Source organism: Flavobacterium lipolyticum (assembly GCF_020905335.1).
Classification (GTDB): domain Bacteria; phylum Bacteroidota; class Bacteroidia; order Flavobacteriales; family Flavobacteriaceae; genus Flavobacterium; species Flavobacterium lipolyticum.
In genome coordinates this window covers 2,941,245-3,863,990 of the sequence record NZ_JAJJMN010000001.1, presented here as the reverse complement: position 1 = coordinate 3,863,990, position 922,746 = coordinate 2,941,245, and the positions used below count along the sequence as shown (strand labels likewise).

Here is a 922,746-nt window from a genome sequence, read left to right as displayed (position 1 = left end):
ACAGCTACAATAAAAGCAACAAAGAATCCAATTGCTACGAAAATACTTACTGAAATTAATAGATAAATAACACTCATACCTTACGTTTTATACTAACAAAATTACTCGCTTATTGCCTGGCAAAATATGATAATTATCATAAGTGATGTTCTTATGTTAAAAATATAAAAAATAGTTTTAGAATTATTTATAATGATTTTAAACTACTACCACTGAAGTAGTTAGACATAATCGTAACAAAACTTACAATCGTAATTGTGCTTAAAGGCATAATAATAGCCGCAACCAATGGCAACAAATTTCCTGTAATTGCGAAAGAGAGTCCGACAATATTATACAGCAGTGACAAGACAAAACTCATTTTAATAATTGTAATCGATTTGTGTGATAATTTTAAAAAATAATTTAGTCTCGAAAACTCACTTGCATCCAGTATAGCATCGCAGGCAGGAGAGAAAACATTGACATTTTCAGAGATCGAAATTCCAACATTACTTTGTGCCAAAGCACCTGCATCGTTTAAACCGTCTCCAACCATCATCACATTACAACCTTCGTCTTGCAATTTTTTGATAAATTCTAACTTTTGCTCCGGCTTCTGATTAAAAATCAATTCTGTGTTTTTGGGCAAAATGGCTTCCAAAGTAGCGCGTTCTCCATCATTATCACCTGAAAGCACCTTTATTTGATACTCATGACTCAATGTTGAAAAAAGTTTTTCCAAACCATCCCTATATTTATTCTGGAATGTAAATTTCCCATAATAAGTACCATCGATTCTAATATGAAGACCTGTTTTTTCGATTTCAGACAGTTCCGTTACAGGGCTATCAACAAAGGCTGCGGATCCAATTTTGATTGTAGCATTCTCTGTAGAAGCCTGAATTCCTTTTCCGGTAATTTCCTGAAAATCATTAATTTTTATTCTATCTGAATCCGGCAGGAAATCATACAACATTCGGCTCAAAGGGTGATTAGAAGCACGAAGCACATTTTTAATAAGTATATAATTTTCTTCAGAGAGAGAGTTTCCCTCATACACAATATTCGATTTCTTGTTAGTGGTGATCGTTCCGGTTTTGTCAAAAACAATCGTATCCACTTTTGCCAGCTGCTCAATTACTAACGCATTTTTGAGATACATTTTTTGCTTGCCCATGATTCGCAGTATATTACCAAACGTAAAAGGTGCAGTAAGTGCCAATGCACATGGACAGGCGACAATCAGAACCGCAGTAAAGACATTAAAAGCGGTATTGGCATCAATAAAAATCCAATAACCAAAGCCCGCAAAAGCAACTAATAATAACAATGGTGTAAAATACCTACTAATCGCATCGGTTATTGTTTTGTGCTTTTGAAGCACTTTTTTCTGGAAGATTTCATTACTCCATAATTGTGTCAGATAACTTTGTGACACCGAATGCAACACTTCCATTTCGATCACTTTCCCAATATGTTTCCCTCCGGCAAAAACTTTATCTCCCGATTTCTTAGTGATTGGAACCGCTTCTCCCGTCACAAAACTATAATCGATTTCTGCCTTTTCACTAATCAGAATTCCATCAACAGGAATAAGCTCCTGATTTCGAATGAGCAATCTGTTTCCTTTTAAAACATCGTAAACAGGAATACTTTCTTCTGAAGTATCTGAATTAATTCTGGTCACAGCAATTGGAAAATAGGATTTGAAGTCTCTTTCGAAACTTAAAAAACTATAGGTTTTAATCTGAAACATCTTTCCTAACAACATGAAAAAAACCAGTCCTGTCAAGCTATCAAAGAAACCTGATCCATAATTCATGACGATATCAAAAGTACTTCGAACAAACATTACAATAATTCCCAATGCAATTGGAATATCGATATTCAGCATTCCCGATTTGATACTCTTGTAAGCAGAAACATAGTAACCACTTGCCGAGTACAAAAAGCTGGGCAAAGCCAAAATAAAAATCAGGATTCTGAAAAAAGGTTTGTAATTGTCCAGCCAGAATTCTTTTATTTCAAAATATTCCGGAAATGATAGTAACATGATGTTTCCGAAGCAAAAAAAGGCAACACCTAATTTATACGTTAAGCTTCTGTCGACATTATTTTTACCCGTTTCATAATTTTCCAGACTAATATAAGGTTCATAGCCTATAGAACTAAGCATATAAACGATAGTTTTCAAAGAAACGGTATCTGAATTAAAAGTAATCCGAACCCTTTTCTCCGGGAAATTCACCTGAGAAAGACTTATGCCAGGTTGAATTTTGTTTAAATTCTCTAAAATCCAAATGCAGGAACTGCAATGAATATAAGGAATGTTTAAGGAAACAATAGCGGTATTTCCTTCCTGAAATTCTAATACTTTCGAAAGAATAGCCTCATTGTCTAAAAAGTCATATTTACCTGTGATATCCTGTGGAGTAGCGCCGGGTGCATTTTCAAAATCATAATAACCGGTTAAATCATGAAGACTAAAAATTTCGTAAACCGTTTTACAACCGGCGCAGCAAAACTTCTTTTCATCAAAATTGATTACTTCATTTTTAGGAATCGTAAGTCCGCAATGAAAACAACTTTGTTCACTCATAATTTGTTTTTTTTTGATACCACAAATATTCAAAATAAGAGGTGACTTTAAATATGACATTTATCATACTACAAAGAAATCCGTTTCTAATTTAATGAAATAAATCCTTCAAATAGCGTTGTCAGATTTTTTATGTTTTTTTTCAGCCCGAACACTAGCTGCGAAAGCGAATATTGGTTAATTTTGTAATAAATATTTTTGCTATGAATAAATGTGACCAATGTATCGTAAGACAGCTTTCTTCTCTAAAAGCACTCAATAAAGACGAAGTTGTGAAACTGGCGAATAGCAAAACAACTTACACGATAAAAAAAGGGGATGCGCTTTTTGAAGAAGGTGAAGTTACGAATGGAGTTTATTGTGTAAAAGACGGTGTTGGAAAACTCTCTAAATTAAGTGCCAACGGAAAAGATCAAATTGTAAAACTGGTAAAATCAGGAGAACTTTTAGGTCAGCGTTCTATGATCAGCAATGAACCTGCTAACTTAACAGCCAAAGCCGTTGCTGATATGGAAGTATGTTTTATTCCGAAAGCCGAAATTCTTCACTTTTTCAATAACAACAATCAGTTCTCTATGAATTTAATGCAGTCGGTTTGTGAGGATTTAAAAGAATCTGAAAACGATAAAATTGCATTGGTACAAAAAACGGTGAAACAGCGTTTAGCCGAAACTTTGCTGCAGTTGCATGACGATTTTGGTGAGAATGCGGACAATACCCTGAAAGTTCAGCTTACAAGAGAAGAACTGGCAGGTATCATAGGTACGGCCACAGAAAGCTGTATCCGATTGTTATCCGATTTTAACAAACTAAATTTAATTGAATTAGTAGGTAAAAAAATCAAACTTAAGGACATCAAAGCCTTAAAAAAGCTGGCAGAATAATTACTGCTTTTTAGCTTCGTTCCAAAAAACATCCATTTCGGCCAACGTCATATCCATCAAAGGTTTTCCCATCTCAGCTGCTTTGCTTTCCAGATACTGAAAACGACTGATAAATTTTTTATTGGTACGCTCCAAAGCATCTTCGGGATTTACATTTAAAAAACGGGCGTAATTGATCATAGAGAATAAAACATCTCCAAATTCGGCCTCTATTTTGTCCTGATCGCCTGCTTTTACTTCAACTTGCAATTCTTCCAGTTCTTCCTGTACTTTGTCCCAAACCTGATGCGGTTCTTCCCAGTCAAAACCAACTCCTTTTACTTTATCCTGAATTCGACTGGCTTTTACTAATGCCGGCAAACTTCTCGGAACTCCTTCTAAAACTGATTTTTTACCTTCTTTCAGCTTTAACTTTTCCCAGTTTTGTTTTACTTCTTCTTCGTCTTTGACTTTGGTATCACTGTAGATATGAGGATGACGATGAATGAGTTTATCACAGATTTCGTTACACACATCTGCCATGTCAAAATCGTTGGTTTCAGAGCCTATTTTCGCATAAAAAACAATATGCAACAGCAAATCACCCAGTTCTTTTTTTACTTCATTTAAATCATTGTCTAAAATAGCGTCACCCAGCTCATAGGTTTCTTCAATGGTAAGATGCCTAAGTGTTTGCAAAGTTTGTTTTTTATCCCACGGGCATTGCTCACGAAGTTCATCCATAATAATTAATAATCTTTCGAAGGCCTTAAGTTGAAGTTCTTTGCTCATTTTTGAAATTTTATCCGGGTTGTAACGATTGGTGTAAAAGTAAAAAATCCTGTCAAGAAAACATCTCAACAGGATTAATATATTTTGAAGTATTTAGGTTCTGAGCTTCTAAGATTCTGAAGTTCTAAGATGCTGAGCCTAACCATTTTTTAACAATCTAAAACGAACTTAGTCACTTCGAAACTTAGTGCCTTAGAACCTTAAAAGAATGCTGTGAACTACTATTCTTCTTTTTTAGCTTTTGCTTTTTTAGCAGCAGGAGCTTTTTTTGGTTTTTCTTCAGCAACCGGAGCTTCTTCTTGAGCTTCAACAGGAGCAGGAGCTAAATCTGTTACCAAACCTTTAGACTGAAGAGTGTTGTACCAGTTTAATACTTTTTTAATATCTGAAGGATAAACTCTCTCTTCGTCATATTCAGGTAAAATTTCTTTAAAATAAGCCAATAATGTAGCATTGTCTTCTTTGTGCGAAATAGCCTGCCCTTTATTTTCTTTAGTTGCAATGCGCTGCATTACTTCTGTTAATGGTTTTTCGCCTTCGTAAGTATAAATTGAAATCTCTGATAATAAACTTACATTACTTTTTAAGTTTACTGTGATTTTTTTTCCATCTGCTAATGATTCTGCCACAAAACCTGTACGAGTTTGCACTTTCAATACATATAAACCTGGTTTCCCAGAAATGGCTAAAATTTTCTCTAAATTCATGTTTATTAAAATTAGTATTAAGAATTTGATTTATTATATTTCTTTGATTCTAAATTCATACTTTAGAATACTATCTTCCTTTTTTTGCAGCAAAAAATTTCATTCTGTATTCCTGAAATGTTTTGCCTTCTGTAATGTTTTTTAATTTTTTCTGGATCAGACGTTTCTTTAGAGAAGAGATTTTATCTGTAAACAAAACTCCTTCAATATGATCGTATTCGTGCTGAATTACTCTGGCTACCAACCCGTCAAAAACTTCGGTTTTCATTACGAAATCTTCCTCACAATATTCAATTGTAACGGTAGGCTTTCTGTAAACATCTTCGCGAACGTCCGGAATACTCAAACAACCTTCATTAAAACTCCACTCCTCACCTTCTTCTTTCAAAATCTTAGCATTGATAAAAGTTTTTTTGAAACCTTTTAAATCTTCCTGCTCACTTGAAGAAAGATCCTCATCATCACTAAAAGGAGTTGTATCAATAACAAACAAACGAATAGGCACTCCTACCTGAGGCGCAGCAAGTCCAACCCCTAAAGCGTTGTACATGGTTTCATACATGTTAGCTATTGTTTCTTTTAGGTTTGGATAATCTGGCGTAATTGCCTCACCCACTTTTCTTAAAACAGGATCACCATATCCTACAATTGGTAAAATCATTTGTAATATTTTAATGTATTATCTACTGAAAAAACACTGAATTTAATTCTCTTAATTCAGCTGGCAAAAATAGTAAAAAATAGTCAATGAATAATTCGAAAGGGCTATTATGTGTCATTTTTTGCAATCTCGCCAAAAACTCATCCATAATTATGCCAAATTAATTCGTACAATTCTTACCTTTGTTTGTAAACCTCCATATATGTTTGATCGTATCTCGAAATTTACCAACAGTACTTCTTTTTTAAATGCCTCAAAAGTAACTATTGCTTCGGTTGTTCCTGTCTTAATTTTGAACTTTCTCGGACACTTCGAAATCGGTTTTACTATCGCTTTGGGGGCTTTTTATACCCATCCCAGTGATATTCCGAGTTCTTTAAGCCATAAGATAAAAGGACTTATAGTGGCTTCCTTTATCGTTTCGGGAGTAAACTTACTGGTAAATCTTGCTTATCCGTATCCCTTTTTGTTTTATCCTTTTTTAGGCTTTTTACTGTTCTTATGTTCAATGATTTCAGTATATGGTCAGCGTGCTACTCTGGTTTCGTTTTCTGCTTTGTTGTCGATTTCCTTATCGTTTGGTCATTTGCATGAAGGCTGGGAGGCTTTTGAGTATTCGGGTTTTATTTTTATCGGTGGAATTTTATATCTGATTGTATCACTTGTTTTCCACTTTGTACAGCCGTACAAATATGTTGAACTTCAAATTGCTGAAGGCATAAAACTAACGGCCAAATATTTAAAACTCAGAGGGGATTTGTGGAGTCCCGAAGCCAACCGAACAGCCATCATCGAAAAACAATTAAGCGTTCAGGTCGAACTCAACCTGATTCATGAGGATTTGAGAAAAATGCTTATTGGCAATCAAAATACTTCGGGGGCTACCAGTCAAAATCGAAAAATGTTACTGGTTTTTATCACTTTGGTAGAAATTCAGGAACTGGCTTTGTACACCTCATTCGACCATAACAAAATTCATGAAAAATTTTCCGCGCATCCGGATGTACTGCGAACCTATCAAAATGTAGCTTATAAATTAGCCTCTACCTTAAAAAAACTGTCTAAAAATGTACACAACATCAGTGTATATGTTGACAAGAATGATTTAAAGAATGAACTTGATGCTCTGGAGTTTGCCATTTTTGACTATGAAAAAACTTTAGGCAAAGAAGAAGCTGCCGAAGGCGTGCTGATGTTGACCAATATGCTGAAGTACGCTAAAAATCAGGTGGGAAAAATCAAAACCATCCAGCGTGCTTTTTCACTTGCGATGCAATCTTATAAATTAAAGGATAAAGATAAAGAACTGGAGAAGTTCCTAACGCCTCAATATTATCCATTACGCACTTTGATTGAGAATTTATCCTACTCTTCTTCTATTTTCAGGCATTCCATACGATTGACTACAACTATTTTAATTGGTTTTGTGATTGGAAAATTTCTTCCGTTTCAAAATGTGTACTGGATTTTACTGACCATTGTGGTGATCATGCGCCCGGGTTACGGCTTAACGAAAGAGCGCTCCTATAACCGAATTTTCGGTACTATTTTAGGAGGATTGTTAGCATTCGGAATCGTTTCTTTGGTCCAAAATCACGTTGTATTGAGTATATTCTCTATTGTTTGTATGCTTCTTGGTATTTCGTTTACGCAAATTAATTACAAGATAAGCGCAACATTTGTTACGATGTACGTGGTTTTTATTTATGGAATTTTAGCTCCAAATGTGGTCGAGGTAATTCAATTTAGAATTCTCGATTCTCTTGCGGGAGCCATTTTAGCATTTTTAGCCAATCAGTTTTTATGGCCAGCCTGGGAATTTATCAATACTCCAATACATATTGAAAATTCGATTCGGGCCAATCGAAATTACCTGAAGGAGATTGCCGATTTCTACAATAAAAAAGGCGAAGTTCCTACTTCATACCGATTATCCAGAAAAAACGCTTTTGTTGAGGTTGGTAACCTTATGACTTCCTTCCAGCGAATGATGCAGGAGCCTAAATCGAAGCAAAAAACACTTCCATTGGTTAATAAACTGGTGGTATTAAATCATTCTATATTATCAGCGTTGGCCTCGTTATCAACTTACATACAATCGCATCAGACTACTTCTGCTTCGGAATCTTTTAATTACATCATTAAAACAATTCTTTCCAATCTGGATCACGCCATTGCTGTTTTAAGAAATGAAAAGATCATAAATGACACTTATTTTGATAAGGAAGACGTGACCTTACAATTTGAAGAACTCAAACGTGTTAATTTTAAACGTTTGGCCGCAGATGATGATCTGGACAAGGAAACCCGACAAGCCAAAATGCAGGAAGCTCAAATGGTAATCGAGCAATTGATCTGGATGAGCAATCTGGCTGAGAAGATTCTAAAAATTACAAAGGAATTTAAAGCAACAAATCCAGATTAATTCATCTGGATTTGTTATTTATTCTAGGATCTGAGTTTAACTATTTTTTAGTTTTAAAACTTCAGAAGTATGTTTTCTGAGCTCGGCTAAAAGTTCCGGTTTATCATTTAAAGTCTGACCGTAAGAAGGGATCATCGTTTTCATTTTTGACTGCCATTCCGGTGTTTTCACCTGATTGGCAAAACATCTGCTGATCAAATCAACCATAATACCCACTGCAGTTGACGCTCCAGGAGAAGCTCCCAATAACACTGCCAGGCTTCCGTCGTGTGTACTAATTACTTCGGTACCAAACTCTAAAACCCCACCACCGTTTTCATCTTTTTTAATTACCTGAACACGCTGTCCGGCTCTTTCCAGTTTCCAGTCTTTAGAACGTGCTGTTGGCAAATACTCGCGTAATGCTTTCATTCTGTCTTTAGGAGACTGACGTACCTGCTCAATCAAATATTTAGTCAAAGGAATATTATGATATCCTGCTGACAACATTGGAATTAAGTTGTTCGGTTTTATAGATAATGGTAAATCTAAGTAAGAACCATTCTTCAAAAAACGTGTTGAAAATCCGGCAAACGGACCGAAAAGCAGTGCTTTTTCGCCATCAATTACACGGGTATCAATATGTGGTACAGACATTGGAGGTGCTCCAACGCTTGCTTTTCCGTAAACTTTTGCCTGATGTTTTGCAATTACCTCCGGATTGGTACATTTTAACCATTGACCGCTTACCGGAAAACCTCCGTAGCCATCTCCTTCCGGTACATTTGCTTTTTCTAATAAAGGCAATGAACCTCCACCCGCTCCAATAAATACAAACTTAGTATAAGCTTTTCTCACATCACCGGTAGCAAGATCGGTGATTTTGATACGCCATGATTTATCTTCACGTTGTTTTAGTTTTTTAACTTCATGATTAAAGTGTAAAGAAACACCATCAAGTGTCGCTAAATAATTGAACATGCTTCTGGTTAAGGCCCCAAAATTCACATCGGTACCTATTTCCATATGAGTAGCTGCCAGTTTCTCGTTAGCATCTCGGCCTTCCATAACAAGCGGCATCCATTTATTTAACTGCTCAAAATCGGAACTAAATTCCATTTGAGAAAAAATAGGGTTGTTTTGTAATGCTTCAAATCTCTTTTTAAGATACTCTACATTTTTATCTCCCCAAACAAAACTCATGTGAGGAACACTTTTAATAAAATTATCAGGAGATGGTACCTTTTTCTGTTCTACTAAATAGGACCAAAACTGGCGTGAAATCTCAAAAGATTCAGCAATACTTATCGCTTTTTTCGGATCAATACTTCCGTCAGCCTTTTCAGGAGTGTAATTTAATTCACAAAAGGCAGAGTGCCCTGTTCCTGCATTATTCCATGCATCTGAACTTTCTGCGGCGGCAACATCTAATCTTTCGTAAATTTCAATTTTTATATCAGGTTGTAATTCTTTCAAAATTACTCCAAGAGTGGCACTCATAATTCCCGCTCCAATAAGCACTACTTCACTATTAGAACGTATTGTTTTGTCAGACATAACAGTATTATTTTTAAAGTGCAAAGGTACTTTTTATAATTGCAAAAAAAAACTAAAATTGCATGATAAAAGTTATGTTTTTCTAAAAAATAAAAAGCTAAAAGATTGGGTGCTAAAAACGTTTTGACGAAAGATAGTCCTGAAGCATAATTGTAGCCGAAATTTCATCGATCAAACCTTTGTTCTGGCGCTGTTTCTTGCTGAGTCCGCTATCGATCATCGTTTGAAAGGCCATTTTCGAAGTAAAACGTTCGTCGACACGAACTACTTTCATATCAGGAAAAATATTGGTAAAATGAGTTACAAATCCTTTAATAACTGAAGCACTCTCTGATGGCTGACCATTCATTTGTTTGGGCTCGCCAATTAAAACGGCTTCGACCTTTTCTTTTGCAAAATAATCTTTCAGAAAATCAATAAGGGTATTGGTTGGTATTGTTGTTAAACCCGAAGCAATGATCTGCATTTCATCGGTAACCGCAATTCCGGTACGTTTTTGTCCGTAGTCTATAGAAAGAATTCTTGGCATTTTATTTTATTTTTTTTTGCAAACTTAATTTAAAATAGTGCTCGATGCTTTAAAATACCAATAACATGAACAATTTCATTCTTAGAGTCAATTTTTACGATTGTAGTGTATCCTTTAAAAATATAATCTCTAAAATTTTCATCATCAAAATATACAGATTTTTTAAAATGAAAAGGATTTACCAAATCCTTCTTCAACTTTTTTACTAATTCATTTTTAAAATTTCTTGCTGCAATTGGTTTATCTTTTGAAATAAAATGCACGATATCATTCAAATCATAATTAAACTCAATCGTTAAATTAACTTTCATATTTTTTAATAGTCTCTTCAAGTAAAACATCTAATTCTTCAAACGTGCTATATTGTGCTGTTCCGTTTGCAATTTTTTCAGCTCTCTCTCTCAATTTCCTCTTATCCTCTTCAAATCCTGAATCTTCCGGAATTATTTTAAGTTCCTCTGAAGAAAACGAACTTAACAATTTTAATATTTTTTCTTTTATTTCCGGTTGAAACTCTAATCTAATTGCTTCCATAATACTTTCATTTACAATACAAAGATAGACTTTTTTTATTTTGATCATTTCACATTTAACTTTCTGTAAAACCTAACAAACAAAGCAACTGGTTTAAGATTCTTAAAGCAATCGACGTACATTTTACCTCATAAAAAATCCGTTCTGAGCTTTTGTTCAAAACGGATTTTTTTCCAAATATTCAAAACCTAAAAAAATAACTTCTATCTGTTAAACAGTCTTCTAAAAAAACCTCTTTCCTCCTCTTCATCATTTTCCTGCACTTCATATTGAGCAAACTTTGCCTGCGATTTCTCATGCTCGTAAATTAACTCCTTAATATATTCAACATAAGTCCTCTTCTTTTCCTCCAGAAATCCAATAAGGTACTTCTCACTAAACTCCATACCGCTCGCTGCTTCAATTTGCAACAGTTTTTTATACAATGGCTCAATATGCAAGGCTATTACCTCCTGCGGAACCGCTTGTCGTCTTCCAAAATAATTCACAATAACTCCGTTCTCGTCTTTTGCAATCTCAAAATCGGTAATAACCCAATAGTAACGCCCTGACTTTGCTAAATTCTTAACAATAGCATGAAAGTTTCTTCCGTTTTTAAGATTTTCCCAAAGTACTTTAAAAATAACTCTCGGCATATCCGGATGACGTATGATGTTGTGTGGCTGCCCCATTAACTCATAATCTTCATAACCGCATACATCCACAAATACTTCGTTGGCATACTCAATAATACCAAAAGCATTTGTTTTACTCATAATCACTTGTGTTTTATCCCACGTGACTTCTTTATCGATTACTGCAACAGGCGTTCGGAGTTGATTTTCTTGATTCATTTTTTACTGATTAAATATTTTTGTTTTGGAATGGTATTTCGCAATTCCTCTCTATATCTTTCGGGAATTATACCGCGAAATTAATGAGAAGTAAAAATGCAAAATCTGATTTTTATCATGTTTTACCATCAAAAAAAAGCGTTTATAGATTAACCGCATTCTTGCGTTTTCCATAAGCCTTGTTTTATTTATCAAAATACAAACAAAAAGTTACACTTGTAACATTTTACAATAGCTTTACTTTTCTGCTTTTCCGCAAATACCTTATCTTTGCCAAAAATTAAAACTTATGAATTCTTTACAGACTATAATAGAACAAGCTTGGGAAAACAGAGCTTTATTACAAGAAACAACCACTACTGATGCTATCAGGGAGGTTATTGAATTGATTGATGCAGGAAAATTACGTTGCGCTGAACCTGTTGGTGACAAGTGGCAGGTAAACGAATGGGTTAAGAAAGCTGTTGTAATGTATTTCCCGATTCAAAAAATGGAAACATGGGAATCCGGTATTTTCGAATACCACGACAAAATGTTGCTGAAAAAAGGTTATGCTGAAAAAGGAATTCGTGTAGTCCCTAATGCTGTAGCCCGTTATGGAGCTTATATTTCAAGCGGTGTCATTTTGATGCCAAGTTATGTAAACATTGGTGCTTATGTTGATGAGGGTACCATGGTTGATACATGGGCAACTGTTGGAAGCTGTGCCCAAATTGGTAAAAATGTTCACTTAAGCGGAGGTGTTGGTATTGGTGGTGTTTTAGAGCCATTGCAAGCTGCTCCGGTTATTATTGAAGATGGTGCTTTTATTGGTTCTCGTTGTATTGTAGTAGAAGGAGTCCACGTAGGAAAAGAAGCGGTTCTTGGTGCTAATGTTTGTTTGACTGCTTCCACAAAAATTATCGATGTAACAGGTGACGAACCTGTTGAAATGAAAGGTTTCGTTCCTGCCCGTTCTGTTGTGATTCCGGGAAGTTACACTAAAAAATTCGCTGCAGGTGAATTTCAGGTACCATGTGCATTAATCATTGGTACTCGTAAACCATCAACAGATTTGAAAACTTCATTAAACAATGCACTTCGTGAGTACGATGTTGCTGTTTAATTTTAAGTCTCTATAAAAAAACAAAGCGGAATGAGTGATCATTCCGCTTTGTTTTTTTATAAAACTATTTTTTTTATTTATTCTGTTTTTGAAGTTTCAAAAGCTTGGCATATTTCATATAGGAGAAGAAAGCCTGAGTCATTGAAAAGGTGAAACCGTCTAAACCATGTAAAAAGCCTTTTTTAAAAAAATAACATCTAATAAAAGAAACTGTCCCGTTTAATATCGGTTTAAAGCTGTTTACCCTTTTATTCTGATCGTAAAGCTGCTGGGCATGCCAGGTAGAATATAAATTTTTCTTACTGATAAATTGCCCGAAACAGTCCCAGGCGTAATGATGAATATGAACTTTTAAGTGGGTCTTATTAGTACCACAAACTTTTTGATGTACACTATCTTTTGAAGGAGAAGCGGTTTGTTTGTTAAAAAATCGTGAAGTTTTATCAGGGTACCAACCTGCAAAATTAATCAGCTTACAGCCCATATAATTGTACAGCGAAAAGGCATACACATCAAAATTCTGTTTTTCGTATTGGCCCGATAATATAAATTTTTCAGCATCTTCGGCCAGAATCTCATCAGCATCTAAATTTAAAATCCAGTCATTTTTACAATAAGGAAGACCGTGAATTCTCTGAGGTCCGTCGCCTAAAAAGCTCTGCAAAACAACCTTAGCCCCTTTTTCTTCGGCAATTTTCACTGTATTATCTGTACTTAACGAATCTACAACAATTACTTCGTTACAAACTCTGAACAGCGCATCTATACATTTGCCAATATTTTTTTCTTCATTATACGTTATTACTAATCCACTAATTTCCATAGCATTTTTTAAAATAATTTAAGCTTACCTATTTTCAATTTTAATTTAAATCTAAACAAACTATCTTCCCCTTTTATATCTATTCTCTTTACCAAATAGTTATTTTTAAAGGGAAAATTATTTACTCTGTTGCCTATTCTCAAACCGTATTGTATACCGTTATCACGCATCATATTTTCAAAAACAGCAAACTCAGAATGTTTCTTGGCATAGTTTCCAAAAGGATACGCCAGAACAGGTTTTATATCTAACTGATTATCTAAAATAAATTTATTAGACTTCGCAAAATCAGCTTCTAATTCTTCTTTAGACAACGAACTGTATCTTTTATGTTCAAAAGAGTGATACCCCAGCTCAATAAGATCAGGATTTAACCCTTTTAGCTGTTCGACACTCATGATCTTTTCTTTCCCTTCGATCCAGTAATCAAAATTCCCAACGTAAGAAAATGGTATAAAAAAAGAGGCTTTTAATTGGTATTTTTCAAGCAAAGGCACAGCATACAACAACTGGCACTCGGTAACATCATCAAAAGTGATTATGATGCTTTTTGAAGGAAGTTCTTTGAAATTTTCCAGATCTTTAAAATGAAATGTCGTGTAATTGTTATCGTGTAAAAATTTAAATTGTGATTCTAATTTTGCTACAGAAACACTTAAATCCACAGACTTTGCTTCGTCTTCCACAACATTATGATACATTAAAATTGGCAGCTTTGACATTCTCTATTTTTTTAGCAAATCTATCATTAATAGTATTATTTTTCACAAAAAAAACACTTTTAAGCAAAAAAAAAGAAATGAAACAAAAAACCTTATTATTGTTAAATAAAACCTGATGTTATTTATTTTTAAATATAAGAAAAAAACCACGTGCACTAATTTTTAAAGCAAAATTACCACTAACTATATTGCGAAAAATATATCTGACACATGCAACAATCGAAAAGCTAAGAAATAACACAGCGTGAAGGACTATGTTAATATCTTAAAAACTGATACTGTAATTGAGATTAGCACCTCCGTTTTTATCAGATTTTATTTTAGCTTCTTTTGAAGTTTTAAAAGCTTAGCATATTTCATATAAGAAAAGAAACTCTGAATCATTGCTATCGACAAGCCGTCTATACCATTAAAAATACCTTTCTTAAAAAAGTAGCATCTGATAAACGCAACAGCCCCATTAACAACCGGCTTAATTGCGGTTATTCTTTTCCCCTGATCAAACAGTTGTTGCGCATGCCAACCGGAATATTGATTCTTTTTTGCAATAATTTGATCTAAAGAATCCCAACCATAGTGTAAGAGGTGTACGGAGACCTTTTTCTCATTTTGAGTAATTATCTTCTGATGCACCTTAGAATCAGACGGATGTGCTGTTTGTTTATTAAAAAAACGGACTTTTTGATCCGGATACCAGCCCGAAAAATCGATAAGTTTATCGCCTAGAAAATTTTTTACTCTGAAGCTAAAAGCATCATAATTTCCTTCAAGATATTTTTTATCTGTTATAAATTTCTCTGCATCTTTATCCAGAAACTCATCAGCATCAAGATTTAATATCCAGTCATTTTTACAATAAGGTAAACCATGTGTACGTTGCGGGCCGTCGCCCAAAAAGGTCTGTTCAATCACTATTGCGCCTTTTTCTCTGGCAATTTCAACAGTACGATCTTTGCTAAACGAATCTACTACAATTACTTCGTCACAAACTCTTAGTAAAGCATCTATACATTTACCAATGTTTTTCTCTTCATTGAAAGTAATAATAAGACCACTAATTTGCATTTTGTTGGGGGGAATTTATTTTTTTACAAAAATACGGCTTTTTATTTTAGTTACCTTATCTTAATCGTGCGCTTGCACACTTTATAAAATTATTACTAATTTAGCCCACAAATTGAATTTTATATAAATGAGAATATTAGTCATTCAGCAAAAAAGAATTGGAGATGTATTAACGAGCACCATAATCTGTAATAATCTAAAAACCAAATACCCGGATTCGATTATCGATTATATGTGTTACCCAAATTCTGTCGATGTACTAAAAGAGAACAAGAATATTGATAACATTATTCCTTTATCCAACAAGGTTAGAAAATCAACTCCTTCTCTGTTTAAATTTATTTTTCAAATCCGACGTAATAAATACGATGCTGTTATTGACGTCTATTCTAAGCTGGAAACTAATTTAATTACGTTGTTTTCGGGTGCAAAATATAAGGTTTCATATCGTAAATGGTACACCAAAATATTCTACAATTACACTTATGAACGTTTAGATGCCGTAGAATCAGAACACGGATTGGCCATTGAAAATCGTTTGATGCTTCTAAAACCGTTTATTCCTGAAAAGATTACAGATGTAAAACCAAAAATATTTTTGAAAAAATCTGAAATTGATGATGCTAAAAAACTTCTGAAAAGCTATCAGGTTGATACGGAAAAGCCATTAATCATGTTCGGAATTTTGGGAAGCGAAGTTTACAAGACGTATCCTTTAGAAGGAATGGCTAAAATCATTGATTTTACAGTTGCCAAAACCAATGCCACTATTATTTTCAATTATATTCCAGATCAAAAAGAACAGGCCCTTGAAGTATACAACCATTGTAGTGCCGAAACTAAAAAACACATCGTCTTTGATTTGTACTGCACCGAACTAAGACCTTTTCTGGCTTTGCTTTCACAATGCGAAATGCTGATTGGAAATGAAGGTGGAGCCGTGAATATGGCCAAAGCACTTGAAATTCCAACCTTCTCCATATTCACACCATCTGTTAGAAAAGAGACCTGGCAAATATTTGAAAATGAAGCCAAGAACTTCTCTATTCACTTAAAAGATTTAAAACCGGAAATATACAAGCAACACACCGAGCAATACATAAAAGATCATACTTTTCAGTACTACGATGAGTACCCTTTAAGTTTAATGCTTGAAAAACTGGATACTTATTTTCAGGAGTATAAAAATTGAAAATGAGTGAAGAACTTATGAATACTACTGACAGGGAAAAACTATCCGTTTTGATTATTACGCTTAATGAAGAAGGGCATATAAAATCATTACTGGAAGATATCGATTTTGCCGATGAAATTATTGTGGTAGACTCGTACAGTACCGATCGGACGCTGGACATAATTGAATCTTTTAAAAACGTAAAAGTAATCCAGAATCCGTTCGTTAATTACACTTCACAACGTAATTTTGCGATTGATCAGGCAAAAAACTCCTGGATCTTATTCATCGATGCCGATGAAAGATTAACTCCGGAACTAAAACTGGAAATCGCAGCCACCATCAATCAAAAAGATACAGCAAGTGCCTATTTCATTTACAGAACTTTTATGTTCCAAAGCCGTAAGCTTCATTTTAGCGGCTGGCAAACGGATAAAATTTTCAGACTTTTCAATAAGACTAACTGTCGATACAATCAGGACAGAATGGTACATGAAAAACTGATCGTGAACGGGTCTATTTCAACTTTAAAGAATAAGATCATTCATTTCTCGTATACTTCTTTTTCTGACTACAAAGCAAAAATGTACAGTTACGGGGTTTTAAAGGCCAATGAAAAGCAAAAAAAAGGACAGAAATCATCTCGTCTATTGATGATTTTCCATCCTGTTTATACTTTTTTGTATCAGTTTTTAGTTCGTTTGGGCTTTTTAGACGGAGCCAAAGGAATCACGATATGTTATCTAAATGCTTACAGTGTCTTTATCCGCTATAAAGAGCTTTTCCGAATTACTTCTTCCAAAACTTAAGCTTCTTTTTTAAGCGCTTTTTCCTGTAAAACTTCTCCTGAAAATCAGCGGTATATTTCCACAAAGTTTCAAATATTCTTTGCTCCGATTCTTCTTTATAAAACTTTGCATACTCATTACTCATAACCGCCACCATCTCTTTTAAAGGAGTCAGACGGCATAAGTTTTTCATACGCATTTCAAAACTCATTGATTCATGAAACTCCATTCGGTTTAAATCGACCAAAAAGAAATCGTAATTTCCGTCTTGCTTCTTCTTAATAAGCGTATTTCCAGGTGAGTGATCCAAAAATTCAATTCCTTTCTTATGAAGACCAAAACTAAACCTTGTAAATTGCCTTAAGATATTGTCACGATCCGGGTAATCCGGAATTTCTACAAGTTCTCTATAGGTTAAATCAGTTGTCAAATGCTCACTTGCATAATAACTGTCTCTCAGTCCTACAAAATTAAAGTTCTCTAAAAACGCTATGGGCTGTGGAGTTCCAATACCTTTTTCTAATAAAATGGTAGCATATTCGTACGAACGTCTTGCCTTTGATTTTCTAAAATAACGGTAAGCCACTTTATTAATTAGATTTGGAACTTTAAACGATTTAATGTTGATTTTTTTCTCCTCAAGATCAAACAATTTAATAACATTTCGGTCTCCATTCCCAAACAACTCGCCTGAAGTATTAAAATTTTTAATAAAAGTCAGGATATCTCTGGAACTTTTTACTGCTGTTGAAAATCTAAATTTTGAGATCATTAACTATAACTTTGATATTAATTTATTACCCATTTCCAATGCTCAATGATTTATTTTATTCAAACCAAAGCATCAAAAAGCAGTTCAATAGTCTGCAATTCTAAGAGGTAAATGGAAGGAAGCAAAAATAACCTTAATAATTAAGAAAAATCAAATATGAGAGCAAAAACGAACTAAAAATTACCTTATGCCTTTTTTTTCTTCAATGAATATTTCAGCCACTGTCCGAAATTTTTAAAATAGAGATTGAACTTAGGCACATTCAGTCTTTTTTCTTTCTCAATAATCTCTTTTATCTGAGGGATACTTTTAGTCGAGAAGAATCCTAATTTCTTCCATCTTTTAGGCTGTAAATAGTAAAAATCTTTGTACTCTTTATAATTGTTTTCATTCACAACAAGCCATTTATCCAAAAATCCCTTATCTACATCAACATTATGCCCCCAATTGTCAAGCTTAAAACGCAAATCGGCTTCTGTTCTTGACAAGGATTCATGCAAGACAATATTATTGGTATAAATCTGACGCTCTTTGATTCTGCGTCCGCTTTTATAATTAGGATAGTTTGTCGCAAAAATTGCTTTCAGCGGTTTATCTACATATAAAATACCCTGATCTGTATATTTATAAAGCATAACCCAGAAAGCACATATCTGTATAGGATGTTTTTCGGGATTAATTAGATAGGAATCGTATCGTCTTAAATCTGAAACGAACTTTTTAAAGTCAACAAAATACTCGTCGCAATCTACCTGAACAATCCAATTCCCAATTCCCATTTTTTCAGCGAGCATTTTTCGCTCTCTGACTTCACATTCCATTGTAGTTAAAGTTGGAACATAAAAATCATCTTCATAAATCACTACCTTCTTATCAACGTCAAAATCCTTAATCCAATCAAAAAAAGAATCATCGATGGTAAAGCTTCCGCCATTCCAGGTATTTCTATTTTTATCAATGGCGACAAAAACCGCATCTGCATCTTTATACACTGTTGGAAGTGATGTTTTTAACAACTCATAATCATACGAAACCAGATATCCTACTTGTATTTTTCCTGCCATTTTTACTTTTGTAATTTGTTGCAATTTACTAATTAATCTCTACTTTTGCATCATGAAAAAGCAATATGACTATTTAATAATTGGATCAGGTCTCTATGGTAGCGTGTTCGCTCATGAAGCAAAAAAAGCAGGAAAAAAATGCCTGGTAATTGACAAAAGGGACCATATAGGAGGAAATGTATATTGCGAAAATATCGAAGGAATTAATGTTCATAAATATGGTGCACATATTTTTCATACCAACGATAAAGCGATATGGGATTATGTGAATCAATTTGTTGAATTCAACAACTTTACCAATTCTCCGATGTCACTCTCTAAAGGTAAGATGTACAATTTACCTTTTAACATGAATACTTTCTACCAGCTTTGGGGAACTAAAACACCTCAGGAAGCCAAAGCAAAAATAGAGGAACAAGTAGCTGCTTATGGAGTAAAAGATCCTAAAAACCTGGAAGAACAGGCACTAAGCCTTGTCGGTAAAGACATCTACGATTATTTTATAAAAGAATATACTGAAAAACAGTGGGGAAGAAAAGCCACTGAATTACCCGCTTTTATCATAAAAAGACTTCCCGTTAGATTCACATTTGACAACAACTATTTTAACGACACTTATCAGGGAATCCCTATTGGCGGTTACAATAAACTAATTGACAAACTATTAGACGGAATTGAAGTGGTAACCAATACCAATTACTTTTCAGACCGAGCCAAATTTGACGAACTTGCCGATAAAATTGTGTACTCCGGAAAGATTGATGAATATTTCGATTACAAATTAGGCGTCCTGGAATACAGATCTCTACAATTTGAAAACGAAGTTCTTGATACTGACAATTTTCAAGGAAATGCTGTCGTTAATTACAACGATGCCAGCTATCCTTTTACCAGAATAATTGAGCACAAACATTTTGAATTTGGCAAACAAAGCAAAACTGTTATTACAAAAGAGTATCCATGCGAATGGAATCCTTCTAATGAAGCATTTTATCCGATAAACGATGCCAAAAATCAAGCCTTGTTTGAAGAGTACAAAAAACTGTCTTTAGAGGAAAAGAATGTAATATTTGGAGGAAGATTATCAGAATACAGATATTACGACATGCATCAGATAATCGCCATAGCTTTAAAAAGATCTAAAACAGAACTGAATAATGATTAAGATTTTTATCGTAACTCATAAAGAAAACCCTGTATTATCCAATGATATTCTGGTTCCGATTCAGGTGGGAACAAACGAATCTATAACCAATACCATTTTAAGAGACAATACACAGGACAATATCGGAAACAAAAACAGCAACTATTGTGAATTGACTGCTGCTTATTGGATTTGGAAAAACGAAAAAGAAGCTGATTACGTAGGTATTTGTCATTACAGAAGATACCTTAACTTTTACAACGACTGGTACAACTTAAAACCTTCTGCACAGAAAAAGATCAAAAACGAAGATTTCAAGAATACTAAACTATACAACGTATCTTCTGAAAAACTGGAAAAAAAAATAGCTTCTATTCTTTCAGAATATGACGTAATTCTATGCCGCCCGTACAAGTTCAAAAAAGGATCTCTAACCCAAAATTACTGTGAGGATCACCGAAAAGAGGATTGGGACTTAACCAAACAGATCATTTTGGAAAAATATCCGGAATACAAAGACAGTATTACCCAATTTTTGGACGAAGGAACCCTTTTTCACATGGGAAATATGATGGTCAGTTCAAAAGAGAAATTCGACAACTATTACGCCTGGCTTTTCTCCATTTTATTTGAACTTGAATCCAGAGTTACAATCCCGGAAGATGCTTATCAGGCCCGAATTTTCGGTTTTATTTCAGAAAGACTAATCAATCTTTATATGTATCATCATAAGTTTAAAATTAAAGGAATTCCATCATACAAAATAATTGACTTGTAATATGAACGAAGAAATAATCAAAGCGTACGAAGTCATAAAAGAAGGAGGAATCATACTCTACCCTACTGATACCGTGTGGGGAATTGGCTGTGACGCAACAAATCCTGAGGCTGTTGCCAAAATATACAAACTCAAACAACGTGCTGAAACACAAAGTATGATTGTATTGATGAATGGCGAAAAAATGATGTACAATGTATTTAAAAACATCCCTGAAGTAGCCTGGCAAATTTTAGATTTATCTAAAAAACCAACCACTTTAATTCTGGATGAACCACGTAATGTCGCTCCAAATATCATAGCTGCCGACAATTCGCTTGCTGTTCGTCTGGTAAAAGAACCGTTCTGTTTTAAATTATTGGAACGAATGAAAAAACCACTGGTTTCGACTTCAGCTAATATTTCGGGACAGCCGACCCCTATTGGCTTCAAAGACATCAATCCGGAAATTGTGAAAGGCGTTGACTATGTAGTAAATCTGTATCACGACAGGATTGCCGGAAAACCTTCAACAATCATAAAACTCACTAATGATTCACAGGTAAAAGTGATTCGTAAGTAATTGTAGATTTTAGATTGCAGATTTTAGATTGCAGATTTTAGATTGCTTAAAATCTGCATTTAACAACTTTAAATAGTTTCAGGTTTCAAGTTTCAGGTTTCAAGTTTCAGGTTTCAGGTTTCGGGTTTCGGGTTACATCACTCACAATGTACATTTTACTTGTCCCTACAGACCTTTGCTCCTGTACACCTCAGAACCTTAGTCCCACTAAAGACCTTTTAAACTCTCAATCAACCAGTCAATATCTTCCTTGGTATTGAAATGACTAAATGAAATTCGGAGATTTGGTAATTTTAAATCAGTCTCCGAAAGCATTTCTTTCAAAACATGTGACGGTTTCACACTCCCTGACTGACAGGCACTGCCTCTGGAAACAGCAATTCCTTTCATATCTAAACTAAACAAAAGCATCGAAGTTTTATCTGCTGAGAAAGGCAGAATAACATTGATGATGTTGTAAAAATCATCCTTCTTTCCATTGATTCTGAAACCCGGAAAATGAGCTTCAAATTGCTCCATAAGATAGGTTTTCAAGCCGAAAATATAACTTCTTTCAGCATCTAAATTCTCATACGAAAGAGACAATGCTTTTGCCATTCCGGCAATCTGATGCACAGCTTCTGTACCGGCACGCAAGCCTTTTTCCTGCTCTCCTCCAAAAATCAAAGGCTGTACTCCTGAATTTTTTCGAACAAATGCAAACCCAACTCCTTTTGGACCGTGAAATTTATGCGCACTTGCTACAATAAAATCAACAGGGATTTTTTGCAGATCGATCTCCGTTTTTCCAACAGACTGAACAGTATCCGAATGAAACAAAGCATTATACTGCTTACAAATTACACCAACTCTTTCCAGATCCAAAATGGCTCCAGTTTCGTTGTTTACATGCATCAAACTGACAATTGTCTTTTTGTCTTCGGCTAATAAATTGGATAAATGAGTTAAATCTATACCTCCATCAGGATTTACATTTACGTAATCCACCTGAACGTTATATTCAGATTCTAAAACCAATGCGGTATGCAATACGGCATGATGCTCGATTCTGGTTGTAATAATGCGTTCTGCTTTAAGATCTTCCACCGCCGAACGAAGAATCCAATTATCAGCCTCAGTTCCTCCTGAGGTGAAAATAATCTCCTGTGCCGTACAATTTAAATATTTCGCAATACTTTTTCTGGAAAGCTCTAAAATGGTCTTTCCGTTTCTTCCGAAACTGTGTGTAGAAGAGGGATTTCCAAAATCTTCAGTCATTACTTTCATCATTTCCTGAATCACTTCAGGGCGCATAGCAGTTGTAGAGGCGTTATCGAGGTATACTTTTTTCATTAATACAAAGTTATGAAATATCAATTGTCAAATCTAGAATATCATTTGCCAAATTTTTCACTATTTTTGACCTCAAATAAAATTACGATGAAAAAATATGCAAGCCTTCTCTTCTTAGCGCTTTTATTAAATGGCTGCGACGATGGGGATTTAGTAGTAGATACAATTGATTTTAGTGACCCTTCCATTACAGCCGCAACCTGTAACACAACAACCAATAATATTATATACAAACTTAAAAAACAAGAGTCACTTTTAATTCAATTACCTCCTAACAGCCTTACTAATGATGCAACGGAACCTGGAAAACCTAAAACTTTTGACATCAACAATACCGATATCCGGGTAGTATACAGAGCCTATAACGGTCTTATAGGAGTTAACAATATTTGTGGCGCAATCCCTCCAACAACACCGGCTGTAACTGAGGAATGGCAGGCCACTGCCGGAAAAATTGTAGATGTTATTACAGCAGCTGTAACCGATAACACTGATGGAAGCTCTACCATTACAGGTTACAATCACAATATCTTTTTCCAGAATATTACTTTTCTAAAACCTGCAGGCCCACAAGTAGAGGCCGAATATTCATTTGGCCTTTTTAAAACCACATACAATGCTCCGAATACTGTTTTCCAAACAGTTGTCAGACAATGTCCAACCTCAAAGCAATTATTTAATTTCACACCTTCAAGCGCTTTAACAATTGACAGCATCGATCCTAAACTGCTTGAAAATGTTGTTACGCCTTCCAACCAGCCTAAAACAGGCTTAATTGGTTCTTCAACCAATAAAGTTTTATTGCGCACTTACAATGGTACTTCTCTAACTCAGGATTATTTTTGCGCTACGCCTTTACCGACTACTCCAACTGTAAACGAAATATGGACTGCAGATAATGGCGTACAAAATGTAAGTGGAATTATCGAAGTCAGTACAACTCTTGTTGGAAGTACTTATTTCCACAAGATCGTTCTTAAAGGGGTAAAACTCACAAGAACCAACAGTAGTTTTAAATTACCAACTATTTACAATTACGGAATTCTTGAGGTATCGGCTACACCATAAAAGGTAATTTCAAAACAAGTTCACACCTGTTTACATTCCTACAAAAAACGTCCGTTTTTCTAAACTGATTTCATTAGAAATTCAGAAAGAAAAACGGACGTTTTTTTTATGTCCTAAACCCAATATTTTACGACAGAAATAAGATCTTATTTCTGATTTTGTCTAAAATAAACTTCGGTTGCACCTAAGCCATATTTTTGATAATTAGCATCCTGAAAATCTATTCCGTCGTAACGACCCAATAAAAAATCAAGTTCCGCTTTTAGAATTCCTTCACCAACGCCATGAATAAAAACAATTTTAGGAATACGATTTCTGATCGCAAATTCAATATGCCTTTTGGCTGTTTCGGTCTGTAAAGTCAAAATATCATAATTAGACATTCCGCGTTTATTGGGAACCAGTTTTTCGATATGCAAATCAAACTCAGGAGCCGAAATTTCACGTTTATCTTTCTTTTCTTTCACAAAACTTCGCGGTTTTGGCTCTGTTTTCTCTTTTGAAATCTCATCTAAATCAATTCTTTTGATAGAATTCATTAAATTACTGGAATCTTGTACTTTAAGTAGTTCATTGACAAAAAATGTCATCATAAAACCGTCCTCGGTTTCAATTAAAACTTCCTTGTTTTTCACCGAAACTACTGTTCCGTTTATCGCTTCGTCTAAGACCGAAACCTTATCTCCTTTAGTCAACATCCTGCTCTTCTTTATCTTGGTTTTTACTAGGTGTTTTTGCACTCAACTGCATCATTCCATACATGAAAACCGCAATGGCAATTACCATAATATAGATGTTTTTTTCCGCTGAAACCTGCTCGTATAACGCAACCGAAATGGCAAGAATCATTATTAAAATTTTAAACGCTTTCATTTTTTATAAGTATTGAAAGTTCAAAAATAGGAAACTTTAAAATAGCAACACTACCCCTGTCCAACTGTCCTTACTAATTCTGGTTTGATTTTAGAAAAAAGAATTTTCCTAATTTAAAAAAAACAGTGTTATTGTCGTATATTAAATCTTGCTTCTTTTGCACTAGAAATCAAAAGCCTCCCTTTCTATTCCATTCTTACTTTTTTAGTATTAGATTTTTAATACAATTCTAAACACAATCTAATCTGAAAGCCTCTCCTTTTTTCTATAAAATTTTTTCCTCTCTGCATCAAAAAAATAAAATTCAATTACCCTAAACACTTTCAACTATAAAACCTTTTTTCAGTCTTTCAAATCCTTTTTAACCTCATTACTTTTGTAAGAATCATTTCTTGATCTTATCCAAAATATCGTTCATCATTTCGATTTGAACTTTTTGAATTTCGATCAACTCCTGTTGTTGATGCATGATCAAATGATCGATTTTATCATGAATCATTCTGATCTCCAACTCCGATTTAAGATTGATCATATAATCTTTTTTGGCTCGATTTCTGTCCTTCTCTTCCTGACGATTCTGACTCATCATGATTACCGGTGCCTGTAACGCAGCTATACAGGACAAAATCAAATTGAGTAAAATAAACGGATACGGATCAAAACCTTTGTTGACCAAAATAAAAACATTCGCTCCAATCCAAACTACAATAAAAATCAAAAAAGAAATAATAAACGTCCAGCTTCCGCCAAAATCCGCCACCTGATCTGCGACTTTTTGGCCTAAATTTCTGGTTTCCGGCTCATCTTCAGCAATACTAACAATCGACTTATCTTCTTTTAACGCAGATAGAACACTTTGTTCAAGATCCGAAAGCACTCCAATTTCAGTTGATAAATAGTTCGAAATATACCTCTGACGGTATTCATTCAATTCTTTCACGGCAATACAATCCTCATCGCTAAAAGAGGGATGATCTTTAATAATCAATCCTAAAATAGGGTCATGTATCGATTTTCCATAAATTTTATCGCTTTCAGGAAAAGAAACATCAGAAATAGCGCTTTTAAAAGTGGAGTTGTTTTTCATTTTCACAATTTTTAACTGCTAATTTACACATTTAACAGCTTAAGAATTACATAAAAAAAACAGCCGTTTATATTTCTTTTATTTATCACAAATACCACTTTCAAAAGAAAATTTCTTTGTAGAATTCATGCCTTTATTTACAAAAAACACCTTACTTTTAGCGTTTCTAAGTATTCATTCAATTTTACCATTTTGACAAAAGATTCCATCATACAAAATATAAAAGCTTTAAAAAGTCATTCAAGCATAAATTACGGCATCAAAACCAAAACAGAAGATTTTACCGAGAAGCTTTTTTACACTCTTTTTGATTCCAATGCAGCTTTAGACGAAAGTATCCAAGAACTGGAGATTCGTTTCAAAGAAATTGCTGTTTTGGCCTGTAAAAAATCTGAAAATTCGTGTGATGCAATGTGGGATCGTTTTTTGGAAAAATTGCCCGGAGTTCTGGAAAAACTAAATCAGGACGCCGAATACATCCTTGAAAATGACCCGGCATCAAACAGCATCGATGAAGTTTATTTGGGATATCCCGGATTTTACGCGATCGCCATTTACCGACTAAGTCACGAATTGTATCGTCTGGATCTATTACTTTTCTCAAGATTGATGAGCGAGTACGCACATCGAATTACAGGAACCGACATTCATGCCGGAGCTGAGATTGCTTCTCCTTTTTTTATCGATCACGCTACGGGAATTGTAATTGGAGAAACTACTGTAATTAAAAAACATGTAAAAATTTATCAGGGTGTTACTTTAGGAGCTCTGAGCGTTAGTAAAGAAATGAAAAACGCCAAAAGACACCCGACTGTAGAAGCAAACGTTTGCATTTATGCCAATGCTACTATTTTGGGAGGCGAAACCATTATTGGAAAAAACAGCATTGTAGGCGGAAATGCATGGATCACCAAATCTATCCCTGAAGATTCAATCGTTTTAAACACCACTACAACTGAAGTTAAAATAAAAGAAAAAAAATAAAATGGGTCCACAGAAATTGCTTAACCTAATTGGAAACACTCCATTGATGGAAACCGTCAATTTGGTTAAAAATAAAAACGTAAAGCTTTTACTGAAACTTGAAGGTAATAACCCAGGAGGAAGTGTAAAAGACAGAGCGGCATACAATATGATTGCTTCGGCTATTGAAAGAGGTGATATTAAAAAAGGCGATAAACTCATTGAAGCTACCAGCGGAAATACGGGAATTGCTCTGGCAATGATTGCACAATTGTTTCAAATCGAAATCGAATTGGTTTTACCTGAAGATTCCACAAAAGAGCGAACTCAAACGATGCGTGCTTATGGCGCCACAGTCATTTTAACGCCCGCTAGTGAAGGAATTATTGGCTCGAGGGACTATGCCGACAAAAAGGTCGCTCAGGGCGGTTATTTGATGCTAAATCAGTTTGCAAACGATGACAACTGGAAAGCACATTACAAAACCACAGGTCCGGAAATCTGGAACGACACGGAAGGAACGGTAACCCATTTTGTATCAGCAATGGGAACTACGGGAACTATCATTGGGACTTCAACCTATTTAAAAGAGAAAAACACTAACATTCAAATCATTGGAGCCCAACCTAGTGATGGATCTCAAATTCCGGGAATTAGAAAATGGCCGCAGGAATATTTGCCAAAAATTTTTGACGCCTCGAAAGTAGATACTGTTATCGATGTAAGCGAAGAAGAAGCCAGGCAAATGACTAAAAGGCTTGCTCTTGAAGAAGGTGTCTTTGCCGGAATGAGCAGCGGAGGATCTGTAGCTGTTGCCTTAAAAATTGCTGAGCAACTGGAATCAGGAGTTATTGTTGCCGTGATTTGTGATCGTGGCGATCGTTATTTGTCTTCTGATTTATTTGACTAAAAACAACTTTATGGTTCTGAATTGAAATACTTTTAATCGAAAACAGAATTCGTTCAGAGCCATAAATTATAAATTGGGCATAAGAATATCGCAAATTGAAACGCGGATTAGACGGATTCGCTAAAGCGAAAACGCTGATTGACGCTGATTTATTTTCTTTAAATCTTGTGAAAAAGCTTTTAAAATTGAGCACCGAAGGAGCGAAATAACTACAGACAATTTCTCCTTGTAAGAAAACAGCTCCGGAGGAGCGTTATATTCAAGAGAATATCAATCAGCATCATAGAGCCTCAACAATAAACAATAAACAATAAACAATAAACAATAAACAATAAACAACAAACCAAAAACAACAAACTACAATTCAAACTCAATTCTAAATTCAGCACCTTTATTTCTGCCCTCACTAGTTGCTGTTAATTTGCCTTTATTCTTCTCAATTATTTTTTTACAGAGATACAATCCAATTCCGGTTGAAGATTCATTAGCGGTACCCAATCTACTCATTTTTGTGAATTTTTTAAAGAGCTCGTCAATCTGATTTTTATCAAAACCAATTCCATTGTCCGTAACTGTTACGATGAATTTTGACTCTTCGGTATAAATTCTCACTTTAACCTCACTATCAAAATAAGAGAATTTAACGGCATTGCTAATCAAATTCACTAAAACCTGAACCAGTAAACCTTCGTCAATTCTTAGTTTTGCTTCAACAAGCTCTAAATTCAGACTTAATTTAATATTCTTATCAATCAGGCGCTGTTCAACCTGTTCATTGATGAAAGGTAAAATATTAGGGAAGGTTATCATACTGATCTCCAAATTTCCTTTCACTACCCGATCTTGTTCTTGTAATAATTTGATGAAGTTTTCAATATATCGAAACTGCAGATTGGTAGATTCGCAAATCAATTCTGCCAATTGTCGAACTGATTCTGATGGTTTTTCACTTATAATGAGTCGCGCCAGTCCCTGAGGATTTCCTGCGAAATTTTTCAAATCGTGCGAAAGCATATAAATCAGATCCTGTTTTTCATTGATAAAACTTTCTGATTCATAGATCGATTCCTGAATATTACACAAGAGTAAACCTGCCTCATCACTATATTCTGTAGGCAAAATAGATAATTTCCTATTGTGTCTGTAATCGTCTAAGGCTTTTGAGGCTATTGAAATGGGTTTTATTAAGTGATTTAAAACTAAAAGCGTCACTAATGTCGCCAATAATGTCATAACCAAAGAAAAAATCAAAATTGAAGTCGCCGAAACACTGTGATTATAATACAGCACAAAAAATAAAATTCCTATTAGAGGGATATGAATACCTATAAAAGCAACAAACAAAAATTTGAAAGCATAGCTTTTCTTTAAAAAGCCAATTTGAGACAGATTATGATACAACTTCATAAAGGACAACAATACTAATAGGTTATAAAAAAGGCAGTATTCAGGGCGCTTGTTATAAACAAAGTTAACTTTTAAACTTGATTAAACCACTAAATTAGGCAATTTGATAAAATATTTTAAAAATTAAATTTATAAAAGTTTACAAACCCTTATTTTTGCGCTATGGGAAGAAAAAATACAGACAAAATTGTCTTTCATCAAATTCAGGTTCTTGATGCAGGAGCAAAAGGAGTATCAGTAGCAAAGGCTCCTGACGGAAAAGTAATCTTTATTCCGAATGTCGTTCCTGGCGATGTAGTAGACGTACAGACCTTTAAGAAAAGAAAAGCCTATTATGAAGGCAAAGCCGTAAAATTTCACGAATTATCAGAGCATCGTATTGAGCCAATCTGCGATCATTTTGGTGTTTGTGGAGGATGCAAATGGCAAAATATGAAATACAGCCAACAGCTGTATTACAAACAAAATGAAGTAAAAAATCACTTACAGCGTATCGGAAAAGTAGAGCTTCCCGAATTTGAAACCATTTTGGGTTCTGAAAAACAATTTTTCTACAGAAACAAAATGGAATTTTCATTTTCTAACAGCCGTTGGTTAACCGAGAAAGAAATTGGAAGTACGGAGGATTTAGGAAACCGAAATGCTTTAGGATTCCATATTCCGAAAATGTGGGACAAAATTCTGGACATTCAAAAATGTCATTTACAGGAAGATCCTTCAAATGCCATCAGAAATGAGATTAGAGCTTTTGCTAACGAACATAACATGGCTTTCTTCAATCCAAGAGAGCATTCCGGTTTGTTGAGAACGGTAATGATTCGTACAGTATCTACCGGTGAGATTATGGTTTTGATCCAGTTTTTTGAGGATGATCAAAAAAACCGCGAACTGATTTTGGATCACCTTTACGAAAAGTTCCCGCAGATTACCTCGTTACAATACGTGATAAATGCCAAGCAAAACGATACTATTTACGATCAGGATATTAAACTATACAAAGGAAGAGACTATATACTGGAAGAAATGGAAGGTTTGAAATTTAGCATCAACGCTAAATCTTTCTACCAGACTAATTCAGATCAAGCCTACGAGTTGTACAAAATAACACGTGATTTTGCAGGGCTTACAGGAAACGAAACAGTTTATGACTTGTATACCGGAACGGGAACTATTGCACAATTTGTCTCAAAAAAGGCGAAAAAAGTAATTGGTGTAGAAAGTGTTCCTGAGGCTATTTTAGATGCTAAAGCAAATGCAGAGCGCAATAATATTACCAATTGTGAGTTTTTTGTTGGTGACATGAAAGTTGTTTTCAACGAAGCCTTTATCGCTCAGCACGGAAAACCGGATGTTATTATTACCGATCCGCCAAGAGATGGTATGCATACTGCGGTTGTTGATCAAATTTTGAAGATTGCTCCTAAAAAAGTCGTTTATGTGAGCTGTAATTCAGCAACTCAGGCACGTGATTTGGCTTTAATGGACGAAAAATACAAAGTAACCCGTGTCAGACCTGTTGATATGTTTCCACAAACACACCATGTCGAAAATGTTGTGCTTTTAGAACTTCGATAACAAAATATCTAAATGAAAAAAATAATCTCTCTTTTACTAATCTTTACTTTTGGTTTGTCCAGCTGTGAAAAAGATGACATTTGTGATGCCAGTACACCTACTACCCCGCGTCTGGTAATTACCTTTTATAAAGATGCCGAACCTACTGTAAAAGAAAACGTAATAAATCTAAAAGTAACCGGAGAGGGAGAAAGTAAGGGAATTGTTTTCAACAAAAGCATAACAGACGAAGATAATCCTTTAAGATATGTAACCAATTCGAATACAATCTCGATACCTTTGAGAATAGACCGAAATACCACCACATATGATTTTGTTTATAACTCTCAGAGCACTAATCCTGCTACCAGAAACAGCGATCGGATAACATTTTACTATACTCGTGAGAATGTATATGTATCAAGAGCCTGTGGATTTAAGACCGTTTTTGATCTTGATCCGCTAAAACCCAACGACCTAATCGACCCGGCTGGCGATGGGTTCTGGATAAAACAAATTTTTACAGACATAAAACACATTGAATCTGAAAATGAAACACATATTAAAATATTTTTATAGTTTTTGCTTACTGTTTTCAATGTTCTTAGGTCAGGCTCAGGAAACATCGGATACAGCTGCACCCAAAGAGATCGTAAAAACAAAACCGAAAGCCCAAACTGCTAAACCAGCTGTTAAGGAAACTAAACAGGATAGCATCAAAACGGATCGTTACGGACTTCGTGTGGGGGTAGATTTGTACAAATTAACCCGTGGATTATATGACAAGAATTATAAAGGTATTGAAGTTACCGGGGATTTTCGTCTGACCAAAAAATACTATCTGGCTGCCGAACTTGGTTTTGAAGACAAAACTACCGACGATGACCGATTAAATTCAACAACAACCGGAACTTACATCAAAGGAGGTTTTGATTACAATTTGTACCAAAACTGGCTGGATATGGAAAATTTAATCACCATTGGACTTCGAGGTGGTTTCAGTACTTTTAGTCAGCAATTGAATACCTATAAAATTTACAACCCAAATCCATACTGGGGAGAACAGCCGGCAATTGTTTCCGGTCAGAAATACAATGGTCTTACTGCAGGTTGGCTTGAAGTGGCAATGGGTGTAAAAGCAAAGGTTTTTAACAATGTGTTTGTTGGTTTTGGCGTTCAGCTTAAACTGCTGGCTTCTAATAAAAAACCTTCCGGATTTGACAACCTTTATATTCCAGGCTTTAACAGAACGTATGATGGTAGCTTCGGAATCGGGTTTAACTATACCGTTTCTTACTTCATTCCACTTTATAAGAAGAAGACAATCATTCCTGAAACCATAAAAAAGGAAACTATTAGAAAGTAATAAATTCCAAATTTTAAAAATTCCAAATTCCAAACCGTGCAATAGGTACTGTTTGGAATTTGTTTTTAAAGCTAAAATCTGTCTTCGACTCCGCTCAGACAGACAGCTTCGACTCCGCTCAGACCGACAGCTCTGATTCCGCTCAGACAGACAGCTTCGTCTCCACTCAGACAAACAGCTTCGACTCCGCTCAGACAGACAGCTTCAACTTTGCTAAGACTGGCTGCTTCGACTCCGCTCAGACAGACAGCTCCGACTCCGCTCAGACAGACAGCTCCGACTCTGCTAAGACTGGCTGCTTCGACTCCGCTCAGACAGACAGCTCCGATTCCGATCAGACAGACAGCTTCGACTCGATCAAGACAGACAGCTTCAACTTTGCTAAGACTGGCTCCTTCGACTCCGCTCAGACAGACAGCTCCGATTCCGCCCAAACAGACAGCTTCGACTCTGCTCAGACAGACAGCTCCGATTCCGCTCAGACAGACAGCTTCGACTCTGTCAAGATAGACAGCTTCAACTTTGCTAAGACTGGCTCCTTCGACTCCGCTCAGACAAACAGCTTTGGCTTCGTCCAAACTGATACTACGGGAATTAAAAAAGATAAATTCCAAATAATCTATAATACTATTTGGAATTTATCTTTTTTAAAAACTGTTTTTTCTACCTTTTTATGACAATTGAAATTCAATAGCAGCAGTAGAATGAATTAAAGTAGTATCAAAAACCGGGACAGAAACATCTTCTGGTTTTATCACCAAGGGAATCTCGGTACAGCCTAAAACAATCCCTTCAGCGCCTTCTTTTATCAATTGATTGGCAATTTCCAGATAGCGCTTTTTAGTGGCCTCAGTCACCAAACCTTTTCCTAATTCTTCAAAGATTGTGGTGTGCATAAAATCGCGGTCGGCATCATTTTTAGGAATGATAGTCTCGATTCCTTTTTCGGCTAATTTATCTTTAAAAAAATCAAGTTCCATGGTAAACTTCGTTCCCATCAAACCTACTTTTTTCACTTCTTTCTTCTGAATCGCCAATGCCGTTTCAGTCGCAATGTGAATAATTGGCAAATCAATCGCTTTTTCAAGTCGGTCAGCAATCAAATGCATGGTATTCGCACACAACACAATAGCTTCTGCCCCGCCCTGCTTAAGAAACTGACACCCTTTTAAAAGCAAATTAAAAGTCGCCTCCCAATCATTGGCATCGTTATTCTTTTTAATGTCGGCATAATTGAAAGAATAAATCAGACACTCTGAGAAATTAAGCCCTCCCAGCTCATTATTAATCCCCTCATTTATAAGTTTGTAATAATCTGCTGTAGAAACCCAGCTAATTCCGCCTATAAGTCCAATTATCCTCATATACAATCCATTAATTATCCAATTTCTCTAATTCCTTTTATAAAAATCCATTTCATGAAAAGCTTTTCTCCATCTTTAGTCTTTACGGACTGAAATTTAGGCGAAATTAATGTAGCGACAATAAAAGCGGTCATCGGAATCCAAAATCCCGTTAATCCGGTATAAGAAGCTACTAAAAATCTCCCTAAAATAAATAGAATCGCGAAACATCCTAATTGGTATAAAAAAGCTCTTACTTGTAGTTTTGTCATTTTTCTTTAAGTTGCTAAGGTTCTGAGGAACTAAGATTCTAAGATTATACTTCGTAGATTCCTTTGTCCTTTTTTTTAAACCTTAAATTATTATTGTTTTTTGAGGTGCTAAGACGCTAAGACTCTGAGGTTCTAAGATTTATTTTAGTACTTCAATATTGAAATAAAAAATAGTACAAAATAAATTTCTCAAACCAAATCTCTTAGTGCCTTAGAACCTTAGACCTGAAATTTCGTTCTCTTACTTCCCTCGTACATCTCGTATTTTACCAAACGTGCTTCAAGACTTCCGTTGAAAAGTTTAATTTTTCGGGATGGTTTTAAACCTACGAATTTCAGAGCTTCAAGATTGGCCGTAATAAACCAGGCGTTTGTACCCGGGTAGCTTTTCTTTAGAGTATCTCCGATATTTTTGTAGAATTCTTCCATATGGATATCCAGACGCTCATCGTAAGGTGGATTGAAGACCATATGTAACTTTCCTTCTACCGCTTTTTCACTATCAAAAAAGTTATCCTCACTTACGGTAACATAATCTTCCAAGTTGGCGTTTCGGATGTTGTCTTTGGCTTTATTTACAGCACTTGGCGCTTTATCAAACCCTTTTATAGTGTAATGAAATTCTTTTGTTTTTTTCATCAAGCTGTTTACAATCTGATCAAAAAGATCGTTATCCCAATCTTTCCATTTTTCGAATGCAAACTCTTTACGATTAATATTCGCCGGAATATTGCAGGCGATCATAGCTGCCTCTGCCAGAAAAGTTCCGGAACCACACATTGGATCTACAAAATGACTCTGTCCTTCCCATCCTGATAACAGTAATACTCCCGCAGCCAAAACTTCGTTAATTGGCGCAATATTCGTTGCAGTTCGGTAACCACGCTGATGCAGTGAATTCCCTGAAGTATCCAACGCAACAGAAACCTGGTCTTTATCGATATGAACATTAATTCGTAAATCCGGAAAAGCTTTATCGATACTCGGACGCTGTCCTGTTCTTTCTCTAAACTGATCCACGATAGCATCTTTACATTTTTGAGAAACAAATTCAGAGTGGTTGAAATAAGTGGAGTGTACAGTCGCATCAATTACAAAAGTCTGATTGGCATTTAATAATTTAGACCAGTTTACTCCCGAAATTCCTTTGTACAGTGCCTGTTCATTATTTGCTCTGAACGAATAAATAGGTTTTAGAACTTTAAGTGCAGTACGAAGCGATAAATTAGCTTTATACATGAACCCTTTATCTCCTTTAAAGCTTACCATTCGCACTCCTTTTTCGACATCCTGAGCACCAAGAGTACGCAATTCATTCTCTAATATTTCTTCAAAACCAAAAAAACATTTGGCTATCATTCTAAAATTTTCTTCCATCTTTATTTTTGAATTATTTCAAATGTACTGCTGTTGACCTCTGCATCTGCATATCCGTACACCTGCTGCATTTCCGCAAGGATTCATAGAGGTATCGTTGCGAAATAGTTATTTTTCGGCAAAAATACACTAAATTTGCCGGACTTTGAATTAATTGAAATAGAATAAATGTCTGAAGCAGCAAACTCATCCTCACCAAATCAGGAACGTAATACCGAAAATTGGTTTACTTCATGGTTTGATACTCCCTATTACCATATTCTTTATAAAGACCGAAATTATCGCGAAGCTCAGATTTTCATGGACAATCTAACCCATTATCTGAATTTGCCTGAAAAAGCGAAAGTACTAGACCTGGCTTGCGGAAAAGGGCGTCACTCTATTTATTTAAACCAACTAGGCTTTAATGTTTTAGGTGCCGATTTGTCTGAAAACAGTATTGCAGAAGCTACAAAAAACAGTAACGAAACACTGCATTTTAAAGTGCACGATATGCGTGAACCTTTTGAAGAAAAGTTTGATGCAATCTTTAATCTATTTACCAGTTTTGGGTATTTTGAAAGTGACGACGATAATTTAACCACCCTTAAAGCCATTAAAGAAAGTTTATCTGAATACGGTTTTGCGGTAATCGACTTTATGAACGTTACTCAGGTTATCGAAACTTTGGTACCTGAAGAAGTAAAAAGTGTGGACGGAATTGATTTCAAAATCAAAAGGTATGTGGAGGACGGACATATTTTTAAAGAAATAGATTTTGAGGATCAGGGACAAAATTACCATTTCACAGAAAAAGTAAAAGCCTTAACTTTAAAAGATTTTGAAGAACTAATGGCAGAAGCCGGAATTTTCCTGTTGGATATTTTTGGAGATTATAAACTCAAAAAATTCCACAAAACCGAAAGTGAACGATTAATCATGATTTTTAAATAAAATGGGCAATCGTTTAATTGTTTAACCGTTTAATCGCTAAACAAAAACAATTAAACGGTTAAACAAATCAACGGTTAAACCATAAAAAATGAATTATCTACTCCCCTTATTCTCTGTACTTTTAGGTTATATGGTGGCTTTGTTTTTAAAACCAAAGAGCAAAACCAATCTAAAGCTGCTGCTTGCGTTTAGCGGTTCATTTTTATTGTCCTTAACCGTAATGCACCTGTTACCTGAAGTTTATGAAACACATAAGCACAATATTGGTATCTTCATCATGCTTGGAATTTTATTCCAGATTATACTGGAGTTTTTCTCTAAGGGAGCCGAACACGGTCACGTTCATGGGCACGCCAAGATGTCACAGATTCCGTGGCTGCTCTTTACCAGCTTGTGTATTCATGCTTTTCTGGAAGGTTTTCCGGTAAGCCATCATCATGGTCTGGCTCTTGGAATTGCAATTCATCATTTACCAATTGCCGTAATTCTGACCACCTTTTTTATCAATGCAGAGCTGAATAAAAAAGCCATTTTTGCTTTCATGCTTGCCTTCGCAGTTATGACACCATTGGGTACCGTTGCCTCTGAATATTTACCCGTTCTAAGCAAATATTACACTGAAATTACAGCCATCGTTATCGGAATTCTGTTTCACATTTCCTCAACCATTATTTTCGAAAGCAGCGAAGGACATAAATTCAATGTTGCCAAAGTCTCTATGATTGTTTTAGGGATTCTTCTTGCTTTTATTTTATAGTTTTTACACCTGGAAACATAGATTTTTTTATGTACAGAAGTGGCATTTCAAATATTCCAAATACACTTAGTGCAAAACTTACAAAAAAAATATCTACCCTTACTCATACCCAATATAAGTCCACGAGACATTCGAAAGAAGGCTGAAAGCCCTAAAGCACAAGCATAGTGCAACGCACTATAAAAAAAGTGATCGTGAGTATCGCCCTGAAAGGGCAAAAGCAAATTAAAAATCTTATAAATTCAAATAACGAATAACATAGTCGCTAAACCCCTTACAAATTAAAATTAATATTCTTCTTTAACATTAGGCTTACGCCCTTTCAGGGCTTAATCAATAATCATTATCTTTCATAGTGCTCCGCACTATGCTGTGGTTAAAGCTCTTTCAGAGCAAAATGTTTCGGGCGGATATTTACACCCATAAAACCAAACCTGCTATATCTTTTTACAAATAAACCTTTAGAAAACAAAACTTTCGCCTCTGCTTCTCACATCTCACTTTTTACATTTCACATCTCACATTCTAAAACCTAATTCCCCGTTCTGTTTTTCTCCTCCTGATTTCCAAAATCACGCTGTTTCACGTTTATTTTTTTGTTCCCAAAATTATAAACAACAGACAAACGTAAAAATCGGTTGGAGAAGTTCTGACTGTATACCTGCTTTACACCATTTACAACCGAAACCAAATCTTTTAAATAAGAAGTATTAAAAATATCATTGGCCAGAAAAGCAATCTGCAAGGATTTATTCAGCACCTCCTGTTTAAAACCAACATCAAAACTCGACATATACCCCGTTTTGTACAAACCACTTCGAGAAGGTGTATTGTAATTAAAATCAATTTGAAGTTTAGAATTTTTACCTAATGAAAAGGTATTGTTCGTCGAAAAATTGATTTCCAGACTATTTGACGGTGTGGCATTAATAGCTGCAATAAACTTCGTTTTTGATCCTAAAAAGTACAAGGTATTTTCACTCTGCCACCAGGAAGCTAAGGCAGCCGAATAACTTTCTCCAACCCCATACTTTAGATCTCTGAAATAATTCTCTCGAGTTACAATTTGCGTATTGGTTTCGGGAATTGAGGTAAAAATCACACCATAACCGTCATTGATCACGTTAAAGAAAACATTGGTTCGCAAAACTCCTTTATACGAATGAGTCAATTCAAAATTATCACTAAAAGAAGGTTTCAAAAACGGATTTCCTTCAGAATAACTGTTGCTGTTAATGTAATTACGAAATGGATTCAGCAAATCAAACTGAGGTCGGCTGATTCTTTTTCCATAATTAAAACTAAAATTGTTACTGTCATTTTCTTTGTATGAAACATAAACTGTAGGAAATAATCTCAAATAATTATTTTTTGTTTCCTCGTTTAAGGTTTCTGAAAAACCACTCGTTTGAGTATTTTCAAGTCGCAATCCCAATTGAAGATTCCATTTCTCACTGAGTTTTTTATCTCCGTTAACGTACACTGCCTGATTGTTCTCCGTATACCTGAATCGGTTGGACTGATTGGGATCCAATTCCGGTGTTTCTGTAATCGTATTGTAGTAAAGTACATAACTCTTACTGTTTGTAAAACTCATTTTTGTACCATATGACAAATTGAATGCTGTAAGCGGATGTTCCATATCTGCCTTAAAACTCCAGTTATCAATATCCTGATCGGAAATATTTCTTGCCGACTGATTAATCCCTGCAAATGAATGATCCGGTCTGTAATTGTAGGCGATCGCATTTCGGTCGAATTTTGAATTGTAATTAAAATAATCCACATCAAAAGACAATTTTCTGCCTAAAGAATCCAATTTTGCAATCAAATGCCCGTGATAAGTCTGGTTGCCGGACTGCTTATCCACAAAACTATTGTTCAGGATATAATTGTCCAGTTCATTTTTAGTATTGTAATTATTAATTCTGATATCCGACTTAAAATCCGGATTACTTCTGTCTTTTAAAACCTGAAAACCTATGGTTATGCGATCTGAAAAATCATAATCCAAAGCTAATTTTCCGGACAAACTCTCATCGGTAAATTTTGTATTGATAATCATCTCAGAAAGTCCGTCAGGAAAATACATATCCAGAAACTCATCCGCATATTTATGTCCTTTCTTTCCATTAATACTGGCAGAAAACCTAAACTTATTTTTGTTGTAAAAGAAATTATCTCTTAAAGTCAAAGCCCCGTATTTATTCTGATCATAAGTTGCTGTGGAACTGTTCTTCCAGGAATTTCGGGTACCTTTTTTCAATACAATATTAATAAGTCCTCCTGTTCCTTCGGCTTCGTATTTTGCGGGAGGTGTACTGATAATTTCAATGTTCTTAATATCTGCTGCCGATATCGATTTTAAATAGTTGTTTAGTTCTTCTCCGGTTAACTCAACGATACGTCCGTCAATCATCACGCGAGAAGTCCCTTTGCCTAATATACTGATCGTCTCTTTTTGAACCACAACACCAGGTGCCGTATTGATCGCGCTTAAAGCATCACCACCAACATTTGTGACATTATTTTCGAGATTGTACACCAAACGATCTGTTTTTTGCTCGATGGTATTCTTTTTAGTTTTAATTACTACTTCTCCCAGCTGAGTAGTATTCTCTTTCAAAACTATGGTTTCTAAATCGGTATCTTTTTTAATCGCGATCTGCTTTTCGTAATCAACAAATCCCAGCAGACTTATTCCTATTTTATAAAAGCCTTCTTTTAAATTAAGTTCAAAAGAACCGTCCGGCTTACTGGTTGTTCCTTCAATAATTTTTCCTTCTGAATTGAATACGGAAACATCTGCCCATTCTAATGCAGTAGTTTCACTGGCTATTTTCCCTTTTAATTTTGCAGTTGTTTGTGCTAAACCTAACACCGGTAATACTAAAATAATAAGGAGGTAAACTTTTTTCATGATTTCTGGTTTTAACTTGTTCGATTAATTATGAAGCAAAGTTGTTGCAGAAATTTTCGGAATTCGACCGACAAAAAAAAGTCGAACTCATTTTCTCAACAGAAATGAGTTCGACTTTTTTCGTCACGAAGTAGTACTTTATGCAAAGCCTTTATTATGAGGCGTTCCGATAAGCTGTAGGGGTTAGATTTGTATATTTTTTAAAAGACGTATTAAAAGAAGATTTTGAATTAAAACCTACTTCATACAAAATTTCCAAAACTGTAAGCTGACTTTTGGACTGATCTTTCAGTAAATTCATTGCTTTTTGAATGCGATATTCATTTACAAAATCAAAAAAATGCTGATCGATATGATGATTGATTAAAACCGATAAATCCCGAACCGGAATATTGATTTGATTCGAAAGTTCCTGAATGGTTAATGACGGGTCCAGAAAAGGTTCTTTTTCGGTCATGTAAAGCTTCAATGTCGCAATTTGATCTGAAATCACTTCGTTTTGATGCTCCTTTTCTCCGACATTATTATTCTGTTTAGGAAGAATATCTTTGGCCAATTGCAGTTTAGAATCGATACCACGAAAAAGATCCGGATGATTCAGGGCTTTTAATACAAACCAGCAGGTTATTACCAAAACCATAAACTGCAATATTACATTAGACCAAATCCATAACGAATCATAATTCACATATCTTAAAGCATTCTTAATGATACATAAATAATACAAAACAAAGAATATAGCCGCTATCTGAAGCAGCCATTTAAAAACAGAACTTCTGGGATTGGTATAATTTTCCTCATATATTGCTTTGTATTTTTTTAAGACCAAAGCTACTCCAATGCTGTAAAATACAATTTGCAAGGCCAAAGCGAGAAACAAAAAGAACATCTCCGACGACTGATCACGCTGGTTGTAAAACACCATTTTTTCGGCGTTTGTTAAAAAGTAAAGCCTGAACATATAAAAGACGTTCAGGAGTACAAATGGAATTGCGTGTAGTAAATGTTTCGATCTCAATCTAAAATCCGTGAAACAAACGGACAAAACGTACAGATAGAAAAAAGGCAAAACCAGAGAACAAGCCGTCCATCTGAAAAATTCTAAATTAAAATGGGCTTTTATAAACTGATCATCAATAAAAATACCGCTGTTATCAAGGGCAAAAAATATTAAATAGAAAGCAAACAGTCGGTTTGTCAATTTATTCTTTGTTTGCACTGTGAGTAAAAAGAAGGCCAGTAAAAAAGAAACAAAGACTGATATTTTTGCGATACTCGTTAAAAAGCTAATTATATCCATTCCAAATTTTTAATTATTTAACAAATATAATGTTTTAGTTGTTTTAATAAAGGTCCAACAGAGCAATCATTTCATCAGAAATTACAACAAAAAATTATTCTAAATCTTCATGACTTTACGCTCCAAATTTCGGGATTGCAAGAAAAAAGATTAATTTTGACCCAGTTCAATTAACACGAAAAAATGACCTTTACAAAAACAACAGAACAGTCCTCAAAATACGAACATTTAGAAAAAATGTCGGTTCATGAACTTCTGGTTAACATCAATCAGGAAGACAAAACTGTTCCTGATGCAGTCGAAAAAGCGATTCCGCAAATTGAAACTTTAGTAGCACAGGTAGTTTCTAAATTAAAATTAGGCGGTCGATTATTTTATATTGGTGCGGGAACATCCGGACGCTTAGGTGTTGTTGATGCTTCAGAATGTCCTCCAACTTTTGGTGTTCCTTTTGATTTAGTAAACGGAATTATTGCCGGTGGTGATACTGCCATTCGTCGTGCCGTAGAAAATGCCGAAGACAATGCAACCCAAGCCTGGATTGATTTGCAGGCGAATCATATTGATCAAAACGATGTAGTAATTGGTATCGCGGCTTCAGGAACTACACCTTATGTGATTGGCGGTTTAGAAAGCTGTAATCAAAATAATATTCTTACGGGCTGTATTACTAACAATGCAGGAAGTCCTTTGGCGCTTACTGCTCAATTTCCGGTTGAAGTGGTTGTAGGTCCGGAATTTATCACCGGAAGCTCCCGAATGAAAGCCGGAACAGCTCAAAAATTAGTGCTGAATATGATTTCGACTGCTGCAATGATTCAGCTTGGAAAAGTAAAAGGCAATAAAATGGTCGATATGCAATTGAGTAATATCAAATTGGTAGATCGCGGTGTAAAAATGATAATGGGAGAAATTCCAGTTTCCTACGAACAAGCCAGTGAATTATTAAAAAAATACGGCAGCGTACGAAATGCTGTGGACAATTATAATCTTTAATGTGTGATGTTTTTTGGTAAAATGTTTTTGGTAAGATGTGAGATGTAAAATGAGATTATACCTATCTAACCGCAAACTTCAATAGGTTCCGAACCTGAAACTTGCAACCTGAAACTTGCAACCTGAAACCTGAAACCTGAAACCTGAAACTTGAAACCTGAAACTTGAAACATTAAAACCTGAAACTCTCAAAACCTGAAAACAAAAAAATGGCAACAAATAAAGAATTATTAGGAAAAGGAATTAAATATTTATCGGGTTCATTGCCTTTATTGTTTATTGGGCCATCGCTCATTTATAACGCTTTTATGAATCAGCATACCAACTGGCATTATCTGGTTTTGGGAATTGGAATTGTGGCTTGTTTAAGCGCTATGTTTTTGATTTTTTACGGATTGAAAATCATTATGAAAGGTTTATTTAATGACTAATTTGTATCTTTACTCAAATTCTTTATTATGGATATTCAAGCAGAACTAAAGTGGATTCATCAGGAAATTGATAAAGTAAAAGACCCTTCATTTGTCGAGAAGCTAAAACATCTTTTACAGTCTGTAAACAACAGTACCCTTGATTCAGACAAAGCCTATAATTTAGACATTGAAGACGCCCTGGAAAACATCAAAAAAGGCAACTTTTATACGGAAGATCAGGCTAAAGAGATTGCAAAAAAATGGGGAAGAAAATAATTTGGTCCAGCAATGCTTTGAATCAATTAGAAGACATTCATTTTTACATTTTCTTTGAAAGCAAATCAATTGCAATCGCTGATAAAGTTGTCAATACTATTTTTGACAGTACCGAAATTCTTAAAACTCAACCCGAAATTTATAAACACGACACTCAAAAAACCAATAATGATGGTAGTTTTAGAGTTTATACGGTTTACAATTATTCGGTTTCCTATCAAATAACAGAGGAAATCATTTATATCCTTAGGGTGCGTCACAATGCACGAAAATCCAAAAAACACTCATGGAAAGTCTAATTCACATTCAAAAAACCTTCGAAAAAGTTACTTATATTGACAAGAAAATAAACAATCGGGAGTTTGAAGATTGTGTTTTTAAGAATTGTGATTTTTCGAATAGCAATTTTGCTTACAACACCTTTTTAGACTGTGAGTTTATCGATTGCAATTTGTCGATGACAAGTTTGTCCGGTACCAGTCTGAAAAATGCTACATTCAAAAATTGCAAGCTTCTTGGAATTGCTTTTAACGAATGTGATGATTTTCTATTCCAGGTTTATTTTGAAGAAAGCACATTAGATTATGCTGTTTTTTCGAACAAGAAAATGCCTAAAACTAAATTTATCAACTGCTCTTTGCGTGAGATTTCTTTTATAGGATGCAATCTAACCAGTGCTTTATTTGACAATTGCAATCTCGAGGGAGCTATTTTTAACGATACACAACTGGCAGGCGTCGACTTTAGAACTGCCTACAATTATAAAATTGATCCTGAATTTAACCCTATGCGAAAAGCACAATTTTCAACTCAGGGTATTGTAGGGCTATTAGACAAATACGATATTAAAATTGTATAGTTTTTTGCCACGAATTCGTGACAAAAAATAAAAACTTATTTCCGCTAAACCAAATGTATCACTATGAAAGCAACTGATTCCTATTTAGAAAGCGTTAAAAAACAGTTTTTGTACTATAAAATGCTGGGAGAAAAAGCCATTGCACAATTAGAACCCGAACAGCTTTTTGTCACCCTTAATGAAGATACCAACAGTATTGCTACGATTGTAAAACACGTTTCAGGCAATATGCTCTCACGTTGGACCGATTTTTTAACGTCTGATGGCGAAAAAGAGTGGCGCAATCGCGATTCGGAATTTGAAAATGATCTAAAATCTAAAGAAGAAGTTCTGCTGATCTGGGACAAAGGCTGGGATTGTTTACTGAATGCCTTAAACAGCTTAAACCCGGAACAACTTTCAGACATCATTTACATCCGAAACGAAGGTCATACCGTTATTGAGGCAATCAACAGACAGCTGGCACATTATCCTTATCATATCGGACAGATTGTTTTTTATGCCAAACAATTAAAAAAGGGTGACTGGGACAGTTTATCCATTCCTAAAAATAAATCCGGAAATTACAACGCCGAAAAGTTTGCCAAAGAAAAAGAAATCAAGAACTTTACAGATGATGAATTGAAACGATCTTAGACTTTTGATTTTTGATTGACGATCTCAGATTTACATTCCGAAATCTAAAATCCAGACCCCTAATGTCAGACAGAGCGAAGTCGTAAGACTAAGCGAGGCCGTCAGGCTTAGCAAGGTCATCAAGCTGAGCGAAGTCGTCACAATGAGCGAAGTTGTCAGACTGAGCAAAGTCGTAAGACTGAGCAAAGTCGTAAGACTCAACAAAGTCGTCAGGCTGAGCGAAGTCGTCAGACTGAGCAAAGTCGTCAGACTGAGCAAAGTTGTCAGACTGAGCAAAGTCGTCAGACTGAGCAAAGTCGTAAGACTCAACAAAGTCGTCAGACTGAGCAAAGTCGTAAGACTGAGCAAAGTCGTCAGGCTGAGCGAAGTCGAAGCCCCCCCCCTCTCAATTATTACTCACAAAACAATTAAAACTTAAAATGAAAAAAAGTTTATTCCTTTTACCGCTACTGACATTATTCTCCTGTTACAACGCAGAACACAACTGCAAAGATTTTAAAAATGGAAAATTCAAATTTGAATTTGAAGTAAATGGTATCAAAAAAACCACTGTTTTTGAACGTAAAGACAACATCGAAATCGAAACTTTTGAAGGTAAAACAGACACTTCAACCATCAGATGGGTAAGTGATTGTGAATACATTTTACAAAAAAAACATCCTAAAAATATGGCTGAAGAAAAAGCTATCAGCATGAAAATTCTAACCACTTCTAAAGATTCTTATACTTTTGAATTTGGAATGGTGGGTTCTGACCAAAAACAACGTGGTACAGTGGTAAGAGTTGAGTAAATAATCTATTTAAATGTTATAAAACACCTTTAGTATGGAAGTTTTTCTAAACCCCGATGCCTGGATTGCCTTACTGACATTGACTTTTCTGGAAATTGTCCTGGGGATTGACAATATTATTTTTATATCCATCGTCACGGGGAAATTGCCTGAAGAAGATCGAAAGAGAGCCACCCGAATTGGTTTGTTTTTGGCCATGTTTATGCGTATCGCCCTGTTGATGGGAATTTCGTATCTGATTGCCATGAAAGCAACTCTTTTCAGCATTCACTGGGGCTGGTTCGAAGGAGATTTTACGGGGCAGGCGGTCATTTTGTTTCTGGGCGGTTTGTTCCTGATTTATAAGAGTACTAAAGAAATCAGCGAAAAAGTGGACCATCCTGCAGAGGAGGAAAAAACACTTAAAACTGTTGCCAAAAAATCATTTTCGAATGTCATTATGCAAATCCTGCTGATCGATTTGATTTTTTCTGTCGACTCGATCTTAACGGCTGTCGGTATGACAAATGGTGTTCATGGTGCTTTAACAATCATGATTACAGCAGTAGTCATTTCGGTACTGGTTATGATGTTGTTTGCTGTTCCTGTTGGAAATTTTGTCAACAAGAATCCGTCCATTCAAATATTAGGACTTTCGTTCTTGATTCTCATCGGTTTTATGCTGATTACGGAAAGCATGCACCTATCGAATGCTGCACTTGCTGGCGAACATATTGGAGCGGTACCAAAAGGTTATTTGTACTTCGCCATTTCGTTTTCGCTTGCTGTGGAATTTATCAATATGCGAATCCGAAAAAAACATTCGTCAAATTAAATGAGTTTCTCTCTTTGGCGTTTAGCTTTCGCCCTTACAGGGCTAAAACAATAACACCTTTTTATTATTCATAGTGCTTTGCACTATACTATTGCTGAAGCTCTTTCAGAGCTGCCAGTTTACATCAATTTCGTTTCGAAAGTTGGGTCAAAAAGGGCTGAAAGCCCGAGAGCGCTATGAACTAAATTAATAATGTATATTGCCCTGAAAGGGCAAAAGCATTTTTTACTCCTTACAAAATCCTATAAAAAAAACACTCCCATTCTTATAAAATCTCACACAAAATATGCCTGTTGCTTTTCATTGCGATCAGGCTTTTGCCCTTTCAGGGCGTAACCCATAATTGTCATCATCATTCATAGTGCTACGCACCATGGCTATTGCTGCAGCTCTTTCAGAGCTATGTTTTTTTTTGTCAATTTCGTTCCAAAAGTTCGCTTCTTAACAAAATGTTTACGGTAAGAGAATTAGTTAGAAAACTACAGTCTTTTGTCACAAAAGAAAGAGGAAGTTCCAAAATTTTGAAACTTCCTCTTTCTTACTTTCTATTATTCAAGAACCAGACCTATCTGACCATCATCATCTAATTCTGTTTCAACGGCGTCATCATCGTCTGCGATTACCCGCTCCGGAACTTCTTCAACCGGTTCTTCATAAGGCAGCGGTTCTAACAGATTTACTTGTTTTAGCTTATCACTCGTCAGTTGATTTCCGAGTGCTTTAAAACCTTTTACAGCAATAAAATCTTCAACATCAATATGTAAATCTTCTTTCTGAACTCCTTTTACTTTTGCAAAAACCAACTGGGCTAACGGACGGTAATCTGTTGATACAATTTCTAATTGCGAGTTCGGGTGATCTGTAATAAAACTTTCTTCTTTACCTTCATTTTCCACAAGGAAACGTTTTAAGAAATAACGTTCTTTTTCTCCATCGTAATAAATCGCCGAAATTGGTTTTTTAGGTTTCCATTTTTCCAAAACAATCATATCTTCCTCAAAATGAGTCGATAATTCCGGAATAATTACCTTCAACTTACCGGCCTGACTTATGATCAGAATTTTATCGCTTGGTTTAAACTCTCCCAGCAATTCTCCTCTGGCATCAACATTTAAACGTTTAACGGTATCATCAAACCAGACTTTTCTTGGCAGTAAAGTCGAAATTCCTTTTTCTTTTAATTCTATTTTCTTGATTGGATATTTGGTAACCAAATTTCCTTTTGATCCACGGCCTTTGATGGCCAGTTTAGCAAAATCAATATCGAATTTCAGTTTTTTAATGGTTCCTATTTGACGCAGTAAAATAGTAACCACCTCTGCTTCTCCATTCGGATTATGCGAAAAATAAACCACCTGCGAACCATTTGTCCCGTTAGTCAGATCATACGCTTTATCACGTGTAACTCCGGTAACATTAAAACGTTTTATATACGAAGGTCCGGATTTACCATCACGATACATCATGTTGTAAATCGTACGCTTATCGCTCTTATCAAAAACAGCGACGTGTATAATATCTTTTCCTATAAATGTTTTAGCATCAACTTTTGAAATCATCATTGTACCATCACGCAGGAACACAATAACATCATCGATATCCGAACAATCGGCTACGTATTCGTCTTTCTTTAAACTGGTTCCTACGAAACCTTCTTCTCTATTTACAAAAAGTTTTGTGTTACGCAAAACAACTTTTGTAGCTTCGACATTATCAAAAACACGAAGTTCAGTCTGACGCTCGCGCCCTTTTCCGTATTTCTCTTTTAATTTAGTGAAGTAGGCAATAGCAAAATCCGTTAAATTTTCCAGATTGTACTCTACCTCCTTCATTTCATCTTCTAACTTCGCGATAAAATCATCGGCCTTATCAGAGTCAAAACGGGTAATACGAATCATCGGTATCTGAGTCAATCGCTGTAAATCTTCATCGTTGATTTCTCTGACGAATGATTTTTTGAACGGCTCAAAACGGTCGTATAAATATTTATAAAGTGATTCTCTATCCGAATACAATTTGAAGTCAATGTACATTTCTTCACGAATGAAGATTTTTTCTAAAGTCGAGAAATGCCATTTATTTTTTAATTCCTCTAACTGAATTTCCAGCTCCTGACGAAGTAAATCAACTGTTCTGTGCGTCGATATTTTCAACATCTCAGAAACTCCGATAAACAAAGGCTTATTGTCTTCAATCACACAGCCTAAAGGTGCCACAGAAGTTTCACAAGCTGTAAAAGCAAACAGCGCGTCTATGGTTTTATCCGGAGAAACTCCCGGGAAAAGATGAATTAAAATCTCTACATCGGCCGCGGTATTGTCTTCAATTTTCTTGATTTTGATTTTACCTTTTTCATTGGCTTTCAAAATACTGTCAATTAAACTCGAGGTATTGGTCGAAAACGGAATTTGCGTAATCACCAGTGTATTTTTGTCCAGCTGAGCAATTTTAGCACGCACACGCACACGTCCGCCACGAAGTCCGTCGTTATAATTAGACACGTCAGCAATACCCTGCGTCATAAAATCAGGATACAGCGTAAAAGCTCTTCCTTTTAAAATTTTAATCGAAGCATCAATTAATTCGTTGAAATTGTGAGGCAAAACTTTTGTCGAAAGTCCTACTGCAATCCCTTCTGCTCCCTGTGCCAAAAGCAACGGAAATTTTACCGGAAGATTATTCGGTTCTGCACGACGACCATCATAGGAAACACCCCAATCGGTAATTTTTGGAGAATACAAAACCTCTAAAGCAAATTTAGACAAACGTGCTTCAATATAACGCGAAGCTGCTGCTCCGTCACCTGTTAAAATATTACCCCAGTTTCCTTGACAATCGATCAATAAATCTTTCTGTCCAATTTGCACCATAGCATCACCAATACTTGCATCCCCGTGCGGGTGATACTGCATGGTGTGACCAACAACATTGGCTACTTTGTTATAACGACCATCATCCAGCTCTTTTAAAGAGTGCATAATACGACGCTGAACGGGTTTAAATCCGTCCTCGATAGCAGGAACTGCACGTTCCAGAATTACGTACGAAGCATAGTCCAAAAACCAGTCCTTGTACATTCCGGTAACTTTCGTAATTACGTCTTCACCTTCCTGTTCCTGATTTTCGTAAAAATGCGCTCCTTCAAAATGTTTGGCATCTACATCGATAATTTCATCGTCATCTCCTTCCTGAATGTTATCCAGGTTTTCTTCTGAATTATTCTCGTCGTCGCCCGGAATGATGTTATCGTCTTCTTCGTCTTTCATTTTTATGCTGAATTTATTTCAGTACTTCTATTTAATATCAATATTTTAAATATCCTTTTTTTTCTAAAATCTTGTATTCTTTCTTTTCATCATCATAGTCTACAAAAAGTTTAATTCCAAACTTCCTAAACAATATTTCCATATCTGAATAACAGTATTTTTGAAAATTATCCAGGCTAGGTGATGTTCTGCCTCCAACACAACTTAGACAAAACTCATTATAACCAATAATTCTATTTTTATTATCTCTGAATAAAATCATATGCCTTGGATTATAACAAGCTGCCGAAACCTCTTGGGGAACACAGGTATCACAAACCATTAAATTTAAAAGTTCCGTCTCCTGACTTTTATTCAAAATCACTCTTTCCTCTATCATCGTACTGTCAAAAGTTAATCTGTAATTGTCAACTAATACTTTTGAGGAAGGAAATTTGCCTTTATAGTTTAATGTATCCCAATAAATTCTGTTATAATAAGAAACTAACTCAATTTTTGAAAAGTTCTTTATCGGAAAATCTCTTTTCTTAATTATTTTACTTTCTGATTTAACCATTGTAATTCCTTCGTTTTCTTGCAAAACCTTTGCTTTTTTATTCTGACACGAAACTAAAACGAAAACAACTATCAATAAAAATACTTTCCTCATTTGTCAAATTTATTTACTTTCAAGAAGTTCCTTTAAAACCTCTACACTTGGTAATACTGTTTTGTATTTACTGGCAAAAATTTGCTCATTGTTCTCGGGCAAGGTATATTTTACTACAGCTTCGCTTTTATTCTGGCAAAGTACAATTCCAATAGTTTTGTTCTCGTCTTCCAAACGCATTTCTCTGTCATAGTAATTAACATACATTTGCATTTGTCCTAAATCCTGATGTTTAAGCTCTCCTATTTTTAAATCTATAAGGACAAAACATCTTAATATTCGATTATAAAAAACCAAATCAATTCTGAAATGTTTATCGTCAAAAGTGATTCTGTTTTGTCTGGCAACAAAAGTAAAACCATGTCCCAATTCCAGTAAAAAATGCTCTAATTTATTGATAATTTCTTCTTCCAGTTGTGATTCAGAATACTGATTTAATTCGGGCAATCCCAAAAACTCCAATATATAAGGATCTTTAATAATATCTTTCGGTTTTTCAATAATCTGACCTTGTTCTGAAAGTTCTAATATTCCTTCTTTATCACGGCTTAAAGCTAATCTCGTATAAAGTGCTGTATCATATTGCCGTTTTAATTCACGAACACTCCAATTGTATTTTTCAGATTCAATTTCATAAAAACGTCGCTCTTGTTCATCTTCAATTCGCATTAAGAAAATATAGTGAGTCCAAGTTAATTTGAAAAACGAAGCCAATGACTGCGCTTTTTGAGATTGAAATTCCTCAGCAACTGACTGTGATTTCTTTGTTTTCAATTCCCCAGTCAGTGACTGGGAAATTCTATTTTGCAATTTCGTCATCGGTGATGACGAAATTGAATAAATTTGATAAAATTTCCGCATACGATCCAAACTTTCAACAGAAAATCCCTTACCAAATTCCTCTGTCAATTGTTGAGAAAGGCCTTTTAAAAGCTGTTTTCCGTACTCGGCCCTGTCTTTTCCATTCTGCTCTTCTTCAACAATTATTCTTCCAATTTCAAAATAGGTAATGGTCATGGTAGAATTTACGGTACGCAAAACCTGTTGTCGCGCATTTTGCAATAACTCGGCAACTTGCTGAAAAATGATTTTATTTTGAAGACCGTCTGACAATAGTATCTTTTATTTAAATCTTAAACTTCTTCTTCAACTGCATCTAATTCCACTTTCAAATTCTTGATAATAAACTCTTGCCTGTCCGGAGTATTTTTACCCATGTAAAAAGATAATAATTGCTCGATTGAGGTATTTTTATCCATCATAATTGGGTCAAGACGAATGGTGTCTCCGATGAAATTTTTAAACTCATCCGGAGAAATCTCTCCTAAACCTTTAAATCGGGTGATTTCCGGTTTGGGTTTAAGCTTTTCGATTGCATCTTTTCGTTCTTCTTCAGAATAACAATAGATCGTTTCTTTTTTGTTACGAACCCTGAAAAGCGGTGTCTGCAAAATATATAAATGTCCTTCTTTGATTAACTCCGGAAAAAACTGAAGGAAAAAAGTAATCAACAGCAAACGAATGTGCATACCGTCGACATCGGCATCGGTTGCGATCACGATATTGTTGTAACGCAATTTCTCCAGTCCGTCTTCAATATCCAGGGCTGCCTGCAATAAGTTAAATTCCTCATTTTCGTACACAATTTTCTTGCTCATTCCATAGGAATTCAAAGGCTTACCGCGCAAACTGAAAACTGCCTGTGTATTCACATCACGCGATTTGGTGATCGATCCGGAAGCCGAATCTCCCTCTGTAATGAAAAGGGTACTTTCCAGATTTCTTGGATTCTTTGTATCGGGAAGATGCGCACGGCAATCTCTTAATTTTTTATTGTGAAGATTCGCCTTTTTAGCACGATCTGTAGCTAGTTTACGAATTCCTGATAATTCTTTACGCTCTCTCTCCGCTTGTAGAATTTTGCGCAATAAAGCTTCGGCCGTTGGCGGATTTTTATGTAGATAGCTGTCTAATTTGTTTTTGATAAAATCATTTACAAAAGTACGAACCGAAACCGGAGGTGTTCCGTCATCAGAACCCATATCAGTAGAACCTAATTTGGTTTTGGTCTGAGACTCAAAAACCGGTTCCATCACTTTAATACTAATCGCACTCACTATCGACTTACGAACATCAGAAGCTTCAAAGTTTTTATTGTAAAATTCACGAATGGTTTTAACAATGGCTTCTCTATAGGCCGCTAAGTGCGTTCCTCCCTGTGTGGTGTTTTGTCCGTTAACAAAAGAATGATATTCCTCGCTGTATTGCGTTTTACTGTGCGTTAAAGCAATTTCGATATCATGATCTTTTAAATGGATAATAGGGTATTCTAAATCTTCTTCGTTGATGGTTTCTTCTAATAAATCACGAAGTCCGTTCTCTGAATAATATTTTTCTCCATTGAAAATAATTGTCAAACCATTGTTCAGATAACAATAGTTCTTGACCATTTTGATTACATATTCTAAACGGAATTTATAATTTTTAAAAATCGATTCATCCGGCGTAAAAGTAACTTTTGTTCCTTTTCGCTTCGTTGTTTCAATTATATCTTCTTCAAGAACCAGATTTCCCGCAGAAAACTCAGCCCCTTTTTGTTTATCGTCACGAACCGATTCTACACGAAAATAGTTCGACAATGCATTTACCGCTTTTGTTCCGACACCATTCAAACCAACCGATTTCTGGAAAGCTTTTGAATCGTACTTTCCTCCCGTATTCATTTTTGAAACGACATCCACCACTTTCCCTAACGGAATTCCACGTCCGTAATCACGAACCGAAACCGTTTTATCTCTGATAGTCACTTCAATAGTTTTCCCTGAGCCCATTACAAACTCATCAATACAGTTGTCCAGTACCTCTTTTAGAAGAATATAAATACCATCATCAGGCGAAGATCCGTCTCCCAATTTCCCGATATACATTCCGGGACGCATACGGATATGTTCTTTCCAATCGAGTGATCGAATGTTATCTTCGGTATATTGATTTTGCTCTAGCATAAAGTGAATTGGATTTTTGGCTAATGTACCATTTATAGTCAAAAAATGAAAGCGTATTTTTTTTTTGTTACGAATAATAACAGCTTTAAACCCTATTTACATTGATTTTAAAATAATCCGCAAACCAAAAATATAAAAAATCAGCTTTTTGGTAAAAAATACTATTTGATTCCCAGCACTTCTTTTGCCAAAGCAATCATTTCAGGCGTTCCGGTATTTTTATTTTTTTCGTCAGAAAGTTTTACAACACCTTGCCACTGGTCATTATTCAACTTTACTTCTGTCAGTTTTATCACCATATTCATCGAAGGCAAACCGGCATCGTTGGTAAAATTCGTTCCGACACCAAATGACATTTTGATTTTATCTTTACAAAAATCTGCAATTCTTTTCACCTTCTCGTAATTCAACGAATCCGAAAAAACGATCACTTTCGATTTCGGATCAATTCCCATTTGGGCATAATGCGAAATTACTTTTTCTGCAAATTCAATAGGATCTCCGCTATCGTGACGTACTCCGTCAAAAAGTTTCGAGTACTTTTTATCAAATTGCTCAAAAAATACCGCTGTAGTATAGGTATCCGTCAGAGCAATTCCGAGGTCACCATCGTATACCTGCGTCCAATGTCCCAAACCCATCATATTAGCCATTTTAAAACCGTATTGGGCTGCATGAAACATAAACCATTCGTGGGCATGAGTACCCAACGGCCGCATATTGTTAGTCATTGCAAAATGAACATTACTAGTTCCTATAAAACTATTCGAACCAAATTTTCGAAGTGTCTCATTCACCAAGGCATGTACATCATAAGAATGACGTCGTCGGGTTCCAAACTCTAAAATCGAAACTCCTATTTTATTGTAATTGTCAATCTTGTCTTTGGTTATCCTTTTCAAAGCTTCATCATCCAGTCGAATGGATTGACCAGTCTTATAAAACAGCTCAGAAATCAAGCCCATCAGGGGTACTTCCCATAAAATAGTGCGATACCAATAGCCCTGAACGGTTACTTTTAACTCAGAACCTGTCTGAGTAATCTGAACCTCGGACGGGTCAAAGGTATAGCCTTGCAAAAAATCAAAATAAGTGGGATCCAGATAAGAACAATGATGCCACAAATATTGTTTTTCTTCTTTTGTCAACCGCAGGTCCCCCATTGCATCTACCGATTTTCGAAGTAAATCTCCAAATCCAGGCGGAAAAAAATGATTTCCTCTGTTGATAAAGCCGTAACGAACCTGAGCCTTTGGAAAAAGTTTGATTACAGCATGCTGCATTGTAAATTTATAGAAATCATTGTCTAAAATTGATTTCAAATAAGTTGTTTCCATAATCCGGCAGTTAAATTAATTTTATAACTGTAATGGCTAAGATACGCCAATTTAACCAAAGAAGGAAGCTCTTTAAGCAAAGATCATGCTTCGTTTTACTTTGAAAGTATCTTAAATGACATTATACCGTCACGAACAAGAAAAAAAGTAATATACGAGCCTATTTTTTTATCATAAATGACTTCAAATTCTAAAGCTCCATTTACTGCTTTAGAGTCTTCAATTCTGACAGGTTTTCCATTCTTCAAATAATAAAAAAGATCTGTCTTTGCAATATTCTTTATTTTAAACCGGATTTTGTCTCCTTCATTAGCCTTAATAATTCCTGAAGCCGGTGCCAAAATCTCATGATCTCCTTCTATTGCAGCATCAAAAAGTAATGGTCCGTTCAGAAAATCCTCTTTGTTTAATTTTTTCCCCAGATAAGTTCCGGAATCCGGAAAATGCTTAGCAAAAAAGTATTTGGGATCAGTGTCAAAATAAACGGGTGAAAAATGACTAACAGCCGCTTTTTTGCCACTGTCATAATATCCCTGCCCCCAGGTTACATCAACCAAAATCCATTTTCCATCCACCTGAACCATATTCCAGGAATGATTGGAAAACGAATTTTCACGTCCGATATCACTCAACGCTCGTTTAGAATCTCCTCGGATCACCTCACATTTCAACCCCGTTAAAGAGGCCAATTCCTGATACAAAAGTGTAAAACCTTCACAAACCGCTTTTCGGGATTCGAAAGTGTTCTGCCATGTTTTTTCCTTTAAAACTGCAATTTTCGCTTGTTTGTCCGCTTCATTAATATAGGTAAATCGAAGCGGTTTTGGCGGATTCAGATAGGCTTTGTAATCGTATTTTATGTTTAAAGCAATCCAGCTGTAAATAGCCCTCGCTTTATCATAATCGGAAGTAAAATCTTTTTGTATTCTTTCTGCCAGACTTTCTACTGAAGTAAAATTAGCAGGATACTTTAACACCGTATTATCAATCGTATTGTACTTTTGCGCGTTGACACGAGGCAGAAAGATGAAACTCAGGAAGAAAACAGCAAGGACAATCTTTTTTGGGATCATAAATTAGAAACTGGACTTAATAATGTCTTTTAATTCTCTATTTAACTCTTCATTTGAGATTTTATTTTCCTCCAAGTCAAAATTCGCATTAAATGCCGGCAATGAAAAAGTAGCTTTAATTTGTGCTCCGTATCTTGGCAAAGCGTTATTGGCGATTTCCAAAACCGAAGCTCCTCCTCTTGCTCCCGGCGAAGTAGCCATTAAAAGCATTGGTTTTTGCTGAAAAATTTCTTTCATGATCCTCGAACTCCAATCAAACAAATTCTTGAAAGCTGCAGAGTAATTCCCGTTGTTTTCTGCCAAAGAAATTACCAAAAGATCTGCATTTTCAATCTTTTGCAAAAATGTTTTTGCCAGCTCATGCTGACCAATTTCTTTTTCTAAATCGACACTGAACAAGGGCATGGCAAAATCATTAAGATCTAAAACCTCAACTGTTCCATTGTCGAATAAACTTGCCGCATAAGTCGCCAGCTGTTTGTTTATCGAATGCTGACTGTTACTCCCTCCAAAGGCTACAATTTTCATATTTGTTATGGTTTAATTTCAAAAACAGCTTTTTCAAATAGCTTTTATATAATCATTATTATCTCTTCAGGACTAAACAAGCTTTATCCCAAAACATAAAAGTACCTTTTTATTTTATCAATCCTTTTGTCAAAAGATTATTTCTTAAAATACATCTTTAATTTTTACTTATAATGACAAAAGATTCCTTTATCATAAACCGTCCATAAACTCGCTTTTTGATTCGCCGCTTTTAACGCGCAGTTTGCCCAGGTGTTACACGTATAAAACAGACTATAACTTCCTTTAGCCTCATAAAAAGCATCCTTTTTCCCGTAACTATGGCCTTCAATCCATTCAGGATTCTCCGGATTATTAAAACTCTCTGAAATATAGTTTACTAATTTTTGATAGTTTTCTTTAGAAACCAGAATACGTTTGCAATCTTCTCCTTCGCGTAATTGCTTAAAAAATGTGGTATGCATGGCTGACGAACTTACACCAAAAATAGCTTTTAAAGCCGTACTGGCTTTTAAATCTGACCATTCAGGTGTATCGAGATAAAAACCTTTATCACCCCAGCCAAAAGCTACAAATTTTGCCAATGTATCGTTGGATTCTGTCTGATCAAACTGAATTTCCTTTCTCCAATCTTTGACTTCACTAACGATCGGAACCACTATATCGGTGTGCACTCCGTTGGAAAGAATATAAATCGGGATTGCGTTTTGTTCGTCAATTTTGTCCATAGTGGAGTTAACTGTAATTCTGGAGATCAATAATACAGCTGTCACATATAAAGCAAGAAAAGCAAAGATTCCGAAAAGTGTCCAGCCCAGAAATTTGAAAGATTTTTTTAGCATTTTGATTGGTTATTTTTAGATTGATAATTGGTTGATTTTTCTGTAACCAATTTTTGAGCCAATTTTTTTTGCTTCTTACAAATTACAAACCGACTATACAGATTCGCGCACGCGAAAGCGCGGATTTAAACGGATTTTTAAGTTCATTTTTTTTTATTTCGAGGAACGAGACTCGAAATAAAAAACGATGCGAAGCTTCGACTTCGTACAATCTGACAATGGCTTTCTTCAACCTCAAAATACAACTAACAATAACTTTTGTGCATAAAAAAAACTGCTGAATTGCTCCAGCAGTTTTAGTCTATCTTCTTTGTTCTCTATTCTATCTTCTCTAAAAAAGATTAAACGTTGAAACGGAAATGCATTACATCACCATCTTTTACGATATATTCTTTTCCTTCAACTTTGAACTTACCTGCTTCTTTTGCTTTTGCTTCAGAACCGTACTGAACGTAATCTTCGTATGAAATTACCTCGGCACGAATGAATCCTTTTTCAAAATCAGTATGAATAACTCCGGCAGCTTGTGGTGCTGTAGCTCCAATATTGATGGTCCAGGCACGAACTTCTTTTACACCTGCTGTAAAATAAGTTTGTTGTTTTAATAATTTGTATGCTGCACGAATTAGTACAGAAGCTCCCGGCTCAGTCAATCCCATATCTTCAAGGAAAACCTGACGCTCTTCGTAGCTTTCTAATTCTGTAATATCCGCTTCTGCTCCTACTGAAAGAATGATAACTTCAGCTTCTTCGTCTTTTACCAATTCACGAACCTGATCTACATATTTATTTCCGTTTACAGCTGAACTTTCGTCAACATTACAAACGTATAATACCGGCTTAGCCGTAATCAATTGAAAACCTTCCATCAAAACTTCTTCGTCGTTGCTTTGAGGAATAATAGTTCTGGCAGATTTTGCCTGCAATAACGCTTCTCTGATACGGTTTAACAAAGCTTCTTCCGTCTGAGCTTCTTTGTTTCCGGTTTTAGCGGCGCGTTTTACTTTCTCCAAACGTTTCTCGATTGTTTCCAAATCTTTCAACTGAAGTTCAATATCAATCGTTTCTTTATCACGAATTGGGTTTACATTACCATCAACGTGAACGATGTTATCGTTATCAAAACAGCGTAAAACGTGAATAATAGCATTACACTCTCTAATGTTTCCTAAAAACTGGTTTCCAAGACCTTCTCCTTTACTAGCACCTTTTACCAAACCTGCGATATCAACGATATCCACAGTTGCCATTTGTACACGCTCTGGTTTAACTAATTCTTCCAGTTTGTTAATTCTTGGATCCGGAACGTTTACAACTCCAATATTGGGTTCGATTGTACAAAACGGAAAGTTGGCACTCTGCGCTTTTGCATTAGACAAACAATTAAATAATGTTGATTTTCCAACATTTGGTAATCCTACAATTCCTGCTTTCATCTGTTGATTCTATTTGTTTTTTATGTAACCCTTTTTCTTTCGAGTCTTTTTTATACCGGTTTTTCAGTATACCAAAGTCGTTTTTAACAGGTTATAATTTTCGTATTCCTTTTGTACTTGTGCCGAAATAGTATTTTTTGGCTTTAAAATTTTGCAAATATAAGATTTAATAGCTCGCAATTGAAGTAAAAATGACGATTAATGTTTTTTAAGGTTACCTCATTAAAAAAAATAAACTTCTTATTAATTTTTTGTTAAAAATAATTACTTTTATAACAAACGAACAAAAACCAATAAACCAAACTCAATTAACCATGAAAAAGATTGCATTATTAATAATACTGTTCAACACAGCATTTCTATTCGCCCAAAAAGAAGTATCAGGAGTTGTGAGAGATAAATCAGGTAATCCGCTTCCGGGAGTTAATATCCTTGAAAAAGGAACTACAAACGGCGTATCTACCAATTTTGAAGGAGGTTACCTTATAAAAGTAAAAGAAGGTGCCATCTTAATTTTTAGCTACGTTGGCTATACCAATGTAGAAAAATCCTCTTCAAATAGTAAAACTGACGTTATTTTAGACGAAAACGGAGGTCAGGTCCTGAATGATGTCGTAATCGTAGGATCAAGAAATACTAAGAGAACCGTGGTGAATTCGGCCGTTCCGATTGACGTTATTAGCGTAAAAGATGTCACGACACAAAGCGGTAAAATAGAGATCAATCAATTGTTACAATATGTTGCTCCTTCGTTTAATGCCAACAAACAATCCGGATCTGATGGTGCCGATCACGTGGACCCTGCTTCGCTGAGAGGTCTGGGACCGGATCAGACTTTGGTTTTGATTAACGGAAAAAGAAGACATCAGTCATCCTTAATCAATTTATTTGGTACCCGCGGACGTGGAAATACAGGAACCGATTTAAATGCCATACCTGCTACTGCCATCAAAAGAATTGAAATCCTTAGAGATGGCGCCGCTGCCCAATACGGTTCGGATGCCATTGCCGGAGTTATTAATATTGTACTAAATGACAATGTCGACGAATTAACGGGATCTGTAACTTACGGAGCATTTAATACCAATGCAAAAGGTGATTTTCTGGATGGAACTCCAAATACCAAAAACTTCAGACTGGACCAAAACGGAAACGGAAATACTTATGGCAAAAACCAATCGTTTGACGGTGGATCTGTAAAAGTAGCCGCTAACTATGGTGTTGCGATTGGTGACAAAGGAGGTTCAGCCAATTTTACAACAGAATACATCAACAAAAACAAAACCCTAAGACCTGCTTATGATTTCAGAAAAGGTTTTGGAGATGCTTCTATTCAAGGTTTTAACTTATTCGGAAATTTATCGCTTCCGGTATCTGAGAAAACGCAGTTTTATGCTTTTGGAGGCCGAAATTACAGAGATACAGATGCCTATGCATTTACCAGAAACGGAGGAGAAAGAGTTGTCGAGTCTGTTTATCCGGGTGGCTACACTCCCAGAATTACTTCTAATATTATAGACAATTCTCTGGCAGCAGGATTTAGAACTAAAACAGCCAGCGGATGGAACATCGATTTAAGCAATACTTACGGTAAAAACCTTTTTCATTACTACATCAAAGGAACTATAAATGCTTCCTTAGAAGGGAAATCTCCAACAGAATTTGATGCAGGAGGGCACAGTCTGACTCAAAATACAACCAATTTTGATTTTTCTAAAAACTACGATTCGGTCTTAAGCGGTTTAAACCTTGCTTTTGGAGCAGAGTACAGAACGGAAAAATTTACTATTTTCTCAGGAGAAGAAGGTTCTTATGCGACTTATGATACTAACGGAAGACCTATAACCAACCCTACAACCCAAAGCGCGCCAACTATTCCAAATCCGGATTACGACCCTACAGATCCAACTTCGTCTCCAACCATTTCAAGACCGGGAGGTTCACAAGGTTTTCCAGGATACAGCCCTTCAAATACGGTAGACAAAAGTCGTACGAACTTATCTTTATACACTGATGCTGAGCTTGACATCACAGAGTCTTTTTTACTGAGCGGTGCGGTTCGTTTTGAAAACTATAGTGATTTTGGAAGTACCTTAAACGGAAAATTAGCTGCAAGAGTAAAAGCCGGACAGCATATTAACTTCAGAGGATCTGTAAGCACAGGCTTCCGTGCTCCTTCACTCGCACAAATTTATTACAACCTGCGTTTTACAAATTTTAATGCAGGAGGAGCTACCGAAGTGCTACTTGCTCCAAATAACAGCCCGGTTACCAAGGCTTTTGGAATTCAGAAACTAAACGAAGAAAAAGCGGTAAATGCCTCTTTGGGCTTCACGGCTACCTTTGGCGATTTCACCGCAACAGTTGATGGCTATTACATCAAAGTAAAAGACCGTATCGTTCTTACCGGATATTTTGATGCTAAACCCTTAAACCTTGGTGTCGATAAAGCTCAGTTTTTCGTGAATGGTGTAGACACCAGTACTCACGGTTTGGATATCGTTTTGGCCTGGAAGAAAAAATTCGGAGAGTCCTTGTTTAGTGCGACTTTGGTTGGAAACATCAACGACATGAAAATTGATAATGTAAAAAACGGAACTTTAGACGAGGGTACTTTCTTTGGAAAACGTGAAAAAGCATTCCTACTATCATCAGCTCCGGATAACAAATTTGGTTTAAACCTTAACTATGCTAAAAATAAATTTGATGCCGGTATTGCATTCACCAGATTCAGCAAAGTAGTTTTAGTAGATTATACTGATGAAAATGATGTATACAATCCAAGACTAATCACCGACTTAACTGTTGGATATCAATTGACTAAAAACCTGAAATTAAGCGTTGGAAGCAACAACTTATTCAATGTTTACCCAACGAAACAAGATGAGACAGGCAACACTGAAGCAGGTGGTTACTGGGATGCCGTTCAGATGGGATTCAGCGGAGCATACTACTATGCAAGACTTGGGTTTAATTTTTAAGTAAGTAACCCATTAAAAAAACATGTAACACATAGAAACATAGATTCTGAGGCCATAAAAGAATCTAAAAAGAAGCCCGTTTCTTACGCATAGTCGCCTCTGTTCGCCTAAAATAAGTAAAACGCCTTATTTGAGTATATCAAACCTATGTTTCTATGTGTTTAAAAACAACTACCCCAACAGTTTAAGCAGTTGGGAACTTTATGCAATCAGACAAGTCAAAAAAAGCTCTTATCTGACTAAACAAAAACAAAAAATCCTGAGCGTTAACTCAGGATTTTTTGTTTATATCTAATACATCATTATTTCATTATTCACCGTGTAAAAACGCTTGTCTGTTCAACAAGGTTTCTTCGTCTTCAACGTGATTATCATCTGGCACACAACAATCAACTGGACATACGGCAGCACATTGAGGTTCATCGTGAAAACCTTTACACTCGGTACATTTTCCAGGAACGATATAATACACCTCATCAGAAATTGGTGTTTGTGCATCTTCTGCATCAACCTCAGTTCCGTCAGGTAAAATTATTTTTCCGGAAAGACTGGTTCCATCTTTGTATCTCCAATCATCAGCACCTTCATAAATTGCTGTATTTGGGCATTCCGGTTCGCAAGCCCCACAGTTTATGCATTCGTCAGTTATAATTATTGCCATTGTTTTATTAGTCTTAGAGTTAAAAGTCTTAAAGTTGCAAAGTCAAAAAAAAGACATCCCTCGCTTTTGACTTGATGACTTTTGACTTTCGACTTATTTATCCTTATTTTTGTGCAAAATTACAATCAAAACCTTTCATAAACAAATTACTTATGTTACAAAACGAAAAAAAACAGTCTTTTATAGCACTAGGTCGATTTTTAAGTCAGTTCTCTGAAACAGAAAACGTACGAAATGAATCGGTTTTAGGTAACGACCTGTTTTTTGATGATTTCATAAAACTGATTGCTCTTTCTCAATCACACAATGGATGGTATACTCCTGAACAGGTGCATTTTGCAATACATTCATGGGCAGAAGCTTTAACGGAAGAAAACATTGAAAAATGGCTTTCGGCTTACAGTTCAGCATTCGAAAAAGCAGATAAAACTGAAAAAACAGTTGCTTTAATCCTTGCCGGAAATATTCCGTTAGTTGGATTTCATGACTTTTTATCGGTTTTAATCACTGGAAATAAGGCCTTAATAAAAACTTCTTCAAACGATCAGCATTTATTGCCTTTTTTAGCCAAATACCTCATTTTTGTCGATGAAAATCTAAAAGATAAGATCACTTTCGTAGAAGGTAAACTCGAAAATTTTGATATCGTTATAGCAACCGGAAGCAACAATACGGCACGTTATTTTGAATATTACTTTAAAGATAAGCCGTCGATCATTCGCAAAAACAGAAATTCGGTTGCAATTTTAAACGGAAAAGAAACTCACGAAGAACTAGAAGCTTTGGGCGAGGATATTTTCAGATATTTTGGACTGGGATGCCGCAATGTGTCTAAACTTTTTGTTCCGAAAGGATATTCTTTTGATGCATTTTTCCAAGCTATTTTCAAATATCAGGATGTTATTCATTACGAAAAATACGCTAACAATTACGACTACAATAAAGCTGTGTTTTTGATGAGTAACTTTAAACTTTTAGACAATGGCTTTTTAACTCTAAAAGAAGATCCGAGTTACGCCTCTCCTATTTCGAGTGTCTTTTATGAATCTTATGAAAACATCGAAGACTTACAAACTCGTTTAGAAGCTGATGCTGAACAAATTCAGTGCATAGTGAGCAATGATTTAACTCAAAACAGTATTTCTTTTGGGCAAACCCAAAAACCACGTTTGTGGGATTATGCAGATAATGTAGATACTATAACGTTTTTGTTAACAACAAATTAAAAATATGTTCAATTATTTCGAATTATTTATCGCTTTTTCAGCTCCTATTGCCGAAATTTGCGTCTTTAAATTTTTCGACTATTAACAAAAACCATGAAAAAACACAACTACAGCGCAGGACCTAGTATTTTACCTCAGGAAGTTTTTGAGAAAGCATCAAAAGCCATTTTAGATTTTAATGATTCAGGATTATCTATTCTTGAAATTTCGCACCGAAGTAAAGACTTCGTTGCTGTTATGGAGGAAGCTCGATCCCTTGCTTTAGAATTATTGGGACTTCAGGGAAAAGGGTATCAGGCTCTATTTTTACAAGGTGGTGCAAGCACAGCCTTCTTAATGGCCCCTTATAACTTAATGAAAGAAAACGGAAAAGCCGCTTATCTGGATTCCGGAACCTGGGCAACTGCTGCTATAAAAGAAGCAAAATATTTTGGAGAAACTGTTATCGTAGGTTCTTCAAAAGAAGCTAATTACAATCATATTCCGAAAGGATACGAAATACCAACTGATGCTGATTACTTTCACTGTACCAGCAACAACACTATTTTTGGAACTCAAATGAAAGAATTCCCGGCAACAAATGTTCCTGTGGTTTGCGACATGAGTTCTGATATTTTTTCACGTGAATTGGATTTCTCTAAATTTGACTTAATCTACGCCGGCGCTCAAAAAAACATGGGACCTGCCGGAACCACTTTGGTTGTGATTAAAGAAGAAATACTAGAGAAAAACGGAAGAACAATTCCAAGTATGTTAGATTACGCTAAACATATTAAAGCAGAGAGTATGTACAACACTCCTCCTGTTTTTGCTGTGTATGTTTCGTTACTAACTTTACAATGGATTAAAGAAAAAGGAGGAATTGCTGCAGTTGAAAAATTAAACAATGCAAAAGCAGAATTACTTTATGCCGAAATTGACAGAAATCCATTGTTTAAAGGAGCAGCAGCAGTTGAAGACCGTTCTAAAATGAACGTTACTTTCTTATTAAACAATGCCGATCACACTGCTACTTTTGACGCTTTATGGAAAGAAGCCGGAATTTCAGGATTACCAGGTCACCGTTCAGTGGGTGGTTACAGAGCTTCAATCTACAATGCGATGTCTATCGAAAGCGTTCAGGTTTTAGTAGATGTCATGAAAGCTTTGGAAACTAAAATTTAGTTTACAGTCGCAGTTTTTAGTTTGCAGTTTACCAAAAATGTGAATTGAACACAGGATTCCTAGCCCCGATAGAAATGGAGATCCTTTTTTGTTTTTTCTTTAAAAACAAAAAAGATCATAACGGATAGCGGGATTAGCTCCTAAACAAAAAAGAAAAAATTATAATATTATGTTTATCTTCTAATCTGTACGATTAAACAAATAAACAAATAAACACATAAACTAAGATGAAAGTATTAGCAAACGACGGAATTTCAAAAAGTGGAATTCTTGCTTTAGAAAAAGGTGGTTTTGAAGTTATTACAACAAAAGTAGCTCAGGAACAAGTAGCTAATTTTGTAAACGAAAATAATGTAGATGTCGTTTTAGTACGAAGCGCTACTAAAGTTCGTAAAGACATTATTGATGCCTGCCCGGGATTGAAAATTATTGGTCGCGGTGGTGTTGGTATGGACAACATCGATGTTGATTACGCAAAAAGCAAAGGAATTCATGTCATTAATACTCCGGCTTCTTCATCAGAATCTGTTGCCGAATTGGTATTTGGTCACTTATTTTCAGGTGTTCGTTTTTTACATGATTCAAACAGAAATATGCCTCTTGAAGGGGATTCAAACTTTGACGGTTTGAAAAAAGCATACGCTAATGGTACTGAACTAAGAGGTAAAACTCTAGGTATTGTTGGTATTGGGCGTATTGGTCAGGCTACTGCAAAAATGGCTTTAGGTTTAGGAATGAGAGTAATCGCGGCTGATAGCTTTATTCCTTCTGTTGACGTTAAAGTGGAGTTTTTTGACGGTCAGTCGATCACTACAACTATCGTTTCTCAATCTTTAGAATCATTGTTCAAAGAAGCTGATTTCATTACCTTACACGTTCCTGCTCAGGACGGTTACATCATTGGCGAAAAAGAACTGGCTATTATGAAAGATGGTGTTGGAATAGTAAACTGCGCTCGTGGTGGTGTTATCGACGAAGTAGCCTTAGTGAAAGCTTTAGATTCAGAAAAAGTTGCATTTGCCGGATTAGACGTTTTTGAAAGCGAACCAAAACCGGAAATGGCTATTTTAATGCATACTAAAATCTCATTGACTCCTCACATTGGGGCTGCCACAGGAGAAGCACAAGACAGAATTGGTACAGAATTAGCTTCACAAATCATTTCCATACTGAGCTAATAAACTAAAAATAAATTAATTAGGAGGGATTTATTAACATCGTTTAATAAATCCCTTTCTTTTTTTGATTAAATTTGAGTTTAAATTCTAACCTAAATTCTTTAAATCATGTTTGAACAATTAACACAATTAGTACAACAATACGGAGGAGATGCAGTGGTAAACAACGCTGCTGTCCCAAATGAGCATAATGAAGCGGTTATACAGGAAACTAGCTCTTCAATATTTTCAGGATTGCAAAAAATTGCTTCAGAAGGAGGTGCAGAACAATTGGCTGGCTTATTTAACGGAACTTCTAAACTGGACAGTTCTAATCCCGTTGTACAGCAAATAACACAACAATTAAGCGGGAGTCTTGGTGAAAAATTCGGATTAAGCAGCGCCGATTCAGCTGGTGTCGCTTCAGGTATGATTCCGCAGGTTTTGAATTCTTTAGTCAACAAAGCAAAAGATCCCAACGACAGTAGTTTTAATATTTCAGATATTATAAGCTCAATTTCAGGAAATAGCGGACAAGCTTCCGGTATTATGGACACTATTAATAAATACGGAATGCAATTCGGTCTGGACCAAAACAATGACGGAAAAGTAGATGTAGCCGATGCTGTAAGTCTTACTAAAAGTGGAGGATTAGGAGGGCTATTGGGGAAATTGTTTGGAAAATGATTTTTTTTTAAGGTGCTAAGATGCTAAGGTTCTGAGGCACTAAGCTATTCCCATGGTAACTTTAAATTTAAGTATTAAACCTTTTACCAAAAATATAAAGGCTGTTTGTTGAACTCAAACAGCTTTTTTTATTCACGAAAATCAAAAACCTTAGCGTCTCAGAACCTTAGTAACTCAGAACCTTTCTATGCAAACAGCCTTTTTTTTATTGATCAAAACCAAAAATCTTAGCATCTCAGAACCTTAGCACCTCAGAACCTTTCCTCACAAACAACCTTTCTTTATTGATCAAAACCAAAAATCTTAGCATCTCAGAACCTTAGGACTTCAGAACCTTTCCTCACAAACAACCTTTCTTTATTGATCAAAACCAAAAACCTTAGCATCTCAGAACCTTAGCATCTCAGAACCTTTCTATACAAACTGTTAAATACCTAAAACCTCTCCTCATTTATTCGTAAATTTAAGTCTCAAACAAAATTTATGAAAAAATCCCTCTTTATATTAGGCCTTCTCTTTACCATAATAGCCTGTTCGACAGCTTCAAAAAATACGGCTGCTACAAATACAGGCGGCAAGTCTACTGCCGCAGTAAACGATACGGTACGAATTGCCAACGATTCTTTAGAGTACGAAGTGATCATTATCGATAACGGCTTTAGTACCTGGCTGGCATCAAGAGCACTTCCACGAAATTATTACTCTTTAAGTTATCTCGAAAACAAAAACAATCTGTACGTAACCGAATGGAACAATCGTGTTTTACAGCCACAGCGCTACAGTCCGAATTTATATGAAATGAGAATTGATTATCAGCCAACGATTCATTATGGTTACGAAGTAAATTACCTTATTTATAACTATATGATTTATTTTCAAAATACTTACAAACAAAAGCTCGGAGGCTATGTTCCTATAAGATAATGTTCTTATATTTGTAATCGTTATAAATAAAGAATGAACAGACTAAAAAAACGTTGGGGCATCACCTCAAATGTACAAGCCATAATCATACTAATTGTTTTTGCCATCACAGGATCGGCATCTGCATGGCTGTCTAAACCTTTTTGCGTCTTGCTAGGCATTACCAAAGAGGATTTCGGAGGCTGGTTTACTCTAATACGACTGTTAATTATTTTCCCGATCTATCAGGTTTTACTGGTTGGTATCGGTACCATATTCGGACAATTCCGTTTCTTTTGGAATTTTGAAAAGAAAATGCTTAAAAATATGGGACTGGGATTTTTGTTCAAAGATTCAAAACCTCAGTCTTAATTTACCATAAAAGAGGTAAAATCGATTAAAAAAGATTTAAGATTGCTGATTAACGATTTTTGATCTCGTGTTGTTAAATAACGAAATAGTCGATTTTATAATGTCGTAACTATCTGAAATCAGCAATCAAAAATCTTAATTCGCATTACTCTTTACCCCCTTTTTGAAAAAAAGTAAGTATAAATCCAGGTTATGGTAAAGGATGGAATAATATCGGTTCCCGGAAGTATTTCTTCTATAAAAGTTAAAACACTCGCTACTTTCCCTACTCTTCCCGGATACATTTTGGTCATTATAAAAGCTGCTATTGGTGCCCAAATCAAATCGGCGGGCTCAGCAAAACCTAGTATACTGTAAGTCAGCATTCCAATTGCATCCAATGCCAGACCCAAAAGGAGTTTCTTTGTTCTATCGTCGTTCATTACTTTGGCTTCCTGCATTTTCATTGTATTTAGATATTCGAATTTAAAAAGAATTCTTTAAAACAAACTTATTTTCTAATGGTAATTTGTTTCTTAATTCCCATATAATAAACCTTTTAATTATTCTTTTTTTTCTGTTACTGCAAATAACGCACCAAAATTTCCGTCGGTCTGAATCCAATTTTCTGAAGGCACATACGCACGCGATACAAATCCATCCAGATACAACGCATTTTTACAACCTAAGCTTTTGAAATAATTTGCAAAATCATAAAAATTTATTTCCTTTTTCGACAATACAAAAATTACTTTTCCATCTGGTAAAATCCCTACTCCATTTCGAATATTCAAATTACTCGAAGCTTTATTAAAATCAGGATGAATTTTTCCGTCAATAACCAACATTGGGCCGGATTGAGTTGCATATTCTATTGTATTATCATTGCGAAAATCTTCTGTTTTACAAATTCTGGCAATTCTTTTTGTTGTCAGATAAAAAACACCATTTGGTTTTAAGTAGAAATTACCCGCTGCTTTTAAGGTATCTAAAGCAACCAGAATCTCTTGTTTTTCGATATAAAGACCTTGTGGCGAATTATCCCTTTTATACATTCCGCCATTCATGGCAAATTTTAGCGTTGCCTTGTTTTTCTCCAACCAAAGTTTGAGGTTCTCGATGCTTCCAAAATTTCCTCCTTTATCATTCTTCCAATATAATCTTAAATCTTGTTCTTTAAGATCGGCTTTATACACCACAAATTGATCATCAGCATATACTTTGACACCAACAAATAGCCCCAGAAGTATAATTATCAAAACTAATATCCCAATTTTTGTTTTCATCTCGCTAAATAATTTCTCATAAATGTAGCATAAAATTTCAATACCCATTTAAATAGCTTTCTTCATAAAATTCTGTTACAACCCATTTTGATATCGGAAGAATCTTTGTTTCTTTGTAGAAACAGTTTCAAAATGATCCACGCAAAAAACATACATAAGTTCTACGACAAATTAGAAGTTTTAAAAGGAGTCGATCTGCACATTAAAAAAGGTGAAATTGTTTCGATTGTGGGTGCGTCCGGTGCGGGAAAAACAACTCTTTTGCAAATTCTGGGAACACTTGACAAGCCTTCAGGATTAGAAACCGAAACTTCCTTAACCATAAACGGTCAGAATATTTTAGAGCTGAGTGATAAAGCATTATCAAAATTCAGAAATCTGAATTTAGGATTTATTTTTCAGTTTCATCAGCTTTTACCTGAATTTACAGCATTAGAAAATGTATGTATTCCTGCTTTCATTGCCGGAAAAAAAAATACTGAAGTAGAAAGCGAGGCCAAAAAACTTTTAGATTACTTAGGGCTTTCCCATAGAATTCATCACAAACCCAATGAACTTTCAGGAGGAGAACAGCAAAGAGTTGCTGTAGCAAGGGCGCTAATCAACAAACCCGACGTTATTTTTGCAGATGAACCTTCCGGGAATTTGGACACCCATTCTGCCGAAAATTTACACCAGTTATTCTTTCAGCTTCGTGATGAATTTGGACAGACTTTTGTAATTGTAACTCACAATGAAGAATTAGCCAATATGGCGGATAGAAAGTTAGTAATGGTTGATGGATTAATTAGTAATTAAAAACCTTCAACAATTAGGTTATCTCTTTCCTTTACATTATGACACAAAAAGAACTCAAAGAATTTCTTGACGAAAAAGTCACCCAATACAACAATCTCGATTTTATCGAAAGTGATCCTGTGCAAATTCCACATTTGTTTTCTCAGAAAGAAGACATTGAGATTGCAGGTTTTTTGAGTGCCACAATTGCCTGGGGAAATCGCAAGATGATTATCAAAAATTCACATCAAATGATGGAATTAATGGGTAATACTCCTTATGATTTTGTGATGTCACATACTGATGAAGATCTGGAGCGTCTTGAAAACTTTGTACACCGTACTTTTAACGGAAAAGACTTTAGCGGCTTTATAAAAGGATTACAGCACATTTATAAAAATCACAAAGGTCTTGAAGCTGTTTTTGCCAAAAATCAAGAAGTAGACGGCTTACAGAAAAGCATCAGTGAGTTCAAAAAAATATTCTTTGAGATTGATCATTTGCCCCGAACTCAAAAACATATTTCGGATCCGTTAAACAATTCCGCAGCAAAAAGAATCAACATGTACCTGCGCTGGATGGTACGCCAGGATACCAAAGGTGTTGACTTAGGTATTTGGAAAACCATTTCACCTTCATTATTGTCGTGTCCGCTCGATGTACATTCCGGTAATGTAGCCCGTAAATTAGGGATCCTAACCCGAAAACAAAATGATGGAAAGGCCTTAACAGAACTCGATCTTAAACTCCGAAAAATGGACCCTCAAGATCCGGTAAAATATGACTTTGCTCTTTTCGGATTGGGTGTTTTTGAGGGATTTTAATCCCCAGGGAGTGACCTTTCATTAGTTTTATTGCGTTTTTTTTCGTAATTTCACTCTATAAAGCAATATTTATGGAGCATTTTATAGGTTATATAAAACACTACGCCATCCCATTATTTGTATTTACAAGTTTAGCTTTAGCACTTGCATTAATACTCAAAAGAATTCATTATCAATACACTCTTCCTTACCGGCATCACATTGTACGAAAGTCCGAAATTTTCCTTACAGAAATCACACTCTCAAAACCGGAGGAAAGCATTCTGAAATACAAAATTGCCAAATTCAGATCTGAAATTCCCATCCATAAAACCTGGTGTAAAGAAATGCTTATCGACGATATGATTCGGATGAAAAGCAATTTAAAAGGTAAAACCGCCAAAAACATTCTTATTATATACAAACAACTGGGTTTAAACCATTATTCAGCAAGTTTACTTCGGGATTTTAGAAAATATAAAAAATGTGATGGCATTTATCATTTTCAAGCCTTGGGATATAAACCCGGAATTGCTCTAATCAAAAAATATTTGTTTCATCCCAATAAAATTATCCGGTCAAACGCCAATATTGCTTACCTGATTTTAACCAAAGGAGACTGGCAGGCCGTTAATAAAATTCCGGTAAAAGTATCCATCAGTACCACCATAAAAATAATGGATGTATTGCATTCGCAAAACATACCAATTCCACCTGATATCGAACTTTGGATAGAATCTGATAATCCTACTACTCTGAAATTAGCCGTAATGACTATGGTTTTTTACAATTACAGAAACAGATCACAGGATATTATCAAATTGCTCAAACACGAAAATAAAAACCTTAGAACCGATGTGATTATTGCCATTCGCGACTTGTACCTGTATGAGGCAGAAGAGGATTTATTACTGCAATTTAAGCAGGAGAGTATCGAACTTCAATTGGAAATTCTGAATGCCCTTGCCATTGTAGGCTCAGAAAAAACAATCTCATTTTTAAACCATCAAATTCCGAGAGAAGAAATCAAAGATCTTAAATTAAAAATGGTAGCTGCTTTAAATGGTCTCGATTCTGTATGTATAGATGTATTGGGAAGACAGGATTCCGATACGCAAAAAATGATTAATCACATTAGAGAATTACAACTATGATAACTGATTTTCTACATTATATTATTCACTGTTACAATCTCTTTGTGATCCATTTTTCAATCGGGTATATTCTGTTCTACATCTTCCTGTCTGTCCTTTCTTACTGGGCGATCGTAAAACATTTAAAATATCAAAAATACCTGGAAGAAGAGGTTTTAATTCGTTCGAACCATATACTGGGCGTTTCCATTGTGGCTCCCGCTTTTAATGAGGGGGTAAATATCGTTTACAATGTTAAATCCCTACTCTCTCTTACCTATCCGAAATACGAAATCATTATTGTCAATGATGGAAGTTCTGACGATACACTGGAAAAACTAATTGTCGAATTTGATCTGGTTAAAATTGACTTTTATTATCAGGAGAAAATAGCTACGCAGCCCGTTCGGGGGCATTATAAATCAAAGAATCCTGTTTATTCGAAATTACTGATTGTCGACAAAATAAACGGAAAAAGCAAAGCTGATGCCGCAAATGCCGGGATAAACTCGTCGCAATATCCCCTTTTTTTATGCACTGATGTAGATTGTATTTTAAAAAGAGATACTATTTTGAAACTGGCCAAACCCTTTATGGAAAATGAAACTCGTGTCATTGCTTGTGGAGCCGGAATCAGGATTTCAAACTCCTGCGATATCAAGGAAGGCTTTTTGTTTAAAGTTCATTATCCTAAAGAATGGTATCCGCGTTTTCAGGAATTAGAATACGTACGCTCTTTTTTATTTGGAAGAATGGCATGGAGTCAGCTAAACGGTCTGCTTTTGGTTTCCGGAGGTCTCGGTATGTTTGATAAAGACATTGTGATTAAAGCGGGTGGATACTGGCATCAGTCCTTAGGTGAAGATATGGAACTGGTGACGCGCATGCGAAAATACATGCACGATACTAAAGAAAAATACTTAATCAAATACATTCCCGAATCACTCTGTTGGACAGAAGTTCCCAGTACGCGAAAAATATTCTTAAGACAACGTATTCGATGGGCTCGTGGACTGGTTCAAACCTTGTATTTACATCGAAAAATGTTTTTAAATCCAAAATACGGACGAACAGCCTTTCTGGTATTACCTTTCTTTTTCAGTTTTGAGTTTTTAGTTCCTATTATAGAATTTATTGGTATTCTGACTCTAATTTTCAGTTTTATATTTGGAATGATCGACTACCAGTATTTACTGATTATAAGCTTATTAGTCTATCTATTCTATCTCTCCATAACCATAATATCCATATTGATAGATGAAATACTATATAAAAGTTATGCCAATTATAAAGAATTAATGGTTCTTATCGGGATGGCTGCACTTGAGCCTTTTGTGTACCATCCGATAACGATTTACGCCTCACTGAAAGGCTATTGGTTCTTCTTTCGAAGAAAAGAACAAAACTGGGGCGTAATGGTCCGTAAAGGATATGAAAGTCCAACTAAAAAATAAGCTGATCATGAAACATAACAGAACTATAGCTCTAATAAGACTGCTTTTTTGTTTATTTCTATTGACTTGCCAAACTACAAAAGGTCAAAGAAAAATAGACACTGACAGCCTTTTGACTGTTGTGCTTCAGGACATGAGAAATGCCCGTCCGGACTACAAAGCAAATATTCAGAGAGCTCAGTTAGGAAAAAAACTGGCTCCGGACTACCTGGATTTCTATTTGGTATTGGGGCGAAATTATGACCTGACAAAAGCAAAAGACAGTGCCCGATTTTACTATAACTATGTCATTGATAAAAACCCGGCCTATGAGGATGCCTATCTCTATCTGATCAATATCGATTTAGAGGCGAAAAATTACGATGAAGCTCTGGTCTTAACCAATAAAGCAATTGACCAGTTTCCCGACAACAAAACCTTCAGGCTAAAAAGAATTGCAATTTATTCTCTGCAGAATGACACTAAAAATGAGGAAAAAAATCTCAAATCGATAAGAACAAAATACCCCAATGATGCCGACATCGAACAGCGTCTTTTTGCCTTGTACTCCAGAACTAATATGGATCGGGGGGGTGTTTATTACAACTTCACCACAATTGATCGCGACGGTGTTGGCCCGTGGCATCTGGCAAGTGCCGATTATACGCATCAACGTACCTGGGGAAGTTTAATTGGAAGAGTTAGCCATGCTGAAAGACGATCTTCCAGTCAGGTCATGGCCAGCGGACTTCAATTTGAAGTCGAATCTTACCTCTCGGGAAAGAAGAACAACTATTCCTACATTGATGTCGCCTACAGCAGTGACATCGCTTTTCCTGAATGGAGATTAGGGTATTGCTATTTCTACAATTTCGCCAAAGGCTGGGAGGCAGATTTAGGCTTCCGCTACATCGAAATGCAGGACAACAGTAATTTAAAAACTTTAAATGTAGGATTAGGAAAATACTTCGGGGCATACTGGGTCAATTTAAGATCTTACATTCAAAAAGACGCACCGTCCTTTACCCTTACCTCCCGCTACTATTACGGAACTAAGTTTGATTATCTTACCCTAATTGCAGGTTATGGAACTTCACCGGACGATCAGACCAGAGCAGCGGAATATGAAAACAGAGCTTCTTTAAGTTCGTACAGACTGAGTGCCGGCTTTTATAAATTAATCAGAACCCATTATATTTTTGGAATATTAATCACCAACAACCAACAGGAATACACCCCTAAAAAGTTTCAAAACGAACTTGATTTTGCTTTTTTACTGCAATATAAATTTTAAATCGTATGAAAAAAAAGCGTCTTCAATATTTGCAAATATTTATTCTCACCCTGCTTAGTTTTAAGATGATGGCACAATCTGAAATTACAATATCCGATAAAACCAAAATTATTGCTACCGCTGAAAGTACTCAGGCTGCGGCAGGAATACTAAAATTATATCTGGAGAAATCCGTGTCGAAACCATTTGAAATTACTACAAAAAGTCAAAAAGAGAGTGATGCTTCCGAAATCATACTGGAAATTTCCAATGATAAAAAACTCAAAGCAAATGAATTCAATGTCAAAAGCGATTCAAAATCAATTTATATAACGGCTCCAAATCAGAAATACCTGCGCTATGCCGTTTATACTTTACTCGAAATCTGGGAATTTAGGAAATTTACCGCAACAGAAACTTATATTCCAAAAGTAACTCAGTTTACTTTTGCAAAAAACACAAGTAAAATCTATCAGCCCTCTTTTGATTACAGAGCTTTGTTTTTCCCTGATTGTTATGACGAAGATTTCAGGGACTGGCACAAACTCGACTGGCACATTGACGATTTTGGTCTTTGGGGACATTCTTTTAGCATGCTTGTTCCGCCAAAAGAATATTTTAAAACTAATCCTCAACTTTTTGCTTTGTACGAAGGAGAACGAAATACAGAATCTTTGTGCATGACCAATGACACTGTTGTGAATCTGGTAGAGGAAAAAATGACTGAAATTATCGCAAAAACACCCCATGCGCAATTCTATTCTGTCAGCCAGAATGATGACGTCGTGTATTGTGAATGTACGCAATGCAAAGCCATGAACACTAAATATGGTGGTCCGCAAGGTTCGTTTTATTACTTTCTAAATAAAATCGCCGCTCACTTTCCTAAAACCAAAATTACAACCCTAGCCTATCTTCATACCTTCAAACCTCCTGTAAATCTGAAAATAGCTCCAAACATTTATACGATCTTATGCCCTATTGAACTGGATCGCGGCAAACCCATTACCAATCAGAACAATCCATCATTTATCAAAAACCTTGAGAACTGGAGCACAACTTCACCACAGCTATTTTTATGGGACTACACCGTTCAATTCTCTAATTTCATGTCCCCTTTTCCTAATTTTGAATCTTTTCAAAACAACTATAAACTCTTTCAAAAAAACAAAGTAAAGGGATTATTTGTACAGGGATATGCTGATGTTCCGGGAGATCTTTCGGAATTGCGACAATATCTCCTGGCAAAATTAATGTGGAATACTGATATTGACATTAAAGCTGTTACTGCTGATTTCCTCAGAGGTTTTTATGGAAAAGCAGCGCCCTATGTCGCAAAATATCTTGACCTCATAGAAGCCAATCAAAGCAAAAGTAAAGCTTATTTAGATATTTATTCTGGTCCTGTACAGGCGCGAAATACGTTCTTGACGCCTGAAGCTATGGATCACTACGATCATTTTCTGGAACAGGCCAATAATACCGTCGAAAATGATTCCATTTTAAGCTCACGCGTTCATAAATTACGACTGGCTTTAGAATTTGTTTATTTTGAGCAGGCCAAATTTTATGGAAAAAACCAGCACGGAATGTTTGTTGTAAATAACCAAGGCAAAAAAGAAGTAAAACCGGGTTTAACTGAAAGAGTTCTAAAATTCTCAAAATCCTGCAATCAGTTTGGAGTTTATGAATTGAGCGAAGACGGAATTTCTCCTGATAATTATTATAAAGAATGGATTGAAATTGGCAAAAACACCACTACTCATTTAGGCGAGGACCTGAAAGTTACCTTTATAATACCTCCATCTGATGAGTTTAAAGGCAAAGGAAGTTATGGTTTGGTTGATGGAAACATAGGGTACAAAAACTTTAATATCAACTGGATTGGATGGTATGATGCGAATCCGGAAATTGAAATCGAAACCAAAAATCTTGATTTCAACCTCTTAAAATTAAATTTCCTAAACGATCAGAGACATTGGATTTTTACACCAAAAAAAATAAAAATCTATGGTTTTAAGAATCAGAAATGGGAACTTATTAAAGAGCAAATTTGCAACAATTTAACAGAAGACTACGAAATTACAACACAATCATGGGAAGTCGAAAATCAGAGATTCAGTAGTTTTACCAAGATCAAAATCGTAGTAGAAAACCAGAAGGAATTGCCCGTCTGGAGAAAGCGAAAAAACAAAAAAGCAATGATAATGCTGGACGAAATAGAGTTGTATAAAAAATAATAGTCGAAATGGATACTACCAATAAAAAAATTATGATCATCGATAATGATGATATGACTGTTGAGATTTTAAAATTCATTCTAAAAAAAGAAGGCTTCAAAGTAAGTATCGCAAAAGATGGTATCAATGCCATGGAGCGGCTTCCTGTTATTATGCCGGATTTGGTGATTACCACGATTACCGTACCTCTTAAATCCGGTCTGGAAATTATCAATGAAATCAAGCAAAATTACAATGATATCCGTGTTATTGCACTTTCTTCACTGGGAGAAGAAGAAAACACTGTTGAAGAAGCTTTTCAATTGGGTGTAGACGATTTTATTGCTAAACCCTTTAATCCAAATGAACTTTTACTGCGAATAAAACGATTTTTATAGTTTTTTAAACTGCATTTTTAAGAAATTCGAAGCCCACAAACTGTCGTAATTTCTAAGAAACAACGATTTTCAGCTATTTATAGCTATATTTGCACAAAATTTAATGCAAATGAGCACTTTCGAAAAATTCAATCTCCCAAAATCAGTACAAAAAGCCATCGACGAACTAGGTTTTGTTACTCCTACCCCAATTCAGGAAAAATCTTTTTCAGTGATTATGTCTGGCCGTGACATGATGGGAATTGCACAAACCGGTACCGGTAAAACATTTGCTTACTTATTACCCCTTCTAAAATTATACAAATTCACCAATACCAATACGCCTAAAATTGTAATTCTGGTTCCAACCCGTGAATTAGTCGTTCAGGTAGTAGAAGAAGTAGAGAAATTAACCAAATACATGTCGGTTAAAACACTGGGGATTTTTGGTGGAGTAAACATCAATACACAGAAAAAAGCAGTGTATGAAGGTGTAGACATTTTAGTTGGAACACCTGGTAGAACAATGGATTTAGCATTGGATGCCGTAGTACGTTTTGATGAAACTCAGAAATTAGTTATTGATGAGTTTGATGAAATGCTAAATTTAGGTTTCCGTACGCAATTGACTGCTCTTTTGGCGATGATGAAAACCAAACGTCAAAACATTCTATTCTCAGCAACCATGACCGATGAAGTTGATGCTGTACTGAATGACTTTTTTGACTTTCCGGAAGAGGTAACACTTGCCGCTTCGGGAACACCTTTGGAAAAAATTACACAGATTACTTATAATGTTCCGAATTTCAATACCAAAGTAAATTTGCTAAAACATTTACTGGAAACCAATGAAAGCATGGAACGTGTTTTGGTTTTTGTGAACAATAAAAAGATTTCGGATATGCTTCATACCCGAATCGAAGAGGATTTTGAAGATCAGTTTGGAGTAATACACTCTAATAAATCTCAAAATTACCGTTTGAGTACTATGGCAGAATTTCAGGAAGGTAATCTTCGCGGATTAATCACCACCGATATTATGGCCAGAGGTTTAGACATTTCGAACATCTCCCACGTTATTAACTTTGAACTTCCTGAATTCCCTGAACTGTACATGCACAGAATTGGTCGTACAGGACGTGCAGATGCTACAGGAACTGCCATTAGTTTTATCACGCCACGTGAAGAAGAATTCAAAATTGAAGTTGAAGTATTAATGAATCAGGAACTGGAAATTGCCCATTTCCCTGAAGAAGTTGAAATTTCAACCAAATTAATCGAACCTGAAAAAGACAAGCAGCCTATTAAGTTTTTAATGAAAAAACCAAAACTTGAGGGTGACGGTGCGTTTCACGAAAAATCGAAAAAGAACAAAAAAGTCAATCTTGGAGGTCCGTCGAAAACCAAAAAGAAAACCCACGGATCTGTCAATCGAAACATGCTGAAAACGAGAGATAAGAAAAGGAAGGATAAGGATAAATAGATACTAAGGCACTAAGGTTCTGAGGTTCTAAGATACTAAGGATTAAACAAAAAGCTTAAAATATTGAATTAAGAATAACTTAGTTCTCTATTTTGAGCTTTTTTATTGTTCGAAACTCATAGTCTTAGCTCCTTAGAACCTCAGAACCTTAGCACCTCAATAAACTATATCCTCGTAAAAACCAACCCCACCGGAGAGCACAACCCGATTCTCTTGCCTGTATCGGTTAATTTTCCAGTTGTTTTATCTCTTTTAAAAATAATAATATCATTCGTATATTGATGTCCTACTAAAAGAAAATTACCCGTGGGATCAATCGCAAAATCTCTTGGGCCTTTTCCCAGAGTACTCACCTGCTCCACCAATTCAATCCCACCATTTTTCTGAATCTTATAAACGGAAACAGCATTCGCATCGACACGATCTGAAACATACAAAAATGCTCCGTCAGGTGAAATTTTGATGGCTGCCGCTCCGGTTCCTCCTGTAAATCCTTTTGGCAAAATACTGGTCTCTCCAATAACTTTCAGACTTCCGTTTGGGTCAAAACTAAAAGTCGTCAGTGTACCGTCTAATTCCTGAACCAGATACACAAATTTACCGTCTTTACTAAAAGTCAAATGCCTTGGTCCGCTCCCCGGTTTTACATCTGCAGACCCTTTTAGCGTTAAGATTTCGTTTTTAGAATTCGGATTGTATTTATACACAAAAACTTTATCCAGACCTAAGTCATTAGACAAAACAAATTTTTTATCAGGTGAAAAGGCCACCATATGTACGTGTGCTTTCTCCTGACGCGCTGCATTAATTCCTTTTCCTGCATGCTGAACTAACTGCTGTGCTTCAGAAATACTTCCATCGGCATTCTTCTTAAAAACGGCAATATTTCCTCCTGAATAATTCGCGACAAGCACATTTTTATCATCATTAATCAAATGACAAGGATCGGCACCCAACGCATCATTTTTATTTAGAAAAGTTAATTTTCCAGATCCTGCGTCATAACCAAAAGCACTAACAGCACTGTGAGTCCCGTTTTCATTTACGGCATACACAAACTTATTGTCTGCTGAAACCGACAAATAACTTGGGCTTACTACATTTTCTGAGGAACTTTTCAATTTGAAATCACCGGAATCGGCATTAAAATCATAAACATAAATTCCGTTACTCTGACAGGTATTCGTGTAAGTTCCTACCAGTAAATTAAATTTGTTCTGAGCCTGTAAACCTGCGCAGGACAAAGCAGAAAAAAGCAGTATGTATAATCTTTTCATAATCCTTGAATTGTTTTAGATACGCTAAAATAGCGAATAATATCTTCTCTAATCCTATTTTTTTGTTACAAATGGGATCCCAAAAGTTACATTTTTCAAACGATGCAAATCGTTTCTTCAACAAAAAAGGATCTAAATTCATCAAAAAAAATAGCCAACGGCGTTTACTCATAATCTGCTTTATAACTGATAAGGTTTGAGTAAAAATTTGTATTTTTGACCAGTGTCTTCGCGAAAAATAAAACGTAGTGAAGTAAATCGAAGCCCGAATGCATTTTAAACATCCCGAAATTCTATACTTTCTGTTCTTGTTAATTGTTCCAATTCTGGTTCACTTATTTCAATTACGACGTTTTAAAACCTCTTTTTTTACTAATGTTCGCTTCCTGAAAGAGATCTCTGTTCAGACCCGAAAGAGTTCGAAAATCAAAAAACGATTGTTATTAGCCACCCGCTTACTGTTGTTGACTTGTATTATTCTGGCTTTTGCCCAGCCTTTTTTTGAGGCTAAAGACAGTAAAAATGCTGCCAATGAAATGTATATCGTTCTCGATAATTCGTTTAGCATGCAGGCAAAAGGAAAAAAAGGAGAACTGCTAAAACGTGCTGTGCAGGAACTTCTCGAAAACACGCCTGAAACTTCCTCTTTTTCGCTGTTGACTAACACTGAAAACTATTGGAATACCGACATTAAATCATCCAAAAGTGCACTACAAAACCTAAAATACAGCGCTACACCTTTTGAACTTCCATCGATAATAGCAAAGATCAAAGCGCACAAATCAGCTCATAAAAAAGATATTGTCATTATTACCGATGCGGTAGGTCTTGCCGAAAAGGACATAAAAAACCTTGACACCGAAGAGAAACCTTATTTTATTATTCCGGAAGCGGAACAGAAAAACAATATTGCCATTGACAGTGTTTTTATCAATCAGACTCTGGAGAATTTCTATGAGATAAGCGTTAATCTGTCTGCTTACGGCGAAGATTTCAAACCCGTTTCAATGGCCTTGTACAATCAAAATAAACTGATTGCCAAAACCATTATCCATTTTGATGCAAAGAAAAAGAAAATAGACTTTACCATTCCAAAAGAAGCTTTTCATGGTCATGTTGTTATTGAAGACAATGGATTGACGTACGACAACAAGCTTTTTTTCAGTATCCTGAAAACAAAGAAAACAAACATCATCAGTATTGGTGAACCCGAAAAAAGTAATTTCTTATCCCGAATTTATACATCGGCAGAATTCAACTACAACAACTATTCGATCGGCAACCTGGATTACAACAGTTTAGACAAACAAAACACCATTATTCTAAACGAACTGACAGAAGTTCCTCAGGCATTACAAACTACCTTAAAAGCATTTGTCGCTAAAGGTGGTAATTTAGTAGTGATCCCTTCCGAAAAAACATCCCTTTCTAATTTGAATTCTTTCTTGGGTAATTTTGGAAAAATTCAGTTTACCACTCTTGAAAACAAAGCGAAGTTAATCACCAAAATCAATTTTGATCATCCACTATTCTCCGGTGTGTTTGAGAACAAAATCACGAACTTTCAATATCCAAAAACAAACAGTTCTTTTGGTATTTCAAGTCCATACCCAGCCGTTTTATCCTACGAGGACCAAAGCGTATTTGTAACAGCCATTCAAAATCCGGTTTCGGGAATTACTGTCTTTACGGCACCTATTAATGCCACAAATTCAAACTTTCAGCAATCTCCTTTGATTGTCCCTTTATTTTATAAAATGGGGCAGAACAATCAAAAAACCGGGGTTAACGCTTTGATTATAGGCAGTAATCAGCCTTATTTTGTAGATGTATTATTAACAAAAGACGCCATTTTGGAAGTAAAAGGAAATGATGATTCCTTTATTCCCATTCAGCAAATACTAAATAACAAAGTTAAACTCACCTTTAATGATTTCCCTGAAACGGCAGGAAATTATAGTGTTTTTGACCGAAAAGAATGGATCGAAAACCTAAGTTTCAATTACAAAAGAAGCGAAAGTGACCTGAGTCAGGTAAACACCAATGTGGTTTCTGATTTTAAAACAGCGGACACTATTTCAACCATTTTTAACACCTTACAAACGGAACGAACAGACAGCCAAATTTGGAAATGGTTTGTTATCTTTGCACTGTTATTTTTAGCATTAGAAATAGCAATAATAAAATTTGTAAAGTAGTTTTTTTTTAGCTTGTATGTCATTTCGACGTAAGAAGAAATCACACTCGCTGAGAACGCACTGCACGGAATATTGAAATGCGATTTCTCCTTACGTCGGAATGACAAACGAGAATCTGAAAAATAATAAATAAATTTCTCTACATATGAAAATAATCATCAGAAGCGCCAAAATAATCGATTCAGAGAGTCCGTTTCACAACCAGACCGTTGATCTTTTAATTGCAGATGGTTTAATTGAAAAAATAGGAACTTCACTTCCTGAAATTGATAATGCAAAAGAGGTAAAATTTGATCATTTACATCTTTCTCAAGGTTGGTTTGACAGTAGCGTTTCTTTTGGAGAGCCGGGCTACGAAGACAGAGAAACAATCACCAACGGATTGAATGTTGCCGCAAAAAGTGGTTTTACAGCCGTTGCTCTTCAACCCAACTCCTTCCCTATTATTGACAACCAATCACAGGTAAATTTTGTAAAAAATAAGGCAAACGGTTTTGCTACTGAACTTTTGCCAATTGGAGCTTTAACTAAAGCCAGCGAAGGAAAAGATATGGCAGAGCTTTACGATATGAAAAATGCCGGAGCCGTTGCTTTTGGAGACTACAACAAAAGTATCGACAACGCTAATCTTCTAAAAATTGCTTTACAATATGTACAGGATTTTGATGGATTAGTAATTACTTATGCACAAGATCCTAATTTAAAAGGAAACGGTGTTGCAAATGAAGGAATCGTTTCAACAAGATTAGGACTTAAAGGAATCCCTGCTTTGGCAGAAGAACTACAAGTTGCAAGAAACTTATTTCTACTAGAATATACCGGTGGAAAGTTACACATCCCGACCGTCTCTACTGCAAAAACTGTCGCATTGATTCAAGAGGCCAAAGCAAAAGGCTTGAAAGTTACTTGCAGTGTTGCTGTACATCATCTGGTACTAACCGATGAAAAACTGGAAGAATTTGACACCCGTTTTAAAGTAACTCCACCACTACGAAGCGAAACAGACAGAAAAGCTCTTTTAAACGCAGTTTTAGACGGGACTATTGATATGATTACTTCCGATCATAATCCAATTGATATTGAATTCAAAAAAATGGAATTCGACACTGCCAAAAATGGAACAATTGGTCTGGAAAGTGCTTTTGGTGCTTTATTAACAGTTCTGCCTTTAGAAACCATAATTGAAAAATTAACGTTGGGTAAAACGGTTTTCGGAATTGAAAAAAGCATCATAGCGGAAGGCTCAAAAGCGAACTTCACTTTCTTTACTCCGGAAGGAAAATCAACTTTTACCAAAGAAAACATTCTCTCCAAATCTAAAAACTCTGCTTTTTTAGGAGCAGAAACCAAAGGAGCTGTGTACGGAATATTCAATCAAAATCAACTTGTTACCTCTAAATAATTACAATGAACAATTCAATTGAAAAAGGAAAACCAATCGCTATCACCAGTTATATTTTGATTATTGGGGTACTAATCGCAATGTCTATGAACTCAGAAGACAAAAACAGCTTTGCTTCTTTTCACATTCGCCAGGCATTAGGATTGTCTTTAACCTTTATTTCATTCGGAGCCATCATCAGCAATTTTGACAGCTTCTTTATTACTTTCCCAATGTGGATCTGTATTTCGATTTTATGGACTTACGGCATTTTTACCGCCATTCAGGGACAAACAAAACCAATTCCGTTAGTGGGAGCGCTTTTCCAAAAATGGTTTCAAAAAATAGGGTAAATTTTAAATTACAATTAGAAAAATTCCAAATTTTAAATTCCAATAACCCTGGTTTTAAGATTTTAATCGCATTTTTTTATCAAGCTTAAAGCTTGTCAAGCTGAGCGAAGTCGAAGCTTGTCAGGAGCAAAGATTAAAGCTTGTCAGGCTGAGCGAAGTCGAAGCCCGACAAGCTTTATCTTAATACATCTTACATTTCACATCTTATATTTCACAATTCACATCACATCTTACAACTAAAAAAATGAATCTATCTCTAGAATATAAAATACAAAAACCAAAAGTTATCTTAGACAAAAATCCTGTCTTAATTTTATTACACGGATACGGCAGCAACGAAGCCGATTTATTCTCATTTGCAACCGAACTCCCTGATAACTATTATATTATTTCAGCCAGAGCACCTTATGATTTACAATATGGCGCTTATGCCTGGTATGCGATTAACTTTGATGCAGATCAGAATAAATTTTCTGACAACGAACAGGCAAAAACTTCCCGTGATGTAATTGCTGGCTTTATTGATGAATTAACGACTAACTACCCTATTGATGCTAATAATGTAACTTTGATTGGTTTCAGTCAGGGGTCCATTCTGAGTTATTCCGTTGCACTTTCATATCCTGAAAAAGTACAGCGTGTAGTGGCTATGAGTGGTTATTTTAATGAAGATATCATCAAAGAAGGTTATGATAAAAATGACTTTAAAAACCTAAAATTCTTTGCCTCACACGGAACTGTCGATCAGGTAATTCCAATCGAGTGGGCCAGAAAAACGCCTGCAATTTTAGAACATTTGAATATTCCAATTACCTATAAAGAATACCCGGTTGGACATGGCGTAGCTCCTCAGAATTTCTTTGATTTAAACAATTGGCTGTTGATATAATTAACTTTTTCAATTACAGCACCGAATCTTAAATCTTTTTCCATTAAAAAAACAATATAATTCTTACAACAAAAATCAATTTGCAAAAAAACATTTGTATTTTTAGAGTCTAGATTTTATAATTTAAATCATCAAAAACAAAAAATAAGCAAAAGTTTCCTTTCATGGAAACTTTTGCTTATTTTTGTAAATGGAAAAATGAAATGGAAAAACTTTTTGAAGTTCAGTTTCTTGAAGAAGCTTATTTATTTTTAAAAAACATGGAACCAAAACATTCTGAAAAGATTATTTACAATATACATAAAGCACAAATCAAAAACGATCCGGAGCTTCTTAAAAAACTAACAGATGATATTTGGGAACTCCGAACACTCTATCAAGGAAATCAATATCGATTGCTCGCTTTTTGGGATAAAACCAATATAAAAAGCACCTTAGTAATAGCAACACATGGTTTTATAAAAAAACAAAGTAAAGTTGCTTCCAAAGAAATACTAAAAGCAAAAAAAATACAATTGAATTATTTTAAAGAGAAAGATTAATCTACTTTATACAGTAATGAAAACATATACATTAGAAGTCGTAACAGATGAATTAGTTGGAAAAATAGGCACACCAAACAGAGACAAGTTCGAATATAACTTGCAACTTGACTTAATTGCCAATGCTATCAGACAAACCCGAAAAGAACGCAATCTGACTCAGGAAGATCTGGGCAAGCTCATAGGGGTTCAAAAAGCGCAAATTTCAAAATTAGAAAATAACACTGGAAATGTAACGATAGAAACGCTAATTAAAATTTTCACAGCCTTAAAAGCTAAAATTACATTTGAAATAACACTGTAACATTAGTAATTGGCTAACAAAAAGTAGTCTTTCGAGATGAAATTCAATCTCAATCCTCAAAAATGATCAAAATTAAAAAAACTAATCTTATGAGTTTAAAAAAATTAGACAACCCGGCGCTACTTTTAATTGATATTCAGAAAGGATTTAATGATATTGTTTACTGGGGAGGAGAACGAAATAATCTAGCTGCTGAACAAAGTGCTGCTGAACTTTTAGAAATCTGGAGAAACAAAAAAATGCCCATTTTCCATGTACAGCATTGTTCTTCTAATCCAAACTCTATTCTGAATGAAACCCATCCGGGAAATGAATTTCAGGATATTGTAAAACCACAAGAAGGCGAAACAATCATCAGGAAGAATGTCAATAGCGCTTTTATCGGAACTAATTTAAAGGAATTACTTGACGATGCTAAAATCAAAACTGTTGTTATCGCTGGTTTAACAACAGATCACTGCGTTTCTACAACCACTAGAATGGCGGGAAACTTTGGCTATAACGTTTACCTCATTTCTGATGCTACCGCAACTTTCAATAAAAAAGGTATCAACGGAGAGGAATTCTCTGCCGAAATCATTCACCAAACCGCTCTTGCCAGTTTAAATGAAGAATTTGCACAGGTAGTAACTTCTGAATTTATCAAAAGAATTGTCTAGTTTTCAGTCTCAGTTTTCAGTCTTACTTTAAAACTGAAACTGAAAACTGAGACTGAGACTGAATACTGAGACTGCGACTGAACACTAAACTATTCTCCCGTATAAATAATTTTCCCGTCTTTCTTTAAAACATAACCTTTCCAGGGAATTAACTGCAGATCACCTTTAATCCAAGGCTCTCCTTCTGATTTTCTCTCTAAAAGAATTGGTTCTTTTTGAGTGTCCAGAAAAAGTTCCGCTTGGTTTCCGTCAAAGATAACATAAGCTACGGTAGAATACGTTTTCCCATCTTCGGCATGAGCTAGTTTTGTACCGACTTCAAAAAGACGAACACATTCTTTCTTAAGAGCCGACCAGATGTAACCCGCAGAAGGTTTACATCCATGGGCATCTGAATCTCCTCCAACAACAGCTGGTTTAACTTCTTCTTTCTTTTCAGAAGTTTTATTTTCTTCAGCAACTTTCTTCCCGCAAGAAAATGAAAGTCCCGCAACAATAGCAAGTAAAAACACCTTTTTCATAAGTCGAATATTTAGTTAAACCCGTTTAGAAATAAGAAAAGAGCTTCTTACTTTTGATACAGCCAGGTTTGGTTTACTTCAAAAGTAATACTTTCGTCGTCATTAACAAAGTACTTCAACAACACTTCACCCCACATTTCACCATTGCTGTAATCCGCAATAATCCATCTGTGATTTAAAATTTTCACCTTATTGATAATAAATTTATTCGGACCAATTTTGTCTTGTCCTGTATAAGGATTCCCATTTGGATTTGCATTTAAGTCCAATAATTTCTCTGTTACCAGTGGGATTAGTTTTTCATATAAAATAACTTTTCCTCCAGTTGCACTATTATCAAAATAATTCTGTGCATTTTCATTGTGTTCTAAAGAAAAATAATCTGCTTCCGCCAATTTTGTTGATACCAAATTGATACTGTCTCTCAGCTTTTTGGTCGTTTTTACATATCTGTCCTGCTCAAATTTCACTTCGCTGCTGTAAAACATATAGGTAAAAACATTCATTAATATCGCAAGGATAAAAAGGTAAAGCATTAAGGATTTTTTCATTTTTGTAATATAATTAAATTGTAATTTCTAAATTATCATAAGCCAGAAAAACATTTTCGGGCAATTGTTTTTGCACTTCTTCATGAAAGCCTAAAACGTGACTAATATGCGTTAAATAAGCAACTTCAGGTTTCACTAAATCGATAAAATCCAATGCTTCCTGAAGATTAAAGTGAGTATCGTGCGGTTCTAGACGCAAAGCATTTACAACCAGTACCTTTAAATTTTTAAGTTTTTCAACCTCTGCTGTATCAATCGTTTTAACATCCGTCAAGTAAGCGAAGTCATCGATGCGATATCCAAAAACCTGCAAGTCACCGTGCATTACATTAATTGGAATTGCTGTTTTATCGCCAATGCTAAAAGGCACGTCATTCACTACCTCAATCGTTTTAACGCTGGGTGCTCCCGGGTACTTGTTTACAGTTTCAAAAACATAATCGAAACGACGTTTTAAATTGTCGATTACACGCTGATGCGCATACACAGGAATCTCGCCCTGTCTGAAATTATAGGGACGAATATCATCTAAACCGGCCGTATGATCAGCATGTTCGTGTGTAAATAAGATAGCATCGAGTTTTCGGCAGCCACAGGAAAGCATCTGTTGCCTGAAATCAGGACCACAATCGATCACATACGAGTGATCGTCCCATGTAATCCAAATGGAAACACGAAGTCTTTTATCCTTAGCATCAGTGCTTTTACAAACAGGATGATCCACTCCGATTATCGGAATGCCTTGAGAAGTACCAGTACCTAAAAAATATACCTTCAATTGAACTTAATTTTTTTACAAAAATAGGATTATTTCTCTTTCATTAGAAGGCTAATTTACTAACTTTGTAACAAATCTATTTAAAATAAAATGGGTACAGAAATAAAACTCAAAGGTGACAGGGTCATCGAACAGATTCCTTCTATAAAAGACAAAGCATTACGCATTAATTTAAACGAGAATATTTACGGGACATTTGCTGAAATAGGCGCCGGACAAGAAACGGTAAGGCATTTTTTCAGATCCGGAGGTTCATCGGGAACAATTGCAAAAGCGATGTCTGCCTATGACAAAGATTTTAGTGATGCCGTTTATGGAGCTGAAAACGATGGACGTTATGTAACTGAGGAACGGTTAAAAAAAATGCTTACCCATGAAGGGCAAATCATCGAAGAACGATTAAGCAGAGAAAAACATCCAACAAAGCTTTTCTTTAGTTATGCCAACACTGTTGCTACCATAGATTTCGCTAAACAATTTAAAGGTCATGGCTGGGTAGGAATCCGCTATCAAATTGAACCGGATGAAGCATACAACGAAATTATTCTACACATTCGTTTTAAAGAAACTGATGCCAGACTACAACAGGAAACACTTGGAATTTTAGGAGTTAACCTAATTTATGGTGCTTTTTACAAATACAACGATCCAAAACGATTACTTCGTTATTTATACGATCACTTAGACAAAGACCAACTGGAAATCGACACCATTAACTTCTCAGGGCCTCGTTTTGCTCATGTTGACAATCGTTTAATGAGTTTGCAGCTGGTTAAAAACGGAATGACTGATGCCGTAATGTTCAATCCGGAAGGTAAAAACATATTACCGGCAGCTATTTTATACAAAAAAAATCTTCTTGCTTTAAGAGGAAGTTTCCGTCCGGTTACAAAAGTAAACATGGACATGTATGAGAAGTCGCTTAAGATGTTTTTGGAAGAAAACAAAGTAGAAAAAGACAATACACTGGTTATTTTCGAAATTACACTTTCTAACTTACGTTCTGATGGCGAAATTGACGAGCGTGACTTTATGGACAGAGCCGAATTACTTTGCTCTCTGGGGCAAACTGTAATGATTTCAAATTTCCAGGAGTATTATAAAGTAGTAGAATATTTTGCTAATTACACCAAAGCCCGTATGGGACTAGCCATGGGAGTTAACAATTTAGTCGATATTTTTGACGAGAAATACTACCGTCATTTAAGTGGTGGAATCTTAGAAGCCTTTGGAAAACTATTCTACAGAGATATGAAAGTTTTCTTATATCCAATGTTGGATGAAAATGGCGTTTTAATGAACTCAAACAACTTAAAAGTACACCCAAGAATGAAAGAATTGTATAAATTCTTTAAATTCAACGGAAAAGTAATTGATATCGCAGATTATGATCCGCATAACTTAGAAGTTTTCTCTCGTGAGGTACTAAAAATGATCAATCAGGGAAAAACAGGATGGGAACATATGCTTCCAACCGGTATTGCCGAAATCATCAAAGAACACCATCTTTTCGGATACCATCCGCAGAAAGAACTGGAGCAGAATACCTAAAAAAAAGTCCCCAACAAGAAATTTTCTTTTTGGGGACTTTTTTTAGTTTGCAGTCGCAGTTTACAGTCGCAGTTATTACACTGTATACTAAAACTTGAAAAGTGAGACTGAGACTGAGACTGAGACTGAAAACTGAGACTGAAAACTGAGACTGAAAACTGAGACTCTTTTTTACTTCAAAATCTGTGCAGTGTGTTCTTTCGTTTTCACTTTTTCGATTACCTCGTCAATAATTCCGTTTTCGTCTATTACAAAAGTGGTTCTGTGGATTCCGTCATACTCTTTCCCCATAAACTTCTTAGGCCCCCAAACCCCAAACGCATTAATTACAGATTTATCTTCGTCTGCCAATAACGGAAAAGGAAACTCGTACTTATCTTTAAATTTTAACTGTGCTTTCTGACTGTCAGCACTAACACCCAGAAGTTCGTAATTATTCGCCTTAAAACGCTCAAAATTATCTCTTAAATCACAAGCCTCAGCTGTACATCCGGGAGTACTTGCCTTTGGATAAAAGAAAACGACCAATTTCTTTCCGACGTAATCTGCCAGTTTATGTGTTTTCCCATCCTGATCTACTCCTGAGAAATTTGGTGCTTTATCGCCTTTTTGTAATGTTACCATTTATTTAGATTATTAGATTGTTAGACCTCTTAGATTATTAGATTATTCGATTGTTCGATTGCAACTTAAAAATAATTCATTCCCCACAATCAACCATTCACCTATCACATTTTACAATGTACATTTTACAATTCACAATTAAAATAATACTATTTTTACGGGATTAAATTTACGGAAATGAATAAAGAAGCCCGAGTAACATTTGTTATAAATACGTTAAAAGAACTCTACCCCACTATACCTGTACCATTAGACCATAAAGACCCTTACACCTTATTAATTGCAGTTTTACTTTCGGCACAATGCACTGATGTTCGTGTAAACCAAATTACCCCTATACTTTTCGCAAAAGCAGATAATCCGTATGACATGATTAAAATGTCGGTTGAAGAAATTAAAGAAATCATTCGCCCTTGCGGTTTATCTCCAATGAAATCTAAAGGAATTCATGGATTATCACATATTTTGATTGACAAACACAATGGTGAAGTTCCACAAGATTTTGAAGCTTTGGAAGCTTTGCCGGCAGTTGGACATAAAACAGCAAGTGTAGTGATGTCACAGGCTTTTGGTGTTCCTGCCTTTCCAGTTGACACACACATCCACCGATTAATGTACCGATGGAATCTTTCAAACGGAAAAAATGTAGTACAGACGGAAAAAGATGCTAAAAGATTATTTCCTAAAGAATTATGGAATGACCTGCACCTACAGATTATCTGGTACGGACGTGAATATTCCCCGGCAAGAGGATGGGATTTAGAAAAAGATATTATTACCCGAACTGTTGGTAAAAAATCGATATTAGAAGAAGCTGCTAAAAAGAAAGTTTAGCAGCTTCCCTATTATTTTTACATGCTTCCTTTAAGAGCATTGTATTCTTTTGTCATATTCAACGATCTGTAAATACCTAAGAGCGATTTTACAGCATTTTCATTTTTAGGCTCAATCACCAGTGCTTTTTTAAGATACGGAATGGCACTTTTTACCACTTCGTCTTTCTGAGCATCTAATTTATCAAATTGTTTCATTTCATTGACACTGGTCCCCAATGATGACATCTGATCCTGAATTTCTTTTCTAAACTGCACTTTAACATAAGCCAAATTTAAGCAACAGGTTAAACAATCCTGATTGATTTTTAATCCATCTTCATAGTATTTCTCCGCATTGCGAAAATCATTTCTCTCCAGATAAGAAAAGCCTAAAGAAACCAGAATCTCTTCTTTCTTAGAAGGCGGATTAAAATTTCTTGGTTTTTCATATAAACCTTCATTAATACTAGATTCTCTTGCACTCATCGAAATAAATACTTCTTCCTGTTTTGTTTTTTTATTTGTAGCATAAAAAACCATCCCTTTTCCGGAATAGTTTATTTTTTTCAGCTCCTCAAAATACTTTATGGCAGCGTTATAATCCTTACCTGCCAAAGAAGAAGAGGCCGCATTAAACAAGTTTAAAGTATCTTTTTTATCAAACAAATATACTTCGTAACTCTTATCGGCACTTTCCTTAAATTTTCCAATTTTATAATCATTATAAGCACCATCAACCAATTTAAACTTCATTTCTTTCAACGCAGAACTCGCTTTAAAAGCATACTTATAATTTCGGGATTCGTTTTCATACAATAACACATCCTGATAGGCTGCTGATGCCAATGCAAAATTACTTGCAGCATCGACATTTTTTGTTGCGAGATCCTTATAAACATTACCTTTTGTAAAAAAATAATCCGTCTTTACCTCGTCCGGTGCATTTAATATTTGATATTCTATTTTTTTTAAAACGGCTAATGCTTCCTGGTTTTTCCCTTTAGCATAATAAGATTGTGCCTCTTTTAATTCTTCTTTTTGAGCAAACACTCCAATACTTATCATTAGGAATAATGATACTATTTTTAGATTCTTTTTCATTTTCGGTTTGGTTTAGTTGTTTAATAGATTTTAGGGTAATCCAATGAGACACTATCAAAAACATCCAAACGAAGGCAGTAAAGATTAATACTACATCCGCTTAGACACCTGACAACAACTCATCATTCTTGCTATTCTTTACAAAATACCAGCAGAAACAACAAACGAAACAAAGTGTGGGTAGTTTTTCTTCATCAATTTTTTGGTTTTTGGTTAGACTTATAAAAGAATCCTCTTAAATGAACTTTTCTATATATTGAAAGTTTTTTAATACACAAATCATCTATATAGAGCAAATTCATTGAATAAAAATCCGCTTTTTAACTATAATAAAGCTAAATATAAAATAAATAAATGAAATTCAAACAAAACACAGAAATTTAACAAAATACCCGACCAAAATCTGAAGGCTTCTTTTTACATCAATCAAAAGACACAAGCCAAAATACAAAGCTTTACAACCTGAATATCTGACCCTTACTGTAAGTTAGGTTTTGTAAAAAATTACTGATTTCAAACTCAAAAGAATTCCTCCCATTCTTTGCCACGGACCAACTGAACAAAAAAAAAAAACTCACTACCTGCCTTTACATGCAAATAGTGAGCTTTTAACCAGAACGACCATCTGGTTTTTTCTTTCGAAACAAACATCCGACAAATGTAGTGGGCTGTTTAATTAGCTATAATTTCAAAACTCTTATCTTCAATTTTCACAACTTTCAAGGCTTGTGAATAACTAAGTAAAAAAGAAATAACTTCTTTTTTTGGTTTTAAATCTTTAGAAGCTAATGCCTTTTTAGAGTAAATTTTCGCCATACCATCAAAACGTTTTATACTAGTATAACGAAGCAATACCTGAATTAGTATTAATTGGTTAAAATAATTTGATGTTTATCAATTATTTTTCTCAAATTCATCAAAGCATACCGCATTCTTCCTAATGCTGTATTGATACTCACATCTGTAAGCTCTGAAATTTCCTTAAAACTCATATCCTGATACATACGCATCACCAACACCTCTTTCTGATCTTCCGGCAACTCTTCGATGATTCTTTTTAAATCAACCTCGACCTGATCAAAAATCATTTTATTCTCAATAGTCAAAGAATCATCAGACATGACAGAGAATATCGAAAACTCTTCTGTTTCTCTGTACATTGGCATTTTTTTGGTTTTACGAAAGTGATCCACAATCAGATTATGGGAAATACGCATCACCCAAGGCAGAAATTTACCTTCTTCATTATAGGAATTACTTTTTAAGGTTTTGATTACCTTAATGAAAGTGTCTTGAAAAATATCATTTGAAATATCTCTATCCGCAATCTTTGAATATATAAATCCATATATCTTAGACTCGTGCCTTTTAATTAATGTTGCAAGGGCATTTTCGTTGCCTTCAACATAATTTTTTACCAATAGAGCGTCAGGAATATGCACATCAGCCATAATACTACTTTTTTAGTTTCTATTTAAAATTTGGAGTAATTTTATAAAAAGTAGTTTTATTTTATAGGCGTGGCTTTTGGGTTATGGACTAGTGTTAATATTTTGATCAAATTTAACAAATTAATATTTTAAAAAGCAAACAAAAAGGCGAATAATTAACAATAAATTGTTAATTATTGCAGGACACACTTCGTTTTTGTTCTATCTCAGGCAAAAACACCCCTAATCCAATACTCTTTTAACTCAAATAACAACAACTAAAAACCTAACAAACAAGTAGTTACATATATTTCACATGTTTTTTTTATTAATTTAGAAAGAAAATTCTATCGCTAATTTTTTCTCAAATTGCCTTTATTATTTCTCTCACATCGATCTGATCAGTTTTGAATTCTAAATCTTTTGATTTTGTACATCTGAATTCTGTTAGAATTTGGAACAATCTGATTGACAAAATTGCAATCAAAATTGATTACTTTTGTAGAAATTGACTTTTTTTATGCAAATTGATCTTTCGACACTCGACCCAAAACATAATATTATCATTAAAGGCGCACAGGTACATAATTTAAAAAATGTAGATGTAGCAATACCCCGAAATAAACTAGTTGTTATTACAGGCCTTTCAGGATCAGGTAAGTCGAGTCTTGCATTCGATACCTTGTATGCCGAAGGGCAGCGTCGTTATGTCGAAAGCTTATCTTCGTATGCGCGTCAGTTTTTGGGGCGTCTGGACAAGCCAAAAGTAGAATACATTAAAGGTATTGCGCCTGCCATTGCAATTGAGCAAAAGGTTAACACCACCAATGCGCGTTCTACTGTGGGGACTTCAACAGAGATTTACGATTATATGAAATTGCTTTATGCCCGAATTGGTCGTACCTATTCACCTGTTTCAGGTCAGGAAGTAAAGAAAAATACGGTAACAGATGTGATTGCCGATGTAAAAACTTTAGAATTGGACAGTAAATGGCTCCTCCTTGCCCCTATTCATCTTGAAGAAGGCAGACAATTGGAAGACAAACTGAAAGTACTGCTTCAGCAAGGTTTTGCTCGTATTTTAGTTCATAATGAAATGGTTCGTCTGGATGATTTTACATCTTCAGACATTCATCAGTTAGACAATAAAGATATACTGCTCATTATTGACCGAATTGTGGTTAAAGAGGAAGAAGAATTCTACAATCGCCTCGCCGATGCAGTACAGACCGCTTTTTTTGAAGGAAAAGGCATTTGTTTTTTACAAGAACTGAACTCCGATAAAAAATTCTCTTACTCGAATAATTTTGAGCTTGACGGAATTACTTTTTTAGAGCCTAACGTTCATTTATTCAGTTTCAACAACCCCTACGGAGCCTGTCCGGTTTGTGAAGGCTACGGAAATATTATTGGCATCGATGCTGATTTGGTGATTCCAAATACTTCTCTGTCCGTTTTCGAAAGCGCCATTTACCCCTGGAGAGGTGAAAGTATGAGCTGGTACAAAGACGAACTGGTCAAACATGCTTATAAATTTGATTTTCCTATTCACAAACCTTTCTTCGAACTTTCAGAAGAACAGAAAGATCTAATCTGGAAAGGAAACCAATATTTTCAAGGTCTAAATGATTTTTTTAAAGAACTTGAAGAGAAAAACTATAAAATCCAAAACCGCGTAATGTTGTCCCGCTACCGTGGAAAAACAAAATGTCATGCCTGCCGTGGCAAACGCTTGCGCGAAGAAGCATCTTATGTAAAAATAAACGGTAAAACGGTCTCAGATTTAGTCGATTTGCCCATCAAACATTTAGTTACTTTTTTCAAAAACATTGATCTAAATGTTTACGAACAGCAAATTGCAAAACGATTAATGGTCGAAATCAACAATCGTTTGTCTTTTTTAACTGAAGTTGGTTTAGATTACCTGACTTTAAATCGAAATTCGGCAACACTTTCAGGCGGTGAGTCGCAACGTATCAATCTTGCTACTTCTTTGGGAAGCAGCCTGGTTGGATCTATGTACATTCTGGATGAACCCAGTATTGGTCTGCACCCAAAAGATTCTGAAAGGTTAATTAAAGTTCTATTGTCACTTCGTGATCTGGGCAATACGGTAATCGTAGTTGAGCACGACGAAGATATTATGAAAGCCGCCGATATGATTATTGATATTGGTCCCGAAGCGGGTACATTTGGTGGAAAACTGGTCGCTCAGGGTACATATAAAGAAATCTTGAAATCAGATTCACTAACCGCCCAATATCTGAACGGTGATTTAGAAATTTCTGTTCCGAAAAGAAGACGTAAATTCAAAAACCATATTGACATTGTAGGAGCAAGAGAGAACAACTTAAAAAATATTAATGTCACTTTTCCATTAGACGTTTTAACGGTCATTACCGGAGTTTCCGGAAGTGGAAAAAGTACATTGATTAAAAAGATACTGTTCCCGGCCATGCAGAAAAAACTGGACAGTGCTGCGGAAAAAGCAGGTCAGTTTAGTGAACTAAAAGGTTCGTTTTCGCAAATCAAACATATCGAATATGTCGATCAGAACCCAATTGGAAGAAGTTCAAGATCCAATCCGGTAACTTATATCAAAGCCTACGATGATATTCGGGACTTGTATGCTAAAGAAAAACTCTCCAAAGTAAGAGGATATCAGGCCAAACACTTCTCTTTTAACGTCGATGGCGGCCGTTGCGAAACTTGCAAAGGAGAAGGCTCAATAAATGTCGAGATGGTCTTTATGGCCGATGTTTCACTACCGTGTGAAACCTGTGGAGGAAAACGTTTCAAAAAAGAAATTCTAGAGATTAATTTCGATGAAAAAAACATCAACGATATTCTGACGATGACCATTGATGATGCAATTGCTTTTTTCGACAAGAATAAACAATCCAAAATTACTCAGAAGTTACAGCCCTTGCAGGATGTAGGCTTAGGATATGTACAGTTAGGACAATCCTCTTCTACTCTTTCGGGCGGTGAAGCACAGCGTATTAAACTGGCTTCTTTTTTAGTCAAAGGAGCTACAAAAGATAAAGCCTTATTTGTTTTTGATGAGCCAACAACCGGCTTGCATTTTCATGACATTAAAAAATTAATGACTTCCTTTGATGCCTTAATCGAAAAAGGACATTCTATAATTGTCATTGAACACAATCTTGACCTCATAAAATGTGCCGACTGGATTATTGATTTGGGACCGGAAGGTGGTGAAAATGGCGGTCATCTACTAGCTGCAGGAACTCCCGAAGATATTGTAAAAGTAAAAGAATCGGTTACTGGAGTGTACTTGAAAGACAAACTTTAACCTTAACAAAAATTTCAATATAAAAAATCCAAACCTCAATATTACAATTGAGATTTGGATTTTTTATTTCATATTTAAGCTGTTATGCCACTAAACATTTTTCTTCAAAAGGAAAACCATCTTCGTCAATGGCAACTAATATTTTCTTTTGCTTGGTGGCTTCTATAGTCAGATAAAGCCATGCAAACGACCACAATCCGAGGGTAAGGCAAAAAATCGTAAAGTTTAAACTGTGATTTACTACTTTTCCGCCTTTACTCAAAACCGCGAATAGCAATTCATCGTTCCTTTCTTCGAGTATAAACCCACTATTAACTTTACTTGATATCATACTAGAAAATACTTGTAAGCTTTGTTCTTGACTGAGTTGGCCGTTCTTCATAATAATTCCTTAAAAATTAATCCAAATACTACTACAATTACCTCACTATTATAAATTCCTAAAAAACATTCTAATTAAAATAAACACTATAACATGTACTTTTATTGTCAGCTTTTCATAAGATATTTTTACCCTATAACAAAAAGTGTTGCCATATTCTTAGCTAAAGTTAATTTTTATAAAATAAACCACAAAACAAAAGACTGTTAAAATTTCAAGATTACCTACAGAAATTCAAAGCTTTACCCTTTATTCTTAACATTAAAAGGAGGTGCTTGATAGTCATTGTTCAGGTAATTTGCAGGAATTGTCGTCGCATTACCATCGCGAAGTGCTCCGTAATGTGGAGACATAATTTCTATTCCGGCAGCATTAAACGAATCCTGAATGTTTTGATGCAAAGACGAATAAATCCTGGGCTGTTTCGTAGGTTCTTTAGTGTAAACGTTGATCTGATACGAAACATAAAAATCATCCAGACTCGTTTGCAAAACAAAAGGACTTGGTGTCTGCTCTACCATTTCCGTTTTTAGAGCAGCTTCAATCAATGCTTTATAAATGTCTTTATACGGCACATCATACCCAATCGTAACGGTAGTATGAATCAATAAACCATTATTGGCATGTTTTGTATTGGCTGAATAATTAGTCGAAGTACTTGATAAAACAGTTGCATTAGGAATCGTAATATCTTCAAATTTAGGTGTTCTGACACGGGTTACCAAAGCCGTTTTTTCAATAACCTCTCCGCTAACATCACCAATTTTTATAAAATCACCAATCTTAAACGGACGCATATAGGTAATTACCAAACCCGCCACCATATTAGCAATCGCATTAGAAGAACCCAAAGAAAACAAAACCCCAACAAATACCGAAACACCTTTAAATATTGGAGAATCTGACCCTGGCAAATACGGAAATATAACCACCAGCATAAAAGCAAGCATCAGAAAACGAATGATGTTAAAAGTAGGCATTGCCCAATCGCTGTAAAAACCATCAATTTTAATATTCTCTTTTTTTATCTCATCAAAAAAGAACTTGATCACTCTTATGGAATATTTAAAAATGACAATGATAACCACTATAGTGACTAAACTTGGCAGAAAGCCCACAAATCCCATTACCGCAAGTTTTGCAGGCGAAAGAATCCAACGCAGCAAAGTAGTTGTATAAGCTTCGGTAGCAGGAAAAATACTGAACAATAATGGTAATGAAAGATATACTATTAAAATAAGTGTTATTACTTTAATAGCACTATACAATCGCATGAGTAAAAACTGCTGCTTTTGAGGTGAGAGAATATTAATATTATTATACTTGAATCCTTTAAAGTGTCGGTCGCTATTTTTTAGGATGTACAGCTTTACCCTGCTGAATACTTTACCAACAAAGTACAAAACAAATCCAATAATTAAAACCAGTAATGCTGTATACCCCAATCTTTTTGGAAGCATGGAGTAATTGTCATTCTGATACAGAATCGCTCGTTTGATCAGGTGTAAATTTCGCTTTGCAATGAAATCTGCAGTTTGATTCTCCGCTTTTGCATCTGCATCTAAAACAGACATGATGACAAAATCATTCTTATAAACAATGTCCTGAGAAATATCTGAAGGTACAACCGAAATCGAATCAGCTATAAAGAATGAATCCTCGTATAATTTTCTGATCTTTTCTGCAATTGCATTTGCTCTGTTTTCGGGCGAAAAAGAACCTACTTTATTGTAGACATAAAAAAGTGTGTCTTTAAACGGTTTTACGGGATATCCTTTTGATTTTACTTCTTTAACAGTCGTTTTCGATGTTTGAGAACTGTCCTTCTGAGCAAAAGCCAGAGAAGAAAACAAAGTCATAAAAAGTGCTAAAAAACAAACTATTTTATTTTTCATATACTGTCAGCAATAAGTTAGTTATCTTTTCTAACAAATATAGAGACAAAACAGTTTCAAATTAAAATTACTTTTACTCCCTTTTTAGAAATCTACTAAATTTTAATTCTTATCTTTTTTAATATAGTATCGATTACTTTATTGATATCAGGAGAAATCGCAAATTTATAATTTAAATAAACATATAAAATGGTTACTAAAATTGACTTTAAAGCAATACTAACCAATTGATAAAAAGGGAATTCCCAAAAGTAAAACAATAAAAACAATGCAAATGTAATTAACATCGAATATATTGTCTGAATAGTAAAAGGATACAAATGAAGCCTTTTCACCACAAAAAGCAGTTTTGCCAAACTATATAAGGTAATCGATAATAAAGTAGCAAAAGCAGATCCGAAAATTCCAAAAATTGGAATAAAAATCATGTTTAAAATTACGGTCAACGCAACCAGCATTAATCCTAAATACAACACCATACGGTAATATTTAGTATTAAAAATGATCGCATTATTGTTTCCTAAAATTAAATCAAAGTATTTAGACAAGCCAATCATAAATACAACTGCAATTCCACCACTGTATTCTTTTGGAACCAACTCGTATAACTGACCGATATTTACAAATATGCAAAGCATTACAAAACCACCCACAATCTGTAGGTTAATTGACGTTTTTTTGTAAAGTTGATTCAACTCATCATGTTTGTTATCATGCATTAATTTTGCTGTAATTGGATATACAATCTGATGCATAGCGCGGCTTGGAACCGAAATAACCAGTGCAATATAGGTAGCAACAGAATAGAAAGCAATATTTTCTATCTGCATATATTGATTTAATATCATTTTATCCCCATCCAAAAGCAAATTAGCAACACTTCCGGATAAAATAATATAAAAAGTATATACCAGTATATCTTTTGTATTTGCAGGTATTGTAAACTGAAAAGTTGGCTTCTGAATACTAAATGCATATAACATGGTTATCAGGAATGCCAAAAAATATAAAATTGCCGTCGCATACACAAAACCTTCAACGCTAAGCCAATTATAATAAACACCTATTAATAGAAATAATGAAAATAATCGCAGCCCCACTTCCTTTACAAAATTTCCAAAAACGGAATGCATATTTACCCGCAACCAGGCATAAAAAATCTCAAAATAGGCCATGCACAATCCAATAAAAGGTATTAACCATATATAGCTTCTAACAATCGCATTCTTTTTTGACAAAAAAAACAGAATCTCATCATAAAAAACAAGACCTATCAGTAAAAGCGGGATTATTAATAACAAAGGAAATAAAACCGTAAAGGATAGAAAACGGGATTTTTCTTCCTCAGTTTGATATTGCGAATAAAATTTAACCAAAGTATTTTGCATCCCAATCGCAAATAAAGGCATAATCACATTGGCGCAAGAAGTCACATAATTAGTTAAGCCATAAAAGGTTGCACCCAAAAAAACCGGATACAAATAAAGTGTATTGATGGCTCCAATACCGAAACCTATATAAGTGATAATTGTATTCTTGAAAGACTGATTTAAAACAATACCCATTTTTGGATTTCTGAATTTAGATTTTAGATTGCAGATTAGCTTAGTTAATCAACTGTGCTAATTGCTTGGTTAGATTCTTTCTGGAATATTGTTGTAAACCAACACCATTGGCCTGTAGTTTCCCTTCTAAAAACTGATTATAAAAGTCCAAAATTACACTTTTTAACTTCGCTTTTTCAGAATAATCAAAAAATACTCCCGTATTGGTTTCTTTTATAATATCGGCAAAATCAGAACCCTGAGGTCCGATGGCTATTATTGGTCGATTGGACACCATATATTCGAATAATTTACCCGGAATTATACTTTTAGTATCTTCGGAATTAATTTCGATTAAAAGCAAAACCTGTGATTTCTTTTGGTGTGCTATCGCTTCATGATGCGAAACGTATCCTAAAAGATTCAAATAATTTTTCAAATCAAATTCAGTGATAGCATCCAATACTTCCTGACTTACTGCTCCAATTAATTTGATTTCTAAATGTGATTTAAACTCAGGAACTTCCTGAAGCAGTTCTACGAGACATTCCCATAAAAATCGAGGATTTCGATCGGATAAAAAAGATCCGATATGTGCCAACGTAAATTTTGTATCTAATGTTTGTTTCTCTACATTTTCGATGTCATAACCATTGGTAATCACTGAAATTCGCTTGTTGGTAATGGCCTCAAACTCTACTTTTGTTGTTTTACTTGTGACAATAATGGTATCGGCACTGTTGAGTACTTTATGTTCGAGGTTTTTATGCTTTTTGGCGGCATAACCCGACAAACGCAAAGCTTTATGATATCCAATTGTAGTCCATGGATCACGAAAATCAGCAAACCATTTTACATTTAATTTTTCTTTTAATTCCAGACCTATTAAATGTAGACTATGTGGCGGCCCCGAAGTAACAATCGTATCAATATCATTCTCCTTGATGTATTTCTCAAGATAAGCCACTGACGGTTTTACCCAAAAAACACGGGCATCCGGAATAAACAAATTACCACGAACCCAAAGAAAAGTTTTGTCTAAAAAGGTTTGTTTCTTCTTATGTGGAAAAATTCCCGAACTAATTTTCTTTGTTTTATTCTTTGAAAAAACAGAAGCCAGCTGATAGGGCTCCCAAATTCTGTTTTTAAGGATTACTACTTTATCGGAAATCTCATTAACCAGACCTTCATCAACAATTGGATAGGTTGGGTTTTCTGGAACATAAACTATCGGCTTTATGCCAAATTCGGGTAAATACTTTACAAATTTTAACCAACGCTGTACACCTGGTCCTCCAGCTGGTGGAAAATAATAGGTAATAATTAAGAGTTTTTTTTGTTCCAATTTATGCTATGCTATGAAGTAAGTTTATACAACTAAATATTTTTTCCTTTTTCGTCATTCAATTTTCCAAGCTCCTCAATATCTAAAATATCTTTCGGTCTGTTAGCGGCTTTTTTAGCAACAATTAAATTATCATAATCAATAAAATAAACTGGGGTTTCACCTATCATTACAACTGTAGCATCTTCTAATAAAGAAGTAAAAGATTTATCCTCTAAGCCTTTAACAGCTGTCATAATATCTAATCGCAAACCAAAATTTAATGTAAAATCACTCCATCCAGGAATAAACTGCATAGTTTCAATGGTCTCAAAATCTCCGAGATTAATTGATTTTAGTGCTTTCCTTAAATTAATTCGATTTTCAACAGTATCTTCTAAATAAATATCAATATCTCCAGTATTCCTATTATATCCGTAGATATTTACAGCAAAGCCACCAATAGTTATATATTTAACTTTGTTTTCAAAAAAACTACGCCAAATAGCTATTATTTGCTCATTCATTACTTTTTAGATCGAATAATTCTAGCTGTCTTTATCGTATAGGAAACTTCAATAATAGCCATTAGTCTCTCCAATCTTTCCAGATAAGAAAGCTTCTTGATTTCCGCTATTCTTTTAGCTTCTAACTCTTGTGGAGTACCAAACCTTAACACGCTATCCTTCATTGTTTACTTTCTTTCTAATACACAGCAAAGATACAAAAATGATATTTCAACAATATTTTAAAACGATTTTAAGCTTTTGCCTTTTTCCTTTCAAAATAGAGCCCGCCAATCAAAAGCAGTAACATTCCGATGCAACTTGCCAATGTAATTACACTTCCTGTTTTAACAACCTGTGGTTCAAATTTAAATTCGATAGTATGTTCGCCACCCGGAATTTCCATAGCTCTTAAAACATAATCTACAGGGAAATGATCCGTAAGTTTACCATCAATATAGGCATTCCAACCATTCTTATAATAGATCTCAGAAAAAACAGCCAAACCATCTTTTCCGTTATTTGATTTGTACTTAATGTAGTTAGGCTTGTACTGTACTACCTGGATAGTTCCTGTAGTATCCCACTGTTTTTTCATTCGGGCATTTCTAAACTTACCTTCATGCTCACGAACGTTGAAAACCGCTACCGTTTTAGTATCGATATGATCCAATGCTTTCATTACATCATCCGGTTTATTTACCAGTTTAACAGTGCTTACAAACCATGCATTTCCATTAGCATTCGGATTTACTGTTGGAAACTCTTTTCCTTCTTTATCCGTTTGTATGATATATTTTACGTTTAACATGTCTAAAACTTCGACATTGTTTTTTGCAATCTGATAGTCAAAAAGCTGCTGTATTCTTCTTGGTTTTGCGGCATGATATCCGCCTAAAGAGTGGTGAAAATAAGAAGCACGTGCACTTGACATGTTTCCGCTTACTTCAAAAACTCTGTAATGAGTCGTATCTTTTAAAATCTGAGCATCAGAAGGTGTTTCCTGAAATGGCGCAGCAATTTGTACCGGGCTCACAAAATCTTTGGCTGATACATATTTTTTATCTACAAAAAATAAATCAAAAATCATTAAAAGACCAACGATAATCAAGGTCGTATTCTGAGCCAGTTTATTTTTGATGAACAACCAAAGGATTCCAAAAGTAATCACGATAAAAAAGCCGGATCGCAATAAATCAGCAGAATACAAACTCTTTCTGTCTTCTTTTAAAGCATCTACAAAAGCAGGCCCGTAACTTTCTAAGAAATAATTATCACTGCTGCCCGTAAAATGAAACATGCTTTTAGCCAATACTAAAATCAAAACAACACCTAATCCGAAAACACCAGTCTGTACCAGGGCTTTCTGTTGCAATTTAGGCTCTTCTTTAGCTTTGAAAAAGGATTGTAATCCCATAACAGCCAAAACAGGAAAACACAATTCAAGAATAACCTGAATCGAAGACACTGCTCTAAACTTATCATACATTGGAACGTAATCGATAAAGAAGTCTGTCAGTAACGCGAAGTTTTTCCCCCAGGAAAGTATTAGCGATACTAATGCTCCTGTGAAAAACACATATTTTATTTTTCGATCATCAATAAATAAAGCTAAAACTGCTAAAAAGAAAACCACAACTCCAATATAAGCCGGAGCTGCCACTATAGGCTGATCTCCCCAATACGTCGGCATTCCCGACACAAAATCCTGTGCCTGTTCTGACGGTACTCCCTGCTCAATCATAAAGGAATACATACGACTGTCTGTTCCTACATTTTCATGGTTTGAACCACCAAAAAGTCTTGGAGCGATTAAATTAAAACTTTCAGCAATTCCGTAACTGTATTCTGTAATATATTCACGGCTTAGTGCATTTTCATTGGTCTTTTTAGAACCATCGGGATTAAAAGTTAATTCGCTGTTACTACGGGTACTAAATTTAGCGTATTCACTGGTTGCCAACAAATTAGTAGCATTGGCTCCGATAGCAAAAATTCCGGCTACGGACAAAACACCGATAGCAGTTAAAAGCGATTTATATTCTTTTTCTTTGATAAAATTAAAAGCAAAATAAGCTGAAAGGATCAATAAGAAAATCAGTAAGTAATACGTCATTTGAAAGTGATTGGCATTCACTTCTAATGCAACCGCAAACATGGTAAGCAGACCTCCCCAAATGTACTTTTTTTGAAAAACGAGTATGAATCCGGCGATAACAAGCGGCATGTAGGCAATAGCATGAGCTTTTGCATTATGTCCAACACCAAGAATGATAATCAGGTAAGTAGAAAAACCAAAGGCAATTGCCCCGATAAATGCTTTTAAAGGATCGGTTTTTAAAACCAATAAGAGTCCATAAAAGCCTAAGAAATATAAAAATAAATAATCGGCAGGACGAGGAAGAAAACGTAAAGCATCGTCTAATTTACCCACAAAATCATTAGGATAATTAGCTCCCAGCTGATAAGTTGGCATACCCCCAAACGCAGAATTTGTCCAATAAGGTTCAGAATGTTCTGTAGCTCTAAAATCGTTTTGCTCTTTAGCCATTCCGGTATATTGAGCAATATCCGATTGGAAAATTTGTTTTCCTTGTAAAACCGGGTAAAAATAAATTAAAGAAACGAGGATAAAGCCCAGAATAACAAGGGCATGCGGATAGAACTTATTTACTATTTTCAATTTAGGCTGGTTTGGGTTAAATGATGAATCCTATAAATTAGGTCACAAATTTAATCTATTTCTTCGTAATCAACATAATCGCCAACCTTTTTGGTTTCACGAGGATTTTTTGCATTGGCGGTATTGATAATAATTTCATCGTTATTATTACGTGTTTTTTGCCATGTATTATCCTGACTATATTGTTGTTGTCTTTGAAAATTCTCTCCAGCTTTTTCTACTGCTTTTTTTACCAATACCGGCAAAAAGATTCGTGCTAAAAATTTAAAAATATAATAAAACGCAACGATCCACATTATCGTTTTAATCAGATTTACAAAAGATGCTTCTTGCATGATCATATAATTTTTTTTCAAAATTAATAAATCCATCGTTTAAAATTAAAATATCAATCTTAAATAAATAATAAAATATAGTACATTTGAAATGCGTTATTACTTTTTAATCCAAAAACACGTTTATGTTAAAAAATAAAAACTTTGTTACTGCAGCTCTTTGTTTATTACCTCAATTATTTTTTGCGCAGTACACTGATGTCATCAATTCAAACCGTCCTGGTGAAACGATGTCAGCCTATGCCGTTGGAAAATCAGTTATACAGGCAGAACTTGGTGTATATGGCATCAAAGAAAAACACAATCTGCTGGATTATGACGCCAATGGTTTTGGTACAGACCTGACCATTCGTTATGGTGCTTTTTTAGAAAAACTGGAACTTATTGCGGACATACAGTACCAAATGGAAAATTTTGATACGCCCTACACAAGTTATAAAAAAAACAATTTCAGACAAACGGTTTTAGGAGCCAAATATCTGATTTATGACCCCTATAAAAATTACAAAAAAGAAGCCAATATTTACAGCTATAAAGCCAATCGCAGCTTTAACTGGCACGAGTTAATTCCTGCCGTTTCGTTATTTGCCGGTGCTAATTTTGTGGGTAAAGACAATCCTTATTCTTTCTCTCCACAATCGAGTATTTCTCCAAAAGTCATGTTAATCACTCAAAATCTATTTGGCGGTGGAAAATGGGTTTTCGTAACCAATATTATTGCCGATTATATTTCAACAGACTACCCGAGCTACGGCTATGTGCTTACTCTTACACGCGGATTTAATGACAAATGGTCCGGCTTTATCGAAAATCAGGGTTATAAAAGTGACTTTTACAGCGATGCCATTGTTCGTGGCGGAGCAGCTTACCTAATTAACCCTAACCTTCAGGTGGATGCATCTGTAAGTACCAATTTCAAAAATACGCCTTCTATATTGTATGGAGGAGTTGGGGTTTCCTGGCGCTATGACGGACGTTATAAAGAAAATCAACTGCAAACTAAACGTGAAGACAGAGCCAAAAAGAATAAAGACAACAAAATGGAGCAAAGAGAAATCGATTACCAGGCAAAAGAACGAAAACGTAAATCGAAATATGAATAATCAAAAAAGTAAGAAAAAAATTACTTTATATTTTTAAATAATGTAAGAAAATAATTATATTTGAAAAATTATACGCCAATTTTTCAAATATGAGACATTATCTGCCAATCAACTCAGATAGATCAAAGTTACTATCTGCCCTATTTTTATTACAATACCTTATTTTTTTTTCTTCATGTGAAAATGAAAAACATGGCTCATTACACAAAACTCAACTAACAGAAAATGAAATCGAAGTAAAAGATGGAAGACTTTATTTTCGGTCTAAAGAATCTTTTACACAGTACTACAATAAGTATGTTAGTTTACCTGAAGAAGAATTAAGTAACTTATTAACCCCTTTCTACAAAAAGGGGTTTCTGTCACTAAAACCAATTGTTACAGAAAAAAACGAAGACAAATTATTTAACCTTTACAAGGAAAAATTAAATTTGCAAGTCCCCCGAGGTACAACATCAAAAAGTACATTCGCTTATTCTTCCGTTGAATCCCCCATAAATGACGATCCTTTTGAATCAGTCGACGAACTGATTGGAGACGAAACTTTTGCTGCCTATTTAAATATAAATGGAGAAATACAAATAGGCGAATCAATATACAAATACACTGACGTAGGCTTGTTTATTACCGATAAAAAAGCTTACACTACCCTCAAAAATTTTCTGGAGTCAAAAAATATTTCTGAAAATCCATTTAGTAAAACTGATCTGACAGTTAAAGAAAATTTGGTTCCGTCACTACCGGAGGACTTTCCAACACCAATTGGAAACAATAATCAAATTGTTTATTACAGACCAGCGAATAGTAAGTTAACAGCTTCAAAATCAAAAACTAACTCTGCTAAACCAGGAATCTATAACTCAAGTGACCCCAACTACAATTCTTTTTTCAACTCACTAAACAGCTGCAATCCTGATCATGGACTATTTGCCAACTTATTTGGAGATAACAATGTATGTATCGATCAGTATGAAAGAAAAAGACGTGTAAAAACAAAAGCTTTTAATTACAACTATTTACTTGTATTTCATTTAGGTGTCAAATGTGTACATCAGTTTAAAGGATGGACTGGTTTTTGGCGTGTAGAAGCAACTGACGAAATAAAGCTTCTAGTAGAAGCTGCTCAATTTGAATACAATCGAGATGCGCTTTTGGGCAACAATATCATAAACAACCAAACCAAAGAACGGGCCTATTTCATGAATAACAAAAGAGCTTTTTTCACAGGACCCAATAATATAAATATCTATAATGAGTGGGGACAACCTCTGATATCTTATGTCAATCTAACTAGTCTGCCTCAAGTTTTTCAGGACGATTTAACCTTTGAGTTCTTTGGAACGGGATTAAGTAGTTTAGATAATCTTATTCAAAATGGAATTGATAGTAGTTTAAACGCGACTAAACTTAACGAATGGTTTTATGGCGGACTTTATACTACAGCAAAATCACAGCTACAAACTGCATTTGGAAACACTACAGTCCCACCAACGAACAGGACATTTGCTGCAAAATTCCCTCAAAATGGAAATATTATTGTACAAAAATCGGTTTCATCGCAAGGCTATGACATTGGAGTAAGAGAAAAAACATTTGACTATGGAATTAGACTTTGTTTTAACAGTGGAGATAGCTCCAGCTGGTCTATACGACCGGAGATAGGATGTGATATTCTGGTAAAACCATCTAATTTTAGAGTTAAAATAATAGGTGCCGCACGTAAAGGAAATGAGTGGCATGGCAGTAAATTTAACGTTGATATTGACTGAATATGAAGAAAGAAATAATAATCATAGTAATCATTTTACTGAGCAATTTCATTTTTGGGCAAGAACAAAAGAAAAAATTGCAATACATCAACATGTCTTCCTTCTCTCAGGCTAAAAACACAGAATCCTATTTTAATAAATATACTAAAAACAACTCTAGAGAAAGTAATGGTGGAAGCCTTGAGATAAATACAATTCAGGGCATTAAGTTTTTCGAAGTTTTCTCAATTTCAGTCGGTATTAGCGTAGATTGGAACATTGATAAAACTTTCTTATCGACTCCATTAATAATAGATCTTAGAATCTTCTCCAGCAAAAATAACAAACCTGGATTTTTTACGTATATCCAAACGGGTCAAAATATAAAATGGTCAGATTCCTTTGCCGGAAATGGTGTAACTGCAAAATTAGGAGCCGGCTACATTTTTACAGAAAATAATAACGCATCATTTTATTTCGATCTCTTCAAAAAATCAAAACAAATTAAAACTTCTGAATTTCAAAACAATGGCTACTATACTCTCACTGGTTTTGGTATCTCGTTGGGAATAATATTTAAATAATCATGATGAAAATAAAGTACACTTTACTAACACTGCTTATTAGCTGTATGCCTGTAGCGTCGCAAAATACCGGAGTAGAAAAAGACATTTACAACCTACAAACCGGCTTTTTGGGAATATGGTTCAATCACGAACATCGACTACTCAATCAAATAAGTTTACGAACCGAAATTGGTTTTGACATGGGTTTTCGCGGATGCTCTGACTGTATTACTACATATGCAATAGCTCCTGTAATTAATCTGGAGCCAAGGTGGTATTACAATATCAATAAACGGACTGCTAAAAATCAAAAAACTAATAATAGTGCCAATTTTATAACTCTACAAATCCACTGTTATCCTAACTGGTTTGTTATTTCAAATCATGACAATGTCTTTGTTTCCAATCAAATTGCGCTAATTCCTAAATGGGGAATAAGACGAAATATTGGAAATACTAATTTCAATTATGAAGCAGGCATTGGAATTGGGCGTAAATTTTATCTGGATGAAAATTTTTCGGATACTACTGCCGACCTCCACCTCCGAATCGGCTACACTTTCAAATGACGCATCAAATCCATTAATTCGGGCTTTTTTTACACAATTCTTTTTTGTTATTTCAAAGATAGCTATATTCGTTTCTTAAATCGTAGCACCTAATTTAAAGCAACATTCTTAACAAAGAAAATCTTAATGATTACAATTAAAGAAGCCATAACCAAAAAGGAATTAACTGACTATATCAAATTTCCGTTTTCAATCTACAAAGACAATGCATACTGGGTCCCCCCTATTGTGGCAGATGAATTAGAGTCATTTGACAAAACTAAAAACCCTGCTTTTGACAATGCCGAAGCTTATTTTTATCTGGCTTACAGAAACAATGAAATAGTAGGGCGAATTACAGCTATCATCAACTGGTCTGAGGTAAATGACCAACATAAAAGAAAAGTTCGATTTGGATGGTTTGATGCAATAGACGACATCGAAGTCACAAAGGCCTTGCTGGATAAAGTTTACGAATTGGGAAAAAAACACAATCTGGAGCACGTTGAAGGCCCGATGGGATTCTCGAATCTGGACAAAGTTGGTGTTCTTACAGATGGTTATGATCAAATGGGAACTATGATTACATGGTACAACCATCCCTATTATGTGACACATTTTGAGCAGTTAGGTTTTCAGGTTGAAAAAGAGTACCTCGAAAGCATCTTCCCTTTTTCAAATGTGAAACCTGAATTTTTCCTTAAAGCACAAGAACTTATCAAAAAAAGGTATGGCTTACGCTCATTGACTTTTACCAAAACAAAAGACATCATGCCTCATGTCGACAAAATGTTTGATTTGTTTAATGATTCATACGCCAAATTAGCTTCGTTTGTAGCGATTTCGGATGTTCAGAAAGAATACTTCAAAAAGAAATACATCAGCTTTATCAATCCGGAATACATCAAGTTTGTGGTTGACAAAGACGATAATTTAGTTGCCTTTAGCATTGTAATGCCAAGCTTTTCTGAAGCTTTACAGAAAGCAAAAGGAAAATTATTCCCGTTTGGATTTATTCATTTACTAAGAGCCCGTAAAAAGAGTAAAGATGTTGTTTTTTACCTGATTGGGGTACACCCCGAGTATCAAAACAAAGGAGTTACCGCTATTATTTTTGATGAATATTACAAAACATTTTCAGAAAAAGGAATTCAAAACTGTATCAGAACACCTGAATTAGCTGATAACACAGCCATTCATTTACTTTGGAAAAATTTCGACCCAAAAGTACACTGCCAGAGAAAAACGTATTTAAAATACTTGTAAGTAGTTTTCAGTATCAGTCGCAGTTAACAATTTTACCCATAAAAAAATCCATTCGTTACACGAATGGATTTTTTTATATAATTCCTATATCAGGAATTTATTTCTTTAAAGTTTTACGAAACGTCAACAGTGGTACGTTCAGCGATTTCTTTATAAGTTCCGTTTACTAATTTCTCTCGAATGGCTTCAAAAGCAGTTAAGGTTTCATCAATATCAGCTAAGGTATGAGAAGCTGTTGGAATCATTCTCAACAAAATAATCCCTTTTGGAATTACCGGATAAACCACAATAGAAAGGAAAATACCATAATTCTCTCTTAAATCGTTTACCATTACCATCGCTTCAGGAATACTTCCTTCCAAATAAACCGGAGTAATACAAGTATTCGTATCTCCAATATTAAATCCTTTTTCTCTTAAACCGTTTTGCAACGCGTTTACGTTCTCCCAAAGTTTATCTTTAATTTCAGAGGAATTACGCAACAACTCCAAACGTTTCAATGAACCAATAGTTTGAATCATTGGTAATGCTTTAGCAAACATTTGTGAACGTAAGTTATATTTTAAGTAATCAATTACAGTTTTATCAGCCGCTACGAAAGCTCCTATATTAGCCATCGATTTTGCAAAAGTAGAGAAATAAACATCAATTTCATCCTGAACTCCCTGCTCCTCTCCTGCTCCGGCTCCTGTTTTTCCAAGTGTACCAAAACCATGTGCATCATCCACTAACAAACGGAAATTGTATTTTTGTTTCATGGCAACAATTTCTTTCAATTTTCCTTGCTGTCCACGCATTCCAAAAACACCTTCAGTAATAAATAAAATACCTCCACCCGTTTCCTGAGCCATTTTTGTAGCACGCTGAAGATTTTTCTCCATGCTTTCAAGATCGTTGTGTTTGTAAGTAAAACGTTTTCCCATGTGTAAACGAACACCGTCAATAATACAAGCGTGCGAATCTACATCGTATACAATAATATCATTTTTAGTAACCAAAGCATCAATGATTGACACCATTCCCTGATATCCGAAGTTTAATAAATAAGCCGATTCTTTCATTACAAAAGAAGCCAATTCATTTTCTAATTGCTCATGATAAGTAGTGTGTCCGGACATCATACGAGCTCCCATAGGATATGCCGCTCCATATTGAGCTGCTGCATCAGTATCTGCCTTACGAACTTCAGGATGATTAGCCAAGCCTAAATAATCATTTAAACTCCAGTTTAGAATATTTTTTCCGTGAAATGTCATTCTAGGACCCAACTCTCCTTCTAACTTTGGGAAAACATAATAACCTTCTGCCTGAGAAGCCCATTTTCCTAATGGTCCTTTATTGTCCTGAATTCTTTCGAATAAATCTTTTACCATAATATATTGTGTAGTAATATTTTTATTTTATACAGGGTGCAAAAATAAATATTTATTCTGTGCAATCATAATAATTTAAAAATGATTCTGACCAAAATTGTTCTTTGATAAATTTTCGCCGCAAAACCACTAATTAAACACTACTTTTCTTAACAAAAAACAATACACCTCCAAAAAACTGCAATTTATACCGGTTATAAATATAACCAAAAAGACCTCAATCATTTTATTTTTATTAATTTTAAAGGGCATTTAAAAAAATGAATTACAAATACTAAAACCAAAATAATGGCTTTAAGCACTTCAAAAGATCTAAAACTCGCTGTTCTTATTGATGCCGACAATGTACCTTACAGCAATGTAAAAGGAATGATGGTAGAAATTGCGAAGTTTGGGACTCCTACCACTAAACGCATTTATGCCGATTGGACAAAACCAAACTCAAACGGCTGGAAGGGCGTTTTACTGGAACACGCCATTACCCCCATTCAGCAATACAGCTATACCGTTGGAAAAAACTCTTCTGATTCTGCTCTTATAATCGATGCAATGGATTTACTTTACTCCGGAAAACTAGACGGTTTTTGTATTGTTTCCAGCGACAGCGATTTTACACGCCTCGCCATTCGATTGAGGGAATCCGGTATGAAAGTAATTGGTATTGGCGAAAAGAAAACTCCAAATTCTTTTATTGTGGCCTGTGACAGATTTATATACATTGAAGTTCTGGACGGCGCTATTCAGAAGAAGAAACCCAAAGTTGCAACTACAACCGACACTAAAAAACCGGCCGAAAAACCGGCTGAAAAAGCACTGCATAAAATTGACAAACAAACCATCGAACTTATTGAAGCCACCATTGAAGATATCGAAGACGATGATGGGTGGGCATTTTTAGGAGATGTTGGAAATCTTATTGTGAAGAAGAAACCTGAATTTGACCCAAGAAACTATGGTTTTTCAAAACTTACTCCTATGCTAAAATCATTGACCGATATTCTTGAAATCGACGAAAGAGAATCGGACAAAAAAGGAATTAAGCACGTTTATGTACGCCTGCGATTCAATTGATTATAAATTATTACTCTTTAAATACTTGCAAACATGAGAAAAAAATTCTTCATCTATGGATTCTTATTGTTTCTAATTGTTTTAGCCATTTATCTTTATACGAAACGAGGTTTTTTACTAGTGATTATTCTGCCTATATTATTAGTGGTAGGTATTTACAACGCTACTCAAAAAAAACACGCTATTTTAAGGAACTTTCCGGTTTTGGGCTATTTCAGGTATTTATTTGAAATGATTGCACCCGAAATCCAGCAGTATTTCATTGAACGATCAACGGATGGAAAACCATTCTCCAGAAACCAGCGCTCTATGGTTTATCAAAGAGCTAAAAACATCGATTCAAACACGCCTTTCGGAACGCAGCAAAATCTGAATCATGACAGTTACGAAGGAATAAAACATTCTATCTTTCCCGCAAAAGTTAATGAGGAATTACCTCGTGTACTGGTGGGCGGAAAAGACTGCAAACAACCTTATCTGGCGTCACTATTTAATGTTTCAGCGATGAGTTTCGGTTCGCTAAGTGAAAATGCCGTTCGTGCCATAAATATTGGTGCTCAAAAAGGAAATTTCTATCAGAATACCGGAGAAGGCGGTTTAACCGAATTTCATCTTGCCGGAGGCGGCGACATTACATGGCAGATAGGCACCGGGTATTTTGGCTGTCGGGATACTGAAGGTAACTTTAGTCCTGAAAAATTTTCAGAAAAGGCGAATCTTCCCAATGTAAAAATGATCGAAATCAAACTTTCCCAAGGTGCAAAACCTGGTCATGGCGGAGTGCTTCCAGCGAGAAAAAACACGGAGCAAATTGCTAAAATCAGAGGGGTTCAGCCTCACACAATGATCCTGTCTCCTCCCGGACACCACGCTTTTTCAGACAGCAAAGGTCTTATTCATTTTATTGCACAATTGCGTGAGTTATCCAATGGAAAACCTATTGGTTTTAAATTGTGTATTGGAAATACAGCCGAATTTGAAGCCATCTGTCACGAAATGATCGCAGAAAATATTTTTCCCGATTTTATCACAGTAGACGGTGCTGAAGGAGGCACAGGAGCTGCTCCACTGGAATTTGCCGATGGTGTAGGAATGCCGTTTGAGCCTGCCCTGATATTTGTAAACAAAACATTAATTGGTTTAAATATCCGTGATAAGATTCGCATTATTGGAAGTGGGAAAATCATCTCGGGATACTCTATTTTACATGCGGTGGCTCTGGGGGCAGATATGTGCAACAGCGCACGTGGGTTTATGTTTTCTTTAGGCTGTATTCAGGCATTGCGTTGTCACAATAACGAATGCCCGACCGGAGTAGCCACTCAAAACAAAATGCTGATGAAAGGTTTGGTTGTAACCGATAAATCTGATCGTGTGTACCATTTTCACAAAAACACCCTACATTCGGCTAACGAACTTTTAGCGGCAGCAGGTAAAAAAAGTTTTAGCGAAGTCGATATTAATATTTTCATGCGTGGTGATGAATTTGGCAATTTATCTGACAACTATTTCCCGGACAACTTAACAAACGTAACAAAACATTAAAAAAATACCTATAAAACAGAAGTTAATACATAGCTTTTTTATTACATTTGTTTAGATCTTATCTTATTTAACCACTAAGATAAATCGTTAATCTTTTAACCTAACTAAACAAATTAATCAATGCAATTAACACCCAAAGGCTATCGCATAGAAATGCTTGATCACCATCAAAAAGAAAATCTTGCAAATGATTTTATTCACGGATTTAAAAATGTTTCAGAATACATCAATGGCGTTTGCTACGAAACCGTTGCATACGTTCAGTATTTACTACATCCCACAAAAATTTCACTCCGCGAAATGGAAACCATTACAGGTAAACACTGGGTGGAGAAATTCACTACACAGAGAGAGTGGACAGGTGAAACAATTCCTGCAGGAACTGCTATTGGCTTTTATCGTATCAATTCAAGCGGTTTCTTTCATTTTGCATTAGGAGCCGGAGGAACTCAAATTCGTGCCGTTAACGGATTAACACTTGGATCAAGCTGGACATTTGAAGTAAATCTTCCATCTGTTCTTGGCCCAAGAAACGAGGATGGTACCTACAACTATGACAATAGCAAAATCAGAGTATATCTAATGTACCTCTAAAAATAAAAGCTTTTAAAGAAATAAAAGCCCTATCCACTATTGTTATTATTTTAACAAGATCGGAAGGGCTTCTTTATTTATAACCTCTTTTGCCAAAACTGTATTGTCATCAGCCAAAAAGTAAGTATCAAACCTTACGCCTTCTTCGATCAATTCCTGAGGAATTTTGTTCTCTTTTATCATTTTTTTCAACAAAATTGGAAATGACGAAACAGCTGCCGATTTATTAGATTCATTTTCTTTTAGATTGGTTTCAAACCTCAATTCAATTTTACCCTCTTCAAGATAACCTCTTGCCGTAGTAAGCGTTATGTTTTCTTCATGAAAACTCTTGGCTGTACTCTTATTATAGGTAACTACATATTCCTGGAGTTTTTGCTTGGTATTTTTACAACTAACCAATGACATTACTAAGGCCGCAGCAAATAAGGTTGGTATTATTTTCTTCATCCTGTTTTTTATTTTTTTTACAATTCATTAAGCTCTAAAAGCATCTCAAGATAATAATAATCTCTCTAATTTCTAAAACTGGAAGAAAACAACCCTATTCAAACTCTTCAATTGTCCAAAACGCTTACTATTTTCCTCCTTATTCCTATCTTTGTTCCACTCAAAATACCATGTCAAAATTGAAAAAGCCAAGAATCTACTACCTATTTGCATTTCTTTGTGTGATTTGCTGTGGAATTCTCTCCAGAAAAATTGCAATCATTCCACTCTATTTTGGAGATGCGCTGTATGCCGTCATGATGTATGTATTAGTCAGAATCTTCTTTTTTAACCAAAAAAACTTCGTGACTGCGATAATTTCACTGGCCATTTGCTACGGAATAGAATTTCTTCAGCTTTATCAGGCAGATTGGATTATTATGCTTAGGAAAACTCTTTTTGGCAGATATGTTCTGGGACAAGGCTTTTTATGGAGCGACCTTCTTGCCTACACATTAGGAATTGTAACTGCTTTTATCATCGAAAAAATTATTTTAAATTATACTACCTATGAAAATCGTATTCGCATCAAACAACAAAAATAAAATCCAAGAGATTCAAAGTATTCTTCCTGAAAGCATAAAAATAGTAAGTCTTGAAGAAATTGGCTGTTTTGAAGACATAGAAGAAACAGCAGACACCATTGAAGGAAATGCCATTTTGAAAGCCAATTACGTAACTGAAAAATACGGATACGATTGTTTTGCTGACGATTCAGGCTTAGAAGTGACTGCTTTAAATGGTGAACCAGGAGTATATTCAGCCCGATATGCAGGCAAGCAACGCAATGACGATGACAATATGAATAAACTTTTAGAGGCCTTAAAAGACCAATCGGATCGCAGCGCCCAGTTCAAGACCGTTATCACTTTAAACTTAAAAGGAGAACAGCATCTGTTTACCGGAATTGTAAAAGGAAGTATCGCTTTGAAAAAAACAGGAAATGAAGGCTTTGGGTACGATCCAATTTTTCAACCTGAAAATTATACCAAAACATTTGCTGAATTACCACGAGAAGTAAAAAATACCATAGGTCATCGTGGAAAAGCAACTCAGCAACTAATTGATTTTCTGAATTCAACCAAATAATTGTTTAAAATACAACATTTTAGAGTACAAAATTGATATTTCGTGACGTTTTTTTTTGAAGAATTATTCTATTTCTGGTAAAAATGATTTTACACTAAACATAACTTTTTGATAATCAAATCATAACAAATACATAATTCTTAAAAGAGCATTAGTTTATCTGAATAATTAACAGTAATTTTGCACCCTATTTTAAATACACATATGAATAAATTTGAACAATTAGGATTGAATGAATCGTTACTGAAGGCGATTTTAGATCTAGGATTTGAAAATCCGTCAGAGGTACAGGAAAAGGCGATTCCCCTATTATTGGAAAAAGACACAGATATGGTTGCGTTGGCTCAGACAGGGACAGGGAAAACGGCAGCTTTCGGTTTTCCGCTAATTCAAAAGATTGATGCTGACAATAGAAACACACAAGCATTAGTTTTATCGCCAACACGAGAACTTTGTTTACAGATTACCAACGAACTTAAAAACTACGCAAAATACGAGAAAGGTATTAATGTTGTAGCAGTTTACGGCGGGGCTAGTATTACAGAGCAAGCAAGAGAAATAAAAAGAGGAGCACAAATTATTGTGGCTACTCCGGGAAGAATGCAAGACATGATTAACAGAGGATTGGTTAACATTAAAAACATAGATTACTGTGTGCTTGATGAGGCTGACGAAATGTTAAACATGGGATTTTATGACGATATCTGCTCTATTTTATCAGATACTCCAGACGAAAAAAGCACATGGTTGTTCTCTGCAACAATGCCACAAGAGGTTGCCAGAATTGCAAAACAATTCATGAGCGAACCATTAGAAATTACAGTTGGAACTAAAAATTCAGGTTCTGCAACAGTTTCTCACGAATTTTACTTAGTAAATGCACGTGACCGTTACGAAGCTTTAAAACGTTTAGCCGATGCTAACCCGGACATTTTTTCTGTGGTTTTCTGTCGTACTAAAAGAGATACTCAGGCTGTAGCCGAAAAATTAATTGAAGATGGATATAGCGCTGCTGCGTTGCACGGGGATTTATCTCAGGCACAACGTGACGGTGTAATGAAATCGTTCCGTGGAAGACAAATTCAGATGCTTGTTGCTACTGACGTTGCTGCACGTGGTATCGATGTTGATAACGTAACACACGTTGTGAACTACCAATTACCTGATGAAATCGAAACGTACAACCACCGTTCAGGTCGTACCGGTAGAGCTGGAAAATTAGGAACTTCTATTGTAATTGTTACAAAAAGTGAGTTGCGTAAAATTTCTTCTATCGAGAGAATCATCAAACAAAAATTCGAAGAGAAATCTATTCCATCCGGAATCGAAATCTGCGAAATTCAATTATTACACTTAGCAAACAAAATTAAAGATACTGAAGTTGATCACGAAATTGACAACTATTTACCAGCAATCAATAATGTTCTTGAAGGTTTATCTAAAGAAGAATTGATTAAGAAAATGGTATCGGTAGAATTTAACCGTTTCATCGCTTATTACAAAAAGAACAGAGACATTTCAACTCAATCAGGTGAAAGACGCGAAAGAAACGACTCTGAACCAAGAGAATTCAACAACAACGGAGCTGTTCGTTATTTTGTAAACATCGGTTCAAGAGACAACTTCGATTGGATGACCCTTAAAGATTACCTGAAAGAAACATTAGACCTAGGTCGTGATGATGTTTTCAAAGTTGATGTAAAAGAAGGTTTCTCTTTCTTTAACACTGATCCTGAGCATACTGATAAAGTAATGGAAGTATTAAACAACGTACAATTAGAAGGACGTCGTATTAATGTTGAGATTTCTAAAAATGACGGTGGCGGAAGACGTGATCATAACGGACGAAGTGGTGGTGGACGTAGTTCTGGACCAAGACGCGAAGGTTCTGGAGGTTTTGGCCCAAGACGTGAAGGTTCTGGAGGCGGTGGCTTTAGAAGTGACAGAAACTCTGCTCCAAGAGAAGGTGGTTTCAGAAGCGACAGAAATTCATCTGGCCCAAGAAGAGAAGGTGGTTTCAGAAGCTCAGCTCCAAGAAGCGAAGGAAGTTCAGACAGAGCTCCAAGACGCTCTGAAAGCTTTGGTGATTCTTCAAGACCAAGAAGACCAAGAAGAGATTAATACTTTAATATCTTAAAATACAAAATCCCAAATTCCGAACATCATTGGAATTTGGGATTTTTTTTATTAAATCCTGCCTCTCTACAGATGAGTTTTGCCACCCTTAACCATGTAATCTAATCTTCCCTATCCCTTTTTATTTAAATACCAAAGTCACACCGTTGCCTTTGTTAATTTTCTTATAATTATATTCGAAGACTACAAAATATTTAATCGTGATTTACTACTTTTAGAACTTTAAATCAGGATATGAAATATTTCGCAGTTTTCTTTTTCACACTATTATCAGCCATCGGTTTTGCGCAGGACACTGAGTCTGCCGTTCCACAAAGAGTTTCAGGCTACATTATCAACGATAATAGCAAACAACCTCTTTCTAATGTAAATATCATCAACACAAACAAAGTACGTGGTGCAAAATCTGATGCTAAAGGGTATTTTGAAATTGATGTTCAGCTTAACGACACTATTCACTTCTCGATTTTAGGTTTTCAGTCTTTAAGAGTCCGAGTAACCAATGACTGGATTAAAAATAAAGTAACCCGAATTCAGCTTACCGAAAAAGCAATTGCCCTGGAAGAAGTAATTATTGCTCCTTTTAATTTAACCGGTTACCTTGAAGTCGATTCAAAATTAATTCCAACCAAAGAAAATTACCGTTATAGCATTTCCGGTCTTACACAGGGATATGAAGCTGGTGAATATTCTCCAAATGCCTTCGGCAAAGTATTGGGCTCTATCTTCAACCCCGCCGACATGCTCTACAATTTTTTTGGTAAAAATGCGAAAGAGCTCAAGAAGCTGAAGGAAATGCGAAAGGACGATACCGTTCGTACGCTGCTAGAATCAAAATTTGATCGTGAAACCGTCTCTGTACTTTTAGGAATCAGCAAAGACGAAATCCCCGAAATTCTACAACGCTGTAACTATTCAGATTCCTTTATACAAACAGCAAATGATTTACAGATTATGGATGCTATTAGCGGATGTTACGAACAATATAAAGTATTAAAAAGGAATTAAAAAATTACTCTTAGCTTAAAATATACCAAATCCTCAATTTTAAAAATTGGGGATTTTTTTATTCTATAATCGGGTCAAATAACTTTGCCAACCGTAGTTTCTTCAAATAATTGAAGGTTTTCATTGTTTTTTTGAGTAAATTGGACATTCTACTACTATTAAGGATCCCGTTTACATCAAATAATACCGTGAATACCATGACAGATATTACCCAGAAAATTTTAAATTTTATCGATCTTCAGAAAGGAGAAGAAAATAAAAAATCGGTAATCGAAAACATAACCGGCGCGGTTTCTTTTAGAGGATCCAACATCTGGATTCTTGCCTGCGCCATTATTATTGCCTCTGTGGGACTAAATGTTAACTCTACAGCGGTTATCATTGGCGCCATGCTTATTTCGCCTTTAATGGGGCCTATTGTTGGTGCCGGTTTTGGTTTGGGAATGTATGATTTTGAACTCCTGAAAAAGTCAATGAAAAATCTGCTGATTGCAACAGTTGTAAGTTTAACCACTTCGGCTATTTATTTCTATATTAGTCCATTTAAAGAAGCACAATCCGAATTACTAGCCAGAACTTCTCCAAATATCTATGACATTCTTATCGCCTTTTTTGGTGGTTTAGTAGGTGTAATTGCCGTAACCAGAGTAGAAAAAGGAAATCCAATTCCGGGTGTAGCAATTGCGACAGCCCTTATGCCACCACTTTGTACAGCCGGTTACGGACTGGCACTTGGAAATTATGCGTACTTTTTTGGTGCCCTTTACCTCTACACCATCAACTGCGTATTCATTTGCATTGCCACTTTTGTGATTGTAAAGTTCTTAAATTATCCCGTTACAAAACAACTGGATCTACAACAGCAAAAGAGAGTAAAATATGGTATTACACTACTCATTTCACTATTAATTGTACCTAGCATCTATTTTGCTTATCAATTGTATGTTCAAAAAAGCTACACTTCCAGAACCGAGTTTTTTATACAAAAGGAATTCCTCGATAAGGACTATCCTATTATTTATAAAAAAATCAAATACAGCACAGCTCCTAAAAGAATTGAGCTGGCTTTTTTAGCCAAAAAATTCACCGATAATGAAATCATCGATCTTAATAAAAAATTAGCCGAATATGATCTTCCAAACACTAAATTGATTATCAGACAAGACACTGTCAATCTAAGAAAAGACATCATGAATCAAATTAACAGCAATCAAAGTGTGGTCGATCAAAAAGACATCTTGATCAATAGTCTTCGAAATCAATTGGCACAATACCAATTCAACACTACACAGATTAACAACGAAGCAAAAATACTTTTCCCCGCTGTTACGTCTTTAAAAATTGGCAATTACAATTTTGAAGAAGAACCCAATAAATCGAAAATAATCCCTGTAGTTCTTTTTCAAAGCAAGAAAAAAATGGACTCAGATACCAAACAGAAAATGAAATTGTGGCTAAAAGAAAGACTTACCAAAGACTCTGTTGAAGTATATCAGCAAAACAACTAATAAATAATAAAAATAGTTCTTACTTTTATCAATGTATCAATCAAATAACTAAAACAGAAAATTATGTCAAAAGGTCAGGATGCTAAGAAAACAGCAAAAAAAGAACCGCTAAAAACGGCTAAAGAAAAGAAAGAAGAAAAAAGGGAAAAGAAAAATTCGCCTAAGCGAGATTAATTTTTAGTCGCAGTTTGCAGTCACAGTTTACAGTCTCAGTTTGCAGTCTCAGTTTGCAGTCTCAGTTTGCAGTCTCAGTTTACAGTCTCAGTTTACAGTCTCAGTTTGCAGTCTCAGTTTGCAGTCTCAGTTTACAGTCTCAGTTTGCAGTCTCAGTTTGCAGTCTCAGCTTACAGTCTCAGTTTGCAGTCTCAGTTTGCAGTTCTTTAAAACTGAATACTGAGACTGTGACTGAATAACTATAACTTACTATTTAACCGGAATATTCGAAAGGATTTCCAATACAAATTTCCAGTATTTCTGAGCCGATGAAATACTCGCTCTCTCATCAGGAGAATGCGCCCCGTGAATAGTCGGGCCAAAAGAAATCATATCCATATCCGGATAGTTTGTTCCTAAAATTCCGCACTCCAAACCTGCATGACAAGCTACTACTTTAGGTTTCTCGTTATTTTGTTTCTCATAAATTCCAACCAAAGTATCTAAGATTTCAGAATTTACGTTTGGCGTCCAACCTGGGTAAGAACCCGAAAGTTCCACTTCACAACCTACCAATTCAAAAGCAGAACGCAAAGCATTAGCCAAGTCAAATTTTGAAGTCTCAACAGAAGAACGTGTTAAACATCCAATGGTTATTTCACCATCTTTTACAATTACTCTCGCAATATTATTTGATGTTTCTACCAAATCGTCCATATCGGCACTCATTCTGTATACTCCGTTATGAGCCGCATAAATAGAACGAATAATACCTTCCTGAACCCCTAAATCCATTACTTTCTCCGGTAAGTCGCATTTTACGATTTCAATAGATAAGTTAGGTTCAGTCGTTTTGTATTCTGTCTTAATATCATTGATGATTTCCTGCATATCAAAAATATACGCCTCATCAAACATTTCAGAAATAATTACTTTGGCAACACTTTCTCTCGGAATTGCATTTCTTAAACTTCCTCCATTAATCTCCGCTACCTGCAATCCAAAATTTTCAAAAGCATCAAACAGCAAACGGTTCATAATCTTATTTGCATTCCCTAATCCTTTATTAATATCCATACCTGAATGACCTCCATTAAGCCCTTTTACGGTAATGATATGCCCTACTGATCCTTCCGGAACTTCTTCTTCATTATAAGTTCTTGTAGCAGTTACATCAACTCCTCCAGCACAGCCGATATCAATCTCATCATCTTCTTCTGTATCTAAATTCAAAAGAATCTGTCCTTGTAAAATACCTCCTTTAAGATTTAAAGCTCCGGTCATTCCGGTTTCCTCATCAATTGTAAACAAAGCTTCTATTGCCGGATGCGGAATATCTTTGCTTTCTAAAATTGCCATAATTGTCGCTACTCCCAATCCGTTATCCGCACCAAGTGTTGTACCACGCGCACGAACCCAGTCACCATCAACATACATATCGATTCCCTGAGTATCGAAATCAAAAACAGTATCTGCATTTTTTTGGTGCACCATATCCAAATGCCCCTGCATTACAATTGCTTTGCGATTTTCCATTCCCGGAGTTGCCGGTTTTCTGATGATTACATTTCGAATTTCGTCTTCAAAAGTTTCTAAACCTAAGCTGTTTCCAAAGTCTTTCATAAATTCAATTACACGTTCTTCTTTTTTTGACGGACGTGGAACGGCATTTAAATCGGCAAACTTATTCCATAGCGCCTTTGGTTCCAGATTTCTTATTTCCTGACTCATTATATTTTTGTTTGTAGTTTAACAATTAAGTGCCCCAAAGTTACAAAGTTTAAATGCTTTTTTCGTCACAAATTTCACGAATTAGCATTAATCTGATGGCTAAAAAACAAATTCCGCAAAACGTCTCTTTTTTAGTTCTAATATTGTATTTATATTTACGTAATTCAAAACTAAAATTGTGAAATCGAAATACATCTTACCCCTATTTCTTGTTGTTCAGATTATCCTTTTAAAAATTCTCCCCTTCTTTCCTGATTTTGTGGAAGGGTTCTACAGCAATAACTTATACGTTAGAATCTCACATTTTTCCAGAATGCTTTTAGGCAAAATTTCATTCTCCGTAGGCGATTGTATTTATGCTATTTTAATTTTATCTGCGATAAGCTGGTTTTGGAAGATTAGAAAAACATGGAAAACAAATTGGAAAGATCATGTTTTAACGATGCTGGGTAAAATTTCAATTTTTTACTTTTTTTTCCATCTCCTTTGGGCTTTCAATTATTATCGCGAACCTCTATTCGAAAAAATGGAAATCACAAAAGAATATAGTGACGCCGACTTATTAGTTTTTACAAAGAAATTAATCTCAAAAACAAACGAAATTCAACTTCTTATAACTAAAAACGACAGCGCTAAAATTGTCTTCCCATACACTCAAAATGAAGCTTTTAGAATGAACTTAAACGGATATGAAAATCTGGCAAAAGAATACCACTATTTCAGCTATGAGATTCCCAGCGTTAAAAAATCGCTCTTTAGTCTGCCATTAACTTATATGGGGTTTGGAGGTTATCTTAATCCGTTCACTAATGAAGCTCAGGTCAATGATTTATTACCTCTGTATAATTTTCCTGTAACGACCTGTCATGAAATGGCACATCAAATGGGATTTGCCAGCGAAAGTGAGTGCAATTTTATTGGGGTTCTGGCTTCGGTTAAAAATGATAATTTGTATTATAAATATTCCGGCTACAGCTTTGCTCTGCGCTATTGTTTAGGAATCTGGCAGGTTAAAAATGAAACTATTTTTAAACAATTAAAAAAACAAATCCATCCGGGAATTCTAAAAAACTATCAGGAAAGCCAGGATTTCTGGAAACAATATGATACTTTTATTGATAAGGGTTTTCACGTTTTCTATGATAATTTTTTAAAAATGAATCATCAGAAAGACGGCTTGGAGAGTTATAGTAAATTTGTAGATTTGATGGTGAATTACTACAAAACCAGAGCATTGTAACGTTTTACCATGAATTATATCAAAGTTTGCAGCCACTGTTTACCGGAATTAAAAAACCTTTTTTCAGCTGCCCTTAATTCCAGACAACCCTAACCCCAGATTTAAGACAAGGATCCATTTAAATCTTTATAATCTGTGGCAACCAAAAAAAAATAAACAGTACCTTGTAACAAAATAGATTGCAACACTACTAATACATTTATGAGCGAAAATCTAGAACAGTCATTTGTTGCGCAATTGCAGGCAAATCAGAATATAATCCACAAAATATGTAGATTATATACTGCCGGCGAAGATGCTCACAAAGATTTGTTTCAGGAAATCACCATTCAGCTCTGGAAAGCGTATCCAAAATTTAGAGGCGACAGCAAATTTTCGACCTGGACGTATCGAGTTGCCTTAAACACCGCTATTACCTTATACCGAAAAACTAAACGAACCGTATCAACCGTAGAATATGAAAGTCATCAGCATTTTATAAAAGATGTTGATTACAATTATGAAGAAGAAGAACAGATTAAATTGATGTACAAAGCGGTTTACCAGCTTAATGACATCGAAAAAGCATTAGTTTTTATGTATTTAGAAGACAAAGATTATCAAGAAATAGCAGAAACCTTAGGAATCAGCGAAGTGAATGCTCGTGTGAAAATGAACAGAATTAAAGGGAAACTTAAAAAAATACTAAATCCTTAAAAATTATTATGAAAGAACTGGATTTATTAAAAAAAGACTGGAAAAAGAACTCGGATTCTTTTGAACAAATATCGGAAAAGGAAATCTACAAAATGATTCACAAAAAGTCGTCTTCAATCGTGAAGTGGATTTTAATTATCAGCATTTTGGAAGTATTGTTTTGGACTTTGTCAAATTACTTTTCAAATGTGGACGCTGATTTAAAAAAGATGAATCATCCTGAGATTATCTTATTTATGGACATTTTAATGTATTTTAATTATGTCGTGATTTTTGTTTTTATTTACTTCTTCTATAAAAACTATAAAACCATAACTACTACTGTTTCTACCAAACTACTAATGAGCAGCATACTAAAAACCCGAAAAACGGTTCAATATTATGTTTGGTACAATTTAGGCATGCTTGTCGTTTCGTCTATCCTCAGCTTTTTCATCGGGTACGTTTACAATCCGGATATGGCAATTATTAGAGAAAAATTAGCCTTAAATGGAAAAGCAATGCTGTTCTCAATCGGCGCACTGGTACTGCTTGTACTGGTTCTTTTCGGAATCTTCTGGGGGATTTACAGATTGCTTTACGGAACGCTGCTGCGCAGGTTATATGCAAATTATAAGGAGTTGAAGAAAATTGATTTCTGATAAGAGGTGCTAAGAAACTAAGGCTCTAAGAAACCAAGTTACTAAGTTTATTTTGAAACTTGAAACCCTGAAACAAAAAAAAAGCAATCTAAAATCTAAAATCAGAAATCTAAAATATCTAGTAATCCCATCTTCTCATTTTATTAAGTTCTTCCTGTACTTTGATTTCTTCGGTTGGAATAACTTTTAAAAATGAAGGATGTTGTTCAATAGCATACTCTACTTTTTCAACAATTTCTTCGATGGTATCGTTCTCATAATCAATCTCAAGAGGTTCTTTGATGATGAAAGACTGTAAAATTCCTTTCTTTTTCAGTCGTAGTCCTTTTTTATCAAAAGAACGACGGAAACCATCAATAACAATTGGAATTACTACAGGTTTGTGCTGTTTTATAATATGTGCCGTACCTTTACGAACTGGTTTAAATGACTTCGTGGTGCCTTGCGGAAATGTAATTACCCAGCCATCTTCGAGTGCAATTCTGATATTTTCGGTGTCATTTGGGTTAACATCACGTTTTTCGGTAACGTCAACACCTTTTGCACGCCAGGTTCTTTCTACTGTAATTGCTCCAACGTAAGCCAAAATTCTTGGCAATAATCCAGCCTGCATGGTTTCTTTGGCAGCAACATAATAAATATTCATTTTCGGCTGCCACAAATATCCGATATTCTTAATAGTATCCTGACGTCCGCTTAAACTTGCGTTAAACACATGAAACATCGCTACAACATCAGCGAAATAGGTTTGGTGATTCGATATAAACAAAACATTTGTATCCGGAAGCGTTTTAATTATTTCCGATCCTTCGATCTGCAATTCATTAAAACCTCTATATCTTCGGTGAGTCATGGCTCCCAAAATACGGATCAACCATTTCTTGATGAATAATATATGTCCGAAAGGATTTCGTTTAAACAATCCCATAGCTGTCAATTGTATTATTTTATTAGGACGCAAACTTACAAAAATTATTCTTTTACCGATCCTCCAAAACAATTTCTAAAATAAACCGGTAGCACTATGAATATCAAATTGTTAATTTTTATTCTTTATGTTTTTTTGTCAAAAGTCGTTTTTAAAACATCTCTCAGTTCACTCAATATCATGGCAGTTGCTCCCCAAACGATATGATTTTGTATGTTAAATGCGGGAACTAAAGCGTTATTTGCGTAAGAAGTTGATAATGTGACTTCAATAACAATTTCATCATTCAAAAAAACAGAGAGCGGTAATTCTATAATACTCGCTACTTCTCTGATATCCGGATAAAATAAAAGCTCTTCTTTGGAAATACCTAAAAAAGGATGCACCAGGAAGTTGCTTGGCGGAATATACATAGGTGTAAATTGTTTGATTAGCTCTATTCTTTCAGGTGCAACGCCTACTTCTTCATGTGTTTCGCGCAAAGCAGTCTCTTCATAATTTGCATCAGTCGTTTCATATTTTCCTCCGGGAAAAGCAATTTGAGACGAATGAACTCCATTATATGCATTTCGGACAATCAATACGAGATGTGTTTTATTGTTTTTTGGATAAAACAACATCATGACCGCTGCAATACGCGGATTTTTATCTTTCAAATCAAGATTCTTCAAGGCTTCGAGGCGTTCTTTTGGAGCCATTTTAATATGAGCCAATTCCGCCGGCAATACTGCCGGAATTAAATCAGGAACATATTCTAAAAAGTCTTGAAAATCCATAAGCAAAGTTTATTTTTGTACTTTTAAATAAAATATAAATATAGTCTAGAAAACGCGGTTCTACAAGTTTTCTAAAATCAAGTCTTAAAAATGTACAGTAAAGAAGAATCACAAAAGATAAAAAGAGAATTCTGGGTGGCATTCGCCGAAAAATATCCTCGTAAATGGGTACTTTACGATACCAAAATTAAAGATTTTTCCTTTAAATTTTATGTAGATAATAAAAAAGCACAGGTTCTAATTGATATCGAACAAAGAAGCGATGAAAAACGAAATGCTTACTTTGAAAAAATTGAAGCATTAAAAAATATACTGGAGGAAGAATTCATTAAAGATTTGGTTTTCGAAAAAAACTACACTCTTGAAAGCGGTAAAACGATCAGTCGAATTTGGATCGAAAAATTAGGGGTTGGATTTAGTAATCGCAATAACTGGGATACTATTTTCGATTTCTTTAACGAAAAAATGCATGCTTTGGAAATGTTTTACCTGGAATATGATGAGTTTATTAAGGATATCGATTCTTAAGAGAAAGATGCTAAGGCTCTAAGTGGCTAAGGCTCTAAGTGGCTAAGGTTCTAAGTTGCTAAGGTTCTGAGATTCTAAGCTGATAAGACTCTAAGAAAGTGTACTAACTTAGTAGCTTAGAACCTTAGCCACTCAGAACCTCAAACTACACACTAACCATATTATACACAATAATGAGGTCGTCGTAGTTGATATAAAGCTGTTTGCGGAAGTCCTGTTTTTTTTTCGGGTGATGATAAATAACTTACAGGCTTTGCCATCATCGTTTTCTCAGAAGCATGATGAGTTTATTAAGGATATTGATTCTTAAGGAGAAAGATGCTAAGACTCTAAGTGGCTAAGGTTCTGAGAAAACATATTAACTCTTGAGATGTTTTATCCGGAATATGATGAGTTTATTAAGGATATTGATTCTTAAGAGAAAGATACTAAGACTCTAAGTTGCTAAGGCTCTAAGTTGCTAAGGTTCTGAGATTCTAAGCTGATAAGACTCTAAGAAAGTGTACTAACTTAGTAGCTTAGAACCTTAGCCACTCAGAACCTCAAACTACACACTAACCATATTATACACAATAATGAGGTCGTCGTAGTTGATATAAAGCTGTTTGCGGAAGTCCTGTTTTTTTTCGGGTGATGATAAATAACTTACAGGCTTTGCTATCATCGTTTTCTCAGAAGCATGATGAGTTTATTAAGGATATTGATTCTTAAGAGAAAGATGCTAATGCTCTAAGTTGCTAAGGCTCTAAGTAACTAAGGTTCTGAGATTCTAAGCTGATAAGACTCTAAGAAAGTTTACTAACTTAGTAGCTTAGAACCTTAGCCACTCAGAACCTCAAACTACACACTAACCATATTATACACAATAATACGGTCGTTGTAGTTGATGTAAAGCTGTTTGCGGAAATCCTGTTTTTTTCGGGTGATGATAGATAATTTACAGGCTTTGCCGTCATTGTCTTTACACATAAAAGAATAGACAATATCGGTATCATTCTCTTCCCTCTCCATGTAATCCAAAATACTAAAAAGCTGTATTTCCTGCGAGTAGACCACAATTCTGTGTTTATTGGTATCCAAAATTACCGAAAGGTTAACCAAATCAAGATCGGACCATTCTCCCCATTTGCCTTTTTCATTTTTCTCCAGGACACTAAAACCCGATGTTTTGAACTGGTAAGACTGACTAAAAGTTTGCTGTAAACCAAGTCCCAAAAAAGATAAAAGTATAAAAGTGCGTATAGAATTCATATTGTATTTCTTGGGGGTAATTTAGAACTCAAATTTAGCCTTTTCCTGGCAGGCAGCTTCAAAATCGGACATCATTTGTTGAACAATTTGCTCTACCGGCAAAATTTCATGAATTAATCCTGCAATTTGACCTATTTCAAGTTCTCCTTCTTCAAGATCTCCTTCAAACATTCCTTTTTTAGCTCTGGCTCTTCCTAAAAGCTGTACCAAATCATCCTTTGAAGGACATTTTTCATACAATTCCTGAACGTCCTGATAGAATTTATTCTTAACCAATCGAACAGGTGCCAGTTCTTTTAAAGTTAGTTGTGTATCTCCTTCTTTAACCTTAACGATCGTTTCTTTAAAGTTATCATGTGCCGAGGATTCGATCGAAGCTGCAAAACGACTTCCCACCTGAACACCATCGGCTCCTAAAATCATTGCAGCAAGCATTCCTCTGCCTGTTGCAATTCCACCTGCAGCAATAAGAGGTATCAGAACTTTCTCTTTCACCATCGGGATTAAAGTTAAGGTTGTCGTTTCGTCACGTCCATTGTGTCCTCCTGCTTCAAATCCTTCGGCGACAATAGCATCAACACCAGCCTCCTGCGCTTTTAAAGCAAAAACAGTGCTGCTCACTACATGTACGACTGTAATTCCTTTTTCTTTTAAAAACGAAGTCCACGTTTTTGGATTTCCTGCCGAAGTAAAAACAATTTTCACTCCTTCTTCTACCACAATATTTATTATTTCTTCGATATTGGGATACAGCATCGGAATGTTAACTCCAAATGGCTTACTGGTCGCTTTTTGGCATTTCTGAATATGTTCACGTAAAACTTCGGGATACATAGAACCTGCTCCAATTAAACCTAAACCTCCCGCATTACTTACTGCTGCTGCTAATTTATAACCGCTGTTCCAGATCATTCCTCCCTGAATAATTGGGTATTTGATCTTAAAAAGTTGTGTAATTCTGTTCATTCAAAAATGTAATTATTGTTTAATTATCTTTCCTGTTTTATGAAGACCATCTGCATCAAAAGTATAAAAATACAATCCGCTTTTTAGTCCTTCAACAGAAAGAATAGGGTTTTGATTTGTAATTTGTTTTTCGATTAGCTTTTGCCCCAGAACAGAGTACACAGAAACAGAAGCGGTACTGTTTTCAAACAAAAAGGAAATCGCAGTCTTAGTTGGATTTGGAAAAACAGAAAAAACTTCCCCTAAAGACTTGAAATCTTCCACTCCTAAAGTGGCTCCAAAATTAGGAATTCCGTAACCATAATTATTATTTGGTGCCGTATATCGATCAGAAGACTGCAATATCATCTGCCTAATTTCCTTATTCGTTTTGGATGGGAAAGCCTGCCATAAACAAGCAATCATTCCCGCCATAATTGGACAAGAAAATGAAGTTCCATTTATTGTTGTAATATTCCCCCCGCTATCAGATACAACAGCAGCCGTACCTTGTGCCATAACATCCGGTTTAATTCTTCCGTCATAACTTGGTCCTATCGAACTAAAACCTGATCTAACTTTTGAAGAAGTTACAGCACCTACTGTAATTACTGAAACAGCATCTGCAGGTCCTCCAATATGAGGTTCAGTTGTAGCTCCTTCATTTCCTGCCGAAGCCACCACGATTATTCCTTTATTAAAAGCCATTTCGGCACCACGGGAGATAAAATTAGTCACCCCGTTCATATCGCTATACGCATGCGTGTAGTTTGGATTGTCAAATTCAAAATACCCCAAAGAAGTTGTAATAATATCAGCTCCTACACGGTCTGCTTCTTCTGCTGCCTCTACCCAATACGATTCTTCTACCGGATTCTCAGTAGGATCATATTCGGTGATGTATAAATAATACGAAGCATCAGGAGCAGTACCTACCAGAGCATTTTCTTTATAACCGCCCATTGTCGAAAGTACCATTGTTCCGTGGCTGTCTCCTGAATAAAAATTGGCATTTCGATTGACATAATCGTACCCTCCTAAAATCTGATTATTATCGATTAATTTCTTAAACGGTAAAGTTGTATTAACTCCCGGAAAACCTGCATCTAAAACGGCAATTACTTTTCCTAAGCCGGTTTTATTCTGTTGGTGCAGCACTTTTCCATTCAGCATTTCTATCTGCCCTCCTGAAGTTCCGTACGCATAATCCGTTTTTGATTTCAGTTTGTCTTTTACCTGACTTATCTTATTCTCAGTTACTTTTTTAGCAGTTGTATTCAGATTTTTATTGGCAAAAAACACTTTATCGACAAATGACAGCGCTGTAAGTGCTGTAATATCGGTTTGAGTTCCTCTAATATGAAGTGCATTTAGCCATTTCGATTTTGCCATAATAGTTATCCCCGAACTCGATCTAACCTGATTGATATAAGAGTCCTCTACAGGTGCATCGGTAAGATCTAACGCAATATTTTGATTGGCTCTTCGATCTAAGGCACGCTGTGTCAAAATTGTAAGCGGAGCATTAAGAGATGCCTGTGCGTTGGGTTTGTTTTTAAAGTATACCCATGCCTCTTCCTGCGAAAACACCGCGGAAGAAAAAATCAACAACAAAAAGACAAAATAGTGCTTCATGATTACTTTTTTAAAGGTGAAACCTCCGTAAAAAAGTATAAAGCTAAGAAATTACTCCCGAACCAACTAATTCATTTTCTAAATACCACGCTACAAACTGACCTTCAGTAATGGCGGACTGAGCTTCCTCAAAGCGAACATACATTCCGTTTTCAAACTGATACAAGATTGCTTTCTGTAGTGGCTGACGGTAACGAATTCTTGCCATCACTTCCATTTGCTCACCTTCCTTCAATTTCAAATCTTCGCGAACCCAGTGTACTTCAGAATTCCCCACAAACAATGCCTTTTTGAATAAGCCCGGATGATTACTCGTTAAACCGGTATAAATGGTATTCGTATCAACATCCGTAGCAATTACAAATAATGGATCTGTAGTACCGCCAACATTTAAGCCCTTTCTTTGTCCGTTTGTAAAATAATGTGCTCCCTGATGTTTGCCCATTATTTTACCCATCGTTGGAAGATAATTTAGTTTTTGAGATTCTACTTTCAATTCGTCTTCCAGAGAAATTCCTTCCGGCTTTTCAATCGTATAGATTGGGTCGTTTTTATCAATCTGAACAATAAGACCTTCTTTTGGTTGTAATTTTTGCTGCAAAAACTCCGGCAAACGTACTTTACCAATAAAACAAAGCCCTTGTGAATCTTTCTTTTCGGCCGTAACCAATTCCATTTCAGCAGCGATTTCCCTAACCTCAGGTTTAGTCAATGCTCCAATTGGAAATAATGCTTTGGATAATTGTTCCTGAGACAACTGACACAAAAAGTACGACTGATCTTTGTTCACATCATTTCCGGCAACTAATTGATAAACCGTTTTTCCGTCGACTTCAATTTCGCTTTTTTGGCAGTAATGCCCGGTCGCCACATAATCGGCTCCAAGACTTAGAGCGATTTTCATAAAAACATCAAACTTGATTTCGCGGTTACAAAGCACGTCCGGATTTGGAGTTCTTCCTTTTTCGTATTCGTTGAACATATAATCAACGATTTTCTCTTTGTATTCTTCGCTTAAATCAACAGTTTGAAACGGTATACCGAGTTTTTCCGCTACCAATAAAGCATCATTGCTATCTTCTAACCATGGGCATTCATTAGAAATCGTAACCGAATCATCGTGCCAGTTTTTCATAAAAAGGCCAATAACTTCATATCCTTGTTGCTGCAATAAATAGGCAGCAACACTTGAATCTACTCCTCCGGAAAGTCCAACAACTACACGTTTCATTCTAAATTGTTTATGTTTTTACAAGGCTGCAAAGATAAGCCCTATTTTTGAAAATCGCAGTAGTTTTTGATTAGTTTATACAATGCCGCTGTAAATAAAACTTATTACTTTCTAACAAATTTATGCGTGATTAATTTGCCCTCTCTCATTTCACTCAGAAAATAAATACCGCTGGATAAATTTTCAACATTTAGTATGTCCTCTATATTAGCCTTCACTTTAAATGTTGTTATAGTTTTCCCCAATATCGTAATGAGGCTTAAAGTCGCATCGTGATCCGATCTAATCGTTATAATCTTATTACTTGGATTGGGATATATCACAAAGTTTAAGTTTTTATCAAATGATACAGTGTTCAGGTTATTGTTTGGAACAGTTCCGGAAATAGTATAACTTCCGATAGAACCATATGCTGAGTATCCTCCATTGGTTGCATCTCCGGCCCCGATACCATTAATACTAATAAAATACTTGCCTGCCGTCAGATTTACATCCATTGAAGCATTTAACTTTAAAGGATCAGAATCCCAATATTGTCCCATTTCTACACCTTCGGAATTATATAATTTAATTGAAAGATGGAGATTACCAACATTAGTCTTTGCACTTGTATTGGCGGTAATACGAACATTTCCTCCTGTAGTAGTAAATGCAAAGAAATCATTATCTCCTTCTTTTTCGATTATACCTTCTTTTTGAGTAATCTTTCCTTTATTATCCAAAGTTAAACTAAATGCTGAAGAAGGACCATTACCATAGTCATCGGCTCTATACGCTGCTACTCCAAATCCAACAAAACCAGGGGGAGAGCCAAAACTAGAAATTATAGCAACGTCATCTTCATTATTATTTGCACTATTATACTCTCCTTTGCTCCATTGTGTAATAGGTCTGTTATAACCAGCTCCCATAATTGGCGCCCAAGAAGTTCCATTTATTCCTGCAAAATACTCTTCCTTTGGAGAAATGCGCCCATCATGCTCTAAACCAAAAGTATGACCTATTTCGTGCGAAGCAGCTTCTCCCCCACGTTTAGCACTAGAAACATTAAAACACCAAGCCGGAAGCCCATAACCAAAGGATCCTATATAGGCTACACCTCCACTTCCCGGAGCTGCTGTATTTGTCGGAGTTACTACTACACGCAGCCTTAAACTTTCTTTATACTTATTGTATACTTCTTCACTTGTTGTTATATTCAAATTAAACGGTTTATAATCTTCTGAAACTATTTCAAAAAATTGCAATATATCTGCATCACTCATTCCGGATGGAGCTGCATCAATTGCGTTACCATTATTCCACTTATTTCCCGCGGGCAAGTAATGTCCGTCAAAATCTAATAATACACAACTGCGTCCACCCGGCAAGCTCTCTAAATTTAATAACGCAGCACTAATTTTACCTGAACTGTTTTTTGATGTTTCGCTTCCTCCCTGGAGTATATTTTCGTAATCTATACAAATCAAAGAATTGATATCAACTTTTGACACATAAGCTTTTCCCTGAAAATCAGAAGAGTACTTATATGCTTCTCTTTCTTTTTTTAAAATAATGTGTCCTTCCAGAAATTGATCTGTTACTTTGATAAAAAAAGAGGATTCTGGCACATTCTTGATTTCTCCAATCAAAAATTCACCTGAAACTGTTGATTCCTTATAATTCACTTTTCCGGTAAACTTTTCCGAACCAACAATTTGAAGAGAAATGCTTTTCATTTCACCTTTTTTATTAGAACCATCAGAATGATTCTTCGTAAGCTCTTTTTTGAGATTACTCATAAAACCATCACATGTACCCAAAGAAGTCTGGGAAATAACAACATTATTAAAAAGAACATTTAACAATAAAGTCACTACAATTTTGTACCTATTATTCATACTTAATTATTTTTTCACTACAGGAATTTCAAAAAAACTCTAAATCAATTACAACCTTATCTAGCTACAATCGATAATACAAATGTAGTCTTTTATTTACAATAAACCTAAGAGATCAAAAAATTAACTCCCTATAGACAACGCAACACTAAAAAGTTCTCATTGAACGAAACCTATTTAAATTGAAAGATTACTCCCGGAACTTTCCTCAAAATGAGACAACAAAAAAGTCCGCAAAGCGGACTGATATAACTTACTCGGCCTTAGGTTTTGAATCGGCCTGATAACTACTTTTAGGATCACTCATATTAACTTCCTTCGTTAATTTTCCTTTAAAGTAAAACTGCCACATTCCGGATTTCTTCCCTCTGGTAAATTTTCCTTTAGAAGCTACTACCCCATCAGAGTCATAAAAAATAGCATCGCCATTGTATTCGTTATTCTTAAAAGTACTTTGTTCCAATAGAATTCCGTTTTGCCCGTACTTCTTATAAACACCCTCTTTCAAACCTTCTTTATAAGTCATTTCCTCGGCAATTTTAGAATCTGCATAAAAAACAGTTCTTACTCCTTCTAATTTTCCGGCTTTGTATTTTTCAAGTGTCATAATTGCTTTCGAAGCCTTATGATAGTACTTCCACTCACCTTCACGCGATTTTCCGATTTCCTTACCTTCGCTCACTTTATTTTTATTCTGATCGTAAAAAATAGTATACGAACTTCCATCGTTTGCTGTAAAATCTCGAGTTGCGACAACATCTCCTTTTTTAGTATCATCAAAAAATTTAAACACTCCGGTTTCTTTTCCGTGACTAAAAGTTCCTTCATAACGAGGACGTTTAGAAACTTCATAAATTCCTTTCCAAACTCCGTCTTTTTTCCCGTTAGCATCCGATTTATTAACCTCCTGCGCTACTGCAAAAAAGGTGTTTAATAAAAGTAATCCGGCTATTATTTTTTTAGAAATCATATCTATTATATTCTATTTTAAACTTTAACGATTCTGACTTTGATTAAGTATATTTCAGATATAAAAAAATCCCGAAGAATCGAGATTTTTTTATTGGTGTTATTTCTTTTTATTCTGAGCTTTCGCAGCTTCTTGCTGTTCCATTACTTCCTGAAGACGTTGTTGAAACTTACTTTGCTTTTTAGGCTCTTTTAATTTATTTTCCTGAATCTGAGCGTGAATTTTATCACTATCCACAATGTAATTTTTAATTACATACATGATTCCGATTGTAATTAAGTTTGAAATAAAGTTATACAAACTCAATCCGGCACCATAACTATTGAAGAAAATTAACATCATTAATGGCGACACATAAATCATGATTTTCATCATTTTTGCCATATCCGGCATACCTTCTTGCTGAGGCGCTGCCATTTGCTGATCTCCGGATGTCATTTTCATGTAGAAGAAAATCGCAATTGCTGCCAAAATTGGGAACAAACTGATATGATCTCCATACAACGGAATGTAGAATGGCAATTTTACAACAGCATCAAAAGAAGACAAATCGTCTGCCCAAAGGAAACCTTTTTGTCTTAACTCAAAAGCTGAAGGGAAGAACTGGAATGAAGCATACATAAAAGGAAGCTGAATCAATGCCGGAATACATCCTGCCATTGGGTTTACTCCTGCTTTGTTGTACAGTTTCATCGTTTCCTGTTGTTTTTTCATTGGGTCTTTTTTGAATTTTTCTCCCAATTCTGTAATCTCCGGACGTAAAACTTTCATTTTTGCCTGAGACAGGAATGACTTATAGGTAATTGGCGACATCGCCAATTTAATAATAATCGTAAAGATGATAATCGCAATTCCTAATGATAATCCAATTGTCGAGCTTAAGAATCCAAACAACGGAATAAAAATCAATCGGTTGATCCAACCAAAAATACCCCAACCTAATGGAATGATTTTTTGAAAATTCTTATCGTATGATTTTAGGACTTTATAATCTGCCGGTCCAAAATACCATTGCATTTTATAATCAATTTCCCCATTAGAGAATGCTAAAGGAACATTTGTTTTAAACTGTTTCGTAAAAACAGTATCTATCTTTTCATCATTCACTAAATTAGTTGATTCTAACTTTGATGTTGTGAATGGTTTATCCGTTACTAGTATAGAGGTAAAGAAATGTTGTTTATAAGCTATAAAACTAACTTTTTCAACGGTTTCTTCTTCATGTTTTCCTAAACCTGCATAGTTTATTTTACCATCTTCATGCTCATAATAAATTTCAGCATAACGGTTTTCATACGAAATACTTTTTTCGTTTCTATACGTTTTTAAATCCCACTGTAAATCTAATGGCTTTCCAGTGTTTAAAACTTTGTTTAATCCCTGAGAACGAACATCAAAACCAATTAAATAATCATTTGGTTTAAGAACATATTTGTATTCTAAGAATTCATTAGCACCTGCTTTCAAACGCATTGTTAAAATTTGATCTGCACCATTTTTAGTTAGCGTCGGTTCAAAAAACAAATCTTTAGAGTTTAAAGTTCTGTTATCCGCAGTTTGCAGCTGAATGTTTAAATTAGCATTATTGTCTTTAATCAATTCAACTAATTGTCCTGAATTTTTTTCAAACTTTTTGAACTCTTTCAACGTAGCTTCTACTATATAACCACCTTTGTTAGCGATTTTAAGTTTAATCTTTTCGTTTTCAATAGTTGTAAAACCTTCTTTAGCAGAAGGTAGTGTAGCTGAATAAGCAAAACCACCTAATGTTTTTTGTAATTGTGCCAACTGCACTGTATCACCAGGAGTTGTAGCTGCAGCAACCGGTAAAACAGCTGTTTTAGTTTTATCCGCTTTCGCTTGTGCTTCTTGCTTGGCAATTAGTTCTTTTTTGGCTTTTTCAGCAGCAATCTCTTTATCAGAAGGCTGATTTTGGTACATAATCCAAATCAAAATTCCAAATATCAATACAAAACCAATGATTGAATTAAGATCAAATTTTTTTTCTTCCATTACAGTTTAAAAAGTTATTCGTTAAAAAGGTATTAGTGCTGAATTAGATTCAAACGTTACACTTTTCAGAATATTAATTATTATTTTTTATGCGCATTCACTGCAGCAGCCACAAAGTTTACAAAAATCGGATGTGGATTTGCTACTGTACTTTTGTATTCAGGATGGTATTGTACTCCAATGAAAAACGGGTGATTTTCAAGTTCTACAATTTCTACCAAACCTGTATCCGGGTTTACCCCTGAAGCTTTCAAACCTGCATTTTGCAGTTCATCAGCATATTTGTTATTGTATTCATAACGGTGACGGTGACGCTCTGAAATTGTTTTCTGACCGTAGATTTTATACGCCAGCGTATCAGGTTTGATATCACATTTCCACGCTCCTAAACGCATGGTTCCGCCTTTATCTGTCACTGTTTTTTGCTCTTCCATTAAATTCACCACCGGATGAGGCGTTTTATCGTTCATCTCAGTAGAGTTCGCCTCTTTGTAACCCAAAATATTTCTTGAATATTCGATTACAGACATTTGCATTCCTAAACAAATTCCGAAAAACGGAATGTTGTTTTCACGTACATAACGTACGGCTTCGATTTTACCTTCAATACCTCTTTCTCCAAAACCAGGAGCTACCAGAACTCCATCCAGACCTGCTAATTTTTCTACAATATTTTCAGCATTAATATGTTCTGAATGTATCGAAATTACATTTACTTTCGTTTCGTTTGCTGCACCTGCATGTATGAATGCTTCTAAAATAGATTTGTAACAATCCTGCATTTCTACATATTTTCCAACCAAACCAATATTTACCGTATGTTTTGGATTTTTCAGTCTTTTCAAAAAGGTATTCCAGTTTTTAAGATCCGGTAATGCTTTTTTAGGCAGATCTAATTTTTTCAAAGCCACTACATCTAATCCTTCTTCAAGCATTAAATTTGGAACTTCATATATGGTTGAAGCATCAATGGACTGAATAACCGCTTCTTTCTTAACATTGCAAAACAAAGCCAGTTTTTGACGCAGTTCCTGAGACAATTCATGCTCAGTTCTACAAACCAAAATATCAGCTTTGATACCACTTTCCATCAAAGTTTTTACAGAGTGCTGTGTTGGTTTTGTTTTTAACTCACCCGCAGCAGCCAAATATGGAACCAATGTTAAATGAATAACGATTCCGTTATTTTCACCCAACTCCCACACCAACTGACGAACAGATTCTATATAAGGTAATGATTCGATATCACCAACAGTTCCACCGATTTCGGTAATTACAATGTCATAATCGCCGGATTTACCCAACAATTGCATTCTGTCTTTGATTTCGTTTGTAATATGAGGAACTACCTGAACTGTTTTTCCTAAAAACTCTCCTCTTCTTTCTTTTTCGATTACAGAAAGATATACTCTTCCAGTTGTAACGTTATTCGCCTGAGAGGTAGGAACGTTCAAAAAACGCTCGTAATGACCTAAATCTAAATCTGTTTCAGCACCATCATCCGTTACATAACATTCTCCGTGCTCGTATGGATTCAACGTACCCGGATCGACATTGATATACGGATCAAATTTCTGAATAGTTGTACGGTATCCTCTTCCTTGTAACAATTTTGCTAAAGATGCCGCGATAATTCCTTTTCCTAACGAAGAAGTCACACCGCCTGTAACAAAAATATATTTTGTTTGATTCATTCTGTTGTTGTTTGTATGTAGTTGTGTAAAAAACTTGGCAAAAGTACAAATTTAATTAGACAATTTATCAATTCAGGAATGAGATAATTTTTAATTTTTTAAGCACATTTTATTTTAAATACTTTACCAATCAATTATTTTATCAAAATGAGTGTTTTTTATCACTACTAACTAAAAATCCATAAGTAAAGCCTAAAAATACAAACTAATTAATTTCTAGTATGGAAGTATCAAATTATAAAAACAAAAAAGAAAAGAAACTGCACTTACCGAAATATCAAAGACTAATACGATTTTAAATAGGGAAAAAGAAATGATGCCATTGATAAAAAATCTCGCAATCAGCTGAAATAAAAAGAAACCAAAGATTTTTACACTAAATTGATTGTAAATAATCGCTTCTCGAAAATGAAACCGAAGTATTTGAGAAAAAGCCCTTGTAAGTCCTCGACTTTTACAATATACCACTGGCAATCCTTCGCAGGATGAACGTAAACCAAAATTTAAATATGGGAGAAAAAAGCAATAAAAAAAGATAAACATAATTATGACGATCAAAATTACGTTTATCTTTTTATAAGAATCAATTCCTTGATAAACCATCATTTATACAAGAAATTATTTTACAGTAGCCTCTATTGTAGTAGTATCTACCTGTACTTTTATATTCAAAGAATCATCTGTTTTTATTTGTTCCACTTTAGCAGAATCTAAAGCTCTTTTAATTTCATCTTTATGTTCTAAAGCAAGAGAACCTATTGAACCAACAAAAACAGCAATCCAGATAATAACAAAAACTGTTGCTGCAATTCCCAGATATAATCCGGCTTTTGGTAAAGAAGTTGAGGCATTTTCTTTTTTTGCCTGGTTTAAAGCAATTGCTCCAAATACTATTGCAAGAATTCCAAATAAAACTGCAATAAAACCAAAGCAAGGAATAAATGCTGCTAATACACCGATAATACCAAAAATTAAAGCGATAATACCTAATGACTGACCAGCATTTGAAGAAGGTGAATTGTTTTCCATAAAAAATTGTTTTTGTTAGTTCTGACAAAAATAGAAAACGACTTACACAAACTGTAACTTACCGACCTAAGTTATCAACAATTAAATTAACCTGCTTTTTCTGTATTTATTGATTTAAAAATACTGGCTTATTTCCCAACTATTTAATAGGTTTTGGATATTGTTTTTTAATATTTCGAATCAGTTCTTCCAGTCCATTCAGCTTTAACTCATATATAAGTTGCAACTGTTGTCCCAATTCTCCTTTTGGAAATCCTTTGTTTTGATACCAAACGACATAATATTCGGGTAAATCAATTAAAAAGTAACCTTCGTATTTTCCGAAAGGCATTTTGGTATGGGCTAATTTGATGAGAAGTTTTTTGTCTGATTCCATTTTTTTTAAAGAAAAAAGAAGCAAGAGAAAAGAATATAGACTCATTCTCTTTTCTTGCTTCTTGTTGCGCAAAGCTATTATTATTTTTTTTCTTTTGCCAGAGATTAAAAAATAGTTTTCAGTCGCAGTTTTCAGTCGCAAGACCTTAACCTCTTTTTAAAACGTACTGCCAAACTAACGATTAATAAAAGACAATTATTCGGGTAAATGATTTCGCCACGAATTCACGAATTATACTTAGAATAGTTCGTGAATTCGTGGCGAATATTAAAACTTAAAACCTTAGTGACTTAGCACCTCAGAACCTTAGCCCCTTTTAATATTTTCTTTTGCCAGAGATTAAAAAATAGTTTTCAGTCTCAGTTTTTCAGTCTCGGTTTCAAACTTACTGCCACTGAGACTGAAAACTGCGACTGATAACTAAAACCTTAGCACCTCAGGACCTTTGCTCCTTTGAACCTTAGTAATGCCATCTCACGAAAGCTTCCATCGCAGCATAGGTGGCTAAACCTAACTGTTGGTATAAAGCAGCTGTTTCGGCATTTCGGTCTTCGGCTCTTTGCCAAAATTCTCTGGCATCGGTTCCCTGGAAAACAACGCCGTCTTTTTGAGACTGGTGTTTGAAGATACCGTGACGTTTTGCTAAAACCTGATCAGGGCTCATTGGTACCGCCATTTCCACTTCGTCAATTCCCCATTCCTGCCATGCTCCTCTGTATAACCATAACCAGCAGTCGTCCATGAATGATTTTGGTTTCAATGCTTTTACAGCTTCAAAAATAGCATCCAGACACACTTTATGTGTTCCGTGTGGATCTGCCAGATCTCCTGCTGCGTAAATTTGATGCGGTTTGATTTTTTCAATTAAATCCATCGTCAATTGAATATCTTCTTTTCCGATTGGTTTTTTCTCGATGGTTCCGGTTTCATAGAATGGTAATTCCATAAAATGAATCTGATCATCGGATAAACCAACAAAATGACTGGTTGCTCTCGCCTCTCCTTTTCTGATCAATCCTTTGATGTAACGAACTTCAGGAATATCAATTTCACTGTTCTTTTTATTGATTAAGAAAGTCGCTGCTTTTTGGTAAATATGGTCTGCTTCTTCGCTTTTGATTCCGAATTTTTCATTGTAATCAATTACGAATCTTGCAAAACGCAAAGCTTCATCATCGGCTACAGCAATATTCCCGGAGGTTTGATACGCCACGTGTACTTCATGACCCTGCTCTTGCAAACGCATGAAAGTCCCCCCCATACTGATGATATCGTCATCGGGATGCGGACTAAAAATCAATACTCTCTTTTTAGCCGGTTCTGCTCTTTCCGGACGGTTGGTGTCTTCCGCATTCGGCTTACCACCTGGCCATCCTGTGATTGTATTTTGAAGTTTGTTGAATATTTTAATGTTAATATCGTATGCAGGACCTGAATCAGCTAATAAATCGCTCATTCCGTTTTCGATATAATCAGCATCGGTAAGCATTAAGATTGGTTTTTTAAGCTGAAGTGCTAATCCCAAAACGGCTTTACGAGTCAGTTTATCCGTCCATACTACTTTTTCTACCAACCATGGTTTATTGATTCTGGTAAGTTTTGAAGAAGCTTCTTTGTCTAAAACAAATACCGCATTGTTATGCTCCTGCAAGAAGGAAGCCGGTACACGATTGGTTACTTCATCCTCTACCGATTTCTTTACAATATTTGATTTTCCTTCTCCCCAAGCCAATAAAATTACCTGCTTGGCTTCCATAATCTTTTTTACTCCAAGTGTTATAGCTGTTCTTGGCGTATTACTCAATCCGAAGAAGTCTTTACTTGCTGCAACTCTGGTAATATGATCTAAAGCTACTAAACGTGTTTTAGAGTTTTGTAACGATCCCGATTCGTTGAAACCAATATGTCCGTTACCTCCAATTCCAAGAATCTGCAAATCGATTCCGCCAAGAGCTTCAATCTTTGCCTCATAATCGTGGCAATAATCAGCGATTTGTTCTTTGGTCAAAAGTCCGTCCGGAACGTGGTAGTTTTCAGGTAAAATATCGACATGATCAAACAGCAATTCTTTCATAAAACGAACGTAACTGTTGATCGAATTTGGCTCCATTGGATAATATTCATCCAGGTTAAAACTAATTACATTTTTAAAGCTCAAGCCTTCTTCTTTGTGTAAACGAACCAGTTCAGCATAAAGCCCTTTTGGAGAAGAACCTGTTGCTAATCCTAAAATACAAGGTTTGTTTTCTTTTTGTTTGGATTGAATTAAAGCCGCAATTTCCTGAGCTACTTCTTTTGATGCATCGCCGGAATTTTCAAAAACGACCGTATTGATGTTTTCGAAACGTTTTTCGAACCCTGTTGCTTTGTCGATTTTACTTTTTAACATGATATAGTTTTTTAATTTTACTCGTTACATCTTACCACTTACGATATTTATGTCCTTTTACTGCGTAAAAAAGGATCATTAAATAGGATGGCAGCAGCATTAAATAAGCAATCTGATTCCCGCTTTTTGAAACTCCCACGGTACCATTTGCCGTATTTGCTGCATTTATATTTTCTGTGATCATTCCGTAGAACAAAGGAAAAATTGCTCCTCCGATGATCCCCATGATCAAAATTGCACTTCCAATTTTTGTATAACCTCCCAAATCTTCTAATGCCATCGGCCAGATTGCCGGCCAGCAAAGTGCGTTTGCCAAACCTAATAACGCTACTAAAAGTATCACCACCGGTAAGTTTGGAATCCCCGGTAACTGAATCATTATTTTTGGCGAAATCAATACTATGGCCAACACTAAAATGACTCCCAAAACTCCGGATCCTTTCAAAGCTGTTACTTGTGAAAGGTATTTTGGAATTAATGTGATCCCTAATATATACCCTACAACCATTGCCGACATGGTAAACGAAGTTAGTTTTAAATAAAAATTCCCTTCGACTCCATATACGCCTAGTTGTTTCCCGAATCCTCCAATCGAATCTCCCGCCAGAACTTCGGCTGCTAAATACAGCATCAAAGTAATTACTCCTAAAACCAATTGCGGGCGTCTGAAAGCATTTCTAATTTGCTTAAAAATACTCAGATGCGCTACATTTCCTTCTTCATCCAAATCAATTTCCGGAAGTGGAGACAGTTTTACCAAAAGCGCTAAAACCATTATAATCAATCCCATATAAAGATAGGGTCTTTGCAATTGTAATGCAAGTGAATTTAAAGCATTTGTTTTTGAAACGGCGTCCAAAACGGCAATCTTATCTGCTGTAAATTCCTGCATATTAGACAGTACCAATGCTGTTAATAGCAATGGCGCTACAAAACCTGCCAGTTTATTAGCGATTCCCAATACACTAATTCTGGCTGCTGCACTTTCTCTTGGTCCAATTACTACTACATAAGGATTGGAAGCCGTCTGCAAAATTGCCAGACCGGTTCCCATCACAAACAAAGCAATTAAAAACAGTAAAAAGGTTCGGCTTTCGGCGGCCGGATAAAACATAAATGCTCCGGCTGCAATGATTAATAATCCTAAAGAAATACCATTTTTGTACCCTACTTTTTCAATGACCCACGACGAAGGAACTGCCATTACAAAATAGGCAATATAAAACGCAAAAGTTACAAAATAAGCCTGAGAAGAAGACAACTCGCACGCTAATTCAAAAAAAGGAATTAAAGGTCCGTTTAACCAGGTGACAAATCCCAATATAAAAAATAACGCGGTAAGAATAATCATCGGAATGATTGAACTCCTCTTTTCTATATGTATTGCAGTCTCAATTTTTGACATAATTTTATTGGTTGATTGTTAATAGATTAGTTGTTTGATTCCTCTAAAATAACATCAACACTTTTTGCAAATATATCGCAATTTACCCGCAATTAAGTGCGTATTTTTTGCAATTTTAAAACAAAAGTAGTCTAATAAGTTATACTTATCTGTAAATTAGATATCAATTTTTTGTTAATTTTTCCTAAATACTCCAATCTAAAACCGGATAATATTGCTTCAAATACTCCTTCACATCAGCAATATCTTCTTTAGCCGTAAGGTCCGGAACATGCTCTGAAAACGGAATACCTATTGTTGTATTTGGATTTTCTTTTACAGCATTTAACAGCACTGTAGGCAGCTCTTTTTCGTCGCGCTCAGGATGAACAGGACAATTTTTCAAATGGGTATATAAAGTGCTTCCGTTGAATTTAAAAGCATTCATACTCACTCTGATTTTCCCTTCTACATCTTTATAGTCGGCTAAGACATCGGCTGAAGGTTTTTCTAAAATATCCAACAACTGATTGTTCTGATCTAATTTAGCAATGGCGAAACGCGAAATTCTTTCAGAAGGAAATTCCAAAGCTTCACGATCGTAAGCAATAAACGCATTTGGACTGTTGGTCTCTCTAAGTGCCAATAACGCTGCTGCCGAATACAAGTTGTCGCTGTTGCAAACCGAATACTGCTGTGTGTTTAACTCCGGAAACTGTTCTACCGCCTGAAACAAAGCATCGGCAGTACCAAAGGGCTTCACTCTGCCTTCGGGAATGTATTGTACAGCAAATGAAATAGTAAGTCCGTGAAAATCGTTATCGGTATTCTGACTGCCGTAAAACTCTTTAAAAAGCTCTCCCTGCTCACCAATAATAATGTAGATGTTTTTATATCCTGCTTTTTTAGCGTTCAGCAGAAGATAATCCAGCAAAGGTCTCCCGCTTGCTCCAACTCCAATTAGCCCTTTACTTCTTTCATTTGCCTGCGCAATTTCTTCCGCAGATAAATTGTTTGAAATAGCTTCTTTTTTCATGCGCGAGGATGCTCCACCCGCAAGAATAACTAAATTGTTATGCATATTTATGTATTTTCATTTTTAATTTTCTTAAATCTATTTAGGTATGGAATTGTTTCAAGTTTTAGTTCTCGGTCTCAGTTTTCAGTTTTCGGTCTCAGTTTTCACTGTGTACTGCGACTGAAAACTGCGTATTGTTTCAGGTTTCAAGTTTCAAGTTTTAGGTTTCAGGTTTCAAGTTTCAGGTTTCAGGTTCTCACCTCTCACCTCTCACAACTTAAACCTCACAACTTAAACCTCAACATTTTCAATAACCCTTACACCCGGATCAACCGCTACGGCATAGGCTTCCTGAGCTCCTGCTTCGAGAATGGCTTCGATCACCAAATCTTCTTTTTCCGGATTTGCGATAACGACTATACTTCCTCCTCCGCCTGAACCTACAATTTTTGCTCCGTAAGCACCAGCGCGCAAAGCAGCATTGACCATAGCATCAATTCGCGGTACAGTAATTTTTAATAAATCGCGTAAAACTTCATGATGCTGGTTCATCAATCCGCCTATTTTTTTAAGATCTAAAACCGGTTTTTCAAACTCTTTCAGAGCTTCTTTGGTATAATGATAGTTTTTTAATGCGGCTTCGAAGAAAGGAATCAATCGGTCCGGCAAGCAATTTCGGTAACGATCCAGGTCTTCTATTTTGGAAGCATGCAGATCAAAATCCGGGAAATTTTGCTTTACGATATCAATAGAAATTAAAGCATTTCCTTTTAACTCCCCCAACAAACCGATCGTTTCTTTTGGAACTCCCGAAACTCCTGTTATCAGGCCTTTCAAGCTCGTTCCTATTACTTTATACGAAAAGGGATCTTTGGTATTGATGTACACAATATTCCCCACCCCAATACTAAAATGATCCATCATTCCACCCGGTTCTCCATGTTCCAATACTTCAGATTCATAACCCAATTTGGAAATAAACTCAGGAGTAACTTCACGATCAATACCATAAGCATCGATCAAAAAACGAATCCATGCCATCAACAAAGCCGAAGAACTCGATGTTCCGGAGTTTATTGGAATATCTCCCGTAATAGTAATGTCGTATCCAACGTTTGGCACACAGCCGTACCTGCGCAATACACGTAAGGAGGAGGCAAAATAATCTCTGGGTTCTAATTTGTCGAAAGTGGCGTCAATATCAATGGTACGAATCTCATTAATATCAATCATATTTAAAACAAAGGTCTGAGTCAGATTTTGTTCGGCAATTAGTTGTATATTCCGATCGATTGCACAGGCGATAACCGGCAATCCTAAATAATCCTGATGATCTCCAAAGAGACAGGTTCTGCCCGGGGCTAATGAGGTAATTTTTTTCACTTGAAAATTTTATAATAAAACACTGTAAAACAAAACATTACAATGAAACTTGGTTAAAAATTGGTCTTATTCTTTTGATTTTGATTCTACGAAACTATTGATTATATTTTTATAAAACAAGAAAAAACAAAAAAATGTGCTCGAACACACTATTAAAATGTTCTCGAGCACACTAATTAATTCTTACAGGATTTTTAAATAATCAAATCAAAGTTTCTATATTTGCCAATATGGATAAAAAGTACACCATTAAGGATATAGCAAAAATGGCCGGAGTTTCGAAAGGGACTGTCGACAGGGTTTTGCATAACAGAGGAAAAGTTTCTCCTACAGCACTGGACAAAATAAATGAAGTTTTAAACGTCATTAATTACGAACCGAACTTAATTGCACGAAATTTAAAGAACACCAAAGTTTACAGAATTTGTGTTTTACTGCCTGATCCGGAAATTGACCCGTACTGGCTTCCCTGCATTAATGGAATCCAGGATGCTAAAACCGAATTTAAAGCGTATAGTGTTATTATTGAAACACACTTCTTTAATCCGGAAAGTACCAAATCGTTCTTAAGTGCTCATGATATTATTATCCAAAAATCGCCTGATGCTGTTTTAATTGCTCCATTGTTTCACAAAGAAACGGTAGAAATTGTAAAGCAATATGACGATTTAAACATCATCGTAAACACCTTCAACAACCAAATTGAAGGTGAATCCATAAAAAGTTTTGTTGGACAGGATTTGCATAAAAGTGGTCGTGTAGCTGCCAGCCTAATGAATCTGATTTTAACAGAAGGTCAGATCGCCATCATACATATTGACGAAAGCCTTAAAAATGCGGTACACATGCAGGAAAAAGAAAAAGGCTTTAAAAGTTACTTTGATGAGAAAAAGATCAGTGGTTTTTCACTTACCACTCTAAAATTAAAACATCAGAATGTGGAAACTAAATTTTCTGCATTTTTAGACGAAAATCCAAATCTGAAAGGTATTTTTATCACGACCTCAAAAGCGTACCAAATTGCCTCTATACTGTCTACGGTAAAAGATAAAAAGATTGCGATTATCGGTTATGATTTAGTGGAAAAAAATGTGAATTTCCTGAATCAGGGATTGGTTCATTTTTTAATTCATCAAAATCAAAAACGACAGGCTTATTTAGGCGTGAGTACTTTGGTTGAACACTTTTTATTCCGAAAAGATATTCCGGAAACGATTTTACTTCCAATAGATATTATTAATGTGGAGAATGCTTCTTTTTACGTTTCCTAAATAACACTGGATTGTCGGTAAATTCCACAGAGTTACACATAAGGTTACACAGAGATACACAAAAAATGTTTTAAAAATCTTTGCTGACTAAGCATTTCACAGAGTTCTTAAAAAGCAGCGAGCTATTTCAAGAACTCATAAAACAAGCAAAAAATCCGTGTTAATCCGCGTCTTCGCAAAGCGAACCAGTGTCATCTGTGTACTGTTAGGCTTACCGTATTGAATCTTTGTTTTTTCACGCAGATTTGACTGATTTAAGCAGATTTACGCGGATATCCCTTAAATCAAACTAATGATTACAAACAAGTTACAAGTTTTTTTTCATATCGATTCTTTACAATTTTCTTTCCAACAGATCTGGCAGATTTTATAGATCTTTCTTAATCTAAAACAATATAAATTTGTTAAAAACGAAACTTCGTACTATAAAAATTCCACAGGAACGAAACATATAAATAAAAACAACAAGCATCACGTATAAAAAACTTTGCAACTTAGTGCCTTTGCGTGATTATTTTTAAAATTCAACTCATCCTTAAAAATTTAAATTAACCGTCACAAGACTCCTTGCTTCAGCAAACTCACACAGAGATACACAAAAAAAGACTTTAAAATAACTTCGTGAAGCTTTGTGATTCCTTTGTGTAACTCTGTGGAAAAACCATTTCATCCTGTAAACCCCTATTCCATTAAAATAAATTTCCCAAAAGAAGAAGCAATATGAAAATTAGGAGTTTCGGTATTAGGATTTACCCAGGAAATCCAGGTAGGTTCATACTCCCGATTTTCATTCTCCAAAAACTTAGCTCTAAAAACACCCGCTTCTATAGTATTGTTGTGTATTAAATTCAATTCTTCTAAGGATTTTATACTGATTCGTCCTTCAACTGTAAAAGAAATTTCATCTTTTGAGGTTTTGATTTCGAAATCGGTTTTAGGCCATTTCCAGTCAAAATCAAATTCTTTGTTGGGACGAGCTCTAAAATCCATTAAACGCCCGGCTGTATCCATTTCCAGACAATAATAAGGATCTAAGGATTCATTACTTCTAAAAAACAATTCTACACGATCTGAATTTCCAATACTGTCAAAACTATCGTCTTTTTGATCGATATAAATTTGGGTATCAAAAACTCTGAAATTAAAAAAGAAATTTTCAAGATCCCAGAACGCTCTGAATTCTATTTTTGAAAATGGGTCACTTTTCCATGGCGAGCAAAAATCAGTGAAGCAATTTGCGTTTTCCCAAAATGATACAATAGGATTTTGCACTTCTTTTTCCTGACTTTTATCTTGTAAAACTACCTGATATTCTTTCACTCTATTTTATTTTTATTTTGTTAATTTTTTTAACATTTTAAAACTTTGAAAATGACTTCAACTATGGTCTGATTTTTATTTTTTTCGAATTATGAATGTAGGTTAAAATTTAATAAAATAAAATATCTCATTTTTTATCATAAACAGACCTTAAAAGTCATTTTCAGCTCTCAACAAACAAAGGACCTTACTAACAATTCAATATATATTTTAACAAAAACAGAATAAATATATCAACAAAAACACATTTAACTAAAAAATACATCAAAATTACAAATATCACAGCCTCTGCCCTATTCCATTAAAATCACACAAATTTAAGTAAAAAAAAATGTTTTGATCAAAAAAATGTGCTCGAGAACATTTTTTTAATGTGTTCGAGCACATTTTTATTCATTTTTCTTGTTTTATAAAAATATAATCTATAGATTCGTTTCATAATAATCTTAAAACCAAGTTAATTAATACATTTTTCAGTCGTTTTTCACCTCCCCAAAAAAACAGAAAAACTAAAAAAATACCACATACAAAAAGAGTAAAACAGAACGGCAGTTGTTTTTAAACCATTTCGTCAGAAGATAAATTATAAATCAAAAATTATCTCAAAAAAGAATTCCAAAAGCTTACAAACGAAAAAAAACAAATAAACATTAACCAAACTCAATTTTTAAGTATGAAATTTTTAACCAAAAAAAGACCCGAAGATTTTAGGCTAAAAAATCTTCACGGTACAGAGATTAAACTCACCCTTTTTTTAGTATTCGTTTTTACCGTCCAGGTTTCAGCAACCTCAGCCGTAAGAATAAATCGCAGAACTGATATTGCATTCTTTTTTGAAAAAACAGTCAAGGGTAAAGTAACCGATCAAAACGGACTTCCTATCGCCGGAGCAAATGTTGTTGTAAAAGGAAGCCGTACCGGAGTGCAGACAGATGCAGACGGAAGTTTTGCCATTACTGTCGCTGATAATGTAACGAAACTTATCATTTCCTACGTTGGTATGGAAGATCAGGAAGTAACCGTTGGAAGTTCGCCTTTAAAAATTGTTCTCAAAGAGGCGGGACAAAAATTAGAAGAAATAGTTATAGGATACGGAAAAGCCAAGAAAAAAGACCTTACCGGTTCTGTGAGTTCTATTGGCAAAGACAACTTAAACTTAGGAGGTACTATTTCGAATGTTGGTCAGGCTCTGCAAGGGCGTGCTTCGGGAGTTCAGGTACAGCAAAACAGCTACGCTCCGGGAACCAATCCTTCGATTGTTATTAGAGGTGGAAATTCTCTTAACAATTCTAATTCGCCTTTGTATGTTGTAGACGGTTTCATTACCAGCACAGGAGCCTCTATCAGTCCGAACGACATTGAAAACATTCAAATTCTAAAAGATGCCTCCTCTACCGCTATTTATGGTTCGAGAGGCGCAAATGGAGTTATCCTGATTACGACTAAAAAAGGAAAATCAGGTAAAATGCAGATTGAAGCCGAGATCTCAGATGGTTTTCAAAGCATTATCAAGGAACCTTCTCTTATCAACGGACAGCAATATGCCGACATTCAAAATGCTATTGCGAAAGAGAATGGTCGACCTCCTGTTTTTTCTTCCGATTTCCCTGTTGCCAATACCAATTGGTTTAAGGCCGCAACACGCCCCGGAGAAGTACTAAACAGAACCATTACTTTTAGCGGAAGTGACAAAACCTCTAAATTTTTCCTTTCCGGAAACTACATCAAACAAACCGGAGCTATCGAAAATACTGATTTTAAAAGATACAGTGTGAGAATGGGAGGCGAAAAAAGATTTAATGACAAACTAAACGTTGGTACGAACATTTACGGAGCTGCCAGTGAGGGAAATAACAGCGATTTTGGAGATAATATTTTATCCCCGCTGTTTTCTATCCAGACCGCCCCACCAACTATTCCAATTTACAATCCCGACGGTTCTTATTACAAATTTCAGGGGAAAGACAATGCTTTGGCACTTTTGTTAGAACCAACCGATCATATTATCAACAGATTGGTCAACGGAAATATGTTTTTGGACTATGAAATTATTAAAGGACTAACCTATCATTTTGGAGCGGGTGCGGAATGGCAGGAAAATATTGAAGGAAGATACACCCCAAGAACGTTGGTGGCTGGAGCTGCTTTAAAAGGATCAGGATCTGAGGAAAACAAAACTTATTTCAGATGGAGTACAGAGCAATACCTAACTTATAAATTCAATATTAAGGAACATTCGATGAGTGCCATGATTGGTACGTCGAATCAAAAAGATACGTATGAGTTTTTGAGAGCGGCCGGAACCGGTTTTTCTAACGATGCATTAACCTATCACAACCTTGACGCGGCAGCGGTTTATTTGAAACCTGAGACTGAAAAAATCGAAACAAAGCTGACTTCCTATTTTGGAAGGCTAAATTATTCTTTCAGTGATCGATATCTGGCTGCATTTACCTTAAGAAAAGACGGTTCTTCCCGTTTTGGAAGCAATAACTCTTTCGGAATATTCCCTTCAGGAGCAGTAGCATGGAAAATATCTAACGAATCTTTTATGCAAAACTCCAAAACGGTCTCTGATCTTAAGTTGAGAGTTAGCTATGGAGTTACAGGAGCTGATGGTATTGGAGATTATGCTTTCATGCCAACCTTAAGAGCCTGGGGAGTAACTATTGGAGATGGAAATTTTGTTAATGGTACGGAACCTGCCAATTTAGCGAATAAAGACTTAAAATGGGAACAAACCACTCAGACTGATATTGGGTTGGACATGGGGCTTTTTAATGACAGAATAACCGCAACAATCGATGTGTATAAAAAAAGAACTACCGATGCCCTTATCAGAGTCCCTATTGGCGGATGGTGGGGTTTTAATACACAAACCATCAACTCCGGAGTGATTGACAACAAGGGTATTGAATTGGGAATTACCAGTACTAATTTCAGAAATGATCATTTCTTGTGGACCACTTCACTAAATGTGGCTTACAACAAACAAGAAGTCGTTTCACTTGCCGATAATGTGTCTATCATCAGTCAGAATACTTCTAATCCAAGCGGAACGGTTTCGGGACGCGAATTTACCAGACTGGAACCGGGCAGAGAAATGGGCGTTTTATATGGTTTTAAATATGCCGGAGTAATCAAAACCGGAGAAGTATATGCTCCGCAGCCTTTGTCTAAACCGGGTGATCCAAAATATGAAGACTTAGACGGAGACGGTGCAATTACCGTAAACGACAGAACTTATTTAGGCAATTCAACACCTCATTATACTCTTGGGCTTAACAATGATTTTAAAATTGGAAACTTCGATCTGAACATCTTTTTTCAGGGAGCTTTTGATTATTCGGTTTACAACATGACCCGAATGGTTGGAGAATCAACAACCAGTACAGATGCTTTAAACCGCTGGGTAGCCGGTACGAATGAAAATACAGATGTTCCAAGAGACGGCTATTACAAAAGTACTTATGGAAGTTATGTCAATTCAAAATTTGTAGAAGAAGCCTCTTACCTGCGCCTAAAAAATCTTTCTATCGGATATACTATTCCTGAAAGTGTTTTAAAACCACTCAAATTTGTAGACAATATCAGATTGTATGCCATTGGACAAAACTTATTGACCATTACGAATTATTCCGGAAATGATCCTGAGGTAAACGGACATTTCACCAACGATACTACCAAACAAAACTTAGGAGGAGGAATCGATTTCAATTCATTCCCGGCTTCACGAACCATCATTTTGGGTATTAAGGTTGCCATTCATTAGTCTAAAAGCTTTTTTAGTAACATAAAATTTATTAAAATGAAAAAATATACAATCATATTCCTCTTACTGACAGCAGGTTTGCAATTTTCATGCAATGATGATCTTGATCCTACCGTATACAGCAGTTTGACCGATACTAATGGATTTCAAACCAAATCGGATGCTATCGCTTCTATTAATTCTATTTATGGAAGATTAAAAGGCCCTTCTGTGGGAGACAACTTCTCGTATTGGGCAACAAGGCATTTTGCTTTGACTGATATTGCCACAGATTTAGGACACTGCCAGTACGGTGGTGACCCCGGGCAATTATCTTTAGGGCTTTGGAATTCTGCCAACGGTCTGCTTCTGGAAGACTGGAATGCCATGTACAAACTGGTAGCCAACGCCAATTTTGCGATTTTTAATATTTCAAAAATGAGCGGCATTACAGAAGCTGAAAAAACTCAGTTTATAGCCGAGGCTAAATTTTTAAGAGCTTCTGCTTATATGGATTTAACAGACGCGTGGGGACCTGTTATCCTTGTAACAGAAGCCAACTTAGACAATCCAAACTATCTGGAGCAAACACCGCCTTCTTCTGTTGAAACTATAGAAGCGCTTTTAATTAAAGATTTGAATGATGTTGCTGCCGTTTTACCCGTTAACTACAAGAAAAATGCAATTTATGAAAGTAACGATGTAGGTCGTGCTACAAAAGGAGCTGCCTTAACGTTATTGGCAAAATTATATTTGCGAAATCGTGACTGGCAAAAAGTAGCCACTCTTACACAGCAAGTCATGAACCTCAACGAGTACAGCCTGTTCCCTACTTATTTGGGGCTTTTTAAAGAAAGTAACAAATGGTGCAGCGAAAACATCTTTTCTTCTCTGAGTGATGCCAATGTAAACGGAACGGAACTTCTGAACCACTTTGGTCCTATCGATCATCCGGTTGTCGAAAACAGATGGCAGTATTATACCGTAAACTGGGACTTCTACAATACTTTTGGAAATGAAGACGATCGAAAAAAATGTTTCTTCCCGGAGTTTATGGGTACTGATAAATTACTTCACAAACAAGCCCCTTCCTTAGGAGCACAGCCACCAAAAGGAGAGTTTTATATGCCTGACGTATCGACCCGAAAATATGCCGATGATGAAACCACTACTTATTATGATGGTCACAGCGTAAACATATTGCGTTATGCTGATGTATTGCTGAGCAGAGCCGAAGCCTTAAACGAAATAAACGGCCCAACTGCCGAAGCCATAGACCTCATCAATCAGGTAAAAGGAAGATCACATGCCAAACTGCTGGTTTTATCCGATTATAATAAAACTTCGTTACGAGATGCTATTTTACAGGAGAGAGGATGGGAATTGTTCTATGAAGGAAAACGCCGTCAGGATCTAATCCGAATGAATAAGTTTGATGTTCTGGTAAATGCCTATCACGTAAGAGTTGGAGAAACCGCACCTATCACCATGCCTAAAAACAAATATTACACCTATCCGCAAAGTCAGGTCGACTTAAATCCGAACCTGAGTAATGCCGACAGACAATAACAGAAATCAGATCAGGAACAGCGGGTTTTGAAATACCTGACTGTTCCTGATTTTTAACTATAAACAGTATAATTTATCTGTTTCATAAAAGAAGCCTTTCAGATGATTAAAAATGTAATAGCAAAAGGAGTATTTATTTGGATCCTGCTTATTTTGGTAAGCTGTTCTAAAAAACAGGGAACTCCTGTAACGAACATCAATATTGGCATTCATGGCAACAACGAATTGAAAATTCAGATCGATGTGACTACGAACGAAAATGTTCAGGTCTATGCCGAGTATTGGCCTGCTCAAAAAGACACAAAAAATAGAATAAGCTCTCCAGTTTCAAAAGCTGGTCTGTCTCATTCTTTGGTCCTTTGCAACATTACTCCTGAAACTCAATATCATTTTCAGTTAATTACGAGCAATGGGCAGGAAAAAGACAGTAGTAAAATATATACCTTCAAATCTAGAAAATTACCGGAATGGTTACAAAAACAATTCAAAGCAAACTGTCCGAAACCGGAACTGGTGCCGGAAAATTTCAAAAAAGGTTTTATGCTTTTAGCCAAAAGAGAAACACCGGGCGTTGCTTATATTGTAGATTATAAAGGTAACTTAAGATGGTATCATACCGTTGAAGGAACAGGGTTTAAAGTTACTCATTTTACCCAAGAACAAAGTATCATTGCCATTCTGGGAAAAAATGATGAACCCACAAGTTATGGAAGTGAGATACTTGAAATCAACTTACAAGGCGATACTCTAACCCATATCAAAAAGGGACAAGGCGATTTAAAACAGGTAATTCATCACGAAATCATCAAAAAATCGGCTAACGAAATTGTCACTTTATTTGTCGATCAAAGAATAACCGATCTAAGTTCTATTGGCGGAAAACAAAAAGATACGATTAATGGCGACGGGATTCTGATTTTGGACAGAAAAGGAAAACAGCTTTGGAAATGGAGTGTTTTTGATGATTTAGATCCCATGAAAGACAAAAAACTACTCAAAACCAAGAAAGACTGGATGCACGCCAACAGTTTAAACTATGATAAAGACGGTAATTTCCTGATCTCGTTTTACAACAACGGTCAAATCTGGAAAATAGAGGCTAAAACCGGAAAAGTACTCTGGAAATTAGGACGGGGAGGAAATCTTAAAATGTCTGGAGACAACGATTTCTCTCAGGCACACGCCGCCCACATCAATCCCGAAGGCAGTCTGATGTTTTTTGATAATGGAGTCGACAAAAAGCAATCTTCTGTTTTTGCACTAAAAGTAGATGAAACGAATAAATCTGTTCATCTGGATTTCCACATCCTATTGCCAAAAGACGTTTACAACGACAGAATGGGAAGTGCTTATATGATCAATAAAGAACTCATTTTGGCTTGTTGTTCCAAGAGACATATTACGGTTTTAACCAATAAAAAAGGGGTTTTATTATGGGCATTAGAATCTGAAATTCCGCCTTATCGCGTACAATTCATTCCTGAAGAAAACTTAAAACCATTGCTATTGAATTAAAGACAAGATCTTGTTTGAAATGACAAAACGACTATTAGATTAAAAAATTATAAACACATAGAGACATAGATTTTAGGTGCAAAAAAGAAAACCATTAGCAACTCGTTTCTTTCACATAGTTGACTTTGTGCATTTAAATAAGTGAAACGCCTTTTTTAAGTAAACAGAAGCTATGTTTCTATGTGTTAAAATAACTGGAACCAGCTAGTTAATACTATAAAAAAAAGGAACAGGCTCATCTCAAGGTTTTGGGATTGTTAAGATACAAAACAGGTTAAAAATTTTACGACATGAAAAAAACAATTCTTATCGGACTTTTTTCAGCATTGCCAATTGTCGTTTTCAATTCGTGCAATACCTCTAATTCGCAGACATTAGCAAACAAAATGGCTCATGATGATTCGTATATTACCATTGACACCTCAAAAATTCCGGACGATCCATTTGGAGAATCTGTTCGTTATGGTAGAGAGTTAATGCTAAAAACCGCTTATTATATTGGTCCAAACGGCATCAAAGGAAAATACTTAGGCAACAAGATGAATTGTACCAACTGCCACCAGGATGCAGGAACAAAACCTTATGCCTTTAATTTAATGTCCTCACACGACAATTATCCACAGTATCGCGGACGTGAAAATAAGGTCCTTACTCTGGCCGAAAGGGTTAACAATTGTATCATGCGTCCGCATTCGGGGAAACCGCTTCCGCTGGACAGCAAAGAAATGGTCGCTTTTTTATCCTACTTTAAATGGATCAGCAAATTTGTTCCGAAAGATGGAGGTTTCAAAGGCGCCAAAAATCTGGAAATTGAATTTCCGGATGTAGCCGCAAGCCCTGAACGAGGAAAAGCCCTGTTTATCGAAAATTGTGCCCGCTGCCACGGAAACAACGGTGAAGGTCGGTACAATGCCGACCAATCAGGCTACACCTACCCGCCGCTTTGGGGACAATACGGCTATCAGCCCGGTTCAAGCATGCACAGAGTAATCAAACAGGCACAATGGCTAAAAAGCAATATGCCATACGATAAAGTCAGCCTGGGAAAACCATATCTTACCGACTTACAGGCACTCGATATTGCAGCCTATGTAAATGATGATTCCGTACACGACAGACCTAACCCCAAAACATTTGATTACCCTAATAAAATGGGGAAACCAATTGACTATGCACACAGCCCTTTCAGTGATAACTTCTCAGAAGAACAACACAAATACGGCCCCTACAAACCCATAATTGCCTATTGGAAAAAAAATGGATGGAAAGCGGTATATTAGTATGGTTAATCGGTTAACTGTTTAATCGTTTAATTGTTTAACCGTTTAATTGTTTATGGTTTATGGTTTATTGTCCGAAACCCATAACTAATAACTAATAACTAATAACTAATAACTAATAACTCATAACTCATAACTCAAAACTCAAAACTCATAACTCAAAACTCATAACTCATAACTCATAACTCATAACTCAAAACTCATAACTCAAAACCCACAACTCACAACCCACAACCCACAACCCACAACTCACATAATAAAACAATGAAAACAAACCTAAAAAACAAACCTATTTTGAATAGATTATTGATGCTGTGCCTATTCGTTTTCAGCATTTCGTTAACCGCGCAAATAAAATACTCAGACGGTAACGACAGTTGGAACCCTAACTTATTAGGGAATCACAGAGTTGCAGTAAGCTTTACCGGTACCGGAGATGTTGCCAAAACTACGATCGAATGGCGCAGAAGAGACGAAAAACCCGAACTGAAAAAGATCATTGTTCAGGATGCTTCAGGCAAAACCATTTCAAACATAAAAACGGCTGACATCAACAGAGAAAAGGGTACTATTTTCTTTGAACCAATTTCAGGAAAAGGAACGTATTATGTGTATTATATGCCATACCTTGACGAAGGTGACGCTAACTATCCAAAAGGAGTTTACGCTAAACCTGAAGATAAAGCAGACGCGCAATGGCTTGCTAAAATCAAATCCAATTTAACTGACAATTGTACGGTTACCGAAATTCAGAGTGTAAATGCGTTCAACAGTTTTTATCCGATGGAAGTAATCGCAACTGCAGCCGAAACTAAAGATCTTATCGCCAAAAACAGCGGCAGTTCCTTTTTGGTATTCCCGGAAGACCGCTTGTATTCCATCCGAATGAAAAATGATTTGCCACAAAGATGGATTCAAAAAGGCGTTCAAAATACCTTTTCGGACACAGCGCTAAGAGGTGAATATCTGGCCTTTCAGTTAGGCGTTTATGCCTTGCAGAATCTTGACAACGTAAAAGTTACCTTTTCGAATTTAATCAGTTCTACCGGAGCTATCATCGAATCGAAAGACATTAACTGTATCAATACTGACGGAACAAAATACGATGGAGCTATTTTTACCAATACCGTTTCGGTTTCAAAAGGAAAAGTACAAGCCCTATGGTGTGGCATCAATGTCCCGGAAACTGCGGCGGCAGGAACCTACAGCGGTAAAGCTGCCGTAATTGCTGATGGAAAATCAAAAGACATTGTGCTTCAGATAAAAGTAACCAATGAAATTACTAAAAACGGCGGTATCGATTCTCCTGAGAAAATGACACGTTTGAAATGGCTGAATTCTACTCTGGCACAGGAAAATACGGTTATTGCTCCTTACACCCCGTTAACGGTAAAAGATACCGAAATCTCCTTATTGGGCAGAAAGTTAGTTTTGGGTTCCAATGGTTTTCCAATACAAATTCAAACTTATTTCACGCCCGAAATGACAACAGTTGGTTCAAAAGCCAATGACATTTTAAGTGCTCCGTTAGCTTTTCATTTTTTGGATGCCTCTGGTAAAGAAGCGTTACAATGGAAGAACACAGGCCTTAAATTTCTTAAAAAAGAAAGCGGAACGGTTTCCTGGGAAAGTATTTCTACAGCAAAATCACTTCAGATGGATGTACATGCTTCCCTAGAATTTGATGGTTTTTTAACGTACACCGTAAAAATCACGGCACTTGAAGATGCTGTATTTAATGATATCAATTTCCAAATGCCAATTCAGCCCTCTTCTGCAAAATACATGATGGGATTAGGTCAAAAAGGAGGCGATCGTCCTGCCAATTTTGACTGGAAATGGGATGTTGCACACAAAAATCAGGATGGGGCCTGGATTGGAAATGTAAATTCAGGATTGCAATTTTCTTTACGCGACGAGAAATACAGTCGTCCGTTAAACACCAATTTTTACCTGCAAAAACCTTTATTGCTTCCCACTTCCTGGGGGAACGAAAATAAAGGAGGAATTACCATCACTCCTAATTCAAAATCGGTTTTGGTCAATGCGTACAGCGGCGCCCGAAACATGAAAAAAGGAGATGTTTTGTATTATAATTTCAATTTACTAATTACCCCTTTCCACACCATTAATACCGATTTTCAGTGGGACACTAAGTTTTATCACAAATACAGCGATATCGATACGATTGCCAAAACCGGGGCAACAGTAATCAATATTCACCATGCCAATGCTATCAATCCCTATATCAACTATCCTTTCATTGAATTTAAAAAAATGAAAAGTTATATCGATGAAGCACATGAAAAAGGACTAAAAGTAAAAATCTACAATACCGTCAGAGAGGTTTCAAACAAAGCTTATGAAACTTTTGCTTTAAGAAGTTTAGGACATGAAATTTACTCTCCGGGTAAAGGAGGCGGATTCTCCTGGCTGCAGGAACATGTGGGTGACGATTATATTGCGGCCTGGTTTGTACCTGAAATTAAAGACGCGGCAATTGTAAACAGCGGCATGAACCGTTGGCACAACTATTATGTAGAAGGAATGAACTGGCTGACACAAAATGTGGGTATCGATGGCGTTTATCTTGATGATGTTGCTTTTGACCGAATTACCATGAAACGAATCAAAAGAGTGCTTACCAAAGACGGGCATCCTGGAATTATTGATCTCCACAGTGCCAATCAATACAACAAAAGTGACGGATTTAACAACAGTGCCAATTTGTATATGGAGCACTTTCCATACATCAACAAACTATGGTTTGGAGAGTATTTTGATTACGAAAAAAACAATCCTGACTTTTTCCTGACCGAAGTAAGCGGAATTCCTTTCGGGTTAATGGGTGAAATGCTACAGGACGGAGGAAACCCTTGGAGAGGAATGGTTTACGGAATGACCAACAGAATGCCATGGAGCCACAATGCCGACCCAAGACCGGTATGGAAATTATGGGATACTTTTGGAATTAAAGGTTCTGAAATGATTGGATACTGGAGTGAAAACTGTCCGGTAAAAACATCAAACGACAAAGTACTGGCAACAGTTTACAAAAAAAACGGAACTGCTTTAATTTCTATTGCAAGCTGGGCCGATACGGATGTAAAAGTGAAACTTAATATCGACTGGAAAAAATTAGGAATCAATCCGGCAAAAGCTACTATTACGGCTCCTGAAGTGCTAAATTTCCAACCGGCACAAACCTTCACCGCAAAAGACGAAATACCGGTATCAAAAGGAAAAGGCTGGTTGTTGATTGTTAAATAATTTTCATTTTATAACGATTACACACCTTGTTTGTCATTCCGAGGAACGAGGAATCACAGTAGTAATTCGACAAAGATTGGCGACATTCTGTACGGAATTTCCTGTGCGATTCCTCGTTCCTCGGAATGACAACATTGCACAAACAACAAACCAAAAACAACAAACCATAAACAACAAACCATAAACAACAAACCATAAACTATAAACCATAAACTATAAACCATAAACCATAAATAGCTCTCCACATGAAAATTAAACCCTTTTTATCCGTTTTACTTTTTGGAAGCCTGTTTGTCAACGCACAAAATAAACCCACCATAAAAGAATACAAAAAAGTATTCACCACTTATCCGTTTTCAGACCCTGATCCCATTCCGAAACCAGACACAAAAGTCTATCCTTATTTTCGTTTTGACGGTTTTACGGATAAACCTGTGCAAAAAGAATGGAAAGTAATCGAACTTGAAAATGATTACATCAAACTCATGATTCTTCCGGAAATTGGTGGAAAAGTGTGGTCGGCCATTGAGAAATCAACAGGAAAGGACTTTATTTACAACAATCATGTGATTAAGTTCCGGGATATCGCCATGCGCGGCCCCTGGACAAGCGGTGGTGTCGAGGGCAACTATGGCATCATCGGACACACTCCTAACTGTGCTACCCCTGTGGATTTTATCACCCTTACTCGTGGAGACGGAAGTGTAAGCTGTGTAATTGGCGTATTGGATCTGCTCACACGAACGTCCTGGAAACTGGACATTAATTTACCCAAAGACAAAGCGTATTTTACTACCAATTCCTTCTGGTTCAATTCCACCGAAACCGAGCAGCCTTACTATACCTGGATGAATACCGGTATAAAAGCTGCTGAAAGTCTACAGTTTATTTACCCGGGACAAAGTTATATTGGTCACAATGGTGAGCACAATTCATGGCCCATTGATAAAGAAAATGGCAAAGACCTTTCCTTCTACAAAAACAATGATTTTGGCGGTTACAAATCGTATCATGTTTTTGGCAAATACGACGATTTCTTTGGCGGATATTACCATGATGAAGATTTCGGAATGGGAAGATATGGCAATCACGACGACAAACCCGGCAAGAAAATATGGATCTGGGGATTGTCTCAGCAAGGAATGATCTGGGAAAAATTATTAACCGATACCGACGGTCAATATGTAGAAGTTCAAAGTGGAAGACTGTTCAATCAGGCGAGTGAAAACAGCAGTTTAACTCCTTTTAAACAGCGCTCTTTCACCCCTTATCAAACGGATTTATGGACCGAATACTGGTTTCCGGTAAAACAAACCAAAGGATTTGTAAAAGCAAATAACTATGGAGCCGTAAACGTTAAAAACGAAAACGGCTGGTTGAAAATCTATTTTTCTCCACTTCAAAAACTAAACGAAAAACTGGAAGTCTTTGACAATGGCAAAAAAATCTATTCCAAAGATATTTCGGTAAATACATTGCAATCCTTCAAAGATTCTATTCAGATTGTTGTTGATCCAAACCAACTAAAACTAACAATTGGCGAAAATAAACTCGTGTGGAATTCGGCACCGGAAGATGGAAATCTGAATCGTCCGTTAGAAACTCCAAAAGATTTTGACCACAACTCCGTGTACGGATTGTACCTGCAGGGAAAAAATTACCTTAGTTTTAAAGATTACGTAAAAGCGGAAGAAAAACTAACGGCCTGTCTTCAAAAAGATCCCAACTACGCTCCTGCTTTGGCTGATTTAGCGATTTTACAAATTCGTAAATTTCAATACCAGGAAGCTGTAAATTCGGCAGCTAAAGCTTTATCCATCGATACCTATCATCCCGCTGCCAATTATTATTACGGATTAGCCAACCTGCATTTAGGCAATACTACCGATGCCAAGGACGGTTTTGATATCGCAGCAGCAAGCGTTGAATTCCGAAGCTCTGCCTATACTGCTTTAAGCAAAATTTACTTTAGGGAAAACAATCTTGCAAAAGCAGCTGAATATGCCGAAAAAAGTTTACGGAACAATCAGGATAATTTAGAAAGTCTGCAATTACTTGCCGTATTATCTCGTCTGCAAAATAATAAAAGTAAAGCAGTCGAAATTCTCAATACCATAAATAACGTTGATCCTCTTAATCATTTTGTTGGTTTTGAGAAATATCTTTGGGATTCGTCAGAGGCATCAAAACAGCATTTTACGGCTTTGATTCAAAACGAAATGCCACAGCAAACGTATCTGGAGTTAGGAATATGGTATACACAATTAGGCCGTAAAGAAGAAGCTTTAAAAGTACTTTCACTTGCCCTTCCAAATGCTGAAATTGTATATTGGAAAGCTTATTTAGAAAACAAAACTGTTGATTTAAGCAAACTCCAACCCGACAATAGTTTCCCTTTCCGTGAAGAAACAGCACAAATTCTGGAAAAACTAATCAAAACGAACAGCCAGTGGCAATTGAAATATCATTTGGCTCTAATCGAATGGAATCGCGATAATGTATCAAAAGCAAAAGAATTGTTTTTGCAATGTGCCAATCTGCCTGCTGATCCGGCTTTTTATGGGGCCAAAGCTTCGTTATTTAAAAATGAGACCCAATTGGTTCTATCCAGTCTGCAGCAAGCGATTAAAATAGACGGTCAAAGCTGGAGATATCCTAAACTTTTAACTGAATACTACATTGCCCAAAAACAATTTGATAAAGCACTGGCAACCGCAGCACCTTTCTATAAAAAACATCCTCAAAATTATTTAATAGGAATGCTGTATGCCAAAACACTGCTCCTGAACAAAAAATACGCTGCCGCCGATGCTTTCCTGACCCAACTGGAAATCCTTCCCTTTGAAGGCGCTACTGCAGGACGTCAATTGTATCATGAAGCAAAACTGATGCAGGCTTTGACCGAAATGAAAAACAAGCAATACAAAAAAGCATTACAATTGATTTCGGATGCTAAACTATGGCCTAAAAATTTAGGAGTAGGAAAACCTTATGCCGAAGATATTGACGAAAGGCTCGAAAATTGGCTCAATTATCAATGTTACACGAGCTTGGGCGATACCGACAAAGCCAAAAATGCTTTACAAAACATTATTGCTTTTAACCCCAAAGTTGACAATACGGTTATGAATTTTCTTCCGGCAAACCAACTCATTACGGCCTGGGCAATCGAAAAAAATGCTTCGGCACAAAAAGCAGAGGAATGGTTGCAAAAACAAGCCAGGTTATACCCTGACAACAAAATTGTACAATGGACTTTTGAAACGTATAGTAAAAAACAATCCAATATTTTAACCGAAGAGGAGAAAGATGGTGAAGTTCGAATTATAGAAAAACTATAAAAATACTTCGGTTAAAATTGTATTTTTCGAAATAAAAATACGAGTTTTATGGCAAGTAAATACTTTTTTGAAACCTTAAGAATTATATTTCAACCGCTTTAATAATAGCAACTCGTCGGATATAAAAAAGATTCAACACATAGTCCCGATGCATCGGGATAGGTGCAAAAAGAGAACAGAAAAGAAATAAATTTCTTTCAAATAGAAGATTATGTGTATTTAAATGAAGTGAAATGTCTTTTTTATGTGTGCAGAGCCTATGTTACTATGTGTTAAAATGATTTACGTCCAACAGAGAATAATAGTTTAAAACAATAATCAATCAAAATAATCATTCTAAAAACCAAAAAATGAACAAACAATTTTTAAAGTATTCTCTTTTTAGTCTTTTCCTTGTTGCCGGGCAAAATACGATGGCCCAAAACAGTGATCAGACCAAAAACCCATTATCTGTTTATCAGGTTACCCCGCTAAAAGTAAATGACCTTGTGCACACCAAACTAGACGTATCTTTTGATTATGGAAAACGTTATTTATACGGAAAAGGATGGCTGACTTTAAAACCTCATTTTTATGATACCGATTCTCTTAGACTGGATGCCAAAGGAATGGATTTCAAAACTATTGCTATGGTTGATGGAAAAAAGACAATTCCGTTAAAGTATACCTACGACAATGAACAGCTTTTGATCACCTTAAACAGAAAATATAAAAGCACCGAAAAATACATCATTTTCATCGATTATACCGCAAAACCGGACGAACTAAAAGTCAAAGGAAGTGCTGCCATAACGGATGCGAAAGGTTTGTATTTTATAAACCCTGACGGAAAAGACGACAAACCGATTCAAATCTGGACACAGGGTGAAACAGAAGCCTCATCGGCATGGTTCCCAACCATTGATAAACCCAATCAGAAAACAACTTCTGAAATTGCGATGACGGTTGATGCCAAATACACTTCACTTTCAAACGGAAAACTAATCTCCCAAAAAGTGAATAAAAATGGTACACGTACCGATACCTGGAAAATGGAACTGCCGCATTCACCCTACCTCTTTATGATGGCTGTAGGTGATTTTAAAATTTACAAAGATTCTTATAACGGACAAGAAGTAAGTTATTATCTGGAACCAAAATATGCGCCCTACGCCAAACAAATTTTTGGGAAAACTCCGGATATGATGAAGTTTTACGGCAAAATGCTTGGGGTAGAATATCCATGGGGAAAATATGCTCAGATTGTAGCAAGAGACTATGTTTCGGGTGCCATGGAAAATACTTCGGCAACCTTACATGGTGAGCACGTACAAAAAACCGAAAGAGAATTATTAGACGATAATCAGGAAAGTACTATTGCACACGAACTTTTTCACCAATGGTTTGGAGATTATGTAACTGCCGAATCCTGGTCGAACTTAACCATGAACGAATCTTTTGCTACTTTTGGTGAAGTCCTTTGGCACGGGTATGATGAAGGACAGGATGCCGAAGACCGTTCTCGTTATGAAAAACTACAAAACTGCCTGCGTTCTTCCAAAGATGGAGTTAGTCCGCCATTGGCACGTTTTCATTATGGAAACAAAGAAGATATGTTTGACAACATTAGCTATTCCAAAGGTTCTATCATCCTGTATGCTTTAAAAAATCAAATGGGTGACGCAGCCTTCTTTAAATCTTTAAATAAGTATCTTACCACCAATGCCTTCAAAACAGGAGAAAGTCATCAATTGCGTTTAGCAATGGAAGAAGTAACCGGAAAAGACTGGAGTCCTTATTTTAACCAATGGTACTTTCAGGGCGGAAATCCTATTTTAAATATTGAATACGGTTATGCCGATGGTAAAGCAACAATGGCAGTAAAACAAGTCCAGGAAAGTTCCGTACAAACCTTTACCTTACCGTTAAAAGTAGATTTTTATGTTAATGGAACCAAAGTCAGAAAAGATATTTTAATGGACAAAAGAGAGCAGGATTTTAGTTTTGACCTGCCTTCAAAACCCGATTTCATAGATCTTGATCCGGACAAAATTTTAGTGGGTAAGGTCATTGACAATAAAAAAATATCCGATTATCTATATCAATACAAAAACGTTCCTACCTACTACAACCGAGTTGAAGCGATAAAATTTGCGGCAAAAGACAAAAGTCATGAGGCACAGCTGATTCTTTTAGCTGGCCTACAAGACCAGAGAGACGATTTAAGAACCCGCAGTATCCGTGCCATTGATTTGGCAGACAATACTATAAAAGAAGCTGCACTTAAAACCTTATTGAACATTGCCCAAAATGATAAAAAAACTTATGCGAGAGCTTCAGCCATTATCAAACTTGCCGGAACGGGTGATGCTGCTTACAAAAATTTAATGATTGAAAGTACTAAAAACCAATCTTACAATGTAGCCGCAGCAGGAATCTTAGGATTGTCGAAATATTCCCCGGAAGAGGCTGATAAAATAAAAGCAGCTTTAGACGAAGATACCAGAAATCACATAACGCCTTTGCTTACAGAATTTAACAATCAAAAGTAAGCATCCAATAGCTGAATAGTCGGCCTTACTTAAAATAACAAAGAAACAAGGTTTTATAATTAGTACTTAAAAATATTGTTTCTATAGCCTCTCTAATTTGATTAGAGAGGCTTTTTTTTATCCAGAAGAAAAAATATGCTCTTTAAATTAAAATATTATTAGAAGACTTTCATTGCATCTTTTTTTTACAATCAAAAGCTCTTTTAAACCTTCCAAAATTCTCTGTTCCGAAAAACCCAGTTTCGCTGCCCTAAATCAGCTAAAAAAATAGGGATTTTATAGTTTTTTTACTTCATAACAAAGTAATCCAAAAAAACATTATTTACATAAATAAGACCTGTTTTTAAACGAATTAATTCTTTTTACAAAGAACAATTACAATTACCCATAAAATTCTCACTTTTTAGTTCAGTCTTTATTTTTTGCTCCCTACGCAGCTCATCTATTTTTAGGGTCAAATTTAGGCTATTCTGCAAAAAAATGTGCTCGAGAACACAAATTTTGTGTGTTCGAGCACATTTTTTGTGTTTTTTCTTGGTTAATAAAAATATAATCAATAGTTTCGTCAGGTAGTTAAAACTACCTATCAGATTTTTCCTTCTTAAAAAAGCTTTTTTAGGTTAAAAAAGAATAAAAAATCAACATCATAATTACAACAAAAAATAACCGCAAAAAACAATCATTAACCAAAAACCAAACAGAAGTATGAAAGAAGCACTTTCAAAAAATCCTAAGATTTTAAAGTTGCAGACAGTACTTGATAAAAGTTTAAAAACAACATTGTGTACCTTGTTGTCCGTAACTTTTCAAATTACAACTGCTGCTCCCTCAAAAGAGATTTCTTTAAACAAAACCAGTTTACTGGCCTTCCAAAAAATAGTGAAGGGTAAAGTTGTAGACGACAAAGGAATTCCGATTCCAGGTGTAAATGTTATTATAAAAGGATCCAAAACGGGGGTTCAGACCGATATCGATGGAAGCTTTGCCATTGAAGTACCCAATGCTAATACGATTTTAGTATTCACCTTTTTAGGAATGCAGGATCAGGAAATTCCTGTTGGAAACGGCACTATTAAAGTGACAATGAAAGAAGCCGGACAGCAGATGGATGAAGTTGTTATCGTGGGGTACAGCAAAGTAAAAAAAGAGAGTTTAACCGGATCGTTACAAACTTTAGACAACAAAAAGTTATTGGATGTTACTACTCCAACTGTTGAAAACTTACTGGCTGGAAAAGCAAGTGGAGTTTTTGTCAGTACCAGTGGAGGTGAGCCTGGTGGTGCCTCAAAAGTGATTATTAGAGGTAAAACTACCGTAAACGGAAGCACTGACCCGCTTTGGGTAGTAGACGGTGTGATCGTTGGAAACAGTTCTCCTCCTATGAATCCTTCTGATATCGAAAATTTAACGGTTCTTAAAGATGCTGCTTCTACGGCCGTCTACGGTTCACAAGGAGCCAATGGGGTAATTGTAGTTACTACAAAAAGCGGGAAAGCCGGGAAATCAATCATTAATTTCTCTTCAAGAACAGCACTGTCTACCATAAACAATGGAAATCTCAAAATGATGAACGGATCTGAGCTGTATGATTATTACAATTCTTTCGCCAACAAACAAGATTTTCAAAATGTTTGGTGGTGGACTCCTGAATTAAGAAACAAAAACTACGACTGGTGGAAAAATGGTACTAAAACAGGGATTGCTCAGGATTACAACTTATCGATTAGTGGTGGTGGAGAAAACTTTAAAAGTTATGTTTCCTTAGGAGTTTATGATGAAACCGGAGCTATAAAGGGCTACGATTATAAAAGGTATAACGGTTTGATGAAATTTGAATACAAACCAATTTCATGGCTTACCATAAAACCACAGATCAATCTAACGCGAGAAAAAGTATACAACCAGCAACATGATGTTGGAGCAATGTATCGTAACCTGCCTTGGGACAGTCCTTATTTACCGGATGGATCATTAGTAGGAAATGCACCAAACCCAACTTGGGTAAATACGACCGGATCTAACTATTTGTATGATTTACAATGGAATTATTCTGAATCAGAAAAATATACTGTTCGTGCCAATATGGATTTCGATGCAAAATTAACAAGCTGGCTGACGTATTCCTCTGTAAACAATTACATATTTGACAATTACAATTCAACATCTTATTCGGATCCTAGATCGTCTTCAGCCTTAGCTGTAAAAGGTAGAATTGAAGATCAATTTGAAACTTATAACAAGCTATACACCAATCAACTGTTAAGGTTTAACAAATCGTTTGGTGTACATAATGTGAATGCGGTAGCCGGTTATGAATGGAACGAATATAATTTCAAAAAAACACAGGCAATTGCAACAGGTATTCCTCCCGGAATTAGTGTAACAGACCCGGCTGCCAAACCTGAAGCTGTAAACGGAAACAAGAGACAATGGGCCGTGCAATCTTTACTATCAAATATCAACTATTCTTATGATAATAGATATTTGGCACAATTTTCTTTTAGACGTGATGGAGCATCGAATTTTGGTAAAAATGCTCAATACGGTAATTTCTTCTCTATTAGTGGTGGATGGAATATCCATAAAGAAGCTTTCTTTAAAGCAGATTGGGTAAACAACTTAAAATTAAGAGCTAGCTATGGTTCGGTAGGAAATCGCCCAAACAGTTTATACGGCCACTTGCCATTATATACTTTTGATTATAGCTATGATGAAAACCCAGGTGCCTTAATTTCACAATTAGCAAATCCCGATCTAAGCTGGGAAAAAACATTTACTACCGGTGTCGGTCTGGATATAAGCCTCTTCAACAGAGTAAATATTACTTTAGATTATTACGATAAAGATACTTCTGATTTATTGTACCAGGTTCCACTTCCGGGTGTTATCGGAGTAACTCGTATTTGGAGAAACGTTGGAGCTGTAAACAACAGAGGATTTGAGGCTTCTGTTAATGTAGACATCATCAAAACTAAAGATTTGGTTTGGTCCTTTGACGCCAATATTGGGTTTAACAAAAATAAAGTAACTGGTCTTTATGGTGACAAACAGGAAATAATTGTTTCCGATCGAAGCGGTGTAGAAGGTGCTGCTAAAAAATTACTAAAACCGGGATACGATGTAGACAGCTGGTTCTTAACCGAATGGGCTGGTGTTGATCCTGATAATGGGAAACCGCAATGGTTTACTACCAATGCTTCGGGAGAACGTGTAAAAACTTATAGTTATGGTGAGGCGTCTAAATATCAAAAAGTAGTTGGCTCTTATACTCCTGACTTCTTCGGAGGGTTCTCTACCAGTTTAAACTATAAAAACTTTGATTTTGCAGCAGTTTTTAGCTATTCTGTTGGAGGTGAAATCTATAACTATGCGAGATCAGAATTTGACTCGGATGGTGCATATTCTGACAGAAACCAAATGAATCTAAATAACGGGTGGAGTCGTTGGGAAAAACCGGGTGATATCGCGACACATCCACAAGCCATTTATAACAATCCTAGTAACTCTCAAAAATCATCTTCCCGTTTCTTAGAAACCGGAACTTATTTAAAAATGAGAAGTCTTTCTTTGGGGTATAACATACCGTTACAACACTTACACATTACCAACTTAAGATTATTTATAACCGGAGAAAACTTATTTACCATCTCCCATTTTTCTGGTGTATCACCTGAGTTGTCACCAAATTGGGATGCCTCAACTGAAGAGTATGTAATTTCTGGTGTCGCCAGAGACATGTACCCGCAAACACGTAAAATTACACTAGGTCTCAACTTAACGTTATAAAATAAAATCATGAAAAAGATATTACTATTAGGTATTGCAATTAGTGTTCTGAGCTCATGTGAGTTAGACAGAGAACCATTTTCTTCCTATACAAAAGATAAAATACAACAAGATAAAGAAGCTTCGGTAGAAGTATTACTAAACGGCTGTTATGCCCAATTAAAAACCTGGTCAGATGTGATGCACCGCGTTGGTGAATATCCGGGAGATAATATCATGATTAGAGGAACTTCTACGGATCACTTTTACTCTTTTATTTCCTATCAGCATGTTCCTGACAATAACAGATTATCTACTTTCTGGAACAATGGTTACAAAATCATTTCACAATCAAGCGATTTGATAACATCCATTAAAGAAGGTGAAAGCCCCGCTATCGACCAGCAATTAGGAGAAGCCTATTATTTAAGAGGCATGATTTATTTTTACTTATGCCGTACGTATGGAAGACCTTACGCACAATCCCCTGAGACTAATTTAGGTGTACCAATTGTAAACGGCTTACCAGCAGATTTGAACAATCTTAGACTTCCGGACCGTTCTACTGTAAAAGCAACCTATGACCAAGCGATTAACGACTTGAAAAAAGCGGAAGCTCTAATGTCTGTTGGAAAATCTGCTGCTTATGCTACTAAAGAAGCGGCACAAGCCATGCTTTCAAGAGTGTATTTGTATATGAGTGGTACCTATGAAACGCCAAATCAGGAGTATGCCTCACTTTCTATTGATTATGCCAAAAAAGTAATCATGAGTGGCAGATACAACTTATTAAGCCGCGCGAATTTCATGAAATACAATACTTTTGCACCGGACTCAGCTGAACAAACAGAAACTATTTTTGCAGTAAAAAGAGTTGCTTCAGAATATTCAGGATTTGATCATTATTATGGAATTGGAGGAATGTATGCCAATATTCAGGGACAAGGATGGGGAGAAATGTATGCCAGTGGAGAATACCTTGACTTGTTGAGAAAATCCGGACTCAAAAAAGATGCGCGTTGGGCTTTTATTGATCCGCAATATACCAAAGATGCCAGTGGAAATAAAACAGAGGCTTTCCGCTTTATAACGGATGTTTTCAATGCCGGTGGTACACAAACCGGATACAATTATGTGCAACAACCATTAAAAACAAAAGCTGACGGATCCTATTTTATCACAATTGGAACAACAGATTACAACCTTACAGTAGTAAATGCAGCCGAAAATCAATACTCCATCTCTTATCAGGGAAAAACCTATACCGGAGAAAAGGATTATATGATGCTTTTAAACCGTGTGTATCCAATGTTTTACATCACAAAATGTTCTTTACAAAATAATGATTCGCACCTGCACTCCCCTATCATCTCGAGATTGGCTGAAATGTATTTGAACATGGCAGAAGCTTATGCAAAAAAAGGAGATTACTCTAATGCTTTGACTAACCTGAACATTATTCGCGAAAGAGCAATTGTTGGTGGAGGCTACACCTCTCTTAGCAGTACAAATGCTTCACAGCGCATTGATGAAGAACGTCAGTTAGAATTGGCTTTTGAAGCACATCGTGGTTATGACGTCTACAGAAACGGACAAACCATGACACGCCGTTACCCTGGTCCTCATTTACCAATGAATGATGTTCCGGCAACAAGCCCTCGTGTGGTACAATACATCCCACAATCTGAAGTCAATGCTTATCCGGGAACTTTAACACAAAACCCATAGTTTTTTATTTATTGTTTGTTTTGAAACCTCTCTAATTTGGTCAATTAGAGAGGTTAATTTAAAAAAGAAGAATACATTTATAATAACTTAATCTCAACAAATGAAAAAAATAGTATACCTGTTTTTTGCTTCTTTTCTAGTTTCGGTTTCCTGTGTTGGCAGCAATGATGATGTACCATCGGAAAATGAAACCATAGAAAATCCAAAAACAACAATTTCTCTGCCCCTTGGAGGAAATGCGTATAGTTCTAAACATTTAGACGGAAAAAATACCATTACAGACAATGGTATCGAAAACTGGACAGATTCCAACGAGTTTTTCACCGCCTATTTCAGAATTTCTAAACCCGGAACCTTTCAAATTACCGTAGAAGGATCTGTTGAAGTTTATGGGAAATCTGAACTGGAATTTTCGATCAATAACGAAACTAAAAAAGTAAACTTCACCACCTCAAAAAAGGCTGTTATTGCAGGAACCTGGAACCTTAAAAAAGAAGGATATATTGCTGTTAAAATAAAAGGAATCAGTAAAACCGGCGATCGTTTCCCGTCTATTAGTCGTTTAACGATTGCAAGTGCTGATTTTGACGGTAAAATCTCGTATGTACCCAACAATGAAGGTGATTTCTATCACTGGGGACGTCGTGGACCTTCTGTTCATTTAAACTATCAGACTCCAGAAAACACCAACACCGAGTGGTATTACAACGAAATTACCGTTCCTCAAAACGAGGATAAAATTGGATCTTATTTTATGGCAAATGGTTTTGGCGAAGGTTACTTTGGAATTCAGGTAAACTCAGCCACCGAAAGAAGAATTTTATTCTCGGTTTGGAGCCCGTTTACCACTGACGATCCTAACAGTATTCCGGAAACTCATAAAATTAAACTGCTGAAAAAAGGTGAAAATGTACACACAGGCGAATTTGGCAACGAAGGTTCAGGTGGACAGAGTTATTTAAAATACAATTGGAAAGCTGGAAACACCTACAAGTTTTTACTTCGTGGATTGCCTGCCGGTAATAACACCACCAACTATACCGCTTACTTTTATGCTCCCGAACTGAATAAATGGTTATTGATTGCCAGTTTCAATCGTCCTCAAACCAATACCTATTTGAAAAGATTTCACTCCTTTCTGGAAAATTTCATCCCGGAACAGGGAGATCTGTCACGCAAAGTCCTGTTCAATAATCAATGGGTTTGTGATGAAAAAGGCAACTGGTTCGAAATTAATTCAGCACGCTTTACAAACGACAACACTGGGGCAAAAGAATACCGAATGGATTTTGCAGGAGGAACGGAAGAGGGTTTCTTTTATCTAAAAAACGGAGGTTTTTTTAATGACTATACCACTCCAAAAACTATTTTTACAAAACCATTAACGAATAAAAAACCCGAAATAAATTTCAATACATTACCATAAAATTATGATGAACAACCATGGCAATGCTAAAATGATAAAATTAGCCACAGATTAGAAAGATCCGCACAGATTTCTTTACTAATTGCGTGTAAAATCTATGTGAATCTGTAAAATCAGTGGCAAAAAACATTCTCGTTATGCATTTCACCCAACGGTTTACTAAAAATACAACACAACAATAATCCCCGATAATCGGATTTTAGATTATCAATCATTTCAAATCAAAATAATACATTATGAAAACTAGTATTTTAAAATTCATGTTAGCCGCCTGTATTCTGTTTGGAGGAACAAACGCATCGGCACAAATGATTAAAACCAAAACACCTGCCCGCGCAAAAGGCCAGACCGATGTTTTGCGTTTGGCAACAGCACCAATACCTACTGTTCGTGTTGCCTTTATAGGTCTTGGGATGCGTGGTCCCGGAGCAGTTGAGCGCATGACACATATTCCGGGTGTAGAAATTGTCGCTTTGTGCGATATGACACAGGAAAACACTTCTAAAGCAAACGAAACTTTAACCAAAGCCGGATTTCCTAAAGCTCAGGAATTTTACGGTGACGAAAATGCCTGGAGAAAAGTAACTGCTTTACCTAATGTGGATTTAGTATATATCGCTACCGACTGGAAACATCACGCAATTATTGGTGTTCAGGCCATGAAAGACGGTAAACACGTAGCCATAGAAGTTCCGGGTGCAATGACAATGGAAGAAATCTGGCAACTTATTGATACTTCCGAAAAAACCCGTAAACACTGTATGCAGCTTGAAAACTGTGTGTACGACTTCTTCGAACTTACTACCTTAAACATGGCGCAGCAAGGTGTGTTTGGAGAAATTCTACATGCTGAAGGATCTTACATCCACGGACTTCAGCCTTTCTGGGGAGAATACTGGAACAACTGGAGAATGGATTACAACATCAAACACCGTGGCGATATTTATGCTACGCACGGTATGGGACCGGCTTGTCAGGCTTTGAACATTCACCGTGGTGACAAAATGAACTTTTTAGTTTCTATGGACACTAAAGCAGTTGGAAATCCGGCCTACATCAAAGAAAAATCTGGAAAAGAAATCAAAGATTTTAGAAATGGAGATCACACCATGACCATGATTCGCACCGAAAACGGAAAAACAATCCAGATTCAGCACGATGTTACCTCTCCACGTCCGTACAGCAGAATGTACCAATTAAGCGGCACAAAAGGTTTTGCCAACAAATACCCATTAGAAGGATATGCTTTAGACGGCAAAGAACTAGGTGACGACGTAAAACCAAATCACGAAAAATTAAGCGCACACTCTTTTGTTCCTGCAGAGGTGAAAAAAGCATTAATGGAAAAATACAAACACCCGATTGTAAAAAATATCGAAGAGCAGGCTAAAAAAGTCGGCGGTCACGGAGGAATGGATTTCGTAATGGATTACCGTTTGATTTACTGTCTGCAAAAAGGGCTTCCGTTAGACATGGACGTTTACGATTTAGCCGAATGGTCTTGTTTAGGGCCTTTAACAGAGATTTCTCTTGACAACGGTTCAGCTCCTGTAGAAATTCCTGATTTTACACGTGGCGGATGGAACAAGTTGAAAAAATTAGAATTTTCAGAATAAAAATTTATTGGTTAGTTAGTAGAAACAAGAGGGCGCGATTTATAGTGCTCTCTTGTTCATTATAGTCAACACTAATTACAATTAAAGATGAAAAAAATATACCTTACCTTTCTGTTTCTTTCTCTCACCCTTTCTGCGGCAGGACAAGAGAAGCAAAGTTTTGCTATTGCCAATGGAAATTTCCTGTTGAACGGAAAACCCATACAAATTCACTCCGGAGAAATGCACTATTCCCGCATTCCGCAACCTTATTGGCGCCATCGTTTAAAGATGATGAAAGCCATGGGTTTAAATGCTGTGGCCACCTATGTATTTTGGAACTATCATGAAACGGCACCCGGAATCTGGGACTTTAAAACCGGAAATAAAAATCTGGCCGAGTACATTAAAACGGCTCAGGAAGAAGGTTTATTTGTGATCTTACGTCCGGGACCTTATGTTTGTGCCGAATGGGAATTTGGAGGTTATCCGTGGTTTTTACAAAATGTTCCTAACATGGTCATTCGCGGAAATAATGCGGCCTATCTAGGGGCTACAAAAGCTTATTTTACCGAATTGTACCATCAGGTTAAGAATTTACAAATCACCAAAGGAGGCCCGATTATTATGGTTCAGGGCGAAAATGAATTTGGATCCTATGTAGCACAACGCAAAGACATCCCACTTGAAGAACATAAAAAATACAGTGCAGCCGTTTTTCAGCAATTGAAAGATATTGGTTTCGAAGTTCCTTTCTTTACTTCAGACGGAAGCTGGTTATTTGAAGGCGGAGCGTTACCGGGTGCTCTCCCAACGGCAAATGGCGAAAGCGATATTACAAAACTAAAAAATGTGGTCAACCAATTCAACAACGGACAAGGTCCGTACATGGTGGCCGAATTTTATCCGGGTTGGCTGGATCATTGGGCAGAACCTTTCCCGACACAAACTCCCGAAGAAACTGCAAGCCAAACACAAAAATATTTAGACAATCAGGTTTCATTCAACTACTATATGGTGCATGGCGGAACCAACTTCGGTTTTACTTCCGGAGCCAATTACGACAAAGAACATGACATTCAACCCGACATGACTTCTTACGATTACGACGCTCCAATTAGCGAAGCAGGTTGGGCAACCCCAAAATACAATGCGTTAAGAGCCCTGCTTAAAACCAATGTAACTCCGGCTGTTCCGGCAAAAATGCCTGTGATCACTATTTCGAACATTGCCTTAACAAAAGCCATTGATTTAGCCGATTTAAAGTCTAAAATCCCCCCTGTTACTGCAGACCATCCTTTAACCTTTGAACAGCTCAATCAGGGAGACGGTTATGTTTGGTACAGCAAAAGATTTACACAGCCTATTAGTGGGAAACTAGAATTAAACGGACTACGTGATTACGCCATAGTATATGTCAACGGAAAAAAAGTAGCAGAGCTAAACCGCTATTACAAAAAATACGATTGTGAAATTGAAGTTCCTTTTAACGCGACACTAGATATTCTGGTAGAGAATATGGGACGTATCAATTACGGTTCTCAAATTAATGCCAACAATAAAGGAATTATTAGCCCTGTAATAATCAATGGCGAAACCATTACCGGAAACTGGAAAATGTACCCATTACCAATGGCTCAGGAACCGGATATAACGGCTTACAAAAACTCAGGAAAAACAAATCGTCCTACGGTATATCAGGGAACCTTTAACCTAAGTAAAACCGGAGATACCTTCCTGGACATGCGCGACTGGGGTAAAGGAATTGTTTTTGTAAACGGAATCAATATTGGACGCTACTGGAGTGTTGGTCCTCAGCAAACATTGTATGTTCCGGGCTGTTGGCTTAAAAAAGGTAAAAACACCATACTGATCTTTGAACAGAAAAACGGAAAAATTCAGAAGGAGGTAAAAACAATTAGCACTCCGATTTTAGAGGATTTAAAACCCGAAAATGGCTAGTAAGCCAGAGGGTTTCTGAAAAGTCACTCGCTCACTATTTTCTTTAAACTACAAATCCTTTTAAAATTGCTTTTTTTAGAGAATCACCTGAAACTAGTGGCTGAAAAAAATGTAAAAAAAATGACCCATTTTGAATATCAAAAAGGTCATTTTTTTATTTTTTAATATAAAGAGAATTACTTCTTAATTTATTTTTTCACTTTCAATTTATTAAAAAAGCACATCATCTATTTTAGAAAACCGATACAGAAAGTACTATTCTTTAATAAAACGCTTGCTCCTATTTTTTATTTTAAGGATATATAATCCTGTACACAGGGCACTAACATATTTGGCTCCCATAGTTTTTATATCATCCGAAGAAATTTTATAATTTAGTAGACTTCCCTGATTGTAATAATATATAGACCATAAATCATTGTGGCTGCTCCCGTCTGTTCTTGGATTTGTCGACCAAAAAACCTTCTCCCCTACTACCTTTACATCACCCCCCGGATAAGTAACATTTCCTGTGTTTCCACTTAGCTGACCATATACAGCCGGAAAGAACATACACTACTATAAAAAAAATTGTCACAATCTTAATCAATTAAAATGATACATCATCTTGTCTAATCACATTCCTAAAAAACATATTACAGCGGAGTCATAGTAAAATTTCAAACTTTGCATTATTTTTAATCGAATAATATCAAGCTACTCTAATTGACCATCACTTATTCAGAACCAAATAGAGCTTTTACTTTGCAAAAACAAATCTAAAAAGAAAGAATATCACTACTTAAAAGTGGTAATAAAAAATTAGATCATCAAAAAAAAAACCTCGTAAAAAATTGGGCTGTCCATTTATAAATTCAAGAATTAGGCTAGATTAAAAAAACGGATCAATCATTATACATACACCTAAAAAAAGACCTCATTTAAGTTTATGGATAAAACACCAAGCTTTACACGTAAAAAAAACAGTCAGCAAAACCTGACTGGTGAATGTAAATTATTAATGTAAAGCTATTATCCTGCTTTAGAATTGCTTATTTCAAACTACTTTCGGTTAAAAATAATTTTCTTTTCGATTTCACTGTTTCAACTTAAAAATTACTTTGAGATCTATCTAAAGAGAAATTCCGTCAAAAGTTAAACCACAAAAAAAACGCTCTTCAAATCTAAAAACCATCACCTATTAATAACCAATCTGTACCATCACTTTGAAGATTAATGATTCTATTACCCGCTAAAGCAGTACTACTGGTCCCATTTTTATCCAAATAGGCAGATATGGTAATATCCGTACCCGAAATATTCTTAATGACATAAGTCCTTCCCTTACAAATACTCGCTGCAGGCAATGTTACTGCTGTACCTGAATACGTTCCGGATTTTAAAACAACCGTGTAATCATTGTCGGCTAAAGTTGTACTAGCCGTTACTGCCCTTATGGGTAAAGAAAATGACCCGCCAACCTGCAAAACAGAATTGGCAACTCCATTTGTAGACACTCCAACTCTAACGGTACTGGTTGTACCTGTTCCCTGTCCTTGTATACGCATCATCTCACAGAAATTGCCATAATAATAAAAGTAATTTTGAAATACAATTGGCTCATTACCATTGTCTCCGATAATAAATTCTAAAGAACCAGTATTGGTACCTGCAGATCCTATTTCAAAAAAATCACTGCCAGCAGCACATCCTTTCATCCTAAAATTTCCATCAGTGTTCGTAAAAAATATAGGTTTATAATCAGTACCTGCGGGAACTTCAAATTGCAAGGCCGAAACTCCTCCGGTGCCTTTAAGATAAGCCATATATTGATCTGCATTATTGTAATCTGGTTTAGTCAAAGTTAGTCCTAATGTACCACGCTTTCCCAATTCCAAAATAGGAGTATTATTAGATGCCAGAGTTACTTTTGTGTCAGTGGTTGTTCCCAAAAAATTTGTTGCCACTGCATTTGAATTACCATTTAAGTTCCAATTTCTTTCACTTTCACTCTCCCTTCCCATTCCTATTAAAAAAAGGGTACCATCACTTAAGCCAATATACAATTGATTGGTATCGGCGGTTTGGTACAAATCACCTTGCCCCGCATTGGTAATCGTTGGAACTAATGCCGAATTGATACTAATCTGGCAAAAAGTAATATTACTTATGAGTACTGCTAAAAATATAAACTTAATCTTCATTCTTGCTTTAAATTTATTTATTTATTTTTTGCGATTAAAAAAGGTTCATTATTGACCGTGGTTCCCCATAAAATAGAAGCTAAAGCCCCTATATATGCCCCTTTAATGACATGACAGTGATGCGTCGGCTGTTATTGTTATTTAATTATTGTAAATTTATTGGGTAAATTTATTTAACACATAGAAACGTAGGTTTTGTATCCCTAAAAAAGGTATTTCATTTGATACACCTACCCTTCTATGAGAAAGAAATAGTTCTTTTTTTTAGTTCTCTTTTTTTACAACTAAAATCTATGTTGCTATCTGTTACATTATTTTTTGGTCAATTATCTCCCAACGCGTTAAACGTAATGCTCTAAAATCTATAATAAAGAGATAAATTCTATAAAACCTAATAATTATCACTTAATTTGCTGCCAATCAACATTATCACTTTGAAAACTATAGATAGTATTATTCGCTAAAGTAGTGCTACTGACTCCGGTTCTGCTTATATATGCGGATATGGTGATGTCAGCACCCGAAAAATTCTTAATAACATAAATTCTTCCTTTACAGGTACTCACCGTAGGTAACGTAACCCCGGTACCTGAATAAGTTCCGGATTTTAAAACAACCGTGTAGTCAGTGTCGGTTAAAGTTGTACTAGCCGTTACTGCCCTTATGGGTAAAGAAAATGAACCACCAACCTGCAGAACAGAATTGGCAACTACTCCACCTGTAAATATACCTACTCTCACAGTACTTGTTGAGCCACTTCCCTGACCTTGTATTCGCATCATCTCAGATGTACCATCAGTAACACTATTCTTTTTAAATATAATTGGCTCATTACCTTTGTCTCCGATAATAAATTCTAAAGAACCATCTGAACCATCTGAAGCGCCCCCTGCGCCTAAAGCCCCAATTTCAAAAAAACCAGTGCCGGCACCTGCTTTCAACCTAAAATTTCCATCAGTATTCATAAAAAATATAGGTTTATACTCAGTACCTGCGGGAACTTCAAATTGTAGTGAGGGTGAAACTCCTCCGACTCTTCTAAGGTAAGCCATATATTGATTTGTACTGCCGCTATTATAATTTAGTCCCAATGTACTGCTCCTTCCTAATTCAAGAAGAGAATTGTTATTAGATTTTAGGGCTACTTTTATATCATTAGTAGTTCCTAACAAACTTCTTGCCGTCGCATTTGAATTACCATTTAAGAGCCAACTTCCACTTCCTATTAAAGAAAGGCTACCATCGCTCAAGCCGATATACAATTGATTCGTATCGGAGGTTAAATATAAATCCCCTAGCCCGGCATCGAGAAACGTTGGAGCTAATGCCGAAGTGGTAGTAATTTGAGACCGACTCATGTTACTGATCAGCAGTACTACTAAAAATATAAACTTAATCTTCATTCTTTTCTTAAATTTGTTTAATTCTTTTCGCGATTAACAAAGATCTACTATTGATCGTGGTTCGCGATAAGACAGAAGCTGTAAAAGCTTATGTACTCGCTTTAATGACAGTGCTACGCCACTGTTGTTGTTATTTTATTTACCGTAAATCCGCTGGGTAAATTCATTTAACACACCGTAACATAGGTTCCGTATCCATAAAAAACACCTTTCACTTCATTTAAATACACCTATCCTTTTTCTATGAGAAAGAAATATTTCTTTTTTTTCTTTCTACAACTAAAATCTATACTTCCAGGTACTACATCATTTTTTTGTTCCTTACATCCAGAGGATTATTGCAATGCTTTGAGGTCTATAAAAGAGAAATTCCATAAAACCTAATAATCATCACTTGTAAGTTGCCAATCTGTAGCATCACTTTGAAAACTATAGATTCTATTATTTGCTAAAGTAGTTCTACTGACTCCAGTCCGGCTTATGTAGGCAGATATGTTTCTGTCTGCACCTGAAATATTCCTAATAACATAAATCCTTCCTCTACAGCTACTTGCTGGAGGTAATGTGACCTCTGTGCCGGAATAAGTTCCGGATTTTAAAACAACCGTGTAATCAGTGTCTGTCAAAGTTGTACTGGCCGTTACTGCCCTAATGGGTAAAGAAAATGAACCGCCAACCTGCAAAACAGAATTGGCAACTGCTCCACCTGTAAATATACCTACTCTAACATCTCTTGGCCATACGTTACGATCATAATTTTCTTTTTGTAGCGGACGACCTTGTACTCGCATCATCTCAATAGTACCATCGGCAACACTGTTCTTTTTAAATACAATAGGCTCAACACCAGCATCTCCCGTAATGATATCTAAAGAACCATTATCATTGTAACCTCCAGTTCCAATTTCAAAAAAATCATTGACACCATTAGTCCCCCTCCACCTAAGATTTCCATCTGAATTCGTATAAAACCTAGATTCATATAAAACAGAAGTTGATTTTTCAAATTCCAAGGCCGAAACTCCTCCTCTGCCTCTAAGGTAAGCCATGTACTGATCTGCATTGTTGTAATCAGGTTTAGTCAAAGTTAGTCCCAAGGTACTACGCTTTCCTAATTCCAAAATAGAAGTATTATTAGATGCCAAAGTTACTTTTGTATCAGTCGTCGTTCCTAATAAACTTGTTGCTGCTGGATTTGAATTGCCATTTAAGTTCCAACTTCCATTTTCTCTTCCTAATAAAAAAAGGGTACCATTGCTTAAGCCAATGTACAGTCGATTTGTGTCAGAGGCTCTGTATAAATTACCCAGTCCGGCATTGGTAATCGTGGGGGCTAGTGCTGAAGTAATACGGATTTGAGCACGGCTAATGTTACTGATCAGTACTACTAAAAAGATAATTTTAAACTTCATTTTTTTTCTAAAATCTATTTAATTCTTTTTACAATTAATGAAGACCCGTTATTGGTCATACTTAGTGACAAAACAGCTGCTGTCGAAGCATACGTACGCCCTTTTATCTTAATCACGGTAGCTGCTGTTGTTACTATTATTTTAGTCACTGCAACTGAATTTTTATCCACAAGGCTGTTTCTGGTATACGTATACGCTCTTGTACCCGGTGCTTCTGTACCTCCAACCTCCAGGTAGAACTCTCCTCCGGATATTTCATTATTAGTAGTAGTTGTACTTATTCTATAGGTTATTTCATATCGGCCACTTTTACTAATCGTAATAGAACTTCCATCTACAGAAAAGTCTGAAGTATCAACAATACCGCTACTAGCAAAACTAATGTCTGAAAAGGTGCCTGCAAGCGTTTGGGGAGTCGCTGGACTGCCAATATATAGTTCAGCAAGATTTCCTATTCCCTGTTCGATATTTCTCAAAGTTCCTTTATTGTCAAGCACTTTAATCGTTTGTGCATAACCCAAATTACAAGCTGCAAAAAAAACTAACATAATATTGATTTTAAGAAACATAAGAAGGGATTTTAGAAGAAATTATTTAATATACTGAATTTCAATAACATCACCAGCATACATTGGTAAATTAGCCGCACTATAGGTAATGGTAACTTTATCTGCTGCCGCCACAAAATCGGTGCCTGTTCTTAATTTAATACCGTTTCTAAAAACAAACAATTTAGCATCTGTAGTTCCGGCTGCCAAAGCTGGTAAACCAACTACGGGAACATCTACATTCGCAGCAGCATTGGCTACTTGTGTGTACTCTACTCTGATTCCGCTCACTAAACTTTCTGCTTTCATTTTTTTGGTAGCACCTGTAGCTTCATCTCTTACTAACAAAGTCCAGCCTGTACCCGTTCCGCCATGGACTGATGCTGTTGTTGCATTGGTAGATGCCGCACCTGTTTCTAAAGCAAGACCATCAAGACCAAATACTTTTCCGCTAGCATCTATATAAGTGTCATTGGTCAGTTGCCCTCCTAATTGCCATGTGGTTGTGGTGACATCAGCAGTTGTATTTACAATCTGAGTAATACCGTTACTGGATTGAAAGTACTTTATCGTACCTTTATTATCAACCACTTTTACCGCTTTCGCCCCTTTATTGACGTCCGCAGTCGCTTGCGCATTTGCTGCGGTAACTCCCAAAAGAACTGTTGCACAAAGTGCAAATTTTAAAGATTTTGTTTTCATCATTTTTCTGTTTTAATTATTTACTTATTTATTTACTTATTTATTTACTTATTTATTTACTTATTTAGGTTTAAGTTTTTTGTATTAGTAAACCAATACGATCCGTATTTCATCGTTTTGGTAACAAATAGCACCGGACTCTAATTTTATAGTACCAGGTTTTACTATGGAAAAATCCACTCTGATACCGTTTCTATATACGTTTACTTTTTGCGGATCATTAATCGGAGATACCGTTGTAAATTCTTCCTGACCTTCTTTGGCGATATACAACTCCTGTTTTTGCTGCAGAAATGAATCTTTTGGGACTTTTTTCAGGGTTCCATTCGTTTTATCTACGACTACAATTTCATCGGTTTTGAGATCTCCCGCTTCCAATCCGTTTATGGCCAATGTATTTATCGCTGTTGTGGTTAGGGTAGTGGGTGTTTCTAATGTACCTCCCAATTGCAGTTTACCGTTAGAAAATGTCAGACCGTTACCTGCTGTTACGGATAGAGTGTCATCCGTGGTCGCTATTTTATTCCATTTATTCTTTGACCAATAATAATATCCGGGTGTGATATCTGAAACGGTGGCGGTGTTGTAAATCAATAAACTTTCAACATTACCATTTGAAATCGTCGTTAAGTCATTACTTCCTGATAATGCAATTCTGGGAATAACAACCCCTTTGTTAGTTGAAACGATATCAAGCATCGCGGAATTATCCGGTTTAGAATTCCCTATCCCTACCTGACTATACGAGACACCATATAACATTAGTAAAATCGAAATAAATAGTAATCTGTAGCTCATTCTATTTTTTTTTATGTTTCAGTTCCACAAAATCGTTCATTTATTTTGCAATATTAATCCTAAGAAAACCATAAATTTAATAAGAAGAAACAAATGGTATATCTGCTGTTATATCTGGAATATATCGGCTTACAAATGATTTAATACTCTTCATATAACATTATGAAGTGTTATAAGTGGGTCAGCTCAAAAAAAATGGAGATGGATTGTGCCGGAGATGTACCCGGATAGGTAAGAACAAACACAACAGCTTTCGTTAGAATACTACCAATAAGAATGGATGTAAAATGTTGTGAACAAAAAGATTGATTTAAACAGTACTCCAAAGTTTGAGAGAGTTTATAATTAAACCAATGGGCATAAATTAACTCCAAAATGGGCAAAATGCCTTTTTTAGGAATACAAAACCTATATATAGGTGTAAAAACAAATTACCCCCAAAGAATGAATTAAGTTTGGGAATAAATTGAACCGGTGGAAATCTTACGAGTTTTTCCACTTATTACTTTTAGCATCCAAAAATACCCCTAAATACTCCATCAGTTACTTATCATTTATATAAGCTAAAAATATGAGGTAATATTGCTTGTAATTTTACCATAGTTGTTTAGTAATGAGAGAAAATCTATTCCTTTAATAATGTTTTTATCCGATTTTGATTTAAACACAGGTTTAGGAATTCGAACGGCATCTCTTTATTAAAAATTGCACGAAATTGGTAACATCCTGACATCGGCTAGTGCTACCCGACCAGAAATCAGGGGTAAAAAAGATACAAGTGAATAAGCTTTGAAATTTATTCAAAAAAAAGAAATAGAGCAGTAGTAAAATAAAATCGAATTTTTTTAAGATGAGAATATTAAATTTAAAAAGCAGACTGGTCCTTTTATTGATTCCATGTTTTGCCACTTCGCAAATAATCAATACAGGAGAGCTTTTTGTGGCATCCAATACTCCCGTAAGTTTTGTAAACGCCTTCGATAATAAATCTAAAGCTGTTTTAATTAATGATGGTGAATTATTTTTATACAGTCATATAAACAATGAAGGTTTGATCAGTTTTAGTTCTGGTAATTCCAAAGGTATAACACGATTGAGAGGAGTCTCAGGGCATCAGAATATATCCGGAAATATCCCTATCGAACTCAATAATGTAGAATTTAACAACAATAGTAATGGTGGTAATGCTGCAACTTTTCAGGTTTCTAACTATTTAAGCATTTCCGGAATGGCCGACTTCAAAGAAGGAATTATCGACGATGATTCTTTTGGAGGTTTGGTTATTTTTGAAAATGGCTCAGGCTGCGTAAATGTTAGTGACAAAAGTTTTGTAAATGGTGAAGTAATGAAAAATGGAAATAATGACTTTACCTTTCCGGTTGGAGATGAATTAAAATACCATTCTGTTGGGATTTCTGCTCTTAAAATGAATACTGATGCTTTCAGTGGAAAATACTCTCAGAAAGATGCTGGTATTTTGTATCCTTTTAAGAATAAAACAAGCAATATTCTGGTTGTAAATGATAAGGAATACTGGACCGTTAAAAAAATGGGAAGTACTTCAGATCTTATCCTCACTTTAAGCTGGGATGAAGCGGTAACTCCGGCAAGTATTATTGAATCGCCTTCTGAGATCCGTATTGTGCGTTGGGATAGTGCTAAAAATAGCTGGCTTGACGAAGGCGGGGTAGTAAACAAAGACGACAAAACAATCTCTTCTCCTGTTAGTGTATCCGGTAATGTTATATTTACTACTGCTAAAGTAAAAAAAACAGATTCTTTTGTAGTGTATAATGCCGTTTCTCCAAATAAAGACGGACTGAATGATTATCTAAGAATTGAGGGGTTAGACGGGACCGAAAATGAACTTGAAATATACGATAACAGAGGAATTAAAGTATTCCGAACAAGAGAATATGGCTCCAATGAAAACGTTTTTAATGGATTTGCTAATGTCCAAAATGTTTTCTTAAAAAATGAAAGACTGCCTGACGGAACTTATTTTTATATTCTATCCGTTACTAAAGATAATTTTACAACGAAACAAGTCGGGTATTTATATTTAAGTCAATAAAAAAGGGGGATTATTTTACTTTTCACACCATAAAATGCCCCCAAATAGTGTTTCACTTTTTTGGGAGCAATGTAATTAATGGTCTTTTAAATTTCAGATTACTTCCAGTTAAAAGTAATTTTCTTTTCAATTTCAGGGTTCAGACTTAAAAAAACCGGACAGGTCATTGCAGCGCGTTCCAGAATGGTTTTGCTTTTCTCATCAGCATCCCCTTTCATTTCAAAAGCGATTTCAATCGCTCCTATACGTCTCGGTTCTGCGTTCATAATCTTCGTTACTTCGGCAGTTGAATCGACTAAATTTACATTAAGATCACGGGCTTTTATCCCCATAATCGTCATCATACAACTTGCTAAAGCATTGGCAACCGTATCTGTGGGAGAAAAAGCTTCTCCTTTTCCGTTATTGTCTACCGGGGCATCCGAAATGATTTCACTTCCGGATTGCACATGGATTGATTTTGTTCTTAAATCGCCTAAATAGGTTACTTTTGATGTCATTAATTTGCTACTTTTAAAGTTAGATCATTATCGTAATATAAGATGTAAACACCTTTGTTTGCGTGTCCTCCATCTTCTTTTTTGTAAAATTGAAATTTATTATCAACCTGTTCTGTTGTCATTAAGTCGGCTGTTTCCTGATAGGTTTTTCCCTGAACCAAACGCATCATAGTATCAAAAGTAACATCAAATCCTCTTGTAGCATAGGTATTTGGATTTACTTTATTTTTCAATCGGTACTCTTTTTCGAAAATCAAAACAGAAGCTTCGTCACTATCACGGGTAACCGACGGATACATCAATTTCAGCTTAATTAAACTATCAAAGCTAATCTCATCCGAATCCAGCGTATTGTTTGGCTCTAAAACTACCAACTGTATCTGACAGGTTTTTTGAGCATCTGTCAAAGCTTTTATAGTCGTTCTAACCATTGCTGTATTGGCCGATTCCATAACTACATAGTTCATTCTGTTAGGCAATAACAAACTTTTTAAATTGGCCACATCCAGAGCTCCGGTTTCAGTCAAATTAGCAAACACAACTCCTTTTTGGTTTTGTTTGATGTAACTGATCACTGATTCTTTCTTTTTGTCTACCACCGCAACGATGTTTCCGTTCTTCCCTCTCATATAATCAAAAACGGCATTTCGCACCACGTCGTTTGATGGGATCGTTTGATACAAATTATCAATTGGGTTCGCTTTGTCTTTTGATAATGGAGAAATCACAGGAATATTATACAAACGCAATGTATTGGCCGTAGATTCGGCATTACTTTGATAGAAAGGTCCCACTACGGCATTGGCATCCTGTAATTTATTCTGAGTCATTAAACCTGAAACATTGGAACTATTTTTCGTTTCCTGAGAATCATAAATGGCAACATCAATTGGCAGCTTTAAAGTTCTTGCCGAATCGATTGCCATCAAAGCTCCCGAATAAAAATCAAGCGTCATATTCAAAAATTTATCACTCTTAATTCGACTGGCAGCACTGATCGTATCCCCCTGCATTTTCGCTAAATTGAATGGCAATAATAAAACCAGTTTTTTACGATCGTTCTCCCCTCTTTTTTTAGTCAGTTCCACCACTTCCGGATTCGCGGAAACAGTTTCGGATTTCACTTTATCTACCACTTTAATTCCTCCTGTATTTTCAACTGGCTTTTCAATGGTCTTTTCAATCGTTTTTTCAACTTCTTTTTCAGCAGGCTGTTGGTGTACGATAATTGGCGTTGGTGCCACATATCCTGCCGGAACTTTTAAAACCATTCCCTCTTTTACGCCTTCAGAAAGTGCCGGATTTAAGGCCGTTAATTCTTCCTGAGTAATATGGAAAGTATGCGTTAAACTATAAAAAGTTTCTTTTGGTTTCACCTGATACTCCATATAAGAAGTTGCTTTTTTCGAAGTTTCCACTGCTTTTTTTGCTTCAGCCGGTTTTACAACAGCAGTCACAGGCGGAGCAGAAGTTTCTGCTTTAGGAGCAGTTCCTTTTATTGTCAGACGATACCCTACCGGTAAGTTGGAAACAATTGGAGGATTTCGTTTTTCTAATTCGTCAACAGTCATTCCATATTGTTTTGCAATTGAAAACTTAGTTTCTTTTGCCACCACATCATGGTAAACATACTTTTCCGGTGCTGCCGACTTCGGTTTCGCTAAAGTTGAAACAGTTGTTTTCACCGCACTTCCTTTTGACGGAATCTCAAGAGTTTGTCCAATCTGCAAACCGTCTTTCACCAAAAAAGGATTAGCAGCTTTTAAAGCTTCATCCGTAACATTATATTTTTTCTCAATGCCAAACAAAGTTTCTTTTGGCTGTACTTCATGCGTAATTGTTTTTCCTGAATTTGAACTTTTCACCGGAGCAACATCATTTTTAACTGCTGTTTTAGCACCGCTTGTCGGAATTAATAAAACGGTATTGGGTTTAACTCCATTTCTGGCATCCGGATTTAGAGAATAAATATCATAAGGCGTAACCTTAAATTTAACAGCAATCTGGTTAATAGTTTCTCCGCTTGAAACCGTGTACTTCACCACCTTTTCTTGTGAAAATGCGGAACTGGTTGCAAAAAAAATCAGAGACAATAATGTTGAATAATATTTCATAATAAAGCTTAAAACAATTTAATTCCTAATTCAAAAACAAGTTACAAAATTCTCTGTAAAACAAAATCCCTGCCACTTGTTTTTCTGCATTGCTTATTCTCTAAGATCAATCTCGACCTTAGCAATACTCACCTCTTTATATAACTCATCTTCTTCTTTTTTCTTGCATTGATATAGTACTTCTTCCATGTTTTGGTACTTATCGGAGTACACATAGTACGAAAGACTATTAATATTAAAAAAGAAACTGGCGTTAAAATCGCCGGAATCAATGAGTTTCATAATAAGCTTATCCCTTAGCGTTGCGTCTGTAAATATACCTAAAACTAAGTAATAGCCGTTTGAAACTCCGCGAAGATTATCAAAAACTTCCACCTTTATCGTTTTGTCCCTTTTAAGCGGATTTTCCTTTAACTCCTGTTTCATTTCTTCCGATGAGATCATTTTTGAATCCCCAATGAATCCGTTTTTTTTCTGATTTTTAATCGCCTGATCCTGATACTTTTTCAATTTCAGCAAGGCCACTTTATCATCAAAATTTCGGGCTTCCATGCTATAGTAAGATGCTTTACTAATATGTCTCTTCACTTCGATCTTCTTCTGATTATCCAGTGAGTCAATTTTGGCAATCAAGAGCTGGTTCTTTGCATCACCCTGCTCCTGCTCTATTTTGTACTGCTTTATTTCTTCAAGCGAAAGACGTTGCTGTAAGGAAACCGGATTATTATTTTTTTCGCTTTCGCGGATTTTTTTCTTGTATTCCTGGTTTTCGGCTACAGCAATTTTTTCGACTTTATGCATTAAACCGGCATATACTTTTCGGTTTTCTGCCAACTCTTTTTTTAACTGAGACGATAATTCATTCGTTTTCCCAATACTTTCGTAAGACTGTTTTTCCAGTCTTTTTGATTCGTCAACATTTAAAATATCTAATCTTTTCAAATCGACCAGATCATCATTCATAGTACGAACCAGCGAATCCAGTTTCGCCATTAAAACATCCTGCACATTTTTATTAGCCTCCAGCACCAATCGCAATTTTTCAACTGAATTTTCTTTTGAGCCATTCATATCATTCAGATTGATTTTCAAATCATTAATTTTTATAATTTTCTGATTCATTTCTTTCTGAACAACCAAACGGTCTTTCAAATCTTCCAATTCCACTGTTTTGGCTTTTGTTTTTTCCACCACTACCTGTTTTTCGGCCAGAGCAATCATCAGTTCTTCGCTTTCATTTGTTGGCTTTACACCTTTTGTATTAATGGCCAGCTTATTTCCAACAATCAGTCCGTTTACGATTTCAGGATTCTGCGATTCCAGCTGATCAATCGAAATTCCATATTTTTTAGCGATCGAAAACTTCGTTTCTTTAGGCTCGACCACATGAAAAACAGTTTCCTGATTGATGACACGAACTCGTCCGTCTAAAGTTTTTCGTTTATTCGGAATCGCAATAGTCTGTCCAACTTGTAATCCATTTTGAAGAAGATTTTTATTCCCGTTTTCCAAATCCAAAACCGAAACATTGTACTGTCTCGCAATACTAAACAAGGATTCTTTTGCCACAACCTGATGGCTGACTTTTGAAGAAATTGTACTTTCATTTTGAGAAAGGTCTCCGGAACCTTGCGGAATAATTAGTTGCTGACCAATCTGAAGTCCGTTGGAAAGAATCGCCTGATTGGCATTCTGAAGAGCTTCCACCGAAATGTTATAGTGTTTTGCTAAACCAAAAAGAGTTTCTTTTGCGCCAACAATGTGAGTAATCTGCTGACTGGAATTTGGTTTTTCAGAAGAACGGACAGGAATCTTGATCAGCTGATCGTCCTTGATTCCGTTTTGTGATTCGGGGTTGAGTTTGTAAATTTCTTCTACCGAAACCTTGTACTTTTGGGCAATAAAGTAAGCAGTTTCCCCCTTTTGAATCCGATGCTCAATAATTGAATCTTGCGCAGTTATTTTGTTAAAAGACAAAACAAACACAAGAGAAATCGTTAAAAATTCTCTCATAAATAGTAGGTTTAAAAAATTAAGGCGTTACAAATGTAACGCCTTAATTTTAAAAAATAGTACTATTCCCACTCAATTGTTGCTGGTGGTTTTGAGCTGATATCGTAAACCACACGATTCACGCCTTTTACTTTATTGATAATATCGTTAGACACTTTCATTAAGAAATCATACGGTAAATGAACCCAGTCTGCCGTCATACCATCTGTTGATTCTACAGCTCTAAGCGCTACTACTTTTTCGTAAGTACGCTCATCGCCCATTACACCAACACTGTTTACCGGAAGCAAGATTGCTCCTGCCTGCCAAACTTTATCATACAATCCCCAAGATTTTAATCCGTCAATAAAAACGGCATCCACATCTTGTAAAATCTGAACTTTTTCCGGAGTAATGTCTCCTAAAATTCTAATTGATAATCCTGGTCCCGGGAAAGGGTGTCTTCCTAATAACTCAGGATCTATTCCTAAAGTAGCTCCTACTCTTCGAACTTCGTCTTTGAACAGCATTCGAAGCGGCTCTACAATCTGTAATTTCATATAATCCGGCAATCCACCTACGTTATGGTGCGACTTGATCGTTGCCGATGGTCCTTTTACCGAAACTGACTCAATTACATCAGGATAAATAGTTCCCTGTGCCAGCCATTTTACATCTTCGATTAGGTGTGATTCATCATCAAAAACTTCGATAAATACACGGCCAATTGTTTTACGTTTGGTTTCAGGATCACTGATTCCTGCTAATTCTGACAGAAAACGATCGCCTGCATCTACTCCTTTTACGTTCAATCCCATTCCTTTGTATTGATCCAATACATTTTCGAATTCGTTTTTACGCAAAAGTCCATTATTAACAAAAACGCAATATAAATTTTGTCCAATTGCTTTGTTTAATAGCACTGCAGCAACAGTAGAATCTACTCCTCCTGACAATCCTAAAACCACTTTATCATTTCCTAATTTCTCTTTTAACTCCGCTACCATTTCTTCTACGAAAGCTCCTGGTGTAAAGTTTTGAGGAACATCAGCGATATCTACTAAAAAGTTTTTCAGCATTTTTGATCCGTCAGTAGAGTGAAAAACTTCAGGATGGTACTGAATAGCATAAGTAGTTTCACCTTCAATTTTATAAGCAGCAAATTCTACATCATGTGTGCTTGCTAATTTTACAGCATTAGTTGGTAAAGCTTTGATACTATCACTATGGCTCATCCAAACCTGGCTGTTTTCAGAAACTCCGTTGAAGAAAACTTCATTCTCTTTAATATAAGACAAATTAGCTCTTCCATATTCTCTGGTGTTCGAAGCTGCTACTTCACCTCCACTAAAATGAGCTAAGTATTGTGCTCCGTAACAAACCGCTAACATTGGAAGCTTGCCTCGAATTTGAGATAAATCAGGATGTGGAGCATCTTCTGCACGAACAGAAAAAGGACTTCCTCCTAAAATTACGGCTTTATAAGGTGATAAATCACTAGGAAAGTGATTGTAAGGGAAAATTTCGCAGAATATATTTAATTCGCGAACTCTACGCGCAATAAGCTGAGTATATTGCGATCCGAAATCTAAAATAAGTACGTTGTGTTGCATGCGCAAAAGTACTTTTTATATTCGAATTTGAAAAATGGAATTTTGATTTTTTTTCTTTAAAGGTTCTAAGGGGCTGAGTTACTAAGATTCTAAGGCGAATTTTTACTATAAAAATAAAAACTCAACATCTTTACAGCTTAGTACCTCAGAACCTTAGTAACTTAGTATCTTCGCAAAAAAAATCCAAAAACCAATTTATTTCGTACGTAACGAAAAACCCAAATTAAAATTTAACTATGAAATCAAAATTAATTGCCCTTTCTCTCTTTTTGTCTCTGTTTTTAAGCTCTTGTGATGCTGTCGATAATTTATTGACTTTTACGATTTCAAACGAAACTTCTATTCAGATAAAGAGTACTTCTCCTATCAATTTGCCTTCGGAAATTATCACTCCCGATGTCACTACAAATTCTTCTGCCGAGTTTGAGAACAACAAAACCAAAGCCAGTTTAGTAAAAGATGTTAAACTGAAATCCCTTAAACTAATGATCACAAATCCAACCGATAAAACCTTTACGTTTTTAAAATCGGTTCATTTGTATATCTCTACGACAGATTCTGATGAAATCGAACTTGCGTATCAGGATAACATCAATTCCTCTGCCAACAGCATCGATTTGATTTGTACCGATGCAAGACTGGACCAGTACATTAAAGCAGATAAATACAAAATTAGAACAAAAGTTACTTTGAAAGAAACACTTACTAAAGATGTAACCGTAAAAGCAGAAATGAAGTTTAGAGTGACTGCGGATCCGTTCTAGGAAAGGTTCTGAGATACTGAGATACTGAGATACTGAGATACTGAGATAATGAGATAATGAGATAATGAGATAATGAGATAATGAGATAATGAGATAATGAGATACTGAGATAATGAGATAATGAGATAATGAGATAATGAGATAATGAGATAATGAGATAATGAGATACTGAGATACTGAGATAATGAGATAATGAGATAATGAGATAATGAGATAATGAGATACTAAGGTTCTATGTTTTTTTTCGAAAGACTTAGAGCCTTTGTTTTTTTGATCTCCTAACACCTCAAAAAAACTGTTACATGGTTACCCGATAATCAAGTAGTTATCACTTTTTAGAAAACTTAGAACCTTAACATCTCAGCCCCTTAGTATCTTAAAAAAATCACTCTTTCGTCACAACAATCGAAGCCTTAAATCCAGCGGCAAGGTTATCCCAATGATCACGTAGTCATCATATATTAAAAAACTTAGAACCTTAGCATCTCAGCCCCTTAGTACCTTAAAAAAAACTATTGCAAGGTTATCCCAATGATCACTAATTATCATTTTTTGAAAAACTTAGAACCTTAGCATCTCAGCCCCTTAGTATCTTAAAAAACTGTTGTAAGGTTACCCCAATATTCATGTAATTATAATGTATTAAAAAACTTAGAACCTTAGCATCTCAGCCCCTTAGCACCTTAAAAAACTGTTGTAAGGTTACCCCGATAATCACGTAGTTATCATTTACTAAAAAACTTAGAACCTTAGCATCTCAGCCCCTTAGCACCTTAAAAAAATCACTCTTTCGTCACAACAATCGAAGCCTTAAATCCAGCGGCAAGGTTATCCCAGTAATCATTGGTTACTAATTGTCCTTTATCATCATAGACTTGGATTTCTGCAGTGTTTCCGCCCAATGTACCGATATTTAAAGCTTCAAAATCTAATTTATTAAACCCTGCTGCGAGGTTTATTTTTACTTCTTTAAAATTGGACCCCAGTAGTATCTGACTGGCGATTACGGCATCATTTGATGAAACTTTGACCAAATCGCCATCAATGGCTCCAAAATCTCTTAATTTTATGATGAAATATTGCGATTTTGTTCTAAAATCTCCCAAAGAGATATTTCTTTTTATCAACGTTCCGCGTCCTTCTTTCAAACCGGCATCTCTTAAAGCTTTGTCTAAATCTTTCTCCATTTTGGGCACGTAACGATCTCCCGGATTGGCAAAATCAGTTTCGGTAGACATGGTGAACTTACTTTTCTCTGCCCCAATCTGAAATTGAGATTTTGGAGTAATACTGGTATTGTCAAAAACATTAGGCGTTTTAATTCCTGGCATGTCCAGATTTTCACCCTGAGGATCTTTTATTTCCGGAATTGGAGTCTTTTTGGGTTTTGCTCCAAATTTAGGTGCCGCAATAGGCTTGAATTTAGTTCCAAATTCCTTTTGTGCCGATACGGTAACAGCAGTAAAAAATAATATGAAGAATAAAATGTGTTTCATTGAAAAAGTATTATCGAATCGGCTTTTATATTTGCTTTAAAATCAGGATCTGGAATCACAAAAATAACATAATATAGTTAAGCACTACAACTTTAAGACTTTTATAACACTATATTATGCCTTTTTTTGGAATCAAAAAACCTGCCAAAAACTGCAAATCTGATGAGATTAATTTCAATTTCAAAACTTCAAATTCCAAATCAATCGGGGGCTTCTGAAACTATGTAAATGTTATTTTTTTAATATTCGAAAAACATCGTTTTGATAATTAGCAACTTATTCCTAACTTCAATCTTTTTAAAAGCAGCACTAAAGATCACCTTCTGCAAAAAAAATCAACACATAAAAACATATTTTTTTATGCGCAGGAAAAAAATATCTGAGAGAAATCTATTTCCTTCCCATAGGGCTCTGCGTTTTATTTAAAATGGAACGTCTTTTTTTCAGAGAGAAAATCTATGTCTCTATGTGTTAAAAACAATGACACTTATAAAACATACTCTTATCTCTTTATAAATACCTGATAAAATAGCTAATTTATTAAATTTTCAATCCATGGATTATATTGATTATTACAAAGTATTAGAAATCACAAAGTCTGCAACTGAAGCTGAAATCAAAAAGGCATATCGAAAACTGGCACGAAAATACCATCCTGATTTAAACCCCAACGACAAGGAAGCGGAAAGAAAATTCAAAGAAATAAATGAGGCCAACGAAGTCTTAAGCCATCCCGAGAATCGTAAAAAATACGACAAATACGGGAAAGACTGGAAACATGCCGATGAATTTGAAAAAGCAGGTTACGCTCCTAACCAACAGCAATATTCCCGACAACAACAAGGCAATCAAGGCTACACTGATTTTGGTGGCGAAAACTTTTCCGAAAGTGATTTCTCTGATTTCTTCAATTCTATGTACGGTTCTTCAGGAAGAAGTTCCAGAGGTCAGGCAAAATACAGAGGTCAGGATTTTAATGCCGAATTACAGTTAGATTTAGCATCCGCTTACACGACTCACAAACAGAACCTAAGTGTTAACGGAAAAAATATCCGAATCACCATTCCGGCCGGAGTCGAAAACGGACAGATTATCAAAATTCCAAATCATGGTGCACCCGGTGCAAATGGTGGTCCAAATGGCGATTTATACATCACTTTCTTAATTGATAATGATTCCGATTTTAAGCGGGAAGGCCATAATTTATATGCCGATGTTGAACTGGATTTATACACCGCTATTTTAGGAGGAGAAATTTTTGTAAAGACTTTTGACGGAAAAGTAAAAATAAAAGTCCCAGCCGAAACTCAGCCCGGAACTAAAGTAAAATTAAAAGGCAAAGGCTTTCCGGTATACAAAAAAGAGAATCAGTTTGGTGATTTATACATTACCTACACTATAAAAATTCCAACCCAACTGTCTGCAAAAGAAAAAGAATTATTTGAAGAACTAGCTAAACTAAGAAATCATGAGCAGTAAAAACTTAATCCATATCAAACAATTTTGTGTGTATCACGAAATTGAGAACACCTTTATAACGGAGTTGCATAATTACGGTTTAGTCAAAATTATACTACTTGAAGAGGACGAATATTTCCAACCGGAACAATTGCCAACTGTTGAAAAAATGATACGCCTACATTATGATTTGAAAATTAATCTCGAAGGCTTGGATGTCATTGCAAATCTATTAGGCAAAATAGAAGAGCTTCAGCAAAACCTTACTGCTACCCAAAATAAACTTCGTCTTTACGAACAGCATCAAATCGAGTAACGAACAATTTGACGCTTTAAAATATCACAAAAAAGAAGGAATTCCGAAATGATTTCAATTCAATCGTACTCTTTTTCATTGCATATTTTATAAATTGCGACTCTATTAACCAATCCGAATTTACCTTAAAAACAAAGAAGTAAATTCAATAAACCAAAAGAAATGAAAAGAGAAAACATCTTAACAGGATCTCCTTGGGAAGACAAAATGGGATATTGCCGTGCTGTAAGAATTGGCAACATCATTGAAGTTTCAGGAACTGTAGCTATTGTTGATGGTGAGAAAGTAAAAGCTAATGATGCTTATGCTCAAACTTACAACATCCTGGAACGTGTTGAAAAAGTTTTAGAAGACTTAAATGTTGGAATGAAAGATGTGATCAGAACGCGAATTTTCACTACTGATATTTCGACTTTCGAAGAGGTAGCAAGAGCGCATTCCTCCTTTTTTAAAGATGTAAAACCAACAACAGGGTTCTATGAAATCAGTAAACTGGTTGCTCCTGAATATCTAGTTGAAATTGAATTTACAGCTGTTGTACAATAATTTTTTAGTCCCGAATTCACGATTTTTATTTAGCCACAGATTAAGGATTAAAAAAGATTATTTTTGTCTCAATTAAAATTCGTTTTATTCTTGAATTCGTGGCTAAAAAACTTAGTTTATTAATGGCTTTTCAAAACCTAAAAAAAACACTGCTTACTATTTTCAAATGGATTCTCATTTGTGTTCTAATAGGTGTTTTGTCCGGATCTGCTTCTGCACTTTTCTTAGTTTCACTTGAATGGGTTACGCAATTTAGAATTCAGCACGACTGGCTAATCTGGCTTTTACCTCTTGGCGGATTACTTGTTGGATTTAGTTATCATTATTGGGGAGAATCTGTTGTAAAAGGCAATAATTTATTACTCGAAGAATACGAAACCCCAAAAAAAGTCATTCCTTTTAAAATGGCTCCTCTCGTGCTTTTAGGAACCTTACTGACCCATTTCTTTGGAGGCTCTGCAGGACGTGAAGGCACAGCAGTACAAATGGGCGGTGCTATCGCCGATCAATTTACTAAACTTTTCAATTTGGATAATACCGAACGCAGAGTTCTGATTATCCTCGGAATCAGTGCCGGTTTTGCTTCTGTTTTTGGGACTCCGCTTGCAGGTGCCATTTTTGCCTTGGAAGTTCTGTATTTTAGTAAAATTAATATCAAAAGCACTCTTCTGTCTCTTTTAGTTGCATATGCTGCTTATTTCACCGTTGAATTCTGGCAGGTAAAACATACCCATTACAACATTCCGGTTGTTCCTGAAATTAGTCTAACCACTTTATCTTATGTGATTTTAATCGGTCTCTTATCCGGTTTTGCAGCTCTGCTTTTCTCGAGAAGCACCCATTTCTGGGGTTCTCTTTTCTCCAAAAACATCAAATATCCACCCTTACGTCCTTTTATTGGCGGAATTGTTTTGTCTATTGTCCTTGCAGGTTTCGGACTCACAAAATTCTCCGGACTGGGAGTTCCGGTAATTGTCGATTCTTTTACAAATGCTAATCCGTGGTACGATTTCCTGCTTAAAATTCTATTCACCGGATTTACTCTCGGTGCAGGATTTAAAGGTGGCGAAGTAACTCCATTGTTCTTTGTAGGGGCTACTTTAGGGAGTGCTTTGTCTCTGGTGATTCCATTACCCATTGCTTTTTTAGCGGGTTTGGGATTTGTAGCAGTGTTTTCAGGAGCCACACACACTCCTATTGCCTGTACCATCATGGGAATGGAACTTTTTGGAATTCAGCCCGGATTATTCATCGCGATTGCCTGCCTTATAGCGTATTTCTCCTCCGGTTCTGTCGGAATTTACAAATCACAAATTGTAAAAGGAGCTAAGTATAAGTTGTATCAGAAGTGGCTTTGATTTAGTTTTCAGTACTCAGTGACAGTTTTCAGTCTCAGTATTCAGTCTCAGTGTTCAGTCTCAGTGTTCAGTCTCAGTGTTCAGTCTCAGTGTTCAGTCTCAGTGTTCAGTCTCAGTGTTCAGTCTCAGTATTCAGTCTCAGTATTCAGTCTCAGTATTCAGTCTCAGTATTCAGTCTCAGTATTCAGTCTCAGTATTCAGTCACAGTGTTCAGTCTCAGTGTTCAGTCTCAGTGTTCGATTTTCAAAACAGTTATTTTCCATAGGGAATCGATAGATTTTTGCATATCGAAAACTGTGATTGCGTCTTTGTATGACAATCTACAAACTGAGACTCGCACTGAAAACTACGACCAAGACCCAATGCTGAGACTGAACACTGAACACTGCGACTGAAAATTGAATACCAAATAAAATCATTTCACATTACATTAAAAAAATGTAAATTCGCACACTATGAAAATACAAGACATTCAAGCGATACAGTTATTACTCGCAACCCCAAAGAAAATTGCCATCATTCCTCATAGAGGACCTGACGGTGATGCTATGGGTTCAACCTTAGGGTTATACCATTTTTTGTTAAAAAACAATCATCAGCCAACAGTAATTGCTCCTAATGATTTTCCTAACTTTTTAGCCTGGCTTCCAGGTTCTGAAACGGTTAAAATATTTGAAAAAGATACTGAAAACTGTACCAAAATATTAGAAGAAGCTGAGCTTATTTTTACACTGGATTTTAATGCTTTTCATCGTACAGGTGAGATGGAACATACACTTGTGAAGCTAACCGCTCCGTTTATTATGATTGACCATCATCAAAAACCGGATGATTATGCACTTTATACGTACTCTGACACTTCGTTTGGATCTACCTGTGAAATGGTCTATAATTTTATTTCTTTCTTAGGCAAAAAAGAAGATTTAGACAAAACCATCGCCACTTGTATCTACACAGGAATATTAACAGATTCCGGTTCGTTCCGCTTTCCGGGAACAACAGGAAATACACACCGTATCATTGCTGAACTAATCGATTTAGGTGTCGAAAATACTCAGATACCCGTTTTGTTGTTTGACAACAGTTCTTACAGCCGTTTGCAATTGTTAGGACGTGCGTTACAAAACATGAAAGTTCTGGAAGAACACAAAACCTCTTATACTTCGCTTACTCAGGACGAACTGGACGCATTCCATTATGTAAAAGGCGACACAGAAGGTATTGTTAATTACGGATTAAGTATAAAAGGTATTGTTTTTACTGCTATTTTTATCGAAAATAAAGACGAAAAAATCATTAAAATCTCTTTCCGTTCACAAGGAGGATTTGATGTAAACCAGTTTGCAAGAGATCATTTTAATGGCGGCGGACACAGTAATGCAGCGGGAGGAAAATCAGAGACTTCAATGGAAGAAACTTTGAAAAAATTTGAAGATTTAGTAAACAAACTAGAAATATAACCCAAATATGAACTACTTAAAACGAAGCAGTTGCGCCCTACTTTTTGCTGTTTTATTGGTTAGCTGTAAACAACATGAAGATGCCAGAAGACCTATTTCTCAGGCCTCCGGTACTTTTATGAAAAAATCAGCCGATCGAAATAAAAAATTAGTAGCCAATGAAGAGGATGTTATCAAAAAAATAATCAAAAGCAATCCGAAAACAAAATACTATGCCACCCGAAAAGGATACTGGCTGTATTATGACGAACGAAATGAAACTGATCTTCAGACTCCTAAAAAAGGAGATATCGCTTATTTTAATCTGGAAATAAAAGATATCAATGGCAAAATAATCTATTCTGAAGCCGATCTGGGTCCACAAACCTATTATGTAGACAAGCAAGACATTATGATGGGATTGCGTGACGGTATAAAAATGATGCATAAAAACGAAACCGTGACTTTCTTATTCCCTTCGCATATCGCCTACGGATATCATGGAGACAATAAAAAAATAGGACCCAATCAATCCTTAATGTGTACTGTTACACTTCGTAACTTTGTACCGGATCCAGCTGCTAATCCAACAACTACAGCTGCACAAACCCCTAAAACAACAGCTCCTAAAACTGTAACCCAAGCTAAAAAAGATACCTTAAACCCATAAAAACAACCTTTTAAAAATGAAAAAAAGTATTCTACTAGTATTACTTGCCGTTAGTTCATTATTCTCTTGTAAAGACGAACACAGCAACCTGCCTGATGGTTTATATGCGGATATTGAAACCAATAAAGGACACATTATTGTTGAATTGGATTACAAAAAAGCACCTGTTACAGTAGCTAATTTTGTAACTTTAGCCGAAGGTAAAAGCGAGTTTGTTACTAAAGATTACCTAAAAGGAAAACCTTTTTACGACGGATTGAAATTTCACAGAGTTATTGAAAATTTTATGATTCAGACCGGAGATCCTGAAGGAACTGGTTCTGGTGATGCAGGATACCGATTTAAAGATGAGATCACCGATTTAAAATTTGACAAAGCTGGTGTTTTAGCAATGGCGAACAATGGTCCGGCTACAAACAGCAGTCAGTTCTTCATCACACATGTTGAGACTCCATGGTTAGACGGGAAACACACTATTTTTGGTCATGTGGTTGAAAAAGGACAGGAAGTGGTAAATCAGATCAAACAAGACGACAAAATTGTTTCGGTAAAAATTATCAGAAACGGTGAAGCTGCCAAAAAGTTTGATGCCATAAAAGTATTTCACGATTATTTCTCTGAAATTGCTAAGGAAAAAGGGAAATACGCTGGTGTACAAAAAGAAAAAGTAGCGTATTTAGCCTCTATTAAACCTAAAGCGACCAAAACCAATTCAGGGCTAGAATTTGTAATCACTGAAAAAGGAACAGGTAAAAAACCGGCTACAGGAGCTCAGTTGTACATCAATTATTCAGGCTTTTTAGAAGACGGTACTTTATTTGATTCAAGCGTAGAAGAAGTTAATAAAGCTTTCGGAAAATTTGATGCTGCAAGAGCCGAAGCACACGGATACCAGCCAATTCCTTTCCAGGCAGGCCGTAAAGACGGAATGATTCCCGGTTTTATTGAAGGAATTGAGCAACTTTCTTTTGGAGACAAAGCAGTACTTTTTATTCCTGCACATCTGGCTTACGGAGCAACCGGTGCCGGCGGAGTAATTCCTCCAAATGCTAATATTATTTTCGAAATTCAATTATTAGAAAAACCTCAATAATTCATTTTTAAAAAACATTATAGACTTAAATTCGGAACATCATGAAGTTTAAATTTCTATTTTTATTTTGCCTGGCAGTTGTAAATATTCAGGCTCAGGCTACCAAAAAACCAGTAGCCAAACCAAAGCCAAAAACAGCAACTACAGCAGCAAAAACAGCCCCTAAAACCAATCCTGGCGAAGGCATTTTTGCCACAATAGCCACCACAAAAGGAGATATTGTAGTTTCTTTAGAATATGTAAAAACACCGGTAACTGTGGCTAACTTTATCTCGTTGGCAGAAGGCACGAACCCAAACGTTAAAGTGGAAAAACTTAAAGGTAAACCCTTTTACGACGGATTGAAATTTCACCGAGTAATCAATGATTTCATGATTCAGGGTGGAGATCCTGACGGAAATGGTACAGGAGGTCCCGGATATGCATTTAAAGACGAATTTGTACCAGAATTGAAATTTGAAAAGGGCGGAGTTTTAGCAATGGCGAATTCAGGTCCTGCTACAAACGGAAGTCAGTTTTTCATCACACATAAAGATACACCGTGGTTAAACGGTAAACATACTATTTTTGGGCATGTAGTTTCGGGAATGGACAATGTTAATAAAATTGTTCAGGACGATATTATGACTAAAATTACCATTACACGCAAAGGTGCTGCAGCCAAAAAATTTGATGCTGTAAAAGTACTTGCTGAAGATGCAAAAAAACAAGATGTAAAAAAAGCAGAATCTCAAAAAGTGATTACTGAAAAAGCAGCTTATTTTGCCGCTACAAAAGCGAAAGCTACTGCAACAGCTTCCGGTTTAAAATATGTCGTTACACAAAAAGGAACAGGCGTTAAAGGAGCTGACGGATCTAACATTTACTTTCACTATGCAGGATATTTTGAAGATGGAAATCTCTTTGACAGTAGTATCTCTACCGTAGCGAAAGCTTATGGTAAATACGATGCCAACCGTGATGCCCAAAAAGGATACAAAGCATTCCCTTTTGTTGTAGGTAAAAAAGACGGAATGATTCCTGGTTTTATTGAAGCTTTAGACATGATGACAGATGGAGAAAAAGCTATATTCTTCCTTCCTTCTAATCTAGCTTACGGAGAAAAAGGTGCCGGAGGTGTAATTCCGCCAAACGCCACTTTAATCTTTGAAATCGAAACTTATAAAGAGCAGCCAGTAAAGTAATTCAAAGTACCTTACCGGACTTAAAATCAACCACCACGATATATTTTGTGGTGGTTTTTTATTTTATACCATCCTGTCAAATCTTCAATTTTAAACCTCACGAAAAGAACGAAATAAACGCAATCACAACGTTTCTGAATATTTTCTATTAAATCCTAAACAAAATAGCTTACCTTTGCCGGCTTAAATTTTTTAAAATAAACAGATTAAGATGTCACAAAACAATGTATTAAAAGGAGTATTTTTAGTAGCCTTAGGAGCTACAACTTATGGAATGTTAGCCACTTTCGTAAAAATGGCCTACACAGAAGGATATACTACTGCCGAAGTAACTACCTCTCAATTTGTATTAGGAATCATTGGTATTTTACTAATCAATACGTTCCAAAAACTAAAACATAAAGACAATGTTGTGAAAGCAACTCCAAAAAACATATTCAGCTTAATGCTTGCCGGTACTTCATTAGGAATGACGAGTTTGTTTTATTATTTGGCTGTAAAATATATCCCTGTTTCAATTGGTATCGTTTTACTAATGCAAACAGTCTGGATAGGAGTTTTACTTGAAATGATCTTAGAAAAGAAATTACCTTCCAAACAAAAGGTCTTTTCGGTATTTATCGTTCTTATAGGTACTGTTTTAGCCACTAATATTCTACACAACGAAATCGAACTGGACTGGAGAGGACTTGTTTGGGGAATGTTAGCCGCTGCTTCTTTTACCACTACTATGTTTACAGCCAATCGCGTTGCGACCGAAATCTCGTCGGCACAACGTAGTTTGTACATGCTGTTTGGAGGTGCCATTATCGTATTTTCATTTGCCTTGGCGACACAGGTTACTCCTTTTAATCTTGCTATTTTTGCAAAATGGGGAATCGTATTGGCTTTATTCGGAACTATCATTCCTCCGATGTTAATGAATCTTGGATTTCCATTAACGGGAATTGGTCTTGGAAGTATTGTTTCTGCCCTTGAACTGCCAGTTTCGGTAACCATGGCCTACGTTTTATTAAATGAAGAAGTAATTCTTTCACAATGGATTGGAATTATTCTAATCATTTTAGCCATTGTTATTATGAATGTAAATTTCAAACGCAAGAACAGTTAATTTAGAAACACTCTAAAAAAAAGCCTCTTGTAGTGCAATAATTGTTAATTTTTTTATAAATTCGTGATAAACAATCCTATTTATCATGAATTTACCCTGGCATTTGTATTTAATGGCTTCGCTCTATATTATTGCCGGATTAAATCATTTCAGAAAACCGGGAATGTACTTAAAGATCATTCCTTCATTTTTTTCAAATCCTAAATTAATAAATATTTTAAGTGGTGTTGCCGAAGTTATCTTCGGCATACTCCTCCTGATTCCTGTTACCTCTCATTTTGGTGCATGGGGAATTATAGCTACTTTAATTGCTGTATTCCCTTCCAATCTTTATATGTATCAGAATAAAAAAGCAAGTTTTGGTTTACCCAAGTGGATTTTGTTTCTACGCTTGCCCATTCAGATTGTCTTGATTTTTTGGGCATACCAATATACTTTTTAACAATCAACTATTAATTAAAACTATTTATTATGAAAAAATTATTTGCAGAGTTTTTTGGAACTTTTTGGCTGGTTTTTGGAGGTTGCGGAAGCGCAATTTTCGCAGCCGGAATTCCCGACTTAGGAATCGGATTTGCAGGTGTTGCACTGGCTTTTGGTTTAACCGTACTTACAATGGCTTATGCCGTAGGACATATTTCAGGAGGCCACTTTAATCCGGCTGTTTCATTTGGTTTATGGGCAGGCGGCAGATTTCCTGCAAAAGACTTAATTCCTTACATAGTTGCACAATGCGTTGGTGCTCTTGCAGCCGCAGGAACTTTATTCACCATTGCATCAGGAAAAGCAGGTTTTGCCATTGATAATACCAAAGCGGGAGCTTTTGCTTCTAATGGTTTTGGAGCCTTCTCCCCTGACGGATATTCCTTGCAATCTGCTTTTATCGCTGAGTTTGTACTAACATTGTTTTTCTTATTAGTAATTTTAGGAGCTACAGATAAATTTGCCAACGGAAGATTTGCGGGTGTTGCAATTGGTTTTGCTCTAACCTTAATACACCTAATCAGTATTCCAATTACCAACACTTCTGTAAATCCCGCAAGATCATTATCTCAGGCCATTTTTGTTGGTGGAGAGCCGCTTTCTCAAGTCTGGCTGTTTTGGGCAGCTCCAATTTTGGGTGCTATTGTAGCAGGTTTCATATATAAAACCTTACTGCAAAATCACGCCGAAGCTTAATCAACTCTCTTTAACCTCAAAAAATTATCATATGGAATTTTTATATTTTTTACTTATTGGTGCCATATCAGGATGGCTTGCAGGTCAGATCTGGAAAGGTGCAGGTTTTGGATTATTGGGTAATATCGTCGTAGGAATTGTTGGCGGTATTATTGGCGGCTGGATTGCCGGTAAATTAGGTATCGGTGGTGGCGGACTTCTTTGGCAAATTATAATTGCTGTTGGAGGAGCCTGGATCTTACTGTTCATTATCAGCTTAATCAAGAAAGCATAAATCTTTGCTTATAACTATCATAAAAGAGAAAATCAAATATACTTCTATTCGGTTTTCTCTTTTCTTTTTTCGGAAGAACTTACATTTATTCGTATGCTTCAACAATCTGAATCCCCCTTATTTTGTATCACTCTAATACAACCTTATGAATGATATTATTGCCTATTTCAGTACAATTCCGTCTTCACACAGAAGCTTAATTCTGGTTGGAGGAATTACCTTTTTTTGGATGATCGAAAATACCTTTCCTCTTTTCCAGATGCACTATCGAAAATGGCAGCATGCCGGAATCAATTTTTTCCTGACTTTCACTACCATAATTGTCAATTTTGTTTTGGCTTTTATTTTAATTAAAACTGCAAACTGGACCGTTGAAAACCACTTTGGACTGCTGCAATGGTTACCTGCTTTACCACTTTGGCTTTACACCATCATCGGTTTGCTCTTGTTGGATTTAATTGGTGCGTATACTCCTCATTATGTACAGCACAGGTTCAAATTTTTATGGCGTTTTCATCTTGTACATCACACCGATACCTGGATTGACACTACATCTGCAAATCGGCATCACCCCGGCGAAAGCATCATCCGATTTATCTTTACAACCCTTGGGGTTTTAATCATCGGAAGCCCAATGTGGATGGTTTTTCTATACCAAACCTTGTCTGTTATTTCTACGCAGTTTACTCATGCCAATATATCATTGCCTCAAAAACTAGACACTTTACTGAGTTATTTTATCGTTTCTCCCAATATGCACAAAGTACATCATCATTACGTTCTGCCGTATACAGACAGTAATTATGGCAACATTTTTTCGGTTTGGGATCGTCTGTTTGGTACTTTCACCACTTTACCCAAAGACAAAATAATCTATGGCGTAGATACCCACATGGCTGTTGAAGAAAACAACAATTTGAAAAATCTATTAAAAATACCGTTTCAAAAATCGAGATCAGCAAAAAACAGTTAAAATCATTAAAAAAAACAGCATTCATCGAACCAACTAATTATTTTTTTTATTAATATTGATACTTAAATTGAAAATCAATCTATTAATCATTAACCTCTATTTTGAATTAATTTTCACGTGATGAAAAAGAGTAACCGCAAAGAATTGAATTGGGAACAAACTGAAAAAATTGTTTCGTTAGCCTTAGAAGAAAAAAATCCATTTGAAATCATAAAAAAGGAATTTGGATTGGCAGAAAAAGAAATTCTGGAAATCATGAAGAAGAAAATGCCCCTTGAGAAATTTGAGATGTGGAAAAAAAAGGCCATTGCAAATAAACCAAAACCAAAGCCAGTTAAAATAGATGATTTTGACGAAGATTTGGATGGCAAATATTATATAAAAAACAAACTAGATTAAGATAGAACTCCTGAAATCCAGGAGTTTTTTTTTTATTTTTAACCGAAATGTAACTTTTTTACCTTTTGCGAGTCAAATAGCAATAACCAAATATGAAGAAATGAAAAAAATACTTTACACCCTAGCTCTGGCAGTTACACTTTGGAGCTGTAAAACCGGGAGTTCCTCCAGTACCGCAAAAAACAATGTTGTAGACGTAAACATTAATCTTGTTGATGTAAAAGACGACAAAGTTCTGGTAACGGTAACCCCTCCGCAAATAAAAACTGACGAAGTAATTTACAGCATCCCAAAAACGGTTCCGGGAACTTATTCTACAGATAATTACGGTAAATTTTCAGGTGATTTTAAAGCCTTTGATGCCAAAGGAAATGAATTAACGGTAAAAAGAATTGATGACAACTCCTGGTCTATTTCAGATGCAAAAAAATTAAAAAAAGTAACCTATTGGGTAGGAGATACTTTTGATACTGAAAAAGGAACGGGATTTGGAAATGATGACGTATTTTCTCCTGCCGGAACAAATATCAATGCGGGCGTTAATTTCTTAGTTAACACACACGGTTTTGTAGGTTACTTTCAGGATAAACTAGAAATTCCGTATAAAGTTACAGTAACACATCCTGAAACACTTTGGGGAGCCACTTCAATGACAGACGAAGATGCAAGCAAAACAAGTGACGTTTTTACCACTTCCCGCTATGCTGTTTTAGTCGAAAATCCGATCATGTACTCTAAACCTGATTATACGACTTTCAACGTAAATGGAATGGATATTTTAATCGCCGTTTATTCTCCAACCGGAAAGTTTACAGCCGAAAGCATCACTCCTGAAATGAAGACGATGATGACAGCGCAGAAAAACTTTTTAGGCAAAGTAAATGCTAACAAAAAGTATACTGTTCTTTTGTATCTCTCAAGTATGGCTAAGGATGATGCCCACGGTTTTGGAGCATTGGAACATCCAACCGCTACAACAGTTGTTTTACCGGAATCTATGCCTAAAGAAAAACTGGTAGAATCAATGAAAGATGTAGTTTCGCATGAATTTTTTCACATCGTAACTCCGTTAACTATTCACTCTAAAGAAATTCAGTTTTTTGATTACAATGCCCCAAAAATGTCGGAGCATTTATGGATGTACGAAGGAGTAACAGAATATTTTGCTAACCTGTTCCAAATCAATCAGGGCCTAATTAACGAATCTGAATTTTACACCCGTATTGCTGATAAAATCGAACACGCAAAAGGCTTAAACGATACCATGTCATTTACCGTAATGAGTAAAAATGTACTGGATCAGCCATATAAAGATCAATACTTAAATGTATATCAAAAAGGAGCTTTAATTGGAATGTGTATTGACATCATCATCAGAGAAAAAAGCAATGGAGAAAGAGGAATTCTGGATTTAATGCACAAATTATCGAATGAATATGGTATTGAAAAACCATTTAACGACAACGAACTTTTTGCTAAAGTAACTGAATTGACTTATCCTGAGGTTGGTGAATTCTTAAACAAATATGTGGCAGGAACCACTCCTATTCCATATGACTTTTATTTAGCAAAAGTTGGCGTGGCCAAAGCTTCTGAAAAAGCTCCGGCACCAGTTTTCATTAAAGGTCAAGCACCTTATATTGGAGTTGACAAAGCTACCAAAGCCATCAATGTTCGTTCTAATATCGACTTGAATGTGTTTTTTACTAATTTAAATCTTAAAGGAGGCGATATCATTCTTACCGTAAACGATAAAGCATACAATTTCGACAACATTTATGATTTGATTGGTGAAAGTGATAACTGGAAGGAAAATGATCCAATTACGATAAAAATAAAACGTGCCGGTGTTGAGCAAACGATCAAAGGAACTGTAAAAATTCCGTTTGAAGAAAAAGAGACTTTTAAAGCAACAGACGCTTCCAAAGAAAAACTAAAAAATGCATGGTTGAAAGGATAGTTCTTTTCGACTCAAACACAAAAAAAACCGACAAGAGATTGTCGGTTTTTTTTATAATTATTATTTGATCTAACAGACTAAAACGGTAACATCGCTCAGTGTGACACCTGTTTGCCCTTTAGGTTATAAATCTTTTTAATTACTTCTTCTTTACTGGAAATTTCCAGTCAAATTCGTCTTTATCGTTAATGATCGCACCGACTTCAAACTTCACTACTTCGTCAAATTCTGTTTGAAGGATGAACCAGTTGTCTTCATTAAAGTAATTCTCGAAAGTATCAAAAGTTTCCTGATTGTATTTTGTAATTCCTTTTGTTGCTAAATCTTTCTTTACATCAGCAATTTTTCTTCCGATTAATTTGAATCCAAAAACTTCCAAATCGCTGCTTGAAGCTACTAAATAACCTAATTTCAAGTCTTCTTCCTGATAAAACGTCAATCTGATCTTTTGTGCATTGTATACAAAAATCACATTGTCATCTTCATCTTTATAATTTTTATCAGGCTTTCCTAAAGCAGCTGTAACATCGTTCTGCTTCATTCCGAAAAGCAATTTTTCAATTCCTGATTTTAGATTTATCTTCATGTTTACTTTTATTTAAAGTGCAAATTTCGGGAAGTTTTTTGTTGTTTCGCTATTAATTACACAAATTTTCTCAAATTTAAACCTTACACTTTTTTAAGTTCTTTTTTTTGGACGTCAGGCTGCGACTTCGCTCAGCCAGACGATGTTGGCTTCGACTTCGCTCAGCCAGACAATGTTAATCAATACAACTCATAACTAATAACTAATAACTCTTATTCGGTTTAGCGCTCATATAAAATGTGATCTTGCCTCCGTTTACCACATCAGCATGTTTCAGAAAAGGCTTATCTAATTGTTTTCCATTCAAAATTACCTTGCTCACAAACACATTTTTATCGGATTGATTGATGGTTTCTACTTCGAATTTCTTTCCGCTTTCCAAATTAAAAGTAGCCTTTTTCACTAACGGGCTTCCTAATGCATATTCGTCAGAACCCGGTGCTACAGGGTAAAAACCTAAACTGCTAAAAATATACCAGGCACTCATTTGTCCAAAATCATCATTTCCTCCTAAACCGTCAGCTCCGTTTCGGTACATTTTTTTCAGGATCATTCTAATTTTGTCCTGAGCTTTCCACGGTGAATTGGTCCAGTTGTATAAATAAACGACATGGTGTGAAGGTTCGTTTCCATGAACATAATTCCCAATGATTCCATCTCTGGTGATGTCTTCCGTGTTTTCAAAATATTTATCCGGCAAATGCATGTTGAATAAGGAATCCAATCGAACTTTAAATTTTTCATTTCCTCCCATCATTTGAATCATATCAGCAGGATCCTGCGGAACATACAAACTGTAGTTCCAAGAATTTCCTTCAATGAACCCCTGACCATGTGTATCTAACGGATCAAATTCTTTCTTGAAAGTTCCGTCGTTTAACTTCGGACGCATGAACCCCGTTTGCGCATCGTAAACGTTTTTATAATTTTTAGATCTTGAGATAAATTCATTATAGATTTCCGTTTTACCTAATTTCTTTGCAGCCTGTGCAATCGCCCAGTCATCATAAGCATATTCGAGTGTTTTTGAAACCGAAGCACCATTTTTATCTTCCGGAACATAACCTTTTGTCATATAATATTCCAATCCGTCATAATAAGACACTTTTGCTGTTTTCACACAAGCTTCAAGTGCTTTTTCAGGATCGAAATTGATATTGCCTTTTACAATGGCATCGGCAATTACAGAAACGGAATGATACCCGATCATGCACCAGTTTTCATTGGCATAATGCGACCAAATTGGCAGCATCTTGTGCACACTCTGATCGGAGTGCGCCAACATAGAACTGATCATATCCGAATTTCGGGAAGGCTGTACTATATTGAATAATGGATGCAAAGCGCGATAAGTATCCCATAAGGAGTAACTGGTATAATTTTTAAAGTTTTCGGCTTTATGTACGTTCATATCCAAACCTTTGTAGTTCCCGTCTAAATCGATGTATTCTGTAGGGCCTAAAAAGGCATGGTACATGGCAGTATAAAAATTCACTAAATCTTCTTTCTGAAGGGTTTCTACCTGAATTTTGTTCAACTCGTTATTCCAGACTTCCTGGCTTTGTTTTTTTACTTTTTCGAAATCCCAACCCGGAACTTCTTTTTTCATGTTCTCAACTGCCCCGGCAGAACTCACAGGAGACAGAGCCATTTTGATTTTAATTTTCTCTCCTTCTTCCGTGTCAAAATCAAAGAACAATTTTAAATTCTGACCCGCCATTTCAGGAAAGTTTTTGGTTTGATCAAATCTTCCCCAAAAGCCTCTGTACACACTTTTCTCCACTGGAGCCTGTCCGTAATTTTTAATAGGTTTACTAAAACTCATCGCAAAATATACGGTTCTGGTTCGTGCCCAGCCGTTGGTCTGACGATATCCGGTAATCAAAGTATCGTTTTCTACCCGAACAAAAGTCCATACATTCTTTTTATCGTAATTGTAAATTCCCGAAGTCAAATCTAAAATGATATGTGCATCCTCGGATTTTGGAAAGGTATATTGATGCATTCCTACGCGGGTTGTCGCCGTAAGTTCGGCTTTGATCTTATGATCTTCCAAAAGTACACTGTAGTAAGCGGGCTCTGCTTTTTCGGTAGTATGAGAAAATGCCGATCGATAACCGGACAATGGTTTTGAAGCAACACCGGGATTTAGCTGTAGCTTTCCGGTTGTAGGCATAATTAAAAAGTCGCCCAAATCAGAATGTCCAGTTCCGCTAAAATGCGTATGACTAAAACCTACAATCGTTTTATCTTCGTATTGATATCCGGCACAATACTTGTAAACCTCTCCATTGTATTTTCCATTTGTACTGTAGGCAATTGTATCGGTTTCAGGACTTAGCTGTACACTTCCAAACGGAACTGTTGCTCCCGGATAGGTATGGCCCATTTTGGCGGTACCAATCATAGGATCAACATACTGAATCAAATCTCGTTTCTCAATTGTTTTTTTCTGAGCATTAGCGGTATAACCGAATATTAAAAAGGATAATCCAAAAACAAAATTTTTACAATTTATTCTATTCATTAGTTTTCTTTTAATCATTACTTTTTACTTAAAAACAGCATTTGGCACTCTACTAAATCGATTTACCAATACTTTCAGATTCGAAAAATACAACAAAATATGCTTTTTAAAAAATATAAATTGATCTGATCTCAAAAGCTTTTAAATATCTTTGGTTCTATAAAACATCACACTATTTATGAAAAGCTCTATTTTATTCTGCATCTTTTTTTATACCACATTTGGTTTTGCACAAAAAACAGAAAGTCATAAACTCACCCAAAAAGAAATCGCTCAAAGAGAACTTGATGGTGTTTCGGAATTTCCAATCTACAAAGCAGTCGAGTGTTCTGATAAAAGCGGTGTGTATGAATTACTTCTCTGCGAAAATCAAAAAACGATTTCAAAAAAAGACACCTTAAACACGAAGATACAGGCCATTTATACGCTGAATGATCATGGCGGTTTTCTTGAAAAATGGAGGATTAATGATTTACTAGAAGACAGTGATCCTAAAGAAACTACTATCTCTTTTTGGACAAAATACTGCAGTACTACCGACCTTGATGGAGACGGGCTTATCGATCCGGTGATTGTTTACGGTACAAGAACGGAATACAACGAGATAAGGCGCGTTAAAATTATTACGATCTATCAAAACAAAAAATATGCAATTCGTGCCGTAGAATGCGATCTGGATTATTGCAGAAGTTTTAAAAAAGATTCAACCTGGAATTTACTTCCTCTAAAAACAAAAACCTATCTTAATTCATTAGTTGAAAGGTTAAGAAAGGAGCAGAATTTACTTTTGAAAGACGGATAATAAGTAGGAAGTTATGAGTTATGAATTATGGGTTATGAGTTGCGAGTTGTGTTTAAGAGTTCCGAAGGAACGACCTATTTACAGCAATGGATTTCGATCCGTTGAAAAAATCATACAACACGTTCAAGAGTTCCGAAGGAACGACATATTTATAGCAATGGTTTTCAATCCGTTGAAAAAATACACGACACGTTCAAGAGTTCCGAAGGAACGGCATATTTATAGCAATGGATTTCAATCCGTTGAAAAAATCATACGACACGTTCAAGAGTTCCGTAGGAACGACATATCTATAGCAACGGATTTCGATCCGTTGAAAAAATCATACGACACGTTCAAGAGTTCCGAAGGAACGACATATCTATAGCAATGGTTTTCAATCCGTTGAAAAAATCACACAACACGTTCAAGAGTTCCGAAGGAACGACATATTTATAGCAACGGATTTCGATCCGTTGAAAAAATCATACAACACGTTCAAGAGTTCCGAAGGAACAACATATTTATGGCAACGGATTTCGATACGTTGAAAAAATCATACAACACGTTCAAGAGTTCCGAAGGAACGACATATTTATAGCAATGGATTTCGATCCGTTGAAAAAATCACACAACACGTTCAAGAGTTCCGAAGGAACGGCATATTTATAGCAATGGATTTCAATCCGTTGAAAAAATCATACAACACGTTCAAGAGTTCCGAAGGAACGACATATTTATAGCAACGGATTTCGATCCGTTTAAAAAATCATACAACACGTTCAAGAGTTCCGTAGGAACAACATATTTATGGCAACGGATTTCAATCCGTTGAAAAAATCATACAACACGTTCAAGAGTTCCGAAGGAACGACATATTTATAGCAATGGATTTCGATCCGTTGAAAAAATCATACAACACGTTCAAGAGTTCCGAAGGAACAACATATTTATGGCAACGGATTTCAATCCGTTGAAAAAATCATACAACACGTTCAAGAGTTCCGAAGGAACGACATATTTATAGCAATGGTTTTCAATCCGTTGAAAAAATATACGACACGTTCAAGAGTTCCGAAGGAACGACATATCTATAGCAACGGATTTCGATCCGTTGAAAAAATCATACAACACGTTCAAGAGTCCCGTAGGAACAACATATTTATGGCAACGGATTTCAATCCGTTGAAAAAATCATACAACACGTTCAAGAGTTCCGAAGGAACGACATATTTATAGCAATGGATTTCAATCCGTTGAAAAAATCATACAACACGTTCAAGAGTTCCGAAGGAACGACCTATTTATAGCAACGGATTTCGATCCGTTGAAAAAATCATACGACACGTTCAAGAGTTCCGTAGGAACGACACATATTACAATGACGGTATTTTTTAAAAACAAATTATACGTTTGCGATGAGTTTGTAAAATGGACCGAACTGATGGTTCTTCTTTTGCTCTTGCGACGTTTAAACCGGATTAAAATCCGGCCCTACAATATGGGTCGAGGCTAGCGCCTCTTTTTAAAGCTTACGCTTTAGATTTTCCTTTACCTCATCAAACCATTCGTTTTGCAGGATGCTCAACACAATAGAATCGCGACGTATATCACTATTGGCAGTAGGCATATGACTGCGTAAGACACCTTCAACCTTACATCCGATACTTTTCATGGCGGCGATACTGCGTTCATTATTATTATCGGCACGAAATTCTACACGTTCCACACCAAGGGTTTCAAAGGCAAATTGCAGTAATAAGAATTTACAATGTTTGTTAAGCCCGGTTCCTCTAAAAGCCGATCCGTACCAGGTATATCCCAGCTGCAGTGATTTATACTCCAGATTCATGTCGTAGAAACGGGTTGAACCTGCATATTTTTGTGTTTTTTTATCGAAAACTATAAACGGAAATTCTTTTTGATTTTCTCGCCCTTTTACCGCCAGTTGGATATAGTTGATCAGATTTTCTTTTCCGTCTGCACCTACTAAGGAGTATTTCCAGGTTTCGGGTTCGTTAACAGAGATTTCCAATAAATTATCGGCATCTGATTCTTGCAAAGGACGTAATAAAACAGAATCGTCTTCTAAAATTATAGTATCGGAAAAATTAAAATTTGATGTGGTCATGAATTCATTTTTTGAGCTGCTCACTATAAAGTTTTCTATCTACTTTATCTAAAAATTATTTCACAGAGAGACATTAAGTTTTGCACAGAGATTCGCCGAGTATTATAGGAAATGATGGTTTATTCATTCATTTCGTCATAACGCTCGGGAACTTGCGGGTCGTATAACGGACATTTGAATTCTTCCATCAGGGAAACCAGTGTATTCATGGTTTTTCCTTCGGTTCCATAACAATCAATTTTGATACTTTGTGGTGTTGTAATTACCTGGAAAGCACCTTTTCCTGTGCTGTTTTTCCAGCTGTTTTCGTCCACTCGTTCCCATTGGGAAAAAACGGAATTGATTCTGTTGATAATGACCTCAACAGGAAGTGTTGCAAGACCGTCTACTTCTTCTTTTTCCACAAGGGCCTCATAAACTTCATGATGGTTCAGATAAACCTCTTCTAAATATCTCCAAAAAAGTAATTCATACATAGCTTGATGTTTTTTTTAGCCCCGATAGCAGTGAAAATCCTTTTGTGACGGGGTTCGGCACAAAAGATTATAACGAATAGCGGGATTAGCTCCTAAAAAAGCTAATGATTAATAAAAAAGGTTCTGTTGTAAACTCCGGTATAGAAACCTTTGCCACTCAGAACCTTTGAACTTTTGTAACTCAAAAAATATTAATATTCGAATGTTCCGTACTCGCTGGTAATGGTAAGCTTTTTAGTGTCTGCTGCTTCTACTCTACCCACGATTTGTGCGTCGACATTGAATGATTTTGAAATTGCAATAATATCTTGTACAATATTTTCGGGAACATAAAGCTCCATACGGTGACCGCAATTGAAAACCTGATACATTTCTTTCCAATCGGTTTTAGATTGCTCCTGAATTAATTGGAACAATGGCGGAACCGGAAATAAATTGTCTTTTATAATGTGTAAGTTCTGAACGAAATGTAAAATCTTTGTCTGAGCTCCTCCACTGCAATGTACAATTCCGTGAATATCAGCTGGTGTATAGGTATCTAAGATTTTCTTGATAATTGGTGCATACGTTCTGGTTGGCGAAAGTACCAGCTGTCCTGCATTTATTGGACTGTTTTCGACAGCATCGGTTAAATTTACCTGACCTGAATAGATTAATTCTTCGGGCACTGCTGCATCATAACTCTCCGGGTATTTTGCTGCCAGGTATTTTCCAAAAACATCGTGACGGGCAGAGGTTAATCCGTTACTTCCCATTCCCCCGTTATAGCTTTTCTCGTAAGTTGCCTGCCCAAAAGAAGCCAAACCAACAATTACGTCACCTGCTTTTATGTTGGCATTATCTACCACATCGCTGCGCTTCATACGGGCTGTTACAGTAGAATCTACAATAATAGTACGGACAACATCACCAACATCGGCAGTTTCTCCTCCTGTTGAATGAATGGTTACTCCAAACGATTTTAGTTCGTTGATTAATTCTTCTGTACCGTTGATGATTGCTGAAATAACCTCAGCAGGGATTAAGTTTTTATTTCTTCCAATTGTTGAAGAAAGCAAAATATTATCGGTTGCTCCTACACACAATAAGTCATCGATATTCATGATTAAAGCATCCTGAGCAATTCCTTTCCAAACCGAAATATCACCGGTTTCTTTCCAGTACATATAGGCTAATGATGATTTTGTACCGGCACCGTCGGCATGCATAATCAAACAGTGCTCCTGGTCTTGCGTTAAATAATCAGGTACAATTTTACAAAATGCCTGCGGGAATAAACCTTTATCAATATTTTTTATGGCGTTGTGTACGTCTTCTTTTGATGCCGAAACACCTCTTTGTGCGTACCTTTTGCTAGAATCTGAACTCATGTAACTTAGTTTGTGTTGATGTGGTGCAAAGATAATCCCTTTTTTTAATTCTTTGATTGATTCGTATCTCTGATTCGCAAAAAAAATCGGCAGGCTTTTAGGCACTGCCGATTTTTTTCTATAAAATTGGTTATCAAAAATTAAGTTTTTAGTATTTTACCTCCAATCCGGCATTGAGGCGTTCTGAAATAGTGTTGTTCTGGAACCATTACTATTGCTGCTGGAAATCGTGACTTTTTGTATCGTGTTGGCTGATAAACCATCATTTGATGTATTGACATAGATCAGCTCTGCTTCATTTGGAGAGAATTTTACATCCAAATCATTAAATCCATTTGGTTTTTGACTTGCCAATTCGGTTGAAGTATTATCCGCAGCTGTGTAAATAAATATTCTGGAGTCTAATCGTCTGTAAGTCGAATTTTCGAATCCTGAAATATCTCTGGTATAGGCAATTTTACTATTGTCTACAGAAATACTAAGACCGCTTGCTCCACCCGTTACTCCGGAAAGTACCTGATACAATACATCACCGGCGGTATTGATCACATATATCTCAACATTGTATCCCGACATATCATTTACTTTAAGTACAATTTGTGACCCGTCCTGACTCCATTCACATTCGGAAATGAATTTTCCGTTTGGCGTTTTAAACAATTGAATCAATCCCGATCCGTCAGAATCAATACGATACAATCTGTCAAAATTTGGATAAATAATTTGTCTTCCGTTGGTGCTCCAGCAATAATTAACATACTCCATATTAAATCCTGCAATAGGTATAAAGTTTGTAATTTTTTTGACATCAGTACCATCCGGATTCATTGTAAAAATTTGATTTAATGATCCGTCAGAACTTATATAAGCAATTCTGTTGATGCTTAAATTTTTTCTAGGTCTGTAGCTGTTTACTTCGGCAGATGACAATTGAAGTTCGTTTCCGGCTTCATCGGCTGTATAAATGACATTGTTATTTTTTACTTTTTTAACATACAAATATCTCGGATTTGGAAATGCTAAAGTCGTAAAGGAGTTTGTGACACTATTTACTGGTTTATTAATTCCATCATCGGCTGTTACCTGCCAATAGTATTTCGTGCTAAAACTTAAACCTGAAATATTAAGTTTTGTGTCTTTTAAATTGGCATAGGTTTTCGTTTCGTCTGTTGTTCCGTTTTTCACCGTAACGGTATAGGTCATCGGATCTGATTCCGGATCTTTTGCTGTCCAGGTTAAATCTAGTGTTAGCGATTGCCCTGTAGCATTGTCTGTAGGTGCGGTTAATATGGGAACATCTGGTGGTTTATTGTTGGCAGTTGACACTTGTAACTCAAAAATAATCTGAACTGTTATGTCTTTCTCAACAGTCGCAGGTTCAAATCTGGCGGTAAAGCCATCTTTTTGGGCCTGAAAAGAATATTTTCCCATTGTTATATTATTTATCTCGAAATATCCGTCTTTATCCGTAAATACGGTACTCGTAGTTGGGCTTGAAGAAACACGTGCGTTTTCTATTCCTTCATATGTTCGGGCATCTACTACTCTTCCTTTTACTGCTCCCGTTCCTGTTTCATCGATTTGATCTTCACTACAAGAAACCAAAAGCATAAAGCATATCAATATTTTTAGTCCTATTTTCATTGCGGTCTTGATTTTGTTAAACTTATATTGACTTTTTCTATATTTTTTATTGAAAAAATATTGTTCTTTCACCTTCTATTGGCGAACTATCTTTTCTTGTGATTGGTACTTTTTGGAAAGTAATAAGTGAGTCCCAAACCAAGTCTCCAGTAATAATCATCTCTTTTACCTCTTACGATATAATCAACATTGTCGCTAAAGGTCATATTATATTCTGCGAATAATTTCACTCCCAAACTACTGGTCGCCATATATTCTAAACCACCTCCAAACTGAACTTTACTATGAAAATTTTTATATTTCTTATTAAATTCAAATCCGTAACCACCAAAAACAAATGGAGTCAGGATATCGTGAGGTAATATGATAAATTCGAGATTGAGATCTGTAGATATATATCCTAATTTGTCTCTTCCTTTATTCGCAATTTTGAACGCATTGGCCGAGGCACTTATATTAAAAGCCGGAGTGAAAAAATATTTCACCGCTCCTCTGGTCATTGGTGCCGGCTCCGGACTTTTATAATCGCCCTGTATAATGGCTGTTCCTCCGGAAACCTCTATACCAAAAAGGCCTCTTTTGTCTTCTAAATTTCTATCGTATAATTGTGCCAGATCGGCTTCGCTTTTTTCTGCATCATAGGCTGATACAAAAGCATCGATTTGATTTTGAGGCGCATTCACTTCCCAAAGCTTGTCTTTGATTCCTTGTACAATAAGACCTTCAACGGCTTTTTCTATGGCTTCGGTAACTGCCAGCTGAATGGGTTCATTTCTGGTAAAACCGGTTTCTACTTCCAAAAGTCGATTTAGATTTACGTATCGAAATAAACTGGCGTCTATACTTTGTGATAAAATGGTCTTAGAAACGTAAACCGTGTTTAGTATTTTTCCGTTTGAGGTGGAAACCAATCTTAAATATACCGTAACCCGATCTTGTCTGTATCGTGTAGAACCTCCGGCACCAAAATATCGGGCTCCAAAACCTCCGGTAATAATGTTGGTGTCATAGGAAATAATACCACCTTCTAATAAAACTCCTGCAAAGAGTAAAGGCGTCAATACTGCTTCACCGCCTTCTTTTTTGGCTTCATATTCCTGACGTGTAGACCGGATAATGTTTCGTTCGTTTAATAAATTTCCCAGATTCTCACGTTCTATAGGAACAAACCATTTTGAATCTTGAAGTGCTTTTATTAAAATAGAAGTAGCACCCTGAGTAACTGCTGTGCTAAATGTGCTTCCAACTTCAGTCGCTTTGTATTGACCTGTCTGGTCTTTAAATTTATATACCCCTACCACAATCTGTTCTTTTGGTTTTGGCATATCGACTAAGTATTCAGTTGCAGAAGTGTTTTCTCCAAAAACAGCCTTCTGAACTCCTACGGGTTGATTAAAATACGCGCCACATCCTGAGAGTAGGCAGGTTATTAACAGTAGAAAAAGGAGAGTTTTATTCATAATTAGTTATTTTTTAATAATAAAACATGAACTTACTTTTTATAAAAATCGAGTACCAGACTATTTACCTGGTATAATAACTTGCGTTTGCTCGCCAGTTTCAATATCCAGAATATTGACAACCATTCCTAAATTAGAATTGTAAATATCCACAGACAGCGTTCCGAAGACATAATTACCAGGAGTAAGTCCTCCGCCCGTACCGCCTCCCGTACCACCGCCAGAACCTGTACCTGACCCAAATTGACTATCAAATAATGAATTTGAAATTCTATTGAGCAATTGGTTATTTAAAGTACTTTTAAAACGCTCCAGATCTGTTGGCTGTTTGTATCCGTTTGTATTGTCTTCTTTAAAATCATTTTGTGCCTGCGCAGAACTGAGCAGCCATTGATAATTAAAAGTTTCACCACCACTAAAAGCTGGATTTACAGGCTTATAAGCAAGATCCTGTGCGAAAGAAACGGTACAAAAAACCAACACAAATACGAATGAAATTAAATTTTTCATATTGCTGTTATTTAGTTTCCTACATTAAAAAAAAAGAAAAACTCCTCTACAAAAAATTACTTCTCGATTATTAATATTGAGTTATTTATTAATACTGAGTTATTATTTTATTCTGTTTTTCGATGTCTTTAAAATACTTAAATGCTTTTGATGCTGCAGATTCTGCCATGTATTTTAAAAAATCTTCATCCGGACGCGAAATAAATTCTTCCACTATTTCTCCATCTATCAGAATAGTAATTTTTGTTGTACGTCCAAAAGTCAATTCCTCTTGAACGGTCACGATTTTACTTGTATTTATTCTTAGCTTTGAATATTGTGCATAAAAAAAATCATAAAAATCATTTCCCAGTTTTGTTTTGGTATCATTAGCAACGATCCCGATCATTTCAATTCCATCTACAGGAATTGGCTTAGCGGCATCTGATACTTTATCTTCTCCAAAAACAACACGGTCTTTGCCTATCAATTCATTTTTTTCATCAAAAATCAATAGCAATATGATGATCTCATCGTCTGGTGTAAAATTGACTTGCGTTTTAGAAAGTTCAACTTTTTGAATCGGTTCTAATGTGACTCTGCCATCCTGAGCATTATTTGATTTATTCGAGTTTTTTTTATTTTTTTTAAATACAGTCAATTTATAAGATATATTTTTAAACTGCGATTTTAAGTTTTCTGCAGTTCCCGTAATAGCAAGTAAATTTTCTATTTCTTTTACTTCTATTTTGGCTTTTACTTCTATGTGAACTTCCTGAGAAAATCCTGATTCAGAAAAAAAAACAGCAAAAAATGCAATTAGTAAGTTCAAATATTTTTTCATGACACTAGCGATTGAATATGTAAATTGTCCCCGAGTTTCCCGTTTGATTAATTATTAAATCTTTAGATATCGAATTTGAACCAGTACTGATTACCGATAAATTATTGCCATACTGATTGATTCCCATGGAAGTGATTCCGCGTGAGTACATCGAAAAATCACTTATATAATTGTTATTGCCTGTTTGTGTGTAGGACTGATTGATTTCATCAGCATTTTTGTAGACATTCATGTAGTTGTTGTTGCCTGTCTGTTGTGCGGTAACATAAGCATTACTACTTATGATGGTTAAATTGGCTTGATTGTAATTTCCAATTTGAGCAACTGTTACGATGTTGTTGCTTTTAATATATTGATTTACCGTTTGATTTTGATTGCGATTGTATGCTTCATTTAATAAATAGTCACTTCTATTCACATCCGTTACCTGAGCGAATAAAATCCCGGTGATTAGTAAGGATACAAAAGTGGCTAAACGTTTCATAACATATTGTAATTTAAAAAAAGGAAGAGCTTAATAGCTCAAGCTCTTCCTTTTCCTGGTTTATTCTTAGTTAGATTGAATTACTACACTTCCATTTAAGAAACCTGTTTGAGTAACTGTGCTCATATGATCATTTCCAAATTGTGCAGTAGCTGCAAAGTTACCGGCTCCGTATTGTTGAATACTAGAGGTGTTATCCCAGCCTAATTGTAGAGTAGCTGCATTGTTAAACAGTCCTATTTGATCGGTAGATGCGGTGTTGCCATATCCGAATTGAAGAGTCAAAGCGTTATTAGCAAGACCAAATTGATTCGTAGTAGCTGTATTAAAGTTACCAATCTGTAACACATCAGAATTGTTGTAAGCTCCAATTTGAGTAGTAACTGCAAGATTACCGAACCAGATTCCTTGAGTGATACTAGAATCGTTATTGTCTCCAATTTGTGTTACTATAGCAACATTTCCTCCTCCTAACTGTCCAACAGTAGACTCGTTATCATCTCCGTACTGTCCTACAATTGCAACGTTGGCAATACCTATCTGGTCAACATCTGAGCTATTAGTTGCTCCTACCTGAACTACCAGTGCACCATTTAATAAACCTGTTTGGTCCACATCACTCATGTTACCTTGCGCAAAAGCTGCGACTCCTACAAACAGCATCGCGGAGATGCTTAAAATTGCTCTTTTCATAATAAATATATTTAATTGGTTATTAATACATTTTATTACGTAGGTCAGCGTGATTTAGGGAAATCATGCAATCAAAATCTCCATTCGAAAATAAAAATTAAAGCCTCATTTTCTTTCTTTCATGATCAAAATTAGAAAACTTATCGCCAACCAAAACAGGTATAAATACCTATTTTCCAATATCTTAATTACTTTTCGATGAAGTGTAAAACTATCTCGATGAACTACTTTAATGCTTTTTTTCGTTGGCAAGAAAAAAGCTACTTTTCATAATTTAGTCACAATTCAATTTAAACATTTGTTAAAATAAAGACATAATGATATTATTTTAACAAAACTATAAAAAAAATCCCATCTCAATAAAGACGGGACTTAATCGGGTATATTCTAAAATATTACTTCGTAAATAACAATTCTCTGTACTTCGTTAGTGTCCAGCTTTCATCATCTACTAATAATTCTAATTTATCACAATGATTACGAATGTCCTCAAAATAAGGTTTTACGTTATTGCAGTAAGCTTCGGCCATTTTTTGTGCATCAGTCAATTGGTTTGCTGTTCTTCGTTCACTCGTCATAGCCAATACTTTAGAATTAATTCCTTCAATATGGCCTGAAATTTCTTTAATCAAAACTATTTGCTCTTTTGCAATAGTTTCAAACTCCTTACCAAAAATTTCTTTTAATCCTTTCACATTTTCGATTAAAGTATTTTGATAACGGATAGCCGTTGGAATAACGTGATTTCTGGCAATATCCCCTAATACTCGTCCTTCAATCTGGATTTTCTTAGTGTATTCTTCCAATTCAATTTCGTAACGTGCTTCAGCTTCTACGTGATTTAAAATTCCTAATTCATCAAATAACTCCAAAGCTTGTTTTGAAACCTTAGCTTTAATAGCTTCCGGAGTCGTTTTAAAATTACTTAACCCTCTTTTAGCGGCTTCTTTTTCCCAGGCTTCGCTATATCCATCTCCTTCAAACAGAATTTTTTTAGACTGCTTGATGTATTCTCTCAAAACATTAAAGATTGCATCGTCTTTTTTCATGTCTTTAGATTCAATCAAAGAGTCCACCTCTGTTTTAAAATCTCTTAGTTGTTTGGCTACAATAGCATTCAGAGTAGTCATCGCGTTAGAACAATTGGCATTTGAACCTACAGCTCTAAACTCAAATTTATTTCCGGTAAAAGCAAAAGGAGAAGTTCGGTTACGGTCTGTATTGTCTAAAAGAACGTCCGGGATTTTCCCTACTACATTTAATTTTAAGTCTGTTTTTTCTTCAGGCGACAATTTCCCGGTGGTTACACTTTCCAATTCTATTAATACTTTAGACAATTGTGCTCCAATAAAAACCGATATAATTGCCGGTGGTGCCTCATTAGCTCCCAAACGATGATCATTGCTTGCTGTTGCAATAGATGCTCTCAATAAAGTTTCGTAATCATTAACCGCCTTAATTGTATTGATAAAGAAAGTTAAAAACTGTAGATTACTCATTGGTGTTTTACTCGGACTCAATAAATTAACTCCTGTATCTGTTGCCAATGACCAGTTATTGTGTTTTCCGGAACCGTTTACCCCTTTAAAAGGTTTTTCATGAAACAATACTTTAAAATCATGACGTTCCGCTACACGCTGCATCACATCCATTAATAAAGAGTTGTGATCTACAGCCAGATTGGTTTCTTCAAAAATCGGAGCCAATTCGAATTGGTTTGGCGCTACTTCATTGTGACGAGTTTTTACCGGAATCCCCAACAACATACATTCCTGCTCTAAATCTCTCATATACGTTAAAGCACGTGTTGGAATAGAACCGAAATAATGATCATCTAATTGTTGTCCTTTTGCAGAAGTATGCCCCAGTAAGGTTCTTCCTGTCATCATTAAGTCAGGACGTGAATTGGCTAATGCTTTATCAATTAAAAAGTATTCCTGTTCCCATCCTAAAGTAGCGGTAACTTTCTTTACATTTTTATCGAAATATTTACAAACTTCGGTCGCGGCCTCATCCATAACGGATAGTGCTCTTAATAATGGAATCTTATTATCGAGCGCTTCTCCTGTATAGGCGATAAATACGGTTGGAATACATAAGGTTGTACCATATATAAATGCCGGAGAAGTTGGATCCCAAGCGGTATACCCTCTTGCCTCAAATGTATTTCTTATTCCTCCATTCGGAAAACTTGATGCATCAGGCTCCTGCTGTACCAATTGTGCTCCTCCGAATTTCTCTACAGGATCACTTCCGTCATAAGAAGTCTCAAAAAAAGCATCATGCTTTTCTGCTGTTGTACCTGTAAGCGGCTGAAACCAGTGTGTATAATGAGTTACACCTTTTGATAATGCCCATTCTTTCATCCCCATGGCGATATAATCGGCCAGTTTTCTGTCTATCTTAGTTCCGTGTTGAACGGCATCTCTCACTCCTTTTAAAGCATCAGAAGTCAAAAACTGCTTCATCGCTTTCTCATTAAACACATTTGAACCAAAAATGTTTGACTTTCTGTCTATTTCTTCAAAATGTACAGGCTTTCTGTTGGAAGCTTCTTGTAAAGCTTGGAAACGTAATGTTGACATGTATAGTAGGTTTAAAAATTCGTAATCATTTTCATTAAAAAAAGTGAAACAAATATAATCAATAAACCCCCCTGTTTAAAACATAAACCAGAGAATTTTATTCGATGATTTTTCAACGTTAAGCGGTTTTTTCAAAGAATAATGAATTTGATTCAAAGAAATATAACAAAACACCGCAGTATTATTCATTAAATAAACATTTTTTCATAATTCCTTAAACTAAAAACTTAAAAAACATCCTTGATTTTTACGAATTTGCCTTTTTAAGGCATTAAAAATTACTTTTTTCAAAATATACCCCCTCACAAATTAATCTTATCCAAAAAATAATACTACTTCAAACAAAATAGCCCCCTAATTTTTAGGAGTAGAAAAATAAATCTATATTTGTCCCAACAAAAAAGAAACAAAAAAATTAATTTATATTATTATGGCTAAAATTAAGTTAGAATACATTTGGTTAGACGGATATGAACCAACCCAAAATCTTAGAAGTAAAACTAAAGTTGAAGAGCATGAAAATTTCAAAGGAACATTAGAAGAGCTAGGAAACTGGTCATTTGATGGTTCCTCTACTAAACAAGCCGAAGGTGGATCTTCTGACTGTCTTTTGGTTCCTGTTGCAATATATCCAGACCCAACCCGTATCAACGGATGGTTAGTAATGTCAGAAGTTATGTATGCTGACGGAAAACCACACCCTTCTAACGGTAGAGCTACAATTGATGATGATAATGATGATTTTTGGTTCGGATTTGAACAAGAGTATTTTATCATGGATACCAAAACTCAACTTCCACTTGGATTCCCGGTTGGAGGTTACCCTGCTCCACAAGGAATGTACTACTGCTCAGTAGGTGGAAAAAATACTCACGGAAGAAAATTAGTCGAAGAGCATGCTGATCTTTGTATCGCTGCCGGAATTAATTTTGAAGGAATCAATCAGGAAGTTGCCTGCGGACAATGGGAATTCCAATTATTCGCTAAAGGTGCTAAAAAAGCCGGAGACGAAATCTGGGTTGCTCGTTACTTATTAGATCGTTTGACTGAAAAATACGGTTACTATATTGAATACCACCCTAAACCACTTGGAGATACAGACTGGAATGGTTCAGGTATGCATGCTAACTTCTCTAACGAAGTATTAAGAACATGTGGAGACCAGGCTACTTACGAAAGAATCTGTGAAGCTTTCAGACCTGTTACTGCAGAGCACATTGCAGTTTACGGAGCTTACAACGACCAACGTTTAACCGGAAAACATGAAACCGCTTCTATTCACGATTTCTCTTACGGTGTTTCAGACAGAGGATGCTCTATCAGAATTCCATTAATGACCGTACAAAAAGGATGGAAAGGCTGGCTAGAAGACAGAAGACCTGCTTCAAACGGTGATCCTTATAAAATTGCTGCAAGAATTATCAAAACTGTAAAATCAGCATTGTAATTCAGCTTTAGAACACATACAAAAGTGCTAACGTAATGTTGGCACTTTTTTTTTATAATATTGTCTGTCCTTTCAATCGAAAAGAACAGACTTTGTATAAATTTTGAAAGTCACCTTTTAACACTTAACTCTCTGATTCTGTCCGAAAATGTCAGACAGCATAAATAATTATAATTGATATAATTTAAAAACTATCTTTGTAAATCACTAAAAAAGTATCCTAATGGTTTGGATTTTCTTCTTAATAGCTGTTGCACTTATTCTCGCTTTAGACTTAGGCGTTTTCAACAAAAACCCACATATCATAAGTACTAAGGAAGCAAGTAAATGGACATTGATCTGGGTAACCCTATCCTTTCTTTTTTCAGGAGTTATTTATTGGCTCTATACTACAGATTACATCGCAAATCCTGACAATCTGAAACCCGCCGTTGCTTCCATGAAGTTCATAACCGGTTATCTGATTGAGTTATCCTTAAGTGTGGACAATATTTTTGTCATCGCCATTATTTTTGCATCGTTCAAAATACCACAAAAATACCAGCATCGTGTTTTATTCTGGGGAATTCTGGGCGCTGTTGTTTTCCGTGGACTAATGATTTTCTTTGGTGTAATGCTGATTAATAAATTTGCATGGACTACTTATTTATTTGGAGCCTTTCTGCTTTTTACCGCCATCAAGATGTTGTTTACGGGCGAAGATGAAGATTTTCAGCCCAAAGATTCTTTCATTTATAAAACATTAGGAAAAATAATCCCGATCACTTCCCATATGGAGGGAGAAAAGTTTTTCATTCCCACAAAAACAGCCAAAAAAGCGGCCACTCCATTATTTGTAGCGCTGATTGTGATCGAATTCATGGATGTGCTTTTTGCCGTAGACAGTGTACCGGCAATTCTGGCTATTACTTCTGATCCTTTTCTAGTGTTCAGTTCTAATATTTTTGCCATACTGGGATTGCGTTCGATGTACTTTTTCTTAGCCAATATGCTCGCAAAATTCAGCTATCTGGAATACAGTCTTATCGCTATTTTAAGTTTCGTAGGATTAAAAATGCTGCTTCACGATTTCATTCACGTACCGGAATGGGCATCTTTAGCCTTCATTGCTCTTTCACTTTTAGCCGGTATTCTGGTTTCGTTAAAATTTGGAGCAGAAAAAGAACTTACTGATACGAATAAGGAGTAGCACTTAAATAAAAATAGTTTCAATAAAAAAAGGAGATCTGACGATCTCCTTTTTATTTTATACTTCAATGATTAGTTTAGTTTCTTAACCTTACTATCATCAATATTGTATTTTTTAATAACAGCATTGTAATCTGAGTAATCTGCTTTATTTACTGATTTACCAGTACTTGAAAATGCTCCCGGCACAATTACAATTCTAAAGGTTTGATTTTTTATAAACTCAGGCGTTAAAGCTAAATCATAGTTTCCTCCTGCAAAAATGGTGAAATCGCTTTTACTGAAATCGAAATCATAATCGAAATCGCCTTTTGATGTATAAACGGTTCTTGGAATTTGCTGCCAGATCGGAGTAGTTGGATTAACTGTTCCCGCCAATCTGTAAATTAAAATCACATCAGAATCAAAAATTACCGGATTCAGTTTTTGATAGATATTATAACCGTCTGTAGCGTTGTAAGAAAAATTAACATTTTGAAGTTCAAAAACTTCTGCAACCGGTCCTTCTGGTCCTCGTGGCCCATCCAATCCTGGAGGTCCTTCTGGTCCTTCACAACTAGAAAATCCGATTAGTCCAACGACTGCTACTGCGAATAGGGTAAGTATCTTTTTCATAATTTCTGTGGTATTATTTGTTTTTAGAATATATATATAAAGGTATTCCAAAAATCAAACCAAAAAAAACATTTGATACCGTTCTTATCCGATTTTTCTATTATTTTTTTGTAACCTGCTGATTTTTAAGTAGTATTTTATTAAAAAATAAAACATGATAGGGTAGTGAATTCTCCCAATACTCCCAGGTATGCGCTCCTGCACGTTCAGTATAATCGTGATCTACTTTGTTGTAAACCAATCTTCGATGTAGTTCTCTGTTGGGTTCTATCAAAAAATCATCTACACCACAATCTATAATCAAAGGGAGTTTATTTGCTTTAAGTTTGTCCAACATTCCCAGTACAGCATATTGTGCATACATTTCAGAATTGTCACTTTTATCCCCAAATACAGGCTGCATTAATTTCACCACCTGTGCCGATGCATCCCTCTGTAACATTACTCCCATATCTACTGCCCCACTCATACTTCCGGCAGCACAAAACAAATCAGGATGCTTAGCCGACAAATACAAAGCGCCGTGACCTCCCATAGAAAGTCCCGTGATTACCCTTCCGCTCCTGTTGCTTATGGTTCGGTATGTTTTATCTACTTTTTGAACGACCTCTTGTGTGATAAAGGTTTCGAACTGACTTCCTTTGTTTACCGGACTATCCAGATAAAAGCTAAACGTTTCTCCTTCAGGCATGACTATGATCATATTGTACTGATCGGATAAATTTTGCACTAATTTCTTATTGGGCGTGTTTTTCAGCCAGTCGCTAAAATGTCCGTAAGCACCATGCAGTAAATACATTACCGGAAATGCCGTTTTGCTTTTGGCATACGAATTAGGCAAAACGACCGCCGCTTTATAGGTTTTACTCATGGCTGTACTCGCAACTTGCAGGGTATCAACTTTTGCGGCATAACTTGCAGCATTGATACATAACAGCACTACAATCAATAGAAATCTGGCATTTTTCATACTTGTAACATTTTTTGTTTTTAGAGGATAAAAGATATTACTTTTTTCTTCTAGAATTTTCTTTTTCTAAAAAAAGTGTGAATTATTACTATTTCAATCAATAATCAGGCGATACCCCTGAGCTCTTATATTGATGATACTGATTTTGGAATCCTCAGAAAGATTTTTCCGTAGTTTTGAAATAAATACATCTAAGCTTCTTCCATTAAAAAAACTATCATCCCCCCAAAGCTCAATAAGCGTTTCTTTTCTTGGGAGCATTCTGTTTTCACTGGTAACAAGACGATAAAGTATTTCTCCTGATCGTGGAGAAAGTGTAATCATTCTTTTTTTGTGAATTAATTTATAGCTCTCTGGATCATATTCATAATCGCCAATAACGATACTTTTCTTTTTATGTTCATCAACAGCAGGAAAATTCCTGATCAAGAGCCTTTTGATTCTGGCAGTGAGCTCTTCTACACTGAACGGTTTTCGGATATAATCATCTGCGCCTAGTGAGAAGCCCTGCAGCACATCCTCTGTCAACACTCGTGCCGAAAGAAGGATCAGTGGAATAGTATTTCCATCTTCTCTGATTTGCTTCAATAAAGAATAACCGTCAAGCTTTGGCATCATGATATCTGCTACAACAAGGTCAAACGATTGCTCTTTTAGTACTTCAAGCCCATCGACGCCATCAACTACCCATATTACTTCAAATCCTTTTTTTTCCAGCAGAATTGAAGTGATCTCTCCCAGATCAAAATCGTCTTCTAAGTATAATATTTTAGGCTTACTCATAAGCAGGTATTTTGATTTCGATTAGAGTTCCTTCCGTTTTTTGTTTCAAAACCTTAATACTCCCACCTTGTTTTTTCAAGGACTCACGCACAAAACTCAATCCTAAACCGAATCCTTTTACATTATGGGTGTCATCATTCATGATTTTAAAATAAGGTGCAAAAATTTCTTCTCTGTATTTTTCAGGAATACCAATACCGTTGTCCTGAATTCTGATAGTCACAGTATTGTTCATTTTCCCCGCGGAAATTATAATTCTGGGATCCCTTTCAGAATATTTCAGAGCGTTATCAAATAAATTAAGAAATATTTGTTTCAGCTGAATCCGACTGCCCTTGATCTGCAAATTTTTATCCACATCTTCAAAAACAATTTCTGCCTTTTTTTTCAAAACAATATGAGCTAAATCTTCTCCTGCTTCCTTCACTAAGGATAGTAAATTCACGGAAGACAAAGTTAATTGCTCCTTACTATTACTGCTTCTCGCATGCTGAAGAATAGAATCCACCAGAAGAGAAAGCTGATCGGCTGCTCTATGAATGGCCGCTGCATATTTTTTTACATTTGCAGGTTCTTCTTCTACTGTAGAGGTTTCCAGCGCTTCTGTTGCAATCAGTATCGTTGAAATGGGTATTTTCAGCTCATGCGTCATGTTGCGTGTGAAAATTTCCTTATTCTGCAATAAATTCCGATTGAAAATCAAACTTCTGAAAAGAATGAAAATAGTAATCAGAAAAAGAAAAACATAAAATAACGAAAAAAATATAATTTCTTTTATTTCGTAAATTACAACACCTGCCATATTAACAATATGAATTCGGTATTTGTTATTCTCTTGTACAAATGAGTTTATTGTTTTCGTAGTGTTCTGGTCTGTAATCACAATCCCTTTGGGATAGGTTCTTTTAACGTTCTTACCTTCAAAATAAACTTGAATTTCAGCCTCTTTTTTCAGGAATGCTTTCAATCTCTTTCTAACCGAAGTATACAAAAAGGAGTCAAGCTTTTCATGCTGATAAAGCAATCCGGTATTGGAAACTTTTAAATACTGCTTAACCACCTCTACTTTTGGTTCTGAAACAAATACCTCAACTTTTTTGGTTTTAGACTTATTTGCCTTTTCAATTTTTTGCTTTAAAGCAGGTTCCTTAAACAAATTCATAAGCAATATCTGAGTAGCTTCAGATTGTGTTCGCTCCAGAATTTCACGTTTTTTATTTTCATAATTCACCCTAATCCAATACCCTTGAAAAGTCAAAACAACAAGAATGGTCAGGATGAATAATGGTTTTCCAAAACTAACAAAGAATTTATTCATACAATCTTCTTTTAATTACTTCGAAATTACACATTAACAAGGAACTATAAAAGCTGTGATAACACTATTTAACAGTATATAACAGTCTGATAACCTACATTCTAATGTCAGTTCCCGAGATTTGCCAAAGAAAAATTAAGCTATCAACATTTTTTTATTTACTGAAATAGAATCGATTAAACTTTAAAACAAATGCATTATGAATATGAATCTTAAAGTCTTAACTGCTGTATGTATTGTCATATCAGCAATTACAGCAAATGCGCAAAGTACTGCGACAAAACTACCGGGTGATCCGACGTTGCCTTCTTCCAAAGAAAGTCTTGAGAAGATGGTCTCTTTTGATAAAGGAAATTTCAAATACAAGGTAGAAGATTATTTCGCAAAACCAAATGCTTCGTCTTTCAAAATTTCACCAGATGGACAATACTTGTCTTATAAAGAAAAAGATAAAGACAAAAAAAATCATGTGTATGTAAAAGAACTGAAAACAGGAAAAATTACAAAAGCTATTGTAGAAAAAGAGGATCTTATTGGAAGTTATGGCTGGCTGGACAAGAAAAGACTATTTTATACACAAGATAAAGGAGGTAACGAAAATAACCATCTTTATGCTGTAGATATTGATGGTAAAAATGTAAAAGACCTAACCCCTTTTGAGGGAGTAACCTTAAGGTACGCTAATATCATCAAGGACACTGAATTCGTTATTGTAACACTCAATAAAAACAACAAACAAATCTTTGAACCCTACAAAATAAACTTCAATACCGGAGAGATGACTCAGCTTTATGAAAATAAAAACATTAGCACCCCTATCAATAGTTATCTTTTTGATAAAGAAGGAAATATGAGAGGCTATACCGTTCTGGAAAATGGTGTAACCACTAAAACATACTATAAAGATTTAGAAACAGGCAAATTTAACCTTATCCAATCAACAGACTGGAAAAATACCTTCAGTATTATCGAACTGAATGATAATTCTAAAAATAAGGATGAAGCCTATGTAGTGACCAACCTTGATAGCGACAAAGAAAGAATTGTATTATACGACCTGAAGAAAAATACAATTATTAAAGAAGTTTATTCGGACCCGGTTTATGATGTAAGCTCCATAAATACCGCCCGTAAAAACAGAAACTATGAACTGGATTACATTAGCTATACTGGCGTAAAAGGAATAACTATACCGGTAAGTAAGTTTTATAAAGAGGTTTACAGTAAACTGTCCTCACAATTTAAAGATAAGGATTTCTCAATTGCATCTTCGGATAACAATGAAAGCAAACTTTTAGTTTTCGTAACAAGCGATAAACTCTATGGAAAGTTTTATGAATATGATACCAAAACAAAAAACATAAAATTGCTTTATGACCTTATGCCCCAGCTGAAAGAAGAAGATATGGCTGAAATGAGACCTATTGAATTTAAAAGCAAGGACGGTTTAACCATTCACGGATATATAACATTACCTAAAGCCGCTTTAGAAGGAAAGAAAGTCCCTTTGATTGTTAATCCTCACGGAGGGCCACAAACGATTAGAGATGATTGGGGTTTTAATGCTGAAGCACAATTGTTTGCCAGTAGAGGATATGCTACATTACAAGTTAATTTTAGAATTTCCGGTGGATATGGGAAAGAATTTCAAGAATCCGGCTATAAACAAATTGGAAGAAAAGTAATGGATGATGTAGAAGATGGAGTAAAATATGTAATAAAACAAGGGTGGGTCGATCAAAGTAAAGTGGCCATTTACGGAGGAAGCCATGGAGGATACGCTACTTTAATGGGATTAATAAAAACACCCGATTTATATTCCTGTGGAGTAGATTATGTAGGGGTTTCCAATATTTTTACCTTTTTTAACTCGTTTCCGGAATACTGGAAGCCTTACAAAGAGCAACTAAAAGAAATATGGTATGACTTGGATAATCCGAAGGAGGCTGAAATAGCTAAAGAAGTTTCTCCAATATTTCAGATCGATAAAATCAAAAAACCTTTATTTGTAGTACAGGGAGCAAATGATCCGAGAGTAAATATCAATGAATCTGATCAGATCGTTAAAGCGATGCGTGCAAAAGGTTTTGAAGTTCCGTATATGGTAAAATACGATGAAGGGCATGGGTTTCATAAAGAACCAAGCAGAATAGAACTCTATAAATACATGTTAGGCTTCTTTGCTGAAAACTTCAATAAGTAGAAATTCCGCAAAGAGACACAATATAATTCCGCAAAGAAGCACAAAAGATATGCAGAGATACACAAAAGATTAAAAAACTTCGTGTATCTCTGTGCTTTTTTTCGCGAGTCTCTGTGCAACAACAGAATTCCACAAAGAGACACAAAAGGCACGCAGAGATTCGCAAAGACTTAAAAAAACTTTGTGTATCTCTGTGCGATTTCTTCGCGAGTCTCTGTGAAACAACAGAATTCCACAAAGAGACACAAAGGATACGCAGAGATGCACAAAAGATTAAAAAACTTCGTGTATCTCTGTGCTTTTTTTCGCGAGTCTCTGTGTGATTTCTTCGTGAGTCTCTGTGCAACTACAAAAGTTTTACTGAATGACAATTTTATGTTCATTGCGGTATTGCGATGCACTTTTACCGGTGTACTGTTTAAAAGATTTACTGAAATGACTAAAATTATTAAAACCACTTTCATAACAAACTTCATTGATACTTATAGGTTTTTCTGCCAGAAGCTTTGAAGCATGTACCAAACGGTATTCGTTTACAAACTCAGTAAACGTTTTATTAGAGATTTTTTTAAAGTAACGACAAAAAGAAGGTGTTGTCATACTTATCAGATTCGAAACTTCATCGATGGCAATTGATTCCTGAAAATGATCTTTCACATAATTAAAGATTACATTCATTCGATCATTATCCTGAGTCTGCAATTCTAACGAAAAACCATCCGCATTTAGTACTGTATATTCTTCTGATGAATCTAACTCATCCAAAATACTTAAAAGTGTAAGTAAACGTTCAAACGGAAGCTGATTTTCCATCATCTCGATTCTTTTACCTACATTTTTCTTCGTTTCTCCTCCAAAAGCGATTCCTCCTTTTGACTGATTCAAAACATTTCGAACTTTTTTCATTTCGGGTGCTACAAAAAAATCATTGCCCAAAAATTCAGGTTTAATATGAATGACCGTTTCATCTGTATTTCCCGTCATTTCATTCGTAAAACCACAATGTGGCAGGTTGGCCCCTATCAAAAGTAAACTGCCATTGGTGTAATACGAAACATGGCTTCCTATTTGTCTTTTACCTGCTCCCCCATTGATGTAAACCAACTCAATTTCGGGATGATAATGCCATAAATGCGCCTTACTGTTCGTTTTTTCCGCATGTTTGGTATACGTAAAAGAACTTCCGTAAGAATTAGATATCACTTCAAGAGCAGGGGCAATCGTCTTCATGATAAAGTTTTTAGAAAATAATAGCGAATTTAACAAAAATACCTAACATAATTCATATTTTAACCTATAACGGTTTCGTAAATGAGAATATATCATAAAAATCCAAAAAACACTAAATTCAAAATCACAATTATTCCCGTATTTTTTTTATACTCGTTTTTTTTCTAATCTTTTTTTTAATATATCCTATTTAATCGGGTCTTTTTATAAGCATACAATATATATGTAAGAATTATAGGCACATTCAGAGATTGTCCAAAATTTCAAATCATTGAAAAATAACAACACAATTAACAAAAACACCTCTAATAATTTAAAATTTAACCTATAACGGTTTCGTAAATGAGAATACAGCACATAAATTGGCAAATAGAGTTGCGAAAAAAAATCCTGCTCTAAAGTAATTTAGCTTCAGAGAAATGAACGAATCATTTAAAACGAAAAGCTATGAAAAACATTTTAAAATTAAGTTTAGTTTGTGCGGCACTCTTTTCAGGAATAAGCACTTATGCAATTGATGAAAATGGTAACAACAATCTTAACCTTCACGTATTAAAGGGTAATGGAAAGCTAATTACGTTTGCTCTAAACCAGGTGCAAAAAGCCAGTTTGAGTATTTATGATCAAAACGGTTCATTAATCTACACTGAAAATGCTTCAGGTAAAGAAGGAATTTTAAGAACCTTTAGTTTAGAAGAATTTCCGGAAGGAACCTATTTTTTAGAAGTAGAAGACAGCGTTAAAAAGATTAGACATGAAATTACAATTACAGATGACAAATCAATATTATCTGCAAAAGCAATTTCATCGACCTATAAAGCAGATTTCTCTGCTCAAAATTCAAACGTAGCAGTACGTTAAAAAAGTTTATGCTTTCATAAAGTATAAAAATGAGGTTAGATAGTTAGTAAAGTAAAAACGTGATTGTTTTAAAACAGCTCTTTGTGGTTATTGAGCTGTTTTTTTTGCTTATAAACTAACGAGATTAACCGCAAGGTGCGCAAAGTTTTTTTCATATCTTTTTTATACAAACGCAAAGTTCGCAAAGCTTATTATTGATAAAGCCTTGCGAACTTTGCGGTTACTACACGTAATTTGTGATAAAAAACTTCACGCACCCTGCGGTTAAATCCTAAAACACACATTTTGTAAGAAAGACAGGCAAAACCACATTGCCTTAACTTTATCAAAACATTAAAATATAATCACAGAATTAACACTAACACTTAAAATAATTTAAATTTTAACCTATAACGGTTTCGTAAATGAGAATATAGCATAGAAATAAGAAAACAGAGTTGTGAGAAAATCACTATTTCATAAGTAATTTAGCATCAGATAATTAGAATTATTAATCTAAAAACTAAAAGTCATGAAAAAGATTTTAAAATTAAGTTTAGTATGTGCAGTACTTTTCACTGGAATGAGTACATATGCAATTGACGGGAATGAAGATTTTAATCTTCATGTATTAAAAGCCAACGGAAAGCTAATTGCATTTGCCCTTAACAAAGTGCAAAAAGCAAACCTGACAATTTATGATAAAGACGGTAGCTTACTTTATACTGAAAATGCATCAGGTAAAGATGGAATTTTGAGAACTTTTAATCTGGAAGAACTCCCAGCAGGAACCTACTTTCTGGAAGTTGAGGATAACATCAAAAAAGTAAGACATGAAATTACTATTACTGAAGCTACTACGGTACTTTCAAGAAAAGCAATTTCATCGAGTTATAAAGCAGGTTTTTCTGCTAAAAAAACAAGTGTCGCTGCACGTTAAAAATTTTACCCCCTTACCCAAAAAAGCGAATTTATTTAGTTAGTGAAAATAGTACGTTTTAAACAGCTCTTTGTCGTTATTGAGCTGTTTTTTTTATGTCTTTCTCTCATCTCAAAAAACTGATTTTTATATTTTTAGAAAAATATTCTTAATAATTATAAAAGAGTAGTTTACACACTCAAAAAAAAACTCAAAATAAAAACATCCGTCATCCCAGTAAATACGTACATAGTTCACATAAAACACAGAAACATCTTTAATTCAGCAATTTAGCCATTGAAAAAAGTGACTTTTTTGTATAAAATTAGATTTCTATTTGTAGTTTTACGCGTTTCGAAAATAGTAATAAACAATTAAAAAAAAATGACAAATTTAACGAAGGTGGGCTTAGTTGTTGCCGTATTTTTAACAACAATTTTTACGTATGCATTTGATGGAAAAGGGGATTATATTTTGAATATAAAAACCGGAAATGGAAAAGTAGTTAGTTTTACTTTAAACTCTGTTGAGAAATCAGTTTTTACTATCTATGACGAAAACAATAATTTGGTTTACACAGGAGAAACTGCTTCAAACCAGTTAGAAACGTCAAAAACTTTAAGTTTAGAGGCATATCCTGCCGGAACTTACATCCTGGAAGTAAAAGAAAATGGTAAAGTTGCTAAACATGAAATTACGGTTTCTGCTAAGAAATCAAAAACTGTAAAGATGGACGAATCAGTGAATAAAAGCCCTGCTTTCCGTCGCTAATTGTTTTTACTTGAAATTGAAAAGCATCAGCGTGGCTGATGCTTTTTTTTGTTTAAAAGTTAAATTCAACCTCTTTTTTAGTTGGTAAACTACCATTATTCCATTCTAGTTCAATGTACTTTGAAGCATATTCTTTCGTATTAGCAAAGCTATCAAACAAAATTGCTGATCCTCCATTCTTTACTGTTTCCTCTACCATTTTAAAGGTTAACACAGACCCTTGAGGATCCAACCCTACTACATCAAATATTATATCTGTTGCCTTAGAAAGTGTCACATATAAATTCAACAGCTTTCGCTGGGTTCCTCCCAGACGATTCATCCTGGTTTTTCTAGTAACATATTTATCTTCAAATAATTTCACAAGAAAAGGATTCGTAAGATCTGCCCGTCTTTTAATATATCTGTTTACAGTCGAGGGAAAAAAATAACCTCTAAAGTTTGATTCCCTAAAGAAATCAACAAAAGTCATTTTTTTATGTAAAGTAACATTTTCATGTTTTATCTTACCGCAAAAAATGTCTTTAAGATACATTTCTGTATCATAAGGCCATTTTTCGTTACTCAAAAACAAAACGGCTATTTCACCTTCATATAAAACAAAAGGCGGTACATAATAAGTGTCTGTTTTAATTCCCTTATTTTCTAGTACAATTTTCATTATAACTTCAAAATTTACTTTTGCTTTAAAATTCAAAAGCAGCACTTGATGCTTTTTTACTTATTACTTTTCTTTCCCTCGTAATCCCTTCCCTATTTTAACTAGTTTCCAAAATACAGCAACATCTTGTGGTATAGGAATTTTTAGTTCGCCTACTTTTAAATCTTCGCTATAAAGTGACGAATGCAAAATAGCATAACTTAAATCTAAAACATCAATTGCCGTAAAGCTTTGTTTAAACTCAGGTCGTAATTCCGGACTGTGCGCAAAACAAACATTTCCGGTTTCTTTCTCATCCATAAACAGCAAACCGCAACAATTGGCAATAAATTGAAAAGTTTCGGGATTTAATGTCACACTAGTATTGTCTGCTTTTTGAAAAAGCATCTCCAGCGTAAAATAGCTTTGACTGTTCTCTAACGCTGTTTTTAAAATAAGCTCTTCCAACTCAGCATTAACAGGAAGCCCAACTCTATTTTCTACAAGACGTAAATTATTTATTTTATTTAAATAGTCTTCCATTCTCATGCTCCCACTCTCTAAATCTTTATAAAGTTAGATTATTTTTTAGCGCAACTAAAATAATTTCAAGCCTTAAACGTTTTTATATCCATAAGAAATTATTTACCAGACAAGATTTTACCATTGTTTTCGACTCTAATTTTATCGATAAAGTCAAAAAAACATCGCCAAAACTCATGTTATATTACTGATTTAGATATATTTGCAAAAAAACACAATCAGCTAACATTAAATAATTCTCTTGCTTTTAAATTGTTCCAAAAAAATAAAAATAATATCAAGTCCCCATTTAAATCTATTTCCATGAAAGAAAAACTAGCTATTGTAATGCTATTGACTTTGTTTTCTATTCGTGCCTCCGCTCAAAGCGAAAAATTATATCAAACCGATAAAGTAAGCGATAAATATGCCTATGTTGATGTGATGAAAACCTACGAAAGGGTTGCAGCAAAAGGCTATAAATCTGTTGATTTATTTCAAAAATTAGGAAACTCCTCTTACGCCAAATGTAATTTGGACAAAGCAGCCAAATGGTACCGCGAACTTTTCGCCCTCACCACCGATTTAGAACCTGAGTATTATTACCGCTATGCAGAATCATTGCGATCGATTTCTCTATATCAGGAGGCAGATGATCTTATAGCAAAATTAAAAACAAAAGTTCCGGTAAAAAAGAAAGCTTAATTCGCTAAAAACAACCACAATCTTGTCATTTCGACGTAAGGAGAAATCACAATCGAAACTCTACAAAGATTGGCGACTTACTTTGCGGAAATACTGATGTGATTTCCCCCCGCTAGCGCGAGCGTCCCGCTCGTAAACGTAAAGTTTTTCTTATATTAGCCCAAAACTACTATAATGAGCAGAAAATATAAGTTTAGAGAAAAAATAGGAGCATACTTTATAAGTTTTGCTACCGTTTATTGGATAGACGTATTTACTAGAGAGGAATATTTTGGAAATATCATTGAATCATTAGATTACTCCCGCAAACATAAAGCTATGGAAATATACGGTTATTGTATTATGCCGAGTCATATCCATTTGATTTTTAGATCTGGAGATGCAGATCCTTCAGGATTGATAAGAGATTTTAAAGGATTCACATCCAAAAAAATGCTGAGAACAATCGAAGAACACCCACAAGAGAGTAGAAAAGAATGGATGTTGTGGATGTTTGAGAGAGCTGGAAAGAAAAACAGCAATATCAAATTCAGACAGTTTTGGCAGCAAAACAATAATCCTATCGAAATCTGGTCATTAAAAGTCTTTGAGCAAAAGCTAAACTATATTCATCAAAATCCAGTTGAAGCAGGTTTTGTTACTAATCCTGTAGATTGGAAATACAGTTCTGCCAGAAATTATGGCGATAACGATCAAACTATTTTACTAATTGATATAAATTAATATTCTTTGTGTGCACGAGCGGGACGCTCGCGCTAGCGGGGGGCAAAGCTGAAAATTCTAACGCCAAAATCTCGCAAAGGCGCTAAGTCGCAAAGTTTTTACGCAATCTTGTCATTTCGACGTAAGGAGAAATCACACTCGAAACTCTACAAAGATTGGCGACTTTCTTTGCAGAAATATTGATGTGATTTCTCCTTACGTCGAAATGACAAACTTTATGAAATTTTACTCTTTGTGTGCACGAGCGGGACGCTCGCGCTAGCGGGGGATTTTCTTTGAGGAAATACTGGCGTGATTTGCTTCGGACGCTCGCGCTAGCAGGGGACAAACTATATGGAATTTCATTCGTGTGCTAGCGCGAGCGTCTCGCTCGTGCGAACCAACAGAATTTCAATTTTATTATATAAACTTGAGGTCACGAGCGGGACGCTAACACTAGCAGGGGGCACGAGCGGGGGAACTTCAATTTTGTTATGTAAACTTTGAGGTCGCGAGCGAGTAGGATTGAATAGTAATTCTTCAATGTATTTCTATTTTAAAGTTAAATATCTTTCCAAATCTGTTTCCGCAGGAAGAGAAATTAAGATATTAAACAAATCCGATTGAGATTTCATTATAGCTAAAACATCATAATAGGCCATAATTTGCCCTTTTATATAATCTTTATCTTCTTCTTTACAAATAGATATTTCATATTCTAGTTCTTTTAATTTTTCTAATTGTATTGATACGAGATCAATTAAGTAATTTTCATACTTATTCATATTACTTCATTTCTGACATTTTTTTTCTAAAATATTTTGTTTCCCGCTCGCGCGCATCGACTTAATTTTATTTTTTTTATAAACTTTGGGTTCACGAGCGGGACGCTCGCGCTAGCGGGGGCTCGCGCTAGCATGGAGATTTTAATTTTTTATTATTTTTTTTGAAATTACAGTTCCTTTAACCTTAGCCTTCAAAATATAAGTTCCCTGATTTAACCTAGACACGTCTATTTTATCATTAGCAAAATCAGTTTTACCGCTTACTACCTTTCCATTTAAATCAAAAATCTGAACATTTTCAACATCATTTTTATATTCATCCTGTATGTTTACAAAGTCAGTTGCGGGATTTGGATAAAATACCAGAGATGACCCACTTTCTATTAATGGAATACTTAAGTTATTAGAGTATTTCCATAATTTGTTATCTTTTGAATAGTATAGATTGTCTCCATAAGAAACAACATTCAATACATTATCTAATGCACTACTATACTGAAGTTTGTTTAATTTCAAATCTAAAATATACCCTTTCGTAAACCAATCTTTATCTACTGAAGCTATAAAATATTCATCATTATTAAATTTAAAAATAGTAGAAGTATCCTTCTCCGAATAGATAAAGGAAGGTTTGGGTATACCATTTGATAATTCCCCTAAATTTGACTCTGTGTAATTAGCAAGGTTTAATGATACTAAAGATGTACCTCCGTTCTCATTTGGTGACGAAAAAAGCAACGAATTATCATTTTTAGCAAAATTTGAAGGAGAGAAATACTTGAGACTATTTTTACTATATATTTCGGTTACATTTCTATTTACTGAATCAAATTTCCATATCGACAGTTTATACAGCTCAGCAGAAAAAAACATAAAGTATAAATTATTGTTTACTTCAATAACAGTGCTGTATTGTACCAGATTCCGTTGTGCATTCCAAACATTTCCTATAATTTTTGTATTTTCGAGAGTTCCATCTGTTTCGTACAGAAAATATCTACTAACGAAATACAACTTATTATTATGTTCTATATATTGTGTTAAACCATGTGTTCCTCTAGGATCTGATCCATTCCCATCAATTGGAGCTGTAATAGGGTATGTTCCTTCAGAAGTTCCGTCACTTCTCCACACCACTGAATCAACACCTCCGGCAGGTGAAATCGTAAAGATAAAATTGTTATTACATTTCCCTTGAAAACTTGTCCCATTCCAGGCAATCAAATTATCTTTAAGCAGTACGGTTCCTTCTTTTGTTCCATCTGTTTTCCAAACTTGCGAGGTATAAATATCTAATTGTACTAAAAAGAAAATAGCATTTCCAACTGTTGTAAGATTCAAAGCTCTTCCATTAAGAAAATTTGTCACTTTCACAGTACCAGCAGTAGTTCCATCTGTTTTCCATATTTCTCCAGAAGAACTTACGTCTCTTGCTATAAAATAAAAATTATTATTTAGAACTGTACTACCTTTCCTAAACGAGCCAGCGCTTGAAGATTCAGGGCCTGAATATATATCTTTTAATAATTTTGTATTTGAAGCAGTTCCATCACTTTGCCATATTTCACGACCGATATTCTCTTCACTGGCTTCAAATATAATCTTATCATTAAATTTCTTAAAATTCCACGGATAGCTCGTAAAATCATAGATTTTCTGTTGAGCATTCATTTCGGTAATTGTACAAAGTAAAAAAAGTAAAAGTAATTTTGTTTTCATTCAGAATTTATAATACGATTATGTTTAAAATAGCTTTTTTCTCTATTCAAAAGGTAAATATATAATGATTTTTATACTATAAATATCATTATCCAATAAAAAAAAACGCACTTGATCAAATCATCAAATGCGTTTCTAAAATTGTTCCAATTTTATATTTCTACATATTCCTTCTATACTGCCCGCCTACTTCAAACAAGGCCGAAGTAATCTGCCCCAGCGAACAAACCTTAGTTGCTTCCATTAAATGGGCGAATAAATTTTCGTTTTTAATGGCGGCTTCCTGTAGTTGGCGCAGGTGCTCGTTTACTTTTGCTTCGTGAAATTGGTGTAAGTTATCGAGCATCGTAATTTGATATTGTTTTTCTTCTTCGGTGGCTCGAATTACTTCTGCCGGAATTACCGTTGGAGATCCTTTTGAACTCAGGAAGGTGTTTACACCCACAATTGGGAAATCTCCGTTGTGTTTTAAGGTTTCGTAATACAAACTTTCTTCCTGAATTTTAGAACGCTGGTACATGGTTTCCATAGCACCTAATACCCCACCACGCTCTGTGATGCGGTCGAATTCCTGTAAAACGGCAGCTTCTACCAAATCGGTTAATTCTTCGATGATGAACGATCCCTGAATTGGGTTTTCATTTTTCGCCAGACCTAATTCTTTATTGATAATCAACTGAATCGCCATGGCTCTACGCACTGATTCTTCAGTTGGTGTGGTAATCGCTTCATCGTATGCGTTGGTATGCAATGAGTTACAGTTGTCGTAAATCGCATACAAAGCCTGCAAAGTGGTACGAATATCATTAAAATCAATTTCCTGTGCGTGTAAGGAACGCCCGGAAGTTTGAATATGATATTTTAGCATTTGCGCTCTTTCGTTGGCTCCGTATTTGTTTTTCATGGCTTTTGCCCAAATCTTACGTGCCACACGTCCAATTACTGAATATTCAGGATCTACTCCGTTTGAGAAGAAGAACGATAAGTTTGGTCCAAAATCGTTGATGTTCATGCCACGGCTTAAGTAATATTCCACGTAAGTGAAACCATTCGAAAGCGTAAAAGCCAACTGTGTAATTGGGTTCGCTCCTGCCTCAGCAATATGGTATCCTGAAATCGAAACAGAGTAAAAATTACGAACGTTTTGCGTAATAAAATATTCCTGAACGTCACCCATTAATCGCAAAGCAAATTCGGTAGAGAAAATACAGGTGTTTTGTGCCTGATCTTCTTTTAAAATATCGGCCTGAACCGTACCACGAACTTGTGATAAGGTTTTTACTTTGATATCGTTATACACTTCCAAAGGTAAAACCTGATCTCCGGTAACCCCCAAAAGCATTAATCCCAAACCGTTGTTTCCTTCTGGTAAATCACCTTGGTATTTCGGACGTTCTGTTCCTTTTTCCTTGTATATTTTGTTGATTTTAGCTTCAACTTCTTTTTCTAAATCATTGGCTTTGATGTAATATTCGCATTGCTGATCGATCGCCGCGTTCATAAAGAATCCTAACAACATTGGCGCTGGTCCATTGATGGTCATACTTACCGAGGTTAAAGCATGAACCAGATCAAAACCTGAATACAGTTTTTTAGCATCGTCCAAACAGCAAATCGAAACTCCGGCATTACCGATTTTTCCATAAATATCAGGACGAATATCAGGATCGTTTCCGTATAAAGTCACACTATCAAAGGCAGTCGAAAGTCGTTTTGCCGGTAATCCCGCACTCACATAATGAAAACGTTTGTTGGTTCTTTCCGGTCCGCCCTCACCTGCAAACATTCTTGACGGATCTTCGCCTTCACGTTTGAACGGGTACAATCCTGACGCAAACGGAAATTCTCCCGGAACGTTTTCTTGTAAATTCCAACGTAATACATCCCCCCAGGCTTCGTACTTCGGCAAAGCAATTTTTGGGATTTGCAAATGCGATAAGCTTTCTGAATGGGTCACGATTTTAATTTCTTTATCACGTACTTTGAAGCTGTATACCGGATTTTTATATTTGGCTACTTTCTCATCCCAATTCAGAATAATTTCCCAATTGTACGGATCAAGATCCATTTTCACCTTATCAAACTGATTGAGTAAAAGATTTAAAAAGATTCTGTTTTCGTCTAATCCTTCGGCTTCGCTCAGGATGACGCTGTCCTCATCGATTCCTGCTTTATTAATTTGCGGAACTTTCCCTGAAACCGATTCTATGGTTTTAAAGATTCCGTATAATTTCTGTGCTACTTTTTGCTGTGAAGCTGCGATTTCATCATAAGATCGGTTGTTCTCTGCGATTTCAGATAAATAACGGGTTCGGTGTGGCGGAATCACGAAGATTTTCTCGCTCATTTCCTTCGTAATCTGAAAAGTAGATTTGAGCTCCGATTGTGTTTTCTCTACAATCTTGTCCATGATCGCTTTATAAAGCGTGTTCATTCCCGGATCGTTAAACTGAGAAGCGATGGTTCCGAAAACCGGCATTTCATCCGGATTTTTATCCCACAGGTTATGATTGCGCTGGTACTGCTTTTTAACGTCACGGATGGCGTCTAATGCCCCTCTTTTGTCAAACTTGTTCAAAGCTACCAAATCGGCAAAATCAAGCATGTCAATTTTCTCCAATTGTGTTGCTGCTCCAAACTCCGGTGTCATTACATATAGAGATACATCAGAGTGATCCATAATCTCGGTGTCGGATTGTCCGATTCCTGAAGTTTCAAGAATGATCAAATCGTATTTTGCTGCTTTTAAAACCTGAATGGCTTCAGCAACATATTTGGATAAAGCTAAATTCGACTGACGTGTCGCCAGCGAACGCATATACACACGAGGATTGTTGATGGCATTCATACGGATTCTGTCACCCAGTAATGCTCCTCCTGTTTTTCTTTTTGACGGATCGACAGAAATCAATCCGATAGTTTTCTCAGGGAAATCAATTAAAAAGCGACGAACCAGTTCATCCACTAAAGATGATTTTCCGGCTCCACCCGTTCCGGTAATTCCAAGAACCGGAATTTTAGAATCGGTATTGCTTTCGTGAATCTGATCAAAAACAGGTTTTGCGATTTCAGGAAAATTTTCCGCTGCCGAAATCAAACGTGCAATTGCCGTTGGAATTTTATTTTCGATATGATCGATTTCTCCGTTTAACTGATCTCCAATAGGATAATCGGAACGCTGAACCAAATCATTGATCATTCCCTGCAAACCTAAAGAACGCCCATCATCCGGAGAATAAATTCTCGTGATACCATACTCGTGTAATTCTGAAATTTCGCTTGGAAGGATTACTCCGCCTCCGCCTCCAAAAATTTTAATGTGTCCTGCTCCTTTTTCTTGCAGCAAGTCATACATGTATTTAAAATATTCATTATGTCCTCCCTGATACGATGTCATCGCAATCGCATTCGCGTCTTCCTGAATAGCAGTATTCACCACTTCCTCAACACTACGGTCGTGCCCAAGGTGAATTACCTCAACTCCGGTTGACTGAATAATACGACGCATAATGTTTATCGCTGCATCATGTCCGTCAAAAAGAGAGGCTGCGGTTACAATTCTTACTTTATTTTTAGGAATATATGGTATTTGTTGTTCCATTTTATGAATATGATAATTTTAAGGGAGCAATTTACAAAATATTACAACATTTGATCATGCTAATATCTTTTTGTTAACAAAAAAAAGAATCTTTTTTCTTTTAGAGGGGTAACAAATTGAATACTAAGTTGATTTATCCTATATAAGTCTTATAAAAATGTTAACAACATGGTAATCTTGAAATATTTAAACAAAATACAAGAACCTATAAATCAACACTATAAAGTAATTTAGTAGTATAGAAAAACCCCAAATTTTTACTTAAAACTACCTACAAAAGTAACACCGTAAAAATTTAAAAAATGAAAACATCATATCCACTCAGCCTAATTATAGTTCTAAGTTTTTTTGTGTCTTCTTTTGCCAAAACGGATCATAAGAACGTTTCTTATAAAAAAACTTCAACTGTCGCACCCGTTTACAAGAATTCAGGTTCTGATAATGTAAACGAAATTTCAAATGACTTCTTTAAAAGATATTCTGATTTGAAAAAATATAAGTCTGATGTCATGTCATTATACAAAAACAGAACTCCGGGAACAATTTGGTTTGATGAAGATGCCATCAATGAGTTTGGTTCTGCATTATATCAAAAAGCTAAAAAAATGAATGATTTGGTTGTTCCTTATCAAAAAGAAATCGATGCTCTTTTTTCTTCTTCAGCAACAAAGTTGTCTAAAATAGATGCAGATATGCTTTTGAGTTCTTTATATATTGCTTACGCCAAAAAAAGTAATGCAGATGCCGGGAAAAAAATATCGTATGATGCTATGCTGAAAGATTTTTTAAATTACAGTACAATTGAAGAAGCCACTACATCGACCGCTGAAAATGTTAAAGTAACCTATGATCAATATTATAAATTACAGGACGTTCTGAAAAAATATAAAAAACTAGACCGTTCTAATAAATGGAAACCTATTGTTCCGGAAGAAACACCTTATAAAGATTTACGTCCGGATGCTGTTTCAAATACTATCGTCCAAGTCAGAACGCGTTTATACTTATTGGGAGATTTAAAAAAGGATTCTAAAAGTAACGTTTACGACCGTGAATTAATGGATGCTGTAATGAAATATAAAGTTCGCAACGGTTTCAAACCTAACTATATTTTAGCAGAAGAACATATTAAAGAAATGAATGTTCCTCTTGCCGATAAAATGGAGACCCTAAAACTTAACATGGAGAGATGTCGTACTATTTCGGATCAAATGGCTGGTTGCGATGAGTATGTTTTAGTCAACGTTCCTTCGTACGAATTGATTTATGTAAAAAACGGGAAAGTACAACTGTCTTCGAGTGTCTTTGTTGGAGCACCATTAACCAAAACAACCATTTTTAATGGCGAAATTGAGAGAATCGTTTTTAGCCCTTACTGGACCGTTCCGCAAAGTATTGTAAACAATGAGTTGAAAAGTAAAATCGCTGAGGATAAAAATTATTTGGCCAAACATAATATGGAAATTGTAAATGGCCAAGTGAGACAAAAACCGGGTCCTGAAAACTCATTAGGATTAGTAAAATTTATGTTTCCGAACCCTGATGACATCTATATGCATGATACTCCGTCTAAAACTTTATTCGATTTTGAAAAAAGAACGTTCAGCCATGGTTGTATAAACGTAAAAATGGCTAAAGAATTAGCTACTGCCATGCTTAAAGATTATCCTGAATGGACTCCCGATAAAATAGATAAAGCTATGGCGGGCAAAACAGAAAACAGTTTTAAACTAACTAAAAAAGTACCTATTTATATTACTTATTTTACTTCGCTGGTCAATGAAAATGGAGAAATTGGTTTCTTTCAGGATGTTTATGAGCGAGATGCCGAATTAAACAAAACGGTTTCTCCTCAGACAGGAGTAGTATCTAACTAAAATTTAGTCAATTAGTTAGTTCACTTCATCAAATGATCATTAATTAAAGCTGTAATTTTTAATAGGGTAATTTTAGATTTGAATTTAGAGTTTGGAAGAATAATAGTATCTTTAATAACTCAAATACAAATCTAAAAATTACCCTTTTTTTTTATGGAAGACGATTATACTGAAGTTAGAAAAAGCTGGTGGGACAGAAACTGGAAATGGTTTGTTCCAACCGGATGTTTAAGCCTCGTGGTGCTGTTTGGTGTGTTTATAGCCGCACTTGTCTTTGGAGTTACCACCATGCTCAAAGAATCTGATTCTTATAAAGCTGCCATGAACGAAGCACAGCATAATGCAATAGTGCTGGAGAAATTGGGCAGTCCAATCGAAGACAACGGAGTTGCCTCAGGCAGCGTTAATTCAAGCAACAGTATAGAACATTGCAACTTACAAATTCCAATAAGAGGTTCTAAAAGCAGAGGAACTTTATACGTCGTGGGAACCAAAAATGGAACATGGAAATACGATGAAATGAGTCTTTATGTCGAAGACACTAAAGAAAAAATTGATTTGCTAAAAAAATAAAAAACAAACAAAATACCTTCACCTAAACCCCGTTTACGATACTACATTATGAATCTACGTCCGTTTTTTTTGTTCCTTTTTCTAAGTTTTTATTCTTGTATTTTTTCCCAAACACCCCAGCCAAATACCTCACAAAAGCAACCTGAAAGTAAGACTGCTGCCAATCAGGTTGATTATGTTAAGATCCTCTGGTTAGACAAAAAAGGTGTTTTGCAGCTCAATGAAGATTATATCAAAACCTTAACCGATCCACAGCGGGCAGCGCTAGGATTCATCACTACAAGCCTGGATCATGAATGTCATTGGGATGGTGATAAAAAAGCCGATGAAAGCAATCTGAAATGTAAATTCCTTTGGGCACTCAATCTGGGGTATCAATGCTCTGAAACGCATTTAGGATTTTTAAAACAATGGTTCAAAGAGGATCCGGACGTTTTAGAAGACCTGCAGACCTGTACCAAAAATGAAACCTTAGCCAACACCAGAGAATTTTTTCTATGGTTAAAAATGGCCACTACAAATGATAATATTAAAATCATCTACTCGGCAGCCGCTATAGACGGTGGCACTAATTTCAATTGGAAATGGACGGAAGCCTCCAGCTACTCCTATACCAATACGGGAATTAAACAGATATCCAGGAAAAATCTTGAAGGAAGGATCTTTTAGAAAAGGTACTTAGGTTCTGAGGGGCTAAGTGGTTTCAAAAATAACTTCATCCTTTTTGTGGCAATTTTGGAAAAATAATATTCGAATAGGCTATCTTATTCAGCTAATTTTTACTGTCCCTTATTTATATATCGTATAATTCTTTCAAATTAAATTTTATTCAAAACAGACCCTATTTCATACTAATTCTAATATCCAACTCCTTAAGTAACTGATGCAATACCGTTTATTCAGCAAGGCTTTTTTTTTCATTTAAAAACATCTTCTTTAGTAGTTAGCTTCACTGTCATATTCCTATATTTGGGCAAAAATAAACCTATGAGAAAAATTACATTATTATTACTGCTAGCCCTAATCAGTGGTACTTCTTATGCTCAAAAAGCAGACACTAACAAGAAAAAAGTTAAAATTACCATCCCAAAATCAGATTCCTTTAAAAACATTAAAACATATAACATCATCATACAGGGAGATGACACCTGGAATGCAACGTATGCCAAGAAGAATTCAAAAACTTATGAGCATAATGCTACTAAAAATACAATTGAAGATTACACTAAAAAAGACACAACCAATCCCGACGTTCGCGTTTTAATGGGGTACAAAGGAGCTACTTATAAAAGAGCCGATAATGGTACTTACCTTTTAGATGGAGATTTCAAATATTTAGTTTTAGGAAAAAACAATGAAATCTTATATGAAAAAGGTACAAATGCCAGAATGTATTCTGGTACTTATGTTAACGGAAAACCAAATCAAAGCTTAGCCAGCGATTTGAATAATATAGGATATAAATACCTTACTGACAATAACATTCTTATTACTGAAAAAGAATTTACTTTAAACTACGGTTTATTTGAAAAAGCGGAGGAGTTTAATGAACTTGTTGAGTTTAACACTAAAACAGATGAATTTTTAAACAAAATTGCTGCCAATTCTTTAGACCAATCCTACCTTTCAGAATTAGAAAAATTCTATTTGAGTTATGTTGGTAAAGAATACAAAAAATTAAAGCCGAAAGATTACAACAAAGTAATTTACCTGAACTTAGCCTTAACACAAATGTTTCTGTTAAACTTTGATAAATCTTTAGAATATCTTGAAACAGCTAAACAAGGTGCCGGTATGATGAGTTTATGGCCAGGCGAAGCTCAAGCAAATATTACAAGTTTAATGACGGTTAATCAAAAAAACTTAACTGCTAAAGTTGAAAACCCAACATTTGATTCGGCTTACTTTATCTATATCAATGGAAGCGTGTCTCAAAATGATAAAAAACTGACAGGAAAATTAAAAACCGATCGTTTTGCCAATCATGCAGAAGGAAGTATCATGGAATCTAATGATCCAACCGCAGCAAAAGTTTGGGCTTACAAGGATAACGGAGAAGTTGATTTTGTAGTAGTTAATGATAAAACAACAATTACTACTGATAAAGGTGTTGAGTTAAAATTCATTTCGTATAATAACAGCTTTATTCTAGTGGAGAAAACAGGAGATTCATGCTTTAAAAAATACGAATCTAACTCGAATGATGTTTACTGTGAGAAAGACGGTAAATTTGTAATACAAAAATAAAAACACATTTAGTACCTACAAAGTACAAGAAATTAAAAGCGGTTCAATTTAAACAATTGAACCGCTTTTGCATTTATAGAATCTATTTGCTCAAAAAGGTACTAAGGTGCTGAGGTTCTGAGGTAATAAAGTTCTGAAAACAATAAAAGCTTAGCCCCTCAGAACCTCAGCACCTTAGATCCTCCAAAACCCCATTGTTAAGGTTGCAACAAATTGTTTGTTCTCCGGAAATAAAATTGTGGCTTTATTTTTGAATAAGTAGTATTTTTGAAAACTTATAAAATTACACTTTAATGAAAAAGATTCTACTTCTGTTACTTACGCTTACGTTTTCTTTCACTTCTAATGCTCAGGTACAAAAAACCTTAGATCAATTATCTCAATTGTCATCAAAAATCAAAGGTAACAGCGGTGTTGATATTGCCTCGGGATTAAAGGAAGCCCTGAACAAAGGAATTACACAGCAAGTAAGCAAATTAACCGCTGAGGATGGTTTTTACAAAAATGAAGCGGTAAAAATCCTAATGCCGGAAGAATTACAAAGGGTTGACGCTACTTTACGAAAAATTGGTTTATCCTCTCTTGCCGATGAAGGTATAAAAGCAATGAATCGTGCTGCTGAAGATGCTGTTAAAGAAGCTACACCAATCTTTGTTTCTGCGGTTAAAAACATGTCGTTTACCGATGCAAAAAACATTTTATTGGGGAACGAAAGTGCTGCAACCAGTTATTTACAAAACAGTACAACAACCGCTTTGTACAGCAAATTCAATCCGGTAATCAAAACTTCTTTTGAAAAAGTAGGTGCTGATGTAATCTGGACAAACATAATCAAAAAATACAATACCATTCCTTTGGTAAGAAAAGTAAACCCGGATTTGACTGATTATACAACAAATCAGGCTTTAGCAGGTGTTTTTAAAATGATTGCTGTAGAAGAAAAAGACATTCGTACCAACATCAATGCAAGAACATCTCCTTTGTTGAAGAAAGTTTTTGCTATGCAGGACAAAAAATAGCTTTTAATGGTTTAACTGTTTAATCGTTGATTTGTGTAATCGGGATTTACAGTTAGCAATTAAATGATTAACCAATAACCTAAACCAAAATGCAAAAAATAACCATTCTGATGCACTGCAAAGATCAAAAAGGAATCATTGCCGCAGTGACCACTTTTATTGCTAAAGTCGAAGGAAACATTACCTATATCGATCAACATGTTGATGTAGAGCAAAATGTTTTTTTTATGCGACTGGAATGTGAACTCACCAATCTACATGTGAGCGCCGAATCGATAAAAGAAGATTTTTCAAAAACGATTGCTACCGACTTTAATATGTCGTGGGAATTGTACAATCAGGAACACAAACCTAAAATGGCTCTGTTTGTCTCCAAATACGATCATTGTCTGTTTGATATTCTTGGGCGTTACAGTGCTAACGAATTAAATATAGAAATCCCTGTCATTATTAGTAATCATAACGAGTTGCGATCAGTAGCCGAACGATTTAATATTCCGTTTCACTGTGTTCCATTTACAAAAGACAATAAAGAAGAAGGTGAAGCCAAACAAATTGAACTGTTAAAAAAATACCAGATTAACTTCATTGTCCTGGCACGTTATATGCAGATCGTTACCCCTAAATTGATTTCGCTTTACGAAAATAAAATCATTAATATTCATCATTCGTTTTTACCGGCCTTCCCGGGTGCTAAACCTTATCACTCGGCTTTTAAACGAGGGGTAAAAATTATTGGAGCAACCAGCCACTACGTGACGGAACAACTGGATGAAGGGCCAATTATTGAACAGGACATTGCGAGAGTTTCGCACATACATTCCGTTGAGGATTTTATTATGAAAGGGCGTGATTTAGAACGTATCGTTTTAGCCAGAGCGATAAAATTACATGCCGAAAGAAAAACAATAGTTTACAGTAACAAAACGGTTGTTTTTTCTTAGGCTCAAAGCCGCAGAGGTTCAAAGGGACATAGATTTCCCTCTTAAATAAACAAACCCGACAGGTTTTAAAAAAAACTAGTCGGGTTAACTTTTAAAAAATATACGTTCAAAACTCAGAACCTTTGTCCCTTTGAACCTTTGTCCCTTTGAACCTTTGTCCCTTTGAACCTTTGTCTCTTAGAACCTTTGTCTCTCAGAACCTCAGAACCTTAGAACCTTTTATTAACGTACATCAAATCGGTCCAGATTCATTACTTTAGTCCATGCTGAGACAAAATCTTTAACAAATTTCCCTTTGGCATCACTGCTGGCGTATACCTCAGCTAAAGCACGAAGTTCAGAATTAGAACCAAATATAAGATCGGCACGTGTTGCTGTCCATTTAACCTCTCCCGTAGTACGATTACGTCCTTCAAAAACTTCACCGGTTTCATCACTGGCTTTCCAGGCCGTTCTTAAATCTAAGAGATTCACAAAGAAATCATTACTTAATGTTTCTTTACTTGCGGTAAACACGCCATGTTTAGAACCGTCATAATTAGCATTCAACACTCTTAAACCTCCCACCAACACTGTCATTTCAGGTACAGATAAGGTTAACAATTGTGCTTTGTCTATTAAAAGTTCTTCGGTAATGGCTCCTGTTTTGGCACTTTTATAGTTTCGGAATCCATCTGCTTTTGGCTCCAATACTTCAAACGAATGTACATCTGTCTGCTCTAAAGTAGCATCACCTCTTCCTTGTGTAAAAGGAACATCTACAGATAAACCGGCATTTGATGCTGCTTTTTCAATAGCTGCAGATCCTCCCAGAACAATTAAATCGGCAATAGATACAGATTTTCCTGAATTAGCAAAATCATTTTGTATTGCTTCTAAAACAGCCAATACCTTTTTTACTTGTCCTCCTCCATTAACTTCCCAGCTAATTTGTGGTTCAAAACGAATACGGGCGCCATTAGCTCCTCCACGTTTATCAGAACCTCGGAATGTAGAAGCTGATGCCCAGGCCGTATTTACTAATTCTGAAATAGAAAGTCCGCTGGAAAGAATTTTATCTTTTAAAGCGGCAATATCATTATAACTCAACTCGCTTTTAGCCGCAGGAATCGGGTCTTGCCAAATTAATATTTCACTTGGAACTTCAGGCCCTAAATAACGGGAAACGGGGCCCAAATCTCTGTGCGTCAATTTGTACCATGCTCTCGCAAAAGCATCAGCAAATTTGTCGAAATTCTCGAAATAATCTCTTGAAATTGGTTCGTAAATAGGATCTAATTTCAGTGCCATATCAGCTGTTGTCATCATCGGTGCATGTCGTTTGGCCGGATTGTGAGCATCTTCTACTGTTGTAGCAGCGCTTTCATCTGTTGGTGTCCACTGATGAGCTCCTGCAGGACTTTTGGTTAATTTCCAATCGTACTTAAACAACGTTTCAAAAAAACCATTATCCCAGGTAGTCGGATTTGGTTTCCAGGCTCCTTCAATCCCACTGGTAATAGCATCTCCGCCTACTCCGCTGCCAAAACTGCTTTTCCAGCCCATTCCCATTTGTTCTATGCTGGCACCTTCCGGCTCAGCTCCAACTAATGCTGCATCACCGGCACCATGCGCTTTTCCGAATGTATGACCTCCCGCTACTAATGCCACAGTTTCTGCATCATCCATTGCCATTCTTGCAAAAGTTTCTCTAATATCTCTACCGGAACCTAGTGGATCCGGGTTACCATCCGGACCTTCAGGGTTTACATATATTAATCCCATTTGTACAGCCGCAAGTGGATTCTCCAGATTTCTATCACCGCTATACCTGCTAAATGGTTTATCACTAGTAGCCAACCATTCTATTTCTGACCCCCAGTTCACATCCTGTTCCGGTTCCCAAACATCTTCCCTTCCACCTGCAAATCCAAAAGTCTTAAATCCCATAGATTCTAAAGCGCAGTTACCTGTTAAGATCATCAAATCGGCCCAGGAGATTTTGTTTCCATACTTCTGTTTTATTGGCCAAAGTAAAAAACGTGCTTTATCTAAATTCCCGTTGTCCGGCCAGCTGTTAAGAGGAGCAAAACGCTGATTCCCCGAACTTGCACCTCCACGACCGTCTGATATACGATACGTTCCTGCGCTGTGCCACGCCATACGAATAAATAAAGGACCATAATGACCATAATCTGCCGGCCACCAATCCTGAGAATCTTTCATCAGGTCAAAAAGATCTTTTTTAACCGCATTCAGATCTAACGTTTTAAATGCTTCCGCATAGTTAAAATCTTTTTCCATCGGATCCGACAAACTAGAATGCTGACGCAGTATATTTAAATTTAAACGATTTGGCCACCAATCTTTATTAGAGGTTCCTGTACCAGCAGTTTCTTTCATTTGTCCATTATGGAAAGGACATTTACTTTCGTTTGAATCACTCATTGTTTTCTGTTTTTTTTGATTAGAATTAACTGTTTTATATCAAATGCTAATTTTTTTAAGAAATCACACATCCTTGATATATAACACTTTATCAAATATACAAACTTATCTTTGCGATATTAATAAACAAAATTGATTGTTTTTATATTTTAATAGCCAAAAATTATTTAACACTACAGAAAGCTCAAAACAGCACATTAAAGAATCTTAACTTATGTCCAACAAAGTAATAACAAAACCTTAACAGCAAAACATCCATATAAGTTGGATCTTTGTAGTGTAATAAACTGGTTATTTATTATTTTGGTTTTGGTTAGTTAAATGATGCCGGCGTCTTCGAGATGCCGGCATTTTTTTTGGGCTAATTTGATATGCAGTTTAAGGTTATTGGATTGTGTATTTAACCGCAAAGTCCGCAAAGTTTTTTTGCCTATGATTTTGTATAAAACAGAAAGTTCGCAAAGCTTTATACATATAAAACTTTGCGAACTTTGCGAAAAATCGTAGCGGACTTAGCGGTTAAATTATGTTCAAAGTAAAGCAACCTGAAACAACGAAAACCTGAAACTAATATGCGGTTTAGGATTATTGAATTGTGTATTTAACCGCAAAGTCCGCAAAGTTTTTTTGCCCATGATTTTGCATAAAACAGAAAGTTCGCAAAGCTTTATACATATAAAACTTTGCGAACTTTGCGAAAAATCTTAGCGGACTTAGCGGTTAAATTATGTTCAAAGTAAAGCAACCTGAAACAACGAAAACCTGAAACTAATTTTTAAGTCTTTCGTGTAGTAATTTGAAGTATGAAAAAGCCTTTAACAATCGACTTCCGTGCCAGGAGAACATTTCGCCATCGACGAAAATAGTTTTGGCATGATGGGTAAAACGTCCTATTTCAAAAGCATCTTCTTCTTTGAATGGATAAGGCTCCGAAGAAAGAAAAACCAAATCAGGATCGCCTTCCAGACGCATTTTCCGGAGTTCAATTTCCGGATAGCGGCCTTTATCACCGTAAATATTCTGAAAGTGATTCAGTTTTAATAACTCATTAATATAGGTGTCATTACCTGCTACCATATAAGGATTCTTCCAAATAAAGTAAGCCGTTTTTTTCTCAGGAATGTCCTGAACGTATTTTTTAAAATCGTCTAAAGCGAAGCGCAGTTTATTGCTCCATTTCTGAGCTTCGATTCTGCAATTGAAAAGCTGTCCAAAATCAGAAATCATTTGAAAATTATCCTCAATTGAAACAATATTGGTCACCCAAACCGGGCAAATAGTACTTAACTGCGCTACAATCTCGGGCGTATTTTCTTCTTTGTTGCAAATGATAATATCGGGTTGGAGCAGTTTTATCTTTTCAAGATGAATCTTCTTCGTTCCTCCAACCATTTTTTTAGTCGACTTAAAATGATACGGATGCACGCAGAACTTTGTTATCCCTACTATTTTTTCTTCTAAACCCAAATCGTATAGCAACTCGGTCTGAGAAGGAACTAAAGAAATAATTCGTTTTGGGGCTGTTTCGAAAGTATGTAAAGTACCAAGCTGATCTTGTAACTGTTTCATGTTTGTTTTAGTTTTCGGTTGCAGTTTACAGTCGCAGTCTCAGTTTTCGACCACAACAAGCACTGAGACTGAAAACTGAGGCTGAAAACTAAGATTATAAACTGTAAACTTTATTTATCACCTAAAATTACAGCCATTTCTTTTTGAACTTTCAAAGCTTCTTCTCTCGCTTTTTCAGCAAAATCAGTTCCTTTTGAGGCGTAGATAATGGCTCTCGCTGAATTGACTAACAAACCAACTTTATCGTTCATTCCGTACTTACAAACTTCAGATAAGCTTCCGCCCTGAGCTCCAATTCCCGGTACCAATAAAAAACTGTCCGGAACAATTTTCCTGATTTCAGTAAAATATTCCGCTTTTGTAGCGCCTACCACATACATAAGGTTGTGGCTATTTTTCCAGGTTTTAGACGTTTCTAAAACTTGTTTGTATAATTCTTTTCCGTTAACGTTTAACGTCTGAAAATCAAATGCTCCTTCGTTTGAAGTCAGAGCCAGCATAATAGTATGTTTGTTTTCAAAAGCCAGGAAAGGCTCTACCGAATCTTTCCCCATATAAGGAGCAACGGTTACACTGTCGAAATTTAAATCTTCAAAAAAAGCTTTGGCATACATGCTTGATGTATTACCTATATCACCACGTTTTGCATCGGCAATGGTAAACATTTCCGGAAAATTCTCGTTGATGTAGTTTATGGTTTTCTGAAGTGAAAGCCATCCTTTTAATCCGTAAGCCTCAAAAAAAGCAGTGTTGGGCTTGTACCCTATTGCTAAATCATGCGTGGCATCAATTATTGCTTTATTGAACTCAAAAATTGGATCTTCGGTTTCTAATAAATGTGGCGGAATTTTAGTCAGATCAGGATCTAATCCAACGCATAAAAATGATTTTTTTAAAAGAATTTGTTCGTGTAGTTGTTGTGTTGTCATTCTTGATTTTTTAGTTCTCCAAATAGAGTAGAAATAATTCTATTTTAGAAGTATGCAAAAATAAAAAAAGCCATTCAATTACGAATGGCTTTTTGGTTTTATATTCTGTTTAGGCTTACAAATTACCTAAATATACAATTTCTGTTCTTCTGTTTTCTGCTCTTCCTTTAGCCGTTTTATTAGACTGAACCGGTTTTGCAGATCCAAATCCCTGCGAACTTAAGTTAGCCGGATTTACTCCTTTTTCAATCAAAGCATCCATTACTACTTTTGCTCTTGCCTCAGATAATTTCTTATTGGCTTTTGGATTTCCAGTGTTATCTGTATGTCCGTTAATCGCAAACTTAGCATTTGGATAATTTTTCAGGATCTCTTTGATTGCATCTAATCGACCTGAATTCTCTCCTTTTTTGGCGTCGCTTAAAGTTGCTTTTCCGCTTGTAAAGAAAATAGACTTCGCCTCTACTTTTAATTGTGCTAATGTTTCTTTTGTAACTTTAGGACAACCCTTATTTTCTGCAGGACCATACACTAACGGACAAGCGTCATCTTTATCCAAAACTCCGTCTTTATCAGCATCTAAAACAGGACATCCTTTATTTTCTGCAGGACCAGCAACATCCGGACAAGCGTCGTCTTTGTCTAAAACGCCATCTTTGTCAGTATCCGGCCAAGGACAACCTTTGTTTTCTACCGGACCGGCAACTGCAGGACAAGCGTCTACATTGTCTAGTAAAGTATCTCCATCACTATCTTTCCAAGGACATCCTTTATTTTCTACAGGACCTGCAACACTTGGGCAAACATCATCTTTATCAAAAACTTTGTCTCCGTCTGTATCTGGCCATGGACAACCGTTATTTTCTTCCGGACCTGCTACTTTTCGGCAAGAGTCTTCTTTATCGATTACTCCGTCTTCATCCGTATCTTTGAATTTCTTCTGATAAACCGGAATTTTTACCCCAAGATGAAAATCAACCGCTTTGGATTCTTTTGAAACCAAATTGGTCAGAACAGAACCTGAACCAATAAAGAAAGCTCCCAAACGAATTCCTGATCCTACCTGCATTCCGCTGTATTCCATCCAGGTCATCGGTACATAAAAACTAAACCATCTGCTTTCGTAACGAGGCGTTAAACTCACGCGATTGGCAATACTGCTTCCGTTTAATTTAGAATCACTCACCATACTGATATCTCCATTTAAATTTAAATAGAATTTTCTGTACATGTTCCAATCTACATCAGCGTGAATTGCTGTTGGTAAGTTGGTTCTAGCTCCTTTAGAAGTCGAAATTTTTGTATAATGCTCGTTCAGGAAATCATACAAGTTATCGGCATCGTTGATCATTTTCTCTGTTACCACTCCGGTAACATTATAGGTATCTAATTTTGAATTCCTGTAATTGATCGAACCAATATCGGTAACCGAAAGACCAAAACGCACTTTGTATTTATTCAAATCACGAAAGTTATTGTCGGCTCTAGTTGCCTTGTTTAGATCGTACTTTTTGTATTCAGGTCTCCATTCGTAAACAAGTCCAAAATCAAAACCTAAACCATTTGAATTAGCATCAAACTTGTAATCTTCATTAGCATCAAAGTCCTGGCTTGCTCCTACGGTTACTTCTCCTTCAGAAAAAAGTGTACTGGCTCTCGGATTGGCTTTGTTCTCCACAAATGAAACTTTCACTCCTCTACCCTGAACATAACCATTTACACCTCCCTGAAGATATTTTGCTGTTAAACCTCCTTTTAAGAAATGTTGATCGTTCTGCCATAAAACGGCAGCATACGAAACTCCAAGCTCTCCCCATGAATTAGAAACTGCATTTGGATTACCTAAGTTAAAATTAAAGTTACTGGCATGATCTAAACCATTTTTCACTTCATTTACAAGGCTACCATTAACATTATAGGCATTGGTAATAGATCTCGCTCTTGTAAAAACAGCAATGGTATGTTTTGGAGCAATATTAAACATGAAAGAAGGCCCCATGATATCAAAATTAACCAAACCATTGTTGGCGTTAGCCGGTGTCATGATAGACTGCTTGTCAAAATCATATCCTTTTTTATACACGTCAAAAAGGCGAACACCATAAAGATCATTTGCTACTGTCCCACTGACTGAAAACAGATTAACATCGGTTTTAAAACGAGAATCGGCAATAGAAGCCGGATTAAAAAGAACACTTTGTACACCTGCATAATTATCATGTGTATATCCCAGATAAGACTGAGATTTGGCCGAAAAAGTAATGGCAATAAGTAATAAACTGAGTAAAGTTTTTTTCATTAAAATTTGATTTCAATTAGATAAATTCGGGCGCAAAACTACACTATTTGAATCATATTATCAATAATTTTTGTAAGAAAAATACCTTATTAAAATTTAAAATTTGTTAACTAACCTTTAATGAGATAATTACGACACCTCCTATCGAAATAACATTAGAAAAACTTAATACAAAAATTCAAATTAACAATTATTTCAGAACGCTATTTAAGTTTAAAGGCTCTAAAATGCGAATTATGCAATACTTCCACGAATAAATGTAACGAAAAAACGACGAGTAATTCGCAATTTTACATCACTATTACTGCTTAATGATTTTGCAGGAAATAGAATAAAAGCGGAATGAGTTTAAAAGGAATACTGAAGCAAAATACGCAACTCTGAAAAATGATGAATGGATGTTTACTGGAGATAAAAGGATAGCAGACTTCGGTAAAAGCAGGAAAGAATAAAAGAAGAATTTCATCAATCCTAATCAGATTTGCAACCCTTTCTGACTCAATCGGAATACCGTCTAGTGTAAATATTAGACGGTATTTTTTTTATACTAAAAACTCTGTTTTTGATGTGTTGAATGTTATTTTTCCGGATTACATCCAACGAGTTGGTTTAAATATTAGTAAATTTCTAACAATTGTTAAACGATATAACCAAAATTAAATTAAGTATCTTTAACCAAATTTTCATTAAATGAAACTATTTATAAAGTTCGACATCAATACCATTTGTTCGCTTTTTTTAAAACACAATCTGGACCAGCACAATGTAAGCTTTACCACATTGGGTTTTGGGGAAATTGAGCTCAATAACAACCTTGATGCTGAGGCACTCGAGGCCTTAAAAAAGAAACTGAGTCCTTGTGGTTTTGAAGTGGTAGAAAACCAAAAAAGTGTTTTGGTACAGAAAATAAAGGATGCTATTATTGAACTTGTCTTTATGGAAGACAGTAACAATTACAAAAGTTCTGTGTTTTTGGCCGAAAAACTCAATCATAGCTATGGGTATCTGTCGAATGTATTTTCGGAAGTAACCTATTCGTCTATCGAGAATTTTATTATTTTACAAAAAATTGAAAGAGCAAAACAATTAATTATTATCAACGAAATGAGCCTGACTGAAATTGCTTTTTTACTCAACTACTCCAGTGTAGCACACCTGAGTACACAGTTTAAAAACACCACCGGAATTACACCATCGGCTTTTCAGCGAATTATTAAGAAACGAAGAGAGAATTTAAAATAAAATACAAATACCTATATTAAAATGCAAAAAAACGCATTACACATTTTATTGGCTGACGATGATGAGGACGATCGCCTTTTTTTTAAAGATGCTTTTGAAGAGATAAAGATTCAGACTAAAGTAGAATTTGCGCATGACGGAATGCAATTAATGGACCATTTGATGAATCCTGACAATGCTTTACCTGATATTTTATTTCTGGATTTGAACATGCCGAAAAAAACCGGAAAAGAATGCCTGATCGAGATTAAAAAAACAGAGCGTTTAAAAGACATCATTATTGCAATCTACTCTACTTCCTCTTCTGAAGAAGATATTGAAGATACTTTTATTCAGGGCGCCAATATTTACATTAAAAAACCAAGTGATTTTAACAATCTGAAAAAAATAATTAATGAAGTCGTTACTGTAAACTGGCACTATCATACCTCAGGGTTAAATCGTGATAATTTTCTGTTGCGACTAAAATAGTAGGAAATCAATGAAGTGGATCCCAAATTTTAATTCCTCAAACTCACTGAGAGTTATTTTTGTAATCGCAGTTTTCATTCTGTTATTTCTTTCTTCTATTGCTCACAAGCACAATCAGGACCTGAATGAGTCCAGTAAGCTGGTGATGCATACGTATGAAATTAACATTCAGTTAGAACGGTTAATGTCGGCTATTAAGGATGCCGAAACGGGACAGCGCGGTTATATCATCACCCGCAATGCCCGTTTCCTGACTCCTTATATTTATTCGCGCGACAAGGTAAACACTTCGTTCATTAATTTAAAAAAGTTAACGAAAGACAATCCGAAACAGCAGAAAAATCTTCAAAACTTATTCAAGCTCATCATTCAGCGTTTTGTTTCGTTTGAAAATTGCCTTAAATACAGCGATCCCAAAACCTACGACAAACGAAAACTCGACAACCATTTGTTTGGAGGACGAATTTTGATGGAAAACATTCGTTTTAAAGTAGACGAAATGAATGATATCGAAAAAACTGATTTGGCCAAAAGACTAAAAATCTACGATGCCGAAATTTCCCTGAGTCCGCTTTTTTCTATTTCACTGTTTCTGGTTGCTTTAACCTTTATTCTATTGGCTTACCGACAAATTAGTCGTGATTTCGAACGTCTGAAAGTCTTCAACAAGCAGCTTTTAATCTCCGGAAAACTGATGGCAGAATCTGAAGCTATTGGTAAATTCAGTACCTGGCAATGGGATTTAGACACCAACAAAATAGACTATTCCGACAATCAGTATCGCCTGCTGGGCTACGAACCTAATGCTTTTGTTCCCGAAAAAGGCACCTTTTTAAACTTTGTCCATCCGGATGATAAAGAAACGGTAGCAAAATCGATGAAAGGAATCCTAAACTATAAACAACTGCCTTTTGTCTATTATAAAATTGTACTTCCTACCCAAGAAGTAAGGCATTTTAAAACAACAGGGAAATTATTGACTGACGAACAGGGAAGCAAAATTTTGCTGGGAATCAACTTTGATATTACCGATGAACACTTACTCAACATAGAACTTCAGGCACGTAACGTTGAACTCGAAAACAGCAATAAGGAACTGGCTTCTTTCAATCACGTTGCGAGTCACGATTTACAGGAACCACTTCGAAAAATTCAGACTTTTATCTCCCGAATTTCAGATACCGACAAAGCTGCTATGTCTCAAAACGCCAATGATTATATTGCTAAAATTGAGATTTCGGCCAAAAGAATGCGTGTTTTAATTGATGATTTATTGTTGTTTTCAAGAACAAATACTACCAAAAAAGAATTCATTAAATCAAATTTAAATGAATTACTTAAAAATGCCGAAGCTGAATTAACCGAAATGATCGACGAGAAAAAAGCGGTTATTACGTCTACAAAATTGCCCAAACTGGCAGTCATTCCGTATCAAATCGAACAACTTTTTATCAACCTCATCGGGAATTCTTTAAAATACAACCGTCCGAATGTTGCTCCCGAAATTACCATTGAAAGTCAAAAAGTATTTTCGGTAGATTATCGCGAACTTTTAGATCAGAATGTAAAAAAATACCACAAAATAACTTTTACAGATAACGGAATGGGCTTTGACCCTCAGTTTAAGGAAACTATTTTTGTATTGTTTCAGCGCCTTCATTCTAAAACAGATTATCCCGGAACAGGAATTGGTCTGGCCATTTGCAAAAAAATTGTCGACAATCACAAAGGATATATCATGGCCGACAGTCAACCTGATCAGGGCTCCATATTTACGATTTTTCTTCCGGATTAACCCCTCAAAAAAATCTTTAAAAACCACATAACAAACGTTGTATAAATCTTTTATGGGAATTATATAACGTTTCTTTTTTTTGGTGTAAAGCAAAAACCTCCATTCGTCGCCATCTTTGTAAAGTAATACTTTATGAAGTAATAATGAAAGCAATTCCCCGAGTAAAAGCATTTTTTTTAAGAACAATATTCCTATTGTGTGTACTAGTTTTTGTTTCCTCCTGTAAAAAAAACTATCCAGTAGCAACTTCTTTAAAAAATGAAGCTTTTACCAAGAATGAAAAAGAAGAAATTGAAGCCTTTTTTTTTATCGCAGCGGCAAATGCAAGTCAAACCATTATTTCTAAAAGTCAAATTGCACAACAAAAAAGTTCTGACAACAACATACTGGAAGTAAGCAAACAAATCGAAATCAATCAAAATCAGCTGCTACAGGAGATCACAACGCTGGCCAATAAAAAGTTGATCATTATTACCGAAATCAATGCCACCCATAAGCGGGATTTATACGATTTAATCGATGCCAACGAAACCAATTTCAATGCGGCTTATCTGAATTCTATGAATGCCTCTTTAGAAGAAGAGATCAGATTGCTCGAATCGATTTCAAAGGAAACGAACGATCAGATTATTTTAGAGATGGTGCTGCAATACCTGCCAAAACAATATGAGTTTGTCAGAGAAATTCAAAAATCAAGAATAGTAATCTAAACGCCTGTATACGCTATTATTAACTAAACTATCTAACTATGAAAATGTACCCAAATTTTTTATGCGCCTTAACCCTTTTCTTAATAGCATCTTTTGGAATGCTGCACGCTCAGAACACTAATGCAAATCCCGAGTATGGAATCAAAGGAGGGTTCAACATGTCGAATTTATACTCTAGTGATGCCAATGACGAAAACATATTATACGGTTTCAATGCCGGTCTTTACGCCACTTTACCCGTCTCTGATTTCATAGCCATTCAGCCTGAAATCCTGTTCACTACAAAAGGAGCCAAATTGGAATTTAATAACGCTCTTGCCAGCGGAGATTCAAAATTCAGACTCAATTACATCGAAGTTCCTTTATTGGTTAGAGTAAATATCACCCGAAACTTTAATGTTCATGCCGGTGGTTACGCCTCTTATCTGGTAAGCTCAAAAGTAACCGGCAGAGGAGATTTTAACTTCGAACAAGAAATTGACACCGATGATCTGAACAAGTTTGATGCCGGTTTATCGGCGGGTGTTGGAGTCGATTTTGACCCAATAAGCATCGGATTACGTTACAACTACGGACTCACTACTATTGGAAAAGAAAGAACGGTAGCCGGAACAACCTACACTTTTCCGGATGCCAAAAACAGCAACCTTTCTTTATACCTTTCGTATAAGTTAAACTAAGAAAACGATTCAATTAAACCTTAATACAAAAATCATGTCAAATCTACTATACACAATCGCGTTGGTACTGGTCATTCTTTGGGCATTGGGCTTTTTTGTTTACAGCCTTGGAAGTATCATTCATATTTTATTGGTCATTGCCGTTATTGCCATATTATTGAGGCTCATTAAAGGCCGTGAAATTTAATAAACACTATTAAGCACTATATATTAATTACTAAATCGAATATTATGAAAACGAGCACCACAATTTTAGGAATATTAGGAGCCGCAGCAGCGGGAGCAGTTTTAGGAGTTTTATTTGCACCGGACAAAGGATCAAATACCAGAAAAAAAATATCAGACAAGTCTAAAGATTACGGAGATAATATAAAAACCAAATTCGACGGAATCGTTAGTAACATTAAGTCAAACGGGAAAGAAATTATCGAAGAGGGGAAGGCAAAATTCAGCCAGGCGAAAGAGGACTTCAACACTCTTAAGGACGACGCCAAAGCAATAAAATCGAACTATTAAAAGGTGAAGTTTTTTTAATCCTAATCCCCCCTTTATTATGGAATCAAATGCAACAACAAACGAGAACTTAAATCTTTACGAGAAAGCAGAGAACTATACCAAAACGAGTTTAGAATTAATCAAACTCAAAACGGTATCAGCATCGGCAGATGTTTTATCAACATTGACCTCCAGGATCGCAGTTGGCGCTGTTGTTGCATTTTTTACCCTGTTCCTTAATATCGGAATCAGTTTATGGATTGGAAAAAAACTGGGAGAAAACTATTACGGTTTTTTTATACTGGCCTTGTTTTACTTAATTGTTGCCATTGTACTGCACAAATCGCATCACAAGCTTATTAAAACTCCTATTGGAAACATGATAGTTTCGAGCATTTTAAAAGAAACGAAACAAGAATTGCATTGTGATTCAGGTCCATCAAAAAACTAAAAAAGACGGTCATGAAAACTATTTACACCCTTGATTCACTAGACCGGAAAATTCAGCTTTTAGAAAACCAACAAAATACCGAATGGTGTGCCATTAAAGACGAAATCGATGACATTAAAGAGCATTTAAAACCTCTTAACCTGATTCGCAGCACCGTTGAAGAAATCAACGAAACGGTTGGATTTAAGAGCGATCTCGCACAGTCGGCTATTAGTATCGGAATTGGTTATCTGGCCAAAAGATTTGTCGTTGGCAAAAGCACCTCGACTTTCAAAAACATCTTCGGATCTGTGTTACAGCTTTTTGTTACCAATGTGGTTTCAAAATCAGGAAATCGCTAAGATACTGAGGTTCTGAGATGCTAAGGTGCTAAGATCTGTGCCCTATATTTTAGGTTCAAAGTTACAGAGGTTCAAAGGGACAAAGGTTTTTTCGAATTTACATTCTTCATGAAAAGTGCAAAAAAGAATAGAAAACCTCATTTCCAGCTAAATCCCACAAAATTATTTCATTTTACAGCAACCATTTTCAAACTGTAATCCATATACAATAATAAAAAAAGGAGTGTTTCAAACAATGAAACACTCCTTTTTTATATCTATTTTCAGAAACCTTTGCACCTAAAACCTTAGAAACTTAGCATCTCAGAACCTCAGTACCTTAAAAAAACCTTTGAGCCTAAACCCTCAGAACCTTAGCACCTAAGAACCTCAGTCCCTTAAAAAACCTCCGACGCTTCCTTCAATTTCTCCATATTGTTCACCAATTGAAGCTCGGCAACAATTTTCTGAATATCACCATTCATGATGTTTCCTAAATCGTATAACGTTAGTCCCACACGGTGATCGGTTACACGACCTTGTGCGTAGTTGTACGTACGAATCTTAGCCGAACGGTCACCCGAACTTACCTGAGAACTACGTTTTGTAGCGTCTTCCTCTTGTTTTTTAGCCAATTCCATTTCGTACAAACGAGAACGTAAAACCGTTAACGCTTTATCTTTATTTTTATGCTGTGATTTCTGATCCTGACATTGCGCCACCAATCCCGTAGGAATGTGCGTTAAACGTACAGCCGATTTCGTCGTATTTACCGACTGTCCTCCAGGTCCTGACGAACAGAAGAAATCTACACGAACATCGTTCATATCGATTTGTACATCAAACTCTTCCGCTTCCGGTAAAACCATTACCGTTGCTGCCGAGGTATGCACACGACCTTGAGTTTCGGTTTGAGGAACACGTTGTACACGGTGCACACCTGCTTCAAATTTCAGGGTTCCGTACACATCTTCTCCGGTAACTTCAAAAATAACCTCTTTGAAACCTCCCGAAGTTCCTTCGTTCATATCCACCACAGAAGTTCTCCAACCTTGTGACTCACAGTATTTCGTATACATTCTGAATAAATCCCCTGCAAAAATACTTGCTTCGTCCCCACCCGTTCCGGCGCGAATCTCCACCATGACATTTTTAGCATCTTCAGGATCTTTAGGAATCAACATAAATTTGATTTCCTCCTCCAGTTGCGGCAAGCGTTCTTTTGCTTCGTCCAACTGCATTTTGGCCATTTCAACCATATCTGCATCGCTTCCGTCAGCAATAATTTCGTTTGCTTCGTCAATATTCGCTAAAACAAGAATGTATTCTTCTCTTTTTTCAACCAAAGCTTTGATGCTTTTATATTCCTGGTTGAGTTGCACATAACGTTTTTGATCCGCAATAACATCCGGCTGAATAATCAAATCCGAAATCTCATCAAAACGCTGCTTTACATATTGAAGTCTATCTAACATTTTCTAATTCCTTTTATTGGACCGCAAAATTACAAAATTTTTACCGAAAATTCTAGTGTTGTTTTTTTGTGTTTTTTGAGATTGAAATTTAGTGGAATCAGGATGGTTTTTAGGAGCTTGTTCCTGCTATCCACTCTATCTTTTTAGGCAGAACTTTTACGATTTAATTTTAGAAATTTTCGTTTGCCTAAAAAGGATGCCGCTGCTATCAGGGCTAAGGGATTTTGTGTTTTATTAAGGTGTTTATGGATTTCCGTAAAATCAGCCATTTAAAACAATTTACTTTTATCAAAAATCAGGTGTTTTTACTTGGTGGCAAATTAAAATTAAAAACGATGTTTGTTTTTATAATAATTTAAATCCAATGGTATTATAAATAATGAAGATTATTTATATAAAGAATTACAAGCAAGTAAAATTCTGGAATTACTAACAATGTTGAACAAAGTTAAATAATTTAAAAAAATAGTATGAGATATTTTCTGTTCATAATTTTAGTTGGATTTTATTCAAATGCACAAGATTGCCCTACAAGAATTGGTGACTTTGAGATAAATTCGACAACTATTTCCGATCTAAAATCGATATTACCTTCATATGGATTGTACATGTCAACAATAGAAAGTTTAGATGAATATCAAAACCATACCGTTAGTTATGAAGATCTCGATCAAGAATATGTAGGAGACCTATTTAGATATGAAATAAAACCAGACCATAAAAATGTGAAAAGTTGGTACAATCTGGAAGTTGCCTCAGTGAACGACTCTACTGAAGTAATATTTATTCCTTATTATGAAACGGATAATATCATTATTAAAAATGTCTTACTTAAATTCTATAACGATAAATTATATTTTATAAGAGCGAGCTTAAATAAAAATTATACTGATATTATTCTTGAAAAATATAAAGGAAAAGGGCATAAATCAGAAGAAAAAAAAACTCCAAATGCTTGTAAAAATCCGAAACTTAAAAAATACTTTAATACAATATCTCAATATTTTTTTGCTTCTAAAGAAACTAAAATTCGAGCAATGTTAACTTTTGATTTTAAAATCAATAAATATTGTGAAACATTAATTGATGATCGAATAGAAATCTTTGATTTTGATATTTACATAAGAGAAAATCAAAAAATTACTTTTAACATGGAAAACATGCAACTATTAGAAGATGAAAGAAGAAAAACTGAAAAAGAGCAGAAGCTTAAACGATTCTAAACTGCCCCCGTCAAAGAGATTTTGAGAAATATTTCTATGCTTTTAAGAGTTATCTCCCGTTATGCTCTATAACTTTTTAGGCAAGAGATTTTCGTTTTAATTTAGATCTTTTTCGTTTGCCTAAAAAGGATGCCGCTGCTATCAGGGCTAAGGATTTTAGATTTTAAATTGGCTTTTATGGATTTCCGTAAAATCAGCCATTTAAAACAATTTACTTTTATCAAAAATCAGGTGTTTTTACGTGGTGGCAAATTAAAATTAAAAACGATGTTTGTTTTTATAGTAAAATCATCTAATCCTGACAAATATCAATCCATAGATTTTACTAAAATTTTATGTTGACTAGATTCAAGTTATTAGTCATCCATACCTAATATTTAAAAATTAAAAATGACATCAAGTTTTGTTTGTAGTAATACAAGAGTTTATTATTTGGATACGGAAGCAATAATTGGATTACATGAACTACTTTCTAACAATATTCATCTCCTTGAAGAAATGGATCCTGTCGAACCAAGAGGTATAAAGAACTTTGGGCTTCTAGAAAGTGCAGTGAACAGGCAATTAACAGGCTCTGGTGATTTTTATAAATATCCAGATCCGTACTTAAATGCTGCAACGCTTGTTTATGGAGTTATAAAAAATCATGCTTTTCATAATGGAAACAAACGCGCTGGATTATTGGCAATGATTAAACACTTATATGTAAACGGCTACGTCCTAAATCCTCAACTCAATTCTAAGGAATTATATGAAATTCTTATTGCGATAGCTGACAATAAACTTCGAAATTTTTATATGCGTAATCATAAGAAATATAGTTTCATACGATCAAAAGAAGAAAGGAGAACTGAAGTTTGGGATTACGAAACTCAAGTTCGTTTTATTGCTTTTTGGTTAAAAAAAAATTCTAAAGCCAAAGAAAATGTATCAAAAGGTGAACTTAAAATATCTAAATTAAAAACTTTACTTGAAAATAAAAATATTAAAGTTCTTCAAAACGGCAGCCGTTTGGAAGTTTATGTAGAAAAGGAGAATAGATTTCTAGGAATAAATTTAGGGCAGAAAATTCAGAATAAAAAAGAATACTCTCTTGGCTCTAGTAGAAGTACTATTGGAAGGGGAACTTTAGCCGCACTTAGAGATGACTTTAATCTAACAAGAGTTCATGGAATAGATGATACATTTTTTTACGATGAGGAAGCATTTTTAGATTCTGAAATAAAAACTTACAAAAAAATTATATATCAATTGTCTAAAACATGACTCACCCTCCCTGACGCGAGCGTATCACTCGTGAACGTAATCTAAATCAATATTTTAGAAAGCTATTTTATATACAAAATTAAGACACTCGCACTATAAAGTGAAATTATAATAAAAAATCTTTAAATAATCAAGTTATGTTTACAGTAACAATAAATTCAGAAGACAGGAAAAGTAGCTACGAACAATTCGAAAGTGATTTTTTTAAAATATGTGATGAACATCGAAAAAATAATAGAGCATTAGTTTTTGCATTTATATTGTACGATTTTGAAAATGAACATATTGCAAAAATATTGGAAGATCCACATTATTGGCTAAGCTTACATTCAATATCTGGCAACTATTTGACAGTTTTTAGCCTTCATTATAAGGCTGAAGACATGAAATTAAAATTGATGGAAATGACAAAACAAAGAATGAATCATGGTACACAAAAGGAATTCAATATGATTCTAACAGATCAAAACCCATCTCAAGAAACAAATCAGTTTATTCATAAATATTTTGGCAAAGATTTTAAAATAAAATATCCCTCAGTTTTATTTTTTCAGGTAAAAGATGATGCCGTTTCAGACAGCAGATTAATTCAATTAGATCAGGAAGAAATTGAAGCATCATTTTTAGAGTTAAAGCAATATGTCAAAATTGCAGCAGAAGCTTTATACGAAGTTAACCGAGAAAATAAATACAATGTAGACGAACTATTTAGCTTAGTTGATCAAAGTGTTTCCGGTCAAAGACAAAAAATACAAATCAAAAAGGGGATTAAAATTGTAACATCAATAGCAGATTTAGCTACTACGATTACAGGACTAAATCCATCATGATTATCCCCCGCTGGCGCGAGCGTCCCGCTCGTGAACGTAAAGAGCAAGATAGTAACACTAGCAGAAAGAATTAAACCTTAAAACAACTAAAAAACAAATCCTTATGAAACATTTTCTTTTACTTTCTTTTTTATTCATTTTCAATATCAATTTTGCACAAGAAGCTAAGATAAAAAAAGAAAAATGGCATTGGAACAACGGCCCAAAACAAGATACGGTTATTGGTTATACACAGGTTTTAAAAGTGGACAATGTGCTTTACATTTCGGGTGCTGTAACAACGGAATTAACTCCGGCAGGTATCACAACAGTCTATAACGATTTAAAGGCTTCTCTAGCGAGTTATGGTGCCACATTTGCCAATGTGGTAAAAGAAAATCTATACACAACAGATATTGAGACCATGAAAAAGTACAACAACGTTAGAAAAAAATTCTACAATGGTGACTTTCCTGCAGCTACATGGGTACAAATCGTACAATTATACGTGCCAACCGCAAAATTAGAGGTTGAATTGGTTGCACATCTCCCTAAATAATTGGATTAAATTGGGGTTTGAGCAAACAAATAGATTTCCGATCTCCCCCCGCTGGCGCGAGCGTCCCGCTCGTGAACGCAAAGAACAAGATAGTAACACTAGCAGAAAGAATTAAACCTTAAAACAACTAAAAAACAAACCATTATGAAACATTTTCTTTTACTTACTTTTTTATTCGTTTTCAATATCAATTTTGCACAAGAAGCTAAGATAAAAAAGGAAAAATGGCATTGGAACAATGGGCCAAAACAAGATACCGTTATTGGTTATGCTCAGGTTTTAAAAGTGGACAATGTGCTTTACATTTCGGGTGCTGTAACGACAGAATTAACTCCGGCAGGAATCACAACGGTCTATAACGATTTAAAAGCTTCGCTAGCGAGTTACGGTGCCACATTTGCCAATGTGGTAAAAGAAAATCTATATACAACCGATATTGAGACCATGAAAAAGTACAACAACGTTAGAAAAAAATTCTACAATGGTGACTTTCCTGCGGCTACATGGGTACAAATCGTACAATTATACGTGCCAACCGCAAAATTAGAGGTTGAATTGGTGGCGCATTTGCCGAAATAATTGGGTTCAATTGGCCATAACCACAAAGCTTGTCATTTCGACCGAAGGGAGACTCGAGCGACAGCGAACAGACGAAGCAAATCGCACGCGGGATTGGACAAAGATTGGCGACATTCTGTGTCGAGTTTCTAATGTGATTTCTCCCTTCGGTCGAAATGACATAAAATGAGAAAAAAAAATCTTTGCATACTTTGCGTACTTTCTTTTCTAGTCTTCTCTTGAAAAGAATTTGCTTCTTTACACTTCATCCTAAAAAGATTTACAGGGAATTTTTTGCTGTGACAAAATGAAAACAAAAAATTATTTTGTCACACTTTCTGTAACAAAATGAAAATAAATTAAAAATTGTTACAGCTTCTGTAACAAAATGAAAACAAACTAAAAATTACTACAACTTTTGTGTCAAAACAAAAATGCTCAAATGTCTAAAAAAAACATTTGAGCATTCTTATTATAAAAATTTCCTATGTTAGTACGAGCTGGACGCTCGTGAACATAACGGGTAAAATATTATTCTTTTACAGACGACATAAATTTTCGTCCCATTCTCTCAGATGTTTTTTCGAGCTCATTACCTTTTGAGGAGTTTTTTACTGCCATTAAATGAAGTATTTCATTTCTGTAATTGAATTCGTCTAATAAATTTATTACAGACAGTTTCCTTTTCTTAGTATTAGCCAAATCATTAGACAAAACATCCTCCAGAAATTTTATCACAAGAGAATTAATTCCCTCCTTATTTTCAATGGTGTGAGGATTTTTATATTCAGATTTTATAGTTCCAGACATAAGAACATCCGCCAAAACTTCAAAAATATCATTTGCATTTTTGAAATGTGATTTTTCATTATATTCTTTTACCAAATCCATATCAAACTTCTTCAAGTGTTATTCTAATCGTTTTATCTGCTGCTTCTGTAATGTCCATAACTTTAAATTTTGAACCTGACATAAATAGCACTTCCCTTTCATTTTCTCCATTGTCTATACCAAATTTAGCAATTTTTTCTATGTCTTTTCCTCTTTTAGAAGAAATTATGAATAATGGACTACTGCTAAAACCTGAAGCTACAAATCTTGACTTACTGCAAGATAAAAAGCTCTCTTCAATTATAATCGAATTATTTTTAAGAGCATCGTAATATTTCTGTAATTTCGACTTACTAACTTTTATAGATCTGTAGCAAAGCAATTTATAATCCGGCAACTTCTTAAGAGCATAATTTAAATATTTTCCAAATTCAGGTAAATCTTTTCCATCTCTTAAAGTTTCATTCAAAGATTCATAACCAATATCAGAATAATTATAAATAATTGCCTTTTCAAATTCATTTAACTCACTTGTATTTTTGTGTCGATTAGAACTTAAAATTTCTTTTAGCTCTGTGGTCAAAAAAGTTTCAGCATATTTTTGTAAATCTTTCACCATGACTTCTGAACAATCTTATAAAAACTCTCTTTCGAGACTATTACTTTCCTTTCAGTACTTTCTCTAAATATTCGACTTTTTCTTTTTCAGCCTTCACCAATTCTTTTTCAGCGAGTACTAAACGTTCGTAAAGTTCAACGACTTTATCTAGAGGATTGAAAGTACAAGTACTTTGAGGACCAAAATTACTACCTGAAACTGCTTCATTAAAAGTATTGAAATAATTAAAAACCGCTTCTTCCGAAAAATTTTTAATCGCTTCTACACTTACTTCAAGCGCTTTTGCAATTTCTACCAGTTTACTTTCCTCTACCGTTTCACTGGCTTCAAGATTAGAAACTGTTTGCTGGGTTACGCCAATTGCCATAGCCAAAGCTTCTTGTTTCATTCCTTTTAGCTCTCTAATTCGGCTAATGTTTCTTCCGATATGTTTTGGTTTTGCTGTTGTACTCATAAATCAAAGATATTTAAAATTTGCAAAGAAAAATAGGTTTTTGTAAAAAACAAAGTTCATTTGTCACTTACAAACCTGAATATTTTTATATCATGCCATCTCTGGCTTACTTGCCAAATATTTTTCAAAAGTAAGATTTTTACATCAATTTAAAAACTACACACCATGAAAGAAGACCGTACAGTACAAGCAATCCAATTTTTAAACATAGTCTCTAAAATGAACTTTTTTACAAGTCTGAAACCCGAACAGCAGAATGATTTGGTTGTGTCTCGTTTCAAAATAGCCAGTTACCATGAGTTAAATTCGACTATTTCTTCTTTACTGCGAACCTGTATTCAAACACTTAAAAATGATCCATCGGAGACTGACATTGATATCATGAACTTACTCGAAATCGCATTACAGCTTTTACCCAGTGACGAAATGGAATTGCTGGATGAGCTACATAAAATTCTATGAATTGAACTACTCGGAAGAAACGGTGTAAAGTTCTATAACCGAAATTCCGCTCTTCGAAGTCTTAACTCGTAAAAATCATGAGACTTCACAAAACAAATATTAATTTGTAGCCTTCGAATGTCTTAATTTAAATATATACGTTTACAAAAAAGACCAACAGTTCGAAACCTATAAAGACGGCAAATAGGTGTCGTTCTTATGGAACTTTACAAAACGAAAAACCTTTTTTCAACGGATTAAAATCCGTTGCTACAAAATATTTCATTCCTACGGAATTAAATTGATACGTCAGCAAGAGCGAGATGTGCACATCGCAAAAAAAACTAAATAGGTAGAAAAATATTCTCATTCTGGAATAATTTTTGTCTAACCAATTGAATTATCAATTTAAAATAACCATGGAAAATAAAATAACTGTACCAAAACCTTGTAATGAAAACTGGAACTCAATGTCACCCAATAAAAATGGTAGATTATGTGGTTCGTGTAGTAAAACTGTAGTTGATTTTACGAAAATGAATACTACCGAAATTCAGAACTATTTTATTGAAAATTCGGGTAAAGAAAATATCTGTGGCTATTTTAAATCTACTCAAATAGAAACTGAAAAAAATACGAAATACGATCATTTAAAAAATCGATTTAACCGAATTAGAATCAAACCCATTAAAAAAATGGCTTTATTTTCTTTGAGTTTAGTTTTCTCCCTAACCAGTTGTATGGGAAAAGCTATGGTAAATGGTGAAACTGCCGTAATCGATAATGACACAATAAATGAAACCAAAGTAACTAAGCCGGAAGATACCATAAAACCAAAAGATTCTATAAAAACCGAAAACATTCGGTTAAAAGAAAAAAATACATCATCAAGGTAAAGAGCCATAGGCCTGGCCAATATTGCAGATTGCATTTTAATCCAATTTGAACAATCACGTATACAAAAAAGAACCAGCAGTTCGACACCTATAAAGACGATAAATTAGGTGTCGTTCCTATGGAACTTTGTAAAACGAAAATCCTTTTTTTCAACGCATTGAAATCCGTTGCTACACAATATTTCATTCCTAGCGGAATCAATATTATGCAACAGCACATTCTAAGTTTTTTTGCTCAACGATCTGCATGTCAATTATTTTTTGAGCAACTGTACCTCTTTCGAACAAACGAATGAATTTGAAAACAGCACTTACAAAATATCCCGGGTTCGAAACCAAGCGGGCGATTTCTGTTATTCTCTCGTCTCTTTCATGTGTACAGGCTTCTCTTTTAGCCTCCGGAACCGCTACAAATTCATTGGCAAATTTCCAGGCACCGTCTCTGGCGGTTTCCATGCTGAAGTCAATAAAAAAGGTGTCTGCTTTGCCTGTTACTTTTAATATCCAGGTAAGCGTTGGCCAAATTTTAATCAAACATTTTTCTACGCTTCCTACAAGACTGCTTAGAATGGTATTTATTTTGTCGAAATCAGCTTTTAAACTTCCTATATCTTCTACTGTACTGATCTCTGCGGCGGCTATCCCTAAGTCCAGGTTGATATGGGCATTCATTCCGAGTAATAGGTGCTGCAGTACTATAGGCCAAAACTTTTCGGCTTGTTCGAAGGCAAAACCCCAACATTCTGATGGTTTTTCTTTGGCTTTATATTCGTAATAGGCCTTTAAATACCGATTGGCAAAAATGACATCCAGTTTCTCCATTCGCTCTCCATTTTCAAAAGAACCATTTTGAATACCTTCTTTTACTTTCACAGTGACTTCACGGTATAACGTTGCAAATAAACCTATGTTACTTTGTTCTATTTTAGACACTGCAATTATTTCATCCAGTAGCTGAATGACTTCGTCTATAGTCGTAGCTTGTTTTATATTCATTTCTAACGGTTTAAGATTAGTTTTGGCAGAACGAATATAATTATTTTAATCTTTTATATCATACATTTTGAAGTAATTATCTTATTATTTTTTAATTTAGAACAAAAGAATAATCTTCTATTTTGTTCATACACTCTTTTCTGGTCTTCATACCTAAAAATGGAGCGTTTAAGACATTTTTTAAGAAGCCCGTTTCTTAATTACCTACTTTCAACTATTCAAAAAGAGATAACTACAAAAACGAACTAAAGACCCCAACTTATGAAAACTACAAAAAAGGTATTGCTTTTAATCACGCTAATCGCCTTCTGTGCCTGTAAAAAGGATCCAAAGACAGAAAAAGACACTTACACAACACTAAACAAAACTGCCGCTGATGCTACCTGTTTAGCTCCTGCTAATTGGTTTACGATGGTAAACAACACGCGCCAGACTCCTCCGCCAAATGAAGGACCAACGAGCGTATTTGCTAACAATGCAACGGTAACGAATTGTGATTTTCATCAATGGTCGTGGCAAAAGTTTCTTTGGCTCACCAATGACGTCAATGGACTGCCATTATTTATGCGTAAATTAATTCAGGTGACTGCGGAAGGTAAAAGAGTAGATACAAGTGAAGGAATTGTTGTTCTAAGAGATACCGCCCAGGCAAGTTCTCCACAGGACATTTTAAAAACCCCTAAATATACATCAGGTGTTCCTAAATCTACTACGGTTTATTATTCTATTTTCATGGACAACCTTATGTATTCAACCATGCTAAAATATGGTCCAATAGCAAAAAAAGATCCTGCCAAAATAAAAGATATAACTTTTCCTGTAGGCTCCTTAGAACTTAAAACCTCCTGGATTGATGCGAGTGCTCTTAAAGATCCTTCTTCCTATTTTATTACTCAGGGTGTCATCAATGGAGTGAAAAAAAGAATAGCACTTTTGGGGATGCATGTCGTTGGAGTAGTAGAAAATCATCCCGAATTTGTATGGGCTACTTTTGAACATGAAAATCTTGCCCCTGCTTACGATTGGTCTAAAGCTACACCAACAACTGATGCACCAGTGACAAGTACAGTTGATTATCCTTTTTTTAATAAAAAAGACACCGCAACCGTTAAAAATATAACTAGTAAGAACGGAATTTATACCGATATCTTTTCTGTTTACAAATATGGTGTTCCTGTCGAAAAAGTAATGAAAGGCCCGCATAATGTTCAGGTTTATATGAAAACAAGTCAAAATGGTTCACAAAACTTCAATAATATTCGTACTATCAATCAAAGCGTTAAAACACAGCTGAAGGGTATCTGGAATAATTATTTTTACAATGGTTCATTATGGATTAATACTGAAGGATACAATACTACTCAGGCTCAAGCGGCCTTATTAAATTCGTTAGGTGATACTCTTTCAGATTCTAACCCCGGAAAACTAACCAGAGGTTCTGTTGCAGCCTACAATATTACGATGGAAACCTATGTTCAGGCAGGATTTAGTCCAACAACAATAAGTAAAACTTCAGTTAACGATCTTGTTAATTGCTTCTTTTGCCATAATACATCTCATAAAGGTGTTATTTCTCCCCTCAATATAAGCCATGTTTTTACAGGATATGTAGGCAATCTGAAAGGGTTAAACAGAACACAAATCAAGCAAGAACATGTTAATGAATTTTTGAGAGAATCCAATTTGCGTCTAAAATTAAAATAACCCAATAGCAAGTCTTTTACTTTAAGGCAAAACTAAAATTTATACCTACACAAAACCACAAGCTACTGTTTGTGGTTTTTTCTTTTATTCCTGAGCCAGGAGATTAAAAAACATCTATTTTTTTCTCTCGCAGATTATGCAGATTTTTTTAAATCCTTCTGTCCATACCAATTCAATTCTCTTTTAAATTTACAAGAAACAAAACCCTGTGTCCCTTTGCATCTTTGCCCCTTTGTAACTTTATAACTTTGTAACTCTATTATTTCAATACCACTTTTAAGCTTCTGTTTGTGGTTTTTATGCTTTATTCATGGGCTATAAAATTAAAATTATCAAAAGTTTTTTCACGCAGATTCCACAAATCAATGCAGATTCTATATGATTTCTGTAAATTATTCCGCGTGCATCTGCTCAAATCTCTTTAAATCTGCGGGAAACAAAAACCTTTGCAACTTTGCCCCTTTGTAACTTTGTAACTCTATTATTTAATACCACTTTTAAGCTTCTGTTTGTGGGTTTTATGCTTTATTCATGGGCTATAAAATTAAAATTATCAAAAGTTTTTTCACGCAGATTCCACAAATCAATGCAGATTCTATATGATTTCTGTAAATTATTCCGCGTGCATCTGCTCAAATCTCTTTAAATCTGCGGGAAACAAAAACCTTTGCATCTTTGTCCCTTTGTAACTTTGTAACTCTATTATTTCAATACCACTTTTAAAATTCCTAATTTCGCTTTTGAATTAGAAAGAGAAAAATGAAGGTCTGTATTGCTGAGAAACCAAGTGTCGCACGTGAAATCGCATCCGTTTTGGGAGCCAATACCAAACACGATGGTTATTTTGAAGGCAATGGTTATGCTGTAACCTACACTTTCGGGCATTTATGTACCTTAAAAGAACCCAACGATTACAAACCCCATTGGAAAAGTTGGGATTTGAACAACTTACCCATGCTTCCTGAGAAATTTGAAACCAAAGTGGTACAAAGTTCAAGCATCCAAAAGCAATTTAAAATCGTAAAAAGTCTGTTTGACAAAGCCGAAGTAGTCATCAACTGTGGGGATGCCGGGCAGGAAGGAGAACTTATTCAGCGTTGGGTGATGAATGAGGCACATTATAAGGGCGAAGTACAGCGTTTATGGATTTCGTCTCTAACCACCGAAGCCATCAAAGAAGGTTTTGAAAATCTGAAACCCTCTGAAAACTACGACAATTTATTCTATGCCGGATTCTCAAGGGCTATTGGCGATTGGCTGCTGGGAATGAATGCTACCCGCTTGTATACCGTAAAACATGGCGGTTACAAACAAGTGCTGTCTATCGGACGTGTACAGACACCTACATTGGCCATGGTAGTGGACCGATTTAAAGAAATCGAAAATTTTAAACCTCAGCCGTATTGGGAACTGCAGACTTTATACCGAGAAACTCTTTTTAGTTATGAAGAAGGACGTTTCCTTAAAAAAGAAGATGGAGAGCTTCTGGCCAATAAAGTCAAAGAAAGTGAATTCGAAATTGTTTCGGTTGAAAAAAAGAACGGAAACGAATACGCTCCAAAGCTATTTGATTTAACAGGTCTGCAAGTATACTGCAATACCAAATTTGGATTTTCGGCAGATGAAACGCTTAAAATCGTACAAACTTTATACGAACAAAAAGTAGTCACCTATCCCAGAGTAGATACCACCTTCTTACCAAATGACATTTATCCAAAAGTACCAGGAATTCTGCAAAAATTAACGAAATATGCCGAATTGACCCAACCGCTTTTAGAGAAAAAAATAAAAAAATCACCAAAGGTTTTCAACGATAAAAAAGTTACAGATCACCATGCGATTATCCCTACCGGAATAGAAGCTCATTTGCAATTCAACCAGCAGCAGGTCTATGACATTATTACGAAACGTTTTATTGCCGTATTTTACGATGATTGTCTCGTAGCCAATACCACAGTAATTGGTAAAGCCGCTGACGTAACTTTCAGAACCACCGGAAAAGAGATCTTAAAAAAAGGGTTTCGTGTCGTATTTGAAGACCCAAACGCTAAAGAAAGAGAAGCGGATTTGTTACCCAGTTTTGTGGTGGGAGAAAAAGGGCCGCATGAGCCTTCTTTTTTGCAAAAAGAAACCAAACCACCCAACCAGTTTACCGAAGCGACTTTGCTGCGTGCTATGGAAACTGCCGGAAAACAAGTCGATGATGAAGATCTTCGCGAACTCATGAAAGAAAACGGTATTGGTCGTCCGTCAACAAGGGCGAATATTATCGAGACACTTTTCAAACGTCAGTATATCGTTCGAAACAAAAAACAGGTTTTGCCAACGCCTACGGGAATTCAGCTAATTGATACGATTCAGAACGAACTTATCAAATCGGCTGAGCTAACAGGTTCCTGGGAAAAGCAACTGAAAGATATCGAAAAAGGAACTTTTACTGCAGGAGCTTTTATTAAAAACATGAAACGCATGGTAGAAGCTTTGGTCACCGAAGTACGAAGCGAAACCAGACATGCTAATATTTCGCATGCAGCAACGATTGAAAAACCAGTTGTAAAAGCAGAGAAAAAGAAAGCCGCGGGAATTTTAGCCGAAACCTGTCCAAAATGCCAAAAAGCTACTTTAATAAAAGGAAAATCGGCTTTTGGGTGCGGTAATTATAAATCGGGTTGTGATTTTCTGCTGCCTTATACTTTTGCAGAGAAAAAAATATCCGAAAATCAATATTTAAGATTGGTTCAGAAAGGATCTACTGTAAACATAAAAGGGTTTAAAACCGAAGAAGGAACTGTTGAAGGTTTGATTCGCTTTGAAGAAAATTACAAACTTAAATTAGAGACGAAGAAAACCACTCCGAAAGCAAAATCAGTGACAGCAGCATCTGATGCCTTAACGTGTCCAAAATGTCAAAAAGGAACAATTCTCAAGGGTAAAACGGCCTACGGCTGTAGTGAATACAAATCAGGTTGTGATTTTAAAGTTACTTTTGACGATGTACGAGCCAAATTAAAAGATCAGAAACCAACAAAGGAATTGGTATATTCGATTCTTTGTGAATTTTGTTAGATGTGAATTTTCTGAAATGTTAGATTTTAGACATTAGACGTTAAATCTGAAATGCGTTACCATTTTACTTTTTACTTTTCACATTTCACATCTCACTTTTTAAAACAAACCATTCTTTTTCATACTTTAGCCTTTTGATTTAACACCAAAACGTATAGATATGTTTCAAAAAATTACCCTTTCAGTGCTTTTAATCGCTGCTGTTTCCTGCCAGAAGAAAGATTCTGCTGAAAAAGATAAAATCAAAGTCGCAGACTGGTTAATAGGAAACTGGGAAAACAAATCTCCGGACGGTATTCTGACTGAAAATTGGCAAAAACTAAATGACAGTACTTTTAGTGCAGCCTCTTATTTCATTAAAGAAAAAGATACTATTCATTTCGAAAACATCGTGTTATCTCAAAAAGAAGAAACCTTAACTTATTTTGCAACGGTGAAAGGCCAGAATGATGATAAACCGGTGGCTTTTCAATCGACTGCTGAATCAGACAAACAATTGGTTTTTGAAAATCCGAAACACGATTATCCGCAAAAAATAACCTATACAAAAGGAGCGAATAATACTTTAACTGCTGAGATTTCCGGAAATTTAAACGGTAAACCAAGTTCAGAGAAATTTGTGATGACGAAGAAATAGTTCTCCAATTATATCCATAATAGATAGAAAAATCAATGAATAGGAAATTTATTATTGGAAAATTAGAAATTAGAAAACTAATTCTTTCAGATTTAATATATCTATTTTTGTACATAATTGTAATATTCTACTATATATACATCAATAAATATAACCCAGCAGACAAACTTTCAACTTCATTTATAATTTCCTTAATCATTGGATTTTTAACTATTTCTTCTCCTTTTGGACTAAGATTTAGAAATGTTTATTTTTCTATAATCTGGTTATTATTATCAACTGCATTTTCTATTAACAATTCTCTTATTGCAATAATTCCTTTGCTAACTTTCTTTCAGTATCATTTAATTAGATTAATATTTTGGAAAATATACAATAGGGAATTAATCCCTTATGAAACAGGAAGAGGGACAATGTTTAGATATAAAAGCTATTTTGAGAAAAAAAGTGGGGATCTAAAAGATAAACAATTTACAAAAATTCTTTTATTCACGGGAATTCTAATAATTTTTCTCTGCTTCATATCTCTTATTAAAGATTAAACAATAAACAACTTTGAAACTTTGTATCTCAGTGCCTTAGCAACTCAAAAAAACAGTTCATCCCTACGAAATTTAAAAACTACGAGCTTCGCGATTAAAAAAACTCAGAACCTTAGCAACTTAGTAGCTTAGTCCCTTTCCAACAAAAGCTTAGTATCTTAGCCCCTCAGAAAAAATCACTCCTTCTCCCCGATTTTATTGACCATCAAAATCATCAGTATCCCCAGAAGTGCCATTATTAAAAATGCCCATTTCATACTTAAATATTCAGAGATAAAACCAACCATAGGCGGAACCAGTAAAAATCCTAGATAGCCAATTGTAGAGATAGAGGTTAAGGCTGAACCGCTGCTTAATTTAGATGATCTTCCGGCGATACTAAATACAAGCGGAACGACACAGGAAACTCCAAATCCAATCAGGACATAGCCAAAAATTGTTGGATAAGCATACGGCAGGGCAAAACAAATCGCAAAACCCGTTGTGATTAAAACTCCGCTGTAAAACAAAATCCGTTTGGTGCCAAATTTCATTACGCCATAATCCCCAAACAGACGTCCCAAGGTTACTGCTGTTGCAAAAAAGACAAAGGCGGCGCTGGTTAGTTTTGGAGAAGCTTTTAGTATGTTTTTAAAATAAATACCGCTCCAGTCGTACATGGTATTTTCGCAGGCCATAGACACAAAACAAATCAGGGCGAACTTTATCAGATTTTTTTCCGGCATCGAAAAGAACTTCTTTTTTACCGGCACAGGCTCATTATGGATACTCATCGGATAAAAGCAAGCCGTAAGCCCCATCATAAAAACGCTAACGCCAAGTAAATGATGAATCGGTGCAATATGTTGTGTCACCATTACATAACCCAAACCTGCTCCCGAAAAAACAGCTATACTCCATACGGCATGAAAACGGGTTATAATTGATTTTGGATATAATTTCTGAACCTCCAGTGATTGTGCATTTATGGATAAGTTGAAAATGTTCCTCGAAGCTCCAAAAATTAAAAGTATGACGACCAACTGCCATACAAAAGCTGCTAAACCAGGTAACGCCAGAGCAATATTAAACATGATGGCTCCCAACAGCATAACATAACGACTGCTGTATTTATTTAACAGCATTCCTGTAAAAGGCATGGTCAGCATTAAACCAATCGGAAAGGCAAATAAAACAGCGCCAAACTCAGCTTCAGACAGATGCAATTGCGCCTGTATATGCGGAATACGGGACACCCAGGAAGAATATCCAAATCCTGAGAGGAAAAAAAATACAGTATTGGCCAAACGGTATCCTTTAGGTGAATGCTGCAGTTTTTTCAAGAAAGGTAAAATCATGGGGAAGTTTTCAATTTGGATACAAAATTAAGGCTTTCAGCATGTAACTGCTACTCTTTTTAAGTTTTTTAATAAACGTCAGAAATTTAATTCATTCTGCATATACCCCTCTAAATTTTGAAAAAAGTAACTCAAATATAACTCAAACTTCATAAAATCAAGCTCCAAACTATTTGTTAAAGAAATAGTATTCTTTACATTTGCATTGTTTTTATTAATTCTAAATAAAAATAATTACTTTAACCAAACTCAATATAAAATGAAATATTCTATTGTGAAAACCTATCGTTTTCTACTTACAATCAGTTTCCTTTTTTCTTTTTTCGGTTCATTTGCCCAGCAAAATTTCGGAAAAATAAAAGGGACAATCACAACATCTGATGGTGATGCTGCACCAGGTGTAAATGTTATCCTTAAAAACTCAAAATACACTACCATTAGTAATGAGGACGGCGCTTTTGAATTTAACAGAGTAAGACCAAACACCTACACTTTGCAAGTTTCTTTAGCCGGTTATGAAACTCTGGAACAGGAAGTAATTGTTTCGATCAATGAAAATACAACACTTAACTTACAGTTGAAGGTTTCGAACAAACAGTTAAAAGAGGTAATCATTACCAATAATCGAAGAAAAGCTTTTCCGAAGCAAAGTACTTATGTTTCAAAAATGCCTTTAAAGAATGTCGAAAATCCCCAGGTTTACAATATCGTTTCATCTGAATTAATTAAGGAACAAGCCATTACAAATTATGAAGATGCCTTAAAAAATGTACCCGGAATTCAAAAGTTATGGGAATCTACAGGTCGTGGCGGTGATGGTGGTTCGTATTATAGTCTTCGTGGATTTGAAGTCCAGGCCAATATTGTAAACGGATTACCGGGTTTAACCAACGGAAGTTTAGATCCGGCAAACGTTGAACGCATCGAAGTCATAAAAGGTCCATCCGGAACTTTATTTGGCAGCAGTTTAGTGAGCTATGGCGGACTTATTAATACCGTTACCAAAAAACCATATAGTGGCTTTGGTGGTGAAGTCTCTTATCTGGCCGGAAGTTTCGGTTTAAATCGTATTACTGCCGATATCAATACTCCTCTAGACGATGCCGATAATGTTATTTTTAGAATTAATACTGCTTATCAAACCGAAAACAGTTTTCAGGATGCCGGATTTCGTACTTCATTTTTTGTAGCTCCTTCCCTTTCTTATAAAGTAAACGATAAGCTTTCCTTTTTGATCCATACGGAGTTAATGCTGGAAGAAAAAACAACGCCCTCAATGCTATTTTTAGGCAGAGATTCCGCTTTACAATATGCTAACTTAACCGAATTAAACTATAATACCGATTTATCATTTTACAGCAACGATCTATCAATAAAAAATCCAAGATACAGTCTTCAGGGACAGATGAATTACAAAATTTCTGAGCAATGGACTTCGCAAACGGTTTTATCCAGAAGTTCATCAAAATCGAGAGGTTATTACACTTATATCTATGACAATGAAGACGGAAATAAAGATTTCGGATTTAACATCACCAAAGAACAATCACAAACCGTAACAACTGATATTCAACAGAATTTTATTGGTGATTTTAAAATTGGATCCATGCGCAATCGTCTTGTTGCAGGTTTGGATTATTTTGAAAGAAATGTAATGTCCGGAGGTTCCGGTTATGGCCGTCTTTACAACATTACAGCACAGGGCGAAGTGAGACAATTAAATGCTGCCAATCCTTATTATCTGACCCAAACGTCTGTTGATAAACTTCTGGCAAATGAAAAGGCCGGAAACTTTAATCAACAAGATGCTACTTATAGCGTCTATGCGTCTGATGTACTTAACATTACTTCTAAATTGTTAGCCATGGCTAGTTTAAGAGTTGATTATTTTGATACGAAAGGTGACATCAAAAATAAGAATGACGATTATACACAAACGGCTTTATCGCCAAAATTCGGATTATTATACCAGCCCGTCGAAGATAAGTTAGCCGTATTTGCCAATTACATGAATGGCTTCAGAAATATTGCTCCAGCCGTGACTTATGACTCTGATGGCAATTTAATCGGTTCCAAAACTTTTGAGGCGGAACATGCCAATCAATTGGAATTTGGAGTTAAAGCGACTATTTTCGAAGATAAATTAAATGCTACTGTGAGTTACTATAACATTAATGTAGCCAATTTAGTGACCAGTAATCCATTGTACAGCTCCCAGGGTGGTGAAGCGCAAAGCAAAGGTTTTGAATTTGACCTGAATGCTGCGCCAATAAAAGGATTAAGTATAATTGCCGGATACAGCTACAACGACAGTAAAATTACAAAAGGTGATGTTGGAAATGTTTGGCTGGAGCAAGGCAAAAGACCCTTTTGGTCAGGTCCTAAAAACTTAGTAAACTTATGGGCTACTTATAAATTTGAAGAAGGTACATTAGAGAATTTCGGTATTGGTTTTGGAGGAAATTATGCCAGTGAAAATGCCATTCTGAACAGTTCCAAAACCGGAAAATTTGTATTGCCGGATTATACTGTAATCAATGGCTCGGTTTTCTATAATTCAAATAAATTCCGCGTAGCTTTTAACATCAATAATATTGCAAACAAAGACTATTTTAATGGTGGGTGGTCTACTCTAAATCCACAAAAACCCAGAAATGTTGTAGCCAGTTTCGCCTACAAATTCTAATACAAACTCTCTGATAAAGATAAAAAAGGGGCTAATTTAAAAGATTAGTCCCTTTTACTTTTTTAGCTTACTGGGCAGATATCCAAACGTTTTTTTGAACGCTACGGTAAAATGGTGCGGGTTTTTATAACCTAATTCTTCAGAAACAACAGATATCGGGAGATCCTTTTCTAATATCATTTGTTTCGCATATTCCATTCTCACCTGCGTCAAATAATTAAAAACAGTAGCATTAAAAACCATCTTAAAATATTTTTTAATTTTAAAATTATTCAGTCCTACCTGCGATGCAATACTCGCTAAAGTATGTTTTTCTTTAAATTGTGTTTTTAAAATATTTTCGACTTCAAGGATTTTAACATAATCGCATGCACTAAGTTCTACGCTTACTTTGGTATTTTCTTCTTCATTTATAATGGTAAATAAATACGAAAGAATCTCTACTACTTTTGATTCCAAAAAAGCTTTTTTAATGGCTCCGGAGTACGAACATTGCAAGATATCTTCTATCAAAACATTCAGTTTAGGCGAAATACTTTTGCTCGTATCCCACATTGCGTATGAGGTATGAGTAGCTATTGCTTCTGCCAAAAGCGGAATGGTGGTTTTTAAATTTGGGTAAAACAGCTGCTCTAAATAGGATGCCGTAAACGTGATTTCGAGCGTTTTTCTTCTTTTAGTCCGATAATTTAAAATGCCTTTTATTTTGGGCAAATAAAACAAATTATAGTGTCCCTGCGGAATATAAATCCCTCTGTCTGATGCATTCTCGGGACAGTATTCATTATCACCCTCCATTTCAATATGAAGCTTTATGAACGAAAAATCGTGCTCTACTTCAATCGAGTAAAATTCATTTTCTATTATTAGATCTCTTGCCACCAAATGAACCCCATCTAACATTATATCGGTAATGACACCTCTAATTCCTTTGTAATTATAATTGATTTTCTTCTCGACAAGATCTTCCTTATTAAACCGAATAGGATCATTTACAACAACCAGTTCTCGCTTAAAAATATCACTTCTCATCACTGTTTTCATCGCTAAAATTCTATTTGCTGCTACGGGTTTAAACGCATAATTATAGTCTATAACTTACTAATTACAAGACGATTTCATTTAAATCCTTATTGCGTTTATATTAATCCTTATTGCGTTTATTATGTTTTTATTAACATATTACTTTTGCGTAAAATTATCAATTTATAACCAATCTAAATAAATATAGTATGCTTTTTATTATACCAAGGGTAAAAAAGATGTTAACCACCCCCATTTACATGCTTCTTCTGGTTTGTTTTTTCATTACAAATGCATTTTCCCAACAAAGTACAGGTTCTATAAAAGGAACTGTAATTACTTCAGATGACCACCTTGCCTCCTCCGTAAATATTACAGTACCAAAATTAAAAAAGTCAGCCCTCACAGATGAAAATGGTGTTTTTATTTTAAGCCAGGTGCCTACAGGAACATATGAAATCGAAATTAATATGATGGGACATATTCCATCAAAACAGCAAATTACAGTCAGTGCAAATGAAACCTCAACGGTTTCATTTCAATTAGAATCTTCTTTAAAAGAATTACAGGAAGTTGTGGTTGTTTCTGCCGCCAAAAAATTTGCTAAAAAACAAAGTGAATATGTCGCGAGATTACCGATTGCAAATCTTGAAAACCCGCAAGTGTATACCGTCGTTCCCAAAGAACTCTTTGTAGAACAAATAGCTGTTGATTTCAGAAGTGCTTTAAACTCGGCTCCGGGATTAAACAACGTGACGCAAAGTGTGGGTTCTGGAGGAGTTGGATTAAGTTTAAGAATGCGTGGTTTTAGCGGTTCATCGGCAGCGGGATCAATCCGTAACGGAATGAACACAAACTGGGTAACGATGAGTGATCCTGTAAACCTGGAAAGTATCGAAGTAATCAAAGGACCATCAGCAACCTTGTTTGGCTCGTCCTTAACCACTTATGGCGGTCTTATCAACAGAGTGACTAAAAAGCCTTTTGACTTTATGAAAGGTGAAGTAAGTTATACGACCGGAAGCTGGGCTCTAAGTCGTACAACTATCGATTTTAATACACCTCTTAATGAAGAAAAAACAATGCTTTTTAGGATTAACGCCGCTTTAGACAACCAAAAAACATGGCAGGATTATGGCAAAAGCCACACTTTTGTCGTGGCTCCTTCCTTTACTTATAAAGCCAGTGACCGTTTGACCTTTGACTTTGATTTAGAATTGTATCAAGGAAACCGTAATTCAACTTCTATTGGTTTAGGAAGCGGTACACCACCAGTAAAAAGTCTGAATGATTTACATTTTGATTTCAAAAAATCGTATGCGACAGATGATTTACAATCGGAAGCAAAAAACACCAATATTTTTGCAAAAGCCACCTATCAATTGTCAGATCAATGGGTTTCGCAAACTAATTTTTCTAATGCTTTTACCGACAATAAGGCCAATTATTTGTTCTTACTGATCAATACGGCTGCGAATTCTGGTATTACTTTACAACGAAGATTGTACAACATCAACAGTACCTTTAAAACGTCACAAATTCAACAAAACTTTATCGGGAATTTCAATATTGGAAGCCTTAAAAACCGATTACTTTTAGGGATCGATTACACCTATATCAGTACAAATGATAACAGATGGCTCATTAATAATTATGATACCGCTGTTGCAAATCCTGCCCTTACCATCAACGGAAATGCCGCTTTTATCAATATGGAGAAATACAAACAGCTTATCGCTAATATGACGGCGCCAACTGTAGTTAACACCAGAGATTTTAGAACATTAAGTTTTTATGCTTCGGATGTGATCAATATTACCGATCGATTTATTGCTATGGCCAGCGCGCGTTTTGATCATTACGAAAACAAAATTGCACAGTACAATCAGAATGCTGTTTCTCCAAAATTTGGTTTAGTGTATCAGGTTGTTAAAGACAAAGTTTCGGTTTTTGGAAATTATATGAACGGATTCAGCAATGTGTCGCCAGCACCAACTGCAGACAATCCAAATGGTTTGACAGAGTTTAAACCTGAAGAAGCAAACCAGTTAGAAGGTGGTGTAAAAATTGAATTACTGGGAGGAAAACTAAACGGTACTTTGAGTTACTATGATATTAAAGTAAAAAACAAATTGCGTACAGATCCTAACAATCCTTTATTTTCTGTTCAGGATGCAACGCAAAGCAGTAAAGGTTTTGAGGCCGATCTGATTGCAAATCCGTTTAGAGGCTTACACATTATTGTAGGCTACGGTTATAACCAAAGTGAATACACCAAAGCAAACCCAAGTCTTGAAGGAAAAAAACCTTACTCTACTCCTGCTAATGTTGCTAATTTCTGGATTAGCTATAAAATCTTAGACGGACAAGCCAAAGGAGTTGGTTTTGGTTTTGGCGGAAACACTCAAAGTGATAGCTATTTAAATGATGCCAACACCTTTACAGCAAACGGATACACCACATTAGATGCCAGTGTCTTCTATGAAAAACAAAAATTTAGATTAGGGCTAAAAGTCAATAATCTTGCGAACAAAGAATATTGGTCAGCAGATTATTGGGCTAATATGATGCCAACAAGACAATTAGTAGCTAATCTTACTTTTAAATTTTAATTCTTTTTAATTAGTTATAACCAAGCTATCATATCTTATCGATTGTAGCTTGGTTTTTATCGTTTTACAGTATGTCTGGAAATACAATCAAAAAAAACAAACAAAAAAGCAAATGGAGTAAACTGAATCATTGGCTCCACTTATGGTTAGGACTTACTTCCGGAATTATTGTATTTATTGTAGCGCTTACAGGAGTATTATTTATCTTTTGCGATAATATTATTGATGGTTTGGCTTATGATTCCTTATATGTTTCTGAAGTAAAAGAACAAAAACTAATTCCGGAAGAAATTATAAGGGCTTTCAAAACACAACTGCCCAATCGTAAACCCAGTTATTTTATTACCTACAGAGATCCCGAAAGAACCATTAAGATGGCTTCGTCGACCAAAGACCGGGATTTGCAATTTTCATGGATCGATCCTTATACAGGCAAAGTTTTAACTTCCGGAAAGGCTTATGATTTCTTCTATGTCATTGCCCACATACACAGCGGTCATATTCCTTTTGGAGATATCGGAAATTTAATTATAGAAATTTCAGTTTGGATTTTTCTAATCGAATTAATTACAGGACTTATCTTATGGTGGCCAAAAAAATGGAACCGATCTACCAAACTGCAAAGCTTTACTATTAAAAAAAATGCCAGTTTTAAACGACTCAACTACGATTTACACAATGTTCCCGGATTTTACAACCTATTGCCCGCCTTATTGATTACTATTACCGGTTTAATTATTGTTAACAAACCTTTAAACTCAGCGACGCAAAAAGTATTTGGAGGTATGCCGCGCGCTTACTCTAAATTTCGGGACATCAAACCTGAATATGACAGTACTAAAACATTTGCAGCATTAAACCCAATAATAGAACGATTATTTGCAAAAGACAAAACGATCGAACAAGTCAAATTATCGATTGCCGCAAAAGACAGCATTACCAGTTTATTTGCAGTTACCGCCGAAGATATTGGTTTGAAAGGCGTTCAAAACGGGAAAACTTTTGTGCTTAATCGCTATACAGGCCAGGAATTTGAAATACCCGTAAAAGTAATGAACGGTTTAGATATTGACGACACAACGATGAATCTCCACATTGGTTTTTGGGCCGGATGGATTGGAAAAACACTGACTTTACTTGTGGGACTTGTATGCATGTTTCTTCCCGTGACAGGTTTTTTAATTTGGTACGGACGTCAGAATAAAAAGAAAAAAACACAATCAGTTTAAAAATGAAAAAAACAATTTTATTGCTATGCCTTTTTTGGTTTACGCCTTCCTTTTCGCAAGACAGCATCTCGATTGGCAGTAAGCATCATCTATTCTCTAAAGCATTAAATGAAGAACGAAACTTCTGGGTTTATCTTCCCCCCGATTACAACAGTACTAAATATGCTCCTGCAAAATATCCTGTTGTTTATTTACTAGATGCCGAGAGTAATTTTCATTCCTTTACCGGACTTCAGCAATCGCTTGCACGAGGACCTTATGCCAGAATTCCTCAAATGATAGTTGTTGGAATAACCAATACCAACCGAACCAGAGATCTTACCCCTACCGAAGCAAATCGTCAGGCCTTTTTTGATAAAAACAAAAAGATGTTTCAACAAAGCGGAGGCAATAAAAACTTCATCACTTTTTTAGAGAAAGAGCTACGTCCTTACATCGACTCCAATTACAGAACTTCGGGATATAATGTTTTAAACGGACATTCTTTTGGAGGATTAACAGCCATAAATATTCTGTTGAATCATACCTCATTCTTTAATTCTTATATCATTATTGACCCAAGTCTTTGGTGGGATAATGAACTTATGAATAAAAAAGCGGATTCACTTTTTAATACAAAAAATTTTGAACAGCGCAGTATTTATTTAGCCATGGCCGATAAAAAAAGTATTCCTCAGGACACCACAACAGATATGGCAAGAGGCATCAGAAAATTTGAAAAATTACTGAAAGATAAAAAGCCTAAAAACCTTCGCTGGGGTTTTAAATTTTATGACAATGAAGATCACGGAACCATTCCCATTCCGGCCGAATATGATGGTTTACGATTCCTTTTTGAAGAACATCTGGTTCAGGTAAAACAAGCTGTTATTGATCCAACACTGGTCGAAAAACAATATGCTAAATTATCTCAGCAAACCGGTTTTACCTTCCTCCCAACCGAAAGTTATCTGGATTGGATTGGCAATTATTGTTTGGACATTGATAAACCGCAACAGGCCCTTATTTTCTTTAAATATGCCGAAAAGTATTATCCGAAAAGTAAAAATGTACCTCACGCACTAGAAAAAGCATATATAAAAAATGGAGACACAAAACGAGCTGACGATATTCGGAAGAAAATCCAAAATTAGATTCATAATTTATTATTCATAATTATTCTAAATAAATATTGTCAGACTAATATTAAATTTTACATTTGTGATACGAAATTATTAACTCATTAATTGCATATTATGAAATCTAAAACTTTACAATCAATAACATTTTTACTTTTAATGTTAATTGCCAGCCCTACTCTATTTGCTCATGCCTTGTGGATCGAAACTAAAGCAGTGGGAGCTAAAGGAAAAGCTCAGGAAATATCTGTTTTCTTTGGAGAATTTTCAGATAATGATATTACAGCTTCGGCAAAATGGTTTTCGGATTTAAAAGATTTTTCACTGGTTGTAATTAGCCCGTCAAAAAAAGAAACAAAACTTACTGCTACAGCCTTAGAAAATAAATATCAGGCCTTTTTTACACCGGACGAAGATGGCGTTTATACGGTAGTGATGCATCATACGGTAAAAGATGTATACGGTACCATGAAATTAGATTACAACTCAAGCGCAACGGTTACCGTGGGCAATGCCACAAAAGGAAATGATGCTGCCGCAAATACAAACATCATTAGTGTCTTTGCTAAAGAAGTGACAGCGGCTAAACAAAAAACAGTACTAAACATCAATGCTTTGTATGAAGGTGCAGCGGCTAAAAAACAAAAAATAAAAGTAATTGCTCCAAATGGTTGGGAAAAAGAATTATGGAGCAATGACAAAGGAGAAATCTCTTTTACACCGCTTTGGTCAGGAAATTATATGGTAGAATTTGCTTATACCGAAAAAACTGCCGGAGAACATAATGGTAAAAATTACAACGAAATCTGGAAGATGGCAACTTATTTAATTGCCGTTAAATAAAATAGTCCATTCCTTATTTGATTATTTGATCATTTTATAGTTAGTTAGGCCTTGTTCGTAATGAGCAAGGCTTTTTTTAGCCTAAAATTTCTTTTACCCCCCTTTCTTCCTTACTTAATAAAATTTAAAAAAGCAAAATCTTAAGCTAATCTTAAGACTATTCTAATGAAATTTTAATCTAGAAAAACTCTGAAAATTTTGTTAAGACCGCATCTCGATATTACATTTGCAAAAATTTATTTTTATTAAATCTAAATAAGCGACATGAAATATAATTTACTACTTGCATTATCCTTTATAAGTTTTGCTTCTTACAGCCAAAACTATTCAAGCGACGAGGCAGCCTCAACTGCCAATGACACGGTAAAAAACAAAAAAGGAGAAATACTAAATGAAGTATTAATTAAAACCAATAGAGAGCCTAAACCGGTTACTGCAGTTCGTTCAGGATTAAAACCGATGGACAATCCACAAAGCATACAGGTTATTAGTTCTGATGTAATCGAACAACAACAAGCCATTCGTTTAAGTGAAGTTATTAAAAACGCTAATGGTGTTTATGTAGGTTCTGCCCGAGGTGGTGCAACGGAGTCTTTTTTCTCAAGAGGATACAACATGTCTGATAACAATATGTTTAAAAACGGATTTCGTTACAATTCAGGCTCCATTCCTGATGTTTCGGGTCTGGAGAAAGTTGAATTCTTAAAAGGAGGTTCGGCTTTATTGTTTGGAAACGTTGCACCGGGAGGTATCTTAAACCTGGTAACCAAAACACCTTCATTTAAATCAGGCGGTGAAGTATCGATGCAAATTGGAAGTTATGCGTTCTACAAACCTTCTTTCGATTTTTATGGTCCTCTTAGCAAGTCAATTGCTTTTAGAATAAACGGTTCTTACGAGAACTCTGAAAGCTTCAGAAATGTAGTAAAAAACGAACGTGTATATGTAAACCCGTCTTTACTTTTTATCATCAATCCAAAAACACAAATTACGGTACAAGGGGATTATTTAACAGCAGACTGGACTCCGGATTTTGGAACAGGACTTATCGGAAAACAAATTCTGGACCTGCCTCGTAATGCATTCTACGGATCACTTTGGTCTAATGGTACTACAAAATCAGCAAGTGCTTCGGTTTTATTAAACCATGATTTCAATAAAAACTGGAAGCTAAACTTTAATAGTTCTTTCCAAAGTTATGATAGAACTCAAAAATCTACAGCTCAGATGTCTAATATAACCAATAGTGGCGACTGGACCAGAGCATTAGTTCAAAATAAAAATTTAGAGCAGATATTGGGCGACCAATTAAGCTTACAAGGAAATTTCAATACCGGATCAGTAAAACATCAAGTATTCACAGGTGTTGATTGGGAAAACTCATTTGCTACCGGATACACTTATGCTTTTGATCCGGCAAATTATGACACTATCAATTTATTTACTTTTGATCCTTCAAAACAAAAAAATGATATTCCAAACGCAAGAGCGACTCAAATTCTAAAAACAGAAACCAATCGTTTTGGGGCTTATTTTCAGGATCTGATTTCGATTACAGAAAAAGTCAAAGTATTAGCAGGTATTCGTTGGTCATGGCAAGAAGGCCAAGCTACCACTTACAAAGAAACTTATAACACCGGTACAAAAGTTCAAACGGTCGCTCCGGAAAATGCAATAGCAGAAGTTGGTGCTAAAAAACTAGACAATGCTTTCTCTCCAAAAGTGGGTATTATCTATCAACCAACAAAAAGCACTTCATTATTTGCCAGCTACTCGAACTCGTTTTCACCAAATATAGGATTCACGGTTGACAACAAAACAATTGAAGCATCGATCATTGATCAATACGAAGCAGGTATTAAAAAAGAATTCTTTGAGGGCTTGTTAAGTACAAACTTAACGGTTTACCAAATCTCAAACAGCAATTTAGCTCAAACCGCACCATTTCTAGCCGATGGTATTACTGAAAATGTGAATTCAAGCATAAAAGTATTGGGTGGAGCTACTAAAAGTAAAGGGGTTGAAATTGATGTTACTGCAACACCTATTGAAGGACTTAATATTATTGCCGGTTATAGCTATAATGATATGCGTTATACTAAAACTTCAGGAACAAGTGGAAGTTTTGTAGCGGGAGATCAGGTTGTAAGAACACCTAAAAATACAGCCAACCTAAGTTTCTTCTATAAAGTACCGGAAGGAATGTTTAAAGGAGTTTCATTTGGAGCAATCGCTAACTATATTGGTAACCGTTTAGGTGGATGGAATGATGATTATCTGTGGACAGCTGTTAAGCCTACACCTGCCAATCCAAAACCAAATCCTGCTTACATTGTTACCATTAGAGACAGAGATATTCCTATCGAAGGTTACACTACTATTGATGCTTCTGTAGGTTACGAGTGGAGAAAATTCTCCGTTTTATGTAAACTATCTAATATTACAAATGAGTTGAATTATACTGTTCACGAAAATTACAGTATCAACCCAATTGCACCTCGTCAGGTTATGACAAGCTTAAAATATAAATTCTAAATTTTGAATTAGATTTTGCCCTCCGGACTTTTGCCGTATTTCAATAACGAAAACAAAAAAGTCTGGTTTTAAACAGAAAACCTCATCTGACAATAGATGAGGTTTTTTGTTTTCACTAAAGAAAGTAATCCGATTGTATTACTTTTGTTCCATAAAAATTCTCACCAAAACAAAACTCCGATATATGTCAGATGCTAAAAAAAATCAATTGCAAAAAAGTCTTGGCTTAAGTTTTAATATTGCTGTATTAATTGGAGGAACGATTGGCGTTGGAATTCTTCGTACACCCGGCAGCATTGCTTCCCTACTCGACAATTATTGGCTCATTATTGCTTCATGGCTCTTTGGAGGTTTATATGTTTTGTTAGGAGCCAACTCCTATGCAGAACTTTCCACAATGTTACCCAAAGCAGGAGGTTCCTATAACTATATTAAAAGAGCTTTTGGCGAATATGCCGGCTTTCTTTCCGGCTGGTTTGATTTTATCGTCAATGTAACACCACCGGCTTTTTATTGTATTGTTATTAGTGAGTACATTATTATTTTGTTTCCTGTACTCTCGAACTATTCTACCGTGATGGCAATTTCTTTATTACTTGCTTTTGTACTCATTCATTTAAGTGGTGTAAAAAACGGCAGCGTCATTCAGCAAATTACCAGTTTCTTAAAAGTAATCTGCTTTGTAGCCTTGGTCATAGCCTGTTTTATGTACACAGGCACCGAAGTTCCTAAAATCAAAACGGACCATTCTTTCTTTCAAATTGGACTAATCTTTGGCTTTTTCAAATCATTGCAGTTGATCATCGGGACTTACAACGGCTGGAACAGCGTTTGCTTTTTTGCCGAAGAAAACGATAACCCCAACAAAAATATTCCCAAATCATTGTACAGCGGTGTCTTTTTAGTGGTTGCCATTTATGTTTTGGTAAACACAGCTTTCTTTCATGTTTTACCAATTGAAACCCTGGCAAAATCAAATTTAGCCGCAGCAGATGTTGCCAAGATCCTTTTTGGAGAAAACGGAGCTATTATTGTTACGGTAATTTCCATTTTTTCATTAATCAGTATACTAAATGCTTTTATGATGATTCCGCCAAGAATCCTTTACGGATTAAGTCGTGACGGGTTCTTTTTCAAACAAGGAACAACAGTAAATAAAGGCGGAACACCAATTATAGCGCTTTTAGTTTCGTCGCTTTTCAGTTTATTTTTAATTTGCATTGGCTCTTTTGAAGTATTATTTTCTTTCGCAGCCTTTATCTCTATAATCGTTTGGGGATTAGCTTATCTTTCTCTCTTAAAACTAAGAGCCACTGAACCCAATTTACCACGTCCGTATCATTCTTTTTGGTATCCCTGGACGACAATATTTGCCTTTGTAGCCTCGATTGCCTTATTAATAGGATTTATTTTCAGCGATCCAAAAGGTTTTGCTATAATCGTTGTTCTCACTTTGATTTCTTATCCTGTATTTTTGTTTTTGAAGAAGAAAAAATAACGGCTTATTTTTAATCGCCACGAATTTTCGAATTTTATTTTTTACTATCCATGAAAACAAACAATTCGTGAATTCGTGGCGTTTTCTCTTTTTTGAAAAAAGCAACAGCTTCTTTTTATAGCCACGAATTCTCGAATTTTATTTTTTACTATCCATGAAAACAAACAATTCGTGAATTCGTGGCGTTTCCTCCTTTTTAAAAAAAAGCAACAGCTTCTTTTGATAGCCACGAATTCTCGAATTTTATTTTTTACTAACTATGAAAACAAACAATTCGTGAATTCGTGGCTATTTTTTTAAGAAAAAAGATGTAGAATATTTCTGCTGACATACTGTTGTCACATCCTGTGATTTAATTTGTAATAAAACTAAAAAGATGAGCAAACTAGATTTAACAAAAACCGACAAAGTATACTACAGGGCTAAAACTAATCCTGAGATCGTTTATATTGAAAAAACAAATTACATCTCGATTACAGGAAAAGGGGATCCTTCGGGACAAGAATTCTCGGAAAATATTCAGGCCTTGTATGCCACTGCTTATGCTATTAAATTTATGCAGAAAGCCGCAAATAATGATTTTGTTGTTCCAAAACTGGAAGCCTTATGGAGTTTTGATACTGAAAAATACAAAGGCATTTCTATGGATGAAGCTCCGCTAAAAATACCCCGAAGTGAGTGGGATTACAGAATTATGATCAGAATGCCGGATTTCGTAACTAAAGAACAAACAGAAGAAGCCATTCAAAGTACAGTAAATAAGAAACAAATAGAACGGGCGAAATCAATAGAATTTTACGAGATGGCGGAAGGCAAAGTAATACAGGTTCTTCATATCGGCCCCTTTGAAAATGAGCCTCAAACGCTGAAAAAAATACAGGAGTTTTCTACAGCACACCAGCTCGAGCAAAATGGTTTACACCATGAAATTTATTTATCAGACTTTCGAAAAACAGCTTCTGAAAAATTAAGAACCATACTTCGAGAACCTGTAAAACAAACCTATTTTTAATAGCCACGAATTCTCAAATTTTATTTTTTACTATCTGTGAGTAAATGATTAATTCGTGAATTCGTGACGATTAAAAACAATAAACCCAACAGATTTTCAAAAATCTGTTGGGTTTAAATATTAATTACAAAGCGAATTATTTCAATCCGGCAATACTTTGCTCGATTGTAGCAATTTTTGCCAAAGCATCCGCTTCTTTTTGTTTTTCATTAGCCAAAACTTTTTCAGGTGCTCCGGCAACAAATTTTTCGTTAGATAATTTTGCCTGAACAGATTTTAAGAAACCTTGGGTATATACCAGCTCTGCAGTCAGTTTGGCGATTTCTTCTTCTACATTGATATTTCCTGAAATCGGAATGAAATATTCATTTGATTTTACACGGAAAGACAATGCTCCGTCTACTTTAGCCGTAACATATTCGAAAGCTGAAATGTTCCCTAACTTCGTAACGATAGAGTCAAAATAGGTAGTGATATTCTCACTGTTGATTGCTTTCAATTCGATCGCATCTTTAAACGGAATATTTTTATCCTTACGAATTGTTCGGATTCCTGAAATTACTTCAATAGTACTTTCAAAATCTGAAATTAAATTGGCGTTGAAAGGCTTTAATTCCGGCCAGGTCGAAACGATTAAAGCTTCTTCCGGAGTTCTGTCAGCAAGTAAATGCCAAATTTCTTCCGTTAAGAATGGCATAAACGGATGTAGCAATTTCAGATTACTTTCTAACATTTCAATCGCTTTATCAAACGTTACTTTATCAATTGGCTGTTGATAGGCCGGTTTAATCATTTCTAAGAACCACGAACAGAAATCATCCCAAACCAATTTATAAATGGCCATCAACGAATCTGAAATTCTGTATTTTTCGAAATTATCTTCAATATCAACCAAGGTTTGCTGCAATTTTGCTTCGTACCATTCGATGGCTACTTTTGAAGACTCCGGTTGTGGAATCGTTTCAGAAACTTCCCATCCTTTAATCAGTTTAAAGGCATTCCAGATTTTATTTGAAAATGCTTTCCCCTGATTACATAATTCTTCATCAAACATAATATCGTTTCCGGCAGAAGCACTTAAAAGCAATCCTACACGAACTCCATCCGCACTAAATTTATCGATTAAATCTAAAGGATCAGGTGAATTCCCTAATGATTTAGACATTTTACGACGTTGTTTATCACGAACTAAACCGGTTAAATACACATTCGTAAATGGTTTTTCACCTGCGTACTCGTAACCTGCAATGATCATTCTGGCTACCCAGAAGAATAAAATATCCGGACCTGTTACCAAGTCGTTTGTTGGATAGTAATATTTATAATCTGCACTTTCCGGATCCATAATTCCACCAAAAACTGACATTGGCCAAAGCCATGATGAGAACCAGGTATCTAAGGCATCAACATCTTGTTTTAAGTCAGCTGCTGTAAGTAAGTTGTTAGCTGTTTTCTCTTTAGCTAAAGCCAAAGCATCTTCAATAGTTTCTGCTACTACGAAATCTTCTTTTCCATCTCCATAATAATAAGCCGGAATTTGTTGTCCCCACCATAATTGACGTGAGATATTCCAATCACGGATGTTGTTTAACCAATGCGCATAAGTATTCTCGAAACGTTTTGGATGCAATTTGATGTCTCCTGTTTCTAAAACGGACTTAATGGCCGGTTTTACCAAATCTTCCATTTTCAAAAACCATTGATCAGACAATCTTGGTTCGATTACCGCTTTGGTTCTTTCGGAGGTTCCTACTTTATTCAAATGGATTTCGGTTTTAGCTAAAGCTCCGATTTCCTCTAATTCTTTTGCAATTTCAGTACGAACCACAAAACGGTCTTTGCCCTGATAATGCAATCCGAAACTATTTAATGTAGCATCTTCATTAAAGATATCAACGATTTCAAGATTGTGCTTCTCTCCTAACGTTTTATCATTCATATCATGTGCCGGAGTTACTTTTAAACATCCGGTTCCGAATTCAACATCTACATATTCGTCTTCAATAATCGGGATAACTCTTCCACAAATTGGAACGATAGCTTTTTTTCCTTTTAGATGTGCAAAACGCTCATCATTTGGGTTAATACAGATTGCAGTGTCTCCAAAAATAGTTTCAGGACGCGTCGTGGCGATCGTCAGAAAATCTTCTGAGCCTTCGATTTTATATTTTAAGAAAAATAATTTCCCTTGTTGTTCTTCATAGATTACTTCTTCGTCAGAAAGCGTTGTTTTTGCTTCCGGATCCCAGTTTACCATTCGGTATCCTCTGTAAATCAATCCTTTATTATACAAATCTACAAACGAACGAATTACAGATGCTGACATATCAGGATCCATTGTAAATTTAGTTCTTTCCCAATCGCAGGAAGCTCCTAATTTTTTAAGCTGATCTAAGATTACACCACCGTATTTATCCGTCCATTCCCAGGCATGTGCTAAAAATTCTTCACGGGTTAAATCATTCTTATTGATTCCTTCCGCTTTTAATTTCTGTACTACTTTTGCTTCTGTCGCGATAGAAGCATGATCCGTTCCCGGAACCCAACAGGCGTTAAAACCTTTAAGACGCGCTCTACGAATTAAAACATCCTGAATGGTATTGTTCAGCATATGCCCCATGTGAAGGACTCCTGTGACGTTTGGTGGCGGAATTACAATTGTATATGGTGTTCTGTGATCAGGTTCTGAATGAAAATAGTTGTTCTTCATCCAGTAATCATACCATTTGTTCTCGATCGTCTTAGCGTCAAATTGTGCTGGAATTGTCATTTACTAGGGTTGTTTAATCGTTAATTTGTTTATTTGTTCAATCGTTTTGTTACTGTAATTACAGCTTTTGCTAATCATCAACCGATGAAGCGGATACACGGCTAAACAATTAAACAGAAAAACTGGTTCAATTTTTGTACTAATTATTGACAGCAAAAGTAAATAATTAAGTACACTATAAAAAGCGAATTAATAATTTGTGTGTTAATTAAAAGAATGTATATTTACTTACAACTTTAAAAAAAAATTTGAAATGAAAAATGTAGCCTCTTTTATTGCAGTCGTATTGTTTAGTACAATAAGTTATGCACAAAACGGCCCAAAAATTGAATTTGAAGCCCAAGACAATACAATTGATTATGGAAAAATTTCGAAAAGTGACAACGGAGTTCGCTCTTTTGAATTTACCAATACAGGTGATGCCCCGCTTTTGATTACTGGTGCTGAATCTACCGTAAGTTCTATCGTTGTTACCAAACCCGCAGCAGCAGTTATGCCAGGAAAAAAAGGTAAAATTGATGTAAAATACAACATGGTTTCCGGTCCGATTCGTAAAACAATTACCGTTGAAACAAATGCTGTAAACTACCCTGACGGTAGAGTTGCCTTAAAAATCAAAGGTGAAGTTTTATAAAGAATAAAATCTAAAAAATAGCAAGCCGCTTCTACAATTAAGAAGCGGCTTTTTTTATCTGTATTTTCAATCTAAATCCGACAAGTTTTAAAAACCTGTCGGATTTGTTTTTTAGAGGTTATTATTTTGATTTCTCAGTACACTCGACAGCATCAAATTTATATTTTACACGATCAAAATCGATTGGTTTATCTTTTACCAGGTAAGTAACTCCCATAGTAGTCTGCATTGTCCCGTTACCTAAAATAAGTCTTTTGTCTTTCTTTAAGAATGCCATTGGATTTTTAAACGTTTTATTCTTGTTGGTCACCTCTTGAAAAGTATAATCGGCAAATAAGGTATCTCCGCGAAATTCTCCTGCAAGTTCTCCCACTCTTTCTGTTGCTGCGGCAACTTTCATAGTCATGTTACCACTTATCTTTCCATTTTTTAGTGTGTTTACTTTTAAATCGATAGTATCTTTTTCATAGATAGCTTTATAACATTCTGTACTTACAATGGTTTCAGCAGCTGCTTTAGCTGCTTCAGCCTCCTTCTGATTCTCATTGTTTTTACAGCTTTGAAGTCCGATACATGTCACAAGCAAGCAGGATACAACTAGGTTTTTCATAATTATTATTTTTTAAATCATTGTTATTTTTAAAACTAATTCTATTGCGTGAAATTGCTAACACATAGAAACATAGTCTTTCCAGACTTAGAGAAGGCGTTTCACTAATTAAAATACACATAGTAAACCAGGTAAAAGAAAAACATTTCTTTTTTATTGTCCTTTTTTGAGCATTAATACCTATGTCTCTATGTGTTAGAATTAATCTTTATTCAATTTCACCCAGTGGGTTAAAATTAAATAAAAAAGAAGCCAAAAGAAAAGGTTCAAACTAATTTTTTAAACATTAAACCCGACAAGATTTTAAAATCTGTCGGGTTGATTTAACTACTGCAATTATAAGTCCTTAATTACAAATTCACTTCTTCTGTTCAATTCATGTTCTTCTTCTGAACAGGCCTCATCGGGATTGCATTTCACAATAGGTACTGATTCCCCATATCCCTTAGCCGTTACCCTTTTGGCATTAATACCTGACTCTAGTATAAAATCTCTGGTTGAGCTGGCTCTTTTCTGAGATAAATTGGCATTAAACTTTTCATTTCCTCTTGAATCAGTATGCGATCCAATTTCGATTACCATGTCTGGATATTTCTTCATTAATTCCACCACACGTCCTAATACTACTTTAGATTCTTTTCGGATGTACCACAAATTATAATCAAAATAAATCGGATCGGTTTTAATGATTAATCTGCCTTTACTGTCTTTTACCACATCTTTTTCCTGTGCAAGAATCTGAGCTGTTTTCTCTTTCTTTCTAATATCTTTTGCGATAATTTCGTCTGCCTTCGCCCTTTTATCGGCTTCTTTTAAAGCAATAGCAGCCAATGCTTCTCTTTCTTTTCTTCGTTTCGTATCAATTTCTTCCTCCTGTCTTTTCTTTTCTGCAAGCTGCTGTTCTTCTTTTCTTTTCTTTTCTGTGATTTGCAGTTCTTCCTGTTTTATAACTTCTAAAGATCTTAATGCCATCGAAGCATCATGACTTGCATCTCTGATTTTTCCAGAAGAGATGGTTCTCGATTCACTTGTGTAATTTTCCTTGGAGCTTAAAACCGTAAACGAACTTTCGCAATCCACTGTAAAACTGAACTTCCCATCTGCAGAAGTAATTGTTGAGCTCAGAATCTTTTGATCTGAATTCTGCAAGGTCACTATCGCATTTTCCAGAGGCAGCTTGGTATCAACATCTGTAATAACTCCTGCAATAAATTGTTTACAATCTTCTACAATCAGATCTTTGATTTCCTTAATCTGATAAATATCATCACTCCCTTTTCCTCCCTCTCTATTAGAAGCAAAATAGCCTTCTTTGGTATCGGCATCGATATTAAAAGAAAAATCATCTCCATTTGAATTCAAAGGCTGCCCCACATTCACCGGTTTACTATAGTCGTTTCCTTTAATATCGGAAACAAAAACATCAAGTGACCCATAACCCAAATGTCCGTCAGAAGAAAAATAGAGTTTTTGATCGGTTGAAGCAAAGGGAAATTGTTCTCTTTTGTCGGTATTAATTGTTGGTCCTAAATTTCGGGGTGTATCAAATGCTCCTTTATTAATGTTTACCGAATAAATATCAAAGGAACCCAAAGTCCCCGGCATGTCTGATGCAAAGTACAACACTTTTTCATCCGGACTCAAAGCGGGATGTTCTACTGAATATTCTGAACTGTTAAACGGAAGAGACGTTACATTTTTCCATTTCCCTTCCACCAGTTCGGCTTTAAAGATTTGAAGATTCGAAATTTTCTGTTCGTTTGTTTTCTTGCTTTTATTCTTGGAATTGTTTCGCGTAAAATAAATCGTTTTACCATCTTTTGTAAAAACCGCGTTTGCCTCATGCATCCCGCTTTTTAACTCTTTGGCAAAATAATGCACTATAGAATCCGTGGAATTGCTGTTTTTAAGAGGAATCGACACCAGATTCAAATAGGTTTTATTGTCCCATTTGAATTTTTTATCCAACAATCCGGGCTTTAATTTTACTCCTGCAAAAACCAGGTTTTCCTTATATTTTACTGCCCCAAACTCTGAATTAGGGGTATTGATTGCCAAATTTTTAAGTTCATATCGTTTCCCTATTGCCGAAACATTCTCCAGAGTTTTTAATTCTTTCTCAAAATTAGAAACCGCATCACTATGATCTGATTTTGAATAATACTCCTTTAAAGCGGCATTGGCATCGTCATAACTATTGCTTGCTTTTAAAGTCTGTGCATATCTGAAATAATAATTTCGATCTAAACCATTACCATAATTTTGAATCAAAAGTCGGTAATAACGCTGTGCTTTTATCAAATCGTTCGTGTAAAAATAAGAGTCTGCCAGATTCCTGATCACTTCCTGTGAAGGCTTATTTTCTGCTAATTTTTCGTATAAAATAATAGCTTCAGCATAATGCGTTTTATCAAAAAAACGTTTGGCTCTGCCCAATTCAAAATCCTGAGCCTGTAAAAACTGTATTAAAAATACGAAGATAATAACGAGTAATTTTTTCCTATTTTTCATTTTAAAAGAATCTTGGCGATTTATCATATCCTTTTCCTAATAAGTCTAAATCAAAAAGCAGCATAATTTCGTGTGTACCTGAATTAAACCTGCCCATATTCGATAAAGTATGATCGTAAGCATAGCCCACTCTTAAAGTTGGCGTTACGTTTATATTCAACAAAGCACTTACAGCATCGTTTACTCTATAGGCCGCACCCAATTCAAATTTATTATTGTACAAAACATTGGCCGTCAGGTCTAAAGTAACCGGCGCTCCCGGAACAAATTTTGACAGAAAAGCAGGCTTTAATTTAACCTTATCATTGAGTTGGAAAACATATCCTGCCGTTAAAAAAGTATGAATGGCTTCTGATCCGTAAGCGTTGATTCCGGATTTTTCTTCAAGGTGTTTCGTACTCAACAAATTAGGCACAGACAATCCGACATAAAAATTATCTCTAAAGTAATAGGCCCCTACTCCAATATTTGGCTTGGTGACGTTTACATTTTCGGCGAAAGCCAAATCACTGGCCACATTCCCACTCTCTAATTTAAACCCGTTGAAATTACTTTGGAGCGATGTATAACCTGCTTTTAATCCAAGCGAAAGTTTATTTTTCCCACCCAAATTTAAAACATAGGCAAAATCAGCATAAAAATTATTCTCTTTTTTTGCTCCGTCGCCAATATCATCTGAAACCAATGATAATCCCACTTCAATTTTATCGCTTAAAGCTGTATGTCCGAAAAAGGTAAAAGTTTTAGGCGCTCCAACAGCTCCCACCCATTGCGTTCTGTACAATCCTCCAAAATTCATCATAGCAGGAACGCCTGTCGCATAAGCAGGATTGACTACACTCATGTTGTACATATAATGGGTGTACTCAGGATCCTGTTGGGCTGAGGCTGATGTGATACAAAAGAGGAAACTTATAAAAAGTAGTACTTTTTTCATTTGAAACTTATCTTAAATACTATAAAAAGAAATTATCTGTTCAGGTAAAGTCGCCCCTGCTGCGGACGTCTGTTGTCTTTATTAAAATTGACCACATAAAAATAGACCCCATTTGGTACAATTCCATCACCAAAACCGGCCGATTCGGAATTTCTCCCATCCCAATTGGGTTTATTTCTATTTCCTTTAAACATTACATTTCCATATCTGTTGAAGATTTCAAGAGTATAATCCGGGTATAAAAATTCTATATCCGGAATCCTGAAAGTATCATTTACGTTATCTCCGTTTGGTGAAAATCCGTCCGGAATAAAAAAAGCATATTCTTCCGGATTACAATCGAATAAAGAAACTGTAACCCCTAAATAATCATCAGAAATACAACTGGTTACAATCGAAAGATCGAAACCATAATAAGTTGCCTTATCGCGAAGCAAAGTTGTTGAAGTCAATAAATTACCGTTATTTTCGGCATCATACCACGCAACTGTCGAAGATACATTGGTCGCTTTGGATAAATCTGCAATTGTCGGATTTTTTAAACCACAAAAATTTTCCCCACCTGAATTCAGAGTTGGAGCTGGCGTATCATTTACCACAACCGAAACGGGAGTTGGTGCAGAAATACAATTTGCAGTAGAAATTTCTCTTACATAAAGCTGCTCTGTTTTTAAAACATAAGTATCTGCAAGTGGTGTAGTTGCCGTTCCAGAACTATACCATTTGTACTGAGCCCCGCGTGGCGTTAAATTTGTAATTACTGCTCCCTCCACTTTACAAAATACCTGCGGACTTGTTGCAATAGGAGCGTTGGGAATAGTATTTATCACAAAAGAATCCACTACGTTACTTAAATTAACATCACATGACGTAGTGTTGTTCTTTAAATTACGGGCTATAATTACTGAAGAACCTGTATTCAAAAGCAATCCTTGCGGAATAACAAAACTAGCTTTTCCGTTTGCTACTGCTAAAACAACCGTTTGTAATACCGAAGAATTATCACCCGAAAGTGTGTAAGAGAGCGTAACGTCAGTTAAATTTCCTAATCCGGAAACAGCTACAGGAACTGGTTCTCCAAAACAAAAGTTTTCGACCTGTACGACAATAGTTGTCCCATCTGGCAGAGGATTAATAATCTGATTCCCTTTTACATTGGCTACATTCGAACATTGGGGAGTCGGATTTGTAATGTTTGTGATACTCGTAATTGTAATTGCTGATGATCCGCTTTTTACATTTAGACTCGCCGGAATTACAAAGTTTGCACTCCCAGCGGAAACTGTAATATTTACTGTTCTACCGGTAACAACATTATCTCCCATCAGATTATAAGTAATTCTGTAAGTTCCATTAGCCAATAACGAAGCATTTGAAAGCTGAACTATTGCTGCCTGATTCTGGCAGACCGGAGTGGTTGTTAATACTGCACCATCCAATCGCGGGAATGGACTAATGATTAAATCATCTGATAAAATACCAATTATATTGGTACATAATTTTTTACCGGATGTAGCTATAATGCTAGTCACCGTAAGCGTAAATGTACCTATTTGCTTAAAATAATTAGAGCTAAGCGGAAATACCAATACCCCATTTGTAAAATTAGCCTTTACAGTTGCTGATGCAACGGTAGGCCCTGTAATAGTATACTGAACTTCATATTCTCCGTTCGGAATTACTTGCGGCCCTTGCATAATTCTTGCGATATAGGATGCTGTTGCAATTTTATCTTCACAAATATCCGAATCAACCAACACCCTTGCGCCGGTAAAATCTAATCTTTTTTCCAGTGTAATTTTTACCGTTTCACTATCATTCTCGCAGATATTCTGATTCGGAACTGCAAAAACAGTGTAGGTATAGCTGTACTCTCCCGCTCCTGATGTAGCAAACAAAGCCTGAAGATCAACGGTATGACCCGTTGATGCAGTAATACCTGGACCACTCCACATACCTCCCATATCTTCTCCTGAAAGCAGCTCGTGCAGGTCAAAATTAGCATAAGGCCCTAAGTCAGTCGTGCCGCATAATTCTTTATCTGTTGGATCTCCGGCTTCCGGCTTCCTTACAACCGTTATCTTCACGGCAGAAGTAAGTGGTGTCGATTCGCATGCCAGCACAGGCGGTACTGTATAAGTAAAATTATAAGTGGTCTTCACTTGTACTTTTGGTACCGTGAACGTAGATTTTACAATCCTACCGCTGCTATCCCTCCATGTTCCGTTGGAATGCGGTCCCATAATAACACTATTAAATGCCGTAAAAAGATTATACTCTCCTCTGTCATTACAGATTGTAGCTTCAGTTCCAATTCCCGAATATGCGCCAATAGTTAAGGTTACGATTGCTTTATTTACAACACATCCTGGCGTTGTTACGGTATAAGTGTATTGGTAAGTACCTCCACTTGATATAAGCTGGGCATTTAACATTCCTGTAGCAGGATCCAGACCTCTTAGATTATTATTATCCGTCCAGATCCCCCCCGGAGTTGGTGTACCTCCCAACAACGAAAACAAAGAAATTGATTGATTGACCGGATCTTCAATATCACAAATTATATGTTGCTCGTCGGTTCCTGCACATTGTGCCTGGCTTTTTGAAACACAAGCCAACAAAACAATAAAAAACAATGCAAATTGCAAGAAACTAGTGTATTTTTTCACCATAGACTTCCGGTTATTTTTTTACAAACATAACGAAATAATAATGTTTATTAAACAATTAGAACTTACTTTAATAATTAAATCTTTACAAAAAAATCTCTACAAAAAAATAGCGCTAACCCCCATTACAATTCATCTTCCAGTTTAAATCTGAATTTTAAAAGGAGACTATTTCTTTCTATTTCTAAATCTATCCAAACATCTTCTTCAGATTTTAAAAGTGAATTAATCTGCTGCAACGTATATCTGTATGGAAGTGCGCGATTAATTCGAACAATAATATCTCCCGTTTTCAATCCACAACGTTCTGCGGCTGAATTTTTACGGATGTTTACAATTTCATAAACCGGTTTTAAGGAGAACTTGTATCTGAAATCATCATTTTTTTTACCTAGATAACCTGCTTCTTCAACTGAATTAACAACTTTTACCGTCTCCAGATGAACCGTTTCCTGAACCCATTGAAGTCCGTTATGCTGCACTGTAATTCCGCTTTTATTATAAGTAAACGGTTCTGAAAATTTACTATTTTTCTTAAGATACAGTATTTTATCCGCATAATCCAATACGACCGTAAATCGTTTTAAAACTTCCCCGCCAACAGAACCAATTCGCCCGGGCACCATCTTCACATTTCGAATCGAACTTGAATCCGGAAAAGCCACTATGGGATTTTTAAAATTGAACTCCCCTATAGAAAACTTTTCAATTTTGGCACGATGACCTTCGATATCACCACTGAAACCCTTCCCAAGAAAATCAGGAAAATTTTTAGTCGGTAATTTTATAATATCATTCTTAAAAATCCAAAAAGCATCACTATTACCAATATCGATTAACATTTTTGCGGGCACAGCAACATTGTCTACAAATGCAGTTGTATACAGATACGGTTTAGATCTTTCGATCGTAATCGGGACTGCTTTAAATTTTTTATTCAGTTTTTTTAGAGTTTCTTCATTATTCTGATGAACAACAATCTTCTTCTTTTGATAGTTTAACTCAACGAGGTTGTTTTTGAAAAATTTATATCCAATAATGCCATTCACCGGAATTCCAATGTGTGATGACAAATTAAAAGACTGATCCACAATGACATACAGCAAATGATTGTTCGATCTTAAACCATGGGTTTCTAAAACATTATTGGTCGATTTCAAACCTTCAATTTCGTCTTCACTTCCTAAACCTCTGAGCTTAATTTTCTGAACATTTTTAAAACTAACTTCCTGTTTTTCTTCCATACTGAACAAAATGGTTTCTTCAACACCCGAATCCAACAGGAAATTTAGTTCTACTCCATTTACTTTTATAGGAATAAAAACCAGATTATTAATTAATGTAAAAGGTATAGTAACCTTGGAGGCACGATTTTCTATTTGAAAATCTTCTTGCGCCTGAAGTGTAAAAGCTGTGAAAAGCCCAAAAAACAACATGAAATGTTTTCTCATTGATAAAATTTTAAGATAAAATTACTAAAAATATCGATAATTACTACAAATTAATAAGTACCTGTAATGTTTACGTTAAATTCGAAAAAAAAATGCAAATTTGCACTTCAATAAATAAAACCCATGCCAACAATCTCACACAAAGGCAGAAACATGCCCGAATCACCGATACGTAAACTTGCTCCTTTTGCTGATTTAGCAAAGAAAAAAGGACACAAAGTGTATCATTTAAACATTGGTCAACCGGATATCAAGACACCCGAAGTGGCCATCGAGGCGGTAAAAAATATTGACTTAACCCTTATAGAATATAGTCCGTCAGCCGGATATGAAAGCTATAGAAAAAAATTAGCTCAATTTTACCAGCGTCAAAATGTAAACGTTGATACAGAAGACATCATTGTTACCACTGGTGGTTCTGAAGCCTTACTATTTGCGCTGGCCACAATTACAGATCCGGGAGATGAAATTATCATTCCGGAACCTTTTTATGCTAATTACCATGCATTTGCATCTTCAACAAGTGCAACAGTTATTCCTTTAGTTTCGACTATCGAAACGGCATTTGCTTTACCAAGTATTGAAGAAGTTGAAAAACTCATTACCACAAAAACAAAAGCCATATTAATTTGCAATCCCGGAAATCCAACCGGATATTTATATTCTGAAGAAGAAATCAGACAATTGGCAGGCTTAATCAAAAAACACGATTTATACCTGATTGCTGACGAAGTCTATCGCGAGTTTTTATACGACGGAGACGACGAACATTTTTCTGTAATGAATTTGGAAGATGTTCAGCAAAATGTGATCATGGTTGATTCTGTTTCTAAACGTTATAGCATGTGTGGCGCCAGAATTGGATGTCTGGTAACCAAAAACAAAGAGGTGTTGACAACTGTAATGAAGTTTGCACAGGCACGTCTGAGTCCTCCTACTATCGAGCAAATTGCATGTGAAGCGGCAATAGATACTCCGCAAAGTTATTTTGACGAGGTAATTTCCGAATACAAAGAGCGTCGTGACACTTTAATCGCAGAATTGAACAAAATTGAAGGCGTTATTGTGACGAAACCAAAAGGAGCGTTTTACTGCATCGCACAATTACCGATTGACAACTCTGAAGATTTTGCACAATGGCTTTTAGAAAGTTACGATCTGAATGGAGAAACGGTTATGGTTGCTCCCGCTGCCGGATTCTACTCAACACCGGGAATGGGACTGAATCAGGTTCGAATTGCGTACGTTTTAAACAAAAAAGATTTGGTTACCGCTGTAAACATTTTAAAAGAAGCTCTTTTGGTTTACAATAAGAAATAAAGGTCTGAATATAAAATTTTAAAAAGACAATAACATACTGTGTTATTGTCTTTTGCATTTAAAAAAAACCACATTTTCACTACAATTTGAATTTTATAGCAAAAGCCGCAATTAAATAGTAAAAACCATAGAAAAGGTTTACCATTTATTAATTATCTTTACCGCCTTAAAAAGAAATACCCATATTAATAGTAAGTTTTTAATGATAAATAACGAAGATTTTTTAGACGAAATAGGAGACAATCACTTTAGCAGTAACGCAAAAAATCCTTTGAGACCGGATGCTTTTGACTTAAGTGATGACGAAAAAATAGAAAAAATAAAAAAAGATGTTGAAAACATCCTTCAAACCTTAGGAATGGATTTGACGGATGACAGTATCAAAGGTACTCCAAACCGAGTGGCTAAAATGTTTGTAAAAGAAATTTTTGGAGGTCTTAACCCTTCCAAACAGCCAAAAGCTTCTACTTTTGACAACAACTACAAATACGGTGAAATGCTGGTAGAAAAAAACATTACGGTTTATTCTACTTGTGAGCACCATTTACTGCCAATCATCGGAAGAGCTCACGTGGCTTATATCTCTAACGGAAGAGTTATTGGTTTATCCAAAATGAACCGTATTGTAGAATATTATGCCAAAAGACCTCAGGTTCAGGAGCGTCTAACCATGCAAATTGTTCAGGAATTACAAAAAGCACTTGGAACTGAAGATGTAGCCTGCGTGATCGACGCGAAACACCTTTGCGTAAATTCCAGAGGAATCAAAGATATCGAAAGCAGCACAGTGACCTCTGAATTTGGCGGTAGATTTAAAGATCCGCAAGTTAAAAGAGAACTTTTGGACTATATAAAACTGGATACACAATTCTAGTTGAATCGGTGAATCGTTGATTTGTTTAATCGCATTTTTCTTTGAGTAAAACTTTCGATTAACTGGTTAAACAAATCAACAATTAAACAGAAAAGAATGTACACGTTTTCTTTTGAGAAATTAGAAGTTTGGCAAAATGCAAGAATGTTTATATTAGACATTTACAAATTGACTGATACGTTCCCGCCAAATGAGCTATTTGGAATCACTTCTCAAATAAAAAGAAGTTCTTCTTCAATTGCAACAAATATTGCAGAAGGAACGTCACGAAATACGAATAAAGATAAAGCTCATTTTCTAACGATTTCTTATTCGTCAGCGATGGAAACTTTAAATCATTTGATAATTTCCAGAGATTTAAACTATCTTTCCGGGACAGAATATCTTGAAACCCGAGAAAAAATAGAAAAAATCTGCAATCAGATAAACAGTTTAAAAAAATACTATCTTTCAAAAGAATAAAACTTAAGTAATTACAGAACGTTACGCGATTCAACAGTAAACAAATAAACGGTTAAACAAATAAACGATTAAACGACAAAAAAATGCCTTTATACACAGCTCAACCTCTAAAAATATACAATTCACTTTCGGGTGAAAAAGAAAGTTTCAACCCTATACATGAAGGAAACGTTGGAATGTATGTTTGCGGACCTACGGTTTATAGCAATGTACACTTAGGAAATGTTAGAACTTTCATGTCTTTTGATGTGATATTCAGGTATTTTTTACACCTAGATTACAAAGTGCGATATGTGCGTAACATTACCGATGTGGGGCATATTGTAGACGATGTAGATGAAGGTGAAGATAAGATTGCCAAGAAAGCACGATTGGAGCAATTAGAACCTATGGAAATTGTTCAGCGCTATACCGTTGATTTTCATAATATATTGAGATCCTTCAACTTCTTACCGCCAAGCATTGAGCCAACTGCTACCGGACACATTATTGAGCAAATCGAAATCATCAAAAAAATTATCGATACCGGAATTGGTTATGAAGCAAACGGATCGGTTTATTTTGACGTTGTGAAATACAACGAAACCAATAATTATGGAATTTTAAGCGGTAGAAATATCGAAGATATGCTGGCCAACACCCGTGATCTTGATGGACAATCTGACAAAAGAAACCCACAGGATTTTGCGCTTTGGAAAAAAGCAGAACCGGAACATATTATGAGATGGCCTTCGCCATGGAGTGATGGTTTTCCGGGCTGGCACTTAGAATGTACCGCCATGAGTACCAAATATCTTGGAAATCATTTCGACATTCACGGAGGTGGAATGGACTTGAAGTTCCCACATCACGAATGTGAAATTGCACAAAACGAAGCCTGTACAGGTCAGTCTCCGGTAAACTACTGGATGCATGCCAATATGCTGACTTTAAACGGAAAGAAAATGGCAAAATCGACCGGAAACAACATTTTACCGGGAGAAATTTTAAGCGGAGACAACAACATTCTTAGCAAAGCTTTTTCAGCGTCTGTAACCCGCTTTTTCATGTTGCAGGCACACTATAGAAGCATCCTGGATTTTTCTGATGATGCTATTGTAGCTGCCGAAAAAGGATACAAAAGACTAATGGAAGCTGTAGATGCTTTACCTGCAATTTCAGCAGGTACAACAAGTTCTATTGACATTGCAGCATGGAAACAATTGTGCTACGATGCCATGAATGATGATTTCAATACGCCAATTCTGATTGCGCAATTGTTTGAAGCGGTTCGTTATATCAATTTACTGAAAGACGGAAAAGAAACGATCTCAGCAGAAGATTTAAACACCTTCACAACTGCAATTAATGCTTTTGTTTTTGATGTTTTAGGCTTAGCCAATGACAAAGCTGCTGACGGAAATACCGACAAACTGGAAGGAACTGTAAACATGCTTATCGCGATGAGAAATCAAGCCCGAGCTGATAAAAACTTCGCTCTTTCAGATCAGATTCGCGATCAATTGATTGGTCTGGGAATTCAGTTGAAAGACGGAAAAGAAGGAACCAGCTTCTCTATATAAATCACTCATTTTCTAATAAATCATGAAAGTAATCACTCCATTTGTTTTATTAGTCCGCTTTTATCAATCTGCAATATCGCCTTTTACTCCGGCGAGTTGCAGATTTGAACCTACATGCTCTACTTACATGATTCAGGCTCTGCAGACTCATGGTTTGTTTTATGGAGGCTATCTGGGCATGAAAAGAATCTTAAGCTGCCACCCCTGGGGAAGAACCGGTTACGACCCCGTTCCTGAAAAGAAATGTTCACACAAACATTAACTTTTTATAAAGAGCAACACTACTTTAAATATCTATTTTTACAAAATACAAAAAACAACAGCACATGACACAGCCCCTAAATATCGTTTGGAATCCTTCAGAAGGAATCGATCTAGGATTTTTTATGATTCGTTATTACAGTTTAATGTTCGTAATTGCTTTCGGACTAGGGTGGTTTTTAATGAAAAAAATCTTTGAACGCGAAAACGAATCTATCGACAAGTTAGACTCTTTATTTGTCTGGACTGTTTTAGCTACGTTAATAGGTGCCCGATTAGGACATGTTTTATTTTACGATTGGGAATATTTCAGAAATCATTTACTTGAGATATTCTTACCTGTTAGATTCGAGCCTAAATTTGAATTTACCGGATTTCAGGGATTAGCCAGTCATGGCGCAGCTATTGCCATCATTGCTGCCATGTACTATTACAGCAAAAAGATTTTGAAACGTCCATTATTATGGATTTTAGACCGTGTTGTAATTCCGGTTGCCAGTGGGGCTATTTTTGTTCGTTTAGGGAATTTTTTCAATTCTGAGATCATCGGACATGAAACAAAATCTGCCTTTGGAATTCGTTTTTTACACGATCAGTTCAGTAAAAACGAAGCGGTAAACGCTACTCAAATCGCAGATCCTAAAGCTGCGTATACCGCTATCGCAACAGATCCTAAATTTGCTGATTTACTGGCTCAGGTTCCCGCAAAACATCCAACACAATTATACGAAGCTATCAGCTATGTATTTGTTTTTGCGATTTTGTTTTTCTTATACTGGAAAACGAACGCAAGATTAAAATCAGGATTACTATTCGGACTGTTTCTGGTACTCTTATTTGCAGTACGTTTTGTGGTAGAATTTGTAAAAGAAAGTCAGGGCGGATTTGAAAATGAATTAGGTCTTTTTTCTACCGGACAATGGCTAAGTATTCCGTTTATCATTATTGGACTTTTCTTCGTCATTAGAGCGCAAAGAAATCCTTTAGCAGAATCTTAATCCATTCGATAAAAAACTATAAAAAAGCGTCCGATAATTCAATTTATCGGACGCTTTTTTTTGGATCAGAAACAAAAGTTGAAAGAGAATAGAACTGAAAGTCCTAAAAACAAAAACATAGTACGAAGCACTATAAGTTAGATTAGGATGTAAAACTGCCCTGAAAGAGCAAAAGCAATTGTCGCCCCTAAATCTCAACAAAAAAAACATCCACATTCTTAGAGAATCTCATACAAAATATGCCGGATGCTTTTCTTTGCCATCAGGCTTTTGCCCTTTCAGGGCGTAACTCATAATTGCCATCATCATTCACAGTGCTACGCACTATACTATTGTCATAGCTCTTTCAGCGCAAATTCCAATTTCATTAATTCGTTTTTATTTACAGGAAATACGAAATACCCAATTCAATATTTCTGGTATTATATCCCGCATTTTCAGCATTTAGTCCTCCATTTGAAACGTGCCGAATGTTACCGCGGGCATCCAGCTGTAAGCGATTCATTTTAACCGAAAAACCCATCGCAAAAACATCTGCAAAAGCAAAACCTTTAGACATTCTTTCTGTTTCTGTATCGGTAATCATTGGCCCAATACTTCCTGAAGCATAAACAGAGAAAACTTTTCCAATTGGTTTCCTGACCAAAAAACCAAGATTCAACACATACTCATGCACCTCCTTCAACTTCGTATATTCTTCCCTCTTTTCAAGATAATCAGGTCTGTCCGGCTTTACAAAGTAAAAATTTATCAATTGATGTCTTCCAAAATTAACTTCCGGCTGAACTAAAACCTCATATTTAAAATGCTTTGATTCATTAAGCCGATAACGCAATTCTACTTTATAAAAATGATTGGTATACGTGTAATTTCTATTATTAAACTCGCTCCCAAAACCATAATTGATTCCTATGGCCAGCTTTTCGTTTTTAGTTTGTCCTAAGGCTTTAAACACGCTAAAAACAACAATTAGAATCAATAGTAATTTCCTACCCATAAATACTTTTTTTATTAGTCTAATATAACACAAAAAAAAGATCCAGCTTTCACTGGATCTTTTTTCTATATCTTAAGCATTTGATTATGCTTTATTGTGCTTGTCTTCGATTGTGTGTTTATCATCACTTGAAATCGTGTCAACCAATACCGGTGTAGCGATAAATAATGACGAATAAGTTCCCACTACGATACCAATTAACATGGCAAAGATAAATCCTCTGATAGATTCTCCACCAAAGATAAACATCGTTAACAATACGATGATCATCATTAATGATGTATTCAACGTTCTTGATAATGTAGTGTTAATAGAAGCGTTTACGATATCTTCAAAACTTCCTTTACGGTTTCCGATGATGAACTCTCTAATTCTGTCAAATACAATTACAGTATCGTTCATAGAGTAACCAATTACGGTAAGGATAGCCGCAATAAAGTGCTGATCCATTTCCATGTGGAAAGGCATGAATTTGTAGCATAAAGAGTAGATTCCTAATACAAAGATAACGTCGTGTGCTACCGCTGCAATCGCACCTAATGAATATTGCCATTTACGGAAAGAGATCATTAAGTATAAGAAAATAACCGCCATTGCACCTAATACAGCCCAGTAAGAGTTCGTTTTGATATCCTCAGAAATAGAAGCTCCAACTTTAGATTGCTGTACAACCCCAATCTTTTTACCATCAAATGAGTTGATGAATTTTTCGTAAGAAGTGTTAGGGAAATATTTCGTTAACGACTTGTATAAAATTTGGTTCACTTCTTCATCGATAGCTACACCGTCTTCTTTAATTTTATATTTAGTTGTGATTTTCAACTGATCGTCATCACCTAAAATTTTCGCCTCAACCGGAGTACCAAAAGCAGCAGACAATTCATCTGATACTACAGTAGCATCAACAGGTTTTTCAAATTTCACCTGGAATGTTCTTCCTCCAACAAAATCAACACCTTCATCTAATCCATTTACGAAAAAGATAGAAACTAAACTCACAACTACTACAATTGAAGAGAAGATGTATGTGAATTTTTTGATTTTAATAAAGTCAAAGTGGAAGTTTGTAAACCAGTTTTTAGTAACACTTGTAGAGAAAGTTAAATCTCCTTTTCCAGCAATGTTTCTGTCAATAAAAATTCTTGCGATAAAGATAGATGTAAACAATGAAGTTACGATACCAATCAATAATGTCAATGCAAAACCTTTAATTGGTCCTGTACCAAAAATAAACAAGATTGCTCCAGTTAAAACGTGCGTTACGTTTGCATCAATAATAGAACGCATTGCTCCGTGCCATCCGTAAGAAGCTACAACCGCATCAGACAATGATTTACCTTCACGTAATTCTTCTTTTGCTCTTTCAAATATAATAATGTTCGCATCTACCGCAGTACCTAATGTTAATACGATACCTGCAATACCTGGTAATGTCAATACAAAACCAAAACTTGCCATAATTCCGAAAAGGAAAAGTAAGTTTAATAATAACGCAAGGTTAGCATACCAACCCGCTTTACCATAATAGAATACCATCCATAAACAAACTAATAAGAATCCTAATACAGAAGAAATTGTACCTGCATCAATTGCTGCCTGACCTAAAGATGGTCCTACAACTGTTGACTGAATAATATCTGCAGAAGCCGGTAATTTACCTGCATTTAATACGTTAGCTAAATCTTTAGTTTCAGCAACATCAAAAGATCCCGTGATCTCAGATCTACCTCCGGCAATTGGTCCGCTTGTAACACCTGGTGCAGAGTAAACAATATTATCTAAAACGATAGCAATGTATCCTTTTTGAGAGAAAGCTCTTCCCGTTAATTCTTCCCAAACTTTAGCTCCCTGGCTGTTCATTTGCATAGAAACAGCTGGTTTTCCTAATTGGTCAAAAGTATCTTTTGCATCTGTAACAACTCCACCGCTCATCGCAGGAACATTGTCTCTGTTTCCTTTTAAAGCATATAATTCAACTGCTTCAATATCTTTTCCTTTTGCGTCTTTAATTGTAGTTGGTTTACTCCAAACAAATTTTGCATTGTGTTGGTCAGCACCCAATAAAACTCTGATATCTGCTCTTTTAAAGTAAGCATTTACAGCTGCAGTATCTTTAGGAGCAAAATATCCTAAAACTGGTCCACCACCCTGACCTAACATTTTGTCAAATAATGGATTGTTTCCTTTTTTAGTATCAACTGAATCTTTAGCATTATCCGTTAACAATGCATTCAATGAATCTTTAGCAACAGCTTTAGTTTCTTTTACTTTAACTTCAGTCTTTTTTAAAGCTTCGTTAGAAGCTACTAAGAAGTTACCAATTTCTTCGATTTTAAAAGTTTCCCAAAACTCTAATTGAGCTTTTCCTCCTAATAATTTCTTAATCCTATCTACATCCTTAGCCCCTGGAAGCTCTACTAAGATTCTTCCTGTTTCTCCTAATTTTTGGATGTTTGGTTGCGTTACACCAAATTTGTCGATACGCTCTCTAAGTACTTTGTAAGCACTTTCGATAGATTCGTCAACTTTTTTCTTAATTACTTTTTGAACTTGTGCATCAGACATTTGAAAATCTACACCACCTTCTCCTTGTAAACTTCTGTTTGCAAAAATATCAGGTGAAGCCAATTTTACTGATCCTTTTGAGTTAGCCTCAAAAGCTTCAAAGAACTTATTTAAATAGGTTTTGTTTCCTTCTAAATTTGCAGTTGCATCAGCTAATGATTTATTAAATACCGGATTTTTAGAATTGTTGGCTAATCCTTTCAAAACGTCTTTAACAGAAATTTGAAGAATCACGTTGATTCCTCCTTCTAAGTCAAGACCTTTATTAAGTTGTTTGTTTTTTACTTCGTTATAAGTAAAATCAGTAAAACCAAGGTTTAACACTTTTTCTTTTCCAATAGAATCTAAGTATTTTAATTCTTTATCAGGATTATCTCCTGCAAAAGCTTTAGCTTCACTTTTGACACTATTGGCCACAAAAGTGAACGAGAGTTGGTAAATACTTACCAATGCAAATAGAATTGCGAAAAATTTAATAAGTCCTTTATTCTGCATTATTACTAAAAATTAATTATTTTTTATTGTTTGTTTTTGTTTTAAAGTCCCATAGAATAAGCCCTGATATGATTTTTTAGCACTAAAAAATCAAGATCACGAATTACAACATTTTTTTTAACCCGAGCAAATATATAATTAACGAAAAGATTAACCAATTTATTTATTAATTAATCTCAAAAAAAAGACTGCAAAAGTGCAGCCTTTTCCTCTTTTTACGAAATTTGTTATACTAAAATCGATTTTAAAGCGTCATTCATGCTTCTCACCGCATCTGCGCTTTTCGCAAATAAGGCTTTTTCATGATCGTTTAACTGAATGTCTAATATTTCTTCGACTCCATTTTTACCAATTATACAAGGTACACCTATACAGATATCATTTTGTCCATACTCTCCTTCCACAAAAACAGAGCAGGCGATCATTTTTTTCTGATCATTCAAAATACTATCTACCAAATAAGCCACAGAAGCTCCCGGCGCATACCATGCTGATGTTCCCAAAAGACCTGTAAGTGTTGCTCCACCCACCATAGTATCGGCAGCCACTTTTTGTAATACTTCTTCTGAAAGAAATTCAGTTACCGGAATTCCGTTGTAAGAGGCCAGACGGGTTAATGGAATCATAGTAGTATCACCATGCCCTCCAATAACCATTGCCGAGATATCGTTTGCTGGTTTATCTAAAGCTAGTGAAAGATAGGTTCTGAAACGAGAACTGTCTAACGCTCCACCCATACCAATAATTCTGTTTTTTGGTACTCCGGTCGATTTCAATGCCAAATACGTCATCGTATCCATTGGATTAGAAACTACAACTATAATAGTATCCGGAGAATATTTTAGTACGTTTTCGGTAACTGTTTTTACAATTCCTGCATTTATACCTATTAATTCTTCACGGGTCATTCCTGGTTTTCTTGGAATTCCAGATGTAATAACTACTACATCACTTCCGGCAGTTTTAGAATAATCATTGGTCACCCCAGATACTTTGGTATTAAAACCTGTATTTGTGGCACATTGCATAATATCCAACGCTTTCCCTTCGGCAAAACCTTCTTTAATATCCAACAACACTACTTCGCTTGCAATTCCTCTATAAGAAATAACATCTGCACAGGTAGCTCCAACATTTCCTGCTCCTACAATGGTAACTTTCATATTTTATACTTTATCGGTTATTAATTAATTTGTTTGTTTGATAAATCGACAATTCGTTTAATCGTTTAAGTAAATTTAAACAATTAAACGAATTGATGGTTAAAATTTATTACGCATCGATATTAGCGTAAACTGCATTTTTCTCGATAAATTCTCTACGCGGCGGAACTTCATCTCCCATTAACATAGAGAAAACTCTGTCAGCTTCAGCCAAACTATCAATGGTTACCTGACGCAGAGTTCTGAAATTCGGATCCATTGTTGTTTCCCACAATTGCTCCGCGTTCATCTCTCCAAGACCTTTATAACGCTGAATTGCGGCGCTTCCACCCATTCTCTCGTTGGCCTGATCGCGCTGAACATCATTCCACGCATATTCTTTTTTGTTTCCTTTTTTAACTAAGTATAAAGGCGGTGCAGCGATATAAACGTGACCTTCTTCGATCAATTCTTTCATGAAACGGAAGAAGAATGTTAATATTAAGGTAGAGATGTGACTACCATCGACATCCGCATCACACATGATGATTACCTTGTGGTATCTTAATTTTTCAATATTTAAAGCTTTACTGTCTTCTGCAGTACCAACTGTTACCCCTAAAGCAGTAAAGATATTTCGAATCTCTTCGTTTTCGAATACTTTATGGTGCATCGCTTTCTCCACATTCAAAATCTTACCACGTAAGGGTAAAATTGCCTGAAAGTTCCTGTCACGACCTTGTTTAGCCGTTCCACCCGCCGAGTCTCCCTCGACAAGGTAAACCTCACATCTTGCAGGATCCTGCTCGGAACAATCTGAAAGTTTTCCTGGTAATCCACCACCGCCCATAACGGTTTTACGCTGTACCATTTCACGGGCTTTTTTAGCCGCGTGACGTGCCTGAGCAGCCAAAATTACTTTTTGAATAATGACTCTGGCGTCATTTGGATTTTCTTCCAGATAATTCTCCAACATCTCTCCAACAGCCTGAGAAACCGGAGAAACTACCTCTCTGTTCCCTAACTTTGTTTTGGTCTGACCTTCGAATTGAGGCTCTGCAACTTTTACCGAAATAATAGCAGTTAATCCCTCGCGGAAATCATCTCCCGCAATTTCGAATTTCAACTTATCCAACATTCCGGATGCATCAGCATATTTTTTAAGGGTTCTTGTTAAACCACTTCTAAAACCTTGTAAATGCGTTCCTCCTTCGTGTGTATTGATATTATTTACGTAAGAGAAAATATTTTCTGTATAACTTGTATTGTAAATCAGCGCCACTTCAACCGGAATTTCTCCTTTATCATGATCCATACTAATTACATGCGAAACAATTGGCTCGCGGTTACCGTCTAAGTAACGAATATACTCTTTTAGTCCTTCTGTAGAATGAAAAACTTCGGTTCTGAATTCTCCTTTTTCATTTACTTCTCTTTTATCTGTAAAGGTGATTGTAATTCCTTTGTTCAGGAAAGAAAGCTCACGCATACGAGCAGATAAAGTATCATAAGAAAACTCTGTAGTTTGCGTAAAGATGGTATTATCAGGGTAAAAAGTCTGACGTGTACCTCTTTTTTCTGTTTCTCCGATTTGTTTTACCGGATACAATGATTTACCTCTTTCGTACTCTTGTTCGTAGATTTTCCCTTCTCTAAAAACGGTAGATTTCATATGGACAGAAAGGGCATTTACAACCGAAACCCCTACTCCGTGCAAACCTCCGGAAACCTTATAAGAATCTTTATCAAATTTACCTCCGGCTCCAATTTTAGTCATTACAACTTCAAGTGCCGAAACGCCTTCTTTTTTATGTAAATCAACCGGAATACCACGACCATTATCCTCAACTGTTACTGATCCGTCTTCGTTTATGGCAACACCAATGGTATCACAATGCCCTCCCATCGCCTCATCAATAGAGTTATCTACAACTTCATAAACCAAATGATGAAGCCCTCGAACTCCCACATCTCCAATATACATCGATGGACGCATTCTTACGTGCTCCATTCCTTCTAATGCCTGAATACTATCTGCTGAATAATTGTTCTTCTTGATTTCTTCGCTCATATAATTTATTCTAAAAATGTATTTATTGTCTAACACGCAAATATATAAAAACGCAAATTATATACTCATAAAATTCCGATTTAAAGCACTTAAGTTATCAACACAATTGTCTGAAAAACCTAAAAATATGCTTAAAAGAAGACTTAAATTCCAATTTCCTTAAATTCCAAATTCGAAAAATTTAGAATGCAACAAAAAATCAATTGCTTTTATAGAGCCTAAATTACAAAACGCCTATTTTTTAAACCGTATAAAAAAACCGAAATAACATTATAAAATGCATTTCGGTTTCTATGAATTTAAAACTCCTTGAAAATGGAATTTGGATTTTTTAAATTGATTTTTCTAATCTTTATTGTTTTTTATTAAAATCTCCAACATAAACAGAAGTCATTTTATCTAAACTTAAGTACTTTTTCGCAACCGCATTTACCTCTTCGATTTTCAAGGCTTTAACTTTAGCTTCAAGAGTATCATAATCTTCCAAAGGAACTCCGTATTGCAGATAAGTATTCGTCAAATCCATTAAAGTTCCGTCATCTCCCAATCGGGTTTTTCTTTCATTAAGCCAGCTCACAAGATTTGATTTTAACTCTTCTGCTGTGAAGCCCTCTTTTAATGCTTTTGCAATTTCTTCTTTTGCCGCAATCTCAACGGCATTTTTCTTCGTTGGATTTAAAAATGCGTAATAAGCCCAATACGAAACATCATTGGTGATGGGTACATTTACGAACGATCCTGCTCCATAGCTGATTCCTTCTTTTTCTCTCAATCGCATCGGTATTCTTGCGCTTAGAAAACCTCCGTTTCCTAACATTTCATTGGCCATCACAAAAGCAGGATAATCAGCATCTTTCTGAGTCATTTTAAAACTGATTTTACCCACAGCAACCGCATTTTCTTTATCAGGAGTAATATACTCTTTATCGGCTTTCTGTGTTTCAAAATAAGTAGGTATTGCTCTTTCATATTTTGATTTGGAATTCCATTTACCAAAAGTACTCTCTAAAATCTGAGCTGTAGATTTGGCTTCTAAATCTCCCACTACAGTCCCTACTCCATTATTTCCCCCTAAAATGTTTTTATAGAAATCAATAAGTTCCGGCTGTTTTATCTTTTTGTAAGCATCAATTTGTTCCTGAACGGTCGCAGTGTAGAAAATACTCTCTTTTGGATATTTAGAGGTTTGTCTTGAAACTTCAATAAAGGCCAAAGAATTAGGGTCATTTAAATTCGATTCTAAGTAGGTATTGTATTCACTGATTGTTTTGGTTAACTCATTTTGCGGAAAAGTAGCATTAGTCAATAAATCTCCTAAGATTTCCATTACTTCCTTAAAACTTTCTTTATAGGTGCTGACACTTACCGTTAATGTTTGTCCTGAAAAACCAAATGATAAACTTGATTTCAGAAGATCTAAACGATCAGTAATTTGTTCTTTTGTACGGGTGGTGGTACCGGTCTTTAACAATTGAGCCAAAATGGCACCAACATCTGATTTTCCGGACAAATCCTTTTCATTACTTACCGGAAATTTAAACGCTGCCTGAACTTTTCCTCCTTTAATTTCTTTTTTAATCAAGCCATACTTAGCACCATTACTTAGCTTTCCTTCAACAAAATTTTGTTTCAGATTCTTAATAGAAGTTTCAAACGGAGCCGCTTCTTTTTCAAGTGCTTTTCCTTTGTAGTCTTTAGTAAAAGCCGCTAATTGCTCGTCAGTATATTCGACCGGTTTAACTCTTTGTTCGTCTTTTGAAGGAATAAATACTCCGACAGTTCTGTTGTTACTTTTAAAATACTTTTCCGCAACTCTTTGTATGTCTTCTTTTGTAAGTTTTTCGATTGCATCTCTATACAGGAAACCTAATCTGTAATCGCCTGCCCCCACAATTTCGGTAAGATTTATAGCAAAAGAAATGGTATTATTTTTAACCCCTTCAATTTGCTTAATAATCTTAGCTTTTGCTCTGCTTACATCTTCATCCGTGTATTGGGTTGATCCAATTTTATCCAGTTCGGCTCTTACCAGTTCTTTTGTTGCTACAACGTCTTTATCATTAGGAACAGCTACTCCAAAATACACAAAACTGGCATCTCTGGTGGTTGGCTGCCAATAATAAATACTGGAAATCTTTTGAGTTTCTACCAATGATTTGTACAAATAACCCGACGGATCGGCTGTTAAAATTTCACCCAAAGCATCAATTGCTGCATAGTCTTTATCTGCATAGGCTGCGGTGTGATACAATGCTCCGATATTTTTACTGTCTCCGGCTCTTTTCAGCTCCACGTACTTTTCGCCATCTTGTGCCGGCTCTATCGTATACGTTTTATCCAAAACTCTTTTAGGTTTTGCAATACTTCCAAAATATTGACCTACATACTGCAGTGCTTTTTTCTCATCAAATTTTCCGGCAATTATCAAGGTTGAATTATCCGGCTGATAATATTTCTCATAGAAAACTCTTAATCTGTTTGCTTTTACGCGTTCAATATCTTCTTTACTTCCAATGGTACTTTTTCCGTAATTGTGCCACAAATAAGCTGAAGAAAGTATTCTTTCCTGTAAAACACCATCAGGGTTGTTTTCTCCTATTTCGAACTCGTTTCTAACTACAGAAAATTCTTTATCTAAATCGGTCTGTAAAATAGTCGCATTGATCATTCGGTCTGCTTCCATTTCAATACTCCATTTCAGATTTTCATCATTCGATGGAAAAACTTCATAATAATTGGTACGATCCAGCCAGGTTGTACCATTAGCAGCGCCTCCTTTTTCAGAAAGCATTTTTTTAATGTCCCCTAAATTTTTGGTACTCTTAAAAAGCATATGCTCCAATAAGTGAGCCATCCCTTTCTCTCCGTAACCTTCGTTTCTAGAGCCGACATTGTAGACAATATTTACCACCATATTACTTTGGGAAGCATCCGGAATCAAGAGCACTTTCAATCCGTTATTCAGAGAATATTCTTTTACTCCTTCGACATTTTTAATATATTTTGGCAGGTCAGTTTTTTGTGCATACACCGGACTTAATGAAGCTAGTGAGCAGCACAAAACACTGCTAAGCAATAAGTTTCTCATAGATAAAGTTTAAAATGGTTAGTTATTAATGGTAACCAAATATAATATTTTTCCTAAACACAAAGAGCGACAATTAACTTAGTTTTTAGAAATGTTCAAGGATTCAGATCTTAAATTTTCAGGTTTCGGGTTTCAGGTTTCGGGTTTCAAGTTTAAAGTTTAAAGTTTCGGGTTTTGGAATTTGAGTTTTGGTAACTAAAAGTTTTTCTTCTTTCAAATCATAAAAAAATCCGGAACTACATTTGACATGTCTTTCCGGATTTTTTAAAACTTATTTTCAATAATGATTGTGTTCCATCTATTAAGAAGCAGCGCTCCTTTCATACTTTAAGCAACAATTCCTGCTCTCGAAGCTTCAACACCTGCTTTGACGTGCGCTGCATTAGCTCTTCCGCTCGGATCCTGATTTTCCTGCCATTTCGGTATCCATTTTCTAACGGTTTGTGCTGAACTAACTTGTGGATAGAATTTATGAAAAATCGATCTGTACAGATAAGCTTCCTTAGTTGTTGGTGAATTATACGGAAATTCTGCACTTGCTCCTGCAAGCTGTTCGTCTGAAACCTGTCCCGCGCAGAATTCAATCAATTCATCTACCCAGTTGTATCCCACTCCATCCGAAAACTGTTCTTTCTGCCTCCATAAAACTTCCTCTGGCAAATAAGGATCCTCTGGTGTATCAAAAGCTTTTCTCAAAATGTATTTTTCAATTCCATCGTATGTTTTGGGTTGTTTTTCTATGGTTTTGATTCGGATTGACGCCTCTAAAAATTCTTTATCCAAAAACGGAATTCTCGCTTCTAGTCCATGTGCCATTGGTATTTTATCGGCACGCAGTAAATCAGCAGTAAACAATTTTTGTACTCTTTCGATAGTTTCATCCTGAAATTCCTCTGCTGATGGTGCATTTCTAAAATACAAATGACCTCCAAAAACCTCATCGGCACCTTCACCGGAAAGAATTACTTTAATTCCTTTATCAGCAATTACCTTTGACAACAAATACAATGGCACTCCTGATCGTACCGAGATAATATCATAAGTTTCAATATGATAAATTACTTTTTCTAAAACCTCAATTCCTTCTTCAACTGTAAAATAGATTTCGTGATGTTCCGTCCCTAAAAATGCTGCCGCAGATCTTGCCGCTTTATTATCAGGTGCATCAGCATCTAATCCGATAGAAAACGAATGCAGTTTTTCTCCGTTTTCTTTCAATAATCGCGCAGCAATCGCTGACGTTAATGAAGAATCTAATCCTCCTGAAAGTAATACTCCCACAGGAACTTCGCTCATTAAACGTTTACGGGTTGCTTCAATTAAAGTATTCCGAATTAAATCTAAATCTAATTTTTGATTGGCTTTGGAGTGGTCTTCATATTCGGGATTGTAGTATTTTACAAAACCGGTTTTCCCTGTATAATAGTGCCCCGGAGGAAAAGTTGAAAAGGATTTGCACTGATCTGAAATGGACTTCATTTCTGATGAGAAATAAATTCTCCCTCTCTCATCCAGTCCATAATACAATGGTTTTACACCAACTGCATCTCTGGCTGCTATATAATTATCTCCATCAACAATTACAAAAGCAAAATCACCATCCAGCATATGACAAAACTTATGCCCAAGTTCTTCGTACAAATGCACGATAACTTCTGAATCTGATTTTGTTCTGAAGGTATGCCCTTTTAAGACTGTGTCTTTTAGTTCCTGATAGTTGTAAATCTCTCCATCATGCACCATCCAGGCCTTGTTCGTTCCCTGAATAGGCTGCTTACCAGATTTTAAATCAATAATCGACAAACTTTCATGGCAAATGATACTGCCATTTTCCATAATATGTAAATCACTTTCATCAGGACCACGATGCGACATTCTTGCAGAAAGTTCTTTTACGAGTTGCGGGTCTTTACCTTTACCTATAACAGCTAATAATCCAGACATACTGTTCTATATTTTTTTATTATTCTCTTTATTCTTTTAAACATTAAATACGTTAATCCAATATTTAATCTTTTTCTAATGTTTGGCTAAGCTAAATATTATTTCTGAATTTTATGTACTTATTCAGCTACATTTTTAGTTCTTACCATTTTTATTTCAGCAAATGCCAAATATAAAAAAGTAAAATCAGATCATTGCTTAAAAAAACTTTTAACTAACTGAAATTATACAATTTAACATTCAAAGACAAGAAAAACGTCCCCAGTACTGAGAACGTCTTTCGGAAATATATATATACTAATTCTAAAAATACTTGCTTATGCTTTCACGTATGCATCATCATGAACACTCGCTACAGCTCTTCCTGAAGGATCGTTCATGTTTTTGAAAGCCTCATCCCATTCTAAAGCAATTTTTGTACTACACGCTACACTTGCTTCCTGAGGTACACATAATGCAGCCGCGTCACTTGGAAAATGTTCCGCAAAAATAGAACGGTAGTAATACTCTTCTTTAGACGTTGGTGTCTGCAATGGGAATTTATACTTTGCATTGGCCAATTGTTCGTCTGAAACTTCTTGGGCTACCACTTCTTTCAAAGTATCAATCCAACTGTATCCAACACCGTCTGAAAATTGTTCTTTTTGTCTCCAGGCAACACTTTCAGGCAACATGTCTTCAAATGCTTTACGAACGACCCATTTTTCCATTGGATGCTCTTTGTTGATCATTTTATCCTGTGGGTTGATTCTCATGGCAACATCCATAAATTCTTTATCCAAAAACGGAACACGTCCTTCAATTCCCCAGGCCGCTAAACTCTTATTGGCACGTAAACAATCGTACATGTGCAGTTTCCCTAATTTACGAACGTTTTCTTCGTGGAATTCTCTCGCGTTTGGTGCTTTATGGAAATACAGATACCCTCCGAACAATTCGTCTGCTCCTTCTCCTGACAATACCATTTTGATTCCCATTGATTTGATCACTCTCGCCATTAACCACATTGGTGTCGAGGCTCTGACGGTTGTTACGTCATAAGTTTCTAAGTTATAAATCACGTCACGAACAGCGTCCAATCCTTCCTGAATGGTAAATTTAATTTCATGGTGAATGGTTCCGATATGTTTTGCTACAACCTGCGCTGCTGCCAAATCAGGTGATCCTTCTAAACCAACTGAAAAAGAGTGCAATTGCGGATACCACGCATCTGTCGTATCATCTGACTCGATACGTTTTTGTGCAAATTTTTTGGCTACAGCTGAAGTAATAGATGAATCTAAACCTCCTGAAAGTAAAACTCCGTAAGGAACATCACTCATTAATTGTCTGTGAACTGCTGCTTCAAGCGCTTTTTTGATTTCAGGAATACTGGTTTCATTGTCTTTTACTGCTTCATATTCTGTCCAGTCTCTTTTGTACCATTGTACAAATTCGCCATCTTTACTGGTCATATAATGTCCCGGAGGAAACAGTTGGATTTTTGTACAGTACCCTTCCAGGGCTTTTAATTCAGAAGCAACATAGAACGTTCCGTGTTGATCCCAGCCAATGTACAATGGAATAATTCCCATGTGATCACGAGCTATAAAATACTCATCTTTCTCTACATCATAGATTGCAAATCCAAAGATTCCATTCATTTCATCTACAAAATGAGGTCCTTTTTCTCTGTAAAGTGCGAGGATTACTTCACAGTCACTTTCGGTCTGAAAGTTGTATTTTCCCTGAAATTGTTTACGTAATTCTCTGTGGTTATAAATTTCACCGTTTGCAGCCAAAACCAGTTTTTTATCTTCCGTAAATAATGGCTGTTTTCCTGAGGCCGGATCTACAATCGCCAGACGCTCGTGTGATAAAATTGCCTTATCATTACTATATATTCCGCTCCAGTCCGGTCCGCGGTGACGGATAATTTTAGACATTTCCAAGACCTGAGGTCTTAAAGTCTCAGCTTTTTGCTTCAGATCAAAGGCGCATACGATTCCACACATAACTATATATTTTTAATTATAAAATTTTAATTTGATGAAGCAAAGATGCGATATCAGTTACAATTGAAAAACACATATAGTAGTTTCAATTACAATTTAAAACTAAAAATGAATTTTTACATATAAAATATAAAATTTAAGTATAAAAAAAAGGTCTAAACTTAAAAATTTCAATTTCGAGCTTCATAAAAGAAAAAAAAGCAAACGAACAGAGAAATATTTAAATTAAATCACAGCAAACATCAGAATCATTAACAGATTCTCAAAGAGAAGAATAAATACTATTCTGAAATTATTGTTTCAATCAATCCCGAAGTTTAGGGAGAAATTATCTAAAGATTGATAAACTTTATATTGATTGGTATTCATGCCTCTTTAACGGATTAAAATCCGTTGCTACAAGATAAACCGTTCCTCCGGAACTTGTATATAAAATCCTTGATCTTTACATATATTGCAACAACGGATCGTTCCTACGGAACTTATGACTCGCGTTTACACCTTTTCGACGGATTGAAATCCGTCGTTACAAAATAAAGCGTTCCTTCGGAACTTTTGCATAAAAACCTTAAGTTCTACACATATCTAAACAGAAATTTTTAATCTGTTGAAAAAAAATCATCTGAACGAAGTTACAAAAGAGTGATGTACGAGAGCCTAAGGCTCGATACATATTGTAGCAACGGATTTTAATCCGTTGAAAAAAAATCATCAAAGCAAAGTTCCGGAGGAACAACACATTTAGATTTAAAAAATTAAGCAAAAAAAAGCAGCCCCAAACAAAGAGAAGCTGCATATTAAACTCAAATAATCCATTTAATTAACTTCCTGAATTAAATATTTTGTGCTGTTAATTTCAAAAGTAAACCCCACTTTATTTCCCATCAAGTGTGCTCCCAAAGGAGATTGAGGTGAAAGTGCAATAACATTTGTACCTTCAATATTAATTTTAGGAAGTGCCACACTTACATACAAAAAGATTCCGTTGGCTTTTACCAAACTTCCCGAAATGATATTTTCGGTTGTTTTTGAAGCATCAATTTTGTCTAAAACTGCTTTTTGAGTTATTGCTTCTTTCAATTTATTCGTTAATTTTTCCTGCTCAATATGCATCATCGACAAAGCGGTTTCATGCTTGTCTCCGGCAGAACCTTTGGCATCGTTTTTAGAATCTTCGGTCAGAGCCGAAATCATGTCTCTAAAAACATCAATTCGATCCTGAACCATTTGCTGGTAATGTGTATGTATTTTTTGTTTGAAAGTCATTTTTTTTGAGGTACTGAGGTTCTGAGTTGCAAAGATGCAAAGGTTAAAATTAGAAATGAAAAAAAATACGCTTAACCTATTATTTCATCAGGAATCCATCCTTCATCATTACTTATCATTTTTCTTACCCATGACCAGCCGTTCAAACTTTTAATTTTTAGGATCTCATCGCCTTTGTCAACGTCGAGTTCTTTTGCAGTGTAATATTCTAAAACTTTAGCCTCTTTATTATCCTTAGAAATTTCAAGTATCTGAATGGGTACCCAGCCTCCATTAATTCCGTTATCTGCCCAAATCCACCCTTTCCACTTTTCTTCTGTTTCCTCTTCTCCTAATTTTACAATCTCACCCTTATCGAGAGTAATAGGATTTTCATATTGTGTTTTATAGGTTTCAAGAATTTTAAATACTTCTGTCATTATACAGCTCTTTTAATGAAATGAGTTTTTTTGGAGGTACTGAGGTTCTAAGTTACAAAGGTGCAAAGGTTTTATACAGTCTCAAAAAAGATAGCCATAAATTCACGAAAAAATATTCGTGAATTCGTGGCTTAAAAACTTTATATACTTTTATCTCTCGAATATTTTCTAAAAACTAGACCTATTATTCACATAAACCATTGAAAATAAAAACGTTATGAAGTTCTTAGCTGCAAAGGTTTTTTCTCTTTGTTTTATTTTTTATTCAAAGAAAGCCGTTGGATAAACTACTTTTCCGCTTACTCCTGACAATCCATTTTCGGTTAAAGGAATCACCATGCAATTTTCTGCCGGAACATCGAAAGGCATTTCGATATGGTATTTTTCACAAAGTTCATAACCAAATCTCGGATAATAATCGGGATGTCCTAATAAGATCACTGATTTATATCCTAATTCTTTCGCGACTTCATGGGCGTGCACGATAAGCTTCGAACCAATTCCCTTTCCTTGAAATTTTGGTAATACTGAAACAGGAGCCAATGCCAAAGATTCAAAAGATGCTGTATCGTTTTTAATTTCTAATTTCGTCAATAAAATATGTCCTGCGATTTCATTCTCTACTTCGGCAACCATAGATAATTCCGGAATAAAAGCATCCGATTTTCTTAACCTTTCAACCAAAAACTGTTCTTTATGGTCACTATATTCTTCTTTTTCAAAAGCTTTCTCAATGAGGTCAAAAACACTTTTGTGATCGTTTTGATTTTCTTGTCTGAGTTTAATTTTCATCTTAATTATTTTAATTATCTGTCTATTGAATCGCAAAGCACGCAAAAGTTTTTATCATGAATCGCGCTTAGCAAATGCAAAGTTCGCAAAGCTTTATGTTGAAATAGCTTTGCGAACTTTGTGTTTTATCTGTGTAACGCAAAATAAAAATCTTTGCGTGCTTTGCGGTTAAAAAAAATTTAAAAATCAAATTTGTAGTTTGCTCCAACTACTACCTGGAATCCTTGTACCGGATAATTCAGCCATTTTTCATAGGCCTGATTCCCTATATTATTCAATTTCAGAAAACAAGTCAAACGCTCGTTGTATTTATACCCCAGATGAGCATTGGCATCAAAATAGCTTTTTAGTGTTGTAATCACCGGATCGGTTCCTAAGCTTAGATTCGACTGCATGTCTTTTCGTTCTCCTACAAAGAAAACATTCAGTCCTGCATACCATTGTTTGGTGATATTTACATCCAGATTAGAACTCAATTTCATAGAAGGCAAATTCCATGCTTCTATACCGTCATATTTGTAACTGTTGAAGGTTCCATTGATTCCGAAAGAAACATTTTGAGAAAAATCAGCTTTTAATTCCCCATAAAAACGGAAGGTTCTGATATCATCATAAATCACTCCAAAAGAGTTTCCAAAACCATAATTTTGATTAGAAAAATCTTCTGTGTAATCGTTGCTTCTGTATAGTGCTTTATCTTTTTCATTCAAATAAGAACCGGTAAGATTGTAACTAACATTGTTGGCCAACTTTCCTTTTAAACCCGCAAAAACAGTATATTGATTGTTGGTAGGTTTCACTAAAAGTGTTGGAGATAAAAACGGATTTTCAGTCACAAAATCAGCATAGGAGTTTTGATTTAAACCTCCATTTACTCCTGTATAAAAAATCATCAAATCTCCTACCAACTTGTAGGAAGCATTTACTTTAGGATAAATATAAAATTTGTTTCCGCTGTTTTCAGAATCCAAGCCATAAAACAAGCCTGCTCCCAACTCCAGTGTCCAATCATTTTCTAACATTACAAAGCTTGGTTCAATTCCAAAATTAGTCAGACTGTATTTCAAGGGCTTTGTATTATCATACGCATAATTATGTTCAAAAGATCCGCTTACGTGATCTACAATAATATTGGTATTGATAGCCTGATCCATTATATCTACCTTAAAAGAAGGTTTTACATGAAAACGGTTTTCTGATGACGAAAAACTATCTGAAAAATGCGTAAACTTAGTCGAAATCTTACTGAAAACACCTTCCGTAAAAGCTACGTTACCGCCTAAAGAAATGGTATTGTACGAATGATTTGGATTAATTCCTCTTATTAAATCATCACGCATTTGTCCTGTTAAAGTTGACCCGAAATCAGCCGGTAAACCGTACCAGTTGTACAATTGATTCTGATAGCCCAAATCGACATTCCATGACATATCACGATTGTTTACCCCATATCCCACATTCAATGCTGTATCATAAAACTCATCGTTTAATTCTACACCTTTAATTCCTCCCTGAGAAGAATGGTGACGAAACATACCTGCCACATAATCGTTGTTTCCTAAATCCTGATTGACAAACAATTCAGCGTTTAAAGTTCCGTAATTCCCTACTCCTAACGTAGCATAATTATTAAATAATTTTTCTTTTTTAGATTTCTCAACACCTTCTGCTTTTCCTTTTGAAGGCGTAAAGGTAGAGGCTACCGGAACAGATAAAATACTGTACTTTATAGTTTCTTTGGGCTGATTTCCGCTATCGTCAAGCGAAGGCGTCTCCTTTACTTTGAAAGCATCTGAAATCGTTGGCGAATAAGGCTTTACTACGTTTACTGTCTCTGTACCGATTGTTTCATTCTTCTTTTGCGAAAACGAAAGCTGCACAACAAACAGTACTAGTAAGATGATGATTTTATTCTGGCAATTAATTTTCATATATCTTTTTTTTGAGAGGAAAGAGAATAGAATAAAGAGTACAGACTTCCCTCCTTTTCTAAATTTTCTTTTTACTCTATAATTCTATTCTCTTTACTCTTTACTCTTTACTCTTTACTCTTTACTCTTTACTCTTTACTCTTTACTCTTTACTCTTTACTCTTTACTCTTTACTCTTTACTCTTTACTCTTTACTCTTTACTCTTTACTCTTTACTCTTTACTCTTTACTCTTTACTCTTTACTCTTTACTCTTTACTCTTTACTCTTTACTCTTTACTCTTAAACTTCCCACTCTCCTTTTGCAACAAACTGAGCTTTCCCTCCTATTTTGATATCAAATTGATTTTCGGTCAATTTCCCTTTAAAATAAATTTGAGACGGACGATTGATATAATCTCCCTGGTAATTGATCATTTCAAATTGCGGCAAATGATATTTTAAAAGAAAAGCCTGTAAACAAGTACTTGCGCTTCCGGTTGCTGCATCTTCAACCAATTGATTGTGCTCAATACACAACATTCTGCTAAACAATTTTGAGTCTTCCAGATAATAAAAATACAAGGCTCTGTGAGCTGTTTTGCAGTTGTTTTTCATCCATTCATCTGCTTTATCTTTATCTAAAACCAAATTTTCCAATGCTCTTTTATTGCTCAGTCCAACCATCACAAAAGCGCTTCCGGTCGTTACTTCCTGAATTGGGAATTGATTCTCGAAATCTTCTTTTTTCAGATTACTGAACAGGGTGAAGTCTTCCTTCGCATAAATATCCCAAAACTTAGGCTGTGCTGCTTTTAACCAAATTAGATCTTCAGACTGATGAATCGGAATTGCCCCAATAGGAACTTCTAATGTGATATTCTCTGGAGAATTATCAAATATTTTATTGATTAAAACCCACGAAGTTCCAATTATAGGATGTCCTGCAAACTGCATTTCATGAGCAGGGGTAAATATTCTGATCTCTGCTTTATTTTTTTCTCTGTCAAGCTTTGTTATAAAGGTGCTTTCTGCAAAATTAATCTCGCGTGCCATCTCCTGCATTTCTTCAGTACTTAGATTCTCCGCTTCCGTAAAAACGGCTAACTGATTTCCGGCATATTTTTTATCGGCAAAAACATCAACTATATAAAATGGTAAACTCATCTCTTTTTCTTTTTTTTATTTAGATGATAGAACCAAGACACAAGACTTCTATTCTTGCATCTTTACTCTTGCATCTATTCTCTATAATCTTTTATTCTTCTTTTTTTTTAATAGATGCAAGAACAAAGAGAAAAGACTTCTCAGCAATCTTTCATCTTGCTTCTTGCCTCTTTTTTCTATCTTCTATCTTCTCTACTCTTTGTTCTTACTTATTAATTGAAGAATTCGTTTTTGCTTCCTCCAACTTAATCGCACTCAACTCCGTTTTAGCCTCTTCAACAACATCCGGATAATCGGTAAAATTGTTAATGACGTTGTCTAAAATATAAGTTGCCTGATAACTGTCTTTTAATCCGTAAAAATTCTTTGCCATCAGCACCAAACTTTTCGCTCCGTAATATTTGTAAGCCGAATAGTTTTTAGCCAGCTTTTGAACAGACCCATTTGAAGCCTCAAACTTCCCTTCTTTGGTTTTGAAATAAGCATCATAGTACAAGGCTTCCGCTGCTAATTCTCCTTTCGAAGTTGCCGACAATTTAGCATAGGCCGTTTTGGCCTTGTCTTCGTTTCCTGTTTGCATTGCCGCGCGTGCCACGATAATTTGTGCATCGGCCTTTACATTTGCATCGGCTTTTGTATTTTGCAATACTTTATCAGCATACACTACAGCATTGTCGTAATCTTTTTTGTCGTAATAACATTTCATCAGATTGGCCTGTGCAAAGTTTTTATTCTGAGGAAAATCAGCTTCGTTTTCTAAACGAACTAAAACCGGAATCGATTGATCACAATCTTTTGCTTTAAGGAAAATCTGTGCGAGTCTGCTCAACGATTGCTCTGTAAATTCACTTCTTGGCTGATCAGTCACATACTGATAATTTGCCACTGATTTTGTTTCCGACCCTTCGGCAAAATACAATTGTGCTAAATAAAAGTTAGCTTCCAGCGCATGCATTCCTTTCGAAAATTTACTCACATAAGCTGTAAAACCAGTTATGGCTTGCTTACTGTTGTTCTGACTATATTGTTTGAAAGCCGCATCATAAGTATCATTATCCAGCTCGGCATCAGTAACCGCCACAAAATCTAAGGTACGTACCCAGGTCGCATATTCATCCACCTTTCCTGAGTCGACATAAATCAATCTGGCAGTCGAAACCGCTTCTAAAGCTTCGGGAGTTTTAGGAAACTCGGCTGCTACTTTTTTAAACTTCACCAAAGCCTGATCATCGCGATCTGAATTGTAATAAATCAACCCTTGTTTTAAAATGGCTTTCGAAGTAAACGAACCATTTTTAAATTCTGAAATCAACTGATCGTAAGTTTTAAGTGCCTGATCGTTCTTTTTCTCTGTTACATAAGTGTTCCCTAATTCGTATAAAGCATCATCTCGATAAGACGACTTTTTATACATCTGAAGAAAATGGCTCAACTCCTCGGCTTTTTTATCATTTTTGGACATAAATCCGTAAGAAATTGCCTTTTGAAACTGTGCATAATCGGCGTCAACACCTTTTGCTTCAATAGCTTTGGAGTACGCTTCATTTGCTGCACTGTACTTCGAACTCACAAATCGGCAATCGCCCAAACGCAAATACGAATCGTTTAAACGTACTTTATCTTCTTTCGAATTGTCAATTTGTGCCTGAAAAGAATTCCCTGCCTGATCGTATTCTTTTTGTTTAAAATAAGCATAACCAATATTATAATTGATGTTTTTATACTCATTAGTAGTTTTCGCTGCAGCCAACCCTGCAAATTGCTTGTAGCTTAGTAAAGCATTCTGAAAATCATCGGTCATATATTCCGTTTCGGCTTTCCAAAAAGTCGCACGCGCTGTAAATTCAGGAGTCTTTTGTTCGCTGACAGCATTTTTGAACATTTTCCCTGCTTCGGGATAATTAGATTCATTGTACAATTCTACACCTCGGTAAAAAAGTACTTTTTGATAAGCCGCTTTATTCTCTGCCGACCTGTTTTTTTCTAATAACGAAAGTGCTTCTTTGTAGTTTTTAGAAGAAATATAAGAATCAACCAATAATTTTTCTACCTCAGATCTGCTTGAATTATTTGGATATTTCTTTAAAAAATCAAGCAAAATTCCTGGTACCGTTTGATAGGCATTCCCAATTTCATAGCTCAGTTTTGCATAATTTAACGCTGCGTCTTCCTGAATTTGCGCATTGAAATCCATTTCAGAAGCATTTTTAAACGCATTTAAAGCTTCCTGCTTTTTACCTGTATTTAAATATGCTAAACCTAAATGATAATAGGCATTTTGAGCTACAAAATCTTTTCCTTCAATAATTTTATTGAATTGGGAAATTGCTTTTTCGTACTCTTTTTGTTCGTAATACGCATATCCCAATTGATAGAAATCGGTATTATTCCACTTCCCTTTTTTACCGGCATACTGCTCTAAAAACGGAATCGCTTTACCATATTGCTTTAAATTGAAATAACTTTCTCCAATAATTTTGTTCAGTTCTGACTTTTCCAAATCATTCGATTTACTCATGGCTTTTTGCCCCAAATCGATTGCTTTTTGGAAACTCCCCAGCTTAAAATTCATGTCGGCCTGATAATACGAAAGCTTTTCTTTGTACTTTTCTTCGCCTGAAACTTCATCAAAATATTTCGTTGCTTCTTTATAATCATCACCTTCATACGCCATAAATCCCAAGTAATATTTGGCCTGCGAACCAAAATCAGCAGAATTTACCACTTTGTTAAAATAAGTAGTTGCTTCCTTTTTCTTTTTAGCACTGAAATAACTATATCCTTTCTGAAAATTAAATTTATCCGAGTCTGATTTGCTCATGTAACTTTCATCTACTTTATCAAACCATTGCAACGCTTTCGGGTAATTTCCCTGCTCAAAAAAATACTGAGCTACTTCAATATACGCCTGATTTTGTTTTGTACTTGTCGGATAATCGTGTACAAATTTCTCCATCAGCGCATCGGCATTTACTTTATTTGTTCGAATGGCGCAATTGGCAATATAATAAGCACAATCAGATTGAACTTCCTCGGTTGTTGCATTATTTTTTACATATTCGAAAATAAGTTGGGCCGAAGCATATTGTTTGTCATTGTACAAAGCCAGTGCTTTGTCAAAATCCTTTAAGTCGTAAGTATAAATAGCTGATTTTTGTGCCGAAACTATGGTTGAGAAAAGGATAATTGGGAGTAAAAAGAACCAGGGAAGTTTACGCATTTTAATTATATTTAGTATTCAAATGTATCATTTTATACCGTTTATAACGAAACGTTCCTTGACTTTATTATGAATAAATATTTTAATCGTAATTATTAAACCACATAGTAAACGCCAAAAGATTGGTTCTCAAACTTTACAGAAATATTTTTCTGTTTTACAATTGAAACAACGATTCTGTTATGTTTGACACAGATTACACCCCTCCTCACAGATTGAAAAATTAACTTTAGCAGAAGGAATAAAATCATTCTAATTCTTTAATCTGTGGCCGTTTTTTTGAAATTCCTCACAGAAATGATTAAAATTTATTTTGAATCCAAGCGTTATCTTATTACTTTTACCATTCAAATTAATTTTATTATGTCGCAAACCGTACTGTCTCTTAAAGAAGTCACTATATATCAGGAAGGAAAGAAAATTTTATCTCACATTAATTTAGATGTTCAGCATGGTGAATTTATCTATATAATTGGAAAAACAGGTTCCGGAAAGAGTAGTTTCATGAAAACACTTTATGGTGATTTACCTTTAACTGAGGGTGAAGGACATATCGTTGAATTTGATTTGGCGACTTTAAAAGAAAGCGAAATCCCTTATTTAAGACGTAAAATTGGAATTGTGTTTCAGGATTTTAAGTTACTTCCGGACCGTTCCGTAAAAGACAATATGCTTTTTGTTTTAAAAGCCACCGGCTGGTCTGAAAAAGAAGCCATGGAGCATAAAATCGATGAAGTTCTGGATAAGGTAGGCATGAAAGAATTCGTAAACAAAATGCCACATCAACTTTCAGGCGGTGAGCAACAGCGTGTTGCCATTGCAAGAGCACTGTTAAACGATCCTGAATTTATCTTAGCCGATGAGCCAACCGGAAATCTTGATCCGCAAACCAGCTCAGAGGTTCTTGAAGTACTTAAAAAAATCAATGCCAACGGTAAAACAGTGATCATGGTAACCCACGATTATGCTTTACTAATGAAATTCCCGTCTAAAACCCTAAAATGTGAAGACGAAAGAATTTTTGAAGTGGTGCAACGCAGCGTGTAATGCTCTCTATTTTAATTCCGGTTTTTAATTATGATGTTTTGCCACTTGTTAAAGAAGTTGCAAAACAATGTAATGCTATTGGAATTCATTTTGAAGTTCTTTGCCAGGACGACGATTCAAATTCTCACGAAAATACGCTAAATGCAGAAATCAATCTTTTGCCTAATTGTTCCTTTTTTAAAAATGAAACTAATTTAGGAAGAGGCAAAAACATCAATTCACTGGCTCAAAAATCCATATACAACTGGTTGCTTATTTTAGACTGTGATACCTTTCCTGCTCAGAATAATTTTATAAAAAAGTACATCGATGTTATTTCTGATTCGGAAAGTAATATTCTGTTTGGCGGAATCATTTATGAGAACAATGAACCTCCAAAGGAGCAATTTCTTCGCTGGTTTTATGGTAATAAAAGAGAGACTTTTTCTCTTCTCACTTCAAATCTGGTAATTAAAAAAGATATTTTTGTTCGGTTTCCTTTTGACGAATCCATCACCAGATACGGTTATGAAGATTTGTGTTTCTTTTCTGTTTTAAAAGCAAATCATTTTAAAATTCTTCGGATAGTAAATCCAACTTTTCATTTGAATTTAGAAACTTCAAAAGTGTTTTTAAACAAAACCAAAATAGCTTTAGAAAATCTTGTTTTTCTTTATGATTCAGATAAAATACTAAAAAAAGAGAGTAAAATTATAACTTCTTTTGAATCTCTGAGAAGACTCAAATTAACACAATTTTCGGCTTTTCTTTTTGTAAAAAATCAAATCAGAATCGAGCGAAATTTGTTGTCACAAAAACCTTCTTTATTTTTGTTTGACCTGTATAAATTGGGCTATTTTTGTAGCTTAAAAAAAACTAATTAGCCACTAAAGTGTCTAGAAAAAATCTCCATTGTTCCATTATTTTATCCAGGGCATAATTCTCAGATGTTTGCTTAGCTTCTTCACCAAATTTCAATCTTACCTCCTCATTTTCAATCAAAAAAGAGAGTTTTTCAACATATTTTTCTATGTTGTCATCCGGAATTAAAAAACCATTTTTAGCATTGGTAATAATAGATCCCGGGCCAATTGGACAATCGTAAGCAACGCAAGGTAAGCCTAAAGCCATTGCTTCCAGCAAAACCATTGGAAACCCTTCTGTTCTTGAGGTCATAGCAAAAACAGAGGCTCTACAATACCCTTCTTCAATATTTTCAACAAAAGGCATATAATTGATCCCCGATTCTATATTCAATTGTATGGCTTCTTTTTTCAAAGCATCAATACCATCTGTATAAATATCCAGTACCCAATCCGGATGTTTTTGAATAATTTCTTTCCAGATTAATAACAATCGATCCAATCCTTTTTCAAAAGAATTTCGACCAATTGCAATTACCTTTTTATGCTGTAAATTAGAGACTCTATTACTTTCTATCCATGAAGGGTTTGAGATTACAACACCATTTTCAACATTCCATTCTTTTAAACTTTCTTCAGATAAAGCTACTATTTTAGTAAACTTTCGAGCGCTAAAATCTTTAAATTGATATTTTATTCTCCGAATTGATTGTGAAGTCAAACCTCTTTTCAGATCTTTTTCTTCAATAAATTTAGAACCATGACATTCAAATACAATTGGTACTTTAGTTTTGGTAACAAAAGGAACTATAAATGCTTTTAAACCATTATCAGCAATCAAAATAACATCAGGTTTAATTTCGCTAACCTTTTGATTTATCTGCTTTTGAAAAGAATTGAAAAACTTAAAAATATTGCCTTTCAAAATTATATTATGAAAGACAATTTCAGTATTAAAAGTATAAAAAGGCGAACCAGTCTCTTCATTTTGAGATAAAATATGAACTTCATAACCAAAATACTCCACAAAATAATTCGCTTTGATGGCCAAAACTCTGGCAACTCCGCCCGGTTTTTTTATTTTTGGGACAATATAAAGTAACCTCATTTTTTTGAATTCAAAAAAACATCATAATCTCGAATATAATCTGATTCATCAAAAACGTCAGAAGCCAAAACCAAGCAAACAGCGCCGGAAGAAAAGTTTTCCAGCTCGCGCCAGACATTATTTTCAATCAATAATCCTTTATCTGGCTTATTAAGAAATACTTTTTTTTCTGAACTACCATCTTTCAATATAACAGTAAAACTACCTGAAATTGCAATTATAATTTGTCTCAGCTTTTTATGTGAATGACCTCCGCGTATGGAGGAAGAAGGTATATCATATAGATAATAAACTCTCTGAATTTCAAACGGAACAAATCCTTTTTCTAATACAGCAATATTCCCCAAGCTGTTTTCTATCTTTGGAATATCAATAATTTCTACATTCATCTTAATACAATTTAACCATTTGAAATCATCAATTTAATCCATTTTTCACCTATTCTTTCTAATGAAAAATCAAGAATACTTTTTAAACTACTTTCCTTACATTTTTTATACAAAACTTCATCTGATACAAATAAATTTAGTGCTTCAGTAAATTTTATCCAATTTTGATTTTCAACTAAAATACCGTTTTCAAGATTAATAATCAAATCTCTTGGTCCAAAATCGCAATCAAAAGAAATCACTGGTGTTCTACAGGCTAAAGCTTCTAAAATAACATTCGGAAATCCTTCATTTTTGCTACTTAAAACTAAAAATTTTGCCTTACTTACATACTTAAAAGGATTATTCTGATATCCCAAAAGATGTACAAAATCACCAATATTACTCTCGAAAATTGCTTTTTTTAATTTCGATTCATCTCCATTTCCAACAATTGCCAAATGAATTTTCTTTTCTCGTAAATTCGATTTTGCATAACTTGAAATCAGTTTGTCAAATTGTTTTACTTCGTTTTCATATTGCCCAACAGCTATAATAAAATCAAAATCAAAATCTATTTCCTCATTTTGTTTTTGAAGAATCTCGTCTAAATAAATAAGATTCGGGATCATTACAACATTTTTTAACTTATGTTTTGTTTGAATCAAAATCTTCATTTCATTTGTAATTGCCACATTCGCATAACAATGATTGTACATCAACCTTGTTAACCATGAATTATTAGGCATATAATGGTCGATCAAAGAACTATGAACAGTAAAAATGGTCTTCGTATTGTAAATAAGCCTTGCTAAAATAAGTTCTTGCACTACTTTAGTTCGAAAGCGAAAATCGATAATAAAATCAAATTTATTTTCTTGCAAATACTTTCGTAAAGCCAATAATCTTTTAGCTTTATTAAAAAATCCATTTTTTTTATTTTTTAGCAATCCTAAATTAACCAATTTACCAGAATATGGAAAAGTAACTTCATCTAAAACTATAATAACATCAACCTCAAAACCTTGTCTTTCAAAAAAAATAGACAAATTTGCCATCACTTTATCGCTTCCGCCACCCGCTAAGCGGTAACCAATTAAAGCGATTTTATTTTTTTTGTTAGGCACTATCATTATCGATTTCTTATTTTCGTATCAAATATATAACTCTTTAAAAACAATATGCAAAATAAATCATTGGTAACCGTTATTTGCTTATGTTATAATCATGAAAAATTCGTGATTGAGAGTTTATGTTCCGTTATTAGTCAGGATTATGGTATTGTTGAATTAATAATAGTAGACGATTGTAGTACGGATAACTCCGAAAATATAATTAAAGAATGGCTTGTAAATTATCCTCAGGTAACATTCATTGTCAATGAAACGAATTTAGGAAATACTAAGTCTTTTAATAAGGCATTAAAACTAGCACAAGGCAATTATATTATTGATCTGGCTGCCGATGACGTTTTATTACCAAACTGTGTTTCCTTACAAATAAAGACTTTTAAAGAAAGTGCTTATAAAAATCTTGGAATTGTTTACGGAAATGCTGAATTGATTACTGAAAAAGGAGAATTTGACTCTTACTACTTCCCTGTAGATGATAACCGTAAAACAATTATAAAAAAGCAAACCGGAGATATTTATTTAAACGTACTTTCAGGTAGAGACAGCATTTGTTCCGTCTCTTCAATGGCAAAAAAAGCAGTTTATGATTCCTTAAACGGTTATGATGAAAAACTATCCTATGAAGATTTAGATTTTTGGATCAGAGCATCACGGATTTATGAATTTGATTTTATTGATGAAATTTTGATAAAAAAGAGGATTTCAGAAAATTCATTAACTTCAAGTTTTTACGACAATAAAAAATTAGGATTTAAAAAAATAAACCTATCTACTTATCTGATCCTAAAAAAAGCGATCCAGCTAAATCGAACAAAAGAAGAAGATCTCGCCATTCAAAAAAGAGTACATCATGAAATTGTACATACTTTCCAAATCAGAGATTATGGTTTATTTTTAAAAAATATCAGCCTACGTTTTCGATTATTTTGGAGAGCTTACTTCAAAAAGTATTAGTTTTTCTTCAACTTTAAAAGTACTTTCCAAGCTTCTTTGGGTTCCTCTAATTTCAGTAACCAACAAATAAACAAATAAGTTATCGTTCCAAGTATAGCACCTAAGAATAATTGCACTATTAGATTATCCACAAAGGAGGTTATGGCAAATACCAAAATTGCCATTCCAACTGTTGCAGCAAAAACAGGCAGCATATCTTTCAATTGAGCTATTACCCCATAACCATATAACTTCCCCGGGAGATATGCATTTATAACAAAAGCTATTGCTGATGTAACAACATGACCGATTATAATGGCTTTTAGCCCTAACGGAATTGTGATTATCATAGCAAGCACAGTTAAAGGTAATTTCGACAAATCAACTTTTAAGTACAAATCTGATCTGCCAATTGCATTTAACAAACTCATATTAATCACACTCATAGGAAGAAAAACACGGGAAAAAACCATCCATTGTAAAAACGGAATCAGGAAAATCCATTTTTCGGTAAATAATAATATGACTATAGGTTTTGCCAGCAAAGCAATAAGCGTCATAAGCGGGATAATTAAAAAAGCTGACATACGAATCATTCGGCTATAAATAGAAACTAATTTCTCTTTATCATGCTGAACAACGGTTAAAACTGGAAATGTAGCCTGCTGTATAATACTCACTATTGTTCCCCCTGATAGATCAGCAAAACTCTTAGCCCTTGTGTAATAACCGAGTGAAGCCGTGGGATAAAATCTACCTAAACAAATATTATAAACGTTATTTAATAACTGCGCATATAATCCTGAAATCAGAATTTTTGATCCGTAACCAAATAAAGAGCGAAAAGATTTTTTCGAAAATGAAAGTGATGGACTCCAACTGCTTAAAAACCATAGTGAAACTGTTGTCGTTAAAGACCATACTAAACTTTGAACAACCAATGACCAAACTCCATAACCCTTTATTGCTGATAGTACACCACATAATCCACCCAAGATTACAGACAGCACATTGCTCTTAGCAATAGATTTAAAATCCATTGCTATTGTTAATTTACTTTTTTGAACTATTGCAAAAGCATTTATAAACAAACTTAAACCTAATACTCGTACTAAATCTGTTAGTTGTGGCTGATTAAAAAAAGTTGAAATATAAGGTGCGGAAAAAAACAATACCAGATAAAAAAAGCTGCTAACCCATAAATTAAACACAAATACGGTAGAAAAATCAATTTCTGTTCTATTTTGTCTTTGGATTAAACATACTCCCAAACCGCTTTCAATAAAGGTCTGTGACAAAGCCATAAAAATGGCTAACATCCCTATTAACCCAAAATCTTCCGGCAGCAAAATGCGGGCAAGCACTACGCTCACAATAAATTGTCCAATTTGAACAGCGAATTTATCAATAGCAGACCAAAAAACTCCTTTTGTTGCTATTGATTTTAGAGAAGTGTTATGCATTTAAGAAAGGTTAATTTTTTACTTCTTTACAATCGTACATCTATCACTTGCCCTGTATAATTAGATAATAAAGTCTGAATGCATCTTAAAGCAACAGTTTCTGGTTTTAATAAAGTATTTTGTAGTTCACTTCCAAAATTCTTTATCCGCATTGGTGTCTCTGTTCGTTCCGGATTCATACAATTTACTTTAATACCTAATGTTTCCCATTCTTGTGAAATTGCCTGCACAAAATTAACAATTGCAGCTTTACCAGAAGAATAAATACTGTAAAACGCCCTACCCCTGGTATATGAGCTTGAAGTAAAAAATAAAATATGCCCTTTTGATTGTTTTAGATATGGTAAGGAAGCTAATGCAATATTAACCATTCCAAGATAATTAACATTTACCGAATTCAGAATATTTTGATAATTCATCGTCTCTAAAGGTTCCTTATATAATATGCCTGCGGTATTGACAATGTAATCAATCTTATGCTCTGTTTGAAATACTTTTTCTAATACCTCCTTAACAGCTTCCATATTAGAGACATCTACATTATTCTCGCTACGGGAAAAATTATAAACACGTATCCCGTTCTGCTTTCCTAAATCTACAATACTTTTCCCAATACCATAAGTTCCCCCAAAAACAACCATAACTTTATCTGCTAGGGATTCTAAGGATAATTCAATATTTTGAATTTCAACAGAGCGCAGTTGAAACAATTTATCTAACAAATAAGTGTCTTCCGGATAAGTAAGTTTCATGTTAACCTCTTCACCATCTACTACAAAAATACTTTCTTCAGGCAAATACTTTTTAACTACCCCACAGTCATCAGTAGCTTTAAAATTTTTATCTTTCATCGCTAACTCGTAGGCTTTTGCGATTACTGCTTGTTTAAAACCTTGTGGAGTTTGTCCTCGACGCATTTTTACACGCTCAGGGATAGCTGTTATAATCTGATTTTGAACCTCAATAATTGTATCTGCCGAGTGAATAGCAACATCAACAGCCTTGTAATTATCCATCGCCCCTACAACCTCACTGATAATTCTTTGACTTACTAAAGGACGCGCAGCATCATGAAAGATTAGATTGGCATCTTCTAAATCTGCATAAGCATTCACTGCTGCAAGACTGGAATGGTATCGCTCCTTACCACCAATTAGAACCCGTTTGACTTTCTTCCATTCGTTTTTAATAATCATATCCTCTATCATAAATAAATAATGATTATTAATAACAATTGCAATTTCATCAACTAATTCATTTCTTTCAAATGCATCTACAGTATGTTCTATAACCATTTTTCCGGCAACTTTAAAAAATTGCTTAGGCAAAGATTTTTCCAGCCTAATTCCTGTTCCACCAGCTAAAATAACAGCTATATTCATCTATTCTTTTATTTTTATAAAATTTAGTTATTTCAAAAAAATCATTCAAAAATTTGAGTTTCTAAATAATTCATTATGTTTTGTGATGCACTTAAGTTATTGTTCTGAATTAGATTATTTTCAACAAAATTATTACGCGCTTCTTTCATCCAATCATTTTCATTCAACAACACATTTTCAATAAAATCAATCAATTCTTTTTTATTTCTGGACTGATAATGCACTGCCACAGTTTTTTCTCCAAATTCGCTCCATTCTCTCATGACCGACTCGTTTCTTACCATAAAAAGAGATGGTTTCTCTGTAATAAGATATTCGGCCATAAAGGAGCCGCAATCATGAATCAAAGCATCTGACGTTAAAAACAGATCAGTATATTCAGAATTTTCAAATTGGCCATTCTCTAAATCCATCCATTTATTGTAATAGGCATCTGTTTTATTTTTACCCCAATTCGGATCATTTTCTAGTTTAATTCTTAGTAGCGGGTGAGGTTTAAAAGCAATTTGCAATTGATTCTTATACACAATAGCCAGTTCCAAAAAAACATCACAATACTCTAAAAAATTTGATACTTTATTAAGTTCATTCATCGAATGATGTGGAGCCCATATTACTCTTTTTAAAGTTTCATCATTATTTTTCCACACATTACTATTAGGTTTCTTGCTTGTTAAAAGCTGATCAAATCCCGGATAACCTGTTACAACATTGTTCTTTCCTTTATTTTTTTGTTTCTGAAATGCAATATTCTTATGGATAGGGGTTTCTGAAAAAATCCTCCAAACAAGATTATGAAAGTTTAAATTGTAAAAAGCATCATAGTTCGTCGTCATTATAGCATAAGGAACATAACAGGTTAAGGTATTCGAAAACTCCTTTATATAATATCTATAATCTACTAAACCTTCGTAAGGATTAGTGTAAAAAACGATATCAGGTGAGAACGACTTTTTGATATCTAAATATTCTCCTTTAATATTATCAAAAGTTTTAACAACATCATATCCTCTACTTTTAAAGGCATTATAGGCTTTATCCATTTCAAAAAGCATATTTTCCTTACCAAAATTTACAACAGGACAAACAAATATTTGGGGCTCAAACCGAGAATGCGCGAGCATTAAATCGAATAACACATCATATTTCCAAACCGATTCATGAATTAGAAAAAAAGCAACTTTTACCTTTTCTTTTTTCCTGACAACTTCGAGTGCTTTTTCATGATTTCTAGGTGCCTTTTTGATTAAATATGATTCATAGGCGGTTCTTAGATTTGTAAAATTATAAAACTTAATGAGTAATATCCATATTCTCTCAGGAACGAATTTCTTAATAGTTAATTTTACAGTCATTTTCCTTTCAATAAAATTTAATAGCTATTTAAAACCTCAACAATAAAATCAACCTCAGCATCTGTCAAAACAGGACTAATCGGTAAACTCAAAACTTCCTGATGAATCTTTTCTGTAACAGGTAATGACAAATTACTCCATTCCAAAAGTGCCCTTTGCTGATGTGGTGGAATTGGATAATGGATTATGGTCTGTATGTTATTTTGGGATAAGTAGATCTGCAGCCCTTCACGATCTGAAGTTCGTATCACAAACAAATGAAAAACATGGTTATTTGAAAAATCCCAAAACGGAAGTACTATTTTTTCATTTTTTATTTCTGCCAAATATCGTTCAGCTATTTTGCGTCGTCTCTCATTATCGGCATCTAAATGAGGTAATTTCAGACTTAAAAAAGCGGCCTGAAGTTCATCTAATCTCGAATTAACTCCAATATAATCATTGTAATATTTTACCTCAGATCCATAATTGCGAAGCGAAAAAAGCACTTTAGCCAACTCTGTATCATTTGTCGTAATGGCACCACCATCGCCTAAAGCACCAAGGTTCTTTCCGGGATAAAAACTGTAAGCTGATGCGGAGGATAAAATATTAATTGTTGATTGTTGATTTTTAATTGCACCATGCGATTGGGCTGCATCTTCAACTATTAATAAATTATTCTGATTTGCAATTTCATTTATTTGGTCCATTTCAGCCAATTGTCCGTAAAGATGAACCGCCAAGATGGCTTTGGTTTTCTGAGTGATTTTTTCCTCGATTAAATCGGGATTGATATTGTACGTTTTTAATCTTGGTTCCACTAAAATGGGAACTAAATCGGCCTGCAATACAGCCAAAATACTAGCAATATAAGTATGGGCAGGAACTATTACTTCATCTCCTTTTTGCAGTTTTCCTAAAGCTATATATCCCTTAAAAATCAACGTTAATGCATCTAAACCGTTTCCTGTTCCGATACAGTAATCTGTTTTACAATATTTTGCAAAAGCAGTTTCAAATGTTTCCACTTCTTTCCCTAAAATGTACCAGCCACTCTCTAAAACTGTTTTCAGTTTTTCCTGAAATGCGGTTTCATAAGGTTTGTTTATTTTCTTCAGGTCCAGAAATGATATCATTTTCTTTTTTTCTATTTAAACAAAAATACCATTTAACTTCTTATAATTTGCAGTTTCCAATTCGTAGAAATCATGAACTATGGTGCCTGCTCCAAAACTTTCTTTCCAGTAAGACAAACCTTCATTCAACTTCTTTCCCTGATTTTCATTCGAAATTCCAAAATCAAAAAATCGCTTTTGGACAAACCGCTCCTGAATCAGATAATGATACAAATAATCTAAGCTGCCTAAATCTCCCATTTCATTCTTCGAAATATACTGACAATGGACGGTTGTTTCCGTTTCAAAAATCGTAGTGCCGGCTACCATTTTATCTTCTAAATACACATTAAACTGGTGAATGTTTTGAGGAAAATGCTTCTGCAGATAAGACATTTCTTCTGCTGAATGTACCGGATTTGCTTTGTGTTTTTTATTCAAATTGGGAATTAAAACTTCATTCCAAAACAAACCAAAATCAGTTTCTTCTTTGATCATCAATTGATTCGAAACTCCTTTTTGAAAACCTCTTTTTCTAATTTTTGATACGACACTTTCCTGAGACAAATCGATTACCGAAAGTGAATCGCGACGCACCAGTTTCGCATCAGCCAAAAACAGCGCATACAAAATTTCTTCTGCAGGTTTTAGATGGTAAATAGAAGGAAGAGTTTTATAATGCAGTTTCAGAATCTCATTTTCACTCAAAAAGAACAAAACCGTCTGAAAAATTTCAATAACGTCAACTTGTTTTGTTTTTTCGCTATACACCAAACCTCCGTAGGTCAATCCCTGATGGGAGTAAACTGAATTTTCGACTTTGTTCGCCGGTAAAATTGCTTTTAACTTATCATTCTCAAAAACCAAAAGGGAGAAATCTTCAAACCGGTCTTCGTGGTATTCCATAAAATCACGGTGAAACAGAAATGTAGCATTTTTAGCCTGCGCCACAAATGCATTCCATATTTCGTAATCGTTTTTATGATAATTCCTTACGGTATATTTCATTCCGCTTTCTGTGGTAATTTTATGGTTCTCTTTTTGAGTTCTGTTGAAACAAACTTATAAAAAAGTTTGCCGCGAATTCACAAATTTAATTTTTATTGTCTACCAAAAATTTAAATTCTGTTTGTGAATTCGCGGCTCTTAAATTTTCAGCACACTGCTATCGTTCAAAAATCTTACTTGTGTTCAAATGCCGGTAAATACCATTTGTACTTTACGGCTAATAAACGTGTAACAATCATTACGACAGAAGTCACTAAATACAATATATCGTCTTCTAAATTCAGTTTTTTAAGGATAAAAAATACGATTCCTCCAAAAATACAGATGGTGGCATAAATCTCTCTTCTAAAAATGGTTGGAATTTCGTTACACAAAATGTCCCGAATCACACCGCCAAAACAAGCCGTCATGGTTCCTAAGGCAATACAAATTGCAGGATGTAAACCAATCATAATCCCTTTTTCGAGTCCAATCAAGGTAAAAACCCCTAATCCGATGGTATCAAACAAGAATAGCGAAGTACGCAGTCTGTCGAACTTTTTTCTGAAAAGGATAGCAAATCCAAACCCCAGGATGATTACATATACATATTGCAAATCCAGCATCCATCCTACAGGTGTTCTGCCAATCAGCACATCACGAAGCGTTCCTCCACCAACAGCAGTCACAAAAGCAATGATAAAAACACCAAACGGATCCAGTTTTTTATGCATCGCTGTCAAAGCGCCCGACATGGCAAAAGCCATGGTACCAATAAGATCTAATAAATGAAACATTTTTTACTTTTTAGCTGCAAAAGGCGCAGAGCCGCAAAGGTACAAAGCTTAAAGCTTTTTTTTATTCTTTAGTGCCTCTTCTCTCTGATTATTTATTTTCTAACATAAATTGGACTTCTTTTTAACAGATAAGAAACAGAATCCATCCAGCTGTCTTTTATGTTTAAGAATGGCTTACGGGTTTGTGAATAGATTTTCGTTCCGTTTTTATACATGTCAAAATAAACCATGTAATTGTAGTAGGTTTGTGTACTTGACGTTGTAGTCGAAATATCGTTTGTTTTAAGCCTTTTATTGTTGTCGCTCACTTTGGCATTTCCGCTGTTATACGTTGAGGCTACTGAACCTTCCGTTAGGGTATACGACACTTTTGTTGCGATAATATTGTCTACTCCTAAAATTCTTTGAAGATCTTCGATTGGGGTTTCATCGATATTTTTATAATCTATCCCTGCTTTGTGCAATAAACTGTTGGTTACTCTTAAATCCTGAACCGTTAACGGAAAAATATTCGACGATTTATCCAGTAATTTGTTGTACAAATCATTCTGAGCAAATTTTGCCATTTCTTCTGAACTTTCTAAAGTGCCTGAGTTTACATAAGGTACCGGCAGCACAGCAATGGTATTGGGTTTCATTTCAGCTGCAGCAACGGCCTGTACTGAATTAGCGGAACTAGAAGTATTTGATGCTGTTGCATTTACAGACACATCAAAAGTTTGAGAACGCCCACTCGCAAAATCAATTCTGGCAATCTGAGATACGTCAAGTGAAATTTGCAGTGTTTCTCCCGGTAAAGAATATTCAACCGCTTTATCAGACATTTTTGCAATAGTACATTCAATAATCTGATAATCTCTTTTTATAATTTTATCCAGTTTTTTGCTTCCGGTCTGAGCAAAGCCAACAACCGATAATAATAACATTATAATTCCAAAAACCTTTGTAATTTTCATAATTTCTATAATTTAAATGATCCTACTCTTAAAGCTTTTCGGTAACGCCTTTCTAAAATCAATAAATGTCTCCATAGTACAACTAAAAAAATCAGCACTACGGCAAGTTGATTTTAGTATTAGTAAAACTACAAAAATTATGAACTTGATAAAATGACATTTATCATCCTTTTTTTCCCCCCTTTAAACACTACATATGCTGCGTATAAAAATTATAATCTTTGAGAATGACTCTCAGAAAGTCGCTATTATTGCCTGACTGATTTTTAATTCCGGTAACACTCTCTATTTTGGCAACCAGTTTATAAATGATTTCATGATCGTTTTTAGCAAGTGCACTTTGAAAAGTCTCTTTGATAATTCGCATATCATTGTCCGACAATTTAATTACCAAAGGATAAGTCGGAACATAAGCGTCTCCAATTTCCTCCAGAATAGTATGGCTGATGTTGATTTTATTTTTTAATGTAATCACAGCTGTTCCGGCAACCATATCGCCCAATCGCTGTCCTTTTTGACTCGAAATTATAGATATCAGCCCCACGATTCCTCCAAGAATAGAAATATCCACTAATCTGAAAAACCATCGCATTAAATAATCTCCAAATCCCGCCTGATAACCGTCAATTTTTACCACTTTTATTTTTACTAATTTCTTACCAATCGTCTGTCCTTCAAAAATACTTTCTAAGGTTATGGTATAAATGATAAATGGAAAATACAGTAGTAAAAGTATAGACATTCTCGACCAGTTATCTAAGGTATTCAGTACTTTATCGAAATTTAGTCCGTAAAAAAATACCAGAGAAATTACGGTCACATAAGCCAGTTTAATAGCCAAATCAATGAAATAAGAACCTATTCTTTCCCCTATCGTTGCGGCGATAAAATTTATTTTGACATTTTGTGTCGTATTTATAGATAATTCTGACATATTTTATATTTTAGCCTGCAATGAGAGAAGTTGCCTTCATAAAACAAAATAAAGAAAAATGGCTGGAATTTGAGCTAGCTATTTTTGGTAAAGCTAAAAAAAATCCGGACGAGTTAGCTAATTTGTACATTCAAATGATGAATGACCTGTCGTATGCCCAAACGTATTATCCGAAGAGCAAAACCGTTATTTACCTCAATCATCTCGCTTCACAAATTTATCAGAAAATTTATAAAACAAAACGAACAGAAAAAAATAAGTTTCTGGAATTCTTTGTTACCGAAGTCCCCTTGCTGATGTACGAGTACAAACGCTATTTACTGTATGCATTTGTTTTGTTTTTTCTGACGGTGGGAATTGGTGTTGTTTCTGCCAGATACGACCAGGATTTTGTTCGTCTTATTCTGGGTGATTCTTATGTGAACATGACCTTAGAAAACATCAAAAAAGGAAACCCAATGGCTGTATACGGCTCCGGAAGTAACTGGGGAAGTTTTATCGGCATCACCATGAACAACCTTTATGTAGGCGCGAGATGTTACATTTACGGAATTTTCGGAGGTCTGGGTACTTTTTATATTTTCCTTCGAAACTGTATCATGCTGGGCTCTTTTCAGTACTTTTTTTACGAACAGGGCGTTTTCTGGAAAAGTGTCCGCGGTATCTGGATTCACTGTTCAATGGAAATCTTCGCCATTGTAATCGAAACTACAGCAGGCTTTATTTTGGGAGCTTCCATCTTGTTTCCTAAAACTTTCTCGAGAATGAATTCTTTTAAAATAGGCTTCAAAAATAGTTTCAAAATATTCCTGAGTACTTTTCCGTTTACCATCAGTGCGGGTTTTCTCGAAGGTTTTATCACACGTTATTCCATTGACATGCCCAATTGGCTAAGTAGTTTTATCATTTTACTTACTTTAGCTATAATTTCATTTTATTATTTGATTTATCCTTTTATTGTTCACAAAAAAACAACTTTATCCTAATGTTTGAACTTTACAAAAAACGACAGCTGGGCGATTATATCATCGATACTTTTTCCTTTTTTAAAACTTTTGGAAAACATTTTTTTAAGATCTTTTTCATCATCAACGGGGCCTTTCTCCTAATCGTAGGGGCTTTGGTCTTTTTCTTTTTAAAAAGTAATTTTCAGGCTGTATTTAATGATAGCTTAGACCAACCCGCTGACAATCTTGCTGGTTATTTTAACGATAATTTTGGGCTCTTAGCTGGCTTTGTTGCCCTCTTTTTTATTGCTGTAATTGCTTTGTCGCTTTTCAACTCGACTTACCCTATTCTGTATCTAAAACTGGTGGCGAAAAAGAACACCACTGATTTTAAAACAGAGGACATTACCACGATCTTCAGACAAAACATCTGGAAAATCATCAAATTTTGTATTGGACTTACATTTCTTGTTGTTCCAGTGCTGTTAATCGTTATAATCATACTCTTCTTTTTATGCTTTCTAATTGTGGGGATTCCCCTTTTGTTAATTGCTATCCCCGCTTTATTTACCTGGGTAAACTTTAGTTTTTATGCTTATCTGACAGAAGATAAAAGTTTCTTTCAATCCTTAAATCATGCCTATCTTTTACTAAAAGAAGATTTCTGGACTTCCATCGGAGCTACTTTTTTAATGCTGATTATGATCCAGATGATTCAGGGATCGATCACCATGGTGTTCTATTTTGCCGGAATATTTATGGTCTTCCTAACCGCAATGGGAAGCTCTAATTATAATGCAGAAGCGATGAGTGATTCTCCGCTCTTGCTAATATTCCTAACTCTGATTTTCATCCTCATCTTTACCCTGAGTAATATTTTCAACAACATGATCATGATCAATCAGGGAATTATGTACTATAGCCTGGGAGCAAAAGATAAAATTTCAAATCGCGACATTGATTTAATCGGAACCGATAATGAATAAAATCTTCCTATTCCTTTTATCTTTTTTTATTTTCTCCGGCATTATTCAGGCACAGGATACTTTGGCTACAGCCGAACCTCCCAAAATAACAGCTGTAAAATACACTGAAAAAGATATTCGGATAGATTCTGACACCATAGAAATTAAGACTTTCTCTAAAAATTTTAAAAAAAAATATACCGGCTCCAGCTTCGTTTATGAATTTAAAGCTCCTGAAAAAGGGCTATGGCAGCGTTTTAAGGAATGGCTGGCCAGTATTTTTAGCGATTGGTTCGATTTTGAAACTCCGCAAAGCTCTATTGATTTTGTTTCGGTTTTAATAAAAGTACTGGCCGTTCTCATCATCATTTTTGTTATTTATCTCATCGTAAAAGCTATCATTAATAAAGAGGGACAATGGATTTTTGGAAAAAACGCTAAGAAAAAAAATATTATCTATTCAGAAATCGAAAAGAACATTCATCTTTTAGATTTCGATAAACTGATTAAAGAAAGTATACAGTCCGGAGAAAAAAGAGCTGCCGTTAGATACTACTATCTGTGGCTTCTGAAAGTAATGGCACAAAATCAGTACATCGAATGGGACATCGAAAAAACCAATTCTGATTATTTATACGAACTTCAAAAACCTGCACACAAAGAAGAATTTACTTATTTGTCTTATCTGTACAACTACATCTGGTACGGTGAGTTTGAGATCGACGAAATCACTTTCAGAAAAACCGAAAACCGATTCAAGAATGCCTTAAAAACCTTTAGCAATGAATAAAACACTTAAAATTTACATTGCTGTACTGGTTCTTATTCTAGCTTTAATTCTGATTGCAGATCGCGAACGTCCAAAACCTATTGACTGGACTCCCACCTATTCTGTTAATGACAAAATTCCTTTTGGGCTCTATGTTTTTAACAACGAAATCAATGATTTTTTTAAGAACCATACCGTAGAACGAATTTCAGACCTAACTCCTTATGAGTATTTGACCTCAAAATATGACAATGACAGTCTTGTCGAAAATTACAAAATAAAAGGAACTTTTTTAAACATCTCCGAATCCAATACCATTGATGAAGAATCTGTAAACGAACTTCTTTACTTTGTATCACGCGGAAACAATGCTTTTTTGAGCATGAAAGACTTTCCTCAATACCTCTTAGACAGTTTAAAAGTCGAAGTAAATGGGGATTATCTCAATTCAGGCAACACCACTGTTTGGCTGACTAACTCCCAACTGAAGGACAAAAAATATAAGTTTGTACAGACATTAGAAAATTATTTTTCTAAAATTGATACCGCAAAAACCAGCGTTCTCGGTTATCAGCTTTCTTCGGTCAAGAAAGCAAAAAAGCACGTCAATTTTATAAAAATACCGTATTATCAGGGGCATTTTTACCTGCACACACAGCCTGTTGCTTTTACAAACTACAACTTACTGAAAGCAAATCATTATCAGTACACAGAGAACGTCTTATCCTGTTTGCCTGAGGGAGATATTTTTTGGTACACAAAAGGGCAAAACAGCGAACGCATTTCCGAATCGCCTCTGCGATACATTTTAAGTCAGCCCGGTTTAAAATGGGCCTGGTATTTCTTTCTGTTTGGCATGTTGATTTTTATTATTTTTAATGCCAAGCGCAAACAGCGAATTGTTCCCATATTAAAACCTTTGCCCAATTTAACCGTTGATTTTACAAAGACTATTGGAAATTTATATTATCAGGAAGGCGATCACACTAATATTATTGATAAAAAGATCATTTACTTTTTAGAGAAAATCAGGAATGAATATTTAATCGATACCACGAAACTGGACGATCATTTTATTCAAAAATTGCATCATAAAACGGGTAAAAATGTAACGGATATTCAGGAGCTCGTATTTTTGATTAACGAACATCGAAAGAGTTATCACGGCAGTCTTGAAGAAGATCTGATTCGAATAAACAATGCCATAGAAAAGATTTTACATTAGCCCACGGTTGAAATTAATAAAAAATTGATTTAACACATAGAAACATAGATTTGTTAGGTATAGAAAGGAAGCAAAAAAAGAAATATATTTCTTTCACATAGAAGCAGATGTGTTTTTAAATAAAATGAAATGCCTTTTTTATAGACGCTGAACCTATGTATCTATGTGTTAAAATGAATTATCCCAAACAGGTTTATATTAGAAAAAAATACAATCGAATTCAAAAAAAGAAAAACTGACCATCATGGACGATATCAATACAACATCTGAAATCACAAATGAAAATGTGAATTTTGAAACCAGAATAAATTTAACTCCACTTTTAGATCACGTTAGCGCAATTAAAAAAGAACTTGAAACTGTAATTGTCGGACAGCACAAAATGGTCGATCAGCTTTTGGTGGCTATTTTATCCAACGGACACGTTTTACTGGAAGGAGTTCCGGGAGTTGCCAAAACCATTACAGCCAAACTATTGTCCAAAACCCTGAACATTGGCTTTAGCCGTATACAATTCACCCCGGATTTAATGCCATCGGATATCTTAGGAACTTCGATTTTTAATTTAAAAACCTCTGAATTTGAATTCAAACAAGGCCCAATTTTCTCCAATTTAATCTTAATCGACGAAATAAATCGTGCCCCTGCCAAAACACAGGCAGCACTTTTTGAAGTAATGGAAGAACGTCAAATTACCATTGACGGATCGGCCTATCAGTTAGAAACTCCATTTTTGGTAATTGCCACTCAAAACCCGATTGAGCAGGAAGGAACTTACCGTTTGCCGGAGGCACAATTGGATCGTTTTTTATTCAAAATCACCATCGATTATCCGAAACTTGAAGAAGAAATTTTAATTATCCAAAGAGAGCATTTACTACAAAATCACGGAAAATTAGAGGCTGTTAAAACGATACTTTCTGCTGCTGAAATAAAAGAATACCAGGCTTTGGTAAAACAAATCAGAGTCGAGCAAAATCTGTTGGAATACATTGCACGAATTGTAGTCAATACCCGTGAAAATGCATTCTTATATCTGGGAGCCTCCCCGCGTGCTTCAATTGCTATTTTGAATGCTGCCAAAGGTTTTGCTGCCATCCGCGGACGTGATTTTGTTACTCCCGAAGATATAAAAGATGCTGCCATTCCGGTTTTACAGCATCGTGTAATTGTAGCCCCTGAGCGCGAAATGGAAGGCATCACAAGTTCAGAAATCATCAGACAAATTATTGAGACTGTTGAAATTCCGAGGTAGTTTTTAGTCGCAGTTTTTAGTCGCAGTTTTCAGTGGCAGTACACAGTCGCAATACACAGTCGCAATACACAGTTGCAGTACACAGTCGCAGTACACAATTGCAGTACACAGTCGCAGTACACAGTCGCAGTACACAGTGAAAACTGAGACTGAGACTGAGAACTGAGAACTGAAACTTGAAACTTGAAACTTGAAACAATAAAAACTTGAAACTTGAAACAATAAAAACCTGAAACCTTTTAAAGCGTGAAATTCATCAAAAGCCTTTATCTTAATAACTTCTTTTTCTATGTGCTTCTGAGCATAATTGGATTGTTTGTCTGTGCTTTTATTTTTCCAAATTTGTACAATGCGGTTTGGTTTGTGGTTTTAATTTTATTTACTTTCTTAGGGCTTGACGTACTCCTGCTTTATCTTAGTAAAACAGGCATTGAAGCGGAAAGAACGACACCGGAAAAACTTTCAAACGGAGATTTGAATCCCGTAACCATCACCGTTAAAAACCATTATACCTTTAAAATTTCAGTTAAGATAATCGACGAAATTCCGTTTCAGTTTCAGGTACGTGATTTCAAAATTGTAAAAAAGATTAAAGCTTCTGAGCAAAAAGAAATTGGCTACGAATTACGACCAACAGAACGAGGAGAATATTACTTTGGTTATCTGAACGTTTATGTTTCGTCACCGCTAAGACTAATTTCCAGAAGATTTTCGTTCGATAAAGACAAAATGGTTCCCACCTATCCGTCTTATATTCAGCTGCGAAAATATGATCTATTGGCTTTTTCGAATAATCTCTACCAATACGGAATCAAAAAAATCCGTAGAATTGGCCATACGATGGAATTCGAGCAAATTAAAGAGTATGTTCAGGGTGATGATCTTCGAACTTTAAACTGGAAGGCTACAGCCAAGAAAAATGCTTTAATGGTCAATCAGTTTCAGGACGAAAAATCGCAATCCGTTTACATGGCAATCGATAAAGGCCGCTCCATGCAAATGCCATTTGACGGACTGAGTTTACTGGATTATGCGATCAATTCGACCTTAGTTTTATCGAACGTTATTCTGAAAAAGCAGGACAAAGCAGGTTTCTTTTCATTCTCTAAAAAAGTAGAAAACCGTGTTTTTGCCGAGAAAAGAGCTTCTCAGATGCAAAAAATTCTCGAAACCTTATACAATATCAAAACCGACTTTTTTGAAAGTGACTACAGCCGTTTGTATGTAGACATCAAGAAAAACATCAATCAAAGAAGTTTGATCCTTTTGTACACTAACTTTGAAACAATGGACGGTTTAAACCGACAGTTGCCTTACTTAAAAGGAATTGCAAAAAGTCATTTATTGGTTGTCGTTTTCTTTAGCAATACAGAACTAAATGCGATCATCAATAAAAAAACGGATACGATTCAGGAAATCTACGACAAAGTAATCGCCGAAAAATTCATGTTCGAAAAACGTTTAATCGCAAACGAACTCAAAAAATACGGCATCCACGCTGTTTTAACACAGCCTGAAAATTTGACTTTGGACACCATCAATAAATACCTCGAAATTAAGTCGAGAGGAATTTTATAGCAGCTGTACAATAGTTTCCGTGAATGTAAAAAGTGACGAAGATGCTACTAGAACAGTTCTGTTGTATTATATGCCAAAATAAAAATCGGGTTCGTTACCAGCAAAAAAGACAGAAAAAATTAAACCGGAAAAGATAAATTCTAATCCGGTTTAACTAGTTACTATTTTGCTGTACTTTCAAAATACTCGTTTCTCAATAAATAATTAAAGAGTATAAAAAACAAGGAGATTCCCCCTAGACCACATACAGAATTTACTAATAATCCTCTCCTAGTCTGCTTCTAATTATGGCAATATTGGGTTCATGCTTATGCTCAGCATACTGTACGTAAAACTCAGAAGCTGTAGACATAATATCTCTATGCCATATTCCAAAAATCCACCACCATTTTCTATAAAATATTCTGTTATTGTGTTCCGCTCCTAAAACATGACCAATTTCATGAGCCATTGTACTAGCCCCACCAATGGTATGAGCCGTAAATGCAGGGAACCAAGCACTAGTACTACCTCCATAAAAATAGGAATCTATATAAGCCTTCCCTACAGCACTATCAGTAGTTGACCAAAAAAGATAACCGTAGATCGTATTTTTTTCAGGTGTTCTAAATTTATTGTATAAGAAAGAATTAAATTTCTCTAATTTTCCACTCGTATCTGTGTTAGTATCAAATTCCCCCTGATAAGACCTTACAAAATTGATATGGCGATTCTTCCCCATCGAAAATATAAAATCATTCCAAGCCCAATTAACTTCGTGAGATATAGGTGTGTTAGAATTGTTTCCCTGATACCAAAGCTTTACGGTTACTACTTTTTTAGTTTTTTCTCCTAAGTACTCCCAAAAATTATTACTTGTAGAATTGGTAGGAAAATATCCGTAAGACCAGTTTTTAAGCTTGAAAAATTCTTTTTTCTTATTCCAAGGATTATTGTATTCATAGATATCCCCTTCTTCACCTCTATTGTTAGGGTAGTACTGCCAGTCATAAGGCCCCAAAAACTCCCAATCTTCATTACTTTTTCTATTTACTGGAAAATTGGAATCAAGACGATCTTTTTTACAACGAAAATATTCTCTTCTTTTTGTAACCTGGTTATCATTAACATATATTTCGCCAACACGTTTATAACGAATTGTAGAGTTCCACATATAGGCAACCTTATTCCCAAAAATATAATCATATAGGACCGAATTAGAACCAGTAGCTTTAGAGGAAGAGCCCAAAGTGGCATAGGAGAGCGGAAGACTTACATCCTGTATCCCTTCATCTGCAACGCCACAGCCCAAATTTGACTCCTCCCCACTGAAACTGCTAGAAGACAACTGTTTATCAGCCTTGTTATTTTTAGCAGAAAAATAAAAAGAGGTTTTATCAGCATTATAAACATACTCACCTTTAGCATTATCTGAATTGTATTTCTTAGCAGACTCATTAGACAAACTAATCTGAGGTGTTGTAAATAAAGCTATTTTTTTTGACTCTCCCTTAAAAGAAGAACTGATATAGGCATGATCTCCTGTAAGGGTAATAACGGCCTGCTCAAATTTATTCTCAGGCCCGGATTTTGATATAAATGTCATTTCTTCCTTCCCATTTTCATCTTTTGACAGAAAATTTTCAGCTCTTTCCAAACCTACTATAACACATAAGGTGTCTTTTTTATCTTTTAATATGATATTCTTATCGGTAGAAAACTTCGTCGATAAGCTAGTTAAAGAGGATATGCTCTCATTTATATCAAGCACATCAAAAGATAGCTCATCATAGACACTCGAAGAGGTCTTTTCTGTATTAGAATCTTCTGCACAACTGAAGAAGACTAAAATAATAAAAATAAATACTAATGCATTTCTCATAATTTTAATTTTGTGTTTGTTAAACAATTAAATGGACTTTTTCAATTTCAATACTCTTTTAAGCTCGATTGTCGCAAAACACATCCTGCTAAATATTTTTTAACCAGTAAGTTAAATCATATCAAACCTGTTTACTAAAAACCAAAAACAATCCCTCACTCTCCTTTCAGATGTTGTTCTTTCCTATGACTCATCGCCAAAATATAAAGTTATTTATACTGATTTTTTTCTCACTAAAAGACAATGGGGACTATAATCTCTTTTAGATTCACTGTTATTTTTTAATCTTTCAGAATCGGATCCTGATACCTGTATTCAAAATAAATAACTGCTAAAAAAAACTTAATTTAAGGCAAATCTAAAAAAAACAATATAATTATACAAAAAAACTTACAATTAAATTTATTTTATACGTCTTTTACTTATAAAAAATACTTAATACTGCCTTTTTTGAGCCCAAAGGAGTCGCTCATTCTCTTCTAGAATCAAATTCTTAGAAGCCTGCTTCTAAATCTCAAAAGACGATACGCTTTATTAAAGTTTTTAACCGGATAACAAAATTTTCTATCACTTCTTGGAATTTGAAACAAAAACTTAACCTATATTTAGCGTTAAAAAAGAAAAACCTTTGCAACTTAGCATCTCAGAATCTCAGTAAGTTAAAAAATATGAAAAAGCTCATTTTACTCGCATTCTTTTTTTCCGGTTTTTACTCTCATGCACAAAAAACCGAGAACATCATCATTATCACCACCGATGGTTTTAGATGGCAGGAAGTGTTTAAAGGAATGGACCCAGCAATTGCCAATGATAAAAAATTCAATCAGGGAGACAGTACCTATATTTATAAGAATTATGCAAGTGCTGACTCCAAAGAAAGCCGAAAAAAAATCATGCCTTTTCTATGGTCTGAAATTGCTGCGAAAGGGCAAATTTATGGCCATCGCGAGTTAGGAAGCAAAGTTGATGTTTCTAACCCGTACTGGTTCAGTTATCCCGGATACAGCGAAATTATGACCGGAAATGTTGATGTTGCCATCAACTCCAATCATTACAAGAACAATCCAAATGTAAATGTCTTAGAATTTTTAAACCAGCAATCTAAACTAAAAGGAAAAGTTGCCGCTTTTGGCGCCTGGGATGCTTTTGATCGAATTTTAAACGAGAAAAGAAGCGGTTTTCCGGTAATTTCTGCCTTCGATAATGTGGGAGGAGACAAACCTACAGAAACTCAGAAGTTATTAAATGAAATGCGCAACAACTCGTTTAAACCTTTTCATCAGGATGAGTGTTTAGATGTTTTTACGCACTATCAGGCTTTGAACGAACTTAAAACCAAAAAGCCAAAAGTACTTTACATTGCCTATGGAGAAACTGACGAATGGGCGCACGCCGGACACTACAGATCCTATCTTGATGCTGCAAATCAGGTCGACAAATGGATTAAAGAAATCTGGAACTTTGTACAAAATGATCCCCAATACAAAAATAAAACGACACTGGTAATCACCGTAGATCACGGTCGTGGTGACAAAACAAAAGCACAATGGACAGATCATGGTGCCGATGTTGAAGGTGCCTCACAAATTTGGTTCGCTGCAATGGGGCCAGAAATTGCCCCAAAAGGCGAAATCAAAACAGATTCTCAACTGTATCAAAAACAAATAGCACAAACCATCGCAAAAATCATGGGATACACCTTCACTGCTCCGCATCCGGTAGCAAACGAAATTTCAGAAGTCCTTACAAAATAAAAGTTTTTTTTGCCACAGATTAAAGGATTAAAAAGGTTATAATCTATAAAAATCTTTTAATCTGTGGCAAACTCTTTTTACGATTTTAGAATCTCAGTAGCTTAGCCTCTCAGAACCTAAGCTCCTCCAAGAAAAAGCCTCTGAACCTTTACAACTTTTCAAAAAAACCTCAGTGACTTAGCATCTCAGAACCCTAGCATCTCCAAAAAAAACCTTTTTAAAAAAAATCTCAGTACCTTAGCCCCTCAGAACCTAAGTACCTTTAAAAAAAAATTTACATCAGTTTTCCTCCTCTACCCCCTGTAGAAAAACTCAGTACCTTAGCACCTCTGAACCTTAGTACCTCCAAAAAAACCTGTGCAACTTTTTAAAAAAAATCTCAGTACCTTAGCCCCTCAGAACCTAAGTACCTTTAAAAAAAAATTTACATCAGTTTTCCTCCTCTACCCCCTGTAGAAAAACTCAGTACCTTAGCACCTCTGAACCTTAGTACCTCCAAAAAAACCTGTGCAACTTTTTAAAAAAAATCTCAGTACCTTAGCCCCTCAGAACCTAAGTACCTTTAAAAAAAAATTTACATCAGTTTTCCTCCTCTACCCCCTGTAGAAAAACTCAGTACCTTAGCACCTCTGAACCTTAGTACCTCCAAAAAAACCTGTGCAACTTTTTAAAAAAAATCTCAGTACCTTAGCCCCTCAGAACCTAAGTACCTTTAAAAAAAAATTTACATCAGTTTTCCTCCTCTACCCCCTGTAGAAAAACTCAGTACCTTAGCACCTCTGAACCTTAGTACCTCCAAAAAAACCTGTGCAACTTTTTAAAAAAAATCTCAGTACCTTAGCCCCTCAGAACCTAAGTACCTTTAAAAAAAAATTTACATCAGTTTTCCTCCTCTACCCCCTGTAGAAAAACTCAGTACCTTAGCACCTCTGAACCTTAGTACCTCCAAAAAAACCTGTGCAACTTTTTAAAAAAAATCTCAGTACCTTAGCCCCTCAGAACCTAAGTACCTTTAAAAAAATGAAACAAATTACCTCAGTACAAAATCCGTTTATAAAATCACTTGTTTTACTACAGGAAAAGGCCAAAGCCCGCAAACAAACCGGAACATTTTTGATTGAAGGTTTACGTGAAATTTCACTCGCAATAAAAGGAGGCTACGAAATAGAAACCGTTTTATTTTTACCTGAATTGGTTACTGAAAATCAGATTCATAAATTGGTAAACAGTCCGGTTCAACTCATTGAAATCAATAAAGAAGTTTATCAGAAACTAGCGTATCGCGATACTACTGAAGGCGTTCTGGCTATAGCCAAAACCAAATCAATGCTTTTATCGGATCTAAAACTATCTGATAATCCATTGATTGTAGTTGCCGAAGCACCGGAAAAGCCGGGAAACATCGGCGCCCTTTTGCGCACTGCCGATGCTGCAAATCTTGATGCCGTATTAATTGCCAATCCAAAAAGCGATTTATACAATCCGAATATTGTACGCTCCAGTGTTGGCTGTTTATTTACCAATCAGATTGCAACCGGAACGACGGCTGAAATCATAGCCTTTTTAAAAGAAAAGAAGATCGATTTTTACTGTGCAACACTCCAAAATTCTACTTCGTATCACACACAGGATTTCACCACTCCCACTGCATTGGTTGTGGGTACAGAGGCTACCGGCTTAACGCAGGACTGGCGAGATGCTGCTACTCAGAATATCATCATTCCCATGCAGGGCGAAATCGACAGCATGAATGTCTCGGTTGCTGCTGCTATTCTAATATTCGAAGCCAAGCGTCAACGCGGATTTAACTAAACCAAAACATACCGTCATGAACTACAAATTATCACTTTTAGCCTTCTTATTTAGCTTTACCCTTTCAGCACAAATAACCAATCCGGAAGTAGATGATCTGGTCAACCGTACCCTAAAAGCATTTGATGTGCCCGGAATTGCAGTGGCCATTGTAAAAGACGGAAAAGTAGTTTTGGCAAAAGGTTATGGTGTAAAATCAATTGCAACACAGCAAAAAGTGGATGCCAATACGCTGTTCGGGATTGCCTCCAACAGTAAAGCTTTTACTTCGGGAGCACTGGCAATACTAGTTGACGAAGGTAAAATAAAATGGGATGACAAAGTGGCAAAATACCTTCCTGATTTTAAAATGTACGACGATTATGTAACCCGTGAATTCACGATTCGTGACCTGTTAACCCACAGAAGCGGACTTGGGCTTGGAGCCGGAGATTTGATGATCTGGCCCGACGGAAGCGATTTTAAAGCGCAGGATATTATTCACAATCTAAGGTATTTAAAACCTGTTTCTGGTTTTAGAACCAAATACGATTATGACAACCTGCTCTATATCGTTGCAGGCGAAATTGTACATATAGTAAGCGGTAAAACCTGGGCTGAATTTGTAGAAGAACGCATCATGAAGCCTTTGGAAATGAGCAATAGTGTGGCTTCAGTGAAACGTTTAAAAGACACCACAAACGTTATCACCCCTCACGTTCCGGTTGACGGAAAACTCAAAACTATAAAACGTTATGAAAACCAACTTTTTGATGGAGCAGCCGGAATTTATTCCAGCGTAAACGATTTAAGCAGATGGGTTATTTTACAGCTTAAGAATGGGAAATACGGCGATAACAAACCACTATTTTCAGAAAAAGAACACAATGAAATGTGGCAATTGCAGACCATTATACCTGCAAAAACAAGACCACCGTACAACACTCATTTCTCCGGTTATGGTTTAGGCTGGTTCCTAAGTGATGTAAAAGGATACAAGCAGGTTTCACATACTGGAGGACTGGAAGGAAACGTAACTCAAACCACTTTGATTCCGGAATTAGGATTAGGAATTATTGTTTTAACCAATCAACAATCGGGAGCAGCTTTTAGTGCCATTACCAATACAATAAAAGACAGTTATCTGGGGATTAAATCAGAAGACTATGTGACGATTTACAGCACTCGAATGAAAGACAGCGAAGCATCGGCCGATAAAGTAACCGATGAAGTTTGGGCAACAGTTGCTAAAAACAAAAAAGACAAACTAAAAACTGACTTTTCTAAGATTACCGGAACTTACAAAGACAACTGGTTTGGCGAAATTACCATTACCGAGAAAAAAGGAAAAGTATATTTTGCTTCCAAACGCTCTCCGCAACTGGCCGGTGAAGTATTTTTCTATAAAGACGGAAATTACGTCGTGAAATGGAACAATGCTTTCTTTCATGCCGATGCACATCTGCTTTTCAAATACGACGAAAGTGGCAAAGTCCTTAACTTAAAAATGCTTCCAATTTCTGAATTAACTGACTTTAGTTACGATTTTCAGGATTTGGATTTTTCGAAAGAATAATTTTTTAGTTTGCAGTCGCAGTTTGCAGTCGCAGTTTACAGTTGCACCTGCTAAACAGTATCTCTTTCAACCTTTTTTCACACCCAACCCGATTTAAAAGTGAAAACTGGGACTGAAAACTGAGACTGAAAGCAGTGCTCAAAAACTTGAAACTTAAAACTTGAAACAAAATAATTTCATTCTAAAATCAACCTTCCATTCCCTTGCGTATATTCAAACTTATTCTTATTTTTAGTACTTGAACTATGCCGTTATGATAGAAATAGATATTGAAAAAGAAAATAAAGCAATTGCACAAGAGTATAAAGAGTTACTTCGAATCAGTTATCAGACTTTAAGTCCCGCCGACAAAAAACTTATCCGTAAAGCATTTGATGTTGCAGTTGATGCGCATAAAGAACAAAGACGTAAATCCGGAGAAGCGTATATCTTTCATCCTATTGCAGTTGCGAAAATTGTTGCCTCCGAAATTGGTTTGGGAGCGACCTCTATCGCTGCGGCCCTTTTGCATGATGTTGTTGAAGATACTCCTTTGACAGTAGAAGATATTGAACGTTTGTTCAATCCGAAAGTTGCACAATTGGTAGAAGGTTTAACCAAAATATCATTGGTTCAGAGAGATTTGAATGCCTCCATGCAGGCTGAAAATTTCCGAAAAATGATCCTGACACTGAACGATGACGTACGTGTTATTCTGATCAAACTGGCCGATCGTTTGCACAATATGCAAACTATGGATTCGATGGCGGAATACAAACAAACTAAAATCGCCTCAGAAACACTTTATATTTATGCCCCTCTTGCCCACCGTTTGGGATTGTACAATATCAAAACCAAACTGGAAGATTTAGGTCTGAAATATACAGAACCAAATGTTTACAACGACATTGTAAGCAAAATCAGAGAGACAAAAGAAGAACAAGACGCTTATATCAAAGACATTTCAGATGTCTTAAAGAAATCTTTAGACAGTGAAGGTGTCGATTATGTCATTAAGGGACGTCCAAAATCTATTTACTCCATTCGTCGAAAAATGCGTGCTCAAAATGTAAGTTTTGACGAAGTGTACGATAAATTCGCCTTAAGAATTGTGTACAAATCAGATCAGCATGATGAAAAATTCGTAGCCTGGAAAATCTATTCCATCGTTACAGATCATTACAGACCGAGCCCGAGTCGCTTGCGTGACTGGATTTCCTCTCCAAAATCAACCGGTTACGAAGCCCTTCACATTACGGTTATGGGGCCAAAAGGCCGTTGGGTTGAAGTTCAGGTTCGAAGCGAACGTATGGATGAAATTGCCGAAAAAGGATATGCCGCACATTACAAATACAAAAATGGCGCAACCGAAGAAAGCGGTCTGGACGTATGGCTGAATTTACTCCGTGAAGCACTCGAGAATCAGGAAACCAATGCTGTAGATTTTGTTGAAGATTTCAAAATGAATTTATATTCTAAAGAAATCTTTGTCTTTACACCAAAAGGAGAAATCAAATCACTTCCAAAAGGAGCTACATCGCTTGATTTTGCTTTTAGCATTCACTCCGAAATTGGAATTAAAACCCGAGGAACACGTGTCAATGGGCGATTAGTACCCTTGAATCACGAGTTAAAAAGTGGCGATCAGGTTGAAGTTATAACCTCTGCCAATCAAAAACCAACTGTAAACTGGTTGGAATACGTAACAACTTCGCGCGCGAAAACTAAAATTAAAAATGTTCTGAACGAGAACACCAAAAAAATCGCCGAAGAAGGAAAAGAACTCCTTACCCGAAAATTAAAACATCTTAAAATCACTATTAACGAACAAGTTATCAATGAATTGGTTAACTTTTTCAAACTTAAAACCAGTTTAGATTTATTTTACAGAGTGGGAATTGGTGCGATCGAAAATCAGCAATTAAAAGATTATGCGGCGCAAAAAAGCAATACGTTTATCAATTTCTTCAAAAATAAAATTAAGCGAAACAAGGACAACACCGCTTCAGAAGACATTCACAAACCAATCATCAGCAGTAACTACGACATGCTGGTTTTTGGAACAGAGCATGACAAACTCGATTACAAACTCTCCCCATGCTGTAACCCGATTCCGGGAGATGATGTTTTTGGATTTGTGACCATCAATGAAGGAATCAAAGTTCATAAAAAAGACTGTCCGAATGCGATTGGCATGCAGTCCAATTATGCTTACCGTATTATGAGTGCCAAATGGATTGACTCTTCTCAGGAAGAATTCAAAGCCATTATCAACATAACAGGAATGGACGTTTTAGGACTTACCAATCAATTGACCAGAGTCATTTCGAACAACATGAGTGTAAACATCCAGAGCATTTCGTTAAGCACTGATGCCGGAATTTTTCACGGACAAATTGCTGTCATCGTACAGAACAATACCATTTTGAAGAAAATGATCAATGCCATTAAAAAAATTGACGGAGTTGATAAAGTAACAAGAGAGTACAGAACTTAAAAATTGTTAATAGTTTATAGTTTGTTGTTTCAAGTTTCAGGTTATGAGTTCTGGATATTAAATTCTGAAACTTAAAACCTAAAACTTAAAACTTAAAACCTGAAACCTGAAACTCACAACGCATAACTTTTTTAACCTATCTATAAGGGTTTTATAACTAAACTTTAAACCCGAAACTTTTATTCATTAAAAATAAAAAATTATCTTTGCCGGATATGACACTCATTTCAACTGACAACACTAGAAATCAAGAAATTGTAAAAAATGTTTTTACACTGTATCTTGAGCAAAAAGGGCATCGCAAAACTCCTGAGCGTTATGCTATACTTCAGGAAATTTACGATAGCGAAGAGCATTTTGACATAGAGAACCTATACATCAAAATGAAAAACAAGAACTATCGTGTGAGTAGAGCTACATTGTACAACACGATTGAGCTTTTGTTAGACTGCGCTTTGGTTAGAAAACATCAATTTGGACAAAATCAGGCTTACTACGAAAAATCATATTTTGATAAACAGCATGATCATATTATCATGACGGATTCTGGTGAGGTAATTGAATTTTGCGATCCAAGAATTCAGACCATCAAAAAAACAATCGAAGAAATATTTGACATTGAAATCACAAATCATTCGTTGTATTTCTACGGAAACAAAAAGCAAAAACAATAATTCCGAAGGGTCTTATTCAGAAAATATAAAAAAGAAAATTAACTACATTAATCAGTGGGGCAACAGGAATTGCCTCAACGCAAATTAAAAAGAGAATGACCGTAGATTTATTACTAGGATTACAATGGGGAGATGAAGGTAAAGGAAAAATTGTTGATGTACTTACCTCAAATTATGATATTATTGCACGTTTTCAAGGAGGACCAAACGCAGGACATACATTAGAATTTGACGGAATTAAACACGTACTTAGAACCATTCCTTCCGGAATTTTTCATAAAAAATCAGTAAACATCATTGGTAATGGTGTTGTAATAGACCCGGTGGTTTTTCAAAAAGAAATCGAAGGTTTAGAGAAATTTAACCTTGATATCAAAAGCAAACTGATCATTTCAAGAAAAGCACATTTAATTTTACCAACTCACCGCTTATTAGATGCAGCTTCTGAAGCATCTAAAGGAAAAGCAAAAATCGGATCTACTCTTAAAGGAATTGGGCCAACTTACATGGACAAAACCGGAAGAAACGGATTGCGTGTTGGAGATATTGAACTGGAAGACTTTAAAGAGCGTTACAGAGCATTGGCTGACAAGCACGAAGCCATGATTGCTTTTTATGATGTTGCTATTCAATACAATTTGGCTGAACTTGAAAAAGAGTTTTTTGAAGCGATCGAAGAATTAAAGAAATTAGATTTTATTGATAGTGAAGAATACATGTACCAGGCTCAAAAAGCAGGTAAATCAATCTTATGTGAAGGAGCTCAGGGTTCTTTATTAGATGTTGATTTTGGAACTTATCCATTTGTAACTTCTTCAAACACTACAGCTGCCGGGGCTTGTACCGGTTTAGGAATTGCTCCGAACAAAATCAAAGAAGTATATGGAATTTTCAAAGCTTACGTTACACGTGTAGGTAGCGGTCCATTCCCTACTGAACTTTTTGATGAAGTAGGTGCAACAATGGCAAAAGTGGGTAACGAATTTGGATCCGTTACAGGAAGACAAAGACGTTGTGGATGGTTAGATTTAGTAGCTTTAAAATATGCTGTTCAGGTAAATGGGGTTACTCAGTTAATGATGATGAAAGGTGACGTACTTTCTGGATTTGAAACGTTAAAAGTTTGTACTGCATACAATTATAAAGGTGAAAACATCTCTCACTTTCCTTACAACATCGAGCCTGAAAACGTAACTCCTGTTTATAAAGAGTTTAAAGGATGGCAAGCTGATTTAACAGGAATGACGACTTACGATCAATTACCGGTTGAGCTAAAAGAATATATTGAGTTTATTGAAGCAGAAGTTGGAGTACCGATCAAAATTGTATCGGTTGGACCAGACAGAAAGCAAACAATAACAAAATAACACCTCTAAACGCTCTGATAATCAGAGCGTTTTTTTTACACCAAACATTTCTAATGATGAAAAATCCAAAAATTAAAGTTACCGAAACCCAATTATTATCAGACAATTGGTACTTGCTGAACAAAGTAACTTTTGATTATGAAATGAAAGACGGCAAAATAGAATCTCACATTCGTGAAGTGTATGACCGCGGAAATGGAGCTGCCATTTTATTGTACAACACCTCTAAGAAAACCGTTATCCTGACGCGACAATTTCGTCTGCCGACCTATCTCAACGGCAATAAAAGCGGAATGATGATTGAAGTTTGCGCAGGACTTTTAGATCAGGATCATCCGGAGCAGGCTATTATTCGCGAAACCGAAGAAGAAACCGGGTATCGTCTGCAGAAAGTAGAAAAAGTAATCGAAACCTACATGTCACCAGGATCTGTAACCGAAATTTTATATCTATTTATCGGAGAATATGACGAGACCATGAAAGTAAACAACGGCGGCGGATTAGACGCAGAACAAGAAAATATAGAGGTTTTGGAATACACCTTTGATCAGGCTTATGCCATGATTCAATCGGGTGAAATTACAGATGCAAAAACGATTTTATTGTTACAGCATGCCAAAATAAAAGGTTTGATTTAAATAAGGGATTTTTTATTATTTTTAGACTGGAATTAAGTTTTTCTTTTAAAAAATATAGCTAAATTTCAGTCTAATAAAACCAAAATACCGGAAAATGAAACTAAAATTTTTACTCCTTTTTTTAAGCCTCACCCTTTACTCCTTCTCACAAAAACTTCAACGAAATGTTTTTGAGTACGAAAAATTAAAATCTGATAATTTTAACTTGTGCGACGAAGCCGCTAAGAAAGAACAAAAAAACATTTTAAGAAAGCTTGAAGAAAACAATAGCACAAATGCTGTAGTCCTTTCTAAAAAACTTTATGAAACCAAAAATGATTGTTTTGGAACCTTTGAAATTTATGGATATTCTTTGTTTCGAAATGGACAATGGCTTGAAGGAATTGACATTATTGAAAAAGGAATTGCGAAATTTGGAAGTGTTCCAGAATTAATAAAAAGAAAATCTGAAATGAGTCTGGAAATGGCAAAACTAGGTACCAGACAACGAAATATCGATGGAAATTCCGTTTTTAAAGCCGATTCTCTCCAATATGACGAAGATCAATTTAAAGAAGAAAACCTAAAATCTGCTCTTATTGATCTAGAATATCTGATCAAAACATATAACCGAAGCGAAGAAATTTATTATGCAGCTAAAATTCAACAACTTTTAACCAATTACGACAAATCAAATGAAACGTTCAAAGCGCTTTTGAATGATGAAAAATATAAAAACGCTGCTCTATTCAATATAGCTGACAATTATATTGCACTAAAAGATTATAACAGTGCCGAAACAGAATTCAATAAAATACTGGTAGACAATCCTAAAGAAGCTGCAATTTATGATAAACTAGCTGAAATCTATAATTCCAAAAATGATAAAGTAACAGCATCAGAATTAACTAATAAAAGTACTTTCTACAGAAACACTCCTGCTGATTCAGATCTGGAATACAGCAAAGAAAACTTCGAATTGCTTCAGTTTTTTGGGACAGATAAAAACAAACCCGGTAAAAAATTAAAAAAACTTCAAGAAATCTCAAGCCAAAACAAACAGCAATATACAATAGACGTCTGTTTGATGATTTTAAAACTACATGCAAATCATGGAAACGGTGTTGAAGAAAAAGCAACCGAAATATTAAAAAATATCGGAAAGCCTTCTATAGAAAAAGTTAATAAACTTTTTCAAAGTAACGTCTCTACCTGTACAATTACTAATTTGGCCGATATTATGGCAGCAGTAAAAGATGAAAATTCATGGAAACTTATGAAAAAGTATCTATCCTATATTGCCAATATGCCAGTGACATTAATTCCGCCAAATTTACCGGAAAAAATGATTCAGTTTAATGAAGACAAAGGCATAACAGAAATCCTTATAACAGTAAAACCTTTGCTCGCAAAAGAAGACAACAATGATGCCCTTAGTCAATTGGCAGGATTTGGACACTATGTTTATTATTCTCCTTTAGGAAAAGTAAATAAAGAAAAACTAAAAAAAATAGCAACTGAATTAAAATATTCGGATAAAGAATTTAGTTTGTTACAAGACAAAATTAACTAGTCAAAAATCAGTACTTAGATCCTAAAGCCCTTGAAATGTCAAAATTTAAAACATTACTTTTTCTGTTTTTTCCGTTTCTTCTCTTTTCACAAAATGAAAAATGGCCTGCTGCAAAACTAAAACAGGATTTATCCACTTTTAAGGAAATTAGAGAAAAAGCCAATTCAGGGGTTTATAAGTACCGTACAAAGAAACAAATAGACAGTATTTATTCCTGGGCGTTTTCAGAATTAAAAAAGCCTAAATCGCTACTGAATTTCTATAAAATAATCCTCAAAATCACTGACTTTGAAGGCAGCGTACACAATAACACCACTCTTCCTGATGATTTTCAAAACAAATACACCTCAGGAAAAGTTTTCTTTCCGTACCCTGTTAAACTAATTGGCGATAAAGTAATTATCAATTTTAAGAATACTGAAATTCCTGTAGGGTCACAAATTCATAAAATAAACGGTATTAAAATTGAGAAAATAATCTCTCGTTTCTACAAATATTACACGACCGACGGTTATAACATTTCGGGAAAATCAATCGGAATCAGTGCTTCATTTGGAAGGTATTTCGAACTGGAATTCGGCCCCAAAGAGCATTTCCTGGTCCAATATTCACTCCCCGATCAGACTCAAAAACAATCCAAAAAAGTTCTTGCTGTTTCGAACGAGACAAGAAAAGAAAACTTTAAAAACCGCCATTCTCTGCCTGTAGACAGTCTGTATTACGGCAAAATCAAAAATAAATATACTTTTAAGATATGCACACCCCATACAGCATTACTTTCCATACCTACTTTTGCCATTGGCATGAATGCAGAAGACAAAGAACATATCGTCTATAAAAAATATCTGGACAGCTGTTTTCAGCTTCTCACATTGCATCCTGAAATCAAAAATTTAATTGTAGATGTTCGAAGTAATGGCGGTGGAAGTGACCCCAACGATCTTGTCGCTTTTTCTTATCTGACACAAAAACCGTATCGGGAAAACACATCCGCATTTATCAATTTTCAAAAAATTCCTTTTCCCCAATATTTTGTTTACGAAGAAACAGAGCCCAAAAAACAAATGGAGGAACTAAGTGAATTTGAAGCGGAACTTAAAGAAGAATACCCGGAATTGAAAGGCAAAATATACCTGCAGGATCCCAAATTCAATCGTTTATTACAGCCCGACAAAAACAACTTTCAAGGGCAGATTTATTTATTAATTAGTCCCAGAATCGCATCTGCGGGATCACTGTTTGCTTCTTTAGTTACAGGCCATACTAATGCTATAGTTATCGGCGAAGAAACAATGGGCGGTTATTACGGGCATAACGGGCATACACCTGTGGAATATGAACTGCCTAATACAAAAATAAAAACGCAATTTTCGATTGTCAACTTAGAACAGGATGCCCCTAAGAAACCCAGTCAGCTTTTTGGCAGGGGCATCATTCCCGATCATGAGATCAAACAAAACATACCCGATTTTATACAAAATAAGGATACTCAGTTTGAATATACTTTGAAATTAATTGAGCAGAAATAAAATGAAATTGTTTAAGAATAAAATTTTAAGAATAATACTATTCATTTTTATACTTATGAATAGTATTGCTATTTTTCACGCCTATAAGTTTACTCATTTTACAGAAAATAACGCAGTAAAAACTAAAAGCCCCGAGAAATTATCTCTAATTGATAAAGCAAAAACTCTATTCCTGGGAGTCAATAATCCTAAACCAAAAAACAAGAAAGCTCCAACCCAAAAATATCAGATTTTAAACCTTAAAAGCAACAAGGAAATTGAATGCTGGTTTATCAAAAATAAAGAACCCAAAGGAACTGTTATACTTTTTCATGGTTATGGAGGAGAAAAATCCTCAATGATTGAACGATCAAATGAATTTATCAAATTAGGATTCAATACAGTTCTTGTTGATTTCATGGGAAGTGGAAATTCTGAAGGAAATCAAACTACAATTGGTTTTAATGAGGCTAAGCAGGTAAAAACTTGTTTTGACTACGTTACCAAGACAGGAGAACAAAATATTTATTTATTTGGAACTTCCATGGGAGCTGTTTCAATAATGAAATGCATAAAGGATTATAAAATAAATCCCAAAGGTATAATTATCGAATGTCCCTTTGGTTCAATGTACAAAACTGTCTGTGCCAGATTTAAAAAGATGAATGCACCCACATTTCCAATGGCAGGTTTATTAGTGTTTTGGGGCGGCTTACAAAATGGCTTTTGGGGATTTAGCCACAATCCGACAGAATATGCAAAAAATATCTCCTGTCCGGTTTTATTGCTTTACGGAGAAAAGGATAAAAGCGTAAGCAGAGAAGAAATAAATGCGATTTATAAAAATTTAAAAGGTCAAAAAAGAATTAATATCTATAAAGCAACCGGACATGAAAATTATCTAATCAAAAATAAAATTCAATGGACAAAAGATGTTACAGGATTTATAAATTCGGTACAGTGAAAAATTGTAAATGAAAATCCAACAAACTATTCAGGTAATTGTATAAACGATTTGACTAGTAATCAAATAACTTTACTAGTATAAAAAAAACAATTATGAGAAAGTTACGATACCCCTCAAGTATTTTACTACTGATCGTTCTCGTTTTAATAACTTCTTGCAAAAAGAACGAAACTACTGAATCTAAGAGCAAAGTCAAAAAAACGATCGAGTATAAAAAACCAAAGTCAGTCTCTTATCATTTTGAAAACACCAAAGAATGGCTTAAAACCAATGCTTCCGACAGCAGTAAACTTCGCATTGCCTACGCTCTAAACCGAACAGACCGAAAAAATTTCGTAAAAATGGATTCGGTTATTATTCCAGTCGATTTCAACGGCGATTTGGTGTATTATCTTCCGTTTCCTTTGCACGTTACCGCCTTAGAAGAGGTCTCAAAAGTGATTCTCTTTTCTTATCCTTCTCAGGCATTTGCTGCTTATGAAAATGGAGCACTAATCTATACAGGCCCAACTAATATGGGAAGAAAAAAAGATCCTACTCCAACCGGATTATTCTTTACCAATTGGAAAGCCGAAAAAACAACCAGTACCTTCAATGACGAATGGGACTTAAAATGGAATTTTAATATTGAAAATAAACTGGGTGTTGGATTTCACCAATATGATTTACCCGGATATCCGGCATCACATTCTTGTTTGAGATTACAGGAAAACGACGCCAAAGATCTTTACAAATGGGCTGATGAATGGATCTTAAAAGACAGAGAAAATGTAGAAATAAAAGGAACTCCGGTAATTGTTTTTGGTAACTACCCATTTGATGCACCAAAACCCTGGTATGCATTAGTAAAAAACCCTAAAGTACTTGATCTCTCTGAATCCCAAATAGAAATGCAGATCCGGCCTTTTTTAAAAGAAATACTGGAAAATCAAAAACTTAGAGAAGCGAGACAAACCACTACACCATAGCCCTGTTTTATAAAAATGCATATCACTAAAATCAGTCAAAACCACTTCTTAAAAGGTTCTGGCTGATTTTTTTTATAAAATTTACGCCCCCACTGAGCCACTGAACCTTTGAACCTTTGCGTTTTTAAAACTATTTAATATATAAATGAATAAACGTTCATTTATTATTTATGTATTTGCTGCATAATTAAAAACAAGACATGAACCATTCCCTTATAAAAAACAAAAAGATCGCCATTATTGGTGGCGGACCTGTTGGCTTAACAACAGCAAGAATTTTACAAATTAATGGCGCCGACGTAACGGTATACGAAAGAGATTTGAACGCTCAGGCCAGAACTTCAGGCGGAACATTGGATATTCATTTAGATTCTGGTCAGAAAGCAATTGAAAAAGCAGATTTAATGGGCGAATTCTATAAATATGCACGTCCAACCGGTGAAAAAATGGCTGACCTGCACGGCAACATTACTTCGACTGAAATGCCTGATGAAGAAAATGCCTATACCCGACCTGAAATTGACCGTAATGATTTAAGAAAAATCATGCTGGAGAATCTAAACGAACATACAGTAGTTTGGAACAGTCATTTAACCCATATGGAGAAAACCGGAGCGCAATATCATTTAGAATTTAAGAATGGTACCACTGCAATTTCCGATTTCGTAATTGTAGCCAACGGCGGGAGATCAAATGCCAGAAAATTGGTAACCGATCTGGAACCTCAACTTTCAGGAACGTATATCATTCAGGGAGAAATTGCCGATCCGGATCGTGATTACCCTGAATTCAAACCTAAATATGGCAACGGAAATGTAATGGCAATGGGGGAACAAAAAATGTTCTACACCCATACGTTACGTGACGGTTCGGTACATTTTGGAGTTTCTTTCAAAGCAGATGAAAATTGGATTTCAAACAACGGAATCGACTTTGAAGACCTCACTGCAGTAAGAGTTTTTTTGAATGAAACCTTTAAAAACTGGAGCGATGATTATAAAAAATTCTTTAACGCAGCAACTGATTTTTCCGGATTGCCTTTACGTTTGTTTTCATTAGAAGATTCCTGGAAAGAACACTCCAACATTACACTTGTTGGAGATGCAGCTCATTTAATGCCTCCCTTTGCCGGTGAAGGTGTCAATATGGGATTATTTGATACTTATCACTTAACCGAAAACTTAACCAACGGAAAATTTGCAACAATTGATGACGCTATTAAAGATTACGAGGAAAAAATGTTTGGTTATGCATTAGGAGCTCAGCACATGACAAAAAAAATGGAAGATTTATTGCATTCTGATATTTCATCTGAAGATATTTTGAACAGCCGATTTGAAGTTTAAACATCTTATTTACAAAACAAAAAAAGGCGTAAGATTTAAAACCTTACGCCCTTTTCTTAATTTATAACTTAACAAATCAGGATTTCAATTTCATTTAACTCAATTTGCTTTCGTTTTATTCCATAAACTTTTTTAAACAAATTTAAAACACTAAAAGGATTAGCGCCCAACATTGAATAAAACACCGTTAAATCTTCATAATTATGAACCGAAATTTTAAATGTTGACTTATTATTAACTTGAAAACTAAAAAATTTCACAGCTCTTTTTCCGTTTTTATAATCCCTTCCTTTTAAACTTTTTTCATTCAAAAGAATAGACTCATTTGTTTTTAAATCCAGAATCTCAATAAAAAAATCAGGATTTGCCTGTACATCAAAACCTCCTAAAATAAAAATTTCATAAAACCCGTAATATAAATCAACTTCAAGAATATCATTTAACTTGAATTGTAAATTCATATTGGATTATCTGGAATAATTCGGAGCTTCTTTTGTAATAGTTACGTTATGCGGGTGACTTTCAGTAATTCCGCTTGAAGTAATTCTAACGAAACGTCCAGATTCCTGTAAAGTTGGAATATCTTTTGAACCACAGTATCCCATTCCGGCACGAAGACCACCAATGAACTGAAGCATACTTTCGTTTAATTCACCTTTATAAGGAACACGCCCTACAATTCCTTCCGGAACTAATTTTTTAACGTCGTCCTCAACATCCTGGAAATAACGGTCTTTAGATCCGCCTTGCATTGCTTCAACAGAACCCATTCCACGATACGATTTAAATTTTCTTCCTTCGAAGATAATCGTTTCTCCCGGAGATTCTTTTGTTCCTGCCAGTAATGAACCTAACATTACACAATCAGCTCCTGCGGCGATGGCTTTAGGAATATCTCCTGTGTAACGGATTCCACCATCGGCAATTACCGGAACACCACTTCCTTTGATAGCCGCAGCTACTTCAAGAACTGCTGAGAATTGCGGGAAACCAACACCGGCAACGATACGGGTTGTACAGATAGAACCCGGTCCGATACCCACTTTTACACCGTCAGCACCGCTTTCTACTAAATATTTAGCAGCTTCCGGAGTCGCGATGTTTCCAACTACTACATCTATTTGAGGGAATTTTGATTTTACTTCTTTTAATACATTGACTACACCTTCAGTATGTCCGTGAGCAGTATCGATGATAATTGCATCAACACCCGCTGCCACTAAAGCTTCCGCTCTTTGAACAGCATCTCCGGTTACTCCAATTGCCGCTGCCACTCTCAAGCGTCCGTAAACATCTTTGTTAGCGATTGGTTTTTGAGTCAGTTTTGTGATATCTCTGAAAGTGATTAAACCTACTAATTCATTATTAGCATTTACCACTGGTAATTTTTCGATTTTATGCCCTTGTAAAACTACCTCTGCCTGCTCTAATGAAGTTCCTTCAGCAACCGTTACTAAGTTTGTACTGGTCATTACCTCAGCAATTGGTCTTGCTCCATTTTTTTCGAAACGCAAATCACGATTGGTAACAATTCCTTTTAGTATTTTATTCTCGTCAACGATTGGAATACCACCAATTCCGAATTCTTTCATTGCATTTTTAGCATCTGCAACAGTTGAATTTGTTGGTAAAGTTACCGGATCGATAATCATTCCAGATTCTGCACGTTTTACTCTTCTAACTTTCGCAGCTTGTTGCTCGATCGTCATATTTTTATGTAAAACACCAATTCCGCCTTCCTGAGCCATAGCAATTGCCATAGAACTTTCCGTAACGGTATCCATAGCAGCTGATACTATTGGAACATTTAGCGTTATATTTCGTGAAAACTTTGATTTAATGCTCACTTCGCGGGGAAGCACATTGGAGTAGTTAGGTACTAATAATACATCGTCGTAAGTTAAACCTTCGCCGATAATCTTGGAGTTGTGTGCTATCATGGTGCAATTTCTAGTTGAATTGCGTGCAAATATAGTAAATAAATTGATAACTTGGATGCTAAGTTATTCTTAAATTTATAGTTAAGGAATTAATCTTACAAATGAACAGTATGATAAATTCCAATTATTAGAACCTAAAACCTGAAACCTGAAACCTAAAACCTAAAATCTAAAACCTGAAACCTAAAACCTGAAACCTAAAACCTAAAATTTGGAATTTTTAAAAACATTATTCTTCCGGATTATCATTAAATATAAAATTAAATCCGAACTGAAATGCCATACTATTGGCCTTTGAAACATCTTTTAATTCTAAGAGGTTATTGACCAGAACATACATATTCAGTTTTCCAAGTGTACCTGCAAGTCCTAAACCAATATTTTTATTCGAATAAGAATCAACTGTATAAGTAGCTTTCACATCTAATTTTTCGAAAATACTGCGTCTGTAAAAAGCGGTTAATGCCACAAAAGGCTCTACAGGCATAGACATTGCAAACAGTTGCCCTCCTACACCATTGACATATTTTCGGGTGACTTTACCATGGCAATTACAGTCTTCATCAGAACGTGATTCGCCAAAGGAATACTGAAGGGAAGAATAGAGTTTTGTTGGTCTGAGGGTGGTATACTTATTATAAAGCGTATCACGAGGTATCGCTTTATCAAAATCATCAAAGATGTTCTTTGGTTCATTTGAATTATCAAAATTCGGATTCACACCTTCATAGTGATACGTTCCTTTATAGGTAAAGGTTTCGATATCTTTAGACTGTCTCACAAAACCCAGATCAACAATACTTGCGGTAAGCTGAAGATTATCTTTAAAATAATAAGTAAAACCGGCATCAAGTCCTAAACCTAAACTTCCGTTAAAAAAAGTGTTGTGCACAATATCACTTGGAATACTACCGTCGTACTCGTCTTTTGTAAATGCAGCAATCCCGGAAGTCTTTATCTGTACGTTAGACGAAATGGCTTGTGTATATAAATTAGGAGTTCCCGCAGCCTGACCGGTATAAATGTATCCTGAATTTCGGGTTGATGTTACATTTGCTCCGCTTGAGTAAATTTTGGCGCGGCCACCTAAAACCAGTTTCTCACTTATTTTTTTATGAAACCCAACATGAAACACAGAAAGCATTTCGGCCCTTAAATTCAAGTCGGACAAATTGAAAGCCTTTCCAATGTAATCTTTATTTCCATCTAGTGCCAATATAGCGGGATCCTTAGGAACGTACATTAAAAAATCAAATTCCTGATAAACTCCAAACGAAAGATACGACTGACTGTCTTTTCCTCCAATTCTGAAACCGCCTGAAAACAGTTCCAGCTGCTGATTGATCTGCGTTTTATCTCTACTGGATGATTTGTTAATCACGTTTCGAATTTTATCATTGAAATTTACCCCGTTATTCGCAAATAAATCATAGGCCGAAAAGCTGCTTGACCCTAAATTTACTGAAATTCCGGATAAAACAGGAACTCCAAAATAGTATTTATAAGCGACATCTGCTCCCGGATTTACAAGTGAAGATTGCGGAATGGCGGTAAAATTATACAGTACTTCTTTATTTTGAGCAAAACAAGAAAGCTGAAATACGACTATAAGAACTAAATATAATTTTCTCATTGAATTACCATATAAGCAGTTGCACTTGAGCGTAATTTTAAACTGCCTGTACTGTTTCCGTTTAAAGGCGGACCTGGCGCCATAACCACTACAAAGCCAAGTTTACGGGTCTGTTTCAATAAATCTAATCGTTGATTTTCGAATACTTCAGTAGGATATTTTACAACATTTGTTCCTCCTGAGTAAGCAGGAACTGCCAGTGTTATGGTTTGAAGAATTTGATCGCTGCCACTTAAAAGCAATATATTGAGCGTAAAGGCTCTGTTGATCGTATTCTCCATTTCAAAATTAAATTCGGCTTTAACGAGATGATCGTTGAAGTATTTTTCTTTGAAAATATCAAATTCCCGAACATCAAATCCTATTTGCTGTTCGGTACCGTTATCGACAAAGGAAGCTGCCGGAGCATTAAAATAAGCCAAATTCGCTACTACAGTAGGTTCCAGCTTGAAATCTTTAGTCTGATCAAAATCCAGATCACTGGAACATGATGAAAATAGGACAGATAAAAATAGTATCTGAGAAATTCTCTTTATGAAATTTGGTCTCATGGCTTTACATATCTAAATACTAACAACGATACTTTGATACTACTTATTATTCTAACCCTTTGCGTGTAATTATTTTTGAACACATAGAAACATAGATTTGACACTCTCAAAAAGACGTTTCACTTATTTAAAACATACAGAGGTAACTATGTGTTAAGCATTTTTTTATTAATTAAACCCAACAGGTTCTTTTATTTTTATAAGTAAATATAATTATTTTCTAATGAAATTTTCCAAACAATTTTGATGCCTCATTGTAGGCACTCTCAAAACTTAAAGAGTTCAAACCTGTCACTTTTTTATTGGATGTAAAATACGAAATCAGCTTTTCGGTAGGCATATTACCCGTGAGTTTATCTGTTGCCATCGGACAGCCTCCAAATCCCTGAATAGCGCCATCAAAACGGGTACAGCCTGCATTCGAAGCTGCCTCTATTTTCTCAAACCAGCTGTTTGGCGTCGTATGCAGATGCGCTCCGAATTCAATCTGTGGGTATTTTGGAATTAAATTGGAAAAAAGATACGTGATTACCTCCGGTGTAGAACTACCAACAGTATCTGAAAGTGACAATATCTTAACCCCCATTCCCGCAAGTTTTTCCGTCCATTCGCCCACGATTTCTACATTCCAAGGGTCACCGTAAGGATTTCCGAAACCCATAGAAAGATAAGTAACTACTTCTTTATTTTTCTGATCGGCGATTTCAAGAATTTCTTCTAGCGTGATTAAAGATTCAGCGATTGTTTTATGTGTGTTTCGCATCTGAAAATTTTCGGATATCGAAAAAGGAAATCCCAAATATTGAATAGGTTCATGTGCTGCAGCTAGCCCTGCCCCTTGTGTATTGGCAATAATCGCTAACAATTTGCTCGTTGTTTGCGACAAATCAAGCTGAGCTAAAACTTCGGCAGTATCCTGCATTTGAGGAATTGCTTTTGGAGACACGAAACTTCCAAAATCGATAGTATCAAACCCCACTCTCAATAAGGACTGTATATAGGAAACCTTATTTTTAGTAGGTATAAAAGTTTTGATGCCTTGCATAGCATCACGTGGACATTCGATAATCTTGATTTCTTTATTCAAAGCTTATTCTTTTATGCAGGCTAAGTTAGTTTCTTTTTTAAAGAAATAAAAGTTATAATTTTCTTTAATTGTATTACACGATAGGGTAACACTTTAATATGTTACACAAAAACGTAACAATTTACAATGTTACACAAAAACGTAACATTGAAAAATATTAGCTACATTTGTAGTACTACTATGTCGTAAGGCGTAATTAGCAAAAAAAAAAATGAAACAATATTTATAGGTCTAAAAAAAGAGCAGAAAAAGAAACGAACTTCTTTCACCTAGAAAAACAGGTATTTTGAGATGAAGTGAAACGCCTTTTCTATGGATACAAAACTTATGTAACCAGGTATTAAACAAATCGCGCACAATAACTTATTAATATTATTCTTTTTATTTATATTTGAAACTATGACTAGTGTAATTACAGGAGATATAATCGATTCCAGAAAGCAAAAATCAAAAGACTGGGTAGAATCTTTAAAGGAAATCTTAGCTTCTTTTGGAGAAACACCTCTCCAATGGGAAATTTACAGGGGGGACGAATTTCAAATAGAAATAAAGAATCCCGAAGAAGCTTTATTGGCAGCCCTCCTCATTAAAGCACATTTAAAAGCTTTAAAACTGGATGCCCGAATGAGTATTGGTATTGGAGATAAAACACACGATGCTGAGAAAGTTTCTGAAAGCAATGGTTCTGCCTTTATACACTCAGGTGAACTTTTTGAGACTCTAAAGAAACTAAAAGTAAATTTAGCCTTGAGAACCGACGATTCGGCTGTCGATGAAAAAATAAATTTAATGCTTCAGCTTGCTCTTACTTTTATAGATAATTGGTCCGCTCAATCTGCGGAATTTGTTGCAATTGCGATAGAAAATCCAAGCTTGTCACAAGAAGAATTAGCCCCAAAATTAGGAATCAAAAGAGCTGCCGTAAGCCGAAGACAAAAACGGGCACAGTTTGATTTAATATTGAGTTTGAACCGCTATTTCAGAACACAAATGAACCAACTTACAACACTATGATTGTATTTATAAAACTACTTTTAGCACATTTACTGGGTGATTTTACAGCGCAACCCAACTCCTGGGTAGTCGATAAAGAAGCCAAAAAACACAAAAGTATTTATTTATATCTTCATATTTTTTTACATGGCATTTTAGCAGCCGTTTTAGTCGGAGAAATTCAGTTTCTCCCTTACGCTTTGCTAATTGCCGTATCGCATGGTGTTATCGATTTAATCAAACTCCATTTCCAGAAAAACAAAACAAAACGCAGTTGGTTTGTAGCAGATCAGGCGCTGCACCTTTTAGTTTTGATTGGGGTTGTTTTGCTCTACAAGGGCGAAACCGTTCATTTTCTGTGGCTCAACAATCAATTTTGGATTTTAGCTACAGGATTTTTATTCATTACAAAACCAACTTCTATTCTGATTAAAACCATTATATCGATCTGGAATCCGGAAAGTCAAAACAGCCACAATGAAAATTCACTCTCTAAAGCCGGAAACTATATTGGTATATTAGAAAGATTATTTGTTTTCTGTTTTATTCTAACAGGACATTTCGAAGCCATTGGTTTCCTATTAGCCGCAAAATCCATTTTTAGATTTGGCGATCTAAAAGAAGCCAAAGACCGAAAACTAACCGAATATGTTTTAATTGGTACGCTAATCAGTTTTGGAAGTGCTATTGCTACAGGACTAATCGTTCAGGTACTGCTTTTACAATTGCTTTAAAACCTTTTTATTGATTGCTTTGATCAAAGCCGGTCCTTCATAAATAAAACCAGTATACAATTGTACCAAGCTGGCTCCTGCATTCAATTTCTCGATTGCATCATCGGCAGTATGAATTCCTCCTACTCCAATAATAGGGAAAGCTTTGTTGCTTTTTTCCGAAAGAAAACGAATCACCTCTGTCGAGCGTTTTGTTAGTGGTTTTCCTGACAATCCACCGGTTTCTACTTTATTGGCAGATTGCAATCCGTCACGTGAAATCGTCGTATTGGTGGCTATTACACCCGCAATCTGAGTTGTTTTTACAATATCAATAATATCTAATAACTGCTCGTCTGTAAGGTCGGGAGCAATTTTCAACAAAATTGGTTTTACCTTTTGTGTGCTTGTTTTTTGTTTCTCTATATTCCTGTTCTGAAGCGTTTGCAACAGAGCCGTCAAAGGTTCTTTGTCTTGCAATGCGCGTAAATTTGGTGTATTTGGCGAACTTACATTGACTACAAAATAATCTACGTGATCAAACAAAGCATCAAAACAAATAATATAATCGTCTACCGCATTTTCGTTTGGAGTCACCTTGTTCTTTCCGATATTACCACCAATCAAAACTCCTGAATTCTTTTTCAAACGCTCTACAGCTTCCAAAACTCCGCCGTTGTTGAATCCCATTCGGTTTACAATTGCCTGATCTTCTTTTAAACGAAATAAACGTTTTTTAGGATTTCCTTCCTGTCCAACAGGAGTTACCGTCCCAATTTCGATAAATCCGAATCCGAAATCCGATAATTCTTTATACAGCTTGGCATCTTTGTCAAATCCTGCCGCCAAACCTACCGGGTTTTTAAATTTAATTCCAAAAACTTCACGCTCCAGACGACTGTCTTTTACTTCGTAAACTGATCTTATAATTGAAGAAACTCCGGGGATTTTTGAAATGAATTTAACAAATGAAAAAGTAAAGTAATGGACTTCTTCAGGATCAAACCCAAAAAGTATCGGGCGAATTATCAATTTATACATAGTAGTGTGTTGTTGTTTTTTTGGGTGCAAATTTAATTATAATACTTTGAAAATGTCTTCTTTTTGCTAAAACAAATTACATCGGGTTTTGACCTTATATTTCTATGTTCAAATGATTTTTGCCGCAATCAAAAGTCCTCTTTCTCATAATTGTACTACACCATTGGAAACAAAAAAAACGAAGTTCTTAAACACCACAACTACAAAATTGAACTACAACTACTACCAGCACCTTAATAAAGTAACAATAAAAAACACTACTAACTTCATAAAATAAATAGAGTTTAAAAAGATTACTTTATAAACTTTATTCTTAAATTTACCCGCAACTACTATTCGATAAACACATTCGTCATGAAAAATAAAACGCATTGGATCTTTGCCATTCTAACCCTCTCTGCTATTACAATTGCTTACGGCTATACAAAACTTATAGTGCCGAAACAAAAGTTAACGGCGATGAATTGTGACGAGGTTCCAAATACAACGGAGGAATCATTGTTTAAACCAACAATTGAGAACAAAAACAAACCTGTCGGTAAAGCTCCTGCGGGGATGGTATGGATTCCCGGTGGAGAATTCTCTATGGGAAGTAATGTTGAAGACGAAAGTTTGTGCAGTATAAAAGGAGTAACCAAAGATGCCGCCCCGATACACCGCGTTTATGTGGATGGATTTTACATGGATAAAACCGAAGTTACAAACGACCAATTTGAAGCTTTTGTAAAAGCAACAGGTTATGTTACTTTAGCCGAGATAAAACCCACTCATGAAGAATATCCCGATGCTCCTTTGGAAAATCTCGTTGCAGGATCGGCCGTGTTTACTCCTACCCCAGCTCAGATTGATTTAAACAATTATATGCAATGGTGGACTTATGTGCATGGTGCTGACTGGAGACATCCGGAAGGAGCCGGAAGTTCTATAAAAGGAAGAGGCAACTACCCTGTTGTTCAGATTTCTTACGATGATGCCGCTGCCTACGCCAAATGGGCCGGAAAAAGACTGCCAACAGAAGCTGAATGGGAATTTGCTGCCCGTGGCGGAAAATCAGGCGAATTGTATGCCTGGGGAAACACCTTAAAACCAAAAGGAAAATTTCAAGCCAACATTTATCAGGGACACTTTCCTCTGGAAAAAGGAGACACTGGCGAAGACGGTTATATTGGCATTGCACCGACCGCTAAATTTGCCCCTAATTCTTATGGTCTTTATGATATTGGCGGAAATGTATGGGAATGGACCAATGACTGGTATACTGCAGACTATTACGAAATAATCAGCAAAAAAGATCAGGTTGTTAAAAACCCTCAGGGCCCTGAATCTTCTTATGATCCTTCAGAGCCCGGACTACCCAAAAAAGTTCAGCGTGGCGGATCCTTTTTATGCACCGATCAGTATTGTACCCGCTATATGGTAGGCACCAGAGGAAAAGGAGACTACAAATCACCGGCCAATCATATTGGTTTTAGATGTGTTCAATAAGATTTTTTTAGTCCCTAATAACATAAATTAAAATCTTTGCTATACTACTTACAAATCCAATTTCACAAATTTAAATTCGTGAAATTGGATTTTAACTTTCTAAAATTAGAGCAAATCAGTAAAATTTGAAGCAAACTTTTTTTCAGCCTAATTTATAGTTTTCATAATTTGCAGCTTTACAACCCCTAACTATTTACTTATATTTGCCTAAAAATAAAATAAAAAAAATGCAACATATTATCGATCGTTTTGTTAGTTATGTAACTATTGACACTGAGTCAGATCCAAATTCAAAAACAACTCCAAGTACAGAAAAGCAATGGAATCTTGCCAATAAATTAGTTGAGGAATTAAAGACAATTGGTTTATCAGATGTTACCATAGATGACAAAGCTTACATTATGGCTACATTGCCTTCTAATGTCGATCATGAAGTTCCAACTATTGGTTTTGTATCTCATTTTGACACTTCTCCTGATTTTAGCGGAGCAAATGTAAAGCCTCAGATCGTTGAGAACTATGACGGGAAAGATATCGTTTTGAATGCCGAGAAAAACATCGTTTTATCACCCAACTATTTTAAAGATTTATTACAATATAAAGGACAAACCATTATTACAACTGATGGAACAACCTTATTAGGAGCCGACGACAAAGCAGGAATTACCGAAATTGTCTCCGCCATGGAATACTTAATTCAGCATCCGGAAATTAAACACGGAAAAATTAGAATTGGCTTTACTCCTGATGAAGAAATTGGCCGTGGCGCGCATCATTTTGATGTGAAAAAATTCGGTGCAGCCTGGGCTTATACTATGGACGGAAGCCAAATTGGTGAATTAGAATATGAAAATTTCAATGCAGCCGGAGCAAAAATCACTTTCAAAGGAAAGAGCGTTCACCCGGGTTACGCCAAAGGAAAAATGATCAATTCAATGTTGATTGCCAACGATTTCATCAACGAACTTCCAAAAGGAGAAACTCCTCAGGAAACGAAAGGTTACGAAGGTTTCTTTCACGTACACCATCTTACCGGCAGCATTGAAGAAACTGTTTTAGAATTGATTATCCGTGATCATAACAAGAAAAAATTCGAAAAACGTAAAGATTTAATTGCCAAAATTGCCAAAAAAATCAATAAGAAATTTGCGAAAAAATTCGGAGAAGATATCGTAATTACTGAAGTTAAAGACCAGTATTACAATATGAAAGAAAAAGTACTTCCTGTAAAACATATCGTTGATATTGCCGAAAAAGCAATGAAAGAACTAAGCATCAAACCTATCATCAAGCCTATTCGTGGTGGAACGGACGGGTCGCAACTTTCTTTCATGGGACTTCCTTGCCCGAATATATTTGCCGGTGGTCACAACTTTCACGGAAAATACGAATATGTTCCTGCCGAAAGTATGCAAAAAGCGACTGATGTCATTGTAAAGATCGCTGAATTAACGGCAATTCCAGGCATTTTTGACGCTCCCGAGAAACCTAAAAGAAAAAAATAAACCGAAGTATGTCCGATAAAAAACACGTTTGGGATAAAGTCAACAATTGGGAAGAAGAACTTCTTTTCCTAAAAGCTATTATTGATAAAACCGAACTGGTTGAAACCGTAAAATGGAGCGGTCCCGTTTATGTATACAACAAAAAAAATGTTATCGGCATAGGTGGTTTTAAAGAGTATTTTACAATTTGGTTCTTCAACGGCGTTTTCCTGAAAGATGAAAAAAAGAAACTCATCAATGCTCAGGAAGATAAAACAAAATCACTGCGCCAATGGCGTTTTACTTCAAAAGATCAGATAAACGAGGCAGAAGTTTTGACCTACATCTTAGAAGCCATTGAGAACGAAAAACAAGGAAAAATCATCAAACCTTCAAAGAAGGAAGCTATTGTTTCTGAGCTTTTTCAGAAAGAACTCGATCAGAACTCCGCTCTGACAGAGGCATTTCAAAAGTTCAGTCCTTACAAGCAATATGAATTTCTGGAGTACATTGAAACTGCCAAGCAAGACAAAACCAAACTTTCGAGAATTGAGAAAGTAATTCCGATGATACTGGAAAACATCGGATTGAATGACAAATACAGATAGGCTTAAATTCTATTTTTTTAAGCTCCAAATTCGAAGCTACACAAACCTTTATCAAAGCTTAAAACTTTGATAAAGGTTTTTCACTTTTCTACCTTCCTGCACTAGCATTGAATTTACCTCCTCCGTTGAACCATACTCAACAAAAACCTATTAAACACATAGAAACATAGATTTTCAAAAAAGAATACAAAGCGAAGTACATTTCTTTCACACAGCAAGATATGTGCATTTAAATGAAGTGAAACGCCTTATTTTTGCAAGCACAGAATCTATGTCTCTATGTGTTAAAATAATTTACCCAATACATTTTCTTCAGCACAAAACAAAAAAAATCCCAAACTCCAGTTTTGGAATTTGGGACTTACTATTTTGAAATTTATTTTTTTTCGAAGAAAAAATTTAAGCTTTTTTATTCAAAGCAGCACTCATTTCCATAGAAATTGCTGAACGCTCAATTTTTAATTTTCCAGACATGGTTTCGATTACCGCACTTGTATCAGCAAGCTCAACAATTTTTCCGTGAAAACCACTTTTAGTAATTATTTTGTCACCTACTTTTAGGCTGCTTTCAAATTCTTTTTCATTTTTTACTCTTTTCTGTTGTGGTCGGATCATAAAGAAATACAACACGACAAACATTAGTAAATAAGGCGCAAATTTCATTAAATCTTGCATAGTATTCAGTTTTTATTTTTGTTATTAATATTTATGTTTTCCGGCTCTTCAGCATCGCTCGGAGCAAAATTGGAATTTGTTCTTCGACTTCGCTCAGAAAGACAACTTAATTGGGTTTTCGAATTTAAAAAATTGAAAATTCGCCTCAATTACATTAAACCACGACCTACTTTAATCATCTTTTTATTCGCTGTAAGCTCTTTAACGAGATTATCTAAAATTCCGTTGATAAAAATACTACTTTTTGGTGTAGAATACTCTTTTGCAATTTCTAAATATTCGTTAAGAGTTACCTTTACCGGAATAGAAGGGAATTTTAAGAATTCACAGATAGCCATTTTTAAAATAATAGTATCAATTTCTGCAATCCTTTCGCTGTCCCAGTTTGGTGTTTTATCATCGTATTCTTTTGCCAAAACCGATTCGTTTAAAACGGTTCTTCTGAATAAATCTTTAGCAAAATCTTTATCCTCAACGTCTTTGTACAACTTAGGCACTCTGAAATCATCCGGATCTTCTGTTTTGATCGCTTTCAATTGTTTGATGATGTGCGTATTCACCACCGGAATATCATCCACCCAAGTCAATTTATCATCTTCTAAATACTCATACAATTTTTCATTTGGAACAATTACTTCAGCAAACAAATCAATTACAAATTGTCTGTCTTCTTCAAAAGTATTGGTTATAGTACTCATGTATTTCGCATACAAAGCACTTGATTTAATATCATTTAAAAGTAAAATGATATAATCGTCGTTCAGATTCCAGTTGTTGATTTTACGATTTTCTAAAGCAATACTAAGGGAATTGCTTTCGGCAAGAAGTTGAAAAATTTTGTTTTTGACGAATTTTTCATTCGGATTACGTTCTGCAGCAGTTGCAAGATGTTTTTTACTTGAAAGATGTAAAAAAACGGACTCTTTTTTGCAAATTTCAATCAATGAAGAAAGCATTATAAGATATAAATCCTGAATATTATCAATACTGTAAAAAAGAAACTTCTCTTCTTTTTCCATATTATCAGAACCGCTTTGATGCATTGCATAAATGGATTGCATTACTTTAACGCGTATGTGTCTTCTATTTACCACCTTGTAAGAACATTTAAAAATTAGTCTGCAAAAGTAAGTATTTAACTTTTTATAATAAAATTAAAATGATAAAAAAAGTCGCAGTTTTCAGTCGCAGTCGCAGTCTCGGTTTTCAGTGAATCAGAAACTGCTTAAAAAAAACATAGCTTTCAATCGAAACGAATAAAAAAGTCGCAGTATTCAGTCGCAGTCGCAGTCTCGGTTTTCAGTGAATCAGAAACTGCTTTAAAAAAAAAAAAAAAAACATAGCTTTCAATCGAAAGGAATAAAAAAGTCTCAGCTTTCAGTCTCAGCTTTCACTTTTCGCAAAACTGAGACTGTAAACTGAGACTGTAAACTTTTAGCTTAAATTATTTTTTAGCGTTTTCAATCTTTCTCAAATCGATACGATTTTGAGCAATGGTCAAAGCCGCTTTGTGCGTTGTCATTCCGTTTTTCACAGCATACTCGATAATCTCTAAAGTTGTATTATAGATATTTTCGGTTTTTGACATGATTTCAGCTTTACCGTAATGCTCTAATTCGGCATATACATTGATAATTCCACCAGCGTTGATTAAGAAATCTGGAGCATATAAAATCCCTCTTTCCTGTAATCTTGCTCCGTGAACATTCTCATCAGCCAACTGATTGTTAGCTGCTCCGGCAATAACTTTAGCTTTAATTTTATCTACAGTTGCATCATTGATGATTGCTCCCATTGCACATGGTGCATAAATATCAACATCAGCTGTATACAAATCTTCACCAGAATAGATTGAAGCATTGTATTTCGAAGCTACCTGAAATAATTTCTCTTCATTGATATCAGTAATTGTAACAATTGCTCCTTCTTTAGTTAAATACTCAACCAAAGCCTCACCTACGTGACCAATTCCCTGAACTAAAACTTTTTTACCTTCTAAAACATCAGTACCAAACTGACTTTTAGCAGCAGCTTTCATTCCTAAATAAACACCGTAAGCAGTTATTGGAGAAGGATTTCCTGAACCACCTCTTTCTTCAGAGATACCCGTAACATAAGGCGTTACGTCTCTAACAGTGTCCATGTCTTTTGTTTCCATTCCAACATCCTCAGCCGTAATATATCTACCACCTAAAGAGTGAACAAATTCACCAAACTTGCGCATTAATTCAGGTGTTTTTTGCGTTTTAGCATCACCAATAATTACTGCTTTACCTCCACCGATATTCAATCCGGTAATGGCTGATTTATAGGTCATACCTCTTGAAAGGCGTAAAACATCGTTTAATGCTTCCCATTCAGTATTGTAATTCCACATTCTAGTACCTCCCAAAGCTGGTCCCATAACCGAATTATGAATACCAATAATTGCTTTTAAACCTGTATCTTTGTCATTGCAAAATACAATTTGTTCGTGATCGTCAAAAGACAATTGACCAAAAACAGGATCCATTTTTTGAAGTTCTTTTCCAGTTGCGAAAGTTGCATCCATAGCGCTACTATATTATTTTGTTAAAATTATGAATATGTCAAAAAGACTTCTCAAATTTATACAAAAAATATACATGTGCTAATTTATTATCTTTAAAATAACAATCTAACAATCGTTTTGTTTTGATAAAATTACATATTGTATTAATTTTTATTCATAATATTTCATCAAATCAAAACATTTTAACATTGAATCTCTTAAAAAAATGAAAGAATTAAGTTATTTAAACAAATATTTCATCAAATATAAATATAGTTTCTCTTTAGGTATTTTAATCACCATAATCGCACAAATATTCTCTCTATTTACTCCAAAGCTCATTAGCAAGTCGTTAAACGCTATCGAAAAGTTTGACAAACTGCCAAAAGCCGATCAATCTTCGCAAATCGTCATTGATACGTACCGCGAAGGATTAATCCATAACGTACTGTTAATCATAGCCACTACCATTGTAGCGGGTTTTCTAACCTTCTTAATGCGCCAAACTTTGATCGTAATGTCGCGTCATATCGAGTTTGATTTAAAAAATGAAGTTTTCAAACAATATGAAAAACTCTCACAAAACTTTTACAAACAAAACCGCACCGGAGATTTAATGAACCGCATTAGCGAAGACGTCTCAAAAGTTCGTATGTATGTGGGACCGGCGGTAATGTACACGATCAACACTTTCATTCGTTTTGCCATTGTCATAATATATATGTACAATGTCTCACCATTATTAACACTATATACAATTTTACCTTTACCAATTCTTTCTTATTGCATTTTCAAACTAAGCTCAGAAATCAATAAAAGAAGTACCACTTTTCAGCAATATTTATCTAAAGTTTCCAGCTTCACACAGGAAATCTTTTCCGGTATTCGTGTTATAAAAGCCAACTCACTGGAAAATCAGCATCAAAACAACATGGTCGCTCTGGCTGACGAAAGCAAAAAAAAGAGCTTGGATTTGGCCAAAGTACAGTCTTTATTTGGTCCTTTGATGATTGCTTTAATCGGAATCAGTAACCTTGTAGTCATTTACTTTGGAGGTGTCATGTACATTAACGGAACGATTCCGAATATTGGAACGATTGCCGAGTTTATTTTATATGTGAATATGTTAACCTGGCCGGTAGCTTCATTAGGATGGGTTTCATCAATGGTACAGGAAGCCGAAGCTTCTCAGAAACGTTTAAATGAATTTTTAAAAATCGAGCCCGAAATAAAAAATAATAACGAGAATCATTCCAATATTGAGGGTACCATTTCTTTTGAAAATGTAAACTATACCTACGAAGACACCAAGATCGAGGCTCTTAAAAATGTAACTTTTACTGTCAAAAAAGGAGAGACATTGGCTATTTTAGGAAAAACCGGTTCAGGAAAGTCTACAATATTATCACTAATCTCCCGTTTATATGATGTAACCGAGGGGAAAATCACTATTGATCAGAACGAAATCAGTGGTCTGAATCTGTATGATTTGCGAAATAATGTTGGAATTGTACCTCAAGACGCTTTTTTATTCTCGGACACTATTAAAAACAATATAAAATTCGGCAATCAGAACGCTACAGACGAAGAAGTAATCGAAGCGGCCAAAAATGCGGTAGTTCATGATAATATTATCGCTTTTAACAAACAATACGATACTGTTTTAGGAGAAAGAGGAATCACTCTCTCAGGCGGCCAAAAGCAGCGGGTCTCTATTGCGCGCGCCATTATTAAAAATCCGGCTATTTTACTTTTCGACGATTGTTTGTCGGCAGTGGACACAGAAACAGAGGAAACGATTCTTAGCAATTTATTTAAAATTTGTAAAGATAAAACTACAATAATTGTAAGCCATAGGGTATCATCTGCAAAAAATGCCGATAAAATAATCATTTTGGAAGACGGGAAGATCATTCAACAAGGCTCTCATAATCAATTAATAAATCAGGAAGGCTATTATGCATCGTTATATTTAAAACAACTTTCGGAAAAAGAATTACTTTAATTGTTGCGTAATCGATAATTTTTTATGATTTTTGAGTACTATTAATTCCAAAAATGATGGAACGTATTATGAGAGAAAATGACATGTTAGAAAAAGAAGAGATTTTTTCTAAAGTATTACGAGCAGGAAGAAGAACTTATTTCTTTGATGTGAGAGCTACTAAAGCTGATGATTATTATATCACAATTACCGAAAGTAAAAAATTTACCGAGGAGGATGGTTCTTTTCATTTTAAAAAACACAAGATCTACTTGTACAAAGAGGACTTTAGTGCTTTTGCCGAAATACTTGAAGAAATGACTTCCTATGTCCTGAACCACAAGGGCGAAGAAGTAATCTCTGAAAGGCATCAAAAAGATTTCAAAAAAGAATATGGTTCTGATAAACCTGAAGGACAAAGAACTAGTTTCACTGATATAGATTTTGACGATATTTAGTCGACGGAAGACTTTTTTTAAAGTATAAGTCCATAGTGTTTTGCATTTTGGACTTTTTTTAAATACATAAACTCTACCAATTTGGTAGATATTTATTTACGCTTTAAAATAAGCAATTCAACTATCCTGATAAAAAAGCAACAATGGAAATACAGCTATTAATTCTGCCAGGTCTTGGAAATTCGGGAGACAAACACTGGCAAACGTTTTGGCATGAGAAATTTAAAAACTCAACCCGCATCGTTCACGACGAATGGGATGAGCCTATTCGCGCAGAATGGCTTGAGCGTTTAGAAGAAGAAATCTCCAGACTTAATGGTCCGACAATACTGGTAGCACACAGCTTAGCTGTTTCACTTGTCCTACATTGGACACAGAGCCATAACAATCCAAACATAGTGGGTGCCTTACTAGTTGCACCTGCCGATGTAGATTCACCTGCACATACACCGGAATCTATACGAAACTTTTCACCAATGCCAACCTCAAAACTGCCTTTTCCTTCTATTGTCGTAGCGAGCGAAAATGATCCTTACGCGACTTTTGAGCGAAAAAAACACTTTGCCGAAATGTGGGGAAGCGATCTTGTCAATGTGGGACAAAGAGGACACATCAACTCCGATTCGGATTTAAAATATTGGGAAGAAGGACAATTAATTCTGGAGCAATTGATAGAGAAAATAAAATAGTCTTCAGTCGCAGCCTGCATACTGAAAACTGCGACTGTAAACTGTGACTGTAAACTGTGACTGTAAACTGTGACTGTAAACTGCGACTGAATACTGTGACTGAATACTGTGACTGAATACTGTGACTGAATACTGCGACTGAAAACTGTCACTGAAGACTGTCACTGAATACTGTAAACTAACCTATACGTAGTCCGTTTTCTATTTTAAAATCGGGAGCCAGCAAAATAACATCTCCCTCCTTGCCTATTGCGCCAAGAACCAAACATTCGCTCATAAATTTCCCGATTTGCTTTTTGGGAAAATTGACTACTGAGATAATTTGTCGGTTTAACAAATCTTCTTTTTTATAATGTACCGTTATTTGGGCTGATGATTTACGGATTCCTATTTCGGAACCAAAATCAATGGTAAGCTGGTAGGCTGGTTTTCTGGCTTCGGGAAAATCATTTACTTCTATAATTGTTCCGACACGCATATCAGTTCTTTCAAATTCACTCCAGGTTAAATCCATTTTTGTTTTACTATTTGATGTTTTACAAACCTATTAATTTTAGTATTACAACCGCCAATTCCATAACTGTTTTTTTGAGTTGTTTTCCTTAATTTAGAAATCATATTGTTGTTCTGATCTCAAAAAAGAAAATATACTCCAAAAATTAAAAACAAGTCTATATCCTTTCTTTTACAGAAATTTAAAGTTATTTTTGAAGAACTTATTTCCACAAAATGGCACGAACTCCTTCTAATATGATTCCTCTTGGAACAATTGCTCCAGATTTCAAATTAAGAGATACCAATTCGAATAATGACTATTCATTTGACGATTTGAGAGGCTCAAAGGGTACTTTGATTATGTTTATTTGTAACCATTGCCCATTTGTACTTCATGTCATCAAAGAGGTTGTTATGATTGCTAATGATTATCGTGTACAAGGAATTGGTGTAATTGCCATTTCAAGCAACGATATTGAGAAATATCCGCAAGACGGTCCTGAGTTAATGACTGACTTTGCTTTTCAGAACAAAATCGATTTTCCCTATTTGCACGACGAAAGCCAGGAAGTAGCCAAAGCCTACGAAGCGGCTTGTACTCCCGATTTTTATTTATTTGACAATCAGGACCGATTGTTTTACCGTGGCCAGTTGGACGATTCAAGACCGGGAAACGGAATTCCGTTAAGCGGAAGTGATCTTCGCAGTGCAATTGACGCTCTTATTTACAATAGAAGTCTGAAAGATCCGCAAAAACCAAGTATTGGCTGCAACATCAAATGGAAAACAACGCTTTAGTGTTTTCAAAAAGTTTGCGTATCTTTACAAATCCAATTAATTATTTCCACAGTGACTACTATAAATCTATTTACAGTTTCTCCGGTATCGCTTTCTCGCACGAGAAGAGCGTACTCGACTGTATTTATTTCACATAGTAAGGCCTTTATCAATTAGGCCTCCGTCTATTTCAATTTTTTCTCTCAGACGGAGGATTATTTTTTAATTTTCAGTTTACAATTTTCAGTTTTCAGCGGCAGTCTCCATTTACAGACCGCTAGCAATGACTGTAGCTCTAATTTGCATCTGAAAATTCTACACAGTCAACCCACAATAAATTAGAATAGATATGAAACCAACACCTACATTCTGTAAGTCAGATTATCAATTTTTAAGAGAATTGATACTAAAAAGTAAAAACGCAACCAATGCCAAAGAAATCGGGCAGCTTTCACACGAATTGGACCGCGCTATCATCCGTAAAGAAAGTGAATTAGACAGCAGTACTATACGCATCAATTCACATGTTATTATTGAAGATGTAAAAGCAAAAAAACAAATGAAAATTCAAATTGTACTGCCTTCATTTGCGGACGTAAAAGAGGGTAAAATATCAATATTAGCGCCACTAAGTGTTGCTATTATTGGCTTTAAAAAAGACGATGTTGTCGATTGGGAATTACCGGCCGGTATAAAAACTTTAAAAATAGCAGCGGTTGACAATTCTTCTGAAAACGCTTCTTAATTTTCTAAACACCTCCCGCGTGAAGGTGTTTTTTTATGCTCCCTTTGGAGCAAAAAAAAACTATCCAAATAATATGAATAGTTTTTATGCTTTTCAAATATCAACTCCTTACAATTGAGAAGTTATATAATTGGATATTAAAGCGATCTGAGTATCGTCAACCTTCGCTTTTTTCTGCATTCTTACCAGAATTGGTTTCCAGTCTTCCTGACTAAATTTCTTCGGATCGTATAGTTTGTGACATCTTGCACAACTGTTTTCGTACAAGTTTTTACCTTCTGCCAATGCAGGAGTTAGTTCTGTAGTTTTTGCCGTCTCAGTTGCAGCCGGAGTGGCTGTTGCAACCGGAGCCGCTTTTTTTGTACCGCACGAAACGATAAGCAACGTCACAGCGGTTAAAGTTAAGATCCTTAATTTCATTGTTCTTGTTTTTTAAAGTAAATATAAAAAAAATCCCATTCGGCTAGCGAATGGGATTGCTATTTAAAACAATACTAAATTGCTGTAAAGTCTTATTTTACGTCCATTAATTCAACGTCAAAAATCAAAGTTGCGTGTGGTGGAATAACTCCTCCTGCACCTGAAGCTCCATAAGCTAAATCAGATGGAATTACAAAACGAGCTTTGTCCCCTACTTGTAATAAAGCAATACCTTCGTCCCATCCTTCAATAACCTGCCCCTGACCTAATCTAAATTCGATCGGTTTTTTACGTGGGTAAGAGGAATCAAATACTTTTCCGTTTTCTAAAGAACCTTCGTAATGTACTGCAACAGTTTTACCTGCTTCCGCTTTTTTACCTTCTCCTTTTTGAATCATTTTATAACGCAACCCACTGTCCGTTTTATCAAAACCTGCAGCCAATTGCTCCATCTTTGCTTCTGATTCCGCTTTTAAAGCAGCATCACGCTTCAAACGAGCTCCTTTTAAAGAGATAAAAGCTTCGATTGCATTCCATTTTTGAGCTTCTTCACCTACTCTGATGATTTCTACTGCATCAAGATTATCTCCCTGAGCTACAGCATCAACAACATCCTGTCCTTCGATTACATGACCAAAAACGGTATGTTTTCCGTCTAACCATGAAGTTGGAACGTGAGTAATGTAAAATTGAGAACCGTTACTTGCCGGACCTGAATTTGCCATTGCTAAAACTCCCGGACGATCGTGTTTCAAGCTTGGGTGAAACTCATCATCAAATTTATATCCAGGATCTCCGGTTCCAGTTCCTTTTGGACATCCTCCCTGAATCATAAAATCAGGAATTACTCTGTGAAAAGTCAATCCGTCATAGAATTTTTGTCCTTGAGGTTTTACTTTATTTTCCATATTTCCTTCTGCAAGAGCTACAAAATTCCCTACGGTCCCAGGTGTTAAATCGTGTGCAAGTTTTACTAAAATCGAACCTTTACTAGTGTTGAATTTAGCGTATATTCCGTTTTCCATCGTTATTATTTTTTATTTGATTGCAAATTTACAAATTAATTTTATATCAATTTATGCTTTCTGTTTTTTAGACCCGAAGCTTCGGGATGATTTATAAGTAAGACCATAAACCGTAAATGCCAGTGCCGATAATCCAACACATCCAATGGTTACGGCATGCCATCCGCCCAGTTTCCACAACAACAATCCGTAAGCCGATCCGGCTGCTGTTCCTAAAAAGCTAAACGACATAAAGACGGTATTCAATCGGTTTCTGGCTTCCGGAAGTAAGGAATACACGCGGGTTTGGTTTGAAATATGCACTCCCTGAATTCCGATATCAATAAATACAATTCCAATCGCAATTCCGATCACACTTTCTATTGAAAAATAAAAAACCAGAAAACTAATTAAGATCAATAAACAACCGTAACCTACCGCAATTCTTGAGTTTCCTTTGTCTCCCATTTTTCCTACTAACGGCGCTGCCAAAGCTCCTGAAGCTCCCACAATCCCAAATAGTCCAATTGTAGCACTGTTAAAACCGAATGGTTCTCCCGAAAGCAGTAAAACCATAGTGGTCCAGAAGGCCCCGAATTGTGCAAAACTAAATACATTGATCAGTGTCGCTTCACGCAGAACCGGCTGTGTTTTTATAAGTGTAAAAAGGGATTGAATTAACTGTCCGTAAGTTCCCTGAAATTGAGGCTTATTCACCGGGAATTTATTCTGAATCACAAAAAAGATCAGTAAACAAATTCCGGCAGCAATATAAAACATAGATCTCCAACCCAGCAACTGACCGATAAACCCGCTTAAAGTTCTGGAAAGCAATATCCCCACAAGCAAACCGCTCATGATGGTTCCAACTACTTTTCCACGTTGTTCAGGTGCACTTAAAGATGCTGCCAAAGGCAGAATTAACTGTGGTACGATTGAAGTAATTCCGATTAATAAAGAAGCTACCTGCAAAAGGAAAAAACTTTTTGCCGTTGCCGCAATAATCAAAGCAATTACAGAAGCAAAAGTGGTGAATAAAATTTGCTTTTTACGTTCGATTTTATCTCCCAGCGGAACCATGAAAAACAGCCCTATAGCATAACCCGCCTGGGTTAAATAGGTTATTGTTCCCGCACTGGCTTCAGGAATTTTAAATTCGTTGGCAATTAAAACAATTAAAGGTTGGCAGTAATACAGATTTGCAACTATAAGTCCGGTGCAAGCTGCCATAAATAAGACATTCGTTTTGGATAAATTCATTTTGCAAAAATACCAATCTAATTATTACCAAAACTTTAAAAAAATTATAATTTTTAAAGGTTTCAAAGCCAATTCGGTTCCTATCTTATAGCTTTTAATGGACTTTAAGCTCTTACGATTGTATAAAATCTTCGCGCATTGGACTAAAAACATCTGTCAGAAGTCCGCTTTCCAAACAAACTACTCCATGAATGGCATGAGGCGGAATGTAAAAACTATCTCCTTCCTTTAACGTTTGGGTTACGCCACTAATAGTAACGTCAAATTTACCACTGGAAACGTAGGTAACCTGAGAATGATAGTGCTCGTGTAAAACTCCGATTCCGCCTTTCTCAAAATGTACATTTACCAACATCACTCTTTCATCGAAAGCCAGAATTTTACGTTTGATTCCTTCTCCTACGATCTCCCACTCAATTTCATCTCCTTTTATAAACTCTTTACTTGTTTTAAAATGCTGCATTTTCTCCGTGTTTAATTATCTTTTCGTTTCTTGCAAATTCCATTAATCGGCTAACGTCTTTTCATTCCGGCTATTTGTATCAAATTTAAGCTAATCTGTTTTCTTATTGATTACTTCTAAATTAATTCTTTAAAAATAAACTTTTCATCATAATCAACTTCTGACTTTTGCAAAAAGTGAATATACTCGTCTCTGAATGTTTTCTTTTTGTGGTGTGCTTCCTGGTTTTCAATATACCTGATTACAGTACTTAGTTGAGATTTACTGTATGAAAACGCTCCATAACCTTCCTGCCATTGGAAATGACTTTTGGATAATTTATTACTATTGATCCATTTTGAGGAATCCTGTTTAATATTTTTCATCAAATCAGAAATCGATTGGGCAGGTCTGATCCCGATCAAAATATGAATATGATCCGATACACCATTTATCGCCAGAAGCTTATGATCATTATTTTTTATAATTCCGGTTATATATTGATATAATTCTGCTTTCCATTCTTTGTCTATTAACGAACGTCTGAATTTCACTGCGAAAACAAAATGAATATGTATTTGGGTGTACGTGTTTGCCATAATTACCGATATTTAATTCCTGACGAAATAATTTGCGATGTGTAAAACATATTGTTTTTTTTGCCCTATTTAATTCTACCAATATTTAATTCCTGACGGAATAATTTGTGATCTGTAAAACATATTGTTTTTTTGCCATATTTAATTCTAACGATATTTAATTCCTGACGGAATAATTTGTGATCTGTAAAACATATTGTTTTTTTTTGCCACATTTAATTCTACCTTAATTCCTGACGGAATAATTTGCGATGTGCAAAACATATTGTTTTTTTTTTGCCATATTTAATTCTACTGACGGAATAATTTGCGATGTGCAAAACATATTGTTTTTTTTGCCATATTTAATTCTACCAATATTTAATTCCTGACGGAATAATTTGCGATGTGTATAACATATATTTTTTGATAACCCAAATTTAATTCCTGACGGAATAATTTTAGATCATTTAAAATAAAAGAATAAAGCTACAAATAGTTTGTTGATAAATATTACTTTCCCTCAATTTATTTTACTTATTAGCAAAAAAAATGCTCCGTCAGGAGCAAAATACGGGTAATCTACCGTCAACAATGTCCCGTAGGGACAACACCTCTTTTTACGGTTAGCAGCTGCCCTTAGTTTTCCTCTTCTTCAAAATTATCGAAATAGGTAAAATCTTTGGTAATTAATCCGTTTTCAATGGTAAAAATAGTGCAGATTGGCAATTCAAATTTTGAATTATCGGGCGCTGTACCTGTTGAAACAAACTCTACAATAATATGTTTGTCTCCCGATGGATAAACCTGAACAACTTTATCATGCAGATCCGGAAATGCAGCATTTAATTCTGCATACTTATCCGCAATTTGTTTACGGGTTTGTTTTACAATCCCCGGCCCTAACGAAGGGTCTTTAAAATCAGCGGTATCCGTGTACATTTCTGACATCTTCTTCCAGTCATGGTTGTTAAAATGTTCGAAATACTGTTTGATTAATTGTTCATTTTTTGTGGCATCCATAGGTTTTGATTGATTTTGATTGTTACAGGAAATAATTAGAAAAAACACCATTAGCATTGCTATTTTTCTCATGATTCATCATTTTAAGTTACTTAAGATCAGCATAAATATACTGAAATGATTTTCGTCGCAGTAATAAATCAGCGCTATTTTCTGATAAAAAAACAATCAATCTATTTATTTTACAGCAATCGTTTGTGGTGGCTGCTGTTGTTTATCGGTTTTATACAAGTAAATTTTCCCGTCCTTATGGGTGTATATATAAGTGTAATTCCAATAATTTGGACCGGCAATTCTGGTAGCTTCACTTGTATCTGTATTTGCATATACCTGATCTGCATAAATTAATATTTCTCCATGATTCGGGTGATTTAAAGTACGTATAGGAGGTCCCCACGCCTTTATAAGATTTTTTTTTGACTGACCGATCCATTGATCGTTTGGATTTTTGGCTGTTGCACATGCCTGTAAAATCAATATAATTGTTAGTAAGAATAGCTTTTTCATGGGATTTTATTTTTTTAGACGATTGAACCGTAATATTACTTAAAATTAAGCAGCTTTTTTTTACATTTCGGTAGTTTTATGTTATATAACCATCATATATTCACCTGTAAAACAAATACTTAAACACAAACCATCAAATAACACACTGGTTAGCAACTCATTCTAACCAGTCTCTTAATTATTTTCTCTCATTTTCAAATCTTGAAAATTCACAAAAATTAACTTTGTATCTTTGCATCTTAGAACTATTGAAGAAAAGAAATGCGAATTGACATTATTACAATTTTACCTGAATTATTAAAGAGTCCGTTTGAGGCTTCGATTATGAAACGTGCTATAGACAAAGGTTTAGTAGAAGTTCATTTTCATAATTTACGTGATTACACCACAAATAGGCAAAAAAGTGTTGACGATTATCCGTTTGGAGGAGGTGCCGGAATGGTAATGACAGTTCAGCCTATTGATGACTGTATCACGCATTTAAAAAGCCAGCGCGAGTATGATGAAATTATCTATATGTCACCTGATGGAGAAACTCTAAATCAAAAAATGGCCAATACGATGTCGATGTATGAAAACATTATCATTCTCTGCGGACATTATAAAGGGGTAGATCAACGTGTTCGTGACCATTTTATTACCAAAGAAATTTCAATTGGCGATTATGTATTATCCGGTGGAGAATTAGGAGCCTTAGTATTATCTGATGCTTTGATCCGATTGATTCCCGGTGTTTTGAGCGACGAAACTTCAGCATTGACTGACAGTTTTCAGGACAATCTGCTTTCAGGTCCTATATACACAAGACCTGCAGATTATAAAGGCTGGAAAGTTCCCGAAGTACTAACGAGCGGTCATTTTGCCAAAATTGACAAATGGCGCGAGGATATGGCCTACGAACATACTAAAAACAGACGTCCGGATTTATTGGAAGAAAAATAAAAAATATTCCCTCCTCATTTATTTTTAGTGATTCTTCTCAATCATACTTGAAAGCTGTAATTATCGTTATCTTTTTTTATTACTTCTTTCTAAAAGCTAAAAAATGAGCGATTTTAATCTGAAACATATTTACAATACACGGAATTATATTGAGATGAATTACAATCAAATCATCTCAATAAATTCTCTGGAGCATATTTCTTGTTACTCCTACAGGAATTTGCAACGCATTTTTTATTCTTTATTTAATGAAACCATCGGCGCTTATCAAACCCGATTGAAAGTAGAAAATGGGTACAAAAAACTGATCTACTCGAACAAACAGATCTCAGAAATTGCACTTGAAGTAGGTTTTGCCGATGTGCAGTCTTTTTCAAAAACCTTCAAAAAACATTTCGACTGCGCTCCTTCGCTTGCCCGCAATCAAAAAGAACTTTTATTAAACGATACGGGTATTCTTCAATCTTTTACTTCCGTTTTAAAGCCGGAAATACTCACCATTCCGGAAACAGCTGTTTATTACCTTAGCTCTAAAACACATTATATTAATCCCGAAATAGAAAATCTTTGGGACACTCTTTTAAAAAATGAATTCCCTGAAACTGATGCTCACTTCTTCGGAGTTATAACGGATGACATTTTAATTACCGAAAAAATAAATTGCACTTACGAAGCCTGCATTGCGACAACTGCTGTTCTCAAAAATCTTCCAAAGAAGCAAATTTTTGGCGGCAAGTATGCTCGCTTTTTTCACCATGGAAGCTACCACACCCTTGAAGAAACGTATAATCAAATCTTTGGTGGCTGGTTTCTAACCCATGATTATGAACTTTCACATTTGCCTGTTATTGAACAATACCTGAAAACAAGCGACAATTGTGATAACGAATCTGACTATCTCACAGCGATTTTTATTCCGCTTATTTGATTTGTCCATTTTGGACAACTGCCGGATTACGTTTTAGAAATACATTTGTACCGTCAAAATACTAGTAACAAAATGACACTAAACAAGTTAATTCACAACAAACTTATATTAAGATGAAAAAATTATTTTTACCAATAGTACTACTTCCTTTGTTCACTTCCTGCCAGGAAGACGGAATGTCTGCAACACCAAACGAACCAACTGAATCCATTAAAAGCGAGATTATGTATACCATGCCTGAAGAATCTGCTCCGCATGAAGGAACCTGGCTGCAATGGCCACACCAATATCAATACGGTATTAACTATAGAGATGATTTGGATGCTACATGGGTAGCCATGACAAAATCATTGTCAACAAGTGAAAAGGTGCATATCGTTGCTTATAATACCAGCGAAAAGAACAGAATTACAACTTTATTACAAAATGCAGGAGTTTCTCTTTCTGCTATCGATTTTAAAATCTATAAAACGGATGATGTTTGGGTGCGAGATAATGGTCCTATCTATGTAAGAGACAAAAACAACCAATTGGTAATTCAGGACTGGGGCTTTAATGGCTGGGGAGAAAAAGCCGATTTTAGAAATTGCAACACCATACCTGCACAAATTGCCGCAGATCAAAGTACAACAGTTGTAGATTTAAATTCGATCATGATCAACGAAGGCGGAGCTGTAGAAATAGATGGAAAAGGAACCTTATTAGCTACTAAAAGCTCTATTCTGAACTCAAATCGTAATCCTGGAATGAGTCAGGCACAAGCTGAAGCCATTTTTAAAAAATATTTAGGAGTGTCTAACTTCATCTGGCTTAACGGAAAAGCAGGAAAAGACATTACTGACATGCACATTGACGGGTTTGCACGATTTGGTAATGACAACACCATCGTAACGATGAGTGAAGATGATTTACTGTACTGGGAAGTACCAGAAGGAGACATCCCTACTTTGTACAATTCAAAAGATCTAAAAGGTAAAAAATACAATTTCCTAAAACTGCCTTTGACTCAAAACAAAGTTATAACGGCTTATGGTAAAAAATTAGGATACAAAGGTTCTTATGTTAATTACTACATTGGAAACACGGTTGTATTAGTTCCTAATTACAATGATCCTAATGATGCGGTTGCGAACCAACTGATTCAAAGCTTGTATCCTAACAGAAAGGTAATTGGTATCGATGTTCGTAATTTGTACGCTAATGGAGGAATGATCCACTGTGTGACGCAACAGCAGCCTAAGTAAGTACTCAGTGTTCAGTCACAGTATACAGTATACAATGTTCAGTTTTATTGTATTGATTACTACTGTAACTGTATACTGAGACTGAGACTGAGACTGAGACTGAGACTGAACACTGTATACTGCGACTGAACACTGTGACTGAACACTGTGACTGAACACTAACCCTCAATTTATCAGCAACTTAAAATAATTTACAATTTATAATTCATAATTTACAATTATTTTTTACATTTGCACCCGAATTAGACTAACCTCTGGCGAAATACGTGAATGTTACTCTAAATAAACAATAATAAAAATTATCATGGCAGATTTATTAAAGTTCGTTCAAAACGAATTCGTTGCTAAAAAAGATTTCCCTGTTTTCGGAGCTGGAGATACTATCACAGTTTACTACGAAATTAAAGAGGGTGAAAAAACAAGAACTCAGTTTTTTAAAGGAGTTGTTATTCAAAGAAGAGGTTCTGGTAACACAGAAACTTTTACTATCCGTAAAATGTCTGGAGCTATTGGAGTTGAGCGTATCTTCCCAGTAAACTTACCAGCTTTACAAAAAATTGAAATCAACAAAAAAGGAGCTGTACGTAGAGCTAGAATTTTCTACTTCAGAGAACTTACTGGTAAAAAAGCTAAGATTAAAGATAAAAGAAGATAATCATTTATCTATTGGTTATAAAAAACTCGTTTCATTTGAAACGGGTTTTTTTTTGCCTGTTTTTTAAAATTTTCAGGAGCTAATCCCGCTATCCGTTTCAATCTTTTGCTTTTTAAAGAAAAAAGCAAAAGGATTTCCACTGCTATCGGGGCTAGGACAATCATTTTCATAAGAGCTTTTAGTTTACGCCAAACCCGACAGGTTTTAAAAACCTGTCGGGTTTCTCAGATTGCGCGACATACATCATTTCAACGGATTAAAATCCGTTTTTATCTGCGTTTTTACGAAGTAAATCTGTTTTATCCGCGTCAAAATTAGACACTGATTTTACTGATTCGCTAAAGGGAAAATGCTGATAAAAACAGATTTTACCAGCTTAATCTTATCATTTCGAGGAACGAGACCCGAGCGACATCGAACAGACGAAGTAAATCACACTAGAAACTCCACAATCAAAATCGTCAATCTTTGCCGAATCCCGCGTATGATTTCTCCTTCGTCGAAATGACAAGATTGTAAAAATAATTGCGCTTAATAAACAAAAAATTCTTATTCTACGGCTTGTGTAAGTGATAGAAGTCAATGTCATTAAGTTAATCTTTTGGAAAATAAAATCCGTTTTTATCTGCGTTTTTACAAAGTAAATCTGTTTCATCCGCGTCAAAATTAGACACTGATTTTACTGATTCGCTAAAGCGAAAACGCTGATAAAAACAGATTTTACCAGCTTAATCTTGCAAACCATAAACGGTCTAATGAAACCGTTTGCGTGAGGGATAGAAGTGGAAAGCCCACAGCCTGACGAAGGAAGTGCGAGGACTTGAAGCGGATAGCCCGACCCGCCTTTTTCGGCGGGACATGCCCAAAATAAAAAAACCGACACTCCTAAAGCATCGGTTTGTATTTTAATGAAAATTGGTATCTATTTTTTCAATAGATTTTCCAAATACTCGATTTTATCTTTTTCAGCTTGTAATAAACGTTCGTAAAGCTTTTCTTTCTCCTGAAAAATTTCGATTAATTTATCCAATGGATTGAAAGTACAATAATGATTTGTACTGAATGCTGTTCCATTTGTAAAACTGTTATCATGGAAACTATTAAAGTAACTAATCATATTGTCTTCTGAAAAATTTTTAATTGCTTCAACAGTTACTCCAAGCGCTTTTGCAACTTCTTTAAGTCTTTCATCATCTATCGTTTCACTGTTTTCAATAGCAGAAACAGCTTGCTGACTTGTTCCTAAAGCCTGTGCCAAAGCTTCTTGCTTCATATCTCGAAGTTCACGAATACGGCTAATTTTTCGCCCTATATGATTTTGTTTTGTAAGTGTGCTCATAATTCAAAGATAATAATTAAGTTTTATAACAAACAATAAGTAAAAAACATATTAAACAATGTAGCTTACACTTTATTACTCATTCATTTATTAAATCAAAAGTACAATTTTTCACACAAAAACACTTTGCTTAAGTAATTTTATACAACTGAAAAGGTTTGCCAATTCCGAAATAGTCCACTTTTCTCTGTGATTCATCAAAACCGTAATTTTTTAATACCAAAATCGTCGATTTGACAATTTAAAGACCTCGAAATAACAATCTGATAATTTCGGCATTTCTCCTGAAAACTACACCGTTTTCGGACTGTTTTTATTATATTTGCTCCGCTCATTCTGAGCCGACTATACCTTTTACATTGCCATTCTCTGGCGATACGATTATAAAAAAAAAAAAAAAAAAATGACACAGAATTCGAAAATCTATTACACCTTAACTGATGAGGCGCCCTTGTTAGCGACTTATTCTTTTTTACCTATTGTTCAAGCATTTACGGGTACTGCTGGTATCGCTATTGAAACCAGAGACATCTCTTTGGCTGGCAGAATTTTATCTAATTTTCCTGAGCTTCTAACAGCTGCTCAAAAAACCGGAGATGCCTTGGCAGAATTGGGTCAGTTGGCAACACAGCCTGATGCTAATATTATCAAATTACCAAACATTTCTGCATCGGTACCGCAATTAAAAGCGGCTATTGCTGAGTTACAGTCACATGGTTACGGAATTCCAAATTACCCTGAAGATCCGCAAAACGATACCGAAAAGGAAATTAAAGCAAAATATGCTAAAGTTTTAGGTTCTGCTGTAAACCCGGTTTTACGTGAAGGAAACTCAGATCGTAGAGCACCAAGAGCAGTAAAGAACTTTGCAAAATCAAATCCACACTCCATGGGTGCCTGGTCTGCTGATTCTAAAACAAAAGTAGCTTCAATGTCAAACGGTGATTTCTACGGAAGTGAAAAATCGCTTACAGTTGCAGAAGCTAACGATGTAAAAATTGAATTCGTTGCAAAAGACGGTACCACTACTGTATTAAAAGCCAGTACTCCGCTTAAAGCAGGTGAGATCATTGACAGTTCTGTTTTAAGTGTAAAAAAATTAAAAGCTTTTGCTGCTGATGCTATCGCTGATGCTAAAAAAGAAGGTGTTTTACTTTCGGTACACTTAAAAGCGACCATGATGAAAGTATCAGATCCAATTATCTTTGGCGCTATCGTTGAAGTATACTTTGCAGATCTTTTCAAAAAATATGAAACTTTGTTTGCAGAATTAAACATTGACACCAGAAATGGTTTAGGTGATATCTATGCAAAAATTGCAGGAAGACCTGAACAAGCAGAAGTGGAAGCTGACATTACTAAAGCAATCGAAAACGGTCCTGCTTTGGCAATGGTGAATTCTGATAAAGGAATTACAAACTTACACGTACCTTCAGATGTAATTGTTGATGCTTCTATGCCGGCAATGATTCGTACTTCAGGACAGATGTACAATAAAGAAGGAAAACAACAAGATACCATCGCAGTTATTCCGGATCGCTCTTACGCTGGAATTTACACGGCTACTATCGATTTCTGTAAAAAACACGGTGCTTTTGATCCTAAAACAATGGGAAGTGTTCCTAACGTAGGGTTAATGGCTCAAAAAGCAGAAGAATACGGATCTCACGACAAAACTTTCCAAATTAAAGCTGACGGAGTTGTTCGTGTAACAGACAACAAAGGAACTGTTTTAATGGAACAAAACGTTGAAACTAATGATATTTTCAGAATGTGTCAGGCCAAAGATGCTCCAATTCAGGACTGGGTTAAACTAGCTGTAAACAGAGCACGTTTATCTGATACTCCTGCCGTTTTCTGGTTAGACGAAAACAGAGCACATGACAGAGAATTGATCGCAAAAGTTCAAAAATATTTAAAAGATCACAATACCGTAAATCTGGATATTCGCATCTTAAACCCAGTTGCTGCTACTGAATTTACTTTAGACAGAATCATTAAAGGTTTAGACACTATCTCGGTAACCGGAAACGTTTTACGCGATTATTTAACCGATTTATTTCCTATTCTGGAATTAGGAACTTCGGCTAAAATGTTATCTATCGTTCCGTTAATGAACGGTGGTGGATTGTTTGAAACGGGTGCCGGAGGTTCTGCTCCAAAACACGTAGAGCAATTTACAGAAGAAGGATACTTACGTTGGGATTCATTAGGAGAGTTTTTAGCACTTGGAGCTTCTTTAGAGCATTTAGGACAAACTTTAGACAATTCTAAAGCTATTGTTCTGTCTGAAACTTTAGATCAGGCCAATGATAAATTCCTTGCCAATGATAAATCTCCTGCCCGTAAAGTAGGTCAGATTGACAACCGTGGCTCTCATTTTTACCTTGCATACTACTGGGCTCAGGCTTTGGCTGCTCAAAACAAAGATGCTGAATTGAAAGCGATCTTCACTCCAATTGCTGCTGAATTTGAAGCTAACGAAGCTAAAATCGATGCTGAATTAATTGGTGCACAAGGAAAACCTCAAACGATTGGTGGTTATTACCAGCCAACTCCGGAGTTAGTAAGCAAAGCAATGCGACCAAGCGAAACATTCAACTCCATTATTGCTCAAATAAAATAGCAGTATAAAATAATAGAGATCTAACAATGTATCTCCCTTAAAAAGACAACTTTTAACAGTTGTCTTTTTTTTGTAAGTTGAACTAAAAAACTTTGAACCTCTGCACCTGTGTACCTTTTGAACCTTAGAGAAAAAGTCATTCTTAACTAATGTTTAACAATCGTTCTGCAGAAATATTTAACAAGAATCGTTAACTATGTAACTCAAAACCAAGATAATGACCACCAAAAAAATAACTGCTTTTTTATTTTTCTTCTTTACTATTCTAACATCATTTTCTCAGGAAAAATTCACACTGAGCGGTACCATCACCGACTTTAAAAACAATGAAACTTTAATTGGCGTTAACCTCTATATTCCGGCCTTAAAAATGGGTACTACCACCAATGAATATGGTTTTTATTCTCTAACTGTTCCAAAGGGAGAGCATCAAATTGAAATTAGTTATGTTGGTTATCAGACTCTTCAAAAGACCATTACTTTAAATCAAAACACTAAAAATAATTTTGCTATTACCGAAAGCGGTGAAGAACTTAAAGAGGTCATAATTACGGATAATAAAGGCAAAATCAACATCAAATCGCCTGAAATGAGTGCCAATAAACTCTCTATTGCCACGATCAAAAGAATGCCCGTTGTTTTGGGTGAAGTCGATGTCTTAAAATCGATTTTATTGCTCCCGGGAGTTACGAATGCGGGAGAAGGCGCTTCGGGATTCAATGTACGCGGCGGAGGTGCCGATCAGAATTTGATTTTACTGGACGAAGCTACTATCTTTAATTCTTCTCACGTATTTGGTTTTTTCTCCGTTTTTAATCCGGATGCCATCAAAGATTTAAAATTATATAAAGGAGGAATTCCCGCCCGCTATGGCGGAAGAGCCTCTTCAGTTTTAGACATTTATCAAAAAGACGGAAACAGTAAAGAATTTCATGTCAATGGTGGAATTGGATTAATTTCAAGCCGAATTTTAGCCGAAGGTCCGCTAGTGAAAGACAAAGGTTCATTCCTGATTGGAGGAAGAGCTTCTTACGCTCATTTATTTCTAAAGTTATCCGAAGATCAAAAAAACAACGCTGCCTATTTTTATGATTTGAACACTAAATTGAGTTATAAGCTAAACGAAAACAACAGCTTGTATTTATCGGGTTATTTTGGTCGCGACGTATTTAGTCTGAACAAGAGCTTTACCAATATTTACGGAAATTCGACACTAAACCTGCGTTGGAACCATTTGTACTCTGATAAGTTATTTTCCAATTTATCTCTGATTTACAGCGATTACTATTACGGTCTTGACTTAGATTTTGTAGGCTTTAAATGGGACTCCGGAATTAAAAATTACAACATCAAATACGATTTCAAAAACTATATCTCGGATAAATTCAAACTGAACTACGGTTTAAATGGAATTTACTATGAGTTTAATCCCGGGACCATTAAACCAAGTAATGAAAAATCCGGAATTAATCCGGACCAGCTGGACAAAAAATATGCTTTTGAACCTTCTGTTTATATCGAAGCCGAAAATCAGCTTTCCAAAAAACTCACACTGGCTTATGGCTTGCGTTACAGTCTTTTCTACCGCTTAGGTACTTCTACGATTAATTATTACAACAATAATGAGGCTGTAACCTTCAATAATAATATGCAGATTTACGAAAAAGGAATTCCTACCTCAACAAAATACTTCGGTAAAAACAAGGTCATTCAGGATTACAACAATTTCGAACCACGGCTTTCGGTTTCTTATCAGTTAAACGACGATCAGGCTATTAAAGCAAGTTATAACCGCATGGCGCAGTATCTTCAATTGATTTCGAATACCTCATCACCTACTCCGCTTGACGTGTGGATGCCTAGTGACAACTACATCAAACCTCAGATTGCAGATCAGGTTGCTTTGGGCTATTTTAGAAATATTAATAATGGCGCTTATACCGTTGAAGTCGAAACCTATTATAAAAAGATTCAAAACCGACTCGATTATATCGATGGTGCCGATTTGATTGCGAATAATGCGATCGAGCAAATAATTCTCAACGGAAGAATGAGAGCTTATGGTCTCGAATTTATGCTAAAGAAAAACGAAGGTAAATTCAACGGATGGATTTCCTATACTTTATCCAAATCACAACAGCAGACTCCGGGAAGAACTCCCGAAGAGACTGGTATCAACAACGGACAATGGTACAGTTCTGCCTATGATAAAACGCATAATTTAGCCGTGACATCAGCCTATAACCTGAACGAGAAATGGTCTTTTGGAGCTAATTTTGCGCTTCAGTCAGGACAACCTGTTACCTATCCAAATGGACAATATCAGTATTTAGGAATTACGGTGCCTAGTTATGGTTTAAGAAACGACAACCGTTTGCCGGCCTATCACCATTTAGATGTTTCGGCAACTTTGACACCTCGAAAAAACAAAGACAGGAAGTGGAAAGCAGAATGGGTTTTTAGTATTTACAATTTATACAACCGCCAGAATGCAGCCTCGATTAATTTCCGCCAAAATACCGATACCGCTGCAAATGAAGCCGTAAAAACTTCAATTTTCGGAATTGTTCCTGCCGTTAGCTATAATTTTAAATTTTAAGACCAACCTTCCCTCCAAAGAAAATAAAAGACAGATCATGAAAAAAGCAACTCTCTTAATTGTCCTTTTTATATCCATTTTTTTCACTGGCTGTGAAGAAGTTGTGGATGTTAATCTGGATACTGCCCCTCCAAAATTAGTTATAGAAGCGGCTATAAACTGGCAAAAAGGAACTACAGGAAAGCAACAAACCATAAAACTGACCACCACTACAGGTTATTTTCAAAATGTCATCCCTACCGTTTCGGGTGCCACCGTATTTATCACGAACAGCCAGAACATAAAATTCAATTTTAGTGAAGTTCCGAAAACCGGACGGTATGTATGCTCGAATTTCATTCCGGTAATTGACGAAATCTATACCTTAACGGTGATTTCCGGCGGAATTACTTATACTGCTACTGAATCCATGAAATCAGTCGCTCCCATAACCCGGGTGGAGCAAAACAATCAGGGCGGTTTTTCAGGAAAAGAAGTTGAAACCCGTGCTTATTTTAACGATCCTGCTAATGCCGATAATTTTTATCTTTTTAAATATGTATATTCGACGAAAATTACCTCAACTTACTACGTTACGGAAGACAAATTTTTTCAGGGAAATGAATATTTCAGCGCTTCAGATGATGACGATTTAAAAGTTGGAAATGAAGTCGAAATGACACATTACGGTATCTCTAAACAATATTACAATTATATGAGCATTCTGGTGAGTATTGCCGGAAACAATGTTGGCGGACCTTTTCAGTCTCCTCCCGCAACCGTAAGAGGAAATATTATCAATACGGCCGATAAGGCCAATTATCCGTTAGGTTATTTTTCGCTTAGTGAAACCGATTACAAAAAATACAAAATTCAATAATCAGTAAACAATGGAAGCCAGAATTCAGATCTTATCCGAAAAAAAACTAATTGGTAAATACGTAATAATGTCGTTTTTGGAAAACAAAACCCATGAGTTATGGAGTTCGTTTATGCCGAAACGAAAAGAAATTAAAAACATAATCGATGCCAACTTGTATTCTCTGGAAGTTTTTCCAACGGCACATTTTGACAATTTTGATCCCGGAAATACCTTCGAAAAATGGGCAGCAGTCGAAGTCTCTGCACTTGATGGAGTACCACAGGAAATGAAATCTTTGGTAATTCCTGAGGGATTGTATGCTGTTTTTGTTCATAAAGGCCCTCAAAGCGAAGGTCACAAAACGTATCGTGAAATTTTTGTAGATTGGCTCCCCAATTCAGCGTATATGGTTGATGAAAGACCGCACTTTGCCATAATGGGTGAAAAATACAAAAAAGAAGATCCGGATTCTGAAGAAGAAATCTGGATTCCGATAACCCCAAAAGCTTAAAAACCATGTTGATCGATACCTTAAAAATTCTTTTTAACAGAGATCTGAACAAATTAAAAGTTGAAATCGAATCCTATCAAAACGAGGCTCTGATTTGGACAATTGCACCGGATATTTCCAATTCAGCGGGAAATCTTTGTTTGCATCTGATGGGAAACATAAATACCTACATTGGTGCCGAATTAGGAAAAACAGACTATGTTCGTGATCGTCCATTGGAATTTTCCCTGAAAGATATTCCAAGATCTGAGCTCATCAGTAAAATCGAGCGTACTATTTTAATGGTAAACAACACCCTTGACAGTTTAACCGAAGCCGATTTAGAGCTTATTTATCCGCAAATTGTTTTCGAAAAAGAAATGACAACCGGATTCTTTTTAGTGCATCTTTCTACCCATTTAGCCTATCATTTAGGGCAGATCAATTACCACCGCAGATTAGTTTTTTAAGTTTACAGTCGCAGTGTTCAGTCGCAGTGTTCAGTCGCAGTGTTCAGTCGCAGTGTTCAGTCGCAGTGTTCAGTCGCAGTGTTCAGTCGCAGTGTTCAGTCGCAGTGTTCAGTCGCAGTGTTCAGTCGCAGTGTTCAGTTGCTGTGTTCAGTCGCAGTGTTCAGTCGCAGTGTTCAGTTGCAGTGTTCAGTCGCAGTGTTCAGTCGCAGTGTTCAGTTGCAGTGTTCAGTTGCAGTGTTCAGTTGCAGTGTTCAGTTGCAGTGTTCAGTTGCAGTGTTCAGTCGCAGTGTTCAGTCGCAGTGTTCAGTCGCAGTGTTCAGTTGCAGTGTTCAGTATTCAGTCGCAGTATTCAGTTCTCAGCCGTGGCCGCAGTCCCAGTTTTCGGAATACTGTAAACTGAGACTGTAAACTGAGACTGTAAACTGAGACTGTAAACTGTGACTATAAACTGTGACTGAATACTGAATACTGTGACTATAAACCGAGACTAAACACGAACTTTTGTACATTTGCAGCACATTTCAAATTAAAAACTAAATGTCTTCACATCATATCGTACGCGACGACCAGGAACCCGCTTTAATTATCGCCAACGGAGCAGCATGCCATCCGGAATTATTAGGACAATTGCTGGAATGGTCTCCTCTGGTTATCGTACTCGATTCCGCCATAGAGAGAGTAATTGAATTGGGCATCAAAGTCGATGTGCTTTTGGGTGATTTCGACCGTGGTTTTGATCCTGAAATTTACAAAACGACACAATACCCTATAGAAATTGTTCATACTCCCGATCAGGACAAAACCGATCTGGAGAAAGCTTTTGATTATTTAATCGATCGGAAGATCCCTGCTGTAAATGTTGTCTGGGCCACCGGAAAACGGGCAGACCATACCATAACCAATATCACCAATATTGCCCGCTACCGCGATTTGCTTAAAATTGTTATTCTCGACGATCATTCTAAAGTATTCTTACTTCCTCACAAATTCGAGAAATGGTACACTGCAAAAACTCCTATCTCCCTGATTCCGATTGGGGTGGTTAACGGAATTTATTCAACCAATTTACAATATCCTCTTGAAAACGATACCTTAACCATTGGCTACAGAACCGGAAGCAGCAATTCTGCTCTTCAGGATGGTCTGGTAACCATTATCCATACCGATGGTGATTTACTGTTGATGGAATGTATGGATTAAGGATTGTTGTTCTGAATACAATCACAAAAAAGGAATGACTATCTTTGCACCCAAATTCACAAAATGAAAGCAACAGACAATTCCGAAAAAAACAATTTACATCCCCGAAATCTGCATCGCTCACGTTATGATTTCGAACTTCTTATCGCAAATTGCCCTGAATTAAAAGCGCAGGTTGCTGTAAACAATCACGGAATTGAAACTATTGATTTCAGTAATCCCCTTTCGGTAAAACTGCTCAACAAAGCTTTACTGAAAACCTATTATGACATACAAAATTGGGACATCCCTAAAAATTATCTTTGTCCGCCTATTCCCGGAAGAACGGATTACATCCATTATCTGGCCGATTTATTGGCCGAAACTAATAACGGAACTATTCCTCAGGGATCATCCGTGTTAGGTTTAGATGTAGGTACGGGTGCTAACTGCATTTATCCTATTTTAGGAAATGCTATTTACGGCTGGGACTTTGTTGGAACTGATATCGATAGAAAAGCAATCGAAAACTGCAGTAAAATTATTGAAGCAAATCCAAAACTAATTGAGGCCATTAGCCTTCAGCAACAGACAGAATCGCGCTTTATTTTTAAAAACATCATTACTCCCGAAGATCGTTTTACGTTCACGATGTGCAATCCGCCTTTTCATGCTTCGGCAGAAGAAGCCAACAGAAGTACGCTTCGTAAAGTTTCTAATTTAAACCCGAAGGACAAAAAGAAAGTAGCCCCTGTTTTAAACTTCGGAGGTCAAAATGCTGAATTATGGTGTGATGGAGGTGAGCTTCGTTTTATCACTCAGATGATTTACGAAAGCGCTAAATATGCCACACAATGTCTTTGGTTCACCACTTTAGTATCAAAAAGAGATAATCTTTACAGCCTTTACAAAACATTAAACAAAGTAAATGCAGTCGATATTCAAACAATTGATATGGCTCAGGGCCAAAAAACAAGCCGAATTGTAGCCTGGACTTTTTTAAGTGAAAACCAACAAAAGGCCTGGAACTTTGAAAATGCCTGATATTGAAATTCTAATAGTTTAAAATAAAATTCTGTTACTTTTTAGAGTTACCATTTTTGTACCTTTAAAGTAATTTGAATTTTATTCCTATGGCAAAAATTTTCTTTAAAGTAGTGTTGTTGCTTTTACTGGCAGGTTGTGCGGCTTCTAAAAAGACAAAATTTGACGATTATGTTTTTAAAACAAATAGCGAAAAACAAGGTTATATAAATTCATACGACCAGGCACTAAAGCTTTGGGATATTCCATATACCGAGGAAAATATACCTACAACTTACGGAACCGTTCATCTAATTATTAGCGGTGCAGAAAACGGTAAAGATTTAGTGCTGCTACATGGTATGGATGCGAGTTCGACTATGTGGTACCCCAACATAAAAGCACTCTCCAAAACACACCGCATTTATGCCATTGATTTTCTAATGGAACCCGGAAAATCTACTTTGACCACAAAACCACTGTCTTCGGAAGAAATTGTTATCCTATACAACGAAATTTTCAATCATTACAAATTAAAAAAAATTGATATCATAGGTGCCTCCCGCGGTGGCTGGATTGCGACATTACTAGCCACTCAAAAAGAAAATTCTATTGATAAAATAGTACTGTTAAGTCCGGCACAAACCTTCAAATCAGTAGATAAAGTAAGAAAGATGACTCCGGCCTTACTATTGAAACTTTTCCCAAATGAAAAGAGATTCGAAAAAACATTGAAAATTTTTTCTATTCATCCCGAAAAAATCAGTCCGGTTTACAAAAGACAATTCTATTTGGCCAACAAATATGCAAAGTCAAATTCAAGCATGCTCAAAATGCGTCCTTTCTCAGATGATGAACTAAAATCCATCACCAATCCTGTTCTCATTTTAATTGGAGATCATGATGTTATCAATTCACAAGAAACTCGCGAAAGAGCTCAAAAACTTTTAATAAACGGTACAACAAAAACGATTAATGATGCAGGTCATTTTTTAAGCATCGATCAGTCTAAAATTGTAAATGAGGGAATTATTGATTTTTTAAATCCTAAAAAAACAAACTCAAACCTTTGAAAAAATATTTCTTAGAACATAAAAGCGAAACATCTGTTAAAATTTAAAAAAATTAACACTTAAAGTAAACTAGCCAATAGTTTTAACTTAAAATTATATATATTTACAATTACAGTTAAACTATTTTAGAAAACCGCTAAAAAAATACAGCGAAAATTACCACCTCAATCTACTGTAGTTCAATCCGGTCATAGATTTAAAAAAAGTGACAATTACAATATGGTGCAGAAACCTATTGAATAAATATTCCAAACGAATTCAGTTTCAAAAATAATTTATAGTACTCCAGTTTACTATTTATTTTTTTTGCTTTTCTATTAATTTAAACCAAACTAATATAAACCAGAATTATGAAGAAGAATTTATTTAAAAACCAAATGTTTTCACGGCTCCAAAAAGTGTCATTTATTCCATTTGTAGCCGCTGCCATTTTAGCGAACAATAATGACCTTAATGCTGCTGAACGTGTAAAAAATACCGTTGAGATTAATCAAAACAAAGCAATCGATCTTGTCAAAGGAAAAGTTGTCGATGAAACGGGAGCACCTTTACCGGGAGTAAGCGTTTTGGTCATCAGTACCAAAAAAGGAGCCGTTACCGATATTGACGGGAACTATACTATTGAAGCCAAAGTTGGTGACGTTCTGCAATTTTCATACGTAGGGTTACAAACCAAAACCGTAACGGTTGACGGATCAACTGTAAATGTTACGCTATCGGGAGGCAGTGGTGAAAGTCTGGAGAATGTAGTGATCATTGGTTCGCGTAACCCAACCCGAACTGTTACTGAATCCGCTGTACCTATAGATGTTATTGCAATGAAGGATATTGCAACACAAGGCGCACAAACCAACCTGAATCAGATTTTGAACATGGTAGCTCCTTCCTTTACTTCTAATACTCAAACGGTAGCCGACGGAACGGATCACCTTGATCCGGCGCAATTAAGAGGTTTAGGCCCTGATCAGGTATTGGTTTTGGTAAACGGAAAAAGAAGGCATACTTCCTCTTTAGTTAACATAAACGGAACTCCGGGAAGAGGATCAGTAGGAACTGATTTGAATGCAATTCCTGCTTTTGCTCTCGAAAAAATAGAGGTCCTGCGAGATGGTGCTTCTGCGCAATATGGTTCAGACGCTATAGCAGGGGTAATTAATCTTAACATAAAAAAAGACACTAAAAAAATAGATATTAATCTCTTTTCAGGAAGTAATTTTTCACGAAATGCTAACGATCACAGGGGAGGAAATGATGGTAACAATTACCAAATGGATGTTAATTACGGAACTAATTTAGGTAAAGAAAAAAGTTTTATTAATTTAACGGGAAGCTTGCAGTTAAGAGATGCTACAAGCAGGGCTAATGATGCCGCAGGTACGATCTATAACGCTTATAATGCGATTGAACAAAGAGCTTCAGAAGACGGAATAAATATAAATTCTCTGTACGGAAACATTACCAATACTCCTAATTCTGCTCAAATTGTAAGCTTAATCAAAAACTATGCTCCCAAAGTAAGTTATTTTACCGGGGCACAACAAACAAATATCAGTAATGCCACAACTATTTCGCAATTACAAACGGCCTTAAATTTTGATGCCACAGACGGAGAATTGGCTTACCGAAAGCTCGAAAGAAGAAACTTTAATATGAGAATAGGGCAATCTGAATTTAAAAGTGTTCAGTTCTTTTTGAATGCCGCTTATCCCATAAATGATAAATTAGAAGTTTATGTTTTTGGTGGAACCAGCTATAGAAATGGTGAATCTGCCGGCTTTTTCAGAAGACCAAATCAATCAAGATCTTACACCGGTTTATACCTAAATGGTTTCTTACCCGAAATTCACTCTACCATTAATGACCTTTCTGCTGCAACAGGACTTAGAGGTACTATTTTTAAAGACTGGCATTTTGATCTGAGCAATACATATGGCCGAAATTCTTTTGATTATAATATCGAAAACACTGTAAATGCTACTTTAAGAGAAGGCTCTCCTACTGAATTTGATGCAGGAGGTTTACGTTTTGCTCAAAACACAACGAATTTTGATATGAGCAAAAAAATCAATACACTGAACGTCGCATTTGGTGCCGAATATCGCTACGAACAGTACGGCATCAATGCCGGAGTTCCTGACTCTTACAGTCAATACGACATCAATGGAAATGTCGTTACCGGTACAACACCTGCCAACATAAGAGTGACTGATTTTTATGGCGCCGCCAGACCAGGTGGAGCACAGGTTTTCCCCGGGTACAGAGCAGAAAATGCAAAAACAGAGAAAAGAAACAGCGTCGCTCTTTATACCGATTTAGAATTAGATGTAACCGAAAAATGGCTGCTAAACGGAGCAGTTCGCTTTGAAAATTATTCTGATTTTGGAAGCACTACCAATTTTAAAATTGCAACCCGCTATAAACTTACAGACAACATCAATTTGCGTGGTGCTTTCTCAACAGGATTCAGAGCTCCATCCTTACATCAAATTTATTATGAATCCACTGCAACACAGTTTACCGGAGGAGTTCCTTTTGAAGTAGGAACTTTCAGTAATGATTCTGAAATAGCGAAATTACTTGGAATTCCGAAATTAAAACAAGAAGAATCAACCAGTGTAAGCGCCGGATTTACAGCTAAAATTCCATCCGCCAACCTTACCATAACTGCAGACGCTTATTACATCAAAATAGACGACAGAGTCGTACTTACCGATCAGTTTACGCCAACTCCACTGACTCAGTCTTTATATGATCAGGCAGGGGCAAATGCAGCAACTTTCTTCGCCAATGCCATTGACACCGAATCTAAAGGAATTGATGTGGTACTTACCAACAAAATGAACCTGAATGAAAATCTGACTTTAAAAAATGACTTGTCCGGTACCTTTTCTAAAACACGTAAAATAGGAAACATTCATGCTTCTCCTATACTAGAAGCGGCAGGACAAGTAAATACTTACTTTTCAGAATCTTCCAGAATTTATTTAGAAGAAGCAGTACCCCGCGTAAAAGTAAATTTGACAAACGGCCTTACTTACAAAAAAATCGATTTCTTCTTAAGAAACGTGTACTTTGGAGACGTAACAGATCCAAACGTTGCGGACGTAAACGGTGATGGTTTTGTAGGTGCCACTATTGTAAATGGAAAAGCAGTAGAAAACGAACATCCTCTTTGGGGAGGAAGAGTGATTACCGATATGTCTGTAGGTTTTAAAATTAGCCCTGTAGCCAAAATCATAATCGGTGCTAACAATGTTTTTGACATTTATCCAGACAAAAACCTGGGACCACAAACAGCAAGAAGAGCCAATGGCGTTGATGCAAATGGAAATATAACCTACGCCGCTACTCCAACTGCTATTGATTTATCCAACCAAAATCAATTTGTATATTCCAGAAATATATCTCAATTTGGTCAAAACGGACGTTTTGTTTTTGCAAGATTAAGTCTTAGCTTCTAAATCATTCCCAACTATAAAAAGACCGTCAACATGAAATTTGTTGACGTTTTTTTTTGAATTACACTTTCCGAAAAAAAGAAATCAAACTCGTATCTTTACGACACTAATCTTTCATCATCCAAAAATGAATTTCCAGGTATCCTCTGAATACAGTCCAAAAGGTGATCAGCCGCAAGCAATTGAAAAACTTTCACAAGGCATTATAGACGGTGAAAAATACCAAACTTTATTAGGAGTTACCGGTTCCGGAAAAACTTTTACGGTGGCCAATGTTATTCAGGAAGTTCAGCGGCCTACTTTGGTTTTGGCACACAACAAAACACTGGCTGCACAGTTGTATTCTGAGTTTAAGCAATTCTTCCCGAATAATGCCGTGGAATACTTCGTTTCTTACTACGACTATTACCAACCGGAAGCTTTTATGCCGGTTACCGGAGTATTTATCGAAAAGGATCTATCCATTAATGAGGAACTGGAAAAAATGCGTCTGAGTACCACTTCTTCCCTGCTTTCAGGGCGTCGTGATGTATTGGTTGTCGCTTCGGTTTCCTGCTTGTATGGTATTGGAAATCCTGTTGAATTTCAGAAAAATGTCATCGAAATAGCAAGAGATCAGGTCATTTCCCGAACGAAATTATTACACAGTCTGGTGCAGAGTTTATATTCCCGAACGGAAGCAGACTTTACTCCGGGAAACTTCAGAATCAAAGGAGACACCGTTGAAGTATACCCAAGTTATGCCGATGACGCCTATAGAATTCACTTTTTTGGTGATGAAATAGAAGAAATAGAATCCTTTGATGCCAAGACCTCACAAGTCATTGAAAAATTCACGAGACTAACTATTTATCCTGCCAATATGTTTGTGACTTCGCCTGATGTTTTGCAAGGTGCTATTTGGGAAATCCAGCAGGATTTAGTCAAACAAGTCGATTATTTTAAAGAAATTGGTAAACATCTAGAAGCAAAACGTCTGGAAGAGCGTACGAATTTTGATTTAGAAATGATTCGCGAATTAGGATATTGTTCCGGAATTGAGAATTATTCGAGATATCTTGACGGCAGAGATGCCGGAACCCGTCCTTTCTGTTTGTTGGATTATTTTCCAAAAGATTATTTGATGGTGGTAGACGAAAGTCACGTGACGGTTTCGCAGGTTCACGCCATGTACGGAGGCGATCGCAGTAGAAAAGAAAATCTGGTAGAATATGGTTTCCGTCTGCCTGCTGCAATGGACAACCGACCTCTGAAATTTGAGGAGTTTGAAGCCATGCAAAATCAGGTTATTTACGTGTCTGCAACACCTGCTGATTATGAACTTCAGAAAACAGACGGGGTTTATGTGGAGCAGATTATTCGTCCGACAGGATTATTAGACCCTATTATTGAGATACGCCCAAGTTTGAATCAGATTGATGATTTGATCGAAGAAATTCAGGTTCGCTGCGAATTAGACGAAAGAGTTCTGGTCACTACTCTGACCAAAAGAATGGCCGAGGAGCTAGCCAAATATCTAACCAAAGTCAACATTCGCTGTCGTTATATTCATTCCGACGTGGATACACTGGAGCGTATCGAAATTATGCAGGACTTACGTAAAGGGATTTTTGATGTTTTGATCGGGGTAAACTTACTTCGCGAAGGTTTGGATTTACCTGAAGTTTCACTTGTTGCCATTTTAGATGCCGATAAAGAAGGTTTTTTAAGAAACCACAGATCATTGACCCAAACTATTGGTCGTGCCGCAAGGAACCTTAATGGGAAAGCTATTATGTATGCTGATAAGATCACCGCCAGTATGCAAAAAACAATCGATGAGACCAGTTATCGCAGAACCAAACAAATCAATTACAACACTCAAAACAATATCACTCCTCAGGCCTTAAATAAAAAAATCGATAGTGCCTTTACTAAAAATCCTCTGGTAGAATATGAATTAGGACATACTTTACCGTCAGCTGCGGCAGAACCGGAGACGGCTTATTTATCGAAACCAGAGCTGGAAAAAATGATTCGTGAAAAACGAAAATCAATGGAGAAAGCGGCAAAGGAACTGGACTTTTTACAGGCTGCAAAACTGCGTGACGACATTAAAAAACTACAGGAACAGCTACCTTAAGTACACGATTCTAAAACAATTGACATCCAGAACATAAAAGAATTTTATCCTTAAAATTATGGGAGAAATATTTTATAACGAATTTCAAATTCATTAGTTTTAACAAAATTTTAAAACGCTGAAATGAAATATCTTTTATTCCTTCTTGCTCTTTTTATTTTCCATGTTTCTGCCCTGGCACAATCAGGAAATAACGATTTTTGGAATAAAGAAATAGAAAATTCTTCGGATATCATCAAACCGAATATTCTTTCCAATCACCCGTTAGGAATTTATATTTCCAGATTAAATCATAATTTCAATGTTCGCTCCCCTGATAAATACTCTTTTTCATTTGAATTCTCTAGCGGTAATGTCGCTCTTCCTTATGTAAAGTCATATGAATTAACAGATCCCAACGATCAAAAGGCGGCAGAAAACATGCCCTGGCATGTTCGGGAGTATGCTTTTGACCTAAATAAAGTTCCGCACAATACTAAAGAGTTCACCGCCGATGGTGTGATTCGATCGTATCGATTTACTTTTACATTGCCTATCACGGTTCATCACGAACTTAATTTCGGTTTACGAATAAATTCGCTGGATGGAGGAAAATATCCGTACTCTATTTTTACTTCTGATGAAACAATCGAATGGTTTCACAGTAACATTGCCGGCGGAGAAGATCCTTTCTCAAGACATTACTATGGTTTAAATAAAGCCGGAATATCTTATAAAGACGAAAATGACAGGGTTCTCACCATGCATAACGGTAATTTTACCATTCCCGGAATTGACATCAATTACAACTATTATCCAAAATTAGAAATGAATGAAAAACATCATATCTATTTGAATTTTGGAGCACAACTCGGTATCAATACTTCTCAATACAATCCTGTGGCCGATTTTGGAATTTCTTCTTCTATTCTAAAAAAGAAGATCATTAAAAACAAAAACATTCTGACTTTTGGTGCCAGTGCAGGAGTTTTACGCCAGCATTTTTTAGAATATGGAGATCGGGTAAATATTAGTAGTAGGAATTTCTTCTATAGTCTTGAAGGTCTTATTGATTATAAGGTAAAACTTAAAAACAACAACCACCTTTCGTATGGTATCAATTATAATTTTCAGTCCTCCTATAATAGAAAAAACGAAAAAGATCATACGGTTCTGACCGGACAAAGAATAAAGACGCATTGGCAAAAAACGATTTCACATTTATACGAAGACTTAGAGGGATGGAATTTTATCTGCACCTATTCCACCAAACGTTTTTCTTATTTTGTGTATTTCAGAGAAGATCTAAATCTGGACAATGCACCTGATTTTCAAACTGGTATTGGTTTAAAAATGTCCATTAAAAAAAAGTAATTCCCTGATCTGAAGCTTAAAAGTTAATTATGCTGTTCCTGAAATACTTTCAATAACAGTTTAGGGTCAATTATAGCATTTGGTGCTTTTTTCATTAAATCGAGAACACGTCGGGTTGCAATGGGATTCAAACCCATTTCGATCGCAATTTGCTGTATGGCTTTGGCTTCTTTTTCATGCAAGATACCATCGCAATACATAATCAGCGCCAATCGATAAAATTGCTGAATGCGCTGAAACTCCGATTTTATAACTGAACCGGCACTTTCCTGATGAAATAAATCACGAAAAACATCGGGACCAATATTTAGTTCCTGAGCCACCAACCACAAAAACTCATACTCTCTTTTATGCAACTCTCCGTCAACGGTAGAGAAAGCAATCATTTCTAAAAGTAAACTTATCTTTTCGGCTTCGGTATTCATCAATTTATTATTTTTAGCTAAAATATTGTTTTTAACTCTAAAACGCAACAGTACTCATGATTAGGGGATTTTTCTTTTTTATTTTCTTATGGGTAACCGCTGTTGCAAGCGCACAAAAAAGTACTGCTTCCAAAAACGTATCTACCTTTACAATCGAAGCTACTCAGCTAAAAACAACTAAAAAAGTATGGATTTATCTTCCTAACGAATATGCCGCTTCGGCCAAAAAGAGATACAGCGTGATTTATATGCACGATGCCCAAAATTTGTTTGATGGCACAACCTCGCATGCAGGCGAATGGAATGTAGATGAAAAACTGGACAGTCTGAAAGCCCCCGTAATCGTAGTAGGCATTGAACATGGAAATGACAAACGTCTAAACGAATTAACTCCGTATAAAAATGAAAAATACGGCGGTGGTGATGCCGATAATTATCTTGATTTTATTGTAAAAACGCTAAAACCTTATATCGACCAAAATTACAGAACCAAAACCAAGGCAAAAAACACCCTTATTATGGGAAGTTCACTTGGCGGATTGGTTTCGTACTATGCCGTATTAAAATATCCCGAAATCTTCGGAAAAGCAGGTATATTCTCGCCATCCTTCTGGTTTTCAAATAACATTTATACTTTGACGGAACAAGCTCCTAAAGTCAAAACTAAAATTTACTTTTTATACGGAGACAAAGAAAGTGACAATATGGTAAGAGACATGACAAAAATGGAACGTCTGCTGGATACTAAACGCTGTTACTGTCTTCATCTCACCAAATCCAAAATCGTAAAAGGCGGCGAACATAATGAAAAACTTTGGCGTGATGGTTTCGCAAAAGCAATAATCTGGCTGGGCTATTAAATAAAAAACAAACTTATGGAATTAATTTTAAGAGAATACAATTTAAAACTCCAACATACTTTTACCATTTCCAGAGAATCAATTGATTTTCAGCCTTCACTAATAGTAGAACTTAAAAGTGATGGCTTTTCAGGTTTTGGAGAAGCCACTTCAAATCCGTATTACAAAACAACTGTTCCGGTGATGATTCAGGATTTAGAAAAAATCAGAAGAATTATTGAGAGTACAACCACTGAAACTCCCGAAATTTTCTGGTCTAAAATCTATCCGTACTTAAAAGAGGACATGTTTGCTTTATGCGCGTTAGACATGGCTTATAACGACTTGTACGCACGCAAAAAAGGCAAGAAACTATATGAATTATGGAATTACTCTACAGAAAAAACTCCGCTTACAGATTACACCATTGGTATTGCCTCTATCGAAAAAATGGTTTCGAAAATGCAGGAACTACCCTGGCCTATTTATAAAATTAAATTAGGTACCAAAGAAGATATTGCTATTGTTAAAGAACTTCGAAAACACACTGATGCCATTTTCAGAATCGATGCCAATTGCGGCTGGGATGTTGAGGAAACCATAAACAACGCCATTGAGCTCAAAAAACTAGGGGTAGAATTCCTCGAACAGCCCATGAAAGCCGATGACTGGGAAGCCCATAAGGAAGTTTTCAAACATTCGGTCTTACCTGTAATAGCCGACGAAAGCTGCATTATTGAAGAAGATGTCGCCAAATGTTTCAATCATTTTCATGGCGTAAATGTAAAGCTTGTAAAATGCGGAGGTCTGACTCCCGGGAAACGCATGATTGAAGAAGCCAAAAAATTAGGGCTCAAAACGATGGTGGGCTGCATGACTGAATCGACTGTGGGAATCTCGGCTATTGCACATTTATTGCCACAGCTGGATTATGTGGATATGGACGGAGCCTTACTTCTGGCTCAGGATATTGCGACCGGAGTAACCATAAAAAATGGCGTAATTCATTATTCTGAACTTAACGGCACCGGAGTAACCTTAATCTAATTTTTATGAACGTAGACCAATTTCCGGACAGAACTATTGAAATCAATCAGGAGCAATACTTGTATTTTGGAGGAACTGCTTATTTGGGATTACCCACCAATAAGGCTTTTCAGGAATTGGCCATTCAAAATATACGAAAATGGGGAACTACTTACGGAAGCTCCCGCAATGCCAATATAAAATTAACGGCTTATGAAAATGGTGAGACTTTTCTCGCCCATCACATACAGGCCGAAAGTGCCGTTACGGTGTCATCAGGAATGCTGGCCGGAAAATTAGTTACGGAACAATTGACTAAAACCACCGATTGTTACTTTCATTTTTCAGATCTGCATACCGCAATTAAAACCCCCAACAGTTTACCAATATTTTTGAACCATCAAATACACCCACGTCTAACAGATTCTAAAGCAGAGAAAATCACTATTCTTACTGACGGAGTTCCTTCCTATCAAACCAAAGCTGTTGATTTATCTGTTTTAAAGGAAATCCCCAGTCATAAAGAAGTCACTTTACTTATCGATGAATCGCATTCGCTTGGAATTTTAGGAAAAAATGGAGGTGGAATCTATTCACACATCGACCTTCCGATTAAGCGCAAAATTATGGTTTCGTCTCTAGGAAAAGCATTCGGCTTAACTGGCGGCGTTATTGCCAGTGATATTTCTTTCATCGACCAGATCAAAAATACAGATACTTTTATATCAGCTGCGGGAATGAATCCCGCTTTTGTTCAGACATTGGCGGATGCAACCGAAATTTACAGTATACAACATCAGAAACTGCTGGATAACCTTCATCACATCGATCAGAAACTAATCAAAAATGACGCGATTCAATTTGATAAAACATACCCGTTACTTTATTTAGAAGATGAAAATCTAATCGAAATACTGGAAGCAAACAAAATTATTATTGCCAATTTCAAATACCAAAAAGACACAGCTCCTTTAAATCGAATTGTGATTACTGCCAATCATCTTCCCGAAGATCTGGATAAATTAATAGAAATCTTAAACGATTATAACTTTAAGTAAAAACAAAAAAGTTTGCCACGAATTGCACTAATTAAATTTAAACGCGATCCAATTTGCGAAAATTCGTGAAATTCGTGGCAAAAAAACTTCGCCCAGCTCAATAAATTGTAATCCAATTTGATAAAACAATCACGCTAAAAATGATTTAGACCAAGTAATTGACATTTTGAATCAAAGCAACAGCTTATGAAAAAGCGGCTCTGATTAAAAAATCAGAGCCGCTTTAGTTTTTATTTATCCCACCAAACCGGTGTGACCATTGATTTAAAATTTAATTCATAATTTGCTTTATTCGCGTTTCTTTCGTTGGTTGAATAAATAAATCTTCTTATCCATTTTCCTCCATTAGCAGGATCAGCGGCTTTGGGCAGGGCTAATCCCGGAAAAACGTTTGTAGAAAAATCATACCTTCTGTAATCATTAAATGCTTCGCAGTTCAAATAGAGTACTATATTTTTTTGTCTCATAATATCTTTCAACTGCAAACTGGCGGCACCTTTGTTTATAGAAGCATCTCCCAGATAAGCATTTTTATCCGGAGCGGAAACCCCCAATTTATCCATATTTGCACCAATAGCATCCCTATAGGCGTTATACCCTATTGCATTTGTTCCGGTACTTGTCGCATTACCTCCATTTAAAATAAATTGTGCTTCAGCCTGCATTAGTTTAACTTCAGAAAAGGACAAAATAACAAGGGGCGAATCTATTTTTGAATAATAAGAATACAACCCTATTTTAGCATTAGGTGCCGGTGTTCCTTTTGATCCCTGCCCAGGTTCTCCACCAATATAATTCCCCGGAACATTAGGATTTGGATCTTTAGGATTCACAACCCCATCTGTTACAGGATAACTTCTAAGATCAATCAGTAATGGCATTCTGGGATCCATTGTTACCGTTTTAAAAGCAAACGTGCTTCCGTTCATAAAACCAATAAATTGTTTGGTTATCAGATAAGATGCATTTCCGGTATTAAGCCCTAATTGATTATTATACCACGGATTGGTCTGAACTTTATTGTAAATCAATTGAAAATCATCTGCATTGGAGGTTATTCCTTTTGCCAAATAAGAAACTACCGTATTGGCAGCAGTTGTTGCATTGATTTTTGATAAGTGCAATGCATATCTCGCTTTAAAGGTATAGGCCACTTTTATCCATTTTTCTACATTTCCGCCATAAACAAGGTCTTCTTTTCCAGGAGTAAAAGAGGATGTGTTAGGAGCCGACAAATTAGCAATAGCCTGATCTAATAGGTTGTTTATACCTTTGTAGACCTCTTCCTGACGATCATATTCCGGCTTAAAATTCTGTAATGCCAGCGACGCCTGCGAAAAAGGTATATCTCCGTACAGATCCGTCAGCAATCCAAAATTTACCGCTTGCAAAATCTGAACAATACCCTTGTAATGTGATGATTTTGTTTCATCGGCTTTATCGGCTACTTCTTTCAGGTTCCCTAAAGCTTTCACATAGGCAGAAGACCAATAACTATCTAAGGATTCTTCGTAATGATTGTCTACTCCTACTGACGAATTAAGTGCAGAAGAAGTATATTGCGTTAGCAAAGAAACTCTGGTCGCAGCAGCATACTGAGCATCAAATGTGTAATAAATTGCAGGCCCCAATAAATCTTTTAGATTCTTATTCGCGTCAGGTATTACATTTCCTGGTGTATTTACATCAAAATAATCATCGCTACAGCTATAAGTTGTTAGGACAATGCTTATGGTCAAGAATGTTTTGAGTATATTTTTCATCTTTTATAAATTAAAATCCTAGATTAATACTAAATGAATATGATTGCGTAAGCGGAGTGGTCAAACCTGTAAATCCGTAAACATTGGTACCGGCACTGTAGCTGGAACCTTCCGGATCAAAACCATCAAATGGTGTCCAGATCAGGAAATTACTGCCCGATACCGTAAAAGACAAATTAGAAACACCAATGGTTTTTAATGCTTCTTTGGTCATATTATAAGTAACCGATACATTTCTGAGCTTAAACCAGGAGGCATCCTGTATAAGAGCATCTGCAGCTGTATTGTAAATCGTATTGTTATAAAAATTGTTTCGTAACGATTTATTTATAGGAATGTCGTTAGGTACATATCCTCCTGCCCCATCCGATTTTACACCGTCTAAAACCGCAGTTTCGTTTCTGTCAGCCGTAACTCCTAGAACACCATTTCTAATTCCGTTTCTTCTGGCTGTATCATACGCATCTCCGCCTTTTTTATATTCCAGCAAAAAACCGATATCAAAATTTTTAATTTTAAAGGTATTGTTGAGAGTAGCTACCCAGTCCGGAAAAGCCTCACCGATCTTACCTATTGCTATGGCTCCCATACTTGTTTTATTAAAAACAGGCAATCCGTTTGCACCAATCACTACTTTACCGTCTACTCGTTGCCACGACTGGCCATAAAGTGTTCCCGCTGCATCGCCCAAACGTACTTGTGAAGTTATATTGGTAGCCTGAGAGTCGTATCCGAAAATAATATTTTCAAAAGGCAATGCTGTAACTTTAGTTTTGTATTGTGTAAAATTTAGCGTAGAGGTCCAGCTGAACTTTGGATTTTTAAACCAGTCTGCACCTAAAGTCAATTCGTTTCCGGTTGTTCTTAAAGATCCGCCGTTGTCCCAGAATGCCGTAATTGAAGAGGATTGTGGCACAATTCTTTGAATAATCTGATCGTCACTAACCCTGTTAAAATACGTGTATTCCAATCGGATCCTATCCCTAAAAAAACGTAAATCTGTACCTATTTCCCAAGTAGATATGATTTCGGCTTTCAAATTTGGATTGGCGTCAACAGATGTGGCAGAAACTCCTCCAACTCCGTTGAATGGAAAATTTACATCTTTTATATTTTTTCTAAAAATCGCAAACGGGGGTGTTTTTCCGCTTTGTGCCCAGGAGGTCCTTAATTTCCCATAAGACAAAATAGATTTGTTTGCGTCGATCAGGTCTCCAAAAAGAAAAGACAAATTAGTAGAATAATAATCAAATTTATTATTCTTTACCGGCAAAGTAGATACCTGATCGTATCGCCCCGTAACCCCCAGGTAAATAATTTCTTTATAATCGGCTTTTGCTTCAAAAAAGTTCCCCACGTTTCTTACGCGTTCTTCACCTGAATTATAAGCAAACAAATTGGTCGCATTAGAAATATTATTAAAATCGGTAATAAAAATTCCTTCCCCTCTCACATTTGAATAGGTGTTTTTGGTATCCAAAATTTGATTTCCTAAGGTAAGGGTGGTATTAAAATTTCCAAATTTTTTATTGGCCGTGATCACAAAACTAGAATTGAGTCCCGTAAAGCCAATATTTTCATCCAGAATAAAACCATTTACTGCTGTTCCTACATCGAGATTAGCAGGAACATATCGGTTTCTAGTTTCTGAATAATTATCGACACTAGCTCTATACACAAAGTTTAACCATGAAGTTGCCTGATAATTAAAATCGGCCGAAGCAATAATACGATTTACATCATCTTTTAAATTACTTACAGCAGTAAAATATCTTGGCTGATCGATAATACCATTTGTATAATCTTTTTCTTTACCAGCTGCGGTAAGATAATCATTTACATCAATAGAGGGTGACCAATAGGCCAAGGAACTCATCACCGATTTGTCTCCATTATTAGATCTTATACCTCCGGATTTTGTATAAGCAAAAGAAGAACCTATTTTAAATTTTTCAGAAATCTGATACCCTCCATTTGCTTTGAAAGTTTTTCTTTGGTAAGAAGTGTTTGGTACAATACCTTCATCTTTACTGGTAGAAGCAGATACAAAATAATTGATTTTCTCTGTTCCTCCGCTTACACTCACGCCTAGGTTTTGAGTCACACCCGTTTTAAAGAAATCTTTATAAAAATTTCTGTATTTAATTCCTGCACCATCTGAACTGGAATATTCCGGTCCAAAACTCCAGAACCCTCCCGGGCTTGCAGGATTTACCCATTCAAAACCACTAGGGCTATCCGATACGGTACTTTTTACATAAGAAGCTCCGTTTAGACCTTCTCTGTATTTGGATTGTAGCTCCGGATAATGATTTACCTCACTAAAAGAAATGCTGGAATTGATATTAATTTTTGGTTTTCCTTCTTTTCCTCTTTTGGTAGTGATAATAATCACACCATTACCAGCCAAAATACCATACAATGCTGTAGCACCTGCTCCTTTAAGAACGGTGTAGCTTTCGATATCTTCCGGATTGATATCTATCGCTCTGTTAGAAAATGAAAACTGTTCTCCGCTACTTACAGAATTAGAACCTTTTGAGGGAGCTACATTTCCAATAGCTGTCGAGTTATTTACAGGGTTACCATCGATAATAATCAAAGGCTGATTATTATTAGACGGATCTAAAGACGAAACACCGCGAATAACAATATCTACACCAGCACCAACTCCCCCGGAAGTTTTACTTATGGTTACTCCCGCTACGCCTCCCTGCAAACTCTCAAGAGCATTTAATTGGCCTGGTCTTTCAATATCCGAGGCCTTCAACGTCTGACTGGCATAACCCAAAGATTTTGTTTTATTTTTGATCCCAAAAGCGGTTACCGTCACGGCATCCAACTCTTTAGAATCCGGATTCATCTTTACATTCAAAATACTTCCGGTTACAGCAGCTTCATTCATTTTGTACCCAACGAACGAAAATAATAAAACTGATCCTTTATTTACGCTAATGGCAAAATCCCCGTCTAAACCAGAAGTAGCAGTATTGGGGGTTCCTTTCTCCAGGATATTTACACCTGGCATTGAAACTCCCATCTCATCTGTTACGTTTCCTTTTACCGTTATTTTTTGTGCAAACAGAATGCCTGAAGCAAGTAAGAACAAAACGAAGGAAAAGGTGAAATTCTTTTGTTTCATAAATTTTAGTTAATAATGGTTAATAATTTGGTTTGTTAGACCTGTAATTTAACACTTTATTTTACTAAAATTCGTTTTCATATTAAAATTTAAAGATATTTCTTATAAATGCATTTTACTTTATTTAGAAGATGAAAACCTAATCGAAATACCAGAATCCAACAAAATTATTATTACCAGTTTCAAATACAAAAAAAGACAGTAACTCTAAATCGAATTGTAATTACAGCCAATCCATTAAAGTCCGATTTAGATCAATTAATAAATATCTCAAACGATTGTAATTTTAAATAAAAGCCAAAGAACCTGCCACAAATACACTAATTTTCACTAGTTATATTGCGCTCTAATTTTAATTCTTACAATTCGTTGTAAAAAAAATTAAAACACCCTGTATCATAATAATTACTTTTAAAATGTACCTTTGTAAAAAATTAAGTGTATAGTTTGTGATTCCGACGAAGATTGTGGGAACTTGAAACTAAAAACAAACTTGAAACTAAAAAACAAAAAATGACAAACAACGATATCCTAAAAAAACTTCGCGTGGCTTTGATGCTCCGTGACGACCAAATAGTAGAAATTTTAGAATTAGTAGATTTTAGAATTTCAAAATCAGAATTGGGCGCTTTTTTTAGAGCCGAAGATCATGAGAATTACATGGAGTGTGGTGATCAGGTTTTGCGTAATTTCTTAAACGGACTGGTAATTCATTTAAGAGGAACGAAAGAAAATCCTAAAAACCCAAATGATGTTTTAGCCAAGCATAAAGCTCAGATTCCAAAGAAAGACAGCACAAAGGACAGACCTGAATTTAAAGCTGCTCCTAAAGATTCTGAAAGAGCAAGAGGCGATCAAAGCCCTTCAAAATCAAGTTCAGCTGATAAAAGACCTAAGAAAAAAGAGTTCCCAAAAGGCAATGGAAAACCAGTAGTGGTAGAAAAAGTAGTATATAAAAACGGTAAGAATAAAAAATAGTACTGTTTGTTTAACCGCAAAGAGCGCAAGGGTTTTTAACTATAAGAATCTATACAAACGCAAAGTTCGCAAAGCTATAATGGATAAAGCTTTGCGAACTTTGCGTTTATTAAGCACAATCTAAGAAAAAAAATTTGCGCCCTTTGCAGTTACTAAGCACTTTCTAAGAAAAAAAATTTGCGAACTTAGCGGTTACTAAGCGCAATCTAAAAAAAACTTTGCGCCCTTTGCGGTTACTAAACACAATCTAAGAAAAAAACTTTGCGGTCCTTGCGGTTACGAAACGCAATCTAAGAAAAAACTTTTCGAACTTAGCGGTTACTAAACGCAATCTAAAAAAAACTTTACGCTCCTTGCGGTTACGAAACGCAATCTAAAAAAAACTTTGCGCCCTTTGCGGTTAAATTTTATTCTCCTCTATTTTCTCAAAAAAAGCATCTTTAAAAGTTGCCCCAATCGGGAGTTCTTTCCCATTTGTAAAAACCGAAAAATTATCTGTTGACTCAATATGTTTTAAAGCTACCACATACGATTTATGAATTTGAACAAAACCATTTTCGGGCAGTGATTCAACAACATTTTTTAAGGATGAATGTGTGATAATTTGCTGATTCGACGTATGAATACAAACATAATTCTGAAGACTTTCAACATATAAAATCTCCTCTAAAAACAACTTTATAAATTTATTTTTTCCGTCAGTTTTAATAAAAATAAATTCAGCCGAATGGTTATTCGATACAACTTCTGTTTTTGAATCCCCATTTAGTTTAGAAACCGCCTGATAAAACCTTTCAAAAGCGATTGGTTTTAGTAAATAATCTACAGCATTCAATTCAAAGCCCTCTAAAGCAAAATCAGGATAAGCCGTTGTAAAAATTACTTTTATCTCTTTAGAAATGATTCTGGAAAGCTGCAAACCCGTTAGCTGTGGCATCTGAATATCCAGAAAAATAACATCAACACTATGCGTATTTAGAAATTCCAATGCTTTCAACGCATCATTGAAAACAGCTGTTTTTTCCAAAAAAGATACTTTCCCGATATAATTTTCCAGAATACGCGTTGCCGGCGGTTCATCATCAACAATGATACACTTCAATTTCATATTACTTTTTTAATGGTATTTTTAAATAGGTTTTAAAGGTATTCTTTTCTGCTATTTTCTCGAGTGTAAACTCCCCTTTATAAGCATGCTCTAAACGTTTGCTAAGATTATCAAAACCAATTCCGGTTGAAGAATAATTTTCGCCTGCACCATTATAGTTAAAGGTTGACAGCTCTAAAAAATTTTCTTTTATTACGATAGCAATAACCGCTTTCTCCTCTTCTTTATTCAATTTTCCATGTTTGAAAACGTTCTCAATAAAATGCACCAACACCGACGGAAGAATCTTTTCTGTTGCATAATCACCATCAATTACAAAATCCAGATAAAGCTGATCTTCAAATCTTTTTTTCTGCAAATGAATGTAGTTTTCTACAAACTGAATTTCTTTGGAAAGCAATACCTCATCTTTCTCCGTTTCTGTAATGACATAACGCAGCAAATCCGAAAGTACCAAAATATCCGAAGCCATTTCATCCTCTTTCAAAACCAATTGACTGTAAAAGGAATTTAAGGTGTTAAACAAAAAATGCGGACTCACCTGCGATTTCAACATTTGGAGTTCTGCCTTTTTATTTTCTAATACTAATTCCTGATTTTGTTTTTGCGTTTCCTGAAAATGAAAGAACAGATAAGCCAGACTGCTCAAAATAACAGCAGGCAGGCCAAAGAAAAAATTATCCTTAATATAATAGCTGATCTCTCTGGTTTCTTTTGCATAATTATGAATTCCGGTAAGCTCATACAGTATCACTTCCTGAACAAAATAACGTATTGCTGCAAAAATCAACAAGGTGATAGGAATACTAATCACAAACAAGAGAATTTTCTTTTTGTTTAAAAACCATTTACAGAAAGTATGAAAATTCAGAAAGTAGACAATAAAGATTACCACTATAAAACTAATGTTAAACATAAAGGAAATCCTGTTGAATACAAGATCCAGATCCCGATTGTTTATCCCAATTTCCCAAAGATTAAAGGTGATATACAATCCCAAAAAAAGAAAAATATGATAAGACAATGGTATTTTTAGCTTCATAATAATGTTGTTGTCCTTTCAAAAATACAACTATGACTTCATATGGATACTATATTTATACAAAACCTCTCTTTTGGGTGACGAACCATTAAAAACGATACACCAAATTTTTCAACCGCAGATTCTCAAGGTTTGTAATCTGAAATTTGACGTTTATCAAAAACTAAAATTTCACCTGAAACCCTATGCTACATTTGTCCTGAATTTAAAAACCAATCATCATGAAAAAAATCACCTTACTATTACTTGCTGTTATCGCATTTAATACCATTTCCGGACAGTCAAAGAAAAAACAAATACTTTTACTTGGAACCTTCCATTTTGAAAACCCGGGACTTGACGTTGCTAAAATCAACAGCTTTAATGTGATGTCAGACAGAAGCCAAAAGGAACTGGAGAACATCGCCAATAAAATTAAAAAGTTTGGTCCGGATAAAATCTTTGTCGAATGGAACTACCAAAAACAAGACAAACTGGACAAATTCTACAATAGAAATACGGACAGTTTACTTCATAAACAATCAGATGAAATTGTACAAGTCGCTTTAAGATCAGCTAAAAAGCTAGGCCATAAAAAGCTATATGCCATTGATTACAACAACACCGACTTTCCATATGACAGTCTTGTAAAAGGGATGACAGCCGCCGGTCAGTTTGATCTAATCAAAAAGAATGAAGAAACGATGAAATATTATGAAAAGAGTCAAAATGAAAAAATTGCCAAATATTCACTGACTGAACTACTGTTAGATATCAATACTAAAAAATCGAATGAAGACAATATTGGCTGGTATGTTGAAACGGCTACTAAAGGAGGCAAAACGGACGATTTTGTGGGGGCTTACTTAGTTTCGGAATGGTACAGAAGAAACCTTTATATGTATGCTTTAATTCAAAAACTAACCGAAAGTAAAGACGACAAAATCATGGTTTTATTAGGAGCCGGACATACTGCTATGATCAGGGAATTTGTTGAACACAATCCCGATTTTGAAATTGTTGAACTGGCAGCGGTTTTAAAATAGTCAGGAATCATTTAACCGCAAAGCACGCAAAGAATTTAACTTAGCGCAAAGCTCGCAAAGCAATTTGTTTAAAAAAGCCACGAATTCACGAATTTTTATTCTCAAAGATTATAAAAAATAATTCGTGAATTCGTGGCTAAAAAAACTTTGCGAACTTTGCGTAATTCTTTGCGTGCTTTGCGGTTATAAAAACAAAAAAATCCACTCCTTTCGGAATGGATTTTCTATATCAATTGATTTCTTATTGAATTAAGAAAGAGCAGCTTTAACTTGGTCAGCAGCTTCCTGAAATTGAACAGCTGATAAAATTGGCATACCTGAGTTGTCAATTAATTCTTTTGCAATTTCAGCATTTGTTCCTTGCAAACGAACGATAATTGGCACATTGATAGCGTCACCCATGTTTTTGTAAGCATCAACAACACCTTGAGCAACACGGTCGCAACGAACGATTCCTCCGAAGATATTGATCAAAATAGCTTTTACGTTTGGATCTTTTAAGATGATACGGAAAGCTGTTTCAACACGTTTTGCATCAGCAGTTCCACCAACGTCTAAGAAGTTAGCAGGCTCAAATCCAGCGTATTTAATTAAATCCATAGTTGCCATTGCAAGACCAGCTCCGTTTACCATACAACCTACAGTACCGTCAAGATCTACATAGTTCAATCCTACTTCTTTAGCTTCAACCTCGATTGGATTCTCCTCACGGATATCTCTCATCTCAGCATATTTTGCTTGTCTGTATAAAGCATTATCATCGATATTTACTTTAGCATCAACAGCCATAATTTTGTTATCTGAAGTTTTCAAAACCGGGTTGATTTCGAACATAGATGCATCAGAACCAACGTAAGCGTTGTATAATGAATCGATGAATTTCACCATTTCTTTAAAAGCATTTCCAGAAAGACCTAAGTTAAAAGCAATTCTTCTTGCCTGAAAACCTTGTAATCCAACAGTTGGATCAATTTCTTCTGTAAAGATTAAGTGTGGTGTATGCTCAGCAACTTCTTCGATATCCATTCCACCTTCAGTAGAATACATAATCATGTTACGTCCTGTACCTCTATTCAATAAAACAGAAACATAAAACTCAGAAGTTTCGCTTTCACCAGGATAGTAAACATCTTCAGCAACTAAAACTTTGTTTACTTTTTTACCCTCAGCAGAAGTTTGAGGAGTAATCAATTGCATTCCGATGATTTGTTCAGCAATTTCTTCAACTTGTTGCAAGTTTTTAGCCAACTTCACTCCACCACCTTTTCCACGTCCACCTGCGTGAATTTGTGCTTTTATCACATGCCATCCTGTACCCGTTTCGGCAGTTAATTGTTTTGCAGCAGCCACAGCTTCAACCGCATTGTTAGCCACAATTCCGCGTTGAATGCGTACTCCGTAACTTGCTAAAATTTCTTTTCCTTGATATTCGTGTATGTTCATAATATAGAATTTGTCTGGTTCTGAATTTATTTCAGAATAAAAGTGCGACAAAAGTAGCAAAAATCAACTTAATAGTAAAATCTTTTTCAATTAAAAAACGAGAGTGATATGCACGAAACGTTTATTCTTTTTGAAAGCAAAGAAATGGTTAAATAAATAATTTGTTAATATTAACTAGAAATCACTAAAACGTTTGATATTTAACAAAAAGACCACCGTATTTATTAGTCTTACAGCGATTTTTCATACTATATTTTAGTCTGTATTGTCATTTTAATAATTCGCAATGGCCAAAATAACATTATTATCAATTAAGAAGTCTTTTTCTAATATTACAACAAAAATGAAAGCCAAATCGCAATTTCAATACATTATGTTTAACGAAATCTCTATTTTTGTAAAAAAAATATCAAGAATGAAAGTTAAAGAACAAGGGCTTTATTTGCCTGAATTTGAACACGACAATTGTGGTGCAGGATTTATTTGTAATTTGAATGGTATTAAATCAAATGATATTATTCACAAAGCATTGGATATCTTAATAAAATTGGAACATCGTGGTGCAGTTAGTTCTGATGGAAGAACTGGAGACGGAGCTGGAATTTTATTCGACATCCCACATGATTTTTTTAAAAAAGTATGTGATTTTGAAATCCCTGAAACACGTGAGTATGCAGTAGGAATGGTTTTTTTACCAAAAAGCAAAAACCAGGTTTCTTTTTGTATGAACGCTTTCGAATCGACTATTAAGGATCAAAATTTAAAGATTCTGGGTTGGAGAGATGTACCGGTTGAAGTAGAAAATTTAGGGCAAATCGCCGCAGAAAAAGAACCAACAGTTAAACAGGTTTTTGTTAGCAAAAACGGTCAGGATTTAACTGAAAATGAATTTAATGCAAAACTTTTTGCAGCTAGAAAAATTGCCGAGCATGCCATTAGAGGATCTAAAACCTCCGAAAGCCACATGTTTTATTTCTCTAGTTTATCGACAACTACCATAATATATAAAGGTCTCTTGATGCCGGAAGACATCAGCCGTTATTATGTTGACTTAAAAGATCCCGATTTAGTGACTCGTTTGGCATTAGTGCACCAACGTTTCTCTACCAATACATTCCCATCCTGGGACTTAGCACAGCCGTTTAGATACATGTGTCACAACGGTGAAATCAACACGCTTCGCGGAAACGTTAGCCGTATGCGCGCCCGTGAAGAATTGATGCAAAGCAAAATTTTTGGCGATGATATCAAAAAACTATTCCCAATTATCTTAGAAGGAAAATCAGATTCTGCTTCTATGGATATGGTAGTAGAACTTCTATTAATGACAGGACGTTCCCTACCGGAAGCCATGATGATGGTGGTCCCTGAAGCCTGGGAAAAACATCAAACCATGTCTCCGGAGAAAAAAGCCTTCTACGAGTTTAACGCTTGTATTATGGAGCCTTGGGATGGCCCTGCCTCTATTCCGTTTACAGACGGTAACGTCATTGGTGCGTTATTAGATCGTAACGGATTGCGTCCATCACGTTATACCTTAACCAAAAGCGGTTTTGTCATCATGTCATCAGAAATTGGTGTTTTGGATATCGATCCTGAAGATGTGATTCAGCACGGTCGTTTAGAGCCTGGAAAAATGTTCCTGGTAGATATGAACGAAGGCCGTATTATCGAAGACGACGAGGTAAAAAAATCCATCGTTACCAAACGCCCTTACAAAGAATGGATCGATGCTAACTTATTGCCTTTATCTAAAATACCGTATACCAATAATCCAACTCCGGTTGAAAAACTGGATTTCCTGACCCGACAAAAGTTGTTTGGCTACACGATTGAAGATTTAAAAACCATCATCAACCCAATGGGAGGTCAGGGAGCCGAAGCGATCAGTTCTATGGGTAATGATACGCCTTTGGCTGTTTTATCAGACCAGCCGCAATTGTTGTACAACTACTTCAAGCAATTGTTTGCACAGGTGACTAACCCGCCTTTAGACGGTATTCGTGAGGAGATCATTACCGATATCAGTTTAGCCATTGGCGGTGATTTCAATATTTTTGAAATTGAATCTAAGCAGTGTAAAAAACTAAAAATCCAAAATCCGGTTATTTCCAATGAGGATTTGGATAAAATCAGAAACATTGACCACGTTGATTTCAAATCGGCTACTATTTCTACCTTATATAAAATAGAAAAAGGAGTTAACGGACTGGAGCGCGCACTTGAAAAATGTGTTGAGGCCACCTTTAAAGCCGTTTCTGAAGGATGCAATGTCATTATTTTATCAGACCGAGGCGTAAGCGAAGAACTGGCTCCAATACCAATGTTACTGGCTTGTTCGTACATTCATCACTCTTTGAATATTTTACAGGTTCGTTCAAAATTCGGAATCATAATAGAATCTGCAGAACCTCGTGAACCTCATCATTTTGCTTTACTGTTCGGATACGGAGCAAGTGCGATCAATCCATACATGGTAAACGAAATTATTCACGATCAGGTGAATCAGGGCTTCATCAAAGGTGTAAAAGCAGATTATGCGATTGTAAATTACAACAAAGCCATTGCAAAAGGAATCGTTAAAATCATGAACAAAATTGGTATCTCTACTCTACATTCGTACAGAGCGGCACAGATTTTCGAGATTTTAGGTCTAAACAAAACCTTTACTTCAAAATACTTCCCTTACACCCCATCGCGAATCGAAGGAATTGGTTTGATGGAAGTCGAAAAAGAAGTGAAGAAACGTTTCCAAAAAGCATTTCCAAATTCAAAAATTGCCAACTTACTTTCTCTTGAAATTGGAGGTATTTACAGATGGAGACGCGGTGGAGAGAAACACATGTTTAACCCCACCACTATTTCTAAATTACAACAAGCTGTTCGTTTAAACAGTCCTGAAAGCTATAAAGAATACTCGAATATGGTCAATGAGCAAAGCTCAAACTTAATGACCATCAGAGGTTTATTTGAATTCAATAATTTAGATCCGATTTCTATCGATGAAGTAGAATCATGGACTGAAATTGTGAAGAAATTCAAAACCGGAGCCATGTCATACGGATCCATCAGTAGAGAAGCGCATGAGAACCTAGCGATTGCCATGAACAGAATTGGCGGAAAAAGTAATTCCGGAGAAGGCGGAGAAGATCCAAAACGTTTCCAGAAAGAAATTAACGGAGATTCGAGAAACAGTGCGATCAAACAAGTAGCTTCGGGACGTTTTGGTGTTTCAATCAACTATTTGACCAACGCTAAAGAGATCCAGATTAAAATGGCTCAGGGGGCTAAACCGGGTGAAGGCGGACAGCTTCCGGGAGAAAAAGTAGTACCTTGGATTGCCGAAACCAGAAACTCAACCCCTTATGTAGGTTTGATTTCACCTCCTCCGCACCACGACATTTACTCTATTGAAGATTTGTCTCAGTTGATTTACGATTTAAAAAATGCCAATCGTGAAGCTCGTGTCAATGTAAAATTAGTTTCCGAAGTTGGCGTTGGAACCATCGCAGCCGGTGTTGCCAAAGCAAAAGCTGACGTGATCTTAATTTCAGGTTACGACGGAGGAACTGGTGCTGCACCCTTAACTTCTTTACAACATACAGGTATTCCATGGGAACTTGGATTAGCCGAAGCGCAACAAACTTTGATCTTGAACGATTTAAGAAGCCGTGTGGTTCTGGAATGTGACGGACAGCTAAAAACGGGTCGTGACGTAGCGATAGCCGCTTTATTAGGAGCAGAAGAATTTGGTTTTGCAACGGCTCCGCTTGTAGCTTCCGGATGTATTATGATGAGAGCTTGTCACTTGAATACCTGTCCGGTTGGTATTGCTACTCAGGATCCTGAATTGAGAAAAAATTTCAAAGGGACACCGGAGCACGTCATCAACTTCATGTATTTTATTGCCGAAGAGCTAAGAGAAATCATGGCGCAATTAGGTTTCAGAACTTTAAAAGAAATGGTAGGTCAGTCGCAAAAATTAAATGTGAACAAAGCGATCCAACATTACAAAGCCAATGGCTTAGACTTATCATCGATTTTATACAAACCGGAAAAAGCCAAAACGGTACCAAATCACAACACAACACAACAAGATCACCAGCTTGAAAATGTATTGGATTTTGATATCATTAAAGAAGCAATTCCGTCTATTTACAGAAAAGAAAAAACCAGAGTTACCTTTAAAATTAAAAATACAGACCGTTCTGTAGGTGCGATTTTGAGTAATGAGATTTCAAAAATTTATGGCGCACAAGGATTACCTGATGATACTATTTTAGTTGATTTTGAAGGTTCTGCCGGACAAAGTTTTGGTGCTTTTGCCACCAACGGATTGTCGTTTAAAATTCACGGAAACTGTAATGATTACTTAGGAAAAGGACTTTCAGGAGGAAAATTAATTGTAAAAGTCCCTCCTACTGCCACTTTCAAACCTGAAGAAAATATCATTATCGGAAACGTTGCCCTTTACGGAGCTATTACCGGAGAGGCCTATATTAATGGAATTGCCGGAGAGCGCTTCTGTGTTAGAAATTCCGGAGCAACTGCCGTTGTAGAAGGAATTGGAGATCACGGATGCGAGTACATGACGGGAGGTACAGTAGTTGTTTTAGGAAAAACAGGACGAAACTTCGCCGCAGGTATGAGTGGTGGTGTTGCTTATGTGTACGACCCAAATCAGCAATTCGATGCAAGGGTATGCAACATGGAAATGGTTGCTTTTGACCCTATCGAAGACGAGGACGTGAGAAAACTAAGAAAACTGATCAAAAACCACTCTCTGTACACCAACAGTCCATTAGCCAAAAGAATTTTAGCAGACTGGGAAAATGAACAGCAAAATTTCGTAAAAGTGATGCCAACAGATTACAAAAAAGCATTACAGCGAATTGCAGAAGAGAAAAAAATAGAAGAATTAATAGCGGGATAAATGATTTTAGAATTCAGATTTTAGATTTTAGATTGAAATCAACCTCAAAGCTTTGCGAACTTAAAAACTCTCAAAGAATTTTAAAAAGCCTTTGCGCTCTTTGCGGTAAAAAACTAGAATTTGGAATTTAATCATTTAGATTTAATTAAAAATGTCATGGGTAAAATAGGCGGATTTAAAGAATATAACAGAGCCGACGAAAGTAATATAGCAGTTGCAGAACGTGTTACGAACTACAACGAATTTACGATTCCGTTAGCAAAAGATAAAATAAAAGAACAAGGTTCGAGATGTATGGATTGTGGTATTCCTTTTTGCCACAGTTCCTGTCCGTTAGGAAATTTAATTCCTGATTTCAACGATATGGTACATCAGGAAGAATGGCAAAGTGCTTTAGAGATTTTACAGTCTACCAATAACTTTCCGGAATTTACAGGCCGCTTATGCCCTGCTCCATGTGAGAAATCATGTGTGTTAGGGATCATCAAAGAGCCTGTTGCCATCGAAAACATCGAGAAAAACATCATCGAAAGAGGCTTTGCCGAAGGCTGGATCAAACCACAGGCCCCAAAAACCAGAACTGGAAAAACAGTTGCTGTTATTGGCTCAGGACCTGCAGGTTTAGCAGCAGCACAGCAATTAAACAGAGCCGGTCACACCGTTACCGTTTTTGAAAGAGACAATGCCATAGGGGGTTTATTGCGTTACGGAATTCCAAATTTTAAATTAGAAAAAGGAATTATCGACAGACGTGTAGCAATCCTTGAAGCGGAAGGAATCACTTTTAAAACCAATGTAAATGTTGGCGTAAACTATAGCGTAGCCGAATTAAATGCTTTTGATTCTATCGTATTGTGCGGTGGTGCAACCGAAAGAAGAAGTTTACCAACTAAAGGAATCGAAAGCAAAGGCGTTGTTCAGGCAATGGATTTCTTAACTCAGCAGACTAAAGTTTTATTTGGAGAATCAATTCAAGATCAGGTTATGGCTACCGGTAAAGATGTAATCGTAATTGGCGGTGGAGACACCGGTTCTGATTGTATCGGAACTTCTAACCGACATGGTGCAAAATCGGTAACCAACTTTGAGATTTTACCAAAACCTCCGGTTGGAAGAAGCGAAACAACTCCCTGGCCTTTTTGGCCGCTGCAGTTAAAAACCTCATCTTCTCACGAAGAAGGCTGCGACAGGAACTGGTTGATCAATACCAAAGAATTCTTATCAAACGACAAAGGAGAACTGGTAGGATTAAAAACCGTTGAAGTACAATGGAAAATGACTCCGGGGCAACGTCCTGAACTAATCGAAAAAGAAGGTTCAGAAAAAATATGGCCCTGTGATTTAGCTCTATTGGCTTTAGGATTTACAGGCCCGGAGAAAACTCTAAGCGAACAATTAGGTCTGGAAATCGATATGAGAAACAACTATAAAGCCAAAAATTATCAGACGAATGTTCCGCACATTTTCACTGCCGGTGATATGCGAAGAGGACAATCGTTAATTGTATGGGCCATTTCAGAAGGTCGTGAAGCAGCAAGAGAAGTCGATTTGTTCTTAATGGGCTCTACGAATCTGCCAACCAAAGGAAATGGAGATTTACCAAGTTTATAGGTTTTAAACATCCCTTTTATAAAAACAAAAGCCCCTTTTTAGATGTAAAAAAGGGGCTTTATTATATTTAATTCTAAAATTAGAATTGTTATTCCAAATAAGGAAAATATTAAAAATTATACTGAATTTGCAAAGTGGTACGTCTTCCCGGAGCACTTACAAAATCTTTATCTCTGGCCTGCCACCAGGCAATATTTGGAGAATAATCTTTATTCAATAAGTTCTCCACTCCCAGTGCCAATCGAAATGATTTATTGATGAGATAAGAGCTGCTTAAATTAAAGACCGTATATTTTTTTACCGGACCTTCGTTAAAACTATACAAATTTGTGGTTGGATTTGGGTCAAATCGGTCTCTTTTGAAATTATGCAAAGAACTTAATTCAATATCTAAATTTTTCAACGGACGAATCTGAACATAAGTAGTAAGCTTTGGAGCCATTATTCGGGATCCGTTAATATATTTTTCGTACGATCCGTTATTGTCATTATCAACCTTCCCTTCTATCCAGGCAAAAGCACCTCCAAAACTTAAAAACTCTGTTGGATTAAAGCCCATAACTGCCTCATAACCCCAAATATTTTCAGGAGCACGCTGCATGGCAAAAGAACCATCAGCTGATTGAATTGATGTAGCCCCTAATTGTGAGGTACTCCAGAAACTGGTTACCTCATAGGTGAACCATTTTTTAATCGCTCCGGCCACACCCATTTCGTAATTGTTTACAATAATAGGATCCGTTGGTAATTTTGAAATCACACTTTCGGTAGACGTTCTTAAAATACGCCCTACCTCATTGATCGAAAAGGATTGAGAATAACTTGTAAAAACATTTACCTCCGGCATAATATTGTATCGCAATCCGATGTTTCCAACAAGGGCGTTGTAATCTAAATTACCTCCCTGAACAAAAATACTTTTGGTATAGGTATTATTTTTGGCATTTAATACCGGTAATGTATTGAAATCATCTGCTTTAACTTTAATATTTTCATATCGGGCACCTGCCTTTAAAGTAAATTTACCCCAGGCATCAAACTTGATTAAGGCAAAAGGAGCTGTATTGACCATTTTCATTTGTGGTGTCCAAAAACGACCGTCCTCTAACTTTTGAACTGTTTTATCCTGAAGCAAATCCAAACCATAAATGATCTCTGCTTTATAGGTATCATTAGCAAAAAGACGGGAATCAAAATTAACGCGAAGCCCTTTCTTTTGTGAAGCCACATTCGATTGACCTCCGTTTAAAAACTGATCTCTGTCATACGAATAAACCGTTCTGAAATCCTGTGCATAAACATTAACATCTAAAGAAGTGTTGTTCCAAATCTCCGAGTTCGAATACGCTACTCTGAAATTATGGTTTCTCGGAGTTCCCTCAGGCGTTCCCAAACGTCCACCGGCTTCCACTCCAATCGTTGGAATTTCTCCCCATTTACCAATCTTAACGTCCTGATCCAAGAATGACTTTGAAGCATACCCCATGTACGAGAACTCTAACCTTTGGGTATCAGTTAGTGCATATCCTATTTTAAACAATCCGTTATAGGTATTTAAATTCGATAAACTATAAAACGGCGAAAGGTTTACTCCGTTAGCATCTTTAGAAACTCCTGATCTTTCTTGTGTAAAACCAACAACGTAATCGAGTTTTTTTAGTTTTCCAGCCAAAGAAAGTGAAGCTCTGTAACCAAATGATTCTGCAAAAGTTTTGGGTTGTGTGATCAAACCCAGCTGTACCGAACCGCTAATTTTTTCCTCAGAATGGTTTTTCTTTGTAATATAATTGATGATCCCTCCATCGGCACCATTCCCATAAATTGAAGTTGCACCTTTAATAACTTCCACTCTTTCGATAGACGAAGGATCAATTACCTGAAGGTCTCTACCTCCATTTCTCAAAGGCGTAGATTGTGGTATTCCATCAATCATCACCAAAAATGGTCTTCCTCTTAAAGTCTGACCGAAATTTGAAGTTTGGTTACTTGCGGTCGCTAAACCCGGAACTGTATATTGCAAAATATTACCGATATTCGAATTTACCAAGGTCTGACTTTGGATTTTTTTAGCACCAACAATCGTAATAGAAGAAACAACCTCTTTTATACTCTCTTTTTTTCGGCTTGCCGTTACAATAATATCCTCTAAATTATTAGTCTGTAAACTGTCTTTTGATTTCTCCTGAGCAAATCCTACCGAAGTTGTAAGGATAATCAGGTAAAATGTAATAATCTTTTTCATAAATAATCTCTAATAGTGTAATTTTGGGGCAAATATAATTTTTATTAACTCTAAATAAGAATTAGAAACCACTAAAAGTTAAAAAAACTTTAAATGTTTATTTTATAACAATTTGTTACAATTTGTTATTTTTCAATTTAAAATTTGTCAATCGGCAAAAGAGTAATAAGTTTGCTGAAAATAGTTTACAGATGCAAGCAAAAGATTTACTGCAGTTAGCAGACCAATTTGGAAGTCCATTATATGTATATGATGCCGAAAAAATCCAATCTCAGTACAACAGGTTAACTAAAGCTTTCTCTAAGGTAGAAAACTTAAGAGTTAATTATGCCATGAAGGCATTGTCTAACGTTGCCATTCTTCAGCTATTAAAGAACATGGGATCTGGCTTAGATACGGTATCGATTCAGGAGGTTCAATTAGGCCTTCATGCCGGCTATGATCCTGACAAAATTTTCTTTACACCAAACGGAGTTTCTTTAGAAGAAATCGAAGAAGTAGCCGCAATGGGTGTACAGATCAACATTGACAATTTATCTATTTTAGAGCAATTCGGAACCAAACATCCTAATATACCGGTATGCATTCGTATCAATCCACACGTAATGGCGGGTGGAAATGCCAATATTTCCGTTGGACATATCGATAGTAAATTCGGAATCTCTGTTCACCAGATACCGCATATTTTGCGTATTGTTGAAAATACAAAAATGCATATTGTGGGGATTCACATGCACACAGGATCGGATATTTTAGATATCGAAGTATTCTTGTATGCCGCTGAAATCTTATTTGATACGGCTAAACATTTCAAAGAATTACAATTCTTAGATTTCGGAAGCGGATTCAAAGTGCCTTACAAAAAAGACGATATCGAAACGGATATTGAAGAATTAGGTAAAAAATTATCTAAAAGATTCAATTCTTTCTGTACAGAATACGGTAGAGATTTAACGTTGATTTTCGAACCCGGAAAATTCCTGGTGAGCGAAGCTGGTTTCTTCTTAGCCAAAGTAAACGTAGTAAAACAAACCACTTCGACAGTTTTCGCAGGGGTTGACAGTGGTTTCAACCACTTAATCCGTCCAATGTTTTACGGTTCACAGCACCATATTGAAAACATCTCCAACCCAAAAGGAAAAGAGCGTTTTTACTCGGTAGTAGGTTACATCTGCGAAACGGATACTTTTGCCAATAACCGCAGAATTTCAGAGATTACAGAAGGTGATATCTTAGCGTTCAGAAATGCAGGAGCTTATTGCTTCTCCATGTCTTCGAACTACAATTCAAGATACAAACCAGCCGAAGTTTTATGGATGAACGGTCAGGGAATCCTGATTCGTGCTCACGAAACTTTCGAAGATTTACTTAAAAATCAAATTCCGTTGCCACAAGAAGTTGCTGCAACAGTTTAAAATAAAAAAAAAGAGAATATCATCGAAGTCCCGTTTCTTAATTGAAGCGGGATTTTTTTTTACAATCTTGTCATTTCGACCGAAGGGAGAAATCGCACTAGAAATGCCGCAAAGAAAATCGCCAATCTTTATCAATTATCGAGTGTGATTTCTCCCTTCGGTCGAAATGACAAACAGTGCGAAAATCTCCTTGACATTACAAAAATATGATTGGGACTTGAATTTTAATACCTTAGGCATCTCCCTCCGGGCCGGGCTTTCGGCTATATCTTTTGTTCCGTTTCACTTCACAAAAGGATACCGCCTCTATCCCTGACGTAATCCATCTAATATGAATACAAATTTTAACGATAAAAATACTATATTTGAAAACAACATTTTATTCAATATGAAGAAAAAATTACTTTTTATAGCATTTATTTTCATAACCTTAAATGCTTCAGCAAAATACGTACAGACATGTACTGTAAGATATATGACTCAAGACGGTTGGTCAAAAAAATATGTGATCGAGGTAACATTTCTAACGGGTTCCGAATTAAATGAAGCTACAAATAGTTATAAATATTCTTCATATTCAACATATGGGGTAATATTTTGGGGAAATAAAAAAGCAAGTGTAATAAAACTTATCTCATACACTTTATGTGGTTCTGAAGTTGATAAAGATTGTATTACTAATACATATTCTGATTTGAAAGGTAAAGATCAGGATGATGATGAATGGAAAATATGTGTTAGTGATTATTGCTACTAATAAAGATTCATTAGCGAGACAAATTTTCGAGCACGAGCGGGACGCTCGCGCTAGCGATGAAGATAAAATTCTGAAGTGAAAAGATTAAAAATCCTATCCGAAAAAACATACCTTTGTTCTATACAAAATCAATCAAAAATAGTATCGTACCAAAAAACCTGTTTTTTACCAATAGCTATTTTGTAAAAAAAAATTAAATACCTTTGAAATATGAGCACAGCAACCAAATCAAAACACATTGGCAGAAACATTAGCCGAATCAGAGAGCTTAAAGGTATGAAGCAGGAAGCACTTGCGATTGCAATTGGCGTAAGTCAGCAATCTGTTTCTAATTTAGAGGCGAGTGAAACGATTGAAGCTGCAAAACTTGTAGAAATTGCAAAAGTACTTGGCGTTACCGTTGAAGCTATTGAAAATTTTTCGGAAGAGAATGTTATCAATTACTTCAATACTTTTCACGAATCTGTTACTGGTAGCTTTATAACTAACAATTCTTGTAATTTCAATCCTCTTGATAAAGTGGTGGAACTTTACGAACGTTTGGTTCAGGCTGAAAAGGACAAAAACGAGTATTTAGAAAAATTATATAAAGGAAAATAATTACTCAAAAATATAAATTTCACGAAAGCACAAATATCTTTAGAGTTTGTGCTTTTTTTATAAACTAACCTATGAAAAAACTAACCATTATTTTATTTCTGATTTTACTTTCCTTTACAAACAAAGTAAATGCACAAAATCCTCAAGCAATCTTTCTGGAAAACCTCGAATCATTTGAAAGATTATCTAAAAACGAAAATGAATCGATAAGTTTAAACATGGTTTACGAAGCTCGAAAGTTTTTGATAGATATAACCGGCATTACCTACAAAATGGAAGAGGCATTTGATATGCCTGTATTTCCGCCTGATAAAACTATAAAAAAGTGGAGATCTTGGTTTGAAAAAAATAAAGATCTTTTATATTATGACGAAAAAGAGAAAGAAGTTAAAATAAGAAAAAAGTAAAAAAACTATTTTCGCTCAACAAACCTAACAGCATAAAACCATGAAAATTACGATTCCCCTGTCGGTATTATTTTTATTATTTACTACTACTTTATTCGGTCAGACAATTGCTGATCTAAAACTAAAACCAAAAGAAATTCCCAAAGGCTACACTTTAAACGATGGTAATATTTGTATTACTCCACAAGCCTGTACTTTTTATAATGATATTGAAACCTACGCCAGCATTGTCGGAACCTTAAAAAGTAAATCGATTCAAAATTTTAAAAGCAAAACGGATCGTGGATCTGTAATGTATTTTGAATTTGAACACACTTTTAAGGGCGATAGGTTTCTGCAAGGATTACTTTGGGGAAAAGACGGTCAGCCAACTGACGAACGTCCGGAAGAATATCTTGCAAAAGGAAAATTTCTGATTGTCTGGAATTTTCATCCTGACAGTGTTCTCAAAGAAAAGTCAGAGACCAAAATAGAGACTATTTTACAATAAGAAAAAAACAGAGTTTATCTACAATTCAAAACTCCTTAATACATTTTTACATCATAATCAGCTCTCTATGAAAAACCTCTTTTTACTAATTTTAATTACAACAATTAGTTTCTACTCTCAAAACAAAATCGAATTGCGAGATGTCAGTTTTCAGGTTCCTAGCGAGTTTTCGCAAATAAAAAAAGAAAATAAGGGATTAAATTATGATGCTTTTTACGAGAATGGAAAAATTTTCACAGACTCTACTGCAATCGGCGAAACACCAACAATTGCATATCAATATTATGAAAATCCAGGAGCTGGCGCAGAAAGATCAGAAAGTGTGCTGAAAATGCTAAATAAAATTACTGCCGAAGATTTCAAATGCGATACCTTAATAATTAACGCCAATCAAAATTACTCGCTTGCCAGATATAATATGTTCGGAAGAACATTGTTTGAAGCAAAAAGTCTGGGAGAAAAAGGCTGGATCAACATTCTCCTTTCTGATGATCCTAAAAATGATAAATCAAATTTTCAAAAAATGCAATTTGTTCTCGGATCTATGAAACATTCCGGTCCTTATGGCAGAGAACATCAGGCACGAATGAGTGCATCCGGAAATGCTTCAAGATTGGCAATCTTAGCTTTTATTTTCTTTTTAATCGTTCTTTTTTTAAGAAAACAAATGAAAAAAAACGCTTTTTTATAAGGGTCAATATATAATACAAAATTCAACTAACAGATCTGAGCAATATGAATGTCAAAAATTTAATCCCAAAAGATAAATTTGATTTCGAAACAGTCGAAAAACTAAAAAACTACTCATTTGAAGAGATCGAGTCTATTATTCCGGATTTACTTAAATGGTTACAGGATATGAATTGGCCAGTTAGTAGACCAATTGCAGTGTTTCTGATTACTTACTGTGAAAAAATTTCTTCTGAAATATTGAAAATTTTACAAAGTCAGGATCAGGTTTGGAAATATTGGATTCTTGATACTTTTGGAGAGATCATTAAAGATCAAATGGTTTTAAATGAAATCGAAAGAATCGTAAAAGACCCGACTAAAGATGAAATCGACGAAGAAATTTCTGAAATTGCAACAAAAATAATTAACAAAACACAAAAATGAACAGACAAGGAGCAGTTGGAGCATTGCTTGACATCTACGAACAAGCAATAACAGATCTTCAGGATATTATTAAAACTATTCCGGATAATGTTTTGACCCACATCATAGACGAAAAAACAACGGACGAAGATTGTAAATCCATACAAAACATTCTGTCTCACGTAGTAAGTTCCGGTTATAGCTATGCCATCAGTATTCATAATCTGAAAGGGTACAATATGCAGCGACCTGACAAAATTTTTCATGTAACCATTGCCGAATATCTGAAAGACTTAATGAATGTTTTCATCTTTACCGAAAATGTTTTTCGAGAAATTAAAGACAATGAATTAGAACAATTTGACGACTCACTAAAAATAAAAACAGGTTGGGGACAATTGTACGACATTGAACAACTTACAGAACATGCGATTGTACATATCCTTCGACACAAGCGACAAATTGAAAAAATAAAATCCAGTCAATTGAACTAGAATTTTCTCTAACTTCGCTTACACTAAAAAAATAGCCCCAAACAAAATGAAAAACAAATCGAATCCCGTTGTTTATTTTGAAATCCCGGTAGCCAACATCGAAAGAGCCATACAATTTTATTCGGCGGTTTTTGGTTTTGAGTTTGAACGGGAACGAATTCATGATAATGAAATGGCATTCTTTCCGCTTATCGAAGGCAACAATGGTATTTCGGGAGCCTTAGCTCAAGGTGAAATATACAAACCTACGATAGATGGAACTCTTGTTTATTTAAACACTGAAGATATTGAAGAAACTATAAATCTGGCCGTAAAAAATGGTGCCGAGATTTTATTTCCCATAACCTCAAACGGCGAATTTGGCTGGGTAGCAGAATTTAAAGACTGTGAAGGAAACAGAATCGCACTTCACATGAGTAAAAAAGGATAATTTAAATGATAACTGGCTAATTTAATTCTTTAAAACTCCTTTTTATTCCCAAAAAACATCAAAAAACATCAAAATGAAAATTCAAACACGAATCCTCTTTTATGCAATCCTTTTCTTTTTATATCTTACCTCAACTTCTCTTTTACTGCAATTGGGGGAGAAATTAGGAACAGATCCCTATATTACTTTGGGTTGTGGTTTTGCTATTTTGAACATTATTTATTCTTTCTTAGGTTTAAAGTGGAAACCTCTACTGAATGTGATCTGCTCTGTTGCAATTGCCGCTTTGTCTCTATTTTTGGCCGTACAGTTCGCCAACTTACATCTGCTTACCAAATACGATCCCTATTTAGTTAAAACGGCCATATTCACCAATGCTATTCTATCAATCCTCTTTTGGGAAATTGTATATCAGGTGAAAATTAGAAAATAATAGAAAACTAAATAAAACCTATTGGCTGTAATTCATTTTAACACATAGTAACCTAGGCAATGTATTTTCTATAAAAAAGACGTTTCACTTCATTTAAATGCACATATCTCATTCTATGTGAAAGAAATATATTTCTTAGTGCGGCTCTCTTTATTACAACCAAAATCTATGTTTCTATGTGTTAAATTCATTTTTTCAAATTTCACCCAACTGATATCTATCGCAATTAAAATTGCTGCAAACAACACTTTTACAATACTGTGCCCAAATATTTATATTTTGGCAACTTCAAACGATACCAAAATCATCATCTAAAAACATGAAATTCAAACTTTTACTTCTCTCAGCCTTTATTTTCATCTCTTGTAAAAAAGAAACAAAAACCGAAATTACAACAACGCCAACAAAAGCGAAAGATCACGTTCAAACCACTGAGAAAAAAGAAACACAAAATAGCTCCGATACTATTGTGATTTCGACCAAACACAAAACAAATAAAATCGTATGCGATCTTGACGGTGACGGAAAAAATGAAAAGGTTGAAATTGTAAGAAGTACAAAAAGTGATAAAAGCGGTTTACGAATCATTTTCGGAAACGGAAACCGAACAGATTATTTCGGAATGGGAAATACTATTCTCTATCAGGGTTTTGAAGAAATCGACTGGGCCGGAATATTCGAAAAAGCCCCAAAAGGGGAAGTTGTTTGGAACAATGTAAACGATCAGGGAGAAATTTTGGGCGATGACGAAATAAAAGAAGAGGATAAAATCAAATTGCCAAATGACGGAATATTTATTCATGCCGAAGAAAGCTGCGGAGGCGGCATTATCTATCTTAAAGATGGAAAATACGAGTGGATTCAGCAGGAATAGAACGACAATGTTATTTAAAAACAATAACCAATTTTAAATCAAGCTCACTATAAACAAAAACTTCCAAATCAAAATGAAGAAAACCCTAATTTTTCTCTTCTTTCTTTTTACAATGCCCATTATAGCTCAGAAAGTAAAGTTTCCTGAATATCCTATTTACGATGACGTACTAAGACGATTGACTAATGATTATATAATGCTTATTGAAGAGCAAACTCAAAGTCTCAAAAACAAAGATAATGTAAACACAATTCTTCAAAATACATTACATTACTATTATAAAAAATTCAACAAGACAAATTCGTCTCATATGAAAATGTATTTTTCTAAAGGAAAAGTTCATAAATATGTAAGTTTCATCGGCATAACAGAAGATTCTTTATACTCAGCAAATATATTTAAGAATGATACTCTTGTAGGTTCTATAGAATTTGAAAACAATCAGGATTTGGGGCATGGTTTTCAACATCAAATTGAAAAAGGCAAACTTTTAAAAATTATAACCAACTACTCAGAGAAAAATAGAAAAAATAATAATTACACAAAATATAACAATGGCATACAAGTCACAGACTTTGTTTTTCAAGATAATCGACTTCTTAAGATAGAAAATCTGGAACAAGCTGCAGGTAAGCCACGAGTAAATGTTGACTATTTATATAAAGATAAAAATATACTAGAAATAAAGTATAATAAAGGCATAAATAGCATTGAGATCTATTCTATTCAAAAAATTAATAATGAAGAAAAAAACATTTTTAATTATAGTTATGCTCGAACAGAAAATCTGCTTGTAGAAAATTTAGATTATAATTTTCTATTAAATTATGTAGAAAAAAATGCCACCGAGAAAAGCACAAAAGAATATGATGCCGAAGGAAATCTTATTTACAGACGAGAGACTGACGATTATATTGAAAGAAAATTTTACAAAAATGATAAAATAGCAACAATTAAAGTCTACAATAAAGATATCTCAAAAAGATCTATTGTCTTTAAATATAATACTCGAAATCAAATTGAGGATGAAGCCGAAATTGATAATAATGGAGTGACAGATAAAAGAGTACAAAGCACATACAATAATTTTGGTGATCTTATTTCGCAAAAAACTCAAATGTTTACTGATGGCAAACCTTTTCATACATCTATTTACACTTATGAATATAAATACGATAAGTACAACAACTGGATTGAAAGAAAGACATCATTAAATGGAGAGCCGAGCGATTTAAAAATAAGAACTATTGAGTATAATAAGTAAAACGATAACATTCAAACTACTTTGAATATGAAAAGTACAGCAGAAATTACCAATCGTTTTAGAGAAGTCATTTTAAACGGAACTTGGATTGCCAACACCAATTATAAAGACCAGCTGCAAAATCTGGATTGGAAAATTGCTGTAACTCCTGTCAAAAACATTAATACTATTTCACTTTTGGCGCAGCATGTTCACTATTATATTAGTGGAATAAATAGTGTTTTTAAAGGGGGATCACTGGATATAAAAGACAAATTCAGCTTTGACTTCGCTCCTATTCATTCGCAGGGAGAATGGCAGGCTTTTCTAACTAAATTCTGGAATTCTGCTGAGGAATTTGCCTCTTTTGTAGAAGAAATGCCCAACGAAAAACTGGATCAGATCTTTGTCAACGAAAAATACGGAACCTACAAAAGAAATATCGAAGCCATGATCGAACACAGTTATTATCATTTAGGCCAAATTGTCTTGATCAAAAAACTGTTAACAGAATAATACTGCTTAAGCACCTAAATATGGCTTAGCTGCACCCTTATCTACTCTACAAAATAATTTTAAAAAAGGCATAGTTGTTGAAAGTTAAAAAAGATATATTTACACCTTCAATTAAAAAATATCATGCAAAAAATTACGCTTCTATTTTTAATATTATTTTTAGCACTGTCATCCTGTGGTGTAAAAACTACCCAATCCATGCTCAGCGATGGAAATTACGATGGAGCGATAGACCGTGCGGTCGAAGCTTTACGAACGAAAAAAGATTCTAAAGGAAAACAAGATTACGTGTATTTGCTGGAAGAGGCTTTCGCAAAGGCCAAAGACAGAGATTTGCGTAGCCTGGAATTAATGATCAAAGAAGCAAATCCGGTAAATGCCGAACGCACTTACAATACCTACATGCAGTTGAACAATCGTCAGGAAAAAATCAGACCTTTATTGCCTCTGCAACTCTTGAAACAAGGAAGAACCGCTACATTCCAGTTTGATAATTACAGCAATCAGATCATAAGCAGTAAAATTGCATTGACGAGATATTTATATGAAAATGCTTCTGCCCTTTTAAAATCAAATAACAAACTGGATTTTAGAAAAGCCTACGATGATTTTTCTTATTTGGAAAGCATTAGCCCAAACTACAAAAACACTAAAAAACTGATGGAAGATGCACAGTTTAAAGGAACCGATTTTGTAGATGTTTATGCCAAAAACGAAACCAATATGGTCATTCCGAAACCGCTTCAGGATGACTTACTCGATTTTAAAACCTATGGATTAAATGACAAATGGACGGTTTACCACAGTCTAAGACAAAAAGGCATCGTTTACGATTATAGTCTGATTGTAAACTTCGTGCAAATCAATATTTCACCAGAGCAAATCAAAGAGAAGGAATTCATTAAAGAACGACAGATAAAAGACGGTGTCAAAACACTTCTGGACAGCAGAGGAAGACCGGTTAAAGACAGTCTGGGCAGAGAAATAAAAGTAGACAATTACAGAATGCTCCGTGCAAACGTATACGAATTCAGACAATTTAAATCCTGCCAGATCACAGCAAAAGTGGATTATGTCGATTTAAAAACCAATCAATTACTACAATCTTTTCCGGTAAGCAGTGAGTTTATTTTTGAGAATATTTACTCAACCTACAAAGGAGACAGAAGTGCCTGTGAAGACAGTTATATCAACTACTTCAATAAACGTGCTGTTCCTTTCCCGAACAATGAACAAATGGTTTTTGACACAGGAGAAGACTTAAAAGAGAGATTAAAAGATATTATTGTCAGAAACAAATTCAGGAGATAAATCTAACACTTTATTAAAAGCGGTAGAGCCCGGCTGATAAACATATTGAACTATAAACCTCATTTCAAATGAAAAAGATAACCCTTCTATTTTTAGTATCATTTTGTTTCACAGGCTGTGTTACACAATCACAAACAGCCAAAACTTCTACCGCAATGACAGAGCAACAACAATATCCTAAAGCATTAGTCGATTACGATGATTTTAAAAACCTCGTTACCGAAGTCGAAAAAGCCAGAGCAAATCATTTAGTGAATCTCGATCTTTTTCTTAAAATGAGTCATGAAGAGAATACTGTTATTTTGGACACACGCTCTGATTTTCGTTACAACCGAAAACACTTAAAAGGGGCTATTCATCTCGATTTTACCGATTTTACACAGGAAAATCTTCATCAATTAATTCCGGATCCTAACACCAGGATACTGATTTACTGTAATAACAATTTTAATGGCGACCCGATAGATTTCGCTTCAAAAATGGCTCTTCCTAAAAATACTCCCGAGTCTCAGATTTTAGCCAACAGAAAACCTGTTATGCTGGCTCTCAACATTCCTACACATATTAACCTTTATGGGTATGGCTATAAAAATATCTACGAACTTGACGAATTGGTTCACGTAAATGATAGCAGAATAAAGTTTGAAGGAACGGAAGTGAAGTAATTTACACTTAACTATTCATTTTTTTGGGTATTAATTTGGACCGAAAAAATACTTTACTCATTTTAATTTTAATGCGTATACTTACAATCTGTAAACAATCACTCTCACATTCTTCCAAACGATAATCAATTGTATTACGGTTTCACGTAATGCAATAACTGTTCTGTACATTATATTTGCTGTCAAAAAAAGATCTCTTCAAAAAAACAACCCTAAATAACAGCCCAAAATTTTAATGAAAAAACAATTCTTATTACTTGTATTAGCCTTTATATTAACTTTAAACACCTATTCGCAAATAACTTTTGAAAACGGTTACTTCATCAATCAAAACAATCAAAAAATAAATTGCTTAATTGAAAATCTGGATTGGAAAAATACTCCAACCAATTTTAGATATCAACTACCTGAAAGTAAAGACATTCTTATTGCTGACTTAAAAATTGTAAAAGAATTTGCAATCACAGGACAAAGTAAATACATCAAAACCTTAGTAAAAATAGACCGCTCCTCAAGATACATAGAAAATATGAGTACGGATAAAAATCCGGATTTAAAAGAAGAAACGCTCTTCTTAAAAGTGCATGTTGAAGGAAAGGCATCACTTTACTCCTACGGGGAAGGAAACTCAAGCCGTTTCTTTTATAAGATAGATAATTCAGAAATAAAACAGCTTATTTACAAAACTTATCTGGTAAATGAAAACTCTTCGATTGCGAAAAACAATTACTTCAGAGAACAGCTTTTTATTGATCTAAAATGCGATAATATCCTTCAGAGAGAATACGAAAATCTGGATTACACTTACAAGCAGCTCTTCAAATTTTTCATCAAATATAACAAGTGCAGCGATACTCATTTTGTCGAATTTGAAACAAAAGAAAAAAAGGATTTGTTTAATTTGACCATTAGACCAAGATTAAATAGCAGTTCGTTATCGATTAACAATTCGAATATAGATTTTTACAATGTTAAATTTGGTTCTAAGACAAGTCTTAGTCTGGGTGTCGAAGCAGAGTTTATTTTACCTTTTAATAAAAATAAATGGGCTATAATTGCAGAACCTTCATACCAGTACTATAGTGGCGAAAAGTCAAAATCAACCTCGAATTTGGCAGGTTCCGAAGTAAACGCAAAAGTAGATTATAAATCAATAGAGCTGCCTATAGGAATCAGACATTACTTCTTTGTTAATAATGATTTTAAAATCTTTGCGAATGCTTCATTATCATTACTATTTGATTTTGGTCTAAACTCGAAAATAGAATTCACCAGAAAAGATGGATCTAAAATTAATACTTTGGATGTTAAATCCGGAAATAGTGCAGTATTAGGAATTGGCGGAAAATTACGCGACAAGTACAGTATAGAATTAAGATACCAACTTGGCAGAACTATTCTAAAAGATTACATTGCCTGGAACTCTTCATTCACTACGGCATCTGTCATACTAGGCTATTCCTTTTTCTAAAATAACTCAATAGCATTAAATACTTATTAAATCCCTTTCATTATTTGATGAAAGGGATTTATTTTATAGACGATTTTTGAGTTTTTTTCGTCTTAATTAAGATTTTAGAATGTCAAAAATTTGTATTTTAGTTCTATATATTTTTCCTGTTTCACATCATAATATTTTACCCTATTGCCACTAAATACCACCACAATGAACAAATTATTTATCCTTGCCTTTTTATTCTTTTCTACCTCTTTTATCTTTTGCCAAACCAATAAAGCCAAACCAACAGAAACTGCAAAGCCATTTGTATTAGGAGTTATTGATGAAATTCAATCGAAAGAATTAGGAGAAAAAAGAATTCTCAATATTTATCTTCCGGAAGGTTACAAAGCCGAAGAGGCAACAAAATATCCGGTCATTTATTTATTGGACGGTTCAGCCGATGAAGATTTTATTCATATCGCCGGTCTGGTACAGTTTAATAGTTTTGAATGGATCAATCAGGTTCCTAAATCCATTGTCGTGGGAATCGCAACTGTCGACAGAAGAAGAGACTTTACATTCCCGACCACTATTGAAAAAGACCAAAAAAGGTTTCCAACTTCCGGTCATTCTGATAAATTTATTGCTTTTATCGAAAAAGAATTGCAGCCATTTATCGAAAAAAAATACAAAGCCAATACTTCTAAAACCCTTATGGGGCAATCATTGGGAGGATTACTTGGAACAGAAATTCTACTAAAAAAACCGACACTTTTTAATAAATATGTTATTGTAAGCCCAAGCATTTGGTGGAATAATGGTTCTATACTAAATCTCGACAGCCCTATTTTTCAGGAAAATTTCAGTCCGCAAACAGACATTTATATTGCAGTGGGTAAAGAAGGACTTACACCAACCGAAATTCCAAGAGTTATGGAAGTCGATGCTAATTTACTAACCGAAAAAATTAAAGCTTCAAAAAGTAAAAACATAAGAGTATATTTCGATTATTTCCCGCTTGAAAATCACGGTACGATTTTGCACCCGGCAGCATCGAACTCATTTCGTTTTTTCTATCCTATAAAAGAGAAAGAATAAAAACCGAATATAGTACGATCCCAAAAAATTATTTTTTAAATAATGACAAATAAAGAAGACCATAAACTAGATAATCCGGTTTGGCATGCATTATTCGAAAAACATTCCACATTTGCCCTTGATTATGATGGTACTAAATTTTACAATCCGGATTATTGTCCGTTTGGAGGTTTTATAGTACCGGAAAGCACTTTAACGGCCACAAAGCAATATGCGTTGTTAACGGATTCTTTTTTTATAGTGGGTGAAAAACCTGAAATAGACGATTCTTTGACAATCGTCAAAGAATTGATTTGTCTGCAAATGATTGTTCAGGACAAAATTCAACTTGCGATTGGTACTGAAATTCTCAGACTTACCGAAAGTCATAATGCCGAATTATTACAACTGGTTAATTTGGTACAACCGGGATATTTTAAAACCAAAACTCCTTTATTGGGCAATTATTATGGAATATTTAAAGAAGCCCAATTAATAGCTGTCGCAGGCGAACGTATGAAAATGAATGACTTTACAGAAGTGAGTGCTATTATCACGCATCCCGATCACACCGGGAAAGGCTATGCCAAACAATTGATTTCGCATGTTGTCAATAACATCTTGGACGAAAATAAAACTCCTTTTTTACATGTTGTCGAAAATAATATTGGTGCCATTAGCTTATATGAAAAACTAGGTTTTGTAACGAGACGAAAAATCAGCTTTTGGAATGTTTTTAAAAAACAATAAGCATATATTCATCTTTGCTCTTTTCATCAGACCATTTAAAAAAAAAAAAATGAAATTTCCAACAACAGCGGAAGACTTTAAAAACGAATTGTTAAAATCGATTGATCTTATCAACCAAATTGGAGATTTACGAGTCCGCCAATTTATTCAACTTTTACCAAAAGTTAATGATGAAATAATTATTGAAGGTGTCATCTTAATTCTTGAAAATGAAGACAGGGATCAAACTATTTATACAGACCAAAAATACGCGGGCTTAATTCTAAAATCGCTTCAACCAAAAACAACGATAGACTCTGAAATAATTCTGAAGAGAATTTTAAAAAATTGGAATAAAAGTGTCGAAGAACTCCCCTTTTGGCTAAAAGATAATTATGGTATTGAAACTGTGAAAAATTCCTTGTCTAAAATTGAAGATCAGAGTTTGTCAGAGTTAGAACTTGACAAAATAAGTACAATAAAATGGTGGCTTAAAATAAGCCTGTAATTTTCAATACATACCAATTAAGCATTAAAAGTTTACAATAAATACTTTAATTTTATAAAGTTTAAAAATTCCGCAATCATTATGACAGTAAATAAACAAACCGTAACCGAATATATGGAAGCTTTTATGGTAAGCGATCATAAACGAATTTTAGATTGCCTTACTGATGATGTGATTTGGGAAATGCCCGGAATTTATCAACATGTAGGAAAAGAAGCTTTTGACAAAGAAATTGAAAACGATAATTTTACCGGTAGTCCCACGATCCAAATCATAAAACTAATTGAAGAAAATGACATTGTAATTGCTGAAGGTGCCGTACAGGGAAATATGAAAAACGGCAATAAACTGGATGCTGTTTTCTGCGATGTTTTTGAAATGGAAAAAGGAAAAATTAAAAAACTCACCTCCTACCTAATGTCAAAAAGCTCAAGTTTAAAATTTGAGTAAGTTCAAATCGTAAAATTTACAGCAATTTTTTCTTCTTCTTTTGTTTTCAGACATTTCAAATCTAAGATAATTATCCCAGCCACCCCTCGCGATCCAAACTTCTGTATTGAATGGCTTCGGCGATATGAGACGAAATAATATTTTCGGAATGATCCAAATCACTGATTGTTCGGGCAACTTTTAGAATTCTGTCGTAGGCTCTTGCTGACAGATTCAATCGTTCCATAGCGGTTTTCAGCAATTCTTTCGACGGATCGTCAAGAATACAAAATTCCCGAATAAGTTTACTGCTCATTTGTGCATTGTAATGTACATTTTCAATTGTTTCGAAACGTTTGGTCTGAAATTCCCGAGCGGCAGTAACCCGTTTACGGATTTCAACACTGCTCTCGGCTTTTCGATCATCGGCCAGTTTTTCAAAAGGAACCGGTGTGACTTCGATATGAATGTCAATCCGGTCTAACAAAGGTCCTGATATTTTACTTAAATAACGCTGCATCTCGTGCGGTGAAGATGTATTAGGCACAGCAGGATCATTAAAAAAACCACTCGGACTCGGATTCATACTCGCCACCAGCATAAACGAGGAAGGGTAAGTTACGGTAAATTTAGCCCTTGAAATAGTAACTTCCCGGTCTTCCAGCGGCTGGCGCATCACTTCAAGAACATCACGTTTGAACTCCGGTAGTTCGTCTAAAAACAAAACACCATTATGAGCCATCGAAATTTCTCCGGGCTGAGGATAACTTCCTCCTCCAACCAAGGCAACATTAGAAATCGTATGATGGGGACTTCTGAAGGGCCTTTGGTTCATTAATCCAACTTCTTTCAACTTTCCGGCAACACTGTGAATTTTTGTCGTTTCAAGAGCTTCACGCAAAGTCATTGGCGGTAAAATACTCGGAACACGTTTTGCCAGCATCGTTTTGCCCGCGCCGGGCGGACCAATTAAAATGATGTTATGACCTCCGGCAGCCGCAATTTCCATACAACGTTTTATGCTTTCCTGTCCGCGCACATCTGAAAAGTCAAATTCCGGGAAATCTAAGCTTTTATAAAATTCAGCTTTGGTATCAATAATTGTAGGCTCAAGTGTTCCTTTTCCATTAAAAAAATCAATAACATCCTGAAGATTCTGAACTCCATAAACGTCTAATCCAGTCACTATTGCGGCTTCTTTGACATTCTGAATGGGCAGAAAAAAACCTTTATAACCTTCTTCTTTTGCTTTGATTGCGATCGGTAATGCTCCCCGAATAGGCTGTAAACTACCGTCTAAAGAAAGTTCTCCCATGATAATGTATCTTTCAATCTCCGGTGCTTTTACCTGATCTGAAGCCACCAAAATCCCCATCGCCAAAGTTAAATCGTATGCGGAACCTTCCTTTCGTAAATCAGCCGGTGCCATATTTATGGTTATTTTCTTACCCGGAAAATTTAATCCATTGTTCTTAAGCGCAGCGGCAATTCGATAACTGCTTTCCTTTATGGCATTATCCGGCAATCCCACTAAATGATAACCAATCCCATTATCCATATGAACTTCAACCGTAATCGTTGTTGCTTCTACTCCAAAAACGGCGCTTCCGTAAACTTTTACTAACATAATCCTTATTCCTAAAAAGGCTTTAAATCAAACAAAAACACAAAAGTAGGTTTTTTATTACAAATAAAAAATCTTTCCCTTCTACTTCCTTTTTAATTCAATTCTACCATCTCAAATTGATCATTACTAAAGTCTCAAATAATTTTAATTCCTGGTTAACAAAAAATGACAAAACAACACATCTGTAAATATTTTCATCAGCATTTATCATAAAACCCTAAATTAGCGTTATAAATAAAAATCCTAAACATTATGAAATATCTCACTAAACCATCGTTACAACAGATTTTTATTTTTAACAACAAACTCGTTTTTTTATTCGTGCTCACTTGCCTGATTCTCCCAAGCGCCAATGGTCAGCAAAAGAAAATAACAGAAAAATTCAAAAAAGAAACTATCCTAAAAATGGATTCCCTCATTCAAAAGGAGTACATATTTCCGGATCAGGCAAAACTGATCGCAGCTCATTTAAAAAAAAGTTACAAAGAAAATAAATTCAAAAAATACGATCTACTGGATTCTTTCGCTGTAGCTTTAACGAAAGAAATCCGCCTCATCAACAACGACAAACATCTTAGAGTCAAGCCTAAATTTGTTCCGGATAACAACCCAAATGCAGCTAAAGACTCCTATGAAATTTATCTTCATCATTTAACTGACAATCGCAAACTCGCCGATGGTTTCAGAGAGGTTAAGATACTTGACGGTAATATCGGTTACCTCAATTTTAAATATTTCATACACGAAACTAACCCCACTATTGATTCATATATGCAATTGCTTTCTAAAACGGACGCCATTGTTATTGATTTAAGAACTAACGGAGGTGGAAGTCCTAAAACCGTGCAGTACCTGTGTAGTTATTTTTTTAAAGAACCTCTATTGCTCAATACCTTATACTTTAGAAAAGACAACTTTACGGAAGAATTCAGAGTTACAGAAGTTAACGGCAAAAAAAGAATCGATGTTCCCTTATTTATTATCACAGGTGCCAGAAGTTTTTCGGGTGCAGAAGAATTCAGTTATAACATGCAAACACAAAAAAGAGCAACCTTAGTTGGCGAAGTTACGGGTGGCGGAGCAAATCCTGGTGAAATTCTTGAACTTAACCCTCTTTTGGAAATATTCATTCCTACCGGAACTGCAATAAATCCAATCACTAAAACAAACTGGGAAGGAATTGGTGTAATCCCTGAGTACAAAACAACCCAGGAACTGGCTTACGACAAAACCATAGAATTGGCAAAAAAAGCAGCAGAGGACTACCGAAGTAAAATTGCAGCCGAATCCAAAAAACTCTATTTGGAATTGCAATCTACGGTTGACCAGCAAACAAAACCATTACACGCAGCTGATTTAGTAAAAATGGATCAGCAAATTCAAACCATTATAAAAAAACTAATTGAATCTGATTGGTTTACAGAAGAGGATATTACTAACCTTTCGTCTGATTATACGCCTACAAAACCATTTATTGCAGAATCAATTTTAAAAAGCAATGCAGAATTGCATCCAAAATCTCCGATAGCCTTCTTAAAATATGGTGATCTTTTGGAACAAAACGGGAAAAAAGATACTGCAACAGCGGTCTTAAAAAAAGCAGTAGAGCTTGCCACAGAAATTAAAGCTCCCTATCTGGAAGGGATAAAGAATCGATATGAGAAGATCTTAAAATAAAAAAGAGATCCTTAAAAACAGCATTCCAAAAACGGTGTAAAACATCAAAATCAGAAGAATTACTAAATCGTTTTTGGTATTTAACGTGGAATATAAAAAATTAATTTTCATTAAAACTTGCTCAAATATTAATATTTCCTATTTTTAATGAAAATTTTATTAATTATCCATGAAAAGAAAACTACTACTACTGTTTTTGAGTGTTTTTTTAACAAAAACGTATGCTCAAGATTACTTTCCCGTTAATGAAAGTGTCCACAACAAAAACAACAATTACACTGTTTTTACCAATGCCACGATTTATGTAACCCCGACACAAAAAATCGAAAAAGGAACTTTACTCGTTCAGGATGGCAAAGTGGTTGGTGTTGGAAACAACATCACCATTCCTAAAAATAGTGTTGCCATTGATCTTACAGGAAAAACTATTTATCCTTCGTTTATTGATATCTACACCAGCTTTGGGGTTGAAAAACCTAAAGCCCCTGCCGGACGTGGACGTGATCGCAGCCCGTTATACGATACAAAAAAAGTAGGTTACTACTGGAACGAAAGCGTTCGTCCTGAAGTAAATACTTATGAAACTTTTAAATACGATCAACCGAAAGCTGAGGAACTACTAAAAGCCGGTTTTGGAGTAGTAGGAACCCATATTGCTGACGGAGTTGCTCAGGGAACCGGAATTTTAGTAGCGTTAAACAACACCGAAAACAGCAAACAAATTATTGCCAATAAAGTAACCAATCATTTTGCTTTTACAAGAAGTGCTCTGACGAATCAGGCTTACCCAAGTTCGTTAATGGGTATGACGGCTTTGTTACGCCAAATGTACCTGGACTTAGACTGGTACAAAAAAGGAAATTCAGAAACTAAAGATTTATCATTAGAAGCCTTAGCTGATAACGAAAAACTGGTTCAGATTTTTGCTACAGAAGACAAATTAAACAGTTTAAGAGCAGCGAAAATTGCCAAAGAATTTGGATTAAACTATGTTCTGAAAGGAAGCGGAAATGAGTTTGAAAGAATTGAAGAAATTAAAAGTACCAATGCCAAGTACATCATCCCAATCAGTTTCCCTGAGGCGTATGATGTTTCTAATCCTTATTTGTCCAATCAAATCGAATTGGCCGATATGCGTTTCTGGAATCAGGCGCCAACCAACTTAAAAGTTCTTTCGGATAATGGAGTTGTTTTTGCTTTAACAACGGACAAATTAAAAAAGACTGAAGATTTTAAAACTAATTTACTAAAAGCCATTAAATATGGTTTCGATAAAACAAAAGCTTTAGAAGCTCTAACCACAGTTCCTGCAGCTATTTTAGGAAAAAGTAATGAAGTAGGAAGTTTGAAAACAGGAGCTTTTGCCAACTTCATCATTACTTCAGGTGAAATTTTTGATGAAAAAACGGTTTTATATGAAAACTGGGTACAAGGAACTAAATACGTTGTAAACGATGTTAACGCAAAAGACATCCGTGGTAACTACGACTTAAAGGTTGGAACAGATACCTACAAATGGAAAATCGAAGGAACAGTTGATGCTCCTAAATCTGAAATTACAACCGCAGATGCAAAGAAAGTGAGCAGTACTTTTACTGTTTCTAAAAACTGGATCTCTCTTTTAATTAAACCAACCGATTCAATCAAATCTAATTTTTCACGTTTGACCGGATTGATCGAGAAACCGGAAAACTTATCCGGAAAAGCGGTTTTAGGAAACGGAACGGAATTGTTCTGGACTGCTACAAAAACCAGCCCTTTTGTCGCTGTAAAAGATTCGACTAAAGTTGAAAAACTAAATCCGATTATCCCGACAACGTATCCAAATATTGCTTTTGGTGACTCAAAAAGACTAACTGCTCAAACTTTACTATTCAAAAATGCTACGGTTTGGACCAACGAAAAAGAAGGTATTTTAACTGAAACTGACGTTTTAATTAAAAACGGAAAAATTGCTGCTGTAGGTAAAAATCTTTCAGATGCTTCTGCTACAGTAATTGATGCTAAAGGTAAACATATTACGAGCGGAATTATTGACGAACACTCCCACATCGCCATTTCAAAAGGGGTGAACGAAATGGGACATAACTCGACTGCCGAAGTTACGATTCAGGATGTTGTAAACTCTGAAGACATTAATATCTACAGAGACTTAGCGGGAGGTGTAACCACTTCGCAATTGTTGCACGGATCAGCAAACCCAATCGGGGGACGTTCTGCCATTGTAAAATGGAAATGGGGTGCTGCACCAGAGGAAATGTTGTACAAAAACCAGCCAAAGTTTATCAAATTTGCTTTGGGAGAAAATGTAAAACAAGCGAATTGGGGAATTGATAATCCTACCCGTTTTCCACAAACCAGAATGGGTGTTGAACAAGTTTTTACTGATTATTTCCAACGTGCAAAAGAATACGATGAAAGCTGGAAAAAATTCAACGCAGGTTCTAAAAAAGGAAAAGCACCAAGAGTTGATTTAGAAATGCAAACAATCGCTGAAATTTTAAACAAAGAGCGCTTTATTACCTGTCACTCTTACGTAGAATCTGAGATCTTAATGTTGATGAATGTTACGGAGAAATTCAATTTCAAAGTGAATACTTTCACGCACATTCTGGAAGGGTATAAAGTGGCTGATAAGATGAAAGAACACGGTGTTGGAGCATCTACATTCTCTGACTGGTGGGCTTACAAATTTGAAGTAAACGATGCGATTCCGTTTAACGGACCAATTATGCACAATCAGGGATTAGTGGTTGCTTACAATTCAGATGATGCCGAAATGTCAAGAAGATTGAATCAGGAAGCTGCAAAAGCGGTGAAATACGGAAACATCTCTGAAGAAGAAGCGTGGAAATTTGTAACCTTAAACCCTGCGAAATTATTACACATTGACGATAAAGTAGGAAGTGTAAAAGTAGGTAAAGATGCTGACGTTGTATTATGGAGCGAAAATCCGTTGTCTATTTATGCTAAAGTCGAAAAAACAATGATTGAAGGTGTAGTGTATTTTGATCTTGAAAAAGATGCTGAAAAACAACAGGCTATTTCTAAAGAAAGAAGTTTATTGATTGGGCAGATGTTGCAGGAAAAAAACAAAGGAATGAGCACACAGCCACCAACAAAAAAAGAGAAGAAAGAATATCACTGTGATACTTTAGAACAATAATAACGGCTTTATAAAATTCATAAAGATAAAAACAGATAACATGATTAATAAAAACATATATATAGGTCTGCTTGCTTTTTGTGCATCATTGCAAATAAAAGCACAGCAAATACCGGCACCTCAACAAACCAAATCGGTTTTGATTTTAAATGCTACTGCACACTTAGGTAACGGAAGTGTTATTCAAAACAGTGCCGTTGGATTTAAAGACGGAAAATTAACCCTGGTAGCAGACGCAACGACCGTGAGACTTGCTGCTGATGCCTATGACACAACCATTGACGCGAGTGGAAAACACATTTACCCTGGATTTATTGTGGCTAACGCAACATTAGGTTTGGTAGAAATTGATGCTGTGAAATCGTCAGACGATCAGGAAGAAATTGGAACTTTTAATCCAAACGTACGAAGTATCATCGCTTACAATTCTGAATCGAAAGTAGTAGAAACTGTTCGTCCGAATGGGATTTTAATGGCTCAGATCACTCCTCGTGGGGGTAGAATTTCCGGAACTTCTTCTGTAGTACAATTAGATGCATGGAGCTGGAAAGATGCGATTATAAAGGAAAATGACGGAATTCATCTTGACTTCCCTTCTAATTTCAGAAGATCAGGATCATGGTTTGAACCGGGAGTTATTGAAGCCAACAAAGATTATCCAAAACAAGTGGAAGAAATTGCAGCCTTCTGGAGTAACGCAAAGGCTTACAATCAGGCTGCTTCAAAAGAAAGAAACATTGTTTTTGAAGCTACAAAAGGGCTTTTTGATGGAACTCAGACGCTATACATCCATGCTGATGAAGAAAAACAAATCGTTGATGCTATTCAGTTAGCAGCAAGCAATCAGATCAGGAAAATAGTTATTGTAGGAGGTTTTGAAGCCTACAAAGCTGCTGATGTTTTGCAAAAATATAATGTTGGTGTATTCTTAAGACGTGTACATGACATGCCAACAAGTGATGACGAAGATGTAAATCTGCCTTATAAAATGGCCAAAATACTTACTGATAAAGGTATTGTGGTAGGACTTGAAAACAGTGGTGATCACGAGCGTATGAGCGTAAGAAACCTGCCGTTTTTAGCAGGAACCTGTGCAGCATATGGTTTAGACAGAGAGAAAGCGTTACAGCTTATCACTTCAAATACTGCCAAATTACTAGGTATTGATGCTACTTGCGGAACTTTGGAAACGGGTAAAGACGCCACTTTATTTATCTCTGAAGGTGATGCACTCGACATGAGAACGAATAAGCTTACAACTGCTTTCATTCAGGGAAGAAAGATTAACTTAGAAACTTTTCAAACCAAACTGAATGATAAATTCAAAGCAAAGTTCAATCAGAAATAAGCAATAGTATTTTATAATAAAAGGCGTCATTTGAAAATTCATCTGACGCCTTTTTTATTTACAATTCACAACTACAAACCAAATTAATCAGATATTAACTCAAAAAACAATCAAAATACCTCTATACAATACCGTCTTTTAGTTAATAAACTAATAAAAACACAAAACAACTTTACCAAATCATAAATTTAAAGTTAATATTATTCAGTTGACATAAAATACAGGGGGTCAAAATAAAAAATTAATAAAAATAAAGCACTTACCCCTATTTTTTACATGGTTATTACTTGATTTTATACATTTATAAAAAATTTAAAACTAAATAACTATGCGAAAAATTATTTTAAGTGTGATTCTTATCACGATTTTAGTACTCACCTTTTTATCCAACTTTATACTATCCGATAATCCAATTCCGGCAGAAGCTGTAAAGTTTGACACAGGAGATACAGCCTGGATGATCGTAGCCACTGCTTTTGTTTTGCTTATGACACCGGGATTAGGATTTTTCTACGGAGGAATGGTAGGTAAGAAAAACGTTATTAGTACCATGCTGCAAAGTTTTATGGCAATGGTAATTGTTACTATCTTATGGGTTATTGTCGCTTTCGGATTAGCATTTGGCCCTTCTATTCGCGGAATCATTGGAGACCCAACTTCCAATTTATTCTTTCAGAATGTCGGTACCAGCACTGCCTGGAGTCTTGCCCCAACCATACCTTTTATGTTATTCGCATTGTTTCAGGCAAAATTCGCCATTATTACACCTGCACTAATCACTGGTGCATTTGCAGAACGTGTGCGTTTTTGGGCTTATTTGTTATTCATGGTTTTATTCATCCTAATCATATATTCTCCTTTAGCGCATATGACATGGCATCCTGACGGAGTATTCTTTAAAATGGGAGTATTAGATTTCGCGGGAGGAACAGTAGTGCACATGAGTGCCGGATGGGCCGCTTTAGCAGGAGCAATATTCTTAGGAAAAAGAAAAATTCAAAAAGTAAATCCGGCCAGAATTACTTATGTTTTACTTGGAACAGGTTTGTTATGGTTTGGATGGTTTGGTTTCAATGCAGGTTCCGCATTAGGGGCTAACGGATTAGCTGTTCAGGCCTTAGGAACAACAACTGTTGCTGCCGCAGCTGCTGCTATGGCTTGGGTTTTCCTGGATAAGATCTTAGGACACAAATTATCCGCTCTGGGCGCTTGCATAGGAGCGGTCGTAGGACTGGTTGCCATTACTCCTGCCGCAGGTTTTGTAAGCATCTCTCATGCTATTTTCATCGGAGCATTCTCTGCCATCGTTAGTAATCTGGTAGTAAGCAAATTCCCTAAAGGAAAAATCGATGATGCGTTAGACGTTTTCGCCTGTCATGGTGTTGGTGGTATGGTAGGAATGCTGTTAACCGGTGTTTTTGCCTCGAAAGCAATCAACCCTGCCGTTGGAGACAATCAAGGTCTAATTTTTGGAACTCCAACACTATTTATCAATCAATTAACTGCTTTGGTAATCGTTTCTATCTTTGCTTTTGTAGGTTCTTACGCTTTATTCTTTGTCGTAAACAAAATTACCCCGCTAAGAGTTACTGAAGAAAAAGAAGAATTAGGATTAGATATTTCTCAACACGGGGAATTCTTATAAAAACAAATTTCCGCCTTTGCCCATAAAAAATCCCTCTAAGTCTGACCTTAGAGGGATTTTTGTTTTGAATTAACTTCACCTTAGTTTATTGTAGACTTTAGATTTTAGATTTTAGATTTTAGATTTTAGATTGCAGATTGCAGATTGTAGACTTTAGATTGTAGACTTTAGATTGTAGACTTTAGATTGTAGATTACAGATTTTAAATTGTACTCTTCACTCTTCACTCTTTACTCTTTACTCTTCACTCTTTACTCTTCACTCTTCACTCTTCACTCTTCACTCTTTACTCTATGTTCTAGAAAAAAAACTACTTAAAATTAGAAATTCCTTCTTTCAGCCATTGCAAATATTCTTCTTCGCTTACATAACTAATAGTAGGTTTAGAATTGTTTAAATTCTTCCCTTCTAAATCGGTTATCACATATAATGGCTGCGTATTGGTTTTATATTTTGAAATCATAAAATCGGTCCATTTATCTCCTACCGTTTCAATTTTATCTCCTTTTGCTGTAACATACTGCTCTTCTTTTGGCAGGTCACGTTTATCATCCACATAAAGAGAAATCAAAACGACCTCATTTTTCAGGATTGGTAAAATCATGGGTTCTGACCATACATTGTTTTCCATTTTTCGGCAATTCACACAAGCATAACCTGTAAAATCAAGCATAATGGGTTTGTTGATTGATTTCGCATACGCTAAACCATCTTCGTAATCATGAAAAACCATAATACCGTGAGGACCTAACTCTGCTCCTTCCGGTAAACCCGAAATGGTTTCAGTACTTCCATTATTTGAATTTGCAGATCCCCCTACCCCAAACGGACTTTCGCTATATTGTGGTGGTGGCGGGAATGCGCTAATTAATTTTAATGGCGCTCCCCAAAGTCCCGGAATTAAATAAACCGTAAATACTAACGTAAGCAATCCTAAATACAGTCTTCCTACCGAAATATGATTTAAAGGACTATCGTGAGGCAATGTAATTTTTCCGAATAAATATAACGTCAGAGCTGCAAAAATAGCGATCCAGATTGCGATGAATACTTCTCTTTCCAAAAAGTGCAACTGAAGCACCAAATCAGCATTGGATAAAAATTTAAATGCTAATGCCAATTCCAGAAACCCTAAAACTACTTTTACAGTGTTCAGCCAGCCACCGGATTTTGGCAACGAATTTAACCAGCCTGGGAACATAGCAAAGAACATAAATGGCAGTGCCAATGCGAGTGAGAATCCTAACATTCCAACAACAGGAGCAATTCCACCATTTGAAGCAGCTTCTACCAATAAGGTTCCAACAATAGGTCCGGTACAAGAAAACGACACTATAGCCAAAGCCAAAGCCATAAACAATATACCAATTAAACCTCCTCTGTCGGCCTGCTGATCTGCTTTATTCGCCCATGAATTAGGCAGCATAATTTCGAAAGCTCCTAAAAATGAAGTAGCAAAAATAATCAGGATCACAAAGAAAATCAGGTTAAACCAAACATCTGTAGATAGTGCATTCAGCGCATCTGCCCCAAAAATTTTGGTTACAATCAATCCTAATATTACATAAATAGCAATAATAGAAAAACCATAAATGATAGCATTTCGTATTCCTTTAGCCCTGCTTTTACTTTGTTTGGTAAAAAAACTTACCGTCATTGGGATCATCGGAAAAACACAAGGAGTCAACAAAGCTGCAAATCCTGAAATAAAAGCAATAAAAAAGATCGACCATAAACTTCTTGATGGTGCTGGTTTCTTTACATGATCTACAACTTCCGCTGTTGCGTGATCAATTTTCTTCAGTTCTAATTTTTCCGAAACAGCTGTTTTACTCACCGTATCAACAGCTAAATCAGCCACTTTAGTCTCATCCGGTTTCGATTCTGTTACTACTGCAACGGCATCCATTTTAAAATTTGATGGAATCGCTATAGAAAACTTTTTACTGGAATTGATACAAACTTCTTTACAAACCTGAAAGTCAAAATCAACCTCAACCGTCTTTAAATTTGGGTTAATAATTGTGATCTCTTGTTCGATATGTGCTTTGCCTTCAAAGAAAGTTTCATTTACACCAAAGACATCATTAAAAGCTGTTTTGGTTTTTCCTTCTTTAGCCTTTCCAACCAAATTGTAATTTCCTTTCTGATTTTTAAAGGTAATCTCTAAAGCAAGTGGTCCACCTTCAGGTGTAAACTGCGAATACATGTGCCACTCTTTTTCAATTGTTCCGTCAAAAATCAAAACAGCATTATTACCGGCTCTCTTTTCGATTTTTGAAGTCCATTTTACCGGTTCGAGAATTTGAGCATTCCCCTTTGCAAATGCAAAAAGAAAAAACAATAAAAAAACAATGGATTTATTCCAGACACTTTTCGATATTATCGTTTGTTGGTAGTAGTTAGGGTTCATTATAATAATTCTATTTTAATTATTTCGTTTGTTGTATTCTCAATTTTAAAGCGTTCATCCTGTCTGATTCCAATAACCCACACAATCTGATTATCTGAGCATAAAATCCAAATTTTCTCCTTTTCAATCAGCGACAATTTTTCATCTTTAAAAAGTTTGCTTAGCTTTTTAGATTTCCCATTCATTCCAAAAGGATGAAAAACATCTCCCTCCTTCCATTTACGCAAAATAAGTGGGAAACGGATTTTTTCAGCGTCCACAAATATAGCTTTATTTGAATCTATTGTAATGTCGTCTACCTGACAAAGCCTTAATTTTAAGGGAAAATTAACGTCTTTCTCCTCTGCTCTAATTTCGAATACTTCATTTTCTTCTAATTCAGAAATTGGACTCAAAATCAAAGTATCTCTGTTTTTCAACAATCGAAAATCAGCCGAAAAAACCTGTTTACCGGATTGTCCCTCTACCAAATCATAAATATCATTCCAGGCTACGAAACCAAATTCATTTAACCACTGATACAAATACGATTTATAATTGGGTAATTTCCTGAGCTGATTCAAATCAAAGTGAATGTCTTCTCCCTCTTCTTTCGCCACTTGCTGGTAAATCATGATCGAAGCATCCTCAACCATTTCCTGAGATTCCTGCAAATATCCCTGCGTTTTCTGAAAGGCGTTTAAAAAATTTGGATTGATTTCTTTCAAGATCGGGACAAGATCGTGACGGATTTTATTTCGCAGGTATTTGTTTGACGCATTACTGCTGTCTTCGCGCCACGATATATTATTTTGTTGGGCATAGTCTAAAATTTCGGCTCTGGAAAAGGGCAAAAGCGGACGAACAATTTTATCATTTTGCTCCGGAATCCCAATCAGTCCGTCTAATCCTGTCCCTCGGGTTAGATTGATTATAAAAGTTTCGAGATTGTCGTCGGCATGATGCGCCGTTAAAATATAGTCGAAATTTTGTTTTTCCAGAAGTTCGTAAAACCAGTTGTAACGCAGTTCTCGGGCCGCAACCTGAGTGGATAATTTATAATCTTTGGCAAAAGCCTCGGTATCAAATTGAGTACTAAAAATCGAAATATCATTCTCGTCACAGTACTTTTGAATAAAATCCTGATCTCCAAAACTTTCTACTCCACGCAATTGAAAATTACAGTGTAAAACGGCGATCTCAAACGGCAATTGTTGAAACAAATGCAGTAAAACCATGCTATCCAATCCTCCACTTACTGCCAGAAACAGCTTTTTATCCTCCAGAAATGGAAATCTTACAGCGAGATGATTTTGAAATTTTGAAAGCATTTATAAATGTAAAAATTTAATTCTATATAATGGAGAAAGTTTTTAAATCTTAAAATTGTACGAATTTACACTATATTAATAAACCGCAAATAAAATTGCACGAATTTTATTTAATTTAACATTCCTACATGCAATTCATCAATCGAAAATACATTGGTTATTGCAAAACTTCGTGCATTGCTTTTGCCTTTAACAAACATTCTTCGTACTCTTTTTCTGGAATCGATTGGGAAGTAATCGCACTTCCGACCGAAAACGAAATATATTTATTTTCCTGATTGTACAAAATACTTCTTATCACCACATTAAAATCGAAATCACCTTCAGGCGTGAAATAACCAACTGCACCACTGTACAGACCTCGTTTGGTTTCTTCCAGATTTTCGATAATCTTCATGACTGAAATTTTTGGCGCTCCCGTCATGCTTCCCATTGGAAAAGTAGTTCTTAAAACATCTATCGGTGAATACTGCGGATCTATTTTTGAGGTGATGGTTGAGATCATTTGGTGCACCTGCAAAAATGAGTAAATTTTACAAAGTTCCGTTACTTCAACAGCACCTTTCTGTGCTGTATGCGACAGATCATTCCGCACCAAATCGGTAATCATAATATTCTCAGCCCGTTCTTTAGGATCTGATGCTAAAAATTGTTTTGATTTTTCGTCTTCAACCGGATCTGAAAATCGTTTTGAAGTTCCTTTTATCGGTTGAGAAATTAAAGTTTCACCAACCTTTTTCAGGTACCGCTCCGGAGAAGCCGAAAGCAAATATTGTTTATGATTCTTAAAAAATACCGAAAACGGAGCTTGTGATATCGCATCTAATTTCTGGAATTTTTCCAACGGATTAATTTCGGTATTCTCAGCGAAAAATTCCATGCAAAAATTAGCCTCATACATATCACCTATATGAATGTGCTCCAGCATTTTGTTCACTTTTTCAACGTAAGCCTCTTTTGAAATACGCTGTTTGACTTCAATCGCGCTTACCGTTTCAAAGGCATCATATTTACTAGTAACGATTTCTTCATAATCCTCTTCCAGCTCATCATCGCAAAGCAATAAATATTGTATTTCGAGTTTATTTTCTTTTAACGTAAAAATCTTTTTAGGCTGAAAGAAAAACAAATCCGGAAAATCTAAACCGTCAAAATTTGATGATGTGAGATTTTCTGTATCGTTTTTTAAATCATAGGAAAGATATCCAAAAAGCCAGTCTTTAGTCGTTTGCTGATATTGTTTCAGATCTTCAAAAGCATTATGAAAATCTGTTTTTAAAGAGGTAAAAGCATCCACTGCCAAAACAAAATCAAAGCTTGAATATTCCTGTGGATAGGAATTACTATCCAAAAAAACAACCTCCCGAAATTGTTGTGACCAGCTTAAAAGCTGTTGTTTAAAATGCTCTGGATCTGAAATGTCTTTGTAAATGGTAACTCTCAAAAATAGGTAAATTTTAGGCCTCAAAATTACAACAAAAAAAATCCTTCAATAAAATATTAAACAAAAAATATTGGCACACTTTTTAGTATATCGAATTAACAAGAATACTCAAACTTTTTTTTGCCTATTGATAAAATACACTTCTAAAAAACACAGCCAGTAATGACTAATACAGATTGAATTCGTTATACCCAAAAATCGACAACAATCTTTCTAGTCTCCCCCTTAAAAACGGATTCTCTAAATTATTACTCAACGCATTAAATCTAAAAAACTTTATGAAAACAATTGCCAACCTTGGATTGACTTCCTTAGTGCTTATCCTCTTATTCTTTTCCTGCAAAAAATTCGATCCCGCTACATCAGAAAGCCTTGAAGACCAAAAAACTACAACAGACAGCACTGCGATTTCTTCATCGGCAGCAGTGGAAAAAAAAGACGGTAAGCAAAAATTCATTCGCACTGCCGATATTAAATTTAAGGTAAAAAACGTCGTTAAATCTACTTATGCAATTGAAAACACCACTCAGAAATTTGGAGGTTTTGTAACCTACACCAGCTTACAAAGCACCATTCGTGATCAGGTTAAAACCAAAATCAGTCCCGACAGCACACTCGAAACCACTAAATATACGGTACAAAACGACATTACAATCCGTGTTCCCAATACACAGCTCGATACTGTTATTAAAATCATAGCCAAACAAATTGATTTTCTGGACTTCAGACTTATCAAAGCCGATGATGTTTCTTTAAAGTTATTATCCAATCAGCTTTCGCAAAAAAGAAACACTGTTACACAAAAAAGAGTCGAAAAAGCAATTGATACTAAGGGCAAAAAAATCAATGATGTTATGGAAGCTGAAAATGCGCTGGCGAACCAGAAAGAAGCCAATGATAACAGCATTATTGAGAATTTATCCTTAGAAGATCAAATCAACTTCAGTACCATAACTTTACAGCTGTATCAAAACGAAACAATAAAACAAGAGATAATGGCCAGTGAAAAAGACAGTGATGCTTATAAGCCAAACCTAGGCATTCAAATCATCGATTCGCTAAAAAATGGCTGGTACATTCTTGAAACGATCTTTGTTTTTCTAATTAATTTGTGGCCATTTCTTTTGATTGGTTTTGGAGGATTTTTCCTTTACAAAAAATACTTTAAGAAATAAGAAAAGTGTTAAAAAACAACAATTTCATAAGAAAAAAATCGTTATATTTGATATAGCATTCTATTTATCTCAAAATAGAACAATAATGACTGTCAAATTCTCAATATAAAAGTCATGAAAATTACTTTTTATCATTGGTGAGTTCAGATTATAACGTTTTCCAAAAATAAATTAGACTTTTTTAACCCATTAAAATTCTTAAGTATTATGAAAATTGCTACCATTATTGTCCGTGTTTTAATTGGCCTTTTGTTATTATTCGCTTCTCTTAGTTTTTTCTTCAAACTGGCTCCGGAACCAGAAACTACCGGTGATTTTAAAGCTTTTAATATGGGGCTAGTTGCCTCAACTTATTTATTGCCATTAGCAAAATCAATCGAACTACTTTGCGGAATTGCGTTTGTAACAGGACGATATGTAACACTAGCCAATATACTGATCTTACCCATTACGGTAAACATTTTGTTTATTAATTATTTTCTAAATCCAAATGGTTTACCATTGGCCGTTTTATTATTTCTTGCCAATCTGTTTTTAATCTACAGATATTGGGATAATTACAAAAGCATTTTCACCAGATAATCAATTTTTCACTGTACACTTAAAAAGCAAATCCGACAGATTTAAAAACCTGTCGGATTTGCTTTTTTTACTACTTACACAATTTTGCTTTACAACCGGAATAAAAAGGACCAAAAATGAAACCTTAAGCATACCAATATTATCTTTTCTGACAAAGCTGGCTTTTCCCGATACTTTCCTCTCACTCGTCTTTTATGACATTATAGCCCCTGTTATTTACCTTTATCTCTATATTACTACTTAAGAATAGTAACAACCACTATTTAGAATCTGCTCTGACAACTTTAATTTATTTACTAAAAACTTTAGCAGTTCAAAACTAAGTTTTTTTTGAATTCTTCAGTGCTTACAAAACAAAGTATTGCTACAATTCTTCAGCATCTGCAAAACAAAACTATAAACATGATTACCAAATAATTAAACCCTGAACACCTACAAATACAGCCTCAGAATCATACCTCTAATTTACGAAATTTTTCCTAAACTTCTTCATTTTTAGACTCAAATATTACAAGAATAAAATCCAATTCTCCAAAAACTTTTACTAAACAATTATATTTGATGAAAATTTCCATTTTACATGAAAAAATATCTACTCCTCCTCTTATTATTATTTGTCCATTTTTCGAGAGCGCAATCTATAAAATCTGTAGATTCGCTAACGACCGAAATCTGTAAATCATTGGTTCAAAATCAGGCTTTAGACAATGAAATCAGAATTAATACCATCAACAATTCGCATATCGCCCCTTATCTGACAAAATTTAAGGATAGTATTGTACAAAGAAGAGTGTTTGAGCAGCTATTTTTCAGGTTACATAAAAACTGTAACGAATTTGTAGCTCTTTTTCCAAACGAATCTGAGAAAAGCAGCTGGTCCATGCAGAATGAAAAGCCTCTTGATGAAATATCCAGAGAGGAATGCAATCATTTTGATCAATCTTCAAAATATTATTACATAGAAAATAGCGGTGCAAAAGTAGCGGTAACTTTAAGCGATCATTTATGGATTGAAAATTTTACCGATGGTACATTCTCAAAATTGCATTACAGAAAAAAAGGCAGTTGCGAATTTGAACTGGAATTTATTGAAAGTAATAATCTGTCGCGAAAGAACTTAAGCATTAAAGGCGACAAATATTTGTATCATTTGTATAAAGAAGAGAATGGAACTTATAATGTCTATTTAAAGAATAAAGAAACGTATTATACTTTTACCCTATTAAGGCAATAAAAAACCCGTCAGAAATAATTCTGACGGGCTCTTAAGATATATTTTCCGTAAATTATACGTGTAATGCTCTGTTATCAGTAGCTGCCAAAGCCGCTTCTTTTATTGCTTCAGCAAAAGTTGGATGCGCATGGCTCATTCTTGAGATATCTTCAGCAGAAGCTTTAAATTCCATAGCTGTAACCGCTTCGGCGATTAAATCTGCTGTACGGGCTCCAATCATGTGAACACCTAAAACCTCGTCTGTTTTTTCATCTGCAAGGATTTTTACGAATCCATCTAAGTCAGCACTTGCTCTTGCACGTCCTAAAGCTTTGAATGGGAAACTTCCTGATTTGTATTTAACTCCTGCAGCTTTCAATTGCTCTTCAGTTTGTCCAACTGCTGCAACTTCTGGCCAAGTGTATACCACACCAGGGATTAAGTTGTAATCGATATGTGGTTTTTGACCTGCTAAGATCTCAGCAACCATAGTTCCTTCTTCTTCCGCTTTGTGTGCCAACATTGCTCCACGAACAACGTCACCGATAGCGTAGATATTTGGAACGTTAGTTTGTAAATGATCGTTTACTTCTACTTGTCCTCTATCAGAAATTTTTACTCCTGCTTTGTCAGCGTTCAATCCGTCTGTATACGGACGACGTCCAACAGAAACTAATGAATAATCTCCTTCTAAAGTGATTGTTTCTCCTTTTGCATTTTCAGCCTGAACCACAACAGCATCACCGTTTCTTTCTACAGATTTTACTTTGTGAGAAACGTAGAATTTCATTCCTTGTTTTTTCAATACTTTAGTCAATTCTTTAGACAAAGAACTATCCATTCCCGGAATGATTCTGTCCATGAATTCTACAACAGAAACCTGAGCACCTAAACGAAGGTAAACTTGTCCAAGCTCAATTCCGATTACTCCACCACCAATAATTACCAAGTGTTTTGGAACTTCTTTTAAAGCCAAAGCCTCAGTAGAAGTGATGATTCTTTCTTTGTCAATTTTAATGAAAGGCAAAGAAGATGGTTTTGAACCTGTAGCAATTATGGTATATTTTGCTTCAATCGTTTCGGAAGTTCCGTCAGCTTTTGTCACAGCAATGTGCGTTGCATCTACGAAAGAACCTAAACCATTAAAAACAGTAACTTTATTTTTATCCATTAAGTAGTTAACTCCACCTGCAGTTTGATCTACAACAGCTTGCTTGCGTGCGATCATTTTCTCTAAATTGATTTTCACATCACCTGAAACTTCGATTCCGTGATCTGCAAAATGTGCAATTTCCGCATAATGATGAGAAGACGATAATAATGCTTTTGAAGGAATACAACCTACGTTAAGGCAAGTTCCACCTAAAGAGTTATACTTTTCTACAATTGCAGTTTTAAATCCCAATTGTGCGCAACGAATTGCTGATACATATCCGCCAGGACCTGAACCTATAATGACTACGTCAAATGAACTCATAGTTTGTCTATTTTATTTTTAGCGTTACAAAATTAAGGAATAAAGTTTTGTTTGAAGTTTAATTTTCAATGTTTTTTGGGTGAAATTTTAGATGGAGTTTTAACCGTTAAGAGCACTAAGATTTACGCTAAGTTCGCAGAGATTAGCTATTTTTGGGTTTGTGATAAATCTTACTTTTATATATTTTAAAGACACACAAAAATAAAAAACACTGATAATCAGGCAACAAAAAACACAAGCCAAAAAAAATAAAATGTAAATTTGAAATCTAATCAATGCTAATTAAAAATGGAAAAACTACAATTCAAAATAGAGATAAATGCAACGGCTCAAAAAGTTTATGAGGCGATGCTGGGTTTGAAAGATAAAAATACCTACGAACATTGGACAGCAGCATTTAATCCAACTTCTACCTATGAAGGAAGCTGGGAAAAAGGCAGTAAAATTTATTTTGTAGGCCTGGATGAAAACGGAAAAAAGGGCGGAATGGTTTCTGAAATTGTAGAAAACCAACCCGCTGAATTTATATCTATAAGACATTACGGTTTCCTGGATGGCGAAACTGAAATTACTACAGGGGAACAAGTTGAAAAATGGACTGGCGGACATGAAAATTATTCCTATCAGGAAAATAACGGTATAACTACTGTCACTGTAGATCTGGATACCGTAGACGAATACTTAGATTATTTTACAAGTACCTATCCAACGGCATTAAACAAACTAAAAGAAATTTCAGAGCGATAATTTCCTTAAATAATACTATTAAAAAAACTAAGCACCTTAGTCTCTTAGAATCTTAGCACCTTAAAAAGAAATCACCGTTGAATTCTTCACTTCACTAATCATAAACATTCTTTGTGTGCTGCCAATATGTTGAAGCGAAGTCAGTTTTGTGGCCTAGATTACACAAATTCTCTCGAAGTTTTTTTGTCTCTCGCAGATTTTGCAGATCATGCTGATTTTGTAATTCTTATAAAATCGCGAAAAAAGCAAAGATTTATCGCATTTTGACGCACAGCCTTACATTTTTAAGGAAAACCTTTGTTCCTTTGAATCTTTACACCAAAAACTCAGAACCTTAACAACTTATATCCTTAGCACCTTTAAAGAAAACCTTTGCCTCTCTGAAACTTTAGATGCCGAATTAAGGCTTTTTCTTAGGATTTCTGGAAGTGTGGAAAACAGAGTAAACGATTATTTCATTTCCAATAATTTCATAAATAATTACAAATGGAAATTTTACCAAAGTTAATTCACGATAACCAGGTTCTTTTTTTATTTGAAATAATTCCGGATGTGTTTTTAAAACCTGTAGATATGTTTTTAAGTAGGATAGAAATTGCTTTCCTAAACCTTTGCTCCTACTTTCATAGAATTCAATAGCTTTATCAATTTCATTTTCAGCTAAGGGTAAAATTTTAATTTTGAAAACCATACTTAGCATTCAAACGTTGTTCTACTTCTTCCCAGGAACTCGCTTCATTCTCCTGTGAAAGATACTTTTCTCTTTCTTCAGCAACAAGATCATAATGAGAATCAGGAACAAGTGATTCTTTTTCATCATGATTTATCGCATCAAAAACACTTTCCAGAATTTCTAATTTAGAATCATCTTTTATGAATTTCCCAAAATCCTTTATAAGTCTAAGTCTTAATTCTTTTGTTTCCATGCTAAAATCTATTTGATTCAAATTTAAGCTTTTTTCGCTTTTGAATTTGAATCACAATCCAAAAACTTAGCCTCTCAGAATCCAAGCCCTTAAAAAGAAATCACCGTTGAGTTCTTCACTTCACTAATCATAAACATACTTTGTGTGCTGCCAATATGTTGAAGTGAAGTCAGTTTTGTGACCTAGATTACACGAATTCTCTCGAAGTTTTTTTGTCTCTCGCAGATTTTGCAGATCATGCTGATTTTGTAATTCTTATAAAATCGCGAAAAAAGCAAAGATTTATCGCATTTTTGACGCACAGCTGTGCATTTTTAAGGAAAACCTTTGTTCCTTTGAATCTTTACACCAAAAACTTAGAAACTTAGTCTCTTAGAATCTTAGCACCTTAAAAAGAAATCACCGTTGAATTCTTCACTTCACTAATCATAAACATACTTTGTGTGCTGCCAATATGTTGAAGCGAAGTCAGTTTTGTGACCAAGAACTCACGATACGCTTCCATGTCTTTTACCAAAACTTTTAAAATATAATCATAATCACCGCTTACATGGTGGCATTCCAGCACTTCGTTTAACTTGGTGACTTCACTTTCGAATTTGGTTAGGAATTCCTTAGTATGCTGAATCAGTTTTAAATGACAGAAAACCACAAATCCTTTTTCGATTTTAGATTTATTCACTAGAGCAACGTAGTTTTTAATGATGCCTTCACGCTCCAGCTTTTTAATCCTCTCATAAACCGCCGTCACAGAGAGATTGAGTTTTAAGGATAATTCTTTATTTGTTTTTTTACTGTCGGTTTGTAATAAAACCAGGAGTTTTTTATCTGTGGCATCTAAAGTCATGGCTTCAGTTTTAGGGTTTATGGTTTATAGTTCATAGTTGATGGTTTATAGTTTGTTCTTATTGTTGTAAAATGAAAGAAAATCTATTAACTGATCTTACCTTCATCAAATTTAGATTAAAAATCAGGATAAATAGATTTTTGTAGTTTTAAAATCTAATTATTCATTTCGTGATTGATTAATTTTCCAATTAGCTCTTAATTTGAAAAAGATTTCCTTCAAAAAAGAAGATACAAGGTTCTTATTAGAAGTAAAAATCAAAATAGCAGTCTCAAAAAAACACAAACCACAAACTATAAACTACCAACCATGAACCACTTTAACCCGGCAGACAAAATTCAGGATTTGCAATACTTTGGTGAATTTGGCGGTGTAAATCCATCTATTTCCGATTCTTCTACTTATACTTTTCTTTCAGCCAAAACCATGTTCGATACTTTTGAAGGGAACATGGAAGGTTGCTACTTATATTCCCGTCACTCTTCTCCAAGCAATCTGTATCTGGATCAGGCACTGGCAGCGATGGAAGGAACAGAAACCGCCAATGTTTCGGCTTCCGGAATGGGGGCTATCACTCCTACCCTGCTACAACTTTGTGGTGCGGGTGATCATATTGTTTCAAGTAGAACTATTTATGGCGGAACGTATGCCTTCCTAAAGAATTTCATTCCTCGCTTTGGAATCGAAACGAGCTTTGTGGACATTACCAAACTTGACATTGTAGAAGCGGCAATCACCTCTAAAACTAAGGTCCTATACTGCGAAACAGTTAGCAATCCGCTATTAGAAGTAGCCGATATCGCAGGCTTGGCTAAAATTGCCAAAAAATACAATCTAAAATTGGTGGTAGACAATACGTTTTCACCTTTATCGGTTTCTCCTGCAAAATTAGGGGCCGACATTGTGATTCACAGTTTAACCAAATATATAAACGGAAGCAGTGATACTGTTGGTGGTGTAACCTGTGCTTCGAAAGAGTTTATCAATTCGCTAAAAAATGTAAATTCAGGAGCTAGTATGTTGTTAGGCCCTACAATGGATAGTCTGCGTTCGGCTTCTGTGATGAAAAACCTTCGTACGCTTCATATTCGTATCAAACAGCACAGTCATAATGCACACGTTTTGGCTGATAAATTCGAGAAAGACGGTTTAAAAACGGTTTATCCGGGATTAAAAAGCCATCCAAGTCATGAATTGTACAAAACAATGATTAATCCGGAATATGGTTTTGGAGGAATGCTGACCATTGATGTGGGCTCACTGGAAAAAGCCAACGAGTTAATGGAATTGATGCAAACCAGAAATTTAGGCTATTTGGCGGTGAGTTTAGGGTTTTATAAAACATTATTCAGCGCACCGGGAACCTCTACTTCAAGTGAAATTCCGTTAGAAGAACAAGCCGAAATGGGACTGACAGATGGTTTGATCCGTTTCTCTATCGGTCTGGACAATGACATTGAACGTACCTACAAAATGATGAAAGCCTGCATGACAGAGCTTGGCATCTTGCAAAATAAAACAATTCTTTATAAATAAATTTGCACGATTTTTTTTTAGTTTGTTTAAATCCGCTGAAGGTTTTTCTTTTGGCGGATTTTTTTTGTTCCTGTTTGAAATGAAAAGATCATTTTACCTGATACAAAATAATAAAACCGTTCTGAAAACATTCTCAGAACGGCTTATCATCTATATTTTTTTATATTTCAATGGACGGATTAAAATCTATCCCCAATGCATTTCGTTTCAATGGCGGACGGATTAAAATCCATCTCTACAACGCTTTTCTTTCAATGACGGACGGATTAAAATCCATCCCTACAATACATTTCGTTCCGATGGAACTCTTATAACGCTTAACTTATAACGTTCTCCGTGTTTAGGACGGATAAAATCCATCCCTACAATATATTTCGTTCCTATGGAACTCTTATAATGTTTAACTTATAACATTCTCCGTGTTTAGCTTGCTGTTTTTTCGGCTGAAGCCAAAATAGATACAAAGACCAATAAGCAACCAAACTGTGAAATAAATCCAGTTCCAAACACTTAATTCGGCCATCATATACAAACAACAGATTAAACCTAAAAGCGGAATTAAGGATAGATTCTGTTTGAAAGCCCAAACCGTTAAACCAACCAATACCAATAAGAAGATCCACATTGGAATTTTATGTTTGAATAAACTCAGTCCGCTTTCAAATTTTGCAGTCTCTTTTATAGGTAAACCTTTTACAACCTCAACATATTTTGCTTCGTCATCCTGATACTGACTTAATAAATGCTCTAAATCGGATGTTTCTGAAGTTTTATTCTGAACGTCGATACTTTTTAAATAATGGAAAACTTTTTCAGAATCGCTTTTATCCAATGAAGTAATAATATCTGCCGGGCTATTCACCTGGGTCTCATTGGTGATAAAACTCATCGTGGCTTTTTTATTGTACCCAAAGGCAAAAACTAATCCTATGATCAATAAAACCGGCATTATATATTTTGAATTGATATAAGGCGTTTTAAACTTTCCTCTTGGAATCTCTGGCTTATTTTGCAATACCAAAACTCCGGCACAAACCAATACAAATGCAAATAAAGTTCCGATACTGCATAAATCCGTTACCATGGTAAGATTTAAGAATAACGCGGGTACTGCAACCACAAAACCGGTTACGATAGTGGCATAAGAAGGCGTTTTAAATTTTGGATGTACTCTGGAGAAACGCTTTGGCAACAATCCGTCACGACTCATACTCATCCAGATACGAGGCTGTCCCATTTGAAAAACCAGCAAAACACTAGCCATCGCTACTACAGCACTTACTGCAATGATTCCGGACATCCATTTTAAATCTAATTTCTCGAATACAAATGCTAGCGGATCACCTACATTTAATTCGTTATAACGCACCATTCCGGTTAAAACCAAAGCAATGGCGATATACAAAAGCGTACAAATAATAATCGCCCACATCATTCCGCGTGGTAAATCTCTTTGCGGATTTTTACATTCTTCGGCTGTAGTTGAAATAGCATCAAAACCAATGTAAGCGAAAAATACTGCAGAAACTCCTTTTAATACGCCACTTACTCCATTTGGTGCAAACGGATCCCAATTGGCTGTATCTACATAAAATATACCAACCGCAATTACCAAAAGCACAATACAAAGTTTTACTACCACCATAATATTACTGGCATTACGGGATTCTTTCATTCCACGATAAATCAATGCAGTAATCAAGATGATAATTAATAAAGCCGGAAGATCGGCAACAAAATGAAACGAGCCAAATAAAACCGGAGAAGTTGTCCAGGCCGTATAAGCAGACTGCAGAGCAGGTTCTAAATTTTCAAAGGCTTTTCCACTATGCATCAAAGCTGTTGCGTTATTAAATCCGTTTGAAGCGGTTAAGTAATCCATCTGAACCCACTGCGGGAGATGAATCCCTCCACTGGCGAGAAGCCCCGTAAAATAATCACTCCACGATATCGCAACGGTTATATTTCCAACGGAGTATTCCATGATCAAAGCCCAGCCAATTACCCAGGCTATAATTTCTCCAAATGCCACATACGAATACGTATATGCACTTCCTGAAACGGGTACCATTGAGGCAAATTCTGCATAAGCAAAAGCGGCAAAACTACAAGCTACCGCTGTAAATAAAAACAAAAATATAACGGCTGGTCCGCCGTCTGCACTGGCTTTTCCGATCGTACTAAAAATTCCGGCACCCACTATAGCGGCAATTCCGAAGGCAGTTAAATCTCTGGCAGTTAAGTGTTTCCCTAATGCATTATGACCGTCCGCATCGTTTTTTGCAACTTGCTTCAGAATATCTTGTACCGTTTTCTTTCGGAATAAACCTGATAATGCCATATATGATTTTGCTTTTAAAATTAATTTAATTCGGTCTTTGTGGTTTTATTTTGCAAATAATGCAAAAATTATCTTGATTTCAAATATATAAAACGATTTTGTTTTTACAGTCTTTTTTTAGCCACGAATTACACGAATTCTCACAAACTGTTTTTTTTTTCGCAGATTACGCAAATTATTTTTTTATCTGTACTTATTTTTTTCACGCAGATCTGGCAGATAATGCAGATTCTATTACCCGAGATTACGAGGATTAAATTGATTAAAAAAATCTGCGAAAATCTTTTAATCTGTGGCAAAAATAAATCAGCAAAATCTGCGTGAGAAAAATCTAAAATCTACATTCTAAAATCTAAAATTACTTCAGGCAGTTTCTTAAAATACTTACCGGATGCTGGGCTTCTCTACTTGTTCCGTCATAAATTTGGTGGCGGCAGCTCGTTCCGGCTGCGGCGATTTTCACCTCCTGAGCGGTGGCTCTTACTTTTGGGAATAGGGTATCTTCTCCCATTTGCATGCTTACCTGATAATGCTCTTTTTCGTAACCGAATGATCCCGCCATTCCACAACAACCCGAATTGTAAATGGTAACCACATTATTCATTGGTAAATTCAGCATAGCAAAAGTCGCCTCAACAGAACTCAGCGATTTCTGGTGACAGTGTCCGTGAATTTTAATTTCTTTCTTTTCTGCCGAAAAAGAATCGGCGGTGATCTTACCATCGACAATTTCTCTTTTAAAGAATTCTTCTATCGTAAAAGCATTTTTAGCTACTTTTTCAGCGGCTTCTTTGTTCGTTGCCAGACGCAGATATTCGTCTCGGAACGTTAATATTGCCGAAGGCTCAATTCCGATTAAAGGTGCTTTTGCTGAAACTAAATCCTTAAAAATAGTCACATTGGTATCTGCAATTTTCTTGGCTTCTTCCAGAAATCCTTTGGACAAATACGTTCTTCCGCTTTCTTCATGATCGACGATCAGCACTTCGTAGCCTAATTTTGTCAATAGTTCAAAAGCATCTATACCGATATTAACATCGTAATAATTCGTGAACTCATCATTAAACAAATACACTTGTCCGTTAGGGAAATTATTTTGTTGTGGTTTATGATTTTCGTACCATTTTTGGAACGTCTTTTTTGCTAATAATGGAACCTGTCTTTCCAGAGCAATTCCCATGCTTTTTTTCACGAGAGACTGATTGGAAATAAAATTCGTAATCGACGGAAACAGACTTCCCATCTTATTCAATTTGGCATTGTGTGCAAAGATTTTGTTTCGGGTCGAAAAGCCGTTTGCTTTTTGGTATTGGTATAAAAATTCTGCTTTCAGTGTGGCTACATCTACATTACTCGGACATTCGCTGGCACAGGCTTTACAGCTCACACACAATTCAAAAACTTCGTAAAGCTCTTTCTGGTCGAATTTATTTTCTTTCTCCGAATAGGTCAAATATTCGCGTAAAGCATTCGCCCTGGCACGCGTGGTTTCTTTTTCGTTTTTGGTGGCTCGGTAACTCGGACACATTGCTCCTCCTGCCGACGGCAATTTTCGGCAATCACCCGAACCGTTACATTTTTCGGTGGCACGCAAAATCCCCAAACTATCCGAGAAATCCTGAAATGTCTTAATATCCGGTTCAACTCTGCCCGAAACAACACGATGGTTTTCGTCCATTTTTAAGGCATTCACAATCTTACCAATATTCAAAGCCGAGTTCGGATCAAACGCCAGCTTGATTCTTTTCAATAATTCATAATTGGATTCACCAATCATATAAGGGATAAACTCACCACGCACGATTCCGTCGCCGTGTTCTCCACTCAGAGATCCTCTGTATTTTTTAACCAAAACGGCCACATCCGTCGCAATGGTTCTGAAGAGTTTTAAATCGGATGTTTTTTTCAAATTCAACACCGGACGCAAATGCAGTTCTCCTGCTCCGGCATGTGCGTAATAAATTGCCTCTTGTCCGTGACGCTTCATCATGGCCGAAAATTCAGCAATATAAGCCGGCAAATCGCTCAATTCAACAGCGGTATCTTCGATTGAATCGGCTGCTTTATTGTCACCAACAATACTTCCTAAAAGTCCCAAACCGGCTTTACGAAGTTCATTGGCTTTGTCAATATCATTCCCGTAAATTTTTACTTGCGCATAACCAAAATTGTTTTTTTCCAAATCAGCAATCAAAGCATCCGCTTGTTTTTCAGCATCTTCTAAAGTATGCGACGCCACTTCAAACAGCATAATAGCCTTAGGCTCTCCCACCAAAAAGAAGCGGTTTTTAATATGTTCCCGATTCGTTTTGGTACAATCTAAAATCGTATCATCAATCATTTCTGCCGTGTACAAATGATGCTTCATCGCTACAACAACAGATTCTAATGATTCCTGAATCGTGTGATAATGCCCCACAACCATAATGCTGTGAGGTGGAGGCAGGTCGTCTACTTTCAGCGTCACTTCGGTTGTAAAAGCCAGTGTTCCTTCGCTCCCGCAAAGCAGTTTGCCTAAATTGATAGTGGGTTCAGTTCCGCCAAACAAATCCGATTTCAACAGAATATCAACAGCATAACCTGTATTTCTTCGGTGAATCTCGGGTTTCGGAAATTCTTTTATAATTTCTTCCTGAGTGGCAACAACAGAAAGCTCGTCGTAAATGGTTTTGTATATTTTATTTTCTAAGGTATCCCCTTTGGTTTTTTCGATAAATTCAGCAGAAGTCAGCTCTTTAAAAATTACTTCCGAACCGTCGCTTAAAAGAGCTTTTAATTCAGCAATTTTATCACGTGTCACTCCATATCGAATCGAAGTGGTTCCTGAAGAGTTATTCCCCACCATACCGCCAATCATTGCGCGGTTTGATGTTGATGTAATTGGGGCAAAAAATACACCGTGCGGTTTTAAAAACAGATTCAGCTCGTCGCGAATTACACCAGGCTGAACCGTTACAGTTTTCTTTTCGGCATTGTACGAAATAATTTTAGTAAAATGCTTCGACACATCAACTACCAATCCGTCTCCTACTGCCTGTCCTGCCAACGAAGTTCCGGCCGTTCTTGGCGTAATCGACAGCTGATGCTGTCCTGCAAATTTTATCAGCTTGGCAATATCTCCAATTGTTTTGGGGATCGCCACCGCATTGGGTTTAATTCGATACACAGAAGCATCGGTCGAATAAAGCGTTTTATGAAGATCATCATATAAAAGGGTTCCTTCTAATGATGCTGATAATTGTTCTAACTCTTTAATTATTGACATTATAACTTGGTTTATAAACTAAAAACGGATTCAGTGAATTACAAAAATAGTTTTTTTTTAAGGTTCTGAGAGGCAGAGAGGCTAAGGTTCTAAGTTTTTTTCTGTAACTGTACCTTTTTGAATTGGAATTTAGATTTTTCGAGTTAGAATTTCACCCCAATGGTCACCCTGAGCGAAGTCGAAGGCACATCAATTGGAACGAGGGCTTCGACTTCGCTCAGCCTGACCGTAATGACATAAGACAAAAACCAAGTGCCATCCTGAGCGGAGTCGAAGACTTATGAAACTTTGAGGTTCTGAGAAGCTAAGGTTCTAAGTTTTTTCTTTGAGTACGTCTTTTTAAATTGGAATCTGGATTTTTTGAGTTAGAATTTCACCCTAATGGTCACCCTGAGCGCAGTAGAAGACACATCAATTGGAACGAGGGCTTCGACTTCGCTCAGCCTGACCGTAATGACATAAGACAAAAACCAAGTGTCATCCTGAGCGGAGTCGAAGACTAATGAAACTTTTTGAGGTTCTGAGAATTGGAATTTAGAATTTTTGAGTTAGAATTTCACCCCAATGGTCACCCTGAGCGGAGTCGAAGGCTTATGAATTTTCTTGAGGTTCTGAGAGGCTGAGAGGCTAAGGTTCTAAGTTTTTTTCTTTGATTGCGTCTTTTTGAATTGGAATTTGGAATTTTTGAGTTAGAATTTCACCTCAATGGTCACCCTGAGCGCAGTAGAAGACACATCAATTGGAACGAGGGCTTCGACTTCGCTCAGCCTGACCGTAATGACATAAGACAAAAACCAAGTGCCATCCTGAGCGGAGTCGAAGACTTATGAAACTTTGAGGTTCTGAGACTCTAAGAGGCTAAGGTTCTAAGTTTTTTACTTTGATTACGCCTTTTTGAATTGAAATTTGGAATTTTTGAGTTAGAAATTCACCTCAATGGTCACCCAGACCGTTGTGGAAGACTTAAAACCACTATTTCAATACAACCTTTTGAAATTTGGAATTTCAAAAATTGAAATTTACATTTGAGTTACAAATCTCCAATATATGAACCAGCCAAACAGAATCTATTTTTTAGGAAATCCATATCCAAAAGGTCACACTTTAGAACAATTTAAATGGAACGGAAGAATCGAAGAAGATGAATCGATTTGGTTTGATTTCCATTTAAAAACAGATGCTTATTGTGCCGAAGATCAATCCGAAGACGACGATGAAGAATATAAAGGTGACTGGCATTCCAAAGGAGTCTGGAGCAATTTTCATCAATGTACAATGTCTTCAACACATTGGGGAGATTATGGAATTAAAATCACTAAAACTTCACAAAAAACTGTTTTCAATGATTTTATAAAAGAGGATTTATTGGCAGACACTTTTCCCCTTGATGATGATTTTGATTATGACGAAATTGCATTCGGAATTTATTTATTAGGACACGATACCTGTGCCAATCATAGAATAAAAATTACTCCCACAGCTCAAAACAAATATGATATTGAATGGACTGGAAAAATTGCTTTAACCTATTCCGGAGCCGACGAATTTAGACATGATTTTGAACTTCTTCTTCATAATACTGAATTCGATGGTTTCTATTATCCTAAATCCTGGTCGCACGAAAAAGCAGCAGATTTCTTTAAAACTAATTTTGAAGATTTTGAGGAATACGAATTTGTCGACCTCAACCCAAAAAGCAAAAAACGAGAATACAAGTTCAAAAAGAAATAAACTTCTTTCAACCCAATTGCCCCCCCTAAGCGTAGTCGAAGGCTAATGAAACTTTTTGAGATTCTGAGACTCTAAGAAGCTTAGATTCTAAGTTTTTTTTCTTTGATTGCGTCTTTTGGAATTTGGATTTTTTTTATTGGAATTTCACCCCAATGGTCACCCTGAGCGGAGTCGAAGGCATATGAATTTTCTTGAGGTTCTGAGAGGCTAAGGTTCTATTTTTTTTTTGAATTATACCTTTTTGAATTAGAATTTGGTTTTTTTGAATTAGAGTTTCACCCCAATGGTCACCCTGAGCGAAGTCGAAGGCTTATGAAACTTTGAGGTTCTGAGACTCTAAGAGGCTAAGGTTCTAAGCTTTTTCTTTGATTCTGCCTTTTTGAATTGGAATTTAGAATTTTTGAGTTAGAATTTCACCCGCTAGCGCGCGTGTCTAGTCTGTACACGCAATCTTGTCTCGTCCTAAAAAAAGTTTAGAAGGTCAAAGATTTTTTTACTTATTTATTTTATTCGTAATATTATCTTCAAATTTAAAAACATTTAAATGGGAGATCATTTTTTTGATATTCGAACAGACAAATTATACAAAAGAATTGTTTTTTTTATTCTGTTTGGAGTACTACTAAACTTACTCTTATTTTTCGAAACCTCTCATCTTGAAAACAAGATAACAAATAGGTCTTTTATTAATTCTTATGTAATTTATTGTACTTTTTTAGGTCTTTTTCATTGTTGTGTTTATAGAAAATTTATTCGCAATTTTCTAACCATGACTATTGTATTCTTTTTCATAGGTCTGGCATTTTGTCTCTTTTATTTCGTAATGCTCACATTCAGTTTCGGAATTGAGGTCTTTGCTTTTCTCGCAGTTTTAATTATCTACCTATCCATTCAGATAGTCACTTTAAGACTGTGTTTTAATCTAAAACCTACTGCTAGTTTAAGTTTTATAACTATTCTAATTTTCATCGCAGGTTTTAGCATAACGTACATAAAAAAAGACTTTGACCTTTTTTATTATGGATTTTCATTTATCTGCTCTGTATGGTGCCTAAATATTATAGTATCGGTATCACTTTTTTCTGATTTTGTATTTGACAAAAACCAAAAAAATCCTTCAAAGAATAACTCCAATACAGGAGAAATAAACACAGAAAATTTCCAAGATTATTTAACAACCACATTTGACTCAAAAATAACCTTTTACGAATCTTTCAACGAATTTCAGATTTATGAAATTGATTGCTTTCCCGAAAATTTCGAACATAAATTAGCAATCGAATTTTCAAATGAAAACATCAAATTTTCGACCGTTACAAAAGAACCCTCTGTTGATTTTTCTTTATATGATTATGTAATCGAAACCAACAAAGAAGCCGAAGACTTTATACAACATATTTTAAAATTTGGCTGGCCAATCAAATAAGGTATTTTCAGAAGCTAATCCTGCTGTCCTTCCAATCTTTTGTGTCCGCCGCAGCGGATACAAAAGGATTTTCCCTCCCATCAAGGCTAGGGCTTTTGGTGTCACAAGAAAACATTAATTTATAAAAAAAGCGGCCCTTGAATATTTTCGAAACAATACCGTTAATTTATACCAAATCCTTCATTGAAATATTCGATAAATTTTCTTCAGCCTTTAAAAGCAATTCATCAATATTCTCTGCGATAAAAATAAAGTCTTTTTGATCTACTAATATTTCAATCCATTTTGGTCTTGAAACTGAAAAGCCATCATCATACATAGCAAGATTTATAAAATTCCAAATACTTGAATTCACATCATTTGCTTCAAAATTTGGCTGAATGATAATAGCTTTCATTATATCATTTTCTATCCAATCAATTCTTCGTTCTTCAAATGTTCTTAATACCTCCGGATAATCCGGTCGATCTTTAGTCAATCTTCCATTAAGCTTACTTGCTAAATCAATCAGCTTTGAATCTATGCTTTTAAATCTATTCATTTTTTACTCAGTTTTATGAACCATAAAATTTCTATTAAAAAAAATTAATTAATAAGAAAAGGCGGTTCTTGAAGAACTCTATAACTCATAAAAACACATCCAAAAGGAGGTTTTTCCGTATTCTTAATAATCACCCAACCTAATATTCCTTTATTTATAAGCTGATACAATTCATATTCGATATATTCTGGACTATAATTTAATTTTTGATACTCCGGATGCGTTCTAACAAACTCCGAAAATTTCCATTGCGAAAACGTAATTTCATTTATCGAAATATCATAGTCATAAATAACATCGTCTTTATTGGCCGTACAGCCACTTCCGTGAAAGCAATATTCAATTCCTTCGATAGTTCCTTTTCTTTCAAAAAAAGTGCTCGAAAACGAACATGGATTTATATCCTGTTTATATTTCTTTTTTAATAAAGTTTCAAATGTTCTTATAAAACTGATATACTCCGCTACTATTTTTTCGATCATAATTGTCCCAAAATTAAATTGAAAATACGTGATTCGCAACCCTCTCCGCGAGCACAAGGAAGAGCAATTATGTTTTTAAGTCTTTTATTAAATCACTTGGGTCTACTTTTAAAGATTGAGCAATTTTAAACAAAGTGCTTATCTTCATTTCCTGAGAACCTTTGATGTATTTCCTCAAATTCTCTACATCCATTTCAGCATCATGAGCAACTTCCCTTTGTTTCAACTGCTGCTCTTCTATGATATCTTTTATCCTGATTCCTAATTGTTTGACAACTTCCGGAACTTCACTTTTTCTTGTCCTTTTCATGGGAATGAATTTACAAGTAACAGATTGTTTTTGTATGATTGTAAACAATCGGTTGTATACAACTGTATATTTTGTATATTTGTATTCAGCTAATTAAACACAACTCAATAACGGAAGTCGCAATCATGCATACTCCCTCAAAATTTCAGATTATGAGTACAACCAATCTTTCACAAGAAACTGAAACCAGGCTAACCAATTTTTTCAACAACACTATTGACCCAAAAGAAATGGCGAAAGCCATAAGACAAGTCAATTACATCCTTGCCTTAGGTGTTCTAAGAGAACATGAAACACTTAAAAATGAAGCAAACAATCTCGAAAACAGCTTTTATTGGCTCAATGAATTAGCCGAAGTTTTAAATCCTTATTTGGATGAGGAATAAATTATTGATTATAACATTTTAGAATGAACAGAAAACCTCGATTTTAGAAGATCGAGGTTTATTTTGTTTTTTTGACAGATGCAAAAAATATTAGAATGAATATAACCTTTAAAGACTTCACTAAAATTCAATCAAAGGTATACTAACCTAAAAATACTTTAAATTGAGAGTCTAAGAAATCTCTAAATACTATCTGTTTCAATTATTACAGGAATCATTTGTTTAATGCTAACTTCAACAGGTGTATATAATTCAACATTTGTAATAGGAGTTTCTAGAGTTACAATAATTGAATACCTAGCATTTGCTTCTGTTTTATTTAAATGTGTTCTTTGTCTCCACCATCCTATAATTGGGTACACCGCAAGTAAATTACATGCAGCTAATTGAGCTGCCGTACCCGTCCATGAGTCCGAATGTATCGATCCCGACTTTCTACCTTGCATCCCTATTTTCCACCTACCACTATCACTATCAAATTCAATTCCTTCTTCTTCATCACGTACTGCTTTATTAATTCTACTTTTAAAAGCCTGAACTTCTTCTGTTTCTGAATTAACATCAAAACATAATCCATGTGAGCGATATCTATATTTATCTTTCCAGCCTATCTCTCCAACACCAGGTTCAATAAAATAGGAAAGTGTAATTTTTAATGTTACTTCAATGTCAGGATTCGTTAATAGTTCTTCTTTTGGCCATGGCAACTCAAAAAAATGCATTTCATTAGTCTTAGGAGATCCACCTGCCACTCTTTTAAAAGGCTTAATCGTATTTTGAGATATAAATGTTAGAGCATTATTATAACTAAAAAGTCCTTTGTCTATATTTGGAACTCCATATCCAAATATTCGTAACATATCCTTGATGTCACTTTTATTATTTGGGCTTTTATTAAATTGTCTAAACATTTCTTCTTTCCATTCTGCCGAATGCACAATTAATCCTCTAATCGTTTCGGGCCAAGCATCCTAATATACTGACATTATTTTAGCCGCCATCCATGAAGCTTTTGCTGTAGCTGCACTTGTCGCGTTTATTGTATCGAACTGTCTTACAACAGGGTTTTTAGAAGTTGATAATGCTCCAAAATCTTCATATCTATCTACAAAATCTCCACTTTCATTTCTTAATATATTGCCACCTTCAAACACAACATCTGGTTTTATTGGCCATTTCTTTTCCCACAAAGATGATGTTGAACTAAAAGGAGATAATTGCCCTTTTGAAGCTACTGGCACATAATCATGATAACTACTATCCTTAATATCGATTTTTTCGGTGTAAGCGCCTACAACTAAACTATTCCAAGATTGGGCAGGATTTTGTACAGAACATGTCAAATTACTCTCAGGATAAGCATCCCAATCAAAAGAATTAACAACATTACCAGCACTAATTATAATAAGTTTTTCTGCACTTTCTGAAAAAGCAATATTATCTATTGCTCCGGACCATGATGAAGGCCTTCCTTTGTCTATATCTAAAACAGAAGTAATGGCCATGCAATAAACAATCCTTTCATTTGGTAGATTAATTTCTGTCCTGTTAATTGCTTGAGAAGTTATATCTCCCCAAAGTTCCATCGGGGTAGCTTCTTGCGACGGCGGTGGTATTATTTTAACTGAACACAATTTATGTGATAAAATAATAACTTCGCTAGACTCTAGCATCTCTTCAATATTATTATATGCTGCAATTCCACTCATCAATGTTCCATGTCCACTTCCTGACTCGTGATCATTTGTAAGCCAAGAAGGACGAACAGTTAAACAATGAATATCTTCTAAAACTGGAGCCAATAATGAATGTCCGTTATTGACACCGCTATCTAGAATACAAACTCGAACATTAATATCATCCTCAATTTGTAATCTTCCAAGCAAATCTTCAACCCATTCTTGTTGATCTCTATTAGATTGTCCTGTCCAAAAACCTGCTGTCTCCTGTGCAATTCTAATTTCTGCCAAATAATCAGTCTGTGCAACTATTTCAGACAATTGTTTTCTATTAACTTTAACTATTAATACAGCTCTTTCTGGAAAATTCAAATAATTTGTTTTGTGCTCAATCCTATTTTCTGACAACAAAATCAAAAAATCATCAATAATACCTTTTGCATCCACGTTATTATGCCTCAACCATATTTCACACCAAGAAGAAATTTCATCTGGTAAAAATTGAATTGGATCTGTCCAAAGAGATTCAACAAAAGCAATTTTAACATCATTAATACTATTTATTAAATTTTGGTTTTTTGGTTTCCCGTATATGGTGAGGTTTTCCGTGTCAGCATAATCAGAAACTTTTTTCAAAAAAAAACTTTCCTTTCCAGAAGGCACATATACTGTACAAAGAATTTCTTCATTTTCTTTTTCTCCTATTTGTCTGATATTAAGCAAACGAACACCTTGTCTTATATCTTCTAAACTTTTAGTTATTAGATCAAACCCAATGCTGCTTTTAAACTCAAGATAGGTTCCTTGTTTACTTCTTAGGAAAATCGCTTCTCTTTCATTTCTAGCATTTTGAATATTTTTCCAAATTTCTTCAAATGCCTCAGTTAATTTCTGACTATGACTTGCGACATCTCTATCGGGTATATTTACTTGAGGACCTCTTGTCGAATTAGAAGTATATGGTATGGACTCTTTTATGTTAGGAAGGAATAAATGTAAATATTGAGCCATACTATACTAGGGTATTAATGAATTTTATTATAAAAATTTGAACGATCAGTTAACGCAGAAACCAGTGTGCTTTCATTAACTTTAAGATTATTTGATAATATTGTTTCTTTTATTGCATCAAAGCAGGCTTTTGAAATTTCCGCATGGCTTAAATCTTTACAATGCGTAAGAATATTTTTCAAATTAATTCTTCCCTTAAAATTAGCTAATCTATTATCAATAAGTGATTTTATTTCACCCTCATTTGGTTTATTATAATGTAAAACATCATCAAAACGACGAAACAATGCTTGATCAAGTAATTTAAAATTATTCGTTGCTGCTATAATAATACTTTCCGAGTCATCCATTTCTATAAACTTTAAAAATGAATTAACTACTCTTCTCATTTCACCTACTTCGTTATCTTTTCCTCTTTCCCCTCCAATTGCATCAAATTCATCAAATAAATAAACACCTTTATTTTCTTTAATATAATTAAATACTAAACGTAATTTCGCACTTGTTTCTCCCATAAATTTTGTCACAATTTTATCCATCAAAATTACATACAATGGAATATTAAGTTCTTTAGAGATAATTGAGGCTGTCATTGTCTTTCCAGTCCCCGGGGGGCCACTTAATAGAATTTTTCTTCTATTTTCTAGTCCATATTTTAATAATTTTGAGCTATTGCGATATTCAATTAATACTTTTTCTATTCGATTTTTTAAAAGGTCAGCTACAATTAATTCTGATAATTTATTATCCGCATGAACTTCAAGAATTAACTCTTCTAATTCTCTATTTAAAGGTTTCAATTGACGAATCATGGGTTTAGAACTATCAATTAAGCTTCTGATATCATTAGCCAAAGAGATATGTCCCAATTTTGCTTCGTGCGCTGCAATTTGAAGAGAAAGCGTTATAAAACGGTTATCACCTTCTTCAAAATGAGATTTAATTAAAGTCTTTAATTGCTGGGCTGTTGCCATTATTTGAATGATTTAGTAACTTAAAAAATATTCATCAAAAATATGCTTTTCTTTTCGATAAAATAAAATATCTTCAAATTCTATTTCTAAATATATCTTAATTATTAAATAATACTTCTTTTTTATTCTAATCTAATTCAGTCTTCAAATAAAAGAATTGTCGTTTCAATTTCAATAATATATTACACCTTAAACATTCTCCAAAATTATTTTTTTAATTTTTAAATGATATTAATATACCCAGTGTACCAAATGAAAATCTTCTAATACACAACGGGATAATTGTTTAATTATATATACTATATAACTTCAAACAAAGATATCATGAAAACACTTTCTAATCACATTCAAGAAAGTTTTACTACTGTAAAAGAAAATCAGGAAACAATTGTAGAAAATAAAATAGACAACACAGAAGAAGTTGTTAATGAAGATGAATCTGTAGAAAAAGAAAAACCGTCTGAGTAAGGACGGTTTTTCTTTTTACGATTTGTTGAATGATACTATTGAAGCTTTCCAGATTTTTTCTCTAATAATGATTTCATGCTATTAGTAAACAATTTTGACGCCTCTTTACTTTGGATAATTTGATTAATCAGGAAGGTTAAAATATCCTTTACATGTGTTGCATTCTCTAAACAAGCTTCATCAGTATTTGCATGCAATCCTTCACTTAATTCACTATGTAAAATCCCAAGCGGATTAACTCCATTAGGTTTTAAGATTTCAGGTAATAAATCTTTAATCAAATCTATTTTTTCTTGAGTAACCCTTGTTTTCTTAGTGGCTTCTAAAGCATTTTTATATTCCTCTAAGCTATTTTTGTCAATCAAATCTGTAATCGAATCTAATAACTCATCAATTATTTCTTCAGTTATTCTTCGATAATAAGAAAAAGCACCAATTCCATAACCTTGTGATTCACAAACAAGGCCTTTTCGAAATGTTTTTGCATGCTTCCCTAGAGTTATTTCTAGGTTTTTATCCATTTTAATTTCCCATTCAGGATATTGACCCGTTTTGTATATGTAATCTAATTGAGGGCTAATATATAAGATGAAATCCCTTTTAAAAATTTGACAAGATTGACATTGGTATTGCAATCTTAAATTAACATTTGAAATTGAATAATGTTCATGATTAAAACTATTTAAGAAAGCAGTATTATCAATAATGCTAAAAGTTTGAATTGATTTACAATCATTGCATTCCATATTAATAGGAGGCTTTGATAGTTCATACAATGTTTCTGGAATATCTACACTTAATTTTCTAAAAAGAGAATAGTTCTCTAAAAAATCTTTATCAGGCATTATTTATCTTATATGTTAGAATTGTTTACGATTAGTGCTTAAAACAAATTTAAAGATTTTTTAATAACAATCTAAAAACATTTTTAACAATAAAAAACCGTCTTAAATAAGACGGTTTTTATTTTTATGAAATATAATCTAAATCCCCAATACCCCTTTCGAAGCTCCTAAGTTATCTGTGAATTGTCGCCTCAAACTGGTCAGCCGATCAAACGGTGTGAAAGAGTAATTTCCAGCATATTGTTCTCCAAGTTTAAAAATTTGATCATTGAGCTTTTGTGCTTGCGTAGTTGCATTTTTCCAAGCATTGATATTAGCAGTTGACATTTTGTTTCTCTGAATTCGATAAAGCCCTAAGTATTTATCAAGAGTTTTTGAGTGGGGAACTGTTTGCTGAACTAATGATTTTAATTTAATCTGGTAATTGTCTAGTAATGTTATGTAAGATGGGTTCTTTTTCAATTCGCTATAAGTCCAATTATCTAATTTTATTTCACAAGTTTTCGATTTGATGTAATAGTAGTTCTCATAATATGTTTCATTGGTTTGATAAACTTTAAATCCTTGTTTCTCAACTATTTTTATAAGTTCTTTTGTTTTAGCAAATTCAGAAATAAACTTTAGACTTTCGTCTTTTATTGCGTACAATTTACTAGAAGAATCATTTTTGTAAATGTTATAAATTGTTTCACTTAAACTACCGTCATTGTTGTATTCTAGCGAACTATCCACTAACTCGCTTTCGATATATTTCCCTCTACGGTCATCTCTTCTTGCATAACGATATGTAATTGGAGTTGATGAATATGAACCCATGATTTCATCATCATTTAGGAGTTCATTACTCATAAATAATAAAGGTCTTTTGGTTTCGATAATTGTGTCATAAATTATCCGTTGTAACTTTATATCTTTCTCTTTCATGAGTTTACAGATGTCCTCTGTGATTGATAAAGAAGTGTTTTCTTGACCGACTGTCCGTGTTGTAAATAAGAATGTGGAAATGGAAATAATGGCGTACGCGAAATGCATGCAGTACTTTTGATAGTGCTTTTTCATTGTGTGGTAATTTGGATTTATAAATGTTTAGTGCAAAAAATAAGCGTGGACATTTACACCACACTAAATCCAGGGTTACCACACCCTTAAACAAGCAATGATGCAAAGCCACGCCATGACGGCGTACCTCACATACATTATTGGCTTGTTAAATCTAGAAGCTATTGAGCCTCAGGGTGGTAATTTGGATTTAGCAATAACGTAATTAAGCACGAATATTTTTACAATACAAAAATAATTAAAAAGGATAACGTGGGGAAATGAAAGAGAACAATGTTTTGACTGTTTGTCAACAGATTGTTGTTTTATTATACATAATTCAAAAATCTAATATTATGTTCAAACTTCGACTTTATAAATTTTTAGGTATCTTTATTCCTTACTTTAAAAGGAAACTGATGAGTGAACAAATTTTAAATCATATAGAGATTCATATTAAGAATCAAATCAGCGATTACAAGGAAAGAAGATTATTCAAATTTCGTAACCCTAAAAAAGAATATGACAAAGATAACAATGCACATATTGTAACAATAAATATTGAATATCATGATGTTGTATTTTGTATTGGCTTAAAATACCAATCTAATGAAATTGAATTTTTAAGTGATGTAAGTCTAAATCATAAAAATTTTAATGATTTTGAAGAAATATATAAATTTCTAAAGCATTTTCATGAAATTGATACAGACTATTTAAAAAGAAAATTTGAATTTCATAAAAAGAAATAAATTTTAATCTTCTTCACCTTCCTCATTCCTTGAAGTTCCTCGCATTATTCCGCCTCCCTTTGCAGGATTGGTTCTCATCAAATCAGATAAATCTTCTTCAACAGGTTTCTCTTTCGAAATATCCTTGATTGACTTTTGGTTTAATGATTCCTGTATGTGTTGTGTTAGTGTTCTCATAGAGTAAATTTTTAATATTATATATAACTAACACAAGCAAATTTAAAACTATTTTAATTGGAACAATAAGGAGCATAAAAAAGTCCCAATCATTGATTGGGACTTTTTTATCTGTCTTAAAAGTTAAATCTTTTTAGTAGCAATATTGTTTTTGTAAATTATTACTTGAAGTAAAATTGCTTTCCACTCGATTATTAATCATATTCAAATAAAGCTTTTTAATGTTTTTACTATAACCAAAAAATAGTTTTGAGATTATATATAAAACAATAAAAATCGGTAATAAATATACTAACAACATTAATGAATTATATATTAAGGATTTAAAAGCTATAGTTAAACATTTTTCATGTATTTCTTTTAATCTTTCGTTGTAAATTTGTGCCTCAATCTCTTTTATTTTTGATTTAATTACTTTTTCATTTTCAAATGTCTTTTTTCTTCTAAAAAGCGTTATCAGATTATAATCGGACAAATTATCTGAAACAGCTGAAATTATATGCGTAGTAAAATTAAATTCTATAGGAGGTACACTTTTTTTGTCTTCTATAACCATAGAAATGACTTCATCATTTAATTTATGAAGTTTAAAATTCAAGGATTGTTTTAATGTAGGTAATACAACAAACTGATACATTAAATGTATTATGGACATAATTATACAAATTACGAACCCATAGATAATAAAAGTATTCATAATATTTAATGTTTTTAATTGATTGCTTTTTCGAAAAGTAGCTTTTGATACTTATCCTTTTCATCGGAGAGACGTAAAATCTCTTTATTATTTCTTTTTCCTATGTACTTTACATGAAATAACCAAGCCGCGCATGTAATAATCCAAAGAATCCATCCTAATATATATAAATTATCAAAACCAGTATACACATCTTTTGCAAAAATAAGGAGCTGTTCACTTGGCAAACGATAAATGAAAACAGTAATAATAAGTGCTACTACCGCTATTAGAAACAATCCATTTGCCATTGACGCAATAAGCACATCTCTAACAGGGTATGTTAAATCGCCTACCCAAGTATTTTTTTTACTCTCTTCTTCAATTGGTTTTACTGAAGGTAGAGATTCCTTTTTCTGTTTCTTTGCCGGTTTATTTCCCTTTATCACTACAACGAAATCTTATATTAATTATTGTATTATACAATCATCGTCAAATATATAAAAAATATTGAATATTGCAAATTTGAAAAAATATTCTTTCAATTTCAAATTACAAAATTCTACCAGTTGATTCATTTTTAGTTTAACTTGGACAAAGTTTATGCAATCAACTCTTTATATCTTAATCTTTCATCACAGTTAACCAAAGTAAAATTAAACTGTTCTCCCAAGGGCATTTTGCTAATGTTATAGCGGTAAGCAAATTCATCACAATAACGATGTAAATGCTTTTTACTTGTAAAATGATATATCCCAATGATACCTCGTTTTAAAATCCCCCAAAATCCTTCAATTCCATTCGTATGGTAAGCTCCTACCTTATACAATCCTAAGTTATGCTGGATAACTTTATGGTCATAATACTTACCTAATCCACGATACCCTTTCCATCCATCACTTACAATAGTAGAACCTTCTTTAACTTTATCATTGATGATGGATTTGAGAGTTGCGCCTGTAGTATCCCCCACAACTTTAGTATATACAATTCCATTGCTAAGCATTCCAAATACGATTGTTTTTGTTTTAGGACTTCTACCCTGCGTATTAGGAATCTTTTTACCTTTACTACGATTTTTATTTTTCCCTCCTACAAAAGTTTCATCAACTTGGGTAATACCGTCAAATTCGAAATCATCTCTCATTTTAACTGAATTTCGAATTCTGCTTAACATAAACCAAGCAGTTTTTTGAGTAACTTCTATTTCTCTCATGAGTTGATAGCTACTAATACCTTTCTTACTTGTTAAAAATTTAAAAATAGCTATGAACCATTTATCTAAGGGAATTGTTGATTTTTCAAATATAGTTCCAACAGTTACAGTAAATGGCAAGCGACAATCTTTACATTTGTAACGAAATTTCTCTTCTGTTCTTCCTTTAATTTTATAATGATTTTCACGTTGACTTCCGCAATGAGGACAAATTGGTTCTCCGTTCCATCGCAATTTTTCTAGGTGTTCACGACATGCTTTAAAATTGTTTAAAGTCTTTCCCATACTATGTACAGATTTAAAAATCTGTGCGGTATTAAGTTCAATATCAGAATGTTTACTCATCTTTGTTTTATTAAAAATAATACTTTTTGGTGTTATTGGTAAGGTTTTTCTTATCTTTTTTAGACGAGTTGTTAACAATTTCACTGGGTCAGGGAACCTAACAAAGATTGGTTTAGGAAGTACTATTCCATATTGAACTAGAATTTTGTTTAAAAGATCTTCACAGGTTTCTTGTAATGCAGTTGGTTCTAAATCTGGGTAGATTTCTTCATAGTCAACATGTGAGAAATCGTATGCATCGTAGCAAGAAGTGAAGTCATATTTAATGGAAGCCATAATTTTAGATTTAAAAATTCTGGCTAATTCAACAATGTTTAAAAATGAAATGAATATGGTTTGAAAAGTTTGAAGGTGATGATGTGCTAAAACGATCAATCCGAACTGATATAAATAACAAAAGCCACGTGATCAAACACGTGGCTTTCGAAGAGGGTTGTTATATTGTAATAAAAATCACATAAATCAATATATCATGCTAAAATTAAAACTATATTTGTTTCTAGGTAAATACATTAAATATTTTAGAGCAATGGCTGAAAATTATTTGATAAAACGAATTAAGAATGAGATTTTGTTACATCTTAAAGAATACGGAAGCAATGATTTTGAAGTTATTGAACAGACATATTTAAAAGAAGGAAACAAACACATAATAAAAACTGACATTAAATACCCTAAAAAATCTATTCTTCCATATTCATTTTCATATTCATTTTCATTAATATTAGAATATAATTTAGACAAAGACGATATTGATAAAGATATCGAATTCAATGATACAACTAAAAAAGGTAGAATACTAATTGACTATTTTAATCATTTTGATAACATGAATGATATTAATAAAAGTTTGATATTACAGTATTTCCAGAGTCTAAAGAATAATAAGTAAAAATGATTTTTAATTTGGTACACTGGGTATATTATTATCTTTTAAATATTATACGGAAAACCTTTTTTAGAAAAATAAATTCGCATTCTTCAAAAATATCAATTACCTCTTCTAAACAACCAAGTATAAATACCCGTTTACTCAAAAAAAAAAGCTACATAATTCCAACAACAATTAGAACCACACAGCAATACAAAAAACCGCATAAAAACGCAATTTAATCTATACAACCCTCACCCCGGCCTCCACGAAGCTTTTAATCTTAGCACTCTTCGGCTTCAGTTCGGTAACAATAGCATCCACTTTATCGAGACCACAAACCTGATGTGGCATTTTACCGTTAATTTTATCAGAAGTCGCGAGCACAATTACTTTATCAGAAGCTTTAATCATTTCTTTTTTGATGATCGAAACTTCGTAACCCATTTCGGTAAGTCCCTGATTGACATCTAAACTACTCACTCCCAAGAAACAAACATCGGCTTTGATTTTAGACAGTACCTGTACCACATCGATGCCCACCGTTACCATGGCTTTTTTCTGTAGTTTTCCGCCAATAAAAATCAGTTCGATATTAGGATGCTGCGACAATTGCATCGCAATGGGCAGGCTGTACGTATATATGGTAGCCGAAAAATCAATTGGAATGAGTTTACAAAAAGACAAATTAGTAGTTCCTCCGGTCATGATAATCACCTGACCTTCATCAAGAAACGATAAGGCTTTCTGTCCTACTATTCTCTTTTTGTCTTCATTGATTATATGGATATCAAAAACGTTATTGGATTTCTCTTTTACCGGAAAAGCAGCTCCATATACCTTATTGATCAGCCCTTTGTTGTGCATTTCGTTAAAATCTCTGCGTATGGTATCCTCAGAGATACTGAGCTCTGTGGCAAGATCGATCGTGTTTATCTTTTCGACACTCTTGAATTTATCCATGATAAACTGATGTCTCTCTTTCTTCAGCATTTTAACTTTTTTAAACAAATATAAAAATATATTGCATGATCATGCATGATTATTAGACAATTATTTCAAAAACACCTTTTACAGTACTTTCAGTATTTACAAAATCACAATTTAATGCGTTTTTATGCGTTTTTTAATATTTAAATTAAATATGTTGCAAAAAATTGCATTTATAAAAATTAATTCTCTACATTTAAAATCTCTAACCAAACAAATATTTTAAAAATGAAAAAACTATTCTTTTTATTTGGAATTATTTTGTTTGCGCAGCCCATTTTTGCGCAGTCAAAAACCGTAACCGGTACGATTATTAGTACTACCGACGGACTTTCTCTACCAGGAGTATCCGTTTTGATCGAAGGTACTTCTAAAAGCACTACAACTGATCTGGACGGAAAATTCAGCATCACTGCAAACGAAAACGAAACGCTCGTTTTTAGTTTTGTAGGATTTGCTTCGAAGAAAATCAAGATCACAGCAAACATGACTACAATCAACCTTAAAATGACCGAAGAAACGAACGCTCTTTCTGAAGTTGTTGTACTGGGTTCCACCGTACGCGCTACCCGTAAAGAACTCGGGAATGCCGTAACCAGTTTAAAAGGAGAAGATTTAGTTAAAGCACAACCCGGAGGTCTTTCTACGGCGCTGCAGGGAAAAATTGCGGGTGCTCAGGTTTCTCAAAACTCGGGTGATCCAGCCGGAGGTTTCAGCATCAAGCTTAGAGGAACTTCTTCGATATTAGGTTCTTCAGATCCTTTATATGTTATTGACGGGGTGGTTTTAAACAACGCCACTACCAACGTAACCAACCTAAACGTGACTACCGGAAACTCTAACATGCAAATTGGTCAGAACCGATCTGCGGACATTAACCCTAACGATATTCAAAGCGTTGAAGTATTAAACGGAGGTGCTGCAGCCGCCATTTACGGATCAAGAGCAGCCAACGGTGTGGTTTTAATTACGACTAAAAAAGGTGTTGCAGGAGAAACCAGATATACCTTTTCAACCAGCGTAACTTCTAACCAAATTCGCAAAAAACTGGATATGAACATGTCCGACAAGCAGTTTGTAAGTACTTCACCAGCCCTGTTCCCAATTCAGGGGAATCCTGCAAGTCCAACTACAGTAACGGTTTTAGGCAGAAACCTTGAAACCAGAACGACTAACGTACAGCGACACGACTATCAGGATGATATTTTTACTACGGGTGTCGGAACTGATACGTATTTCTCCCTACAGGGTGGAGACGAGAAAACCAAATATTTTGCTTCTCTTGGTTATCTGGTAAACGAAGGAATCATAAAAAATACCGATTTTAAAAGAGCGGGGGCTAAAGTGAGATTGAAACATGACTTCAACTCAAAACTATCCGCTACGGTGGGATTAAATTACATCAACTCGAGTTCAAATGAAAAACCGGACGGAAACGTCTTCTGGAGTCCGATTAATGCCATCAACATTACCAATAATACCTACGACATCAATCAAAGAGATGTAAACGGTAATCTGCTGGCAGTTGATCCAAACAGGGTGAATCCGCTTTCGATCATTGAAACTTTCAAAATCAAACAAAATACAGACCGTATTATCTCTGATTTACAATTGAACTATACGCCGTTTAAAAATTTCAATGCCGATTTGATTTTTGGTATCGACAACTACAATCAGAGAGGAAATGTCTTCATCCCGAGATATCCGTATGTTGTGAATCCGGCTTACTACAATGACGGGTATGTTTCTGAGGCTACTAACAGAGTGGTACAATTCAATAACGATTTGAACTTAAGATACCTTTGGAATATTAATGACAAATGGAAAGCTACTACTTATGGAGGTTACAACGTACAGACGTATCGCGATAATTTTGCAGCAGTTGAAGGACGTAACTTAAAACCTTTTATCGAAACCATCAATGCTTTTAATACTTTGATTCCGGGTTCGCCAAGTTCCAGCCAATCCAAATATAATTTATGGGGATATTATCTTCAGGAAACTGTTGGTTACAAAGACAAATTATACCTGACAGTTGCCGGAAGACAGGATGCTTCGACTATTTTTTCGAGTGCTAACCGTTCTCAGTTTTATCCAAAAGCAAGTGTGAGTTATGTATTTTCGGATGAACCCTTCATGCAAAACATTCACGATGCTGTAAGCTCCGTACGTTTTAGAGCTTCATGGGGAAAATCAGGAAGTTTAACCGCAATTAAACCTTATGCCCGTTTTACCAATTATTCTACGGGAACACTTTTAGGAAACAGTGCTTTTACGATCGAAGGATTCAAGCAAGGAAATCTGGATTTAAGACCGGAACAAAGTGTTACGTATGAAATTGGAGGTGATTTTGGCTTCATCAAAGACCGTCTGAATTTATCTTTCAGCTATTACAATGCCGATATTGATGACTTGTTATTGCCGGTTCAGCTGGCGGCTTCTGAAGGCGCAACGAATACGATTAAAAACATCGGACAAATGAACAACAAAGGGTTCGAAATCAATTTGAAATACGATCTGATCAAAAAAGAAAACCTGCATCTTGATGTTTTTGTAAACTACAGCAGTAACCGAAACAAAGTGACAGGATTACCACAAACTCGTTTCAAACTGGACAGCAACTTAGCAGGGGCTCCTGTTTTTGTGGAGATGGACAAACCTATCGGAATTTTCTACGGAACTTATTTTGCCCGAAATTCCGATGGAAGCTTATTGCTCACACCTTCCGGATATCCGCAAACCGAAAAAGGAGATGTCAATACCGGAGCACCGCAAAGAGATGCTTCAGGACAGCCAACCGGAACTATTTTGAACAAACAAATTGGAAATCCAAACCCGGATTATATCATCGCTTTCGGAGCCAATCTGAATTACAAGAAATTTGGTCTTTCGGTATTGTTTGACGGCGTTCAGGGCGTAGATGTTTTTGATGCCGATTACAGAACCCGACAAGGTGTGGGATCAGGAAAAATTGTAACTCAGGAACTTAACGGCGAATTACCACGTGGGTACATCTGGTCGGTTTATAATGTGGAAGAATTTAGAGTGGTAGACGGAAGTTACCTGAAATTAAGAGAAGTTTCACTGAATTATTCTTTCGGAAAATTAAACAAATTCTTTGACGATCTGACGGTTACAGCCAGCGGAAGAAACCTGATCTCCTGGGACAATTTTACCAGTTTCGATCCGGAAACCAACTCAGGCGGACAGTCTTCTGTAGCGAGATACAATTTTGGAACCGTGCCAATTCCAAGTTCTTATTCCTTGGCGGTAAAAGTTCAATTCTAACCAAATCAAAACATCATGAAAAAAATATTCATCCCTATAGTAGCCCTTACAATGCTTTTAACAAGCTGTAACGAAGATTATTTAGACCCTACCAAGCCCTCTCAGGAATTAGTTTTTGGAACCCGAGAGGGAGTTATTGGTGCTGCCAACGGACTACAGCTTCTTTGGAGCGTTGACCGAACAAGCCCAGTGTACAACACCATTACCGGAAACGGATTTACCACAAAAGAACTGCGATTGCTAAACGCCGGAAATGTCGACGAAGGTGAACTTTCTGTGGGTGGCGGCGTACTTTCGACCAAAAATCAGGTCGTAAACAATCTGTGGTCACAATGCTTGGTGATTAAATCTGAATCGCAAAAAGTAATTGATAATGTCAACGTATTAACTTCAGATACCGAAAAAGCCAGTATTCTGGTTCATGCCTCTATTTTTAAGGCAATGGCGCTTACCACTCTGGTACAGTATTTTCAAAGTGTACCGTTAAAAACAGCTAAAAATGCCACTTTTGATTCGAGGGCAGATGTATTAACAGAAGCCATCAAAATTTTAAAAGTAGCAGAACCACTGCTAGACAAAGCGACCGGAGCAACGGGATTGGTTACTAGCATTAATTACAAAAATACCGTTTATGCCTTATTAGCCAGAACATATCTGATGGCCGGAGATTACGACAACGCTATTACCTATGCCGGTATGGTTGACCTGTCTGTAAAATCGGTTTTTGCTTTTGATCCGATTAGCGCCAACCCTATTGCTTATATCTCAATCACCACCAATAATGTTTTTCAGCCTGTTGATCTAACTTTGGGATTGCCAGCTGCTTTAGCTCCTTCAAACTCTGACGGAAGGCTGAATTTTTACATCAAACCGGGTTCAAACCCAACTGTTGCCACAGGATTCTTTGATTCGAATACCAAATCGATTCCACTGTATTTACCGGGTGAAATGATCCTGATTAAAGCCGAGAGTTATGCCCGAAAAGACAATTTACCACAGGCACTTATCGAACTCAACAAAGTTTTAACCAAAACATCCGGAGCAGATACTTATGGCATTGGTGCTAATCTTCCTCCATATGCAGGAGCCGTAACCAAACCGGCTATCTTAACTGAAATTTACCGCAACCGCTGTATCGAAATGTACATGTCGAGCCTAAAACTGGAAGACAGCAGAAGATTTGACCGTCCGGCAGCAGGAACATCCGGTGCCGAAAGAAATCGTAACTGGTATCCTTATCCGGATTCTGAAAGAAACAACAATACGAATACCCCTGCTGATCCGGCTATTTAAAAATTGTCGGTCTTCGGCTCCGCTCAGACTGACAATTTTGGCTCCGCTCAGACTGACAATTTTGGCTCCACTCAGACTGAGCGAAGTCGAGGCATTGTCAGTCTGAGCGAAGTCGAGGCATTGTTAGTCTGAGCGAAATCGAGGCATTGTCAGTTTGAGCGAAGCCGAAGACTGGTCAATAGGAACGTGGGCTTCGACTCCGCTCAGCCTGACATTCATAATCAATCTTATTTTTTGATTTCCAAACAACAAACAACAAACAACAAACCATAAACCATAAACAACAAACAACAAACAACTTAACGATTAAACAGTTAAACGATTAAACAATACTACAGCTATGTATTATGAAAAATAAAAACCCCGAAACCGAACAAGAGTCCCTTTATAAAAATCTGGATCAGATGAGCACCAAAGAATTGCTGATCAACATGAATACAGAAGATCAAAAGGTACCTCATATTGTTGAAAAACAAATTCCGAAAATTGAAAAGCTGGTCAAAGCCATCGTGAAAAAAATGCAGTTGGGCGGACGCTTATTTTATATTGGTGCCGGAACTTCAGGGCGTATTGGAATTTTAGATGCTTCTGAGTGCCCTCCTACTTTTGGAGTACCCCATGATATGATTATCGGAATTATTGCCGGAGGTGATACCGCCATTCGAAAAGCTGTAGAAAATGCCGAAGACGATACCGAGCAAGCCTGGAAAGATTTATCGAAACATCAGATCTCGAGTCTGGATTTTGTTATCGGAATAGCCGCTTCCGGAAACACTCCGTATGTATTGGGCGGACTCCAAAAAGCCAAAGAAAACAATATTAAAACAGGCAGCATTTCCTGTATCAGTAAAGGACTAATTGCCGAAGTTGCCGATTATCCGATCGAAGTCGTGGTTGGACCCGAATTCCTGACCGGAAGTACCCGCATGAAAGCAGGAACAGCACAAAAACTGACTTTAAATATGATTTCAACTTCGGTGATGATTAAACTGGGAAGAATCAAAGGCAACAAAATGGTCGACATGCAATTGTCTAACGAAAAATTAGTCAAAAGAGCAATTAAAATGATCGTGGAAGAACTCCAAATTGAACACGATCAGGCTGCCGAACTGTTAGAGAAACACAAAAGCGTCAGAGCCGTGTTACAGGCAAACAACGCTAAGAAATAAACTCTTTACTACTATGGTGAATAAATTTCCCGCAAAGTTTATGTCATTTCGACCAAAGGGAGAAATCGCACTAGTAATTCGACAAAGATTGGCGACTTTCTATACGGAGTTTTGTATGTGATTTCTCCTACGTCGAAATGACAATATTGTGTTTAACAGACCTTTTATGGAGCTCATGAACAAGTTAAAAAAATAATCTCATCACTAATCCAAAACCAAAATGTCTTCAAGCACCATCTTAATCTTCATCATCGTATATTTTGGCATACTATTACTGATTTCTCAAATCATCAGCAAAAAAGGACAGGACAACGATTCGTTTTTCAAGGCCAATAAAAACTCCAAATGGTATTTAGTCGCTTTTGGAATGATTGGCACTTCGCTGTCCGGACTAACGTTTATCTCCGTTCCGGGTGAGGTAGGATCGCCAAACGGAGAGCAGTTCAAATACTTTCAGTTTATATTGGGACAGGCCGTAGGGCTTATTGTAATTGCAAAAGTATTGCTCCCTTTGTATTACAGAATGAACCTTACCTCGATATACAGCTATATCGAAAAAAGAATGGGAACGAACAGTTACAAAACGGCCGCCTCTATTTTTCTGGTTAGCCGTACCATAGGTTCTGCCTTGCGCTTTTATTTGGTTGTGCTCGTACTGCAGCGTTATGTTTTTGACTACTATCACATTCCGTTTCCGCTCACCGTATTTTTAGGTCTGACCTTTGTTTTTTTATATACTTACCGAAGCGGCTTAAAAGCTATTATTATCACAGACACTTTACAGACTTTCTTTTTGGTGTCCTCTGTTTTTATTACCATTTATTTTGTATTAAACAGTTTAGACTTAACCGTATTCGAATCGGTTTCAGCAATTCGAAACAGTAATTATTCTAAAACTTTTTTCTTTGATGATTTCCTGACTAATAAATATCATTTTGCGAAGCAATTTTTAGGAGGGCTATTGATCATGATTGCAATGGTGGGACTGGATCAGGATTTAATGCAAAAAAACATCAGTTGCAAAAACATTAAAGAAGCGCAAAAAAACATGTATACTTTTACCGTTATTTTTGTCACAATCAGTCTTCTTTTTTTAAGTTTGGGAGCTTTACTGTATATGTATGCTGCAAAAAACAACATTTCCGTACCGCTGGATTTGGTAACCAACAAACCCAGAACGGATCTTCTTTTTCCGGAGATTGCACTGAATCATTTGGCTACTGTTCCCGCTCTGGTATTTTTGTTAGGAATCATTGCAGCCACTTTTGCGACAACCGACTCAGCTTTAACGGCTCTGACCACTTCTTTTTGTGTTGATTTTCTGGGGATGGACAAAAGCGAAAACATTTCAAATCCAAAAAATGTAAAACGAAGACATGTAGTGCACCTCGCCTTTTCGTTCCTGTTCTTTTTGGTTATTATAGTCCTTAATTCTTTTAATGACAGTTCTGTGGTGGCTTTAGTTTTCAAGGCCGCTTCCTATACTTATGGACCGCTTTTAGGTTTGTATGCTTTTGGATTACTTCAGAAAAACAGAATTGTAACCGATAAATTGGTACCTTGGTTTTGTATCGTAGCTCCCATTTTAACTTATGTACTAAGCGAAAATTCGAAGGCCCTTTTCGGTTATGTCTTTGACAATGAATTGATCCTTATAAATGCACTAATTACCTATACAGGCCTTTATTTTACCAGTAAAAAAACCGACAAAAAAATATACTTTTAAGCCGATTACTGCCAAAATACTCTAATTTTAACCCCTTGGATGTAATGAAAAAAAAAAATTTAGCACACTGGACCGCAACTGTAATTAAAATCTGCCTGATCTGCTAAATCTGCGAGCTATTTTTTTCACGCAGATTTGGCAGATTAAGCGGATAAAATGAGAGTAAAAAAGATTTACGCAGATTTATTTTTATCAAAAAAATGAATCTAAGTTTTTTTTCAGATAGCTTATGCGTATTGATGCAAGTGAAACGCCTTCTGTACAAAAAGTAATACTATGTGTCTATGTGTTAAAACAAATTACACTCAACGAGTTAATTTTATCTATTTTATAATTCAAATCGTCTTTATAAAATTCAATTTTCATGAATAAAAATATAAACGCACTGTACCAAATTGCTCAAAAAGAAACCCGCAGCATTATTGGGTTAATGTCCGGTACTTCCCTTGACGGGCTCGATATTGCCTTATGCGAAATTTCAGGTTCAGGGCAAAATAGCGCTGTCAAAATAACTAAATTTGAAACTATCGATTATTCGGAAGACATTAAATTTGAAATCCGTAAAGTTTTTGCGAAGAAAGAAATTGATTTTCAACATTTGGTGATGCTCAACGAATGGATTGGAATTTTGCATGCCGAAATGATAAACGATTTTCTGAAAAAACGAAATATTTCCGCCAGCCAAATCGATTTGATTGCCTCACACGGACAGACGGTTTTACACGCTCCTAAGTTTTTGCACCAACAGGAGAAATTTCCAAACGCCACTTTACAAATTGGCGATGGCGATCATATTGCCGTAAAAACAGGTATCATTACCCTTTCTGATTTCAGACAAAAACACATTGCAGCAGGTGGTGAAGGCGCTCCGTTAGCCGTTTATGGTGATTATTTTTTATTTGGAAAAAAGGGCGAAAATCGCATCATGCTCAATATGGGTGGTATTGCTAATTTTACCTTCTTACCTGCTTCATTAAATCCCGAAGAAACTTTCGTAACCGATACCGGAACCGGAAATACCCTGATCGATCTTTTTACGAAACAGTATTACCCTGAAAAAAGTTACGACAAAGATGCCGAAATAGCCCGAAAAGGAACTGTAAATCAGTTATTGCTCGATCATTTAAAAGACGATGCTTTTTTCCGTCAGGAATTTCCAAAAACAATAGGTCCGGAGCTTTTTAGTGCCGAATACGTAAAAGCAGCTTTGGTCAGAAGTTCCTCTGAAACCATTTCTGCTCCCGATTTACTGGCTACATTAACCCGTTTTAGCGCTGAAACAATCGCCGAAGCCATTCATTATGCCGTAAACAACTCTGCTGATAGACTCGAAGATTTCAAAATTTACCTGTCCGGCGGAGGTACGCACAATCCTTTACTGGTGCAATGGCTTAAAGAATTGTTGCCTTGCGATTTTCACAAAACAGATGAACTGGGTATTTCTGGCGATGCCAAAGAAGCCGTTTTGTTTGCTGTTTTGGCTAATGAAACTATAGCTGGGGAAGATTTTAATTTTGGCTCACACAAAGGAATTCCATCTGTAACCATGGGGAAAATCTCGTTACCTGATTAAAGATATACTTCCTGAAAGTTTAACTAAACCAATAGACATAGACTATCTTACTTATAAAAAACGATGCCTCTATGTGATAAATATTTTTCACGCAGATTTTGCAGATCTTGCAGATTTTATAATCTTTTTAATCCATTAATCTGTGGCTATCATTTTAACACATAGAGGCCTAGATTTATATAAAAAAGAATTCCTAAAAAGAAACTCGTTTCTTTCACGTAGTAAGCTATGTGTATTGAGAAAAAGTGAAATGCCTGATTTTCGGTTTACAAAATGCTATGTCTCTATGTGTTTAAAAAGACTCCGAAACGAATTAAATAAAATAAGAAAATGAAAGATCGTATCATTTCAGTTGATGTTTTAAGAGGGCTTACTGTCTTGTTAATGACCGTTGTAAACAATCCGGGAAGCTGGGATTATGTTTACCCCATTCTCGATCATGCAAAGTGGAACGGCTGCACCTTAGCCGATCTCGTTTTTCCGTTTTTTATACTTGTCGTTGGAATCGCAATTCCACTCGCCATGCCCATTAAACAGGACAAACCCGAAAACATCTTAAAAATAATCACCCGTTCCCTGCGCATCATTTGCCTTGGATTTTTTCTGTACTTTTTCAACAGCATTTATTTTCTGGGACTTGACGGATTTCCACTTCTTCTCGTGCGTTTAATGCTCACCGCTTTAGTTGGATATGCTTTAATTGGAAACTTCAATCTTAAAATTAAAACCCTTTTAGCCGCTGGTCTTTTCATTATTTTTCTCGCTTTAGCTTATGGCGGACACGAAAATTTCAGCGATGTCAGACTTCCAGGTGTGCTGCAACGCATCGGAGTTGTTTATCTGCTGGTTTCACTCGTCTATTTAAAAACAAACGTAAAAACCCAAATCATTCTAAGTACTCTTATTTTATTGGGCTATTGGGCGATCATGACACTGGTTCCTGTTCCCGGAATTGGTCCTGCAAATCTGGAACCGGGTACCAATTTAGCGTCATGGCTCGATAGTATTTTACTCAAAGATCACATGTACATCGCTACCAAAACCTGGGATCCGGAAGGTATTCTAAGTACTGTACCCACTATAGCAAACGGATTGATCGGACTACTAATAGGTCAATTGCTTCTAAAACCCATACCCAAAACCGAAATTGCAAAAAAAATGGGAATCCTCAGTGTTGCCCTGATGATCTCAGGATTACTGTGGTCTCTATTTTTCCCTATAAATAAAGCACTTTGGAGCAGCTCGTATGTTTTATTTACTGCCGGGATTGGTTTATTTCTCCTCACCCTGATCTATTATGTAGTAGATATACTCAATCACAAAAAATGGACAACTTTTTTACTCAGTTGGGGTGTAAATCCAATGATTGTATTTTTTGTTTCCGGCATACTGCCTCGTGCACTTGCCATGATTAAAATTCAGAATCCTCAAAATATTTCCGAGACTATAAACGTTAGAGACTATGCGTACCAGTACGGGATCAGTCCTCTTTTTGAAAATCAATTGTTATCGTCCTTTACCTATTCTGTACTGTATGTACTATTATGGAGTTGTGTTTTAGGATATTTTTACAAAAAAAGACTCATTTTTAAGGTATAAATCCTAATTAATTTAAGATTTAGGATATTTGATTATCGATTATTGATTTACAAAGTTAAAACTAATGTCCGGCTGAGCGGAGTCGAAGCCCCTCACGTTCTCGTTGACCTGTCTTCGACTCCGCTCAGACAGACAACTTCGACTCCGCTCAGACGGACAAGTTCGATTTACAAACTATAAACTATAAACCCTTTATATTTAAAATTTCCGATTAACGATTATTGATTTACAAAACTAAAACTAATGTCCGGCTGAGCGAAGTCGAAGCCCCCACGTTCTCGTTGACCTGTCTTCGACTTCGCTCAGACAGACAAGTTCGACTCCGCTCAGACAGACAACTTCGATTTACAAAACTAAAACTAATATCCGGCTGAGCGAAGTCGAAGCCCCCCACGTTCTCGTTGACCTGTCTTCGACTTCGCTCAGACGGACAACCTCGACTCCGCTCAGACGGACAACCTCGACTTCGCTCAGACAGACAAGTTCGACTCCGCTCAGACAAACAACAAACAACAAACAACAAACAACAAACAACAAACAACAAACTATAAACCATAAACAGCAAAGAATTTCACTCCGTTTATCAACCTATAATTAAACGAATAAACGATTAAACCATTAAACATTCCACTTAATCACTATTCTAAAATTATAATTTCTTATACTCATCTAAAAAAACTATTTTTGGTTTCTGTTAAAAAAGATTGAAATGCATAAAAATCAGCAACTATTATTCTCTATTCTATTTTTATTTTTCTTCGGATGGAAATCCGATGCACAGGAAAAAACACTTTACCCTAAAAATGAATTTAGAGGGGTCTGGATTGCAACTGTGGTCAACATCGACTGGCCAAAAACAGCTAAAGACAGCGTAGAGAAAGAAAAAGCGGACTATCTTGAGATTTTAGATGCTTATAAAAAATTAAACTACAACGCCGTAATAGTTCAGATTCGAAGCGTTGGAGATGCTTTATATCCAACAGAACTCGCACCATGGTCCCGTTTCCTGACAGGGAAAGAAGGACAGGCACCCAATCCGTATTACGATACCTTGGCCTGGATGATCGAGGAAGCCCACAAAAGAGGCTTTGAATTTCACGCCTGGCTGAATCCGTATCGCGCTACTTTCGACCTGAACAAACAGCAGTTAAGTCCCGATCACGACATTTTTAAGCATCCGGAATGGATGATTGAATACGCCGGAAAAATATATTACGACCCTGCATTACCTGAGGTTCAGGAACATCTAACCAAGGTGGTAAAAGAAGTAGTCGACAAATACGATATCGATGCCATTCATTTTGACGACTACTTTTATCCGTATACTGTTCCGGGAAAAACCTTTAACGATACCACTTCCTACAAAAAATACGGAGCCGGGTTAAGTCTTGGTGATTGGCGTCGTGCCAATGTGAGCAACTTTGTACACACCATTTCGACCATGATCAAAACCAGTAAACCATGGGTACAATTCGGAATCAGTCCGTTTGGGGTGTGGCGTAATAAATCTCAGGATCCAAAAGGTTCTGAAACCCAGTCAACGTCCAATTACGACGATTTGTATGCCGATCCTGTTTTATGGATGGACCAAAAATGGATCGATTACATCCTTCCTCAATTGTACTGGAGTATGAACAACCCGAGAGCTTCTTATTCAAAATTGGTCAAATGGTGGTCAGAGAACTCTAATAATACTGCACTTTATATCGGACACGCCTCTTATAAAATCAGAGGAGACAATGACAAAAGCTGGAATTTTGCCAGTGAAATTCCAAATCAGATTGATTATGCTAGAAGCTTCAAAAAAGTAAGCGGAAGCGCTTATTTCAGTTCTAAATGGTTCATGAACAAGAACTTTGATATCGTTCGTCTTTTAGAAGAAAATCAATATAAATATCCGGCACTTCCGGCTGCAGTACCCAATTTAAAGCACATTATAATCGATACACCGGTTTTCAATGAGTATTCAAAAGACAGCAATAAATACACCTTCACAATCAAAAGTCCGCTGAATACAAAAGTGCGCTACATCGTAATTTATGGTGGAGATCATGTTTCGAAAGTAGATGTTAATGACGCTACAAAAATTATCGATAAAATTACCGTTTATGAAACAAACGGAGTAATTTCATTCAGCATTCCTGCCGAAAAAATAAATCAGTACAAAGCCTGCGCCGTAACCTTTATTGATTATTATGCTAATGAAAGTACGCCCGCAGCTATCGACCTAAAAAAACCATTTAAACCTTATACCCCTGCCCAGCCAAATGAAAACAGATAATAAACCATGGTTCTGGATTCCGTTTCTAAATTTCGCATCTGGATTGCCTTATGCCATAATTATCTCTGTTTCGGTAATTATGTACAAAAATCTGGGAATATCAAACGAAGATATTGGCGTCTACACCAGTTTATTATACCTGCCCTGGGTGATAAAACCACTTTGGAGCCCTTTTATTGAGTTGACAGGAACTAAGAGAAAATGGTTTTTATCAATGCAATTGCTCATCTCTATTGCTTTTTTGGTCGTTGGATTCACCATTCCCACAAGTGGTTTTTTCATGATGACTTTAGCCATATTCTGGGTTGCCGCTTTTGCATCAGCCTCCAATGATATTGCTAGTGATGGTTTCTATTTATTGGTTTTACCCAAAGAGCAGCAATCTTTTTTCTTAGGAATCAGAAGTACCTTTTACAGACTTTCGATGCTTGCCGGAAATGGATTAATTGTTTTGCTTGCCGGTTATTTAGAACATAAATATGGCGACAATACCAAAGCCTGGTCCTATACCATGATTATTGTTGGTTTATTGATGACATTTATTACCCTTTACAATTTCATTTTTACGCCAAAAGAAGAAATAAACACCTTAGAAAGTGCTGATAAAACACATCATCAAAACTTTGCCACTATATTTATCAGTTTCTTTCAAAAAAAACAAATTGGAATAATTCTCGCTTTTATCCTAGTTTTCAGACTTGGTGAATCTCAATTACTTAAAATGTTAAGTCCTTTTTTATTGGACGGAAAAGAATTAGGCGGAATGGGATTAGATACGGAAGCTGTTGGAATAATTTATGGAACTCTGGGGATTTTTGCTTTGACTGTTGGAGGAATTTTAGGCGGAATCGCGCTTTCTAAACATGGTCTTACCAAATGGATGTTTCCAATGTTTTTGACCATGCATCTCCCTATTCTTGGTTTTATCGGATTGGCTCATTTTCAGCCGCAAGATATTTTCCATCTTCATATCAATTTGTATTTTTTCGAAATTAACTCTCCTTTAAATCTCTATACCTGCATTACCGTTATTCTGGAACAATTTGGATACGGTTTTGGTTTCACAGGTTTTATGATGTATTTAATTCATGTTGCAGAAGGAGAATCAAAAACGGCACATTATGCGCTTGCAACCGGTTTTATGGCATTAGGAATGATGCTTCCGGGGATGTTAAGTGGTTTTATACAAAAATATTTAGGTTATGAAAACTTCTTTATCTGGGTAGTAATCGCCACAATCCCAGGTCTTATTTTATCACGTTTTTTAATATTCCCAAAAGATTTTGGGAAAAAATCTGAAGAAGTTTAACCCCAAATCAAACATCTTACCTATGGAGATCAATGAAAATTTACAGGCCGAACGAAACCTGAAAGCAATTGAATTGGAAAAAGCAGGAGAAACGGAGAAAGCAATTGCGTTATACGAACAAAATATCAACGAAGGTTTTAAAGGAAATCATCCTTACGACCGATTAGCAACCTTCTATAAAAACCAGATGGATCTCGATAATGAGATCCGGGTTTTAGAAAAAGCCATTGTTGTTTTTGAAAAAATTACACTCGAAGACCGACTCGAAGGTTTGCCGAAACTCTTCCGTTTCAAAAACCGCTTAGAAAAAGCATTACACACCAAAACACAACTTGCCAAACAAAAGAAAAGCAAACTGAAATAAGAACAAATTATCATTTTCTAAGTTTTCGCAACCGTATGAAGACAAAACCAAACATATTAGCAATAGTAGTAATCATACTGTCATTATTTTCATGCGGACAATCAAACGAAAAGAAAAAAAAGGCAGTTAGAAAAGATTCGGTTTCGGCAACGTTTTTACAAAAGGAAAAAGAACGTTTAGAAAAAAGAAAAAAATTAGAACAGCAAAATAGAATTGATAGTGTAAGATTTGACCAGATCTTAACAAATGCAATAAAAATTGCAACACAAAATATTGACAAGAACAAATTTCACCAAGAATATAAAGTGAACACTGCAATTGAAGTGGATATAAATTTCGATAATCATTTCACCAAAAAGCATCCCCATTTAATTATTCACCGTTACGGAATAAACGATGTATACATTGACATCTATTCAAAAGTTAACAATAAATTTAAAAAGGTGGTCTCTCATAAAGAATGGAGTCTGACTTATAGAAATGACACTATTAGAGATATTAATGGAGATGGATTAAAAGACTTCGTTTTAAACTGGTATGGTGCTACCGGGTGTTGCTTAAAAGCTTTCAGTAATATTTACTTACTCAGAGAAGACCAAAAGACTTTTTCAAATAGTTTTGAATTTATCAATCCAACTTTCTCTCCTAAAGAAAAAATAATAAGAGGTGTACAATATGGTCATCCCGGAGAAACTGAGATGTACAAATACAGATGGAATGGCGAGACAATTGACACTCTGGAATATGTCTACTATGAAAAAGACAAAAACGACAAGAAAACCGGTAAATTAATTATCTCAAAAAACAAACCTTATAACAATAATAAAAAAGAGACTGTGATACTGAGTTCAATGCCTAATGAATACAAAACAATTGAGGGATATGATTGGTTTACGGGGAAAGGTTATGAATAAAAAGCAGCTTTAAAAGAGCATTTTTATGAAAATGCAAACTTTTTAATCCTGAAAAATAAATTTCAGCTTAGCCAAAACACCATATTGTAAAGCTCCTTTTTCAAAAACGAAAATAAATTTAACATCATGATTAGTTTAAAAAGAACCAACTCTGACGATACTGATTTTAAAAATCTGGTCGTTTTACTGGATCAGGATTTAAAAATCAGAGACGGAGAAGACCATGACTTTTACAATCAGTTTAACAAAACCGATCTCATCAAACATGTTGTCGTTTTCTATGAAAATGATATAGCAGTTGGTTGTGGTGCTTTTAGGGAAAAAGAAAAAGATACGGTCGAAATCAAACGCATGTTTGTCCACCCCGATTTCCGAAAAAGAGGAATTGCTTCTCAGGTTTTGGCAGAACTCGAGCGCTGGGCAAAAGAAATCAAATACAGCTATACGATTCTCGAAACCGGTAAAAATCAGCCGGAAGCCATCAGCTTATACCAAAAATTAGGTTACACTATCATTCCAAACTATCCGCCTTACGAGAAAATGGACAATAGTGTTTGTATGAAAATGACTTTAAAATAATCTTTTGGGTGTAGCCATTTTTAACACATAGAAACATAGATTTTTTTAGCAGAAAAAAGACGTTTCACTTATTTAAAATACACAAAACTGGTTATGTGAAAGAAATTATATTTTTTTTTTGTATCCTTTTTTACACATATCCCGATGCATCGGGACTATCTGTTTAATTAAACTTTTACGAATTACAACCCAACGGGTTTTATACTAATGAAAATGACAGCACAAGCATTAAGACAAAAAGTGGGACAATTCTTTTTTCCTGCAGTTTTTATAAACGATACCGAAGAAAACATCCAGGAAACTGAACGTTTAATAAAAGAACACCACATTGGCGGACTTACCTTTTTTCACAGCCGTGCGAGTGCTGCAACAAACTACGAGAGCAAGAAAAAAGTTGTTTTTAATGACGACAGCTATCAAAAAATAAAAGACCTGATTGTCCGTTATCAAAACGTAGCCACTACCCCTCTCCTAATCAGCATTGATGCCGAATGGGGCTTAGCCATGCGCATTGAAAAAACACCGCAGTACCCGTACGCCATTACATTAGGCGCCTTACCGGAAAATAAATCGAATCTGGTTTATGAAGTGGGGAAACAAATTGGTTTAGATTTGAAAGCTGCAGGAATTCATTACAATCTATCTCCCTTGGCCGACATCAATAACAACCCGAACAACCCCGTAATAGGCTATCGCTCTTTTGGTGAAAACAAAGAAAAAGTAGCCCATTTTGCTGTAGAATATCTTAAAGGCATGTCGGAAGTGGGAATTTTAGGCTGTCTGAAACACTTCCCCGGACACGGAAATACCAATGTCGATTCGCATTTAGGGTTACCGGTTTTAAGCGAGACTTTAGAAGAATTACTTGAAAACGAGCTGTACCCTTTTATTAAAGGAATTGAACACAATGTCGATTCGATTATGATTGGACATTTAGCAGTTCCAAGTTTGAACGAAGGAAAAAATACTTCGGCAACTTTATCAAAACCTATTATTGAAACACTTTTACGAGAAAAACTGGGTTACGATGGTCTGGTCATTTCCGATGCACTGAACATGCATAGTGTTTCTAAATTATACGAAACCAAAGGAGAATTGGAATGGGAAGCCTTCAATGCGGGTAATGATGTTTTATGTTTCGCCGAAAATGTACCCGAAGGAATCGAAGCCATTCTTAAAAATGCTTCTCCTGAACGTATTGAAGAAAGTTTCAACAGAATTATCAAAGCCAAGCAAAAAGTTGGAATTCTAGCTGAAAATCAATTTACTTCAGGTGAACTAAATTTCGAAAGAGCATCAGCTTTAAACCTTGAAATTGCTCAAAATTCCATCACAAAAATCATTGATGATTTCACCATCGAACAGGTTTTTGAAGCACAAAAAAACAACCAGTTAGCCAAATTAAGTTTATACAAAAACACGAAAAATCCATTTTTTCAGACTTTAAATACCGTACTAAATTCAGCAGAATTTGATTTTGAGAATGCAGAAGATTCATCCATTTCAGAAATCAAAAAAGGTCTGGAGCCATTCGAAACCGTTATTATTTCTTTGTTTGTTCCGAAAGCAAAACCAATGAATAATTTCGAAATCAATGATGAAGTTTTAGAATTGCTTTCTAACCTTCTTCAAACCAAAAAGTGCCTCCTTTACGTTTTCGGAAATCCTTATGTTTTGCCAATAATTCCGAATCTTTCTAAAGCTTCCCGAATTATTCAGGTGTATCAGGATTTCGAAGAATTTCAAAAAAATGCAGGAATTCAATTTCTTGAAAATAATACTTGCAGAGGAAACCTACCCGTAAATATTGAAATCCAATAACTTACAAAAACCAAACAGTAACTTATAATCAAAAACTATCACCTAATAAATATTAATAATTACTTCTTATTGTAAGAATACGCACTTATGCCCTACTTTTGCACCAGAAATAAATTTTTAACTTTAAAACGAAAAATATGTCTTTAGTAGGAAAAAAATTCCCAAGTATTGCAGTTGATGCTATCTCTGAAATGGGTGATAATTTAAAAATCAACATTTTTGAAGAAGCAGTAAACAACAACAAAAAAGTATTATTGTTTTGGTACCCAAAAGATTTCACTTTTGTTTGCCCAACTGAATTACACGCCTTCCAAGCTGCTTTACCAGAATTTGAAAAAAGAAATACTATCGTAATCGGAGCTTCATGTGATACAAACGAAGTACACTTTGCATGGTTAAACACACCAAAAAATAACGGTGGAATCGAAGGTGTTACTTACCCAATCTTAGCAGATACAAACCGTAACTTAGCTAATATTTTAGGTATTCTTGACATCGAAGCTACAAGCTACAGCGAAGAAACTGATTCAGTTATCATCGAAGGTTCAAACGTACCTTACAGAGCTACTTACTTAATTGACGAAACTGGAAAAATCTTCCACGAAAGTGTTAACGATATGCCATTAGGACGTAACGTAAACGAATATTTAAGAATGGTTGATGCTTACACTCACATTCAAACTAAAGGTGAAGTTTGTCCTGCAAACTGGGAAGCCGGAAAAGAAGCAATGAGCGCAGACAGACTTAGTACTGCTGAGTATTTAAGCGCTAATTAAGCAGCAAAGATACTAAGGTTCTAAGATGCTAAGTTTTTTAACTTAACTTTTGAATCTTACCTATAGTTCTACAATAAAAGTCAAGAGATTCTAAGATTAAACTTAGATCTTAGAATCTCAACGACTTAAAAAACTATCAAATAAATCCACACAAAGTTATTCGGTTCGAGAGCAAAAATTTAGCATCTTAGAACCTTAACAACTTAGTGTCTTAAAAATAAAAACTATGTTAATCGACTTAAACGAAGATACGTTAGCAGATTTAGTTGCTAAAAATGAAAAAGTAGTAGTGCAATATTCAGCTTCATGGTGTGGAAATTGCCGTATTATGAAACCAAAATTCAAAAAACTAGCCACAGAAAACGAAGCTATCACTTTTGTTTTGGTTGATGCTGAAAATTCACCGGAATCAAGAAAGTTAGCCAATGTAAGCAACCTGCCTACGTTCGCAACCTTTGTAAACGGACAATTGGTTGGAGAAACTCAAACCAACAAACAAGAAGTTTTAATCGACTTGGTAAACGCGATCGCTTAAATTGATTGTTAGATTGTTAGATTTTTGGACGGTTAGATACTTTAACCCTTTTCTAAAAATCCAATAATCTAAAAATCTAAAAATCTAAAAAAAATGAAATTACCCGTAATAAAGCAGTTAACCCAATTCATCGAAGAAAACGATCAGGATTATATCATTGAAACTATCGAAGTTTTAGAAGCGATGACTGAAATTCCGTCTTTAAAAGATGAAGAATTAGATGTAATTGGCGAATTAATTTCGAATATGTATGGTGCGCTTGAAGTACACAAAATGGTAGTTCAGGGCACTGATAAAAAAGAAGCTCTAAATGCGTTCATGAAACGTGTTTTAGGTTCCATCGATAAATAATCGAGCATACAAATAAAAAAAACATGACAAGAGAAAGCGTTTCAATTTTGAGGCGCTTTTTTTTTAGTTTACAGTCTCAGTTTTCAGCCTCAGTTTTCAGTCTCAGTTTTCAGTCTCAGTTTTCAGTCTCAGTTTTCAGTCTCAGTTTTCAGTCTCAGTTTTCAGTCTCAGTTTACAGTCTCAGTTTTCAGTCTCAGTTTACAGTCTCAGTTTACAGTCTCAGTTTACAGTCTCAGTTTTCAGTCTCAGTTTGCAGTCTCAGTTTGCAGTCTCAGTTTTCAGTCTCAGTTTGCAGTCTCAGTTTGCAGTCACACTCTCGGTTTAAACCACGAGTGTCCTCCTGAGCGAAGTCGAAGGACTTTCATACTACAAAAGATCTTCTTCACCAATCAGATCAATAAACGAAAAACTCATATCATGTCACACTCGCACTCTGAACCAATGGTGACTTCCTGAGCGAAGTCGAAGGAAACCCAAGCGATAGCGAATAGGCGAAGCAGATCACAGAAAAAACTCCACAATCAAAAATGCCTCTCTCTAGTGCAATTTCTCCTTCGCCGAAATGACATCCTTTGTGATAAATCTAAAATAATTCGTGAATACGTGGCTATTAAAACAGCCCCCTTAATCTCTCCTTAAACCCATCAACAAATACTTTTAGATTCGAATATTAATCCTTACTTTTGAACCTCATTAATTTAAATAAAAATCATGGCTTCAATAACATTGGGAGGAAATCCTATTCATACTTCAGGCGAATTACCAACAGTTGGATCACAACTAGCTGATTTCAAATTAGTACAAAACGATTTATCAGTTGTTTCTTTAAGCAATTTTGCCGGAAAAAAACTGGTTTTAAACATTTTCCCAAGTATCGATACCGGAACTTGTGCTACATCTGTTAGAAAATTCAATGAAAGTGCCAGCAACTTAGAGAACACAACTGTATTGTGTATTTCAAGAGATTTACCATTTGCACAAAAACGTTTTTGTGGTGCTGAAGGATTAGAAAATGTAGTTAACTTATCCGATTTTCAGGCAGGAGATTTTGGAAAAACAAACGGTTTAGAAATTGTTGACGGACCTTTGGCTGGTTTACATTCAAGAGTAATCATTGTAGTTGATGCTAATGGAAAAGTAACTCACACTGAACAAGTAGCTGAAATTGCAAACGAACCAAATTACGAAGCAGCTTTAGCAGCATTATAATATCTTTAAATGGAATTTCAAAAAGACAATACCTTTGTTACCGGCCGTCTAAAAAGTATGACCTATGCTTTTAACGGAGCGGTAAAATTAATCAAAACAGAACACAGCATTATGGTTCAATTCTCTCTGGGAATTATCATGACCATAGCCGGGTTTTATTTTCATATTTCACAAACCGAATGGTTGTGCCAAACATTAGCCATAGGCCTCGTTTTAAGCGTTGAAGGTTTGAATACGGCAGTAGAAAAAATTGCCGATTTTATTCACCCTGATTACAGCAAACGAATCGGTTTTATTAAAGATATTGCAGCGGGAGCGGTATTTTTTGCCGCAATGACAGCAATCGCAATAGGCTTAATCATTTACATCCCAAAATTTATATAGGCAACAGGAAACGCAAGAATGGCAAAAACAACCAAAAAGGAAACTTTAGACAAAAAAAACGAATCAAAGACTGAAAAGATAAAGTACGGAAACCTATCCAAACAACAAAAATTTGTTTTAGGATGTCTTCTGATACTCTTTTCTGCGGCACTATTAGTTGCCTTTATTTCTTTTTATGTCAACGGACAATGGCAATCTGACCAAAGTGCGGTAAGCCAGCTTGGCGATCGTACCGAAATTGTAGAAAACTGGCTCGGAAAATTCGGGGCGTTCCTCGCCGATCTTATTGTATACAAAGGTTTTGGTATTGCTTCATTTATATTCGTTCGTTTATTTTTCCTTACCGGAATGTTTCTCGCTTTGGAACTCTCTACCAAAAAATTAAAAAATACTTGGTTTTGGGATCTTTTTGCCCTTATTATTGTCTCTGTACTATTTGGATTTTTCGCCACTTCAGCACCTGAATTGGGCGGAACGATCGGATATGAACTCAATCTGTTTTTACAAGATTACATCGGAAAAACCGGAACTTTACTTACGCTACTTTTCGGATTAATCGTGTACCTGATTTTTAAAATCAAACTATCTCCTGAAAAAATTCAGTCGTATTTTGATTCTACTAAAAAAGAATTCAATTCAGAATTGGCTTCAATAAAAAAACCTCAGGAAGCCGAGAGTGCTTATAACTTAGAAGAATTTGCTATCGAGGAAGAAGATCCGGAATTAGACAACATTCATCTAAAATCTAATATCAGCCAATTCGAAATCAACAAAGAAGCTTTAAAACCAACCATTTCAAACGCCTCAGAAATTGATTTGAATCCGGTTTTAAAACCAGTTCAAATGGATATCAATCCGGTAACTGTAAAAACTCCTGTTCATACCGAAGAATTTGTAATTGAAAAAGCAGAAGAGGAAGATATTATTGAAGAGAATCTGGCTTCCCGTCTAGTAGCCGATTTTGGTTTATTCGACCCTACTTTAGACCTATCCAATTACAAATTCCCTACACTTGACATATTGAAAGAATACTCAACCGGAGGAATTACGATCAATCAGGAGGAATTAGAAGAAAACAAAAACAGAATTGTTGATACACTTCGCAATTATAAAATTGAAATTGCACAGATCAAAGCAACTGTTGGACCATCGGTAACCTTATACGAAATTGTACCGGAAGCCGGGATCAGAATTTCTAAAATTAAAAGTTTAGAGGATGATATCGCATTATCACTTTCAGCATTAGGAATCCGTATTATAGCTCCTATTCCAGGAAAAGGAACTATTGGTATCGAGGTTCCGAACAAAAACCCTACAATGGTTTCGATGAAAAGCGTTATTGGATCTGCTAAATTTCAGGAAGCTGAAATGGAACTGCCAATTGCTTTAGGAAAAACAATCTCCAACGAAACTTTTGTGGTCGATCTGGCCAAAATGCCTCACTTACTGATGGCCGGAGCAACCGGACAAGGAAAATCGGTAGGTTTAAATGCTGTTTTAACCTCTCTTTTATACAAGAAACATCCGGCCGAAGTTAAATTTGTACTGGTAGATCCGAAAAAAGTAGAGCTTACGCTTTTTAATAAAATTGAAAGGCATTATTTAGCCAAACTACCTGATACAGAAGACGCTATCATCACCGACAACGCAAAAGTAGTGAATACACTGAACTCACTTTGTGTTGAAATGGACAATCGCTACTCTTTACTAAAAGACGCGATGGTACGCAACATCAAGGAATATAACGAAAAATTCCGAGCAAGAAAACTAAATCCCGAGGCAGGGCACCGATTTTTACCTTACATTGTTCTGGTAGTCGACGAGTTTGCCGATTTAATTATGACTGCCGGTAAAGAAGTTGAAGTCCCTATTGCCCGTTTGGCTCAATTGGCCCGTGCTATTGGTATTCACCTGATTATCGCTACACAAAGACCATCGGTGAATGTTATTACAGGTTTAATTAAAGCCAATTTCCCCGCAAGAATTGCTTTCAGGGTAACTTCTAAAATTGATTCCCGAACCATTCTGGACACACAGGGAGCCGATCAGTTAATTGGACGAGGAGATTTATTATACACCAACGGAAATGATGTGATACGTGTACAATGTGCCTTCATAGACACTCCTGAGGTGGAAAAAATTACGGATTTTATCGGTTCGCAAAAAGCTTATGCCACAGCTTATTTGCTTCCGGAGTTTGTTGGAGAAGAAAATGGCATCAATCTTGATGTGGATATTTCCGAAAGAGATACTTTATTCAGAGAAGCTGCAGAGATTATTGTCAATGCACAACAAGGTTCGGCTTCATTACTGCAAAGAAAATTAAAATTAGGATACAACAGAGCCGGTCGCCTGATCGATCAGCTGGAAGCTGCAGGCATTGTTGGTCCGTTTGAAGGCAGTAAAGCAAGAACCGTAAACATCACTGACTTAAGTGCTCTTGACCAATTTTTTAATAATGAACAAAATTAATCCCATCATGAAAACAAAAATTCAGGAAATCCAAAACAATTCTATTACTAAGATGACTAAAAAGTGCATTCAAATGGCGGTTTTATTGCTTTTGAGCTTCACTTCTATTCAGGCTCAGGATAAAAAAGCCAAAGATTTATTGAATGAAGTAACTTCAAAAATAAAAAGCTACAACAATATTGTTATTGACTTTAAATACACACTGAATAACACTAAAGAGAACATCAACCAGGACAGTAAAGGAAATGTAACCATGAAAGGCAATCAATATGTATTGAATTTTATGGGAGTAACAAAAATATTTGACGGTCAGAAAACCTACACCATCGTTCCGGAAGACGAAGAAGTAACCATTTCTAAAGTAAACGAAAAGGACGATACTGCTATTACACCTTCAAAAATGCTGACTTTCTTCAATTCCGGCTACAAATACAACATGGATATTGTTCAAAATGTAAAAGGTAGAAAAATACAATATATCAAATTAGCTCCTACAAGTTCTAAAGACCAAAGAAAAGAGATTCTTTTAGGTATTGATGTTCAGACCAAACACATTTATAACCTGATCGAAACCGGAAAAAATGGAACAAAAACCACTTTAACCGTTAATTCTTTTAAAACCAATCAGCCTTTATCAAAAAATCAATTTACATTTGTAGCGAGCAAATATCCAAAATACTACATCAATAAATTAGATTAATTACAAGGTTGAAAATTTTAGACAAATACTTACTCAAAACATTCCTGATTACATTTACTACGGTATTTGTAATCCTTTTTTTTATCTTCATACTCCAAACCGTATGGCTCTTTATCTCTGAACTTGCAGGTAAAGATCTTGATTTGATTTTGGTTGTGAAATTCCTTTTATTCTCGATGCCGAGAATCATTCCGCTGGTTTTACCGCTATCGGTTTTACTGGCCTCTATTATGACTTTCGGAAATCTGGCTGAGAATTATGAATTCGCAGCGATGAAATCATCAGGAATATCACTTCAGAGAGCGATGCGAGGTTTGATCGTGTTTATCTTTGTTTTAAGTATTGTAGCTTTCTGGTTCGCCAATAATGTGATTCCGTATGCGGAATATAAATTTATTAATTTCCGAAAAAACATAGCACAAGCTAAGCCTGCCATGGCAATTGCCGAAGGGCAGTTTAATGACGTTGGGTTTTACAACATTAAAGTCAACAAAAAATCTGGTGAAAATGGAAACATTTTAACCGGTGTTACGATTCACGAAAAACCAACCAATACCGGCGAAAACAAAACCGTTATCAAAGCCAAAGATGGTGAATTGATGAGTAACGAAAAATCCAGCATTTTAAAATTAGTTTTAAATGACGGATATTACTACCAGGACGTTACTCCGAAAAAATACGAAGATCGCGCGAAACTGCCTTTCATAAAAAGTGCTTTCAAAAAACAGATCATTAATATTGATTTATCCGAATTAAACAAAACCGCTGACGATAAAGAAAACATAAGCAACACAAACGGAATGTTGAATATTAACGAACTTCGTTATACACTGGATTCCCTGAACAAAAATCTGGATAATGAAATCATCTCTTTTTCAGAAAATATCAATCAACGTGTGGGTATTACCAAATCATCCGTTCCTGTAAAAACAAATAAAAAGAAAAAGAATCTGCCTAACAACCTTTTATCACTTTACACTAATAAAGAGAAGGCTGATGTAATAAGAATGGCAAGCAGCAATGTTACAAGCAATATCTATTCTATCGAATCAACACAAAACGATTTAAAAGAAAAACAAAGAGATATCAATCAACATTTAACAGCCTTATACGAAAAATTTGTAATCGCTTTTGCCTGTTTCTTAATGTTTTTTATTGGTGCACCATTAGGAGCTATCATTCGCAAAGGAGGACTTGGTCTGCCTATTGTATTTGCCGTTTTAATTTTTATTACATTCCATTTCATTAATACTTTCGGAAAAAGACTTTCACAGGAAGGTGCAATGAATCCGTTTTTAGGATCATGGATGTCCTCTTTTATACTATCACCATTAGCTGTATTATTAACGTATCGTGCTACTAACGACAACGGATTAATCAACTTTGATGCAATTACTACTCCAATCTCACAACTATTTCAAAAAATTTCCGAGCGGTTTTTTCCTGCTCAAAATCAAAAATAACTATGTCAACAACAAAAATACAACTAAACACCATTGAGGAAGCTATTGAAGACATTCGTCAGGGTAAAGTAATCATTGTAGTGGATGATGAAGATCGCGAAAATGAAGGCGATTTTCTGGCTGCAGCCGAAAAAGTAACTCCGGAAATGATCAATTTCATGGCTACTCACGGACGCGGATTAATTTGTGCTCCATTGACAGAAAGCCGTTGTAAGGAATTAGACCTAAGACCAATGGTAACCAACAATACCGATCATATGGAAACTGCTTTTACGGTTTCTGTAGATTTAAAAGGACATGGGGTAACAACAGGAATTTCGGCAGCTGACCGCTCTAAAACGGTAATAGCACTGACCGATTCAAATGTTAAACCACATGAATTGGCACGTCCGGGACATATTTTCCCTTTAGTAGCCAAACAAGGCGGAGTTTTAAGAAGAACCGGACACACTGAAGCCGCTATAGATTTTGCCAGGTTGGCAGGATTTAAACCAGCTGGTGTTATTTGCGAAATTTTGAATGAAGACGGTACCATGTCTCGTTTACCTGAATTGGCAAAAGTGGCTAAAAAATTCAATCTAAAATTAGTTTCGATTGAAGATCTGGTAGCTTACAGAATGCAACACGACAGCCTGATTGTTAAAAAAGAGGATTTTGATATTGAAACCCGTTTTGGAACTTTTAGATTAAGAGCATACGAGCAAACTACCAACAAGCAAATTCATATTGCCTTAACAAAAGGAACCTGGAATCTGGGAGAGGCTATTTTAACAAGAATCAATTCTTCGCAGGTAAACAATGATTTACTTGGCACTTTGACCAATAATGCTGAACAGCAATTAGACGATATGTTCAAGGTGATTAATGAAAATGGCAAAGGAGCCGTGTTATTCGTTAATCAGGATATGACGGCTGTAAATCTATTGAACAGAATTGCCGAACTTAAAACCTTACAGGCAGGAGGAACAATGAAAGCTCCAAAAGTAATCATTGACAGCAAAGATTATGGAATTGGTGCGCAAATTTTACACGATATCGACATTTCAAAAATCAGATTGGTTTCTAACACGGAACAAACAAAACGTGTGGGAATGATTGGATATGGACTTGAAATTACCGAATACGTAAGTTATTAATATATGGGAACAGTAGAAGAAAGAATTATAAAATCGGAAACACGAATTTTCAAAGCGGTTTTCCCGAGTACCACAAACCATTACGACACTTTATTTGGAGGAACAGCGCTTCATGTTATGGACGAAGTTGCTTTTATTTGTGCTACAAGATTCAGCAGAAAAAAAGTAGTAACGATTTCAACCGGTCAAATCGATTTTAAAAAAGCCATTCCGGCGGGAACTTTAATCGAATTAGTAGCCAAAGTGATCAGTGTTGGAAGAACGAGTTGTAAAATTCACGTCGATATTTTTATGGAGCAAATGTATTCCGAGCTTCGCGAAACCGTAGTTTCTGGAACATTTTCGTTTGTTGCGGTGGATGAAAACAAAAAACCGGTGCCTATTTTGGACGACCTGAACTAATTTTTTCAAAAATCTATTTTTCGTAAATACTGATAATTAGATACTTGAAAATTATTTCAAAAAAGCTTAAAAAAAAGCGCTAAAAAAGTTTTGAGAACCGAAAAAGCATCTTATATTTGCACTCGCAATCAGCAAATGATCGCAACATACTGGAGAAATGGCAGAGCGGTCGAATGCGGCAGTCTTGAAAACTGTTGACTGTAACAGGTCCGGGGGTTCGAATCCCTCTTTCTCCGCCAGTAGAAGTTTCCAAAGAAACTTTAAAAGTCAAAAGCCTTTAAACACTAGTGTTTAAAGGCTTTTTCGTTTTTACAAACTTTTCAAAAAGCACATGTTTTAGAGATCAGGTTCAAAAGTTGGGGATTAAGCAAAAAGATTAGATAATCTGAACAAGAAAAAGGATCAGGTTCAAAAGTTGCAACCTAATATTGGTAAGTAGCTTTACCCTTTAAGCCCAGCATCGTTTCACATACTTTTTGAGCTGAAGCCGACACATTTATTTCTTTTTTAAATCGTAATTTTTGCATGGCTTTCCTATTTTTATCAGCCTAAAGTTAGTAGTATATGATCAAAAATACCAAAAGGCTCTGCTATGGTTTTTTTTATACAAATATTCTTCGTCAAAAGATTCAATGAAATAGTCAGCTGTTTGAGGAGCAAATCCTGGAATATTTTCTACTAAAAAATCTTTATAGCTTGCGATGTATTCTTTTGTTTGTTGATGTCCCAAAGGATAAAAAATCATTTCACCATCAAATCCGCACCAAGTGTCAAAATCCACTAATTTAGCTTCCAAAATCAAGTGAAGATCAATTATATTCTTATTCTTACTAGCAAAGTAACTAAGCATCAGAAGGTCTTCGCACATACAGTCAAACACACCCAATTCCTCATCTCTTCTGTAAAGAATAGCAGCTTTCAAAAGATACCTTGACAATTCTGCATTAATGTAATTTTTTACATAACCAACAAATTCATCTCTTTCTGGTTGATCGTTATCAACTAGCAGTTTTTCAAAATTTGTTTGACTGATTTCTTTTGTATTCTCAAATTCTAAAATTAGTTCTTCAACAAATGATGTTCGAAATACTTCAGTATAGAAAATTTCTTTTTTAAATCACTGTTAACTTCAATTATAGATTCGTTAATCACATAATACCAACCTTTTCCGCTGTCAATTTTTTCTTTTTGTTCTTTTACAAAATCAGTAATGTCTTGAATTGATTTTATAAATTTGCTATTAAACTTTTTTAAAGCTTCATTTTTAATTCCTATTTGAACAGCCCTGCGTTTTAACTTGTCTCCTTTAATATTATGGTCAGGATCCCACTGAATTCTTACGTTGCTAGTATTTAGTTTTTCTTTCCATGCAGATTCATCGCCGTAGGCTTCATTATAGCTTGTTAAAATGCCTTCGGCAAGAAGCTCTTGAAAACCTTCAAAAGTCATTTCAATAGCTAAAATTCGACTTTGGTTGCTGTCTTTGTTCGCCCAATCACTCCTGTACATCATCCACAAAAAGTTTGGTTTTATCCAAGTCATTCTGTCAAAGCTGTACTCTTGTCCTCCAAATTTTTGATTTTCTATCGCATAGTCCGCAATTTTATCATTGAATGCCTGATATACAAATATATTGTCTCCATGTTTTTGTCCAAGTATAAAATTTCCTTCTTGAGGAAGTCCTTTTTCATAGCTGTGATGTTGGATTGTATTTATGTTCATTTTTATTTATAGGGTCTATTTTTACACTTAAAGCCTCAGACTTTTATCCAAATATAGATTAAAAACATTGAACATTTTAAACGCGTTAAGTATTGTTCAAAAAAAAAGCTGTCAAATTTTCGACAGCTTTTTCTATTTATTTTACTTAAACAATAAAGAGAAGTAAATAATTCAAACACAAAACTATTTTTCCCTAATTCTATTTCTCAAATCTGTTGCAGATGTTACAAGGCCTTTTTTGGTTCTGTCACATCTGAGAGAATCAAATGCAAGTTTTTAAGTAATTTAAAAGTTATGCTGCCAATTTACAGAATGATTTAAACATAGTTATCCCGGGTTTAACTATCTGATTCTTCCTCAGCATATGCACAACTTCAATTCCGCTCAATGTTCGTCTTGCCGATTCAAAGCTTTTAAAGCCTAACCCGTTTTGTATCCTAAATTTTATAAATCTATAGTCCTGTTCTACAATATTGTTGAGATATTTACACTGCCGGATTTTAACCTTTGAGAATGAACGCTTGTTATAGACTTTGATAGCGGCAGTATTAGAACCACTTTTATCAATATTTATCACTCTTGGCTTGTAGTTATTACTAATTGCTTTAATTAGAAATGACTGAGCACTCATTCTCTGTCTTTTTCCGATCAAAAGAAAGTCTACTGTATTACCTAATTTATCTACCGCTCGATATAAATAACACCAAATGCCTTTTACTTTGATATAGGTTTCATCCAATCTCCAACTCTCCCCCACTCTGCCTTTTCTCTTCTTCATTTCTAACTCGATGAAAGGTGTAAACTTATAGACCCAGCGTTGAATAGTAGCATGATCAACATGAACTCCGCGCATTATCATGATCTCTTCAACATCCCGATAGCTTAATGTAAACCTAAGCTTAAAATATACGGCCTGCAGTATAATAGACATCGGATAGCAATGACCTTTAGTATTCATGAGTTTAAGAATTTAAAAAGGCAAAGATAAAACTTAGCTTTAGATGCGACAGAACCTGAATACTTCTTCTAAAGGAGCTTCTTTAAAAAGCAATTCTAAAATTCGGTTTTTTAAAAATCCATAAGACAAATTTGTACTTATTTTATGATCTAATTTTGTGTTTTGGTTCTTAACCTTTAATTCTTCTTCTAAATCGTTTAAAATAATTAACTGCATCTTATTCCAAGATTATGCTTACTCATACATTAGAAAATCGTACTCATTACATTTTTTGCATTATAAAAGCCTATTAGTTGGTATTTTTAATAAAGAAATTAAAAATTAGGTAGAAAAAACTCTAAAATTCTAATCACATGAAAAGCAAAAAAAACTTTACCGGCGCCATCGGTGCGTGGCTGACTAATGAGCTACATCCAGCAAACGCGACCTACAGCTCACCCAACAGCAATTTTAGTTCTATTAAGCTCAACGGGATATACAGCACCCTTGATTACCTGAGCATCGGCTGGTTTGGAGTGGATATGAGCAACCCTAGCAGTCCCACCCTGCAAACCAGTAACACATATCTTGCACAACAGGTTTTAGATGCCCGTGCACAAAACCCGGACATCACCATATTTGCTTTACTGGCCCATACCCAAGAAATCACCAAGGATCTCCAAACGATCATCAACAACCCCGCCCTGCTGACCACTTTTGCTACCAATGTTGCCAACTTTCTGGCTAAAAATGACCTCAATGGTTTTGACATTGATTGGGAACAGCCCACGAGCCAACTCTCCCATAAGCAATGTGGCCAATGGCTCAACGCATTGGGTAAGGCTTTCGGGGATACCTATTATCTGGCCATTTCGGCGAGTTCTAACCAGTCCGGTAATGTCAACAACCTGAATGCGGACGCTGTGAATGCCAATGTGGATGTGTTCAATTTGCAAAGTTACTGGGTTAGCGATCCTAGCGTATTTATTGCACACGGTATCAATGCCGATCTATTGGGATTCGGTGCTTATTTAGAAAGTGGTGTCACTGCGCTTTATGCTTCTCAGCAATACGCTGCTGGGATTCAGTACCAGAGTAAGCAATACCCCTACCAAACTATGATGAGTTGGCGGCTTGATTCTTCCAACTGGCCTTTCGAGCAAAGTCAGCAACTATTGATGCGGCCATACCTGACCGGCCAACCGGATGTGGTTGTGTTCGACGATGGAGCCATCTTGAATGCGCAAACTACTCCTACTATTATCCAAAGTATCGTTATCCGTAGCGGAGATGTTGTGGATGCCATCCAATGTACCAATGTCAGCAGCGACGGCTCGTATGTGGTACAACTATTACAACACGGTGGTGATGGCGGCAATGGGAATAATCCGATCAATCTCACAAATGGCCTCACCGCTTTCAGTTACGTAACAGGCTACTGGTACGGACAAAATGTGGTAGTTCAAATCACCATCAACGGCACAAGTTATCCCGCCACCATTAATCCCAATGTAGTTGATACACAAAATTTTCAGGTGACCGCACCTGCGGGTAGAACTATTATTGCATTCAGTGGACAAACCTGTTATGTGAATTTGGCAGGCGGAGGTTTCAGTTGGGTGTTATCGCAGATCAACGGAGTATTCGGTTAGTGATTTTTTTATTCCCTCTGGTGCTCGTATACAACGAGTGCCTACATAATATTTAAAAGATAATTGTAGCGTTTGTAACGCAGGCTAATAAAAAAAGGTTCTTAATACGTTTTATTAAGTAGTAAGTATCTAAAAAGCCAAATTGCAAACGCTTTGATTTAGTTTATACAAGTAAAAGGGGGGTCTGTCGCATCTGTCAGAATCAAATATAACACTTTAAGTAATTTAAAAGTTAGGCCGCCAATTTACAGAATGATTTACACATAGTTATCCCTGGTTCAATCATCTGATTCTTTCTCAGCATATACACAACTTCAATTCCGCTCAATGTTCGTCTTGCTGATTCAAAGCTTTTAAAGTCTAACCCGTTTTGTATCCTCCACTTTATAAAACGATGATCCTGTTCTATAATATTGTTGAGATATTTACACTGCCGGATTTTAATCTTTGAGAATGAACGTTTGTTATAGACTTTGATTGCTGCAGTATTAGAACCGCTTTTATCAATGTTTATTACTCTTGGCAATTATTAGTAATTGCTTTAATTAGAAAAGACTGAGCGCTCATTTGTTGTCTTTTTCTGCTCAAAAGAAAGTCAACCGTATTACCTAATTTATCTACCGTTCGATATAAATAACACCATATAACTTTTACTTTGATATAGGTCTCATCCAATCTCCAGCTCGTCCCCACTCTGCCTTTTCTCTTCTTCATTTCTAACTTGATGAAAGGTGTAAACTTATAGACCCAGCGTTGAATAGCAGCATGATCAACATGAACTCCGCGCATTATCATGATCTCTTCAACATTCCGATAACTAAGTGTAAATCTTAATTTAAAATACACAGCCTTAAGAATGATCTATTTTGAATAACAATAACCTTTAGTATTCATCTTTTTGATCGGTTTAAAATTCAAAAGATAAAAGTTATTCCCAGATGCGACAGAACCTAACTAAGCTAATATGAGAAATTGGACTAAAAATTAAATCAATAAAATATTCAAAAATATCAATAACTAAAACCTCGCCAATCGTTCTTTCATCAATTTAAAATACTTTTCTTTCATTGCTTCAGACAAAAAAGAAATCTCAATTAATTCATTCCATTTTGTTGTATTCTCGAACATTGATTTTAAAGCGCTATCGATAATTTTGTCATTTAACCCTAATCTTTCTTTTCCAAAATAATCAATAAAATCACCCGCTTTAAAATTGTTTTTTTTCCCTTTTAGTTTAAGAGCCATTTCTTCCTGCGGATTTTTAATAGCAATAGACGAATTCAGGAAATCATAAGCAGGCGTTAGAGTTGTTTTTCCTGATTTTGTTATCAAGGAAAAGTTTTTGAGATGCATGTCTTCATTACCAGTGATAAAACAGAATAGGATTCTCTTAAAAAATTCTGCTTTTTCAATTGAAGGGAATGTACAAAAGTCCTCTATCACTTTTACAATTTTCTCCATCGTAAAATTATATTTAGTATCTCTGGAACTCCCTGTCAGCTGTGCAAAATCTTCAGTGGCATATTTCCTGCCTTTACCATACCTGTCAAACCTTTTTATGAAATAAGATTTCGAATTATCTTTAGAATATATGAGTCCGTGAAGCGGTACTTCAATTCCATAAACCTTAGCCATTCGCATAGTAAGATCTTCATTTTCGGGTAATTCAGGAAATATATCGCTCTGCGGTTTGATAATAAAATTACCGTACTGATCTACAATTTCAAATTGCTGGTTTTTAATCGATAATACGGCACTTAATTTAGGCTGAACGCCCTGAATTGATAACTTAGTTGCTCTATTTGCTGCTTCCTGACGTAGTTCTGATGCAGAAAAAGGAAGCGTTTGTAATGAGAGCAACTTAGAAGATAATAATTTCAAGCCTTCTACGCTGTACAAATCTTCTCCGCAAGGTTTATAAGTAATCAGACATCTATTCATTACTTTCAGCTTTAACCGTTACTGCCCCTACCAAATCATTACCTACAGCTATAAGCTGTGAAAAATAATCTTTCCTATCTATTTTATTTATTTTTAAAAGGCCTTCAAGCATTATACCCTCCGGTAACAGCCCTTCAAAAAACGGCGGAAAATCCAGAAATGAATATTTTTTGTGGGCAGAAGGCATCGTTAAGGACACTGGCTCTGAAGAATAATCATCATCATAGATAAATAAATACCTTCCGTTTTCTTCTTCCATAAGCTCACCTGCCCTGGTACCGTGAACATAAACTACTGCTTTTCTCATCTCTTATTTTTTTAATGGACTTATAAATTGAATATCAATATTCAAAATATTCAAGACTGCGACTAGACTGTCCCATCTTACTGATGTTTTATTCTTTTCAATATCAAACACAGTTGTTTTGCCGATACCTGCCAGATCTGCTAATTGAAGCTGCGTAAGTCCCGCAGCTTTGCGATGTTCCCTAATTAACTGCCCTAAATCAAAATCATTCATAATTACTGTCTAAGCAGTAAATGTAGTCATTTTTTATCTTCTATAGAATAAAAAACTACAAAGTTTGGAATATTTTACCGCTTTAACAGTAAATAGTTAAAAATATTTAAATTAATCCAAAGTTAATGTATCAATCAATAAAAATTACTGCCAAAGCAGTAATTTTTATTGATAAACGGAGTTTTTGCTTTTTTTACCACACAAGTTAACACTGAATTTAAAATTATAAACATAGACATATATCATCTTCTAAGTATTCAAGTTTTGTGGCAGAATCGTGGCGCATTGATTTTTGACAAAGTAAAAACTCAGTAAAATCAAGGACAGCTGAGTTTAGTTCGAATCGATGTAAACTCTTTACCCACAACCGTTAGCGACTGTATATTTCTTTTTTTAGGAAATTAACCAGTTAAACTTTATGTTGCGGAGTCTGAAGATCCGTAATAAAATGCTCTCCAGCGTAGCTTCTATGCTAAGAATATTTCTAACGAATAATTATTCATCTTGAAATTTCCAGCGGTCTCTACATCTATGAGATATAATTTTACACGGGTTCACTGAATTATTAAAAAGACAAGAAAAAAAGGCATATGATTAGCTTATTTCACAACGTTCTTTAAACTGTAAAAAATATCTATAAAATGATTGATAAAGAAATTAAAGCCCGAGAAATATTGACTCCACGGGCTTTATAGTCAAAAATTATTGAGCTAAAAAATTATCCACTTTTGCTCTGGAAAGTAGTTTAATTACAATGTCTCTGCCGGATTTCTGCTCCCCAATCAGTCCCATACGTATAAGTTCGTTCAAATCCTTTCTTGCAGTCTGTCTTACAACTTCATGTCTTGAAGAATATAAAGAAATATTCACATGGGCATCTTCTTTTGAATACAGATGAGACACAAGATCGGCCTGTCGTTTATTAAGCCCTTTTTCAAGTAGTTTGTAAGCAATTAAATTGCTGTTGTCCGCTTCAATTTTCTTTTTATCCCTGTAATTAATCAAGCTTTCGAATGCAACTCTTAAACTTTTAATGGAATAATTTATAAAATAAGTCATATCATTATCATCATTCTCTGTTTTTAAAAAAGCTTTATCATACTGGATTCTTGAATTTAGAATTGCTCTGGAAATGGAAATATTCTTTATCAGCGAATAATCCTTTTTAAGCAGGAACCAATAAAACAGGGCACGCGCCGTTCTTCCGTTTCCATCAAGAAACGGGTGGATAAATCCAAACATAAAATGGATTATAGAAGCTTTTATTATCGGATGGATAAAGGGCTTTTCCGAATTTGCAAGATCGCACAGATCCTGCATAAAATAACCCACCGCATCAGCATCGGGAGGTGTATGGGCTATCTCTCCATCCACATGATCCTGCACAAATATCGGCGTTTTTCGAAAGACTCCCGAGCAGTATTCCGCACTGGTATTTGCTGTCATTATTTTATGAATCTCAACAATAAATTCAAAATCCAGTTTTTTATCCAGCTCGCCCGTAATAAATTTTATCGCGCGAAGATTATTGAAAATCATCTGCTCAGACTCGTTTCTGGGCTTTCTTTCTGACTTCAGCATTTCAAAAGCTACTTTTGTTGTTGTTGCAGCCCCTTCAACCTGTGAACTTGCAATAGCCTCTTCAAGGACTGAACTTTTTAGGTACTCAGCTTTATCATACTGCGTTATCGGGGATTTATACAATCCTCCTATCAACTTCAAATCAAACTCGTGCAGATTTTTTTGGATATTTTCAGTCACATTGTAATAAAACTCCCTGTTTCCAAATTTTAACGCCTTATAAGACACCTGCCTGTGCAGCTTAATTAAACTCCATGATTTTTCCAGATCGTCAGGAAAAGGAAGGTTTTTTCTGTACTTCAATTCGTCCCAATAATAATAGCGATCATCAGTGCTTCTGACAAAACTTTCGTATTTGCGCTGAAAAAAATCATTAATCAGTTCAGCCGTAAGTATATTCGCTACATTTGGAGGACTTTCTATTTTCACAACAGCAAAACATGTTAATTATGAATTCAAAATTAACATATTTATTTATAAATTGCAACTTTTAAAAAGAACTTTCTTATAAAGAAGCCTTTTTTTAAACAAGTTACTTCTTACTTACTGTACAGATATCATCTTTCTTGATAAATAATGCGAAAAAAATTTCTGCAATCAAAAAAACATTCTATCTTTGCACCCGCAATCAGCAAATGCTTGCATCTTACTGGAGGAATGGCAGAGCGGTCGAATGCGGCAGTCTTGAAAACTGTTGACTGTAACAGGTCCGGGGGTTCGAATCCCTCTTCCTCCGCCAAAAGAAGTTTCAAAAGAAACTTTAAATATCAAAAGCCTTTAAACAATGATGTTTAACGGCTTTTTATTTCTATGCGTTTCAAAACAAACTTTATTTTTCAGCGCAATCCTAAAAAGCGGTTAATCACATATTAAGTAAAAATACTTAAACCGAAACGATGGAAATAACGAATGCACCAGTAAAAGATCAGTAACTAAAGCCTATAAAGAAATAGTCAAACTGAAAGTAAATAAAGGAAACAATATGGACTGTCTGCATTACTTCACAGAAACGAATATTAGAAGTTGCGCAAAAGAAAATAATCATTCGTAATTTTAACCTATCTTATAAACTCATCTACTTTCTCAAAGTACAAATCATAATTTAAACCAATTTTTGTAAGTCCCGTCCATAAAGCATTCATAAGCCTTTCGGTTTCTCTTATAATTGATTTCTCTTTCATTGAAATTAAGGATAATTCTCCTTGTAACAAATATTCTTTTAATTCCTTCTGCCAGTCGGCATTACGATTTTGATCCCAAGTACCGTTAATATCGTAAGCACCTTCAGGATATTCAGTGATGCCATCATTAGCAAAAGCTTCTGCGCGCATTGACAGATACTGGCTGGTCTGCATTAAATCCATTTTTCTTGCCACTTTGCCGACAGCCGTAAATGCATTTAAATTAAAACGTGTTTCTCCTGACCTGCCTTTTTTTGTAGTGATCAGTACCACGCCGTTTGCCCCGCGGGAACCATAAATTGCTGTCGCATCGGCATCTTTCAATACCTCTATATTTTCTATGTCCGATACATTTAAATTGTTCAGCGGATTTGTAACACCCGAGATAGCGGATGCAGAAACAGTCGCATCTCCTAACGACTGTGATGAATATGGAACTCCGTTTACAATGTACAATGGATCATTGCCGTCTCCACGTATACTGCTAAGACCACGGATCTGAATATTAAAGCCGCCACCCGGAACTCCTGTGTTTTGAGTAATGTTTACTCCAGCCATATGTCCCTGCATTGCCGCTAATGGATTGTTGACAGGCTGTTTTTCAATATCCGCCGCTTTAATTTTCGCAATACTGTCGGTACGTTCCTTTTCTTTAACAGAATAATAGCCCGTATTAATTCTGACTTCCTGAAGGGTAGTCTGGTCTTGCTCCATCTGCACATTGATTAATAAACGTCGTGCAACTGGAATTTCAATGGTTTTAAAACCGATGTAGGTAAAAATTAGACTCACATCAGATGATACTGTTATGGTAAATTTACCCTCAAAGTCTGTGATGACAGTATTTCTCTGGTTTTTAACTGAAACACTCACACCTGGAAGAGGGGTTGTATCATCAGTTACAATACCACTCACCTGTGCTTATTGTTGTGAAATGGAGAACTGCAAGGTATTCCGTACTAAGGCTGGAGTGCAAAATAGGTAGAAGCCGAAAATAAACGGATACCATAGTGCAGCCAACCCTTTGTTCAATGAAATAGTTTTCATAATTTTGGGTTAGTTAATTTAAAACGAAAGTTTGTATTAATTCAGCTCTCTAAACTTGTTTGTCGACCGGTTAGAGGGCTTTTTTTGGCTCTAATAAAGCCTTAGTAATTCTTCCTTTTTAAAAGCCCGCAACTATACAATTGACTAATTCAAAATAAGATCATGACAGCGCAGACAGTAAATAGGCTTAAATCTTTTCTAATTCATAAGCAGATAGTTTTGATTAGACAGTTAGCTAAATGCGAGGCTATGAAAATGAAGGAGGAACGCTAAGAATATAAGCGGAGAATTAGTACCAAAAAGATAAAAAAATGGCGTAGAACTCAGCTTATATCGCTCCAAGGTACTGGTATACCCGCACACGAATAAGCGAGCCCACGCCAATGACGTGAGCATCTTACTTATCCTCTCGTGGTTTAAAAAACGCCAGTTTTCTGTTCGAGATTCAAAGCGAATGCTTCAAATATTTTAATTGAAGAGTCACAAAATTAATAAAATCCTATTTAAAATTTCTTTAAATAATTTTTTAGAGTTCATATATATTATATATAAAATCACAAAATTGTCAAATTTGACATTTTTTTTATTCTAATTGTCTCAATTTCACTTTATGAAAGAGATTCGAAAAAAATATTATATCGCATTTGGTCAGAATTTACAAAAGGTAATGGATAACAATAAAAAAGATGTTATGACTGTTGCCTCTGTAGGTAAGATTGAACTTAAGCAGGTATATAGAGTTCTAAACGGTGAACATGGAGCGTCGTTAGGTACTATAATATCTATAGCAAAAGGCTTAGATATCGAACCGAAAGAATTATTTAATTTCAAATTTGATTTAGAAAAAGAATAAAGAAGAAAAGATATTTATCATTTTTAATTTTAAAATATGACAGAAGTAGAGATTAATGCTTTAGCGATTGAGATATATGCTGTAATTGTAAATGGAAATATAAGGAATTATATTAGGGAATGTATACGTTCGGGTAAAACAACGAAAGAGGAGATAAAAGATTGTGTTTTCTTTAAAATAGCTCAAGAATTAAAAAAATAATTTATTTAAAATCAACTATAAAGATGCTTCGGTATCTTTTTTTATGCTTAAAAAAATTCAAAACAGGTGTTTATACGGTAGGATTTTCATCATTAAAAGAACTATTTTGCCTATTATTTATTTGTTCGATTATGGAAAACCGTAAAGAAAAATAAAATGGTTTTATTAGTTTAGAAAAGTATAATTCAATTTTAGTAAGCCAACAAAGCTGTTTAAACAAAAAAAACGAAGGATTCGAAGAGAAATTTAAAAAGGTTTAATAGTACAAAATTACTTTGTCTAAATTCTATTAGAATATTTTAAAATCAAAAAAAATTAAATACTAGTCTTAATATTGTATGCACTTATTGCCTTAACACCTTGCTTTTTCGTAAGTTTGTAAACTACTTAAAAATACTGCATATTCAACCATATACCAAGTAATATGAATAAAAAATTACTATCTGAATCTGATATAAAAGAAAAATATATTACGCCTGCAATAATTAATGCAGGTTGGAACGAACATACTCAGATTATTAGAGAATATGCAATTACTGCCGGTAGAATTTGGGTTAAAGGTAAATTAACGGCTAGAGGTAAGAAACTTTTTGCTGACTATGTGCTTTATATTTCAGGAATACCTGTTGCTATAATTGAAGCAAAAGACAATAATCATTCTTTAAATTCTGGAATACAACAAGCTTTGAAATATTCCGACCTGATGGATATCCCTTTTGTCTTCAGCAGTAATGGGGATGGTTTTTATTTTCACGACAAAACAATTACATCTGGAGATATCGAAATCAATCTGGCTTTAGAAGATTTCCCCACTGTCGGTTTTCTTTGGGAAAAATATAAAAAATTCAAAAAAATAGAAACCGAAATTGAAGAAAAAATTATTCTACAAGATTATTTTTCCGATAGTAATAGAAAGCCAAGGTACTATCAACAAATTGCTATAAATAGAACAGTTGAAGCAGTCGCTAAAGGTCAGGATAGAATTCTTTTAGTTATGGCTACCGGAACAGGTAAAACCTACACTGCATTTCAAATTGCGTATAGGTTATTTAAAAGCAAAAGCAAACGTAAAATATTGTTTCTAGCAGACAGAACAGCGTTAGTTGATCAAACATTGAGAGGGGATTTTCGTCATTTCAAAGATGCTATGACTATCATTAAAAAGAAAGTAATAAATGTTGATGGTAGAGATGTATTAGTTGCAAACAATAAAAGAGGGATTGACAATGCGGATAAAGCATTCGATATCTTTTTAGGATTATATCAAGGGCTAAGTAATTCTAATCCAGAAATACCAGACTCATTTAAAGATTTCTCACGTAACTATTTTGATTTAATTATAGTTGATGAGTGCCATAGAGGTAGTGCAAAAGAAGATAGTAAGTGGCGAGAAATATTAGAATATTTTAATACGGCTACACACATTGGCTTAACAGCTACTCCTAAAGAAACTAAAGAAATATCTAATATCCATTATTTCGGAGAACCTCTTTATACATATTCATTAAAGCAAGGTATTGACGATGGCTTCTTAGCTCCTTATAAAGTGGTTAAAGTAACTTTAGATATTGATGCAGATGGTTGGAGACCACCACAAGGATTCACTGATAAAGATGGTAACCCTGTTGAAGATCGAATTTACAACACAAAAGACTTTGACAAAAATATTGTTGTCGAAAATCGAAGAAAATTAGTCGCCAATAAAATTACAGAGTTCTTAAAGCTGAATAATCGGTTTGATAAAGCTATTGTTTTTTGCGTTGATATTGAACATGCAGAAGGTATGCGATCTGCCTTAGCAAATGTAAATACCGACTTGGTTAAGGAAAATAGTAAATATGTAATGCAAATTACAGGCGATAATGAAGAAGGCAAACGTGAGTTAGATAACTTTATAAATCCAAGTGAGAAATACCCAGTTATAGCAGTAACATCAAAATTAATGACCACTGGTGTTGATGCGCAAACTTGCAAGTTAATTGTATTAGACAGTAATATTGGTTCAATAACCGAATTCAAGCAAATTATCGGTCGTGGTACGCGAATTAATGAAGAATATGGAAAAACCTATTTTACAATTATGGATTTCAGAAATGTAACCAATCACTTTGCTGACCCTGATTTTGATGGCAATCCGGTCTCTATAATTGAAATTGAAGGTGATGATGCAATTGTTATAACTGATCCACCTCCAACAGATGTAATTGACGACCCAGATTTTCCTGAACCTGACTATCCAGAGATTACTGATCCAGAAGGTGGTGAAGGGCCAAAACCTAAGCCCATTAAAAAGATAGTTCAAGGGGTTGATGTAAAAATCATTAATGAAAGAATTCAGTATTTAGGTCCCGATGGTAAAATAATTACAGAAAGTTTAATTCATTACACAAAAAAAAGTATTGGTAAGCAATATAAGACTTTGGACAGTTTTCTGCAAGCTTGGAACAATGCAGATAAAAAGAAAATCATTATTGAAGAATTAGAAGAAAAAGGAATTTTCTTTGAAACATTAAAAGAAGAAGTAGGATTAGAATTTGACCCTTTTGATTTAGTGTGTCACGTTGCTTTTGATATGCCTGCTTTATCAAGAAAAGACCGAGCTAATAATGTAAAAAAAAGAAATTATTTTACTAAATATTCAGAAAAGGCACAAACAATTTTATCTAATCTATTAGATAAATATGCTGATGATGGAGTATTGACGATTGAAAGTTTGGAAGTTTTAAAACTAAAACCAATAAATGAATTAGGTACACCTGTGGAACTAATAAACGCTTTTGGTGGAAAACCTCAGTATGAATTAGCAATTAAAGAACTTGAAGAAGAATTATATAAAAAAGCTTAAAAATGGATAAATGCGTAATTGATTTACTTAGTGCTGTGACGCAAGTGAATTCAAGATATTTTAATGCAATTGGCACAAGAGAAGATCAAACACAGTATAATCAAGTAACTGAAAATCCATTCACAGCCGAACTCTATCATAGATTTAAAAATATAATTGAAGTTCCTGTGAATGCAAATTATTACAATAATCTTATCTTACATTTTGATATAACAAAACTATCAGTTGGAATGAGGCCTGATTTAGTCTTGCATCAAGCCCAAGAAAACAGGAATGACCAAAGAATGTTTATTGAAGTAAAAACAGACGCGACTATCAATTTATCAGCCGATTTCAATAAGCTTATTGAAGCAACTGCTTCTTATTTAAATTTTAAAAATGTTGTGATGATAACTGTTAATAGAAGATTTAACGATATGCTAAATTTAATAAGACTACATCGTAGTTTTTTTGAAACAGAACCATCAAGAATGAGAAGAATTTATTTTATAAATATTGATACAGGTAATCCAGAACCAGAGTACAACATTTATTCCCTAAAATATAATAGAAATATACTATAATGGCAAACGTAGGTGCGGTAATAAGCAGTATTAGAAATATAATGCGTCAAGATAGAGGAATCTCGGGAGACGCTCAACGATTAGAACAACTTGGATGGATGTTGTTTTTAAAAATTATTGATGATAAAGACATTGAGTTAGAATTAACAAAAGATGATTACATTACAGTTATACCTTCAAAGTTTCAGTGGCGTAATTGGGCCGCCAATTCCGAAGGAATAACAGGAGAAGAATTGTTAGAATTTATTGATAGTAATGCTGAAAGTAATAAAGGTCTTTTTGCAACATTAAAAGAGTTGACAAGTAATATAAATCCAGAGCGTGCAGCAATTGTAAGAGAAGTTTTTGATGGCTCAAATAACTATATGAAGTCAGGTTACGAAATGCGTAAAGTAATCAACAAGCTAAATGAAATTGATTTTAATAAAACTGAAGACAAACAAATTTTTGGAAATATTTATGAAAGCATTCTTCAAGAATTACGAGATGCAGGTAATAAGGGAGAATATTATACACCAAGAGCGGTAACGCAATTGATGACGCAAATGATCAACCCACAGTTGGGAGAAAAAGTATTAGACCCAGCAGCAGGAACCGGCGGATTTTTATCAGCCGCCATAGACTACGTGCGCGAAAACTATGTAAGTACTATTCATGACGAACCTGTTTTACAAAAAAGTATAACCGGTTGGGAACTAAAACCAGTCTCTTACGTATTGGGTTTAACCAATTTGATTTTACACGGTATTGAAGTACCAGATTATCATTATATCGATAGTTTGAAAAAAGAATACAACGGAATTACGGCTAAAGACCGGGTTGATGTAATCTTAGCAAACCCTCCATTTGGTGCGAGTATTGCCGACGGTGTAGAAACCAATTTTCCTGCTTCGTATCGTTGTAAAGAAAGTGCAGATTTGTTTGTTATACTAATGCTTCAATTATTAAAAAATAATGGACGTGCCGCCATTGTACTACCCGATGGTTCTATTACGGGTGAGGGGGTTAAAGCTCGTATTCGTGAGAAACTGTTAACCGATTGTAATTTACACACAATAATACGTTTACCACAAAGCACATTCTTTCCAGCTACCGTTGCTACTAACTTGTTATTCTTTCAAAAAGGAAGTCCTACAAAGGATATTTGGTATTACAGACACGAATTGCCAGTTGGACAAAAAAGTTATTCTAAAAAGAAAGTCATTCAGTTTGAAGAATTTCAACCAATTATAGATTGGTGGAATGAAAGAAAAGAAAGTGAAGTTTCTTGGAAAGTAAATATAAAAGACTTGAACAATTGGGATTTAGATATAAAAAACCCTAACAAGGTTGAAGAAGTTATTGAATATAATAGAGCGGAAATAATAGAAAAAATGATCAAAAGCCAAAGTAGAATTAATCAACTTTTAAAAGAATTAAGTCTATGAGTTTATCATTCAAATTTATTCCTTTAACTTTTTTGAATGATAATTACGAGATTAAAAAGCAAATTCGTAACACTATCATTCTTAAATATTTTTTTGAAAGGAATTCCGAAATAGTTCACTTAGAAGATTTAATTACAGGTACTCAATATGGTTATAATGCCTCTGCATTAGTGCACGGAAGAAACAAGTTCTTAAGAATAAGCGATATAACAGATGGTAAGGTAAATTGGGAAACAGTACCTTATTGCAATTGTACTGATGAAGAAACCTATTTGTTATTCCCCAACGATATTTTAATTGCAAGAACAGGAGGAACAACAGGAAAAAGCTTTTTAATTTCAGAGCCACCAGCTCTATCAATTTATGCAGGCTACCTCATTCGCATCAGAGCTAATGAACGTACTAATCCAAACTTTTTGAATCTTTTTCTAAATAGCTATGTATATTGGTCACAAATTGTGTCACTTAACGAAGATAATTTTAGACCAAGTGTAAATGCTAATAAACTTAAAAAATTAATACTCCCAAAATGTGATGAAACAGCACAGAATGATGCGGTTAAAATTGCTAATGGAGAATTAATTAATGGTTATAATAATTTGTATCAATTGATTGATGAAACATTATTAAAATACGATAAGTTAATAAAAATTCAAATTGAAAAAAGAAATCAACTTGAATTACAAAAAGCACTAAAACAATCAATTCTTTCAGAAGCGATGCAGGGAAAATTGACCGTGAAATGGCGTGAAGAAAATTCAAAAGCTGAAACCGCAACAAAACTGTTGGAACAAATCAAGAAAGAAAAACAACGACTTATAAAAGAAAAAATACTCAAAAGAGAAAAAAAGTTACCTCCTATTTTAACTAAAGTAATTCCTTATGAACTTCCTGAAAATTGGACGTGGTGCAGATTAGGAGAAATTACAAATTATGGTTCATCAAAAAAAGCGGAACCACAAAATATTAATGATGAAACGTGGGTACTAGATTTAGAAGATATTGAAAAGGAAAGCTCAAATATTATTAATGAGGTAACATTTAAAAACAGAAAGTCAAATAGTACTAAAAGTGTTTTTAAAAAAGGTGACGTGTTGTACTCAAAATTACGTCCTTATCTAGATAAGGTAGTCGTAGCAAATAAAGAAGGCGTATGTACAACTGAAATTTTACCATTAACTATGTTCTGTGATGTAAATCCATTCTTTTTTATGTACGCTTTAAAAAGAAAGGATTTTCTAGATTATGTGGCTACTAAAGTTGGGGGAATGAAAATGCCTCGTTTAGGTACCGACGAAGGTAGAAATGCTTTTTTCCCATTACCTCCGTTGAATGAGCAAAAAGTAATTGTTGAAAAACTAGAAATTTTATTTAAGAATTGTGATATTTTAAAAAATGAAATTAATATAAGTGAACAATATGCACAAAATTTAACTCAAGCAGTATTAAAAGAAGCTTTCAAAATTAAAGACTCATCAGATTCTTTATTTGAGGACGTTAATTACAGTTTGTATGTGGCTATGATTCACAAACAAATTGAAAATCGTTTAAAAATTAATTATGGTGAAGTAGCAACACAAAAAACAGTTTTTAACATCAATGCGTTTACAGATCAAAAAATCCCCTATAATTTTATAAATTCTAACCACGGTACTTTTTCTCCACAGTTAAAAGAAGATTTAGTTAAAAATGAGTACTTAACCAAAGATCGAAAAGGCAACAGAGAGGTTTTTGTAATACAGCCATCAAAAGAAAAAGAAGTTTTAAACGCTCTAACTAATGCACAGAACCGAGAATTTATAAAGGCAGTAAATAGTGTTTTAGATATTTATGAAATGTCATTTATTAATAAAGAAACAGATAAGATAGAATTACTGAACACCGTTGCAAAACTAATTATAGATACCAAATCAACTGATTTAGAAATCATTTATAATGATATGCAAAAATGGCAAATAAAACAAAATGGTTTTAAAACTAAAGCGGAGAAATTCTCTAAAACCGATACAAAAAAGATGATTAGTTTAATTGAAAACTTAGAGCTAGTTGAAAAACTAAAAAAGTTTGCATAACATTAAATACAAAGTACTTTGAATTTAAAAATATTTGTTGACTATTATAATGCTGGAGAAGAAAAGTTATTTGAGTGCTATCCAAATTATCAAGAGCTTAAAACACTAGTTGGCAAAGAAATTACTATTTCCAAAGATGAATTTCTTTCTTATATGATGTTTACGGAACAAGCAGACGAAGACGGTTGGAGAACCTTCCCAGAACTAAAGAAAAAAGTCCAGCACAGATTAGGTGATATTCAAGATATTTTAGATTTTTCAAATGGTTCAATTCAATCAAAGCAATCTTCAGAAAGAATGTTTGCTTCTAAAATGACTGAAAGAATAGGAGTTTCGATAGGAATTAATGTGATCAATAAATTTCACTGTTTAACAGAAGCAGATTGGGCTATTACACCTAATACTTATATAGCTGGTAAAAGAGTAAAAGATTTTGACTATGAAATAGAAATGGCATCAGATGGCGCCAAATTTATCCAAGTTGAAAACAAAGGAACTGTAAGTGATGACAATAATTTAAAATCTTCCTCTGTAAGTAAACATTATGGAAGTATTAAAGCAAAGAAAAGCAATATAATTACTAGAAACAAAGACAATGAAATATGCGAAAATGAGAATATATATTATGGTACTATTGCAGTTTTAGATAATACCAATACCGCAAAATTATGGCTTGTTGATCCAGAAGCATTTCAAGTAGAATGGTCTCCCAGAAAATTCAAACTCATATCAAGACTATTATACTATTCAGATATTTTTTCTATAATTGGTGTCCATAAAGCTATTCAAAAATCATTGAAAGACAGAATAAGTCAGTTAATTGAATCTGAAAATATTGAAGATTTTAATAAAAATCCATTAAAATCAAATGCACGCTTTCCAATGACTTTTTTAGAGACTAGTAATTTTGTGAATGTCAATAATTCTCTCGCATTTGGTGCCTTCTTTTTTATAGAAAATGATAATGGAGGAGATGTTTTTATAATGGCATTAACTAAGACTATTATAAAGCTTGTCATAGCACAAGATTTTGATAATATTTTAGAATATGAATTTGTAGATGCAGAATTTTTAGAAAAAGTTAGCATAGAACTTTCAGTAAGATCAAGTAAGATTTCAAGTGATTTTGAAAAAACAAAAACAGATTTTGTCTTTGATAAAAAACGTAAAAGATATTTTTATCAAAAATATCAAAAAATTAGCTCTATTTCAAGTGGGCGTATTTTTGGTTTAATTGATAGTACAAAAATAAAATAACAAATTTTAAATTTAAAGTAGATGAGTCTTTGGAAATTAGGTTGTAGATGGGGTAGCAACACACCTTTATTCTATGATTTTATAAAAGAAAATAATATTGTAATTGGCTGGGGTGGCAAAACTTATAATATTGGTGATTGGCTATTAATTACTGATGGTTTTTCAGTATTGGCTTTTGCAAATGTAATGACAGAACCAAAAACATGTTTAAATTATCCGCAATATCAAAATGAATTTTTAAAATTAAAAATTCCTTTTCAACATGAACTTTTCGTATATAAAGCAGAATGGATAGTTCTAAAGCGTGAAGACCAATTCAATTATGATCTTCAACAAGGAATCGCAAGAGTACAGAACTATGAGATAAAAATTAAATTTAAGTCACTATTAAATAAGTACAAAAAGGCTATGGATCTAGAAAAAAAAATAGAGATTCTAAAAAACAAGAAACAGATAATTTTGCAGGGACCTCCAGGAACAGGAAAAACATATACTGCAAAGAAATTGGCTGAACGCTTAACCGAGAATTACAGTACAAGTTTATCAGAAAAAGAATTTGTTGATTTATTGAAAGTTGGTGCAAAAATACCAAATGCTAGCGGTACTACAGATTATTATACAATTAAGGATGTGTCTTTAGATAAAGTAACTTTGGGGTCAGAAAAAGCTCAGCAAGATTGGTCACCAAAATTCAATCAAATTAAAATTAAATTTGATCAACTTCTTATTAATGAAGTACCCTCAAATAAAAATGCACTGGAGCCGTATGAGCTTGCAGTGGCAAAATACTTGTTTAATAAACTAAATTCAGCAGGGGCTAAAAACAACTTTTATCAACTAATACAATTTCATCCATCATATACTTATGAAGATTTTGTGAGAGGTATTACTGCAAAGAGCACTGATGGCATAATAGAATACAAAACGGAAGATAAAATATTTGCTCAATTTGCAAAGAAAGCTTTAAAAAATTACAATGATAGTAAGAAAGAACAAGTCGAAATTTCAAAAGAAAAGTGGGTAAATGAACAATTTGAAAAATTTGTTGATTTCATTTCTGATGATTTAGAGAAAAATGGAAAAATAGTTATTACTGATTCTGTAAATATTGTCAAATTAGATTTTGATGCATTTAGATATAAAGGTATTGAAGGATGGACAAAAAATGGAAATAGAATGCTTTTTAATGACATTAAGCAAGCCTATTTAGATGAAAACAATGAACGTCAAGATATTAAACACAATCAAAATCTATCTGGTTTGGCTAACTGGCATGCAAGCTATTATATTAGAATTCTTGATTTATTTAAAAAGTTCTTACTAGACAAAAGTTTAAATTTTGTTCCAAGTACGTCTGAAAAAGAAGAATTAAAAAACTTCGTTTTAATTATAGATGAAATTAATCGTGCTAATCTTCCATCTGTTTTAGGAGAACTAATATATGCTTTGGAGTATCGAGGGAAAAAAGTGGAAAGTATGTATGATATAGATGGAGACAATAGCCTAATAATTCCTCCTAATTTACTAATCATCGGCACTATGAATACAGCTGACAGAAGTGTAGGGCACATTGATTATGCAATAAGAAGACGTTTTGCTTTTGTCGATATCTTACCTGATCCTTCAGTTATTGAAAATGAAATTGCGAAAGCTTTATTTAAAGAAATCAGCGAACTATTCAATAGCAGAGATACATTAGCATCTGATTTTAAACCAGAGCAAGTTCAATTAGGACATAGTTATTTCATTGTCAATAACGATGGAGAGTTACAACTAAAAGTCAATTACGAAATCATTCCTATTTTAGAAGAATACCTAAAAGATGGTATTTTATTGGAAAAAGCAGAAAAAATAATCGTGGACTTAAAAGCAAGATTTGAAAACTAATCTATTAACATATTGGGAGCACTATGACGATGTTTTAAAAGTAGAGCATCAGAATTCTTTATTAGAAGAAAAATATAGTTATGATTTTTCCAAACCAAGAGGAGCAGTATCTTGTTTTTCTATTTATAAAAAAGATCAAAATTTCCATTTAAGCAGCTCTTATTGTATAGGAGTAGATTGGCTAGATGAAAAGAATGCAATCTATATTGAACCGAAATTAAATACTAAAAATAAAGGAGAAACGGCTGAAATAGTAGAGATTAATTATTTGGAAATGCTTTTCGCTTCACTACCAAATATCAAATCCCAAAAGCATTTAGATGAACTTTTTGAAATTAGATGGGATAAAAAGGAAATAGAAATTCACCAAACTAAAGATTTACTAACCCCTTTGTTAGTAATTCAGTATTTAAGTTTATTGAAAATAATCGTTAAAAAAGGCCTAAAAAAAAAATATTACAAAGTTGAACATAACTTAAACAGCAAAGTCAAAGGAAAGGTTTTAGTAGATCAAACAATTAAACAAAATATACTAAAAAATAAACAATTATATACTTATTGTAGGTATGATGAGTTTGGTGAAAACGGTCTAGAAAACAGATTACTAAAAAAAGCATTAGTGTTTATAAAACGTTATTTGCCTGCATTCAAAAATATGAGCTCCAACGATTTCACTTATGAACTATTCACCTTCATAACACCAGCATTTGAAAACGTATCAGAAGAAATTAATTTGAATGATATAAAACATACAAAATCAAATGCTTTTTATAAAGAATACAGTGAAGCTACTCGATTAGCAAAATTGATTCTCAAACGATTTGGATATAATATAGCCAACATTGGAAAGGAAACCATATCAACACCGCCTTTTTGGATAGATATGAGTAAACTATTTGAATATTATGTACTAGGATTATTAAAAAGACAGTATCCAAAGAATGGAGAGGTAAAATTTCAGGTGAACTGCCATAATTCCCATGAAATTGATTTTTTATTAAATTCAGGAGAATTAAAACTCGTGATTGATGCGAAATATAAACCTAAATACAAATACAAAAAAGGCCTTGATAAAGAAGACTTTCGCCAAATAAGCGGTTATGCTAGATTAAAAAAGGTTTACGATGAGCTTAAGCAAAACGACTACAATAAGAATATAGATTGCCTAGTCATTTATCCTGATTTAGAAATTCAAAAGAATCATTTGAGTAATTTAGTAATTGATATGAGGAAGATTAATAAATACATTGGATTTTATAAAATAGGTGTAAATCTTCCGATTATAAGATAAGATTTAAAAGGTTAATCTGGATACAATATTTATATTATTTTTTTCTACACAGTTACTGATTTTAGTATTGATATCAATAGCTCAGAATGTATCTAAAATAAAGTTCAAAATTATAAACTCAGTTAAAAGAATTAAAAAGGGTGAATCATTTCTTAGATTTATGACTGATTAAAAATTTATTATTAATAACATTTTATCTTTTCAGCATTCCTTATTTTTTAGACCCCTATAAATATATCCCACAGATCTAGAAAACATTTACCCCTCAGTTTTTAGTGACAGGTCTACTATATGATTAATATTCCATTTAGGAGGATAGAATAATCTTATTTCGGTAGTCTTAGGTTTATAAATTTGTTTTATTCTTTTTCTATTAGAAATTCCAGATATCTCTGGATGTGCTACTCTTGAATATTTATCTGTTTCACAAAATAAATTCTGACAATCAATCAACTGCAATCTTCTACCCCATAAATTTTTAAAATTGAGTTCTAATCTAATAAATTCATCTTCCTGGATGTCAGTAACATATTTAATAATATCCGTCTCATTAAAATCTCCTAAATCAGTAAAACACTTCCTTATTCCATCCTTTGCTCCTGGTCCTGGCACTACAAAATCCATTTCACTAAAATTAACTAATTCGCTATAATTAATATCAATTGCAAATTGATAAGCTAAAAATGAACCAATTGTTGGTAATTCCAATAACACTTTATAAAGTTGTTCTAATGAAATGCAGGATTTAATTTTATCAATTAACTTTTCTTTTAATAATTTTTCTTTTAATAATTTTAAATGATTTTCATGCTTTCTATTAAAACCAAAAATACTTTTGCCGGATGCCATAATATAAGCTCCCGAATAAATCGATTCATTTGAATTCATTGCTTCTTGAAGAATTCTATTAAACTTTACAAAATCAAAATTATATATTTGCAAAGTTCCAAATTCAGATTCTAGTAATTCCCAAGTTTCTATTTTATTAAAAATTTTAAACAATAATGTTCTAAATAAAATATCTTCTTCATCGAAATCATTATTAGAATAGATAACATTTTTGATTAAATATTGACTAACTCGATCAGACGCTCTATATGCATTTGTAAACTTATGTTTTTTTAAAATTTCATCTGTTGTTAAAATTTCATTATTTCTAACTACCTTATTAAAAAAAATATCTTGTCTTTCACATGCAAATTTCCAATATGTATCTAAAACTATACTTTTTTTTGGTTTATTCTTTTTTACTAATATTTCCATTATTCTTTAAAATAAAAAAGCTGGAATTTCCAGCTTTTTTTCATATAAATATTCTTAATTTAATTTTTTATAAATGATGTTTTTATTTTCAAGATTGAAATTAATTATACCTCCTTTATTCTTTCGCAAATGACGAAACAGCTCATAACTCTTTAATATTGCTTTCTCCCAGTCACTTTTACTTTTAGTACGAACTTCAAAAGGTTCAACCATATTTTTTATAATAGTTAATAGAGAATCATCTATATTGCTACGTTTATAGAAATAATCATTGTTAACGGCATTATTAAAAATCATTAACGATATCGCCTCTTCTGTAATTGCAGCTCGAGCACCATCCTCAATCCGATCTATATCTTCAATACTTTTTCTTTTTCTCTTAAGCATCGACCTTGAGCAAGGTGACCATTCGAGTAATGTTGCAAAAGTATAATGGAAAACATCGTGATAACGATAACCATCATCAATAAATGAATTATCATCAACAATATCACCAACTTGCATCCCATTTAACATTACTCTTACCTGATAATATTTACCGTTAAAAATCTCTTCAAATCGTACCATGAGTTGTTTTGGTAATTGCTCATTAGCATTCCAATCTGAAGTATTCGAAGTAAGATTATCTTTTACTTTTAACATTCTTGTTAATATTTTTTTTATCTATTAGACTATCAACCTTTTGCAAAGGTATTATTTTTACATTAATAGAATCTATTTGTTTTTGCATTTTATTTATTTTTTCATTTTCAAAAATACATTCCTGAATAGCTTTGTTAGCCATACTATGGTCAAACAGGTATTTAGTTATAATTACTATACATATTCCTATTAACAATTTAATTAAATATTCATTATTTAAAACTTTCCTGTTCTTTTCTTTAATATCATTTTCTAATGAATTTTTTAACGTAGTTATTTCACTTTCAAAAAAATCTTTCTGTTCTCCAATTTTCAGTAAAATGGCTGAAGGAGAAGCCATATCATTTCTTTTAAGTGCATCGAGATAATCTGTATCAATCGTTTTTTGTCCTTGATGATGATTATTATCCTTGCTGTAAAGATCATCTTGCTCTGCCGCACTATCTAAATTTGCAAACCAAATTAAAAAATATGCTTTTTTTGTCTCTAATGTAATTATAGACGGCCCAGCATTATAAACTGAAAATAATAATTTTCCTTTGAATCCAGGATCAACGTGAAAGCCCGAAACATTTACAAGTCCCTTTAGCTTAAGTTTAGCTTTAATTGAAATAAATGCTAGTTTGTCATTAGGAATATTAACAAATTCATCTGTCATCAACAAGGTAAACTGTCCAGGATTTATATCAATATTTCTATTACTTTCACTTAATATTTCTACTTTTTTATCTTTATTATCAGTACGATATACCTGATTACCCAATGAAAGCTCGTATGCAGCTTGTTTTACTCTACTTTTGACATACGCGTTTTGGTTATCATCATTTGTGATAATTTTATTGAATGCTAGAAGCTTTCTTAATTCTGATGGCCCTAAAAATGACATTAAAAATTGGATTTATTTTAGTAAAGATATTAAAACAAATCTAATTGATTATGTTCTATCCAATTTATAGGATCTCCATATATTCCAATTTTATAATTTCCAGTTAACCATTCCACTAATTTATCTTGTTTTGGAGATCTAATTATTTTTTCCCCAATTCCGGAATGACAAACATCAAATAACTCTTCAGGCAGACTTGGTGCACTATCTCCAAAATAATAAAAGTTTTCACTTATTAATACATTCTTACCACTAATATCTTTTTTTAAATGCTCTTCATTAGTAACCCCATCAATTAAAGAATGAGCAGAATCTTCCTGTATCCAATTACCTTCATCATCTTTATGGTAAATATTATCTCCATATATTGTTACTAATGATCCATTCAAAATTGGCTTTTTATAACCAAATCGAACATCTAACCAATAGTTTTCATAAGACAAAATTTCTTCTACTTTCATTGCATAAATTATATGATGAACATAATCCTTTCCTGAGATATTTTCTAACGCTCTAGAGCCAGTTCCAATAATCCAATCCCCTACTTTAAGGTTACCACTACTACGTATTTTTGGTTTACAAACTCCTAGTGTACAGTATTTCCCAAATGGATTTGGAGCAAGTCCATAATCATGTTCTAATAAATAAGAGTATGTTTTCATAAATTATATTTAACACTTTATTCGTTTTGAATTATGTAAATTATTTGATTTGGATCCATCAGGATTTTCAAATGGAATATTTCCACCAGAAATAATATCACCAAGTTTTTCTATTGAGTTCCATCCCAAAGTAGAACTTCCATATTTCTTAAATGCTTCAGGTAACTCTACATTATCCTTATTACCATGACTGTAAATACCAATGATTTTTTTCCCTTCTAGATAAGCTTTTCTTATTTCATAATTAACCCATTTTCTAGTATGAGTATCTGGTCCTAAAAGACAAATAAATGTACTTGCTGCTTTGATTCTTATATCAAGTAATCTTTTAATTACCGCATCTGATGGTCTACGTCCGTCTTTATGTTTTGTACTATCAACAGAAAAATTTCTGACATCATAGCCATCTCTAATTAATCTTTTTTTTAAAGACTGCACATGTGAATCATCTTTTTCATAATGACTAATGAAAATATTTTTTTGCTTGCTCATATATTACAGTTATTGGAACTTTTCTTTATCACATTAATAGCGTACTCAATTCATCTTTTAATGTTTAAGTCATCATCTTTTTTAGCATATTAAAACATATGTCCAAAACAGACATCATTTTATTCTAATTATGAAATGTTGCAAATTGCTGAATTTTTAATAAATCATTATACTTTGAAAATTACATAATATTTATCATCTTTCCATTTTATAAAAGTATTTTATTTATAATTTCTATTATTTGATCTATTGATTCAGAAAAATTATTTTTATTCAATTCCAAATTAGCTATATCTTTCATTAAATCTTCCGATAAACCTAACTCTATGAAGTTTTTTTGTAAGTCATCAAATATATTTTTTGTCATATAACCCGTATAATGTATGGGAATTGGTATTAATCCTTTTTCCATTGCAATAGTAAACTCTCTTTTAAGTCCAACAGCATCTTCAATTCCATTACCTTCATCGTTATTACCAAAAACAAAAAGAATAATCCCAGCTCTTGAAATCATTTTTTGTCTGTATTCTTCCCATAATACTTCAAGTTTTTTATTACCGGTTTCAAATTGAGGAAAGGGTTTAATAATTAGTTGTTCCTCTGAATATTTTATTGGATTGGCATAAACAGCATCTAAAGCCCCATTTATTATAGAACTTCCAACTCCTAACCCAAAACCATTTACTACATTTAATTTTCTTTCAACAATTCTTTTTGATAATAAATGAAGAAATTGTTGAGCTTCTGATACTGTGAAATTCCCATATTCAACTGCACTTCCAGAAATAAAAACGGAGTGTGAGTTATATTTTCTCTCAATTTCATTTAAAATTTGAGTTAAGTCAGGATAATTTTCGATTAATATTGTATTTACTCTATATCTTTTCAGCTCTTCAATAAACAATTGTTGCTTAATTGTCTCATATTGAAATTTATTATGATCTTCTTTATAGTCATTTATTGAACATCTTTTCATAATAGAATAATGATCTTTACTCTGATCACTATACCTATGTGTTAGTCTTCCAAAAACATAATTTATATTTGGATCTGTAAAGCTAAATCCAATAAATAAAAATGACTTGGTGATTAGTTCAGAGTTTAAGAGGGCAATGAAAGGCTCATGAGTATAGTAATATTTTTCATAATCTTCTTTTAATAAAACTGCTTTGTTTGGATGATCTTTATCACCATGCATTTTGTATAAAATGCATGCACGATTATCCCGATTAATAAAAAGACTATTTACTTCGCTTTTTACATCTACTTTTTTGTCGTATTTATAATGAGCATCTTCTATAAGATCATCATAATTGGTTGTCCAAATTGTGTTAAATGGTAACCTGGCTATGATGTGATGATTTTCTGTCTCTATATCTTTGTCTGTAAATTCATTGACTATTTTCTCATCAATTTTATTTCTATTTTGTTTTGCATTTTTATGAAATTGTGCTATTGAAATTAAATCATTTTCATCTTCAATTCGCAAACCTAATTCAGTGGCTAAGTCTTTGAGTAAACCTTTCCAGTCAACAAATCCAGCAGCTTTTGATAATCCCGCACCAATTAAAATCGTTGCATTACCTTGTCTCAGTTTATCAACATAATCAGTAATAAAAGCTTTAATTTCCTTTTTTTCTAAATCCATACTATTTCTTATTTTACTATATTGTGCTTAACTTTCAGCTTTATCATTTTCAATAATAACTCATAGCTGTAGATTTCTTATATTGTTATTTACCTTCTTAACCATTCAGATAGTTCAATTATAAAATGACTGTTATTTATAGCCGGATATTTTACATAATAACCTTTAGATATATAGTTACCGTTTATGCGCTTATTAAGACCATCCTCATACTCTATAAAGGGGTAAATTTCTAAATATTCAGAGCCATTATAGGATTGTTGATCTTTTACAACTGGAAGAATAGCTATATTATCAATATACTTTGCAGCATCACCTAAACCAAGTTCCCAATTACACCACTTCGAATTAATTGCTCCTTCTGTAGCTAAGATTATAAATTTGTCATTTTCTTTAATTTTTTCTTTGATTCTTTTAGCAGTAAGGCCACATGTAAATTTTGGCATACCTTCATCCATCCAGTCTACGTAAATAGAAATTCCTTCTTGCTTAAGTAAAGTAATTGTTCCATTCAATGCTTCTGTCTCTCCATGTTTGTGTGAAAGAAAAACTTTTGTTTTAGATGTCTTTGATTCATTCTTGAATTTATTTAAACTCTCATTTAATGAAGAGAAATTCCTTTTCTGCTTACTAAATTCAATTAGCTTTGATTCAAATATAAAACTCATTTAATCAATACTTTTCTTAATATTATAAAGATCTTTTTTATCTCTTATTTCAATAGCTTTATTTAAATATAGATTAGGGTCGATTTTAAAATCACTCCACTTAACTGTTTTAATAAATGAGAAATCTCCATGATAAATTACTAATCCATTGCATGAAGATTCAGTCGGATTCTTCATATTAAACATATTTCTGTTTAAAATATTAAAAAGTTTATCGGTATGATGTGAGGTACAATTACATGCTGAATTTTCGGTGTAATACCATTCATATGAATTATTTTCATCAGGCAGAACAATTCCTAAAACTGCATTCATACGACTCGTCCTATCATTTCTAGTAATTTCTTTAAGGGAATAGCAAACCTCCCATGGTATCCATTGATCTTTTTCAGCAGAATATGCTTCTACCATGCCTTTAGAAATCATAACGATCGTTATTGAACTCCTATATATTTTGTCTTTTAAACTTGATTGAATATATCCTTCCGAAAAATCTTTTAAACTTTCACCATCTTTTTCTCCTAAATTAATATGATCTTCATCATCTAAAATAGATTGAAGTTCATCAACATAATCTCTTACTCTAGTTAACCTGTCTCTAGTAATGAAACCTCCATTAACGTAAGCAAGTTCTCTTTTTTTTAAAGAGCTAACCAATATATCTGCATATTTATAAGAAACAAAAATATTTTTCCCCATATTATCTATATTGATTTCTAACTGTTATTGCTTTTTCAACTAAATCTGCTATGTTATTTTTAATGTCGTCATATACATAGCTACTTGATGAATAATCTGATTCAAAAACGGGAATATGACTTGCTAATGGGTTCTTTCCTTTCGTACATTGCTTTCCGTTAGAATCTTCTAACTTGTGAATGTAAATTCCACAGACCGCTTTACCTAATTCCCAAGCTTTATTCATTTCATAGTTTACCCATTTACGTTCACTAGTTTTTTCTCCAATTAGAACAACTAAACAGGATTTATCTTTAAGATTTTCATCTATCCATGCTTGAATGCTTAAATCACTCTTGCTTTTTACTTCTTCCCATTTATTCCCATTTACAGGCTTATCGCCTTCAACTGAACCAATGTTTCTAATTTGACCAGCCCTCCAATTATCATTGTCAAAATGGAAGCTATAAAAGACTTTTCTAGGCATAATTTTAAATTTTATCAATCAATATTTTTTGAAACAAACTCATATATCTGTAATCTTTTACTAATCTTTCGTTTTTGAACTCTGCTGGTAACAATTCGTCATATATAATTTTTGCTGCACCTCCTGTACTCTCTAAAACAATTATCATTGCATTAGGTTGCATTTCTTTGAACAAATTATATTCCTCTTCAACTCCTTCCATACCTCCAATAAACACACCGGCATTAAATTGGAATGAATTAAACATAGTTTTGCGCATTAGAAGTAAACTTTGATTTCTTTCTCCTAAATTTTCGGTTTGAAATATATTCTCAAATTGGTTGTTATCAAGAGGATAAAATTTCTCAAAAAATTTTGATTGGTAAATTGCTACATGTTGCTGAATATTTATTCCTAATTTTTGACATACATAATTAATAAGTGGTGTTATAGAAGGATGGCCTCCCCAAACCAATTTATGCTCTGGAATAACGCTCATTGCTAAAGCAATAACTGAGTCTCTAATTGCAATTACATCGGAAGTATTGTAATATTTATGCTCTCTTTCAGGAAGAGGAATACTTGCGGATAGAAATATATTTTTCAATTCTGTTGCAGCCATTTGTTAAAATTTTGCTTTTTTAATGTTTTAATTTCTAAATAATCATTTAACCAATCTAAATGATTTAACCATTTTGCTCTAATCCGAACATCATCATATATTAAATATATACTCTCAATGTCAAATTCATGAAGTTCTCTTTTTAATTCAGCATGTTGGTTGCAGTCAATAGATTGTGGAATACCTATAATCGGTATAAAAATTCTTCTTTTGTTTTTACCTAATTCTTCTGTAATAAATCTTTCAGGTTGCAGATTTACTTTTTTCCCATACATTACAGCAAAATTGGTAAATTCAGTAATCAAACTATCTTGTCTAGACGCTAAATTTCTAGCTCTAATAGATTCAGCTTTCATTACTAATTCATCAACAAAACTCTGCTTAAGCTTAGATTTATTCTTGTCATTAAAATTCCCTTCTTCAAAATCAGATTCTTCTAATTGAGTTGGGAAGCAGAATTCAGAAGTATTGTCAAGTTTGTGATTTGGCCATATAAGCTGAATTATGCCTATTTTCTTTGCACTTGCTTCTGCAATTTCTTCTTTACACCATCTACTGGTTAAAAATTCTGGTGTATTTAGCAAAACAATCACATCACAATCAGCCATACGATGCCAAAGTTCTTCTTGAAATGGTTCTCCTTGTTTTATAGAATGTGTGTCTAAAAATACATCAAAGTTATTTTTTTCCAATGCTTCATATAACTGAATTGCAACAGAAGTGGATTCATCCCTTCTATAACTAATAAAAACTTTTCGGGTTTGTCTTAATTTTCCGAACGACTCAAGTGCTAAATTAATAATTTTATCGTCTTTTGTTACATCATATAGCAATCCATTTTGATTTTCTAAAATTTTTGGAATTTCAGAGCTGAATAAATCTTTGGTGTAAAATATAGGAAGTATTAAAGCACCATCCTTTACTAATCTATCAATTAAATCAATGTTTTTAAAGTCTCCATTTTTAGCACCAAAATAAAAAACAAAGGAAGGTTGATTTCCCGAGTAATTAGACTCGAAATTTTTATCATAAATAATCATAAATGAATTAATAGGAAGTTTTAATTCTTTTACTTTTTCAAAAAAAAGGCTAATTATTTTTTCTGATAACTCTCCAAGTGAACCTAGAAGAATAATTTGATATTTATATTTCATAATTATGATTTATTTTATATTATAAGCACTCCAATTTAGTTATTAAGTCATTCATAAAAAATACATCAATATCTATTAAATACTTTCAGTAATATTAAGAATAATTAAATAAAATAGTTTACGGTTTTCCGCAATCAAATTATTTGATAAGATGTAAAGTAACTCATATATTTAAATTTAAAAGTACGTATTATTACCTGTTTTTAATTTTTTACTCGCTGATTCTTTCTGCCAAAGTAGCATCAAGATTATATATATGTATATTATCCTTGAAATACGATAATATCGCTATGCTTTACATTCTTGATAAAAAAACAAGATTAAATAGAAAAGAATATTTAAGCTATACCCTGACACGGAACACAGATTGGTATGACATTTGAATGGAAAAGTTTTTTTTAACCTAATAATCCAAAATGATGAACATTTACATATGTGATTTTTTAAATGCAAATAACATTGCACAAATTGCCAATTTATTCCAAACTACTATTAAAAATCCAATGCCGGGAATTGAATATCCGTTAATTTTCAATGTAGGAAACCCGCAGTTTTATTTTTTAGATTTTATTGCCGTAAAACCTACAGCGAAGACTGGCTATGAAATTATTGGTTTGTTTACCGCCCAGGAAATAAATGATAACAATTTACTTCTGAAAAAGGTTAATGAACTAAAATCAAAATGGTGTGAATCTGCTAATTAGGTTTTACTAAAGACTTTAAAACTATATCCAAAAAAACATGGGTATAGTTTTACACTAGTCTAAGAATTAAGTTGTATAACTATTAGTAATAGATCTGAGCTTCAACTATTAGAATCTGCTAAGCCTCTTACTTAAAAGATCAAAATACTTTTCTTTCATTGTGGGTGATAGAAAGGAAATCTCGGTCAATTCATAACATCTTTCAGTTTTTTTAACACTTGATTTAAAGTGAAGTCTGTGACTTTATCTATTAACTGCAATTATACTAGAGTTATTTTCTAACCAAAGACCTAATTTGCCAATAAACAAAAAGCATTACGGAAAACCATAAATTTTAAAAAAAAAACCGTCGTATCTTTGAGATTAATTCTAGTTATAGCAATAAAAATTAAGATATTAGCTTTAGAATAACTATTAAAAAAAACAGATGAAAAATAAAGCCAGAATAATACAAGAAGTAATAGATAAATTAGGTTGAAAAGAAGATTCTGTTAAAAATAGAGAATCTATAGAATCATCAGAGTTACTAGATGAACTTACAAAAAAACATCAGTGAAGGTCTAATACAACATAATTATTTTTACTCGACCTGAAACACATTGAAAACAATAAAACCTTAATTACTTTTATTTTATCTAGATGTTACACAACACAAATAGCTTAACAACTTTTCTTTCCAAATTATCCGTACTTAATTATAAATACAGATTACTTGAAAATGACAAAGAACAGTTCAATATTTTCAAAGTATTGCATAAGGAGACTGATGAAGTGAGACTGCACTCTAGATTTATCTCAGTTTTATTATCACCCGAAAGTACGCATAACAAAAAAGAAACTTTTTTAAAATTATTCCTTGAGCAATTATCAATAGAAAACTTTGACACGACCAATGTAAAAGTTTACCCGACAGAATCTCAAAAATCTGAATTCAAAGAAATCGATATTTTAATTATTAATAGAGTTTCAAAACAAGCAATTATAATTGAGAATAAAATTTGGGCTGGTGATTCAAATCACTATCACAGAGGCCAACTAGAAGGTTATTATGATTTAATACATTTAAGTGAAAATATCCCTAAAGAGAATATCTATGTACTCTACTTAACATTAGACGGACATTATCCAACAGTGGAGAGCCTTGGAAAATTTGGTAGTTTAGATAACATGAATGGAAAAACTATTGATTATGAACACGAAATACAAACTTGGTTGACACTTTGCTTACAGGAATGTATCTCCCATCCCTTTTTAAGGGAAAGCATTATTCAGTACATAAATTTAATAAAACAAATGTCAAACGATTTTACAAATATGGAAGAGAGATTAGAAATTATAAATCTGATTTCTAGCAGCAGTGAAAATATGTCAAGCGCAAAACTTCTTGTTGAAAATTTTAAACATGTGAAATGGCATACTGTCTGGGATTTTTGGTATGAATTAAGTATTGAACTCGAAAAGGAAGGTTATATCGTAAATTTAAAACCGAGCAAGGAAGATGTCACTTGTACAACACATTTTGAGGTTTACAAAAAATCTTATGAAGCATCAAACGATTATGGCTTGAGACTATCGTTAAATGGAAAGATTCAATTATTCATATGGAATGGAACCGGAGACGATTGGCTTTATTGGGGAATTTATCCTCAGGGACTCCAATTGGACAAGTTATTAACAATAGAATCTTTAGGCTGTTTTAATAAAAATGAAACTGAATATTGGAAATATTTCGATTTATGTAGTCAAGAAAACATCTTCTTTCCAGATTTTTCATATAAAGGAACTTTCAATCTTATTGATAGAAATTATAGAAAAATGATGATTACAGAAAAAATTGTGCATGAAATTAATTCATATGTTGGCACCATTTTAAACGAATAGATAACTAAGAAACTGTAAAACTAAACTAGTCAAATAATTATGGCACAAAAAATAGAGAGTGACAAACTTCACATTAAAGATGTATTCACAAAATGGTTCCGAATTCCAGAATATCAGCGACCTTATGTTTGGGATAAAGATCAGGTAAGCGAGCTCCTTGACGATGTAATGCAGGCAAGAAATTCAAATCCAGATACTGAATATTTCCTTGGTTCGATGGTTCTTCGTAAGAATGAAAAAAATGAGGGTAATACAAAATATGTAGAATATGATTTGCTAGATGGACAACAAAGATTAACAACATTATTTTTAATTACTGCAGTTATTAGAGACTTATCCGAAAATCCAACGCTTATAGATCTCTGTGAAAAAACAATTTTTCAAGAAGAAAATAAATACGATAATATTCCTGAAAGATTAAGAGTTGTTTTTGACATTCGAAATCAAGTTCGGGATTTTATAAATGATTTTGTAAAAGAAAAGGGAGGGACAGAAAGAGAAGAAGAACTTGCATTAAAAATTGAAAATTTACAAGAAGATATTTCAATTAGAAATATGTCAAAAGCAATCTTAAATATCAGAGATTTTTTTAGGACAAACAACATTGATGATTTTTTTCAATTTCTGCGTTCTAATGTTCTGATGATTTATGTATCCGCAGACGAACTGGATGATGCTTTTCGACTCTTTACAGTAATGAACAGCAGAGGTGTAAAACTAAGAAACAGCGATATACTAAAAGCAATGAATTTAGGAGAAATAACTTCAAGTTCCGACAGAGTAGAATGGGCAAAAAAATGGGAAGAAACGGAAGCCTATTTTGCAGAAGACTTTGATATTTTCCTATCACATTTACGAACTATTTTAGTAAAGCAAAAAGCAGCAGTAAGTTTACTTAAAGAGTTCGAAGAAAATATTTATAATCCTAAAAGTTACGACCGAAATACCAAACAATATACACAATTAAAACCTTTACTAAACAAAGGAATAGAGACTTTTAAATTTATAGAAAAGTATAAAAAATATTATGAAGAACTTTTTGATAATGATAATTTAACTAACAGCTTTGAACTTCATAACTATTTGCACTTAATGCAAAGAGGCTTCGAAGCAGATTATTGGATAGCTCCTCTATTAAGATATTATGATAAATTTAAAAATGAAAAACTAATTTTATTTGTTAAGAAGCTGGACAACAAATTTGCAAACGATTGGATTAACGGTTACACGCCTACCTTAAGAATTGAAAATGTAAACAATATTATTCAGGCAATTGATAATTCAAAAACAGTGGATCAAATATTGTCTGACAAATCTTTGGAAATTGATTCAATAGATTTAGAAAACGCTTTAAATTCTAACATTTATGGAAAACGTGCAGCCAGATATATTCTACTAAAATTAGATTTATTATACCACGGGCATACAACGAAGTTATCTATACCCGAAACAATTAGTATCGAACATATTTTGCCACAAAATCCAAGAGATGGCAGCAATTGGAATAAAAATTTTACCTCTTTAGAAAAAGAAGAATGGACAAATAAAATAGGTAATTTAGTTTTGATTTCTAGACGTAAAAATTCAAGCCAAAGTAATAGAGATTACCTTGAAAAAAGAGATAAATATTTTAAAAACAATATTGAATTATTTAGTAATTCAATAAGAATTTACCAAGAATACCTTTCATGGAATTTGGATGATTTAAAAAAAAATCATGAAGAAACATTAATAAAAATTAAGTTAGGTTTTGAAATATACAATAATCAAAACGGTCACTTTTCTCCTTTTAAATAATTAATCAAAAATCCCATAACTCAAAAGTTATGGGATTTTAAATTTAATTTATTCTTCTTTCTTTGACTTTTTAATAGAAACTTTTCTAAAATGAGATTGTTTTTTAAATCTTTACAAGGAAGAGAGTCTCGCAATCCATTTCTTGAGTATTTTATCTATCCACTGCAGAAATAACGTCAGGTAAAATTTTATGCAGGTGCCCCTTATCTAACTGCTTTTTAAATCTAATCAATTGAATATAATGCCTCATAAACTTTATTCATGATTTCATGAGATATTTTTTTAGAAATAAAATCACCTTTAATATTTTTCCATGTAAATTTTCCCTTTTCTTTCAATTCAGGGTAGGAGACTCTACCAGGTACATAATAATAGGAAAACTCAAAAGGCCCGATTTCTTCAGCAAACCCATAAGCAGATTTTCTAGCAGATAAAGCGATCTTTCTATTAATTTTAACTGAACATTTATCAAAATCCAGATCTTTTTCAAACTTAATTTTTATAAGTAGTTCTTCATTCTCCAATATCTTCGTATTGGGATAGTCTAGTTCGCGCACTTTCTTTAATAGTTCATCCTGCAGTTTTAAAAATTTCTGAAGTAATATCTTCTCTGTTAAAAAATCATGCTTTTCTTTATAATATCTAGCGTCTTCAAAAAAGTTTTTGTCAACATCATAGGGAATGGCTATCTCTCTCCCTGAAAAATAATCCAAATCATCAATCATTTCCTCAATTTTAAGAGGATCAACTTCAGCTAAAATAGTGTTTAATGAATCAATTGTATCTTTTAATCTATAGACAGCAGTTTGAGTCTTTTTCTTGAATTCATTCTGTATTTCTCTGAAATCACCATAATCATTTGCAATATCTAAATTATAGGGTGCTTCAATTTCGCTATTGATTTCACCGAGGAGATTAGTCAGAAATCTTCTGTTACTGGAAAATGAGATTAACCTTAAAGAATTTTCAATTTTATCCAGCACTGTACGTTTATGAGTAACCAAATATTTTTTTTCCCGTAAAACCATTATGCCGCTGATCCTATAAGTGCCAAAGTATCTGGAAGACTCCTCTTCAATTAAAACTCCTTCTTTTAATATATCCGTACTGGTAAGAAAATGCAGTGTTTTGTTATCTTCATATCCATTTATGGCCAGAACAAAAAACTCCTTTCTTGCATTTCCATCACTATCAGTTAGATATTCCTTTGCTATGTACTGCGTTGTATCTTCATCCTGAAAGAATTTTACTTGAACTACTCCGAAACGCGGCGGTTCTACATCAAGTATATTTTTTGAAGTCAGCCGACGCTGAAAAATAAGATCGGCTCCATGTATATCAACGGAACGCTCTAATATCCAAAACCTATCAATTAAAAACTCTCTTGCTGTAGCTTCCCCGATAGATCCGTTTTCCATTATTTTTAACCACACTGGTTTTTCTGTTCCCATTTTTTCAAAATATTAAATAATAATTTTATAAACTCTGATTTTGCTTCGATATTTTTCCAATCAAAATCAGCTAATATATAATTTTTTGAATTCTTTCTAAAAGCTTTAACTCCGTATAAAATAAAGCACACAACTGCGGTATAACAAAAGTTCAACTTGCAGGAAGCATCCTAATCGTTCCCTTGACCCATAAAACAAACCATATCCAGATTTAGACGGCTTTGGTTTGCATGTAGATGATGCTGAAAGAAGAAATGAAAAACGATACTGGCAAATATTACATTGAGCAACTTTCCCTAAAGAAAATTATTTCAGGAGAAAAGAAGATTAGAATTCCCTCGCTAAAAAAATAGATGATTATGTCATTTAAAAATTCAAACAAAAGAAACTATTTTTCAATAGACAGAAACAAGAAAATATCGCTCAAAAAAGCAAATTAATACTGTCTCTTTTTTAAAATTTCCATTCTATATCTCGATTTTTTTCCCTACCTTTACAAAGGTTTATAAACCCAAGAATTTCAAGAATGCCCTATTAGTACCCTGCTTTTTTTGACATAACATGACACCCCGTGTTTACTGGTGCTTACAATACAGGTGGCGGAGCCTCTTTCTCCGCTGAGAGCTTAAAAAGAGACTTTTCAAAGTTTACAAAAAGGCTAAAACTAACGGAAAACCCTGAAAATCAACCGATTTATAAGGTTTCTTTTTTTATATACTTTTTAACATTTTTAAAATCTAACAAGATCTTTGTAGCATATTCGTGACGCATAGAGAATTTCGAAAATGTACTAGTATTATATTGAGACTAAAACATCCGCAATCATTAGGATTGAAAAACATATCTGCTTCAGATGCTCATGTTATGGGAGGATTTTATTGAATAGGGGTTCATTCCAATAAAATAAACGGTTTTCATAAATGGCAGGTTTCTGGTAGTGATAAAATTATAACCCCATACATATGAGATTACAAGAGTTAAAAAACAAATATGAAGTCAGTGTATTTAATGAACTATCAGACGAAAATTTAGTCGCGAAAGCAGCTGAATGGGAGTACTATACAGCTATTCGCCTAAATGGAACAATAGCAATTGGATGGCTCTCAGATGATAATATTTTACTGATTAATACAGATGGAGTTTTTATTTATGATATCCTTAAAAAGAATATTATATTTAGTGATTATGAGAATTCATTTAAAAAAAGTATATCTGATGATAATTTGACTTTTTTTGTTCAAAGTAAGTCTGAAACTGTGTCTATTTTTGGATTAAGAGGTGGAGGTGGTAATTTATTAACAAAAGATAATACATGGAAGATAGAAGTGGTTGATATTACTTGGAATATCAAGGTGCCTAGTCTCCTAAATTATAAAAATGGAAAAAAATATTTTCTAGAGTTGCAACAAAATAGTTATGAGGGGAATAAATATTTAGGATTCTCAAAGTCAGAAAATTATTTTCTAATTATGGGGGATGGAGGTCTTGATATTTTTTCCCGATTACCTGATTACAATGGCTAATGTATCAGATCTGTTGCTGGTTAATTATTCCATCTAACATTTTCATATATACTAGCGATTTATATCATTGTCGTTGAGAAATTAAAAATAACCTTGGGGTTGTTTTTAATTTTTACAATACTTTAAAGCCAAAAAAATGTATCTTCAAAATTCACTGTTCCTGCGATTGGAACCTTAAGTAATACCTTTAATACTTGGTGTTGCAATTTATTAATTATTACACAGTCTCTAAATTTTGTACTTGATCTACTATCCCTTCATTTTTCTTCGGATCATAAAGCATGGCTGTACACAAACAATTTTTCCTTTCCTTGTTTATCAATATTGGGCAGTTTACACAGGATTTACAGTTTTCCCAAAACATTTCATCTGTAGTCAGTTCTGAGTAAGTAACGGGTTCAAAACCGAGTTCATGGTTCATTTTCATGACCGCAAGACCTGTACTCAGACTGAATATACGGGCATTGGGGTATTTCTCGCGACTGAGTTCGAAAATTTTTGTTTTAATTCTTTTAGCAAGTCCGGTGTGCCTGAATTCAGGAGCAACGATTAATCCGGAATTAGAAACATACTTTCCATTTTCCCAGGAAGAGATAAAAGAAAAACCTGCCCACCTTCCGTCTGAGGCGAAGGCTATGACTGCCTCTCCTTTTTTCATTTTAGTTTCAAGAAACTCAGGAGAACGTCCTGAAATACCGGTTCCGCGAGCTATAGCAGACGAAAGTGTTACCTCACAAATCTGCTTTATCCAAAAGGTATGAACAGGTCTGGCTTTTTCAATACTAAAATCGGGAATTTCTACAGCTTCTTTAAGGTGTGAAGATGCTTGTTGTTTTTTTAAAAGGGTCGAAAACGTAAAATGTCTTTCAATAGGTTCTATTTTGTAGGTTATGGTTCTCATAATCGTTTCGTTTGGATTTTATTTGTTACTATCTTTATTCCTCAATAGGATGAAAATGCTAACCACTACATCCAACTTATATACCAATATTTTTTATAGTCTTTCCATTGCTATTAAAACCTTATATTCTTGCATATTATATCTAAAAAGTACTTTTTGTGCTTAAAAAAAACGTCTCAAAATGATAAAAACATATCATTTTGAGACCACAACTGTAAAGATCTTTTTGAGCTGCATTCTATTTAAAAACAAAAAAAGTAAAACTCTCGATTACTGAAAATTTTACTCTTTCTATGTCCATATTCAATCGCACCTATACTATTTGTGAAATCATTAAAAGTGCAATAAAAAAAATCGTAGTAAATACCATTAAATTGATAACTCTGTCTTTTTGCCGAATCGCTTTATTTGATATACCTAATTTCTTTATTTTTTTCTTTCTTGTTTTATCTTCATTCATGGTTGCTCTAGTTTATATTGTTTTACACCTGTTCGTATCGGTATTCCGATTAACATTTTAGAGACAATTGATATGCCAAAACATTTTCAAAAAGAATAAAACACTGACTAACAAACAACTAAAACAGAAAACATCTTTCTCAATTTACCAATACCTATCAAAATGATACGATCATCCATCCAAAATGGAAGGATTACATTGCTTTTCCAAAAAAAACTTCTCAACTAGAGCAAAATAAACCCCTAAACGATAAAAGTATCAAAGTTATGGAGCGGTAACATTTGTAATATTTGCTAGTCCGTAATTTTTTTTTGATTCAGCACTCCATTCTTTATTACGGCCAAAGCCAAGCCCGGAATATTCTACTGCTTTTTAATTCCTACTATATAAGCATCATTTTTTTGGTCGCTTTTGACTTGTGCCTTTATATTTATTACCCAAAATGAACCTATAATTAGGGGCAATAAAAATTTGTTTATCATAGGATCTGATTGTTTTTAATTAATTTTTGAACCATTTTCGGAGACCTCATCTTTGTTATTACGTAATACTCCCACTAGTTGCAGTTTGCCCAAATAACGGTTTTCAGGATATTTCACTTTTTAATTTACCCCAATATATTTAATCGAAAAAATCCTGACTTTTTATTGGATTACCGTATTTGATCAAACTGCGGTTAGCGGATGTTTTTTTATGGTTTATTCTTTCTTAGGAATAGCTGTCCAACTGTAGCTTTTGTGTATTATTTTCCAGTTTCCTTCGTATTTAAGGATTAGAAAGTAATCTGTAAAAGTGCGCCAATTGGGTACTTTAATTTCTACTTTCGCAATTGCGGCATCTTTCTCCATATCAATGGCAAGAATACGTCCGATTCGGTTTAATTTTTCCCCTGTTTTTATGTTAGCGATATATTGTTTACCGGAACGTGTCCACAATGTATCATTGGCTACTGTATATAAGTTAAAATTGGGATGGAAGGCTTTTCTCAGTCTTTCTGGCTGTCCTTCTGCCGTACCTTCCATATAATCTAACAGAACTTCGGTGATTTGATCAAAGTCGCTTTTTACCGTATTATTTCCGGTCTCTTTATCGTTTTCCCTAATTAATCTTAGAACCTCATTTGCTACTTTTGTGCCTGAAGTAGGATCCTGCCCCGTCACAAACCTGCCATCAGTTATATAAAAAGCGTCTCTTCCTTTTTCTGAATAAACAAAATTACCTTTATTGTCGATGATTGCTTTATTCATCGAAAAGGGAAATGTTTGGTAATAGGCCATCTCTTTACTTTCAAATTCATCCGGAAAACCGGTGATTTTTCGTCCCGCATAGAGTGAAACTCCATTCTCGTTTTTCAAGTAAGCAATTCCTGCTGTTCCGTGGCAAATCGTGGAGATAATTCCATTTTTTTTATAGATTGCTCCTGCTAATTTCTGAATGGCCTGGTTCTCGGCTACCCCAAACATAGCGGCACCTCCGCCTGTATAGAATATTGCAGAATAATCATTAGCCGCAACTTCTTCAGGCTTTCTGGTCTGTTTCAATTTGCTCATAAACCAACTGTTGTATAAGTATGTTTTTTGGATACTGTCGGAAGTATTAATGTATCCAATAGGAATTGCCCCCCCCTTCGGACTTATAAAATCTACCTTGTAGCCTGCCTTTGTAAATATGTCGTACGGAATTACTATTTCTTCAAAGTGATTGGATGTACTTATTTTGGTATTGCCATAAAAATCCTGATTTGAGGTGACAAATAGTATGTTTTTTTGTGCGTGAATACTTTGAGGATACAGCCCCGTAAAAACTAGTGATAAAACGATTATTTTTAACATTTCTTTGGAGATTATCGGTTTTAGTTTGAACAAAAAGTACTGGACTATCCTTTTGGTTTTACTTCCGCATCAACGATTTTGTGAGGAGTACGGGTTGAAATTTTATCTACAATAAACCAGCCCTGATCTGTTTTCAGAAGATTGAAATAGTCTACAAATAATAGTTTTGCAGTGCTGATCTCTACTTTGGCACTTGCTGCATTATTGGTGAAATCAATAGAAACGATGCGGCCTGACCAATTATCAGGTTTAACATCTCGTTTTTTGTATCCTACCAGATACTTCGATTTGGGAACGACTACGAATTCTTTTTCTCTGAAACCTTTCAGCTGCCAGGAACTGTGAAATGCCTGACCTACTTTAACAGAGTCGCCAGTAGCCTGACCATCTATGTAGAGATTTAGTGTTTTTTGAATCAAACTCCAGTCATCAGTAGTATTTTGACTTTGGGCATTTGATTTAAAAAACAACAGACTTAATCCGATAAATAAAAACACTTTTTTCATTTTTAATTTTTTTAAGTTATTAATAATGAATGCAAATGTCCGGTATCGTCTTAGTTTACAGGGTTTAGATTATAAAACTGAAGTCTCATTCTATAAATTAGAACTCATTTGGAGTACCGTTTTTGATATTCGGTAGGGGTTAATCCGGTTTGTTTCTTAAAGGCGGTGAAAAAAGTTGATTTAGAATTGAAGCCACTATCATAACCCAAACTTTCAATGGTATAGTTTTTTTCGGTTTCTAATAGCTCTTTCGCTTTCTCTATTCTGTATTCTTTAATAAGATTGGAGAAGGATTTGCCTACTACTTCATTTACATATTGGGATAAAATATGTTTGCTTACTTTTAATTCTTTTGCCGCTTCTTCCAAAGTGAAATTGGAATTCAGAAAAAGTTCTTTTTCTACTATAACAGAAAATTTTTGACTCATTAGATCTAATGTCTCTTTATCAATGCTTTTGTTTTTGTATCTCTCTTTTTCCTGAAAGAATGTAGTTTCCTGGCTATTTCCGTAAATTAAAAGTAAAATGATCAGGTATAAAATAAAGGTAAACGATAATGCTCCGACGATATAAGAAGTATAGGCGGCAAAAGTATAGGCAGTCCATACCAATGCAACTCCAAAATAGATGCTAAGGAACCATACTTCTAACTTTTTTAAGCTCTCCTTCTCTTTGATTTTCTGAAGAATTGGCTGAATATATTTAAAAGAGAAACCGATATAAACCAACCATTGAAGATATATGGCTTTTACAATCCACATACGCCAGATTTGAGGATGCTCGACATAAGAATAAAGACTTCCCAGAATTGCCATGATCACCAAATAAGGTATTGTATGTGTAATCCAAACTGATTTGGAATAGGGACTGTAAGATCTGAGATATAAAAAAAGAAAAGGGCCAATAAGAATGCAGGCCGAAAGTCCGATTTGAATAAAAGTATTCGATAAGTGAGGATTAAAATAAAAGAAAACCGATTTTATAATTCTGATGCTTAATACCAGTAACAGCAAGGATAAAAAATAGTTTGCAAAAATTTTCTTTTTGGCATTTACCGCAAAATATAAAGAAAGCAGGAAACCATTAAAAGCCCCTAAGGCACTAAAAAAGAATAACAATTCATGTGATGATAACATTCTTATCTGTTTTTTGGTACGGTTTATTGTTTTGTAATCTCTGCTTCTAATGCATCCCTTTAGGCTCGGTTATCAGCCGGATTTACAGAAGAAACAGCCTCTATTTTCTCTGCCAAGATAAAGTTTTTTTGTGAAGAAAAATTACAATCACAGTAAAAACCGACAATTTAAAAGAGACACTATTTTTTGAATATTATGTCTTTTGAATGTTTTTGAAAACTCTTTTTCTGTTCTAAACAATTATTGTTGCTGTAATCGCTTTCGAATAAAACAAATTGCATCCAAAAGTCGTTACTGCACATAAAAAAACCTCCCGAACCATAAGATCCCGGAGGTTTCGTTGAATTAAGTATTCGTTTAAAAGTTAAATCTGATTTCTTATAATGCTCCATAGGTACAATTATGAAGCAAGGCTGATCACAACAGCAAACAGATGTTATTTACAGACTATTAAAATATAACCTGCATTTCCTGAGCTTTTATCTGATCGTACTTTGTGGTAATCGAGCAGTATTTGTTATCAATTTTAAAACTTTTTGTGTACCAGGTATCATTTTCATAGGTTGTGTAGCCTGTATTGATTTCGATTTCTGTAAGCGGAATGGACATCCCCTTTCCTATCGCTTTAATGACAGATTCTTTTCTAGTCCAGAATTCGTAAAATTTATCCAATCCGTCACGATTGATTTCTGCAAATTCCTGAGCAGAAAAAACATTTTCAAACAACGAATAATCGATGTCGTTGATCTCTTCAATGTCAACACCTATTTCCTGTTTGCTAAAGACACATACTACCATATTTCCACTATGCGAGATATTAAAATTAAAGTTACTGCCTAACATGTAGGGTTTTCCATAATTGTCTTTAACCATTTTCTCGAATTCAAACGAATGATTTCCTAATATATGAGATCCCATACGCACCATTAGTTTTCCAAACAAACAGTTGTATCTGTCATCCCATTTTCTATATTTAAGTACTTCCTTTCTAAATTTCTGAGGTAAAAATTCCAAATAATAATCCAGAATACTTTGATCAGGATTGCAATCACCTGAATGCTGAAATAGGTAGTATTCATCTTCTTTCAAATCAATTTTAGGGATAGATTCAAAATCACGAAAGGCTAAGTAATGTGTCGAATTTTGCATAATACTATTAACGTATATAAAAAATGTACAATGAGTTTTTCATTATATATTTTGCATTAGACTTTACCAATATTTTATATTTTTTTGATTTCAATAATACAATAGGTATGATTGAATAATTTTCTCAGTATTTATTATTGATGTCATTATGTATAACAATGACACTATTTTTTCGACTGTTTCATATCCTCGGGGAATATTTACGGATCTTATTTCAATCAGGCTATTCATAAATCTATAGAAGACCTCATATAGCTGATTTATTCACTTTGAATTACATTCTTCGGGACTTCTATTACCGCTTACGAAGCATTACTCAACACTGCCGCCTTTAGAGGACAAATGGCCTTATTTTTTATCGCACTGTCTGATGCCGATACTCCTTGTTTGATTAAACTTAATTTAAGTGCACACATTACTCCGCTTTTAGCACAGCTGCATTTTGACTTACGATCTTTCATCTTTTTTGTGTTTAGAAATTGATAGTGTTTTTTTAAGATTAAGAGGATTGCTTTGACTATACGTTTTTTTGATCCTCTTCAGACAGGTTTCTTTGAAGGTCTATATCTGGCTGGTTCTCGCAAGTCTTCTTTCTAAAACCAACGTACCCGTTTTATAACCAAAAAAGAAAAGAATTGCGGTGTTTAAAGCATTAAACAACGGGAAAAAAACATAAATAAAAAGACTTGATAGTCCAAGATTTACCAGAAGATCTTTTACATATGCCACTCTCGATTCATAGATAAGGAATACGGTAGTTGCTACCACCAACCCAATTATAAAACACTTTAAGAAAACTCTTTTTCGCTCTATTTTAAAAGCGGCAATAAAGCCTGTTAAAATGGTAAAGAGCAATATTACGGTATAGTTGTTTATTAAAAATTGTGCTAGTAATACAACTATAAAGGGCAGGTAATTTAGTATATTTTTCATTAGTTAAATTTTATCGTGGTTACAATTTTTTTAAGTTTAGCAGGATTATTAACAAATTGGCTTTTCTTGTACTGGCCTTTACTCCAGGATTCAATTTGATCTTTATAATGTGCTGAATTTATCAAACCACTCTGACCTCCAGCCAAAATGGTATGTGCCTGTATGCTTCCGTCTTTTACTTCATATACCGCACGGAAGACTGGATGAAACTTTTCTGTATTGATGTTGATGGTATTGATATTACCTCCCGCATTGTCAATTTTTTCTCCCAGTCCCGGAATGAAAAGCATATTGTTGATATCAAACTTAGACATCTTTTTGTAGCTCACTTTTTTCCATTGATCGCCGTAAGTTTGTGTCAAAGTATCCAGTGTTTTTTCAAAAATAGCATCTACCACTTTTTGTTTGTTATCACCACCCGGAAGGGTATACTTTTTATCATTCAGGTATTTTAAGAAGTTTTGTAACGATGGTTCTTGTTTTACCTGCAGTTTGGTCTTTGCAAATTGCTTCGCTTCTTTTATAGAGACTTTTCGCAACATTTCAAAAACCAATCCCTGATTTCCGTCACCGTTCATGTTTCCGTCCCAGCTTTTTAGTTCTTTTACAATGCTATTGTATTTTTCTTTTTGCGGATAGTTGTTTATTAATGTTTTAAAATCTTTAAGGGAAATATCAACAACATCACTTTGCATTTTCTGAATTTCCGGAACTGACCAGTCTTGCTTTTCTTCTAATACAGAATAAATACGTTTGGCTCTGTAATCGTCTTTTGAACCATGTGCTCCAAAGTAAACATTGTTCTGAATAGGCTGTTGATTGGCAGAAAACAAAAATCCTTTATCCGGATTATAAGCCGACCAAAAAGCATCTAAAGCTTTTACAGGAACATACTTTTTGCTACCGTCTAATACCTGACCAATATAATCGCTGCTTCTTGCCGGCAATTCACCCGCACACACAATCCCAATATTATTGTTTACATCGCTGTAAGCAAAATTTTGAGGAGGATAGCTATAATCTTTTAATGCTGTTGAAAAACCATCCCAATTCTGACTCTTCATCACTTCGTACATTGCTTTTACAGAGTTACTTTTTTCAGCAGCGTACCAATGCTGTGCGTAATACTGTCCATTTTCTTCTTTTATAACTTTTCCTTGTACCGTACTTCTGTACTTTTCTATGTAGTCAGGTTTTCCTTTTACTTTAATGGTATAATTTTTAACCTGGAAAGGAATCCATTTCCCTTCATATAGGTACAGACTGTCATTTTTTACCTGAAGTTTGTATCTGTCTACCAAATCCCATTCTCCATTGGTAATACCCCATGAAATTTTATCATTATGACCGCTTACTATCACTGGAACACCAGGAATCGTAAAACCGTATGTTTTAAAACTTCCGGTTACAATGTGAGCTTCATAAAAAGCTTCCGGAAGTGTCAAATACAGGTGCGGGTCATTTGCCAGAATATTATTTTTACTTTTTGTTTTGGTGTTGTTTACCACCCAGTTGTTACTTCCTACACCTTGATAGAACTTATGATTGGTCATTAATTTAGCTCCTAAATCAAATAATGATGATTCTTCTGGAGTGTTATCTACTGAAGCTGTCCCCAAAGTATGAGCTCCTATGTTAGGCAGGTTAACAGTGGAAGGTAGTAAACCGGAAGGCAAAATGGTGTTTATTCCTTTCGGCTGTAAAGGGTAAAAATAAGTAATCTCCTGTCCCGGCAGCTTCTCTAAAATTTCCTGTTGGTCGATATGATGATCAAAATAAGTCAGCGTATAGCTCATATACCAGGTGAATAACAGCGAATATTCCGTTTTCCATTTTCTGGGTGTTGTTCCTAATGCTTTATATAAGGGATCTGTATTTTCGTTATTGTTTAAGTAAGCATTTACCCCATCAGAATAAGCCTGCAGATAAGCATAAAATTCCGGGTTATCTTTTTTGTAGGCTGCCAGTATCTCTTCTGATTTTCTTTCAAACTCATACGGCTTCCAGAATTTATCTGATTTTAGGGTTCCTAACGGTACAAATTCTGATAGTCTTCCCTGAACAATCCTTGAGATCATCTCCATCTGGAAGTACCTGTCTTTTGCGTGCATGTATCCCAGTCCGTAAGCTGCTGCACTTTTGGTACCACTATAGATGTGGGGAATTCCAACATTATCTACAAAAATATCTAATTTTTGATCGCTGTGAATTTTTTGCGTTCCATCGCTTTGTAAAGGCACAGACAACAAGCCTGTTTTATAGGTTGTTAATTTTCCCAGGGAACCAAATGGCCCTAAATTAAAGGTTGTGATAAATATCCAGCCCAGGGACAATACCACAAAAAGTGCTGTTTTAATTATTTTACTTCTTTTCATTTTCTTGAGATTATATCTTTAAATAATAAATTTTAAAAGGTTAAGTAGTTTTCTATTCTAATTCTTCGATTTTATAAAGCACATAAAGTCCCTTTCTTTTTACCGGGAAGTAAAAAGAAGTCTGTACGAGGCTAATAAAAAGTATCCGGAAATTCTAAACCGTCCTAAAAGATTTCGGCAAGTTCAGAAATGTTTGTTTTTTCTAATTTACCATATTCCATTTTCAGCAAGGTATCCGCAGTATTGTAATATCGGTCGTCGTGTGTGATGGCGATGATTGTTTTATCTTCATCCCGAACTATGGTCGCGATAATTTCGGTGTAAAATTTATGTCTGAAATACGGATCCTGATCTGCTGCCCATTCGTCGAGTACAATAATAGGCCTGTCTTCTAATAAAACATTGATTAGTGCCATTCTTTTTCGCTGTCCTGTAGACAGGTTTGTTGTTGAAAAATACCCGTCTTTTATTTGTACTTTTCCTTCTAACTCAAATAATTTCAGGTATTTATTTACTTTATCATAATCAACATCTGCTATTCCGTAAAAGGCATCGAAGAGATAAAAGTCACTAAAAACGGGAGCGAATAGATTTTTTATCTTTTCCAATTCTTTTAACGGTACTAATTTTCCATCGATATATGCTTCTCCATTATCCAAATTGTAAAGGTTTAGAATCGTATTGATGAAGGTCGTTTTTCCTTCTCCGTTACCTCCATATATAAAAACAACTTCATTTCTTTTAATGTCAAAATTTATTGGCCCCACAGAAAATTGATTTTCGCCAAAGGAAAATGCATAGTTGCGTATTTTTAAATCTGAAAAATCTTTGTATTGTCCTTTGTGACTAACGTTCTGCGGTTTTTCAATTTTGGCAAGATCTTCTTTTAGTTTATTCATTTTTTTAAGTGACACTGTCGCCCTATTCATCACCGGAATGATTGTCATAACACTTACGATGGGCCCCATCAGATATAATAAAACAAAAGTAAAACTCACTTTAGTCGCTATTGGAGTTTGAAATACAGTCCCCGAAAATACCAGGATAAATGTAATAAGCCCATAGAACAATATCTGACTTATAATCTCACTATTAAGATATTTCAGGAGAGCGGTTACATATTTAGTTTCTCCGGTTGTAGCAACTTTCATTAATCTCTGATCATAAATCTGAGTTCCTTTGTCGGCATTAATATTGATTTCTTTTGCCCCGTTAAGAATACTATTAAAAATTGTAATGAATGTTTTTTCTAGTTCTCGTACTTCTTTTATTTGCGTATTACTGGACTTTGATCGGAGTGCATATATGAGTACTCCAAGTGCTATAACAACAGTGCTGACTCCTAACAGTTTTAACGATAAAAAGGCCATATACACCAAGCAAGCCGCTATAAGAATGATCGAAGAAAAAAAAGTAATAACCATCAGCGATGCATTTGAAACATGGTTTACATCTGTAGTTAGTGTGGCATAAACTTCTTCTTTATATTCCTGAAGTTTTCTGTAGGGGGCTTTAAGAATAAGCTTTATTACGTCTTTTCTAATGTCCCAGTATATTTTCTGAGACAGCTTAATTACACCGCCAGCCAGCCATCTTCGGGAAACAAAAAAGATAACAATTGTACCTGCAAACATATAGAGATAGTTTTGCATTGGCTGTGTTTCTGTAGCAGTAATAGAGTTACTTATAATTTTATTAATAATCGTTATAAATGCAAATCCTGACAATCCCGAAATTATAGCCAGCAAAGAATATCCTATTAAGGGTTTTAAAGGGATCAATTGAGAATTGCTGTTCTCTGATACATTATTTTTCATGTCTTTTTTTTAAAAATTATAAATGATCCCCAACCCCACGACGCAGGGGATGTCTATTTACTTTATGCTATTTTAGTGGGAAAATAACGCTTTAGCGAACTTATCATCAGACGACTGTGTTATAGCGGTAAGAAGAGCCGATGCAACCTCAGCTTTAAATTTTATACCCCTACTAACGAATCTGCAGCACATTCCTTAATAATTTTTGCGAGTGTTTTTACTTGTCTGTGAATAAAGAAATGGTTGCCTGGAACTACTTTATAGTCAAATTGTCTGTTTGTATAAGTTTTCCAGTTTTCAATTTCCGAAACTGTTTTTTCCTCATCGCCCATGATCGCAAAAATGGGCGTATTCAAAATAAGACCTGCTTCAAAATGTTTGTCCTTTTCCAGAATTTGAAAATCAGCTCTCATGATTGGACTGAAATAATTGTAGAGATCTTCGTCTTCCAATATTTGTTCCGGAACACCTCCTAAAGACCTCAATTCTTTTTTAAACTCGGTATCGTTTAGGGTGTGTCTTTCAATATCATTAACATAAACACCGGGGCCGGCATTACCGGAAACCAATAACATGGTAGGTGAATCTGCCTCTTCTTCCATTTTTTTTGTTACGGAAAGCCCTAAAGTGGCTCCCATACTATGACCATAAATCAGGTAGGGCAGATTGCTTTTTCTGAGTCTTTTTATTTGGGAAACATAATCATGAACCGCGTCTTCTTTCTTAAAAAGATGCGACTCCTGATTTCTTCTGCCTCTTCCGGGAAGTTCTAAAGCATGACATTCGAAATTATTCTGAATATCATTTTTTAGAAAATCAAAAGAGTAACAGCTTCCCCCTGCAAAATGCAGCAAAAATAGTTGCGTTTTTTGGTTGAGATACATAGCTTTTTTCTTTTAATCCAACATATTTTTTAATTCCTGTTACTTTGATGTTCTTTCCTGTTTTTCCCCTTATTGAATTTATAATTAAAACTTAGAGTCCATCGGGCTGCATTAAAGTTGGTCATTTCATGCACTACAAAGTCTGAACCTACCGTGGTCTCTCTTATTTTTCGGGTATTGAAAATATTACTTGCCGCCAACGATAATGACCCATTATTTTTAAACAATGATTTTCCAAAAGCAACATTCAGGTAATAATAAGATTTCGTTCTGGTCTGAGCATCACTAACAGCAGCCTGATAATCTAACTTACTTTGAAATGTAAAGTTTTTTGGTAACTTAATCTGAGTTAATAAGGTTGCTTTCCAGGTCTCGTTTGAAATGTCCAGATTAACGTTGTCTGCACTTCCTTCTTTAGTAAAACCATAAGCATTAATCTCTGCATTAAGAGACAACCATTTCAAAGGAGCATACTGAGCCGAAATTTCGATCCCATATCGGGTTTCACTGTCGAGATTAATTAAAACGGTTTCAAAAACGCCTTCGTCATTTTGTGAGGTGAAGTATTGAAACGCATTTTTAGTTCTTGAATAATAAATTGAAGGGTTCAGCACTAATCCTTTTACTTTGCTTAAAATTCCTAATTCTACACCATTGGTCAAAGAAGGCAAAAGGTTAATGTTTCCGAAAATGCGAGAATTAAAATCTAAAAGTTCCGGAAAAGGGTTTAACTGATCCAGGTTGGGTCTGTTGATTCTCTGACTGTAATTTAACTGAGCCGTTGTTTTTTTGGTCAGAGCATAACTTAGATTTGCAGATGGAAATAATCTTGTATAGGTACTGTCTCTTAAAATTCCTCCGGTATTCTGGTTTTTAATCTGAATATAAGTGTACTCTGTTCTTAGTCCCAATAAAAAGCTGAATTTGTTTATCTTATTGCCATACTGTGCATATGCTCCCACAATCTGTTCTTTATAGTCCAGACCATTATTGAATCCTTCTATTGGTGTAACCGTTCCGTTGTTGTTTTCATCTGCGGCAAATCCTGTAGATACTACTCTGTTTTCAAGCTTAGCTCCTACTTCAAAATTAGCGGTCTCACTTAAGGGAGTTACATAATCTGACTGTATCACAACATCATCACTTGCGCGTTTTGATTTTGTGTTTATAACAGATTTGTCTCCTGTATTAGGAACAAGGGTACTTCTTTCGATATTAAAATCTTTTGTACTGTCCCAAAAATCATACTGGAAGTCTACTGTAAATTTTCTGTCCGGTTTCTTAAACGTTTTGGTATAATTGAACTCCAATTGATTATAACTTCTGTTTTCTCTGGAGTCTCCTATAGTTTGAATCTGCTGATTCTGTGAATTTTCTCCCGAGATGTTATAATCCAGCGTATTCTTATCACGGTCTTTTGTATCATTGCGATAAAATGCAGAGGTGATACTGTTGTTGTCATTTATAAAATAATCCAATCCCATGTAAAGCAGCCCTCCAGAATCATGTCTCTTCTGATCTTCACGCTGATTTAAATAAACTGCATTTCCGTTTGCTGTAGTGACCTGATCTCTGGTATTAAGTCCAACATAATCTGAGTAACGAATTCCAAAATTGGAAAACAGATTAAATTTTCCTTTTTTATAATTAATACCTCCCATTAGTCTGTTCTCATTGGGAATTCCTCCCACCACTGTCATACTGCCGCTCAAATCCTGTTTGCTATTCTTTTTAAGAACAATGTTGATAATACCGGCAGAGCCTGCTGCATCATAACGTGATGACGGATTGGTAATCACTTCGACGGATTTTATCGATTCTGCCGGAATCTGTTCCAACCCCTGAAGTGAAGTCAATCCTGATTTTCTTCCATTAATAAGGATAAGCACGTTGCTATTGCCTCTCAGACTCACACTACCGGAAGGATCAACCCTTACTGCCGGAACATTATCCAATACCTGTGTTGCAGACCCTCCTTTAGAGATTAGATCTTTTCCAACATCAAAAACCTTTTTATCCAATTTTAAAGAGATTTGAGAGGTTTCTGCTGTAACAACAACTTCATTAAGTGAGGTAACATTTGTTTTTAAAGCAATGTTTCCCATATTGATATTGGTGTTTGTCCCCTCTATCGTTAGAGGCATGACAACATCCTCAAAGCCTACAAATTGAAATCCAATAGTATATTTCCCTGATTTAACACCTTCGATCTTAAATTCTCCTTTATCATTTGTTATGACAGTTTCTACAATTAGTGCGTCCTGTTTCAGAATGACAGAGGCATAGGCTAATTTTTCGTTTGGATTCTCTGCTGAAAGTATTCCTGATATTTGAGTCTGTGACTGGGCGTATAGCGTAGACATACATAACAATACTAATGCATATATGAATGTTGATTTTACCATGATATCTTTATTAATTATTTACAATGATTATTTTTTGGGCATTATCTTTTCACAATAATACCCTGAGTACTTGCCCTTTGTCTAGTACAGAACAAGATCTCTTTTATATTCTACGATTTTCTCTCCGTAAAGTCTTTCCGGCTCAATATTATTGGCGATACAATACTCTAAAAGTTTGTTTGACTCTACAATTGGAATAGATTCATCTGTGTATTTGATGGAGCTAATGTATTTTAACCACGGTTCCATTCCCATCGCATATACAAAGACTTCACTAGGTTTGAAAACATCCACGAGAGCTTTAGCCTGTTCAAAATTACATCCGGCCAATCGTCTGGATTCGTCTTTATCCCTGGCTAAGTTTTCGGGCATTAAAGGACCGTATAACCAGGTTAGTGGTGCTCCTTCGCATTCCATTCCTAAGAAAATAATATCTATATCACCCATTACTTTATGAATGCGTTCGTATAATTTTGGAGATACATTACAAGAATCTGCGGCAAACAGAACTTTTAACCCGTCTTTATACGCTACGTGGTGGCATAATTTACTTCTCACATCCAGATCACAATGTTCCCCTACAAACGGTAATCCTGTTATAGAGCAATCATCAAAATGAATGGTTTCCATCTCTCCCAGTTCGATAATGTTTTTGAATCCAATTCTTTCAAACATTAATTTTAGATTTGGATCCTGAAGAAAACCTCCGTTGCTTTTAGGAACGATGATGTTTTTGATCTTGCGTCTTAGTCGTAATAATGTTTCAAAAAGAATATGATCCTGATGATTGTGTGTTACCAGTACATAATCTATAGATTCTGGTAAATCGTCATAAGAGTATCTTGATATATCTGACTCATAACCATAACTCACTAAAGGATCTGCCAATATTGTTGTGCTTTTGGTTTCCGTAAGAATACAGGCATGTCCAAAATATCTTGTCAGTACACCATCTCCTGTATATCGTTCGTATTTTTTAGCCTTTTCTTTTGTAAAAAAAGATTTAAATAAAGGAATGTCTTCCGGTTCGATCTCAAATATTTCTGAGATTTCTTTAAATGTTTTCGGATGATCTTCCATCTCAAACAACAGATCAATTTTTTCACTTTTAAAAGGTAAGTTTACTCGTAAAATATCCTCTCCCGGCAGTTTTGGCGTACTAAGCACAAAGGATCTTGAATCATCATCATGTACTAAAAACAAATTGAAACTTTGAAGTGATTCTTTGTAAAATTCCGTTTCGTACAATAAGGATTCAAAAAAACGGAACGATGGATTGTTATTAATATCATACACTAATTCTACAAGTCCTTGCAGGCTTTCCGGTACTTTGTTGTATAATTCAGTCAGAGCATATCCTTTAGCTTCTTTTTTTAGCATGTCGTTAAGGGCAAATACATCTTCTCTAAATGCTAAAAGATCAGCGCACTGCTCTTTGGTATTATCAATCAGTCCTTTGATTTCATCAACTCTTTTCCCATCATAGTCAATAAAAGGGCCTCCTAACATTTTAGGTGTTTTTACTGCTGCAGCATGGATCATAGGATTTTGAACATAGGATGACATAATTTTCAAATGTCTGTCTTTAATATTCATTGCAGCAGTTGCAGGTGATATCAGGTGAGGCCAGGCGTACCAGTTGTCTACTAAAGGCTCAATTGCTAAATTACGCTTGATATATACAAGATCTTCGTTTTCTATTTCCATGATATTATTGTTTATTAAATTAATTAATTGTTAAAATTTGGAATGTTATTATGTTAAGTCTGGACAAAATCTATCCTTTAGAAGTCTACAGCATACAACTGTTTTTGGATAAAAACAGTTGATCTCTAAACCTCCAAACTACTTAGAATCAATAAATTTATTAGTGAAAATGTGCTCTTAAAAAGAGTTACTCCAAGAGAGGATACAAACAGTCTTTAAGGAAAAAATCCAGTTCAAAAGATTTTTCAGAAGCTGCTTTATAACTCACAGGGTATGTTAAATCTAAAAGAATTCCATTTTCATAAAGCAAGCATTTAAGATCTAAACCTGTATTGAAATTGTTCTTGTTGTAACTTGTAGTGATTACTTCTCCCGAAACAGAATCTTCTATTGTTTTATGATCAACTACGCGATAATTAAATGTCCCTCCTATTGCTCCTTCTATATCAACTGCTGTCATTTCTTTGTAATCGTTTCGAATGATTTCGTAAGGAATGGTTTGATAAAGACGAGACTGAAGATAATCAGCATACACCGCAAGGATAAAGTCTTTATGAGATGAATAAGCTGAAGAATCTAAAACCCCCACGGGTAAAAAATTATTAAGTACACCCAGAATTTTATTGATTTCAATTTCTTTGGTAAATTCTTCTCTTCCGTTGACAATGGTTAATTGCAAATGCTTATCATTATTCTTTACCTGATGTAGCAACTTTTGATGTGCTGCAATACAAATTGCTGTTATTGGCAAATTCATTTTATCTGCTTTTTGTATCAGTTTTTGGAAGTTTTCTCCTTTAACGATTATCTTTTGTGTCACACAGTCGATAAAATTATTATGAACCTGATTCTGATTTACCATGTCAAAACCTTTCAGATATTCTTTCCAGTAATCGCGCTGTTCACAGGCTGTTTCTGATTTTAGAAATTGCTGTTGCCAGGCTATGAATTCATAATTCGATTTATACTTATTTTCGATTGGCTTACCGGCAAAAAAGTTTTGCAGATTTTGATGTACAATCGAATTGGTGTACATATCGGTAACCGCATGATGAATGCTTACAAAAAGGTAGGTCTTGTCTGTGGTATCAGCGATCAAAAACAATCTAATCAGGGAGCTGTTATCGTACAGATCGTACGGTGATGTAAAAAAAGCCTCCAATGCTATCTCTGCTTTTTCTCTTTCCGTTTCCTTATAATCATCGACGATTTTTATTTCTAAATTCACTTCCTGATTGGAAATGTATTTTTGGGAAATAGCCCCATCACTCTCTTTTTTGAATTTCACATTCAAGAAAGGGAAAAGTCCTAAAAATTCTCTGAACTTATTTTCAAATGAGTCTTTGGAAAAATCGGAAATAACGATTGGCCCAAATCTTCCGTGCGATTGCGGGAATTGCAAAATTCTTCTCTGATTCTCAGATATCGCCACCCAATCCTCCTGAATTTGTATTTGCTCCGTGATGTCTTTTTGATCGTCAATGGTTATTGGTTTGTTCTGTTCTTTTTCTGTTCTAACCAAATCATCAATGGTTTGCTCCAGTTTTGCCTGATATGTTTTTACAAGACGTTGAATTGTTGCTGTCTTAAACGTTTCAGAGGAATATGCGACAGTAATCATTAATTGACCGGAAGAAATAATCCCATTTATACTTAGTTTAGCATCACTACCGTTTTTCTCGCTAAAAGGAGCTCCGATTGATTCGGTTGAGAAGTCAAAAGAGGAGGTTTCGTTCGTCCCTACTTTGCTGCCAAAATCACCCAAATAATTAAACTCGATACAAGTTTCTCTTTCCAGATTTGATTCTTTATTCAAAAAATTAAGAATGCCATACCCAATGCCTTTTTGAGGAATTCTGCTTAGGTCTTTTTTAATTTTAAGAATGTTCTCGATAGTATCTGAGGAGGCTATTTCTAAAACAAAAGGAAAAACAGAAGTAAACCAGCCAATAGTCCTACTGATATCCGTTGCAGGTAAAATGTCTTCTCTGCCGTGGCCCTCCATTTTGAGCACCGTTCTTTTTACCTGAAAAACTTCAGCTAATGCAAGACCTAAACCGCTAATCAAAGTCTCATTAATCTCGATCGTATATTGTTTCGAAATCTGAGTCTGCAATTTATTGGTGTATTCTTTATCCAGTAAAAAAGTCTCTTTTCGGTCGTGGTAATATACCTCAGCAGGCTCGAAATCAGCAGGCAGCTGCGGAATGTCTAAGGAACAATGCTCTTCCCAAAATAACCTTTCTTTTTCTAATGTTAGACCGGAGGCATATTGATGCAAGCCCTTAGCCCAATATTGATACGAATCTGTCTTTAGTGGCAATTCGTATTGTTCGCCTCTTTGATGGTGTGCGTAGGCTTCCGACAAATCCTGTAACAATATGCGCCATGATACCCCGTCGATGATTAAATGATGGACAAAGAGAGCCAGTCTATCTCCATCTTTTAGTTTAAAAACGACTGCTCTTATCAGTCTTTCATTTTGCAGATTAAAACCGGACTGAATTTCCTCACCTATTATTTTCATGGCAGAAAGCGCATCGTCTTCATCTCTTAAATCATACAATTCAATATCAAAATTAAAGACCGTACTATTTAAATTACGCTGTTTCCAGACTTCATTTTCTTTTTCAAAATGAATGCGCAGGGCATCATGATGGTTGACAATTTGTGTTAATGCCTTTATTAGACTTACTGAACTAATGGTTTCTTTTGCTTTTAAAAGAACCGATTGATTGTAATGCTGTTTTTCTTTAATAGCCGAATTAGCAAAGAAATAATGTTGAATTGGCGTTAGTAAAATTTCACCTGTAACTTCTGACTGGTCAATATTTCTTGTATTTAAAGTCATTAATTTTGTCAAATCTTCGAGTATAGGATTTCTCAGAATATGATCTACTTTTAGTACAAATCCCTTTTGCTTTAAGCTTGCAATTAACATAACCGCTTTGATGGATTCTCCTCCCAAACTGAAGAAGTCGTCTTTTATACCGATGTTCTTTTTATCGAGAACTTTTTCGCAAACCTCAACCAGAATCTTTTCTTCGGCAGTGGTTGGTGCCACATATTCTACTTCACTGTACAATTCAACCCCTACTGTTTTTACGAGTGCTTTTCTGTCTACTTTACCGTTTAGGGTTAATGGTATTTTGTCTAAAAAGATAAAACTGGTCGGGATCATGTAGTCCGGAAGAATTTTTGATAAAAAAGCTCTTAATTCTTCTATGCTTACCGGAGCAGTCATGACAATGTAAGCTACGAGTTCTTTATTTTCTCTACCGTCATTTTGTACGATTACAACAGCTTCGTCTATTTTTTCATGCGACAATAACTGATGTTCAATAGCACTTAATTCTACACGGTATCCTCTTATTTTTACCTGCTCGTCATTACGTCCAATGTAAATAATGCTTCCCTCTTTAGTCCATTTTCCTAAATCTCCCGTTTTGTAAAGTCTTTCATTGTGATGGAACTGACTTTTGATAAATTTATTTTTTGTGAGTTCTTCTCTATTGAGATACCCTCTTCCAACACCTGTTCCGCCGATACATATTTCTCCAGCTACACCAACAGGAACCAGTTGGTGATGCTCGTCAAGGATATGGATTTTAGCGTTCGCTATTGGTTTTCCGATAGGGATACTGTCATAATCCGGCTGGCTGTTTTTGGGCATTTTAAATATGGTGCCACAAATACTCGCTTCTGTAGGACCATAGGCATTATAATAGTTCCCATAGGCTAAAAATGGTTTGATAATTTCGTAATCCGGTGCTTCTCCTGCGGTAATTAAATGTTCGACCTGCTGCAAATCCTCAATGTTCATCAAAGCCAGATAGGAAGGTGGTAAGGTAACAATAGTGATTTTATTTTCTTTTATGTATTGAGTGAGTACGCTGACATCTTTACGCTGCTTCTCTCCAATAATGTAGAGACTTCCTCCTGATAAAAGAATCATAAAAATTTCCCATACAGAAGCATCAAAAGAAAAGGGAGCGAATTGTAAACCTCTGCTGTTTTGGTCTAATTTGAAATAATCAATTTGAGAGAGGATGGTATTTACAATCTGCCCCTGTTCGATCATCACGCCTTTTGGCAGCCCCGTTGATCCGGAAGTAAATATAATATAGGCAAGATCTGAAGTTCCTACTTCAATCGTCGTTGTTTCGCAATCGCTGGCATCAAAACCGGTATCTACTTTCATAATAGCTCCAGTATAAAAATCCAGATCAGACGAGTATGAAGTTGTAGTAATCAGTAGGTTCAACTGCGTATCCGAAATGATGTGCTCTTTGATATGAACTGGCATATCGGGAGCGATTGGAACGTAAGCACAGCCTGATTTTAGAATACCAAGCATTGAGATAATGCTCCATTCGTCACGGTCCAGCTGTATGCCAATCAGGTTTCCTTTTGTGACCTGATAATGTTTTCGAATGTAATGGGCAAAGTCTGTTGAGATTTTGTCTAAGGCCTCATAGGTAAATTTCTTTCCGCCCGCCACCAGGGCAATAGTATCAGGAGATCGCTGTACCTGTTTATCAAACCCTGACAACAAGGTTTCTTTAGGGTCATATTCCAATACTATATCATTAAAATCAAACAGTAACTGTTCTTTTTCTTTTACAGATAAATAATCAAGCTCCTCAATTGCAGTATTGGGATTTAAAACAATGGTTTCGACTAATTGTCTAAAATGTATTAGGAGATTTGTAACATATTCTGCTTCAAAAACATCTGTATTGTATGCTAAATGACACGATAAGTAGTCTCCTTCTTCAAGAAAATTGATATCAAGATCTGTTAGTGCCGAGGTTTTTCCTAATTCTCTTATAGCACCTATTTGGTTTTCCTCTAACGTAATATTACTATGATCCACTGCATTTTGCAATAAAAGCATTACATCAAATAAAGGAGATCTTGATCGCTCTCTGTTATAGTTTATCAGTTTTACCAAGCGTTCAAATGGGTAAAATTGTCCGTTTAAAGCATCAAGCGTATTCTCTTTTACGCTATTAAAAAATGCGTTAAAAGTTTGCCCGGGATCTATTGTATTTCGAAGGGGCAATGAATTGATGTAACAGCCTACCTGTTCCTTCAAATCAGCATGGTCTCTTCCTGCTACTGCTGTACCTATAATAATATCCTTGCTGTTGGTATATTTGTAAAATAGCACGTTCCATACGGCCAATAATCCCATAAAGACACTTCCTCCGTTATGTGTACAAAGTGCTCTGAACGCTGTCGTAGTTTCTTTCGAAAGATAGGACTTAAGAGCAAATCCGTTGATGGTTCTCTCGGCGGGTCTGGTTTTATTATTGGTAAAATTAAGCACCGGAATTTCTCCTGAAAATGTTGCTTTAAAATAGTCTTCCTGTTTCTTAAAAAGACCTTTCTCCAATTGTTTGTTTTGCCAGGCCGCATAATCTTTGTACTGAATATTCAGCGCTGGCAACTTGTGTTCTACGCCCGATTCAAGAGCAGAGTAAAATTCAAAAATATCTTTAAATAAAACATCCAGCGACCAGGAATCACTTATAACGTGATGAATATTGCAATACAGGATGAATTCACTATCTGCTAATTGAAATAAACAAATGCGTAACAAAGGCCCGTGTTCTATATCAAACGGTTTTTCTTTGTCGTTCTTCGTAATGTTTTTTATTTGTTTTTCCTTATCTTCCTGTGTTCTGAAATCCTGAAAGTCAATTTTAAAATTTATGTCTTCTTTTTGGAGAACGTATTGTCGGATTTGCCCCTCTTCGTTAATTTTAAATACGGTACGTAAAGATTCATGTCGGTCTATCGTATTGTAGACTGCCTGTTTAAAATGGCTGACATTTATTTTTTGCTGAAAACGAACCAAGTTAGGAATTGAATAGTTATATCCTTTGACACCCGTATCAATTAATATAGAAGACAACATACGAAGCTGACTGGAAGAGACTTCATAACTTTCGCCCGCTTCTACTTTCGTAATCCTGTTTTCTTTATTCAGCAGGGTGTATTTACTTAAATAAGATATTATTTCCTGTTTGTTATCTCTTATTTTAGTGATAAGCACCTCATCCATCACCTCATCTTTAAAACCAAGTTTAAGATTTTCGCCGTCTAGAGACAGTGTTATATTGTTCTGATGTATTTCATTTAATAAATCAACCATGATATTGTGTTTTTAGAAGCCAAAGTGTTTTGCCTTCAAATAGTTAATAAAAATATTGTGGTGTGGTTTTGTGTTTAGAATGAAAAAAAATCTATTCTTTTTAGATCGTAATTACCATTTTACTGCTGATCTCTTCTTCCTGAATGATCACAAACTTTAAGGCCAGATCGATTTCGGCCGCAAGCCCTTTTATGGTTGATTTTTTATAAAAATCTTTAATTTTAATATCGATCTCGAATGTTTTCTGAATCAGTTTTAGCATGGTGACTCCTTTTAATGAGTTACCTCCCAGCGCAAAAAAGTCATCCAGAATTCCAATTTTATTAATACTGAAGAAGTCCTGCCAAATTTCTACTAATTGTTTTTCTGTATCAGTTGAGGGTTCCTTGTAGGGGGTATTCATTAACTCCCTATCCGCATCTTCTTTGTACATTTCTTCGTCTTCGTTAAAATTATCCTCTACTTCATATTCAAAGGTATTGAAAGCGTTACCATTCAAATTGTCAAGAGGATTAACACGTGCCAGGAATTTGGTTTGGTGAAAAACATAGGCAGGAGCCGAAATTTTATTGGGCAAATAATCGCCATAATAGGATTCCCAATTAATATCGATACCCTGAAACCACAGTTCTCCTAATTGCTGTAGAAAAAACTGAGTATCATTTATTTCCTGACTTGGATGTCTCAGCATGTTAAGTGCTATATGGTCGTGTATATTTTCTTTACTGTGCTGCTTAAATACACTTGTTAGTGCATTTCCTGGCCCAATTTCTAAAAATGCCAAATTCTTAATGGTTAACAATTGCTGTAGTCCTTTTGAAAACTGAACGGTGTTTCTTAAATGATTGACCCAATAGGTTACCGAAGTGGCTTCTTCTTTAGTCAGTATTTCTCCGGTATAGTTGGACAATACTGGAATTGTTGGTTCAGACAGGGTGATATTGCGGAATGCTTCTTCAAATTCTTTTAAAATAGAATCCAGCAAAAAAGAATGTCCTGCAAGTGAAACTCGGATTCTTGAACAAGCAATATCTTTTTCTTCCAAAATGGCTTTGAGTGCATCAATACCCTCAATGGTTCCTGACACTACACAAGATTCGGGCGAATTGATTACCGCAAGACCTACATCACTGTTTAGATAGGCAGTTATTTTTTCTTTAGACAAACTTACACTTAGCATGCTTCCCTTAGGAGCTGCTGACATCAGTTCCCCTCTTTTAATCAATAAGGATAAGGCGGCTTCAAAAGTAAAGATCCCACTTAAACAAGCCGCTACGTACTCACCTGTACTATGTCCGATCAAATAATTGGGATTAATCCCTAAATGCATCAAGGTTTTGGCTACAGCATACTCAAAAACAAAAACCAAAGGCTGTGTATGTATGTTATCATTTATATTGTTCGTTTGTTGTGCCGACTGCTCTTTCGGGAACAGGATGGCTCCATAATCGATTCCGGTTTCTCTTTCTAAGTACGCAAAACCTTTGTCGATATATTCTTTGAAGTACGGACTGTCATGATACAAGTCTTTCCCCATATTTAAGTATTGAGACCCCGATCCCGAGCACATAAATGCTACTTTACCAGTATTCTTTAATTTTCCGGAAAATAAACCGTCCTGATCTTCGCTCTCTAGTATTTTAAGGGCCTCTTCTTTGCTTTTGCATACCAAAAACCTATTGTATTTAAACTGGTCTCTTCCGGTTTGCAGTGTATAGGCTAAATCGGCTAGTTTTGTGTCCTTTTTTGTGGCTAAAAAGGTTTTCAAATTTTCCTGAAACTTATCCAGTGACCACTGTGATTTAGCAGAGTAACGCAGTAGATAATAAGGATTATTGGTTTCAGATGCCGCTCTTTCAGGTGCTTCTTCTAATATGACATGAACATTGTTCCCACCTATACCAAAAGCACTTACTCCTGCACGCAATGGACTATGATTGTTCCAAGCTGTTTGTTTTGTGTTGACGTAAAAAGGGCCTTTTTTAAAATTGATCTGTGGGTTTGGAATTTTAAAATGTAACGATTCAGGTATGCTTTTTTGATTGATTACCATTGTCGCTTTAATTAAACCCGCAATTCCGGCAGCAGAATCCAAATGACCAATATTGGTTTTAACAGATCCGATGGCACAGGAATGATTAGTATCATAATTAAAAGCTTTGTTTAGGGCTTCTATCTCTATCGGATCTCCTAATTTCGTAGCCGTTCCGTGTGTTTCAATATATCCTATCGATTCTGGTGTTACATCAGCCATTCTGTGTGCCAGATTGATACATTCGTATTGTCCCTGAACACTTGGTGCCGTATAGCCTACTTTTCGGTTACCGTCATTATTAAGTGCTGTTCCACGAATTACCGAATAAATATTGTCACGATCTCTTAAGGCATCTTCTAGTCTTTTTAGCACTACAATACCTATACCTTCTCCGTTGACTATACCCGATGACGATTCATCAAATGCCCTGCAATGACCATCCTTAGAATAGATCATTCCTTCTTCGTAATTGTAGCCTGTTTCTTTTCGGGTTAGTATTTTCACCCCTCCGGTAACGGCAATCGAACATTCTTTTAATAATAAATTTCTACAAGCCATATGCACGGCCGCCAAAGAACTTGAACAGGCGGTATCTACAATAAGGCTTGGCCCCTTCAAATTAAGCTTATAAGAAATTAAAGTATTGGCAAAACTCCTGTTGGAGAGCTGATTGGCGTAAAAAGGATTTACTTTATTGTTATTGGATACTTTAGCATGTAACCTCCAATTAAAGTTATCATTTACGGCAGTGTACAAACCAATTTTACCACCGTAATGCGTTGTTTTGGTGCCCGAATCCTCAAGGGCCAGCCAGATGTGTTCGTGCAGCAGTCTGGTTTGCGGGTCCATGATTTCGGCTTCATCTTTAGTGTAACCAAAAAACTGGTAATCAAAACATTCTGCATCATCGATTCTTGAGGTGACACCGACAAAGTTTGGATCTTTTTCTTTGCTGTTAATTCCTAACTCTTTAAGTTCCAATTCAGAATAGAAATGAATCATCTCCTGGCCTTCCTGCAAATTTTTCCAGAATTGCTCAATATTTTTCGACTGTGGAAATTTTCCGGACATCCCTATGATGGCAATGTCCTTTTTTATTGAAGTATTTTTCATGATTAAAAGAGTATTACTATTTACATTAAATCAATTATTTCATCTAAGACGCCGGACAGGTCTTCTTCCTCTTCTTTTGAAGTTTTTTCAGGGTTTTGATGGGCTTTGATGTATTCATTTAGCTGATCTATGTTAGCATATTCAAACAGTGTTACGACTGTTATTTCTATTCCGAATACTTCACTTAATTCTCCTGCAATTGTCATTAAGCGTATAGAAGTTGCCCCTATGTCAAAGAACTGATCGAATACGCCAATACTTTCTGTATTTTTTCCCAATTGCTGTGCTAAAACCTGAGCTATTTTTTCCTCATTTTCATCTCTTGGCGCCACATATTCTTCTCCTGCAACAATTGTAGAAAGGTCGAAAGTTTCTAAATCTTTCTTATCAACCTTACCGTTAGAGGTGAGTTTAAACTGATCGACCTGAATAAAATAGGACGGAATCATGTAGTCCGGTAGATATGCTTTTAGAGAGGCTCTTAGTTGAGAAGTTTTTTGTTTGTTTGTAGCCACGATAAAAGCAATCAGATCGTTCTCACCAGTAGTACTTTTTCTGATCTGAACTACTGTGTTTTCGATTTCTTCAAGATTTAAGATCGCGTGTTCTATCTCTCCCAGTTCTATTCGGTATCCTCTGATTTTTACCTGTTCATCCTTTCTGCCAATAAACTCTATTTTACCATCTGGCAATCTTCTTGCTAAATCTCCTGATTTGTATAATTTTTCATTACTGTTGTAAGGATTGGTAACGAATTTTTCATTGGTTAAAATTGGGTTGTTTAAATAGCCTCTCGATAGTCCGACTCCTCCGATGTGCAATTCCCCTATCATCCCTTTTGGAACCAATTTGCCATTTGTATCTAAAATGATGACAGAGGCGTTGTCTATCGGATTTCCAATAGGAGCAAAAATATTTTTGTTCTGCTTTTTGAGCTGATAACTAAGACAGGTTACGGTAGTTTCCGTAGGTCCATAATGATTGAAAACCTCAAAATTATTTTTGTTCGCATCTTCAATTTTTTCACCTCCAACGATCAGCATTCTTAGAGTAGTGTTTTTGCATTTGGTAAATTCCTGTAACATTACGGAAGGAAGAACCAGTACCGACATATTGTTGTCGATCAAATATTCATTTAAGCGGGGAATATTGGTCAAACAATCTTCAGGAATAAAGTTTAATGTGGCTCCGGATAAAAGTGTCGGGTAAATTTCTTCTGCCGAAGCATCGAAAGCAAAATTTAAGTACTTAGCGACATTATCCCCCTCAGAAAATTTATAGTTTTTGATACTCCATCTGGCATGGTTAAGAATGGACTTGTGCTCAATCATAACTCCTTTTGGCTGACCTGTAGTTCCGGAAGTATAGATGACATTAATCAATTGTTCCGGACTGATTTTATTCGCAAAATCAGCAGTCGATACCTCCTGAATTTCAGGTAATAAAACATCCAGGTATATTACACTCTTTTCGGTTTCAAAAGCATGGAATAATGAGGAGAATTTCTTTTTCGTAACTATTATTTTTGCGTTGGTGTCTTCTATAATAAAATCGATTCGTTTTTTAGGGTAGTTAGGATCGATAGGAACGTAAGCTCCACCTGCTTTTAGTATTCCTAATAAACCAATGATTACTTCTACAGACCTGTCCATACAAATCGGTACGAGGGTGTCTCTTTCTACGCCGCAACTCATCAGATGTAAAGCAAACTGCGTTGATTTTTCGGCTAACTCTTTATAAGTCAAACGCTCATTATTAGCAATTACAGCAATGGCTTCCGGTCTCCTTTGGACCTGACTGTTGAATAAATCCAATACGGTTTCTCCAGACGGATACTCGGCTTTAGTATCATTATACGTATAAAGCAATTCTGTTTCTTCTTCTTCTGATAAATAAGAAATAGAAGCAAGTGCCAATTTTGAAGACTTTAAGATGTTTTTTACCAATTGTTTGTAATGCCCCATCAAATCAGAGATCATCTCTGTGTCGTAAACATCATTGTTGAATGAGATTTCATAAGACAGGTAGCTGTTAAATTCTTTACAATTGATATCCAGGTCAAATTTTGTTATAGTCTGCCCCAAATTCAAAATACGATCTATATTAGAAGCATTGATGCTGGTACTATCTTCTCTCGACTGCTGTGCGTTTTGCAAAATCAGCATGATATCAAATACAACGCTTCTGCTGCTGTTCTTTTTAACTTTCAGGTCTTCAACCAAACGATCGAAAGGGTAGTTTTGATGTTCGAATGCCAGAAGAGTTGACTCGGTTACTTCTTTATAAAATCGGTCGAAACTATAATCAGGCTGTATCTGATTCCTCAATGCCAGAGTATTTACAAAAAAGCCTATCTGATCTGATAAATCGGAATGATTTCGTCCTGCAATTGGAGTTCCCATAACAATATCCCCGGTTGCGGTATAATTGTACAACATAATATTCCAGGTCGTCAGTAAAAAGGTAAACAAACTACCGCCATTCGTTTGTGTATAAGCTTTAATCTGCTTTACTTCTTTTTCTCCCAGATGTGCCAGTAACTTTGTTCCGTTATAGCTCTTTTTGTTAGGTCTGACTTTTGAAGAAGGCAAATCCAAAACAGGCAACTCCCCCTGGAGTTTATTCATCCAAAATATTTTGTCTGCATGGTCTGTAGTACGCTCTAAAGCTTCTAACTGCCAGTTTGCATAATCTTTGTACTGAATTCTTAAAGCCGGCAAAGTATCATTGCGCTTGTTTCGGATACTTTCATAATAGAACAAAAAGTCTTTTTTCAAAACGTTCATCGACCATCCATCGCTGATAATATGATGCATATTAAAATACAAAACATATATTTCGTCTTCCGTCTGGAGTACACTTACTCTTAACAACGGGCCTTTCTCCAGATCATATACTTTAAAAGAATCTTGTTTTATATAAGCTGTTGCTTCAACTGTACTAAGGGTTTGAAAATCTACTTTGAATCCCAACTCTTTCGGGCTTAAGATATGCTGTAAAACTTCTCCATTAGAATGAACTTTAAAAACGGTACGCAATATTTCGTGTCGCTCGATCACCAAATTAATGGCTTTTTCGATGTCATCTATATTATGTTTTCCTTTCAAAGTAACCTGTGCAGGCATATTGTATGCCACAGAACCTTCCGGAAACTGACTTAACAGCCACAATCTTTTTTGAGCGTCGGATACCGGATATGCTTCGCGTTCTGCAATTTTAGGAATACTTGTAAAAGCAGAAAATTGTGATGATGCAATTAATAATGCTTGAGTTTCTATGGTCGGGTTTTTATACAATTGTTTTAAGCCCAGCCTAATGTTGAATACTTTATTAAATTCGTTAACGAGTCGCATCAAATGCAGGCTGTGTCCTCCAATTCTAAAGAAGTTGTCGTGTACTCCGATTGTTTCAATTTCCAATACTTTTTTCCAAATTTTCTGTACTTTTTCTTCTGTTTCACTTTTTGGTGCAACAAAAATATCTTGTGGTACAACATCTTCGGTATTTAAAAATTTTAAGGCTTTTTTGTCTAGTTTTCCATTATTTGTTATTGGAATTTTTTCGATCTGAAGTATTTGCGCTGGTACCATATATTCGGGAAGCTTATCGTACAAATACTCTTTTATGCTTGTTGCTTCCTGCTTTTTTTGAGATACTACATAGGCTATTAGCTGCTTGTCACCGGCTTCCGTTTCATTAACCAGTACGACGGCTTTTACTATACCTTCTATTTCTTGTAACTGATGTTCTATTTCTCCCAATTCTATTCGATAACCTCTAATTTTAACCTGTGCGTCCGATCGTCCAATGTATTCTATACTTCCGTCTGCCAGCCATCTTGCTTTATCTCCTGTTTTATACAACCTTCCAGAATGGAATGGGTTGGCGATAAATTTATCTTCGTTAAGGTCAGGACGATTCAAATAACCTCTTGCTACCTGAACTCCGCCAATGCACAATTCCCCTATTACGCCTACAGGAACTAATTTCATCTCCTGATCTACAATAATGATTTGCGTGTTTGCTACAGGTTTTCCGATTACTACATTATCATTGTTTTTAAATCCTGACGGGGCTATCCAGCTCGTCACATCAATTGCGGCCTCAGTTGGACCGTATAAATTACTTAAACACGTAGTAGGCAGTTTCTTTTGAAATTCTATTACCTGGCTGGTTTTTAATGCCTCTCCACTGCAAACTACATTTTTTAAATCGATAGCGGCTTCCGCGTCTATATCAAGCAAAAACATGCTTAACATAGACGGAACGAAATGTATCATGCTTACATGATATTCTTTGATTAACTGAATTAAATAATCGCTGTCTTTGTGTCCTCCCGGTTTTGCAATTATTAACTGACATCCTACTTGCAAAGGCAGCAACAATTCCCAAACGGAAACATCAAAACTGAAAGTAGTTTTTTGTATTAAAACATCATTCTCGTTCAGCTTATAATAATCTCTTGCCCAGAACAATCTGTTTACCACTCCCAAATGTTCGTTCATAACCCCTTTAGGCTGTCCGGTGGAGCCTGAAGTGTAGATAACATAAGCTAAATTTGACGGCGTCAGTTTGGTCGCTGTATTTTCTCCGGAATAGCCTGCAAATAAGGAGTCCCATTGCTCCAGATTTACAACTGATTTACCTTTGAACTGCTCGATTAATGCTTCAGTAGAATTTCCAACCAGCACTAAAGGTGTATGAGTATCTTCCAGAATATAATCAACACGACTTTCCGGATATTCGGGATCTATTGGCACATAAGCTCCTCCTGATTTTAAAATTCCTAGTATTCCGATTAACATTTCAAAAGATCGATCGATACAAATGCCCACCAAGGTGTCAGGCTGCACCCCTTTTTCGATTAAATAATTGGCTAATTGATTAGCCTTGAAATTGAGCTCTGAATACGTCATTTTTTGTCCCTCAAAAACTAAAGCGGTTGCATTTGGAGTTTTTGCAACTTGTTTTTCAAAAACATCTACCAATGTCACGTCTCTAGGATATTCTACAGCCGTATCGTTAAAGTCGTTTAATAATATCGTCTGCTCCTTTGCCGAAAGAATATTTAGAGATGAAATGGTGCTTTTTCCTTCCAACAGCTGATCTAATAAAGTTTTGATGTGGGTGCACATCATTTTTATGTACTGTTCCTCTATCAAATCACTATTGTAGGAAAAGAACATGCCAAGTGTCTCTTTTAAAACAAGGTGAATAGTTATTAAATAATTTGTATTACCATTAGAACTCTGATCCTCAACGCTTAACTCTTTACTTTCAGCGTCTGATTGTTCGGTAACCGGGAAATTGTTAAAGACCCATAATGAATCGAATAGTTCTTCTTTGATCGAATTGAGTTCTTTAATGGTGTTGATGGCTGTATGCTGAAAATTTCTTATCGCTGCGTTTTCCTGCTGTATTCTTCGAAAAAAATCGCCAATATTTTCATCGTTTTCCAGTTTACAACGCAACGGAAGCGTGTTGATAAAAAGCCCCAACTTATTATCATAGTCCAAATCAGCCGGACGCCCTGAAACTGTTACGCCAAAAATAATGTCTTGCAGATTGGTGTATTTTGACAAAACGATTGCCCAAACCCCCTGCATTAGTGTATTGGTGGTTACCTGAAATGATTTTGAAAGCGCAACTACTTTTTGAGTGTACTCTTTATCTAAAACAAGTTTTTCTCTACTGTACGCTCCTTTTCCTTTATTTCTTTCCAACAATTCCGAAGTAAAAGGCATTAGGGAGGACTGTTCAAACCCGTTAAAATACTCTTTCCAAAAAGCTCTTTCTTTATAAGAATCAATCGATTTAAGGTATTTTATGTGATCTTCAAAAAGATCTTCCTTTTGGACTACAGGCTCTATACCTTTTACAATTTGAGTATAAAACGTTAAAAGTTCTTTAAGTAAAATTTGAGTGGACCAGCCGTCTAATAAAATATGATGCCTTGTCCAGATCATTGTATATCGGGCTTCATTAAATTTTATCAAAGTAATGCGCATCAAAGGAGGGTTTGTAAAAGAAAATCCATCTTTAGCGTCATTGATACGATATGCCTCAAATTTTTCATTTGCCTCTTCCTGAGAAAATTGGCTGTAATCAAAAAACAGAAAAGGGACTTCTACTTTTTTGTTTACAAACTGGACAGGTATTTTTACTGCATCGGTAATAAAACCTGTTCTAAGTGTAGTGTGATTTTCAATGACGTTTTGCCAGGCTTTTTTAAAGATTTCTACATTAATTTCTGAGGTGAATTCCATTGAATTTTGGGTCAGATTGGTCGCATAATCTTCCTCACCCATACTAGATAAGTATAAACTATGAAAAAGAATTCCTTCCTGTGCAGGACAGAGTTCATAAATTGAAGCTACGTTCTCTCTTTGAAGTTTAAAACTGTTTTTATTTAAAAAGTCGAACAGCTCTTTTTTATTGTCTTTTATAAAAGAAATGATGTTACCATGACGATTCACTTTTTCCAGGTCAGAAGCCGTTAAGTTGCCCTCTTTGCCTACAAGCAGCAGATCTTTACCATTGATTTTAAGGTATAAATCGAGTTCTTTTAATTCTTGAATAAACTTTTCCATAATTTTAAAATATCTTTTCCGGCGGTGGTGAATTCACTCCCTCCAATTGATGATGTACTTTTTTGCTTTGGTTATAAATTAGATACCGTAATACTTGTTTGTGTGTAAGTATTTGAAAGTTATAGAACTGTATCAGGAGTTTTTTACAATTTATCAAACTGATACAGTGCTATAAAATTAACAACAGGGATTCTAAGGCCAGATCGGTTTTAAAATCTCAAGACTACTTCATTTTCAGCATTTTCATGCAATTCTGTTTCAAACAACTCGTCCAATTCTTTAAAATCCAATACGTCACTTAACCCAAAATCGGATGGTGTTACTTCCCTGCCTTCTTTATGGATACAGTGTTTGATTAACTGAATTAAATTGACTATAAATTGATCTGCCAGTTTTTTGACTGTTTCAGGACGATAATGCTCTGTAGAATAGTCCCAGGCAATTTTAAGCTCATTGTTAACAATAATTGCTTTTATGATAAACTTTTCTTCTAGTATTGCAGCAGGACTGATGTCGGCTCCGGAATATTCTGAGGCCGCTGTGAAGATTCCTTTTGGGTTGATTGCATTATCGATCTGCCCCAGATAATTAAATACAACATCCCATCGGCAGTCTTTTAACGAATTGCGTGTTTCCTCAGAAGAGTGCAAATAACGCAAACACCCATACCCCATTCCTTTTGTTGGAATTTTACGCAATATTTCTTTTACCGATTTGATCGTATCGCCTTCTGTTGTCACTCCATCTCGGGACAAAATCACAGGGTATTTATTGGTAAACCAACCTGTAGTTCCCGAAAGATCAATGTTCGAAAATAGATTTTCTCTTCCGTACTCTTCAAATCCCAACGCCAGTCGCTGTATCTGGAATACCTCTTCAAAAGTCATTTGTAAAGCACTTAACATTAAATCGTTAATCTCAGTATTGTACGCCTCATTAACTTCTTTCAATAAACTGCCTGTATATTCCTGATTCAGTATTACATCATGCGTTTTCTTGGTCGCTCGTGTTGGTTTATTCGTCGAAAAGTCGGTTGGAATCGGCGTGTAATTATTATTAACTTGCTGCCAATATGATAACTGCGATTCTATTTCTTCTGTCTCTGCGAAATCTTTCAATTTATGTACCCAATCTCTGAACGAATTGTTTTTATTGGCCAAATAAAGCGTTTCATTTATCGTTTCTTCTTTTAATAAGGTTTCGAAATTATCAATGATAAACCTCCATGAACCCCTATCTACAGCAAGGTGATGAGCTACCATAAAGAATCTGTTGCTAACCTCAGCCTCCGGTGTTTCAATCAAAACAAATCGTACGATATCTCCTTTTTCAATATCCAGAGATTCCTGATGTTTTACACAAATTGCGGTAATGGCTTCGCTAGTGTTTTTACTTTCCTCAAAAGTTTCAGTTTGGAAGACATTTGTAAATTCCCCATAAAACTGCTTCCATTCCTCTTTTTGTTTGGTATATCTAAAGCGAAGCGAATCATGACGTTTGGCAATTAGATTTACGATTTGTTCTAATTTTTCTTTGGTCACCTCTTTGCTTATACTTAAAAGGAAGGCCTGATTGAAATGTGAAAGTGCTTCCTGGTGTTGCTCAAAAAACCACTGTTGACTTGGCGACAAAGGCACTTCACCCTCTAAAAGTCCTTGTTCAGCTGTGCTCTGACTTTGACTGTTTTGCTCTACAGCCACAGCCAAATCTGCTATGGTTTGGTAATCAAACAAGTCTTGCACCTGAATTTCATATCCTTTTTTCTTTGCTCTGCTGACTACCTGAATGACAATAATAGAATCACCGCCCAGTTCGAAGAAATTATCGGTAACACCAACTTGCTCTACTTTGAGTAAATCCTGCCAGATCGCAGTCAAATCTTTTTCGGTTTCGGTTTCAGGTGCTACATATACACGCCCTTCTGTAACAGTAGGATCCGGTAATGCTTTTCTGTCGATCTTTCCGTTTGAAGTTAATGGCATCTGATCTAAAACCACAAACACCTGAGGAACCATATAATCCGGAACCAATCCTAAAAGATACGATTTCAAATCAGACTCTGAAAATCCTTCTTCGGCAACCAGATAACTCACCAGACGTTTAGTTCCTGTACCGTCTTCTTTAAACAGAACCTCACTCTGAACAATTCCGGAATACCCCTGAATCACACGACTGATTTCTTTTAATTCGACACGATATCCACGAATTTTAACCTGATCGTCTACTCGTCCTAAAAATTCAATCTCGCCTAAAGAATTTCTGCGAACTAAGTCTCCTGTTCGGTATAAAACTGCGCTCTTACCTGCTGTAAATGGATTGGCGATAAATTTTTCCTGAGTTAAATCTTCGCGATTCAAATATCCTTTTGAAATTCCTGCTCCTCCTAATAATAATTCTCCCGAAACTCCAATTGGACATAACGACATATCGCTGCTGACAATATAAGCTTCACTGTCTGAGAACAATTTCCCAATCGGAATAGTTACATAATCAAAAGCAGGATCTACTTTGTGCACTAATTTTCCAATCGTACTCTCCGTAGGTCCGTAGTGGTTCACGATGGTTACATTTGGATCTTGTGCTGCGATCTCTTTTACATGGGATACCGGAAGTACATCTCCTCCAAATATGATCGTACGTGCCGGCAGCAACAAATCGGTATCGATGCGTAAAGCCTGCCAGTGACTTGGTACTATTTTGATACAATCAATTGAGTTAGCCTTAAAATATGCTTGTAGCTTCACTCCATCCATTAAAGTTTCTTTATTGAATAAGTGCAGACATCCTCCGCTTAACAAAGAACCGTACAATACAGTATTTCCTAAATCGGCAGAAAGTGAAGACATTAATCCGAAACTTTTGTTGGCACTGATCGAAATCTTAGCTTCCAATCCTTCGTAATAATCTACCAAATTCTTATGACTCACCTGAACTCCTTTTGGCTGACCTGTAGTTCCTGACGTGTACACGACATAAGCTGTAGTATCCTCTGTTGCCAATGATGTAAAAGTAACATCCTGCGGAAGTGCCTGGATATCGGCATACTGAATATCAATAGAAAATACCGGAACTGAGAAGTCAATTACATCAAATAAACTGCTGGATTCTATCAATAAACCTTTTATATTGGCTTCCTGTACCATGTACAATTGACGCTCTTTTGGTAAAGAAAGATCAATTGGAACATAACCCGCTCCTGATTTTAAAATGGATAAGATTCCAAGTAAAGACCAGTTTGAAGTATCCATCATGATCCCCATCAAATCATTTTCTTTCAGATCATAAGTCTGCTGATAGTAATACGCTAATTTCGTAGCGGCTTCATCCAGCTCTTTATACGTCATACGGCTATCATTATAAACAAATGCAATAGCATCAGGGGTTTTAGCTGCCTGTGCCTCAAAAAGAGACAATACAGTTCCTTCTCCTGATAATAAATAATCAGGGGTATTACAGTCTACTACCAATGCCTGCTCTTCTTCTGTGCTTAACATCGTCAAATCACCTATTGATGAGGTTCCGTTTTCTAAGACAGCTGTTAATAAGTTCTCGTAATGTGATCTTAATCCTGATATCGTAGAAGAGCTAAAAAGATCTGTAGAATAGTTGAATGAAAATAAGATTCCCTCAGGGCCGTCTTCAGCAAAAATGGTTAAATCAAATTTCGAAATATTATAGTCCACTGCCATCGGTTCAATAGTAATGTCACTAAAATCGGCCACCTTAGCATCCGGATTGTTGTTTAAAACAAACAATACCTGGAAGATAGAATTTCGGCTCTTATCTCTTGCCTTCTCCACACGATCTACTACTTTTTCGAACGGAACGGCGATATGATCATAAGCTTCTAAAGTGGTTTGTTTTACCGATTTCAGCACCTCATTAAACGATGGGTTTCCGGATAAATCGCTTCGAAGGGCCAAAGTATTCACGAAGAACCCGATCATAGATTCTAATTCCTGCTGCGGACGATTGGCAACGGTAGTTCCGATACAGATATCTGACTGTCCGCTGTAACGATATAACAATACTTTATAAATGCTTAGCAATAACATAAATAGGGTTACTCCTTCTTCTTTTGCATAAGCCTTTAAAGCTTCACTACGCTGGCTGTCTAGCCTAAAACTAACAAAGTCACCGTGGCCGCTTGGAACGGCAGGTCTTAGATAATCAGTAGGTAGTGCTGAAGGAGCTACGCCACCTAATTTTGACTCCCAATACTCTAGTTTCTCTGCTAAATAAGCGCCGGATACCTGAGAACGCTGCCAAACCGAATAATCTGTATATTGAAAACTAAGCACCGGTAAATCGGCTTCTCTTCCTGACGCATACGAAGCATAAAGTTCTTTAAACTCATTAACAATAACAGAAGAAGACCATCCATCGGTAGCAATATGATGACGCACCAGTACTAAAATATGTTCTGCATCTGATACTTTTATTACTGTAGCACGAAGCATATAATCTTTTGATAAATCAAATGATTTGTTTACTTCATTTGCCAGGAATGATTTGTAATCCGTTACAGAAGTTAAAACACTCATCTCCCAACGATCAGAAGACTGCAGTTCCTGATAAGCAACACCTTCTTTCTCTACAAACACTGTTCGCAATGCCTCATGGCGTTCTACAATTGTTTTTAGTGCCTGTGAAAGAAAGTCTATATTAAGATCTCCTTTAAGGTTTAATAATACTGGTACATGGTAATGCTCACTTCCTTTTAATTTATCAATAAACCATAAACGCTCCTGAGCATATGACAATGGAATATCGGCAGGTAAGTCTTGTTTGGTTACCAAAGGGAGTACAACGGTATTGTCCTGACTTTCTATAAAAGCTGCTAAAGCTGCAATATTAGTATGGTCGAATATATCAGTGATATTAATTGCCACATTAAGTGTCGTTTTAATAGCTGATAATAAACGAACAGCCAGTAAAGAATGACCTCCCAATTCAAAGAAATCATCCGTAACCCCAACCTGTTCTACATTTAGCAGATCTTGCCAAATAACAACCAATTCTTCCTCTGTTTTTGTCTCTGGTGCCACATACACACGTCCTTCTGTAACAGTAGGATCCGGTAATGCTTTTCTGTCGATCTTTCCGTTTGAAGTTAATGGCATCTGATCTAAAACCACAAACACCTGAGGAACCATATAATCCGGAACCAATCCTAAAAGATACGATTTCAAATCAGACTCTGAAAATCCTTCTTCGGCAACCAGATAACTCACCAAACGTTTAGTTCCTGTACCGTCTTCTTTAAACAGAACCTCACTCTGAACAATTCCGGAATACCCCTGAATCACACGACTGATTTCTTTTAATTCGACACGGTATCCTCGAATTTTAACCTGATCGTCTACTCGTCCTAAAAATTCAATCTCGCCTAAAGAATTTCTGCGAACTAAGTCTCCTGTTCGGTATAAAACTGCGCTCTTACCTGCTGTAAATGGATTGGCGATAAATTTTTCCTGAGTTAAATCTTCGCGATTCAAATATCCTTTTGAAATTCCTGCTCCTCCTAATAATAACTCTCCCGAAACTCCAATTGGACATAACGACATATCGCTGCTGACAATATAAGCTTCACTGTCTGAGAATAATTTACCAACCGGAATGGTTACATAATCAAAAGCAGGATCTACTTTGTGCACTAATTTTCCAATCGTACTCTCGGTAGGACCGTAGTGGTTCACGATGGTTACATTTGGATCTTGTGCTGCGATCTCTTTTACATGGGATACCGGAAGTACATCTCCTCCAAATATAATCGTACGTGCCGGCAGCAACAAATCGGTATCGATGCGTAAAGCCTGCCAGTGACTTGGCACTATTTTGATACAGTCTATTGAGTTGGCCTTAAAATATGCTTGTAGCTTCACTCCATCCATTAAAGTTTCTTTATTGAATAAGTGCAGACATCCTCCGCTTAACAAAGAACCGTACAATACAGTATTTCCTAAATCGGCAGAAAGTGAAGACATTAATCCGAAACTTTTGTTGGCACTGATCGAAATCTTAGCTTCCAATCCTTCGTAATAATCTACCAAATTCTTATGACTCACCTGAACTCCTTTTGGCTGACCAGTGGTTCCTGACGTGTACACGACATAAGCTGTAGTATCCTCTGTTGCCAATGATGTAAAAGTAACATCCTGCGGAAGTGCCTGGATATCGGCATACTGAATATCAATAGAAAATACCGGAACTGAGAAGTCAATTACGTCAAATAAACTGCTGGATTCTATCAATAAACCTTTTATATTGGCTTCCTGTACCATGTACAATTGACGCTCTTTTGGTAAAGAAAGATCAATTGGAACATAACCTGCTCCCGATTTTAAAATGGATAAGATTCCCAGTAAAGACCAGTTCGAAGTATCCATCATGATCCCCATCAAATCATTTTCTTTCAGATCGTAAGTCTGCTGATAGTAATACGCTAATTTCGTAGCGGCTTCATCCAGCTCTTTATACGTCATACGGCTATCATTATAAACAAATGCAATAGCATCCGGAGTTTTAGCTGCCTGTGCTTCAAAAAGAGACAATACAGTTCCTTCTCCTGATAATAAATAATCAGGGGTATTACAGTCTACTACCAATGCCCGCTCTTCTTCTGTGTTTAACATCGTCAAATCACCTATTGATGAGGTTCCGTTTTCTAAGACAGCTGTTAATAAGTTCTCGTAATGTGATCTTAATCCTGATACCGTAGAAGAGCTGAAAAGATCAGTGCAATAGTTGAATGAAAAAGAGATTCCTTCAGGTCCGTCTTCAGCAAAAATCGTTAGATCATACTTCGCTATATCATAGTTCATTGCCATCGGTTCAATGGTAATATCACTGAATTCTGCTACTTTTGCTCCCGGATTGTTGTTTAAAACGAACAATACCTGAAATAAAGAACTTCTGCTTTTATCTCTTGTTTTTTCTACACGATCTACTACTTTTTCGAACGGAACAGCGATATGATCGTAAGCTTCTAAAGTGGTTTGTTTTACCGATTTCAGCAACTCATTGAACGATGGGTTTCCGGATAAATCGCTTCGAAGAGCCAAAGTATTCACGAAGAATCCAATCATAGATTCTAATTCCTGCTGCGGACGATTGGCAACGGTAGTTCCGATACAGATATCTGACTGTCCGCTGTAACGATATAACAATACTTTGTAAATACTCGATAGCAACATGAATAAAGTTACTCCCTGCTCTTTTGCATAAGTGCGTAGTGCCTCGCTGCGGTCGCTGTCTAATTTTAAACCGATGAAATCTCCACGGTTGCTTTGAACAGCAGGTCTAAGATAATCAGTAGGCAGTGCTGAAGGAGCTACGTCTCCTAGTTTTGCCTCCCAATAATCTAATTTCTTTGCTAAAACATCGCCAGACAACTCAGAACGCTGCCAAACCGAATAATCTGTATATTGAAAACTAAGCGCCGGTAAATCGGCTTCTCTTCCTGACGCATACGAAGCATAAAGCTCTTTAAATTCCTTAACAATAAGGGATTCAGACCAGCCATCGGTTGCAATATGATGACGTACCAATACTAAAATATGTTCTTCATCTGATACTTTAATAATTGTAGCACGCAGCATATAATCTTTTGATAAATCAAATGGTTGGTTGATTTCTTCGGCAATAAATTTCTTAGAATCTAAAATTCCTGAAACAATATTCAATTCCCAACGATCTGAGGATTGTACAGCCTGATATGCCACACCTTCTTTTTCTACAAAAAAGGTACGCAACGTCTCGTGACGTTCTACAATTGTTTTTAGTGCCTGAGAAAGAAAGTCTATTTTAAGATCTCCTTTTAAGTTTAGCAAGACCGGCATATGATAATGCTCGCTCCCTTTTAATTTATCAATAAACCATAAACGCTCCTGAGCATATGACAACGGAATATCTGCAGGTAACTCTTGTTTGGTTACCAAGGGAAGTGCGGCTGTATTGTCCTTACTTTCTATAAAAGAGGCTAAAGCCGAAATAGTTGAATTATTGAATATGTCACTTACAGTCACCGAAACATTCAGCGCATTTTTAATAGCCGACAACAAACGGACAGCTAACAAAGAATGTCCTCCTAATTCAAAGAAAACATCTGTCACTCCTACTCGCTCGATTTTTAATAAATCCTGCCAGATTTCAACTAAAAGTTCTTCTACTTTGGTAACAGGTGCTACATATTCCTGCTGAACAAAATCACTGCTGTTTACTGCAGGTAATGCTTTTTTATCGACTTTACCATTCGAATTTAAAGGAAAACTTTCCAGTTGAATAAAATAAGACGGAATCATATAATCAGAAATAATTTCTTTTAATGCCTTCCTTAATGTCACAACATTATAGTTTTCTGAGGTAACCACGTAAGCTACTATTTCTTTTTCTCCGTTTTTGTTTTCAAGTGCTAAAACTAAGGCATCCTCTATTTCTGATTGTTTTAACAGCGCATTTTCTACCTCACCCAATTCGATTCTATGGCCTCGTATTTTTACCTGATTGTCTTTTCGGCCGATAAATTCAATATTTCCGTCTGGCAGCCATTTTCCAATATCTCCTGTTTTGTAAATCAGTTTTCCAGGAATAAACGGATGTGCGATAAATTTCTCTTCTGTTAGTACACCCTGATTTAAATACTCTTTCGCCAATCCATCGCCTCCCACACAAATCTCTCCCGAAACGCCAATAGGTACTAATGCATTATGACTGTCTAAGATATAAGCCGTACTATTTGCTATTGGAGCTCCTATAGGAATAGTTCGCTGATTTTTTCTCACCTCTTTAATTTCGTGATAGGTCGAAAAAGTAGTATTTTCTGTTGGCCCGTATACATGATGAAGATTCACTTTCGGATACAGTTCTTTAAACTTCGCTACGTGTTTTACAGAAACCTGCTCACCCCCAAATAATATGCATTTTAACTTTTTTAATGAATTCAATTTAGAATCGACCAGGGTATTAAAAAACGCTGTCGTTAAAAAGAAACTATCAATTTTTTCCGATTCTATCAGAGCATCAAACTTATCCAAATCTAAAAAGATATCCTTTGCCGCGATTACAAGAGTCCCTCCGTTTAAAAGAGGCATATAGATATCAAAAGTCGCTCCGTCAAATGAAAAGTTCGACAGTCCTAAGATTCTGTCATTTTCACTTATGTCAATATAATTTGTATTTTTTACTAATCTGACAATTGATTTCTGTTCAATTACAACTCCTTTTGGAACTCCCGTAGAACCTGACGTATACATCACATATACAGCCGAATCCGGTTGTAAATTCTCTACTTCATAACTGGTTTCATATCGATTGGCTGTTTGTCTGAAAGTCTGTAAAATGCTATCATTTATACTTACTTTACAGTTTGCATCTTCTTTAATAAACGAAATTTTCTCCGAAGCAAATTCCGGATTTATTGGAACATATACGGCTCCAAGTTTAAGAATTCCAAACATGGACACCAAAAACCACTCATTGCGATCCAGTTCTAAACCTACCATATCGGCAGCTTGAATATGGTACTCTGATTGTAGAAAATGAGCAAACTGATTGGACAACACATCTAACTCCTGATAAGTAAGCTTTTGGTCTTCAAATACCACTGCTGTTGCATTCGCTCGTTGCGCTACTTGCTCCTGGAACAGCTGCACAACCGTTTTATCACCGGGATACAAAACGTTGGTTGCATTAAAATCATACAACAGTTGATGCTGCTCTTCCTGTGTTAAATATTGTATTTTCTTTATCTCTTCATTAGGATTTGTAAATACCACATTTAGCAATTGCTTATAATGCGTCATCAATCTTTTTATCATCTCTGTTTCATATACATCAGAATTATAGATAATGTCAAAAGAAATATGGTCGGCTGCTTCGGTAAAAGTAAATTGTAGATCAAACTTAGCCATCGTAGCTCCGAGGTCTCTTATTGTATCAAAATCATCAATTGAAATTACTCCATCAGCTAAAGATGCTTCTGAATTTTGAACGGTTAGCATCGCATCAAAAATCGCATTGCGGCTGATATCACGCTTACTATTCAAATCTTCTATCAAACGATCAAAAGGATACATCTGATGCTCAAATGATGTTAAAGTATCTTCTTTTATCTGATTGTAAAATGCTGCAAAACTCTCTTGCGGATTTACAACATTATGCAAGGCTAAGGTATTGACATAAAACCCTATCTGATCTGTTAAATCAGCGTGATCACGTCCTGCAACCGGACTTCCTATAATAATATTTGTATTGGATGTATATTTATGCAAAAGAACATTCAAAGTTGCCAGCAGGCTAATAAAGATACTTCCTCTTTTCTCTTCTGTAAAACGTTTGATGTCTTCCGTATTTTCTTTAGAAATAAACGATTTAAGGTGGTGCCCGTTATGGGTTTTAACAGCAGGTCTCATTCCCTCTGAAGGAAGATCTAAAACTGGTAAATCTCCGGAAAGACGCTCTAACCAGTATGCTTTATCAATGCCTGCCTTTTCAGTCTCTAATTGTACCGCTTGCCAGTTTGCATAATCTTTATATTGAATGGCAAGAGGTGCAAGAGCCGGAGCAGTATTATTTACAAAAGAATCATAAAATGCAAAAACATCTTTTGCTAATACATTCATAGACCAGCCATCACCAATAATATGATGCATGTTGTAATAAAAAACATAAGTCTCTTCATCTGTCTGTAACAAACTTACGCGAAATAAAGGGCCTTTTTCTAAATCAAAGGCTACAGATGAATCTTCCCTGATGTAGCGGGATACACTGGCTGGAGTATCAACAGTATTTCTGAAATCAACATAAGATAACTCAAAATTTACCGCCACTGTTGGCTGTACATATTGTCTAACCTCACCATTCTCCTCCATCTTGAAAATCGTACGTAAGATCTCATGACGATCTATAGTAGCTGTTATTGCTTTTTGAAAACAATCGATATCATAACTCCCTTTCAGAGTTGTATGCATAGGCATGTTGTATACAGCTGACCCACCTTCAAACTGACTTAAAGTCCAAAGACGGCGCTGTCCTGCGGATAGCTCATAACTTTCTGATACAGGGATAGAAGAAATTACTTCAAAGTTAAACTTCGAACTGTTTTTACTGCTTTTAAGTAAGGCAATAAGACGATCTTTATTGGTTGAAATATCGTTTTTATCCTCTGCAGTAAGAGCTGCTGTATTTCCTGTTACTCTTAAATTTTCTTTTGAATCATCAAGAAAAATTTGCACTTCTTTATTGAATAAGCCGGTAATTATTGATTTGATATCTTTCATCGTAATAGTGTTTTCTAAATGCTTTATTTTTGAATTAATAACTGATATATTTAAAATAACCTATGTATAACACCAAACACATTGTTCTAAAAGACAATGTGCTGTGATGTTTTTACCAGGTAGTAAAAACTAGATTTTGATGTAGTAAAAAAGGATTGAAATAAGAGATCTTTTACACTTTATAGCAAGTACAAAAATCACTTTATTGATTCGCTCCATTATAGAGGAGGCGATAATCTAATGGAAAAGAAAATCTAAGACTACGCCTTAGCAAAGACGTTTTCTGCTGGATTGGATAAATACGACAATGGTATTATGGCTGAGATATTCTGGCGTAATGAACTTAATCGTACACTGATTCTGTGCTGATTGTCGACTCTGAAAACTTCACATTCCAAACCTGATAGTTCACCATGCTCGATTTTAAGTTTATCGCCTATTTTTGGCAGTGCCGATTCGACTTGAACATCGGTGATGTCTTTCCCCTGGGTGAAGAGTCTGATATAAGCGATTTCTTCTTCGGAAACTTTGCCATATTCTTTGCCGAAAGACAAGTACGAACAGCCGCTCTCTACATTTAATGCATCATGAAAGTCTTTATTGGATTTGATGTTTACAAAAACATAACTCGGAAATAATGGAATTTCAATTTTCTTGGTTCGGTCACTCCATTTTCTAATACTGGTGGCCATAGGTAAAAAAGCTTCTAATTTTTTCTCCATTAGCTCTTTGTAAACTTTACTTTCATGTCTGTACTTTACGTAAAGAACATGCCAACCTTTTTTTCGATCCATATTATTTGGTTTTTTCATCACCGGACATAGCTGCGCTACTACCAGTCACATGGTTATTTTTTTTAGATACGTTTTTTGGTTTAATAGCTTTACCTTTTTTTACTCGAAAGTAATTTTGGTAATCGTGTTTTTGTTGGAACTCTCAAGGTAATTTTTGATTCCTTTCGAGTGTGTTGTAAAAATCTGAAAGCTGCTAATACAACTACTTATTTTTACTGAAGTAAATTTACAATACAGGTTTTCAAATTCTACTACACCAAAGTGTAGTTCAATTGGTTAGCCTTAAATACTACCTTATTGGGTAGTTTATCTTTTACAGACGAAAGCTCAAAATCTTCCGGTGTAACCAAATGTTTGTTCTCGTTATAGAAAGCAATAAGCCCATTATAGGACATCGATACAGGAATGGTTTCTGATCCCAGGTATTCAATTGATTTGCCCACAATTTTTGCTTTGATGCCCATTAGGGTTAGCACGCGAAGCAGTTTGGCATCGATTTCAGCAAAGGCCATATTGTCTTCGTGTTTGCAAACCGGTGCAATGGCACAAACCAATAGTTTTTTTAGAAGGTTAACATCACGAACACCTTTTTTGATGGCAAAACGTCCAATGTGCCAGATTTCATTGATGGCATCTCCTTCTGCACATAAGAAAGGGTTGATACCAAACATTTTTTGAATGGGAAGCGGGGTAATGAAGTCCCATTTTAGAACTCTGATGGTTCCGGTAAAGTCTCCCAGTTCGTTTTTGAATGCGAATATTTTGGAGTTTTCAAGGAAGTTCATTTCTTCTTTGTAAACGGCATCAATATCTTTTTGATAGTGGCTTGGAAAAACTTCATTAGAGTGGTGATTGAAGTTTTCTGTGACTACAAATTTTGACATACGGAAGATGTCATTTTGATTCATTTCTGTGTGGTGGTTTTTGGCGAGTTTCATAGTATTTGTTTTCTCCAAAACTATCACCACAATTTACGCTTCCTATTACACAAAATACTAGTTCACAGTATTTTAATCAAAAACCACCCTTAAGTGTAGTTTTTGATAACGAATTTAAGAAGAAAAAAAGCGGCCAAAAAACCAAATATCATTTTTATTGAAATGAAGTTAAATTCGTATAGAAATAAAATTATTTTAACATCATATCTCCAATTTTTCCTATATTCACAACCTGTTAAAAAACTATTAAAATATGGTAATTGAAAACGACTTTTTTTCCTCAAACAACACCGTTCAAAAGATCTCTGAAGATGAAAAAGGCAGACTGGGAGATTATTTAGAACTGGTCAAAGCATTTGCCAGAACAACTTACAGCAGTATTTATATTATTGATTACGAAAAAAAGGGGTTTGAATATGTGTCCGAAAATCCATTATTCTTGTGTGATCACACCCCGGCTGAGGTTCAGGAACTCGGATATGCCTTTTATTTTAAGTATGTAGTCAAAGAAGATCTCGATTTATTACTAAAGATCAATACCATAGGTTTTGACTTTTATCAAAACATTCCTGTAGAAGAACGCCTGAATCATACCATTTCCTATGACTTCCGCTTAAAAAATCCCAATGGAAAAACTTTTTTGGTGAATCAAAAACTGACTCCTGTTTTCCTGACCAATGACGGTAAAATCTGGAAATCGATTTGTATTATCTCGCTTTCTTCTGAATTGCAGTCGGGGAATATTAAAATTTATAAAAAAGGGGAAAATAAGATCTTCAGCTATGACCTTGAGGGAGGCTTTTGGAAGGTGCTGAAAAAGATAGAACTGACCAGCCGTGAGAAGGAGGTTTTGCAGTATTCTATCAGGGGTTTTACCATTGCCAACATGGCTGAAAGTATGTTTGTATCGGCTGATACAATTAAATTTCACAAGAGAAAGTTGTTCACCAAACTGGGGGTAGGAAATATTGCTGAGGCCATCGCTTATGCCACCAGTAATAAACTGATTTAATATTCTTTTATTCCTTATAAAAAACTATGTTTCTATGCGTTGAGTATCTTCACGCAGATCTTGCAGATTTCTTAGCTGTTGGCTCTTTGTTGAAGTATTGTTTTAACACATAGAGACATAGATTTTCTTACCTTTAAAGAAACTATGTCTCTATGTGTAAAATCATTTTTCATGCAGATTGCACAAGTTTTATAATCTTTTTAATCCGTTAATCTGTGGCGATTATTAAACACATAGATACATAGCTTTTCTAACTGAAATTAAGGCGTTTCACTTTTAATAAAACACAGAGCGTTATAGTAGAGGAATGTATTTCTTTTAGATATTCTTTTCTGCACATAAAAACCTATGTTTCTATCTGTTAAATATTTTTCACGCAAATTGCTTCACCTGTTCGTTATCGATCGGATAAACAGGCTTTTTTACTGTGACGATTATTAAACACATAGAAACATAGCTTTTCTAACTGAAATTAAGACGTTTCACTTTTAATAAAGCACAAAGCATTATAATAGAAGAATGTGTTTCTATAAGACACTCTTTACTCTTTACTCTTTACTCTTTACTCTTTACTCTTTACTCTTTACTCTTTACTCTTTACTCTTTACTCTTTACTCTTTACTCTTTACTCTTCACTCTTTACTCTTTACTCTTTACTCTTTACTCTTTACTCTTTACTCTTTACTCTTTACTCTTTACTCTTTACTCTTTACTCTTTACTCTTTACTCTTTACTCTTTACTCTTTACTCTTTACTCTTTACTCTTTACTCTTTACTGTTTACTCTTTACTCTTTACTCTTCACTCTTCACTCTTCACTCTTCACTCTTCACTCTTCACTCTTCACTCTTCACTCTTCACTCTTCACTCTTCACTCTTCACTCTTCACTCTTCACTCTTCACTCTTCACTCATCACTCTTCACTCATCACTCTTCACTCTTCACTCTTTAGAATCCTACAAATCTTCATCAATAATTGCAGACAAATAAAACTCAGGGAATTTTTTGAACTTTTTACCCGTTGCAATATTAAAAAGCAGATGAGTACATAAAGCTGCTACCGACCACGATGCAATGGCCATTTGCGGCGGTGACTGACAGCCTTTTTCGATTTTGTACTTTTCGATTATACTGTCCATCCATTTTTGTGGATTTCCCCAAAATCTCAAATAACTTGAAGCATATTCCATCATGGTAGCTTCATTAAATTCTTCCTCCCCATTTGCCAATGCATTTAAAAGAAGACCATCTCTGGCAATAACAGTTACCAGACTTCCCCATCCTATATTGTAAGGATGCAGCACCGGAATGTCTAACTTTTGACAAGCGGTATCAAATATTAACGGTACAGGAGAAGAAAAATCAAGCGTATTGATTGCCGCTTTGTGACCTTTAATATGATCTCCTATGTTTTCGACAGTCAGGAAAAAATCGATACAATTAATTTCTGCATTTTTATTAATCGATTTCAATCGTCTTGCCAAAGCGTCTACCTTGTTCAAATTGATATCATCTTCTGTATAGTTCTGTCTGCTCAAATTAGACCGTTCTACCTGGTCACCGTCTACAATAGTGATTTTTTCAAAACCAAAACGCAACGCACATTCCGCGATTACGCTTCCAATACCACTTCCAGCCAGCAAAATCGGAAAATCTTTTATAATCTCTTGTTCTTCATCGCTTAGATAAAGTTTATTCTTTGAATAACGATCATCCATAATATTAATTTTTTATTCAAAATTAAACAGAAACAACGGGTACCCTTTTAACCTAAAAGGTAGTTTTTATCTGCTAAGGTCCCAAAATCACTCATTAAATGATACTTAAAAAACTACCTGCTGTAAATCAGATCACTACATATCTAACAACCCAAAAAACTTAAAAAAAGTACGTTGCGATACCCTTAAAATAAAAAAACAGCTACAAGAATACTCCTGTAACTGTTTTTATCTGATAATCGCTATTCTTTCTTAAGCTAAACTATAGTTTTAAAAAACCAATTCTTCACCAACAGCCATAAAGACTGGCTGCTGGCTGTTCAGAATTTGTATCGATTCTATGTAACTTGCCAGGTTTTTAATTCTTGGTTCGTTGTACAATTCTTTAAGTTCAATTTTGATATTGAATTCTTTCTGAATTTTAGAAATCACTTGTATTGCTTTCAAACTATGTCCGCCAAGTGCAAAAAAGCTGTCCTCTATTCCTATTCTGTCTTTTTCTAGGATGTCCTGCCATATGGTAACCAGCTGTTTTTCTAAATCACTTTCGGGAGATACATAAACGGCCACTTCCTTAAATTGTATGTCGTCTGTATCCGGCAGTAATTTGACATCTACTTTTCCATTAGCGGTTAATGGCATACTGTCTACATAAATAAAATAGGTTGGTATCATGTAGTCTGCTAAAGTTCTGCTTAGCTTCTTTTTAAGAATCATGCGATCAATTTCGGTGTTACCTACCATATATGCCGTAATGTATTTTTCACCTTTAATCTCTTTTACAAGAACAATTGTTTCTTTAATCCCGCTTATTTCTTGCAAAGCCGCTTCAATTTCTCCAAGTTCGATACGATATCCCCTCAATTTCACCTGATTGTCTTTACGTCCCATAAACTGAATGTTTCCATCCGGAAGCCATTTGGCAAGATCACCTGTTTTATAGAGCTTCCCATCACCTGCCAAAACATGTGACACGAATTTTTCCCCAGTCAGTGAAGGGCTATTCAAATAGCCTCTGGCCAGACTCTTTCCTGCCAGGCATAACTCTCCTGTTACTCCCGGAGGTACCAGGCTTCCATTTTCATCGAGAATATAAGTTTTCACATTACCTATTGGTTTTCCTATCGGCACCAATCCTACAGTGTCCTTTTTTACTCTATAACAAGTACTTACCACTGCATTCTCGGTAGGACCATAATTGTTATAGATTTCCAGCTTATCGTTTACATCTTTTACTATAAGTGCCTCGCCTCCTAATAACAGTTTTAAAGGCTGCTGCAGTGCTGCACTGTCTCGTAATATATCGTTGTATAATACTGTAGGAACAAAAGCCTGCGTTATTTTATGGGTATTGAAAAATGCAATTAAGTCTGCCGTTTTTAAGCGAATGGATTCCGGTATTGGGTACACACATCCTCCACTTAAGAGCGTTGGAAATAATTCCCATGTAGAGGCGTCAAAACCTATACTCGCGTACAATGTACATCTGCTGTCTGTGCTTAGACTGTATTCTTTTTGATGCCAGTGGCACAAGTTACTTAAGGCTTTGTGTTCGACCATGACACCTTTAGGTTTTCCGGTAGATCCCGAAGTATATATTACATAGGCCATATTAGAAGCCTGTACCATTACATCCCTGCTATCTGATACAATAGTTGCATTTTGAAATTCGGAGATAAAAGAATCATCTATTGTAGCAATACAGTTGCTGTCGCTTTGAATAAATGCAATACGATCTTCCGGATAATTCAGATCAATAGGTACATAGGCAGCACCCGTTTTAAGTATCGCCAGCAGCGCGATCACATACCAATCACTTCTTTCTAACTTCACGGCTATAAGATCTTCAGGATGAACATCATTTGTATTTCTGATATAGTTTGCCATCTTATCAGAAAGTGCATCCAGCTGTGCATACGTAATTTGTGTTTCTCCAAAAACTACTGCTAAATTATGTGGCGTTTTTTCTGCCTGTTGTTGAAATAGTGTTACAATCGTATCCTCTTCAGGATATATAATGTCATTATTATTAAATGTGTGAACCAGCTGATCTTCTTCTTCTTGTGATAAATAAGTAAGATTCTGAATTAATTCATTTGGCTGCTCAAGAATTACATTCCATAATTGCTTATAGTGGTTCATAAGACCTTCGATCGTTTCTGCTTCATAAACATTTGTGTTGTAGGTTACATCAAATAACAAACATTGTCCCACTTCCTGAAAGTTTACTTCTAAATCAAATTTCGCAATCGCTTCTCCTGTATCTTCAATTGCCATTACAGCATCTTTTGATACGATTGCATCCACCCTGTGAGATAGTACATTCTGTAAAGAAAACATGATATCAAAAACAGCATTTCGGGAGGTTTGGTGTCGAATATCCAGATCGTCTATTAACTGATCAAACGGATACATTTGATGGTTATAAGACTTTAGGGTTTGTTCTTTTATTTTTTTATAAAAAGAGACAAAAGACAATTCCGGATTAACTTCGTTTCTTAATGCAATTGTATTGACGTAAAACCCTATCTGATCCAGAAGATCAATATGATTTCTTCCTGCTACCGGAGTTCCAATAATTATGTCACGTGCAGCCGTATACTTATGCAACAAGATGTTCCAGCCTGAAAAAAGGGCTATAAACAAACTTCCTCCATATTCCTGAGTTACTCCTTTAATTGCTGTTGTCTGCTCTGCTGAAAGATAGGTTCTGAATCGTCTCCCCTGAGCTGTTTTAACAGCTGGTCTCAATTTTTGCGTTGGCAAATCAAGTACTGGTAATGAACCGTTCAGCAATTCTTTCCAAAATACTTTGTCCTGCTGACTGGAAGCCTCTTCTAATTGCAATCGCTGCCAATTTGCATACTCTTTATACTGTATTTTAAGCGGTTGCAGTGAAACGGTTGTATTATTTTTAAAGCTTTCATAAAATGTGAATATGTCTTTGGATAAAACTTCCATAGACCAGCCGTCACCTATAATATGATGCATACTATAATGAAAAGCATATTTTGCTTCTTCTAACTGAAACAAACAGGCTCTTACTAATGGTCCGTTTGTCAAATCAAATGGAAGATGGAGGTCTTCTTTGCGATAAGCAGCAAGTTTATCTTCTATGCCGTCTTCACCCTGAAGATTCAGGAAAGGAATATCGAGATAAAATGAATCATTAGGAATAATATACTGACGAAGCTCTCCTAAACTATCATCAATTTTAAAAACGGTACGTAGTATCTCATGACGTTTTATTGTTGCATAAATGGCCTGTTTAAGAACGGCTATATCATAACTCCCTTCCAGTATGGTATGAAATGACATATTGTACATCGATGCTCCTGTTTCCAGTTGGCTTAAAGCCCATAATCTTTTTTGGCCTGCCGAAAGTGCATAACTATCGTTACTGTCCATAACCGGTATCGACTGATATTCTGAATAGGTACTCTCTTCAATAAGCTGTACATGATCTTCTAATATGGGATGCAAAAAAATTGTCTCTAAAGTAAGCTTAACATTAAAAGCTCTGCGATACTCTTCAATTAATCTGGCTGCTTTAAGACTATGCCCGCCTAATTCAAAAAAGTTATCGGTAACGCTTACCGTAGTTTTTTGCAAGACAGCAGTCCAAATACTAACTAAAAGTTCTTCTTTACCGTTTCTTGGCGCCACATAATCTGAGGTAGTAGAAAGGCAGACTGTTTCAGGATCCGGAAGTAATTTTTTATTTACCTTTCCATTGCTGTTTAATACAAACTGATCCAGTTGTACAAAATAAGAAGGCAGCATATAAATGGCTAACTTTTTCTTTAGTTCGTTTCGTAAATCAGAAGCGCTCAACGTTACTCCGGATACCATATAGGCAACGATCTCTTTTTCGTCGTTTTTGTTTTTTCTTGCAATTACAATGGCATCGTCTATCGCATCTATGGTTAATAGTGCATTTTCTATTTCTCCTAACTCGATACGATGACCTCTTATTTTTATCTGATCATCTTTACGTCCAATAAATTCGATATCTCCAGACGACAGCCATTTCCCTGTATCTCCGGTTTTGTAAATACTTAATCCATCAATAAAAGGATGAGGCACAAATTTAGTTTCTGTTAAATCCGGTCTATTGAGATAACCTTCGGCGATGCCTTCACCTCCAAGACATATCTCACCCGGAACTCCGATAGGAACTAATTTATTTTTAGCATCTAATATATAACTGGTACTGTTTGTAATTGAACAGCCAATAGGTATCGTTTTAGGATTGTCACTGATGGCATTGATTTCATAAAATGTAGAAAATGTTGTATTTTCTGTTGGGCCATAAACATGACGTAAACTTACTGCAGGATATAGGTCTTTGAATCTTTTGACATGTTTTACAGAGACTTGTTCCCCTCCGAATAAGATACATTTTATTTGCCCTAACGCAGGTAATTCGGCTTCAACAATGACATTAAAAAGGGCTGTTGTTATAAAAAAGCAGCTAATGTTTTTGGTGATTATTAACTCATTGAATTTTTGGAGATCAAGAAATATATTTTTCTCAGAAATGACAAGCTTAGCTCCATTTAATAAAGGCATAAAAATATCAAAAGTAGAGCCGTCAAATGAAAAATTTGAGAGTCCTAAAACAGTATGTGAAGTAACATCCAAATAGTTGGTGTTCATCACTAATCGCAAAATTGACTTTTGATTTATGATTACTCCTTTTGGTTTTCCGGTAGATCCCGAGGTATACATAATATAGGCTAACGGATCTGCTGTTTGATTTAGCTTAAAATCTGAAATATCAATATCCTTTTTACAGGTTATGAAGGCTTGTAATTCTTCTTTTGTTATACAGAAAATACAGGCAGCATCATTTGTAATAAAGTCCAATACATCTTTTGGAAACTCGGGATCCATTGGTACATACACAGCACCTGCTTTTAGTACGCCCAATAACGCTACCACAAACCAATGATTTCGCTCCAGCTTAATCCCTATAGTGTCATTAGAAGCGATTGTATATTGATCTTGTATAAACTGGGCAAATTTATTGGATAAATCATCCAATTCTAAATACGTAAAACTCTGATCTTCATACACAACTGCTACTGCATCGGGAGATTCCTGAACTCGTTTTTCGAATACTTCCGGGATGGATAACGTATCGGGATAAGGTGCTGTTGTTTTATTAAAATCAATAAGCAGCTGCTGTTCTTCTTTTTCAGAAATATAAGAGATATCCGTTACCGGTGTATCCAGATTGTCTAATAACTCCTCCCATAATTGCTGGTAATGGCTGATCATTCTTTTCATACTCCCTTCATCATACACCGCCGTGTTGTACGTAAGATCAAAAGCAAGATAACTTCCTGCCTCGACAAAACTTAGTTCTACATCAAACTTAGCGGCCTTAACACCTAACTCTCTGATCTCGCTAACCTCTATATTTTCCAGATCAGCATCTGAAATTTGAATTCCGGCATTTTGCAGTACCAGTAAAACATCAAAAATGGCATTTCTGCCAACGTTTCTTTGAATGTTCAAATCTTCAATGATACGGTCGAACGGATAGGTTTGATGTTTATAAGATTCAAGAGTTCGGTCTTTTACCTGCTTATAAAGAGATCTGAAAGTCATCTCAGGATCTATTGTATTTCGTAAAACCATTGTGTTTACATAAAACCCAATCTGATTGAACACATCTGCATGGTCCCGGCCTGCATTAGGACTTCCAATAAGTATGTCCTGTTCTCCTGAATATTTATGAAACAGCACATTCCAGGCTGCTAAAAGTCCCGTAAATAAACTTCCTCCATTTTCTGTAGAAAAATCTTTGATACGTTTCGAAAGTTCTCTAGAAAAATAAGTTCTGTATCCACGACCTTCATAAGATAGGACAGACGGGCGAACAATTTCAGACGGTAGGTCCAGCACCGGTAAATCACCTGACAGCTCTTTGGCCCAATATTCTTTTGAAAGAGTACTCGACTCACTATTTAAATGTTCCAATTGCCAATTTGCAAAGTCTTTGTACTGAATTTTTAACGGTTCCAGTGCTACAGCTGCATTATTTGCATAGGCTTTGTAATAATGAAGTACATCCTGTGATAAGATGTTCATCGACCATCCGTCACTAATAATGTGGTGCAGGTTGTAGTAAAAAGTATATCGATTATCGTCTGTTTGCAGCAAACCAACGCGAAACAAAGGACCTGTTTCCAAATCAAAAGATTTAGAAGCGTCATTGGTTATATAATCTTGTACTTCCTGTTCTTTATCGGAGGCATTTCGATAGTCAATATAAGTGACATTAAACTCAAAATCTTCACTTGGAATTATGTATTGACGTACTTCTCCTATTTCATTTGTTTTAAATACGGTACGCAATATTTCATGGCGGTCTATGACAGCACGTATCGCTTGCTTAAGATAAATAAGATCGTACTGTCCTTTAAGCTCAATATGATAGGGCATGTTATAAGTGCTTGCCCCGGATTCAAATTGGCTTAATGTCCACAATCTCTGCTGTCCAAATGAAAGCGCATAATTTTCTGCCTGAGCAACAGGAACGATAGGCTGTAGGACAGCTGTGTTTTTATCTAATGCTCCGGTATCTAATAAATACGCCAGAATTTGTTCTTTATTTTCTTTTATTTCTGCTAGTAATTGCGGGTCTACTTCTTTGGCTTTTGCATAAAGTTTTAATTGACCATCTACTATATCTAAAGCGATTCCGCCCTCTGTTATTTTATGTAATAAATCGATCATAATTCTATTTCTGTAAGTGATTCTTTTTCAGACTTTATTTGCTCCTGGGTTTCTATAAATTTTATTTGTGCCGCCAAACATTCTATTGTAGGAGACATAAATAAATTTTTAATGTTTATCTCGACATTAAAAGCTCTGTTTATTTGGGACAGAAGTTTAGTTCCTTTTATACTGTGACCTCCTAGTTCAAAGAAATCATCTAATACCCCTATCTTTTCTTTATCCAAAACTTCCTGCCAAATACTGACTAGTTCTTTTTCAATAGCATTGCGTGGTGCCACGTAAGCTACTTTGGTCGAAATGCCTTCTGTCAGAGGATCCGGTAATGCTTTGAGATCAATCTTTCCATTGGTGAGTACCGGAAATTTTTCTAACTGTACAAAATAAGAAGGAATCATATATTCCGGAAGGCTCTTTTTTAAGGATGCCCGCAGATCCATTACTTCTTCTTTCTGGCTGGAAATAATGTAAGCGGCAAGTTCATTTTCCTGAGACACACCATTCTCGATAACCGTAATTACAGCCTGACTTATTTCCTTTCTTTTGCACAAGGTATTTTCGATCTCGCCTAATTCAACGCGATTTCCTCTAATTTTAATCTGATGGTCTTTTCTTCCTACAAACTCAATATTACCGTCTTCCCATTTTCTTCCTAAATCGCCTGTTCTAAACAAACGTTCTCCTTTTAAAAATGGATTCTCGATAAACTTCGCCGCAAAATCTTCTACAGTATTTGTATATCCTGCAGACACACATTCTCCACTGATACAGATCTCCCCTACCACTCCGGCCGGTAATACGTTTAAAAATTCATCAAGGATGTACACCTTGACATTTTCTATCGGTTTACCAATAAAAATGCTTTCATTCTGAACACTGGAATGCGATTCGTAAAGTCTGTTTTCGATAGTGGCAGCAATGGTAACCTGCTCTTCTAATAAGGATAACAAATCTTCTTTTGTGGTATATGGATTCATGAAAACCGTTCGGAACAGAAGATGTCTTTGCTCATTTTCCCTTTTCTTTATCTGTGTATAGGAAACAAAAGAATTTCCTTGTTTAAATTGTTCCTTCTGAATCTTAAGATTGATCTCATTGATTTGTTCTAAATCTTCGTTACTCAGACTTTCCTTACCTCTGTATTTTTTAGGTAAATATCTGTACAGTACAATATTCAGATCGGGCTTAAAAACAAGGTCAAAATCCGGGTGTTTATCAATCGCTTGTGCAAAAAACTGTGCTGTAGCATAATTGTGTCTGATTACCTGCGCAAAGCCTTCTTTCCCAAAAATCTTAAATACGGCGTGTAAAGCAAAACTCATAAAGTTCTTGGAGCCTTCTATAGTATATTTACCCAGATCATAACTTCCTTTTCTCGCCTGATAATGGGTATTGTTCTCTGAAGAATTTACAAAATTCGGATCTTTAAAAACACAAACACTCAAACCGATCGGAATGTACAATTGTTTATGAGCACAAATCGAAACTGAATCGGCTAATTCTATACCTTTCATTTTCAGTTTAAGCGTATCGTCCGTTAAAAAACTGCCTCCAAAAGCGGCATCCACATGATAATGAATGTTATGATGGTTTGCTATTTTTCCTAAAATTTCAAGCGGATCGATATTTCCGGACTCCGTTGTTCCCGCAATACCGACTAAACCTAAAATAAGACACTTTTCTTCACGTAATTTTGCAATCAGTGAAACGATCTCTGTTTCTAAAGCAGCTGCTTCTTTTCCTTCATAGTCTATGGAGATAAAAGCATCGGTACCCAGACCTAAAAGTTTTAAAGCTTTTCCAAATGAATAGTGACACCAATCTGACCCCAGTAAAACGACACGATCAAAATCATAGGCCCTGAGTGCTGCTAAAAGTCCTTCTTTTTTAATCCCGCTAAATCCTTCTTTAGGTCCCAATAAGTTATTTAACGAATAATTTATGGCCATCAGGTTAGACATGGTACCGCCATTGGTGATTACACCAAGGGCCTGATCTGCATTCTGAACAAAATCGTCATAAAATTTCAGATCATTTGCATATACCAGGTTGTGAAATATTCCTATTACCTGTTTTTCAATCAAAGTAGCTACCATAGAGGTTTCTATTTTAACCTGATTTTGATTCAGCGCCACTATTAGAGCATTCATTTCTCTAATAATTTTAGGAATAGGACTTGTCATGTGACCTATGAAGGAAGGTTTGCTCACATTAACCACATTAGGAATTACTTCTGTTGCTACAAATTTCAGATAGGCATCGGGATTGTATTGAGAATCAAGACCAACATCCTTAAAATTTTTCAGATCCAAAAGAGATTGAAAGTCTTCTGATACTATTTTTGACGCTACGTCGTGCTGTGAAATTAAGGCTTCTATTTTGTCATCTGAAGTGTATTCAAAAAGTTTAAAATCTTTATAATGATTATAGTCTTCATAAGTATCATAGTAGGTCGCATCTGCTGTCACTTCTGTAGATCCGTATATGTTTAATAACCTAACGTCTCCTCGTTGATGTACGGCATAAAAATGCTGCACGTCACTTTTCTTTAACGAAGCTCCACTGCTTATCCATACATTAAGCAGCTTTAACTCTTCTTTGCACAGGGCAGGATGAGCCAGTAAAGCTCTTAACAAGGATGGCACCAGTACAATACGGGTTACTTTATTTTCTTGTAAACTTTTAATAAAACCGCGGATATCCAAAATCTCTGATTTTTTAAAAAACGCAGAAGGAATTCCTTTTAACAGAGGTCCGTATAGTTCCCAAATATGGTCTACAAAACTTATTGAGGTTTTGGCGCAGCAAATTTCTGTTTCCTGAAACGGATAATTATTCCACATCCAGTACAGTCTGTTGCATACACTTTCAGATTTTATCAATATCCCTTTAGGTATTCCAGTAGAACCTGAGGTGTAAATAAGAAATTCAATTTCATTATCATAGGTAGGCTGAGGTTTTACAAATTTTCTTCCTTTATTCTCGAAAGCATTCATTTCTAGCAAGAGATTCTCATCAATAACAATAGTACTCTCACTGTCTTCTTTTATAAAATCAATTCGGCTTTGTGGCGTTTCAAGATCAATCGGAACATAGATGGCTCCTGTTTTCTTAACGGCTAATAAAACGGCTAAAAGATGTTCATCATGAGGTAATGTAACTACAATTCTGTCACCGTATTTTACATTAAACATGGAAGTCAGGTATACCGCATAAGCATCTGATTTCTCCTCTAAATCAGAATATGACAGTTTAATGTCTTTATAGATAACAGCGGTTTTGTTTGGTGTTTTTTTAACCTGAGCTTCAAATAAACTGATGATATTTTCTCCTTTAGGATAAACTGCTTTTGTATCATTAGATTCATATAATTGTTCCTGCTTTTCCTTTTCAGAAAGAAGTTCAATTTTTGAGATTTCCTTTTCCGGTTGGTCAAAAATATTCTTAAGCAATTGTTTAAAATGATTTACAAATTTCGCTATGACTTCATATTCATAAACATCTGTATTGTACTCAAGATCTATTTTAAGGTGACCGCCAACGATTTCAAAAGTGATGTCTATATCAAATTTTGGACTGGATACTCCTAAATCTACAATTTCTTTCTCTTTTTCCTCCTTCCAATCAAAGTCAGCGGTATCATGATCAAAATTCTGAAATACCATCATAATATCAAAAAACGAGTTGCGGGAAGTATTGTGCTTTACCTGCAGGTCTTCAACGAGTCTGTCAAACGGATACGATTGATGGGTATATGCATTTAAGGTATTCTGTTTTACCAGATTAAAAACCGAATTAAAACTATCTGAAGGGTTTAATTCATTGCGTAATGCCAAAGTATTGGTATAGAATCCAATTTGATTTTTCAGTTCTACATGCTCTCTGCCTGCAATAGGAGATCCGATAACAATATTATTGGTATTGGTATACCTGTAGATTAAAACATTTAAAGCGGATAGTAAGCCCATAAATGGCGTTCCCCCCTGTTGATTACAATACAACTTAAGTTTTGAAGTGGTATCTTTAGAAACAAAAGTGCTTATTTTTTGTCCCCTGTTTGTTTTAAACAAAGGACGTTTTTTTGTGCTTGGTAAATCAATTGTTGAAATGCTGCCGGACAGAAGATCGTTCCAGTATTCTTTGCTTGCTTTATAAGATGCTGTTTCTAATTGTGAAAGCTGCCAGGCCGAGTAATCTTTATACTGTATTCTTAATTCAGATAATTCTAACGGAGTTTTGTTTACATAATGATTATAAAAGGCCAATACATCATTCGAAAGTACCTTCATAGACCATCCGTCACTGATGATATGATGCATATTATAGTAAAAAGTATAGCTATCATCAGTCATCTGTAACAATGAAGCTCTGATTAGCGGACCATTTTCAAGGTCAAACTTCAATTGCTTGTCTTCTTCTATGTATAAATCTATAGCTGCTGCTGACTCATTACCCAATATTCTAAAATCCTTATAATCGACTTTAAAATTCAATGCTTCTGGTGTAAGTATATGTTGATGCACAACTCCGGCACTATTTTCTTTAAATACCGTACGCAATATTTCATGACGGTCGATAGCAGCCTGAATCGCTTGTTTGAACATTTCAATGTTGTAATCCCCATTTAATACTATTCGGGATGGCATATTATAGGCTACCGTACCTTCTTCAAACTGGCTTAACACCCATAATCTGCGTTGTGCATCAGATATCGGGTAGCTTGATAAAGATGGAGCATTGGGTATTTCTGAGAATGAATCCTGAGACGAGAAAGAACGCAGATAATTTACCAGTCTCTCTTTATTATTTCTAATAAAGTTAATTGTATCTGTATCTATTTCTTCTTTTAATTGTGAAATTTCCAAATCATCACCAGACAATGTCACACCAATACCTCGTGACCTCAAATCTTTAATCAAATAAGCGATATTCTCCATAATTATATTATTTTTTATTGCTACAATCTCTATTCTGTAAACCTTGATTTCTAATCATCAACGATTTAAATGACCATTTTTTTTACGTCAGAAGTGGTTTTAATTTCTCTTAACCATATTAAATTCTCTATTTCTACTGCCAGAAACTGAATAGTCGGATTTGTAAAAACGACCTCCATATTTACCTTAATGTCAAATGTCTGATGTACTAATGACAATAGCTTGGTTGCATTAAGACTATTCCCGCCCAGTTCGAAAAAATTATCTATCGTTCCAATTTTATTTAATTTTAGTATCTCCTGCCAGAGGGCAACGAGCTTCTCCTCTATTTCATTGGTTGGAGCAATGTATTCCTGTTGGATAACATCGTCTGTGCTTACCGGCGGCAAGGCTTTTTTATCGATCTTACCATTGGGTGTTAGTGGAAATTTATCCAAGAACACATAATAACTCGGCAGCATATATTCCGGCAGTTCTCTCGAAAGTGACTGACGAAGCTGTTGTTTGTCAATAGTTGCGGTGCTTACCAAGTAACTTACAATCACCGGATCGCCATTTACAGTTGCCGTGAGGACCACACACTGATCGATCTCTTCCTGAGACTGCAATACCTGCTCGATTTCTCCGAGTTCAATACGATGTCCTCTGATCTTCACCTGACTGTCTTTTCGACCAATATAAGCGATGGTGCCGTCAGGTAACCATTTACCTAAATCGCCTGTTTTGTACAATTTAGTCGTATCGTTAAATGGGTTTTTGATAAACTTCTCTGTGGTGAGTTCCGGTTGGTACAAATACCCTCTGGACAAACCGTCGCCTGAGATACAGATTTCTCCAATTACCCCCACAGGTTGCAATGCCAGCTCTTCTGAGAGTACATAAAACTGGGTGTTGTCTAAGGCTTTCCCAATAGGTACGGAGCTTTCGTAAGTGCCTTCTACTCGGTAATAACTGCTGTAGGTGGTGTCTTCCGAAGGTCCGTACAGATTTCTAATGGCAATGCCTGAGTTGGTAAAATGGTTGGCAATACTTACCGGAAAGGCTTCTCCGGCAAGGTTGATTCCAACGGCATTCTCAAAGGTGGTTCCTTTTTCGATCAGAGTATGGATTACCGATGGAACGGTATTGATCAGTACATTTTTGTCGCTGTGAATATAATCTCCTATTGATAATCCGTTGGCCAGTAAACGGATTTGTTTTCCGATGCTTAACGGATAGAAAAATTCGTAAACAGACAGGTCAAAACAATGTGAAGTTACGGCGTATAAAATATCAAAATCGGTATCGCTAAATTCTCTTTGTGACCAGCATAACATGGCTACCGCATTCTGATGGGTGATCATAACTCCTTTTGGTTTTCCTGTGGATCCTGAGGTGTAAATGATATAGGCCAACTGCTGTGCATTGAAAGTGATCTGCGGCAATGATTTTGATATGGATTCTGCTTGTTTAAAACTTGCGATAAAGTTATCGTCTATGGTTATTTTACATTTACTGTCTTGTTCGATGTATTCAATTCTTTGTGCCGGATAATTCGGATCGATTGGAACGTAAGCACATCCTGATTTTAAAACAGCCAATAAGGCAATAGGCAGCCATTCGCTGCGATCCAGTTTGACACCTACTAAATCTTCTACGGCTAAGTTGTAATTGCTTAACAGGTAGTGTGAGAGTTCGTTAGAAATCTCATCGAGTTCTTTGTAGGTAAAACTTTTGGTATCGGTTAATAAAGCAATCTGTTCCGGGGTTTTCTTTGCCTGACTGACAAATAAATCAACCATAGTGTGATCCTTAGGATACTCTACTGTTGTGTCGTTAAAGTCCACTAGCAATTGCGTGGTCTCGGCTTGGCTCAAATAGTTGAGTGTGGCTATTTTTTGCTCCGGATTTTGGAGGGCTTTGGTTAAAAAAGTATCTAAATGAGCCGCCAATCGCGCTACAAATCCAGATTCGTAAATATCGGTATTGTATTCCATGTACAAACTCAGTTCTCCCTGATATTCTGCGAAAGCAAAGGTTAAATCAAATTTGCTAAATGATTTTTTCAGATTTTTATAAGGCTTTATTTCAACACCGTTTATGGTTAGGTTTTCAGACGCTAATAATTCCCGTTGATTTTGAAATACCACCAGGACGTCAAACAAAACCGAACGGCTTAAATCTCTTTTAAGATTAAGCGCTTCTACCAAACTATCAAAAGGATAATCCTGATGAGAATAGGCTTTTAGTAAGGTTTCTTTTTGTATACTGAGTAATTCTTCAAAACTTGCTGTTGCTTCAAATGTGGTTCGAATGGCCAGTGTATTTAAATACAATCCAACCTGATTTTCCAGATCACTGTGTTTTCTTCCGGCTATGGGGGTTCCTAAAATGAGGTCCCTGGTGTTGGTATATCTGGACAATAATCCGTTTATACCTGCCATTAAAAACATAAAAAGTGTTACCCCATTTTGCTGTGCATGAGCATTAAACTGACCGGTAATTTCTTTTGAAAAAGTGTGCTTTAACCCCGAGCCGTTATACGTTTTAAGCTTCGGTCTTACTTTATTGGAAGGCAGTTCCAAAACCGGTAAATCTCCTGAGAATGTCTCTAACCATACCGCTTTAGATTTTTCCAGCACTGCTTGTCTGGACGGACTGTTTTGCCATTCTGAATAATCTTTGTACTGAATAGACAAGTCGGATAATACGATCTCATTTCCTATAACCAATTCGTTATAAATCGTTATAAATTCTTTACTCAATATCCCCATCGACCAGCCATCGCCAATAATGTGATGCATATTAAGCATTAGAACATGATGATCTGCAGCTGTCTTTACAATCTCTCCTATAAAAAGAGGTCCTCTTTCTAAATCAAAAGCATGTCTTTGAAGTGCATTGGCGTGATTGCTCAGGACTTCAGCTGTAGCATTATTTAAATCTGTAAACTGTAAAGTTCCACTGTACTGAGCCACCGGGACAATATACTGTCCCAGATTCCCCTGTTCGTCTTCTTTAAAAATGGTACGTAAGCTCTCATGTCTCCTCACTAAAATTTGAAAGGCCTCGGCTAATTTTTCAAGTTTCAATTCTCCCTTAAACTCAAAGGCATTAAACAGGTTATAGGCTGAGTTACCGGTTTCAAATTGACTTAAGGTCCACAAACGGTGCTGAGACGAAGTAAGCGCATAAGATTCTTTGACTGCTGTCTTTGGAATTGACTCTGAAGACGAAAGTAAGGTGATCAGTTCATTTTTATGTGCTTTAATTTCTTCAATAATTTCAGGAGTTAAAGTCCCCTTCGGAGCATTAATTTTCAAATCCCCATTTTCAACCCGAAGTCTGATATTCAAGGATTGCAACGTATGTAGTAATTTTTTTATCACGATATCATTTTTTAAGTAAATTAAAAAGCATCTCTGTTTTTCAGAATTGTTATATTCTCCTCTCACTAGTTAGCACCAAAAAATACTATCGGCTGAACTGAGATCAGTTTATATCATAATTTCATCCAAATCATCAACCGACTCTCCGGCCAATTCATTCTGGAATACGATAAATTTTAGTTTTTCCGAAACTCCAATAACATCCTGGGTTTCATACAAATCCTCAATAGAAAATCTCGTATCAAAAGCCTTGTTGATTCTGTTGATTAAAACAGTAGCTTTTAAACTGTTTCCTCCTAATTCAAAGAAATTATCGGTAATGCCTATTTTCTCCAGTTTTAGAATGTCCTGCCATATCGCTACCAGTTTCTCCTCTATTTCATTGGTCGGTGCGATGTATTCCTGTTGGATAACATCCTCTGTACTTACCGGAGGCAAGGCTTTTTTATCGATCTTGCCGTTGGGTGTCAGCGGGAATTTATCCAAGAACACATAAAAACTCGGTAGCATATATTCCGGTAATTCTCTCGAAAGTGACTGACGAAGCTGTTGTTTGTCAATAGTTGCGGTGCTTACCAAGTAACTTACAATCACCGGATCGCCATTTACAGTTGCCGTGAGGACCACACACTGATCGATCTCTTCCTGAGACTGCAATACCTGCTCGATTTCTCCGAGTTCAATACGATGTCCTCTGATCTTCACCTGACTGTCTTTTCGGCCAATGTAAGCGATGGTACCGTCAGGTAACCATTTACCTAAATCGCCTGTTTTATAGAGTTTGCTGTCTTCTTTGAATGGGTTTTTGATAAATTTTTCTGCAGTAAGTTCCGGTTGGTACAAATACCCTCTGGACAAACCGTCGCCTGAGATACAGATTTCTCCAATTACCCCCACAGGCTGTAATGCCAGCTCTTCTGAGAGTACGTAAAACTGGGTGTTGTCTAAGGCTTTTCCAATAGGTACCGAGCTTTCGTAAGTCCCTTCTACTCGGTAATAACTGCTGTAAGTAGTATCTTCCGAAGGTCCGTACAAATTTCTCACGGCTATGCCTGAGGCTGCAAAATGATTGGCAATGCTTACCGGAAAGGCTTCTCCGGCAAGGTTGATTCCAACGGCATTCTCAAAGGTGGTTCCTTTTTCGATCAGAGTATGGATCACCGATGGAACCGTATTGATCAGTACATTTTTGTCGCTGTGAATATAATCTCCTATCGATAATCCATTGGCCAGTAAACGGATTTGTTTTCCAATGCTTAACGGATAGAAAAATTCGTAAACGGACAGGTCAAAACAATGTGAGGTTACGGCGTATAAGATATCAAAATCGGTATCGCTAAATTCTCTTTGCGACCAGCATAACATGGCTACCGCATTCTGATGGGTAATCATAACTCCTTTTGGTTTTCCTGTGGATCCTGAGGTGTAGATGATATAGGCCAACTGCTGTGCACTAAAAGTGATCTGCGGCAATGATTTTGATATGGATTCTGCTTGTTTAAAAGTTGCCATAAAGCTATCGTCTATGGTTATTTTGCATTTACTGTCTTGCTCGATGTATTCAATTCTTTGTGCCGGATAGTTCGGATCGATTGGAACATAAGCACATCCTGATTTTAAAACAGCCAATAAGGCAATAGGGAGCCACTCGCTGCGATCCAATTTTACACCTACTAAATCTTCTACGGCTAAGTTGTAATTGCTTAACAGGTAGTGTGAGAGTTCGTTAGAAATCTCGTCGAGTTCTTTGTAGGTGAAGCTTTTTCTATCGGTCACCAGAGCAAACTGTTCCGGAGTTTTCTTTGCCTGAGTTACAAATAAATCAACCATAGTGTGATCTTTAGGATACTCTACTGCTGTGTCGTTAAAATCCACTAGCAATTGTGTGGTCTCAGCTTGGCTCAAATAGTTGAGTGTGGCTACTTTTTGCTCCGGATTTTGGAAGGCTTTGGTTAAAAAAGTATCTAAATGATTGGCTAAACGGGCTACAAATTCCGGCTGATAAATGTCGGTGTTGTATTCGATGTGTAAACTCAACTGTTCTTCTTTTTCTGAGAAGATGAAGCTTAAATCAAATTGACTGACTTTTCTTGGATTGGCTTTATAAGGTTTTAAGGTTAAACTTTCTATTTGTTCTGCATTTGAAGCAAATAAATCCTGCTGATTTTGCAAAACTACCAGCACATCAAAGAGTGCTGATCGGCTTGTATCTCTACCTAAGCCTAGTTGTTCTACCAGATTGTCCAGCGGATATTCCTGATGGGAATAGGCATCGAGCAGGGTTTCTTTTTGTATTTGCAACAGGGTTTCAAAATCTGCTGTTTCTTCAAAACGGGTTCGAATGGCCAGGGTGTTGAGATAAAGTCCTATTTGATTTTCCAGATCACTGTGTTCTCTTCCCGCAATTGGTGTCCCTAGAATAAGGTCTCTGGTGTTGGTGTATCTTGAGAGTAATCCGTTGATTCCTGCCATCAGGGTCATAAAGAGGCTGCTGTTGTGCTGCTCTGAGAATGTTTTCAGCTTAACACTTGCTTCTTTGCTGAAATTGTGGGTGATGGAATCTCCGGCATAGGTCTTCATTTTTGGCCTCATTTTGTCTGTCGGTAACTCCAGTACCGGAAGATTACCGCCAAAGATCTCCAGCCAATAGGCTTCTGATTTCTTTTGTTTGGTGATTTGTTCTTCACTTCGCATCCAGGTGGCATAGTCTTTATATTGTATGCTGAGCTCCGGAAGACTGATGCTTTTATTTTGAGTTAAATGATCGTAAATCGTGATAAGTTCCTGGCTTAAAATTCCCATCGACCAGCCATCACTAATAATATGATGCATGTTGAAAAGTAACAGATGTTTGTTTTCTGATTGTCTGATGAGTTTCAGGTTTACCAAAGGAGCTTTCTCTAAATCAAATTGATACTGATAGCTTTGGGCAACGCTTTGTTCCAGGGCTTCTTCTTGTTTTTCAACTTTAGTAAAATCTTCAAAATCTACTTTAAAATTAATGTCTTTGGCATCGACTATAAATTGACGCACTTCTCCCTGATCGTCTCTTTTGAAATAGGTTCTTAGGGTTTCATGTCTGGCCATAAGAAGGTTGAAAGCTTCTGCTAATTGTGCTGTGTTTAAATTTCCTTCGAGTTCAAATGAACCGGGAATGTTGTAGGCCTGATTCCCTCCTTCAAACTGGCTTAATATCCATAAGCGGTGCTGAGAAGAGCTTAAAACGTAGCTTTCCTGTTGCTCTGCTTTGGGTATGGCGGTGAAGGTTCCTTCCTCAAGTTTACTAATAATTCCTGAGATGGTTGGGTTCAAAAAGACGTCTTTCACACTGATCTGATAGCCCAATTGTCGGTTGATTTTGTTGGCTACCAAAATTACTTTCAGACTGTGTCCGCCCAATTCAAAGAAGTTGTCTGTAGTTCCAATGGTATTTATGCCCAGTATTTCTTCCCAGATTGCAACTAATTGTTTCTCTAAGGTTGTCACCGGAGCGGTATATTCCTGCTGAATCTTATCGTTTACATCCACTCTAGGCAATGCTTTCAGATCCACTTTACCGTGGGAAGTTAATGCAATGGCGTCTAATTGTACATAATACCCCGGAAGCATATAATCCGGTAAATATTGACTCAATTGCACACGAAGTTCTTGTTTGTCAAGTTCTTTTTCTCCCACCACATAGGCTACTATTGCGGGTTCTGTCTCTATGTCTTGTACGGTTACCACACACTGACTGATACTGTCTTGTGACAATAGTGCGTGTTCGATTTCACCGAGTTCTATTCGGTGGCCTCTTACTTTTACCTGCTGGTCTTTTCTACCGGTAAGTTCGATGCTGCCATCCGGTAGCCATCGGCCCAGATCGCCTGTCTTGTAGAGTTTGGCTCCTGCAATGAAGGGATGAGCGATGAATTTCTCTTCGGTAAGTTCAGGGTTGTTCAGGTATCCTCTGGACAGGCTGTTTCCGGAGATGCAGAGTTCTCCAAATACACCAATCGGCTGTAACGCCAGATTATCGGATAAGATATAGATCTGACTGTCTTTTAAAGGTTTGCCAATTGAAATGAGGTTTCTTTGCAGATCGCTTTGTTCTACTCTTCCCATCACAGCGCTAATGGTAGCTTCTGTTGGGCCGTACTTGTTGTAGAAGTCGGCTATTTTGACCATTTTTTCAGCCAGATTTTTTGGGCATACTTCTCCTGCCGCAACAATTCTTTTTAGGGTCTTGCAAGTGGAAAGCTGCTCTAAATGTGACAAATAACCCGGTGTGGCATGCAGGTGGGTTACACTGTGTTGGTTTAATAAGTTTATAAAGTCGGTCGGATCAATAATACGCTCTTTTGAAGCACCAATCAGGGTGGCTCCGCTAAGCAAAGCCAAAAAGATCTGTTCCATCGACGCATCAAAAGCGTTGTTGGAGAATTGTACGATACGATCGGACGCATCAAACCCGAATTCTTCTTTTTGATTTAAGATGTAGTTCACCAAACTTTTGTGATTGATCATTACTCCTTTGGGCTGTCCTGTGGAGCCTGAGGTATAAATGACATACATAAGGTTCTCAGGGGTCAAAGAAATCACAGGTAATGTGGTTGGATAATTGTTCTGACTCGATATGAAATTCGCCAATAACTTCTCGTCAATAACAACTTTACATGTACTGTCTTGCTCGATATAAGCAATTCTCTGCTCCGGATAACCCGGATCTATAGGAACATAAACACCGCCGGTTTTCAATACGGCCAAAAGTGAGGTGTAAATCCACTCGCTGCGCTCTAATTTTACAGCGATCAGGTCCTCTGTTTTTATGTCATAGTGAGTCAATAAATAATGCGCCAGCTGATTGGAAAGCGCGTCGAGTTCTCTGTAAGTCAACGATCTGTTTTCGAAAACTACTGCAACGGCATCAGGGGTTTGCCCGGCTTGCTGCTCAAACATTTCAACGGCTGTAGCTTCTACTGTTGCTGCTGTTTTTGAAGTACTAAAATCTTCCAAAAGGATCGTTTTCTCTGAGCTTGAAATGTAGTCCAGACTGGCCGTTTTCTGACCCGGATTTTGGATTGCCTTTGTTAAAAAACTATCGAAATGAGAAGCCAACCGCTTTACAAAATCCAATTCATAAATATCCGTATTGTAGTCGATATTTAAATGCAGCTGCCCCTGTTTCTCCGAAAAAGAAAAGGTTAAATCAAACTTACTAAATGACTTCTTTAAATTTTTATAAGGCGCTATTTCAAGACCGTTTAACACTAAGCCTTGGGAGGTTAATAATTCCTGCTGGTTTTGAAATACCACTAAAACATCAAATAAAACAGATCGGCTCAAGTCTCTTTTAAGATTAAGCGCTTCTGCCAAACTATCAAAAGGATAGTCCTGATGGGAATACGCTTCTAATAAAGTTTCTTTTTGTATGGCCAATAATTCTTCAAAACTTACTGTTTCTTCAAAAGTGGTTCGAATGGCCAGCGTATTTAAGTACAATCCAACCTGATTTTCTAAATCACTGTGCTTTCTCCCGGCCGCCGGAGTACCTAGAATAAGGTCTCTCGTGTTGGTGTATCTGGAAAGTAATCCATTTATACCTGCCATTAAAAGCATAAAAAGTGTTACTCCGTTTTGCTGTGCATAGCCATTAAACTGAGAAGTACTGTCTTTTGAAAAAGAATGGCTGCATCCCGAACCATTATACGTTTTAAGTTTAGGTCTTGTTTTATTAGCGGGTAGTTTCAAAACCGGTAAATCTCCCGAAAATCTATCTAACCAGAATGCCTTAGATTTTTCCAATATGGCTTGTCTGGCTTGACTATTCTGCCATTCTGAATAATCTTTATATTGAATAGGCAGTTCCGCTAATACAACCTCATTCCCTATTGTCAATTCATTGTAAACTGCCATAAACTCTTTACTCAATATCCCCATCGACCAGCCATCGCCAATAATATGGTGCATGTTAAGCATCAGAATATGATGATCTGCCGCTGCCTTTACAATCTCTCCTATAAAAAGCGGTCCTTTTTCTAAATCAAAAACATGCTTTTGAAATCTCTCTACATAATTACTCAGTACTTCAGCTGTGGCATTATTCAAATCTGTAAACTGTAAAACTCCTTTATATTGAGAAACAGGAATGATATATTGTCCCAGATTTTCCTGTTCATCTTCTTTAAAAACAGTACGTAAACTTTCATGCCGCTCTGTTAAAATAGTAAAAGTCTGAGTTAGTTTTTCAAAATCTAAAACTCCTTTAAATTCAAATGCTTCAAATATATTATAAGCGGAATTACCTCCTTCAAACTGGCTTAAAGTCCAGAATTGGCGCTGTGGCGAAGTAAGTGCATAAGATTCTTTGCTAACCGCTTTAGGGATAGACTCTGAAGACGAAAGTAGTTCGATCAGCTCCGTTTTATGCGCTTTAATCTCTTCAATAATTTCGGTAGTCAAAGCCCCCTTAGGAGCATTAATTTTTAAATCTCCGTTATCTACTCGAAGCCTGATATTTAAGGATTGTAATGTTTGTATTAGATTCTCTATCATGATATGATTTTTAAAGTAATGAAATGCCTGTATGATTTTCTCAAACCATGACACTATTCTCTCAATAGCTGGCAGTCAAATGCCACTACCCACTGAGCATAATTAATTTTAGTAAATAGAAACACTTTCTTTTTGAGCCGAAAAAAAATCTACGCCTTTAAAAAAGGAGCGTATCAAATACTGCAAAAAAAGCATGGCTGCTTAAATACAGCCATGCTTAAGATATAAAATGAAACTCGCGATTAAATTTTATATTAAACTGTTGTGGGATTAATTCAAAAAAACATAGAAACATAGTTTTTCTGATCTCAAATAAGGCGTTTCACTTGACATAAAACGTCCCGATAAATCGGGATGAAGGAAATGTATTTCTTTCAGATATTCTTTCCTGTATGTAAAAATGGATGTCGCTATGTGTTAAGTATTTTTCACGTTGATTCCGCAGATCTTGCAGATTTCTTGTTCGTTCTTTGTTGTAGTTATTATTCAACACAACAAATTAGATCAATACCTCATCCAAATCATTAGCGGTTTCTACTGCTAGCTGATTCTGGAAAATTATAAAGCTTAATTTCTTAGAAACTCCTATAATACTCTGGGTTTTGTACAAATCCTCAATAGAAAATCTCGTATCAAAGGCCTTGTTGATTCTGTTGATTAGAACGGTAGCTTTTAAACTGTTTCCTCCTAATTCAAAGAAATTATCGGTAATGCCTATTTTCTCCAGTTTTAGAATGTCCTGCCATATCGCTGCCAGTTTCTCCTCTATTTCATTGGTCGGTGCGATGTATTCCTGTTGGATAACATCCTCTGTACTTACCGGAGGCAAGGCTTTTTTATCGATCTTACCGTTGGGTGTTAGTGGAAATTTATCCAAGAACACATAAAAACTCGGCAACATATATTCCGGCAGTTCTCTCGAAAGTGACTGACGAAGCTGTTGTTTATCAATAGTTGCGGTGCTTACCAAGTAACTTACAATCACCGGATCGCCATTTACAGTTGCCGTGAGGACCACACACTGATCGATCTCTTCCTGAGACTGCAATACCTGCTCGATTTCTCCGAGTTCAATACGATGTCCTCTGATCTTCACCTGACTGTCTTTTCGACCAATGTAAGCGATGGTGCCATCAGGTAACCATTTGCCCAAATCGCCTGTTTTATAGAGTTTGCTGTCTTCTTTGAAAGGGTTCTCTATAAACTTCTCTGTGGTGAGTTCCGGTTGGTACAAATACCCTCTGGACAAACCGTCACCTGAGATACAGATTTCTCCAATTACCCCCACAGGCTGTAATGCCAGCTCTTCTGAGAGTACATAAAACTGGGTGTTGTCTAAGGCTTTTCCAATAGGTACCGAGCTTTCGTAAGTGCCTTCTACTCGGTAATAACTACTGTAGGTGGTGTCTTCCGAAGGTCCGTAAAGGTTTCTAATAGCAATGCCTGAATTGGTAAAACAGTTGGCAATACTTACCGGAAAGGCTTCTCCGGCAAGGTTGATTCCAACGGCATTCTCAAAGGTGGTTCCTTTTTCGATCAGAGTATGGATCACCGATGGAACCGTATTGATCAGTACATTTTTGTCGCTGTGAATATAATCTCCTATCGATAATCCATTGGCCAGTAAACGGATTTGTTTTCCAATGCTTAACGGATAGAAAAATTCGTAAACAGACAAGTCAAAACAATGTGAAGTTACGGCGTATAAGGTATCAAAATCGGTATCGCTAAATTCTCTTTGCGACCAGCATAACATGGCTACCGCATTCTGATGGGTGATCATAACTCCTTTTGGTTTTCCTGTGGAACCAGAGGTGTAAATGATATAGGCCAACTGCTGTGCACTAAAAGTGATCTGCGGCAATGATTTTGATATGGATTCTGCTTGTTTAAAACTTGCGATAAAGCTATCGTCTATGGTTATTTTGCATTTACTGTCTTGTTCGATGTACTCAATTCTTTGTGCCGGATAGTTCGGATCGATTGGAACGTAAGCACATCCTGATTTTAAAACAGCCAATAAGGCAATAGGGAGCCACTCGCTACGGCCGAGTTTTACACCTACTAAATCTTCTACGGCTAAGTTGTAATTGCTTAACAGGTAGTGTGAGAGTTCGTTAGAAATCTCATCGAGTTCTTTGTAGGTGAAGCTTTTTCTATCGGTCACCAGAGCAAACTGTTCCGGAGTTTTCTTCGCCTGACTGACAAATAAATCAACTATAGTGTGATCCTTAGGATACTCTACTGCTGTGTCGTTAAAATCCTGCAGCAATTGTGTGGTCTCGGCTTGGCTCAAATAGTTGAGTGTGGCTACTTTTTGCTCCGGATTTTGGAGGGCTTTGGTTAAAAAAGTATCTAAATGATTGGCTAAACGGGCTACAAATTCCGGCTGATAAATGTCGGTATTGTATTCGATGTGTAAACTCAACTGTTCTTCTTTTTCTGAGAAGATGAAGCTTAAATCAAATTGACTGACTTTTCTTGGATTGGCTTTATAAGGTTTTAAGGTTAAACTTTCTATTTGTTCTGCATTTGAAGCAAATAAATCCTGCTGATTTTGTAAAACTACCAGCACATCAAAGAGTGCTGAGCGGCTTGTATCACGTCCTAAACCTAGTTGTTCTACCAGATTGTCCAGCGGATATTCCTGATGGGAATAGGCATCGAGCAGGGTTTCTTTTTGTATTTGCAGCAGGGTTTCAAAATCTGCTGTTTCTTCAAAACGGGTTCGAATGGCCAGGGTGTTGAGATAAAGTCCTATTTGATTTTCCAGATCACTGTGTTCTCTTCCCGCAATTGGTGTCCCTAGAATAAGATCTCTGGTGTTGGTGTATCTTGAGAGTAATCCGTTGATTCCTGCCATCAGGGTCATAAAGAGGCTGCTGTTGTGCTGCTCTGAGAATGTTTTCAGCTTAACACTTGCTTCTTTGCTGAAATTGTGGGTGATGGAATCTCCGGCATAGGTCTTCATTTTTGGCCTCATTTTGTCTGTCGGTAACTCCAGTACCGGAAGATTACCGCCAAAGATCTCCAGCCAATAGGCTTCTGATTTCTTTTGTTTGGTGATTTGTTCTTCACTTCGCATCCAGGTGGCATAGTCTTTATATTGTATGCTGAGCTCTGGAAGACTGATGCTTTTATTTTGAGTTAAATGATCGTAAATCGTGATAAGTTCCTGGCTTAAAATTCCCATCGACCAGCCATCACTAATAATATGATGCATATTGAAAAGTAACAGATGTTTGTTTTCTGATAATTTTACAAGCTGTGCGTTTACCAAAGGTGCCTGTGCCAAATCAAATGGATGCTGAGCGTACTGCTCTGCTCTTTTTTCTACTGCCAGCTGCTGGTTTTCAACTGTAGTGAAATCGGCATAATCAATTTTAAAGTCTATGTCTGAAGGATCAATGATGAATTGACGCACTTCTCCTTCTTCATTTCGTTTGAAAGAAGTTCTTAAAATTTCATGTCGGTTAATAACGGTTTTAAAAGCCTGGTTTAGGTATGCTACATTTAAATTTCCTTCGAGTTCAAACGAACCGGGAATGTTGTAGGCCTGATTCCCACCTTCAAACTGACTCAGTATCCATAGTCGGTGCTGAGAAGAGGTCAAAACATAATTGGATTGTTCTTCGGTTTTAGGGATAGCAGTGTAAGCTGCAGTTTCAAGTTTACTAATAATTCCTGAGATGGTTGGGTTCAAAAAGACGTCTTTCACACTGATCTGATAGCCTAATTGTCGGTTGATTTTGTTGGCTACCAAAATTACTTTCAGACTGTGTCCGCCCAATTCAAAGAAGTTGTCTGTAGTTCCAATGGTTTTTATGCCCAGTATTTCTTCCCAGATTGCAACTAATTGTTTCTCTAGGGTTGTCACCGGAGCGGTATATTCCTGCTGAATCTTATCGTTTACATCCACTCTAGGCAATGCTTTCAGATCCACTTTACCGTGGGAGGTTAATGCTATGGCGTCTAATTGTACATAATACCCCGGAAGCATATAATCCGGTAAATATTGACTCAATTGCACACGAAGTTCTTGTTTGTCAAGTTCTTTTTCTCCCACCACATAGGCTACTATTGCGGGTTCTGTCTCTATGTCTTGTACGGTTACCACACACTGACTGATACTGTCTTGTGACAATAGTGCGTGTTCGATTTCACCGAGTTCTATTCGGTGGCCTCTTACTTTTACCTGCTGGTCTTTTCTACCGGTAAGTTCGATGCTGCCATCCGGTAGCCATCGGCCCAGATCGCCTGTCTTGTAGAGTCTGGCTCCTGCAATAAAAGGATGAGCGATGAATTTCTCTTCGGTAAGTTCAGGGTTGTTCAGGTATCCTCTGGACAGGCTGCTTCCGGAGATGCAGAGTTCTCCAAATACACCAATGGGCTGTAGCGCCAGGTTATCGGATAAGATATAGATCTGACTGTCTTTTAAAGGTTTGCCAATTGAAATGAGGTTTCTTTGCAGATCGCTTTGTTCTACTCTTCCCATCACAGCGCTAATGGTAGCTTCTGTTGGGCCGTACTTGTTGTAGAAGTCGGCTATTTTGACCATTTTTTCAGCCAGATTTTTTGGGCATACTTCTCCTGCCGCAACAATTCTTTTTAGGGTCTTGCAAGTGGAAAGCTGCTCTAAATGTGACAAATAACCCGGTGTGGCATGCAGGTGGGTTACACTGTGTTCGTTTAATAAGTTTATAAAGTCGGTCGGATCAATGATACGCTCTTTTGGAGCACCAATCAGGGTGGCTCCGCTAAGCAAAGCCAAAAAGATCTGTTCCATCGACGCATCAAAAGCGTTGTTGGAGAATTGTACGATACGATCGGACGCATCAAACCCGAATTCTTCTTTTTGATTTAGGATGTAGTTTACTAAACTTTTGTGATTGATCATTACTCCTTTGGGCTGTCCTGTAGAGCCTGAGGTATAAATGACATACATAAGGTTCTCCGGAGTCAAAGAAATCACAGGTAATGTGGTTGGATAATTGTCCTGACTCGATATGAAATTCGCCAATAACTTCTCGTCAATAACAACTTTACATGTACTGTCTTGCTCGATATAAGCAATTCTCTGCTCCGGATAACCCGGATCTATAGGAACATAAACACCGCCGGTTTTCAATACGGCCAAAAGTGAGGTGTAAATCCACTCGCTGCGCTCTAATTTTACAGCGATCAGGTCCTCTGTTTTTATGTCATAATGATTCAATAAATAATGCGCCAGCTGATTGGAAATCGCGTCGAGTTCTCTGTAAGTCAACGATCTGTTTTCGAAAACTACTGCAACGGCATCAGGGTTTTTCCCGACTTGCTGCTCAAACATTTCAACGGCTGTAGCTTCTACTGTTGCTGCTGTTTTTGAAGTACTAAAATCTTCCAAAAGGATCGTTTTCTCTGAGCTTGAAATGTAATCCAGACTGGACAGTGATTGCGCAGGGTTTTCAACAAGAGCTTCTAAAACTTTAAGGTATGCTTTCAGGACACGTTTCATTGTGGCATACTTAAAGATCCCTGCATTGTAATCCCATTCTACCGAAATTCTTCTGTCCGGTTTATTATCTGTTAAAGAATCGATTTGTTCGTATACGGTATTGACAACAACACTAATATCAAATCGTGATGTTTTATTGTGCCCGTTCAAAATTTCGATGTCCGCATCCAGCAAAGACATACTTTGTACCGGAACGTTCACAAAACTAAACATGTATTGAAATAACGGATGCAGATTTAAACTCCTTTCCGGATTTATTCTTTCTACTACTTTTCCAAAAGGGGTATCATCATAAGAATAAGCATCCAGGCAAGTTTCTTTCACCTCGTTAAGTACCTCTGCTAAGGAATTTTCATTGCTAAACGTAGTACGTAATGCAATCGTATTTACAATCATACCTAAAACTTCCTGGAATTCTTTATAACGTCTGTTGGCAACAGCTGTCCCTACAGAAATATCGGTTTGATTGCTAAATTTATGCAGTACTATTTTAAAGGCTGCGAGCATTGTGATAAATAATGATACGTCTTGTTTTTCGGAAAACTGACGCAGTTTTTCGGAAAAATCCAATGAGAATACATGTTCTATCGTACCGCCTTTTTTCACAGTAGTTTCCTCTCTTTCAAAATCTAAAGGCAACAACAATCCGTTAGAAAAACCTTCAAATTTGTTTTCCCAATAATCCAATTTTTCACTGATAACACTTTCGTTCAGACTATTTCTTTCCCAATAAGCATAATCTTTAAAAGTAACTTCAGGCTTCTCCGCCTCAAAATCAGGGTCTCTTTTTAATTCATTATAAATATCAACGAAATCTCTAAACAAGATTCCCTGCGTCCATCCGTCTAAAATTAAGTGATGCTCACAAAATACAAGGACACTTTCCTGATCGGAGAACTTTAATAGTTCTATTCTAAAAAGCGGTCCTTCTTCAATTTCAAAAGCACGGCTCTCTATTCTTTCCAGACTATCGGCAATTACTTTCTCTTTATTTTCCTTATTTTTTATTCCGGTATAATCGATAACCGGAATGGTATATTCAAATGGAGGCAGTATTTTTTGATAAGGCTTCCCTTCCTGATTCACAAAAACAGTTCTTAAAATCTCATGTTTTTTGATCAGTTTTGCAAACGTTTCTTCGAGTGCGGCAACCTCAACAAAACCTTTTAATTTCATGGCTCTTGATACGTGATAAGAAGTATCGGCAGTATTCAGCTGATTTAAAAACCATAATCTTTCTTGTGAAAAAGACAACGGGTACAACTCCTGCTCAGGAGCTTTAATATTTTGAACTTCTTTTTTGTTTAAAGTAGGAACCAGTTCACTGATTTCTTTGATGGTAGGAGATTTGTAAAAATCCCTTAACGACAATTCAATTCCTTTTTGATCACGTAAACTACTAATAAACTGATTGGCCAATAAAGAGTGGCCTCCCAATTCGAAAAAACTCACGTTTACATCAACCTGATCCAGACGTAATAATTCCTGCCAAATTGAGGCGATCTCTTTTTCTTCGGGTGTTACCGGCAATTGAACAGCTTCTGCAATATTTACGGTTTTAGGTTCCGGTAAACTCTTAATATCAATTTTTCCGTTAGGAATTAAAGGAATAGCATCTAAGATTACAAAATGCGTCGGAATCATAAATTCCGGCAAATGAGCTTTTAAATCAATTACTAAAGAAGATATATTGATAAAAGACTCGTTTGCTACTAAATAGGCAATCAAAATAGGCATTCCTCCAACTTCGTTAATACACACATAACTGTCTACCACGTATGCATTTACTTTTTGTATGGCCTGTTCTATTTCTCCTACTTCAATACGATATCCTTTGTAACTAAGCTGACTGTCTTTTCTGCCATAAAAAATTAAATTATTGTCTATGCTCCACTTTCCTAAATCTCCGGTTTTGTAGATACGCTCTCCATTTATGTTGATAAAGGCATTAGCTGTCAATTCTTTTTTATTGAGATAAGAAACGGCCAAACCTAAACCGGAAAGTCCAATTTCTCCAATGGCACCTTTTGGTAATATTTTTGTTCCGTCTAACAGGTATACTCCTCTATTGGTAATTGGTTTCCCGATAGGAAATGAAGTGTCTGTTTCATTCACTTTATAATAGGTCGCACATACTGTACTTTCTGTAGGACCATAGGTATTGTAGATATCATAACTCGCTGTAAGCTGATCTACCTGGTGTGGTTTTAACGTATCGCCTCCGCTAATAATGGTTTTAAAATTAAAATTGTAATTTTTATGGTTGTCATTAAGGTATTGAAGCACAAATGGATTCGTACTCAACAAAGTAATTCCAAAACGCTCGCAGTCTCTCAATAATTCATTAAAATCTTTTGTATCAGTAGCAATCACTAAATTCCCTCCTACCGATAAAATCGGGAAAATTTCTTCTACAGAAGTATCAAAAGCAGTAGAAGCCTGCTGTAATACAATATCTTCTTCAGTAAGATTAAAGTAAGTACCGAATGTAAGCACATAATCGTATAAAGAAGCGTGATTGATAACAACACCTTTAGCGTCTCCTGTTGAACCGGAAGTATAAATAATATAAGCCTCATCTTCAGGTTTCAAAGCAACAGGAATATAGTTTTCCGCTATTTTATGCTCTTCCAGAATACGATCTATATTGTATTCTCTCTCTTCTGAAATAGAATTGGAAAATGAATCTGTTAAGATAAAACCTAAGCCGGCATCTTTTATAATATAGTGTTTTCTTTCCTCCGGATAGGCATTATCAATAGGTACATAAACAGCTCCCGTTTTTAAGGCTGCCAAAATTCCAATAATACTTTTTTCAGATCTCGAAAGCATCACCCCTACCTTATCTCCTTTTTTAACGCCGCTGGATTGTAAATAGGAAGCTATGCTATTAGCACGTGCATTAAGGGTTTCATAAGTTAAAAAATTAGTTTGACAAGAAACCGCTGTTTTTGAACTATAGCCCGCTACAGCAGCATTCCAAAGATTTAAAAAAGTCTGTTCCGGCCTTTTTACAACTGGTCCTTTTGAAATCACTTGTATTTCTTCTAACTGTTCTTTACTCGAAATTTCAATCTCGGCTATAGCAATATGATTGGTATCCTGTAATTCTGTCAATACTTTTCTGAAAGAAGCAATGAGCTGATTGGCTTCAAATTTTGACACATATTTTTCATTGATATCAAATCTAAAACTAAGATCTCCCTTGATCCCTTCAAAAACGTGAATAGAAATAGGATCTTCTTCACTGTCGTTAGACAATGGGTGTATACTCGCTTTATGACCCGAAAATTCAGATTCGTATTGCATGCGCTCGTACGACAATCGTACATCATAAAGCTTTGAAGTTTCCTGTGGCAGATTTCGCAGGATGTCGGCCTGCTGAAAACGCTGATGTCTGTAGCACATAAAAAGCGTGCTTTTAATCTCTTTGATAAAATCACTTACGGTTGCTGTTGTTTCCAAAGAAAGTTTTAATGGCAACATGCTAAGAAATGGCCCAAATGTATTTTTTTCTGCAGCATTTTTTCGGTTTAAAATAGGCATCCCTAAATTAATTTCTTCTCTGTTGTAATATTTAGACAATACGATAGAGAAACACCCGATTAACAAATGAAAAATGCTTAATCTTTCTGCTTTTACGAATGCCCATAAAGCTTCATTTTCTGCTTCGGTAAGTGCCATTTCAATATTACTGTGACTTGCCGATTTATTAGTACCGGTATAAATCAAAGAAGGTAAATTTTCATAACGGCCTAACCAAAATTTTCTGTCATTCGAAAAATCATCTGAAGCTCTGTAAGCATTGTCTAATGCTATAAAAGACTCGTACGACATTTTGTTTTTCTCGATACATAACTCATCATATACAACAGCGGTACCTAATTGTTCATAGATTCTTTTCACTTTATTGAACAACAACTGAAACGAAAATCCATCTGCTATAATGTGATGAAGTTTCGAATACCAGATATACGTTTCAGGAGCTGTTTGAATCAGCCACATTTTATAAAGCTGTTTATCTTTTTCTATATCAAAAGGCACTATAAAATCTTTCTCTATCCTTTGAATCGCTTTGGATTCATCTGACTCTTCTATGCAGGTTAATGCCAAATCACTGTTTGTTTCCTGAAGTGTATATGCAGGAAAACCACTCTTTTCTTCAAAAACAAAAGAAAAAATATCGTTCTCTTTAATCAGAATATTGAATGCTGTTTTAAAACGCTCCACATCAACACTTCCGTTAATAAATGCATAACCACCAATATTGTATTTTGGTGATTCATTGTCAAGTATCTGATCAAGCCAGATATATTTCTGAACATTTGTGACATTATTTTTCATAAGTCTGCTTTTTATAATTTGAATAAATACCGAAAACGTAAGGTTATCGTACCATTTTGATTTGTAGTATGGATAAAAACAACCACCCCCTATATTTCACTACAGAGGGAAATTGATAGTATAATAAGATTTATAGGGTATTTTTCCTTTAAGAACAAGGAAATGAGGAGTCTGAAAACTACGCCTTAGCAAAGACGTTTTCTGCTGGATTGGATAGATACGACAATGGTATTATGGCCGAGATATTCTGGCGTAATGAACTTAATCGTACACTGATTCTGTGCTGATTGTCGACTCTGAAAACTTCGCATTCCAAACCTGATAGTTCACCATGCTCGATTTTAAGTTTATCGCCTATTTTTGGCAGTGCCGATTCGACTTGAACATCGGTGATGTCTTTCCCCTGGGTGAAGAGTCTGATATAAGCGATTTCTTCTTCGGAAACTTTGCCATATTCTTTGCCGAAAGACAAGTACGAACAGCCGCTCTCTACATTTAATGCATCATGAAAGTCTTTATTGGATTTGATGTTTACAAAAACATAACTCGGAAATAATGGAATTTCAATTTTCTTGGTTCGGTCACTCCATTTTCTAATACTGGTGGCCATAGGTAAAAAAGCTTCTAATTTTTTCTCCATTAACTCTTTGTAAACTTTACTTTCATGTCTGTACTTTACGTAAAGAACATGCCAACCTTTTTTTCGATCCATATTATTTGGTTTTTTCGTCACCGGACATAGCTGCGCTATTACCAGTCACATGGTTATTTTTTTTAGATACGTTTTTTGGTTTAATAGCTTTACCTTTTTTTACTCGAAAGTAATTTTGGTAATCGTGTTTTTGTTGGAACTCTCAAGGTAATTTTTGATTCCTTTCGAGTGTGTTGTAAAAATCTGAAAGCTGCTAATACAACTACTTATTTTTACTGAAGTAAATTTACAATACAGGTTTTCAAATTCTACTACACCAAAGTGTAGTTCAATTGGTTAGCCTTAAATACTACCTTATTGGGTAGTTTATCGTTTACAGACGAAAGCTCAAAATCTTCCGGTGTAACCAAATGTTTGTTCTCGTTATAGAAAGTAATAAGACCATTGTAGGACATCGATACAGGAATGGTTTCTGATCCCAGGTATTCAATTGATTTGCCCACAATTTTTGCTTTGATTCCCATTAGGGTTAGCACGCGAAGTAATTTGGCATCGATTTCAGCAAAAGCCATATTGTCTTCGTGTTTGCAAACCGGTGCAATGGCACAAACCAATAGTTTTTTTAGAAGGTTAACATCACGAACACCTTTTTTGATGGCAAAACGTCCAATGTGCCAGATTTCATTGATGGCATCTCCTTCTGCACATAAGAAAGGGTTGATACCAAACATTTTTTGAATGGGAAGCGGGGTAATGAAGTCCCATTTTAGAACTCTGATCGTACCGGTAAAGTCTCCCAGTTCGTTTTTGAATGCGAATATTTTGGAGTTTTCAAGGAAGTTCATTTCTTCTTTGTAAACGGCATCAATATCTTTTTGATAGTGGCTTGGAAAAACTTCATTAGAGTGGTGATTGAAGTTTTCTGTGACTACAAATTTTGACATACGGAAGATGTCATTTTGATTCATTTCTGTGTGGTGGTTTTTGGCGAGTTTCATAGTATTTGTTTTCTCCAAAACTATCACCACAATTTACGCTTCCTATTACACAAAATACTAGTTCACAGTATTTTAATCAAAAACCCCCCTTAAGTGTAGTTTTTGATAACGAATTTAAGAAGAAAAAAAGCGGCCAAAAAACCAAATATCATTTTTATTGAAATGAAGTTAAATTCGTATAGAAATAAAATTATTTTAACATCATATCTCCAATTTTTCCTATATTCACAACCTGTTAAAAAACTATTAAAATATGGTAATTGAAAACGACTTTTTTTCCTCAAACAACACCGTTCAAAAGATCTCTGAAGATGAAAAAGGCAGACTGGGAGATTATTTAGAACTGGTCAAAGCATTTGCCAGAACAACTTACAGCAGTATTTATATTATTGATTACGAAAAAAAGGGGTTTGAGTATGTGTCCGAAAATCCATTATTCTTGTGTGATCACACCCCGGCTGAGGTTCAGGAACTCGGATATGCCTTTTATTTTAAGTATGTAGTCAAAGAAGATCTCGATTTATTACTAAAGATCAATACCATAGGTTTTGACTTTTATCAAAACATTCCTGTAGAAGAACGCCTGAATCATACCATTTCCTATGACTTCCGCTTAAAAAATCCCAATGGAAAAACTTTTTTGGTGAATCAAAAACTGACTCCTGTTTTCCTGACCAATGACGGTAAAATCTGGAAATCGATTTGTATTATCTCGCTTTCTTCTGAATTGCAGTCGGGGAATATTAAAATTTATAAAAAAGGGGAAAATAAGATCTTCAGCTATGACCTTGAGGGAGGCTTTTGGAAGGTGCTGAAAAAGATAGAACTGACCAGCCGTGAGAAGGAGGTTTTGCAATATTCTATCAGGGGATTTACCATTGCCAACATGGCTGAAAGTATGTTTGTATCGGCTGATACCATTAAGTTTCACAAGAGAAAGTTGTTCACCAAACTGGGGGTGGGAAATATTGCTGAGGCCATCGCTTATGCCACCAGTAATAAACTGATTTAATATTCTTTTATTCCTTATAAAAACTATGTTTCTATGCGTTGAGTGTTTTTCACGCAGATTGCTTCGCCAGTTCGCTATCCCTCGGATTAGCAGATTTTTTTACTGTGCCGATTGTTTAAACCCATAGAAACATAGCTTTTCTACCTGAAATTAAGACGTTTCACTTTTAATAAAGCACAAAGCATTATAATAGAAGAATGTGTTTCTATAAGACACGCTTTACTCTTTACTCTTTACTCTTTACTCTTCACTCTTCACTCTTCACTCTTCACTCTTCACTCTTCACTCTTCACTCTTCACTCTTCACTCTTCACTCTTTACTCTTTTCACATCTCTTAAAACCTATGTCTCTATGTGTTTATACGGCCTCTATCAGAAAACGGTGTAAACGGTATGCTGGCACTGACCTATTTTGCCGAGCAATTTGAAGCTGCCTTTATCAATCAGCCTAACACGGGCATCGTACTTAAAGCTGCGACCGGAGCCAATCTCACCAAAGGCAAATAGTGACACCACTGCTGCACCGCTATGGATGGTTCGTTTTGACAGCACAGGAGCAAATGATCTTAAAAGATGTGCCAGTAGTATTGGTGACTCCAACCACACTGACCGTTGCCGATCATGGAAAAGATATGGCCGATATGATCACAGAAGGAATAACCAGCTGGATGCAAACCAATAATCCGCAAACCAATGCAGGAACATTTGCTTTCATGTTAACAGCTTATTCCGTAACCGATAGTTATGTGCCGATATTACAAATTCCATTATCATTATCACTTACCGCGGTTACGACAAACTAAATCATTAACTAATACAAGCTTAATAAAAAAGCAGGATGCTCAGAACATCCTGCTTTAAAATTTCAACATCAATTTATAACTATCTCTTATAATAAGCAACAATACTTGCTTTTGCCAAAGTCTGATTCCATAAATTAAACCCTACGATAGCCGGATTGGTATTTTCATCAAGTCCTAATTTATCCGTTTTAAGAGCATAAACAGTAATGATATATTGATGAAATCCATGTCCTTCCGGCGGACAAGGGCCTCCAAATCCTTTTATTCCATAATCTGTAATGCTTTGAACAGCACCTTTTATCGAAAATTTATCTTTAGCACCCGCATTAGTTACCAGTTCGTTTACATCTGAAGGAATATCAAATACAATCCAATGCCAAAATCCACTTCCCGTTGGTGCATCAGGATCATACATCGTCACAGCGAAACTTTTTGTTCCGGCTGGCGCATTTTTCCAAAACAGTTGAGGTGATTGATTCTCACCAGTACAGCCGAACCCTTTAAACTCTTGTGTTTTAGTCAGCTCACCTCCCAAATCTTTACTGGTTAGTGTAAAAGTCTTCTGTCCGAAAATTGTTGTGGTAAAAATTAAGGACATTATCAAAATTGCATTTACTTTTTTCATTCTTCTATGGTTTAAGATTTTAAACAAATTTAACCCTGAAAATAAAAAGTAAATGGAGACAAAGGCTCAAAAACTATAGCCAAAAGCTCACTTTTTCTGTGCCTGCTTTGGTGTCACTCCATATTTTGACTTATAAGCCTGAGTAAAACTTGATAAACTTTCGTAACCTGCTTCAAAATAAACTTCTGAAGGACTTCTTTGCTCCTGATGAAGTAAATAATGAGCAAACTCAAGCCTTTTATGCTGAAACCATTTAATGGGTGATTCCGAATAATGTTTTTCAAATTCCCTTTTAAAGGTCGAAACACTCATATTACACAAAAAAGATAATTCTTTTAATGACAATTTACTAAGATGACTGCTTTCAATAATCTGAAAAAATTTTTGCGAAGAATCATCACTGTTTACTGTTAAAGAATATAAAAACTCTGTACCATACATTCCCACCAAATAAAGCATTAACTCTTCAAACTTAACCTCCAGCAACTTACTTTTAATCTCAATCGAAAGTTTTGAAATATCAACCAAACTATCTACAAACCGCTTAAGAAACACATCATATTCAAAAGCACGGACAGACTTACATTCTTCAACTTCCCCCTTTCTCCATTCCATTTTTCTAATAAATCGCAGCAGAATCTCATTCGAAAAAAATAAAACGACACTTCTATAGTTAGACAAATCCGAAAGCTTCTCCGTCATTAAACAATGTCCCGATTTCATAATAAGAAACTTTGAAGCATCGATCGATACAGCCGAATTATCAAAAACAACTTCCTTTGTCCCTTCTATTAAAAAACTAAATACATTCTGATTCAGAATAATCTGCTGTTTAGAAATCCTTTTCGAACTAGTATAATCATAGACGTGGATCAATTTTGATTGATCAAAATTTAACTCGTCAGGAAGTGTTAGTACATTCATAATAACAAAAAAAGCATTGAATTTTAATCGTACAGTTAACTAATTCAGCATGATTCGCTGATAGGAAACTTGAATTCTTACGGCAATTACAAACAAGCTGTAAATATAAACTTTTTCTACACTTTCATTCCTTTAATGATTTGAGAGTTTTTTAATAAATTCTCAATCCATCTTATGACCAATTTATCCTTGAGCCCAATCAAAAATAAATTCGTATTTTTAATCAGAAACGAATGTTCAAAATCACTAATTCCAAAATTATGCGTTATAGTATTGCCATTCTTGTCTTTTTACTGCTGATTTCTTGCAAAAACGAATCTAAAACCGATTCATTATCCAACTACTTTACCTACAATAAAGAGTCAGAAGTAGAATCAGCTGGCGTCAGGATGATACCTATAAAAACCCCAGTTGGAGAATTTAAAGTTTGGACAAAACGTTTTGGAAACAATCCAAAAATAAAAATACTGTTACTTCATGGAGGCCCCGCAATGACTCACGAGTACATGGAATGCTTTGAGACATTCTTTCAACGCGAAGGATTTGAGTTTTATGAATACGATCAGTTAGGGTCTTACTATAGCGATCAACCAAAAGACAGCAGCTTATGGACTACAAAACGTTTTGTAGAAGAAGTAGAACAAGTACGCAAAGCAATCGGTGCCGATCACAACAATTTTTACGTCCTTGGAAACTCATGGGGTGGAATTTTAGCCATGGAATACGCCCTGAAATATCAACAAAACATGAAAGGTTTACTCGTATCCAACATGATGGCCAGTGCACCAGATTACGGAAAATATGCCGATGAAGTACTTTCAAAACAAATGAAACCAGAAGTACTGGCAGAAATCAGAGCCCTTGAAGCCAAAAAAGATTTCAGCAACCCACGATATATGGAATTACTCCTTCCAAATTTTTATCAAAAACACCTATGCAGACTAAAAGAATGGCCAGATGGACTCAATCGTGCCAGCAAGCATATCAATAGTGAAATTTATACCTTAATGCAGGGGCCGAGTGAATTTGGCATCAGTGGTCGTTTAGCCAAATGGGATATTAAAAACCGCTTACATGAAATTACGATCCCAACCTTAATGATTGGCGCAAAATACGATACAATGGACCCAAAAGCTATGGAAGAACAAAGCAAATTAGTTAAAAAAGGACGTTATCTCTATTGCCCAAACGGAAGTCATCTCGCCATGTGGGACGATCAAAAAATCTTCATGAATGGAGTAATTCAGTTTATAAACGATGTCGACACCAAGGTTTTCCAATAACAAACTAAATTCAAATCTAATGCAAATAACAATTATTATGGCGTTCCCCTTTGGGTCGGGCTGTCCGCTAAATCTTTTGCGATAGAAGTTTCAGGGATTTTTTAAATCTACGGTCATCGCAAAAGGATATCGCTCCCATCCCTAACGCTGTCAACGATAAAAAGAATATTTAAAGAAAAAAAGGACTAAAGTTTTTTACCGCAAAGAGCGCGAAGATTTACGCAAAGCACACAAGAAAAAAGGGCTGAAAGCCCGAAAAGCAAAGAGCATGATGCGAGGCACTACGTATGAACCAAAATGAACAGCAACTATCGCCCTGAAAGGGCAAAAGAAAACCAATTCTTACTAGTTTTTAATACAGAAAAATCAATCTTTTCCAGAAAATGATGTTCAAAATCATAGAAATTCCTCTCTTTATGCCAAGGCTTCTGCCCTTTCAGGGCGAAAATGATGTTATTTCTATTTATTTCATGGCGCTGCGCACCATGCTTTCTGCTTTTCGGGCTTTCAGCCCTTATTAATATTTAAGAGTATTATACGAAATATTGCTCTAAAAGAGTAAAAGTCTAATCTCAAAAGGAACAACCTAGCCCTTAACAACTACTACATAAAAATCCGTTGTATCATCTGTGTGCTATTTTTTAACCGCAAAGAACGCGAAGGTTTACCCAAAGCACGCAAGGAAAAGGGCTGAAAGTCCGAAAAGGCGCAAAGCACTATGTACAAACCAAAATAAACAGCAAATATCGCCCTGAAAAGGCAAAAGAAAACCAATTCTTACTAGTTTTTAATACCGAAAAATCGATCTTTTCCAGAAAATGCTGTTCAAAATCATAGAAATTCCTCTCTTTATGTCGAGGCTTCTGCCCTTTCAGGGCGAAAATGATGTTATTTCTATTTATTTCATGGCGCTTTGCACCATGCTCTCTGCTTTTCGGGCTTTCAGCCCTTATTAATCTTTAAAAGTATTATGCCAAATATTGCTCTAAAAGAGCAAAAGCCTAATCTCAAAAGGAACAACCTGGCCCTTAACAATTAATACATAAAAAATCCGTTCTGATCCGCGTTTTCGCCTGGCCAATCCGTATCGTTCGCATACTATTTTTTTAACCGCAAAGAGCGCGAAGGTTTACGCAAAGCACGCAAGGAAAAAGGGCTGAAAGCTCCAAAAGCAAAGAGCATGGTGCAAAGCACTATATATAAACCAAAATAAACAGCAAATATCGCCCTGAAAGGGCAAAAGCAATTTTCATTTCTGCAAATCAAAAAAAATCCGTTTCAATCCGCGTTTTCGCCTGGCGAATCCGTATCATCCGTGTGTTATTTTTTTTAACCGCAAACAGCGCGAAGGTTTACGCAAAGAAAAAAGGGCTGAAGGCCCGAAAAGCAAGAGCATGGCGCAAAGCACCATGAAATAAATAAAAATAATGTCATTTTCGCCCTGAAAGGGCAAAAGCAATTTTCATTTCTGCAAATCAAAAAAAAATCCGTTCCAATCCGCGTTTTCGCCTGGCGAATCCGTATCATCCGCGTACAATTTTTTTTAACCGCAAAGATTTAAAAAACGTTATAAAACAAAAAACCCTATCCGATTTGGATAGGGTTCTTAAAAGAAAGGCGACGACATACTCTCCCACATAACTGCAGTACCATCTGCGCAGGCGGGCTTAACTTCTCTGTTCGGGATGGGAAGAGGTGAGCCCCGCCGCAATAACCACCTTAAGGTCATTAGTAATTAGTTATTAGCCCTTAGTAATTAGTCCTTAGACTCTTTACTAGTCACTCTTCACTAGTCACTTTCCGCGTGCGGACAATATTTTAACATACTGAGATAAAGAAACAAATAAGACTTCACTCAGCTCTGAGCTGGAGTCGAAGAGAGAAAGTTTCCTCCCTCCGATTGCTCGGAGGGAAAAGGGTGTACATAAGCTTACGGATTATTAGTACTACTCGACTATGACATTACTGCCTTTACATCTATAGCCTATCAACGTGGTCATCTTCCACGATCCTTAAAAGAAATCTCATCTTGTGGTGGGTTTCGCGCTTATATGCTTTCAGCGCTTATCCCTTCCAAACGTAGCTACTCTGCGGTGCCCCTGGCGGGACAACAGATACACTAGAGGTTTGTCCAATTCGGTCCTCTCGTACTAGAATCAGATCCACTCAAATTTCTAACGCCCACAGTAGATAGAGACCGAACTGTCTCACGACGTTCTGAACCCAGCTCGCGTGCCACTTTAATGGGCGAACAGCCCAACCCTTGGGACCTTCTCCAGCCCCAGGATGTGACGAGCCGACATCGAGGTGCCAAACCCCCCCGTCGATATGAGCTCTTGGGGGAGATCAGCCTGTTATCCCCGGCGTACCTTTTATCCTTTGAGCGATGGCCCTTCCATGCGGAACCACCGGATCACTATGCTCTACTTTCGTACCTGATCGACCTGTATGTCTCTCAGTCAAGCTCCCTTATGCCATTGCACTCTACGCACGGTTACCAAGCGTACTGAGGGAACCTTTAGAAGCCTCCGTTACTCTTTTGGAGGCGACCACCCCAGTCAAACTACCCACCAAGCACTGTCCTCTTCATCGAAGAGTTAGGCCTCAGATAAACAAAGGGTTGTATTTCAACAATGACTCCACAACGCCTGGCGACGCCACTTCACAGTCTCCAACCTATCCTACACATCATTTATCCAAGGTCAATACTAAGCTATAGTAAAGGTGCACAGGGTCTTTTCGTCCCACTGCGGGTAAACGGCATCTTCACCGTTACTACAATTTCACCGAGCTCATGGCTGAGACAGTGTCCAGATCGTTACACCATTCGTGCAGGTCGGAACTTACCCGACAAGGAATTTCGCTACCTTAGGACCGTTATAGTTACGGCCGCCGTTTACTGGGGCTTCAATTCAATGCTTCTCCGAAGATAACATCTCCTCTTAACCTTCCAGCACCGGGCAGGTGTCAGGCCCTATACTTCATCTTACGATTTTGCAGAGCCCTGTGTTTTTGATAAACAGTCGCCTGGACCTCTTCACTGCGGCCCCGATTACTCGGGGCGACCCTTCTCCCGAAGTTACGGGTCTATTTTGCCTAATTCCTTAGCCATGAATCTCTCGAGCACCTTAGGATTCTCTCCTCAACTACCTGTGTCGGTTTACGGTACTGGTACTAATTACCTGAAGTTTAGAGGTTTTTCTTGGAAGCCCTTAGGCGCACTATCTCTTTGTCCGAAGACTCCGAGTACTATCGTATTTCACCATTCTCTACGGATTTGCCTATAGAGAATATAGCTAGGTACTTCAACGAACTATTCCGTCAGTTCGCGGCGCTTTCATCACTCCGTCACCCCATCACAGTAATTAGTAGTACGGGAATATTAACCCGTTGGCCATCGACTGTCCCTTTCGGGTTCGCCTTAGGACCAGACTAACCCACAGCTGATTAGCATAGCTGTGGAAACCTTAGTTTTTCGGTGTGCGGGTTTCTCGCCCGCATTATCGTTACTTATGCCTACATTTTCTTTTCTAACCAGTCCAGCATACCTTACGATACACCTTCAACCCTGTTAGAATGCTCCCCTACCACTTTGTATTACTACAAAATCCATAGCTTCGGTAATATGCTTATGCCCGATTATTATCCATGCTCGTCCGCTCGACTAGTGAGCTGTTACGCACTCTTTAAATGAATGGCTGCTTCCAAGCCAACATCCTAGCTGTCTGGGCAGACAAACCTCGTTCTTTCAACTTAGCATATATTTGGGGACCTTAGCTGATGGTCTGGGTTCTTTCCCTCTCGGACTTGGACCTTAGCACCCAAGCCCTCACTGTTATCAATCATTATATAGCATTCGGAGTTTGTCAGGAATTGGTAGGCGGTGAAGCCCCCGCATCCAATCAGTAGCTCTACCTCTATATAACTAAAATAACGCTGCACCTAAATGCATTTCGGGGAGTACGAGCTATTTCCGAGTTTGATTGGCCTTTCACCCCTACCCACAGGTCATCCGAAGACTTTTCAACGTCAACCGGTTCGGACCTCCACACTGTGTTACCAGCGCTTCATCCTGCCCATGGGTAGATCACACGGTTTCGCGTCTAACACTACTGACTAAAGCGCCCTATTCAGACTCGCTTTCGCTACGGATCCGTGACTTAATCACTTAACCTTGCCAGCAACGTTAACTCGTAGGCTCATTATGCAAAAGGCACGCCGTCACCCCACTAAAGGGCTCCGACCGCTTGTAAGCGTATGGTTTCAGGATCTATTTCACTCCGTTATTCACGGTTCTTTTCACCTTTCCCTCACGGTACTGGTTCACTATCGGTCTCTCAGGAGTATTTAGCCTTAGCGGATGGTCCCGCCAAATTCAGACAGGGTTTCACGTGCCCCGCCCTACTCAGGATACCACTATCTATTATACTTGTTACCCATACGAGGCTATCACTCTCTATGGCTCGACTTTCCAGTCGATTCTGGTTCCTTGTACATAAAATGTCGTGGTCCTACAACCCCAACAATGCCGTAACATCATTGGTTTGGGCTAATCCGCGTTCGCTCGCCACTACTTACGGAATCACTTTTGTTTTCTTCTCCTCCGCCTACTTAGATGTTTCAGTTCAGCGGGTTTGCCCACCTATCGGTGTACTATGTCTTCAACATAGTGGGTTGCCCCATTCGGATATCTACGGATCAATCGATGTGTGCTCGTCCCCGTAGCTTTTCGCAGCTTATCACGTCCTTCTTCGCCTCTGAGAGCCTAGGCATCCCCCATACGCCCTTATTTTGCTTATTGTACCAATCTTGCTATAAAACAAGACCGTTTTTCTTTGTCTTTTGTTACGAATAACAAAAAACGCTTTCTACTTTCTTATTATTTTCTTATCTCAATATGTCAATGAACTTTGTTTCGCTTTAGGCTTTAAGCAATACGCTTTAAGCTTTTTAGCTTACGGCCTACAGCTTATAGCTTATAGCCCTTAGTGGAGAATAACGGAGTCGAACCGTTGACCTCCTGCGTGCAAGGCAGGCGCTCTAGCCAGCTGAGCTAATCCCCCATTTTTTAGTTGTCAGTTAACAGTTCTCAGTTAACAGTACTTAAAACGGTCACTCAACCTCTAAAATTTCCTTTTAAATTAAACTTACAGTCTTTTTAGTTATTAATTATCAATTGTTAATTATCAATTGTCAATTGTTTTAAAAAGTAGTCCCGGGCAGACTCGAACTGCCGACCCCTACATTATCAGTGTAGTACTCTAACCAGCTGAGCTACGAGACTCTGTTTTTACTTAATTCTTTTCATTTTTTTAAATTAACAGCAAGAGTAATACAATCTCCAATTCAGAGACCCATAAATAATCATCTTTTTTCCTTAACGTGCACTAGGCTAACATTAAGGCTCTAGAAAGGAGGTGTTCCAGCCGCACCTTCCGGTACGGCTACCTTGTTACGACTTAGCCCTAGTTACCAGTTTTACCCTAGGCAGCTCCTTGCGGTCACCGACTTCAGGCACCCCCAGCTTCCATGGCTTGACGGGCGGTGTGTACAAGGCCCGGGAACGTATTCACCGGATCATGGCTGATATCCGATTACTAGCGATTCCAGCTTCACGGAGTCGAGTTGCAGACTCCGATCCGAACTGTGACCGGTTTTATAGATTCGCTCCTGGTCACCCAGTGGCTGCTCTCTGTACCGGCCATTGTAGCACGTGTGTAGCCCAAGGCGTAAGGGCCGTGATGATTTGACGTCATCCCCACCTTCCTCACAGTTTGCACTGGCAGTCTTGTTAGAGTTCCCGACTTCACTCGCTGGCAACTAACAACAGGGGTTGCGCTCGTTATAGGACTTAACCTGACACCTCACGGCACGAGCTGACGACAACCATGCAGCACCTTGTAATTTGTCTTGCGAAAGATCTGTTTCCAAACCGGTCAAACTACATTTAAGCCTTGGTAAGGTTCCTCGCGTATCATCGAATTAAACCACATGCTCCACCGCTTGTGCGGGCCCCCGTCAATTCCTTTGAGTTTCATTCTTGCGAACGTACTCCCCAGGTGGGATACTTATCACTTTCGCTTAGCCACTGAAATTGCTTCCAACAGCTAGTATCCATCGTTTACGGCGTGGACTACCAGGGTATCTAATCCTGTTCGCTACCCACGCTTTCGTCCATCAGCGTCAATCCATTAGTAGTAACCTGCCTTCGCAATTGGTATTCCATGTAATCTCTAAGCATTTCACCGCTACACTACATATTCTAGTTACTTCCTAATAATTCAAGTTTAGCAGTATCAATGGCCGTTCCACCGTTGAGCGATGGGCTTTCACCACTGACTTACTAAACCGCCTACGGACCCTTTAAACCCAATGATTCCGGATAACGCTTGGATCCTCCGTATTACCGCGGCTGCTGGCACGGAGTTAGCCGATCCTTATTCTTACGATACCGTCAAGTCCCGACACGTCGGGGTGTTTCTTCTCGTACAAAAGCAGTTTACAATCCATAGGACCGTCATCCTGCACGCGGCATGGCTGGATCAGGCTTGCGCCCATTGTCCAATATTCCTCACTGCTGCCTCCCGTAGGAGTCTGGTCCGTGTCTCAGTACCAGTGTGGGGGATCTCCCTCTCAGGACCCCTACCCATCGTAGCCTTGGTAAGCCGTTACCTTACCAACTAGCTAATGGGACGCATGCTCATCTTTTACCGTTGTGACTTTAATAGTGATCTCATGCGAGACTGCTATGCTATGAGGTATTAATCCAAATTTCTCTGGGCTATCCCTCTGTAAAAGGTAGATTGCATACGCGTTACGCACCCGTGCGCCGGTCTCTATATCCGAAGACATATACCCCTCGACTTGCATGTGTTAAGCCTGCCGCTAGCGTTCATCCTGAGCCAGGATCAAACTCTTCATCGTATATTTTTATATTATATTGCGATGAATATCTATCGGTTCTTTTCGAATCTTACGATTCTATTACTCTTATTCTTTTGTTCCGATTTTCATCGAAACGGCTGTCAATTCAATATGTCTACGAACGTGTTCTTTTTATTGTTTCGCTTGTCTCTCAAAGCGGGTGCAAAAGTAGAAAACTTATTTCTAATCGGCAAGAGTTTTTTGAAGTTTTTTTTTAGAAAATTTCTTTTCGTTTTCAACTTCCCTCCTTACCAATCTTTCAATGAACTTCCCATGTTTTGCGGGGTGCAAATGTAATACCCGTTTTCGAATCTCGCAAGCTTTTTCGAATCTTTTTTTGAAAATTTCTTTTCGTCTTAACTCCTTTGCTTGTCAGTATTTCGGTGAACGTTTATCGCTGTTGCGGGTGCAAAAGTAGTCACTTTATCCGCTTTCACAAGCTTTTTCTAAACTTATTTTTAATCTTTTTTAAAAATTCTTCTTAACAGTCTGATAACACCTCTTTTACAAATTAAACTATTTTCAGGTTTGAAAGATTTTTCTTCTCTCAAATAAAACTCTTAGATACAAAGCCCCATTTTTACTGGCTTTTTACTAATCTCGCAATGACGCAAAGGCGCGAAGTTTTTGTTTTATGACCGATCTTTCCTTTGAAAATCCATGCCCTAGCCCCGATAGTAGCAGATAAAGGCTTCGACTTCGCTCAGCTGGACAAAATCACTCTTTATATATAGTATAGAATCTCAAATACCAAGCTTCGACTTCGCTCAGCCGGACAGAAACTACTTTTCTTGCATTTTCGCTCAGCTGGACAGAATCACTCTTTATATATAGTATAGAATCTCGAATACCAAGCTTCGACTTCGCTCAGCTGGACAAAAACTACACTATATTATAGTATCGAATTCCGAATCTCAAATACCAAGCTTCTACTTCGCTCAGCTGGACAGAATCACTCCTTATATATAGATAGTAAAAAAACAAACCCTACAGGTTTTAAAACCTGTAGGGTTGTATACTATAGAAGTACAATAAACAAATCTACTATTATATATATGTAGTCATTTAATTTAGGCTATCGATAACTTCTTTTGTAATTTGAATACTTTTAAGCTTAGCCTGACGATCAAATATTGGACTGGTTACCATTAACTCGTCGATCTGTGCATAACTGATAAACTTTTTAAGATCTGCCTCCAGCTGTATTTTATCTCCGGTAAAAGTACAAGCTGTCATTTGATTCACATGGAAGCGTTCTTCTTCACTCATAATATCATCAAGGGAATCGACAGGCGGTTGTAATCCTTTGCGGTCGTTTCGAATTAAATTTAAAAACATCTGATAGAGACTTGTAGACAATCTTTCGGCTTCTTCGTTGGTAGCTGCGGCAACGATATTGACACACGCCATGGTTTTGGGTTTATCCAATGTATCTGATGCCTGAAAATTTTCACGATAGAATTCAAACGCCTGTATCATTTGTCGGGGAGCAAAATGCCCGGCAAACGCATAAGGCAATCCATAAGCAGCAGCAAGGGCAGCACTATCCATACTTGAGCCTAAAATCCAAATAGGAACATTTGTTCCTTCGGCTGGGAATGCTCGTACTTTTGCTGTTGCATTTTCTACCGAGAAGTAATCCTGAAGTTTGGTTACGTTTTGCGGAAACCGCTGTGCCTGCTCAAAGAAATCTTTTCGAATAGCTTCAGCTGTTGGCTGATCTGTACCGGGCGCTCTTCCTAAACCTAAATCGATTCTACCCGGATAAAGTATTTCCAAGGTTCCGAATTGCTCTGCTACTATTAAAGGAGAATGATTGGGCAGCATGATTCCACCGGAACCCACCCGAATATTTTGAGTCTGACTGGCAATGTAACCAATTAACACCACCGTAGCCGAACTGGCAACATGTGCCATATTGTGATGTTCTGCAAGCCAGAATCGCTTGTATCCTAAATTATCTGCTAGTTGCGCTATTTCTTTTGTTTTTTGAAATGTTTCTTTGGCATTGCTATCCTGAGTAATGATAGCGAGCTCTAATAATGAGACTGAAATTGGGTTTTTCATATAAAAAAATGCTAGAATACAAAACTACTTCATTTACATGGATCCCTTTTATTTTCTGTTGTTAATAGATTTATAATATTTCTTTCGTAAAAACGGAACACTAGTGAATACTATCTTCAATAATCTGTTAGCGTAATTGCTTTTAACTACTAGAGACATAGATTCTATATTTATAAAAATTTTTCACTTCATTCAAGAACGTAACAAAAGATTTATATTTCGCTCCTCTGGAGCTTTTTGATACCTGAAATTTACATTTGCTAAAAATATTTTGCTCCGCTGGAGCAATTTCAGAAAAAACCGGAAGCTTTACTTTTTTAAACCTGAATTCATCCCTCCTTTTTTTCTTCAAATTTATCCCACAATACGTAAGTCAAAAGATTTAAAGAGTAAATTTGTATCTCGAAATTAACTCCCCTCCTTAACAATATCCCCAAATGACACATAAAATTTTAATTATAGACGACGAAGAAAAACTAAGAAGTCTTCTGGCACGCATTATTAAATCGGAAGGATTTGAAGTAATTGAAGCCAAAGATTTAAAATCAGGTTTCAAGAAACTCGAACAAACCGATATTGATGTCGTTTTATGTGATGTAAAATTGCCCGACGGAAATGGTGTAGACTTTTTGCAGAACATAAAAACCAGCTTTCCTTTAATTGAAGTAATTTTACTCACCGCTTTCGGGAATATTCCTGATGGTGTTCGGGCCATGAAAAATGGCGCTTTCGATTATATTGTAAAGGGAGACGATAATGATAAAATTATTCCACTACTGTATAAAGCTGTCGAGAAAGTGCATTTGCAAAAAAAGGTAAAACAACTTGAAAAACGCATTGGAGACAAATACTCTTTTAATACTATTATTGGAAAATCAAAAGGAATCGAACAGGTTGTCGATTTAGCCAAAAAAGTAGCTAAAACGGACTCGACTGTTTTACTAACGGGAGAAACCGGCACCGGAAAAGAAGTTTTTGCGCAAGCTATTCACGAAAACAGTAATCGTACAGGTAAATCTTTTGTCGCTTTAAATTGCAGTACTTTCAGCAAAGAAATCCTCGAAAGCGAGCTCTTCGGACATAAACAAGGTGCTTTTACCGGAGCTTTAAAAGATAAAAAAGGTTTTATTGAAGAAGCCAATGGCGGTACTTTATTTCTGGATGAGATTGGGGAAATGCCTATTGAACTGCAGGCCAAATTATTGCGTGTTTTAGAAACCAGCGAGTACATTCCGCTTGGAGATACCACTCCAAAGAAATCAAATTTCAGGCTAATAGCCGCAACAAACAGAGATTTAAAAATAGAAAGCGAAGAACATCGTTTTCGTTCGGATTTGTATTTCCGTCTCAACATTTTTGAGATTACGCTGCCACCATTACGTGAAAGAATAAAAGACATTTCACTTTTGACGCACTCTTTTGTCAAACAATTCTCTGAAAAAACGAATAAAAAGACACTGCATGTAACGGACGATTTTATTCAAAAGCTCGAGCATTATTCCTGGCCGGGAAATATTCGTGAACTTAAGAACATTATCGAAAGGTCGGTTATTCTAAGCAGTGACGATACGCTGACCTCAGATGTTTTACCATACGAAATGCAACATCAATCAGAAAAAAACACCAAACAAATGTCGGCCTTTTCGATGCAGAGTGTTGAAAAACTGCACATTCAGAAGGTTTTAAACTACACGAAAGGAAATAAGGCCGAAACTGCCCGTTTACTCGAAATTGGTATTGCAACTTTGTACCGAAAATTAGACGAGTACGGGATTCAGTAGTAATGTGACAATGTGACAATGTGACAATGTGACAATGTGATAATGTGAAATGCGATTTGTGAAATTCTGACCTTTTACTTTTTAAATATCTTATTTCACCTTTTACCTTTTACATCTTACTTTTTACATCTTACTGTTTACATTTTACACCTCACTTTTTACTTTTTACACTTCACAAGCAACTTAAAATTTCCTTATCATTTCAATAAAAGCTTATCATTTTGATAGGCTTTTTTTATGCCTCATTTTTGGCACAAACCCGCAATTCGTTTATCAACAACACCTTACCTATTCCTTTACAATTTAGGTCTGACTTTTGGCATAAGTGGGAAGAACACAAAAATTCATTCTCATGAAAAATCAAGTCACTTCAATCTACAAACAAGCGGAACGCTTTGCTGAGATAACCAAAAAATCAATTATATCCGGCAATATTGTTCGGGCAAAAAAATGTCTTGCACTTGCTGAACGCCTATTCATCAGCGGAAGTTTCGAAACTAAAAACGCCATTTCAAATGTATATGTTTTCTCTGTTTCTTCTTTTATGGAAATGCGTCACTGCAATATCTCTCATCTTTTTCCACAAACGCTTAGGGCTGAATACATCCGACAAATTAATACTTCAGGAGTCTGATTTTAGTAAACTGTTAAGATGTGAAAAGTAAAATGAAATCATATTCACAATTAACATCTCACAAATCACAATCTAATGATCCAACATCCAATAATCTAATAATCCAATAATCTATGTTAATCACCTTTCTTTTACTCGCACTGGGTGCCCTGCTCTTTGGCATCTGTTTCAAATCTGTTGAATTTTTTGAAAAAATCTAAATCATGACAGCACTATTTATTATTTCGATCGCCGTTTTTGGCTATTTGGTTTACGTATTAATTAAACCCGAAAAATTCTAAAAAAATGAAAAAGTCACAATCCAAAAAAATATTTCTGGTATCTGTTTACATGGCTTGGACATTAGCCTTTATCATACTTATCATGTATCTGTAAAAGCTTAAACTTTATTTAATTTCTAACAAACAAAATATGAATACAGAATTATTAGGTGTCATTGGTATTTTCATCATCACGATAGTTTTAGCCATTCCAATAGGAAAATATATTGCTAAAGTTTATTTAGGTGACAAAACACTTTTTGACCCCATTTTCAATCCAATTGAAAAAATTATCTTTAAAATCAGCGGTATCAATTCCACTGAAGAAATGAACTGGAAACAACACTTAAAAGCTCTTTTAGGTATTAACATGATTTGGTTCTTTCTTTGCTTCTTTGTTTTATTGTTCCAGGGATCGTTGTTCTTAAATCCCGATAACAACCCATCAATGAGTCCGGATCTGGCTTTTAATACTGCCATTTCCTTTGTTGTCAATTGTAATTTACAACATTATTCAGGGGAGAGCGGTGTTTCTTATCTGTCACAAATGTTACTGATGTTCCTTCAATTTGTCTCTGCGGGTGTAGGACTAGCCGCAGCTGCAATGGTTTTCACTGCAATGAAGGAAAGAACAACTGAAAAACTGGGTAACTTTTACAATTATTTTGTTAAAAGCTGTACACGTATTTTATTGCCTCTTTCTGCTATTGTAGCAGTTGCTCTATTGTTTAGCGGAACTCCTATGACGTTTGAAGGAAAAGATGCAATTACCACTTTACAAGGTGATACCGTAGAAGTTTCCCGCGGACCTGCCGCAGCATTTATTGCAATTAAACATATCGGTACCAATGGTGGTGGTTTTTTTGGAGCCAATTCAGCACACCCGTTAGAAAACCCAACTTATTTTAGTAATGCGGTTGAATTATGGGCACAATTAATTGTTCCGTTTGCCATGATTTTTGCTTTAGGTTTTTATCTGAAAAAAAGAAAATTATCTTATGTCATTTTTGGTGTTATGACGGTTGGATTTCTGTTACTGGTTATCCCAACGGTAATGAGCGAAATGAACGGAAGCCCTGCTATTGAGAAAATGGGAATCGCTCAGACCACCGGAGCAATGGAAGGAAAAGAGGCTCGTCTAGGGCCAGCCATTTCAGGTTTTTGGAGTATTGCTACAACAGTAATCTCTACAGGTTCTGTAAATAGTATGCACGATAGCTCAATGCCGGTTTCTGGTGCTATGGAATTGCTTGCCATGATGGTGAATGCGTTTTATGGTGGTTGTGGTGTTGGTATTTTGAACTTCTACATTTTCATTATTCTGGCTGTGTTTATTTCCGGATTAATGGTGGGTCGAACTCCTGAATTTTTAGGAAAGAAAATCGAAGCACGGGAAGTTAAAATTGCAGCTTTCATCGCAATTCTTCACCCTTTATTAATCTTATCCGGAACAGCTTTAGCTTCTTATTTTGCAGCAAATGACACAGCAATGGGATGGTGGTTTAGCGGAAATGCAACAGGCTGGCTTAACAATCCGGGACATCACGGATTCTCGGAAATGTTATACGAGTATACTTCAAGTGCAGCCAACAATGGTTCAGGCTTTGAAGGTTTAGGAGATAATAATCCGTTTTGGAATATCACTACAGGAATTGTTTTATTGTTAAGCCGTTTTATTCCAATCGTTGGACCATTGGCTATCGCAGGTTTACTGGCAGGTAAAAAATACATCCCGGAAAGTGCAGGAACTTTAAAAACGGATACTACAATTTTTGGAATAATGGTTTTTGCCGTAATCGCAATTATTGCTGCGTTATCATTCTTCCCAGCGTTGGCTTTAGGTCCATTGGCAGAATATTTTACACTAAAATAATCCATTTCTCAATGCTAAACGATGTTTTTTAAACACATAAAAACATAGATAAAATGAATTCAAAAGAAAATTAAAGAAAACTCATTTTTTCACATAGCTATGTGAATGTATGAAAGTAAAACGTCCTTAATCTCAAAAGAAAGAATCTATGTTTCTATGTGTTAAAAGAAACAGTCAACTAATAAATAATATAAAAAAATGACTCATAATAAATCCACATCATTGTTTGAAAGCAAACAGGTAAAAGAAGCCTTGGTGCAGTCTTTTGTAAAGCTTAATCCAAAATTGATGATCAAAAATCCGGTAATGTTTACCGTAGAAATAGGAACTGCCATTATGTTTGCTGTTTGTGTTTCCATTTTAATGGGGGCTGCAGATCAGGGTAGTTTCATTTACAACTTAATTGTATTTTTAATTTTACTGGCCACTTTGTTGTTTGCTAATTTTGCTGAAGCTATTGCTGAAGCCAGAGGAAAAGCACAAGCCGACAGTTTAAGAAAAACACGTGAAGAAACTCCGGCCCGACAAATTTTACCTAACGGAGAAATCAAAAACATCAGTTCTTCTGAATTGAAAAAAGGAGATATCTTCATTTGTGAATCAGGCGATTTAATTGCCACTGACGGTGAAATTATCGAAGGATTGGCTACCATTGACGAAAGTGCCATTACAGGAGAAAGTGCCCCTGTAATTAGAGAAGCCGGAGGTGACAAATCCTCTGTAACCGGCGGAACAAAAGTATTATCAGACAAAATCAAAGTAATTGTAACGTCTGAACCAGGAGAAAGCTTTTTAGACAAAATGATTGCTTTGGTAGAAGGTGCAAGCCGTCAGAAAACACCAAACGAAATTGCTTTGACGATTTTACTGGCTGCCTTTACTTTAATCTTCGTAATTGTTTGTGTGACTTTAAAACCGTTTGCTGACTACGCAAATGCACCTATCACAATTGCGGCTTTCATCTCTTTGTTTGTATGTTTAATTCCAACTACAATTGGTGGTTTGCTTTCAGCTATTGGTATCGCGGGTATGGACAGAGCATTACGTGCTAACGTTATTACAAAATCAGGAAAAGCGGTTGAAACTGCCGGAGATATTGACGTTTTACTTTTAGATAAAACCGGAACCATTACAATCGGAAACAGAAAAGCAACGAATTTTTATCCTGCGAAAGGGGTTTCAGAAGAAGATTTTATAAAATCAGCCGTGCTAAGTTCATTGGCAGATGACACTCCGGAAGGGAAAAGTATCGTAGAATTGGCAGGAGCCGAACTTGCCAGTAAATTATCCATTGAAGGTGCTACTTTAATCAAATTTACCGCAGAAACCAGAACTTCCGGAGTTGTTTTAAAAGACGGTACCAATATTAGAAAAGGGGCTCAGGATGCCGCCAAAAACATAGCACTGCAGGCTGGAAACTCTTTCCCAGAAGATATTGCTCAAAAGGTAATTGATATTTCGTCTAAAGGAGGAACACCGCTGGTGGTTATTAAAGACAATCAGGTTCAAGGGGTTATCGAATTACAGGATATCATTAAAACGGGAATGAAAGAACGTTTTGACCGTTTGAGAAAAATGGGAGTTAAAACGGTGATGGTAACCGGAGATAATCCGCTTACTGCGAAGTTTATTGCCGAGGCTGCCGGTGTTGATGATTTTATCGCCGAAGCAAAACCTGAGGATAAAATGAACTACATTAAAAACGAACAAAATCTGGGTAAACTGGTTGCCATGATGGGTGACGGAACCAACGATGCTCCTGCTCTTGCACAAGCTAACGTGGGTGTTGCCATGAACAGCGGAACACAGGCCGCTAAAGAAGCCGGAAACATGGTGGATCTTGACAATGATCCAACAAAATTAATCGAGATCATCGAAATTGGAAAACAGTTATTAATGACTCGTGGTACGCTGACTACTTTCTCCATTGCCAATGACGTAGCGAAATATTTTGCTATTGTTCCTGCTCTTTTCATCACGGCAATCCCGGCATTGGAAGGTTTAAATATCATGCGTCTGCACAGTCCGGAAAGTGCTATTTTATCGGCTGTAATTTTTAACGCGGTGATTATTCCTATATTGATTCCATTAGCCTTAAGAGGTGTCGATTATAAACCAATCGGAGCAAGTGCGATCTTAAAAAGAAACTTATTGATCTATGGTTTAGGCGGTTTGCTTGTACCTTTTATCGGAATTAAGTTAATTGATATAGTTGTTGCTCTATTTATGTAAACATGAAGTTACTAAGGAACTAAGCTGCTAAGGTTCTGAGTTTTTTCCTTAGCATCTTAGAGACTTAGCATCTCAGAAACTTAAAAAATAAAAAAATGAAAAATATACTTTCACTATTAAAACTTACACTGATCACCGTAATTCTGTTTGCCGTTATTTATCCTCTGGCAATCTACGGAATCGCTCAATTTGCTCCAAATCAAGGAAAAGGAGAAACCATTTCGGTTAACGGAAAAGTGGTAGGGTACCAAAAAATTGGTCAGAAATTCGATAAGTCCAATTATTTCTGGGGAAGACCTTCGGCTGTAGATTATAATGCTGCCGGAAGTGCGGGAAGCAATAAAGGACCAAGCAATGCGGAATATCTGGCTTTGGTTCAAAAAAGAGTGGATACTTTCTTAATCGTTCATCCCTACCTGAAAAAATCAGAGATTCCTGCCGATATGGTTACGGCCTCAGGAAGCGGTTTAGACCCGAATGTTTCACCACAAGGTGCTTTGATTCAGGTAAAACGTATTGCCAAAGAAAGAAAATTAGACGAAGCTAAAGTGAAAGCTTTGGTAGCATCTAAAATCAATACCGCTGTTGTAGGTCCATCAACGGTGAATGTACTGGAATTGAACATTGCTCTTGATCAGTTGAAATAAAGGTACTGAGATACTATGATTCTAAGGTTTTTCTTCGAACAGGTTTTGGAAACCTGTTCGAATATAGAACCAATTATAATACAAAACCCCTTTTTGCCCCAAATACCCTAGCCCCGATAGAAACGGAAATCCTTTTGTGTCCGCCGCGGAGGACACAAAAGATTGCAGTGAATAGCGGGATTAGCTCCTAAAAAAATCTACTAAATAAATTACTACCCGAGGACACTGTTTTCTCACAATAAAAACAAAATGAAAAAAACAATACTTACTGCTTTAATCGCTTTTGGTTTTAGCAATTTACATGCTCAGGAAGAATCTAAAAGTCCGTTTACATTTTCAGGATATGTAGACGTTTATTACAGCTATGATTTCGCAAAACCGGATAATCATACTCGCCCGGGGTTTATTTATAACTACAATAGAAGTAATGAAATGAACATCAATTTAGGATTAGCAAAAGTAAACTACAGCAAAGGTAATGTACGCGGAAATTTTGCGCTGATGGCCGGAACTTATGCCGAATACAACCTGGCTGCCGAACAGGGTTTATTAAAAAATGTATATGAAGCAAATGTGGGAGTGAAGATTTCTTCTTCTCATAATTTATGGGTCGATGCGGGAATCATGCCTTCGCATCTTGGTTTTGAAAGTGCTATTGGAAAAGATTGTCAAAATCTTACCAGAGGAATTCTGGCTGAAAACTCTCCTTATTATGAAACGGGAGTTAAAATTGGTTACACTTCGGAGTCCGGAGAATGGTATTTAGCCGGTATGTATTTAAACGGCTGGCAGCGTATCCAAAAAGTAGAAGGCAACCAAACTCCGGCTTTTGGAACTCAGGTCACTTACAAACCAACAGACAAAGTGGTTTTAAACTGGAGCACTTATGTTGGAAATGAGCAACCGGATATCAACAAAAAATGGCGTTACTTTAATAATTTCTACGGACAATTTAAAGTAACCGACAAAACAAACATCACGGCTGGTTTTGATATTGGTACACAACAGTCGGCTAAAAACAGTAACAAATACGACACCTGGTTTTCTCCGATTTTGATTGTCCAATACAAACCTACAGATAAAATCCAGCTGGCAGCTCGTGGCGAATATTACAGTGATGAAAAAGGAGTAATTATTGCCACAGAAACTCCAAATGGTTTTAAAACTTACGGATTTTCAGCTAACTTTGATTACTTAGTAACTGACAATGTAATGTTTAGAATAGAAGCTAGAAATCTTTCCAGTAAAGATGAAATTTTCACAAAAAACAATCTCCCAACGGATACCAATACATTTGTAACGACTTCGCTGGCGATTTCTTTTTAGCCTTAGGCCATAGGCTTTAAGCAGTAAGCTTTCGTCTTACTGCTTAGAGTCTACAGCTTATTGCTTAAAGCAAAAAATATGGAAAAAGAAAATAATGCACAGCACTTTCTCGATTTAATTCAGAAATCACGAAAGGGAAAATTCAAAATCTACATCGGAATGAGTGCCGGTGTGGGTAAAACCTATCGGATGCTGCAGGAAGCACATTCACTCTTAAGAAATGGAATTGATGTAAAAATTGGTTACATCGAAACGCACATGCGAAAAGAAACGCATGAGCTTTTATCTGGTTTGCCTGTGATTCCACGGCGAACCATTTTCTATAAAGGGAAAGAGCTGGAAGAACTCGATGTACAGGCCATTATCAACCTTAGACCCGAAGTTGTAATTGTCGATGAACTCGCACACACCAACGTTGAAGGAAGCAAAAATGAAAAACGCTGGCAGGATGTTTTGGAAATTCTGGAAGCCGGAATCAATGTGATATCGGCAGTAAATATTCAACATATTGAAAGTTTAAATGAAGACGTTAAACGCATCACGAGTATTGATGTTCAGGAACGTATTCCGGATAATGTTTTACGATTGGCCGATGAAGTTGTAAATATCGATTTGACCTCTGAAGATTTGATTGCGCGGCTGAAAGAAGGAAAAATTTATACAGCAGATAAGATTCAGACCGCTTTGTCTAATTTTTTCAAATCGGAACAAATTTTACAGTTGCGTGAATTGGCTTTGAAAGAAGTAGCCAGCCAGGTAGTGCGAAAAGTAGAAAACGAAGTACCTCAACTGCATGCTTTAAGACACGAAAAATTACTGGCCTGTATTAGCAGCAACGATAAAACAGCCAAAATTGTAATCAGAAAAGCGGCACGTCTGGCTAGTTATTACAATGGATCCTGGTATGTTTTATATGTAGAAACTCCAAAAGAAAGCAGTACCAAAATTGCGTTAGACAAACAACGCTATCTGATTAATAATTTTAAACTGGCCGTACAGCTGGGCGCCGAAGTGATTAAAGTAGAGAACAAAAACATCGCAGATGCTATTTTAATGACTGTTGAAGAAAAACAAATCACAACGGTTTGTATTGGAAAACCACATTTAAATTTATTTAAAGTAATTTTGTCTACAACCATTTTCAGACGTCTGTTAAATAGTCTGTCTTTATCAAATGTGGATCTTGTTATATTGTCTTAAATGTAAAATGTTTTATGTGAAATGTGAGATGTAAAGTATGAAGCGAAAACATCATCTCACCAATAACATCTCACATTTTACAAACTACATTTCACATAAAAAATAAATTATGAGAATTAAAACCAAATTGAATCTGGGAGTCGGATTATTATTTTTAATGATTATTATACTCTCATTAGTAAGCGGATATGCTGTGTTTTTGATAAAAGCAGATACCGAAAATATTCTGAAAGCAAATTACAATACACTGGAATATTCCAGAAATATGATTTTGTCACTAGATGAAATCAAAGTGAATAGTGATAGTACGATTCATACTTTTAAGGAATATCTGGAGAAACAAACCCACAATGTTACAGAACCCGGAGAAAAAGAAGCCACTGCCAAACTGGAAAATGACTTTGCCCTTTTAGAAAAAAACGGTTCTAACGAAATGGTGAAAGCGCAAATCAGGCAGGATATTTTTTCGATTATGAAACTCAATCTCGATGCCATCAAACAAAAAAGCGATATTGCCAAACATACCGCCGAAAATGCCAATTTATGGATTGCTATTGTAGGAACGCTCTGCTTTTTAATCGCTTTTAATTTACTGGTTAATCTGCCCAATAATATCGCTAATCCGATTAAGGAACTGACCCAGAGTATTAAAGAAATTGCCAATAAAAATTATTCGGAACGGGTGCATTTTACCAATCACAATGAATACGGTGATCTGGCAAAATCTTTTAATACCATGGCGCAAAAACTTCAGGAATACAACAATAGTAGTTTGTACAAATTATTCTTTGAGAAAAAACGTCTGGAAACTTTAATCAATAACATGCACGATCCTATTATTGGACTAGACCATGAAGGTGTTATTTTGTTTGTGAATGACGAAGCTCTGAAAATTATCGGAATGAAACTGGAAGATGTTATTGGTCAATCCGCTTCTGCTTTGGCAGTTTCCAATGATTTGATTCGCTCTTTGATCCTGAAAGAACCGGCAAATGATTCTCAGAAAAAACAGCCGATGAAGATTTTTGCCCACGGAAAAGAAAGTTATTTTGATAAAGAAACGATCAATATCACCATAACTCCAACAGGCGAAGAAAAGGAAATTAATATTGGAGATGTTATCATCCTTCGAAATATTACCTTATTTAAAGAACTCGATTTTGCAAAAACTAATTTTATTGCAACCGTTTCACACGAATTAAAAACACCGATTGCGTCTATAAAACTGAGTCTTCAATTGCTTCAGAATAATAAAACGGGAGAGATGAACGACGATCAGAAACAACTCGTCGAAAGCATTAAAGAAGATAGTCAGCGTTTATTGAAAATTACGGGTGAATTGCTTAATTTATCTCAATTAGAAACCGGGAATATCCAGTTAAATATCGAAAAAAGCAATCCGTACGCCATTGTAAATTATGCTACCGAAGCGGTAAAAATTCAGGCAGAGCAAAAACAAATAAAACTCATCGTTGAGGCCAATGAACACTTGCAAAATGTAAAAGCCGACAGTGAAAAAACAGGATGGGTTTTGATTAATTATTTATCGAATGCGATCACCTACTCGTCTGAAAAAAGTACGATTACCATCCGCTTAAAAGAAGAAAACGATCAAATTACGTTTCAGGTTATTGATACCGGAAAAGGAATTGATGCACGCTACAAAGACAAAGTTTTTGATAAATATTTTCAGATTCCGGGAAGTCAGAAATCAGGAACCGGATTAGGACTCGCCATCAGTAAAGAATTTATTGAGGCTCAAAACGGAACTATTGGTGTTGAGAGTAATTTAGGCCTGGGAAGTACGTTTTGGTTTTCGTTGAAGGTTTAGATAAATTCAATTTTAGAACGATCCATTACTTGTACTAATTTTGGAATGGCACACGGATGACACCGATTTAAACCGATAAAAACGAATTTCTTTATTTAATACGGTGAAAATCTATCTTATCTGCGTTATTAATCCGCCTAATTAACAGCCAAATTCAATTTTATGACATTCGTCAGTCTGAGCGGAGTCGAAGACCTTTTCTACTACAAGGTCCTTCGACTTCACTCAGACCGACAGACGACTATCAATTATAATTCAGGTTTAGATCTTAAATAAGATTGTTGATTAACGATTCTTGATTTCAAATGTTTTAATCGATAATTTCGTTATTTAACGACACGAGATCAAAAATCAAAAATCGTTAATCTTCGTTCTGAAATCTCCAAACTTAACGACATTTGTAAAAATTTTTATTTTTTTTATTGACTATAGTCTCCCTAAGCGGAGTCAAAGGGCTCCCTGGCGTAAAAGGGTCTTCGACTCCGCTCAGACCGACAGACGACTATCAATTATAATTCAGGTTTAGATCTTAAATAAGATTGTTGATTAACGATTCTTGATTTCAAATGTTTTAATCGATAATTTCGTTATTTAACGACACGAGATCAAAAATCAAAAATCGTTAATCTTCGTTCTGAAATCTTACGTATTCGCCGTATTATTCTTAATCTCCATCACCTCTCTTTTAACCTGAAGAAGCAGTTCTTTCATGCTTTCCGTTTCAGACAATTGCTGCTTTTTGTCCGAACGGCCAATGTTGCACTCATATTCCCAAATCTCCAAAATATCAGAAGCTTTCACTTCATAATTGGGGTAAAAACTATTATCCGATTCTAAAACCAGACTATTCTTTTTGTTTTTGTTCAGACGCTTGTACACCATTCCTTCGTTTTTGGTAATCAGGATATACGTTTTACCGTCCATCACCTCTCCCAGCCTTTCCACATAACGTCCAATAATAATCGATCCGTCTTCGTGTGGCGGCATTGAATCACCTTCGACCGGAAATCCGCGATGTTTCCCAGGACCTAAAAACGGAAGAGAAACCTGCTGTAGACTTTCAATATATTCCGGATCGGCGTATCCGTTCAGGTAACCTGCTTTTGCTCTTTGGGATACAATTTCGATATAATTTTCTCCAAAATTATCGACCTGAATAGGTAGAATAAGCCGATTCCCTTCGAGTTTTATCAAATTTTCGATGTTTATTTTCCGAATATCGACTGACAATAATAAATCGATACTGGTATGAAAATACAAGGCGATTTTCTTTAAAATGTCATACGGTGCTTCCGAAGTTCCGTCTTCGTATTTCACGTATCTTCCTCTTGTAATACTCAGGTTTTCAGCTAATTTCTCCTGCGATATTTTATGCTTAACCCTTAATGCTCTGATGTTGTCTGAAAATAAGGACATAATTAATTTGTTATAATTTGGAACAGCAAATATACGAAAAATGTTATTATCTGTGCTAATTTTGTTTATTCCAAAAAACAAGAAAATGGCAAGGGCAATTGTACACATGGATCTGGATACTTTTTTTGTATCCTGTGAAAGGTTAACCAACTCACAATTAAAAGGATTACCTCTAATTATTGGAGGTGGTGATCGTGGCGTTGTTGCCTCTTGTTCTTATGAAGCCCGTAAATTCGGAGTCCGTTCTGCTATGCCCATTCGTATGGCATTAAAACTCTGTCCTGATGCGAAAGTAATGAAAGGCGATATGGAATTGTATTCGCAATTATCGCATGATGTTACACAAATTCTTCAGGAAAAAGCACCTGTTTTAGAAAAAGCAAGCATCGATGAATTTTATCTCGACATTACCGGAATGGATAAATTTCACGGCAGCTATAAATGGACTAATGAGCTGGCCCAATCTGTAATGAAAGAAACCGGTCTGCCTATTAGTTTTTCATTATCGATTAATAAAACGGTTTCTAAAATTGCAACCGGAGAAGGCAAACCGGTAGGAAAGCTTGAAATTCCGGAACAAAATGTACAGGACTTTTTAAATCCTTTATCGATTCAGAAAATTCCAATGGTCGGAGCAGTTACTTTTCAGCTTTTGTCCAGAATTGGCGTTCGCAAAATTCAGACGCTGGCCGAAATGCCTGCCGAGGTGCTACAACAAATGATTGGTAAAAACGGTCTGGAGCTCTGGAAAAAAGCACACGGAATCGACCACACTCCCGTTGAACCTTATACGGAAAGAAAATCAATATCTACCGAAACTACTTTTTCTCAGGATACGATTGACATTGCAAAACTCAAAAGAATACTTTTAGGAATGGTCGAAAAACTGGCTTTCCAGCTTCGCGCCGAACAATGGCTGACCTCAACCATTACGGTTAAAATACGTTATGCCAATTTTGATACCGAGACCAAACAATCTAAAATTGCCTATACCTCTGCAGATCATATTCTGACCAAAAATGTAACCGAATTATTTGATAAGGTCTACCAACGTCGAATGCGGCTTCGCTTAATTGGTATTCGCTTTAGCGGGCTTGTACGAGGAACCTATCAAATTGATCTTTTTGAAGACACCCAGGAAATGTTATCACTCTACGCCGCTATGGACCGAATAAAAAACCGTTATGGCTATGATGCTGTAATGCGTTGCGCGGGGGCTTCTTTTAAACCCAATACTAAAGACGAAATTTTAAAACGTACCAAATAATGTATCTTAATTGTCATTCCTTCCATTCATTACGTTATGGCACAATTCCGCTTAAAGAATTGATTAGCCAGGCCGTCTCTTGTGGGGTAAAAGCAATGGCACTTACAGATATTAATACCGTTACCGGAATTTATGATTTTATAAAAGCATGTCAGGAAAAAGGAATTAAACCCCTAGTGGGAATAGAATTTCGATGCCGTCATCAATTCCGATATATTGGTCTGGCACAAAATGCAGAAGGTTTGGGCGAAATGAACCGCTTCTTAACAGCTCATAATTTCAGCGGAGAACTTTTGCCTTCAATTGCACCTGAATTCAAATCCGTTTTCGTGATTTATACTTTAGAAAATGCTCCGGAAGTTCTTCGTAAAAATGAATTCATCGGGATTCGAACAGACGAAGTTTCCAAGCTTTTTACATCCGAACACAAAAATAAAATGAATCAGATGGTCATTTTACAGCCTGTTACTTTTAGGACTAAAACAGAACACAATCTGCATAAAATTCTCCGGGCCATTGATACTAATGTTATCTTATCTAAACTAACCGAATCTGATTACTGTAAAGCTTCTGAAATTCTGCAGTCTTCGGAATCTCTTTTGCCTTTTTATGAAAAATATCCTGAAATTATAAGCAATACTCAGAGAATAATTGATTGCTGTAATTTTGAATATGATTTTGGAGTTCCAAAAAACAAAAAATTCTATACTAATAGTCGTCAGGAAGATTTAGAAAAACTGACTGCTCTGGCTTGGGAAGGATTCAAAAACCGTTATGAAGACGAGAATCAGGAAGCCAAAAAACGTGTCGAAAAAGAACTGAAAGTTATTGATGAATTAGAATTCAGCGGCTATTTCCTCATCACCTGGGATATTGTACAATACAGCAACAGTCAGGGTTTTATGCATATTGGCCGTGGAAGCGGTGCCAACAGTATTATCGCCTATTGTCTCGGAATCACCGATATCTGCCCTATTGAACTGGATTTATATTTTGAACGTTTTTTAAACCTCAACCGCAAAACTCCTCCTGATTTTGATATTGACTGGAGCTGGCAGGAACGCAATATAATTCTGGAATATATCTTCAGAAAATACGGCAAAGATCATGTGGCTTTTTGCGGTACCAATGTCGAATTTAAATACCGTTCTATTTATAGAGAAGTGGGAAAAGTATTTGGTCTTCCGAAAGAAGAACTGGACATGCTCGCTAAAAATCCCGAGGAACTTCACGAAACCAATAAAATTGTAAAACAGGTTCAGTATTATGGTCAGATGCTTAGCAAATACCCCAATCAACGCAGTATGCACGCCTGTGGCATTTTGATTTCCGAAGAACCTATTACGAATTATACGCCATTAGAAATGCCTCCAAAAGGCTTTCCTATCGTGCTTTTCGACATGCACATTGCCGAAGAGATCGGTTTCGAAAAATTCGATATCCTGAGTCAGCGCGGTATTGGCCATATTGATGACAGTGTAAAACTCATCGAGAAAAACAGAGGGATAAAAGTCGATATTCGCAATACTTCGATTTCTAAAAACGAAGCTTTATGCAACATTTATCTGGCTCAGGGTCGCACTATTGGCTGTTTTTATATCGAAAGCCCTGCCATGCGTGGTTTACTACGCCGGCTGAATTGTGACAATTATAAAATTCTGGTAGCCGCTTCCTCTATCATTCGCCCTGGTGTAGCACAATCCGGAATGATGAAAGAATATATTTTTCGCCATAATAACCCCAATCAGTTTCAGTATTTCCATGACGTTTTTAAAGAACAGCTTGGCGAAACTTACGGCATTATGGTCTATCAGGAAGATGTGATCAAAATCGCACAACATTATGGAGGGCTACCCGCTGCAGATGGTGATATCCTGCGTAGAGCGATGTCCGGAAAAGGACGATCCCTTGAAGCCTTGCAAAAAGTAAAAGACAACTTTTTTGCCTGCTGTGCTCAAAAAGGGCATCCCGAAATACTGAGTCAGGAGATCTATCGTCAGATTGAATCTTTTGCAGGATATTCGTTTTGCAAGGCACATTCAGCTTCTTATGCTGTAGAAAGTTATCAGAGCTTGTTCCTGAAAGTTTATTATCCGGTAGAATTTATGACGGCGGTAATCAACAATCAGGGCGGATTTTACCGAACCGAGGTTTACGTACACGAAGCACGTATGTCAGGCGGAAGCATACACAACCCCTGCGTGAATAAAAGTGAATATCAGACTACTTTATACGGTACAGACATTTATCTGGGTTTTATGCATGTGCAGAGTCTGGAATCCAAAACAGCTCATTTGATCGAATCAGAACGCGAGAAAAATGGTGCTTTTCTTTCATTGGAGGACTTTATCAACAGAATTCCTATCGGGATTGAAAACATGAAAATTCTAATTTTTATAGATGCTTTTCGTTTTACAGGAAAAACCAAAAATCAGCTTTTAGTTGTTGCCAGTTTGCTTTTGAACAATTTCAAACCCGAAAACAGAAATCTGAGGCTGATACAGGAACCGGCAAAAGAATACAAACTTCCTACTTTGGAACGTTCTTTATATGAAGATGCCTTTGATGAGATTGAGCTCTTGAGTTTTCCTGTTTCCTGTACTGTTTTTGATCTTTTACAAACTAAATACCGAGGTGATATCATGGCCAGAGATTTAACAGCCTGCCATAAAAAACAGGTTCGCATGCTTGCTTATCTGATTTCAAGAAAACAGGTTCCTACCAAAAAAGGAACCATGTATTTTGGCACCTGGATCGATCATGAAGGTACTTATTTTGACACCGCACATTTTCCGGACAGTCTCGCAAACTATCCTTTTCAGGGAGGTGGCTGCTATCTTTTGCTAGGAAATGTCGAAGTCGATTATCATTTTCCAACCATTACCATAACCAAAATGGCCAAAATGCCTTTTATTCCCGATCCGCGTTATATGGATGCTAAAGATCAGTTTAAAACACAGCGTCAGATAAAAGAAGATGTCAGCCCAACACATCGGGAGCCTTATCCGCAAGGACATGAAATTAATTTACCCCGACACCGAATGAAATTTTAGTTTTCAGTCACAGTCGACACCGTTTTCAGCCAAATAAACAGTCCTTAAAAAAATGCACATTGAGACTGAGACTGAAAACTAAAAAGAAATAAGTTAGACATTATACAAATAAGATGAAAAAGCAGGAATATGCCATAGTCGATATTGAAACCACAGGTGGTAACGCCAGTGGCAGCTGCATTACAGAAATTGCCATTGTCATTCACGACGGCAAAAAAGTAATAGAACGCTTTGAGACGCTCGTAAATCCGCAGAAGGAAATACCGCTTCCCATTTTTGCCTTAACGGGTATCAACAATGAAATGGTAGCCAATGCTCCTATTTTTGATGATATTGCCGAAAAAGTAATGGAATTGCTAAACGACCGGATCTTTGTTGCTCATAATGTCAATTTCGATTATTCGTTTGTTCGCCACCAGCTAGAGGCATCCGGATTCAAATGGACGGCCAGAAAGTTATGTACCGTTCGCGCAGCCAGAAAAATCAGACCGGGTTTCGCCTCCTATAGCTTAGGAAAACTTTGCAATTCGCTCGACATCCCTTTAGAAAACAGGCATCGTGCCGGAGGCGACGCAGAAGCTACTGCTATATTGTTCTCTCGATTACTGGAATGGGACGACGAAGGTCATATCGAACAAATGATCAAAAACACGGCACAGGATCAGCGTTTGCCTCCTAACCTTCCGCCGGAAGATTTTAATAATTTACCGGAAAAACCAGGCGTATATTATTTTTATAATGAGGTAAAAAAAGTAATCTACGTGGGAAAAGCAGTTAATATAAAAAAACGCGTTGCTTCTCATTTCAGCGGCCACAATATCAATCTGCAAAGACAACATTTCTTACGGGATATTTATTCTATTTCCTATGAAATTTGTGGCAACGAGTTGATGGCACTTCTGTTAGAATGTACTGAAATCAAACATCTTTGGCCAACTTACAATAGAGCTTTAAAGCGATTTGAACCGAAATTTGGATTGTATCAATATGAAGCCCGTAATGGATACAAGTACCTGGCTATTGGAAAACTCAATAAATTTCAGTCGTGTATTGAGCACTTCAGTAGTTTACACGAAGCAACAAATATACTGCGGGGTTTAGCAGAACGATTTGAAATTGATTATAGATTTTGCAAATATTCAAAACCTGAAGAAGGAGAACTATTTCAAAATAATGATGTAAAAGACTTGCCGGATACCTTCCTCCACAATGAGCAAGTCGACAATGCTATTGATTTTTTATTAAATAACAGACCCACTTTTGCCATTATAGAAAAAGGAAGAACAGCGCACGAACGCAGTTGCATTTGGATAGAAAATGGTCATTTTTATGGTATGGGATATATTCCGTTGGATGTTGCGATTACGGATCCTTCAGAAGTAAAAAATTATGCCACACCATATAAAAGCAATCAATACATTGTACAGTTGATTTTTGCTTATGCAGAAAAGAATCCCCGAAAAGTGTTTTTCAACAAAAATTTGCTGACATCAAGAATATAAAACGAATCTAATTTTAAAAATAGAGCTATAAACTTAAAGTATTGACTTATGACACTATTTAGCGATACCGAATTATTTGCCACAGGCTTGAAAGGAAAAAAAATATTTGATTTGCCTGATGCAGAACTTATTTTGATCGACAACTTTTTTGCCAAAGAAGAATCCGATCGTTTTTATGAAAGAATACTTCATCAAACGAAATGGAGAGAATATGAAATGGAAATGTATGATAAAATTGTTACAGCTCCCCGAATGATTTCATGGTATGAAGATAAAGATAATGTTGGAGCAGATCCAAATGGTCCTGACTGGACTTATGATTTATTAACTATCAGAGGCCGTGTCGAAAGAGAAACCCAACTTGAATTTAATAGTCTCCTGCTTAATTTATATCGAAATGGCAATGATGGCGTTTCCTGGCACAGTGATAAAGAACATAACTCCGGACCAGACCCCATTATTGCTTCGGTCACTTTTGGAGAAACCCGCATGTTTCGATTGCGTCATAAATTCCGGAAAGAAATCCCGCAGGTAGAGATTCCGCTTCATCATGGTTCCTTTCTGTTAATGTCTGGAACAACCAATAGTTTTTGGCAACATCAGGTTCCAAAAACCGCACGCGATGTTTTACCAAGAATCAACTTAACCTTTAGGAGAACGAACAGAAAAAGCTGATTTTCTAAAACTTGTGCTGAAATAAAATAACTAAAAAGGCGTTATTTCTATTCTAAAATAGTGTAGAAAATTCCTCCTCAAAAAGTTAAAATCCTCAGTGTATGAACCTTTTACTAGGAAAACCCTATCTTTTTTACTACTTTTGCAACCTTTTTTTACATATACAATACCACAATGGCTTATTCAAACAATGATTTAATGCGTTTTTTAGATGCACAAAACAAACTTTATCTTACTGCTCTTTCCGAAATCAAAAAAGGAAAAAAGGAGACACACTGGATGTGGTTCATTTTTCCTCAGATAAAAGGATTGGGTAAGAGCGATACAGCAAATTATTACGCCATTAACGATCTAAAAGAAGCAACCGAGTTTTTAGAACACCCTATTTTAGGAAAACATCTTATCGAAATTTCAGAGTTGTTTTTAACTTTTAAAAGAAAATCAGCCGATGGAATTTTAGGAGATTTAGACGCTCGTAAATTACGTTCGTCTATGACGCTTTTCTCTTTGGTAGAAAATACAAATCCTGTATTTCAGGAAATTTTGGATGCTTTCTTTTCAGGAGAAACAGATCCTCTTACTTTATCTATTATTAATTCAACGATAGAATCAACTGTTGAAGCCGAAATCGCTTAATTTACACAAGCCCGCTTCCAGGATTATTTACATTTAGAACACTACTTTTTGCTTTTGCGCATAAGTAGTGTTTTTTTTTACTCAGGACAGAGCACCAAAAAAGAACTCTCTCAAAGATTTCTGTTCCGCTCCGTTGGAGCTTTTGATCTTGCGAAATCACATGCTTTATAAATATTTTGCTCCCTTGGAGCAATTTCTGAACACACCTATCTGTAGTCTCTTTTAAGAAAAATTTCATATAAAAAAGGAGCTTCATCTTCGCTCAGCCAGACTGCCCACATAAGAAAATCTCTTTTTTTGCATGCAGATCTGGCAAATTTCTGGAGACACTAAATTTTATGACAAAAAAAATGCCTTGTCAAAGACAAGGCATCTATATTTTGAAGTAAATATCAAAGTTAAAAAATTGCAGGCACCCATTTGGTACATAAAACTTGTAAACAAACTTAACCTTTGAACCTTAGTATCTCAGCACCTTAGCACCTCCTTTTAAACTTCTTTCGGTTTATTCAGGTAGTACACTGGTATTCCGGTCAGCATAATTAAAACTCCCCATCCACAAGTCGAGAATTTGGTAATTAATAGCGAAATACAGATTGCACTTGCGATTACAATATACAACATAGGCAAAAACGGATATCCAAAAGCTTTGTAAGGTCTTTCAATATTCGGCATCTTTTTTCTCAAAATAAAAATACCGTAAATCGTTAAAATATAGAAAATCAATACAATGATGATTACAAAATCCAGCAGATCTCCATACTTTCCTGTCAGACACAAAGCCGAAGCCCAGAAACACTGTGCCCACAAAGCCCATCCAGGAACACTGGACTCGTTTAAAACAGCTGCTTTTTTAAAGAAAACACCGTCTTTTGCCATCGTATAATACACTCTCGCACCTGCCATAATTAATCCGTTGTTGCAGGCAAAAGTCGAAATCATAATCATTATTGCTATAATCAATGTACCAATATTGCCAAAAATGTAATGCGAAGCCACTACCGCTACTCGGTCTGATTTAGCTGTAGCAATCTCCTCAAACGGAACTACCGCCAAATACATCAAATTGGTTAGCACATAAATAATCGTTACTATAAAAGTTCCTAAAAACAAACTTAGACCAACATTTCGTTTTGGATTTTTTATTTCTCCTGCAATAAAGGTAACTCCATTCCAGGCATCACTGGAAAATAACGACCCCACCATTGCGGCAGAAATTCCGGTAATCAAAGTGGTTCCACTAATAGGCAGCCATGAACCGCTTTCGGCATTATAGCTACGTGTCACCCAGCCATCAGTCCAATTGGCATCCCAGATTGAAGCTTTTGCTCCTAAGGTTAGTCCAAAAATAATTAATCCCAACAATGACAAAATTTTGATGATGGTTAAAACAGTTTGCAGAATTTTTCCGTTTTTCACCCCTCTACTATTAATGAAGGTCAATACAATAATTGTAAAAATCGAAACCAACTGAGCGGCGTTGAGTTTGAAGAAACCTAATTCATAAAGTATATTTTCATCGCTTAATGGTTCGTATAAATAAGCCGCAAATTTTGAAAAAGCAACTCCTACCGCAGCAATTGTTCCGGTCTGAATTACAGCAAAAAAGCTCCATCCGTACAAAAAGGCAATTAGTTTATTGTAAGCCTCCTTTAAATACACGTACTGTCCTCCTGCTTTTGGAAACATCGCGCTAAGTTCACCATAACTTACTGCGGCTATAACTGTAATCAGTCCGGAGAGCAGCCAAATTAAAGTTAACCATCCTGCCGAACCTACCTGTCTGGCGATATCGGCACTCACAATAAATATTCCTGATCCAATCATAGAACCTACCACAAGCATGGTTCCGTCTAATAATCCAAGTTCTCTTTTAAAATGTTCCTGGTCGTTTTCTTGCATAATTTTAGTTTTTCGGTTGGTTAAAGATATACTTTTTTCTGAAATTTAAGATTTTAGAGTGTTGATTTTAGATTCTTATTTATAGTCCTTAGACGGAGTAATCCTATTAGATAATCATGATTTTTTTTTTCGTTCAGAAATTATCAAATCTCAGGAGATTAAAAAGCAACAACTACTAAACAATTACAAGAGTAATTCTATATTTTAGTACTAATTAAAGTTCAATATTGCAGAACAACAAACTATAAAAATGGAATCAAAATATCTTTATGGAACAACTGTCTAAAGAAGAGATAATAATAAATAAGATTGCCCAAGATAAAATAGACTTTAATATTGGGGTACAGCTTTTATTAGAAGATGCTGAATATAATTTCGAAAGACTTTTTACCACTTTAAAAAATTATATCTTCAACTCTATTCCCGAAAAAATGCATTACAATACAGAAACTTATCAAAATGCTATTCATACTATTCCATTAAAATCAACCTATACCCCGATTGTACTTTTAAAAAATTTCCCAACACGAATTGCTTTTTACAAACTAGCGGAACTTCCTGAAAACGAGAACAAAAAAATTCTAACCTCACTACTTTGGATTTTTAAAGTAACAGACACTGAACGAAGAAATACAGCGTGTAAAAATGGCTGTGGGCACTATTGGCATGAATATGAATAAGAATAAAATATACCTACCATCCTATCTGTAAATACTTAGAAACTACAACTCAGCCAAAAGTTGTAGTTTTTTTTATACCCTGCAAGAAGAACTTCTTTTTAATTCATCAAAGAATTGTTAAACAAAAACTTTTCTGTTTAACCTTTTTTCAGTTTGTTCTTATCTATTAAATTTTAAAATTGTTTTCCTTTTCTTAGTCTTTCTAATTTAAAACAAGAGCCTTCACAGAATACATTTTATTTATTTACAACAAAACTGGAACAAAAAACAATTATCTCGTAAGAAAAAAAACACTAATTCTAAAATTCTGTTCTTTTTTTACTAAATTTATGCATGCATAAAACAATTTTGAAAAATCAATCTTTTATTAACAATTGTTTATTTTAAAACCGTCAAAAGACAACACTCTCAGTAACCTGATTTTTTTTAAAAGATTCCTTCAACAATAAGCGCTCTTAACAGAAAAAGCAGTATTAACCTCCAAATCTGAAAACTATGTCTAAGAGTCCGTTTTTTAAAAATATACGTTTCCCGAATGTTTTCATTCTATTGATAATTGTATTTATTTCCTGCGCTTTACTTATCTGTATCAACTTTTTCACCATAAAAATACTCTCCGCAAACAGGGCTTATGTCCATGGTGAATCACATTATTCAAAAGGACAAAAGGATGCGGTACGATATCTCATTATGTACCTTTTCACTAAAGATACAAACCAATGGAAGCTCTTTTCTCAGGAATTAAAAGTCCCTCAGGGTGATGGTATTGCGAGGAGATCGCTTTTGAAATATGGAGACAGCGAAATTGCCCGAAAAGGGTTTCTGACAGGACGAAATCATAAAGATGACCTGGATGATATTGTCTGGTTGTTTGTAAACTTCAAAGATGTCTCTTTTTTGGCAAAAGCGATTCACGAATGGGGTCAGGGTGACGAATTAATCGCTAAATTATCCACGTTGGGTCAGCAAGTCGATGGCCAGATCAAACAAAATCTGCTGACACCGGCCAGTCAGCAAAAATTTCTTAACGAAATTAGTACCATCAGCGACAAACTCACTATTAACGAACGTAACTTCCTGAATACATTAGGAGAAGGAACACGAAAAATCAAAAGCCTTCTCATCATCACCAATATTTTTTTTATTCTGATCATCGTAATAAGCGTATGCACTTATTACTCGATTATGGTAAAACGTCTGCTCATTTCGAAGAAAGAAATTGAAGAAAAAAATGAAAACCTAATCCACGTAAATCATGAACTGGACCGATTTGTCTATAGCGCATCACACGATTTAAGATCACCTATAACATCACTAAAAGGATTGATCGAAATTACCCAGCTTGAAGATGACATTCAGCAAGTCAGAGACTACCTGACACTTATGCACAAAAGTCTTATCAGGCAGGATCAGTTTATAGTTGATATTATCGATTACTCTAAAAATAAACGCAAACAAGTTATTATAGAACCTGTCAGTTTAAAAGAAATATTTGACGAATCCATTTCACAGTTGATGCATATTGAAAATGCCAATAAAATAAAATTCACAAAAGAACTGTTAATCGATACCATTCAAAGCGATGACTTGCGTCTGAGAATCATTATCTCGAATTTGCTCTCGAATGCTATAAAATACGCTGACATTAATAAGGAGGAAATGTTTATTTCAATTAAAACTTATACGGAAGAGGGTTACGACAAAATTGAAATAACAGATAACGGTATTGGAATTAAAGATGAATTTAAAAACAATATTTTTGAAATGTATTTTGGTACGAACAAAAACAAAGGTTCGGGATTAGGTCTTTACATTGTAAAAGAAGCTGTAGAAAACATCAAAGGAAGTATTTCTGTTTTCTCTGAAAACACTATCGGAAGTAAATTTATTGTAGCAATTCCAAATTATCATGGAAATTAAGCCCATATTCCTAGTCATTGAAGACAATTTGATTGATCAGCTTGTCATCAAACAACTACTGACAAAAGTCCTTGATATCGATCAGATCATCATTGCGAATAATGGCAGAGAAGGAATTCAGTGGCTTGTTACTAAAAACAATGACCACCCGCTTATCATTTTACTGGATATTCAAATGCCAATAATGAATGGTTTTGAATTCTTAGAAGAATTTCATAAATTAAAAAAAGAAATTAAAAAAGGAATTCAAATTTACATACTTTCATCGACTTTAGATCCTGACGAAATTGCTGCAATTACGGCAAATAAGTATGTAAGTGCTTTTTTAAACAAGCCGTTTCCAATAGATGAATTTAAAACAATACTGCTTAACTATTGAAGAACACGGTTTACCTGAGAAAAACTTCTTTGGTAATAAGGTTCCTTTGTAGATGAAATCATTACCCCACCATGTGTAGAAGAATGCACAAACTTAATCTCTCCTTCGGTCACTTCGACTACCATCCCAACATGATTGATACGGCGTCTTCCGTTAGTTTTAAAGAAAATTAAATCTCCTTTTTGTGCGGCATCGGTGTCAACTCTAACCCCAATTCTGGATTGTTCGATCGAACTTCTAGGCAGTTTAATGTCAAAATTATTAAAGGTGCAAATCATTAATCCTGAGCAGTCAAAACCAGCTTTTGTAGTTCCGCCTGACCGGTAACGAGTCCCAATATTCTCTGTTGCATTTACAATCAATTGCTCAATAAGTTCCAAATTATTACTTATTCCTCTAACAAATGTGGAATCTTTTTTTACAACAGTTTCCTCAGCAATTTGTATGGATGGTGTCGATGTTGTGGTTTCGATAGGCTTTATTTCTTGTAAGGCTGCTGCTTTTTCCGGAGAAACATTAATCTTAAGCAGGTACCCCACTTTTAGTCTCTTTTTAATTGCAGGATTTTGTTTTTCCAGTTCTTTAACGGTTATCCCAAACTCCTTTGCTATCGCATATTTCGTTTCTTTTGACAAAACTTCCCGGGTTACCTCAACCATTGCAGGTTCCTGAACTTTCTCGATTACCGGAACTGTTGTTGCAGTTGTTGTAGCTGTATTGGATGGAATAGCAATTTGCTGTCCGATTTTTAAACCTTCACTTTCCAGAAGCGGATTGACCTTTTTTAAGTCATCAACTGAAACATTGTATTTTTTAGAAATTCCCCAAAGCGTTTCTTTGGCAGCAACTTCATGGGAGCCGGGAGTAGTTTCCGGAGTAACATTTGCAATAATTTCTTCAGGCTTTTTGGCAGCTGTTTTTGCAACTGTTTTATTGCGATTTGGGATTAACAAAACCGAATTTAACTTTAGAACTTTGGGTGCATTAGGATTTGCTGCTGTAATATCTTTTGGTTTTACTCCGTACTTTTTAGCAATTACAGTAAGATTTTCTCCTTGTGAGATTTTATGCTTAATATACTTTTCTTGTGAGAAAGCACCAACACTGAAAAAAAACAAAATTGCTATTAACCTGAAAACCATTATCTGTTACATTTACATCTATTATTATACGCTCTGAATGCAATTACTTTTCTGAATTATAGGCTCAAAAAAAGCAATTATTTTACCCGATAAGCGAATTTAACTTTTTAAAGTAAAAAAAGCATCTTTTTTAACAACTTATTTTGTTGAAATTAACAAACTCGGCATAAAAATTGATCCAACCCCCTGAAATAATGCTTTTTATGAGAAGTTTCATTTTTAAGCCTATTAAAACTAAAATCATACCTCAAAAGCAACTTTCAGCTAAACTTATTGAATACTACAAATGTATTTATTAGTATTCATTTTGAAAATCTACATAAAAAAAATGCTCTGTTTTCACAGAGCATTTTTAATAGGAATAAATCTTAAAGATTAAGCTTTTCCGGCAGCAATTAAGTTTAAAGCTGAACCTGCTACAAACCAGCCAATCTGACCTTGGTTGTAAGTATGGTTCGCCAGAATAATGTCTTTGGTGCCATCGGCGTGAACGAACTCTAATGTTAATGGTTTTCCGGGAGCAAACTGGGTTAAATCAGTGAAATTAATAGTATCATCCTCCTTGATTTTATCATAATCCTTTTCATTAGCAAAAGTCAATCCTAAAAGACCTTGCTTTTTAAGGTTGGTTTCGTGGATACGGGCAAAAGATTTTACCAACACCGCTTTAACTCCTAAAAAGCGAGGCTCCATAGCGGCATGCTCACGCGAAGAACCTTCTCCGTAGTTATGATCTCCCACAACAATAGATGGAACTCCGGCAGCTTTGTAGGCACGTGCTACAGCAGGAACAGCATCGTATTGCCCTGTTAATTGATTTTTAACCGAATTTGTTTTTTGATTGAAGGCATTTACGGCACCAATCAGCATATTGTTCGAAATATTATCCAGATGTCCACGGAAACGCAACCATGGTCCCGCCATAGAAATGTGGTCGGTAGTACATTTTCCGAATGCTTTGATCAACAATTTAGCACCCGTAATGTTTTTACCGTCCCAGGCATCAAAAGGTGCTAATAATTGCAAACGCTCAGATGTTGGGCTTACCACTACCTGAACTCCTGAACCATCTTCAGCAGGAGACTGGAATCCAGGATCTTTAACATCAAATCCTTTTGGAGGCAATTCGTCTCCTGTAGGTTCCTCTAACATTACTTCTTCTCCATCTTCGTTGATTAAAGTATCTGTTAACGGATTAAAACTTAAATCTCCTGCAATAGCCATAGCAGTCACCAATTCAGGCGAACCTACGAAGGCTAAAGTATTTGGATTACCATCTGCACGTTTGGAGAAGTTACGATTGAAAGAGTGCACAATGGTGTTTCTTTCTTCTTTTTCCGCTCCGTCTCTGTCCCACATACCAATACAAGGTCCGCAGGCATTAGCAAAAACAGTCGCTCCAATTTTATGAAAGGTATCAATAAAACCATCACGCTCGATGGTATAACGAACTACTTCGGAACCCGGCGTAATGGTAAATTGAGATTTTGTTTTTAAGTTTTTCGCACTTACCTGTCGGGCTAAAGAAGCCGCTCGGGAAATATCTTCGTAAGAGGAATTGGTACAAGAACCAATTAAACCTACTTGAATCTGTAAAGGCCAATTATTTTTGATAGCTTCCTCTTTCATTTTAGAAATTGGAGTCGCTAAGTCCGGAGTGAAAGGACCATTTAAATGCGGTTCCAATTCAGATAAATTAATTTCGATCACCTGATCAAAATATTGTTCCGGGTTAGCATATACTTCCGGATCTCCTGTTAGATAAGAAGCTACTTTATCGGCGGCATCCGCAACATCGGCTCTGTTTGTAGAACGCAGGTAACGCCCCATAGAAGCATCATAACCAAAAGTTGAAGTGGTAGCTCCAATTTCGGCGCCCATGTTACAAATCGTCCCTTTTCCGGTACAAGACATAGAAGTTGCTCCTTCGCCAAAATACTCAACAATAGCTCCTGTACCACCTTTTACCGTAAGTATACCGGCTACTTTAAGAATAACATCCTTAGGAGCTGTCCAACCTGATAACTTACCGGTTAGTTTTACTCCTATTAACTTTGGAAACTTCAACTCCCAAGCCATGCCTGACATCACGTCTACAGCATCAGCTCCACCAACACCAATCGCAACCATCCCTAATCCACCTGCATTTACGGTGTGAGAATCGGTACCAATCATCATTCCGCCGGGGAAAGCGTAATTTTCAAGTACAACCTGATGAATAATTCCTGCTCCCGGTTTCCAGAAGCCAATTCCGTATTTATTAGAAACAGATGAAAGGAAGTCAAAAACCTCGTTACTTTGTGTTTTTGCCCTTGCCAAATCGGTTGCAGCATCTACTTTTGCCTGAATCAGGTGATCGCAATGTACTGTTGTAGGTACCGCTACTTTAGATTTTCCGGCATGCATAAACTGCAATAATGCCATCTGTGCTGTTGCATCCTGACAGGCTACACGATCCGGGGCAAAATCAACATAATCTACTCCTCTTTTAAACACCTGAGACGGTACTCCGTCCCAAAGGTGATTGTATAAAATTTTCTCTGTTAACGTAAGTGGGCGACCAACAAGCTCTCGTGCTTTATCAACACGACCGGGCATGTTCTCATACACTTTTTTAATCATTTCAATATCAAAAGCCATAAGTATAATTGTTTTTGTGTTTTTTTTTGAACATCCCAAGTTACAAAAAATAGAGGAGTAATTAAAGAAAAAGCCCGAGTTTATCACTCGGGCTCTCTATATATAATGATTATAACTAATCGTAAATTACATCACTAACTGTTTGTTTGAAGGTGCAAACTTAGTTAAATTGATTCCTTCAACTGCAGTGGTATACTCCTCTAGTGTTGGAGTTCTACCCAAAATTGTAGACAATACCACAACCGGTGTAGAAGAAAGTAAAGACTCTCCTTTTTTACCTTCAGTATCCTCCACAACTCTTCCCTGGAAAAGACGTGTAGAAGTTGCCATTACCGTATCTCCTTTTGCTGCTTTTTCCTGGTTCCCCATACAAAGGTTACATCCCGGACGCTCTAAGTACAACATGTTTTCGTATTCTGTACGTGCTGCACCTTTTGGAGCGCTATCGTTAAACTCAAAACCTGAGTATTTTTGTAAAACTTCCCAGTCACCTTCTGCTTTCAATTCGTCTACGATATTATAGGTAGGCGGAGCAACAACCAAAGGCGCTTTAAATTCAACTTTTCCTTTTTGCGCTTCTACGTTTTTCAACATTTGAGCAAGGATTTTCATATCACCTTTGTGAACCATACAAGATCCGATAAATCCAAGATCTACTTTTTTCTCTCCTCCATAGAAAGATAACGGTCTGATCGTATCGTGAGTGTATCTTTTAGAAACATCAGCATTGTTTACGTCCGGATCGGCAATCATTGGTTCAGCAATCTGATCCAAATCAACGATAACTTCAGCATAATATTTAGCATTTGAATCTGGCGTTAAAGCTGGTTTCTCAGAAGTTCTCACCTCTTCAATTCTCTTATTCGCTTTATTGATCAATCCCTGAAGAACGTGTTTGTCATTATCCATTCCTTTATCGATCATAATCTGGATTCTGCCTTTAGCAATCTCCAATGATTCGATCAAAGTATCATCCTCAGAAATACAGATAGAAGCTTTTGCTTTCATCTCTGCAGTCCAGTCTGTAAATGTAAACGCCTGATCTGCATTTAACGTACCGATATGAACCTCAATAATTCTACCCTGGAATACGTTCTCTCCACCAAACTGATGCAACATCTGAGCTTGTGTAGCGTGAACCACATCACGGAAATCCATATATCCTTTCATATCTCCTTTGAAAGTTACTTTTACAGATTCCGGGATTGGCATAGAAGCCTCTCCTGTCGCTAATGCCAGAGCAACTGTTCCTGAATCCGCACCAAAAGCAACCCCTTTTGACATTCTCGTATGAGAGTCACCACCAATAATAATAGCCCACTCATCAATAGTGATATCGTTTAATACTTTGTGGATTACGTCTGTCATTGAATGGTAAACACCTTTCGGGTCACGAGCTGTGATTAAACCGAAATCGTTCATAAATTTCATCAACTTAGGAATATTTGCCTGCGCTTTTTTATCCCAAACTGAAGCAGTGTGACATCCTGACTGATAAGCACCATCAACGATTGGTGAAATTACAGTTGCCGCCATAGATTCTAATTCCTGAGCTGTCATAAGACCAGTAGTATCCTGAGAACCTACAATATTTACTTCAACACGAACATCAGAACCAGCGTGTAATACTTTTCCTGGTGTCGAACCTACAGCATTTCTGTTAAAGATTTTTTCTACTGCTGTAAGACCTTGTCCGTCATGAGAAATTTCTTTTGAAGGAGCAAATACAGTCGGAGCCGTAACCCCTAAAGTTTTTGCTGCGAATGTTTGAAGTTTTTTACCAAATACAATAGCATATGAACCACCTGCTTTGATAAATTCCATTTTTTGAGGAGTAAATGCTTTAGAAATATCGATCAGTTCCTGATCTCCATTGTAAAGTTTTCGCTCTTTAATATTAATTGTTAAAACAGTCCCTGTAGCTACAGAATACGTTTGCTCTAAAATTGGTTCGTCATTTTCATTACGCACAACATTACCTGCTGCATCCACTTTTTTAACCCAGTTTTTAAGGTCAAGACCAATACCACCGGTAACATCAACTGTCGTTAAGAAAATTGGAGAAATACCATTTGTGCCTCCAACAATTGGAGCAATATTTACGAATGGAATATACGGGCTTGATTGTTTTCCTGTCCAAAGTGCTACGTTATTTACACCTGACATTCTTGAAGAACCAACTCCCATTGTTCCTTTTTCAGCAATTAACATTATGCTTTTATCAGGATGTTGTGCCTGTAAAGCTCTAATTTCCTGCTGAGCTTGTGGTGTAATCATACACTGTCCGTGAAGTTCACGATCGGAACGCGAATGCGCCTGATTACCCGGAGAAAGTAAATCTGTTGAAATATCTCCTTCACCGGCGATAAAAGTAACTACTTTAATTTCGTCAGCTACTTCCGGAAGTTTCGTGAAGAATTCTGCTTGCGCGTAGCTTTCCAGAATTTCTTTTGCAACTTCATTATTATTTTTGAATGCCTCTACTAAACGATCTGTATCTGCCTCGTAAAGGAAAACCTGTGTTTTAAGAACTTTTGCTGCATCTTTTGCAATGGCAACATCATTACCCAAAGCTAAATCAAGCAGTACCTTGATAGAAGGACCACCTTTCATGTGAGATAATAATTCAAACGCAAAAGCAGGAGTAATTTCACTTACTACAGCTTCTCCAAGAATAATCTCTTTTAAAAACTCAGCTTTTTCACCTGCAGCACTTGTAGTACCCGGTAAAGTATTATAAATAAAAAATTTAAGCGAATCTTCTCTATACGGATTGTTAACATCCTTAATCTGTGAAATGATTTCGCTTGCTAATTCTGCACCATCGATTGGCTTTGGATGAAGACCTTGGCCTTTTCTTTCCTCGATTTCTTTAATGTAATCTTGATAAGTATTCATAATATTATAGAAGTCTTTTTATTTTTTGTTTGCAAATTTAGCTATTAAAGCCGAGAATTAAAAAAAATATAACAGAACTCGCCTTTTCAAACATTATTATTGCTAAAAAACAATTTTCATTACTTATTTTTGCCAAAATTTCAATTTTATATTAAAAAAATGAATTATTGCCATTTTAAAATCCTTTCTTTAGCAAAGTCGAAATTTGATGCTATAAATGAAGTGAGATTTTACCCCAACTTTAACGAAGAACCTTTCTAAATAAGCAATTATAACGTTATAGTAACCGATTTGTCTTCTCGAATCAGCCTCTTTCAAAACCAAAAAATCATTAAGAATATTTAAAGAAATCTTTAAATCAAAAAAACGAAACAAAAAGTTTATTTTTCAATTATTATTATAACTTTGCAATTCAAAGTTCTTTTAATTAAAAAATACTTTCTATGAATGCAACCAAAATAAACTCTTTTTTAAATGACCAAATTGGAGTAAAAATCAGCCTTATTATTACGCTATTCAGCACAACGATGCTGGCACTTTCTTTATTGGGAAGTAAATCAGATTACGAAAGCTTTGAAATGCTTTCTGTACTCAATATCATTATTCTCCTCCCGTACGGTGCTATCCTTACTTACAACCTATTAAGAAACAAAAAGAACTACCTTCATTTACTTCCTTTCTTATTTCTCAATTGGTTTATCGGATGTTTCTCTACCAATGTTTATGTAAATGTTTTCGAAAATTTACCCCTTTGGGTGTATTGCACAACGTTTCTGTTTTGCTTTTCAAACTTTGTAATTTACAATCGCGAAATAACAAATCGCAACATTAACTTTATCTCTTATTTCATCAACGGCTGTTCCTTTCTCTTAATCGTATATTATGCCGTATTCCTGATACCAATAAGCATGTTTTCTATTATAGGAATTCTTGCCTTAGGACTAGGTTTTTATGGATTAGTGCCCGGAATTGTACTTACAATCCACACCTACATCCTGTCTAAGGTTCTTTTTGAAGAAAAAAACAACACCTATGCGTTCCTCTCAGGCATCGGAATCATTTTAACCAGCCTGATTGTGTTTACTTTTTTATTAAATAGGGAAAGTCAAAAAATAAACCAATATGGCATTACCAAAACATTTGAAGATAATAACGATTTACCCACTTACATTAAAGTTTCTCAGAATCTTAAACCTAATTTTTTGAATGAAATTCTGCTAAAGAAAAACATTGTATACATTGCATCAGAAGACTTCTTTGAATTAGATGGCTTTGGCAGATTTAATAACAATGTTCAGTATCACGAAAGAAAGACTCACAATCCTTTTTTAAATATCGCTTATCATTTTGCAGAAAACATCAATTTAAGCGATGATGATAAAGTCAATATTCTGAAATCTAATTTTGATAAAAGACTTGAATCCGAAGAGCAATTATGGAGTGGACGAGATCTTATTACAAAAAACATTAAGGAAGATGTAAAAATTTATCCAAATGACAGACTCGCTTACACCGAGATTACAATGGATGTTGTTTGCGAAGAAGAAAGCAGGGGGCAGAAAGAAGCTATTTATTCCTTCCAGCTGCCTGAAGGCTCTGTTGCAACTTCTTTGTCATTGTGGGTTAACGGAATAGAAAGAAAAGGTGTTTTGACTACCAAAGAAAAAGCAAAAGAAGCGTACAATCAGGTCGTGGGTATTGAGGCAAGAGACCCTTCATTGATGCAGTGGAAAGAAGGAAACCGAGTTACAGTTCGCGTATTTCCAATTACAAGCGAATTACCCCGAACTTTTAAATGTGGCTTTACAACACCTTTAAAAATTACAGACGATAAACTGATCTATCAAAGTTTGAGTATAAAAGGTCCAAATATCAATAATGCTGCGACTATTTCGAGATTTCAGGTTAATGGAAATACTGAGTTTAAGACTTCAAAAGATTTTGACTTTGCGGATAATTACCACATAAATGAATCTAAAGGTCTGGACAAATGGGAAGCTGAATTCCCTTTAACCCAAAAACCATTGAGCAGCGCATTTGTTTGGAAGAATAAAAGTTATGAGATTAAACCGCTTATCAAAGAAAGGATTGCTTTTACGCCAAGCGAAATCATTCTTGACCTCAATAACAACTGGAAAATAGAAGAACTTGAATCGATACTCAATCTCTCGAAAAATAAATATTTTGTACTTATAAATAATACAAAACAAGAAATCAATACTTCCAATTACGAGAATATTTGGAACCAATTTGACGAATTGAATTATTCACTTCTGCCACTTTTTGATTTACAGGAAAATACTTTGATTATCACAAAATGCGGTACATTTTCTTCGAACTTTGAAGAGTTAGAATCTTCAAAATATTTAGAAAAAATAAGAAAAGGAACAAAAGACAAAGGCTTAAAAGTTATCAATATCTCGAACGAAATAAATCCGTTTTGGCAGACCGCAAAGGAACAGAAATATGTGAATTTTATACAAACAAATCTTAATACTTGTAAAGACCTTATCAGCAAAAAGCATTTCATAAAATTTCAAACTAATGAAAACAGTATTAATATAGAAACTGCCGGAATCTCAATCCATGAAAATTCAGTAATTCAGCAAACAGCTCATACCGGTTCAAATCATTTATACAGAATGTTCTGTTTTGGAAAAGTTTTAAACGATCAGGTCGAAATTCAGGCTGACACTTTAAAACAAAACAAATATGTTGACCTGGCGAAGGATGCCAATATTGTAACTCCTATTTCTTCTTTAATCGTACTTGAGACTGATGAAGATTACAAAAACAACGGGATTGAGAAAAACGTTAATACTTTAGGAAATGCTTCTATCAATAACGACGGAGCCGTACCTGAGCCGCACGAATGGGCGCTATTATTCATCGTTTTATCTGCCATTTTATTCTATTACAGAAAGCAAAAATTAACGAATTAATGAAGAATGTAATTCTACAGAAAAAAACAATACTTGCTGTTTTTGCAATCTTATTGCTTTTTGCCATAAACAGCAAGATATTGTTTATAAATCTAAACAACGATTTCCTTGGAATTCTTGGTTCTCTTTGTCTTTTTATCGTTGGCGGAAGAAAAACAAATTTCAGAATTAATTATTTTTTAATTCCAAGTATTCTATTGTTAGAATTCATCAGCTGGCGTTTAAACACAAAATCAGTTCATTTTCTTTCTATACTATTATTTCTGTGTTTGGTTTTCCATTATTTCACTGGGAAATTTTCCTTTATTGCTTTCATTTGTCTTGTTTTATTTTCGACCCTTTTTAGTGCTTTTTTTGCACACTTAACCTCCGAAATAAAACAAAGTCTTTGCTACATAGTTTATCTGACACTGAAGAATTTTATACCTATAAATAAAATCGAAGGTGTTAATTTTTACATCAATAATGCAAAAATCACCATCGACACTGCCTGCATGGGATTGTCAATGTTTAAGACAGGATTGTTGTTTGGCGCAGTTTTAATGACTCTCGAAGAAAGAAGACTTAAACAATATTACGGCGTTTTTCAGATACTCTCTTTCTGCTTACTTATAATAGCGCTCAATATTACCTCTAATTATTTCAGAATCGTAACCTTAATTTTTTTCAATTGTACTCAGGAAAACTTTTTGCATCACGCTATTGGTTTAATCTGCTTTACCGTTTATCAAATTATACCGATGCTATTCATTATTAAGTATATAAAACCAAAAACCGAAAACAATGATTCAAACAAAATCAAACCTAAAATACTTATTGTATTAGTATCATTTACAATCCTTTTAGCAACCAGTATAAAAATCAAAAATGAAACAGAAACTAGTTTTCATCAGGAAGTTAGTTTTGAGTACAATACAAAAAAAGGCTCTTGGGTAAACAAGGAGGTTTTTAAAATTGAAACTCCTGAGAAACTGACTTATATAAAAACACCCTCTCATAATCCGATGGTTTGCTGGACTGGCTCCGGATACAAAATTATTGAATCTAAGAAAATTGTAGTAAACAAAGAGGAAATATGGTTTAATAAAATGGAGAAAGACAGCCAAAATTATACATCGTATTGGTGGTACGAATCTAATGGCAAAAAATACAGCTCTCTTATTGAAGTTTTACTTATAAAATTGATTTATGGTCAACCCATTTTTTTAATAAACGAAACCTCAAAATCAAATTAAATAAAAAACCCAAACTAGAGATCATTACTAGTTTGGGTTTCTGCTGTTTTTATTGAATCTGTTACATCAGTTTTTTAATAATAACTTCTTCCGTTATTCCTTCGGCATCTGCTTTGTAGTTTTTAATAATTCTGTGCCTTAAAATTCCGGTTGCCACTGCTTTGACATCTTCAATATCCGGCGAGAATTTCCCATTAAAAGCCGCATGGGCTTTTGCTGCTAAAATTAAATTCTGTGAAGCTCTTGGTCCTGCTCCCCAATCTAAATAATTTTTAACAAAATCATTCGACAAAGCATTATCAGGGCGTGTTTTACTCACTAAAGTTACTGCATATTCAATTACATTATCGGCTACGGGAATTCTGCGAATCAAATGTTGAAAATCAATAATTTCCTGTGCACTGAATAATGGGTTAATGACTGTCTTAGCATCAGAAGTCGTACGCTTCACTACCTGAACTTCTTCTTCGAAAGTTGGATACTCCAGCTTTATAGCAAACATAAAACGGTCTAACTGTGCTTCCGGTAACGGATAGGTTCCTTCCTGTTCAATTGGGTTTTGAGTAGCTAATACAAAGTAAGGTAAATCTAACTTATAGTTTTGCCCCGCAATGGTAACCGATCTCTCCTGCATGGCTTCCAATAAAGCAGCTTGTGTTTTTGGCGGAGTTCTGTTGATCTCGTCAGCCAAAATGATATTGGAAAAAATAGGCCCTTTAATAAATTTAAAATGTCTGTTTTCATCCAAAATCTCACTTCCTAAAATATCTGAAGGCATTAAATCCGGCGTAAACTGAATTCTTTTAAAATCTAAACCTAAAGCCTGAGACAAAGTATTAATCATTAAAGTTTTTGCCAAGCCCGGAACACCAATCAAAAGAGCATGACCACCTGAAAATATACACAGTAAAATTTGGTCAACTACGGCATCCTGGCCAACAATAATTTTTGCTATTTCGTTTTTTAATTCGTTTCGTTTCTGAACTAAATTATGAATTGCTGTTACGTCAGACATTTAGATATGTTTTTAAAATTAAAAAGAGTTAGTATTATGAATTCATAAAACTAACTCTTTTTCTTTATTTAATAAAAATTATTTTTTTAGCCAATTGTAAACAAACTTACAATCTCTGTACTCTCCAAGAATTTTGATATAGGTATCTTTTATTTTAGTATCAAACCATTTCGAGATTGTCGTGATCTGTTTTTCTTTCAATGCCAGTTCTTTAATTTTAGTGTAGTCCTTAGCATAATCAGCCACGTGTTGTTCAATTCTATTCGTAACTGTGATTATCTTATATGTTTTTTTTCCTTTATCGTCTGTATTTAAAAGTGGCTGTGAAATTTCGTCGTCTTTCAAATTTGAAACCTGACCGTATAAAGTCGGATCCATTTTAGTCAGTTCAAAACGGGTATCCTGAGTATTTGGATTTACCAGTGTTCCTCCGTTTGCTCTTGTCTCTTTTTCATCAGATTCTGTTCTTGCAGCTTCTGCGAAAGTAATCTCTTTATTTATAATCTTATTTCTAACATTAGTGATTCTTTCTTTTGCTTCTTTCAATGCATTTTCAGAAACTGTTGGCGGAATCAAAATATGTCGTAATTCAATTTCCTGTCCTTTAATTTTTTCAACCATGATAATATGGTATCCGAAAGTAGTTTTAAAAGGTTCGGAAATCTCTCCCTGTGCTAAACTAAAAGCTACATCTTTAAATTCTTTGACAAAAGGAGTCTTTCGGGTCATTTTATAAAAACCTCCCGTTGGTGCAGATCCGGGATCTTGCGAATACAATACTGCTTTTGTCGCAAAACTGGATCCCTCAAGAACATCTTTCCTTATCGCATTCAGTCTGTCAATTACCTTCTGCTCATCTTCTTTAGAAACCTTTGGCTCCACAACAATCTGTGCTACTTCCATCTCAGCTCCAAAAGTCGGTAATTCCTCTTTAGGAATCTTTTTAAAGAAGTTACGAACTTCCTCAGGAGTTATTTCTACAGCATCAACAATTTTTTTTGTCATTTCTGACGCTAATTTTTGTTCTTTTAAGATATCTGCAAAATAGGTTTTAAACTCCTCTACAGAATTCTTTTTATAATAGGCTACAACTTTATTAATATCCCCTACCTGCTGTACCATATAATTCAATCGCTCGTCCATCATGCTTCTTACTTCGGCATCACTCACTACGATACTATCCTGAATTGCCTGATGTGCATAAAGTTTATCTTCTAAAAGCTTCCCTAACATCTGACATCTTGTAATGTCTTTTGTAGATCCGCCCTGTGCTGAAATTTCTAAAAATGCTTTATCAATATCTGAATCTAAAACAATATAATCTCCAACTGTAGCAATAATACCATCAACTTTCAACTTCTGCCCGGAGGTCATTGTAATGGCAGGTTTGCTGACTACTGTATCCTTAATAACTTCTTGTGCCGAAATAATTGAGTTGAAAAAAAATAAAAAACACATTGTCAACACGTATCGGAAATCAATTGTTTTTAGCGCTAATTTTTTTAATAACATTATTTAAAATTTAATTTGAATGTAAAGATCCTGCTTTAGAATTTGTCATAAACTAAAATCATTTAAAAAATACCTCAGACCTATAATTCCTGAAATATTAAACAATTAAGATCTAGTTCATTTTGACTTATGACGAACAAAAATAACAATTCAATTACATAATACAACTATCGGCTATACTATTAACAAAAAATTATAGAGATGTATCTCTATTTTCAAAGGAACTAAGTTCTAAGTCTCGTTCAAGGGTTCCGAAAAACCGGCATAAATCATCCTTAAGCCCTGAAAAAATGGGTTATACAACTATACTCTATTACATCTCAAGCTGTTAAACTCCCTTACCCTAAAAAAGTTATCCATACTACAACGTTTTCGTTGAATAACTAATTTCCCGTAAAATCAAATGAAATCAAAAAACACCTACTTTAGATATGTAATTGATAATTTAAAGAGGGATAAATTATAAATAACAACTCTTTTCACCTCTTAAAACTATAATTACAAACTTTTTTAACTTTTTTAACCAACCCGAAAATTATGAAAAAACCAATTTTACAATTTTACCTGATTGCAGCGATTACTGTATTCTTAGGTTCGTGTTCGCAAAATGAAACTACTGAAACAGATTCTAAAGCTCAGAGCGAACAATTCGAAATTATTAACGTTACACATCATGACGGAAGACCATTTAGTACCGGAACTTCCAATTCATCATCGACCGGAAAATATGTAGACAATCCCGGAGGCGGTGTTATGATGCAGGCCTTTTACTGGGATGTTCCTTCGGGAGGAACCTGGTGGAATACGGTGAGCAGTAAAGTAACCGTCTGGTCTAACGCAGGAATTGGTTCGATATGGCTTCCTCCGGCTTCTAAAGCACAAAACGGTGCTTTCTCTATGGGATATGACCCTACAGATTATTTTGATTTTGGAGATTACAACCAAAATGGCTCTGTCGAAACCCGTTTTGGTTCAAAAACCGAACTGGTTAACTTAATTACTAACGCACATGCCGAGAATTTAAAAGTATACGCAGACATTGTGATCAATCACAACAGCGGTGGACAATCGGAAGCAAATCCTTTTACCGGAACAAACACCTGGACTAATTTTAGCGGAGTTGCTTCGGGAAAATTCACTCGTAATTATAACGATTTTTACAAAAACAGCTATGGTAACAATGATGAAGGCGCATTTGGTGGTTTCCCTGATTTATGCCACGCAAACCCACATGTACAAGATTGGCTATGGCTGAGAGCTGACGGAGTGGGAAAATATTATAAAAATACCATGAAATTTGACGGCTGGAGATTCGATTATGTAAAAGGTTTTGGTGCTTGGGTGGTAAACTCCTGGAATGCGAATGTAGGTGGATTTTCTGTTGGTGAATTATGGGATTCTAATGTAAATACTCTGAACGACTGGGCAAACAATGCTAACAGCTCTGTATTCGATTTTGCTTGTTACTATAAAATGAATGATGCTTTTGACGGAAATAATCTGGCACTTTTGAATGATGACATGATGTGGAAAAGAAATCCGTACAAAGCAGTAACCTTCGTAACCAATCATGATACCGATGAAATTTGGAGTAAATTACTCGCTTATTCTTATATCCTGACCCATGAAGGCTATCCTACTATTTTTTACAGAGATTATGAAGAATGGCTGGACAAGAACAAACTAAACAATCTGATCTGGATACACAACAATAAAGCAACCGGAACAACTTCTATTTTATACGCCGACAATGACGAATACATCGCCAGAAGAAACGGCTACAACGGAAATCCCGGATTGGTTGTTTACATTAATAACTCTGATACCTGGCAGGAAAGATGGATTCAGACGAATTGGGCCAATACTCAGATAAAAGATTTTACAGGAAATTCTGGCTGGTATCCTACCACACAGGCTGACAAATGGGTAAAAATACAATGTCCTCCAAAAGGATATTCCATTTGGTCAATTAACCAATAAAGTTTCAATAAGAAAAGAGGGAATCTGCATCATTGAACTGCCCCCAAATAGTTAGACACTATTTGGGGCATGTTCAAAAGAAATCCGTACAAAGCAATAACCTTCGTGACCAATCATGATACCGATGAAATTTGGAATAAATTATTAGCTTATTCTTACGTCCTAACCCATGAAAGCTATCGCACTATTTTCGACAGAGATTATGAAGAATGGCAGGACAAGAACAACTAAACAATCTCATCTGGATACACAACAATAAAACGACCGGAACAACTTCTATTTTATACGCTGACAATGACGAATAGAAATAGTTACAACGGAAATCCCGGATCGGTTGTTTACATTAACAACTCTGACACCTGACAGGAAAGATGGATTCAGACGAATTGGGCAAATCTCAAATAAAAGATTTTACAGGAATCTCAGTCTGGTATCCTACCACACAGGCTGACAAATGGGTAAAAATACAATGTCTTCCAAAAGGATACTCTGTTTGGTCAATTAACCAATAAAGAAGAAGCCGATTTTTAATTTTTCCCAAGCGGGAAAAGGAGTTCTTTAAGATTTTTTATTTGTTAATTAACGTAAAGCAAATCTCAGTTTAAGTCCGTAAGAAACCAGTCTGACATTGTGTACGGATGGAGAATCCAATACGCTGTTGTATTGCAGCTGCACAGGAAGGCCCGGATTGTACTGTACCAGACTTTTGTCTCCATTTTTATTGTAGATGTTATTTAGACCATAATCGATATAAGCCCCAAGATAGAATGAACTTCTGTTCCCAATCTTTTGTTTTACACCTGTTTCAAAAGTAGCAGAGTAAGACACTTTAGTATCTAAATCCTGTTCGCTGATCTTTACATCATTAGTACTTGCAAAACCGGCAAACGCAGGGTTAAATAATTCTACATTGTATTGCGGATAGTAACCGCTTGTAGTAAGGTTTTGAAAGGTACTCTGATAACATCCTTTGATCGCAAATCCTACTTTAGCACCCGCAGCAACGTACAATTGAGTAGTTCCCGGAGTTTCAAATTGAATGGCGATTGGAACATTTATGTAACTCAGGCTTTGTTCTTCTCTGAAGTTAGTGGCTTTGTATCTAAACTGAAAGGTTTCATTTTCGGTATCTTTAGTAACATATTGTCCATTAAAAGAAGCATACTTTGCATCAGAATTATAGGATTGGTACTCCGCTCCAATTCCGATACTTAAGCCTTCGTTTAAATAATAGGAGTATCTGATTCCTGCACTAATTCCGTTTCCGGGTACGATAGTACCACCGCCACTGTACTTAAGAAAAGAACCGGATCCTGCGACGGAGATCGATATTTCCTGTTTTTTATCCTGACTATAGCCCTGGAGGCATATCGCTAAAAACGCCGTAACTGTAGCTATAGATTTTATAGAGGTACTGATATATTTTTTCATCTTAAAGTTGTATTAGCCAGTACCATTTTGAAGTGGTACTGGCATGATTTTGATTATTTTACAAGTACTTTGAATGACTTTTTGATATTACCTGACTCAATAACTACAAGAACCATATTACTCTCAGTACTTGGAGGTAATTGTATTTGTGTCTGAGCAGTAGACGATTTCACTGTTGTAAGTAGTTTACCTGTAACAGAGTAAAGACTTATTTGCATGTTTTCTAAATCACCTTCTGGCAAATCAGCGTCTACAGTAAGCATTTTTCCTGTTTCAACCGGATTTGGATACAATTTAACCTCAAGTGATTTTTGTGTCTTCATTTTAGAAGGACATGTTTGCAGCACTTTACCATCTTTAGTAGTCATTTTTACACTATAGTCGGCAGTAAGATCTAATTTATTCCCCAGATCGTCTCCTGCTGAAAAGTATTGGCCTGTACCAATTAATTGTCCATTTTTAAACCATTGGTATGAAACAAACTCATAACCGCCATTCGTTTGAGGGTTGTTGTTTACGATAAGTACATTATTGAATTTTTGGTGTACAATATCATCGAAATCAAATGGTTTTTCTACAGTTATAGCATAAGTAGCATTAGCACTTCCGTCTTCAGAAGTAATCGTTACATTTTGCGTATAAATTCCAGGTTTAGGTGTATTGATCGTAAAATTAGCTGCAGGCGTAAAGGTTGCATTGGTTGCATTGCTCAATGCTACATTTACGTTGTTCTCGCCACATGCCATCAGGTAATTAATAGTTTTAACCGGATTTGGATAAACTTTAGTACCAACAGTAATTTGAGTTACGGTCAATAGCGTTTTGCCAATGGTCAGTGTACCATTAACATAAGTAAAGTCGTAGTTGCCCGAAGTTCCTCCGCTTATTGTGATAGGATAAGTTCCCGTCGAACTTGACGCTACAGCACTTGTTGTAGCACTTGGCGCTGTGGTAAGACTCCCTACTGTATCTCCGTTTACAAAACCGCTATAAGACAGCGTTAAGACCGGATTAGCAGCTCCATAAACTTTTGATTTATTATCGGCTCTAACGGTCAATGGCGCTTTACCAATGATCAGTGTACCAGCAGCATAAGTTAAGTCGTAGTTCCCCGAAGTTCCGCCGCTTACTGTAATACCATAACTGCCCGCCGGACTTGATGCTACAGCACTTGTTGCAGCACTTGGCACTGTGGTAAGACTCCCTGCCGTATCTCCGTTTACAAAACCGCTATAAGACAGCGTTAAGACCGGATTAGCGGCTCCATAGATTTTTGATTTATTATCGGCCGTAACGATCAATGGCACTTTACCAATGGTAAGTATACCTTTAGCATAAATAAAGTCGTATTTATCTGAACTTCCTCCACTTACTGTAATATCATAACTGCCTGCCGAACTTGATGCGACAGCACTTGTTACGGCACTTGGCGCTGTGGTAAGACTCCCTGCCGTATCTCCGTTTACAAAACCGCTATAAGACACTGTTAAGTTTGGATTGACAGCTCCATAGGCTTTGGATTGATTACCAGCTGTAACCGTTAATTGTGCTTTATTTACAGTTAGTATACCTTTAACATAAGTAAAGTCGTATTTATCTGAAATTCCTCCACTTACTGTAATATCATAACTGCCTGCCGAACTTGATGCGACAGCACTTGTTGCGATACTTGGCGCTGTGGTAAGACTCCCTGCCGTATCTCCGTTTACAAAACCGCTATAAGACACTGTTAAGTCTGGATTGACAGCTCCATAGGCTCTGGATTGATTACCAGCTGTAACCGTTAATTGTGCTTTATTTACAGTTAGTATACCATTAACATAAGTAAAGTCGTAGTTGCCCGAAGTTCCTCCACTTACTGTAATATCATAACTACCCAACGGACTTGATGCTACAGCACTTGTTGCGGCACTTGGCACTGTGGTAAGACTCCCTGCCGTATCTCCGTTTACAAAACCGCTATAAGACACTGTTAAGTCTGGATTGACCGCTCCATAGGCTCTGGATTGATTACCAGCTGTAACCGTTAATTGTGCTTTATTTACAGTTAGTGTACCTTTAGCATAAGTAAAGTCGTATTTATCTGAAATTCCTCCGCCCACTGTAATATCATAACTGCCCGCCGGACTTGATGTTACAGCACTTGTTGTAGCACTTGGCGCTGTGGTAAGACTCCCTGCCGTATCTCCGTTTACAAAACCGCTATAAGACACTGTTAAGTCTGGATTGACAACTCCATAGGCTCTTGATTGATTACCAACTGTAACCGTTAACTGTGCTTTATTTACAGTTAGTGTACCTTTAGCATAAGTAAAGTCGTATTTATCTGAAATCCCTCCGCCTACTGTAATATCATAACTGCCCGCCGGACTTGATGCGACAGCACTTGTTGCGATACTTGGCGCTGTGGTAAGACTCCCTGCTGTATCTCCATTTACAAAACCGCTATAAGACACTGTTAAGTCTGGATTGACAGCTCCATAGGTTCTGGATTTATTATTGGCCGTAACGATCAATGGCACTTTACCAATGGTAAGTATACCTTTAGCATAAGTAAAGTCGTATTTATCTGAAATCCCTCCGCTTACTGTAATATCATAACTGCCCGCCGGACTTGATGCTACAGCACTTGTTACGGCACTTGGCGCTGTGGTAAGACTCCCTGCCGTATCTCCGTTTACAAAACCGCTATAAGACAGTGTTAAGTCTGGATTGACAGCTCCATAGGCTCTGGATTTATTATTGGCCGTAACGATCAATGGCACTTTACCAATGGTAAGTATACCTTTAGCATAAGTAAAGTCGTATTTGTCTGAAATTCCTCCGCTTACTGTAATATCATAACTGCCCGCCGGACTTGATGCTACAGCACTTGTTGCGGCACTTGGCGCTGTGGTAAGACTCCCTGCCGTATCTCCGTTTACAAAACCGCTATAAGACACTGTTAAGTCTGGATTGACAGCTCCATAGGCTTTTGATTTATTATTGGCCGTAACGATCAATGGCACTTTACCAATGGTAAGTATACCTTTAGCATAAGTAAAGTCGTATTTATCTGAAATCCCTCCGCTTACTGTAATATCATAACTACCCGCCGGACTTGATGCGACAGCACTTGTTGTAGCACTTGGCGCTGTGGTAAGACTCCCTGCCGTATCTCCGTTTACAAAACCGCTATAAGACACTGTTAAGTCTGGATTGACAGCTCCATAGGCTCTGGATTTATTACCAGCTGTAACCGTTAATTGTGCTTTATTTACAGTTAGTGCACCTTTAGCGTAAGTAAAGTCGTATTTATCTGAAATTCCTCCGCTTACTGTGATATCATAACTGCCCACCGAACTTGATGTTACAGCACTTGTTGCGGCACTTGGCGCTGTGGTAAGACTCCCTGCCGTATCTCCGTTTACAAAACCGCTATAAGACATTGTGAAGTCTGGATTGACAGCTCCATAGGTTCTGGATTTATTATTGGCCGTAACGATCAATGGCACTTTACCAATGGTCAGTGTACCTTTAACATAAGTAAAGTCGTATTTATCTGAGTTTCCTCCACTTACTGTAATATCATAACTGCCCGCCGGACTTGATGCGACAGCACTTGTTGCGGCACTTGGCGCTGTGGTAAGACTCCCTGCCGTATCTCCATTTACAAAACCGCTATAAGACAGCCTTAAAACCGGATTGGCGGCTCCATAGACTTTTGATTGATTATTGGCCGTAACGGTCAATGGCGCTTTACCAATGGTCAGTGTACCTTTAGCATAAGTAAAGTCGTATTTATCTGAAATTCCTCCGCTTACTGTAATATCATAATTACCCAACGGACTTGATACTACGGCACTTGTTGCAGCACTTGGCGCTGTGGTAAGACTCCCTGCCATATCTCCGTTTACAAAACCGCTATAAGACAGTGTTAAGTCTGGATTGACAGCTCCATAGGCTCTGGATTTATTATTGGCAGTAACGATCAATGGCGCTTTACCAATGGTCAGTGTACCAGCAGCATAAGTAAAGTCGTATTTATCTGAACTTCCTCCGCTTATTGTAATATCATAATTACCCAACGGACTTGATACTACAGCACTTGTTGTAGCACTTGGCGCTGTGGTAAGACTCCCTGCCGTATCTCCGTTTACAAAACCGCTATAAGACAGCGTTAAAGTTGGATTGACCGCTCCATAGGCTCTCGATTGATTATTGGCTGTAACAGTCAATGGGGCTTTGCCAACTACTAAGGTTTCTTGTGCTGTACTCCCATCCGGAGCAGCTATAGTAATGATTGTTGTTCCGGAACCCACAATATGTACTTTGTTGTTTACAATGGTGGCTACTGCAGAATTATTACTGGTATACGACAAGGCCGGGTTTGAGAAAGGAGCATAATTGGCATCTCCATATCTTTTGGTGGTATAATAAGATGAACCATTATAAAATTCCATTTCAGAACAAGCAGCATAAGTACTGTTAGCGTCTAGAACCTCAATACGAATGTTTAACGGAGTTATCGAAAAAGGAAAGTTGACACCTTTATCCGTTGTCAACTGTTTAAAGTCATAATTCATCAGAGGCTGAAAAGTGGCATCCGAAACCGTATTGTAACTGATTCTCACATTTCCGAAATCACCAGCTCTTCCTGGTGCACTTAGCGGTTTTGTTTTATATATCAAACTATTGACTACTGCGGATCCATTAAAATGATAGTTAAGAATACAAGTTGTCCCATTAAAGAAGTCAGAATGATAAAACGTGTTCGGGTTATTGTCATATGAAAGCTCAATTCCATAGTTTCCCGGATGGGTACTAGAAGCAGTTGTCCCGTTGGCCACAACTGATACTTTACTAATAAGAGGATCGATAACCGTCATGATCCCCTTTGTATAGTGAAATTCGTATTTATCTGAACTCCCCCCACTTACTGTGATATCATACCCCCCCATCGGACTTAAAACAAGGGCAGTGCTAGAGACAGCTGGAGCCGTAGTTAAGCTACCTATAGCATCTCCATTTAATAAACCCGAATAAGAAAAGGTAAATTGGGGATTATTTTCTCCCAAATTTTTGGATTTGTTATCAGCAATAATATTTAATGGGGCTTTGTTAACCGTTAAGATTTGTTGTGCTGTACTCCCGTCCGGAGCAGCTATAGTAATAATTGATGTTCCGGAAGCCACAATATGTACTCTGTTGTTTACAATGGTGGCTACTGCAGAATTGCTACTACTGTAGGAGGCATTTGATTCGTTTAAATTCGGGACTACCGGCCGATAATCGAGAGCTCCGTAAGTTTTAGTTACCTTTGATTCAAAAATAAGGTCAGTATAAAATTCCATTTCAGAACAAGCAGCATAACCACCGATACCCTCTAGAACCTCAATACGAATATTTAACGGAGTTATCGGAAAAGGAAAGTTGAAACTTTTAGCCGTTGCCAACTGTCCAAAATCATAATCCATCAGAGGTTGAAAAGTGGCATCCGAAACCGTATTGTAACTGATTTTCACCTTTCCTAAATCACCAGCTCTTCCTAGTGCGCTTTGCGGTTTTGGGCTATATCTCAAACCATTAACTACTGCGGATCCATTAAGACGATAGTTAAGGATAAATGGAGATGTATTAGCAATGGGCCCAGAATGATAATACGTATTCGGGTCATTGTCATATGAGAGCTCAATTCCATAGTTTCCAGTATAGGTAGAAGAAGCAGTTGTCCCGTTGGCCACAATTGATACTTTACTAATAGTAGGATCGATAATCGTCATGGTCCCGTTTGTATAGTGAAATTCATATTTATCTGAACTTCCTCCACTTACTGTGATAGGATAAGTCCCCGTCGGACTTAAAGTACCGGCAGTAGTAGAGACAGCAGGGGCCGTAGTTAAACTAGCTGTAGTATCTCCATTTAAAAACCCCGAATAAGAAAGGGTAAATTGGGGATTATTTTCTCCATTTTTTTTGGATTTGTTATCAGCAATAATACTTAATGGCGCTTTGTTAACCGTTAAAACCTGCTGTATTGTACTCCCATCCGAAGCAGCTAAAGTAATGATTGCTGTTCCAGAAGCCACAATATGCACCTTGTTGTTTACAATGGTGGCTACCGCAGAATTACTACTACTGTAAGAAGTACTTGAATTCAGAGGATCCGGAGAATAATCCGGATCTCCGTAGGTTTTAGTCACCGTTGATGTCAAAAGAGCAGTAGGGTAGATCACAGTTTCAGGAAGATTACTACCATCGATAGTTAACGTTCCGTTTATATGGTTAAAATTGTAGTTATCGAAAGTTTCTCCACTTACGGTAGCAGGATAAGTCCTCAGAATAGTCGAAACTGTAGCCCCAGTTTGGTCAGTTTTAGCACCAGTTAAATTGGTTACAGTATCAGAATCATACCATTGAAAATAGATATTTCCATTCCTATCACCGGTAAACTCATCTAAACCTAAAAGCGACGGCCTATAATTATAAGCTGTCGAAGTGTTATTTACCTCTAATTTTAGCCAATCTGGCTTTACGGGGTAGGATAAAAATGCCGTCACATTGTTTATTGTATTTATATTGCCATAAGAATGAGTAACCAATCCAAAAAAGCATAAATACATCCATAATAATTCTTTCTTCATAAATAATTCTTTTTTAAAAACTGAGTAATTGAGGTTTTAAACCTCTGTATTTTAACATTATTTAACACGAAAATACAAACAATAAAATTCTACCATTATCAATAGAAGCATATGTGTATATATGTATGAAATAACCGACAGGTTTAATGTAATATCTGGTAGCAAGTTTGCTGTTTTAAAAAGAAATAAGGGGGGGGTAAACTACAAATAGCCAACTTTTTCTCTAGATCAAGGCATATTGGTATTTTCCTAGTATTATATGTTGAGAATCTTGCCTGAATCAAATTTTAAATAATAACAATACAACTGAAAAGTCAAATGTATTTATCCAGTACAATACTTAATTATTCCTTTTTTGTTTGTATAAGCTTCTAACTTATCCCATTATAGATGTAATTTCCTCCTGAACTAAAAGCAAAATAGAGTAATAGTAGAGAATAGAAGAGCACCCACGACAAAGTCTTGTATCAAAAAATCTGACCGGTGGTAAAATTTACAGCATCCTTGCTCAATATTGTAATGAGGTTCCCAATTTAAGAAGTGAATATTTTTATTAAGCCGTAATTAATAGTACTTTTGCAACCTATTTATACGAAATATGAGCTTTTTAAAAGAAATACAACGCAGAAGAACATTTGGAATTATATCGCATCCTGATGCCGGTAAAACAACTTTAACTGAAAAATTATTGTTGTTCGGAGGTGCTATTCAGGAAGCGGGAGCTGTAAAAAACAATAAAATTAAAAAAGGAGCCACGAGTGATTTCATGGAAATCGAACGCCAAAGAGGTATTTCGGTTTCAACCTCTGTACTTGCTTTTAATTATAAAGACAAAAAAATCAACATTCTTGATACTCCGGGACACAAGGATTTTGCCGAAGATACTTTTAGAACTTTAACCGCTGTTGATAGTGTTATTGTTGTAATTGACGTTGCTAAAGGGGTCGAAGAACAAACAGAGAAGTTAGTCGCAGTTTGTAGAATGCGTAACATTCCTATGATTGTTTTCATCAACAAATTAGACCGTGAAGGAAAAGATGCTTTTGATTTGATGGACGAAGTAGAACAAAAGCTTGGACTTACGGTTACACCTTTAAGTTTCCCAATTGGTATGGGGTATGATTTTCAGGGGATTTATAATCTTTGGGAAGAAAATATCAATCTTTTTAGTGGAGACAGTCGTAAAAATATCGAAGAGACAATTGCTTTCTCTGATGTTCAGAACAATCCGGAATTAGATAAAATTGTAGGTCAAAAAGCAGCTGAAAAACTTCGTGAAGAATTAGAACTAATTGACGAAGTGTATCCAAAATTTGATCGTCAGGATTATTTAGATGGTAAACTGCAACCTGTCTTTTTTGGTTCAGCTTTGAACAATTTTGGAGTTCGTGAATTGTTAGATTGTTTCGTTACCATTGCTCCGTCTCCAAGACCAAAAGATTCTGAAACTCGTTTGGTGAACCCGAAAGAAGAAAAAATGTCCGGTTTTGTCTTCAAAATCCACGCGAATATGGATCCTAAACACAGAGACCGTTTGGCTTTTATTAAAATTGTTTCAGGAACTTTTGAAAGAAACAAACCTTATTACCACGTTCGTCAAAAGAAAAATTTAAAATTCTCGAGCCCGAATGCTTTCTTTGCAGAGAAAAAAGAAATTGTAGACATTTCTTATCCGGGAGATATTGTTGGACTACACGATACCGGAAATTTCAAAATTGGGGATACCTTAACCGAAGGCGAAATCATGAGTTTCAAAGGAATTCCAAGTTTCTCTCCTGAACATTTCCGATACATTAACAATGCCGATCCTATGAAGGCTAAGCAATTAGACAAAGGTGTGGACCAGTTAATGGATGAAGGTGTGGCGCAGTTGTTTACCTTAGAAATGAACAACCGTAAAGTAATTGGTACTGTTGGAGCGCTTCAATACGAGGTAATTCAGTATCGTTTAGAGCACGAATATGGTGCAAAATGTACTTATGAAAACTTTCCGGTTCACAAAGCTTGCTGGGTAAAACCTGATGATGCAAAAAATGATGAATTCAAAGAATTTAAGCGTATCAAACAAAAATTCCTTGCACATGATAAATATGGTCAGTTGGTATTCCTGGCTGATTCTGACTTCACGATACAAATGACACAAAGCAAATACCCAAGTGTAAAACTGTTCTTTACTTCGGAATTTGACTAAGAAATTTCAAAATTTCAGCTATAAAAAAAGCGCTAATTTTTTACAATTAGCGCTTTTTTTTAATTTGAATTAATCCAACCTTAATTAGTTTTTATACTCCAAAAAATATTATCTTTTTATATAAGCGATCGCAAGCTAGTACAATTCATTTACAACAAGAAATTTTGTCGACGAAAGTAAAAATATATCCGTTGAACAGCATTTCTTGATTGCTTTACTCGCAAATGCACCAGGATTTGTAGCGATTGACAAAATTCACACATCCGTTTTATCACAGTGGTAAAAGTCATCAAAACTTTCTTTACCTGACTTTCCTGTAATTGCTTATACCCTTTCAGGGCAATATGATTCATTATCTTAATTTATAGTGTGTTACACTATTTTCATGCTTTTGGGTTTTCGGCCTATTTTTAAATATTTCAAATAGTTATACCGGTAGAGAACACTAATTATAAAATCAGCCGTAACAAAATGCTCTCTTAAATGAAGAGCTGAAATCGTTAATAAAGGAATAACTTCTATCCACTCCTAACATTTTGTACTGAACCAAAATTTACCTTAGAAATTTAGTTTTTTCCATAAAAAAAGCCCCATTACTGGGGCTTTTAAGTTTATGCTTGTCCCGCAGGACCAAAATTAAGCGGTATTGGAGCTTGTTCTGTCTCTTTGATTTCGCCATGAGCGACTTCAAAACGATGAATATTTTCACCAATTGCTTTTAATAATCTTTTAGCATGTTGTGGTGTCAAGACAATTCTTGACTTTACTTTGGCTTTAGGAATACCAGGCATAATACTCACAAAATCTAAAACAAATTCTGATGATGAGTGATTGATAATCGCCAGATTAGAATAAATTCCTTCTGCAATAGTTTCATCTAACTCGATATTAATCTGTTCTTGTTGTTGGTTCGGATTACTCATAGGTTCCTAATATTAATAAATATATTCTTCTTTATTAGCCATCATTTCATTGTAATCGTCTTTAGATCCTACGATAGTGTTATCGTATTCTCTCATACCAGTTCCCGCAGGAATTCTGTGTCCAACAATTACATTTTCTTTCAATCCTTCTAAATCATCTACTTTACCAGCTACAGCAGCTTCGTTAAGTACTTTCGTTGTCTCCTGGAATGAAGCCGCAGAAATGAATGATTTAGTTTGTAGCGAAGCTCTTGTAATACCTTGTAAAACTGGCGTTGCAGTTGCAGTAATTACATCTCTGGCTACAACCAGATTTTTATCATTTCGTTTCAACAATGAGTTTTCATCACGTAATTCACGAGGAGTAATGATCTGACCTGGTTTTAATACCGCAGAATCACCAGCATCTTCAACTACTTTCATACCGTATAATTTATCGTTTTGAACGATGAAATCTTTAGTGTGAATTAATTGATCCTCTAAGAATAAAGTATCACCCGGATCCTGAACTCTTACTTTACGCATCATTTGACGAATTACTACCTCAAAGTGCTTGTCATTAATTTTTACCCCTTGAAGACGGTATACCTCTTGAATTTCATTTACCAAGTACTGTTGAACAGCAGCCGGTCCTTGAATTCTTAAGATGTCATCTGGTGTAATTGCACCGTCAGACAATGGTACTCCTGCTCTTACGAAGTCATTTTCCTGAACTAAGATCTGGCTTGAAAGTTTAACTAAATACTTTTTAATCTCACCAAATTTAGATTCGATAACGATCTCACGGTTACCTCTTTTGATTTTACCGAAAGAAACAACACCGTCGATCTCAGAAACAACTGCCGGGTTTGAAGGGTTACGAGCCTCAAGCAACTCGGTAATTCTTGGAAGACCTCCTGTAATATCGCCTGCTTTAGAAGAACGACGAGGGATTTTCACTAATACTTTACCTGCTTTAATTTTCTCACCATTCTCAACCATTAAGTGTGCCCCTACTGGTAAGTTGTACGAACGAATCAATTCACCTTCTTTACCGTAAACCAATAAAGTTGGGATTAATTTTTTGTTTCTCGCCTCAGAAATTACTTTCTCCTGGAATCCGGTTTGCTCATCAATTTCAACCATGTACGATTGTCCTTGCTCTAAATCTTCGTAAGCAATTTTACCCGTAAATTCAGAAACAATTACACCGTTATATGGATCCCACTTACAAATTACAGTTCCTTTAGCTACAGCTTCACCATCTTTAACAAAGATACTAGAACCGTAAGGAATATTATGTGTATTTAAAACGATTCCAGTTTTCTCATCAACTAATTTTAACTCCGTTGAACGTGATACTACGATATCTACCGCATTACCTTCGCTGTCCTCACCTTTAACCGTTTTTAAATCTTCAATCTCAAGTCTACCTGCGAATCTTGTAACAATACTAGACTCTTCAGAGATACCTCCTGCAACCCCTCCAACGTGGAACGTACGAAGTGTTAACTGTGTACCAGGCTCTCCAATAGACTGAGCTGCAATAACTCCGACAGCTTCACCTCTTTGTGTCATCTTACCGGTAGCTAAGTTTCTACCGTAACATTTAGCACAAATACCTTTTAAAGCCTCACAAGTTAATGGAGATCTAACTTCTACTCTTTCAATAGGAGAAGCTTCGATAGTCTTCATAATAGCCTCCGTAATTTGGTGACCTGATTGAACTAATACTTCATTAGTTAAAGGATTAATAACATCTTGCAATGCAACACGTCCTAAAATTCTTTCTCCTAATGATTCAACGATTTCCTCATTTTTCTTCAATGCAGAAACTTCAACACCTCTTAAAGTTCCACAATCCTCGATGTTAACAATAACATCCTGAGAAACGTCATGAAGCCTTCTTGTTAAGTAACCAGCATCCGCCGTTTTAAGAGCGGTATCCGCAAGACCTTTACGAGCACCGTGAGTAGAAATGAAGTACTCAAGAATCGAAAGACCTTCCTTAAAGTTAGAAAGAATCGGGTTTTCAATAATCTCACCACCACCGGCAGTAGATTTTTTAGGCTTAGCCATCAAACCACGCATACCTGTTAACTGACGAATCTGCTCCTTAGAACCCCTCGCCCCAGAGTCAAGCATCATATATACAGAGTTGAAACCTTGTTGGTCTTCTCTAATATTTTTCATTGCTAACTCTGTTAACTGAGCATTCGCAGAAGTCCATACGTCAATAACCTGGTTGTAACGCTCGTTATTGGTAATAAGACCCATGTTATAGTTCGTTGAGATACCTTCAACTTGCTCTCTGGCATCTGCAATTAACTTCGTTTTTTGTTCCGGGATTCTAATATCACCTAAAGAGAATGATAAACCTCCTCTAAATGCAAATTTATAACCCATATCTTTCATATTATCCAAGAAAGCTGCCGTTGTAGGTACATCAGTCACACTTAAAATGTGTCCGATAATATCTCTAAGGTTTTTCTTAGTCAATACGTCGTTGATATATCCGGCTGCTTCAGGTACTACCTCGTTAAATAATACACGTCCCGCAGTTGTTTGAATAATTTGGTACACTAATTCTCCAGCCTCATTAAAATCTTTCGCTCTAATTTTCACACGAGCATTCAATTCTAATCTTCCTTCGTTTAATGCAATGTTTACTTCTTCAGCAGAATAGAAAGTCAAATCCTGACCTAAAATAATGTGATCCTCTGTAGAAATACGCTCTTTGGTCATATAGTATAGACCCAAGACCATATCCTGAGAAGGTACAGTAATTGGAGCACCATTTGCAGGGTTAAGGATATTGTGAGAAGCCAACATTAATAATTGTGCCTCTAAAATAGCCTCTGGTCCTAATGGTAAGTGAACCGCCATCTGGTCACCATCAAAATCCGCGTTAAACGCCGTACATACTAATGGGTGTAACTGAATCGCTTTTCCTTCAATTAATTTTGGCTGGAATGCCTGGATACCTAATCTGTGCAAAGTAGGAGCACGGTTTAGTAATACCGGGTGTCCTTTAATTACGTTTTCAAGGATATCCCAAACTACCGGCTCTTTTTTATCGATTATTTTCTTAGCAGATTTTACTGTTTTTACAATACCTCTTTCAATCAATTTACGGATAACGAAAGGTTTGTATAATTCAGAAGCCATATCTTTTGGCAATCCGCATTCGTATAATTTTAACTCAGGACCAACGACGATTACTGAACGAGCAGAATAATCCACACGTTTTCCTAAAAGGTTTTGACGGAAACGTCCTTGTTTACCTTTTAAAGAGTCAGATAATGATTTTAATGGTCTGTTTGATTCTGTTTTAACAGCAGAAGCTTTACGAGTGTTATCAAATAATGAATCTACAGATTCTTGTAACATACGTTTCTCGTTTCTCAAGATCACTTCAGGAGCTTTAATCTCCATTAATCTTTTCAAACGGTTGTTACGGATGATTACACGACGATATAAATCGTTCAAATCTGAAGTTGCAAAACGACCTCCATCAAGTGGTACAAGCGGACGTAATTCTGGCGGGATAACTGGAACCACTTTCATAATCATCCATTCCGGACGATTTTCGCGGTTTAAGTTAGACTCACGGAAAGATTCCACAACTTGTAATCTTTTTAAAGCCTCCGTTTTTCTTTGTTTAGAAGTCTCGTTGTTAGCGCTGTGTCTCAATTCATAAGATAAAGCATCTAAGTCAATACGAGCTAATAAATCCATAATACACTCTGCTCCCATTTTGGCAACAAATTTATTTGGATCTAAATCATCTAAATATTGGTTTTCCTGCGGAAGAGTATCTAAAATGTTTAAGTATTCTTCTTCCGTTAAGAAATCTAATCTTTGTAAAGATTCTCCATCTGCATTTTTAGCAATACCTGCTTGAATTACTACATATCTTTCGTAGTAAATGATCATATCTAATTTCTTAGACGGAAGACCAAGGATATAACCAATTTTGTTTGGAAGAGAACGGAAATACCAGATGTGAGCAATAGGCACAACAAGATTGATGTGTCCTACTCTGTCACGACGTACTTTTTTCTCTGTAACTTCAACACCACAACGGTCGCAAATGATACCTTTGTAACGAATTCTTTTATACTTACCACAAGCACATTCGAAATCTTTTACTGGTCCGAAGATTCTTTCGCAGAAAAGTCCGTCACGCTCTGGTTTGTGAGTTCTGTAGTTAATAGTTTCCGGCTTTAAAACCTCTCCTCTTGATTCTTTCAGGATAGATTCTGGTGAAGCCAATCCAATAGAAATTTTGTTAAATCTTTTTACTGGATTTTTGTCTTTATTGTTTCTGTTATTCATCATAGTTTTTACTATTGATTTATTTTGCAATTAAAAAATTGATTTTTTTTGACGCTATATGCATTAGGCTGTAAGCTTTATGCTCGTGCTTACGGCTTATAGCTTAAGGCCTATGGCATTCAAAATACTACCTCGGGTTACTTCTCAAAACTTCAAAATTTAATTTGAAGCGCTAGTTATAGAATGCCTTGCATTACTATAAAAAATCGGAACGGGTTACGGGTATAAATCTTTAAAAACTTCTAACATTATTAGTAACAGTTAGCAGTCTCAGTTTTCAGTTGTAACTGAATGCTGAGACTGCGACTGAAAACTTTTATTTATTCTTCCAAACGAAGATCTAGACCTAGACCTTTCAATTCGTGCATTAATACATTGAATGATTCTGGTAAACCTGGTTCTGGCATAGTTTCACCCTTAACGATAGCCTCGTAAGTTTTAGCTCTACCGATAACGTCATCAGACTTCACCGTTAAGATTTCACGTAGTGTACTAGAAGCTCCATAAGCCTCAAGTGCCCAAACCTCCATCTCTCCGAAACGCTGACCTCCAAATTGAGCTTTACCTCCAAGTGGCTGTTGCGTAATCAATGAGTATGGTCCGATAGAACGTGCGTGCATCTTATCATCAACCATGTGTCCTAATTTAAGCATGTAAATTACACCCACAGTTGCAGCTTGATGGAAACGCTCTCCGGTACCACCATCATAAAGGTGTGTATGTCCGAAACGTGGTACTCCAGCTTCATCAGTCAAAGCATTGATTTGGTCTAAAGAAGCACCGTCAAAAATTGGAGTAGCAAATTTTCTACCCAAGTTCATACCAGCCCATCCAAGAACAGTTTCATAAATCTGACCAATGTTCATACGAGAAGGTACCCCAAGTGGATTCAATACGATATCTACCGGTGTTCCATCTTCTAAGAATGGCATATCCTCATGACGAACGATTCTTGCAACAATACCTTTGTTACCGTGACGTCCCGCCATTTTATCACCTACTTTTAACTTACGTTTTTTAGCGATATAGATTTTAGCCAATTTCAAGATTCCAGATGGTAATTCATCTCCAACTGTAATAGTGAATTTCTCTCTTCTTAAAGATCCTTGTAAGTCGTTCAGCTTAATTTTATAGTTATGAATTAAATCATTAACCATTTTATTTGTAGCGTCATCGGCAACCCATTGACCTTTGCTCAAGTGAGCAAAATCCTCTACTGCGTAAAGCATTTTTTGAGTATATTTTTTACCTTTTGGTAAAACTTCTTCACCCAAATCGTTCATTACACCCTGAGATGTTTTTCCGTTAACGATCAGGAATAATTTCTCTACTAATCTGTCTTTTAATTCAACAAACTTAGTTTCGAATTCCATTTCTAAAGCGCCTAAAGCATCTTTATCCTGAGTACGTTTACGTTTATCCTTAACGGCTCTTGCAAATAATTTTTTGTCAAGAACTACACCATGTAAAGATGGAGAAGCTTTCAATGAAGCATCTTTTACATCACCTGCTTTATCCCCGAAGATTGCACGAAGCAATTTCTCTTCCGGAGTAGGATCTGATTCTCCTTTTGGTGTAATTTTTCCGATCAAAATGTCGCCAGGCTTAACCTCTGCTCCAATTCTAATCATACCGTTTTCATCTAAATCTTTAGTAGCTTCTTCAGAAACGTTAGGAATATCGTTTGTTAACTCTTCGTTTCCTAACTTAGTATCTCTAACCTCTAATGAATAATCATCAACGTGGATAGAAGTAAAAATATCATCACGAACTACTTTTTCAGAAATTACAATCGCATCCTCAAAGTTATACCCTTTCCATGGCATGAACGCAACTTTTAAGTTTCTACCTAAAGCTAATTCCCCATTTTGAGTAGCATATCCTTCTGATAATACTTGTCCAAGAACCACTCTGTCACCTTTTCTTACGATTGGTTTCAGGTTGATACTTGTTCCCTGATTGGTTTTTCTAAATTTAATTAAGTTGTATGTTTTCTCATCAGCATCAAAACTTACCATTCTTTCATCTTCAGTACGGTCGTATTTGATAGTAATGATATTTGCATCAACGTATTCAACAGTTCCATCTCCTTCAGCATTAATTAATACTCTAGAATCTGAAGCTACCTGACGCTCTAAACCTGTACCAACGATTGGTGCTTCCGGGCGGATCAAAGGAACCGCCTGACGCATCATGTTAGATCCCATCAACGCACGGTTCGCATCATCATGTTCCAAGAAAGGAATTAACGAAGCCGAAATCGAAGCAATCTGGTTAGGTGCAACGTCTGTATAATGTACCACTGAAGGTTCAACAACCGGGAAGTCACCTTCCTCACGAGCAATAACATTAGTTGCCGTAATTTTACCAGTCTCATCCATTTCAATGTTTGCCTGAGCAATCATTTTTCCTTCTTCTTCTTCAGCGCTTAAGTAAATTGGAGTACTTTCTAAATCAACTACACCATTAGTTACTTTACGGTATGGAGTTTCGATGAATCCCATTCCGTTTACTTTTGCATAAACACCAAGAGATGAAATCAAACCAATGTTTGGTCCCTCAGGAGTTTCAATCGGACATAAACGACCATAGTGTGTATAGTGAACGTCACGAACCTCGAAACCAGCTCTTTCTCTCGAAAGTCCACCTGGTCCAAGTGCAGAAAGTCTTCTCTTGTGTGTAATCTCAGCTAATGGATTCGTTTGGTCCATAAATTGAGACAACTGGTTTGTACCAAAGAAAGAGTTGATAACTGATGATAATGTTTTAGCATTGATCAAATCAATTGGTGTAAACACCTCGTTATCTCTAACGTTCATTCTCTCACGAATAGTTCTCGCCATACGTGCTAAACCAACACCGAATTGCTGAGACAATTGTTCTCCAACTGTTCTAACACGACGGTTTGATAAGTGATCAATATCATCAATCTCAGCTTTTGAGTTGATCAATTCGATCAAATATTTCACGATTGTAATGATATCTTCTTTGGTAAGCACTTGCTTGTCCATAGGGATATCTAAATCTAACTTTTTGTTCATTCTGTAACGACCAACTTCACCTAAGTTATAACGTTGATCAGAGAAGAACAATTTATCAATAATACCACGAGCAGTTTCTTCATCAGGCGGTTCTGCATTACGCAATTGTCTGTAGATATGCTCAACAGCTTCTTTTTCAGAGTTTGTTGGATCTTTTTGTAACGTGTTGTGGATAATAGCATAATCAGCTTGGTTATTATCCTCTTTGTGTAACAAAATAGATTTAACGTTAGAATCGATGATCTCTTCCACATTATCTTTGTCGATAATAGTATCACGATCAAGGATGATTTCGTTACGTTCGATAGAAACTACCTCTCCGGTATCTTCATCAACGAAATCCTCGTGCCAAGTGTTCAATACACGCGCAGCAAGTCTTCTTCCAATATACTTTTTGATACCTGTTTTAGAAACTTTAATTTCTTCAGCTAAGTCGAAAATTTCAAGGATATCCTTATCTCTTTCGAAACCAATAGCACGGAACAAAGTTGTTACCGGTAATTTTTTCTTTCTATCGATATACGCGTACATAACGCTGTTAATATCTGTAGAAAATTCTATCCAGGATCCTTTAAAAGGAATTACTCTGGCAGAATATAATTTTGTTCCATTTGCGTGGAATGATTGTCCAAAGAAAACCCCAGGAGAACGGTGTAGCTGAGATACTACTACACGCTCGGCACCATTAATTACAAAGGTACCACTTGGTGTCATGTAAGGAATTGTTCCAAGATAAACATCTTGTACAATAGTTTCAAAATCTTCGTGTTCTGGGTCTGTACAGTATAGTTTTAACCTGGCTTTTAAAGGCACACTATAGGTAAGTCCTCTCTCTATACATTCTTGAATTGTATAACGTGGTGGGTCTACAAAATAATCCAGGAACTCCAATACAAAGTTGTTTCTTGTATCTGTAATTGGAAAGTTTTCCATGAAGGTGTTGTATAGACCTTCGTTGCCTCTTTCGTCAGATTTAGTTTCTAATTGAAAAAAATCTTTAAAAGATTTAACCTGAACATCTAGAAAATCCGGATAGTCAGGAATATTTTTTGTAGAGGCAAAATTCAATCTTTCAGTCTGATTTGTTATCATCAATGAACAAAATTTTGATTAAAAAAAAGTAGTTTTTTGTGTAAAACACATTGTTTAGTTTATACTTTCTTTTTAGAATCAACACATCTTTAAAAATAAACCGGATAAACCAAGTTCCATTTTTTTTCTTCGTATTGATCAAAAACTCTTCCGTATTTTAAACTATTTGATAATAAAATTTAATGTATTTTATTATACGAAAAATGGTTTAGGCCTTTGAGTGTTAACTCAGGACCTAAACCTAGTTCTTAAAACTGAGTTAAATTATTTAAGCTCAACTACAGCTCCAGCTTCTTCTAATGATTTTTTAAGACCTTCAGCCTCTTCTTTAGAAACACCTTCTTTAACGTTACTTGGAGCACCGTCAACTACATCTTTAGCTTCTTTAAGACCTAAACCTGTAAGTTCTTTTACTAATTTTACAACAGCTAATTTAGAAGCTCCAGCTTCTTTCAATACAACTGTAAATTCAGTTTGTGCTTCTTCTTGAGTACCTTCTCCACCACCAGCAGCAACTACTACAGCTGCAGCAGCAGGCTCGATACCATACTCGTCTTTTAATATTGTTGCTAATTCGTTAACTTCTTTAACTGTTAAGTTAACTAATTGTTCTGCGAATTGTTTCAAATCTGCCATTTTTTCTATCGTTTAAAATGATTTGTAAAATTATATTTTGTTTATTGTGCGCTATTTAAGCAGCAAGGAGAATAAACTCCCTGCGATAATTATTATGCTTCAGTTTCTTCTTCGCTACCAGCAAATTTGTTTTGTAAAGCAGAAATAATTCTTTGAGCTGGTGATTGCAATAATCCGATAAGTTCTCCAAGAAGTTCTTCTTTAGACTTAATAGTTGCTAATGCATCTAATTGATTATCTCCAATGTAAATTTCATTATTAATGAAAGCACCTTTTAAAACTGGTTTATCAGATTTCTTACGGAAATCTTTGATAATTTTTCCAGGAGCATTAGCTACATCAGAAATAAATATAGCACTGTTACCAGTTAAAACTGTTGGTAAATCACCATAATCATTAGCAGAAGCTTCCATTGCTTTTGCAAGCAAAGTGTTCTTAACAACTTCTAATTTGATTCCAGCTTTAAAACAAGCTCTACGTAAGTTTGAAGTTGTCTCTGCGTTTAAACCAGAAATATCAGATACATAAATGATATTTGTACCAGCTAACTGCGCAGTTAAATTTTCAATCGCGATTGATTTTTCTTCTCTAGTCATACTAAAAATTTTTAACTACCAATTATACTGCTTTTGGGTCTAATGCAATAGCAGGACTCATAGTGCTTGTAAGGTGAATACCTTTAATGTAGGTACCTTTAGCAGCAGTTGGTTTAAGTTTTATTAATGTTTGAATAATTTCGTGTGCGTTGTCAACAATTTGCTCAGCTCCAAAAGAAACTTTACCAATTCCTGCGTGAACGATACCAGTTTTATCAACTTTAAAGTCAATTTTACCAGCTTTAACCTCTGCAACAGCTTTTGCAACATCCATAGTTACAGTACCTGTTTTAGGGTTTGGCATTAAACCTCTAGGTCCTAAAATACGACCTAATGGACCTAATTTACCCATAACAGCTGGCATAGTGATGATTACATCAACATCAGTCCAACCGTCTTTAATTTTTTGTAAATAATCGTCAAGACCTACATAGTCTGCACCAGCTTCTTTAGCTTCCGCTTCTTTATCTGGAGTAACTAATGCTAATACTTTAACATCTTTACCTGTTCCGTGAGGTAATGTAACCACACCTCTTACCATTTGATTCGCTTTTCTAGGATCTACACCCAAACGAACTGCGATATCAACAGACTCATCAAATTTTGCAGAAGCAACAACTTTCAATAATGCCGCAGCATCTTTTAGAGAGTATAATTTGTTCTTTTCAATTTTTGAAGCAGCCTCTTTTTGCTTTTTTGTTAATTTTGCCATGTCTTTTTCTTAATTAAAAAGGAGCATCTCCTGATACAGTTATACCCATAGATCTAGCTGTTCCAGCAACCATACTCATAGCTTTCTCAATTGTGAAAGCGTTTAAGTCCGGCATTTTGTCTTCAGCAATAGTTCTAATTTGTTCCCAAGTAACGCTAGCTACTTTTTTACGATTAGGCTCACCAGAACCAGATTTTAGCTTTGCAGCTTCCATTAACTGAACTGCTGCTGGAGGAGTCTTAACGACAAAATCAAATGATTTGTCTTTATACACAGTGATTTGCACTGGGCAAATTTTGCCAGGTTTATCCTGAGTTCTAGCATTAAATTGCTTACAGAACTCCATGATATTAACCCCAGCAGCTCCTAAAGCAGGTCCAACCGGTGGCGACGGGTTCGCAGCACCTCCCTTAACTTGTAGTTTAACTACCTTACTAATTTCTTTAGCCATTTTTAAAAAATTTATCACTGTAATCAATGGAAGCGATTACAATGGTTTATTATAGTGTAACAAAAAATTATACTTTTTCTACTTGCATAAAGCTCAATTCTAATGGTGTCTTTCTTCCGAAAATCTTAACCATAACTTCAAGTTTACGCTTTTCTTCATTGATTTTTTCAACCGAACCGTTAAACCCGTTAAAAGGACCATCGATCACTTTTACCGTTTCACCCAGGCTGAAAGGAATAGCACGAGTATCTGTATTAACAGCCAACTCATCCACTTTACCTAACATTCTATTTACTTCAGAAAGTCTCAAAGGAACCGGTTCCCCGCCTTTGATCTCACCTAAAAACCCAATTACACTAGTAATTGACTTAATAATATGAGGTATCTCACCAACTAAATTGGCTTCGATCATAACATATCCAGGGAAATAAACTTTATCCTTAGACATTTTCTTTCCTTCTTTTACAGTAACTACTTTTTCTGTAGGTACTAAAACTTGGGAAACATAATCGCCCATACCTAATCTGGCAATCTCAGTTTCGATGTAAGCTTTGACTTTGTTTTCTTGCCCGCTTACAGCTCTAACCACATACCATTTTTTCACATTATTATCTGCCATCACAAAAAAAATTATCCTTTTAACCAGTTAAAAAATCCAGCCAAAGCTTTTGCAAAAAATTCGTCTACTCCCCATGTTGCCAAAGCGAACAGAATCGAAAATACAGCTACAACAATTGTCAATTTTTGAACCTCAGCCCAAGCTGGCCAAGTAACATTTGACTTTAACTCTTCGAAAGCCTCTGATAAATAATTAGTAACTTTTGTCATTTGATATATTTTTTTATTGCACGGGCGGAGGGATTCGAACCCCCATCAACGGTTTTGGAGACCGCTATTCTACCCTTGAACTACGCCCGTAATTAAAAGCCAGTGATTTCAATTAAGAAAATCAGCTGGCTTTTTTTTTATTTTTTATAGGATTATCCTACGATTTCAGTTACCTGACCTGCTCCTACAGTTCTACCACCTTCACGGATAGCGAAACGTAAACCAACACTCATAGCGATTGGGCTTAATAAAGCAACATTGATAGTCAAGTTATCTCCTGGCATTACCATCTCTACTCCTTCTGGTAAAGTAATAACTCCTGTTACGTCAGTTGTACGTACGTAGAACTGTGGACGGTAGTTATTGTGGAATGGAGTATGACGTCCACCTTCTTCTTTTTTCAAGATATAAACCTCTGCTTTGAAAGTAGCGTGTGGTTTTACTGATCCTGGCTTAATGATAACCATTCCTCTTTTGATAGATTCTTTATCAATACCTCTTAACAATAAACCTACGTTATCTCCAGCTTCACCTCTATCAAGGATTTTACGGAACATCTCAACTCCTGTAATAGTAGAAGTTAATTTATCAGCTCCCATACCAATGATTTCAACTGGATCTCCTGTATTAGCAATACCTGTTTCGATACGACCTGTAGCAACAGTTCCACGACCAGTAATTGTAAATACGTCTTCAACCGGCATCAAGAATGGTTTTGCTACGTCACGCACTGGCTCTTCGATCCAAGCATCAACAGCTTCCATTAATTCAATGATTTTTGGTACCCAAGCAGGATCATTATTCAATCCTCCTAAAGCAGAACCTTGAACTACAGGACCATTATCTCCATCATATTCGTAGAAAGATAATAAATCTCTAATTTCCATTTCAACAAGCTCTAACAACTCAGCATCATCAACCATATCCACTTTGTTCATGAAAACAACGATTCTTGGAATACCAACCTGACGACCTAAAAGGATGTGCTCACGAGTTTGTGGCATTGGACCATCTGTAGCAGCAACTACTAAGATAGCTCCGTCCATTTGAGCTGCTCCAGTAACCATGTTCTTTACGTAATCCGCGTGACCTGGACAGTCAACGTGAGCGTAGTGACGGTTAGCTGTTTCATACTCTACGTGTGATGTATTAATAGTAATACCTCTTTCTTTCTCCTCTGGAGCGTTATCGATTTGATCAAACGATTTTGCTTGACAGTAACCAGCATCAGACAATACTTTTGTAATTGCTGCAGTTAATGTAGTTTTTCCGTGATCCACGTGTCCAATTGTACCTATGTTTAAGTGCGGTTTGGAACGATTAAAATTCTCCTTTGCCATTTTACTTAATTTTTAATCTTAGTTATATATTAATTTTCAATTTCCTACTTACTTGAGCCAACTACGGGAATTGAACCCGTGACCTCTTCCTTACCAAGGAAGCACTCTACCCCTGAGCTAAGTCGGCAGAGAGTTCTGACTTTTAGATTTAGATCTCAGCTTTTAAAAACCCGAAACCGATAGCCCAAAACCTTAACTTCTTCTTTATTTGTGGGGAGAGCAGGATTCGAACCTGCGAAGTTCACACAGCAGATTTACAGTCTGCCCTCGTTGGCCGCTTGAGTATCTCCCCTTAATAATTTATGATTTCAGAATTCCGATTTTAGATCTAACCTAAAAACCTCACCCTACTAACCACAAACCTTTTTCAATAATTTTTAAGAACCAATTTCAAATCGCATTTGAAATATTTTTGAGCCGATAGAGGGACTCGAACCCACGACCTGCTGATTACAAATCAGCTGCTCTAGCCAGCTGAGCTACATCGGCAATTGCATTAAAAAAGTCCGCTATTTCTAACGGACTGCAAATGTAGCTATTTTATCTTTGAATCAAAACATTTTTTGAAAAAAATTTCAATTATATATGTGCTCTTATTTTTTCTTTCCTTTTAACAAGTAATCTTTCTAAAGATTCTGCTGAAAGTTCAACTGCCTCTTCGAATGTCTTGCACTGCTTTTTAACCAAAAAATCATCCCCCGGTACATTAATCTTAATCTCTACTGCTTTATTCTCTTTATCACTTGTTCTTTCAACTTTCAAAAAAACATCCGCCGAAACAACACGATCATAATATTTCTCCAATTTATCCATTCTCTCCTGAATAAAATCTACCAATTTTCTGTCAACAGTAAAGTTAACTGCATGAACATCTACCTTCATAATACAAATTTTAGGGTTAAACATTTCAGAACTATTGTTTATTCCTAGGATGCGCATTTGCATACACTTTTTTAAGCTCCGCTAAACTATTGTGAGTATAAACCTGTGTAGACGCTAAACTCGAATGTCCCAATAATTCCTTAACTGAATTTAAATCTGCTCCGTTATTTAATAAATGAGTCGCAAAAGTATGCCGAAGCACATGCGGACTCTTTTTTACCTTTTCAGAGACTTTACTAAAGTAAGAATTTATTAATCGATACACAAAAGATTCACTCAATTTTAACCCTTTGCCTGAAATAAAAAAATAATCCTCATCTACCACCTTTTCAATCAAAGTCCTTTCCTGTAAATACAATTTCATCTGCCCCGCAATTATTGGCAATATCGGAACAATACGCTCTTTATTTCTCTTCCCTAAAACCTTTAACAAACCAGATGACAAATCAACATTACATTTCATCAAATGAATCAACTCAGCCCTCCTTATCCCGGTGGCATAAAACAAATCCACAATAAGCCTGTCACGAACCTCCTCAAACCCGCAAGGATCACCAACCTTCAACAACAAATCAGTCAACTCTTTTTCAGAAAAAGGAATCTGAATAATCTTAGGCGTTTTCAATGCTTTATGCTTTAACATCGGATTCACTTCAATTTGCCTTGTTTTCAAAAGAAACCGATAAAACGCTTTCAAAGACGACATTTTTCGATTGACAGAAACATTCGAAACACCCTCATCCACTAAAGAAACAATCCAACTTCTAATTTGACCGTAATTCACCCCCTCAATTCCCTCTTGCTCAAAATTAACTCCATTAAATTCTTTAAAAGAAAAAACATCATTCAAATAAGCCGTAACCGTATGAACCGAATACTTCTTCTCCAACTCCAGATAATCACGAAACGCCTCTATATTTGATTTCATAAAAACACAATTCTTACAACACCTGTTAGTCCGATAAAAAGAAAACCAACTCAGCTTAAAATTAAACACAAAAAAAACCGTTAGTATCAAAATTAATTCTTTTTGATAACTAACGGTAATTATTTTAAAAAAAGCTACTACTAACTCTCTAAACTATCTCTCAATGTTTGAATGTAAGCCGCTTTTTGAATTTGAGCTCTTTTGATAACAGAAGGCTTAATAAAAGCAGTACGTGCTCTTAGTTGACGAACAGTTCCTGTTTTATCAAATTTTCTTTTATAGCGCTTTAATGCTCTATCGATATTTTCTCCGTCTTTAATTGGTATAATTAACATAATATTGACACCTCCTCTCGTTAAGGCTGCAAAAGTATGTATTAATTATGAATTATGAGCCATAAATTGTGCTTTTTTTTAGAAAATAGAATAAAGAGCAAAGAATAAAGACTTCAATACTACGTATCCTGCATTCTTCATCCCATTATTTTTTTTTTTAGAGAATAGAATATAGAGTAAAGAGTACAGAACAAAGAATAAAGACTTCAATACTGTGTATCCTGCATTCTTCATCCCGTTATTTTTTTTAGAGAATAGAATATAGAGTATAGAATATAGAGTATAGAATATAGAACAAAGAATAAAGACTTCAATACTACGTATCCTCTATTCTTCATCCCTTTACTCTTTACTCTTTACTCTTTACTCTTTACTCTTTACTCTTTACTCTTTACTCTTTACTCTTTACTCTTTACTCTTTACTCTTTACTCTTTACTCTTTACTCTTTACTCTTTACTCTTTACTCTTTACTCTTTACTCTTTACTCTTTACTCTATATCCTTTTACTCTTTCAACAAATTTCTGGAAATAACCACTTTTTGAATTTCGGTTGTTCCTTCTCCAATGGTACACAATTTAGAATCTCTGTAGAATTTCTCTACCGGAAAATCTTTTGTATAACCGTAACCTCCATGAATCTGAACTGCCTCGTTGGCAATTTTCACACAAGCTTCGGAAGCATACATCTTCGCCATAGCTCCTAATGTTGTCACCGGCTTATGTTGTTGTTTTAAATAAGCTGCTTTATGCAATAACAACTCCGACGCTTCTATTTCGGTAGCCATATCCGCCAATTTGAAAGATATACCTTGAAAATTACTGATAGGCTGACCAAATTGATATCTCTCTTTTGAATACTTCAAAGCCGCTTCATAAGCTCCTTTTGAAATCCCCAAAGACAAAGCTCCAATTGAAATTCGTCCCCCGTCTAATATTTTCATCGCCTGAACAAATCCTTGTCCTACTTCTCCCAATCTGTTAGCATCCGGAACGCGACAGCTGTCAAAAACCAACTCAGCAGTTTCACTGGCACGCATTCCTAATTTATTTTCTTTCTTTCCTGAGCTAAATCCTTTCATCCCTTTCTCAAGAACAAAAGCCGTCATTCCTTTTGAATCTCCTTTTTCACCGGTGCGAACAATTACTACCGCAATATCTCCTGAAATAGCATGTGTAATGAAGTTTTTGGCTCCGTTTATAATCCATTCATCACCCTCTTTAACTGCGGTCGTATTCATTCCTCCCGCATCTGAACCGGTATTGTGCTCGGTTAATCCCCAGGCTCCAATATGTTCTGCTGTTGCAAGTTTTGGCAGCCATTTTTTCTTTTGTTCTTCGTTACCAAAAGTCAAAATATGATTGGTGCATAATGAATTATGAGCCGCAACAGATAAACCAATTGATGGATCTACTTTTGCAATCTCTTCTACAACGGTGATATACTCGTGATACCCTAAACCGGAACCACCATACTCTTCAGGAACCAAAACTCCCATAAACCCCATTTCTCCCAATTGCTTGAACAGGGAAACCGGAAAAATTTGAGATTCATCCCATTCCATGATATTTGGACGGATATTTTTCTCAGCAAAATCTTTTATTGACTGCGCAATCATCAACTGCGTTTCATTATATTGAAAATCCATTGTAATTCTGTTTTTTTTTAGAACTCCAAATATAAACTAATTATTTTTGCTTTTTCAATAGGAAAACCTTTAATTTTTGACAAATCCTCAATATTATTAATATTCCCATTCATACTTCGATAGGTCACAATCTCCTTGGCCAATGCATATCGGAAGTAAGGAAACTTTGCCAACTCTTTTAAAGAGGCTTCGTTTATGGCGATTTTTTTTAAGGAGGGAGGAATTGCTACTTTAAAATGCGCAGTCAATTCTTTTACAACTTCTGGCGAAAGTCCCCAAACCTCATTCATCTGTTCCATCGAAACAAAACCTCCCAAAACTTCTCTTTGCTTAAGGATCCTTATCGATAGAGCTTCCCCTATACCATATATCTTAACTAAATCTTCCTGAGTAGCACTATTCATATCCTGTACTATAATTTCCTCTTTTTCATAAACAGGTTCTTTAAAAAACTCATTTCTTTTGATCTTATGACTTGATTTATTGGTAACCCACTCCGGAAATTTAAAAAGCGGAGAAATCACTCTCAGTAAAGAATCTGAGATTTTTGTGACTTCCTGAAATTCTTTTGCTGAATTTACATATTTGTTCTCTTTTCGGAACGCCAGCAGACGATCGATCTCCTGGACAGACATTCCTAATTTGTACGCTTTGTAATCGGTAATGAAATTTGGATTAAAAGCATAGACCTTTCTTTTCTCTCCAGACTTTAAAAATTTTAAAGAATCTATTTCGGATTGCAAATTCATCCACTGCTTTTCTTCAGGAACAATCTTCTCCGAAATATCGAAATCAACAAGAAAGTAAACCGCCTGCAATACAGCTATAATAATAAAGAGTAAAAAAACACCTTTACGTTGTTCTTGTGTAAACTTCAAAAGAACTTCAAAACGTCTTAAATTCATTTTATTAAAAATTTTCCTTCATTTTTTAAATTACTAAAATAAGAAAAACTTAAAGCTTTATTAAGAAAATTAGCAAAAATATTGCATTTTAAAAAATTACATTTTTCATTATTTATACCTCATTAATCTAATGAATCTCAGCCCGGAAAGATTGATAAACGGAGGTTTTATCAAAATATTTAATATTTTACAACTAAAAATGAGATAATTGTTTTTATTTTTTACAAAAAACGATACATTTGGAGCTTAGTAACAAATAAACCAATATAATATATGTCAATTTGGAGAGTTAAACCTATATCAGCCTTTGAGGCCGATATGAAAAAAAGTGATTTAAAAAGAGTTTTAGGAAAATGGAGCCTTACCGCCATTGGTGTTGGTGCCATTATTGGAGGAGGAATTTTTGTACTTACAGGTACCGGAGCCTATTACCACGCTGGTCCGGCCTTAGCTGTTTCCTTCATCATTGCAGGGATTGCCTGTGTTTTCGCAGCTCTTTGTTATTCTGAGTTTGCCTCTATTTTGCCTGTTGAAGGTTCTGCTTATGCCTACGCATATGGAACAATTGGAGAAATTTTCGCCTGGATTATCGGTTGGGGACTTATTCTCGAATATGCGATGGGATCGATGACGGTCGCCGTTTCCTGGTCCGGATATTTTAATAAACTGCTCAAAATGTTTCATATCCATTTGCCTGAATGGCTGACCACAGACCCTGCCAGTTACACCGGAGAAGGTTTTTCTATGAATCTTCCGGCTTTTTTAATTGTCATTTTGGTTATTTCCATACTTATTAAAGGAACAAAAAGTGCTGCAAAAGCAAACAATTTCATTGTTATTCTTAAAGTTTCAGCTGTAATATTTGTAATTATCGCCGGTCTTTTCTTTATCAATACTGCAAACTGGAGTCCGTTTATTCCGGCAGCTACTCAAATTATAGAAAAAGAAACTACGCACAATGCTTACGGTATTGGAGGAATTGTTTCCGGTGCTGCTGCAATTTTCTTTGCTTATGTAGGTTTCGATGCTGTTTCGACTCAGGCAGGTGAAGCGGTAAACCCTAAAAAAGATGTTCCGTTTGCGATCATTGCTTCCTTATTAATTTGTACTACCTTATATATTCTTGTTTCTTTAGTACTAACAGGAATGATGAACTACAAAGATTTTAATCCACTAGGAAAATATCCTGATGCTATTAAAGCTCCTGTTGCCTATGCATTTGATATTGCCGGACAGGGATGGGCTGGTTTTATTATTACAATTGCTGCAACAATTGGTCTTGTTTCTGTATTAATGGTAATGATTATGGGACAATCCAGAATTTTCCTTGGTATGTCTAAAGATGGATTAATTCCTGCTGTATTCTCTAAAGTAAATCCACTTTCAGGAACTCCAAAAACTAACTTAATAATTTTAGGTGGTATTATTGCTACAGTTGCTGCTTTTACACCAATCAACAAATTAGCTGATATGACCAGTTTTGGAACTTTATTTGCCTTTACAATGGTTTGTATCGCGGTTTGGATTTTAAGAGTAAAACAACCTGGATTAACGAGAACTTTCAAGGTTCCTGCACTACCAATTATTGCCGTTTTAGGTATTGCAATCAACACCTATTTAATGATCAATTTAAGCCACGATGCTCAATTTCTTTCACTAGGATGGTTAGCTATCGGTATTTTGGTTTATTTCGGATACAGTAAGAAAAGATCAAGACTTAACAATAACGAAATCGAAGAATAAAAAACTAAAAAAAGCTCCAAATAAAATTTGGAGCTTTTTTTTATAAATCAAATACCGAAGTTCGTTTGGCACGAATCAGATCTTTTAAACGAATCCAAAAAGCCAAAGTAAGGTAAATTCCGAATCCAAGCCCGGCGGTAACAAATGAAATGTAAATAAAAAACAATCTCACACTTGTCACGCGCATCCCAAGTTTATCCGCTAATCTTGAAGATACGTGAAAACCATATTTTTCAAAAAAGAATTTAAGTTTTAAAATAGCCGACATTTTATTGATTTTAGATTATAGATTTCAGATTCTAGATTTTTAATTTGTCTCTTTCTACAAAAGTACAAAATTATCACATTGTCTCATTTTCTAATTACAGATTGTAGATTTTTGAAGTGAACATTCCCCTACAATAAAAATTATCACAGTCCCTCATTATCTAATTGTCTAATTATCTAATTATTCTTAAGCAATTCTATTCCTAATGCACATCTTAAACAGGCTTTCTGATTGCAATATTCTTTTTTAAGTTCTAAAAGCGCCTGAGTTTCAAAAGCATTTTTAGCTTTTACTCCAAAGGACTCAAATTTACTAATAATCGCATTGCTCTCTGGTGCTACCTGATTCATAAAAGAAATTAACTCCTCAGAAATTGATTCATCTCTTGTAGCCGCATAGGCAAACTGAAGCGGGAGAATCGTATTTATAATGAGTAAATCTATAAATGCGTGAGACAAAGCCTTTGGTTTCTTTGAACTTTCTTTATCAAACTGATAATGGTTCTGCCAATACGTACTTGCCGATACTATTAACAGCTTACGTACTTCCTCAACTGATTTTACAGCAATTATTTTTGAAAACAGGTTTTGTTTTTGATATAAATTAGCAAGTTGTGAGAGTCGAATGGTTGGAAAATTATCCGGGCGATGCTTATAAAACTGAATTGGATCTATAGGATGCCTTTTTAACTGGTATTTGTTCAACAGATAATAATACCTCATTTTTAAGTCGGTGAAATACACATCTTCTTTCTCAGAGTCCAGCAATCCAATGGTGCCAAAAAACAACGCTTCGAGATTTTCAACTTCAAAGCTTTCCTTTCTAACAATTGAAAACGGAAGGGATTTTGCCATTTGCAGAAAAGAAATTCCATTGGTATTCAATCCAAAATTCCTCGCAAATAACGAGAATAAAACCGCTTCCCAGTCCTGCTGATTCTCCTTTAACAAATCATAAATAAATATTGCCTTACGCTCTAAACGCTCAAAGAATAGTCTTTCCTGCCAGTTTTTAAAAACAAACTCCTCAATTTCAGTGATGCTTTTTTCGCAGAATATCCATGATTTTGGCGCTACAAGAGCGTGATAATTAGTGAGTATTTCTTTAGAAGTATACTCTTTTAAAACCAGAACCGGAATCTCGGTATTATTCTTTCTAAAAATCTCTGTATCGTGTTCCCATACCACATGCAGAATTACATTGTCATAAGCGGTATCTTTTTCGTGAGCGTGTACATACCAATCTGAAGACTTGAGATGTATTTCGATATTACCTGCCCATTTTTGATCTCCTATTTTAATTTGAGCATTAAAGAAATCCGGCCCGGAAAGTTCCAGATAATCACCCGTTTTAATAATGATGAGCGGTTCATTCTGAGTAGTTCTAAGATCTAGAGTTTCAAACTTTTTGAATCTCCAGAGGTAATGAAGAAAATCTTCTTTCATAATTCAGGCATATACAATGATTACACAGTCCTAAATTAATAAATTTTACTAATATTCTTACAAAAATTATTTTTTCATCTACTTAAAATCCATACTACAAAACCTAACCTGATTTACATTTATACAAAAAATCCATACATCTAATTACTTAAAACTAGATGTATGGATTTAAAAATGTGTAAAAAGGATCTTATTTTATTGACCCAATGATATCATATTTTGTAATAATATGATGACTACCGTTTTCAAGATCTACTAAAACGGCATCATTTTCTTTTGTGAACAACTTAGAAACTTCTTCAATTGGAGTTCCTAATTTTACGATTGGAAAAGGTTTCCCCATTACTTCTTTAATCGGTTTTTCGGCAACGTTTTTATCGGCAACGTAACTTCTGAATAAATCCGTTTCGTCAACAGATCCAACAAATCCATTAATATCTACCACCGGAATTTGCGAAATTTTATACTTACGCATACGTTCGATGGCATGAGAAACTAATTCTTCGGTACGAACGACAATTAATTGTTTATCGATATGATCTTTAATAACGTCTTCTGCTTTTGTTACATTTTCTTCCAGGAAACCGCGTTCGCGCATCCAGTCGTCATTAAACATCTTACCTACATAACGGCTTCCTGAGTCATGAAATAACACTACTACAACGTCATCCGGCTTGAAATGCTCTTTTAACTGTAACAACCCTTTTATACAGGCTCCTGCTGAATTCCCAACAAAAATTGCTTCTTCTAAAGCTATTTTTCTGGTGTAAACTGCCGCATCTTTGTCTGTTACTTTGGTGAATCCGTCAATTAAAGAGAAGTCAACATTTTTAGGTAAAATATCTTCCCCGATTCCTTCTGTGATATAAGAATAGATTTCATTCTCGTCGAAAATTCCGGTTTCATGGTATTTTTTAAAAACAGAGCCATAGGTATCAATTCCCCAGATCTTAATATTTGGATTTTGTTCTTTTAAATATTTCCCAACTCCCGAAATAGTTCCCCCAGTTCCTACTCCCACTACAAAATGAGTAATCTTTCCCTCTGTCTGTTTCCAGATTTCCGGTCCGGTTTGCTCATAATGTGCCAATGCATTAGACATGTTATCGTATTGATTTACATACCATGAATTTGGCGTTTCACTAGCCAGACGTTTTGAAACTGAGTAGTAAGAACGTGGATCGGTAGGCTCAACATCGGTAGGACAAACTACCACCTTAGCCCCTACTGCACGTAAGATATCCATTTTTTCTTTCGACTGTTTGTCAGACATTACACAGATCAGTTTGTAACCTTTAATGATCGCTACAAGTGCTAATCCCATTCCTGTATTTCCTGAAGTCCCTTCAATAATAGTTCCTCCCGGTTTCAATCGGCCATCTGCTTCTGCATCTTCAATCATTTTCACAGCCATTCTGTCTTTAACAGAATTTCCGGGATTAAATGTTTCGACTTTTGCCAATACCAGTGCATCTATTTCAGCAACAATTTTGTTGAGTTTTACCAATGGTGTATTACCTATTGTTTCTAAAATGTTTTTTGAAAAGTCCATTTCTATTTGAATTTTAATATTTGGTTTTTAATCTATGAGGCGCCTAATTTTATTGGAAGAAATTCCAAACCAAACCAAATCGGATTACAAAATCACGATAGGGATTATTAGGTGCTGAATAATAATCGCTTTTTGAGAATAAAGCGTTTATGTGTTCTGCTTTAAAATAAAATCGGGTCTGACGAATTCTGGCGTTTAGAAAAAGATCGAATAACGGATAACCGCCAATCTTTTTATCATTCTGAACAAAAAACTCTCCTACAACCGGATTATAGTCATTCCCGTAATATTTTGTAAAATAATTGAATACAACTCCTGATTGCATGTACAATGCTTTCTTAAAAAAATGCCCTGAATAATAGAAGGTATTTCTGGTCACAAAATCAGGTACATTAAGAATCAAATCTGACTGACCAACCTTTTGGTATAAAAGGGTGTTATCTAAGGCAAATCGCCCAAATTTAAACTCACGGCTTGCTTTAATTTCCAAATAATTAATCGCATTCCCATATTGAGCCGGCTCAATAATTTGAATATGTGCAGCAGCCTGAGCAGCAGAAGATTTATCTCTAAAATAAAGATGATCGTTTAAAACGGTATACTGAACTTCTGCATTTAACCAAGGGGTTGACACATTGGCGCTAAGCGAGTTAATTTTTTCATTTTTAAAATTATTCGACCAGTTGTACTCTGTGTAACTGCTTTGGTACAAATTGAAATTGTTGTTTGGCAATTTATTGATGTTACGATATCTGAAATCAAACTGAATTTTATCATTCATATCGTATCTCAGTTTCGCATCTAAGTTAGAAAGCGACTGATTTGTAATCGATCTTGAATACAGAAAACGACCGTTCCATTTATTTTTTTGGTATTCGTACTGACCTCCGAAATTGTTAATTTGTACAAATAAATTATCCGGTATAACTTTTTTGTCTTTCCCTATGATAATTCTACCGTACTCATAATTGGATCGGTAATCGTCTACAAAAAAATTAAATTTTCCTAAAAGAGAGTTTTCGTAAGCAAGTCCTGCCTTATTGTAGAGCCTTTCGTATTTCGTTTTATCGTTGATACCACTTGTAACATACGAATCCCCAAAGCGTTGAAACGCCGTTCCATTACCAATATTTGAAGCTAGTGTTGCCTGATTATATTCAAAAAGTTTATTTTCGTAATTAAACTGATGTGTTACATATAAATTGTTGCTTCCGTTCTTGGGATTTACTCTGAAAGCATGATCAAAAAACAGGCGTCTTCCTTTTAAAAAGGACTTGGCATCTGTAAGATACACTTGTAATCGCTGACGGTTTTTATAATCTTTGTTATCACTTTCAAAATCTGTGGGTGTCGTAATCCCACCATTCTCTTCATTAGAAATATCCTGATAGGTATAGTGTGCATTTATGGCATATCTTTTATCCGTTGTAGCATAACTCGTTGTAAACCTAAAATTCCCAGCACTTACCAGCTGATTGATATAATCTCCTTCTGAACGCAAGCCTTTATAAGCAATCGAAAAATTAAGATTTTTTGAGGTGTTTAAGGTAATAAAGGAGTCTACGTTTTGTCCTTTGTTAATGGTAGTATTAAAGAACAATTCTGTCAAAGGAGTAGCCGCCGAATAATAATTAATCTGATCGGCCTGCATATAATTAAAATGTTTACCACTAAAACCAATTTCAGGATAAGGAGAGAAACTGGTCAGACTGTATTGTAATGTATTAAATGTTTGTCCAATATTGGAGAAGGCCAAAAGTCCAAAGTCGTCTTTTCTAAGGTGATTTTGTTTATAAGCACTCTTCAAAGTCAGCGAGGTGTCAACATAGGTAGTATCGTGTTCTAATGTGATAATCTGATATTGATCTATAGTAGCAATCTTGGCTTTTTTCTTTTTTACCGTATCCGTTATACTTGAATATTTTGTGTTCATGTCTAAACTATTTTTAGAAGTAGTTTTTTCCTGAGAAAATAATAAAGTTGGTACAACTAAAAGATATAGAAAAATGAATATTCTCATTTGATTGTTTTATAGGTAATTATTTGTATAAAATTTATCAAGCAAAGGTAAAAGATAAAAACGTATAAAAAAACAAATCATTGTGATCTGAATTCTTTTTCAAACCAAATTATTAAAACAAAAACCCCCAATCAAAAAAATGATCGGGGGCTTTCAAAAAAAATCAAAATATTTATCTTAATTCCATCCTGGATTTTGACCTAATCCCGGATTAGTATTCATTTCAATTTGTGGTATTGGCCATAAAAATCTAAAGTCAGATGCAGGTATAGCGGCAACCGGAGTTGTAATCACAAAACTATTACCCAAAACAAATGCAGTAGCAGGAGGCGAGACAGCACTAGCTACCTTAGCAGGAATTCCGTTAGTTGCAACAGATGCTATTGGATCTGCCGTCAATCTGTGAATGTCAGTCCATCTGCGACCTTCCTGTAAAAATTCAATTCTTCTTTCTTTTAGAATAGCCTCAACCATAGTAGGAACAGTAGTAAAAGAAGCAGCTGTATAAGCCTGCGCCACAGGGTTCCCCGGAGTTGCTACAGGATTAGCCAACGATCTGTTTCTTACAGAGTTCAACAAAGTTAGAGCTCCTGGTAAATTTGATAAACGTGCCTGAGCTTCAGCCATATTCAACACTACCTCAGCATATCTGATAACTGGTGCAGCATCTGTACGATTTGTAACATCTGTATATTTATTAGTGTATTTAATCCCAGCTGCAGTAAAAATAAACTTCCCATCTTCTCTTCGTTTATCATCTGTCAACCACCATTTAGTATCTCTCCATAAAATAGGACTAATACAAACCAGTGCTCTGTCTCTTAACATACTGGCTAATGCAGCATTTACACCAGGATTAGATGTAGCAGCATGTTGAATAGAGAAAATAGACTCTGAGTTACTAGTATTAAGAGCGGTAGTATTCTGAAACGGTGCGTAAGGATCAGCTGTCAATGCAAAAGCTCCTGTTAACTTATTCCCTTCAACAATTACATTTGCCCAGTCTCTTTTTTGAAGATACAATCTCGTTTTGAACGCAATTGCTGCCCATTTAGAAGCTTTACCAACAACTCTTGATGCAAATGCGCTTGAACTACCTGTAGTAATTAAAGTTTCTGCAGCGTTTAAATCAGTTAGAATTTTTGCATAACAATCAGCAACTGTATTTCTAGGTTTTACTGTTTCTGAGTCAATTTCAGCTTGTGTATTAACTCCAACTTCTCTGTAAGGAATACCCGCATGAGTTGCACCAGGAGTGTCAAAATAAGGTTTCGCAAAATAAGTTAGTAATTCTAAATGTGTAATTGCTCTTAAAAATTTACACTGACCGATATAATTATCGCCAATCGCTTTGGTGATGACACCTTTGGCAACAGCATCTGTTGTACCTTCAATCATCAAATTACATCTGTTGATTAATCTGTAACCATCAACCCAGTAATAAACATTGTTAGCACTAGTTGGATCATAGGTTGTACTGTATGTCAAATCATAAAATGTTGCCATATTAACAACATCTTCACCTCTTGCTTCTCCTTGCTCTACATACGCAGCTCCCCAAACATATCCTCTACCACCATTTGCAGTAGTAGCGTTATATTGACCAATAGCTGCCGCATTGTAAACACCGTTCATATAACTCTCTATCAAAGTTGGTGTTGTAAAAGCATCAGGGCTCAGAATATTATTTACTGGTTTTAAATCCAATATCTTGTCTTCTGTACATGAACTCATCCCGAGTACAGCAACAGAAAGTAAAATTGTTTTTATTATATTTTTCATATGTACTTATTATAAACTTACATTTAATCCAACTGAGATCACTTTTGAACGTGGCGTTCCATTAATATCTACTCCAGATGTTTCCATTTCAGGATTTAAACCTTTGTAATCTGAAATCAGCCAAATATTTTGCGCTTGAACAAATAGTCTGAAGTTATCTACTTTAATTTTATCTAGCAACATTTTAGGCAATGTGTAACCAATACTAATATTATCAAGTGAAATAAAATCGCCTTTTTCAACAAAACGAGTACTTGCGCTTCCACTAAGATTTGTTGAAGTATTTGTACCTGCATATAATCTTGGTGTCCATCCGTCTCCCGGATTGTCAACACTTTGCCATCTTCCTAAAATTTCTGTTCCGTTGTTGTTAAAGTTTTGGTTCATCAACTCTCTTCTAGTGGAATTAAAAATTTTATTCCCTCCACTAAATCTGAACATAAAACCAAAATCAAGATTTTTATACTTCATCGTAGAACTAACAGATCCGTAATAAGTTGGCAACGTATTCCCTAAAATAGTTCTATCAGAACTAGTCAATGATGCTGGTGCACCTGCCGCTGCCGGGTTATTTGGATCAAAAACAGAATAGGTAACAGCTGGCAAGTTTCCTTGTACTAAACTACCGTCTGCTTTGTAATACACCGGGTTACCGTTTGCTTTATTAACTCCCCAGTATTTAAATCCATATAAAGAATTAACTGATTCTCCTTGCTGAATAATGATATTTGGAGCAATGCTTGTATCTGTAGATGACCCCCCTATGATTGGTTGTCCTTGATACAATGCCGTAACTTTATTCTTAGCAAGCGTTAAATTAGAAGAGATATCCCATTTAAAGTTTGCATTATTAATTGCCTTAAATGTAGCAGCAAACTCATATCCCTGATTGTACATTTTACCAACATTTTGATTTACCGTATTATTAGGAATACCAATGGATGGAGGTTGTGGTGCAGCCAAAACTAAATTGTCGATATTATTTTTAAAATAATCGAAGCTTAATGTCAAACGATTGTTAAGTAATCCTAAATCTACACCAAAATCAACTTTAGTTGAAGTTTCCCATTCTAATAAAGGATTCCCAAATTGCCAGTAACCAATACCATTAGAAGAACCATAAGGAGAACCAATTGTAAGATCTTTTGAAGGATAAGAAGCTCCATCCAAAACCTCAACATTACCAACCTGAGAATAAGAACCTCTAAATTTCAAATCAGAAACTGTATTGCTAATTCCTTCCATGAAACTTTCTTTAGAAACGGTCCAACCTGCAGAAACTCCAGGGAAATTATGGTACCTAACATCTTTTTCAAACTGAGAAATTCCGTCACGTCTAAGGGATCCCTGAATAAAATATTTTTCTTTGTAGTTATAAGTAACACGACCTAAATAAGACATAATACCTTTTTCAGTAACACCACCACCAGAATCTCTTGTATTATAAGTATTACTTACTAAATTTTTATCAAAGAAATCACTTATAATATCACTTCCTGACCCCCAAAAAATCTTAGTTTTGGATTTTTGATATTCAGCAACACCTGTTACTCCAAGATTATGATCTTCAGCAAAAGTGTGCTTGTAGTTCAAAATATTCTGCCAGTTCCATCTCATAAGATTTGTATTATCTTGATATACACTACCATTTGATGAACGTCCGTCTCCGTGCACAGGATTCCAGTATCGGTAACCATCTGTTGATGCATTATCTGCACTTACCTGCAATTTATAGCTTAAATCAGAAGTAATCTTTGCATTTGCAAAAACACTTGCAATTATTCTCGTTGTTGTTGATTCATATTTATTATGATCCAATGCATAAATAATATTGGTAATATTATCTCCTACCGGAGCTAAATTATCCCACTGTCCAACGGTTGCATTATTTGACGAAAGATTGTATCCTGTTGGATCAAGAGCATCATAAATAGGCGTATTTGGCAACTGTCTGATCGTATTAAAAAAGTTACCTGATAAACTGCTTGCGGCACTATTCAATCCTTTATACTCCGTTCTGTTTACATTAAAATTTGTACCAAAACTAAACCATCTGTTAACATCCTGATCAATATTAGCTCTAATCGAATACTTTTTCATACTATTAGATAAATTGATACCGTCTAAATCAGTAAGTCCTAAAGATAAATAGTACTTTGTTTTATCAGAACCTCCACTGAAATTAAGATTATGCGTCATTTGAGGTGCATTTCTTAACACGGCACCTTGCCAATCTGTATTGTAAGTATTTCCAACTGCCCAAGGAGCCTGACCTCTATTGGTTCTTTTTTCATTAGAAATAACCAGAAAATCAGGAGTCTCTAACAAATCATATTTTTTAGCAGCACTAGCAACACCAAAAACACTTGAATAAGAAACTTTAAGAGTCCCTTTCTTTCCGCTTTTAGTTGTAATCAAAACAACTCCATTTGCTGCTCTTGATCCATAGATAGCAGTTGCAGCACCATCTTTTAAAATATCAAAAGATTCTATATCATCCGGATTGATATCTGCTAAACCATTTGTAGAAGAAACCCCTCCGATATCACCAGAATAAATTGGAATACCATCAACAACAATTAATGGCTCTGTACTACCAGAAATAGATCCGATACCTCTAATTCTAATTTTTGGCGCAGCACCAATAAGTCCGGTATTGTTTAATACCTGAACTCCCGTCGCTCTACCTGCCAAAAGTCCTTCAACACTCGGAGTTACAAGATTAGAAATGTCGCTTCCGGCAATTTTAGAGATAGAACCGGTTACTTCTTTTCTTTTCTGTACACCGTAACCTACAACTACAACCTCATTCATTAATTGAGCCTCTGACTCCAATACCACATTAACTGAATTTGAAGAACCAACAGTTACTTGTTTGTTATTCATACCAACATATGAATAAACTAAAACATCACCTGTCTTTGCTTTAATGGAATAACTTCCGTCAAAATCAGTTTGAGTACTTACTTTAGATCCTTTCACAAGAACATTTACTCCCGGAATTACCCCTGTTTTATCAGAGACTTTTCCAGTAACAGTTCTCTCCTGAGCAAAAGAAAACTGCATAGACAACGCCACAACCAGCGTAAAAATCCATTTAAATTTTAATTTCATTTTAATTTATTTTGAATTAGTATGGCGCAAACATCTTAATTATTTCTTAAAACACCAAAATTTTTTAACTTATTTTTAGCCTAAATTCCTAAACATCTACTAAGATCTATCACAATTTATTTAGATTCCATTCTTTTTAATAGCAATATTCTTTAATTTATGCTAAAAACATAGATTTATGTAAATTTAACACTTAACACGGTTTTAACACTTGAACCCGCGAAAAAGCAAGCCTCTTAAAAAACGACGGTCCCTTTTACGAACCCTTTAAAAATTGAATCTTTTATTTTCTTTTCCGTAAATCCAAGCTATCATTGAAAAAAGTTTTTTTAGCACTCTTAAAAAAAATTACAATATTTGTGACCTTGAATATAAAAACCCAGAAAATGCTTCAAAAAAACTTCTCAGGATACCTTTTAGAAACCGGAACTGATGAAGCAGGCCGAGGATGTCTGGCTGGCCCGGTAACTGCAGCAGCCGTAATTCTCCCTGCCAATTTTGAAAACCAAATTTTAAACGACAGTAAACAATTGTCTGAAAAAGCACGATTCTTATTAAAACCTATTATAGAAGAGCAGGCCATCAGTTTTGCGGTTACACATTTACTGCCTGATGAAATTGACGAAATAAACATCCTGAATGCTTCGATGAAAGGAATGCAGGAATGTGTTTTAAAGTTAACACCCCTACCTGAATTTATTATTGTTGACGGAAACCGATCTCTGAATGCAAAACTAGGACTTAGGAATACTGTGGGAAAACAATTTTCTACAGCTGAAATCGAATTACTAAAATCAATCCCTAACCAAAGTATCATAAAAGGAGATGCAAAATTTTTAAGTATTGCAGCAGCTTCGGTTCTCGCTAAAACTTATCGTGATGAATATATGGATAAAATTCATGAAGAGTTTCCAATGTATAATTGGAAAAAGAACAAAGGTTATCCAACAACTGAACACCGCGAAGCCATTAAAAAATATGGTACAACCAAATACCATCGAATGTCCTTTAAGCTGCTTCCTACTCAATTGGAGCTTTTCTAAAAAATAAAATAGCAACAGACCAATTGTTTTTATATAAAACGTAAGGCAAATAATCCGTCACAAAACACAGAATCCAAACAATAATAACTATCACTTTTTCAAAACATTACATTCAAAAAAAATTGATTAAATTGAATCTTTTTCTTTGTTAAAATCTCTTTGCTTTGTTATCTTTGATTCTCTAAAAACTAACCACATGAAAATCAAAATTTTAACATTACTTCTAATTGCATGTATGATCGTAGCATGTAATTCCAATAAAAAGCAGAATGATGTGACAAATACCACAGATTCTCTTGTAACGCCCCCTGCTACCGAAACCACTTCAGAATCTTCGTCGGCTAAAAAATTTGATTTCAATTCTGTACCAATTTCAGACAAAACACTTGGCACATTCCCTTATTTTAATCTGCCTGAAAATTACGAAGACACTTCTAAGAACACTATTGCTGATTACGACGTTGCTTATTTTTGGGTAAAAGATCATTTCGAAAAACCTGAAGGAAAAATTTTCTATTCCAGAATTAAAGCAAAAGAAGGGAAATCTTATAGCGATCTCGAAGTAGCACGAAATTTAGATGAACTGATTAAAAGTGTGGATGGAGTAAAAATCTCTGAAATGAAAGTTCCGGCAGATTCCTCCCATACAATTCCAGACAACAATCGTGTAAAATATATGAATGGTTACGGTTTCATGGCAAATGCCATTACCACTACTTATTTGATTCGACGTGCCGACAGAAATATCTGGATTCAGCTTACTCCGTATGACGATGCAGTTTCGGCGGGATGGATGGTTTTAGAAACAAAACCTTTTAAGATGACCGCCTCTCTCATCAAAGCGGATGCCATAAAAAAAGAACTTGATACTAAAGGGCACATCGCTTTGTATATTAATTTCGATACTGACAAGGCTACTATAAAAACAGAATCTGTACCTATAATTGATGAAATCCAGAAATTGTTAACGGCTAATTCTAATCTTAAAATCACTATTGAAGGTCATACAGACAATGATGGCGACGCAGCCCACAATAAAAAACTTTCTGAACAAAGAGCAAATGCCGTAAAAGCTTCACTAACCTCTAAAGGAATAAATGCCTCAAGGCTACAAACAAAAGGCTGGGGCTCTGACAAACCAATTGTTGACAATACAAGTGAAGAAAATAAAGCAAAAAACCGCAGGGTAGAAATTGTAAAAGTATAATCCCCGACAGATTTCCGCTTAAATCCAAAATGAATCTTAAATATAAAAAATGCAGACAATAGACGTATCTTTTGTCTGCATTTGTTCTGTTCACTAAACTCTTAATGATTTTAAAACTGAAATTTATATCCAAAATCGGGAGAAAAACCAATCTGATCTTTCTGATTAACACTATTCGTCAAACGATTATATTCCTTGGTAAAGATATTGGTATGGTTGGTTACATTCTGAAAATCGATATAAAACTGATGAAACCTCTTTTTCCTTTTACTGTTAAATTTGATTCCAAACTTCACATCCAACCTTAAATAAGGATCATACTGTTTGCTGAATGCATTGGCATCGTCTCTGATTTCATAACCGGCATTCTTAGAAGCAGCCAAATCAACCGGAGTATAATAACGTCCTCCCGCAGTTGTAAATTTAGTATCAATCGAAAAAACATTTTTCTTAGCCTTCCCTATTCTAAATTCTTTCCCTCCTAACAGATTGACGACATACCCATTATTAAAAGGTGAATTCCGCTCTATACCATCACTTCCTTTATACTTACTTTCAAAAAGCGAAGTAGTAAACAAAGCATAATAGCCTTCACTAAAGAATTTTTCAACTGTAAATTCAATCCCCTGATTGTATCCGCTTCCTTTACTTACTAAAGACGTTTTATCAATTGAATAACCAAAATCAGCCCCTTCTGTTAAAGTAGAATAACTGCTTGGAAGGGACTGAACTCCTGCCTTACTAATATCCTGATAGTAAATTTCTACTTTCCCTCTCCACTTTCTGGCCAATCGTACATCATAACCCAAAACATAATGCTGACTTTGAACTAAATCGAGATTCTTGTTAGTCTGAACCTGATTTCCATTTACCCATTCGTTCAGAAATAATATTGGAGCCGCAACACTTTGATGGTGCAATCCATAACCAAAACTAATAGTATTCCTTTGATTTACCGCATAAGCCAAAGCAGCTCTGGGTTCGAAAGCAAACTCTTTGTTTATCGAAAAATACTGTCCGTGTATCCCCGCATTAAAGGTTAGTTTTTCGGTCAAACGAAATTGTCCCTGAGCAAAAGGCTGAATAATATTATAATTCCCGTTATTGTTTATGAGCTGTACAAAGTCCGGATAACCATCTCCGTTATTGTCCTGCTGTCTGTCACGGGTAGCCATTTTAGCATCGAGCGTATAATTCTCAAAAAGTAAACCTGCTCTGAAAGTGGTCTTCTTATTAATTTTGGAATTGAACAAAGTCGAGAAAGTAACTCTATTTTCATTGTTACTAATATCCGTAAAAGGCAAACGATTTACTGCGGGCGTATTGAAATTATAATAGCGGAAATTCTCATAAGAGTTGCTCGAATTTGAAAAACCAACAATTGTTTTCAAATATGATTTTGTTCCAATCTCTAAATTGTGTTTTAATCCAAAAGAAGCAAACCCCGATTTAACATAGGCATCCTCATCCTGCGCAGCAAAAGGATCTTCCTTATCTATTTTATCTCCTAAAAAATCAATATCCGATGTTCCGTAGATTCCAAAAAGCGAGAAATTACCCATTTTACTTTTTCCTAAATCTACATTAAAACTAATGTCTCTGTAATTAGGCTGTGCATCTGTGCCCGCTAAACCTAAAACCCCGACAAACCCATATCTGGCTGACGCTACAAAGGAACCTCCTTTTTTACCAAGCGGACCTTCGGCCATAAATTCGACACCCGGATAAGCTCCGGCACTAATCATATACTCATAATCATCGGGATTTCCTTTTCGGAAACTCAGATCAAAAACACCTCCAATTGCATTTCCGTATTCCGCTGGAAAAGCAGAGGTTAAAAAGTCAGAATTAGCTAAAAGATTTGGATTCAGAGCTGAAATTGGGCCTCCTGTCGTTCCCAGTGTCGAAAAATGATTGGGACTCGGAACCGGCATTCCTTCTATTCTCCACAACATTCCCGATGGTGAATTTCCACGTACCACAATATCGTTTCGGCTGTCATCTCCGGTAGAAACTCCCGCAAAATTAGAAACCAAACGTGCCACGTCGCTCCTTCCTCCGGCGTACCGATTGACCTCTTCTGTCGTAAATTGTTTAGTCGATACCAACGCCATTTTATTAATGGGTTTGGCTTTACTTAAACCCGAAGTCACCACAATTTCATCCAGTGTATTAAACTTCTCCATCATCGAAACCGTCAGCAGATTGTCTTTTCCTGTAGTCACATCCAGGTCAGAAACAGAAGTATTTTCATAACCCTCAAAACTAAAACTCAAACTCTGTCGGCCAACCGGAATATTGGTTAATTTAAAATTACCCTCAGCATCTGAAATGGCATTTTTTTTCTCATCGCCAATTAATACTATAGCAACTCCGATAATTGGTTTTTCAGATTGTTTGTCAATTATTTTCCCTTTTACGGTACCCGTCTGAGCATAGGTGATCCACCCAAAAAGGCTTATAATAATCAAGAATATTCTTTTCATATTTATTTTGCTTTACAGTTATAGAAGCAAAAATAAAGAGCCGAATTTTCTTAAAAATTGACTTGAGTTAAGATTTACTGTTCAATGTAATTCTGGTTCTAATTCGGCTTAAACTTTCGGGTTGGATTCCCAGATAACTGGCAATGTATTTTAACGAAACCCTCTCCACCACTTTGGGACAGTACTTTAAAAAACGTAAATAGCGTTCTTCATGCGACAATAAAGACATTGCCATATTTCTACCCGTTAGACCTTTTATGGTTCTTTCCATCATAATTCGCAAAAAGGAATTGAATACAGGATATTCAGCAACCAGTTTTTCAAAATCATGCTTGTACGCCAGATACAACACACAATCTTCCAAAGCTTCTATATTGAGCAATGAAGGTTTTCCGTAAAGAAAACTCTCAAAATCAGAATACCAGTCATTTTCAAAGAAGAAGTTTCCGGTAGATTCTACTCCATCAAGCGAGTAATAGTAACGAATACAGCCTTCCGCAATAAAAACTCCGAAATTACAAACCTCTCCTTCGACTAAAAGATGCTCATTTTTTTTGATTTTCTTTAGTCTTAGTATGTTTTTAAAGGCCATACTTTCCGCTTCATTAAATTGCATAAATCGCGACAGGTCTGTTATTACATTTTGCATAATTGGTTAAGTTTTAGAAAAAAGTGGTTTTATAAATAACTTCAACAATTCCAAAAAATTGCCTTAAACCACTATAAAACAGAAATATAACAAATTATACCTGCAAAACCTTTTCCTGAAACACGTCTTTAATCTGATTGCTCCATCCTGAAACATTCTCGTCAGAAGCTCTGTCTGCTTTATCAAAATAAAAATGCTTCTGAACGTCTAGTCCGCAATAATTAAAAATTCCGATATCTGACGTTAGTGCTAAAGCTTTATCCATTCCTATTGATTCGTATTCTGCATTTGATTTCCCGTGCGAATTGATTATGATTGCCTTTTTCCCTGTCAATAAACCTTTCTGAATTCCCTGATCGTATCGATAAGCAAATCCATAACTAAAAACACGGTCAATATAACCTTTCATAATCGCGGGCATTCCTGTCCACCAAATTGGGTATATAAAAACAATGCGGTCAGCCCATGCGATAAAATCCTGTTCGATTTTAACCTCTCCGGCAATTTCCCCTACTCTCTGTCCAGTCATATCCGCCAAAGATAAAACCGGATTAAAATTGATTGCGTTTAAATCTCTCACGACAAATTCCTGCCCGGATTCCTCAAGTCTTTCCGCAATAATTTGTTTGAAAAAGTGATTTAAACTTCCTGTGTTTGGATGTGCGTAAACGATTAAATTTTTCATGTTTTCTGTTTTTTAAGATTGAACATGACAAATGTAAATCCGAGGATCTGATCACAATTGTAAGAAAACGAAAAGCAGACTTCTAAATCTTCTTTGAGCTACAGATATCGCTTTGAAATTTCAGAAATTTGGTTGGCGAGATATTCATATAATATTTAAAATCATGTATCAACTGACTCTGATCGTAATAACCGCATTGCTCTACAACAGCAAGCCAGTCTGTTTTTGCATTTTTTAAAATATCCTTTTGAATTACCTCTACTGCTTTTAAAAAACGCTCGTACCGATTAATTTCTTTGATGGTATAGCCAAAAAACTTCTTTTGATTCAACTGAACATTTCGCTGTGACTGATTTGTTTCAGAGGCGACTGCTTTTATCGGATCTATGTTTTTTTCTCTAAAATCGGTTAAAAGAGAAGTCATGACATGTTGTTCCCGCAAATAAGGTTTGCAAAATTCTAAAATATGATCAACACGTTCGTTTGGATTAGAGAGTTCCTTAAGTTCTTCCCATAAAAGGGCAAAACAATTTTCGGCAATCAAAGTATCAGGATCAACAGGTAAAGAATGAGTAAGAAGTGCATGTCCAAAAAATCTATAAAATGCATCTTCTTTAAAATTGGCAACTAAAATCTCCGAATCAGGATTTAAAGTGTATTCAAAAGCTTGTTTTATTGGTCCTAAAACAAGACATTTCTGTGCTTCAAGAGTTGTATTTTGCTGTGATTTTAAAGAAACACCTTCTCCAAAAATAAAAACCAAAATGGTCTGAAAAGTAGGCAATAGTGTTTCCGTTACAGGAATATTGCCTTTATTCTCTGCAAAATAAAAATGTGAAAAAACAGTATCAAATGCTGAAGGAACCGCAATTCTATAATTGTTATTTTCTTCAGCATGTATCATATTATTTTATATTTCAAAAGCTCTTTTTTTTAAACAAAGTCCGCTTCAAACAAATGGGTTAAATGTTTGATAATTTTCGCTTTTACTTCTGCTTCATCAACTTTTTCTACACCCAGTTCTACCTGTAAGGAAGTAACTCCTTTACCACGGATTCCACATGGGATAATGTTATCAAAGTACCCCAAATCGACATTTACATTTAAAGCAAATCCATGCATGGTTACCCAGCGTGACGCACGAACACCAAGCGCACAAATTTTTCTGGCAAACGGAGTTCCAACGTCCAGCCAGACTCCTGTTTCACCGTCACTTCGTCCGGACTTTAAACCGTATTCTTCTAAAGTGAGGATAATCGATTCTTCGAGAAAACGTAAATACTTATGAATATCGGTAAAGAAATTCTCTAGATCTAAAATGGGGTAGCCCACAATCTGTCCCGGCCCATGATAGGTAATATCACCACCACGATTGATTTTATAGAAGGTAGCTCCTTTGGCCTCCAATTGTTTTTCGTTCAAGAGTAAGTTCTCGAAATCACCGCTTTTTCCTAATGTGTACACGTGTGGATGCTCTACAAACAACAAGTAGTTGGGTGTTTCTAAATCAAGCTCTTCTCTTCTGTTTCTGATTTTTAGGTCGACTATATCCTTGAACAGTTCTTCCTGATATTCCCAGGTCGATTTATAGTCTCTGCTTCCTAAATCCTGAAGTTGGATTTTTTTATTCATCTTAATTATTTTTCAAACTCAACATCAAAGTTAAGTTTGTCAGGATTCTCCATATAATCCGTGAAAGGGTATTGAATTGTAACTGTTTTTCGGTCTTCACTAAACAAAGCGGTCGGATTTGATACTTTTTTAATGCGTTTTGGAAAATGGTATTTTAAAACATAAGTAGAAGATGCAAAAACCATTTTTGACATTTCGGCTGTCGTATCTTTCACTTTCTCTGCTTGTTTTTGTTTGTCGACTGTCGCTTTACGGGTAAATTTCTTTCCGTCGTAATTAAAACTTACTTTACTGTTGTTGTCTCCCAAACCACCTACAAATGGTGTTGAAGCATCTGCTCCGCCAACCAGCTTTTGAAGTGTATTCACCGATTGTAATATATCATGTAAGTCATTTACTTTTTTAAAGTCTTCCGAAAATGTCATCAGAAATTCTTTTTTCTCCTCATTCACTTTGATATTCACCACAAGATCTTCCAATTTTTTTATTTCACTCTGAACTTCCGGAGATAATTTTGAAATGCTTTCCCCTTTATCCGCCAATAGCTGTTTGAAGGTAAAAGTAGAATCCATATTTTTTTTGTTATTCGCTCCCAATTGATTACCAATCTGATCTCCTGCCATTGCCATTAAAGAAGAACCGTCCATATCTAAAGAAAATTTTCCGGTTCCGTTATCACTTACATAAATATTTTCGGTAAAAGTACAGCTTGCCAGAGTGGCAAATAAAAAAGAAAAACTGAGTAACTTATATAATTTCATTGTGGCTAATTTTTTCTCAAAGATACGAAGTTTCGTTAATTGTTTAATTGGTGATTTGTTTAATCGTTTAATCGTTTTGTTGGATTCTTAGATTCTCAGAACCTCATAATCTTAGAATCTTAGAAAAGAAACAAGTGGATAGCGGGACAAAACTACCTTGAAAACCTGAAAATTACTGCTTCAAAAAATCTAAAATCAGCATTCTGAAATCTACATTCTTTTCTTTATCTTTGCACACTTAAAAAAGAGCACAAAATGGCATTATCAGAACAAGAAATCATCCGAAGAGAAAAACTTCAAAACTTACGCAACTTAGGAATCAATCCTTATCCGGCTAATCTTTTTCCTGTAAATCATACTTCAAAGCAGATAAAGGAATCTTTTGAGGAAGGTAAGAAGGTGATCGTTGCGGGACGTTTGATGAGTGTGAGAGATCAGGGAAAAGCTTGTTTTGCTGAATTGCAGGATAGTGAAGGGCGTATTCAATTGTACGTGAATCGCGATGTTTTGTGCGAAGGTGACGATAAAACGTTATACAATCAGGTTTTTAAAAAATTAACCGATTTAGGAGACTTTATTGGTATCGAAGGAGAATTGTTCACGACTCAGGTTGGAGCGAAATGTATTCGTGTGAGCGGGTTTACTTTTTTGAGTAAAACATTACGTCCGTTGCCTTTACCAAAAGTTGATGAGGACGGAAATGTACACGATGCTTTTAATGATGCTGAATTGCGTTACAGAATGCGTTATGTAGATCTAACGGTGAATCAGCATGTTAAAGAAACGTTTATCAAACGTACCAAGTTGTTTACCGCTATGCGTGGTTATTTTAACGATGCCGGATATCTTGAGGTTGACACACCGGTTTTACAATCGATTCCCGGCGGTGCTTCGGCAAGACCTTTTATCACGCACCATAATTCGCTTGATATTCCGCTTTACATGCGTATTGCAAACGAATTGTATTTAAAAAGATTAATTGTTGGTGGATTTGAAGGTGTTTATGAGTTTTCCCGAAACTTCCGTAATGAAGGAATGGACAGAACACATAACCCTGAGTTTACTGCAATGGAAATATATGTAGCCTACAAAGACTACAACTGGATGATGGAATTTGCAGAAGGCCTGCTGGAACATTGTGCGATTGCCGTAAACGGAACAAGCGAAGTTACTTTTGGTGAGCATAAAATCAACTTTAAAGCGCCTTACGCTCGTGTTACGATGACGGATTCGATCAAACATTTTACCGGTTTTGATATCTCAGGAAAAACAGAAGAAGAACTTTTTGAAGCTGCAAAAGGAATGGGAATCGAAGTTGACAAAACAATGGGGAAAGGAAAACTAATCGATGAAATCTTTGGTGCAAAATGTGAAGGAAATTACATTCAGCCTACTTTCATTACGGATTATCCAAAAGAAATGTCTCCGCTATGCAAAGAACACCGCGATAATCCAGACTTAACCGAACGTTTTGAACTAATGGTTTGTGGTAAAGAAATTGCGAATGCTTATTCTGAATTAAACGACCCAATTGATCAAAGAGAGCGTTTTGAAGACCAAATGCGTCTGGCTGCAAAAGGTGATGATGAAGCAAACGGTATCATCGACGAGGATTTCTTAAGAGCTTTAGAATATGGTATGCCTCCAACATCAGGAATGGGTATTGGAATGGACCGTTTGATTATGTATCTAACCAATAATGCATCAATTCAGGAAGTTTTATTATTCCCGCAAATGCGCCCGGAGAAAAAACAGACTGTCGAATTATCAGACGAAGAGAAATTTATCGTTGATTTATTGAAAGGAAATGAAAACAAAATGGATCTTCAGCAACTAAAAATTACTGCTAATTTAAGCGGTAAAAAATGGGATGCATCCATGAAAAACTTATCTAAACATGGCCTGACTAAAGTCGCTGTTGAGGGTGAGTTTAAATTTGTGGAATTGGTAGGATAAATTCCTTAGAAATAATATTAAATTTAAAAAGGAGCTTTTACTAAAGCTCCTTTTTCTTATATAAAAATTTTCCTTAATTTTGAAAACATGGAAAGAGCAAGACTTGTTGTTAAAAATTTCGGACCTCTAAAAGATATTAATATCGAAGTTAGAGAAATGGTGACTTTTATTGGAGCGCAAGCATCGGGAAAAAGTACTTTAGCTAAATTAATTTCGATATTGGAAGATGAAGATTTTAGAAGAGATGACACAATATCTTTTGAAGAAGAATTAAAAAAATATAACATTTTTAATTATTTAAAAAAAGACACATTTATATCTTACGACAATATTAATTATCTCGAAAAAAGCCCTTACTCTCTCGATTACAAAGAAGGTATTTTTTTGAAAGGAACAGCATATAGATATCTATCTGTCATTAAAGAACTTAGCAAAGACAAAAGTTTAAATCAAAAAAAACTAACCGAAAATTTAAAAGAAATTCTTTGTTCAGAATTAAAAGATTGCTTACTAAAGGATCTTAAAAAAACGTTAGATATTTTCCCAAGTAAAACTCAAAAGAATAAATTTAAAAAATTTATCAGTACAGAAATTCTGATCACAACATTTAAGAAAATTGGTATAGATAAAATATTTGAAATATTAGACAAAGAACAAAATACTGAAAATTATATTAAACTATACGAAGATTTAATCAGTCTTTTACCCAATCTATATTTATTTGACTCCCTATATATTCCTTCCGAAAGAAGTTTTTTGCATTTAATTGAAGGAAATGTCATAGGCTTAATTAAAAATAAAATTCAAATTCCAGATCATATCCTTAATATTGGTCAAGAATACGAAAAAGCCATTCAAACTATTAAAGAGTTACCTCTAAGCATAATTGATAAAAAGATAAAATACAAAAGAGAAGGTAAGACTTCATATATATATCATAATGAAAATGAAAAAGTTAATCTATTAGAATCAGCGTCAGGCTTACAATCAATAATTCCAATTTTACTTTTAGTAGAATACTCTAAAACTTTAAAAGAAAAATACAACTTCAATTTTGTCGTTGAAGAGCCTGAATTGAATTTATATCCAAAAGCACAGCATGAATTAATTAAATATTTAGTTAAGAATTGTTTGTTCGATAGAAAAAATTTAATTCTTACAACTCATAGTCCTTTTGTCTTAGCATCTATTAATAACTTACTACTAGCTTATGATAAAGGGCAGAAAAATCCAAAAGAGGTAAATAAGATTATAAATAAAGAATCTTGGCTTAATCCTAAAAATTTTATTGCCTATGAATTGAAAAATGGGAAGGCAAAAAAAATAATGAATGACAGACTAGGGCAGATTTCTGAAAATATGATTGATAGTGTTTCTGATACTTTTGCAGATGAATTTGATAAATTATTAGACTTATGAGTTCCGAAGAATTATTAGCTCATTTTCCTAATTTAGAAAAAGATGTTTGCTATAGAATATTAGACAATTCCATTTATTATCTTGAAGAAATTAAAGATTCAACAGTTCAACTAAAAACTGAAGAAGAACACTGGAATCTCTGTTTGGAAAATGAAAATTTGAAGAACATTTTGTTTCTAGAAAACGAATATTCAATCATGAAAAATGAAGGTTCAAAAAAGTGTGATTGGTCAATATTTGAAAACAACAACATTTATTTTATTGAATCAAAAGATGTTAAACCAAGAAATAGAAATAAAGAAAGAAAAGATGCAACTAAACAATTAATTGCAACTATTGAATTCTATAAATCAAAAATTGACTTAGATTCTATCTCAATTTTTTCACAAATCTGTTTTCAATCCAAATCAAAAATAGTTAAAGCTGGAGATCAGGCACGAAAAGTTTTATTTAAACAATATAACTCAGAATTTTCAGAAGGTAATCTTATAAAATTCGATTAATATTTCAAACGCGACAGGCTTTAAAAACCTGTCGCGTTCACTTTTTAAAACGAGTACTTCTCCAACTTCTTCCCATCGATATCCAAAACCTTTGCACTTTCTCTTGAAGCATCCTCTTTGACAACTTCCTGAACAGATGGATTTGACGGATATTTTCCGTTTTTCAGTTTTAGAAGATGAAATTTCCCTCCACTTACTGCTATTAGATTATAGAATTTTTCAGATACTGAAGTGGTTACATAAATTGGAAAATCAGTTACCGTAAAAGAATTAATCAGACTTCCGTCATTATTTAAAATGTATCCTGAGCAGCCACCACTTCCACAAAAATAGGAATTAGAGAAGCCTACAAAATACTCCTCTTTCTGATCATTATTTAAATCAAATGCATCATAATAAAAAAACCTATCCTCTTTTGTCAGTGCTGGCAAATCTTTCTTCAGCAATACCAGAAGCTGCTTTCTGATTAACTCTACCGTTTTATCGTCTTTTACAGGAGTCTCACTCACAGCTGCTGTTCCGGTTGCTGTTTTTGTTATGGTGTCAGTTGCAATGGCCTCCACAACATTTTCTTTTTCTGTTTTTTCTTTATTCTGACACGAAATCATTCCTAAAATTACAAATGCCATTAAAATTTTTCTTTTCATATTTTCTCTTTTTTTTTTACAATTACACTTCTAAACGCGAAAGGTTCTAAAAACCTGTCGGGTCTGTTAATTTAAACTAACAAGGCAGTTTTATTTTCAATATCATTCTCTGCCAATAAAGACTTTATATTGTTAAAGGTCACCAAGGCGATCTGCGTTAAAGCCTCATTCGTAAAAAAGGCCTGATGGGCCGTCACCAATACATTTGGAAAACTCATTAAACGCTGAATCGCATCGTCCTGAATAATATCAGCCGAAAGATCCCTAAAGAACAATTTCTCCTCCTGTTCGTAAACATCAATTCCTAAATAGCCTATTTTACCTTCTTTCAAACCTTCAATAACAGCCGCTGTTTCAATCAAAGCCCCACGGCTGGTATTGATGATCATCACGCTGTCTTTCATTAAAATAATAGACTCCTTGTTAACAATATGTTTCGTCTGATCGTTTAAAGGACAGTGTAAGGAGATTATATCACTGGACGTAAAGATTTCTTCCAACGAAACAAACCGAACGCCGTCTTTTTCCATTTCTGCGCTTGTCACGATATCATACGCCAGAACTTTACAGCCAAATCCTATCGCAATCTTTGCAAAAGCTTTTCCAATATTCCCTGTTCCAATGATTCCGACAGTCTTCCCAAACAAATCGAATCCTAATAAACCATTTAGTGAAAAATTTTGTTCCCTAACTCTATTGTAAGCTTTATGTGTTTTTCTGTTCAACGTTAAAATCATTGCCATTGCATGCTCCGCAACAGCCTGAGGCGAATAAGCCGGAACGCGGCAAACTTTTAAATTGTACTTTTTAGCAGCATCCAAATCAACATTATTGAACCCCGCACAACGCAAGGCAATAATCTTCACTCCTTTTTCAGCCAATTGTTTCAATACTGCTTCATTGACAATATCATTCACAAAAACACAAACAATCAACGCTTTTTCAATCAATGCAGCCGTTTGAGGATTCAATTGTGTTTCAAAGAAATCCAATTCAAAACCAAACGAATCATTGTATTTATTAAAGAAGGTTTTATCGTAAGGCTGTGTTGAAAAAAAAGCTATTTTATTTGTATTTACTGTATCCTTTAAACTCATCTTGATTACTATTTTTTGAGATTTTTAACTTCCTGTTCTACTAAATTAAACAATTCTTCTGAAGTAACTTCTGATCCTGAAAAATCAACTTACTTTAAATATTCTTTTCCATGTGCAACAACCAATCCGTCTTTTGGGCAAAGACAGGAAACATCATAACCTAAACTTTTAAGGATCTCCAAACCATCCATCACTGCAACTTTATTGCCACCATTCCATGCCTTTTTCAATCCGTATAAAATGCATTCTCTGATATATTTTGGCCGGTTTAAATTGACGCTTTCGGTTTCTTTATCAGATACTCTGGTTAACACTACTCCAGTATTTAAAGGGTTTCCAGCATACAAATCTTCCCATGTAACAAAACTGATTTTCAATGGAGTTTGTTTATGACCTTCCAGGAATATCGTTATTTCAAATGTTGCCGCTTCTGTATCAAGCGCATACTTAGTAACGCTTTTGTACCAATAAACATTCTCTTCAACTGTAATTTTTCTTAATCCCATACGTGTAAAATGTTACCCTTTGAAAAACCAAACGATCTCTTCGTCTCTCTTTTTTAGCAAAAAAATCCTTCCTGCTTGTTATCCTCTAAACTTCAAATGATCGGTGCTAAACAATAATCCGATTCCGCTGTAAGGATCTCTCTTTAGATCATAAAAATTATTTACTCCCTTCATCTCTTTGTACAAATCAGAAATGATCGAAGCAGGTTGAAATCCATCTATGGTATGATTGATAATCGTATCTGCCAAACAGGTCAACTCTTTTGTACTATTGGTAACCCCCAGATTATTTCCGGTTTCCCAATCCCAGACAATCCACTCCCAATTGTGCTTTTTATGCATACAATCCATCCATAAATAAGACAAATTTTTAATTTTGACCTTCCCTGGTTCATTGTTTTTCCAATATTCGACACTTTCAACAATGGCGTTTACTGCCCTATCTGTATCGTCATAAACAAAGTCCGGATTTGAAAGCTGAATAATCTTTATAGCATCTGCTATACGGCTGGCGATCGTTTTCAGCTCTTTTTCGTTCGGATTTCTTAAAAAAGCAAATTCAATATCCTGTCGTTCGAAAGCTATTCCTTTTGTCTTAGTCAACATTTCAGACGGAATACCTTCGAGATTGGAATTTTCATCCACAAAACTTTCTTTGGGATCAAAGGAAAAATTCTCGTCCTGATAAAAACCGTTAACATATCTTTCCTCAATTTCTTTCAACAATTTATATTGCTCGAAATACAAATCTTCTCTTGCCTCATCCTCACTTTTAAACCTGCAAAAATAATCAGGCTGCAGCAGCCAATACAAACAAAGAACTGTTCCCTTATCAAGTGTTTTTTGTTTGACAATCCACTCAAAAGGTTCGATTCCATCATCATAATTCCAGTTTTGAACAAACTGATGTAATTCTGCTGCAGTTAACTTCTGATAGGACATCTCTCCGTTTACTGCTTTTAAAACCCGGTTTTTATTTTTTTTGCTAAATAATTCTTCCATTTTTTGATTCTGATGATAAGTGTCTCTTCTTTCTATTATGAAAACAAATTTAATTAACCTTTTCTTATAAAAACATGATAAAAAACATAGACTGACAAAACCATTATTAAAACACTAAAGACCAAGCCGTAAACCTTTTTCACGGCTAGTTTTGTTAAATAAACTATAATTACGACAATCTCGTTAAACCTCTTTCATCCGCTAAAGTCTAAATGCTATAAACAATTAAAAAACGTACCTCATGAAAAAATTAATTATTGCAGCTTTCTTATTCGTTGGAATAGCGAGTTTTGCACAAGAAGCGGATCAGTCTGTTCAACCACAAAGAGAGCGACTAACTCCGGAACAACGCAATGACAGACAGTTAAAGAAACTTACTTCTGAACTAAATTTAGACGCCAATCAACAAACTCAGATAAAACAGCTTCTGGCTGACAGAAGTGCTAACGCTGAAAAATTTAGAGAAGACCGTAAAAACAGAAAAGACAGTGGTACAAAGCCAACAACAGAAGAAAAGGCTGCTTTTAAAAAACAAATAATGGATGAAAAAACAGCTAACGATGCCAAAATGAAATCGATACTGAATGACGACCAATACAAAAAATGGACCGCTTTACAGGACGAAAAAAAAGAAAAAGCAAAAGAGAAAGCGAGAGAATACAAAAAAGGAAATAACTAGTATCATTCATAAAAAAAGAGGCTTAAAAGCCTCTTTTTTTATAAGTTCTTATTTCGGATTAAGAATTAAGTCAATTCTCTTAATACAATCCTCGTAATGGTATTTGGTTTCTGCATTTACAGGTCTTGCTTTTGCTGCCAAAAGTATACTTCTTAATGCATTCAATTCTCCTCGAACCAGGGCTCTGACATCAGATTGTCCCACATTATAATACACCGTTGATCTGTCAGATGGCTTTATTTCTTCTGTCATTAAGGCTCCCATTCGATCCATATAGCCGCGTTGCAGGTTTCTTCTATAAATCGTAACATTTCCTGGTGTTGCGGCCTCTTTCCAGATTCCTTTTCGTGTATCTCTTAATAAATCCAGTGCTTTGTAAGTGTCTGCTCCAAGAATTTCATTATCAACCAATCTGCCGATACGTCCAATACTAAGCAAACTATTTAGCTGTCTCACCTGTAAGCTTCTGAATTTCTCTGCATAACCTGCAAAATCCGTATTCTTTAAAGTTGTTACATTTACGATCCATGTTGGTGATGCAAAAGCATTGGTCTGAAGCCAGTTCATTGCCTCAATTTGTTTCGCTTTCGGTACTACCTCATAAACACTTCCTGCCTGATTTGGATTTTTAGTATTTTCATAAACTCCGCCAACATTCGTCACCACATGACCTACATATCGGCTCCAAACGTCTAACATTTCTTTATACAATTCGTCCAGATCTTCATAATTATTGGTCACGTTACTGGTCCATTCATTTAAATGCGCAGCAACATATTCCAGATTTTTAAGTCCATAAGTACTCGCTTTCATTGAATTATTTCCAATATCTTCGGTTTGCGAAGTAGGGTCAAAAGCACTACTTTGTTTTCCAAATTTATACAAAGGATTTCCGGCTTTGTCCAAAATCCATTTGTCCAGAGTTGCTTTTTCGTCCTGAGGAGATTTTGCATTTGGAATCACTCTGTACCCCCAGTTTAAAGCATAGTGATCGTAAGCCCCCATTTTACGAATAAAACGAATATTTTTATCTCCCGGCTGCGCGATATAATTGTATCTCGCATAGTCCATTATACTGGCAGAAATTCCGTTTTGCTGGGTAAAATCACCATTTCGGTAACTTTCTACGTCATAGGCACAGCTTGCGCCCATATTATGCGGAAAACCTAAAGCATGACCCACTTCGTGAGCGATTACCATACGCATCATCTCTCCCATTTCTTCGTCGCCGGTTTGTAAAGTTCTGGCTGATGGGTTTGCTGCTCCGGTTTCTAGTAAATATCGGTTTCTGTAGGAACGTAAATGATTGTGGTACCAAATCACATCGCTTTCGATTATTTCACCGCTTCTTGGATCTGAAACACTCGGACCAACTGCATTCCGCGTGGTACTTGCAACATAACGAACAACAGAATATCGAACATCTTCCGGACTAAAATCAGGATCTTCTTCTTTTGTCGGAGCATCTTTTGCGATAATTGCATTCTTAAATCCTGCTGTTTCAAAAGGCTTCTGCCATTCTTCTATTCCTTGTTTGATATACTTGCGCAATTTTTCAGGAGTCGCAGGATCCAAATAGTAAACGATAGGTTTTACCGGTTCAACTAGTTCTCCTCTTGCATAGGCTTCCGGATCTTTTGGTTCCAATCTCCAACGACGAATGTAGGTTTTAAGATCTGATTTTAATTCATTACTTCCATAATCGTACTGACTTACGGTAAACCAACCAACTCTTGGATCTGCTAGCCTAGGCTTCATTGGCACTTCAGGCAATAAAATCATCGACTGGTTCATCTGAATACTAATCGATTCTGTATCTTCCAGCATCGATGGCTTTGAAGCATTATAGGTCATATCCTGAATGACCTCGATATTCATCGGAAAACTCTTGATGGTATTAATAAAACTTCTCGAATCATCAAGCCCTTTTACTTTATACATTTCACGCATTTCTGCCGATATTCCGCTGATAGCCTTAACATCAGTACTGTAAAATTTGGTAACATCCACAACAGTGTTGGCCGAATCTTTACTAAAAGCTACAATATCAAATGCAAATAAAGTAGGTTCATAGTTATTTGATTTTACCGAAATACTAATCGGTAAACTATCATTGGCTACCGCATTGTATGATTTTGATTTGATCAGAATTTTATCCTGAAAACGCTGCCAAACAATTAATTGCTCATTAGTTTCCGATCCTGCATTCACATAACCGCCACCCAAATTAGAAGGCAGTTTTGACAATCGGCTTACTAAAAGCATGTCTTTGTTCAGGTATTTATTCGGAATCTCGAAATAGTATTTTTTATCGACTTTGTGCACTTTAAAAAGTCCGTCATCTGAGATAGCGTCTTTGGTGATTACTTTACTATAGTCTTTAATTGCTGACTCCGGTTTTTTCTCCGGCGAGGCAGCTGCCGATTCGTCTTTTTTAGATTTTTTCTTATTTGATTGTGCAAATTGAGAAGTGGGAAATAGCACAAATGCCGCTATTGTAGTTAAAATGAGAAATTTCTTCATTTACTGCAGGTTTAATGGTTATTTAATAAACAAAAATAATTTTTATCCTGAATATACGACGGAAAACCCATTTATTAACTTTTCATTAACTACTTACTGATTTTAGAATTTAAGTTGTAAAACGAGACCGAATATTGTGAAATATATTCTGTAAAATGCAAACTGCGACTGTAAACTGTGACTGTAAACTGCGACTGTAAACTGTGACTGTAAACTGTGACTGTAAACTGTGACTGTAAACTGTGACTGTAAACTGCGACTGTAAACTGCTACTGTAAACTGTAAACTGTAAACTGTAACTGAAAACTACAATGAAAAAAAGACCCAGCTTTACTAAAAAAACTGAGCCTTCAATTGAAAAAAAAATATATACTTTAATTTCTAAGATTTAAAAAGTCTTCGAAACTTTATCGATTGCATTGATTGTAAAATCCAGGTCTTCATAAGTTAGTGCATCGGTAATAAACCAGGTTTCATAAGCCGATGGGGCAATATAAACACCTTCTTGTAACAAGCCGTGGAAGAATTTCTTAAACGTTTCATTATCGCCTTTCGCAGCAGTTTGAAAATCAACAACCGGATTTGCATCAAAGTGAACAGAAATCATCGACCCTACTCTATTGATGGTAAAAACAACATTATTCGCTTTCAATACCCTGTCGATTCCAGCTTCTAAATATGCTGTTTTTTCTTCTAAACGAGTAAAGATTGCCGGATCATTATTTAGTGCCTGTAACATTGCCAAACCTGCAGCCATTGCCAGCGGATTACCGGATAATGTTCCTGCCTGATATACCGGACCAAGCGGTGCCAGATAGTTCATAATTTCTTCACGGGCTGCAAATGCCCCTACAGGTAAACCTCCACCAATTACTTTTCCGAAAGTCACAATATCGGCATTGATGTTGTACAATTCCTGAACTCCACCACGAGCCAGACGGAAGCCTGTCATTACCTCATCAAAAATCAGTAAAATTCCGTTTGCGGTACACAATTCTCTTAAGCCTTCCAGAAAACCTTTTTGAGGCGGGATACATCCCATATTTCCGGCAACCGCTTCGATAATAATGGCAGCGATTTCGCCTTTATTAGCTTCGATTAAAGTTTTTACATTCTCTAAATCGTTGTATTTTGCCAATAAAGTATCTTTTGCCGTTCCTTCCGTAACTCCGGGACTGTTTGGTGATCCAAATGTCACGGCACCACTTCCGGCCTGAATCAAAAAGGAATCAGAATGTCCGTGGTAACAGCCTGCAAATTTTACGATTTTATCTCTTTTAGTAAATCCTCGAGCCAGACGAATGGCACTCATACAAGCCTCTGTGCCTGAATTTACAAATCTTATTTTATCAATATTCGGAACCATAGAAACCGCTAAAGCAGCAATCTCCGTTTCTAATTCCGTTGGCATACCAAATGAAGTTCCCAGTTTTGCTTTTTCGATTACCGCATCCACAACTGGCTGATAAGCATGCCCTAAGACCATTGGCCCCCATGAATTGATATAATCGATTAATTTATTTCCGTCTTCGTCATACAAATAAGCACCTTTGGCACTTTTTACAAAAATTGGAGTTCCACCAACCGCTTTAAATGCTCTTACCGGTGAATTTACTCCTCCCGGAATTACTTTTTCTGCTTCAGCAAAAAGCTGACTACTTCTTTTATAAATCATTATGATTTTAAATTTTAGATTTCTGAATTTAGATTTTAGATTTTAACGAATTCGACCCAAAACTGAAAACTGTTACTGAGACTGAATACTACTTCACTCTCAACTTCTGTCCGATCGAAATCGCGTTATCCGAAAGATTATTTTTTTGTTTTAAATCATCAACCAATACATTGAATTTTTTTGAAATCGAATACAAGGTATCTCCTTTCTGCACTTCATACAGATTTGGATCATTTGAATTAGAAGAGAAAGGAGCGGTAGAAGAAACAGAAGAACTTCTTACCGGAGTTGATTTTTCAAAAGGTTTATAGCTTTTTCCGGTAACCTGACAATCGTATTGATGCAAATTGTATCGTTCGATATAGCTAATTAATTTATCCGGATAGTTGGGATCTGTAGCATAACCTGCAGCTCTTAATCCTTTTGCCCAAGATTTATAATCGTCTTTTTCATAAGTAAACAGAGTCGCATATCTATTTTTCCCAACCAAAAATAAAGCATGATCTCTATACGATTCTGCAGCTTCTGTATATTTTCGGAAACATTCCTGAGCTGAATCATCATCATGACGCACACTTTCTCCCAGCCAGTCTTTGTGACATTTAATTCCAAAATGATTGTTGGCTTCCAGGGCTAAATCTCCTTTTCCGGCACCGGATTCTAAGATTCCCTGTGCCAGAATGATACTTGCAGGAATACCGTACTTCTGCATATTGCCTATTGCAATATCTTTGTACTGTAAAATATAATTATTGATTAAATCGCTGGTTACAACTGTTTTTGAAGTAGACTGAATAACCTCAGTTGTATTGTTTGTAGAAGGGTATTTTTTGCCAATTGGTTTGGTATAAGTTGGCTTTTTGGTTGTCGCCACTCTGGGCCTCTGGACTGCCGCCGCTTTTTTGGTCGTCGCGATAGTAGGTTTACTTGAAGAGCAGCCTACTACAGTTGCCAGCATTAAAAGTGCTAATATTTTTTTAACCATTGCTTTTAAGTATTGGTAATTTTTTCTGCTTCAATTTAATATTCATCCCCGCAATTCCCTGCAATCCGCCGGTATGGATCAATAATATTCTTGAATGTTCAGGAAAATAGTTTTTATGTATTAAGTCTATAACGCCAAAAAACATCTTTCCCGTATAAATTGGATCCAAAGGCACTTTAGTTTCTTCAAAAAAAGTATTGATAAATTCAATTAATTCCAAATTTACCTTCCCATAACCTCCAAAATGATAGTCAGAAATTAAATCCCAGTTATCTTTCTTTGCAAAAATACGAATTTCATCGGTTAAAAAGTCACCTTTTAATGCCGGAAATCCTAAAATTTTCTGATGCGGTAGCGCACTATTAATCAATCCCGCTATCGTGCCGCCTGTTCCTACCGCACAACAAACGAAATCAAAAATGGCATCTTCTTCGGTCAAAATCTCTTCACAGCCTTTTACTGCCCATTCATTGGTTCCGCCCTCAGGCACTAAATAGAAATCGCCAAACTTATCTTTTAACTTTTCGATGAAGGCATTTTCATTTTTAAGCCGATACTCCTCCCGCGTCACAAATTCAAACTGCATTCCGTTTTCCTGAGCAAATTTTAGCGTTGGATTCTCTTCTATTTTATCAAAAAGCTCGTCACCTCTAATCACGCCAATTGTTCTAAAACCCTGCTCTTTTCCGGCATAAGCAACCGCTGCAATATGATTGGAAAAAGCACCGCCAAAAGTCAGCAGAGTCTTTTTATTTTCAGCTTTCGCCTGAAGCAAATTGTATTTCAGTTTCCTGAATTTATTCCCGGAAACAAAGGGATGAATTAAATCTTCCCGTTTTATAGTCAGCGTAATGCCCTTTGGAAAAGCGATTTGGATTTCCTGATTCAAAATCTAATGATGTTTTAAAGTTAAGTAATTCAAAAAACCAAAAAAAGATCGGCTTTTCAAATAATTAAGATGAGTTTCATTGGCGTAAGCTTCTCTTTCAAAACTTATATTCCGATAGGCCAGCTCTTTGTTTTTATATTGTATCAGCCGAATTGCATATTCTAAAACATAAAAAATATAAAACGGAACAACCAATAATTCCAATTGCTGTCTCAGGTGAATTTTTTCATGATTGACGAAAACAGCATTTTCTTTATCTGCATCATATTTTAAAATCACAAACGGAAACACAGCCATTCCCCGATACCCTTTTGGAATTAAATATTTAGCAACAATCAGAAACATTAGCCGTAAAATTTATAAATTTGTAGATGAAATTTGTCCGATTTCATTAAAATCACAATCTATTAATTATTTTTGATTTAAAAAAATGAGGAACACGAACGCAATGCAGATTTATGAAGGAGCAAAGTAATGAAAATAAATTAATCGAAGGGGAAGATTTTTACTATACCCCCGAAGGTTATAAATGCTTTACTGAAAAACACCATCTAAAACGTGGTTATTGCTGTAAAAGCGGCTGTCGTCATTGTCCATATGGGTTTGACAAACGAACAGGAGAAATAAGAAAATAATTCTTTAGACTTCTTAGATCGTTAGATTTTTAGACTACTTAGATTATCCTAATCATCTTCATCTAAGAATGACAAGAAGCCAATAAAATAAATAACAATTGTAAAAATTACAAGACTTAGATTCACTTTAAAGAAATCTAACAATCTAAGCAAGTCTAACAATCTAAAAATCTATAAATGGATATTCTGTTTCGAAAATTTAGGATTACTATCCACAAATCCTATCACAGGTCGGATATCCGTTATCCTTAGTTATTTTTTAATTAGAAAATGTGACAATTTGAAAATGAGATAATTATTTTATTTCTTTAATTGCCATGTCGCTCCGATGGAGTTTATAGCCTAATTTAATAAATCGCAGATTATTGCCTGCTTAGATCAAAACCTTAGCAGCTTAGAATCTTAGCAACTTAGTACCTAAAAAAATGACTTTCAAAGAACAAATACAACAAGGAATACCTACCCTATTACCTCCAAAGGCAACATACGATTTAGCGATTAACCATGCGCCAAAGCGAAAAGAAATCCTATCAGCAGAAGAAAAAAAGCTGGCTTTAAAAAATGCCCTGCGTTATTTTGATGCCAAGCACCATGCAGAATTAATTCAGGAGTTTTCAGAAGAATTAGAAACTTACGGACGTATTTACATGTACCGTTTTCGCCCGGAGTACAGAATGTATGCCCGACCAATTGACGAATATCCTGGGAAATCATTGCAGGCAAAAGCCATCATGCACATGATTCAGAACAATTTGGATTACGCTGTAGCACAACATCCACATGAACTGATTACTTATGGCGGAAATGGAGCTGTTTTTCAAAACTGGGCACAATATTTACTAACGATGCAATACCTGTCTGAAATGACAGACGAACAAACTTTGACCATGTATTCAGGTCACCCAATGGGATTGTTCCCATCGCATGCAGAAGCTCCAAGAGTTGTCGTAACAAACGGAATGGTGATCCCAAATTATTCGAAACCGGATGATTGGGAGAAAATGAATGCCTTAGGTGTTTCGCAATACGGACAAATGACCGCAGGAAGTTATATGTACATAGGGCCACAAGGAATTGTACACGGAACAACGATTACGGTTTTGAACGGTTTTAGAAAAATCAAACAAAATCCGGAAGGAAATCTTTTTGTAACTTCAGGACTTGGCGGAATGTCGGGCGCACAGCCAAAAGCCGGAAATATTGCCGGCTGTATCACGGTTTGTGCAGAAGTAAATCCAAAAATCACCAAGATTCGTCACGAGCAGGGCTGGATAAATGAAATCGTAACTTCGACAGATGAACTGGTAAAAAGAGTCCTTACAGCAAAAGCTAATAAAGAAGTGGTATCCATTGCTTACTTAGGAAATGTAGTAGACGTTTGGGAATGTTTCGACAAAGAAAACATCAAAATTGATTTGGGTTCGGACCAGACTTCTCTTCACAATCCTTGGGCAGGAGGTTACTATCCAGTTGGAATTTCTTTTGAAGAAGCTAACGAAATGATGGCTAATAATCCTGAATTGTTCAAAGAAAAAGTACAGGAATCATTACGTCGTCAGGCGAAAGCGATTAACCAACACACTGCAAAAGGGACTTACTTTTTTGATTACGGAAATGCCTTTTTATTAGAAGCTTCACGCGCAGGTGCTGATGTTATGGCTGAAAATAATATTGATTTTAGATACCCAAGTTATGTTCAGGACATCATGGGACCTATGTGTTTTGATTACGGTTTTGGTCCGTTTAGATGGGTTTGTACTTCAGGAAAACCGGAAGATTTACAGAAAACAGATGCTATCGCCAGTCAGGTTTTAGAAGAAATGGCCCAAACAGCTCCAAATGAAATCCAGCAGCAAATGCAGGACAATATCAAATGGATCAAAGGCGCACAGGAGAACAAACTGGTTGTGGGTTCGCAAGCCAGAATTTTATATGCCGATGCCGAAGGCCGAATTAAAATTGCCGAGGCTTTCAATCAGGCTATTGCCAAAGGTGAAATTGGAACGGTTGTTTTAGGACGCGATCATCATGATGTTTCGGGAACAGATTCTCCGTACAGAGAAACCTCTAACATCTACGACGGATCACGCTTTACAGCCGATATGGCCATCCAAAACGTGATTGGAGACAGCTTTAGAGGAGCAACCTGGGTTTCTATACATAATGGCGGTGGAGTTGGCTGGGGAGAGGTTATAAACGGTGGCTTTGGTATGGTTCTTGATGGATCTAAAGAGGCTTCAAAACGTTTAGCCTCAATGCTTTTTTGGGATGTTAACAACGGAATTTCAAGAAGAAGCTGGGCCAGAAATGACGAGGCTATTTTTGCTATCAAAAGAGCAATGGAAGTTCAGCCTTTATTAAAAGTGACTTTACCTAATAGGGTAGATGAAAATCTATTTTAGATCGTAATGTCAAGCGCAGCGGAGTTGAAAAGCTGACGAAAAAAAAGGGGGGACTTCGACTGCGCTCAGTCTGACGGACTGCGTTCAGTCCGACGGACTACGCTTAGTCTGACCGAGCGGCGCTCAGTTTGACGGGCGACGCTCAGTCAGGCAGATCAAAGAGAACATTAAATTTTTAACATATGAAAACATTCAAATTAGTACCCGTTTTTTTGCTTTTAATACTAGCATCATGCAGCACAGTCAGCGTTTACTCTGATTACGACAAAAACGTAAATTTTGCCTCTTACAAAACGTATGCTTTCTTCAAGCCCGGAATTGACAAGGTTGAAATATCTGATTTGGATAAAAGACGTATTTTACGTGCCATCGATGATCAAATGCAGGCCAAAGGTTTTACCAAAAGCGAAAACCCTGATTTATTAGTTAATATTTTTACTAAAGCAAGAGAACAAGTCAATGTAAATCAATTTAGTGCTGGCTGGGGTTACGGTTGGGGTTGGGGATGGAATCCTTACATGATGTACGGAGGAAACCAAACTACCGTTTCTACTTCTACTGAAGGAACTTTATTCATTGATTTGATTGATGCTAAGAAAAAAGAAATGATCTGGCAAGGAGAAGGTGTTGGAACGCTAACCAAAAACGTTGCTAAAAAAGACGAAAAGGTTGCCGAGTTTGTATCTAAAATTATGGCACAATACCCTCCGGTTAAAAAGTAGTTTTCAGTCTCTGTTTTCAGTTTTTTACAAAAACTAAAAAAAGTTATTGAAATCTTCTCAAAATAATTAATACATTTGCGATTCAATTATCTGAAATGAAAAACTTAAATAACATTATTATCGCTATTACTATTATTGCAATTCAGCAATAATGGCGAGGTAATGTATAAATAAGTAAACAAAATACAATTTATAAAACCTCCCAAAACGGGAGGTTTTTTTATTTAAAAAAAATATAGTACAAAACATTTTGCTTTAGATTTCAAAGATTTTCACAGATTAAAAATCTTTTTAAATCCTTTAATCTGTGGCAAAAAACAATTTAATCTTTATGAATTTATTTAACGAAGTACTTGCTGCTCAAAAGCAACTTGAAAATGTGGTTGCCGCTACTCCACTCACCCAAAATTTAAATCTTTCGGACGAGTTTAAATCTACTATTTTATTAAAAAGAGAAGATTTACAAATTGTGCGATCGTATAAAATCAGAGGAGCTTACAACAAGATTTCTTCGTTAACCGAAACCGAAAAAGCAAGCGGAATTATATGTGCCAGTGCAGGAAATCATGCACAGGGCGTAGCTTACTCCTGTCATCTTTTGCAAATAAAAGGTAAAATCTACATGCCCAAAACCACTCCAAAACAAAAAGTCAAACAGGTACAATTGTTCGGAAAATCATTTGTTGAAATTATACTTACCGGAGACACTTTCGACGATGCCTATGCTTCAGCTACAGCAGATGCAACCGAAAATCAAAAAACCTTCATCCATCCTTTTGACGATGAAAAAGTTATTGCCGGTCAGGGAACTGTAGGATTAGAAATTCTGGACAGTTATAAAGAACCTATCGATTATGTTTTTGTTCCCATTGGCGGTGGCGGACTGGCTTCCGGTTTGTCTGAAGTTTTTAAGCAACTAAGCCCAAATACAAAAATCATTGGAGTAGAACCCAAAGGAGCCCCTTCAATGAAAAACTCTATCGATGTCAATAAAAACACAGCTTTAAAAACAATTGACAAATTTGTGGATGGCGCTGCCGTAAAACAAGTAGGCGACAAAACTTTCGAAATCTGTCGTACTAATTTAGACGATATTATTCTGGTACCGGAAGGAAAAGTTTGTACTACGATTCTGCGTTTGTATAACGAAGAAGCCATGGTCGTAGAACCTGCAGGAGCATTAACCATTGCCGCTTTGGATTTTTACAAAGATAAAATAAAAGGTAAAAAAGTAGTTTGTGTGGTGAGCGGTAGCAACAATGACATTGAAAGAACTGCCGAAATAAAAGAGCGCTCTTTATTATACGAAGGTCTGATGCATTATTTTATGATTCAGTTTCCACAGCGTCCGGGTGCTTTAAAAGAATTTGTAAACAACATCTTAGGTCCTGATGATGATATCACTTATTTCCAATTTGCCAAGAAAAACAGCCGTGAGGTAGGCTCAGTAGTCGTAGGTTTAGAACTAAAGAACAAAAAAGACATACTGGCGATTAAAATGAACATGACCAAAAACGGATTTGAGTTTCAATATTTAAATGACCGTCAGGATCTATTTACACAACTGATCGGGTAAAATAAAAAAGGGTTCGATTTAAAACTGTTTATTTTTACAATAAAAACCTTTTCCATCGAACTTACAAACAATCTGAAATGATAAATATCAGCGATCACAAATTAGTTAATCGTACTTTTGTCTTTCATTTATAGTAGAAAACATGGCAACTCTTAAAGATATTTCAAACATAGAAGATATAAAATTAATGGTAGACACCTTTTATGGTAAAGTGAGAAAAGACGATTTACTGGGACCGATTTTCAACGAGAAACTCCAGGATCGCTGGTCGGAGCATTTAGAAAAAATGTACGGTTTCTGGCAAACCATTTTATTTGATGTGCGTGCCTATTCAGGAAGTCCTTTTCCTCCACACAAACAATTACCGGTAGACAAAACCCATTTCGATCGCTGGGTACTGCTTTTTAACACTTCTATCGACGGGCTATTTTCGGGAACTATTACCGAAGAAGCAAAAATGCGAGCAGCTAACATGGCTTATATGTTCAATTATAAAATTGACTATTTCAGAAATCCCGAAAATCATTAATTTTTTAATTGATAATTGACTGATTTTACGGTTTGCCTTAACTAAAATATAACGTACTTTTAAACCCAAGTAAAATTCCCCTAACTCACCTGCTATTGCATTTACACATGAAAAAAATATTACTTCCTTTTTTATTCTCTCTTTTATTTTTAAATTTTACTAAAGCACAATCCTCAAAAAACACTTTATACAAAGGTACAATTGACGGAAAAATAAATGTCACTTTTTATATAAAAGCGGAAGAAAATCCCTGTACAGCCGACCTCATGTACACTTCAATCTATCGTTATGACAAATCAGGAGGTTGGATTCAGCTGAATATTACGCAAAACACAAAAAACGAAAATCAGTTCGCGCTTGTAGAGCATGGATTCTCAGGCATGATGATTTTAACCAAAGAAGGCACCAATTTTAGTGGCTTATGGATAAGTCCTGACACTAAAAAACAATTAAAAGTGGTACTAAAAGAAGCCAGTATGACTAAAAAAGACATTGAATCGTATGAAAAAAAACTGGAGAAAGTTAATTACGAAAACAATGATTGCTAAGAGATAAACTTCCTTTTCTTATTGGGGAAAAGTCACGAAAAATGCAATTAAAAAACATTTCGGATAAAAAAATTGATATAAATAGCAAAAATTAGCACTGTAAATCCGTAATTTTACATTCTAATCTACAACGTTTTCGAAATGAATGCCAATATTGAAACAAACCCGTTATTAGAGCGATTGCCTAAACATTTAAAGCAATTTATTAAACCTCAGGATTATGGTGATTATACACCAATTAATCAAGCGGTTTGGCGCTATGTAATGCGTAAAAATGTAGATTATCTTTCAAGAGTTGCGCATCATTCTTATCTGGATGGTTTGAAGAAAACTGGAATCGAAATTGACTCTATTCCAAGTATGTACGGTATGAATCGAATTCTGACTGAAATTGGTTGGGCAGCTGTAGCGGTGGACGGATTTATTCCACCAAACGCTTTTATGGAATTTCAGGCTTATAACGTTTTGGTTATTGCTTCAGATATTCGCCAACTGGAACATATCGAATATACTCCGGCACCGGATATTATTCATGAAGGTGCGGGACACGCTCCTATTATTGCTAATCCGGAATATGCAGAATACTTAAGACGTTTTGGAGAAATTGGCTGTAAAGCCATCTCCTCTCATAAAGATTACCAGATGTATGAAGCGATTCGCCTGCTTTCTATTTTGAAAGAAGCGGAAGATACGCCTCAGGAAAAAATAGACGAAGCGGAGAAAGCAGTTGCCGATTTACAAAACAATATGGGCGAATTGTCTGAAATGGCACAAATTCGAAACCTGCATTGGTGGACGGTAGAATATGGTTTAATCGGAACCGTTGAAAATCCGAAAATATATGGTGCGGGTTTACTATCCTCTATTGGGGAGAGTGCTTGGTGCATGACGGATAACGTAAAAAAAATCCCTTATAATATCTCTGCAGCCAATCAAAACTTTGATATTACACAATTACAGCCACAACTTTTTGTAACACCAAATTTCTCCTATTTGAGTTTGGTTTTAGAAGAATTTGCCAATAAAATGGCTTTAAGAACCGGAGGTTTATCAGGCATACAAAAACTAATTCACTCCAATGCTTTAGGAACAATTGAGTTGAGTACCGGTTTACAGATTTCAGGTGTTTTTACCAATGTTTTGGAAGACGAAGGAAAACCTATCTACATTCAGACTACCGGAAAAACGGCTTTATCCTACCGTGAAAAAGAATTGGTTGGTCATGGAACACTAACACATCCACATGGATTTGGAAGTCCAATTGGAAAATTAAAAGGCTTCAATTTAGCAATCGAAGACATGAGTCCAAAAGATTTACAGGCTTATTCTATCGTAGAAAATGAAACTGTTAGATTAGAATTTGAAGGTGATATTATTGTAGAAGGTGAAATCATTACCGGTTCAAGAAATTTACACGGCGAAATCATTTTAATTAGTTTCAGAAATTGTACTGTAACTCATGGCGAAACCATTTTGTTTGAACCTGAATGGGGGAATTACGATATGGCAATTGGTAAAAAAGTCGTTTCGGCTTTCTCCGGCCCAGCTGATGTGAATAGTTTTGACCTGATCAATACCGTACCCAAAACAACTACTATAAAAGCACAACATACTGCCGAACGTGATGATCTGGAAATCCTTTATCAAACCGTTCGCTTGACCAGAGAAAATAAAAGTGCTACAACTGAGTTAAACACTGTATTTCACAAACTGAAAGAAAACCATCCTAATGATTGGCTACTATCGGTTGAAATCGCCGAGCTTTTAAAGAATTCAAATAAAGACCAACTTTTACAGGAAGTATTGGTTCATTTAGATCAATTGAAGGTTAAACGCCCTGAAGTGGCGCATTTAATTGCCGGTGGATTGGATTTGATTTTTGATAAAGAAGCGGTTTAAGTTTTTTGAGGTACTAAGGTTCTGAGGTACTAAGGTGCTAAGTTTTTAAAACAATTATATAAATCCGACAGGTTTTTAGAACCTGTCGGATTTTGTGCTTTTATAATATTTAGAGCGAAGGGAGAAATCCAATCTTTGTAAAGCTTCTTACGAAGATTTCTCCTTCCGCCCGAAATGACAATATTGAAAAAACCTCAGAACCTTAGCCTCTTAGTACCTCAAAAAACTAAAGCTTCAGATCTTCGCTAAACTCTTTTTCAGACTGGATTGTTTTTCCGTTGTATTGCAGTTTCCAACCCATTGAATTGGTAAGAATTAAAATCTTTGACAATTCACTGATCAATCGGTTTTGAGCATTTGTTTTTAAGGTAGATTTCTCTATTTTTTTGGCCAGATTTGCTTTTACCGATTTGTTGATCTTGTTGTAATCGTCACCCGTAAATGGATTCAGTTTACTTTGTTCAACATCATAAAACTGTATGTCAGGGTTGATGGTGATTTCTTCTTTTGGAATATTTAAAATGGTAATCGTCTTGTTCTTTTCATCGATATCATATTTCACTTTGTGCAAATCGTAAGCTACAGTAACATTTGCGTTTACCACTACAAGTGCTTTTTTCTCAAAAGAAACCATGTCCATTAAATACTTCTGCTGGTTTTTATAAGTAATAACTTCCGAAAAATGACCTTCGGTAACGACCAGTTTTCCAACATTTAAGATTTGCTGCTGAATGAGATTGGTATTATAATCAATAGTTGAATCGTCATCTTTTTTGAATTCACAATATTTGAAAGCTAGCACTATGACAAGTACAGCTACAGCTAAAACTATTATTCTCTTTACTAGATTTTGCATTCTATCCATTTATTAAACCAAATTACTTCTTTTTTTCACAAAAGCCCTCTATTTGGGTAAGGTTTTTTTCTTCTGATGTATTTATTAATGCAACATTTCTAAAAACTAATTTCTGAAAAGTAAATCTTTTTTTGATGTAGGTTTTAGAACTCTTTACAGCTTTTGTTTTGCATACGGCTTCTATCTTCCTCAAAGAATTTTAGGCATGAATTTATATCAGAAAATGTTTTTTTGGTTTCATACAAACTTTAAAAACCCAAAACTTCACCGTGACCAGCTGTAGATCAAAAATTTTGTAATCTTTAACTTATATATAAGTTTTTATCCCTCCCAAAATCTAAAACACGGGAACATTTAGCCGATCAAGTGTTACTCAAAACAACCAATTATATCATTGATAATCCGATTATTAAAACTGAATTATTTGTCTCAATTGTCCTAAATACCTTTGCATTAAGTTAAGATGAAGATAGAAGATGACGCCTATCAATTCAGCCTTGAAGGCACTAAATATTTCATTATTGAGTTAAACGAAATTTTAGTGCTTTCTTCTGAATTGTCCTCTTTCTAAACTTAACTATAACCACAATCCAAAAACACAATTTAACGGACTCCTTATGAAATTTTCAAAATTACTCGTCGCGCTATTCTATATACTGCCTTTAGCTGCAATTGCCCAGACAGAAATTTCTGCTGTTGCCACAGATGCTTCCTGTACCGGCGATGGTAGAGCAGATGGCACAATTAAGATCACAGTTAAAAATGTTTCTGAACCTATAATATATGCTGTTGCAAAATCTCCTTTTGATCCGGCAACTATTATTGCATCTTCAGCTTCTTTGATTACGCACTTAGAGCCGGGAGATTATTTCTATGGGTATTACGAAAACAATACTTTTATAAAGGCTGCAACTACCATAAAGGTAGGCAGTACCTATTCTTCTATTTCTCCAACTATTGGACTTTTTACCGCAAAAAATTATACTTACTGTGCATCAGATCCTGATCCCCTGGGTGATATTGCTATTAACGCAGAAAAAGGAAACCCTCCCTATACTGTTAACTTGCTAAATGCTTCAGATGGTACCGTTGTAAGAAGTGTACAAACAGCAACCGGTATTGTCAGACTTAATGGTATGCCAAGTGGCAAATATAAAGTTTCGGCTACAGATAATTGCGGTACTTTAATTTCACCTGTAACCGTATTGAATCTTCCGCCAAATGAAGTTCTTAAGAATTTTAACCTTGATAAAGGAACCATTAATGCTGTTGATCTCATTTATAACACTCCAAATGATGTCTGTTCCGGTATTAGCAGTGCTACCCTTCCAAACGGACTATTAGCCGTAAGTAATGGTGGCGCTTATTTTAATGCTCTCCCTCCTCTTTATGGAGTTCCGGATTTTATTTACAAATTAGAGATTCAGAACGGATCAGGCTGGGACGTTTATGACAATCTGACTCTTACTGATGTAAAGAAAAAATATTCAATGCCTTCAGATCGCTCCAAATGGGGTATTGTCCGCTTGAGCGCAACATATTGTAACATAACAAAAACTGTTGAACTAGATTATGGAGCATCAACTATAGGGATTGTTAAACCCTTTATTGATTTTGAATTCAGTATCGAAGATGACCCTTTGAATACCAATTGCAATGACACAGGACAAGTTCGGCTAAAAAACGTACCTAAAGATCAGGGGGGCTGTCTGCCTTATACCGTAGAAGTAACAGACAACGGTACAGGTATCAAAAATACTTATACTATTACAAGCATAAACAGTTTGGAAATTTGTAAACTAAATATTGGTAAAAGCTACACTATAAAAGTAACGGATAATACAGGAATCGCGATAGCAACTTACTCTTTTACGAACAATACTTCAAACACTTCTTCTAAAAAACCTGCTATTACTGATCCTAAAAATGTTTTTATTGATCCCAATTATTTTGCTCCCGATAAAGACATCAAAGGTAAAATACAATTTTTCACAGGACCAAGTGCTATGTTTTTTGGTAAATGTGCACTGGCGGTGTATCCTCCTATGGCCACTCCCGGTTATGTAGGCTTACAAGGTAAAGTTACCGTAAGTCTTGTAAACGGTCCGTCACCATTGGCAGTAACCTATAAAGAACCTATTTTCGGATTAGGAAATGAGTTACTTCCGGGAACTTACACCATAAGAATAAAAGATTCGGCTTGTTTTGATGAGGAATTTCAAGTGGTTCTAGACAGTTATTTTACAAAAATTGAAATCACCAACGTTAGTTTTAATCCGGACGCCTCAAGATGTGACCGTTATAACAAAAATATAACCCTAAAAGTATCAGCTGTCGGTACAGGTGCAATAAACAGTACATTGGCTAATTTTTATGGGAATAACCAAATTTTCCCCGGGATTGTAAGCGGACCTGCAGGTATGGGAACTTTTAATGCCATTCTGGGTTCTAATTCTTTAAAAGAGGGAATCAGTAATTTTTCTTTTTTTCAGGATATAGCAGGAAAATATGAAATAGGGATCGCCCGAAAATTTATAAGTGGAAGACCTCTCTTGCAAAGCGAATTAATTGAGAACACTCAAACTGCTTTTGTAGATGTGCAACCTAATTTCCCTGCGTTTGACTTATCTGAATCCGGCGGAATTGTCTGTTCAGGAGATACAACAGGGGATCTTCATGCCAAAGTAAACAATGTTTCAGAAAGCATTACTTACTTTATAAAAAAAGAAACGGATTCCGATTTCCCAACAACAGGACAATCAAGTCCTGTATTTAAAGCACTGACAGCAGGAAATTATATTGTAAAAGCAAAAACAGCCTGTTATGAAGTCTTACAGCCTCTGATTTTAAGAAGTTCATTTTCACAATTAATAAATGGTGGAGACCGAGCTGTTTGTATAGGAGGAAACATCAAACTATCTGTAGTACAGATTGGCCCCGTAAATTCTATAAAATGGACATTACCAGATGGAACCGAAGTTATTTCCCCGGAATTAAATATCAATAATGTAACAGCAGCACAAATTGGAACCTACAAAGTAGAAATTAATTCTTTAGGGGGGTGTTATTTCACCGAATCCATCAACATTAGACTTGGAGGTCTGTCAACTCCAACAGGAAATTCTACACAACAATTTTGTGCCACTGCTAAAGCCACTGTAGCAGATTTAATTACCGTAGAAACCGGTATTATCTGGTACGATGCCTCAACAGGAGGAAATATAATTCCGTCCTCAACCCTATTAATTGATGATAAAACGTATTACGCCGCCGCACAGACAGGTACATGTGAGAGTACAAATCGTTTAGCTGTAACCGTTAATATCGGTGATCCAAAAGCACCAACGGGTGCTGCTACACAACAATTCTGTGCAGCAACAAATGCTACAGTAGCAGACTTAGCAGTCTCCGGAACCGGTGTTATCTGGTACGATGCACTAGCAGGAGGAAGTGTAATTCCATCCACAGCATTACTAATCGATGGTAAAACGTATTACGCAGCGGCAAAAACGGGTACATGTGAGAGTACAAACCGTTTAGCTGTAACCGTTAGCATCGGTGATCCCACAACGCCAACGGGTGCTGCTACACAACAATTCTGTGCAACCGCAAAGGCTACAGTAGCAGATTTAACAGCCTCCGGAACCGGAATTATCTGGTACGATGCACTAACAGGAGGAAATATAATTCCATCCACAGCATTACTAATCGATGGTAAAACGTATTACGGAACGGCAAAAACGGGTACATGTAAGAGTACAAACCGTTTAGCTGTAACCGTTAGCATCGGTGATCCAAAAACACCAACAGGTACTGCTACACAACAATTCTGTGCAACCGCAAAGGCTACAGTTGCAGATTTAACAGCCGCCGGAACCGGAATTATCTGGTACGATGCACTAACAGGAGGAAGTATAATTCCATCCACAGCATTACTAATCGATGGTAAAACGTATTACGGAACGGCAAAGTCAGGTGCATGTGAGAGTACAAACCGTTTAGCCGTTACCGTAATTGTTAAAAAAGATCTTCCTAATAAAGATCCTGATTGGCTTACGTCGGCCTGTATTTCAGAAAAAGTAACCTACACTACTGTGGCCGGAATGTCCTCTTACAATTGGCTCGTTTCAAATGAAGGCACTATCGTAAATGGAGGTCAGCAATCAGATGATTTTGTAACAGTTTTGTGGAATAATGCCGGAAAAGGTGCTATCGAAGTCAATTATATTGATGAAGCTAAATGCAATCCTCTTGTGAGTATTAATTTTTCTATAGAAGTAGGGTCCTGTTTGAAGCCTAATGAAGATGCAGATATTGAGTTAAGAAAAACAATAAATAATCCAATAGCAAACATCGGTCAACAGGTCGTGTTTACCATATCTGCTGAAAATCTGGGAGGAAATAATTTCAACAATGTTCAAATTAGAGATATACTTCCATCAGGATATACGTATACCTCATCCAAAACTTCTTCAGGAGATTATAATATAACAAACGGAATATGGAATTTACCAGAACTATTAGCCAAACAAACAGCAACATTGACCCTAACAGCAAAAGTAAAAGCAACAGGGGATTATCTGAACATTGCTTTTCTGGAAAATTCAACTCCGGAAGATTACAATCCGCATAATAATAAAGCGCAGGCGGGCATTACAAATCCGGAGGTAATTGTTTTCAATATGGTTTCTCCAAATGGAGACGGCAAAAATGATTACTTTGAGATTAGAGGTCTCGAACGATTTCCAAATAATTCGGTAACCATATATAATTCCTGGGGAGTCAAAGTGTTTGAAACTACTAATTATGGTGCAAACAATAATTTTTTTCGTGGAATTTCTGAAGGAAGAGCAACGGTAAACCAAAATGCTGGATTACCATCAGGAACCTATTTTTATGTGCTTTCCTATGGAAACGGTGCACTTATGACCGAAAAAAGCGGATACTTACATCTTACTTTGAGATAAAAACACAGAGAATTTCACAATCTTTTCGCACAGAAGTTTCACTAAAAAAATAACTATACAAATGAAAAAGAATTTATTTTTTTTAAAGTTCTTATTGCTTTTCAATGTAATAAATATAGCGGCTCAGCAAAATGCTCAATACACACAATACATGTACAATACCATAAATATTAATCCTGCCTATGCCGGATCGAGAGGTACGCTGAGTGTTTTTGGATTGTATCGCGCACAGTGGGTAGGCCTTGAAGGAGCACCAAAAACCAGCGCTTTTTCAATTAACACCCCTATAAACGACAGTAATTTAGGTATCGGTGTTTCTCTTGTAAATGACAAAATTGGTGCTTCTGATAAAAGCTCTTTATCGACTGACTTTTCCTATACGGTTCAGACTTCAGATAATTTTAAACTTTCATTCGGACTTAAAGGAACTGTTAGTCTTTTTAATCTGGACACTAATAGGCTAAATCCCGCAGATTTGGACGATCCACATTTACAAAATTTAAATAATGTCATATCTCCAAATATAGGAGCCGGGGTCTATTGGCATTCTGACAAAGCTTACATCGGTTTATCGGTACCGGATTTTATAGTGACCAATTATTATGACAATAATGAAGTAGCCATATTCAAAAACAAAATTAACTACTACTTAATGGGAGGATATGTATTCAATTTGAGTGCTTACAACAATATAAAATTCAAACCCGCAGTGCTCACAAAAATAACACAAGGTGCGCCGCTGCAGGTGGATGTCTCAGGTAATTTTATGTTCAACGATAAATTTATGGTTGGAATTGCCTACCGCTGGGACGCCGCTTTCAGTACCATGGCCGGTTTTCAGCTTACAGATGGTATGTACATCGGTTACGGTTATGATCTTGAATCTTCAAAACTAAACAATTACAGTAATGGTTCGCATGAAATATTCCTGCGTTTTGAGTTTATCCGAAAACAAAGCAGAATGACAACCCCTCGTTTCTTTTAAAATTATTTACTATGAAGAATTATATACCCTTTTATTTATTAATACTAAGTTTTTTTTCATTTCATACTTATTCTCAAAAGAATAAAATAGCTACAGCAGACAAACAATATGCCAACTACGCTTATATTAATGCGATTGAAACCTATGAAAGAGTAGCTTCAAAGGGCTACAAGTCTGCAGATATGTTCAAAAAACTGGGCAATTCTTTTTACTTTAATGCTGAATTTGACAAAGCTGCAAAATGGTATGACGAGTTATTTGCCATGACTAACGATGTGGAGCCCGAATATTATTACCGATATGCACAATCGTTAAAATCGACAAATCGCACAGGGAAAGCCAATCAAATGCTTGATTTATTCTCTCAGCATTCAAAGAATGATACAAGAGGGAAACTATACAAAAAAAATGAAAACTATCTGGATTTGATTAAAGCAAATTCCGGACGCTATACGATTGAAGATTCAGGAATAAACAGTAAATATTCGGATTACGGAACAACATTTTTCAAAAATAAAATTGTTTTCACCACTGCAAGAGATACAGGAGGACTGGGACAACAAAGACATAAGTGGACGGGTGAAAGTTTCACCAGCCTTTATGAAGCTGTGCTCGATGAAAATTTCAATCCAAGCGCACCAAAAAAAATAAAATCAAAAATCAATAGTAAGTTTCACGAATCCACTCCCACTTTTACAAAAGACGGAACAACTATTTACTTTACTCGCAATAATTATATTGATGGTAAAAAAGGAAAAAACAAACAAAAAACCACCTTTATAAAAATATACAAAGCCACTCTTAATCAAAAGAAGGAGTGGGACAATATCGTAGAATTACCTTTTAATAGTAATGAATACAGTACGGCACATCCTACTCTCAGTCCGGACGAAAAGACTTTATATTTTGCTTCAGATATGCCCGGAACAATAGGACAATCTGATATTTACAAGGTCAAAATCCTGAGTAATGGAGGATACAGCTCTCCTCAAAATTTAGGCCCCGGAATCAACACCGAAGGAAAAGAAACATTTCCTTTCGTAACCGATGAAAATGAAATTTATTTTGCTTCAGACGGGCATCCGGGACTTGGCGGTCTTGATATTTTTGTTGGAAAAATAAACGACGCCGGAGTTAGTAATATTCAAAATTTAGGAGCAGATGTCAATTCTCCTAATGATGATTTTGCTTATATTATTGACATCAAATCCCGAAAAGGCTTTTTTTCATCGAACAGAAAAGGCGGACAAGGATCAGATGATATTTATAAATTTTTAGAGACAAAAAAAATAAATACTGACTACCAATTATATGGAGTTGTGACTGATCTGGACAGTAATGAAATTTTACCAAATGCCAAAATCACCTTGTATGATCAGGACATGAATGTAAAAGATTCCACCTTCTCCGATGAGAAAGGAAAGTATAGTTTCGTTTTGGATCCTGAAACTCCCTATTATATCAGGGCCAAAAAAGAAAACTACACCACCTGGGAACAAAAAATACTGGTATCAAAAGATCGTTCAAAAGCTTATTTACCGATTCCACTTGAAAAATCCCGCTACCAGGTAACCATTGGAGATAATTTAGGCAAAGTTTTCGGTATCAAAATGATATACTTTGATTTAGACAAATCCAATATTGGTAAAGAAGCTGCTTTAGATCTGGAAAAAATCCTGGATGTACTGAACTTGTATCCTAAAATGAAATTAGATATTCGTTCTCATACAGACAGCCGTCAGACGCATAAATACAATCAGCTGTTGTCTGATAGAAGAGCTAAATCTACTATCGACTGGCTTATTAAACATGGGGTTAATAAAAACAGATTAACCGGCAAAGGTTATGGTGAAACACAACTTGTAAACCATTGTTCTGATAATGAAAATTGCACGGAAGAAGAGCATCAAATGAACAGAAGAAGCGAATTTATTATTTCCGGATTGTAGAAACAACTCTCATAAACCGCAGGAATAAAAGTTTAAAGTAAGCTTTCTATTCCTGCGGTTATTTTATTCTGTCTGTTCTAAAAACATAAAATCAGAACGGGTACCCAATGGCGATGTTTAAAATCAAATTCTCTTTTCTCCAGGGACCACTTCCAAAATTAATATCATCAATTACCCATCTCTGACCTTGCGGTAAATAGGGTTTTCTCAACGGAAATGCCAAATCGGTTCTTAAAACTAAAAAAGACAAATCAAAACGCAAACCGGCTCCGGCTCCTACGGCAATATCTTTCATAAAATCTTTGGTAATTTCTCCACCGGACTTATTGGGATCGGCATTTAAAAGCCAAACGTTTCCGGCATCTACAAATACCGCTCCGCGGACAATACTAAAAAGTTTGGCCCTGTATTCGGTACTAAACTCCAATTTCAAATCGCCTGACTGATCCGGAAGAAAATTATTAGTCGTTTGTGTATTGAGATAACTTCCCGGTCCGAGTGATCTGGCTCTGAAAGCCCGAATACTATTGGTTCCTCCTACCACAAATTGTTTAGCCGTTGGCAATGCCCTTGAATTTCCGTACGGAAGTCCTATTCCCAAAATAATCCTGCTGGCCAATTCACTTTCTTTACCCAGCTTTAAATAATGTCTGAGATCACCTCTCATTTTTACATATTGACTAAAAGGAACATCAAAAATATTTTTCTGATTCCCATCTTTAACATTTGCTCCTGTTACCAGACCTGTAACGTTTCCTGCCAAATCTAAATCACCACTAAAGTAAAACGTATTTTTTCTACGCTTCTGCATCGTATTGGTGTAGGTATACGTATAAGTTGGTCCAAAAATCAATTGTTTTTCAATTATCTTTTCTAATGACGGGTCTTCTTGAATATCTGCTAAATATTCAGCCGTCACGTGATTGGGACTCACATAGGTCACATCAATTACATTCAGTTGATTTTCTTTTCGAATATTCTCTTTCCACTGGTATCCAAAAGAGGTTTTAAAAGAGTTTAAAGCATACAATTGTGTTCTGTTTTGATATTCATATCGCACTGTTGCTTTGGTTCGCGGCACATATTCGCTGGAACCTTCAATATGAAAAAACGGAACGATAAATCTTGGCCAGGTCAAACTGGTTTCTGTTCCCAGCTTATAAATATTTTTCCCGTTATTGGCTCCTGAAAGCTGAAAATCGGCACCACCAAAAATGGAAACCGTAAATAATTCTGCCCCTCGAAATAGGTTTCTGTTGTTCCAGTTGATATTAATCTCACTACCGGTATAACTGGCCGAGTTTGTTTTTCCTAAAACTTCTACACGAATAAATTTCTTCGGTAAAAGCGTCAGATAATAATACGAATCCAACGCATTGGGTAAACTATCCGAAGGCTTAAATTCATTTTTCACAAAACTAAACGTTCCCAAATTTACAAAACGATTTAGGGTCAGATTGTGGTCTTTACGGTTGTAGAAATCTCCCTTTTTGAAGTGGATGGCGCGATCAAAAACTCTTGGCTTAAAACTGTCAGCTGTATCAATAATGGTGAAGTCTTTATATTGAATAATATCTTTTGACTGGTACTTTACACTGTCTTTTGAAATGGTAAAATTCGGGTAGACTACAATTTTATTGATTTTATAGGCTGTAAGCGCTTTTGGAGGCGTATCCGCTTTAATTACCAATCTAATTTTCACTTCATGATCGCCTTTGCTGCTGTCTACCTTTGCCAAAAGATAGTCGGGGTTAAAATAATAATACCCTTTCTCCTTCAATCTGGCGTCTATACGTTCGCGCTCTGCTTTAATAACATCCAAATCATACGGCTGCCCAACCTTTAAGAGACTTCTTCGGCTTGATCTTCCTATTATTCTGGACATCGCCAAGGAATCGTCAGGAAAAATTACGCTTTTAATAATGTATTGCTTTTTAGGTACTACTGTATATTCTGCTGTAGCTCTTTTGTTGCTAACAGTAGAATCGGCACTGACTCGGGTTTTAAAATACCCTCTGTTTTCGGTAAAATTGCGAAGGACGGATGCATTATACTCTAAATCAACTTTACAAAAAAGCACGGGAGGCTCTCCTACTTTAGTACGCAGCCAATATCGGATTCCTTTTTGTTTTTTAGGCTCTCCGGCGATATTATAAAACCATAACTTAGGACGTAATCCCAGGAATTGTTTGTTGGGTTTAGGGCGCAGTAAATCATTCAGTTCATTTTCCAGTGCTTTTCGTTCTTTCTTTTTAAGAACTGAATCTTTTACCGTTACCGAACCTCCTGTGTACAATAAATCTCCCTCCGGCAAATATTTTGTGTTACTGCATCCAAAAACAAAAAATAAGGACAGCACAACAAAATACCTGACATATTTCATTCTTACATTGTTATGTTTTTTGCTCATTCCCTTCTATTTGATTTTCCTTTTTTTGCTTCTCCTCTTTCTCTTTCAGTTTCTTTTTTTCGTTGCGCAATTTTTCTTCTCTAATCATTTCTTTTTCTGCTGCACTACGATGAAAAAGTTCGCGGAATTTATTGTAACTCATTGTGATGATAAAAGCAACACCGGTTTCAACTACCTGACCTTCGACCGCCACCTGATATTCATTTTTTCGATAAGCCCGAACCATATAACGGCCGTCTTTGGTTAATTGATAATCCAATGCCACATCTCCCGCAATATTGGCACTTTGCTCGTTGGCACGTTCCTGACCTTCAACGGCAAAACTGCTCCCTACGGTAACTTTTAATCGATCGTTTAACAACTTTTTGGAAACCCCGACGTTCAGGTCGGTTCTGTTTTCTCTGCTACCGGATGTATAATCGTCTGTTGACTCGAGATCAAATTCTAACTGAACTCCCGTAATTAATTCTCCGGCAAGATCATTTAACTGCTGTGACAAAATTTTACTCACACTTTGTCGTGCGAGAGATTCTGCACTGGTTCCCCCGCTTTCGCTCGAAAATGGGTTTTCGCCAATAAACCGGTTCAAGAGTAAAAGAGCAAAAACCTGTTTGTTCAATTCCGCTGGTTCTTGTCTTAACTGCTGAAGTTTTGCTTTGGTAAGTGATACCACATTTGCAGAAACATCATTATTACCCTCCGGAAGTACAATATCAAAAGTGATTTCCGGTTTTAAAAGCTCCCCGTTCATTTTCAACAAGGTCTGAAACGGAATTTTCTGCTTATAGGTGTTTCGCTCCGTAGGGTTATCCGTTGGCAATTGGTTGCCCAATAAGTCTATTGGTGCGGTGTTTACTTTATAAATCGCCGTAATATTCAGATTGGCCATGGTAGGTTCACCGTTCCAAATGATATAACTCCCTTTCTGAATATCAAATTTTCGTCGGATCATGTTGAAATTCATTTCATACGCCCCACCTGAAAACTCATATTTACCAGTTAAAGTTGTTTTACCGGACGGATCGATTCCACCGGTAAGTTCGGCTTCTCCTTTTAAGTTCAAATAATCACCGTTTCCTTTATCGATTACCAGGGTAAGTTCTGCCTCTTTGTCGATGGCAATAGCCACACTGACGTCCATACCAACTAACCGTGACTGATTGAGTTTTTGCTCCATAGCAACAGTCTGTTTCAGATATTGATTGTCTTCGTCTACAAATTCAACTATCCCTTCCCGATCGGCGATAGAAGGATCGGATTGCGGCATCACAACTGTAAACTTGGTTTCTTTATTTATTTTAATATTGCCGCCAACTACAGGATTTTCGAGCGTTCCTTTGATGTTCAGCTTGCTGTCTAACACCAAATCTCCATAAAACAAATCATTGTCTTTTTCTTGCGAATGTATCGCTCTGAAATTATCCGCCACTACAGTTAAGCCAAAGTCAAATTTGGTATAATCTGTTGCTTTAATGGTTCCGCTTACAATCAGTTCATTGTCGTTTTCATCATGAAAAGTAAAGGTATCAAAAGTGATAACATCATCCTGAAGTGTTATTTTTTCGTCAGCTGTTTTGTAGTAGGAATTAAATTTTGTTACTCTGAAACCTGTCTCTTTAAATTCCAGTGCTCCGTTTACTTTTGGCGCGGCAGCATTTCCGGTAATTTTGAAATTCCCTGCTAAAAATCCAGTTCCCTCAGTCAGATTGCCCATGCTGAACCCTTGAATACTTTTGATATTTAATTTGTTCAGATCCAGATTAAAATCCAGATTTCCATCGTCGATTTTATAATTTCCAGTCAGATTCACCTCATTTCCTTCTCCGCTAAGAGTAATATTGGCTGCCAGCAAATTATTGGTTTTATTGTCTACTTTCACTGTAATATCTCCAACAGGTTCTCCTTTGAATGCAAATTGATCTACTTTTATGTCTGAAGTAAAGCTGGGTTTTGTCATTACATTTTCAACCAGTGCATGTCCATTAATCAGACCCTGCATTAACAATTGATCTTTTTTGACGATGTTCATAATCGTCTCTATTTTGAAATTTACAAAATCGACCTGTAGTGGTGCATTATCCTGATCTCCTAATGATTGAACTCTTAATTCATTACCCGAATTTTCTAAATTAAATTTATTGACATACAATCTTTTGGCTCCAAACTCCACCACATTTTCAGGATCCATATTCCATTTATCATAATTCAGAATAAAATTTTGAGCATCAATTCTGAAACTGCTTTTTGAACCGTCGTGCTTTAAGTCTCCCGCAATAAAATACTGTTGTTTCTCTTTAGCATCTTTTACTTCAAGTGCATAATCCAAAACATTATTTTCAATTTTTCCGGATAAGCTTGTAAATGGAATTTTTAAAGTACCGCTCTCAATTGTTCCAAAAGAAGCATTGTATGTTAAACCATTTTCTTTGGCTTCGATATTGATTTTCCCGTCGGCAATGGTGTTAGCGGCATATACAATTCTCGGAATACTTCCTTTTATTTCCAAAGAATCTGACACGTTATTGTACTTTCCTGATAAAGTAACAGGTTCCAACCCCGTCAATTCAGGAAGCAGTTTCAGCAACACGGGATCATTATCAATCTTCACCGTAAAAGCCAATCGTTGCTCATCCGTTTCTCCTTTTACTTTTGGACTTTTTAAATCGATGTACTTTGACAGTGATTTTTTTAATGCTGCCGTTAAAGTTGTCAGTTTGTATTTCCCATCAACCTCCGCATTTAAAAACTGAGAAGAAACTTTGATATTGTTTCGATTTTGATCGGCAAAGGCAATCAGTCTGATTGAATCGAGAACGATAGGTTCTGCTGTCTGGGCAATCTGAATGTTGGAAAGAAATACTATTCCATTCAAAAAATCAGGATTACTGTTGGCAATATCGGCGTCAACATTTCCACGCAGTTTCATTGGACCGGCATGCAGATTTAATTTTTCTAAATCGGCAATATCCAGGTTTAATTTTAACTGAATGGAGGGATATTTCTCTTCGGTATTTCCACTGGCCGTTAAATCGAAATGCAGGTTGGGGTCTTTCATTCCAGAGTTTAGAACAAAAGATCCTTTCTCGATATTGCCTTTTAAAGCCAAATCTTTATAGGTGTATTGATTAAAAACAGCCTTCTGAACCAAGCCGTCAAATTCTGCCTGTGCTGTTTTCGGGTCCAAACCTTTACCTTTTACTTTTGCTTTAAGTGTAATTCTTCCTATTGAATCGTTTTTAATCAATTTACCTAAATCAAAATCAAGTAAATAAACGGTCGCATCGTACTTTTCTTTTTTCTTCACGCGCTGATCGAACAAAGCATCTACTTTTGCGTTTCCGAAACTACTGTTGAAAGCCAGCTTGGTTTTAAAATTGGCAACAGAACCTTTAAACTTACCTTGTAAATTCAACTGTGAAGGCAATTGAATATTCTTTGGAACAGTTCCCGCAGGCACAAACGAATAAATGTCTTTTGACGTGCTTGATAGTTTTCTGATGTCTAAATCGTAATCCGCTTTTTGTGCATCAGGCATCCCTTTTATCTTTCCTGAAACAACAACTTTTGTAGCTCCGATTCCGCTCATTTCGAACTGGGCCATATTCAGATCTTTTATCTTCCCACTCAAACGTGCATTGACCTTCAAAACGGCATTTGGATTACTCTTAAACGGATTGGATTGCTGTAAATCGGGAGCAAAAAGCAGGATATCTCTAAAGCCAATTTTGGTCTGATTTAAATTGGCCTCTAAAGTAAGATTGCCCAAATCTTTGGAAACGGAAGCGATCGAAGGATAACCCACTTTTATAGTGTGCTGAAAAAGCGTTTGGGGTGTTTTCAAATACAAATTGCTCAGGTACGCGTTCTTTGGTCCGTAAAAGAAATTGGTTTTTAAAGCCTCAAGCTTCAAGCCGCTTTTATCGTTTAAGGTCAGTGTTTTTATATTTCCTGAAATTGTATCGTTCCCATAATACAATTTTTCTGCTTTAAAATTAACCTTACTCAGATCCATATGACTGTAATCAACTCCTTTCGAAATTGGTTTCGATTGCATATCATCAAATTTGAACGCTATATTTTGGATGTCTATAACATTCAACTTTACTTTCCATCCTGCCTGTTTTATGGCAGTAGCATCTAAATCGGGAGTTTGAAGCTGTTTGTCTTTTGCCCCCAAACGTAGATTCCCTTTTAAATTTTTAAGTTCGAAAGCTTTGAAATCCAATAACTGACGGTTCAAATCAATTTTGTTTACGGCTACATTCAACTGATCCAGTTTTATTCCGGAATCTAATTTGGAATCTTTGTTGTCGTAAACAATATCAATTTTTGCTAATCTGATGTTTCCTAACTTCAAATTGAAATCTGCTCTTTTCGAGACGGTATCTATCGTTTGCACTGATCCTTCAGCGATCTTTTCGATCACATCCTGATTCAAAACTACCTTTAACCCGCTTAGATTGATATCCGGGATGTTGAAATTCATTTTATCTAAATCGAATTCCTTAAATTTGGTATCAAAATGCGTGAGTTTTACACGAGTGTCGCTTTTAGAAAAATCATCTTTAAAATCAAACCTGACGTTATCCAGATTTATTTTTACAACCGAGATTTTAAAAGGTTTGCTGTTCGGATCTTCAACCTTTGGTTCTTTAGACTCAAATGCTTTACTAATATAATCAAAATTAAAAGCTCCTTTTTTATCCCTTGAAATACGGGCTGTGGTATTTTGCAGTGAAACCGAATTAATCTCCAATTCACTGTTGATCAATTTGAACAAATCAACATCCAACTCCAAACGTTTCCCGCTTAACAGGGTATCTTTTTTTTGATCTTCAAAGTAAAATCCTTCCAAAACAATGTCTTTTGGAAATTTTATCGAAATATGATCTAACGAAACTTTGGTTTTTATCTTTTTATGCAGATAAGTAATGGCCTTATCTTTTACAAAATTCTGGACGGAAGGAACCTGAATTAATACAATAAGAAGCAATAAAAGTGTAATTACAGAAGCCATGCACCAAAGCAGTACACGAAGTGTTTTTTTTAGAAAATGAATGGTTTTCTTATTCATACGTCAATAAAACACATTTAGATTAAAGTTTGCTTTGGACAAATCTGCAAAGACAAATTTGTAAAATTTAAACTCTAACAATTTACATAATTACCTGTAATTATTCTAAAATTTAGCCACAAATAATTATTTTCTTACGTTTGGTATTGTGGTTACCGGGCGGAAACGTAAAGAATTCTGCTCTGTTGAAATTGATATTTTAAATTGCAGCAAAGATTTACGATGTTCTGAATATCAAAACATCTTAAAAGTCCATGAAGTTTTAGAACTTAATATGTGGCCATTTTTCTTCTACCTTATTTATTTTTTGACGAAGCTTGACTAAAAATTTCTGATGCTGTTCAGATTCCGGATTAAAGCTTCGATGGTGCAGACTCTTTTGAATTTCTCCTACTTCCTGCAAGGTCGAAATGCTATTCTCTGCAATGTAATTTTCACTGAATCGCTGCCAGATATAGTCAATTGCTACAGCATTCGGATGCAGCATATCTTCAGCATAAAAGCGATAATCACGAAGCTCGTCCATCATAATTTCGTAAGAAGGAAAATATCCTAATTGCTGATTGTTGATTTTAGATTGCAGATTCTGGTGAAACCCCGAAAACAAATGCGATTTACTCAATTGATTTTCTACAAAACCGTCTTTGATATGGCGCACCGGTGAAATGGTAAAAATGAAATTTATATTGGCATTTAAACCATGAATTAAACGGATTGTATTTTGAATACTTTTCTGAATTACATCAACAGTCAATAATTCTTTCGTGAATTGTTTTTGAGGTACTTTATGACAATTAGCAACTACTTCGTTACTTTCAATATTTCTGTAAATCCATGAGGTTCCATAGGTTACAATGATATGAGTCCCCTCTTTGATTTGTTTGTTTGTTTCGGCAATTGCTTCGTTAAGTGTTTGCAACAACTCCTGTCGATCGGAATGACTCAAATCTGAATGAACTTCAAAACAATGCCAGCGTTCGTTATGAAAAAAAACATCTTTCTCCGTAAAAAACTCCTGTTTAACCACTCTCTGAATCACTTTCTCAATAGAAACAGGATTGAAGATAATTCCAAATGGATTGGTTTCGTTCTGAAACTTAAAATAATCAAATTTCTCTGCCATGTTTTCCGCAAAACAAGATCCCATAGAAATGATCTTCGAATGATAATCGATTGGATTGCTGCTTTTTGAAATTGGAATCTGGGTTCTGAATTGCATGAAGTTGTTTTGTGTAAATTTCGGTTATTTTTCACAAACAAAAAAGCCAGAAACAAAAATGCCCCCGACTTTTCGCCCCCAAATTTTAAACTTTCTATTAATAGAAATACTCAGATGTATATTTTAATCCTTCAATGTTATCAACGCTTTTTTCAGGATATCCGGCTGCATTATAGGTATAACTATTAGGCAGACCATACAGTCTTTCCTGAAGTATCTGAAATTTCATTGTGAAAAATTCCGGTTCCTTCTTCATCCACAAAAGAAATTTTATTAAATCCTAAAATATCTTTAGCATTACAAACATAATACACCTCATAATCAAAACCTTACGGGATTCCACATCGAAAACGCGCAACCCAACTCAAAACAAATCTAAAGCACTAATAATGAACAACATACACTAATAAACATTTTAGAAAAAAAGTAGCTAAAAAACAAAAAACCGTATAAATACCTAGCTATTTTCTTGTATTTGCTTATTGCTCGCGGATTAAAAAATGAAATCCGGGTTCTGAATTGCATGACGTTTAATTTGAATACGGGTTTTACCAATTTTTAGGCAATAAAAAAACCAAATACAAGAGTATTTGGTTTTTTTATAAATTGCAATTTGTTTTTAGTATGTAAACTGAGCTGTCTCAGTTAACTTTCCATTTTCACTAAAATGCTTTTTCTCCGTTGGAAAATTATTGTTATTGTAAACATAAGAGAAAGTACTTACATAAGATGAAGTAGCTGAAGTCCCTGTTATTTTAACAACATTGTTAACAGAAGTACCTTCTTCTGCATCTAGTAAAAGTTTAAGCCCTGGAACATTAGCATTAGGGGTCTTTTTTGAATCATACTCGTAAGTGTAGGTAGCATTTGCCTTACCATAAAAAGAACTTTCAGATTTAACTAAGTTACCATCTTTAAAAGTATACTTTCCAACCTTTCCACCTTCTTCTTCAGCTCCTGTTGTGGCGTTTACATAAAACCCTTCAAAAGAAACAGTACCGTCTCCATTTTGAGTGTATTTTGTTTTATAATACTTAGTTGCACCTGCATCTTTCACCGTTACAGAAGCCACCTTTCCTGCAGAATAGCTATATTCAGTAGTCGTTACAAGTACATTATCTGATTTGAATTCTTCTATTTTTGAAATTAAATCACCTACATAAGAATACTTAAGAATACTACCGTCACTATCTGTTTCGCTTACTAGTTTGCTTCCCTCATATTTCATATCTGTAGCGTAATTCTCTTTAGGATCAGAGTAAGAAAAAGCAATTTTTGATGGTTTTAATGAAGCTGATGCATCAACAGCATCATCACTTGAACAAGAAGAAACTACTAGAGCCAAAGCACTAAAAAGGCATAAAATTTTTTTCATTTTGATTTGGTTAAATTTATTTTGCCGCAAACTTAATATAACCCAAAACTAAAACCTTACGGGATTCCACATTTAAAAGCGCACTATAACCCAAAATAGCCGCCAACACACTAACAAATAGCAAGATCTATTAAATTCATTACTGATAAAATTTAATCAAAAACTAAAATGCGATATAAATACTTGGCTTTTTTCTTAAAGTTTCATTTTGTTGTCCAATAAAAAAGATGTTTTGCAGAAATTAAAATGCTTTACATCTAAAAAAAACACCGGCAATTTCAACTGTAAAAAAAATTACAGTTTTAATAACAAAAATCCATTTAACAGTGTTAAACAATTCACTACTTTTACATCTTCCATAAATTCAAATTCACTTATGAAATTACTGTATTCTTATATAATCAAACATAAAATGTTACTGTTTTTTGCTTTGATTATGGCTACGATCAACATTTGTTTCAGTTTATCAGACTCTATTATTACCGGTAAATTAATGCAGGATTGCGGTGTTGGTTTACATAAATACGACGGAAATGCCGTAGGTTTTATCAAATCATTAGCATTTTGGTTAGGGCTTTCGCTTGGTGCAGCTATGGTATCGAGAATTACCAAAAACTTTCAGGATTATTTTACCAATGTTGTTATTCAGCGTACCGGAGCGCAGATGTACACAGACGGAATTAAAAAATCACTGGACCTGCCGTTTGCCGAATTTGAAGACCAACGAAGCGGTGAAACGTTAAGCAAACTTACCAAAGTACGTTCTGATTCCGAAAAATTAATCACTCTATCAATTTCTTTAATCTTTCAGACTGTGATTGGTTTTGTATTTGTGATTGTTTATGTTGCCCGAATCGATTACCGTATTTCAATTATCTTTTTGATCACGGCGCCAATCATTGCTCTGGTTAGTTCGTATCTGGGCAAAAAGATCAAAATTGTCTCTAAAAAAATCGTAAATCAAACCAATGCTTTAGCCGGTTCCACCACCGAAAGTTTAAGAAACATTGAACTTGTAAAAAGTCTTGGATTGACGTATCAGGAAGAAAAACGTCTGAACCTAAATACGTTTAAAATTCTACAGCTGGAGCTTCAAAAAATCCGTTTCATCAGAAGTTTGAGTTTTATCCAAGGCACAACCGTACACTTTTTGAGAACTTGTGTGGTTTTTACTTTGTATTATTTCTTATTTGGAGGAAAGATTATTGTGGGTGATTTGCTAACGATGGTTTTCTTTACTTTTTTCATTTTCGGTCCGCTTCAGGAACTTGGAAATTTCATTATTGCTTTAAATGAAACTAAGGTTTCGATGGAGAATTTTAAGACCTTATTGAGCGCTCCGAAAGAATATCGTCCAAAAAACCCAAAGCACGTTGGAGCGATTCAGTCTTTACTCTTTTCCAATGTAAGTTTTCAGCACAAAACCGCTAAATTTAAAGCGGTTGAAAATATCAATTTCGAAATTAAACAGGGACAGACCGTTGCATTTGTGGGTCCGTCAGGATCAGGAAAAACAACTTTGGTCAAATTACTGGTTGGATTGTACACCCCAGCCGAAGGTCAGGTATTCTACAACGACATCGACTCTGCAGAAATTGACTTACTGGATCTAAGAAAACAATTAGGATTCGTTACCCAGGACGCACAGTTATTCTCAGGAACAATTCGCGAGAATTTATTGTTCGTAAGACCCAGTGCTACCGATGAAGACTTGTACGATGCCTTGAAAAGAGCGAGCTGTGAAAAACTGCTGCATCGTGCCGAAGACGGTTTAAACACCACAATTGGTGAAGGCGGAATTAAAGTATCCGGTGGTGAAAAACAACGTTTGTCGATTGCCCGTGCTATTTTAAGAAATCCGAATTTATTGATTTTTGACGAAGCCACTTCTGCCTTAGATTCTATTACCGAAGAAGAAATCAATACCACTATTCGTAATATATCCGATAAAAACAGGATCACGGTTCTGATTGCGCACCGTTTATCAACCGTAATGCACGCCGACAAAATATTTGTACTGGAGCAAGGAAAAATCATCGAGCAGGGAAAACACGAAGATTTAATTTTTGAGAAAGGACTTTACTACGCAATGTGGCGCCAGCAGATTGGAGAACGAAAATAATTAAGGGGCTAAGATACTAAGCTGCTAAGGTTCTGAGTTTTTTAAACGTACTATTTGTCAAAAAAGACATATTAATGGAAAAAAAACACATTATAATCTTTTAATCTGTGACAAAAAACAAACCCCAACAGATCGAAAAACCTGTCGGGTCTGCTCAACCTTTTAATACTATTTCACTTCTTATGGTGACGGAGGAGTTTCTTTTACGTTGGCACCATCTGGAATTCCAATCCTTTTCTCTTCAGCTGCTGTAATAAACTTTTTTGGCAAATAAATCTCCGTTAATCCACTGTATAGAAATGCAGAATCGCCAATAGAGCTAACACTATTGGGAATGAGTATGGATTTTAATGCCAAACATTTATAAAATACATTAGCATCTATAAAAGTAACACTTTGTGGAATAGTTATATTTGGTAAGGAGTAATTGCCAAAAAATGCCGAATCTCCAATAGAAGTAACGCTATTCGGAATACTTATCTCTTTTAGTGAAGTACATAATTCAAATGTATTATTCATGACAGAAGTCACACCCTCCGGAATAACTATGCTTTGTAATGCCACACAGTCATCAAATGCGTTCGAACCAATATAAACTAAACTTGTAGGGAAGAAAACCTGAACTAAGTTATCACAACTACCACCAAAGGCTTTAGGTCCCACTTCCTGAAGATAGACACTTTGAGATATATCTACCAACGTGAGAAGACCTGCTGACTCTACATCAGGACCAAATATATTCTCGCCGGTACCAAGTATATAGACTTTCTTATCACCAATTAATGCAGGAATAACGAGACTACCCTCTTCAATATCGCCCGTATAGCGAACTAACCTGCATCCATCCTTCCAATCCTCTACTACCCAATCATCATCATTTTTTAATTCCTTTTTCATATTTTATACTATTTTACTTGTTAATACTACAAAACTAGTAAAAATTTATATCGCTCTTATTTTTTTTACTTTTTTAACTTTAATTTATATTATGGCGTTTAACCTCTTGAATGCTACTAAATAATTTGATTTTTCCAATTACTTTCTCTTCAACACTAGATCCACTTTAGATCTTACTATATAATTCGATTCTAAAATAGCCTCTCTGCTTTTTGCCTTCCTACATGTAAACCCCTCTTCGTTAATTCATGATACAAAATTGCCTCATAAACAGATTCAAATAATCCTGGTCCAAGTTTTACATGTATTCTATAACAAACATCGACTACGATAGCTGAAATTTCATTCTCTGTCATTTTTTTTACAAAATCAAAGAAAAAAACCTACAAACAGAATTGTTCCGTTAAAAAAAAGCCGCAAAGCTTAAAAAAACTTTGCGACTCTGTGTCTTTGCGAGACTAAAAAAATTACTTCACGAAATCAATCGCTTTCGTCAAAGCTTCTGCAATTCCATCAACATTTTTACCTCCTGCAGTGGCGAAGAAAGGCTGTCCTCCTCCTCCTCCCTGGATGTATTTTCCTAATTCACGAACTACCTGTCCTGCGTTTAGGTTTTTCTCTGCTACAATTTCTTTAGAAATGTAGCAAGTCAACATTGGCTTTCCTTCCTGTGCAGTGGCGAAAACTACAAACAAATTGTTATACGAATTACCCAATTCATAAGCCAAATCTTTTGCTCCTTCCGGATTTAAATCTACTTGTTTTGCTAAAAACTGAACGCCATTGATTTCCTGCAATTCTTTAGCCAGATCCCCTTTCATGTTTTTGGCTTTATCTTTCAACAAGATTTCCAATTGTTTTTTCAACTGAATATTTTCTTCCTGTAAAGACTGAATCGCTTTCACAGGATCCTGAGCATTTTTCAAGGTCTCTCTAATTTCTTCATAAGAAAGCAACTGAGACTCAAAATAATCTTTTGCAGCTTCACTCGTGATTGCTTCGATCCTTCTGATTCCTGCCGCTACAGCTCCTTCTGAAATAATTTTGAAATGCCAGATATCAGCCGTATTTGCCACGTGAGTTCCTCCACATAATTCGACAGAATCACCAAATTTAATCATACGAACCAAGTCACCATACTTCTCTCCAAACAAAGCAATTGCTCCTTCTTCCAAAGCCTGATCTTTTGGAATGGCTCTTTTTTCGATCAAAGGCAAACTTTCACGGATTCTTGCATTCACAAAATTTTCTACTTCTTTTAATTCCTCATCGGATACTTTTGAGAAGTGAGAGAAGTCAAAACGCAAAGAAGCATTTCGAACCATAGATCCTTTTTGCTCAATGTGCGTTCCTAATATTTTACGCAATCCCTGGTGCAATAAATGCGTAGCCGAGTGATTTGATGATGTTTTTGCTCTCTGAAGCGCATCCACAACCGCGTTAAATGTTCCTGTTAGATTTTCAGGTAACGATTTTGCCAGGTGGATTGTTTGATTGTTCTCTTTTTTAGTATCAATAATATAAACGATATCACCGTTTTGAGCTTCCAGATATCCTTTATCTCCGGTTTGCCCTCCGCTTTCACCATAAAATGGAGTCGCATTGAAAACCAATTGATAAATTTCGCCATCTTTTACACTATCCACTCTACGGTACTTCGTGATTTTTACCTGATGCGATAATCTGTCGTAACCTACAAACTCCTGAATATCATCTTCTACCAGAACATTCCAGTCTCCTGCAGTGACTTTTGAAGCGGCACGGGAACGTTCTTTTTGCAATTGCAGTTGCTCCTGAAATCCTTTTTCATCTAATTTTAATCCTTTTTCAGAAAGAATCAAAGCTGTTAAATCGATTGGAAAACCGTAAGTATCATACAATTCAAAAGCTTTTTTACCATCGATAGTATCTCCTGAATTGTTCAGAATCACAGCATCTAAAAGTACCAATCCCTGATCAAGAGTACGCAAGAAAGAATTTTCCTCCTCGCGAATCACATTCGAGCAAAGTGCTTTTTGAGTTCTGATTTCCGGGAAAGAATCTCCCATTTGTTCGCTTAAAGTTTCTACTAACTTGTAGATGAAAGCTTCTTTTATATTCAGGAACGTAAATCCGTAACGAATAGCACGACGCAAAATACGACGAATTACATATCCTGCACCGGTATTTGACGGCAATTGTCCATCAGCGATAGCAAAGGCTACTGCACGAACGTGATCTGCAATAACACGAATTGCAATATTTACTTTTTCCTCTGCTTCATTTGATGCTTTAACGGTATAATTTGCCCCGGTAATAGTTTCAATTTCTCTAATCAAAGGCATGAAAACATCGGTATCATAATTGGATGTTTTTCCTTGTAATGCCATACACAAACGTTCAAATCCCATTCCGGTATCAACGTGTTGCGCAGGAAGTTTTTCTAACGAACCATCTGCTTTACGATTGAATTCCATGAATACATTATTCCAGATTTCAACTACCTGAGGATGATCGTTGTTTACTAAACTTTTTCCTGAAACGGCTGCTTTTTCTTCCGGAGTACGCAAATCAACGTGAATTTCAGAACAAGGTCCACATGGCCCCTGATCTCCCATTTCCCAGAAGTTGTCTTTTTTATTTCCCAGAATAATGCGATCTTCATCGATTAATTCTTTCCAGATATCCCAAGCCTCCTGATCAAACGGAACATTATCTTCTTTACTTCCTTCGAAAACCGAAACATAAAGATTCTCTTTTGGAATTTTGTACACTTCTGTCAACAATTCCCAAGCCCAGTTGATAGCCTCTTTTTTGAAATAATCTCCAAAAGACCAATTCCCCAGCATTTCAAACATCGTGTGGTGATAGGTATCAATACCCACTTCCTCTAAATCGTTATGCTTTCCTGAAACACGAAGACATTTTTGTGTATCGGCAATTCTTGGACTTTTTGGCGTTCCGTTTCCTAAAAAGTATTCTTTAAACTGGGCCATTCCCGAGTTGTTGAACATTAAGGTTGGGTCGTCTTTAAGTACAATAGGAGCCGAAGGAACAATAGTGTGTCCTTTACTCTCAAAAAAATCTAAAAATTGTTTACGTACGTCTTGTGATTTCATATTAAAATTAGAAAATGTGTCAATTTGAAAATGCGATAGTTAATTAGAAACATGTTAATCTGAAAATGTGATACTTACGTCTTTTTAATACAAAAATTAAAGTTCAAAACAATAAATTTCGCATTTAGGGCATTATCTAATTATCAAATTGACACATTATCTAAATTGTTTTATTCCTGAAAAAAGCTTCGAACATCATGAAACATTTATTAAATTTGTTCGACTAACTTATTTTACAAGCTGCAAAAATAGGGTATTTTAAAATATGGCGAAAGTAAAATATTATTACGACTCAGAAAATCTGGCTTATACAAAAATAAAGACCCGAAAAAGGGCTAAAATTGGCTATGCATTACTGTTTTTATTGGCTTCGGCATTATTTGGCTTTTTAGTTTTTATACTTTTAATCAATACTCCCTATTTTGAAACGCCAAAAGATCGTTTACAGGCACGAGAAATTGAAAATCTAAAATTACAATACGCCATTCTAAACAGAAAAATGGATGAAATCGATGCTGTAGCCGAGACATTGGAGAATAGAGACAACAACATTTACAGAGTCTATTTTAACAAAGCTGAAATTCCGGATTCTATTCGAAAAGCAGGTTTTAGAGATTCCCGAAAATATAAAGATTTAGAAGGTTACAACAATTCTCAACTGGTTTTAAACACCACAAAACGAATAGATCGTCTCTCTAAAGAATTAGCGATTCAGTCTCGATCGTTAGATGAAATTTTAAAATTAGCCAGTACAAAAGGTAATTTATTGCTGGCAATTCCGGCCATTCAACCTGTACGAAATGAGAATCTAATCCGTATGGTTTCAGGTTTTGGATATAGAACCGACCCGTTCACGAAAGTACGAAAAATGCATAACGGAATGGATTTCACCGCCAAAACAGGCACTCCCGTTTATGCTACAGGAGATGGTGTTATCGAGCGGGCCGATAATTCGGCATCAGGATTTGGGAATCATGTGGTCATCAGGCATGGTTTTGGCTACGAAAGTTTGTATGCGCATTTAAGCAAATACAATTGCAGACCCGGACAACGTGTAAAACGAGGTGATGTTATTGGTTATGTGGGAAGCACAGGAAGATCTGAAGGACCGCACTGTCACTATGAAGTACACAAAGACGGCAAAGTCGTAAATCCGCTGAACTTCTATTACGGCAATATTTCGGCAGTCGAATATGTGGCCATTTCACAAATGGCTAACCAGGAAAATCAGTCATTAGATTAATACTGCAAAAAGTAGTATTTTTGGAATAAATATAGAAAATTAAGAAACATGCATATTGAGCTTTCAAAAGATAAACGATATTACAGCATTGGCGAAGTAGCCAAAGCTTTTAATGTCAATGCATCATTGATTCGATTTTGGGACAGCGAATTTGACATTTTGAAACCAAAAAAGAATGCCAAAGGCAACCGAATGTTTACGCCCGAAGATATCACCAACTTACAATTGATCTATCATTTGGTTAAAGAAAGAGGTTTTACGCTTGAAGGTGCCAAAACACATTTGAAAGAAGGACAAAAGAAAACATTAGATAAATTCGAAATAATACGTAAATTAGAGACCATCAAAACACAATTAATCGATATTAAGAACGAATTATAACCTATTAATTAAATCAGAAATAAACTTAAATTAAATACACATGAAAAGATTTTTGCCTTGGATTATTGGAGCAGTTGTACTTATTGGAATTTACAGCTGGGTTAAAGGGATTAACAATACTGCGGTAACATTAAACCAAACTGTAGAGCAATCCTGGGGAGATGTTCAAACAGCTTACCAAAGACGTAATGACCTTATTGGAAATTTAGTAAACACTGTAAAAGGTGCTGCCGATTTCGAAAAATCAACTTTAACAGCTGTTATCGAAGCTCGTGCAAAAGCAACAAGTGTCACTGTAGATCCTACTAATATTACACCGGAACAACTTGCTGAATTCAACAAAGCTCAAAGCGGCGTATCTTCTTCTTTATCAAGATTATTGGTTTCTGTTGAGCAATATCCAACATTAAAAGCAAACGAAAACTTCTTGAAATTACAAGACGAACTGGCTAGTACTGAAAATCAGATTTTAACGGCAAGAACACGTTTCAACGAAGCGGTAAAACCCTACAACAACCACATCAAAACATTCCCAAATAGTTTATTTGCAGGTATGTTTGGATTTAAAGAAAAAGCATACTTTAATGCAGTTGAAGGTGCAGACAAACCAGTTGAAGTAAAATTCTAAAACAGTTTTTTAGATCATAATCTAAAATCAACAATCTAAACTCTAAAATTATTTCAATGTCAAAAGTAGAAGATTTTTTATCCAAAGAAGAAGAGCTGGAAATTGTAGAAGCAATTCGTGTGGCCGAGAAAAATACTTCTGGCGAAATTAGAGTACATATAGAACAAAGCACTTCTAAAGTCCCTTTTGAAAGGGCTTTAGAAGTTTTTTACGAATTAAAAATGCACGAAACCCAGCTTCAAAATGGGGTTTTGTTTTACTTTGCCGTTGCTGATAAAACTTTTGCAATTTGCGGAGACAAAGGTATAAATGATGTGGTTACTCCTGATTTTTGGGACTGTACCAAAGATGCCCTAATTCAACAATTTAAATCCGGAAATTTTAAACAAGGTATTGTCGACGGTATTTTGAATGCCGGTGAACAATTGAAAAAATACTTTCCGTGGTCTGAAGGAGACAGCAATGAATTATCAAACGAAATATCAAAAGGATAAATAATGAAAATTTCCAAATACAAAATCTCAAATTCCAACAGAATTTTTCAGTTTACTCTTTTGTTTATCGCGCTTGTTACCTGCAACAGTATTTTTGCACAATTTACAATACCTGAAAAACCAAGTTTACAAACTTCGGTTTACGATTATGCCAACATCTTAAATGCATCTGAAAAATCGCAGCTGGAACAAAAACTAATTCGTTATTCTGACTCGACTACTACCCAAATTGTAGTGATTACGATAGAAAGTTTAAAAGGCGAAGATGTAAGTCAGTTAGCAACCAAATGGGGACAAACCTGGGGAATTGGAGGAACTGCAAAAGACGACAATGGTGTTATTATCCTGCTGGCAAAAAAGGAGAAAAAAATTGCCATAAATCCCGGTTATGGTCTCGAAGACCGATTGACTGCCGGAATTGGCGGAACAATCATCCGAAATATAATTATTCCGGAATTCAAAGCCGGAAGTTTTTACAACGGACTTGACAAAGGAACAGATGCTATCATTGATGTTTTTAAAGGAAAATTCAAAGGCGAGCGCAAACAAACCAAAGAAAAAGATTTTCCAATCCTGCCTTTTATTATAATTGTCGTAATTGTATTAATTTTACTGTCCCGAAATAAAAGAGGCGGCGGAGGTAATTCAGGCAATAATAGCGGAGGTGGTGGTCCTAGCCTGCTCGATGTCATCATTCTAAGCAATCTTGGAAGAAGTGGCGGAGGCGGATTTGGAGGCTTCGGCGGAGGATCATCCGGAGGCGGAGGTGGCTTTGGCGGAGGTTTTGGCGGAGGAGGCTTCTCTGGAGGAGGTTCTAGCGGAGGCTGGTAAACAGTTTCAGGTTTCAGGTTTCAGGTTTCAGGTTTCAGGTTTCAGGTTTCAGGTTTCAGGTTTCAGGTTTCAGGTTTCAGGTTTCAGGTTTCAGGTTTCAGGTTTCAGGTTTCAGGTTTCAGGTTTCAGGTTTCAGGTTTCAGGTTTCAGGTTTCAGGTTTCAGGTTTCAGGTTTCAGGTTTCAGGTTTCAGGTTTCAGGTTTCAGGTTTCAGGTTTCAGGTTTCAGGTTTCAGGTTTCAGGTTTCAGGTTTCCCCTTAAACTTAAATTTTAAAATAAAATTTAAGTTTAACTACCCACAACCCACAACTCACAATTTATAATTCATAATTAAAACAAAAGATGTTATCACATAAAGCAAAATACGCCCTTAAGGCCTTACTTTATTTAGCAGAACAAGAAGAAAATCACATTTCAAGAACTATTGAAATCGCTGATGGAGCCAATATTCCTAAAAAGTTCCTGGAGCAGATTTTATTAGACCTGAAACGAGGGCGTTTGGTAAGCAGTAAGCAGGGAAAATTTGGCGGATATTATCTGATACGCTCCAAAAATGACATCACTCTGGCAGAAATTCACCGTTTATTTGATGGCGCAATTGCCTTATTGCCTTGTGCTTCCTTAAACTTTTACGAACCATGTTCAGATTGTAAAACCGAGGAAGAGTGCAGCTTAAGACATGGTTTAATGATCATTCGGGACGAGACTCTTAAGGCCATGCAAGGCATCACAATCGCCTCTCTCATCAAGAAATAAAAAAATATTTTTTAATTCCTAGTAAATCGATAGAATTTATATATATATTTGCAAAAAATAATTAACAAATCATTTACTAAAGTTTTAACTATGAGAGTACATTCACAACCAATCGATGTATCGAAAAATCTTTTGCAAAGAAATTATATTATTCCATTCACAACTGTGAACAACTATTCTTCTACAATGTGTATGTGTTGGTAAAAAAAATTTATTTTAAATTCTACTAATCACATATACTTAATGTAAAAATGAAAAATTCGACAAAAAATATACTTACAATCTTATCTTTTTTAACTTTCTCCATATCCTTTGCACAAAACATTGAAGGTGTTGTTAAAACAAGCGAAAACATCCCTTTAGAAGCGGCAAACATTGTTATAAAAGGGACAACCTCAAATACTACTTCCGACCAAAACGGAAAATTCAGTATCGACAGCAGAGGAAAACTTCCGTTAACCTTATTAGTTCAATATGTAGGTTATAAAACCACTGAGATCGAACTTACCGATTTACCTATAACTCCCCTGCAAATAACCATCAAAGAAGAAAACGAACTTATTGAAGTAGTGGTTTCTTCTCGACGCAGAATCGAAAAAGTTCAGGACGTGCCAATCGCTGTATCGGTAATTACCGGTAAACAGGCAGAACAAACCGGAGCTTTTAATGTGAACCGAATTAAAGAACTCGTTCCTTCTGTACAATTATATTCTTCAAATCCGAGAAATACAGGAATCAATATTCGTAGCCTTGGTTCTCCTTTCGGACTTACTAACGATGGTATTGATCCAGGTGTTGGTTTTTATGTAGATGGGGTTTATTATGCCCGTCCGGCAGCCACTACTCTTGATTTTATCGACGTAGAACAAATTGAAGTATTACGCGGACCACAAGGATCTTTGTTTGGTAAAAATACTACCTCTGGTGCTTTTAATATTACCACTCGCAAACCAAGTTTTACTACTGGTGCTGATTTTGAAGTGAGTTACGGAAATTATGCTTTTCTTCAGGCGAAAGCATCCGTTACCGGAGCATTGGGTAAAAAAGTAGCGGGTCGTATCTCCTTTTCAGGTACACAACGCGATGGTTTGATCGACAATGTGGCTACGGGAAGACCTACAAACAGTTTAAACAATCAGGGAATTAGAGGGCAATTGCTTTTTACTCCGTCAGAAAATACTAATATTATTCTGGCAGCCGATATCACAACGCAACGTCCGGATGGATACGCGCAGGTTGTAGCCGGTGTTGCGCCTACACAAAGAGCTGGTTACAGACAATTTAATGCCATCATTAAAGATTTAAATTATCAGCTTCCAAGCCAAAATGCTTTTGACCGAAAAATCGATCACGATACCCCATGGCGTTCAGGACAGGACATGGGAGGTATTTCTCTTAACGTTGATACTAAAATTGGATCAGGAACACTTACTTCCACTACCGCATGGCGTTTTTGGAACTGGGATCCATCAAATGACAGAGACTTTACAGGATTACAAGTTTTGGCTAAGTCTCAAAACCCAACCAGACAGACTCAATTTACACAAGAAGTACGTTACGCAGGTCAACTAACTTCTAAACTTAGTGGTGTTGTTGGTGCCTTCTTTATTGATCAAACTTCGCAAACAAACGGAACAGAAGAATCCGGTAATGCTCAATGGAGGTTCTCACAAAGCAGTACCAGTCCGCTATGGAAAACTCCGGGACTTTTTGAAGGATACGGAATTAAAACAGATGCCAGAATCAGAGCTTCCAGTGCTGCTGTTTTTGGTCAGGTTGACTGGGCAATTACTGAGCGTTTACATGTATTGCCGGGTGTGAGATATAACTTTGACAAAAAAGATGCTCACTACAGCCGTACGACTTACGGTGGTCTTCAAACTACTGATCCGGCTTTACTGGCACTTAAAAAATCGGTTTACTCGGACCAGTCTTTTGCTTCGAATACTGACAATACCGATTTCTCAGGAAACATAACAGTATCTTATAAAGCATCTGATAAAATCAACGCTTATGCTACTTACGCTAAAAGTTACAAACCGGTGGGTGTAAATGTTGCAGGGCTTCCAACAGATTCAAAAGGACTACCATTATTGGATCTTGCAGTAATCAAACCAGAAAAAGTAAATCATTATGAAGTTGGAGTAAAAACTTCTCCGTTCAAAAATTCCATCTTTAATCTGACTTTCTTTAATACGGAAATCAAAGACTTTCAAACCAATGTTCAGGCAGCCGAACTTGGTGTAAACCGTGGTTATCTTGCCAATGCTGATAAAGTACGCGTAAGAGGTGCTGAACTTGATGCCAGTTTTGTTTTTAGCCAGCACTTGACTGTGAATGCAGCCGCGACTTATACAGATGCAAAATATGTTAAATTTACCAATGCACCACTTCCGTTAGAAGAAACGGGAGCTCCCGTAGCTTTTAAAGATGTTTCAGGAACAGAATTACCGGGTGCTTCAAAATGGGCAGGATCACTAGGGGGTGAGCTTTCTGATAATGCAAAATTCTTCGGAAACAAAGGAAAAATCTTCTTAGCTGTTGATTCTTATGCACGTTCTGAATTTTCATCAAGCCCTTCTGCTTCAAAATACTTAGTGGTTCCGGGATATGCTATTTTTAACGCTCGTTTAGGATTCCGCGCGTCAGACGGACTATCTGTTCAGTTCTGGGGTCGTAACTTATTAAACAAAGATTACTATGAGCAATTACTGCCTGCCGGTGGAAATTCCGGACAATATGCCGCTGTACTTGGTGATCAAAGAACTTATGGTATTACTTTAAAATATTCATTATAACCAGTTAGTTAATTTTATACACTAAACGAGGCAGGTTTTTAAAACTTGCCTCGTTTTTTTTATTTCTAAAATTTCAAACTCCAAATTCCAAAAATCTAATGTCTAAAAATCCAGCATCCTAGCTGTCTTTCAAATAAAAACCATTATTGTCTTGTTCCGCCTGGAAATCAAAACTCTTCTCTTTGCCTCTTCTTTTTCCCTTTTTCAGCAGCAAAATTTCCTATTTTATAACTTACGGAGAACATGATATAACGCTTTAAAACAGTGTTTTCTTCATCACGGATTGATGTTGCCGAAATCGACGTCGTCGCGCTTTGATTTTGGTTTAGAACGTCGTAAACTTTTACTTTAGCATATACTTTTTTATCCAAGAAACCGTAGGACAAACTGGTATTCCACAGATAAAAATCTTTTTTGAAATTACCCGAAATGCTTGAATTATAAGTGTAACCAAAATCATTTCCAAAAATCAGATTTTCTGGCCAATAACTTGTCGTCTGTAAATTGATTCTGTGTACCACATTTGAACTGGCATCTCTTGAAGAATTCTCGTACTTGGTTTCGTTATAAGATAAACTATAAGATGGTGAAATGATTAACAACTCACCGTATTCATAGGTAAAATTAAGCTTTGGAGTAATTGCTGTTGATTTTGCATTGTACAATACAGCATTGGTAAATCCTTTATCAAAAGAATAACTTGCATTTAATCCCAAACCATATCTAAAAAGGTGAGCATCTCTTTTTACCGACTGATTCCAGTTACCACCAATCGAGGTCGTGTAAGTTCCCGAAATATTGACATAAGTAGTTGTTCTCTTTCCACTATCGTCATAAACTGAAGTCGAAACCACATCGTTGTTATAATAATCTCCCCTTACAAACAAACTGTAACCGGAACGCGTACGGAAATCATAGTTCCTGAAGCTAATATTAGCACTATTTTTCTCAATAGGAATCAAATCAGGATTTCCGGTAATCGTATTCAACGGATTCGTTAAATTTAAAACCGGCATCAACTGAACGGCCGTAGGAAGCGCATTGGAATAATCGTATTTGAATGACAAATTTTTCGAACGGCTAAATTTGTATCGAACCTGAAAATCGCCATAAGGCAAAGCATATCGTTTGTTCAAATCGGTAGCATTGTTCAGGTATAAAGAATGATTGTCAAACGCTACAATGGCAGTTCTACTGCTTAAATTAACCGTAAATTTTCGCTTTTGCCAGGTTAATCCAACTTTCGGACTGAAGGAATTTTGTTTTGAAGTGGTATAATTGGTTAAAGATTCATTCAAATCCGAATACGTTTGTGTTGCATTGTCAAAATCGAATGTTTTTGCCTCTTTGACCTCTTTATTCCAGTCAAAATTTGAACCGAATCTTAACCTCAGTGAATCTGTCACCGGCTCGGTATACTCAAGTTCGAGAGAATAAACATCACTTTTGTTGTTGTTTAGGCTTTTTTGATTTCTATCGTCATTAGGTTTGCTGTCCTGATAAAAAATAGTTTGAGAGAGATTTCGAGCCTCGCTATCTGTACTGGTGTTATTACTGTCAAAAGAAAGATTAAAATTACGATAATCCTTCTTGAAAGCTTTATTAAAATTGATGGTATTCCCCAAACTCGTATTGGTACTTTCCGAGTAGGATTTGGCGCTGCTTTCATTTAAAGAATTTCCATTTTCATCTTCCGAAAAACTTGATGAAGACGAGTTATTATTCGAACGGGATTGATTGACTTTTGGCGTTATGACCAATCGGGTTGTGGGATCAATTTTATACTCCAGTTCAAAATTTGCGTTGTTTCCGGTATTTTCATTTCTGGTTTTAGAATCGGCCGAAGTGGCAATATTTCCGGTGGGCAAAAAACTCACCTGATCTGACTTGCTGTCATTAGTATTAACGGAATTCGAGAAATTATAACTTCCCATTCCCGACCAGCTTTTCGACCAATCATCGGAGTAATTAAGCCCGACTAAATTCGACTGTGTGATTCCTTTACCACTACCTGAACTAGTATTTCCCTTACTGTTTCGTCCGCCTCCCATCGTATCAAAAACCTCGTCCATTGCAAAACTTGTGGAATTAATATTATTGGAAGAGGCCAAAAGACTTATTTTCTGTTTGTTATTAAAAAAATTCAGGATCAGGCTGCTTTCATAGCGATCGTCAGAACCATAGCCACCCAATATTTTCCCAAAGTATCCTTTGTTTTTCTTTTCGTCGATCGTAATGTTGATGCTTGAAAAATCTGAAGTCGATTCCTGCCTGGAGAGTTCTTCTTTTTTTGTTTTAAAATCAGACACCTGAACCTTTTTGATTATTTCCGCGGGCAGATTCTTTAAGGCAATCGCGCCGTCTTTGTCAAAAAAAACTTTGCCGTTAACTAAGACCTGATTGACTTCCCTTCCGTTTACGGTCACTTTTCCGTCGGTTCCCACATCAAAACCCGGTAATTGTTTCAATAAAGTCTCTACATTGGAGTCCGGACGGACTTTATAGGAAGCCGCATTAAATTCTAGCGTGTCTTTTTTAATGGTAATGGGCGGTGCTTCGCTTTTTATCACGACATTTTTTAAGGCGTTTACGTTTTCAAGCAAATACAATTTCCCAAAATCCTTACTCTCCTGAATACTCTTTTCTTCTTCAAAATAAGGCTGATATCCCATATAATTAACCTTCAGAAAAACAGGTTTATCATACTTTTTAGTGGTAATGCTAAAAGCTCCATTTTTATCAGTTGTCGCATATTCGATTACGGTAGAATCTTTAACCGTGGTAAAATAAACCGTTGCCAGCTCAAGCGGCAATTGCGTATTGATATCTACTACGGTTCCTTTAATAACAATATCATTCTGCGCGCTGGCCGCATAACAAAAAAGAAATGTAATCAGGAAATATAAATATTTGGTCATGAAAATGGTTCGTTTGAGACAGTAAGACTCCATAAGAGCTAAAAGGTTTATTGTGAACGAAACATTCGGTCAAATAGTATACCACTAAGCCTAACAAAAATAGTTCGAATTAACTCGTTGAATGTAATTTTAAAAACATTTTTAACACATAGGAACATAGTTTTTTTAGATCTAAAAAGAGAACAAAAAAGAAATACATTTCTCTCATATAAGAAGTTATGTGTATTTCAATGAAGTGAAACGCCTGTTTTTATGCATATAGAACCTCTGTTCCTATGTGTTAAGATGAATTACCCCAAACAAGTTCAAACTAACAACAAGGCATAAAAAAAGTCCTCTTTTAGGAGGACTTTTACTTTTATTTTTCTCTGATATAAATATCGATTGGCACTCCTGCGAAATCCCAATTTTCTCTAATTTTATTTTCCAGATAACGTTTGTAAGGTTCTTTAACGTATTGTGGCATGTTAGCAAAAAACACAAACTGAGGTGTTTGCGTTGGCAACTGCATACAATATTTAATTTTCACATACTTTCCTTTTGTTGCCGGTGGCGGATAAGCTTCAATTACTTTCAACATGTATTCGTTGAATTTTGAAGTAGCAATTCTTTGTTTTCTATTTTCAAAAACCTGAACTGTAGCTTCCAATGCTTTCAACAAACGTTGTTTGGTTAAAGCCGAAACGAATAAAATTGGCACATCAGTAAAAGGCATTAACTCTTTTTTGATTTTCTCTTCATAATCACGTGTCGACATGGTGTCTTTTTCTACCAAATCCCATTTGTTTACCAAGATTACAACTCCTTTACGGTTTTTCTCAGCCAGCCAGAAAATACTCTGATCCTGTCCTTCAAATCCGCGGGTTGCATCGATAACCAATATACAGATATCTGCATGCTCGATGGCACGAACCGAACGCATTACAGAATAAAACTCTAAATCTTCCTTCACTTTAGCTTTACGACGGATTCCCGCAGTATCAACTAGGTTAAATTCAAAACCAAAACGATCAAATTTTGTATCAATTGCATCACGGGTCGTTCCTGCAATATCGGTTACAATATAACGATCCTGCCCGATCAAAGCGTTGATAAAACTTGATTTACCGGCATTCGGACGTCCTACAACTGCAAAACGAGGCAAATCTTCTTTAACCTCAACTTCCGGTTTCTCCGGAAATGCATCAATTAAAGCATCTAACAAATCTCCAGTTCCACTTCCTGAAATACTGGCGAATGTGTAATAATCTCCTAAACCAAGATTATAAAACTCAATCGCGTCTTTCTCACGCATGGCGTTGTCTACTTTGTTTACTGCCAATAAAACCGGTTTTGTTACTTTACGCAACAATTTAGCCACCGTTTCATCCATTGGGGTAATACCTTCTTCAACATCCACAACAAAAATAATAACATCGGCTTCGTCGATAGCCAACTCTACCTGTTTACGGATTTCACCTTCAAATACGTCATCAGATCCGCGAACGTATCCACCGGTATCAATCACAGAAAACTCTTTTCCGTTCCACTCGCTTTTACCATAGTTTCTATCACGGGTAACCCCAGATACTGAATCTACAATAGCTTCTCTTCTTTGTATCAGCCTATTAAAAAGGGTTGATTTCCCCACATTAGGTCTTCCTACTATCGCAACAATGTTATTATTCATTTTTTTGAATTTTAGATTTTGGACTTTAGATTTTAGATTTTTAGTTTCCTAAAATTCTATCCCTTATAAATACAAAATGCTTTATTTTAATTTTTTGCAAAGGTAGTTAAAAAAAGTTGCTGAGAGGCTAAGTTTCTAAGTACCTAAGTTTTTATATTTTTAGTCGCAGTTTACAGTCACAGTTTTCAGACTAAGACTGTAAACTGCGACTGTAAACTCTTTTTACTGATTATACCCGAATCGTTTCAGCATATTGGCATTACTTCTCCAGTTTTTGTTCACTTTCACGTAAAGTTCGATATGAATTTGTTTTCCGAAGAATTTCTCTAAATCTATTCTGGCATCCATTCCCACTTTTTTCAAAGCAGCTCCTTTATGTCCGATAATAATTCCTTTTTGTGTATCGCGCTCTACCATAATTACCGAACGGATACGGATAATTTTTTCATCTTCAAAAAATTCTTCTGTTACGATTTCAACCGCATACGGAATCTCTTTGCTATAGTTCAATAAGATTTTCTCACGAATAGTCTCGTTCACGAAAAAACGTTCCGGTTTGTCTGTCAATTGATCTTTTGGATAATAGGCAGGTGATTCCGGCAACAATTCGATGATTCGGCTAAAAACTTCCGGTACATTAAAATTCTGTAAGGCCGAGATTGGGAAAATTTCAGCGTTTGGCACTTTGTCTTTCCAAAAAGCAACCTGCTCTTCTAATTGTTCCTGATTGGAATTGTCGATTTTATTCAACAATAACAAAACCGGAATTTTAGCAAAGATGATTTTATTAAAGAAAGCTTCGTCTTTTAAATCCTGCTCTCCTATTTCGACCATATAAATCAAAATATCTGCATCTTCAAAAGCCGATTTTACAAAGTTCATCATCGACTCCTGCATTTCATAAGCCGGTTTTATAATTCCGGGCGTATCTGAAAGTACCAACTGAAAATCTTCGCCATTTACGATTCCTAAGATTCTATGACGTGTTGTTTGTGCTTTTGAAGTAATGATCGATAATCTTTCTCCAACAAAGGCGTTCATCAATGTTGATTTTCCAACGTTTGGATTCCCGATGATGTTTACAAAACCTGCTTTATGTGACATTTGTGTATTATTTAATTGTACTGAGGACCATTTGACCCAAGGGTCTCGGGTGCAAAGGTAGTCATATCAACTCAATACAGAAAATAAAACATTTTTTAATCTTTTCGTTGGATTTCTCAAAAAACGGCGTATCTTTGCACCCGAAACATCGCGGGATAGAGCAGTAGGCAGCTCGTCGGGCTCATAACCCGAAGGTCACAGGTTCGAGTCCTGTTCCCGCTACTAACACAAAGCTTCAGAGAAATCTGAAGCTTTTTTATTTTACACACTTTCTAACTTTTTCATTCCACAACTTTTACTACACATTTGCACTTTTAATCTTATTTAGAAATAAGAACTTCATTGATTTCGCTTAACAAATCAAATTCATCATTAGGAAAAAGTTGCAAAGCTACCTCTAAAATAATCCCCACATCTATAGCCGATGGTTTAACCGTTTCTGAAATTTTACACTCATCCTGATTCAACGCTAAAACGCATAATTTAAGCATGTTTGCAATAACACAACCTAATTCAGAGTAATTCAGCACTTTGATTTCAGTGGTATAATACCCCGTTTTGTCTTTAATTGGTTTTAATGTATTTAAATAACCATCTGCTAATCTTTTGATATACTCTAAATCTTTATTTTCATTTGTTTTCATCGTACATTTTTTTGTTAAGTTTTTAAAGTTATCATATAAGATAACCTGTTTACGCAAATATATAACAAAATTTGAATTATCATAAAAGATAATTCACTTTGAAACATTCATTACAACAAAAAGTCGGAAAACGAATTCAAGAAATCAGAATCCAGAAAAATTTTTCTCAACAGGAACTAGCCTCAAAATGCAATTTTGAGAAAAGCAATATGTCCCGATTGGAAAACGGAAATTCTAATGCGACACTTTCTACTCTAGAAAAAGTATGTGACGCATTACAAATTGATTATATTGAATTATTTAAATTTTAAAAGCATATAACATTTTATTCACAATACCCGCTACGCAAAGTCTCCTGACTTTACGTTTTTAACTTTTAGTTCTCATAAACCTTAAACCCGTATAAATCTCCTGACTTTTCTTAATTCTATTTATATTAGTAGTCGTTTCCAAATTACATCTTCTACAAGAAAACTTAATCACTTTGCGGGTGCGAAGTCAGAGACATTCGCACAGCTCCTCATAAGGAACTTTTCGGAGAGCGGGAACAAAGCTTCAGAGAAATCTGGAGCTTTTTTGTTTTGCTCACGAACGGGACGCTCGAGCCAGCTGGGAGATTGAACAATCTATTTTTTCATTTACCAAATCATCCCAAATGCAAAACCATCTTTCCATTAAACCTATTGCCAAAATCCGTTGTAGCAACTGTTATGCCCAGTTATTCTCGTTATTTAGTAGGTTTTGAAGTTGCCGTCGGTTTAACTTTTTCTTCAAGAATATCTATTACACTTTTCTTCAAATCATCATATTTTAAGTTGTCATTAAAACCAATGTTAAATGTTGAATGTGTATCTCCTTTTGTTCGGCAGAGTAAATATTTTACCCCACCTTGCTCTACTGAAATTGGAGAATATTCTGTTTGAATTCTATATTCAACTTTATCGTTTTGATTTACAACATAGAACAAATGTTTGTTATATATGTCTTTTGAACCTTCTTCATATCTTTCGAAAGCTTGGATTAATTTGTCATTCCATTTGAATTGATCGAAACAAAACATATCTTTTAAATTGTCTTTTAGTTGTTTTTTCTTGTGTGCTTCATACAGTTTGTCTTTGTATGGTTTTGCTTTGTCATACTCTTTTCTATAGTAATATATTTGAATAAGTTTAGCATAAGTGTGATAGTCTTCTGAATCTAATTGCAAAAGTTCAACAAAAGCGGGTTCAGCTTTTTCATAGTTACCTTTTAGAGATTCAAGAAGTCCAATATTAAATAATGCATTTATGTATGAATTAGATTTTTTGTCAATTTTTGATTTTGCTATATAAAATGCCTCTAGAGCTCTATCGTTATTTTTCTGGTCAGAATAAATTTGAGCTATAAACGAATAAGGTCTATCGGGGCAATTCTTTTGTTCCGTCGCCTTTTTGTATGCTTCTAGTGCTAAGTCTATTTTCTCTAAATTATAATAGGAATCTCCAAGTCCGCTATAAAACTCTGCATCATCCGATTTTAGATTAATTGCTGATTGAAAACTTTTTACAGCATCATCATATTTTTGCATATAATTTAAAGTGGATGCCTTAATATAAAATGACGCAGGATCTTTCGAATCTTTGTCTATGGAGAAATTCATAAACGTAATACAGTTATTATCGTCTTCTTTCATATAATAAGCTAGTCCAATATAGTACAATGATTTTGCTGAGTAGTCTTTAGATTTAGAAGCGTATTGCTCAACAATTTTGTCGAATTGTTTATTGTCAGATAAAGTTTTTAGCTCTGTAGTTAGTTTGTCTTGAGCAAAAATTGTCAAGTTAAAAATTGTCAGAATGAGTGTTACTAAAATGTTCTTAATTTTCATTATGTGTTATTATGTTGTTATTTTTATAATTGGACATAACGTCCCGCTACCCCGCTACGCAAAGTCTCCTGACTTTGCGTTTTTAATCTTTAGTTCTCATAAACCTTAAACCTGTATAAGTCTCCCGACTTTTCTTAATTCTCTTTATATTAATGGTTATTTCCAAATTACATCTTCTACAAGAAAACTTAATCACTTTACAGGTGCGAAGTCAGAGACATTCGCACAGCTCCTCATAAGGAACTTTTCGGAGAGCGGGATATTGACTAAAGTTGGCGGTATGAATATTTTAGGCTACTCTAAAATATATCCCTCCGTTATTTTTTGAAGGTTTAAAACTTCTTTATTTTTTAATAAAAGGTATTTATCTAAAAAAATAAAATAATTTTTCAAATATGCAGAGACTTTCGGTTTAGTAATTATCTCGCGCATTTTTTCCTTACTTGTTTTTTGAAAGTCGTAGCCATAATTATTTAAAAAAACAATTATTGTTAAGTGAAGCATATGCAATCTATCCCATCTCTTTCTATCTTCAAGAGGAGATAAACCATCAAAAAATCTGAATAATATGGATAAATTTTGTTGATTTTCTGGAAGCTCCTGAATAAAAACAGTATATGTTTTTAGATTGTCATTTTCAATTACACAATCAGACCATTGTTCAAAATATACTCTAAAGAAATGATCCTTCATTCTATTTCCATCAGCTTTTTCGCCTTCAATTAAAGCTAGATCACAAAGAATTTCCGGAAACACATTTAGAAATTTTACAAATTCTAAATCCTCTTTTGATGCTATTGTTGTATCTAAATAAATCATTTCTTTTTGAATCTTTTTGATCCAAGCGAAAAGCACTAATGTTTTATAGACAAAAGAATGATAATAATAATATTCGTTGTTATAGTCTCTGTCTCTTTTTAACCAATTTTCTTGATGATTTTTGGTCAAATTTTTACAACGATGATTAAAATCTTCACAAGCATTTATAAAATGAATTTTATACTTAGCTAAAGTTTCTTTTATTTTTTTACCTTCATTGAATTTGTGTTCAATTTCTAATTTTCGCTGAAGAAGTTTATTTTGAAAATAATTTTTAAACCAATTAGTTATAAAAAAGGTAAGAATAGAAACTATTATACTGATCCAAGCAACTTGATAAGCACTTAGTGAATAGTTCTCAACTAAAATTTTAATCGGTTCATCCATAAATTATAAAGTCCTGTTTTTTTTTAGCCTTGCTATTAATACCCAAATTTACGCAATTATGTTATCCTTCAATTCTTACATGCATAACTTCCTTGAAAATAATATAAAAGATTACTCCCCACTACCTAAAGTCTCCCGACTTTTCTTAATTCTCCGTTGTAGCTGTTACCACTCGTTTTTTTGTAGATTTTCTGAATACAATTTATTTGAATCAAGTTCAAAAAAATCAAATATTTCTTTTTTAATTTCCCTATTTATTGGATTTCTTAAATCAGTATCACGACCATAAAATTCTTCATTCCAATATGATTGATTTGAATTTTCTGATATTGCTTGTAGTAAACTTGACTTATTAAAATCTAATCCAAATTGAATTGATTCATTTCTATATGGATTGAATTTTAAGCATTTATCCCAATCTCCTTTAGGATCTGGGTTTGGTATTTCAATGTATTTATAAAATTTATCTCTTTTAGTTTCTTTGTATATTTTACCATACTGTAAATAAACAGTATCAAAATCACCATAAGAAATACTTCTCGCATATGAAATTGGAAAATCTATTTCCCAATCTTCTAATGGTAAGTTTCCGATTATTTCAAAATCACCATAATATAGTAAATTGTCCATAATATATTGTGATGGTAAACTTTTCAAAAATTTCAAATAAGTTAAATCTATTTCTTTCGAATTCTGAATGATATGATATATTTTAATAACTAAAGGTTGTGTCATCAAGTTCGAGAAGCCATAATTTTTATTTGTTTTAAAATTTGGATTTTTTCTTATTTTTCTAATATCACAAATTAAACGACCAAATCCGAAGTTTCTCCTATCAACTTTGTAAATAAAAAAATCACCTTCTTTTAAATTTATTCGTTTTCTTTCTTCGGTTGCTATTTTTTGTAAATCGTTTAAATCACTTTCGGTTGTATTTGATATATAATTGTCTAACCAAAGAGGCAAATCCTTAATACTCTTAAATCTAATATTTTCAAAACTTGTAGAATAATATGTTTTCTCTGTTGAGTGATTTCCTATAATAATTCCTGCAATGTTGAAAGTAAAATACATACCAATTCCGTTTCTAGCTTCTAGAGAAGAAAAGTTTAATTTTTTCTCTTTTCCTCTGCTCGTTTTAGGTAATAATATTGTTCGATTTACAGTTTCTTCTTCTAATTTGATTTCTTGATAGGAATAATCACCCACACTGATTTTTTTTCGGATTGTATTGCCATCAAAATAGACGAATATTTCTTTAGTGATTTCTACTTTTTCCCAATTATCAGGAACAATTTCAAGACCTAAATATTTCCTTTGGTGATTGTTTAATTCAAATTTCATCAGTTTTTCCTTAAAATTAGTGGTAACTTATATATGTATGACAAACCCACACAAACTCATCCACATTTAGTAGATATGTGTGATAAATTTCACACATTACTTATTTTCAAATATATATTTTTTTCACTACAAACCATCAAAAGGACTTTTAATTTGATTGATGCTTTTTGGCACTTGTGTGATTGGCTATACAAACAAAAAAAGAGAAAAAATTAAGATGTGCATGCTAAAATATTGTAATAATCCTGGATAATCTGGTTAGATATTTGAATGCTTCCCGCTACTAACGCAAAGTCTCCTGACTTTGCGTTTTTAACCTTTAGTCCTAATAAACTTTAAACCAGCATAAGTCTCCTGACTTTTCTTAATTCTCTATGTATTAATAGTCATTTCCAAATTACATCTTCTACAAGAAAACTTAATCACTTTGTGGGTGCGAAGTCAGAGACATTCGTACAGCTTCTCATAAGGAACTTTTCGGAGAGCGGGGTTAAATTCTATCTTTAAATAGCCCATATAATAATATAAAACTTAATGTTGCAAATGAAATTACCAATGACAATGTTATCGTTTCTTCCGTTAAAAAACTGTATTCTTCAATTATTTCGAATAATTCATATATTACATAGGCAATACTCACTATAAGTAAAAAGATATTACCATAGCGAAGTGTTTTTTTTAATCTAAATTTAGTTATATCAGTTTGCTTATAAACGGTTAAAAGAATTGAAGTGATTATTGCAAATACATAAAAAAGATAATTTGTATTATTTGGATCACTATTATGACCACCCATTCCAACTAAAAATTCTGCCATAATAAAAAGTAGAATACTTACAATCAATATAAAACGATAAATAATAAAACTAAATTTAAATATTGAGTTGGCTTTCATAAAATAATTATATTGTTTTTGGTTGTGTTAGTTTTGTGAATTCTCAGTTTTTTGGTTAACTGTCACATACCGTTCTGGTACTACAGCGGGTTTGGGACTAAATTAAACCCTATTTTAGGATTTGCCAAATCATCCCAAATACAAAACCAACTTTCCATAAAGCCTATAGCCTAATCCGCTGTAGTAGCTGTTATGCCTTCGGTTATTTCGCTACAATTATTTTCGGTTACAATTTTCGGTTTCGCTTCCACACTGATTAAGCAGAAAATATTTTTTAATGTTCTTTGAAATATATTAAAAGTAGTTTTAGTGTAAGTTCAAATTGAGCTTACTCCTCCTAAGAGTTTCAGCTCGGTTTGTTAGTTTTTAAATCTGATTGTGATGTCAAATTTAATCTTTACAAACTTCCTTACTTCTCTCAGGAGTAAGCTTACTCCAAAAATTGTCAACATAAAATGTGATTATTTTTTGTCGGTAAGCGACCAACCTTTTACGGTTTCCGATAAACACTTTGTTATTCACCAATTAATCAAAAGTAAAACAACAAGCCTTACTCTGGTTTTGATTAATTGTTACGTTAGTGGTCAGTTAACGCAGGTACTTTCAATATTTTTAATGAACTTAATTTATAATGTTTTGGTTTAGTTCGGTTTTTTAACTGAGGCATAACGTTCCGCGGCTTCATGCCATAGCGACAATTTAGTAAAAAATATTATACGAAAGTCGAAAATAGGAATGAACTAGGTATTTTCCAAGAAAAACAAAACAAGACAAGGCACTAAAACACTGTTATACAATGTTTTATTTTAATTTTAAAAGTTTCCAGAGATCAAATTTTCCTTTTTTTTCAACTTTTATTTTATCGTTTGACTTTTCTAATGGGTTTTCAAATGTGATTATTTCAACTTTATCCGGTCTATTTTTTACTACAGTTCCATAATGATTTGGCCAGTTTGAATTAATTTTCTCAAACTTACCAATGGATAACATTGTCTCTAGTATTGTTTTACCATCTTTGTAATTATCATTTATCACTAGTGGGATTGGAAAATATCCAGGAGTCGATTTTATGTATTGAGTGAAGAAATAAGGGTCTAGATCACCAAATTCTAATCCAAAGACAATAGGAACTTCAATATATTGATTTGTAACAACATTCTCAAAGCTACAGTGAAAACCATGAAAAAAGAATTTCCAGTTATTCATTTTTCCACCTTGTCCATTTTTCTGCCAATATTTGACGAAAGCTAAATAGGGAAGTTCATTTGAAATGTCAATCTTTAAAAACCCTTCTAACTCAAAGATTAATTGGGTAGCAAGTTCTCGATACTCTAAAGCACATTTCTCAAAGAAAACTTGATTTACTTCAACTTCTTCTGGAGTTATTAATTTTTTGTTTGAATTGTCCAATTTCTTTCTTAAGTGAATGTCGCCTAACGTCCCACTACTACAGCGAGTTTGGGACTAAATTAAGCCTATTCTTCGGATTTACCAAATCTTCCAAATACAAAATCATATTTAAATTAACCAAATTACCAGCTACGCAAAGTCTCCTGACTTTGCGTTTTTAACTTTAGTTCTCATAAACCTTAAACCGTATAAGTCTCCCGACTTTTCTTAATTCTCTATGTATTAATAGTCATTTCCAAATTACATCTTCTACAAGAAAACTTAATCACTTTGCGGGTGCGAAGTCAGAGACATTCGTACAGCTTCTCATAAGGAACTTTTTGGAGAGTGGGATTGTGCAAAATCATTAAACATTTTAAAAATCGAGAAGTTTTCTCTCTTTATTTTCTGTAAATTTGACTGTATGTACAAAAACAAATCTGCTCATAATTTTAGCAAACAACTTCTAAATTATTTATCTTAAATATAACCAATGTCTACTCTTTATCAAAGCCCAAGAATTATTATTCGCGAATTTTTACCTCAAGAGCAACAAACATTTTTAAATCTTTTTAAAGACAATCAAGTTACCCAATACTTGCCTGATACTTCACCCGAAAGATATGTAGAAATGTTTACTGAATTGCTTGAAAACTATGAAAAGAAAAATCTTAGTCGATGGGCGATATTTGACACTACAAATAATAATTTCATAGGAATGTGTGTTGCTCGTATTTTTACACATAACACAACCCAAATAGAAATTGGGTATGTACTCAGTAGGGAATATTGGGGAAAAGGTATTGCTACAGAAGTATGCAAAGCAATAACACAATATAGTTTTGCAAATACAAATACAAAAGAAGTTGTAGCCGTAACAGATCTCCATAACACCGGATCACAAAACGTACTGCAAAAAGCCGGATTTGAACGATTAAATAATCTGATAAGAAATGAAGAAGAGCTGGCTTATTTTAAGATAGGACGATTATGATCTTGCGGGTACGAAGTCAGAGACATTCACCTTTACTCTGGATTAGATAAAAAACTTTAAATTTATTCAAAGGAAAGCAGAGGTGAACTACTAAGAAAAAGCTTCAGAGAAATCTGGAGTTTTTTTATACATAAATTCTCCATTTCAGGATCTTATCTCTATTATTTGGCTCGTTACTTAAAAATTAATGATTGGAGCATTTAGCAAAAAGAGATACTATTTTTATAATAGCAAGTACTATAAAAAAGATAGTTTTTCCGGATAAACCTGACGAACTGTCTGATACGTTTTTGTCGTTACTATTAGAAAGAACAGCTTCTCTATTACTGGTTAAAATGTCTGTTAAATCAGGATCGTAAGCAACATATCCCTGCATCGAGATTATACAAGCCGAATAAAAATTAGATGATTTATTAACATTGTAACGCTCCGAAGCTATATTTACAAGACTTCTGATTTTATCATCCATCTCGATAGAACTGAAATAGGACAGCAAAACATAAAAACTTCTAAATTCGGCGTAGGGAATTGCCGAGAAACTTGGCGAGTTGATTTCTGTTAAATTTACAAGTATAAAGTCAATTTTCCCTCTTAGTTTTTTATTTAATTGAAAAAGTGCATCTTCAGGGAAATAGTCTTTAAAAGTAAAAATATCCGAAATGCAATCAAATTTATTCTCAGATAAATGCTGATCGAAAAACAGGACTAAATCATCATTAAGAAACTGATATATGAAGGACTGAATTTTTTCTGGATCATATTCTCTTTGAGGAGCAGGAAAATTATTCCTGGAGTAATTTTTTTTCGAAAAAAGATTATACAAAACTCGGTTTGAAACTATAAAATAGAGTTCGTCAAGATACTCTTTTAAAGCCAAAATCAGATTATTGGCAACATTAAGATCTATATCCGTATTTATTCTTTTCTCAATATTAATCTGTTTTTCTGTTCGGATTATGTCTTCTCGTGAAAATAATAGAATATTGTTTTTATCTATCTTTAATTCTTCAAATAATTCTATTATGTTCATGCTTAATCCTGATTTTAAAAAACAAACATAGTATTTTTAACTCTTTTTCAAAAGATGAGATAAAGAATAATTTTAAGAACATTTAGTTACCAAAAAAGGCAAAATAGCACAAATCACTGCAAGTATTATTTTCATAACTGGAGTTGCTGCGACATCGTCAGCAGATTCTCTTAACACAGACACAGCATCCCTATTTTTAGCAAGAGTTTCATTTATATTTTCATTAAAAGCAGTATAAAATGACATTGCTTCGATAACCGAAGTAAAAAAAACAGTATTCACTTTTTTATTATAAAATTTAATAACCAATGACAATAGATTACTTATTTTTTGATCCGATTCAATCGTTGCAAAATGAGATAATAAATCATAAAAAGTTCTGTATTTAATGTAAACGATATTTGAAACCTCGTTAGTAGTCAAAACAGTCAATTGAGAAACAGCAAAATCTAATTTAGAAAAAACAAGTGATGCCATTTTGTAAATAATCTCTTCTGGAAAATATCTTTTTAAATCTAATAGAAGATCAAGTTTTTCTAAATAGTGATACCAGCCTTTTGATAGTTTTAAACTGAAAAAAGAAATCAAATCTTCTGCCAAAAAAAGAGCTATAAAGTGTTTCATTTTTTCATTTGAAACAGTCAAATCATAATTTGAAAAATGATTTTTTGAAAAATTGTTCCCTGTGAAAAAATTAAACAAAATACGATTTGATAATACAAACAACAATTCTTCTTTGTATTCTTTCAATGCAAGAATTAAATTTTCACTTGTTTTAGAATCTATTTCCGGGTTTATTCTTTTCTCTACATTAAGCTGCTTTTCGACTCGCATTATGTCTTCTGTAGAAAATAATAGAATATGGCTTTTATCGATCTTTAATTCTTCAAATAACCCTATTATGTTCATTCTTAAATCTATTTTTAAAACACAAACATAATATTTTCAACTCTTTTGAAAAACATTCAACAAAAGATAAATTTTATTACTATTTAAGTTTGTACAAAACTATCATAAGAAAGAGAATGGCAAGCATTATTTTTATAACAAGATCTATTTTTGTATTCTCCTCTGTTTTTTTATTCTCATGTGTTTTTTTTGGTTTCATTAAAATTTCCCTACTTTCGATCAATAATTTGCTTATTTCTTCAATATAAGCCTTATAAGATGCCATTGATTTTAGAACAGAACTAAAAAAAATAGTATCCGTCCTTTTTGTATAATGTTCAGAAACCAAATTTAATAAAACAACTATTTTTCGATCTAATTCAAATGTTGTAAAATGAGATAGTAAATCATAAAAAGTGCCATATTTAATATATTCAATATTAGAAAAATCATTAGTAATAGAAGCAGTTAACTGAGAAATAGCAAAATCAAGTTTAGAATAAAGAAGTGAGCCCATTTTATAAATAATCTCTTCGGGAAAATATCTTTTTAAAGTTAAGAGAAGATCAAGGTCTTCCAGATCGTGTAACCAACCTTTTGAGAGTTTAAAACTGAAAAAAGAAATCAAATCGGCCGCTAAAAAAAGAGCTATAAACTCTTTCATTTTTTCATCAGAAACAGTCTGCTTATAATCTGAGAAATGTTTTTTGGAGAAATGATTATCATGTGTAAAAAAACTAAAAAGAATATGATTTGACGCTACAAACAGTAATTCTTCTTTGTAATTTTTTAATGCAATAATTAGATTTTGCCCTGTATTAGCTTCTATTTCCGGGTTTATCTTTTTTTCGAAGTTTATTTTTTTCTCAATTCGAACATAATCCTCAGCACCAAATGCTAAAATCTGATCGGTTTTTATATCTAATAAAGAAAATAATTGAATGATATTCATTGTATTATAAATTAATTAAGGCTTTGATAAAAAATAATATTTATACTTAATATCGTATTAAATAAATTGTAAATTGCTCATTCATGAAATCCAATTTTAAAATGAATGTAATAATAAACCAACTGTTTGAAATTGAAAAAAAAGCGTTAGAACAAAACTTCAACGGTTTCGAGCGCAATCTAAAAAGAATTTATAACGAATTGGAAGAAAAAGGATATAAAATTATAAATCCTTTGGGAACAAATTATGATGAAAGAGACAGCTCTATTGATGCCAATATTCTTAATTCAAATTCAAAGAAAATAACCAAAGTTATCAGACCCACAATTTACAAAACAGAAAACGACACCCTGCAACTGGTTCAAAAAGCAGTAGTTATAGTAGAATAATAGCATCATTATGAAGAATATCAATATCGGAATTGATTTAGGAACAACGAATTCAGGAATTGCAAAGTACGAAAATGGAAAAATCAACATTTATAAAAATCCTGTTGGATTCAAGGATACTATTCCTTCTGTAGTTTCGTTTCGAAAAGGGCGCATTCAAATAGGCGAAAAAGCAAGAGAACACAGCGCCACAAATGCCGAAAATGTATTCTCTTCTTTTAAACGAAAAATGGGATCTGATGAAGTTTATTTCATCAAAGATCTGGATAAAAATTGCAGTCCTGTTGAATTGTCTTCAATGGTTTTGAACGAATTAATTAATTTCGCTCAGGGGGAAAGTTTAAAATCTGCTGTCATTACGATTCCGGCCTCTTTTGATACGATCCAGTCTAATGCCACAAAAAAAGCTGGTTATCAGGCAGGTTTTGAAGAAATAGTTTTGCTTCAGGAACCTATCGCTGCTTGTTTAGCATATTCAAATTCCTTAAATATTGAAATTACATCCGATAAAAAATGGTTGGTCTATGATTTTGGAGGAGGAACTTTTGACATCGCATTAGTAAACATCAACGAGCGAGATCTCAAAGTATTTGATCATAAAGGCAATAATTTCCTTGGAGGCGTCGATTTAGATACGCTATTTGTAGAAAAAATAATATGCCCAAAAATCGAAAAGGAAACTCAGGAAAATAATCTTTGGTCAAAACTAACTTCTAAAGAAAACCCCGTATATAATAAACTTTTTTTTGAACTTCTTTACAAAGCAGAGGAAGCAAAAAAAGAACTTTCGATAAAAGAAGTCTCAAGTATTGAAATCGATTTTGATGAACTTTCAATCTCATTCGATCTAGATATCAGTCGAGCAGAATTGGAACTAATCATCCAGCCTAAATTTGAAGAATCTTTTCATTTAGTTGAAAAACTAATTACAGAAAATCATCTCACATTTTCAGATATAGAGCGTATTATACTTGTCGGCGGCACTACCTATATTCCTTATATACGTCAACAATTACAGGAGAGAACTCAAATTAAAGTAGAAACAAATTTGGATCCTACAACTGCAGTAATGATTGGAGCCGCTTATTATGCAGGTTCAAAACCGTCAGAATTAAGTAATCAAAAGATTGAAAACGACCCTGTATCTGAAGAAAATAGTATTCAGGTTGAGACCATCTACGAGCCACATTCAAAAGATACTGAAGAACTAATTGTTGTTCTTTTGGAAGAATCATTTGATGGTTATTACAGAATTACAAGAGCAGATGGCGGTTTTGACACTGGCCTGCTGAAAGCAAATAAAAAAATAGCAGAGTTTGTTCCCTTATTAGAAAAGACTACCAATCAATTCACACTATTTTTATTCAACAATCAGCAAAAACAAGTATTCAGCAACGCTAACATTAAAATCACCAACGGATTATACAGTATTCTAGGGCAACCTATTCCCAACGACATTTGTTTGGAACTAGACGAAGAAACGGGAAAAAGCCACATGGAAATTATCTTTAAGAAAAACGATATTCTACCTCTAAAGAGAACAATTTACAAAACTTGTTCTAAAAACATACTAAGAAATTCTGACCAAAAACTTATTATCAATGTAGTTGAAGGCAATGCCGGAAGTATGGTAGGCAGTAATATCTCTATCGGGTATATTGAAATATCCGGAAGTAATTTTGAGCAGGATCTTTTAAAAGGAATGGATATTGAACTGAATTTTAAAGTTTCGGAATCACGAGATTTAAGTATTGACGTTTATATCGGTGCTCTTGATTTAGAAATAAGTGAAGTATTTAATCCGCATCAAAGAAAAATTTCTATCGAGAAATTATCCTTGGAAATTAAGAATGCTTTAGATACAATTTTAGAAGAAATAAGAAGTGAAGAACAGAGCGAAAATTATGAATATTTAGCAAAGTTAAAAAGATCTGAGGAATCGTTGACCGTTCTTTATAATGAGGCATTGGAAAATAAAAATGATGCTATTACAGATAAAAAATATCAAATTGATGAACTGAAAAAAATCTACATTCAGGAATTTGATGATCTTATTCGACACAAACACATATTATCTGAGCTTGAAGAATACAATAACATAAAAGACAATCTTACTTTTTATATCGAAAAAGGTACTCCTCGTCAAAAAGAAGAGTATGGAAAGATCATAAAAAACGAAAAGGAAGTGCTGCAGTCTAACAATAAATATTTGATTCGAAAAAAGAAAAAAGAACTGGAAAACCTGTTAGAAAACATTTATCAAAATCAAGAGGAAAGCTACATAGATTATTTTTATTATTTTCGATTTGAAGACGCAGCTGTCTTTAAAGACAAATCGAAACACGGCGAATTGATACAATTAGGAGAAAAAGCAATTGACAATTCTAACTTAGTTGAATTAAAATCGATATGTCACCAACTCTATAATTTATTAATTGTTAAACCCAAAAGAAAGGATGACTTTAATACGTTTGACGGAAATCTCGGGATAAAATAACTTGTCGGGATATTTTCATAGATCTATAAAAGCCAAAAAGAACTATTTCTGATCTAATAAAAATAATATTCATATAATAGGCAACAATTAAATTAAGACATGCATTCTATAATACTATAATAATCTTCAAAAAATTGGTTAGGTATTTGAATGCTTCCTGCGACGAGAAAAGCTTCAGAGAAATCCGGAGCTTTTTTTGTTTTAGCACCCCACTACACAAAGTCTTCTGACTTTTCTTAATTCTATTTATAGTAATAGTCGTTTCCAAATTACATCTTCTACCAAAAAACTTAATCACTTTGCGGGTACGAAGTCACGGACATTTGCACAGCGTTGCAGATGAACACTTCGCATAGCGCAGACAACCTGAAAACAATTAAAAAAGCTGATAATCAAATTTTAAATAAAAATTATATTCTGGCTTTATGATCCCCATTTTTACTAATCTTGTTTAATAATGTTGTCTGTTTTTTTAATTAAAAACTTTTACCAACACTAAGTTTTGCAAATAAATAACATACTTTTGGATTAACTAAAACCTTATTTATAAAACTAAAATATGAGAAAAATTATTGTAAGTATGTTTGTTCTAAGTCAATGTTTTAATGTACATGGACAATCGATAGATAAAATTATTACGAACAAGGAGGTAACCCGTATAGAGAAAATACTTTCGGCTGATGATATGCAGGGCAGAAGAACTTTTACTCCCGGTATTGAAAAAGCATCCGCTTTTATAGAATCAGAGTTTAAAAAAATTGGCCTGCAAACTTTCAATGCAGCAGCGAATTACAGACAAGAATTCTCAATGACTGCCTCTAAAGCTGTTTCTTCAAAAATTACCATTGATAGCAAAGAAATAAATAACAATCAGGTTGTAACCTTCTCCTACCTTCCTCAGGTTTATTTAACCGAAAAAAGCGATGCTTCTGTTGTAAAAATCAATAAAGGGGACAACTTTGGCGAGAAATTTAATGAATATTATAAAAGTCCAAAAAATCTTTTGGTACTAGTTGACTCTTCATTTGATAAGATTTTACCAAATATTCAACATATTGACCGAATAACTTCTAATCCTGGAAACAATACAGTTATGTTTGTTTTTGGCACTACAGAAGCAACCACTTTTTCTGCTGAATTGACGAATACAATCTCCAAAAAAGCATTGAATAATATTGTTGGAATATTACCCGGAAAAACCAAACCAAATGAATATGTGATTTTCTCAGGGCATTATGATCACATAGGAACAGGCACTCCTGAAGAAGGTGCTCCACATCCTGCAACAGATTCTATTTATAATGGAGCTAATGATGATGCCGCCGGAACAACAGCAGTAATTATGCTTGCTAAATATTTTAAAAAACAAAACAACAACGAGCGTACTATTATTTTTACCACATTTACAGCGGAAGAATTAGGTGGTTATGGAGCCAAATATTTTTCTAAACAGCTTGCGCCAGAACAAGTGATTGCGATGTTCAATATTGAAATGATAGGAACAGAATCTAAATGGGGTAAAAACTCTGCTTACATTACAGGCTTCGAAAAGTCGAACATGGGGCAGATTTTACAAACTAATTTAACCGGAACAAACTTTAACTTTTATGCAGATCCTTATCCGGATCAACAATTATTTTACCGCTCAGACAACGCTACTTTAGCCAGACTTGGAGTTCCTGCTCACACCATTTCTACTTCAAAAATGGATAATGAGCCTACGTATCACACAGCCGACGATGAATTTGAAACCTTAGATATTGATAACATGACCCAAATCATAAAATCAATTGCACTAAGCTCTTCTTCGATTATTAGTGGAAAAGATACCCCTACAAGAGTCAATACTACTCAATTAAAACAAAGTAAGTAAATCATTGCACAGGTTCGAGTCTTCGTCGCGACGAACTCCTAAAAAAAAGCTTCAGAGAGATCTGAAGCTTTTTTGTTTTTAATCGTCCCTGAAGAAACTTTGTGTTCACGACTGGGAGAAACTGTTTTTAACAACATATATATTATTCTTCTGTGCCAATTTCATCAATTACTCTAGCAATCATTTTTTTCTTTCGAATTAACTTCAACCCAAATTTCATTAAAAAATAGGTTATCAAAATATAAAACAAAAAACAAATAAGAAATCCAATTGTGTAGCCTGGAGCGCCTACTACCCCATCTTCAAATTTTTTCTTGCAATTTTCAAATAGAATTGGGAATACATGTATCGCAGGAAAACAAAGTAAAATTGCAAATACTATTATTATAATTCCCGCTATCTTTTTTAAGATGTTCATTTATATTTTAAAGTCAAAGTTTTAAATATCTCTTACTAATGTTACCTCACTTTCCCTGGTGTCTTCCTGAATGCTATGCAAATGTATCTCACTTCGCAACATCTCTTAAAAACAAATCTAGATAAAAAAACGAAAACGTCATAAAGCCGCGCTCATGAAAGCTGGTGTAGCTTTTATTTTTCTTCTTCTAGTTAATCATTACTTTTAAATTATTTACTTTCTGATTCATTAGATTTTACCAAAACCAAATTATCTTTCTTTAAAACAAATGTATCTTCTTCTTCATAACTCGAAGATCTCTGAGTGCGCATGCTTGCACCAACTACTTTAAAGGATATTTTGATTGTATCACCTTTAGTTACAACATTTATGTAATCAAATGTTACCTGAGAGCTTGCCGTAAACGGAACAGCAGAACAATCTGCTAAACGCTCTAACTGTTTTTTATCATTTTTAAACCACTTTCTTAAAAAACTTAAATGTTCTTCTGAACATTGATAACCAATATTAAGTGCAGTATTAATTTTACAACTTAAATTATCACGTTTTTCATTTGGCTCTCCATCCCAATCACATTCACTTCCAATAAAGCTTGCAACAAATCCAAGGGCTGCTTTTTCAGGTTCAGAAATGTTTTTGGAATATTCTTTATTTATAAAAATTGTATTAACCGTGTCCTTTAATTCTTTGTCATATTCATCTTCTCTCCATAAAAATTTTACAGATTTGTCTGTTAATTTTATTGGAGTTTCGACTTTTAAAGCTTCAACTTTCTTATTTAAATTTTCTGATTCATTTTTCTTTGTACAAGACACTATTAAAATCAAAATAGTTAAGCTTAAATATTTCATTTTAGATTATATTTTTTTTTAATTCTTTAATATAAAAAACGGTTCCTTAATAAGCGAGCTGCCTCTCATCCGCTACGCAAAGTCAGGAGACTTTTCGCTTTTAACCTTTAGTTCTCATAAACCTTAAACCTGTGTAAGTCTCCCGACTTTTCTTAATTCTATTTATATTAATCATCGTTTCCAAATTACATCTTCTACAAGAAAACTTAATCACTTTGCGGGTGCGAAGTCAGAGACATTCGCCACAGCGTTGCAGATGAACACTTCGCCGAGCGGGACGGTATACTTAAAGATCAGGTTCAAACCATTCCCCTTTATTTATAATTGATAACAAATGTTCCACAGTTAATGATTTCTTTTCTTTTTTCGTTCGAAAGATTCTTCTAAAAATTGAAATCAATATAAATTCATCTTCATCAAAATATTCATAATAATCAAAAGCATTCATATCTATGTTAAATTTTGTTTTAAATAAACCCATAAAACAATCATTATCTTCTGATATTGTTTGGAGCTTATTTACTGCCGTGTCCAAATTGATATTATCTACCTCAAAAACTTCATTTATCAACAACTTGAGCTGCATCAAATTATAATGATCATTCATAATGCTTTTTTTTGTGTTGCTCTATCAATAGTATATCCCGCGCTTGGCCAAGCCTCACCCCCCTTCGAACTGTTCTCTTGAGTGTTACACAAATATCTCTGATTTTGTGTCCTCTCTAAAAACAAATCTAATATAAAAAACGAAAACGACATCAAACTTCTGACTTTACCTCAAGTTTAATACAAAATTGTATTATTAGTATTCAAACCACTGACAATACAAAAAAGCGTAAAGTCAGAGACATTTACGCTTTTTTTTATAAGCTCTTTTACAGAACAGAATGAACCATACTATTCTAAAACACTACCAACTAAATTCTGCCATTTCTTCCGGGGCTTCAATGCAATTTTCTACGTCGTTGATAAACAAGTCGATTTGTTCTTTGGTTACGTTTGGCATGCAAATAATATGAGAGATATCGCCCTCAGTGGCTAATTGCCATTTTGATTTCACTTCTTCGGTTATTTTTGGAAAAACTACAGTGATCGAATTTGGATTTCTCCAGGCAGCAATTCCCATGTCTTTTAATCGCTGCTCACAGTATTCCGCTACTTCCAGACTGTGTAAATAACGCTTTTTTAAACCTTCAATCCCTAATTTTTTCAGGGTAAACCATAAAAACAACGGGGAATGCCCATTTCTGGATCCTGTAATCGTCGTATCTAGGGAACCGATATATGAGATCCCTTTCGAGATTCTGTCTCTATTAGAACGCTTCGTGATAATAACACCGGTTGGAATTGGTGAACCAATAAATTTGTGTCCGCTGATGGAAATACTGTCCGCTCCATCCATAAAATCAAAAGGAAGTCGCGGTTCCATAAAAGCACCATAACTTCCGGATAAGGCTGCATCACAATGGATGTAACTATCCTGTATGGCTAATGCTTTTAGAATGTTTTTAATTTTTGATACGTCGTCTTTGGCTTCTTTCATTGTGGTACCAAAAGTAGTCAGTACAATGGCCGGTTTATGACGATTCAGTTTCAACGTGTTTTCAAAATCCTCATAATCAATCTCACCATTTTCCTGTGAGCGAATAACGATACTCGGAATGTTGAGCAAATGAATGTTTTTACGCACACTGTAATGGGTCGATTCCGAATAATACACCATTGCTTTTGGATATAATTCTCTTGCGAGATACAGTCCGTACAAATTACTTTCAGAACCGCCATTGGTAACGTAACCCCAATAATCTTTTGGATTGGCGCGGAATAATTTGGCAAAAAAGCCAACCACTTCTCTTTCCAGTTCGTGTGTTTGTACTTTGTAGGTACAGTCTTCAAAAGGATCACCAAGATTATTGATCGGATATTTTAAAAAATGACTGATTTCCGAATAATCAAAATCTTTGGATACAGGATAGCCCAAGAAATTATCTCTGGCATTTTCGATGTATTGATTCAAATCGAATAAACGTTGATTGTCTTCTAGGGATAATGATTCTGAAATAGGTGCCATAACATTTAATTTTTCTGTAAATGTACTTTTTATGGTTTAATATTCTTTATTAACAATAAAACTCAAAATATAATTCTAAATTTGAATCATAATTAAGTTTTTTAATATTGAATTTACTATTTCTTTTTTCTAAAACCATATAATTATTCTGAGATGGATGCCATAGATAAAAAAATATTGATGCTTTTGCAGCAAGATGCGAAGCAAAATACCAAAGAAATTGCCGATAAAATAGGCTTATCTGTTTCTCCCACCTTTGAGAGAATCAAAAAACTGGAACAAAAGCAGTACATCAAGAATTATGTCGCTTTGCTGGATTCTGAAAAAATTGGGAAATCAATCAGTGTATACTGTCAGGTTACTTTGGCGGTGCACTCACGAGAATTGATAGATGATTTTAAACAGCATATTCTGGTATTGCCCGAAATAATGGGTTGTTTTCACGTGTCCGGGAATTATGATTTTTTACTGAAAGTGGCGGTCAATGATATGAACGAATACCAAAAGTTTGTGATCGATAAATTATCGGTTATCAAAGGGATTTCAAATGTTCAAAGTTCATTTGTGATGGAAGAAATAAAAAATGATTTTGCCTATAATTTATAAAAATTCCAAAAAAAACATACTGCTTTTCATCAGGAACTCTTCCCTTAATGAGGTAGAATTTTTAGGAATTTATTTCTTTTTGGGCTTAAAAATTCTTCTTAAAAACCTTATCCAAATGGTCCATCTACTGTTTTTCTTTTCCTTTGTAAAATGGTTTTCGACTTTGTCAAATGCATCTTCAATATAAGAATCGTGCAGCCAACGAATTGCAAAGACCCATTTTAGGGTAGCCAAACCTATTGTATTCATATCAATAGAATGTTTCAGCTCGGTTACATGAGCGTCTAATTCCCTAATTTCAAACTTATGAAATCCATTAAATCCTTTTGGTTCTGTAAATTGAAATTGAATATAATGGTCCGGCTTATAATCCATAACGGTATATCTTATTTGCCCGTGCCCACCCTTTGAACCAATACTTAATCCGTTGTCTAATCGCATTGGCGGCCATTTGTCTGTTGCCAGCATCATATCGTTTCCGGACGATAAGGTTCTAAACAATTCTTCGATTTTGTGTTTAGGCTGATTAATTATTCTTGTATGCAGATTGATTACTTTCATAACAAAATGTTGTTTTCCGCTCTCCATTTTTGCAACCCGCCAATTAAAAACAAAAGCCCGATTATTATAGCCACTAAAGAATATATTGTTTCAGCTATTGAGTTTGTTCCCTGTATTGTATCAGCAATTAATTCTCCTATTCCACGCAGCAGATATATTCCGGCAATTAAAAAGATAACCGGTTTAAGAAAGGGCAACTTTCTAAATTTATTAGCTGCCGAAAGGCCGTAAAGACCGAAAATAAAAAACACAATAGCCACAATAATGGTCAGCAGATAAGGCAAAGTACTGTGCTTTTGAGCTAGTGTTGCCATTTCTTTTCCAATTCCCGTAATTTCAAACATCTTGTCCGCCCAGAACAATCCGACGATGTGAGCGATTGCGATTACAATATTGATATATCCTCCTAATTTTAGCATAATTTATTTTTTTTGAAGTTCTTACATACACCAGTAAACCAATCGGCAAAATTTCTTTTCTCAATCATACTTTCTTTATTTTTTCTATTATTATTCTGTATTCCTTTGGGAATGTTACTCCATTAAAATGATTGGTCAGTCCATAAAATAGAATGATTGTTAACACAAATCCGAATATAAGAATTGATTTTGCCTGTTGTGCCGGAGTTAAACTCAGAACATTGCTTTTCATCTTTTTATTATGAACGGAAGCAATGTGTCCGAAAAAAGAAAGAATTGCAAGTCCGTAATACGGAACAAAAAACCAATAAAAAGGAAAGGTATTAAGGCCTGCCACACCAAAATAAAAATTGGTATCGAGATGTAAAAAGAGACGGGCGATGAAAACAGCACTCACATGAACAATTAGAAAAAAAGCCAGGTAAAGTCCCGTCCAAATATGTAGTTTCTCAAAATGGGATGTTGCTGTTTTTCTGCTTTTCTTAAAAAGATTGATTCCTGATACAATTTGAACCAAAACTGCCACTAATAAAATTGTCTCAACAAAAGTATTGCGATAAAACAATCGTAAAGTATCCATTATTGCAATATGGGTCGCCACACCAAAAATGCTGCAAAAATGATTGAATAGATGTAACCCAATAAAAACTGTAATGGTTAGCCCTGAAATAGAATGAATTCGTATCATCTCATTTGATTTCTGCAAAGTTCAATCAACTTATTGAAAATCCATTTGATCTAAATCAAATTCGGTATTTTGGGTTGCGAATCCGGCTCAAAGTTTCAAGCGTCACACCAATATAGGAAGCAATGTGTGTTAACTGAACGCGTTGAATAATATCGGGGCGCGTATCTAATAGACTTTTATATTTCTGCAAAGCACTCTCAAATTGTATCGAAACAACTCTTTCCCGCAATTTAAGCATTGTTTTGGTTACCGCAATTCCTCCTAATTTCTCAAAACAATGATGTTTATCGCTCAATGCCAATACTGTTTCTTTTGAAATTTGCAACAAAGTTGTGGGTTCAAGCAATTCGATATTGTATATCGTTGGACCGCCTCGGAAAAAGCTATCAATGGCACTTACAAAATCACCCTCAAATGCAAACCAATCTGTAATATCCCTGCCATTTTTAGTATAATAGGCTCTTGCACTTCCACTAATTATAAAATAGAGTTTATCGGCAAACTGGCCTTCTTTTACAAGCACTGTCTCTTTATCAAACGTCAAAACTTTTGCCCCTCTTTTGAGATCGTCTTTACATTCCTCTGTTAACGTAACGTAGGTGGTACTTATAGTTTCTATTATTTGTTCAATGTACATAAGATCGTTTTCTCTGAAGTGGGACACCGTATTTTTGTTTGTAATTGTGGAGTTAGAAGCACAAATGCTGAATTAAAACACCGATATCAAATATACATACAAATGTTCAATTAGGTACCATAAGTAGCACTACCCTGTAAGTGAGGGCATCTGCGCAACGTTTATGGCGATTCCGAAGAGCTATAATATTTACTAATTTTAGCAGCTTGTAGGGGTATTAAATATAAAATACTTTTCTACTATTTGATTTGTTTTACTATTCTTTGCTCTTATTTTATAAATGTATTTAGTTGTAAAAAAACTAGTGTCTATTTTTTCAAGAGATTTAATATTCTTTATATCATCAAACCATTCAGCTCCACAATTTTTTTCTACAGCAAGTTTGAGTTCGTCAATCGTAAATTTTATTGGAGGATCCGCACTTTCATCAAAATATATAAATTTTAAATCTTCCTGATTGATTTTAAGCTTTCTCCATTCTGACCTGTAACTTTTCCAATTGTCAATAACACAAAGTGGGACTTCAATTTCTCGTTCTGTTTCAATTCCTATTTTCACTTCAATTTGTCCATACAATTCTATCTCTTCAAACTCAGTTTGTTCAATCTTAAATGTTTTGTCAAACATCCAATCACCAGGAATAAGATTAAAATAAACAGTATCTTTTTCTGCTCTATAAGTATAATCATCCTGATCTGATTCCTTACGCCAATCCATTTCAACCTCTTTTATCAAATCTTTTACTAAAATGGTTAAGTCGGAAAATTTAACTTTCACATTATTATTTACATTCTCTTTTTTAGCTGTTATTAAATCTTCTTCCTGCTCAACCAAAATCTCTTTCTTATTTAATCTTTCGTTTAACTCTTTTTTCCTTTCCTTGCAGGAGAATAATAAAAAGCAAATTAGTACTATCTTAAATATAATTTTCATGGTGGTAAGTGAAGTTTAAATGGTTAATTTTTCCAAGCCCTAAAAATATATTTTTTATCCATTTTTATTGATTTCCTCTAAAGTTTTTTTTAAAAGAAACTTATCCAGAATATAATTCCGATTCATTCCAAAAAAAGCCGGTGCTATTTTTGTTTTTATGTCCTGCAATTAATTTATGATTTGATTCAGATTGCAAGTGCGAAACCAAAATACATTCGCACAATATACTTTTAAGTTTTATCTGATATCTACTTTTCTTGAAAAATCCTCGAAAAATCCCGAATAAAACGCATGAATTTTCCTTCAAAACAAATAATTGCAAAAATATTTTTCATTTTTTTTGAAAGGCATCATTTTAATAAAAGAAAAGAAAAATCTTATTTCCTGTTTTTTACTGTCAAAACAACCAATTCTTAATCAAATGAATACAACTTTAATTCATTCTACCCCTCTGCGATTGGTTATTTCTAAAGGCACTGTTTCCAGAATAAGCCTGAAAAAATTTTTCAAAAAAGCTATTGTGTATTCTAAAAACAGTTGTATTTTTGCACCCGCAACAACAAAGCAGGTCCGTTCGTCTATCGGTTAGGACGCCAGGTTTTCATCCTGGTAAGGGGGGTTCGATTCCCCCACGGACTACTTATCAAAACAAAAGCTTCAGATTTCTCTGAAGCTTTTTTTATTGAGATTTTGTAGGGGAGAAAAATTGCTTTTGCCCTTTCAGGGCAATCTTACACCTTAATCTAATTTATAGCACTTCGCACTATACTCGTGCTTTTCTGGCTTTCAGCCTTTTCTCCCCAGGTTTTGTTCTTGATCCATTAAAATGATTTAATCCTTAGTTTAAGTTGCGTCCGGCTCCTTTACCTCCATCAACATTGATAATTGAACCTGTAATAAAACTGCTTTTTGCAACCGTATACGCCATTTCTGCAATATCATCGATCTCACCTACACGGTTTAACAGATGTAAACCGGCACTTTGATCTGCGTTATCTCCATGCATTGGTGTACGTATAATACCGGGCGCGATGGTATTGACACGAATGTTTTGTTTTCCAAATTCGGCCGCTAACTGAATCGTTAAGGCATGGATAGCTCCTTTGCTTGATATCGGTGCAGTAGCAGGCAACCCTCCAAAACCATGATTAACCAGCGGTGTCCCAATATTAATTACAACCCCATCCTGTTGTTGCAACATTTGAGGAATTACGGCTTGTGTGGTGAAATAAGTCCCTTTAAAATTGGTGTTCAAAAATTTATCCAAATAGGCTTCATCTACTTCTAGAAATGGTTTGCTGTCAAAAATCCCTGCATTGTTAATCAATACATCTATTGATCCAAACTTTTCAAGTGCTGCGTGTACTAACTGTTCTCCTGTTTGTTTATCGCTTACATCTCCAGCAACCATTGCAAGATTGTCCCCTGCTCCCAGTTCCTGAAATGTGTCTTCAAGGGTACTTGGCAGCAATGAATTAATAACCACATTATCCCCTCTGTCTAAAAAGTATTTTGCAATTCCTTTTCCTATTCCTGATGCTGCACCAGTAACTACTATTGTTTGTTTTTTCATTGTTTCTATTGTTTATTGAATTTATTATTTTTCTTTTTTCTGTAAAGCCCTTTCTCTTATTACTGATCCTTGTTCTCCGGCATATCCCCAATTATCGAGATCTACTTCCTGAATTACAACATGGGTCAAATGCGGATCTTTGTTTAAGGTTTCTGTAATTAAATTGGTTACTCCTTTTATAAGGATTTGTTTCTGTTCTTTAGTTACGCTTTCTCGCGTAATCTCAATTTTTATGAATGGCATGACTTTTTTGTTTTATGCTTATCGCAGTTATTTGATTTTTTTAAGTAAATAGTAGACAATAGAATCCCTTCATGAAAGAGGAAAAATTTCCTTTCATGTCTCTTTTTCAGTGTTGTTTAGAGGGTAAGAAGCTTGGTGTTTTTGCCGCTTCTCTATGTAAGTGAAGTAATTACTCCAACCCGAACGCCTCTGCCAGTAATTCGAGGGTTTTCATCCTGTTTTCTTTACCAAAAATCTGGGGCAATATCATTACTTCGTCGGTTTGGTATGCGGCGGCAAGCTGCTCGATTTGTTGCTTTGCACTATCCGGATTTCCAACAATAATTCTTCTTCTGTTGTTCCTGATCATTTCTTTCTCTTCCACTGTATAAGGATACTCCTGAATACTGTCAAAATTCATGTAGTAGGGAGTTTCACGTCCTGACTCTATCATTAACATCCAATGATCAAATCCTTTAGCAAGCTCTTCGGCAGCTTCTTCTGTTTCGGCAATTGCCGCAAAAATGGCTACCATGTTTTGAGGTTTAGAGCTTATTACCGAAGGACTGAAATTGGAGAAATAATCTGCTGTGGCCTGCAATCCAGTTCCGCCAGGGTTGATAAAATGTGCGAATATATAAGACATACCTTCCCTACCGGCGAGTAATCCTCCATTACCTCCTGCTCCCAGTGACCATAATTGTGGTACGGTAGTGACAACAGGTGATGGGACTAAACCCGGAAACGAAGAATTTATTTCTTCCTGACCGCTCAAATAAGCTTTTAAATCTTTAACCTGCTGTTCATAGGATGAAATTCTAGTCTTTCCAAGGTTTAGTGCCGAGTGTGTGATTTTATCTCCTCCGGGAGCTCTTCCTATACCAAGATCAATCCTGCCGGGATACAAAGCTTCCATAAGCTTTACGCCTTCTGCTACTTTGTATGCACTGTAATGTTGCAGCATCACACCTCCGGACCCAATACGTATATTTTGTGTATTGGCTAAAAGGTGCATCATTAACATTTCGGGATTACTTCCGGCTAAAGTCTGCATTCCATGATGCTCAGAAACCCAAAATCGTTTGAAACCTAATTTATCCGCAAGTTGAGCCAGTTTTGTGGTTGCAATTAAGGCTTCTCTTGAATTATTCTTCTCGTCAATAGGAGAATAATCTAATATGCTTAAATGAATCATAACTTTTTTTTTTGCAAATTTAGCACCAAAAAAAAGCTGCCACAATAACGGCATAACGATTCAGATACGGCAAACTTATTCCCTATAACTACGCTATTTATTGGTTGTTTCTTTTTTTAGTTCAAGAAGTTTTCTAAAATGCTCGCGATATTTATTTCCCCATTCTTCCATGGCAAGGGTTATTGGAAGCAAAGAGGTTCCAAATTCTGTAAGGGAGTATTCTACCTTAAGCGGTAAAACAGGGTATATTTTTTTCTCTATAATACCATGTTCCTGAAGTTCGTTTAATTGAATATTGAGCGCACGTCTTGATGCAGCCGGCATGGCTCGTTGCAGATCGCTTGGTCTAATAATCCCTTCATGAATAAGATTGATCAAAGTAGGTTTCCATTTCCCGCCAATAATTTCGCTTGTAATCTCTATACCACAGGAATACTCTTTTTCTATTTTTCTCTCGTACATAAATCAATAGTTATTTTAGTTTTCAGCTAACCTAAGCTGCATTTAAACAGACACAAACGTCTTATTTTGGTATTTACAACTGGACATTACGTCTTTCAAAAAGGCAAGAAGTCCGTAAACAAGTACTGCAAAGATAATTATTACCACCTAAAACAAATACATCCTCTAAATTCTAGAAAAACATCTTATTTGAAAGGAATTTCTTTGATATATTAGTATATTCGAAAAATATAAATGGAAGATTTTTTAAAGACCGACACCGACAAAATCATTAAATTTTAAATTATGAAAATTAAAACCTTAAATGTTACCTTTATGGTAATCACTTATTTAATTTCTATCCCAATTCTAGGATTTTTATCCGCAGTTATAGGATTTAAAACGCACTATCTTCTCCTCTTATTTTTTCATTTTATTTTCTTCTTTTTTCTGATATACGTATTCACCGGTACATTAAGCATTGATTGCAACAGTGACAAAGATACCCTTACATTAGAGTGGGATAAAAAACCGATCTATACTAAAATCCAAAATCAGGTCATTCTTTTATCCGAAATTAAAAGCTGGAATTTTTTTAATGGCCGTGGTGCTGACCGGCTAAAAATATACTTTAACAGTGGTGAGTCTTTAATCATTGATTTTAATAATTTGATTGACTTTGGAGAAAATTCTAAAAAAGCAGACCAGCTGCTCTTTTTTCTGAATACCAAAAACATCAAACAACAATTGGCTTAACCACTCTAACCCTAAGCTTGAAAAATATTACAAAAAAACATCCCAAAACCATGTACCGTACCTCTATTACTACAACTATTTGTTTTTATAAACGAATAACGAACGCATTTACGAATCCTAAAAATCTGCTGTCGGTTTTTACCCTCTTATGGCTGTTTTCGTTCTCCTGTACTATTCAGGCCCAAAGCTCTGCTAAGATCATGAAGGATAGTTTGATGCTGTACAATAAAGTACTTTCGCCAAAACAAATGCAGGAGGATCTTAAAATACTTCGAACAATAAACGAAAAAGCAAATTCCGGTTTGTATCAATACCGCTCTAAAAAACAGGTAGACAGTATTTACAACGGTGCCTTTAAAAGTATTAAAAAGCCCATGAGCACTATCGAGTTTTACAAAATAATGCTTCGCCTGTCCGATTATGAAGGAAGTTTACACAATTACACCATTCCCGATCTCGATTTAATCAACTTTCTGAACAGACAAAAGTCCTTTTTCCCTTTTCCTCTAGTCTATATTAACGGACAAATTATTTTTGACGGTCAATCATCGGATATCCCTCCAGGTTCAAGAATAAAAAGTATAAACGGAATAAATGATGCACAATTAATGCGCTCTTTCTACAAATATTATACAACAGATGGTCATCATCTTGTCCAAAAATTATCGGCCAGTGTCAATAAATCGTTTGGATTAAACTACCTGCTCGAATATGGTCTTTGTGATGAATTTATTATAGAATACAGCGTACCAAAATCGGAGGCTCTTCAAAAAACAGTGCTTCGTGCCGTAACGCTAAAGGAAAGAACAGCCAATCTTAAAAACAGGTTTAGTGCTCCGGTTACTGATTTACTAGATTATAAAAAACAGTCTCCGTATAGCTTCCGTATGATTAACCCCGCTACAGGTTTGTTGAATCTAAGATTTTTTGGTATGGCCTATGGATCAGACGATCCTAAGTTTAAACCCTATGTTCGATTTTTGGACAGCATTTTTACAGCACTGGACAAAAATAAGGTTGCTAATCTGATCATTGATGTTAGAAATAATCCGGGAGGCAGTGATCCTAACTTCGAACAGCCTGTTATGTACCTTACCGATAAACCCTTCAAGGAAAATGAAAAGGCTGTCATCCTATTCGACCCTAATGTTTTACCTCTCGAAAAGTATTTTTGGGGTACTTCAACTTCAGAACGAATGGATAGTACTGCTCTAAAAGCGGGAAAAGAATACCTGAAATCACTGTATCCGGTATTCCAAAACAACATCAGTATTCAGGATCAGAAATACAATCCGGTTTACCATCCTAAATCGCCGCTCTTTAAAGGCAAGCTTTATCTTTTGATTAATGAAAATGTGGCATCAGCTGCTTCCCATTTTGCTTCTTTGGTAAAAGCATATGTAGATAATGTTACCATAGTAGGTCTGGAAACCGTTGGAGGTTACTACGTTCACAACGGACATTCACCATTGGTTTACGAACTTCCTAACTCAAAAGTAAAAACACAATTTTCAATTGTAAATGTCGTACAGGATGCACCTAAAAAAGCGAACCAGCCGGAAGGTCACGGTATTATGCCCGACTATGAAGTATGGCCTACTCTGGATGACTTTTTTGAACAGAAGGACACACAAATGGAATTTGTTCTTAAGCTGATTGCTAAATAATTAATTCTAGTTTTACAATATTTCCCCCTATAAACACAAAGCTCCGAAGAAATCCGGAGCTTTGTTATTTTAGGCTAATTACATAATATTATAAAATTTTTAATGCCTCCCTTATTCAAAACACTGAAAGCGGCTATTCTATCATTTTCAATTAAAAAATACAGTACTATTTTTTTGTTTTCTTTTAAAATAAAAACCTTCGAAAAATCGGTTATTACAAATTCTTTTTGAACTTCTTTGTCATTCGTTGCTTTTATTATTTTTAATTTTGATAAGTCCTTAGATTGCAATTCTTTTCTTATGGAAGCAATACCATCTGTTAAAAATTTATCTAAAGTAGCTTTTGCTTCTGTATGCTGTTTGCCCTCGCAAATGTATTTATCTTTTATAACAGGTATTTCGATATTTTTATCTTTACAAGCAGCAATAAAATTAAATATCAGTTTTTCTTCTTGACTTTGCACATTGCAACTTATAAGGAAAATCAGTAAACATTTAATCATTAAATTTTTCATAATTCGTTTATTTAGAGTTAGAAAGAGCTATTCCCCCAGTAGTTTTAATACTAGCACCCGAAGGTAGTGCCATATTTCGAATATCCTGCCCTAAATTTCCTGGGTTTGTTCCTCCTCCCCCCGGCCAAGATCCATCAGTATTAGGTAATTTTAAACCTCCTGTTGCTGCTATTTGTTGTGCAAAATCGCTACAGTTATTTGTATTTAAATTGTATTGGCCAGAGTAATTTGTAATTTTTGAAATTACTTCAGATAACTGTGAAGCAGTTAATGTTTTAGATATTCTAACATCATAAGAGTGTCCACTATCGTTAAGGTAGGCGGGGCTAGAACCTGGTGAAGTAAAAGGATTCACTCCATTTGAAGGATAATAACCAATAACTCTGACAATTCCGTTTTGTTCAATAGCTAAAAATGTATGACCAACCTCAGGATTGACCATTCCGTCATAGGCGTCAGATTTATTTGCAATAGGCTGATCTACATAAACATGAAGTGTTCCCTCTGAGTTTAAATTAAAATTTTTAAAATAATCCTGTCTATTTGCTATTTTTTTTGCCTCCTGTGGTGCGTTCAGTAGGATGTCATCAGACCATGTTACATACATAGGACCAGATATACCCGGCATATACCCGGGAGGTAAACTTCCAGGCCCATAATCCGGAACCCACATCCAATTACTACATTTAGTATAGGGCCCCACTGTAACGTAATAAGTACAAACTGTCCTATTTGTTGTGTTTTTGCCTTGGTCAAGATTATGAAGACTTACTTGTTCTCCTTTTTCAAATTTTCCCGAATACACAACTTTGTTTTTAGCACTTTGAACCGTTATATATCCTGAATACTTGGTACCCGTTTTGTAAAGATTGAATTCTTTGCTATTATTATCAAAATCTATATCTTTTGTAGTATAGTCAATATCAAATACTTTAAATATTCCTTCTTCGTCTTCAATAAAAAGTAATCGCATATAACTCTTATAATCTTTATCCTCAACGACATTTGTAGAAGTATTATTTAGTAAGACGAGAGGTACCTCAACGGCTTTTCTTCCCTCTTCGTTAATAACAACAGCATTATTCCAATCTATTAATTTTGTGTATTTTAATACATCTAAGCTTGTTTCGCTTTTTTCAAACCATTTTTTTGCGTTGGCAGTAATAAGGCTTTCATTGTTTGATTCTATTTCTTCTGTTTGACATCTCGAAAATAAAAGAGTCATGCTTATAAAAATAAAGACAGAAGTAACATTTTTTAATTTGTGCATCATAGATTAGTTAATTTAATATTGGTTAAATCTCAAAGAATTATATGTCCCAGATTAAATAATTTTAAATACCATAGCAATAAATCACCATACTACGAAAAAGTTATATCAATCCAGCACCACAATGGTAGCAATAAAATTCTTATAAAAACACAATTTTATGATTTATTTTTAATTAGTTTAAATAAACATTGTAGATTTTTAACTTACCAATTTGTTTTCCGTTAGCTTTAAGTACCGTATTTTATTGCACTCGGATTAGGTAGATTCGACAGGACGAAAACGCGGATTAATACGGATTTTTTTTTATTTTTAGTAGAAAGCATATCGTTTTTTCAATAGCAATACTCATTGTTAAAACTGCTGATTTATTCAGATAAGTAAACAGGCGATTGTATTGGAGTGACAAACTCCAATACAATCGCCTGTTTTGTTGTTTCCTTTAACTTTCTGGATGCAATTAGTTCTAACACACAGTTTTATGTATCCTTCCGGCTACTATTTCTGCGTACTTTGCGTAAACCTTTGCGATCTTTGCGGTTAAAAAACAGTCCAAAATCTACTATTCCGGACTGATAAATGGATAGTATTTTTCATCTATAATTGGTTCGATACCAAAGAAATCATTCAGAACCGATTCGGCGGTACAGAAGGCGCCTTCTACCCAAGCCTGATCGTTTGAATAGGTTTCTCCAACGATAAAAATATCGCAATCTACTTTTGGTACAAGCTGTGAAGGTTTTCTAATTTTTCGTTGTACATCACCCAGATTATAGTGTGATTTATAGGCATGATATCCGGCATTGAATGGCGGAAGCGACCAGTCCATATATCGGGTTTCTAAAGGTTCAGGTACGGCCGAATAATCCGTCTGTGGTCCAAAATGTAATGCTGCCAGTTGCGAACGAAGCATTTTGACCATTACCGGAGTAGCTATACGCGGCCCCTCTAGCGTTTGACAATCTCTGGACTCCGGAATTTCACGTGTTCCATGAGGGCCAAGTTCTAAAGCTTTCCAAAATGTGGTGTATTGAATGTCGTCATAACTGGCCAAAATACCATACACTTTTTCCCCTTTTTGATTGAGGGCATTATCACCAAAATAAACCACTTGTCGGATCGGCATATCGGTAATACTTGGACCAATGGTATCTAATTCGGCTATAGCTGAGATTTGCTTTTCTTCTTTAAAAGTCAGGCGTTCCTGAATCGCATTTTCTACCGCAGCTATAAAACTGGCCTTATCGTTAAACGATGTCGCGATAATAACGGGATTTTTTGCTGATTCTATTGCTTTCAGATAATTAGAAGGAAATTTTTCTTTTTTCAGTTTAGCAATTCCTTCCTGCGTTAAAAAGTAACTGGTTAATTTGGCAGGATAAGTTGGGCTTCCGGCTTCGGTTGTTCTCCACCATGGTGTAGTGAAAAACATCCCTATTTTATAGGAAGGTTCCATAATTACAGATTCCAGATAGAGCTGTACTTCTTCGTGGTTTAAGATGTCCTGACCTTCATCATCTGTATAACGTGTTGCCTGAGCTACCAGTTCAATGGATGCGCGAGGCATGGCCAAGAATGCAGCATCACATATTTTACTATCGGCAAGTTTATCCGGAGTTGCGCGTTTTGCGGTAGTAAAACGAATCCCTGCCTTAGTATGCAAAATCGAACGCAATCGGGTATCCGGAAAATAATTCAGCGTAATTCCTTTTTGTTTGGCTAGTTTTTCAACTTCCTCAAATAAGGCAACAAATAAGCTGGAATATCCTTTTACCAGCGTTTTATATTCTGTTCCCGGCGTAAACTCGTCATTAACATTAAACGACTGGGCACTATGACTATTTACTACATTGGAGCTATAGCCGTTACCATCTGCCAGATAGCCAAATCCTTCTTGTCCAAGTCTGTCATAGGCAAGATTCCAATATCCAATATCCTTTAGTAAATCTCCTCTTTGAAAGATGGAACTGTCCGGCATGTCAATCTCGATCTTTCCATTCTCATAAAACTTACACCATTCTCTACGGGTAACAGGACCTGACGTTGCTGTGATTGCTACAGATTGTATGGTGGTGAATCCATCATCTGGCGGAGCATCTTCACCATAATTATTAGTAAAATAAGGAGCCGGCTGATTCGAATTAACATCTGAGACATACATGTTCTTGGTACGCAAAGACATTAAAGGATCAGCAGATTCGTTAAATTCAACTGAATCTTTCTTTAAATCCAGTTTCTCTATCGTTTTTGTGACTACACGATGTCCTGCTCCTTGTGGAGTGCCGTCCCAATATGAATATCGCATACCGCCCAATTCCAGATACGAATTGTCTTTGTTGTCTTTATAATGCCACGTACAAACGCGTGCTCCTGCCTCTCTGGTTCCCTGGTTTTTTTTAGAAAAATCATATTTCCCCCAGTCGTAGAGTTCTAATACATCGCCTTTAATCAGCATTTTTTCATTTTTGTCGCGTTTGGATTTTCCATCCAGTAATCTCCACGCTGTATAGAGTCCGGCTGCACCGGCTCCAAAAATAGAGTATGTTTTTTTGCTCATGATTTTATGTTTTTAATTTTTTTATTGCTTTTTACTAGTTGTTTTATTCATTCCCCAGCCTTTCCATCTGCTGTGCCAGGTCTTTTTGAGGAATTACAATTTCTACCAGAGTGGGCAGATCTGTTTTTTCCTTTAGTTTAAGAAGTACTTCGTCTAATTCTTTTACGGTTTCAGCACGGTAGCTCTTTGCTCCAAATGCTTTGGCAAGTGCCTGATAGTCCCATTTTGGAAGAATATCAAATTCATCAAACTTATGAGACGAACCTTCTTTAAAAGAGTCCATGTCAACATATACCTGTTCGATGGCATATACCCCATTGCTCATCACGAAGATTACAGAGTTGATTTTGTATTTTACCAGGGTCGAAAGCGCTTGTGCTACCATCATAAAACCACCGTCACCTGCGATAGTCCAGGCTTGTTTACCACTTCCTAACTGAGCTCCGGAAGCAGCACCAGTTTCAAAACCGATACACTGCCAGGCAGCAGAAGAAATAAAGGCATTCTTAGATAATCCGTACATATTGGTGGCTACATACATAGAAGAACTGACCCCAAAAGTGAATACGATATCGTCCAGCATTTTTTGTTTTTCCAGAAAATAAGTGGCTCTCTCAAAAAAGCGGTTGAATGTTATTACTTCGGGAGTTTTGTTGTATTTAGGGTCTGAGTTGGATCGCCATGGTTCGGGAAATTTTGGCTGAGCGGGAGCTACTGCTTTTAAAGGATATCCAGAAGCTTTTTTGAAACGTTCGGTTAAGGCTTCAATGAAATCTTTTAAGGTTACATTTTCATAAGTAAAATAACCTACCCGCATTTCCTGTGTGGTTACCTGGATCATAGCTGAAAATTTATTTTCTACCAGCCATAAATAGTCATCGGTAATAATCGTTCCCAAAGACAAAATGCAGTCTGAAGCTTCGACTATTTTAATCACTTCGGGTATCGAAGCCTGATCAGAGTACGTTCCTATAAACTTATCTCCTTTCTCATCAAGAACTGTTTTTCCGAGTGACGTTGTAGTGTACAGCATTCCACTTACTTTAATAAGTTCCTCTAACTGCTTTGATAAATTGTGTCGTAAAAGCTCTACTCCTGCAAAAATCAGCGGTTTTTTTGACTGACTGATTTGTGTCCAGGCTTGCGAAACTGCATTCTCCAATTCCGCTGCTTCGCTTTTTATGATCTTAGGTTCTAATTTTTTATTGGAAGGTTTAGGACAAGGTTCACCCCATACCTCTTTATAACAGGCTATATAAACCGGACGCTGATGTGTAAGTGCCGCAATAATTAAGTTATCGATTTTTTCAGGAGCATCTACAGAGCTGCTCAGCGTTTCGGCCGCAACGGTTACTCTTTCAAAAATTTCCTGATCGGCATTGAGATTGCCTGTAGAATGGTGATAAAGTACATTGTACATATTTCCAATTTGCCTTGCGTCTGCTCCGGGTGTAGCGCTAATTACAACCACAGGACTGCGTTCGACATAAGCACCGGCAATGGCATTCAATGCGCTGTAAGTACTTACCCCATATTGCAAAGATACCGCTCCTAAACCTCGGGTACGGGCATAGGCGTCTGCTGCATACGAAGCATCTAATTCATTTGATGTTCCAATGGTTTTAATTCCGTTAAAGTCTTCGAGAGCTTGTGTAAAATGTTTCACATAATCGCCCGGGATCTGAAAGACCTCGGTAACATTTAATTGTTTGAGTCGGGTGAGCAGATAATCTGCAACTGTAAATTCTTTTGTAGGTTTCATTGTTTGGCGGTTCTAAATTAGGAGTCTTGTTTGTTTTGGACAGCAGATCTCTTCAGCAGGTATTCTTTTAAAGCGATCTCCTGATTTGTATTTCTTTATAAAATTACCAGTCTGCCAAAACACAAATTAAAAAAAAGGCATGAGTGCCGAATTTTTATCCATGAGAAACCCAAATAACAGCATGAGGTCAGTTTTTACATTTTAGGACAAAGGTTCGTCTCTTTGTCATGGCCCTTTTCTTTTTTTAAGGCTAAAAATGACTCAACAATTGACGAACAAAAACATACTGATCTGTATAACAATTAAATAGACCTAAAAAAATGACCATTTTACGCTTTTCCGTATTAGAATTTTGATGTTATGCAGAAATTCTGACGTTATTTTTTTCTAAAAATATAAAGAAAAAACACCAGTTAACATATAAGTAACTGAAAATTAATAATTTACAAATGAAAAGATTGTTTAAAAAAGGGTATTTTTACGCTGTCCTGATATCCCTAAGTTTTTCTAATTTAGATATTCTATCAGCCCACGTTTTTATTACAAATCCAAATTTAAGCCGGGAAACACTTCTTTTTATTTTTGAATCTGCGCCTTAGAGCTACTTCTTTTTAGCCTAATTACATCGTATTACTACAAGCGGAATATCACAAAAACAAGCCTAAAATACACCCACTGCTTTAAAAAAGGCAGAGATTTGAATTGCCTTTTCTTAAAGAATATCAGAATATTAAAATTTTTCACCAGATGATTTTTGAAGTTATTCAGATTATTACAGAACAAGTCAACAACTACCTCGATGAAATTGGGTTAGAAAAAACGGTTGTGCCTGAAAACATTGCTTTTCTGGAGTCACAAAATGAAACGGTATCCGGAAATCTGGAAGATAAGGTAGCACTTACTCTTATCAATCTGGATGAAGAAGCGACTTTGAAAAACTTTCCCAATCACATTGTTCAAGGCAACAAAACGATCTATAAAAACAGTGTCATCAACTTAAATCTGTACCTGCTCTTTAGCGCCAACAGAACCATATACATCAACTCTTTAAATGATATTTCGAAAATCATTACTTTTTTTCAGGGGAAAAAACTTTTTACACAGTCTGATACTATTTACAACCGAAATAATGTGGCCATGGCCAATATCGACAACTTCAGATTTACCGTTGAGCTTTACACCCCCACTTTTGAAGAATTGAACTATATCTGGGGGACTCTGGGCGGCAAACAGCTTCCATCGGCTTTGTACAAGGTGAGCATGATACAAATTGAACGCAATATTGCTCAAAGTGAAGGACCACTTATCAGCAGAATTAAGGGTATAACGAAAACAAGAAAACAATCATGAGTTATAGTATCACATACGGATTGTTATTGGAGGCAACCATTTTGCATAATTATTTCCTGAATAATGGTGAAGAAACCTTTGCAAGTATGTCGAATGACGATAAAGAAAAGATGCTTCAAAAGTTCAACACTGCTGTTTTCACCACGATCACACCAACTCTGGAGACCCACACTATACTCCAAAACTATAAAATGGTGTTCAAAGAAAATAAAACAGGTTTCAAGATTTACATTAAAGTCAAAGAAGCTGACGAAACAGATCCGTTTATCAAAGTTCCTGCCGATTTGAACCTGAACTTTCTAATCACTATCCATGACTATCAATTTGAAAATTACACCAATTTAGAATTTACGCCTAACCGGGTCTTTCTGTTCAGTAATGTGAAACCTCCTAAAGAACCGGTTAGCTTCAAATACCTGCCTAAAATTAATGACAACAAGTTAATATCAAGTGCGTATTTAGTATCTGAAGAAACCACAACTGATCTAATTTCAACACTACATTCATCAGAAACACAAGACCTGTTTGGGATTATTTCACTGACGCTGCAAGGCGATAATAGTCCTGAAAATAGTATAGACGATGATGGTAAAATAAACAGTCCAAATTTCAAAATCCATTTTGACAATCGAAAAACGCTTTGGAAATACATCAACCGCAAAGCTGCCTCCGAAATTGAAACCAATACAACAAAACCCTTAACACGTTCCGGCTTTGTTGAAATTGACCCGCTAACCGATTTTGACGTACCGCAACCCGTGAGCAGCAGCTATCCTAATCCATCTGTAAAAGCAATAACAAAAGACAATGGTGATTACTATTCTGAAATATTTATTTAATAATTAAAAACAATTAATCATGGCAACAACTTACAAAACACCCGGGGTATATGTTGAGGAAATCGTAAAATTTCCTCCTTCTGTTGCCCAGGTAGAAACAGCAATTCCCGCTTTTATTGGCTATACTGAAAAAGCTACAAACAAGATTAATGGAGATTTGAAATTAAAGCCCACCCGAATAACCTCTCTCTTAGAGTACGAACGTTTTTTTGGTCTTGCAAAACCGGAAACAACCATTAGTGTTACCATCAATGATGTTTCTACGGATAATGGTGATGTTAGATCTATTATTGTAGATCAGCCTACTTCAAAGCAGCCCTTTTTGATGTATTATTCGCTGCAATTGTTTTTTGCAAATGGCGGTGGTCCTTGCTACATTGTTTCAGTAGGGCGTTATGGCAATGATTTAGACGATGCAGATTCTGCTGTTACTGCGATCAACAACAGTAATGCACTAAAAAGCGGATTAGCAGAAATAGAAAAAGTAGATGAACCTACTTTGTTATTGTTTCCCGACGCCACAAAAGTATCAGGAATCACGATTACGGATTACTACGGATTGTACAACGATGCGCTGACCCAATGCCAAAATCTTCAGGACAGATTTACACTGATTGATACACTTAATTATGATGAATCAAGCCCTACAGATGCAAATATAGACGATTTAAGAAATAAAGTGAGTTCTGAAAAAGATACTATTAAATACGGAGCAGCTTATTATCCCCATTTAGAAACCATACTTGATTATGCTTTTGATGCAAGTAAAATTGTCTTAAAACACTATTCTTATACGGCAAAAGCCTACGATCAAATTGCTGTGGGATTAGTACCTATTGAAGACCCCGCAACCGGAATAGCTGCTACGGTAACCAAATTGGTAAACGAACCAGTAGCGGGCGATATTGCCGGACAGATTAGTGATCTGTTGTTGCAGATGTATAGTAATAATGCCACCGGTTTTGATTTAGGCGGAACCTTCGCGAGCAGCCCTGCCAAAAAAACGGCTTTCTTAAATAAACTGAACCCTTTACTGACTACTTTGGAAACTTTATCCATATTAAAGAGTTCATTAAACGATGAAGCCAATGCTGCCATCAGTACCATCTCAGACGAAGATCCGGGAATTGCAAACACCATCACCTCAACCCTGAATACTTTCAATTTAATATTTACGGCTCCAGGTAAAATCGATGCTGTCTATAAAAATTTAAAAGCGTTAAAGAAAAAAATACAGGATGAAAACACAGATCCTAAACTGAAAAAAATTCTACTAACCGACACTTTAAATTTTGACACAGAAATAAAAAAACTGGTAACGTATACTCCACTGAATGCTCAAACCGGAATCAGCGGACTAGTCAATAATTTCTCAGGCATTGCCGCTGCCCTTACCGCGCTTTTGAATGCTATTAAATCGGTTAGCGGAAAAGATTTAAATAATGGAGAATTAAACGGAAGAAAATTAAGTGCTCTGGAAGCAATTGACAACGCTACTTACAATAAAATCCTTACCGAAATTTACAACCTTCCTATAACACTTCCTCCTAGTTCGGCTATTGCAGGAGTCTATGCCAGAGTCGACAAAGACAGAGGGGTTTGGAAAGCGCCAGCCAATGTAAGTCTGAACTATGTCATAAAACCTACCGTTAAAATTACCAACAATATTCAGGACGGTTTAAATGTTGATACGGTTGCCGGTAAATCGATCAATGCCATCAGAAGTTTCACTGGTAAAGGAACGTTGGTTTGGGGCTCCCGAACATTAGCCGGAAACGATAACGAATGGCGTTATGTACCGGTGAGACGTTTCTTTAATATGGCCGAAGAATCCATCAAAAAAGCGACCGAACAATTTGTATTTGAACCTAACGATGCCAACACCTGGATACGCGTGCGAGCCATGATAGAAAATTTCCTGATTCTGCAATGGAGAGCCGGAGCATTGGCAGGAGCTAAACCGGAACAGGCTTTTTATGTCAGAATCGGACTGGGGCAAACCATGTCGGCTATAGACATTCTCGAAGGCCGATTAATTGTCGAAATTGGAATGGCAGTAGTTCGTCCGGCGGAATTTATCATACTTCGCTTCTCTCACAAAATGCAGGAATCTTAATTAATACCGATTATGCATTCAATATAGCCCAATAAAAATTGGCCTATTTTCATGCTATATCGGCATTATTCCAAAAGTCTCAGGACAGTTTTAAAAATATAACATGTACAATAAAACACTAACATTAAAAAATATAGATCATGAGTTATCCGCTATCAAAGTTTCATTTCTCAGTTGACTGGGGTGGAACAAAAATAGGATTTACAGAAGTTTCGGGATTAGATGTCGAAACTGAGGTTATTGAATACCGTCAGGGAGCAAGTCCCGAGTACAGCAAGATCAAAATGCCAGGCATGCAGAAATTCTCCAACATCACACTGAAAAGAGGAACTTTTAAAAGTGATAATGAGTATTATGCCTGGTGGAATACGGTAAAATTAAATACCATAGAAAGAAGGGATATTACCATCAAATTACTGGACGAAGAACACAATCCTGTAATCACCTGGAAAGTAAAAAATGCATGGCCTACCAAAATTCAATCCACTGATTTAAAAGCCGACGGAAACGAAGTCGCTATTGAATCTATGGAATTGGTTCACGAAGGTTTATCGATTCAAAATGACTAATCATGGCTAATTATTATCCACCTGTCGGTTTTCACTTTTTAGTAGAATTTCAAGGTCTTGGTACGAAAGAAAAAGACCATCAGTTCCAATCGGTTTCCGGCTTGTCTGTTGATATCGAGACAGAAGAAATTGCCGAGGGTGGAGAAAACAGATTCAAACACAAACTCCCGGTAAAGACAAAATATCCAAACCTGACTTTAAAGAGAGGAATATTGATTGATTCTCATGTCATTGACTGGTGCAGAAAAGCTATTGAAAATTTTTCTTTTGAACCCGTAAACCTGACAGTCAAACTACTCAACCAGGAGCATCAGCCTTTGGTTTCCTGGAATGTGGTTCACGCCTACCCTGTAAAATGGTCGGTGGAAGACTTTAATGCCGAAGAAAGCAAGCTCGTCGTCGAAAACATTGAGCTTACTTATAATTATTTCACCTTAATGAAAAGTTAGTTATGCCAATAGAAATAAAAGAGCTTCACATTAAAATAAATGTGAGTGAAGGATCAAAACCGGCTGCTTCTCCAAATTCTCCGAAAAGTAAAGGAGAAGAGCCCGTTGCAGAATGCGTAGATCAGGTAATGAAAATTATCGAACGTAAAAAAGAACGTTAATCATGGCTGGAGAATTAGAAAAACTGAAAATCGTTGCTTATAGTGACCCGCAGTTTAATAACAAAATTGCCGATGGTAAGTTTTCTACGCTTATGAATCCGGAGAAATATACCTATCACTATAAAATTGAGACTGATGACACTCAGGCCTCCGGAACGAGTACGGTATCTCCCAAGTTCAACAAAAAACTACCGGAGAATCTGGAACTTGATTTTGTTTTCGACCGATCGGGAGTGATTAGCGGCTACAAAAGTTCGAGTAATGGTATTATAGACGACATTGAGAAATTTAAAAAGGTCATTCTGGATTACAACGGTGACGAACACAAACCCAACTATCTCATGATTTCATGGGGAACCTTGCTTTTTAAAGGGGCTCTAACCGAAATGGAAATAGAATTCAAACTCTTTAATCCGGACGGAACTCCGATCAGAGCTATCGCAAAAGCGAAATTTCAGGGTTTTGTGGAAGACAACCTCAGAGCAGCCAGAGAAAATAATAAATCGCCGGATTTAACGCATTACAGAATTGTAAAAGAAGGCGATACTTTACCCTTGATGACCTATCATATCTACGGTGATTCTAAGTATTATCTCGAAGTTGCAAAAGTCAATAACATTATCAATTTCAGAAAATTAAAAACCGGGCAAAAACTATTTTTCCCACCCTTACAAAAACAATCCTGATGAACAACAGCGGAGTGATACAAACCAGTCAGAGTGCCGATTTAGTAACGTACAAAATTTTAATTGAAGGGGAAGAATTGTCTAAAACCTATCAGGTAAAAAGTATTGTAGTGCAAAATGAGGTGAACCGGATTCCTATGGCTCAAATTGTTCTCACAGACGGAGAAGCTTCTGAAAGAGATTTTAAACTGAGTAATGAGGATTTATTGATTCCGGGGAAAAAACTTGAAATCAATGCCGGTTATCACAATGATGAGGAGGCCATTTACAAAGGAGTCATCATCAAACATTCTATCAAAATAAAAAGCGGTGCTTCTTTGCTCATTATTGAATGTAAAGACGAAGCTGTAAAACTAACGATCGGCAGAAAGAGCAAGTATTTTTATGATGTAAAAGACAGTGATGCTTTTGAGGAAATTATTGGTACATACGGACTGGAAAAAGACGTTGAAGCTACTAATTTTAGTCATAAAGAACTGGTTCAGTACAATACTTCCGACTGGGATTTTATCGTTTCAAGAGCACAGGCTAACGGAAAACTTTGTTTTGTAGAGAACGGAAAAATCACCATCAGCAAACCCGATCTGAGTTCAGCAGCTGTTGAAACCATTACTTTCGGAGCAACTTTGCTTGATTTTGATGCCGAAATTGATGCCCGAAATCAATTTGCCAAAGTGTCTTCGTACAGTTGGGATTACACCAATCAGGAATTAGTGGAAATCGAAGCCAATGATCCTGGTGTTAGTCTCAATGGAAATTTATCGGCTTCTGATTTGTCTGAAACTATCGAACTGGAAAATCTGGAACTGCGTCACGGAGGTACCATTACTGAAACAGAATTACAGGATTGGGCCGACGCCAAATTACTGTTTCAGCAATTATCCAAAGTTCGTGGAAGAGTCAAATTTCAAGGAATCCCTGCCGTAAAGCCCAACACCATCATTACACTGGAAGGCGTTGGTGACCGATTCAACGGAAGCGCTTACATCACGGGAGTTTTTCACGAACTAACAGAGGGAAATTGGACCATCGATGCCCAATTCGGATTAAATCCGGAGTGGTTCTCTGAAACCTATGACATTCACACGCCAACAGGTTCCGGAATCATGCCGGCCATAAGAGGACTTCACGCCGGAATCGTCACACAACTGGAAGGCGACCCTAATGGTGAAGACCGCATTCTGGTCAAAATTCCCATCATCAACAATGAAGAACAGGGTATTTGGTGCCGCGTAGCTTCGCCCGATGCAGGAGAAAACAGAGGCATTTTTTTCAGACCCGAAATAGAAGATGAAGTAATTATTGGTTTTGTCAACGAAGATCCAAACAATGCCATTGTTTTGGGCATGCTTCACAGTAGTGGAAAGCCTGCTCCTATAACAGCTTCAGACGATAATCACCAAAAAGGGATCGTAACCCGAAGTGAAATGAAGGTCATGTTTGACGACGAGAAAAAATCGATAGGAATTGAAACTCCGGCGGGTAAAAAAATAACACTCGACGAAGATAAAGGTGTTATCGTTATTGAAGATGAAAATTCGAATGTCATTACCATAGACAGTAATGGTATAAAAATGGAAAGCGCCGGAAACATTGAGATAGTCGCATCAGGTGACGTTAAAATTGAAGGAACCAACGTATCCTTAAAAGCCAAAGCGCAGTTTAAAGCCGAAGGAAGTGCGGGAGCTGAAATGTCCTCAAGCGCAGTGGCTATTGTAAAAGGAAGTATCGTACAAATAAATTAATCTTTCGGAGATAATTTTAAAAAAAAAAGCTTTAACACATAGAAACATAGAATTTTAAGTGCAAAAAGAGAGCAGAAAAGAAACTTATTTCTTTCACATAAAAGGTTATGTGTATTTCAATAAAGTGAAACGCCTTTTTACAGGTACAGGACCTATGTTACTATGTGTTAAAATGAATTACACTCAACGAAGGTTAAGTCAATACCAATTGTACTCAATAATATCAAAAATATTGAACTGAAATATAAAAAATTATGGGAGCACCAGCCGCCAGAATTACAGATATGCACGTTTGCCCAATGGTTACCGGAACCGTTCCCCATGTGGGAGGACCAATTTTACCTGCCGGTTCGCCAACCGTATTAATTGGAGGAGTTCCAGCCGCATGTGTTGGAGATATGGCTACCTGCACAGGACCTCCTGATACCATCGCCGCAGGTTCGGCAACCGTTTTAATTGGAGGAAAACCCGCAGCACGTATGGGGGATTCCACCGCACATGGAGGCACAATAGTAGCCGGATTAGCAACCGTTTTAATTGGTTAATTATGGAAACAGATCAAGCTTTTTTAGGAACCGGATGGAGTTTTCCTCCCGAATTTAAGAAAACAACCAGAGCTACTGTAATGATTTCTGATGAAGAAGACATTAAAAGCAGTCTGGAGATTCTATTGTCAACCAAAATAGGAGAACGTATTATGGTCCCTAAATACGGCTGTAATGTAGACGAGCTTCTTTTTGAACCGTTAACCACAACCTTAAAAACGTATGTGTCTGAACTCATCAGAACCGCCATTTTGTACCATGAACCGCGAATTGATGTGGAGAAAATCGACATCAGTCAGGGAGACGATTTAAATGGCGAATTGTTAGTGGCTTTAGATTACAGAATCAGAGCAACCAATTCCAGAACTAATATGGTATATCCTTTCTACAAACAAGAAGGAACTAATATTTAATACCGATTGTATATTCAATATAGTCCAATTGCATTGGACTAAAAGATAAGTAAAATTGATATAAAAAGCATTATGTGTAACAACAGCGACCATACCAACGATACCTTATTTAAAAGAAATGGCACCGATCAGGGCGACCGCGTGAATAGTATTCTCGATCCCCACAATTTGGAGCTCCATGACTTTGATAGGGAAGACTGGTTTCTTTTTACCTATAATTTTGCCAAACAGGTTAACTTTTTTGACACCAACAACAGCAAAAAAGCTTCCGGAAACTGGCAGGAAATTTTTGATCATTTTGGCTATTCGAAAAAAGACATTCCAAACAGAAAAGACAAAGATTATACGCTTCTGAAAGAAAGTATTTCGGAAACACTTCGGGATATTGAATTCGAAGGCACGTTAACGCCTCACATGACCCTTTTTATCTGTTTCCTGAAATTATTGGAACTGTCTAAAGAGCGCTTTAATAAAATTACCAAAAAACATCTCGATTTCTTTTACAAGGATATTTTACAAATCGAAAAACTCGCTGCAAAACCAGATCAGGTACATGTTATTTTCGAGCTGGCTAAAAAAAGTACCGAAGAACGAATCGAAGCGCAAACACAATTGGATGCGGGAAAAGATGCTTTAGGCAACAAACTTATCTATAAAACAACCGAAGAATTAGTTGCCAACAAAGCTCAAATTACAGCGCTTAAGAGTGTTTATAATGATATCACGCTAGGGGAGATAAAATGCAGCCAGGTGGCCAACTCTCTTGATGGAAAGGGAGAAAGTCTTAAGGAAGGATCCAAGTACTGGTTGCCGTTTGGATATACTTCTAATGAAGAAAAATATACTGAACTGGAAGCTGCCAGACTTGGCTTTACCATCGCTTCACCCTTATTGCAACTAAAAGAAGGCGAAAGAAATATCGATATTACCGTTACCTTCAATGAGGCTTTTACTTTTGATACCGAACCGTTCAAAGAACCCATTACCGTCAATGATCTTGTTGATAATATCAGCATTTTCTGCAGTGGCGAAAAAGCATGGCTTGGTCCTTTTAAACTTATAGGAACAGCTGCTACTTCAGGTATTGCGGGAAAGCAATTGCGATTGGTGTTTCAAATTTCAAAAGATACCCCCTCTGTTGTAAACTATAATCAAAAGAAATTAGGAGAACATTTCTCAACTACAGAACCTGTTATCCGATTTTTAATTCGTACAGAAGACAAAAAAGGACATTATTTATTTAGAAATCTGGTGACCAAAACCGTCAGCAGCATTGGTGTTAAAGTAGACGTAAAAGATGTAAAATCACTATTACTCGAAAGCGATACCGGTTTACTAAATGCCGAAAAACCTTTCTATCCTTTTACCACACAGCCTACCAGCGGTTCCTCATTTCTTATTGATTATCCGGAAATGTTTTCCAAAAAATGGAAGAATATCAACGTCTCTATAAAATGGAAAAACACCCCCAAATCTTTTAAAACGCACTATCAGGCCTACAAAAAGAAATATCAGGATACCACCATAAGCCAGACTCTTTTCTTTAACGGAATGTTTCTGGAAGAAATTATAAAAGACAAAGCCGTAAATCAGCCGGAAGATCCTGAGCCTAAAGCAGATGCTGTCGCCATAAATATTCCAAAAAAAAGTAATTTGATTCTTAACACCGTCGACACCGATCTTATTGTAGACTCCGATGCTTATTTTAAAGGTAATGTATCTCTCTTAAATAAAGAAAACTGGGAAACTAAAATTACAGACACTACTTTGTTTACGCTAAAAGACGGGGTTTATGTAACCGAATTTCCTTTAGCAGGAGACGGTTACGACATTGACAAAAGCGGCCCGATCCGATTGACGCTAAACCAATCGTTGCTGCACTCTTTGTACCCCAAAATATATACACTCGCTGTTATGAGTAAAATTGCGGATACCCTGATTCCGAATGAAGCTTATACGCCATTTGTCGAAACCATTAGTTTAGATTATACGGCGGAGGAAACGGTCAATTTTACCCATCAAACCGAAGTCGAATATCAGTCAGAACGAATCCGATTATTTCATGAAGCTCCATTTGGACAGAGTGAAGAACATTCTTATTTAAAAAATGTTGCCAGACAGAAAGGGGTTTTGGATGCTAATAGCGCTCTTACAAGCCGTCTCGTTCCTGATTATTGCAAAGGAGGCGAATTTTACATCGGTCTTGAGGAAGCCGAAACTTTACAGCAGGTTGCTTTATTGGTGCAGATACTTGAAGGAAGCGAAAATCCACAGGTAGACTCTTTCGTGGGGAGACAAAAAATAGAATGGTTTGTTCTTTGTAACAATCAATGGAAAAATATCGAGAATGAAATTTTAGCCAATTCTACCGATAATTTTTTAAAGTCGGGGATACTGAAATTTGCGATTCCAAAACAGGCTACCAAAACAAATACTTTATTTCCGGACAACCTGATCTGGGTAAGAGCAAAAATGCATAAAGCTTATGATGCCGTCTGCAAAATAATCGATATTAAAACACAAGTGGTTACAGCCGAATTTTACAACCACAATAACGAATTGTCTCATTTAGAAAAAGGATTGCCCGCTGAAACGATTTCTAAACTCATTACCCGCATCACACAGGTGAAAAGTGTCGCACAGCCTTTTAATTCTTTTAACGGAAAAGCACAGGAATCAGACGAGACCTATTACAAACGGGTAAGTGAACGTCTTCGCCACAAAAACAGAGCGATAACGCTATGGGATTATGAGCATCTTATCCTTCAGGAGTTTCCGGAAGTTTTCAGAGTAAAATGCCTGAACCATACCAATAATGAAAAGGAATCCTTTCTTTCTCCCGGAGATATTACTCTTATAGTGGTCCCGGATATTATAAACAAAAATGTATTTGACCTTTATGAACCAAGAGTAAATACGGCTACCTTAAATAAGATTCGAAATTACATCAGCAATCTCAACAGTATGCATGTCGAAGCCGCTGTAATTAATCCGGAATACGAGAAGGTGATCATCAAACTCAATGTGCGGTTTTATGCTCAATACGATGAAAACTTTTATAAAAAACAGCTCAATGAAGATATCACCAAATTTTTGTCGCCGTGGGCATTTGACACCACTCAGGACATCCTTTTCGGAATTGAATTACACCGGAGTACGATCATTGACTATATCGAAAAATTATACTATGTAGATTATTTAGCAGAGTTAGAAATGGCGAAACTCAAAGACAATACCGAATCAGAAAATCCGAACGATATTACTTATCAGGCAACACTGGATTTCTTGCCGGTACTGTCACCGTCTAACCCAAAACGCATACTGGTGTCGGTAAAAAATCATATCATTTCTACAAAAATCAACAGTTGTACAACACCTAATTTTCAATCCGAAGAGTCATGTCAATACTAAATCCACATAATACAATTCCTAAAAAGGTTGCGACCGAAGATGACTTGGATTTTTTCTATCTCAGAAAAAAAGGCATTGAGTATATCGAACAACTGGGTGGCAAATTATGGACTGATTTTAATTCGCATGATCCCGGTATCACGATGCTGGAGATGCTTTGTTATGCGATAACCGATCTCGGCATGAGAACCGATTTGCCAATCGAAAACCTCCTTGCTTCTGACGCAAAAGAAAAAGATATTCCCAACCAGTTTTTTAAGGCTTCCGAAGTATTGACTACAAGTCCGGTTACTGCACTGGATTACAGAAAACTGTTTATCGATATCGACGGTGTTAAAAACTGCTGGCCGGCAAAGCACTACAAAACCGTTTACGTGAATTGCAAAGACGAACTGCTATCCTATAATTATCAGGATTTTAGCGAAGTCCCAAGCCGCCTTAAAAAGCAATTTCAGCTCAAAGGCTTATACGATCTTTATGTCGATTTCGAGAGCAATAAACTCTCTGAAATTAATAGTGTCAAAGACAAAATCAGACAAAAATTTCATGCCAACAGAAATCTGTGTGAAGACCTGATCAACATTATAAAAGTCGATGAATATCCTATAAAAATATGTGCCAGCATTGAGATCGATACTCAGGCCGACGAAGAAATGGTTCATGCCCTGGTGTTAACCGCATTAGACGGTTATTTATCAACCACCGTTAATTTTTATTCGGTTAAGCAAATGCTTGATAAGGGGTACACTTCCTTAGAAATTTTTGACGGGCCGGTTTTGGAACACGGTTTTATTGATACCAAAGAATTAATCGAAGCCGAACTGACCAGTGAGGTGCGATTATCGGATATTATCAAACTGATCATGAATGTGCCCGGAGTGCTGACCATCAAAGATATTTCTCTGGGGAATTGCGGCGATGATGAAGCGGTGGCCAATCAGTGGCTGCTTTGCCTCAAAGAATACCAAAAACCGGTAATCTGTAATAAAAGTGTTTTCAACTACAATAAAGGCGTACTGCCTCTGAACATCAATAAAACCCAGGTAGATCTTTATCTGAAGGAAATTAATGACGTAAAAGATAAAGCTACCGATTATTCCAGCAAACACAAAGAACTGAAAATACCAAAAGGCACTTATTTAAACCCAAACAGTTATACCACCATACAGAACGATTTTCCGGATACGTACGGAATCGGAGAAGTCGGTTTACCATCAGGAGCCACAGTGGCGCGACAATCGCAGGCCAAACAGCTTAAAGCCTATCTTTTATTCTTTGATCAGATTCTGGCCAGTTACTTTAAACATTTGGGAAAGGTTAACGAAATACTTTCGGTAAGCGGCAATCTCACTAAAACATTTTTTACCCAGGCGGTAAAAGACATTAAAGGCTTTAGCGAACTGGTAAAAGACTATCCTGAAAACAATGATGATTATCTGACAGAAATTCTCTTTAAAGAGCTGGACAACAATATTGAAAGACGAAATTCTATTCTGGATCATCTTTTAGGACGGTTTGCAGAACGTTTCTCTGAGTATGTTTTCATTAACAAAAGTATCTACGGCAGTGCTACAGATGAGGTCGTGCTGAAAAACAAAGAAGATTTTTTGAAAGATTATAAAATCGTAAGCAAAAACCGCGGCAGTTCTTTTAACTATTACCGACAACCCAACAGCAATCTGTGGGATACTGATAATGTTTCGGGGGTAAAAAAGAGAATTGCAAGGCTTTTGGGGATTAAAAACTACAACAGAAGACATCTTTCGGATTCCTTTGTTGATCTCTATCATTTTATTGATTCAGACAATCAACTGGTATACCGATGGAGAATCAGGGATGATCAAAACAAAATCGTGCTTTCTGCCACGACAGAGTATTACGACACCTCGGTTGCCAATCGGGAAATGTATTTTGCTATTTTACAAATCATTCAAACCCGCGAATACAATGTCGAAGAGGCTTTTAAAAAAGGCATCACAGATCCGCAGGTCATCGATAACATTCAGATACACCGGTCTCCTTCCGGAAAGTATTCGTATGACATCATTAATCCGTTAATTACGGATGTGAACAATAAGGACCGTATCATTGCCAAAAGGTACACTTACTACAGTTCTTTGGCTAAAGTAAAACAGTCTATTCTCGATTTGATTCATTTTATGAAAGAAGTGTTTACAGAAGAAGGTTTGTTTATTGTAGAACACATGATGCTTCGCCCGGATGTGAACCAGACTATTGTAAATCTGGCAACATTTTTACCGGTCTGCACGGATGAGTGTAAGAGCTGTGAACCTCTCGACCCTTACTCCTATCGCGTCAGTATTATTCTGCCCGGATATACTTTGCGTTTTGCCAACATCGATTTCAGAAATTATATCGAAAAAGTAATTAAGGAAGAATTACCGGCGCATGTTCTGGCAAAAATCTGCTGGATCGGACATCGGAAAAATGAAATTCAAAATCCGGCAGAAAACGAACTTTTGCGGTTTGAGAACTCTTACAAGGATTATTTATTTGCCAAAACCTTATTGAATCAGGATCAGCCGGAGACAGATCTCATAAAGCTTATCACCTCTCTATCGAACCTCAGCAATTTATATCCTACAGGAAGATTATTTGACTGCAACGACGAAAACGAAAATCAATTCGAGAAAATAATACTGGGAAAAACAAATTTAGGATCACTATAAATACCATTCAAAATGTTAGTAAAACTTTCAACCATAACAACGCTGTACCGAAGATTCACTAAAAATCAGGTACTAACAGAAGGACATCTTAACGAGATTGTAGATTATTTTGATGATCAGGATCGTATTTCCAGAATTGGTCTTAGTGGTGTCGGCATCATTTGCGGATTTAAGGTTTCATACAGCCCCGTTTCAAAAGACATTACCATAACTCAAGGCAGCGGTATCACAACCGACGGTGATCTTATACAGTTGTACAAGTCTACTCCAAACGGCGGAAAAATTATTGATTTTGAAAGTAAACAATACACTCATTATAAAGTATACGACAACAAAAAAGCGGCTTACAAACCTTATTTTTACGATGGTTCAAAACAGCTTGAGATCTTCGAACTTTTAACTGCCGAACAGCAGCTTATCGAAAGTGCCAATACTTATCCGATACATTATCTTAAAAAAAATACCGGATTAGAGGTAACGGATGCTGTCGTTCTTTTGTATATCGAATCGTATGAAAAAGATTCCGATCTCTGTGTCAGTCTTTCCTGCGACAATCAAGGACTGGAAATTATCGGTAATCACAAAGCCTTATTGGTAAGCAAAACCGTTGCGGCGCAGATAAACACTCATGATAAAATCATTAGCAAAATCAAATTCTCTAACCTGTATTACAAACTTCCGGAACTGGTCTCTAACCGCATTGTATTACAGCCCGAAGATTTTAGCAGTTATTATGAAATCAAAAGAAAATTCACCAATGGTCTGTTCAGAAACAATGTAGTGGCCAGACTGCAAGACGGTTTTGAGATCCTATTGACCCCTTTAAAAATGCCAACTATATTGGATTCTATAAAAAAGAATCTGGCTGCTCTGTACAGTTTTGATGAAAAAAATGTCCCACCTGATTTTCAGTACCGATACGATCTGCTCAACGATTTAATTGATACTTACAATGAGATCAGACTTTTATTATCAAATATGGACTATGATTTTTGCTTTCCGGACATCAAATCATTCCCCAAACACTTAATGCTGGGAGAAGTGCAGAAAAGTGGTCCTTGTTTTGAATACCGACATTCTTTTTACAAATCACCATTGCTCACGGGACAAAACCTTAGCACCTGTAACGATTGCCTGCCTTTTGACACACTTAACGAACCCGGGAAGAAAGACACCATTAACGAATTTATTGTCGATTTAGAAGGTAAAGAAATTACAATCTGTTATGGAAAAAATACAGATTTGCAGCAATTGTACAGTCTGATAAAACGCTGCGTACAATTATTAGCAAACTACAATGTAAACTATACTTATATAAAAATCACTCCTAGTTTTGAATTGGGTTTGCTTGGTAAAAAAGCAATTCCATTTTACAATAACGTGGGCGATCATCTTATTGAACTTTGGGATTACGAAAAAACCACTATCGGACAACAGCGCAATAACAGAAGTTATCACGATAACTTATTGAATACAAAATGGCCTAACGAAATGGTCTCAGATCACAACTTCTACAGAATCGAAGGGCATCAGGGTACAGACTACAAAAAAGCACTAAAAACGATTCAGGCCATCAGACGTCAGTACGGTTTAGGATTCAATGTTGTTGTACTTGGAGTAAAAGCCTATGACGCGAAAAAAATAGTTGAAAATTATACCTCCTACTATCTGAACAAAAATCACGGATACGAGCACAAATCCGGTGTGGCACCCGGAGGCACATTTGTCATGATCTATATCGAAGGAGAGTACAGTCAATATCCTTATTATTACGGCTATGGTTATCCTTACGAATATCCGCGTGGAAATTCACTCGCAGGCGATTTTGAAAAAGAAGGCGATAAAAAAGAACCCGGAGAATCTATCGTGATAAATCCCGTAATAGCCGATTTTACCTTGCCGTATTTATGCTGCGATGATAATTTCATCACCCTATCCTTACCTATGAATCATATCTGCTTTGATGAAACAACACCTTACTTCCCCTTTCACGTAACACCAACCGGAGGTTTTGTAAAAGCCGATGTAGACGAAGATTTGAATGGCGGAGTGACCAAAAATCAGTATGGAGAATTTGTTTTTGATCCAAAATTGGTCAGTGAAGAACTCATCGGAAAACCGATAACTTTTACAGTCAATAATTTTGAAACCAACTGTCAAATAACCATTTTCAGAAAACCAAAATTTGATTTCACCTTTGTCTTCCCGAAATCGCTTCATAAGGATGGGGTTGTGGTTGATTTTAGTATTAGCGGTGAGAATCAGAAAGACATGAAATATGTTTGGGATTTTGGTGATGGCAGTGAACCTGTTGCCACTACTGAAGCAAAAATTCAACATATTTATGCCTATGAAGTACCCGCTAAAGAAAGCTATAGTTTTCAGGTAAAAGTTACAGGTGAAAACGGAAACTGTAATGCTCAGGCACAGCATCCGGTGACTTTTGAAGTGCCTGTAGTAGTAAGCATCGATACTAAAAACATCTGTAAAAATGATCTCAAACCACATGTTTTAACCATTGAACCGAATAGCAAGAAAACCGTCTTATCAGGCCCGGGAGTCTCCCAAAATGATGCCGGTCAGTACATTTTTATCGGCAATAATGTTCCTAAAGATGTCGATCAGGTGGTTATACTAATAAACGGTAAACCTTCGAATCTTACTATTATAATGCAGAATCCACCTGTAGCTTTGTTTAGCCATTCAATCAGAAATAATCAGATTGCCTTTAGCAACAAATCCACGGATGCTCTAAAATACATCTGGAACATTGAAGAAGAGATAATCGAAACCGATGCTACAGAAGCCATCATACGACCAACTTCGCTATACAAAAACGACGTGATCAAAGTATCCCTTTCTGCACTCAACAAAAGATGCGGCGAATCAATAGACGGTCCGAGAGATATCCGAATTCGCGAAAAACCGACTGAAAATCCCTGTCTGACCAATGCAGTAGAATTCGTCAAAAAAACGAACCTGACTTTTGAAAAAATCAACCAGCAGCCTGAATTACAAAAATTTAGTAAAGAGACTCTTTCGCTGATTACTGAAATTCAAAAACAATTTGCAAGTGTTGAAAAAGAAACCAGTGCTTATATCAATGGAGATTTTAATACTGCATTACCCGAGATGTATAATGAGCTTGTATACCACAATTTATTACTGGGTTCAAAAAATGCAAGAATGGAAGAGGAAAAAACAGTACTGAGTTTCCTTAACGAAAGTCATATCTCGCTTTTCTATACCATCATAAAATGCCAGCCCGCAGAACTCATAAATAAATTCGAAAAACCCTTTACAACCATTACGGCACGTATAGACAGCTTGTTACAAGGTTTTGTAAAAAATCAGTATAAGACCGATCCTAAAGGAACCTTAAAAAGTTTCTTAACCGATCAGAAGATTCCGTTTAAGGACATCAAATTTATTCTGGAAGCCATCGAATCACAACTAAAAAGCTTAAACTAAATGCAACACCTTGGGAGCCATATCATCAACAAGCTGTTTCTAGAGGTCAATACCCAATCTAAAGAGAAGGCGTATTACCTCAAAGATCATCTGGATACGTTTCTAAAAGAAGAACTCCTTCCTCTTTTAGAAGCCTATTTTGATACGCTCCATACCCAAATACCACTGTACAGTATTCAGATCGAAAAATTAGACCTAGACCTTTCTGTTGCTCCTGAACTTAATTTTAATGCCTTAAAACTGGAAATTTTAAATCAACTTCAAAAACAGATTGAAGATCAGATTCAAAAAGGTTTTCCCGATACGCAGCGTTACAAATTAATAAACCGCGAAGAAAAAAACAGTGATGAATTCTTTATTTTTCTGGAAACAGGAACCAGTCCCTGGTGGGTGATTACCAGCGACAATAACTACGGTAACGGCAATCGTAAGAGTAATGTTAATACTCCCCCTGGTCCGGAAGAGGATCTTCAATTACAAAAAAATATTGGAGACAAAACTTTCGGTTCAAAATTGCGAAATGCATTGAAAAACTCCCAAATCAGAACCCGTTTCATCAAACAATTATCAGACGCACAGATTTATGATATCCTTAAAAAAACACTTCTTTTGACCGCCGATGATAAAGAAACAGCTACCAAAATAATTGAAAAGATCCATCGCAATATGCGCAAACTTGTTTCGAAATCGAAACAGGGCATAAATCAGCGCAATCTAATTTGGGAAATAGTCTTTTCGGAATTGTTACAGCATGATGAAACTCTGACAAAAGAAAAATTAGTGCAGCTGATTGCTTCTTTTGTTTCTATAACTCAGGAAAACCTGAAAATCATATTAGAACAAATCAGGCAAAATGTATCCGATAAATCAGTACTCTCCGTACTAAGCAATCTTGCTCCCGAAATAGCCAATATAAAAGCTCTTTCTGAACAAATCGCTTCCGACGTTCTTTCGGAAAGCGATAAAGAAGAATTCTTAAAATTAAAATTTTCAGAAACTGACAGATCTCCTGAAGTTGCTAACAAACCTCAACCTGATACTAAAATGGAGGCTCAAAATAGGGAAGCTCAAGATTTAGAATCTGGAAATAAGGAAAAGGAAAAAATTCATAAAGTTGTTGATCCTGATAAAAAGAAGAAAACCGAAGAAAATCGAAATCCTTCTTCAAAATCCCCGGAAACCGATGATGCAGAAACGGCAGAGATCAATACTCTTTTGAATCGTAGTAAGGAAATCGAAAGTAAAAATGAAGAAACTAAAGATCTGGAAGACTGGCATTCGGCATTATTCCCTGCTGACGGAGCAACTTCGGATGTTCCTTCTTCACACTATGTAAACAATGCGGGACTAATACTGGTGCATCCTTTTTTGAAACATCTTTTCGGGAATTGCGGTTTACTCCATAAAGACCATACGATAAACGATCCCGAAACTGCCGCCCATCTGCTACACTATATCGCGACAGATCGGGAGCAGGATTACGAATCTCAAATGCTGTTCGAAAAAATGTTGTGCAACATCCCCATAAACCGACCTATAAACCGAAACATTATACTCTCGGAAGAGTTAAAAGATCAAGGCAAAGAAATGCTGCAAGCCGTTTTAGACAACTGGCCGATTATGAAAAATTCTTCTATAGCCCTATTACAAAATGAGTATTTACAAAGACCCGGTAAAATAATTCTTAGCCAAGACAACCCCAAAGTCATTGTCGAAAGAAAAACACAGGACATTTTGTTAGATAAAATTAGCTGGAATCTGGGAATTGTAAAACTCGCATGGAAAGACAAGATCATTTTTGTGGACTGGTAATACGATATAAAACATGGAAACCGAAAAAAACACATTTCTAAAAGAAGATGAACAAAATATTTTCTACGAGCAAAAACAAGCTCTCAAAAATATTTTTGAAAACCTCGATATCACAAAGATTGCCTTTGTAGGCGGAATTGCGGATTACATTAACCTCCGTGCTTATTACGATATGCCTATAAATGATATTGATATTATTTATGAAAATGAAGACGATTTATCCCTCATTAAAGAAAATGAAGTGATCACCCGTTTTTTCAATCGTTTTTATGATCTGGAGGGGGAAGTTTTGGTTTCAGAATACCAGATCAACGATAAAAATGTCCATACAGATTATTACAAAAGAGATTTCTCTAAAATAGGCTTAACCCAGTCCTATTTATTAGGTAAAATGGTATGGCACGCCACCTTTGATGAAATGAAAACATTTCATAATGACCAGATTCCGAAATTGACCTCAGAAGCAACAGGTGAAAAATACGAATGGAAAAGACTCTATAAACACAGTAAAAAAGCTTCGTTATACAACAACGTCTGCTATCTGGATGAAAAACAACAGCTGCAAACCTTAAGCGATATTTTATGGAAGAACCAAGAATAATATACAGCCTGAACGCTTTTCCTCTGATCAATAATCGTTGGCAGATGGGCAATAAACTTAAGGAAACCGTTTACATGACCGCTCTGAGTATTTTGTACAGTCATCTTTGGTACAAGGACATTGAGCTTTATGCAGACGAAACTGCCTATAATTTTTTGTATATGCTGCCCTGCAGAATCACAAAAATGGATAAGGAACACAATAAAGAATTGTGGATGAAATCAAAAATTCATGCCATCGAAAAGCAGACCAAACCTTTTGTTCACCTCGATACGGATGTGTTTATAAAAAAGAAAATCAATTTCAATTTCGACTCCATTATTCTCGAACGCAAAGAATGCGGTTATGAAGCGCACTATAAAAAACAAATCGATTTTTTTAACCAATACACACAAAATTTACCTTACTGGCATCCTGATTTAGGACTTTCCTACAGCTGTGGCATACTGGGGTTTAATGACCTTACACTGCGCGATAAATTTATAAATGCCTATTATGATCTGGAAAAAATCTATACCACCAACCGTAAGGAATTTGAACCACTAAAGCAACAAGGTTTTGAGCCCTGTATTGTCATAGAACAATACAATCTGGCTTCTGTATTAGACTATAACAATATTACGCCTACCCTGCTTCTTAAAGGAAAAAATATAACAGAACAGAGTAAATATGCCAGTGAAATAAGCTACAGTCATCTCTTTGGTATTAAAAAGTACAAAAAAGACATTACGGAAGAAATTGAATATCGATTGTTTAAAATATTTCCATACTGGTACGCACAAATAAAGATCGAACTCGAAAAACATCAGATCATACCAAAAGAAGAAACCAGCTCTCCAACGATGCTCGCATCGTAGCACCCTTTATTCCGGAAAATTGATCCTGTAAAGGGTAAAGAAATATTTTTTTATTTCAAATAATAAAACAATGAAGTGATGAGAACGCTAGAAAATAAAAAGCCAATTGCTCAATCCTCCTCTTCCGCTTTTTTTGGACCTAAAATCCAGAAAAAACTGAAAACCGGAACAGTCGGTGACCAGTTTGAAGTTGAGGCAGACCGGGTTGCCGATAAAGTAGTGAATAATAATTCGTCCGGAGGAAGTCTTCTGCAGTCGAAAGAAAACGTACAGCAAAAACCAATTGCAGAGACCATCTCTTCTGTTCAGAGTAAGGAAATCAAACAAGAGGAACCTGTACAGAAAAAATCCGATAAGAAAGAAGAGGAAAAACCAGTACAAAAGAAATCCGATAAGAAAGAGGAAGAAAAACCGGTACAAAAAAAATCAGATAAAAAAGAAGAGGAAAAGCCGGTACAGAAAAAATCGGATAAGAAGGAAGAAGAGAAACCGGTACAAAAGAAATGTGCTGATTGTGAAAAAGAAGAAAAAGTACAGTCTAAAGATCAAAAAGAAGAAGACAAGGCCGTACAAAAGAAAGAGCAAAATCCCGATGCCGAAATTGAGAATAATGAACTCGAAGGAAAGCTGGACCACTCAAAAGGTGGAGGAAACGGCTTAGACAAAAAAACCAGAAAAGAAATGGAATCGGGTTTTGGTGCGGATTTCAGCGATGTAAAAATTCACACTGATACGAATGCTGTCCAAATGAGTCAGGAATTAGGAGCACAAGCTTTTACCAATGGCAACGATGTCTATTTTAACAAAGGAAAATACAATCCGGATTCTCGCGAAGGGAAACATTTGCTGGCACATGAATTAACCCATACCATTCAGCAAACCGGAGCCGTACAAAAATCCGTCGATCCTTCTGCAACTGCAGCTGAAGATCTAGAATCTCCTCGCTTTAAAGGAGATTACAAATTAGAGCAAACACACGATGATTTAGATTATCTCGCTACCGGAAGTAAGGGCGAGCCTGTAGAAAAAGTACAATCGGGTTTAATGGATTTAGGTTATCAGCTTCCTAAATTCGGTGCTGATGGTGATTTTGGCAGTGAAACACGAGCTGCTGTATTCAAATTCCAATCCGATAATGGTCTGAGCTACGATGGTGTTGTTGGCGTACAAACAATTGGTCGTTTAGATGATATTTATGTTGGAAAAGGCTCAGGTCCAGGTAAAGACAAAAAGAAAAAACCACCAAAGAAAAAAGACAAAAAGACCTGCGATATAACGAATATATTTCATTTCTCCTCAGATCCGGTTCATATTGAAACATTAGAAACAAATGGTGATTGTAAATCATTTTCAATCTCATTAACAACCACAAGAAATAAAAACGAGAACCCCTGTTCGGGTTACAGCGTCGAAATTATTGATTCCACAGGGAAAAGTTTAATGGGACCAACCTCGTTCAAAATTGGTGGTACCGTTCCAATTAATTTCACCGCCCCAACAGCAGGCAAGTTCAGCATGATCATTGGAACTCCTGCTTCCTGTGGAGAGAATGCTTTTAAAGGTGTGGGATCAAAACACAGACATTAATAAAATCAAGTACCGTTAACGATACATGGGAGCCTTTAACCAAAAATCAAAATCCAGTCCTTCCGGACCATCCGCCTTTAATTCAAGGCAGGGTGAGGATTTTTTTGGCGTACAGACCAAGCTCAGTATCGGAAAATCGAATGACAAATATGAAGTGGAAGCCGACAAAGCAGCAGATCAAATCGTTTCTCAAAAACAAAATGCCAAATCGGAATCTTTTTTTAGTCCATCTTCTGTAGTTCAAAAAAAATCTTTAGCAGAACAGAGTACCCCTGTTACGCAATTAAAAACGGAACAGGAAGAAACACTTCAAAACAAAACTGAAACTGTTGTAGCCGAAACTCCTAAGCCAGTCGAAAAAAACCCGATTTCAAAACCACTGATTCAGCAGAAAAAAACCGAAGAGGAAGTTCAGACCAAAGAAGAGGAACAGGAAATTCAAAAAAGTGCCGAAACTGAAACAAGTCCAACAAATACGGCATCGCTGGAAAGCAAACTTCAGAGCAGTAAAGGCGGTGGTTCTCCCATGGCCAATACCACTCAGGAACAAATGGAATCCGGTTTTGGGGCTAATTTCAGCAAAGTGAGAATCCACAATGATTCTAATGCTGTTCAAATGAACAAAGAATTAGGCTCTCAGGCTTTTGCCAATGGTAATGACGTCTATTTTAACGAAGGAAAATACAATCCCGATTCGCAGGACGGAAAACATCTGTTAGCACACGAACTTACGCACACGATACAGCAAGGCAATAAACCCAACATTCAAAAACAGAATCCTTCAAGCAATTTAGACAGTCTAAACGAAATGCTCGACAGTTTTAATGTTCCCGAAGATGAAGTCATTACAATGTGTTCTCAGCTTAACGATACTGAAAAAGCAACTATTTTAGGCAATAGCAGTTACAAAACCAGAATGGCTGCAGCACTTGATGTAGCCCAAATGATCAGAGCAGTTAATAATTTGGGAGCTCCTCTGAATACAAAACTGGAATGGGTAAATGCCGCCGCTACCTTTGGAACATTTTTCATGGACTACAGTGAAATTAAAGGAATGGTAACCGCTGCCGATCAAACGCAAAGAGATGTTTTAAAAACCGATGTCTGGAAAAACTTTTTTGTTGACGTTTGTACTGATGCCAATATGATTGAAGCTCTTGACGATTTACAATTTGATTTAATAACAAAATTAGTATGGCTTAAAGCCGAAGTCTTTTCTGCCACTTGGTCAATCAACTATTCAAACATAAAACCCTGGATTACAAGCACCACGACTAACCAAACCGAAAGAGATACCCTAAAAGTGCATACCGATGTGGGTATGAATTTCTTTGTAGACGTTTGCGACAATATTACTATAATTGAGGCGTTAAACGATCTGCAGTTTGATTTAGCTACTAAATTGACCTGGCTGAACGCCGAAATGTTCATGACGAGATTCGAACTCGATTATGCTACTATAAAACCATGGGTCATACACTCCAGTACAGACCAGGCACAAAAAGACGCTTTAAAAACGCCTCTCTGGAAAGATTTTTTTAGCACGATTTGTGATAACATAACCATGGTCGAAGCTGTAACCGATCTCAATTTTGACATTGTAACACAATTAGAATGGATTAATTATGAAGGTTCAGATTTCATTCCAAAACTTACCTGGCTTCTCAATCACAGTACTGATTATGATGCCATTAGAAATGAAATCTTAAATGCCTCTCCCGGCGACAGACAAGCTGCATTGGCAGATACCAGCATCAGAAGCTTAATCAATTCAAGACTGACAGCTCCGGTTTCTGTTGCCGTTTTCTCTCATCTTTTATTGGGGTCAATGTATTGGAGAAACCCTCCTAACAATGATTTCTTCGCTTATTTTGTAACCAATGGCGGTTCCGGAACACTTCCGGCTGCTGCGACTATGAATTGCTGGGAAAGCATCATGTATGCTGCTTATCTGTCTAACCGAATTAATGCTTCCTGGATTCAGACCTTCTATAATAATGCATTTAGTTCCGGCGGAGATCCAAATATTTTGATATGGAGCCAATTGGGTTGGAACAGCGGTCTGCCTACCTATCCGGGTACGACGCCAACAGTCGGGCAGTTAATTTTTTATACTGCTTCGGGCGACCCTTACCCAGGACACGTGGCAATGGCAATCGACGGAACTCACGTCATCAGTTTATGGTCGGAGCCTCATAATAATTATTTTATACAGCGGGTCGACATTACCGTATTTTCAGGAGTAATTCAAATTTCTAATCCACCTTGGTAAATTGTTTAATCAAATATGAAAATGGCTCTATCTTTATTATTAATTTTAGTATTTACCAATTGTCAAAACGTTTCTAAAATGAATCCGGAAAACAAACACGACCTCACTTTTAAAATTGTCTATAAACAATCGATAGATTCCGTACCTGCTTTATCAAAGTATCCTACAATCGGTAAAAACGGGCACGAATATTCTCGTATAGACATTCCAAACCCTGCACTTTCATTTCCCGGAAAATATATGGAATTGTATGGAACTTCAGAGGCATTAATTGGTCGATATGTTTCTGAGAATGGCACACGGGACAATCATTTTTTCTCTATCCTTAATGATTCTTTTAACTACCATTCCGATTCTGATGTCATTGATGTGGCTGTTACTACAAATGGGGATTTTCTAAAGTTAACTTCTGACTTCCTGTATATCGTAAAAAAAGATACTGTCAAAATTCAGCATCCTTTAAAAGGAATGAAAATCCTCCTCTCAGAAAACAAAGACATTTGGGTAATTGGGATCAGTAATGCCTGGCTGATTGAAGGTGATTATACAAAAGTCAAAGTCCTTGAATGGTTCGGCGGTATTCATACCGTTTCTTATCAAAATGCGCTCTATTGCATCGATAATTCTAAAAGTACAATTGTTTCTTTAGATACAAAAGGTATTGCTGCAAATGAGAAAACAACACCAAACTTCGGCCCCTTTGAAAAGCTCGCCGGCTTCTGGGGCAATAAATATATTACCCTTGAAGGCACTACTTTCAGATGGTATGAAGAAACTGTTCTGAAAAGAAAAATAGCACTTCAGTCTGCCGGTGTTTTAAATAATGGAGAGGTATTTATTTCTTATACCGAAAACAAAAAAACCTACTTAAAAACCAATACCATATCCAAAGAATGGGAGGTTCCCGAAGATTCTAAAAGTTACATTCTGCCCATTGTTTTTGAAAAAGGAGATTCCTACTTCGGTTATCATTTGAACAGCTTTGGTGAATTCAGTAAAAAAGATCAAAAGGCACAAGAAACAAACCATATCGATGAAAAGGTCTATGAAAAAACCATATTGCCTTATCGATGGAAAATTGGACAAAGTCGTTATTTTAATATCCCTGATTACAATAAGCTACTGGTATCCCTGGTTGGACCTAAAGAAATTATTCTAATGGAGATCAATAGTTCTTTTTAAATTTTAAAACGGTAAAATATGACTTAATTATGGGTGCTCTTGCAAAAAAATCAGCTCATTCCTCCAATCAAACTACCTCAACGAATGAGCGAGGCAGCAGCTCTTTTTTTGGTGTACAGGCAAAACTCAGCATCGGCAAATCAAATGATAAATATGAAGCGGAAGCGGACAAAGCTGCGGATCAGATAGTTTCTAAAACGACTAAAAATAACCCTGAACCGTTTTTCAGCCCATCACCCATAGTTCAAAACAAATTAGAGGAGGTACAGAAAAAGGAGGAAACCGCTCCTCAAAAATCAATAGCCGAAAACCTCTCTCCCGTTGTTCAGTTAAAATCAGAAAAAGAAGAAAAAGAAACCGTTGTTCCTGAAAAAGCAACTGTAGAAGAAACCCCTCAGAATAAAACCGAAGTTCCCCAAAACGAAACAACTAAAAACACTGAAACCAGTTCTGTTCCAAAACCGATTGTTCAGCAAAAGAAAGCCGAAGAAGAAGTTCAAACTAAAGAAGAAGAGGAAATCCAATCCAAAGAAGACGAAAAAGAGCTTCAAATGAGCACTGGTACCGATGCAAACCCTTCCGATGATTCTAATCTGGAAAGTAATTTAAACAATAGCAAAGGTGGTGGTTCTCCGCTTTCTAAAAACACCAGAACAGAGATGGAATCTGGTTTCGGAGCCGACTTTGGCAAGGTAAAAGTCCACAACGATTCAAATGCCGTTCAAATGAACAAAGAATTGGGTTCACAGGCATTTGCGAGTGGAAATGACATTTACTTTAACGAAGGCAAATACAATACAAATTCAACAGCCGGAAAGCATCTTTTAGCACACGAATTGACACACACCTTACAGCAAGGCGCCAGTGCCGTCCAGCCTAAAATGATTCAGAAAACGCCAACTGCTGCAACTCCGGTTACTACTGCATCAGCCAGCAGTGAACGTATTTCTTTACAGACACCAACATTTACACCACCGGAAGCAATTGCTACTCAGATTGAGGCAGCGGGAAACAGAGGCGCTGAGGTTAATGTAACCTTTGGTCAATGGGCATCAGGTGTAATCAAAATGAAAAAAAATACAGACGGTACCTACAATACAAAAGACAATAGACAAAGCATAAATCTTAATATTAGTTATTTAAGTCCGCTTACAAGTATAAATATTACCCCGGTTTTAGCCATTCAAATAGAAAACAATACTATAAATGGCTATATTACAGTAAAAACAGGAGATCGGTTAGTTGGAAATCCGGCCGGACTTATTAATGCCATTAAAGACAATAGCGAAGCTTTTGGCTGGGTTGGAATTGACGTTACAAGTGTTCCAAACGTGCAAAACAGCATTGAAGGCGGAAATCTGACCTTAACAGCAAATGGAATTCCTGTTCAATTGGGAGGATTTGTAAATGCAACTCTTGACTTTGGAATTCAGGGTGAGGCTATCACATTCAGAGCCAGTGGAAGTATTGAAGTTCCTAACCTAAGTCCAACTCAAATCACAATTGAGCGTAATGCCGAAGGAAACATAACCGGCGAAATTGATTTGGCTGTAAATATGGCCAATTTTAACGGTAGTATTCACGCTGCTTTTTTAAATGGAACTTTTGACATCAGAGGTACTGTAGGGTATCAAACCGAAAAAATAAGTGGTCAGGTTACTTTGCTGGTGACCGATGCAGCAACAGCCAGAAATGCGGCTTTAAGCCAGCTCGATCCTTCCCAAATTGATGAAAGTGCGAGGGAAACAAACGGAATTCCTGAAGCAAACAGTGGACCAACGCCAGGCCCCAGAGCTATGGCAGGCTGGGGTGAAGTCGATTTTAGCTTTACCGAATGGATGACAGGCAGAGCTATGGTTATTATTGATAATGAAGGCCATGTCACTATTCATGGAGAAATAACGCCGCCTGCAGAAGTAGAATTATTTGCCCAACGAGATTATATAAGAGAAATTTTTACTGTTGAGGTCCGTACCATGTATGGAGTTCCATTGGTCGGTAACGTCTTCTTATTTGCTAATATTGGCTTAGAAGCTCTGGCGAAAATAGGTCCTGCAAAGATTTATAACATCAGGGCAGTGGGAACTTATTCTACAGATCCGGCAGTATTTAATGATTTTAGTCTTTCCGCCTCTTTCAATATGTCAATGTTTGCAGGACTGCGACTGCGAGCAGAAGGAGGATTAGGTGTTGAATTACTGGGTCATGATATAAAAGTAGGTGTTGGTGTTAATGCATTAGCCGGAATTAGAGGGTATGTTGATGCCACCCCAACGATAGGTTACAGAGAAACGGCATCTCCTGAAGCCGGAAGACAAGGAGAGTTTTACATACACGGGCATGCCGAAATGGCTGCACAGCCTTTCTTAGCATTAGGTGGTGATCTGTTTGTCGAACTAGACAGTCCGTGGTGGTCTCCTGCGCCAGATGATAAATGGACCTGGCCTTTAGGGGAATTAGAATATCCTTTGCCGGGAGAGTTTGGTATTGGCGCTGATGTAGATTACGTTTTAGGCTCTGACGAATTACCTGAAGTTGAATTTGCACCTGTTGATTTTAACTCCGATAAATTCATGACCGATTTGATGAATGACCACGTCCCTCCTGCCCAATCTACAGATGCAGAGCACCCGGCAGAATTTCAGGAAGGAGCAGCCGGAGGAGAAGGAAGTGCGACTCCTCAGGTCACAGACTCAACTGGAAATCCTAATGCCGGAACAACCGGAACACCACCAGGTGCAGATGCTCCGCCAAACCCACCAACACCCGAAGTTCTGGCACATTGGGGTGATGGATTACAAGCATTACGAGCCTTGGCTACAACATCCGAAAACCATCCTTTAACACAAGCTCAAATTACAGCCGAATTAAACCCTATCAGAACCAGACATCATTTCACTCATTTAACAGCAAGAAGAAACGGTGAAAATTGGAATATTGATGCGGAAATGCCAAACATCAACAATCACAACACTCCAATTTTAGTAAAAGGAATAAGAGGAGTTGGTGAAGAAGAAAATGGAGAGGTGAATGGAGAAACTAATGCTGTAAAAGGAGAAATACTACAAATAGAAAGACCTTTTGATGAGACGGATGGGGACAGACACACTCTGAGATTTAGAGACAATCACAATGCGATTCAGCTTATGGTTCATAGTGATCCTAAAGATATCTTTGAATATTTACATTCCGATGAAGTCGACCAAAATGATAGTACCGTAAGAGATGCTATCAGATTGGCTACAGAAATAAGAACTATGGCAAATAATGCTGCAAATACCAGTGGGGTCATCCCTAATTTAAACTCAAAAATGAGAGAACTCAGTGAGATGATGAGTCATATCAGAGGTAATCTCAGACGATATTTACCTGCAAATCCGGTATATAATTATCAGCCACAAGGCAACAAAGCGCATAAGGCAGAGGTAACTTTACTATCGGCAAACAGATCGGGTGGTACGGAGCCCGGAGGTTCATTTGTACAAGGCTGGGAAGCCATTCAAACCGGAGGTCTGACGAGAGGTGCCGGTCATTGGAAAAGACTCCATCTTATCAATCAGGGTTTTGGAGGATTTGGAGTTCCTGAAAATCTAACTCCGGGAACAACATCAAACAATTCTTCTTACGATAACAGGTTTGATGATCCTGTAAAAAATTTAATTGGAAGTCGCCCTAATGATCCAACAAAACAAGGTGTAGTGAAAATTGTTGCTGAAGTAGATAGTTATTACAGCGGAGAATTTCCAACAAATGTTAGCGCTCCCTTAGGCGGATCTTTAGACGTTAAAGATGCTAGTAACAGAGTCACAAGAGATAACTACGCTCAACATATAAAATTTGAAGCCTGGGAGTATAATTACGTCAATAGAAGCTGGGAATTAGGAAATAAATTTGTAGATGCCGGTTTAAATATTGACTTGCCTGACTGGAATTCGGTTAATCCTCCTGTAATTGGAGTGGGTACAAGAAGCGAAATTGTGCGGGCCTACAACTCTCTTCAACCAAGAGATAAATATAGGGTTGACTCACTGCTTAGCTCATCATTTGAGAGTATTCTAACTGACACCGTGATGGATATCATAAGAAGTAGAACATACAGTAATGTTACTGATTTTAGAAATGCTATAACCACTGAAGTAAGTGCTCCATCAACTCCGTCAGGCCGCAGAACACCCGAAACTATAACCAGGTTAAATGATATAAAAAATACCATCCCAATTATGGTCAATGCTAACGTATTAAAATTCTAACTATGGAAAATATACTTCTTGAAATAAAAGAACTTTCAGATTTAATGCTAAAGAAGGATCATTCTCATACTGTAAAACTAAGTCCTCCGGTGACCAGCAGTAAATTGAAAAAACTGGCTGCTGAATTAAAACTTAATGACTCTTTATTATCATTTTATACAACTGCGAATGGACTTTTTATATCATGGTTTTCTGATGTTGATATTTTATGCTTTGGTAAACTTAATATTCCCAAATTAGAAACATTGTCAGATTATTTGACAAAAGTAGAGAAGACAGACCTTAAAGAATATTCAACCTACATACAAAAAGGATACATCCCTTTTGATGTTGACATCATTAACAAATTTATAACTTTCATAAAACCAAAAAAAGAAAACTACGAAATCATAAGATTGAGCCCCGATCTTAATGAAGTTACATTAAATTGTACTTTAGAATCTTACTTGAATTTGGGAATAAAGACTGGCGGACTTTACCATTGGCAAAATTACATCTCAGAGGAGGTTTTCAATCACTTTATCAAATACAATAACGATTTTTTTTACTACTTAGTCAACACAAAGTTGAAACCTGAAATACTTGAATCGTTCTTTAGTGATTCAGGCACAAAAACAAAATCATTTCCCTCTATTGGAGGTGCTAAATTTAAAATACCGGAAAATCATAAAATTACAGTATATAAAGAAAACCTTGGATGCTCAAACATTGAAATTAGAAGAGCCGAAATCGCAATAAAAGACAAACTAAACTCCCATTTTGTTTTGTATCATTATCGAAGAAATGGCCTGGAAATCAGCTGGAAATCTGAAGCCTACTTCGCCAATTTTCAAATGCTGCCACTTGAAACCATTTTTGGAGGAGTTCTTCATGCTCAGGAAAGAATTTGGGATAATAACTACTTTAAGTTCATTAATGCGGATAAAAGTTTTGAAAAAAAACTGAGTAAGTTTTATCCTTTAATAATTGAAGAAGCCGGAGATACCGTTTTCTCAATTGAAAATGAAAAAATTAATCTTTATATTATTTCTTCCTCTTTTGAACCTCAAAAAATAAACCTTTCTTTCGAAACATTCATAGAAAAACTATATAGTTGTGGAGGAATTAGCGGATGGCAAAACCTATTTATTGATGAATACACTGAAAAAAATCCCTTGTATAAAGATATTTTAAAGGGAATTGAACACTGTTTTCCTACTCTTAATCTAATAGATTTTCTTAAAAATTAAAAAAATAAAGTCCCGATTATAAATTCAATAACAATAGGCAAAACAAAAAGACCATGGAACTTATACTTCAGTTTCTTAAAACCCAATTTCAATTTCAGCTTGATACACTTTTTCAAGCCGAAAACCCAACCGGAAAACCTGCTTTAATCCAACTGGATTCCAACGGGTTTATCAACGAATTTATCATTGAAAATAACCTCACCGAAACAGATACTCTCTTATTGGCATTAGCTCTTGTGCATCATATCAAACCTGATTTTTTAAGTTCGATTATTGCAGAATATTTACCCAACGGAGGAGAATTACCCGAATTTGGAGGGGTGAAATCAAAGAACCACCGCGGTATTTTACCAACAGGCGAAACGGCTCAGTTTCTAATAGCGGGAAATGATCTTGACACCCGGATTTCTTTCTATAATTACCTGCACAATCAATCCTTTCTTTATCAAAAAAGAATCATTAAAATAGAATCTGTTCCAAACGGCGAACCTAAACTAAGTGGTTTACTGATTCTTGAAGACGAATACATTGAAAAATTCATCACCGGAAAAATCCTAAAACCTCAGCTAAGCAGTATTTTCCCTGCTCAGCTAATTGAAACCGCATTAGACTGGAACGATCTGGTGCTCAATTCTTCGACTTTAAATCAGATTAAAGAAATAGAAACCTGGCTTAAATTTAATGAGATTCTGCTCCACGAATGGAACATGAAAGCCACAATTAAACCAGGTTTCAGAGTCATGTTTTATGGTGCACCGGGAACCGGGAAAACCCTTACGGCCTCACTTCTTGGAAAATATACACAGAGAGATGTCTACCGAATTGACTTGTCTATGGTCATCTCGAAATACATTGGCGAAACCGAAAAAAACCTGTCTTCTCTTTTTGACAAAGCGGCCGATAAAGACTGGATTCTCTTTTTTGACGAAGCCGATGCCGTTTTCGGGAAAAGAACCAATGTAAGAGATGCCCATGATAAATATGCCAATCAGGAAGTTTCGTACCTGCTGCAACGTATAGAAAATCATCCCGGACTGGTTATTCTGGCCTCTAATTTTAAAACCAATATTGATACAGCCTTTACCCGAAGATTTCAATCCATAATTGAATTCGAAGTGCCTTCTTCCCGTGAGCGTTTACAGCTTTGGGAGAACAACCTGCCCAAAGGAATCAAAATTGCTGAGGATGTAAACCTTAGCGAAATTTCAAAAAAATACGAGATTACCGGTGCTAATATTGTGAACATTATTCAATATGCCTGTCTGCGAACATTAGAAGATCAAAACGAAAATATTAATCTTCATCATCTTCTTCAAGGGATTAAAAAAGAATATGTCAAAGAAGGCAAAATGATGTAATCTCTTTACAAAATAAACTAGTGAACACCAGCTTCTTTTAGTACTACTTTTAATCGATCTTCAGATGGTCTTGGAGCATTTGGATCCACAATATTACCCTGCGGATCGATTAAAATAAATCGTGGAATATTATTTACTTCGTAGGCAGCCTCAAAAGAAGTATCTCCATTGGCAAACAATTGTACTCCGGTTAACTGAAGACCAGTCACCATTTTTTTCCATTTATCGTGATCTTTTACGCGATCGGTAGAAATACTCACAAACGCTATATTTTGATCATGAAATTCTTTTTCAACAGTTTTAAGAAAAGGAATTTCTTTTTTACATGGTCCGCACCAGGTTGCCCATAAATCAATATAAACAAACTTACCTTTAAAATCATCCAGAGAAGTTTTAGTACCGTCGTAATTCTCGTAATTAAAGAATTTTGGCGAAACTTTTCCTTTTGGAAGAATCTCTTGCTGATGCTTTTTTAATCCGGTAGTTTTGTTATATCTGACCATGCAGCTTTTCTTAAATTCTTCGAGATCCTTTTTTTCAAGAGCAATAAAAGAAGCTTCCAAACCTTTTGTATTTACAAGAAGTTTTTGATAACCTACCACAATTTCATCTATTTTTGCCGTAAATTCTGCATTTTCTAATTTAAATATAGACTTATCCGCAGTAGCTTTTTCAGTATACAGTGCTTTCTTAAATAAATAAGTATTAGGTATCTCACCATCACCTTTAAAGGTCATTGTTTCATCCCATTGTTTGGTATCAAAAGTAATTTTCAGATTGTAACCATTTTTAAGATAAAAGAAACCTTGTTCTTTACCATCAAATAGTCCATAGTAACCTTCTTTTATTCTCAGAGTGTCAGAGAAAGAACCGTCTTTATTAACATTAATTCTTTTAATTTTAGTTCTGTTCTTGAAAACAAGCAAAGAATCTGAATTTTTATCTGTAATTTTTCCGGACAAACGTACATAGTCTTTTGTGCTTTTCTGTGCAAAGCAATTTATACTAAGAATAAAAACTATAATTCTTAAACAATACCATTTCTTCATTAGATTTTTCTTTTAAACTTTATTTTATAATTATTCATTGGAACCTTTTTGAAAATTATTCTTTCGTATAAATGATCCCCGATTTAATGGTCATAAAGCCATCTTTCAAATTTTCAATATTCTGTAAAGGATTTGAATTGATTACATAAAGGTCTGCACGTTTGCCTATAGCTATGCTCCCTCTGTCTTGTACTCCAATACTTTCTGCCCCAATTCGCGTAGCACTTATGAGAACATCTTTGTTGGTAAAACCACAGCTGTCTGTCAATATTTTTATCTCTTTGAACAATGGGACACTATTGTCTTTTTCGAATAAATAAGGCCAATCTGTTCCTGTAGATATCTTAACACCGAGTTCGTGAGCTCTTTTAGTTATTTTCATCCCATCAAAAAGTTTATTGTTGTTTGCCAGATAATTGGTCGGATCCAGTATCACATTATTTGCTTTCATCAAGAGTAATAACTTGTCCATTTTTATAGTATCGATGGCAGGTATTTTTTTTGAGTGATCCATTTTCCCTGAAGAAAAGCCATAGGCTATATCAAAGGCATGTGACATCGAATTCACTTTGGCATTGGCAACATCGGTTGGCGTAGCTGGGAATACTGCCGCATGGCTCCAGCTCTGTAATCCCTGCTTTTTTGCTTCTTTTACAATTTTTTTTATCATGCGGGCACTTAAATCATTATAGATCTTTATTCCGCTCACACCTGCTCCTTTTGCTGCTGCCACAACTATTTTAATATTTGTTGTATCTGTAATAGTACGTTGCCACGGAGTATCTTTTTCTGTAGTATGCTTTCTCACTAAATTAAAATAATCTGGTCCCGCAAACTGAGCTGCGTAAAAAATGGAAGGCGCCGGCAGTTGATTCAGGGCACTCACTTGCTTGTAATCGGCAAGGATAATTGCATTTCCTGTCATATCCCTAACTGTTGTTATACCGGCATAAATCATTTTAGAAAGCTGATCCTCCATGTATTTATTACTCTTTTCTCTAGTGAGATTAGGAACTGTTGCCAGATGAACGTGCGTATCTATTAATCCCGGCATCACAAATTTTCTAGTGATATCAATTATTGTGGCTTCCGGATATTTACTAAGATCATTCGTATACAATAAATCTATAATTTGATTGTCTTCAATTATGATACTGCCAGTCTTTAGCCCAAAATTATCGTCAAAAATAAATCCATTCTTTAGTATGGTTAATTTAGGTTTTAGTTTAGCTTGCGTTGGTTTGCTTTGTGAATGTCCAACTATCGTAGTAAGTAATACAAACCATAAAATAAGGACTCGTTTCTTTTTCATTTAAAAAGGATTTTATACCATTGTTAAAACTGTTGAATAGGAGGTAGTATTCAAATAGGAACATTACTTCCTCCTAAAATATCGGCATTAATATCCCGGATTTTGTGCAATCCCGGAACGATCTATTTCAGTTTGTGGAATAGGCAATGCAAATCGGTTAGCATTCGCCAATAAACCAGTACCGTCTGCTCTTTTAAAACCTAATCCAAGTCTTTTAAGATCGGTAAATCTAAAGCCTTCAAAGGCTAATTCTCTTCTTCTCTCGTTTAAAATTTCTTTACCCAGATCGGTCCCTGTATAATTTCCTAAACCTCTGGCATTTCTTAATTTATTAAGGTTAATTAATGCCGATGCATTGTCACTACCCTGTAAGTATGATTCTGCCAATATTAAGTATAGTTCAGGTACTCTCATTAGTTTTAAATCTATATTACCGGGATCTGATGCCGAGGCAGTTGTGGTTCGGGTTCCTGCTTGTTTTTTAGGATAATAACTGTTTGAGATGGTAGGATGATTTTTAAAATATACTGTAAATCGTAAATCTTTAGTTTTATCGTAAAGATTGATTAAATCGGTCGATACTAAATAGGGATAACTTGAAAGAACCGGTATGGCAAAAAGTGCCGCATTTTGTCCCATTTCAGTATTTTCAAAACGTATTCTGAAAATAATTTCACCAGAATCGTCCTTATCCCATTCCTTTTGCAAAGCAGCCAGTGTGTTATCTAATTTATATCTCGCATCTGTTAATGCCAGATTACTGTATACAATTGCATTTTTGTAATCAGCTGTCTCATGACATACACGGGCTGACAATGCATAAATAGCCGTCTTAGAAATTCTGTAGGAGTTAACTGTATTGGTAGCTAAAGCTGCTGCTTCATTCAAATCGGCCTGAATAAACTGAATCACTTCGGCTGAAGTGCTCCTGGGTTTTACATCTAATAATTTATCCGTTTCAAATCGATAGGGTACCGATAATGCTTTTTTATCAATACTATAAGCTGGTGAATAAAAGCGGTATAAATTATAGTATAGTAGTGCTCTTATACCTAAGGCTTCTCCCAAAAAAGCATCTTTATTGGGTAATGAACTTGCTCTTGCCATCTTGATAATCGTATTCACATTATTAATAGCCTGATAAGAAATTCTCCAAAATCCCTCTACATTACCGGTTGCACTATTGTACGCCAACGGGTACATGGCGCCTAAACTGTTATCGAAAGAAAAATCTTTTGAATTTGCAGAACCTAAAAGATCGTCACTAATAGCTTCCGGAATAGTATAAATTCCAAAATAATACCCGTAAAAATCTTGTTTCATAACGGCATAAACGCCGTCTAAGGCACTTCTGAAACCGCCTTCTGTCTGAAAAAGTGTTTCCGGAGCCAATTGATCCAGAGGTTCTTTGTTGATAATATCATTAGAGCAGCTGCTAAAAAAAGTAACTATCACTGCCGTAAAAAATAATTTTATATTTGTCTTCATATGTTGTTCTTCATTTTTTTTCTGTTGAATAAAAATTCTTTTATCATTATTGTTAGCGGATAAACGTTTATAACAATATATTTTGTGATCCTTTTTTATTAGAAACTAGCATTAAATCCAAGAGAATACGCTCTCACAATGAATGAAGAAAGTCCAATGCCTCCAGCCGCAGTGGCATATTCCGGATCAATATAGGTTACAGCCGTTTTGGTAAAAAGATTTTGTCCCTGAACATAAATTCTTAGACTTTCGATTCCTGTTTTCTCTAAAACATTTTTTTGAAGTGTATATCCCAGAGCCAAGTTTTTCAATTTAATGTAACTCGCATTCTCTAAAAATTGAGTAGAATTTTTGTAGTCCGACTCTAGGAATGCTGTAGGGGTAACTGTATTCACTTGTCTTACAGCTATATTTGACTGATCTCCGGAATTTTTCCAAGCATTAAGCACAGCTGTACTTTGATTGTAAGCCGGATTGTTATATAAATTATAGATTCCTTCATTCAAAACATAATGTCCGCCAGCATAAGATATCAAGACTGACAGGTCAAGTTGTTTGTATCTGAACGTATTGGTTAAACCTCCATAATATTTAGGCATAGCAGTTTTGTTGCTAACCTGTCTCAAGTTAGTAATTGCTGTTAGGTTGGTTGTCGTTTTATTGGTATTGTAATCCACTAGCGTTCCATCCTGAGTTCTGTACTGATTAAAACCTGTGACCGGATTAACACCAGCCCAATCTGCAATATAAAAAGATCGTATAGCACTTCCTTCCTGGAATACGGTAGATCCCGCATTGTTAATAATATCTTTCTTGTCGGACAAGGCCAAAACTGTTCCCTTATTCAAAGCAATATTAAAATCAGTGGTCCAGTTAAAATCTTTGCCTTTTAAATTTACAGTATGAAGACTAATCTCAACCCCCTCATTTCTAAAGTTTCCGATATTAGAGATTAACTCTTTAAAACCTGAAGTTAACGGAACTGGCTTATTGTTTAATAGATCTCTGGTATCTCTGATATAATAATCAACAGTTCCGGAAATACGATTATTAAACAATCCGTAATCAATACCGAAGTTCTTATTATAATTCTTCTCCCAGGTTAAATTTGGGTTTTCTCCGCGTGACAGATATGGCACGGTGCTACCTGCATAAACGTATAGACTAGAGTAACTATATAAGGATTGGGAAGCAAAATCTCCAATAAAGTCATTTCCTGAAGTACCAATACTGGCACGGAATTTTAAAGAACTTACGATTTTATTCTCTTTAAATAAATTTTTATAAGCATTCCAGGATGTACCAACTGACCAGAAATTGGCATATTTGTTATTCGCTCCAAAACGGGAGGAACCATCTCTTCTAAAGGATAATGACAGGTTATAAGTATTATCAAAGTTATAATTTAGTCGTGAAAAATACGACAACGAACCCGCCTGTGATTTTTGTTCTGTAGCTGAAGTGATCGTTTTTGCGGCGCTTATGATTTGTATAGCATCAGAATTAAAAGTATTAGCCAGTACAGAAAGACTGTTGGTTTCATATTCATTAACTTCATTACCCAATACTAAGTCAAAACTATGTTTTTCAAATTTCTTTGCTATAGTAGCTGTTAGCGTAGCTGTATAGTTATTGTTATCACCACTAGAACTGGTTAGTGTTCCGCCTTTTACAAGTACTTTCTCAAAAGTACTACCCTTTGAGTTATTATAATTAGCTCCTAAAACTCCATTCAAACTTAACCATTTGAAAGGTGTATAAGTCAAATTTACACTTCCTCCAATATTTTTTCGATTGGAATTTACAATTGTATTATCTCTTACAAATAATGGATTGTATGGAACTCCCGCAGCACTGCCAACATCCAAAAGCCTTAACGGATTTCCTTTATTATCAAGAAAACTCAACCATGGGTTTAACATAAATGCATTTGAAAAAGGAGAACCTACGGTACGTTTATTCACGTCCTTTACATTTCCAAAATTTCCTGAAAATCCAACTTTTAATTTACGACCCAAATCAAAATCGATTCGAGTGCTTGCCGTATATCTTGTATAATCACCCCCAAAAATATTATCGACCTTATTATACGTTACAGAAGTATAATAATTCGCTTTATCGGAACCTCCGGAGAAAGAAATATCATTTTCCCTATTTACTTCATTCTTTAAAAGCAAATCTGCCCAATTTACATTTTTGCCTAATGCCCTTCTGCTTTGAAGTAATGCCGGATTTGTTTTATAAAAACCCAGTGATTCTTCAAAGTCTAATTTCTGAGAACCAGTCATCAAGTCGTTGGTGAATGATTGATCTGCTGTTTTCACTCCAAGTCTGGTATTAAAAGTAACCTGCAGCCTGTTATTCCTATTTCCTCTTTTTGTAGTGATCATTATGACTCCATTGGTTCCTTTAGATCCGTAAATCGAGGTTGATGCCGCATCTTTTAAAACACTAATTTCCTGTATGTCTGCAGCATTTAAGGCAAAAGCCCCCAATCCTGATCTGGGCATCTGAACACCATCAACAACAATCAGAGGGTCTGTACTGGCGCTTATCGAGCCAATACCTCTTAATAAAATAGAAGGCGGTGCATCCGGAGAGGCAAAATTTTCCTGTACAAATAACCCGGGAACAACTCCAATCAACGCATCTGCAAAAGATACATTTTGTGTATTCTTTAATACTTTGGTATCCAATTTTGTTACAGCACCGGTAATTTTATCCCGGGACATCTTTCCATACCCTACCAGAACAAGCTCGTCCAGTTTATTAGTACTGGGTTCTAGAGTAACATTAAGTAAAACCTGATTGGTAATCTTAATAGTTTTAGTTTCGAAACCTACAAAACTAAAACTTACTACATCACCTTCATTTACAGCAATTTCATATTTACCGTCAAAATTAGTAACTGTTCCCTGTTTACTACCGTTGACTGAAACTGTCACTCCGGTCAAAGGCATGCCTTTATTGTCTTTTACGACACCCTCAACCTTCTTTTGGTCTGTACTTTTTCCCATAAGGCCATAAAGGGGAAGCTCTTTCGAAATTTTAGTATTTCGATCGTAGTTTTCGGATTGAGCATCACATATTGAAGCAATAATTAAAAATGCGGTTAGTTTGACCTTCAAAGTCCGTTTTAAATAAAATAGAGATGCCGTTCGGGCTTTCATCATAGTCATTTTCTTCATACTATATACAATTAATGATTTTGGTTAGTCAGGGAAATTGATCGTATAAGAATAAAAGAAGCATTTAAGTTCTTTCTTCTTATTATCTTGATACAAAAGTTGTGGTATTTAAATAGCAAATGCCATTATACAATTCGAACAGATACTGTAAATAAATTGCATCTTAGTTTCTAATGTATCAACAAAAAAATGGGAAATAGTTCCCTGCTAAAGTGGTATTTCAGGGTGTTGTGCAACAATTTCTATTCGTTACAAAGAATAAAGATTGATGACGTACAAAGATTTTGTTTTTATGACTTTTCTCTTCGTAATTGTACCAAATATATAGGATCGAATTCAAGATTAATTTCAAAAGCAATAACTGGTGTGTTTTAAGAAATAATCGGTGTGTTTTCGCAAATAAAAACATAAAAAAAACCTGTGAATTTGATTCACAGGTCTTGAAATTAATTTAGTAAGGGCAATCGATTTGTATCCAATAAATCAACTACAATTTTTAAACACTTAACTCAGCCAGTCACTCACCAGTTTTCGGTAAGTTTCACCAATAGGGAGTTGTTCACCGCCAGTCAATTGTATCTGATTGCCTTCGATCACTTTTATTTTGTTTTTTGGAATAATGTACGAACGATGAATGCGAACAAATTGATTTAGGGGAAGTTTTTCGAGAATATCTTTCATGTTTTCCAAAACCATAATTTTTTCGCCTTTGGTATGAATCCTGATGTAGTCTTTAAGTCCTTCAATGTAAAGAATATTTTCGGTGGCTATTTTATGATGCTTTCGATCAGCTTTTACAAACAGAAAATCATCGGTTTGCTGGTTTTGCATGGTTTCCTGCCAACGGATAAATTTCTCTACACTCTGATAAAAACGATTAAAAACAATTGGCTTGAGTAAATAATCTATAACATGAAACTGAAAAACATCTAAAGCATAATCCGGATACGCAGAAGTGATGATGAAATTGTGCTTCTGATTGAACATCTGCATCAATTCAATCCCCGTTAATTGTGGCATCTGAATGTCGATAAAGACTAAATCGACAGTCTCATTGTTCAGTATCTCAATGGCTTTAAAAACATCTGAATCAGCATATAAAACATTTAATCTCGGCACTTTAGAAGCATAGTCTGCCATTAATTTTACTGCAAAAGGTTCGTCGTCTAATATGATACAATTTATTTTTTTCATTTTAATTCTATTTCAAGTTCAGCTGTAAACTGGTTGTTTTGATTGACTACTTTTATTTGATGTTTCTCCGGATAATGAATTTCCAGTCTCATTTTCAAATTACTTAATCCAATGCCTCCCAGCTTGTCTTTCTTTTGCACGGCAATATCATTGACTACTTTAAAATTAAGCTTCTTATCTTCTAAACGTAACTCAATTAAAATTGGCTTTTCATTGGATGTTATGCCATGTTTCAAAGCATTTTCAATTAACGGAGACAAAATATAAGGCGGAATTTCTTCGGAAATATTTTGAGTTTCAATTCTGAAATCAATAAAAGCACTGTCCTGATGCCTCAATTGTTCGAGCTCAATATAGGCTTTAATATAATCGATTTCATCTGCCAGTTTTATCTTTTCTTTTTGAGATTCATAAGTGGTAAAACGCATGATCTGACTTAATTTTTCGATGGCCATCAACGATTTGTCGGATTGAAAATACACCATCGAATAGATATTGTTCAGGGTATTAAAGATAAAATGCGGATTGATTTGCGCTTTCAGAAATTTTATTTCGGTGTTTTTGCTTTCTTCCAAAATAACCTGATTGTACTCGAGCAAACGGATAAAATAAATCACAAACCAAAGCAGTGAACTTAAAATGACTGACATACTGCTGTAGTGCAGGTTATCTTCCATATAATTAAAAAAGGTGGGATTGGTGTAATTGATTCTATGGAATAAAACTTGACTTATCTCCTGCTCCAACAGCCATCGTAAGGCCGTAAAAAACAAGTACGAAACCAATACTCCTGCAAAAAATCTTTTCCATTGAAAGGATTTAAAAACCAATTTCATCACCACAAAATAATGAAAATAGAAGGTTAGTACAAACACAATCATATACGTAGACAGGAACAGATCCGGGGTGTAGTTTTTGGCCTGGATTAGATTTTTAACAAAGGTGAAATACCCCATCAAAAGCCAATATATAATGTGAATGAATACTTCTACTTTTTTTGATAATGTTCCTTTATACATCTTTTTGTTTTTTTCAAAGATATGCATTCATAAAAAAGTCCAAAACAGGGTTTGTAGATTAATCCCGGGGGTTTGTCGATAAAAGTAGTTTTAGGCATTTTTTCGGCGCAGTTTTGCAGCGTAATTAATCTAAAAACCATGAAAAATAGTAGCCTTTTAGTACTTGCCTTTTTATTTCAAACGTATTCTTTTGCTCAGCAATACGAACTTAAAGGAAAAGTAATCAATCAAAATAAATCAGCTGTTGAATTTATCATCGGCAGTTTGTTCAATTCTCAAAAAACTTTAATTGCTCAGGCTTCAACCGACAGTTTGGGGAGTTTTGTTCTGAAAGTACCAAAAGGAAATTACCGTTTGATATTGGAACAATTTGGCACAGAATATATGAACCGCGAAATTACAATTGATCACGATACAGATCTGGGTATCACTGAAATTAAAGAATCGGTACAGCTGGAAGGGGTAACGCTGAAATCAAGAAAAAAACTGATTGAACAAAAAGTAGACCGCCTTGTTTTTAACGTCGAAAATTCTGTAACAGCCACCGGAGGAACCGCTTTAGATGCTTTAAAAGCGACGCCTACCGTAAGGGTTCAAAACGAGGTTGTTTCGATTGTAGGTAAAGGAGAAATTTTAGTAATGATTGACGATCGTTTGCAAAGAATGCCTCAGGAAGATCTGGCGGCATTTCTGAAATCAATTCCCTCTGATAATATTAAAAGTATTGAAGTAGTTACAACTCCGCCTGCAAAATATGATGCGGAAGGCAATAGCGGTCTTATTAATATTAAATTGAAAACGGCAAAAGCAAACTCATGGAATGCTAATCTTGGAACATCCTACACGCAAAAAACATACGCAGGCGGAAACGTGAACGGACTTTTTACGTACAATCACGATAACCTTTCGGTACAGGCCACTGCAAGCAAAGGGAAACAAAAATTACTGACTACTTCTGAAAGTTCTATTTTCTACAAAGACGAAACCTGGAAACAGGACGTTCAAAACAGATCAACAGCCGATGTTTTAAGTTTAGGCCTTGGTCTTGATTATAAAGTAACCGAAAAATGGAGTACCGGACTTAAATACCTTGGCAGTTTTACGGATAAAGTAAATACAAACAATCCTTTTACCACTATTTATGATAATGCAAACGGAACGGCGAATTCCTATATCGCTTCGAATGCGAATGCGAAAAATAACCCGAAAATGAATGCCGTTAACTTTCATAATTCGATTGTATTAGACAGTTTAGGAAAAAATATTTCGATGGACTTGGATTATTTCGATTACAACAAGAAAGATTATCGTTTCTTTTCAGGGAATGAACTGGACAGCAGTAAAAATAATATCCCCGGAGGTTACTTTTCTTCGACAAATTCAAATGTCAATGCAATCAAAAATTACTCGGCCAATATTGACGTTACTTTACCGTACGATTGGGCAAATCTTAGTTTTGGAGCGAAAACTTTCCACACCAATACAAACAACAATCTGATCGTGTACGATAACGAAACCGGAACTCCCGTCTTCAACACCAATCAATCCAATGTTTTCAATTATAAAGAATACAATCAGGCTTTGTATTTCTCCGGAAGTAAAAAAATAAATTCAAAATGGGAAACTCAAATTGGTCTACGAATCGAAGCAACACAAACCAAAGGTTACTCTGAAAATTTGAATCAAACGAACACCAACAATTACATCAAATTATTTCCAACAGCTTATCTGACTTATGTACCAAACGAAAACAATTCTTTTTCCTTAAACTACAGCAGAAGAATCCGCAGACCTGATTTTGATTATTTGAATCCTTTTGTCATTAAAACAAGTCCTTATTATTATTCCGAAGGTAATCCGTACTTAAAGCCTTCATTGATTGATAATTTTGAGTTCTCGTTTATCCGAAATCAAAAATGGGTAAACTCTGTTTACTTTTCTCAGGTTTCCGATTTTGGACAGGAATTATCGATCATCGATCCGAATACGAATGTTACCAGAAACACGCCTTTAAACTATGCTAATACTTACCAAATTGGACTTTCGACCTCTTATAATTTCAACAAATGGTCGTGGTGGAACAGCTTTACCGGATTCAATTTAAACTATCAGAATGTAAAATCAAAAACTGCTTTTATTCAGTCCATCGATGGTTATAACGGATACCTTTACAGCAATAATGATTTTACGATAAACACTAATAAAACCTTATTTCTTGGCTTAAACTATGGTTTACAGCTTCCTGGTCGTTATCAGATCTTTAATATTTCGACTTTAAATATTCTTGACATCTCTGTTAAGCTGTTAACTTTCAACAAAAATCTTTCGGTTACCATCATTGGCGAAGATTTACTGAACGCACAAAAACCATTGATTTCCTATGATTCCAACCATATTAAAACCAATGTAAAAAGTTATTCGGACACGAGAGGTTTCAGAATTTCATTGAGTTATAAATTTGGTAATCAAAACATCAAATCCAAACAACGTGATTTTGGAAATGAGGAAGAAAGAAGCAGAGCCAACTAAATGTGTTTAGATCTTCATACAAAGCTTCGGATTTCTCTGAGGCTTTGTATATTAGTTTGAATTCCGGTTAACAGATTACTCTTTCCAATTTTTTTAACCGGCTTTTGTAACACGAAAGCATCATTGAGAACTTCATAACATTTATTTTCATAGTCGTTCTCCCTGGAATTGATGCACCCCCCATTAAACCAGACACTTTACACTTCTTCTGATTCTATATTTTCTAAATAAAGCGTTTTTCAAAGTATAAGAGCTTTTTTCATTACTAAAATTCATGCTTTCAATTACAACCTTATCAGATTCCCCTATTCTTACAAAACCCCGGTCTAAGCAGTCGATAACATTATTTACAAACTCATCTACACCTTGACTATATCAAAATCCTAATTATTAATACTTATCATAAAACGCCCAGTCATCCGTAAGTTTCATGATTAAATTGTATTTTTTTTTATAGTCCTCATCAACCAATTTTTGATCTTTGGAATCGTGTGCTTCAACCACATAATTACCATAATCCGTAATAAAACCATTAGGGTTGTTAAATTTGAATGCAATTTTTCGAACTTCAGCATCATTAGTTCTTCCACACGACTTGGAACTGTATAAATTGCCTTTATAAATACGAAAACAAGATCCATACCCTATGGTGTTATTAAAACTCCTTTTTTGATCGTATTCCAAATTAATAGTGCTTTTATCCAACAGTTCGTTTAGATCTTTACTCTTTTTTGGCGTTTGTTGTATGGCATGAAGGATTAAAACATTAAAATCAGGAAAAGGGATCAAAACAGTATCCCTTACTACAAGACTGCCTATTTTTTCTTCGGAAGGGTAACCTTCTTTTTTCAGTAAATCGATCAGTTTACCGGTAACTTTTTCTGTTGTTTCATATAATACTTTTGGACTCTTTCGATTTTCAAGCCCATATTCAGCCTGATCTTCATCAAGTAAATCTGTTAATTCTTTTTTTAGGTTTAAATTCCATTTATACTGCGCATTTTTAGAAACGGAATCGTATTTGACACTAAAGCTCTTCCATTCCGGATTTTTCCTCAAAACAGCAAAAATTTTAGAATTAAAATACGGCAATTCAATGCCTTTTAATGCCAGTTTTTCTCCCCACCAAAAGGCATTTTTATAATCTCTTGACAGTATGGCGCAACGCATAGCATTATGAATATCTCTCGCAAATAGTATGGGATATTTTTGAGCTAAAACATTATACTCTTCTTTTGCTTTGCCAAACTGCCTGCCTACAATATAGTTCTCAGCATTCTGTGTATAAGTGTAATAATTGATCTCCTGTTTTTGTACTTTTTCTTTCTCAATATCTGCTACCCGTTTATTAGCTGTAATTAAGGGAATGCAGTCATAATTTTCCCTACGGATTATTTTGTTTCGTTTATTCTTTTCAGGATCATAAATCATAGCTCCTATATCAAATATTTCAGAATAACTTGAACCGAAAGCAAGCAGCGAGCTTCTATTGACTTTACCGCTTATTTTAAAAGGAAATCTGTTTCCCAAAACTGTCTTGTAATGAGAATATTTTTTTTTAAAATAAAACGCAGGAAATGTATCCAAGACAGTAAATTCATTTGCTTCTTTACTATTTAATTTTACTTCGACAGAATCTTTGTTGACGGTTTGTCCCAAATAACAGATCTTTGTCGTATTTATTTTTTCTCCCAAAAAGATTTCGACGTACTCTTTCTCTCTTTTTGTTTTAATCAGAACGTTAGCTCCCCATTCATTATTTCCACTCACAAAACCTTCAATGTCTGCAATACTGTCTTTTGGATTATAGGAACACTTACTAATTTCAACTTTTAAAAAACACATAGAAAAATGCTCCAAAAAGTTAAAATTCCTAAAAGTTTTAGTGCGAAAAGTTACCCCGTAATTAACGATCCCTTTATAATTTCGGGCATCTACAAAATAAGATATTTTTGAAGTGTCAGCTGATGCTGAAAACCAATTCTTCCGATCTTTGTCCCAAAAGCTATAAGTTTCATTAAATATTTTGTTTTTCTCAAAATCAGTTTGCGTGTAAATTTTATCTTTTGAACTACTTTGTCCAAAGGATAAATTCATAAAAAAAATATTTATTAAAACAATTAAAAAACAATTAGATAATTCTCTCAAAACAATAACCTGTTAAATTAAAAAAAAATAAATCAATGAAATAAAACCGATTCTGAATTGGTGAAATTCAAAACCGATCAATTTGAATTTTAAAGAAGACCATATTTATCTTCTAAATAATTGATTATTGCAAGTTATCTAATTTAAAAGTGCAATCCTGCTCCATTATCGGGTAATTTTATTCCATTTCAGAAAGATTACAACAAAACAAATCTCACCACAAAATCCAAAATAAACTTATATTAGCTTTAATTTTAAGCTATTACCAAAAACGACCGTTTAAAAAACCAAAAACTACCATGACCAAAAAAACCATCATTTTACTCGGGTTTATCGCCTTAAAATTTATACTGCAATATATCTTAATAAGTCCCGAATATGATTTGCAGCGCGACGAATACCTGCATCTGGATCAGGCGCATCATTTGGCATGGGGCTATTTATCGGTCCCTCCCGTTACTTCCTGGATTTCTTACCTTATCCTTTTACTTGGAAATTCGGTTTTCTGGGTCAAGTTTTTCCCTGTCCTTTTTGGAGTTTTAACGCTCTTGATGGTTTGGAAAACGATTGAGGCTTTGAAAGGAAACTTATACGCCCTGATTTTAGGCGCCACCTGCATTACGTTCTCGACCTTGTTACGAATCAATATCTTGTACCAGCCTAACTCGTTGGACATCTTATGCTGGACTTCTTTTTATTATGTACTTGTGCAGTACATGACCACCGAAAACAAAAAATGGTTTTACATTGGTTCCGTTGTCTTTGCTTTTGGCTTTCTGAACAAATACAATATGCTATTTCTCCTTATCGGCCTCTTACCTGCCCTTTTATTATCCCGTCAAAGAAAAATATTTTCAGAGAAAAAACTCTATGGGGCACTGCTTTTAGGAGTAGTTCTAATTTTGCCAAATCTTTTATGGCAGTACAACAACCATTTCCCCATTGTACATCACATGAAAGAGTTGGCCGAAACGCAGCTTGTTAATGTAGATCGAATGGATTTTTTAAAAAAGCAATTGTTATTTTTCATCGGTTCGCTTTTTGTTATTCTTTCCGCTTTATATGCATTGTTGTTTTACAAGTCCTTCGAAAAATACCGATTCTTTTTTGCTTCGATGGTTTTTACACTGGCAGTGTTTCTGTATTTCAAAGCCAAAGCTTACTATGCTATCGGTTTGTACCCTGTTTATATTGCTTTTGGAGCTGTTTTTCTTTCTCAGGTACTGCAAACAGGCTGGAAACGTTATCTAAAACCTGTTTTCATTATCCTTCCATTGTTATTTTTTATTCCGATGTACGACTTAGCCTTTCCTAATAAAAGTCCGGAATACATCGTGAAAAATCCAGAGGCCTACAAAAAACTTGGTATGCTGCGTTGGGAAGATGGAAAAGACCACGAACTGCCACAAGATTTTGCCGATATGCTGGGCTGGAAAGAACTCGCCCGAAAAACAGATTCTGTTTATGCCCTAATTCCAAATCCTAAAACAACACTGGTACTCTGTGATAATTACGGACAAGCCGGTGCCATAAATTATTACTCTAAAAAAGGGATAAAAGCGGTGTCTTTTAATGCCGATTATCTCAATTGGTTTGTTCTTGATGTACCCTACAAAAATGTCATCAGAGTTAAAAACTCTTGGGAAAGAACTGCTGAACTTCAGGAAACCAGCCCTTTCTTTCGATCTTCACGTATTGCAGGTGAGATCACCAACAAATATGCAAGAGAGTATGGAGCGACTATTTTTGTTTTTATCAATGCCAAAATCGACATTAACAAAAGACTGAAGGCTGAAATTAAAGAAGAAACGAATTATAGTAAATGATTGATTTTACCACTATCGACTATCTAAAAAACGGAAACAGCAAACAAATTCTGGCTTATAAAACCCTGACTCAACATAATATTTTGGGCGACCTAGTTGAATTTGATCCTATTTTAGTGGGCACCATCCCCATTGCGATTGATATCGAAAGTAGTGATTTGGATATCATTTGTTACTGGAAAAACAAAACTAAATTTATCGAAAAACTCCATGCTGCTTTTGGAAACAAAAACAATTATACCATTCGGGAAACAGTAATTGATAACAGAGAATCGATTATTGCAAGTTTTAGAATAGGCCCTTTTGAATTTGAAATCTTTGGACAAAATATTCCAACTCAACAACAGAATGCGCATCTGCACATGCTCATAGAACATGAAATTCTGCAATTAAAAGGTGAAAATTTCCGATTAGAGATTATCAAACTCAAACAAAAGGGATACAAAACTGAACCTGCTTTTGCTTTTTTGTTAGGTTTAAATGGAGATCCGTATGCTGAATTACTGAAATATAAAATTTAAACTTTTTTCAACAAAACACAACAAACTGTACACCAGTATCTTACATCAAAAATCAAGATATTTAAAAATATTTTCATTTTTTGCTTGCATAACCGTATTAACTGTGTATCTTTGCACCCGAAACATCGCGGGATAGAGCAGTAGGCAGCTCGTCGGGCTCATAACCCGAAGGTCACAGGTTCGAGTCCTGTTCCCGCTACTAAGTAAAACACCACTTCAACAAGTGGTGTTTTTTTTTATTTCAAAGCAAAAACTGGCGGGCTCATATCAGCCGCGGCGGACACAGGTTCGAGTCATGTTCCCGCTACTAAGACAAAAAGCTTCAGAGAAATCTGGAGCTTTTTTTGTTTATTTAGATTTTTACTTAAGCTTAATCCAGATTGTGATACGAAGTCGGAGACATTCACACAGCTTTTCATAAGGAACTCTTCGAAGAGCGGGAGTTGGCAGAAGCCTATTGGATTTTATTAATAAGCCACTCTAAAGGATTTGTAGCAAAATTTCCTAAAGGATAAAATTTTCCATCATATCCCATTTTGTTTACACAAGGATCATTTTTTAAGTTTTCGATTACTCTGATAGTAAAATTCTTCAGTTCTTCTTTTTCAGTTTCATTTTTAAAATTTTTATAGAGAAATGTATATTGATTAAGAAAATATTCAAATCCAATATTACTCGAAAATTCTTGTGGATGAAGTATTGTCTGAAAAATTAATTTTAGAAAATACTTTTGTTCATTAATCAGTCTTCTAACCGAATATAGTTCATATGTTGGTAAAAAAGTATCAATATGTTTTTCTATTTCTTGTTCCAATTTTTGCCAATCATTCGCATCAAACACATCACCGCATTTTGTTGTAGAAACTGTTGGGTAATATAAGCAATCATATGTCGGTGAAAATTCTTTAGAATCTTTTTGATTATAATCAACTTGTATCTTACCTGTTTGGATATAATCTTTAAGATTATCTGAAAGCATATCAAAGTAAGTTCTTCCAAATACTATATCAACATATTTATGTATTTCTCTATCAATGTAAAGTTCTCTTGTGTTTTCCATTTTTTCTCCGTTTTTTGTTTAGGTTTCTGCCAACGTACCGTGGCGATGCCAGCGGAATGATTTATTTCTGTTAAATATAAAGTTTTTTCGTGAAGAAAAAACGTCAAGTTAACTAAACAACTAGCCATTGCGCAAAATCGCTGTTAGGCAATCGTCTATTTTATTAATAAGCAATTTCTAAATAATAATTCTATCATTTTTAATAGTTATTTCATTAGTACCTTTAATTATTATTTTATGCATATCTCGCATTTGTTTTTGCTCAGGTGCTTTTATTAAGTGATTATGGAAGTTTGTTTTCGCCTTTCTTGGAAATGATACAACTGCATAAACTATTTTATTTTCAGAAATTATATTTTTATCTCTAAATAATTGTACATTCTCCAAGATTTTCTCTTTACACTCTTTATGATAATTTGAAGCATTACTAGGTTTACAATCTTTAATTTCGATAAATAATATCCATGAAAAAGTATGTAAATTTGTTGGGTTCATCACGCATTCACATTGTTTCGGTTCTTTTCCATTTTCATCAATGAAACATTGAGGTAAAAAGATTGAAGTAAAAACATTAACTTTTGTAGGATTATTTATTATTAGAGAATCAATGTCTTTTGGTTTAATCTGATGTACTTCAACCGAACGAACTGATGCAGTTCTTTCAGTATAATCAGCAACAAATATTTCCTGTGAATCGTTAGAAGTATATATAAATTTTTCCGGATTGAAAATTTGATCTATTTTACTTTTCATCCTTATAATAGTTTAAAAGCTGGTAATATTCATCAGTTAAATCGGTCATTTTAATATCGAAATAATTTTCAGATAAAATATTATCCTCATCCTGAATTTGCTTTAGGGTTCCATTATGAATTTCCCATATAGATATTAATTTCGGAGAAATCCAAGATTTCCTGGAAAGAAAATTTGTTTCTAAAAACTCAGCTTTTTCTATTTTGTCCATATCTTGATTACTAACAAGATTACCCATTAAACAATTATTGATTGCATATAGAATGTAAGGACTATGTGTTGTTAAAACTAAATTATGTTGTCTATTTTTTACTTTTATACATTCAAATAAATGGTAAATTAATTCCTTCTGAGTTTCAGGAAATAAATTTTGCTCAGGTTCTTCAATTATTACAGTTGAATGATTATAGTCTGTAGAAAAACCTAATTTATTCCATATTTTCTTCTTTACTATTTCAACTTCTTTATTGCTATTTTGCTCTATCTCATTGTTATGAAAGTTTTGCATATCAATTACCCATTTATAATCTGACTTCATATTATCAGGCAATAAATTTTGAATATTTTTTCTTTCTGCAGGTGATGGATTTCTTTTTTGATTGTATAGTTCATTAAACAAATATTCACAAACAACTAATAATGGCATAATTGATTGTTGTCCGCTTGAAGCACGTTGAAGATTTACTTTCTTTCTATTTGGTAATGTAATTACATCTTCTTTTTTTGTTGAATTGTATTTATACTTAATATTAATCGACTTTAAAGGACTTGAAAAATCTTTTTTATTTGTGAGAGTTTCTTTAAATATCATCCAATCATTTAAAAAGTTAATAATATTATCATAACTATCACTATACTTTTCAAGATTAGATATTGCAGAGACAAAATTTCTTTCCGCTGGAATATATTCAATTTTTAAATTATGATATATATCAGTTGAAATATCATTTCTAATTACGGAAATCTTACTTTTTTTTCCTTTTCCTTTGAATGTTATTTTAACCCATAGGCTATCATAAGTAATTTCAGAATCATCTGAAAAATAACTATCATCCATTCTGTGAAAGTCAATTAAACCTCCATAAAAATAATACTCTTCTCCAGTTAATATATAGTTCTTTTCAAACCAAAAGCACTGACTAATAATTTTTGCAATCGTACTTTTACCACTGCTTTGTGGCCCCATAAATACATTAATTTGATTTAAATCAATTTTAATATGTTTTATAGGTCCAATATTTATTATCTCTATATTAGTCATTTTATATGTATCTTTTTTTTGTATAAACAAATCTAAGTAATAATATTCAATAAAAAATTCTTATTTGAATTGTACTTTTGAGATGTCGCCTAACTAGTATATACTACTGATGATATCAGGTTTTTTTTGTAGTTCGAAAAATCTTGCTTAATTTAAAAAAACACAAACTATCAGTGTTTTCAAGGAAAATTGATTCAAATCCCGTTAGGCTATTAGAGTAGAATCGTGCATAAGGTCTTGGTTTGGAACTAAATTAAGCCCATTCTTGAGGTTCAATAAATCATCCAAATGCAAAACCAACTTTCCATTAAGCCGATTTCCCAAATCCGTTATAGTAACCATTGAGCGATCGGTTTTATTTTTCGGTATTAATTTCCCAAGGATTCACATTGTCTTCCCAATTTTTCCAATGCAACTTAATTTTGTCAATCAGTTCTTTTCCTGCAAACGAAATTGTTTCTTCGTGAGTTTGATAAATTACCCAATCTGCATTTTCATTTGTAAAAAAGATGTCGGGTGAATTAAATTCTTTTATCAATATTTCAGAATAAATATGTTCTTCTCTAGCTTCATTAAATGAGTAAACATTACCATTATTTATCTCTTTTAGAATTTGATTAAGTTTTTCATAACCAATTTTATTTTCAAAAGCATCTGTTTCAAAATAGATCGTATTTTCTTTCAATTTCCCTTGTAATGGAATCCAAAAATCATAGGGATTAATATTCCACTTATTTTTAAGGTTTGTCTTTACCAATTCTATATCCATATGAATTTCTGTTCGTTTCTCTCAACTGTCGTCCAAAATTCTGGTACTACAGCGGGTTTGAGATTAAATTAAGTCCATTCTTGAGGTTCAATAAATCATCCAAATGCAAAACCAACTTTCCATTAAGCCAATTGCCCAAATCCGTTGTAGTGGCTGTTGGCAGTTCGGCAGTTTTATTTTCTTATTCTTGAACTTTCAATGTAGTTCCTAAAATTTTAGTTGATTTTGAAATCTCCTCAAATGACTTTAGATATTTCATAAATTCCAAATCATTACTAGTTGACAATACTACAGTAACGATTGTATTCTTACATTCAATAATTAGTAAACATTCTTTTCGTTTGTTTTCATATTCGTATGTTACTATTTTATAATTTCCATTTGAGTAATTATCTTTTTTAATGTTTTCAAATTTCAGGTCTAAACTTCCAATTTTTACTCCTTTCTCGTTTTCAATAAGGTATTTATTGTTTCCATCAATCCATTCATCTAATTTTGGATTAATATCATAATCAATTCCATAAGCATACATATAAGTCAAATCACTTACATTTTTTTCGTCTGGTTTAATGAAAAAAGGCAATTGGTCATTTTGTACTTGAATCCAATCTTTTGGTATTTCAACAAAGATTGTATGTTTATTACCAACAATCATTTTAGATTGACCGATTGAATAAGTTGAAAATATTAAGCAAATTAGGATTATAATTTTTTGTGTAATTCTCATTTATTATGTCTTGTTCGTTTAGGTTCGGTTTTTTTCTGCTGACTGCCAACTTTTATATATGTGTGACAAAACCACACAAAGCCATTCAAATTTGGGGAGATAGGCGTGATAAATTTCATACATTATTTATTTTCAAATATATATTTTTTTCACTACAAACTATCAAAATGATTTTTAATTTGATTGATGCTTTTGGGCACTTATATGAGCGGCTATACAAACAAAAAGCAGAAAAAAAATTAAGCTGTGCATGCTAAAATATCGTAATAATCCAAGATAATCTGGTTAGATATTTGAATGCTTCCCGCTACTAAGAAAAAGCTTCAAATTTCTCTGAAGCTTTTTTTATTTTACCCCTCCCTAAGCCTTCTTTATTAACATTTCACTGCGTTCACGAACGAGACGCTCGCGCCAACGGAGGAATTTTACATTTTAAGAATACAGGAAAAACTTAAGTTTTACTTGTCCAATATTACCGCACATATTAAATACCTTTGATACAATAAAACCAATAGAATTATGATAGAAAATTTTGTGCTTTTAGCATTTGACACTTATTATTTTGACGGAAAAGCCAAAACCGTTTGTATTGAATTTAATCAATGGAATCAAGACAAAGATTATAAAGTACATTCAGAAATAATTGATAATATCGAAGACTATATCCCTGGAGAATTTTACCGAAGAGAATTACCGTGCATTTTAAGTCTCTTACAAAAGATGAAATTAGAAAATATTGACGCTGTAATTGTCGATGGCTATATCTATCTGGATGATGATAAAAAATATGGCTTAGGAGGATACCTATATGAAAAATTAAACCAAAGAGTCCCAATAATTGGGGTCGCCAAAACTAATTTTGCATCATTGAATAAAGACAAAAAAAGCTTATTCAGGGGCGATAGTAAAAAACCTCTTTTTATCACTTCAATCGGCATTGATTTAAACGATGCATTTGCAAAAATCGAAAGTATGGCTGGTGAATTTAGATTCCCTACCTTGTTAAAAGAACTAGACAGGCTCACAAAAGAAATATAGGTTATTCACAAGTTGTCTAGCCATTTGAATACTTCCCACTACTAAGACAAAGCTTCAGAGGAATCTGGAGCTTTTTTTTTCACTATCCCTCCTTTATCAACATTTTGTTACGTGCGCGAGTGAGACGCTCACAGCAGCATATTTTTTTTAACACTTTGTAACAATGGACGAATTCGAAATAAGTATAAAAAAATTATTACTTTTGTTAAAAACAACTGAGATGAAAGATGTTATAGAAATTAAAAAGGGTAAAATTACCGCTCGCCTTTCAGTGACTGTAAAAAAACTAGATTCTTCTTATATAGGATACATCCCTTCTTTCGATATCCCTTTTACTTCTCCAAGTGAAGAAAAGGTCAGTGAGATAGCTAAAGGCCTCATCAATGTATTATTTAAAAGATGGTTAGAAAAGGGAAAAATAGATTTTTTTAAAGAAAAATTAGAAAAACACAAATTCTCTCCTCACGATAGATTCCACCAAGTTCGTTTTGAGCACTCAACCCCTTCAAAATCAATTCAATTCAAAGAAGAGTTATATGTTGTTTGAACCTAGTTGTTTCATTAAATTTATCGAAGATCATGATGTTGGTGTAATTGAATATACAGACAATTGGACAGATGGTGCCGATGTAAAATACCATTTTTTTAATGATGATTTAGTTATAGATATGCAACATTGTATTCATATTGAAGTTGCTAAACACTATTTAAAAAAAATCAACGCTGCTTTTCTTATTAATGAACTAGAAAACATAGATTGTCCTTGTTCCGATAAGTAGAATCCTAAAAAAAAACCGCAAAGTTCACAGGAACCTTTGTGCAGATTTTTGTAAAAATACTCCGGAGAGCAAGTGCTGAAAGAGAAAGATGAAATGAGGAAAAGGATTGAAGAACTAATTAATTAATGATTCCGAAGTAATTCTTATTTATATCCGGAAATATTAAATTAAGAAATATTCATTTATAAAAAATATAAAAATAAAGCTTCAGAGAAATCTAAAGCTTTTTTATTTTAACCGTCCTTACAACCTTCTTTATTAACATTTCGTTGCGTTCACGAGCGAGACGCTCGCACCAATGGAGATAAATATGTAAACTTTTTTCAGGACGAGACATTTTTCGATGTTTTTTTATTCCTGTCTAGTACCAAATAGGAGAATAACCAAGGGAAAAGTTGACAGACATTATCCTCACCAAAATTTCCTCCTATCATATAGCTACTGCATTTATTGTTTTCATTATAAAAAATCTTATAATTCAACTGGTTTGATAAAGATTATCTGAACATTGTTTTAATTCTCAATAAATTAATTCCTGCGTAAGAAATGAATAGAGCTTACTTATGATTGCTTATTATTTTAAGGTATTATCAGGTATATATTATCTATTAGTTGTGAAATATTTCAGTAATCCTATTTTCAATTTCTGCTTTGATTTCTACACTGCTACCTATCCATCTGCCTATGATATTTCCCTCTTTATTGATTAAGATTTTCACTGGAATTCCTGTTACTGCATAGGTGTTTTCAATTGTGCTTTTATTTTCTTTGATTGAAAAATGTTTCCACTTTTCAATATTTTCTTTTTGTATTGTAGCTCTCCACAAATCTTGCTTTTCATCCTTTGTAACACTTATAATTTCAAAGCCTTTGTCTTTGTATTTAGAGTACATTTCTTTTAGAAAGGGAAAATCTTCTCTGCAAGGGCCACACCAACTTGCCCAAAAATCAAGAAGTACATATTTGTTGTTTTTATATGAGCTAAGTTGCAACAAGTTAGCATTCAAATCATTTACCTTAAAATCAGGAGCCAAGCTTCCTATTCTACTATTTTTAAAGTAATTTAATTTTTCAGCCAATTGATTTCCGCTGTAAGATTTTTGTACTTCTGGTCCTAATTTATCGTATAATTTTTTAATTGTATCATATGGAATTTGATTATCCTCTTCTGCTAATATGTACTCTAATAAGTCAGGTGTTATAAATGAATTTGGATTTTTTTTTATAAATTCAAAATCCGATTGTCTATTTATTTTTATATTTTGATCCACCAATTGATCCAACTGTTGATCCAGCGAATCTAAACTCTTTTGAAATTGAATTTTTAAAGAATTATCCCTTGTTGCTGCCATTTTAACAGAATAAAATCTACTCAATTCTCTGATAGAATCAATTTTTTTGTGAATTTTTTCCTTTTCCGTTGTATTATGCAATGCATAAAATTCATCGTTCGTTTTAGAACCACTTATTACTATTGTATTCAAATCATCAATATCGAGTTTAACATTCATGGAAGACGGCTCCAAATAAAATATTTTTGAATTTAAGTTTGTCATATAAAATCTAGGATCAGTACAAATAATTGCTTTAACTGGTAAATCAATTTCTCCTTTAAATACAAATTTATTGTTATAGATCTCCGAAGATTTAGTAATGCTCTTGCCGTTGGCCTTATATGTCAAATAAATTTTTTTCTTGTTAGCTTTTTTGAAGCAGACGCCCTTTAGCACAAAACTATGCTGTGCCAGCATTATAAATGGAAGAACTAAAAAGAAAATTGAAAGTTTTAATTTCATGTGCACTAATTTTAAAATTTTAATAAAAAAAATAAGAAATCTTAATTCAATAAGATTCCCTGTTTTTAAATCTAATTTATTACATAAAAGGTACTAGAAACTATTTAAAGGTAAAACAGGAACGTCCATCGCACGCATCACGACCTGATCCACAATCATATGCACTATAACAGGCGCCACAACCTTTCTGACCAACAGGTCCTCCACCATCAATAGCTCTCATCTCACTTCTAGAAAGCATACTTTTAGCATTTTTTAAACTTATTTTTTTTATAACTAATAATGTAACAAATATCTCCTGTTTTCATCTCTTTTTGTAATATCGTATTATCTTTAATGCATATAATATTATCCTAAAATGATGCAAAAACAAAGGAGCTGTGTGTTATAGTGAGTAGTGCTTTTCAATTTACGAATACTTCTGCTCTCAAAATCTCAATGAATATTTATGACCTGTACTCAACGTTCCGGTACTATAGAGGGGGAATTAAATTAAGCCCTATTTTTGCATTTGCCAAATCATTCCAATTACAAAACCAACTTTCCAGTAAGTCTAAAACCGTAATCTTGCCAAACGTCAGATTTAAGAATGTGAATGATATTACGAACACTCACAAACATTCATTTATAAATGATCCTATTGCATTTATAGACAACTTGATAAACCAAATGTTTATAAAATAAGAAGCCCTAATGTTGAATTTGATAAAAAAATCAATAGCAATTCCACTAGAGAATATTGTAAATGATTTCAATAAAATATCTAACGATTATAGAATATTATTAAAAGAAAAAACACTTCTAAAAAAAATCTGTCTGAAGAAGCCAAAAAAAAATGCGCAAAGTTCACAGTGGATCTTTGCGCAGATTTTTATAGAAATACTTTAGAAAATAAGGATCTACCAAATTGTTATTCTGTCTTTCTTCGGTAAAAACATTTTATCTTTAGGCTGTACATTAAAGGCCTCGTAAAAAGGTGTCGTATTCATTAAAGTACCATTCACACGCCAAATTGGTGGAGAATGTGGGTTATTGTTGATCCACAAACGCAGGAACTCGTCTTTCATTTTTACTCTCCATATTTTGGCTAACGAAATAAAGAAACGCTGGTCCGGAGTAAAACCGTCTATTTTTGTGTTTCCTTTTCCTTGTTCTGTCATTTTAAAAGCATCATAAGCAACTGCTAATCCGGCAATATCTGCCGTATTTTCGCCAACTGTCATGGCGCCATTAACATGTAGATCACCTAAAACAGTATAGGTGCTGTACAAATTGATCACCTGTTGTATTCTGGACTTGAACTGTGCATAATCCTCTTTTGTCCACCAATTTTTCAAGTTACCATCCTTGTCATATTGCGCACCCTGATCGTCAAAAGTATGGGTTATTTCGTGACCAATCACCATTCCGATACCTCCATAATTAAGGGCATCATCTGCGTTATTATCAAAATAGGGAGCTTGTAAAATACCTGCCGGAAAAACAATTTCATTTGCAGTAGGGTTATTATAGGCCGTAACAGTTGGAACTGTAGTATACCATTCTGATCTATCAACCGGTTTACCCAATTTTGCCAATTGAAATTGATAGGCAGCTGTAGCGGCCGAAACCATATTCTCAAAATAAGCATCTCTGGCAATATTCACCTTACTATAGTCTCTCCATTTGTCCGGATAGCCTATTTTCTTAGTCATGGCAGCCAATTTTTCTTTCGCTTTTTGTTTGGTAACCGGACTCATCCATTCTAATTTATCAATTCTTATGGCATAGGCTTTTTGCAAATTATTCACGAGGATCAACATCCGTTTTTTAGCCTCTTCCGAAAAATATTTCTTTACATACAATTCGCCCAACGCATCGCCTAAGTAAGTATCCAGAACACTAGCCATTTTTTCGCCGCGTGATTTTTGAACCGCCTGACCAGAAAGCACTTTGGTATACTCAAATGAGGCATCTACAAAAGGTTTACTTAAATCGTCGCCATATCTTTCTAAAGAATTTGCCTTCAGGTAAATTTTCCAATTATTAATGGGAATGGTTTTTAAAAGCTTATTAAGGGCATCATAATAGGCAGGCTGGCCTACATTAATGAAATCGGTTTTAGCTCCTAAATTATTTAAAAAAGTAGTCCAATCTATGTTAGGATGTCTTTTTACGAGCTCTGACACAGCTATTTTATTGTAATTGGCCTGCACATCACGAAGTTCAACTTTTGTTTTATGCGAACCAGCTAGTTGTTTGTCGATACCGTAAACCAAATCAGCATTCTTTTTAGCCTCATCAGCATTGCTGCCTGTTTGTTGAAATAATGTCGTTAGGTATTTTTTGTAAGCTTCCTGTATGGCAACAGTTGGTGCATCCGATTTAAAATAATAGTCCCTGTCAGGCAAACCGATACCCGTTTGATAGATTTGAGCAATGTTCATACTGCTGTTTTTTTCATCGGGTCCAACTCCAAAAGCTATAATAGACGAATTACCTACTTTTACTTCATTCACTACAAAGTTCATTAGGGACGGTAAATCGCTAATTGCTTCAATTTTTGCCAGGAGAGGTTTGATAGGTGTATAACCGCGTTTGTCAATGGTTACCGTATCCATTCCAGATGCATAAAAATCTCCTACTTTTTGCGCTATACTTCCTGGTGAATTCTTGCTTTTTGAAATACTGTCCAATATGCCTTGCAGACGCATTCGTTGCGGGTAATTCATAAACATGTAGACACCTACTCCGGCTTGAGATGCAGGTATTGATACTGAATCATACCATTTACCATTTACATATTTAAAAAAGTCATCACCCGGCCGCAATGTGGAATCTATTCCGGTGATCGCAATATTTTTTTGTCCCTGATGTTTGGAACACGCTGTAAAAGCTAAGAACGCAGCGAAAAGTGCTAATGATTTTTTCATAGTCTAAATAATTTCTATTAAAATGAACTGAAAAACGTTTGAAAGCAGGTATGCTAAAATGTATAGGACTGGCATATTTGATTTTAGCAGAACAATATACGAATTCAGTTTTTAATTCTAATGTTCTTGTTAGAAATTACTAGTTAAAAAACTTGGAAGCTATGATAAAGAGAAAAATACTTAAAAATCCGTTTCCATCGGCGTTTTCGTCTAGCGAATCTGTATAATCTGCGTACTATTTGCATTCCAAAATTCATTAATTTATGATTTACAAGCAGCAATCATAATAAAAATAGGCCTTCTTAATTCGTCTGTCATTTCCGGATATTTTTCAATGATTTCTTCTGACGGCTTAGGCTCGGATATTTGTGTGATGTTAAACCCTGAGTTAACTACGGCATTTAGAATACCTGCTACAGTTCGATGGTATTTCACTACTTTATGACCTAAGAAATTGGTTTGCCTCACTCCTTCGTTCTGGTAATGGTCAACTGGCCAATGCAGTCGGTTTTCATTTTCATCTTTATACCAATCCTGCTCCGCTTTTGCCGTAAAAACAGGGTGTTCCATAGAGAAAACGAAGCTCCCTCCTCTCTTTAAATATTGGTTTATTTTACCGAAAAGAGCCTCCAAATCTTGTATGTAATGAAACGTAAGCGAACTGAAAATAATATCAAAGTGCTCGTTTTCAAATTCAATATCTTCAATTGGTTTTTGATCATATTCTATTGATAATCCTTTCGAATTTTCCTTTGCTTTATCAATCATTTTTTTTGATAAATCAACTCCAATTACATGCTCTGCTCCTTGTTCTTTTGCGTAAATACAATGCCAGCCATAACCGCAACCCAGATCCAGAACATTTTTGCCCCGAAAATCAGGCAGCATATTTTTTAAAACATGCCACTCTCCTGCTGCGTTTAGACCTTCTATCGAACGTGGCATTTTACCATAGTTCTCAAAAAAATCAATATCATCATAAATATTTTGTTTCATCTCTTACTCTTTTTTATTAAACCTAAATAATACAACAACGAATATCTTCTCTCTATCCCTCTTATCATTTTGTACTAAAAGTGGAATACACAAAAGTACAAAACCTAAGAAAATTATGCATACCCGCTCAAAATGCCCATACCGCTTAACAATTAAATAATATGTTTTCTTAATAACTGGGTTTGTATTCGTAATTGTTTTTATAAATTTGCGTCCTAAAATATTTAGTAGTTTTTTAGCTCGCTGTATTTCAGGCCTGATAAACAATTACCCATTAATTTAGTCATTTACACATTAACAATTATGAAGTCCTTTTTACTTTTTAAAGTGATTCCAAAAACCTCTTAATCACTCTTAAAAAATCAACTTTTCGGTTTTGCTTTTTTATATCAAAAACCGCCACTTACACTTTAACCCTTTAATTATCAAACAACAACAACAACAACAACAACAACAACAACAACAACAACAACAACAACAACAACAACAACAACAACAACAACAACAACAACAACCTACAGTCTTTATCAACAATAAATCATATTACAATCATAACTAAATACAATGCTTAAAAAACACAGCCCCCAAGTTCTAATTTTTATACTTTTCAGTTTATTTTTCTCCATTAGTTCTCTTGCTCAAAAAAATATTTACGCCGGAATTGAAATCGGCCGCAGAACGATAAAAGTTTCTGTTCTCGATGTCAGTAATATTAAAAAAGCAGATTACAAAATTATCTATTATTCAAATGACGAAGGTCTGAGTTTCGCCAAACATATCACTGCTACTGGTGAACTTACTCAGGAAGATATCAATAAAGCAGGTCTTATCGTTTTTACTCAATTGACTAAAATAAGAGCACAATTTAAGATTCCGGAAGAAAATATCTTTTTAGTGGCTTCTTCTGTTTTTGGATCTGCTCGTAATGTTGATGCTTTAAAAAATAAGATCAGCACGCTAACCAACAAAGAGCTTGATATTATCAATGTTGATGAGGAAGCTAAAATACTAGTTAAAGGTTCTATACCACCTGTTGATTATGCTAACGCTCTGCATCTTGATATTGGTGCTGCAAGTACTAAAGGTGGATACATTGATGAACTTCAGGATGGTAAATTAGAGTTTATTCCTTTAGAACTTGATTTTGGTACGATGTCACTTACTGATGCCGTAAAAAAAACGGTTGCAAACCAAAGCCAAGCCAGCGACATGTCTGTATATCAGGAAAAATCTTTTGATTTTAATCCGATTGTTCGTAAAAAGATAAAGGATATGCTTGATGCAAATCCGCTTTTATTAAAAAAGGAAAAAATCTATCTGTCCGGTGGAGCTGTATGGGCTTTTACAACATTGTATTACAATGAGAATACGAAAGACCATTATCTGCCAATAAAACTGGAAGATGTTATCGATTACGATGCGGTTCTAAAGAATAATTTCAACAAGTTTAACACCCTTGCTAAAACCAACACCGAAGCTGCAAGAGTATTAAACATATACGACCAGAAATACCTTATTTCGGCAAATAACATACTACAGGCCTGCGTAGAGAGTATTCCTAATTTAGAGAAGAAAAAAATATATTTTGTAAAAGAAGGCCCAATAACCTGGTTGATCTCTTACATTGCAGACCGTTCTAAAAAGGTAAATACCAATTTTTAAGAACCTCATCATCAAGACAAAGCTTCAGAGAAATCTGAAGCTTTTTTTGTCTATGAAACATCTAATAAAATAAAAAGTAACATTGAGTTTTACACTAGTTTACAGCTTCATATCCGAGCTAATATTCCGAATGTATTTGCGATTTACTTTAAATGTTTTTCCGAAATTATAGGATGCATTTACTAAAATCATATGAGATGTATTTCTGTTGTCTAACACATAATAATTGGTATTATTTGTAAATCGCAACATTCTGTTTGCATCAGTATTCAAAATATTTCTATACTCCAGATTGATATTTAATCTGTCTTTTAAGAAATTTCGGGATACACTAAATGAGATATCAGGTTTCACTGAACGATACAAATTAAAATCGTAAAACCTGTCAATATAATAAGAGTTGATCGAATACATGGTGCTTTTATCTATATTCCCGCTAACCGATAAATCAAGATAATTTACAAACCCTTCATACATCTCATTCTCCTTCTTCATTTTTAATTTGGTATAACTATAGTTCAAATTAAATCTGGATTCTTTATAAAATTTAAATGAGACTGAAGTACCAACAGAACTACTACTATAAGAATCGAGATTTGTATTTTTAGAGATCATTTTGTAGTCATTTAGTTCATTAACAATAGAAATATTGTTAGACGATGTTAAGTAGCCGAAGTTTAGAGTTACATCTACTTTCTTTATATTCCTGACCAAATCGAGAGAAAAAGAATTATTAATTTCCGGCTCTATGTAAGAAGGATTGACAACTGAATTATTATTAAAATCCTGATACGTAAAATTAGAAATTGATCTTATACTTGGCCTGACAACGTACCGCTTATAATTGAACTCCAAATCTACTATCGAATCAAATTTCGAAAAATAAGTAAAATTTGGCAGGTAAAAATTATGATCAAAAACAGCTTCACTGTTTACTTTATCTCGAGAGAACTGAAATCTGTTGCCAAATGATACTGAATTATTAGGGTTTAAATCATAACTAAAACTGACAAAAGGGGTAACAATATTTTGCTTCACCTCACTCCTGTTTGTCACATTGTCAAAAACATAATTGCGATCGGTCAATACCAATGCCGATTGAATATAAAGTTTATCAATTGACTTTGAGATCGAAGAACTAAACGTCCATTCTGTAAATTTTTGATTCGACTTATTAGACTTATTTTCAATTTTATTATTATTACTTACATAATCTAAATTGAGTTTATACTCTAAATTATTTTCTGTCTTCTTCTCGTACCTTAAATTTGTGCTATAATCCCGAATAAGAAAAAAATAAGACGCCTCTGATAAATCCGGAAAAATACTCCTTCTGTTTTCATCTACTATGGAGTATTTGTTTCGCAGTGAAAGACTGCTTGATTTATCGATCTCAAAAATAGTAAGCATTGAAAAATTTGACTGATACAAAACCCTATGATTGGAATAGTTTAAAGTTTTATCATTGAACATTTCTTCTGAACTGTTATCGGAAACATTTTTAAGATTAGAAACATTCAGAATTGTCGAAAATTTATTTTTTTTATAAAACAGATTCAACCCTAAAAAATTGAACTCCTGCAAGAGCCCCAGCGTTCCATCAACTGTACCTTTTATATTATCAACATTACCATTATTGTCCTTTACTTTTATAACAAGTTCGGTCTCGCCATTGGACAAATTAAAATAATTCTCAACAATCTGAAAGGAAACAATGTTCTCAGATAATAGCTTAAAAAATTCTTCCTGAGTGATTACTTTGTCGTTATAAATATAGTTTTTGATTTTTTTGCCTTTAAAATAAACTGTCTTGCTATTATCCAAAGTAATATTCTCAACGCGTCGCAACGTTTTACCCATGTTTTCATTTTTCAAAATTTCTTTGGGCAAATGAAGTTTATAGATACCAGCTTTTCTCTTATTTTTAATAATTTTTATCTCTTGAAGGATTTCCACTTTTGAGGAGTCGACCCATTCATTTTTAACTATTTCCTGAGCGAAAACAACAAATGAATTTATAGCGAACAATAGCGTAATTATTTTTTTCATTCTGATACTTGGCAACGATAGCGGTTAAATTTTCAACTTATAAAGGCAAAATTTGGCGCAAATAAAACAAAATAAAAAAACTCAATTCTACTATTTTTATAAAAAAAGTACCACAAGAAGCGTATCGGATAAGATACTATCTGGCCGAGATAATATGAGTCAGATTTTAAAAGTTAGCTGATTCTGAAATTATATATTTCGATCTCCAATTTATTTCAAAAGCATAGGATACTTTCAGAAAGTTCATCTTTATAAACCAAAAAAATTGCACCAAGCCAAAAAGACTTTGTGCAATTTTAAATCGAACTCTTTACCAAGTTCAGTAATCAACTAAAAATATCTTGACTTCTTAGAATCTAATTTCCCGGCTTCCTTCGCAACCTGATCTTTTGCATGTTTTAAAAATAAAATGCATCTATTTTCGATCAATTTATCATAATCGTTATTGTTATCTTGCCCTTCTTTATTTATAGATACTACCGCCGTTTCAAACAGATATTCCATAATCTTAGTTTCTTTTTCATTTTCATGATCAAAAGGAAGCTCAATCTCCTGAATGTATTTTAATAATGAGAACAAACTGTTTATCGATAATTGATCTGAAAAGTATCCTAAATGCAAATAAATAAGTCCTAAACCAACTTGCTCAATCACTTTTCTAAAGAGCACCCTTTTAACAGCCACATGATTATCACTCAAATAATACTCTGCATCATCAAAAAGCTGTTTTGCCCTTAAAACTTTGTCTTTCTCATATTTTTCTTTGAATTCAGATTCCCAACTAGGAAGATGTTTTTTAAAATAAACAGTATAATAAGGAGCATTGTAAATTAAAAGTCCGTGCGTTTTGACATAATCGAAAAAATACTTCCGGTATGTCTTTTCCTTACGGATTAATTCTCCTGAATGGCTAAGAATGGTTACCTGATGCCTGCCTTCAAATTTTTCCAGAATAAGTCCTTCCATTGAGGAGATTTCATCTTGAGTTTGATCCAGACTAATGATCAGCAGATAAAAATGATACCCAGGAAGTTTATCAGAATAATTTTGGGGCTTACTTTTCTGATCGTGAAGTATGGTATAACCAAAACAGTAAACACATCTTATGTTTGATTGAGTTACCATCAAATCGTTAATACTTTTTAAAGCATCTTCAACAAAATAATCGGATGGAATCTTTTCGTTGAAAATATACTTTCCGGTACATTCTTGCCTGCTTAATTTCTGCATCTTTTCCTTACATAATGCTTTATACTCCAAAAATAATCTGTTCAATTCTTTCTGCATTGACTCCACTTTTATTTTTGCCTTAATCATCAGCTCCGGATCTATATCACCCATCTCTGTATTTTGCATAGCACAGGAATAAGCTTTATTAAGCATTACAACTATCTCATTATGAACTGCCATATTCTTATTGAGTATTCTTTTAAATGAAGGCGCATATTTGATGATGTAATCATATTGCTGAAACAAACAAGTATTGCTAATAAAGACGGCAGTGAAAAATTCTGAGGCACAGATATAAATATACCTTAAGGTCTGATACAAGGCAAATACGGCTTCTTCATTTTTATTTTTTCCGCTATAAACCGACACATTTCTAAAAGATACCACTGCAGCTTCCATATCAAGAGAGAATCTTTTTTTTGCTTTTTTAAGCAGCTTTTTAGAGGTGTCTTTCCGAGGGTAAAAAACTTTAGCTCCCGGTTCAAAATAAATTAATTCTTTTAACGTACAATGCTGAACAAAGTAAGGCTTTCCATTTTTAAAGCCCTTTTTAGCACAGTCAGAATCCATAAACTTAAAAATAAACTCGGGATAGATACTTATTACTTTCTCCTTTACCTGATCTAAAACCTCCTCATCCTTATCGGTCTCTTTTTTTAGAATAAAAGTGATGACTGTTACTTTATTGCTTTTAGTAAAAGACACATAAATGGCTTCTGCTCCAACAAACGGAAGTAAGTTTACAATAGCCATTTCTAATCGTTCCTTATAGGGGTTTTTCGGATCTATTCTGAGTATATAATTCATCTTTTATTCTTTTTATGTTAAACCTCATCGACCTATCTTTCCTTTACTTTCATTTTACAACTTAAAGAACGCCTGAGAATAATAGCTTTATTTTTCTTCTGAAATTTTGACTACCTTACCCTTTAGTAGTGTATTTTATGTTTTTTTTTGTACGTTTGTTTAAAACATCATTTTGTGCTTTTTTACTTACAAATATATAGATTTTATCCTATAAATAGCAATAAAAATATGTTATAATCTAAAAATAATTGCAATGATCGTAAATAGAATCTTACAAATTATTGAATATAAAGGAATTAATAGAAGAAAATTTTATATCGAAACGGGGCTTTCTAACGGCTTTTTGGATAAGGTTAAAGATGTTGGTGCCTCAAAAATAGAGCAGATACTTCGCATTTATCCTGAAATTAATCCGGAGTGGCTCCTGACAGGAAAAGGGCATATGCTTGAAAATGCTGCCTTTTTTGAGTATGAATGGGGAATTAAAATGAGTGAAATTGAAGAACCTTCTACTGTTTACGAAGTCACCACTACAAAAACACTTAAGAAGCAGTTTGTACCGGTCTATGATGTTGAAACTGCTGACGGAATGGTTTCCCTGTTTAAAGAATCTGAGGAAAAACCAATTGACTATGTCTCTGTTCCAAACTTACCCAAATGCGATGGCGCTATTTATGTAAGTGGAGATCGCATGTATCCTTTTTTAAAGAGCGGTGATCTGATCATTTATAAGAAAATGAGCAGCAGAATCGAACATATTATTTGGGGAGAAATGTATTTGGTTTCTGTAGTAACCGATGAACCGGAAGAATTTCTCCTGATCCGATGGGTACAAAAATCAGACAAAGGAGAGGAATGGATTAAACTGGTCAGTGAAAACAGTCGATACGAATCGAAGGATGTTCTCCTTAAAAATATTGAAGGATTAGCTTTAATAAAAGCGACAATTCGGATCAATTCAAACTTTTAACATTAAACACTAACAATCAAAAACTTAACTAAAATCCCCTAAAATTGTGAATATCTATTTCACAATTTTAGGGGATTTTTTTTCGGTAAAATCTATCTTTGGCATCCTTAAAAAATAATAAAGATGAGCGCAACTTGGTACGAATGCAAGGTAAAATATAGAAAAACGGACGAAACCGGAGGGCAAAAAGTTTTAACAGAGCCTTACTTGGTAGATGCTTTGTCTTATACAGAAGCTGAAAGAAGAATTAATGAAGAGATGTCGGCTTATATCAGTGAGGAATTCAAAATCACCAATATAAAAGTGGCTAATTACGCCGAAATTCACCCTTTTGAAAATACAGACCGTTGGTTTAAATCCAAAGTCTCTTTATTGGCTTATGATGAAGAAAGCGGTAAAGAAAGAAAGTCAAATATGTACATGCTGGTTCAGGCCAATGATGTGAGAGAGGCTTACGACAACACGCTGCATGTAATGCAAAGCACCATGGGAGAATATTCTATCCCGGCCGTTTCTGAGTCCCCTATTATGGATGTTTTTCCTTATTTCAGTGGAGAAGAAGGAGAAACGGAGCAATTGGAAAGATTTAATAGACTAAAAGCATCTAAACCTGCACAAGCAGCTGCGGAGGTTGTTGACCATATGGAGTTTGAAACTGCATTAGAGGAATAGGTTTTAAAATTAATGCAGGCTCTTTCAAAGAAGCTGTGAATAGTGTACACGAATCTGACAGCTTCGCTAAAGCGAAGACACGGATTTATACGGATTTCTTTTTTAAATTATAAAAAGCAAAAGCTTCGGAATTCTCCGAAGCTTTTTTATATATAGATTTTTGCACATTT

General features: G+C 35.4%; 710 protein-coding genes, 11 tRNA genes, 3 rRNA genes and 4 pseudogenes (1 of these 728 cut by a window edge). 368 read left to right on the top strand and 360 right to left on the bottom strand.

Annotated features, from left to right (window positions below; genetic code table 11):
- Window positions 1-77: the 5' end (the start) of a cbb3-type cytochrome oxidase assembly protein CcoS gene (gene ccoS, locus LNQ34_RS16505; RefSeq protein ID WP_202701399.1), read on the bottom strand. The gene continues 115 nt to the left of window position 1, outside the view; 77 of the gene's 192 nt are visible here — the first part of the coding sequence; the start codon lies at window positions 75-77; its stop codon lies off the left edge, out of view.
- A 110-nt stretch (window positions 78-187) separates the two neighbouring features.
- Entirely contained in the window at window positions 188-2,581 is a 2,394-nt protein-coding gene (locus tag LNQ34_RS16500; protein ID WP_202701397.1) for a heavy metal translocating P-type ATPase, read from the bottom strand.
- 203 nt (window positions 2,582-2,784) lie between these two features.
- On the opposite strand from LNQ34_RS16500, the gene LNQ34_RS16495 reads away from it, so the two are divergent.
- Entirely contained in the window at window positions 2,785-3,465 is a 681-nt protein-coding gene (locus LNQ34_RS16495; protein WP_230000490.1) for a Crp/Fnr family transcriptional regulator, read from the top strand.
- Here the strand turns inward: LNQ34_RS16495 and mazG are convergent, their stop codons facing one another.
- The 3 genes from mazG to def form a co-directional block, all read right to left on the bottom strand.
- Complete coding sequence (gene mazG, locus LNQ34_RS16490) at window positions 3,466-4,236, bottom strand: nucleoside triphosphate pyrophosphohydrolase (RefSeq protein WP_202701395.1); 771 nt, start codon at window positions 4,234-4,236, stop codon at window positions 3,466-3,468.
- A gap of 221 nt (window positions 4,237-4,457) precedes the next feature.
- Window positions 4,458-4,943, bottom strand: a complete 486-nt coding sequence (locus LNQ34_RS16485) for a DUF5606 family protein (RefSeq protein ID WP_230000489.1) — start codon at window positions 4,941-4,943, stop codon at window positions 4,458-4,460.
- Between the two features lie 70 nt (window positions 4,944-5,013).
- Window positions 5,014-5,604, bottom strand: coding sequence for a peptide deformylase (gene def, locus LNQ34_RS16480; protein WP_017498326.1), 591 nt, complete (start codon window positions 5,602-5,604; stop codon window positions 5,014-5,016).
- 202 nt (window positions 5,605-5,806) lie between these two features.
- Here def and LNQ34_RS16475 point away from each other — a divergent pair, with 202 nt between their 5' ends.
- The gene (locus LNQ34_RS16475) at window positions 5,807-8,029 is read left to right on the top strand and encodes an FUSC family protein (RefSeq protein ID WP_230000488.1); all 2,223 of its coding nucleotides are present in this window, start codon (window positions 5,807-5,809) and stop codon (window positions 8,027-8,029) included.
- 36 nt (window positions 8,030-8,065) lie between these two features.
- Here the strand turns inward: LNQ34_RS16475 and LNQ34_RS16470 are convergent, their stop codons facing one another.
- The 5 genes from LNQ34_RS16470 to LNQ34_RS16450 form a co-directional block, all read right to left on the bottom strand.
- Entirely contained in the window at window positions 8,066-9,565 is a 1,500-nt protein-coding gene (locus tag LNQ34_RS16470) for a malate:quinone oxidoreductase (RefSeq protein ID WP_202701389.1), read from the bottom strand.
- A gap of 112 nt (window positions 9,566-9,677) precedes the next feature.
- On the bottom strand, window positions 9,678-10,094 hold the full coding sequence (ruvX, locus tag LNQ34_RS16465; protein WP_070906723.1) for a Holliday junction resolvase RuvX: 417 nt from the start codon (window positions 10,092-10,094) through the stop codon (window positions 9,678-9,680).
- Window positions 10,095-10,123: 29 nt separating this feature from the next.
- Window positions 10,124-10,405, bottom strand: a complete 282-nt coding sequence (locus LNQ34_RS16460) for a type II toxin-antitoxin system RelE/ParE family toxin (protein ID WP_202701387.1) — start codon at window positions 10,403-10,405, stop codon at window positions 10,124-10,126.
- Window positions 10,395-10,676 carry a hypothetical protein gene (locus tag LNQ34_RS16455; protein WP_230000487.1) on the bottom strand — a complete coding sequence of 94 codons (282 nt, stop codon included), beginning with the start codon at window positions 10,674-10,676 and terminating at the stop codon, window positions 10,395-10,397. The genes LNQ34_RS16460 and LNQ34_RS16455 overlap by 11 nt, the downstream gene beginning before the upstream one ends.
- A gap of 155 nt (window positions 10,677-10,831) precedes the next feature.
- Window positions 10,832-11,461, bottom strand: a complete 630-nt coding sequence (locus LNQ34_RS16450; protein ID WP_230000486.1) for a PAS domain-containing protein — start codon at window positions 11,459-11,461, stop codon at window positions 10,832-10,834.
- 289 nt (window positions 11,462-11,750) lie between these two features.
- Between LNQ34_RS16450 and LNQ34_RS16445 the strand changes: the two genes are divergently transcribed.
- Window positions 11,751-12,566, top strand: coding sequence for a 2,3,4,5-tetrahydropyridine-2,6-dicarboxylate N-succinyltransferase (locus tag LNQ34_RS16445; RefSeq protein ID WP_089078334.1), 816 nt, complete (start codon window positions 11,751-11,753; stop codon window positions 12,564-12,566).
- Between the two features lie 73 nt (window positions 12,567-12,639).
- On the opposite strand, the gene LNQ34_RS16440 is transcribed toward LNQ34_RS16445, so the two are convergent.
- The 3 genes from LNQ34_RS16440 to LNQ34_RS16430 form a co-directional block, all read right to left on the bottom strand.
- Window positions 12,640-13,389 carry a glycosyltransferase family 2 protein gene (locus LNQ34_RS16440; protein ID WP_202701381.1) on the bottom strand — a complete coding sequence of 250 codons (750 nt, stop codon included), beginning with the start codon at window positions 13,387-13,389 and terminating at the stop codon, window positions 12,640-12,642.
- 8 nt (window positions 13,390-13,397) lie between these two features.
- Complete coding sequence (locus tag LNQ34_RS16435) at window positions 13,398-14,111, bottom strand: polysaccharide deacetylase family protein (protein WP_202701379.1); 714 nt, start codon at window positions 14,109-14,111, stop codon at window positions 13,398-13,400.
- Between the two features lie 315 nt (window positions 14,112-14,426).
- The gene (locus LNQ34_RS16430) at window positions 14,427-15,176 is read right to left on the bottom strand and encodes a glycosyltransferase family 2 protein (protein WP_230000485.1); all 750 of its coding nucleotides are present in this window, start codon (window positions 15,174-15,176) and stop codon (window positions 14,427-14,429) included.
- A 127-nt stretch (window positions 15,177-15,303) separates the two neighbouring features.
- Between LNQ34_RS16430 and LNQ34_RS16425 the strand changes: the two genes are divergently transcribed.
- Both LNQ34_RS16425 and LNQ34_RS16420 read left to right on the top strand, forming a co-directional pair.
- Entirely contained in the window at window positions 15,304-16,368 is a 1,065-nt protein-coding gene (locus LNQ34_RS16425) for a glycosyltransferase family 9 protein (RefSeq protein ID WP_230000484.1), read from the top strand.
- 2 nt (window positions 16,369-16,370) lie between these two features.
- Entirely contained in the window at window positions 16,371-17,159 is a 789-nt protein-coding gene (locus LNQ34_RS16420; RefSeq protein ID WP_230000483.1) for a glycosyltransferase family 2 protein, read from the top strand.
- On the opposite strand, the gene LNQ34_RS16415 is transcribed toward LNQ34_RS16420, so the two are convergent.
- The gene (locus tag LNQ34_RS16415) at window positions 17,140-17,910 is read right to left on the bottom strand and encodes a Kdo domain containing protein (RefSeq protein ID WP_230000482.1); all 771 of its coding nucleotides are present in this window, start codon (window positions 17,908-17,910) and stop codon (window positions 17,140-17,142) included. The two genes, LNQ34_RS16420 and LNQ34_RS16415, sit on opposite strands and share 20 nt — an antisense overlap.
- A 185-nt stretch (window positions 17,911-18,095) precedes the next feature.
- On the bottom strand, window positions 18,096-18,974 hold the full coding sequence (locus tag LNQ34_RS16410) for a hypothetical protein (protein ID WP_230000481.1): 879 nt from the start codon (window positions 18,972-18,974) through the stop codon (window positions 18,096-18,098).
- Window positions 18,975-19,026: 52 nt separating this feature from the next.
- Here LNQ34_RS16410 and glf point away from each other — a divergent pair, with 52 nt between their 5' ends.
- From glf to LNQ34_RS16395, 3 genes are read left to right on the top strand one after another with little or no spacing between them, the layout of a single operon-like run.
- Window positions 19,027-20,139: a UDP-galactopyranose mutase gene (gene glf / locus LNQ34_RS16405; RefSeq protein WP_230000480.1), complete on the top strand. Its 1,113-nt coding sequence runs from the start codon at window positions 19,027-19,029 to the stop codon at window positions 20,137-20,139.
- The gene (locus LNQ34_RS16400) at window positions 20,132-20,896 is read left to right on the top strand and encodes a DUF4422 domain-containing protein (RefSeq protein ID WP_230000479.1); all 765 of its coding nucleotides are present in this window, start codon (window positions 20,132-20,134) and stop codon (window positions 20,894-20,896) included. Before glf ends, LNQ34_RS16400 begins: the two co-directional genes overlap by 8 nt.
- Window position 20,897: 1 nt before the next feature.
- Entirely contained in the window at window positions 20,898-21,458 is a 561-nt protein-coding gene (locus LNQ34_RS16395; RefSeq protein WP_230000478.1) for an L-threonylcarbamoyladenylate synthase, read from the top strand.
- 207 nt (window positions 21,459-21,665) lie between these two features.
- Here the strand turns inward: LNQ34_RS16395 and LNQ34_RS16390 are convergent, their stop codons facing one another.
- Window positions 21,666-22,790 (bottom strand): cysteine desulfurase family protein, encoded by a 1,125-nt coding sequence (locus tag LNQ34_RS16390; protein WP_230000477.1) that lies wholly within the window; start codon window positions 22,788-22,790, stop codon window positions 21,666-21,668.
- An 87-nt stretch (window positions 22,791-22,877) separates the two neighbouring features.
- On the opposite strand from LNQ34_RS16390, the gene LNQ34_RS16385 reads away from it, so the two are divergent.
- Window positions 22,878-23,858, top strand: coding sequence for a hypothetical protein (locus tag LNQ34_RS16385; RefSeq protein WP_230000476.1), 981 nt, complete (start codon window positions 22,878-22,880; stop codon window positions 23,856-23,858).
- A gap of 146 nt (window positions 23,859-24,004) precedes the next feature.
- Here the strand turns inward: LNQ34_RS16385 and LNQ34_RS16380 are convergent, their stop codons facing one another.
- The 3 genes from LNQ34_RS16380 to LNQ34_RS16370 all read right to left on the bottom strand — a co-directional run bounded on the left by LNQ34_RS16380 (window position 24,005) and on the right by LNQ34_RS16370 (window position 25,818).
- Complete coding sequence (locus LNQ34_RS16380; protein ID WP_230000475.1) at window positions 24,005-24,556, bottom strand: Smr/MutS family protein; 552 nt, start codon at window positions 24,554-24,556, stop codon at window positions 24,005-24,007.
- On the bottom strand, window positions 24,546-24,731 hold the full coding sequence (locus tag LNQ34_RS16375; RefSeq protein WP_017498305.1) for a hypothetical protein: 186 nt from the start codon (window positions 24,729-24,731) through the stop codon (window positions 24,546-24,548). The genes LNQ34_RS16380 and LNQ34_RS16375 overlap by 11 nt, the downstream gene beginning before the upstream one ends.
- 385 nt (window positions 24,732-25,116) lie before the next feature.
- The gene (locus tag LNQ34_RS16370) at window positions 25,117-25,818 is read right to left on the bottom strand and encodes a DUF1003 domain-containing protein (protein WP_202701359.1); all 702 of its coding nucleotides are present in this window, start codon (window positions 25,816-25,818) and stop codon (window positions 25,117-25,119) included.
- Window positions 25,819-26,010: 192 nt separating this feature from the next.
- Here LNQ34_RS16370 and LNQ34_RS16365 point away from each other — a divergent pair, with 192 nt between their 5' ends.
- Both LNQ34_RS16365 and cysM read left to right on the top strand, forming a co-directional pair.
- On the top strand, window positions 26,011-26,802 hold the full coding sequence (locus tag LNQ34_RS16365; RefSeq protein WP_230000474.1) for a serine O-acetyltransferase: 792 nt from the start codon (window positions 26,011-26,013) through the stop codon (window positions 26,800-26,802).
- A gap of 1 nt (window position 26,803) precedes the next feature.
- Complete coding sequence (gene cysM, locus LNQ34_RS16360; protein ID WP_230000473.1) at window positions 26,804-27,691, top strand: cysteine synthase CysM; 888 nt, start codon at window positions 26,804-26,806, stop codon at window positions 27,689-27,691.
- A gap of 357 nt (window positions 27,692-28,048) precedes the next feature.
- Here the strand turns inward: cysM and LNQ34_RS16355 are convergent, their stop codons facing one another.
- On the bottom strand, window positions 28,049-28,924 hold the full coding sequence (locus LNQ34_RS16355) for a sensor histidine kinase (RefSeq protein WP_230000472.1): 876 nt from the start codon (window positions 28,922-28,924) through the stop codon (window positions 28,049-28,051).
- Window positions 28,925-29,260: 336 nt separating this feature from the next.
- Here LNQ34_RS16355 and rlmD point away from each other — a divergent pair, with 336 nt between their 5' ends.
- The 3 genes from rlmD to LNQ34_RS16340 are packed head-to-tail and all read left to right on the top strand — an operon-like array spanning window position 29,261 to window position 32,018.
- Window positions 29,261-30,673 carry a 23S rRNA (uracil(1939)-C(5))-methyltransferase RlmD gene (rlmD, locus tag LNQ34_RS16350; protein WP_230000471.1) on the top strand — a complete coding sequence of 471 codons (1,413 nt, stop codon included), beginning with the start codon at window positions 29,261-29,263 and terminating at the stop codon, window positions 30,671-30,673.
- 12 nt (window positions 30,674-30,685) lie between these two features.
- Entirely contained in the window at window positions 30,686-31,231 is a 546-nt protein-coding gene (locus tag LNQ34_RS16345; protein WP_202701349.1) for a DUF6452 family protein, read from the top strand.
- On the top strand, window positions 31,203-32,018 hold the full coding sequence (locus LNQ34_RS16340) for a DUF6048 family protein (RefSeq protein ID WP_230000470.1): 816 nt from the start codon (window positions 31,203-31,205) through the stop codon (window positions 32,016-32,018). Before LNQ34_RS16345 ends, LNQ34_RS16340 begins: the two co-directional genes overlap by 29 nt.
- 671 nt (window positions 32,019-32,689) lie before the next feature.
- Here LNQ34_RS16340 and LNQ34_RS16335 read toward each other — a convergent pair.
- From LNQ34_RS16335 to LNQ34_RS16325, 3 genes are all read right to left on the bottom strand, one after another.
- The gene (locus LNQ34_RS16335; protein ID WP_230000469.1) at window positions 32,690-33,382 is read right to left on the bottom strand and encodes an aspartate/glutamate racemase family protein; all 693 of its coding nucleotides are present in this window, start codon (window positions 33,380-33,382) and stop codon (window positions 32,690-32,692) included.
- Window positions 33,383-33,396: 14 nt separating this feature from the next.
- Window positions 33,397-33,633: a hypothetical protein gene (locus tag LNQ34_RS16330; RefSeq protein WP_017498385.1), complete on the bottom strand. Its 237-nt coding sequence runs from the start codon at window positions 33,631-33,633 to the stop codon at window positions 33,397-33,399.
- Window positions 33,634-33,852: 219 nt separating this feature from the next.
- Entirely contained in the window at window positions 33,853-35,010 is a 1,158-nt protein-coding gene (locus LNQ34_RS16325) for a THUMP domain-containing class I SAM-dependent RNA methyltransferase (RefSeq protein ID WP_202701342.1), read from the bottom strand.
- 168 nt (window positions 35,011-35,178) lie between these two features.
- Between LNQ34_RS16325 and LNQ34_RS16320 the strand changes: the two genes are divergently transcribed.
- Both LNQ34_RS16320 and LNQ34_RS16315 read left to right on the top strand, forming a co-directional pair.
- Complete coding sequence (locus LNQ34_RS16320; protein WP_017498387.1) at window positions 35,179-35,943, top strand: class I SAM-dependent methyltransferase; 765 nt, start codon at window positions 35,179-35,181, stop codon at window positions 35,941-35,943.
- 88 nt (window positions 35,944-36,031) lie between these two features.
- Window positions 36,032-36,700, top strand: a complete 669-nt coding sequence (locus tag LNQ34_RS16315; protein WP_202701341.1) for a ZIP family metal transporter — start codon at window positions 36,032-36,034, stop codon at window positions 36,698-36,700.
- A gap of 532 nt (window positions 36,701-37,232) precedes the next feature.
- Here LNQ34_RS16315 and LNQ34_RS16310 read toward each other — a convergent pair.
- Entirely contained in the window at window positions 37,233-39,620 is a 2,388-nt protein-coding gene (locus tag LNQ34_RS16310; RefSeq protein ID WP_230000468.1) for a TonB-dependent receptor, read from the bottom strand.
- A 154-nt stretch (window positions 39,621-39,774) separates the two neighbouring features.
- A complete protein-coding gene (locus tag LNQ34_RS16305) occupies window positions 39,775-40,920 on the bottom strand; it encodes a helix-turn-helix domain-containing protein (protein WP_230000467.1) in 1,146 nt (381 codons plus the stop codon).
- 183 nt (window positions 40,921-41,103) lie between these two features.
- Between LNQ34_RS16305 and murQ (LNQ34_RS16300) the strand changes: the two genes are divergently transcribed.
- The 8 genes from murQ (LNQ34_RS16300) (at window position 41,104) to LNQ34_RS16265 (ending at window position 45,705) form a co-directional block, all read left to right on the top strand.
- Window positions 41,104-41,916, top strand: coding sequence for an N-acetylmuramic acid 6-phosphate etherase (murQ, locus tag LNQ34_RS16300; RefSeq protein ID WP_070906745.1), 813 nt, complete (start codon window positions 41,104-41,106; stop codon window positions 41,914-41,916).
- Between the two features lie 209 nt (window positions 41,917-42,125).
- On the top strand, window positions 42,126-42,347 hold the full coding sequence (locus LNQ34_RS16295) for a DUF6095 family protein (protein WP_017498392.1): 222 nt from the start codon (window positions 42,126-42,128) through the stop codon (window positions 42,345-42,347).
- A gap of 27 nt (window positions 42,348-42,374) precedes the next feature.
- Complete coding sequence (locus tag LNQ34_RS16290) at window positions 42,375-42,605, top strand: hypothetical protein (protein ID WP_230000466.1); 231 nt, start codon at window positions 42,375-42,377, stop codon at window positions 42,603-42,605.
- Complete coding sequence (locus tag LNQ34_RS16285; protein ID WP_230000465.1) at window positions 42,590-42,904, top strand: type II toxin-antitoxin system RelE/ParE family toxin; 315 nt, start codon at window positions 42,590-42,592, stop codon at window positions 42,902-42,904. The genes LNQ34_RS16290 and LNQ34_RS16285 overlap by 16 nt, the downstream gene beginning before the upstream one ends.
- Window positions 42,892-43,464, top strand: coding sequence for a pentapeptide repeat-containing protein (locus tag LNQ34_RS16280; RefSeq protein WP_202701336.1), 573 nt, complete (start codon window positions 42,892-42,894; stop codon window positions 43,462-43,464). The genes LNQ34_RS16285 and LNQ34_RS16280 overlap by 13 nt, the downstream gene beginning before the upstream one ends.
- 63 nt (window positions 43,465-43,527) lie before the next feature.
- Window positions 43,528-44,100, top strand: a complete 573-nt coding sequence (locus LNQ34_RS16275; RefSeq protein WP_230000464.1) for a DUF1572 domain-containing protein — start codon at window positions 43,528-43,530, stop codon at window positions 44,098-44,100.
- A 419-nt stretch (window positions 44,101-44,519) separates the two neighbouring features.
- Window positions 44,520-44,891 carry a DNA topoisomerase IV gene (locus LNQ34_RS16270; protein ID WP_230000463.1) on the top strand — a complete coding sequence of 124 codons (372 nt, stop codon included), beginning with the start codon at window positions 44,520-44,522 and terminating at the stop codon, window positions 44,889-44,891.
- 34 nt (window positions 44,892-44,925) lie between these two features.
- On the top strand, window positions 44,926-45,705 hold the full coding sequence (locus tag LNQ34_RS16265; protein WP_230000462.1) for a TerC family protein: 780 nt from the start codon (window positions 44,926-44,928) through the stop codon (window positions 45,703-45,705).
- Window positions 45,706-46,253: 548 nt separating this feature from the next.
- Here the strand turns inward: LNQ34_RS16265 and LNQ34_RS16260 are convergent.
- From LNQ34_RS16260 to ychF, 9 genes are all read right to left on the bottom strand, one after another.
- Window positions 46,254-48,971: a DNA gyrase/topoisomerase IV subunit A gene (locus tag LNQ34_RS16260; protein ID WP_017498399.1), complete on the bottom strand. Its 2,718-nt coding sequence runs from the start codon at window positions 48,969-48,971 to the stop codon at window positions 46,254-46,256.
- A gap of 37 nt (window positions 48,972-49,008) precedes the next feature.
- Complete coding sequence (locus LNQ34_RS16255) at window positions 49,009-49,551, bottom strand: hypothetical protein (RefSeq protein ID WP_230000461.1); 543 nt, start codon at window positions 49,549-49,551, stop codon at window positions 49,009-49,011.
- Between the two features lie 78 nt (window positions 49,552-49,629).
- Window positions 49,630-50,733: a PDDEXK nuclease domain-containing protein gene (locus LNQ34_RS16250; RefSeq protein ID WP_230000460.1), complete on the bottom strand. Its 1,104-nt coding sequence runs from the start codon at window positions 50,731-50,733 to the stop codon at window positions 49,630-49,632.
- 20 nt (window positions 50,734-50,753) lie between these two features.
- Entirely contained in the window at window positions 50,754-52,625 is a 1,872-nt protein-coding gene (locus tag LNQ34_RS16245; protein WP_230000459.1) for a DNA topoisomerase IV subunit B, read from the bottom strand.
- Window positions 52,626-52,786: 161 nt separating this feature from the next.
- Complete coding sequence (gene pncB / locus LNQ34_RS16240; protein WP_230000458.1) at window positions 52,787-53,962, bottom strand: nicotinate phosphoribosyltransferase; 1,176 nt, start codon at window positions 53,960-53,962, stop codon at window positions 52,787-52,789.
- A gap of 95 nt (window positions 53,963-54,057) precedes the next feature.
- Window positions 54,058-55,035 carry a transglutaminase domain-containing protein gene (locus tag LNQ34_RS16235; RefSeq protein ID WP_230000457.1) on the bottom strand — a complete coding sequence of 326 codons (978 nt, stop codon included), beginning with the start codon at window positions 55,033-55,035 and terminating at the stop codon, window positions 54,058-54,060.
- A gap of 3 nt (window positions 55,036-55,038) precedes the next feature.
- The gene (locus tag LNQ34_RS16230; protein ID WP_230000456.1) at window positions 55,039-55,563 is read right to left on the bottom strand and encodes an NADPH-dependent FMN reductase; all 525 of its coding nucleotides are present in this window, start codon (window positions 55,561-55,563) and stop codon (window positions 55,039-55,041) included.
- A 164-nt stretch (window positions 55,564-55,727) separates the two neighbouring features.
- The gene (locus LNQ34_RS16225) at window positions 55,728-56,405 is read right to left on the bottom strand and encodes a TIGR02117 family protein (RefSeq protein WP_230000455.1); all 678 of its coding nucleotides are present in this window, start codon (window positions 56,403-56,405) and stop codon (window positions 55,728-55,730) included.
- 341 nt (window positions 56,406-56,746) lie between these two features.
- Window positions 56,747-57,841: a redox-regulated ATPase YchF gene (gene ychF, locus LNQ34_RS16220; RefSeq protein WP_202701327.1), complete on the bottom strand. Its 1,095-nt coding sequence runs from the start codon at window positions 57,839-57,841 to the stop codon at window positions 56,747-56,749.
- Window positions 57,842-58,155: 314 nt separating this feature from the next.
- Here ychF and LNQ34_RS16215 point away from each other — a divergent pair, with 314 nt between their 5' ends.
- Entirely contained in the window at window positions 58,156-60,822 is a 2,667-nt protein-coding gene (locus LNQ34_RS16215) for a TonB-dependent receptor (protein ID WP_202701326.1), read from the top strand.
- A 310-nt stretch (window positions 60,823-61,132) separates the two neighbouring features.
- Here the strand turns inward: LNQ34_RS16215 and LNQ34_RS16210 are convergent, their stop codons facing one another.
- On the bottom strand, window positions 61,133-61,483 hold the full coding sequence (locus tag LNQ34_RS16210) for a 4Fe-4S dicluster domain-containing protein (protein WP_017498411.1): 351 nt from the start codon (window positions 61,481-61,483) through the stop codon (window positions 61,133-61,135).
- Between the two features lie 152 nt (window positions 61,484-61,635).
- On the opposite strand from LNQ34_RS16210, the gene LNQ34_RS16205 reads away from it, so the two are divergent.
- The 6 genes from LNQ34_RS16205 (at window position 61,636) to LNQ34_RS16180 (ending at window position 66,992) form a co-directional block, all read left to right on the top strand.
- A complete protein-coding gene (locus LNQ34_RS16205; RefSeq protein WP_202701325.1) occupies window positions 61,636-62,709 on the top strand; it encodes an acyl-CoA reductase in 1,074 nt (357 codons plus the stop codon).
- Between the two features lie 93 nt (window positions 62,710-62,802).
- Window positions 62,803-63,873 (top strand): 3-phosphoserine/phosphohydroxythreonine transaminase, encoded by a 1,071-nt coding sequence (gene serC / locus LNQ34_RS16200; protein WP_202701324.1) that lies wholly within the window; start codon window positions 62,803-62,805, stop codon window positions 63,871-63,873.
- 227 nt (window positions 63,874-64,100) lie between these two features.
- Window positions 64,101-65,051, top strand: a complete 951-nt coding sequence (locus LNQ34_RS16195; RefSeq protein ID WP_230000454.1) for a D-2-hydroxyacid dehydrogenase — start codon at window positions 64,101-64,103, stop codon at window positions 65,049-65,051.
- A gap of 108 nt (window positions 65,052-65,159) precedes the next feature.
- Window positions 65,160-65,717 (top strand): hypothetical protein, encoded by a 558-nt coding sequence (locus LNQ34_RS16190; protein ID WP_230000453.1) that lies wholly within the window; start codon window positions 65,160-65,162, stop codon window positions 65,715-65,717.
- Between the two features lie 483 nt (window positions 65,718-66,200).
- Window positions 66,201-66,641, top strand: coding sequence for a DUF6146 family protein (locus LNQ34_RS16185; RefSeq protein ID WP_202701321.1), 441 nt, complete (start codon window positions 66,201-66,203; stop codon window positions 66,639-66,641).
- A 33-nt stretch (window positions 66,642-66,674) separates the two neighbouring features.
- A complete protein-coding gene (locus LNQ34_RS16180) occupies window positions 66,675-66,992 on the top strand; it encodes a DUF6787 family protein (protein WP_202701320.1) in 318 nt (105 codons plus the stop codon).
- A gap of 152 nt (window positions 66,993-67,144) precedes the next feature.
- Here LNQ34_RS16180 and LNQ34_RS16175 read toward each other — a convergent pair whose 3' ends face one another.
- Both LNQ34_RS16175 and LNQ34_RS16170 read right to left on the bottom strand, forming a co-directional pair.
- Window positions 67,145-67,438 (bottom strand): hypothetical protein, encoded by a 294-nt coding sequence (locus tag LNQ34_RS16175; RefSeq protein WP_202701319.1) that lies wholly within the window; start codon window positions 67,436-67,438, stop codon window positions 67,145-67,147.
- Window positions 67,439-67,534: 96 nt separating this feature from the next.
- Complete coding sequence (locus LNQ34_RS16170; RefSeq protein WP_202701318.1) at window positions 67,535-68,257, bottom strand: phosphodiester glycosidase family protein; 723 nt, start codon at window positions 68,255-68,257, stop codon at window positions 67,535-67,537.
- Between the two features lie 132 nt (window positions 68,258-68,389).
- Between LNQ34_RS16170 and LNQ34_RS16165 the strand changes: the two genes are divergently transcribed.
- From LNQ34_RS16165 to LNQ34_RS16130, 8 genes are all read left to right on the top strand, one after another.
- Complete coding sequence (locus LNQ34_RS16165; RefSeq protein WP_070906761.1) at window positions 68,390-69,055, top strand: ABC transporter ATP-binding protein; 666 nt, start codon at window positions 68,390-68,392, stop codon at window positions 69,053-69,055.
- Between the two features lie 38 nt (window positions 69,056-69,093).
- The gene (locus LNQ34_RS16160; RefSeq protein WP_202701317.1) at window positions 69,094-69,858 is read left to right on the top strand and encodes a TIGR02757 family protein; all 765 of its coding nucleotides are present in this window, start codon (window positions 69,094-69,096) and stop codon (window positions 69,856-69,858) included.
- A 71-nt stretch (window positions 69,859-69,929) separates the two neighbouring features.
- Window positions 69,930-70,991, top strand: a complete 1,062-nt coding sequence (locus LNQ34_RS16155) for a HEAT repeat domain-containing protein (RefSeq protein ID WP_202701801.1) — start codon at window positions 69,930-69,932, stop codon at window positions 70,989-70,991.
- 44 nt (window positions 70,992-71,035) lie between these two features.
- On the top strand, window positions 71,036-72,424 hold the full coding sequence (locus tag LNQ34_RS16150; RefSeq protein ID WP_230000452.1) for a glycosyltransferase family 2 protein: 1,389 nt from the start codon (window positions 71,036-71,038) through the stop codon (window positions 72,422-72,424).
- Between the two features lie 7 nt (window positions 72,425-72,431).
- Window positions 72,432-73,697, top strand: a complete 1,266-nt coding sequence (locus tag LNQ34_RS16145; protein WP_230000451.1) for a YaiO family outer membrane beta-barrel protein — start codon at window positions 72,432-72,434, stop codon at window positions 73,695-73,697.
- 5 nt (window positions 73,698-73,702) lie between these two features.
- Window positions 73,703-75,916, top strand: coding sequence for a DUF4838 domain-containing protein (locus LNQ34_RS16140; protein WP_230000450.1), 2,214 nt, complete (start codon window positions 73,703-73,705; stop codon window positions 75,914-75,916).
- 8 nt (window positions 75,917-75,924) lie between these two features.
- The gene (locus LNQ34_RS16135; protein ID WP_230000449.1) at window positions 75,925-76,293 is read left to right on the top strand and encodes a response regulator transcription factor; all 369 of its coding nucleotides are present in this window, start codon (window positions 75,925-75,927) and stop codon (window positions 76,291-76,293) included.
- Between the two features lie 109 nt (window positions 76,294-76,402).
- The gene (locus LNQ34_RS16130; RefSeq protein WP_230000448.1) at window positions 76,403-77,755 is read left to right on the top strand and encodes a DEAD/DEAH box helicase; all 1,353 of its coding nucleotides are present in this window, start codon (window positions 76,403-76,405) and stop codon (window positions 77,753-77,755) included.
- A 164-nt stretch (window positions 77,756-77,919) separates the two neighbouring features.
- Here LNQ34_RS16130 and LNQ34_RS16125 read toward each other — a convergent pair whose 3' ends face one another.
- Window positions 77,920-79,032, bottom strand: coding sequence for a lactonase family protein (locus tag LNQ34_RS16125; protein ID WP_202701806.1), 1,113 nt, complete (start codon window positions 79,030-79,032; stop codon window positions 77,920-77,922).
- Window positions 79,033-79,301: 269 nt separating this feature from the next.
- Here LNQ34_RS16125 and LNQ34_RS16120 point away from each other — a divergent pair, with 269 nt between their 5' ends.
- The 7 genes from LNQ34_RS16120 to LNQ34_RS16090 all read left to right on the top strand — a co-directional run bounded on the left by LNQ34_RS16120 (window position 79,302) and on the right by LNQ34_RS16090 (window position 85,358).
- Window positions 79,302-81,230 carry a BatA domain-containing protein gene (locus LNQ34_RS16120; protein ID WP_230000447.1) on the top strand — a complete coding sequence of 643 codons (1,929 nt, stop codon included), beginning with the start codon at window positions 79,302-79,304 and terminating at the stop codon, window positions 81,228-81,230.
- Between the two features lie 145 nt (window positions 81,231-81,375).
- Window positions 81,376-82,632, top strand: a complete 1,257-nt coding sequence (locus tag LNQ34_RS16115) for a dihydroorotase (protein WP_230000446.1) — start codon at window positions 81,376-81,378, stop codon at window positions 82,630-82,632.
- Window positions 82,633-82,637: 5 nt separating this feature from the next.
- Window positions 82,638-82,964 carry a hypothetical protein gene (locus LNQ34_RS16110; RefSeq protein WP_202701809.1) on the top strand — a complete coding sequence of 109 codons (327 nt, stop codon included), beginning with the start codon at window positions 82,638-82,640 and terminating at the stop codon, window positions 82,962-82,964.
- 244 nt (window positions 82,965-83,208) lie between these two features.
- Complete coding sequence (locus LNQ34_RS16105) at window positions 83,209-83,853, top strand: alpha/beta hydrolase (protein ID WP_202701810.1); 645 nt, start codon at window positions 83,209-83,211, stop codon at window positions 83,851-83,853.
- A 164-nt stretch (window positions 83,854-84,017) separates the two neighbouring features.
- A complete protein-coding gene (locus LNQ34_RS16100) occupies window positions 84,018-84,395 on the top strand; it encodes a type II toxin-antitoxin system RelE/ParE family toxin (protein WP_230000445.1) in 378 nt (125 codons plus the stop codon).
- Window positions 84,396-84,411: 16 nt separating this feature from the next.
- Window positions 84,412-84,699, top strand: coding sequence for a helix-turn-helix domain-containing protein (locus LNQ34_RS16095; protein ID WP_230000444.1), 288 nt, complete (start codon window positions 84,412-84,414; stop codon window positions 84,697-84,699).
- Window positions 84,700-84,788: 89 nt separating this feature from the next.
- Window positions 84,789-85,358, top strand: coding sequence for a cysteine hydrolase family protein (locus LNQ34_RS16090; RefSeq protein WP_230000443.1), 570 nt, complete (start codon window positions 84,789-84,791; stop codon window positions 85,356-85,358).
- 89 nt (window positions 85,359-85,447) lie between these two features.
- On the opposite strand, the gene LNQ34_RS16085 is transcribed toward LNQ34_RS16090, so the two are convergent.
- The 3 genes from LNQ34_RS16085 to LNQ34_RS16075 are packed head-to-tail and all read right to left on the bottom strand — an operon-like array spanning window position 85,448 to window position 87,208.
- Complete coding sequence (locus tag LNQ34_RS16085) at window positions 85,448-85,879, bottom strand: hypothetical protein (RefSeq protein ID WP_230000442.1); 432 nt, start codon at window positions 85,877-85,879, stop codon at window positions 85,448-85,450.
- A gap of 47 nt (window positions 85,880-85,926) precedes the next feature.
- Complete coding sequence (locus LNQ34_RS16080; RefSeq protein ID WP_035747178.1) at window positions 85,927-86,430, bottom strand: hypothetical protein; 504 nt, start codon at window positions 86,428-86,430, stop codon at window positions 85,927-85,929.
- Between the two features lie 13 nt (window positions 86,431-86,443).
- Window positions 86,444-87,208 (bottom strand): MBL fold metallo-hydrolase, encoded by a 765-nt coding sequence (locus LNQ34_RS16075; RefSeq protein WP_230000441.1) that lies wholly within the window; start codon window positions 87,206-87,208, stop codon window positions 86,444-86,446.
- Between the two features lie 90 nt (window positions 87,209-87,298).
- Between LNQ34_RS16075 and LNQ34_RS16070 the strand changes: the two genes are divergently transcribed.
- Complete coding sequence (locus tag LNQ34_RS16070; protein WP_017498819.1) at window positions 87,299-88,759, top strand: TonB-dependent receptor; 1,461 nt, start codon at window positions 87,299-87,301, stop codon at window positions 88,757-88,759.
- A gap of 171 nt (window positions 88,760-88,930) precedes the next feature.
- On the opposite strand, the gene bcp is transcribed toward LNQ34_RS16070, so the two are convergent.
- A complete protein-coding gene (gene bcp / locus LNQ34_RS16065) occupies window positions 88,931-89,383 on the bottom strand; it encodes a thioredoxin-dependent thiol peroxidase (protein WP_202701815.1) in 453 nt (150 codons plus the stop codon).
- A gap of 177 nt (window positions 89,384-89,560) precedes the next feature.
- Here bcp and LNQ34_RS16060 point away from each other — a divergent pair, with 177 nt between their 5' ends.
- Complete coding sequence (locus tag LNQ34_RS16060) at window positions 89,561-90,217, top strand: endonuclease III domain-containing protein (RefSeq protein WP_017498748.1); 657 nt, start codon at window positions 89,561-89,563, stop codon at window positions 90,215-90,217.
- A gap of 17 nt (window positions 90,218-90,234) precedes the next feature.
- Here the strand turns inward: LNQ34_RS16060 and LNQ34_RS16055 are convergent, their stop codons facing one another.
- The 3 genes from LNQ34_RS16055 to LNQ34_RS16045 all read right to left on the bottom strand — a co-directional run bounded on the left by LNQ34_RS16055 (window position 90,235) and on the right by LNQ34_RS16045 (window position 92,750).
- Entirely contained in the window at window positions 90,235-91,299 is a 1,065-nt protein-coding gene (locus LNQ34_RS16055; RefSeq protein ID WP_230000440.1) for a tetratricopeptide repeat protein, read from the bottom strand.
- A 672-nt stretch (window positions 91,300-91,971) separates the two neighbouring features.
- A complete protein-coding gene (locus LNQ34_RS16050; protein WP_017498746.1) occupies window positions 91,972-92,115 on the bottom strand; it encodes a hypothetical protein in 144 nt (47 codons plus the stop codon).
- 50 nt (window positions 92,116-92,165) lie between these two features.
- Entirely contained in the window at window positions 92,166-92,750 is a 585-nt protein-coding gene (locus tag LNQ34_RS16045; protein WP_017498745.1) for an RNA polymerase sigma factor, read from the bottom strand.
- A 499-nt stretch (window positions 92,751-93,249) separates the two neighbouring features.
- Between LNQ34_RS16045 and uvrA the strand changes: the two genes are divergently transcribed.
- Window positions 93,250-96,045: an excinuclease ABC subunit UvrA gene (gene uvrA / locus LNQ34_RS16040; RefSeq protein WP_202701818.1), complete on the top strand. Its 2,796-nt coding sequence runs from the start codon at window positions 93,250-93,252 to the stop codon at window positions 96,043-96,045.
- Between the two features lie 82 nt (window positions 96,046-96,127).
- Here uvrA and LNQ34_RS16035 read toward each other — a convergent pair whose 3' ends face one another.
- The 7 genes from LNQ34_RS16035 to LNQ34_RS16005 all read right to left on the bottom strand — a co-directional run bounded on the left by LNQ34_RS16035 (window position 96,128) and on the right by LNQ34_RS16005 (window position 104,750).
- A complete protein-coding gene (locus LNQ34_RS16035) occupies window positions 96,128-96,376 on the bottom strand; it encodes a hypothetical protein (RefSeq protein ID WP_230000439.1) in 249 nt (82 codons plus the stop codon).
- Between the two features lie 293 nt (window positions 96,377-96,669).
- Window positions 96,670-98,322, bottom strand: a complete 1,653-nt coding sequence (locus LNQ34_RS16030; protein ID WP_202701820.1) for a mechanosensitive ion channel family protein — start codon at window positions 98,320-98,322, stop codon at window positions 96,670-96,672.
- 95 nt (window positions 98,323-98,417) lie between these two features.
- Complete coding sequence (locus tag LNQ34_RS16025; RefSeq protein WP_230000438.1) at window positions 98,418-99,887, bottom strand: lipopolysaccharide biosynthesis protein; 1,470 nt, start codon at window positions 99,885-99,887, stop codon at window positions 98,418-98,420.
- A 40-nt stretch (window positions 99,888-99,927) separates the two neighbouring features.
- The gene (locus LNQ34_RS16020) at window positions 99,928-101,211 is read right to left on the bottom strand and encodes a glycosyltransferase family 4 protein (protein WP_230000437.1); all 1,284 of its coding nucleotides are present in this window, start codon (window positions 101,209-101,211) and stop codon (window positions 99,928-99,930) included.
- A gap of 32 nt (window positions 101,212-101,243) precedes the next feature.
- Window positions 101,244-101,717: a nucleotidyltransferase gene (locus LNQ34_RS16015; RefSeq protein WP_202701823.1), complete on the bottom strand. Its 474-nt coding sequence runs from the start codon at window positions 101,715-101,717 to the stop codon at window positions 101,244-101,246.
- Window positions 101,718-101,949: 232 nt separating this feature from the next.
- Window positions 101,950-104,379, bottom strand: a complete 2,430-nt coding sequence (locus tag LNQ34_RS16010; RefSeq protein ID WP_230000436.1) for a YfhO family protein — start codon at window positions 104,377-104,379, stop codon at window positions 101,950-101,952.
- A 50-nt stretch (window positions 104,380-104,429) separates the two neighbouring features.
- Window positions 104,430-104,750, bottom strand: a complete 321-nt coding sequence (locus LNQ34_RS16005; RefSeq protein ID WP_230000435.1) for a DUF4834 family protein — start codon at window positions 104,748-104,750, stop codon at window positions 104,430-104,432.
- An 89-nt stretch (window positions 104,751-104,839) separates the two neighbouring features.
- On the opposite strand from LNQ34_RS16005, the gene LNQ34_RS16000 reads away from it, so the two are divergent.
- The 5 genes from LNQ34_RS16000 to LNQ34_RS15980 all read left to right on the top strand — a co-directional run bounded on the left by LNQ34_RS16000 (window position 104,840) and on the right by LNQ34_RS15980 (window position 109,945).
- On the top strand, window positions 104,840-105,817 hold the full coding sequence (locus LNQ34_RS16000) for a transporter (protein ID WP_202701826.1): 978 nt from the start codon (window positions 104,840-104,842) through the stop codon (window positions 105,815-105,817).
- Window positions 105,818-105,906: 89 nt separating this feature from the next.
- A complete protein-coding gene (locus LNQ34_RS15995; protein ID WP_230000434.1) occupies window positions 105,907-107,586 on the top strand; it encodes a hypothetical protein in 1,680 nt (559 codons plus the stop codon).
- Between the two features lie 2 nt (window positions 107,587-107,588).
- Entirely contained in the window at window positions 107,589-108,149 is a 561-nt protein-coding gene (locus tag LNQ34_RS15990; protein ID WP_230000433.1) for a hypothetical protein, read from the top strand.
- A gap of 2 nt (window positions 108,150-108,151) precedes the next feature.
- Window positions 108,152-108,700, top strand: a complete 549-nt coding sequence (locus LNQ34_RS15985) for a hypothetical protein (RefSeq protein WP_230000432.1) — start codon at window positions 108,152-108,154, stop codon at window positions 108,698-108,700.
- 126 nt (window positions 108,701-108,826) lie between these two features.
- Window positions 108,827-109,945 (top strand): GTP cyclohydrolase, encoded by a 1,119-nt coding sequence (locus LNQ34_RS15980; protein ID WP_230000431.1) that lies wholly within the window; start codon window positions 108,827-108,829, stop codon window positions 109,943-109,945.
- 113 nt (window positions 109,946-110,058) lie between these two features.
- On the opposite strand, the gene capB is transcribed toward LNQ34_RS15980, so the two are convergent.
- Window positions 110,059-111,318 carry a cysteate-C-fatty acyltransferase gene (gene capB, locus LNQ34_RS15975; RefSeq protein ID WP_070906804.1) on the bottom strand — a complete coding sequence of 420 codons (1,260 nt, stop codon included), beginning with the start codon at window positions 111,316-111,318 and terminating at the stop codon, window positions 110,059-110,061.
- A gap of 288 nt (window positions 111,319-111,606) precedes the next feature.
- Here capB and LNQ34_RS15970 point away from each other — a divergent pair, with 288 nt between their 5' ends.
- From LNQ34_RS15970 to LNQ34_RS15960, 3 genes are all read left to right on the top strand, one after another.
- Entirely contained in the window at window positions 111,607-112,389 is a 783-nt protein-coding gene (locus tag LNQ34_RS15970) for an NYN domain-containing protein (protein WP_202701831.1), read from the top strand.
- 33 nt (window positions 112,390-112,422) lie between these two features.
- Window positions 112,423-113,934, top strand: a complete 1,512-nt coding sequence (locus tag LNQ34_RS15965) for an FMN-binding glutamate synthase family protein (protein WP_202701832.1) — start codon at window positions 112,423-112,425, stop codon at window positions 113,932-113,934.
- Between the two features lie 120 nt (window positions 113,935-114,054).
- Window positions 114,055-114,528, top strand: coding sequence for a hypothetical protein (locus LNQ34_RS15960; RefSeq protein WP_202701833.1), 474 nt, complete (start codon window positions 114,055-114,057; stop codon window positions 114,526-114,528).
- 45 nt (window positions 114,529-114,573) lie between these two features.
- Here LNQ34_RS15960 and LNQ34_RS15955 read toward each other — a convergent pair whose 3' ends face one another.
- Window positions 114,574-114,978 (bottom strand): hypothetical protein, encoded by a 405-nt coding sequence (locus LNQ34_RS15955; RefSeq protein WP_230000430.1) that lies wholly within the window; start codon window positions 114,976-114,978, stop codon window positions 114,574-114,576.
- Window positions 114,979-115,148: 170 nt separating this feature from the next.
- Here LNQ34_RS15955 and LNQ34_RS15950 point away from each other — a divergent pair, with 170 nt between their 5' ends.
- The 5 genes from LNQ34_RS15950 to LNQ34_RS15930 all read left to right on the top strand — a co-directional run bounded on the left by LNQ34_RS15950 (window position 115,149) and on the right by LNQ34_RS15930 (window position 120,758).
- Window positions 115,149-115,562 carry a ribosomal maturation YjgA family protein gene (locus LNQ34_RS15950; protein ID WP_230000429.1) on the top strand — a complete coding sequence of 138 codons (414 nt, stop codon included), beginning with the start codon at window positions 115,149-115,151 and terminating at the stop codon, window positions 115,560-115,562.
- Window positions 115,528-116,106: a non-canonical purine NTP diphosphatase gene (locus LNQ34_RS15945; RefSeq protein ID WP_202701835.1), complete on the top strand. Its 579-nt coding sequence runs from the start codon at window positions 115,528-115,530 to the stop codon at window positions 116,104-116,106. Before LNQ34_RS15950 ends, LNQ34_RS15945 begins: the two co-directional genes overlap by 35 nt.
- A gap of 204 nt (window positions 116,107-116,310) precedes the next feature.
- A complete protein-coding gene (locus LNQ34_RS15940; protein ID WP_202701836.1) occupies window positions 116,311-118,227 on the top strand; it encodes a DEAD/DEAH box helicase in 1,917 nt (638 codons plus the stop codon).
- 249 nt (window positions 118,228-118,476) lie between these two features.
- The gene (locus tag LNQ34_RS15935) at window positions 118,477-119,250 is read left to right on the top strand and encodes a carboxypeptidase-like regulatory domain-containing protein (RefSeq protein ID WP_202701837.1); all 774 of its coding nucleotides are present in this window, start codon (window positions 118,477-118,479) and stop codon (window positions 119,248-119,250) included.
- A gap of 197 nt (window positions 119,251-119,447) precedes the next feature.
- Window positions 119,448-120,758 (top strand): DUF389 domain-containing protein, encoded by a 1,311-nt coding sequence (locus tag LNQ34_RS15930; RefSeq protein WP_202701838.1) that lies wholly within the window; start codon window positions 119,448-119,450, stop codon window positions 120,756-120,758.
- Between the two features lie 423 nt (window positions 120,759-121,181).
- Here LNQ34_RS15930 and LNQ34_RS15925 read toward each other — a convergent pair whose 3' ends face one another.
- A complete protein-coding gene (locus tag LNQ34_RS15925; protein ID WP_230000428.1) occupies window positions 121,182-122,642 on the bottom strand; it encodes an aminoacyl-histidine dipeptidase in 1,461 nt (486 codons plus the stop codon).
- A 178-nt stretch (window positions 122,643-122,820) separates the two neighbouring features.
- Between LNQ34_RS15925 and LNQ34_RS15920 the strand changes: the two genes are divergently transcribed.
- The 3 genes from LNQ34_RS15920 (at window position 122,821) to LNQ34_RS15910 (ending at window position 125,219) form a co-directional block, all read left to right on the top strand.
- The gene (locus LNQ34_RS15920) at window positions 122,821-123,882 is read left to right on the top strand and encodes a DUF3810 domain-containing protein (protein WP_230000427.1); all 1,062 of its coding nucleotides are present in this window, start codon (window positions 122,821-122,823) and stop codon (window positions 123,880-123,882) included.
- A gap of 201 nt (window positions 123,883-124,083) precedes the next feature.
- The gene (locus LNQ34_RS15915) at window positions 124,084-124,578 is read left to right on the top strand and encodes an RNA polymerase sigma factor (protein WP_089481356.1); all 495 of its coding nucleotides are present in this window, start codon (window positions 124,084-124,086) and stop codon (window positions 124,576-124,578) included.
- Between the two features lie 8 nt (window positions 124,579-124,586).
- Window positions 124,587-125,219 (top strand): hypothetical protein, encoded by a 633-nt coding sequence (locus tag LNQ34_RS15910; protein WP_202701841.1) that lies wholly within the window; start codon window positions 124,587-124,589, stop codon window positions 125,217-125,219.
- A gap of 118 nt (window positions 125,220-125,337) precedes the next feature.
- Here LNQ34_RS15910 and LNQ34_RS15905 read toward each other — a convergent pair whose 3' ends face one another.
- On the bottom strand, window positions 125,338-126,147 hold the full coding sequence (locus LNQ34_RS15905; protein ID WP_202701842.1) for a lysophospholipid acyltransferase family protein: 810 nt from the start codon (window positions 126,145-126,147) through the stop codon (window positions 125,338-125,340).
- 125 nt (window positions 126,148-126,272) lie between these two features.
- Complete coding sequence (locus tag LNQ34_RS15900) at window positions 126,273-126,923, bottom strand: NUDIX hydrolase (RefSeq protein ID WP_230000426.1); 651 nt, start codon at window positions 126,921-126,923, stop codon at window positions 126,273-126,275.
- Between the two features lie 90 nt (window positions 126,924-127,013).
- On the opposite strand from LNQ34_RS15900, the gene LNQ34_RS15895 reads away from it, so the two are divergent.
- Window positions 127,014-127,451 carry a DUF4268 domain-containing protein gene (locus LNQ34_RS15895; RefSeq protein ID WP_230000425.1) on the top strand — a complete coding sequence of 146 codons (438 nt, stop codon included), beginning with the start codon at window positions 127,014-127,016 and terminating at the stop codon, window positions 127,449-127,451.
- 840 nt (window positions 127,452-128,291) lie between these two features.
- Here LNQ34_RS15895 and LNQ34_RS15890 read toward each other — a convergent pair.
- The 14 genes from LNQ34_RS15890 to LNQ34_RS23555 all read right to left on the bottom strand — a co-directional run bounded on the left by LNQ34_RS15890 (window position 128,292) and on the right by LNQ34_RS23555 (window position 146,649).
- On the bottom strand, window positions 128,292-128,702 hold the full coding sequence (locus LNQ34_RS15890; protein ID WP_202701845.1) for a hypothetical protein: 411 nt from the start codon (window positions 128,700-128,702) through the stop codon (window positions 128,292-128,294).
- Window positions 128,703-128,723: 21 nt separating this feature from the next.
- Window positions 128,724-129,668, bottom strand: coding sequence for an NAD(P)H-dependent flavin oxidoreductase (locus tag LNQ34_RS15885; RefSeq protein WP_230000424.1), 945 nt, complete (start codon window positions 129,666-129,668; stop codon window positions 128,724-128,726).
- 12 nt (window positions 129,669-129,680) lie between these two features.
- Window positions 129,681-131,282: a S8 family serine peptidase gene (locus LNQ34_RS15880; protein WP_230000423.1), complete on the bottom strand. Its 1,602-nt coding sequence runs from the start codon at window positions 131,280-131,282 to the stop codon at window positions 129,681-129,683.
- A 43-nt stretch (window positions 131,283-131,325) separates the two neighbouring features.
- Window positions 131,326-132,513, bottom strand: a complete 1,188-nt coding sequence (gene mnmA / locus LNQ34_RS15875; protein ID WP_202701848.1) for a tRNA 2-thiouridine(34) synthase MnmA — start codon at window positions 132,511-132,513, stop codon at window positions 131,326-131,328.
- A gap of 104 nt (window positions 132,514-132,617) precedes the next feature.
- Window positions 132,618-134,393, bottom strand: a complete 1,776-nt coding sequence (locus tag LNQ34_RS15870) for a T9SS type A sorting domain-containing protein (protein ID WP_230000422.1) — start codon at window positions 134,391-134,393, stop codon at window positions 132,618-132,620.
- A 253-nt stretch (window positions 134,394-134,646) separates the two neighbouring features.
- Window positions 134,647-135,363, bottom strand: a complete 717-nt coding sequence (locus LNQ34_RS15865) for a toxin-antitoxin system YwqK family antitoxin (RefSeq protein ID WP_230000421.1) — start codon at window positions 135,361-135,363, stop codon at window positions 134,647-134,649.
- 99 nt (window positions 135,364-135,462) lie between these two features.
- Window positions 135,463-137,376, bottom strand: a complete 1,914-nt coding sequence (yidC, locus tag LNQ34_RS15860; protein WP_230000420.1) for a membrane protein insertase YidC — start codon at window positions 137,374-137,376, stop codon at window positions 135,463-135,465.
- An 80-nt stretch (window positions 137,377-137,456) separates the two neighbouring features.
- On the bottom strand, window positions 137,457-139,070 hold the full coding sequence (gene pyrG, locus LNQ34_RS15855) for a CTP synthase (RefSeq protein ID WP_017497342.1): 1,614 nt from the start codon (window positions 139,068-139,070) through the stop codon (window positions 137,457-137,459).
- A gap of 618 nt (window positions 139,071-139,688) precedes the next feature.
- A complete protein-coding gene (locus LNQ34_RS15850) occupies window positions 139,689-140,099 on the bottom strand; it encodes a DUF4190 domain-containing protein (protein WP_202701853.1) in 411 nt (136 codons plus the stop codon).
- A gap of 139 nt (window positions 140,100-140,238) precedes the next feature.
- The gene (locus tag LNQ34_RS15845; RefSeq protein WP_070906845.1) at window positions 140,239-140,475 is read right to left on the bottom strand and encodes a DUF3820 family protein; all 237 of its coding nucleotides are present in this window, start codon (window positions 140,473-140,475) and stop codon (window positions 140,239-140,241) included.
- Window positions 140,476-140,935: 460 nt separating this feature from the next.
- Window positions 140,936-142,864 (bottom strand): glucosamine-6-phosphate deaminase, encoded by a 1,929-nt coding sequence (nagB, locus tag LNQ34_RS15840; protein ID WP_230000419.1) that lies wholly within the window; start codon window positions 142,862-142,864, stop codon window positions 140,936-140,938.
- A gap of 31 nt (window positions 142,865-142,895) precedes the next feature.
- Window positions 142,896-144,269: a sugar MFS transporter gene (locus LNQ34_RS15835; protein WP_230000418.1), complete on the bottom strand. Its 1,374-nt coding sequence runs from the start codon at window positions 144,267-144,269 to the stop codon at window positions 142,896-142,898.
- A gap of 184 nt (window positions 144,270-144,453) precedes the next feature.
- A complete protein-coding gene (locus tag LNQ34_RS15830) occupies window positions 144,454-145,329 on the bottom strand; it encodes a sugar phosphate nucleotidyltransferase (RefSeq protein WP_230000417.1) in 876 nt (291 codons plus the stop codon).
- Window positions 145,330-145,557: 228 nt separating this feature from the next.
- Window positions 145,558-146,649, bottom strand: coding sequence for a mevalonate kinase family protein (locus tag LNQ34_RS23555; protein WP_202704087.1), 1,092 nt, complete (start codon window positions 146,647-146,649; stop codon window positions 145,558-145,560).
- Between the two features lie 230 nt (window positions 146,650-146,879).
- On the opposite strand from LNQ34_RS23555, the gene LNQ34_RS15820 reads away from it, so the two are divergent.
- The gene (locus LNQ34_RS15820) at window positions 146,880-147,920 is read left to right on the top strand and encodes a LacI family DNA-binding transcriptional regulator (protein WP_070906851.1); all 1,041 of its coding nucleotides are present in this window, start codon (window positions 146,880-146,882) and stop codon (window positions 147,918-147,920) included.
- A 681-nt stretch (window positions 147,921-148,601) separates the two neighbouring features.
- Here LNQ34_RS15820 and LNQ34_RS15815 read toward each other — a convergent pair.
- Window positions 148,602-149,240 carry a sugar-binding protein gene (locus LNQ34_RS15815; RefSeq protein WP_230000416.1) on the bottom strand — a complete coding sequence of 213 codons (639 nt, stop codon included), beginning with the start codon at window positions 149,238-149,240 and terminating at the stop codon, window positions 148,602-148,604.
- A 673-nt stretch (window positions 149,241-149,913) separates the two neighbouring features.
- Here LNQ34_RS15815 and LNQ34_RS15810 point away from each other — a divergent pair.
- The 12 genes from LNQ34_RS15810 to LNQ34_RS15755 all read left to right on the top strand — a co-directional run bounded on the left by LNQ34_RS15810 (window position 149,914) and on the right by LNQ34_RS15755 (window position 176,973).
- Window positions 149,914-153,012: a SusC/RagA family TonB-linked outer membrane protein gene (locus LNQ34_RS15810; RefSeq protein WP_202701908.1), complete on the top strand. Its 3,099-nt coding sequence runs from the start codon at window positions 149,914-149,916 to the stop codon at window positions 153,010-153,012.
- Window positions 153,013-153,048: 36 nt separating this feature from the next.
- Window positions 153,049-154,560, top strand: a complete 1,512-nt coding sequence (locus LNQ34_RS15805; RefSeq protein WP_230000415.1) for a RagB/SusD family nutrient uptake outer membrane protein — start codon at window positions 153,049-153,051, stop codon at window positions 154,558-154,560.
- A 102-nt stretch (window positions 154,561-154,662) separates the two neighbouring features.
- A complete protein-coding gene (locus LNQ34_RS15800) occupies window positions 154,663-156,075 on the top strand; it encodes an aryl-sulfate sulfotransferase (RefSeq protein ID WP_230000414.1) in 1,413 nt (470 codons plus the stop codon).
- A 290-nt stretch (window positions 156,076-156,365) separates the two neighbouring features.
- Window positions 156,366-157,355 carry a c-type cytochrome gene (locus LNQ34_RS15795; RefSeq protein ID WP_230000413.1) on the top strand — a complete coding sequence of 330 codons (990 nt, stop codon included), beginning with the start codon at window positions 156,366-156,368 and terminating at the stop codon, window positions 157,353-157,355.
- 264 nt (window positions 157,356-157,619) lie between these two features.
- Entirely contained in the window at window positions 157,620-160,625 is a 3,006-nt protein-coding gene (locus LNQ34_RS15790) for a glycoside hydrolase domain-containing protein (RefSeq protein WP_230000412.1), read from the top strand.
- 245 nt (window positions 160,626-160,870) lie between these two features.
- Window positions 160,871-163,966, top strand: coding sequence for a DUF5107 domain-containing protein (locus LNQ34_RS15785; RefSeq protein ID WP_202701904.1), 3,096 nt, complete (start codon window positions 160,871-160,873; stop codon window positions 163,964-163,966).
- A 350-nt stretch (window positions 163,967-164,316) separates the two neighbouring features.
- A complete protein-coding gene (locus tag LNQ34_RS15780; RefSeq protein WP_202701903.1) occupies window positions 164,317-166,497 on the top strand; it encodes a M1 family metallopeptidase in 2,181 nt (726 codons plus the stop codon).
- A gap of 705 nt (window positions 166,498-167,202) precedes the next feature.
- On the top strand, window positions 167,203-170,283 hold the full coding sequence (locus LNQ34_RS15775) for a SusC/RagA family TonB-linked outer membrane protein (RefSeq protein WP_202701902.1): 3,081 nt from the start codon (window positions 167,203-167,205) through the stop codon (window positions 170,281-170,283).
- Window positions 170,284-170,292: 9 nt separating this feature from the next.
- On the top strand, window positions 170,293-171,990 hold the full coding sequence (locus LNQ34_RS15770) for a RagB/SusD family nutrient uptake outer membrane protein (protein ID WP_230000411.1): 1,698 nt from the start codon (window positions 170,293-170,295) through the stop codon (window positions 171,988-171,990).
- 100 nt (window positions 171,991-172,090) lie between these two features.
- Complete coding sequence (locus LNQ34_RS15765; protein ID WP_202701899.1) at window positions 172,091-173,416, top strand: DUF3472 domain-containing protein; 1,326 nt, start codon at window positions 172,091-172,093, stop codon at window positions 173,414-173,416.
- 260 nt (window positions 173,417-173,676) lie between these two features.
- Window positions 173,677-175,032, top strand: coding sequence for a Gfo/Idh/MocA family protein (locus LNQ34_RS15760; RefSeq protein WP_230000595.1), 1,356 nt, complete (start codon window positions 173,677-173,679; stop codon window positions 175,030-175,032).
- Between the two features lie 87 nt (window positions 175,033-175,119).
- Window positions 175,120-176,973 (top strand): glycoside hydrolase family 35 protein, encoded by a 1,854-nt coding sequence (locus LNQ34_RS15755; protein WP_230000410.1) that lies wholly within the window; start codon window positions 175,120-175,122, stop codon window positions 176,971-176,973.
- Between the two features lie 255 nt (window positions 176,974-177,228).
- Here LNQ34_RS15755 and LNQ34_RS15750 read toward each other — a convergent pair whose 3' ends face one another.
- From LNQ34_RS15750 to LNQ34_RS15720, 7 genes are all read right to left on the bottom strand, one after another.
- On the bottom strand, window positions 177,229-177,525 hold the full coding sequence (locus LNQ34_RS15750) for a hypothetical protein (RefSeq protein ID WP_230000409.1): 297 nt from the start codon (window positions 177,523-177,525) through the stop codon (window positions 177,229-177,231).
- A 611-nt stretch (window positions 177,526-178,136) separates the two neighbouring features.
- Window positions 178,137-179,156 (bottom strand): hypothetical protein, encoded by a 1,020-nt coding sequence (locus tag LNQ34_RS15745; RefSeq protein WP_230000408.1) that lies wholly within the window; start codon window positions 179,154-179,156, stop codon window positions 178,137-178,139.
- Between the two features lie 401 nt (window positions 179,157-179,557).
- A complete protein-coding gene (locus tag LNQ34_RS15740) occupies window positions 179,558-180,559 on the bottom strand; it encodes a hypothetical protein (protein WP_230000407.1) in 1,002 nt (333 codons plus the stop codon).
- Window positions 180,560-180,939: 380 nt separating this feature from the next.
- Window positions 180,940-181,971, bottom strand: coding sequence for a hypothetical protein (locus tag LNQ34_RS15735; RefSeq protein ID WP_230000406.1), 1,032 nt, complete (start codon window positions 181,969-181,971; stop codon window positions 180,940-180,942).
- Between the two features lie 14 nt (window positions 181,972-181,985).
- Window positions 181,986-182,519 carry a hypothetical protein gene (locus LNQ34_RS15730; RefSeq protein WP_202701892.1) on the bottom strand — a complete coding sequence of 178 codons (534 nt, stop codon included), beginning with the start codon at window positions 182,517-182,519 and terminating at the stop codon, window positions 181,986-181,988.
- Between the two features lie 42 nt (window positions 182,520-182,561).
- The gene (locus LNQ34_RS15725) at window positions 182,562-183,224 is read right to left on the bottom strand and encodes a hypothetical protein (protein ID WP_230000405.1); all 663 of its coding nucleotides are present in this window, start codon (window positions 183,222-183,224) and stop codon (window positions 182,562-182,564) included.
- Between the two features lie 81 nt (window positions 183,225-183,305).
- A complete protein-coding gene (locus tag LNQ34_RS15720) occupies window positions 183,306-184,019 on the bottom strand; it encodes a hypothetical protein (protein ID WP_230000404.1) in 714 nt (237 codons plus the stop codon).
- A gap of 850 nt (window positions 184,020-184,869) precedes the next feature.
- Between LNQ34_RS15720 and LNQ34_RS15715 the strand changes: the two genes are divergently transcribed.
- Complete coding sequence (locus LNQ34_RS15715) at window positions 184,870-186,093, top strand: T9SS type B sorting domain-containing protein (RefSeq protein ID WP_230000403.1); 1,224 nt, start codon at window positions 184,870-184,872, stop codon at window positions 186,091-186,093.
- Between the two features lie 98 nt (window positions 186,094-186,191).
- Here the strand turns inward: LNQ34_RS15715 and LNQ34_RS15710 are convergent, their stop codons facing one another.
- The 4 genes from LNQ34_RS15710 to guaA form a co-directional block, all read right to left on the bottom strand.
- Window positions 186,192-186,593 (bottom strand): OsmC family protein, encoded by a 402-nt coding sequence (locus tag LNQ34_RS15710; RefSeq protein ID WP_017497321.1) that lies wholly within the window; start codon window positions 186,591-186,593, stop codon window positions 186,192-186,194.
- Window positions 186,593-188,707: a PBP1 and LysM peptidoglycan-binding domain-containing protein gene (locus tag LNQ34_RS15705; protein ID WP_230000402.1), complete on the bottom strand. Its 2,115-nt coding sequence runs from the start codon at window positions 188,705-188,707 to the stop codon at window positions 186,593-186,595. Before LNQ34_RS15705 ends, LNQ34_RS15710 begins: the two co-directional genes overlap by 1 nt.
- Window positions 188,708-188,800: 93 nt before the next feature.
- The gene (locus LNQ34_RS15700; protein WP_230000401.1) at window positions 188,801-190,720 is read right to left on the bottom strand and encodes a LysM peptidoglycan-binding domain-containing protein; all 1,920 of its coding nucleotides are present in this window, start codon (window positions 190,718-190,720) and stop codon (window positions 188,801-188,803) included.
- A 62-nt stretch (window positions 190,721-190,782) separates the two neighbouring features.
- Window positions 190,783-192,312, bottom strand: a complete 1,530-nt coding sequence (gene guaA, locus LNQ34_RS15695) for a glutamine-hydrolyzing GMP synthase (RefSeq protein WP_230000400.1) — start codon at window positions 192,310-192,312, stop codon at window positions 190,783-190,785.
- A gap of 236 nt (window positions 192,313-192,548) precedes the next feature.
- Here guaA and LNQ34_RS15690 point away from each other — a divergent pair, with 236 nt between their 5' ends.
- Window positions 192,549-193,076 (top strand): hypothetical protein, encoded by a 528-nt coding sequence (locus LNQ34_RS15690; RefSeq protein WP_202701885.1) that lies wholly within the window; start codon window positions 192,549-192,551, stop codon window positions 193,074-193,076.
- Window positions 193,077-193,858: 782 nt separating this feature from the next.
- Here LNQ34_RS15690 and LNQ34_RS15685 read toward each other — a convergent pair.
- Complete coding sequence (locus LNQ34_RS15685) at window positions 193,859-194,572, bottom strand: hypothetical protein (RefSeq protein ID WP_070906871.1); 714 nt, start codon at window positions 194,570-194,572, stop codon at window positions 193,859-193,861.
- Window positions 194,573-195,127: 555 nt separating this feature from the next.
- On the opposite strand from LNQ34_RS15685, the gene LNQ34_RS15680 reads away from it, so the two are divergent.
- The 15 genes from LNQ34_RS15680 (at window position 195,128) to LNQ34_RS15610 (ending at window position 208,532) form a co-directional block, all read left to right on the top strand.
- Window positions 195,128-196,051, top strand: coding sequence for a DnaJ C-terminal domain-containing protein (locus LNQ34_RS15680; protein WP_230000399.1), 924 nt, complete (start codon window positions 195,128-195,130; stop codon window positions 196,049-196,051).
- The gene (locus tag LNQ34_RS15675; protein WP_230000398.1) at window positions 196,041-196,346 is read left to right on the top strand and encodes a chaperone modulator CbpM; all 306 of its coding nucleotides are present in this window, start codon (window positions 196,041-196,043) and stop codon (window positions 196,344-196,346) included. Before LNQ34_RS15680 ends, LNQ34_RS15675 begins: the two co-directional genes overlap by 11 nt.
- 162 nt (window positions 196,347-196,508) lie before the next feature.
- Window positions 196,509-196,892, top strand: coding sequence for a RidA family protein (locus tag LNQ34_RS15670; protein ID WP_017497312.1), 384 nt, complete (start codon window positions 196,509-196,511; stop codon window positions 196,890-196,892).
- A gap of 122 nt (window positions 196,893-197,014) precedes the next feature.
- Window positions 197,015-198,250, top strand: a complete 1,236-nt coding sequence (locus LNQ34_RS15665) for a chloride channel protein (RefSeq protein ID WP_230000397.1) — start codon at window positions 197,015-197,017, stop codon at window positions 198,248-198,250.
- A 455-nt stretch (window positions 198,251-198,705) separates the two neighbouring features.
- Entirely contained in the window at window positions 198,706-199,710 is a 1,005-nt protein-coding gene (locus LNQ34_RS15660) for a DHH family phosphoesterase (protein WP_202701879.1), read from the top strand.
- 7 nt (window positions 199,711-199,717) lie between these two features.
- Window positions 199,718-200,359 carry a gliding motility-associated peptidyl-prolyl isomerase GldI gene (gene gldI / locus LNQ34_RS15655; protein ID WP_230000396.1) on the top strand — a complete coding sequence of 214 codons (642 nt, stop codon included), beginning with the start codon at window positions 199,718-199,720 and terminating at the stop codon, window positions 200,357-200,359.
- Window positions 200,360-200,375: 16 nt separating this feature from the next.
- Window positions 200,376-201,452, top strand: coding sequence for a peptidylprolyl isomerase (locus LNQ34_RS15650; protein ID WP_017497308.1), 1,077 nt, complete (start codon window positions 200,376-200,378; stop codon window positions 201,450-201,452).
- A 41-nt stretch (window positions 201,453-201,493) separates the two neighbouring features.
- The gene (locus LNQ34_RS15645) at window positions 201,494-202,636 is read left to right on the top strand and encodes a peptidylprolyl isomerase (protein ID WP_230000395.1); all 1,143 of its coding nucleotides are present in this window, start codon (window positions 201,494-201,496) and stop codon (window positions 202,634-202,636) included.
- 211 nt (window positions 202,637-202,847) lie between these two features.
- A complete protein-coding gene (locus LNQ34_RS15640) occupies window positions 202,848-203,747 on the top strand; it encodes an EamA family transporter (RefSeq protein ID WP_230000394.1) in 900 nt (299 codons plus the stop codon).
- Between the two features lie 85 nt (window positions 203,748-203,832).
- Entirely contained in the window at window positions 203,833-204,189 is a 357-nt protein-coding gene (locus LNQ34_RS15635) for a DoxX family protein (RefSeq protein ID WP_202701875.1), read from the top strand.
- Between the two features lie 29 nt (window positions 204,190-204,218).
- Complete coding sequence (aqpZ, locus tag LNQ34_RS15630; RefSeq protein WP_070906880.1) at window positions 204,219-204,926, top strand: aquaporin Z; 708 nt, start codon at window positions 204,219-204,221, stop codon at window positions 204,924-204,926.
- A 31-nt stretch (window positions 204,927-204,957) separates the two neighbouring features.
- A complete protein-coding gene (locus LNQ34_RS15625; protein ID WP_230000393.1) occupies window positions 204,958-205,200 on the top strand; it encodes a GlsB/YeaQ/YmgE family stress response membrane protein in 243 nt (80 codons plus the stop codon).
- 145 nt (window positions 205,201-205,345) lie between these two features.
- A complete protein-coding gene (locus tag LNQ34_RS15620; RefSeq protein ID WP_230000392.1) occupies window positions 205,346-206,173 on the top strand; it encodes a sterol desaturase family protein in 828 nt (275 codons plus the stop codon).
- 120 nt (window positions 206,174-206,293) lie between these two features.
- Window positions 206,294-206,572, top strand: a complete 279-nt coding sequence (locus LNQ34_RS15615; protein ID WP_017497301.1) for a DUF2805 domain-containing protein — start codon at window positions 206,294-206,296, stop codon at window positions 206,570-206,572.
- 100 nt (window positions 206,573-206,672) lie between these two features.
- Window positions 206,673-208,532, top strand: coding sequence for a M61 family metallopeptidase (locus LNQ34_RS15610; protein WP_230000391.1), 1,860 nt, complete (start codon window positions 206,673-206,675; stop codon window positions 208,530-208,532).
- Between the two features lie 139 nt (window positions 208,533-208,671).
- On the opposite strand, the gene LNQ34_RS15605 is transcribed toward LNQ34_RS15610, so the two are convergent.
- Window positions 208,672-209,118 carry a hypothetical protein gene (locus tag LNQ34_RS15605; RefSeq protein WP_202701872.1) on the bottom strand — a complete coding sequence of 149 codons (447 nt, stop codon included), beginning with the start codon at window positions 209,116-209,118 and terminating at the stop codon, window positions 208,672-208,674.
- Between the two features lie 202 nt (window positions 209,119-209,320).
- A complete protein-coding gene (locus LNQ34_RS15600) occupies window positions 209,321-211,645 on the bottom strand; it encodes a GH92 family glycosyl hydrolase (protein ID WP_230000390.1) in 2,325 nt (774 codons plus the stop codon).
- A gap of 178 nt (window positions 211,646-211,823) precedes the next feature.
- Between LNQ34_RS15600 and LNQ34_RS15595 the strand changes: the two genes are divergently transcribed.
- Entirely contained in the window at window positions 211,824-212,447 is a 624-nt protein-coding gene (locus tag LNQ34_RS15595; RefSeq protein ID WP_230000389.1) for a M949_RS01915 family surface polysaccharide biosynthesis protein, read from the top strand.
- Window positions 212,448-213,951: 1,504 nt separating this feature from the next.
- Here the strand turns inward: LNQ34_RS15595 and LNQ34_RS15590 are convergent.
- The 10 genes from LNQ34_RS15590 to LNQ34_RS15545 all read right to left on the bottom strand — a co-directional run bounded on the left by LNQ34_RS15590 (window position 213,952) and on the right by LNQ34_RS15545 (window position 224,602).
- Window positions 213,952-214,557 (bottom strand): GNAT family N-acetyltransferase, encoded by a 606-nt coding sequence (locus LNQ34_RS15590; RefSeq protein ID WP_202701869.1) that lies wholly within the window; start codon window positions 214,555-214,557, stop codon window positions 213,952-213,954.
- A 119-nt stretch (window positions 214,558-214,676) separates the two neighbouring features.
- Entirely contained in the window at window positions 214,677-215,033 is a 357-nt protein-coding gene (locus tag LNQ34_RS15585) for a hypothetical protein (protein ID WP_070906885.1), read from the bottom strand.
- A gap of 191 nt (window positions 215,034-215,224) precedes the next feature.
- On the bottom strand, window positions 215,225-216,403 hold the full coding sequence (locus LNQ34_RS15580; protein WP_230000388.1) for an AIR synthase related protein: 1,179 nt from the start codon (window positions 216,401-216,403) through the stop codon (window positions 215,225-215,227).
- A gap of 156 nt (window positions 216,404-216,559) precedes the next feature.
- The gene (locus LNQ34_RS15575) at window positions 216,560-218,047 is read right to left on the bottom strand and encodes a carboxypeptidase regulatory-like domain-containing protein (protein WP_230000387.1); all 1,488 of its coding nucleotides are present in this window, start codon (window positions 218,045-218,047) and stop codon (window positions 216,560-216,562) included.
- 86 nt (window positions 218,048-218,133) lie between these two features.
- Complete coding sequence (locus tag LNQ34_RS15570) at window positions 218,134-219,507, bottom strand: CsgG/HfaB family protein (RefSeq protein ID WP_230000386.1); 1,374 nt, start codon at window positions 219,505-219,507, stop codon at window positions 218,134-218,136.
- Between the two features lie 60 nt (window positions 219,508-219,567).
- Window positions 219,568-220,017 carry a curli assembly protein CsgF gene (locus tag LNQ34_RS15565; RefSeq protein WP_230000385.1) on the bottom strand — a complete coding sequence of 150 codons (450 nt, stop codon included), beginning with the start codon at window positions 220,015-220,017 and terminating at the stop codon, window positions 219,568-219,570.
- Between the two features lie 88 nt (window positions 220,018-220,105).
- Entirely contained in the window at window positions 220,106-220,840 is a 735-nt protein-coding gene (locus tag LNQ34_RS15560) for a CsgE family curli-type amyloid fiber assembly protein (protein ID WP_202701865.1), read from the bottom strand.
- 4 nt (window positions 220,841-220,844) lie between these two features.
- Window positions 220,845-221,324, bottom strand: coding sequence for a hypothetical protein (locus tag LNQ34_RS15555; protein WP_230000384.1), 480 nt, complete (start codon window positions 221,322-221,324; stop codon window positions 220,845-220,847).
- Between the two features lie 66 nt (window positions 221,325-221,390).
- Entirely contained in the window at window positions 221,391-222,017 is a 627-nt protein-coding gene (locus LNQ34_RS15550; RefSeq protein WP_202701863.1) for a hypothetical protein, read from the bottom strand.
- A gap of 395 nt (window positions 222,018-222,412) precedes the next feature.
- Window positions 222,413-224,602: a glutamine synthetase III family protein gene (locus LNQ34_RS15545; RefSeq protein WP_026110219.1), complete on the bottom strand. Its 2,190-nt coding sequence runs from the start codon at window positions 224,600-224,602 to the stop codon at window positions 222,413-222,415.
- A gap of 430 nt (window positions 224,603-225,032) precedes the next feature.
- On the opposite strand from LNQ34_RS15545, the gene LNQ34_RS15540 reads away from it, so the two are divergent.
- Window positions 225,033-226,049 carry a glutamine synthetase beta-grasp domain-containing protein gene (locus LNQ34_RS15540; protein WP_017498734.1) on the top strand — a complete coding sequence of 339 codons (1,017 nt, stop codon included), beginning with the start codon at window positions 225,033-225,035 and terminating at the stop codon, window positions 226,047-226,049.
- Between the two features lie 223 nt (window positions 226,050-226,272).
- Window positions 226,273-227,238 (top strand): TerC family protein, encoded by a 966-nt coding sequence (locus tag LNQ34_RS15535; RefSeq protein ID WP_230000383.1) that lies wholly within the window; start codon window positions 226,273-226,275, stop codon window positions 227,236-227,238.
- 71 nt (window positions 227,239-227,309) lie between these two features.
- Here LNQ34_RS15535 and LNQ34_RS15530 read toward each other — a convergent pair whose 3' ends face one another.
- From LNQ34_RS15530 to LNQ34_RS15515, 4 genes are all read right to left on the bottom strand, one after another.
- Window positions 227,310-227,852, bottom strand: coding sequence for a hypothetical protein (locus tag LNQ34_RS15530; RefSeq protein WP_230000382.1), 543 nt, complete (start codon window positions 227,850-227,852; stop codon window positions 227,310-227,312).
- Between the two features lie 100 nt (window positions 227,853-227,952).
- Entirely contained in the window at window positions 227,953-228,822 is an 870-nt protein-coding gene (locus tag LNQ34_RS15525) for an alpha/beta hydrolase (RefSeq protein ID WP_230000381.1), read from the bottom strand.
- A gap of 93 nt (window positions 228,823-228,915) precedes the next feature.
- Complete coding sequence (locus LNQ34_RS15520; protein WP_230000380.1) at window positions 228,916-229,605, bottom strand: response regulator transcription factor; 690 nt, start codon at window positions 229,603-229,605, stop codon at window positions 228,916-228,918.
- Complete coding sequence (locus LNQ34_RS15515) at window positions 229,598-230,923, bottom strand: sensor histidine kinase (protein WP_230000379.1); 1,326 nt, start codon at window positions 230,921-230,923, stop codon at window positions 229,598-229,600. The genes LNQ34_RS15520 and LNQ34_RS15515 overlap by 8 nt, the downstream gene beginning before the upstream one ends.
- A gap of 205 nt (window positions 230,924-231,128) precedes the next feature.
- Here LNQ34_RS15515 and LNQ34_RS15510 point away from each other — a divergent pair, with 205 nt between their 5' ends.
- Window positions 231,129-233,126 carry a S9 family peptidase gene (locus LNQ34_RS15510; RefSeq protein ID WP_428979063.1) on the top strand — a complete coding sequence of 666 codons (1,998 nt, stop codon included), beginning with the start codon at window positions 231,129-231,131 and terminating at the stop codon, window positions 233,124-233,126.
- 357 nt (window positions 233,127-233,483) lie between these two features.
- Here LNQ34_RS15510 and LNQ34_RS15505 read toward each other — a convergent pair whose 3' ends face one another.
- Window positions 233,484-234,356, bottom strand: a complete 873-nt coding sequence (locus tag LNQ34_RS15505) for an AraC family transcriptional regulator (protein WP_089078093.1) — start codon at window positions 234,354-234,356, stop codon at window positions 233,484-233,486.
- Window positions 234,357-234,803: 447 nt separating this feature from the next.
- On the opposite strand from LNQ34_RS15505, the gene LNQ34_RS15500 reads away from it, so the two are divergent.
- The 3 genes from LNQ34_RS15500 (at window position 234,804) to LNQ34_RS15490 (ending at window position 236,886) form a co-directional block, all read left to right on the top strand.
- Window positions 234,804-235,217 carry a T9SS type A sorting domain-containing protein gene (locus LNQ34_RS15500; RefSeq protein ID WP_230000377.1) on the top strand — a complete coding sequence of 138 codons (414 nt, stop codon included), beginning with the start codon at window positions 234,804-234,806 and terminating at the stop codon, window positions 235,215-235,217.
- Window positions 235,218-235,728: 511 nt separating this feature from the next.
- Window positions 235,729-236,136: a T9SS type A sorting domain-containing protein gene (locus LNQ34_RS15495; protein WP_202704056.1), complete on the top strand. Its 408-nt coding sequence runs from the start codon at window positions 235,729-235,731 to the stop codon at window positions 236,134-236,136.
- A 363-nt stretch (window positions 236,137-236,499) separates the two neighbouring features.
- On the top strand, window positions 236,500-236,886 hold the full coding sequence (locus LNQ34_RS15490) for a T9SS type A sorting domain-containing protein (protein WP_089078096.1): 387 nt from the start codon (window positions 236,500-236,502) through the stop codon (window positions 236,884-236,886).
- Between the two features lie 52 nt (window positions 236,887-236,938).
- On the opposite strand, the gene LNQ34_RS15485 is transcribed toward LNQ34_RS15490, so the two are convergent.
- Together LNQ34_RS15485 and LNQ34_RS15480 are read right to left on the bottom strand one after the other, a co-directional pair.
- The gene (locus tag LNQ34_RS15485; protein WP_230000376.1) at window positions 236,939-237,547 is read right to left on the bottom strand and encodes a hypothetical protein; all 609 of its coding nucleotides are present in this window, start codon (window positions 237,545-237,547) and stop codon (window positions 236,939-236,941) included.
- Window positions 237,548-237,610: 63 nt separating this feature from the next.
- Window positions 237,611-238,075, bottom strand: coding sequence for a type ISP restriction/modification enzyme (locus LNQ34_RS15480; RefSeq protein ID WP_230000375.1), 465 nt, complete (start codon window positions 238,073-238,075; stop codon window positions 237,611-237,613).
- 297 nt (window positions 238,076-238,372) lie between these two features.
- On the opposite strand from LNQ34_RS15480, the gene LNQ34_RS15475 reads away from it, so the two are divergent.
- Window positions 238,373-238,753, top strand: a complete 381-nt coding sequence (locus LNQ34_RS15475; RefSeq protein ID WP_230000374.1) for a flagellar motor protein MotB — start codon at window positions 238,373-238,375, stop codon at window positions 238,751-238,753.
- Between the two features lie 174 nt (window positions 238,754-238,927).
- Window positions 238,928-239,476 carry an REP-associated tyrosine transposase gene (locus LNQ34_RS15470; protein ID WP_230000373.1) on the top strand — a complete coding sequence of 183 codons (549 nt, stop codon included), beginning with the start codon at window positions 238,928-238,930 and terminating at the stop codon, window positions 239,474-239,476.
- 530 nt (window positions 239,477-240,006) lie between these two features.
- Here LNQ34_RS15470 and LNQ34_RS15465 read toward each other — a convergent pair.
- The 3 genes from LNQ34_RS15465 to LNQ34_RS15455 all read right to left on the bottom strand — a co-directional run bounded on the left by LNQ34_RS15465 (window position 240,007) and on the right by LNQ34_RS15455 (window position 245,560).
- The gene (locus tag LNQ34_RS15465) at window positions 240,007-240,240 is read right to left on the bottom strand and encodes a hypothetical protein (RefSeq protein WP_230000372.1); all 234 of its coding nucleotides are present in this window, start codon (window positions 240,238-240,240) and stop codon (window positions 240,007-240,009) included.
- 141 nt (window positions 240,241-240,381) lie between these two features.
- On the bottom strand, window positions 240,382-241,959 hold the full coding sequence (locus LNQ34_RS15460; protein WP_230000371.1) for a T9SS type A sorting domain-containing protein: 1,578 nt from the start codon (window positions 241,957-241,959) through the stop codon (window positions 240,382-240,384).
- Window positions 241,960-242,119: 160 nt separating this feature from the next.
- A complete protein-coding gene (locus LNQ34_RS15455) occupies window positions 242,120-245,560 on the bottom strand; it encodes a methylmalonyl-CoA mutase family protein (protein ID WP_230000370.1) in 3,441 nt (1,146 codons plus the stop codon).
- Window positions 245,561-245,862: 302 nt separating this feature from the next.
- On the opposite strand from LNQ34_RS15455, the gene LNQ34_RS15450 reads away from it, so the two are divergent.
- From LNQ34_RS15450 to purU, 6 genes are all read left to right on the top strand, one after another.
- Window positions 245,863-247,437 (top strand): L,D-transpeptidase family protein, encoded by a 1,575-nt coding sequence (locus tag LNQ34_RS15450; protein WP_230000369.1) that lies wholly within the window; start codon window positions 245,863-245,865, stop codon window positions 247,435-247,437.
- 153 nt (window positions 247,438-247,590) lie between these two features.
- Window positions 247,591-248,010: a cytochrome c oxidase assembly factor Coa1 family protein gene (locus LNQ34_RS15445; RefSeq protein ID WP_202704349.1), complete on the top strand. Its 420-nt coding sequence runs from the start codon at window positions 247,591-247,593 to the stop codon at window positions 248,008-248,010.
- A gap of 48 nt (window positions 248,011-248,058) precedes the next feature.
- On the top strand, window positions 248,059-248,679 hold the full coding sequence (locus tag LNQ34_RS15440) for a hypothetical protein (protein ID WP_202704350.1): 621 nt from the start codon (window positions 248,059-248,061) through the stop codon (window positions 248,677-248,679).
- Between the two features lie 318 nt (window positions 248,680-248,997).
- Window positions 248,998-250,257 carry a hypothetical protein gene (locus tag LNQ34_RS15435; RefSeq protein ID WP_230000368.1) on the top strand — a complete coding sequence of 420 codons (1,260 nt, stop codon included), beginning with the start codon at window positions 248,998-249,000 and terminating at the stop codon, window positions 250,255-250,257.
- 293 nt (window positions 250,258-250,550) lie between these two features.
- Entirely contained in the window at window positions 250,551-251,276 is a 726-nt protein-coding gene (locus LNQ34_RS15430) for a DUF4197 domain-containing protein (RefSeq protein WP_202704352.1), read from the top strand.
- Window positions 251,277-251,365: 89 nt separating this feature from the next.
- Entirely contained in the window at window positions 251,366-252,220 is an 855-nt protein-coding gene (purU, locus tag LNQ34_RS15425; RefSeq protein WP_230000367.1) for a formyltetrahydrofolate deformylase, read from the top strand.
- A 222-nt stretch (window positions 252,221-252,442) separates the two neighbouring features.
- On the opposite strand, the gene katG is transcribed toward purU, so the two are convergent.
- The 4 genes from katG to LNQ34_RS15405 form a co-directional block, all read right to left on the bottom strand.
- A complete protein-coding gene (gene katG / locus LNQ34_RS15420; protein WP_255664435.1) occupies window positions 252,443-254,647 on the bottom strand; it encodes a catalase/peroxidase HPI in 2,205 nt (734 codons plus the stop codon).
- A gap of 768 nt (window positions 254,648-255,415) precedes the next feature.
- The gene (locus LNQ34_RS15415; RefSeq protein WP_230000366.1) at window positions 255,416-256,216 is read right to left on the bottom strand and encodes an ABC transporter substrate-binding protein; all 801 of its coding nucleotides are present in this window, start codon (window positions 256,214-256,216) and stop codon (window positions 255,416-255,418) included.
- Window positions 256,217-256,326: 110 nt separating this feature from the next.
- Entirely contained in the window at window positions 256,327-257,145 is an 819-nt protein-coding gene (pyrF, locus tag LNQ34_RS15410) for an orotidine-5'-phosphate decarboxylase (protein ID WP_202703910.1), read from the bottom strand.
- Between the two features lie 115 nt (window positions 257,146-257,260).
- Window positions 257,261-259,444 (bottom strand): DUF5723 family protein, encoded by a 2,184-nt coding sequence (locus LNQ34_RS15405; protein WP_202703909.1) that lies wholly within the window; start codon window positions 259,442-259,444, stop codon window positions 257,261-257,263.
- 690 nt (window positions 259,445-260,134) lie between these two features.
- On the opposite strand from LNQ34_RS15405, the gene LNQ34_RS15400 reads away from it, so the two are divergent.
- The 9 genes from LNQ34_RS15400 to LNQ34_RS15360 all read left to right on the top strand — a co-directional run bounded on the left by LNQ34_RS15400 (window position 260,135) and on the right by LNQ34_RS15360 (window position 265,629).
- On the top strand, window positions 260,135-260,686 hold the full coding sequence (locus LNQ34_RS15400) for a helix-turn-helix domain-containing protein (RefSeq protein ID WP_230000365.1): 552 nt from the start codon (window positions 260,135-260,137) through the stop codon (window positions 260,684-260,686).
- Window positions 260,687-260,707: 21 nt separating this feature from the next.
- Window positions 260,708-261,157, top strand: a complete 450-nt coding sequence (locus LNQ34_RS15395; protein WP_017498550.1) for a response regulator — start codon at window positions 260,708-260,710, stop codon at window positions 261,155-261,157.
- A 10-nt stretch (window positions 261,158-261,167) separates the two neighbouring features.
- Window positions 261,168-262,952: a sensor histidine kinase gene (locus tag LNQ34_RS15390; protein ID WP_202703907.1), complete on the top strand. Its 1,785-nt coding sequence runs from the start codon at window positions 261,168-261,170 to the stop codon at window positions 262,950-262,952.
- A 143-nt stretch (window positions 262,953-263,095) separates the two neighbouring features.
- The gene (locus tag LNQ34_RS15385; protein WP_089077883.1) at window positions 263,096-263,662 is read left to right on the top strand and encodes a DUF4142 domain-containing protein; all 567 of its coding nucleotides are present in this window, start codon (window positions 263,096-263,098) and stop codon (window positions 263,660-263,662) included.
- Between the two features lie 38 nt (window positions 263,663-263,700).
- Complete coding sequence (locus tag LNQ34_RS15380) at window positions 263,701-264,342, top strand: porin family protein (RefSeq protein WP_230000364.1); 642 nt, start codon at window positions 263,701-263,703, stop codon at window positions 264,340-264,342.
- Between the two features lie 34 nt (window positions 264,343-264,376).
- The gene (locus LNQ34_RS15375; protein WP_123923494.1) at window positions 264,377-264,529 is read left to right on the top strand and encodes a lmo0937 family membrane protein; all 153 of its coding nucleotides are present in this window, start codon (window positions 264,377-264,379) and stop codon (window positions 264,527-264,529) included.
- Window positions 264,530-264,573: 44 nt separating this feature from the next.
- On the top strand, window positions 264,574-264,858 hold the full coding sequence (locus LNQ34_RS15370; protein WP_202703904.1) for a YtxH domain-containing protein: 285 nt from the start codon (window positions 264,574-264,576) through the stop codon (window positions 264,856-264,858).
- Window positions 264,859-264,895: 37 nt separating this feature from the next.
- Complete coding sequence (locus tag LNQ34_RS15365) at window positions 264,896-265,288, top strand: hypothetical protein (protein WP_230000363.1); 393 nt, start codon at window positions 264,896-264,898, stop codon at window positions 265,286-265,288.
- An 11-nt stretch (window positions 265,289-265,299) separates the two neighbouring features.
- Entirely contained in the window at window positions 265,300-265,629 is a 330-nt protein-coding gene (locus LNQ34_RS15360; RefSeq protein WP_230000362.1) for a hypothetical protein, read from the top strand.
- A gap of 377 nt (window positions 265,630-266,006) precedes the next feature.
- On the opposite strand, the gene prfA is transcribed toward LNQ34_RS15360, so the two are convergent.
- Complete coding sequence (prfA, locus tag LNQ34_RS15355) at window positions 266,007-267,083, bottom strand: peptide chain release factor 1 (protein ID WP_017498542.1); 1,077 nt, start codon at window positions 267,081-267,083, stop codon at window positions 266,007-266,009.
- 608 nt (window positions 267,084-267,691) lie between these two features.
- On the opposite strand from prfA, the gene LNQ34_RS15350 reads away from it, so the two are divergent.
- From LNQ34_RS15350 to LNQ34_RS15330, 5 genes are all read left to right on the top strand, one after another.
- Window positions 267,692-268,306 carry a hypothetical protein gene (locus LNQ34_RS15350; RefSeq protein WP_230000361.1) on the top strand — a complete coding sequence of 205 codons (615 nt, stop codon included), beginning with the start codon at window positions 267,692-267,694 and terminating at the stop codon, window positions 268,304-268,306.
- Between the two features lie 390 nt (window positions 268,307-268,696).
- Window positions 268,697-269,572, top strand: coding sequence for a type II toxin-antitoxin system death-on-curing family toxin (locus LNQ34_RS15345; RefSeq protein WP_230000360.1), 876 nt, complete (start codon window positions 268,697-268,699; stop codon window positions 269,570-269,572).
- Between the two features lie 137 nt (window positions 269,573-269,709).
- The gene (locus LNQ34_RS15340) at window positions 269,710-270,402 is read left to right on the top strand and encodes a hypothetical protein (RefSeq protein WP_230000359.1); all 693 of its coding nucleotides are present in this window, start codon (window positions 269,710-269,712) and stop codon (window positions 270,400-270,402) included.
- Window positions 270,403-270,505: 103 nt separating this feature from the next.
- Complete coding sequence (locus LNQ34_RS15335) at window positions 270,506-270,940, top strand: RidA family protein (protein WP_230000358.1); 435 nt, start codon at window positions 270,506-270,508, stop codon at window positions 270,938-270,940.
- Between the two features lie 144 nt (window positions 270,941-271,084).
- On the top strand, window positions 271,085-271,519 hold the full coding sequence (locus tag LNQ34_RS15330; protein ID WP_230000357.1) for a RidA family protein: 435 nt from the start codon (window positions 271,085-271,087) through the stop codon (window positions 271,517-271,519).
- Window positions 271,520-272,029: 510 nt separating this feature from the next.
- Here the strand turns inward: LNQ34_RS15330 and LNQ34_RS15325 are convergent.
- The 3 genes from LNQ34_RS15325 to LNQ34_RS15315 are packed head-to-tail and all read right to left on the bottom strand — an operon-like array spanning window position 272,030 to window position 273,402.
- A complete protein-coding gene (locus LNQ34_RS15325; RefSeq protein ID WP_230000356.1) occupies window positions 272,030-272,404 on the bottom strand; it encodes a hypothetical protein in 375 nt (124 codons plus the stop codon).
- On the bottom strand, window positions 272,391-272,948 hold the full coding sequence (locus LNQ34_RS15320) for an ADP-ribosyltransferase (RefSeq protein ID WP_230000355.1): 558 nt from the start codon (window positions 272,946-272,948) through the stop codon (window positions 272,391-272,393). The genes LNQ34_RS15325 and LNQ34_RS15320 overlap by 14 nt, the downstream gene beginning before the upstream one ends.
- A gap of 40 nt (window positions 272,949-272,988) precedes the next feature.
- Window positions 272,989-273,402: a helix-turn-helix domain-containing protein gene (locus LNQ34_RS15315; protein ID WP_230000354.1), complete on the bottom strand. Its 414-nt coding sequence runs from the start codon at window positions 273,400-273,402 to the stop codon at window positions 272,989-272,991.
- A 165-nt stretch (window positions 273,403-273,567) separates the two neighbouring features.
- On the opposite strand from LNQ34_RS15315, the gene LNQ34_RS15310 reads away from it, so the two are divergent.
- Both LNQ34_RS15310 and LNQ34_RS15305 read left to right on the top strand, forming a co-directional pair.
- Window positions 273,568-273,864: a hypothetical protein gene (locus LNQ34_RS15310; protein ID WP_230000353.1), complete on the top strand. Its 297-nt coding sequence runs from the start codon at window positions 273,568-273,570 to the stop codon at window positions 273,862-273,864.
- A 398-nt stretch (window positions 273,865-274,262) separates the two neighbouring features.
- Window positions 274,263-274,739 carry a hypothetical protein gene (locus tag LNQ34_RS15305; RefSeq protein ID WP_230000352.1) on the top strand — a complete coding sequence of 159 codons (477 nt, stop codon included), beginning with the start codon at window positions 274,263-274,265 and terminating at the stop codon, window positions 274,737-274,739.
- A 204-nt stretch (window positions 274,740-274,943) separates the two neighbouring features.
- On the opposite strand, the gene LNQ34_RS15300 is transcribed toward LNQ34_RS15305, so the two are convergent.
- Window positions 274,944-275,735 carry a DUF5995 family protein gene (locus LNQ34_RS15300; RefSeq protein ID WP_230000351.1) on the bottom strand — a complete coding sequence of 264 codons (792 nt, stop codon included), beginning with the start codon at window positions 275,733-275,735 and terminating at the stop codon, window positions 274,944-274,946.
- Window positions 275,736-275,996: 261 nt separating this feature from the next.
- On the opposite strand from LNQ34_RS15300, the gene LNQ34_RS15295 reads away from it, so the two are divergent.
- The 4 genes from LNQ34_RS15295 (at window position 275,997) to LNQ34_RS15280 (ending at window position 281,684) form a co-directional block, all read left to right on the top strand.
- Window positions 275,997-277,439, top strand: coding sequence for a hypothetical protein (locus LNQ34_RS15295; protein ID WP_230000350.1), 1,443 nt, complete (start codon window positions 275,997-275,999; stop codon window positions 277,437-277,439).
- Window positions 277,440-278,198: 759 nt separating this feature from the next.
- A complete protein-coding gene (locus LNQ34_RS15290) occupies window positions 278,199-280,505 on the top strand; it encodes a type IA DNA topoisomerase (RefSeq protein ID WP_230000349.1) in 2,307 nt (768 codons plus the stop codon).
- A gap of 160 nt (window positions 280,506-280,665) precedes the next feature.
- Entirely contained in the window at window positions 280,666-281,142 is a 477-nt protein-coding gene (locus LNQ34_RS15285; RefSeq protein ID WP_202704071.1) for a DUF6265 family protein, read from the top strand.
- 35 nt (window positions 281,143-281,177) lie between these two features.
- Window positions 281,178-281,684, top strand: a complete 507-nt coding sequence (locus tag LNQ34_RS15280) for a hypothetical protein (RefSeq protein WP_230000348.1) — start codon at window positions 281,178-281,180, stop codon at window positions 281,682-281,684.
- A 176-nt stretch (window positions 281,685-281,860) separates the two neighbouring features.
- Here the strand turns inward: LNQ34_RS15280 and LNQ34_RS15275 are convergent, their stop codons facing one another.
- Window positions 281,861-283,021 (bottom strand): MFS transporter, encoded by a 1,161-nt coding sequence (locus LNQ34_RS15275; RefSeq protein ID WP_202704420.1) that lies wholly within the window; start codon window positions 283,019-283,021, stop codon window positions 281,861-281,863.
- 259 nt (window positions 283,022-283,280) lie between these two features.
- Here LNQ34_RS15275 and LNQ34_RS15270 point away from each other — a divergent pair, with 259 nt between their 5' ends.
- Complete coding sequence (locus LNQ34_RS15270; protein ID WP_230000347.1) at window positions 283,281-285,707, top strand: TonB-dependent receptor; 2,427 nt, start codon at window positions 283,281-283,283, stop codon at window positions 285,705-285,707.
- A 54-nt stretch (window positions 285,708-285,761) separates the two neighbouring features.
- On the opposite strand, the gene LNQ34_RS15265 is transcribed toward LNQ34_RS15270, so the two are convergent.
- A complete protein-coding gene (locus LNQ34_RS15265; RefSeq protein ID WP_202704418.1) occupies window positions 285,762-286,751 on the bottom strand; it encodes a helix-turn-helix domain-containing protein in 990 nt (329 codons plus the stop codon).
- 218 nt (window positions 286,752-286,969) lie between these two features.
- Here LNQ34_RS15265 and LNQ34_RS15260 point away from each other — a divergent pair, with 218 nt between their 5' ends.
- The 7 genes from LNQ34_RS15260 to LNQ34_RS15230 all read left to right on the top strand — a co-directional run bounded on the left by LNQ34_RS15260 (window position 286,970) and on the right by LNQ34_RS15230 (window position 297,577).
- Window positions 286,970-289,342 carry a TonB-dependent receptor gene (locus LNQ34_RS15260; RefSeq protein WP_230000346.1) on the top strand — a complete coding sequence of 791 codons (2,373 nt, stop codon included), beginning with the start codon at window positions 286,970-286,972 and terminating at the stop codon, window positions 289,340-289,342.
- Between the two features lie 71 nt (window positions 289,343-289,413).
- Window positions 289,414-290,571, top strand: a complete 1,158-nt coding sequence (locus LNQ34_RS15255; RefSeq protein ID WP_230000345.1) for a PepSY-associated TM helix domain-containing protein — start codon at window positions 289,414-289,416, stop codon at window positions 290,569-290,571.
- A gap of 2 nt (window positions 290,572-290,573) precedes the next feature.
- The gene (locus LNQ34_RS15250) at window positions 290,574-291,704 is read left to right on the top strand and encodes an alpha/beta hydrolase (RefSeq protein ID WP_230000344.1); all 1,131 of its coding nucleotides are present in this window, start codon (window positions 290,574-290,576) and stop codon (window positions 291,702-291,704) included.
- A gap of 102 nt (window positions 291,705-291,806) precedes the next feature.
- The gene (locus tag LNQ34_RS15245) at window positions 291,807-292,532 is read left to right on the top strand and encodes a hypothetical protein (RefSeq protein ID WP_230000343.1); all 726 of its coding nucleotides are present in this window, start codon (window positions 291,807-291,809) and stop codon (window positions 292,530-292,532) included.
- Between the two features lie 264 nt (window positions 292,533-292,796).
- Entirely contained in the window at window positions 292,797-295,067 is a 2,271-nt protein-coding gene (locus tag LNQ34_RS15240; RefSeq protein ID WP_230000342.1) for a TonB-dependent siderophore receptor, read from the top strand.
- A 184-nt stretch (window positions 295,068-295,251) separates the two neighbouring features.
- Window positions 295,252-296,565: an APC family permease gene (locus tag LNQ34_RS15235; protein WP_230000341.1), complete on the top strand. Its 1,314-nt coding sequence runs from the start codon at window positions 295,252-295,254 to the stop codon at window positions 296,563-296,565.
- 376 nt (window positions 296,566-296,941) lie between these two features.
- A complete protein-coding gene (locus LNQ34_RS15230; protein WP_230000340.1) occupies window positions 296,942-297,577 on the top strand; it encodes a GyrI-like domain-containing protein in 636 nt (211 codons plus the stop codon).
- 136 nt (window positions 297,578-297,713) lie between these two features.
- Here the strand turns inward: LNQ34_RS15230 and LNQ34_RS15225 are convergent, their stop codons facing one another.
- Window positions 297,714-300,347, bottom strand: coding sequence for a valine--tRNA ligase (locus LNQ34_RS15225; RefSeq protein ID WP_230000339.1), 2,634 nt, complete (start codon window positions 300,345-300,347; stop codon window positions 297,714-297,716).
- A 253-nt stretch (window positions 300,348-300,600) separates the two neighbouring features.
- On the opposite strand from LNQ34_RS15225, the gene LNQ34_RS15220 reads away from it, so the two are divergent.
- Window positions 300,601-300,981: a DUF1573 domain-containing protein gene (locus LNQ34_RS15220; RefSeq protein ID WP_017498202.1), complete on the top strand. Its 381-nt coding sequence runs from the start codon at window positions 300,601-300,603 to the stop codon at window positions 300,979-300,981.
- Between the two features lie 121 nt (window positions 300,982-301,102).
- On the opposite strand, the gene LNQ34_RS15215 is transcribed toward LNQ34_RS15220, so the two are convergent.
- The 5 genes from LNQ34_RS15215 to LNQ34_RS15195 form a co-directional block, all read right to left on the bottom strand.
- A complete protein-coding gene (locus LNQ34_RS15215; protein WP_202702813.1) occupies window positions 301,103-301,591 on the bottom strand; it encodes a hypothetical protein in 489 nt (162 codons plus the stop codon).
- A 336-nt stretch (window positions 301,592-301,927) separates the two neighbouring features.
- Window positions 301,928-304,102: an OmpA family protein gene (locus LNQ34_RS15210; protein ID WP_230000338.1), complete on the bottom strand. Its 2,175-nt coding sequence runs from the start codon at window positions 304,100-304,102 to the stop codon at window positions 301,928-301,930.
- 1 nt (window position 304,103) lies between these two features.
- Window positions 304,104-305,039, bottom strand: coding sequence for a PorP/SprF family type IX secretion system membrane protein (locus tag LNQ34_RS15205; protein ID WP_230000337.1), 936 nt, complete (start codon window positions 305,037-305,039; stop codon window positions 304,104-304,106).
- A 32-nt stretch (window positions 305,040-305,071) separates the two neighbouring features.
- Window positions 305,072-307,711, bottom strand: coding sequence for a T9SS type B sorting domain-containing protein (locus LNQ34_RS15200; RefSeq protein ID WP_230000336.1), 2,640 nt, complete (start codon window positions 307,709-307,711; stop codon window positions 305,072-305,074).
- 122 nt (window positions 307,712-307,833) lie between these two features.
- On the bottom strand, window positions 307,834-309,159 hold the full coding sequence (locus LNQ34_RS15195; RefSeq protein WP_202702809.1) for a PDZ domain-containing protein: 1,326 nt from the start codon (window positions 309,157-309,159) through the stop codon (window positions 307,834-307,836).
- A 123-nt stretch (window positions 309,160-309,282) separates the two neighbouring features.
- Between LNQ34_RS15195 and LNQ34_RS15190 the strand changes: the two genes are divergently transcribed.
- From LNQ34_RS15190 to lgt, 6 genes are all read left to right on the top strand, one after another.
- Window positions 309,283-310,479 (top strand): pyridoxal phosphate-dependent aminotransferase, encoded by a 1,197-nt coding sequence (locus tag LNQ34_RS15190; protein ID WP_230000335.1) that lies wholly within the window; start codon window positions 309,283-309,285, stop codon window positions 310,477-310,479.
- 202 nt (window positions 310,480-310,681) lie between these two features.
- Window positions 310,682-311,353 carry a GTP cyclohydrolase I FolE gene (gene folE / locus LNQ34_RS15185; RefSeq protein ID WP_202702807.1) on the top strand — a complete coding sequence of 224 codons (672 nt, stop codon included), beginning with the start codon at window positions 310,682-310,684 and terminating at the stop codon, window positions 311,351-311,353.
- 96 nt (window positions 311,354-311,449) lie between these two features.
- A complete protein-coding gene (locus tag LNQ34_RS15180; protein ID WP_202702806.1) occupies window positions 311,450-311,815 on the top strand; it encodes a four helix bundle protein in 366 nt (121 codons plus the stop codon).
- An 83-nt stretch (window positions 311,816-311,898) separates the two neighbouring features.
- A complete protein-coding gene (cysS, locus tag LNQ34_RS15175; protein WP_230000334.1) occupies window positions 311,899-313,377 on the top strand; it encodes a cysteine--tRNA ligase in 1,479 nt (492 codons plus the stop codon).
- A gap of 22 nt (window positions 313,378-313,399) precedes the next feature.
- Window positions 313,400-313,639: a membrane protein insertion efficiency factor YidD gene (gene yidD / locus LNQ34_RS15170; RefSeq protein ID WP_070906973.1), complete on the top strand. Its 240-nt coding sequence runs from the start codon at window positions 313,400-313,402 to the stop codon at window positions 313,637-313,639.
- 64 nt (window positions 313,640-313,703) lie between these two features.
- Window positions 313,704-314,636 (top strand): prolipoprotein diacylglyceryl transferase, encoded by a 933-nt coding sequence (lgt, locus tag LNQ34_RS15165; protein ID WP_202702804.1) that lies wholly within the window; start codon window positions 313,704-313,706, stop codon window positions 314,634-314,636.
- A gap of 382 nt (window positions 314,637-315,018) precedes the next feature.
- Here the strand turns inward: lgt and LNQ34_RS15160 are convergent, their stop codons facing one another.
- The 13 genes from LNQ34_RS15160 to LNQ34_RS15100 all read right to left on the bottom strand — a co-directional run bounded on the left by LNQ34_RS15160 (window position 315,019) and on the right by LNQ34_RS15100 (window position 337,705).
- Window positions 315,019-315,633 carry an acyloxyacyl hydrolase gene (locus LNQ34_RS15160; RefSeq protein ID WP_202702803.1) on the bottom strand — a complete coding sequence of 205 codons (615 nt, stop codon included), beginning with the start codon at window positions 315,631-315,633 and terminating at the stop codon, window positions 315,019-315,021.
- Window positions 315,634-315,717: 84 nt separating this feature from the next.
- Complete coding sequence (gene secDF, locus LNQ34_RS15155; protein ID WP_230000333.1) at window positions 315,718-318,693, bottom strand: protein translocase subunit SecDF; 2,976 nt, start codon at window positions 318,691-318,693, stop codon at window positions 315,718-315,720.
- Window positions 318,694-318,920: 227 nt separating this feature from the next.
- Entirely contained in the window at window positions 318,921-319,856 is a 936-nt protein-coding gene (gene mdh, locus LNQ34_RS15150; RefSeq protein WP_202702801.1) for a malate dehydrogenase, read from the bottom strand.
- Window positions 319,857-319,965: 109 nt separating this feature from the next.
- The gene (gene gyrB, locus LNQ34_RS15145) at window positions 319,966-321,906 is read right to left on the bottom strand and encodes a DNA topoisomerase (ATP-hydrolyzing) subunit B (RefSeq protein WP_202702800.1); all 1,941 of its coding nucleotides are present in this window, start codon (window positions 321,904-321,906) and stop codon (window positions 319,966-319,968) included.
- A 352-nt stretch (window positions 321,907-322,258) separates the two neighbouring features.
- Complete coding sequence (locus tag LNQ34_RS15140) at window positions 322,259-324,994, bottom strand: M16 family metallopeptidase (protein ID WP_202702799.1); 2,736 nt, start codon at window positions 324,992-324,994, stop codon at window positions 322,259-322,261.
- A gap of 327 nt (window positions 324,995-325,321) precedes the next feature.
- The gene (gene asnB, locus LNQ34_RS15135) at window positions 325,322-326,938 is read right to left on the bottom strand and encodes an asparagine synthase B (RefSeq protein ID WP_230000332.1); all 1,617 of its coding nucleotides are present in this window, start codon (window positions 326,936-326,938) and stop codon (window positions 325,322-325,324) included.
- Between the two features lie 317 nt (window positions 326,939-327,255).
- Window positions 327,256-328,932, bottom strand: a complete 1,677-nt coding sequence (gene asnB / locus LNQ34_RS15130; RefSeq protein WP_202704365.1) for an asparagine synthase B — start codon at window positions 328,930-328,932, stop codon at window positions 327,256-327,258.
- A gap of 816 nt (window positions 328,933-329,748) precedes the next feature.
- Window positions 329,749-330,198, bottom strand: coding sequence for a hypothetical protein (locus tag LNQ34_RS15125; protein WP_230000331.1), 450 nt, complete (start codon window positions 330,196-330,198; stop codon window positions 329,749-329,751).
- 71 nt (window positions 330,199-330,269) lie between these two features.
- A complete protein-coding gene (locus LNQ34_RS15120) occupies window positions 330,270-330,617 on the bottom strand; it encodes an SH3 domain-containing protein (RefSeq protein WP_202704367.1) in 348 nt (115 codons plus the stop codon).
- 261 nt (window positions 330,618-330,878) lie between these two features.
- Window positions 330,879-331,409: a GNAT family N-acetyltransferase gene (locus LNQ34_RS15115; RefSeq protein WP_230000330.1), complete on the bottom strand. Its 531-nt coding sequence runs from the start codon at window positions 331,407-331,409 to the stop codon at window positions 330,879-330,881.
- A gap of 179 nt (window positions 331,410-331,588) precedes the next feature.
- Window positions 331,589-333,340, bottom strand: coding sequence for a TonB-dependent receptor (locus tag LNQ34_RS15110; protein ID WP_230000329.1), 1,752 nt, complete (start codon window positions 333,338-333,340; stop codon window positions 331,589-331,591).
- 281 nt (window positions 333,341-333,621) lie between these two features.
- Window positions 333,622-334,485, bottom strand: coding sequence for a PhzF family phenazine biosynthesis protein (locus LNQ34_RS15105; protein WP_230000328.1), 864 nt, complete (start codon window positions 334,483-334,485; stop codon window positions 333,622-333,624).
- A gap of 205 nt (window positions 334,486-334,690) precedes the next feature.
- Window positions 334,691-337,705: a tetratricopeptide repeat protein gene (locus tag LNQ34_RS15100; protein WP_230000327.1), complete on the bottom strand. Its 3,015-nt coding sequence runs from the start codon at window positions 337,703-337,705 to the stop codon at window positions 334,691-334,693.
- Between the two features lie 363 nt (window positions 337,706-338,068).
- On the opposite strand from LNQ34_RS15100, the gene LNQ34_RS15095 reads away from it, so the two are divergent.
- Window positions 338,069-338,752 (top strand): cell division ATP-binding protein FtsE, encoded by a 684-nt coding sequence (locus tag LNQ34_RS15095; RefSeq protein ID WP_202703172.1) that lies wholly within the window; start codon window positions 338,069-338,071, stop codon window positions 338,750-338,752.
- A complete protein-coding gene (locus LNQ34_RS15090) occupies window positions 338,752-339,615 on the top strand; it encodes a glycosyltransferase family 2 protein (protein ID WP_230000326.1) in 864 nt (287 codons plus the stop codon). Before LNQ34_RS15095 ends, LNQ34_RS15090 begins: the two co-directional genes overlap by 1 nt.
- On the opposite strand, the gene LNQ34_RS15085 is transcribed toward LNQ34_RS15090, so the two are convergent.
- Genes LNQ34_RS15085 through LNQ34_RS15075 form a run of 3 tightly spaced genes read right to left on the bottom strand, consistent with a single transcriptional unit; the run spans window position 339,608 to window position 342,203 of the window.
- The gene (locus LNQ34_RS15085; RefSeq protein WP_230000325.1) at window positions 339,608-340,702 is read right to left on the bottom strand and encodes a glycosyltransferase family 4 protein; all 1,095 of its coding nucleotides are present in this window, start codon (window positions 340,700-340,702) and stop codon (window positions 339,608-339,610) included. The genes LNQ34_RS15090 and LNQ34_RS15085 overlap by 8 nt on opposite strands.
- Window positions 340,699-341,091, bottom strand: a complete 393-nt coding sequence (locus LNQ34_RS15080; RefSeq protein ID WP_230000324.1) for a sugar 3,4-ketoisomerase — start codon at window positions 341,089-341,091, stop codon at window positions 340,699-340,701. The genes LNQ34_RS15085 and LNQ34_RS15080 overlap by 4 nt, the downstream gene beginning before the upstream one ends.
- 11 nt (window positions 341,092-341,102) lie before the next feature.
- Window positions 341,103-342,203, bottom strand: a complete 1,101-nt coding sequence (locus LNQ34_RS15075) for a glycosyltransferase (RefSeq protein ID WP_202703176.1) — start codon at window positions 342,201-342,203, stop codon at window positions 341,103-341,105.
- Between the two features lie 48 nt (window positions 342,204-342,251).
- Here LNQ34_RS15075 and LNQ34_RS15070 point away from each other — a divergent pair, with 48 nt between their 5' ends.
- Window positions 342,252-343,157 carry a glycosyltransferase gene (locus LNQ34_RS15070; RefSeq protein ID WP_230000323.1) on the top strand — a complete coding sequence of 302 codons (906 nt, stop codon included), beginning with the start codon at window positions 342,252-342,254 and terminating at the stop codon, window positions 343,155-343,157.
- Here the strand turns inward: LNQ34_RS15070 and LNQ34_RS15065 are convergent.
- The 8 genes from LNQ34_RS15065 to LNQ34_RS15030 form a co-directional block, all read right to left on the bottom strand.
- Window positions 343,154-344,599, bottom strand: a complete 1,446-nt coding sequence (locus tag LNQ34_RS15065; protein WP_230000322.1) for a lipopolysaccharide biosynthesis protein — start codon at window positions 344,597-344,599, stop codon at window positions 343,154-343,156. The genes LNQ34_RS15070 and LNQ34_RS15065 overlap by 4 nt on opposite strands.
- A gap of 26 nt (window positions 344,600-344,625) precedes the next feature.
- The gene (locus tag LNQ34_RS15060) at window positions 344,626-345,981 is read right to left on the bottom strand and encodes a bifunctional cytidylyltransferase/SDR family oxidoreductase (RefSeq protein WP_202703179.1); all 1,356 of its coding nucleotides are present in this window, start codon (window positions 345,979-345,981) and stop codon (window positions 344,626-344,628) included.
- Window positions 345,982-346,022: 41 nt separating this feature from the next.
- Window positions 346,023-347,336, bottom strand: coding sequence for a CDP-glycerol glycerophosphotransferase family protein (locus tag LNQ34_RS15055; RefSeq protein WP_202703180.1), 1,314 nt, complete (start codon window positions 347,334-347,336; stop codon window positions 346,023-346,025).
- A gap of 17 nt (window positions 347,337-347,353) precedes the next feature.
- Window positions 347,354-348,454 carry a DegT/DnrJ/EryC1/StrS family aminotransferase gene (locus tag LNQ34_RS15050; RefSeq protein WP_230000321.1) on the bottom strand — a complete coding sequence of 367 codons (1,101 nt, stop codon included), beginning with the start codon at window positions 348,452-348,454 and terminating at the stop codon, window positions 347,354-347,356.
- Between the two features lie 15 nt (window positions 348,455-348,469).
- Window positions 348,470-349,441, bottom strand: coding sequence for a GNAT family N-acetyltransferase (locus LNQ34_RS15045; protein WP_230000320.1), 972 nt, complete (start codon window positions 349,439-349,441; stop codon window positions 348,470-348,472).
- 173 nt (window positions 349,442-349,614) lie between these two features.
- Window positions 349,615-350,217, bottom strand: coding sequence for a trimeric intracellular cation channel family protein (locus LNQ34_RS15040; protein WP_202703183.1), 603 nt, complete (start codon window positions 350,215-350,217; stop codon window positions 349,615-349,617).
- A gap of 92 nt (window positions 350,218-350,309) precedes the next feature.
- Window positions 350,310-351,173: a hypothetical protein gene (locus LNQ34_RS15035; RefSeq protein ID WP_202703184.1), complete on the bottom strand. Its 864-nt coding sequence runs from the start codon at window positions 351,171-351,173 to the stop codon at window positions 350,310-350,312.
- A gap of 190 nt (window positions 351,174-351,363) precedes the next feature.
- Window positions 351,364-352,107: an RDD family protein gene (locus LNQ34_RS15030; RefSeq protein ID WP_202703185.1), complete on the bottom strand. Its 744-nt coding sequence runs from the start codon at window positions 352,105-352,107 to the stop codon at window positions 351,364-351,366.
- Between the two features lie 20 nt (window positions 352,108-352,127).
- On the opposite strand from LNQ34_RS15030, the gene LNQ34_RS15025 reads away from it, so the two are divergent.
- The 6 genes from LNQ34_RS15025 (at window position 352,128) to LNQ34_RS15000 (ending at window position 358,846) form a co-directional block, all read left to right on the top strand.
- A complete protein-coding gene (locus LNQ34_RS15025; RefSeq protein ID WP_202703186.1) occupies window positions 352,128-353,093 on the top strand; it encodes a stage II sporulation protein M in 966 nt (321 codons plus the stop codon).
- Window positions 353,093-354,040: a hypothetical protein gene (locus LNQ34_RS15020; RefSeq protein ID WP_230000319.1), complete on the top strand. Its 948-nt coding sequence runs from the start codon at window positions 353,093-353,095 to the stop codon at window positions 354,038-354,040. The genes LNQ34_RS15025 and LNQ34_RS15020 overlap by 1 nt, the downstream gene beginning before the upstream one ends.
- On the top strand, window positions 354,033-354,809 hold the full coding sequence (locus tag LNQ34_RS15015; RefSeq protein ID WP_230000318.1) for a DUF4129 domain-containing protein: 777 nt from the start codon (window positions 354,033-354,035) through the stop codon (window positions 354,807-354,809). The genes LNQ34_RS15020 and LNQ34_RS15015 overlap by 8 nt, the downstream gene beginning before the upstream one ends.
- The gene (locus tag LNQ34_RS15010; protein ID WP_230000317.1) at window positions 354,802-356,013 is read left to right on the top strand and encodes a DUF4350 domain-containing protein; all 1,212 of its coding nucleotides are present in this window, start codon (window positions 354,802-354,804) and stop codon (window positions 356,011-356,013) included. Before LNQ34_RS15015 ends, LNQ34_RS15010 begins: the two co-directional genes overlap by 8 nt.
- Window positions 356,014-356,257: 244 nt before the next feature.
- Window positions 356,258-357,268 carry an AAA family ATPase gene (locus LNQ34_RS15005; protein WP_202703190.1) on the top strand — a complete coding sequence of 337 codons (1,011 nt, stop codon included), beginning with the start codon at window positions 356,258-356,260 and terminating at the stop codon, window positions 357,266-357,268.
- Between the two features lie 246 nt (window positions 357,269-357,514).
- On the top strand, window positions 357,515-358,846 hold the full coding sequence (locus LNQ34_RS15000; protein WP_230000316.1) for a DUF58 domain-containing protein: 1,332 nt from the start codon (window positions 357,515-357,517) through the stop codon (window positions 358,844-358,846).
- A gap of 256 nt (window positions 358,847-359,102) precedes the next feature.
- Here the strand turns inward: LNQ34_RS15000 and LNQ34_RS14995 are convergent, their stop codons facing one another.
- Window positions 359,103-360,707 carry a hypothetical protein gene (locus tag LNQ34_RS14995; RefSeq protein ID WP_230000315.1) on the bottom strand — a complete coding sequence of 535 codons (1,605 nt, stop codon included), beginning with the start codon at window positions 360,705-360,707 and terminating at the stop codon, window positions 359,103-359,105.
- Window positions 360,708-361,375: 668 nt separating this feature from the next.
- On the opposite strand from LNQ34_RS14995, the gene LNQ34_RS14990 reads away from it, so the two are divergent.
- The 12 genes from LNQ34_RS14990 to LNQ34_RS14935 all read left to right on the top strand — a co-directional run bounded on the left by LNQ34_RS14990 (window position 361,376) and on the right by LNQ34_RS14935 (window position 377,324).
- Entirely contained in the window at window positions 361,376-362,461 is a 1,086-nt protein-coding gene (locus tag LNQ34_RS14990; RefSeq protein ID WP_230000314.1) for a phosphoglyceromutase, read from the top strand.
- A 1,020-nt stretch (window positions 362,462-363,481) separates the two neighbouring features.
- Window positions 363,482-364,273, top strand: a complete 792-nt coding sequence (locus LNQ34_RS14985; RefSeq protein WP_089077771.1) for a TrmH family RNA methyltransferase — start codon at window positions 363,482-363,484, stop codon at window positions 364,271-364,273.
- A 16-nt stretch (window positions 364,274-364,289) separates the two neighbouring features.
- Window positions 364,290-365,828, top strand: coding sequence for a serine hydrolase (locus LNQ34_RS14980; RefSeq protein ID WP_230000313.1), 1,539 nt, complete (start codon window positions 364,290-364,292; stop codon window positions 365,826-365,828).
- Between the two features lie 253 nt (window positions 365,829-366,081).
- Entirely contained in the window at window positions 366,082-368,304 is a 2,223-nt protein-coding gene (locus tag LNQ34_RS14975; protein WP_202703695.1) for a RelA/SpoT family protein, read from the top strand.
- A gap of 215 nt (window positions 368,305-368,519) precedes the next feature.
- Window positions 368,520-368,978, top strand: coding sequence for a Fur family transcriptional regulator (locus LNQ34_RS14970; protein WP_017495397.1), 459 nt, complete (start codon window positions 368,520-368,522; stop codon window positions 368,976-368,978).
- Window positions 368,979-369,073: 95 nt separating this feature from the next.
- Window positions 369,074-370,345, top strand: a complete 1,272-nt coding sequence (locus tag LNQ34_RS14965) for an adenylosuccinate synthase (RefSeq protein ID WP_017495398.1) — start codon at window positions 369,074-369,076, stop codon at window positions 370,343-370,345.
- Between the two features lie 56 nt (window positions 370,346-370,401).
- The gene (gene nudK / locus LNQ34_RS14960) at window positions 370,402-370,983 is read left to right on the top strand and encodes a GDP-mannose pyrophosphatase NudK (protein ID WP_202703709.1); all 582 of its coding nucleotides are present in this window, start codon (window positions 370,402-370,404) and stop codon (window positions 370,981-370,983) included.
- 94 nt (window positions 370,984-371,077) lie between these two features.
- Window positions 371,078-372,535: a tetratricopeptide repeat protein gene (locus tag LNQ34_RS14955; protein WP_230000312.1), complete on the top strand. Its 1,458-nt coding sequence runs from the start codon at window positions 371,078-371,080 to the stop codon at window positions 372,533-372,535.
- 35 nt (window positions 372,536-372,570) lie between these two features.
- Entirely contained in the window at window positions 372,571-374,064 is a 1,494-nt protein-coding gene (locus LNQ34_RS14950; protein WP_230000311.1) for a S41 family peptidase, read from the top strand.
- A gap of 55 nt (window positions 374,065-374,119) precedes the next feature.
- Window positions 374,120-375,007 carry an alpha/beta hydrolase gene (locus LNQ34_RS14945; RefSeq protein ID WP_230000310.1) on the top strand — a complete coding sequence of 296 codons (888 nt, stop codon included), beginning with the start codon at window positions 374,120-374,122 and terminating at the stop codon, window positions 375,005-375,007.
- Between the two features lie 95 nt (window positions 375,008-375,102).
- Entirely contained in the window at window positions 375,103-375,978 is an 876-nt protein-coding gene (locus LNQ34_RS14940; protein WP_230000309.1) for a L,D-transpeptidase, read from the top strand.
- A 200-nt stretch (window positions 375,979-376,178) separates the two neighbouring features.
- Window positions 376,179-377,324 carry an FAD-dependent oxidoreductase gene (locus LNQ34_RS14935; RefSeq protein WP_230000308.1) on the top strand — a complete coding sequence of 382 codons (1,146 nt, stop codon included), beginning with the start codon at window positions 376,179-376,181 and terminating at the stop codon, window positions 377,322-377,324.
- 68 nt (window positions 377,325-377,392) lie between these two features.
- Here the strand turns inward: LNQ34_RS14935 and LNQ34_RS14930 are convergent, their stop codons facing one another.
- The 5 genes from LNQ34_RS14930 to LNQ34_RS14910 form a co-directional block, all read right to left on the bottom strand.
- Window positions 377,393-377,785, bottom strand: a complete 393-nt coding sequence (locus LNQ34_RS14930) for a hypothetical protein (RefSeq protein ID WP_230000307.1) — start codon at window positions 377,783-377,785, stop codon at window positions 377,393-377,395.
- A 6-nt stretch (window positions 377,786-377,791) separates the two neighbouring features.
- Window positions 377,792-379,264 carry an IMP dehydrogenase gene (guaB, locus tag LNQ34_RS14925; RefSeq protein ID WP_017495404.1) on the bottom strand — a complete coding sequence of 491 codons (1,473 nt, stop codon included), beginning with the start codon at window positions 379,262-379,264 and terminating at the stop codon, window positions 377,792-377,794.
- Between the two features lie 229 nt (window positions 379,265-379,493).
- Window positions 379,494-380,897 (bottom strand): DUF5723 family protein, encoded by a 1,404-nt coding sequence (locus LNQ34_RS14920; protein ID WP_230000306.1) that lies wholly within the window; start codon window positions 380,895-380,897, stop codon window positions 379,494-379,496.
- Window positions 380,894-381,448, bottom strand: a complete 555-nt coding sequence (locus LNQ34_RS14915; protein ID WP_230000305.1) for a hypothetical protein — start codon at window positions 381,446-381,448, stop codon at window positions 380,894-380,896. The genes LNQ34_RS14920 and LNQ34_RS14915 overlap by 4 nt, the downstream gene beginning before the upstream one ends.
- A 220-nt stretch (window positions 381,449-381,668) precedes the next feature.
- Window positions 381,669-382,535 (bottom strand): hydroxymethylglutaryl-CoA lyase, encoded by an 867-nt coding sequence (locus LNQ34_RS14910; protein WP_202703704.1) that lies wholly within the window; start codon window positions 382,533-382,535, stop codon window positions 381,669-381,671.
- Window positions 382,536-382,934: 399 nt separating this feature from the next.
- Here LNQ34_RS14910 and LNQ34_RS14905 point away from each other — a divergent pair, with 399 nt between their 5' ends.
- Together LNQ34_RS14905 and LNQ34_RS14900 are read left to right on the top strand one after the other, a co-directional pair.
- Window positions 382,935-383,549 (top strand): SatD family protein, encoded by a 615-nt coding sequence (locus tag LNQ34_RS14905; RefSeq protein ID WP_230000304.1) that lies wholly within the window; start codon window positions 382,935-382,937, stop codon window positions 383,547-383,549.
- Window positions 383,546-384,262: a DUF3307 domain-containing protein gene (locus tag LNQ34_RS14900; RefSeq protein ID WP_230000303.1), complete on the top strand. Its 717-nt coding sequence runs from the start codon at window positions 383,546-383,548 to the stop codon at window positions 384,260-384,262. Before LNQ34_RS14905 ends, LNQ34_RS14900 begins: the two co-directional genes overlap by 4 nt.
- Here the strand turns inward: LNQ34_RS14900 and LNQ34_RS14895 are convergent.
- The gene (locus LNQ34_RS14895; protein ID WP_017495411.1) at window positions 384,248-385,282 is read right to left on the bottom strand and encodes a quinone-dependent dihydroorotate dehydrogenase; all 1,035 of its coding nucleotides are present in this window, start codon (window positions 385,280-385,282) and stop codon (window positions 384,248-384,250) included. The two genes, LNQ34_RS14900 and LNQ34_RS14895, sit on opposite strands and share 15 nt — an antisense overlap.
- A gap of 354 nt (window positions 385,283-385,636) precedes the next feature.
- On the opposite strand from LNQ34_RS14895, the gene LNQ34_RS14890 reads away from it, so the two are divergent.
- From LNQ34_RS14890 to LNQ34_RS14880, 3 genes are all read left to right on the top strand, one after another.
- Complete coding sequence (locus LNQ34_RS14890; RefSeq protein WP_230000302.1) at window positions 385,637-386,767, top strand: formylglycine-generating enzyme family protein; 1,131 nt, start codon at window positions 385,637-385,639, stop codon at window positions 386,765-386,767.
- 227 nt (window positions 386,768-386,994) lie between these two features.
- Window positions 386,995-388,272, top strand: a complete 1,278-nt coding sequence (gene pepT, locus LNQ34_RS14885) for a peptidase T (protein ID WP_202704415.1) — start codon at window positions 386,995-386,997, stop codon at window positions 388,270-388,272.
- Window positions 388,273-388,280: 8 nt separating this feature from the next.
- Window positions 388,281-388,859 carry a YdeI/OmpD-associated family protein gene (locus LNQ34_RS14880; RefSeq protein WP_230000301.1) on the top strand — a complete coding sequence of 193 codons (579 nt, stop codon included), beginning with the start codon at window positions 388,281-388,283 and terminating at the stop codon, window positions 388,857-388,859.
- 399 nt (window positions 388,860-389,258) lie between these two features.
- Here the strand turns inward: LNQ34_RS14880 and yajC are convergent, their stop codons facing one another.
- The 3 genes from yajC to LNQ34_RS14865 all read right to left on the bottom strand — a co-directional run bounded on the left by yajC (window position 389,259) and on the right by LNQ34_RS14865 (window position 392,085).
- Complete coding sequence (yajC, locus tag LNQ34_RS14875) at window positions 389,259-389,534, bottom strand: preprotein translocase subunit YajC (RefSeq protein WP_202704413.1); 276 nt, start codon at window positions 389,532-389,534, stop codon at window positions 389,259-389,261.
- 149 nt (window positions 389,535-389,683) lie between these two features.
- Entirely contained in the window at window positions 389,684-390,595 is a 912-nt protein-coding gene (gene nusB / locus LNQ34_RS14870) for a transcription antitermination factor NusB (RefSeq protein ID WP_202704412.1), read from the bottom strand.
- Window positions 390,596-390,978: 383 nt separating this feature from the next.
- Entirely contained in the window at window positions 390,979-392,085 is a 1,107-nt protein-coding gene (locus LNQ34_RS14865) for a Glu/Leu/Phe/Val family dehydrogenase (RefSeq protein WP_017495417.1), read from the bottom strand.
- A 205-nt stretch (window positions 392,086-392,290) separates the two neighbouring features.
- Between LNQ34_RS14865 and LNQ34_RS14860 the strand changes: the two genes are divergently transcribed.
- From LNQ34_RS14860 to LNQ34_RS14850, 3 genes are all read left to right on the top strand, one after another.
- Complete coding sequence (locus LNQ34_RS14860; RefSeq protein ID WP_230000300.1) at window positions 392,291-394,069, top strand: ABC transporter ATP-binding protein; 1,779 nt, start codon at window positions 392,291-392,293, stop codon at window positions 394,067-394,069.
- 68 nt (window positions 394,070-394,137) lie between these two features.
- Complete coding sequence (locus LNQ34_RS14855; RefSeq protein WP_017495419.1) at window positions 394,138-394,506, top strand: PUR family DNA/RNA-binding protein; 369 nt, start codon at window positions 394,138-394,140, stop codon at window positions 394,504-394,506.
- 143 nt (window positions 394,507-394,649) lie between these two features.
- Window positions 394,650-395,195, top strand: a complete 546-nt coding sequence (locus tag LNQ34_RS14850) for an RBBP9/YdeN family alpha/beta hydrolase (RefSeq protein WP_202704326.1) — start codon at window positions 394,650-394,652, stop codon at window positions 395,193-395,195.
- A 178-nt stretch (window positions 395,196-395,373) separates the two neighbouring features.
- On the opposite strand, the gene LNQ34_RS14845 is transcribed toward LNQ34_RS14850, so the two are convergent.
- The gene (locus tag LNQ34_RS14845) at window positions 395,374-395,709 is read right to left on the bottom strand and encodes a tRNA-binding protein (protein WP_089077785.1); all 336 of its coding nucleotides are present in this window, start codon (window positions 395,707-395,709) and stop codon (window positions 395,374-395,376) included.
- Between the two features lie 215 nt (window positions 395,710-395,924).
- Between LNQ34_RS14845 and LNQ34_RS14840 the strand changes: the two genes are divergently transcribed.
- Both LNQ34_RS14840 and LNQ34_RS14835 read left to right on the top strand, forming a co-directional pair.
- A complete protein-coding gene (locus tag LNQ34_RS14840; protein WP_230000299.1) occupies window positions 395,925-396,488 on the top strand; it encodes a thioredoxin family protein in 564 nt (187 codons plus the stop codon).
- Window positions 396,489-396,816: 328 nt separating this feature from the next.
- Window positions 396,817-397,212: a GreA/GreB family elongation factor gene (locus tag LNQ34_RS14835; protein ID WP_202704329.1), complete on the top strand. Its 396-nt coding sequence runs from the start codon at window positions 396,817-396,819 to the stop codon at window positions 397,210-397,212.
- Window positions 397,213-397,320: 108 nt separating this feature from the next.
- On the opposite strand, the gene LNQ34_RS14830 is transcribed toward LNQ34_RS14835, so the two are convergent.
- From LNQ34_RS14830 to LNQ34_RS14800, 7 genes are all read right to left on the bottom strand, one after another.
- On the bottom strand, window positions 397,321-397,632 hold the full coding sequence (locus LNQ34_RS14830; RefSeq protein WP_202704330.1) for a c-type cytochrome: 312 nt from the start codon (window positions 397,630-397,632) through the stop codon (window positions 397,321-397,323).
- Between the two features lie 92 nt (window positions 397,633-397,724).
- Window positions 397,725-398,657 carry a peptidylprolyl isomerase gene (locus tag LNQ34_RS14825; RefSeq protein WP_230000298.1) on the bottom strand — a complete coding sequence of 311 codons (933 nt, stop codon included), beginning with the start codon at window positions 398,655-398,657 and terminating at the stop codon, window positions 397,725-397,727.
- 51 nt (window positions 398,658-398,708) lie between these two features.
- A complete protein-coding gene (locus LNQ34_RS14820) occupies window positions 398,709-399,866 on the bottom strand; it encodes an MFS transporter (RefSeq protein WP_230000297.1) in 1,158 nt (385 codons plus the stop codon).
- A 142-nt stretch (window positions 399,867-400,008) separates the two neighbouring features.
- The gene (locus LNQ34_RS14815; RefSeq protein ID WP_230000296.1) at window positions 400,009-400,359 is read right to left on the bottom strand and encodes a cupin domain-containing protein; all 351 of its coding nucleotides are present in this window, start codon (window positions 400,357-400,359) and stop codon (window positions 400,009-400,011) included.
- Window positions 400,360-400,475: 116 nt separating this feature from the next.
- Complete coding sequence (gene tnpA, locus LNQ34_RS14810; protein ID WP_230000295.1) at window positions 400,476-400,937, bottom strand: IS200/IS605 family transposase; 462 nt, start codon at window positions 400,935-400,937, stop codon at window positions 400,476-400,478.
- 618 nt (window positions 400,938-401,555) lie between these two features.
- Window positions 401,556-402,011, bottom strand: coding sequence for a nuclear transport factor 2 family protein (locus tag LNQ34_RS14805; RefSeq protein WP_230000294.1), 456 nt, complete (start codon window positions 402,009-402,011; stop codon window positions 401,556-401,558).
- Between the two features lie 105 nt (window positions 402,012-402,116).
- Window positions 402,117-402,446 carry a hypothetical protein gene (locus LNQ34_RS14800; protein WP_230000293.1) on the bottom strand — a complete coding sequence of 110 codons (330 nt, stop codon included), beginning with the start codon at window positions 402,444-402,446 and terminating at the stop codon, window positions 402,117-402,119.
- 261 nt (window positions 402,447-402,707) lie between these two features.
- Between LNQ34_RS14800 and trmD the strand changes: the two genes are divergently transcribed.
- The 4 genes from trmD to rplS all read left to right on the top strand — a co-directional run bounded on the left by trmD (window position 402,708) and on the right by rplS (window position 406,215).
- The gene (gene trmD, locus LNQ34_RS14795) at window positions 402,708-403,388 is read left to right on the top strand and encodes a tRNA (guanosine(37)-N1)-methyltransferase TrmD (RefSeq protein WP_017495431.1); all 681 of its coding nucleotides are present in this window, start codon (window positions 402,708-402,710) and stop codon (window positions 403,386-403,388) included.
- A gap of 103 nt (window positions 403,389-403,491) precedes the next feature.
- The gene (locus LNQ34_RS14790; protein ID WP_230000292.1) at window positions 403,492-404,316 is read left to right on the top strand and encodes an AraC family transcriptional regulator; all 825 of its coding nucleotides are present in this window, start codon (window positions 403,492-403,494) and stop codon (window positions 404,314-404,316) included.
- Window positions 404,317-404,429: 113 nt separating this feature from the next.
- Window positions 404,430-405,560 (top strand): agmatine deiminase family protein, encoded by a 1,131-nt coding sequence (locus LNQ34_RS14785; protein ID WP_230000291.1) that lies wholly within the window; start codon window positions 404,430-404,432, stop codon window positions 405,558-405,560.
- A gap of 304 nt (window positions 405,561-405,864) precedes the next feature.
- Complete coding sequence (gene rplS, locus LNQ34_RS14780) at window positions 405,865-406,215, top strand: 50S ribosomal protein L19 (RefSeq protein WP_017495434.1); 351 nt, start codon at window positions 405,865-405,867, stop codon at window positions 406,213-406,215.
- Between the two features lie 922 nt (window positions 406,216-407,137).
- Here rplS and LNQ34_RS14775 read toward each other — a convergent pair.
- On the bottom strand, window positions 407,138-407,554 hold the full coding sequence (locus LNQ34_RS14775) for a helix-turn-helix domain-containing protein (protein WP_202701956.1): 417 nt from the start codon (window positions 407,552-407,554) through the stop codon (window positions 407,138-407,140).
- Between the two features lie 403 nt (window positions 407,555-407,957).
- Between LNQ34_RS14775 and LNQ34_RS14770 the strand changes: the two genes are divergently transcribed.
- The 11 genes from LNQ34_RS14770 (at window position 407,958) to LNQ34_RS14720 (ending at window position 424,788) form a co-directional block, all read left to right on the top strand.
- Window positions 407,958-410,180, top strand: a complete 2,223-nt coding sequence (locus LNQ34_RS14770) for an NADP-dependent isocitrate dehydrogenase (protein WP_230000290.1) — start codon at window positions 407,958-407,960, stop codon at window positions 410,178-410,180.
- A gap of 217 nt (window positions 410,181-410,397) precedes the next feature.
- Complete coding sequence (locus tag LNQ34_RS14765; protein WP_230000289.1) at window positions 410,398-412,779, top strand: TonB-dependent receptor; 2,382 nt, start codon at window positions 410,398-410,400, stop codon at window positions 412,777-412,779.
- A 37-nt stretch (window positions 412,780-412,816) separates the two neighbouring features.
- A complete protein-coding gene (locus LNQ34_RS14760; protein WP_230000288.1) occupies window positions 412,817-413,638 on the top strand; it encodes a DUF4249 domain-containing protein in 822 nt (273 codons plus the stop codon).
- A 10-nt stretch (window positions 413,639-413,648) separates the two neighbouring features.
- Entirely contained in the window at window positions 413,649-414,131 is a 483-nt protein-coding gene (locus tag LNQ34_RS14755; protein WP_230000287.1) for a GyrI-like domain-containing protein, read from the top strand.
- Window positions 414,132-414,136: 5 nt separating this feature from the next.
- The gene (locus LNQ34_RS14750) at window positions 414,137-414,580 is read left to right on the top strand and encodes a DinB family protein (protein WP_230000286.1); all 444 of its coding nucleotides are present in this window, start codon (window positions 414,137-414,139) and stop codon (window positions 414,578-414,580) included.
- A 537-nt stretch (window positions 414,581-415,117) separates the two neighbouring features.
- Window positions 415,118-415,780, top strand: coding sequence for a thiamine diphosphokinase (locus LNQ34_RS14745; RefSeq protein WP_230000285.1), 663 nt, complete (start codon window positions 415,118-415,120; stop codon window positions 415,778-415,780).
- Between the two features lie 63 nt (window positions 415,781-415,843).
- Entirely contained in the window at window positions 415,844-416,803 is a 960-nt protein-coding gene (gene rlmF, locus LNQ34_RS14740) for a 23S rRNA (adenine(1618)-N(6))-methyltransferase RlmF (RefSeq protein WP_202701949.1), read from the top strand.
- Between the two features lie 89 nt (window positions 416,804-416,892).
- On the top strand, window positions 416,893-417,855 hold the full coding sequence (locus tag LNQ34_RS14735; RefSeq protein ID WP_230000284.1) for an alpha/beta fold hydrolase: 963 nt from the start codon (window positions 416,893-416,895) through the stop codon (window positions 417,853-417,855).
- Window positions 417,856-418,205: 350 nt separating this feature from the next.
- The gene (locus LNQ34_RS14730; protein ID WP_230000283.1) at window positions 418,206-421,316 is read left to right on the top strand and encodes a TonB-dependent receptor; all 3,111 of its coding nucleotides are present in this window, start codon (window positions 418,206-418,208) and stop codon (window positions 421,314-421,316) included.
- A 124-nt stretch (window positions 421,317-421,440) separates the two neighbouring features.
- A complete protein-coding gene (uvrB, locus tag LNQ34_RS14725) occupies window positions 421,441-423,435 on the top strand; it encodes an excinuclease ABC subunit UvrB (protein ID WP_202701946.1) in 1,995 nt (664 codons plus the stop codon).
- A 123-nt stretch (window positions 423,436-423,558) separates the two neighbouring features.
- Window positions 423,559-424,788: a hypothetical protein gene (locus LNQ34_RS14720; protein WP_230000282.1), complete on the top strand. Its 1,230-nt coding sequence runs from the start codon at window positions 423,559-423,561 to the stop codon at window positions 424,786-424,788.
- Between the two features lie 23 nt (window positions 424,789-424,811).
- Here the strand turns inward: LNQ34_RS14720 and LNQ34_RS14715 are convergent, their stop codons facing one another.
- A complete protein-coding gene (locus LNQ34_RS14715) occupies window positions 424,812-425,213 on the bottom strand; it encodes an excinuclease ABC subunit B (RefSeq protein ID WP_230000281.1) in 402 nt (133 codons plus the stop codon).
- A gap of 56 nt (window positions 425,214-425,269) precedes the next feature.
- Between LNQ34_RS14715 and LNQ34_RS14710 the strand changes: the two genes are divergently transcribed.
- From LNQ34_RS14710 to LNQ34_RS14700, 3 genes are read left to right on the top strand one after another with little or no spacing between them, the layout of a single operon-like run.
- Window positions 425,270-426,073: an alpha/beta hydrolase gene (locus tag LNQ34_RS14710; protein ID WP_230000280.1), complete on the top strand. Its 804-nt coding sequence runs from the start codon at window positions 425,270-425,272 to the stop codon at window positions 426,071-426,073.
- A 15-nt stretch (window positions 426,074-426,088) separates the two neighbouring features.
- Window positions 426,089-427,099 (top strand): dipeptide epimerase, encoded by a 1,011-nt coding sequence (locus LNQ34_RS14705; protein WP_230000279.1) that lies wholly within the window; start codon window positions 426,089-426,091, stop codon window positions 427,097-427,099.
- Window positions 427,100-427,104: 5 nt separating this feature from the next.
- A complete protein-coding gene (locus tag LNQ34_RS14700; protein WP_230000278.1) occupies window positions 427,105-428,136 on the top strand; it encodes an aminotransferase class I/II-fold pyridoxal phosphate-dependent enzyme in 1,032 nt (343 codons plus the stop codon).
- 230 nt (window positions 428,137-428,366) lie between these two features.
- Here LNQ34_RS14700 and LNQ34_RS14695 read toward each other — a convergent pair whose 3' ends face one another.
- The gene (locus LNQ34_RS14695) at window positions 428,367-429,899 is read right to left on the bottom strand and encodes a SusD/RagB family nutrient-binding outer membrane lipoprotein (RefSeq protein ID WP_202701940.1); all 1,533 of its coding nucleotides are present in this window, start codon (window positions 429,897-429,899) and stop codon (window positions 428,367-428,369) included.
- Window positions 429,900-429,909: 10 nt separating this feature from the next.
- Window positions 429,910-433,041: a SusC/RagA family TonB-linked outer membrane protein gene (locus tag LNQ34_RS14690; RefSeq protein ID WP_230000277.1), complete on the bottom strand. Its 3,132-nt coding sequence runs from the start codon at window positions 433,039-433,041 to the stop codon at window positions 429,910-429,912.
- A gap of 513 nt (window positions 433,042-433,554) precedes the next feature.
- Here LNQ34_RS14690 and LNQ34_RS14685 point away from each other — a divergent pair.
- Window positions 433,555-434,019, top strand: a complete 465-nt coding sequence (locus tag LNQ34_RS14685) for a DUF1456 family protein (RefSeq protein ID WP_202701938.1) — start codon at window positions 433,555-433,557, stop codon at window positions 434,017-434,019.
- A gap of 400 nt (window positions 434,020-434,419) precedes the next feature.
- Here LNQ34_RS14685 and LNQ34_RS14680 read toward each other — a convergent pair whose 3' ends face one another.
- Together LNQ34_RS14680 and LNQ34_RS14675 are read right to left on the bottom strand one after the other, a co-directional pair.
- A complete protein-coding gene (locus tag LNQ34_RS14680) occupies window positions 434,420-435,127 on the bottom strand; it encodes a LytR/AlgR family response regulator transcription factor (protein WP_230000276.1) in 708 nt (235 codons plus the stop codon).
- Between the two features lies 1 nt (window position 435,128).
- Complete coding sequence (locus tag LNQ34_RS14675) at window positions 435,129-436,169, bottom strand: sensor histidine kinase (RefSeq protein ID WP_230000275.1); 1,041 nt, start codon at window positions 436,167-436,169, stop codon at window positions 435,129-435,131.
- Between the two features lie 221 nt (window positions 436,170-436,390).
- Between LNQ34_RS14675 and LNQ34_RS14670 the strand changes: the two genes are divergently transcribed.
- On the top strand, window positions 436,391-437,194 hold the full coding sequence (locus LNQ34_RS14670) for a DUF5694 domain-containing protein (protein ID WP_230000274.1): 804 nt from the start codon (window positions 436,391-436,393) through the stop codon (window positions 437,192-437,194).
- 249 nt (window positions 437,195-437,443) lie between these two features.
- Here LNQ34_RS14670 and sucC read toward each other — a convergent pair whose 3' ends face one another.
- On the bottom strand, window positions 437,444-438,637 hold the full coding sequence (gene sucC / locus LNQ34_RS14665) for an ADP-forming succinate--CoA ligase subunit beta (RefSeq protein WP_173967052.1): 1,194 nt from the start codon (window positions 438,635-438,637) through the stop codon (window positions 437,444-437,446).
- Window positions 438,638-439,052: 415 nt separating this feature from the next.
- Between sucC and gltB the strand changes: the two genes are divergently transcribed.
- Together gltB and LNQ34_RS14655 are read left to right on the top strand one after the other, a co-directional pair.
- Window positions 439,053-443,570: a glutamate synthase large subunit gene (gene gltB, locus LNQ34_RS14660; protein WP_026109875.1), complete on the top strand. Its 4,518-nt coding sequence runs from the start codon at window positions 439,053-439,055 to the stop codon at window positions 443,568-443,570.
- 156 nt (window positions 443,571-443,726) lie between these two features.
- On the top strand, window positions 443,727-445,181 hold the full coding sequence (locus LNQ34_RS14655) for a glutamate synthase subunit beta (protein WP_230000593.1): 1,455 nt from the start codon (window positions 443,727-443,729) through the stop codon (window positions 445,179-445,181).
- Window positions 445,182-445,290: 109 nt separating this feature from the next.
- Here the strand turns inward: LNQ34_RS14655 and LNQ34_RS14650 are convergent, their stop codons facing one another.
- Window positions 445,291-447,423, bottom strand: a complete 2,133-nt coding sequence (locus LNQ34_RS14650; RefSeq protein ID WP_230000273.1) for a TonB-dependent receptor — start codon at window positions 447,421-447,423, stop codon at window positions 445,291-445,293.
- Window positions 447,424-447,545: 122 nt separating this feature from the next.
- Here LNQ34_RS14650 and lysA point away from each other — a divergent pair, with 122 nt between their 5' ends.
- The 20 genes from lysA (at window position 447,546) to LNQ34_RS14550 (ending at window position 462,358) form a co-directional block, all read left to right on the top strand.
- Window positions 447,546-448,838 carry a diaminopimelate decarboxylase gene (lysA, locus tag LNQ34_RS14645; RefSeq protein WP_255567764.1) on the top strand — a complete coding sequence of 431 codons (1,293 nt, stop codon included), beginning with the start codon at window positions 447,546-447,548 and terminating at the stop codon, window positions 448,836-448,838.
- A 331-nt stretch (window positions 448,839-449,169) separates the two neighbouring features.
- Window positions 449,170-449,595 (top strand): hypothetical protein, encoded by a 426-nt coding sequence (locus tag LNQ34_RS14640; protein WP_230000272.1) that lies wholly within the window; start codon window positions 449,170-449,172, stop codon window positions 449,593-449,595.
- A gap of 210 nt (window positions 449,596-449,805) precedes the next feature.
- A complete protein-coding gene (locus LNQ34_RS14635) occupies window positions 449,806-450,195 on the top strand; it encodes a helix-turn-helix domain-containing protein (protein ID WP_230000271.1) in 390 nt (129 codons plus the stop codon).
- Window positions 450,196-450,266: 71 nt separating this feature from the next.
- Entirely contained in the window at window positions 450,267-450,602 is a 336-nt protein-coding gene (locus LNQ34_RS14630) for a hypothetical protein (protein WP_230000270.1), read from the top strand.
- A 40-nt stretch (window positions 450,603-450,642) separates the two neighbouring features.
- Entirely contained in the window at window positions 450,643-451,092 is a 450-nt protein-coding gene (locus LNQ34_RS14625) for a hypothetical protein (protein ID WP_230000269.1), read from the top strand.
- A gap of 67 nt (window positions 451,093-451,159) precedes the next feature.
- The gene (locus LNQ34_RS14620) at window positions 451,160-451,783 is read left to right on the top strand and encodes a hypothetical protein (protein ID WP_230000268.1); all 624 of its coding nucleotides are present in this window, start codon (window positions 451,160-451,162) and stop codon (window positions 451,781-451,783) included.
- A 44-nt stretch (window positions 451,784-451,827) separates the two neighbouring features.
- On the top strand, window positions 451,828-452,208 hold the full coding sequence (locus LNQ34_RS14615; protein ID WP_230000267.1) for a DUF5071 domain-containing protein: 381 nt from the start codon (window positions 451,828-451,830) through the stop codon (window positions 452,206-452,208).
- On the top strand, window positions 452,205-452,681 hold the full coding sequence (locus LNQ34_RS14610; RefSeq protein ID WP_230000266.1) for a DinB family protein: 477 nt from the start codon (window positions 452,205-452,207) through the stop codon (window positions 452,679-452,681). Before LNQ34_RS14615 ends, LNQ34_RS14610 begins: the two co-directional genes overlap by 4 nt.
- Before the next feature lie 46 nt (window positions 452,682-452,727).
- The gene (locus tag LNQ34_RS14605; RefSeq protein ID WP_230000265.1) at window positions 452,728-453,111 is read left to right on the top strand and encodes a VOC family protein; all 384 of its coding nucleotides are present in this window, start codon (window positions 452,728-452,730) and stop codon (window positions 453,109-453,111) included.
- Window positions 453,112-453,184: 73 nt separating this feature from the next.
- On the top strand, window positions 453,185-453,544 hold the full coding sequence (locus LNQ34_RS14600) for a hypothetical protein (RefSeq protein ID WP_230000264.1): 360 nt from the start codon (window positions 453,185-453,187) through the stop codon (window positions 453,542-453,544).
- Between the two features lie 319 nt (window positions 453,545-453,863).
- Window positions 453,864-454,418 carry a hypothetical protein gene (locus tag LNQ34_RS14595; RefSeq protein ID WP_202701924.1) on the top strand — a complete coding sequence of 185 codons (555 nt, stop codon included), beginning with the start codon at window positions 453,864-453,866 and terminating at the stop codon, window positions 454,416-454,418.
- 73 nt (window positions 454,419-454,491) lie between these two features.
- A complete protein-coding gene (locus LNQ34_RS14590) occupies window positions 454,492-455,682 on the top strand; it encodes a hypothetical protein (RefSeq protein ID WP_202701923.1) in 1,191 nt (396 codons plus the stop codon).
- A 27-nt stretch (window positions 455,683-455,709) separates the two neighbouring features.
- The gene (locus LNQ34_RS14585) at window positions 455,710-456,177 is read left to right on the top strand and encodes a DUF1572 family protein (protein WP_202701922.1); all 468 of its coding nucleotides are present in this window, start codon (window positions 455,710-455,712) and stop codon (window positions 456,175-456,177) included.
- A gap of 123 nt (window positions 456,178-456,300) precedes the next feature.
- Window positions 456,301-457,488 carry a hypothetical protein gene (locus LNQ34_RS14580; RefSeq protein WP_202701921.1) on the top strand — a complete coding sequence of 396 codons (1,188 nt, stop codon included), beginning with the start codon at window positions 456,301-456,303 and terminating at the stop codon, window positions 457,486-457,488.
- Between the two features lie 68 nt (window positions 457,489-457,556).
- Window positions 457,557-458,153, top strand: a complete 597-nt coding sequence (locus LNQ34_RS14575; RefSeq protein ID WP_230000263.1) for a rhodanese-like domain-containing protein — start codon at window positions 457,557-457,559, stop codon at window positions 458,151-458,153.
- Window positions 458,154-458,388: 235 nt separating this feature from the next.
- Window positions 458,389-459,624 carry an outer membrane beta-barrel protein gene (locus tag LNQ34_RS14570; protein WP_202701919.1) on the top strand — a complete coding sequence of 412 codons (1,236 nt, stop codon included), beginning with the start codon at window positions 458,389-458,391 and terminating at the stop codon, window positions 459,622-459,624.
- A 195-nt stretch (window positions 459,625-459,819) separates the two neighbouring features.
- Window positions 459,820-460,692: an alpha/beta hydrolase gene (locus tag LNQ34_RS14565; protein ID WP_230000262.1), complete on the top strand. Its 873-nt coding sequence runs from the start codon at window positions 459,820-459,822 to the stop codon at window positions 460,690-460,692.
- Window positions 460,693-460,734: 42 nt separating this feature from the next.
- Window positions 460,735-461,421, top strand: a complete 687-nt coding sequence (locus tag LNQ34_RS14560; RefSeq protein WP_230000261.1) for a GNAT family N-acetyltransferase — start codon at window positions 460,735-460,737, stop codon at window positions 461,419-461,421.
- Between the two features lie 49 nt (window positions 461,422-461,470).
- Window positions 461,471-461,908, top strand: coding sequence for a hypothetical protein (locus LNQ34_RS14555; protein ID WP_230000260.1), 438 nt, complete (start codon window positions 461,471-461,473; stop codon window positions 461,906-461,908).
- Window positions 461,909-461,989: 81 nt separating this feature from the next.
- Window positions 461,990-462,358, top strand: a complete 369-nt coding sequence (locus LNQ34_RS14550) for a nuclear transport factor 2 family protein (RefSeq protein WP_202701915.1) — start codon at window positions 461,990-461,992, stop codon at window positions 462,356-462,358.
- A 70-nt stretch (window positions 462,359-462,428) separates the two neighbouring features.
- Here the strand turns inward: LNQ34_RS14550 and LNQ34_RS14545 are convergent, their stop codons facing one another.
- On the bottom strand, window positions 462,429-463,964 hold the full coding sequence (locus LNQ34_RS14545) for a YifB family Mg chelatase-like AAA ATPase (RefSeq protein ID WP_230000259.1): 1,536 nt from the start codon (window positions 463,962-463,964) through the stop codon (window positions 462,429-462,431).
- Window positions 463,965-464,216: 252 nt separating this feature from the next.
- Here LNQ34_RS14545 and LNQ34_RS14540 point away from each other — a divergent pair, with 252 nt between their 5' ends.
- The 4 genes from LNQ34_RS14540 to LNQ34_RS14525 all read left to right on the top strand — a co-directional run bounded on the left by LNQ34_RS14540 (window position 464,217) and on the right by LNQ34_RS14525 (window position 471,800).
- Window positions 464,217-465,641 (top strand): S41 family peptidase, encoded by a 1,425-nt coding sequence (locus LNQ34_RS14540; RefSeq protein ID WP_230000258.1) that lies wholly within the window; start codon window positions 464,217-464,219, stop codon window positions 465,639-465,641.
- A gap of 169 nt (window positions 465,642-465,810) precedes the next feature.
- Window positions 465,811-468,807, top strand: a complete 2,997-nt coding sequence (locus LNQ34_RS14535) for an amidohydrolase family protein (RefSeq protein WP_230000257.1) — start codon at window positions 465,811-465,813, stop codon at window positions 468,805-468,807.
- A 40-nt stretch (window positions 468,808-468,847) separates the two neighbouring features.
- Window positions 468,848-470,155, top strand: a complete 1,308-nt coding sequence (locus LNQ34_RS14530; RefSeq protein ID WP_230000256.1) for an amidohydrolase family protein — start codon at window positions 468,848-468,850, stop codon at window positions 470,153-470,155.
- A gap of 328 nt (window positions 470,156-470,483) precedes the next feature.
- Window positions 470,484-471,800, top strand: coding sequence for an ammonium transporter (locus LNQ34_RS14525; protein WP_230000255.1), 1,317 nt, complete (start codon window positions 470,484-470,486; stop codon window positions 471,798-471,800).
- Window positions 471,801-472,110: 310 nt separating this feature from the next.
- Here the strand turns inward: LNQ34_RS14525 and LNQ34_RS14520 are convergent, their stop codons facing one another.
- The 3 genes from LNQ34_RS14520 to LNQ34_RS14510 all read right to left on the bottom strand — a co-directional run bounded on the left by LNQ34_RS14520 (window position 472,111) and on the right by LNQ34_RS14510 (window position 476,967).
- A complete protein-coding gene (locus LNQ34_RS14520; RefSeq protein ID WP_230000254.1) occupies window positions 472,111-474,213 on the bottom strand; it encodes a protein-disulfide reductase DsbD family protein in 2,103 nt (700 codons plus the stop codon).
- A complete protein-coding gene (gene tilS, locus LNQ34_RS14515) occupies window positions 474,213-475,523 on the bottom strand; it encodes a tRNA lysidine(34) synthetase TilS (RefSeq protein ID WP_230000253.1) in 1,311 nt (436 codons plus the stop codon). The genes LNQ34_RS14520 and tilS overlap by 1 nt, the downstream gene beginning before the upstream one ends.
- Before the next feature lie 157 nt (window positions 475,524-475,680).
- Window positions 475,681-476,967, bottom strand: coding sequence for an anthranilate synthase component I family protein (locus tag LNQ34_RS14510; protein WP_230000252.1), 1,287 nt, complete (start codon window positions 476,965-476,967; stop codon window positions 475,681-475,683).
- 278 nt (window positions 476,968-477,245) lie between these two features.
- Here LNQ34_RS14510 and LNQ34_RS14505 point away from each other — a divergent pair, with 278 nt between their 5' ends.
- The 3 genes from LNQ34_RS14505 (at window position 477,246) to LNQ34_RS14495 (ending at window position 479,958) form a co-directional block, all read left to right on the top strand.
- Window positions 477,246-478,142 carry a DUF4349 domain-containing protein gene (locus tag LNQ34_RS14505; protein WP_230000251.1) on the top strand — a complete coding sequence of 299 codons (897 nt, stop codon included), beginning with the start codon at window positions 477,246-477,248 and terminating at the stop codon, window positions 478,140-478,142.
- A gap of 207 nt (window positions 478,143-478,349) precedes the next feature.
- Complete coding sequence (locus LNQ34_RS14500) at window positions 478,350-478,724, top strand: DoxX family membrane protein (RefSeq protein WP_202703670.1); 375 nt, start codon at window positions 478,350-478,352, stop codon at window positions 478,722-478,724.
- A gap of 580 nt (window positions 478,725-479,304) precedes the next feature.
- Window positions 479,305-479,958, top strand: a complete 654-nt coding sequence (locus LNQ34_RS14495) for a hypothetical protein (RefSeq protein ID WP_230000250.1) — start codon at window positions 479,305-479,307, stop codon at window positions 479,956-479,958.
- A 52-nt stretch (window positions 479,959-480,010) separates the two neighbouring features.
- Here LNQ34_RS14495 and lpdA read toward each other — a convergent pair whose 3' ends face one another.
- Window positions 480,011-481,414: a dihydrolipoyl dehydrogenase gene (gene lpdA / locus LNQ34_RS14490; protein ID WP_017495487.1), complete on the bottom strand. Its 1,404-nt coding sequence runs from the start codon at window positions 481,412-481,414 to the stop codon at window positions 480,011-480,013.
- A 288-nt stretch (window positions 481,415-481,702) separates the two neighbouring features.
- Here lpdA and LNQ34_RS14485 point away from each other — a divergent pair, with 288 nt between their 5' ends.
- On the top strand, window positions 481,703-482,161 hold the full coding sequence (locus LNQ34_RS14485; protein ID WP_202703672.1) for an SRPBCC family protein: 459 nt from the start codon (window positions 481,703-481,705) through the stop codon (window positions 482,159-482,161).
- Between the two features lie 60 nt (window positions 482,162-482,221).
- Here LNQ34_RS14485 and LNQ34_RS14480 read toward each other — a convergent pair.
- From LNQ34_RS14480 to LNQ34_RS14460, 5 genes and pseudogenes are all read right to left on the bottom strand, one after another.
- Window positions 482,222-482,311: pseudogene (locus LNQ34_RS14480) on the bottom strand (AsnC family transcriptional regulator); the annotation flags it as partial.
- Window positions 482,312-482,561: 250 nt separating this feature from the next.
- On the bottom strand, window positions 482,562-482,852 hold the full coding sequence (locus tag LNQ34_RS14475; RefSeq protein ID WP_202703673.1) for a type II toxin-antitoxin system RelE/ParE family toxin: 291 nt from the start codon (window positions 482,850-482,852) through the stop codon (window positions 482,562-482,564).
- Window positions 482,836-483,087 carry a hypothetical protein gene (locus LNQ34_RS14470; RefSeq protein ID WP_202703674.1) on the bottom strand — a complete coding sequence of 84 codons (252 nt, stop codon included), beginning with the start codon at window positions 483,085-483,087 and terminating at the stop codon, window positions 482,836-482,838. The genes LNQ34_RS14475 and LNQ34_RS14470 overlap by 17 nt, the downstream gene beginning before the upstream one ends.
- Window positions 483,088-483,176: 89 nt before the next feature.
- A pseudogene (locus LNQ34_RS14465) lies at window positions 483,177-483,269 on the bottom strand (AsnC family transcriptional regulator); the annotation flags it as partial.
- 206 nt (window positions 483,270-483,475) lie between these two features.
- Window positions 483,476-483,934, bottom strand: a complete 459-nt coding sequence (locus LNQ34_RS14460) for an Lrp/AsnC family transcriptional regulator (protein WP_017495489.1) — start codon at window positions 483,932-483,934, stop codon at window positions 483,476-483,478.
- Window positions 483,935-484,243: 309 nt separating this feature from the next.
- Here LNQ34_RS14460 and LNQ34_RS14455 point away from each other — a divergent pair, with 309 nt between their 5' ends.
- Window positions 484,244-485,470 (top strand): aminotransferase class I/II-fold pyridoxal phosphate-dependent enzyme, encoded by a 1,227-nt coding sequence (locus LNQ34_RS14455; RefSeq protein ID WP_230000249.1) that lies wholly within the window; start codon window positions 484,244-484,246, stop codon window positions 485,468-485,470.
- A gap of 400 nt (window positions 485,471-485,870) precedes the next feature.
- Here LNQ34_RS14455 and LNQ34_RS14450 read toward each other — a convergent pair whose 3' ends face one another.
- Window positions 485,871-487,811: an amino acid permease gene (locus tag LNQ34_RS14450; RefSeq protein WP_230000248.1), complete on the bottom strand. Its 1,941-nt coding sequence runs from the start codon at window positions 487,809-487,811 to the stop codon at window positions 485,871-485,873.
- A gap of 358 nt (window positions 487,812-488,169) precedes the next feature.
- The gene (locus LNQ34_RS14445) at window positions 488,170-491,076 is read right to left on the bottom strand and encodes an FAD-binding and (Fe-S)-binding domain-containing protein (protein ID WP_230000247.1); all 2,907 of its coding nucleotides are present in this window, start codon (window positions 491,074-491,076) and stop codon (window positions 488,170-488,172) included.
- A gap of 1,047 nt (window positions 491,077-492,123) precedes the next feature.
- Between LNQ34_RS14445 and LNQ34_RS14440 the strand changes: the two genes are divergently transcribed.
- Window positions 492,124-492,807 carry a hypothetical protein gene (locus LNQ34_RS14440; RefSeq protein ID WP_230000246.1) on the top strand — a complete coding sequence of 228 codons (684 nt, stop codon included), beginning with the start codon at window positions 492,124-492,126 and terminating at the stop codon, window positions 492,805-492,807.
- 769 nt (window positions 492,808-493,576) lie between these two features.
- Window positions 493,577-494,233, top strand: coding sequence for a hypothetical protein (locus tag LNQ34_RS14435; RefSeq protein ID WP_230000245.1), 657 nt, complete (start codon window positions 493,577-493,579; stop codon window positions 494,231-494,233).
- 166 nt (window positions 494,234-494,399) lie between these two features.
- Here the strand turns inward: LNQ34_RS14435 and LNQ34_RS14430 are convergent, their stop codons facing one another.
- The 3 genes from LNQ34_RS14430 to LNQ34_RS14420 form a co-directional block, all read right to left on the bottom strand.
- Window positions 494,400-494,774, bottom strand: a complete 375-nt coding sequence (locus LNQ34_RS14430) for a hypothetical protein (RefSeq protein WP_230000244.1) — start codon at window positions 494,772-494,774, stop codon at window positions 494,400-494,402.
- A 44-nt stretch (window positions 494,775-494,818) separates the two neighbouring features.
- Window positions 494,819-495,256 carry a DUF6896 domain-containing protein gene (locus LNQ34_RS14425; RefSeq protein WP_230000243.1) on the bottom strand — a complete coding sequence of 146 codons (438 nt, stop codon included), beginning with the start codon at window positions 495,254-495,256 and terminating at the stop codon, window positions 494,819-494,821.
- A 67-nt stretch (window positions 495,257-495,323) separates the two neighbouring features.
- Window positions 495,324-495,566 (bottom strand): helix-turn-helix domain-containing protein, encoded by a 243-nt coding sequence (locus LNQ34_RS14420; protein ID WP_230000242.1) that lies wholly within the window; start codon window positions 495,564-495,566, stop codon window positions 495,324-495,326.
- 152 nt (window positions 495,567-495,718) lie between these two features.
- Between LNQ34_RS14420 and LNQ34_RS14415 the strand changes: the two genes are divergently transcribed.
- Window positions 495,719-495,952, top strand: coding sequence for a hypothetical protein (locus LNQ34_RS14415; RefSeq protein ID WP_230000241.1), 234 nt, complete (start codon window positions 495,719-495,721; stop codon window positions 495,950-495,952).
- Between the two features lie 182 nt (window positions 495,953-496,134).
- On the opposite strand, the gene LNQ34_RS14410 is transcribed toward LNQ34_RS14415, so the two are convergent.
- Genes LNQ34_RS14410 through LNQ34_RS14400 form a run of 3 tightly spaced genes read right to left on the bottom strand, consistent with a single transcriptional unit; the run spans window position 496,135 to window position 499,616 of the window.
- Window positions 496,135-496,890 carry a hypothetical protein gene (locus LNQ34_RS14410; RefSeq protein ID WP_230000240.1) on the bottom strand — a complete coding sequence of 252 codons (756 nt, stop codon included), beginning with the start codon at window positions 496,888-496,890 and terminating at the stop codon, window positions 496,135-496,137.
- A gap of 33 nt (window positions 496,891-496,923) precedes the next feature.
- Window positions 496,924-498,642: a S8 family peptidase gene (locus LNQ34_RS14405; protein WP_230000239.1), complete on the bottom strand. Its 1,719-nt coding sequence runs from the start codon at window positions 498,640-498,642 to the stop codon at window positions 496,924-496,926.
- A gap of 14 nt (window positions 498,643-498,656) precedes the next feature.
- Window positions 498,657-499,616: an AAA family ATPase gene (locus LNQ34_RS14400; RefSeq protein WP_230000238.1), complete on the bottom strand. Its 960-nt coding sequence runs from the start codon at window positions 499,614-499,616 to the stop codon at window positions 498,657-498,659.
- Window positions 499,617-499,940: 324 nt separating this feature from the next.
- Between LNQ34_RS14400 and LNQ34_RS14395 the strand changes: the two genes are divergently transcribed.
- On the top strand, window positions 499,941-500,084 hold the full coding sequence (locus tag LNQ34_RS14395; RefSeq protein WP_230000237.1) for a hypothetical protein: 144 nt from the start codon (window positions 499,941-499,943) through the stop codon (window positions 500,082-500,084).
- Between the two features lie 35 nt (window positions 500,085-500,119).
- Here the strand turns inward: LNQ34_RS14395 and LNQ34_RS14390 are convergent, their stop codons facing one another.
- Both LNQ34_RS14390 and LNQ34_RS14385 read right to left on the bottom strand, forming a co-directional pair.
- The gene (locus tag LNQ34_RS14390; protein ID WP_230000236.1) at window positions 500,120-500,929 is read right to left on the bottom strand and encodes a hypothetical protein; all 810 of its coding nucleotides are present in this window, start codon (window positions 500,927-500,929) and stop codon (window positions 500,120-500,122) included.
- A 138-nt stretch (window positions 500,930-501,067) separates the two neighbouring features.
- Window positions 501,068-501,853, bottom strand: coding sequence for a hypothetical protein (locus LNQ34_RS14385; protein WP_230000235.1), 786 nt, complete (start codon window positions 501,851-501,853; stop codon window positions 501,068-501,070).
- Window positions 501,854-502,386: 533 nt separating this feature from the next.
- Here LNQ34_RS14385 and LNQ34_RS14380 point away from each other — a divergent pair.
- Window positions 502,387-502,719: a hypothetical protein gene (locus tag LNQ34_RS14380; protein ID WP_230000234.1), complete on the top strand. Its 333-nt coding sequence runs from the start codon at window positions 502,387-502,389 to the stop codon at window positions 502,717-502,719.
- A 3-nt stretch (window positions 502,720-502,722) separates the two neighbouring features.
- Here LNQ34_RS14380 and LNQ34_RS14375 read toward each other — a convergent pair whose 3' ends face one another.
- The 4 genes from LNQ34_RS14375 to LNQ34_RS14360 all read right to left on the bottom strand — a co-directional run bounded on the left by LNQ34_RS14375 (window position 502,723) and on the right by LNQ34_RS14360 (window position 505,409).
- Window positions 502,723-502,896: a hypothetical protein gene (locus LNQ34_RS14375; protein WP_230000233.1), complete on the bottom strand. Its 174-nt coding sequence runs from the start codon at window positions 502,894-502,896 to the stop codon at window positions 502,723-502,725.
- 133 nt (window positions 502,897-503,029) lie between these two features.
- On the bottom strand, window positions 503,030-503,551 hold the full coding sequence (locus LNQ34_RS14370) for a hypothetical protein (RefSeq protein WP_230000232.1): 522 nt from the start codon (window positions 503,549-503,551) through the stop codon (window positions 503,030-503,032).
- 56 nt (window positions 503,552-503,607) lie between these two features.
- Window positions 503,608-504,021, bottom strand: coding sequence for a hypothetical protein (locus tag LNQ34_RS14365; RefSeq protein WP_230000231.1), 414 nt, complete (start codon window positions 504,019-504,021; stop codon window positions 503,608-503,610).
- A gap of 152 nt (window positions 504,022-504,173) precedes the next feature.
- Window positions 504,174-505,409 (bottom strand): IS1595 family transposase, encoded by a 1,236-nt coding sequence (locus tag LNQ34_RS14360; RefSeq protein WP_230000230.1) that lies wholly within the window; start codon window positions 505,407-505,409, stop codon window positions 504,174-504,176.
- Window positions 505,410-505,605: 196 nt separating this feature from the next.
- Here LNQ34_RS14360 and LNQ34_RS14355 point away from each other — a divergent pair, with 196 nt between their 5' ends.
- Window positions 505,606-506,025 carry a hypothetical protein gene (locus LNQ34_RS14355; protein WP_230000229.1) on the top strand — a complete coding sequence of 140 codons (420 nt, stop codon included), beginning with the start codon at window positions 505,606-505,608 and terminating at the stop codon, window positions 506,023-506,025.
- Window positions 506,026-506,247: 222 nt separating this feature from the next.
- Here the strand turns inward: LNQ34_RS14355 and LNQ34_RS14350 are convergent, their stop codons facing one another.
- Window positions 506,248-506,997 carry a DeoR/GlpR family DNA-binding transcription regulator gene (locus tag LNQ34_RS14350; RefSeq protein WP_230000228.1) on the bottom strand — a complete coding sequence of 250 codons (750 nt, stop codon included), beginning with the start codon at window positions 506,995-506,997 and terminating at the stop codon, window positions 506,248-506,250.
- Between the two features lie 225 nt (window positions 506,998-507,222).
- Between LNQ34_RS14350 and LNQ34_RS14345 the strand changes: the two genes are divergently transcribed.
- The 23 genes from LNQ34_RS14345 to LNQ34_RS14235 all read left to right on the top strand — a co-directional run bounded on the left by LNQ34_RS14345 (window position 507,223) and on the right by LNQ34_RS14235 (window position 534,577).
- On the top strand, window positions 507,223-510,282 hold the full coding sequence (locus LNQ34_RS14345) for a SusC/RagA family TonB-linked outer membrane protein (RefSeq protein WP_230000227.1): 3,060 nt from the start codon (window positions 507,223-507,225) through the stop codon (window positions 510,280-510,282).
- A 15-nt stretch (window positions 510,283-510,297) separates the two neighbouring features.
- Window positions 510,298-511,575, top strand: a complete 1,278-nt coding sequence (locus tag LNQ34_RS14340) for a RagB/SusD family nutrient uptake outer membrane protein (RefSeq protein WP_230000226.1) — start codon at window positions 510,298-510,300, stop codon at window positions 511,573-511,575.
- A gap of 347 nt (window positions 511,576-511,922) precedes the next feature.
- Window positions 511,923-512,744 carry an N-acetylmuramic acid 6-phosphate etherase gene (gene murQ / locus LNQ34_RS14335; protein ID WP_070907082.1) on the top strand — a complete coding sequence of 274 codons (822 nt, stop codon included), beginning with the start codon at window positions 511,923-511,925 and terminating at the stop codon, window positions 512,742-512,744.
- Window positions 512,745-512,964: 220 nt separating this feature from the next.
- Window positions 512,965-514,470 carry a sodium:solute symporter gene (locus LNQ34_RS14330; protein ID WP_230000225.1) on the top strand — a complete coding sequence of 502 codons (1,506 nt, stop codon included), beginning with the start codon at window positions 512,965-512,967 and terminating at the stop codon, window positions 514,468-514,470.
- A gap of 364 nt (window positions 514,471-514,834) precedes the next feature.
- Window positions 514,835-516,043 carry an anhydro-N-acetylmuramic acid kinase gene (locus LNQ34_RS14325; protein ID WP_230000224.1) on the top strand — a complete coding sequence of 403 codons (1,209 nt, stop codon included), beginning with the start codon at window positions 514,835-514,837 and terminating at the stop codon, window positions 516,041-516,043.
- A gap of 330 nt (window positions 516,044-516,373) precedes the next feature.
- A complete protein-coding gene (locus LNQ34_RS14320; RefSeq protein WP_230000223.1) occupies window positions 516,374-517,642 on the top strand; it encodes an acyltransferase family protein in 1,269 nt (422 codons plus the stop codon).
- Between the two features lie 709 nt (window positions 517,643-518,351).
- Complete coding sequence (locus tag LNQ34_RS14315) at window positions 518,352-519,923, top strand: glycoside hydrolase family 10-like protein (protein ID WP_230000222.1); 1,572 nt, start codon at window positions 518,352-518,354, stop codon at window positions 519,921-519,923.
- A complete protein-coding gene (locus tag LNQ34_RS14310) occupies window positions 519,910-521,232 on the top strand; it encodes an MFS transporter (RefSeq protein ID WP_202703422.1) in 1,323 nt (440 codons plus the stop codon). The genes LNQ34_RS14315 and LNQ34_RS14310 overlap by 14 nt, the downstream gene beginning before the upstream one ends.
- A gap of 22 nt (window positions 521,233-521,254) precedes the next feature.
- Window positions 521,255-521,596, top strand: coding sequence for a hypothetical protein (locus tag LNQ34_RS14305; RefSeq protein ID WP_202703421.1), 342 nt, complete (start codon window positions 521,255-521,257; stop codon window positions 521,594-521,596).
- A gap of 35 nt (window positions 521,597-521,631) precedes the next feature.
- Window positions 521,632-522,510: an XAC2610-related protein gene (locus LNQ34_RS14300; protein WP_230000221.1), complete on the top strand. Its 879-nt coding sequence runs from the start codon at window positions 521,632-521,634 to the stop codon at window positions 522,508-522,510.
- Between the two features lie 126 nt (window positions 522,511-522,636).
- Complete coding sequence (locus tag LNQ34_RS14295; RefSeq protein WP_230000220.1) at window positions 522,637-523,089, top strand: GNAT family N-acetyltransferase; 453 nt, start codon at window positions 522,637-522,639, stop codon at window positions 523,087-523,089.
- Between the two features lie 207 nt (window positions 523,090-523,296).
- Complete coding sequence (locus tag LNQ34_RS14290; protein WP_230000219.1) at window positions 523,297-524,910, top strand: glycoside hydrolase family 3 protein; 1,614 nt, start codon at window positions 523,297-523,299, stop codon at window positions 524,908-524,910.
- A gap of 137 nt (window positions 524,911-525,047) precedes the next feature.
- Window positions 525,048-525,686 (top strand): peroxiredoxin, encoded by a 639-nt coding sequence (locus tag LNQ34_RS14285; RefSeq protein ID WP_173967336.1) that lies wholly within the window; start codon window positions 525,048-525,050, stop codon window positions 525,684-525,686.
- A 226-nt stretch (window positions 525,687-525,912) separates the two neighbouring features.
- Window positions 525,913-526,221 (top strand): thioredoxin family protein, encoded by a 309-nt coding sequence (locus LNQ34_RS14280; protein WP_007805605.1) that lies wholly within the window; start codon window positions 525,913-525,915, stop codon window positions 526,219-526,221.
- A 93-nt stretch (window positions 526,222-526,314) separates the two neighbouring features.
- Window positions 526,315-526,572 (top strand): DUF6952 family protein, encoded by a 258-nt coding sequence (locus tag LNQ34_RS14275; protein ID WP_017495510.1) that lies wholly within the window; start codon window positions 526,315-526,317, stop codon window positions 526,570-526,572.
- A 711-nt stretch (window positions 526,573-527,283) separates the two neighbouring features.
- Window positions 527,284-527,781 (top strand): thiol peroxidase, encoded by a 498-nt coding sequence (tpx, locus tag LNQ34_RS14270; protein ID WP_017495511.1) that lies wholly within the window; start codon window positions 527,284-527,286, stop codon window positions 527,779-527,781.
- Between the two features lie 9 nt (window positions 527,782-527,790).
- Window positions 527,791-528,165: a diacylglycerol kinase gene (locus tag LNQ34_RS14265; RefSeq protein WP_017495512.1), complete on the top strand. Its 375-nt coding sequence runs from the start codon at window positions 527,791-527,793 to the stop codon at window positions 528,163-528,165.
- Window positions 528,166-528,183: 18 nt separating this feature from the next.
- Window positions 528,184-530,637: an FtsK/SpoIIIE family DNA translocase gene (locus LNQ34_RS14260; RefSeq protein ID WP_202703417.1), complete on the top strand. Its 2,454-nt coding sequence runs from the start codon at window positions 528,184-528,186 to the stop codon at window positions 530,635-530,637.
- Window positions 530,638-530,710: 73 nt separating this feature from the next.
- The gene (gene lolA1, locus LNQ34_RS14255) at window positions 530,711-531,337 is read left to right on the top strand and encodes an outer membrane lipoprotein periplasmic chaperone LolA1 (protein ID WP_487312999.1); all 627 of its coding nucleotides are present in this window, start codon (window positions 530,711-530,713) and stop codon (window positions 531,335-531,337) included.
- Window positions 531,338-531,345: 8 nt separating this feature from the next.
- Window positions 531,346-532,800, top strand: a complete 1,455-nt coding sequence (locus tag LNQ34_RS14250) for an LptF/LptG family permease (protein ID WP_202703416.1) — start codon at window positions 531,346-531,348, stop codon at window positions 532,798-532,800.
- A 2-nt stretch (window positions 532,801-532,802) separates the two neighbouring features.
- A complete protein-coding gene (gene ribB / locus LNQ34_RS14245) occupies window positions 532,803-533,936 on the top strand; it encodes a 3,4-dihydroxy-2-butanone-4-phosphate synthase (RefSeq protein WP_230000217.1) in 1,134 nt (377 codons plus the stop codon).
- A 3-nt stretch (window positions 533,937-533,939) separates the two neighbouring features.
- Complete coding sequence (locus LNQ34_RS14240) at window positions 533,940-534,338, top strand: acyl-CoA thioesterase (RefSeq protein ID WP_017495517.1); 399 nt, start codon at window positions 533,940-533,942, stop codon at window positions 534,336-534,338.
- A gap of 151 nt (window positions 534,339-534,489) precedes the next feature.
- Window positions 534,490-534,577 (top strand) — tRNA-Ser (locus LNQ34_RS14235).
- 329 nt (window positions 534,578-534,906) lie between these two features.
- On the opposite strand, the gene LNQ34_RS14230 is transcribed toward LNQ34_RS14235, so the two are convergent.
- The 4 genes from LNQ34_RS14230 to LNQ34_RS14215 form a co-directional block, all read right to left on the bottom strand.
- Window positions 534,907-535,260: a hypothetical protein gene (locus LNQ34_RS14230; RefSeq protein WP_230000216.1), complete on the bottom strand. Its 354-nt coding sequence runs from the start codon at window positions 535,258-535,260 to the stop codon at window positions 534,907-534,909.
- 137 nt (window positions 535,261-535,397) lie between these two features.
- Window positions 535,398-536,060: a DUF4291 domain-containing protein gene (locus tag LNQ34_RS14225; RefSeq protein WP_230000215.1), complete on the bottom strand. Its 663-nt coding sequence runs from the start codon at window positions 536,058-536,060 to the stop codon at window positions 535,398-535,400.
- A 292-nt stretch (window positions 536,061-536,352) separates the two neighbouring features.
- Window positions 536,353-537,018, bottom strand: coding sequence for an IS6 family transposase (locus LNQ34_RS14220; protein WP_230000214.1), 666 nt, complete (start codon window positions 537,016-537,018; stop codon window positions 536,353-536,355).
- A gap of 39 nt (window positions 537,019-537,057) precedes the next feature.
- Entirely contained in the window at window positions 537,058-537,234 is a 177-nt protein-coding gene (locus tag LNQ34_RS14215; RefSeq protein ID WP_202704514.1) for a hypothetical protein, read from the bottom strand.
- 137 nt (window positions 537,235-537,371) lie between these two features.
- On the opposite strand from LNQ34_RS14215, the gene LNQ34_RS14210 reads away from it, so the two are divergent.
- Entirely contained in the window at window positions 537,372-538,649 is a 1,278-nt protein-coding gene (locus LNQ34_RS14210; RefSeq protein WP_230000213.1) for a glycosyl hydrolase family 18 protein, read from the top strand.
- 232 nt (window positions 538,650-538,881) lie between these two features.
- On the opposite strand, the pseudogene LNQ34_RS14205 reads toward LNQ34_RS14210, so the two are convergent.
- The 5 genes and pseudogenes from LNQ34_RS14205 to LNQ34_RS23550 all read right to left on the bottom strand — a co-directional run bounded on the left by LNQ34_RS14205 (window position 538,882) and on the right by LNQ34_RS23550 (window position 543,120).
- Window positions 538,882-539,510: pseudogene (locus tag LNQ34_RS14205) on the bottom strand (IS6 family transposase).
- A 156-nt stretch (window positions 539,511-539,666) separates the two neighbouring features.
- On the bottom strand, window positions 539,667-540,590 hold the full coding sequence (locus LNQ34_RS14200; RefSeq protein ID WP_230000212.1) for a HipA domain-containing protein: 924 nt from the start codon (window positions 540,588-540,590) through the stop codon (window positions 539,667-539,669).
- A complete protein-coding gene (locus LNQ34_RS14195) occupies window positions 540,583-540,897 on the bottom strand; it encodes a HipA N-terminal domain-containing protein (protein WP_230000211.1) in 315 nt (104 codons plus the stop codon). Before LNQ34_RS14195 ends, LNQ34_RS14200 begins: the two co-directional genes overlap by 8 nt.
- A 3-nt stretch (window positions 540,898-540,900) precedes the next feature.
- Window positions 540,901-541,110 (bottom strand): helix-turn-helix domain-containing protein, encoded by a 210-nt coding sequence (locus LNQ34_RS14190; protein WP_230000210.1) that lies wholly within the window; start codon window positions 541,108-541,110, stop codon window positions 540,901-540,903.
- A gap of 702 nt (window positions 541,111-541,812) precedes the next feature.
- Window positions 541,813-543,120, bottom strand: a complete 1,308-nt coding sequence (locus LNQ34_RS23550) for a Fic family protein (RefSeq protein ID WP_230000209.1) — start codon at window positions 543,118-543,120, stop codon at window positions 541,813-541,815.
- A 222-nt stretch (window positions 543,121-543,342) separates the two neighbouring features.
- Between LNQ34_RS23550 and LNQ34_RS14180 the strand changes: the two genes are divergently transcribed.
- A tRNA-Ser gene (locus LNQ34_RS14180) sits at window positions 543,343-543,430 on the top strand.
- A gap of 319 nt (window positions 543,431-543,749) precedes the next feature.
- Here the strand turns inward: LNQ34_RS14180 and LNQ34_RS14175 are convergent.
- Window positions 543,750-544,787 (bottom strand): TonB-dependent receptor plug domain-containing protein, encoded by a 1,038-nt coding sequence (locus LNQ34_RS14175; RefSeq protein ID WP_230000208.1) that lies wholly within the window; start codon window positions 544,785-544,787, stop codon window positions 543,750-543,752.
- 742 nt (window positions 544,788-545,529) lie between these two features.
- On the opposite strand from LNQ34_RS14175, the gene LNQ34_RS14170 reads away from it, so the two are divergent.
- The 9 genes from LNQ34_RS14170 (at window position 545,530) to LNQ34_RS14130 (ending at window position 557,315) form a co-directional block, all read left to right on the top strand.
- Window positions 545,530-545,772: a helix-turn-helix domain-containing protein gene (locus LNQ34_RS14170; protein ID WP_230000207.1), complete on the top strand. Its 243-nt coding sequence runs from the start codon at window positions 545,530-545,532 to the stop codon at window positions 545,770-545,772.
- 36 nt (window positions 545,773-545,808) lie between these two features.
- Entirely contained in the window at window positions 545,809-545,973 is a 165-nt protein-coding gene (locus LNQ34_RS14165; protein ID WP_230000206.1) for a hypothetical protein, read from the top strand.
- A gap of 424 nt (window positions 545,974-546,397) precedes the next feature.
- Window positions 546,398-548,818: an EcoAI/FtnUII family type I restriction enzme subunit R gene (hsdR, locus tag LNQ34_RS14160; protein WP_230000205.1), complete on the top strand. Its 2,421-nt coding sequence runs from the start codon at window positions 546,398-546,400 to the stop codon at window positions 548,816-548,818.
- 2 nt (window positions 548,819-548,820) lie between these two features.
- Entirely contained in the window at window positions 548,821-549,381 is a 561-nt protein-coding gene (locus tag LNQ34_RS14155; protein ID WP_230000204.1) for a hypothetical protein, read from the top strand.
- On the top strand, window positions 549,381-550,808 hold the full coding sequence (locus LNQ34_RS14150) for a class I SAM-dependent DNA methyltransferase (RefSeq protein WP_230000203.1): 1,428 nt from the start codon (window positions 549,381-549,383) through the stop codon (window positions 550,806-550,808). The genes LNQ34_RS14155 and LNQ34_RS14150 overlap by 1 nt, the downstream gene beginning before the upstream one ends.
- Window positions 550,805-552,880: a restriction endonuclease subunit S gene (locus LNQ34_RS14145; RefSeq protein WP_230000202.1), complete on the top strand. Its 2,076-nt coding sequence runs from the start codon at window positions 550,805-550,807 to the stop codon at window positions 552,878-552,880. Before LNQ34_RS14150 ends, LNQ34_RS14145 begins: the two co-directional genes overlap by 4 nt.
- Before the next feature lie 18 nt (window positions 552,881-552,898).
- Window positions 552,899-554,137 carry a hypothetical protein gene (locus tag LNQ34_RS14140; RefSeq protein WP_230000201.1) on the top strand — a complete coding sequence of 413 codons (1,239 nt, stop codon included), beginning with the start codon at window positions 552,899-552,901 and terminating at the stop codon, window positions 554,135-554,137.
- A 21-nt stretch (window positions 554,138-554,158) separates the two neighbouring features.
- The gene (locus tag LNQ34_RS14135; RefSeq protein ID WP_230000200.1) at window positions 554,159-556,024 is read left to right on the top strand and encodes an AAA family ATPase; all 1,866 of its coding nucleotides are present in this window, start codon (window positions 554,159-554,161) and stop codon (window positions 556,022-556,024) included.
- Window positions 556,014-557,315 carry an McrC family protein gene (locus tag LNQ34_RS14130; RefSeq protein WP_230000199.1) on the top strand — a complete coding sequence of 434 codons (1,302 nt, stop codon included), beginning with the start codon at window positions 556,014-556,016 and terminating at the stop codon, window positions 557,313-557,315. Before LNQ34_RS14135 ends, LNQ34_RS14130 begins: the two co-directional genes overlap by 11 nt.
- 258 nt (window positions 557,316-557,573) lie before the next feature.
- Here LNQ34_RS14130 and LNQ34_RS14125 read toward each other — a convergent pair whose 3' ends face one another.
- The 11 genes from LNQ34_RS14125 to thcB4 form a co-directional block, all read right to left on the bottom strand.
- Complete coding sequence (locus LNQ34_RS14125) at window positions 557,574-558,578, bottom strand: nucleotide kinase domain-containing protein (protein ID WP_230000198.1); 1,005 nt, start codon at window positions 558,576-558,578, stop codon at window positions 557,574-557,576.
- Window positions 558,579-558,632: 54 nt separating this feature from the next.
- The gene (locus LNQ34_RS14120) at window positions 558,633-559,220 is read right to left on the bottom strand and encodes a nucleotide pyrophosphohydrolase (protein WP_230000197.1); all 588 of its coding nucleotides are present in this window, start codon (window positions 559,218-559,220) and stop codon (window positions 558,633-558,635) included.
- Window positions 559,201-560,106, bottom strand: coding sequence for a dCTP deaminase domain-containing protein (locus tag LNQ34_RS14115; RefSeq protein WP_230000196.1), 906 nt, complete (start codon window positions 560,104-560,106; stop codon window positions 559,201-559,203). The genes LNQ34_RS14120 and LNQ34_RS14115 overlap by 20 nt, the downstream gene beginning before the upstream one ends.
- A gap of 29 nt (window positions 560,107-560,135) precedes the next feature.
- A complete protein-coding gene (locus LNQ34_RS14110) occupies window positions 560,136-560,768 on the bottom strand; it encodes an Nmad2 family putative nucleotide modification protein (protein ID WP_230000195.1) in 633 nt (210 codons plus the stop codon).
- A 9-nt stretch (window positions 560,769-560,777) separates the two neighbouring features.
- Window positions 560,778-561,260, bottom strand: coding sequence for a TIR domain-containing protein (locus LNQ34_RS14105; RefSeq protein ID WP_230000194.1), 483 nt, complete (start codon window positions 561,258-561,260; stop codon window positions 560,778-560,780).
- 208 nt (window positions 561,261-561,468) lie between these two features.
- The gene (locus LNQ34_RS14100) at window positions 561,469-562,908 is read right to left on the bottom strand and encodes an SIR2 family protein (protein ID WP_230000193.1); all 1,440 of its coding nucleotides are present in this window, start codon (window positions 562,906-562,908) and stop codon (window positions 561,469-561,471) included.
- An 89-nt stretch (window positions 562,909-562,997) separates the two neighbouring features.
- Window positions 562,998-563,576: a TIR domain-containing protein gene (locus LNQ34_RS14095; protein WP_230000192.1), complete on the bottom strand. Its 579-nt coding sequence runs from the start codon at window positions 563,574-563,576 to the stop codon at window positions 562,998-563,000.
- The gene (locus tag LNQ34_RS14090) at window positions 563,577-564,275 is read right to left on the bottom strand and encodes a TIR domain-containing protein (RefSeq protein WP_230000191.1); all 699 of its coding nucleotides are present in this window, start codon (window positions 564,273-564,275) and stop codon (window positions 563,577-563,579) included.
- Between the two features lies 1 nt (window position 564,276).
- Window positions 564,277-564,741, bottom strand: a complete 465-nt coding sequence (locus tag LNQ34_RS14085) for a TIR domain-containing protein (RefSeq protein ID WP_230000190.1) — start codon at window positions 564,739-564,741, stop codon at window positions 564,277-564,279.
- A gap of 4 nt (window positions 564,742-564,745) precedes the next feature.
- Window positions 564,746-565,342, bottom strand: a complete 597-nt coding sequence (gene thcA, locus LNQ34_RS14080) for a Thoeris type III anti-phage system protein ThcA (RefSeq protein WP_230000189.1) — start codon at window positions 565,340-565,342, stop codon at window positions 564,746-564,748.
- Window positions 565,324-566,496, bottom strand: a complete 1,173-nt coding sequence (gene thcB4, locus LNQ34_RS14075; protein ID WP_230000188.1) for a Thoeris type III anti-phage system protein ThcB4 — start codon at window positions 566,494-566,496, stop codon at window positions 565,324-565,326. Before thcB4 ends, thcA begins: the two co-directional genes overlap by 19 nt.
- Before the next feature lie 416 nt (window positions 566,497-566,912).
- Between thcB4 and LNQ34_RS14070 the strand changes: the two genes are divergently transcribed.
- From LNQ34_RS14070 to LNQ34_RS14060, 3 genes are all read left to right on the top strand, one after another.
- Entirely contained in the window at window positions 566,913-567,200 is a 288-nt protein-coding gene (locus LNQ34_RS14070; RefSeq protein ID WP_230000187.1) for a hypothetical protein, read from the top strand.
- 639 nt (window positions 567,201-567,839) lie between these two features.
- A complete protein-coding gene (locus tag LNQ34_RS14065; protein ID WP_230000186.1) occupies window positions 567,840-569,081 on the top strand; it encodes a PDDEXK-like family protein in 1,242 nt (413 codons plus the stop codon).
- A 39-nt stretch (window positions 569,082-569,120) separates the two neighbouring features.
- On the top strand, window positions 569,121-570,878 hold the full coding sequence (locus LNQ34_RS14060; protein ID WP_230000185.1) for a DUF262 domain-containing protein: 1,758 nt from the start codon (window positions 569,121-569,123) through the stop codon (window positions 570,876-570,878).
- A 224-nt stretch (window positions 570,879-571,102) separates the two neighbouring features.
- Here the strand turns inward: LNQ34_RS14060 and LNQ34_RS14055 are convergent, their stop codons facing one another.
- The gene (locus tag LNQ34_RS14055) at window positions 571,103-572,329 is read right to left on the bottom strand and encodes a hypothetical protein (protein ID WP_230000184.1); all 1,227 of its coding nucleotides are present in this window, start codon (window positions 572,327-572,329) and stop codon (window positions 571,103-571,105) included.
- A 962-nt stretch (window positions 572,330-573,291) separates the two neighbouring features.
- On the opposite strand from LNQ34_RS14055, the gene LNQ34_RS14050 reads away from it, so the two are divergent.
- A complete protein-coding gene (locus LNQ34_RS14050; protein WP_230000183.1) occupies window positions 573,292-573,852 on the top strand; it encodes a hypothetical protein in 561 nt (186 codons plus the stop codon).
- Window positions 573,853-574,069: 217 nt separating this feature from the next.
- Here LNQ34_RS14050 and LNQ34_RS14045 read toward each other — a convergent pair whose 3' ends face one another.
- The 19 genes from LNQ34_RS14045 to LNQ34_RS13955 form a co-directional block, all read right to left on the bottom strand.
- Window positions 574,070-574,753 carry a GNAT family N-acetyltransferase gene (locus LNQ34_RS14045; RefSeq protein WP_230000182.1) on the bottom strand — a complete coding sequence of 228 codons (684 nt, stop codon included), beginning with the start codon at window positions 574,751-574,753 and terminating at the stop codon, window positions 574,070-574,072.
- Between the two features lie 313 nt (window positions 574,754-575,066).
- Entirely contained in the window at window positions 575,067-575,213 is a 147-nt protein-coding gene (locus LNQ34_RS14040; protein WP_202702736.1) for a hypothetical protein, read from the bottom strand.
- A 698-nt stretch (window positions 575,214-575,911) separates the two neighbouring features.
- Window positions 575,912-577,045 carry a nuclear transport factor 2 family protein gene (locus LNQ34_RS14035; RefSeq protein WP_230000181.1) on the bottom strand — a complete coding sequence of 378 codons (1,134 nt, stop codon included), beginning with the start codon at window positions 577,043-577,045 and terminating at the stop codon, window positions 575,912-575,914.
- Window positions 577,046-577,089: 44 nt separating this feature from the next.
- A complete protein-coding gene (locus LNQ34_RS14030; protein ID WP_202702734.1) occupies window positions 577,090-577,551 on the bottom strand; it encodes a nuclear transport factor 2 family protein in 462 nt (153 codons plus the stop codon).
- A gap of 104 nt (window positions 577,552-577,655) precedes the next feature.
- Window positions 577,656-578,687 (bottom strand): helix-turn-helix domain-containing protein, encoded by a 1,032-nt coding sequence (locus LNQ34_RS14025; RefSeq protein ID WP_230000180.1) that lies wholly within the window; start codon window positions 578,685-578,687, stop codon window positions 577,656-577,658.
- Between the two features lie 450 nt (window positions 578,688-579,137).
- Window positions 579,138-579,836, bottom strand: coding sequence for a 4'-phosphopantetheinyl transferase family protein (locus LNQ34_RS14020; protein ID WP_230000179.1), 699 nt, complete (start codon window positions 579,834-579,836; stop codon window positions 579,138-579,140).
- 302 nt (window positions 579,837-580,138) lie between these two features.
- Entirely contained in the window at window positions 580,139-580,297 is a 159-nt protein-coding gene (locus LNQ34_RS14015; RefSeq protein ID WP_202702731.1) for a hypothetical protein, read from the bottom strand.
- Window positions 580,298-580,397: 100 nt separating this feature from the next.
- Window positions 580,398-580,769: a hypothetical protein gene (locus tag LNQ34_RS14010; protein WP_202702730.1), complete on the bottom strand. Its 372-nt coding sequence runs from the start codon at window positions 580,767-580,769 to the stop codon at window positions 580,398-580,400.
- Window positions 580,769-583,144 carry a penicillin acylase family protein gene (locus LNQ34_RS14005; RefSeq protein WP_230000178.1) on the bottom strand — a complete coding sequence of 792 codons (2,376 nt, stop codon included), beginning with the start codon at window positions 583,142-583,144 and terminating at the stop codon, window positions 580,769-580,771. The genes LNQ34_RS14010 and LNQ34_RS14005 overlap by 1 nt, the downstream gene beginning before the upstream one ends.
- Before the next feature lie 164 nt (window positions 583,145-583,308).
- Window positions 583,309-584,961 (bottom strand): cyclic peptide export ABC transporter, encoded by a 1,653-nt coding sequence (locus tag LNQ34_RS14000; RefSeq protein ID WP_230000177.1) that lies wholly within the window; start codon window positions 584,959-584,961, stop codon window positions 583,309-583,311.
- A 161-nt stretch (window positions 584,962-585,122) separates the two neighbouring features.
- Window positions 585,123-585,845, bottom strand: a complete 723-nt coding sequence (locus tag LNQ34_RS13995; RefSeq protein WP_202702727.1) for a thioesterase II family protein — start codon at window positions 585,843-585,845, stop codon at window positions 585,123-585,125.
- A gap of 29 nt (window positions 585,846-585,874) precedes the next feature.
- A complete protein-coding gene (locus LNQ34_RS13990) occupies window positions 585,875-588,208 on the bottom strand; it encodes a TonB-dependent receptor (protein ID WP_202702726.1) in 2,334 nt (777 codons plus the stop codon).
- Between the two features lie 123 nt (window positions 588,209-588,331).
- Window positions 588,332-589,957 carry an MBL fold metallo-hydrolase gene (locus LNQ34_RS13985; protein ID WP_202702725.1) on the bottom strand — a complete coding sequence of 542 codons (1,626 nt, stop codon included), beginning with the start codon at window positions 589,955-589,957 and terminating at the stop codon, window positions 588,332-588,334.
- A 187-nt stretch (window positions 589,958-590,144) separates the two neighbouring features.
- Entirely contained in the window at window positions 590,145-596,117 is a 5,973-nt protein-coding gene (locus LNQ34_RS13980) for a non-ribosomal peptide synthetase (RefSeq protein ID WP_230000176.1), read from the bottom strand.
- Between the two features lie 100 nt (window positions 596,118-596,217).
- Window positions 596,218-599,265 (bottom strand): type I polyketide synthase, encoded by a 3,048-nt coding sequence (locus tag LNQ34_RS13975; RefSeq protein ID WP_230000175.1) that lies wholly within the window; start codon window positions 599,263-599,265, stop codon window positions 596,218-596,220.
- A 20-nt stretch (window positions 599,266-599,285) separates the two neighbouring features.
- Window positions 599,286-605,855 (bottom strand): non-ribosomal peptide synthetase, encoded by a 6,570-nt coding sequence (locus tag LNQ34_RS13970; RefSeq protein ID WP_230000174.1) that lies wholly within the window; start codon window positions 605,853-605,855, stop codon window positions 599,286-599,288.
- A gap of 209 nt (window positions 605,856-606,064) precedes the next feature.
- The gene (locus LNQ34_RS13965; protein WP_230000173.1) at window positions 606,065-617,134 is read right to left on the bottom strand and encodes a non-ribosomal peptide synthetase; all 11,070 of its coding nucleotides are present in this window, start codon (window positions 617,132-617,134) and stop codon (window positions 606,065-606,067) included.
- A 260-nt stretch (window positions 617,135-617,394) separates the two neighbouring features.
- Window positions 617,395-617,928, bottom strand: a complete 534-nt coding sequence (locus LNQ34_RS13960; RefSeq protein ID WP_230000166.1) for a UpxY family transcription antiterminator — start codon at window positions 617,926-617,928, stop codon at window positions 617,395-617,397.
- Window positions 617,929-618,179: 251 nt separating this feature from the next.
- Window positions 618,180-618,866 carry a hypothetical protein gene (locus LNQ34_RS13955; RefSeq protein WP_230000172.1) on the bottom strand — a complete coding sequence of 229 codons (687 nt, stop codon included), beginning with the start codon at window positions 618,864-618,866 and terminating at the stop codon, window positions 618,180-618,182.
- Window positions 618,867-619,119: 253 nt separating this feature from the next.
- Here LNQ34_RS13955 and LNQ34_RS13950 point away from each other — a divergent pair, with 253 nt between their 5' ends.
- Complete coding sequence (locus LNQ34_RS13950; protein ID WP_202704511.1) at window positions 619,120-619,878, top strand: response regulator transcription factor; 759 nt, start codon at window positions 619,120-619,122, stop codon at window positions 619,876-619,878.
- A 955-nt stretch (window positions 619,879-620,833) separates the two neighbouring features.
- Here LNQ34_RS13950 and LNQ34_RS13945 read toward each other — a convergent pair.
- From LNQ34_RS13945 to LNQ34_RS13910, 8 genes are all read right to left on the bottom strand, one after another.
- Window positions 620,834-621,595, bottom strand: a complete 762-nt coding sequence (locus LNQ34_RS13945) for a ThiF family adenylyltransferase (protein ID WP_202703500.1) — start codon at window positions 621,593-621,595, stop codon at window positions 620,834-620,836.
- Window positions 621,596-621,865: 270 nt separating this feature from the next.
- Window positions 621,866-628,342: a non-ribosomal peptide synthetase gene (locus LNQ34_RS13940; RefSeq protein ID WP_230000171.1), complete on the bottom strand. Its 6,477-nt coding sequence runs from the start codon at window positions 628,340-628,342 to the stop codon at window positions 621,866-621,868.
- A complete protein-coding gene (locus tag LNQ34_RS13935) occupies window positions 628,339-633,279 on the bottom strand; it encodes an aminotransferase class V-fold PLP-dependent enzyme (RefSeq protein WP_230000170.1) in 4,941 nt (1,646 codons plus the stop codon). The genes LNQ34_RS13940 and LNQ34_RS13935 overlap by 4 nt, the downstream gene beginning before the upstream one ends.
- A gap of 65 nt (window positions 633,280-633,344) precedes the next feature.
- Window positions 633,345-636,647 (bottom strand): non-ribosomal peptide synthetase, encoded by a 3,303-nt coding sequence (locus tag LNQ34_RS23545; RefSeq protein ID WP_230000169.1) that lies wholly within the window; start codon window positions 636,645-636,647, stop codon window positions 633,345-633,347.
- Window positions 636,648-636,755: 108 nt separating this feature from the next.
- Complete coding sequence (locus LNQ34_RS13925; RefSeq protein WP_230000168.1) at window positions 636,756-643,181, bottom strand: non-ribosomal peptide synthetase; 6,426 nt, start codon at window positions 643,179-643,181, stop codon at window positions 636,756-636,758.
- A 499-nt stretch (window positions 643,182-643,680) separates the two neighbouring features.
- A complete protein-coding gene (locus LNQ34_RS13920) occupies window positions 643,681-653,022 on the bottom strand; it encodes a non-ribosomal peptide synthetase (protein WP_230000167.1) in 9,342 nt (3,113 codons plus the stop codon).
- A gap of 178 nt (window positions 653,023-653,200) precedes the next feature.
- Window positions 653,201-653,734: a UpxY family transcription antiterminator gene (locus LNQ34_RS13915; protein WP_230000166.1), complete on the bottom strand. Its 534-nt coding sequence runs from the start codon at window positions 653,732-653,734 to the stop codon at window positions 653,201-653,203.
- Between the two features lie 251 nt (window positions 653,735-653,985).
- Window positions 653,986-654,672: a hypothetical protein gene (locus LNQ34_RS13910; protein WP_230000165.1), complete on the bottom strand. Its 687-nt coding sequence runs from the start codon at window positions 654,670-654,672 to the stop codon at window positions 653,986-653,988.
- 253 nt (window positions 654,673-654,925) lie between these two features.
- On the opposite strand from LNQ34_RS13910, the gene LNQ34_RS13905 reads away from it, so the two are divergent.
- The 3 genes from LNQ34_RS13905 to LNQ34_RS13895 all read left to right on the top strand — a co-directional run bounded on the left by LNQ34_RS13905 (window position 654,926) and on the right by LNQ34_RS13895 (window position 656,487).
- On the top strand, window positions 654,926-655,684 hold the full coding sequence (locus tag LNQ34_RS13905) for a response regulator transcription factor (RefSeq protein WP_202704511.1): 759 nt from the start codon (window positions 654,926-654,928) through the stop codon (window positions 655,682-655,684).
- A gap of 354 nt (window positions 655,685-656,038) precedes the next feature.
- On the top strand, window positions 656,039-656,191 hold the full coding sequence (locus LNQ34_RS13900) for a hypothetical protein (RefSeq protein WP_230000164.1): 153 nt from the start codon (window positions 656,039-656,041) through the stop codon (window positions 656,189-656,191).
- Window positions 656,191-656,487: a hypothetical protein gene (locus tag LNQ34_RS13895; RefSeq protein WP_230000163.1), complete on the top strand. Its 297-nt coding sequence runs from the start codon at window positions 656,191-656,193 to the stop codon at window positions 656,485-656,487. Before LNQ34_RS13900 ends, LNQ34_RS13895 begins: the two co-directional genes overlap by 1 nt.
- A 79-nt stretch (window positions 656,488-656,566) precedes the next feature.
- Here LNQ34_RS13895 and LNQ34_RS13890 read toward each other — a convergent pair whose 3' ends face one another.
- Together LNQ34_RS13890 and LNQ34_RS13885 are read right to left on the bottom strand one after the other, a co-directional pair.
- A complete protein-coding gene (locus tag LNQ34_RS13890; protein WP_230000162.1) occupies window positions 656,567-657,112 on the bottom strand; it encodes a YbhB/YbcL family Raf kinase inhibitor-like protein in 546 nt (181 codons plus the stop codon).
- 87 nt (window positions 657,113-657,199) lie between these two features.
- Window positions 657,200-658,036, bottom strand: coding sequence for a helix-turn-helix domain-containing protein (locus tag LNQ34_RS13885; protein ID WP_230000161.1), 837 nt, complete (start codon window positions 658,034-658,036; stop codon window positions 657,200-657,202).
- A 260-nt stretch (window positions 658,037-658,296) separates the two neighbouring features.
- Between LNQ34_RS13885 and LNQ34_RS13880 the strand changes: the two genes are divergently transcribed.
- Window positions 658,297-659,319: a proline-specific peptidase family protein gene (locus tag LNQ34_RS13880; protein ID WP_230000592.1), complete on the top strand. Its 1,023-nt coding sequence runs from the start codon at window positions 658,297-658,299 to the stop codon at window positions 659,317-659,319.
- A 1,612-nt stretch (window positions 659,320-660,931) separates the two neighbouring features.
- Here LNQ34_RS13880 and rrf read toward each other — a convergent pair.
- The 6 genes from rrf to LNQ34_RS13850 form a co-directional block, all read right to left on the bottom strand.
- A 5S ribosomal RNA gene (rrf, locus tag LNQ34_RS13875) occupies window positions 660,932-661,041 on the bottom strand.
- 198 nt (window positions 661,042-661,239) lie between these two features.
- A 23S ribosomal RNA gene (locus LNQ34_RS13870) occupies window positions 661,240-664,120 on the bottom strand.
- A 188-nt stretch (window positions 664,121-664,308) separates the two neighbouring features.
- Window positions 664,309-664,382: transfer RNA gene (locus LNQ34_RS13865), tRNA-Ala, on the bottom strand.
- A 147-nt stretch (window positions 664,383-664,529) separates the two neighbouring features.
- A tRNA-Ile gene (locus LNQ34_RS13860) sits at window positions 664,530-664,603 on the bottom strand.
- A gap of 126 nt (window positions 664,604-664,729) precedes the next feature.
- Window positions 664,730-666,243: ribosomal RNA gene (locus LNQ34_RS13855) — 16S ribosomal RNA — on the bottom strand.
- Together the 16S, 23S and 5S rRNA genes with 2 tRNA genes alongside form the textbook arrangement of a ribosomal RNA operon.
- Before the next feature lie 1,065 nt (window positions 666,244-667,308).
- Window positions 667,309-668,310 (bottom strand): LLM class flavin-dependent oxidoreductase, encoded by a 1,002-nt coding sequence (locus LNQ34_RS13850; RefSeq protein WP_230000160.1) that lies wholly within the window; start codon window positions 668,308-668,310, stop codon window positions 667,309-667,311.
- 437 nt (window positions 668,311-668,747) lie between these two features.
- Between LNQ34_RS13850 and LNQ34_RS13845 the strand changes: the two genes are divergently transcribed.
- The 9 genes from LNQ34_RS13845 to LNQ34_RS13805 all read left to right on the top strand — a co-directional run bounded on the left by LNQ34_RS13845 (window position 668,748) and on the right by LNQ34_RS13805 (window position 680,094).
- On the top strand, window positions 668,748-670,091 hold the full coding sequence (locus LNQ34_RS13845) for a sigma-54-dependent transcriptional regulator (RefSeq protein WP_230000159.1): 1,344 nt from the start codon (window positions 668,748-668,750) through the stop codon (window positions 670,089-670,091).
- A 352-nt stretch (window positions 670,092-670,443) separates the two neighbouring features.
- The gene (locus LNQ34_RS13840) at window positions 670,444-670,725 is read left to right on the top strand and encodes a DUF7674 family protein (protein ID WP_070905468.1); all 282 of its coding nucleotides are present in this window, start codon (window positions 670,444-670,446) and stop codon (window positions 670,723-670,725) included.
- Between the two features lie 203 nt (window positions 670,726-670,928).
- Complete coding sequence (gene kdpF / locus LNQ34_RS13835) at window positions 670,929-671,006, top strand: K(+)-transporting ATPase subunit F (RefSeq protein WP_072975519.1); 78 nt, start codon at window positions 670,929-670,931, stop codon at window positions 671,004-671,006.
- 130 nt (window positions 671,007-671,136) lie between these two features.
- Entirely contained in the window at window positions 671,137-672,858 is a 1,722-nt protein-coding gene (gene kdpA, locus LNQ34_RS13830; RefSeq protein ID WP_230000158.1) for a potassium-transporting ATPase subunit KdpA, read from the top strand.
- Window positions 672,859-673,056: 198 nt separating this feature from the next.
- Entirely contained in the window at window positions 673,057-675,090 is a 2,034-nt protein-coding gene (gene kdpB / locus LNQ34_RS13825; RefSeq protein ID WP_230000157.1) for a potassium-transporting ATPase subunit KdpB, read from the top strand.
- A gap of 95 nt (window positions 675,091-675,185) precedes the next feature.
- Window positions 675,186-675,737: a K(+)-transporting ATPase subunit C gene (locus LNQ34_RS13820; protein WP_017496757.1), complete on the top strand. Its 552-nt coding sequence runs from the start codon at window positions 675,186-675,188 to the stop codon at window positions 675,735-675,737.
- Between the two features lie 249 nt (window positions 675,738-675,986).
- Entirely contained in the window at window positions 675,987-677,063 is a 1,077-nt protein-coding gene (locus LNQ34_RS13815; RefSeq protein WP_230000156.1) for a porin, read from the top strand.
- A gap of 78 nt (window positions 677,064-677,141) precedes the next feature.
- The gene (locus LNQ34_RS13810; protein WP_202702665.1) at window positions 677,142-678,263 is read left to right on the top strand and encodes a universal stress protein; all 1,122 of its coding nucleotides are present in this window, start codon (window positions 677,142-677,144) and stop codon (window positions 678,261-678,263) included.
- Between the two features lie 109 nt (window positions 678,264-678,372).
- Window positions 678,373-680,094: an ATP-binding protein gene (locus tag LNQ34_RS13805; RefSeq protein WP_202702664.1), complete on the top strand. Its 1,722-nt coding sequence runs from the start codon at window positions 678,373-678,375 to the stop codon at window positions 680,092-680,094.
- A gap of 642 nt (window positions 680,095-680,736) precedes the next feature.
- Here LNQ34_RS13805 and LNQ34_RS13800 read toward each other — a convergent pair.
- On the bottom strand, window positions 680,737-681,510 hold the full coding sequence (locus tag LNQ34_RS13800; RefSeq protein ID WP_202702663.1) for an XRE family transcriptional regulator: 774 nt from the start codon (window positions 681,508-681,510) through the stop codon (window positions 680,737-680,739).
- 85 nt (window positions 681,511-681,595) lie between these two features.
- Here LNQ34_RS13800 and dinB point away from each other — a divergent pair, with 85 nt between their 5' ends.
- The 5 genes from dinB to LNQ34_RS13775 all read left to right on the top strand — a co-directional run bounded on the left by dinB (window position 681,596) and on the right by LNQ34_RS13775 (window position 688,643).
- A complete protein-coding gene (dinB, locus tag LNQ34_RS13795) occupies window positions 681,596-682,777 on the top strand; it encodes a DNA polymerase IV (RefSeq protein WP_202702662.1) in 1,182 nt (393 codons plus the stop codon).
- Window positions 682,777-685,830: a DNA polymerase III subunit alpha gene (locus LNQ34_RS13790; protein ID WP_230000155.1), complete on the top strand. Its 3,054-nt coding sequence runs from the start codon at window positions 682,777-682,779 to the stop codon at window positions 685,828-685,830. The genes dinB and LNQ34_RS13790 overlap by 1 nt, the downstream gene beginning before the upstream one ends.
- 113 nt (window positions 685,831-685,943) lie before the next feature.
- Window positions 685,944-687,332 carry an exonuclease domain-containing protein gene (locus tag LNQ34_RS13785; protein ID WP_230000154.1) on the top strand — a complete coding sequence of 463 codons (1,389 nt, stop codon included), beginning with the start codon at window positions 685,944-685,946 and terminating at the stop codon, window positions 687,330-687,332.
- A gap of 48 nt (window positions 687,333-687,380) precedes the next feature.
- Window positions 687,381-688,007: an alpha-ketoglutarate-dependent dioxygenase AlkB family protein gene (locus tag LNQ34_RS13780; RefSeq protein WP_202702659.1), complete on the top strand. Its 627-nt coding sequence runs from the start codon at window positions 687,381-687,383 to the stop codon at window positions 688,005-688,007.
- A 174-nt stretch (window positions 688,008-688,181) separates the two neighbouring features.
- Entirely contained in the window at window positions 688,182-688,643 is a 462-nt protein-coding gene (locus LNQ34_RS13775) for a DUF1810 domain-containing protein (protein WP_089077068.1), read from the top strand.
- Window positions 688,644-689,132: 489 nt separating this feature from the next.
- Here the strand turns inward: LNQ34_RS13775 and LNQ34_RS13770 are convergent, their stop codons facing one another.
- Window positions 689,133-690,545 carry an APC family permease gene (locus LNQ34_RS13770; RefSeq protein ID WP_202702658.1) on the bottom strand — a complete coding sequence of 471 codons (1,413 nt, stop codon included), beginning with the start codon at window positions 690,543-690,545 and terminating at the stop codon, window positions 689,133-689,135.
- A gap of 269 nt (window positions 690,546-690,814) precedes the next feature.
- Between LNQ34_RS13770 and LNQ34_RS13765 the strand changes: the two genes are divergently transcribed.
- From LNQ34_RS13765 to LNQ34_RS13755, 3 genes are all read left to right on the top strand, one after another.
- Window positions 690,815-691,225, top strand: a complete 411-nt coding sequence (locus LNQ34_RS13765; protein ID WP_230000153.1) for a DUF5958 family protein — start codon at window positions 690,815-690,817, stop codon at window positions 691,223-691,225.
- Between the two features lie 495 nt (window positions 691,226-691,720).
- Window positions 691,721-693,145, top strand: a complete 1,425-nt coding sequence (locus LNQ34_RS13760) for a sensor histidine kinase (protein WP_230000152.1) — start codon at window positions 691,721-691,723, stop codon at window positions 693,143-693,145.
- Window positions 693,135-693,524, top strand: coding sequence for a response regulator (locus tag LNQ34_RS13755; protein WP_202702655.1), 390 nt, complete (start codon window positions 693,135-693,137; stop codon window positions 693,522-693,524). The genes LNQ34_RS13760 and LNQ34_RS13755 overlap by 11 nt, the downstream gene beginning before the upstream one ends.
- Here LNQ34_RS13755 and LNQ34_RS13750 read toward each other — a convergent pair.
- The 3 genes from LNQ34_RS13750 to LNQ34_RS13740 all read right to left on the bottom strand — a co-directional run bounded on the left by LNQ34_RS13750 (window position 693,518) and on the right by LNQ34_RS13740 (window position 700,204).
- Window positions 693,518-694,666 carry a C40 family peptidase gene (locus tag LNQ34_RS13750; protein WP_230000151.1) on the bottom strand — a complete coding sequence of 383 codons (1,149 nt, stop codon included), beginning with the start codon at window positions 694,664-694,666 and terminating at the stop codon, window positions 693,518-693,520. The genes LNQ34_RS13755 and LNQ34_RS13750 overlap by 7 nt on opposite strands.
- Window positions 694,667-695,041: 375 nt before the next feature.
- Window positions 695,042-697,306 carry an aconitate hydratase gene (locus tag LNQ34_RS13745; protein ID WP_202702653.1) on the bottom strand — a complete coding sequence of 755 codons (2,265 nt, stop codon included), beginning with the start codon at window positions 697,304-697,306 and terminating at the stop codon, window positions 695,042-695,044.
- A 126-nt stretch (window positions 697,307-697,432) separates the two neighbouring features.
- Window positions 697,433-700,204, bottom strand: coding sequence for a bifunctional aconitate hydratase 2/2-methylisocitrate dehydratase (locus LNQ34_RS13740; RefSeq protein ID WP_202702652.1), 2,772 nt, complete (start codon window positions 700,202-700,204; stop codon window positions 697,433-697,435).
- 443 nt (window positions 700,205-700,647) lie between these two features.
- Here LNQ34_RS13740 and LNQ34_RS13735 point away from each other — a divergent pair, with 443 nt between their 5' ends.
- The gene (locus LNQ34_RS13735) at window positions 700,648-703,146 is read left to right on the top strand and encodes an XrtN system VIT domain-containing protein (RefSeq protein WP_230000150.1); all 2,499 of its coding nucleotides are present in this window, start codon (window positions 700,648-700,650) and stop codon (window positions 703,144-703,146) included.
- On the top strand, window positions 703,146-704,381 hold the full coding sequence (gene xrtN, locus LNQ34_RS13730) for an exosortase N (protein ID WP_230000149.1): 1,236 nt from the start codon (window positions 703,146-703,148) through the stop codon (window positions 704,379-704,381). Before LNQ34_RS13735 ends, xrtN begins: the two co-directional genes overlap by 1 nt.
- A 61-nt stretch (window positions 704,382-704,442) precedes the next feature.
- On the opposite strand, the gene LNQ34_RS13725 is transcribed toward xrtN, so the two are convergent.
- Window positions 704,443-705,396, bottom strand: coding sequence for an AAA family ATPase (locus tag LNQ34_RS13725; protein ID WP_017496734.1), 954 nt, complete (start codon window positions 705,394-705,396; stop codon window positions 704,443-704,445).
- A gap of 78 nt (window positions 705,397-705,474) precedes the next feature.
- Window positions 705,475-706,908 carry a peptidylprolyl isomerase gene (locus LNQ34_RS13720; protein WP_202702649.1) on the bottom strand — a complete coding sequence of 478 codons (1,434 nt, stop codon included), beginning with the start codon at window positions 706,906-706,908 and terminating at the stop codon, window positions 705,475-705,477.
- A gap of 537 nt (window positions 706,909-707,445) precedes the next feature.
- Here LNQ34_RS13720 and LNQ34_RS13715 point away from each other — a divergent pair.
- Together LNQ34_RS13715 and LNQ34_RS13710 are read left to right on the top strand one after the other, a co-directional pair.
- On the top strand, window positions 707,446-708,888 hold the full coding sequence (locus LNQ34_RS13715) for an alpha-amylase (RefSeq protein ID WP_230000148.1): 1,443 nt from the start codon (window positions 707,446-707,448) through the stop codon (window positions 708,886-708,888).
- A 69-nt stretch (window positions 708,889-708,957) separates the two neighbouring features.
- A pseudogene (locus LNQ34_RS13710) lies at window positions 708,958-709,400 on the top strand (alpha-amylase domain-containing protein); the annotation flags it as partial.
- Window positions 709,401-709,467: 67 nt separating this feature from the next.
- On the opposite strand, the gene LNQ34_RS13705 reads toward LNQ34_RS13710, so the two are convergent.
- Both LNQ34_RS13705 and LNQ34_RS13700 read right to left on the bottom strand, forming a co-directional pair.
- Window positions 709,468-710,319: a PorT family protein gene (locus LNQ34_RS13705; protein WP_230000147.1), complete on the bottom strand. Its 852-nt coding sequence runs from the start codon at window positions 710,317-710,319 to the stop codon at window positions 709,468-709,470.
- Window positions 710,320-710,372: 53 nt separating this feature from the next.
- Window positions 710,373-716,942 carry an MBG domain-containing protein gene (locus tag LNQ34_RS13700; RefSeq protein WP_230000146.1) on the bottom strand — a complete coding sequence of 2,190 codons (6,570 nt, stop codon included), beginning with the start codon at window positions 716,940-716,942 and terminating at the stop codon, window positions 710,373-710,375.
- 598 nt (window positions 716,943-717,540) lie between these two features.
- Between LNQ34_RS13700 and LNQ34_RS13695 the strand changes: the two genes are divergently transcribed.
- The gene (locus LNQ34_RS13695) at window positions 717,541-719,133 is read left to right on the top strand and encodes a peptide chain release factor 3 (RefSeq protein ID WP_230000145.1); all 1,593 of its coding nucleotides are present in this window, start codon (window positions 717,541-717,543) and stop codon (window positions 719,131-719,133) included.
- Between the two features lie 611 nt (window positions 719,134-719,744).
- Here LNQ34_RS13695 and LNQ34_RS13690 read toward each other — a convergent pair.
- From LNQ34_RS13690 to LNQ34_RS13600, 19 genes are all read right to left on the bottom strand, one after another.
- Window positions 719,745-720,056 carry a DUF3467 domain-containing protein gene (locus tag LNQ34_RS13690; RefSeq protein ID WP_017496730.1) on the bottom strand — a complete coding sequence of 104 codons (312 nt, stop codon included), beginning with the start codon at window positions 720,054-720,056 and terminating at the stop codon, window positions 719,745-719,747.
- Between the two features lie 12 nt (window positions 720,057-720,068).
- Complete coding sequence (gene rpoC / locus LNQ34_RS13685) at window positions 720,069-724,376, bottom strand: DNA-directed RNA polymerase subunit beta' (RefSeq protein ID WP_202703523.1); 4,308 nt, start codon at window positions 724,374-724,376, stop codon at window positions 720,069-720,071.
- Between the two features lie 317 nt (window positions 724,377-724,693).
- A complete protein-coding gene (rpoB, locus tag LNQ34_RS13680) occupies window positions 724,694-728,506 on the bottom strand; it encodes a DNA-directed RNA polymerase subunit beta (protein ID WP_202703525.1) in 3,813 nt (1,270 codons plus the stop codon).
- Between the two features lie 264 nt (window positions 728,507-728,770).
- Window positions 728,771-729,142, bottom strand: a complete 372-nt coding sequence (gene rplL, locus LNQ34_RS13675; RefSeq protein ID WP_202703522.1) for a 50S ribosomal protein L7/L12 — start codon at window positions 729,140-729,142, stop codon at window positions 728,771-728,773.
- Between the two features lie 92 nt (window positions 729,143-729,234).
- The gene (gene rplJ, locus LNQ34_RS13670; protein ID WP_017496726.1) at window positions 729,235-729,738 is read right to left on the bottom strand and encodes a 50S ribosomal protein L10; all 504 of its coding nucleotides are present in this window, start codon (window positions 729,736-729,738) and stop codon (window positions 729,235-729,237) included.
- 22 nt (window positions 729,739-729,760) lie between these two features.
- A complete protein-coding gene (rplA, locus tag LNQ34_RS13665; RefSeq protein WP_017496725.1) occupies window positions 729,761-730,450 on the bottom strand; it encodes a 50S ribosomal protein L1 in 690 nt (229 codons plus the stop codon).
- 13 nt (window positions 730,451-730,463) lie between these two features.
- A complete protein-coding gene (rplK, locus tag LNQ34_RS13660; RefSeq protein ID WP_008466923.1) occupies window positions 730,464-730,901 on the bottom strand; it encodes a 50S ribosomal protein L11 in 438 nt (145 codons plus the stop codon).
- 67 nt (window positions 730,902-730,968) lie between these two features.
- Complete coding sequence (gene nusG / locus LNQ34_RS13655; protein WP_017496724.1) at window positions 730,969-731,520, bottom strand: transcription termination/antitermination protein NusG; 552 nt, start codon at window positions 731,518-731,520, stop codon at window positions 730,969-730,971.
- 11 nt (window positions 731,521-731,531) lie between these two features.
- Complete coding sequence (gene secE, locus LNQ34_RS13650; protein ID WP_008466927.1) at window positions 731,532-731,729, bottom strand: preprotein translocase subunit SecE; 198 nt, start codon at window positions 731,727-731,729, stop codon at window positions 731,532-731,534.
- A gap of 19 nt (window positions 731,730-731,748) precedes the next feature.
- A tRNA-Trp gene (locus tag LNQ34_RS13645) sits at window positions 731,749-731,819 on the bottom strand.
- Window positions 731,820-731,881: 62 nt separating this feature from the next.
- Window positions 731,882-733,069 (bottom strand): elongation factor Tu, encoded by a 1,188-nt coding sequence (gene tuf, locus LNQ34_RS13640; RefSeq protein ID WP_031456758.1) that lies wholly within the window; start codon window positions 733,067-733,069, stop codon window positions 731,882-731,884.
- 55 nt (window positions 733,070-733,124) lie between these two features.
- Window positions 733,125-733,196, bottom strand: a tRNA-Thr gene (locus LNQ34_RS13635).
- A gap of 84 nt (window positions 733,197-733,280) precedes the next feature.
- Window positions 733,281-733,361: transfer RNA gene (locus tag LNQ34_RS13630), tRNA-Tyr, on the bottom strand.
- Window positions 733,362-733,484: 123 nt separating this feature from the next.
- Window positions 733,485-733,558: transfer RNA gene (locus LNQ34_RS13625), tRNA-Thr, on the bottom strand.
- 90 nt (window positions 733,559-733,648) lie between these two features.
- Window positions 733,649-733,951, bottom strand: a complete 303-nt coding sequence (gene hpf / locus LNQ34_RS13620) for a ribosome hibernation-promoting factor, HPF/YfiA family (protein ID WP_017496722.1) — start codon at window positions 733,949-733,951, stop codon at window positions 733,649-733,651.
- Between the two features lie 31 nt (window positions 733,952-733,982).
- Window positions 733,983-734,879, bottom strand: a complete 897-nt coding sequence (locus LNQ34_RS13615; protein ID WP_230000144.1) for a tyrosine-type recombinase/integrase — start codon at window positions 734,877-734,879, stop codon at window positions 733,983-733,985.
- A 140-nt stretch (window positions 734,880-735,019) separates the two neighbouring features.
- Complete coding sequence (gene rpsU / locus LNQ34_RS13610) at window positions 735,020-735,214, bottom strand: 30S ribosomal protein S21 (RefSeq protein WP_017496720.1); 195 nt, start codon at window positions 735,212-735,214, stop codon at window positions 735,020-735,022.
- 504 nt (window positions 735,215-735,718) lie between these two features.
- On the bottom strand, window positions 735,719-736,861 hold the full coding sequence (locus LNQ34_RS13605; RefSeq protein ID WP_202703519.1) for an acyl-CoA dehydrogenase family protein: 1,143 nt from the start codon (window positions 736,859-736,861) through the stop codon (window positions 735,719-735,721).
- Window positions 736,862-736,878: 17 nt separating this feature from the next.
- On the bottom strand, window positions 736,879-737,766 hold the full coding sequence (locus LNQ34_RS13600; protein ID WP_230000143.1) for a ComEA family DNA-binding protein: 888 nt from the start codon (window positions 737,764-737,766) through the stop codon (window positions 736,879-736,881).
- A 273-nt stretch (window positions 737,767-738,039) separates the two neighbouring features.
- Here LNQ34_RS13600 and LNQ34_RS13595 point away from each other — a divergent pair, with 273 nt between their 5' ends.
- Window positions 738,040-739,509 carry an APC family permease gene (locus tag LNQ34_RS13595; protein ID WP_202702965.1) on the top strand — a complete coding sequence of 490 codons (1,470 nt, stop codon included), beginning with the start codon at window positions 738,040-738,042 and terminating at the stop codon, window positions 739,507-739,509.
- 40 nt (window positions 739,510-739,549) lie between these two features.
- Here the strand turns inward: LNQ34_RS13595 and LNQ34_RS13590 are convergent, their stop codons facing one another.
- From LNQ34_RS13590 to LNQ34_RS13565, 6 genes are all read right to left on the bottom strand, one after another.
- Entirely contained in the window at window positions 739,550-739,777 is a 228-nt protein-coding gene (locus tag LNQ34_RS13590; protein WP_026985787.1) for a PspC family transcriptional regulator, read from the bottom strand.
- A gap of 176 nt (window positions 739,778-739,953) precedes the next feature.
- On the bottom strand, window positions 739,954-741,222 hold the full coding sequence (locus LNQ34_RS13585) for a DUF2851 family protein (RefSeq protein ID WP_230000142.1): 1,269 nt from the start codon (window positions 741,220-741,222) through the stop codon (window positions 739,954-739,956).
- Window positions 741,223-741,412: 190 nt separating this feature from the next.
- Complete coding sequence (locus LNQ34_RS13580; RefSeq protein WP_202702963.1) at window positions 741,413-742,774, bottom strand: pyridoxal-phosphate dependent enzyme; 1,362 nt, start codon at window positions 742,772-742,774, stop codon at window positions 741,413-741,415.
- A 49-nt stretch (window positions 742,775-742,823) separates the two neighbouring features.
- Window positions 742,824-744,794, bottom strand: coding sequence for a putative porin (locus LNQ34_RS13575; RefSeq protein ID WP_202702962.1), 1,971 nt, complete (start codon window positions 744,792-744,794; stop codon window positions 742,824-742,826).
- 177 nt (window positions 744,795-744,971) lie between these two features.
- Window positions 744,972-746,576, bottom strand: coding sequence for a RagB/SusD family nutrient uptake outer membrane protein (locus LNQ34_RS13570; RefSeq protein ID WP_202702961.1), 1,605 nt, complete (start codon window positions 746,574-746,576; stop codon window positions 744,972-744,974).
- 9 nt (window positions 746,577-746,585) lie between these two features.
- Entirely contained in the window at window positions 746,586-749,690 is a 3,105-nt protein-coding gene (locus LNQ34_RS13565; protein WP_202702960.1) for a SusC/RagA family TonB-linked outer membrane protein, read from the bottom strand.
- Between the two features lie 386 nt (window positions 749,691-750,076).
- Here LNQ34_RS13565 and rnhB point away from each other — a divergent pair, with 386 nt between their 5' ends.
- Window positions 750,077-750,733, top strand: a complete 657-nt coding sequence (gene rnhB, locus LNQ34_RS13560) for a ribonuclease HII (RefSeq protein ID WP_202702959.1) — start codon at window positions 750,077-750,079, stop codon at window positions 750,731-750,733.
- Window positions 750,734-750,929: 196 nt separating this feature from the next.
- Window positions 750,930-751,940 carry an OmpA family protein gene (locus LNQ34_RS13555; protein ID WP_230000141.1) on the top strand — a complete coding sequence of 337 codons (1,011 nt, stop codon included), beginning with the start codon at window positions 750,930-750,932 and terminating at the stop codon, window positions 751,938-751,940.
- Between the two features lie 110 nt (window positions 751,941-752,050).
- On the opposite strand, the gene LNQ34_RS13550 is transcribed toward LNQ34_RS13555, so the two are convergent.
- From LNQ34_RS13550 to LNQ34_RS13525, 6 genes are all read right to left on the bottom strand, one after another.
- Window positions 752,051-754,426 (bottom strand): TonB-dependent receptor, encoded by a 2,376-nt coding sequence (locus LNQ34_RS13550; RefSeq protein WP_230000140.1) that lies wholly within the window; start codon window positions 754,424-754,426, stop codon window positions 752,051-752,053.
- Window positions 754,427-754,493: 67 nt separating this feature from the next.
- The gene (locus LNQ34_RS13545) at window positions 754,494-755,075 is read right to left on the bottom strand and encodes a Crp/Fnr family transcriptional regulator (protein WP_070905507.1); all 582 of its coding nucleotides are present in this window, start codon (window positions 755,073-755,075) and stop codon (window positions 754,494-754,496) included.
- 94 nt (window positions 755,076-755,169) lie between these two features.
- Entirely contained in the window at window positions 755,170-755,760 is a 591-nt protein-coding gene (locus tag LNQ34_RS13540) for an NAD(P)H-dependent oxidoreductase (RefSeq protein WP_202702956.1), read from the bottom strand.
- An 82-nt stretch (window positions 755,761-755,842) separates the two neighbouring features.
- The gene (locus tag LNQ34_RS13535) at window positions 755,843-756,664 is read right to left on the bottom strand and encodes a helix-turn-helix domain-containing protein (protein WP_202702955.1); all 822 of its coding nucleotides are present in this window, start codon (window positions 756,662-756,664) and stop codon (window positions 755,843-755,845) included.
- A 29-nt stretch (window positions 756,665-756,693) separates the two neighbouring features.
- Complete coding sequence (gene lipB, locus LNQ34_RS13530; protein ID WP_202702954.1) at window positions 756,694-757,392, bottom strand: lipoyl(octanoyl) transferase LipB; 699 nt, start codon at window positions 757,390-757,392, stop codon at window positions 756,694-756,696.
- A 5-nt stretch (window positions 757,393-757,397) separates the two neighbouring features.
- Window positions 757,398-758,153, bottom strand: coding sequence for a hypothetical protein (locus LNQ34_RS13525; RefSeq protein WP_230000139.1), 756 nt, complete (start codon window positions 758,151-758,153; stop codon window positions 757,398-757,400).
- A 255-nt stretch (window positions 758,154-758,408) separates the two neighbouring features.
- On the opposite strand from LNQ34_RS13525, the gene lysS reads away from it, so the two are divergent.
- The 3 genes from lysS (at window position 758,409) to LNQ34_RS13510 (ending at window position 762,031) form a co-directional block, all read left to right on the top strand.
- Window positions 758,409-760,109 (top strand): lysine--tRNA ligase, encoded by a 1,701-nt coding sequence (gene lysS / locus LNQ34_RS13520; RefSeq protein WP_070905511.1) that lies wholly within the window; start codon window positions 758,409-758,411, stop codon window positions 760,107-760,109.
- 87 nt (window positions 760,110-760,196) lie between these two features.
- Window positions 760,197-761,528: an AAA family ATPase gene (locus tag LNQ34_RS13515; protein ID WP_230000138.1), complete on the top strand. Its 1,332-nt coding sequence runs from the start codon at window positions 760,197-760,199 to the stop codon at window positions 761,526-761,528.
- Entirely contained in the window at window positions 761,525-762,031 is a 507-nt protein-coding gene (locus tag LNQ34_RS13510) for a hypothetical protein (protein ID WP_230000137.1), read from the top strand. The genes LNQ34_RS13515 and LNQ34_RS13510 overlap by 4 nt, the downstream gene beginning before the upstream one ends.
- A gap of 44 nt (window positions 762,032-762,075) precedes the next feature.
- On the opposite strand, the gene LNQ34_RS13505 is transcribed toward LNQ34_RS13510, so the two are convergent.
- From LNQ34_RS13505 to LNQ34_RS13490, 4 genes are all read right to left on the bottom strand, one after another.
- A complete protein-coding gene (locus LNQ34_RS13505) occupies window positions 762,076-762,678 on the bottom strand; it encodes a hypothetical protein (RefSeq protein ID WP_230000136.1) in 603 nt (200 codons plus the stop codon).
- Window positions 762,679-762,749: 71 nt separating this feature from the next.
- Window positions 762,750-763,775, bottom strand: a complete 1,026-nt coding sequence (locus LNQ34_RS13500; RefSeq protein ID WP_230000135.1) for a 2-hydroxyacid dehydrogenase — start codon at window positions 763,773-763,775, stop codon at window positions 762,750-762,752.
- 89 nt (window positions 763,776-763,864) lie between these two features.
- Window positions 763,865-764,281: a hypothetical protein gene (locus tag LNQ34_RS13495; protein ID WP_230000134.1), complete on the bottom strand. Its 417-nt coding sequence runs from the start codon at window positions 764,279-764,281 to the stop codon at window positions 763,865-763,867.
- A gap of 78 nt (window positions 764,282-764,359) precedes the next feature.
- The gene (locus tag LNQ34_RS13490; RefSeq protein ID WP_230000133.1) at window positions 764,360-765,283 is read right to left on the bottom strand and encodes a DUF4274 domain-containing protein; all 924 of its coding nucleotides are present in this window, start codon (window positions 765,281-765,283) and stop codon (window positions 764,360-764,362) included.
- 241 nt (window positions 765,284-765,524) lie between these two features.
- On the opposite strand from LNQ34_RS13490, the gene LNQ34_RS13485 reads away from it, so the two are divergent.
- On the top strand, window positions 765,525-765,962 hold the full coding sequence (locus LNQ34_RS13485) for a DUF4890 domain-containing protein (protein WP_230000132.1): 438 nt from the start codon (window positions 765,525-765,527) through the stop codon (window positions 765,960-765,962).
- Between the two features lie 48 nt (window positions 765,963-766,010).
- Here the strand turns inward: LNQ34_RS13485 and LNQ34_RS13480 are convergent, their stop codons facing one another.
- From LNQ34_RS13480 to LNQ34_RS13460, 5 genes are all read right to left on the bottom strand, one after another.
- Window positions 766,011-768,485, bottom strand: coding sequence for a zinc-dependent metalloprotease (locus tag LNQ34_RS13480; protein WP_202702945.1), 2,475 nt, complete (start codon window positions 768,483-768,485; stop codon window positions 766,011-766,013).
- Window positions 768,486-768,873: 388 nt separating this feature from the next.
- On the bottom strand, window positions 768,874-770,160 hold the full coding sequence (gene hemL / locus LNQ34_RS13475; RefSeq protein WP_230000131.1) for a glutamate-1-semialdehyde 2,1-aminomutase: 1,287 nt from the start codon (window positions 770,158-770,160) through the stop codon (window positions 768,874-768,876).
- Window positions 770,161-770,248: 88 nt separating this feature from the next.
- Window positions 770,249-771,145 (bottom strand): glucosaminidase domain-containing protein, encoded by an 897-nt coding sequence (locus LNQ34_RS13470; protein WP_230000130.1) that lies wholly within the window; start codon window positions 771,143-771,145, stop codon window positions 770,249-770,251.
- Entirely contained in the window at window positions 771,138-772,034 is an 897-nt protein-coding gene (locus LNQ34_RS13465; RefSeq protein WP_230000129.1) for a 1-aminocyclopropane-1-carboxylate deaminase/D-cysteine desulfhydrase, read from the bottom strand. The genes LNQ34_RS13470 and LNQ34_RS13465 overlap by 8 nt, the downstream gene beginning before the upstream one ends.
- Before the next feature lie 3 nt (window positions 772,035-772,037).
- Window positions 772,038-772,379 (bottom strand): hypothetical protein, encoded by a 342-nt coding sequence (locus tag LNQ34_RS13460; protein WP_230000128.1) that lies wholly within the window; start codon window positions 772,377-772,379, stop codon window positions 772,038-772,040.
- Between the two features lie 113 nt (window positions 772,380-772,492).
- Between LNQ34_RS13460 and LNQ34_RS13455 the strand changes: the two genes are divergently transcribed.
- The 7 genes from LNQ34_RS13455 to LNQ34_RS13425 all read left to right on the top strand — a co-directional run bounded on the left by LNQ34_RS13455 (window position 772,493) and on the right by LNQ34_RS13425 (window position 780,345).
- Window positions 772,493-772,669, top strand: a complete 177-nt coding sequence (locus LNQ34_RS13455) for a C1orf53 family protein (protein ID WP_165830187.1) — start codon at window positions 772,493-772,495, stop codon at window positions 772,667-772,669.
- Between the two features lie 425 nt (window positions 772,670-773,094).
- Entirely contained in the window at window positions 773,095-775,071 is a 1,977-nt protein-coding gene (gene hutU / locus LNQ34_RS13450; protein WP_230000127.1) for a urocanate hydratase, read from the top strand.
- A 182-nt stretch (window positions 775,072-775,253) separates the two neighbouring features.
- Window positions 775,254-775,793, top strand: a complete 540-nt coding sequence (locus tag LNQ34_RS13445) for a DUF4136 domain-containing protein (RefSeq protein WP_202702939.1) — start codon at window positions 775,254-775,256, stop codon at window positions 775,791-775,793.
- Window positions 775,794-776,124: 331 nt separating this feature from the next.
- Window positions 776,125-777,369, top strand: a complete 1,245-nt coding sequence (gene ilvA / locus LNQ34_RS13440) for a threonine ammonia-lyase IlvA (protein ID WP_202702695.1) — start codon at window positions 776,125-776,127, stop codon at window positions 777,367-777,369.
- A gap of 142 nt (window positions 777,370-777,511) precedes the next feature.
- The gene (locus LNQ34_RS13435) at window positions 777,512-777,898 is read left to right on the top strand and encodes a group III truncated hemoglobin (protein ID WP_202702694.1); all 387 of its coding nucleotides are present in this window, start codon (window positions 777,512-777,514) and stop codon (window positions 777,896-777,898) included.
- 107 nt (window positions 777,899-778,005) lie between these two features.
- Entirely contained in the window at window positions 778,006-778,446 is a 441-nt protein-coding gene (locus LNQ34_RS13430; RefSeq protein WP_230000126.1) for a hypothetical protein, read from the top strand.
- Between the two features lie 141 nt (window positions 778,447-778,587).
- On the top strand, window positions 778,588-780,345 hold the full coding sequence (locus tag LNQ34_RS13425) for an aromatic amino acid hydroxylase (RefSeq protein ID WP_230000125.1): 1,758 nt from the start codon (window positions 778,588-778,590) through the stop codon (window positions 780,343-780,345).
- 226 nt (window positions 780,346-780,571) lie between these two features.
- Here LNQ34_RS13425 and LNQ34_RS13420 read toward each other — a convergent pair whose 3' ends face one another.
- Window positions 780,572-781,201: a DUF4230 domain-containing protein gene (locus LNQ34_RS13420; protein WP_230000124.1), complete on the bottom strand. Its 630-nt coding sequence runs from the start codon at window positions 781,199-781,201 to the stop codon at window positions 780,572-780,574.
- A gap of 617 nt (window positions 781,202-781,818) precedes the next feature.
- Between LNQ34_RS13420 and LNQ34_RS13415 the strand changes: the two genes are divergently transcribed.
- The 3 genes from LNQ34_RS13415 to LNQ34_RS13405 all read left to right on the top strand — a co-directional run bounded on the left by LNQ34_RS13415 (window position 781,819) and on the right by LNQ34_RS13405 (window position 789,102).
- On the top strand, window positions 781,819-786,168 hold the full coding sequence (locus LNQ34_RS13415) for an Ig-like domain-containing protein (RefSeq protein ID WP_230000123.1): 4,350 nt from the start codon (window positions 781,819-781,821) through the stop codon (window positions 786,166-786,168).
- A gap of 61 nt (window positions 786,169-786,229) precedes the next feature.
- On the top strand, window positions 786,230-787,153 hold the full coding sequence (locus LNQ34_RS13410) for a PorP/SprF family type IX secretion system membrane protein (protein ID WP_230000122.1): 924 nt from the start codon (window positions 786,230-786,232) through the stop codon (window positions 787,151-787,153).
- Between the two features lie 11 nt (window positions 787,154-787,164).
- Window positions 787,165-789,102 carry an OmpA family protein gene (locus LNQ34_RS13405; protein WP_230000121.1) on the top strand — a complete coding sequence of 646 codons (1,938 nt, stop codon included), beginning with the start codon at window positions 787,165-787,167 and terminating at the stop codon, window positions 789,100-789,102.
- A 91-nt stretch (window positions 789,103-789,193) separates the two neighbouring features.
- On the opposite strand, the gene tamL is transcribed toward LNQ34_RS13405, so the two are convergent.
- The 5 genes from tamL to LNQ34_RS13380 form a co-directional block, all read right to left on the bottom strand.
- Window positions 789,194-791,512, bottom strand: coding sequence for a translocation and assembly module lipoprotein TamL (gene tamL / locus LNQ34_RS13400; RefSeq protein ID WP_230000120.1), 2,319 nt, complete (start codon window positions 791,510-791,512; stop codon window positions 789,194-789,196).
- Window positions 791,496-796,586, bottom strand: coding sequence for a translocation/assembly module TamB domain-containing protein (locus tag LNQ34_RS13395; RefSeq protein WP_230000119.1), 5,091 nt, complete (start codon window positions 796,584-796,586; stop codon window positions 791,496-791,498). Before LNQ34_RS13395 ends, tamL begins: the two co-directional genes overlap by 17 nt.
- Window positions 796,587-796,848: 262 nt before the next feature.
- On the bottom strand, window positions 796,849-797,805 hold the full coding sequence (locus LNQ34_RS13390; protein WP_230000118.1) for a GSCFA domain-containing protein: 957 nt from the start codon (window positions 797,803-797,805) through the stop codon (window positions 796,849-796,851).
- 97 nt (window positions 797,806-797,902) lie between these two features.
- Window positions 797,903-798,061 carry a hypothetical protein gene (locus LNQ34_RS13385; RefSeq protein ID WP_202702684.1) on the bottom strand — a complete coding sequence of 53 codons (159 nt, stop codon included), beginning with the start codon at window positions 798,059-798,061 and terminating at the stop codon, window positions 797,903-797,905.
- A 363-nt stretch (window positions 798,062-798,424) separates the two neighbouring features.
- Entirely contained in the window at window positions 798,425-799,180 is a 756-nt protein-coding gene (locus tag LNQ34_RS13380; RefSeq protein ID WP_230000117.1) for a hypothetical protein, read from the bottom strand.
- A 376-nt stretch (window positions 799,181-799,556) separates the two neighbouring features.
- Between LNQ34_RS13380 and LNQ34_RS13375 the strand changes: the two genes are divergently transcribed.
- Window positions 799,557-801,302, top strand: coding sequence for an ABC transporter ATP-binding protein (locus tag LNQ34_RS13375; RefSeq protein WP_202702682.1), 1,746 nt, complete (start codon window positions 799,557-799,559; stop codon window positions 801,300-801,302).
- A gap of 180 nt (window positions 801,303-801,482) precedes the next feature.
- Here the strand turns inward: LNQ34_RS13375 and LNQ34_RS13370 are convergent, their stop codons facing one another.
- The 3 genes from LNQ34_RS13370 to alaS all read right to left on the bottom strand — a co-directional run bounded on the left by LNQ34_RS13370 (window position 801,483) and on the right by alaS (window position 805,297).
- Complete coding sequence (locus tag LNQ34_RS13370) at window positions 801,483-802,199, bottom strand: leucine-rich repeat domain-containing protein (protein WP_230000116.1); 717 nt, start codon at window positions 802,197-802,199, stop codon at window positions 801,483-801,485.
- Window positions 802,200-802,390: 191 nt separating this feature from the next.
- The gene (locus LNQ34_RS13365; RefSeq protein WP_346432362.1) at window positions 802,391-802,555 is read right to left on the bottom strand and encodes a GxxExxY protein; all 165 of its coding nucleotides are present in this window, start codon (window positions 802,553-802,555) and stop codon (window positions 802,391-802,393) included.
- Window positions 802,556-802,666: 111 nt separating this feature from the next.
- A complete protein-coding gene (gene alaS / locus LNQ34_RS13360; protein WP_230000115.1) occupies window positions 802,667-805,297 on the bottom strand; it encodes an alanine--tRNA ligase in 2,631 nt (876 codons plus the stop codon).
- A 265-nt stretch (window positions 805,298-805,562) separates the two neighbouring features.
- Between alaS and LNQ34_RS13355 the strand changes: the two genes are divergently transcribed.
- The 8 genes from LNQ34_RS13355 to LNQ34_RS13320 all read left to right on the top strand — a co-directional run bounded on the left by LNQ34_RS13355 (window position 805,563) and on the right by LNQ34_RS13320 (window position 812,427).
- The gene (locus LNQ34_RS13355; RefSeq protein WP_230000114.1) at window positions 805,563-806,540 is read left to right on the top strand and encodes a M23 family metallopeptidase; all 978 of its coding nucleotides are present in this window, start codon (window positions 805,563-805,565) and stop codon (window positions 806,538-806,540) included.
- A 48-nt stretch (window positions 806,541-806,588) separates the two neighbouring features.
- Entirely contained in the window at window positions 806,589-806,921 is a 333-nt protein-coding gene (locus tag LNQ34_RS13350; RefSeq protein WP_017498653.1) for a MerR family transcriptional regulator, read from the top strand.
- 40 nt (window positions 806,922-806,961) lie between these two features.
- On the top strand, window positions 806,962-807,549 hold the full coding sequence (locus tag LNQ34_RS13345; RefSeq protein WP_017498654.1) for a LemA family protein: 588 nt from the start codon (window positions 806,962-806,964) through the stop codon (window positions 807,547-807,549).
- A gap of 56 nt (window positions 807,550-807,605) precedes the next feature.
- Window positions 807,606-808,043 (top strand): TPM domain-containing protein, encoded by a 438-nt coding sequence (locus LNQ34_RS13340; RefSeq protein WP_202702678.1) that lies wholly within the window; start codon window positions 807,606-807,608, stop codon window positions 808,041-808,043.
- Window positions 808,044-808,046: 3 nt separating this feature from the next.
- Entirely contained in the window at window positions 808,047-808,874 is an 828-nt protein-coding gene (locus LNQ34_RS13335; protein WP_202702677.1) for a TPM domain-containing protein, read from the top strand.
- Window positions 808,828-809,196, top strand: coding sequence for a hypothetical protein (locus LNQ34_RS13330; protein ID WP_230000113.1), 369 nt, complete (start codon window positions 808,828-808,830; stop codon window positions 809,194-809,196). Before LNQ34_RS13335 ends, LNQ34_RS13330 begins: the two co-directional genes overlap by 47 nt.
- A 19-nt stretch (window positions 809,197-809,215) precedes the next feature.
- Complete coding sequence (locus LNQ34_RS13325; protein ID WP_070908800.1) at window positions 809,216-809,629, top strand: RrF2 family transcriptional regulator; 414 nt, start codon at window positions 809,216-809,218, stop codon at window positions 809,627-809,629.
- Window positions 809,630-809,880: 251 nt separating this feature from the next.
- Window positions 809,881-812,427: a TonB-dependent receptor gene (locus LNQ34_RS13320; RefSeq protein ID WP_230000112.1), complete on the top strand. Its 2,547-nt coding sequence runs from the start codon at window positions 809,881-809,883 to the stop codon at window positions 812,425-812,427.
- A gap of 167 nt (window positions 812,428-812,594) precedes the next feature.
- On the opposite strand, the gene LNQ34_RS13315 is transcribed toward LNQ34_RS13320, so the two are convergent.
- From LNQ34_RS13315 to era, 3 genes are all read right to left on the bottom strand, one after another.
- Window positions 812,595-815,345 carry an outer membrane beta-barrel protein gene (locus tag LNQ34_RS13315; RefSeq protein ID WP_230000111.1) on the bottom strand — a complete coding sequence of 917 codons (2,751 nt, stop codon included), beginning with the start codon at window positions 815,343-815,345 and terminating at the stop codon, window positions 812,595-812,597.
- Window positions 815,346-815,703: 358 nt separating this feature from the next.
- On the bottom strand, window positions 815,704-817,014 hold the full coding sequence (der, locus tag LNQ34_RS13310; RefSeq protein ID WP_202702673.1) for a ribosome biogenesis GTPase Der: 1,311 nt from the start codon (window positions 817,012-817,014) through the stop codon (window positions 815,704-815,706).
- Between the two features lie 222 nt (window positions 817,015-817,236).
- The gene (gene era, locus LNQ34_RS13305; protein WP_230000110.1) at window positions 817,237-818,118 is read right to left on the bottom strand and encodes a GTPase Era; all 882 of its coding nucleotides are present in this window, start codon (window positions 818,116-818,118) and stop codon (window positions 817,237-817,239) included.
- A gap of 149 nt (window positions 818,119-818,267) precedes the next feature.
- Here era and LNQ34_RS13300 point away from each other — a divergent pair.
- Window positions 818,268-818,340, top strand: a tRNA-Met gene (locus LNQ34_RS13300).
- 98 nt (window positions 818,341-818,438) lie between these two features.
- Here LNQ34_RS13300 and LNQ34_RS13295 read toward each other — a convergent pair.
- On the bottom strand, window positions 818,439-818,762 hold the full coding sequence (locus LNQ34_RS13295; RefSeq protein ID WP_230000109.1) for a hypothetical protein: 324 nt from the start codon (window positions 818,760-818,762) through the stop codon (window positions 818,439-818,441).
- A gap of 98 nt (window positions 818,763-818,860) precedes the next feature.
- On the opposite strand from LNQ34_RS13295, the gene LNQ34_RS13290 reads away from it, so the two are divergent.
- Window positions 818,861-819,073 (top strand): helix-turn-helix domain-containing protein, encoded by a 213-nt coding sequence (locus tag LNQ34_RS13290; RefSeq protein ID WP_230000108.1) that lies wholly within the window; start codon window positions 818,861-818,863, stop codon window positions 819,071-819,073.
- Window positions 819,074-819,489: 416 nt separating this feature from the next.
- Here the strand turns inward: LNQ34_RS13290 and LNQ34_RS13285 are convergent, their stop codons facing one another.
- The 5 genes from LNQ34_RS13285 to LNQ34_RS13265 form a co-directional block, all read right to left on the bottom strand.
- Window positions 819,490-820,629 (bottom strand): tetratricopeptide repeat protein, encoded by a 1,140-nt coding sequence (locus LNQ34_RS13285; RefSeq protein WP_230000107.1) that lies wholly within the window; start codon window positions 820,627-820,629, stop codon window positions 819,490-819,492.
- Between the two features lie 294 nt (window positions 820,630-820,923).
- Window positions 820,924-821,835, bottom strand: coding sequence for a hypothetical protein (locus tag LNQ34_RS13280; protein WP_230000106.1), 912 nt, complete (start codon window positions 821,833-821,835; stop codon window positions 820,924-820,926).
- Window positions 821,836-822,000: 165 nt separating this feature from the next.
- Window positions 822,001-823,179, bottom strand: a complete 1,179-nt coding sequence (locus LNQ34_RS13275; protein WP_230000105.1) for an immunity 26/phosphotriesterase HocA family protein — start codon at window positions 823,177-823,179, stop codon at window positions 822,001-822,003.
- A gap of 490 nt (window positions 823,180-823,669) precedes the next feature.
- A complete protein-coding gene (locus LNQ34_RS13270; RefSeq protein ID WP_230000104.1) occupies window positions 823,670-824,074 on the bottom strand; it encodes a hypothetical protein in 405 nt (134 codons plus the stop codon).
- Between the two features lie 801 nt (window positions 824,075-824,875).
- A complete protein-coding gene (locus LNQ34_RS13265; protein ID WP_230000103.1) occupies window positions 824,876-825,484 on the bottom strand; it encodes a DUF6896 domain-containing protein in 609 nt (202 codons plus the stop codon).
- Window positions 825,485-825,956: 472 nt separating this feature from the next.
- On the opposite strand from LNQ34_RS13265, the gene LNQ34_RS13260 reads away from it, so the two are divergent.
- Complete coding sequence (locus LNQ34_RS13260) at window positions 825,957-826,457, top strand: GNAT family N-acetyltransferase (RefSeq protein WP_230000102.1); 501 nt, start codon at window positions 825,957-825,959, stop codon at window positions 826,455-826,457.
- Between the two features lie 184 nt (window positions 826,458-826,641).
- Here LNQ34_RS13260 and LNQ34_RS13255 read toward each other — a convergent pair whose 3' ends face one another.
- From LNQ34_RS13255 to LNQ34_RS13245, 3 genes are all read right to left on the bottom strand, one after another.
- Complete coding sequence (locus LNQ34_RS13255; protein WP_230000101.1) at window positions 826,642-827,487, bottom strand: hypothetical protein; 846 nt, start codon at window positions 827,485-827,487, stop codon at window positions 826,642-826,644.
- A gap of 72 nt (window positions 827,488-827,559) precedes the next feature.
- Window positions 827,560-828,396 carry a hypothetical protein gene (locus LNQ34_RS13250; protein WP_230000100.1) on the bottom strand — a complete coding sequence of 279 codons (837 nt, stop codon included), beginning with the start codon at window positions 828,394-828,396 and terminating at the stop codon, window positions 827,560-827,562.
- A gap of 79 nt (window positions 828,397-828,475) precedes the next feature.
- Window positions 828,476-829,327: a hypothetical protein gene (locus LNQ34_RS13245; protein ID WP_230000099.1), complete on the bottom strand. Its 852-nt coding sequence runs from the start codon at window positions 829,325-829,327 to the stop codon at window positions 828,476-828,478.
- A 101-nt stretch (window positions 829,328-829,428) separates the two neighbouring features.
- Here LNQ34_RS13245 and LNQ34_RS13240 point away from each other — a divergent pair, with 101 nt between their 5' ends.
- The 3 genes from LNQ34_RS13240 (at window position 829,429) to LNQ34_RS13230 (ending at window position 834,086) form a co-directional block, all read left to right on the top strand.
- On the top strand, window positions 829,429-829,716 hold the full coding sequence (locus LNQ34_RS13240; protein ID WP_134151013.1) for a hypothetical protein: 288 nt from the start codon (window positions 829,429-829,431) through the stop codon (window positions 829,714-829,716).
- A 10-nt stretch (window positions 829,717-829,726) separates the two neighbouring features.
- A complete protein-coding gene (locus LNQ34_RS13235; RefSeq protein ID WP_230000098.1) occupies window positions 829,727-832,213 on the top strand; it encodes an Hsp70 family protein in 2,487 nt (828 codons plus the stop codon).
- Between the two features lie 559 nt (window positions 832,214-832,772).
- Window positions 832,773-834,086, top strand: coding sequence for a M20/M25/M40 family metallo-hydrolase (locus LNQ34_RS13230; protein ID WP_230000097.1), 1,314 nt, complete (start codon window positions 832,773-832,775; stop codon window positions 834,084-834,086).
- A 142-nt stretch (window positions 834,087-834,228) separates the two neighbouring features.
- Here the strand turns inward: LNQ34_RS13230 and LNQ34_RS13225 are convergent, their stop codons facing one another.
- From LNQ34_RS13225 to LNQ34_RS13210, 4 genes are all read right to left on the bottom strand, one after another.
- Entirely contained in the window at window positions 834,229-834,504 is a 276-nt protein-coding gene (locus LNQ34_RS13225; protein ID WP_230000096.1) for a hypothetical protein, read from the bottom strand.
- 209 nt (window positions 834,505-834,713) lie between these two features.
- On the bottom strand, window positions 834,714-835,355 hold the full coding sequence (locus tag LNQ34_RS13220; RefSeq protein WP_230000095.1) for a hypothetical protein: 642 nt from the start codon (window positions 835,353-835,355) through the stop codon (window positions 834,714-834,716).
- Window positions 835,356-835,641: 286 nt separating this feature from the next.
- Window positions 835,642-835,962, bottom strand: a complete 321-nt coding sequence (locus LNQ34_RS13215) for a DUF1493 family protein (protein WP_230000094.1) — start codon at window positions 835,960-835,962, stop codon at window positions 835,642-835,644.
- Window positions 835,963-836,265: 303 nt separating this feature from the next.
- On the bottom strand, window positions 836,266-837,426 hold the full coding sequence (locus tag LNQ34_RS13210; protein WP_230000093.1) for a histidine decarboxylase: 1,161 nt from the start codon (window positions 837,424-837,426) through the stop codon (window positions 836,266-836,268).
- A gap of 153 nt (window positions 837,427-837,579) precedes the next feature.
- Here LNQ34_RS13210 and LNQ34_RS13205 point away from each other — a divergent pair, with 153 nt between their 5' ends.
- Window positions 837,580-838,032 carry an Lrp/AsnC family transcriptional regulator gene (locus tag LNQ34_RS13205; protein ID WP_202704358.1) on the top strand — a complete coding sequence of 151 codons (453 nt, stop codon included), beginning with the start codon at window positions 837,580-837,582 and terminating at the stop codon, window positions 838,030-838,032.
- Between the two features lie 69 nt (window positions 838,033-838,101).
- On the opposite strand, the gene LNQ34_RS13200 is transcribed toward LNQ34_RS13205, so the two are convergent.
- The 5 genes from LNQ34_RS13200 to LNQ34_RS13180 all read right to left on the bottom strand — a co-directional run bounded on the left by LNQ34_RS13200 (window position 838,102) and on the right by LNQ34_RS13180 (window position 841,270).
- Complete coding sequence (locus LNQ34_RS13200) at window positions 838,102-838,593, bottom strand: hypothetical protein (RefSeq protein ID WP_230000092.1); 492 nt, start codon at window positions 838,591-838,593, stop codon at window positions 838,102-838,104.
- Window positions 838,590-839,012, bottom strand: coding sequence for a hypothetical protein (locus tag LNQ34_RS13195; protein WP_230000091.1), 423 nt, complete (start codon window positions 839,010-839,012; stop codon window positions 838,590-838,592). The genes LNQ34_RS13200 and LNQ34_RS13195 overlap by 4 nt, the downstream gene beginning before the upstream one ends.
- A gap of 64 nt (window positions 839,013-839,076) precedes the next feature.
- A complete protein-coding gene (locus LNQ34_RS13190) occupies window positions 839,077-839,700 on the bottom strand; it encodes a hypothetical protein (RefSeq protein WP_230000090.1) in 624 nt (207 codons plus the stop codon).
- 55 nt (window positions 839,701-839,755) lie between these two features.
- On the bottom strand, window positions 839,756-840,337 hold the full coding sequence (locus LNQ34_RS13185) for a Crp/Fnr family transcriptional regulator (protein WP_202704354.1): 582 nt from the start codon (window positions 840,335-840,337) through the stop codon (window positions 839,756-839,758).
- Window positions 840,338-840,535: 198 nt separating this feature from the next.
- Complete coding sequence (locus LNQ34_RS13180; RefSeq protein ID WP_230000089.1) at window positions 840,536-841,270, bottom strand: hypothetical protein; 735 nt, start codon at window positions 841,268-841,270, stop codon at window positions 840,536-840,538.
- A gap of 567 nt (window positions 841,271-841,837) precedes the next feature.
- Between LNQ34_RS13180 and LNQ34_RS13175 the strand changes: the two genes are divergently transcribed.
- Window positions 841,838-841,909, top strand: a tRNA-Glu gene (locus LNQ34_RS13175).
- A 199-nt stretch (window positions 841,910-842,108) separates the two neighbouring features.
- Here LNQ34_RS13175 and LNQ34_RS13170 read toward each other — a convergent pair.
- The 4 genes from LNQ34_RS13170 to LNQ34_RS13155 all read right to left on the bottom strand — a co-directional run bounded on the left by LNQ34_RS13170 (window position 842,109) and on the right by LNQ34_RS13155 (window position 844,722).
- A complete protein-coding gene (locus tag LNQ34_RS13170; RefSeq protein WP_230000088.1) occupies window positions 842,109-842,843 on the bottom strand; it encodes an SDR family NAD(P)-dependent oxidoreductase in 735 nt (244 codons plus the stop codon).
- Between the two features lie 24 nt (window positions 842,844-842,867).
- Window positions 842,868-843,086, bottom strand: a complete 219-nt coding sequence (locus LNQ34_RS13165) for a tautomerase family protein (protein ID WP_202702199.1) — start codon at window positions 843,084-843,086, stop codon at window positions 842,868-842,870.
- Between the two features lie 169 nt (window positions 843,087-843,255).
- On the bottom strand, window positions 843,256-844,260 hold the full coding sequence (locus LNQ34_RS13160) for an MsnO8 family LLM class oxidoreductase (RefSeq protein WP_230000087.1): 1,005 nt from the start codon (window positions 844,258-844,260) through the stop codon (window positions 843,256-843,258).
- Between the two features lie 93 nt (window positions 844,261-844,353).
- Entirely contained in the window at window positions 844,354-844,722 is a 369-nt protein-coding gene (locus tag LNQ34_RS13155; protein WP_202702197.1) for a winged helix-turn-helix transcriptional regulator, read from the bottom strand.
- Between the two features lie 285 nt (window positions 844,723-845,007).
- On the opposite strand from LNQ34_RS13155, the gene LNQ34_RS13150 reads away from it, so the two are divergent.
- Window positions 845,008-845,457 carry a hypothetical protein gene (locus tag LNQ34_RS13150; RefSeq protein ID WP_202702196.1) on the top strand — a complete coding sequence of 150 codons (450 nt, stop codon included), beginning with the start codon at window positions 845,008-845,010 and terminating at the stop codon, window positions 845,455-845,457.
- 17 nt (window positions 845,458-845,474) lie between these two features.
- Window positions 845,475-847,124: a S41 family peptidase gene (locus LNQ34_RS13145; protein ID WP_202702195.1), complete on the top strand. Its 1,650-nt coding sequence runs from the start codon at window positions 845,475-845,477 to the stop codon at window positions 847,122-847,124.
- A gap of 74 nt (window positions 847,125-847,198) precedes the next feature.
- On the opposite strand, the gene LNQ34_RS13140 is transcribed toward LNQ34_RS13145, so the two are convergent.
- The 4 genes from LNQ34_RS13140 to LNQ34_RS13125 form a co-directional block, all read right to left on the bottom strand.
- Entirely contained in the window at window positions 847,199-847,639 is a 441-nt protein-coding gene (locus tag LNQ34_RS13140; RefSeq protein WP_230000086.1) for a hypothetical protein, read from the bottom strand.
- Window positions 847,640-847,646: 7 nt separating this feature from the next.
- Window positions 847,647-848,912, bottom strand: coding sequence for a hypothetical protein (locus LNQ34_RS13135; protein WP_202702193.1), 1,266 nt, complete (start codon window positions 848,910-848,912; stop codon window positions 847,647-847,649).
- Between the two features lie 559 nt (window positions 848,913-849,471).
- On the bottom strand, window positions 849,472-851,466 hold the full coding sequence (locus LNQ34_RS13130) for a flavin monoamine oxidase family protein (RefSeq protein ID WP_230000085.1): 1,995 nt from the start codon (window positions 851,464-851,466) through the stop codon (window positions 849,472-849,474).
- A gap of 43 nt (window positions 851,467-851,509) precedes the next feature.
- On the bottom strand, window positions 851,510-853,228 hold the full coding sequence (locus LNQ34_RS13125) for an alpha-keto acid decarboxylase family protein (RefSeq protein WP_230000084.1): 1,719 nt from the start codon (window positions 853,226-853,228) through the stop codon (window positions 851,510-851,512).
- 747 nt (window positions 853,229-853,975) lie between these two features.
- Between LNQ34_RS13125 and LNQ34_RS13120 the strand changes: the two genes are divergently transcribed.
- The 22 genes from LNQ34_RS13120 to LNQ34_RS13015 all read left to right on the top strand — a co-directional run bounded on the left by LNQ34_RS13120 (window position 853,976) and on the right by LNQ34_RS13015 (window position 886,821).
- Window positions 853,976-854,578 carry a Pvc16 family protein gene (locus LNQ34_RS13120; protein WP_202702190.1) on the top strand — a complete coding sequence of 201 codons (603 nt, stop codon included), beginning with the start codon at window positions 853,976-853,978 and terminating at the stop codon, window positions 854,576-854,578.
- Window positions 854,575-855,417, top strand: a complete 843-nt coding sequence (locus LNQ34_RS13115; protein ID WP_230000083.1) for a hypothetical protein — start codon at window positions 854,575-854,577, stop codon at window positions 855,415-855,417. Before LNQ34_RS13120 ends, LNQ34_RS13115 begins: the two co-directional genes overlap by 4 nt.
- Window positions 855,418-855,436: 19 nt before the next feature.
- A complete protein-coding gene (locus LNQ34_RS13110; protein WP_202702188.1) occupies window positions 855,437-857,533 on the top strand; it encodes a phage tail sheath C-terminal domain-containing protein in 2,097 nt (698 codons plus the stop codon).
- A 140-nt stretch (window positions 857,534-857,673) separates the two neighbouring features.
- A complete protein-coding gene (locus LNQ34_RS13105) occupies window positions 857,674-858,102 on the top strand; it encodes a phage tail protein (RefSeq protein WP_202702187.1) in 429 nt (142 codons plus the stop codon).
- 2 nt (window positions 858,103-858,104) lie between these two features.
- On the top strand, window positions 858,105-858,551 hold the full coding sequence (locus LNQ34_RS13100) for a phage tail protein (protein WP_230000082.1): 447 nt from the start codon (window positions 858,105-858,107) through the stop codon (window positions 858,549-858,551).
- Between the two features lie 2 nt (window positions 858,552-858,553).
- Window positions 858,554-858,712, top strand: a complete 159-nt coding sequence (locus LNQ34_RS13095) for a DUF5908 family protein (RefSeq protein ID WP_165607941.1) — start codon at window positions 858,554-858,556, stop codon at window positions 858,710-858,712.
- 2 nt (window positions 858,713-858,714) lie between these two features.
- On the top strand, window positions 858,715-859,398 hold the full coding sequence (locus LNQ34_RS13090; RefSeq protein WP_017497865.1) for a CIS tube protein: 684 nt from the start codon (window positions 858,715-858,717) through the stop codon (window positions 859,396-859,398).
- Window positions 859,398-861,143 (top strand): type VI secretion system tip protein VgrG, encoded by a 1,746-nt coding sequence (gene vgrG, locus LNQ34_RS13085; protein WP_230000081.1) that lies wholly within the window; start codon window positions 859,398-859,400, stop codon window positions 861,141-861,143. The genes LNQ34_RS13090 and vgrG overlap by 1 nt, the downstream gene beginning before the upstream one ends.
- Before the next feature lie 254 nt (window positions 861,144-861,397).
- Window positions 861,398-861,688: a PAAR domain-containing protein gene (locus LNQ34_RS13080; protein WP_017497863.1), complete on the top strand. Its 291-nt coding sequence runs from the start codon at window positions 861,398-861,400 to the stop codon at window positions 861,686-861,688.
- A 2-nt stretch (window positions 861,689-861,690) separates the two neighbouring features.
- The gene (locus LNQ34_RS13075) at window positions 861,691-862,101 is read left to right on the top strand and encodes a GPW/gp25 family protein (protein WP_070908779.1); all 411 of its coding nucleotides are present in this window, start codon (window positions 861,691-861,693) and stop codon (window positions 862,099-862,101) included.
- Between the two features lie 72 nt (window positions 862,102-862,173).
- Window positions 862,174-865,512: a baseplate J/gp47 family protein gene (locus LNQ34_RS13070; RefSeq protein WP_230000080.1), complete on the top strand. Its 3,339-nt coding sequence runs from the start codon at window positions 862,174-862,176 to the stop codon at window positions 865,510-865,512.
- Window positions 865,500-868,202: a hypothetical protein gene (locus tag LNQ34_RS13065; protein ID WP_230000079.1), complete on the top strand. Its 2,703-nt coding sequence runs from the start codon at window positions 865,500-865,502 to the stop codon at window positions 868,200-868,202. The genes LNQ34_RS13070 and LNQ34_RS13065 overlap by 13 nt, the downstream gene beginning before the upstream one ends.
- A gap of 12 nt (window positions 868,203-868,214) precedes the next feature.
- Window positions 868,215-871,673: a PKD domain-containing protein gene (locus LNQ34_RS13060; RefSeq protein ID WP_230000078.1), complete on the top strand. Its 3,459-nt coding sequence runs from the start codon at window positions 868,215-868,217 to the stop codon at window positions 871,671-871,673.
- Window positions 871,674-873,485, top strand: a complete 1,812-nt coding sequence (locus LNQ34_RS13055; protein ID WP_230000077.1) for a contractile injection system tape measure protein — start codon at window positions 871,674-871,676, stop codon at window positions 873,483-873,485.
- Between the two features lie 13 nt (window positions 873,486-873,498).
- Window positions 873,499-874,086, top strand: a complete 588-nt coding sequence (locus LNQ34_RS13050) for a hypothetical protein (RefSeq protein ID WP_202702181.1) — start codon at window positions 873,499-873,501, stop codon at window positions 874,084-874,086.
- Window positions 874,068-874,943 (top strand): DUF6734 family protein, encoded by an 876-nt coding sequence (locus tag LNQ34_RS13045; RefSeq protein ID WP_230000076.1) that lies wholly within the window; start codon window positions 874,068-874,070, stop codon window positions 874,941-874,943. The genes LNQ34_RS13050 and LNQ34_RS13045 overlap by 19 nt, the downstream gene beginning before the upstream one ends.
- Window positions 874,944-875,021: 78 nt before the next feature.
- Window positions 875,022-876,530 carry an eCIS core domain-containing protein gene (locus tag LNQ34_RS13040; protein WP_230000075.1) on the top strand — a complete coding sequence of 503 codons (1,509 nt, stop codon included), beginning with the start codon at window positions 875,022-875,024 and terminating at the stop codon, window positions 876,528-876,530.
- A gap of 25 nt (window positions 876,531-876,555) precedes the next feature.
- Window positions 876,556-878,802, top strand: a complete 2,247-nt coding sequence (locus LNQ34_RS13035) for an eCIS core domain-containing protein (protein ID WP_230000074.1) — start codon at window positions 876,556-876,558, stop codon at window positions 878,800-878,802.
- Between the two features lie 21 nt (window positions 878,803-878,823).
- Window positions 878,824-879,984: a hypothetical protein gene (locus LNQ34_RS13030; RefSeq protein ID WP_230000073.1), complete on the top strand. Its 1,161-nt coding sequence runs from the start codon at window positions 878,824-878,826 to the stop codon at window positions 879,982-879,984.
- Window positions 879,985-880,013: 29 nt separating this feature from the next.
- Entirely contained in the window at window positions 880,014-884,234 is a 4,221-nt protein-coding gene (locus LNQ34_RS13025) for an eCIS core domain-containing protein (RefSeq protein WP_230000072.1), read from the top strand.
- A gap of 2 nt (window positions 884,235-884,236) precedes the next feature.
- Window positions 884,237-885,463, top strand: coding sequence for a hypothetical protein (locus LNQ34_RS13020; protein WP_230000071.1), 1,227 nt, complete (start codon window positions 884,237-884,239; stop codon window positions 885,461-885,463).
- 53 nt (window positions 885,464-885,516) lie between these two features.
- On the top strand, window positions 885,517-886,821 hold the full coding sequence (locus LNQ34_RS13015) for an ATP-binding protein (RefSeq protein WP_230000070.1): 1,305 nt from the start codon (window positions 885,517-885,519) through the stop codon (window positions 886,819-886,821).
- A gap of 17 nt (window positions 886,822-886,838) precedes the next feature.
- Here the strand turns inward: LNQ34_RS13015 and LNQ34_RS13010 are convergent, their stop codons facing one another.
- The 6 genes from LNQ34_RS13010 to LNQ34_RS12985 form a co-directional block, all read right to left on the bottom strand.
- On the bottom strand, window positions 886,839-887,870 hold the full coding sequence (locus LNQ34_RS13010) for a TlpA family protein disulfide reductase (protein ID WP_202702174.1): 1,032 nt from the start codon (window positions 887,868-887,870) through the stop codon (window positions 886,839-886,841).
- Between the two features lie 55 nt (window positions 887,871-887,925).
- Window positions 887,926-889,182 carry an amidohydrolase family protein gene (locus LNQ34_RS13005; protein WP_230000069.1) on the bottom strand — a complete coding sequence of 419 codons (1,257 nt, stop codon included), beginning with the start codon at window positions 889,180-889,182 and terminating at the stop codon, window positions 887,926-887,928.
- 87 nt (window positions 889,183-889,269) lie between these two features.
- Window positions 889,270-890,670, bottom strand: coding sequence for a RagB/SusD family nutrient uptake outer membrane protein (locus LNQ34_RS13000; RefSeq protein ID WP_230000068.1), 1,401 nt, complete (start codon window positions 890,668-890,670; stop codon window positions 889,270-889,272).
- A gap of 98 nt (window positions 890,671-890,768) precedes the next feature.
- Entirely contained in the window at window positions 890,769-893,858 is a 3,090-nt protein-coding gene (locus tag LNQ34_RS12995) for a SusC/RagA family TonB-linked outer membrane protein (protein ID WP_230000067.1), read from the bottom strand.
- A gap of 504 nt (window positions 893,859-894,362) precedes the next feature.
- Window positions 894,363-895,052, bottom strand: coding sequence for a LytR/AlgR family response regulator transcription factor (locus LNQ34_RS12990; RefSeq protein ID WP_202702169.1), 690 nt, complete (start codon window positions 895,050-895,052; stop codon window positions 894,363-894,365).
- Window positions 895,049-896,071 carry a sensor histidine kinase gene (locus LNQ34_RS12985; RefSeq protein WP_230000066.1) on the bottom strand — a complete coding sequence of 341 codons (1,023 nt, stop codon included), beginning with the start codon at window positions 896,069-896,071 and terminating at the stop codon, window positions 895,049-895,051. The genes LNQ34_RS12990 and LNQ34_RS12985 overlap by 4 nt, the downstream gene beginning before the upstream one ends.
- A 138-nt stretch (window positions 896,072-896,209) precedes the next feature.
- Between LNQ34_RS12985 and LNQ34_RS12980 the strand changes: the two genes are divergently transcribed.
- Complete coding sequence (locus LNQ34_RS12980) at window positions 896,210-898,600, top strand: outer membrane beta-barrel family protein (protein ID WP_230000065.1); 2,391 nt, start codon at window positions 896,210-896,212, stop codon at window positions 898,598-898,600.
- A 390-nt stretch (window positions 898,601-898,990) separates the two neighbouring features.
- Here LNQ34_RS12980 and LNQ34_RS12975 read toward each other — a convergent pair whose 3' ends face one another.
- Window positions 898,991-900,697 (bottom strand): hypothetical protein, encoded by a 1,707-nt coding sequence (locus tag LNQ34_RS12975; RefSeq protein ID WP_230000064.1) that lies wholly within the window; start codon window positions 900,695-900,697, stop codon window positions 898,991-898,993.
- A gap of 350 nt (window positions 900,698-901,047) precedes the next feature.
- Here LNQ34_RS12975 and LNQ34_RS12970 point away from each other — a divergent pair, with 350 nt between their 5' ends.
- The 3 genes from LNQ34_RS12970 (at window position 901,048) to LNQ34_RS12960 (ending at window position 903,294) form a co-directional block, all read left to right on the top strand.
- Window positions 901,048-902,574: an ArnT family glycosyltransferase gene (locus LNQ34_RS12970; RefSeq protein ID WP_230000063.1), complete on the top strand. Its 1,527-nt coding sequence runs from the start codon at window positions 901,048-901,050 to the stop codon at window positions 902,572-902,574.
- Window positions 902,571-903,095 (top strand): DUF4269 domain-containing protein, encoded by a 525-nt coding sequence (locus tag LNQ34_RS12965; protein WP_230000062.1) that lies wholly within the window; start codon window positions 902,571-902,573, stop codon window positions 903,093-903,095. Before LNQ34_RS12970 ends, LNQ34_RS12965 begins: the two co-directional genes overlap by 4 nt.
- Window positions 903,096-903,221: 126 nt before the next feature.
- A tRNA-Met gene (locus LNQ34_RS12960) sits at window positions 903,222-903,294 on the top strand.
- Between the two features lie 255 nt (window positions 903,295-903,549).
- Here the strand turns inward: LNQ34_RS12960 and LNQ34_RS12955 are convergent.
- The 5 genes from LNQ34_RS12955 to LNQ34_RS12935 all read right to left on the bottom strand — a co-directional run bounded on the left by LNQ34_RS12955 (window position 903,550) and on the right by LNQ34_RS12935 (window position 907,665).
- On the bottom strand, window positions 903,550-904,155 hold the full coding sequence (locus tag LNQ34_RS12955; RefSeq protein WP_230000061.1) for a hypothetical protein: 606 nt from the start codon (window positions 904,153-904,155) through the stop codon (window positions 903,550-903,552).
- Between the two features lie 177 nt (window positions 904,156-904,332).
- Window positions 904,333-904,908: a hypothetical protein gene (locus LNQ34_RS12950; protein WP_230000060.1), complete on the bottom strand. Its 576-nt coding sequence runs from the start codon at window positions 904,906-904,908 to the stop codon at window positions 904,333-904,335.
- Window positions 904,898-906,169 carry an AAA family ATPase gene (locus tag LNQ34_RS12945; RefSeq protein WP_230000059.1) on the bottom strand — a complete coding sequence of 424 codons (1,272 nt, stop codon included), beginning with the start codon at window positions 906,167-906,169 and terminating at the stop codon, window positions 904,898-904,900. Before LNQ34_RS12945 ends, LNQ34_RS12950 begins: the two co-directional genes overlap by 11 nt.
- A gap of 355 nt (window positions 906,170-906,524) precedes the next feature.
- Window positions 906,525-906,938, bottom strand: coding sequence for a hypothetical protein (locus LNQ34_RS12940; protein ID WP_230000058.1), 414 nt, complete (start codon window positions 906,936-906,938; stop codon window positions 906,525-906,527).
- 181 nt (window positions 906,939-907,119) lie between these two features.
- The gene (locus LNQ34_RS12935; RefSeq protein ID WP_230000057.1) at window positions 907,120-907,665 is read right to left on the bottom strand and encodes a hypothetical protein; all 546 of its coding nucleotides are present in this window, start codon (window positions 907,663-907,665) and stop codon (window positions 907,120-907,122) included.
- Between the two features lie 519 nt (window positions 907,666-908,184).
- Here LNQ34_RS12935 and LNQ34_RS12930 point away from each other — a divergent pair.
- The 3 genes from LNQ34_RS12930 (at window position 908,185) to LNQ34_RS12920 (ending at window position 909,482) form a co-directional block, all read left to right on the top strand.
- Window positions 908,185-908,703 (top strand): endonuclease V, encoded by a 519-nt coding sequence (locus tag LNQ34_RS12930; protein ID WP_230000056.1) that lies wholly within the window; start codon window positions 908,185-908,187, stop codon window positions 908,701-908,703.
- Window positions 908,704-908,866: 163 nt separating this feature from the next.
- Complete coding sequence (locus tag LNQ34_RS12925) at window positions 908,867-909,250, top strand: hypothetical protein (RefSeq protein WP_230000055.1); 384 nt, start codon at window positions 908,867-908,869, stop codon at window positions 909,248-909,250.
- The gene (locus LNQ34_RS12920; protein ID WP_230000054.1) at window positions 909,240-909,482 is read left to right on the top strand and encodes a hypothetical protein; all 243 of its coding nucleotides are present in this window, start codon (window positions 909,240-909,242) and stop codon (window positions 909,480-909,482) included. The genes LNQ34_RS12925 and LNQ34_RS12920 overlap by 11 nt, the downstream gene beginning before the upstream one ends.
- 608 nt (window positions 909,483-910,090) lie before the next feature.
- Here LNQ34_RS12920 and LNQ34_RS12915 read toward each other — a convergent pair.
- The 4 genes from LNQ34_RS12915 to LNQ34_RS12900 all read right to left on the bottom strand — a co-directional run bounded on the left by LNQ34_RS12915 (window position 910,091) and on the right by LNQ34_RS12900 (window position 915,186).
- Window positions 910,091-911,278: a TlpA disulfide reductase family protein gene (locus tag LNQ34_RS12915; RefSeq protein WP_230000053.1), complete on the bottom strand. Its 1,188-nt coding sequence runs from the start codon at window positions 911,276-911,278 to the stop codon at window positions 910,091-910,093.
- Window positions 911,279-911,378: 100 nt separating this feature from the next.
- Window positions 911,379-911,519, bottom strand: a complete 141-nt coding sequence (locus tag LNQ34_RS12910) for a hypothetical protein (RefSeq protein WP_230000052.1) — start codon at window positions 911,517-911,519, stop codon at window positions 911,379-911,381.
- Between the two features lie 658 nt (window positions 911,520-912,177).
- Window positions 912,178-914,190: a M13 family metallopeptidase gene (locus tag LNQ34_RS12905; protein WP_230000051.1), complete on the bottom strand. Its 2,013-nt coding sequence runs from the start codon at window positions 914,188-914,190 to the stop codon at window positions 912,178-912,180.
- Window positions 914,191-914,451: 261 nt separating this feature from the next.
- Window positions 914,452-915,186 (bottom strand): class I SAM-dependent methyltransferase, encoded by a 735-nt coding sequence (locus LNQ34_RS12900; protein WP_230000050.1) that lies wholly within the window; start codon window positions 915,184-915,186, stop codon window positions 914,452-914,454.
- 376 nt (window positions 915,187-915,562) lie between these two features.
- Between LNQ34_RS12900 and LNQ34_RS12895 the strand changes: the two genes are divergently transcribed.
- Together LNQ34_RS12895 and LNQ34_RS12890 are read left to right on the top strand one after the other, a co-directional pair.
- Entirely contained in the window at window positions 915,563-915,745 is a 183-nt protein-coding gene (locus tag LNQ34_RS12895) for a hypothetical protein (RefSeq protein ID WP_230000049.1), read from the top strand.
- 5 nt (window positions 915,746-915,750) lie between these two features.
- Window positions 915,751-916,848 (top strand): Ppx/GppA phosphatase family protein, encoded by a 1,098-nt coding sequence (locus LNQ34_RS12890; RefSeq protein ID WP_202703636.1) that lies wholly within the window; start codon window positions 915,751-915,753, stop codon window positions 916,846-916,848.
- Window positions 916,849-916,947: 99 nt separating this feature from the next.
- On the opposite strand, the gene LNQ34_RS12885 is transcribed toward LNQ34_RS12890, so the two are convergent.
- Together LNQ34_RS12885 and LNQ34_RS12880 are read right to left on the bottom strand one after the other, a co-directional pair.
- Window positions 916,948-918,897 carry an outer membrane beta-barrel protein gene (locus LNQ34_RS12885; protein ID WP_230000048.1) on the bottom strand — a complete coding sequence of 650 codons (1,950 nt, stop codon included), beginning with the start codon at window positions 918,895-918,897 and terminating at the stop codon, window positions 916,948-916,950.
- Between the two features lie 330 nt (window positions 918,898-919,227).
- Window positions 919,228-920,934, bottom strand: coding sequence for a hypothetical protein (locus LNQ34_RS12880; RefSeq protein ID WP_230000047.1), 1,707 nt, complete (start codon window positions 920,932-920,934; stop codon window positions 919,228-919,230).
- A gap of 253 nt (window positions 920,935-921,187) precedes the next feature.
- Between LNQ34_RS12880 and LNQ34_RS12875 the strand changes: the two genes are divergently transcribed.
- Together LNQ34_RS12875 and LNQ34_RS12870 are read left to right on the top strand one after the other, a co-directional pair.
- A complete protein-coding gene (locus tag LNQ34_RS12875) occupies window positions 921,188-921,904 on the top strand; it encodes a S24 family peptidase (protein ID WP_202703639.1) in 717 nt (238 codons plus the stop codon).
- A 123-nt stretch (window positions 921,905-922,027) separates the two neighbouring features.
- Window positions 922,028-922,576, top strand: a complete 549-nt coding sequence (locus tag LNQ34_RS12870) for a DUF4494 domain-containing protein (protein ID WP_202703640.1) — start codon at window positions 922,028-922,030, stop codon at window positions 922,574-922,576.
- Window positions 922,577-922,746: the final 170 nt, after the last annotated feature.

Excerpts from the sequence above, each read along its gene's own strand:
- LNQ34_RS16500 (WP_202701397.1), bottom strand. The coding sequence starts at position 2,581 with ATGAGTGAACAAAGTTGTTTTCATTGCGGACTTACGATTCCTAAAAAT.
- LNQ34_RS16495 (WP_230000490.1), top strand. The coding sequence starts at position 2,785 with ATGAATAAATGTGACCAATGTATCGTAAGACAGCTTTCTTCTCTAAAA.
- mazG (WP_202701395.1), bottom strand. The coding sequence starts at position 4,236 with ATGAGCAAAGAACTTCAACTTAAGGCCTTCGAAAGATTATTAATTATT.
- LNQ34_RS16485 (WP_230000489.1), bottom strand. The coding sequence starts at position 4,943 with ATGAATTTAGAGAAAATTTTAGCCATTTCTGGGAAACCAGGTTTATAT.
- def (WP_017498326.1), bottom strand. The coding sequence starts at position 5,604 with ATGATTTTACCAATTGTAGGATATGGTGATCCTGTTTTAAGAAAAGTG.
- LNQ34_RS16475 (WP_230000488.1), top strand. The coding sequence starts at position 5,807 with ATGTTTGATCGTATCTCGAAATTTACCAACAGTACTTCTTTTTTAAAT.
- LNQ34_RS16470 (WP_202701389.1), bottom strand. The coding sequence starts at position 9,565 with ATGTCTGACAAAACAATACGTTCTAATAGTGAAGTAGTGCTTATTGGA.
- ruvX (WP_070906723.1), bottom strand. The coding sequence starts at position 10,094 with ATGCCAAGAATTCTTTCTATAGACTACGGACAAAAACGTACCGGAATT.
- LNQ34_RS16460 (WP_202701387.1), bottom strand. The coding sequence starts at position 10,405 with ATGAAAGTTAATTTAACGATTGAGTTTAATTATGATTTGAATGATATC.
- LNQ34_RS16455 (WP_230000487.1), bottom strand. The coding sequence starts at position 10,676 with ATGATCAAAATAAAAAAAGTCTATCTTTGTATTGTAAATGAAAGTATT.
- LNQ34_RS16450 (WP_230000486.1), bottom strand. The coding sequence starts at position 11,461 with ATGAATCAAGAAAATCAACTCCGAACGCCTGTTGCAGTAATCGATAAA.
- LNQ34_RS16445 (WP_089078334.1), top strand. The coding sequence starts at position 11,751 with ATGAATTCTTTACAGACTATAATAGAACAAGCTTGGGAAAACAGAGCT.
- LNQ34_RS16440 (WP_202701381.1), bottom strand. The coding sequence starts at position 13,389 with ATGGAAATTAGTGGATTAGTAATAACGTATAATGAAGAAAAAAATATT.
- LNQ34_RS16435 (WP_202701379.1), bottom strand. The coding sequence starts at position 14,111 with ATGTCAAAGCTGCCAATTTTAATGTATCATAATGTTGTGGAAGACGAA.
- LNQ34_RS16430 (WP_230000485.1), bottom strand. The coding sequence starts at position 15,176 with ATGCAAATTAGTGGTCTTATTATTACTTTCAATGAAGAGAAAAACATT.
- LNQ34_RS16425 (WP_230000484.1), top strand. The coding sequence starts at position 15,304 with ATGAGAATATTAGTCATTCAGCAAAAAAGAATTGGAGATGTATTAACG.
- LNQ34_RS16420 (WP_230000483.1), top strand. The coding sequence starts at position 16,371 with ATGAGTGAAGAACTTATGAATACTACTGACAGGGAAAAACTATCCGTT.
- LNQ34_RS16415 (WP_230000482.1), bottom strand. The coding sequence starts at position 17,910 with ATGATCTCAAAATTTAGATTTTCAACAGCAGTAAAAAGTTCCAGAGAT.
- LNQ34_RS16410 (WP_230000481.1), bottom strand. The coding sequence starts at position 18,974 with ATGGCAGGAAAAATACAAGTAGGATATCTGGTTTCGTATGATTATGAG.
- glf (WP_230000480.1), top strand. The coding sequence starts at position 19,027 with ATGAAAAAGCAATATGACTATTTAATAATTGGATCAGGTCTCTATGGT.
- LNQ34_RS16400 (WP_230000479.1), top strand. The coding sequence starts at position 20,132 with ATGATTAAGATTTTTATCGTAACTCATAAAGAAAACCCTGTATTATCC.
- LNQ34_RS16395 (WP_230000478.1), top strand. The coding sequence starts at position 20,898 with ATGAACGAAGAAATAATCAAAGCGTACGAAGTCATAAAAGAAGGAGGA.
- LNQ34_RS16390 (WP_230000477.1), bottom strand. The coding sequence starts at position 22,790 with ATGAAAAAAGTATACCTCGATAACGCCTCTACAACTGCTATGCGCCCT.
- LNQ34_RS16385 (WP_230000476.1), top strand. The coding sequence starts at position 22,878 with ATGAAAAAATATGCAAGCCTTCTCTTCTTAGCGCTTTTATTAAATGGC.
- LNQ34_RS16380 (WP_230000475.1), bottom strand. The coding sequence starts at position 24,556 with ATGTTGACTAAAGGAGATAAGGTTTCGGTCTTAGACGAAGCGATAAAC.
- LNQ34_RS16375 (WP_017498305.1), bottom strand. The coding sequence starts at position 24,731 with ATGAAAGCGTTTAAAATTTTAATAATGATTCTTGCCATTTCGGTTGCG.
- LNQ34_RS16370 (WP_202701359.1), bottom strand. The coding sequence starts at position 25,818 with ATGAAAAACAACTCCACTTTTAAAAGCGCTATTTCTGATGTTTCTTTT.
- cysM (WP_230000473.1), top strand. The coding sequence starts at position 26,804 with ATGGGTCCACAGAAATTGCTTAACCTAATTGGAAACACTCCATTGATG.
- LNQ34_RS16355 (WP_230000472.1), bottom strand. The coding sequence starts at position 28,924 with ATGACATTATTGGCGACATTAGTGACGCTTTTAGTTTTAAATCACTTA.
- rlmD (WP_230000471.1), top strand. The coding sequence starts at position 29,261 with ATGGGAAGAAAAAATACAGACAAAATTGTCTTTCATCAAATTCAGGTT.
- LNQ34_RS16345 (WP_202701349.1), top strand. The coding sequence starts at position 30,686 with ATGAAAAAAATAATCTCTCTTTTACTAATCTTTACTTTTGGTTTGTCC.
- LNQ34_RS16340 (WP_230000470.1), top strand. The coding sequence starts at position 31,203 with ATGAAACACATATTAAAATATTTTTATAGTTTTTGCTTACTGTTTTCA.
- LNQ34_RS16335 (WP_230000469.1), bottom strand. The coding sequence starts at position 33,382 with ATGAGGATAATTGGACTTATAGGCGGAATTAGCTGGGTTTCTACAGCA.
- LNQ34_RS16330 (WP_017498385.1), bottom strand. The coding sequence starts at position 33,633 with ATGACAAAACTACAAGTAAGAGCTTTTTTATACCAATTAGGATGTTTC.
- LNQ34_RS16325 (WP_202701342.1), bottom strand. The coding sequence starts at position 35,010 with ATGGAAGAAAATTTTAGAATGATAGCCAAATGTTTTTTTGGTTTTGAA.
- LNQ34_RS16320 (WP_017498387.1), top strand. The coding sequence starts at position 35,179 with ATGTCTGAAGCAGCAAACTCATCCTCACCAAATCAGGAACGTAATACC.
- LNQ34_RS16315 (WP_202701341.1), top strand. The coding sequence starts at position 36,032 with ATGAATTATCTACTCCCCTTATTCTCTGTACTTTTAGGTTATATGGTG.
- LNQ34_RS16310 (WP_230000468.1), bottom strand. The coding sequence starts at position 39,620 with ATGAAAAAAGTTTACCTCCTTATTATTTTAGTATTACCGGTGTTAGGT.
- LNQ34_RS16305 (WP_230000467.1), bottom strand. The coding sequence starts at position 40,920 with ATGGATATAATTAGCTTTTTAACGAGTATCGCAAAAATATCAGTCTTT.
- murQ (WP_070906745.1), top strand. The coding sequence starts at position 41,104 with ATGACCTTTACAAAAACAACAGAACAGTCCTCAAAATACGAACATTTA.
- LNQ34_RS16295 (WP_017498392.1), top strand. The coding sequence starts at position 42,126 with ATGGCAACAAATAAAGAATTATTAGGAAAAGGAATTAAATATTTATCG.
- LNQ34_RS16290 (WP_230000466.1), top strand. The coding sequence starts at position 42,375 with ATGGATATTCAAGCAGAACTAAAGTGGATTCATCAGGAAATTGATAAA.
- LNQ34_RS16285 (WP_230000465.1), top strand. The coding sequence starts at position 42,590 with ATGGGGAAGAAAATAATTTGGTCCAGCAATGCTTTGAATCAATTAGAA.
- LNQ34_RS16280 (WP_202701336.1), top strand. The coding sequence starts at position 42,892 with ATGGAAAGTCTAATTCACATTCAAAAAACCTTCGAAAAAGTTACTTAT.
- LNQ34_RS16275 (WP_230000464.1), top strand. The coding sequence starts at position 43,528 with ATGAAAGCAACTGATTCCTATTTAGAAAGCGTTAAAAAACAGTTTTTG.
- LNQ34_RS16270 (WP_230000463.1), top strand. The coding sequence starts at position 44,520 with ATGAAAAAAAGTTTATTCCTTTTACCGCTACTGACATTATTCTCCTGT.
- LNQ34_RS16265 (WP_230000462.1), top strand. The coding sequence starts at position 44,926 with ATGGAAGTTTTTCTAAACCCCGATGCCTGGATTGCCTTACTGACATTG.
- LNQ34_RS16260 (WP_017498399.1), bottom strand. The coding sequence starts at position 48,971 with ATGAAAGACGAAGAAGACGATAACATCATTCCGGGCGACGACGAGAAT.
- LNQ34_RS16245 (WP_230000459.1), bottom strand. The coding sequence starts at position 52,625 with ATGCTAGAGCAAAATCAATATACCGAAGATAACATTCGATCACTCGAT.
- pncB (WP_230000458.1), bottom strand. The coding sequence starts at position 53,962 with ATGGAAACAACTTATTTGAAATCAATTTTAGACAATGATTTCTATAAA.
- LNQ34_RS16235 (WP_230000457.1), bottom strand. The coding sequence starts at position 55,035 with ATGATCCCAAAAAAGATTGTCCTTGCTGTTTTCTTCCTGAGTTTCATC.
- LNQ34_RS16230 (WP_230000456.1), bottom strand. The coding sequence starts at position 55,563 with ATGAAAATTGTAGCCTTTGGAGGGAGTAACAGTCAGCATTCGATAAAC.
- LNQ34_RS16225 (WP_230000455.1), bottom strand. The coding sequence starts at position 56,405 with ATGCTAAAAAAATCTTTCAAATTTCTGGGCTGGACACTTTTCGGAATC.
- ychF (WP_202701327.1), bottom strand. The coding sequence starts at position 57,841 with ATGAAAGCAGGAATTGTAGGATTACCAAATGTTGGAAAATCAACATTA.
- LNQ34_RS16215 (WP_202701326.1), top strand. The coding sequence starts at position 58,156 with ATGAAAAAGATTGCATTATTAATAATACTGTTCAACACAGCATTTCTA.
- LNQ34_RS16210 (WP_017498411.1), bottom strand. The coding sequence starts at position 61,483 with ATGGCAATAATTATAACTGACGAATGCATAAACTGTGGGGCTTGCGAA.
- LNQ34_RS16205 (WP_202701325.1), top strand. The coding sequence starts at position 61,636 with ATGTTACAAAACGAAAAAAAACAGTCTTTTATAGCACTAGGTCGATTT.
- serC (WP_202701324.1), top strand. The coding sequence starts at position 62,803 with ATGAAAAAACACAACTACAGCGCAGGACCTAGTATTTTACCTCAGGAA.
- LNQ34_RS16195 (WP_230000454.1), top strand. The coding sequence starts at position 64,101 with ATGAAAGTATTAGCAAACGACGGAATTTCAAAAAGTGGAATTCTTGCT.
- LNQ34_RS16190 (WP_230000453.1), top strand. The coding sequence starts at position 65,160 with ATGTTTGAACAATTAACACAATTAGTACAACAATACGGAGGAGATGCA.
- LNQ34_RS16185 (WP_202701321.1), top strand. The coding sequence starts at position 66,201 with ATGAAAAAATCCCTCTTTATATTAGGCCTTCTCTTTACCATAATAGCC.
- LNQ34_RS16180 (WP_202701320.1), top strand. The coding sequence starts at position 66,675 with ATGAACAGACTAAAAAAACGTTGGGGCATCACCTCAAATGTACAAGCC.
- LNQ34_RS16175 (WP_202701319.1), bottom strand. The coding sequence starts at position 67,438 with ATGAAAATGCAGGAAGCCAAAGTAATGAACGACGATAGAACAAAGAAA.
- LNQ34_RS16170 (WP_202701318.1), bottom strand. The coding sequence starts at position 68,257 with ATGAAAACAAAAATTGGGATATTAGTTTTGATAATTATACTTCTGGGG.
- LNQ34_RS16165 (WP_070906761.1), top strand. The coding sequence starts at position 68,390 with ATGATCCACGCAAAAAACATACATAAGTTCTACGACAAATTAGAAGTT.
- LNQ34_RS16160 (WP_202701317.1), top strand. The coding sequence starts at position 69,094 with ATGACACAAAAAGAACTCAAAGAATTTCTTGACGAAAAAGTCACCCAA.
- LNQ34_RS16155 (WP_202701801.1), top strand. The coding sequence starts at position 69,930 with ATGGAGCATTTTATAGGTTATATAAAACACTACGCCATCCCATTATTT.
- LNQ34_RS16145 (WP_230000451.1), top strand. The coding sequence starts at position 72,432 with ATGAAACATAACAGAACTATAGCTCTAATAAGACTGCTTTTTTGTTTA.
- LNQ34_RS16140 (WP_230000450.1), top strand. The coding sequence starts at position 73,703 with ATGAAAAAAAAGCGTCTTCAATATTTGCAAATATTTATTCTCACCCTG.
- LNQ34_RS16135 (WP_230000449.1), top strand. The coding sequence starts at position 75,925 with ATGGATACTACCAATAAAAAAATTATGATCATCGATAATGATGATATG.
- LNQ34_RS16130 (WP_230000448.1), top strand. The coding sequence starts at position 76,403 with ATGAGCACTTTCGAAAAATTCAATCTCCCAAAATCAGTACAAAAAGCC.
- LNQ34_RS16125 (WP_202701806.1), bottom strand. The coding sequence starts at position 79,032 with ATGAAAAGATTATACATACTGCTTTTTTCTGCTTTGTCCTGCGCAGGT.
- LNQ34_RS16120 (WP_230000447.1), top strand. The coding sequence starts at position 79,302 with ATGCATTTTAAACATCCCGAAATTCTATACTTTCTGTTCTTGTTAATT.
- LNQ34_RS16115 (WP_230000446.1), top strand. The coding sequence starts at position 81,376 with ATGAAAATAATCATCAGAAGCGCCAAAATAATCGATTCAGAGAGTCCG.
- LNQ34_RS16110 (WP_202701809.1), top strand. The coding sequence starts at position 82,638 with ATGAACAATTCAATTGAAAAAGGAAAACCAATCGCTATCACCAGTTAT.
- LNQ34_RS16105 (WP_202701810.1), top strand. The coding sequence starts at position 83,209 with ATGAATCTATCTCTAGAATATAAAATACAAAAACCAAAAGTTATCTTA.
- LNQ34_RS16100 (WP_230000445.1), top strand. The coding sequence starts at position 84,018 with ATGGAAACTTTTGCTTATTTTTGTAAATGGAAAAATGAAATGGAAAAA.
- LNQ34_RS16095 (WP_230000444.1), top strand. The coding sequence starts at position 84,412 with ATGAAAACATATACATTAGAAGTCGTAACAGATGAATTAGTTGGAAAA.
- LNQ34_RS16090 (WP_230000443.1), top strand. The coding sequence starts at position 84,789 with ATGAGTTTAAAAAAATTAGACAACCCGGCGCTACTTTTAATTGATATT.
- LNQ34_RS16085 (WP_230000442.1), bottom strand. The coding sequence starts at position 85,879 with ATGAAAAAGGTGTTTTTACTTGCTATTGTTGCGGGACTTTCATTTTCT.
- LNQ34_RS16080 (WP_035747178.1), bottom strand. The coding sequence starts at position 86,430 with ATGAAAAAATCCTTAATGCTTTACCTTTTTATCCTTGCGATATTAATG.
- LNQ34_RS16070 (WP_017498819.1), top strand. The coding sequence starts at position 87,299 with ATGGGTACAGAAATAAAACTCAAAGGTGACAGGGTCATCGAACAGATT.
- bcp (WP_202701815.1), bottom strand. The coding sequence starts at position 89,383 with ATGGTAACATTACAAAAAGGCGATAAAGCACCAAATTTCTCAGGAGTA.
- LNQ34_RS16060 (WP_017498748.1), top strand. The coding sequence starts at position 89,561 with ATGAATAAAGAAGCCCGAGTAACATTTGTTATAAATACGTTAAAAGAA.
- LNQ34_RS16055 (WP_230000440.1), bottom strand. The coding sequence starts at position 91,299 with ATGAAAAAGAATCTAAAAATAGTATCATTATTCCTAATGATAAGTATT.
- LNQ34_RS16050 (WP_017498746.1), bottom strand. The coding sequence starts at position 92,115 with ATGGCGAAAATTTACTCTAAAAAGGCATTAGCTTCTAAAGATTTAAAA.
- LNQ34_RS16045 (WP_017498745.1), bottom strand. The coding sequence starts at position 92,750 with ATGGCTGATGTGCATATTCCTGACGCTCTATTGGTAAAAAATTATGTT.
- uvrA (WP_202701818.1), top strand. The coding sequence starts at position 93,250 with ATGCAAATTGATCTTTCGACACTCGACCCAAAACATAATATTATCATT.
- LNQ34_RS16035 (WP_230000439.1), bottom strand. The coding sequence starts at position 96,376 with ATGATATCAAGTAAAGTTAATAGTGGGTTTATACTCGAAGAAAGGAAC.
- LNQ34_RS16030 (WP_202701820.1), bottom strand. The coding sequence starts at position 98,322 with ATGAAAAATAAAATAGTTTGTTTTTTAGCACTTTTTATGACTTTGTTT.
- LNQ34_RS16025 (WP_230000438.1), bottom strand. The coding sequence starts at position 99,887 with ATGGGTATTGTTTTAAATCAGTCTTTCAAGAATACAATTATCACTTAT.
- LNQ34_RS16015 (WP_202701823.1), bottom strand. The coding sequence starts at position 101,717 with ATGAATGAGCAAATAATAGCTATTTGGCGTAGTTTTTTTGAAAACAAA.
- LNQ34_RS16005 (WP_230000435.1), bottom strand. The coding sequence starts at position 104,750 with ATGGATTTATTAATTTTGAAAAAAAATTATATGATCATGCAAGAAGCA.
- LNQ34_RS16000 (WP_202701826.1), top strand. The coding sequence starts at position 104,840 with ATGTTAAAAAATAAAAACTTTGTTACTGCAGCTCTTTGTTTATTACCT.
- LNQ34_RS15995 (WP_230000434.1), top strand. The coding sequence starts at position 105,907 with ATGAGACATTATCTGCCAATCAACTCAGATAGATCAAAGTTACTATCT.
- LNQ34_RS15990 (WP_230000433.1), top strand. The coding sequence starts at position 107,589 with ATGAAGAAAGAAATAATAATCATAGTAATCATTTTACTGAGCAATTTC.
- LNQ34_RS15985 (WP_230000432.1), top strand. The coding sequence starts at position 108,152 with ATGATGAAAATAAAGTACACTTTACTAACACTGCTTATTAGCTGTATG.
- LNQ34_RS15980 (WP_230000431.1), top strand. The coding sequence starts at position 108,827 with ATGATTACAATTAAAGAAGCCATAACCAAAAAGGAATTAACTGACTAT.
- capB (WP_070906804.1), bottom strand. The coding sequence starts at position 111,318 with ATGGTAAAAGATTTATTCGAAAGAATTCAGGACAATAAAGGACCATTA.
- LNQ34_RS15970 (WP_202701831.1), top strand. The coding sequence starts at position 111,607 with ATGGCTTTAAGCACTTCAAAAGATCTAAAACTCGCTGTTCTTATTGAT.
- LNQ34_RS15965 (WP_202701832.1), top strand. The coding sequence starts at position 112,423 with ATGAGAAAAAAATTCTTCATCTATGGATTCTTATTGTTTCTAATTGTT.
- LNQ34_RS15960 (WP_202701833.1), top strand. The coding sequence starts at position 114,055 with ATGCAATTAACACCCAAAGGCTATCGCATAGAAATGCTTGATCACCAT.
- LNQ34_RS15955 (WP_230000430.1), bottom strand. The coding sequence starts at position 114,978 with ATGAAGAAAATAATACCAACCTTATTTGCTGCGGCCTTAGTAATGTCA.
- LNQ34_RS15950 (WP_230000429.1), top strand. The coding sequence starts at position 115,149 with ATGTCAAAATTGAAAAAGCCAAGAATCTACTACCTATTTGCATTTCTT.
- LNQ34_RS15945 (WP_202701835.1), top strand. The coding sequence starts at position 115,528 with ATGAAAATCGTATTCGCATCAAACAACAAAAATAAAATCCAAGAGATT.
- LNQ34_RS15940 (WP_202701836.1), top strand. The coding sequence starts at position 116,311 with ATGAATAAATTTGAACAATTAGGATTGAATGAATCGTTACTGAAGGCG.
- LNQ34_RS15935 (WP_202701837.1), top strand. The coding sequence starts at position 118,477 with ATGAAATATTTCGCAGTTTTCTTTTTCACACTATTATCAGCCATCGGT.
- LNQ34_RS15930 (WP_202701838.1), top strand. The coding sequence starts at position 119,448 with ATGACAGATATTACCCAGAAAATTTTAAATTTTATCGATCTTCAGAAA.
- LNQ34_RS15925 (WP_230000428.1), bottom strand. The coding sequence starts at position 122,642 with ATGAGTCAGGAAATAAGAAATCTGGAACCAAAGGCGCTATGGAATAAG.
- LNQ34_RS15915 (WP_089481356.1), top strand. The coding sequence starts at position 124,084 with ATGAGCGAAAATCTAGAACAGTCATTTGTTGCGCAATTGCAGGCAAAT.
- LNQ34_RS15910 (WP_202701841.1), top strand. The coding sequence starts at position 124,587 with ATGAAAGAACTGGATTTATTAAAAAAAGACTGGAAAAAGAACTCGGAT.
- LNQ34_RS15905 (WP_202701842.1), bottom strand. The coding sequence starts at position 126,147 with ATGGGATTGTTTAAACGAAATCCTTTCGGACATATATTATTCATCAAG.
- LNQ34_RS15900 (WP_230000426.1), bottom strand. The coding sequence starts at position 126,923 with ATGGATTTTCAAGACTTTTTAGAATATGTTCCTGATTTAATTCCGGCA.
- LNQ34_RS15895 (WP_230000425.1), top strand. The coding sequence starts at position 127,014 with ATGTACAGTAAAGAAGAATCACAAAAGATAAAAAGAGAATTCTGGGTG.
- LNQ34_RS15890 (WP_202701845.1), bottom strand. The coding sequence starts at position 128,702 with ATGAATTCTATACGCACTTTTATACTTTTATCTTTTTTGGGACTTGGT.
- LNQ34_RS15885 (WP_230000424.1), bottom strand. The coding sequence starts at position 129,668 with ATGAACAGAATTACACAACTTTTTAAGATCAAATACCCAATTATTCAG.
- LNQ34_RS15880 (WP_230000423.1), bottom strand. The coding sequence starts at position 131,282 with ATGAAGCACTATTTTGTCTTTTTGTTGTTGATTTTTTCTTCCGCGGTG.
- mnmA (WP_202701848.1), bottom strand. The coding sequence starts at position 132,513 with ATGAAACGTGTAGTTGTTGGACTTTCCGGAGGAGTAGATTCAAGTGTT.
- LNQ34_RS15870 (WP_230000422.1), bottom strand. The coding sequence starts at position 134,393 with ATGAATAATAGGTACAAAATTGTAGTGACTTTATTGTTAAATGTTCTT.
- LNQ34_RS15865 (WP_230000421.1), bottom strand. The coding sequence starts at position 135,363 with ATGATTTCTAAAAAAATAATAGCCGGATTACTTTTATTAAACACCTTT.
- yidC (WP_230000420.1), bottom strand. The coding sequence starts at position 137,376 with ATGGAAGAAAAAAAATTTGATCTTAATTCAATCATTGGTTTTGTATTG.
- pyrG (WP_017497342.1), bottom strand. The coding sequence starts at position 139,070 with ATGAATCAAACAAAATATATTTTTGTTACAGGCGGTGTGACTTCTTCG.
- LNQ34_RS15850 (WP_202701853.1), bottom strand. The coding sequence starts at position 140,099 with ATGGAAAACAATTCACCTTCTTCAAATGCTGGTCAGTCATTAGGTATT.
- LNQ34_RS15845 (WP_070906845.1), bottom strand. The coding sequence starts at position 140,475 with ATGGAATCAGACAAAAAACTTCTCATCAAATTAGCCCATACCAAAATG.
- nagB (WP_230000419.1), bottom strand. The coding sequence starts at position 142,864 with ATGTTAAAAAGTAAAATCGACAAAGCAACAGGGTTCGAAAAACGTTTC.
- LNQ34_RS15835 (WP_230000418.1), bottom strand. The coding sequence starts at position 144,269 with ATGTCAAAAATTGAGACTGCAATACATATAGAAAAGAGGAGTTCAATC.
- LNQ34_RS15830 (WP_230000417.1), bottom strand. The coding sequence starts at position 145,329 with ATGCATAACAATTTAGTTATTCTTGCGGGTGGAGCATCCTCGCGCATG.
- LNQ34_RS15820 (WP_070906851.1), top strand. The coding sequence starts at position 146,880 with ATGGATAAAAAGTACACCATTAAGGATATAGCAAAAATGGCCGGAGTT.
- LNQ34_RS15810 (WP_202701908.1), top strand. The coding sequence starts at position 149,914 with ATGAAATTTTTAACCAAAAAAAGACCCGAAGATTTTAGGCTAAAAAAT.
- LNQ34_RS15805 (WP_230000415.1), top strand. The coding sequence starts at position 153,049 with ATGAAAAAATATACAATCATATTCCTCTTACTGACAGCAGGTTTGCAA.
- LNQ34_RS15800 (WP_230000414.1), top strand. The coding sequence starts at position 154,663 with ATGATTAAAAATGTAATAGCAAAAGGAGTATTTATTTGGATCCTGCTT.
- LNQ34_RS15795 (WP_230000413.1), top strand. The coding sequence starts at position 156,366 with ATGAAAAAAACAATTCTTATCGGACTTTTTTCAGCATTGCCAATTGTC.
- LNQ34_RS15790 (WP_230000412.1), top strand. The coding sequence starts at position 157,620 with ATGAAAACAAACCTAAAAAACAAACCTATTTTGAATAGATTATTGATG.
- LNQ34_RS15785 (WP_202701904.1), top strand. The coding sequence starts at position 160,871 with ATGAAAATTAAACCCTTTTTATCCGTTTTACTTTTTGGAAGCCTGTTT.
- LNQ34_RS15780 (WP_202701903.1), top strand. The coding sequence starts at position 164,317 with ATGAACAAACAATTTTTAAAGTATTCTCTTTTTAGTCTTTTCCTTGTT.
- LNQ34_RS15775 (WP_202701902.1), top strand. The coding sequence starts at position 167,203 with ATGAAAGAAGCACTTTCAAAAAATCCTAAGATTTTAAAGTTGCAGACA.
- LNQ34_RS15770 (WP_230000411.1), top strand. The coding sequence starts at position 170,293 with ATGAAAAAGATATTACTATTAGGTATTGCAATTAGTGTTCTGAGCTCA.
- LNQ34_RS15765 (WP_202701899.1), top strand. The coding sequence starts at position 172,091 with ATGAAAAAAATAGTATACCTGTTTTTTGCTTCTTTTCTAGTTTCGGTT.
- LNQ34_RS15760 (WP_230000595.1), top strand. The coding sequence starts at position 173,677 with ATGTTAGCCGCCTGTATTCTGTTTGGAGGAACAAACGCATCGGCACAA.
- LNQ34_RS15755 (WP_230000410.1), top strand. The coding sequence starts at position 175,120 with ATGAAAAAAATATACCTTACCTTTCTGTTTCTTTCTCTCACCCTTTCT.
- LNQ34_RS15750 (WP_230000409.1), bottom strand. The coding sequence starts at position 177,525 with ATGTTCTTTCCGGCTGTATATGGTCAGCTAAGTGGAAACACAGGAAAT.
- LNQ34_RS15745 (WP_230000408.1), bottom strand. The coding sequence starts at position 179,156 with ATGAAGATTAAGTTTATATTTTTAGCAGTACTCATAAGTAATATTACT.
- LNQ34_RS15740 (WP_230000407.1), bottom strand. The coding sequence starts at position 180,559 with ATGAAGATTAAGTTTATATTTTTAGTAGTACTGCTGATCAGTAACATG.
- LNQ34_RS15735 (WP_230000406.1), bottom strand. The coding sequence starts at position 181,971 with ATGAAGTTTAAAATTATCTTTTTAGTAGTACTGATCAGTAACATTAGC.
- LNQ34_RS15730 (WP_202701892.1), bottom strand. The coding sequence starts at position 182,519 with ATGTTAGTTTTTTTTGCAGCTTGTAATTTGGGTTATGCACAAACGATT.
- LNQ34_RS15725 (WP_230000405.1), bottom strand. The coding sequence starts at position 183,224 with ATGATGAAAACAAAATCTTTAAAATTTGCACTTTGTGCAACAGTTCTT.
- LNQ34_RS15720 (WP_230000404.1), bottom strand. The coding sequence starts at position 184,019 with ATGAGCTACAGATTACTATTTATTTCGATTTTACTAATGTTATATGGT.
- LNQ34_RS15715 (WP_230000403.1), top strand. The coding sequence starts at position 184,870 with ATGAGAATATTAAATTTAAAAAGCAGACTGGTCCTTTTATTGATTCCA.
- LNQ34_RS15710 (WP_017497321.1), bottom strand. The coding sequence starts at position 186,593 with ATGACATCAAAAGTAACCTATTTAGGCGATTTAAGAACAAAATCAATC.
- LNQ34_RS15705 (WP_230000402.1), bottom strand. The coding sequence starts at position 188,707 with ATGAAATATTATTCAACATTATTGTCTCTGATTTTTTTTGCAACCAGT.
- LNQ34_RS15700 (WP_230000401.1), bottom strand. The coding sequence starts at position 190,720 with ATGAGAGAATTTTTAACGATTTCTCTTGTGTTTGTTTTGTCTTTTAAC.
- guaA (WP_230000400.1), bottom strand. The coding sequence starts at position 192,312 with ATGCAACACAACGTACTTATTTTAGATTTCGGATCGCAATATACTCAG.
- LNQ34_RS15690 (WP_202701885.1), top strand. The coding sequence starts at position 192,549 with ATGAAATCAAAATTAATTGCCCTTTCTCTCTTTTTGTCTCTGTTTTTA.
- LNQ34_RS15685 (WP_070906871.1), bottom strand. The coding sequence starts at position 194,572 with ATGAAACACATTTTATTCTTCATATTATTTTTTACTGCTGTTACCGTA.
- LNQ34_RS15680 (WP_230000399.1), top strand. The coding sequence starts at position 195,128 with ATGGATTATATTGATTATTACAAAGTATTAGAAATCACAAAGTCTGCA.
- LNQ34_RS15675 (WP_230000398.1), top strand. The coding sequence starts at position 196,041 with ATGAGCAGTAAAAACTTAATCCATATCAAACAATTTTGTGTGTATCAC.
- LNQ34_RS15670 (WP_017497312.1), top strand. The coding sequence starts at position 196,509 with ATGAAAAGAGAAAACATCTTAACAGGATCTCCTTGGGAAGACAAAATG.
- LNQ34_RS15665 (WP_230000397.1), top strand. The coding sequence starts at position 197,015 with ATGGCTTTTCAAAACCTAAAAAAAACACTGCTTACTATTTTCAAATGG.
- LNQ34_RS15660 (WP_202701879.1), top strand. The coding sequence starts at position 198,706 with ATGAAAATACAAGACATTCAAGCGATACAGTTATTACTCGCAACCCCA.
- gldI (WP_230000396.1), top strand. The coding sequence starts at position 199,718 with ATGAACTACTTAAAACGAAGCAGTTGCGCCCTACTTTTTGCTGTTTTA.
- LNQ34_RS15650 (WP_017497308.1), top strand. The coding sequence starts at position 200,376 with ATGAAAAAAAGTATTCTACTAGTATTACTTGCCGTTAGTTCATTATTC.
- LNQ34_RS15645 (WP_230000395.1), top strand. The coding sequence starts at position 201,494 with ATGAAGTTTAAATTTCTATTTTTATTTTGCCTGGCAGTTGTAAATATT.
- LNQ34_RS15640 (WP_230000394.1), top strand. The coding sequence starts at position 202,848 with ATGTCACAAAACAATGTATTAAAAGGAGTATTTTTAGTAGCCTTAGGA.
- LNQ34_RS15635 (WP_202701875.1), top strand. The coding sequence starts at position 203,833 with ATGAATTTACCCTGGCATTTGTATTTAATGGCTTCGCTCTATATTATT.
- aqpZ (WP_070906880.1), top strand. The coding sequence starts at position 204,219 with ATGAAAAAATTATTTGCAGAGTTTTTTGGAACTTTTTGGCTGGTTTTT.
- LNQ34_RS15625 (WP_230000393.1), top strand. The coding sequence starts at position 204,958 with ATGGAATTTTTATATTTTTTACTTATTGGTGCCATATCAGGATGGCTT.
- LNQ34_RS15620 (WP_230000392.1), top strand. The coding sequence starts at position 205,346 with ATGAATGATATTATTGCCTATTTCAGTACAATTCCGTCTTCACACAGA.
- LNQ34_RS15615 (WP_017497301.1), top strand. The coding sequence starts at position 206,294 with ATGAAAAAGAGTAACCGCAAAGAATTGAATTGGGAACAAACTGAAAAA.
- LNQ34_RS15610 (WP_230000391.1), top strand. The coding sequence starts at position 206,673 with ATGAAAAAAATACTTTACACCCTAGCTCTGGCAGTTACACTTTGGAGC.
- LNQ34_RS15605 (WP_202701872.1), bottom strand. The coding sequence starts at position 209,118 with ATGAAGATAAATCTAAAATCAGGAATTGAAAAATTGCTTTTCGGAATG.
- LNQ34_RS15600 (WP_230000390.1), bottom strand. The coding sequence starts at position 211,645 with ATGAATAGAATAAATTGTAAAAATTTTGTTTTTGGATTATCCTTTTTA.
- LNQ34_RS15595 (WP_230000389.1), top strand. The coding sequence starts at position 211,824 with ATGAAAAGCTCTATTTTATTCTGCATCTTTTTTTATACCACATTTGGT.
- LNQ34_RS15590 (WP_202701869.1), bottom strand. The coding sequence starts at position 214,557 with ATGACCACATCAAATTTTAATTTTTCCGATACTATAATTTTAGAAGAC.
- LNQ34_RS15585 (WP_070906885.1), bottom strand. The coding sequence starts at position 215,033 with ATGTATGAATTACTTTTTTGGAGATATTTAGAAGAGGTTTATCTGAAC.
- LNQ34_RS15580 (WP_230000388.1), bottom strand. The coding sequence starts at position 216,403 with ATGAGTTCAGATTCTAGCAAAAGGTACGCACAAAGAGGTGTTTCGGCA.
- LNQ34_RS15575 (WP_230000387.1), bottom strand. The coding sequence starts at position 218,047 with ATGAAAATAGGACTAAAAATATTGATATGCTTTATGCTTTTGGTTTCT.
- LNQ34_RS15570 (WP_230000386.1), bottom strand. The coding sequence starts at position 219,507 with ATGAATAAAACTCTCCTTTTTCTACTGTTAATAACCTGCCTACTCTCA.
- LNQ34_RS15565 (WP_230000385.1), bottom strand. The coding sequence starts at position 220,017 with ATGAAAAATTTAATTTCATTCGTATTTGTGTTGGTTTTTTGTACCGTT.
- LNQ34_RS15560 (WP_202701865.1), bottom strand. The coding sequence starts at position 220,840 with ATGAAAAAATATTTGAACTTACTAATTGCATTTTTTGCTGTTTTTTTT.
- LNQ34_RS15555 (WP_230000384.1), bottom strand. The coding sequence starts at position 221,324 with ATGAAACGTTTAGCCACTTTTGTATCCTTACTAATCACCGGGATTTTA.
- LNQ34_RS15550 (WP_202701863.1), bottom strand. The coding sequence starts at position 222,017 with ATGAAAAGAGCAATTTTAAGCATCTCCGCGATGCTGTTTGTAGGAGTC.
- LNQ34_RS15545 (WP_026110219.1), bottom strand. The coding sequence starts at position 224,602 with ATGTCAACATTACGTTTCCAAGCTTTACAAGAAGCTTCCAACAGAAAG.
- LNQ34_RS15540 (WP_017498734.1), top strand. The coding sequence starts at position 225,033 with ATGGCTAAAATTAAGTTAGAATACATTTGGTTAGACGGATATGAACCA.
- LNQ34_RS15535 (WP_230000383.1), top strand. The coding sequence starts at position 226,273 with ATGGTTTGGATTTTCTTCTTAATAGCTGTTGCACTTATTCTCGCTTTA.
- LNQ34_RS15530 (WP_230000382.1), bottom strand. The coding sequence starts at position 227,852 with ATGAAAAAGATACTTACCCTATTCGCAGTAGCAGTCGTTGGACTAATC.
- LNQ34_RS15525 (WP_230000381.1), bottom strand. The coding sequence starts at position 228,822 with ATGAAAAATGCCAGATTTCTATTGATTGTAGTGCTGTTATGTATCAAT.
- LNQ34_RS15520 (WP_230000380.1), bottom strand. The coding sequence starts at position 229,605 with ATGAGTAAGCCTAAAATATTATACTTAGAAGACGATTTTGATCTGGGA.
- LNQ34_RS15515 (WP_230000379.1), bottom strand. The coding sequence starts at position 230,923 with ATGAATAAATTCTTTGTTAGTTTTGGAAAACCATTATTCATCCTGACC.
- LNQ34_RS15510 (WP_428979063.1), top strand. The coding sequence starts at position 231,129 with ATGAATCTTAAAGTCTTAACTGCTGTATGTATTGTCATATCAGCAATT.
- LNQ34_RS15505 (WP_089078093.1), bottom strand. The coding sequence starts at position 234,356 with ATGAAGACGATTGCCCCTGCTCTTGAAGTGATATCTAATTCTTACGGA.
- LNQ34_RS15500 (WP_230000377.1), top strand. The coding sequence starts at position 234,804 with ATGAAAAACATTTTAAAATTAAGTTTAGTTTGTGCGGCACTCTTTTCA.
- LNQ34_RS15495 (WP_202704056.1), top strand. The coding sequence starts at position 235,729 with ATGAAAAAGATTTTAAAATTAAGTTTAGTATGTGCAGTACTTTTCACT.
- LNQ34_RS15490 (WP_089078096.1), top strand. The coding sequence starts at position 236,500 with ATGACAAATTTAACGAAGGTGGGCTTAGTTGTTGCCGTATTTTTAACA.
- LNQ34_RS15485 (WP_230000376.1), bottom strand. The coding sequence starts at position 237,547 with ATGAAAATTGTACTAGAAAATAAGGGAATTAAAACAGACACTTATTAT.
- LNQ34_RS15480 (WP_230000375.1), bottom strand. The coding sequence starts at position 238,075 with ATGAGAATGGAAGACTATTTAAATAAAATAAATAATTTACGTCTTGTA.
- LNQ34_RS15475 (WP_230000374.1), top strand. The coding sequence starts at position 238,373 with ATGAAAGAAAAACTAGCTATTGTAATGCTATTGACTTTGTTTTCTATT.
- LNQ34_RS15470 (WP_230000373.1), top strand. The coding sequence starts at position 238,928 with ATGAGCAGAAAATATAAGTTTAGAGAAAAAATAGGAGCATACTTTATA.
- LNQ34_RS15465 (WP_230000372.1), bottom strand. The coding sequence starts at position 240,240 with ATGAATAAGTATGAAAATTACTTAATTGATCTCGTATCAATACAATTA.
- LNQ34_RS15460 (WP_230000371.1), bottom strand. The coding sequence starts at position 241,959 with ATGAAAACAAAATTACTTTTACTTTTTTTACTTTGTACAATTACCGAA.
- LNQ34_RS15455 (WP_230000370.1), bottom strand. The coding sequence starts at position 245,560 with ATGGAACAACAAATACCATATATTCCTAAAAATAAAGTAAGAATTGTA.
- LNQ34_RS15450 (WP_230000369.1), top strand. The coding sequence starts at position 245,863 with ATGAAAACATCATATCCACTCAGCCTAATTATAGTTCTAAGTTTTTTT.
- LNQ34_RS15445 (WP_202704349.1), top strand. The coding sequence starts at position 247,591 with ATGGAAGACGATTATACTGAAGTTAGAAAAAGCTGGTGGGACAGAAAC.
- LNQ34_RS15440 (WP_202704350.1), top strand. The coding sequence starts at position 248,059 with ATGAATCTACGTCCGTTTTTTTTGTTCCTTTTTCTAAGTTTTTATTCT.
- LNQ34_RS15435 (WP_230000368.1), top strand. The coding sequence starts at position 248,998 with ATGAGAAAAATTACATTATTATTACTGCTAGCCCTAATCAGTGGTACT.
- LNQ34_RS15430 (WP_202704352.1), top strand. The coding sequence starts at position 250,551 with ATGAAAAAGATTCTACTTCTGTTACTTACGCTTACGTTTTCTTTCACT.
- purU (WP_230000367.1), top strand. The coding sequence starts at position 251,366 with ATGCAAAAAATAACCATTCTGATGCACTGCAAAGATCAAAAAGGAATC.
- katG (WP_255664435.1), bottom strand. The coding sequence starts at position 254,647 with ATGAGTGATTCAAACGAAAGTAAATGTCCTTTCCATAATGGACAAATG.
- LNQ34_RS15415 (WP_230000366.1), bottom strand. The coding sequence starts at position 256,216 with ATGAAACAGTTACAAGATCAGCTTGGTACTTTACATACTTTCGAAACA.
- pyrF (WP_202703910.1), bottom strand. The coding sequence starts at position 257,145 with ATGACAACACAACAACTACACGAACAAATTCTTTTAAAAAAATCATTT.
- LNQ34_RS15405 (WP_202703909.1), bottom strand. The coding sequence starts at position 259,444 with ATGAAAAAAACTTTACTCAGTTTATTACTTATTGCCATTACTTTTTCG.
- LNQ34_RS15400 (WP_230000365.1), top strand. The coding sequence starts at position 260,135 with ATGAAACTATTTATAAAGTTCGACATCAATACCATTTGTTCGCTTTTT.
- LNQ34_RS15395 (WP_017498550.1), top strand. The coding sequence starts at position 260,708 with ATGCAAAAAAACGCATTACACATTTTATTGGCTGACGATGATGAGGAC.
- LNQ34_RS15390 (WP_202703907.1), top strand. The coding sequence starts at position 261,168 with ATGAAGTGGATCCCAAATTTTAATTCCTCAAACTCACTGAGAGTTATT.
- LNQ34_RS15385 (WP_089077883.1), top strand. The coding sequence starts at position 263,096 with ATGAAAGCAATTCCCCGAGTAAAAGCATTTTTTTTAAGAACAATATTC.
- LNQ34_RS15380 (WP_230000364.1), top strand. The coding sequence starts at position 263,701 with ATGAAAATGTACCCAAATTTTTTATGCGCCTTAACCCTTTTCTTAATA.
- LNQ34_RS15375 (WP_123923494.1), top strand. The coding sequence starts at position 264,377 with ATGTCAAATCTACTATACACAATCGCGTTGGTACTGGTCATTCTTTGG.
- LNQ34_RS15370 (WP_202703904.1), top strand. The coding sequence starts at position 264,574 with ATGAAAACGAGCACCACAATTTTAGGAATATTAGGAGCCGCAGCAGCG.
- LNQ34_RS15365 (WP_230000363.1), top strand. The coding sequence starts at position 264,896 with ATGGAATCAAATGCAACAACAAACGAGAACTTAAATCTTTACGAGAAA.
- LNQ34_RS15360 (WP_230000362.1), top strand. The coding sequence starts at position 265,300 with ATGAAAACTATTTACACCCTTGATTCACTAGACCGGAAAATTCAGCTT.
- prfA (WP_017498542.1), bottom strand. The coding sequence starts at position 267,083 with ATGTTAGATAGACTTCAATATGTAAAGCAGCGTTTTGATGAGATTTCG.
- LNQ34_RS15350 (WP_230000361.1), top strand. The coding sequence starts at position 267,692 with ATGTCAACAATAGAAAGTTTAGATGAATATCAAAACCATACCGTTAGT.
- LNQ34_RS15345 (WP_230000360.1), top strand. The coding sequence starts at position 268,697 with ATGACATCAAGTTTTGTTTGTAGTAATACAAGAGTTTATTATTTGGAT.
- LNQ34_RS15340 (WP_230000359.1), top strand. The coding sequence starts at position 269,710 with ATGTTTACAGTAACAATAAATTCAGAAGACAGGAAAAGTAGCTACGAA.
- LNQ34_RS15335 (WP_230000358.1), top strand. The coding sequence starts at position 270,506 with ATGAAACATTTTCTTTTACTTTCTTTTTTATTCATTTTCAATATCAAT.
- LNQ34_RS15330 (WP_230000357.1), top strand. The coding sequence starts at position 271,085 with ATGAAACATTTTCTTTTACTTACTTTTTTATTCGTTTTCAATATCAAT.
- LNQ34_RS15320 (WP_230000355.1), bottom strand. The coding sequence starts at position 272,948 with ATGGTGAAAGATTTACAAAAATATGCTGAAACTTTTTTGACCACAGAG.
- LNQ34_RS15315 (WP_230000354.1), bottom strand. The coding sequence starts at position 273,402 with ATGAGTACAACAGCAAAACCAAAACATATCGGAAGAAACATTAGCCGA.
- LNQ34_RS15310 (WP_230000353.1), top strand. The coding sequence starts at position 273,568 with ATGAAAGAAGACCGTACAGTACAAGCAATCCAATTTTTAAACATAGTC.
- LNQ34_RS15305 (WP_230000352.1), top strand. The coding sequence starts at position 274,263 with ATGGAAAATAAAATAACTGTACCAAAACCTTGTAATGAAAACTGGAAC.
- LNQ34_RS15300 (WP_230000351.1), bottom strand. The coding sequence starts at position 275,735 with ATGAATATAAAACAAGCTACGACTATAGACGAAGTCATTCAGCTACTG.
- LNQ34_RS15295 (WP_230000350.1), top strand. The coding sequence starts at position 275,997 with ATGAAAACTACAAAAAAGGTATTGCTTTTAATCACGCTAATCGCCTTC.
- LNQ34_RS15290 (WP_230000349.1), top strand. The coding sequence starts at position 278,199 with ATGAAGGTCTGTATTGCTGAGAAACCAAGTGTCGCACGTGAAATCGCA.
- LNQ34_RS15285 (WP_202704071.1), top strand. The coding sequence starts at position 280,666 with ATGTTTCAAAAAATTACCCTTTCAGTGCTTTTAATCGCTGCTGTTTCC.
- LNQ34_RS15280 (WP_230000348.1), top strand. The coding sequence starts at position 281,178 with ATGAATAGGAAATTTATTATTGGAAAATTAGAAATTAGAAAACTAATT.
- LNQ34_RS15275 (WP_202704420.1), bottom strand. The coding sequence starts at position 283,021 with ATGATTTTACCTTTCTTGAAAAAACTGCAGCATTCACCTAAAGGATAC.
- LNQ34_RS15270 (WP_230000347.1), top strand. The coding sequence starts at position 283,281 with ATGAAATATTCTATTGTGAAAACCTATCGTTTTCTACTTACAATCAGT.
- LNQ34_RS15265 (WP_202704418.1), bottom strand. The coding sequence starts at position 286,751 with ATGAAAACAGTGATGAGAAGTGATATTTTTAAGCGAGAACTGGTTGTT.
- LNQ34_RS15260 (WP_230000346.1), top strand. The coding sequence starts at position 286,970 with ATGTTAACCACCCCCATTTACATGCTTCTTCTGGTTTGTTTTTTCATT.
- LNQ34_RS15255 (WP_230000345.1), top strand. The coding sequence starts at position 289,414 with ATGTCTGGAAATACAATCAAAAAAAACAAACAAAAAAGCAAATGGAGT.
- LNQ34_RS15250 (WP_230000344.1), top strand. The coding sequence starts at position 290,574 with ATGAAAAAAACAATTTTATTGCTATGCCTTTTTTGGTTTACGCCTTCC.
- LNQ34_RS15245 (WP_230000343.1), top strand. The coding sequence starts at position 291,807 with ATGAAATCTAAAACTTTACAATCAATAACATTTTTACTTTTAATGTTA.
- LNQ34_RS15240 (WP_230000342.1), top strand. The coding sequence starts at position 292,797 with ATGAAATATAATTTACTACTTGCATTATCCTTTATAAGTTTTGCTTCT.
- LNQ34_RS15235 (WP_230000341.1), top strand. The coding sequence starts at position 295,252 with ATGTCAGATGCTAAAAAAAATCAATTGCAAAAAAGTCTTGGCTTAAGT.
- LNQ34_RS15230 (WP_230000340.1), top strand. The coding sequence starts at position 296,942 with ATGAGCAAACTAGATTTAACAAAAACCGACAAAGTATACTACAGGGCT.
- LNQ34_RS15225 (WP_230000339.1), bottom strand. The coding sequence starts at position 300,347 with ATGACAATTCCAGCACAATTTGACGCTAAGACGATCGAGAACAAATGG.
- LNQ34_RS15220 (WP_017498202.1), top strand. The coding sequence starts at position 300,601 with ATGAAAAATGTAGCCTCTTTTATTGCAGTCGTATTGTTTAGTACAATA.
- LNQ34_RS15215 (WP_202702813.1), bottom strand. The coding sequence starts at position 301,591 with ATGAAAAACCTAGTTGTATCCTGCTTGCTTGTGACATGTATCGGACTT.
- LNQ34_RS15210 (WP_230000338.1), bottom strand. The coding sequence starts at position 304,102 with ATGAAAAATAGGAAAAAATTACTCGTTATTATCTTCGTATTTTTAATA.
- LNQ34_RS15205 (WP_230000337.1), bottom strand. The coding sequence starts at position 305,039 with ATGAAAAAAGTACTACTTTTTATAAGTTTCCTCTTTTGTATCACATCA.
- LNQ34_RS15200 (WP_230000336.1), bottom strand. The coding sequence starts at position 307,711 with ATGGTGAAAAAATACACTAGTTTCTTGCAATTTGCATTGTTTTTTATT.
- LNQ34_RS15195 (WP_202702809.1), bottom strand. The coding sequence starts at position 309,159 with ATGAGAAAACATTTCATGTTGTTTTTTGGGCTTTTCACAGCTTTTACA.
- LNQ34_RS15190 (WP_230000335.1), top strand. The coding sequence starts at position 309,283 with ATGCCAACAATCTCACACAAAGGCAGAAACATGCCCGAATCACCGATA.
- folE (WP_202702807.1), top strand. The coding sequence starts at position 310,682 with ATGATAAATAACGAAGATTTTTTAGACGAAATAGGAGACAATCACTTT.
- LNQ34_RS15180 (WP_202702806.1), top strand. The coding sequence starts at position 311,450 with ATGTACACGTTTTCTTTTGAGAAATTAGAAGTTTGGCAAAATGCAAGA.
- cysS (WP_230000334.1), top strand. The coding sequence starts at position 311,899 with ATGCCTTTATACACAGCTCAACCTCTAAAAATATACAATTCACTTTCG.
- yidD (WP_070906973.1), top strand. The coding sequence starts at position 313,400 with ATGAAAGTAATCACTCCATTTGTTTTATTAGTCCGCTTTTATCAATCT.
- lgt (WP_202702804.1), top strand. The coding sequence starts at position 313,704 with ATGACACAGCCCCTAAATATCGTTTGGAATCCTTCAGAAGGAATCGAT.
- LNQ34_RS15160 (WP_202702803.1), bottom strand. The coding sequence starts at position 315,633 with ATGGGTAGGAAATTACTATTGATTCTAATTGTTGTTTTTAGCGTGTTT.
- secDF (WP_230000333.1), bottom strand. The coding sequence starts at position 318,693 with ATGCAGAATAAAGGACTTATTAAATTTTTCGCAATTCTATTTGCATTG.
- mdh (WP_202702801.1), bottom strand. The coding sequence starts at position 319,856 with ATGAAAGTTACCATTGTAGGAGCAGGAAATGTTGGAGCTACCTGTGCA.
- gyrB (WP_202702800.1), bottom strand. The coding sequence starts at position 321,906 with ATGAGCGAAGAAATCAAGAAGAACAATTATTCAGCAGATAGTATTCAG.
- LNQ34_RS15140 (WP_202702799.1), bottom strand. The coding sequence starts at position 324,994 with ATGAGAAACTTATTGCTTAGCAGTGTTTTGTGCTGCTCACTAGCTTCA.
- asnB (WP_230000332.1), bottom strand. The coding sequence starts at position 326,938 with ATGTCTGGATTATTAGCTGTTATAGGTAAAGGTAAAGACCCGCAACTC.
- asnB (WP_202704365.1), bottom strand. The coding sequence starts at position 328,932 with ATGTGTGGAATCGTATGCGCCTTTGATCTGAAGCAAAAAGCTGAGACT.
- LNQ34_RS15125 (WP_230000331.1), bottom strand. The coding sequence starts at position 330,198 with ATGACTTTCAAACAAAAAATACATACACATTACCAGCAAATGGTTCAG.
- LNQ34_RS15120 (WP_202704367.1), bottom strand. The coding sequence starts at position 330,617 with ATGACAGAAGTATTTAAAATTCTTGAAACCTATAAAACACAATATGAA.
- LNQ34_RS15115 (WP_230000330.1), bottom strand. The coding sequence starts at position 331,409 with ATGAAAATTAAACTCAGACAAGAAAATCAAAACGATCACAAAAGTGTT.
- LNQ34_RS15110 (WP_230000329.1), bottom strand. The coding sequence starts at position 333,340 with ATGAAAATTAATTGCCAGAATAAAATCATCATCTTACTAGTACTGTTT.
- LNQ34_RS15105 (WP_230000328.1), bottom strand. The coding sequence starts at position 334,485 with ATGAGTTTACCATTTTATATAGTTGATGTTTTTGCCGATAAAAAATAT.
- LNQ34_RS15100 (WP_230000327.1), bottom strand. The coding sequence starts at position 337,705 with ATGCGTAAACTTCCCTGGTTCTTTTTACTCCCAATTATCCTTTTCTCA.
- LNQ34_RS15095 (WP_202703172.1), top strand. The coding sequence starts at position 338,069 with ATGTCGCAAACCGTACTGTCTCTTAAAGAAGTCACTATATATCAGGAA.
- LNQ34_RS15090 (WP_230000326.1), top strand. The coding sequence starts at position 338,752 with ATGCTCTCTATTTTAATTCCGGTTTTTAATTATGATGTTTTGCCACTT.
- LNQ34_RS15085 (WP_230000325.1), bottom strand. The coding sequence starts at position 340,702 with ATGAGGTTACTTTATATTGTCCCAAAAATAAAAAAACCGGGCGGAGTT.
- LNQ34_RS15080 (WP_230000324.1), bottom strand. The coding sequence starts at position 341,091 with ATGAATGTAGAAATTATTGATATTCCAAAGATAGAAAACAGCTTGGGG.
- LNQ34_RS15075 (WP_202703176.1), bottom strand. The coding sequence starts at position 342,203 with ATGATAGTGCCTAACAAAAAAAATAAAATCGCTTTAATTGGTTACCGC.
- LNQ34_RS15070 (WP_230000323.1), top strand. The coding sequence starts at position 342,252 with ATGCAAAATAAATCATTGGTAACCGTTATTTGCTTATGTTATAATCAT.
- LNQ34_RS15065 (WP_230000322.1), bottom strand. The coding sequence starts at position 344,599 with ATGCATAACACTTCTCTAAAATCAATAGCAACAAAAGGAGTTTTTTGG.
- LNQ34_RS15060 (WP_202703179.1), bottom strand. The coding sequence starts at position 345,981 with ATGAATATAGCTGTTATTTTAGCTGGTGGAACAGGAATTAGGCTGGAA.
- LNQ34_RS15055 (WP_202703180.1), bottom strand. The coding sequence starts at position 347,336 with ATGACTGTAAAATTAACTATTAAGAAATTCGTTCCTGAGAGAATATGG.
- LNQ34_RS15050 (WP_230000321.1), bottom strand. The coding sequence starts at position 348,454 with ATGATATCATTTCTGGACCTGAAGAAAATAAACAAACCTTATGAAACC.
- LNQ34_RS15045 (WP_230000320.1), bottom strand. The coding sequence starts at position 349,441 with ATGAAATATACCGTAAGGAATTATCATAAAAACGATTACGAAATATGG.
- LNQ34_RS15040 (WP_202703183.1), bottom strand. The coding sequence starts at position 350,217 with ATGTTTCATTTATTAGATCTTATTGGTACCATGGCTTTTGCCATGTCG.
- LNQ34_RS15035 (WP_202703184.1), bottom strand. The coding sequence starts at position 351,173 with ATGAAAATTACAAAGGTTTTTGGAATTATAATGTTATTATTATCGGTT.
- LNQ34_RS15030 (WP_202703185.1), bottom strand. The coding sequence starts at position 352,107 with ATGTCAGAATTATCTATAAATACGACACAAAATGTCAAAATAAATTTT.
- LNQ34_RS15025 (WP_202703186.1), top strand. The coding sequence starts at position 352,128 with ATGAGAGAAGTTGCCTTCATAAAACAAAATAAAGAAAAATGGCTGGAA.
- LNQ34_RS15020 (WP_230000319.1), top strand. The coding sequence starts at position 353,093 with ATGTTTGAACTTTACAAAAAACGACAGCTGGGCGATTATATCATCGAT.
- LNQ34_RS15015 (WP_230000318.1), top strand. The coding sequence starts at position 354,033 with ATGAATAAAATCTTCCTATTCCTTTTATCTTTTTTTATTTTCTCCGGC.
- LNQ34_RS15010 (WP_230000317.1), top strand. The coding sequence starts at position 354,802 with ATGAATAAAACACTTAAAATTTACATTGCTGTACTGGTTCTTATTCTA.
- LNQ34_RS15005 (WP_202703190.1), top strand. The coding sequence starts at position 356,258 with ATGGACGATATCAATACAACATCTGAAATCACAAATGAAAATGTGAAT.
- LNQ34_RS14995 (WP_230000315.1), bottom strand. The coding sequence starts at position 360,707 with ATGAGAAATGCATTAGTATTTATTTTTATTATTTTAGTCTTCTTCAGT.
- LNQ34_RS14990 (WP_230000314.1), top strand. The coding sequence starts at position 361,376 with ATGAAAAAGCTCATTTTACTCGCATTCTTTTTTTCCGGTTTTTACTCT.
- LNQ34_RS14985 (WP_089077771.1), top strand. The coding sequence starts at position 363,482 with ATGAAACAAATTACCTCAGTACAAAATCCGTTTATAAAATCACTTGTT.
- LNQ34_RS14980 (WP_230000313.1), top strand. The coding sequence starts at position 364,290 with ATGAACTACAAATTATCACTTTTAGCCTTCTTATTTAGCTTTACCCTT.
- LNQ34_RS14975 (WP_202703695.1), top strand. The coding sequence starts at position 366,082 with ATGATAGAAATAGATATTGAAAAAGAAAATAAAGCAATTGCACAAGAG.
- LNQ34_RS14970 (WP_017495397.1), top strand. The coding sequence starts at position 368,520 with ATGACACTCATTTCAACTGACAACACTAGAAATCAAGAAATTGTAAAA.
- LNQ34_RS14965 (WP_017495398.1), top strand. The coding sequence starts at position 369,074 with ATGACCGTAGATTTATTACTAGGATTACAATGGGGAGATGAAGGTAAA.
- nudK (WP_202703709.1), top strand. The coding sequence starts at position 370,402 with ATGAAAAATCCAAAAATTAAAGTTACCGAAACCCAATTATTATCAGAC.
- LNQ34_RS14955 (WP_230000312.1), top strand. The coding sequence starts at position 371,078 with ATGAAACTAAAATTTTTACTCCTTTTTTTAAGCCTCACCCTTTACTCC.
- LNQ34_RS14950 (WP_230000311.1), top strand. The coding sequence starts at position 372,571 with ATGTCAAAATTTAAAACATTACTTTTTCTGTTTTTTCCGTTTCTTCTC.
- LNQ34_RS14945 (WP_230000310.1), top strand. The coding sequence starts at position 374,120 with ATGAATAGTATTGCTATTTTTCACGCCTATAAGTTTACTCATTTTACA.
- LNQ34_RS14940 (WP_230000309.1), top strand. The coding sequence starts at position 375,103 with ATGAGAAAGTTACGATACCCCTCAAGTATTTTACTACTGATCGTTCTC.
- LNQ34_RS14935 (WP_230000308.1), top strand. The coding sequence starts at position 376,179 with ATGAACCATTCCCTTATAAAAAACAAAAAGATCGCCATTATTGGTGGC.
- LNQ34_RS14930 (WP_230000307.1), bottom strand. The coding sequence starts at position 377,785 with ATGAATTTACAATTCAAGTTAAATGATATTCTTGAAGTTGATTTATAT.
- guaB (WP_017495404.1), bottom strand. The coding sequence starts at position 379,264 with ATGATAGCACACAACTCCAAGATTATCGGCGAAGGTTTAACTTACGAC.
- LNQ34_RS14920 (WP_230000306.1), bottom strand. The coding sequence starts at position 380,897 with ATGAGAAAATTATATTTAGTTCTTATAGTCGTATTTCAGCTTTCTTGT.
- LNQ34_RS14915 (WP_230000305.1), bottom strand. The coding sequence starts at position 381,448 with ATGAGACCAAATTTCATAAAGAGAATTTCTCAGATACTATTTTTATCT.
- LNQ34_RS14905 (WP_230000304.1), top strand. The coding sequence starts at position 382,935 with ATGACTAGTGTAATTACAGGAGATATAATCGATTCCAGAAAGCAAAAA.
- LNQ34_RS14900 (WP_230000303.1), top strand. The coding sequence starts at position 383,546 with ATGATTGTATTTATAAAACTACTTTTAGCACATTTACTGGGTGATTTT.
- LNQ34_RS14895 (WP_017495411.1), bottom strand. The coding sequence starts at position 385,282 with ATGTATAAATTGATAATTCGCCCGATACTTTTTGGGTTTGATCCTGAA.
- LNQ34_RS14890 (WP_230000302.1), top strand. The coding sequence starts at position 385,637 with ATGAAAAATAAAACGCATTGGATCTTTGCCATTCTAACCCTCTCTGCT.
- pepT (WP_202704415.1), top strand. The coding sequence starts at position 386,995 with ATGCAACATATTATCGATCGTTTTGTTAGTTATGTAACTATTGACACT.
- LNQ34_RS14880 (WP_230000301.1), top strand. The coding sequence starts at position 388,281 with ATGTCCGATAAAAAACACGTTTGGGATAAAGTCAACAATTGGGAAGAA.
- yajC (WP_202704413.1), bottom strand. The coding sequence starts at position 389,534 with ATGCAAGATTTAATGAAATTTGCGCCTTATTTACTAATGTTTGTCGTG.
- nusB (WP_202704412.1), bottom strand. The coding sequence starts at position 390,595 with ATGCAATCCATTTATGCAATGCATCAAAGCGGTTCTGATAATATGGAA.
- LNQ34_RS14865 (WP_017495417.1), bottom strand. The coding sequence starts at position 392,085 with ATGGATGCAACTTTCGCAACTGGAAAAGAACTTCAAAAAATGGATCCT.
- LNQ34_RS14860 (WP_230000300.1), top strand. The coding sequence starts at position 392,291 with ATGAAAGAATTAAGTTATTTAAACAAATATTTCATCAAATATAAATAT.
- LNQ34_RS14855 (WP_017495419.1), top strand. The coding sequence starts at position 394,138 with ATGAGAGAAAATGACATGTTAGAAAAAGAAGAGATTTTTTCTAAAGTA.
- LNQ34_RS14850 (WP_202704326.1), top strand. The coding sequence starts at position 394,650 with ATGGAAATACAGCTATTAATTCTGCCAGGTCTTGGAAATTCGGGAGAC.
- LNQ34_RS14845 (WP_089077785.1), bottom strand. The coding sequence starts at position 395,709 with ATGGATTTAACCTGGAGTGAATTTGAAAGAACTGATATGCGTGTCGGA.
- LNQ34_RS14840 (WP_230000299.1), top strand. The coding sequence starts at position 395,925 with ATGGCACGAACTCCTTCTAATATGATTCCTCTTGGAACAATTGCTCCA.
- LNQ34_RS14835 (WP_202704329.1), top strand. The coding sequence starts at position 396,817 with ATGAAACCAACACCTACATTCTGTAAGTCAGATTATCAATTTTTAAGA.
- LNQ34_RS14830 (WP_202704330.1), bottom strand. The coding sequence starts at position 397,632 with ATGAAATTAAGGATCTTAACTTTAACCGCTGTGACGTTGCTTATCGTT.
- LNQ34_RS14825 (WP_230000298.1), bottom strand. The coding sequence starts at position 398,657 with ATGGAAAACGGAATATACGCTAAATTCAACACTAGTAAAGGTTCGATT.
- LNQ34_RS14820 (WP_230000297.1), bottom strand. The coding sequence starts at position 399,866 with ATGGCAGCTTGCACCGGACTTATAGTTGCAAATCTGTATTACTGCCAA.
- LNQ34_RS14815 (WP_230000296.1), bottom strand. The coding sequence starts at position 400,359 with ATGCAGCATTTTAAAACAAGTAAAGAGTTTATAAAAGGAGATGAAATT.
- tnpA (WP_230000295.1), bottom strand. The coding sequence starts at position 400,937 with ATGGCAAACACGTACACCCAAATACATATTCATTTTGTTTTCGCAGTG.
- LNQ34_RS14805 (WP_230000294.1), bottom strand. The coding sequence starts at position 402,011 with ATGAGAAAAATAGCAATGCTAATGGTGTTTTTTCTAATTATTTCCTGT.
- LNQ34_RS14800 (WP_230000293.1), bottom strand. The coding sequence starts at position 402,446 with ATGAAAAAGCTATTCTTACTAACAATTATATTGATTTTACAGGCATGT.
- trmD (WP_017495431.1), top strand. The coding sequence starts at position 402,708 with ATGCGAATTGACATTATTACAATTTTACCTGAATTATTAAAGAGTCCG.
- LNQ34_RS14790 (WP_230000292.1), top strand. The coding sequence starts at position 403,492 with ATGAGCGATTTTAATCTGAAACATATTTACAATACACGGAATTATATT.
- LNQ34_RS14785 (WP_230000291.1), top strand. The coding sequence starts at position 404,430 with ATGAAAAAATTATTTTTACCAATAGTACTACTTCCTTTGTTCACTTCC.
- rplS (WP_017495434.1), top strand. The coding sequence starts at position 405,865 with ATGGCAGATTTATTAAAGTTCGTTCAAAACGAATTCGTTGCTAAAAAA.
- LNQ34_RS14775 (WP_202701956.1), bottom strand. The coding sequence starts at position 407,554 with ATGAGCACACTTACAAAACAAAATCATATAGGGCGAAAAATTAGCCGT.
- LNQ34_RS14770 (WP_230000290.1), top strand. The coding sequence starts at position 407,958 with ATGACACAGAATTCGAAAATCTATTACACCTTAACTGATGAGGCGCCC.
- LNQ34_RS14765 (WP_230000289.1), top strand. The coding sequence starts at position 410,398 with ATGACCACCAAAAAAATAACTGCTTTTTTATTTTTCTTCTTTACTATT.
- LNQ34_RS14760 (WP_230000288.1), top strand. The coding sequence starts at position 412,817 with ATGAAAAAAGCAACTCTCTTAATTGTCCTTTTTATATCCATTTTTTTC.
- LNQ34_RS14755 (WP_230000287.1), top strand. The coding sequence starts at position 413,649 with ATGGAAGCCAGAATTCAGATCTTATCCGAAAAAAAACTAATTGGTAAA.
- LNQ34_RS14750 (WP_230000286.1), top strand. The coding sequence starts at position 414,137 with ATGTTGATCGATACCTTAAAAATTCTTTTTAACAGAGATCTGAACAAA.
- LNQ34_RS14745 (WP_230000285.1), top strand. The coding sequence starts at position 415,118 with ATGTCTTCACATCATATCGTACGCGACGACCAGGAACCCGCTTTAATT.
- rlmF (WP_202701949.1), top strand. The coding sequence starts at position 415,844 with ATGAAAGCAACAGACAATTCCGAAAAAAACAATTTACATCCCCGAAAT.
- LNQ34_RS14735 (WP_230000284.1), top strand. The coding sequence starts at position 416,893 with ATGGCAAAAATTTTCTTTAAAGTAGTGTTGTTGCTTTTACTGGCAGGT.
- LNQ34_RS14730 (WP_230000283.1), top strand. The coding sequence starts at position 418,206 with ATGAAGAAGAATTTATTTAAAAACCAAATGTTTTCACGGCTCCAAAAA.
- uvrB (WP_202701946.1), top strand. The coding sequence starts at position 421,441 with ATGAATTTCCAGGTATCCTCTGAATACAGTCCAAAAGGTGATCAGCCG.
- LNQ34_RS14720 (WP_230000282.1), top strand. The coding sequence starts at position 423,559 with ATGAAATATCTTTTATTCCTTCTTGCTCTTTTTATTTTCCATGTTTCT.
- LNQ34_RS14715 (WP_230000281.1), bottom strand. The coding sequence starts at position 425,213 with ATGAATACCGAAGCCGAAAAGATAAGTTTACTTTTAGAAATGATTGCT.
- LNQ34_RS14710 (WP_230000280.1), top strand. The coding sequence starts at position 425,270 with ATGATTAGGGGATTTTTCTTTTTTATTTTCTTATGGGTAACCGCTGTT.
- LNQ34_RS14705 (WP_230000279.1), top strand. The coding sequence starts at position 426,089 with ATGGAATTAATTTTAAGAGAATACAATTTAAAACTCCAACATACTTTT.
- LNQ34_RS14700 (WP_230000278.1), top strand. The coding sequence starts at position 427,105 with ATGAACGTAGACCAATTTCCGGACAGAACTATTGAAATCAATCAGGAG.
- LNQ34_RS14695 (WP_202701940.1), bottom strand. The coding sequence starts at position 429,899 with ATGAAAAATATACTCAAAACATTCTTGACCATAAGCATTGTCCTAACA.
- LNQ34_RS14690 (WP_230000277.1), bottom strand. The coding sequence starts at position 433,041 with ATGAAACAAAAGAATTTCACCTTTTCCTTCGTTTTGTTCTTACTTGCT.
- LNQ34_RS14685 (WP_202701938.1), top strand. The coding sequence starts at position 433,555 with ATGACAAACAACGATATCCTAAAAAAACTTCGCGTGGCTTTGATGCTC.
- LNQ34_RS14680 (WP_230000276.1), bottom strand. The coding sequence starts at position 435,127 with ATGAAATTGAAGTGTATCATTGTTGATGATGAACCGCCGGCAACGCGT.
- LNQ34_RS14675 (WP_230000275.1), bottom strand. The coding sequence starts at position 436,169 with ATGAAGCTAAAAATACCATTGTCTTATCATATTTTTCTTTTTTTGGGA.
- LNQ34_RS14670 (WP_230000274.1), top strand. The coding sequence starts at position 436,391 with ATGAAAAAAATCACCTTACTATTACTTGCTGTTATCGCATTTAATACC.
- sucC (WP_173967052.1), bottom strand. The coding sequence starts at position 438,637 with ATGAACATACACGAATATCAAGGAAAAGAAATTTTAGCAAGTTACGGA.
- gltB (WP_026109875.1), top strand. The coding sequence starts at position 439,053 with ATGAAAGTTAAAGAACAAGGGCTTTATTTGCCTGAATTTGAACACGAC.
- LNQ34_RS14655 (WP_230000593.1), top strand. The coding sequence starts at position 443,727 with ATGGGTAAAATAGGCGGATTTAAAGAATATAACAGAGCCGACGAAAGT.
- LNQ34_RS14650 (WP_230000273.1), bottom strand. The coding sequence starts at position 447,423 with ATGAAAAAGATTATTACATTTTACCTGATTATCCTTACAACTTCGGTA.
- LNQ34_RS14640 (WP_230000272.1), top strand. The coding sequence starts at position 449,170 with ATGAATACAAATTTTAACGATAAAAATACTATATTTGAAAACAACATT.
- LNQ34_RS14635 (WP_230000271.1), top strand. The coding sequence starts at position 449,806 with ATGAGCACAGCAACCAAATCAAAACACATTGGCAGAAACATTAGCCGA.
- LNQ34_RS14630 (WP_230000270.1), top strand. The coding sequence starts at position 450,267 with ATGAAAAAACTAACCATTATTTTATTTCTGATTTTACTTTCCTTTACA.
- LNQ34_RS14625 (WP_230000269.1), top strand. The coding sequence starts at position 450,643 with ATGAAAATTACGATTCCCCTGTCGGTATTATTTTTATTATTTACTACT.
- LNQ34_RS14620 (WP_230000268.1), top strand. The coding sequence starts at position 451,160 with ATGAAAAACCTCTTTTTACTAATTTTAATTACAACAATTAGTTTCTAC.
- LNQ34_RS14615 (WP_230000267.1), top strand. The coding sequence starts at position 451,828 with ATGAATGTCAAAAATTTAATCCCAAAAGATAAATTTGATTTCGAAACA.
- LNQ34_RS14610 (WP_230000266.1), top strand. The coding sequence starts at position 452,205 with ATGAACAGACAAGGAGCAGTTGGAGCATTGCTTGACATCTACGAACAA.
- LNQ34_RS14605 (WP_230000265.1), top strand. The coding sequence starts at position 452,728 with ATGAAAAACAAATCGAATCCCGTTGTTTATTTTGAAATCCCGGTAGCC.
- LNQ34_RS14600 (WP_230000264.1), top strand. The coding sequence starts at position 453,185 with ATGAAAATTCAAACACGAATCCTCTTTTATGCAATCCTTTTCTTTTTA.
- LNQ34_RS14595 (WP_202701924.1), top strand. The coding sequence starts at position 453,864 with ATGAAATTCAAACTTTTACTTCTCTCAGCCTTTATTTTCATCTCTTGT.
- LNQ34_RS14590 (WP_202701923.1), top strand. The coding sequence starts at position 454,492 with ATGAAGAAAACCCTAATTTTTCTCTTCTTTCTTTTTACAATGCCCATT.
- LNQ34_RS14585 (WP_202701922.1), top strand. The coding sequence starts at position 455,710 with ATGAAAAGTACAGCAGAAATTACCAATCGTTTTAGAGAAGTCATTTTA.
- LNQ34_RS14580 (WP_202701921.1), top strand. The coding sequence starts at position 456,301 with ATGCAAAAAATTACGCTTCTATTTTTAATATTATTTTTAGCACTGTCA.
- LNQ34_RS14575 (WP_230000263.1), top strand. The coding sequence starts at position 457,557 with ATGAAAAAGATAACCCTTCTATTTTTAGTATCATTTTGTTTCACAGGC.
- LNQ34_RS14570 (WP_202701919.1), top strand. The coding sequence starts at position 458,389 with ATGAAAAAACAATTCTTATTACTTGTATTAGCCTTTATATTAACTTTA.
- LNQ34_RS14565 (WP_230000262.1), top strand. The coding sequence starts at position 459,820 with ATGAACAAATTATTTATCCTTGCCTTTTTATTCTTTTCTACCTCTTTT.
- LNQ34_RS14560 (WP_230000261.1), top strand. The coding sequence starts at position 460,735 with ATGACAAATAAAGAAGACCATAAACTAGATAATCCGGTTTGGCATGCA.
- LNQ34_RS14555 (WP_230000260.1), top strand. The coding sequence starts at position 461,471 with ATGAAATTTCCAACAACAGCGGAAGACTTTAAAAACGAATTGTTAAAA.
- LNQ34_RS14550 (WP_202701915.1), top strand. The coding sequence starts at position 461,990 with ATGACAGTAAATAAACAAACCGTAACCGAATATATGGAAGCTTTTATG.
- LNQ34_RS14545 (WP_230000259.1), bottom strand. The coding sequence starts at position 463,964 with ATGTTAGTAAAAGTTTACGGAAGCGCCGTTTTTGGAGTAGAAGCAACA.
- LNQ34_RS14540 (WP_230000258.1), top strand. The coding sequence starts at position 464,217 with ATGAAATATCTCACTAAACCATCGTTACAACAGATTTTTATTTTTAAC.
- LNQ34_RS14535 (WP_230000257.1), top strand. The coding sequence starts at position 465,811 with ATGAAAAGAAAACTACTACTACTGTTTTTGAGTGTTTTTTTAACAAAA.
- LNQ34_RS14530 (WP_230000256.1), top strand. The coding sequence starts at position 468,848 with ATGATTAATAAAAACATATATATAGGTCTGCTTGCTTTTTGTGCATCA.
- LNQ34_RS14525 (WP_230000255.1), top strand. The coding sequence starts at position 470,484 with ATGCGAAAAATTATTTTAAGTGTGATTCTTATCACGATTTTAGTACTC.
- LNQ34_RS14520 (WP_230000254.1), bottom strand. The coding sequence starts at position 474,213 with ATGAACCCTAACTACTACCAACAAACGATAATATCGAAAAGTGTCTGG.
- tilS (WP_230000253.1), bottom strand. The coding sequence starts at position 475,523 with ATGCTTTCAAAATTTCAAAATCATCTCGCTGTAAGATTTCCATTTCTG.
- LNQ34_RS14505 (WP_230000251.1), top strand. The coding sequence starts at position 477,246 with ATGAAAACAATTGCCAACCTTGGATTGACTTCCTTAGTGCTTATCCTC.
- LNQ34_RS14500 (WP_202703670.1), top strand. The coding sequence starts at position 478,350 with ATGAAAATTGCTACCATTATTGTCCGTGTTTTAATTGGCCTTTTGTTA.
- LNQ34_RS14495 (WP_230000250.1), top strand. The coding sequence starts at position 479,305 with ATGAAAAAATATCTACTCCTCCTCTTATTATTATTTGTCCATTTTTCG.
- lpdA (WP_017495487.1), bottom strand. The coding sequence starts at position 481,414 with ATGAGTTCATTTGACGTAGTCATTATAGGTTCAGGTCCTGGCGGATAT.
- LNQ34_RS14485 (WP_202703672.1), top strand. The coding sequence starts at position 481,703 with ATGGAAAAACTACAATTCAAAATAGAGATAAATGCAACGGCTCAAAAA.
- LNQ34_RS14475 (WP_202703673.1), bottom strand. The coding sequence starts at position 482,852 with ATGGTTTTCAAAATTAAAATTTTACCCTTAGCTGAAAATGAAATTGAT.
- LNQ34_RS14470 (WP_202703674.1), bottom strand. The coding sequence starts at position 483,087 with ATGGAAACAAAAGAATTAAGACTTAGACTTATAAAGGATTTTGGGAAA.
- LNQ34_RS14460 (WP_017495489.1), bottom strand. The coding sequence starts at position 483,934 with ATGACTTTAGATGCCACAGATAAAAAACTCCTGGTTTTATTACAAACC.
- LNQ34_RS14455 (WP_230000249.1), top strand. The coding sequence starts at position 484,244 with ATGAACCACTTTAACCCGGCAGACAAAATTCAGGATTTGCAATACTTT.
- LNQ34_RS14450 (WP_230000248.1), bottom strand. The coding sequence starts at position 487,811 with ATGGCATTATCAGGTTTATTCCGAAAGAAAACGGTACAAGATATTCTG.
- LNQ34_RS14445 (WP_230000247.1), bottom strand. The coding sequence starts at position 491,076 with ATGTCAATAATTAAAGAGTTAGAACAATTATCAGCATCATTAGAAGGA.
- LNQ34_RS14440 (WP_230000246.1), top strand. The coding sequence starts at position 492,124 with ATGAACCAGCCAAACAGAATCTATTTTTTAGGAAATCCATATCCAAAA.
- LNQ34_RS14435 (WP_230000245.1), top strand. The coding sequence starts at position 493,577 with ATGACTATTGTATTCTTTTTCATAGGTCTGGCATTTTGTCTCTTTTAT.
- LNQ34_RS14430 (WP_230000244.1), bottom strand. The coding sequence starts at position 494,774 with ATGAATAGATTTAAAAGCATAGATTCAAAGCTGATTGATTTAGCAAGT.
- LNQ34_RS14425 (WP_230000243.1), bottom strand. The coding sequence starts at position 495,256 with ATGATCGAAAAAATAGTAGCGGAGTATATCAGTTTTATAAGAACATTT.
- LNQ34_RS14420 (WP_230000242.1), bottom strand. The coding sequence starts at position 495,566 with ATGAAAAGGACAAGAAAAAGTGAAGTTCCGGAAGTTGTCAAACAATTA.
- LNQ34_RS14415 (WP_230000241.1), top strand. The coding sequence starts at position 495,719 with ATGAGTACAACCAATCTTTCACAAGAAACTGAAACCAGGCTAACCAAT.
- LNQ34_RS14405 (WP_230000239.1), bottom strand. The coding sequence starts at position 498,642 with ATGGCTCAATATTTACATTTATTCCTTCCTAACATAAAAGAGTCCATA.
- LNQ34_RS14400 (WP_230000238.1), bottom strand. The coding sequence starts at position 499,616 with ATGGCAACAGCCCAGCAATTAAAGACTTTAATTAAATCTCATTTTGAA.
- LNQ34_RS14395 (WP_230000237.1), top strand. The coding sequence starts at position 499,941 with ATGAAAACACTTTCTAATCACATTCAAGAAAGTTTTACTACTGTAAAA.
- LNQ34_RS14390 (WP_230000236.1), bottom strand. The coding sequence starts at position 500,929 with ATGCCTGATAAAGATTTTTTAGAGAACTATTCTCTTTTTAGAAAATTA.
- LNQ34_RS14385 (WP_230000235.1), bottom strand. The coding sequence starts at position 501,853 with ATGAAAGAGAAAGATATAAAGTTACAACGGATAATTTATGACACAATT.
- LNQ34_RS14380 (WP_230000234.1), top strand. The coding sequence starts at position 502,387 with ATGAGTGAACAAATTTTAAATCATATAGAGATTCATATTAAGAATCAA.
- LNQ34_RS14375 (WP_230000233.1), bottom strand. The coding sequence starts at position 502,896 with ATGAGAACACTAACACAACACATACAGGAATCATTAAACCAAAAGTCA.
- LNQ34_RS14370 (WP_230000232.1), bottom strand. The coding sequence starts at position 503,551 with ATGTCCATAATACATTTAATGTATCAGTTTGTTGTATTACCTACATTA.
- LNQ34_RS14360 (WP_230000230.1), bottom strand. The coding sequence starts at position 505,409 with ATGGCTTCCATTAAATATGACTTCACTTCTTGCTACGATGCATACGAT.
- LNQ34_RS14355 (WP_230000229.1), top strand. The coding sequence starts at position 505,606 with ATGCTAAAATTAAAACTATATTTGTTTCTAGGTAAATACATTAAATAT.
- LNQ34_RS14350 (WP_230000228.1), bottom strand. The coding sequence starts at position 506,997 with ATGCTGAAGAAAGAGAGACATCAGTTTATCATGGATAAATTCAAGAGT.
- LNQ34_RS14345 (WP_230000227.1), top strand. The coding sequence starts at position 507,223 with ATGAAAAAACTATTCTTTTTATTTGGAATTATTTTGTTTGCGCAGCCC.
- LNQ34_RS14340 (WP_230000226.1), top strand. The coding sequence starts at position 510,298 with ATGAAAAAAATATTCATCCCTATAGTAGCCCTTACAATGCTTTTAACA.
- murQ (WP_070907082.1), top strand. The coding sequence starts at position 511,923 with ATGAAAAATAAAAACCCCGAAACCGAACAAGAGTCCCTTTATAAAAAT.
- LNQ34_RS14330 (WP_230000225.1), top strand. The coding sequence starts at position 512,965 with ATGTCTTCAAGCACCATCTTAATCTTCATCATCGTATATTTTGGCATA.
- LNQ34_RS14325 (WP_230000224.1), top strand. The coding sequence starts at position 514,835 with ATGAATAAAAATATAAACGCACTGTACCAAATTGCTCAAAAAGAAACC.
- LNQ34_RS14320 (WP_230000223.1), top strand. The coding sequence starts at position 516,374 with ATGAAAGATCGTATCATTTCAGTTGATGTTTTAAGAGGGCTTACTGTC.
- LNQ34_RS14315 (WP_230000222.1), top strand. The coding sequence starts at position 518,352 with ATGCATAAAAATCAGCAACTATTATTCTCTATTCTATTTTTATTTTTC.
- LNQ34_RS14310 (WP_202703422.1), top strand. The coding sequence starts at position 519,910 with ATGAAAACAGATAATAAACCATGGTTCTGGATTCCGTTTCTAAATTTC.
- LNQ34_RS14305 (WP_202703421.1), top strand. The coding sequence starts at position 521,255 with ATGGAGATCAATGAAAATTTACAGGCCGAACGAAACCTGAAAGCAATT.
- LNQ34_RS14300 (WP_230000221.1), top strand. The coding sequence starts at position 521,632 with ATGAAGACAAAACCAAACATATTAGCAATAGTAGTAATCATACTGTCA.
- LNQ34_RS14295 (WP_230000220.1), top strand. The coding sequence starts at position 522,637 with ATGATTAGTTTAAAAAGAACCAACTCTGACGATACTGATTTTAAAAAT.
- LNQ34_RS14290 (WP_230000219.1), top strand. The coding sequence starts at position 523,297 with ATGAAAATGACAGCACAAGCATTAAGACAAAAAGTGGGACAATTCTTT.
- LNQ34_RS14285 (WP_173967336.1), top strand. The coding sequence starts at position 525,048 with ATGTCTTTAGTAGGAAAAAAATTCCCAAGTATTGCAGTTGATGCTATC.
- LNQ34_RS14280 (WP_007805605.1), top strand. The coding sequence starts at position 525,913 with ATGTTAATCGACTTAAACGAAGATACGTTAGCAGATTTAGTTGCTAAA.
- LNQ34_RS14275 (WP_017495510.1), top strand. The coding sequence starts at position 526,315 with ATGAAATTACCCGTAATAAAGCAGTTAACCCAATTCATCGAAGAAAAC.
- tpx (WP_017495511.1), top strand. The coding sequence starts at position 527,284 with ATGGCTTCAATAACATTGGGAGGAAATCCTATTCATACTTCAGGCGAA.
- LNQ34_RS14265 (WP_017495512.1), top strand. The coding sequence starts at position 527,791 with ATGGAATTTCAAAAAGACAATACCTTTGTTACCGGCCGTCTAAAAAGT.
- LNQ34_RS14260 (WP_202703417.1), top strand. The coding sequence starts at position 528,184 with ATGGCAAAAACAACCAAAAAGGAAACTTTAGACAAAAAAAACGAATCA.
- lolA1 (WP_487312999.1), top strand. The coding sequence starts at position 530,711 with ATGGCGGTTTTATTGCTTTTGAGCTTCACTTCTATTCAGGCTCAGGAT.
- ribB (WP_230000217.1), top strand. The coding sequence starts at position 532,803 with ATGTCAACAACAAAAATACAACTAAACACCATTGAGGAAGCTATTGAA.
- LNQ34_RS14240 (WP_017495517.1), top strand. The coding sequence starts at position 533,940 with ATGGGAACAGTAGAAGAAAGAATTATAAAATCGGAAACACGAATTTTC.
- LNQ34_RS14225 (WP_230000215.1), bottom strand. The coding sequence starts at position 536,060 with ATGAACATAAATACAATCCAACATCACAGCTATGAAAAAGGACTTCCT.
- LNQ34_RS14220 (WP_230000214.1), bottom strand. The coding sequence starts at position 537,018 with ATGAATACTAAAGGTCATTGCTATCCGATGTCTATTATACTGCAGGCC.
- LNQ34_RS14215 (WP_202704514.1), bottom strand. The coding sequence starts at position 537,234 with ATGCAGTTAATTATTTTAAACGATTTAGAAGAAGAATTAAAGGTTAAG.
- LNQ34_RS14210 (WP_230000213.1), top strand. The coding sequence starts at position 537,372 with ATGAAAAGCAAAAAAAACTTTACCGGCGCCATCGGTGCGTGGCTGACT.
- LNQ34_RS14200 (WP_230000212.1), bottom strand. The coding sequence starts at position 540,590 with ATGAATAGATGTCTGATTACTTATAAACCTTGCGGAGAAGATTTGTAC.
- LNQ34_RS14195 (WP_230000211.1), bottom strand. The coding sequence starts at position 540,897 with ATGAGAAAAGCAGTAGTTTATGTTCACGGTACCAGGGCAGGTGAGCTT.
- LNQ34_RS14190 (WP_230000210.1), bottom strand. The coding sequence starts at position 541,110 with ATGAATGATTTTGATTTAGGGCAGTTAATTAGGGAACATCGCAAAGCT.
- LNQ34_RS14170 (WP_230000207.1), top strand. The coding sequence starts at position 545,530 with ATGAAAGAGATTCGAAAAAAATATTATATCGCATTTGGTCAGAATTTA.
- LNQ34_RS14165 (WP_230000206.1), top strand. The coding sequence starts at position 545,809 with ATGACAGAAGTAGAGATTAATGCTTTAGCGATTGAGATATATGCTGTA.
- hsdR (WP_230000205.1), top strand. The coding sequence starts at position 546,398 with ATGAATAAAAAATTACTATCTGAATCTGATATAAAAGAAAAATATATT.
- LNQ34_RS14155 (WP_230000204.1), top strand. The coding sequence starts at position 548,821 with ATGGATAAATGCGTAATTGATTTACTTAGTGCTGTGACGCAAGTGAAT.
- LNQ34_RS14150 (WP_230000203.1), top strand. The coding sequence starts at position 549,381 with ATGGCAAACGTAGGTGCGGTAATAAGCAGTATTAGAAATATAATGCGT.
- LNQ34_RS14145 (WP_230000202.1), top strand. The coding sequence starts at position 550,805 with ATGAGTTTATCATTCAAATTTATTCCTTTAACTTTTTTGAATGATAAT.
- LNQ34_RS14135 (WP_230000200.1), top strand. The coding sequence starts at position 554,159 with ATGAGTCTTTGGAAATTAGGTTGTAGATGGGGTAGCAACACACCTTTA.
- LNQ34_RS14125 (WP_230000198.1), bottom strand. The coding sequence starts at position 558,578 with ATGGAAATATTAGTAAAAAAGAATAAACCAAAAAAAAGTATAGTTTTA.
- LNQ34_RS14120 (WP_230000197.1), bottom strand. The coding sequence starts at position 559,220 with ATGTTAAAAGTAAAAGATAATCTTACTTCGAATACTTCAGATTGGAAT.
- LNQ34_RS14115 (WP_230000196.1), bottom strand. The coding sequence starts at position 560,106 with ATGTCATTTTTAGGGCCATCAGAATTAAGAAAGCTTCTAGCATTCAAT.
- LNQ34_RS14110 (WP_230000195.1), bottom strand. The coding sequence starts at position 560,768 with ATGAAAACATACTCTTATTTATTAGAACATGATTATGGACTTGCTCCA.
- LNQ34_RS14105 (WP_230000194.1), bottom strand. The coding sequence starts at position 561,260 with ATGAGCAAGCAAAAAAATATTTTCATTAGTCATTATGAAAAAGATGAT.
- LNQ34_RS14100 (WP_230000193.1), bottom strand. The coding sequence starts at position 562,908 with ATGGATTTAGAAAAAAAGGAAATTAAAGCTTTTATTACTGATTATGTT.
- LNQ34_RS14095 (WP_230000192.1), bottom strand. The coding sequence starts at position 563,576 with ATGAGTTTTATATTTGAATCAAAGCTAATTGAATTTAGTAAGCAGAAA.
- LNQ34_RS14090 (WP_230000191.1), bottom strand. The coding sequence starts at position 564,275 with ATGGGGAAAAATATTTTTGTTTCTTATAAATATGCAGATATATTGGTT.
- LNQ34_RS14085 (WP_230000190.1), bottom strand. The coding sequence starts at position 564,741 with ATGCCTAGAAAAGTCTTTTATAGCTTCCATTTTGACAATGATAATTGG.
- thcA (WP_230000189.1), bottom strand. The coding sequence starts at position 565,342 with ATGGCTGCAACAGAATTGAAAAATATATTTCTATCCGCAAGTATTCCT.
- thcB4 (WP_230000188.1), bottom strand. The coding sequence starts at position 566,496 with ATGAAATATAAATATCAAATTATTCTTCTAGGTTCACTTGGAGAGTTA.
- LNQ34_RS14070 (WP_230000187.1), top strand. The coding sequence starts at position 566,913 with ATGATGAACATTTACATATGTGATTTTTTAAATGCAAATAACATTGCA.
- LNQ34_RS14065 (WP_230000186.1), top strand. The coding sequence starts at position 567,840 with ATGTTACACAACACAAATAGCTTAACAACTTTTCTTTCCAAATTATCC.
- LNQ34_RS14060 (WP_230000185.1), top strand. The coding sequence starts at position 569,121 with ATGGCACAAAAAATAGAGAGTGACAAACTTCACATTAAAGATGTATTC.
- LNQ34_RS14055 (WP_230000184.1), bottom strand. The coding sequence starts at position 572,329 with ATGGGAACAGAAAAACCAGTGTGGTTAAAAATAATGGAAAACGGATCT.
- LNQ34_RS14050 (WP_230000183.1), top strand. The coding sequence starts at position 573,292 with ATGAGATTACAAGAGTTAAAAAACAAATATGAAGTCAGTGTATTTAAT.
- LNQ34_RS14045 (WP_230000182.1), bottom strand. The coding sequence starts at position 574,753 with ATGAGAACCATAACCTACAAAATAGAACCTATTGAAAGACATTTTACG.
- LNQ34_RS14040 (WP_202702736.1), bottom strand. The coding sequence starts at position 575,213 with ATGAATGAAGATAAAACAAGAAAGAAAAAAATAAAGAAATTAGGTATA.
- LNQ34_RS14035 (WP_230000181.1), bottom strand. The coding sequence starts at position 577,045 with ATGTTAAAAATAATCGTTTTATCACTAGTTTTTACGGGGCTGTATCCT.
- LNQ34_RS14030 (WP_202702734.1), bottom strand. The coding sequence starts at position 577,551 with ATGAAAAAAGTGTTTTTATTTATCGGATTAAGTCTGTTGTTTTTTAAA.
- LNQ34_RS14025 (WP_230000180.1), bottom strand. The coding sequence starts at position 578,687 with ATGTTATCATCACATGAATTGTTATTCTTTTTTAGTGCCTTAGGGGCT.
- LNQ34_RS14020 (WP_230000179.1), bottom strand. The coding sequence starts at position 579,836 with ATGCAAAATTCGACACATTACTTAGCCTTTCGTGATTTTGAATCTATC.
- LNQ34_RS14015 (WP_202702731.1), bottom strand. The coding sequence starts at position 580,297 with ATGAAAGATCGTAAGTCAAAATGCAGCTGTGCTAAAAGCGGAGTAATG.
- LNQ34_RS14010 (WP_202702730.1), bottom strand. The coding sequence starts at position 580,769 with ATGAAAAATATACTAAATTACCTGCCCTTTATAGTTGTATTACTAGCA.
- LNQ34_RS14005 (WP_230000178.1), bottom strand. The coding sequence starts at position 583,144 with ATGAAAAGAAGTAAAATAATTAAAACAGCACTTTTTGTGGTATTGTCC.
- LNQ34_RS14000 (WP_230000177.1), bottom strand. The coding sequence starts at position 584,961 with ATGAAAAATAATGTATCAGAGAACAGCAATTCTCAATTGATCCCTTTA.
- LNQ34_RS13995 (WP_202702727.1), bottom strand. The coding sequence starts at position 585,845 with ATGTATCTCAACCAAAAAACGCAACTATTTTTGCTGCATTTTGCAGGG.
- LNQ34_RS13990 (WP_202702726.1), bottom strand. The coding sequence starts at position 588,208 with ATGTCTACGCTATACGCCCAGTCACAGACTCAAATATCAGGAATACTT.
- LNQ34_RS13985 (WP_202702725.1), bottom strand. The coding sequence starts at position 589,957 with ATGGAAATAGAAAACGAAGATCTTGTATATATCAAGCGTAATTTAGCA.
- LNQ34_RS13980 (WP_230000176.1), bottom strand. The coding sequence starts at position 596,117 with ATGGTTGATTTATTAAATGAAATACATCAGAACAATATAACACTGTCT.
- LNQ34_RS13975 (WP_230000175.1), bottom strand. The coding sequence starts at position 599,265 with ATGAAAAATACTTCAATAAAAAAGGACATTGCCATCATAGGGATGTCC.
- LNQ34_RS13970 (WP_230000174.1), bottom strand. The coding sequence starts at position 605,855 with ATGGAAAAGTTTATTCAAGAATTAAAAGAACTCGATTTATACCTTAAA.
- LNQ34_RS13965 (WP_230000173.1), bottom strand. The coding sequence starts at position 617,134 with ATGAAAGATATCAAATCAATAATTACCGGCTTATTCAATAAAGAAGTG.
- LNQ34_RS13960 (WP_230000166.1), bottom strand. The coding sequence starts at position 617,928 with ATGGATCGAAAAAAAGGTTGGCATGTTCTTTACGTAAAGTACAGACAT.
- LNQ34_RS13955 (WP_230000172.1), bottom strand. The coding sequence starts at position 618,866 with ATGAAACTCGCCAAAAACCACCACACAGAAATGAATCAAAATGACATC.
- LNQ34_RS13950 (WP_202704511.1), top strand. The coding sequence starts at position 619,120 with ATGGTAATTGAAAACGACTTTTTTTCCTCAAACAACACCGTTCAAAAG.
- LNQ34_RS13945 (WP_202703500.1), bottom strand. The coding sequence starts at position 621,595 with ATGGATGATCGTTATTCAAAGAATAAACTTTATCTAAGCGATGAAGAA.
- LNQ34_RS13940 (WP_230000171.1), bottom strand. The coding sequence starts at position 628,342 with ATGATCGATTTATTACATAAAATAACAGAGGGCGGAATCGCTTTAGAT.
- LNQ34_RS13935 (WP_230000170.1), bottom strand. The coding sequence starts at position 633,279 with ATGGAGAATATCGCTTATTTGATTAAAGATTTGAGGTCACGAGGTATT.
- LNQ34_RS13925 (WP_230000168.1), bottom strand. The coding sequence starts at position 643,181 with ATGATAGAGAATCTAATACAAACATTACAATCCTTAAATATCAGGCTT.
- LNQ34_RS13920 (WP_230000167.1), bottom strand. The coding sequence starts at position 653,022 with ATGAAAAATAATGTCACAAATGTTCAGAAATATATCTGGCTTGATCAG.
- LNQ34_RS13915 (WP_230000166.1), bottom strand. The coding sequence starts at position 653,734 with ATGGATCGAAAAAAAGGTTGGCATGTTCTTTACGTAAAGTACAGACAT.
- LNQ34_RS13910 (WP_230000165.1), bottom strand. The coding sequence starts at position 654,672 with ATGAAACTCGCCAAAAACCACCACACAGAAATGAATCAAAATGACATC.
- LNQ34_RS13905 (WP_202704511.1), top strand. The coding sequence starts at position 654,926 with ATGGTAATTGAAAACGACTTTTTTTCCTCAAACAACACCGTTCAAAAG.
- LNQ34_RS13890 (WP_230000162.1), bottom strand. The coding sequence starts at position 657,112 with ATGAAAAAAGTAAATGCAATTTTGATAATGTCCTTAATTTTTACCACA.
- LNQ34_RS13885 (WP_230000161.1), bottom strand. The coding sequence starts at position 658,036 with ATGAATGTACTAACACTTCCTGACGAGTTAAATTTTGATCAATCAAAA.
- LNQ34_RS13880 (WP_230000592.1), top strand. The coding sequence starts at position 658,297 with ATGCGTTATAGTATTGCCATTCTTGTCTTTTTACTGCTGATTTCTTGC.
- LNQ34_RS13850 (WP_230000160.1), bottom strand. The coding sequence starts at position 668,310 with ATGAAAAACCCAATTTCAGTCTCATTATTAGAGCTCGCTATCATTACT.
- LNQ34_RS13845 (WP_230000159.1), top strand. The coding sequence starts at position 668,748 with ATGACACATAAAATTTTAATTATAGACGACGAAGAAAAACTAAGAAGT.
- LNQ34_RS13840 (WP_070905468.1), top strand. The coding sequence starts at position 670,444 with ATGAAAAATCAAGTCACTTCAATCTACAAACAAGCGGAACGCTTTGCT.
- kdpF (WP_072975519.1), top strand. The coding sequence starts at position 670,929 with ATGACAGCACTATTTATTATTTCGATCGCCGTTTTTGGCTATTTGGTT.
- kdpA (WP_230000158.1), top strand. The coding sequence starts at position 671,137 with ATGAATACAGAATTATTAGGTGTCATTGGTATTTTCATCATCACGATA.
- kdpB (WP_230000157.1), top strand. The coding sequence starts at position 673,057 with ATGACTCATAATAAATCCACATCATTGTTTGAAAGCAAACAGGTAAAA.
- LNQ34_RS13820 (WP_017496757.1), top strand. The coding sequence starts at position 675,186 with ATGAAAAATATACTTTCACTATTAAAACTTACACTGATCACCGTAATT.
- LNQ34_RS13815 (WP_230000156.1), top strand. The coding sequence starts at position 675,987 with ATGAAAAAAACAATACTTACTGCTTTAATCGCTTTTGGTTTTAGCAAT.
- LNQ34_RS13810 (WP_202702665.1), top strand. The coding sequence starts at position 677,142 with ATGGAAAAAGAAAATAATGCACAGCACTTTCTCGATTTAATTCAGAAA.
- LNQ34_RS13805 (WP_202702664.1), top strand. The coding sequence starts at position 678,373 with ATGAGAATTAAAACCAAATTGAATCTGGGAGTCGGATTATTATTTTTA.
- LNQ34_RS13800 (WP_202702663.1), bottom strand. The coding sequence starts at position 681,510 with ATGTCCTTATTTTCAGACAACATCAGAGCATTAAGGGTTAAGCATAAA.
- dinB (WP_202702662.1), top strand. The coding sequence starts at position 681,596 with ATGGCAAGGGCAATTGTACACATGGATCTGGATACTTTTTTTGTATCC.
- LNQ34_RS13790 (WP_230000155.1), top strand. The coding sequence starts at position 682,777 with ATGTATCTTAATTGTCATTCCTTCCATTCATTACGTTATGGCACAATT.
- LNQ34_RS13785 (WP_230000154.1), top strand. The coding sequence starts at position 685,944 with ATGAAAAAGCAGGAATATGCCATAGTCGATATTGAAACCACAGGTGGT.
- LNQ34_RS13780 (WP_202702659.1), top strand. The coding sequence starts at position 687,381 with ATGACACTATTTAGCGATACCGAATTATTTGCCACAGGCTTGAAAGGA.
- LNQ34_RS13775 (WP_089077068.1), top strand. The coding sequence starts at position 688,182 with ATGGCTTATTCAAACAATGATTTAATGCGTTTTTTAGATGCACAAAAC.
- LNQ34_RS13770 (WP_202702658.1), bottom strand. The coding sequence starts at position 690,545 with ATGCAAGAAAACGACCAGGAACATTTTAAAAGAGAACTTGGATTATTA.
- LNQ34_RS13765 (WP_230000153.1), top strand. The coding sequence starts at position 690,815 with ATGGAACAACTGTCTAAAGAAGAGATAATAATAAATAAGATTGCCCAA.
- LNQ34_RS13760 (WP_230000152.1), top strand. The coding sequence starts at position 691,721 with ATGTCTAAGAGTCCGTTTTTTAAAAATATACGTTTCCCGAATGTTTTC.
- LNQ34_RS13755 (WP_202702655.1), top strand. The coding sequence starts at position 693,135 with ATGGAAATTAAGCCCATATTCCTAGTCATTGAAGACAATTTGATTGAT.
- LNQ34_RS13750 (WP_230000151.1), bottom strand. The coding sequence starts at position 694,666 with ATGGTTTTCAGGTTAATAGCAATTTTGTTTTTTTTCAGTGTTGGTGCT.
- LNQ34_RS13745 (WP_202702653.1), bottom strand. The coding sequence starts at position 697,306 with ATGGCTTTTGATATTGAAATGATTAAAAAAGTGTATGAGAACATGCCC.
- LNQ34_RS13740 (WP_202702652.1), bottom strand. The coding sequence starts at position 700,204 with ATGAATACTTATCAAGATTACATTAAAGAAATCGAGGAAAGAAAAGGC.
- LNQ34_RS13735 (WP_230000150.1), top strand. The coding sequence starts at position 700,648 with ATGAATGCAACCAAAATAAACTCTTTTTTAAATGACCAAATTGGAGTA.
- xrtN (WP_230000149.1), top strand. The coding sequence starts at position 703,146 with ATGAAGAATGTAATTCTACAGAAAAAAACAATACTTGCTGTTTTTGCA.
- LNQ34_RS13725 (WP_017496734.1), bottom strand. The coding sequence starts at position 705,396 with ATGTCTGACGTAACAGCAATTCATAATTTAGTTCAGAAACGAAACGAA.
- LNQ34_RS13720 (WP_202702649.1), bottom strand. The coding sequence starts at position 706,908 with ATGTTATTAAAAAAATTAGCGCTAAAAACAATTGATTTCCGATACGTG.
- LNQ34_RS13715 (WP_230000148.1), top strand. The coding sequence starts at position 707,446 with ATGAAAAAACCAATTTTACAATTTTACCTGATTGCAGCGATTACTGTA.
- LNQ34_RS13705 (WP_230000147.1), bottom strand. The coding sequence starts at position 710,319 with ATGAAAAAATATATCAGTACCTCTATAAAATCTATAGCTACAGTTACG.
- LNQ34_RS13700 (WP_230000146.1), bottom strand. The coding sequence starts at position 716,942 with ATGAAGAAAGAATTATTATGGATGTATTTATGCTTTTTTGGATTGGTT.
- LNQ34_RS13695 (WP_230000145.1), top strand. The coding sequence starts at position 717,541 with ATGAGCTTTTTAAAAGAAATACAACGCAGAAGAACATTTGGAATTATA.
- LNQ34_RS13690 (WP_017496730.1), bottom strand. The coding sequence starts at position 720,056 with ATGAGTAATCCGAACCAACAACAAGAACAGATTAATATCGAGTTAGAT.
- rpoC (WP_202703523.1), bottom strand. The coding sequence starts at position 724,376 with ATGATGAATAACAGAAACAATAAAGACAAAAATCCAGTAAAAAGATTT.
- rpoB (WP_202703525.1), bottom strand. The coding sequence starts at position 728,506 with ATGATAACAAATCAGACTGAAAGATTGAATTTTGCCTCTACAAAAAAT.
- rplL (WP_202703522.1), bottom strand. The coding sequence starts at position 729,142 with ATGGCAGATTTGAAACAATTCGCAGAACAATTAGTTAACTTAACAGTT.
- rplJ (WP_017496726.1), bottom strand. The coding sequence starts at position 729,738 with ATGACTAGAGAAGAAAAATCAATCGCGATTGAAAATTTAACTGCGCAG.
- rplA (WP_017496725.1), bottom strand. The coding sequence starts at position 730,450 with ATGGCAAAATTAACAAAAAAGCAAAAAGAGGCTGCTTCAAAAATTGAA.
- rplK (WP_008466923.1), bottom strand. The coding sequence starts at position 730,901 with ATGGCTAAAGAAATTAGTAAGGTAGTTAAACTACAAGTTAAGGGAGGT.
- nusG (WP_017496724.1), bottom strand. The coding sequence starts at position 731,520 with ATGGCAGATAATAATGTGAAAAAATGGTATGTGGTTAGAGCTGTAAGC.
- secE (WP_008466927.1), bottom strand. The coding sequence starts at position 731,729 with ATGACAAAAGTTACTAATTATTTATCAGAGGCTTTCGAAGAGTTAAAG.
- tuf (WP_031456758.1), bottom strand. The coding sequence starts at position 733,069 with ATGGCAAAGGAGAATTTTAATCGTTCCAAACCGCACTTAAACATAGGT.
- hpf (WP_017496722.1), bottom strand. The coding sequence starts at position 733,951 with ATGAAGGTAGATGTTCATGCAGTTAACTTTACTGTTGACAGAAAATTG.
- LNQ34_RS13615 (WP_230000144.1), bottom strand. The coding sequence starts at position 734,879 with ATGAAATCAAATATAGAGGCGTTTCGTGATTATCTGGAGTTGGAGAAG.
- rpsU (WP_017496720.1), bottom strand. The coding sequence starts at position 735,214 with ATGTTAATTATACCAATTAAAGACGGAGAAAATATCGATAGAGCATTA.
- LNQ34_RS13605 (WP_202703519.1), bottom strand. The coding sequence starts at position 736,861 with ATGGATTTTCAATATAATGAAACGCAGTTGATGATTGCGCAGTCAATA.
- LNQ34_RS13600 (WP_230000143.1), bottom strand. The coding sequence starts at position 737,766 with ATGAATTTAAGACGTTTTGAAGTTCTTTTGAAGTTTACACAAGAACAA.
- LNQ34_RS13595 (WP_202702965.1), top strand. The coding sequence starts at position 738,040 with ATGTCAATTTGGAGAGTTAAACCTATATCAGCCTTTGAGGCCGATATG.
- LNQ34_RS13590 (WP_026985787.1), bottom strand. The coding sequence starts at position 739,777 with ATGTCGGCTATTTTAAAACTTAAATTCTTTTTTGAAAAATATGGTTTT.
- LNQ34_RS13585 (WP_230000142.1), bottom strand. The coding sequence starts at position 741,222 with ATGAAAGAAGATTTTCTTCATTACCTCTGGAGATTCAAAAAGTTTGAA.
- LNQ34_RS13580 (WP_202702963.1), bottom strand. The coding sequence starts at position 742,774 with ATGGACTTTTCAAAAAACATTTTAGAAACAATAGGTAATACACCATTG.
- LNQ34_RS13575 (WP_202702962.1), bottom strand. The coding sequence starts at position 744,794 with ATGAGAATATTCATTTTTCTATATCTTTTAGTTGTACCAACTTTATTA.
- LNQ34_RS13570 (WP_202702961.1), bottom strand. The coding sequence starts at position 746,576 with ATGAAAAATATAATAAAAACAATTTTACTTTCTGTTGCTGTACTCGGG.
- LNQ34_RS13565 (WP_202702960.1), bottom strand. The coding sequence starts at position 749,690 with ATGAAATTAAAATTTAAATGGATTTTTACGCTGGTTGTGGCGTTGTCT.
- rnhB (WP_202702959.1), top strand. The coding sequence starts at position 750,077 with ATGCTTCAAAAAAACTTCTCAGGATACCTTTTAGAAACCGGAACTGAT.
- LNQ34_RS13555 (WP_230000141.1), top strand. The coding sequence starts at position 750,930 with ATGAAAATCAAAATTTTAACATTACTTCTAATTGCATGTATGATCGTA.
- LNQ34_RS13550 (WP_230000140.1), bottom strand. The coding sequence starts at position 754,426 with ATGAAAAGAATATTCTTGATTATTATAAGCCTTTTTGGGTGGATCACC.
- LNQ34_RS13545 (WP_070905507.1), bottom strand. The coding sequence starts at position 755,075 with ATGCAAAATGTAATAACAGACCTGTCGCGATTTATGCAATTTAATGAA.
- LNQ34_RS13540 (WP_202702956.1), bottom strand. The coding sequence starts at position 755,760 with ATGAAAAATTTAATCGTTTACGCACATCCAAACACAGGAAGTTTAAAT.
- LNQ34_RS13535 (WP_202702955.1), bottom strand. The coding sequence starts at position 756,664 with ATGATACATGCTGAAGAAAATAACAATTATAGAATTGCGGTTCCTTCA.
- lipB (WP_202702954.1), bottom strand. The coding sequence starts at position 757,392 with ATGAATAAAAAAATCCAACTTCAGGATTTAGGAAGCAGAGACTATAAA.
- LNQ34_RS13525 (WP_230000139.1), bottom strand. The coding sequence starts at position 758,153 with ATGAAATTATATAAGTTACTCAGTTTTTCTTTTTTATTTGCCACTCTG.
- lysS (WP_070905511.1), top strand. The coding sequence starts at position 758,409 with ATGGCATTATCAGAACAAGAAATCATCCGAAGAGAAAAACTTCAAAAC.
- LNQ34_RS13515 (WP_230000138.1), top strand. The coding sequence starts at position 760,197 with ATGGAAAGAGCAAGACTTGTTGTTAAAAATTTCGGACCTCTAAAAGAT.
- LNQ34_RS13510 (WP_230000137.1), top strand. The coding sequence starts at position 761,525 with ATGAGTTCCGAAGAATTATTAGCTCATTTTCCTAATTTAGAAAAAGAT.
- LNQ34_RS13505 (WP_230000136.1), bottom strand. The coding sequence starts at position 762,678 with ATGAAAAGAAAAATTTTAATGGCATTTGTAATTTTAGGAATGATTTCG.
- LNQ34_RS13500 (WP_230000135.1), bottom strand. The coding sequence starts at position 763,775 with ATGAGTTTAAAGGATACAGTAAATACAAATAAAATAGCTTTTTTTTCA.
- LNQ34_RS13495 (WP_230000134.1), bottom strand. The coding sequence starts at position 764,281 with ATGGGATTAAGAAAAATTACAGTTGAAGAGAATGTTTATTGGTACAAA.
- LNQ34_RS13490 (WP_230000133.1), bottom strand. The coding sequence starts at position 765,283 with ATGGAAGAATTATTTAGCAAAAAAAATAAAAACCGGGTTTTAAAAGCA.
- LNQ34_RS13485 (WP_230000132.1), top strand. The coding sequence starts at position 765,525 with ATGAAAAAATTAATTATTGCAGCTTTCTTATTCGTTGGAATAGCGAGT.
- LNQ34_RS13480 (WP_202702945.1), bottom strand. The coding sequence starts at position 768,485 with ATGAAGAAATTTCTCATTTTAACTACAATAGCGGCATTTGTGCTATTT.
- hemL (WP_230000131.1), bottom strand. The coding sequence starts at position 770,160 with ATGATTTATAAAAGAAGTAGTCAGCTTTTTGCTGAAGCAGAAAAAGTA.
- LNQ34_RS13470 (WP_230000130.1), bottom strand. The coding sequence starts at position 771,145 with ATGGTTAAAAAAATATTAGCACTTTTAATGCTGGCAACTGTAGTAGGC.
- LNQ34_RS13460 (WP_230000128.1), bottom strand. The coding sequence starts at position 772,379 with ATGTTTCTGATTGTTGCTAAATATTTAATTCCAAAAGGGTATCGGGGA.
- LNQ34_RS13455 (WP_165830187.1), top strand. The coding sequence starts at position 772,493 with ATGAAGGAGCAAAGTAATGAAAATAAATTAATCGAAGGGGAAGATTTT.
- hutU (WP_230000127.1), top strand. The coding sequence starts at position 773,095 with ATGACTTTCAAAGAACAAATACAACAAGGAATACCTACCCTATTACCT.
- LNQ34_RS13445 (WP_202702939.1), top strand. The coding sequence starts at position 775,254 with ATGAAAACATTCAAATTAGTACCCGTTTTTTTGCTTTTAATACTAGCA.
- ilvA (WP_202702695.1), top strand. The coding sequence starts at position 776,125 with ATGAATTTATTTAACGAAGTACTTGCTGCTCAAAAGCAACTTGAAAAT.
- LNQ34_RS13435 (WP_202702694.1), top strand. The coding sequence starts at position 777,512 with ATGGCAACTCTTAAAGATATTTCAAACATAGAAGATATAAAATTAATG.
- LNQ34_RS13430 (WP_230000126.1), top strand. The coding sequence starts at position 778,006 with ATGAAAAAAATATTACTTCCTTTTTTATTCTCTCTTTTATTTTTAAAT.
- LNQ34_RS13425 (WP_230000125.1), top strand. The coding sequence starts at position 778,588 with ATGAATGCCAATATTGAAACAAACCCGTTATTAGAGCGATTGCCTAAA.
- LNQ34_RS13420 (WP_230000124.1), bottom strand. The coding sequence starts at position 781,201 with ATGCAAAATCTAGTAAAGAGAATAATAGTTTTAGCTGTAGCTGTACTT.
- LNQ34_RS13415 (WP_230000123.1), top strand. The coding sequence starts at position 781,819 with ATGAAATTTTCAAAATTACTCGTCGCGCTATTCTATATACTGCCTTTA.
- LNQ34_RS13410 (WP_230000122.1), top strand. The coding sequence starts at position 786,230 with ATGAAAAAGAATTTATTTTTTTTAAAGTTCTTATTGCTTTTCAATGTA.
- LNQ34_RS13405 (WP_230000121.1), top strand. The coding sequence starts at position 787,165 with ATGAAGAATTATATACCCTTTTATTTATTAATACTAAGTTTTTTTTCA.
- tamL (WP_230000120.1), bottom strand. The coding sequence starts at position 791,512 with ATGAGCAAAAAACATAACAATGTAAGAATGAAATATGTCAGGTATTTT.
- LNQ34_RS13395 (WP_230000119.1), bottom strand. The coding sequence starts at position 796,586 with ATGAATAAGAAAACCATTCATTTTCTAAAAAAAACACTTCGTGTACTG.
- LNQ34_RS13390 (WP_230000118.1), bottom strand. The coding sequence starts at position 797,805 with ATGCAATTCAGAACCCAGATTCCAATTTCAAAAAGCAGCAATCCAATC.
- LNQ34_RS13385 (WP_202702684.1), bottom strand. The coding sequence starts at position 798,061 with ATGAAGAAGGAACCGGAATTTTTCACAATGAAATTTCAGATACTTCAG.
- LNQ34_RS13380 (WP_230000117.1), bottom strand. The coding sequence starts at position 799,180 with ATGAAAAAAATTTTATGCCTTTTTAGTGCTTTGGCTCTAGTAGTTTCT.
- LNQ34_RS13375 (WP_202702682.1), top strand. The coding sequence starts at position 799,557 with ATGAAATTACTGTATTCTTATATAATCAAACATAAAATGTTACTGTTT.
- LNQ34_RS13370 (WP_230000116.1), bottom strand. The coding sequence starts at position 802,199 with ATGAAAAAGGAATTAAAAAATGATGATGATTGGGTAGTAGAGGATTGG.
- LNQ34_RS13365 (WP_346432362.1), bottom strand. The coding sequence starts at position 802,555 with ATGACAGAGAATGAAATTTCAGCTATCGTAGTCGATGTTTGTTATAGA.
- alaS (WP_230000115.1), bottom strand. The coding sequence starts at position 805,297 with ATGAAATCACAAGACGTACGTAAACAATTTTTAGATTTTTTTGAGAGT.
- LNQ34_RS13355 (WP_230000114.1), top strand. The coding sequence starts at position 805,563 with ATGGCGAAAGTAAAATATTATTACGACTCAGAAAATCTGGCTTATACA.
- LNQ34_RS13350 (WP_017498653.1), top strand. The coding sequence starts at position 806,589 with ATGCATATTGAGCTTTCAAAAGATAAACGATATTACAGCATTGGCGAA.
- LNQ34_RS13345 (WP_017498654.1), top strand. The coding sequence starts at position 806,962 with ATGAAAAGATTTTTGCCTTGGATTATTGGAGCAGTTGTACTTATTGGA.
- LNQ34_RS13340 (WP_202702678.1), top strand. The coding sequence starts at position 807,606 with ATGTCAAAAGTAGAAGATTTTTTATCCAAAGAAGAAGAGCTGGAAATT.
- LNQ34_RS13335 (WP_202702677.1), top strand. The coding sequence starts at position 808,047 with ATGAAAATTTCCAAATACAAAATCTCAAATTCCAACAGAATTTTTCAG.
- LNQ34_RS13325 (WP_070908800.1), top strand. The coding sequence starts at position 809,216 with ATGTTATCACATAAAGCAAAATACGCCCTTAAGGCCTTACTTTATTTA.
- LNQ34_RS13320 (WP_230000112.1), top strand. The coding sequence starts at position 809,881 with ATGAAAAATTCGACAAAAAATATACTTACAATCTTATCTTTTTTAACT.
- LNQ34_RS13315 (WP_230000111.1), bottom strand. The coding sequence starts at position 815,345 with ATGACCAAATATTTATATTTCCTGATTACATTTCTTTTTTGTTATGCG.
- der (WP_202702673.1), bottom strand. The coding sequence starts at position 817,014 with ATGAATAATAACATTGTTGCGATAGTAGGAAGACCTAATGTGGGGAAA.
- era (WP_230000110.1), bottom strand. The coding sequence starts at position 818,118 with ATGTCACATAAAGCAGGTTTTGTAAACATCATCGGGAATCCAAACGTT.
- LNQ34_RS13295 (WP_230000109.1), bottom strand. The coding sequence starts at position 818,762 with ATGAAAACAAATGAAAATAAAGATTTAGAGTATATCAAAAGATTAGCA.
- LNQ34_RS13285 (WP_230000107.1), bottom strand. The coding sequence starts at position 820,629 with ATGAAAATTAAGAACATTTTAGTAACACTCATTCTGACAATTTTTAAC.
- LNQ34_RS13280 (WP_230000106.1), bottom strand. The coding sequence starts at position 821,835 with ATGGATGAACCGATTAAAATTTTAGTTGAGAACTATTCACTAAGTGCT.
- LNQ34_RS13275 (WP_230000105.1), bottom strand. The coding sequence starts at position 823,179 with ATGAAATTTGAATTAAACAATCACCAAAGGAAATATTTAGGTCTTGAA.
- LNQ34_RS13270 (WP_230000104.1), bottom strand. The coding sequence starts at position 824,074 with ATGAAAGCCAACTCAATATTTAAATTTAGTTTTATTATTTATCGTTTT.
- LNQ34_RS13260 (WP_230000102.1), top strand. The coding sequence starts at position 825,957 with ATGTCTACTCTTTATCAAAGCCCAAGAATTATTATTCGCGAATTTTTA.
- LNQ34_RS13255 (WP_230000101.1), bottom strand. The coding sequence starts at position 827,487 with ATGAACATAATAGAATTATTTGAAGAATTAAAGATAGATAAAAACAAT.
- LNQ34_RS13250 (WP_230000100.1), bottom strand. The coding sequence starts at position 828,396 with ATGAACATAATAGGGTTATTTGAAGAATTAAAGATCGATAAAAGCCAT.
- LNQ34_RS13245 (WP_230000099.1), bottom strand. The coding sequence starts at position 829,327 with ATGAATATCATTCAATTATTTTCTTTATTAGATATAAAAACCGATCAG.
- LNQ34_RS13240 (WP_134151013.1), top strand. The coding sequence starts at position 829,429 with ATGAATGTAATAATAAACCAACTGTTTGAAATTGAAAAAAAAGCGTTA.
- LNQ34_RS13235 (WP_230000098.1), top strand. The coding sequence starts at position 829,727 with ATGAAGAATATCAATATCGGAATTGATTTAGGAACAACGAATTCAGGA.
- LNQ34_RS13230 (WP_230000097.1), top strand. The coding sequence starts at position 832,773 with ATGAGAAAAATTATTGTAAGTATGTTTGTTCTAAGTCAATGTTTTAAT.
- LNQ34_RS13225 (WP_230000096.1), bottom strand. The coding sequence starts at position 834,504 with ATGAACATCTTAAAAAAGATAGCGGGAATTATAATAATAGTATTTGCA.
- LNQ34_RS13220 (WP_230000095.1), bottom strand. The coding sequence starts at position 835,355 with ATGAAATATTTAAGCTTAACTATTTTGATTTTAATAGTGTCTTGTACA.
- LNQ34_RS13215 (WP_230000094.1), bottom strand. The coding sequence starts at position 835,962 with ATGAATGATCATTATAATTTGATGCAGCTCAAGTTGTTGATAAATGAA.
- LNQ34_RS13210 (WP_230000093.1), bottom strand. The coding sequence starts at position 837,426 with ATGGCACCTATTTCAGAATCATTATCCCTAGAAGACAATCAACGTTTA.
- LNQ34_RS13205 (WP_202704358.1), top strand. The coding sequence starts at position 837,580 with ATGGATGCCATAGATAAAAAAATATTGATGCTTTTGCAGCAAGATGCG.
- LNQ34_RS13200 (WP_230000092.1), bottom strand. The coding sequence starts at position 838,593 with ATGAAAGTAATCAATCTGCATACAAGAATAATTAATCAGCCTAAACAC.
- LNQ34_RS13195 (WP_230000091.1), bottom strand. The coding sequence starts at position 839,012 with ATGCTAAAATTAGGAGGATATATCAATATTGTAATCGCAATCGCTCAC.
- LNQ34_RS13190 (WP_230000090.1), bottom strand. The coding sequence starts at position 839,700 with ATGATACGAATTCATTCTATTTCAGGGCTAACCATTACAGTTTTTATT.
- LNQ34_RS13185 (WP_202704354.1), bottom strand. The coding sequence starts at position 840,337 with ATGTACATTGAACAAATAATAGAAACTATAAGTACCACCTACGTTACG.
- LNQ34_RS13180 (WP_230000089.1), bottom strand. The coding sequence starts at position 841,270 with ATGAAAATTATATTTAAGATAGTACTAATTTGCTTTTTATTATTCTCC.
- LNQ34_RS13170 (WP_230000088.1), bottom strand. The coding sequence starts at position 842,843 with ATGAAAAAACAAACAATAGTAGTTACTGGTGCAGCATCAGGAATAGGA.
- LNQ34_RS13165 (WP_202702199.1), bottom strand. The coding sequence starts at position 843,086 with ATGCCATTCATAAAAATTGAGATTACGCGAGAAAGCGTAACTAAAGAA.
- LNQ34_RS13160 (WP_230000087.1), bottom strand. The coding sequence starts at position 844,260 with ATGATTCATTTAAGCATATTAGATTATTCTCCTATTGACGAGAAGAAT.
- LNQ34_RS13155 (WP_202702197.1), bottom strand. The coding sequence starts at position 844,722 with ATGTACGAGAGAAAAATAGAAAAAGAGTATTCCTGTGGTATAGAGATT.
- LNQ34_RS13150 (WP_202702196.1), top strand. The coding sequence starts at position 845,008 with ATGAAAATTAAAACCTTAAATGTTACCTTTATGGTAATCACTTATTTA.
- LNQ34_RS13140 (WP_230000086.1), bottom strand. The coding sequence starts at position 847,639 with ATGAAAAATTTAATGATTAAATGTTTACTGATTTTCCTTATAAGTTGC.
- LNQ34_RS13135 (WP_202702193.1), bottom strand. The coding sequence starts at position 848,912 with ATGATGCACAAATTAAAAAATGTTACTTCTGTCTTTATTTTTATAAGC.
- LNQ34_RS13130 (WP_230000085.1), bottom strand. The coding sequence starts at position 851,466 with ATGAGCAAAAAAACATACTCTATTTTTGGAGCCGGTGCAGCCGGACTC.
- LNQ34_RS13125 (WP_230000084.1), bottom strand. The coding sequence starts at position 853,228 with ATGAAACCTACAAAAGAATTTACAGTTGCAGATTATCTGCTCACCCGA.
- LNQ34_RS13120 (WP_202702190.1), top strand. The coding sequence starts at position 853,976 with ATGATTTTTGAAGTTATTCAGATTATTACAGAACAAGTCAACAACTAC.
- LNQ34_RS13115 (WP_230000083.1), top strand. The coding sequence starts at position 854,575 with ATGAGTTATAGTATCACATACGGATTGTTATTGGAGGCAACCATTTTG.
- LNQ34_RS13110 (WP_202702188.1), top strand. The coding sequence starts at position 855,437 with ATGGCAACAACTTACAAAACACCCGGGGTATATGTTGAGGAAATCGTA.
- LNQ34_RS13105 (WP_202702187.1), top strand. The coding sequence starts at position 857,674 with ATGAGTTATCCGCTATCAAAGTTTCATTTCTCAGTTGACTGGGGTGGA.
- LNQ34_RS13100 (WP_230000082.1), top strand. The coding sequence starts at position 858,105 with ATGGCTAATTATTATCCACCTGTCGGTTTTCACTTTTTAGTAGAATTT.
- LNQ34_RS13095 (WP_165607941.1), top strand. The coding sequence starts at position 858,554 with ATGCCAATAGAAATAAAAGAGCTTCACATTAAAATAAATGTGAGTGAA.
- LNQ34_RS13090 (WP_017497865.1), top strand. The coding sequence starts at position 858,715 with ATGGCTGGAGAATTAGAAAAACTGAAAATCGTTGCTTATAGTGACCCG.
- vgrG (WP_230000081.1), top strand. The coding sequence starts at position 859,398 with ATGAACAACAGCGGAGTGATACAAACCAGTCAGAGTGCCGATTTAGTA.
- LNQ34_RS13080 (WP_017497863.1), top strand. The coding sequence starts at position 861,398 with ATGGGAGCACCAGCCGCCAGAATTACAGATATGCACGTTTGCCCAATG.
- LNQ34_RS13075 (WP_070908779.1), top strand. The coding sequence starts at position 861,691 with ATGGAAACAGATCAAGCTTTTTTAGGAACCGGATGGAGTTTTCCTCCC.
- LNQ34_RS13070 (WP_230000080.1), top strand. The coding sequence starts at position 862,174 with ATGTGTAACAACAGCGACCATACCAACGATACCTTATTTAAAAGAAAT.
- LNQ34_RS13065 (WP_230000079.1), top strand. The coding sequence starts at position 865,500 with ATGTCAATACTAAATCCACATAATACAATTCCTAAAAAGGTTGCGACC.
- LNQ34_RS13060 (WP_230000078.1), top strand. The coding sequence starts at position 868,215 with ATGTTAGTAAAACTTTCAACCATAACAACGCTGTACCGAAGATTCACT.
- LNQ34_RS13055 (WP_230000077.1), top strand. The coding sequence starts at position 871,674 with ATGCAACACCTTGGGAGCCATATCATCAACAAGCTGTTTCTAGAGGTC.
- LNQ34_RS13050 (WP_202702181.1), top strand. The coding sequence starts at position 873,499 with ATGGAAACCGAAAAAAACACATTTCTAAAAGAAGATGAACAAAATATT.
- LNQ34_RS13045 (WP_230000076.1), top strand. The coding sequence starts at position 874,068 with ATGGAAGAACCAAGAATAATATACAGCCTGAACGCTTTTCCTCTGATC.
- LNQ34_RS13040 (WP_230000075.1), top strand. The coding sequence starts at position 875,022 with ATGAGAACGCTAGAAAATAAAAAGCCAATTGCTCAATCCTCCTCTTCC.
- LNQ34_RS13035 (WP_230000074.1), top strand. The coding sequence starts at position 876,556 with ATGGGAGCCTTTAACCAAAAATCAAAATCCAGTCCTTCCGGACCATCC.
- LNQ34_RS13030 (WP_230000073.1), top strand. The coding sequence starts at position 878,824 with ATGGCTCTATCTTTATTATTAATTTTAGTATTTACCAATTGTCAAAAC.
- LNQ34_RS13025 (WP_230000072.1), top strand. The coding sequence starts at position 880,014 with ATGGGTGCTCTTGCAAAAAAATCAGCTCATTCCTCCAATCAAACTACC.
- LNQ34_RS13020 (WP_230000071.1), top strand. The coding sequence starts at position 884,237 with ATGGAAAATATACTTCTTGAAATAAAAGAACTTTCAGATTTAATGCTA.
- LNQ34_RS13015 (WP_230000070.1), top strand. The coding sequence starts at position 885,517 with ATGGAACTTATACTTCAGTTTCTTAAAACCCAATTTCAATTTCAGCTT.
- LNQ34_RS13010 (WP_202702174.1), bottom strand. The coding sequence starts at position 887,870 with ATGAAGAAATGGTATTGTTTAAGAATTATAGTTTTTATTCTTAGTATA.
- LNQ34_RS13005 (WP_230000069.1), bottom strand. The coding sequence starts at position 889,182 with ATGAAAAAGAAACGAGTCCTTATTTTATGGTTTGTATTACTTACTACG.
- LNQ34_RS13000 (WP_230000068.1), bottom strand. The coding sequence starts at position 890,670 with ATGAAGACAAATATAAAATTATTTTTTACGGCAGTGATAGTTACTTTT.
- LNQ34_RS12995 (WP_230000067.1), bottom strand. The coding sequence starts at position 893,858 with ATGAAGAAAATGACTATGATGAAAGCCCGAACGGCATCTCTATTTTAT.
- LNQ34_RS12990 (WP_202702169.1), bottom strand. The coding sequence starts at position 895,052 with ATGAAAAAAATAAATTGTATCATATTAGACGACGAACCTTTTGCAGTA.
- LNQ34_RS12985 (WP_230000066.1), bottom strand. The coding sequence starts at position 896,071 with ATGTATAAAGGAACATTATCAAAAAAAGTAGAAGTATTCATTCACATT.
- LNQ34_RS12980 (WP_230000065.1), top strand. The coding sequence starts at position 896,210 with ATGAAAAATAGTAGCCTTTTAGTACTTGCCTTTTTATTTCAAACGTAT.
- LNQ34_RS12975 (WP_230000064.1), bottom strand. The coding sequence starts at position 900,697 with ATGAATTTATCCTTTGGACAAAGTAGTTCAAAAGATAAAATTTACACG.
- LNQ34_RS12970 (WP_230000063.1), top strand. The coding sequence starts at position 901,048 with ATGACCAAAAAAACCATCATTTTACTCGGGTTTATCGCCTTAAAATTT.
- LNQ34_RS12965 (WP_230000062.1), top strand. The coding sequence starts at position 902,571 with ATGATTGATTTTACCACTATCGACTATCTAAAAAACGGAAACAGCAAA.
- LNQ34_RS12955 (WP_230000061.1), bottom strand. The coding sequence starts at position 904,155 with ATGGAAAACACAAGAGAACTTTACATTGATAGAGAAATACATAAATAT.
- LNQ34_RS12950 (WP_230000060.1), bottom strand. The coding sequence starts at position 904,908 with ATGAAAAGTAAAATAGATCAAATTTTCAATCCGGAAAAATTTATATAT.
- LNQ34_RS12945 (WP_230000059.1), bottom strand. The coding sequence starts at position 906,169 with ATGACTAATATAGAGATAATAAATATTGGACCTATAAAACATATTAAA.
- LNQ34_RS12940 (WP_230000058.1), bottom strand. The coding sequence starts at position 906,938 with ATGGATATAGAATTGGTAAAGACAAACCTTAAAAATAAGTGGAATATT.
- LNQ34_RS12935 (WP_230000057.1), bottom strand. The coding sequence starts at position 907,665 with ATGAGAATTACACAAAAAATTATAATCCTAATTTGCTTAATATTTTCA.
- LNQ34_RS12930 (WP_230000056.1), top strand. The coding sequence starts at position 908,185 with ATGATAGAAAATTTTGTGCTTTTAGCATTTGACACTTATTATTTTGAC.
- LNQ34_RS12925 (WP_230000055.1), top strand. The coding sequence starts at position 908,867 with ATGGACGAATTCGAAATAAGTATAAAAAAATTATTACTTTTGTTAAAA.
- LNQ34_RS12920 (WP_230000054.1), top strand. The coding sequence starts at position 909,240 with ATGTTGTTTGAACCTAGTTGTTTCATTAAATTTATCGAAGATCATGAT.
- LNQ34_RS12915 (WP_230000053.1), bottom strand. The coding sequence starts at position 911,278 with ATGAAATTAAAACTTTCAATTTTCTTTTTAGTTCTTCCATTTATAATG.
- LNQ34_RS12910 (WP_230000052.1), bottom strand. The coding sequence starts at position 911,519 with ATGCTTTCTAGAAGTGAGATGAGAGCTATTGATGGTGGAGGACCTGTT.
- LNQ34_RS12905 (WP_230000051.1), bottom strand. The coding sequence starts at position 914,190 with ATGAAAAAATCATTAGCACTTTTCGCTGCGTTCTTAGCTTTTACAGCG.
- LNQ34_RS12900 (WP_230000050.1), bottom strand. The coding sequence starts at position 915,186 with ATGAAACAAAATATTTATGATGATATTGATTTTTTTGAGAACTATGGT.
- LNQ34_RS12890 (WP_202703636.1), top strand. The coding sequence starts at position 915,751 with ATGCTTAAAAAACACAGCCCCCAAGTTCTAATTTTTATACTTTTCAGT.
- LNQ34_RS12885 (WP_230000048.1), bottom strand. The coding sequence starts at position 918,897 with ATGAAAAAAATAATTACGCTATTGTTCGCTATAAATTCATTTGTTGTT.
- LNQ34_RS12880 (WP_230000047.1), bottom strand. The coding sequence starts at position 920,934 with ATGAATTATATACTCAGAATAGATCCGAAAAACCCCTATAAGGAACGA.
- LNQ34_RS12875 (WP_202703639.1), top strand. The coding sequence starts at position 921,188 with ATGATCGTAAATAGAATCTTACAAATTATTGAATATAAAGGAATTAAT.
- LNQ34_RS12870 (WP_202703640.1), top strand. The coding sequence starts at position 922,028 with ATGAGCGCAACTTGGTACGAATGCAAGGTAAAATATAGAAAAACGGAC.